This is a genomic window from Pseudomonas sp. 43A, assembly GCF_013363935.1.
Taxonomy (GTDB): Bacteria; Pseudomonadota; Gammaproteobacteria; order Pseudomonadales; family Pseudomonadaceae; genus Aquipseudomonas; species Aquipseudomonas crudilactis.
On record NZ_CP054880.1, the window covers coordinates 3488849 to 4411594 of the forward strand.

At 58.9% G+C, this 922746-nt stretch carries 788 protein-coding genes, 6 tRNA genes, 10 pseudogenes and 4 riboswitches (2 of these 808 only partly in view); of the genes and pseudogenes, 401 read left to right on the forward strand and 403 right to left on the reverse strand.

Going from position 1 to position 922746, the window contains the following annotated elements; translation table 11 throughout:
- From mdeB to HUW52_RS15235, 4 genes are all read left to right on the forward strand, one after another.
- Window positions 1-204, forward strand: partial view of an alpha-ketoglutarate dehydrogenase gene (gene mdeB / locus HUW52_RS15220; protein WP_175554115.1) — the 3' end only. The gene continues 2460 nt to the left of window position 1, outside the view; 204 of the gene's 2664 nt are visible here — the last part of the coding sequence; its start codon lies off the left edge, out of view; its stop codon occupies window positions 202-204.
- Window positions 205-256: 52 nt separating this feature from the next.
- Entirely contained in the window at window positions 257-1381 is a 1125-nt protein-coding gene (locus HUW52_RS15225) for an L-dopachrome tautomerase-related protein (RefSeq protein ID WP_175554116.1), read from the forward strand.
- Between the two features lie 188 nt (window positions 1382-1569).
- Window positions 1570-2697, forward strand: coding sequence for a saccharopine dehydrogenase family protein (locus tag HUW52_RS15230; protein WP_175554117.1), 1128 nt, complete (start codon window positions 1570-1572; stop codon window positions 2695-2697).
- 1 nt (window position 2698) lies between these two features.
- On the forward strand, window positions 2699-3190 hold the full coding sequence (locus tag HUW52_RS15235) for a DUF2269 domain-containing protein (RefSeq protein ID WP_175554118.1): 492 nt from the start codon (window positions 2699-2701) through the stop codon (window positions 3188-3190).
- Here the strand turns inward: HUW52_RS15235 and HUW52_RS15240 are convergent.
- Both HUW52_RS15240 and HUW52_RS15245 read right to left on the reverse strand, forming a co-directional pair.
- Window positions 3174-3641 (reverse strand): thiol-disulfide oxidoreductase DCC family protein, encoded by a 468-nt coding sequence (locus tag HUW52_RS15240; RefSeq protein WP_016984853.1) that lies wholly within the window; start codon window positions 3639-3641, stop codon window positions 3174-3176. The two genes, HUW52_RS15235 and HUW52_RS15240, sit on opposite strands and share 17 nt — an antisense overlap.
- A gap of 95 nt (window positions 3642-3736) precedes the next feature.
- Window positions 3737-4297 (reverse strand): nucleotidyltransferase family protein, encoded by a 561-nt coding sequence (locus HUW52_RS15245; protein WP_175554119.1) that lies wholly within the window; start codon window positions 4295-4297, stop codon window positions 3737-3739.
- A 413-nt stretch (window positions 4298-4710) separates the two neighbouring features.
- Here HUW52_RS15245 and HUW52_RS15250 point away from each other — a divergent pair, with 413 nt between their 5' ends.
- Complete coding sequence (locus tag HUW52_RS15250) at window positions 4711-5922, forward strand: hypothetical protein (protein WP_175554120.1); 1212 nt, start codon at window positions 4711-4713, stop codon at window positions 5920-5922.
- A gap of 272 nt (window positions 5923-6194) precedes the next feature.
- Here HUW52_RS15250 and HUW52_RS15255 read toward each other — a convergent pair whose 3' ends face one another.
- Both HUW52_RS15255 and HUW52_RS15260 read right to left on the reverse strand, forming a co-directional pair.
- Window positions 6195-6413, reverse strand: a complete 219-nt coding sequence (locus HUW52_RS15255; RefSeq protein WP_007916145.1) for a hypothetical protein — start codon at window positions 6411-6413, stop codon at window positions 6195-6197.
- A gap of 225 nt (window positions 6414-6638) precedes the next feature.
- A complete protein-coding gene (locus HUW52_RS15260; protein WP_175554121.1) occupies window positions 6639-7001 on the reverse strand; it encodes a DUF6124 family protein in 363 nt (120 codons plus the stop codon).
- 493 nt (window positions 7002-7494) lie between these two features.
- On the opposite strand from HUW52_RS15260, the gene HUW52_RS15265 reads away from it, so the two are divergent.
- Entirely contained in the window at window positions 7495-8502 is a 1008-nt protein-coding gene (locus tag HUW52_RS15265) for an NAD(P)-dependent oxidoreductase (protein WP_175554122.1), read from the forward strand.
- 106 nt (window positions 8503-8608) lie between these two features.
- Here the strand turns inward: HUW52_RS15265 and HUW52_RS15270 are convergent, their stop codons facing one another.
- Together HUW52_RS15270 and HUW52_RS15275 are read right to left on the reverse strand one after the other, a co-directional pair.
- Entirely contained in the window at window positions 8609-9037 is a 429-nt protein-coding gene (locus tag HUW52_RS15270; RefSeq protein WP_175554123.1) for a hypothetical protein, read from the reverse strand.
- A gap of 1 nt (window position 9038) precedes the next feature.
- Window positions 9039-9326, reverse strand: a complete 288-nt coding sequence (locus HUW52_RS15275; RefSeq protein ID WP_175554124.1) for a hypothetical protein — start codon at window positions 9324-9326, stop codon at window positions 9039-9041.
- A gap of 178 nt (window positions 9327-9504) precedes the next feature.
- On the opposite strand from HUW52_RS15275, the gene HUW52_RS15280 reads away from it, so the two are divergent.
- Both HUW52_RS15280 and HUW52_RS15285 read left to right on the forward strand, forming a co-directional pair.
- Window positions 9505-9750 (forward strand): hypothetical protein, encoded by a 246-nt coding sequence (locus HUW52_RS15280; RefSeq protein ID WP_175554125.1) that lies wholly within the window; start codon window positions 9505-9507, stop codon window positions 9748-9750.
- Window positions 9751-9771: 21 nt separating this feature from the next.
- On the forward strand, window positions 9772-10089 hold the full coding sequence (locus tag HUW52_RS15285; RefSeq protein ID WP_175554126.1) for a hypothetical protein: 318 nt from the start codon (window positions 9772-9774) through the stop codon (window positions 10087-10089).
- A gap of 140 nt (window positions 10090-10229) precedes the next feature.
- Here the strand turns inward: HUW52_RS15285 and HUW52_RS15290 are convergent, their stop codons facing one another.
- Window positions 10230-10478 carry a DUF6555 family protein gene (locus HUW52_RS15290; protein ID WP_175554127.1) on the reverse strand — a complete coding sequence of 83 codons (249 nt, stop codon included), beginning with the start codon at window positions 10476-10478 and terminating at the stop codon, window positions 10230-10232.
- Between the two features lie 194 nt (window positions 10479-10672).
- Here HUW52_RS15290 and HUW52_RS15295 point away from each other — a divergent pair, with 194 nt between their 5' ends.
- Window positions 10673-11107: a DNA methylase gene (locus tag HUW52_RS15295; RefSeq protein ID WP_175554128.1), complete on the forward strand. Its 435-nt coding sequence runs from the start codon at window positions 10673-10675 to the stop codon at window positions 11105-11107.
- A 47-nt stretch (window positions 11108-11154) separates the two neighbouring features.
- Here the strand turns inward: HUW52_RS15295 and HUW52_RS15300 are convergent, their stop codons facing one another.
- Window positions 11155-11631, reverse strand: a complete 477-nt coding sequence (locus tag HUW52_RS15300) for a short chain dehydrogenase (protein ID WP_175555684.1) — start codon at window positions 11629-11631, stop codon at window positions 11155-11157.
- 529 nt (window positions 11632-12160) lie between these two features.
- Here HUW52_RS15300 and gabP point away from each other — a divergent pair.
- The 4 genes from gabP to HUW52_RS15320 all read left to right on the forward strand — a co-directional run bounded on the left by gabP (window position 12161) and on the right by HUW52_RS15320 (window position 16205).
- Entirely contained in the window at window positions 12161-13561 is a 1401-nt protein-coding gene (gene gabP / locus HUW52_RS15305) for a GABA permease (RefSeq protein ID WP_175554129.1), read from the forward strand.
- Between the two features lie 88 nt (window positions 13562-13649).
- On the forward strand, window positions 13650-14750 hold the full coding sequence (locus HUW52_RS15310) for a GlxA family transcriptional regulator (RefSeq protein ID WP_175554130.1): 1101 nt from the start codon (window positions 13650-13652) through the stop codon (window positions 14748-14750).
- Window positions 14751-14900: 150 nt separating this feature from the next.
- Entirely contained in the window at window positions 14901-15314 is a 414-nt protein-coding gene (locus HUW52_RS15315) for a PaaI family thioesterase (protein WP_175554131.1), read from the forward strand.
- A 240-nt stretch (window positions 15315-15554) separates the two neighbouring features.
- A complete protein-coding gene (locus HUW52_RS15320) occupies window positions 15555-16205 on the forward strand; it encodes an SMI1/KNR4 family protein (protein WP_175554132.1) in 651 nt (216 codons plus the stop codon).
- A 196-nt stretch (window positions 16206-16401) separates the two neighbouring features.
- Here the strand turns inward: HUW52_RS15320 and HUW52_RS15325 are convergent, their stop codons facing one another.
- Window positions 16402-16806, reverse strand: a complete 405-nt coding sequence (locus tag HUW52_RS15325) for a thioesterase family protein (protein WP_175554133.1) — start codon at window positions 16804-16806, stop codon at window positions 16402-16404.
- A gap of 430 nt (window positions 16807-17236) precedes the next feature.
- On the opposite strand from HUW52_RS15325, the gene HUW52_RS15330 reads away from it, so the two are divergent.
- The 5 genes from HUW52_RS15330 to HUW52_RS15350 all read left to right on the forward strand — a co-directional run bounded on the left by HUW52_RS15330 (window position 17237) and on the right by HUW52_RS15350 (window position 21481).
- Window positions 17237-18418 (forward strand): ferritin-like domain-containing protein, encoded by a 1182-nt coding sequence (locus tag HUW52_RS15330; protein ID WP_175554134.1) that lies wholly within the window; start codon window positions 17237-17239, stop codon window positions 18416-18418.
- 10 nt (window positions 18419-18428) lie between these two features.
- Window positions 18429-18941, forward strand: a complete 513-nt coding sequence (locus HUW52_RS15335) for a PaaI family thioesterase (protein WP_175554135.1) — start codon at window positions 18429-18431, stop codon at window positions 18939-18941.
- The gene (locus HUW52_RS15340) at window positions 18928-19191 is read left to right on the forward strand and encodes an acyl carrier protein (RefSeq protein ID WP_175554136.1); all 264 of its coding nucleotides are present in this window, start codon (window positions 18928-18930) and stop codon (window positions 19189-19191) included. Before HUW52_RS15335 ends, HUW52_RS15340 begins: the two co-directional genes overlap by 14 nt.
- 80 nt (window positions 19192-19271) lie before the next feature.
- Window positions 19272-20942: an AMP-binding protein gene (locus HUW52_RS15345; protein WP_175554137.1), complete on the forward strand. Its 1671-nt coding sequence runs from the start codon at window positions 19272-19274 to the stop codon at window positions 20940-20942.
- The gene (locus tag HUW52_RS15350) at window positions 20939-21481 is read left to right on the forward strand and encodes a thioesterase family protein (RefSeq protein WP_175554138.1); all 543 of its coding nucleotides are present in this window, start codon (window positions 20939-20941) and stop codon (window positions 21479-21481) included. Before HUW52_RS15345 ends, HUW52_RS15350 begins: the two co-directional genes overlap by 4 nt.
- Before the next feature lie 247 nt (window positions 21482-21728).
- Here the strand turns inward: HUW52_RS15350 and HUW52_RS15355 are convergent, their stop codons facing one another.
- A complete protein-coding gene (locus HUW52_RS15355; RefSeq protein WP_175554139.1) occupies window positions 21729-23588 on the reverse strand; it encodes an ABC transporter ATP-binding protein in 1860 nt (619 codons plus the stop codon).
- A gap of 224 nt (window positions 23589-23812) precedes the next feature.
- Here HUW52_RS15355 and HUW52_RS15360 point away from each other — a divergent pair, with 224 nt between their 5' ends.
- Entirely contained in the window at window positions 23813-24007 is a 195-nt protein-coding gene (locus HUW52_RS15360) for a hypothetical protein (RefSeq protein WP_016984880.1), read from the forward strand.
- Window positions 24008-24171: 164 nt separating this feature from the next.
- Window positions 24172-24429, forward strand: coding sequence for a DUF2790 domain-containing protein (locus HUW52_RS15365; protein WP_026000591.1), 258 nt, complete (start codon window positions 24172-24174; stop codon window positions 24427-24429).
- Window positions 24430-24473: 44 nt separating this feature from the next.
- Here the strand turns inward: HUW52_RS15365 and HUW52_RS15370 are convergent, their stop codons facing one another.
- The 5 genes from HUW52_RS15370 to HUW52_RS15390 form a co-directional block, all read right to left on the reverse strand.
- Window positions 24474-25409, reverse strand: coding sequence for a LysR family transcriptional regulator (locus tag HUW52_RS15370; protein WP_016984882.1), 936 nt, complete (start codon window positions 25407-25409; stop codon window positions 24474-24476).
- 268 nt (window positions 25410-25677) lie between these two features.
- On the reverse strand, window positions 25678-26631 hold the full coding sequence (locus HUW52_RS15375) for an aldo/keto reductase (protein ID WP_175554140.1): 954 nt from the start codon (window positions 26629-26631) through the stop codon (window positions 25678-25680).
- Window positions 26632-26653: 22 nt separating this feature from the next.
- Window positions 26654-28120 (reverse strand): efflux transporter outer membrane subunit, encoded by a 1467-nt coding sequence (locus tag HUW52_RS15380; RefSeq protein WP_175554141.1) that lies wholly within the window; start codon window positions 28118-28120, stop codon window positions 26654-26656.
- Between the two features lie 19 nt (window positions 28121-28139).
- Window positions 28140-29618: a DHA2 family efflux MFS transporter permease subunit gene (locus tag HUW52_RS15385; RefSeq protein WP_175554142.1), complete on the reverse strand. Its 1479-nt coding sequence runs from the start codon at window positions 29616-29618 to the stop codon at window positions 28140-28142.
- A 6-nt stretch (window positions 29619-29624) separates the two neighbouring features.
- On the reverse strand, window positions 29625-30755 hold the full coding sequence (locus HUW52_RS15390; RefSeq protein WP_016984886.1) for an HlyD family secretion protein: 1131 nt from the start codon (window positions 30753-30755) through the stop codon (window positions 29625-29627).
- Between the two features lie 269 nt (window positions 30756-31024).
- On the opposite strand from HUW52_RS15390, the gene HUW52_RS15395 reads away from it, so the two are divergent.
- Window positions 31025-31648, forward strand: coding sequence for a TetR/AcrR family transcriptional regulator (locus HUW52_RS15395; RefSeq protein ID WP_175554143.1), 624 nt, complete (start codon window positions 31025-31027; stop codon window positions 31646-31648).
- Between the two features lie 8 nt (window positions 31649-31656).
- Entirely contained in the window at window positions 31657-32172 is a 516-nt protein-coding gene (mug, locus tag HUW52_RS15400; RefSeq protein ID WP_175554144.1) for a G/U mismatch-specific DNA glycosylase, read from the forward strand.
- Here the strand turns inward: mug and HUW52_RS15405 are convergent.
- Window positions 32160-33137: an alpha/beta hydrolase gene (locus HUW52_RS15405; protein WP_175554145.1), complete on the reverse strand. Its 978-nt coding sequence runs from the start codon at window positions 33135-33137 to the stop codon at window positions 32160-32162. The genes mug and HUW52_RS15405 overlap by 13 nt on opposite strands.
- Window positions 33137-33577, reverse strand: coding sequence for a TspO/MBR family protein (locus HUW52_RS15410; protein WP_034155416.1), 441 nt, complete (start codon window positions 33575-33577; stop codon window positions 33137-33139). The genes HUW52_RS15405 and HUW52_RS15410 overlap by 1 nt, the downstream gene beginning before the upstream one ends.
- 143 nt (window positions 33578-33720) lie before the next feature.
- Between HUW52_RS15410 and HUW52_RS15415 the strand changes: the two genes are divergently transcribed.
- Both HUW52_RS15415 and HUW52_RS15420 read left to right on the forward strand, forming a co-directional pair.
- Window positions 33721-33987, forward strand: coding sequence for a hypothetical protein (locus HUW52_RS15415; RefSeq protein WP_016984890.1), 267 nt, complete (start codon window positions 33721-33723; stop codon window positions 33985-33987).
- 80 nt (window positions 33988-34067) lie between these two features.
- The gene (locus tag HUW52_RS15420) at window positions 34068-34520 is read left to right on the forward strand and encodes a GNAT family N-acetyltransferase (RefSeq protein WP_175554146.1); all 453 of its coding nucleotides are present in this window, start codon (window positions 34068-34070) and stop codon (window positions 34518-34520) included.
- Window positions 34521-34555: 35 nt separating this feature from the next.
- On the opposite strand, the gene HUW52_RS15425 is transcribed toward HUW52_RS15420, so the two are convergent.
- The 3 genes from HUW52_RS15425 to HUW52_RS15435 all read right to left on the reverse strand — a co-directional run bounded on the left by HUW52_RS15425 (window position 34556) and on the right by HUW52_RS15435 (window position 36384).
- Window positions 34556-35281 carry a DUF1353 domain-containing protein gene (locus HUW52_RS15425; protein ID WP_016984892.1) on the reverse strand — a complete coding sequence of 242 codons (726 nt, stop codon included), beginning with the start codon at window positions 35279-35281 and terminating at the stop codon, window positions 34556-34558.
- Window positions 35282-35372: 91 nt separating this feature from the next.
- On the reverse strand, window positions 35373-35567 hold the full coding sequence (locus HUW52_RS15430; RefSeq protein WP_016984893.1) for a hypothetical protein: 195 nt from the start codon (window positions 35565-35567) through the stop codon (window positions 35373-35375).
- A 22-nt stretch (window positions 35568-35589) separates the two neighbouring features.
- On the reverse strand, window positions 35590-36384 hold the full coding sequence (locus HUW52_RS15435; RefSeq protein WP_175554147.1) for a hypothetical protein: 795 nt from the start codon (window positions 36382-36384) through the stop codon (window positions 35590-35592).
- Window positions 36385-36747: 363 nt separating this feature from the next.
- Here HUW52_RS15435 and HUW52_RS15440 point away from each other — a divergent pair, with 363 nt between their 5' ends.
- A complete protein-coding gene (locus HUW52_RS15440; protein ID WP_175554148.1) occupies window positions 36748-38667 on the forward strand; it encodes a tyrosine-protein phosphatase in 1920 nt (639 codons plus the stop codon).
- A gap of 701 nt (window positions 38668-39368) precedes the next feature.
- Here the strand turns inward: HUW52_RS15440 and HUW52_RS15445 are convergent.
- A complete protein-coding gene (locus tag HUW52_RS15445) occupies window positions 39369-40340 on the reverse strand; it encodes an AraC family transcriptional regulator (protein WP_175554149.1) in 972 nt (323 codons plus the stop codon).
- 265 nt (window positions 40341-40605) lie between these two features.
- On the opposite strand from HUW52_RS15445, the gene HUW52_RS15450 reads away from it, so the two are divergent.
- Window positions 40606-41409 carry a 2OG-Fe(II) oxygenase gene (locus HUW52_RS15450; RefSeq protein ID WP_175554150.1) on the forward strand — a complete coding sequence of 268 codons (804 nt, stop codon included), beginning with the start codon at window positions 40606-40608 and terminating at the stop codon, window positions 41407-41409.
- Window positions 41410-41483: 74 nt separating this feature from the next.
- Window positions 41484-42290 carry an HNH endonuclease gene (locus HUW52_RS15455; protein ID WP_175554151.1) on the forward strand — a complete coding sequence of 269 codons (807 nt, stop codon included), beginning with the start codon at window positions 41484-41486 and terminating at the stop codon, window positions 42288-42290.
- Between the two features lie 385 nt (window positions 42291-42675).
- Here HUW52_RS15455 and HUW52_RS15460 read toward each other — a convergent pair whose 3' ends face one another.
- From HUW52_RS15460 to HUW52_RS15475, 4 genes are all read right to left on the reverse strand, one after another.
- Entirely contained in the window at window positions 42676-43404 is a 729-nt protein-coding gene (locus HUW52_RS15460; RefSeq protein ID WP_122599046.1) for an N-acetylmuramoyl-L-alanine amidase, read from the reverse strand.
- The gene (locus tag HUW52_RS15465) at window positions 43404-43946 is read right to left on the reverse strand and encodes a PAAR domain-containing protein (protein ID WP_163004794.1); all 543 of its coding nucleotides are present in this window, start codon (window positions 43944-43946) and stop codon (window positions 43404-43406) included. Before HUW52_RS15465 ends, HUW52_RS15460 begins: the two co-directional genes overlap by 1 nt.
- Window positions 43947-44147: 201 nt before the next feature.
- Window positions 44148-44510: a DUF6124 family protein gene (locus HUW52_RS15470; protein ID WP_095111968.1), complete on the reverse strand. Its 363-nt coding sequence runs from the start codon at window positions 44508-44510 to the stop codon at window positions 44148-44150.
- A 463-nt stretch (window positions 44511-44973) separates the two neighbouring features.
- Window positions 44974-45534 carry a hypothetical protein gene (locus HUW52_RS15475; RefSeq protein ID WP_175554152.1) on the reverse strand — a complete coding sequence of 187 codons (561 nt, stop codon included), beginning with the start codon at window positions 45532-45534 and terminating at the stop codon, window positions 44974-44976.
- Window positions 45535-45724: 190 nt separating this feature from the next.
- On the opposite strand from HUW52_RS15475, the gene HUW52_RS15480 reads away from it, so the two are divergent.
- Entirely contained in the window at window positions 45725-46090 is a 366-nt protein-coding gene (locus HUW52_RS15480) for a hypothetical protein (protein ID WP_175554153.1), read from the forward strand.
- A gap of 32 nt (window positions 46091-46122) precedes the next feature.
- Here the strand turns inward: HUW52_RS15480 and HUW52_RS15485 are convergent, their stop codons facing one another.
- Entirely contained in the window at window positions 46123-46758 is a 636-nt protein-coding gene (locus HUW52_RS15485) for a TetR/AcrR family transcriptional regulator (protein ID WP_175554154.1), read from the reverse strand.
- Window positions 46759-46889: 131 nt separating this feature from the next.
- On the opposite strand from HUW52_RS15485, the gene HUW52_RS15490 reads away from it, so the two are divergent.
- The 3 genes from HUW52_RS15490 to msrA all read left to right on the forward strand — a co-directional run bounded on the left by HUW52_RS15490 (window position 46890) and on the right by msrA (window position 49169).
- Window positions 46890-48107 (forward strand): MFS transporter, encoded by a 1218-nt coding sequence (locus HUW52_RS15490; RefSeq protein ID WP_175554155.1) that lies wholly within the window; start codon window positions 46890-46892, stop codon window positions 48105-48107.
- A gap of 176 nt (window positions 48108-48283) precedes the next feature.
- The gene (locus tag HUW52_RS15495; RefSeq protein WP_016987909.1) at window positions 48284-48577 is read left to right on the forward strand and encodes a hypothetical protein; all 294 of its coding nucleotides are present in this window, start codon (window positions 48284-48286) and stop codon (window positions 48575-48577) included.
- Window positions 48578-48662: 85 nt separating this feature from the next.
- Window positions 48663-49169, forward strand: a complete 507-nt coding sequence (msrA, locus tag HUW52_RS15500) for a peptide-methionine (S)-S-oxide reductase MsrA (RefSeq protein ID WP_016987908.1) — start codon at window positions 48663-48665, stop codon at window positions 49167-49169.
- A 105-nt stretch (window positions 49170-49274) separates the two neighbouring features.
- Here msrA and HUW52_RS15505 read toward each other — a convergent pair whose 3' ends face one another.
- The 4 genes from HUW52_RS15505 to HUW52_RS15520 form a co-directional block, all read right to left on the reverse strand.
- Window positions 49275-49793, reverse strand: a complete 519-nt coding sequence (locus tag HUW52_RS15505; RefSeq protein WP_246376187.1) for a hypothetical protein — start codon at window positions 49791-49793, stop codon at window positions 49275-49277.
- Between the two features lie 13 nt (window positions 49794-49806).
- A complete protein-coding gene (locus HUW52_RS15510; RefSeq protein ID WP_256667826.1) occupies window positions 49807-50520 on the reverse strand; it encodes a DUF695 domain-containing protein in 714 nt (237 codons plus the stop codon).
- Between the two features lie 205 nt (window positions 50521-50725).
- A complete protein-coding gene (gene sseB / locus HUW52_RS15515; RefSeq protein WP_246376188.1) occupies window positions 50726-51517 on the reverse strand; it encodes an enhanced serine sensitivity protein SseB in 792 nt (263 codons plus the stop codon).
- Window positions 51518-51745: 228 nt separating this feature from the next.
- A complete protein-coding gene (locus tag HUW52_RS15520; RefSeq protein WP_175554158.1) occupies window positions 51746-53872 on the reverse strand; it encodes a TonB-dependent receptor domain-containing protein in 2127 nt (708 codons plus the stop codon).
- 188 nt (window positions 53873-54060) lie between these two features.
- Here HUW52_RS15520 and ppk2 point away from each other — a divergent pair, with 188 nt between their 5' ends.
- Entirely contained in the window at window positions 54061-54876 is an 816-nt protein-coding gene (gene ppk2 / locus HUW52_RS15525) for a polyphosphate kinase 2 (protein WP_175554159.1), read from the forward strand.
- A 241-nt stretch (window positions 54877-55117) separates the two neighbouring features.
- Complete coding sequence (locus HUW52_RS15530) at window positions 55118-55342, forward strand: hypothetical protein (RefSeq protein WP_150729023.1); 225 nt, start codon at window positions 55118-55120, stop codon at window positions 55340-55342.
- A gap of 5 nt (window positions 55343-55347) precedes the next feature.
- Here the strand turns inward: HUW52_RS15530 and HUW52_RS15535 are convergent, their stop codons facing one another.
- Window positions 55348-57960: an EAL domain-containing protein gene (locus tag HUW52_RS15535; protein WP_175554160.1), complete on the reverse strand. Its 2613-nt coding sequence runs from the start codon at window positions 57958-57960 to the stop codon at window positions 55348-55350.
- A 221-nt stretch (window positions 57961-58181) separates the two neighbouring features.
- Between HUW52_RS15535 and HUW52_RS15540 the strand changes: the two genes are divergently transcribed.
- Complete coding sequence (locus HUW52_RS15540; RefSeq protein ID WP_175554161.1) at window positions 58182-60380, forward strand: OsmC domain/YcaO domain-containing protein; 2199 nt, start codon at window positions 58182-58184, stop codon at window positions 60378-60380.
- Window positions 60381-60651: 271 nt separating this feature from the next.
- Here the strand turns inward: HUW52_RS15540 and HUW52_RS15545 are convergent, their stop codons facing one another.
- From HUW52_RS15545 to HUW52_RS15560, 4 genes are all read right to left on the reverse strand, one after another.
- Window positions 60652-61167 carry a PaaI family thioesterase gene (locus tag HUW52_RS15545; RefSeq protein WP_016983036.1) on the reverse strand — a complete coding sequence of 172 codons (516 nt, stop codon included), beginning with the start codon at window positions 61165-61167 and terminating at the stop codon, window positions 60652-60654.
- 8 nt (window positions 61168-61175) lie between these two features.
- Window positions 61176-62333: a GGDEF domain-containing protein gene (locus HUW52_RS15550; protein WP_175554162.1), complete on the reverse strand. Its 1158-nt coding sequence runs from the start codon at window positions 62331-62333 to the stop codon at window positions 61176-61178.
- 138 nt (window positions 62334-62471) lie between these two features.
- On the reverse strand, window positions 62472-63500 hold the full coding sequence (locus HUW52_RS15555) for an NAD(P)-dependent alcohol dehydrogenase (protein ID WP_175554163.1): 1029 nt from the start codon (window positions 63498-63500) through the stop codon (window positions 62472-62474).
- A gap of 52 nt (window positions 63501-63552) precedes the next feature.
- Complete coding sequence (locus tag HUW52_RS15560; RefSeq protein WP_016983039.1) at window positions 63553-63801, reverse strand: hypothetical protein; 249 nt, start codon at window positions 63799-63801, stop codon at window positions 63553-63555.
- 170 nt (window positions 63802-63971) lie between these two features.
- Here HUW52_RS15560 and HUW52_RS15565 point away from each other — a divergent pair, with 170 nt between their 5' ends.
- From HUW52_RS15565 to HUW52_RS15575, 3 genes are all read left to right on the forward strand, one after another.
- Window positions 63972-64616, forward strand: a complete 645-nt coding sequence (locus tag HUW52_RS15565) for an ATPase (RefSeq protein WP_175554164.1) — start codon at window positions 63972-63974, stop codon at window positions 64614-64616.
- An 86-nt stretch (window positions 64617-64702) separates the two neighbouring features.
- Window positions 64703-65044, forward strand: a complete 342-nt coding sequence (locus tag HUW52_RS15570; protein ID WP_175554165.1) for a hypothetical protein — start codon at window positions 64703-64705, stop codon at window positions 65042-65044.
- An 857-nt stretch (window positions 65045-65901) separates the two neighbouring features.
- Window positions 65902-66543, forward strand: coding sequence for a LysE family translocator (locus HUW52_RS15575; protein ID WP_016984467.1), 642 nt, complete (start codon window positions 65902-65904; stop codon window positions 66541-66543).
- Here the strand turns inward: HUW52_RS15575 and HUW52_RS15580 are convergent.
- The 7 genes from HUW52_RS15580 to HUW52_RS15610 all read right to left on the reverse strand — a co-directional run bounded on the left by HUW52_RS15580 (window position 66540) and on the right by HUW52_RS15610 (window position 74310).
- A complete protein-coding gene (locus tag HUW52_RS15580; RefSeq protein ID WP_175554166.1) occupies window positions 66540-67733 on the reverse strand; it encodes a GAF domain-containing sensor histidine kinase in 1194 nt (397 codons plus the stop codon). The two genes, HUW52_RS15575 and HUW52_RS15580, sit on opposite strands and share 4 nt — an antisense overlap.
- Window positions 67734-67862: 129 nt before the next feature.
- Complete coding sequence (locus HUW52_RS15585) at window positions 67863-70040, reverse strand: TonB-dependent siderophore receptor (protein WP_175554167.1); 2178 nt, start codon at window positions 70038-70040, stop codon at window positions 67863-67865.
- 274 nt (window positions 70041-70314) lie between these two features.
- Window positions 70315-71154, reverse strand: coding sequence for a glutathione-dependent disulfide-bond oxidoreductase (gene yghU / locus HUW52_RS15590; protein WP_175554168.1), 840 nt, complete (start codon window positions 71152-71154; stop codon window positions 70315-70317).
- Between the two features lie 234 nt (window positions 71155-71388).
- Window positions 71389-71772, reverse strand: a complete 384-nt coding sequence (locus HUW52_RS15595; RefSeq protein ID WP_175554169.1) for a hypothetical protein — start codon at window positions 71770-71772, stop codon at window positions 71389-71391.
- A 48-nt stretch (window positions 71773-71820) separates the two neighbouring features.
- On the reverse strand, window positions 71821-72231 hold the full coding sequence (locus HUW52_RS15600; RefSeq protein WP_016984473.1) for a GFA family protein: 411 nt from the start codon (window positions 72229-72231) through the stop codon (window positions 71821-71823).
- Between the two features lie 2 nt (window positions 72232-72233).
- Window positions 72234-73310, reverse strand: coding sequence for an alpha/beta fold hydrolase (locus HUW52_RS15605; RefSeq protein WP_175554170.1), 1077 nt, complete (start codon window positions 73308-73310; stop codon window positions 72234-72236).
- A gap of 88 nt (window positions 73311-73398) precedes the next feature.
- Window positions 73399-74310, reverse strand: a complete 912-nt coding sequence (locus HUW52_RS15610) for a LysR family transcriptional regulator (RefSeq protein WP_175554171.1) — start codon at window positions 74308-74310, stop codon at window positions 73399-73401.
- A 123-nt stretch (window positions 74311-74433) separates the two neighbouring features.
- Between HUW52_RS15610 and HUW52_RS15615 the strand changes: the two genes are divergently transcribed.
- Window positions 74434-74709, forward strand: coding sequence for a DUF2798 domain-containing protein (locus tag HUW52_RS15615; protein ID WP_175554172.1), 276 nt, complete (start codon window positions 74434-74436; stop codon window positions 74707-74709).
- 3 nt (window positions 74710-74712) lie between these two features.
- On the opposite strand, the gene HUW52_RS15620 is transcribed toward HUW52_RS15615, so the two are convergent.
- Complete coding sequence (locus tag HUW52_RS15620) at window positions 74713-75219, reverse strand: cupin (RefSeq protein WP_175554173.1); 507 nt, start codon at window positions 75217-75219, stop codon at window positions 74713-74715.
- A 285-nt stretch (window positions 75220-75504) separates the two neighbouring features.
- Between HUW52_RS15620 and HUW52_RS15625 the strand changes: the two genes are divergently transcribed.
- Together HUW52_RS15625 and HUW52_RS15630 are read left to right on the forward strand one after the other, a co-directional pair.
- A complete protein-coding gene (locus HUW52_RS15625; protein ID WP_175554174.1) occupies window positions 75505-77292 on the forward strand; it encodes a thiamine pyrophosphate-requiring protein in 1788 nt (595 codons plus the stop codon).
- Window positions 77293-77432: 140 nt separating this feature from the next.
- Window positions 77433-78149 carry a DUF72 domain-containing protein gene (locus HUW52_RS15630; RefSeq protein WP_175554175.1) on the forward strand — a complete coding sequence of 239 codons (717 nt, stop codon included), beginning with the start codon at window positions 77433-77435 and terminating at the stop codon, window positions 78147-78149.
- 1 nt (window position 78150) lies between these two features.
- Here the strand turns inward: HUW52_RS15630 and mntP are convergent, their stop codons facing one another.
- From mntP to HUW52_RS15645, 3 genes are all read right to left on the reverse strand, one after another.
- Window positions 78151-78714 (reverse strand): manganese efflux pump MntP, encoded by a 564-nt coding sequence (gene mntP / locus HUW52_RS15635; protein ID WP_175554176.1) that lies wholly within the window; start codon window positions 78712-78714, stop codon window positions 78151-78153.
- A 6-nt stretch (window positions 78715-78720) separates the two neighbouring features.
- A riboswitch (yybP-ykoY riboswitch) is annotated at window positions 78721-78893 on the reverse strand.
- Between the two features lie 65 nt (window positions 78894-78958).
- Entirely contained in the window at window positions 78959-80332 is a 1374-nt protein-coding gene (locus HUW52_RS15640; RefSeq protein ID WP_175554177.1) for an ATP-binding protein, read from the reverse strand.
- Window positions 80329-80991: a response regulator gene (locus HUW52_RS15645; RefSeq protein ID WP_016984482.1), complete on the reverse strand. Its 663-nt coding sequence runs from the start codon at window positions 80989-80991 to the stop codon at window positions 80329-80331. The genes HUW52_RS15640 and HUW52_RS15645 overlap by 4 nt, the downstream gene beginning before the upstream one ends.
- 168 nt (window positions 80992-81159) lie before the next feature.
- On the opposite strand from HUW52_RS15645, the gene HUW52_RS15650 reads away from it, so the two are divergent.
- The 6 genes from HUW52_RS15650 (at window position 81160) to HUW52_RS15675 (ending at window position 86438) form a co-directional block, all read left to right on the forward strand.
- Window positions 81160-81426 (forward strand): PepSY domain-containing protein, encoded by a 267-nt coding sequence (locus HUW52_RS15650; protein WP_007960465.1) that lies wholly within the window; start codon window positions 81160-81162, stop codon window positions 81424-81426.
- A complete protein-coding gene (locus HUW52_RS15655; protein ID WP_175554178.1) occupies window positions 81426-81971 on the forward strand; it encodes a cytochrome b/b6 domain-containing protein in 546 nt (181 codons plus the stop codon). The genes HUW52_RS15650 and HUW52_RS15655 overlap by 1 nt, the downstream gene beginning before the upstream one ends.
- A gap of 50 nt (window positions 81972-82021) precedes the next feature.
- Window positions 82022-83317 (forward strand): exo-alpha-sialidase, encoded by a 1296-nt coding sequence (locus HUW52_RS15660; protein WP_175554179.1) that lies wholly within the window; start codon window positions 82022-82024, stop codon window positions 83315-83317.
- Complete coding sequence (locus tag HUW52_RS15665) at window positions 83314-83925, forward strand: hypothetical protein (RefSeq protein ID WP_175554180.1); 612 nt, start codon at window positions 83314-83316, stop codon at window positions 83923-83925. The genes HUW52_RS15660 and HUW52_RS15665 overlap by 4 nt, the downstream gene beginning before the upstream one ends.
- A gap of 20 nt (window positions 83926-83945) precedes the next feature.
- The gene (locus HUW52_RS15670) at window positions 83946-85973 is read left to right on the forward strand and encodes an LTA synthase family protein (RefSeq protein WP_175554181.1); all 2028 of its coding nucleotides are present in this window, start codon (window positions 83946-83948) and stop codon (window positions 85971-85973) included.
- 69 nt (window positions 85974-86042) lie between these two features.
- Entirely contained in the window at window positions 86043-86438 is a 396-nt protein-coding gene (locus HUW52_RS15675) for a DUF1801 domain-containing protein (protein WP_175554182.1), read from the forward strand.
- A gap of 185 nt (window positions 86439-86623) precedes the next feature.
- Here HUW52_RS15675 and HUW52_RS15680 read toward each other — a convergent pair whose 3' ends face one another.
- Window positions 86624-86842: a hypothetical protein gene (locus HUW52_RS15680; protein ID WP_175554183.1), complete on the reverse strand. Its 219-nt coding sequence runs from the start codon at window positions 86840-86842 to the stop codon at window positions 86624-86626.
- A 152-nt stretch (window positions 86843-86994) separates the two neighbouring features.
- Here HUW52_RS15680 and HUW52_RS15685 point away from each other — a divergent pair, with 152 nt between their 5' ends.
- Entirely contained in the window at window positions 86995-87351 is a 357-nt protein-coding gene (locus HUW52_RS15685) for a lysozyme inhibitor LprI family protein (RefSeq protein WP_256667827.1), read from the forward strand.
- A 54-nt stretch (window positions 87352-87405) separates the two neighbouring features.
- Here the strand turns inward: HUW52_RS15685 and HUW52_RS15690 are convergent, their stop codons facing one another.
- The 6 genes from HUW52_RS15690 to HUW52_RS15715 form a co-directional block, all read right to left on the reverse strand.
- Complete coding sequence (locus HUW52_RS15690; protein ID WP_116255585.1) at window positions 87406-89085, reverse strand: MFS transporter; 1680 nt, start codon at window positions 89083-89085, stop codon at window positions 87406-87408.
- 188 nt (window positions 89086-89273) lie between these two features.
- Window positions 89274-90041: a phosphonate ABC transporter, permease protein PhnE gene (gene phnE, locus HUW52_RS15695; RefSeq protein WP_016984491.1), complete on the reverse strand. Its 768-nt coding sequence runs from the start codon at window positions 90039-90041 to the stop codon at window positions 89274-89276.
- Window positions 90038-90862, reverse strand: coding sequence for an ABC transporter permease (locus HUW52_RS15700; protein WP_175554184.1), 825 nt, complete (start codon window positions 90860-90862; stop codon window positions 90038-90040). The genes phnE (HUW52_RS15695) and HUW52_RS15700 overlap by 4 nt, the downstream gene beginning before the upstream one ends.
- Complete coding sequence (locus HUW52_RS15705; RefSeq protein WP_175554185.1) at window positions 90856-91653, reverse strand: phosphonate ABC transporter ATP-binding protein; 798 nt, start codon at window positions 91651-91653, stop codon at window positions 90856-90858. Before HUW52_RS15705 ends, HUW52_RS15700 begins: the two co-directional genes overlap by 7 nt.
- Window positions 91650-92513 (reverse strand): putative selenate ABC transporter substrate-binding protein, encoded by an 864-nt coding sequence (locus HUW52_RS15710; RefSeq protein ID WP_175554186.1) that lies wholly within the window; start codon window positions 92511-92513, stop codon window positions 91650-91652. Before HUW52_RS15710 ends, HUW52_RS15705 begins: the two co-directional genes overlap by 4 nt.
- A 197-nt stretch (window positions 92514-92710) precedes the next feature.
- The gene (locus tag HUW52_RS15715) at window positions 92711-93109 is read right to left on the reverse strand and encodes a RidA family protein (RefSeq protein ID WP_175554187.1); all 399 of its coding nucleotides are present in this window, start codon (window positions 93107-93109) and stop codon (window positions 92711-92713) included.
- A gap of 115 nt (window positions 93110-93224) precedes the next feature.
- Here HUW52_RS15715 and HUW52_RS15720 point away from each other — a divergent pair, with 115 nt between their 5' ends.
- Window positions 93225-94121, forward strand: coding sequence for a LysR family transcriptional regulator (locus tag HUW52_RS15720; protein WP_175554188.1), 897 nt, complete (start codon window positions 93225-93227; stop codon window positions 94119-94121).
- A 120-nt stretch (window positions 94122-94241) separates the two neighbouring features.
- Window positions 94242-95402 carry a radical SAM/SPASM domain-containing protein gene (locus tag HUW52_RS15725; protein WP_175554189.1) on the forward strand — a complete coding sequence of 387 codons (1161 nt, stop codon included), beginning with the start codon at window positions 94242-94244 and terminating at the stop codon, window positions 95400-95402.
- Here the strand turns inward: HUW52_RS15725 and HUW52_RS15730 are convergent.
- On the reverse strand, window positions 95351-96259 hold the full coding sequence (locus tag HUW52_RS15730) for a LysR substrate-binding domain-containing protein (protein WP_175554190.1): 909 nt from the start codon (window positions 96257-96259) through the stop codon (window positions 95351-95353). The genes HUW52_RS15725 and HUW52_RS15730 overlap by 52 nt on opposite strands.
- Window positions 96260-96370: 111 nt before the next feature.
- Here HUW52_RS15730 and HUW52_RS15735 point away from each other — a divergent pair, with 111 nt between their 5' ends.
- From HUW52_RS15735 to HUW52_RS15780, 10 genes are all read left to right on the forward strand, one after another.
- Complete coding sequence (locus HUW52_RS15735; RefSeq protein ID WP_175554191.1) at window positions 96371-97423, forward strand: agmatine/peptidylarginine deiminase; 1053 nt, start codon at window positions 96371-96373, stop codon at window positions 97421-97423.
- A 4-nt stretch (window positions 97424-97427) separates the two neighbouring features.
- Entirely contained in the window at window positions 97428-98336 is a 909-nt protein-coding gene (gene aguB / locus HUW52_RS15740) for an N-carbamoylputrescine amidase (RefSeq protein ID WP_175554192.1), read from the forward strand.
- Between the two features lies 1 nt (window position 98337).
- Complete coding sequence (locus HUW52_RS15745; protein WP_175554193.1) at window positions 98338-99441, forward strand: extracellular solute-binding protein; 1104 nt, start codon at window positions 98338-98340, stop codon at window positions 99439-99441.
- Window positions 99442-99491: 50 nt separating this feature from the next.
- Window positions 99492-100613 carry an agmatine/peptidylarginine deiminase gene (locus HUW52_RS15750; protein ID WP_175554194.1) on the forward strand — a complete coding sequence of 374 codons (1122 nt, stop codon included), beginning with the start codon at window positions 99492-99494 and terminating at the stop codon, window positions 100611-100613.
- A gap of 50 nt (window positions 100614-100663) precedes the next feature.
- A complete protein-coding gene (locus tag HUW52_RS15755) occupies window positions 100664-101689 on the forward strand; it encodes a GlxA family transcriptional regulator (RefSeq protein WP_175554195.1) in 1026 nt (341 codons plus the stop codon).
- Between the two features lie 298 nt (window positions 101690-101987).
- Complete coding sequence (locus HUW52_RS15760) at window positions 101988-103184, forward strand: S-type pyocin domain-containing protein (RefSeq protein ID WP_175554196.1); 1197 nt, start codon at window positions 101988-101990, stop codon at window positions 103182-103184.
- A gap of 18 nt (window positions 103185-103202) precedes the next feature.
- Window positions 103203-103541, forward strand: a complete 339-nt coding sequence (locus HUW52_RS15765) for a DUF6572 domain-containing protein (protein ID WP_175554197.1) — start codon at window positions 103203-103205, stop codon at window positions 103539-103541.
- Window positions 103542-103592: 51 nt separating this feature from the next.
- A complete protein-coding gene (locus tag HUW52_RS15770) occupies window positions 103593-103946 on the forward strand; it encodes a DUF6572 domain-containing protein (RefSeq protein ID WP_175554198.1) in 354 nt (117 codons plus the stop codon).
- A gap of 651 nt (window positions 103947-104597) precedes the next feature.
- The gene (locus HUW52_RS15775; protein WP_175554199.1) at window positions 104598-104963 is read left to right on the forward strand and encodes a DUF6124 family protein; all 366 of its coding nucleotides are present in this window, start codon (window positions 104598-104600) and stop codon (window positions 104961-104963) included.
- A gap of 118 nt (window positions 104964-105081) precedes the next feature.
- Window positions 105082-105438: a DUF6124 family protein gene (locus HUW52_RS15780; RefSeq protein WP_175554200.1), complete on the forward strand. Its 357-nt coding sequence runs from the start codon at window positions 105082-105084 to the stop codon at window positions 105436-105438.
- A gap of 216 nt (window positions 105439-105654) precedes the next feature.
- Here HUW52_RS15780 and HUW52_RS15785 read toward each other — a convergent pair whose 3' ends face one another.
- The gene (locus HUW52_RS15785; protein WP_016983841.1) at window positions 105655-106683 is read right to left on the reverse strand and encodes an alpha/beta fold hydrolase; all 1029 of its coding nucleotides are present in this window, start codon (window positions 106681-106683) and stop codon (window positions 105655-105657) included.
- A gap of 318 nt (window positions 106684-107001) precedes the next feature.
- On the opposite strand from HUW52_RS15785, the gene HUW52_RS15790 reads away from it, so the two are divergent.
- A tRNA-Gln gene (locus tag HUW52_RS15790) sits at window positions 107002-107076 on the forward strand.
- Between the two features lie 113 nt (window positions 107077-107189).
- Here the strand turns inward: HUW52_RS15790 and HUW52_RS15795 are convergent.
- The 3 genes from HUW52_RS15795 to gstA all read right to left on the reverse strand — a co-directional run bounded on the left by HUW52_RS15795 (window position 107190) and on the right by gstA (window position 110468).
- Window positions 107190-109178, reverse strand: coding sequence for a U32 family peptidase (locus tag HUW52_RS15795; RefSeq protein ID WP_175554201.1), 1989 nt, complete (start codon window positions 109176-109178; stop codon window positions 107190-107192).
- 216 nt (window positions 109179-109394) lie between these two features.
- The gene (locus tag HUW52_RS15800; RefSeq protein ID WP_016983434.1) at window positions 109395-109775 is read right to left on the reverse strand and encodes a RidA family protein; all 381 of its coding nucleotides are present in this window, start codon (window positions 109773-109775) and stop codon (window positions 109395-109397) included.
- An 81-nt stretch (window positions 109776-109856) separates the two neighbouring features.
- Window positions 109857-110468 (reverse strand): glutathione transferase GstA, encoded by a 612-nt coding sequence (gstA, locus tag HUW52_RS15805; protein WP_175554202.1) that lies wholly within the window; start codon window positions 110466-110468, stop codon window positions 109857-109859.
- Between the two features lie 109 nt (window positions 110469-110577).
- Here gstA and HUW52_RS15810 point away from each other — a divergent pair, with 109 nt between their 5' ends.
- Window positions 110578-111486, forward strand: a complete 909-nt coding sequence (locus HUW52_RS15810) for a transcriptional regulator GcvA (protein WP_175554203.1) — start codon at window positions 110578-110580, stop codon at window positions 111484-111486.
- A gap of 123 nt (window positions 111487-111609) precedes the next feature.
- Window positions 111610-112023, forward strand: a complete 414-nt coding sequence (locus HUW52_RS15815) for a cupin domain-containing protein (RefSeq protein ID WP_175554204.1) — start codon at window positions 111610-111612, stop codon at window positions 112021-112023.
- Window positions 112024-112026: 3 nt separating this feature from the next.
- On the opposite strand, the gene HUW52_RS15820 is transcribed toward HUW52_RS15815, so the two are convergent.
- On the reverse strand, window positions 112027-112236 hold the full coding sequence (locus HUW52_RS15820; protein ID WP_016983430.1) for a hypothetical protein: 210 nt from the start codon (window positions 112234-112236) through the stop codon (window positions 112027-112029).
- Between the two features lie 329 nt (window positions 112237-112565).
- On the opposite strand from HUW52_RS15820, the gene HUW52_RS15825 reads away from it, so the two are divergent.
- Complete coding sequence (locus HUW52_RS15825) at window positions 112566-113114, forward strand: serine acetyltransferase (RefSeq protein ID WP_016983429.1); 549 nt, start codon at window positions 112566-112568, stop codon at window positions 113112-113114.
- A 72-nt stretch (window positions 113115-113186) separates the two neighbouring features.
- On the opposite strand, the gene HUW52_RS15830 is transcribed toward HUW52_RS15825, so the two are convergent.
- Window positions 113187-113274, reverse strand: a tRNA-Ser gene (locus HUW52_RS15830).
- 122 nt (window positions 113275-113396) lie between these two features.
- Here HUW52_RS15830 and HUW52_RS15835 point away from each other — a divergent pair.
- Both HUW52_RS15835 and HUW52_RS15840 read left to right on the forward strand, forming a co-directional pair.
- Window positions 113397-114068, forward strand: a complete 672-nt coding sequence (locus tag HUW52_RS15835) for a Bax inhibitor-1/YccA family protein (protein ID WP_007915443.1) — start codon at window positions 113397-113399, stop codon at window positions 114066-114068.
- A gap of 403 nt (window positions 114069-114471) precedes the next feature.
- Window positions 114472-115827, forward strand: a complete 1356-nt coding sequence (locus tag HUW52_RS15840; protein ID WP_016983427.1) for a hypothetical protein — start codon at window positions 114472-114474, stop codon at window positions 115825-115827.
- Between the two features lie 42 nt (window positions 115828-115869).
- Here HUW52_RS15840 and HUW52_RS15845 read toward each other — a convergent pair whose 3' ends face one another.
- Both HUW52_RS15845 and HUW52_RS15850 read right to left on the reverse strand, forming a co-directional pair.
- Window positions 115870-116199, reverse strand: a complete 330-nt coding sequence (locus HUW52_RS15845) for a YceK/YidQ family lipoprotein (RefSeq protein ID WP_026000473.1) — start codon at window positions 116197-116199, stop codon at window positions 115870-115872.
- Between the two features lie 58 nt (window positions 116200-116257).
- Window positions 116258-116695, reverse strand: coding sequence for an Lrp/AsnC family transcriptional regulator (locus HUW52_RS15850; protein WP_016983425.1), 438 nt, complete (start codon window positions 116693-116695; stop codon window positions 116258-116260).
- A 149-nt stretch (window positions 116696-116844) separates the two neighbouring features.
- Here HUW52_RS15850 and HUW52_RS15855 point away from each other — a divergent pair, with 149 nt between their 5' ends.
- Window positions 116845-117738: a DMT family transporter gene (locus tag HUW52_RS15855; protein WP_175554205.1), complete on the forward strand. Its 894-nt coding sequence runs from the start codon at window positions 116845-116847 to the stop codon at window positions 117736-117738.
- A 3-nt stretch (window positions 117739-117741) separates the two neighbouring features.
- On the opposite strand, the gene HUW52_RS15860 is transcribed toward HUW52_RS15855, so the two are convergent.
- Window positions 117742-118782, reverse strand: a complete 1041-nt coding sequence (locus HUW52_RS15860; RefSeq protein ID WP_026000472.1) for an FUSC family protein — start codon at window positions 118780-118782, stop codon at window positions 117742-117744.
- Between the two features lie 46 nt (window positions 118783-118828).
- Complete coding sequence (locus tag HUW52_RS15865; RefSeq protein WP_175554206.1) at window positions 118829-120454, reverse strand: NADP-dependent glyceraldehyde-3-phosphate dehydrogenase; 1626 nt, start codon at window positions 120452-120454, stop codon at window positions 118829-118831.
- Window positions 120455-120728: 274 nt separating this feature from the next.
- Here HUW52_RS15865 and HUW52_RS15870 point away from each other — a divergent pair, with 274 nt between their 5' ends.
- The 14 genes from HUW52_RS15870 (at window position 120729) to HUW52_RS15935 (ending at window position 134854) form a co-directional block, all read left to right on the forward strand.
- Window positions 120729-121085, forward strand: coding sequence for a cytochrome c5 family protein (locus HUW52_RS15870; RefSeq protein WP_175554207.1), 357 nt, complete (start codon window positions 120729-120731; stop codon window positions 121083-121085).
- A 76-nt stretch (window positions 121086-121161) separates the two neighbouring features.
- On the forward strand, window positions 121162-122490 hold the full coding sequence (locus HUW52_RS15875) for a D-arabinono-1,4-lactone oxidase (protein WP_175555686.1): 1329 nt from the start codon (window positions 121162-121164) through the stop codon (window positions 122488-122490).
- A gap of 74 nt (window positions 122491-122564) precedes the next feature.
- Window positions 122565-123773: a DSD1 family PLP-dependent enzyme gene (locus tag HUW52_RS15880; protein ID WP_175555687.1), complete on the forward strand. Its 1209-nt coding sequence runs from the start codon at window positions 122565-122567 to the stop codon at window positions 123771-123773.
- 273 nt (window positions 123774-124046) lie between these two features.
- The gene (locus HUW52_RS30800) at window positions 124047-124658 is read left to right on the forward strand and encodes a transposase (RefSeq protein ID WP_007915478.1); all 612 of its coding nucleotides are present in this window, start codon (window positions 124047-124049) and stop codon (window positions 124656-124658) included.
- 56 nt (window positions 124659-124714) lie between these two features.
- Complete coding sequence (locus HUW52_RS15890) at window positions 124715-126313, forward strand: ShlB/FhaC/HecB family hemolysin secretion/activation protein (RefSeq protein ID WP_175554208.1); 1599 nt, start codon at window positions 124715-124717, stop codon at window positions 126311-126313.
- 14 nt (window positions 126314-126327) lie between these two features.
- Window positions 126328-128124, forward strand: coding sequence for a DUF2341 domain-containing protein (locus HUW52_RS15895; protein WP_175554209.1), 1797 nt, complete (start codon window positions 126328-126330; stop codon window positions 128122-128124).
- An 11-nt stretch (window positions 128125-128135) separates the two neighbouring features.
- Window positions 128136-128561: a biopolymer transporter ExbD gene (locus tag HUW52_RS15900; RefSeq protein ID WP_175554210.1), complete on the forward strand. Its 426-nt coding sequence runs from the start codon at window positions 128136-128138 to the stop codon at window positions 128559-128561.
- Between the two features lie 3 nt (window positions 128562-128564).
- Entirely contained in the window at window positions 128565-129269 is a 705-nt protein-coding gene (locus HUW52_RS15905; protein WP_150692666.1) for an energy transducer TonB, read from the forward strand.
- A gap of 39 nt (window positions 129270-129308) precedes the next feature.
- Window positions 129309-131006: a putative porin gene (locus tag HUW52_RS15910; protein WP_175554211.1), complete on the forward strand. Its 1698-nt coding sequence runs from the start codon at window positions 129309-129311 to the stop codon at window positions 131004-131006.
- Between the two features lie 17 nt (window positions 131007-131023).
- A complete protein-coding gene (locus tag HUW52_RS15915) occupies window positions 131024-131653 on the forward strand; it encodes a DNA repair protein (protein ID WP_175554212.1) in 630 nt (209 codons plus the stop codon).
- Window positions 131654-131670: 17 nt separating this feature from the next.
- Window positions 131671-132141 (forward strand): YbjN domain-containing protein, encoded by a 471-nt coding sequence (locus HUW52_RS15920; protein WP_095050701.1) that lies wholly within the window; start codon window positions 131671-131673, stop codon window positions 132139-132141.
- The gene (locus HUW52_RS15925; RefSeq protein WP_175554213.1) at window positions 132138-133085 is read left to right on the forward strand and encodes a peptidylprolyl isomerase; all 948 of its coding nucleotides are present in this window, start codon (window positions 132138-132140) and stop codon (window positions 133083-133085) included. The genes HUW52_RS15920 and HUW52_RS15925 overlap by 4 nt, the downstream gene beginning before the upstream one ends.
- A gap of 162 nt (window positions 133086-133247) precedes the next feature.
- A complete protein-coding gene (locus HUW52_RS15930; protein WP_175554214.1) occupies window positions 133248-134228 on the forward strand; it encodes a LysR family transcriptional regulator in 981 nt (326 codons plus the stop codon).
- A gap of 107 nt (window positions 134229-134335) precedes the next feature.
- Window positions 134336-134854, forward strand: coding sequence for a GNAT family N-acetyltransferase (locus HUW52_RS15935; protein WP_175554215.1), 519 nt, complete (start codon window positions 134336-134338; stop codon window positions 134852-134854).
- A gap of 1 nt (window position 134855) precedes the next feature.
- Here the strand turns inward: HUW52_RS15935 and HUW52_RS15940 are convergent, their stop codons facing one another.
- On the reverse strand, window positions 134856-135548 hold the full coding sequence (locus HUW52_RS15940; RefSeq protein ID WP_175554216.1) for an aspartate/glutamate racemase family protein: 693 nt from the start codon (window positions 135546-135548) through the stop codon (window positions 134856-134858).
- Between the two features lie 213 nt (window positions 135549-135761).
- On the opposite strand from HUW52_RS15940, the gene HUW52_RS15945 reads away from it, so the two are divergent.
- Window positions 135762-136253 carry a hypothetical protein gene (locus tag HUW52_RS15945; RefSeq protein ID WP_175554217.1) on the forward strand — a complete coding sequence of 164 codons (492 nt, stop codon included), beginning with the start codon at window positions 135762-135764 and terminating at the stop codon, window positions 136251-136253.
- A gap of 305 nt (window positions 136254-136558) precedes the next feature.
- Here HUW52_RS15945 and HUW52_RS15950 read toward each other — a convergent pair whose 3' ends face one another.
- Window positions 136559-136777 (reverse strand): cbb3-type cytochrome c oxidase subunit 3, encoded by a 219-nt coding sequence (locus HUW52_RS15950; protein ID WP_175554218.1) that lies wholly within the window; start codon window positions 136775-136777, stop codon window positions 136559-136561.
- 18 nt (window positions 136778-136795) lie between these two features.
- On the reverse strand, window positions 136796-138223 hold the full coding sequence (ccoN, locus tag HUW52_RS15955) for a cytochrome-c oxidase, cbb3-type subunit I (protein ID WP_122855164.1): 1428 nt from the start codon (window positions 138221-138223) through the stop codon (window positions 136796-136798).
- 260 nt (window positions 138224-138483) lie between these two features.
- On the opposite strand from ccoN, the gene HUW52_RS15960 reads away from it, so the two are divergent.
- The 6 genes from HUW52_RS15960 (at window position 138484) to HUW52_RS15985 (ending at window position 144681) form a co-directional block, all read left to right on the forward strand.
- Complete coding sequence (locus tag HUW52_RS15960) at window positions 138484-140157, forward strand: nitrite/sulfite reductase (RefSeq protein ID WP_175554219.1); 1674 nt, start codon at window positions 138484-138486, stop codon at window positions 140155-140157.
- Window positions 140154-140633: a DUF934 domain-containing protein gene (locus HUW52_RS15965; protein ID WP_175554220.1), complete on the forward strand. Its 480-nt coding sequence runs from the start codon at window positions 140154-140156 to the stop codon at window positions 140631-140633. Before HUW52_RS15960 ends, HUW52_RS15965 begins: the two co-directional genes overlap by 4 nt.
- A gap of 141 nt (window positions 140634-140774) precedes the next feature.
- A complete protein-coding gene (locus HUW52_RS15970; protein ID WP_175554221.1) occupies window positions 140775-141749 on the forward strand; it encodes a hypothetical protein in 975 nt (324 codons plus the stop codon).
- Between the two features lie 611 nt (window positions 141750-142360).
- Window positions 142361-143038 carry a DUF3313 domain-containing protein gene (locus HUW52_RS15975; protein ID WP_016987523.1) on the forward strand — a complete coding sequence of 226 codons (678 nt, stop codon included), beginning with the start codon at window positions 142361-142363 and terminating at the stop codon, window positions 143036-143038.
- A 662-nt stretch (window positions 143039-143700) separates the two neighbouring features.
- Window positions 143701-144069: a DUF6124 family protein gene (locus HUW52_RS15980; RefSeq protein ID WP_016987524.1), complete on the forward strand. Its 369-nt coding sequence runs from the start codon at window positions 143701-143703 to the stop codon at window positions 144067-144069.
- Between the two features lie 135 nt (window positions 144070-144204).
- Window positions 144205-144681 (forward strand): hypothetical protein, encoded by a 477-nt coding sequence (locus HUW52_RS15985; RefSeq protein ID WP_016987525.1) that lies wholly within the window; start codon window positions 144205-144207, stop codon window positions 144679-144681.
- Window positions 144682-144791: 110 nt separating this feature from the next.
- On the opposite strand, the gene HUW52_RS15990 is transcribed toward HUW52_RS15985, so the two are convergent.
- Window positions 144792-145217: a YciI family protein gene (locus HUW52_RS15990; protein WP_116254697.1), complete on the reverse strand. Its 426-nt coding sequence runs from the start codon at window positions 145215-145217 to the stop codon at window positions 144792-144794.
- A 335-nt stretch (window positions 145218-145552) separates the two neighbouring features.
- On the opposite strand from HUW52_RS15990, the gene tpx reads away from it, so the two are divergent.
- The 7 genes from tpx (at window position 145553) to HUW52_RS16025 (ending at window position 158650) form a co-directional block, all read left to right on the forward strand.
- The gene (gene tpx / locus HUW52_RS15995) at window positions 145553-146053 is read left to right on the forward strand and encodes a thiol peroxidase (protein ID WP_016987527.1); all 501 of its coding nucleotides are present in this window, start codon (window positions 145553-145555) and stop codon (window positions 146051-146053) included.
- Between the two features lie 175 nt (window positions 146054-146228).
- On the forward strand, window positions 146229-147536 hold the full coding sequence (locus tag HUW52_RS16000; RefSeq protein WP_175554222.1) for an MdtA/MuxA family multidrug efflux RND transporter periplasmic adaptor subunit: 1308 nt from the start codon (window positions 146229-146231) through the stop codon (window positions 147534-147536).
- A complete protein-coding gene (locus tag HUW52_RS16005) occupies window positions 147533-150634 on the forward strand; it encodes an MdtB/MuxB family multidrug efflux RND transporter permease subunit (protein ID WP_175554223.1) in 3102 nt (1033 codons plus the stop codon). Before HUW52_RS16000 ends, HUW52_RS16005 begins: the two co-directional genes overlap by 4 nt.
- A 142-nt stretch (window positions 150635-150776) precedes the next feature.
- A complete protein-coding gene (locus HUW52_RS16010) occupies window positions 150777-153884 on the forward strand; it encodes an efflux RND transporter permease subunit (protein ID WP_175554224.1) in 3108 nt (1035 codons plus the stop codon).
- Window positions 153881-155350: an efflux transporter outer membrane subunit gene (locus HUW52_RS16015; protein WP_016985124.1), complete on the forward strand. Its 1470-nt coding sequence runs from the start codon at window positions 153881-153883 to the stop codon at window positions 155348-155350. The genes HUW52_RS16010 and HUW52_RS16015 overlap by 4 nt, the downstream gene beginning before the upstream one ends.
- Before the next feature lie 290 nt (window positions 155351-155640).
- Entirely contained in the window at window positions 155641-157722 is a 2082-nt protein-coding gene (locus HUW52_RS16020) for a bifunctional diguanylate cyclase/phosphodiesterase (RefSeq protein ID WP_175554225.1), read from the forward strand.
- Between the two features lie 181 nt (window positions 157723-157903).
- On the forward strand, window positions 157904-158650 hold the full coding sequence (locus HUW52_RS16025) for an SDR family oxidoreductase (RefSeq protein WP_016985122.1): 747 nt from the start codon (window positions 157904-157906) through the stop codon (window positions 158648-158650).
- Window positions 158651-158780: 130 nt separating this feature from the next.
- Here HUW52_RS16025 and mapR read toward each other — a convergent pair whose 3' ends face one another.
- The 3 genes from mapR to HUW52_RS16040 all read right to left on the reverse strand — a co-directional run bounded on the left by mapR (window position 158781) and on the right by HUW52_RS16040 (window position 162378).
- On the reverse strand, window positions 158781-160190 hold the full coding sequence (mapR, locus tag HUW52_RS16030) for a GntR family transcriptional regulator MpaR (protein WP_034155962.1): 1410 nt from the start codon (window positions 160188-160190) through the stop codon (window positions 158781-158783).
- Between the two features lie 313 nt (window positions 160191-160503).
- Window positions 160504-161934 carry a cytochrome c oxidase accessory protein CcoG gene (gene ccoG, locus HUW52_RS16035; RefSeq protein ID WP_175554226.1) on the reverse strand — a complete coding sequence of 477 codons (1431 nt, stop codon included), beginning with the start codon at window positions 161932-161934 and terminating at the stop codon, window positions 160504-160506.
- 195 nt (window positions 161935-162129) lie between these two features.
- On the reverse strand, window positions 162130-162378 hold the full coding sequence (locus tag HUW52_RS16040) for a DUF3203 family protein (protein ID WP_110718614.1): 249 nt from the start codon (window positions 162376-162378) through the stop codon (window positions 162130-162132).
- 124 nt (window positions 162379-162502) lie between these two features.
- On the opposite strand from HUW52_RS16040, the gene HUW52_RS16045 reads away from it, so the two are divergent.
- Window positions 162503-163015 (forward strand): MgtC/SapB family protein, encoded by a 513-nt coding sequence (locus HUW52_RS16045; protein ID WP_175554227.1) that lies wholly within the window; start codon window positions 162503-162505, stop codon window positions 163013-163015.
- Between the two features lie 40 nt (window positions 163016-163055).
- Here the strand turns inward: HUW52_RS16045 and HUW52_RS16050 are convergent, their stop codons facing one another.
- The gene (locus tag HUW52_RS16050) at window positions 163056-163214 is read right to left on the reverse strand and encodes a hypothetical protein (protein ID WP_016985118.1); all 159 of its coding nucleotides are present in this window, start codon (window positions 163212-163214) and stop codon (window positions 163056-163058) included.
- Between the two features lie 217 nt (window positions 163215-163431).
- On the opposite strand from HUW52_RS16050, the gene HUW52_RS16055 reads away from it, so the two are divergent.
- The 3 genes from HUW52_RS16055 (at window position 163432) to glgB (ending at window position 171172) form a co-directional block, all read left to right on the forward strand.
- Window positions 163432-165426 carry an alpha-1,4-glucan--maltose-1-phosphate maltosyltransferase gene (locus HUW52_RS16055; RefSeq protein ID WP_175554228.1) on the forward strand — a complete coding sequence of 665 codons (1995 nt, stop codon included), beginning with the start codon at window positions 163432-163434 and terminating at the stop codon, window positions 165424-165426.
- 170 nt (window positions 165427-165596) lie between these two features.
- Entirely contained in the window at window positions 165597-168938 is a 3342-nt protein-coding gene (treS, locus tag HUW52_RS16060) for a maltose alpha-D-glucosyltransferase (protein ID WP_175554229.1), read from the forward strand.
- Between the two features lie 2 nt (window positions 168939-168940).
- Window positions 168941-171172, forward strand: a complete 2232-nt coding sequence (gene glgB / locus HUW52_RS16065; protein WP_175554230.1) for a 1,4-alpha-glucan branching protein GlgB — start codon at window positions 168941-168943, stop codon at window positions 171170-171172.
- Between the two features lie 131 nt (window positions 171173-171303).
- Here the strand turns inward: glgB and HUW52_RS16070 are convergent, their stop codons facing one another.
- The 19 genes and pseudogenes from HUW52_RS16070 to HUW52_RS30810 all read right to left on the reverse strand — a co-directional run.
- Window positions 171304-172371, reverse strand: a complete 1068-nt coding sequence (locus HUW52_RS16070; protein WP_175554231.1) for an autotransporter outer membrane beta-barrel domain-containing protein — start codon at window positions 172369-172371, stop codon at window positions 171304-171306.
- Window positions 172372-172761: 390 nt separating this feature from the next.
- Window positions 172762-173544, reverse strand: a complete 783-nt coding sequence (locus HUW52_RS16075; protein WP_038368981.1) for an endonuclease/exonuclease/phosphatase family protein — start codon at window positions 173542-173544, stop codon at window positions 172762-172764.
- 196 nt (window positions 173545-173740) lie between these two features.
- On the reverse strand, window positions 173741-174499 hold the full coding sequence (locus HUW52_RS16080; RefSeq protein ID WP_016985208.1) for a PIG-L deacetylase family protein: 759 nt from the start codon (window positions 174497-174499) through the stop codon (window positions 173741-173743).
- Between the two features lie 155 nt (window positions 174500-174654).
- A complete protein-coding gene (locus HUW52_RS16085; protein WP_016985209.1) occupies window positions 174655-175341 on the reverse strand; it encodes a glycosyltransferase family 2 protein in 687 nt (228 codons plus the stop codon).
- The gene (locus HUW52_RS16090; RefSeq protein ID WP_175554232.1) at window positions 175338-175937 is read right to left on the reverse strand and encodes an SAM-dependent methyltransferase; all 600 of its coding nucleotides are present in this window, start codon (window positions 175935-175937) and stop codon (window positions 175338-175340) included. The genes HUW52_RS16085 and HUW52_RS16090 overlap by 4 nt, the downstream gene beginning before the upstream one ends.
- A complete protein-coding gene (locus HUW52_RS16095; RefSeq protein ID WP_016985211.1) occupies window positions 175934-176692 on the reverse strand; it encodes a PIG-L deacetylase family protein in 759 nt (252 codons plus the stop codon). The genes HUW52_RS16090 and HUW52_RS16095 overlap by 4 nt, the downstream gene beginning before the upstream one ends.
- Window positions 176689-177687 carry an acyl-CoA dehydrogenase family protein gene (locus HUW52_RS16100; RefSeq protein WP_175554233.1) on the reverse strand — a complete coding sequence of 333 codons (999 nt, stop codon included), beginning with the start codon at window positions 177685-177687 and terminating at the stop codon, window positions 176689-176691. The genes HUW52_RS16095 and HUW52_RS16100 overlap by 4 nt, the downstream gene beginning before the upstream one ends.
- Before the next feature lies 1 nt (window position 177688).
- Window positions 177689-179848, reverse strand: coding sequence for a glycogen debranching protein GlgX (glgX, locus tag HUW52_RS16105; RefSeq protein WP_175554234.1), 2160 nt, complete (start codon window positions 179846-179848; stop codon window positions 177689-177691).
- Between the two features lie 228 nt (window positions 179849-180076).
- Entirely contained in the window at window positions 180077-180391 is a 315-nt protein-coding gene (locus HUW52_RS16110; protein ID WP_175554235.1) for a DUF2934 domain-containing protein, read from the reverse strand.
- Between the two features lie 21 nt (window positions 180392-180412).
- On the reverse strand, window positions 180413-183187 hold the full coding sequence (locus tag HUW52_RS16115; RefSeq protein ID WP_175554236.1) for a malto-oligosyltrehalose synthase: 2775 nt from the start codon (window positions 183185-183187) through the stop codon (window positions 180413-180415).
- Window positions 183184-185262 carry a 4-alpha-glucanotransferase gene (gene malQ, locus HUW52_RS16120; RefSeq protein WP_175554237.1) on the reverse strand — a complete coding sequence of 693 codons (2079 nt, stop codon included), beginning with the start codon at window positions 185260-185262 and terminating at the stop codon, window positions 183184-183186. The genes HUW52_RS16115 and malQ overlap by 4 nt, the downstream gene beginning before the upstream one ends.
- On the reverse strand, window positions 185259-187061 hold the full coding sequence (treZ, locus tag HUW52_RS16125; protein WP_175554238.1) for a malto-oligosyltrehalose trehalohydrolase: 1803 nt from the start codon (window positions 187059-187061) through the stop codon (window positions 185259-185261). Before treZ ends, malQ begins: the two co-directional genes overlap by 4 nt.
- A gap of 18 nt (window positions 187062-187079) precedes the next feature.
- The gene (glgA, locus tag HUW52_RS16130; RefSeq protein WP_150792632.1) at window positions 187080-188666 is read right to left on the reverse strand and encodes a glycogen synthase GlgA; all 1587 of its coding nucleotides are present in this window, start codon (window positions 188664-188666) and stop codon (window positions 187080-187082) included.
- Between the two features lie 618 nt (window positions 188667-189284).
- A complete protein-coding gene (locus tag HUW52_RS16135) occupies window positions 189285-190238 on the reverse strand; it encodes a D-2-hydroxyacid dehydrogenase family protein (protein WP_175554239.1) in 954 nt (317 codons plus the stop codon).
- Between the two features lie 13 nt (window positions 190239-190251).
- Entirely contained in the window at window positions 190252-191301 is a 1050-nt protein-coding gene (locus HUW52_RS16140) for an alpha/beta fold hydrolase (RefSeq protein WP_175554240.1), read from the reverse strand.
- Window positions 191302-191388: 87 nt separating this feature from the next.
- Window positions 191389-191823, reverse strand: a complete 435-nt coding sequence (locus HUW52_RS16145; RefSeq protein WP_026000619.1) for a YqaA family protein — start codon at window positions 191821-191823, stop codon at window positions 191389-191391.
- Complete coding sequence (locus HUW52_RS16150) at window positions 191823-192269, reverse strand: DUF411 domain-containing protein (RefSeq protein ID WP_016985221.1); 447 nt, start codon at window positions 192267-192269, stop codon at window positions 191823-191825. Before HUW52_RS16150 ends, HUW52_RS16145 begins: the two co-directional genes overlap by 1 nt.
- A 321-nt stretch (window positions 192270-192590) precedes the next feature.
- A pseudogene (locus HUW52_RS30805) lies at window positions 192591-193118 on the reverse strand (methyl-accepting chemotaxis protein); the annotation flags it as partial.
- A 333-nt stretch (window positions 193119-193451) separates the two neighbouring features.
- Window positions 193452-194582: pseudogene (locus HUW52_RS30810) on the reverse strand (cache domain-containing protein); the annotation flags it as partial.
- A 378-nt stretch (window positions 194583-194960) separates the two neighbouring features.
- On the opposite strand from HUW52_RS30810, the gene HUW52_RS16160 reads away from it, so the two are divergent.
- Window positions 194961-195488: a hypothetical protein gene (locus HUW52_RS16160; protein WP_016985224.1), complete on the forward strand. Its 528-nt coding sequence runs from the start codon at window positions 194961-194963 to the stop codon at window positions 195486-195488.
- A gap of 64 nt (window positions 195489-195552) precedes the next feature.
- Here HUW52_RS16160 and HUW52_RS16165 read toward each other — a convergent pair whose 3' ends face one another.
- The 6 genes from HUW52_RS16165 to HUW52_RS16190 form a co-directional block, all read right to left on the reverse strand.
- On the reverse strand, window positions 195553-196488 hold the full coding sequence (locus HUW52_RS16165; RefSeq protein ID WP_016985225.1) for a GNAT family N-acetyltransferase: 936 nt from the start codon (window positions 196486-196488) through the stop codon (window positions 195553-195555).
- Window positions 196466-197776 (reverse strand): phenylacetate--CoA ligase family protein, encoded by a 1311-nt coding sequence (locus HUW52_RS16170; protein WP_175554241.1) that lies wholly within the window; start codon window positions 197774-197776, stop codon window positions 196466-196468. Before HUW52_RS16170 ends, HUW52_RS16165 begins: the two co-directional genes overlap by 23 nt.
- Window positions 197777-197819: 43 nt before the next feature.
- Entirely contained in the window at window positions 197820-200222 is a 2403-nt protein-coding gene (locus HUW52_RS16175; protein ID WP_175554242.1) for an acyl-CoA reductase, read from the reverse strand.
- A gap of 1 nt (window position 200223) precedes the next feature.
- Window positions 200224-201354, reverse strand: a complete 1131-nt coding sequence (locus HUW52_RS16180; protein WP_175554243.1) for an acyl-protein synthase — start codon at window positions 201352-201354, stop codon at window positions 200224-200226.
- Between the two features lie 10 nt (window positions 201355-201364).
- Window positions 201365-202612: an MdfA family multidrug efflux MFS transporter gene (locus HUW52_RS16185; protein WP_016985229.1), complete on the reverse strand. Its 1248-nt coding sequence runs from the start codon at window positions 202610-202612 to the stop codon at window positions 201365-201367.
- 262 nt (window positions 202613-202874) lie between these two features.
- A complete protein-coding gene (locus tag HUW52_RS16190; protein WP_175554244.1) occupies window positions 202875-203015 on the reverse strand; it encodes a hypothetical protein in 141 nt (46 codons plus the stop codon).
- Between the two features lie 157 nt (window positions 203016-203172).
- On the opposite strand from HUW52_RS16190, the gene HUW52_RS16195 reads away from it, so the two are divergent.
- On the forward strand, window positions 203173-203361 hold the full coding sequence (locus HUW52_RS16195) for a hypothetical protein (RefSeq protein WP_016985231.1): 189 nt from the start codon (window positions 203173-203175) through the stop codon (window positions 203359-203361).
- An 18-nt stretch (window positions 203362-203379) separates the two neighbouring features.
- Here the strand turns inward: HUW52_RS16195 and HUW52_RS16200 are convergent, their stop codons facing one another.
- The gene (locus HUW52_RS16200; RefSeq protein WP_016985232.1) at window positions 203380-203757 is read right to left on the reverse strand and encodes a fe2+ zn2+ uptake regulation protein; all 378 of its coding nucleotides are present in this window, start codon (window positions 203755-203757) and stop codon (window positions 203380-203382) included.
- Window positions 203758-204008: 251 nt separating this feature from the next.
- Between HUW52_RS16200 and HUW52_RS16205 the strand changes: the two genes are divergently transcribed.
- Entirely contained in the window at window positions 204009-206363 is a 2355-nt protein-coding gene (locus tag HUW52_RS16205) for an acylase (RefSeq protein ID WP_256667835.1), read from the forward strand.
- A gap of 53 nt (window positions 206364-206416) precedes the next feature.
- Here HUW52_RS16205 and HUW52_RS16210 read toward each other — a convergent pair whose 3' ends face one another.
- Window positions 206417-207418, reverse strand: a complete 1002-nt coding sequence (locus HUW52_RS16210) for a FecR family protein (protein ID WP_175554245.1) — start codon at window positions 207416-207418, stop codon at window positions 206417-206419.
- Between the two features lie 152 nt (window positions 207419-207570).
- On the opposite strand from HUW52_RS16210, the gene HUW52_RS16215 reads away from it, so the two are divergent.
- Window positions 207571-207840, forward strand: coding sequence for a PepSY domain-containing protein (locus tag HUW52_RS16215; RefSeq protein ID WP_016985235.1), 270 nt, complete (start codon window positions 207571-207573; stop codon window positions 207838-207840).
- A gap of 56 nt (window positions 207841-207896) precedes the next feature.
- Here the strand turns inward: HUW52_RS16215 and HUW52_RS16220 are convergent, their stop codons facing one another.
- Window positions 207897-212768, reverse strand: coding sequence for a dermonecrotic toxin domain-containing protein (locus tag HUW52_RS16220; protein WP_175554246.1), 4872 nt, complete (start codon window positions 212766-212768; stop codon window positions 207897-207899).
- Between the two features lie 206 nt (window positions 212769-212974).
- Between HUW52_RS16220 and HUW52_RS16225 the strand changes: the two genes are divergently transcribed.
- Window positions 212975-214033 carry an Ldh family oxidoreductase gene (locus HUW52_RS16225; RefSeq protein ID WP_095118758.1) on the forward strand — a complete coding sequence of 353 codons (1059 nt, stop codon included), beginning with the start codon at window positions 212975-212977 and terminating at the stop codon, window positions 214031-214033.
- 162 nt (window positions 214034-214195) lie between these two features.
- On the opposite strand, the gene HUW52_RS16230 is transcribed toward HUW52_RS16225, so the two are convergent.
- Window positions 214196-214513 (reverse strand): YqjD family protein, encoded by a 318-nt coding sequence (locus tag HUW52_RS16230; RefSeq protein WP_016982860.1) that lies wholly within the window; start codon window positions 214511-214513, stop codon window positions 214196-214198.
- Window positions 214514-214667: 154 nt separating this feature from the next.
- Between HUW52_RS16230 and HUW52_RS16235 the strand changes: the two genes are divergently transcribed.
- On the forward strand, window positions 214668-214922 hold the full coding sequence (locus HUW52_RS16235; RefSeq protein ID WP_007917411.1) for a hypothetical protein: 255 nt from the start codon (window positions 214668-214670) through the stop codon (window positions 214920-214922).
- Window positions 214923-214926: 4 nt separating this feature from the next.
- Here HUW52_RS16235 and HUW52_RS16240 read toward each other — a convergent pair whose 3' ends face one another.
- Window positions 214927-215835, reverse strand: coding sequence for a LysR family transcriptional regulator (locus HUW52_RS16240; protein WP_026000430.1), 909 nt, complete (start codon window positions 215833-215835; stop codon window positions 214927-214929).
- 84 nt (window positions 215836-215919) lie between these two features.
- Here HUW52_RS16240 and HUW52_RS16245 point away from each other — a divergent pair, with 84 nt between their 5' ends.
- Window positions 215920-216843: a carbon-nitrogen hydrolase family protein gene (locus HUW52_RS16245; protein ID WP_016982858.1), complete on the forward strand. Its 924-nt coding sequence runs from the start codon at window positions 215920-215922 to the stop codon at window positions 216841-216843.
- Window positions 216844-216979: 136 nt separating this feature from the next.
- Here the strand turns inward: HUW52_RS16245 and HUW52_RS16250 are convergent, their stop codons facing one another.
- From HUW52_RS16250 to HUW52_RS16265, 4 genes are all read right to left on the reverse strand, one after another.
- Entirely contained in the window at window positions 216980-217525 is a 546-nt protein-coding gene (locus HUW52_RS16250) for a GNAT family N-acetyltransferase (protein WP_175554247.1), read from the reverse strand.
- A gap of 53 nt (window positions 217526-217578) precedes the next feature.
- Entirely contained in the window at window positions 217579-218052 is a 474-nt protein-coding gene (locus HUW52_RS16255) for an LEA type 2 family protein (protein WP_016982856.1), read from the reverse strand.
- Window positions 218053-218119: 67 nt separating this feature from the next.
- Window positions 218120-219586 (reverse strand): nucleobase:cation symporter-2 family protein, encoded by a 1467-nt coding sequence (locus HUW52_RS16260; RefSeq protein WP_016982855.1) that lies wholly within the window; start codon window positions 219584-219586, stop codon window positions 218120-218122.
- A 216-nt stretch (window positions 219587-219802) separates the two neighbouring features.
- Complete coding sequence (locus tag HUW52_RS16265) at window positions 219803-220696, reverse strand: LysR family transcriptional regulator (RefSeq protein ID WP_150729279.1); 894 nt, start codon at window positions 220694-220696, stop codon at window positions 219803-219805.
- Window positions 220697-220795: 99 nt separating this feature from the next.
- Between HUW52_RS16265 and HUW52_RS16270 the strand changes: the two genes are divergently transcribed.
- The 7 genes from HUW52_RS16270 to HUW52_RS16300 all read left to right on the forward strand — a co-directional run bounded on the left by HUW52_RS16270 (window position 220796) and on the right by HUW52_RS16300 (window position 226514).
- Window positions 220796-221887 (forward strand): polyamine ABC transporter substrate-binding protein, encoded by a 1092-nt coding sequence (locus HUW52_RS16270; protein ID WP_175554248.1) that lies wholly within the window; start codon window positions 220796-220798, stop codon window positions 221885-221887.
- Between the two features lie 16 nt (window positions 221888-221903).
- Window positions 221904-222863, forward strand: a complete 960-nt coding sequence (gene speB, locus HUW52_RS16275; protein ID WP_175554249.1) for an agmatinase — start codon at window positions 221904-221906, stop codon at window positions 222861-222863.
- Between the two features lie 188 nt (window positions 222864-223051).
- Window positions 223052-223768, forward strand: coding sequence for a YafY family protein (locus HUW52_RS16280; RefSeq protein WP_175554250.1), 717 nt, complete (start codon window positions 223052-223054; stop codon window positions 223766-223768).
- A 51-nt stretch (window positions 223769-223819) separates the two neighbouring features.
- Complete coding sequence (locus tag HUW52_RS16285) at window positions 223820-224161, forward strand: nuclear transport factor 2 family protein (RefSeq protein WP_175554251.1); 342 nt, start codon at window positions 223820-223822, stop codon at window positions 224159-224161.
- A 22-nt stretch (window positions 224162-224183) separates the two neighbouring features.
- A complete protein-coding gene (zapE, locus tag HUW52_RS16290; protein ID WP_175554252.1) occupies window positions 224184-225299 on the forward strand; it encodes a cell division protein ZapE in 1116 nt (371 codons plus the stop codon).
- Window positions 225300-225316: 17 nt separating this feature from the next.
- A complete protein-coding gene (locus HUW52_RS16295) occupies window positions 225317-225898 on the forward strand; it encodes a DinB family protein (protein WP_175554253.1) in 582 nt (193 codons plus the stop codon).
- 118 nt (window positions 225899-226016) lie between these two features.
- Window positions 226017-226514, forward strand: a complete 498-nt coding sequence (locus HUW52_RS16300; RefSeq protein WP_175554254.1) for a GNAT family N-acetyltransferase — start codon at window positions 226017-226019, stop codon at window positions 226512-226514.
- A gap of 403 nt (window positions 226515-226917) precedes the next feature.
- On the opposite strand, the gene HUW52_RS16305 is transcribed toward HUW52_RS16300, so the two are convergent.
- The 4 genes from HUW52_RS16305 to HUW52_RS16320 form a co-directional block, all read right to left on the reverse strand.
- Window positions 226918-227127, reverse strand: a complete 210-nt coding sequence (locus tag HUW52_RS16305) for a hypothetical protein (RefSeq protein ID WP_016983771.1) — start codon at window positions 227125-227127, stop codon at window positions 226918-226920.
- Between the two features lie 186 nt (window positions 227128-227313).
- Window positions 227314-229542 (reverse strand): TonB-dependent siderophore receptor, encoded by a 2229-nt coding sequence (locus HUW52_RS16310; protein ID WP_175554255.1) that lies wholly within the window; start codon window positions 229540-229542, stop codon window positions 227314-227316.
- Between the two features lie 145 nt (window positions 229543-229687).
- On the reverse strand, window positions 229688-231436 hold the full coding sequence (locus tag HUW52_RS16315) for a phosphoethanolamine transferase CptA (RefSeq protein WP_016983769.1): 1749 nt from the start codon (window positions 231434-231436) through the stop codon (window positions 229688-229690).
- Window positions 231437-231645: 209 nt separating this feature from the next.
- Entirely contained in the window at window positions 231646-231828 is a 183-nt protein-coding gene (locus HUW52_RS16320; RefSeq protein ID WP_016983768.1) for a DUF6026 family protein, read from the reverse strand.
- A gap of 272 nt (window positions 231829-232100) precedes the next feature.
- On the opposite strand from HUW52_RS16320, the gene gnd reads away from it, so the two are divergent.
- Genes gnd through HUW52_RS16335 form a run of 3 tightly spaced genes read left to right on the forward strand, consistent with a single transcriptional unit; the run spans window position 232101 to window position 235419 of the window.
- The gene (gene gnd, locus HUW52_RS16325) at window positions 232101-233081 is read left to right on the forward strand and encodes a phosphogluconate dehydrogenase (NAD(+)-dependent, decarboxylating) (RefSeq protein WP_007914838.1); all 981 of its coding nucleotides are present in this window, start codon (window positions 232101-232103) and stop codon (window positions 233079-233081) included.
- Window positions 233078-234601, forward strand: coding sequence for a glucose-6-phosphate dehydrogenase (gene zwf / locus HUW52_RS16330; RefSeq protein ID WP_175554256.1), 1524 nt, complete (start codon window positions 233078-233080; stop codon window positions 234599-234601). Before gnd ends, zwf begins: the two co-directional genes overlap by 4 nt.
- A complete protein-coding gene (locus HUW52_RS16335) occupies window positions 234598-235419 on the forward strand; it encodes an HAD family hydrolase (protein WP_175554257.1) in 822 nt (273 codons plus the stop codon). Before zwf ends, HUW52_RS16335 begins: the two co-directional genes overlap by 4 nt.
- 124 nt (window positions 235420-235543) lie before the next feature.
- On the opposite strand, the gene nhaB is transcribed toward HUW52_RS16335, so the two are convergent.
- From nhaB to HUW52_RS16350, 3 genes are all read right to left on the reverse strand, one after another.
- The gene (gene nhaB, locus HUW52_RS16340) at window positions 235544-237046 is read right to left on the reverse strand and encodes a sodium/proton antiporter NhaB (protein WP_016983765.1); all 1503 of its coding nucleotides are present in this window, start codon (window positions 237044-237046) and stop codon (window positions 235544-235546) included.
- A gap of 74 nt (window positions 237047-237120) precedes the next feature.
- Window positions 237121-238422: a hypothetical protein gene (locus HUW52_RS16345; protein WP_175554258.1), complete on the reverse strand. Its 1302-nt coding sequence runs from the start codon at window positions 238420-238422 to the stop codon at window positions 237121-237123.
- A 280-nt stretch (window positions 238423-238702) separates the two neighbouring features.
- Window positions 238703-238969: a hypothetical protein gene (locus HUW52_RS16350; RefSeq protein ID WP_016983763.1), complete on the reverse strand. Its 267-nt coding sequence runs from the start codon at window positions 238967-238969 to the stop codon at window positions 238703-238705.
- Window positions 238970-239323: 354 nt separating this feature from the next.
- On the opposite strand from HUW52_RS16350, the gene HUW52_RS16355 reads away from it, so the two are divergent.
- Window positions 239324-240649, forward strand: a complete 1326-nt coding sequence (locus tag HUW52_RS16355) for a sigma-54 dependent transcriptional regulator (RefSeq protein ID WP_016983762.1) — start codon at window positions 239324-239326, stop codon at window positions 240647-240649.
- Between the two features lie 64 nt (window positions 240650-240713).
- Here the strand turns inward: HUW52_RS16355 and HUW52_RS16360 are convergent, their stop codons facing one another.
- From HUW52_RS16360 to HUW52_RS16400, 9 genes are all read right to left on the reverse strand, one after another.
- Entirely contained in the window at window positions 240714-242021 is a 1308-nt protein-coding gene (locus tag HUW52_RS16360) for a transporter (protein ID WP_016983761.1), read from the reverse strand.
- A 45-nt stretch (window positions 242022-242066) separates the two neighbouring features.
- A complete protein-coding gene (locus tag HUW52_RS16365) occupies window positions 242067-242813 on the reverse strand; it encodes a hypothetical protein (RefSeq protein ID WP_016983760.1) in 747 nt (248 codons plus the stop codon).
- A 44-nt stretch (window positions 242814-242857) separates the two neighbouring features.
- Window positions 242858-243538, reverse strand: coding sequence for a C39 family peptidase (locus tag HUW52_RS16370; protein WP_016983759.1), 681 nt, complete (start codon window positions 243536-243538; stop codon window positions 242858-242860).
- Between the two features lie 63 nt (window positions 243539-243601).
- Window positions 243602-244609 (reverse strand): hypothetical protein, encoded by a 1008-nt coding sequence (locus tag HUW52_RS16375; protein WP_016983758.1) that lies wholly within the window; start codon window positions 244607-244609, stop codon window positions 243602-243604.
- Window positions 244610-244683: 74 nt separating this feature from the next.
- On the reverse strand, window positions 244684-245259 hold the full coding sequence (locus HUW52_RS16380) for an adhesin (protein ID WP_175554259.1): 576 nt from the start codon (window positions 245257-245259) through the stop codon (window positions 244684-244686).
- 1 nt (window position 245260) lies between these two features.
- Window positions 245261-245710 carry a hypothetical protein gene (locus HUW52_RS16385; protein ID WP_175554260.1) on the reverse strand — a complete coding sequence of 150 codons (450 nt, stop codon included), beginning with the start codon at window positions 245708-245710 and terminating at the stop codon, window positions 245261-245263.
- Window positions 245711-246067: 357 nt separating this feature from the next.
- A complete protein-coding gene (locus HUW52_RS16390; RefSeq protein ID WP_016983755.1) occupies window positions 246068-246592 on the reverse strand; it encodes an AAA family ATPase in 525 nt (174 codons plus the stop codon).
- On the reverse strand, window positions 246589-247152 hold the full coding sequence (gene pnuC, locus HUW52_RS16395) for a nicotinamide riboside transporter PnuC (protein ID WP_102900999.1): 564 nt from the start codon (window positions 247150-247152) through the stop codon (window positions 246589-246591). The genes HUW52_RS16390 and pnuC overlap by 4 nt, the downstream gene beginning before the upstream one ends.
- Window positions 247153-247400: 248 nt before the next feature.
- Window positions 247401-249035, reverse strand: coding sequence for a methyl-accepting chemotaxis protein (locus HUW52_RS16400; RefSeq protein WP_016984625.1), 1635 nt, complete (start codon window positions 249033-249035; stop codon window positions 247401-247403).
- A 305-nt stretch (window positions 249036-249340) separates the two neighbouring features.
- Between HUW52_RS16400 and HUW52_RS16405 the strand changes: the two genes are divergently transcribed.
- Window positions 249341-250171: an undecaprenyl-diphosphate phosphatase gene (locus HUW52_RS16405; RefSeq protein ID WP_175554261.1), complete on the forward strand. Its 831-nt coding sequence runs from the start codon at window positions 249341-249343 to the stop codon at window positions 250169-250171.
- Window positions 250168-250599, forward strand: coding sequence for a DUF1294 domain-containing protein (locus tag HUW52_RS16410; protein WP_175554262.1), 432 nt, complete (start codon window positions 250168-250170; stop codon window positions 250597-250599). Before HUW52_RS16405 ends, HUW52_RS16410 begins: the two co-directional genes overlap by 4 nt.
- A 118-nt stretch (window positions 250600-250717) precedes the next feature.
- On the opposite strand, the gene HUW52_RS16415 is transcribed toward HUW52_RS16410, so the two are convergent.
- The gene (locus tag HUW52_RS16415) at window positions 250718-251077 is read right to left on the reverse strand and encodes an MmcQ/YjbR family DNA-binding protein (protein ID WP_175554263.1); all 360 of its coding nucleotides are present in this window, start codon (window positions 251075-251077) and stop codon (window positions 250718-250720) included.
- The gene (locus tag HUW52_RS16420; protein ID WP_016984628.1) at window positions 251074-251982 is read right to left on the reverse strand and encodes a LysR substrate-binding domain-containing protein; all 909 of its coding nucleotides are present in this window, start codon (window positions 251980-251982) and stop codon (window positions 251074-251076) included. The genes HUW52_RS16415 and HUW52_RS16420 overlap by 4 nt, the downstream gene beginning before the upstream one ends.
- A gap of 127 nt (window positions 251983-252109) precedes the next feature.
- On the opposite strand from HUW52_RS16420, the gene HUW52_RS16425 reads away from it, so the two are divergent.
- Both HUW52_RS16425 and HUW52_RS16430 read left to right on the forward strand, forming a co-directional pair.
- Complete coding sequence (locus HUW52_RS16425) at window positions 252110-252721, forward strand: FMN-dependent NADH-azoreductase (protein WP_175554264.1); 612 nt, start codon at window positions 252110-252112, stop codon at window positions 252719-252721.
- Between the two features lie 234 nt (window positions 252722-252955).
- The gene (locus HUW52_RS16430; protein ID WP_016984630.1) at window positions 252956-253993 is read left to right on the forward strand and encodes a dienelactone hydrolase; all 1038 of its coding nucleotides are present in this window, start codon (window positions 252956-252958) and stop codon (window positions 253991-253993) included.
- Between the two features lie 125 nt (window positions 253994-254118).
- Here HUW52_RS16430 and HUW52_RS16435 read toward each other — a convergent pair whose 3' ends face one another.
- Window positions 254119-255306, reverse strand: coding sequence for an MFS transporter (locus tag HUW52_RS16435; protein ID WP_016984631.1), 1188 nt, complete (start codon window positions 255304-255306; stop codon window positions 254119-254121).
- A gap of 261 nt (window positions 255307-255567) precedes the next feature.
- A complete protein-coding gene (locus HUW52_RS16440) occupies window positions 255568-257154 on the reverse strand; it encodes an ABC-F family ATPase (protein WP_007914779.1) in 1587 nt (528 codons plus the stop codon).
- A gap of 379 nt (window positions 257155-257533) precedes the next feature.
- Between HUW52_RS16440 and lpxO the strand changes: the two genes are divergently transcribed.
- The gene (gene lpxO / locus HUW52_RS16445) at window positions 257534-258433 is read left to right on the forward strand and encodes a lipid A hydroxylase LpxO (RefSeq protein ID WP_016984633.1); all 900 of its coding nucleotides are present in this window, start codon (window positions 257534-257536) and stop codon (window positions 258431-258433) included.
- 163 nt (window positions 258434-258596) lie between these two features.
- On the opposite strand, the gene HUW52_RS16450 is transcribed toward lpxO, so the two are convergent.
- On the reverse strand, window positions 258597-259463 hold the full coding sequence (locus HUW52_RS16450) for a Ku protein (RefSeq protein WP_016984634.1): 867 nt from the start codon (window positions 259461-259463) through the stop codon (window positions 258597-258599).
- Between the two features lie 189 nt (window positions 259464-259652).
- On the opposite strand from HUW52_RS16450, the gene HUW52_RS16455 reads away from it, so the two are divergent.
- Window positions 259653-259973 (forward strand): hypothetical protein, encoded by a 321-nt coding sequence (locus HUW52_RS16455; protein WP_016984635.1) that lies wholly within the window; start codon window positions 259653-259655, stop codon window positions 259971-259973.
- Between the two features lie 52 nt (window positions 259974-260025).
- Window positions 260026-261180, forward strand: a complete 1155-nt coding sequence (locus tag HUW52_RS16460; protein ID WP_175554265.1) for a PQQ-dependent sugar dehydrogenase — start codon at window positions 260026-260028, stop codon at window positions 261178-261180.
- Window positions 261181-261236: 56 nt separating this feature from the next.
- Here the strand turns inward: HUW52_RS16460 and HUW52_RS16465 are convergent, their stop codons facing one another.
- Window positions 261237-262337 carry a peptidase C39 family protein gene (locus HUW52_RS16465; protein ID WP_175554266.1) on the reverse strand — a complete coding sequence of 367 codons (1101 nt, stop codon included), beginning with the start codon at window positions 262335-262337 and terminating at the stop codon, window positions 261237-261239.
- A 92-nt stretch (window positions 262338-262429) separates the two neighbouring features.
- Here HUW52_RS16465 and HUW52_RS16470 point away from each other — a divergent pair, with 92 nt between their 5' ends.
- The 4 genes from HUW52_RS16470 to nudC all read left to right on the forward strand — a co-directional run bounded on the left by HUW52_RS16470 (window position 262430) and on the right by nudC (window position 266790).
- Complete coding sequence (locus HUW52_RS16470; protein WP_256667841.1) at window positions 262430-264004, forward strand: RimK family protein; 1575 nt, start codon at window positions 262430-262432, stop codon at window positions 264002-264004.
- 7 nt (window positions 264005-264011) lie between these two features.
- Window positions 264012-264935 (forward strand): magnesium transporter CorA family protein, encoded by a 924-nt coding sequence (locus HUW52_RS16475; RefSeq protein ID WP_175554267.1) that lies wholly within the window; start codon window positions 264012-264014, stop codon window positions 264933-264935.
- A gap of 205 nt (window positions 264936-265140) precedes the next feature.
- Window positions 265141-265953, forward strand: coding sequence for a crotonase/enoyl-CoA hydratase family protein (locus HUW52_RS16480; RefSeq protein WP_016986787.1), 813 nt, complete (start codon window positions 265141-265143; stop codon window positions 265951-265953).
- A gap of 6 nt (window positions 265954-265959) precedes the next feature.
- Complete coding sequence (gene nudC, locus HUW52_RS16485) at window positions 265960-266790, forward strand: NAD(+) diphosphatase (RefSeq protein ID WP_016986786.1); 831 nt, start codon at window positions 265960-265962, stop codon at window positions 266788-266790.
- Here nudC and HUW52_RS16490 read toward each other — a convergent pair.
- Window positions 266758-267537 (reverse strand): TSUP family transporter, encoded by a 780-nt coding sequence (locus tag HUW52_RS16490; RefSeq protein ID WP_175554268.1) that lies wholly within the window; start codon window positions 267535-267537, stop codon window positions 266758-266760. The genes nudC and HUW52_RS16490 overlap by 33 nt on opposite strands.
- Before the next feature lie 335 nt (window positions 267538-267872).
- Between HUW52_RS16490 and sfnG the strand changes: the two genes are divergently transcribed.
- Entirely contained in the window at window positions 267873-268955 is a 1083-nt protein-coding gene (gene sfnG, locus HUW52_RS16495) for a dimethylsulfone monooxygenase SfnG (RefSeq protein WP_038361253.1), read from the forward strand.
- Between the two features lie 120 nt (window positions 268956-269075).
- Here the strand turns inward: sfnG and HUW52_RS16500 are convergent, their stop codons facing one another.
- Both HUW52_RS16500 and HUW52_RS16505 read right to left on the reverse strand, forming a co-directional pair.
- Window positions 269076-269555, reverse strand: a complete 480-nt coding sequence (locus tag HUW52_RS16500; protein WP_175554269.1) for a nuclear transport factor 2 family protein — start codon at window positions 269553-269555, stop codon at window positions 269076-269078.
- Window positions 269556-269610: 55 nt separating this feature from the next.
- Entirely contained in the window at window positions 269611-270174 is a 564-nt protein-coding gene (locus HUW52_RS16505) for a TetR/AcrR family transcriptional regulator (protein ID WP_007914737.1), read from the reverse strand.
- A gap of 204 nt (window positions 270175-270378) precedes the next feature.
- Here HUW52_RS16505 and pssA point away from each other — a divergent pair, with 204 nt between their 5' ends.
- Window positions 270379-271722 (forward strand): CDP-diacylglycerol--serine O-phosphatidyltransferase, encoded by a 1344-nt coding sequence (gene pssA / locus HUW52_RS16510; RefSeq protein ID WP_175554270.1) that lies wholly within the window; start codon window positions 270379-270381, stop codon window positions 271720-271722.
- Between the two features lie 166 nt (window positions 271723-271888).
- Here the strand turns inward: pssA and efeO (HUW52_RS16515) are convergent, their stop codons facing one another.
- Genes efeO (HUW52_RS16515) through efeU form a run of 4 tightly spaced genes read right to left on the reverse strand, consistent with a single transcriptional unit; the run spans window position 271889 to window position 276114 of the window.
- A complete protein-coding gene (gene efeO, locus HUW52_RS16515) occupies window positions 271889-272713 on the reverse strand; it encodes an iron uptake system protein EfeO (protein WP_175554271.1) in 825 nt (274 codons plus the stop codon).
- Between the two features lie 27 nt (window positions 272714-272740).
- On the reverse strand, window positions 272741-274039 hold the full coding sequence (gene efeB / locus HUW52_RS16520) for an iron uptake transporter deferrochelatase/peroxidase subunit (RefSeq protein ID WP_016986781.1): 1299 nt from the start codon (window positions 274037-274039) through the stop codon (window positions 272741-272743).
- 18 nt (window positions 274040-274057) lie between these two features.
- Window positions 274058-275257: an iron uptake system protein EfeO gene (efeO, locus tag HUW52_RS16525; RefSeq protein ID WP_175554272.1), complete on the reverse strand. Its 1200-nt coding sequence runs from the start codon at window positions 275255-275257 to the stop codon at window positions 274058-274060.
- An 8-nt stretch (window positions 275258-275265) separates the two neighbouring features.
- Window positions 275266-276114: an iron uptake transporter permease EfeU gene (gene efeU / locus HUW52_RS16530; protein WP_016986779.1), complete on the reverse strand. Its 849-nt coding sequence runs from the start codon at window positions 276112-276114 to the stop codon at window positions 275266-275268.
- Window positions 276115-276399: 285 nt separating this feature from the next.
- Here efeU and HUW52_RS16535 point away from each other — a divergent pair, with 285 nt between their 5' ends.
- The 6 genes from HUW52_RS16535 to HUW52_RS16560 all read left to right on the forward strand — a co-directional run bounded on the left by HUW52_RS16535 (window position 276400) and on the right by HUW52_RS16560 (window position 283350).
- Window positions 276400-277416, forward strand: a complete 1017-nt coding sequence (locus HUW52_RS16535; RefSeq protein WP_175554273.1) for an AraC family transcriptional regulator — start codon at window positions 276400-276402, stop codon at window positions 277414-277416.
- A 227-nt stretch (window positions 277417-277643) separates the two neighbouring features.
- Complete coding sequence (locus HUW52_RS16540; RefSeq protein ID WP_175554274.1) at window positions 277644-279308, forward strand: AMP-binding protein; 1665 nt, start codon at window positions 277644-277646, stop codon at window positions 279306-279308.
- 16 nt (window positions 279309-279324) lie between these two features.
- Window positions 279325-280086, forward strand: coding sequence for an SDR family NAD(P)-dependent oxidoreductase (locus HUW52_RS16545; RefSeq protein ID WP_175554275.1), 762 nt, complete (start codon window positions 279325-279327; stop codon window positions 280084-280086).
- Window positions 280087-280098: 12 nt separating this feature from the next.
- On the forward strand, window positions 280099-281292 hold the full coding sequence (locus tag HUW52_RS16550) for an acetyl-CoA C-acyltransferase (RefSeq protein ID WP_175554276.1): 1194 nt from the start codon (window positions 280099-280101) through the stop codon (window positions 281290-281292).
- Window positions 281293-281432: 140 nt separating this feature from the next.
- Window positions 281433-282560 carry an acyl-CoA dehydrogenase gene (locus tag HUW52_RS16555; protein ID WP_016986775.1) on the forward strand — a complete coding sequence of 376 codons (1128 nt, stop codon included), beginning with the start codon at window positions 281433-281435 and terminating at the stop codon, window positions 282558-282560.
- A gap of 16 nt (window positions 282561-282576) precedes the next feature.
- Window positions 282577-283350: an enoyl-CoA hydratase gene (locus tag HUW52_RS16560; protein WP_175554277.1), complete on the forward strand. Its 774-nt coding sequence runs from the start codon at window positions 282577-282579 to the stop codon at window positions 283348-283350.
- A gap of 269 nt (window positions 283351-283619) precedes the next feature.
- Here HUW52_RS16560 and HUW52_RS16565 read toward each other — a convergent pair whose 3' ends face one another.
- The 14 genes from HUW52_RS16565 to arnB all read right to left on the reverse strand — a co-directional run bounded on the left by HUW52_RS16565 (window position 283620) and on the right by arnB (window position 299288).
- Window positions 283620-284771, reverse strand: coding sequence for an acyl-CoA dehydrogenase family protein (locus HUW52_RS16565; RefSeq protein ID WP_003224706.1), 1152 nt, complete (start codon window positions 284769-284771; stop codon window positions 283620-283622).
- A gap of 3 nt (window positions 284772-284774) precedes the next feature.
- Complete coding sequence (locus HUW52_RS16570; RefSeq protein ID WP_016986773.1) at window positions 284775-285881, reverse strand: enoyl-CoA hydratase/isomerase family protein; 1107 nt, start codon at window positions 285879-285881, stop codon at window positions 284775-284777.
- Window positions 285882-286111: 230 nt separating this feature from the next.
- Entirely contained in the window at window positions 286112-286798 is a 687-nt protein-coding gene (locus HUW52_RS16575; protein WP_016986772.1) for an HPP family protein, read from the reverse strand.
- 157 nt (window positions 286799-286955) lie between these two features.
- Complete coding sequence (locus tag HUW52_RS16580; protein WP_175554278.1) at window positions 286956-288134, reverse strand: MFS transporter; 1179 nt, start codon at window positions 288132-288134, stop codon at window positions 286956-286958.
- A 197-nt stretch (window positions 288135-288331) separates the two neighbouring features.
- A complete protein-coding gene (locus HUW52_RS16585) occupies window positions 288332-288850 on the reverse strand; it encodes a GNAT family N-acetyltransferase (RefSeq protein WP_175554279.1) in 519 nt (172 codons plus the stop codon).
- A 36-nt stretch (window positions 288851-288886) separates the two neighbouring features.
- Window positions 288887-290482 carry a glycosyltransferase family 39 protein gene (locus HUW52_RS16590; RefSeq protein ID WP_175554280.1) on the reverse strand — a complete coding sequence of 532 codons (1596 nt, stop codon included), beginning with the start codon at window positions 290480-290482 and terminating at the stop codon, window positions 288887-288889.
- On the reverse strand, window positions 290479-291858 hold the full coding sequence (locus HUW52_RS16595) for a UDP-glucose/GDP-mannose dehydrogenase family protein (protein ID WP_123449961.1): 1380 nt from the start codon (window positions 291856-291858) through the stop codon (window positions 290479-290481). Before HUW52_RS16595 ends, HUW52_RS16590 begins: the two co-directional genes overlap by 4 nt.
- Window positions 291855-292259: a 4-amino-4-deoxy-L-arabinose-phosphoundecaprenol flippase subunit ArnF gene (arnF, locus tag HUW52_RS16600; protein WP_175554281.1), complete on the reverse strand. Its 405-nt coding sequence runs from the start codon at window positions 292257-292259 to the stop codon at window positions 291855-291857. The genes HUW52_RS16595 and arnF overlap by 4 nt, the downstream gene beginning before the upstream one ends.
- Window positions 292256-292600 (reverse strand): 4-amino-4-deoxy-L-arabinose-phosphoundecaprenol flippase subunit ArnE, encoded by a 345-nt coding sequence (gene arnE, locus HUW52_RS16605; protein ID WP_123449959.1) that lies wholly within the window; start codon window positions 292598-292600, stop codon window positions 292256-292258. Before arnE ends, arnF begins: the two co-directional genes overlap by 4 nt.
- Entirely contained in the window at window positions 292597-294249 is a 1653-nt protein-coding gene (gene arnT, locus HUW52_RS16610) for a lipid IV(A) 4-amino-4-deoxy-L-arabinosyltransferase (protein WP_175554282.1), read from the reverse strand. Before arnT (HUW52_RS16610) ends, arnE begins: the two co-directional genes overlap by 4 nt.
- A complete protein-coding gene (arnD, locus tag HUW52_RS16615) occupies window positions 294246-295130 on the reverse strand; it encodes a 4-deoxy-4-formamido-L-arabinose-phosphoundecaprenol deformylase (RefSeq protein WP_175554283.1) in 885 nt (294 codons plus the stop codon). The genes arnT (HUW52_RS16610) and arnD overlap by 4 nt, the downstream gene beginning before the upstream one ends.
- Window positions 295130-297121: a bifunctional UDP-4-amino-4-deoxy-L-arabinose formyltransferase/UDP-glucuronic acid oxidase ArnA gene (gene arnA, locus HUW52_RS16620; RefSeq protein ID WP_175554284.1), complete on the reverse strand. Its 1992-nt coding sequence runs from the start codon at window positions 297119-297121 to the stop codon at window positions 295130-295132. The genes arnD and arnA overlap by 1 nt, the downstream gene beginning before the upstream one ends.
- A complete protein-coding gene (gene arnC / locus HUW52_RS16625; protein WP_016986762.1) occupies window positions 297118-298143 on the reverse strand; it encodes an undecaprenyl-phosphate 4-deoxy-4-formamido-L-arabinose transferase in 1026 nt (341 codons plus the stop codon). The genes arnA and arnC overlap by 4 nt, the downstream gene beginning before the upstream one ends.
- Window positions 298140-299288, reverse strand: a complete 1149-nt coding sequence (arnB, locus tag HUW52_RS16630) for a UDP-4-amino-4-deoxy-L-arabinose aminotransferase (RefSeq protein ID WP_175554285.1) — start codon at window positions 299286-299288, stop codon at window positions 298140-298142. The genes arnC and arnB overlap by 4 nt, the downstream gene beginning before the upstream one ends.
- A 433-nt stretch (window positions 299289-299721) precedes the next feature.
- Between arnB and xerC the strand changes: the two genes are divergently transcribed.
- Complete coding sequence (gene xerC / locus HUW52_RS16635) at window positions 299722-300612, forward strand: tyrosine recombinase XerC (RefSeq protein ID WP_049802099.1); 891 nt, start codon at window positions 299722-299724, stop codon at window positions 300610-300612.
- Here the strand turns inward: xerC and HUW52_RS16640 are convergent, their stop codons facing one another.
- The 6 genes from HUW52_RS16640 to HUW52_RS16665 form a co-directional block, all read right to left on the reverse strand.
- Entirely contained in the window at window positions 300613-301671 is a 1059-nt protein-coding gene (locus HUW52_RS16640; RefSeq protein WP_093432691.1) for an ABC transporter ATP-binding protein, read from the reverse strand.
- On the reverse strand, window positions 301668-303266 hold the full coding sequence (locus HUW52_RS16645; RefSeq protein WP_175554286.1) for an iron ABC transporter permease: 1599 nt from the start codon (window positions 303264-303266) through the stop codon (window positions 301668-301670). The genes HUW52_RS16640 and HUW52_RS16645 overlap by 4 nt, the downstream gene beginning before the upstream one ends.
- The gene (locus tag HUW52_RS16650) at window positions 303267-304280 is read right to left on the reverse strand and encodes an iron ABC transporter substrate-binding protein (RefSeq protein WP_175554287.1); all 1014 of its coding nucleotides are present in this window, start codon (window positions 304278-304280) and stop codon (window positions 303267-303269) included.
- Between the two features lie 210 nt (window positions 304281-304490).
- Window positions 304491-306008: a glycosyltransferase family 39 protein gene (locus HUW52_RS16655; RefSeq protein ID WP_175554288.1), complete on the reverse strand. Its 1518-nt coding sequence runs from the start codon at window positions 306006-306008 to the stop codon at window positions 304491-304493.
- Window positions 306005-307720, reverse strand: coding sequence for a lipid IV(A) 4-amino-4-deoxy-L-arabinosyltransferase (gene arnT / locus HUW52_RS16660; RefSeq protein ID WP_175554289.1), 1716 nt, complete (start codon window positions 307718-307720; stop codon window positions 306005-306007). The genes HUW52_RS16655 and arnT (HUW52_RS16660) overlap by 4 nt, the downstream gene beginning before the upstream one ends.
- Before the next feature lie 63 nt (window positions 307721-307783).
- Window positions 307784-308458, reverse strand: coding sequence for a histidine phosphatase family protein (locus HUW52_RS16665; protein ID WP_256667848.1), 675 nt, complete (start codon window positions 308456-308458; stop codon window positions 307784-307786).
- Window positions 308459-308777: 319 nt separating this feature from the next.
- On the opposite strand from HUW52_RS16665, the gene HUW52_RS16670 reads away from it, so the two are divergent.
- Window positions 308778-310082, forward strand: coding sequence for a HAMP domain-containing sensor histidine kinase (locus tag HUW52_RS16670; RefSeq protein ID WP_099759119.1), 1305 nt, complete (start codon window positions 308778-308780; stop codon window positions 310080-310082).
- Here the strand turns inward: HUW52_RS16670 and HUW52_RS16675 are convergent.
- The 5 genes and pseudogenes from HUW52_RS16675 to HUW52_RS16695 form a co-directional block, all read right to left on the reverse strand.
- Window positions 310040-310591: a membrane integrity-associated transporter subunit PqiC gene (locus tag HUW52_RS16675; RefSeq protein WP_175554290.1), complete on the reverse strand. Its 552-nt coding sequence runs from the start codon at window positions 310589-310591 to the stop codon at window positions 310040-310042. The two genes, HUW52_RS16670 and HUW52_RS16675, sit on opposite strands and share 43 nt — an antisense overlap.
- A 17-nt stretch (window positions 310592-310608) precedes the next feature.
- On the reverse strand, window positions 310609-312264 hold the full coding sequence (locus HUW52_RS16680) for an intermembrane transport protein PqiB (RefSeq protein WP_016985299.1): 1656 nt from the start codon (window positions 312262-312264) through the stop codon (window positions 310609-310611).
- A 116-nt stretch (window positions 312265-312380) separates the two neighbouring features.
- Window positions 312381-313676 (reverse strand): annotated as a pseudogene (locus HUW52_RS16685) (NAD(P)/FAD-dependent oxidoreductase); the annotation flags it as partial.
- The gene (locus HUW52_RS16690) at window positions 313673-314761 is read right to left on the reverse strand and encodes a polyamine ABC transporter substrate-binding protein (protein WP_175554291.1); all 1089 of its coding nucleotides are present in this window, start codon (window positions 314759-314761) and stop codon (window positions 313673-313675) included. The pseudogene HUW52_RS16685 and the gene HUW52_RS16690, both read right to left, overlap by 4 nt.
- A 155-nt stretch (window positions 314762-314916) precedes the next feature.
- Window positions 314917-316275 (reverse strand): glutamine synthetase family protein, encoded by a 1359-nt coding sequence (locus HUW52_RS16695; RefSeq protein WP_016984752.1) that lies wholly within the window; start codon window positions 316273-316275, stop codon window positions 314917-314919.
- 162 nt (window positions 316276-316437) lie between these two features.
- On the opposite strand from HUW52_RS16695, the gene HUW52_RS16700 reads away from it, so the two are divergent.
- The 4 genes from HUW52_RS16700 (at window position 316438) to HUW52_RS16715 (ending at window position 321351) form a co-directional block, all read left to right on the forward strand.
- A complete protein-coding gene (locus tag HUW52_RS16700) occupies window positions 316438-317337 on the forward strand; it encodes a helix-turn-helix domain-containing protein (protein ID WP_116256184.1) in 900 nt (299 codons plus the stop codon).
- 90 nt (window positions 317338-317427) lie between these two features.
- A complete protein-coding gene (locus HUW52_RS16705) occupies window positions 317428-317937 on the forward strand; it encodes a sigma-70 family RNA polymerase sigma factor (RefSeq protein ID WP_175554292.1) in 510 nt (169 codons plus the stop codon).
- Window positions 317937-318884, forward strand: a complete 948-nt coding sequence (locus HUW52_RS16710) for a FecR domain-containing protein (RefSeq protein ID WP_175554293.1) — start codon at window positions 317937-317939, stop codon at window positions 318882-318884. Before HUW52_RS16705 ends, HUW52_RS16710 begins: the two co-directional genes overlap by 1 nt.
- 67 nt (window positions 318885-318951) lie before the next feature.
- Complete coding sequence (locus HUW52_RS16715; RefSeq protein ID WP_175554294.1) at window positions 318952-321351, forward strand: TonB-dependent siderophore receptor; 2400 nt, start codon at window positions 318952-318954, stop codon at window positions 321349-321351.
- Window positions 321352-321398: 47 nt separating this feature from the next.
- Here HUW52_RS16715 and HUW52_RS16720 read toward each other — a convergent pair whose 3' ends face one another.
- The 6 genes from HUW52_RS16720 to HUW52_RS16745 form a co-directional block, all read right to left on the reverse strand.
- Complete coding sequence (locus HUW52_RS16720) at window positions 321399-322391, reverse strand: LacI family DNA-binding transcriptional regulator (protein WP_175554295.1); 993 nt, start codon at window positions 322389-322391, stop codon at window positions 321399-321401.
- 75 nt (window positions 322392-322466) lie between these two features.
- Window positions 322467-323936, reverse strand: coding sequence for a glycoside hydrolase family 32 protein (locus HUW52_RS16725; protein ID WP_371929219.1), 1470 nt, complete (start codon window positions 323934-323936; stop codon window positions 322467-322469).
- A 29-nt stretch (window positions 323937-323965) separates the two neighbouring features.
- Complete coding sequence (locus tag HUW52_RS16730) at window positions 323966-325111, reverse strand: ABC transporter ATP-binding protein (protein WP_175554297.1); 1146 nt, start codon at window positions 325109-325111, stop codon at window positions 323966-323968.
- Window positions 325112-325138: 27 nt separating this feature from the next.
- On the reverse strand, window positions 325139-325981 hold the full coding sequence (locus tag HUW52_RS16735) for a carbohydrate ABC transporter permease (RefSeq protein WP_016986707.1): 843 nt from the start codon (window positions 325979-325981) through the stop codon (window positions 325139-325141).
- Window positions 325978-326940 carry a carbohydrate ABC transporter permease gene (locus HUW52_RS16740; RefSeq protein ID WP_026000716.1) on the reverse strand — a complete coding sequence of 321 codons (963 nt, stop codon included), beginning with the start codon at window positions 326938-326940 and terminating at the stop codon, window positions 325978-325980. Before HUW52_RS16740 ends, HUW52_RS16735 begins: the two co-directional genes overlap by 4 nt.
- Before the next feature lie 21 nt (window positions 326941-326961).
- Window positions 326962-328236, reverse strand: a complete 1275-nt coding sequence (locus tag HUW52_RS16745; RefSeq protein ID WP_175554298.1) for an ABC transporter substrate-binding protein — start codon at window positions 328234-328236, stop codon at window positions 326962-326964.
- 168 nt (window positions 328237-328404) lie between these two features.
- Here HUW52_RS16745 and HUW52_RS16750 point away from each other — a divergent pair, with 168 nt between their 5' ends.
- The 6 genes and pseudogenes from HUW52_RS16750 to HUW52_RS16775 all read left to right on the forward strand — a co-directional run bounded on the left by HUW52_RS16750 (window position 328405) and on the right by HUW52_RS16775 (window position 332879).
- Window positions 328405-329970, forward strand: a complete 1566-nt coding sequence (locus HUW52_RS16750; RefSeq protein ID WP_175554299.1) for a carbohydrate porin — start codon at window positions 328405-328407, stop codon at window positions 329968-329970.
- Between the two features lie 93 nt (window positions 329971-330063).
- On the forward strand, window positions 330064-330813 hold the full coding sequence (locus HUW52_RS16755; RefSeq protein WP_175554300.1) for a hydroxypyruvate isomerase family protein: 750 nt from the start codon (window positions 330064-330066) through the stop codon (window positions 330811-330813).
- 127 nt (window positions 330814-330940) lie between these two features.
- Window positions 330941-331345 (forward strand): thioesterase family protein, encoded by a 405-nt coding sequence (locus HUW52_RS16760; RefSeq protein WP_175554301.1) that lies wholly within the window; start codon window positions 330941-330943, stop codon window positions 331343-331345.
- A gap of 98 nt (window positions 331346-331443) precedes the next feature.
- Window positions 331444-331977: a DinB family protein gene (locus HUW52_RS16765; protein WP_175554302.1), complete on the forward strand. Its 534-nt coding sequence runs from the start codon at window positions 331444-331446 to the stop codon at window positions 331975-331977.
- 84 nt (window positions 331978-332061) lie between these two features.
- Window positions 332062-332148, forward strand: a pseudogene (locus HUW52_RS16770) (DUF1330 domain-containing protein); the annotation flags it as partial.
- A 215-nt stretch (window positions 332149-332363) separates the two neighbouring features.
- Entirely contained in the window at window positions 332364-332879 is a 516-nt protein-coding gene (locus HUW52_RS16775) for a cupin domain-containing protein (protein WP_016986714.1), read from the forward strand.
- 174 nt (window positions 332880-333053) lie between these two features.
- Here HUW52_RS16775 and HUW52_RS30405 read toward each other — a convergent pair.
- Window positions 333054-333161 (reverse strand): annotated as a pseudogene (locus HUW52_RS30405) (thymidylate kinase); the annotation flags it as partial.
- Between the two features lie 2 nt (window positions 333162-333163).
- Window positions 333164-334345: a XylR family transcriptional regulator gene (locus HUW52_RS16780; protein WP_175554303.1), complete on the reverse strand. Its 1182-nt coding sequence runs from the start codon at window positions 334343-334345 to the stop codon at window positions 333164-333166.
- Between the two features lie 176 nt (window positions 334346-334521).
- Between HUW52_RS16780 and xylA the strand changes: the two genes are divergently transcribed.
- The 4 genes from xylA (at window position 334522) to HUW52_RS16800 (ending at window position 339837) form a co-directional block, all read left to right on the forward strand.
- Window positions 334522-335838, forward strand: a complete 1317-nt coding sequence (gene xylA, locus HUW52_RS16785) for a xylose isomerase (protein ID WP_175554304.1) — start codon at window positions 334522-334524, stop codon at window positions 335836-335838.
- Window positions 335839-335987: 149 nt separating this feature from the next.
- Window positions 335988-336989, forward strand: coding sequence for a D-xylose ABC transporter substrate-binding protein (gene xylF / locus HUW52_RS16790; protein ID WP_102899781.1), 1002 nt, complete (start codon window positions 335988-335990; stop codon window positions 336987-336989).
- Between the two features lie 154 nt (window positions 336990-337143).
- Window positions 337144-338700: a D-xylose ABC transporter ATP-binding protein gene (xylG, locus tag HUW52_RS16795; RefSeq protein ID WP_175554305.1), complete on the forward strand. Its 1557-nt coding sequence runs from the start codon at window positions 337144-337146 to the stop codon at window positions 338698-338700.
- Entirely contained in the window at window positions 338701-339837 is a 1137-nt protein-coding gene (locus tag HUW52_RS16800; RefSeq protein ID WP_007913196.1) for a sugar ABC transporter permease, read from the forward strand.
- A gap of 10 nt (window positions 339838-339847) precedes the next feature.
- Here HUW52_RS16800 and HUW52_RS16805 read toward each other — a convergent pair whose 3' ends face one another.
- Window positions 339848-340765, reverse strand: coding sequence for a LysR family transcriptional regulator (locus HUW52_RS16805; RefSeq protein ID WP_016986080.1), 918 nt, complete (start codon window positions 340763-340765; stop codon window positions 339848-339850).
- A gap of 94 nt (window positions 340766-340859) precedes the next feature.
- A complete protein-coding gene (locus tag HUW52_RS16810; protein ID WP_175554306.1) occupies window positions 340860-342059 on the reverse strand; it encodes an MFS transporter in 1200 nt (399 codons plus the stop codon).
- Between the two features lie 295 nt (window positions 342060-342354).
- On the opposite strand from HUW52_RS16810, the gene HUW52_RS16815 reads away from it, so the two are divergent.
- The 5 genes from HUW52_RS16815 to HUW52_RS16835 all read left to right on the forward strand — a co-directional run bounded on the left by HUW52_RS16815 (window position 342355) and on the right by HUW52_RS16835 (window position 348834).
- Window positions 342355-343635, forward strand: coding sequence for a c-type cytochrome (locus HUW52_RS16815; RefSeq protein WP_175554307.1), 1281 nt, complete (start codon window positions 342355-342357; stop codon window positions 343633-343635).
- Window positions 343632-344105 carry a (2Fe-2S)-binding protein gene (locus HUW52_RS16820; RefSeq protein ID WP_123375250.1) on the forward strand — a complete coding sequence of 158 codons (474 nt, stop codon included), beginning with the start codon at window positions 343632-343634 and terminating at the stop codon, window positions 344103-344105. Before HUW52_RS16815 ends, HUW52_RS16820 begins: the two co-directional genes overlap by 4 nt.
- Window positions 344102-346336, forward strand: coding sequence for a molybdopterin cofactor-binding domain-containing protein (locus HUW52_RS16825; RefSeq protein ID WP_175554308.1), 2235 nt, complete (start codon window positions 344102-344104; stop codon window positions 346334-346336). The genes HUW52_RS16820 and HUW52_RS16825 overlap by 4 nt, the downstream gene beginning before the upstream one ends.
- A gap of 170 nt (window positions 346337-346506) precedes the next feature.
- Window positions 346507-347619 carry an alkene reductase gene (locus tag HUW52_RS16830; RefSeq protein ID WP_175554309.1) on the forward strand — a complete coding sequence of 371 codons (1113 nt, stop codon included), beginning with the start codon at window positions 346507-346509 and terminating at the stop codon, window positions 347617-347619.
- A gap of 255 nt (window positions 347620-347874) precedes the next feature.
- Window positions 347875-348834 carry a DMT family transporter gene (locus HUW52_RS16835; protein WP_175554310.1) on the forward strand — a complete coding sequence of 320 codons (960 nt, stop codon included), beginning with the start codon at window positions 347875-347877 and terminating at the stop codon, window positions 348832-348834.
- A gap of 29 nt (window positions 348835-348863) precedes the next feature.
- Here HUW52_RS16835 and HUW52_RS16840 read toward each other — a convergent pair whose 3' ends face one another.
- The 9 genes from HUW52_RS16840 to HUW52_RS16880 all read right to left on the reverse strand — a co-directional run bounded on the left by HUW52_RS16840 (window position 348864) and on the right by HUW52_RS16880 (window position 358530).
- On the reverse strand, window positions 348864-349793 hold the full coding sequence (locus HUW52_RS16840) for a ZIP family metal transporter (protein WP_175554311.1): 930 nt from the start codon (window positions 349791-349793) through the stop codon (window positions 348864-348866).
- A gap of 63 nt (window positions 349794-349856) precedes the next feature.
- Window positions 349857-350105, reverse strand: coding sequence for a hypothetical protein (locus HUW52_RS16845; protein WP_175554312.1), 249 nt, complete (start codon window positions 350103-350105; stop codon window positions 349857-349859).
- A gap of 203 nt (window positions 350106-350308) precedes the next feature.
- A complete protein-coding gene (locus HUW52_RS16850) occupies window positions 350309-351799 on the reverse strand; it encodes an aldehyde dehydrogenase (RefSeq protein WP_175554313.1) in 1491 nt (496 codons plus the stop codon).
- 1 nt (window position 351800) lies between these two features.
- Window positions 351801-352703, reverse strand: coding sequence for a dihydrodipicolinate synthase family protein (locus HUW52_RS16855; RefSeq protein WP_016986070.1), 903 nt, complete (start codon window positions 352701-352703; stop codon window positions 351801-351803).
- A gap of 132 nt (window positions 352704-352835) precedes the next feature.
- A complete protein-coding gene (locus HUW52_RS16860) occupies window positions 352836-354152 on the reverse strand; it encodes an FAD-binding oxidoreductase (protein ID WP_175554314.1) in 1317 nt (438 codons plus the stop codon).
- A 126-nt stretch (window positions 354153-354278) separates the two neighbouring features.
- Window positions 354279-355337 carry a GlxA family transcriptional regulator gene (locus HUW52_RS16865; RefSeq protein WP_175554315.1) on the reverse strand — a complete coding sequence of 353 codons (1059 nt, stop codon included), beginning with the start codon at window positions 355335-355337 and terminating at the stop codon, window positions 354279-354281.
- An 87-nt stretch (window positions 355338-355424) separates the two neighbouring features.
- Window positions 355425-356447 (reverse strand): glycine betaine/L-proline ABC transporter substrate-binding protein ProX, encoded by a 1023-nt coding sequence (gene proX, locus HUW52_RS16870; RefSeq protein WP_175554316.1) that lies wholly within the window; start codon window positions 356445-356447, stop codon window positions 355425-355427.
- 44 nt (window positions 356448-356491) lie between these two features.
- Window positions 356492-357445, reverse strand: coding sequence for a glycine betaine/L-proline ABC transporter permease ProW (gene proW / locus HUW52_RS16875; RefSeq protein WP_102899766.1), 954 nt, complete (start codon window positions 357443-357445; stop codon window positions 356492-356494).
- A 50-nt stretch (window positions 357446-357495) separates the two neighbouring features.
- On the reverse strand, window positions 357496-358530 hold the full coding sequence (locus HUW52_RS16880) for a glycine betaine/L-proline ABC transporter ATP-binding protein (RefSeq protein ID WP_016986065.1): 1035 nt from the start codon (window positions 358528-358530) through the stop codon (window positions 357496-357498).
- A gap of 367 nt (window positions 358531-358897) precedes the next feature.
- Between HUW52_RS16880 and HUW52_RS16885 the strand changes: the two genes are divergently transcribed.
- The 4 genes from HUW52_RS16885 to HUW52_RS16900 all read left to right on the forward strand — a co-directional run bounded on the left by HUW52_RS16885 (window position 358898) and on the right by HUW52_RS16900 (window position 363982).
- Complete coding sequence (locus HUW52_RS16885; protein ID WP_034154055.1) at window positions 358898-359857, forward strand: LysR family transcriptional regulator; 960 nt, start codon at window positions 358898-358900, stop codon at window positions 359855-359857.
- Window positions 359858-359998: 141 nt separating this feature from the next.
- A complete protein-coding gene (locus HUW52_RS16890) occupies window positions 359999-361342 on the forward strand; it encodes an MmgE/PrpD family protein (protein ID WP_175554317.1) in 1344 nt (447 codons plus the stop codon).
- Between the two features lie 112 nt (window positions 361343-361454).
- A complete protein-coding gene (locus HUW52_RS16895) occupies window positions 361455-362690 on the forward strand; it encodes an aromatic ring-hydroxylating dioxygenase subunit alpha (RefSeq protein ID WP_175554318.1) in 1236 nt (411 codons plus the stop codon).
- A 140-nt stretch (window positions 362691-362830) separates the two neighbouring features.
- Window positions 362831-363982 (forward strand): MFS transporter, encoded by a 1152-nt coding sequence (locus HUW52_RS16900; RefSeq protein ID WP_175554319.1) that lies wholly within the window; start codon window positions 362831-362833, stop codon window positions 363980-363982.
- A gap of 8 nt (window positions 363983-363990) precedes the next feature.
- Here the strand turns inward: HUW52_RS16900 and HUW52_RS16905 are convergent, their stop codons facing one another.
- Together HUW52_RS16905 and HUW52_RS16910 are read right to left on the reverse strand one after the other, a co-directional pair.
- Entirely contained in the window at window positions 363991-364554 is a 564-nt protein-coding gene (locus tag HUW52_RS16905) for a hypothetical protein (protein WP_175554320.1), read from the reverse strand.
- An 18-nt stretch (window positions 364555-364572) separates the two neighbouring features.
- A complete protein-coding gene (locus HUW52_RS16910; RefSeq protein WP_175554321.1) occupies window positions 364573-365505 on the reverse strand; it encodes a hypothetical protein in 933 nt (310 codons plus the stop codon).
- A gap of 342 nt (window positions 365506-365847) precedes the next feature.
- On the opposite strand from HUW52_RS16910, the gene HUW52_RS16915 reads away from it, so the two are divergent.
- Window positions 365848-367191, forward strand: a complete 1344-nt coding sequence (locus HUW52_RS16915) for an MFS transporter (RefSeq protein ID WP_371929220.1) — start codon at window positions 365848-365850, stop codon at window positions 367189-367191.
- Window positions 367192-367233: 42 nt separating this feature from the next.
- Here HUW52_RS16915 and HUW52_RS16920 read toward each other — a convergent pair whose 3' ends face one another.
- Both HUW52_RS16920 and HUW52_RS16925 read right to left on the reverse strand, forming a co-directional pair.
- Window positions 367234-368349: an aromatic ring-hydroxylating dioxygenase subunit alpha gene (locus HUW52_RS16920; RefSeq protein WP_175554323.1), complete on the reverse strand. Its 1116-nt coding sequence runs from the start codon at window positions 368347-368349 to the stop codon at window positions 367234-367236.
- An 85-nt stretch (window positions 368350-368434) separates the two neighbouring features.
- A complete protein-coding gene (locus HUW52_RS16925; protein WP_175554324.1) occupies window positions 368435-369046 on the reverse strand; it encodes a dTMP kinase in 612 nt (203 codons plus the stop codon).
- Window positions 369047-369173: 127 nt separating this feature from the next.
- On the opposite strand from HUW52_RS16925, the gene HUW52_RS16930 reads away from it, so the two are divergent.
- Window positions 369174-370343, forward strand: a complete 1170-nt coding sequence (locus tag HUW52_RS16930; protein ID WP_175554325.1) for an aminotransferase class V-fold PLP-dependent enzyme — start codon at window positions 369174-369176, stop codon at window positions 370341-370343.
- Between the two features lie 75 nt (window positions 370344-370418).
- On the forward strand, window positions 370419-371231 hold the full coding sequence (locus HUW52_RS16935; protein ID WP_175554326.1) for a DUF1206 domain-containing protein: 813 nt from the start codon (window positions 370419-370421) through the stop codon (window positions 371229-371231).
- Between the two features lie 56 nt (window positions 371232-371287).
- On the opposite strand, the gene HUW52_RS16940 is transcribed toward HUW52_RS16935, so the two are convergent.
- On the reverse strand, window positions 371288-372409 hold the full coding sequence (locus HUW52_RS16940; protein WP_175554327.1) for an SMP-30/gluconolactonase/LRE family protein: 1122 nt from the start codon (window positions 372407-372409) through the stop codon (window positions 371288-371290).
- A 183-nt stretch (window positions 372410-372592) separates the two neighbouring features.
- The gene (locus HUW52_RS16945; RefSeq protein WP_160057823.1) at window positions 372593-372817 is read right to left on the reverse strand and encodes a hypothetical protein; all 225 of its coding nucleotides are present in this window, start codon (window positions 372815-372817) and stop codon (window positions 372593-372595) included.
- 318 nt (window positions 372818-373135) lie between these two features.
- Between HUW52_RS16945 and HUW52_RS16950 the strand changes: the two genes are divergently transcribed.
- The gene (locus HUW52_RS16950; protein ID WP_175554328.1) at window positions 373136-374575 is read left to right on the forward strand and encodes an ATPase domain-containing protein; all 1440 of its coding nucleotides are present in this window, start codon (window positions 373136-373138) and stop codon (window positions 374573-374575) included.
- Window positions 374576-374598: 23 nt separating this feature from the next.
- On the forward strand, window positions 374599-374961 hold the full coding sequence (locus HUW52_RS16955; RefSeq protein WP_093431585.1) for a response regulator: 363 nt from the start codon (window positions 374599-374601) through the stop codon (window positions 374959-374961).
- On the opposite strand, the gene HUW52_RS16960 is transcribed toward HUW52_RS16955, so the two are convergent.
- Window positions 374956-375912 carry a fimbrial protein gene (locus HUW52_RS16960; protein ID WP_099759155.1) on the reverse strand — a complete coding sequence of 319 codons (957 nt, stop codon included), beginning with the start codon at window positions 375910-375912 and terminating at the stop codon, window positions 374956-374958. The genes HUW52_RS16955 and HUW52_RS16960 overlap by 6 nt on opposite strands.
- Window positions 375913-376215: 303 nt before the next feature.
- Here HUW52_RS16960 and HUW52_RS16965 point away from each other — a divergent pair, with 303 nt between their 5' ends.
- A complete protein-coding gene (locus HUW52_RS16965) occupies window positions 376216-376797 on the forward strand; it encodes a hypothetical protein (protein WP_175554329.1) in 582 nt (193 codons plus the stop codon).
- Between the two features lie 38 nt (window positions 376798-376835).
- Here the strand turns inward: HUW52_RS16965 and HUW52_RS16970 are convergent, their stop codons facing one another.
- The 6 genes from HUW52_RS16970 to HUW52_RS16995 all read right to left on the reverse strand — a co-directional run bounded on the left by HUW52_RS16970 (window position 376836) and on the right by HUW52_RS16995 (window position 385580).
- A complete protein-coding gene (locus HUW52_RS16970; protein WP_175554330.1) occupies window positions 376836-378464 on the reverse strand; it encodes a methyl-accepting chemotaxis protein in 1629 nt (542 codons plus the stop codon).
- A gap of 114 nt (window positions 378465-378578) precedes the next feature.
- On the reverse strand, window positions 378579-379040 hold the full coding sequence (locus HUW52_RS16975; RefSeq protein ID WP_016984509.1) for a hypothetical protein: 462 nt from the start codon (window positions 379038-379040) through the stop codon (window positions 378579-378581).
- A 309-nt stretch (window positions 379041-379349) separates the two neighbouring features.
- Window positions 379350-379733 (reverse strand): type 1 fimbrial protein, encoded by a 384-nt coding sequence (locus tag HUW52_RS16980; RefSeq protein WP_175554331.1) that lies wholly within the window; start codon window positions 379731-379733, stop codon window positions 379350-379352.
- 104 nt (window positions 379734-379837) lie between these two features.
- A complete protein-coding gene (locus HUW52_RS16985; protein WP_175554332.1) occupies window positions 379838-383470 on the reverse strand; it encodes a transporter substrate-binding domain-containing protein in 3633 nt (1210 codons plus the stop codon).
- A gap of 7 nt (window positions 383471-383477) precedes the next feature.
- The gene (locus tag HUW52_RS16990) at window positions 383478-384185 is read right to left on the reverse strand and encodes a response regulator transcription factor (RefSeq protein WP_150706768.1); all 708 of its coding nucleotides are present in this window, start codon (window positions 384183-384185) and stop codon (window positions 383478-383480) included.
- A gap of 174 nt (window positions 384186-384359) precedes the next feature.
- The gene (locus HUW52_RS16995) at window positions 384360-385580 is read right to left on the reverse strand and encodes an EAL domain-containing protein (protein WP_077572905.1); all 1221 of its coding nucleotides are present in this window, start codon (window positions 385578-385580) and stop codon (window positions 384360-384362) included.
- 324 nt (window positions 385581-385904) lie between these two features.
- On the opposite strand from HUW52_RS16995, the gene HUW52_RS17000 reads away from it, so the two are divergent.
- From HUW52_RS17000 to HUW52_RS17015, 4 genes are all read left to right on the forward strand, one after another.
- On the forward strand, window positions 385905-386510 hold the full coding sequence (locus HUW52_RS17000) for a fimbrial protein (protein ID WP_077572906.1): 606 nt from the start codon (window positions 385905-385907) through the stop codon (window positions 386508-386510).
- 68 nt (window positions 386511-386578) lie between these two features.
- Window positions 386579-387328: a molecular chaperone gene (locus HUW52_RS17005; RefSeq protein WP_175555691.1), complete on the forward strand. Its 750-nt coding sequence runs from the start codon at window positions 386579-386581 to the stop codon at window positions 387326-387328.
- Window positions 387329-387525: 197 nt separating this feature from the next.
- Window positions 387526-389994 (forward strand): fimbria/pilus outer membrane usher protein, encoded by a 2469-nt coding sequence (locus HUW52_RS17010; protein ID WP_371929261.1) that lies wholly within the window; start codon window positions 387526-387528, stop codon window positions 389992-389994.
- Window positions 389995-390209: 215 nt separating this feature from the next.
- A complete protein-coding gene (locus HUW52_RS17015; protein ID WP_175554334.1) occupies window positions 390210-390518 on the forward strand; it encodes a hypothetical protein in 309 nt (102 codons plus the stop codon).
- 178 nt (window positions 390519-390696) lie between these two features.
- Here the strand turns inward: HUW52_RS17015 and HUW52_RS30410 are convergent, their stop codons facing one another.
- The 3 genes from HUW52_RS30410 to HUW52_RS17025 all read right to left on the reverse strand — a co-directional run bounded on the left by HUW52_RS30410 (window position 390697) and on the right by HUW52_RS17025 (window position 392849).
- Window positions 390697-390828 (reverse strand): hypothetical protein, encoded by a 132-nt coding sequence (locus tag HUW52_RS30410; protein WP_086936038.1) that lies wholly within the window; start codon window positions 390826-390828, stop codon window positions 390697-390699.
- Between the two features lie 148 nt (window positions 390829-390976).
- On the reverse strand, window positions 390977-391486 hold the full coding sequence (locus tag HUW52_RS17020; RefSeq protein WP_095125993.1) for a nucleoside deaminase: 510 nt from the start codon (window positions 391484-391486) through the stop codon (window positions 390977-390979).
- A 31-nt stretch (window positions 391487-391517) separates the two neighbouring features.
- Window positions 391518-392849, reverse strand: coding sequence for a nucleobase:cation symporter-2 family protein (locus tag HUW52_RS17025; RefSeq protein WP_175554335.1), 1332 nt, complete (start codon window positions 392847-392849; stop codon window positions 391518-391520).
- 225 nt (window positions 392850-393074) lie between these two features.
- Between HUW52_RS17025 and HUW52_RS17030 the strand changes: the two genes are divergently transcribed.
- Window positions 393075-393989, forward strand: coding sequence for a LysR family transcriptional regulator (locus HUW52_RS17030; RefSeq protein ID WP_175554336.1), 915 nt, complete (start codon window positions 393075-393077; stop codon window positions 393987-393989).
- Window positions 393990-394028: 39 nt separating this feature from the next.
- On the opposite strand, the gene HUW52_RS17035 is transcribed toward HUW52_RS17030, so the two are convergent.
- The 5 genes from HUW52_RS17035 to HUW52_RS17055 all read right to left on the reverse strand — a co-directional run bounded on the left by HUW52_RS17035 (window position 394029) and on the right by HUW52_RS17055 (window position 401682).
- The gene (locus HUW52_RS17035; RefSeq protein WP_175554337.1) at window positions 394029-397118 is read right to left on the reverse strand and encodes an efflux RND transporter permease subunit; all 3090 of its coding nucleotides are present in this window, start codon (window positions 397116-397118) and stop codon (window positions 394029-394031) included.
- Window positions 397115-398224 carry an efflux RND transporter periplasmic adaptor subunit gene (locus HUW52_RS17040; protein ID WP_175554338.1) on the reverse strand — a complete coding sequence of 370 codons (1110 nt, stop codon included), beginning with the start codon at window positions 398222-398224 and terminating at the stop codon, window positions 397115-397117. The genes HUW52_RS17035 and HUW52_RS17040 overlap by 4 nt, the downstream gene beginning before the upstream one ends.
- 136 nt (window positions 398225-398360) lie before the next feature.
- On the reverse strand, window positions 398361-399632 hold the full coding sequence (locus tag HUW52_RS17045; RefSeq protein WP_175554339.1) for an OmpP1/FadL family transporter: 1272 nt from the start codon (window positions 399630-399632) through the stop codon (window positions 398361-398363).
- Window positions 399633-399830: 198 nt separating this feature from the next.
- On the reverse strand, window positions 399831-400457 hold the full coding sequence (locus tag HUW52_RS17050; protein ID WP_175554340.1) for a TetR/AcrR family transcriptional regulator: 627 nt from the start codon (window positions 400455-400457) through the stop codon (window positions 399831-399833).
- A gap of 58 nt (window positions 400458-400515) precedes the next feature.
- On the reverse strand, window positions 400516-401682 hold the full coding sequence (locus HUW52_RS17055; protein WP_175554341.1) for an MFS transporter: 1167 nt from the start codon (window positions 401680-401682) through the stop codon (window positions 400516-400518).
- Between the two features lie 97 nt (window positions 401683-401779).
- Here HUW52_RS17055 and HUW52_RS17060 point away from each other — a divergent pair, with 97 nt between their 5' ends.
- The 3 genes from HUW52_RS17060 (at window position 401780) to HUW52_RS17070 (ending at window position 403643) form a co-directional block, all read left to right on the forward strand.
- Window positions 401780-402685 (forward strand): LysR family transcriptional regulator, encoded by a 906-nt coding sequence (locus tag HUW52_RS17060; protein ID WP_026000729.1) that lies wholly within the window; start codon window positions 401780-401782, stop codon window positions 402683-402685.
- A 67-nt stretch (window positions 402686-402752) separates the two neighbouring features.
- Window positions 402753-403016, forward strand: a complete 264-nt coding sequence (locus tag HUW52_RS17065) for a hypothetical protein (RefSeq protein ID WP_016986843.1) — start codon at window positions 402753-402755, stop codon at window positions 403014-403016.
- A gap of 120 nt (window positions 403017-403136) precedes the next feature.
- The gene (locus HUW52_RS17070; protein WP_175554342.1) at window positions 403137-403643 is read left to right on the forward strand and encodes an AAA family ATPase; all 507 of its coding nucleotides are present in this window, start codon (window positions 403137-403139) and stop codon (window positions 403641-403643) included.
- 145 nt (window positions 403644-403788) lie between these two features.
- On the opposite strand, the gene HUW52_RS17075 is transcribed toward HUW52_RS17070, so the two are convergent.
- Window positions 403789-404382 (reverse strand): NADPH-dependent FMN reductase, encoded by a 594-nt coding sequence (locus tag HUW52_RS17075; RefSeq protein ID WP_175554343.1) that lies wholly within the window; start codon window positions 404380-404382, stop codon window positions 403789-403791.
- Window positions 404379-405235 (reverse strand): annotated as a pseudogene (locus tag HUW52_RS17080) (sterol desaturase family protein). The gene HUW52_RS17075 and the pseudogene HUW52_RS17080 overlap by 4 nt, the downstream one beginning before the upstream one ends.
- A 67-nt stretch (window positions 405236-405302) precedes the next feature.
- On the opposite strand from HUW52_RS17080, the gene HUW52_RS17085 reads away from it, so the two are divergent.
- Entirely contained in the window at window positions 405303-406265 is a 963-nt protein-coding gene (locus HUW52_RS17085) for an AraC family transcriptional regulator (protein ID WP_016986847.1), read from the forward strand.
- Window positions 406266-406380: 115 nt separating this feature from the next.
- Here the strand turns inward: HUW52_RS17085 and HUW52_RS17090 are convergent, their stop codons facing one another.
- On the reverse strand, window positions 406381-406770 hold the full coding sequence (locus tag HUW52_RS17090) for a helix-turn-helix domain-containing protein (RefSeq protein ID WP_016986848.1): 390 nt from the start codon (window positions 406768-406770) through the stop codon (window positions 406381-406383).
- A gap of 113 nt (window positions 406771-406883) precedes the next feature.
- Between HUW52_RS17090 and namA the strand changes: the two genes are divergently transcribed.
- Window positions 406884-407924 (forward strand): NADPH dehydrogenase NamA, encoded by a 1041-nt coding sequence (gene namA, locus HUW52_RS17095; protein WP_175554344.1) that lies wholly within the window; start codon window positions 406884-406886, stop codon window positions 407922-407924.
- Window positions 407925-407964: 40 nt separating this feature from the next.
- Window positions 407965-408348 carry a nuclear transport factor 2 family protein gene (locus tag HUW52_RS17100; protein ID WP_108224581.1) on the forward strand — a complete coding sequence of 128 codons (384 nt, stop codon included), beginning with the start codon at window positions 407965-407967 and terminating at the stop codon, window positions 408346-408348.
- A gap of 96 nt (window positions 408349-408444) precedes the next feature.
- Here HUW52_RS17100 and HUW52_RS17105 read toward each other — a convergent pair whose 3' ends face one another.
- Entirely contained in the window at window positions 408445-409455 is a 1011-nt protein-coding gene (locus tag HUW52_RS17105; protein WP_175555692.1) for an NAD(P)-dependent alcohol dehydrogenase, read from the reverse strand.
- Between the two features lie 170 nt (window positions 409456-409625).
- Between HUW52_RS17105 and HUW52_RS17110 the strand changes: the two genes are divergently transcribed.
- Together HUW52_RS17110 and HUW52_RS17115 are read left to right on the forward strand one after the other, a co-directional pair.
- Window positions 409626-410540 carry a LysR family transcriptional regulator gene (locus tag HUW52_RS17110; RefSeq protein ID WP_175554345.1) on the forward strand — a complete coding sequence of 305 codons (915 nt, stop codon included), beginning with the start codon at window positions 409626-409628 and terminating at the stop codon, window positions 410538-410540.
- A 170-nt stretch (window positions 410541-410710) separates the two neighbouring features.
- Window positions 410711-411172 (forward strand): hypothetical protein, encoded by a 462-nt coding sequence (locus HUW52_RS17115; RefSeq protein ID WP_175554346.1) that lies wholly within the window; start codon window positions 410711-410713, stop codon window positions 411170-411172.
- Window positions 411173-411227: 55 nt separating this feature from the next.
- On the opposite strand, the gene HUW52_RS17120 is transcribed toward HUW52_RS17115, so the two are convergent.
- Window positions 411228-412433, reverse strand: coding sequence for an MFS transporter (locus HUW52_RS17120; RefSeq protein ID WP_175554347.1), 1206 nt, complete (start codon window positions 412431-412433; stop codon window positions 411228-411230).
- 230 nt (window positions 412434-412663) lie between these two features.
- Here HUW52_RS17120 and HUW52_RS17125 point away from each other — a divergent pair, with 230 nt between their 5' ends.
- From HUW52_RS17125 to HUW52_RS17145, 5 genes are all read left to right on the forward strand, one after another.
- Window positions 412664-413596: an AraC family transcriptional regulator gene (locus tag HUW52_RS17125; protein WP_016986853.1), complete on the forward strand. Its 933-nt coding sequence runs from the start codon at window positions 412664-412666 to the stop codon at window positions 413594-413596.
- Window positions 413597-413673: 77 nt separating this feature from the next.
- Entirely contained in the window at window positions 413674-414129 is a 456-nt protein-coding gene (locus HUW52_RS17130; RefSeq protein ID WP_039772180.1) for a (2Fe-2S)-binding protein, read from the forward strand.
- On the forward strand, window positions 414129-416381 hold the full coding sequence (locus HUW52_RS17135) for a molybdopterin cofactor-binding domain-containing protein (protein WP_175554348.1): 2253 nt from the start codon (window positions 414129-414131) through the stop codon (window positions 416379-416381). Before HUW52_RS17130 ends, HUW52_RS17135 begins: the two co-directional genes overlap by 1 nt.
- Window positions 416382-416398: 17 nt before the next feature.
- Window positions 416399-417751, forward strand: coding sequence for a cytochrome c (locus HUW52_RS17140; protein ID WP_175554349.1), 1353 nt, complete (start codon window positions 416399-416401; stop codon window positions 417749-417751).
- Window positions 417752-417763: 12 nt separating this feature from the next.
- Window positions 417764-418768 (forward strand): XdhC family protein, encoded by a 1005-nt coding sequence (locus tag HUW52_RS17145; protein ID WP_175554350.1) that lies wholly within the window; start codon window positions 417764-417766, stop codon window positions 418766-418768.
- Window positions 418769-418880: 112 nt separating this feature from the next.
- On the opposite strand, the gene HUW52_RS17150 is transcribed toward HUW52_RS17145, so the two are convergent.
- Window positions 418881-419816, reverse strand: coding sequence for a DUF1848 domain-containing protein (locus HUW52_RS17150; RefSeq protein ID WP_175554351.1), 936 nt, complete (start codon window positions 419814-419816; stop codon window positions 418881-418883).
- Window positions 419806-420651, reverse strand: a complete 846-nt coding sequence (locus HUW52_RS17155) for a hypothetical protein (RefSeq protein ID WP_175554352.1) — start codon at window positions 420649-420651, stop codon at window positions 419806-419808. Before HUW52_RS17155 ends, HUW52_RS17150 begins: the two co-directional genes overlap by 11 nt.
- Window positions 420652-421205: 554 nt before the next feature.
- Here HUW52_RS17155 and HUW52_RS17160 point away from each other — a divergent pair.
- On the forward strand, window positions 421206-423611 hold the full coding sequence (locus HUW52_RS17160) for a glucose/quinate/shikimate family membrane-bound PQQ-dependent dehydrogenase (RefSeq protein ID WP_175554353.1): 2406 nt from the start codon (window positions 421206-421208) through the stop codon (window positions 423609-423611).
- Between the two features lie 85 nt (window positions 423612-423696).
- Window positions 423697-424995, forward strand: coding sequence for a carbohydrate porin (locus HUW52_RS17165; protein ID WP_175554354.1), 1299 nt, complete (start codon window positions 423697-423699; stop codon window positions 424993-424995).
- 62 nt (window positions 424996-425057) lie between these two features.
- Here HUW52_RS17165 and HUW52_RS17170 read toward each other — a convergent pair whose 3' ends face one another.
- Entirely contained in the window at window positions 425058-425309 is a 252-nt protein-coding gene (locus HUW52_RS17170) for a hypothetical protein (protein WP_123594637.1), read from the reverse strand.
- A gap of 198 nt (window positions 425310-425507) precedes the next feature.
- Here HUW52_RS17170 and alaE point away from each other — a divergent pair, with 198 nt between their 5' ends.
- Window positions 425508-425969, forward strand: a complete 462-nt coding sequence (gene alaE, locus HUW52_RS17175; protein ID WP_175554355.1) for an L-alanine exporter AlaE — start codon at window positions 425508-425510, stop codon at window positions 425967-425969.
- A gap of 1242 nt (window positions 425970-427211) precedes the next feature.
- Here the strand turns inward: alaE and HUW52_RS17180 are convergent.
- The 6 genes from HUW52_RS17180 to HUW52_RS17205 form a co-directional block, all read right to left on the reverse strand.
- Entirely contained in the window at window positions 427212-431591 is a 4380-nt protein-coding gene (locus HUW52_RS17180) for a response regulator (protein WP_175554356.1), read from the reverse strand.
- A 43-nt stretch (window positions 431592-431634) separates the two neighbouring features.
- Window positions 431635-432792: a two-component system response regulator gene (locus tag HUW52_RS17185; RefSeq protein ID WP_175554357.1), complete on the reverse strand. Its 1158-nt coding sequence runs from the start codon at window positions 432790-432792 to the stop codon at window positions 431635-431637.
- A 139-nt stretch (window positions 432793-432931) separates the two neighbouring features.
- On the reverse strand, window positions 432932-433420 hold the full coding sequence (locus HUW52_RS17190; RefSeq protein ID WP_175554358.1) for a DUF2867 domain-containing protein: 489 nt from the start codon (window positions 433418-433420) through the stop codon (window positions 432932-432934).
- A gap of 186 nt (window positions 433421-433606) precedes the next feature.
- A complete protein-coding gene (locus HUW52_RS17195) occupies window positions 433607-434953 on the reverse strand; it encodes a glutamine synthetase family protein (RefSeq protein ID WP_175554359.1) in 1347 nt (448 codons plus the stop codon).
- A gap of 21 nt (window positions 434954-434974) precedes the next feature.
- A complete protein-coding gene (locus tag HUW52_RS17200) occupies window positions 434975-435532 on the reverse strand; it encodes a helix-turn-helix domain-containing protein (protein WP_016986616.1) in 558 nt (185 codons plus the stop codon).
- Between the two features lie 25 nt (window positions 435533-435557).
- Window positions 435558-436847: an FAD-binding oxidoreductase gene (locus tag HUW52_RS17205; protein WP_175554360.1), complete on the reverse strand. Its 1290-nt coding sequence runs from the start codon at window positions 436845-436847 to the stop codon at window positions 435558-435560.
- A 143-nt stretch (window positions 436848-436990) separates the two neighbouring features.
- Here HUW52_RS17205 and HUW52_RS17210 point away from each other — a divergent pair, with 143 nt between their 5' ends.
- Window positions 436991-437896, forward strand: a complete 906-nt coding sequence (locus tag HUW52_RS17210) for a hypothetical protein (protein ID WP_175554361.1) — start codon at window positions 436991-436993, stop codon at window positions 437894-437896.
- Between the two features lie 8 nt (window positions 437897-437904).
- Here HUW52_RS17210 and HUW52_RS17215 read toward each other — a convergent pair whose 3' ends face one another.
- Entirely contained in the window at window positions 437905-439233 is a 1329-nt protein-coding gene (locus HUW52_RS17215) for an ATP-binding protein (RefSeq protein WP_175554362.1), read from the reverse strand.
- Window positions 439230-439952: a response regulator gene (locus HUW52_RS17220; RefSeq protein ID WP_016986619.1), complete on the reverse strand. Its 723-nt coding sequence runs from the start codon at window positions 439950-439952 to the stop codon at window positions 439230-439232. The genes HUW52_RS17215 and HUW52_RS17220 overlap by 4 nt, the downstream gene beginning before the upstream one ends.
- A gap of 147 nt (window positions 439953-440099) precedes the next feature.
- Between HUW52_RS17220 and HUW52_RS17225 the strand changes: the two genes are divergently transcribed.
- From HUW52_RS17225 to proP, 3 genes are all read left to right on the forward strand, one after another.
- Complete coding sequence (locus HUW52_RS17225; protein ID WP_175554363.1) at window positions 440100-440417, forward strand: hypothetical protein; 318 nt, start codon at window positions 440100-440102, stop codon at window positions 440415-440417.
- Window positions 440417-441076 carry a DUF3313 domain-containing protein gene (locus tag HUW52_RS17230; RefSeq protein WP_175554364.1) on the forward strand — a complete coding sequence of 220 codons (660 nt, stop codon included), beginning with the start codon at window positions 440417-440419 and terminating at the stop codon, window positions 441074-441076. Before HUW52_RS17225 ends, HUW52_RS17230 begins: the two co-directional genes overlap by 1 nt.
- Before the next feature lie 150 nt (window positions 441077-441226).
- Complete coding sequence (gene proP / locus HUW52_RS17235) at window positions 441227-442732, forward strand: glycine betaine/L-proline transporter ProP (protein WP_175554365.1); 1506 nt, start codon at window positions 441227-441229, stop codon at window positions 442730-442732.
- A 129-nt stretch (window positions 442733-442861) separates the two neighbouring features.
- On the opposite strand, the gene HUW52_RS17240 is transcribed toward proP, so the two are convergent.
- Window positions 442862-446458 (reverse strand): AAA domain-containing protein, encoded by a 3597-nt coding sequence (locus HUW52_RS17240; RefSeq protein WP_175554366.1) that lies wholly within the window; start codon window positions 446456-446458, stop codon window positions 442862-442864.
- 80 nt (window positions 446459-446538) lie between these two features.
- Entirely contained in the window at window positions 446539-447144 is a 606-nt protein-coding gene (locus HUW52_RS17245) for a TetR/AcrR family transcriptional regulator (RefSeq protein ID WP_175554367.1), read from the reverse strand.
- Window positions 447145-447301: 157 nt separating this feature from the next.
- Between HUW52_RS17245 and HUW52_RS17250 the strand changes: the two genes are divergently transcribed.
- The 6 genes from HUW52_RS17250 (at window position 447302) to HUW52_RS17275 (ending at window position 456966) form a co-directional block, all read left to right on the forward strand.
- Window positions 447302-448684: an aspartate aminotransferase family protein gene (locus HUW52_RS17250; RefSeq protein ID WP_175554368.1), complete on the forward strand. Its 1383-nt coding sequence runs from the start codon at window positions 447302-447304 to the stop codon at window positions 448682-448684.
- 270 nt (window positions 448685-448954) lie between these two features.
- On the forward strand, window positions 448955-450658 hold the full coding sequence (locus tag HUW52_RS17255) for an amidase (RefSeq protein ID WP_175554369.1): 1704 nt from the start codon (window positions 448955-448957) through the stop codon (window positions 450656-450658).
- A gap of 201 nt (window positions 450659-450859) precedes the next feature.
- Window positions 450860-452155 (forward strand): OprD family porin, encoded by a 1296-nt coding sequence (locus HUW52_RS17260; RefSeq protein ID WP_175554370.1) that lies wholly within the window; start codon window positions 450860-450862, stop codon window positions 452153-452155.
- Window positions 452156-452689: 534 nt separating this feature from the next.
- Window positions 452690-453049: a DUF6124 family protein gene (locus HUW52_RS17265; protein WP_016987469.1), complete on the forward strand. Its 360-nt coding sequence runs from the start codon at window positions 452690-452692 to the stop codon at window positions 453047-453049.
- Window positions 453050-453285: 236 nt separating this feature from the next.
- Window positions 453286-456009 (forward strand): hypothetical protein, encoded by a 2724-nt coding sequence (locus HUW52_RS17270; RefSeq protein ID WP_175554371.1) that lies wholly within the window; start codon window positions 453286-453288, stop codon window positions 456007-456009.
- A gap of 597 nt (window positions 456010-456606) precedes the next feature.
- A complete protein-coding gene (locus tag HUW52_RS17275) occupies window positions 456607-456966 on the forward strand; it encodes a DUF6124 family protein (RefSeq protein WP_102900463.1) in 360 nt (119 codons plus the stop codon).
- Window positions 456967-457198: 232 nt separating this feature from the next.
- On the opposite strand, the gene HUW52_RS17280 is transcribed toward HUW52_RS17275, so the two are convergent.
- The 7 genes from HUW52_RS17280 to fdnG form a co-directional block, all read right to left on the reverse strand.
- A tRNA-Sec gene (locus HUW52_RS17280) sits at window positions 457199-457294 on the reverse strand.
- Window positions 457295-457300: 6 nt separating this feature from the next.
- Window positions 457301-459217, reverse strand: a complete 1917-nt coding sequence (gene selB, locus HUW52_RS17285) for a selenocysteine-specific translation elongation factor (protein WP_175555693.1) — start codon at window positions 459215-459217, stop codon at window positions 457301-457303.
- Complete coding sequence (selA, locus tag HUW52_RS17290) at window positions 459214-460617, reverse strand: L-seryl-tRNA(Sec) selenium transferase (RefSeq protein ID WP_175555694.1); 1404 nt, start codon at window positions 460615-460617, stop codon at window positions 459214-459216. Before selA ends, selB begins: the two co-directional genes overlap by 4 nt.
- Before the next feature lie 45 nt (window positions 460618-460662).
- The gene (gene fdhE / locus HUW52_RS17295; RefSeq protein WP_016984222.1) at window positions 460663-461589 is read right to left on the reverse strand and encodes a formate dehydrogenase accessory protein FdhE; all 927 of its coding nucleotides are present in this window, start codon (window positions 461587-461589) and stop codon (window positions 460663-460665) included.
- A gap of 3 nt (window positions 461590-461592) precedes the next feature.
- The gene (locus HUW52_RS17300; protein WP_175554372.1) at window positions 461593-462258 is read right to left on the reverse strand and encodes a formate dehydrogenase subunit gamma; all 666 of its coding nucleotides are present in this window, start codon (window positions 462256-462258) and stop codon (window positions 461593-461595) included.
- A complete protein-coding gene (fdxH, locus tag HUW52_RS17305; RefSeq protein WP_175554373.1) occupies window positions 462255-463190 on the reverse strand; it encodes a formate dehydrogenase subunit beta in 936 nt (311 codons plus the stop codon). Before fdxH ends, HUW52_RS17300 begins: the two co-directional genes overlap by 4 nt.
- Window positions 463191-466256, reverse strand: coding sequence for a formate dehydrogenase-N subunit alpha (fdnG, locus tag HUW52_RS17310; RefSeq protein ID WP_175554374.1), 3066 nt, complete (start codon window positions 466254-466256; stop codon window positions 463191-463193). It abuts the gene before it with no gap.
- Between the two features lie 319 nt (window positions 466257-466575).
- On the opposite strand from fdnG, the gene HUW52_RS17315 reads away from it, so the two are divergent.
- The 4 genes from HUW52_RS17315 (at window position 466576) to HUW52_RS17330 (ending at window position 470722) form a co-directional block, all read left to right on the forward strand.
- Window positions 466576-467730 carry a MalY/PatB family protein gene (locus tag HUW52_RS17315; protein ID WP_175554375.1) on the forward strand — a complete coding sequence of 385 codons (1155 nt, stop codon included), beginning with the start codon at window positions 466576-466578 and terminating at the stop codon, window positions 467728-467730.
- A 215-nt stretch (window positions 467731-467945) separates the two neighbouring features.
- The gene (locus HUW52_RS17320; protein ID WP_016984227.1) at window positions 467946-468803 is read left to right on the forward strand and encodes a glucose 1-dehydrogenase; all 858 of its coding nucleotides are present in this window, start codon (window positions 467946-467948) and stop codon (window positions 468801-468803) included.
- A 90-nt stretch (window positions 468804-468893) separates the two neighbouring features.
- Window positions 468894-470237: a sodium:proton antiporter gene (locus HUW52_RS17325; RefSeq protein WP_175554376.1), complete on the forward strand. Its 1344-nt coding sequence runs from the start codon at window positions 468894-468896 to the stop codon at window positions 470235-470237.
- A 188-nt stretch (window positions 470238-470425) separates the two neighbouring features.
- Window positions 470426-470722 (forward strand): hypothetical protein, encoded by a 297-nt coding sequence (locus HUW52_RS17330; protein WP_016984229.1) that lies wholly within the window; start codon window positions 470426-470428, stop codon window positions 470720-470722.
- A gap of 249 nt (window positions 470723-470971) precedes the next feature.
- On the opposite strand, the gene HUW52_RS17335 is transcribed toward HUW52_RS17330, so the two are convergent.
- The 4 genes from HUW52_RS17335 to HUW52_RS17350 all read right to left on the reverse strand — a co-directional run bounded on the left by HUW52_RS17335 (window position 470972) and on the right by HUW52_RS17350 (window position 477477).
- Window positions 470972-471508: a hypothetical protein gene (locus tag HUW52_RS17335; protein ID WP_016983364.1), complete on the reverse strand. Its 537-nt coding sequence runs from the start codon at window positions 471506-471508 to the stop codon at window positions 470972-470974.
- A 76-nt stretch (window positions 471509-471584) separates the two neighbouring features.
- Complete coding sequence (locus HUW52_RS17340) at window positions 471585-473504, reverse strand: PAS domain-containing sensor histidine kinase (RefSeq protein WP_175554377.1); 1920 nt, start codon at window positions 473502-473504, stop codon at window positions 471585-471587.
- 5 nt (window positions 473505-473509) lie between these two features.
- Window positions 473510-475828, reverse strand: a complete 2319-nt coding sequence (locus HUW52_RS17345; protein WP_175554378.1) for an ATP-dependent DNA helicase — start codon at window positions 475826-475828, stop codon at window positions 473510-473512.
- On the reverse strand, window positions 475825-477477 hold the full coding sequence (locus HUW52_RS17350) for a VRR-NUC domain-containing protein (protein ID WP_175554379.1): 1653 nt from the start codon (window positions 477475-477477) through the stop codon (window positions 475825-475827). The genes HUW52_RS17345 and HUW52_RS17350 overlap by 4 nt, the downstream gene beginning before the upstream one ends.
- 193 nt (window positions 477478-477670) lie before the next feature.
- On the opposite strand from HUW52_RS17350, the gene HUW52_RS17355 reads away from it, so the two are divergent.
- Window positions 477671-477895 (forward strand): YgdI/YgdR family lipoprotein, encoded by a 225-nt coding sequence (locus HUW52_RS17355; RefSeq protein ID WP_016983368.1) that lies wholly within the window; start codon window positions 477671-477673, stop codon window positions 477893-477895.
- 51 nt (window positions 477896-477946) lie between these two features.
- On the opposite strand, the gene HUW52_RS17360 is transcribed toward HUW52_RS17355, so the two are convergent.
- From HUW52_RS17360 to HUW52_RS17435, 16 genes are all read right to left on the reverse strand, one after another.
- On the reverse strand, window positions 477947-478321 hold the full coding sequence (locus HUW52_RS17360; RefSeq protein WP_175554380.1) for a hypothetical protein: 375 nt from the start codon (window positions 478319-478321) through the stop codon (window positions 477947-477949).
- A gap of 240 nt (window positions 478322-478561) precedes the next feature.
- Window positions 478562-480415, reverse strand: coding sequence for a polyurethanase (locus HUW52_RS17365; protein ID WP_175555695.1), 1854 nt, complete (start codon window positions 480413-480415; stop codon window positions 478562-478564).
- 196 nt (window positions 480416-480611) lie between these two features.
- On the reverse strand, window positions 480612-482300 hold the full coding sequence (locus HUW52_RS17370; RefSeq protein ID WP_175554381.1) for a polyurethanase: 1689 nt from the start codon (window positions 482298-482300) through the stop codon (window positions 480612-480614).
- Between the two features lie 58 nt (window positions 482301-482358).
- A complete protein-coding gene (locus tag HUW52_RS17375; RefSeq protein WP_175554382.1) occupies window positions 482359-485436 on the reverse strand; it encodes an autotransporter serine protease in 3078 nt (1025 codons plus the stop codon).
- A gap of 106 nt (window positions 485437-485542) precedes the next feature.
- Window positions 485543-488494 (reverse strand): autotransporter serine protease, encoded by a 2952-nt coding sequence (locus HUW52_RS17380; RefSeq protein WP_175554383.1) that lies wholly within the window; start codon window positions 488492-488494, stop codon window positions 485543-485545.
- A 267-nt stretch (window positions 488495-488761) separates the two neighbouring features.
- Window positions 488762-490132: a TolC family outer membrane protein gene (locus tag HUW52_RS17385; protein WP_175554384.1), complete on the reverse strand. Its 1371-nt coding sequence runs from the start codon at window positions 490130-490132 to the stop codon at window positions 488762-488764.
- Window positions 490133-490134: 2 nt separating this feature from the next.
- The gene (locus HUW52_RS17390; RefSeq protein WP_016986760.1) at window positions 490135-491484 is read right to left on the reverse strand and encodes an HlyD family type I secretion periplasmic adaptor subunit; all 1350 of its coding nucleotides are present in this window, start codon (window positions 491482-491484) and stop codon (window positions 490135-490137) included.
- Window positions 491481-493256, reverse strand: coding sequence for a type I secretion system permease/ATPase (locus HUW52_RS17395; RefSeq protein ID WP_016986759.1), 1776 nt, complete (start codon window positions 493254-493256; stop codon window positions 491481-491483). The genes HUW52_RS17390 and HUW52_RS17395 overlap by 4 nt, the downstream gene beginning before the upstream one ends.
- Before the next feature lie 208 nt (window positions 493257-493464).
- Entirely contained in the window at window positions 493465-493887 is a 423-nt protein-coding gene (locus tag HUW52_RS17400) for an AprI/Inh family metalloprotease inhibitor (RefSeq protein ID WP_016986758.1), read from the reverse strand.
- Window positions 493888-493980: 93 nt separating this feature from the next.
- The gene (locus tag HUW52_RS17405; RefSeq protein WP_016986757.1) at window positions 493981-495426 is read right to left on the reverse strand and encodes a serralysin family metalloprotease; all 1446 of its coding nucleotides are present in this window, start codon (window positions 495424-495426) and stop codon (window positions 493981-493983) included.
- A 465-nt stretch (window positions 495427-495891) separates the two neighbouring features.
- On the reverse strand, window positions 495892-496350 hold the full coding sequence (locus HUW52_RS17410; RefSeq protein ID WP_175554385.1) for a hypothetical protein: 459 nt from the start codon (window positions 496348-496350) through the stop codon (window positions 495892-495894).
- A 312-nt stretch (window positions 496351-496662) separates the two neighbouring features.
- A complete protein-coding gene (locus tag HUW52_RS17415) occupies window positions 496663-497118 on the reverse strand; it encodes a hypothetical protein (protein WP_016984624.1) in 456 nt (151 codons plus the stop codon).
- Window positions 497119-497266: 148 nt separating this feature from the next.
- On the reverse strand, window positions 497267-498352 hold the full coding sequence (locus HUW52_RS17420; protein ID WP_175554386.1) for a polyamine ABC transporter substrate-binding protein: 1086 nt from the start codon (window positions 498350-498352) through the stop codon (window positions 497267-497269).
- 58 nt (window positions 498353-498410) lie between these two features.
- Window positions 498411-498755 (reverse strand): cupin domain-containing protein, encoded by a 345-nt coding sequence (locus HUW52_RS17425; protein ID WP_016983059.1) that lies wholly within the window; start codon window positions 498753-498755, stop codon window positions 498411-498413.
- A gap of 30 nt (window positions 498756-498785) precedes the next feature.
- Window positions 498786-500192, reverse strand: a complete 1407-nt coding sequence (locus HUW52_RS17430) for an FAD-binding oxidoreductase (protein WP_175554387.1) — start codon at window positions 500190-500192, stop codon at window positions 498786-498788.
- A gap of 52 nt (window positions 500193-500244) precedes the next feature.
- The gene (locus tag HUW52_RS17435; RefSeq protein WP_016983057.1) at window positions 500245-501060 is read right to left on the reverse strand and encodes an AraC family transcriptional regulator; all 816 of its coding nucleotides are present in this window, start codon (window positions 501058-501060) and stop codon (window positions 500245-500247) included.
- A 263-nt stretch (window positions 501061-501323) separates the two neighbouring features.
- Here HUW52_RS17435 and HUW52_RS17440 point away from each other — a divergent pair, with 263 nt between their 5' ends.
- Window positions 501324-501596 carry a DUF1652 domain-containing protein gene (locus tag HUW52_RS17440; protein ID WP_175554388.1) on the forward strand — a complete coding sequence of 91 codons (273 nt, stop codon included), beginning with the start codon at window positions 501324-501326 and terminating at the stop codon, window positions 501594-501596.
- 50 nt (window positions 501597-501646) lie between these two features.
- Here the strand turns inward: HUW52_RS17440 and HUW52_RS17445 are convergent, their stop codons facing one another.
- Complete coding sequence (locus tag HUW52_RS17445; RefSeq protein WP_175554389.1) at window positions 501647-504121, reverse strand: UvrD-helicase domain-containing protein; 2475 nt, start codon at window positions 504119-504121, stop codon at window positions 501647-501649.
- A gap of 277 nt (window positions 504122-504398) precedes the next feature.
- On the opposite strand from HUW52_RS17445, the gene HUW52_RS17450 reads away from it, so the two are divergent.
- A complete protein-coding gene (locus HUW52_RS17450) occupies window positions 504399-505094 on the forward strand; it encodes a pirin family protein (protein ID WP_016983054.1) in 696 nt (231 codons plus the stop codon).
- A gap of 69 nt (window positions 505095-505163) precedes the next feature.
- Here the strand turns inward: HUW52_RS17450 and pgm are convergent, their stop codons facing one another.
- The 4 genes from pgm to HUW52_RS17470 form a co-directional block, all read right to left on the reverse strand.
- A complete protein-coding gene (gene pgm / locus HUW52_RS17455) occupies window positions 505164-506810 on the reverse strand; it encodes a phosphoglucomutase (alpha-D-glucose-1,6-bisphosphate-dependent) (protein ID WP_016983053.1) in 1647 nt (548 codons plus the stop codon).
- Window positions 506811-506915: 105 nt separating this feature from the next.
- Entirely contained in the window at window positions 506916-508313 is a 1398-nt protein-coding gene (locus tag HUW52_RS17460) for a PLP-dependent aminotransferase family protein (RefSeq protein ID WP_016983052.1), read from the reverse strand.
- A 49-nt stretch (window positions 508314-508362) separates the two neighbouring features.
- A complete protein-coding gene (locus HUW52_RS17465) occupies window positions 508363-509829 on the reverse strand; it encodes a hypothetical protein (protein WP_016983051.1) in 1467 nt (488 codons plus the stop codon).
- Between the two features lie 545 nt (window positions 509830-510374).
- Window positions 510375-511397 (reverse strand): zinc-dependent alcohol dehydrogenase family protein, encoded by a 1023-nt coding sequence (locus tag HUW52_RS17470; RefSeq protein ID WP_016983050.1) that lies wholly within the window; start codon window positions 511395-511397, stop codon window positions 510375-510377.
- A gap of 270 nt (window positions 511398-511667) precedes the next feature.
- Between HUW52_RS17470 and HUW52_RS17475 the strand changes: the two genes are divergently transcribed.
- A complete protein-coding gene (locus HUW52_RS17475) occupies window positions 511668-512582 on the forward strand; it encodes a LysR family transcriptional regulator (RefSeq protein ID WP_007914920.1) in 915 nt (304 codons plus the stop codon).
- A 127-nt stretch (window positions 512583-512709) separates the two neighbouring features.
- Here the strand turns inward: HUW52_RS17475 and HUW52_RS30815 are convergent.
- The 3 genes and pseudogenes from HUW52_RS30815 to HUW52_RS17485 all read right to left on the reverse strand — a co-directional run.
- A pseudogene (locus tag HUW52_RS30815) lies at window positions 512710-513246 on the reverse strand (methyl-accepting chemotaxis protein); the annotation flags it as partial.
- A 327-nt stretch (window positions 513247-513573) separates the two neighbouring features.
- Window positions 513574-514653, reverse strand: a pseudogene (locus HUW52_RS30820) (cache domain-containing protein); the annotation flags it as partial.
- A 417-nt stretch (window positions 514654-515070) separates the two neighbouring features.
- Complete coding sequence (locus HUW52_RS17485) at window positions 515071-516321, reverse strand: MFS transporter (protein WP_175554391.1); 1251 nt, start codon at window positions 516319-516321, stop codon at window positions 515071-515073.
- 102 nt (window positions 516322-516423) lie between these two features.
- On the opposite strand from HUW52_RS17485, the gene HUW52_RS17490 reads away from it, so the two are divergent.
- Window positions 516424-517392 carry an AraC family transcriptional regulator gene (locus HUW52_RS17490; RefSeq protein ID WP_175554392.1) on the forward strand — a complete coding sequence of 323 codons (969 nt, stop codon included), beginning with the start codon at window positions 516424-516426 and terminating at the stop codon, window positions 517390-517392.
- Between the two features lie 21 nt (window positions 517393-517413).
- Here HUW52_RS17490 and HUW52_RS17495 read toward each other — a convergent pair whose 3' ends face one another.
- The 3 genes from HUW52_RS17495 to gcvA form a co-directional block, all read right to left on the reverse strand.
- A complete protein-coding gene (locus HUW52_RS17495; protein WP_175554393.1) occupies window positions 517414-518175 on the reverse strand; it encodes an SDR family oxidoreductase in 762 nt (253 codons plus the stop codon).
- Between the two features lie 29 nt (window positions 518176-518204).
- Complete coding sequence (locus tag HUW52_RS17500) at window positions 518205-519032, reverse strand: DMT family transporter (protein ID WP_175554394.1); 828 nt, start codon at window positions 519030-519032, stop codon at window positions 518205-518207.
- A gap of 74 nt (window positions 519033-519106) precedes the next feature.
- Window positions 519107-520012 carry a transcriptional regulator GcvA gene (gene gcvA / locus HUW52_RS17505; protein WP_175554395.1) on the reverse strand — a complete coding sequence of 302 codons (906 nt, stop codon included), beginning with the start codon at window positions 520010-520012 and terminating at the stop codon, window positions 519107-519109.
- A 202-nt stretch (window positions 520013-520214) separates the two neighbouring features.
- Here gcvA and hxsD point away from each other — a divergent pair, with 202 nt between their 5' ends.
- The 11 genes from hxsD to HUW52_RS17560 all read left to right on the forward strand — a co-directional run bounded on the left by hxsD (window position 520215) and on the right by HUW52_RS17560 (window position 533352).
- Window positions 520215-520514: a His-Xaa-Ser system protein HxsD gene (hxsD, locus tag HUW52_RS17510; protein ID WP_016987287.1), complete on the forward strand. Its 300-nt coding sequence runs from the start codon at window positions 520215-520217 to the stop codon at window positions 520512-520514.
- Window positions 520511-521998, forward strand: coding sequence for a His-Xaa-Ser system radical SAM maturase HxsB (hxsB, locus tag HUW52_RS17515; RefSeq protein WP_175554396.1), 1488 nt, complete (start codon window positions 520511-520513; stop codon window positions 521996-521998). The genes hxsD and hxsB overlap by 4 nt, the downstream gene beginning before the upstream one ends.
- On the forward strand, window positions 521998-523233 hold the full coding sequence (gene hxsC, locus HUW52_RS17520; protein ID WP_175554397.1) for a His-Xaa-Ser system radical SAM maturase HxsC: 1236 nt from the start codon (window positions 521998-522000) through the stop codon (window positions 523231-523233). The genes hxsB and hxsC overlap by 1 nt, the downstream gene beginning before the upstream one ends.
- Window positions 523230-523829, forward strand: coding sequence for a His-Xaa-Ser repeat protein HxsA (hxsA, locus tag HUW52_RS17525; RefSeq protein ID WP_175554398.1), 600 nt, complete (start codon window positions 523230-523232; stop codon window positions 523827-523829). The genes hxsC and hxsA overlap by 4 nt, the downstream gene beginning before the upstream one ends.
- Before the next feature lie 50 nt (window positions 523830-523879).
- On the forward strand, window positions 523880-524293 hold the full coding sequence (locus HUW52_RS17530; protein WP_175554399.1) for a hypothetical protein: 414 nt from the start codon (window positions 523880-523882) through the stop codon (window positions 524291-524293).
- Window positions 524294-524325: 32 nt separating this feature from the next.
- A complete protein-coding gene (locus HUW52_RS17535) occupies window positions 524326-524610 on the forward strand; it encodes a hypothetical protein (RefSeq protein WP_016987292.1) in 285 nt (94 codons plus the stop codon).
- A 111-nt stretch (window positions 524611-524721) separates the two neighbouring features.
- The gene (locus tag HUW52_RS17540) at window positions 524722-525228 is read left to right on the forward strand and encodes a hypothetical protein (RefSeq protein ID WP_256667849.1); all 507 of its coding nucleotides are present in this window, start codon (window positions 524722-524724) and stop codon (window positions 525226-525228) included.
- Between the two features lie 244 nt (window positions 525229-525472).
- Window positions 525473-527212: a dipeptidase gene (locus HUW52_RS17545; RefSeq protein ID WP_175554400.1), complete on the forward strand. Its 1740-nt coding sequence runs from the start codon at window positions 525473-525475 to the stop codon at window positions 527210-527212.
- A 273-nt stretch (window positions 527213-527485) separates the two neighbouring features.
- Window positions 527486-528739 carry a multidrug efflux RND transporter periplasmic adaptor subunit MexE gene (mexE, locus tag HUW52_RS17550; protein ID WP_175554401.1) on the forward strand — a complete coding sequence of 418 codons (1254 nt, stop codon included), beginning with the start codon at window positions 527486-527488 and terminating at the stop codon, window positions 528737-528739.
- Window positions 528740-528754: 15 nt separating this feature from the next.
- Window positions 528755-531934 carry an efflux RND transporter permease subunit gene (locus HUW52_RS17555; RefSeq protein WP_175554402.1) on the forward strand — a complete coding sequence of 1060 codons (3180 nt, stop codon included), beginning with the start codon at window positions 528755-528757 and terminating at the stop codon, window positions 531932-531934.
- Window positions 531931-533352 carry an efflux transporter outer membrane subunit gene (locus HUW52_RS17560; protein ID WP_175554403.1) on the forward strand — a complete coding sequence of 474 codons (1422 nt, stop codon included), beginning with the start codon at window positions 531931-531933 and terminating at the stop codon, window positions 533350-533352. The genes HUW52_RS17555 and HUW52_RS17560 overlap by 4 nt, the downstream gene beginning before the upstream one ends.
- Before the next feature lie 127 nt (window positions 533353-533479).
- Here the strand turns inward: HUW52_RS17560 and HUW52_RS17565 are convergent, their stop codons facing one another.
- From HUW52_RS17565 to HUW52_RS17575, 3 genes are read right to left on the reverse strand one after another with little or no spacing between them, the layout of a single operon-like run.
- A complete protein-coding gene (locus HUW52_RS17565) occupies window positions 533480-534424 on the reverse strand; it encodes an HlyD family secretion protein (protein ID WP_016987297.1) in 945 nt (314 codons plus the stop codon).
- Window positions 534425-534428: 4 nt separating this feature from the next.
- Complete coding sequence (locus tag HUW52_RS17570) at window positions 534429-534629, reverse strand: DUF1656 domain-containing protein (protein ID WP_016987298.1); 201 nt, start codon at window positions 534627-534629, stop codon at window positions 534429-534431.
- Window positions 534619-536754 carry an FUSC family protein gene (locus tag HUW52_RS17575; RefSeq protein ID WP_175554404.1) on the reverse strand — a complete coding sequence of 712 codons (2136 nt, stop codon included), beginning with the start codon at window positions 536752-536754 and terminating at the stop codon, window positions 534619-534621. The genes HUW52_RS17570 and HUW52_RS17575 overlap by 11 nt, the downstream gene beginning before the upstream one ends.
- Window positions 536755-536925: 171 nt before the next feature.
- Here HUW52_RS17575 and HUW52_RS17580 point away from each other — a divergent pair, with 171 nt between their 5' ends.
- The 4 genes from HUW52_RS17580 (at window position 536926) to HUW52_RS17595 (ending at window position 542745) form a co-directional block, all read left to right on the forward strand.
- Complete coding sequence (locus HUW52_RS17580; RefSeq protein WP_016987300.1) at window positions 536926-537981, forward strand: tetratricopeptide repeat protein; 1056 nt, start codon at window positions 536926-536928, stop codon at window positions 537979-537981.
- 131 nt (window positions 537982-538112) lie between these two features.
- Window positions 538113-539615 carry an ATPase domain-containing protein gene (locus HUW52_RS17585; protein WP_175554405.1) on the forward strand — a complete coding sequence of 501 codons (1503 nt, stop codon included), beginning with the start codon at window positions 538113-538115 and terminating at the stop codon, window positions 539613-539615.
- The gene (locus HUW52_RS17590) at window positions 539612-541282 is read left to right on the forward strand and encodes an ATP-binding protein (RefSeq protein ID WP_175554406.1); all 1671 of its coding nucleotides are present in this window, start codon (window positions 539612-539614) and stop codon (window positions 541280-541282) included. The genes HUW52_RS17585 and HUW52_RS17590 overlap by 4 nt, the downstream gene beginning before the upstream one ends.
- A gap of 548 nt (window positions 541283-541830) precedes the next feature.
- Window positions 541831-542745 carry a halovibrin HvnA gene (locus HUW52_RS17595; RefSeq protein ID WP_175554407.1) on the forward strand — a complete coding sequence of 305 codons (915 nt, stop codon included), beginning with the start codon at window positions 541831-541833 and terminating at the stop codon, window positions 542743-542745.
- A gap of 37 nt (window positions 542746-542782) precedes the next feature.
- Here HUW52_RS17595 and HUW52_RS17600 read toward each other — a convergent pair whose 3' ends face one another.
- The 5 genes from HUW52_RS17600 to HUW52_RS17620 are packed head-to-tail and all read right to left on the reverse strand — an operon-like array spanning window position 542783 to window position 549333.
- Window positions 542783-543160 carry a response regulator gene (locus HUW52_RS17600; RefSeq protein WP_003225116.1) on the reverse strand — a complete coding sequence of 126 codons (378 nt, stop codon included), beginning with the start codon at window positions 543158-543160 and terminating at the stop codon, window positions 542783-542785.
- 44 nt (window positions 543161-543204) lie between these two features.
- The gene (locus HUW52_RS17605; RefSeq protein WP_016987303.1) at window positions 543205-544419 is read right to left on the reverse strand and encodes a hybrid sensor histidine kinase/response regulator; all 1215 of its coding nucleotides are present in this window, start codon (window positions 544417-544419) and stop codon (window positions 543205-543207) included.
- On the reverse strand, window positions 544413-545006 hold the full coding sequence (locus tag HUW52_RS17610) for a chemotaxis protein CheB (protein ID WP_016987304.1): 594 nt from the start codon (window positions 545004-545006) through the stop codon (window positions 544413-544415). The genes HUW52_RS17605 and HUW52_RS17610 overlap by 7 nt, the downstream gene beginning before the upstream one ends.
- The gene (locus tag HUW52_RS17615) at window positions 545003-545836 is read right to left on the reverse strand and encodes a protein-glutamate O-methyltransferase CheR (protein WP_095120878.1); all 834 of its coding nucleotides are present in this window, start codon (window positions 545834-545836) and stop codon (window positions 545003-545005) included. The genes HUW52_RS17610 and HUW52_RS17615 overlap by 4 nt, the downstream gene beginning before the upstream one ends.
- Window positions 545836-549333, reverse strand: coding sequence for a response regulator (locus HUW52_RS17620; RefSeq protein WP_175554408.1), 3498 nt, complete (start codon window positions 549331-549333; stop codon window positions 545836-545838). The genes HUW52_RS17615 and HUW52_RS17620 overlap by 1 nt, the downstream gene beginning before the upstream one ends.
- Window positions 549334-549598: 265 nt before the next feature.
- Between HUW52_RS17620 and HUW52_RS17625 the strand changes: the two genes are divergently transcribed.
- From HUW52_RS17625 to HUW52_RS17690, 14 genes are all read left to right on the forward strand, one after another.
- Entirely contained in the window at window positions 549599-549958 is a 360-nt protein-coding gene (locus tag HUW52_RS17625) for a response regulator (RefSeq protein ID WP_016987306.1), read from the forward strand.
- A 179-nt stretch (window positions 549959-550137) separates the two neighbouring features.
- Window positions 550138-553980 carry a hypothetical protein gene (locus HUW52_RS17630; protein ID WP_256667850.1) on the forward strand — a complete coding sequence of 1281 codons (3843 nt, stop codon included), beginning with the start codon at window positions 550138-550140 and terminating at the stop codon, window positions 553978-553980.
- 110 nt (window positions 553981-554090) lie between these two features.
- Window positions 554091-555389: a glycosyltransferase gene (locus HUW52_RS17635; protein ID WP_175554409.1), complete on the forward strand. Its 1299-nt coding sequence runs from the start codon at window positions 554091-554093 to the stop codon at window positions 555387-555389.
- 131 nt (window positions 555390-555520) lie between these two features.
- Window positions 555521-556465, forward strand: coding sequence for a hypothetical protein (locus HUW52_RS17640; protein WP_016987309.1), 945 nt, complete (start codon window positions 555521-555523; stop codon window positions 556463-556465).
- A 186-nt stretch (window positions 556466-556651) separates the two neighbouring features.
- Window positions 556652-557524 carry a phospholipase gene (locus HUW52_RS17645; protein WP_175554410.1) on the forward strand — a complete coding sequence of 291 codons (873 nt, stop codon included), beginning with the start codon at window positions 556652-556654 and terminating at the stop codon, window positions 557522-557524.
- A gap of 114 nt (window positions 557525-557638) precedes the next feature.
- On the forward strand, window positions 557639-558544 hold the full coding sequence (locus tag HUW52_RS17650; RefSeq protein ID WP_016987311.1) for an AraC family transcriptional regulator: 906 nt from the start codon (window positions 557639-557641) through the stop codon (window positions 558542-558544).
- A gap of 343 nt (window positions 558545-558887) precedes the next feature.
- A complete protein-coding gene (locus tag HUW52_RS17655) occupies window positions 558888-560198 on the forward strand; it encodes a sugar ABC transporter substrate-binding protein (RefSeq protein WP_016987312.1) in 1311 nt (436 codons plus the stop codon).
- Window positions 560199-560352: 154 nt separating this feature from the next.
- A complete protein-coding gene (locus HUW52_RS17660) occupies window positions 560353-561279 on the forward strand; it encodes a carbohydrate ABC transporter permease (protein ID WP_175554411.1) in 927 nt (308 codons plus the stop codon).
- A gap of 8 nt (window positions 561280-561287) precedes the next feature.
- Entirely contained in the window at window positions 561288-562118 is an 831-nt protein-coding gene (locus HUW52_RS17665) for a carbohydrate ABC transporter permease (RefSeq protein WP_175554412.1), read from the forward strand.
- 165 nt (window positions 562119-562283) lie between these two features.
- Window positions 562284-563387, forward strand: a complete 1104-nt coding sequence (locus HUW52_RS17670; RefSeq protein WP_175554413.1) for an ABC transporter ATP-binding protein — start codon at window positions 562284-562286, stop codon at window positions 563385-563387.
- Window positions 563388-563402: 15 nt separating this feature from the next.
- Window positions 563403-564875 carry a mannitol dehydrogenase family protein gene (locus tag HUW52_RS17675; RefSeq protein WP_175554414.1) on the forward strand — a complete coding sequence of 491 codons (1473 nt, stop codon included), beginning with the start codon at window positions 563403-563405 and terminating at the stop codon, window positions 564873-564875.
- Window positions 564876-565122: 247 nt separating this feature from the next.
- A complete protein-coding gene (gene xylB / locus HUW52_RS17680) occupies window positions 565123-566619 on the forward strand; it encodes a xylulokinase (RefSeq protein ID WP_175554415.1) in 1497 nt (498 codons plus the stop codon).
- Between the two features lie 13 nt (window positions 566620-566632).
- Window positions 566633-567571, forward strand: coding sequence for a carbohydrate kinase (locus tag HUW52_RS17685; protein WP_175554416.1), 939 nt, complete (start codon window positions 566633-566635; stop codon window positions 567569-567571).
- Window positions 567572-567616: 45 nt separating this feature from the next.
- A complete protein-coding gene (locus HUW52_RS17690) occupies window positions 567617-568237 on the forward strand; it encodes a hypothetical protein (RefSeq protein ID WP_175554417.1) in 621 nt (206 codons plus the stop codon).
- Window positions 568238-568380: 143 nt separating this feature from the next.
- Here HUW52_RS17690 and HUW52_RS17695 read toward each other — a convergent pair whose 3' ends face one another.
- Entirely contained in the window at window positions 568381-569682 is a 1302-nt protein-coding gene (locus HUW52_RS17695) for an OprD family porin (RefSeq protein ID WP_016985023.1), read from the reverse strand.
- A 374-nt stretch (window positions 569683-570056) separates the two neighbouring features.
- Between HUW52_RS17695 and HUW52_RS17700 the strand changes: the two genes are divergently transcribed.
- From HUW52_RS17700 to HUW52_RS17735, 8 genes are all read left to right on the forward strand, one after another.
- Entirely contained in the window at window positions 570057-572105 is a 2049-nt protein-coding gene (locus HUW52_RS17700; protein ID WP_175554418.1) for a type VI secretion system tip protein VgrG, read from the forward strand.
- Window positions 572096-572953, forward strand: coding sequence for a DUF4123 domain-containing protein (locus HUW52_RS17705; RefSeq protein ID WP_175554419.1), 858 nt, complete (start codon window positions 572096-572098; stop codon window positions 572951-572953). Before HUW52_RS17700 ends, HUW52_RS17705 begins: the two co-directional genes overlap by 10 nt.
- 28 nt (window positions 572954-572981) lie before the next feature.
- Window positions 572982-576536, forward strand: coding sequence for a LysM domain-containing protein (locus HUW52_RS17710; RefSeq protein ID WP_175554420.1), 3555 nt, complete (start codon window positions 572982-572984; stop codon window positions 576534-576536).
- A complete protein-coding gene (locus tag HUW52_RS17715) occupies window positions 576533-577540 on the forward strand; it encodes a tetratricopeptide repeat protein (RefSeq protein ID WP_175554421.1) in 1008 nt (335 codons plus the stop codon). The genes HUW52_RS17710 and HUW52_RS17715 overlap by 4 nt, the downstream gene beginning before the upstream one ends.
- A gap of 120 nt (window positions 577541-577660) precedes the next feature.
- On the forward strand, window positions 577661-578632 hold the full coding sequence (locus HUW52_RS17720; RefSeq protein ID WP_026000618.1) for a tetratricopeptide repeat protein: 972 nt from the start codon (window positions 577661-577663) through the stop codon (window positions 578630-578632).
- A 32-nt stretch (window positions 578633-578664) separates the two neighbouring features.
- Window positions 578665-579597: a tetratricopeptide repeat protein gene (locus tag HUW52_RS17725; RefSeq protein WP_175554422.1), complete on the forward strand. Its 933-nt coding sequence runs from the start codon at window positions 578665-578667 to the stop codon at window positions 579595-579597.
- A 5-nt stretch (window positions 579598-579602) separates the two neighbouring features.
- Entirely contained in the window at window positions 579603-580574 is a 972-nt protein-coding gene (locus tag HUW52_RS17730; protein ID WP_175554423.1) for a tetratricopeptide repeat protein, read from the forward strand.
- Window positions 580520-581548 carry a tetratricopeptide repeat protein gene (locus HUW52_RS17735; protein WP_246375986.1) on the forward strand — a complete coding sequence of 343 codons (1029 nt, stop codon included), beginning with the start codon at window positions 580520-580522 and terminating at the stop codon, window positions 581546-581548. The genes HUW52_RS17730 and HUW52_RS17735 overlap by 55 nt, the downstream gene beginning before the upstream one ends.
- A 108-nt stretch (window positions 581549-581656) precedes the next feature.
- On the opposite strand, the gene HUW52_RS17740 is transcribed toward HUW52_RS17735, so the two are convergent.
- On the reverse strand, window positions 581657-581953 hold the full coding sequence (locus HUW52_RS17740; RefSeq protein WP_007912147.1) for a hypothetical protein: 297 nt from the start codon (window positions 581951-581953) through the stop codon (window positions 581657-581659).
- A gap of 496 nt (window positions 581954-582449) precedes the next feature.
- On the opposite strand from HUW52_RS17740, the gene HUW52_RS17745 reads away from it, so the two are divergent.
- Complete coding sequence (locus HUW52_RS17745; protein WP_016985200.1) at window positions 582450-582719, forward strand: DUF2790 domain-containing protein; 270 nt, start codon at window positions 582450-582452, stop codon at window positions 582717-582719.
- Window positions 582720-582808: 89 nt separating this feature from the next.
- Window positions 582809-583207 carry a hypothetical protein gene (locus HUW52_RS17750; protein WP_026000451.1) on the forward strand — a complete coding sequence of 133 codons (399 nt, stop codon included), beginning with the start codon at window positions 582809-582811 and terminating at the stop codon, window positions 583205-583207.
- Here the strand turns inward: HUW52_RS17750 and HUW52_RS17755 are convergent.
- Entirely contained in the window at window positions 583204-583473 is a 270-nt protein-coding gene (locus HUW52_RS17755; RefSeq protein ID WP_007912157.1) for a DUF1652 domain-containing protein, read from the reverse strand. The two genes, HUW52_RS17750 and HUW52_RS17755, sit on opposite strands and share 4 nt — an antisense overlap.
- 367 nt (window positions 583474-583840) lie before the next feature.
- Here HUW52_RS17755 and eco point away from each other — a divergent pair, with 367 nt between their 5' ends.
- Both eco and HUW52_RS17765 read left to right on the forward strand, forming a co-directional pair.
- Window positions 583841-584326, forward strand: a complete 486-nt coding sequence (gene eco, locus HUW52_RS17760) for a serine protease inhibitor ecotin (protein ID WP_150730142.1) — start codon at window positions 583841-583843, stop codon at window positions 584324-584326.
- A gap of 21 nt (window positions 584327-584347) precedes the next feature.
- Window positions 584348-584653: an NIPSNAP family protein gene (locus HUW52_RS17765; RefSeq protein WP_064362707.1), complete on the forward strand. Its 306-nt coding sequence runs from the start codon at window positions 584348-584350 to the stop codon at window positions 584651-584653.
- A gap of 30 nt (window positions 584654-584683) precedes the next feature.
- Here HUW52_RS17765 and ilvA read toward each other — a convergent pair.
- Window positions 584684-585673, reverse strand: a pseudogene (gene ilvA / locus HUW52_RS17770) (threonine ammonia-lyase, biosynthetic); the annotation flags it as partial.
- Window positions 585674-585922: 249 nt separating this feature from the next.
- Between ilvA and HUW52_RS17775 the strand changes: the two are divergent.
- Together HUW52_RS17775 and HUW52_RS17780 are read left to right on the forward strand one after the other, a co-directional pair.
- Window positions 585923-586261, forward strand: a complete 339-nt coding sequence (locus tag HUW52_RS17775) for a DUF2834 domain-containing protein (RefSeq protein ID WP_175554425.1) — start codon at window positions 585923-585925, stop codon at window positions 586259-586261.
- Window positions 586262-586479: 218 nt separating this feature from the next.
- A complete protein-coding gene (locus tag HUW52_RS17780; protein ID WP_175554426.1) occupies window positions 586480-586920 on the forward strand; it encodes a hypothetical protein in 441 nt (146 codons plus the stop codon).
- 76 nt (window positions 586921-586996) lie between these two features.
- Here the strand turns inward: HUW52_RS17780 and HUW52_RS17785 are convergent, their stop codons facing one another.
- On the reverse strand, window positions 586997-587770 hold the full coding sequence (locus tag HUW52_RS17785; protein ID WP_175554427.1) for a class I SAM-dependent methyltransferase: 774 nt from the start codon (window positions 587768-587770) through the stop codon (window positions 586997-586999).
- 159 nt (window positions 587771-587929) lie between these two features.
- Between HUW52_RS17785 and HUW52_RS17790 the strand changes: the two genes are divergently transcribed.
- The 3 genes from HUW52_RS17790 to HUW52_RS17800 all read left to right on the forward strand — a co-directional run bounded on the left by HUW52_RS17790 (window position 587930) and on the right by HUW52_RS17800 (window position 589770).
- A complete protein-coding gene (locus tag HUW52_RS17790) occupies window positions 587930-588463 on the forward strand; it encodes a tetratricopeptide repeat protein (protein ID WP_175554428.1) in 534 nt (177 codons plus the stop codon).
- A gap of 63 nt (window positions 588464-588526) precedes the next feature.
- Window positions 588527-589009, forward strand: coding sequence for a sigma-70 family RNA polymerase sigma factor (locus tag HUW52_RS17795; RefSeq protein ID WP_219342024.1), 483 nt, complete (start codon window positions 588527-588529; stop codon window positions 589007-589009).
- Complete coding sequence (locus HUW52_RS17800; protein WP_175554429.1) at window positions 589009-589770, forward strand: transcriptional regulator; 762 nt, start codon at window positions 589009-589011, stop codon at window positions 589768-589770. Before HUW52_RS17795 ends, HUW52_RS17800 begins: the two co-directional genes overlap by 1 nt.
- 111 nt (window positions 589771-589881) lie before the next feature.
- Here the strand turns inward: HUW52_RS17800 and HUW52_RS17805 are convergent, their stop codons facing one another.
- Complete coding sequence (locus tag HUW52_RS17805) at window positions 589882-591183, reverse strand: ATP-binding protein (protein ID WP_175554430.1); 1302 nt, start codon at window positions 591181-591183, stop codon at window positions 589882-589884.
- Between the two features lie 4 nt (window positions 591184-591187).
- Window positions 591188-591889, reverse strand: a complete 702-nt coding sequence (locus tag HUW52_RS17810; protein ID WP_016984459.1) for a response regulator transcription factor — start codon at window positions 591887-591889, stop codon at window positions 591188-591190.
- Between the two features lie 276 nt (window positions 591890-592165).
- Between HUW52_RS17810 and HUW52_RS17815 the strand changes: the two genes are divergently transcribed.
- The 4 genes from HUW52_RS17815 to HUW52_RS17830 all read left to right on the forward strand — a co-directional run bounded on the left by HUW52_RS17815 (window position 592166) and on the right by HUW52_RS17830 (window position 597937).
- Window positions 592166-593323: an efflux RND transporter periplasmic adaptor subunit gene (locus HUW52_RS17815; RefSeq protein ID WP_016984458.1), complete on the forward strand. Its 1158-nt coding sequence runs from the start codon at window positions 592166-592168 to the stop codon at window positions 593321-593323.
- 15 nt (window positions 593324-593338) lie between these two features.
- Complete coding sequence (locus HUW52_RS17820; RefSeq protein ID WP_175554431.1) at window positions 593339-596437, forward strand: efflux RND transporter permease subunit; 3099 nt, start codon at window positions 593339-593341, stop codon at window positions 596435-596437.
- 181 nt (window positions 596438-596618) lie between these two features.
- Window positions 596619-597260, forward strand: coding sequence for a DUF1345 domain-containing protein (locus tag HUW52_RS17825; RefSeq protein ID WP_016984456.1), 642 nt, complete (start codon window positions 596619-596621; stop codon window positions 597258-597260).
- Between the two features lie 167 nt (window positions 597261-597427).
- Window positions 597428-597937 (forward strand): hypothetical protein, encoded by a 510-nt coding sequence (locus HUW52_RS17830; RefSeq protein WP_016984455.1) that lies wholly within the window; start codon window positions 597428-597430, stop codon window positions 597935-597937.
- Between the two features lie 49 nt (window positions 597938-597986).
- Here HUW52_RS17830 and HUW52_RS17835 read toward each other — a convergent pair whose 3' ends face one another.
- The 3 genes from HUW52_RS17835 to HUW52_RS17845 form a co-directional block, all read right to left on the reverse strand.
- Window positions 597987-600428, reverse strand: coding sequence for an autotransporter outer membrane beta-barrel domain-containing protein (locus HUW52_RS17835; RefSeq protein ID WP_175554432.1), 2442 nt, complete (start codon window positions 600426-600428; stop codon window positions 597987-597989).
- A gap of 249 nt (window positions 600429-600677) precedes the next feature.
- Window positions 600678-602762 carry a hypothetical protein gene (locus HUW52_RS17840; RefSeq protein WP_175554433.1) on the reverse strand — a complete coding sequence of 695 codons (2085 nt, stop codon included), beginning with the start codon at window positions 602760-602762 and terminating at the stop codon, window positions 600678-600680.
- 104 nt (window positions 602763-602866) lie between these two features.
- Entirely contained in the window at window positions 602867-603721 is an 855-nt protein-coding gene (locus HUW52_RS17845; RefSeq protein ID WP_175554434.1) for a hypothetical protein, read from the reverse strand.
- A 234-nt stretch (window positions 603722-603955) separates the two neighbouring features.
- On the opposite strand from HUW52_RS17845, the gene HUW52_RS17850 reads away from it, so the two are divergent.
- From HUW52_RS17850 to HUW52_RS17870, 5 genes are all read left to right on the forward strand, one after another.
- On the forward strand, window positions 603956-604984 hold the full coding sequence (locus HUW52_RS17850; RefSeq protein WP_016984450.1) for a LacI family DNA-binding transcriptional regulator: 1029 nt from the start codon (window positions 603956-603958) through the stop codon (window positions 604982-604984).
- 150 nt (window positions 604985-605134) lie between these two features.
- Entirely contained in the window at window positions 605135-605917 is a 783-nt protein-coding gene (locus HUW52_RS17855; RefSeq protein WP_175554435.1) for a sugar phosphate isomerase/epimerase, read from the forward strand.
- A complete protein-coding gene (locus HUW52_RS17860; protein WP_175554436.1) occupies window positions 605910-606929 on the forward strand; it encodes a sugar kinase in 1020 nt (339 codons plus the stop codon). Before HUW52_RS17855 ends, HUW52_RS17860 begins: the two co-directional genes overlap by 8 nt.
- A gap of 57 nt (window positions 606930-606986) precedes the next feature.
- Window positions 606987-608285 carry an MFS transporter gene (locus HUW52_RS17865; protein WP_175554437.1) on the forward strand — a complete coding sequence of 433 codons (1299 nt, stop codon included), beginning with the start codon at window positions 606987-606989 and terminating at the stop codon, window positions 608283-608285.
- Between the two features lie 13 nt (window positions 608286-608298).
- Window positions 608299-609276, forward strand: coding sequence for a D-glycerate dehydrogenase (locus tag HUW52_RS17870; protein WP_175554438.1), 978 nt, complete (start codon window positions 608299-608301; stop codon window positions 609274-609276).
- 117 nt (window positions 609277-609393) lie between these two features.
- Here the strand turns inward: HUW52_RS17870 and HUW52_RS17875 are convergent, their stop codons facing one another.
- The 4 genes from HUW52_RS17875 to HUW52_RS17890 form a co-directional block, all read right to left on the reverse strand.
- Window positions 609394-610581: a pyridoxal phosphate-dependent aminotransferase gene (locus HUW52_RS17875; protein WP_175554439.1), complete on the reverse strand. Its 1188-nt coding sequence runs from the start codon at window positions 610579-610581 to the stop codon at window positions 609394-609396.
- Between the two features lie 41 nt (window positions 610582-610622).
- Window positions 610623-612248 (reverse strand): methyl-accepting chemotaxis protein, encoded by a 1626-nt coding sequence (locus tag HUW52_RS17880; protein WP_175554440.1) that lies wholly within the window; start codon window positions 612246-612248, stop codon window positions 610623-610625.
- Window positions 612249-612449: 201 nt separating this feature from the next.
- Window positions 612450-613592, reverse strand: a complete 1143-nt coding sequence (locus HUW52_RS17885; protein WP_016984443.1) for a glycerate kinase — start codon at window positions 613590-613592, stop codon at window positions 612450-612452.
- A 218-nt stretch (window positions 613593-613810) separates the two neighbouring features.
- Window positions 613811-614929: a sugar diacid recognition domain-containing protein gene (locus HUW52_RS17890; RefSeq protein ID WP_175554441.1), complete on the reverse strand. Its 1119-nt coding sequence runs from the start codon at window positions 614927-614929 to the stop codon at window positions 613811-613813.
- Between the two features lie 171 nt (window positions 614930-615100).
- Here HUW52_RS17890 and HUW52_RS17895 point away from each other — a divergent pair, with 171 nt between their 5' ends.
- The 3 genes from HUW52_RS17895 (at window position 615101) to rarD (ending at window position 618933) form a co-directional block, all read left to right on the forward strand.
- A complete protein-coding gene (locus HUW52_RS17895; protein WP_016984441.1) occupies window positions 615101-616411 on the forward strand; it encodes an MFS transporter in 1311 nt (436 codons plus the stop codon).
- Window positions 616412-616743: 332 nt separating this feature from the next.
- The gene (locus HUW52_RS17900) at window positions 616744-617757 is read left to right on the forward strand and encodes an aldo/keto reductase (RefSeq protein ID WP_175554442.1); all 1014 of its coding nucleotides are present in this window, start codon (window positions 616744-616746) and stop codon (window positions 617755-617757) included.
- Window positions 617758-618051: 294 nt separating this feature from the next.
- Window positions 618052-618933 (forward strand): EamA family transporter RarD, encoded by an 882-nt coding sequence (rarD, locus tag HUW52_RS17905; protein WP_175554443.1) that lies wholly within the window; start codon window positions 618052-618054, stop codon window positions 618931-618933.
- A gap of 177 nt (window positions 618934-619110) precedes the next feature.
- Here rarD and hppD read toward each other — a convergent pair whose 3' ends face one another.
- Both hppD and HUW52_RS17915 read right to left on the reverse strand, forming a co-directional pair.
- A complete protein-coding gene (hppD, locus tag HUW52_RS17910; RefSeq protein ID WP_016984437.1) occupies window positions 619111-620187 on the reverse strand; it encodes a 4-hydroxyphenylpyruvate dioxygenase in 1077 nt (358 codons plus the stop codon).
- A 245-nt stretch (window positions 620188-620432) separates the two neighbouring features.
- On the reverse strand, window positions 620433-621380 hold the full coding sequence (locus HUW52_RS17915; RefSeq protein ID WP_175554444.1) for a DMT family transporter: 948 nt from the start codon (window positions 621378-621380) through the stop codon (window positions 620433-620435).
- A gap of 78 nt (window positions 621381-621458) precedes the next feature.
- On the opposite strand from HUW52_RS17915, the gene HUW52_RS17920 reads away from it, so the two are divergent.
- The 3 genes from HUW52_RS17920 (at window position 621459) to HUW52_RS17930 (ending at window position 624582) form a co-directional block, all read left to right on the forward strand.
- On the forward strand, window positions 621459-622328 hold the full coding sequence (locus tag HUW52_RS17920) for a LysR family transcriptional regulator (RefSeq protein ID WP_175554445.1): 870 nt from the start codon (window positions 621459-621461) through the stop codon (window positions 622326-622328).
- Window positions 622329-622446: 118 nt separating this feature from the next.
- Window positions 622447-623982 carry a cyclic diguanylate phosphodiesterase gene (locus tag HUW52_RS17925; protein WP_175554446.1) on the forward strand — a complete coding sequence of 512 codons (1536 nt, stop codon included), beginning with the start codon at window positions 622447-622449 and terminating at the stop codon, window positions 623980-623982.
- Between the two features lie 234 nt (window positions 623983-624216).
- Window positions 624217-624582 (forward strand): histone-like nucleoid-structuring protein, MvaT/MvaU family, encoded by a 366-nt coding sequence (locus HUW52_RS17930; protein ID WP_016984433.1) that lies wholly within the window; start codon window positions 624217-624219, stop codon window positions 624580-624582.
- A 217-nt stretch (window positions 624583-624799) separates the two neighbouring features.
- Here the strand turns inward: HUW52_RS17930 and HUW52_RS17935 are convergent, their stop codons facing one another.
- On the reverse strand, window positions 624800-625318 hold the full coding sequence (locus tag HUW52_RS17935) for a DUF4946 domain-containing protein (protein WP_175555700.1): 519 nt from the start codon (window positions 625316-625318) through the stop codon (window positions 624800-624802).
- Between the two features lie 139 nt (window positions 625319-625457).
- On the opposite strand from HUW52_RS17935, the gene gloA reads away from it, so the two are divergent.
- Window positions 625458-625979, forward strand: a complete 522-nt coding sequence (gene gloA / locus HUW52_RS17940) for a lactoylglutathione lyase (protein WP_038368197.1) — start codon at window positions 625458-625460, stop codon at window positions 625977-625979.
- A 253-nt stretch (window positions 625980-626232) separates the two neighbouring features.
- Here gloA and ahpF read toward each other — a convergent pair whose 3' ends face one another.
- The 3 genes from ahpF to HUW52_RS17955 all read right to left on the reverse strand — a co-directional run bounded on the left by ahpF (window position 626233) and on the right by HUW52_RS17955 (window position 629559).
- Window positions 626233-627795, reverse strand: a complete 1563-nt coding sequence (gene ahpF, locus HUW52_RS17945; RefSeq protein WP_175554447.1) for an alkyl hydroperoxide reductase subunit F — start codon at window positions 627793-627795, stop codon at window positions 626233-626235.
- 124 nt (window positions 627796-627919) lie between these two features.
- On the reverse strand, window positions 627920-628483 hold the full coding sequence (ahpC, locus tag HUW52_RS17950; RefSeq protein WP_007912224.1) for an alkyl hydroperoxide reductase subunit C: 564 nt from the start codon (window positions 628481-628483) through the stop codon (window positions 627920-627922).
- Window positions 628484-628620: 137 nt separating this feature from the next.
- The gene (locus HUW52_RS17955; RefSeq protein ID WP_175554448.1) at window positions 628621-629559 is read right to left on the reverse strand and encodes a site-specific integrase; all 939 of its coding nucleotides are present in this window, start codon (window positions 629557-629559) and stop codon (window positions 628621-628623) included.
- A gap of 177 nt (window positions 629560-629736) precedes the next feature.
- On the opposite strand from HUW52_RS17955, the gene HUW52_RS17960 reads away from it, so the two are divergent.
- Window positions 629737-630753, forward strand: a complete 1017-nt coding sequence (locus HUW52_RS17960) for a DNA-binding protein (RefSeq protein ID WP_175554449.1) — start codon at window positions 629737-629739, stop codon at window positions 630751-630753.
- On the opposite strand, the gene gorA is transcribed toward HUW52_RS17960, so the two are convergent.
- Both gorA and galU read right to left on the reverse strand, forming a co-directional pair.
- On the reverse strand, window positions 630750-632108 hold the full coding sequence (gene gorA, locus HUW52_RS17965; RefSeq protein WP_175554450.1) for a glutathione-disulfide reductase: 1359 nt from the start codon (window positions 632106-632108) through the stop codon (window positions 630750-630752). The two genes, HUW52_RS17960 and gorA, sit on opposite strands and share 4 nt — an antisense overlap.
- Before the next feature lie 128 nt (window positions 632109-632236).
- Entirely contained in the window at window positions 632237-633076 is an 840-nt protein-coding gene (galU, locus tag HUW52_RS17970; protein WP_007912230.1) for a UTP--glucose-1-phosphate uridylyltransferase GalU, read from the reverse strand.
- A 258-nt stretch (window positions 633077-633334) separates the two neighbouring features.
- Between galU and HUW52_RS17975 the strand changes: the two genes are divergently transcribed.
- Together HUW52_RS17975 and HUW52_RS17980 are read left to right on the forward strand one after the other, a co-directional pair.
- Window positions 633335-633520, forward strand: coding sequence for a hypothetical protein (locus HUW52_RS17975; protein WP_007912238.1), 186 nt, complete (start codon window positions 633335-633337; stop codon window positions 633518-633520).
- A gap of 142 nt (window positions 633521-633662) precedes the next feature.
- Complete coding sequence (locus HUW52_RS17980; protein WP_026000600.1) at window positions 633663-633944, forward strand: hypothetical protein; 282 nt, start codon at window positions 633663-633665, stop codon at window positions 633942-633944.
- Between the two features lie 3 nt (window positions 633945-633947).
- Here the strand turns inward: HUW52_RS17980 and HUW52_RS17985 are convergent, their stop codons facing one another.
- Both HUW52_RS17985 and HUW52_RS17990 read right to left on the reverse strand, forming a co-directional pair.
- A complete protein-coding gene (locus HUW52_RS17985) occupies window positions 633948-634178 on the reverse strand; it encodes a hypothetical protein (protein ID WP_007912247.1) in 231 nt (76 codons plus the stop codon).
- Window positions 634179-634249: 71 nt separating this feature from the next.
- Window positions 634250-634606, reverse strand: a complete 357-nt coding sequence (locus HUW52_RS17990) for a hypothetical protein (protein WP_016984993.1) — start codon at window positions 634604-634606, stop codon at window positions 634250-634252.
- A 210-nt stretch (window positions 634607-634816) separates the two neighbouring features.
- On the opposite strand from HUW52_RS17990, the gene HUW52_RS17995 reads away from it, so the two are divergent.
- The 5 genes from HUW52_RS17995 (at window position 634817) to ada (ending at window position 637954) form a co-directional block, all read left to right on the forward strand.
- Window positions 634817-635119, forward strand: a complete 303-nt coding sequence (locus tag HUW52_RS17995; RefSeq protein WP_016984992.1) for a DUF1883 domain-containing protein — start codon at window positions 634817-634819, stop codon at window positions 635117-635119.
- A gap of 28 nt (window positions 635120-635147) precedes the next feature.
- On the forward strand, window positions 635148-635324 hold the full coding sequence (locus HUW52_RS18000) for a hypothetical protein (RefSeq protein ID WP_016984991.1): 177 nt from the start codon (window positions 635148-635150) through the stop codon (window positions 635322-635324).
- A gap of 93 nt (window positions 635325-635417) precedes the next feature.
- Window positions 635418-636128 carry a 2OG-Fe(II) oxygenase gene (locus HUW52_RS18005; RefSeq protein WP_175555701.1) on the forward strand — a complete coding sequence of 237 codons (711 nt, stop codon included), beginning with the start codon at window positions 635418-635420 and terminating at the stop codon, window positions 636126-636128.
- Window positions 636129-636133: 5 nt separating this feature from the next.
- Entirely contained in the window at window positions 636134-636799 is a 666-nt protein-coding gene (alkB, locus tag HUW52_RS18010) for a DNA oxidative demethylase AlkB (RefSeq protein ID WP_175554451.1), read from the forward strand.
- An 87-nt stretch (window positions 636800-636886) separates the two neighbouring features.
- Complete coding sequence (ada, locus tag HUW52_RS18015) at window positions 636887-637954, forward strand: bifunctional DNA-binding transcriptional regulator/O6-methylguanine-DNA methyltransferase Ada (protein ID WP_175554452.1); 1068 nt, start codon at window positions 636887-636889, stop codon at window positions 637952-637954.
- Between the two features lie 27 nt (window positions 637955-637981).
- Here ada and HUW52_RS18020 read toward each other — a convergent pair whose 3' ends face one another.
- On the reverse strand, window positions 637982-638965 hold the full coding sequence (locus tag HUW52_RS18020) for an MDR family oxidoreductase (protein ID WP_175554453.1): 984 nt from the start codon (window positions 638963-638965) through the stop codon (window positions 637982-637984).
- A gap of 187 nt (window positions 638966-639152) precedes the next feature.
- Here HUW52_RS18020 and HUW52_RS18025 point away from each other — a divergent pair, with 187 nt between their 5' ends.
- From HUW52_RS18025 to HUW52_RS18070, 10 genes are all read left to right on the forward strand, one after another.
- Window positions 639153-641588, forward strand: coding sequence for an autotransporter (locus HUW52_RS18025; RefSeq protein ID WP_175554454.1), 2436 nt, complete (start codon window positions 639153-639155; stop codon window positions 641586-641588).
- A 108-nt stretch (window positions 641589-641696) separates the two neighbouring features.
- Window positions 641697-642761, forward strand: a complete 1065-nt coding sequence (locus HUW52_RS18030; protein WP_175554455.1) for a nitronate monooxygenase family protein — start codon at window positions 641697-641699, stop codon at window positions 642759-642761.
- A 170-nt stretch (window positions 642762-642931) separates the two neighbouring features.
- Window positions 642932-643699, forward strand: a complete 768-nt coding sequence (modA, locus tag HUW52_RS18035) for a molybdate ABC transporter substrate-binding protein (protein ID WP_175554456.1) — start codon at window positions 642932-642934, stop codon at window positions 643697-643699.
- Complete coding sequence (modB, locus tag HUW52_RS18040; RefSeq protein WP_175554457.1) at window positions 643700-644380, forward strand: molybdate ABC transporter permease subunit; 681 nt, start codon at window positions 643700-643702, stop codon at window positions 644378-644380.
- Between the two features lie 3 nt (window positions 644381-644383).
- The gene (gene modC, locus HUW52_RS18045; RefSeq protein WP_016984982.1) at window positions 644384-645463 is read left to right on the forward strand and encodes a molybdenum ABC transporter ATP-binding protein; all 1080 of its coding nucleotides are present in this window, start codon (window positions 644384-644386) and stop codon (window positions 645461-645463) included.
- 72 nt (window positions 645464-645535) lie between these two features.
- Window positions 645536-646573 carry a DNA topoisomerase IB gene (locus HUW52_RS18050; RefSeq protein ID WP_175554458.1) on the forward strand — a complete coding sequence of 346 codons (1038 nt, stop codon included), beginning with the start codon at window positions 645536-645538 and terminating at the stop codon, window positions 646571-646573.
- Between the two features lie 196 nt (window positions 646574-646769).
- A complete protein-coding gene (locus tag HUW52_RS18055) occupies window positions 646770-647000 on the forward strand; it encodes a hypothetical protein (protein WP_175554459.1) in 231 nt (76 codons plus the stop codon).
- Window positions 647001-647118: 118 nt separating this feature from the next.
- Complete coding sequence (locus HUW52_RS18060) at window positions 647119-647349, forward strand: hypothetical protein (RefSeq protein ID WP_008082703.1); 231 nt, start codon at window positions 647119-647121, stop codon at window positions 647347-647349.
- Between the two features lie 271 nt (window positions 647350-647620).
- Window positions 647621-647902 carry a hypothetical protein gene (locus HUW52_RS18065; protein WP_016984980.1) on the forward strand — a complete coding sequence of 94 codons (282 nt, stop codon included), beginning with the start codon at window positions 647621-647623 and terminating at the stop codon, window positions 647900-647902.
- Between the two features lie 340 nt (window positions 647903-648242).
- Complete coding sequence (locus HUW52_RS18070) at window positions 648243-649220, forward strand: alpha/beta fold hydrolase (RefSeq protein WP_150793437.1); 978 nt, start codon at window positions 648243-648245, stop codon at window positions 649218-649220.
- A gap of 101 nt (window positions 649221-649321) precedes the next feature.
- Here the strand turns inward: HUW52_RS18070 and HUW52_RS18075 are convergent, their stop codons facing one another.
- Window positions 649322-650296, reverse strand: coding sequence for a LysR family transcriptional regulator (locus HUW52_RS18075; protein ID WP_016984978.1), 975 nt, complete (start codon window positions 650294-650296; stop codon window positions 649322-649324).
- A 383-nt stretch (window positions 650297-650679) separates the two neighbouring features.
- Here HUW52_RS18075 and HUW52_RS18080 point away from each other — a divergent pair, with 383 nt between their 5' ends.
- From HUW52_RS18080 to HUW52_RS18105, 6 genes are all read left to right on the forward strand, one after another.
- Window positions 650680-652167, forward strand: coding sequence for an ATP-binding protein (locus HUW52_RS18080; RefSeq protein ID WP_016984977.1), 1488 nt, complete (start codon window positions 650680-650682; stop codon window positions 652165-652167).
- A gap of 27 nt (window positions 652168-652194) precedes the next feature.
- Complete coding sequence (locus HUW52_RS18085) at window positions 652195-652845, forward strand: response regulator transcription factor (protein WP_016984976.1); 651 nt, start codon at window positions 652195-652197, stop codon at window positions 652843-652845.
- A gap of 363 nt (window positions 652846-653208) precedes the next feature.
- Window positions 653209-654663 (forward strand): sensor histidine kinase, encoded by a 1455-nt coding sequence (locus HUW52_RS18090; protein ID WP_175554460.1) that lies wholly within the window; start codon window positions 653209-653211, stop codon window positions 654661-654663.
- A 42-nt stretch (window positions 654664-654705) separates the two neighbouring features.
- Window positions 654706-655398, forward strand: coding sequence for an AraC family transcriptional regulator (locus HUW52_RS18095; protein ID WP_175554461.1), 693 nt, complete (start codon window positions 654706-654708; stop codon window positions 655396-655398).
- A 155-nt stretch (window positions 655399-655553) separates the two neighbouring features.
- Window positions 655554-656075, forward strand: coding sequence for a hypothetical protein (locus HUW52_RS18100; RefSeq protein WP_175554462.1), 522 nt, complete (start codon window positions 655554-655556; stop codon window positions 656073-656075).
- Window positions 656068-656475 carry a response regulator transcription factor gene (locus tag HUW52_RS18105; RefSeq protein WP_016984972.1) on the forward strand — a complete coding sequence of 136 codons (408 nt, stop codon included), beginning with the start codon at window positions 656068-656070 and terminating at the stop codon, window positions 656473-656475. The genes HUW52_RS18100 and HUW52_RS18105 overlap by 8 nt, the downstream gene beginning before the upstream one ends.
- Window positions 656476-656691: 216 nt before the next feature.
- Here the strand turns inward: HUW52_RS18105 and HUW52_RS18110 are convergent, their stop codons facing one another.
- On the reverse strand, window positions 656692-657660 hold the full coding sequence (locus HUW52_RS18110; protein ID WP_016984971.1) for an MBL fold metallo-hydrolase: 969 nt from the start codon (window positions 657658-657660) through the stop codon (window positions 656692-656694).
- Window positions 657661-658087: 427 nt separating this feature from the next.
- Between HUW52_RS18110 and HUW52_RS18115 the strand changes: the two genes are divergently transcribed.
- The 5 genes from HUW52_RS18115 to HUW52_RS18135 all read left to right on the forward strand — a co-directional run bounded on the left by HUW52_RS18115 (window position 658088) and on the right by HUW52_RS18135 (window position 661944).
- Window positions 658088-658516 (forward strand): phage infection protein, encoded by a 429-nt coding sequence (locus HUW52_RS18115; protein ID WP_175554463.1) that lies wholly within the window; start codon window positions 658088-658090, stop codon window positions 658514-658516.
- 182 nt (window positions 658517-658698) lie between these two features.
- Window positions 658699-659718, forward strand: a complete 1020-nt coding sequence (locus HUW52_RS18120) for a GlxA family transcriptional regulator (RefSeq protein WP_016984969.1) — start codon at window positions 658699-658701, stop codon at window positions 659716-659718.
- A gap of 157 nt (window positions 659719-659875) precedes the next feature.
- Window positions 659876-660250 carry a response regulator transcription factor gene (locus HUW52_RS18125; RefSeq protein ID WP_026000593.1) on the forward strand — a complete coding sequence of 125 codons (375 nt, stop codon included), beginning with the start codon at window positions 659876-659878 and terminating at the stop codon, window positions 660248-660250.
- Between the two features lie 229 nt (window positions 660251-660479).
- Complete coding sequence (locus HUW52_RS18130; protein WP_150707089.1) at window positions 660480-661682, forward strand: NAD(P)/FAD-dependent oxidoreductase; 1203 nt, start codon at window positions 660480-660482, stop codon at window positions 661680-661682.
- Between the two features lie 13 nt (window positions 661683-661695).
- Complete coding sequence (locus HUW52_RS18135; RefSeq protein ID WP_016984966.1) at window positions 661696-661944, forward strand: hypothetical protein; 249 nt, start codon at window positions 661696-661698, stop codon at window positions 661942-661944.
- Between the two features lie 125 nt (window positions 661945-662069).
- Here the strand turns inward: HUW52_RS18135 and HUW52_RS18140 are convergent, their stop codons facing one another.
- Window positions 662070-667553 carry an AAA family ATPase gene (locus HUW52_RS18140; protein WP_175555702.1) on the reverse strand — a complete coding sequence of 1828 codons (5484 nt, stop codon included), beginning with the start codon at window positions 667551-667553 and terminating at the stop codon, window positions 662070-662072.
- Window positions 667554-667896: 343 nt separating this feature from the next.
- Between HUW52_RS18140 and HUW52_RS18145 the strand changes: the two genes are divergently transcribed.
- Complete coding sequence (locus HUW52_RS18145; RefSeq protein ID WP_175554464.1) at window positions 667897-668058, forward strand: hypothetical protein; 162 nt, start codon at window positions 667897-667899, stop codon at window positions 668056-668058.
- A gap of 391 nt (window positions 668059-668449) precedes the next feature.
- Here the strand turns inward: HUW52_RS18145 and HUW52_RS18150 are convergent.
- The 8 genes from HUW52_RS18150 to HUW52_RS18185 all read right to left on the reverse strand — a co-directional run bounded on the left by HUW52_RS18150 (window position 668450) and on the right by HUW52_RS18185 (window position 673376).
- Window positions 668450-668536 (reverse strand) — tRNA-Leu (locus tag HUW52_RS18150).
- Window positions 668537-668731: 195 nt separating this feature from the next.
- Window positions 668732-668805: transfer RNA gene (locus HUW52_RS18155), tRNA-Cys, on the reverse strand.
- Window positions 668806-668850: 45 nt separating this feature from the next.
- Window positions 668851-668926 (reverse strand) — tRNA-Gly (locus HUW52_RS18160).
- Between the two features lie 60 nt (window positions 668927-668986).
- Entirely contained in the window at window positions 668987-669547 is a 561-nt protein-coding gene (gene pgsA / locus HUW52_RS18165; protein ID WP_007950102.1) for a CDP-diacylglycerol--glycerol-3-phosphate 3-phosphatidyltransferase, read from the reverse strand.
- Window positions 669548-669579: 32 nt separating this feature from the next.
- A complete protein-coding gene (gene uvrC, locus HUW52_RS18170) occupies window positions 669580-671403 on the reverse strand; it encodes an excinuclease ABC subunit UvrC (protein WP_016984199.1) in 1824 nt (607 codons plus the stop codon).
- Window positions 671404-671405: 2 nt separating this feature from the next.
- Window positions 671406-672047 (reverse strand): UvrY/SirA/GacA family response regulator transcription factor, encoded by a 642-nt coding sequence (gene uvrY / locus HUW52_RS18175; RefSeq protein WP_016984198.1) that lies wholly within the window; start codon window positions 672045-672047, stop codon window positions 671406-671408.
- A 127-nt stretch (window positions 672048-672174) separates the two neighbouring features.
- A complete protein-coding gene (locus HUW52_RS18180) occupies window positions 672175-672618 on the reverse strand; it encodes an N-acetyltransferase (RefSeq protein ID WP_016984197.1) in 444 nt (147 codons plus the stop codon).
- Window positions 672615-673376 (reverse strand): carbon-nitrogen hydrolase family protein, encoded by a 762-nt coding sequence (locus HUW52_RS18185; RefSeq protein ID WP_175554465.1) that lies wholly within the window; start codon window positions 673374-673376, stop codon window positions 672615-672617. The genes HUW52_RS18180 and HUW52_RS18185 overlap by 4 nt, the downstream gene beginning before the upstream one ends.
- Window positions 673377-673991: 615 nt before the next feature.
- Here HUW52_RS18185 and HUW52_RS18190 point away from each other — a divergent pair.
- On the forward strand, window positions 673992-675062 hold the full coding sequence (locus tag HUW52_RS18190) for a 3-deoxy-7-phosphoheptulonate synthase (RefSeq protein ID WP_175554466.1): 1071 nt from the start codon (window positions 673992-673994) through the stop codon (window positions 675060-675062).
- Window positions 675063-675113: 51 nt separating this feature from the next.
- On the opposite strand, the gene HUW52_RS18195 is transcribed toward HUW52_RS18190, so the two are convergent.
- On the reverse strand, window positions 675114-676193 hold the full coding sequence (locus HUW52_RS18195; protein ID WP_175554467.1) for a hypothetical protein: 1080 nt from the start codon (window positions 676191-676193) through the stop codon (window positions 675114-675116).
- A 334-nt stretch (window positions 676194-676527) separates the two neighbouring features.
- Between HUW52_RS18195 and HUW52_RS18200 the strand changes: the two genes are divergently transcribed.
- The 10 genes from HUW52_RS18200 to HUW52_RS18245 all read left to right on the forward strand — a co-directional run bounded on the left by HUW52_RS18200 (window position 676528) and on the right by HUW52_RS18245 (window position 689488).
- Window positions 676528-677406 (forward strand): triacylglycerol lipase, encoded by an 879-nt coding sequence (locus HUW52_RS18200; RefSeq protein WP_016984193.1) that lies wholly within the window; start codon window positions 676528-676530, stop codon window positions 677404-677406.
- A 96-nt stretch (window positions 677407-677502) separates the two neighbouring features.
- A complete protein-coding gene (locus HUW52_RS18205) occupies window positions 677503-677784 on the forward strand; it encodes a peptidylprolyl isomerase (protein ID WP_003445034.1) in 282 nt (93 codons plus the stop codon).
- A gap of 133 nt (window positions 677785-677917) precedes the next feature.
- A complete protein-coding gene (locus HUW52_RS18210) occupies window positions 677918-679786 on the forward strand; it encodes an extracellular solute-binding protein (protein WP_175554468.1) in 1869 nt (622 codons plus the stop codon).
- A complete protein-coding gene (locus HUW52_RS18215; RefSeq protein WP_016984328.1) occupies window positions 679786-680847 on the forward strand; it encodes a microcin C ABC transporter permease YejB in 1062 nt (353 codons plus the stop codon). Before HUW52_RS18210 ends, HUW52_RS18215 begins: the two co-directional genes overlap by 1 nt.
- Window positions 680847-681869, forward strand: a complete 1023-nt coding sequence (locus tag HUW52_RS18220) for an ABC transporter permease (protein ID WP_016984329.1) — start codon at window positions 680847-680849, stop codon at window positions 681867-681869. The genes HUW52_RS18215 and HUW52_RS18220 overlap by 1 nt, the downstream gene beginning before the upstream one ends.
- 9 nt (window positions 681870-681878) lie before the next feature.
- Window positions 681879-683453 carry an ABC transporter ATP-binding protein gene (locus HUW52_RS18225; RefSeq protein ID WP_175554469.1) on the forward strand — a complete coding sequence of 525 codons (1575 nt, stop codon included), beginning with the start codon at window positions 681879-681881 and terminating at the stop codon, window positions 683451-683453.
- A 123-nt stretch (window positions 683454-683576) separates the two neighbouring features.
- A complete protein-coding gene (locus HUW52_RS18230) occupies window positions 683577-684983 on the forward strand; it encodes a sigma-54-dependent Fis family transcriptional regulator (RefSeq protein ID WP_175554470.1) in 1407 nt (468 codons plus the stop codon).
- A 307-nt stretch (window positions 684984-685290) separates the two neighbouring features.
- Window positions 685291-686682, forward strand: a complete 1392-nt coding sequence (locus HUW52_RS18235) for a GntP family permease (RefSeq protein WP_016984332.1) — start codon at window positions 685291-685293, stop codon at window positions 686680-686682.
- 7 nt (window positions 686683-686689) lie between these two features.
- Window positions 686690-687463 carry a 3-hydroxybutyrate dehydrogenase gene (gene hbdH / locus HUW52_RS18240; RefSeq protein WP_016984333.1) on the forward strand — a complete coding sequence of 258 codons (774 nt, stop codon included), beginning with the start codon at window positions 686690-686692 and terminating at the stop codon, window positions 687461-687463.
- Window positions 687464-687532: 69 nt separating this feature from the next.
- Entirely contained in the window at window positions 687533-689488 is a 1956-nt protein-coding gene (locus tag HUW52_RS18245) for an acetoacetate--CoA ligase (RefSeq protein WP_175554471.1), read from the forward strand.
- Between the two features lie 38 nt (window positions 689489-689526).
- Here the strand turns inward: HUW52_RS18245 and HUW52_RS18250 are convergent, their stop codons facing one another.
- Both HUW52_RS18250 and HUW52_RS18255 read right to left on the reverse strand, forming a co-directional pair.
- Window positions 689527-693228: a hypothetical protein gene (locus HUW52_RS18250; RefSeq protein WP_175554472.1), complete on the reverse strand. Its 3702-nt coding sequence runs from the start codon at window positions 693226-693228 to the stop codon at window positions 689527-689529.
- Between the two features lie 200 nt (window positions 693229-693428).
- Window positions 693429-694538 carry a PilT/PilU family type 4a pilus ATPase gene (locus tag HUW52_RS18255; RefSeq protein WP_016984335.1) on the reverse strand — a complete coding sequence of 370 codons (1110 nt, stop codon included), beginning with the start codon at window positions 694536-694538 and terminating at the stop codon, window positions 693429-693431.
- Window positions 694539-694666: 128 nt separating this feature from the next.
- Between HUW52_RS18255 and HUW52_RS18260 the strand changes: the two genes are divergently transcribed.
- Window positions 694667-697204, forward strand: coding sequence for a PAS domain-containing sensor histidine kinase (locus HUW52_RS18260; RefSeq protein WP_175554473.1), 2538 nt, complete (start codon window positions 694667-694669; stop codon window positions 697202-697204).
- 51 nt (window positions 697205-697255) lie between these two features.
- Window positions 697256-697531 (forward strand): peptidylprolyl isomerase, encoded by a 276-nt coding sequence (locus HUW52_RS18265; protein WP_007912322.1) that lies wholly within the window; start codon window positions 697256-697258, stop codon window positions 697529-697531.
- 108 nt (window positions 697532-697639) lie between these two features.
- Here the strand turns inward: HUW52_RS18265 and HUW52_RS18270 are convergent, their stop codons facing one another.
- The 8 genes from HUW52_RS18270 to HUW52_RS18305 form a co-directional block, all read right to left on the reverse strand.
- Entirely contained in the window at window positions 697640-698578 is a 939-nt protein-coding gene (locus HUW52_RS18270) for a sugar kinase (protein WP_175554474.1), read from the reverse strand.
- Between the two features lie 131 nt (window positions 698579-698709).
- Window positions 698710-699924: an amino acid deaminase gene (locus HUW52_RS18275; RefSeq protein ID WP_175554475.1), complete on the reverse strand. Its 1215-nt coding sequence runs from the start codon at window positions 699922-699924 to the stop codon at window positions 698710-698712.
- Window positions 699925-699963: 39 nt separating this feature from the next.
- Window positions 699964-700728 (reverse strand): IclR family transcriptional regulator, encoded by a 765-nt coding sequence (locus tag HUW52_RS18280; RefSeq protein ID WP_016984339.1) that lies wholly within the window; start codon window positions 700726-700728, stop codon window positions 699964-699966.
- Between the two features lie 225 nt (window positions 700729-700953).
- Complete coding sequence (locus HUW52_RS18285) at window positions 700954-701343, reverse strand: RidA family protein (RefSeq protein ID WP_016984340.1); 390 nt, start codon at window positions 701341-701343, stop codon at window positions 700954-700956.
- A 30-nt stretch (window positions 701344-701373) separates the two neighbouring features.
- Window positions 701374-702165 carry an amino acid ABC transporter ATP-binding protein gene (locus HUW52_RS18290; RefSeq protein WP_175554476.1) on the reverse strand — a complete coding sequence of 264 codons (792 nt, stop codon included), beginning with the start codon at window positions 702163-702165 and terminating at the stop codon, window positions 701374-701376.
- Complete coding sequence (locus HUW52_RS18295; RefSeq protein WP_016984341.1) at window positions 702162-702824, reverse strand: amino acid ABC transporter permease; 663 nt, start codon at window positions 702822-702824, stop codon at window positions 702162-702164. Before HUW52_RS18295 ends, HUW52_RS18290 begins: the two co-directional genes overlap by 4 nt.
- A gap of 9 nt (window positions 702825-702833) precedes the next feature.
- Complete coding sequence (locus tag HUW52_RS18300) at window positions 702834-703496, reverse strand: amino acid ABC transporter permease (protein ID WP_003225455.1); 663 nt, start codon at window positions 703494-703496, stop codon at window positions 702834-702836.
- Between the two features lie 51 nt (window positions 703497-703547).
- On the reverse strand, window positions 703548-704396 hold the full coding sequence (locus HUW52_RS18305; protein ID WP_064117896.1) for a transporter substrate-binding domain-containing protein: 849 nt from the start codon (window positions 704394-704396) through the stop codon (window positions 703548-703550).
- A gap of 337 nt (window positions 704397-704733) precedes the next feature.
- Between HUW52_RS18305 and HUW52_RS18310 the strand changes: the two genes are divergently transcribed.
- On the forward strand, window positions 704734-705165 hold the full coding sequence (locus tag HUW52_RS18310; RefSeq protein WP_175554477.1) for a co-chaperone YbbN: 432 nt from the start codon (window positions 704734-704736) through the stop codon (window positions 705163-705165).
- A 158-nt stretch (window positions 705166-705323) separates the two neighbouring features.
- Here HUW52_RS18310 and HUW52_RS18315 read toward each other — a convergent pair whose 3' ends face one another.
- The 6 genes from HUW52_RS18315 to cobW all read right to left on the reverse strand — a co-directional run bounded on the left by HUW52_RS18315 (window position 705324) and on the right by cobW (window position 715804).
- Window positions 705324-706883 (reverse strand): TerC family protein, encoded by a 1560-nt coding sequence (locus HUW52_RS18315; RefSeq protein ID WP_175554478.1) that lies wholly within the window; start codon window positions 706881-706883, stop codon window positions 705324-705326.
- Between the two features lie 286 nt (window positions 706884-707169).
- The gene (locus HUW52_RS18320; RefSeq protein WP_175554479.1) at window positions 707170-708813 is read right to left on the reverse strand and encodes a phospholipase D-like domain-containing protein; all 1644 of its coding nucleotides are present in this window, start codon (window positions 708811-708813) and stop codon (window positions 707170-707172) included.
- A 174-nt stretch (window positions 708814-708987) separates the two neighbouring features.
- Complete coding sequence (locus HUW52_RS18325) at window positions 708988-709599, reverse strand: VWA domain-containing protein (RefSeq protein WP_371929262.1); 612 nt, start codon at window positions 709597-709599, stop codon at window positions 708988-708990.
- 53 nt (window positions 709600-709652) lie between these two features.
- Window positions 709653-710654 carry an ATP-binding protein gene (locus HUW52_RS18330; protein WP_016984347.1) on the reverse strand — a complete coding sequence of 334 codons (1002 nt, stop codon included), beginning with the start codon at window positions 710652-710654 and terminating at the stop codon, window positions 709653-709655.
- Window positions 710655-710878: 224 nt separating this feature from the next.
- Window positions 710879-714727 (reverse strand): cobaltochelatase subunit CobN, encoded by a 3849-nt coding sequence (gene cobN / locus HUW52_RS18335; RefSeq protein ID WP_175554480.1) that lies wholly within the window; start codon window positions 714725-714727, stop codon window positions 710879-710881.
- 3 nt (window positions 714728-714730) lie between these two features.
- Complete coding sequence (gene cobW, locus HUW52_RS18340) at window positions 714731-715804, reverse strand: cobalamin biosynthesis protein CobW (RefSeq protein WP_150709133.1); 1074 nt, start codon at window positions 715802-715804, stop codon at window positions 714731-714733.
- Between the two features lie 98 nt (window positions 715805-715902).
- Window positions 715903-716115, reverse strand: a riboswitch (cobalamin riboswitch).
- An 818-nt stretch (window positions 716116-716933) separates the two neighbouring features.
- Window positions 716934-717156: riboswitch (cobalamin riboswitch) on the forward strand.
- Window positions 717157-717279: 123 nt separating this feature from the next.
- Here cobW and HUW52_RS18345 point away from each other — a divergent pair.
- The 4 genes from HUW52_RS18345 to cobM all read left to right on the forward strand — a co-directional run bounded on the left by HUW52_RS18345 (window position 717280) and on the right by cobM (window position 719428).
- On the forward strand, window positions 717280-717477 hold the full coding sequence (locus HUW52_RS18345; protein ID WP_016983301.1) for a CbtB domain-containing protein: 198 nt from the start codon (window positions 717280-717282) through the stop codon (window positions 717475-717477).
- Between the two features lie 11 nt (window positions 717478-717488).
- Window positions 717489-718190: a CbtA family protein gene (locus tag HUW52_RS18350; RefSeq protein WP_175554482.1), complete on the forward strand. Its 702-nt coding sequence runs from the start codon at window positions 717489-717491 to the stop codon at window positions 718188-718190.
- Window positions 718187-718600: a cobalamin biosynthesis protein gene (locus HUW52_RS18355; protein WP_016983299.1), complete on the forward strand. Its 414-nt coding sequence runs from the start codon at window positions 718187-718189 to the stop codon at window positions 718598-718600. The genes HUW52_RS18350 and HUW52_RS18355 overlap by 4 nt, the downstream gene beginning before the upstream one ends.
- Before the next feature lie 81 nt (window positions 718601-718681).
- Window positions 718682-719428 carry a precorrin-4 C(11)-methyltransferase gene (gene cobM, locus HUW52_RS18360; RefSeq protein ID WP_016983298.1) on the forward strand — a complete coding sequence of 249 codons (747 nt, stop codon included), beginning with the start codon at window positions 718682-718684 and terminating at the stop codon, window positions 719426-719428.
- A gap of 144 nt (window positions 719429-719572) precedes the next feature.
- Here the strand turns inward: cobM and nfuA are convergent, their stop codons facing one another.
- From nfuA to HUW52_RS18375, 3 genes are all read right to left on the reverse strand, one after another.
- A complete protein-coding gene (nfuA, locus tag HUW52_RS18365; RefSeq protein WP_007912592.1) occupies window positions 719573-720157 on the reverse strand; it encodes a Fe-S biogenesis protein NfuA in 585 nt (194 codons plus the stop codon).
- A gap of 57 nt (window positions 720158-720214) precedes the next feature.
- Window positions 720215-721237, reverse strand: coding sequence for an acyltransferase (locus HUW52_RS18370; RefSeq protein ID WP_175554483.1), 1023 nt, complete (start codon window positions 721235-721237; stop codon window positions 720215-720217).
- Between the two features lie 184 nt (window positions 721238-721421).
- Entirely contained in the window at window positions 721422-723704 is a 2283-nt protein-coding gene (locus tag HUW52_RS18375) for a fatty acid cis/trans isomerase (RefSeq protein ID WP_175554484.1), read from the reverse strand.
- Between the two features lie 154 nt (window positions 723705-723858).
- Between HUW52_RS18375 and metH the strand changes: the two genes are divergently transcribed.
- Both metH and HUW52_RS18385 read left to right on the forward strand, forming a co-directional pair.
- Window positions 723859-727569: a methionine synthase gene (gene metH / locus HUW52_RS18380; RefSeq protein ID WP_175554485.1), complete on the forward strand. Its 3711-nt coding sequence runs from the start codon at window positions 723859-723861 to the stop codon at window positions 727567-727569.
- Between the two features lie 194 nt (window positions 727570-727763).
- On the forward strand, window positions 727764-727982 hold the full coding sequence (locus HUW52_RS18385) for a DUF2970 domain-containing protein (protein ID WP_016983294.1): 219 nt from the start codon (window positions 727764-727766) through the stop codon (window positions 727980-727982).
- Window positions 727983-727987: 5 nt separating this feature from the next.
- Here HUW52_RS18385 and HUW52_RS18390 read toward each other — a convergent pair whose 3' ends face one another.
- A complete protein-coding gene (locus HUW52_RS18390) occupies window positions 727988-729061 on the reverse strand; it encodes an ABC transporter substrate-binding protein (RefSeq protein ID WP_175554486.1) in 1074 nt (357 codons plus the stop codon).
- Window positions 729062-729587: 526 nt separating this feature from the next.
- On the opposite strand from HUW52_RS18390, the gene HUW52_RS18395 reads away from it, so the two are divergent.
- Both HUW52_RS18395 and HUW52_RS18400 read left to right on the forward strand, forming a co-directional pair.
- Window positions 729588-731246: a nitrite/sulfite reductase gene (locus HUW52_RS18395; RefSeq protein WP_007912574.1), complete on the forward strand. Its 1659-nt coding sequence runs from the start codon at window positions 729588-729590 to the stop codon at window positions 731244-731246.
- Entirely contained in the window at window positions 731230-731724 is a 495-nt protein-coding gene (locus tag HUW52_RS18400; RefSeq protein ID WP_038368934.1) for a DUF934 domain-containing protein, read from the forward strand. Before HUW52_RS18395 ends, HUW52_RS18400 begins: the two co-directional genes overlap by 17 nt.
- Before the next feature lie 68 nt (window positions 731725-731792).
- Here HUW52_RS18400 and sohB read toward each other — a convergent pair whose 3' ends face one another.
- Window positions 731793-732824 (reverse strand): protease SohB, encoded by a 1032-nt coding sequence (gene sohB / locus HUW52_RS18405; RefSeq protein ID WP_175554487.1) that lies wholly within the window; start codon window positions 732822-732824, stop codon window positions 731793-731795.
- A gap of 204 nt (window positions 732825-733028) precedes the next feature.
- Here sohB and HUW52_RS18410 point away from each other — a divergent pair, with 204 nt between their 5' ends.
- The 3 genes from HUW52_RS18410 to HUW52_RS18420 all read left to right on the forward strand — a co-directional run bounded on the left by HUW52_RS18410 (window position 733029) and on the right by HUW52_RS18420 (window position 735648).
- Window positions 733029-733739, forward strand: coding sequence for a histidine phosphatase family protein (locus HUW52_RS18410; RefSeq protein ID WP_175554488.1), 711 nt, complete (start codon window positions 733029-733031; stop codon window positions 733737-733739).
- Between the two features lie 50 nt (window positions 733740-733789).
- On the forward strand, window positions 733790-734107 hold the full coding sequence (locus HUW52_RS18415; protein ID WP_095126376.1) for an SCP2 sterol-binding domain-containing protein: 318 nt from the start codon (window positions 733790-733792) through the stop codon (window positions 734105-734107).
- Between the two features lie 116 nt (window positions 734108-734223).
- On the forward strand, window positions 734224-735648 hold the full coding sequence (locus tag HUW52_RS18420) for an IS1182 family transposase (protein WP_175554489.1): 1425 nt from the start codon (window positions 734224-734226) through the stop codon (window positions 735646-735648).
- Window positions 735649-735858: 210 nt separating this feature from the next.
- On the opposite strand, the gene HUW52_RS18425 is transcribed toward HUW52_RS18420, so the two are convergent.
- From HUW52_RS18425 to HUW52_RS18470, 10 genes are all read right to left on the reverse strand, one after another.
- On the reverse strand, window positions 735859-737478 hold the full coding sequence (locus HUW52_RS18425; protein WP_175554490.1) for an ABC transporter ATP-binding protein: 1620 nt from the start codon (window positions 737476-737478) through the stop codon (window positions 735859-735861).
- A 1-nt stretch (window position 737479) separates the two neighbouring features.
- Window positions 737480-738502, reverse strand: coding sequence for an ABC transporter permease (locus tag HUW52_RS18430; protein ID WP_175554491.1), 1023 nt, complete (start codon window positions 738500-738502; stop codon window positions 737480-737482).
- Entirely contained in the window at window positions 738502-739566 is a 1065-nt protein-coding gene (locus tag HUW52_RS18435) for a microcin C ABC transporter permease YejB (protein ID WP_175554492.1), read from the reverse strand. Before HUW52_RS18435 ends, HUW52_RS18430 begins: the two co-directional genes overlap by 1 nt.
- Window positions 739553-741394, reverse strand: a complete 1842-nt coding sequence (locus HUW52_RS18440; RefSeq protein ID WP_175554493.1) for an extracellular solute-binding protein — start codon at window positions 741392-741394, stop codon at window positions 739553-739555. Before HUW52_RS18440 ends, HUW52_RS18435 begins: the two co-directional genes overlap by 14 nt.
- A 226-nt stretch (window positions 741395-741620) precedes the next feature.
- Window positions 741621-744275, reverse strand: coding sequence for a TonB-dependent receptor (locus HUW52_RS18445; RefSeq protein ID WP_016987117.1), 2655 nt, complete (start codon window positions 744273-744275; stop codon window positions 741621-741623).
- Between the two features lie 119 nt (window positions 744276-744394).
- Window positions 744395-744898, reverse strand: a complete 504-nt coding sequence (locus HUW52_RS18450; RefSeq protein ID WP_175554494.1) for an RES family NAD+ phosphorylase — start codon at window positions 744896-744898, stop codon at window positions 744395-744397.
- Window positions 744895-745371 carry an antitoxin Xre/MbcA/ParS toxin-binding domain-containing protein gene (locus HUW52_RS18455; protein ID WP_175555704.1) on the reverse strand — a complete coding sequence of 159 codons (477 nt, stop codon included), beginning with the start codon at window positions 745369-745371 and terminating at the stop codon, window positions 744895-744897. Before HUW52_RS18455 ends, HUW52_RS18450 begins: the two co-directional genes overlap by 4 nt.
- 271 nt (window positions 745372-745642) lie before the next feature.
- Window positions 745643-748552 (reverse strand): TonB-dependent receptor, encoded by a 2910-nt coding sequence (locus tag HUW52_RS18460; RefSeq protein WP_175554495.1) that lies wholly within the window; start codon window positions 748550-748552, stop codon window positions 745643-745645.
- Window positions 748553-748643: 91 nt separating this feature from the next.
- Complete coding sequence (locus HUW52_RS18465) at window positions 748644-749591, reverse strand: FecR domain-containing protein (RefSeq protein WP_175554496.1); 948 nt, start codon at window positions 749589-749591, stop codon at window positions 748644-748646.
- A complete protein-coding gene (locus tag HUW52_RS18470; RefSeq protein ID WP_034152323.1) occupies window positions 749588-750094 on the reverse strand; it encodes a sigma-70 family RNA polymerase sigma factor in 507 nt (168 codons plus the stop codon). The genes HUW52_RS18465 and HUW52_RS18470 overlap by 4 nt, the downstream gene beginning before the upstream one ends.
- Before the next feature lie 296 nt (window positions 750095-750390).
- Here HUW52_RS18470 and HUW52_RS18475 point away from each other — a divergent pair, with 296 nt between their 5' ends.
- The 4 genes from HUW52_RS18475 (at window position 750391) to HUW52_RS18490 (ending at window position 755954) form a co-directional block, all read left to right on the forward strand.
- Window positions 750391-752109 (forward strand): hydrogenase maturation protein, encoded by a 1719-nt coding sequence (locus HUW52_RS18475; RefSeq protein WP_175554497.1) that lies wholly within the window; start codon window positions 750391-750393, stop codon window positions 752107-752109.
- A 651-nt stretch (window positions 752110-752760) separates the two neighbouring features.
- Window positions 752761-753624, forward strand: a complete 864-nt coding sequence (locus HUW52_RS18480; protein ID WP_175555705.1) for a LysR family transcriptional regulator — start codon at window positions 752761-752763, stop codon at window positions 753622-753624.
- A gap of 111 nt (window positions 753625-753735) precedes the next feature.
- On the forward strand, window positions 753736-754881 hold the full coding sequence (locus HUW52_RS18485; protein WP_175554498.1) for an SRPBCC family protein: 1146 nt from the start codon (window positions 753736-753738) through the stop codon (window positions 754879-754881).
- Window positions 754878-755954, forward strand: coding sequence for an SMP-30/gluconolactonase/LRE family protein (locus HUW52_RS18490; protein WP_175554499.1), 1077 nt, complete (start codon window positions 754878-754880; stop codon window positions 755952-755954). Before HUW52_RS18485 ends, HUW52_RS18490 begins: the two co-directional genes overlap by 4 nt.
- A 134-nt stretch (window positions 755955-756088) precedes the next feature.
- On the opposite strand, the gene HUW52_RS18495 is transcribed toward HUW52_RS18490, so the two are convergent.
- Window positions 756089-756253 carry a hypothetical protein gene (locus HUW52_RS18495; protein ID WP_175554500.1) on the reverse strand — a complete coding sequence of 55 codons (165 nt, stop codon included), beginning with the start codon at window positions 756251-756253 and terminating at the stop codon, window positions 756089-756091.
- 109 nt (window positions 756254-756362) lie between these two features.
- Window positions 756363-756605, reverse strand: a complete 243-nt coding sequence (locus tag HUW52_RS18500) for a YdcH family protein (RefSeq protein ID WP_016983385.1) — start codon at window positions 756603-756605, stop codon at window positions 756363-756365.
- 205 nt (window positions 756606-756810) lie between these two features.
- Here HUW52_RS18500 and HUW52_RS18505 point away from each other — a divergent pair, with 205 nt between their 5' ends.
- Entirely contained in the window at window positions 756811-757332 is a 522-nt protein-coding gene (locus HUW52_RS18505; protein ID WP_175554501.1) for a DUF4142 domain-containing protein, read from the forward strand.
- A 293-nt stretch (window positions 757333-757625) separates the two neighbouring features.
- Here HUW52_RS18505 and HUW52_RS18510 read toward each other — a convergent pair whose 3' ends face one another.
- Window positions 757626-757889, reverse strand: coding sequence for a hypothetical protein (locus HUW52_RS18510; protein WP_122605203.1), 264 nt, complete (start codon window positions 757887-757889; stop codon window positions 757626-757628).
- 249 nt (window positions 757890-758138) lie between these two features.
- Between HUW52_RS18510 and HUW52_RS18515 the strand changes: the two genes are divergently transcribed.
- Genes HUW52_RS18515 through HUW52_RS18540 form a run of 6 tightly spaced genes read left to right on the forward strand, consistent with a single transcriptional unit; the run spans window position 758139 to window position 763566 of the window.
- Entirely contained in the window at window positions 758139-758990 is an 852-nt protein-coding gene (locus HUW52_RS18515; RefSeq protein ID WP_175554502.1) for an STAS domain-containing protein, read from the forward strand.
- A 4-nt stretch (window positions 758991-758994) separates the two neighbouring features.
- On the forward strand, window positions 758995-759357 hold the full coding sequence (locus tag HUW52_RS18520; protein ID WP_007912539.1) for an STAS domain-containing protein: 363 nt from the start codon (window positions 758995-758997) through the stop codon (window positions 759355-759357).
- Window positions 759354-759758: an anti-sigma regulatory factor gene (locus tag HUW52_RS18525; RefSeq protein ID WP_008084828.1), complete on the forward strand. Its 405-nt coding sequence runs from the start codon at window positions 759354-759356 to the stop codon at window positions 759756-759758. Before HUW52_RS18520 ends, HUW52_RS18525 begins: the two co-directional genes overlap by 4 nt.
- Window positions 759755-760765, forward strand: a complete 1011-nt coding sequence (locus HUW52_RS18530) for an ATP-binding protein (protein WP_175555706.1) — start codon at window positions 759755-759757, stop codon at window positions 760763-760765. The genes HUW52_RS18525 and HUW52_RS18530 overlap by 4 nt, the downstream gene beginning before the upstream one ends.
- On the forward strand, window positions 760758-761633 hold the full coding sequence (locus HUW52_RS18535; protein ID WP_175554503.1) for a sensor histidine kinase KdpD: 876 nt from the start codon (window positions 760758-760760) through the stop codon (window positions 761631-761633). Before HUW52_RS18530 ends, HUW52_RS18535 begins: the two co-directional genes overlap by 8 nt.
- Window positions 761623-763566 carry a response regulator gene (locus HUW52_RS18540; RefSeq protein WP_175554504.1) on the forward strand — a complete coding sequence of 648 codons (1944 nt, stop codon included), beginning with the start codon at window positions 761623-761625 and terminating at the stop codon, window positions 763564-763566. Before HUW52_RS18535 ends, HUW52_RS18540 begins: the two co-directional genes overlap by 11 nt.
- A gap of 199 nt (window positions 763567-763765) precedes the next feature.
- Here the strand turns inward: HUW52_RS18540 and HUW52_RS18545 are convergent, their stop codons facing one another.
- The 3 genes from HUW52_RS18545 to HUW52_RS18555 all read right to left on the reverse strand — a co-directional run bounded on the left by HUW52_RS18545 (window position 763766) and on the right by HUW52_RS18555 (window position 769365).
- Complete coding sequence (locus HUW52_RS18545; RefSeq protein ID WP_175554505.1) at window positions 763766-766399, reverse strand: excinuclease ABC subunit UvrA; 2634 nt, start codon at window positions 766397-766399, stop codon at window positions 763766-763768.
- A gap of 31 nt (window positions 766400-766430) precedes the next feature.
- Window positions 766431-768542 carry a PAS domain-containing sensor histidine kinase gene (locus HUW52_RS18550; protein WP_175554506.1) on the reverse strand — a complete coding sequence of 704 codons (2112 nt, stop codon included), beginning with the start codon at window positions 768540-768542 and terminating at the stop codon, window positions 766431-766433.
- Between the two features lie 133 nt (window positions 768543-768675).
- Complete coding sequence (locus tag HUW52_RS18555; RefSeq protein ID WP_175554507.1) at window positions 768676-769365, reverse strand: GntR family transcriptional regulator; 690 nt, start codon at window positions 769363-769365, stop codon at window positions 768676-768678.
- A gap of 103 nt (window positions 769366-769468) precedes the next feature.
- On the opposite strand from HUW52_RS18555, the pseudogene HUW52_RS18560 reads away from it, so the two are divergent.
- Window positions 769469-769723 (forward strand): annotated as a pseudogene (locus HUW52_RS18560) (flavin reductase family protein); the annotation flags it as partial.
- A gap of 137 nt (window positions 769724-769860) precedes the next feature.
- On the opposite strand, the gene HUW52_RS18565 reads toward HUW52_RS18560, so the two are convergent.
- The 8 genes from HUW52_RS18565 to HUW52_RS18600 all read right to left on the reverse strand — a co-directional run bounded on the left by HUW52_RS18565 (window position 769861) and on the right by HUW52_RS18600 (window position 778469).
- Complete coding sequence (locus tag HUW52_RS18565; protein WP_175554508.1) at window positions 769861-770520, reverse strand: DUF799 domain-containing protein; 660 nt, start codon at window positions 770518-770520, stop codon at window positions 769861-769863.
- Window positions 770517-770885, reverse strand: coding sequence for a DUF4810 domain-containing protein (locus HUW52_RS18570; RefSeq protein WP_016985314.1), 369 nt, complete (start codon window positions 770883-770885; stop codon window positions 770517-770519). Before HUW52_RS18570 ends, HUW52_RS18565 begins: the two co-directional genes overlap by 4 nt.
- 28 nt (window positions 770886-770913) lie before the next feature.
- Window positions 770914-771600 carry a CsgG/HfaB family protein gene (locus HUW52_RS18575; protein ID WP_175555707.1) on the reverse strand — a complete coding sequence of 229 codons (687 nt, stop codon included), beginning with the start codon at window positions 771598-771600 and terminating at the stop codon, window positions 770914-770916.
- Between the two features lie 181 nt (window positions 771601-771781).
- On the reverse strand, window positions 771782-774880 hold the full coding sequence (locus HUW52_RS18580; protein ID WP_218586338.1) for an error-prone DNA polymerase: 3099 nt from the start codon (window positions 774878-774880) through the stop codon (window positions 771782-771784).
- Window positions 774856-776271 carry a DNA polymerase Y family protein gene (locus tag HUW52_RS18585; RefSeq protein ID WP_175554510.1) on the reverse strand — a complete coding sequence of 472 codons (1416 nt, stop codon included), beginning with the start codon at window positions 776269-776271 and terminating at the stop codon, window positions 774856-774858. The genes HUW52_RS18580 and HUW52_RS18585 overlap by 25 nt, the downstream gene beginning before the upstream one ends.
- A gap of 7 nt (window positions 776272-776278) precedes the next feature.
- Window positions 776279-776896 carry a translesion DNA synthesis-associated protein ImuA gene (gene imuA / locus HUW52_RS18590; RefSeq protein WP_095121011.1) on the reverse strand — a complete coding sequence of 206 codons (618 nt, stop codon included), beginning with the start codon at window positions 776894-776896 and terminating at the stop codon, window positions 776279-776281.
- Window positions 776896-777513, reverse strand: a complete 618-nt coding sequence (lexA, locus tag HUW52_RS18595; RefSeq protein ID WP_175554511.1) for a transcriptional repressor LexA — start codon at window positions 777511-777513, stop codon at window positions 776896-776898. Before lexA ends, imuA begins: the two co-directional genes overlap by 1 nt.
- A gap of 38 nt (window positions 777514-777551) precedes the next feature.
- The gene (locus HUW52_RS18600; RefSeq protein WP_175554512.1) at window positions 777552-778469 is read right to left on the reverse strand and encodes a LysR family transcriptional regulator; all 918 of its coding nucleotides are present in this window, start codon (window positions 778467-778469) and stop codon (window positions 777552-777554) included.
- Window positions 778470-778572: 103 nt separating this feature from the next.
- On the opposite strand from HUW52_RS18600, the gene HUW52_RS18605 reads away from it, so the two are divergent.
- From HUW52_RS18605 to HUW52_RS18615, 3 genes are all read left to right on the forward strand, one after another.
- A complete protein-coding gene (locus HUW52_RS18605) occupies window positions 778573-780315 on the forward strand; it encodes an amidohydrolase (protein WP_175554513.1) in 1743 nt (580 codons plus the stop codon).
- Between the two features lie 188 nt (window positions 780316-780503).
- Window positions 780504-781241 carry a TorF family putative porin gene (locus HUW52_RS18610; protein ID WP_175554514.1) on the forward strand — a complete coding sequence of 246 codons (738 nt, stop codon included), beginning with the start codon at window positions 780504-780506 and terminating at the stop codon, window positions 781239-781241.
- Between the two features lie 223 nt (window positions 781242-781464).
- Window positions 781465-783123 (forward strand): phosphoethanolamine transferase, encoded by a 1659-nt coding sequence (locus tag HUW52_RS18615; protein WP_175554515.1) that lies wholly within the window; start codon window positions 781465-781467, stop codon window positions 783121-783123.
- Window positions 783124-783250: 127 nt separating this feature from the next.
- On the opposite strand, the gene HUW52_RS18620 is transcribed toward HUW52_RS18615, so the two are convergent.
- The 11 genes from HUW52_RS18620 to HUW52_RS18670 all read right to left on the reverse strand — a co-directional run bounded on the left by HUW52_RS18620 (window position 783251) and on the right by HUW52_RS18670 (window position 794347).
- Window positions 783251-783529, reverse strand: coding sequence for a DUF971 domain-containing protein (locus HUW52_RS18620; protein ID WP_175554516.1), 279 nt, complete (start codon window positions 783527-783529; stop codon window positions 783251-783253).
- Entirely contained in the window at window positions 783526-784488 is a 963-nt protein-coding gene (locus HUW52_RS18625) for a HEAT repeat domain-containing protein (protein ID WP_175554517.1), read from the reverse strand. The genes HUW52_RS18620 and HUW52_RS18625 overlap by 4 nt, the downstream gene beginning before the upstream one ends.
- Window positions 784485-785333 (reverse strand): ABC transporter ATP-binding protein, encoded by an 849-nt coding sequence (locus HUW52_RS18630; protein WP_175554518.1) that lies wholly within the window; start codon window positions 785331-785333, stop codon window positions 784485-784487. The genes HUW52_RS18625 and HUW52_RS18630 overlap by 4 nt, the downstream gene beginning before the upstream one ends.
- Window positions 785333-786112: an ABC transporter permease gene (locus tag HUW52_RS18635; protein WP_175554519.1), complete on the reverse strand. Its 780-nt coding sequence runs from the start codon at window positions 786110-786112 to the stop codon at window positions 785333-785335. The genes HUW52_RS18630 and HUW52_RS18635 overlap by 1 nt, the downstream gene beginning before the upstream one ends.
- A gap of 266 nt (window positions 786113-786378) precedes the next feature.
- Window positions 786379-787803, reverse strand: coding sequence for an ABC transporter substrate-binding protein (locus HUW52_RS18640; RefSeq protein WP_175554520.1), 1425 nt, complete (start codon window positions 787801-787803; stop codon window positions 786379-786381).
- Window positions 787804-788080: 277 nt separating this feature from the next.
- Complete coding sequence (locus tag HUW52_RS18645) at window positions 788081-788326, reverse strand: ferredoxin family protein (RefSeq protein WP_003225615.1); 246 nt, start codon at window positions 788324-788326, stop codon at window positions 788081-788083.
- Between the two features lie 28 nt (window positions 788327-788354).
- Complete coding sequence (locus HUW52_RS18650; RefSeq protein ID WP_175554521.1) at window positions 788355-790085, reverse strand: fumarate reductase/succinate dehydrogenase flavoprotein subunit; 1731 nt, start codon at window positions 790083-790085, stop codon at window positions 788355-788357.
- Entirely contained in the window at window positions 790082-790834 is a 753-nt protein-coding gene (locus tag HUW52_RS18655) for a GntR family transcriptional regulator (RefSeq protein WP_016985288.1), read from the reverse strand. The genes HUW52_RS18650 and HUW52_RS18655 overlap by 4 nt, the downstream gene beginning before the upstream one ends.
- 221 nt (window positions 790835-791055) lie before the next feature.
- Window positions 791056-792024 (reverse strand): Gfo/Idh/MocA family protein, encoded by a 969-nt coding sequence (locus tag HUW52_RS18660; protein ID WP_175554522.1) that lies wholly within the window; start codon window positions 792022-792024, stop codon window positions 791056-791058.
- A 22-nt stretch (window positions 792025-792046) separates the two neighbouring features.
- On the reverse strand, window positions 792047-792934 hold the full coding sequence (locus HUW52_RS18665) for a Dyp-type peroxidase (protein ID WP_175554523.1): 888 nt from the start codon (window positions 792932-792934) through the stop codon (window positions 792047-792049).
- Between the two features lie 315 nt (window positions 792935-793249).
- A complete protein-coding gene (locus tag HUW52_RS18670) occupies window positions 793250-794347 on the reverse strand; it encodes an AraC family transcriptional regulator (protein WP_175554524.1) in 1098 nt (365 codons plus the stop codon).
- 211 nt (window positions 794348-794558) lie between these two features.
- On the opposite strand from HUW52_RS18670, the gene HUW52_RS18675 reads away from it, so the two are divergent.
- The 3 genes from HUW52_RS18675 to HUW52_RS18685 all read left to right on the forward strand — a co-directional run bounded on the left by HUW52_RS18675 (window position 794559) and on the right by HUW52_RS18685 (window position 796228).
- Window positions 794559-795506 (forward strand): transporter, encoded by a 948-nt coding sequence (locus tag HUW52_RS18675; RefSeq protein WP_016987317.1) that lies wholly within the window; start codon window positions 794559-794561, stop codon window positions 795504-795506.
- A gap of 253 nt (window positions 795507-795759) precedes the next feature.
- The gene (locus HUW52_RS18680) at window positions 795760-795954 is read left to right on the forward strand and encodes a hypothetical protein (RefSeq protein ID WP_007918192.1); all 195 of its coding nucleotides are present in this window, start codon (window positions 795760-795762) and stop codon (window positions 795952-795954) included.
- Complete coding sequence (locus tag HUW52_RS18685) at window positions 795887-796228, forward strand: type II toxin-antitoxin system RelE/ParE family toxin (RefSeq protein WP_122600330.1); 342 nt, start codon at window positions 795887-795889, stop codon at window positions 796226-796228. Before HUW52_RS18680 ends, HUW52_RS18685 begins: the two co-directional genes overlap by 68 nt.
- 47 nt (window positions 796229-796275) lie before the next feature.
- Here the strand turns inward: HUW52_RS18685 and HUW52_RS18690 are convergent, their stop codons facing one another.
- The 9 genes from HUW52_RS18690 to gspG all read right to left on the reverse strand — a co-directional run bounded on the left by HUW52_RS18690 (window position 796276) and on the right by gspG (window position 818652).
- Window positions 796276-808752 (reverse strand): filamentous haemagglutinin family protein, encoded by a 12477-nt coding sequence (locus HUW52_RS18690; RefSeq protein WP_175554525.1) that lies wholly within the window; start codon window positions 808750-808752, stop codon window positions 796276-796278.
- A gap of 191 nt (window positions 808753-808943) precedes the next feature.
- Entirely contained in the window at window positions 808944-810047 is a 1104-nt protein-coding gene (locus HUW52_RS18695) for a substrate-binding domain-containing protein (RefSeq protein ID WP_016986280.1), read from the reverse strand.
- 488 nt (window positions 810048-810535) lie between these two features.
- Entirely contained in the window at window positions 810536-811747 is a 1212-nt protein-coding gene (gene gspF / locus HUW52_RS18700; RefSeq protein ID WP_175554526.1) for a type II secretion system inner membrane protein GspF, read from the reverse strand.
- A complete protein-coding gene (gene gspE, locus HUW52_RS18705; protein WP_175554527.1) occupies window positions 811747-813153 on the reverse strand; it encodes a type II secretion system ATPase GspE in 1407 nt (468 codons plus the stop codon). The genes gspF and gspE overlap by 1 nt, the downstream gene beginning before the upstream one ends.
- Window positions 813150-815516 (reverse strand): type II secretion system secretin GspD, encoded by a 2367-nt coding sequence (gene gspD, locus HUW52_RS18710; protein ID WP_175554528.1) that lies wholly within the window; start codon window positions 815514-815516, stop codon window positions 813150-813152. The genes gspE and gspD overlap by 4 nt, the downstream gene beginning before the upstream one ends.
- Window positions 815513-816058, reverse strand: coding sequence for a type II secretion system protein GspM (gene gspM, locus HUW52_RS18715; RefSeq protein ID WP_175554529.1), 546 nt, complete (start codon window positions 816056-816058; stop codon window positions 815513-815515). Before gspM ends, gspD begins: the two co-directional genes overlap by 4 nt.
- Window positions 816051-817229 carry a type II secretion system protein GspL gene (gspL, locus tag HUW52_RS18720; protein ID WP_175554530.1) on the reverse strand — a complete coding sequence of 393 codons (1179 nt, stop codon included), beginning with the start codon at window positions 817227-817229 and terminating at the stop codon, window positions 816051-816053. The genes gspM and gspL overlap by 8 nt, the downstream gene beginning before the upstream one ends.
- Complete coding sequence (gene gspK, locus HUW52_RS18725; RefSeq protein WP_175554531.1) at window positions 817226-818185, reverse strand: type II secretion system minor pseudopilin GspK; 960 nt, start codon at window positions 818183-818185, stop codon at window positions 817226-817228. The genes gspL and gspK overlap by 4 nt, the downstream gene beginning before the upstream one ends.
- Window positions 818186-818193: 8 nt before the next feature.
- Window positions 818194-818652 (reverse strand): type II secretion system major pseudopilin GspG, encoded by a 459-nt coding sequence (gene gspG, locus HUW52_RS18730; protein ID WP_371748295.1) that lies wholly within the window; start codon window positions 818650-818652, stop codon window positions 818194-818196.
- Between the two features lie 147 nt (window positions 818653-818799).
- Here gspG and gspI point away from each other — a divergent pair, with 147 nt between their 5' ends.
- Both gspI and HUW52_RS18740 read left to right on the forward strand, forming a co-directional pair.
- Window positions 818800-819186 (forward strand): type II secretion system minor pseudopilin GspI, encoded by a 387-nt coding sequence (gene gspI, locus HUW52_RS18735; RefSeq protein ID WP_175554532.1) that lies wholly within the window; start codon window positions 818800-818802, stop codon window positions 819184-819186.
- A gap of 504 nt (window positions 819187-819690) precedes the next feature.
- The gene (locus HUW52_RS18740; RefSeq protein ID WP_175554533.1) at window positions 819691-820173 is read left to right on the forward strand and encodes an N-acetyltransferase; all 483 of its coding nucleotides are present in this window, start codon (window positions 819691-819693) and stop codon (window positions 820171-820173) included.
- A 253-nt stretch (window positions 820174-820426) separates the two neighbouring features.
- Here the strand turns inward: HUW52_RS18740 and HUW52_RS18745 are convergent, their stop codons facing one another.
- Entirely contained in the window at window positions 820427-820885 is a 459-nt protein-coding gene (locus HUW52_RS18745; RefSeq protein ID WP_175554534.1) for a helix-turn-helix domain-containing protein, read from the reverse strand.
- 96 nt (window positions 820886-820981) lie between these two features.
- On the opposite strand from HUW52_RS18745, the gene HUW52_RS18750 reads away from it, so the two are divergent.
- A complete protein-coding gene (locus HUW52_RS18750) occupies window positions 820982-821923 on the forward strand; it encodes an aromatic alcohol reductase (RefSeq protein ID WP_175554535.1) in 942 nt (313 codons plus the stop codon).
- 176 nt (window positions 821924-822099) lie between these two features.
- Here the strand turns inward: HUW52_RS18750 and HUW52_RS18755 are convergent, their stop codons facing one another.
- Complete coding sequence (locus HUW52_RS18755) at window positions 822100-822459, reverse strand: DUF6124 family protein (RefSeq protein ID WP_099758868.1); 360 nt, start codon at window positions 822457-822459, stop codon at window positions 822100-822102.
- A gap of 592 nt (window positions 822460-823051) precedes the next feature.
- Here HUW52_RS18755 and HUW52_RS18760 point away from each other — a divergent pair.
- Complete coding sequence (locus tag HUW52_RS18760) at window positions 823052-823393, forward strand: hypothetical protein (protein ID WP_256667855.1); 342 nt, start codon at window positions 823052-823054, stop codon at window positions 823391-823393.
- Between the two features lie 130 nt (window positions 823394-823523).
- Window positions 823524-823913 carry a hypothetical protein gene (locus tag HUW52_RS18765; RefSeq protein WP_175554536.1) on the forward strand — a complete coding sequence of 130 codons (390 nt, stop codon included), beginning with the start codon at window positions 823524-823526 and terminating at the stop codon, window positions 823911-823913.
- A gap of 157 nt (window positions 823914-824070) precedes the next feature.
- On the opposite strand, the gene HUW52_RS18770 is transcribed toward HUW52_RS18765, so the two are convergent.
- From HUW52_RS18770 to HUW52_RS18785, 4 genes are all read right to left on the reverse strand, one after another.
- Window positions 824071-824430 carry a DUF6124 family protein gene (locus tag HUW52_RS18770; protein ID WP_099758868.1) on the reverse strand — a complete coding sequence of 120 codons (360 nt, stop codon included), beginning with the start codon at window positions 824428-824430 and terminating at the stop codon, window positions 824071-824073.
- A gap of 1757 nt (window positions 824431-826187) precedes the next feature.
- Entirely contained in the window at window positions 826188-827945 is a 1758-nt protein-coding gene (locus tag HUW52_RS18775; RefSeq protein ID WP_175554537.1) for a UvrD-helicase domain-containing protein, read from the reverse strand.
- Window positions 827946-827953: 8 nt separating this feature from the next.
- On the reverse strand, window positions 827954-830053 hold the full coding sequence (locus tag HUW52_RS18780) for an ATP-dependent endonuclease (protein ID WP_175554538.1): 2100 nt from the start codon (window positions 830051-830053) through the stop codon (window positions 827954-827956).
- 367 nt (window positions 830054-830420) lie between these two features.
- Window positions 830421-830852, reverse strand: a complete 432-nt coding sequence (locus HUW52_RS18785; protein WP_175554539.1) for a type II secretion system protein N — start codon at window positions 830850-830852, stop codon at window positions 830421-830423.
- Between the two features lie 120 nt (window positions 830853-830972).
- Here HUW52_RS18785 and gspH point away from each other — a divergent pair, with 120 nt between their 5' ends.
- Window positions 830973-831419 carry a type II secretion system minor pseudopilin GspH gene (gene gspH / locus HUW52_RS18790; protein WP_175554540.1) on the forward strand — a complete coding sequence of 149 codons (447 nt, stop codon included), beginning with the start codon at window positions 830973-830975 and terminating at the stop codon, window positions 831417-831419.
- On the forward strand, window positions 831416-832024 hold the full coding sequence (locus HUW52_RS18795; RefSeq protein WP_007913938.1) for a prepilin-type N-terminal cleavage/methylation domain-containing protein: 609 nt from the start codon (window positions 831416-831418) through the stop codon (window positions 832022-832024). Before gspH ends, HUW52_RS18795 begins: the two co-directional genes overlap by 4 nt.
- A 278-nt stretch (window positions 832025-832302) precedes the next feature.
- Here HUW52_RS18795 and HUW52_RS18800 read toward each other — a convergent pair whose 3' ends face one another.
- Genes HUW52_RS18800 through HUW52_RS18810 form a run of 3 tightly spaced genes read right to left on the reverse strand, consistent with a single transcriptional unit; the run spans window position 832303 to window position 834486 of the window.
- Entirely contained in the window at window positions 832303-833241 is a 939-nt protein-coding gene (locus HUW52_RS18800) for a DUF4880 domain-containing protein (protein ID WP_175554541.1), read from the reverse strand.
- Between the two features lie 31 nt (window positions 833242-833272).
- The gene (locus HUW52_RS18805) at window positions 833273-833824 is read right to left on the reverse strand and encodes an RNA polymerase sigma factor (protein WP_007913935.1); all 552 of its coding nucleotides are present in this window, start codon (window positions 833822-833824) and stop codon (window positions 833273-833275) included.
- A complete protein-coding gene (locus HUW52_RS18810) occupies window positions 833821-834486 on the reverse strand; it encodes a secretin and TonB N-terminal domain-containing protein (protein WP_158833266.1) in 666 nt (221 codons plus the stop codon). Before HUW52_RS18810 ends, HUW52_RS18805 begins: the two co-directional genes overlap by 4 nt.
- 207 nt (window positions 834487-834693) lie before the next feature.
- On the opposite strand from HUW52_RS18810, the gene HUW52_RS18815 reads away from it, so the two are divergent.
- On the forward strand, window positions 834694-835008 hold the full coding sequence (locus HUW52_RS18815) for a hypothetical protein (protein WP_175554542.1): 315 nt from the start codon (window positions 834694-834696) through the stop codon (window positions 835006-835008).
- 100 nt (window positions 835009-835108) lie between these two features.
- On the opposite strand, the gene HUW52_RS18820 is transcribed toward HUW52_RS18815, so the two are convergent.
- Window positions 835109-835549, reverse strand: a complete 441-nt coding sequence (locus HUW52_RS18820) for a carboxymuconolactone decarboxylase family protein (protein WP_016984408.1) — start codon at window positions 835547-835549, stop codon at window positions 835109-835111.
- A 311-nt stretch (window positions 835550-835860) separates the two neighbouring features.
- On the opposite strand from HUW52_RS18820, the gene HUW52_RS18825 reads away from it, so the two are divergent.
- The 4 genes from HUW52_RS18825 (at window position 835861) to HUW52_RS18840 (ending at window position 839286) form a co-directional block, all read left to right on the forward strand.
- A complete protein-coding gene (locus tag HUW52_RS18825) occupies window positions 835861-837294 on the forward strand; it encodes a PLP-dependent aminotransferase family protein (protein WP_175554543.1) in 1434 nt (477 codons plus the stop codon).
- A 123-nt stretch (window positions 837295-837417) separates the two neighbouring features.
- Window positions 837418-837711 carry a putative quinol monooxygenase gene (locus HUW52_RS18830; protein ID WP_108226751.1) on the forward strand — a complete coding sequence of 98 codons (294 nt, stop codon included), beginning with the start codon at window positions 837418-837420 and terminating at the stop codon, window positions 837709-837711.
- A gap of 239 nt (window positions 837712-837950) precedes the next feature.
- Window positions 837951-838355: a cupin domain-containing protein gene (locus HUW52_RS18835; RefSeq protein ID WP_016984405.1), complete on the forward strand. Its 405-nt coding sequence runs from the start codon at window positions 837951-837953 to the stop codon at window positions 838353-838355.
- A 217-nt stretch (window positions 838356-838572) separates the two neighbouring features.
- The gene (locus HUW52_RS18840; protein ID WP_175554544.1) at window positions 838573-839286 is read left to right on the forward strand and encodes an ATPase; all 714 of its coding nucleotides are present in this window, start codon (window positions 838573-838575) and stop codon (window positions 839284-839286) included.
- Window positions 839287-839451: 165 nt separating this feature from the next.
- On the opposite strand, the gene HUW52_RS18845 is transcribed toward HUW52_RS18840, so the two are convergent.
- Window positions 839452-844347 (reverse strand): NAD-glutamate dehydrogenase, encoded by a 4896-nt coding sequence (locus HUW52_RS18845; protein WP_175554545.1) that lies wholly within the window; start codon window positions 844345-844347, stop codon window positions 839452-839454.
- 480 nt (window positions 844348-844827) lie between these two features.
- Entirely contained in the window at window positions 844828-846222 is a 1395-nt protein-coding gene (locus HUW52_RS18850) for a hypothetical protein (protein ID WP_175554546.1), read from the reverse strand.
- A 284-nt stretch (window positions 846223-846506) separates the two neighbouring features.
- On the opposite strand from HUW52_RS18850, the gene HUW52_RS18855 reads away from it, so the two are divergent.
- The 7 genes from HUW52_RS18855 to HUW52_RS18885 all read left to right on the forward strand — a co-directional run bounded on the left by HUW52_RS18855 (window position 846507) and on the right by HUW52_RS18885 (window position 853977).
- A complete protein-coding gene (locus tag HUW52_RS18855) occupies window positions 846507-846860 on the forward strand; it encodes a hypothetical protein (RefSeq protein WP_175554547.1) in 354 nt (117 codons plus the stop codon).
- Between the two features lie 271 nt (window positions 846861-847131).
- Window positions 847132-848091 carry a MoxR family ATPase gene (locus HUW52_RS18860; protein ID WP_003218556.1) on the forward strand — a complete coding sequence of 320 codons (960 nt, stop codon included), beginning with the start codon at window positions 847132-847134 and terminating at the stop codon, window positions 848089-848091.
- A 5-nt stretch (window positions 848092-848096) separates the two neighbouring features.
- Window positions 848097-849041 carry a DUF58 domain-containing protein gene (locus HUW52_RS18865; RefSeq protein WP_016984401.1) on the forward strand — a complete coding sequence of 315 codons (945 nt, stop codon included), beginning with the start codon at window positions 848097-848099 and terminating at the stop codon, window positions 849039-849041.
- Complete coding sequence (locus HUW52_RS18870; RefSeq protein WP_095050116.1) at window positions 849038-849535, forward strand: DUF4381 domain-containing protein; 498 nt, start codon at window positions 849038-849040, stop codon at window positions 849533-849535. Before HUW52_RS18865 ends, HUW52_RS18870 begins: the two co-directional genes overlap by 4 nt.
- The gene (locus HUW52_RS18875) at window positions 849528-850607 is read left to right on the forward strand and encodes a VWA domain-containing protein (RefSeq protein WP_016984399.1); all 1080 of its coding nucleotides are present in this window, start codon (window positions 849528-849530) and stop codon (window positions 850605-850607) included. Before HUW52_RS18870 ends, HUW52_RS18875 begins: the two co-directional genes overlap by 8 nt.
- The gene (locus HUW52_RS18880) at window positions 850604-852343 is read left to right on the forward strand and encodes a tetratricopeptide repeat protein (protein WP_175554548.1); all 1740 of its coding nucleotides are present in this window, start codon (window positions 850604-850606) and stop codon (window positions 852341-852343) included. The genes HUW52_RS18875 and HUW52_RS18880 overlap by 4 nt, the downstream gene beginning before the upstream one ends.
- Complete coding sequence (locus HUW52_RS18885; RefSeq protein WP_175554549.1) at window positions 852340-853977, forward strand: BatD family protein; 1638 nt, start codon at window positions 852340-852342, stop codon at window positions 853975-853977. The genes HUW52_RS18880 and HUW52_RS18885 overlap by 4 nt, the downstream gene beginning before the upstream one ends.
- 114 nt (window positions 853978-854091) lie before the next feature.
- Here the strand turns inward: HUW52_RS18885 and HUW52_RS18890 are convergent, their stop codons facing one another.
- The 5 genes from HUW52_RS18890 to HUW52_RS18910 all read right to left on the reverse strand — a co-directional run bounded on the left by HUW52_RS18890 (window position 854092) and on the right by HUW52_RS18910 (window position 857020).
- Entirely contained in the window at window positions 854092-854424 is a 333-nt protein-coding gene (locus HUW52_RS18890) for a hypothetical protein (RefSeq protein WP_371929222.1), read from the reverse strand.
- 623 nt (window positions 854425-855047) lie between these two features.
- Window positions 855048-855350, reverse strand: coding sequence for a hypothetical protein (locus tag HUW52_RS18895; protein ID WP_175554550.1), 303 nt, complete (start codon window positions 855348-855350; stop codon window positions 855048-855050).
- A 244-nt stretch (window positions 855351-855594) separates the two neighbouring features.
- Complete coding sequence (locus HUW52_RS18900; RefSeq protein ID WP_175554551.1) at window positions 855595-856005, reverse strand: hypothetical protein; 411 nt, start codon at window positions 856003-856005, stop codon at window positions 855595-855597.
- Between the two features lie 56 nt (window positions 856006-856061).
- A complete protein-coding gene (locus tag HUW52_RS18905; protein ID WP_150751954.1) occupies window positions 856062-856475 on the reverse strand; it encodes a hypothetical protein in 414 nt (137 codons plus the stop codon).
- An 83-nt stretch (window positions 856476-856558) separates the two neighbouring features.
- Window positions 856559-857020 carry a hypothetical protein gene (locus tag HUW52_RS18910; RefSeq protein WP_175554552.1) on the reverse strand — a complete coding sequence of 154 codons (462 nt, stop codon included), beginning with the start codon at window positions 857018-857020 and terminating at the stop codon, window positions 856559-856561.
- Between the two features lie 452 nt (window positions 857021-857472).
- On the opposite strand from HUW52_RS18910, the gene HUW52_RS18915 reads away from it, so the two are divergent.
- From HUW52_RS18915 to HUW52_RS18925, 3 genes are read left to right on the forward strand one after another with little or no spacing between them, the layout of a single operon-like run.
- Window positions 857473-858717 carry an exonuclease SbcCD subunit D C-terminal domain-containing protein gene (locus tag HUW52_RS18915; protein ID WP_175554553.1) on the forward strand — a complete coding sequence of 415 codons (1245 nt, stop codon included), beginning with the start codon at window positions 857473-857475 and terminating at the stop codon, window positions 858715-858717.
- Window positions 858714-862355, forward strand: coding sequence for an AAA family ATPase (locus HUW52_RS18920; protein WP_175554554.1), 3642 nt, complete (start codon window positions 858714-858716; stop codon window positions 862353-862355). The genes HUW52_RS18915 and HUW52_RS18920 overlap by 4 nt, the downstream gene beginning before the upstream one ends.
- Entirely contained in the window at window positions 862352-862936 is a 585-nt protein-coding gene (locus HUW52_RS18925; RefSeq protein WP_175554555.1) for a glutathione S-transferase, read from the forward strand. Before HUW52_RS18920 ends, HUW52_RS18925 begins: the two co-directional genes overlap by 4 nt.
- Window positions 862937-862943: 7 nt before the next feature.
- Here HUW52_RS18925 and HUW52_RS18930 read toward each other — a convergent pair whose 3' ends face one another.
- The 8 genes from HUW52_RS18930 to HUW52_RS18965 form a co-directional block, all read right to left on the reverse strand.
- Window positions 862944-863201 carry a hypothetical protein gene (locus HUW52_RS18930; RefSeq protein ID WP_016984393.1) on the reverse strand — a complete coding sequence of 86 codons (258 nt, stop codon included), beginning with the start codon at window positions 863199-863201 and terminating at the stop codon, window positions 862944-862946.
- Entirely contained in the window at window positions 863198-863410 is a 213-nt protein-coding gene (locus tag HUW52_RS18935; RefSeq protein ID WP_016984392.1) for a hypothetical protein, read from the reverse strand. Before HUW52_RS18935 ends, HUW52_RS18930 begins: the two co-directional genes overlap by 4 nt.
- A gap of 260 nt (window positions 863411-863670) precedes the next feature.
- Window positions 863671-863850 carry a hypothetical protein gene (locus HUW52_RS18940; RefSeq protein WP_026000548.1) on the reverse strand — a complete coding sequence of 60 codons (180 nt, stop codon included), beginning with the start codon at window positions 863848-863850 and terminating at the stop codon, window positions 863671-863673.
- Between the two features lie 156 nt (window positions 863851-864006).
- The gene (locus HUW52_RS18945; protein WP_175554556.1) at window positions 864007-865182 is read right to left on the reverse strand and encodes a lactonase family protein; all 1176 of its coding nucleotides are present in this window, start codon (window positions 865180-865182) and stop codon (window positions 864007-864009) included.
- The gene (locus HUW52_RS18950) at window positions 865169-865480 is read right to left on the reverse strand and encodes a DUF5629 family protein (RefSeq protein WP_175554557.1); all 312 of its coding nucleotides are present in this window, start codon (window positions 865478-865480) and stop codon (window positions 865169-865171) included. Before HUW52_RS18950 ends, HUW52_RS18945 begins: the two co-directional genes overlap by 14 nt.
- A gap of 179 nt (window positions 865481-865659) precedes the next feature.
- A complete protein-coding gene (locus HUW52_RS18955; RefSeq protein WP_175554558.1) occupies window positions 865660-867240 on the reverse strand; it encodes an aldehyde dehydrogenase (NADP(+)) in 1581 nt (526 codons plus the stop codon).
- Window positions 867241-867249: 9 nt separating this feature from the next.
- Window positions 867250-868242 carry an AraD1 family protein gene (gene araD1, locus HUW52_RS18960; RefSeq protein WP_175554559.1) on the reverse strand — a complete coding sequence of 331 codons (993 nt, stop codon included), beginning with the start codon at window positions 868240-868242 and terminating at the stop codon, window positions 867250-867252.
- 152 nt (window positions 868243-868394) lie between these two features.
- Entirely contained in the window at window positions 868395-869717 is a 1323-nt protein-coding gene (locus HUW52_RS18965; protein WP_150652178.1) for an MFS transporter, read from the reverse strand.
- A 193-nt stretch (window positions 869718-869910) separates the two neighbouring features.
- On the opposite strand from HUW52_RS18965, the gene HUW52_RS18970 reads away from it, so the two are divergent.
- A complete protein-coding gene (locus HUW52_RS18970; RefSeq protein ID WP_016984385.1) occupies window positions 869911-871647 on the forward strand; it encodes an IlvD/Edd family dehydratase in 1737 nt (578 codons plus the stop codon).
- 185 nt (window positions 871648-871832) lie between these two features.
- Entirely contained in the window at window positions 871833-872552 is a 720-nt protein-coding gene (locus HUW52_RS18975) for a FadR/GntR family transcriptional regulator (protein ID WP_016984384.1), read from the forward strand.
- Between the two features lie 262 nt (window positions 872553-872814).
- Here the strand turns inward: HUW52_RS18975 and HUW52_RS18980 are convergent, their stop codons facing one another.
- Window positions 872815-875199, reverse strand: a complete 2385-nt coding sequence (locus HUW52_RS18980) for an RND family transporter (RefSeq protein WP_016984493.1) — start codon at window positions 875197-875199, stop codon at window positions 872815-872817.
- On the reverse strand, window positions 875196-876239 hold the full coding sequence (locus HUW52_RS18985) for a YCF48-related protein (protein ID WP_175554560.1): 1044 nt from the start codon (window positions 876237-876239) through the stop codon (window positions 875196-875198). Before HUW52_RS18985 ends, HUW52_RS18980 begins: the two co-directional genes overlap by 4 nt.
- Before the next feature lie 462 nt (window positions 876240-876701).
- Between HUW52_RS18985 and HUW52_RS18990 the strand changes: the two genes are divergently transcribed.
- The 7 genes from HUW52_RS18990 to HUW52_RS19020 all read left to right on the forward strand — a co-directional run bounded on the left by HUW52_RS18990 (window position 876702) and on the right by HUW52_RS19020 (window position 882031).
- Window positions 876702-877292 (forward strand): amino acid synthesis family protein, encoded by a 591-nt coding sequence (locus HUW52_RS18990; protein ID WP_007917992.1) that lies wholly within the window; start codon window positions 876702-876704, stop codon window positions 877290-877292.
- Between the two features lie 31 nt (window positions 877293-877323).
- Entirely contained in the window at window positions 877324-878157 is an 834-nt protein-coding gene (locus tag HUW52_RS18995) for an alpha/beta fold hydrolase (protein ID WP_175554561.1), read from the forward strand.
- On the forward strand, window positions 878154-879635 hold the full coding sequence (locus tag HUW52_RS19000) for an aldehyde dehydrogenase (RefSeq protein WP_034155596.1): 1482 nt from the start codon (window positions 878154-878156) through the stop codon (window positions 879633-879635). The genes HUW52_RS18995 and HUW52_RS19000 overlap by 4 nt, the downstream gene beginning before the upstream one ends.
- 12 nt (window positions 879636-879647) lie before the next feature.
- Window positions 879648-880133 carry a flavin reductase family protein gene (locus tag HUW52_RS19005; protein WP_007917997.1) on the forward strand — a complete coding sequence of 162 codons (486 nt, stop codon included), beginning with the start codon at window positions 879648-879650 and terminating at the stop codon, window positions 880131-880133.
- 133 nt (window positions 880134-880266) lie between these two features.
- Window positions 880267-880671, forward strand: a complete 405-nt coding sequence (locus HUW52_RS19010) for a carboxymuconolactone decarboxylase family protein (protein ID WP_016984498.1) — start codon at window positions 880267-880269, stop codon at window positions 880669-880671.
- Window positions 880672-880713: 42 nt separating this feature from the next.
- Window positions 880714-881466 (forward strand): GntR family transcriptional regulator, encoded by a 753-nt coding sequence (locus HUW52_RS19015; RefSeq protein ID WP_007918001.1) that lies wholly within the window; start codon window positions 880714-880716, stop codon window positions 881464-881466.
- 1 nt (window position 881467) lies between these two features.
- Window positions 881468-882031, forward strand: coding sequence for an NUDIX hydrolase (locus HUW52_RS19020; protein ID WP_175554562.1), 564 nt, complete (start codon window positions 881468-881470; stop codon window positions 882029-882031).
- 124 nt (window positions 882032-882155) lie between these two features.
- Here the strand turns inward: HUW52_RS19020 and HUW52_RS19025 are convergent, their stop codons facing one another.
- Window positions 882156-882452: a DUF1330 domain-containing protein gene (locus tag HUW52_RS19025; protein WP_175554563.1), complete on the reverse strand. Its 297-nt coding sequence runs from the start codon at window positions 882450-882452 to the stop codon at window positions 882156-882158.
- 68 nt (window positions 882453-882520) lie between these two features.
- On the opposite strand from HUW52_RS19025, the gene ribBA reads away from it, so the two are divergent.
- The 5 genes from ribBA (at window position 882521) to HUW52_RS19050 (ending at window position 888004) form a co-directional block, all read left to right on the forward strand.
- Window positions 882521-883630 carry a bifunctional 3,4-dihydroxy-2-butanone-4-phosphate synthase/GTP cyclohydrolase II gene (gene ribBA / locus HUW52_RS19030; RefSeq protein WP_016984501.1) on the forward strand — a complete coding sequence of 370 codons (1110 nt, stop codon included), beginning with the start codon at window positions 882521-882523 and terminating at the stop codon, window positions 883628-883630.
- Between the two features lie 417 nt (window positions 883631-884047).
- A complete protein-coding gene (locus HUW52_RS19035; protein WP_008088087.1) occupies window positions 884048-885073 on the forward strand; it encodes an ABC transporter substrate-binding protein in 1026 nt (341 codons plus the stop codon).
- Window positions 885070-886017 carry an ABC transporter permease gene (locus HUW52_RS19040; RefSeq protein WP_016984503.1) on the forward strand — a complete coding sequence of 316 codons (948 nt, stop codon included), beginning with the start codon at window positions 885070-885072 and terminating at the stop codon, window positions 886015-886017. Before HUW52_RS19035 ends, HUW52_RS19040 begins: the two co-directional genes overlap by 4 nt.
- A 6-nt stretch (window positions 886018-886023) precedes the next feature.
- Window positions 886024-886833 (forward strand): ABC transporter permease, encoded by an 810-nt coding sequence (locus tag HUW52_RS19045; protein WP_008088090.1) that lies wholly within the window; start codon window positions 886024-886026, stop codon window positions 886831-886833.
- A 16-nt stretch (window positions 886834-886849) separates the two neighbouring features.
- Window positions 886850-888004, forward strand: a complete 1155-nt coding sequence (locus tag HUW52_RS19050) for an ABC transporter ATP-binding protein (protein ID WP_095050091.1) — start codon at window positions 886850-886852, stop codon at window positions 888002-888004.
- A 221-nt stretch (window positions 888005-888225) separates the two neighbouring features.
- On the opposite strand, the gene map is transcribed toward HUW52_RS19050, so the two are convergent.
- The 3 genes from map to HUW52_RS19065 form a co-directional block, all read right to left on the reverse strand.
- On the reverse strand, window positions 888226-889017 hold the full coding sequence (map, locus tag HUW52_RS19055) for a type I methionyl aminopeptidase (RefSeq protein WP_175554564.1): 792 nt from the start codon (window positions 889015-889017) through the stop codon (window positions 888226-888228).
- Window positions 889014-889241: a ParD-like family protein gene (locus HUW52_RS19060; RefSeq protein ID WP_007918027.1), complete on the reverse strand. Its 228-nt coding sequence runs from the start codon at window positions 889239-889241 to the stop codon at window positions 889014-889016. The genes map and HUW52_RS19060 overlap by 4 nt, the downstream gene beginning before the upstream one ends.
- A gap of 64 nt (window positions 889242-889305) precedes the next feature.
- On the reverse strand, window positions 889306-890163 hold the full coding sequence (locus HUW52_RS19065) for a LysR substrate-binding domain-containing protein (protein WP_175554565.1): 858 nt from the start codon (window positions 890161-890163) through the stop codon (window positions 889306-889308).
- A gap of 109 nt (window positions 890164-890272) precedes the next feature.
- Here HUW52_RS19065 and phnD point away from each other — a divergent pair, with 109 nt between their 5' ends.
- The 11 genes from phnD to HUW52_RS19120 all read left to right on the forward strand — a co-directional run bounded on the left by phnD (window position 890273) and on the right by HUW52_RS19120 (window position 901604).
- Window positions 890273-891139, forward strand: coding sequence for a phosphonate ABC transporter substrate-binding protein (gene phnD, locus HUW52_RS19070; protein WP_175554566.1), 867 nt, complete (start codon window positions 890273-890275; stop codon window positions 891137-891139).
- Complete coding sequence (gene phnC, locus HUW52_RS19075; protein WP_175554567.1) at window positions 891136-891927, forward strand: phosphonate ABC transporter ATP-binding protein; 792 nt, start codon at window positions 891136-891138, stop codon at window positions 891925-891927. The genes phnD and phnC overlap by 4 nt, the downstream gene beginning before the upstream one ends.
- Before the next feature lie 2 nt (window positions 891928-891929).
- On the forward strand, window positions 891930-892748 hold the full coding sequence (phnE, locus tag HUW52_RS19080; protein ID WP_175554568.1) for a phosphonate ABC transporter, permease protein PhnE: 819 nt from the start codon (window positions 891930-891932) through the stop codon (window positions 892746-892748).
- A gap of 109 nt (window positions 892749-892857) precedes the next feature.
- A complete protein-coding gene (psrA, locus tag HUW52_RS19085; protein WP_175554569.1) occupies window positions 892858-893949 on the forward strand; it encodes an iron-containing alcohol dehydrogenase PsrA in 1092 nt (363 codons plus the stop codon).
- Window positions 893950-894079: 130 nt separating this feature from the next.
- Window positions 894080-895375, forward strand: coding sequence for an MFS transporter (locus HUW52_RS19090; protein WP_175554570.1), 1296 nt, complete (start codon window positions 894080-894082; stop codon window positions 895373-895375).
- A 10-nt stretch (window positions 895376-895385) separates the two neighbouring features.
- Window positions 895386-896255: a LysR substrate-binding domain-containing protein gene (locus HUW52_RS19095; protein WP_175554571.1), complete on the forward strand. Its 870-nt coding sequence runs from the start codon at window positions 895386-895388 to the stop codon at window positions 896253-896255.
- 78 nt (window positions 896256-896333) lie between these two features.
- Window positions 896334-897161: a phosphonoacetaldehyde hydrolase gene (phnX, locus tag HUW52_RS19100; RefSeq protein WP_175554572.1), complete on the forward strand. Its 828-nt coding sequence runs from the start codon at window positions 896334-896336 to the stop codon at window positions 897159-897161.
- Window positions 897162-897500: 339 nt separating this feature from the next.
- Window positions 897501-898436 (forward strand): Ppx/GppA family phosphatase, encoded by a 936-nt coding sequence (locus HUW52_RS19105; protein WP_016987101.1) that lies wholly within the window; start codon window positions 897501-897503, stop codon window positions 898434-898436.
- A 42-nt stretch (window positions 898437-898478) separates the two neighbouring features.
- A riboswitch (cobalamin riboswitch) is annotated at window positions 898479-898673 on the forward strand.
- Window positions 898674-898816: 143 nt separating this feature from the next.
- Window positions 898817-899830 carry an ABC transporter substrate-binding protein gene (locus tag HUW52_RS19110; RefSeq protein WP_175554573.1) on the forward strand — a complete coding sequence of 338 codons (1014 nt, stop codon included), beginning with the start codon at window positions 898817-898819 and terminating at the stop codon, window positions 899828-899830.
- An 8-nt stretch (window positions 899831-899838) separates the two neighbouring features.
- Entirely contained in the window at window positions 899839-900843 is a 1005-nt protein-coding gene (locus HUW52_RS19115; protein WP_175555709.1) for an iron ABC transporter permease, read from the forward strand.
- Complete coding sequence (locus HUW52_RS19120; RefSeq protein ID WP_175554574.1) at window positions 900840-901604, forward strand: ABC transporter ATP-binding protein; 765 nt, start codon at window positions 900840-900842, stop codon at window positions 901602-901604. Before HUW52_RS19115 ends, HUW52_RS19120 begins: the two co-directional genes overlap by 4 nt.
- Here HUW52_RS19120 and HUW52_RS19125 read toward each other — a convergent pair.
- Window positions 901543-902094, reverse strand: a complete 552-nt coding sequence (locus HUW52_RS19125; protein ID WP_016987097.1) for a GNAT family N-acetyltransferase — start codon at window positions 902092-902094, stop codon at window positions 901543-901545. The two genes, HUW52_RS19120 and HUW52_RS19125, sit on opposite strands and share 62 nt — an antisense overlap.
- A gap of 427 nt (window positions 902095-902521) precedes the next feature.
- Between HUW52_RS19125 and HUW52_RS19130 the strand changes: the two genes are divergently transcribed.
- From HUW52_RS19130 to yecR, 5 genes are all read left to right on the forward strand, one after another.
- A complete protein-coding gene (locus HUW52_RS19130; RefSeq protein ID WP_016987096.1) occupies window positions 902522-903898 on the forward strand; it encodes a pyridoxal-phosphate dependent enzyme in 1377 nt (458 codons plus the stop codon).
- Entirely contained in the window at window positions 903895-905067 is a 1173-nt protein-coding gene (locus HUW52_RS19135) for a cystathionine gamma-synthase (protein WP_016987095.1), read from the forward strand. The genes HUW52_RS19130 and HUW52_RS19135 overlap by 4 nt, the downstream gene beginning before the upstream one ends.
- 661 nt (window positions 905068-905728) lie before the next feature.
- The gene (locus HUW52_RS19140) at window positions 905729-906130 is read left to right on the forward strand and encodes a hypothetical protein (RefSeq protein WP_175554575.1); all 402 of its coding nucleotides are present in this window, start codon (window positions 905729-905731) and stop codon (window positions 906128-906130) included.
- Between the two features lie 408 nt (window positions 906131-906538).
- A complete protein-coding gene (locus tag HUW52_RS19145; RefSeq protein WP_016987092.1) occupies window positions 906539-906853 on the forward strand; it encodes a hypothetical protein in 315 nt (104 codons plus the stop codon).
- Window positions 906854-906885: 32 nt separating this feature from the next.
- The gene (gene yecR / locus HUW52_RS19150; RefSeq protein WP_016987091.1) at window positions 906886-907194 is read left to right on the forward strand and encodes a YecR family lipoprotein; all 309 of its coding nucleotides are present in this window, start codon (window positions 906886-906888) and stop codon (window positions 907192-907194) included.
- 85 nt (window positions 907195-907279) lie between these two features.
- Here the strand turns inward: yecR and HUW52_RS19155 are convergent, their stop codons facing one another.
- A complete protein-coding gene (locus HUW52_RS19155; protein ID WP_175554576.1) occupies window positions 907280-908908 on the reverse strand; it encodes a hybrid sensor histidine kinase/response regulator in 1629 nt (542 codons plus the stop codon).
- 115 nt (window positions 908909-909023) lie between these two features.
- Here HUW52_RS19155 and HUW52_RS19160 point away from each other — a divergent pair, with 115 nt between their 5' ends.
- Window positions 909024-909626 (forward strand): response regulator transcription factor, encoded by a 603-nt coding sequence (locus tag HUW52_RS19160; protein ID WP_175554577.1) that lies wholly within the window; start codon window positions 909024-909026, stop codon window positions 909624-909626.
- A 14-nt stretch (window positions 909627-909640) separates the two neighbouring features.
- On the opposite strand, the gene HUW52_RS19165 is transcribed toward HUW52_RS19160, so the two are convergent.
- From HUW52_RS19165 to HUW52_RS19180, 4 genes are all read right to left on the reverse strand, one after another.
- Complete coding sequence (locus tag HUW52_RS19165) at window positions 909641-910021, reverse strand: fe2+ zn2+ uptake regulation protein (RefSeq protein ID WP_175554578.1); 381 nt, start codon at window positions 910019-910021, stop codon at window positions 909641-909643.
- A 152-nt stretch (window positions 910022-910173) separates the two neighbouring features.
- Entirely contained in the window at window positions 910174-912390 is a 2217-nt protein-coding gene (locus HUW52_RS19170) for a TonB-dependent siderophore receptor (RefSeq protein WP_175554579.1), read from the reverse strand.
- Between the two features lie 109 nt (window positions 912391-912499).
- Window positions 912500-912901 (reverse strand): ParB N-terminal domain-containing protein, encoded by a 402-nt coding sequence (locus HUW52_RS19175; protein WP_175554580.1) that lies wholly within the window; start codon window positions 912899-912901, stop codon window positions 912500-912502.
- 25 nt (window positions 912902-912926) lie between these two features.
- Entirely contained in the window at window positions 912927-913817 is an 891-nt protein-coding gene (locus tag HUW52_RS19180; protein WP_175554581.1) for a CoA ester lyase, read from the reverse strand.
- Window positions 913818-914432: 615 nt separating this feature from the next.
- Between HUW52_RS19180 and HUW52_RS19185 the strand changes: the two genes are divergently transcribed.
- The 7 genes from HUW52_RS19185 to HUW52_RS19215 form a co-directional block, all read left to right on the forward strand.
- Window positions 914433-915827, forward strand: a complete 1395-nt coding sequence (locus tag HUW52_RS19185; RefSeq protein ID WP_175554582.1) for a Y4yA family PLP-dependent enzyme — start codon at window positions 914433-914435, stop codon at window positions 915825-915827.
- A gap of 14 nt (window positions 915828-915841) precedes the next feature.
- Window positions 915842-916885 carry a PLP-dependent cysteine synthase family protein gene (locus HUW52_RS19190; protein WP_016987084.1) on the forward strand — a complete coding sequence of 348 codons (1044 nt, stop codon included), beginning with the start codon at window positions 915842-915844 and terminating at the stop codon, window positions 916883-916885.
- Between the two features lie 28 nt (window positions 916886-916913).
- Window positions 916914-918074 carry an NAD/NADP-dependent octopine/nopaline dehydrogenase family protein gene (locus HUW52_RS19195; RefSeq protein WP_016987083.1) on the forward strand — a complete coding sequence of 387 codons (1161 nt, stop codon included), beginning with the start codon at window positions 916914-916916 and terminating at the stop codon, window positions 918072-918074.
- Window positions 918075-918110: 36 nt separating this feature from the next.
- Window positions 918111-919961 (forward strand): IucA/IucC family siderophore biosynthesis protein, encoded by a 1851-nt coding sequence (locus HUW52_RS19200; RefSeq protein WP_175554583.1) that lies wholly within the window; start codon window positions 918111-918113, stop codon window positions 919959-919961.
- 13 nt (window positions 919962-919974) lie between these two features.
- Window positions 919975-921216 (forward strand): MFS transporter, encoded by a 1242-nt coding sequence (locus HUW52_RS19205; protein ID WP_026000745.1) that lies wholly within the window; start codon window positions 919975-919977, stop codon window positions 921214-921216.
- 13 nt (window positions 921217-921229) lie between these two features.
- Window positions 921230-922414 (forward strand): aminotransferase class V-fold PLP-dependent enzyme, encoded by a 1185-nt coding sequence (locus HUW52_RS19210; protein ID WP_175554584.1) that lies wholly within the window; start codon window positions 921230-921232, stop codon window positions 922412-922414.
- Between the two features lie 85 nt (window positions 922415-922499).
- Window positions 922500-922746, forward strand: partial view of a sigma-70 family RNA polymerase sigma factor gene (locus HUW52_RS19215; RefSeq protein WP_175554585.1) — the beginning only. It continues 269 nt past the right edge of the window; 247 of the gene's 516 nt are visible here — the first part of the coding sequence; its start codon is at window positions 922500-922502; its stop codon lies off the right edge, out of view.

The following is a 922746-nucleotide window of genomic DNA, read 5'->3' on the forward strand; positions in this document are numbered from 1 at the left end:
CCGTATTTACAGGCGCCGTGCATCTGCCTGGGCACCGACGGATTTGGACGCAGCGACACGCGCGCGGCGTTGCGCAGCTTCTTTGAAGTGGATCGCTATCACATCGTTTTGGCGGCGCTTGCTTCGGTCGATCCGCAGGCACATACCCAGGCTCGGGCGAAATACGGCATCGACGCCGATGCCGAAGCTCCTTGGAACTGCTGAGCTTTCACGTCGTGTGTTGCTCCTTTCATCAACCCACATCAGAGGCAGATCCATGTCGATCGGTACGTTTGTCGAATTCGGCGTCACGTCTGTAAAAGTCGCACGCGCCCCGTTATGTGGGCTGCTGCTTGCAGCCGTACTGGCCGGGTGTGCAAGCCAGTTCCCGCAAAGTCCGGTGCTTGAGGTTGCGTTGCAAAGCAAGGAACAGATCTGGAACGCAGTGGCTCGTTTCAACGGTCAGACCTATGTTGCCGGTCCTCGCTGGACGGGCGGCAGTGGTTCGCAACTCAGCGTTTTCGATGCTCAGGGCCAGCGCTCGGCCTTCCCGGACCCGAGTTGGAATGCCTGGGGGCCGGGGCAAGATCCGCGCAAGGCGTTTGTGAATATCAACGCCTTGCGCCTGGAAAAGTCCGTGTTGTGGGTCGTGGACACCGGGGCGGCGGAGTTTGGCGGAAATCCGCTAACCGGTGGCGCCAAACTTGTCGCCATCGATCTGGTTGAAAAGCGTGTGCTGCAAAGTTATCCGTTTTCTGCTGAAGTCGCCCGTCCTGGCAGTTACATCGATGACGTTCGTTTTGCAGGCCAGCATGCCTTTCTGACTGACGCCGGTAACGCGGGCATCATCGTCCTCGATCTCGTTAGCGGCGACGCCAGACGGGTACTGGACGGGCACCGTTCGGTGACGGCCGGCCATGAGCGAAACATTGTGCTCGGCGGTCAAACGCTCAAGGCCCCGGACGGTACTGCGCTTCGTGTCAATGCCGACCCACTGGAGGTCAGTCCGAACGGCGAATGGCTGTATTTCGGGCCGCTGCAAGGCCCATGGTCCAAGGTTCGCATCACTGATCTGACCGCTTCGGCACTGACGCCTGCGCAACTCGCCTGCCGCGTTGAACCCTTTGCTGACCTGCCACCCACCGGGGGCACCGTGATGGATGCCAGTGGCAATCTGTACTTCTCCGATCTGGCTCAAGACGCCATACGGGTTCGCCGGCCTGATGGGCGTATCGAGACGTTGATCGTCGATCCACGCCTGCATTGGGTCGATGCGCCGTTTCTTGATCGCGACGGCACACTCTGGCTGCCTGCTGCACAAATGGATCGCGTCGGTCTGTTCAATGACGGCACGACGCGAGTGCAATGGCCGATGACGGTGTTCCGTTTGTCCAAATGGTAGGGTGGCAGGGAGCCGTACACCACTGGAGCAGGGTCACCGCTGCGCGCGCTGCTTGTGCAACAACCAGGAAATGCCTTGCGCACCCGGCAGTACCGCAAATGGGGGGCAGCATCTGATTGAATGGCTTGCTGACGTTCGGCCCTATATCCTTCACGCCTGTTTGAAGGATTGAATTAGGGAAGAATTGCATGCCGTTCAGGGTGATGGTGGTCGGTGGTTACGGAAACTTCGGCAGCATTGTGTGCCGGCATCTGGCGCTGATGCCGGACATCGGCCTGGTGCTTTCGGGTCGTGATCCGCGCAAATTGCAGCGCAAACTCGATGAGCTGAACAGCCAATCGGGCAACGCCTGCGAAGGCTGGTGCGGTGATGCCATGGGTGCGGAGTTCGAAGCTGCTTTGCGCGCGCTGAACATTCAGTTGGTCGTGCATACCGGCGGGCCGTTTCAAGGGCAATCCTATGCCGTTGCGCAGAGCTGCATCGACGCTGGCGTGAACTATTGCGATTTGGCGGACTGCCGCACTTTCGTCAATGGCATCGACGTGCTTGATGCGCGGGCGAAGCAGGCGGGTGTGGCGATCCTCAGTGGTTGCAGCTCGGTGCCAACGTTGTCGTCAGCCATTATTGATGAGCAGCGCCAACGCTTTTCGCGCATTGACTCGATCGAGCATGGCATTTCCTCCTCGGCGAAAATGCCGGGGCTGTCGACCATCGAAGGCGTGCTCGCTTACGCCGGCAAACCGATCAAGCAACTCAAGAATGGCAAGGTGCATGAAGTGTCCGGCTGGCTGGACCTGACGTTGCGCAAAATGCCGCAGATGGGCACCCGGCTGCTGGCCAACGTCGATGTGCCGGACATGGACATCTTCGCCCGTCGTTATGGCGCGCAGACCCTGAGCTTCAAGGCCGGCGCCGGGCTTAAACTCGGCGGCATCGCCAACGGCTTGCTGGCGCAGGCACTCAAGGTCGGACTGGTGCGCGACCATGCGCTGTGGGCGGCCAGACTGCATCGCCTCGGCCTGCGCTTCGAACGTTTCGGCGATGGCAAAAGCGCGATGTACATCGACGTTCAAGGCCTCGGCGTTGACGGCAAACCGCTGTCGATGACCGCGCAACTCACCGCCCTGAACGACAAAGGCCCGGAAATCCCCAGCTGCGCCGCCGTGGCCCTGGCGACAAAAATGGCTGCTGGCTACGTGCCGACCGCCGGCGCCCGGCCTTGCGTGGGCGAAATCAGCGTTGCCGAGTACATGGCCGCGATCAACGACCCGGCCAACCTGAGCCTGGCCGTGAACTTCTCGGACGGGCAGCGCTGACATGCTCTACCTGTGCCTGAAGTACCTGCACATCATCGCCGCGATCTTCCTGTTCGGTTTCGGCATGGGCTCCTACCTCTACCTGATCGCCGCCAGCCGCACGCGCAACCCGCAAGTGATCGCCCTCGTCGCGCGCATGGTCGTCGGCTTCGACACGTGGATCACCACGCCGGCCGGTTTCGTGCAGATCATCACCGGTTATCTGCTGATGCGCCTGTCGGGGCTGAGCATGAGCACCGAGTGGTTGCTGACCTCGTTGATCATCTTCTTCTGCGTCGGCGCGCTGTGGTTACCGGTGTTGCTGTTGCAGAAACGCCTGTGCGTAATGGCGGCGAGTGCGAACGAAGTGGGCGCGGCGCTCGATGAGCAGTATCAAGCCGTGTACCGCAAATGGTTCTGGATGGGCGTGATGGGTTTCGCCGGGATGTTTGTCATCGTGCTGATGATGGTGACGAAGATGACCCCGGTGCAGTTGTTCAGCTTTCTGCTGTAGGTGCAGTAACTTTCAGGAAGCGTTGTTCATGGTCCGGGGTGGGGAGCAGGCAGGTGTCGTATTTGCCGAACAGGCGATAGCGGTTTAGCGCGATGCGGTCATAGGCCCAGTCGCGCAGGCCACGAGGGAAAATGCGCAGCAACTGCAACGGTTGCCAGCGGGTCGGGAGTTGGCTGATGACTTCGAAGAAGGCGTCCGAGCGTTCCCAGTAGTGGTGGTCGCGGATGACGGCCATGGTGTCGAATTGGTCCACTGGCAGGCCGGCCCATGCGAGGAGGGCTTGGCCTTCGGGAGATTGCACGGAGGCCAGGCGCACGCGGTGTTGGTGGTCGTGGCGGATCAGGAAACGCGCCCAGCCGTTGCAGAGTTTGCAGACGCCGTCGAACAGGACCACGGATTCGCCGGGGGTGAGGAGCGGGGCGGGGGTTGGGCGGGTTTTTGAGGTGGGCATTGGGGCTGGGTTCGGGAAAGGCTGGAATGTTGCGATCATAGCCTCAGAAGTTGCTGTCTGCGAACGCAGTACTTCGGCAATAACCGGGTGTGAACTCACCGCTCCGTGACAAAGATCAAATCGGGCCAAGTCTCACGCCACGCCTTGGAGCAAATGCGGTCCAGAAAAACGGGGTGTTTTTCGGCTCTGAATCGATCGGTTGGGCGCACTACCAGCGAGAACAGATCTTCCAGTCCCAACGGCGCCGAAACTTCTATCTCGTCGTGAAGATCAAGTCTGACAGCGACGGCGGTTGCGGTTTCGGGCCAACAGGTCATTGCATCGGCAGCCGATCGATAGGGAGCATCGGCGTTGCGCAAGTGCATTCGCGCCTGATTCTTTACAGACCAGTTCAATTCGCTACAGAGGCTCGACAGTGTGCCTTCCAGTGCCGAATCGGTTTGCGCACTGGCACGTGCCGGGTCGAACCAGATGACATCGATATCTGCGCGCAGCGCTGAAGACTGGCGCTGATGCAGATGATCCCACACCAGGCTGCGCACGAAACCGGCGCCAATCCAGCAGTCCGGCAAGTTCAGTTCGCGAGTCATGCGCAGGATTTTCATCCTTGCAGGATCCTGAGTGAGCAGGGTTTTTAGCTGTGCTTCGTGCTGCATTGGGTTTTTCTCATTGCGCTTGGTCATTTGATCTTGTCAAAGGTAGCCACAATCGTGCCATTCGATGAGTGCTTTCGACTGTTTTTGGCCAGAAGCGGATCGTCGTGAATGTCCGCTTTCGGCCAGAAGCAGTCGTTCACGGTAGGCAGCTATCAACCCGAAGCGGACGTCCATGTTGACCTGGAATCTCTCAACATATTGGCGTGCATCTCAGACCACGTGGGCGACCGACTACGCAAGCCTTTTGGTCTCCCGCGGAACTGGTGGACAGGTAGTTAAGAGTTACTGCTCGCATAGCTCCGCTCAAACTCCATCGGGCTGAGATAACCCTAGGCGAATTCCTATGAGGGATCCAGAGTCTGTGGGGTACGCTATGCTTGATAGCCAATCGCTACCTCGCTAAGGAAGACGCCATGAAGCAGATTCGCTGCGCCGTTCTAGTGACCATTATTGGCTTCCTCACGATCTGTGCTCCCAAGGCGTTCGCATTTCAAGTGAACCCTTGTTATCGCGTTCTGGAAATAAAAAATGGCGTGCCAAACCAGGGCAGGATCCGGGCTTGGTTCATCAATACGTGTTGGCTGAAGAATGATTTCAACACCGTCCACGAGCATCTCACCAATTTTGCTATCAATGAGTACCTTGAGCCTGGCTACTACCTAAGGAACCCCAAGGTAGCTTTGGTGAACCGTGCTAGTGGTGACTCAGTGAATTTCATCACTGGTGCCGAGTGGCCCAAAGGAGCAAAGCCCCAGCACACCACCTACGGGATCATCTATGGCAGTTGGTGGAACGACGATCCACTCATGTTCACTTGGGGTGAGGGCGCGAATTTCACCACTGGGCTGCTCAAGCTAAGGAGGCAATTCGAAGACACCCATGCCGAGTACCGAGGCGGTGTCAGTGGCTGCTGGGTCAAGGCGGCAGACTATCTTCCCTGGCATTCCCACTACGGCAGGATGCAATACCTGCACTTCATGACGAACGAACCCAACGCTGGGGATGATCAGGCGAGGTTAAGAAAAACCACATCCGAGGCACTCCTCTGGATGGAATTCGCCTACAAGGTAGCGATCAAGAAAATCAAGGCAGACGACCCTTTGACTGAGGCAGATGAGATCAAGCTTGGGATGCCTCGGGTCGACCTCAACTACTGCCTTGAAGACAAGAAGAACGAGAAGGTTCGGACGCTCTTTGCTCCTGCCGGAACGGACTATGAGGGCCGCAACCTTCTCACGCCGGATGTTGCTCTTGGGAGCATGCTGCACGTCATGCAGGACTCCTTCTCACCAGCCCATACCTGTCGGGTCGATGAGTATGTAGCCGGAAGGCCATACGCTGTGCTGACGAACGTCTACAACTATGGCGAACAGGTAAAAGCAAACCTTGGGGACTATCACCACGACAAGGATGACTATCCGGGGTGGCTGATCACCTATACCCGAACCGGGAAGCACGTCTACGACAACGATCCCATTGTGGTCGGAGCCTGGCTGATCAAAGCTGTCGATCAACAAATGGAATGGGACGATGTGCGTAAACACCTAGAGCAAACAATCTTTAAGCGATCCGATAGACCTGCGAGCGAGCCTTTGCCGGTCTGCATAGGAAGCAGTAAGGCATAAACCCAGGCCCCAAGACTTTGTTCCTTGCTCGCTAAGGAGCAGCTCACTCGGAGTGTTCACCTTTAGTTCGTCACTCAGCGGATGAGAACAAGGGAAGGGGATATTTCTTGAAAGATAGTACTGGGCTTTTATTGGCAGAAATGGAATGGCGGGAATTTCAGGATTTCGGAGAACGCGGGATTTATGCGAGCCATTCAAAGTGGGCGAGAGCGCTCGGCACGGAACCAAGCGCTCAGGGTAGGGCGGGGCACTTATTGCTCCACCCTGACGTTTCAGCCTTTGTTTGCGTTTAGCTTGCGCAGTTCTTCGTAGGTCGCCGACTGGACGAACCAGAAGCCGGAAATGATGCACCAGCACAGGGTGCCGGCTACGAAGATACCCAGCGCCGGGAGGAACCCGCTGGTGAAAATCGCGACGATAGCGACCAGCCAGATGAACGCCAGGGAGAGATAGAGGACGGTGTTATTGACGCTGATGACGAAGTCTTTCACGGGGCATATTCCTTGCGGGATGTAGAAAAATTCCCCCTCTCCGGGGGCAGGCGCATGCTATCACATTGCCTTCATGGTTCAAGGAAGGGGAACTCATCGCCGGGTGAAATGGGGACAGATTTATTTATCAGGCAGTCCGGTCGCTTCTGGCCGAAAGCAGACGCCCAATGCAATCTTGATCCCTTTGTGACAGCAGCCACACCACCGCCACAAAGGGATCACCCCTCAATCCACCGGCACAACATTATCCAGCGCTCGATTCACCGCCAACTCCCCCAGCATCACCACTTGCGCAATCCCCAGCGCAGTTTTGCGGTGGCCAGGGTCCAGGAGGGCGGCGAAGTTGCAGAGCATTTCGGTAGCTGAGCTGAGGGACTCGCTTGCGTTGACGAGCAGGGACTCGCTGTCGTAGTCGGCATTGGCCAGAAACATCGGAGCGTGTTTTTTGTCGCTGCCCATGATGCGCTGGGTTGGGGTGAGGTAGTAATCGAGGGCGCGCTCGGCGGCTTCGTGGAATTTCTTGGAGTTGGGGGATTCATACGGGGAGGCCGGATCTGTTTCCGGCGGGTTCGGCGTGATCTTGAACATGTTCTTCTTTTTCCTGTGGTGTGGCCGCCGCTCCGAGCTACTAAACAGGGGGTGGCAGCTGTACGCAGGTTAGTAGACCGGGGAAAAGAAGAAAGCCGGCGCGCCCAAGGGCGCCCTACGCACAGCCGCCATCGAGTGCAGGTACGTGAATACCTTTTGATGGACGCTTGTGCACTTTCATTTACCACGGGCTACTAAACCCGATCACTGGGAATCAGTGATGCGAACCAAGTTACCGGTGGCCCTTGAGGCGCACAAGCCGGCGGATTCTGGCGTAGTCGTAGGCAATGGCGCAAGACGTTGTAGCCTTGAGCCGGTAACGCGGCGTGTCTTTTAAACAACCACAAAAAACTACTAAACACGCCTCATCAACACGCCGTTCAAAATGACATTCGTCGGCCCGCCCTCCAGCTCAGACAATGGCCTGGAACCCTCGCGCCTAGGCACGCACCAACACTAAGTTGCAACCCAAAAAAGACGAGGAAGGATACCCATGTCAGTTCATCCGATTTTGTTTCTGGGCGGCTCCGGCGCCATCGGCCACCGTTCTGCCGAAGCGTTGCGTGCTGCCTATCCCGACGTCCCGTTGCTGATCGGCGGCCGCGACCTGGCCAAGGCTGAGCAAGCCGCCGAGGAAATGGGCGGGGCGCAGGGGGTGGTCATTGACCCAACTGCCGATGACCTCGGGCTAGGCGATCGCCCGGTCAGCGCCGTGGCGGTTTTCTACATGGATCATTCCCTTGCCGGGCTGCGTTTCGCGCAGCAGCGCAAGGTGCCGCATCTGAGCATTTCTTCCGGCATTTTCGAGATTGCACCGCAAATCGCCAGTTACATCCATCGCCCTGACGCGGCGCCCATCGTGCTGGGTTACGAATGGATGGTGGGCGCGACGACGGTGGCGGCGCTGCACATTGCTGAGGCGTTTGCCCGGGTGCGCGACATACGCATTGATGCGTTGGTTGACGAGCAGGACGGCGGCGGGCCGACCGTGGCTAAAGATTTTGAACACTTGAGCAAAATGCTGCCCGCCGCCCTGACGCGGCGCGATGGCAATTACGTCTGGCGTGAAGGTGAGGAGCAGAACGTCAGCTTCCGGGCGGTGGACGGCACGTCGATGCAAGCCTCTGGCTTCTCGTCCATCGATGTGACCGGGCTGGCTGCCGCCACCGACGCGCCAAATGTGCAGTTCAATCTGGCCAGCGGGGTGAGTTCTTCGCGACGCGCGGGTCGGCCGATGTCGACCGAGATCCTCATCGAAATGGTCGGCGAGGATCGCAAGGGTCGGGCGTTGCACACACGGCATGCCGTCGTTCACCCGGCAGGTGCCGCAGCGTTGACGGGGCTCAGCGTGGCCATGTTATTGGAACGACTGCTTGGGCTGGATGGCAAACCACCCACTCCGGCAGGTCTGTACTTCCCTTATCAGTTGCTCGATGCCGGTGCGTATCTGCAGCGTTTGAGTAAAGAGGGTGGTGAGCTGCTGGAACTGCGAGTGCAGTAACCGTTCTGCGCAGCACCGCCGACTTGCTGTCAGGTCGGCGGTGATGCGAATTCACTCAACTGTTGAAACGTAAAACCGTTTTGGCAAGTGTGAACGACTCAGCAAATTATTCCGAGAGCAACTTTTTACAGTCCAATAGCAAGTCACCCAGGAATGGGTGGATTTCCGTCGACTCCATTAAAGCCATCAGCTCTGTGGCTCGCGTCCTGATGGGCATCCATTCTTCATGCTCAAAGATCAGGCGATCATTGCAATGAAATGCGGCCTCGGTAAGGCTATTGCATCGCTGCCAAATGTCTTCCAGTCGACTCTTCACGTCTTCCGGTAGCCCTCTGCCGCAGATTGAAAGTAGCTTTTCTATCGGAAGAAGCATCTCGGACCAGACTTCACAGGCGGGGCAATCCGGGATAGTTTTCTGCTGTATGTCCGAGGGTTGGGCCAGAAACCCAAGCGCTTCGATGACCTCGCACACGGCAAGAACCTGCTTGTACTCATTCTGGCCGTACCAAGCCCATAGCGTGGAGGAGAACCCCATATCAAACTCCAGAAAAATCCAGCCCCCGAGACCTCACATTTTCTATCGCTTCGAGAAGCTGGCCGTCGAAGTACTCGGAGCCATCTCTTTCGCGCACTTCGATGCGCTCTTTTGCCTCGATCAACAGCTGTTCAGGAGCGATATCCTGATTCAAGAAAGTAGCGACCATAAGATCGCTCAAATGCACTAGCGGTGTATCCCATGACTCCTGGCAGCGTTGCATCAGCCCTGTATGGACATCCCCGTGCCATGGCCCTAAAAGATTCGAGACTGCCAATTCGGAGGTCATTAACGTGCCTTACATGAATAGTCGAATTGCCGGACCGCTGGTGGCCAACGCGAGACACTACGTGGGCGTGCCGCTCGCGCATCCGGCCACAAAAAAAGCATCAGGATGATAGCAAATAGATGGGGCTCCTCTTACGCTAGGTCTTCCGTTATTCAGCCCGTAATCAGGTGCAGTCACCGTGCGTCACGTTCTCGGCTTATACACCCCGAAAAATATAGACCGATCGTGGTTGCTGGACGATCAGGACCTGATTGCTTTCAATACTGATTCCTTTCATTCGCGTGGATACTTTTCTCTGATTGCATCTGCTTTTGAACAATATGCGCAGAGAGATGCGGGAATAGACATTGGAACGATAAACGTGAAGTTCCAGCTCAAACGTGATGACCTGGATGACGCGTTGGAGATCTCAACAAATCCTTAATGTTGCCTACAAGAACCTGATATGAAAAAGCTAAGTAACGATTTCAGCGGAGCACTCCGAACGTTCGCATACTTCATGGCCAGTGGAAGCCACTACATGCTCAAGGACGTGAAGTACCTCGATATGTATGGCTCAGAGCCCAGTGCGATTGAACTGGTCTTTGCGATATTTGCGAATGTCATAGAGATGGACGACGAAGGCAATGTCCTCAATTTCACTTACGCGCAAAAAAGGGCGACTGACTACCTACGGTCATACTGCGATCGGTCTTTCGAAGTAACACCGCCTTTTGAGGACTGGGAAATCGAACTCTATGGGCCACCCAAAAGCAGGCGCTGATTTCTAGTTTACGTGCCAGCCCGAGATATCCGCGGGATGCCAGGGTTTGTATCCGCCAGGCGTTGGCGTGGCGCTTGAGGAGCCTCACGGCGACTGCCAAATCCCACCATCCGGCGTATTACCGATCTGTTTGAGCATGACTAAGCCTCCATCCAGTCCACCGTCGCCGTTTCGCGCCATTTCACCTCGGTGATGCCAAACCGTTCGGCCTGGGGTTTGGAGATGACTTTCAACGGTGGCTTGCCGGGTTTGGGAATCGGCGCAATGCCGGCGTCGCAACTCGCCCAATGCCATGCGTCAACGTTGCGCATGGTTTTTGCGCGGATGACGAATGACTTTGGCTGGCCGTGAAGTTTGTATTCGATGACGAAGATGTCGACGTTGCTCATGCGTTCCTCCTTACGCTCATACGCAAATGAGTTTTGCCGACGGAAAAAATTCAAAGGATTTTCTGGGTTTGTTTCAGGCTGCTGACAATTGTTTTGAGTTGAACGGTTGGAACGGGCGCAAGCCTAAAGATCAAGCCTTGCCGAGTAGACAAGGGGACGAAAAATCCCATCGATTTCAACCCCGGAGATAACCGGTGAACAAGACCATCAGCGCCGAGGATTTGAACATTCAGCTCAAGCACAACGATGACGCTGCGCTGTTCAAATGGCTGCTTGCCAGTTTCCTGATGGGCAAGCGGATACAGGCCGAAATCGCCGCCGAAGCCTATCGCGTGATTGCCGATAAACACGGGCGCGATACACCGCGCAAACTGGCTGCGTGCAGCCATCGTGAGCTGGTCGCGATGCTCGGGGAGGCGCATTACGTGCGTTACGACGAGACCACTGCCGTACGGCTGCACGCCTTGGCACGCAGGCTAAATGACGAGTACGCGGGCAAGGTCAGCCATATGGTCGAGGCCAGCGCTGATCGTCAGGTGTTTGAGAAACGGCTGGCGGAGTTCGACGGCATCGGTCCGAAAACCGTGGAAATCTTCATGCGTGAGGCAAGCGCTGTGCTTGGCCTTTGATCGCGGGCCGTGACAAAAAAACGGCCACCGCCCGCGTCGGGTAAAGCCTATTTGACTCGACCGCCAGAACGATTGATCGCCAACAGGCACAACCCGACCAGCAATGCCGCGCCTGCAACCAGCAGCGGCGAAGGTTGTATCGGTTTGCGCAAGCCTGCTGCTGTATGCCGCTGCGATATCGCCCGTGGTCGGGTTTCAAGTGTCACTTCGTCAAGCGTCTGGAATGGCGTAAGGGCTTCTGCCTGAAAGGGCACTTCCTCGATGCTCAGACGCAGGCCGTCTGTCAGCTCCAGTGTCCGCGCGGTGATCGTGCCGACGATTCTGTCTGGATAAACCGGTTCGCCATTGGGATCGAGTTGGTCATACAAGAAGTTCTGCCCTTCGAGCCAGCCCACGGCCGTTTGCAACTCGGGACCCAGGTAGTACTTGCCGTCGAGGAAAAATCCAGGAAATTGCGGCGCGCGCTCGACGCTTTCAATGCGATAACGCTCACCCGGTTTCATACCGGTTTCAGGGGCAATCATGGTCAATCCCTCCGCTTTAGGTTCAGCGGTAGAGAACAAGGATCGACCGTCGTTCCATGTAAAGGCGGAAAGGTAGGCATTGTCCTTGCGGGCAATCAAATATTTTGCCCGCCAGCACTGGCGCCAACCATGAACAGCAGGACGGCTGATGAAAGCACAAAAAGTTTTGCTGACCGGCGCATCGATGCGCAGAGCCCTCACAAGACCGACGCTACCGGATCAAACGACCGCTCGACGGACTGGACTGATTACCTTTGGTTAATGGGCGACCCGCTGGTTTTTGTCGTGAGCGTAGAGTCGTCGCATGTCGATATCAGACGTGGAAATGACGCAATCAGGCTACTGGATTGTCGGACAATCCCGGTAAGGTGACCTGTCTTCACATCAAAATAACCCCATCAAGATCATGGGGTTGATAAGAACTGCGGCGGTTGAAGAGGGCTTCTTGAGGGGCGTTCAGCAGGCGACGATGGTAATCGTTCGTGCAGTCAACTCGCTTAAATGTCGATCAGCAGAGAATAAAAAACCAATGATCAGCCCGAACTCAACGGATTCGAGTAGCCAATTGGCGCAGGGCTTCAAGCCTCGTCACGTCACTATGTTGTCCATCGCCGGGATTATCGGCGCCGGATTGTTCGTAGGTTCAGGACATGCCATTGCGGCGGCGGGGCCGGCGGTTCTGCTGGCTTATCTGTTCTCGGGTTTGCTCGTCGTGCTGGTCATGCGCATGCTCGGCGAAATGGCGGTGGCTAATCCGGACACCGGCTCCTTCTCGACCTATGCCGATCAGGCAATCGGCCGTTGGGCGGGCTTCACCATCGGTTGGCTGTATTGGTGGTTCTGGGTGCTGGTGATTCCTATCGAAGCGCTGGCCGCCGGGCATGTGTTGAACCAATGGTTTCCGCAGGTCGATGCCTGGCTGTTCGCGTTGGGCTCGATCATTGCGCTGGTGGTGACTAACCTGTTCAGCGTGTCCAAGTACGGTGAGTTCGAATTCTGGTTCGCCATGGCCAAGGTCGTGGCGATCATTGGTTTTATTGGTGTTGGTTTCGCCGTGTTGATGGGCTGGATTCCCGACAGGGAAGTCAGCGGTTTGAGCGGGCTGATGGCCGAACACGGCGGGTTTGCACCCAACGGCCTGTCGGCGGTGGTCGGTGCTTTCATCACTATCATGTTCAGTTTCATCGGTACCGAAGCGGTGACCATCGCGGCTGCCGAATCGAACGATCCGTCGCGCAACATTGCCAAGGCGACGCGCTCGGTGATCTGGCGTATCGGTGTGTTCTATTTACTGTCGATCTTCGTGGTGATCTCCGTGGTGCCATGGAATGATCCGTTGCTGGCCTCGGTAGGTTCCTATCAGCGGGCCCTGGAAATCATGAACATTCCCCATGCCAAGTTCATGGTCGACATCGTCGTCCTGATCGCCGTAGCCAGTTGCATGAACTCCTCGATCTACATTGCCTCGCGCATGTTGTTTTCGCTGGGTCGTCGTGGCGATGCGCCGAAGATGCTGAAGGCGACGTCCTCGGAAGGTGTTCCGCGCGCAGCGGTCATCGCCAGCACCGTGATCGGTGCGTCTATCACCGTGTGGAGTTATTTCATGCCTGCGGGGCTGTTTCAGTTCTTGCTGGCCAGTTCCGGGGCGATTGCCTTGCTGGTCTACCTCGCCATTGCGGTGTCGCAGTTGCGCATGCGGCGGATTTTGCAACAGCGCAACGTCGAGCTGACCTTTCGCATGTGGCTGTTTCCCTGGCTGACATGGCTGGTGATCGTGTTCATTTGTGCAGCGTTGGCGGTGATGATGATCACCCCGGAACACCGCACCGAAGTCACCACAACGATCGGGCTGGCGCTGGCGATTTCCTTTATCGGCCTGGTGACGTCGCGTCACCCTGCGCCGGCGGCGAGGGCCACGTCGGTGGGGTAGGCGTTGGCGCCAAAGCTGATACTCCCTCGGCGAAGACCGAGGGATATGACCGACGCCTGCATCTCAGGCCGATCTTTATGAGGACATGATGTCATCGACCCCCTTCGTGGCCGACGGTAGGACGCAATCCGTTGGTTTTCTGCTGTTGGACAAATTCACCCTGATGTCGCTGGCGTCCGCCGTCGAGCCATTGCGCATGGCCAATCAATTGTCGGGGCGGGCGCTGTATCGCTGGCATACCTTCAGCCCCGGTGGAGCACCGGTCTGGGCCAGCGATGGCGTGCCGATCACGCCGGATTCGTCGTGGAGCAATCCCGCCGTGGCGGAGACCGTCATAGTGTGCGGAGGCGTCGGCATCCAGAGCGTGATTACCCGCGAGCACACGATCTGGCTGCAAGCTCTGGCGCGTCAATCGAAACGCTTGGGCGGGGTTTGCACCGGCAGTTGGGCGCTCGCCAAGGCCGGGCTGCTCGATGGCTACGAGTGCAGCGTGCATTGGGAATTTCTGGCAGCCATGCAGGAAGCTTTCCCGCGTGTCTCCGTCAGCACCAGTCTCTTTACCCTCGACCGCAATCGCTTCACCAGTTCCGGCGGCACCGCGCCGCTGGACATGATGCTGCACCTGATTGCGCGCGATCATGGCCGCGAGTTATCCGCCGCCATCTCCGAGATGTTTGTCTACGAACGCATTCGCACCGAGCAGGACCATCAACGCGTGCCGCTCAAGCATGTGGTCGGCACGCATCAGCCCAAGCTGCAAGAAGTTGTTGCTTTGATGGAGGCCAATCTCGAAGAGCCGATCGACCTGGATAACCTGGCCGAATACGTCGATTTGTCACGTCGGCAGTTGGAGCGGCTATTTCAGAAATACCTGCAATGCACGCCGTCACGCTACTACTTGAGGTTGCGGCTTATTCGAGCGCGGCAACTGCTCAAGCAAACCTCCTTGTCGATCGTTGAGCTGGCGTATGTCTGCGGTTTCGTCTCCACCCCGCATTTCTCCAAATGCTATCGCGAACACTTTGGCGTGCCGCCGAGTGATGAGCGTGGCGGTTCTGAGATGAGCCGCAAAGCGACCACGCAGCCATCAACGATCAAACCACTGACGACGCTCGATCAGGCTCGCAACGAGTCGACGTTTGCCAGTGTGCGGATGGTGGAGCGTGGCGATCTGGCTTCAACGGGCTGATCGATCGGGAAGGCTGCTTCAACGGTTTATCACTGCAGATTCCGCATCGGTATAGTGCTTGCCGCGTCACATGAGTCCCCCTAAACCTTCCAACTGAATCGAAGTATTCAGGTCAATGACGCCGGTGAGTCGCCGGCACACGGAGGAACCATGGACGCCAGCGCAATTCCCGAGGGATTCACCCCGTTCACCCGCAGCAGCCCGTTGCTGGATTTGCTGGGCCCGATCTACGCGAGGGGCAGCGGGCTGCAATTGGAGTTGGGTTTATTGACTGACTCACGCCATGCCAACGGCCGTGGCACCTTGCATGGCGGTGTATTGGCGACTTTGGCCGATGTCGGCATGGGATATGCGATGGCATTTTCCAGCGACCCTCCGCAGCCTTTGATCACGGCGAGCATGACCCTGGATTATCTCGGCGCCGTGCAAATCAACGAGTGGCTGGAAGTGCGTCTCGAGTACTCGAAAAAAGGCCGGCAACTGGCGTTTGCTGCCGTCAGTTTGCATGTCGGTGAGCGAAACGTCGCGCGGGCCAGTGCGGTGTTTGCGGTGCCGGTGGGTTGAGAAGTGCGTGTTCTTCAAAGCGGCAGTAATCGGTATCTGGTGATCAGCGGGCAGGTGTTGTCGGATCGTCCTGAATGGCAGCTAACCGCCAAGAGCGGATCGTCGGTTTCAGCCATTCTCGGGGCAGGGCACCCAGAGTTCACGGTGAGGGTCAGATTGCATTAGCGCAGGCTTCAGTCTGCCTTTCACAAAGCCTCAATCTAAGTTAGCGTGCACTTTTTGCACAATTGGGAACGCTTAATGAAGACAGTGATTGAACGGCTGGAAAAATGGTTAGAGACCCATCTTCCTGAAGTACATCGGGATCTGGCCCCGGGCTGTTCGGATGCTGCAATCGAAGAGTTCGAAAACCTTGTTGGCCGACCTTTTCCCGAAAGCTTGAAGCAGCTCTACAGGTTGCACGACGGGCAACACGGTGCTGCGAACTCAGGGCCTTTTTATGGACTTGTTTTTCTGTCGCTGGCAGCGGCCAAGACACATTGGGAGTCGTGGAAAGATATCATCGATGAGTGGTCGCCCGAAGAAATGACCGAGGCGAGTGCATTCTGCACTTCGGGAAACTCCGGCGCTATCCAGGCTCTATACGCCAATCGATACTGGATTCCCTTCGCCTTCGACTACGGTGGCAATCATCTCGGTGTTGATTTGGATCCGGGGGAGAGCGGAACCTTGGGACAAGTCATTAATTTTGGCAGTGATGAAGAAGATAAATACGTTGTCGGCAGGTCCGTTGATGAGTTTATGGAGTGGCTGGTCGATCAACTCGAAAGTGGGAACTTCGCAATCAGGGAGGAGGATGACGGTTGGCGAAGCTTGAACACCAAGGAGCCTGAAATGCTTCATTTTCTGGACGCCGTTCCCATTCTGTTTGGGGCGCAATCTGTGAGGTGAACCGGCAAGATCGCCAGTTGGGTCTACGCACGTAGAGAGCTAAAGGGGGGCAAATGTATTTTCCGGAAATCCCCCCTTTTTTTACCTGTCTTCTTTCTTCTCGGGGCAATAGCCGTTCCGGACGACTCTTGGCCGATTGCGGCTGCTGGTTGCGGACGCCTGACCGGGTTTTTGGGAATAGCCTGTTTTTGGCGAGTCATGAAAGAAGCGTTCTAAGTCGTGACGGAATGGCGACAACCTCTTTGGTTTCTGGCGAGACGCAGACATGAGTGATATTCGCTACGAAAGATAATGTTCCATTGCTGATAAACCCCTCGACCAGAAAAGTGAAAGAGTGAATCCCTACTTTTGCCACGCTGACCTTGATGTTCAACTCATCATCCCACGTCAGAGGTGCCAGTAACTCCAATGACATGGCGCGAACCGGCGGCAATATATCAAAGCCCATCAGAGTTCTAAGTCCGGGTGTGCCCAGCCACTTGTCAAGTGCAGCATAAACAGCTTCTACCGAAAAATATGAAAAACGGGGAGTGTAAACTAATCCTGCGGGATCACAGTCTCCAAACAAAATGGTTCTGCTGACAAAAACTGCATTAGGCATTGGTCTGTTTTCCTTGATTTATCCGATGCCGGAAGTTATCCGCGCGCTGTTGCTCTTTATTGCCGCTCAAGAATGATGCTCGTCATGTTGATGCGGCAAGTCCATAACATAGCATTGCCCTCGACGGGTATCCGTAGCGTTCATCAAATCAATGAGCCGCTGACACGCCTAAGTGAGACGGGTGTTCCATTTCCTATCGGTATATTGAGTGATTTTTGTTTCACCTATCATGATTTCGTTGGTTAAGCAATTAGCCAAAGGTCTTATGATTGGCCTTTAATTAGCTCATTTTTTTGGATCCAACGTCTATATACTCGCCTCGCCGTGACCATGGGGTGGTTTTCGGTCTATAAGCTGACCCGGTGGTCATAGTGTTGGTGCGGCATGCTCAAGTGCCGATATGGAGATGTAAACATTGCAAAGGACTTCTATGAATATCTTTTACCTTCATTCCGGTGAAGTTAACTCTTCCGCTATCTCGCTCGTTGATCGCAAGGGTTATGCTGTAGTCGAAAAAGCCATTCATGAGTTTGTAGTTGACGTGGATTCGCAGAATTCCAACTGCTCGGTCATTCTCATTGCTTCTGACAAGTTGCATGAAGTTGAACAAGTTTTGGAGGCTATCAAGAAGCCGGGGCTGTTGGTCAGTACCCGGGTTATATTAGTCAGCGATGATCCGAAAGTGTGCGCTCTCGGAGATTCGGTGAAATATGACATTCAAGATGTTGTTTCTGCTAAAACCGAAATATTGGATATTGAAAAAGTTATCGAGAAAGCGATTTTTGCTTTTACCACGCTTCAGTCAAAACACAACATCAAAGAGTTTTATCTAGACAATAAATTCAACGAGGTTTTTGACTGGTTTGAACAATCGCGATGGGAGTGGTCAGAAATTGGCGACCTTTCCGGCATCGACAGAAGCTTGTTGACCGACGAGGACATTCAACTTCTGCACGATGGTGCTGTTGTAGAACATACGACATTGCCGGGGTCGCACAACTTCCTCAACGAGTGGCGTGACGAATTCGGCTTTTCCACCTGGTCATTGATGTGGGGAGCCGAAGAGGCTCGGCATGCCTTGGTGCAGGCCAAATACCTGAAGCAATTGGGTATTGAGGTTCGCTCAAAACACGCCATGTTTACGCGTAAACCGTATGAGGTGGGTGACTACCCGTCCGCCACGCTGATGATGAACGTGATTTCTGAATACCGTGCGGCCAACTACTACAACCTGCGCGCCCACCGAACGAATGAGCCCACCCTGAAGAAAATCTGGCGTTTGCTCAGCAAGGACGAGTCTCGCCATGCCAAGGCGTTCTATGTCTTTTGCAAAGAGTTGTGCGACGAAAGCGACGTGAATATGTTGGAAGCACTGAAAATGGCTTACGTCTGGCTGATTGATGCCTCCTATGGCGTCAAACACCCTGCAGGTTTGTTCTTCCCGAATGCGGACTCACCCGACTCGGTCAAGACAATTGAACAGGATGTGGTGGGCGACGATGACAATGAACGTGGTGATGCCAATGTCTACCGCGCCTTGCGCAATCTCACCGGCAATAAAGCAATCGTCGATACACGCTCACTGAAAGCCGAGATCCGCGCCAGAATGTAGGTGATACATCATGAACGACACGCTTGTAGAAGACTCAGGTGTCACCTCGAATTGTTTTGGTTGCAGCGAACAAAATGATATCGGCTTGAAGTTAGTGTTTGACGACGGTGTGGATGAGGTCTCTGCGCGAGTATCACTGGATCGTCAGTATGAATCTTATCCAGGCATCGTCCACGGTGGAATTGTTTCGACCGTTCTGGATGAAGCCATGGGAAGAGCCATTATGGTCTTTACCGGAAAAATGGCAGTCACGATGGGACTCCGAGTGCGCTTCATCAGTATCTGCGAGTCATTTGCAGAGTACCGGGTGGCAGGAAAAATCGTCTCGATTACCGGCAGTATGATCAAAGCTGAGGCTCGGCTCCTGACACAAACCGGCGATCTGGTTGCCTTGGGGGAGGCGTCGTGGATTGTGATTGAGCCCGAAGATGTTTTTAGTGGGCAGACTAAAGTCCCGCATAGAACGTTGTTGTATATAAACCATGAAGTTAGCCGCGAGGGAACGATTTGTGAACGAAATTGAATTCGACATACTGGACATTATTACTACGGTTGTTGGGCTGGAAGCCGGCACTGTGACGAAAAGCACCAGTATCAGAGACCTTGGTGTAACGTCGATGAAGATCGTTGAAATGATTTTGATGATTGAGAAAAAATACGATGTGGAAATGCCCGATGATGCAACTTACACGATCGAAACCGCGGAGCAGCTGATTGCCGCTGTTCAGCGGCTGATTAAAGCTAATCAGGAAGAGTCTCTCGCTATTAATTGACCGGCGACTGATGTGGCGCTTTGCAGTCAGTCAATAGACGGCAAGGCGCTTTTTGGTGGTTTGTAAAATCAGGGAATGATGTGAATACAATACTGACTGCACTTACACGTACAGCCGAACTGTCACCAGAGCGTGGATTTCACGTCATCAAGAATGGCAAGGTTTCGTCGTTTTTGAGTTATGCCAGCCTTCATGGGCGCGCACAGGCCCGCGCCAGTGCAATGCAGGAATGCTTGACGTTCAACGAACGAGTGGGATTGATATTTTTCAACGAACTCAGCTTTATCGAAAGCTTCTTTGCAGTCTTGTTTGCCGGCGGTGTGCCGGTCCCCATCGCACCACCGCAACCTTTTTCGCCGTTGCAGAGCTTCTATAGGCGTGTGGGTCTTATTGCCAGGCAGTCAACGATCCACAGGTTTCTGGTTTCTGAATCGCTCAGTGAAGAGGTCAAAGAATCTTTAGGTGCTCAAACCAGCTCGATCGTACAGACGCTTGATGAGTTCAGCGCTCTGGGTGAAAGCGATGCAGTGACACCCCGTCAGCGCCCAAATGCAATCAGTGACACCGCGCTGATCCAGTACACCTCGGGCAGTACTTCGGACCCAAAAGGGGTCGTGGTTTCTCAAGAAAATCTGATTTTGAATGTTGCCGCAATGTGCGAATCATTTGAAATGAACGCAGAGTCTGCCGGTGTTACCTGGTTGCCGTTCTTTCATGACATGGGCTTGATCGGTGGGTTGCTACTGCCCGTGTTTGCTGGCTCGGACTCTTACATAATGCGAACCGCAGATTTTGTAAAAGCACCGTTAAGCTGGTTAAAGGCCATCTCCGATTTTTCCCTGGAGATTTCACCAGCACCCAATTTTGCCTACAAGTATTGTCTTGAACGCTTCAACGCTGATGCCTTGTCGGACCTGAATTTAACCTCCTGGCGCTCTGCCACGAGTGGGGCGGAACCCATCAACCCTAAAGTCATGCGCGCTTTTACCCAGACTTTTGCGCCTTACGGATTCTCCGCACGCTCGATCATGCCCCTTTATGGAATGGCCGAAGCGACGCTGGGTGCAACGTTCACCACGGTGGGTGAGGGCATGCAAAGTGTATTTGTTGATCGTGAGGCATTGAACAACGGCAGGGTCGTGCTCGCGGGCCGCGATGCGCCGGGGAACAAAGAGATCGTGTCGTGCGGAAAACCCATCCGTCATGTAGACGTCAGTATTCATGTCGACAACCTGGATTTCGTGGATACCTCACTGCTGTTGGGTGAGATTGCGCTGAAAGGGAATTCGGTGTGCTGCGCCTATGACAATGACCAGAAAAATACCGCTGCAATGCTTGAAAACGGCTGGTTCTTGACCGGTGATATAGGCTTCCTGTTTGAGGGGAACCTGTATGTCGTCGGTCGAAGCAAGGAAGTCATCATTATCAATGGCGCCAATTACTTCGCCAATGACATTGAAAGTTACGCCGCTGAAGTCGAAGGTGTCCGGGGTGTTGCAGCAGTTCCACTGACTGAGTCGGACACTGAAGAATGCGCGTTACTGATCGTCCCAGCCAAAGGCCATGACACATCAAGCCTGACCCAAATCGTGCGCAGAAAGATCAGTGACGAACTGGGAATCCAGATAACCACTATCGACATCATTGCGGCGAGTCAGCTGTCCAAGACGACCAGTGGGAAAATCGACCGAGCCAAAATCAGATCTCTTTACAACAACCTCTCACGATCCGCCGAGGCCGTTAGCCAATGAACCTGTTTTTCAGATTATTTGTGATGTCGTTGGTAGGTTTTATCAAGAGATGGCGCAAGCCTGGCCACTTCAGGAGCGCGACGACGATTGGATTCACCGCCACACCGCTTGATATCGATTTGAACATGCACATCAATAACGGTCGTTTTCTATCGCTCGCTGATTTGGGCAGGCTGCATTTCCTGTGGTCTGTCGGCACGCTTGGAGGGATTCTGAAAAACGGCTGGATGCCTCTGGTAGGCAATGTTGACATTGAATACAAAAAGTCCATAAAGCTGTTTCAGCGGTTTGAAATTAAAACCGAACTGCTTTACTGGGATGAAAAGTGGTTTTACTTCCAGCATGTTTTCATGGTTGGGTCGAAAGTGTCGGCAGTGGCCAACGTCAAGGCACTCTTGGTCGACCGTTCACGCAAAGTCGTAGAGCCTGCCCGAATATTTGCTTTGATTGGTGAATCCCCTGAACCCCCGGAAGTGCCGGAATCCATTGCTGATTGGGTTGTACGTCCACGCGCACAACCACAAACGGCTGCACTCTGACATTCAAGAATGAGCGGATAGCATCCGCTCGCAAGAGCCCTGCGGACAGGCCTCACTCCGCAGGCTGGCGCTCTCTCGGCAGGCTCCCATGGCAGATATGGGTGAAATAAAAACTGTCCCTGAGAAGTCTTTTTCGAGCCTGCCTGTCAGTGCCGTATGAACCAGGCGCGAAGGCAGTTGGTCTCGAAGTGGCTGCTTTCGGCTCGATAGCAGCCGCTCATAAACGACTGCTCCGAGATCAGCCCCCTCAAGCCTGATCCATCGCCGCCGCCACCCCCTGATCCTCACCCAGAAAACCACCACTCTGATGCTGCCAGAGCCGCGCATAAATGCCGTTCCTGCTCAGCAACTCAGTGTGCGTCCCTTGCTCGATAATCCGCCCCTCATCCATGACGATCAGTCGATCCATCGCGGCAATCGTTGACAGTCGATGGGCGATGGCGATGACGGTTTTGCCCTGCATCATTTCATCAAGGCTTTCCTGAATGGCCACTTCGACTTCCGAGTCGAGCGCGCTGGTAGCTTCGTCGAGCAACAGAATAGGCGCGTTCTTCAGCATCACTCGGGCGATGGCGATACGTTGGCGCTGACCGCCCGACAGCTTGATGCCGCGCTCGCCGACCAGCGTGTCGTAGCCGCTGTGACCTTGTTTGTCGCTGAGTTGGCTGATGAAACCGTCGGCCTGTGCGTTGGCGGCGGCGCGGCGGATGTCTTCGTCGGTGGCGTCCGGGCGGCCGTAGGCGATGTTGTCGCGTATCGAGCGGTGCAGCAGCGACGTGTCCTGGGTGACCATGCCGATGGCGCTGCGCAGACTGTCTTGGCTCACCTTCGCGATGTTTTGCCCGTCGATGCGAATCTCCCCGCTGTCAACGTCATAGAAGCGCAGCAGCAGATTGATCAGCGTCGATTTGCCCGCACCGGAGCGGCCGACCAAGCCGATTTTCTCGCCAGCGCGGATGCTCAGGCTCAAATTGTCGAGCACCTGACGTTCGCCGTTGTAGTTGAAATTGACCTTGTCGAACGTCACCGCGCCGCCCGCCGGCACCAGTACGCCGGCGTTCGGCGCATCCTGCACCTTGGGGCCACGGGTGAGGGTGGCCATGCCGTCCTGGACGGTGCCAATGTTTTCGAACAGCGATGTCATTTGCCACATGATCCAGTGCGACATGCCGTTGATGCGCAATGCCATGGCAGTAATCGCCGCCACCGCACCGGTACCGACCTGACCCAGATGCCACAGCCACAGGGCATAGCCGCCGGCACCGATAATCAGCCCGACCACCAGCGCCTGATTGACAATTTCGAACTGACTGACCAGACGCATCTGGCGGAAACCGGTGAGCTTGAAATCCTCCATGGCCGCGCGAGCAAAGTGCGCCTCACGCTTGGAGTGCGAGAACAGTTTCACCGTGGTGATGTTGGTGTAGGCGTCGGCGATGCGCCCGGTCATCGATGATCGCGCATCGGCCTGTTCCTGGCCGACTTGGCCCAAGCGCGGCACGAAATACACCATGGCCAGCCCGAACAGCGCGACCCAGATAATGAACGGCAGCATCAGTTTCAAGGCAAAACCGCCGGCCAGAGCGATGATCGCAATGAAGTAAACGCCGATGCCCGGGGCGATTTCGATGAGCGTGAACAAGACTTCGCGCACGGCCAGCGCGGTCTGCATGACCTTGGTCGTGACTCGCCCGGAAAACTCATCGGAGAAGAAAGACAGGCTTTGCCGCAGCATCAGCCGATGGAAGTCCCAGCGCAGCCGTAACGGCAAGTTGATCGCCAATATCTGGTGCTGGACCATGGTGCGCAGCGCCACCAGCCCGATGCTGATGAACAGCACGATGCCGATACCCCACAGCACACGACTTTCCTGCGCGTTGACACCTCCGCCGGCCTGCCACGTCGAGAGCAGATCGACGACCTGACCAAGAAAGGAAAACAGCCAGGCTTCGTAGATCGACACACCTGCACTGAGCAGCGCCAACGCAAGGATATAACCGCGTGCACCACGTGTGCAGGCCCACAGGAACCGCATCAGGCCGACGGGCGGGGGTGGTGCTTCGTCGGGTGGGAAGGGGTCGAGTCGTTGTTCAAACACGCGAAGCATTGTGGTCTCCGAAATGATCAGGGTCCGGGGATTCTGCCACTTAATGGCGGCTTTGAGGGGGTGCACGTCAATGGCTTGTCCCGTTGCCAGAGGTTCACACCGACGAAGAACCCCGCACCTTCCGGGCGAAACCTATCAGCTACGCTATCTGATCAAGTGACTTGAGCAGAGCAGGATGCCGCGAACAACCTCGGTTACAGGCTGGGAGTCGATGAGCAAAGGAAATGTTTAATTTCTTTTTGATGTTTCTGTTCGTACTCATCCCCACGGCGTCGCTGTCACTCGACAGTTATCTTCGCTACCGAGTGGCAAAAAACCAACCGGTAAGCACGGCGTGGAAGGGCTGTAACCACGTGCTGGCGATCCTGCTGATCATGCAATTGCTGGGTTTGGCGCTGTACTTCTTTTACCTCGCCTGAGTCTGGTCGAACACCCGCTGATCCGTATGCTGCCATTCACCTCCGATTTGGCAACAGTGTTTGTCCCTCCGCCCGATTTTTCCCGCCACTGTCATTCCCTAGCATCGTCTCCAGGCCAGCAGCAATCACGCTGAAGCGGCCCACTCAACGAGACGGTGAACATCATGAACACAATGAAAATGGCGTTGGCGTTATTGCTTGGCAGTCTGGGCGCACAGGCGCATGCGGATGCGACGGATACACAAAACCTGCCGGTCGAAACCTATGCCTACTCGACCAAACTCGACATTGAACACGTGATCTCGATCACTGAGCCGGCGAATGAATGCGCGCCGGTGCCGGTTCAGATGACTTATGAAGACTCCCATGGCGAGCGCCATGTTCTGCAATACCAGGTCATGGGCACTGGCTGCTCCAGTTGATTCAGTGCAGAGAAGGGAGGGTCGACACTCCTTGTCTGCTGCACTCAGTGCTTTCTTGCTCCCGCAATATCTTCGTCCGATGCCAGTAATTCCGGGATCGACTGCTTGAGAAAATCCACCCAGGTTCTGGTTTTTGCATCAACGAACTTGCGCGACGGATAGATCGCGAACAGGTTCAACTCCTCCAGCCGGTACTCCGGCAACACCCGCACCAACGTCCCCGCCCGCAGACCGTCCACGGCCGACGCTATCGGCTGAATGCCGATGCCCATGCCTTTTCTGATCGCGATGGTCATGCCGTCGGCGGTGTTGATATGGAAGGGCGACACGGGAATGGTGATGGTCTCCATGCCTTGCGGCCCCTCGAACATCCAGTGCTCCACTGGCATCACCGTGTTGACGATGCGCAGGCACTCATGTTCGGCCAGGGCGTCGGGTGAGTGGGGCATGCCGCGTTTTTCCAGATAAGCCGGCGACGCGCAGAGGATGCTGTAGGTGATGCCCAGCCGTTGCGCGACGAAGCCGGAATCCGGCAGTTCGCGGGCCAGCACGATGGACATGTCGTAGCCTTCTTCAAGGAGGTCGGGCACGCGGTTGGTCAGGGTCAGATCAAACATCACCGTGGGGTGAATCTCTCGATAGCGGGCGATGGCGTCGATCACATAGTGATTGCCGATCGCCGACATGGCGTGGATTTTCAAGCGACCCACGGGCAGGGTTTGTGCGGTGCCGGCTTCCTCGTCGGCTTCGCGTACATCGTCGAGGATGCGCTCGCAGCGTTGCAGGTAACGCAAGCCGGCTTCGGTCAGGGCGAGGCGGCGGGTGGTGCGGTTGATCAGGCGCGTGTGCAGGCGGGCTTCAAGGGCGGATACGGCTTTGGACACGTTGGTTGTCGTGGTGTCGAGCAGTAGGGCGGCCGCCGTAAAGCTGCCGCTTTGCGCGACGGCGACGAAGAAACGCATGCTCTGGAAAACGTCCATCGTTGTTCCGCCTTATGGTGGGTTGTGTGGTGTTGGTGAGTCGGTGTTCACTTTTAATGGTGGCCCCTCACCCTAACCCTCTCCCGGAGGGAGAGGGGACTGACCGAGGTGTCTTACGCTGTCCGCCGACCTGATCAACCTTGGCGATTATGGATTCGGCAACATGCTTTCGGTTTGGCGAATCACTTGAACATCCCCCAATCAGGCTCCCTCTCCCTCCGGGAGAGGGCGGGGGGTGAGGGCTTCGATTGGCGTCACGCCACTGACCTCAAACCGGACGCCGCGCAATAAACCCCGGCACCCCGGTTTCCACCACCGAGTTGAAGCGGATCCGCGTGCTGATGTCTTCCTTGATCTCACGCATCGCCCGTTGCGGCAATGACGCAACATCAAAATTCTCCTGAATATGCGCTGGCGTCGCCGAGGTCGTCAGAAACGCCGTGCCACGCTGCACCGCCCAGGCCAGTGCCACTTGCGCCGGGGTCTTCTGCACATTCCGGGCGATGCCTGTCAGCACGGCGTCTTCAAGCACGTTCGGCTGCATCCCGTGACCCAACGGCGCGAACGCCAAAAGGATGATGCCGTGCTGTTGGCAGAACTCGAGCATCTCCCATTCCGGCAGGTACGGGTGCGACTCGATTTGCACCACGGCCGGTTTTATCCGTGCTGCCGCGACAATTTCTTTCAACGCCTCCAACGTGATGTCTGACAGGCCAATGGACTTGCAGCGGCCTTCATCCACCAAGTTCTCCAGCGCACGCCAGGTATCGAGCAAGCTAATCTCGCCATCGTAGATCACGTGGCCAAACACGTCGCGCGGGTCCTGATCATCCCCCGCCTGAAACGCGAACGGCGTATGGATCAGGTAGCAATCGATGTAGTCGGTTTGCAGACGCTGACAGCTCGCCTCGAAGGCCGGCTTGACCCGCTCGGGCCGGTGGTTGGTGTTCCACAATTTGGTGGTGATGAACACGTCTTCGCGACGAATCCGGCCGGCAGCGAAGACCTGCTGAAACGCCACGCCGACCTGCGTTTCGTTGCGATAACGCTCGGCGCAGTCGAAGTGGCGGAAACCCACCTCCAGTGCGCATCTGACCGCTTCAGTGGTAGTGCTCAAATCACGAAACAACGTGCCGAAGCCAACGGCCGGCATTGAGCCTGCACCGTTGTTCAGCGGCCAGCGGGTGTCGCGAAGCGCATCGTGAAAGGCTTCGTAAGTCATGGTTTTTCTCCAGTGTCGGTGGTTACAGCGGTGTTTGCCCGGTGCCTGCGCGGGCGGCGATTTTCTGCTCGAAAACGCCGACGGCATTGCCGCCCAACGCTACGAACAACTGCACGGTGTCGAGATAGCGCGTGGTCTTCACCTGAATCTGCCCGAGCAACGCTTGCTCGTATGCGCGCTCGGCTTCGAGTACTTGCAGAACGCTGTTTTCGCCTTGAGCGTAAGCCTGTTGGTTGAGGCGAAAACTGCTGTCGGCGGCGTGTAATGCATCATCCTGCGCGAGGTTTTGCTCGGCGCCGTGGTGGATCGCCTGCAAGCTGTCCGCAACCTGGCCGAACGACTGAATCACCGTTTGCTGATAACGCGCGAGTGAGGCGTTGTAGCCATCGATGGCGGCCTGACGTTCGGCTTTCAGCGTGCCGCCATTGAAGATCGGCGCGGTGAGCCCGGCAGCAAAGCCCCACAGCGCGGCGCCGCCATTGCCGGACGCGGCTTGTGCCAGTGAGGCCGACAACTCGATGCGCGGATAGAGATTGGCTGTCGCCACCCCCACGGCCGCGCTGGCCATGTGCAGTTCGGCTTCGGCCTGCAAGATGTCCGGGCGGGTGCGCGCGGTTTCCGAGGGCAGGTTGACCGGCACCGTCGTCGGCAAGGCAAAGTCGTCGAGGGTGAAGTCCGGTGCGATCCAGTCGGCCGGGCCTTTGCCGGCGAGGATCGACAAGGCGTGGCGCGCCGCATCACGCTGCTGAGCGAGTGGCGGCAGCAGGGTGCGATCCTGCGCGAGACGAGTTTGCGCCAGCGACACATCGATACGCGTTGTGCTGCCGCTCTGTTGGGCGCGCTGCACCAGATCAAGGTTTTTCGTGTCATTGGTCAGCAGCGTTTGCACGGCTTCGATCTGCGCATTGGCCGAGGCGATCAGCAACGCCTGTCGGGCCACTTCACCGGTCAGCGTCAGGTAGGCCGCTTCGTAACGGTGTTTATACAAGTCAGCCAAAGCCTGTTGGCCTTCGACTTCACGCTTGATACCGCCGAAAGCATCCAGATCGAATGTCACCCGTGGGCCGATGGCGTAGACATTGGCAACGCTTGGCTGCGGCCCGTTGTGAGTGCGCTGCCGACCGCCCGCTGCCGCAAAATCCACTTGCGGGTACAGCGCGCCTTCCGCCGCCGCAACGGAGGCCGCCGCCTGGCGCAGGGTCGCATCGGCGGCGACCAGTTCGAGGTTGCCGTCGATGGCGCGACGCATCACTTGATCAAGCTTTGGCGAGCGCAGCGCGGTCCACCAATCGCCGTGAATGCGTTGGCCCATGTCGAAACGTTGTGCGCCGGTCGACTGCTCGGCTTGCTCATCGTAGTGCGCTGAGGAGCCGGTGGCCGGGCGCTGGAAATCAGGGCCGACGGTGCAGGCCGAGAGCATCACCATCAAGGCCAGCGCACTGAAGGCACCGGGGATTGCAGAACGAGTGAAGCGCGTAGACGTTTTCATTTTGCAGACTCCACAAAGATCAGTTGGCCGCAGCCGGTTTGCGCAGCAACAGCACCAGCGGGCTCACGACGAGCATCACCAACATCAGAATCTTGAACTGGCCCATCACCGCGACGAACGCGGCCTGATGCGTCACCAGGTGGTTCAGGCCTTCCAGTGCCGGCAGCGAGGTCGGCAGCGCCGTGCGATAAGGCGTCAGCTGACTGACCAGCGCCACGTGCATCGCCTGGGTGTTGTTGAAGAAAAAGATCTGCACCACCGCCACACCAAGGGTGCTGCCGTAGACGCGCATCAGGTTGAACAGGCCGGTGGCTTCCGGGCGCAGTGCCGGGTTAAGGGTGCTGAACGCGACCTTGCTCAGCGCGGGCATCAACACGCCCAGGCCGACTCCCTGGATGAATCCGCTCCACGCCACGGGCTTCCAGTCCATCAGCGGCGAGTAGCCGAGCATCAGCCAGTTGGCGTAGACCACCAGGGCAATGCCCGCAGCGATGAACAGGCGAGTGTCGATCCAGTGCGGCGCACGGCCCATCAACAGAAACGCGCCAACCAGGCCGACGCCACGCGGGATGGTCAGAAACCCGGTGGTGTCCGGTGGGTAGCCCATGATTTCGTCGAGCATCGGCGAGGTCAGCGCCATGGTTGACAGCAGGACGAAGCCGAGGGCGAAGAACATCACTGTCGACAGCATGAAGTTGCGGTCAGCGAGTAAGGCTTTGCTGACGAAGTGCACCTTGGCGGTCCACCGATGGACGATGAACAGGTACAGCCCGAGCGCGCAGGCCAGCGCTTCGATGCAGATTTCCAACGAGTCGAACCAGTCCATGCGCTCGCCCCGGTCGAGGAGCATCTGCAGGCTGATCATGCCGAGGGTGAAGGTGCCGAAACCGAAAAAGTCGTAAGGCGGACGCTGCTCGGCTTTTTTCTCGGCGAGCAGCAACGTCGCCACCAGAAAAATGTACGCCGTCAGCGGCAGGCTGAGGTAGAACATCGGCCGCCAGTCGAAGTACTCGCAGATCAGTCCGCCAATACTCGGCCCGCTGACGATGCCGAACAGCACCAGCGCTGTCCATTTTGCGCCGAACGCAGGACGCTTTTCCGCAGGCAGCGTTTCCAGGGCAATCGCCATCGATAGCGGCGCCAGCACACCACTGGCCAGGCCTTGCAGAATGCGCGCGGCGATGAATTCCAGCGGCGAACTCGCCAGCGTGCCGAGCCACAGGCCCAGGGCAAACAGCACCAGTGCGATCTGATAAACCCGCTTCAAACCGAAGGCGGCGGCGAGCCACTGGGCGATCGGCAAAGTGATCGCGCTGGCGGCCAGATAAGCCGTGAAAATCCACCCGGCCTGATCGTCAGTCATCGATAGGCTGCCCTGAATCAAGCGCAGTGCGGCATTGGGCAATGGCAGATTCATCGATTGCAGATAAGTCGCCAGTAGCGCGACGAAGCGCAATCCACGCAGATCGGCAGCGTTGTTGCGAGCGATGGTGTTCATCACGCATTACCCCGCGCTGAGCAACGACTTGAATGGATACCACCACGGCGTGCGGTGGCCGGTGTCGACTTCAACCGTGGCACTGGTACCGGAGAACAGCGGCATGGCCGGGTCGGCGTCGTCGAGTTCGAGACGCACCGGTACGCGCTGCACCACCTTCACCCAGTTGCCCGTCGCGTTTTCCGGCGGCAGCAGGGCGAAGTCCGCGCCGGCGCCGGGGCTCATGCTGATCACGTGGGCCTTGAAGGGGCGATCCGGATAAGTGTCGAGGGTGATTGTCGCGGTCTGGCCGGGGCGCATGTGGGTGAGCTGGGTTTCGCGGAAATTCGCTTCGATCCAGGTCTCGTGATCGGAAATCAACGCGAACGCAGCGCTGCCGTTACTGACGTAATTGCCCACCTGCAAGTCGTCGACCTTGGCCACGATGCCGTCGGCCGGTGCGGTCACTGTGGCGTAGGACAGATAGAGCTGCGCTTCGTCGAGCTGCGCCTTGGCTTCGCGTACGGTTGGATGCCGGTCGATGGCGATGTCGGGATCACCATTGAGGGAGACCACGGTGCTGGCGATCTGTTGCTCGATCGAAGCGATGCGTTGGCGTGAAACTTTCAGGTCGGTATCGGCGCGCTCATAAGCGGCCCGTGAGACGAACTCGCTGGCGATCAGTGCTTTCTTGCGGGCGAACTCTTTCTGGTCGTAGTCCGCCGATGCCCGTGCCGATTGCAGTTCGGCCTGCTGCTGGCGATAGCTGGCCTTGAGGCCGTCGATGCGCAGGCGAGCGTTGCCTAACTGAGCTTCGGCGCGGTCGACCGCGATCTGTAACGGCTGCGGGTCGAGGCGAAACAGCACTTGGCCCTTACGCACGATTTGATTGTCTTCAACGGCAATCTCGACCACTTGCCCGGACACCCGCGCATTGATCGACGCCTTGGCCACGCGGGCATAGGCGTTGTCGGTGGAGACGAAAGGCTCGTTCGCCCGGTACTGGCTGTAACCGATGACCGCGAACAATGCTGGCAGGCCGGCCATCAACAGTGGTCGCAGCCTTTGCTTTAGCGGTTTTTTAGGCGGGGCGTCCGCCAGATCCCGGATCGGCTGGGCGCTGGCATGTGCTGCGGTGAGATCAATTGGCTGGGTCATGATCTGCTCTATCCAAAATGCTGAAGCGCAAACGGGACATCGGGCCGACCGGGGCAATCGCCTGTGGCCGCGACGTGATTAATGGCTGCTGAAAATCAAATCCGTGCGCGGTGGGGGAGGGTCGCTCCTTACCGCTGTTTGTCGTTGCTACAGCTCGTTTGAGTTGCGCCACAACAAAGCTGTTGACCAAGGAATTTCTGGTTCCTTAATTTTGTGCGATGGTGTAAGAATATGAGCGACTTCTCATCCTTGCAAGGAATTTGTACGACATGGCACAAAATAAACCGACAGAAGTAAAAGGCCGTGGCCGTCCTCGCGCCTATGACCCGCAAACGGCATTGCAACAGGCTCTTGGCGTGTTCTGGAACACCGGTTATTCCGGCGCATCCCTCGACAGCATCGCCACCGCGGCGGGCATGAACCGGCCTAGCCTGTACGCCGCGTTCGGCGATAAACACGCGCTCTATATCAAGGCTCTGGATCAATATTGGGACACTGCGCACGCCGCCATGCAGGCTGCGCTGACCGACAGCAGCCTGAACCTGATGCAGGCATTGACCGGTTTTTATGAAGGGCAACTGGCGATTTATTTCTCGGGCGACGGCCAGCCTCGCGGCTGCTTTGCCATCGGTACGGCGACCACCGAAGCCGTCGAAGACCCGGAAATTCGCCAAGTGCTGTCGGCCCGACTCAGTCAGTTGGACGCTGATCTGGAAGCACGTCTGCACAAGGCAATCGATGCGGGCGAGCTGAAACCTGATAGTGATCTCGCCGCGCTGGCGGTGATTGCATCTTCATTGCTGCACAGCATTTCGATCCGCGCCCGTGCAGGCAAATCCCGTGAAGAACTGACCGCGATTGCGCGCAACACCGTCAGCGTGATCTGCGGCTGAGCGCGCTCATGAACGCGCTCGAAGACATTCTCGCGGAAGATTTGTCAGTGGTCTTTTGCGGGATCAATCCTGGACTGCTGGCGGCAGAGCAGGGGCACCATTTTGCCGGGCGCAGCAATCGGTTCTGGCGCACGCTGCATCTGGCCGGGTTCACACCCGACGAACTCCGTCCGGAAAACGACCGCTCGATTCTGCAATATCAGTGCGGATTGACGGCGGTGGTCGCACGGCCCACCGCGCGGGCGGATCAAGTGTCTGCGCAGGAATTTGTCGCCGCTGCGGTGGATTTTGAGCAGAAGATTGTTCGCTACAAGCCACGCCATGTGGCGTTTCTCGGCAAAGCGGCTTATTCGTGGCTGTCCGGGAAAAAGCTCATTGCCTGGGGGCGTCAAGCCGAAACGTTCGGCCATGCGGCGGTCTGGGTGCTGCCCAATCCCAGCGGACGCAATCTGGCGTTTACGCTGGAACAACTGGTCACGGCGTATCGGCAGCTGGCGTGGGCAGCCGGTTTTCAAACGGTCTGAAGAGCTGCCGCGACGCGCGCCGAAATCCACTTCCGACTGTAGGCCAGCACACCTTGAGCAATGGCCGTGGGGAAGTGAATAAAACCGTGAGGCGAGGATGGCAGCAGGTGCATCTCGACCGGCGCTGATTGCGACCAGCGCCTGGCGATGTCGAGAGTGTCGTCGCGCAGCGGATCGAGTTCGCCGGCAAACAGCAGCGCCGGCGGGAAACCGCTGAAGTCGCCGTACAGCGGTGACAACGGTGGCTGGCGGCGTTGCTCGTCGGTCAGTTCCGGCGTCAGCAGGCGCAAGGCCTCGACCATGCCGGGACCGTCGAGCACCAGCGTGTCGGCGGGCGCGCTGCGCACGCTTGGCGTGCCGGTCAGGTCGTAGACGCCGTAATACAGCAGTGCGCCGCTGATTCTTTGCAGCAGATCGGGCCATTGTTTCAGCGCCAACAGTGTCGCCGCCGCCAGATGGCCACCCGCCGATTCACCGACCACCACGACGGGCAGGCCGGCGAACTCAGCCTCTTGTAACAACCAACGAGTGGCGTTGAGGCAGTCCTCCAACAAGCCTTCGATGGGCGTGGACACGGCCAATCGATAATCCACCGAAACCACGGTCACCTCGCAGCTGTCGACGATGGCCGCGTTGAAATTGTCATCCATCTGCGCATTGCCGATCACCCAGCCGCCGCCGTGAAAATCCAGCACCACGCCTTTCGCCCGGCCCTTGGGGCGGATGATTCGCACCGGCACGTTAGCAATCAGCTTGCGCTCAGCTGTCAGGCCAAACTTGCGCAACGCGCCGGAACCGCCGATCTGGCTGACGCGCAACAGCGCCTGAATCACACGCGGCGTCAGGCGATTGCGGATCTTGAAACGTGGCAGCCAGGCCAGCTTCCTGTTGAAGGCGCGCACCTCATCCAACTCGCGTTCGCCCTGCGGCCACGGTGTTGCAGTACCCCAATTGGCATTGCTCATCAGCGGTTCTTGATCAGGATGGAAAAATTCAACGCCGCCGCCACACACAGCCACGCCAGATACGGAAACAGGATCAAGCCAGTGATCAGGTCCAGTTGTATCGCCAGCACCACCATCGCCGCGACCACCAGCCACAACACGGTGAGAATCACCATCGCCGCCAACACCTGATGCGCGCCGAAGAACACCGGCGTCCACAATGTGTTCAGCGCAATCTGCGCCGCCCACAACGCCAGCACGGTCTGGCTGCCGGGGATCAGGCTCAAGCGGTAGCCGGCCCAGGCCAGCAGCAGATAGATAATCGTCCAGGCCAGCGGGAATGCCCAGTTCGGCGGGGTGAAGCGGGGTTTGTTCAGCCCTTCGTACCACGGCCCCGGTTTGAACATCACGCCGGTGGTTGCCGCAGCCGCGCAGGCCAGAAGAAAAATGAAAAAGGTCATCGCCAGTCCTTGGCTGAGATCAGCCGGTAAGGGGTTTAAGAAAGGGACGCCCCGGCGAGCGAAAAGTTTGCCATGAATTCCAGATGGGTCTGAGGGGCGATTCAATTTGAACTAAAAACTGACCACTGCGTCAGGATAATCAGTTGCCTTTTTCTACTGACGCGGATGACATCATGTACACCTATCACATCGAATATCGATTCAACGGCGAGCCTCGGACTTTTCTGCTTGAACTCAAGGAGCAGCAGTTGGCCAAGCACGAGGCCGCGATGCATCTGCTGGAGCTGCATGTGGGCGATGCGGAAAACAGTTTGATCATGCCCACAGCGGATTCGACCCCCGAGCAGATTCTTGAACATGCCGAGCGGGTAGGGATAACGGACATCAAGGTTGTCAGCCAAACTAACTGAAGCGTGATGCAGACGTTGGCAACGGCCGCGATCCATCGCATGCTGAGCGCACACCTCATTGTTCGCCTGGAGGACAAGCCTTGCCTACCCTGCGCCGCGCTCAACCGAACGATGCTGAAGCCATCGCCGCTCTCGTCAACAAAGCCTACTCACCCTACATCGCCCGGATCGGCAGAGAACCTTCGCCGATGCTTGATGACTATCGGCAGGTAATCGAGCAGAAAGATGCTTTTGTGCTGACTGACAACGATGAAATCGTCGGCGTACTGGTAACGAGCCAAGAGGGAACGGAGCTGCTGCTGGTCAACGTCGCCGTTTCGCCAAGTCATAAGGGCAACGGTTTCGGCAAACAGCTGATGGCGTATTGTGAAGAACATGCGTTGACACTGGGCTGCGAAGCGGTGCGGCTCTACACCCATGAACGGATGGTCGAGAACATCGCCATCTATGAAAAGGTCGGGTATCAGCAAACCCATCGCGCCAATGAGGATGGGTTTGCCAGGGTGTTTATGCGCAAGGCGCTGGACGCCTGATTGGAGGCGTCGCCGCATGTTTGGCTCTGTTTCAGTTACCGAGCAACGGGCAGTTGTTCAATTTGGGAGAGGCTCAGGTTCTTTTCCTTGATTTCCTGCCTCATTTTTTCGAAAGCCTCTTTTGACGGCTGAGGTTGTTGTTCTTGAACCTCAATTACCGCTCCGACCACTTCATCTACCTGCTCACTCTTCAAAAAACCAGTGGATACATTCCTACTGATGGTCCGCCCCTCATCTATCAATATTGCTTTTTTGCCAGCAGGCAGATCTGCGTTGAACTCCTCGAGTTTTGAGGTGATTAGTTTTGATTTTGTCCTTGGTAGCAGGATATGTGTCGGTTCCGCCCAGCGGGGACCAAAATGGTAGACGGCTGCATACATGGTTTTTGCCGTTGTAATATCTACACCTGCTGCACGCATTGCGGTGTAAAAAGCCATATGAGTCTGTTGCCAGCTTCGTTTCCTGTTTACGCACGCTACATCGTGAATTACTGCTGCATTGCGATATTGTCCATCAAGTGGTCCACCCACAACCGACCAGGCTATCTGTGGTATAGACGCACCGTCTGTAACAGTACCTTTAGGAGCGAACCAGAAGATTTTCTCAGGTCCCGGGCCTGTGTACGCAAAGTCTCCCAAGAGCTTGACATCGTGTTTGGAATGAAGGAACTCCACTCTCAATGGTCCTGAAAATTTTCCCCAGTCTGCCGAATAGGCATTGGTTGTAAGGGCCAGAATTATAATTGCCAGTAGATTTTTCATTGTTCAGCCTTGGAGGATTTGTCCTCCTGATAGACATGAATCTAAAGTGAGTGGGTAGCTTTCAAAGTGCAGATATAATTAAAGTTTTTCATTAGCCGCCGACCAGGCTTACATCGGTATAGTGTCTGTGAACTTTGAGTTTCTGGTTGTTATACTCGACTAATAACTGAACGTAGTCATCGACGAATATGGTGACTGTGGCGGGATATACTCCGCCAGAAAATTCGACGTAAATTTTATCACCATTATTGCGAACCTTTTCCAGGATCTCAGAGAACGTACTCATGCTTGGCTCCTTGGGCTAGAAGTTATAGGCCCTTCATTTGGCTTGCGTAGTTTTTGGCGCAGTCGCTTTTTGATTTGTCATCTTTTGCTGACTCAATGCATCTAACTAGCTGTTTCGAGAGCGAATCACTTGCAATCGATGAGGCGGATGACATGTGCTTCAGTATCTCTGAATCTAATTGTCCAGCCGCCACTTTATTCGCCACGCTTGCCAAAGCCTGATCTGACTGCGCCTTGGCCTTTTGTTGTTCTGCAGCCACCATGCTCGTTAACGCGGCAATAATCGCTTCATGCTCTGACTTGACATTGGTTGCTGTCTCAGCCTTGTTGTTTCCTAACCAGCCATTGGATGCTGCCTCACAAGTTCTGAACATCATTTCCCTAGCGAGAAGAACGTATTGTGTTCGACCATCAAGAGTAACTATTGTGCTGACAAAATCTATAGCGCCATTCGCGGTTTGTTGTAGATCTTGATTGCTTCCTGCACTCATGGAACGAGTTGACCCTTCTGCACTCGTGCTGGAGGCTTGGCTGTTGAGAATTGCATTTAGTTTATTAGTAGCTTCAAGTGACGCCTTGGCAGAACTCGACGCAGCGACGTCGGAGAATGGCTCTGCGCATGAGGTGTAAGTGTTGGCTGATGATTCATTTCTTATATAGACGCCTCGTAACTGTGCCGGAATGGAAGCCATCAACAACTCGCCGTTCGCAGTTATCTTTTTTATTTTGGCCTCTTTTTGCTCTGCCAATCCCAGCGATGAGCAGCCGGAAATCATCGTTAGCGATAAAAAAGTAAGCGCCAGTAATCGATTTTTCATAAAAACTCCTTTTTTTGATGAGGCTTGTTCAGTGAGTCGATACCCCGGGCTGAATTTAACTTAGTTGAGTTTTGGCAGAATGCCAGTATCGGTTGAGCTACTGGAGCAGATCTATTTTCATAGATCTCTTTGAGAGGATTTGCCGTAGTTGGAAGTTGATCGCTGGATGGTCTCAAGCAACCCTTCCGTAGCGCCTGTTCAGCGTGAACGGTTTGAGAGCGTGCTTTCGGGGTTGGTATGGACCAATCGCGCACCCCACGGCCCGATCGCGCAGCCATTTCCATTTCAAGCGAAACTGTCATATTCAGTATCACTTGCCTACCCATAGTGACCAGCCCAACGCTTAAACAATGAGGCTGCACTGTGTTTCAACGTCTTCTGTGTTCGCTGTCCGTACTGAGCCTGTCCATCGCCGCCGCCCACGCTGCCGAGCCTGTGCCGCTCGACACGCCGCGCCTTCAGGGCATGGACAATTTCCGCGATGTCGCCGGCACCACCACCGCGTATTCCACTGCCCACGACGGCACCATGCGCGCTGGTGTGTTCTACCGCGCCAACGCGGTAACCCCGACGGCGTCTGACCTGGCGACCCTCAACGGCCTCGGCATCAAAGCCGTCTACGACCTGCGCACCCCCAGCGAAATCGCCGCCACTCCCGACACGATGCTGAGCGGCGCCTCCTACCAGAACATCGACATCATCGGCAGCACCACCTCCGGCGCGAACATCACCAATATCTCCTTCAAAAGCGCCGCCGACGCCATCGCGATGATGGAGCAAACCAACCGTGCGTTCGTCAGCGACGCCGGCATGCGTGGCCAGTTCGGCAAGCTGTTCAATGAGCTGGCCAGCGTCGACGCCGCGCAACTGTTCCACTGCACCGCCGGCAAGGACCGCACCGGCTGGACCGCCGCCGTGTTGCAGAGCATCGCCGGTGTCGACAACGCCACCATCATGGCCAACTATCTGGCGACCAATGACTACACCGCCGCCCGAGTCGCCGCGACACTGAAAGCACTGCCGCCAAGCATGGCTGCCATCTACGAACCACTGCTCGGCGTCCAGGCCAGTTACTTGCAGGCCGGTCTCGATGAAGTCACCGCGCAATACGGCAGCATGGACAACTACCTCAAACAAGGCCTCGGCCTGTCGCAGGAAACCATTTACGTCCTGCGCGGCAAACTCGTCGAATACAACAGCCTGCCGGGTCAGGCCGGGTTGATTGGCAACGCCGCTGCTGGCGCGGAATTGCTCCGCGAATTGCAAAACACCAGCCTGTCCGGCACCTACAGCGCCTACAACTACTACCTGCAATCGGCCATCGACGCCGGCACCCTCGGCGGTGTCGAATCCCAGGTCGGCGGCCAGGTCCACGCCGACGCTGCCAGCTACCTGCTGCGGCAGAACGCGATGATCGAACAAGCCGCCGCACCATTCGCCAGCGGCAGCGACCTCAAAGTCGGCCAGTACCGCCTCTGGACCACCGCGCTCGCCGGCTACCTCGGCACCGACGGCTCGGCGCACGCCGAGAGCAGCAATGAACACAGCCAAGGCTTGATGGTCGGCATCACCCAACGCTTCAGCGAACAACTCAGCGCACGCGGCGGTTTCGGCTACAGCAACGGCAGCGTTGGCGGCGCGGGTGGCGAAGCCGACACCGACTTCACCTTCCTCAACGTCGGCGCGCGCTACGGCTTCACCAGCCTTGAACAAGGCCTGTTCCTCGATGCCAACGCCAGCGCCGGCTACATCGACTACGACAGCAAACGCGACCTCGGTGGCGGCCTCGGCACTGCCAAGGGCGATACCCACGGTAACCTCAGCGGCGCCACCGTCGCCCTCGGCTACCGCGCCCCGGTCAACGGTATGACGTTCGAGCCAAGCCTCGGTTTCCGAGTCAGCCACCTCGACCTCAACGGCTTCAAAGAGAAGGGCAGCGAACTGGCACTCGACGTCGACGACAACACCGCCACCCGCCGCAGCGCCGTCGCCAACCTCAACGTCGCCTTCGCCCCGGTGGCGATGGGCGCATGGCAACTGGTGCCGGGCGTACAAGTCGGATACGAACGCACACTGGGCGACAACCAGGTCGACAGCCAAAGCCACCTGCTGGGGCTGGATATCGAACAACGCGCCGCGTTTGATAATCGCGACCAGTTCAGCGGTGGCGTCAACGTTATGGCCAGCCTCGGCGCCCTGAGCCTCGGCGCAGAAGTGGGCGCCAACGGCGGCGGCGAAAGCCACGGCTCCAACGGCGGCCTCAAGGCCAGCTACGCGTTCTAAAACAAAACGGGGTCAAGGAAGGACGACCCCATCCAACAAACACCCCAAAACCCAATGTGGGAGCGAGCTTGCTCGCGAAAGCGCCAGACCAGTCAACATCAAACCGACTGACTCACCGCATTCGCGAGCAACCCCGCTCCCACAAATTTGATTCCATCCAATAGCAGCCAATCAAAAGCCCCTCTCCCGAAGGAAGAGGGGACTGACCGCGTGGATTGGAAGAGTTACACCGACGTGGCATACCGAGTCGAGCTCAAATTTTGAAAAGCCCACCAATCGGCTCCCTCTCCCTCGGGAGAGGGATGGGCGGGCGGCGTTCCGATGAGAGGCAGTCCCACCACAAAACCTGCGAGTGTCCCTTGCGCTTGTATATGAGGTTGTGGGAGAGGGGACTGACCGAGGCGTCTTGCGTCATGCATCGACCTGAAAGATCGAGGCGATTATGGATTCAAAGCAAGACTCTCAGGTCGGTGTAGATCTTCAATATCCCCGGCTCGGTTCCCTCTCCTCGGGGAGAGGGCTAGGGTGAGGGGAAAGCAGTTACCGCAAAATCAACTGGCCAACTCGGTCAAACGCCTCCGCGCCCACTCCTCGATCAACCGCGCCGGCGTGCCATCCCCACGCTTAGCGGCCCATCGGCGCGGTGCGACGTTTTAGCTAAATCTTCTCACCACAAGTTACCTTGCAAACCTGTTACCCAATCACCCCCGAGCCCGAAACTCCGCCGGACTCACTCCGTAAGCCCCCTGAAAATACCGACAAAACCGCCCCACATTACTAAACCCAAACCGCAACGCCACTTCAGTCACCGACCCCGAACCCCGCCGCTTCAAATCCTCATAAGCCCGCTCCAGCCGCACCTGCCGCTGATACGCCACAATCGACATCCCGACAAACCGCCGAAACCCCTCCTGCAACGCCCGCTGACTCACATGACTCAAGCGCGCCAGATCCACACCACTGACCAACTGCTCCGGATGCGCCTGGATAAACTCCACCGCCAACTTCACATGCCGCGGCGCAACCATCGCCGTGGGCCGCCGCAACGCCTCGGAAAAGTTATGCGGCCAAGCCTCCAACACAGCATCGACCAACATCTCGCGCAACCGCGACGGCATCAACGTTCCGCTGTTGATCAGCAGATCAAACTCCGTCCCCGTGGCTAGATCGATCAACGCCTTGATCCCCTGAAACGCTGCCGTCTCAAGATCCACACTCGGCTCAAAAACGATCTTTTGCAGAATCGGCTTATCCAACAGCGCCGACAGTCGCTCAGTGAGCTGATGCCGATTGATCGACATCCCGTGATGCGCGTGATCGTCAAAGAAACGCATCGAACGGATATCCGCCTTATCGATCGCCAGCCCCACGTGCGACACCCCGACGGACTCGGTGGCATGGTTGAAAACAATCTTGCCGGCAGTGGGAATGACGAACGTGATCTCATCCTGTGGATCGGGGAAAGCGACGGTGAAATCACCGTGATAATGCATCCGCCGAAAACTCACGCCATCGTGCCGACCGTAAACGCCGCCAATAATGATGTTCGACGGCAGCGGCGGATTGTCGGCGTAGCGGTTACCGAAGAATTTGGAGAAGAGGGCGCCGAAGTCGTCCGAACGAAGATTGTCGGAGCGCAGAATTATTTGCTGGCGAACAGGAGTTGGAAACACCTTGGCGGCACCTTCGGTTGGGGGCTCTAGGACTGGGGTGTAGGGCAGGGCGCCGAAGAGATTAGCAGAGGAAATATGACGCGTTTGTGACAGCCAGAAACATGTCGTTACAGCGCCGCACTACGTTTACGCAACGGACACTCGGCAGGCCATGGCCGACATGGCAACCTGCTCGCCACTGTACTCAGCAAGCAAACACAGGCACCGCGCCAAGCCCCAGCCCCTGTTTGCCCAGCCCTGAAAGCCCAAAATCATCGGAGCGGCAATGCAAGCCAACACACAAACACTCCCCATTACCATGACCCCGGAACTCGACTTCGACCAAAACGCCGCCAGCGCTTTCGGCGAATCGCTGACCAGCGAATACACCCAAGCCACACCATTCCCGCACATCATCATCGACAACTTCCTGCAAGCCGACGTCATCGCCAGTATCCGCGAACAGTTTCCGGTCGAACCAACCAACAACGAACAGACCTACGAGCGCGGCTACAAAGGTCAACTCAAACGCCAGATCAGCCCCAACGCCTGCAGCCCGTACCTGAAGAACGTGTTCAACACCTTCAACTCCGCCCCCATGCTGGAATTCCTCGAAAAACTCACCGGCATTCAAGGCCTGATCCCCGATCCTTATTTCGCCGGCGGCGGCCTGCACGAAACCAAAACCGGCGGCTTCCTCGGCGTGCACTCGGATTTTCGGTTGAACAAAAAGCTCAATGTTGAGCGACGGCTGAACGTGATCATTTACCTGACCGAGGACTGGCAGGAGGCGTACGGCGGCAACCTGGAGCTTTGGGATGTGGGGATGAAGAAGTGTCTGAAGAAGGTGCTGCCCGTTTATAACCGGTGTGTGATTTTTAATACGGATAAGGATAGCAACCATGGGCATCCGGAGCCGTTGACTACGCCGGAGCACATCACTCGGAGGTCGATTGCGCTTTATTACTACACGGCGAGTGGGGTGGGTGGGGAGCCGGGGCAGAGGAATAAAACGCACTATAAGCCGCGGCCGAAGGATCGGTGGAGTTTGAGGTATTACGTGAGTAAGGTATTCAAGAAGAAAGGTTGAAGGGGCTCTAACGCATTGCGCTGAGAGCAAATTGCGAATATCCGAGATACCATGCAAGTCAAAAAGGAGTTCGAATGAAAGTTTGGCGGCTTGTAGCCCATCATGAGGATAGTGCTGGCGCAATTGAGGAAATGAAGCAGCGAAGCCGAATTGCAATTGGGTGGAGTAAGATTGGTGATTTGCGTGGTGCGTCTATCGATGGTTCCCGACGAATAGGGGGTTTGATTTCCAGATCATATCCAGAATTAAAGAATTCAAACTTTGGTGGGCCAAGTTTGTGGAATCTTTATAAAAGGATGAGTGAGGGTGATCTCGTTATAGTTACCTCTAAAAGCAAGCGTTGTTGTGTTTTTGAAGTGGTTGGCCCATATATTTTTGAAAGCAATCTTGAGCAAATTAAAGGTTATGGGCATCAACGATCTGCGTGTTTAACATCAATAGATGCGGAGGCTCTTTGGAAAGAGGTCGGTGGTAAGGAAAGTTCAGGTCAAAACTCTCGTTGGACGCTTTTTGAATGCGACTCTCAAAGAGTTATAAAGGAAGAGATTTTTGAGGAAGGGAGGCGCTGGGATATCAGAGCTACCGCTATCGAGAGGAATCCAGAAGCACGTGCAGCTTGTATTGATAAGTACGGTAGCGATTGTTTTGTTTGTGGTTTTAACTTTGGTAAGGTGTACGGTGACTTTGGTAAAGGCTATATACATGTACATCATCGAGTTGACATTAGCACAAGGTATGAACGCTATAAAATTGATCCGGTAGAGGACCTTGTTCCCCTATGCCCGAATTGCCACGCTATGGTTCATACTCAGCGTCCATCAATGTCGGTGGAAGAGTTGAAGGATAAGTATCAGCGTCTTAACAAAAACGCAGTCGTGTAATAGCTTTTAAAATCGTAGATGATGGGAGTAACAGTGCCAGATCACCATGATCTGAAGTGATCTGGTCCCAGATTTTCCCTTCATTATCCACCTTTTTGGTCCTATCTCTTCGAGCACATTTCGATATCGGTTTGGGTCGTAACCTCTGAGTCGATACCTAATCTGTATTTGCAATAATCTATGATGTCCTGTCTCTGCTCGCTCGTTAGTTTTTCTATGCGTCGATGATTGCCATCATTGGCGTGAATATTAAAAAACTGCACTCGAAACGTTAGGTGCTTTTTAATGAAAAATATTCTATTGACCTCGGCATCAGAAACTTCGTTGTAGAAGCCAATATTCAGAATGAGTAGCAGCGACGTTAAAATAGCGAGTACGAAATATTTCATTCCGCACCTGGCTTCGGTGGCGGTAAAAGTCCGGTCTTGGTACGGATATTTCTGACAAGCTCCATACCAATATTGCCGGGGCAGATTTTCCCTTCGCTCACTTGGCCAGGGTACTCACGATGGCCACCAAAATTCTTAATGACAAAAACTCCCTTTAAAACGTCGATCAAACGCAGCAACGAATCAATTTGTGTCGCAGGAATGACGTTTGTTGTGCTGACCCCGAAGTACTCCAGTGTTTCCCTACCTTTCGCTACTATGTCTCCGCCTTCCTCTGCGGTAGTCAAGTTCTCCAGGAGCACAATACCGATTACGCCTGTATTGAAGAGATGAACGTTTGATCCTAAAAATCTAATGTCACGTCCTTCAAGAACCGTTCCGTCACAAGCAATCGCATAGTGATAGCCAATGTCATCAAATCCGTTGCCCATGTGATGAGATTGAACACCCTTCATTTGCTTGGCGCCGCCCGGAGTGCATTCGTATGAGCGGCCTGCATGATGCAGAGCAATCATTGAGTAATCCCAATCCATCTCCATGTCAGGTTTGGCCTTGGCTGCTCCCCAGCTAGAGCGTTCAGTAAAGGTGCCTCCAGATGAACGGATGTTTTTAATAATGGCCTCCCGTGTCGCCGCTCGATCATCCACTTTCACGGGGATGGGGCACATGAATTCACCGGGCTTTATTTTTTGAGCTGTTGCTTTCGTCGAAAAATTTTCGGCCATTACTGCCCCTCCGATAGTTCGTCAAGCGTTCTTGCTGGCGCACTGAACTTGATATGCAGTGAGATTTTTGAGTCTTTCGATGGGGCTTTTATATGAGCTACGCCACTCGCGTCCGTCACGCCCGTAATCGTCACGCCGTCGACGGTGGCGACATAATCCCTAAGTGCCAATGGCTCGCCCGTTTCGCTGTTAAGGACGCTGAATGATTGACCGAAGGTATTTGGCAGGACTAATGGCAGTGGTGGTGTAAATGGAGCGGGCGTGTGGGAGTTGCCGATTACGATTGTGCCGGAACCACTGATGACGTTATTGCCATGGGCGCCGGTGCTACCCAAGGTTGCGGCAGGCAAGCCATTGATGAGAACCGTAGAGGCGACGTCGCCGACAATTGCGCTTCCGCATGCGCTTTTGTCTGTTTGTCGTGCGGCGGCTAAGCCGTCGAAGAAAACATCTGGAGATCCAGAGGCTATTGGATTGACCCCATGCCCAGGCAGAGGGCAGGAAGTGGGATCAGTAATACGAGCTGCAGGTTTTCCCGACATATCAAACATCCTTGTAGAAATTACGTCAGTCGAAGTTTGGCATAAAAGACTGGGCACGGACCATACGGAGTGAAGGGGCGATTAGCAGGACGAGGTAAAGGAGTTATGAAAACTCGCCAGAAAGCAGGAGCGTCCCCCTTTAGTTTTTTCGGCTGATCCCTCCATGGCGGCAGATCAACTGCCGCAATGGAGGGGACTTCGTTACTCCGTCGGCACCACGTTGTCCAACGCCCGATTCACCGCCAACTCCCCTAGCATCACCACCTGTGCAATGCCTTGCAGCGTCTTGCGTGCCGGTCCCTGCACCAGCCCGATCACATCCCCAAGCATCACCGATGCCGAGCCGAGTGATTCACTGGCATTCACCAGCAATTCCTCAGTCTTGGTGTTCGGGTTGGCGATAAACATCTTGTTGGTTTGGTACGGGGTGAGCATGATTTCCGGGGCAGGGCCGAGGTAATGCGAGAGGGCGCGGTCGACGGCTTCGTTGAATTTCTTGGCGTCTGGCGATTCGTCGCCCGCAATCGGATCGGTTTCTGGCGGATTCGGTGTGATCTTGAACATGATGTAACTCCCTTGTGTCGCTTAAAAGGAGCCATCACCCACTCGCTACCAAACGATGGGTGGCGGCCATGCACAGGTTGGTAGACCGGGACACAAGGAAAACCGGCGCGCTCGAAAGCGCCCTGCGCATGACCACCATAAAAGCCAGGCGAAGACTTTCGCCAATAGTGAAATTGCGCACCTTGTATACACGGGCTACCAAACCCGATCACTGCTATTCAGTGACCGACCCACAATAGAACCCGCATCCAAGGCGCACAAGCCGGCGGATTCTGGCGTAGTCGTAGGCAATGGCGCAAGGCGTTGTAGGTTGGGATGACGTAACTTGGGGTGTCTTTAAACAAAGTCCGGGAATTGCTTCAACAGGGCAGTTCGAGCTGTTTTTGCGATGTCTTTGTGGACTGGAGGAGCGGGAGCCGTTTCGCGATCCATCGGGGGCAAGCTCTCTCGCTACAGGGGGGAGTTAATTCGCCAGCGAAATCAGCGTGTCGATCACATTGATCGGCACATAAATCAGCGTAATCGCCGCATACGCTTTACGCGACCGAGCCATAAACGCGCCAATCGGCAACACAATCATGATCACATCCAGCAAACCCCAAAGCGCCACCGGCGATGCCTCAAATAACGTGACATTGACGATCAGCCCCAGGCACAGATACGTGGACAGCGACAGCAATGCATAGCGCCCATCCTGTTCGAAATACACGCGCAACCCGTTCTGCTCATCCTCACTGCGGCTCGGCAGCAACAACGCCGCCGTGACAAACAGCGACAGTGTCAGCATCACCAACAATAAAAATTCGAGAAACGAGAAGCTCTGTTTCACCGCCGACAGTGCGTTGACGGCCCACCAGAATTCCAGCTGCATGGTAAACAGCATCACCGCCCAGACCAACGCCACCCAGTCTGGCTTGGCTACTCGGCGGATGCGGAATACCGTTAATGCGCCGAGCAGCAGGCGGGTGACGGAGAGTCCGAGGATCATCGAGAGGACGGTGGCGACGATTGGGAAGTTGTTCATCTTGCCTCTCGTGAACTCGGTTTTGGCTGTCAGGGTGCTTTGGGCAGACTAGGTGGGGCGGGTAGGACCGTCAAACGTGGCTGTGCGGTTGGGTTGGCAGAAAACGGCTGTAGAGCCTTGCTGCGCGGAGGTAATGGATTAGGATGCCCGCAGGCTGGAATGGATCTTCTCGACTAAGGATGTGTGGTTTATGGAATCTGCTTTTTCGCAAGTTGCCGAGCGTTTGCACAACCGCCGGTTTTCCGTGGCGAATAACGCTCAGGGCTTGTCCGATGCACGCACGGTGTTTGAATACTTCGTCGAAGGCGCGGCGGTTTGGGGGACTTATGCGGGTGGGGATGTTCGCATGGGTAACCAGGTCGGGCGGGTGACCGGGGCTGACAGTATCGAGCTGCTTTATCAGTGCATCACCACGGATGGCGAGATTCGCGCGGGGTGGTCGCGGGGTGTGGTGGGGGTTGATGAGGCGGGGCGGACGACGTTGCGGTTTGTGTGGGGGTGGTTGTCGGGGGCCGAGGGTGGCGGGGAGTCGAGTTATGTTGAGGTGGTCGCGTAACTGTCCGGTTTTTAGCTACGCGAGCCTTTCAATCACTGCAAATCCAATGAAGTCTCACTCACGGCTGCTACATCCCACGTCCGCATCACCTGCGTAATCGCCGCATCAATGCTCTCAATCGGCGTGTCATCCCGAGCAAGGATGGAAATCCCCTGCAGGAAACTGTCGAACACCGTCGCCATGGCGGCTGCGTTCGTGTCGTCCGCTAACAATCCTTCACTCACACCACGCTCGACACACGCCACGATCCCTGCGCGGGTTCGGGCGCGGGAGTGGGTGAGGGCTTGAGCGACGTGGGCGTTTTCCGGACTCGGCGCGCTCATGACGCCGAGGGTGACCATGCAGCCTTTCGGGTGGCCGTCGTCGCATTGCATGCGCGCTGACTGGCGCAGTGCGGTTTCGATGGCTTGGCGTGGCGGCAGGGTTTCGTCCCACAGGCATTCGGTGACTTGGGCGAAGGTCGCGAGGTAACGCTGCACGCATTCGTCGAACAGGGCTTCTTTGGAGCCGAACGCGGCGTAGAAACTCGGCGCGGAAATGCCGCCGCCCAGTTCGGCCTTCAACAGTGAAAGGGATGTCGAGTCGTAGCCGTGTTGCCAGAACAACTGCATGGCCTGGTCGACGGCGTCGTCGCGATCGAATGCGCGGGGGCGGCCGGTTCTGGCCATAGCTGAAACTCCTCGGAAAGTGATTTGGATACTAGTCGATACATAAGTCGTTGACAACGTGCCTCGGCTGCCGCCAGTATTTTATATCGATCGGTATTTAAGTCTGACATTTTGCTCACAAGGAGTTTCCCGTGACACCTTCATTGACTCTATCGGCAGCGCCAAAACGCCTGCCCATCGGCGCCTTGCTGGCGCTGGCCATGACCGGTTTTATCTGCATCGTCACCGAAACCCTGCCCGCCGGGCTGTTGCCGCTGATCAGCGAAGGCCTTGCGATTTCGCCGTCGATGGCCGGGCAGATGGTCACCGCCTACGCGCTGGGCTCGGTGCTGGCGGTGATCCCGATGACCATCGCCACGCGCGGCTGGCGTCGGCGCAATGTGTTGTTGCTGACCATCGTTGGTTTTCTGCTGTTCAACTCGATCACGGCGCTGTCGTCGCACTATGGCGTGACGCTGGTGGCGCGCTTCTTTGCGGGGGTGGCGGCAGGGTTGGCGTGGAGTCTGTTGGCTGGTTATGCGCGGCGCATGGTCGAGCCGGATCAACAGGGCAAGGCGTTGGCGCTGGCCATGGTCGGTACGCCGATTGCCTTGTCTTTGGGGGTGCCGCTCGGCACATGGCTGGGAGGGCTGGTCGGTTGGCGTACGACGTTCGGCATTATGTCCGGGCTGACTTTGATTTTGATCATATGGGTGCTGGTGAAAGTCCCCGACTATCCACCACAGCCTGCGCATCAGCGCCTGTCGCTGCGCGATGTGCTGACGACGCCGGGCGTCCGACCGGTGCTGGCGGTGGTGATCAGCTGGATGCTGGCGCACAACATTCTCTACACCTACATTGCGCCGTTCGTGGCGCCGGCGGGGTTGGCCGATCGCGTGGATCTGGTGTTGCTGGTGTTCGGCATCGCCGCGCTGGCGGGGATCTGGCTGACCGCGAAACTGGTTGAGCCGCTGTTGCGCAAAACGGTGTTGGTGAGCCTCGCTACCTTCGCTGGCGTTTGCGTGGTGCTGGGATTTATGGGGCATGTGCCGCAGGTGATTTACATCGGCGTGGCGGTGTGGGGATTGAGTTTTGGCGGCGCGGCGACTTTGTTGCAGACGGCACTGGCGGATGCTGCCGGTGACGGCGCGGATGTCGCGTTGTCGTTGAATGTGGTGGCGTGGAATAGCGCGATTGCTGGCAGCGGGGTGGTCGGCGGGGTGTTGCTCGACCGCTGGGGCGTCGCCTCGTTTCCCTGGGCCATGGTGGTGCTGGTGAGCGTAGGGTTTGCCATTGCCTTCGGCGCGCGGGTGCATGGGTTCAGATCGGGGCCGCGTATTGCTGGAGCGGTTGCGGTTGCCGGGCACTGATGCCCGGATGCGCGCACTGCGTGAGCCTCGAGGGCGACCATGGCACGCTTAGCGCTTTTGACCTGAATCTGAATGTCGTCGACGTCGGCAACCGGCCAGAAGCGTCTCATCTAAAACCGTGGCTTTGCAGCCATGTTATGGTCTCGAAACCAAAAGAAAGCCCACGGAATTCAATCATGGAACTGGTTCGACTCACCCCCGCGGAATATCACACCAACGACAGCTACTGGCGACTTTTCAAGGTCGCAGATGGTTCTGTCTACATCCTCGTTGAATGTGAAGCGTCTTTTGTGGGGTACCAGTCCATGATCAAGCTCAACGCCGAGGAAATGCGTGACTACCACGGTTTGGGCTGGTTATCGATTCAGCATCTGGCTAACCGAATCAATTACTTTGTCAGTGATTACAGCGGCCGAAGGATTACGGGCTCTTTGCTCGAGGAAGCCAATCAGGTTTCAGCGCGTCAGTAGTTCTATTGGCTCAGCCCCTTGGAATCCGCCAACCCGCCCTCATAACCATTGCTATCCCCAATACCCCGAAGAGGAACGACACGCCATGACCACTCAAACCGAAACCGCCATCCTTGCCGGCGGCTGCTTCTGGGGCATGCAGGATCTGCTGCGGCGTTATCCCGGTGTGTTGCAGACCCGCGTCGGTTACACCGGCGGTGATGTGCCGAACGCCACCTACCGCAACCACGGCAACCACGCCGAAGCCATCGAGATCACCTTCGACCCGGCGGTGATCAGCTATCGACAGATCCTTGAATTCTTTTTCCAGATCCACGACCCGAGCACGCCCAACCGGCAGGGTAACGACCTTGGCCCGAGCTATCGTTCGGCCATTTATTACCTCAACGAAGCGCAGCGCGATATTGCCGAGGACACCGCCGCCGATGTCGACGCCTCAAAACTGTGGCCGGGCCGCGTGGTGACTGAAATCGAACCGGCGGGGCCGTTCTGGGAAGCGGAGCCGGAGCATCAGGATTACCTTGAGCGCATTCCGAATGGCTACACCTGCCATTTCATTCGGCCGAACTGGAAGCTGCCGAAGCGCGGGTGAGGGGCACGCGCCTTTCTTTCAGCGACACTTCATTGGTTGTAAGGCTGAATGAGTTTCCGACTTCGCGGGCAAGCCCGCGAAGAGGCGAGTGCCCATGGCGCCGTTTTAGCCCTGCGCTTCATCCTTCAAATCATCCAGCGCATCGATGATCGCCTCATCGCTGTCGGCCATTGCATCTCGCATATCTTTAGCGAGGGTGCTCTGGACGGCCATGAATTTTTCGGCCAGATCGCGGCCCTTTTTCGAACTCAGGATGATCGTCATCGCCTGCTCGGGATGCTGGTTGGCGCGAGTCAGCAGGTCAAGCTCCTCGTTGTTGAAGTGATTGGCATAGATTTCCACGACCATGCCCTTCAGGTCGTCAGGATCGATTTTCTCTCGCACGACGTTGCGAATTTGCTCGTGTTCGAGCATCGGGTAGCGGGAGGCATAACCGCTGGACGCGGTCTCGACCATGCTGGTGTATTGCTTGGTCATGCCACTGGACTCGACGAACGCCTGCGCCTTGTCCTTGTTACCCCCACAACCCGCCAGCGCCGCTGCGGCCAATACAGCCAGCATAATTTTTTTCATGCCCATGAGCATTTTTCCTTTAATGATCTGTAAGTGCAGAGAGCGCCACAAGTGTCCCTGTCTTTCACTCCAAACACCGTTTAGGGGTCATGCGGATTTCCCCGGACGGGTCGGCACTATTGGCCCCCTCGGCACTGCGCGCAGGCTCTTTACGACCGCTCCATTCGACAGGATAAGGTCCGCTCGGTGTCAGCAGCGCCTGCATTCGGCTCATGAAATCAGTGTCACTTCGGGCGTAGAAGATCCACTCCCGACGGTGTTCTCCAGTGACCGTGCACACCCACTTCGCAAGCCCGTCATCCGCAGCGGCCGAGAGTAAAAGGGTCTCCATCTCATTCATGCGTACAAGATCACGAGGTCGCGGCAGGAGTTTCCTGGAGGTGTAATTCCAGCGGACTCTCATCTTGAACGGTAGCGCCTGCTGCTCCGTCGCGGAAATTGAGCGAGCAGTCCGGTAACTCATGGGGCTGGGGATGTCCGGATAGTCGGACGCCTGAAAAGTGTCCTCGCCCGGCTCGGCGAGGCGCATTTGCGGGTAAAGATCTGGGCCATTGCCAAGAATGGCATTGAGTGCAGCAGCGCGTTCGTCATTACGGTCAACCACGCAGTCATCGTAAGCGGCACTGTGGCTTGGGCCTTCATCCAGGCAGGGGTCGCGTTCGATCGGTGGCGGGGGATGGGAGCAGCCCGTGTTAAGCAGAGTTGTCGATACCAGCAGCAAAAACAGCGGCCAAGCGCGATTCAGGGTGTTTCGATTGTCGGTTTTGACGTCATTCACAACATGCCTTCCTTGGGAGGGGCGAGTACTGGTTTGGAGTGGAAGTGCTCGAGCAGTGTCGCCATTGCGGATTGCCCGCAGGAAAAGCGGCCGCCATTTCATCGGTGAAGTTCATTCATTTCCTGACTTGGTGGGCATTGTAGAGGGTTGCGTGCCGGTTCAAACGTCGTCTCGTCGAGAAGCCAAGGTCCCGGTGTACGTTCAATCACGCTTTACCAAACCCCAGAAAAGAACGCAGTTTATTGCCCCACTTGCGCTCATAGAAGGGCGTGGTTTCCCTGAGAAAATAATCACTCAGGCCAGCTTCACCTTGGGACACCCGGCACAAATCAACCGGCTCGCCCTGGGGCGCGGTATCCCCGGCAACATTGCCCGCCTCACGCATTACCCGCTCAATATCGCCGTCCCCCTCAATGCCCACGATCAAGTGCGGTTTTTCATCGACCGAGGTGTCATGCATCAATGCCAGAAACGCGCGCTTCACATTGGAATGTTTGACGAGCAACTGCGTGAGCGAGTGGATCATTTGGGATGGGTATTCGGTGGGCTGACCGAGCAACACGTTGGTTTCTTTCTCGACCGTGCGTTGCGTGGCGGTCTGGCCAACGGCGTCAGCGAGCAAATTTTGCACCTCTTGCGGGAAAAACTCTTTGCCGTACGGTGACTTCGGATTCAGACAGAGCAGGGCACCCAGTGTGATTTCGAACAACGATCGGGCGGGTATTTCGAGGTAGGACTGCTCGCTGTCGATGGACTGTTGCAGTGTTTGCAGGGACGAGAAAAACGGGATGACCGGGGTGCCGTCCGGTTTTTGCCAATGGGCGATGCTGATGTTGCTGCCGGCTTCGAGATTGACGTGGCCGTCTGCCTCACCGGCGGTGCCGAGAATGTAAACGTTTGAATTCAACAGGGTGTTGAAAAACTCCGGACGATGTGCCGGTTCGTCGGCGGCCAGTTTGAGGCTTTTTTCCAGCAGGTTTTCTGGTTGGGTATCCATGGTGTTCATCCCTGACTCGGTCTAAAACAGAGCAAAGCGTCGATCAGTTACATCGACGCTGGTTCTACTGACGCCTTCGCGGGCAAGCCCGCTCCCACAGGTTTCCGGGTCGCTCACAAGGTTGCGGTACAGCGCAGATCATTGTGAGAGCTGGCTTGCCAGCGATTGCGGTGGGTCAGTCAACTTCGTTGGCACAGCCTATCCGCCATCGCTAGCAGGGGGAAGGCTTCAGAGCAAACTCCACGACACCCCGACATAAACCCCCATCCCTTCACCCGGCGTCGACCGCGCCGCATCCAGCCCTTTGTCGTCATACCCCGGCGTGACCGTGGCCGCGTAGTGCTTGTTGGTCAAATTGCGCATATCCAACCATCCCTGCCAGTCACCTTTCGGCGCGTTGTAACCCAGCGTCGCGCCGAACAGTGCGTAAGGATCGGCGTAGTAACTGTTGGCGTAATCCACGGCAACTTTCGACACCAGTTGCGTGTTGACCGCGGCGAAGAAGCCTTGGGGCCAGTCATAGCGCAACTCACCCTGGTAGTAATGCATGGGCAAACCGGGCAGGCGATTATCGCCAAAACGATCATCGTCCCGATAGTGGAAATCGCTGAAGGTATACGCCTGACGCAGGCTCAACCGGCGACCATCGGCGGCCGACCAGAGTTGACTGTTGAGGCTCGCTTCGATGCCTTGGTGCACGGTCGGGCTGGCGTTGAGCTCATACGGCGTGACCGCATTGGCATCCGGCAGTACCGACAGCAGTTCGTGGCGCACTTGCGCGTAGTACCACGCCAGGCTCCATTCGCCGACCGCACTGTCGCCGCGTCCACCGAGTTCCAGTGTGGTTGCGGTCTGGTTTTGCAGTTTGATCGGCTCTTTTTGCGTGCCGGTTGCGGCGCCGTTGCCTGCCGGGAAACGCACGTTGGAGCTGTAAATCAACGACCACGGATGTGGCGCCTCAACCGAGCGGCTGAGGTTGCCGAACACTTGCAGGTCTGGGCTGATCTGGTAACGCAGGCCGAGGCGCGGTGCGTAGTCCCAGTCGTTCATGCTGGTTTTGCCGCCGCTTTGCGGGTAGGTGACATCACTTTCGCGGCGGGTGTAGATCGCGGCGAGGCCGGTAGTCAGCCACAGGTCGTCGGCGATTTCCAGGTCGTTGCCAAAATGCAGAACGGTGTCCGAACCCTGATAGGTGAAGTTGCGCATGCGCGTGCCCGGCACGTAGCTGGCGGTGTTGCCGGTGGGAATGCGCACGAACTCGCTGGCGCCGTCGTTGGGCAGGTGTTTGGTCACGCGCAGGCCGACATTGCTGCGGCTTTCCATGCCGAAAATCGTATCGCGGCGTTTGTAGTCGAACGTGCCGCTGACGTCGGTGTAGGCGACCTTCAAGCGGTTTGGGCCTTCGCGTAGGTCCATCGGGTAGTCATGGTAGACGAGGCCGGTCTGAATGCTTGAATCGTCGTCGATGTAATAGGTGGTCTTGTTGCCGATGAAGGTGCTGCCCGGCTGCTTGCGGCTGTCATCGCGCGTCACATAGGACGGATTGGCTGCTCGGGGCGAGTGTTCGATGGAATGCTTGGTCACGCGGCCGGCGAGGTCGTTATCGGTTTCCCGGTAGCGGATATAGAAGCGCGTTTCCAGGTTCGGGTTGAAGCGATAGCCGAAGTTGGCGATCACGCCTTTGCTCTCGCTGGCGGTGTGATCCTGATAGCCGTCGGCGTTGGAATCGGTGAGCGACACGTAGTAGTCGAAGTCGCCGAGCACTTGCCCGGAACTGACCTGACGCTGTTGATAGCCGTGGCTGCCGGTGGCGTAGCGCACTTGCAGTTTCGGCGCGTTGTAGCCGGTGTGGCTGACGTAATCGACGGCGCCGCCCAAGGCCAGCGAACCGCGATCAAAACCGTTGGCACCGCGCAAGACTTCAACGTGATCGACCCACAGCGGTTCGAGCAATTCATACGGCGTGCCGCCCGGGCCGCTCATCGGCAGGCCATCGAGCATGGTGTACAGCCCCGACGCGTGGGCGCCCGGCGCGCGGTTGATGCCCGAGCCGCGCACCGAAATTTTCACGCCTTCGTTGCCCGCCGACTGCGCATAAACCCCCGGCTGATAAGCCAGCACATCCTGATTGCTCGCCACCCGGCCCTGCAATGGTTGGCGCATGTCGACCACGTTGGTGCCGCCGGGCACCTGTTCGAGGCGGGTTTTCGCTTCTTCGACGCTCGCGTCTGAGCCACTGCGTTCATCGGCCGAAATCAGTACTTGCCCCAATTCCAGACCTTGAGTCTCGGCCATCGCCGGGCAGGCAAGAGCCAGGCCGAGCAGGGCGGTGGGCAGGGATTTGGACGACGGCATCGAAAAACTCCAGGCAGACAAGGGCAGGGCAATGAACAGTGCGACGTAACAAAGAACGAACGAAACACATGGCAATTTGGCTTTTTGCCCGGCAATGGCAAACAGCACGTCATGAACTAACCTCACGTGTCTGGTGTATCCCGTCAATCAACAGTCTGTTTCTGCATTTAATGGAGAGGGCCAAGGTCATGGCAAAAGGCAAAAAGAAGGCCGCCACGGCGTCTGAAAGTCCCAAGTTGAAAAACAAGGATTACCTTGAACAGTTGCGCAAGCTGCACGTCGAACTGGTCAAGTTGCAGGAGTGGGTGATCGCCAAGGGCGTCAAGGTCTGCATCGTTTTTGAGGGGCGCGATGGCGCCGGCAAGGGCGGCACGATCAAGGCACTGACCGAACGCGTCAGCCCGCGGGTTTTCCGCGTGGTGGCGCTGCCGGCGCCGACCGATCGCGAGAAAAGCCAGATGCATGTGCAGCGTTATTTGCCTTATCTGCCAGCGGGCGGTGAAGTAGTGATTTTCGACCGCAGTTGGTACAACCGCGCCGGTGTCGAGCGGGTGATGGGCTTCTGCACCGACGAACAGGCTGACAAATTCCTCAAGTCGATTCCCTGGGTCGAACACGCCATCGTCCAATCGGGAGTGATCCTGCTCAAGTACTGGCTGGAAGTCAGCCCCGAAGAGCAGACCCGCCGGCTTGAAGCGCGCATCAACGACGGCCGCAAGACCTGGAAACTGACACCGATGGATCTTAAGTCCTACAGTCGCTGGTACGACTACTCACGGGCGCGGGATGAAATGTTCAAGTACACCGACACCGAACACGCGCCATGGCGGGTGGCCGATTCCAACGACAAGCGCCGTGCACGGCTGAACATCATCAGCGATGTGCTTAGCTGCATTCCGTACGAGGATGTGAAACGCGAGAAGGTCGAGTTGCCCAAACGGCAGAAACCGGGCAAGTACCGGGAGCCGGATTATCCATACAAACGCGTAGCGGCAAAGTTCTGACAGCTGGCCAGCAAAAATCCCTGTAGGAGTGAGCCTGCTCGCGATAGCGGTGTGTCAGCCAACACATCCGTCACAGACAATCCGCTATCGCGAGCAGGCTCACTCCTACAGAGGCGGTGGTGTATCCATCATTGCTGATCGGCGAAGTCCTTTAGAAACAAGTAGTCCATCCGTCGACTGCGCTGAACCATCGCGATCTCGTTTCTTTCTACCCGTGGAGTCCTTCACGAGATCATCCCCGATGTTCAATCAGCGCAAACAAGAAAAACAAGAAAAACTGGCAGCATGGCGAAAACTGGCGACGCAAGCGCAGATGCGCCTGGACCCGGAAGAACAGTACGACGAACTGCTCAAGGCTGCCGATGAAATGGAGGAGCAAGGGCTGATCACCAGCGCCGAGTGGCGGCAGTTGGTACGTGATGCGGGCAACGTGTTTACCGCTGACTCGAGACGAATAAACGGTTGAATCGCTCAAGTCACGCGACCCTTCTTCGCTTTCAGGGTGGCGCCTCTGGAGTCTTGCAGCAGCCGCGCAAATGCTGTTTTGTCGATCGGCCGACTCATGAAATAACCCTGCACCTCGTTACACTGATCGACACCGAGAATATCCAGTTGCTCTTCGGTTTCGACGCCTTCGGCCGTTACCGTCAGGCCCATGGCCTTGCCCAGCCCGATAATCGCCTGCACCACCGCACGATCATTGGTGCCGCTGCTGATTGAGGCGATAAAACGCTTGTCGATCTTGATCCCATCGAATGGATAGGCGCGCAGGTAGCCGAGCGATGAGTACCCGGTGCCGAAGTCGTCCATGTTCAGGCGCACGCCGAGTTCTTTCAGGGCGTTCATGGTCGTCAAGGCGCCGTCGGTGTCGTTGAGCATGACGTTCTCGGTGATCTCCAGTTCCAGGCGACTGGCCGGGAATCGGGTTTGCACCAGCACTTCGCGAACATCCTCGACCACATCGCTGACGGCAAACTGCGCCGGCGACAGATTGACCGAGAGCAGAATGTCTTCCGGCCAGCCCAGCGCGGTTTCGCAGGCTTCGCGCAGCACCCAGCGACCCAACGGCACAATCAGGTCGGTCTGCTCAGCTAACGGAATGAACAGGTCCGGGCCGAGCAAACCCTTGGTCGGATGCTGCCAGCGCACCAGCGCTTCGACCGAAACAATGTGCTTGCCATCGACCTTGTAGCGCGGCTGATAGTGCAGGATGAACTCGTTGTGCTTGAGCGCATGGCGCAGATCATCTTCCATTTGCCGGCGTGTCTGGATCTGATCGCTCATGTGCGCTTCGAAATAACACCAGGTGTTCTTGCCGTCGGATTTGGCCTGATACAGGGCGATGTCGGCATAACGGATCAAATCGCTGGGCACGAAGCCGTGGCGGCGGCTGAGCGCGATGCCGATGCTGGCGCCGATGTGCAGTGGATGATGCTCGAAGATTACCGGTTGATGCAGGCTGCCGATCAGGCGGGTACAGAATTTGTCGATTTCGTGCGGGCTGTCCATGCCGTTGAGCACCACGATGAACTCGTCGCCGCCCAGACGCGCGACGATGTCATGTTCGCGGGTGCATTCACGCAGGCGCACAGCGACTTCTTGCAATACGGCATCACCGGCCGGATGGCCGAGTGAATCGTTGATCGGTTTGAAGTTATCGAGATCGATCATCAGCAGCGATAGCGGCGGCGCGTGCTCCTTGAGCAGCAGTGCGTCATCGAGATAACGCGCGAGTTTGTTGCGATTGGGCAGGCCGGTGAGGGCGTCGTGCATCGACAGATGCTGGATCTGCGCATGCGCGGCGACTTCGTCGGTGATGTCGCTGGCGGTGCCGCGATAGCCGATGACTGCGTATTGGGCGAAGATCGGTCGGGCAGACAGTCGACAGTGGCGTTGCTGGCCGGCGTGGTCACGGTAGGTGCAGCGTAAATCACTGGCGCTGTTTTCCTCGGTGAGTTTCTTCAGCCACAGTTCCAGTGGCGTGGTGTCGCAAAACAGCAACTGACCAATGTCTTGTCCCAGCCACAGGGTTTGCGGGTAACCGGTCACTTCGCTGAAGCGCGCCGACAGGTAGGTCAGCGCCAGGTCGCGATCGACTTCCCAGATCCAGTCCGATGCGGCCTCGGCCACCGCGCGAAAGCGTTCTTCGCTGGCTTCCAGCTCCCGGTTGGCGTTTTCCAGTGCTTGATTGGAGGTTTGCATGACGGCAAAACTCTGGTCGACGTATTGCGATGAACGCAAGGCGTGACGGAAGAAGTACGCGGTCAGCAGCATCAGCACCACAAGCGTCGCGCCGAGTGGCGGCAGCAATGACCACAATAAATGTTGCCCGGGCCGTTCCAGATCAGCGATCAGGCTGTAACCGGTGCTGTCCAGCGGCACACGAGGGCGTTTCGGGTCGATCGTCTCGTCCGGCGCCAGCGTCAAGTTGTTCAAGCCGTAACCGCTGCCAATCAGACGCAATTTGGTCGGCGTAAGTTTGTCGACAAATACCAGCACCGAAGAGGCCTGCGGATCGCCCAGTGGCCGCTCATCGTTGGGAATGATCGCCGCCGTCGACACCAGCGCCGGCCAGCCTTCGAACAGTGAATAGCGACTGACTGGCTTGGTCAGATCACCTTGGCCCAACACTTGATCGAGTAACTCCGTGGCGCTCACCTGAACGAATGCGGACAGTTCGACATCGACCATTTGCCCGCGCACCACCGCGTAACGGGTGCCTTCGCGGTTCAGCACGAACACGCCGTCATAGCCGTCACTGGTGAACAGGGTTTTGCCGAGGTTCTGCTCGGTGTAGGCCCAATTGGTGTCGACCTGACCGCTCAAATGCTCATAGGCCGTGGTCCAGTAGGCGTAGCTGGTGATGTAGTTTTTCGAGGCAGTGATGCGGTTTTCCAGCGCGCGAGCGGAATAGAAGCGGGTTTTGTTGATCTCGTCGTTGTCGAGGCGTTCGGCAATACCGAGCAAGGCCACGGTCGCGGCAATCACGCCACTGACGAACAGCGCACCGACCGCGAAAGCCAAGCGGCGGGTGACGGCGCTCTGGCGCGGTGGAAGCGGGGCTGCATAGCTGGAAAGGTCCATGTGCTCGTCCTTGATCCGCTGTCTTCTGAATCTAGAACCACGGCGCAGGCGCAATATTCAGATTCTTCTCGGCGACTGCAATGAAAGCGTAGTGAACCCGGCGTGATTTGCCTCCCCAAGTGCAAGACGCCGATCAGCGGCGATTCCCGAAAGGGCAAGACTTCCCGCGCAAAAACCGGATAATGGCCGCCATTCGTTTAGCCGTATTCTGGTAATCCCGCATGGAAATCAAGGTCAATTTTCTCGACAACCTTCGACTTGAAGCCAAGTTCGACGACTTCACGGTGATCGCCGATCAGCCCATCCGCTACAAGGGCGATGGTTCGGCACCGGGGCCGTTCGACTACTTTCTGGCGTCGTCGGCGTTGTGTGCGGCTTACTTTGTGAAGTTGTACTGCGACACCCGCAACATCCCGACTGAGAACATTCGCCTGTCGCAGAACAACATCGTCGACCCGGAAAACCGCTACAACCAGATCTTCAAGATCCAGGTGGAATTGCCGGCGGACATCTCCGAGAAGGATCGTTTGGGCATCCTGCGCTCGATCGATCGCTGCACGGTGAAGAAGGTCGTGCAGACCGGTCCGGAATTCATCATTGAAGAAGTCGACAATCTCGACGCCGATGCCCAAGCCTTACTGATGCCGGTTGCCGGTTCCGACGCAGGCACCTTCATCGCCGGCAAGGACCTGCCGCTGGAGCAGACCATCGCCAACATGTCGGGCATCCTCGCCGACCTCGGGATGAAGATCGAAATCGCTTCGTGGCGCAACATCGTGCCCAACGTCTGGTCGCTACACATCCGCGACGCGCACTCGCCAATGTGCTTCACCAACGGCAAGGGCGCGACCAAAGAGGGCGCATTGGCCTCGGCGCTGGGCGAATTCATCGAGCGCCTGAACTGCAACTTCTTCTACAACGACCAGTTCTGGGGCGAAGAGATCGCCAACGCCGAGTTCGTTCATTACCCGGACGAACAGTGGTTCAAGCCGGGGCCGAAAGATGAGTTGCCGAGCGAGATTCTCGACGACTACACCCGGAAGATTTACAACCGTGACGGCGAATTGCGTGGCTCGAACCTGTTCGACACCAACTCCGGCAACACCCAGCGCGGCATCTGCTCGCTGCCGTTTGTGCGCCAGTCGGACAATGAAGTGGTGTACTTCCCGTCCAACCTGATCGAAAACCTCTACCTCAGCAACGGCATGAGCGCTGGCAACACCCTCGCCGAAGCGCAGGTGCAGTGCCTGTCGGAGATCTTCGAGCGCGCGGTGAAACGCGAAATCCTCGAAGGCGAAATGGCCCTGCCGGACGTGCCGCAAGAGGTGCTGGAGAAGTACCCGAGCATCCTCGCCGGCATCAAGGGGCTGGAAGAGCAGGGCTTCCCGGTGCTGGTCAAGGACGCGTCGCTGGGCGGTGAATTCCCGGTGATGTGCGTGACCCTGATGAACCCGCGCACCGGCGGCGTGTTCGCCTCGTTCGGCGCGCACCCGAGCCTGGAAGTGGCGCTGGAACGCAGCCTCACCGAACTGTTGCAGGGCCGCAGTTTCGAAGGCCTCAATGACTTGCCGCAACCGACCTTCTCCGGCCAGGCGGTCACCGAGCCGAACAACTTTGTCGAACACTTCATCGACTCCAGCGGTGTGGTGTCGTGGCGTTTCTTCAGTGCCAAAGCGGACTTCGAATTCGTCGAGTGGGACTTCTCAGGCCAAGGCGAAAACTCCAACGCCGAAGAAGCCGCGACGCTGTTCGGTATCCTCGAAGACATGGGCAAAGAAGTCTACATGGCGGTCTACGAGCACATCGGTGCCAAGGCCTGCCGCATTCTGGTGCCGGACTACTCGGAGATCTACCCGGTCGAAGACCTGATCTGGGACAACACCAACAAAGCCCTGCAATTCCGTGCCGACATCCTCAACCTGCACACCCTGAGCAAGGTCGGCCTGCGCAACCTCGCCCAAGGCCTGGAAAACAGCGAGCAGGACGATTACACCGAGATCACCACGCTGATCGGCATCGAGTTCGATGACAACACGCCGTGGGGCAAGCTGACGATTCTGGAACTGCGCCTGCTGATCTGTCTCGCGTTGCAGAAGTACGAGCAAGCCAAGGATCTGGTCGAAGCGTTCCTGCAATACAACGACAACACCGTCGAGCGCGGCTTGTTCTATCAAGCGGTCAACGTGGTGCTGGAGATGGAACTGGACGAGGATCTGGAACTGGAAGACTACGAAGCCAACTTCCGCCGGATGTTTGGCGATGAGCGTATGGATGCGGCGATTGGTTCGGTCAATGGCAGCGTGCGCTTCTACGGTTTGACGCCGACGAGCATGAAGCTGGAAGGGCTGGATCGGCATTTGCGTTTGGTTGAGAGCTATAAAAAGCTGCATACGGCGCGGGCGAAGGTGAAACAGGGCTAAGCCTGTTTCACATGGGGCTCGGTGGTGAATTCACCCCTCACCCCAGCCCTCTCCCCTAGGAGAGGGAGCCGATTTGTGGGCTTTTCAAAACCAGAGTTCGACTCGATATCTCAGGTCGGCGTATTTCAACCAGACACCTCGGTCAGTCCCTTCTCCCTGAAGAGAGGGAGCCGATTTGTGGGCTTTTCAAAACCAGAGTTCGACTCGATATCTCAGGTCGGTGTATTTCAACCAGACACCTCGGTCAGTCCCCTCTCCCTCTGGGAGAGGGCTAGGGTGAGGGGCTTTGGCTTTCCCGCCCATGCGCCGCATCCGCCAATTGACCGGTATCGACTCGCACAAACACCGAATCACCCACCGCCGTCAGCACATCTCCCGCATACACCTCACAAATCACTCGTGTCTTGCGCCCAACCTCACCCTCGACTTTCGCCCGCAAAACCAGCGGCACACCCATCGGTGTCGGCTTGATGAACTTGATGCCGAGGTTGCCAGTAACGCAGTCAATACGCGGCAGGCTGCCGGGTTCGCGGTTCTCTGCGCGGTAGTGGTAGGCCATGACTGTCCAGTTGGAATGGCAGTCGACCAGCATCGCGATCAAACCGCCGTAGACCAGATCCGGCCAGCCGCAATACTTGGCGTCCGGCAGGTGTTCGGCGATCACGTGCACGCCGTCTTCGTGCCAGTGGCTTTTGACGTGCAGGCCGTGCGGATTACGGCCGCCGCAGCCGTAGCAAACGCCTTCTGGCGCGGCGAGGTCTTGCAGGGGAATATCGAGGCTGGACATGGTTTTTATTATCCTGGCGTGGTGAGGCCGGTCAGGCGCAAGCGATTGCGTCCGCCGCGTTTCGATTCGTAGAGGGCGGCGTCGCCTTGTTCGATCAGTGCCGTCAGATTGGCGGGCGCTTTGTCGAACAGGCTGGCGCCGATGCTCAGGGTCACGGCCGCGGTAGTGGGGAATGTCTGTGAGGTGGTGCTCAGAAACTGCTCGCGCAATGTATTGCCCAGTTCCATGACGCGCTCGCCTGATGTGCTGTTGAGCAGGATGACAAACTCGTCACCGCCCAGACGCGCCGTCAGCGCATTGCGCGGCAGCACCGAGCGGATCATCTCGCTCAGTGCGATCAGCAAACGATCCCCGGCGGTGTGGCCGTACTGGTCGTTGACCAGTTTGAAGTTGTCGATGTCGATCAGCAGCAGGGCGCCGGGATGCTCCGTCGACACCTGTTCAAGCAGGCGCGGTGCGCGTTTTTCCAGGGCGCGGCGGTTGTACAGGGCGGTCAGCGGATCACGCTCGGCGAGGCGGGCGATCTGTTTTTCCCGGCGATAGCGCTCGGTGCCGGTCATCGACAGGGCGATCAACATGATCGCCATCGCACCCTCGACCAGAGAAATCTGGATGATCACGCCACGAAACGCCGCCAGATCGATCAGCGTGCCGGGGATCACCACCGTCAGGGCTTTGGCCACGTAGAAAATCCCGTGACCGAGCAGCACATAGCGCAACTGCACCGCGCCGACGCTCAACGACTTGCCGTGGGGACGCAGCAGTGAGCTGGCCTTGAGGGTCGCCAGCGCCACCAGCAACGAATTGGCCGCCAGCATCACCTTCGACCACAGCGGCCCGTCCGGCAGCAACAGCATGACCAGCCAGGTGACGAAGATCAGGTACCAGGCCGGCGACAACCGTATCTGGGTAAAGCGTGCCACGCCGAGCAGGAACAGGAAATGCGCGGTTACCAACAAGCCGTTGGCGAACCAGATGCCGATCAATAAAAAGCCGCTACTGCGCAGCAGGGCCAGGGTGGAACCGACGGTGATGGTGGCGAAACCGGCGCTCCAGAACAGCAGCGAAGGCTCACGAATGCTGCGCCATTCGATCGCCAGATACAGCGCGGCGGCGGCTGCGAGGGCGATGGAAATGGTCAACATCGTAGGTGGGTCGAGCGGCATTTCTTGATGAGCCTGTCTGATTGGCGGTTAGACCGGCGATTGTAAGCGTTCGGGCGGTTTTTTCGCAGAGGTCGCGTTGCCGCGCAGACCGCTGGCAGCGGGGAGGGCGCGGCAGGCATCATCCGCCGCGCCGATCCGTTATTGACTGGCGTCGAGCACTACGCGATAGCGCGCCTTGCCGCTGCGTAAATGGTCGACGGCCTCGTTGACCTTGCTCATGGGAAACATCTCGACCTGCGGCAGAATCTGATGCCGCGCGCAAAACTCGAGCATGGTTGCCATGGTCGCCGGCGAACCCACCGGGGAGGCGGAAAGGGATTTCTGTTGGGGAATCAGATTGAACACGTGCACCGGAATCGCGCTGGGCACGATGCCGACGAAGTGCAGGCGGCCGTTGGCGCGCAGCGTGGCGAGCAGGGCGGTCCAGTCGAGGTCGGCGTTGGCGCTGACCAGCAGGAAGTCCAGCGTACCGGCAATCGCATTCAGCGCGTTGCTGTCGGTCGAAGCCACGACGTTGTGCGCGCCGAGGCGTTTGGCTTCGTCCTGCTTGTTCAGTGATGAGGTAAACGCGGTGACTTCGCAGCCCCAAGCGTTGAGAAAACGCAAAGCCAAATGGCCTAGGCCGCCAATCCCGACCACGCCGACGCGGTCAGTGGGTTTGACGCCAAATTGCAGCAGCGGATTGAACACCGTGGAACCGGCGCAAAACAATGGCCCGACCATGGCCGGGTCGAGATTGTCCGGCACCGGAATCGCCCAGGCCCAATGCGAGCGCAAGCGGTCGGCAAAACCGCCGTTGCTGCCAATGATCGTTGGTTGCGCAGTGCCGCACAGTTGTTGCGAGCCGGACATGCACGACGAGCAGTGCATGCAGCTGCCCTTGTACCAGCCGATGCCCACTCGCTGGCCCATCTTCAGGCCGCGCACCTGCGGGCCCATGCGCACGATTTTGCCGACGGCTTCGTGCCCCGGCACAAACGGATAGCGGCTGATGCCCCAGTCGTTGTCGATCAGCGATTGGTCGGAGTGGCAGACACCGCAGTATTCCACGGCGATTTCTACGTCTTCTTCGCCCAACGTGCCGGGATCAAAGCTGTAACGCTCCAGTGGTGCACCGGCCGCAGTGGCGGCCCAACCGTTGAAAGTAGTGGGTTCGGTGTTGCTCATGGGGCACCTCCGGTTCGACTGACGGGGACAGCAGCCCGGCAAGTCTAGTCGGTCATGGCGTGGGCGCGAGCCAGGTGTCGACGACGCGGCGATCGAGTTCTTCCCAGTAGGCCATGCCCAGCACGCGGGTGGTGTTCAGGCCGCGCAGGTAGCCGCGCAACTGATTGGCGGTGTCTGTGATGAGCTGTGGGTTGGTGGTGTCCTTGTCCAGCAATACACTTTCGTACTGAACCAGATACTCGGCCACACGCTCGCGAAAATCGGGCAGAACGGCGTCACGGATCAGGTCAAACGTTCTCAAGGCGAACTCCTCATTTCATGTTTTTCTCGTTGTAGTTGAGTGTGTATCAGTCTGCACATCGCGCAACTATTGCTAGAAGTAATAGTGACCATCAAGAAACGCAAGTTCTGCTTTGTCGGTAAACGGCGGAAAATCGCCTTCATCGAACACGCACTCAAGGAATTTGCGCGATGAACACATTGACTCGACTGGCTTTGGTCGCCCTGCTGACGGGCGGAGCACTCTTCACTGCACCGACGTTCGCAGCCGATGCCGGGTCGTGTCACTTCCAGACTCTCACCGGCAGCAGCGCGACATTGCAGCATTCGCAAACAGTCGGCGTGTTGCTCAGCGAGAACACCCTGGACAATCTGCAATACCTTGAGCGTTACCACGACATGGCGGTCAACGGCGCGAAAGATGCGCTCGACTCGCGAATTCGTGAAGCCTTCGTCAGCAGTTCCGATCCGGAACTGGCCATCGACTGGCTGGTGAGTTCGCTGCAACAACAGTTCTTGTCGGTGACCGTTTACGACAACCTCGATGCGCTGGTGCAGGCGCATCCCGACGTGGTGGTGAAACTCGACACCTTCAATCGCTTGCTGACGCAGCAAAACAGCCTGGTCGAAGCACGTTTCACTGCACGCTTCTATGACGCCGACCTGCAATACATCGGCAAGGCTGAAGGTGCTGTCGAGAAACAGTTGCCATCGGTCTGGGTGCATAACCAGGCGGCACCGGCCATCGCTGCGCAGATCGATAAACAGCGTGACCTGCAACTCAACGCCTTGAAGCAATTCGATGTGTCGCTCAAGGCGCTGGTGGCGTCGAGCTGAACACTTAAAACATAAATGGCGACGGCGGCTCCGTGAGGCTGAACCGTTGCCGGTTGAACCGAACCTTTATTTTCAGGATGACACCGATGCGTCTTTTCTTTGTGCCTGCTCTGGCCGTTGCCTCTTTGCTGCTCGCCGGTTGCGCTTCGGCGCCGAATAATCCGAGCCTGACGTTGCAGACCAGCAAGACGCCTGCGCAGTACGCTGATTGTGTTGTGCCGAAGTTGCAGGGTAGCGCGTTGAACCCGACGGTTTCGCAGACTCAGCGCAGTTACCGGATTGTGGTGCCGAGCAAGGTTTCGGCTGACAACGTGCTTGAGGCTTATAAAGCCGGGAATGGCGGCAAGGTGTTTATTTACGAACGCCATTTGTTGGCTTCGAATCTGTTGCCTTCGAGTTTTGAGCGGGTTGCGCAGGATTGCATCTGATTTTGGCTTTTGTACGTATTTGACTGAGCTCCTTTGGTTGGCCGCAACCAACCAATTTTTGCCTCGCGCCCTTGTGTGGTTGCGGGGCTTTTTTTTGTTTGGGCTTGGCGGCCTTTGGGCCGACCATGTTCCTGGGGTTTTGGGGGTATATCCGTTGCTTCGGGTGGTGCGCCTGGCGGATTCGCTCTTACAGCGAGTCCCTTTGGCAAACGCCCCAAAGGAACCAAAGGTCTGGGCCCCGGCGTTCGGCCCTCGCCGTGGCTCGGGTTCCTTCGTTACGGTATATATCCCTCCACTCAGCCTGCCGAAGGGGCCAGCACGGCAAGATCAACAGCTGCAGCCGAGCTAACGCTCATCCTGTTGAGTGGTGGAAGAGCGTGCGGCCGGCTTTGGGTTTGTGCTGGATTTGCCCCTCACCCCAGCCCTCTCCCGAGGGAGAGGGAGCCGATTTGTGGGCTTTTCAATGCCTGAGTTCGACTCGGTATTTCACGTCGGCGTACCTCTCACAATCACCTCGGTCAGTTCCCTCTACCTCTGGGAGAGGGCTAGGGTGAGGGGCTTTTGATTTGATCTGCTGCTGAGCTTGAATTCAGCTCGGTATTTCATGTCGGTGTATTTCCCGCAATCACCTCGGTCAGTCCCCTCTGCCTCTGGGAGAGGGCTAGGGTGAGGGGCTTTTGATTTGATCTGCTGCTGAGCTTGAATTCAGCTCGGTATTTCACGTCGGCGTACCTCTCACAATCACCTCGGTCAGTTCCCTCTACCTCTGGGAGAGGGCTAGGGTGAGGGGCTTTTGATCTGGGTTATCCGGCAGGTTGCTGTAACATGCGGCATCTTCACTCTTGCGAGCAGCGAAAATGGATTCTCACTCGATATTGACCTTCACTCTGGTCGCCGCAATTGCCATTGCCAGCCCGGGGCCGGCGACTTTGATGGCGATCAACAATAGTCTGGCTCACGGGCAGCGCAGCACGATCTGGTCGTCGCTGGGTAATGCCAGTGGTCTGTTCTGTCTGTCGGCGGCGGCGATGTTGGGGTTGGGGGCGTTGCTGGCCAGTTCGGAAATTCTGTTTAACGCAGTGAAGATCATCGGTGCCGGGTATCTGTTCTACCTCGGCGTCAAGCAGCTGTTCAAAAAGGGCCCGATGCTGCCGGAGGGTGTCGAAGGGGAGGCGAGCAAGGTGCGGCCGACTCGCGGCAAGCTGTATAAGTCGGCGTTCCTGACGGCGGTGACCAACCCCAAGGCGACGATGTTTTTTACTGCGTTGTTTCCACAGTTCATCGATCAGGGCGCTGCGCTGCTGCCGCAATTTCTGATCCTGACTTCGATTTTCATGGCGCTGTCGGTGTCGTCACTGAGCGTGTACGCCGCGTTGGCCTCCCGCGCCAAGGGCGTGCTGACCCGGCCGGCCTTGTCGCGTTGGGTCAGTCGTGTCGTCGGTTCAACGTTCATCGGTTTTGGCGCGGCGATTCTGACGATGCGTCGGCAGACGGTCTAAACCCATTTGAACCGGGCCGGGAATCTCGCCACAAAGCAGGTGCCCGACTCCCTGTTTGAGGACACGCTCAAGGTGCCGTTGTGCGCCGTGGCGATCTGCGAGGCGATATAAAGCCCCAGACCCAAACCTTCGCAACGTTGCCCGGCTTCGGCGCGGGAGAACGGTTCGAACAGCAATGGCATCAGGTGTTCGGGAATCGGCGTGCCCTGATTGGTCAGCGAGAGGACAATTTCGTCGCGCTCGGCGTAAGCCTTGAAAATGATCGGCGTGGCGTTCGAACCGTGGGTAACAGCGTTCCCCAGCAGGTTGGAGAGCAATTGGCTGATGCGCAATGCATCGCAATAGACGCCCGCCGGCACCTCCAGCTCCGCGATGAACGCTGCCTGCGGATGCGACGCTTGCACCTCGGCAAGGGTCAGTTGCAGCGTGTGTTGCAAGTCGTCGACCAGCCTACGCTGCACGGGAATCCCACCACCCAGGCGTCCGCGGGCAAAGTCGAGGATGTTTTCGATCAGCACGCCCATGCGCACCGAGCTGCTGCGGATCGCCGAAATCAGATTGAGTGAGCGCTTTTCTTCGGTTTTGCTTTCCAGCAGGTCAGCGCTCATGCGAATCGCACTCAGCGGTGTGCGCAGGTCATGCCCGAGCACGGCGATGAACTGCTCGCGCAGGCGGCCCAGCTCATTGGCGTTGCTCAGTTCGACCTTGGTTGCCTCAAGATGACTTTGCGTATCGAGGCTCATGGCAATCAGTTGGGCGAAGAGGGTGAGCGTCTTGGCGATGGCCGGTTCGTCCAGATTGGCGGGCACGGAGTCGATGGCGCAGAGGGTGCCGAAGAAGTCGCCATTGGCTTTGACGATGGGGATGGAAATGTAACTCTCCAGTCCATAGGTTTTCGGTGTGTGGTGCAGGGAAAAGATCGGATGCGCGCTGGCGTGACCGAAAATCACCGGCTGCTGATGCTGGCGGATCTCATGGCAAATGGTCGACTCAAGCACCAGTTCGCCACCGGGTTTTAGCCCGAAATCAATCGAATCATCGACGGCGCAGGCCACCCAGTTTCGGTCAGTGACGCGGGCAACTGCAGCGAAACGAATGCCGGTGAGGTGCTTGACCATGCTCAGGATGACCGGCACTGCATCAATGCTGCGGATGGCGTCGATGTCGGGGGTGAATACCGGATTGGTCATGGACGATGCTTCTTGAAGAGTTCGCTCAGAGACTATCTGTTATTGCCAGGCATGACTAATGCGGTAATCAAGAAAGAACAAGGGCGCCACGGATTTCCCGGGCGCCCTTGTGTTTATTGCCGGTGCGACTCAGAACTTGTACTTGGCCGTCAGCATATAACTGCGCGGGTTGCCGTAGTTGTCGTTGGAACCCCAGGTGACATTGGAGCCGATGGCGGAGTAGTAGACGCGGTCAAAGATATTGTTCGCGTTGACCTGCAGATCCAAGTGTTTGTTGACTTCGTACCCAGCCATCAGGTCGGTCACCGCGTAGCCAGCCTGTTCGAGGCGATAGCTGCCGTTATTGGCCAGGGCGACATCGTTGTACATCCGGCTCTGCCAGTAAACGTTGCCACCCACGCGCAGGTGTTGCAGCGGACCCTGGAAGCGATACACGGTGGAGACCTTGAACAGATGCTCTGGTGTGTCTGTTTCGAAACGCTGATTGTTGTTGGCCGGGTTTTCGTCCTTGATGTAGTGCGCACGGGTGTAGGTGTAGCCGGCGCCGACCTGCCAGTTGTCGGTCAGGGCGCCTTGCAGTTCCATGTCGACGCCTTGGCTGCGTACTTTGCCCGATGACCCGTAGCAGGTCAGGACCGGGCAACCGAACTGATTGTCCGCCAGGGTGGCGCGGCCGGTCTGGTCCATCTGGAACACCGCCAGACTGGCGTTGAGGGCGCCGTCGAAGTACTCGCCCTTGATGCCGACTTCGTAGTTTTCACCGACGATCGGCTCGAGCACTTTACCGCCGAGGTCCTTCTGGGTCTGCGGGGTGAAGATGTCGGTATAGCTGGCGTACACCGAGTAGTGGTCGTCGAGCTTGTAGATCAGCCCAGCATAGCGGGTGAGGTTCTTGGTGACCTTGTAGTCGCCATCGGCGGTGCGGTCATCGTAGTCATACCAGTCGAGACGGCCGCCGAGGATCAGCGTCAGCGGGTCGGCCAGGCTCAGGCGGGTGGTCAGGTACACGGCGTCCTGGGTGGTGACGGTGCGGGTTTTGCCGTCCCGCACGAAGTCGGGTTTTGGCGCGCCAATCGGCCAGGCCGTGGTGTACGGGTCGTATTCCTTGGTGGTCGCGTCATACACGCGGTTGCTGGCGCCGACGACCAGTTCGTGGCTGCGGCCGAACGCTTCGAACGGGCCACTGGCGAATACGTCGAGCGAGCGCTGTTTGTCGGTGTGATGGGATTGATAGGCCGTGGTTTCCAGCGGGCCGGCGTAGCGCGACAGGTAAGTCCCGGAGAACTCGCCGTCGAGGGTCGAGGTCGAGCCAGCGACGTGCAGTTTCCAGTCGTTGTCGAAACGATGTTCCACTTCACCGAACACGGTGTCGATTTGCAGCTTGCGGTTTTCCCAATCGGTGCCCGGATAGGTGGAGCGAGGCAGGTCGAGGTGATGGCCGTTGGTGCCGATCGGCAAGCCGCCCCAGAAATAGTTGGTCTGTTCATTCTGCCGCGAGAAACCGAGGGTCGCGGTGGTGCTGTCGCTCAGGTCGGCTTCACCGATGGCGTAGAACAAGCCATGGTCGTTCTCTTCCTTGTCGCGGAAGCTGTCGGCGCCCTGATAGGAGCTGACCACGCGGCCGCGCAAGGTGCCGCTTTCGTTCAACGGGCTGGACGCGTCGATTTCGCCACGGTAGTCATCCCAACTGCCGGCGGCGCCGGTGAGGGTCACGCGTTGATCGGCAGTCGGGCGTTTGCGCACCAGGTTGATCGCCGCCGAAGGATTGCCGGCACCGGTGACCAGACCGGTCGCACCACGGACGATTTCGACGCGGTCGAACATCGCCAGATTGGGTTGCACTGCCATCGAGAACGGCGAGTACGAACTCGGCAGGCCGTCGTACATGATGGTGTCGATGTCGAAACCGCGCGAGCTGTACGTCTGCCGACCCGGGCCGCTGGCCTGGCTGAGGAACAACCCCGGCGTGCCTTTCACCACGTCGTTGATGCTGGTCATGTTCTGGTCGTCCATCCGTTGACGGGTAATCACCGTCACCGCCTGAGGCGTTTCGCGCATGGTCAGCGACAGCTTGGTTGCCGTGCGCATCGGGCCGGTGGTGTAGGACTGAGTGTCTTCGGTAGTGCTGCTCATCTGGGTGGCGCCGATTTCGGTGGCGTCCAGTTCCAGCGTGGCCGGGGCGGCTTTGACAGGCGTGGCGGGCGTTATCTCATCGGCCAGCGCCGGTGCGATGCTGGCCATGCAGACGGCGAGCGCGAGAAGGTTCGGTGAAAGGTTCGAGCGACGGTGAATGGTGTGAAACGACATCAATCTGCTTCCCCAAATGATACGAAAACGAATCTAGTGCGAGTGCGTGTAGGAATTATTCGCATTAGTCTGTCAGATCATTCCGGGTGAAGAAAGCCGTACGGCTCAGTTAGTTAATGAATTTTTCACATTTGTGCGACCGCTCTGCGTCGCGGGTTGGCGCAGGGTCGTGGTTTTTTGGGGGGCGAATGAGGTGCAGCAGACCGCTCACAAAGGTCTGTGATCGGCGCTGCTGACGGTCTTGCTCAGTGGATGAGTGTGGCGAAAAGCGTTGTCAGTTCAGATCGCTGGCGTCGTGCCGCTCGGGCACTTGAGTTGCCTCATCGCCCCACGTACGGTTGACCCGTTGCCCGCGAATCACCGCCGGTCGTTGAGCGATGTCTTCTGCCCAGCGCTGTACATGGGTGTATTCGTGAGCCGCCAAAAACTCGGCCGCCGAGTAGACATTGTTGCGCACCAATTGCCCGTACCACGGCCAGACCGCGATGTCGGCAATGGTGTAACTGTCGCCGGCCAGATAAGCACTTTCGGCCAAGCGCCGATCAAGCACATCCAGTTGGCGCTTGGCTTCCATGGTGAAGCGGTTGATCGGGTACTCCATTTTTTCCGGTGCGTAGGCATAGAAATGCCCGAAACCGCCGCCCAGATACGGCGCCGAGCCCATCTGCCAAAACAGCCAGTTCAAGGTTTCGGTGCGACCAGCAGGATCTTTTGGCAGGAAGGCGTCGAATTTCTCTGCCAGATACAGCAGGATCGAACCCGACTCGAACACACGAATCGGTGGTTCAACGCTTCGGTCCAGCAGCGCCGGGATTTTCGAATTCGGATTGATCTCGACAAACCCGCTGGAGAACTGATCGCCTTCGCCAATGCGGATCAGCCACGCATCGTACTCGGCAGCGCTGTGACCCAACGCCAACAGCTCTTCGAGCAGAATCGTCACTTTGACGCCGTTGGGCGTGGCCAGTGAATACAGCTGCAAAGGATGCTTGCCGACCGGCAGCGTCTTGTCATGGGTAGGACCGGCAATCGGCCGATTGATACTGGCGAACTGGCCACCGGACGGGGCTTCGTTTTTCCAGACCTGGGGCGGAACGTACGGCGTTTTGCTCATGTAAGGGGCCTCATCGTTTGCGAGTGGAAAAATACCTGCTGAGAATAGACAGGACACCACAGAACCCGCTTCCTGTTCCAGAGCGCGATGGATTTCTGTGCTTGCAATTGCCCGCTGCACTGAGACTGGCCAAATCACCACGGCCGTTCGAGAACTGCGCCAACAGCACAGCCTTCAGGACATGGCTGAGTCAGGTCGACGGTGATTTGCACCGCGATTGATCGGTCGCATCAGTCATTTCGCGCGCAGGTAGCGAACCCATTCGCTGGCTTTCCTGAGGCCATAAAAACTAAGGATCGAGACGGCGATCACTGCGATCATCGGCCCGATCACACCCAGCCCTGTGGTCACCTGGGTGTAGGCAGCGAGGGCCAGGGCAAGCACCGCATAGCCGGCGAGGTACTTCCTGTAGGCGATCAAGAGCATTGGCACCATCAGGACGACGAACAGATGAGTGGCGATGGTGATCAGGATTTCTGCGGTCAATTGAACAGGCACGCTGCCCATGGATGCCTGAGCCATGGTTATTTCGGCGTCGTACAGCAACATCTGCAGCGCAATGACGGTTATTGCGGCCGTTACCAGCGCAGAGAAGGCCGCTATTTTTGAGCGTTTCATCTGATCTCCAAAGGGTGAAGCAACGTCTGATGAATGAATCTTTCAGGCTCAGCGCTGTGGCCATTGATCCTTGATTTCAAACCATGGCGCCTTCGATGTCACTTCGACGTGTTGCTGTTTTTCGGTGGTGAACGTTGTGTCCAGCGTACCCAGCGCTACGGAGATCCAGCCGCTGTATTGGCCTTGATTGTTTGCCCAGAACAGCGACGAGCCGCAGTTCAGGCAAAACTGCCGTTGTACCGATTGCGAAGACTGATAGGCCTTGAGCTGTTCGGCGCCCTCCAGCAATTCCAGATTCTGGCGCAGCACGCTGCCATAGCTGGCGAACGCCGCGCCGTGGCTTTTGCGGCATTGGCTGCAATGGCAGTGCGAAAGTGCTTTGGGCCGTGAGCGAATCTGGTATTTCACCGCTCCGCACAGGCAGCTGCCCCGGAAGGTCTGAGGGGAGGGCGTCAGCATTGTTATCGGGGATCCTGGTAAGTGATGGCTGGTTTCAAGCGGTCAGGTGGCGGCGCCAGAAACCCGGTGATCAGGGAAATCACCTGTTGCTGGATCTCTGCGCGTGGGCGGCCACCCTCGCCATCGGTGCAGATAATGCTGTCGCCCGGCACATCTTCGTCGAGCATGGGCATGGCGCCAGGTTTGCAGATTGCCATGAAACTGAAGTGACTGGCGTCGCCGATCTCGACGAAACGCGATGAGGTTTTTGGCAGGCGTTTGGCGAGGTCGACGGATTCCAGTTCAGCGGGCAGTTCTTTCGACGGCACGCCGGCAGCGATGACGAGGATCGGTACGGGGTAGGCCGCGAGGCTGGCGTCGGTCATCCCGCGCGACAGGCCCAGATCCAGTGAAACCACGGCAGTGACGCGCTTGTCACGCCAATCGGCGGCCAACCGGGCTTTCGATTGCGCGGTGCTCGCTGTGTTCATCTGCTGGTACGCCGTGCAACTGGACAGTTGCGGATGGACTTTGCAGTCTTCGGCAAAACGCTCGGGGTCGAAGCGTGCGCCGCCGGCTTCGAGCACGGTCCAGCCGCCGAGAGAATGGCCGACGATGGCAATGCGATCCTTGGCCACCGCGCCGAATTTTTCCGGTTGCGCCGTCACCGCATCGATGGCGCGGCTCAGGTCGACGGGACGTTGCCACAACAGCGCCGCGGCTTGCGGGCTGCGATCGCGACTGGTGGTGCCGGGGTGGTTGACCGCTGCGACGATGTAACCCTGATGGGCCAGCGCACTGGCCAGCCAGGTCTGGTTGATCCAGCTTCCGCCGTTGCCGTGGGAAAGCACCACCAATGGATGCGCGCCGCTGGCGGCGGGGGCATCGAGCACCGCAGGAGCGCCGACGAATACCGGGTTGTCGCCGAACAATTGAGGCTTCGCATCGTTGGTCGCACTCGGGTACCAGACGACCATTTCCACCGGGCGCTCATTGTTCGGATCCGCCAGCGTGGCGTACTGGAAACCGACGGGGCGGGTGTCAGCGAATACGTAGCTGCTGAAGCAGATCAATAGCAGAGCGCCAAAAGACTTTTTCATTGTTGTTATCTTCCGTGATGGGCCGGACGGGCGTGGTGGACTTTGCCCGATTTCGCGCACTTCGGCGAGCCTCTTTGAGCCCTGCGTCTTAAACATTTTCCAGCGGCCAGCGCGCGGCCAGATGCGCGGTCAGATAATCCAGAAAGGCTTTGACCTTCGGCGTCATTGCCGCGCGCTCCTGCACGCAGGCGTAGATGTCCATCGGCTGGACGACGCTGTGTTCAAGCAGCGACACCAGTTGCCCGCTCGCCAGATAAGGTGCAGCCACAAACTCTGCCAGCCTTGTGATCCCGGCGCCGTGGACCGCCATTTGCGCCAGAGCATCGATATCATCGCTGATGGCGGTGGCATTGATATTGGCGTCGAAATGCTGACCGTCGCGGACAAAACTCCAGCGCAGAAAACGCCCGTCCAGTGGATAACGAAACGCCAGGCAGGCGTGGTTCTGCAAATCATCAGGCGATTGCGGCCACCCGGCGCGCTGCAGATAAGCCGGCGCAGCGCACATGATGAAGGGCAGCGAAACGATCTTGCGCGCGACGATGCCGTCCTCCAGTTGTGGCTTGATCCGCAGGCTCAGATCGATGCCGTCCTGGATGTGATTGATCTTGCCATTGGTGGTCGAGAGTTCGATGAGCAGGCGCGGGTGTTGTGCGGCGAAACCGGCGATCAGTGACGCCAGTACATGGCGGCCGAACGCGGATGTCGAGGCGATGCTCAGACGGCCCTGCAACTCGGTTTCATCGCTATTGATGGAGCTCTGCGCGGACTCCAGATCCGCTGCAATCCGGCGGACTTTCTCGTAATACACCGCACCGTTTTCGGTGAGTGCCATGCTGCGTGTGGTGCGTTGCAGCAGACGTACGCCGAGGTGTGCTTCCAGCCGATTGATCGTCTGGCTCACCGCCGCCGCACTGACGCCCAGCGTCTTGGCGGCGCCGACAATCGAGCCGGCTTCGACCACTTTGATAAAACTGGCAATCGCCGCTAACAGATTCATCCATGGCCCGTTGAGGGTTGATTCGTAAGTTCTGCTTTATAAAGTACCTGCGGTTGAGCGTCTAGTTTTGGCGGATCGGCGTTGCTAACGTGCGGTCTCCCCGTCAATGGATGGAAAAGCCATATGAATCAACCGACAAGCTCCGAAGCCCTGGTCATCAGCCGTCGCAAGCTATCGCCACGTGCCACGCCGTATGTGTTTGCGCTGTACATGGCGACGATCATGGCGTTTTTGATGTCGCTGGTGATTACCGCCGCCAACTCCGGCATTGATAACGATTACCTGAATAATGCGTTGCACGCCTACAAGCTGGCGATGCCTGCGGCGTTCCTGTGCATCCTCATCGTGCGGCCGATCGTGATCAAACTGGTGGCGTGGACGGTGCATCCGCATCGTTGAGGATTATTCGCGCCAGTATTGCCCTACAGCGCCTTGCGCCCCCTGCACAGGATCGCTTTGCGGGAATGGCAACTTCGCGATTTTTTCCAGTTGCTCGCGACTGGGGGCCTCGCGACAGATATCGGCGTGCTGGCCCGGTGGATAGGCGCCGACCACTAGAAAGTCGGCGCTGCAACTCAGGTTGCAATGGCCGGTGCCAGCGGGCAACAGCAACACATCACCAGCGCTGATCGGCACAACATGTCCGTCGGGTCCGCCCAGCATCAATTGCGCATGGCCAGCCGCAACACCTAGCACTTCATGGCCTTCGGTGTGGTAGTGATGGAAGTCATAGACCCCGTAGCGCCATTGCGGCGGCCAGCCGTTGGCGCGGAAGGTTTGTTCGAACAGGGCGGCGGGATCGCTGCCCTTGAGTTCAATCGCTTGTGGGTAGATCAACGCCGGCAGACGCGGGTTGTTCGGGACCCAGTCGTTGCGTTCCAGCTGCAGGGTTTGTACGGGCGTGGGCATGCTGTTCTCCTGTTCTGGCGTATTGACTGTTCCGGCGCCGTCGCGAGCAGGCTCGCTCCCACATTCAGACCGCAATCCCCTTGTGGGAGCGAGCCTGCTCGCGAATGGCCGCGCCGCTTATTCAACGGCTAAAGGGTGGACAGCCACAACGCGCACTTGCCTCAGAAAAACTCGTCGAGCAATCAATCGAAACTTCGCCAACCACCCAACTGTCCAGACCCTTACACCTTCCGGCAGATGTTCTGCCGGGACAGCTCCATGCAGCGGAGAAAGACGAGGATCGAGATGACGATGACTGTAGGAGACTTTCTGGTTGAGCGGCTCAGCCAATGGGGCGTCACGCGGATTTTTGGTTATCCGGGCGACGGCATCAACGGCGTGTTCGGCGCGCTCAGTCGGGCCAAGGGCAAGATCGAATTCGTCCAGGCGCGCCATGAAGAAATGGCTGCGTTCATGGCCTCGGCGCATGCCAAGTTCACGGGGGAATTGGGGGTGTGCATCGCCACGTCTGGCCCCGGCGCTTCGCACCTGATCACCGGCCTCTACGATGCGCGCATGGATCACATGCCGGTGCTGGCCATTGTCGGTCAGCAGGCGCGCACGGCGCTGGGCAGTCACTACCAGCAAGAGCTTGATCTGGTATCGATGTTCAAGGACGTCGCCGGGGCATTTGTGCAACAGGCCTCGGCGCCTTCGCAGGTGCGGCACCTGCTCGATCGAGCCGTGCGCACCGCAGTGGGCGAGCGCAGGGTAACCGCGCTGATCCTGCCCAACGATCTGCAGGAGCTGAAATACGAAGCACCGGCTCGCGAACATGGCACCGCGCATTCCGGGGTCGGTTACACGAAACCCAGAGTGCTGCCTTATGACGTGGATCTGCAGCGGGCCGCCGAGGTTTTGAATGCCGGCGAGAAGGTTGCCATTCTGGTCGGAGCGGGGGCATTGCAGGCGACGGATCAAGTCATCGCGGTGGCCGAAAAACTCGGCGCCGGCGTCGCCAAGGCCCTGTTGGGCAAAGCCGTGTTGCCGGACGATCTGCCTTGGGTCACCGGCAGCATCGGCCTGCTCGGCACCGAGCCGAGCTACAAATTGATGAGCGAATGCGACACCTTGCTGATGATCGGTTCGGGTTTCCCGTACTCGGAGTTTCTGCCAAAAGAAGGTCAGGCCCGTGGCGTGCAAATCGATTTGCAGCCCGACATGCTCAGCCTGCGCTATCCGATGGAGGTCAATCTGGTCGGTGATTCGGCAGAAACCCTCGCGGCGCTGTTGCCACTGCTGGAGCAGAAAACCTCAAACAAGTGGCGCAAGAAAGTCGAAGGCTGGCGCGGTAGCTGGGAGAAAACCCTTGAAAAACGCGCGATGGCCAAAGCCGATCCGGTCAACCCGCAAAGGGTGGTGTACGAGTTGTCGCCGCGCCTGCCCGATAACGCAATCATCACCAGCGACTCCGGCTCCTGCGCCAACTGGTTTGCTCGTGACCTGAAAATCCGCCGTGGCATGCAGTGCTCGTTGTCCGGTGGACTCGCGTCCATGGGCGCCGCTGTGCCTTACGCGATTGCCGCCAAATTTGCTCACCCCGAGCGTGCAGTGATCGCACTGGTGGGCGACGGTGCGATGCAGATGAACAACATGGCCGAACTGATTACCGTCGCCAAGTACTGGCGCCAGTGGGCGAGCCCGAAATGGATCTGCGCGGTGTTCAACAACGAGGACCTCAATCAGGTGACGTGGGAGCAGCGGGTGATGGAGGGCGATCCGAAGTTCGAAGCTTCGCAAAGCATTCCCGATGTGCCTTATCACTTGTTCGCCATTTCCATTGGCCTGAAGGGTATTTTCGTTGATCGCGAAGAAGACGTCGCCGCTGCCTGGGAACAGGCGCTGGCCTCGGAGGTGCCGGTGCTGATCGAGTTCAAGACCGACCCGAACGTGCCGCCGTTGCCGCCGCACATCAAGCTTGAGCAGGCGAAGAAATTCGCCACGACCTTGCTCAAGGGTGACCCGGATGAAGGCGGGGTGATCATGCAAACCGCGAAGCAGGTGCTCGGCGCGGTATTGCCCGGCAAAAAATAACCGGTTAACGCACAGGTTGATCGTTCCCGCGCGCAGCAAAGGAACGCAGCCCGTGACGCTCTGCGTCACTGGACGCAGAGCGTCCCTAGAGGCATTCCTTTGCTGCGCTTGGGAACGATCAATGAGCGGAAGGTGCACTGATGATTTTCGTGGGTTGTGCAGGCTGGAGTCTAGGGCGCGAACACTGGCCGGCATTTCCGGCAGATGGCACGAACTTGCAGCGCTACGCCGGGCGTCTCAACGGCGTGGAAATCAACAGCTCGTTCTACCGTCCGCATCGTCGGCAAACCTATGAACGCTGGGCGGATGGCGTGCCGGAAGCCTTCCGCTTTTCGGTGAAAATGCCCAAACACATCAGCCATGAATTGCGCTTGGTGGGTTGTGAACGAGCGCTGGATAAATTCCTCGCCGAGTGCGCAGGTCTGGGTGAGCGCCTGGGCTGTTTGCTGGTGCAGTTGCCGCCGTCACTGGCGTTCGACGAAAGCGTCGCCGAAGCCTTTTTCACGACATTGCGTCAGCGGTTTTCCGGTTCTGTGGTGCTTGAGCCAAGACATGAATCGTGGGTCAGTGCCGAGCCAATGCTGATGACGCATCAGATTGCCCAAGCGGCAGTCGATCCCTCACGCATCAGCACCGATGCTGCGCCGATCGGCTGGACAGAAACGAAATACTGGCGACTGCACGGCTCACCGCGCATTTACCACAGCGCCTACGATTCCACTTATCTGCAAAACCTTGCACAAGCCCTGCAATCAGCGGCCGCAGCGGGGGCCACGACCTGGTGCATTTTCGACAACACCGCCAGCGGCGCAGCGCTCGGCAACGCCTTGACGCTGGCGACGCTGACCTGCGGTTGAATCAGACCGCCAGGTGCTCATACAGAATCGTCGCACCGACAATCATCAGCACCACGCCGCCGACGATTTCCGCACGCTTGCCGACGACCGCGCCGAGCACTCGGCCGAGCATCACGCCAAGGGTCACCATGGTCATGGTCGCCAGACCGATCGCTGCTGCTGCGACCCAGATATTGACGTCGACAAACGCCAGGCCGACGCCCACGGCGAGGGCATCAATGCTGGTGGCAAACGCGGTGACGGCAAGAATCAGGAAGGAGTGCGACCCCGGCTTTTCTTCTTCCTCTTCTTCGTGTTTAAGGCCGTTGTAGATCATGTGCAGGCCGAGAATCACCAGCAGGGTGAAGGCGATCCAGTGGTCCCATTCGGCGACCCAGCGGGTGGCCGCCTGGCCGATCAGCCAGCCGATGATGGGCGTGATGGCTTCGATCACGCCGAAGATCAGGCCGGTGCGCAGGGCTTCGGTGAGGCGCGGTTTGTGCAGGCTGGAGCCTTTGCCGATGGCGGCGGCGAACGCATCCGTGGACATGGCCAAAGCGAGGAATATGAGGGAAACAGGATTCACGGGGGCACACTTCCAGTCGGGCTATGAGTCAACGACACAACCACACGCCCGACTTTAGGCATGGATGTGTCGTCGGTCTCACCAACCAAAAGGTGTTCGCACCACGGCATGTTGCCGAGAATGTTGATACGAACGCTTCCGAAAGGCTCGGAAACAGGCTACTCCCCAACGAGGCTGCGGATCTTATGTGGGCAAACATGAAAATTTCGTCAAAACCACGGCATCGGTAATCAGGTTTGACAAGTCACGCCGGCCGCTCGTTGATGCGCAGTTCTGCGCACAAGCCGCCCCGGGGCAGGTTGTACAGCTGCAAGGTGCTGCCGATCTTGCTGACGATCATTTGCACAATCGCCAGTCCCAGTCCGGCGCCATTGGCGTGACCGTGGCTGTAGAAACGCTCGAACAGTCGTGCGTAATCCTCTTCGTTGATACCGGGCCCAGCGTCTTCGACACTGATGTACACCGCGCCGGATGCCTGCGGTTGGACCTGTACGCGCACTTCGCTGCCGGGCGGGGCGAAGTTCAAGGCGTTGGTGACCAGGTTCTGCAAGGCGATGGCGAGTGCGACCGGGTCGGTGTCGACGGGGCAGTGGTGGTCGCTGTCGAGAATCAGGTCGACGTCTTTCTCCAGCGCCAGCGGCGCCAGTTCGGCGAGTTCTTCACGCACCAGCGCAGTCAGCTCCACCGGGCTTTTTTCCGGGTTGGCCAGGCGCGGCTCAATGCGCGCCATGGTCAGCAACTGGCTGGCGATGCGAGTGGCACGATCCACCGCACTGACCAGAAACTCCAGCGCCTCCTCTCGCTGTTGCGCGGTACTGGCGAGCTGCGCGTTTTGCGCATGGATGCGCAGAATCGCCAGCGGCGTGCGCAACTCGTGGGCGGCGTCGGCGATGAAGCGTCGCTCGCGCGCCAGCAGGTTGTCGATCTGCTGCAACAGGCGATTGAGCGCGGTTTGCATCGGTTCGAGGTCGTGGGGCAGGGGGCGCAGATTCAGCGGTTTGAGGGTGTCAGTGTTGCGCCCGCGAATGGTCTGCGCCATGGCTCGCAACGGTTGCAGGCCCCAGCCGATGGCCAGCCAGATCAGCATCGTCAGCACTGGCACGCCGATCACACTCGGCCATAACGTGTGGCCAACGATTCGCTCGATCAGATCCTGCCGAATGTCATCGCGTTCACCGACCCAGATCAACAGCCCTTGCTGCGAATCCTTGAGCAGAAACGCGCACCAGTCACGGCCGTTTTCCATCAGGTCGTGAGAACCGAAAGTGGTCGGCGGCGCCGGGAGTTCCGGCGCTTCGGCCGAGCGCATCAGCAATTGCCCATCGCTGCGCCAGACCTGAAACGTCAAACGGGTTTCGTAGGGGTGCGCCGCCTCGCCATCACCGACCCGGCTCATCGCTTCATCGAAGGCCTGATGCAGCCGCTGCCAGTTGTTGTCGCCCGGTGCGCGTTGCGCCAGCACGCCTTGCAGCAGGCGTGCGCTTTGCGCCAGTTGTGCGTCGTAGACCTCTTCGATTTCGTGATGGCTGTCGCGCAGCACCAGCCAACTGATCAGCAGATCGCCCATCAATACCAGGATCAATACCGGCACCAGAATTCGCGCACGTATCGAGATCATGGTTTGACCGCCATCACGTAACCCACCCCGCGCACAGTGCGGATCAACTCGCTCGCAAGCTTTTTGCGCAGGTTGTGAATCAGCACTTCGAGGGTGTTGCTCTCGACCCGTTCCTGCCAGCCGTACAGTGCGCCGGACAGGCGCTCGCGGGTGACGACTTTGCCGGGCCGGGCCATCAGTTGATGCAGTAACTGATACTCCATCGGCGTCATCACCACCTCATTGCCAAGCCAAGTGACTTGCTGGCTGAGCGGATCGAGGCACACGCCGGCATGTTCGAGCACCGGTTGCGCGCGGCCCTGACTGCGCCGCAGCAACGCGCGGATGCGCGCCTTCAACTCATCGACATCGAACGGTTTGATCAGGTAGTCGTCGGCGCCGGCATCGAGGCCGGCGATGCGCTCGGCGGTGCCATCGCGGGCGGTGAGGATCAGCACCGGCAAGTCCTGTTGTTCGCTGCGCAGTTGTTGCAGCAAGGCCAGACCGTCGAGCCGTGGCAGGCCGAGGTCAAGCAGCAGCAGATCGAAGCTTTCACTGCGCAGGGCATGCAGGGCACTGACCCCGTCCTGCAACCAGTCGAGGGTATAACCTTCGTTGCTCAGGGCAACGCGAATGCCTTGTCCGAGGGCACGATCATCTTCGACCAGAAGCAGGCGCATGGCGGTTCTCTGTTGGCGGAACGGGTTGGGTGGTCGGCATCATGCCGCCGCGCCGAGCGTCTTGGCAGGCCATCCGACGGGAAAGATGTAACGGTTCGTTGCCAACTAAGCTTTCGCTAAGCTTGCTTTTGCACAGTGAGGTCTTTCTCATCCAGCGAGAGTGATTCCATGCGCAAACTGCTGCTGTTGTCTTTGATCGTCGCCAGCCCGTTGGCCGTCGCCGGCCCGCAATGCACCACCGCCGAGCGTTCGCAATGGCAAGACCAGAAGGCCTTTCAGGAACAACTGAAAGCCCAGGGTTACGAGATCAGCAAGTTCAAGGTTACCGACGGCAACTGCTACGAGATCTACGGGTTCGACAAGGACAAGCGCAAGGTCGAGATCTACCACGACCCGGTCAGCGGTAAAGCGGTCAAGACCGAGATCAAGGGCTGATGCCGAGCGCGTCCCTGCGCCTGTGGGATCCCGTGGTGCGGCTGTTTCATCTGTCGATTGCGGGCGTCTTCGTCGCCAATTATTTCTTCAATGAAGCGGGTGACGACTGGCATGTCTGGCTCGGCTATTACGCCATGGGCTGGTTGCTGGTACGCACGGTGTGGGGATTTATCGGGCCGCGCAGTGCGCGTTGGGCGGACTTCTGGCCGACCCCGGCGCGCTTGCTCGCCCATGCACGGTCGCTGATGGCCGGGCGGCCCGAGCATCGCCTCGGCCACTCGCCGATCGGTGCGCTGGTGATGATCCTGATGTTACTGACGTTGTTCACCGTGGGTCTCAGTGGCTGGGCGATGGAAGAAGTCGATGCCTTGTGGGGCGCCGATTGGCCGTTGTCGGTCCACGAAACGGCGGCCGACAGTCTGCTTGCGCTGGTGTGCATTCACATCGCTGCTGCCGTGTTTGAAAGTTTTCAGGTCCGCGACAACTTGCCGTTGTCGATGCTCACCGGGCGCCGTCGCCGATTGCCAAATGATTCGACGCGCTGACAAGGACGTCTGCCCATTGTTAACCCTCCTGTCCTTGCCGCGAGCCCCTTATGCGTGCGTTGTCCTTTCGCTTGACGTTCATTCTCGGCAGCCTCGCGGTGTGCCTGATCTTTCTGGCCGCGTGGCGCAGTCATCCACCCCATGTGCTGGCGCCCTTTGCGTTGTCGACAGCGCCGGTCGATGGCGCACTGCAAGCGTCGGAGCCGATGTACAGCAGCCGTTTCGTTTCCTCGCAGCTGGATGATTTTGTGCATTCCTCTTCGGTCACCGCGCTGCCTGGCGGGGACCTGATGGCCGTGTGGTTTGCCGGCTCGCGCGAAGGCGCTGCCGACGTGCAGATCCGCACCGCGCGCTTTGATGCAAAAACGGCGGAGTGGGGCGCCGAACAGGTGCTGGCGACCCGCGAGCAAACCCGCGACGGCACCCAGCGCTATATCCGCAAGCTCGGTAACCCGGTGATCGCGCTCGCGCCGGACGGGCGCTTGTGGATGTTCTACGTCTCGGTGTCCGTAGGCGGTTGGGCCACCAGTGCGATCAACGTGATGGTCTCTGCCGACATGGGCCGTGAATGGTCGACGCCGCGCCAGTTGATCACCTCGCCGTTTTTCAACATCAGCACACTGGTACGCGCGGCGCCGGTGTTCCATGTCGACGGCTCGATCGGCTTGCCGGTGTATCACGAGTTCATGGGCAAATTCGCGGAGTACCTGTACCTGAGCGCCGACGGTGCCGTGATCGACAAATTCCGCATCAGCCGCGGCAAGCACTCGCTGCAGCCGACCATCGTGCCGCTGGATGGCCGCCGCGCCGTGGCGATGCTGCGTTATGCCGGTGACACCCATCATCGCGTGTTGGCCAGCCGCACCGACGATGCCGGCCAGACCTGGAGCGAACCGTATCCGCTGGAGCCGGCCAACCCCAACTCCTCGCTGGCAGCGGTAGGCACGGCTGACGACGGTTTACTGGTCGCGCTCAACGACCTGCGCGACGGGCGTTTCAAATTGAGCCTGTACGGCACCGATGCCAATCTCAACGACTGGCGCAGTGTAATCGAACTCGATCAGTCACCGGATCCGCTCGGTCAGCCGTTCTCGCCAGAGGCGTACAAGGCCATTATCGGCGAGGGTTTTCGATCCTCCAGTGGCGCGCGCCGCCTGCCGTTGGAACAGCGCTTTCTGAGCAATCTCGACTACCGCGTGTGCAAACCGCGCGGCTGTGATTTCGAGTACGAATACCCGTATTTCAGCCGGGGTTCGGACGGTCTCTATCACCTGGTGTATTCGTGGAATAACACCTTCATCAAACATGTCAGCTTCAACGAGGCCTGGCTGGCGGAGCGTCTGTGATGTTTCTTTGGCAAGCCCATTTGAGTTTTGTCCTGCTCGGTTTTGTTCTGCTGAGTGCATTTCACTTCACCCGGCCATGGCGCCCGTGGCTGTTGCCGCTGTTGGCGCTGGCCGGTTTTATCCCGGTCAACGATCTGCCGCTGGCGGCCTATGTGCGCAGCTTTACCGATGATCTGGCGATCACCACGCTGGTGTTGCTGGGCTGGGTCTGTCTGCTACGCCTGGGCGTGGTTCAGCCGTTACCAACGGTCAAGCGCGCTCAGGTGCTAGTGCTGTTTACCGTGTTGGCGCTGATTCTGTATCCGGCAACGATGGGCCTGACTTACGTCGATCCGTACCGCTGGGGCTTTAACCCACGGCCGATGATTGTGCTGATCGGGCTGAGCACATTGGCCCTGTTGTGGCTGCGCAACGGCTTGGGCGTGGCGATGTTGGCACTCGGCACGCTGGCCTTTGCACTACGCCTCAAGGCCTCGGAAAACTATTGGGATTACTTGATCGATCCGCTGCTGGTGGGTTACTGCCTGGTGGCCGGTGCCGCGCTGTGCGTGCGCGAAGTCTGGCGTCTGTTGCGGCCGGTCTCGGCCGTGCCGACGTCTTCAATCTGATCACCACACAGAGGTTTACGATGGGTTGGTTGCAATCGCGGCGCCTGCGCTACGGCGTCGGCGCGGCAGGTTTGGTGTTTTTACTGTTGGCCCTGCTGCGGCTGGTGTTCGTGCTGGGTTTTTCCGGTCTCGACATCAGCGCATTTGCCAACGACCCGCAACTGCGCGAAACCCTCGGCATCGGTCTGCGTTTCGACCTGCGTCTGGCCGTGTTGCTGATGCTGCCGCTGGCCGTTCTGGCATGGCTGCCACGCTGGAACCTGACACGCCTGCCGTTGCTGCGCCACCTGGCGCGGGGTTATTGGTTGCTGGTGCTGGGCGTGGTCGGTCTGATTTACATCATCGACTTCGGCCATTACGCCTACCTCGGCGTGCGCATCAACGCGACGGTACTGCGTTATCTGGAGGATGCGCAGATCTCGCAGCAAATGGTCCGGGAAAGCTATCCAGTGCTATGGATTGCCCTCGGCTGGCTGGCGGTGCTCGGCGTATGGTTCTACGGATTCGTGCGCCTGGAACGGGCGACACTGGCGCGGGAACCTCGCGCCATCCGCCGTACCTCGCTAGTCGTAGGCAGCGTTTTCGGCCTGGTCGCCGTGTTGCTGGCGTTGCTCGGTCGTGTCGAAAATCTCAACCTGGAAAACCCGGTGCCGTTGCGCTGGAGCGACGCGTTTTTCTCCGGCAATGCGCAGATTGCCGCCGTGGGTCTCAACCCGGTGCTGTTCCTCTATGACACGCTCAAGGCCGGGCAGGCGCAGTTCGATGAGTCGCAGGTGCGCCAGCATTATCCGGCGGTTGCACGTTATCTAGGTGTCAATCAACCGGACGCGCAAACCCTGACATTCACGCGACAGCAAGCCGTGCAGCCGTATCGTGTCGCCGGCGCGCCAAACGTGATGTTCGTCATGCTCGAATCGTTGGGGACCAGCGCGGTGGGCGCCTATGGCAACCCGTTGAACCCGACGCCGAACCTCGATCGACTGGCCACCGAGAGCTGGTTCTTCCGACACTTCTACGTGCCGGTCACCGGGACCGCCAAAACCGTCTGGGCCAGCATCACCGGAGTGCCGGACGTCACCCGTCAGGAAACCGCTACCCGTCATCCGTTGATCACCCGTCAGCACACACTGATCAACGCGTTCACCGACTATCAAAAGCTCTACATGATCGGCGGCAATGCCGGCTGGGCGAATATCAATGCGCTGATCCAGCAAAGCATCGAGGGCGTAAAGCTGTATCAGGAGAGCGACTGGCGTTCGCCGTTGGTGGATGTCTGGGGCATTTCTGACCTGGACCTGTTCAAGGAAAGCGACCGCATCCTGCGCGATCTGCCCAAGGACCGTCCGTTCTTCGCATATGTGCAAACCTCGGGCAACCACCGGCCGTTCACCATTCCCAAGGACAATGACGGTTTCCAGATCAGTCATCTGTCGCTGGCGCAGGTGCAAGCCGCCGGCTCACGCAGCGTCGAGCAATACAACGCCGTACGCCTGCTGGATTTCAACATCGGCAAGCTGATGGAGCTGGCCAAGGCCGGCGGCTACTACGACAACACGATTTTCGTGTTCTTCGGCGACCACAACACCCGCATCAGCCAGATCCCGCACATGCCGCCGGCCTTCGAACAATTGGGGCTGGAGAGCAACCATGTGCCGATGCTGATCCATGCGCCGGGCATGCTCAAACCCAAGGTGATCGATGAAGCGGTGGGGTTGGTGGATTTGCTGCCGACGGTGGCAGGCATGGCCGGCATCCCGTTCAGCAACGGCGCGATGGGCCGCGATATTCAGCAGCCGGCGCCGGAAGGCGAACGCGTGGTACCGCTGGTGTTGCGTGAAGGCACGTTCCCGTTGATTGGCGGCGTGACCCAGCATCATCTGCTGCAAATGCAACACGACGGCAGCGCGCCGACCTTGCATGATCTGCGTTCTGCGACGCCGCTGGACAGTGTTGCTGAGCAGAACCCGGAGGAATTTCAGCGGTTGGTGGAGTTGACGCGTGGGCTGCATGAAAGTGCGCGGTTGATGTTGTATCGGAATGTGCGGTGAGGGCTGAATTGGCGAGGGGGAAGGGCGCGGACTAGAGTTGTGGGTCTCCTGTCCGTCGAGAATCCTGCGATGAAAAAAGCCGAGGGCACCGAATCCGCTTCCGTTCTGATTGATCAACGCATCGCCGAGCTGGGGGACTGGCGCGGTGAAACGCTGGCGCAGATCCGCGTGATCGTGCATAGGGCTGATCCCGAAGTGGTTGAGGAATGGAAGTGGCGGGGTGTGCCGACGTGGTCGCACAATGGAATTATCAGCACCGGCGAGACGTGCAAGGCTGCGGTGAAAATGACCTTTGCCAAGGGTGCGTCACTGGACGATCCGGCGGGGTTGTTCAATGCCAGTCTGGAGGGCAATACGCGACGGGCGATTGATTTCCACGAGGGTGACCGGATTGATGAGAAAGCGTTGATTGCGCTGATTCGGGCGGCCGTGAAACTCAATATGGCGAAGAAGCCCTCACCCTAGCCCTCTCCCAGGGGGAGAGGGGACTGACCGGGGTGTTGATGCGAGTTACGCCGACGTGAAATATCGAGTTGAACTCAGGATTTGAAAAGCACACAAATCGGCTCCCTTTCCCCTCGCCCCCTTGGGGGAGAGGGCTGGGGTGAGGGGGTAGATCCAGCAGACTGCTGCGATCGCTTTGAACGCCACTAATTACCATCAGCCACTTTACGTTCGATCTCATCGACCTTGCGTTGCAGCGCCTCGGCGTCCTGTTCTTTCACTCGGGTGGACGAGGGCGTGATGACCTCATCCACAGCTTTAGTGTCATCGTCCCGGTCTTCAAGATCGCGCTCGACCACATTCACCGGTTTGCCGGACGTATCGGTTGGCGGGGCGTTCGGGGTTTTGTTGTCATCGTTGTTCATTGTGCTGACCTCCAGTGGTGTAAACGTTGGAGGTGGCGGTACGGTAAGCGTTCGATAATTCTGTGGCTCAGTGGAATGAACGGTGCAGAAACTTTGCGCCGGAAAACGAGCCCAAGCTGATTCAATCCACCTTTGCCCGGATGCTTGCCACCATGCACCAGAAAACCCTGTTTGCAGCCTTGCTCGGCGTGGCTGTGCTGATGATCGGCGAGGCCAGCCACGCCGCCAGTTTTGATTGCGACAAGGCCAAGGCTCCCGATGAGAAAGCCGTGTGCGCCAATCGCACGCTCAACGACCTGGATGTGAGCATGGCACTGCTTTACAAACTCGACCGGCGCTTTCTGCCAATGGGCGGGCGTGATGCGTTGATCGGGCAGCAACAAACCTGGCTGAAAAAGCGCAGCCAATGCGCCGCTGATGTGACATGCCTGACGGATATCTACCAGCAGCGCATTCAAGTGCTGCAGCAAATCATCGACACCCGCGTGGTCACTCAAGGACCGTTCTGATACCGGCAATGCCCTTGCAGGAGCGGCCGTAAACCGCTCCTGCAAGGTTCAGGTTCAGTCCTTGAGAATGTCGCGATCCTTGGTTTCCGGCAGGAAGAACGTACCGAGTATCGCCGTCATCACCGCAATCACGATCGGATACCACAAGCCGTAATAGATATCCCCGGTCGCGGCAACCATGGCAAACGCCACCGTCGGCAGGAAACCACCGAACCAGCCGTTGCCGATGTGATAGGGCAGCGACATCGAGGTGTAGCGGATTCGGGTCGGGAACAGCTCGACCAGCCACGCCGCGATCGGGCCGTAGACCATGGTTACGTAGATCACCAGCACGGTGAGCAGGAGCAGGACCATCGGGTAGTTGGTTTTCGCCGGGTCGGCTTTCTCCGGATAACCGGCCTCCTTGAGTGCTGTGCCGAGGGTCGCGGTAAAGGCATCGTTGCGGGTCTTGAAGTCGGCGGCCGGCAGCGCACTGCCTTCGAAACTCTCGACGACTTTGTCGCCGATGCGCACTTGCGCGACGGTGCCAGGTTCGGCGATCACGTTCTCATAGGGGATCGCCCGTTTTGCCAGCAGGGTCTTCGCCAGGTCGCAGGAACTGGTGAATTTGGCTTTTCCCACCGGGTCGAACTGGAACGAGCACTGGTCAGGGTTGGCGATGACTTTGACCGGGTTCTTCTCCTGAGCGATGAACACGTCGGGATTGCCGTACTGGGTCAGCGCGTGGAAGATCGGGAAGTACGTCAGCGCCGCCAGCATGCAGCCGACCATGATGATCGGCTTGCGCCCGATGCGGTCGGATAGGCTGCCGAAAATCACGAAGAACGGCGTGCCGATCAGCAGCGAACCGGCGATCAGCAAGTTAGCGGTCTGCGGGTCGATCTTCAGCGTCTGCAGCAGGAAGAACAGCGCGTAGAACTGCCCGGTGTACCAGACCACCGCTTGCCCGGCGGTGCCGCCGAGCAGCGACATGATCACCACTTTGAGGTTGTCCCAACGGGCGAAGGATTCGGTCAGCGGCGCTTTCGACGCCTTGCCTTCGGCCTTCATCTTCTGGAACACCGGCGACTCGCTCAGTTGCAGACGGATGTACACCGAGACGATCAGCAACAGGATCGACAGCAGAAACGGAATCCGCCAGCCCCACGCCTCGAAGGCTTCAGTGCCCAGCGCGGTGCGGCAGGCGAGGATCACCAGCAACGACAGAAACAGGCCGAGGGTCGCGGTGGTTTGAATCCATGAGGTGAAGAAGCCGCGTCTGTTGCGTGGTGCGTGCTCGGCCACATAAGTCGCTGCACCGCCGTACTCGCCACCTAGCGCCAGGCCTTGCAACAAGCGCAGGGTAATCAGAATGACCGGGGCGGCGACGCCAATGGTTGCGTAACCGGGCAACAGACCGACAATCGCCGTCGAGACACCCATGATGACAATGGTGATGAGGAACGTGTGTTTGCGCCCGATCATGTCGCCGAGCCGGCCGAACACGATCGCCCCGAACGGCCGCACCGCGAACCCCGCTGCAAACGCCAGCAAGGCAAAGATGAACGCGGTGGTTTCGTTGACACCGGCGAAGAAGTGCTTGGCGATGATCGCCGCCAGTGAGCCGTAGAGGTAAAAGTCGTACCACTCGAAAACCGTGCCGAGCGAGGAGGCGAAGATGACCTTGCGCTCTTCCTTGGTGATGCCGCCGCTGCGCGGTGGACTGCCGGTGGAAGCTGTGTCGATTGTGGCCATGGGTGTTCTCCGTCGTGCTTATTGTTTTAGGCCGGAGTCCCCCGTTACTGCTTGTCTCACTCTGGCCTTGTGGCATATGCCGGAAGCGCTGTCGCGTGAAGCTTGCACAATGTCGCCATCGCGCATTTGTGCAAGCTTTCCTGAAGCATAATCAGCTTCTGCCAGATATCCAGCCGCCGGCCTGCCTACTAGGCCTTTACCCAGCGCTGCCGGCTCCAGGCACTCAGCCAGTCGACCACAAACACCAGCACCAGCATCGCCAGAATCACTGTGCTGGCCTGGGCTTCCTGAAACAGGCTGAGGCTTACATAGAGCATTTGTCCAAGCCCGCCAGCGCCGACAAAACCCAGCACACTGGCCATGCGGATGTTGTTTTCCCAGCGGTACAGAATGTAGGCCAGCAGCTGCGGCGCAAGGTTCGGCAATGTCCCGTAGCAGAAGGCCAGAATCGGATTGCCACCCTGCAAACGAATGGCTTCGGCCGGTTGCGGCGGGGTGTTTTCCAGTGCCTCGGCGAACAAGCGGCCGAGCACGCCGGTGGTGTGCAAGGCGAGGGCGAGGGTGCCGGCGTTCGGGCCGAGGCCGGCGGCGAGCACCATCAGCGCCGCCCAGACCAGTTCCGGAATCGCCCGCAAGGCATTTAGCAGCAGGCGCGAGGCACTTTGCAGCGGCCAGCCGAAACGTCCGGCGGCAGGCAACGCAAGGACGATGCCGAACACCGCCGCGAGTAGCGTGCCGAGCGCCGACATCGCCAACGTTTCCAACGAACCGTGGAAGATGGCCTTGAGGTAATCCGCGCTCAGATCCGGGCTCAGAAAGCGCTGCACATACGCGCCCATCTGCTTGAGACTGGTGGCGCTGCCCAGTTCGCCGAGGTCCAGCCCCAGATAAGCGAACGAGGCAATCACTGCCAGCGCGATGCCAGCGATCAGCAGCACGTTGATCAGGCGATTCATGTCAGCCTCCAGCGCAGCAAGCGGCTGAGTTGATCGGCGGCCAGGACCAGAATCAGAAAGCACAGCAAAATACTCGCGACTTCACCGCCGGCGAACATGCGAATGGACAGGTCAATCTGCTGCCCCAAGCCTCCGGCGCCGACAAATCCCATCACCACCGACGCGCGGATCGCGCATTCCCAGCGATAAACCGTGTAGGAGAGCAGTTCCCCCGCAACATTGGGCAACGTGCCGTAAGCAAACGCCGCCAACCGGCCGCTGCCGGCCTGCAACAACGCGTGTGCCGGGCGCTGATCAGTGGATTCGAAAATCTCCGCATAAACCTTGCCGAGCATGCCGCTGTACGTGATGGCGATCGCCAACACACCTGCCGCCGGACCAAGTCCAACAGCGCGTACAAACAACAGCGCCCAGACAATTTCCGGCACGCTGCGCAAAAAGATCAGCAAGGCGCGCACCGGCCAGCGCAACAGACGTCCCAGGCGGCTTGGCACGCCACCGCGCGAGGCGGCGGACAGCGACAGCGCGCGGCTGGCAATCAGGCCCGCCGGTATCGCCAACAACAGCGCCAAAGCCATGCCGGCGGTGGCGATGGCCAAGGTTTGCAGGGTGGCTTTCAACAGTAACTGAAGAAACTCCCCGTCGTGCGCAGGAGGCCAGAATTGCGCGACAAAACGGCCCATTTCATTCTGGCTGTCGGGGAGCAACACGCCCAGATCCAGCTCGCTGAGCTGAATGCCCGGCCACAACAAGGCAATCGCCAACAGTGTCAGCAGCAGCCGTGGCCACGCCGCGGGATCGCGTGAATCGGCTTTCAGCATCGTGGAATCTGCACAGTCAGAGGCGCCACCGCAGCCGTCGGCGATTGCAGTTTTTCGTTGGCGTACAGCGCGTCGAGCATTTCATGGCTGACTTGCCCGGAAGGACTGTCGAACAGGATCTGCCCGTCGCGCAGGCCGATGATCCGTGGGAAATGTGACAGCGCAAGATCCACCGCGTGCAGACTGGCTACCAGCGTCACGTTGTGCTCGCGAGCGTGGCGCGAGAGGATCGACAAGGTGTGCCCGGCCATGACCGGGTCCATCGCTGACACCGGTTCATCAGCCAGCAGAATCTCCGGCGCCTGATACAACACGCGTGCGATGCCGACACGCTGCAATTGGCCGCCAGATAGTTGCTGACAATGAGCGAAGAGTTTGTCGCCCAGATCCAGCCGCGCCAACGCCGCACGCGCACCCGCCACATCCAGTGGATGCAACAGGTTAAGAAGACTTTTACCCAGACTCCATTGGCCGAGCTTGCCGGCCAGCACCGCTGTGACCACGCGTTGACGCGGCGGCAACGGCGGTGCCTGATGCACCAGACCGATTCGCGCACGCAGGCGTTGGCGTTGGCGGGCGGACAAGTGCCAGGCGCGTTCACCCAACACTTCAATTTCACCGCTGCTGGGCCGCAACGCGGTAGCCAGCAGGTTGAGCAAACTCGATTTGCCAGCCCCGGACGGGCCTATGATGGCGACCTGTTCACCAACGCCAATCTGCAAGTCAACACCGCGCAGGGCGTCGACTCCATTGGCGTGGCGCAGGCTGCCCTGTTTGAGGCTCAAGATCATTTCAGCAATTCGGCAGCGCGGGCGGCTTCCTCGATGCCCTTGTAGTTCTCAGGCTTGGTGTCGATAAAGCGGCTGGCCGCTTGCAGATCAAGAATCTTCTTTTGCTCAGGGTTGGCCGGGTCCAGATCCAGGAAAGCTTTTTTGATCTTCGCCGCGAGTGCCGGGTCGAGGGTGCCGCGCACGGTCCAGTTGTAATCGAAGTAGGTCGGGGTGGTGGCGAAGACTTTGACCTTGTTGGTGTCGACCTTGCCGGCATCCACCAGTTTCTGCCAGACACTGGCGTTCAGCACACCGGCGTCAACCTTGCCGGCCTGTACCCAGGCCACGGTGGCGTCGTGGGCGCCGGAGTAGGCGACACGGCTGAAATAGCCCTCAGGCTTGATGCCATCGTTTTTCAGCATGAAGTAACGCGGCATCAGGCTGCCAGAGGTCGAAGACACCGAACCGAAGGCGAAGGTTTTGCCCTTGAGGTCGGCGAGGCTATGTACGTTCGGGTCGGCGGTGATGAATTTGCTGGTGAACTGCGCGTCCTGCTCGCGCTGAACCAGCGGAATGACTGGCGTCGTTGCATCCGTCTTCAAACGCGCCTGCACAAAGGTAAAACCGCCGAGCCAGGCCATGTCGAGGCGATCGGTTGCGAGCGCTTCAACCACTGCCGGGTAGTCGGCCACCGGCACGAACTGCACTTTCATGCCCAGTTGCTGCTCCAGATACGCGCCCAACGGTTCGAACTTGCGCAGCAATTCGGTCGGCGCTTCATCGGGAATCGCGCTGACGCGCAAAACGTCGGCCGCGTGGGCCATGAATGCAGAAAAGGACAGGGCCAGGCCGGCGGTCAGTGCCAGTGTTCGTTTGAGCATGGAATTCTCCGTTTCGTAAGCGTCAAAAGGCGATAGGCCGCCGCTGCAGTATCAACGCGGGGCGCAAAGTCAGGGTAGACGAAACGGCGAGGTTATACGCATTCGAGGCGTCAAAGGCCAGCATTGGAGCTATACGAGGTTTTACGCCCAGTTCCTTCAGGAGCTGCGGCACGCTGCTCCTAAAGGTTTGATGCCTGTCAGGATTCGGACAGTCTGGCAATCACCTTGATCTCGAAATCAAACCCATACAGCCAGGTCACGCCGACGGCGGTCACGGTTGGATGTGGCGCATCGCCCCAGAACTCTGTGAGCACGACATTCCAGATCGGCTCGAACTTCGCCTGCGGATCAACGATGAACACGGTGACGTCGACCACGTCGTCGAACGTGCAACCGGCCTCATGGAGGATCGCATTAAGGTTAGTGAAAGCCTGACGCACCTGGTTTTTCAGGTCCGGCTCTGGCGTGCCGTCCTCGGTGCTGCCGACTTGTCCCGAGACAAACAGAAAACCGTTGGAGCGAATGGCTGGCGAGTAGCGGTGGCGTTCGTAAAGGGTGCGGCGTGCAGGTGGGAAAACAACATCGCGCTGAGTCATGGGAGTGTCTCCTTCATTTGAGTTGATGGAGCCACTGTAGGTATTTGCAGGCGGGCGATAAACGCGCAAGCTTGGCGTTCACTGTTTGTAAAAACCAAACAATCGGGGGCGCACCTTGGACCGTTTTGATGCAATGCAGGCCTTTGCCAGGGTGGTCGAGGCGGGGAGTTTCACCAAAGCGGCGGAAACCTTGCACATGAGCAAGACCACCGTGACCCAACTGGTTCAGCAACTGGAGGCGCGGCTGCGGGTCAAGTTGCTCAATCGCACCACGCGCAAGGTCAACGTCACCGCCGATGGCGCGGCGTATTACCAGCGGGTGATTCGCTTGCTCGCCGACCTCGACGATGCCGAAACCAGCCTGCCCGGCACGGCATCTTCACCCTCGGGCCGGCTGCGTGTGGACGTGCCGAGTCCGCTGGCACGGCTGATTCTGGTGCCGGCATTGCCCGAGTTTCACGCGCGTTATCCGGATATCCAGATCGACATGGGCGTCAGCGACCGCATCGTCGACATCATTGATGAGAACGTCGATTGCGTGGTGCGCGGCGGTGAACTCATGGACCTGTCGCTGATGGCGCGCAAGGTCGCCGATCTGGAATTGGGTGTATTTGCCGCACCGCAATATCTGGCGCGCGCGGGCCTACCTGCGCATCCACGGGAACTGGAAGACAGCCACCATCGCGTGGTCGGTTTCCTCTGGGCGCGCACCGGCAAACCGGTGCCGTATGCCTTGCGCAATGCCAGTGAAAACCTGCACATCAAAGGGCGCCACGTGCTCGCGGTCGATGATGGTAATGCCTATCTCGCGGCAGGTCTGGCGGGCCTGGGCGTGCTGTGGCTGCCCACGTACATGTCCGCTGCGCATGTGGCCAGCGGTGAGCTGGTGCCGCTGTTCAAGGATTGGCAGCTCGACCCGATGCCGCTTTATGTCGCGTATCCGCCGAACCGACATGTCAGCCTGAAGTTAAGAGTGTTTATCGATTGGGTGGTGACTTTGATGGCTAATTAACAAGGTGGTTCGTTTATTGCTTCCATGCGCCGTGATGCCGTCAAAAAACCAACATAACCGGCGATCCGAAAGTTTGCAGTGATGAGATGCAAAACTTTCGACCCTTGGAGCAACACTCAGATGAATATGTACATCGATATTGTCGGCGCCTGCAATCTGAGCTGCCCCTCTTGCCCCATGGGCAATTCGGAAAACCTCAACTTCAAAAAAGCCATGCAGCTGGATATGTTCAAACAGATCGTCGCGAAAGCGCGAACTGAAGGCGTCACGTCGATTTTTCTGTACAACTGGACTGAGCCTTTGGTGCATCCAAAAATTGGCGAGTTCATCGAAGTCATCAATGCCGCCGGCATGAGCAGCGGTGTCAGCACCAACCTCAACCTTGCCAAAAACATGGAAAAAGCCTTGTTGGCTGAGCCGGGTTTCTTCCGTATTTCGCTTTCCGGCTTTTACCAGGAAACCTACAAAAAGGGCCATGTAGGGGGGGATATTGAAGTTGTAAAACAGAACATGATTGCGTTGCACGAGATCAAACAGCGATTGGGTTTGAGTACGCGTGTCGACGTCTACTATCACCGCTACCTCGATAACATCGAAGAGGAAGCGCTGATGCGCGAGTTCAGTGAGCGCCTCGGTTTTCATTTCACTACCGGTTATTCGATCATGATGCCGCTGGAGAAGACGCTGGCCATTATCGACCGCGATCCTTCCGTCACCGAAACCGATTATGAAACCCTGAAAAGACTGGCACTCCCGCCCTACGACGATCTGGTCAATGTCGCCCAGCAGCATCACCAGCAATCTTGCTCGCTCAAAGATAACTGGCTGGTGATCGACTGTGATGGCAATACGATTTTGTGCTGCACGATCTTCAATCAGAGCGAATATCAGGTCGGCAAGTACCTCGACATGCCGGTTGCAGAACTGATGCGGCGTAAATCCACGCAGAAAAACTGCGTCGACATGTGCAGCCGCTGCGCTAAAAAGGGCATGCATGTCTACTCGATGTTCCCCAATCACGGCGTACTGGAGCGCCATGCGGTCAATCGCATTCTTGATTTCGAGAATCTCAGCAGCCAGGGGCTTGCTGTGGACAGCGAACTGCTGGGGCGTGCGGGTGAAGTCAGTGCTGAAAGTTTCGATGAAGCCCAGTACCTCCAGCTAAACGACGATGTCAGGCACGCCGTTGCCACCGGACAATTGAAAAGTGGCTATCAGCACTATGTGCTTCACGGTCGTCTGGAAGGCAGACTGGGCGCCGGTGTGTTCTCGGTGGTCTGATCAGCGCTCAGATGGTCGGTTAACCACGCGATGAAGCTTTTCGCCATGGGATCCTGTTCACTGTCACGATGGGTCAGCAGAGCCCAGTTCGGCCCGCGAATGGTGTTCTCGACCAAGGGTTGCAACAAGCCGTCAGCGCGCGCCTGACGGCTGAGCAATTGGCTGACCAGCGCGATGCCCAGCCCTGAACACGCGGCGTCGAGCAGCAATCCCGGATCGGAAAAATTCAGCCCCTGATCCTGCTGACCGACGTCGATCCCGGCCTCGACCGCCCAATGACTCCAGTCCATTTCCCGCTCGCCATGCAAGGTGGTGCGTTGTGCCGCTGGCAACGCTAAAACCCTCGGGTGACAGGCTGGAAAGAGCCGATCGGCGTGCAGCACTTTGAAGCTGCATTCGGCCTGCGAGCTGATGTCGTCGCGCACCGCCAGATCAATCGTCTGCGTGGCCATGTCCGGCACTTCATCGGTGCTGTAAATCCACAGGTCTACCTCTGGATGCTGCGCGCGAAAATCCGCCAAACGCGGCAACAGCCAATGCCGAGCGAATGCCGGCGTGGTGTTGAGCACCAGTTGATTGGGTTTCTGATACTGGCCTAGACGTCGAATCCCCACCGCCAGTTGCTGCAGCATCGCTTGCGTGGTGCTGAGCAAATCGTGGCCGGCATCGGTCAATGCCACGCTGCGACCGCTGCGGAAAAACAGCGGCTGTTCCAGATAGGCCTCAAGGCTGCGGATCTGCTGACTGATCGCCGACTGCGTGAGGCTCAACTCCTCGGCAGCCTTGTGAAAACTGCCGAGCCGGGCGGCGGCTTCGAAGCCACGCAGAGAACTGAGCGGCGGCCAGTGTTTAAGCATATCGATAAGCTCCTCTAATCAGTTATCCGCAAAATCCATCGTTTGTTTGCCGTTTTTATGGGTCGTAGCATAAGCCTATTGAACACAACGGCTTAACTAACGAGGCTTATCATGCAGCACAACGACAATAAAAACAGCGCCTGGATGATGCCGGCAGAGTGGGTGACTCACGCCGCGACGTGGATGGTCTGGCCGCACAACCAGACGTTGTGGGAATCCGGTTGGCGCGTGACCCTGGCGCAAGTGCAGGAAGATTTTGCGCGCGTCGCCAACGCCATCGCCCGTTTCGAACCGGTGAAACTGGTGGTCGACCCATCGGCCATCGCCAGCGCCAAAGCCTTGTGCGGGCCGAACGTCGAGCTGATTGCGCTGGCCGTGAATGACAGTTGGTGCCGCGATTCCGGCCCGACGTTTGTCTGCCATCCACAGCAAGGGCTGGCCGGTGTGAGCTGGCGCTTCAACGCCTGGGGCGGCAAGTCGGCGCATGATCTGGACGAAAGTCTGGCGCGCCGCGCGCTCAATCACCTCGGCCTGGAATGCTTCGGCACGCCGCTGAGCAACGAGGGCGGGGCGATTCATGTCGACGGTGAAGGCACGCTGATCACCACCGAATCGGTGCTGCTCAACCCCAATCGCAACCCCGGCATTGGCAAAGCCGAAATGGAAGAAATCTTCAGCCGTTTGCTCGGCGTGAAAAAAACCATCTGGTTGCCGGGCGATCCGGACTACGTCACGGGCGACATGACCGATGGCCATGTCGACGGTGTCTGCGCCTTCGCCCGCCCGGGTGTGCTGCTGGTTGACGCCACCCACGACAAGTCGTCGGTCTACGCCGAAGTAGCCCGAGAAAACCGCCGCGCACTCGAGCTCGCTGCCGATGCGCAGGGACGCAAATTCGAACTGATCGAACTGTTCGAAGCCACCGACGCGGTCGACACCGAAGCCGAAGTGTTCTGCGCGTCCTACACCAATTTCTACATCGCCAACGGCGCGATCATCATGCCGGCGTATGGCATCGAGGCTGACAACGTCGCCGCCAAAGTGCTGGAGCAAGCCTTTCCCGGCCGCGAAGTGGTGCCGGTGCAGATCAATCATCTGGCCCATGGCGGCGGCGGGGTGCATTGCATCACGCAACAGCAGCCGGCCTGGCCGCTGAGAGGTTGATCGCATGAGCATTCTGACCATCGCCAGCACCCAGATGCCGTGCACCTGGGATTTACCCGGCAACCTTGATCGCGCCGAGCAACTGGTCCGCGACGCGGCGAAGCAGGGCGCACAAGTAATCCTGCTGCAGGAACTGTTCGCCACGCCGTACTTCTGCATCGAACAAAGCCATCAACACATGGCGTTGGCGGAAGAGTATCGCGACAGCCGCGTACTCGCGCGCTTCGCCGCACTGGCCCGCGAGTTGGGCGTGGTATTGCCACTGAGCTGGTTCGAGAAGGCCGGCAATGCCTACTTCAACTCGCTGAGCGTGGCCGATGCCGACGGGCGTCTGTTGGGTGTGTATCGCAAGACCCATATCCCCAACGCCATCGGTTATCAGGAGAAGGAATATTTCAGCCCCGGCGACACCGGTTTCAAAGTCTGGGACACCGCGTTCGGCCGCCTTGGCGTCGGCATCTGCTGGGATCAGTGGTTCCCGGAAACTGCTCGTTGCCTGGCGTTGATGGGCGCCGAAGTGCTGCTGTATCCGACCGCCATCGGCTCGGAACCGGGCTGCGCGGCGCTGGATTCCCGCGACCACTGGCAGATGACCATGCGCGGCCATGCCGCTGCCAATCTGCTGCCGGTGGTGGCGTCGAATCGGGTCGGTCGAGAAACCGCGACCACCGATCCGAGCCTGCAAATGAGCTTCTACGGCTCGTCGTTCATCAGCGACCACAAAGGCCAATTGCTCGCCAGCGCTGACCGCGACAGCAGCGGTGTGCTGGTGCAGCGCTTCGATATGACGGCCATGCGCGAAGAGCGTTTGAGCTGGGGCATCTATCGCGATCGTCGTCCGGAGATGTACGGGCCGCTGCTCAGTCAGGACGGTCGCCACCTTCATGCACGCTGGAACACCCAAGGGGTTTGACATGGCTACCCATCACAAACGCTTGCGCGGCGCGATCGGCCTGGCGCTGATCTGCTTGATTCCGTCGCTGCACGCCGAAGACAAAACCCTGCGGCTGTACAACTGGGCGGATTATTTTGCCGAAGACACCCTGAGCCGCTTCACCGCCGAAACCGGGATCAAGGTGATCTACGACGTCATGGATGGCAGCGAAACCCTGGAAGCCAAGATGCTCTCCGGCGGCAGCGGTTATGACCTGATCTTTCCCGGCGACACCGTCGCCGAGCGCTTGATGCGCGCCGGCAGCCTGATGCCGCTGGATCAAGCGAAGCTGAGCGAACTGGCCGACATCGAACCCGGTTTGCAGAAACTGCGCGGCCATTACGAACACTCCAGCAAAGCCACGGTGCCCTACACCTGGGGCACCATCGGCCTGACCTACAACGAAGAGCAGATCAAAAAACGCATGGCCGACGCGCCGGTCAACAGCCTCGACATGCTGTTCAAACCGGAGTTGGCGGCAAAGTTTGCCGATTGCGGGATTTCGATGATCGACTCGCCAGACGAAGCCTTGGCGGTGGTGCTCAATTACCTCGGTCGCGATCCGCGCAGCGGCAAAGCCGAGGATCTCGCAGCGGCCAGCGAGTTGTTGATGAAGTTGCGGCCGTACATCCGCAAGTTCCAGTCGCAACCGGTGACCGATCTGGTCAATGGCAACCTGTGCCTGTCACTCGGCTACAGCGGCGACATGACCCAGGCGCAACGCACCTCGGACAGCGCCGGTAAGCACACCAAGTTTCAGTATCGCGTGCCGCGCGAAGGCACCACGGTGTGGATGGACACCATGGCCATTCCGGTCGACGCCAAACACCCGGAATACGCCTACGCGTTTATCAACTTCGTCATGCGCCCCGAGAACATGGCAGCGATCAGCAATTTCACCGGTTACCCGACCTCCAACGCCAAGGCGCGGGCGAGTGTCGATGAAAGCATGCGCGACAACCCGGATATCTACCTCGACGAAGCGACCTATGCTCGATTGATACCGGGCAAGGACATCCCTCAGGCCGACATGCGCGCGCGCATGCGCACCTGGACCAAATTCAAGACTGCCACTGGCAAATGATCAATGGCCGGCGTACGCGTCGGCCCTTCACTGAAAGACAGGAAACCCACATGACGACTCGTCGCGATTTCATCAAACAAGCCTCGGTGGTCGCCGCTGTCAGCGCTGCGGTTACTGGCCTGGGCCTTTCGCCGGGCAAAGTCCTCGCCGCCGCGCAGGGCCGCTGGTTCATGCCCGACGAAGGCGATAAACATGAGTGCGCCTACATCGCTTTCGGCGCGCAGGATGCGATTTGGGAAGACTTCACCGAAGACGTCCAGGAAGCGCTCGGCCGCATTGCCCGCGCCATTGCCCGGTTTGAACCGGTCACCGTGTTCTGCCGCAAGAACGAGCGCAGCATCGCCGAAGAATTCTGCGGTACGCGCAATATCACTTACCTCACTGCCGGGCTGGATGACATCTGGATGCGCGACATCGGCGCCAACTTCGTCATCGACGACAAGGGTGGTCTCGGCGCGGCGGACTTCAATTTCAACGGTTGGGGTGGCAAACAGCAGCACGGTAAAGACTCGAAGATCGCCGCACTGGTCGCCGACGCCGCGCAAGCCACGTACATCCGCACCGATCTGGTGGGCGAGGGCGGCGGCATCGAGGTCGACGGTCACGGCACCGGGATCATGACCGAGAGCAGCTGGATCAACAGCAACCGCAATCCGGACTGGAGCAAGGCCGATGTCGAAGCTGAACTGAAGGAGCGTCTGGGCCTGCGCAAAATCATCTGGCTGCCGGGCATCAAGGGCAAGGACATCACCGATGCCCACGTCGATTTCTACGCACGCTTTATCAAGCCCGGCGTGGTCATCGCCAACCTCGACACCGACCCTGAATCCTACGATCACAAGATCACCCTGGCGCACCTGGAAATCCTCAAGAACGCCACCGATGCTGATGGCCGCAAATTGCAGATCCACACGATGTCGCCGCCGCTGAAACCGCGCCAAAGCAAGTTCAACAAAAACAACCCGGACTTCGCCGCCGGTTACATCAATTACTTCGTGATCAACGGCGCGATCATCGCCCCGGAATTCGGCGATAAAGCGGCGGACAAAAAGGCTTTCGATCTGCTTTCTCAACTGTATCCGCAGCGCGAAATCGTCCAGCTAAACATCGATGCCATCGCCGCCGGTGGTGGCGGAATTCACTGCGTCACCAGCCATCAACCACAGGCGTGATTGACTCTGACGCGGATCAAGCCAACTATCGGCGCACAACAACATGACCGATGGACCACAACTTGATCGAACGACGCCAATTCAGCGGAGGCATGAAGGGGAAAAACCTCCGCTATCTGAATGAGCAAGGCGCGGATGACACGCGCCTGACCCGCACCGGTTTTCTGCTGCTCGAACACTTTTCGCTACCGGCGTTTACTCAAGCGCTGGACACCGTTGTCACCACCAACCTGTTGCGTCCGGGGTTGTTTTCCTCGCGCACGTTTGGTTTGGGTGACGGCGAAGTCATCAGTGACCTGGGGCTGGTCATCCGCCCTGACGCACGTCTTGATTCAGCCGCGCTGGCGAAATTGGATTTGCTGGTGGTGTGTGGTGGTTATCGCACCGAACTGCGAGCGAGTGATGAGTTCATCGGCTTGCTCAGATCGGCAGCGGAGCGCGGCATCTCGCTCGCCGGGTTATGGAATGGCTCGTGGTTTCTCGGCCGCGCCGGGCTGCTCGATGGCTACCGCTGCGCAATCCACCCGGAGCACCGCCCGGCGCTGACCGAGATCGCCAAAGCCACCCACGTCAGCAGTGAGCCCTACGTCATTGATCGCGACCGCCTCACGGCCTCAAGCCCGTCCGGGGCTTTCCACATGGCACTGGACTGGATCAAGGGTTTGCACGGCAAAGCCTTGGTCGAGGGCATCGAAGATATTCTGGCTTTTGAGGAGTCGCGCTACCGGCGAATCAAACCGGATGAAAACATCTGCGTCAGTGCGCCGTTGCGTGAAGTGGTGAAGCTGATGGATGCCAATCTGGAGGAACCGCTGGAGCTGGAGCAACTGGCGGTGTACGCCGGACGGTCACGTCGCCAGTTGGAGCGCTTGTTCAAGGAACAACTGGGCACCACGCCGCAGCGCTATTACCTGGAACTGCGTATCACCGAAGCACGGCGTTTGCTGCAACACACCGAGCTTTCACAAGTGGAAGTACTCGTAGCGTGCGGCTTCGTTTCCCCAAGCCATTTCAGCAAATGCTACAGCTCATATTTCGGCTACAGACCCTCCAAAGAAAAACGGCTGGTCAAATAACAACAGCCGTTTTTAATAACCAGAGTTCCACCCGATATCCCACGTCGGCGTACCTCCCCCAAACACACGGTCAGTCCCCTCTCCCTCTGGGAGAGGGCTAGGGTGAGGGGCTCTTGAAGACCTTATACATCACCGAAGCGCGCCATATGCCCAAGTCGTTGCAAGCGGGAGTCCTGCCGGTTTGCAGACGGGTCATGCCGAGCCATTGAAAATGGCGTCAAAGTGCCACTGATTGCCACCCCAAACACCACCTGTCACTCTGCGCCTCGTTCAAAGGATCAGGACAAGGAATCAAGGATTGAGTGGCTACGTCCCCAACCCTCCCAAGGGTTATCGCAACACCGGCGTCGAACCCGTCGACGTCAACGCTCAGCACTGGGCGCAATACAAAGACCTTCCAGCGACACCAGACGTAAAACCAGAACCGTTGGGCTGCGTCTTCGCCAAAAGCTGCAACTTGCCCGACGGCGAAATCAACCACACAAACCAAGCTGGATTCGTCCCGGTAGAGAAACTGGCGGACTACGGTTTGTGGGCTGTTCTGGCCACAGGAGCGGCAATCACCGCCGAAGGCACATCTCTTCAACTGGTCGGCGGCTCCACAGCCGGCAGCGCCATCGCTCAGCGACTGGGTGGCTCTCTCGCGCTAGGCTTGCTCGAAAGTGCAGGTGCGTTGGCAGCAGGTGCCGCCGTCGGCACCATTGCGTTATTAATGCCCAATACCAACCTTGCACCCGACAGTGCCTTCTACAAAACCGACCAGTACGCCACGCTCGAAACGGGCCGCACGCGCGTCCGCGTCAACGTAAAGACCTTGCCGGACGGTTCCGTCAGCGCTTACGGTTTCTACACGGGCGGCAAAAAGGACTGGGAAAATGTCCCTGTCATCAAAGCGGAAAAGGACGGCGAGAAATACGTAGCCGACGTAGGTAACGGCATTGGCCTTACCTGGACGCCAGCAGCAAATTCAGATGGTGTGCTGGGTATTCCAGCACTTGAAGGCGTGCCGCAATTACCTCCCGTATGGGTATATCCGCCGACAGAAAAGTCGGACACGCTTTTGGCTAATCCAGCACATCCTCCCGAGTTTCAGGATGCGATCATCTGGTTCCCCGATGATGCAGGCCTTGAGCCCATCTACATCGTGCTCAGCACGCAACTAGAGAAGAACAAGGCAGCAGGGGCGGCCTTCGAAGAAGAGGCGTACAGCGGTTTTTCGGAAGAAATGGAAGAGTCCGGCCAACAAGTAACGATAAAAACGGAGAGCGGCACCCGGACCCGCCTCGATATGATAGGTAGAGATGCAAACGGCGATATCGCGTGCGTCGAATGCAAAGCCTCGGAAACGGCACCACTGACCCGCAATCAAAAGCGGGCATTCCCGGAAATCGAACAGAGCGGCGGACGCATCATGGGCAAGGGCAAACCCGGCTTCCCCGGCGGCACCCAAATCCCGCCAACCCGAGTAGAAATTCTGCGCCCGCCGCAAAAATAACGGAACCAAGGAACTGAAATGTCCGTAACAGACGCAAAAACCATCGACATGTGGGGTATCCCAAAATGGGACAGCAACAAGATCATCCTCGGTATTGCTGACCATTTGGAATGGGGTGACAAGGCTGAACAAGGCGAGCACCTGTTGGTGCTTCAAGAGAAAATCAACAACTACATCGCTTTCATCGAAAGCGGTGAAATCTACACTGAGATACCCGGTGCACTCGGAAAATCACCTGTCATTCGTGTTCAAGGCAAGTACGAGTTACCCGAGCAAGGCGAGTTGTTCATCGATCGCGTTGCGCAGGCATTGAAGGACGTAGGCATAGGATTCGAATTCGTGCTCAAAGCGGATTAATAAACACATCCAGAGAAAGCGGAGCTGACAATCCCCACTGAGAGATCGGGCATGTCTATCACCGAAACAAAAGTCGTCGACATCATCGCAGTACCCGAGTGGGAGCCAGACAACGTCGTGCTCGTCATCACCGATCACCTGGAATGGGGCGACAAAGCCCAACAGGGGGAGCACCTGTTGTTGCTTCAAGAGAAAATCAACACCTATATCGCCTTCATCGAGAGCGGCGAACTGCTGGACAGCTATCCGCCAGCCGAAGGCAAGAATCCAAAGATTCGCATCAACGGCCTTTATGAACTGCCCGAGCAAGGTGAAACCTTTATCGACCGAGTGACCGAGGTACTCAAAGGCGTGGGCATTGGAATGGAGTTTGTACTCAAGGAAGACTTTGCAGTTCGCCACTAGCGGCTGCCCAGACGCCGGCTTGTCCTCTGAACGCTGACAGTCGTCTCTGAAAGATCGCGCGCACTGAGTACTCCTGCGCGACTGAAAATTGGGCCAGCCAAGCCATTCAGCAAGTGCCACAGCTCGTATTTCGGCTACAGACCTTCCAAAGAAAAACGACTGGTCAAATAACGACAGCCGTTTCCCAACCAGAGTGCACCGCGCAATCACACGTCGGCGTACCTCTCCCAAACACCGCGGTCAGTCCCCTCTCCCTCGGGGAGAGGGCTAGGGTGAGGGGCTTTTAAACGCCATCACCCACACGCGTTTAACTTACACGCACTGTTACGCCATAACGGCTACAACACCTTGCGCCGTTGCCTACGCGTACGCCAGAATCCGCCGGCTTACGCGCCTTGAGGCGGGCTGTATCGTTTCCCTGTCACTGCAAAACAGTGATCGGGTTTGGTAGCCCGTTTCTTGATAGCCGTATTGCGTCACCTTATTCAGCCATTTTTTTGGGCTCAGCTTTATATGGTGACCATGCGTGGGGCTCATTCGTGAGCGCCGGGTTCGCTGTCTTGACCGGTCTACCAACCCACGTATGGCCGCCACCCTTCGTTTGGTAGCGAGAGTGTCGGCTCCTCATTCCTTCAAGGTAGCAATTCATCTATGTTCAAAATTACCCCAAACCCGCCAGAAACCGATCCAATCCCCTACGACGCCGCGCTCGAACCTCGAAACATCAAAGAGGCCACCGACCGCGCGATCAACTTCTACCTCAATCCTTCCGCGCTGAAGACTTCAACCCCCACCCGCAAGACCGGCAAGATCTACCTTATCGACCCCACAGTGGATAACGAAACCCTGCTCGTCGAAGCCACTGAAACCTTGTCCTCAGCCACCGACATGGCCCGTGAACTCGCCGATTCGATTGATCCTTCACAGCGCAAAAAGATGCTGATCCTGCAACAGGTGATCATGCTCAGCGAGCTGGTGGTCGGTCGAGTTCTGGATAACCAGCGCTTGCCGCACTAGTCGCGATGCAGATGGGTGAGGGGGCTCGCTCCCTCATTGCACAGAAGCGTCCGCAATCGCGGCGCTTCACGCCTTCTATCAAAGAGCCTGTAGCGGTTCTTGTCTGGAGTTTCAGCTGATGCCTCAGCCACCCGAACCACCGGTCACCGACCTGGTATCGCCGTACGCATCGCCCAATTCAAGAAAGCTGCACGAAGCGGCAGAGCGTGCGCTTGACCATTACCTGTTGCCTGCCGCGATCATGGCCGAACCCTATACGCCCAATGCTCTGTTCATGGCCAACCCGCAAGCCGACACCGAGGCGTTGCTGAGCAATGCCAGCGGTTCCCTCGCGTCTGCCACGGTCATGCTCGGCAATTTTGCCGGGGTGCTGGAGGGATCGAACCGCCATACCCTGTTGGGTATTGCGCAAGTGGTCATGTTGGGGGAATTGGCAGTGAACAAGGCGTTGGATCTGGTTGTGCCAACCGAGTGATCGCGCACGTTAGTCGGGTTTGAGGGTGTCTGGTCGGGCGTGATCGCGAGCAGGCTCACTCCTACATTTGAAATGCGTTCCCCCTGTAGGCGTTCGCCTGCTCGCGATGGCGTCCGTTCAGGCAAAGAATCTGCAAAACGTGACCATCCCTCAAGCCTCAATCCCACCCTCAAATAATCAAGCAGTCAGCCATTGCGGCTGACTGCTTTTTTGTTTCTACAGGTGATCCGCATCAATCACCGCTTTGGCAAACGCCTGCGGATCCTCCTGCGGCAAGTTGTGGCCAATCCCGCCGTTGATCAAACGGAACTGATACTTGCCGGTAAAGCGCTTGGCGTAATCTTCCGGCGCCGGGTGCGGCGCACCGTTGGCATCGCCTTCAAGGGTAATGGTCGGCACGCTGATCGACGGTGCGGTAGCGAGTTTCTGCTCCAGCGCTGCGTATTTCGCTTCGCCCTGAACCAGGCCCAGACGCCAGCGGTAGTTGAACACGGTGATGTCGACATGATCAGGGTTCTCCAGCGCCTTGGCGCTGCGGTCGAACGTGGCGTCGTCGAACTTCCATTGTGGCGAAGCGTTTTGCCAGATCAGTTTGGCGAAGTCGTGGGTGTTCTTCGCATAGCCGGCACGGCCACGGTCAGTCGCAAAGTAGAACTGATACCACCACTGCAATTCAGCCTTGGGCGGCAGCGGGTTCTGCCCGGCAGCCTGATTGCCGATCAGATAACCACTGACCGACACCAGCGCTTTCACACGTTCCGGCCACAGCGCCGAAACGATGTCTGCCGAACGTGCGCCCCAGTCATAACCGCCGAGCACCGCTTGCTTGATCTTCAGCGCATCCATGAAGTCGATGACATCACTGGCCAGCGCCGCCGGTTGGCCATTGCGCAAGGTGTCTTTGGAGAGGAACTGCGTATCGCCATAACCGCGTGCATACGGCATCAACACCCGATAACCCTTGGCTGCGAGCAGCGGCGCGACTTCGTCGTAGCTGTGAATGTCGTAGGGCCAGCCGTGCAACAGGATCACCACCGGGCCATTCGCAGGGCCGGTTTCGGCGTAGGCGACGTCGAGCACGCCGGCCTTCACATGTTTGAGCGGACCGAAAGGCGAGGGCGCGGAATAACTGGCGGCCGCAGGCTCATTGGTTTGCGCTTGAGTAGTGCCAAAAGCGCTGAACAACGACAAAGCCAGAATCGACAAACCGAACGCGGTGTTGCGGGTGTGCAGTGCCTTTTTCATGATGACGTCTCCTTTGCGAACCGTTGGCCGAGGGGTCTTGGTGAGCCCTTGAAACCTTGAGTGCATTTGAGCGTTGGGACGTATCTGGCCTGTGTCGTAAAACGGCTTTGTTGAAAGTCGATGTGTCGCGGTGGGGTTCGTACACAGTGTGATACACGGCGCGAAACCGACTCAGCATGGACCTGATTCAGGCCAAAATAATAAGTCGCTGTTTTAAAACAAAAAATATTTCACTTCGCGCTTCCCAAAGCCAAAAAACCTTGGTAAATTGCGCCCCGTTCTCACAGCGAACCTAACGAAGTAGCTGGAAAGAGCAGTAGGGGCGTCGCCAAGCGGTAAGGCAGCAGGTTTTGATCCTGCCATGCGTTGGTTCGAATCCAGCCGCCCCTGCCATATTCGAAAAAACGCCAACTTCGCAAGAAGTTGGCGTTTTTTTATGCCTGCGATTTGGCCAGGCTTGGTAAAGCAGGCGTGCGCGGCGCCGAAGCACCGCGCATGCCGTCCACTCAGTGCGGTGCGCGCGGAATGGTTTTCATCAGGTCTTCGGGGCTGATGTGGCCGACCACGCTGCCCGGTTGCGGCAGGTTGAGGATGTGGCCTTTCATCTTGCCGATGATGTGCATCTCGCACGGCTTGCAATCGAACTTCAGCGTCAGCACTTCATCGCCGTGGATCAACTGCATAGGCGCGACTTTGGTGCGCACGCCGGTTACGCCTTTCGCCTGTTTCGGGCACAGGTTGAAGGAGAAGCGCAGGCAGTGCTTGGTGATCATCACTGGCACTTCGCCCGGCTCTTCGTGGGCTTCATACGCGGCGTCGATCAGCTTCACGCCGTGACGGTGGTAGAAGTCGCGCGCCTTTTGGTTGTAGACGTTGGCAAGGAAGGTCAGGTGCGAATCCGGGTACACCGGCGGCGGGCTGGTTTCAGCTTTACGGCCGCCACGCGGGTGAGCGGCGACACGGGCAGCGGTCAGGTTCTCGATCACTTCGCGGCGCAGGGCTTTGAGCTGCGAGTTGGGGATGAAGAACGCCTGCGGCGCATCCAGTTTGATGTCGGTGGCGTGGTACTGCGTGGTGCCGAGCTGGCCGAGCAGATCGCGCAATTGTTCCAGCGCCTGCTCAGGCTTGTTGGCGACACCGAACGGACCGGGCAGGGTGACGCTGGCGCTGATGCCTTCTTCGCTGGTGGCGGTCACTTCCAGTTGTTCTTCACGCAGACGTGCGACCCAGCTCAAGGCCACGCGACGCTCCGAAGACGTCTTTTGCAGCGCCTGCTGCCAGTTGTGATCGAGGTTGCGATTCAACGGATGATTCGGGCGCAGCTTGAACAGGCCTTCGGGCATTTCGTTCGGCTCGACGCGATAGCGGTAGCGCTTCTCGCCGTCTTCTTCGAACTCGCCTTTGGCTTCGGCGATGTTGGCGCGGAAACCGACCACTTCGCGTTTGACCAGCACGTTCAAGCCATCGCCGTTGGACAGCGGCTCTTGCGTGACAACCTGCATGTCGCGTTTGCCGACTTTCTCGACGGTGCCGACTGGCAGACCGGTGAAGGTCGGCGAGTCGAAAGCGCCGATGTCGATCTTGCGATCAGTAACGAAGTAATCAGTGCTGCCACGGTGGAAAGTCTTTTCCGGGTCAGGCAGGAAGAAGTGCGCGGTGCGGCCGCTGGAGGCGCGGGCCAGGTCCGGGCGGTCTTCGAGCACGTCGTCGAGACGCTGACGGTAATAGGCGGTGATGTTCTTCACATAACCCATGTCCTTGTAGCGACCCTCGATCTTGAACGAGCGCACACCGGCTTCAACCAGTGCGCGGATGTTGGCGCTCTGGTTGTTGTCTTTCATCGACAGCAGGTGTTTTTCGTAGGCGATCACGCCACCCTTTTCATCTTTGAGGGTGTACGGCAAACGGCAGGCCTGCGAGCAGTCGCCACGGTTGGCGCTGCGCCCGGTTTGCGCGTGGGAGATGTTGCACTGGCCGGAGAAGGCCACGCACAACGCGCCATGAATGAAGAACTCGATGGCGGCGTCGGTTTCGTCGGCGATGGCGCGAATCTCTTGCAGGTTCAGCTCACGGGCCAAGACCAACTGCGAGAAACCGGCCTGATCGAGGAACTTCGCCCGCTCCAGCGTACGAATGTCGGTCTGGGTCGAGGCGTGCAGCTCGATCGGCGGAATGTCCAGCTCCATCACGCCCAGATCCTGAACGATCAGCGCGTCGACACCGGCGTCGTACAACTGATGGATCAGCTTGCGTGCCGGTTCCAGTTCGTTGTCGTGCAGGATGGTGTTGATGGTGGTGAAGATGCGCGCGTGATACTTGCGGGCGAATTCCACCAGTTCGGCGATTTCGCCGACTTCGTTGCAGGCGTTGTGGCGCGCGCCGAAGCTCGGGCCGCCGATGTACACGGCGTCGGCGCCGTGCAGGATCGCCTCACGGGCGATGGCGACATCGCGGGCAGGGCTGAGCAATTCCAGATGATGCTTGGGCAAGGACATAGTTTTTTTAGTCAGGCTGTCACGGTTAGGCGCGCATTCTACCCGTGAAACGCGCGCCCGGCACGCCTGTGCTACCCGATGGCACAGGGCATTGTCACCTTGACCCCTGTGGGAGCGAGCTTGCTCGCGAAGGCGGCAGGACATTCAACATCAATGGAGACTGAACTGACGCTTTCGCGAGCAAGCTCGCTCCCACAAGGGGTTGTGCAGTGAGTCTCAGGCCTTGGCGGCCATTGCGGTGACTTCCACACGCATGCCTTCAACTGCCAGCGAGGCCACACCCACAGCGGCGCGCACCGGCCATGGCTTGGCGAAAAAGCGCTTGTAAACCTCGTTGAACGCAGCGCGATCAGCCATGTCGGTCAGGTAGATGGTCAAGTGCATGACCCGATCCATCGAGCTGCCGGCGCGTTCCAGGGCGACTTTCAACGCTTGCAATGTGCACTCACTTTGCTCGGTGATGCCACCCAGTTCCAGGCTGCCATCGGCACGGGTCGGGATCTGGGTCGACACCATGATCCCAGCGAAGGTCGCTACGTCGGAAGAAATCGAGTCTGCGTCCGGATCCGGGGTGAAGGTGATGTTTTGGCTGGCCATGTTGATCCCTTGTCTGAGCGAGTAAATCGCGCCAGTTTACAGATTCATTGGCGACATCGCCCGTTTGCGTATCGGCACGGATCAGACCGGATGCGTGGCTTGTTCTGCCGCGATGGCCGAGCGTACGCTTGGGCGCTCGGCCATGCGCTTAATGTAGGTCGCCAATACCGGCCAGTTTTCAACGTCGATATTGAAGGTCGGCAGCCACTGCAAGACAGTGAACAAATAAGCGTCGGCCACGCTGAATGTGCCCATCAGATAATCCTGGGGGGCGAGTGTCTGGCTGAGAAAGTCCAGGCGCTTGAACAGTGTTTGCTTGAAGATCGCCTTGATCGACTCCGGGATCTCATTGTTGAACAGCGGCGCGCTGGCGCCGTGGATTTCGCTGCTGATGAAGTTCAGATGCTCCTGCAAACGCGAGCGTTCCCACGTGCCATTGGCCGGCGCCAGTTTATGCTGCGGAACCTGATCGGCCAGGTATTGAAGAATCGCCGGCCCCTCCGTCAACACCTCGCCGTTATCCAGCAACAAGGCAGCCACGTATCCCTTGGGATTGATCTCGCGAAAGTCGCGGCCATCGGCAGTGCGCTTGCTGTGGTTATTGACGCGAATCAGCTCGAACGGCAAGCCCAGTTCCCGCAACACAATGTGCGATGACAGCGAGCAGGTCATCGGCGCGAAATACAGTTTCATGGCAGATCCTTGTTGAAAGAAGGCGCCAGAATCCATCGTCACTGAGCGTTTCGCAAAGGTCATTTCAAGTGATAGCGTATGACAAAATCTCATGAGTGTTTAACGCTATATGGTCGCCAGATTACCTTCCTTGAATGGCTTGAGAGCCTTCGAGTCCGCCGCGCGGCACATGAGCTTTACTCAGGCTGCGCAAGAACTGAACGTCACGCAAACCGCCATCAGCCATCAGATTCGCAGGCTTGAGGCGGAGCTTGGTGTGTCGCTGTTCTTGCGGCTCAAGGACGGCCTGGCACTGACTGAAGCCGGGCAGGCTTACTTGCCCGGCATCCGCTCGGCGTTTCATGAGTTGCGCTACTCGACGGAGCAGCTGTTCGCGGCACGCGACAACACGGTGCTGACCATCAGCACATTAGTGTCGGTCGCGTCCAAATGGTTGTTGCCGCGCCTGCCGGCCTTTCAGCAGACGTTCCCTGATATCGAAGTGCGGGTCAGCGCCGCCACCGATCTGGTGGATTTTCGCCATGGCGGGATTGATGCGGCGATTCGTTATGGTCGCGGTGACTGGAAGGGCTTGCGTGCGGACTGGCTGATGTCCGATGAAATCTTCCCGGTGTGCAGTCCGGCCTTGCTCAAGGGTGGGAAGGCCCTACAGACGCCGGCCGATCTGGCCAACCACACGATGCTGCAAGTCAGCGGCATGACCGCCGCAGACTGGAACACCTGGCTGAGCGCGGCGGATCAGCCAGCGAAACTGGCCAAAGGGTCGCGACTGACCTTCGACCTGGCGATGATGGCGGTGCAGGCAGCCGTTGACGGGCAGGGCGTGTGCATCGGGCGCTCAACCTATGTCGACGATGACCTGCGAGCCGGACGATTGGTGGCGCCTTTCGCTTTGCGCCTGAAGGATGATCTGGGCTTCTATCTGGTGACGCCCCATGAAACCGCCAACTCGAAGAAAATCGTCGCCTTGAGGACATGGCTGTTGGCGCAGTGCCAAACCAGCGAAAGGTTTGTTTAAGCGTGTATCAATCCCCACCGGATACACATGCCAATAACAAACAACGGGTTCACGACACATCCACGCTACATGCCCCACACACAGTAGAGGTCACACCACCACTACGCACAAGAGGGCTACATCATGCGCCGTCCACTCTTTCTGGCAACCACCGCCATTCTCGCTTCCCTGACTGGCATCGCACACGCCGCTGACACGCAACCCAAGAGCTGGCAGCAAGGACTTAGCCGCACCGATCTGGTTCGCCAGGACCTCGGCACTGCGGATCGCGAAGTGATCCAGGCGCGGGTCGATTTCGAGTCCGGCGTGGCCTCACCAAGGCATGCGCATCCGGGCGTCGAGGTGGCATACGTGATCAGCGGCACTTTCGAATATCAACTGGAGGGCAGGGCACCGGTGACGCTGAAGGCGGGTGACTCGCTGTTCATCCCGGAAGGGGTTGCGCATATCGCCAAAAACATTGGCTCGGACAAGGGCTCGGAGTTGGCGACTTATGTTGTGAAGAAGGGCGAGCCCGTGTTGATTCTCAAGCCGTAAGACTCAATGAAGTGTCACCGCTCGGCGACTCTCGCCGATGCGGATCCGGTCGAGCGCCCGGTTCAAGGCATCCAGCGCGTCGAGCAGCGCTTTGGCTTCTGCTTCTCGACCATCGCCCCACAGACGTTCGGCCATTTTGTTCAAGGCCTGGATGGCGCGCTCGATGTCGGCAGCGGTGGCGGCCTCTCGGGCGACGGGTGGTTTTTTCGGCATTCGTTGCTGTCCTGCAAGGCAAAAAGTATTCGCCGGAGAAAGTTTGAATTAGTCAGTAACCTGCCCGGTCGAGAATTATGAACGCAGTCAATCTGACGAGGTACGAATGGGCCGGCGGTCTGAGCCAGGAGTTTACCGCCGCGGCTCATGGATTAAACGGTGCACTTCCCTGAATTGACTTGCTTGCACTGAAGGCGATGCTCTTTCCAACCCACCACTTCTCCAGATAGCGATCAAGCATAACGATCTGTATCGATACCATTTCAGCCCTGACATAATCCGCCTCATGATTAACGCCGTCACAATCGGCCAATATTTCGGAAAGATAAATGAGGGATTTCAAGGAGCTGTGCGCTTACCTGAAGGAGGAAATTGCTACCAAGGAAGACGGCAGCGTAAAACTGAGCACCCTGATCAACAGGGTTCTGGCCAAAGAACGGTACCACTACGTTTTCTGGTTCAGGATTGCCCAGTACCTGCACAACAAGCCTCGCGGGTTCTGGAACTATAAGAAGTGGGCAAAGCGGATAAATCGAAAACTGATCCGCGAGCACAACATCGACATTGGTTTGTCGGCACAAATCGGTCCGGGTATCTGCTTCTCGCATCGCATCGGCATCGTCATTACCCATCGGGCCATCATCGGCCGAAACCTTCGCCTTCGCCAGAACACCACCATCGGTTCCAAGGACTATACCCAAGGTCACGTGCGCCTCGGTGACAACGTCGAAATCGGCGCAAACGTCTGCATCGTCGGTGAAATCAATATCGGCAACAACGTGACGATCGGCGCCCAGGCGTTCGTGAACAAGGATATTCCAGACAACACCGTGTATTACACCGAGTACCGGCCGACTTATCGGGCCAAGCCGAAGTAAGGTGATGGTTCAGTTGCCGAACGCCAGAAACGACAAAGCCCTGAATAATCAGGGCTTTGTCGGTACCAAATATGGCGGAGGCGATGGGATTCGAACTCATGGACCTGTTACAGTCGACGGTTTTCAAGACCGTTGCCTTAAACCACTCGGCCACACCTCCGTTGCGTTGCGGGCGCCATAATACCTGAATGAAACACACTGTCAAACTCTCTGCATGGCTTGTTACAGAGCGTCTGTTATGATCTTTGCGACTGAACGTTTCAAACCAACAGGAGTGTCGCCATGCGCGAACAGGATTACGCAGTTAATAACAGCGTGCAGGCTGAGCAGCTAGAGGTTAGCCGCGTCCTGCGCAACACTTACGGCCTACTGGCTCTGACCCTCGCATTCAGCGGCGTCATGGCTTTTGTCGCACAGCAGATGCGCGTTGGCTACCCGAACATTTTCGTGGTGCTGATCGGCTTCTACGGGCTGTTCTTCCTCACCAACAAACTCCGTGATTCCGCGTGGGGCCTGGTGTCCGCTTTTGCGTTGACCGGTTTCATGGGTTTCCTGCTCGGCCCGATCCTCAACCGTTATCTGGGCATGCAGGGCGGCGCTGAAGTGGTCAGCTCCGCGTTTGCGATGACTGCGCTGGTGTTTGGTGGTCTGTCGGCCTACGTACTGATCACCCGCAAGGACATGAGCTTCCTCGGTGGTTTCATCACCGCTGGTTTCTTCGTGTTGCTGGGTGCAACGCTGGCGAGCTTCTTCTTTCAGGTCAGCGGTCTGCAACTGGCGATCAGCGCAGGTTTCGTGTTGTTCTCATCGGTCTGCATTCTGTTCCAGACCAGCGCCATCATCCACGGCGGTGAGCGTAACTACATCATGGCGACCATCAGCCTGTATGTATCGATCTACAACCTGTTCATCAGCTTGTTGCAGATCTTTGGCATCATGAGCCGCGACGACTGATCGTTAGTCGTTTCAACAAAAAACCCGCTTCGGCGGGTTTTTTGTTGCTCGCTGAAAAGCGTAGTGGCCTTTTACCTATAAAATGATCTGAAAATAGTGGCGTCTTTTTGGAAATCACCTACACCTAAATACCAAGGAAGAGCAGTAGCCTGATCGACAGGAGTCGTTAACCAGCACCCCTCGTGTAATCCCTGCGTCCCTCGCATTCACTTCCCTTGCTGTTGATCGCCAGGCCTTTTGGCCGAGAGCGACTGTATTCGTTCGTCCAGTGAAAACCGGGAGGTGAACCACGCCAAATTCTATGCACCGTGACCGTATCCCGGCGAACGACCGGGACCCTGATACCAGAAAAATAATGGAGGCCCTGCCATTGCAGGCGTTGTCCCAATCAAGGAGATCATCGATGAACCAGCCCCAAGGAAAACTGGCTGTACTGGCCGTCACCACCGCGCTGTTCAGCGCGTCAACCCTCGCCGGCGTCTATCCTGACTTCGGCTATCAACCACCTTCCAGCCAATACTCTGGCCCACTGTTTGAGTTGAGCCAGAATTACCCGGCAACAGCGCCGCAAGTACCGCTACCCGGTTTTTTCAAGAATCTACCGACCAAGCCAGATAACAATTTTGAGACTTGGCGTGCGTACATGGAGGAAGTCAAAACCTATTGCCTCGAAGGCAACGTCGAGGCTGATTGGTACGTGCAGAACAATAAAAAACGTCAGTGGTATCACATGCCGTGGCAGCACTACGGCCCGCTGGGACGCGAAGGGATTCACGGCCTGACCAAAGAGGCGCAGATCCAGGTCAAGCAACTCGCCGCCACGCAGACCGCCACCGGCCAGACTTACGCGGTGGGCATCTATAACGACATCGGCGCCTATACCATCGGAGAGGTCTGGAAAGACCCGAACAACCCTGATCCGAAATACACATCGGCACCCAACAGCTTCCCCGACGGCACCGTAGTCTGCAAAGCCCTGTTCGCCGATATCGATCGCAGCACCGTGCCGTTCCTGGTGAACCCGGTGTTGTGGAAGGGCTACGTCACCGAAACGTTCACGTCGGCCAATCGCAAGATCAAAGATGTCGCATTGATCCAGATGGACATCGCCGTGCGCGATCAGCGCATGAGTGCCACTGGCTGGATCTTCGGCACCTTTCAGTACAACGGCGCTAAAACCGGCAAGCCTGGCTGGGACAACCTCGTCCCGGTAGGGATCATGTGGGGCAACGATCCGGAAGAAATCGGCAACGACTTCACCAACCCGCAACCGACGCAAACCAAGATCAACCCCGCGTTGCAACAAACAGCGATCAACGCCAAGACCCAGGAGTTGCCACCCACCCATCTGGGCTGGAACGGTCGCCTCAATGGTCCGGTGGACAACCCCAACAGTTCCTGCCTGAGCTGCCATGCAACCGCCGAAACGCCGCAAGTGGCGATCATGAATCCAACGTTCCAGGCCAATGCGCCGAAGCCGGGTTCGCCTGAATGGATGAAGTGGTTCCAGAACATTCCGGCGGGCCATGCTTTCACGCCGGGCACTCAAAGCACTGACTACAGCCTGCAGTTGTCCGGCGGTCTGGTGAATTACTTCGAGTGGAAATGCGACATGAGCGGCATCTACGCTGACGGCAAGAATGCGTGCAGCAAAGCGTCGGACATGAAACTGAAAATGCTCAATTCCACCAACAACGCCACGCCGAAGCCATTGCAGAAAGTCATTCGTGACCCGAGCCTGCAGCAACTGCTGGAGTAAGAAGCGAAAAGCCTGCGCACGTTGCGGCGTGCGCAGGCTTTTTCAGTTGATCACGATGCTGCCGTCAGTCTGCTGTTTGTAGACGGTGTAGGGCAGCAACAGCGTGTCGAGTGCCCCGGACACCACGGCATCGATCAACACCACGGGAATCGCGGCGTTTTTGTAATCGTCGGCATCAACGCCCTTGCCCAGAGGCGCATGCAGGCTGCAAAAGTCGTAGGCGAGGCCGCTGTAAATCCTTGGCACCGCCCCGCAATAACTTTTCTGCTCCTTGAGGCTGTCCACCGCAGCCTGATCACTGCGCACCACGGTCTGTACGGTCCCGCAACCGGCAAGCGTCAACGCTGCCAGCACCATTGCCTGAATTCTCATTACCGCCAATCCTTCGCCGGAAAAACCTCAATCTACGCCGAACATGCGGAAAAAGCACTTAGGCCATCGGCGGCAAACGACGCTTGACCGGTGTCTTCTTGACGATCGCTGTGTTGGTTTCAGCCAGCGTATTGAGGCGGTCGAGCAGGATGTCCAGCTGTTCCATCGAACGTACGTGCAGGCGGGCGATGAAGCAGTCTTCGCCCGTCACTTTGTCGCACTCGGTGAATTCTGGAATCGACAGAATCTGCCGCTCGACTTCCTGCAACTGCCCCGGCAGCGGCCGTACCCGGACGATGGCCTGCAATTGATAGCCGAAGCATTTCGGGTCGATTTCCACGGTGTAGCCCTTGAGCACGCCACGCTCTTCCAGCCGGCGCAAACGCTCGGCTACGCTGGGCGAAGACAAACCACTGATTTGCGCCAGCGCCTTGAGCGAACGCCGTGAATCCTCCATCAGTGCGCTGATAAGAATCTGGTCGATATCGTCGGTCATCACTCAACTCCTGGATTAGGCGATTTCTAACAATCACCCTCGATAAAAAAGGCAGATCAGCAGTTTAGCCTGCCTTTTGCTCTGGAGCGATGCCGTGTCCGCTTGGCATACTTTTGCCACGCTTTCGCCAAATGCTGAGGAGATTGAAGATGGACAACCCGATCCGTCGCGGCTCATTTGAAATGACCGCTGCCATGCTGATATCCGGGACGATTGGCTGGTTCGTGCTGGTTTCCGGGCAAGCGGTTCTGGACGTGGTGTTCTGGCGCTGCGTATTCGGTGCCGCTACCTTGCTGTTGATTTGCGCGGCATTCGGTTTTCTGCGGCCGCGCATTCTGACCCGTACGACATTTTGGCTGGCGGTGCTCAGCGGGATGGCGATTGTCGGAAATTGGGTGCTGCTGTTTGCCTCGTATTCGCGGGCTTCAATCGCCATTGGCACTGCGGTATACAACGTGCAGCCGTTCATGCTGGTCGGCTTGGCGGCGCTGTTTCTCGGCGAAAAAATCACTCTGCAAAAGCTGTTCTGGCTGGCGATTTCCTTCATGGGCATGCTGGCAATCGTCAGCGCCCATGGCACGCAGGGCGGTAGCGGTAACGACTATCTGCTGGGCATTGCACTGGCGTTGGGTGCGGCTTTTCTCTATGCGATTGCAGCGTTGATCATCAAGCGTTTGACCGGCACACCGCCACATCTGATCGCACTGATCCAGGTCTGCACCGGCGTGCTGTTGCTCGCACCGTTTGCGCATTTTTCCGCACTGCCGCCAACACCAGGCGCGTGGGCCAGTCTGGTGACGCTGGGCATCGTTCATACCGGTTTGATGTATGTGTTGCTGTACGGTGCCATCCAGAAATTGCCGACGGCGCTCACCGGCGCACTGTCCTTCATTTACCCGATTGCAGCGATTTTTGTCGACTGGTTCGCGTTCGGTCATCGCTTGCAGACTTTGCAATGGCTAGGCGTGGCGGCGATTCTCCTCGCGGCCGCTGGCATGCAGCAGGGCTGGGGCTTCAAGGCGCGTCGACTGGCTGCGCAATAAACCTCAGATGTTCCAGCGCGGTGCGGTTTTGGCCAGGCGCTGGCGCATCTCGGCGATGTTCGCCGCTAGTTGCCGGGTCAACAGACGATAGCCGTCCAGCGCGCTGTAGACCGGCGCATCAAGGCTGGCGTCCGGTAACGCCAGCGGACGATCAAGGCGCTGTATCGCACCGGATTTCAAGGCGCGGGCCATGCCGATCAATTGCACGCGGATCATGCGGTGTTCGGCCTTCAACGCTGATTGCAGATGAGCCATGGCTTCGGGGTCGTTGGCATCGGGGCGGGTGTTGCCGAGGATTTCCAGGGTGCTGATGCACATGCGCAGGTTGCGCTGGATCGCATCGAGCTCGGTCATGGAGATCTTTACTTCCTTGGACACCGACGGCATCAGCGAACGCAATTGCACCATCACCGCGCTCAAACGGCTCATCAGCTTCAGGTGCTCGTCGGCACTGACCGGCTGGCCGTTGATGATTCGACTGTATACCGTCGCGCAATCGCGCAAGGCATCGGCCAGGTTGTAGCGCCACGAGTACACCGCGTATAGCGGCAGAGCGAAGGAGAATGCCAGCGCCAGCGCAATACCGATGAGAATATCGACGCCACGCCACAAGCCGTCGGTGATCGGGTTGTCGCCATGCCCGGCGACAATGAATACGGTAATTGCCGAGAGCAGGGCGGTATAGCCGCCCTTGCCGATGGCGTGATAGGAGAAGAAGCCACAGACCACCGCCATCGCAAAGTAGGTCAGCCATGGCATGCCGAGCCACGCATGCTGCGCCACCAGTAACAAACCGACGCCGGCGCCGATCAAAGTACCGGTGGCGCGCTCGGCGGCTTTCTTGCCGATGTTGCCGTGGTGCTGCAAACCGCCGATGACCACCAGCATGGTCACCGATGCCCACTCACCGTGGGGCAGGTTGATGCCGGTGGTCAGCACAATCGTCGCCAGCAACCCCAATGCCACCCGCACCGCGTGGATCAAGCGGGCGTGTCGGTAGCGGCGATACGGATCCAGGAGCGGACGCAGAATTCGACGCAACAGTGGCGGCAATCGGTAGGTGCTGAACGTACTCAGTGCAAGGCCCTCGTCAGAAGATGTAGTCGGTGGTCAGGAAGCTTGAATCGCGACCGCGAATGATCTCGCTGATCAGATCCTTGTTGCTGTCCTGGAATTTGGTTGCCACCAGTGTGCGGATCGAAAACACCCGCAATGCATCGTGTACTGACAGCGTACCTTCTGCGGAATTCTTGCGGCCATTGAACGGGTAGGTATCCGGACCGCGCTGGCACTGAGCATTGAGGTTGATCCGCCCGACCTGGTTGGCGAATGTGTCGACCAGCCGTCCGACTGCCACCGGGTTGGTACCGAAGATGCTCAACTGCTGGCCGAAATCCGACTCCAGCACATAGTCGATCACGGTATCGAGATGACGGTACGGCACGATCGGCACGACCGGACCGAACTGTTCTTCCTGATACACACGCATCTGCGGATTCACCGGGTACAGCACTGCCGGGTAGAAGAACGACTCGCGGGATTCGCCGCCATTGGGGTTGACCACTTCGGCACCCTTGCTGCGCGCGTCGGCCACCAGCCCGTGCAGGTAATCGACCTTGCCCGACTCCGGCAACGGCGTCAGCGACACGCCGCTGTCCCACGGCATGCCCGGTTTCAGCGTGGCCAGTTTGGCGTTGAATTTTTCGATGAAGCTGTCGACCACGTCTTCGTGGACGAAGAGGATTTTCAGAGCAGTGCAGCGCTGGCCGTTGAACGACAGCGAACCGGTCACTGCTTCACTGACAGCATTGTCGAGATCGACTTCCGGCAAGACGATGCCCGGGTTCTTCGCATCCAGACCCAGTGCGGCGCGCAAACGGTGCGGTTTCGGGTGGAGTTTCTTCAGATCGCTGGCGGCCTTGTTGGTGCCGATGAAGGCGAAGATGTCGATCTTGCCGCTGGCCATCAGTGCGCTGACGGTTTCGCGGCCGCTGCCGTAGATCACGTTGATCACGCCGGTGGGGAAGCTGTCGCGGAACGCTTCGAGCAGCGGACGGATCAGCAGCACGCCGAGCTTGGCCGGTTTGAACACCACGGTGTTGCCCATGATCAGCGCCGGAATCAGCGTGGTGAAGGTTTCGTTCAGCGGATAGTTGTAAGGGCCCATGCACAGGGCGACGCCGAGTGGCACGCGGCGGATCTGCCCGAGGGTGTCCTGCTCCAGCTCGAAACGGCTGGAGCGGCGGTCGAGTTCCTTGAGTGCGTTGATGGTGTCGACGATGTAGTCGCAGGTGCGGTCGAACTCCTTTTCCGAGTCCTTGAGGTTCTTGCCGATCTCCCACATCAGCAACTTCACCACGGCATCGCGCTGCTGGCGCATGCGGCCGAGGAAGGCTTCGACGTGCTGAATGCGTTCGGCTACGCGCATGGTCGGCCACAGGCCCTGGCCACGGTCGTAGGCGCGGACGGCGGCGTCGAGGGCGGTGAGGGCGGTGTCGGCATCGAGCAGCGGCGTGCTGCCGAGAATCACTTGTTCGTCGCCGGCGTCACCTTTCAGATAGACCGGACTGCGCACGGTGGCGAGCGGGCCGTCCCAGCGGCGCAACTGGCCGTCGACCAGATATTCGCGTTGCTCGACCTGAGCGTCGAGGCGGTATTTTTCCGGGATGTCGCCGACAGAAGGGAACAGGTTGCCAAGGATGTTTGCTGTGGTCATGTCGCTACCCCGTGTTGATGTCCGCATGCAGATCAAAAGTCTCTACAGGTTATACGCCTGAATGCGCCGAAATTTAAACCCGCAAATGTCACTGGAATGTCACGCAAAGGCGCAGAGCAGAGGGGGCTGGCTTGATGATCGTTTCCACGCAGAGCGCGGGAACTATCATCGGGGCGAGAGCTGGCCCCGTTTGCCCCCCTCACTGTCCCGCAATGCCCTCAACCCGTTGCAGCCGCTGCCTTAAGGTGTGAGCACAACAATAAGCGAGGCCGTTATGCGGGCAATCCGACTCACTCTACTGCTGGCGTTGGCCGTGGCGCTGCCTGGTTGCGGTGAAGACCCCAAGCCCCCGGCCAGCGTCAATAGCAACGCTACGCCGAAAGACCCGGCACTGGCGCAGATTTACGCCAACAGCTGTCAGCTCTGCCACGCCAACCCGGCCGCCAACGCACCGCTCACCGGCGACCGCAAAGCCTGGGAGCCGCGCATCCGGCAGGGCAGCGACACGCTGCTCGACCACGCCATCAACGGCTACAACGGCATGCCGCCGATGGGCCAGTGCGTCGAGTGCTCGGAAGAACAATTCCTGCAATTGATCGGCTTCATGGCCGACCAGCCCCTCCCAGAATAAGGTGCCCGGCATGACCATGGATCTGACACGGCGTCAGTTGTTGCAACGGGCGAGCATTGTCGGCGCGTTCAGTGCGTTGGCCAGTAACCCGGCATTGGGCCAATTGCTGCGCGCGCCGCGCTTGATTCCTTGGCGCAACTGGTCGGGCGGGCAAAGTTGCCTGCCAGCGGCGCGGCTGGCGCCGAAAAATCTCGATGAACTGACAACCGTCATCAAGCAGGCACAAGGCAAGATCCGCCCGGTCGGTTCGGCGCACTCGTTCAGCGCGCTAGTGCCCACCGACGGCACGCTGTTGTCGTTGAGCTATTTCAACGGACTGCTCGACCACGATGCGAAAACCCTGCAAGCCGAATTCGCCGCCGGCACGCCGATGTCACGCATGGGCCTGCCGCTGAAAGACATTGGTCAGGCCCTGCAGAACATGGCCGATATCGATTACCAGACCCTCGCCGGGGCCATTGCCACGTCGACTCACGGCACCGGCAAACACTTTCAGTCCTACTCGGCGCACGTTTGCGGCATGCAATTAGTGAAAGCCAATGGGGAAGTACTGGACTGCGACAGCCAGCGCCATCCCGAAATATTCAACGCCGCACGCGTCTCCCTCGGTGCACTCGGCGTGGCCACCAAAATCCGCCTGCAAAACCGCCCGGCTTATCGCTTGCGCGAGCGCCAATGGATCGCCAAGACCGAAGAGTTGCTCGAGGACCTCGAAAAGAACACAAGTGAAAACCAACACTGGGAAATGCTCGTCGTCACCCATTCCGACTACGCCTTGTCCATCGCCCTCAACGAAACCGACGACCCGGCCACACCACCGATTCCGCCCGAGGAGGAGGGCGGCAACGAGTTCGTCACTCTGATCGAGAAGATCGACAAGTACGCCAGCGACTTCCCCGACCTGCGCCGCACGCTGCTCAACAGCCTGCGCCATCTGGCCAGTTTCGATGACCGCGTGGGCGACTCGTTCGACATTTACGCCAACGTGCGCACCGTACGTTTCAATGAAATGGAGTATTCGGTCCCCGCCGAACACGGCCCAGCGTGCCTGCGCGAAATTCTCAAGCTGATTCAGGACAAGGATCTGCGTACCTGGTTTCCCATCGAGTACCGCTACGTCAAGGCGGATAACATTCCGTTGAGCATGTTCGAAGGACGCGACAGCTGTTCGATCTCGGTGCACCAGCATTATCAGATGGATCATCACAACTTCTTCGCGGCGATCGAGCCGATTTTCTGGAAGTACAACGGCCGGCCGCACTGGGGCAAGTTGCACACGCTCAACGCGAAAAACCTGCAGCCGTTGTATCCACGCTGGCGCGAATTTGTCGACGTGCGCCAGGCGCTGGATCCGAGTGGACGCTTTCTCAATGCGCATCTGGCGTCGATTCTGGGGGTTAGCTGATGGCGGTCAATCGGCGCAATTTTCTGCTTGGCACTTTGGGTGTCGGCGCGTTGTTGGTAGGGGTTGGCGCGTGGCTGCGACCGGGCGATCGAGGCGCGCCGTACAGCGAATATTTCCGCGCACTGAACAAAGAGTTGAGGGGTAAAGGGCCTATGCGCCCGGTGCTGCTGATCGATCTCGATCGTCTCGATCACAACATTGATGTGGTGATGCAGTCGGTCAAACGCGGTGGTAAACACCTGCGGCTGGTGGAGAAGTCGCTGCCCGCGCCGGGGCTATTGAGCTACATCGCGCAACGTGCCGGCACGCAAAAGCTGATGTCGTTTCATCAGCCGTTTCTCAATCACGATGCGCAGGTTTTTCCGCAGTCCGACATTCTGCTCGGCAAGCCGTTGCCGGTGCGTTCGGCAGAGCTGTTTTATCAAGCCCACAAAGGCTCGTTCGATCCTGCGAAACAACTGCAATGGTTGCTCGACGGCCCCGAACGTTTGCAGCAATACCTTGCGCTGGCTCAGGGTTTGGGCACACGGATGCGCATCAACATCGAACTGGATGTCGGCCTGCATCGCGGTGGGGTCAGTGATGTGAATGTCCTTGGGCAGATGTTTACGCTGATCAGCGCCAACCCCCAACATCTGGAGTTCGCCGGGTTCATGGGCTACGACCCGTTCGTGGGCATGGGGGTGCCGGGGATTCTTGGCTCGCCCGAGGAACTGTTTGCCAAGGTCATGGTGATTTATCAGCGTTGCGTGGATTTCACCCGCCAGCAGTTTCCCGCGTTGTGGCACGACGGCTTGTGCCTGAATACCGCCGGCAGCCCGAGTTATCGCATTCACGAAAACGAAAAGCTCAGCAGCGAGGTTTCCGTGGGCACGGCGATGCTCAAACCAACTCACTACGATTTGCCATCGCTCAGCGGGCACGTCCCCGCGACTTACATCGCTACGCCCGTGTTGAAAAGCACTGGCGCGGTAAACATTCCGGCGCTGGATGACAAGTCGAAGCTGTTTTCGTGGTGGGACCAGAATCAGCGCCAGACCTTCTTCATCTATGGCGGTAACTGGATGGCCGAGCTCGAATCGCCCGCTGGTTTGCAAAGCAACGGCGTGTATGGCCGCAGCTCCAATCAGGAAATGGTCAACGGCTCCAGTGCCGTCGGCCTCTCTGTGGAAGACCAGGTGTTCCTGCGCCCGACCCAGACCGAAGCCGTACTCCTGCAATTCGGCGATCTGCTCGCCGTGCGCAACGGCAAAATCGTCGACACCTGGCCGGTCTACACCTGACCCCAAATCACCACAAATCCCCTTGTGGGAGCGAGCTTGCTCGCGAAGGCGTCCTGTCAGTCACCTTCTACTCGACTGGCACACCGCTTTCGCGAGCAAGCTCGCTCCCACAGGGTTTTGTGTTGTCTGTTAAATCCCTAGCAATTCTGTAATGAAGCTTTTATGACAAAAGTTCGGTAGCACATCGCCAGTCCGGTCATGCCTATGTAACGCGCTTGAGGGGCCCAACGGGGCGCTTTTCACAAGCCGAGGCGGGACGCCGGGAGTGAGGCAATGGGGACTATGGAACGCTACTCGAAAGTGGGCATGCAGGAACTCGATCAACGCTTGTCGAAGATCGTCGAAGCGGCGCGCAAGAAGCCGGTTTCGGTGTATCGCTACGGCGCGCCGTGGGTCTGGATTGTCTCGCAGGATGACTGGCAGGGCGCCTTGAAAGAGGTGTCCAGTTACATTCCGCCGGGCCATTCGCTGGTGTTGCTGCGCCCGCAGATCGACGACTTGCTCGACGCCCACCGCGAACTCCTGCACGACCTCAATGCCGAGCCGGGCATGCTGATTCCCGCGCAAACGGTGATGCACATCCTGCTCCTGCAACTGCTCTATTCGGTGCCCAGCGAGCAGCAACTGTATGAACAGCTCAATTACAACCTGCTGTTCCGCTGGTTCGTCGGCCTCGGCCTGAACCAGAAAGTCTGGAGCTTCAACGCCCTCAGTCGCGACATCGCCACGTTGCTCAACGAGCCGCGCGCGGTGCTGCTCATTCAAAAAATCATCGGCGAAGTGTTCTGCGGTGCCTTGCTGCAAATGCCCGAGTTCTCGCTGAACTTCGCGCTTTTGCACACATGGCTGGGCAAACACGCCTGCGCCTCGACAGCCAGCAATTGACGCCATACACGCGGCGTTCGAAACGCCAACAGGTCATCGCGAATTCAGGGGGTAGTGTGGAACCGATTTTCAAGTCACGGCTGGCGCTGTGGGGCTGGCTGCTGGTGACGGCGGGCGCGCAGCCGGTATTGGCCGAAGAGGCCAATGAAAACGCAGCGGCGCAGCGTCTGGTCGACGTCAACGAATACTTCGTGCGCGGCAACACCGTGCTCGATGCGCGCGCCATTGAAGAAGCGGTGTACCCGTTTCTCGGCCCGCAAAAAGCCCTCACGGATATCGAAGGTGCTCGGGACGCGTTGCAAAAGGCTTATCAGGAACGCGGCTATCAATCGGTGTTCGTCGAGTTGCCGGAGCAAGCCGTCGCCGACGGCATCGTTTATCTGCAAGTCAGCGAAACCAAGGTCGGCCGGGTACGTGTGGTCGGCGCCAAACACTATTCGCCGTTGGACATCCGCGACGACGTCCCGGCGCTGAAAGAAGGCGAGGTGCCGGACTTCGCCAAGATTCAGGGCGAACTGGCGCAACTGAACAAAACCCCGGGCCGACAGGTGATGCCGCTGGTGCGCGAAGGTCAGCGCCCCGGCACCATGGACGTCGATTTGCAGGTCGAAGACCAGAACCCGTGGACCGCCAGCGTCGGCCTCAACAACGACTACAGCGCCGACACGGAAAAGCTGCGCACCGTCACCAGCCTCGGCTACAACAACCTCTGGCAACTCGGCCACAGCATCTCGCTGACGTACTTCACCGCGCCGCAGGACACCGATAACGCCAAGGTCTGGTCGGGCTCCTACACCGCGCCGCTGACCGAGCGCTGGAGCGTGCAGTTCTCCGGTTACCAGTCCGACAGCAACGTCGCCACCATCGGCGGCAGCAACGTGCTCGGCAAGGGCCACAGCTACGGCGTCTCGGCGATTTACACGCTGCCGTCGAGCGGCAACTGGTCGAACTCGCTGTCCGCCGGCATCGACTTCAAGGACTTCGACGAACGCCTGACCTTGTCCGGTGAGAGCGACAAAGTCCCGCTGCAATACGCACCCTTTACCTTCGCCTACAACGGCTATCGCTACAGCGAGAAGAGCCAGCTCGGCCTCGGCCTGAGCCTGGTCGCCGCCACTCGCAGCATTTTCGGTTACGGCAGTTCCGACGAAGACTTCGACTACAAACGCTATCGCGCCAAACCGAGCTTCGCCGTGCTCAAGGGCGACACCCATTACACCTGGACCTTCGACAGCGACTGGCAGAGCGCAAGCAAAGCCGCGTTCCAACTCGCGTCCGGGCCGCTGGTTTCCAACGAACAATTCTCTGCCGGCGGCGCTACTTCGGTGCGCGGCTATCTGGCCGCCGAACGCACCGGCGATGACGGTTTGTTGCTCAGTCAGGAAGTGCGCACGCCGTCGCTGGCCAAGTACGCCGGCACGTGGATGCAGGACTGGCGTTTCTATGCCTTCGCCGAAGGTGCGCAACTTTACCTGCGCGACGAACTGCCCGATCAGGACGCCAATTACGCCCTGGCCAGCGTCGGCCTCGGCACCCGCGCCAGCCTGAGCAAATGGCTGTCCGGCAGCCTCGACTGGGGCTACCCGCTACTCGAAGGGCCGAACACCTCGAAACAGGAATCGCGCCTGCACTTCAACCTTCAAGCCACTTTCTGACAAGGAGCACGTTCATGCAGCGCCTCTTCCTTTCGTTGTTGATCTGCCTGGGCTTCGTGCTCCCGGCCACGGCTCAGGCCTGGTGGCAGGACGACTGGCATTACCGCAAACAGATCGCCGTCGACACCACGCCACAAGGCGCGGCAATCAATCAGGCCCTCGGGCGTACCGCGCTGTTGGTTCGCCTGCACACCGGCAATTTCACCTTTGACGGGGTGAAAGAGGACGGTTCGGACCTGCGCTTCGTCGCCGCCGATGACAAGACCGTGCTCAACCACCAGATCGAAAGTTTCGACGCGCTGATGGGCATGGCGCTGATCTGGGTCGATGTGCCGAATGTCGAGGGCGGTCAGCGTCAAGATATCTGGATGTACTACGGCAATCAGAAGGCCCCGGTGACCGGCAACGGCCAACTGACCTTCGACCCGAATTACACCGCGCTGTATCACTTCGACGGCGCCACCGGCACCCCGGCCAAAGACACCACCGCCTACGGCAACACAGCGCAAAGCGCCACCGGCGCGGCGATTGACGGCGTAGTAGGGCGCGCGTTGCAGTTCAGCGGCCAGCCGTTGTTGCTGCCGGCCAGCCCATCGCTGCAACACAACGCCGGCAGTGCGTTTACCTTCAGTGCCTGGCTGCGTCTGGATCAGGCCAGTGGCGAACAACTGATTCTCGCCCGTCGTGAAGGCGCCAACAGCCTGCTGATCGGTGCCAACCAAGGCGTGCCGTTTGTGGAAATCGACGGTCAACGTGCCGTTGCCACCCAAGCGCTGAATCCGGGTCAATGGCAGCATGTCGCGCTGACCGCTGAAGGCTCCAAAGTGACCCTGTTCATCAACGGTCGCGAAGCGGCCACGCTTGCTCTGGCGATGCCGGCATTCAACTCGGTCATGGCCATCGGCGCTGACGTGCACGAAGGTCCGTTCCAGCCGTTCGTGGGCGCTATCGATGAATTGCGTCTGTCGAAGGTTTCGCGCCCGGCAGCGCTGTTGCTGGCGGACGCGACTTCGCAAGGTGCCGAGTCGAAACTGGTGGCTTACGGTGTCGACGAAGAACAGTCAGGTTTCGGTTTCGGCAGCCTCGGCTTCCTGCTCAACGCCGTGCCAATCGACGCCTGGGTGATCATCGCCGTGCTGGTGCTGATGATGTTCCAGTCGTGGATCATCATGCTGCGCAAGAACCGCAGCCTCAGCCGCGTGTCTGCCGCCAACGAAGACTTCCGCGTGCAGTTCGCCAAGGTCGGCACGCGTCTGGAGATGTTCGCCGACGACGCGCAACTCGCCCAACGCCTGCAGCATTCGTCGCTGTGGCGTCTGTATCTGGTGGCGGTCAAAGAGATCCGCACCCGTCGCGAGCAGGGCGCCGATACCTCGTCGGTTTCCGCCGCGACCATCGAAGCCATTCGCTGCTCCATGGACGGCGTGCGCACCCGCGAAAACCAGCAACTGAGTTCGAAACTCTCGACCTTGTCCAACGCAATCGCCGGCGGCCCGTACATCGGCCTGCTCGGCACCGTGCTGGGGATCATGGTGGTGTTCCTCGGCACGGCGATGGCCGGTGACGTGAATATCAACGCCATCGCGCCGGGTATGGCCGCCGCGTTGCTGGCCACGGCCATGGGCCTGTTCGTCGCGATCCCGGCGCTGTTTGGCTACAACCGCCTGATCACCCGCAACAAGGAAGTCAGCGCCGACATGCGCGTGTTCGTCGACGAGTTCATCACCCGGCTGGCGGAGATGCATGGCGAGAGCCAGTTCAGTGAGTCGGCGCATCGCAGCCATCACGCCAACCACTCTGTACCGGCCTGAGGAGCAATGACATGGCGTCTGTAAATGCCTCCCACGACGATGACGAAGATGCAGCGGTGGACAGCATCAACATCACCCCGCTGGTCGACGTGTTGATGGTGGTGCTGGTGATGTTCATCCTCACCGCCACCGCGCAGGTTTCCGGGATCCAGATCAACCTGCCCAAGGCCAGCGCATCCGTGTCGCTGTCCGAGGCCAAGACCAAGGCGATTTCGGTCAATGACGGCGGCCAGGTGTTCCTCGATGCCTACCCGGTGACGCTGGCCGAGCTGGAAGAACGCCTGCGCATCGAGAAGGCGCAGAGCCCGGATTTCCCGGTGATCGTGCGCGGCGACGCGACGGTGCAGTACCAGAAAGTCATCGAAGTGCTGGATCTGTTGCGCCGGCTCGAACTGTCCCAGGTCGGTCTCGTCACCGGCAAAACGAGTCAGGGCTGAGTCATGAGCGCACAACTCCCGATCGAGCCGCTGCCGGTGAAGAAGCCAGCGCTGCGTTATGCGAAGTGGGGCGCCGGCTTGCTGATCGGCGCACTCGCCGCGTGGTTCCTCTGGCAATGGGCCAACGACATGAGTGGCATCCGCCGCGAAGCGCCGAAGGTGCCGACGATCATTCCGTTGCCGCCACCGCCACCTCCGCCGCCGGAAAAGCCGCCGGAACCGGAAACCCCGGTGGAAGAGAAAGTCGTCGAGCCAGAACCGACGCCCGAGCCAGAAGAGGTCAAGCCCGAGGAAGAAGCGCCGCCATCGCCGGCGGACGATCTGGCCAACCCGATGCAAATGGACGGCGATGCGCAGTCCGGCAACGACGCCTTCAACATCGGCGCGGGCAAGGGTGGCGGCATGGCCGGTGCCGGTGGCGGCCGTCTGGGCACGGGGACGTACAGCCAGTTTCTGGCGTTCACCTTCCAGCGCTTGCTACGTGAGAACCCCGAACTGCGCAACCTCGCGTTTTCGCTGCAGGCCGATGTCTGGCTGAGCAGCGTCGGCGAGATCACCCGGGTCGAGCTGATCAAATCCAGCGGCAACCCCGAGATTGATACGCAGGTGTTGGCCGCGCTGCGTGGTGCGCCGGCCCTGAGCGAACGGCCTCCAGCCTCCATCACTTTGCCTGTGCGCCTGTCCCTGCAAGGGCGGCGTCCGGGTTAATTCATTTATTTACGCTTTGGCAAAAGGAGTTGTGTGCAGATGATTTCCAACGTGAATCGATTGTCCCTGGCGGTCGGCATGGTCATTGCGACCCTGGTCGGTCAGGCCGTGGCAGCGCCTGCGCCCTCGGAGAACGCCACGATCAATCTGATCCGCTTGCTGGTCGAGCAGGGCATTCTGAAACAGGACAAGGCCGACGCGCTGATCGCTCAGGCGCAGAACGAAGCGGCCCAGGCGAAACAGGCTGCGGCATCCACCGCCGTGGCCGCCGGGCCAGTGGCGGCGCCGGGCGATGTCCGTGTGCAATATGTGCCGGCAGCGGTGCGTGACCAGATCCGTGACCAGGTCAAAGCCGAAGTCATGGCCACCGCCAAACAGGAAAACTGGGCCGCGCCCAACAGCTTCCCGGAATGGGCCGCGCGCATCAGTTTCGACGGCGATATTCGTCTGCGTGACGAGTCGCGCTACTACTCGGACAGCAACAGCAACGAGATCGTCGACTTCGCCAAGCTCAACAACAACGGCCCATACGACGTAAACCCCAACAGCAGCACCAATCTGCCGCCATTGCTCAATACCCGCGAAGACCGCACCAACCAGTTCCGCATTCGTGCGCGACTGGGCATGAAAGCCGAAATCTCGCCGCAATGGACCGCTGGCATTCGCATCGGCACCGGCTCCGACAACAACCCGGTATCGACCACGCAAAGCTTCGGCGGCGGCTTCGCCAAGAAAGACATCTGGCTCGATCAGGGTTACCTGAACTGGAAGCCGACCGATGAGCTGACCTTGACCGGCGGCCGCTTCGCCAACCCGTTCATGTCCACCGACATGCTCTATTCCAACGACTTGAATTTCGACGGTGTGGCAGCGATTTTCGACCACAAACTCAACCGCGACTGGGGCGTGTTCGGCACCGTCGGCGCGTTCCCGGTGGATTACACCAACGACACCGCCAGCAGCAACGGCTTCGACAAGGAAGAGAGCGACAACAAGTGGCTGTATGGCGCGCAGATCGGCGCCAAATGGGCAATCAACAGCAACAACCGCTTGAAAGGCGCGCTGGCTTACTACCGCTTCGACGACATTCAAGGCCAGCGTTCCAGCCCTTGCGAACCGTGGGCCGGCGCACCGGGTTGCGACAGCGACGGCAGCCGTGCGGCATTCATGCAGAAGGGCAACAGCGTGTTCCTGCTGCGCGACATCACGCCGAACCCGCTCAACCCGACCACCACTCCGCAGCCGCAATTCGTTGGCCTCGCTTCCGAATTCAATCTGCTGGACTTGAACGTAGTGTGGGACGCCGACTTGCCGGAAGACTTCAAACTGCGCAGCCAGGGCAACTACATCCACAACCTCGCGTACGACGAAGGCGACATGCGCAAGCGCTCGGCCGGGCAGATCGTCAACAACCTCGACAGCAACGGCGACATCGAAAGCGGCGCCAACGCATGGATGGTGCAGTTCACCCTCGGCAGCGCGCTGGACCTGAAAAAGCAGGGCGACTGGAACATGTTCGCTGGCTACAAATACATCCAGCCGGATGCCTTGCCGGACGGCTTCAACGACTCGTCGTTCCACCTCGGCGGCACCAACGCCAAGGGTTACTTCATCGGCGGCAACTACGGTCTGGCGAAGAACGTTTACGCCACCGGTCGCTGGATGAGCACCGAAGCGGTGTACGGCGCGCCGTTCGACATCGACGTCTTGCAGCTTGAGATCAACACGCGCTTCTAAGGCGCCGGGAGAGGGTTATGAAAACGCGATTTGTGTGGCTCGGGCTCGGGCTTTTGATCGCCACTGGAGCGCATGCCGAAGGCATGGAAGAACGCCTGCGCACGCAATTGCGCAGCACCACGCAGCAGTTGCAGGCCCTGCAAAGTCAACAGGCCCAGGCCAGCGCCGCGCAATTGGCGGCGCAAAACGAAGCCAAGGCTGCGCAGGCGCAAATCAAGCAATTGAGCGCTGAACTGGCCAAGGCCAAAGGCGTCGCCGAGCAATTGGCCGGACAGCAACAGAGCCTGCACAGCCAGGCGCAGGCACAAGTGGCGGCCAGCGCCGAGCAGACCGGCAAGTTCAAAAAGGCCTATGACGAGTTGCTGGTCATGGCCCGTGCCAAAGAGGCAGAACGGTCTAAGCTTCAAGCGCAATTGGCTGAACGTGACACACAAGTGCAGCAATGTTCAGTCAAGAATCAGCAGATGTACGGCGTCGCCAAACAGATCCTCACTGCCTACGAAAACATCGACGTGGCCGAGGTGATGAAGATCCGCCAGCCCTTCGCGGGCAGCGCCCGGGTCAAGTTCGATGAACTGGCTCAGGGGTTCGGTGATGAGCTTTACAAGACTCAATTCGACGCGCCGCAAGCCGCGCTCACGCACTGATAGACAAGGAAGAAACAATGACTCAATTGATCAGCCACGTATCGCCAAAATCTCTGACCGAAGTCCTGCAAGCTGCGGGTTATCGCGTCAACGAAACCGAGCAGAACGGTATTGTTCAGTTGCTCAGCGCCAGTCAGGGCATCGGCTACGCCGTGCGTTTTGGTAATCCGGCGGTGGAGCAGGGCAGCTACGTCGATTTCACTTTCAGCTGTGCGCTGCGGGTGCAGGGTGAGTTGCCACAGGGTGTGGCCGAGCAGTGGAACGCCAGCCGCCGGTTTGCGCGGTTGTCGTTGCAGGGCGAGTTTCTGGTGATGGAAATGGACGTGGTGGTGGCGGCGGGCGTAAGCAACGATCACCTGCGCGGCAACCTGGAATTGTGGGATCGCCTGCTGCAAGAGTTCATCGTTTATCTGCGTGATTTCACTCAGGCCGCACAAGCATCTACCGCGAAAGTGGCCGTCGCCGAGCAAGAGGAAGTCGCGCTGTGAAAAAGCCTGCCATGGTGATCAGCGCCGCTGCGGTGGCGCTGTTGGTGGTGGCCGTGGCGCTGGTGGTGCGACCGGGCAGTGACCCGGTCGCCGCCCAGCAATCGTCGCCTGTGGCGGCGGTTGCTGCGGGGCCGGCGGTGGCGCGGTTGGGTAATCAACAGGTTTCGCCTGACGAATTGCAGGCGTTGCTGGCGACAGTGCCGCCGGAAACCCGCGAACAATTGCGCGGCAACCGTGAGGCGCTGGAACGCTGGATTCGCACGCGTCTGGCTGAAAAAGCGGTGCTGGAACAGGCTGATGCGCAGGGGTGGGCACAGCGCCCGGAGGTGGCACGGCAGACCCGTGCGGCGACTGAGCAGATCGTGTTCCGTGATTATTTGCGTTCGGTCAGTCAAGTGCCGGCGGATTATCCAAGTGCGGCTGAATTGCAGCAGGCTTATGACGCGGGCAAAGCCAATTGGCAGACCCCGGCGTTGTATCGGGTCAGTCAGATTTTCCTCGGCGTAAGTGATCCGCAGAATCTTGAGTCGGTGCGCAAGCAGGCGCTTGACCTGAGCAAAAAAGCTCAGACGACGCCAGCGGAATTTGCTGCATTGGCGACTCAATATTCGCAGGATCGCGTCACCGCTGAGCGTGGCGGCGATAGCGGCCTGCAACCGTTGCAGCAACTGGTGCCTGAGGTGCGTGGTGCAGTGGCGCGGCTCAAGGTTGGCGCGGTTTCCGATCCCGTCCAGAGCGCAGCCGGGTTCCACGTAATCAAACTCACCGAGCAACAACCGGCGCGCAACGCGACCCTCGACGAACTGCGCGATCAACTGACCCAGGCCTTGCGTGCGCAGCGCCAGGAGCAAATCGCTCAAGCCTATCTGGACGGAATGCTCAACACCGCAACACTGAGCATCGACGGCGCTGAACTCAACAAAGTCCTAGAGGAAAAACACTAATCCCAGTTCCACCGCTACCCCTGTGGGAGCGAGCTTGCTCGCGAAAGCGCCAGCACATTCAACATATTTGCTGACTGACACTCCGCTTTCGCGAGCAAGCTCGCTCCCACAGGGATCTATGGTGCACTCAAGACAAATACAAAGATCGACAGGGAGTCATCGATGTCATTCACCGAACCCGCAGGACGACCGGGCACCACCGATTACCACTGGTCACAGAACAACAACGAACCGTGGCTCGCACACGCCGCGACCATCGATGCCGATGTCGCCCAATACTTTCTGGTCAGCGCCCGCTGCGGCTGCTTCATGCAAGCGGCGCGCAGCCTCAACGTGCGTTCGACCTTGCTGCGCAAACAACTCGCGCAGCTTGAGCAAGAACTTCAGCACACGCTGTTCAGCTTTCAGGGCAGCGCCTTGAGCCTGACCCGCGAAGGCCAACAATTGCAGGCCAAACTGGTGGCGCTGGCGAATGAGCGCAAACTGCCGGTGGTCGAACAACCGCTGATTCGCCTCGCCGTCGCCGAATCCATCCTGCACGACATCCTCGGCCGCGACCTCATCGCACTGCTGCGCCGCAACGCCAGCGTACGTCTGGAAATCATCGCGCTGGACAGCGAACTGTCCCTGCGCGCGGTCAGCGCCGACATCGTGCTGTGGCTGGCCAACGGTGAAACCCCACACCCCGGCCCGACCTTCGCCACCAGCGAACCGCAACCACTGGCGCGCCTCGACTACCTGCCACACATCGCCAAACGCTACTCCCGCGTCACCGCCCGCCCGGATACGCCTGATGACCTCGCCGATTTCATGCTGGTGCAATGGCAACACGACCGGCAGATCGACAGCTTCCGGCCGTGGAATGAGTTGGTAGAGCAGCGCCTGGCGGGTGTGGTGCAGATGCAGTCTTATGAATTGATGCTGGAGATGATTCGCTGCAGCGCGTGCATCGGGTTGTTGCCGGCGTACATGAGCCGCTTCGATCGGGGCCTGATCGCGCTGCCCGGATTATTCGCCGAACCCATGCAATTGCAGGCATGGCTGGCGGTGAATGCCGAGTCACAGAATGTGGCCGAAGTGCAGACGCTCACTGACCTCATCCACCACACCTTCAACGAACGCCACGAATGGTTTCAGCCCTGACGCAATCCTCCTGTGCCCACATTCCCCTACAAATATTTTGCTATGGCAGACAAAGTGTTCAGCGGTTTAGAGTGATCGGCCACACATCGATCCAGGAAGGATCCGCCATGCCCGACCACAACCCCGCCATCCACTTCGAACGCTTCAACGAATCCCACCTCGAAGGCATCACCGCGCTGTACAACGATCCGGCCGTTGCGCGGCAGGTGTTGCAGATGCCGTTTCAGTCCGTAGAAGTCTGGCGCCAACGCCTGCTGGCGGATAACGAACGTGCGGTGAAACTGGTGGCGCTGCATCAGGGCGTGGTGATCGGCAACCTCGGGCTGGAGGCGTATTCGCGGATGCGACGGGCGCACGCTGGCAGTTTCGGTATGGGCGTTGCGGTCGCGTGGCAGGGCAAAGGCGTGGGTTCGCAGCTGTTGGCGGCGGCGCTGGACGTCGCCGACAACTGGATGAATCTGCACCGCGTCGAACTCTCGGTTTACGCCGACAATGAGGCCGCCATCGCGCTCTACCGCAAATTCGGTTTCGAGGACGAAGGCCTGTTTCGCGATTACGCGGTGCGCGACGGGCAATGGGTCGACACCCTGAGCATGGCGCGCCTGCGCACTCGCCCGAAAACCTGACTCAATCGCCCAGCGCGAACGCCACCGCCGACTGTGCATGCAGTTCGGTGGTGTCGAGCAGGGGCAGGGCGCTGTGTTCGGGTTTGATCAACATGCCGATTTCCGTGCAACCGAGAATGATCGCCTGTGCACCGCGTGCGGTCAGGGATTCAATGACTCGCTGATAGATTTGCCGCGAAGATTCGCTGATCACGCCGACACAGAGTTCGTCGTAGATGATCCGGTGCACATCCTTGCGCTCGGCTTCGTCCGGCACCAAAACCGTCAAACCCTGGGCAACCAAGCGTTGTTTGAGAAAGTCCTGTTCCATGGTGAACGCCGTGCCGAGCAGGCCAACCGTATGCGCATCAATCTCCAGAGCGGCCTGCGCGGCCGGCTCGGCAATATGCAGGAACGGAATGCTGATCGCTGCCTGAATCTGCTCGGCCACTTTGTGCATGGTGTTGGTACACAGCACCACGCATTCGGCGCCTCCCGCTTCCAGCCGGCGCGCAGCATCGACCAGAATCGCCGCCGCATCGTCCCAGCGCCCGGCGTGCTGGGCCTGTTCGACAGGGCCGAAGTCGACGCTGTACATCAGCATTTGCGCTGAGCGCAGCGGGCCGAGACGATTACGGACTTGCTGATTGATGAGTCGATAATATTCGGCGCTGGATTCCCAGCTCATGCCGCCGATCAGGCCGATGGTGCGCATTGGATGTCCTCAGGCATATGACAGTGTCGAACGTTCGGGTCTGCGGGGAGTTTCCTTTTGTTCACGGTCCGATGCCAGCAAACAAATGACTGTACCGCTGATGTTTCACCCAAGTGTCATGGTGCTTCATCGGACTTGGTGCAGGTTAAACGTACGCAGCGGCTGGTATCTGCCACTATCGAGTATTGCAGGTCCTTTCCGAGGTACACCGCTATGGACGACGTACAACAATTGGGCGAGATGCTTCGTCATTACGCCGAGAGCGAAGCGCACAAGAAGCAACTGTTCGAAACACAGTCAGCGGTCTGGGCCACGCGGATTACCGCGCTGTTCGGCGATATTCAGCAATGGCTGGAACCGGTGCAGGCGCCGAATCTGCTGGAGGTGAATCGCGAGGCGTACGTCGCGTTCGGGCCGAGCACACCGGTGGAAACTTCGACCTTCAAGACGGAAAAACTGAGCATTGTGATTGCCGGCAAACCGGTGGAGTTCGTGCCGGATGTGATGGGCAGCGCGGGACAGATTTCGCTTGCGGTGATGGGGTTGACGGCGGCGCGTTATGGCAGCATTTCGTTGGTGGGACTGGCGAATGGCGAGTGGCAGTGGCGCAAGACCAATGGTTTGAAGGATCCGGATACGTTTGTGTTTGATGCAAATTTTCTGGCGCAGCAGTTGCAGAGCCTGATTCCTCGCGATCGCGCTTAAGATCAAGAGCTTACCCCCTCACCCCAGCCCTCTCCCCCAGGGGGGGCGAGGGGGAAAGGGAGCCGATCTTCATTGTTTTTGAGATTGCATTCACCTTGGATATTTCAGGTCGACGTAACCCGAACAAACCACTCGGTCAGTTCCCTCTCCCTCCGCGGACGAGGGGGAAAGGGAGCAGACCGAGTGCTGTTCAAAACCTGAGTTCGACTCGATATTTCAGGTCGGCGTAACTCGAACAAACCACTCGGTCAGTTCCCTCTCCCTCTGGGAGAGGGCTAGGGTGAGGGCAGCCCACCTGACACCCCTCACATATCGAGATTGACCCACCCCGGCTTCGCTATTTCCGGCGCCACCGCTTTCACAGTCTTGCCGGTGGCCAGCTCCACCCGCCGCGCCACCTCCGGGTCATCGGCAAACGGCACCATGCTCGCTTCATCCAGACTGTCCGCCGTCTCCCGCCGCAAGCAGTACTCCACCGCCAGCCACAGAAACACCACGCCCAACACATTGAAAAAAATATCCATCACATTCGGCTCCCTGCCTCAGGCGATCTGCGCTTCACGGTGGGCCAGCGCCACGTCCGCAACGCGCACCGTACGCCAGACGTTATAGGCCATCAGCAACATGCCGGTAAGGAAAAACACCCCGCCAGCAAAGCGCACGATGAACCCGGGATGACTGGCCTGCAGCGCCTCGACAAACGAGTAAGTCAGCGTGCCGTCCTCGTTGATCGCCCGCCACATCAGGCCCTGGGTGATGCCGTTGACCCACATCGAAGCGATGTACAACACCGTGCCAATGGTCGCCAGCCAGAAGTGCAGGTTGATCAGCGGCGTGCTGTACATCTGCTCGCGGCCAAACACTTTGGGCACCATGTGATAAGTCGCACCGAAGGTGATCATCGCCACCCAGCCCAACGCCCCGGCGTGGACGTGGCCGATGGTCCAGTCGGTGTAGTGGGAGAGGGCGTTGACGGTTTTGATCGCCATCATCGGCCCTTCGAACGTCGACATGCCGTAGAACGCCAGCGACAGCACGAGGAAGCGCAGGATCGGATCGGTGCGCAACTTATGCCAGGCGCCGGACAAGGTCATCATGCCGTTGATCATCCCGCCCCAGCTCGGCGCGAGCAGGATCAGTGACATGGCCATGCCCAGTGACTGCGCCCAGTCCGGCAGCGCGGTGTAGTGCAAATGGTGCGGGCCGGCCCAGATGTACAGGGTGATCAGCGCCCAGAAATGCACGATCGACAAGCGATACGAATACACCGGCCGATTGACCTGTTTCGGCACGAAGTAATACATCATGCCGAGGAACCCGGTAGTCAGGAAGAAGCCCACCGCGTTGTGGCCGTACCACCACTGCACCATCGCATCAGTGGCGCCGGAGTACACCGGATAGGATTTGAACCAATCCACCGGAATCGACAGGTGATTGACCACATGGAGCATAGCGATCACCAGAATGAACGCGCCGAAAAACCAGTTGCCGACGTAGATATGCTTGGTCTTGCGCTGCACCACGGTGGTGAAGAACACCACGGCGTAGGCGACCCAGACGACGGCCATCCACACCGCGCCGGAGAATTCGATCTCGGCGTATTCCTTGGTGGTGGTGTAGCCCATCGGCAGGGTGATCAGCATGATCACGATCACCGATTGCCAGCCCCAGAAGGTGAACGCGGCGAGTGTGTCTGAATACAGCCGCACCTGGCAGGTCCGCTGCACCGCGTAATAACTGGCGGCAAATTGCGCGCTGCCGGCGAAACCGAAAATCACCAGGCTGGTGTGCAGCGGGCGCAAGCGGCCGAAGGTGGTCCATGGCAGGTCCAGGTTCATCTCTGGCCAGACCAGTTGCGAGGCGATCAACACGCCCATCGCCATGCCCACCACCCCCCAGAAAATTGTCGCAATAACGAATTGGCGGACGACCTTGTAGTTGTAAGCCTGTCCGATTGTTGCTGTGCTCATGGTCAGTTCATCCACGGTTGCAAAGTCTTGCCAGGCCACCCGGTCTGGCATGAGCTGCACTGTAGAAACCTCGCCAGAAACAAAACAGGCTCAGGAATCTTTGATTTGTACGGATCAGATTGAAGGGCTGGCTGCGGCGTTCTGCCGCGCCCTGATATGGTTTTTATCGCCTCAGGTGAATCTGTAACGTGCTGCGCTGTTCGGCCATAGTCTGGGAAAATCCACAGTTTTGATCTGTGATCAATTTTGGTGAGGTGTGCATGTATCAATACGATGATTACGACCGGGCGCTGGTGTTCGAGCGCGTTGCGCAGTTTCGCGATCAGGTCGAGCGCTTCATGGCCGGGGAATTGAGCGAAGAGGAGTTCCTGCCGCTGCGCCTGCAAAACGGCCTGTACATGCAAAAACATGCGTACATGCTGCGGGTGGCGATTCCCTACGGCACGTTGAGCGCCGAGCAGATGCGCACCTTGGCGAGCATCGCCAGCGACTACGATCGCGGTTACGGCCACTTCACCACGCGGCAGAACATGCAGTTCAACTGGATCGAACTGGCCGAGGTGCCGGACATCCTCGAACGCCTGGCGCAGGTCAACATGCACGCGATCCAGACCTCCGGCAACTGCGTGCGCAACATCACCACCGAGGCGTTCTCCGGGGTCGCAGCAGACGAAATGATCGACCCGCGCCCGTTGGCCGAAATCCTGCGGCAGTGGTCGACGATCAACCCGGAATTCCTCTTTCTGCCGCGCAAATTCAAGATCGCCATCTGTTCAGCCAAGCAGGATCGCGCGGCGATCATGATGCACGACATCGGCCTGTATCTTTACCCCGGTCGTGACGGGCAGATGCTCCTGCGAGTGATCGTCGGCGGTGGCCTGGGGCGCACGCCGATCCTCGGTTTGCAGATCCGCGAAGGTTTGCCGTGGCAGCATTTGCTGTCCTACGTCGAAGCGGTTTTGCGCGTCTACAACCGTCATGGCCGGCGTGACAACAAGTACAAAGCGCGGATCAAGATTCTGGTCAAGGCATTGGGCATCGAGGCGTTTGCCAAGGAAGTCGAAGAGGAATGGCAACACCTCAAGGACGGCCCGGCGCAGTTGACCGAGGCCGAGTACCAGCGGGTCGCCAGCGCCTTCGTGCCGCCGGTTTACCACACCCTGGCCGACACCGATCTGGACTTCGGCACGCGCCTGGCGGAAAGCCCGGCGTTTGCCCGTTGGGTCGCGCGCAACGTGCAGCCGCACAAAGTGCCGGGCTACACCAGTGTGGTGCTGTCGACCAAACCGGGCATGGCCTCACCGCCGGGAGATGTCACCGCTGTGCAGATGCTGGCGGTGGCCGACTGGTCGCAGCGTTTCGGTTTTGGCGAGATTCGTATTGCCCATGAGCAGAACATCGTTCTGCCCGATGTACCGAAAACCGACCTCTACGCGTTGTGGCAACTGGCGTGCAAACACGATCTGGGCAGCGCCAACGTCGGCCTGCTGACAGACATCATTGCCTGCCCGGGCGGCGATTTCTGTGCACTGGCCAACGCCAAATCGATCCCGATCGCCCAGGCGATTCAGGCACGTTTCGATAACCTTGATTACCTGCACGATCTGGGTGATATCAGCCTGAATATTTCTGGCTGCATGAACGCCTGCGGCCACCACCACATCGGCAATATCGGCATCCTCGGTGTCGATAAAAATGGCAGCGAGTGGTACCAGATCACCCTCGGCGGTGCCCAGGGCAAAAACAGCGCATTGGGTAAAGTCATCGGCCCGTCGTTCAGCGCCGCCGAGGTGCCGCAGGTGATCGAGCGGATCATCGGCACCTTCGTGCGCTATCGCGAGCACGAGGAATTGTTTGTCGATACCGTGGCACGGATCGGCCTGGAGCCGTTCAAGGAACGGGTCTATCCGAAGACGCTGGAGGTTTCGGCATGAACAATCTGTTGCGGCTGGAGCACGGTGAAGCGCGGATTGTGACGGACGATCCGTGGACGCTGGTGCGTGAGCCATCGACGCCAAGGCCGGACGGATTGCTGATGTTGCCGCTGATGCATTGGCTTGAATCGCCGTCGACCCACGCGGTGTGGCTCGGCCCGGATGATGAGGTCGAGAGCCTGGTGCCATGGCTGGGGTCGTTGCCGCTGATCGCGCTGGATTTCCCGAGTTTTCGCGATGGTCGGGCGTACAGTCAGGCGTATCTGCTGCGCAGCCGGTTCGGTTGGGCAGGGGAGTTGCGCGCGATTGGCGATGTGTTGCGCGATCAGCTCAGCCACATGCGCCAGTGCGGGTTTGACAGTTTCGCGGTGCGGGAGGACAAATCGGCTGAGGATGCACTCAAGGGACTCGCCGGCATGAGCGTGCTCTACGGCCGCTCAGTCATCGAACCGCGCCCGCTTTTTCGTCGGCGCTAACCCTTTGCCTGGGCAGGGGAAACCCCTAGAAACCTGATGAATCGGGCATTTTCCCTTGGGTCGATGCTGGCCTTTTGGTAGAGTCGCCGTCGCCAGCGGGTTTTCGGCTGGACGATGGAACCGAAGAAGGGAGTCTGATCAGTGAGTCCGGGCAAAAAAATCCTCGGCCTCACAGCGTTGCTGTTAATGGTGACGCTGTGGGCCAGTTACTTTTACGTATTCAAGGAAAACCGCGACGGCCAGCTCGGCGGCGTCGGCGAAAGCACCGCGTGGTGCGGCACGCCACCGACTACGGAAGCAGCGCTGCTGGGCAAGGATCAGTTGACCTTGCGCGTCACCAACAACCTGCGCGGCGAGTTCATGCTCAGCGGTTCCCTGGTGGTCTCTGAACGTACTTTCAACCGCTATGACCTCGCTCGCAACGAACTGCGCTTGCGTCTGGAACCGTTGCAGTGGTCCTACGGCGTCACGCCGATCTTCCTTGAGCAGGTCAAGGTGCAACCGCTGAGCCGCAACCTGTCGGCCACCAACAAAAGTGCCTACGCCGAACTTGAACCGCGCCCGATCGGCGTGCAGGGCCAGGTCACCGAATTCCCTTTTGACACCTATCGCTACGGCTACAAACCGGTGCTCTATTACCTCAAGGGCAGCGAGCGCATCGACCTGCGTTTCAAGAACATCACCACGTTGATGGAGATGTCCAACACCTTCACACCGATCCAGAAGTACAACCGCGTCGATTACATCAACGAGAAAACCTCGATGATTCGTGACGAGGATTACAAGGCTTATGGGCCGCACGAATGTGCGTTCAGTGTCGAGCGCAAGGGTTCGTTCAAGGCTGTCGTGCTGTTGCTGCTGTTGGTGTTGTGCCTGCCATTGCTGCTGGTGTTTTACCGTAATGAGCCGGGGATCGACTTCCTCGCCACGCTGTTGGGCGCGGCGATCGTGCGGGTGCTGCTGATCGGGCCGGTGCAGGATTTCCAGCTGTACAACATCGACTTCCTGTTGGGGGCGGCGATTTTGCTGGTGGGCACGGTGTCGTTGATCAAGGCGATGCACATCAACAGCCGGCGGGAGATGGCTTTGCGTAGTGGTGAGACTTCATCCTGGTAAACGGGTGAATCCTTAAAAGCCCCTCACCCTAACCCTCTCCCGGAGGGAGAGGGGACTGACCGAGGTGTCTGGCGTCCTGCACCGACGTGAAAGACCGAGCCGATTATGGATTCAAAGCGAATCGGTCACGTCGGTGTATCTGTTGAATCTCCCCCAATCGGTCCCTCTACCTCTGGCATAGGGGACTGACCGGGGTGTCTGTCGTCCTGCACCGACGTGACAGACCGAGTCGATTATGGATTCAAAGCCAATCGCTCACGTCGGTGTATCTCTTGAATATCCCCCATTCGGTCCCCTCTACCTCTGGGAGAGGGCTAGGGTGAGGGAAGACAATCTCCAGCCAATCACTTGGTTCATCTGCTTCCAGCCCTGCAAAAGCACTTGCGGGCGTTCCGGCTCAACTTGCTCCAGTGCAGCCGACTCTTGAAGTTCACGCATTGCCAAGTGCTCAATGCAGCGTTGCCGGATGCTCGACGTCTTTCAAATGACGCATGTGATCCACCGCGCAGCCTTGCGTGAATCTTGTGCTTTGCAATCGCAATTACTGAGGTTTTAGCTATACCTGTAATTCCCCCGGACAAAGTTTTCGGCCTTCTGACAGGAGTTACAGCATGAAGCTAGCAGTGATGATGGGCACTCTGTGCATTGCCACCGTCGCAATGGTGGGTTGTTCCAGCAAAACCGTCGACCCGAAAGAGTACTCAGGCTTCCTCAAGGACTACAGTCAGCTCAAGGAGGCCAAATCGCCGTCCGGTGCCGAGGTGATGCGCTGGATCGATCCAAAGGTCGACATCAAGAAATTCACCAGTGTGTACATCGAACCGACTCAGCTCTACCCGAAACCGCAACCGACCGCGAAGATCTCCCAGCAGACCCTCAATGGCATCACCTCCTACTACGATCAGGCGCTCAAACGTGAGATCGGTAAAGACTTGCCGCTGGCCACCGGCCCGGGCCCAGGCGTGATTGTGGTGCGTGCGGCGATCACCGCCGTGAGCAGCAAGACCGAAGGCCTGCACGCGTATGAAGTGATTCCGATCGCTCTGGTCGCCGCAGCGGTCAGCACCGCCAGCGGTATCCGCGATCAGGAAACCACTCTGGCCACCGAAGCGGTGTTCCTCGATGGTGCGAATAACAAGGTCGTCGCGCAAGTGGTGCGCAAAGGCACCGGCAAGCCGTTGGAAAATGACACTCAGGCGATGACGGCGAATGACGTCAAACCGGTGATCGATGGCTGGGCATCGGACTTGCGTCAGTCGTATCTCAAGTTGAAGTCAGGGTCCAAATAATTCAGCGCAGTTGATGGCCCCATCGCGGGCAAGCCTGCTCCCACAGGGTTCGGCGTTGTGAATACGATTTTTGATTCACATCGTTCCCTGTGGGGAGCGGGCTTGCCCGCGATGGCATTTGCTCAGGCGCTACATCATTGCCCGGTAAACCAGCGAAAGTAAGGATTCCCTCCATCCCAACGCGGCACGGTAGTTGACCCAAGCGGCCGAGCCAATGCCGACGTCCTGCAAGGTGCTGCGCACAATGTCCTTCTGGAAGCGCTCGGTGATTTTCGATCGTCCGATCGCGGTTCGAGCCTTCGGCAGCTCTTACATATGCGTATTTCAATTCGGGATGTTTAAACGTTGTTTGGATTTTGCGGAACGTTCCCACAAGGTTTTCAGGTTGTCCGTCGGACGTCGGGTCTCTAGCCTGTGTTCGTCGCTGCCAAATCAGCGACCGGGACTGGAAACCCCGGGGGAAAACTGAACGCAACAGCACCGTTCATGACGTATGCTTGCGCACCTTTTTTGGTGCGTACTTAGTTATGGCGGCTGTGCGTGGGGGACCTTCGGGTCGTCCGGGTTTCTCTGTCCCCCGGGTTTCCAGCCTGCGTACAGCTGCCACCCATTCGACCGGAAGCCGAATGGACCAGCTCCACCGTTCGGATAGAGAAAACACCATGAAAAAACCAACACCCAATCCCCCAGAATCAGACGCCGACAGCACATCCCCCTACGCCTCAGTCGACAGCAAAAAACTCCACGAAGCCGCCGACCGCGCCCTCGATTACTACCTCAACCCCACCGCCCACATCATGTCCAGCGCCAACGAGCCGGAACCCATGTACCTCGCCAATCCCAGGTACAACACCGAATCTCTTCTAGCCAACGCCAGCGAAACCCTCGGCTCGGCCAGCGAGATGCTGATCAACTTCGCCGCCTCGCTGGAAACCTCCCAGCGCAAGACTGCACTGGGGATCGCACAGGTCGTCATGTTGGGGGAACTGGCGGTGAATCAAGCCTTGGATCACGTCGAACTCAAGAACTGATCTATTGAATGATCATTCCCACGCTCTGCGTGGGAATGCGGCCCTTGACGCTCTGCGTCAAATTCGCAAGCTGGAACGCGGAGCGTCCCTTGAATCACGGTCGGGCATAACCCTGACAATTGCAGGAGCAAAAGTTTGATAAGGAAGATGGTTACAAACAGGCGAATTAGCCTATGGCTGGTGGCAGTTTTATCCGTCAATGCGGTTTTTTGGGCTTTTCTGATTTTTGGTGATATCGGGAAAGGGCACGACAGGAAAATGATCAAAACCAAAGAGCCGTTGCTGATTGAAGGGCCAAATGGCGACGAGAACTACTATGTCCTGCCTTTGGGTACCACGCTTTATCACGATAAAAGCTTTCCTGAAGGGCATGACCGTTATGTGGTGTATCTCAACCATAAAGGCGCAATTGCACACGAAGAAGTAACCATGAGGCCTGAGTATGGCGGCTCATTGATCGATCCCCTCTGGCTGGCCAATGTTAATGAGGAAACCTTGAAAGAAATTTTCAAACGTTTTCCGCTTTCCAGAACAGATATCGCCGCTGCGATCAAGGCCAATGAAATAACCAAGGATGATCTGGCTGACATCATCCGCTCTATGCCCGACTGATCGACTCTTACCTGTCGAGTGAAACGACGCTGCGATCTTTTGATCTTGTGTTTTAAGAACAGAATCAAAAGATCGCGGCCTTCGGCAGCTCCTACATGGGGATATCCGGTTCAGCTGTTTTTCTTGGCTTGTTCGCGAACGCGTTCTTCTTGTTCCCGCGCTTCGGGGGTGAACTCGGCGCCGAAGTCTTCGGCAGAAAATATCTGGCGGATTTCAATATCAGAATCGCCTGACATTGGATTAGGGCAGCGCTTGACCCATTCGATGGCTTCTTCTTTCGATTTCACTTCCCAGATCCAGTAACCCGCCACCAGTTCTTTGGTCTCGATGAATGGCCCGTCGATGACCGTGCGTTTGTCGCCGGAGAAATGCACGCGAGCGCCTTTGCTGCTCGGGTGCAGGCCGTCGCAATCGATCAGGATACCGGCCTTGACCAGTTCTTCGTTGAAGTTGCCCATGGCGGTGATCAGCTCTTCGCTGGGCATGATGCCGGCTTCCGAATCGGCGCTGGCTTTGACAAGGATCATGAATCGCATGGCAGTTACTCCGTGGATTGTGGGGATTCGTTGTTTAGTCGAACGAGCCAGCGGTTAATCGACAATGTCTCTGAATAAAAGACCAGTAACGCCTCAAATCCAATTGTAGGAGTGAGCCTGCTCGCGATGGCGGTGTGTCATGTACGCAGATGTTGACTGACACAACGCCATCGCGAGCAGGCTCACTCCTACAAGGGAACGGCGATGGTTTTGTATACAATTTTTCAGGCGGGCACCCAACAATTTCCAAACAGGGCATAGGTCGTCGGACAATTTCGTGGTTAACTTCGGCCTCTTGCATGCTTTCCAATCAAAACATCAGAAGGACTCAAGTCATGGCTCAAGTCACCCTTAAAGGCAATCCGGTTCAAGTCAACGGCCAGTTGCCACAAGCCGGTTCCAAGGCGCCAGCCTTTTCTCTGGTTGCCGGCAATCTGTCCGACGTCACCCTGAAAGACTTTGCCGGCAAGCGCAAAGTGCTGAACATCTTCCCAAGCGTCGACACCCCGACCTGCGCCACTTCCGTGCGCAAGTTCAACGCTCAGGCCAACGAAGTAGCAAACACCGTAGTGCTGTGCATCTCGGCTGACCTGCCGTTCGCCCAAGCGCGTTTCTGCGGCGCCGAAGGCCTGGAAAACGTACAGAACCTGTCGACCCTGCGCGGTGCCGAGTTCATCGAGAACTACGGCGTGGCCATCGCTGACGGCCCGCTGAAAGGCCTGACCGCTCGCGCAGTCGTGGTTCTGGACGAAAACGACAACGTCCTGCACAGCGAACTGGTCAAGGAAATCGCTGAAGAGCCTAACTACGAAGCGGCACTGTCCGTTCTCAAGTAAGCGCTTTTACAATTGTTAACGGCCTGGCCCTGTCCAGGCCGTTTTCATTTGTGTATCAGTGTTTTGCCTCACACCTTGAAACGTAAGTTGAAGGTAAATTGCCGGTAAAGCTGCTTTGCTAATTCCCCATCAGTGCTTATCGTTCAGCCTCCCGTAAAAGAAGCCCACGCGCCCAATGGTTAATCACTCCATGCAATCGTCCCCTCGTAACTCCCGTCGCTGGCTGATCAGCCTGCTTGTCCTGTTGGTGATCGCTGTCCTGTGCTGGAAATTCTGGCCCGCCGGTTCAGCCCACAAAGAGGGCACTGACAAGGCTGCGGCCGGGCACACCGGGCGTTCGGGGATGATGCGGCCGGGCTTCGGTGGCGGTACGGGGCCTATTCCGGTGCGCGTGGCGCCGGCGGTTACTGGCGATTTCCCGCTGTACTACAAGGCGCTGGGCACCGTGACTGCGCTCAACACCATCAATGTGCGCAGCCGGGTGGGCGGCGAGCTGGTCAAGATCAATTTCGAAGAAGGGCAGATGGTCAAGGCCGGCGACCTGTTAGCGGAGATTGATCCACGTCCGTACCAGAACGCCTTGCTGCAAGCCGAAGGCACCTTGCTGCAGAATCAGGCGCAACTGAAAAACGCTCAGGTCGACGTCGAGCGTTATCGCGGTTTGTACAAAGAGGACAGCATCGCCAAACAGACCCTGGATACCGCCGAAGCGCTGGTCGGCCAGTATCTGGGCACGGTCAAGACCAATCAGGCCGCGGTCAACGATGCCAAGCTCAATCTCGAATTCACCAAGATCCGCGCGCCGATTGCCGGCCGCGTCGGTCTGCGTCAAGTTGACGTCGGCAACCTGGTGACCGCCAACGACACCACGTTCCTCGCGGTGATCACCCAGACGCAACCGATCAGCGTCGCTTTCACCTTGCCGGAAAACAGCCTCGAAACCGTGCTCGCCCGCTATCGCAGCGGCGCCAAGCTGCCGGCCGAGGCGTGGGACCGCGGCGACACCAAACTGCAAGCCACCGGCGTGCTGCAAAGCCTCGACAACCAGATCGACGTCGCCACCGGCACCCTGAAGTTCAAGGCCCGTTACGAAAACCGCGATCAGGCACTGTTCCCTAATCAGTTCGTCAACGTTCACTTGCTGGCTGACACGCTGAAAGGCGTGGTACTGGCGCCGTCGGCGGCCATCCAGTTTGGCACCAACGGCACCTTCGTTTATGCGCTGGACGGCGACAAGAAGGTCACCATTCGCCAACTGAAGATCGGCGCCAGTGATGGCGAAAATACCGTGGTCACCGAAGGCCTGGCTGCAGGCGACCGCGTGGTGCTGGAAGGTACTGACCGTCTGAAGGAGGGCAGTGAAGTGGAAGTGGTCAACGACAGCAACCAAGTACCGACCACCCCGACCGAACACCTGCAAGGCAAATCTGCCGCTACCCCGACCGACGCTGCTGTCACCGACAAGGCCAAGAAGGGCGCATGAACATTTCGCGGCTGTTCATCCTCCGACCGGTAGCCACCACCCTGAGCATGCTGGCCATTGTTCTGGCCGGCCTGATCGCTTACCGCCTGCTGCCGGTGTCGGCGCTGCCGCAGGTCGACTACCCGACCATCCGCGTCATGACCCTGTATCCCGGCGCCAGCCCGGACGTGATGACCAGTGCCGTGACCGCGCCGCTCGAGCGCCAGTTCGGGCAGATGCCGGGCCTCACGCAAATGGCCTCGACCAGCTCCGGCGGCGCGTCGGTGCTGACCCTGCGTTTCAGCCTCGACATCAACATGGACGTCGCCGAACAACAGGTGCAAGCCGCGATCAACGCTGCGACCAATCTGCTGCCAACCGATTTACCGGCGCCACCGGTGTACAACAAGGTCAACCCGGCGGACACCCCGGTGCTGACCCTGGCGATCACCTCAAAAACCATGTTGCTGCCCAAACTCAATGACCTGGTCGATACGCGCATGGCGCAGAAAATCGCCCAGATCAGCGGCGTCGGCATGGTCAGCATTGCCGGCGGTCAGCGTCAGGCGGTGCGTATCAAGGTCAACCCGGAAGCGCTGGCGGCCAACAGCCTGAACCTGTCGGACGTGCGCACCTTGATCGGCGCTTCCAACGTCAACCAGCCGAAAGGCAACTTCGACGGCCCGACCCGGGTGTCGATGCTCGACGCCAACGATCAGCTGACCTCGCCCGAGGACTACGCCAACCTGATCCTCGCCTACAAGAACGGCGCGCCATTGCGGCTCAAGGACGTTGCGGAAATCGTCGACGGCGCCGAGAACGAACGTCTCGCAGCGTGGGCCAACCAGAATCAGGCCGTGTTGCTGAACATTCAGCGTCAGCCGGGTGCCAACGTGATTGAGGTGGTCGACCGCATCAAGGCGCTGCTGCCGAGCATCACCGACAACCTGCCGGCCGGCCTCGATGTCACCGTACTGACCGACCGCACGCAGACCATTCGCGCCTCGGTCACCGACGTACAACACGAATTGCTGATCGCCATCGCGCTGGTGGTGATGGTGACGTTCCTGTTCCTGCGCCGCGCCAGTGCCACGATCATTCCATCGGTGGCCGTGCCGCTGTCGCTGATCGGCACTTTCGGCGTGATGTACCTGGCCGGGTTCTCGGTGAACAACCTGACCCTGATGGCCCTGACCATTGCCACCGGTTTCGTGGTCGACGATGCGATCGTCATGCTGGAGAACATTTCGCGCTTCATTGAAGAAGGCGACAGCCCGATGCAGGCCGCGCTCAAAGGCGCCAAGCAGATCGGTTTCACCCTGATTTCCCTGACCCTTTCGCTGATTGCGGTACTGATTCCGCTGTTGTTCATGGCTGATGTGGTCGGGCGGCTGTTCCGCGAGTTTGCTATCACGCTGGCGGTGGCCATCCTGATTTCGCTGGTGGTCTCGCTGACTCTGACGCCGATGATGTGCGCGCGTCTGCTCAAGCGTGAGCCGGAAGAACACGAGCAAGGCCGTTTTTACCGCGCCAGTGGTGCGGTGATTGACTGGATGATTGCCGAGTATGGTCGGATGCTGCGCTGGGTACTCAAGCACCAGCCACTGACCTTGTTGGTGGCCATCGCTACGCTGGCGTTGACCGTGTTCCTCTATATGGTCGTGCCAAAGGGCTTCTTCCCGGTGCAGGACACTGGTGTGATTCAGGGCATTTCCGAAGCACCACAGTCGATTTCCTTTGCGGCCATGGGCGAGCGTCAACAGGAACTGGCGAAAATCATCCTTGAAGATCCGGCGGTGCAGAGCCTGTCGTCCTACATCGGCGTCGACGGCGATAACGCCACGCTCAACAGCGGACGCTTGCTGATCAACCTAAAACCTCACGGCGATCGCGATCTGAGCGCCACTGAAGTGATTGCGCGTCTGCAACCGCAGCTGGACAAACTGGTCGGCATTCGCCTGTTCATGCAACCGGTGCAGGACCTGACCATCGAAGACCGTGTCAGCCGTACTCAGTATCAGTTCAGCATGTCTTCGCCGGACTCCGAACTGCTCAGCCAGTGGAGCGGCCGTCTGGTCGAAGCGCTGGCGCAGCGTCCGGAACTGACCGACGTTGCCAGTGATTTGCAGGACAAGGGCTTGCAGGTCTATCTGGTGATCGACCGCGATGCCGCGTCACGCCTTGGCGTCTCGGTGGCGAATATCACTGATGCGCTTTACGACGCCTTCGGTCAGCGGCAGATCTCGACCATTTACACCCAGGCCAGTCAGTACCGCGTGGTGCTGCAGGCTCAGGCCGGGGAGAAGATCGGCCCGCAGGCGCTGGACCAGATTCACGTCAAGACCACTGATGACGCGCAGGTACGCCTGTCGAGTCTGGCCCATGTGGAAGAGCGTCAGGCGCAACTGGCAATCACCCATATCGGCCAGTTCCCGGCAGTGATGATGTCGTTCAACCTCGCACCCGGAGTGGCGTTGGGGCATGCGGTCGACATTATTGAGCAGGTACAGAAAGACATCGGCATGCCCGTCGGCGTGCAGACCCAGTTCCAGGGTGCGGCGGAAGCCTTCCAGGCCTCGTTGTCGAGCACCTTGCTGCTGATTCTGGCGGCGGTGGTGACCATGTACATCGTGCTCGGCGTGCTCTACGAGAGCTACATTCACCCGATCACCATTCTCTCGACCTTGCCGTCGGCGGCAGTCGGCGCCTTGCTGGCGCTGCTGCTCAGCGGCAATGACCTGGGCATGATCGCGATCATCGGCATCATCCTGCTGATCGGCATCGTGAAAAAGAACGCGATCATGATGATCGACTTCGCCCTCGATGCCGAGCGCACCCAAGGCATGGCGCCGGAACAGGCGATCTATCAGGCGGCGCTGCTGCGCTTCCGACCGATTCTGATGACCACGCTGGCGGCACTGTTTGGTGCGGTACCGCTGATGCTGGCCACCGGTTCCGGGGCTGAATTGCGTCAGCCGTTGGGTCTGGTGATGGTTGGCGGTCTGCTGGTGAGTCAGGTGCTGACGCTGTTCACCACGCCAGTGATCTACCTGTATTTCGACCGCCTCGGACGGCGCTTTGGCAAGACCAATGCGGATGCTGAAGAGGTCTCGGTATGACTTTGCATCACAACATAACCTGTGGGAGCGAGCTTGCTCGCGAAAGCGATCAGTCAGTCACTGACAATGTTGGATGTGCCGGCCTCTTCGCGAGCAAGCTCGCTCCCACAGGGTTGTGGGGTGATGCAGGGAACGGTGTTCGATGAACCTCTCCGGTCCTTTCATCAAGCGTCCCGTGGCGACGATGCTGCTGAGCCTGGCGATCATGCTGCTCGGCGGTGTCAGCTTCGGTCTGCTGCCGGTGGCACCGCTGCCGCAGATGGATTTCCCGGTGATCGTCGTGCAGGCGAGTCTGCCCGGTGCCAGCCCGGAGGTCATGGCGTCCACCGTGGCCACACCGCTGGAGCGCTCGTTCGGCGCGATCGCCGGCGTCAATACCATGAGCAGCCGTTCCAGTCAGGGTTCGACCCGGGTCATTCTGCAGTTTGATCTCGACCGCGACATCAACGGTGCCGCGCGGGAAGTGCAGGCGGCGATCAACGCCTCGCGCAACCTGTTGCCGAGCGGTATGCGCAGCATGCCGACCTACAAGAAGGTCAACCCGTCACAGGCGCCGATCATGGTGCTGTCGCTGACGTCCGACGTATTGGAAAAAGGCCAGCTCTACGATTTGGCTTCGACCATTCTGTCGCAGAGCCTGTCGCAAGTGCAGGGCGTCGGTGAAGTGCAGATCGGCGGCAGTTCGCTGCCGGCAGTGCGCATCGAACTCGAACCACAGGCGTTGAACCAGTACGGCGTGGCGCTCGACGATGTGCGCAAGACCATTGCCGAAGCCAACGTGCGCCGGCCCAAAGGTTCGGTCGAGGACGGTCAGCGGTTGTGGCAGATCCAGGCCAACGATCAGTTGGAGAAAGCCAAGGACTACGAGTCGCTGATCATCCACTACGCTGACGGCGCCGCGCTGCGCCTCAAGGACGTGGCCAAGGTCAGCGACGGCGTCGAAGACCGCTATAACAGCGGCTTCTTCAACGATGACGCGGCGGTGCTGCTGGTGATCAACCGCCAGGCCGGCGCCAACATCATCGAGACGGTCAACGAGATCAAGGCGCAGTTGCCGGCGCTGCAAGCCGTGCTGCCGGCCAGCGTGAAGCTGAATCTGGCCATGGACCGCTCACCAGTGATCAAAGCCACTCTGCACGAAGCCGAGATGACCTTGCTGATTGCCGTGGCGCTGGTGATTCTGGTGGTGTTCCTGTTTCTCGGTAACTTCCGCGCCTCGCTGATTCCGACACTGGCCGTGCCGGTGTCGCTGGTCGGCACCTTTGCGGTGATGTACCTCTATGGCTTCTCGCTGAACAACCTGTCGCTGATGGCGCTGATTCTGGCCACCGGATTGGTGGTGGACGATGCCATCGTGGTGCTGGAGAACATTTCCCGGCACATCGACGAAGGCGTCAAACCGATGCAGGCCGCCTATCTCGGGGCCAAGGAAGTCGGTTTCACCTTGCTGTCGATGAACGTCTCGCTGGTGGCGGTGTTCCTGTCGATCCTGTTCATGGGCGGGATTGTCGAAAGCCTGTTCCGCGAGTTTTCCATCACCCTGGCGGCGGCCATCGTCGTGTCGCTGGTGGTCTCGCTGACGCTGACGCCGATGCTCTGCGCCCGTTGGCTCAAACCACACACGCCGGGACAGGAAAACCGCCTGCAACGCTGGAGTCGCCGCACCAACGACTGGATGGTCGGCAAATACGCCACCAGCCTCGACTGGGTGTTGCGCCATCGGCGTCTGACGTTGCTCAGCTTGCTCATCACTGTTGGCGTCAACGTCGCGCTGTACGTGGTGGTGCCGAAAACCTTCATGCCGCAGCAGGACACCGGCCAGTTGATCGGTTTCGTGCGCGGTGACGACGGCCTGTCGTTCAGTGTGATGCAGCCGAAAATGGAAATCTTCCGCCGCGCCGTGCTCAAGGACGAAGCGGTGGAAAGTGTTGCCGGATTCATCGGCGGCAGCAACGGCACCAATAACGCCTTCATGCTGGTGCGTCTGAAGCCAATCAAGGAGCGCCAGCTCAACGCGCAGAAAGTCATCGAGCGCCTGCGCAAGGAAATGCCCAAGGTGCCCGGTGCGCAATTGATGCTGATGGCGGATCAGGATCTGCAATTTGGCGGTGGTCGCGAGCAGACCACATCGCAGTACAGCTACATCCTGCAAAGTGGCGATCTGGGCGAGTTACGCAAGTGGTATCCAAAAGTGGTTGCCGCGTTAAGGGCGTTGCCTGAGCTGACCGCGATCGACGCGCGTGAAGGCAAGGGTGCCCAGCAAGTGACGTTGATTGTCGACCGCGATCAGGCCAAGCGCCTGGGGATCGACATGGACATGGTTACCTCGGTGTTGAACAACGCCTACAGCCAGCGGCAGATTTCGACGATCTATGACAGCCTCAACCAGTATCAGGTGGTGATGGAGGTCAATCCGAAATACGCCCAGGACCCGGTGACGCTCAAGCAGGTTCAGGTGATCACCGCTGACGGTGCGCGGGTGCCGCTGTCGACGATCGCTCATTATGAGAGCAGCCTGGAAGATGATCGCGTCAGCCACGAAGGCCAGTTTGCCTCCGAGGACATCTCTTTCGACATGGCCGAAGGCGTGACGGTGGAGCAGGGCAGTGCCGTCATCGAGCGGGCGATTGCCAAGCTCGGCCTGCCGGAAGATGTCATCGCGAAAATGGCCGGTACCGCCGACGCCTTTGCCGCTACACAAAAGAGCCAGCCGTTCATGATTCTGGGTGCGTTGCTCGCGGTGTATCTGGTGCTGGGCGTGCTGTATGAAAGTTACATCCATCCGCTGACGATCCTGTCGACCCTGCCGTCGGCTGGTGTCGGCGCGTTGCTGTCGATCTATGCGCTGGGCGGTGAGTTCAGCCTGATCTCGTTGCTCGGGTTGTTCCTGCTGATTGGCGTGGTGAAGAAAAACGCCATTCTGATGATCGACCTCGCGTTGCAACTGGAGCGTCATCAGGGCCTGTCGCCGCTGGAATCTATTCGCAGTGCCTGCCTGCAACGCCTGCGGCCGATTCTGATGACGACGTTGGCGGCGATTCTAGGTGCCTTGCCGTTGCTGCTCAGCCGGGCCGAAGGTGCGGAAATGCGCCAGCCGTTGGGTCTGACCATCATCGGCGGGCTGATTTTCAGCCAGGTACTGACGCTTTACACCACCCCTGTGGTTTACCTCTATCTCGACAAGCTGCGCCATCGTTTCAACAAATGGCGTGGCGTGCGTACTGACGCCGCTCTGGAAACTCCGCTATGACTGACCGTTCGCTTTTCAATCTGGCCACTGTTCGCGGCTCGCGCTTGCTCAGCCTGTCGCTGTGCGTGGCGATGCTCAGTGCCTGCGCTGTCGGCCCGGACTACCAGCGTCCGCAGACCGCTGAAATTGCCCAGTACAAGGAAGCCGAGGGCTGGACCCAGGCCAACCCGAGCGATTCGCTGGCCCGTGGTGCCTGGTGGGAGTTGTACGGCGATCAGCAGCTCAATGGGTTGATCGAACGCCTGAACAATTCCAACCAGACCGTCGCACAGTCGGAAGCCCAGTACCGTCAGGCCCAGGCGTTGGTGCGCAGTGCGCGCGGGGCGTTTTATCCCAGTGTTGACTTGAGCTTGGGCAAGACCCGCTCCAGTCAGGGCACCGGCAGCAGCAGTTCGAGTTTGAGCAGTTCCTCCAGCGGTATCCGCGACACCTATAACGCCGAACTGGGCGTCAGTTGGGAAGCAGACGTGTGGGGCAAGCTGCGCCGTGGACTGGAAGCCGATGAGGCCAGTGCCCAGGCCAGTTTTGCCGACCTGGCCGCCATGCGCCTGAGCCAGCAATCGGAGCTGGTGCAGAACTACCTGCAACTGCGCGTGATCGACCAGCAGAAACGCCTGCTCGAAGCAACGGTGGCGGCGTATGAGCGGTCGCTGAAAATGACCCAAAACCAGTACCGCGCCGGCGTTTCCGGGCGCGATGCGGTAGCGCAGGCGCAGACGCAGCTGAAAAGCACCCAGGCTGATCTCGTCGACCTGATCTGGCAGCGCGCGCAATTCGAAAATGCGATTGCCGTACTGACCGGCCAAGCGCCGGCGGATTTCAACATTGCCGAAGTGCAGACCATTCCGAAGTTGCCGCAGGTGCCATTGAGCCTGCCTTCACAGTTGCTGGAGCGCCGCCCGGACATTGCTTCGGCAGAGCGTTCGGTGATCGCCGCCAACGCCAATATCGGCGTGGCCAAAGCGGCGTATTACCCGGACCTGAGCCTGAGCCTGAGCGGCGGTTACAGCAGCAGCACCTCGCAGAATCTGGTCAGCCTGCCGAACCGCTTCTGGTCGGTCGGGCCGAAACTGGCGTTGCCGCTGTTCGACGGCGGCATACGTTCGGCGGAAGTCGATCGCACCGAAGCGGTGTATGACCAGACCGTGGCCAAGTATCGCCAGACCGTGTTGGACGGTTTCCGCGAGGTGGAAAACTATCTGGTGCAGCTCAAGGTGTACGAAGACGAAGCGGCGGTGCGCCAAGAAGCGCTCGATGCGGCCCGCGATTCCCTGCGCCTGACGGAAAACCAGTACAAGGCCGGGTTGATTGCCTACATCGATGTGGTGGTGGTGCAAGCCACGGCGTTGAGCAATGAGCGCAGCGTGCTGAATATTCTGCAAAGCCGTTTGATCGCCAGCGTGCAACTGATTGCGGCGCTGGGCGGTGGCTGGGATGGGCAACTGGACGTGAGCAACTCCAACTGATTCCATGCCCCTTGTAGGAGCTGCCGGAGGCTGCGATCTTTTGATTTTTCTGTTAACGACAAGATCAAAAGATCGCAGCCTCCGGCAGCTCCTACGGGTATGTGTTTCAGTTTTGAGCAAAGCTGTGAACGCTGCGCCAGAGCCTTGTCGGACGATCAAACAAACGTTTCATCGGCTTGATGGCCAATTGCTTACTTTGTCAGTGCGTTCTTCTGCGTAATCAGTACAATCGCCGCATTTGCCTGACCGAGAATGGACGCAGTCCGCGTTGGGTGGCCACGAGAAATCCCATGCTCATCGGTAGTTATTCCTCCACCTTGGTTTTCATTTCGTTGTGCGTGGCGATTCTCGCTTCCTACACCGCGCTCGACCTCACCGGTCGTATCGCCACGGCCAAGGGCCGTGCGGTGCATTTCTGGACCGCCGGTGGTGCGTTCGCCATGGGCATCGGCGTCTGGTCGATGCATTTCATTGGCATGCTCGCCTTCAAGCTGCCGATCGATCTGGGCTATGACATCAGCCTGACGGCATTGTCGCTGTTGATCGCGGTGTTGTCCTGCGGGTTTGCCTTGTGGCTGGTCAGCCAGCCGAAACTGCCGATTCTGCAACTGGCGTTCGGCGCGCTGATCATGGGCGCCGGGATCAGTGCCATGCATTACACCGGCATGGCGGCGATGCGCATGACGCCGGGGATCGACTACGACCCGACGCTGTTTGGCGCCTCGTTGCTGATCGCCGTCGGTGCGTCGGCGGCGGCGCTGTGGATCGCCTTTCGCCTGCGTCAGCACTCTCCTTATGTGCGCCTGATTCGTGGCGGCGCAGCGATCATCATGGGCATCGCCATTGTCGGCATGCATTACACCGGCATGGCCGCCGCGCAGTTCCCCGACGGCAGTTTCTGTGGCGCCACCGTCAATGGCTTAAAGGGCAATGGCCTCGACAGCCTAGTGTTGATCACCACGCTGGCGGTGCTGTCGATTGCCTTGCTGACCTCGATTCTCGACGCGCGCCTCGAAGCGCGTACCGCTGATCTCGCCCACTCTTTGACTGTGGCTAACCGCGAACTGACGCAACTGGCCCTGCATGACACCCTGACCGGCCTGCCGAACCGCATGCTGCTGGACGACCGGATCAATCAGGCGATGAAAAAGGTCAACGAGCAGGGCGGCTGCTTTGCCTTGATGTTCATCGATCTGGACGGCTTCAAACCGGTCAATGATGCGTTCGGCCATCACATGGGTGATCAGTTGTTGCGCGAAGTCGGTGTGCGTCTGCGTGAAGACTTGCGCAGCCTCGACACACTGGCGCGGATCGGTGGCGATGAATTCGTATTGCTGGTGCGCCTGGCCGAACCCAATGACGCATTGGGGCTGGCGGCACGTCAGGTCGGCCTGATCGCGCAATCATTCCGCGTTGCCGAACATGACTTGCAGATATCCGCCAGCGTCGGCATCGCCTTGTATCCGGGCAATGGCCTGAACGCGCAGGAACTGCTGATGAACGCCGACGCGGCGATGTACCACGCCAAGGGCGGCGGCAAAAACGGTTACAGCTTTTTTGATGCGTCGATGAACAACAACGCGCGCAAGCAGTTGCAGTTGCTGCAGGACCTGCGTGCGGCACTGGAACACAGTCAGTTCAGCTTGCATTACCAGCCCAAATTCGACGCGGCCAATGGCCATCCGGTCGGAGCCGAAGCGCTATTGCGCTGGCAACACCCGATCCACGGCATGCTGATGCCGGACAAGTTTATCGATCTGGCCGAGAAATCCGGACTGATCATCCCGATCGGCGACTGGGTGCTCAATGAAGCCTGTCGGCAGATGCGCGAATGGTTCGTGCTCGGTTACACCGATTGGCGTATCGCGGTGAACCTGTCGGCGCTGCAGTTCTGCCACACCGGGCTGGTGCGCAGCGTGGCCAAGGCATTGGCCACTCACCACTTGCCGGCCAACAGCCTGACCCTGGAAATCACCGAAACCACGGCCATGAGCGATGCCGATGCAAGCATGACGGTGTTGCAGGAGTTGTCGGACATGGGCGTCGATCTGTCGATTGACGACTTTGGCACCGGTTATTCCAGCCTGATGTACCTCAAGCGCTTGCCGGCCAACGAGCTGAAGATCGACCGTGGCTTTGTGCGCGATCTGGAGCATGACAGCGACGATGCGGCGATTGTTTCCGCGATCGTTGCGTTGGGGCAGGCGCTGGGCTTGCGGATTGTCGCTGAGGGTGTTGAAACCGGGGTGCAGCAACAGTTCTTGACGCAGTTGGGTTGTGATTCGCTGCAGGGTTATCTGTTGGGACATCCGATGCCGGCGGACAAATTCATGCAGGATATTGCACGGGGCGAGGCGCTGGCGGCGGTCTGATCGACTGCGTTATCGTTCTTCGCGAGCAAGCTCGCTCCCACATTTGGAATGCATACCCCTGTGGGAACGAGCCTGCTCGCGGAGGCGTCCGGCCCGACACAACAGACCTCATGCAAAACCCGTCAATGGCGGTTATTCTTCCCCCCGACTGTTACGTGTGCATCGGGGGAGAAAGGCCAGCATGGATAAAGTCATTGTGATCACCGGCGGCGGGCGAGGGATTGGCGCCGCTACGGCGTTGTTGGCTGCCGAGCAAGGCTATCGGATCTGCATTAACTATCAGCAAGACGAGCAGGCTGCGCAAAGTGTGCTGGAGCAAGTCCGTGCATTGGGCGCACAAGCCATCGCCGTGCGCGCTGACGTCAGCATCGAAGACGAAGTGATCGCGCTGTTCCAGCGGGTCGACAGCGAATTGGGCCGTGTGACTGCGCTGGTGAACAACGCCGGCACCGTCGGACACAAATCGCGGGTCGACGAAATGTCCGAATTCCGCATTCTGAAAATCATGAAAACCAATGTCCTGGCGCCGATCCTCTGTGCCAAGCACGCGATCCTGCGCATGTCGCCCAAGCACGGCGGCCAGGGCGGCAGCATCGTCAATGTGTCGTCGGTCGCCTCGCGTCTTGGCTCGCCAAACGAATACGTCGATTACGCCGCGTCCAAAGGCGCGCTCGATACCTTCACCATCGGCTTATCCAAGGAAGTGGCGGGCGAGGGGATTCGGGTCAACGCGGTGCGCCCGGGTTACATCTATACCGATTTTCACGCGTTGAGCGGCGATCCGGATCGGGTCAGCAAGCTGGAGTCGGCGATTCCGATGGCCCGTGGCGGGCGGCCGGATGAGGTGGCGGAGGCGATTGTCTGGTTGTTGTCGGATAAAGCGTCTTATGCGACCGGGACGTTTGTTGATTTGGGGGGTGGGCGTTAATCGCCTGGATTTCGATAGCACCGACCCCTTCGCGAGCAAGCTCGCTCCCACATTGGATGTGTGAATGGCACAGACCCCATGTGGGAGCGAGCTTGCTCGCGAAGAGGCCAAAATAAACACCATCAGTCTGTCAGAACGACCGCACAATCCGCCCCAACGTCTCCATGGCCTTTTCCGAATCCTCGGTCCAAGGGCTGCCATAATTCAACCGAATACAATTCCTGAAGCGCTGCGTCGGCGAGAAAATCGGCCCCGGCGCGATGCTGATGCCTTGCGCCAATGCCATCTGAAACAGCTTCAGCGAATCCATCTGCGGTGGCAGTTCCAGCCAGAGAAAGTAGCCACCGGCCGGTTGGCTGACCCGCGTCTGCGCCGGGAAATACCGGGCAATCGCCGCAAGCATCGCGCTCTGCTGTTCCTCCAGTGCGTAGCGCAGTTTGCGCAGATGCCGGTCATAGCCGCCGTGTTGCAGGTAGTCGGCGATCGCCGCTTGCGCGGGCATCGAAGCACACAACGAAGTCATCAGTTTCAGCCGTTCGATTTTCTGCGCGTAGCGTCCGGCGGCGACCCAGCCGATGCGATAGCCGGGGGCCAGGCTCTTGGCGAACGAGCCACAGTGCATCACCAGACCTTCAGTATCGAAAGCCTTGGCCGGTTTCGGTGCTTGTTGTCCGTAATAGAGTTCGGCGTAGACGTCGTCTTCGATCAGCGGCACTTGATGGCGGCGCAGCAGTTCGACCAGTTCCTGTTTCTTCGCCTCGGGCATGGTCGCGCCCATCGGGTTCTGGAAACTGGTCATGCACCAACAGGCCTTGATCGGATGGCGTTCCAGGGTTTGCGCAAGTACGCCGAGGTCGATGCCATCGCGCGGATGCACAGGGATTTCCACGGCTTTGAGTTTCAGCCGTTCCAGAACTTGCAGGCTGGCGTAAAACGCCGGGGCTTCGATCGCCACCAGATCGCCCGGTTCGGTCACCGCTTGCAGGCACAGGTTCAGCGCTTCGAGGGCGCCGTTGGTGATCAGCAATTCTTCCATCGGCAGCATCAAGCCGCCGACCATGTAGCGCAGGGCGATCTGCCGGCGCAGTTGCGGGTTGCCCGGCGACATGTCGGTGACGACCATGCGCGGATCCATCTCGCGTGCGGCGCTGGCCAGTGAGCGCGACAGGCGCTGCAACGGGAACAGGGTAGGGCTGGGGAATGCCGAGCCGAAGGGGATGGTGCTCGGGTCTTTGATCGAATCGAGTACCGAGAACACCAGTTCGCTGACGTCGACTTCGGTGGAATCGTTGACGTGGCTGCTGATCACCGGCTCGGAAAACGGGCTCGGCGCATGGGTGTTGACGAAGTAGCCGGAGCGCGGTCGGGCGCGGATCAGGCCACGACGTTCAAGCAGGTAGTAGGCCTGGAACACCGTGGACGGGCTGACGCCGTAGGTCTGGCTGGCGTAACGCACCGAAGGCACGCGCTGGCCGGGGCCGAGGACGCCGGAGCGGATCAGTTCAGCGATGTCGTCGGCGAATTTTTCGTAGCGTTTCATCGAGGAGCCTTGGTGCTGGTTGAATTGTGGGGTGTCAGGGAGGGAAAAGCCCTCACCCTAGCCCTCTCCCAGAGGGAGAGGGGACTGATTGGGGGATGCTTGTGAACTACACCTGCCTGAAAGTGCTTCGCCGAATCCGTAATCGACTCGACCTGAAAGTGCTTTGCTGAATCCATAATCAACTCGGCCGGGAAGTGCTTTGTTGAATCCATAATCGACTCGGTCTGTCAGGTCGATGTATAGCGACAGACACCTCGGTCGGCCCCCTCTACCCCTGGGAGAGGGCTGGGGTGAGGGAGCGGATTCTAAGGGATCAACGATTCATCGGCGCAACAAACCTGCTCTTCGCCACGCTATAAACCTCAGGCTCATCGCTGTCGGCAATCTTGAAACTCAGGGTTTGCGAACTGCTTGCCGGGCGCTCTGTGGTCATCGCCACCGACACCGGCACATCGACAATTTCCCCTGGCGCCAGGCTCAACTCAGTCTTGCCTTGCAACTGGAAGCCGTCGCCATCGACCAGGCTCAGGTGGTAATCCTGACGTTGCTGGGTCTTGTTGATGACTTTAAGGCTATAGATGTTTTCGATCTGGCCCTGACCGTTCTCGCGGAACAAGCCACGATCCTTGGTCACGTCCAGCGAGACCATTGGCCGCTCGACCAAAGCCAGAGCCAGCGCACCGATCATTGCCACCAGCACCACGGTGTAACCGATCAAACGCGGACGCAGCAGGTGAGTCTTGCCACCCTGCAATTCGCGCTCGGAACTGTAGCGGATCAAACCGCGCGGGTAGTTCATTTTGTCCATGATCGAATCGCAGGCGTCGATGCACGCCGCGCAGCCGATGCATTCCATCTGCAGGCCATCGCGGATGTCGATGCCGGTCGGGCAGACCTGTACGCACAACTGGCAGTCGATGCAATCACCCAGGCCGGCCTCGAGCGGTTTCACGTCGCGTTTGCGCGGGCCACGGTTTTCGCCACGGGCCACGTCATAGGAAATCGCCAGGGTGTCCTTGTCGAACATCACGCTCTGGAACCGTGCATACGGGCACATGTGCATGCACACCGCCTCGCGCAGCCAACCGGCATTGATGTAGGTGGCGGCAGTGAAGAACAGCACCCAGAACAGGCTGACGCCGCCGATTTGCAGGGTCAGCAGTTCTTCGGCCAGTGGCCGGATCGGGGTGAAGTAACCGACGAAGGTCAGGCCGGTCAGTACGCTGATCGCCAGCCACAAGGTGTGCTTGGCTGCACGCCGTGCCAGTTTGTTCAGGCTCCAGGGTGCGGTTTGCAGTTTGATGCGCTGGTTGCGCTCGCCTTCGGTGATCTTTTCGCACCACATGAAGATCCACGTCCACGAGCTCTGCGGGCAGGTGTAGCCGCACCAGACCCGGCCAGCGAACACGGTGATGGCGAACAGACCGAATGCGGCGATGATCAACAGCGCCGAGAGCAGGATGAAATCCTGCGGCCAGAACGTCGCGCCGAAGATGTGGAATTTGCTTTCGGAAAGGTCCCAGAGCACCGCCTGACGTCCGCCCCAATTCAGCCACACGGTGCCGAAAAACAGCACGAACAGAAATCCCGCGCCACTCATGCGCAGGGTGCGGAACAGACCGGTGAAGCTGCGGGTATGAATCTGGTTGTCACTGGACTTGGCCGTCGCCTTCATTGGGCGTGCGGGCACACTTTTGATAGTTGGAGATGCTTCTACGGTTCGGACGGGGATTTGTTCGCTCATGGTTATTCGCTCATCAGCCTCCATCAGGCCAGAGCACTATGAGCGTCGATCTGTTTGCATAACAGACTCAGGTATTTCAATAAAAAGCGGATCAGATGCGATTTTGCGCAACGCCTGCGACAACTTGAAGCAACCCGCGGGTAAGGGCGCAAACGCCTATCGCAGACGTTTGCGCAGGGTGTTGATCCGGGTCAGTCAAATCACCGAATCACTGTCGTCGGCTTTCAGGTGTTTGCGACCATCCTTGGCACCTGCAACGGTCAGTGCATCGGCTTCTTTTTCGCTGATGTAAACGCGCCGGCCTTCTATTTCCACGAACGACATGGATTTTTCGCTATCCGTCATGACTTCCAGGGTGTCGCAAATGCGAATTTCCTCGCCATGTTCAACGGTGAAAAAACACACTTTTTGTTCGGGGTTGGATTCATCGACTCGAAGAGGCATAGGAACAGTCCTTTTTTTAGGGAGGTCTGCAAGGTTAGGGCGCACGCTGCTCTGATCGTTCTGCGCAACTGATTAATGGTCGCCGCTGTCCATCGTCTATCGAGCCAATAACAAGGACTGCACGATGAACGCGTGGTGGCATGAAGTGTGGGAAACCCTGCAAGCAGCGTTCGCCGACGTTGGCGACGCTTCGCAATTGACGCGCATTACCGTGCGTCTGCTGATGGCGGCGGTACTGGGCGGCATTCTCGGTTTCGAGCGCGAGCACAAGGGCAAGGCCGCCGGGGTCCGCACGCATATGCTGGTGGCGCTCGGCGCGGCACTCTTTGTGTTGGTGCCGCAGACTTCAGGGGCGGAGTCGGATGCGATGAGTCGGGTAGTGCAAGGGGTGATTGCCGGGATCGGCTTTCTCGGTGCCGGCACTATCCTGAAAAACAAGGAAGGCGATGAAGGCCATGTCAAAGGCCTGACTACTGCTGCCGGGTTATGGATGACGGCGGCCATTGGTGTGGCTGCCGGGTTGGGCAAAGAGGCTACGGCATTGCTCAGCACATTTCTGGCGCTGGCAATTTTCAGCGTGATGCCACGGATCGTGAAGCTTTTCGAAAAGGAAGAGGAGAAGACTGACGACCACTGATCATTCCTGCGCGGAGCGTGGGAATGATCAGTTCGCGAAGTTAAACGATCACGGGCGGCATCGTGCTCGGCGGTTCTTCTTTCGGCGGTGGCGTGGTGCCCGGCGGTTCCTGCTCTGGAATCGGCTGCGGCTCGGTCTCGGGCAAAGTGGGTTTGTCGATGTTGGGATCAGGCGTTTCGGCCGGGATCGGGATGTTCATCTGATGACCTCCGTGTGGCACATGGCGTGAGAAGTGCTTAAGTGGATTGACCACCCTGCACGCAATTCGATCCGCTTTTCTGCCACGGTAATTTCATCTGAACTTTTCCCGGCGCCGGTCGCTCGGAACCTAAGTGAGTTCATTTCGGGGCAGGTGCTTCGTTGTGAACACTGATCCGGCACAAGAGCGTCCTTGGGGCGTTAAGGAGAGATGCTCAATGACTGCTGAAAGACCTTCTGAACTGAGCTACAACCCGCACATGCCACTGTCGCAGGCACTGCTGCTGCCGCGCATTGTCATTGAAAACACCATGCCGACCCTTGATGGCGGGCAGTTCGCCGTGAAGTCGATTGCCGGCCGTGAAGTGGTGGTCACCAGCAAGGTGTTTGCCGACGGTCACGACAAACTCGCGGTGCGCATCCGCTGGCGCGAGGAAGGCGAGGAAACCTGGCAAAGCGAAGTCATGGCCGATCAGGGCAACAATGGCTGGCAAGGCCAGTTCCGCCCTGAACATCAGGGCCGCTACCTGTATTGCATCGAAGCGTGGATCGATCATTTCGCCAGTTTTCAGTACGAGCTGGAGAAGAAACACACCGCTGCGGTACCGGTTTCGCTGGAGTTGCAGGAAGGCCGGAGCATGGTGCAGCAGGCCGCCGAACGCAGCGAAGGGCAGCTCAGCGAACAGCTCGCCGCGTTGCACCACGAATTGTCCGGGCTGCTCGAAACCGAGCAGGTCGCGCTGTTTCTGCACTCGCGCAGTGCGCAATTGATGGCTGGGGCCGATCACCGCGCCTATTTGAGTGTCAGTCCCGAATTTCCCATGGACGTCGAGCGCGAACTCGCCGAGTTTGCCAGTTGGTATGAGCTGTTTCCACGCTCGATCACCGACGATCCCCACCGTCACGGCACTTTTAATGATGTGCACTCACGTCTGCCGATGATTCAGGACATGGGCTTCGACGTGCTGTACTTCACGCCGATCCACCCGATCGGTCGCGCGCATCGCAAGGGTCGTAACAATTCATTGACCGCTGGCCCCGACGATCCCGGCAGTCCATATGCGATCGGCAGTGAGGAGGGCGGTCACGAGGCGATTCACTCGCAACTCGGCACCCGCGAAGACTTCCGCCGACTGGTCGCCGCCGCTGCCGATCATGGGCTGGAAATCGCTCTCGACTTTGCCATCCAGTGTTCCCAGGACCACCCGTGGCTCAAGCAGCATCCGGGCTGGTTCAACTGGCGCCCCGACGGCACGATCAAATACGCGGAGAACCCGCCGAAGAAATACCAGGACATCGTCAACGTCGACTTCTATGCGCCAGAAGCGATTCCGAGCTTGTGGATCGAGTTGCGCGACATTGTCATCGGCTGGGTCGAGGAGGGCGTGAAGATCTTCCGCGTCGACAATCCACACACCAAACCGTTGCCGTTCTGGCAATGGCTGATCGCCGATGTGCGGGCGCTGTACCCGGAGGTGATCTTTCTCGCGGAGGCCTTCACCACGCCAGCCATGATGGCGCGTCTGGGCAAGGTCGGTTACACGCAGAGCTACACCTATTTCACCTGGCGCAATAGCAAGGCTGAGCTGGCGACCTATTTCACCGAACTGAATGAATCACCGTGGCGCGAATGCTACCGGCCGAATTTCTTCGTCAATACGCCGGACATCAACCCGGCGTTCCTGCACGAATCCGGGCGCCCTGGCTTTTTGATCCGCGCCGCGCTGGCAACCATGGGCTCGGGCCTGTGGGGGATGTATTCGGGGTTCGAACTGTGCGAGTCGGCCCCAGTGCCGGGCAAAGAGGAATACCTCGACTCGGAGAAATACGAGATTCGCGTCCGCGACTTCACAGCGCCCGGCAACATCATTGCCGAGATCGCCCAGCTCAACCGCATTCGCCGGCAGAACCCGGCGCTGCACACGCATCTGGGCCTGAAGGTCTACAACGCCTGGAACGACAACATTCTGTATTTCGGCAAGCGCAGCTTTGACGGCAGCAATTTCATTCTGGTCGCGGTCAGCCTCGATCCGCATAACGTGCAGGAGGCGAATTTCGAACTGCCGCTGTGGGAAATGGGCCTGCCCGACGATGCGACGACCCACGGCGAAGACTTGATGAACGGGCATCGCTGGGACTGGCATGGCAAATACCAGTTCATGCGCCTGGACCCGGCGTATCAGCCGTTCGGCATCTGGCGAATTACTGCCTGAACACAGATCCCCCTGTGGGAGCGAGCCTGCTCGCGAAAGCAATTTTGCACGCGACATTTTTGCTGAATGTTAATCCGCATTCGCGAGCAGGCTCGCTCCCACAGGTTGCTCATTGAGTTGGAGTCAGGTGATCGGCTCACGGCTTTTCTAGAATTGAACAGGAGTTTCACATGGCGAAGAAACCCAAGGCAGCCACCTTCATTAAAGACCCGCTCTGGTACAAGGACGCGGTGATCTATCAAGTTCACGTCAAATCGTTTTTCGACTCCAACAACGACGGGATCGGCGACTTTCCCGGCCTGATCGCCAAACTCGATTACATCGCCGACCTCGGCGTCAATACGATCTGGCTGTTGCCGTTCTACCCCTCGCCACGTCGCGACGACGGCTATGACATCGCCGAATACCGCGGCGTGCACAGCGATTACGGGACCATGGCCGACGCCAAACGCTTTATCGCCGAGGCGCACAAACGCGGCTTGCGGGTGATCACCGAGCTGGTCATCAACCATACCTCCGACCAGCACCCGTGGTTCCAGCGTGCGCGCAAGGCCAAACCCGGCTCGGCAGCGCGGGACTTCTATGTGTGGTCGGATGACGATCAGAAGTACGATGGCACCCGAATCATTTTCCTCGACACGGAAAAATCCAACTGGACCTGGGACCCGGTCGCCGGCCAGTACTTCTGGCACCGGTTCTATTCGCACCAGCCGGATCTGAATTTCGATAACCCGCAAGTGATGAAAGCCGTGCTCTCGGTGATGCGCTACTGGCTGGACATGGGCATCGACGGTCTGCGTCTGGACGCGATTCCTTACCTGATCGAGCGCGACGGCACCAACAACGAAAATCTGCCCGAGACCCACGACGTCCTCAAGCAGATCCGTGCCGAGATCGACGCCAATTACCCCGACCGCATGCTGCTCGCCGAGGCCAACCAATGGCCGGAAGATACTCAGCTGTACTTCGGTGATACCGACGCCGCGGGCCTTAACGGTGATGAATGCCACATGGCGTTTCACTTCCCGCTGATGCCTCGCATGTACATGGCGCTGGCCCAGGAAGATCGCTTCCCGATCACCGATATTCTGCGCCAGACCCCGGAAATTCCTGCCAACTGTCAGTGGGCGATTTTCCTGCGCAACCACGATGAACTGACGCTGGAGATGGTCACCGACAAAGAACGTGACTATCTATGGAATTACTACGCCGCTGACCGCCGTGCGCGGATCAACCTTGGCATCCGCCGGCGTCTGGCGCCGCTGATGGAGCGTGATCGCCGCCGCATCGAATTGCTCAACAGTCTGCTGCTGTCGATGCCCGGCACGCCGACGTTGTATTACGGCGATGAGATCGGCATGGGCGACAACATTTACCTTGGCGACCGTGATGGCGTGCGTACGCCGATGCAATGGTCAATCGACCGCAACGGCGGCTTTTCCCGCGCCGACCCGGCGAGTCTGGTGCTGCCGCCGATCATGGACCCGCAGTACGGCTATCTGTCGGTCAACGTCGAAACCCAGTCCGGTGATCCGCATTCGCTGCTCAACTGGACCCGTCGTTTGCTGGCGGTGCGCAAACAATCCAAGGCTTTTGGCCGTGGCACCTTGAAAATGCTGTCGCCGAACAACCGCCGCGTGCTGGCTTACACCCGCGAATTCACCGATGCCGACGGCAAGCACGAAATCATCCTCTGCGTGGCCAACGTTTCGCGCAGTGCGCAAGCGGTGGAGCTGGACCTGTCGGCCTACGTCGGCATGGTGCCGGTGGAGATGCTTGGCGGCAATGCGTTCCCGCCGATTGGCCAGTTGAATTTTCTGCTGACGTTGGCGCCGTACGGTTTCTACTGGTTCGCCCTGGCGGCGGAAAACCAGATGCCGAGCTGGCACGTCGAACCGGCGCAGAGCCTGCCGGACTTCACCACGCTGGTGCTGAAAAAACGCATGGAAGAACTGCTCGAAGCGCCGTCGCGTACGACGCTGGAACAGAGCATCCTGCCGAGCTGGTTGCAGAACCGGCGCTGGTTCGCCGGCAAGGATGCGGCCATCGACAAGGTGCATCTTGCCTATGGCGTGCGCTTCGGCGATGCCCAGCATCCGGTGCTGCTCAGCGAAATCGAAGTGACCAGTGGCGGGCAGACCAGTCGCTACCAACTGCCGTTCGGCTTTATTGCCGAAGATCAGGTTGGCCCGGCGTTGCCGCAGCAATTGGCCTTGTCGCGTGTACGCCGTGTACGACAAGTGGGTCTGATCACCGACGCCTTCAGCCTTGAAGCGTTTATTCGTGCGGTGCTGCAAGGTATGCAGAACAACACGGTACTGGAGTCGAATGACGGTGAAATCCGCTTCGCACCGACGCCGCATCTGGAAAAACTCGGCCTCGGTGCCGAGTCGGAAGTGCGCTATCTGTCCGCCGAGCAATCGAACAGTTCGGTGGTGATCGGCAACAGCCTGGTGCTCAAGCTGATACGTAAAGTCGCTTCTGGCGTACACCCGGAACTGGAGATGAGCGCTTACCTGACCGAGGCCGGATTTGCCAATATCTCTCCGCTGCTCGGCTCGGTGATTCGCCGCGATGCCAAGGGCGAAGACAATCTGCTGATGATTGCTCAAGGCTATCTGAGCAATCAGGGTGACGCCTGGGAATGGACGCAGAACAACCTTGAAAGGGCGCTGCGCGATGAGTTGGCCGATGCCATGTCCGAGCAGGAACAGCATTACAACGCTCTCGGCGAGTTGAAGGATTTTGCCGGCATGCTCGGTCAGCGTCTGGGTGAGATGCACAAGGTGCTCGCCGCGCCCACCGACAATGCCGACTTCGCGCCGCAGGTGTCGACGGCCAAAGACATGCAGGCGACGGGCAAGGATGTCGTCGCCCAGGTCGAGCACGCCTTGAAACTGCTCAAGCAGCATCAGGGTGAACTCAGCGCAGCGGATCAGAAACTGGTCAAGCGCCTGGTCGACGAGAAGAAAACCATTCTCGGCCACGTGCAGGATCTGGCGAAAAAAGCCGTCGGCGGTTTGCGCATTCGCGTCCATGGCGATCTGCATTTGGGCCAGGTGCTGGTGATCAAGGGCGATGCCTATCTGATCGACTTCGAGGGCGAACCGGCGCGGCCATTGAGCGAGCGCCGTGGCAAACACAGTCCGTACAAGGATGTCAGCGGTGTGCTGCGCTCCTTCGATTATGCGGCGGCGATGACCATCAACGTGCACAACGTTGACCACAGCGCGGAGTCTGAAACCGCGCGGCGTCTGGTCGCCGAGCGCTATCTACGCGAAGCGCGTGAGGCATTTGTTCAGGCATATCGCCGTGCGGCAGCTAGTCTTGAGCATGCTTGGCAAGATCCTGAAGGTGCCGACGCTGCACTTGCGTTGTTCGGTCTGGAGAAGGCGGCCTATGAAGTGGCCTATGAAGCCGAAAATCGCCCCACGTGGCTGCCCGTGCCATTGCACGGTTTGTATGGGTTATTGACGGGGCTTAAACCCTTTTCCGATCTTGGTGGAGAGTAGTCATGAGTTTCTCGAACAAGGAACAGGGTCAGGTCAAAGAAGCATTGCTGCCCTCGGCAAAAGATATCGATGCCTTGGTCCGTGCTGAACATCACGACCCTTTTTCCATTCTTGGCCCGCACGGCGATGGCGCTGGCGGGCAGTTTATTCGCGCCTATCTACCCGGCGCGTTGAGTGTCGTGGTGCTGGACAAGGACAGCGGTGAAGAACGCGGTCCGCTGGAGCAGACCGAAACGCCGGGGCTGTTTGTCGGCCATTTCGATCAGGCGCGGTCTTATCAGTTGCGCACGCGCTGGGCAGGCGGCGAGCAGGTTGCCGAGGATCCGTATAGCTTCGGCCAGTTACTCGGTGAAATGGATTTGTATCTGTTTGCCGAGGGCAATCATCGCGACCTCAGCGCATGCCTCGGCGCCCAGCTGAAAACCGTTGATGGCGTCGACGGTGTGCGTTTTGCCGTGTGGGCGCCGAATGCCCGGCGCGTGTCGGTGGTGGGTGATTTCAACGTCTGGGACGGTCGCCGCCATCCGATGCGCTTGCGTCATCCGTCCGGGGTCTGGGAACTGTTCATCCCGCGCCTGCAAGCGGGCGAATTGTACAAATACGAAATTCTCGGCGCTCACGGAATTCTACCGCTCAAGGCCGATCCGATGGCGCTGGCCACCAGTCTGCCGCCGGACACCGCGTCGAAAGTCGCTGAGCCGCTGCAGATCGACTGGCAGGATCAGGACTGGATGAACAGCCGCCGTGACCGTCACAAGCATTCGGCGCCGCTGTCGATCTATGAACTGCACGCAGGTTCGTGGCAATGCGAGCTGGATGATCTCGGTGAAGTGGCGCGCCAGTACACCTGGCCGGAGTTGGCTGAGCGGCTGATTCCCTACGTCAAGGAACTGGGTTTCACCCACATTGAACTGATGCCGATCATGGAACATCCGTTCGGTGGTTCCTGGGGTTATCAACTGCTCTCGCAATTTGCGCCGAGCGCGCGGTATGGCACGCCGGCGCAGTTTGCCGAATTCGTCGACGCCTGCCACCGGGCCGAGATCGGCGTGATCCTTGACTGGGTACCCGCGCATTTTCCGACCGATACCCATGGTCTGGCGCAGTTCGATGGCACCGCGCTGTACGAGTATGGCAACCCGCTGGAAGGCTTCCATCAGGATTGGGACACGCTGATCTACAACCTCGGGCGCACCGAGGTGCATGGCTACATGCTCGCGTCCGGGCTGCACTGGTTGAAGCATTTCCATGTCGATGGTTTGCGCGTCGACGCGGTCGCTTCGATGTTGTATCGCGACTATTCGCGCAAGGCCGGTGAATGGGTGCCGAATCGGCATGGCGGTCGGGAAAATCTGGAAGCCATCGACTTCCTGCGGCACTTGAATGATGTGGTTGAACTGGAAGCACCGGGCGCACTGGTAATCGCTGAGGAATCCACGGCGTGGCCCGGCGTCAGCCAGAGCACGCAGCAGGGCGGTCTGGGGTTTGCCTACAAATGGAACATGGGCTGGATGCACGATTCGTTGCATTACATTCAGCAGGACCCGGTGTACCGCGCGCATCATCACAACGAGTTGAGTTTTGGCCTGGTCTACGCCTGGTCCGAGCGTTTCATCCTGCCGATCTCCCACGATGAAGTGGTGCACGGCAAGCATTCGCTGATCGACAAGATGCCTGGTGATCGCTGGCAGAAATTCGCCAACCTGCGCGCCTACTTGAGTTTCATGTGGACCCATCCGGGCAAGAAGCTGTTGTTCATGGGTTGCGAATTTGGCCAGTGGCGCGAGTGGAATCACGATCAGCAGCTGGATTGGTATCTGCTGCAGTATTCCGAACACAAAGGCGTGCAGAAACTGGTCGGCGATCTCAATCGGCTGTACCGCGAGGAACCGGCGCTGCACGACCAGGACGACGCGCCGCAGGGTTTTCAGTGGTTGATCGGCGACGATGCGATCAACAGCGTTTATGCCTGGCTGCGCTGGAGCAAGGAGGGTAAACCGGTGCTGGTGGTGGCCAACTTCACCCCGGTGCCGCGTCAGGCCTATCGCGTCGGTGTGCCGTTTGCCGGGCGCTGGACTGAGCTGCTCAACAGCGATGCCGACACCTATGCCGGTTCCAATTACGGCAATGGCGGCGGGGCGTTTACCGAGGAAGTGCCGAGCCATGGTCAGTCGTTGTCGCTGGAACTGAACCTGCCGCCGTTGGCGGTGTTGATCCTCAAACCGGAGGGTTGATCCAAGGCACTGTAAAACCTGTGGGAGCGAGCTTGCTCGCGAAGGCGGTTTGTCAGTCAACGATGATGTTGAGTGCTCAACCGCTTTCGCGAGCAAGCTCGCTCCCACAGGGGGCTTCGGTGACCTGACGCTCACCAGCGCATCCGCACCCCAAGGCTGCCAATGATCCCGTTCAGATCATTGTCATCGACATCACTGCTGTAATCGGCACTGACATACAGACTCACCGCCGGCGTCACTCGCGCCACCAGCCCCAGTCCCAACTCAACGGTGGATGACTTGCGGCTGCTGCTGATCTTGTCGACCTGATCCAGCGTCACCGTGCTGCCGGTATACACCGTGTGCCACAGGTTGGTGCGTACATAGGGCTCGACCGGCAAGCCATTCAAATCGTAACTGCCTTTCAACCGTGCACCAACGCGACCGCTCCACGCCGTCAGATCGGTGGAAGAAGCATTGCCCGAGCCGGCGTACGGCGTGTCGAGGGTGATGCGTTGATTGATCAATTGCGCCTGCGGTTCGACCACCCAGTTGTCACTCAGGCCAATCGGAAAACCGCCTTCCACCGAGAAGGTCATCGCGCTGCCTTCAGTGGCTTGCCGGGCGCCTTGGCCGTTGCGACTGAAACCACTGACCCGGCCGCCGCTGGCCGAGAGATCAACGTGCCAGCCTTGGGCACCGGTGAGGCTGTAGTAGGCACCGAGGCTCTGGCCTTGCAGATTGAGGGTGTCACTGTTCGGATCGGCCAAAGCGCGACTGGTGAGCATGCCGTTGCCACTGGCTTGAATCTGGTTGACGCCGCCGATCAGGCCGATGGTCTGAGTATGTCCGCCACCTTGCACGGTCAGCACGGCTGGCCCTTTGAAGTGGCCGCTGCCGGGCATCGCGTAGCCTGACGACAGCACATCGGTTTGCGCCTGCCGGGCGCTTCTGCCGTACAACTCATCCCAGGCCGACGGAGCGAGGTCTTCGGTGATCAGGCGCGTGCCTTGCAGATCGGGGCGTGGACTGAAGCGTTGCGGGCCTGGGGTGATGACGGTGGTAGGCAATGTCATCACCGGCACATCTGCGCTATACCACGGGGTGGTTTCATCCGCCGCAGGACCGGCCTGCGCCTCCATGGATGAGCACAGCAAGATAGAACTAGACACTGTGCAGAAAGTGATTTTGATCTCGTGTGGGCTGATGGAAGTTTTCATGGAGGTCTACCTTGCAGGCGCATGCATTCTCTCTGTGTGGCGTCTCTCCTACCCCGAACGAGGGGCGACCGAATGGAGCGGGGCGAACCGTGACCGCTCGATTTCGCGAGTGTCCGAAGGCTCGTCCCGGGTAGTGATTCCGGGGGTAGTAAGGTAGAGATAAGAAGAGTCGCGAGTCCGCGTCAAGAATTTGAACGATGAGCGGTAGTGGCAAAACAGGTTTTGCAAGCGTTTGTTTTTATGCACATAACTAAGTGGTTGTTTGTATGGAAAAACGCAACGAAAGCCCCGACTCAGAGGTGTCCAGTTACCGACAGATGGTCTGCCGGTAATTTTTCAACTGCCGAATGAGCTGCCCCATCTTCTCCTGCATTGCTGTCACTATTGCGGCTACAGGTGCACCTCTACCGCCAGTGGCAGATGATCCGACAGGTGTGTCCACGGCTTGTTGCCGAGGATCCGTGGGTCATGGCTGCTGGCATTGCGCAGGTAGATCCGGTCCAGTCGCAGCAACGGAAACCGCGCCGGATAGGTCTTCGCCGGGCGGCCGTGATGACGCTCGAAGGCTTCGTGCAGGTAATCGCGACGGGCAAGCGCGGCGTTGCCCTGTAACTGCCAGTCGTTGAAGTCACCGGCGATGATCACCGGGGCATCGTCGGGCAGGGATTCGAGCAACTGACAGAGCAATTGCAGCTGCAATTGCCGATGGCTTTCGAGCAGACTCAAATGCACGCAGATCGCGTGGACCTCAGCGTGACCTGGCACGTCAAGCACACAGTGCAGCAGGCCACGGCGTTCTGGGCCGGTGATCGACACATCGAGGTTGCGGTATTCACGGATCGGGTATTTCGACAGCAGCGCATTGCCGTGGTGGCCGTCGGGATAGACGGCGTTGCGCCCGTAAGCGAAATCGCTCCACATGCTGTCGGCGAGAAACTCGTATTGCGAGGTTTGCGGCCATTCGTTGTAACGGCTCGAATGGCGTTCGTGTTCACCCACCACTTCCTGCAGAAACACCAGGTCGGCCGAGGTGCTGCGCACCGCTTCACGCAGTTCCGGCAGAATGAAACGCCGATTGAGTGCGGTGAAACCCTTGTGGGTGTTGACCGTCAACACCCTTAAACGATGGATGACGGGCGCGTCGACAACATGACGCTTGGGATCGCTGGACACGTTCACTCCTCTGGATTGCGGGCCGCTTATTCATGCGACTGATGGGGAGGGGCGGCAGTTCCTTCTGGATAATTTCGATTGCACATCAAACCCTGTGGGAGCGAGCTTGCTCGCGAAGGCGTCGTACCGGTCGATACGAATATTGAATGTGACGGCCTCTTCGCGAGCAAGCTCGCTCCCACAGGGAATCAGAGATTCAGACGAAAACGATTTCATAGGGCAGGCGCATTCTTTCGAGAATCACCGGTGGCAGCATCGGTGCGATGCCGATCGCCGGTTCGCCCTTCAACTGGCTGGCATAGGCGTGAGTGGCGTGGCTCTTGCGCGCCACGGTCCAGGTGTCGAGGCGTAGTTTGCGCGCGCGTTCCCAAGGGATCAGTTGCTGGTCGCGCTCGGGCCAGTGCCAGGCCCACACCGGTACATCGTGGAAGGTCGCCCCGGCCTGTTCCGCCGCTTGGGCGCTGGCCCGACCCACCGCTTCATGGTCATCGTTGCCATCGCCGCGCCAGGTACTGAACACCACGTCACCGGGGCGCAGGTAACGGCTGATAAACTCGGTCACTTGCGCTTGCTGGTCGCACAGAGCGTTGTCGGTGAAGCCGCCACGCACCCATTTCAGGCTGTGCATTGGCAAGCCGAGACGGCGCAGGGCCTCGACGCTTTCCTGGGGGCGGAACACGCTCAGGCGTTTTTCCGACCATTGCCGTGAACCCGGATGGCTGGCGCTGCCATCGGTGATCGAGAGCAATTGCAGTGGATGACCAAGGCTGGAGAGTAATTGCAGCAGGCCGCCACAGGTGACCACTTCATCGCCCGGATGCGGCGCGATGACCACGGCGCGGGCACCGTCGGGCACCAGACTGCGGGTATTGATGACGGGGATGTTGTCCAGTTGCGCGGCGCTGTTCCAGATTTGCGCCGACGTACTGCTGTCGCTGAGGGTTAACGGTTTCATGTGTGACGTCCTTGTGTTGTTTCGCCCTCAGTCGTGTGCGTGGCAATGATTGCCAGTCACCGCTGACCCGTGAAGGCTGGTTGAATGCCCAGCGACGCTCCAAACCCTGGATTGCCGCGCAGCAGAGTATTGCTCATGATGCGAAGTTCGTCGCGTCACAGATCAATCTGATCCGCTTTTTTTTGCTCCATCTGTGCCAGATTTCGCAGATAGTCACCAAAGCCACCGCGCGCACGACTGTCGAACCGCGCGCTGGTGAGCACTTGCGGGCGATGGCTCCAGGCGATGTTCGCGCCGTCCAGTTCCAACTCGCGCACCAACTGTACATCTTCGTCGCACGCCAACGGTTTAAAGCCCCCGGCCCAGCGATAGGCATCTGCGCTGATGCCCAGATTGGCGCCGTGGATATGCCGATGGCCATCGCAGGCACGGTAATCCCGGTGATAGCGGATTTGCGCCGCTTCATCGAACGACTCGTGCCAGCGTTCGACGGTGACGGTACCGCATACCGCGTCGGCACCCAACCCCAGCTGTGCCACCAGCCAGTCATCGGCGACGCGGCTGTCGGCATCCGAACAGGAGATCCAGCGCGCGCCGCGTTCCAGCAACAGCTGTGCGCCGGCTGCCCGGGCCTGGCCGACATTGCGTGCATCGATATGCAGGCTCAGCACCGGATAGCGGCTGACAATCTGCGCCGAGCGGTCGGTGCAGCTGTCGAGCACCACCAACACTTCAACCTTTTCGCCAGCCAGCAAACCGTGGCGGCTGGCGCGCATGGCCGCGCTCAGGCAGTCGTCGAGCAAGTCTTCCTCGTTGTGCGCCGGTATCAGAATGCCGATCATCGCAAGCCCTCCAGTGTTGCCACCGAGCGCGGTTCGCGGCTCCATACCTCAAGAATGAAGTCCGCTTCCTGATGCAGAACCAGCCGAGGCAGATGCAATTTTTCGTGGATCAGATCATGGACCTGCCGTGCATTCAGCGGGCAGCCATCGATGGGCGGACGCCAGTGGCAGGCGAGGAACTGGCCGTCGGCAGTCAGGCAATCACTGGCCCGACGGATCACGTCTGTCAGATCTTCGCCATCGAGGTAGTAGCCGATCTCGCTAAATACAATCAGGTCGAATTTTTCCTCCGGCCAGTCGCCGGGAAGACGGTTTTGTCGCACTTCGGCGTGATCGAACAGGCTCAAACGCGTGCGCGCCAAGGTCACCGCCGCACTGGCGGTGTCGCAGCACAGCAAGCGATCGCAACGGCCGGCGAGTTCGGCGCTCAACTCACCATTGGCACAGCCCGGCTCAAAGATGGCCCGATAGTGCGGACGCGGCAGGGCGGCGAGGGTGATCGCGCGTTTGCGCTGCTCGTACCAGCGATCGCGAAAGGCCCACGGGTCGTCGTTGCCGGCAAACAAGCCATCGAAATAGCGATCCTCGACACTCATAGAAACACCACTTCGAAGGGCTGCAGGAGGCGATCGAGCACATAGGGCGCCAGTACCGGGCCGAGTCCGGCGTCAGGATCGCCTTCAAGTTGACTGGCGAAGGCGTGCACCGCGTGGCGCTTGCGCGCGACTTGCGCCGGCGTCAGAAGAATCTTGCGTGCGCGTTGCCACGGTACGAAGGCGTCTTCCGGGGTCGCCCAGTGCCAGGTCCACACCGGCAGTTCATGGCAGGTTGCCCCGACACGGCGCGCAGCTTCGGCGCTGGCGCGACCGACGGCTTCGTGGTCGCAATGACCGTCCTCGCTCCACGTGGTGAACAGCACATCGTCGGGACGCAGATGACGCGCGATGAAATCGACCAGCTCAGCTTCCTGAGCCGCGACTTGGGTGTCGGTGAAACCGCCGCGCAGCCACTTCACACGATGCATTGGCAGACCGAGGCGGCGCAGTGCTTCCGCCGACTCCTGCGGACGTACCACGCTCAATCGTGCCACCGGCCAGCGAGTGGAACCGGGGTGACTGGCGCTGCCGTCGGTCACCGACATCAATTGCAGAGGCCGGCCAGCAGCGGCGAGCAATTGCAGCAAACCACCACAACCGAGCACTTCGTCGTCCGGGTGTGGCGCCACTATCACCGCCCGCGCGCCCGGTGGCACCAGACTGAGGATGTCGATGCTGTCCAGCTCCGCCAGATGCCGCGAAGCCTGCCACTGATGCAGGCTGGTGCCCTGGCCGACAATCGGATTGGTTTTCATAGTGCCCATGCCTCCGTGGAGTGCCCGGCCACCAATTGCCCGAGGGCGGCCAGATCCCGTTCGGCATGGCTCTGGCGCAGGAACACCGGCAGATCGGCGCTGAGCCGGGCAAAATGCCGATCCTTGCAAAATGGCCCGGCGCCGAGCGCGCGACCGACTTCACGCATCACCTGTTCGGCCGATTGCTCGACCACCGCGCGGGCACGACGTGCCAGCAGTTCGGCGTGGTCCTCGGGATGTGCATCGATGTGCAAGGCGCTGAAACGCAGGACATCGGCGGCGGCCTGCAAGGCGCTGTCGACCGCGCCGAGATGGGCGAGCGCGTGGGGTTCCGAGCGTTGGCCACAGTGGCTGCGCAAGGCTTCGGCGATTTGCCGCGCGGCACCGTACCAGCACGCGGCAATGCCGATCCCGCCCTGCCAGAAACCCGGACGTTGCAGATAGTCGCCGGGGTTGCCGATGGCCTGCGCTTCGGCGCCGTCGAACAGCACTTCAACGCTGCCGGTGGCGGCCATGCCCACAGCTTGCCAACCCTGCTCGGTGACGGTGACGCCCGGTTGATCGAGGGCGACGGCGACCAGTTGTTGCTGCTCGTCGCCATCCCACGCGGTGAGCAAGGCATGGCTGAGCACGGCGGCGCCGGAGCACCATGCCTTGCGTCCATGCAGTGCGACCATGTGCCCGGCCGGGCTGACCTTGACCCGCGCCTGCGGCGGTTCCGCAGCCCACATGCCCCACGTACTGCCCGGTGTCGGCGAGCCGCCCAATTGCTCGATGATCGCCAGTGCGTCGGTATGACCTTCGAACAATTTGCACAAACCCAGATCATGTCCGCCGACCTCGGCCAGCCGCTGAAAGCGTTCCAGGGTGTGACCGCTGCCCGGTAACGGCAACCGATCCAGCCCGGCCTCGACCAGCGCCCGCAGGCAATCGCCGAGGGCTACGGTGTGCGGATAATCCGCCGGACGCCGGGCGAGATAATTGTGCAGATCCATATCAATCTTCTTCATCACGTTGCAGTTCGAACAGCAGCAACGAGCGCCCGGTAACCGAGTATTCGTGGCCGAAATCGAAGCGTTCCTGGCCACGGATCGACGGCTGATTGGTGTCGATCATGCACGTCCAGAAGCTACCCTCCGGCACTTCCGGCAAGGTGAAATTGACGATGTCATGATGGGCGTTGACCACCAGTAGCAGCGTCGCATCCGCACCCTTGCGGCGAATCCCGGTTTCTTGCGCGCGGCCGTCGAGCAACATGCCCAGGCAGCGGTTGTGCGCGTCATGCCAGTGTTCGGTGGTCATCTCGGTGGCGTCCGGTGCCAGCCAGGTGACGTCCTTGACGCCGATGTCCTCGTTGTACTCGCCGACCAGGAAGCGCCCTCGGCGCAGGATCGGATAGGCCAGTCGCAACTTGATCAGGCGTTTGACGAATTTGAGCAGTGCCTTGCCGTCCTCGCTCAGGTCCCAGTTGACCCAACCGATCTCACTGTCCTGGCAGTAGGCGTTGTTGTTGCCGTCCTGAGTGCGGGCAAATTCGTCACCGGCAACGATCATCGGCGTGCCCTGGGAAAGCAGCAGCGTGGCGAAGAAATTGCGCATCTGCCGATGGCGCAGGGCGTTGATCTCGGGATCGTCAGTCGGGCCTTCGACTCCGTGGTTCCACGACAGGTTGTTGTTGCTGCCGTCCTGGTTGTTCTCGTCGTTGGCTTCGTTGTGTTTGTCGTTGTACGACACGAGGTCGTTGAGGGTGAAACCGTCATGAGCAGTGATGAAGTTCACCGAAGAATACGGCCGCCGTCCACGCTGGTTGAACATCTCGCCCGAGGCGGTCATGCGACTGGCGAAATCGGCAACCTGACCGTCGTCACCTTTCCAGAAGGCGCGCACGGTGTCGCGGAACTTGTCGTTCCACTCGACCCAGCCCGGCGGGAAGTTGCCGACCTGGTAGCCACCGGGGCCGCAGTCCCACGGCTCGGCGATCATTTTCACCTGACGCAGCACCGGGTCCTGGCGGCAGGCGACGAGGAAGCTGTGACGTTCGTCGAAACCGTCGTGATAACGGCCGAGAATGGTCGCCAGGTCGAAGCGGAAGCCGTCGACGTGCATTTCGCTGGCCCAGTAGCGCAACGAGTCGGTGACCATCTGCAGCACGCACGGGTGGCTCAGATCGAGGGTGTTGCCGGTGCCGGAATCGTTGATGTAGAAGCGCTTGTCGTCGGGCATCAAGCGGTAGTACGAGGCGTTGTCGATGCCGCGCATCGACAGGGTCGGGCCTTGCTCGTTGCCCTCGGCGGTGTGGTTATAGACCACGTCGAGAATCACTTCGAGATTGGCTTCGTGCAAGTGCGCAACCATCTCCTTGAACTCGGCGATTTTGCCGCTGGCCAGATAGCGCGGGTCCGGGGCGAAGAAGGCGATGCTGTTGTAGCCCCAGTAATTGGTCATGCCTTTGTGCAGCAGATGCTGGTCGTTGACGAAGGCGTGAATCGGCAGCAACTCGACAGTGGACACGCCGAGCTTGCGAATGTGTTCAAGCACATCGTCAACCATCAGCCCGGCGAAAGTGCCGCGTACGTTCTCCGGCACCGAGGGGTGACGCATGCTGATGCCGCGTACGTGGGTTTCATAAATGATGGTTTTGTCCCACGGCACGCTGACGCGATGGTCGTTGCCCCAGGTGTGCGCCGGGTCGATGACTTTGCACTTGGGCACAAACGGCGCGCTGTCGCGTTCGTCGAAACTGAGGTCGGCATCGGGATGGCCGATGGTGTAGCCGAACAGCGCTTCCGACCATTTCAATTCGCCCACTAATTGCTTGGCGTACGGGTCGATAAGTAATTTGTTGTGGTTGAAACGGTGACCGTTGGCCGGATCGTACGGGCCGTAAACGCGGTAGCCGTAAATCAGTCCGGGATGCGCATCGGGTAGATAGCCATGGTAGATCTCGTCGGTGTATTCCGGCAGTTCGATGCGTTCCAGCTCGACTTCGCCGGTATCGTCGAAGATGCACAGTTCGACCTTGGTGGCGTTGGCGGAGAACAGGGCAAAGTTCACCCCCAGCCCATCCCAGGTCGCACCGAGCGGGAAGGGCAGGCCTTCGCGGATTCTGGATGGCTCGGCGTGCGCGGTGGGTTCGGCTTTCTTTGGACGGGTCATGATTGCTCCTGCAAAAATCGGGGGTAGTTCGGTTAACACCAATCCCCTGTGGGAGCGAGCTTGCTCGCGAAGGCGGAGTGTCAGTCGACTTCAATGTTGAATGGCAGATCGCATTCGCGAGCAAGCTCGCTCCCACAAGGGATTTGTGTATTTCTTCAGGGCGAGTCAGCCCATGGTGGCGAGCGAACCCGCCACACAGTCATTCAGTTCAATAATCCGGTTAGAGCGTCAGATCGCCGAAGGCTTCTTCGGCGCTCGAGGCTTTTTCTCAGCGGGTTTTTCGCCCGGGGGAATCACTTTTGCAGCGCTGGCCGGTTTGGCCTTGGCCGCAGGTTTCGGTTTGGCGACCGGAGCTTTGGGCTCGGCGGTTTTGCCCGCGGCTTTGCTACCAGCGGCTTTTGGTGGTTTCTTCGGTGCCAGCGCTTCGGCTTCAGCGAGCTTGCGCGCCATCTCCCAATGGCGCGCCTCCTGACCATCAGGTTGGCCTTCCGATTCCCAGATTTGATAGGCGAATTCGCGGATGCGTTTATCGTCGGTACTCATCGCAATGCTCCTGAACTGAACTCATGCTTGTGTTAAGTGTTGGATAAAGAGATTGACCGGGACATCCCCCAGCGCGTCGCTGATATTCAGCTCCCTGTTTTTTGTGACTGCGCTGCTTGAAAAAAGTCCCTTCAGGTTTGTGTCAGAGGCGGCGAACGGTAGAACCACCCGCGTATCGCCCCAGCGCAGCGCATCGACCTGGGGTACAGCACCGTTTTCCAGCAGGGTTGCACAACGGATCGGCACGATCACGATGGCCTGTATTCCCTCGTGTTCGCGGGCAAATGCGAGCACGTTGTGCGCCTGACTGCCGAGCACTTCCAACGGCTGGTAGTCACCACGCCGGAACAACTCGGCATGCTCGATGCGCAGGTTCAACACTTGCGCAATCAAGGCTTGTTTGATGCGCCCGTCACGCCAATTCGCCAACAGTTCCACAGGTGGCAATGGCGCCTCCAGTGCGTGCTCGCGAGCGGCGTAATCCACCGGCCGGCGGTTGTCCGGATCAACCAGGCTGAAGTCCCAGAACTCATTGCCCTGATACAGATCCGGCACCCCCGGCACGGTCATGCGCAGCAAGGTTTGCGCCAAGCCGTTGAGGGCGCCGGCGGCGGCGATGCTGTTGACGGTCTTGCTCAGCGCCGCGCGCAGCAGTTCGCCGTCCTCACCGGTAAGGAGTTTTTCCGTGAACGCCTGCGCGGCGTTTTCATAGGCTTCGTTAGGCGCACTCCAACTGCTTTGCAGCTTGGCTTCGCGCAGGGCTTTCTGCTGCCATTGCCAGATGCGTTTGGCGTAGTCGGCGAACCCGGCCTGATCGTCATCGCGCAGTTGCAGCGGCCAGCTGCCGAGCAACGCTTGATAGAGGATCAGCTCATCGCCGCTCGACGGCATCTGCTCGTCAACCCGAACGGGGCGGGCGAGGGCGCGCCACAACTCGATCTGCTCGGCATACCAATGGCTGCGCTCGCTGAGCACAGCCAGACGTGCGCGAGTGTCTTCGCCACGTTTGTGATCGTGGGTGGCGGTGGCCAGCAAGTTGTCGGGGAAGTCGTTCAGCCGTTGCAGATTGACTGCATGAAAGTCGCTGACCGGGGCACTGAATTGCTCGGTGTTGTAGCCGACGTCATTGCGTGACAGCAGCACCGCCGAGCGATACAGCGCGGTGTCTTCCACGGCTTTGGCCGCTGCCGGTGAAGTCAGTTGCTGAAAGCGTACGCAGGCATGCTTGAGAATCTTGCGTGAGCGCCCGCGCGGTTTTTGCCGCCATGGGGTCCCGCCCAGCCAGCCTGCGACGCAATCGAGCACCGGCCAGTCGGCTTCGCTCAGCGTTTGTCGGGCTCCGTCCATGGCCTGCTGGAAAAACACCTCGTCCTGCGCCGAGCGGCCCATGGCGCTGATGTATGTGCGATACACCGGGAAATGCACGATCAACGCCTGCAACACCCGGCGGATCGCGCCGAGGGTCAGGTCGCGGGTCATCAGGTCATCACGGGCGACTTGCAACAGGGCCTGGGCGACGCTCTCGCAATCACTGGCCAGCGAGCCGTTGAGAATCTGCTGACGCGCCAGTTGCGCTTCTTCGATGAATGCGGCCGGGCGTTCGGTGCGCCGTTGCCAGAGGTCGCCGAGCACGTATTCGCCGTCCGGGTCGTGTTGCAGCAGCGATAGTTGATTCATGAACTCGTAACCGGTGGTGCCATCCACCGTCCAGTCGCGGCGCGGGGTTTCACCAGCGCCGAGGATCTTCTCGACGTAGATCGGCAAGTGCCTGCCCGGTGCCAGCAGATCAACCCGGCGGCGCAATTTGCGGCAATAGCCACGCGGGTCGGCGAGGCCGTCGATGTGGTCGATGCGCAAACCATCGACCAGCCCTTCGGCAATCAACTGGAAGATCTTGCCGTGGGTGGCTTCGAACACTGCCGGGCGCTCGACCCGTAGCCCGCCAAGTTCGTTGATGTCGAAAAAGCGCCGCCAGTTGATGTCATCTGCTGCCGTGCGCCAACTGGCGAGGCGATAGCTTTGGCGCTCGAGCAACTGATGCAGCGCCTGGAAGCCTGCTTCGATCATTGAGTCGAAATGCTCAAGGTTGCTTTGAATTGCTTCAAGCGTCTGCGGATCGTTCGCCAGTTCGCGCAACTCTTCCTTCAGTGGCATCGCCAGCGAATGTGCATCGGTCTGATAACTGAGCGTGTTGAACCGGTCAGCGAGGGATTTCAGCGTCTCTTGGTGTTTGAGGATCTCACCGTAGTCACTCGGGCAGATCGGGAAGTGATGGTCGTAATGTTCGACGTAAAAGCTGCCGGTCTGCGCGTTGAACTGCAATTTCAGCGTGCCTTCCTGCAAGGCCACGCCGTAATCGCTGCCGAGAAACGGCAGCAGCAACTGGCCCTCCATCAACGGGTCGGGCGAATGCCACTGAATGTCGAAGAACTCGCCGTAAGGGCTGAGCCGACCCCATTCCAGCAAGTCGAGCCACCACGGGTTGTCGTTGCCACCGACGGCCATGTGGTTGGAAACGATGTCGAGGATCAGCCCCATGTTGTGTTCGCGCAGGGTGCTGACCAGGCGCCTTAACGCTGGCTCGCCACCGAGTTCCGGGTTGACCCGGGTCGGGTCGACCACGTCGTAACCGTGCATCGAGCCGGCCCGCGCGGCGAGTAGCGGCGAGGCATAAATGTGGCTGATGCCAAGACTGGCAAAGTACGGCACCAGCGGCACCGCTTGTTCCAGAGTGAAGCCTTTATGAAATTGCAGGCGCAAGGTCGCGCGCAGAGGCTGAATGAGCGTTTGATTCATTGGTCACGCTCGGCAGCCTGAAGACGCGCACAGGCGAGCAGTTCCAGACGTCGCGCGGCGTCAGCGTCATCGAGCAGTGCTTCACTGGTGCCGGGCAAACGTCGTGACCAGTTCGGATGGGCGTCGATGGTGCCCGGAAAATTGGCTTGCTCGTTGATGCCCAACGCATCCTCCAGCGGTAACAGCACCAGTGGTGCGCGGGTGTGGCCGAGAAAACGCACAGCGGCATCGACCACTTGATCGGCCTCGTGGGATTCCTCGCGAAAATTCTGCGGGTCCTGACTCAAGGCGTTGCGCAAGCCTTCGCGCTCACGTTGTCGGTGGTGCCGCCATTCGATTTCACCGTTGGCATCGACAAAACCCAGGCGTGCATTCCAGTCGATGTCGCGGCCATGCCACCAGCCGTTGAGTGTCGGCAGGTCGTGGGTGCTGGTGGTCGCCAGCGCGTTGTCCGGCCAGTCGAGTATCGGTTTGAAATAAGTGTTGTCCTGTTCAAACAACAGTACGCGCATGCCGAGCATCCCCCGCGCGCTGAGTTTTTCGCGCAAGCCGTCGGGCACGGTGCCGAGGTCTTCGCCGAGGACGATGGCCTGATGACGATGGGATTCAAGGGTCAACAATCGCAGCAGATCGTCCACTGGGTAATACAGGTACGCGCCATCGGCCGGCGCCGCGCCGTTGGGGATCACCCACAAGCGTTGCAGGCCCATCACGTGGTCGATGCGCAAGCCGCCGGCATGGGCGAAATTGGCCCGCAACATGTCGATGAAGGCGCGAAAGCCGTTGCGGATCAGGCCTTCCGGAGAGAAGGCGGAAATCCCCCAGCCCTGACCGGAACGATTGAGAATATCCGGCGGCGCGCCGACGGTGAGCGAGGCGAGCAACTCATCCTGAAAGCTCCAGGCCTGACTGCCGGCGCCATCGGCCCCGACGGCGAGGTCGGCGATCAGGCCGATGCCCATGCCAGCGCTGCGGGCGGCGGTTTGCGCACGTTCCAGGCAACGGTGGATCAGCCATTGGCAAAAAGCGAAATAGCCGATGCGTTCGGCGTACTCTTCGGCAAAGGCTTCGAGCGCCGCGCCGCGTGGGTCATGCCAGTGCTCCGGCCATTGCCGCCAGTCGAGGTTTTCGCCACGGGCGGCGCGCATTTCCTGAATCGCTTCGAAACGGCAGTGGTTTTCCAGCGCTTCGCCACCAGCGTGGCGGAAACTGGCGAAGTCCGGGTGCAGCGGATGCTCACCGGCGATGAAACCTTCGTACAAGGCTTGCAAGAGTTTCTGCTTGGCGTCGGCGGCGCTCGGCCAGTCGATCAGTGTCAGGTCTTCCAGTTGCGCGAACTGCTCGGCCAGGCCGGCCGCGTCGATCGCATCACGCAAGGCGCGCTCACCGAGAATGGCCCCGGGTGCTGCGTAAAGAGAATTGAGGAACAACCGACTGGATGGCGAATATGGGCTGTAGCGCCCGGTGTCGGCGCTGAACATGGCGTGCAGCGGGCTGATCGCCAAAGCATCGGCGCCGCGTTCACCGGCCACGCGGACCAGGTCTTCCAGTGCTTGAGTGTCGCCGAAGCCGCCGTCGCCTGCGCGGCGCAGCGAATACAACTGCGCACTCAGGCCCCAGACACGGGGAATCGGATTATCCACCGCATCGCCGACGCTGAAGCAGCGCTCCGGGGCCACGGCCAAGGTGAAATACTGATCGCTGATGTGCACCTGTTGATAGCCGACCGGGATCAGTCCCGGCAATATCGCTTCGGAATCGAGTTTCAGGTTCAGCCGCGAGCCATCTTCAAGGTGGATTTCACACGGTGTCTCGGGTGCGAAGTACCGCGCCAGATCCACGCCGACCCCGACATCGGCGGTCAACAGCGGCGGCAGGTGGCGGTCTTGTTGAACGGCTTGCAGTTCCAACAGGCTGGCGTCGATTTCCTGCGCCGTGCTGGCGGGGTGGCCGAGGCCGATCAGGACATTGCGCAGCACCGCCGGGGCGACTTTTTGCGGGCGGCCGTTGGCGTCGATCCAGTCGACGGCGAGGCCGGCGCGGCTTGCGAGAATTTCCAGTTGCGCATCGCTCATAGGCGCTCTCCATTCAGAGGTTGCAAAGGGGTTGCGGCCGTGAGGCTGACAAGCGCGCAATACGCGGGCAGTACGCCCGATTCCGATAGATCGACGGCGGGTGGCTGTTGAAACAACCACACGGCCTCGGTCTGTGGAGGGTTGACCACTGGCGTGTCGCTGAGGTTCAGGTCAATTCGCAGCTCGCTGCCATTGCCCAGACGCCAGCGCGCGCTGACCGCGCCATACCCGAGCATATGGGCGCCGAGCGCTTGCGTGCCGGACAGATGGGGAATGATGTACTGATGCCGAAATTGCAGGAGCGTTTGGTAGAGCGCGAGGGTTTCCTGCTGTTTTTCGCTGCCATGGCCGATCAACCTTGGCTGTGAGGCGTGGAAGGTTTTTTCAGCATTCGGGTCAGGAATCTGCTCGCGCTTGTGCGGATCGGTGAAGGCGCTGAACGCGGCGAATTCATTGCGTCGTCCTTCACGCACCAGTTTCGCCAGTTCGCCGTGGTGACTGGTGAAAAACAGGAACGGCTGCTCGGCGGCGAACTCATCGCCCATGAACATCAACGGAATCATCGGTGACAGCAGCAACAACACGGTCGCTGCCTGCACGGCGCGCGGATCGGCCAGATGATGCAGGCGCTCGCCGAACGCACGGTTGCCGATCTGATCGTGGTTTTGCAGGAACAGCACGAACGCTGTCGACGGCAGGTGTTCGCTGGACTCGCCGCGAGGTTCGCCGTGGCGAGTGATGTGGCCCTGGAAGACAAACCCCTGACTGAGGCAGCGCACCAGCTGTTCGGTGGGTTGTGCGGCGTAGTCGGCGTAATAGGCATCGGTTTCGCCGGTCAGCAACACGTGCAGGGCGTTATGGCCGTCGTCGTTCCATTGCGCGTCGTAGTCGTATTCCAACAGGCTGGACTGGTTGAGCTCGTTTTCCACGGTCAACCAGACGTGGCGGCTCGGGTCAATCTGCGCGCGAATGCGCTGGGCCATTACTGTGAGGAAGTCCGGGTCCTCGATGGCATGCACCGCGTCCAGACGCAGACCGTCGAAGCGGTACTCAAGCAACCACATCAGGGCGTTTTCGATGAAAAACTCGCGCACTTCGTCGCGGCGGAAATCGATCGCTGCGCCCCACGGTGTGTGTTTGTCCTCGCGGAAAAAGCCTTTCGCGTAACGATGCAGATAATTGCCGTCGGGGCCGAAGTGGTTGTAGACCACATCAAGAATGACGGCCAAGCCGTGGCCGTGGGCGCTGTCGATCAGGTGTTTGAGTTGTTCCGGCGTGCCGTAAGAGGCTTGCGGGGCGTAGGGCAAGACACCGTCGTAGCCCCAATTGCGTTCGCCGGGAAACTGCGCCAGCGGCATCAGTTCGATGGCGGTGATGCCCAGGCCCGCAAGGCGCGCCAGATGTTGTTCGACTTCAGCGAAGCCACCGAGCGCACCGACATGCAACTCGTAGATGACTGCTTCGCTCCACGGCCGACCGAGCCAGGCAGTGTGGCGCCATTGATAGGCCAGCGGATCGACCACCACGCTGTGGCGGTCAAGGTCGCCATCCTGTGCCCTGGAGGCCGGGTCGGGCACCTCCAGTTCGCCGTCGATGTTGTAGCGGTAGCGAGTGCCCGCCGGACAGCGGGCCTTGATCACAAACCAGCCGTCTGCCTGAGACAGCATCGGTAACGACTGGCCGTTTTCAAGTTCGACACTGACGTAAAACGCATCCGGCGCCCATAGCGCAAATTGCGTGTGTTCGGCGTCCAGCATGATCGCGCCGTGGGGCCAGGTTTCAGTAGACCGTAACGGCATCGTGGTGAACCTCCCTGGTTATTTGTGGTGAGCTTTACCCAGCGCCTTGGCGACCAGTTGTTCGTAGAGTTCGGCGTACGGTTCAACCGCTTTGCACCAGTTGAACGGCGCGGCCATGGCCCGGCAACGCATGGCATTGAGCAGTTCGGGGAAGGCGAACACCTTGAACGCGCGGCTCAGGGCCTCTTGATAGCTTTCAGCGGTGGACTCATCGAAGAGGAAACCGGTGACACCGTTTTCTATGGTGTCGGCCAAACCGCCAGTATTGCGCGCCACTGGTAGCGAACCAAAGCGCTGGGCGTACATCTGGCTTAAACCGCAAGGCTCGTAACGCGATGGCATCAGCAGGAAGTCGCTGCCGGCGAACATGCGCCGGGCGTCGGTTTCGTTGAAGCCGATGCGCACGCCGATCTGTCCTGGAAAACGCAGCGCCAGTTCGCGCATGGCTTGTTCTTCTTCCGGTTCACCGCGACCGATGATGGCGATCTGGCCACCGTTCTGCACGATGTACTCGGATACCGCGATCGTCAGGTCGAGACCTTTCTGATAGACCAGTCGCGACACCACGGCGAACAGCGGGCCTTCTGAGTCATTCAATTCAAATAGCTCACGCACGTGCGCGGCGTTGACCGCTTTGCCTTCCCAATCACCAATGGCGAACGGTGCGAACAGATGCGGATCGGTGGCAGCGTCCCAACTTTCATCGATGCCGTTGGGGATGCCGCTGAGCAAACCTTGCTGGGTCTTGGCGGCGAGAAAACCGTCGAGGCCGCAGCCGAAATCCGGGGTGGTGATTTCCTGCGCGTAAGTGGCGCTGACCGTGGTGATGTGACTCGAATAGGCCATGCCGGCCTTGAGGAACGACATCTTGCCGTAGAACTCCATGCCTTCCTGTTGCAGGGCATGGTTGGGAATGCCCAGCTCAGGGCAGGAGCCGAGGCTGGTCACGCCTTGATAGGCGAGGTTGTGAATGGTGAACAGGGTGGGCGTGCGCTGCCCGCGCCAGTGCATATAGGCAGGGGCGAGGCCGGCTGGCCAGTCATGGGCGTGCACCAGATCCGGGCACCAGTGAATTTGCGCGAGGTTGGCGGCGATATCAGCAGCGGCCAGACCTAAACGTGCGAAACGAATGTGGTTGTCGGGCCAGTCACGGCCGTTGTTGGCGCCGTAGGGCGAGCCTTCGCGCTCGTAGAGTTCGGGGCAGATCAACACGTAGATCACCAGCCCGTCCGGCATGTCCATACGGCCGATCTTGCACGGTGGCAGCGCTGCATGGCCGCCAAGTTCGCCGATGATGTGGATCGGATTTTCGCTGTGCATCACCTGCGGGTAACCGGGGATCAACACACGCACGTCGTGCAGATGGGCCATGGCCCGGGGCAGAGCAGCGGAGACGTCACCCAAGCCGCCGGTCTTGACCAGGTCGGCGATTTCCGAGGTGACGAACAATACTTTTTTCTTGTTGGGGTTCTGGCTCGCTACCGGAGTCAGCGTTTTGGTGCCGGGGACGTTGATCTGTCGGCTGCCGGGAACACTGATGGTGCTCGATTCACCAACCGCCTGCTGAGCACGCTCTCCCTGAATATCCAATGCCGCACTGATCATATGAATCTCCCGTCTCGTTGATCTGATTCTTGTCTTGAACAAGCGATGTCCATGGCCAAGTCCTGTGGCCGGGCGCAAACGCGCCACGCATCGGTGAGCAAACGCTACCCAACACGCGCAAGCAGAATGGGTGAACGGGCCATTGCAAGGATTGCACCAGTCGCTTTGGCCCTGCCTTTCAGATGACCCGTCGCGCAGAGCAAAAGTTTCGACTTTTTTTCCGGACTGTGACCGACCGGTCGAGCCCTGCGAAAATCAGTCTAGGCCAGATCCTAGAGCGGGCCAGAGCAAATGGGTAAATTGTTCGACAATCGGTTGGCAGGCAGCGAAAACCTTGCTTTTGAGGGGCAAACGCACCGACGAAGTGCAGGTTTTTCTGCGGGGGAGGGCCAAAACGGTGACTGGTCGGTCACGATTTTGTGCTAGCGAGAAGGGCGGTTGCACTGTTGTGGTGCGGGCAGTTTGTTGCTGGGGAGGCAGTGACTGCCCCTTCGCGAGCAAGCTCGCTCCCACAGGGATCTTCAGTGATCAGAAAATTTGTTTCCGGCACAGATCCAATGTGGGAGCGAGCTTGCTCGCGAAGGCGATGATCGCTACACCACTGTATTCATGAAGTTCTCAGTTCAACAGACGAATCGGACTACCCGCCACCCAAGCCTGAATATCCTCGATCATCTGCGAAAAGAACTGCTCATAGTTTTGTCGACTGACATACCCCACATGCGGCGTCGCCAACACATTGTCCAATGTGCGAAACGGGTGCATGTCTGGCAGCGGTTCCTCCTCGAACACGTCCAGCGCCGCCCCGGCAATGTGCTGTTTCTGCAACGCCTTGATCAGTGCCGCTTCATCGACAATCGGCCCGCGTGCGGTGTTGACCAGCAGTGCCGTTGGTTTCATCCAGCCCAGCGCCTGCGCATCGACCAGACCGCGACTGCGCTCGCTGAGCACCAGATGCACCGACAACACGTCGGCCTGCTCAAACAATGCCTGTTTGCTGACGTACGTAACGCCAACCTGCTGCGCCCGTTCGGCGGTGAGGTTTTCGCTCCAGGCGATCACTTTCATGCCAAACACCTGGCCAAACTGTGCGACACGCTGGCCGATGCTGCCCAGACCGAGAATCCCGAGGGTCTTGCCGTGCAGGTCGCCACCCAGCCCTTGCTGCCACTGACCGTCGCGCAGGGCATTGGCTTCATTCACAAGATTTCGTGTCGCCGCCATGATCAGCGCCCAGGTCAATTCCGGCGCGGCATGCTTGTAACTGTCAGTGCCGCAGACCTTGATGCCCAGTTTTGCCGCTGCCTGCATGTCCAGCGCGGCGTTGCGCATGCCTCCGGTGACCAGCAGTTTCAGATTGGGCAGGCGCTTGAGCAGGTCTTCATCGAACCGCGTGCGTTCGCGCATCACACAAATCACCTGATAGCGGCCCAGGCGCTCGGCCAGTGTGGCGTTGTTGGCCGGGTAATCATGTTCGAACGTCACTTCGCCGAGGCTATCGAGCACCGACCAGTCAACCACATCGCGGGCTACGTCCTGCCAGTCATCGATCACTGCAATCTGCACCGCCATCAGCCTTACCTCATCAACGAACCGGATTGGATGTATTCAGCCAGTCGAGCAGAGCTTTGTGGAACTGCGCCGGTTCTTCCATTTGCGGCGCGTGGCCCATGCCGGGAAACTCCACCAGCATCGACTGCGGGATCAGCTTGGCCACTTGTTTGCCGAGCACTTCATAGTGGCCGATTTTCGCTTTCACTTCAGGTGGCGCGAGGTCCTTGCCGATGGCCGTAGTGTCGGATGTGCCGATCAGCAGGAGGGTCGGCATCTTCAGGTCCTTGAACTCGTAGTACACCGGCTGAGTGAAAATCATGTCGTAGATCAGCGCCGAGTTCCACGCGACTTGGGTCTTGCCCGGCCCCTTGCTCAGGCCGGCGAGCATATCGACCCAACGGTCGAATTCCGGTTTCCAGCGGCCATCGTAGTAGGTGGTGCGCTCGTATTCACGAATGCCTTGGGCGCTGACCTTGAGTTCACGTTGATACCACTGATCCACCGTGCGATAGGGCACACCAAGGGCTTTCCAGTCTTCCAGACCGATCGGGTTGACCAGTGCCAATTGTTCGACCTGTTCAGGGAACAACAAGGCATAACGGGTGGCGAGCATGCCGCCGGTGGAGTGGCCGAGCAACGTGGATTTCTGAATGCCCAGTGCTTTGAGCAACTGCTGAGTGTTGGTCGCCAGTTGCTGAAAGCTGTACTGATAGTTGTCAGGTTTGCTGGAGGTGCAGAAGCCGATCTGATCCGGCGCGATCACCCGGTAACCGGACTCGCTCAAGGCCTTGATCGAACTGTCCCAAGTGGCTGCGCAAAAATTCTTGCCGTGCATCAGCACCACGGTGCGGCCGTTGGCCTTGCCGTGGGCGGCAACGTCCATGTAACCCATCTGCAGGGATTTGCCCTGAGACTGAAACGCAAAGTGCTTGAGCGTGTAGGGGTACTCGAAACCTTGCAGTTCCGGGCCGTAGGCCGGGCCTTCCGGCGCGGCTTCGCCTGTCGTGGCAGCCTGAGCTGACAGGGGCAGGGCGGCGCAGAGGAGCAGGGATGGGAGCCAACGGGAAAACGTGACAGACATAAGGTCAAACTCCGTTTGAAATCGGCCGATGCTGGAACGGCTGGATTATGCCGACGTTAAACACAGGCAATGCCCGCGCCCGAACGTTCAACCCAGCCAGCCCAGCGTCAGCATGGCCAGCACGCCATAACGGGCACCTTTGGCCAGAGTGACAATCACCAGAAAGCGCCCGAGCGGTTCGCGCATGACGCCGGCAATCAGCGTGAGCGGGTCGCCAATGATCGGCAACCAGCTCAGTAGCAATGACCAATGCCCGTAGCGCTCATAGTGTTTGCGCGCCCTGGCCATGTGCGCGGGGCTGACCGGAAACCAGCGTCGATCCTGAAAGCGCTCGATGCTACGGCCCAGCCACCAGTTGACCAGCGAACCGAGTACATTGCCCAGCGTCGCCACCGCAAGCAGGCCCCACAGCCAGTAACGCTCGCTGACGATCAAACCGACCAGCACTGCCTCGGACTGCAACGGCAACAAGGTGGCCGCACCGAACGCGGCAAAGAACAGCCCGAAGTAAGCGGCGCCGATCAATGGGCCGGGTAGTCCGCCACGACAACGTCAGCGCCGTCCTTTTTCAGGCCGATCACTTGATAGGCATCGCTCATGCCGTCCATTTCCATGCCCGGCGAACCCATCGGCATACCCGGTGCGGCGACGCCGAGCAGATCGTCACGCTTGCTCAGGGCCAGGACCTGCTCCGCCGGCACGTGGCCTTCGACGAATTTGCCGTTGATGATCGCGGTGTGGCACGACGCCAGACGCGGCGGTATGCCATGTTGTTGCTTGAAGCTGCTCATGTCGCTTTCGACGTGGTCTTCGACTTTGAAACCGTTGGCTTCTAGATGGCTAATCCATTTTTTGCAGCAACCGCAATTGGCGTCGCGGTGCACTTCGATCGGGATCAGGTCGGCGGCTTGCGCCATGGAAGAAATGAACAGGGCGCTCAGGGCGACCAGACGCAGATGGGTTCGCATAACGGATTCTCGGCTCGGCTGACGATCAGAAAAGAACGCATTTTGAACGGTTTTTTCCGCCAGGCATCAACGCAATGTTTCCAGTTGTTGCAAGGCAGGCTGGCAGGATGATCGTAGATCAAGGCTGTCAGGTTGCTGAGCGCGAGATGACAAAGTTGTCAGGTGGCCACATCTGGCGATGGTATGGCCCTGTGGGAGCGAGCTTGCTCGCGAATGCGGTCATTCAGACACTGAAGCAGCGACTGGCAGGTTACTTTCGCGAGCAAGCTCGCTCCCACAAGGGGTATCTGTCGGGCAGAAAACCCTTGTGGGAAGCAGAGATCAGCGGACTTTGAAACGTCCCATGATCGCGCTCACCCGGCTATTGGCTTCAAGTAACTGATGGGTATTCAGTTCGCTGGCCTTGCCGCTCTGCACCAGCTCATCAACCATATGACGGATCTGCACCATGCTGCGGTTGATCTCTTCGGTCACGGCGCTTTGCTGCTCGGCGGCGGTGGCGATCTGCGTGCTGAGGCTGTTGATATGGCTGACCGAGCCGGCCATTTCATCCAGGCCCGAGTTGACCCGGGCAGTGGCATCGGCAGCCGACTGACAGCTGGCCTGGGTGTTTTCCATGGCGCTGACCGACGAGCTCACGCCCTGCGTCAGGCGAGTCAACATTTCGTTGATTTCGGACGTACTGGCCTGGGTCCGGGCGGCGAGGGCGCGGACTTCGTCGGCCACCACGGCAAACCCTCGACCCTGTTCACCGGCACGAGCCGCTTCGATGGCCGCGTTGAGGGCCAGCAGGTTGGTCTGGCCGGCAATTGCGCCGATCACTCCGAGGATCTCGGTGATGCGCTGTGCATCCTGTTGCATGTTTTCAACTTTATGTGTGGCGCTGGCCACCTCGTCAATCAGCGCCACCACACTGTTGGTCGCCTCGCCCACGACCACCCGGGAACGGTCGGCGTTTTCGTTGGCGCGCTGTGTAAACGCAGCGGTCTCGGCGGCGTTTTGCGCGACGCTCTCGGCGGTTGAACTCATTTCGGTAATCGCCGTAACGGTCTGATCCGTTTCCGAGGCGTGACGCAGCAGGATCTGGCTGGTGTGGGCCGAGGTGCGTTGCAGGTTGTCGAGGCTCGACGCCATGGCCCCCGTGGCCTGGGTGACTTCGCCGATCATGTTCTGCAGATAGGCGATGAAGGTGTTGACCGAGTGTCCGATCGCGCCGAGTTCGTCTTCAGCGCGGATGGTGATGCGTCGGGTCAGATCGGCATCGCCGCTGGACAGCAAGTCAATGTTGGCTTTCAACGCTTTCATGCGCTGCACCAACTGGCGAATCGCATAGACCTGCAACAGCACCAGCAGAATCACCAGCGGAATCTGCAACAGGCTCAAGGTGCTGAGGACGTCATCACGTTGCGCCGTGAGCATTTTCGTCGGCAGGGCGGTGGCGAGGAACCAAGGCGTACCTTCAATCGGACGCATGAAGAAGGTGCTGGCTTCACCGTTGTTGTCGAACTCGATGCGCTGCGCCTGATCACGGTTCTGCAGGCCGTTTTTTACCTGGCTGGCGAACGTCGACGTGCCGGCCAGTTCGCTGATGTTCTTCAGCACGATCGGGCCACTGATGCGCGAGCTGTTACTGATGATCTTGCCGTCGGCTTCGATGATCAGCATTTCGGCGTTGAGGTCTTTCTCCTTGCGCGCCACCAGATCATTGAAGAAGCCGAGGGTCACGTCGATGGTCGAAACACCCCAGGCGTTACCGTTTTTCTGGATCGCCATGGCGCAGTTGGTGCGCGGTTCGGCGCTGGCGTCGTCCTTGTAAGCCGCTGCCCATGCGCACTGACCGCGTGGTGTGGCCATGCCACCCTTGTACCAGCTCTGGTCGTAATAGTTGGGCGCCGCGTCGCTGTTCCAGAACGTGTTCACCGCCAGTTTGCCCGAGGCGTCGCGGTGCCAGAAGGTGCTGAACTTGTTGCGTCCGGCCTCACGCTGCCCCGGCAGCGGCCAGATCCCGCCGCCGAATACCTTCAGCTCGCCGTACTGATCCACCAGCCCCGGCAACACCGCGTCGATGGCTGCGCTGTCGAGTAACGGGATGGTCTGGGTGATGCTGCGCTGTTGCGCCTGAACCTTGTTGAGTTCGCCCTGAATCTGCTCGGCAACCTCAGCGATACGGTTGAGCACTACCTGTTCTTCGGTGTGACGCAGTTTGGGGGCGACCAGTTGGCTGATGCCGACCACGGTCAGTACCGACAGCAACAGGATGAACAGAACCAGAAACAGCGTGTAACGAGCCTGAATAGTGCGGAATGCGGGCATGGAAACCGGTCCTTGAGCTGCGATTCTTATTAGGGGCGGGGTAAAACAGTGCGGGTGTCCCTAACGTATCGTCGCTACGTCGGGAAGCTTGAGGTACAGGCGTACTAAAAAGGCGCGCGCTGACGACTGGTCAGTATCGGCGTTGATACATGGAGCTGACTCACGCGTCTGTCAGGGCGCAAAATCTTTTCGAAAGCGTGTAACGGGCGCCTCGCAAGCCAGCATCCATGGGCATTGCTGGTTTGTATCGAGAATGTACGAGAATTGTAAAAAAATGCATGAAAAGGTTGGGTGCCATTACGTGGCCGGTAGATACTCCCCGGCATCCGAGTGGTTCAACAAAGGACATTTCATGTTTATTTCACAGGGAGTTTTCTCATGACAATCGGTATTGTCGGCGGTTGGGAGAGCAAGGCTGGCGTCATGGTGCGCAATACCGGCGCGAAGAAACAGGTGTCTCAAAGTATCAAGGTGCAGCAGATGCTCACCATGGTCGGTAACGATCCAAATGCCTTGAATGTCGCCGAAATGGACAAGCAAGGCCTGCGCAAGAATATCAAGGGCTTCGATCCGACTAATGTCTCGGTCAAGCAAATGGGCAACCTCAGCGCCATGCTGCGCAGCCGAGGGCTGATCTCGGAGATCACCTCTTTCACGCTGATGAATGCCGGCGACAAGTTCGACCGTTTCGGCGTGACCAAAGACATTGATGTCAAATTCAACGCACTGGAGTATTTCGCGACTCAGCTCGATGCGATCCAGAATAATGGTCTCAATGGCAACGCGTACGGCAAGAGCCTGATCCCTGAATTCAAAAAAGCGATCTACGTTCTGCAAAACCTCAAGATTTACGGCGACGGCAACGCGCCGCTTCCCCCTAAAGACGGCATTAAAGCCACGGCTTGAGGCTACAGAAAATGACCCGCTCAAATTGCGCGGGTCATTTCGCACGACCCACGATGCGTTCAAGTCACCGCGGCGTTTCGCTCAGGTGCAGGGCGAGTTGCTGCTGAGCCTGATCATGTAACTGCTGCATGTGCGGGCATTGCAGTGTCAACCCGCGCAGCCGGTAACCTCGGTGAAACAGTGCCAGCCATCCCCCTTCCTTGCCTTCGGCGGGTGCCAGCCCGGTAAACACAAATCCTACCGCCGCGAGCCTGCTCAGGTCCCAGGCGAATTGCTGTGACAGTCTGAGCCGGATCGAAATCAGCCAGTGCCGGGGCAATTGGCGTATCTGTTCAAGCAGGGCGGGCCGCAGATGCTTGAGGTACATGTCATAACGGTTAGCGTGTTGCTCCAGACGAATCGCTGCACCATGCCAGCGACTGGTTCGTTCCTGCGTACCGAAAGCCTGACATAAATGCTGCATGAAGTTCCGGCAACTGTCTGGCCAGGACTGTCGGGGCAGCGGGCGGCGATAGCCGTCGATCATGCGGCAACCCACAACGATCGACTCTGGCGCCGGGCTGCCGAATGGCGATGGGACGTAATCGGGCAGCAATCCGGTGTTTTGAAAACCCAGGTTGATAGCCATCCGCTGCGTATACGGATGATGAGTCACTTGCTTGATCGATACGTTGTGACAGCCCAGCGCCTGTGCGTGAGTCAGCAGTTGCTCGCCCAGGCGGGTGGCAATATTTTGGCCCCGGGTATCAGGGTGAACCACGCTCAGGGCCAGTTCCGCGATGGGTGAGTGGGTGTCGCGAAACAGTGTGGCGTGCCCGCAGATCTGCTCGCCGGTCACCGCGACCAGCGAGTGCCAGCGTTTGTCAGCGTGGTTCTGGCTGATCATGTGCGGCAGGTAGACATGGGGTTGCACGTAATGGTCGCCGTACACCTGACGGAACAGCACACTGACGGCCTCGGCATCGCTGTCGCGATAGTTACGCAGAATCAACGGTTCCATCCGGCACCTCCTTGTTTCTCGCTCCATAGCAGCGCAGATCGAGCACGCGCAGGCATTTGCCCGAACGGGGGTGGCGCGGCAGATCCTCAAACGAGCAGCACTCGATGTGCAGGGCCAACAGGTGATCGGTCTGCAATTGCGCGATCAACGGGTAACGCGCGATCAACTCGGTTTTCAGCTGTCGATCGACCTCGATCGTGGCAGGAGATTGCGCGGTCGCCACCCATCTCAGCTTCAGCACATCCCTGTGCCCGGACTGTTCAATGACCAGTTGCCAGTCATCGCTGGCGGCAATGCTTCGGGTCATCTGGCCGATGTCTTCCGGTATCAGTGACACAATTCCCACGCGAACGCGTTGACTGCTGGCGCTACGGCCCTTTAGCGCGAATTTGCGTTGCGCCGCGCCGACAGGCTCTCGCCAACAGGCCAGGTCGCCAACCGGGTAGCGAATCAGCGGCATCAAGCGCCGGTCGAGATTGGTCAACACCAACAAACCGGTGCGATCGCAGGTCTCGATGACTTCGCCGGAGTGTTCATCAATGATCTCCAGCAGAGCGTGGTGCTCATGCATGCGATGCTCGCCTTCCTCACAGTCGCGCTGGCTGCTGCCAATGAAGCCCGCATCGACGCTGGCGTAACCGATCGAAGCAATGCGCGCATGGGGGAACGCTCGTTCGAGCAGTTCGCGCTGCGACGCGAACAGGCTTTCACCGCCATACAGAAGGGTGTCGATGCCGGGTATTGTCTGCTCCCGGCGTTTGAGCCATTCGGCGAACGTCAGCAGGTGGGCGGGCAGACCTGCCAGCACATTGATCCGGTGCTGCTCGATTGATTGCGCCAGAACACATGAGTCGACGTCGCCGGTGAAAGGGAACTCGGTGATATTCACGGCGACATGCGCCAATGAATCGTGGATGAACAGGAAGCTGGCATACAAGTCGCCGGCGAAGAACAGATTGGCTACCCGATCACCCGGTTTGAACTGCGAGCTGAGGCTTGTGCCGAACTCGGTTACCAAACGACGCCACTCGCGCTGGGTATACACAGAGAGCTTTCCGGCGCTGGTGGAACCACCGGTTTTGAATACCAGTGCTCGCTCGCGGGTCGCGGTCAATACCGGCCAAAGATCCAGTGACTGACTGTTTTGCCAATAAGCAAGAGGCTCAATCAGCGGCAGTTGCATCAGTGAAGTTACTTCATGGGGTACATCTGCCAGATGTCTCGCATAGAACGGCGAATGCTGACGAGCGAAAGTGATCAACTCGTTCAGCGGTTCAGAAGTTTTCAATAGGTCACCCTTTTTATAGTTGTCAGATCGAACGCAGAAAGTGTCAGCGCCGTGAATCAATCAATATCGGCGTCTTGCCGCTGTGTGCGTTTCGGATGAAGTTTTCGATTGCGCAGACTTCGAACTCCACGATCAACAGACCGGTCTCGACAAGGGTCGCCAAGGTCAAGTAACCGGACAGCCGTTCCTGCGCGTCGGCCGTTTTCAGTTCGCTACACACGCGCATACGTTCGAGGCCATCGTCGGCATGATCCAGCCGCAGTTGAAATGGCACCTGCAGGTGCAGCGCCAATTCGCTCAATGAAATGAAGTCGGTGCCGATACGGATCAGCTTGCCGTGGCGCTGCAGCAGCTCGAAGCGCGGCGATGTCAGCCCGCAGGGGCAGGGGCCTGACAACCAGCGACCGGTGTCGCCTATGTCATAGCGCGCAACGTTCTGGGCCTGGCGTGCGGTCGATGTGAACAGCAAGCGGCCGACCTGATCGCCGGCCACAGGTTGATCGCTGTCCAGTGCCACGATTTCCAGATGCTGGGTGTCATTCATCAAATGAAAAACGCCATCGCCCGTGGCCTCGCAGGCGTGGCCGAGCGGCCCGGCGTCGACACTGCCGTAGATCGCCGAGCGGATGCTGGAAACACCACAACTGCGCAGCAAGTCGCGGCTGTGTTCACTGAGATGCTCGCCGCCGAGAAAAACCTTTTCGACCCCGCCGTAAGCTTGTAACCGTGGCCGTTCATCAAGGAACAGCCGATGCAGCGTGCTGGGCATACCGATCAACACCGTCACCCGCTGACTGATGATCAGCTCGGCGATTTCCCGGTAGTCGTCATCGGACGGTGCGGCCATCGGCAGGTGCGTGATGTCGAGCAACTCGAGCACTTTGGCAAAGCTGAGAAACCCGCCGTATAGCCCGCCACAAAAGAACAGGTTCATCACCCGGTCACGCGCCGGATCCAGGCCGGCGGCGAACAAACCGTCAGCCGTGGCACGCATCTGCCGGTGAAAGTCCTGGTAGCTATAGACCGACAGTGCCGGCGAGCCACTGCTGCCTCCAGAGCGAAAGTACAATTGCGCCGAAGCGTTCAGCGGCTGAGCAGTGAAAGCTGCCTTGTCCATGATTGGCTGCCCGTACAACGTTGTCGGCTCAGATGGCTGATCAAGGGTGGCGTGGTTGGAAAGCACGCCGCTGGGCAAGCTGGCCGAGACGCGTCGGCTGAGCCGCTGCAACGCATAGACGCCGTCATGGGGTTCGCCGTCATAGCCCTCGTGGATGCCAGCAACCTGCGTGATTCGCGTGACACCCGCAGCGATCAATGTGCGTGCCAGCTCGCTGATTTGGCTGTCGCCGCACAGCAGCGCACAGCTTTGCAGGACATTGCGCCATGGCAGCAACGTGTCGGTGATCAATGCCCGGGGCACCGGATGCAGCAGTACGCTGCGAAACAACGGTGAGGGCGTGAGTTGGCGTTCATGCGTCCAGATCACCTGCCAGCCTGGTGCGTGCCAGATATCCCCGGTCTGCTCGGCGAAGCTGTGCCCCAGCCGTGCCATTTGCATGTGCGTGGTGATTTGCGCGGCCTCTTGCAGCGTCGGCAACAGTGCCGGCCAATGCCCGGCGCGCCGTTCGAGGGCGGCAGACAAGCCTTGCCCGATCTCGCGCAGTACCTGCGGATCGTCACTGTCCACCAGCAACCATTGCGGGCTGGAACAGGCCTGCTGATCCAGCCGACAGACTTCGTCAGCCACGGCGTCCAGATTCTCCGGGGTGGCTGCATCGGGCGTCAGATAGACGAAGCTGATGCGGTGTCCCCAGTCGATCCAGCGACACCCGGCCGGAATCTGTTGGCGAATCGCTTGCAGGGCCGCTTCACCACCCCAGGCCGCGACGCCATTGGCGTGTTTGCACAATGATGTGATTTGCGCCGTACTCACCGGCAGTACTGCGATATAACCGGCCAGTTGGCCGCTCGGATCGCAGTGCAGCAAGGCGCTGAGCAGGCGGGCGGTCAGCCCTTGATCGCTGCTGCTGGGGCGCAACCAGTTGACGTTGCCGGCCAGCAGGCTTTCCAGCACCGCGCAGAACGCCAGCAACGGCGCGTTGCCCGGCGTAATGTGGACCACCAGGCCAAGCGGGCTCCAGCGTTCGAAACGTGCTTGCCGATAGTCGATACGGCGCAATGAATCGGGCTGAGCGCCGAGTTCGCGCAGCAGTTTGCTGTGTAACGCCTGCGGTTCGCAGAAGTCGATCAATGCCTGGCGTTGCTCGGCATCGAGTGACAGCGCGGGATCTGCGCTGCGCAGTCGTTCTGCGAAGTGAGTGGCAGCGTGGATGACTGTGCTGCTTTGCAGCGGGGTAGCGAGGTGTTGCGCCAGATCGGCGTGAAGGCAGGCAAGCGCTTCGTCGAAGCTGACAGCGTCGTGCAGGTGGCCGTTGATCAAGTACATATCAATGACTCCCCAGCAATTGCGCGGCCGCCATTGCACAGCTTCTGCCGGCCGTGGTGCCTGCCCGGCCATGGAGTTCGAACCAGTCGCTGGCAAGTCCACAATCGCAACTCGTGCCAGGGTGCAGCGTTGCCAGATCGCTCATCACCACCGAGTGCGCAGGACTGGACGAAATGTAGGGCGAGACGAATCCGAGCAAGCCTTGCTGGCCATAAGTCTGAACGCAGAAGTCCGTCGGATTGCGTACGAACACCTTTGAGTAGACCGGGACATGGAAACGATGCCGGGCACATTCGATGTAAGGCACAGCATGCTCCACGGCACCATAGCCATCGCGGCATCGGGATATTTCAATGCCCAGCTGCCGACGGATGGCGCTGTACAACTGCTGTTTGGGGATTTCATCGGCGGCCCGGGTTTTCCAGCCGCCGCCGAAAAACACCAGCGACTCTGCAGGCAGTTCAAGGTCTGGCATGCTGAGGGCCTGCATGCGTTGCAGGGCCTGCCACAGGAACGCCGGGAAGCCGAGGATTCGCACCGGCAAACCTTCTTCGGCAAACGCCTGTAAGGCACTGATGACGCCGAAAACGTCAAACTGATGACCCTCGCCAGTGCTGCGCAAGGCGTAGACCACGCGGTTGGCCGGGGCGAAACGGCACAGGAACTGATCGGTGAACGAGGTGCCCAGGGTGATCCGGCCTTGTGGCTCGTAGCTCAGCAGCAAGTAGTTGCAGGGCGTATCCGGGGTGTCCCAACCGTAATGCCGAAATATCTGCGCAACCATCCATTGCGCGCCAGCCAGACTGCGTTCGTCGTAACGCATACGGCTTTTCTGTCCGCTGGTGCCGGAGGATGTCAATTCCAGTGCGTCCTCGCCGACGCTGCTGAGCAACAGTCGCTGTTTGAAAAAATTGGCGAAGACAGGGGGCAATCGTGACCAGTCATCGAGAATGTCGAGATCATTGAGGTGCAGTCCGCTGGCATTGAGCCAGGCTTCATAGCCGGGTGTTTGCTGGCAGTGAAACCGGCTGATTTCGGCCATGGCCCGGTCGAACAACCCCGGGGGTACGGAGTCTTGGCAGTAAGGACGTGGCAACGCACAGAGGGCGTCGCTTGAGGGTAAGTGAATCATCAATATTCCTTTATTGAGCTTTGGTAGAGGCGGCTTTGGCGTCTTGCAAGAACCCGTGCAGCAAGGGCAGGCATGTCAGGCCAGCGAGGGCGGACAAGAGCGCAAAGAATTCAAGGCGTGTGCCGCCGCCGATCGTGGCAATGAGTGAGGCGCCGAGACCCATGACGGCAATGGAGATCATGCCGATCATGGCCGAGACCAGCCCTTTGCTATCCTCGGTACAGAACAGCGCCAGTCGATACAGCGTGGCGTTGCAGATGCCCAGTCCGACGCCGTAGAGCGCCAGACTGGCCACCACCGGTACGGGGCCGGCAGCCAATAATGCGCAACCGAGCAACGCCACGAGCCCCATGCACAGCGGCCAGAGGCCGATCCTGATCAACTCGGGCAAGGCGTGAGTGAGCAGTAAACGGTTGAGAATCAGGTTGCCGACGATGACGGCGGAGAAAATCGGTATCTGCCACAGCCCGTATTCCAGTGGCGTATGGCCCAGCAACTGGATCAGCAGGATCGGCGACAGCCCGATCCAGGCGATCAGGGGGAGAGTCATCAGCCCTAACGCAAGGCTCGCACCGAAGAACCGGCGATTGCCGAGCAGGGCAAGGTAGCGCTGTCGCGTACGTTTCAAGGAAAAAGGTATCGCGGCCTGATGCTGGCCATCTCGACGTATGACGCCTACGGTTTCCGGCATCCAGGCGTAGAGCCCGAGCCAGACCATCGCTGCGACAAGGCCTAACGCCAGAAACAACTCGCGCCAGCTCAGCCATTCCAGAAGCAGGCTGCCCAGCAACGGCCCCAGCAACGGTGACAGCAGCGCGACATTGCCGAGCAAGGCCATGAGACGTACGGCGTCAGCCTCGCAGAACACTTCCTGCAGTGCCGGATAACTGACCGAAATGACGAAGCCCAGTCCCATACCCTGTATCAGGCGCAGCAGATTGAAAGCTTCAATGCTATGAGCGGCAAAAGCGGCCAAACAGGCCACCCCGAATATTGCACACCCGATCAGTAACAGGCGTCGTCGCCCCCAACGATCGGAGAGCGGCCCCATCAACCATTGCAGGCAGATGCCCCCCAGCAAATAGAGATTGAAGGCATTGGGAACATGTCGAATGTCGGCCTGGAGTTCTGTCGTGACGTCCAGCATGGCCGGCATGACCAAGTCACTGGCCATATACGTCAGCAGTTCAAACGCAGTCAGTGCCAGACAAAATCCGATAACCTGGCGCGGCCCGATTGTTATAAGTGTTCTCTGCATACACATCCTTGTCAGTGTGTGTTGAAAAAGGCATGCAGAGACTAGAGCTAGCCAAGTGGCTGACCTAGTTGTTTGCTAAGACATTAAATTTCAAATGCTTGCAGCGTATTGATTGGATCCAAAAACAGAAAAGGATCAATGAGGTTTAAGGCCGATGGAATAAATAATGCCCGCACAGGGGCGGGCATTGTTTATCTGAGTGAACTAACGAAGTGGACGCAGGGTGCATCATGGGCGAGCGGGCAGGGCGAAGTATTCACCACTAACGATGCTGGTAGTAGGCAGGGCCTCCCCGGTCGTAACGGTGGTGGTCATCATGCCAACCGCCGTGGGGGAAGATGATGCATCCACTCAAGGTCAGCAGGGTTAGAACGGGAATCAGCCAGGTGATTCGACGCAACATTTGAAAAGTCCTCATGGTGATGCCGTCATGAAGCCAAAACTCTTCATCGGCTGTAACATGAGACCCCGTTTGTCACGGCGCATCCCCGTAAAACGGTAAGCGCATGGCATGCAAGCGGATACAAACCGGATACATTCCAAAGTTTCAGGAAACCGTAATGACCCAGAAGCAACGCTTGATTTATTCGATTGTGATCGCCGTGTCCGTACTGGCGATCATGCTCGGTCTGTCCTGGCTGCAAAACGCCGGGAAGATCGATGAAAAGACCTTTCAATACATCGCCATCGGTGTGGCGGTGGTCGTGGTGGTGATCAACGGCGTGATGCGCCGCAAGGTCAAGCCCTGACGGCGTTCGTTACACGTTTCAATCGTTGTTGAGGACAGCAGCAGCCTGTGGATGCAGGCTGTAGCTCTTGTCCGCATTGAAGGTGATCACACCTTCGGCGCACAAACGCTTGAGCACTTCGCGCACGCTGAGGAAGGACAGCGGAATATCCAGATCCAGCAATTGGCTGTGGACGCCGCGCACCCCGAGGCGACGGTCACTTTGCGCTGCCACCAGCAGTGCATCGATGACTTTCAGGCGAATCAGGCTGGTGCGCAGACCGAAACTCTTCAGCAACAGGCGAATGCGTTCGTTACCGTGACGCTCGCCACGTTGCCCGAAATCGCTCGCGTGGGGGCTCATGGAAGCTCCTTGGGGGGCCTGGCTACCGTCCATTGGTAGTTGCGAGTTGTACATGCGATTACTCCTTTTCAGAGCCTGATCGGGAAAGGGTTTTCTTGCTCTCTCTAAACAAGACGTTTCAGCACGACAAATCATGAAAGAAAAAATGTAGAAAATTTGTCGCCGATTTGTCTTCTCTCCGTGATTGCGGCGCAAATTGCGGTGAGTTGCGGTAAATCTTTTTCCCTGATCTTCGTTACCTGTGGAGTCTCCCTGCGCACGGATGCGTTGTGCCCTCAGGTTTTGATATTCGATCAGGAGTTACAGTGACCATTCTTTCCAGACGATTGACCGGACTGGCCTTCGCCGGTGTGTTTCTCGGATTCAGCGTGTCAGCCCATGCCTTCAGCCCGAGTTCATCGGCCGAGACCGGCACCGAAATCCGTCGTACCGGTTTTGGCGTACCGCATATCCGTGCCCAAGATGAACGAGGCCTGGGCTTTGGTATCGGTTATGCCTATGCACAGGACAATCTCTGCCTGTTGGCCAACGAGATCGTCACGGTCAACGGCCTGCGTTCGCGCTATTTCGGCCCGGACCAGATGACTGTCGAAGCTCGCCCGAACCGTGTCAGCGACGTCTTCTTCACCTGGCTCAATCCCCCCGAAGCGGTCCACACCTTCTGGCAGGCGCAACCGGCCCAGGTACGTGATCTGGTCGAAGGTTACGCTGCCGGTTATAACCACTATCTCGCCGAGCGACGCCAGCAAGGCCTGCCGCAGCAATGTCAGGGTGAGTGGGTTCGCGATATCACTTCGGCGGACCTGGTCAAGTTGACCCGTCGACTGTTGGTTGAAGGGGGTGTCGGACAGTTCGCCGAAGCCTTGGCGGGCGCCACACCGCCGCAGGCGACTGCGCAGCTTGTACAGGACGAACAGGCCTTTCAGCTGGCTGATACACGCCAGCAGCGCTTTGCCCTCGATCGTGGCAGCAATGCCCTGGCGGTGGGCAGCGAGCGTTCTTTCAACGGTCGCGGCATGTTGCTGGCCAACCCGCATTTTCCGTGGGTCGGCGCCATGCGTTTCTATCAGATGCATCTGACCATTCCCGGCAAGCTGGATGTCATGGGCGCAGCCTTGCCGGGCCTGCCAATGATCAATATCGGTTTTAACCAGCACGTGGCCTGGACCCACACGGTCGATTCCTCGAAGCACTTCACGCTGTATCGTCTGCAACTGGACCCGAAAGATCCGACGCGTTATCTGCTCGACGGCAAATCCTTGCCGATGAGCAAACAGACGGTGACTGTCCAGGTCAAGCAAGCCGATGGTCAGGTAGTGCCCGTAGCGCACGATATTTACAGCTCGCAGTTCGGCCCGGTGGTGCAGTGGCCCGGCAAGCTCGACTGGAATAATCAGTTCGCTTACAGCCTGCGCGATGCCAACCTCGACAATGATCGCGTGCTGACGCAGTGGTATGCGATGAACCAGGCTTCCTCGCTTGAGCAACTGCAGGACTCGGTGCACAAGATCCAGGGTATCCCGTGGGTCAATACCCTCGCCGTGGATGACAAGGGCCAGACGCTGTACATGAATCTGTCGGTGGTGCCCAACGTCAACGCCGAGAAACTGGCCAAGTGCAGTGACCCGCGCGCCGGCACAAAGATGATTCTGCTCGACGGTTCCAACAGCGCCTGCGCCTGGGACGTCGACCCGCAAGCTGCACAGAAGGGCATTTATGCATCGAGCCAGCTGCCGCAACTGCTGCGCAAGGATTTCATCCAGCACTCCAACGATTCCGCGTGGCTGGTCAACCCGGCGCAGCCGCTCACTGGCTTCTCGCCACTGATCAGTCAGGACGGTCAACCGTTGGGCATGCGTTCGCGGTTTGCGCTGGATCGCCTGGGCAGCCTGAGTAAAAAAGGTCCGCTGCGAGTGAAGGACCTGCAGCAGATGGTCATGGACGATAAGGTGTATCTGGCGGCCCAGGTCGTGCCGGATCTGCTGAAGTTCTGCGCCGCTGACCTTGGCGCCGATGCCAGGACTCTGAAACCGGTCTGCACCAGTCTCAAGGAATGGGACGGTCGCGCCAATCTGGACTCGGGTCTGGGTCTGGTGCATTTCCAGAACATCATGCAGGCAATTCAGGATTCAGCGGATATCTGGCGCGTCGCTTTCGATCCGAAAGACGCGCAACACACCCCGCGTGGTCTCGCGGTCGAGCAGCCGGCCGTGGCACAGTCGCTGCGAGAGGCGATGCTGGCTTCGGTCGAAGCGACGAACAAGATGGGCCTCACACCGCAAACCCGCTGGGGCGATATCCAGGTGGTCAGCAGTGGCGGGCAACAGACACCGATCCATGGCGGGCCGGGTAAGCTGGGGATCTACAACGCCATCCAGAGCGTGCCCCGCGAGGACGGCAAGCTTGAGGTGGTCAGCGGTACCAGCTACCTGCAAGTGGTGACGTTCGACGAAAAAGGGCCGCACGCGCAGGGCCTGCTGGCGTTTTCGCTGTCGAGCGATCCGGCATCGAAGTATTCGCGGGATCAGACCGAGGCCTTTTCGAAGAAACAATGGAGTGTGTTGCCATTCACCGAGCAGCAGATCAAGGCCGATCCGCAGTATCAGGTGCAGACCATTCGCGAGGCGTTGGACAAGGCGGGGAAAGTAGCCGCGCAGTGAACTGCAGCGTGAACTGAGAACAGGAAGGCCGCATCCCTCCAGGGGCGCGGCCTTCAGCTTTTTGGAGGTTGTTTTGGCATCGGGTTGATCACTGGGTTGCCTTCCTTGTTGCGCGTGAGGTAGACGGGCAAGACCTTGGGCAGGGAGTTGGCCAGGTTGTTCAGCTCCTTGATGTTGTAGATGCCGCCCACCCTGATCGAACCTGTGCTGTTGTCGGCGAGCATCAAGGGTCTGTCGAGGTAGCGGTTGATCAGGGGCAGGGCTTCATTGAGCGCCAGATTGTCCAGCACCAGTTTGCCGTTGCGCCAGGCCAGCGAAGTATCGTTGGGATAGGTCTGGCTGATCTGCGGCATGTAGTCGCCCGGTTTGTAACGCGCCTGCATGGACGGCCCCAGACGCAGGCCTTCGCCTGGCAATGCGCGATTACTCGTCACCAGCACAGAACCTTCGATCAGGTTGACACGTACCTGGTCTTCATACAGCCATACGTTGAAGCGCGTACCGGTCACTCGAATATTGCCTTCGCCCGCTCGCACGACAAACGGGTGCGAGGCGTCGTGACTGACGTTGAAGAACACCTCGCCTTTTTTCAACGTGACTCGTCGTTCGTCCTTGTAATTGCTGAAGGTCAAATCAGTGTTCAGATTCAACTCGATCTGACTGCCATCGCTCAGCGTGACCTGACGCACGTTGTCGGTGGCACGCAGGTGCTCATAACTGTCGGGTACCCAGCCCAGATTCCATCCGGTGTAGGCCGCCAGCGGTAACGCGAGCGCGCAGACACCGGCCGCTATTGCGTACTGGCGCAACGAACGGGACGGTTGCTGAAGCGGCACAAGCGGTGCGGATTCCGGGCGTGGCAGATGTTCGGCGACGTCCCAGATTTCCAGCATGGCTTCATACTCGAACGCATGCAGCGGATGAGCATCGTGCCATTGTATGAATGCGCGACGTTCTTCTTCCGTGCAATCCGCGGCGTGCAGACGCATGCACCAGTGCGCAGCGGCATCGGTGATCGCATCGTATTCGGCTTCCGAGAGAGTGTCTTGGGTCATTGACTCGTCCTGATTTCGCACATTCTAACCTTTGCGGGAAGTTGCCGAGAACATCGGTCATGGCATTTACCCATCAAAGTGGAACTTATTTTTCGCTCAGGCACCCAAAAAGCAGGACGCCAATGACTACTATCCACAAATGGAGTGAAAAAATGATCAAAAACACGTTTGCTGCACTGATTGCCACTGCCAGTTTGCTGAGCGCCGGTGCTGCATTGGCTGACAGGCCCGGGGCTGGCTGGGTCACCATCGAGAAAGCCATCGAAATCGTGAAAACCAAGGCCGGGTATGTCGAGGTCTACGAAATTGAAGCCGACAACGACGGTTACTGGAAAGGTGAAGGGCGCAAGGCCGACGGCGTGGTTTACGAATTCCGCATCGACGGTGCATCGGGCAATGTGCTGCGCGATCAGAAAGACTGATTCCCAGGGCCGCTGAAAAGGCGCAGGTCACGACCTGCGCCTTTTTTTTGCGTTTGTCAGGGCGTAACTGCCGGATCGAGTTGCCGGCCCATCTCGCAGATCAGACGCGCGATCGAGTCGGCGTTGTGCAGGATGACGTCGATACGTGCATTGGGCGAAAGCCGATCAAAAAACGCGTTGCGTGCGTCATCAATGGTCGGGCTGCCGGTGAGTGCGAGCAGTTTTTTGCTCATATCCTCAGCCGCGGGAAATTTGTCCAGATCGACGTACGAGCCGCGTTTTTTGCTCCAGCGCGCGAACAACTGATCTTTGGGCGTATTCAGCGACAGCGCCTTGTTCTGAAAATCTTCCAGTACATCCCTCATATCCCGCCCATAGGCGGTGAGCGTGTTGATCAGATCAGAAAACGGCCGGCGCGCCTCCACAAAGGCGAAATCCTCGGTGGCGGAGAATTGATGGGACAACTCGTGGATCAGTGTTGCCGCCTGAGCGTGGCCATCGACATCGAAGGGTATCGTCAGGTTGCCCTTGTAAAAACCGAGTTTCTGATCGAAGAAGTGCTCGGTGAAGTGCACCATTTTGCGCCGGTCATTGACCAGCACGAACGCGATGGCGGAGGACATGGCGGTATTGGACCCCACCACAAAGCGTTCGGTGTCCATCAGGTCATCGCTGGGGTCGACCAGGGCATTACAGATCGGCACGATGGCCTTGTGAAGCTTGGCCAGTAACGCTTTGTCGATGTGATCAACGCCGAAAAACAACCTGAGAAAACCGTCCAGACGGGTGCCCGGAACATTGGCTTTCAGCTGGGCCAGATTGTGCAGGCTGTTGAAGGCATAGAAACGGGCCATGTCGACCGCTTGCTGGATTTGCAAGGCTTTATCGGGATGGCGGCGGCGAATCTCGTTCATGCCGATGGCTTCGATTTCCAGCAAGGCTCGGCGGATGGGCTCCACGGCGTATCGCTGATGCAGTTTCGATATCGCTTTGCCGTAGTGAACCGCGTAGCGGTCTGGCGCGAGCAAGAGCCGCGAGCCACTCAATCGTAATGACGGCCCGGGCTTCTCATCGCCGAAGATCTGCCAGACGGCGCCCGGTTGGTCGACCTGATGAACCTTGCCGGCAATGGCCGTGTAAAGGCGTTTATTGATCGGATTTTCGTAGGTGCCGTTCTTCGCGTCACGCTTGAGGTCTTCAAGCGCCACGGCCGACGTTTCAAAAGGCTGCAACTCGGTGCGCGAGGGTGAGGTCATCCTGATCTGTGACCAGCTCGGCGCAACCAGCGCGGGCGAGCTTTCGACGGCGCTGGCGTCTTCGTCAGTGACTCGAGTGATTGGCGACGTTTCAGTCGTGGTTTGTGCCGTTCTCGGGGGCGTGGCTTGCGTCGCTGCCGATGCCTCTGCCGTCAGGCGCCCCAGGCTTATCATTTGCACCGCACCGGCGATAAATGACTGCAGTGCTTGCGTCCAATGATGATCCTGCAGATTTTCTGCCGAATCCTTGAAGTCCTTGTAGGCCTGCCATAGAAATGTCACGTACGAAAGTTTGCCGGGCAGCAGACCCGAGATCAGACTGGTGCCTTTGCTGAACAGGTTTTTGGCTGCTTCCCAGTCGCTTTGAGCGCTGGCTGACGACTGGCCGTTCAGCAATTGCGGCAACAACTTGAGGTTGTCGCTGAAAAACCTATGCAACAGGTTGCCGGTGATGGTGTTACCCGCAAGTATCATTTCGCTGACCTCGCCAGCGCTCGACTGCAACAACCCTCGAAATACCGATTGCTGTGCCAGTGGCAAACGACGAATCAGCAAGTCCTGAAAACTGCCTGGCGTATTGATGGCTGCGATCACACTCGCTTCGTCGGCAAACTCGCGAAACACGTCTTCTGCGTACGGGGCATACAGCACCAGCGGCCCCTGATGACCGCTGCCCGGGCCGATCATATACAGGCCCAGTGCTTCGACCGCAGTCGAGCCCGCGGTTTTGATCAGCGACAACGGATACACGATGGCGTGGGCGCCTTCGACCGTCTTGCGTGCGATGCCATCCGGGATGTCCAGCACTTGGCATACGTAGTCGAATGCGCTGGCAGACAATTGTTGTTGCAGTTTCAAACCATGAGCGTGCTGCAGCAATTGCCAGGGCAGCTGTCGCAAGAAGCGCTGCTTGCGCTGCGTGGCCTCGGCATCATCTGCAGAGAGGGCAGCGGTGACTTTTTGTGCAAATGTCGTCGGGATCTCCAGTGACAACAGCAGTTGTCTGACCGTCGCCGGATCCAGATTGGCCGGTAGCGGGGTAGTGGTCCTGGAGGCGACTTTGAAACCGGTGCCCTGAGCGATATTGATATGGTTGAGCGCAAATTCGGTCAGCGCGCGGGCAGGGCCGGCCAGGGCCAGGTTGGGAATGATCTGGATGTCATTCGGATCGAGTCGGCTGCCTGCAAATCGAGTGTCAAGCAGCGCCTTCAACCTCTGATGTACGTAGTCGGCCAGTGTAGGCAAACCGCTGAGATAGTCCTTATGGTCGACAACGCTGCGACGCCATTGCTCAAGCAGTTCGAGGTGCAACTGTTGCTCCTCCACCGGTGCCATGCCCAGCCAGGCAGGAAGTGACTGTTGTTGATCGATAGCGTTGGCCAGATGAATAGTGCGCAGCAGATTGGTATCGAAGGCCGTTTTTGTCAGGTAAGCAAGCGCCGAGGTCAATCCGGCCCGACCTTTGAATCGCGCACGAACTTCTTCACAACGTGCGATGAAGTGTTCAATGCCGGACTGCACGCGGTTCTCCAGAATGCTGTCTTCGATCAAGCGCAAGGTGCCCAGCGTGTATTGCCGATGGTACTGGCGTTCTTGAGGCAAAAGATTTTCCAGCAATGACAGGCGTCCAATCCTGTCTTCGAGCCGTTGACCCAGTGCCAACCGGGCAGCGCGAATGCTCTTGTAGGCTTCCAGGCCCAGTGCCGGCGTCCAGACCATTACTCTGCCCGAGTGCAAGTCGTCGAGGCCGCCGCGCTCGGTCAGCAAGAAGCAGTGGGCCAACGACAAAGGCGCTTTCGCCTCAGGGGTTTTCAGCGTGAGTGACCAGGCATCGGGGCGAAAGCCGTTGAGTGAGCGTCGATTGTCGCGTCTGGTGTGATCGGGGTTGATCACGGTGTCGACGATCATCTGCTCGGCAGATTTCAACGAGCCACTGAGCACTCGCAATGCCGCTTCTGCGGTCACGCCGAGAAAGAGTGAGTGGGCCAACCGTGATTTCATGTTTTCCAGATAGTGGCGTTGCTCTTCGATGTGAGTAACAGGCTGAACTTTGAAGGAACTGGCGATCAAGGGCTCGATGTCCTGGCAGGTTTTCGCCACGGCGGCGGCTTTCTGCGCGCGAACCTGCGATGGCTGTTGAACACCGGTCAGCACCGGCCGCGTTGACCAGCGTGCCGCGGTTTCCATTTCCAGCAACCGCTGATGAAGCATGGCGCGGATATCCAGGGCTTTGTCGAACAGGGCATGGATATCCACGCTGCCATCGCTGTGACGGGACACCTGCAAAGCGTATTCGATGTTCTGCCGCTGCTTGGTGATAATGGCCTCGAACAACACGTTGAAGATCTCGCCGCCGACGCTTTCTCCAGTGACATGAGGTCGGTCAAAGCCGATAAAACGTTTGCGTTCCTCAAGGTTCAACAACCCGTACAGTTCGTCCTCGTGCCCGGCCGCATGGAACTTGCTCAATACGGTGTCCTTCAGATCCTGATAATCCTTGAGTACCTGCAGACCCATGGTCGGCGTGTACAGGAAGGCGTTGGCGTGACTGATCATCAACGAACCTGCAAGCTCGACATAGTTGGGTTCGTACTCCCACAGACGCACGTTTTCGATGGTCGGGCGCCGGGTCGGATAGGCTGCCGGACGAATCATCTGATGCAGGGTGGCAAACTGGCTGGCGTCGATGATGTTGGTTTCGCGCTTGATCATCAGTTCGGCACGGGCCTGTTCCTCAAGCGCCTCAGCAAAGAATTTGCGCCTTGGCGCCCCCGTGGCAGAAGGCGCGTCCCAATAGCGCTCCATTTCGCGAAACAGCAGGACCCGCAATTTGTTTGCGGCCTGTTTGACGGCATCTTCCCAAACGCCCTGATCGTTATCGAACGGAGCACGCTGGGAATTGGCAAATTCATGCAGCTGGCCCGCTGGCCAATCCTGGTTGCGGTAATACATCAGCACCGCTTCACTCAGGCTTACTGAATCGTGCCATTGTCTGGCCGAACTGGCTGCCGCCACGGCGGCGCTGCCGTCAACGGGCGCATGGGTGTAGAAGTTGACGCGGGTCAGCGCCTGCTTGATGTTGGGTAAGCGGACACGCAGCAGATCATCGAGGATTTTTTCCACCAGGGGTGTGAGCGCCGGTAGCCGCTTCAACTCATCAAGCATGGCCACGGCGTTGACTTGCTGGGCCGCGAGAATGTGGTTTTTCTGGCTTTCGAAGATGTCGTCTCTGATCGTTTCATACGTCAGCGTGCGGTGCGTCTGTTCGCTGACTTTGCGGCGTTGAGCGAGCGAAAGAAACGCCAGCAGCGGGTCCTCTTCCTCGGCCACCTGCAGGCGTTTCTCAAACAGTGTCTTCAGGATCGCGAGGCTTTCGTATTTTTTGATGCCGTCGTACGGCGTGTACAGGAGCGCACCTTTGTCGTCTGGGGTTTCGCTGAGGATAAAACTGCCGGCCAGCGGTATGGGCTTCGCCGCGCCGACTTCGATGTAAATGCTTTGCGCGAGCATCGGTGGGGATTGTTGATTACGTAGCGCGTGAGTGCTCAGCTTTACATGAGCCAGCCAGTCGAAGTCCTTGCTGTTGAGGCTGTGGGTTTTGCCCAGTTCTTTCCAGAGACCGGGGAAGTTCAGGGTTTCGGGGAACAGGAGCGGGGCAGCGGGCTCAGGCATTTTCGAGTCTCGGTAATAGCGCGATGGGCGCCAGAAATGAGGCTCAAGGCTAGGCGCAAGGGACGGCGCTCAGGTGGTAGATAGTTATCGCTCGCAGTTTTTTGCAGTCGGCCAAGGGTTGACAGAGAGCAGGGGTGACGTGGTTAATCGCTGGGCAATTTGTTCGTACGCTGGTGTTCCCTCCAATAATTACTCTGGAGCTTCAGATGTCTGCGCCACACGATCATGTCTCTGCCGCCGCTTCGTCGGTGTTATCACTTGAAGCATTGACGCAACTGCTTGAAACGATTTTTTTGCGCCACGGCACCTCTGTCGAGGTCGCTCGGGTGTTGGCCGCCAACTGCGCCGGTGCTGAGCGAGATGGCGCGCACAGTCACGGAGTGTTCCGTATCCCCGGTTACGTCTCGACTCTGAAAAGCGGTTGGGTCAACGGCCACGCCGTGCCGCAAGTCGAAGATGTCGCCAGTGGATTTGTGCGGGTGGACGCTGGCAACGGGTTTGCTCAGCCTGCACTGGCGGCTGCGCGGTCGTTGCTGGTGGAAAAGGCCCGTGACGCCGGGATCGCCGTCTTGGCGATTCGCAACTCCCATCATTTCGCCGCACTGTGGCCGGATGTCGAGCCGTTTGCCGATGAGGGGCTGGTGGCGCTCAGCGTGGTCAACAGCATGACCTGCGTGGTGCCACACGGCGCCGACCGGCCATTGTTCGGCACTAATCCGATTGCCTTTGCTGCGCCGCGGGCCGGTGCCGCGCCGATTGTCTTCGATTTGGCCACCAGCGCCATTGCCCATGGCGATGTGCAGATCGCCGCGCGCAAGGGCGAGCGGCTAGCGGCCGGAATGGGCGTGGACAGCCTTGGGCAGCCGACCCAGGATCCACAAGCGATTCTCGAAGGCGGTGCGTTGTTGCCGTTCGGTGGCCATAAAGGTTCGGCGTTGTCGATGATGGTCGAGTTGTTGGCGGCAGCGCTGACGGGGGGCAATTTTTCATTCGAGTTCGACTGGTCCAATCATCCCGGGGCGAAAACGCCATGGACCGGACAGTTGTTGATCGTCATCGACCCGAGCAAGGCTGCCGGGCAGAGTTTTGCCGAACGCAGTGGGGAATTGGTGCGGCAGATGCACGGCGTTGGGCTCAAGCGGTTGCCGGGCGATCGCCGGCATTGGCAGCGCAGCAAATCGCTGGCTGAGGGTATTGTGCTGGATGCACAGACATTGGCGCAGTTGCGTGAGTTGGCGGGGGAGATCGAAAGGCCCTCACCCTAGCCCTCTCCCGGAGGGAGAGGGGACTGACCGAGGTGAATGGGTGAGGTTCGCCGACGTGAGAGATCGAGTCGAACTCGGGTTTTGAAAGCCCAAGGCCGTTAAAACCTTTCAGGCATAAAAAAGGCGAACCCCGCGGGTTCGCCTTTTTTGTGTGCGTTTGACTCAGCGACGGCCGAGCAGCAAACCGACCACCAGACCGAAACCGGCGGAGATCGCCACGGTCTGCCATGGATGCCCGCCGATGTAGCTTTCGGTGGCATCGACCGCCGGTTTGGTGCGATCACGTACGCTCGACACCGAGTCCAGCGCCTGCTGCAGTTTCAGGGCGATTTGTCCGCGCAGCGTTTCCGCTTCTTCGCCGACCAGTGAGGCGCTGCTCTTGAGCAGTTTGTCCGACTCTTCGATCAGAGCCTGAAGTTCGCTGAAGGCCTGATCCTTGATTTGATCTTCGGCGGCTTGCACGGCGGATTTGCGGGCCATTGGGTGACTCCTTGCAGTTGAATGGACAGTGATCAATGGAGTGTGGCGCTTGCTGAAAAGTTGCACTGAATTTAGGACAGAAAGAAAATCCTGCGCGGGAGATTTCCGTCGAGCGTGTAAGATGTCGCCATTTTACGCAGCAGGATAATTCCCCATGAGTTTCAATCTGGCCGACAAATCCCTCGCAGAGCGCGCTGCGCTGGAAGACGAGAAATCCCGTCTGTTCGAACTCTGGCAGAACAATCTGGGCAAAGCCAAAGGCGAAGCCGCGCGTTTGTTCGGCGAGCGTGGCAAGCGCAAAGGCAAATGGGCCGAGTGGGTCCGCGCGGAACTGGACGGCATGTCGCCGCCGGAGTTCGCCAACATGGTGCGCAGTGAAGTCAATCGCCTGATGGCCGCCAACAAGTAACAACTCAGGTGAACGTCGCGGCAATCGCCTCGCGGACTTTGACCACCACCGGATCGATCTGCGTGCTGGTGCGCCAGCCCAGTTCGATCGGATAACGCGGCAATTGCAGCGGGCAGGGCAACAGTGCCAGACCACTGAGCGCGGCGATGCTCTCGGCGGCATGCGCCGGAATTGTCGCCACCGCGCGACTGCCTTTGAGCAGGTACGGCAGCGCGGCGAAATGCGTGGTCGAGGCGCACACCCGGCGACTCAGACCCAGCGCCGCCAGGCCCTCATCGGTGATCCCGATAAAACCGCCGGACGACACCAGAATGTGCTCGCGGGCGACGAACTCGTCGAGGTCGATCTGCTGCTGGCCGGGCGCCAGGCTCGCTGGATCGAGCAGACAGGCATAGCCGCCTTCGCCCAACACCTGACGACTGAGCAAGCGTTCGGCAAAACCGCCGGCGGTGATCGCCAGATCGATGCTGCGCTCCATCAAGGCGCTGGCGACAATCTGGCTGTGGGTCTGGCGAAAGATCAGTCGAAGTTTCGGTGCGCTGCGGGCAATTTCCTCGATCAGCCGGCGACCGTAGGCAATCTCGAAGTCGTCCGATAGCCCTACGGTAACCGAGCGACCTTCGTATTGATTGGCCGCCGGGTCGACCATCGCCAGGCTTTGCCGACACTTGTTCAATGCTTCGCTGACTACCGGTTTCAGTTGATTTGCCTTGAGCGTCGGTGCCAACCCGCGCCCGGTGCGCACGAACAATTGATCGCCATAGACCTCGCGTAACCGCCGCAGCGCCGCACTGACCGCCGATTGCGTGACGCCCAGCCGCAGCGCTGCGCGGCTGGCACTGGATTCTTCATGCAGGGCTTCGAAGACTTTCAGCAGATTGAGGTCGACCGTGGCGATATTCATTTGGCTCATATCATTCAGCAGCGAGAGGGGCTTTATTCATGATCGCGTGGCGCCGCAGAATCAGCAACATCTGAACCTGATGGAGTCACCTCGATGCCCAAATCAATTGTTGCTGCGCTGCAAATCGGCGCCTTGCCCGAAGGCAAAGACGCCACCCTGGAACAGATTCTGAGTTGGGAAGGCGCGATCATCGAATCCGGCGCGGCGCTGGTGGTGATGCCGGAAGCACTGCTGGGCGGTTATCCGAAAGGCGAGGGCTTCGGCACGCAATTGGGTTATCGCCTGCCTGAGGGCCGCGAAGCCTACGCTCGTTACTTCGCCAATGCGATCGATGTGCCGGGCGCCGAGACGCAAGCGCTGGCGGGGCTGTCGGCGCGCACCGGGGCCAATCTGGTGATCGGCGTGATCGAACGCGCAGGCAGCACGTTGTATTGCACGGCGCTGTATTTCGACCCGCAGGCAGGGCTTATCGGCAAACACCGCAAACTGATGCCCACCGGCACCGAACGACTGATCTGGGGCAAGGGCGACGGCTCGACCTTGCCGGTGTTTGACACCCAGGTCGGCAAGCTCGGCGCGGTGGTGTGCTGGGAAAACATGATGCCGCTGCTGCGCACGGCGATGTATGCCAAAGGCATTGAAGTCTGGTGCGCGCCGACCGTGGACGAGCGTGAAATGTGGCAAGTCAGCATGCGCCACATCGCCCATGAAGGTCGCTGCTTTGTGGTCAGTGCGTGTCAGGTGCAAGCATCGCCTCAGGCGCTGGGTGTCGAGATTGCCAATTGGCCGGCGGAGCGTCCGCTGATTGCCGGTGGCAGCGTGATTGTCGGGCCGATGGGCGATGTGCTGGCGGGACCGTTGCGCGGCGAGGCGGGGTTGCTCACGGCGGAAATCGACACCGATGAACTGGTGCGCGCGCGGTATGACTACGATGTGGTCGGCCACTATGCGCGGCCGGATGTGTTTGAGTTGAGTGTGGATGAGCGAGCCAAACCGGGTGTGCGCTTCAACACATAGGGTACTGCCTGACACCGAACCCTGTAGGAGTGAGCCTGCTCGCGATAGCGGTCTGCCAGACACCATAATCGTTAACTGACAGATTGCTATCGCGAGCAGGCTCACTCCTACAATGGATCGGTGGTGTGTCTGGAAATCAGTGGCGCTTCAGCCATTCTTCGCGGGTGATTTCCCACAGCTCCCGAGGAAAACGCCCTCCGACAAAATCACCTTCATCTGTCCGAATCAAACGCATCCCTGCGCGCTCCGAGAGCTTGCGCGAGCCAATGTTCGGCGCCGCTTTCGGTACGCGCATCACCGGGCGTTGCAGAACGTTGAACCAGTAATCGGTTACCACCGCGCTGGCTTCCGTCATCAACCCTTGGCCTTGCCACGCCGGCGCCAGCCAGAAACCACGGTGGTTGTCGGCCTGATCCATCAGGCTGATCTTGCCGATCAATTGCTCCGGTGCCGATTTCAGGCGAATCGTCCAAGGCCATTCCTTACCCGCCGCAACCGCCGGCAAGACAATGTCACGCAGGTAGGCGAAAGCACCGTCCTCCGGATACGGCCATGGCACGGCCGCGTTCAGATAACGCACCACGTCCCAATGCGGAAATTCGCGTTGCACGGCTTCGGCATCCGCCAGTTGCAACGGGCGCAGGATCAGTCGTTCGGTGTACAGCGTCGGCATGTCTTCCATAAACCTGCAGCTTCCCTGAATGTCTTTAATGAACGAGGCAGGTTAGCGCATCTTTACCAGGTCGCGGCGGTTGCCTTGGGCAGGCTGAGTTTGCCGCTGTCGACAAAGCGCATGGTGCCGAACAGACCGCCGGCAAGCTTGCCGCGCAGCACATAGGGCAGGTTATCGAGGGTTTGCGTTTGACTCAGGCCCAGCGTCTGGCGCAGTACCGAAAACGCCGAGATGCTGACCGGTACGCTAACAATGGCCTCGGAAAACCTTGGGATTGAACCGCTTTGATCGCTGACACCCGAGGCCAGTGAATGGCCGTTGACCTCTAGATCCAGCGCAATGCCGTTGTAGTCGATGGCCGTCTCATTGGGGTTCTGTACGCGAATCTTGATGGCGAAGCGCACTTCCAGATCCTGGCTCGGCAACGGCTCGAGGCCAACCACGTTGATGTTCACCGGATCACGGTTGGGGAATAGCGCGCAGGCGCTGAGCGACAGCAGCAGTAACGACAGAATGACGGCTTGGAAACGGCGCATAAACGGTCTCTCAACAAAAAAGGGCTGAACCGTTGCCGGCTCAGCCCTTTCTATCAAAGGCCAGACGTCAGCGGTTCAACTGTGCGACAGCCGCCGCTGGGGCAGGTTCACCTTTGGCCGGCATATCCGGGTTTTCCATGACCTGAAGAATAGAAGCTTCCGGGTCGAAGTCGTCTTCTTCCAGCTCGATGAATTCTTCTGGCAGGAAGATGTTCAGCACGATAGCGCACAACGCGCCGACGGTGATCGGCGATTCGAAGATGTTGCGCAGCGCTTGCGGCAGTTCGCGCAACACTTCCGGCACAGCGGCGATGCCCAGGCCCATGCCCAGCGAAATCGCCACGATCAGCATGTTGCGCCGATGCAGGCCGGCCTCGGCGAGGATCTTGATCCCGGCCACCGCCACAGTGCCGAACATCACCAGTTCGGCGCCGCCGAGTACCGGTTTCGGCATCAGTTGCAGTACCGCGCCAATCATCGGGAACAGCCCCAGCAGCACCAGCAAACCGGCAATGAAGAAGGCCACGTAACGGCTGGCCACGCCGGTCAGCTGAATCACGCCGTTGTTCTGCGCGAAGGTCACCATCGGCATGCTGTTGAACACGGCAGCCATCGCCGAGTTGAGGCCGTCGGCGAGCAGGCCGGACTTGATTCGGCGGATGTACAGCGGGCCTTTGACCGGTTGCCGCGAGATCATCGAGTTGGCGGTCAGATCACCGGCAGCCTCCAGTGGCGACACGAGGAAAATCACCGCGACCGGCACGAACGCCACCCAGTCGAAGTTGAAGCCGTACTTGAACGGCACCGGCACGCTGACCAGCGGCACTTCAGGCATGGAGGCGAAATCCACCGTGCCCATCAGCCACGCGACCACGTAACCGAGGGTCAGGCCGATAACGATCGCGCCCAGACGCAGAAACGGCACGTCGACGCGGTTCAGCACAACGATGGTGCCGATCACCAGCGCTGCCAGAAAGATATGGCTGGCTGCGCCCAAGTCCGGCGCGCCGAAGCCGCCGGCAATGTCGGTCATTGCCACTTTGATCAGCGACAGGCCCATCAACGTGATGATGGTGCCGGTGACCACGGGAGTGATCAGCATGCGCAGCTTGCCGATGAACTGGCTCAGCACCACTTCGATAAAGGCGGCGAAAAAGCACACGCCGAAGATCGTCGAGAGGATTTCATCGGTGCCGCCACCGCGCGCCTTGACCATGAACCCGGCGCTGAGAATCACGCTGATAAAGGAAAAACTGGTGCCTTGCAGGCACAACAATCCCGAACCGACCGGGCCAAAGCGCTTGGCCTGAACGAAAGTACCGAGGCCGGAGACGAACAGCGCCATGCTGATCAGGTAGGGGATTTCGCTTTGCAGACCGAGGGCGCCGCCCATGATCAGGGTGGGAGTGATGATGCCGACGAAGCTGGCCAGCACGTGTTGCAGCGCAGCGAATACGGTTGCAGTCAGGTGTGGGCGGTCGTTGAGGCCGTAGATCAGGTCGTTGTTGCGCGGGGCTTTTTCAGAGGCGGTCATGGTGTTTTGCGCGCCGCGAGGCGGGGCCGGGTCAGAAAATGGAGGCGCAGGATGCCGGAAGAGGGCGGCGAGGGCAACGAGCAATAACTGCCTGAAAGGTCAGGTTTTATTGGTCGCTACGGCAAACGCCCGTGTAGGAGCTGTCGAGTGAAACGAGGCTGCGATCTTTTAAGATCAAAAGATCGCAGCCTGCGGCAGCTCCTACAGGGAGATGTATCAGGAGAAGGCCGCGAGCAGATCTTCCTCGAAGGCTTTTTGCGCATCCCCCGGCACCTGCGCCCGATGCCGGGCCATATGAAACGCCACCTCGAAACTCAACTCGCCCTCGCGAATTGGCCGCAGCAGGCCCTTTTCCTGCCAGCTCCGCGCATAGTGATCCGGCAGATAGCCGACATGTTTGCCGGACAGAATAAACGTCAGCGTGCCTTCAACCTGCTCCGACCGCGCCGAGCAGACCTTGCCCTGAAAAGGCTCGTCACTGCGGAAAAAACGATAGGGGTGATCGACCCGGTCGCAGGCCTGCAAGGCGGCATCGCTGGGCTTCTCATCGGTAAACAAGGGATGGCCGGCAGCGCAGTACAAATGCTGGGTTTCGCTGAACAACTGCTGATAGTCGAAGGCACTTTGCACTTGCGAGAAATAACCGATGGCCAGATCCAGCCGCTGTTGCAGCAGCAGGCGCTCCATCTCGCCGGGCATGGCGCTGATCAGCTCGATGCGCACCGACTCATCGCGCTCGCGAAAACGCCGGATCGCCTCAGCCACCCGTTGCAATACCGATTGATCGACCGACTCGGAAATCCCCAGGCGCACTTCACCGATCAAGCGGCCGGCGACGCCGTTGGATTGATGGCGGAAGGTTTCGATCGATTCAAACAATGTACGCACCGCGATCAACAACTGTTCACCCTTGGGCGTAACGCTGAAGCCAGCCTTGCCACGGCTGCACAAACGGTAACCGAGGCGGGTTTCCAGTTTGGCCATTTGCTGGCTGATGCTCGACTGGCTCAGGCCCAGATCACCTTGGGCAGCGCTGAAGCCGCCACACTCAACCACGCGCACAAACAGGCGCAACAGTTGCAAATCGACATCGTGCAGCTGACCCAACATCACATTACTCCGGGATAAAGTCAGGATAATTATTCGGCTATTTTTCTAATGTATCTGACGGCGCATCCTGCAACCACTTTCCTCGGTCAGGTGTTCGTCATGGCTCCCGTGTTCAAGCTGTGTTTCTCCGCGCTGCTGTTGTCCGTGGCTGTTCAGGCTCAGGCCGAGGACAAGACCCTCAATCTCTACAGCTGGGCCGACTACGTGCCGCCGCAAACCTTGCAACGGTTCGAACAGGAAACCGGCATACATGTGCGTTACGACACTTTTGATACCTCCGAGGTGCTGGAAACCAAGTTGCTCACTGGCGGCAGCGGTTACGACGTGGTGGTGCCGTCGTCCAGCGTTCTGGCCCGTGGACTGGCGGCCGGCGCGTTGAAGGAAATCTCTCACGAGGGACTCAAGGGCTACGCCAATCTTGATCCGGATTTGCTGGAGAAAATGGCCGCCGTCGACCCCGGCAATCGCTTCGGCGTGCCGTACACCTGGGGCACGTTGGGGCTGGGCATGAATGTCGAGGCGGTGCAGCAGCGTTTGCCTGATGTGCCGCTGAACAGCCTTGATCTGCTGTTCAAGCCCGAGAACGCCAGCAAGCTCAAGGATTGCGGCATCGCCATTCTCGATTCGCCGCAGGAGGTTATTGGTCTGGCCCTGCATTACTTGGGTAAAGATCCCTACAGCACCGACAAAAATGATCTAGCTGCCGCCGAAACGCTGTTGCAGAAGCTCCAGCCGTCGGTGCTCTACGTCGCCACCGGCCGGCAGATCAATGATCTGGCCAGCGGCAATGTGTGTCTCGCACTGACCTACAACGGCGACGCGAGCATGGCTGCTGATCAGGCACACAAGGCCAATAAACCGTACGAAGTGGCCTACCGCATTCCCAAGGAAGGCACGCTGGTCTGGCAGGACAATCTGGCCATCCCCAAAGACGCGCCGCACCCCGAAGCCGCGCGGGCGTTCATCGAATTCATGCTGCGCCCCGACTCGGTGGCCGAGCTGACCAACACGCTGTTTTTTGCCACCGCCAACCAGGCCGCGACGCCGCTGGTGGATGAGGCGGTGCGCAACGATCCCGACATCTATCCGCCGAGTGACGTGCGTGCGCGGCTGTACGCCGATCGCAGCATGAGCCTCAAGGACATGCGTCAGCGCACGCGTCTGTGGACCACTTTCCGTAGCCATCAATAACAACAGGAGCACCACGATGGATGTGCCCATGCAAAACGACCAGGCGATCACCCGTGACAGCCTTTACGGCACTGCTGCCGAAAGTACTTACGCCGGCATCACCAGTTTCATGCGCCGGCGCTACAGCCGCGACTTGCGCGGCATCGATGTCGCGGTCAGCGGCGTGCCGTTCGACACCGCGACCAGCAACCGCCCCGGCGCACGTTTCGGGCCACGGGGGATTCGTGCGGCTTCTACCGGGATCGCCTGGGAACGTCACTGGCCATGGACGTTCGATCCGTTTGATCATTTGGCGGTCATCGATTACGGCGACTGCGACTTCGATTACGGATCGCCCCACAGCATCCCGGAAAGCATCGAAGCCCACGCCGAGCAGATTCTCAACGCCGGCAGCGCGATGCTGACGTTTGGCGGTGATCACTTCATCAGCTACCCGCTGCTCAAGGCGCATGCTCGCAAGCACGGCACGCTGTCGCTGATCCACTTCGATGCGCACAGCGACACCTGGCCGGACGAGGAGGGCAAACGGGTCGACCACGGCACCATGTTCTGGCACGCCGCGCGCGAAGGGCTGGTTGATCCGGCGCGCTCGGTGCAGATCGGTTTGCGCACCACCAATGACGATCACATGGGCTTTCAGGTACTGGATGCCCGGCAGGTGCATCGCCGTGGTTGCGAAGCGATTATCGAAGCGATCCGCGCGCGGGTGGGCGATAACCCGGTGTATTTGACGTTCGACATCGATTGCCTGGATCCGGCATTTGCACCCGGAACCGGCACCCCTGTCTGTGGAGGCTTGAGCACCGTGCAAGCGCTGGAGATTCTCGGTGGTTTGCGCGGCATCAATCTGGTCGGCATGGACGTGGTGGAAGTCGCCCCGGCCTACGACCACGCCGAGGTCACCTCATTGGCTGCCGCGACACTGGCGATGGAAATGCTCTGCCTCTACGCCGCCCGACACAAGGTCGATATTTGACGCAATACTGCGCCCCCCTGTGGAAGCGAGCTTGCTCGCGAAGGCGTCAGCTCAGCCAACATCGTTGGCGACTGACCCGCCGCTTTCGCGAGCAAGCTCGCTCCCACATTTCAGCCAAGGCTCCTGCCATTTTCTGACACCAGCCTCTGCTAAGCTCCGGAATCTTTTCCCTCCAGAGTCCGCCGATCGTGTCGCGTACCACTCGTCTTTTGACTTTGCTGCAAGTGCTGCGCGGCAAGAAGCGCCCGGTCACGGCGGCGATTCTGGCTGCCGAGCTGGAAGTGTCCGAGCGCACGCTCTATCGCGATATCGCTGAGCTGACCGCGCTCGGCGCGCCGATCCATGGCGAGGCGGGGATTGGTTATGTGCTGCGCAGCGGCCTGTTTTTGCCGCCACTGATGCTCAATGCCGACGAGACCGAAGCCATCGTCCTCGGTTTGCGCTACGTCGATCAGCGTGGTGACGAAGTCCTCGGCAAAGCCGCGGCGGATGCGCTGGCGAAAATTGCCGCTGTTCTCGATCCGCAAGCCCAGGAAGCACTGCGCAATCCCACGGTGATGCCGGGCCCGCCGGGCTATGGTTTTCCGCAAAACGCCGTGCCGTTGAACGTGTTCCGCCATGCCATCCGCGACCAGGCCAAACTGCACATCGATTACGCCGACGCGCAGCAGGTGCCCAGCCAACGGCTGATCTGGCCTTTGGCGCTGGGCTTTCTCAATGAGGTGCGGATCATCGTCGCGTGGTGCGAATTGCGCGGCGCCTATCGTACGTTTCGCACCGACCGGATCAGCGCGGCCAGCCGCCAGGGCGAGGGTTATCCGGGACGGCGCAGCGACCTTTTGCGTACTTGGCGCGAGCAGATGCAACTGGATGAAAGCGGACGCTTCACTCCTGACAAAAACTGACGCAACGCTGTTTTAGGATGCTCGCAGAACCAAACAAAAGGAGCTGCAACCATGTCCCATCCCGTCTCTGCGCTGGCCCCGGCGATCGCTGCGTATATCGATGCGGCCAACGCACGCGATACCTCGCGGGTCGCCATTTTTTTTGCCGAGGATGCCAACGTGTTCGACGAGGGCCAGCATCAAGTCGGCCCGCGAGCCATCGCGCAATGGATGCACGACACCGGGCAACGTTATCAGCCACGGGTCGAAGTGCTGGACGTGCAGCAGCGCACCGGCAAGGTGCTGGTGCACGGGCTGATTTCCGGAACCTTTCCCGGCAGCCCGGCGCAACTGCGCTACACGTTTCGGTTGAACGAGCAGGGGAAAATCGCCCGACTGGATATTTCCCTGTAATCGGCGTGGCATACTGCCGCGCATGACTTTCGACTCCCCCCTCAGCGCCTGGCAACACGCCGTGCAACACAAGGGTTTCATCCAGGATGAAGCCCAGGAACATGCGGTCTGGGCACTGCAAAAATGCCATGAATCCCTGCACGCCGGTGCCCGTTCGGTCACCGGCGTTTATCTGTGGGGGCCGGTCGGGCGCGGCAAGACCTGGCTGATGGATCAGTTCTATCAGACCCTGCGGGTGCCGGCGCGACGCCAACACTTTCATCACTTCATGGGCTGGGTGCACCAGCGTTCGTTCCAGTTGACCGGGATTGCCGATCCATTGCGCGCGCTGGCCAAAGAGCTGGCGGCCGAGGTGCGGGTGCTGTGCTTCGATGAATTGTTCGTGAGCGACATCGGTGACGCGATCATTCTCGGTCGGCTGTTTCAGGTGATGTTCGACGAAGGCGTGGTGATCGTGTGCACGTCCAATCTACCGCCGGACGATCTGTACGCCGATGGCTTCAACCGCGATCGCTTTGTCCCGGCGATTGCCGCGATCAAGGCGCATATGCAGGTGGTGGCGGTGAATGGCGCCGAGGATCATCGCTTGCATCCGGGGGCGGGCCTGCAACGTTATTTTGTGGCCACGTCTGCGGGCAGTGCACTGGATGAGGTCTTTCCGGCATTGACCGCCGGGCAAGCGGCCAGCGCCGAACCGGTGGCGGTCGGTCATCGCCAGTTGAACGTGGTGCTGGCCAGTGAAACGGTGTTGTGGTGCCGCTACGCGGATCTGTGCGAGCAACCGTTCGCCGCCATGGATTTCATCGCGCTGTGCGACCGCTACACGGCTATTCTGTTGAGCGAGGTGCCCAATCTCAGCGCACAGAAACGTGAGGGGCGCATCGCGCGCGGCACCGAAGACGGCGCGCAACGTGTGGTGGCCGGTGACCGCGAGTTGCCGCAATTGTCGGTTCACGATGACGGTGTGCGGCGTTTCATCGCGCTGGTCGACGAGTGCTACGACCGCAAGGTGCCGCTGTACATCGAGGCGCAAGTGTCGATGGACGCGCTGTACACCGAGGGTTATCTGGAATTCCCGTTCCGCCGTACCCTCAGTCGCTTGCAGGAGATGCAGCTGCAGCGTTTTGCCGAAGCTTGAGTGAAGAGGGCGCCGACATGAGCCAAGCGTTATCCCATCATCTGCTGACCATGGCTTATCAGAATGCCTGGGCCAATCATCGCCTGGCCAAGGCCTGGTCGCAGCTTGGCGCGGCAGATCTGGCGGCGCCTCGGGTGAGTTTCTTCCCGAGTATTCGTCTGACTCTCAATCACATCCTCACCTGCGACTGGTTCTACGTCGATGCGCTGGAGCGCGAGCTGCGCGGCGCCGAGCCGCATCCTGACTGTTATGTGTTTTTCAACGCGGACGAACCGTTTACCGAGGGCGCGCAGTTGCGCGAGGAGCAGGCTCACGTTGATCGGCGGCTGATTGCTTATTGCGAGCAACTGCGCGATGCCGATCTGACCCGGATCGTCACCATCGCCCGTGACACGCCGCAGCACGAGAGTCGTCTGCGCATGTTGTCGCATTTGTTCGAGCATCAGATTCATCACCGGGGGCAGGTGCACGCGATGCTCAGCGATACTGCAGTGAACCCGCCGCAACTGGATGAGTTCTTCTGTGTCGGCGAGAGCGGACTGCGCGCCGAGGACTTCGCCGAACTGGGCTGGACCGAAGAGTTGATCTGGGGGCACTGATAAAGCAAAAGATCTTTTGCATTTGCCGGTTGCCCGCCCGATCACCCCCGCGCTAAGGTCAGGCAACCTTTCAGCGCGCACTTTGCGCGCCGGGGCTTTTGTGTGTTCGGGGATGGAAATGGATTCCGCAGAAATTCTTGTGCTTCAAGCCCGCTACAGCAATCCAACGCACGCCGAGGCCATCGGTATCGTGCTCAATCATTACGCAGAAGACCCCATGGGCGGCGGTCATTCGCTTGACCCTGACGTGTTGCGTCGGTTGCCCGAAGAACTGGCCCGTCGCCCGCATGCGTTCAGCGTGCTGGCCTTTGTCGGTGGCGAACCGGCAGGTCTGGTGAACTGCTTCGAAGGATTCTCCACGTTTGCCTGCAAACCATTGGTCAACGTCCACGACGTGGCGGTGGTGGGCAAGTTTCGTGGCCTCGGTCTGAGCCAGAAAATGCTGCAGAAAGTCGAGGAAATCTCTCGCCAGCGCGGTTGCTGCAAGATCACCCTTGAAGTACTTGAAGGTAACGCTGTGGCGCAGAACGCCTACGGAAAATTCGGCTTCGCGCCGGGCATGTTCGACCCAGATCACGGGCGCATGCTGTTCTGGATCAAGAGTTTGCAGGCCTAGAAGCCCCTCACCCTAACCCTCTCCCAGAGGGAGAGGGGACTGACCGAGGTGTTTTGGCAAGGTACGCCGACCTGAAACATCGAGCCGAACTCAGATTTTGAAAACCCCACAAATCAGCTCCCTCTCCCTCGGGAGAGGGGACTGACCGAGGTGTTTTGGCAAGGTACGCCGACCTGAAATATTGTGCCGAACTCAGGTTTTGAAAAGCCCACAAATCAGCTCCCTCTCCCTCGGGAGAGGGCTGGGGTGAGGGGCGAATTCACCACAAGTCGAAAGCCGGACATCCAATTCTGACTAATCGACTGAATCAACCCCAAAAAAAAGCGCCCCAATCAGGGCGCCAAACTGTTTTCTCCCAGGCCAGAGCGGAGCCACGGGAGGTCCATCGGTTGCTCGCTAAATCTCAGTCGCGATAGGACTCGGTCACTTGCGCCGTCTGGTCGGCGGGAACGCGAATTTCTTTCGCGTTGGCGTCGCTCTTCTGCTCGCTCTGGGCGTGCTGAACCGGGAAGTTGTCGTAGTAATAACGCATGCGCTCAGCGCCGCCTTCGGCGAAGACGCTGGCAGAACCCAGGGCAAACAGCCCGGCAAGGATTGCGGTAGTGATTTTCATGGTGCCTCCTACTGAACAAGTGGGAGCCGTTCGTCCATGAAGCAGATCTCGGAAGAGAGTCTGGGTGGCATGAATTAACACGGGGTTAACGCCGGTTCAGTGTGGGTTTTGCAGCATGTTGCGGGGCAGTACCAGACAGCTGCGGCGCACATCAAGCACAGGTGCGCCGCGCCCGAGAGGCGGGGGTCAGAGCTTCCAGTCGAGACTCAGGGTGACGGTGCGCGGGTCGCCCCAGTACACGCCGTTATAGAAACCGACGTTGTCATAGTATTTCTTGTCGAACAGGTTGTTGACGTTCAGTGACGCCGACAGGTGCCGGTCGAACTCGTAGCGCGACATCAAATTGACCACGGTATAGGCGCTCTGGGCGATTCGCGCTTGTTCGGTGTCGTCGCCAACCGGTCGGCTCGACGTGCCATACACATCGCTTTGCCAGTTGACCGCGCCGCCCACGGTCAGCGCCTGCCAGTCGCCCGGCAGGCGGTACGCGGTGGAGACGCGCAACAGGTTCATCGGCTGATTGGTGTTGGTGCGCGCGCTTTCGCCGTTGACCGAGTGGGTGTAGGTGTAACCGGCGGTCATGTTCCAGCCCTGAAGGATTTCCCCGGACACTTCGGCTTCAAAGCCGTTGACCTTGTTGCCCTTGCCGCCGGATTTGTAGAACTGCTCACGAGTAACCGGATCCGCCGGTACCGAGTTATCGAGTTCGGCGACGTTATCCTGCTTGCTCCAGAACACCGCGGTAGACAGGTTCAGGCGCTCCTCGAGCAGGCTGCCCTTGATGCCCACTTCATAGTTTTTGCCGACCACCGGGTCGATGTATTTGCGATTCTTGTCGCGGTTGCCCTGGGGCTTGAAGATGTCGGTGTAACTCACGTACGCCGTGTATTCCGGGGTCAGGTCATACAGCAGACCGGCGTAAGGCGTCCAGACGTCGTTCTGTTTCTGGCTGGTGTAATCCACCTCGGTCACTTGCCGATTGGCGTCATAACTGTTGCTGGTACTGGACGCCTCCCAACTGCCATATCGGCTGCCGAGCACGGCGTGCAGATCATCTGTCAGGCTCAGGCGCGTGGCGATGTAGCCGGCTTTCTGGCGGGTATTGTCCTTGGAACCGGTGAGGTCGGTGACGGTGTCGCTGAATTTTGCGATGTCGCCCATGTACTTCCAGTCGCGGATGGTTCCGTAGTCCTTTGGGCGCGCACCGGCAATGGTGTACGGGGAATTCGAACGGCGCTCGGCCTCACCATAGCCGAACATCATTTCGTGCTCACGGCCCAGCAGCGAGTAGGGGCCGGAGACATTGAAGTCATACGCCTGCATTTTCTGCGTGCCGATCATGTGCGAGGTGTAGGCGAGCATGCCGCTGCGGTCCGCTGCGGGAAAACCGGCACCAGCGTAATAGACCTTGCCGTCGGTATTGCTCTCGCGGTGGGTGTACGCCGCTTTCAGGCGCCAGCCGCCGGCCAGTTGCTGATCGAGGGTGGCGAACGCGGTCTTGTCTTGCAGCGGCCAGGAACTCCACGACGTCGCCATGTTGGTCGAGCGGCCGAGACCGGCCTTGCTGCCGTCGGCATTCCAGTACGGCACGGTGCCCCAGGACGAGCCTTGCACATGTTTGTTCTGATAGTCGTAACCGACCGCCAGCACAGTGGAATCAGTCAGATCAGCTTCCAGCACGCCATAACCGACTTCCCGTTGCAGCGCGTATTTGTCCTTGATCGACTGATTGTCGCGATAGGCCAGCACCGTGCGTCCGCGAAGACGACCGTCGAAAGCCAATGGCCCACCGACGTCGACGTAACTGTAGTAATTGTCGTAGCTGCCGCCACTGACCCCGGCCAGCGCCTGCCATTGCGCGGTCGGACGCTTGCGCACCATGTTGATCGTCGCCGACGGATCACCCGCACCCGTGGTCAACCCGGTGGCACCGCGCACCACCTCGATACGGTCGTAAATGATCGTATCGGAGTCGGACTTCATGCGATCGAAGGTGTTGAGCATCCCGTCGACTTGGAAATTGTTGATCGCATAACCACGCGACGAATAACTGACCCGATCCGAATCCAGATGCTGCACCACCACGCCGGTGGTCTGGCGCATTGCTTCGGACAATGTACCGAGCTTGAAATCATCCATTTGCTGGCGCGTGATCACCGACACCGATTGCGGGGTTTCCTTGATCGACAGATTCAGCCGCGTCGCCGTGCTCATCGCGCCAGTGGTATAGGATTCGGTGTTCTCGGTGGTCGTGCCCAGGCCTTGCGCGCTGACGTTGGTCGCGGCCAGCTCCAGCGCCGGATTGCCGGGCTGCGGCGATTTTTCGGCTTCGGCTTCAGCCAGCAGATCGGCGCTGAACGCAGCGCCGCACAGGCCTAGGGTGAGGGTCATGGAACGGGTAATGGGCGCGAACATCGCAGCCGACTCCTTGTCTTCGAGGGAAAAATTCCGTTTGTTCAAAGACGAGGGGTAGGGCGGGGATTTAGTGTCAAACGAGAAATATTGTTATTTGAAGATGTGTCGAGCATGAAAAAGGGGCCGGTGTCGGCCCCTTCTGGTGTTACTGCTGCGCGACACCCGCCGGCGCGACGTCGGGTTTCTTAGGCTTCATCAAACTGAAGTCGATCAGCGCACGCTGCTCCGTCTGGTACGGGTCGCCGATCAGCAATGGACGGGCCTTGAAGCTGTCGCTGACCAGGCTTTTGCTGTGGTCGAGTTCATCAAAACTCAAACCGGCCAGATCTGCCCAGGTGTGGATCAAGTGCGAGCTGCTGTACGGACGATCAAGGTCAGCGGCGAAGTTCCAGTCGTGGCTTTCTTTCCACTTCGGCGACGCCCAGGCCATGAACGGAATGGTGTACATCGGCGCGGTCGGTTTGTTTTCGTTGCGGCCCAGGGTCTTGTGGCCGACCGAGTCGAAGACGTCTTCACCATGGTCGGAGAGGTACAGCAAAAAGCCGTTCGGATCGGATTTGGCATAATCCTTGATCAGGCTCGACACGACAAAGTCGTTGTACAGCACGGCGTTGTCGTAGCTGTTGTAGGTCGGCACCTGGTCGTCACGCACGCCGGGCGGCACGCCGTTGCGATCCTGGAATTTGTCGAACGTCGGCGGATAGCGGTACTGGTAGCTCATGTGCGTGCCGAGCAAATGCACAACGATCAGTTTGCGCGGTGCCGCATCAGTCAGGGCCTTGTTGAACGGCTCGATCACGTCACCATCGTATTGCGCGGCGTTCTGGTTGCGGTTGTTGTTCAGGTACACCTGTTCGTCCGCCTGCTCGGAGAAGGTCGTGAGCATGGTGTTGCGCTTGGTCATGGTCTGCTGGTTGGTGATCCAGAAGGTCTTGTAACCGGCCTGTTTCATCATGCTGACCAGCGACGGCGTCGACAGGTACAGATCCGGATGCTCTTCGTCAGCGAAGGTCAGCACTTGCTGTAAGGCTTCGATGGTATACGGGCGCGGGGTGACGACGTTGTCGAACACCGCCAGTTGATCCTTGAGCTTGTCCAGTTCCGGCGTGGTGTTGCGCTGATAGCCATAAAGGCTCATGCGCTGACGGTTGGTCGATTCGCCGATCACCAGCACCAGGGTCTTCGGCTGATCGGCCGAGGCGTCCTTGAGGTTTTTCAGCGGCGGGATCTTGCTGACGTTATGCAGCATGCCCTGCATGTCGGCGAGGGTTTCCTGATAACGGTGATAGGCCACGACCATCTGCCATGGGACCGCCGGCTCGATACGGGTTTCGAATTTCTCGAAGCCTTGGGCGAAGGTGCCCATACGCATCGTTTGTTTGACCAGCGGATAACCGATTACGGCAATCAGGATGGCCATCGCCGCGACGAATGCACGGCCACGGGGCATGTACACCGGGCGCAGGCGAGTCCACAGGAAGTAAGCGAACGCGGTATGCGCGAGGAACGCCGGCACCATCCACCAGGCAAAGTACTGGGTCATGTACTCGCCGGCTTCAGAGATGTTCGACTCGAACATGATGAAGATCACGCTCTGGGAGAATTCCTGCTCATAGATGAAGAAGTAGCCCAGGCTGGCCATCGAGCAGGCCCACAGCACCACGCCGATGATGGCGGCGAGCAGTTTGGTGCGTTTGGGGAATAGCAGCATCGGCGCCAGCCAGATCGCGCTCATGACGAACGCCTGACGGAACCCGGTGAAGCCGGAGGTACCGGTCAGCTGGATCAGCAGTTGGGTGATACCCGAGAAGTACCAGAAGAATACAAACAGCCAGAGAAAACCGGCCCAGTCGAAACCTGTCGCAGTCGTTTTGCTGCGTTTGAACAATGCCATTCGGCGCTCCAGCTCACTCGTTACAACCACCGCCGGAACATCCGTGAAGCCGACGAACGGAGGCCGTACGCGAAGGTACGGCCAGATTGGGGCGGAGTATTACGAAGAGAATGTGAAAGTTTTGTTAAGCGGCGCTTTTGCCGTGGGGCATGCGGCCAGAGGGTAGCGCGTCGGGAACAGCCGCTGCCGTTCCCGAATCAGGCGGGGGATCAGGCGTGGGGATGACGCTGAACGACCGGCAAAGGTTGCGGTTGCGCACCCTGGGTCAAGAGGCGCAGCTGCGCCAGTTCCTGCTTCAACTGGTCGCGTTCGTCTTTCAACTGGCGCAATTCATCGCGACGGATTGTCACGTACAGGGTTTGTGGCGGCATTGCTGTGTGTACTGTGCCCATTGCTCACCTCGCAAATGGCGTGCATCAACTGTAGGTCGTCCCGGCTTGCGGTACAGATCTACTATCGGCGCCGATTTTGATTTCTTTTGCCTGTGAATGGAACTTTTTTATTTTTCATGGTCGGTGTGTCTTCTGCAGGATTCGGGGCGTTATCAGTCTGGATCGGGCACAATGCCCGGAAACTTCATCGCAACGCTCTGGACTAACCTCCATCAGTCGCGTTGGGCTATAACCAATGACACACATTTATTTGTAGTAAGGAGCATCAGCACATGCAACTCGGGATTATTGGACTGGGCCGCATGGGCGGCAATATTGCGCGACGTCTGATGCTCAACGGTCACACCACCGTTGTTTACGACCGCAATACCGCTTTCATCGATAACCTGGTCGCCGAGGGCTCCACTGGCGTCGCCGATTTGCCGGCACTGGTTGCCGGCCTGGCCAAGCCGCGTGCGGTCTGGGTCATGCTGCCGGCCGGCGCACCCACCGAAGACACCATCAACACCCTGAGCACTCTGCTCGAAGCCGGCGACACCATCATCGACGGCGGCAACACCAACTATAAGGACGACATCCGCCGGGCCAAGACTTTGGCCGAAAAAGGCCTGCACTACATCGACGTCGGCACCTCCGGTGGCGTCTGGGGCCTGGAACGCGGCTACTGCATGATGATCGGCGGCGACGCTGAAACCGTGCAGCGCCTCGACCCATTGTTCGCCGCACTGGCGCCGGGCATGGGTGACATCCCGCGCACCAAGGATCGCAAGTCCGACGACCACCGCGCCGAACACGGTTACATCCACGCCGGTCCTGCCGGTGCCGGGCACTTCGTGAAGATGATTCACAACGGCATCGAGTACGGCATGATGGCCGCGTTCGCCGAGGGTTTCGACATCCTCAAGACCAAGTCCAGCGAACGCCTGCCGGAAGATCAGCGTTTTGATCTGAACGTCGCCGACATCGCGGAAGTGTGGCGCCGTGGCAGCGTGGTCTCGTCGTGGTTGCTCGACCTGACCGCCGATGCACTGGCCAGCGATCCGAAACTCGACGGCTTCTCCGGCTCCGTAGCGGACAGCGGCGAAGGTCAATGGACCATCGAAGCGGCCATGGAACAAGCGGTGCCGGTCCCGGTGCTGTCGAACTCGCTGTTCTCGCGCTACCGCTCGCGCGGCCAGGGCACCTTTGGCGACAAGATTCTATCGGCCCAGCGCTTCGGCTTCGGCGGCCACGTGGAGACACCGAAGAAATGACCCATACGATCCGCAGGAAATCCAAGGCAGAACCCGCACCACCGACCACGCTGTTTCTGTTCGGTGCCCACGGCGACCTGGTCAAGCGCTTGCTGATGCCGGCGCTGTACAACCTCAGTCGCGACGGCTTGCTTGACGAAAATCTGCGGATCGTTGGCGTTGACCACAACGCCATTACCGATGAGGCCTTCGCGCAGAAGCTCGAAGACTTCATCCGCACCGAAGTGGCGGCGAATGTCGGCAAGGGCGATCAGATGCTTGATCCGGCCTTGTGGGCCAAGCTCGCCAAAGGTATCAGCTACGTACAGGGCGACTTCCTGGACGACAGCACTTATTCTGCGCTGGCGGCGAAAATCGCCGACAGCGGCACCGGCAATGCGGTGTTCTACCTGGCCACCGCGCCGCGTTTCTTCAGTGAAGTGGTGCGCCGACTCGGCAGCGCCGGTTTGCTTGAAGAAACCCCGGAAGCGTTCAGAAGGGTGGTAATCGAGAAGCCGTTCGGCTCCGATCTGCAAACCGCCGAAGCATTGAACGCCTGCCTGCTCAAGGTGATGTCCGAGAAGCAGATCTATCGGATCGATCATTATCTGGGCAAGGAAACCGTGCAGAACATTCTGGTCAGCCGGTTCTCCAACAGCCTGTTCGAAGCGTTCTGGAACAACCACTACATCGACCACGTACAGATCACCGCCGCCGAAACCGTCGGTGTCGAAACCCGTGGCAGTTTTTACGAACACACCGGTGCACTGCGCGACATGGTGCCCAATCACCTGTTCCAGTTGCTCGCCATGGTTGCGATGGAACCGCCGGCGGCGTTCGGCGCTGATGCAGTGCGAGGCGAGAAGGCCAAGGTTGTTGGAGCGATCCGCCCTTGGACCACTGAAGAGGCGCGGGCCAATTCGGTACGTGGCCAATACAGCGCGGGCGAGGTTGCCGGCAAGCCTCTGAACGGTTATCGCCAAGAGCCCAACGTCGCGCCCGACAGCAGCACCGAAACCTACGTCGCCCTGAAGGTGATGATCGACAACTGGCGCTGGGTCGGCGTGCCGTTCTACCTGCGCACCGGCAAACGCATGAGCGTGCGCGACACCGAGATCGTCATCTGCTTCAAACCGGCGCCGTACGCACAGTTCCGTGACACCGAAGTCGACGAGTTGCAGCCGACGTACCTGCGCATCCAGATCCAGCCAAACGAAGGCATGTGGTTCGACCTGCTGGCCAAACGGCCGGGGCCGGCGTTGAACATGGCCAACATCGAACTGGGTTTTGCTTATAAAGACTTTTTCGAGATGCAGCCGTCGACCGGTTACGAAACGTTGATCTACGACTGCCTGACCGGCGATCAGACGCTGTTTCAGCGCGCCGACAATATCGAGAATGGTTGGCGTGCGGTGCAACCGTTCCTCGACGCCTGGCAGCAGGATGCAAGTGTGCAGACCTACGCCGCCGGTGAAGACGGCCCGCAAGCTGCCGAAGACCTGCTGACTCGCGATGGTCGCGTCTGGCATGGCCTCGGATGAGTGACTTGCCGCAACAACCTATCCGTTTTCTGCTCAGTGACATGGACGGCACGTTGTTGCTGCCGGATCACACGTTGAGCCAGCGCACCATTGATGCGGTGCGTTCGTTGCGTGAGGCGGGCGTGTTGTTCAGTCTCGCCACCGGTCGACCACCGAAAGCCATGCTGCAGCAGATTGAAGCCCTGGGCGTAGATCTGCCGACAGCGGCGTTTAACGGTGGGACCATCGTCAATCCGGATGGCAGTTTGTTGGTCGCGCATTATCTGCCGGCCACCACCGCGCTGATTGCGCTGGCCACGTTTGCCGATCAGCCGGATGTGGAAATCTGGGTGTTCAGCGGCGGTGACTGGCTGCTCAAGGATCCGCACGGGCCGATGGTGCCGCGCGAGCAGCATGGTCTCGGCTATCCGCCGGTGGTGGTCGAGAGTTTCGAGCCGTATCTGGAGCGCATCGACAAGATCGTCGCGACCAGTAACAACACTGAGCTGTTGATCGAGCTTGAGGCGCGCTTGCTGCCCAAGGTCAACGGCATGGCACAGGTCTCGCGTTCGCAACCGGTGTATCTCGACGTGACCGCTCTGGAGGCCAACAAGGGCACCGCGCTGGCAACGCTGGCCGCGCATCTCGGGATCCCACTGGAACAGACAGCGGCCATCGGTGATGGCGGCAACGACCCGGCAATGTTTCATTGCGCAGGCCTGTCGATTGCGATGGGTCAGGCGGAGGAGGCTGTGAAGCGTCAGGCTGACGTGGTCACCGCGCCGAACACCGAAGACGGCGTGGCGCAAGCGATCGAGAAATACATCCTGCCTCACTGACACCACCCAAGACCAAATGTAGGAGTGAGCCTGCTCGCGATAGCAATGTATCAGTCAGCATTTCCTGGGCTGACACACCGCTATCGCGAGCAGGCTCACTCCTACAGTTTTTACGCGGTGTTTGTCAGAGCCAGTAGCTGACGGCATACCAGCCCAACAGCCCCATCACGAAGGTGTACGGCAACGCCATCCATACCATGCGCCCGTACGACAGGCGCACCAGCGGTGCAATCGCCGAAGTCAGCAGGAACAGGAACGCGGCCTGACCATTCGGTGTCGCCACGCTCGGCAGGTTCGTACCGGTGTTGATCGCAATCGCCAATGTCTCGAAATGCTCACGACTCATGTGCCCGGCGAGGAATGCCTGCTTCACTTCAGTGATGTAGATCGTCGCGACAAACACATTGTCACTGATTGCCGACAGCAGGCCGTTGGCAATAAACAACATGCCCGGTTGTTGCTCGACCGGTAGCGCCAGCACCCATTGAATCAACGGCGCAAACAGCTGTTGATCGTGAATCACCGCCACCACCGCAAAAAACACCACCAGCAACGCGGTGAACGGCATGGCGTCCTTGAATGCACTGCCCAAACGGTGCTCGTCAGTGATCCCGGTAAACGCGGTGATCAACACAATCACCATCAACCCGATCAGGCCGACTTCAGCGATGTGCAAGGCCAGGCAGCCGATCAGGATCAATGCCGCAGCGCCTTGCACCAGCAGTGCTGCGCGTTGGCGCGCCGTGCGTTCGGCATTGTCTTCGGCGGCGTAGTTGGCCAGCACGGCGCGAACATTGTCCGGCAGCAGTGTGCCGTAACCGAACCAGCGCAGTTTCTCCAGCAACACGCAGGTGACCAGACCCGCTGCCAGCACCGGCAGCGAAACCGGCGCAACCTTGGTGAAGAACTCGCCGAAGTGCCAGCCCATTTCGTGGCCGATCAACAGGTTCTGCGGTTCGCCCACCAGCGTGCACACACCGCCCAACGCCGTACCGACTGCGCCGTGCATCAACAGACTGCGCAGGAAGGCGCGGAACTGCTCCAGGTCGGCGTGATGCAGTTTCGGCAGGTTCTGGTCGTCAGCGAACTCACTGTCCTGACGCGGATCGTTGCCGGACGCGACGCGGTGATAGACGGAATAAAAGCCGACCGCCGCGCTGATGATCACCGCCGTCACCGTCAGGGCATCCAGAAACGCCGAGAGAAACGCGGAAAGAAAACAGAACATCAACGCCAGCGCCGCTTTAGAACGCACGCCCAATAGCAGGCGCGAGAACAGAAACAGCAGCAGATCCTTCATGAAATAGATGCCGGCCACCATGAACATCAGCAGCAGGATCACCGGGAAGTTGTGCACCAGTTCATCGTAAAGCGCTTGCGCCGTGGTCATCTTCAGCAACAGCGCTTCGATCAGCAGCAAGCCGCCGGGCATCAGCGGATAACACTTGAGCGCCATCGCCAGGGTGAAGATGAATTCGATCACCAGCAGCCAGCCGGCCGCGACCGGGCCAACCGTGAACAGCACCAGCGCATTGAGGATCAGAAAACCGACGATGGTCGCCTTGTACCAGCGTGGCGATTGCCCGAGAAAATTGTGCGCGAACGCCTGGGCCATTGAACCGGACATCGGTTGCTCCTTGTTTTATCGAAGCGCGCAAGTTGCCGGATGCGTTACGGAAGATCAAGTACAGTCCGTGTTTTTCAATGGTTCAGGTACCGCGCCACCATCGCCCGATAGTTACCATCCAATGAATAACCGCCAACGAGAATGGCATTATCTGCTTGCACGGCCAGTGAATTGGCCGTGTCCAGACTTCGGCCCAGCCGCGTGCGCAGCCAGCCTTTACCGTCGCCAAAACTGTGATCCAGGTCGCCATCACTCAAGTAGCGGGCGACTATAAAATCTGCTTCGATTCCACCAATGGTTGCACCGACCGCGATGATGCGGCCGTCCGCCATGCGCTGGGCGGCGCTCCATTGGCAGCCGCTGGGGCCGATTTCCAGCAGTTGTGGTTGCCCGCCGTGGTGGTGCAAGTTCGGTCGACCATTGGTGTGTACGCTGTAGGCCATGCAACGAATCGGGTCGCGACTGCTGCCGAAACAGTGCAACGCGTCGGTGGACTCAATGACCTGACTGACCTGAGCGCTTTGGCTGTGAGCCTTGAACGCCATGAATCCGTCCACGGCAAAACGCTCGTCGAGGCGGCCGTCGGGTAGGTAGCGTGCCAACAGACCCTCTTGCGGAAAGTCGATGGAGCCGGCCACCACAATCCGCCCATCCTTTTGCAGCAGCAGGCTGCTGAGCCAGGTGTTGAGCAGCAAGTGGCGAATCATCACGAAGCCGCGGCCGTTGAAGGTTTCATCGAGGCTGCCGTCGGGCTTGAGGCGAATCAGCATGCCGGCATGGTCGGCGAGTTCGAAATGATGATTGGCGATCAACAGAATATGGCCGTCGTTCTGGACGACAAAGTCGCAGGCTTCAGCGCCCGGGACGCCCGGCGGCAGCCAGGCATCGCGGCTGCCCATGGACAAGTCGCCAGGCAACCGCACCACCTGACGCCCGTTGTCACCGAAGCTCAGGTCCGGTTTGCCCTGTGCATCGAACAAGGCCAGCGCCGGCAAGGTACGATGCGCGTTTTCATAATGCAGGCCGGCGAGCAGGATGCGCCCATCGGGCAGTACCTGGACTTTACCGGCCGTGGCTTCGAAGCCTGGAGCAAAGGTATCGATCACGCTGCCTTGCTCGCCAAAGGCCAGGTCGGCTGAGCCATCGGCGAGCATGCGGGCCAGGCCGAAACGGCTGCCGGCGGCGATGCCGACTTTGGCGGCGACGAGGATCCGCCCCTGCGCATCGAGCGCGATATTTTCCGTCAGGCTGGACACGCTGCCCGCGAAATACACTTGGGCGACGCCGATGGCGGCAAACGTCCTGTCGAGTTGACCGGCCCGATTCAACAACGTCTTCGGTAACGCCGAGAGGGCAAAAGTGTTCAGGGTGGACATGCACGCATCTCCTTGCGAGTTGACCTTTACCGGGAACCGGGTGGGTAACTGCATGAGCGGAACATTCAATCCCTGAACCGGGAGAAGTACAACTGTAAGAACTAACAGGTGGAGGGTCGCACTGTGCCAGAACAGTGTCTTTTTGAACCAATAGCAAGCCGGCCAAGCAGTTGCGCCTGAACAAGTTGCAAATAGTTGTACAAAAGTAGCGGGTGTTTAAAAAGATCACAACTAAGCGAAGAGGGCGGATGACCTGAAAGTCATCCGCATCGCCCGGCTGTTAGTGTGGCATCGACCAGGATTGCAGGCTGTAACCTTCTTCGCTGAGTTCAGCGCGAGCCTGCTGCAACAGTTGTTCTAGTTGCGCTGGATCGGAGTAGGCGCTGCTCGGGATCTGTTTGCGACCGATGTGCGAGTTGGTCCGGTCGATCACGGTCAGGCTCAATTCGCCATTGCCGTCTTGTGGCGCCCAGGCCACGCACTGGAAAGGTTTGAACGCGTGGTTGGCAATCAAAAGAGCTTCGTTGATACGGAGCGGGGCGGTCATGGGGTTTTCTCTCTGTCGTGCCCAATCAAGTGATGTGCCGTCGGTTGGGCTTACCGTTCGGCTGGTACTTGTACTGATGCACCGAACCGGCAGGCAGGTCACACATGAAACAAAGAAATTTCAACTTTCTTTCATGGCGTTGCTTTGCAGGCAGGTTTTGAAAGCTCACTGAAAGGTTGAAACAGCAATTTAGTCGATAGCTAACTAACAACCTGGTTTCTTATAACGTGTTTGCTTGTACACCTATAAGCAATCGATACAAGGCCCTGTCAAAATCTTGCTAATGTTACAGTCGGGTCTGCCAAATGACTGTTTTTACAATCATTTCTAATAATTTGGCGCCAAGGAACAGTCATGAGCGAAGCGCCTGCGTTACGACGTTTATTGGTGGTCGATCCGTGCGACGACTGCCACCGCTTATTGCCCGGATTACGCGCCGTAGGTTGGGATGTTGATAGCTGTACCCTGGAAAACGCCGCCGACCGCAGTTGTGATGTGGGCTTGCTGCGATTACAGCCGTTTCACCTCGAACGTCCCGAAGCCGTCAAGGAACTGATCAGCCGCAGTGGTACCGAGTGGATCGCCGTGCTCAATCAGGAAGTCCTGCGTTTACAAAACGTCGGTGATTTCGTCTGCGAATGGTTTTTCGATTTTCACACCTTGCCGTTCGATGTTTCGCGGGTGCAGGTCACCCTCGGTCGAGCGTTCGGCATGGCGCGTTTGCGCGGGCAGGGCACGATTCACGTCGATCAGCCCGAACATGAACTGCTCGGCGACAGCAAACCCATCCGCGAACTGCGCAAGTTGCTCAGCAAACTGGCTCCGACCGAATCGCCGGTGTTGATCCGTGGCGAAAGCGGCACCGGTAAAGAGCTGGTTGCGCGCACGTTGCATCGGCAATCCCAGCGTCACAGCAAACCGTTTGTGGCAATCAACTGCGGGGCGATTCCCGAGCATTTGATCCAATCCGAGCTGTTCGGCCACGAAAAAGGCGCCTTTACCGGCGCGCATCAGCGCAAGGTCGGGCGCATTGAAGCGGCCAATGGCGGCACGTTGTTCCTCGATGAAATCGGTGATCTGCCGCTGGAGCTGCAAGCCAATCTCTTGCGCTTCCTGCAGGAGAAACACATCGAACGCGTCGGCGGCAGTCAGCCGATTCCGGTGGACGTGCGGGTGCTGGCGGCGACCCACGTCGACCTTGAGGCGGCCATCGAGAAGAAGCGTTTTCGCGAAGACCTGTATTACCGGCTCAACGTGCTGCAAGTCGTCACCGCGCCGTTGCGTGAGCGCCATGGTGATTTATCGATGCTGGCCAACCACTTTTCCCACTTCTACAGCCATGAAACCGGTCGCCGCCCGCGCAGCTTCAGCGAAGACGCGCTGATTGCCATGGGCAAACATGACTGGCCGGGCAATGTCCGGGAACTGGCCAACCGTGTACGGCGCGGATTGGTGCTGGCCGAGGGTCGGCAGATCGAGGCCCGCGATCTGGGCTTGATCAGTCAGCACTCGATCGCCACACCGATGGGCACGCTGGAAGATTACAAAACCCGCGCCGAGCGCCAGGCACTGTGCGATGTGCTGAACCGGCACAGCGACAACCTCAGTGTTGCGGCGAAAGTGCTGGGCGTATCACGGCCGACGTTCTACCGTTTGCTCCACAAGCATCAGATCCGCTAGGGCGGGGAAACGCAAAAGGCCCGTTGCGAGATGAGCGCAACGGGCCTTTTGCGTTTCCTGATGATTAGAAGTAGTACGGGAATTTCAGACTGAAGGAAAAGTCCGGGGCATCGTCGGTCAAACCGATCGACAAGTTCGGAACAATGGTCAGGTTGTCGGTGGCCGCGATGGTCATGCCGACGTTGAAGTAACCGGCGTTGGCGTCACTGGACACCACCGATTGCCAATCGCCGCCATCCTGTTTCAGCTTGCTTTTGCGCTGCACCAGATCAGACATCGAGAACGACATACTCATCTTCTCGTTCAGCGCAAACGCAATACCGGCGCCGATCTGGAAGCTGTCGCCGATCTTTACCTTGCCCGGGTTTTTCTGGTTGACCGTCGAGCTGATGTCGTCAAACGACTCCTCCAGGTTGTGGGTGTAGGACAAGCTGCCGAACAGCACCGCCGGGTCGAACGTCTTGACCAGCGAGATCCCCGGCGTGACCGACCAGACGCCGTTGCCGGTCGGCAGGGTGTCAGGCACGAACAGGTTGGAGTTGGCGTCGGTCTGGCGCAGCTTGATCCCGAACGGATCCTTGCCGGTGGGTGCCTTGACCCGCAAGGTGACGACCGCATCCGGCGTATTGGCTGACTCATCGAGGAACTTGTAGGCGATGCCGAAGTTGACGTCGCCAATGGTTGGATCGCGTGTCACGTCCTGCTCGGTCGTGACGTTGGACGCACCGCCGTTACCGCCGCCGGATTGATAAGTCGAATCGCGGTAGACCACGGGCACGTTCAGGTCGAACTGCCAGCGATTGTCGAAGTTGTAGCGGCCCGTGAGGTCGAGGGTCCAGGTATCGGCCTTGATCCGGTCAAGGTTGATGTTGCCGAGAAAAATCGAGTCCAGTGCCAGGAAGCCGTTGAGGATCAACTGACGGGTGTCGTAGCGCGAGTAGGTGATACCGGTTTCGAAGCTGAATTTGCCACCGCCGAAGAAACCACTGGCTTCGTCGTACAGGTTGGACACACTTTGTGCCGGTTGCGAATCATCTGCCAGCGATTGCCCGTAAGAAGCCCCACTACCTCCGGCTGCGCCCCCCGACGCTGCTGCGGCCCCGGTGCCGGTGGCCACTTTTGGATTGCCTTTGAGATCCGACGGCGACTTGGCCAACCGTTTCGGTTGCGGCGCCGCGGGTTGATCTTCGACCTGGCGAACCCGTTGTTCGAGTACCGCCAGGGCTTTTTGTTGTACTTCGTAACGTTGCTTCAGCTCCAGAAGTTCTTGTTTCAGGACTTCCACGTCGGCGTCCGGTGCCGCTTGCAGCATTGCTGCAGGTAGAAGAGTGCTCAAACAAACAGCGGCACGCAGTGATACTGATCGATACATGAATAAGCCGTCCCTTTAAGCCCAATGATCGAGACTCAGCGTAGTTCAATATCCAATATTGCGTAGTGCCCTGAGTTGCGTCAGGTTGCAATCCAGTGCGCCGGCACTCAGGCCGTTATTGTTCAGTACGACGTTGAGTTGAGTCATGTTATTGACCACGTTGGCACTGCCGAGCAGACGGGTGTTCTGCAGCAAGCCACCCTGGGCGACCTGCTGCAGGGCCGTTCCTTGATTGCCTGAGGCCTGAATGGCCATCTGTACGCCGCCTCCGCTTGCCGAGACTGCGACGCTGCCCGCCGCATTGCTGCCGCCGATGGTTTGCCCGGCCATCAGCGCCTGCCCTTGGGTGGGCACCAGTGCTGGCGCCTGACTGGCTTCTTTAACGTTGATGGCGACGTTGTTGTAGGCGGTATTGCTGTCACCCGCAGCGCGTACGCTCTGTGTTACGCCCTGGCTGCTGTCGAGACCGGCGCCACCGGTGATCGTGCCGGTACCCGTAGGAAGAGTGCTGCCGTTGCCGTGCTCCTTGATCGTTTGCACGTAGAATTCGGGTTTAACCGTTGCTGCCTGAAGTTGCATCGAGGTGGCTGCCCCGATCAGATCGCCACTGGCGTTGCGCCAGGTACTGCTCATGACAATGCCGAAGCTGATGATCCGCCCCGGCATGACATAACGACCACGTAACTCGGACAACTCCTTGTCCTGTATTTCTATAGGTTTGAATCCTGCATTGGCATAGCCTGACGCACTCGCTGCCAGGCAGGCGGCGGCCAGCCAGTATGAGGTTTTCATTTGCTGCTCCCGGGACATCCAGCCCCATTCTTTATAATCGGCGATTAAAAGAAGTCGCTCTGTATGAACCCGAAGTCCATCAATTCAGCATCTTTGACAGGGTTGAAGCCATCCAGCTTGTTCTTGGCGGTCAGCGGTACCGGAGGGCTGCGCAAGGCGTTGGCCTTGTCGTATCCGGGACCGACGATGGCGAAAACAATGCCGTTCCAACCTTTGACAAAGTCATCATGGGTGTAGCGTTTGTGACCTAAAACCGGGTCTCCGATGTAAACCCAATCCTTGTCTGCCCGCTGCAGAACCACGAAATGCTTGTAGCCGCGAATTTCCATCAGTACCACCACCGGAATAGTGACAGCGTCGAGCTTTTCCGTTGGAATCTTGTAACCCCTGGCGCGCATGCCGATGCTTTCTATGTAGCGCTTCATGTCCAGCATGGAAAACCCTTGAGTGCGAACAAGGTCCTGGTCAGCGTTGACCAGCATGCCTTTGATGATGTGCTCCTCATCGACGTCGAGCCAATAGGCCTGGCGTAACACCGTGGCCAGTGCAGCAGCGCCGCAGCTGAAATCGGTTTTCTGTTCGACGATGTCGGCAAACTTGCGCTCACGAATGCTTTGCACGTTTTTGTAGACGAGCGTGCCACCCGGCAGGGCAGCGACGGGCATCTGGGCGGCCTGAGTCAGGCCACAGACGCAAAGCAGGGCGAGGAGGGCAGTCTTACGCATGATCGATACGCCTTTGCGGACTGAGGAAAAGCCCCGTTTCCGGGGCTTTCGTTTCGATCGCGACTACAGGCAGGCTTTGCAACCTGCAGCGATGGACAGCGAGTTGCTTTGTTGGTTACCAACACCGGCGGCGTTGTTGTAACCAGCGTTGCCGGAGAAGTTGTTACCAACGTTGGAGATGTTTGCGTTGTTGGTCACAGGGTTTTTCCAGCCGTCTGGGGTCAGCACTTGTTGTGTGGTTACACCGGCGAGACCGAAGATGCCGACAGCTTCAAAGGTCGCTTTCTGATCTTTGCTGCCGCCGTTGCCGCCATGACCACGGTCGTTGTCGCCATAACCGCCACCACCATGGCCTTTGTCGCCTTCGATGGTCGCTTTGCCAGCTGCCGCGAATGCGCCAGCAGCGGTGAAGGTGCCTCTCAGAGTATCGGTTTTGTAGGTTTGAGTGCCGTTGTTGGACACAGTCAACCCAGTGGAGCTTTGGTTGGCAGCAGCAGCGGCGTTAGCTACACGACCACCGGATACAGCAATGGCCAGGTTGTTTTTCTGTTGGTTGAAGTTGCCGGCACTGTTGTTCACACCGATGTTGCCGGAACCGCCGTTACCCACGTTGTTGAGGTTGGCATTGTTGGTTGTCGAGTAGTTGGCAACCGCGTTGTTGTTGTTGACCTGAGTCGCGCTGGAAACGGACACGGCAGTGCCGAAGATGAAGCTTTCGTCAGCAGTTGCGAGTGCAGCGGCGTTGTCTTGTTGGTTGCCATCGCCGGCGGTGTTGTTCATGCCGACGTTGCCGTTGGTGCCATTGGCCGAGTCGCGAACGGAGGCATCATTTTTGGTGCCTTGGTTGCCCACCAGGTTGCCATCGCTGTTCTGCGTGTCGAGTACGGCCGCACCAGCGCCGGCGCCGATTTGCAGAAGTTGTTCCAGGGTAGGGCCTTTTGGTTCATGGTTGCCATGACCATTGCCGTGCCCGTTACCATGATCGTCATCACGACCGCCTGCCTGTGCTGCGATTGCCATCACTGCTGCAAGTGCGAAAACCAGTGGTTTGAGAGCCATTGTAGGTTTCATGGTGTTTCTCCATCGTGCTTATTAGTTGGTTAAGTGTTGGTACTTTCTAATTGCACTGCTTTTTTTTGTTTGGGTCAGTCAGCGACCCGGATGCTCAGGGTGTTAGCCATTCGGTTCCCCACCCCGGCACTCTGGTTCACCTGGATTACCCCGCGGCTGCCGGTGAAGGCCTGGTCACTTGTCGTGACCTGGCGACTGCCGGATGAGGTACCAGTTGCTCCTGAGCTCGGTAAAAGCGCCACGTTCTGTTGTGAAAGGGCACTGTCGTCAACGCTCTGCGGGGCAGCACTGATGCTGACGCGCGTGACGTTGGCCATCTGGTTGTTGGCCCCGGCGCCCTGGTTCACACCCAGGATTCCGTTGCCATTACTGAAAGCATTGCCGCCAATGGTTGCGCTGGCATTCGTCGAAGGATTGGCGGGTGTATCGATCGCTTGGCGAACATGGGTGGTGGCGCTGGCAGAGGTGCCAATGGCGATCGCCTTGGTGTTGGTCTGTTGCATCTGGTCGCCAGCGGCCTGGTTGACGTTGTAGTTGCCGCGGTACTGAATGCCGATGTCCTGAATGTTCGCGTTGTTCACTGAGCTGGGGTCGGCCGCCATGGCACTGGCGCAGCCGAAGAGGGCAAGCAGGAGCAGGGAACGATTCATCTTATTGGCCTCCAGCCATGCGGGTCAGCGGCGCGAGGCCTGCGCCCATGGCACGGTTGACGGTATTGGAGATGGAACCGCCGGCGCCGCCGCCGTGGCCGCTGCTCATGCCGGGCAGGCCGTTGGGATTGGTCAGGGTGTTCATGCCGGGCAGGTTCGCCGTCGGCGTGTTGATGTTGCCGCGGATCGAAGAGCCACTGGCTACGCTGGCAAACTCGCCGTCATTGAGCTCAGTGCTGCTCATCGCTTGATTGATGCGGCCTGAAGGGTTGGCATTGACGGTGGTTGGATAGGGGTCTTTACCGCCGCTACGACCGATAGGAATCGGCTGAACGTCGCGATTGAGGACAATCACGCCATTACCTTCTGCCTGCGCGTTGAAACTGATCAACGTACTGGCTGCTGATCCGATCAGCAGAAGGCAGGTCAAACCTTTTTGGATATTCCCCACGGCTGCAATTCCTTCTTCAGTGGGCTGGCCCTAGTCAGCGTTGTGAAGGAGAGAGCGAAAGCTGTGCCGCTTTTCAAATGTTGTTTGCTTTCAGATACTTGCAGAAACCAGGCGCGCACCTGATACACACGCTGTTTCATGGCTGATACACGCATGAGCGCGCCGACCTGTCTATTGGCTGAACAAAGCTCTGGAACGAGGGTTTGCGACGATGTGTTTCAACCGTGAAACAACGGCGATGACAAAACGGTGAACAGTGTTGAGACGGGCACTTTGCACCTCACACAGTGTTTCAGGATCGGACACTTTGCCCCCAAAACAGGGGAAATTCTTGGGGAAACTGACCCGTTGACCGGGTCACTCGGCCAGCAGTTGCTCGACCGCGGCAAAGGCCTGTAGTTGGCGTTCGGCCCAATTGCCCTGAATGATCAGAAAGCGCTGATGGTGGTTTTCCAGCCAGTTTTGCGTGGACTGGTAAAACGCCAGACGCTCGTCCAGATCAGGTTGGCAGCGCTGACCGTCATCGGTCCAGTCGACCTGTTCCGGGGACAAAAGAAGGTGCAGGTCGTAATGCCGTGCCAACAGCTCGGTTTCCAGCCAGCCCGGACAGTCTGCAAACAGCGTCTGGCTCCACAGTATGTTGCTCAGCAAATGGGTGTCGAGAATCAGCAGTGACGGCTGTTGCGCCCGAGCCTCATCCTCCCGTTGCAACTGGCCCCGAGCGATATCAGGGATATCGGCCAGACACGTATCACGTGGATTGAGCTCAATGAACCGACGCACGTACTCATCCACCCGCACGCCGCCAAAGCGTTGCTGCAGGCCCGCCGCCAGCCAGCTCTTGCCGGTGGATTCGGGGCCGGTCAGAACCACAACCTTCATGGGCGCAACGCCGGGTCGGCGCGCCATTCGCGATAGCCTTGCACCGCCAGCAGGGTGAACAGCCCGTACAGCGCAGCGGTCAGGTACAGCCCTTTATAGATGAACAACCCGACAAAAATCACATCGAGAACGAACCACAGCGCCCAGCATTGCAGGCGTTTCTGTGCCATCCACAGTTGCGCAACCAGGCTGAAACCGGTGAGCGCCGCATCGAGCCACGGTTGCGCGGCATCGGTCCAGTGGGCCATGGCCGCGCCGAGCAGCAGGCTGCCAACGGCACCTGCACCGAGGCCGATCAAGATAGAACGCTGATCGAGGCGGGTGACCTCACGGCCGTCATGCATCGTCCCGGCGCGGGTCCATTGCCACCAGCCGTAGACTTGCAGCGCGGCGTAGATCACTTGCAGCAACATGTCCGAGTACAGCTTCACTTCAAAGAAGATCCAGCTATAGAGCAGCACCATGACCAGCCCGATCGGCCAGCACCACGGATTCTGTTTGACCGTCAGCCACACGGCGATCACACCGAGGGCGGCGGCAAACAGTTCAAGCCCGGACATGGAGGTTCCTTGGGGGAGAGAAAGAAGGGGCGGATTGTACTGCATTGGGCCAAACCCCTCACCCTCTCCCGGTGGGAGAGGGGGCTGACCGAGTTGGATGTTCGAGATACGCCGACCTGATCTTTCTGCGTTGAATCCATAATCGACTCGATTTTTCAGGTCGACGTATAGCTTGAGACACCTCGGTCAGCCCCCTCTCCTCGGGGAGAGGGCTGGGGTGAGGGGTGGGCTCACCACAGTTACACGGGTCAGACGCGGAACTGGCGCAGGAGGCCGTTGAGTTGCTCGCTCAATTGACCAAGGCGCAGACTGGCCGCGCTCGACTGTTCGGCCGCGATCGCCGTACTGTGCGAGAGGCCGGCCGCTTGGGTGACGTTCTGATTGATGTCCTCGACCACATGCGCCTGCTGCAAGGTGGCGCTGGCAATCGACGCATTCAGACCATTGAGATTGCGCAACGCTTGGCCAATAGCATTCAGACTGGCGCCGGCCAGTCCCGCCTGTTCGATGGTCAATTGCGACGCTTTGCTGCTGTCGCCGATTACCTTCACGGCGGCTTCGGAATGGTTCTGCAAGCGTTCGATCATCGACTGGATTTCCGCAGTCGATTTCTGGGTGCGCTGCGCCAACAAGCGCACTTCGTCCGCCACCACGGCAAAGCCGCGACCTTGCTCACCGGCCCGCGCCGCTTCGATCGCTGCGTTGAGGGCGAGCAGGTTGGTCTGCTCGGCAATCGAGCGGATCACTTCCAGCACACTGCCGATCTGCGTGCTTTCGGCCGCCAGGGTGCGAATCACTTCAACCGCTTGATCAATGGTCCCGGACAGCTTGTCGATCTGTTGCAAGCTGCCATCGATATTGATCTGGCCCTGTTGCGCCTGCGCTTCGGCGTCACGCATTTCGGCGGCGGCATGCTCGGCGTTCTTCGCCACGTCCTGCACGCCATAGGTCACTTCGTTGATCGCCGTGGCCACCAGTTCCATCTGCTGCGATTGCTGCTGGCTACGTTGCTGCGCCTGCGAAGCATCGTTGCCCAGTTCGCTGGACGACTGGCCAAGGGCACTGGCCGACACCTGCAAGTCTCCGATCACCCGGCGCAGTTTGGCGGTAAATGCATTGAAGTGATGCGCCAGTTCAGTCACTTCATCCTTGCCGTGGGTATCGAGGCTACGAGTCAGGTCGCTTTCGCCGCTGGCGATGTTGGCCATGGCGTTCACGGTTTCCTGCAATGGGCGGACGATGCTGCGCGCGATGAGGATCACCAACAGCGCCATGATCACGGCGATCACCAGGCCGATGACCGTAGCCTTGATCACTTGGCCCTGGAATTCCGCCTGCACATCGTCGACGTAAACCCCGGAGCCGAGCACCCAGCCCCACGGTTCGAACAGTTTGACGTAAGAAGTCTTGGCCACCGGCTCACTGGCACCGGGTTTCGGCCAACGGTAGTCGACCATGCCGGCGCCTTTGGCCTTGGCGATGGCGACCATTTCGTTGAACACCGCAAAGCCGTCCGGATCGCGTATCGCCGACAGGTTCTGGCCTTCGAGTTTCGGGTTGGTCGGGTGCATGACCATCACGGGCGTGAGGTCGTTGATCCAGAAGTAGTCGCTCTGGTCGTAGCGCAAGCCGCGAATTGCCGTCAGCGCCTGTTTCTGCGCGGCGTCTTTGCTCAGGGTTCCGGCGGTTTCGAGGTCGTGGTAATAGGTCAGCAGGCCGCTGGCCGTCTGCACCACGTGCTGGGTTTTCTGGGCCTTGGCGTGATACAGGTCATCGTGGATCTGCTTGAGCATCAACACGCCCAAGGTCAGCAACATGACCACCGCCACAATCAAGATGAGCCACAAGCGTCGGCTGATCGACACACTGCGCAAGCTGTTCATAACGCTGTCACTCCGGATTCTTTTTCTTGTAATAAACGACCGCCAGCATCCAACCACGATTTCGTGAGCGGGCATACGCGACCCAAGTCGTATAACGCGGCAGCGCTATTAAGGCTTGTCTGTTAGGATTTCGGCCTCGCGCGTGAAAACCTGAATCCAAATTGATATTTCACGGAATTTTGACCGTTTCGTGTGGATCCTGTGCGCGCGGAATCGGTACAGCCATAACCAGCTACGCTGATCGCAGTGAACGCTAGAAAAATACTATCGGGGCATGCCGGCGCGCATCGCTCTTTGGGGGATTGATGGATCTTTGGACGGCCTTGCAGGCACTGATACTAGGAGTTGTAGAGGGGCTGACGGAGTTTTTGCCCATTTCCAGTACCGGACACCAGATCATTGTTGCCGACTTGCTGAATTTCGGCGGCGAAAGGGCCATGGCGTTCAATATCATCATCCAGCTCGGCGCGATCCTCGCGGTGGTCTGGGAGTTTCGGCGCAAGATTCTCGACGTGGTCATCGGTTTGCCGACCCAGCCGAGTGCCCGGCGTTTTACCGCCAACCTGCTGATCGCTTTTTTACCGGCGGTGGTGTTGGGGGTGATCTTTGCCGACCTGATTCACCAGTACCTGTTCAACCCGATTACCGTCGCGACCGCGCTGGTGGTAGGCGGCATCATCATGTTGTGGGCGGAAAAGCGTCAGCATGAAGTGCACGCAGAAACGGTTGACGAGATCACTTGGAAAGACGCCCTTAAGGTCGGCTTCGCGCAGTGTCTGGCGATGATTCCCGGCACCTCGCGTTCCGGCTCAACGATCATTGGCGGCTTGCTGTTCGGCCTGTCGCGCAAGACCGCCACCGAGTTTTCGTTCTTTCTCGCGATGCCGACCATGGTCGGTGCGGCGGTCTACTCGGGCTACAAGTATCGCCACCTGTTTGTGCCGGCGGACTTTCCGGTGTTTGCCATCGGTTTCGTCACCGCGTTCATCTTCGCCATGATCGCCGTGCGCGGCTTGCTCAAGTTCATCGCCAGCCACAGCTACGCGGCGTTCGCCTGGTATCGGATCGTGTTTGGTCTGGTCATTCTGGCGACTTGGCAGTTTGGCTGGATCGATTGGGCGGCAGCCAAGCCATGAGTGATTCCCGTGCACGCCGGCCGGAAGGACGACCTTCGCGCGGCAACAACATCCAGAACCTGAAGCTGAAACTGCTGGTTCTGTTGATCGTCTGTGCGCTGCCGTTGTTCGGCTCTGTATCGATGTGGCTGCGCGGGATCTCGCTGGTGCCGCTGGCCGCTTACGGGATCGTCAGCGTGCTGGCGTTTTTCATGTACTGGGCCGATAAGCGCAAGGCGCAGACGGATGCCTGGCGCACGCCGGAGAACATCCTGCATGCGGTGGAACTGGCCGGCGGCTGGCCGGGCGCGTTGATCGCCCAGCAGGTGTTCCGGCACAAGACGCGCAAGGTGTCGTTTCAGATTCTGTTCTGGGTGATTGTGCTGCTGCATCAGGTGTTCTGGATCGACCAGCTGTTTCTTGGCTCGAACCTGCTGGCACTGTTCTGAATACACCGCAACTCCCTATGTAGGAGCTGCCGAAGGCTGCGATCTTTTGATCTTGCTTTTAAAGGATCAAAGTCAAAAGATCGCAGCCTTCGGCAGCTCCTACACAGGGGGATCGGGTTTACAGCAATAAACCGATTTGGGTCTTTTTCGGCAACTTGCTAACCACCAGTTGATGCGAGCGCTGCAGCAACCCCTGCAACTCCTCGGCAGCCAACGGGTAGGGCGGATGCATGATGATCCACTGTGCCCGCGCCAGATAAGGCGCCGGGTGAATGCCCGGGCGGTCGCAATGGCCGAGAAACAGATCCTTGTCGACCTTGAACGCCAGCGAGTCTCCGCGCAGCCCCTGCAAGGCAAACATCTTGTTGCCGGCAATCGAAAACACTCGCACGCCACCCCATTTGTAATCTTCCCGAGCGCCCGGTAATGCCAGGCAGAACGCCGCCACGTCGGCTTCGCTCATCTTCCCTTTGCTCATAACAACCGCTCCCCACAGGCATTGAACGACTCGACCAGATGATCGATCCACGCGCGCACCGCCGGCATCACTCCGCGCCGATGCGGATACACCGCTTGCAGCCAGCCGCCGGGCAGCGACCACTCTGGCAGCAATTGCACCAGCGTGCCGTTTCTCAGTTCTTCTTCGCAGTACATCATCGGCAGCAAAGTGAAACCCTGACCGGCCAGCACGCAGGCTTTGCGCACAATAAAGTCATCGATGCCCAAGCGCGCTTCCATGTTCAACTCAAAGCTTTCACCCTGTTGATCAAGCAGGCGCACATGCACCATGCGATCAGCTTCCAGGGCACCGAGCACCGGCAGATTTTTCAGGTCTTGCGGATGGTTGATCGATTGCTCCTGTACAAAACCTGGACTGGCGACCACGACCATTTGCGCCTGGCGCAAGCGCCGGGTCACCAGCAAGGGATCTTCGTCACCGTGTTCACGCACCCGCAGCGCCACATCAAAGCCTTCGCCGACCAGGTCGACCCGGCGATTGAGCAAGACGACTTCCAGCTGCACCTGAGGAAATTTTCCAAGGAACTCGCTGATGACCCACGGCAACATTTCCCGTGCCAGACCGGTAGGGCAGGAGACCCGCAGGCGGCCACGCGGCTCGCTGGACATGCTCGCCACCGCCTCATCGGCCATTTCCGCTTCCAGCAACATGGCCTGGCAGTGACGCAGATAGCGCTCACCCACCGCCGTGAGGTTGAGTTGCCGGGTGGTGCGTTGCAGCAAACGCGCGCCGAGGCGTTCTTCCAGTTCGGCAATACGCCGCGACAGCCGTGACTTGGGAATGCCCAGCAAGCGCCCGGCCGCGGCAAAACCGCCGGCCTCGACGACTTTGGCGAAATAGTAGAGATCGTTGAGGTCTTGCATCGGAAAATCCAACTGTTCTATCAGTGGGACAAACTATCGCATTTCAGGCGGCTAATCATCCATTGGTTTCTTGCGTAGGATTGTCTCCATTCCGTCGCCACCGGCGATTCCTTCCAGGAGATTCCACATGAAACTGCTGCATATCGATTCGAGCATTCTGGGCGACAATTCGGCTTCCCGTCAGTTGAGCGGCGAAGTCGTCAAAGCCTGGCAAGCCGCCGAGCCAAGCGCTGTGGTGACCTACCGTGACCTGGCCGCCGACGCCATCAGCCACTTCTCGTCGACCACGCTGGTCGCCGCCGGCACCACCGCTGAACTGCGCAACGCCGCACAGCAGCACGAAGCCGGACTGAGCGCTTCGACTTTGGCCGAGTTCATCGCTGCCGACGCCGTCGTCATCGCCGCACCCATGTACAACTTCACTGTACCGACCCAACTCAAAGCGTGGATCGATCGCGTTGCGGTTGCCGGCCAGACCTTCCGCTACACCGAAGCCGGCCCTGAAGGCCTGTGCGGTGGCAAGAAAGTGGTGATCGTTTCCACCTCGGGTGGCATCCACGCTGGCCAGGCCAGCGGCATCGCTCACGAAGAATACCTGAAGCTGGTACTGGGCTTCCTCGGCATCACCGACATCGAAATCGTCCGTGCCGAAGGCCTCGCTTATGGCGAAGAAGTGCGCAACAACGCGATGACCGCTGCGCAAGCGAAGATCAGCGAGCAACTGTTCGCCGCTGCGTAAGGCTTGCGTAAAGAACAGCTGATGTTCAGGTAACACCCAAAAAACTCTGTATTCTGGTTCCGCAAGGGGCGAATACGGAGTTTTTTGTTTCTGACTGTTACATAATCTGGCCCGGGTTATGCAGTCGAACAATCAGTGTCTGAATGCATGTCGTACCGAAGCACCGAATCCCGGCGTTTCTGGCCCGCCACGCAACGGATCTTTCGATTGAGTAACAACAGGGTGGGGCATCCTATGATGCGTCTTTGTGCAACGTTACTGATTTGCCTGCTTGGCAGCCTTAACACAGTGCATGCTGCGCCTGGGCGACACCCTGTGTGGAGCGTCGGTTATCACGAGATGACCTTCCTCGACCCCTTGGATCTGCAACCGATGCGCGCCATCGCGTTCTATCCCTCCAGCGACCGCGAACACCTGAGTCTGCTCGAAGGCTATTCGGTCGAGGCCGGCGAAGACACCAAAGTCGCCATTGGCCGCTTTCCGATGTTGATGCTCTCCCATGGCAACACCGGCACGCCGCTGGCGCTGCACGACCTCGCTACTTCGCTGGCGCGCAAAGGCTTCGTGGTGGTGGCGGTGATCCATCCCGGTGACAACTCCAAAGACCACAGCCGACTCGGCACCCTGAGCAACCTGTACGGGCGGCCGATCCAGATTTCCGAAGCGATTACCGCGACCCTTGGCGACCGCATGCTTGCGCCGTACGTCAATGCTGACCAGGTCGGGGTGATTGGTTATTCGGCGGGCGGCGAGACCGCGTTGATCCTGTCCGGGGCGCAACCGGATCTCGATCGCCTGCGTCGTTATTGCCAGGAACGTCCGGATGATCGTGATGCCTGCAACACGCAGGGTGAATTGATTGTTGATCGGGATGATCTGCAGCCGGTGGCCGATCCGCGTGTTCATGCGCTGCTGTTAATGGCGCCGCTGAGCCTCAAGTTCGGTCGTCACACCTTGGCTGACGTGCATGTGCCGGTGCTGCTTTACAGCGGTGATGGCGACAAACTGGTGGCCTTCGACAAGAACGCCGCCGCGCTGGCGCGCAAACTGCCGACAGCGCCGGATTTCAAATTGCTGGCCGGGGCAGGGCACTTCGTCTTTATGGCACCGTGCAACGAAGAGCAGATTCGCGCCATGCCGGCGTTGTGTACCGATGCTGATGGCGTGGATCGTGAGGATATCCATCGCAACCTCATATCCGAGGCCGGACGGTTCTTCTCCCATGCCTTGGGCAAACCGACCCGGGCCGGCATGCAAACCGCGGATCAATAGTCAGCCACAGAACCACTGTGGGAGCGAGCTTGCTCGCGAAAGCGTAGTGTCAGTCAATACATGTGCTGACTGATTCACCGCCTTCGCGAGCAAGCTCGCTCCCACAGTGGTTTTGCGTCGATGATTCAGGAAATCGCCCGGCGCTGGAGCAGCAGAGTCAGGCCCAGCCCGATCACCGACAACAGCGCTGCACAGAAGAAAATCCACGAATACCCCAGATTCAGCGCCACCGCGCCCATCAGCGGCCCGGCAATCGCCAGCGCCAGATCGAAGAACACCGCATACGCGCCCAAACCGGATCCTCGACTGGAGCTGGGCACCTGTTTGATCGCTTCAACGCCCAGCGCCGGATACACCAGCGACAAGCCAAACCCCGCCAGTCCTGCGCCGATCAAAGCGAATGCGGTGGAGGGCGCCAGCCACAACATCACCAGGCCCACGGTTTCGATGGTCATGCAGGCGATCGCCGACTTGAAGCCACCAAAGCGACTGATCGCCGAAATAAACAGCAGCCGCGACAGAATGAAACATACGCCAAACACCGTCAGGCAATACGCCGCGCCGGTCCAGCCACGGTTGAGGTAATAAAGGGTGATAAACGTGGTCAGCGTGCCGTAGCCGATCGAGGCCAGGGTCAGGCTGGCGCCATACGGGGCGATTCGCCCGAATACCGCCCAGAACGGCAAGCGCTCGCCACGGATCACCGGCACCGACGGTTTATTGCGGATCAGCAGCAATGCGCCAGCCGCCAGCACCGCCAAGGCGATACCGAGGCTGGTGAAGCCGTAATCGGCGACCATTACCACGCCCAATGGCGCGCCGATGGCAATCGCACCATAGGACGCGATGCCGTTCCAGCCAATCGATTTCGCCGTGTGTTCGACACCGACCTGGCCCATGCACCAACTGATCGTGCCGACGCCAATCAGCCCCTGAGCGACGCCGAGCAGCAAGCGCCCGATAATCAGAATGATCAGGCTGGCCAGCGGCCAGTCTTGCAGCAGCGTGGAGACCAGCGTCAGCAAACCGCTGAGGACAATCCCCCACAAGCCATAAATGATCGCCCGCTTGGTCCCCACCGTATCCGACATGCGCCCGGCCATTGGCCGGCTGAGCAGGGTGGCCAGATACTGCGAGCCAATCACCAGCCCGGCAATGACTGCGCTGAAACCCAGTTGCTCGTGCACGTAACCAGGCAACACCGCGATCGGCAGACCGATGCAGAGGAAGGCAATAAAGGTATAGAAAACGATGGAGACGATCTGCAGGGTGATCGCCATGGAGCTTTGCGGTGGCTGTTGCTGCGCAGACATGAGGACTCGTTCGCGGGCGGCGGTGGGAGAGTTCGCATCATGGCTTGGGTGCAGGATAAAAGGAAGCAGGCTAACTACTTTCCCAAAAGATTGATGTCGCAGCTACTGGCGTCTTCGCGAGCAAGCTCGCTCCCACAGGGGAATGTATTTCAAATGTGGGAGCGAGCTTGCTCGCGAAGGTAGTAGCACCAGCAAATTCCTCACCCTGAAATGCAAAAAGCCCCGTCACATGGACAGGGCTTTTTAGATTGCAGCAGCTGTTTAGAACACAACGCCCTGACTACGCAGGTAGTCATCGTAAGTGCCGCTGAAGTCGGTCACGCCATCCGGGCTCAGCTCGATGATGCGCGTGGCCAAGGACGATACGAACTCACGGTCGTGGCTGACGAAGATCAGCGTGCCCGGGTAGTTTTCCAGCGCCAGGTTCAGCGCCTCGATCGATTCCATGTCCAAGTGGTTGGTCGGTTCGTCCATGATCAGCACGTTCGGCTTTTGCAGGATCAGCTTGCCGAACAGCATGCGACCTTGCTCACCACCGGAAATCACTTTGACCGACTTGAGGATCTCGTCGTTGGAGAACAGCATGCGGCCCAAAGTACCGCGAATCATCTGCTCGCCCTGAGTCCACTGACCCATCCAGTCGAAAAGCGTTACGTCGTCTTCGAAGTCGTGCGCGTGGTCCTGAGCGTAGTAGCCCAGTTCGGCGGCGTCGGTCCACTTGATGCTGCCGGCGTCCGGGGTCAGTTCGTTGACCAGGGTGCGCAGCAGGGTGGTTTTGCCGATACCGTTCGGGCCGATGATCGCCACGCGCTCGCCGGCTTCAACCTGGAAGCTGAAGTCTTTGAACAGTGGTTTGCCGTCGAAGCCTTTGGCCATTTTCTCGACGATGACCGCCTGGCGGTGCAGCTTCTTGTTCTGATCGAAGCGGATGAACGGGCTCACGCGGCTCGAAGGCTTGACTTCGGCCAGCTGGATCTTGTCGATTGCCTTGGCGCGGGAGGTGGCCTGCTTGGCTTTCGAGGCGTTGGCCGAGAAGCGGCTGACGAACGATTGCAGCTCGGAAATCTGTGCTTTCTTCTTGGCGTTGTCCGACAGCAGTTGCTCGCGGGACTGGGTCGCCACGGTCATGTACTCGTCGTAGTTGCCTGGGAACAGACGCAGCTCGCCGTAATCCAGGTCAGCCATGTGCGTGCACACGCTGTTCAGGAAGTGACGGTCGTGAGAGATGATGATCATCAGGCTGTTGCGCTGGGTCAGCACGTTTTCCAGCCAGCGAATGGTGTTGATGTCCAGGTGGTTGGTCGGTTCGTCGAGCAACAGCACTTCCGGATCGGAGAACAGCGCCTGCGCCAGCAATACGCGCAGTTTCCAGCCTGGCGAGACTTCGCTCATCGGGCCGAAGTGCTGCTCGATGCCGATACCCAGGCCCAGCAACAGTTCACCGGCCCGGGATTCGGCGGTGTAGCCGTCCATCTCGGCGAACTCGGTTTCCAGCTCGGCCACGGCCATGCCGTCTTCTTCGCTCATTTCCGGCAGCGAATAGATGCGGTCGCGCTCGGCCTTGACCTTCCACAGCTCTTCGTGACCCATGATCACGGTGTCGATCACGGTGAATTCTTCGTAAGCGAACTGGTCCTGGCGCAATTTACCCAGGCGCACGTTCGGCTCAAGCATGACCTGACCGCCGGACGGGTCGAGGTCACCGCCGAGGATTTTCATAAAGGTCGACTTGCCGCAACCGTTGGCGCCGATCAGGCCGTAGCGGTTGCCCGCGCCGAATTTGACCGAAACGTTTTCGAAGAGCGGCTTGGCGCCGAACTGCATCGTGATGTTAGCTGTAGAAATCAAGAGTTATTCCTGCGAAGCATTCTTAAAAAGCGAGGGTGCGGCTGGAGCGCTTGGCCCGAGTCAAAGTGCGCTGAAGCGGAGAAGTCCCGTCATCAACCAAGGGGGGCGCGTAAAGTTTGGCGGCGATTGTACTGGTCTGGCTCTTTAAACGATAGGGCGATCACGCCACGATCGCCGATTGGCATGATCACGGGACAGTTTTTCACAGATGAAGGTTCACTATCAGTTACAAACTGTGGCTAAAATGCCACCTTTCACCGAGCGTCCGGTTACGGCGCGGGCCAAGGACGTGCCATTTGTATTCAGACCACTGCATAAGACGTTGAGCCTCAGGCCGCACGGCGCGCAGTTTGTTCACTTCTGACATGTGACGATTTCCGTGAAACTCATCATTGCTGCTATTTATGTCATTTCCATTGCATACGTTCATCTGCGTGGGCGTGTGCGCCACAAGCTCGGCCGACAACTGAGTGACCATTCGACGTTTCTTGCGCCGATCAACTGCTTCCTTTATCTGTTTTCGAAGAAGCCGAACCAGCCGTACCTGGACCCAAGCGAGTTTCCTGACTTGAGCCCGTTGCAGGCGCACTGGGAAGAAATCCGCGAAGAAGGGCAGAATTTGCTGCGTGCCGGCGAGATCAAACGCTCTAACCAGTACGACGATGTCGGTTTCAACTCGTTCTTCAAAAGCGGCTGGAAGCGTTTCTATCTGAAGTGGTACGGCGAGAGCCATCCGTCGGCGATGAAGCTGTGCCCGCGCACCACCGAACTGGTGCAGAGCATCGGTTCGATCAAGGCCGCGATGTTTGCCGAGCTGCCACCGGGTTCGAAACTGGTGCGTCACCGTGACCCGTATGCAGGCTCGTATCGCTATCACCTGGGTCTGGACACGCCAAACGACGCTGGCTGCTATATCAACGTCGACGGCGAGAGCTACCACTGGCGTGACGGCGAAGCTGTGATGTTCGACGAGACGTTTATTCATTACGCCGAGAACACCACTGACAAGAACCGCATCATCCTGTTCTGCGACATCGAGCGGCCGATGAAGTACCGCTGGGCGGCGGCGTTTAACGCCTGGTTCAGCCGTACGGTGATGTCGGCTGCCGGTGCACCGAACGATGCTGGCGACCGTACTGGCGGGATCAACCGCTTGTTTACCCGGATCTACAAGATTCGCCTGCGTGGCAAAGAGCTGAAGAAACGCAATCGCAAACGTTACTACATGGAAAAGTGGGCGATCTTCGGTGGTTTGCTGGCGGTGTTCATTCTGATCTGATCAATGTAGTGAATTAACTTACGCCTTCGCGAGCAAGCTCGCTCCCACAGTGGAATTGGGTGAATGCGAATTTCGCATTCGACTCAGAACCCTGTGGGAGCGAGCTTGCTCGCGAAGACTCTCTCAAATACAACCTGTCAGTTGCCTGACGATCACTGGATTGTCATTCGCCGGAGGCTTTGTTTGCCCTCTTGGCCGGCGCTGCTTTGGTGGCGGCTTTCGCCTTCGGCTTGACCGCCGCTTTCCCGCCCAGACTGCGTTTGAGCAGCTCGGTCAAGTCGATCACATCAGCGGTTTTACGCTCTTCCTCGCCACCCACCGACTCAACATCCTCGATCTTGCCTTCATGGGCCTTTTTCTCGACCAGGGCCATGATCTTGTCTTCAAATTCATCCTTGTAGTCTTCTGGTTTCCAGTCCGCGCTCATGTCCTGCACCAGCCGTTTGGCCATGTCCAGTTCACCCTTGGCCAGTTGCGGTTTGGTCACTTCGCTGCCCAGTTCCAGTTCATCGAGGCTGCGCACCTCTTGCGGCCAGCGCAACTTCACCAGCACCAAGGCAGAATCCAGCGGCATCAACGCTGCGAGGTACTGGCGCGTATGCAGCACCACGCGGGCGAGGGCGACTTTATTGGTTTTGCTCAGTGTTTCGCGCAGCAATGCGTAGACCTTGCCACCGCGCTTGTCGGGTGCCAGGTAGTAGGGCGTGTCGATGTTTTGCAGGGGAATCTGTTCGGCGTCGACGAAAGAAAAAATGTCGATGGTCTGCGTTGAAACCGGGTGCGCCGAGCGGATCTCTTCTTCGCTGAGCACCACATAGCGGCCCTTTTCATAGGCCACGCCTTTGACGATGTGCTCCTTGGTGACCTCTTTGCCGGTGACCTTGTTGACCCGTTTATAACCCACCGGATCCATGCTGCGGCTGTCGAGCCAATCGAAATCCACGCCCTGCGACGAGGTCGCCGAGACCAGTGCGACAGGGATGTGTACCAGTCCGAAACTGATCGCGCCTTTCCAGATTGCCCGAGCCATGATGCGTTCTCCGAGTGATGATCGGATGACCTGCGGCTGTGGCTGAAAGTTTCCCCGAGATGCGCGGGTTTCCAGGGACTCGGTCAAGCCGTGTTACATGTTGTTTAAGGCTTGTGGGTTAACAAATCCGAACCCTGGGCGTAGCGTGGACTCGAAGGCTCTATCCTTGGCCCATCGAGAGGCAGCGTCATGAACCGCATTCTGCTTGGCATCGTCGTCCTGACCCTCAGTGGCGGTCTGGTTCATGCCGACGTCCTGTTGGCGCAAAGCCCGACGGGTAACAGCAACAACCCTTACAACAGCCCGATTCGCCGGGCCAACCCCAACAGCATGCAGGGTACCCAGCCCAGCGCTCCACCCATTCGCGGCCCGAACACTGTACCGACGCCGCGTCAGCCTACGGTCGAGAACCGGGGCATTGGCAACGGCCAGCCGATCCGCTCGGTGCCGAGCACGCCACCCACGTTCATTCCCAATCCACCTTCGCGCAGCGGAGGCAGCAACCGTTGAGCGGCAGAACTGAAGTTTTGCCGGCCATTCAAACGAACAAAAGGAATCGTGCATGTTGCGTAAAACCCTTCTAGCCACACTGTGTGCCGGCGCGCTGATCAGCACTCCGGTATTCGCTGTCGCCCCTAAAGAGCTGCAAAGCGAACAGGGCACCCTCGAAGTCACGACCATCACCGCAGGCCTTGAGCATCCGTGGGCGCTGGCGTTTCTGCCGGACCGCCAAGGCATGCTGGTGACCGAACGGCCCGGCAATCTGCGCGTGGTCGCGGCCGACGGCACACTGTCGGCGCCGGTCTCCGGCGTGCCGCAGGTCTGGGCCAAAGGGCAGGGCGGGTTGCTGGATGTCGTGCTGTCGCCGGACTTCAAAGAGGATCGTCTGGTCTATCTCTCCTATGCCGAAGGTGGTGGAGCCGGCGACAAGGCCGGTACCGCCGTCGGGCGCGGGCGGCTCACGGATGACTTGAAGACACTGAAGGATTTCAAAGTGATCTTCCGTCAGGAACCGAAGCTTTCAGTCGGCAATCATTTCGGCTCGCGGCTGGTGTTCGATCGCGACGGCTATCTGTTCATCACCTTGGGTGAGAACAATGACCGGCCAACGGCGCAGGATCTCGACAAGCTGCAAGGCAAGGTCGTGCGCATTTATCCGGACGGTAAAGTGCCGGATGACAACCCCTTTGTCGGCCAGTCCGGCGTTCGTCCCGAGATCTGGGCATACGGCCTGCGCAACCCGCAGGGCGCGGCGCTCAACCCATGGACCGGTACATTGTGGGAGAACGAGCACGGCCCGCGCGGTGGCGATGAGGTGAACATCATCGAACGCGGCAAGAATTACGGCTGGCCACTGGCGACCCACGGCATCAATTACTCGATGCAGCCGATCCCGGAAGCCCAGGGTAAAACCGCCGAAGGCACTGTGGCGCCGCACCATGTCTGGGAGAAGTCGCCGGGTGTCACCGGTATGGCGTTCTACGATGCCGATCGCTTTAAACCGTGGCAGCACAATGCGTTTATCGGAGCGCTGGTGACTCAGGAATTGATCCGCTTGCAGTTCGATGGCGACAAGGTGGTGCACGAGGAGCGCTTGCTCGGCGAGCTCAAGCAGCGCATTCGCGATGTGCGGCAAGGGCCGGACGGCTATTTGTATGTGCTGACGGATGAAGAGAAGGGCTCGCTGTACAAGATCGGTCTGAAGCCTGCACCTTGACGGGTATTCCCCTGCAGGAGCTGCCGCAGCCTGCGGCAGCTCCTGCATGTGGAGGCTTACGTTTCGCGGGAATACAAAATCACCGCCGCGCGTAACTTTCCCCGGCCAAACCGGCACATTTTCTCGAATTCCCCATGGCTGACCGGCACATGCTGGCAGTCCATAGACTGTCGATGCTGGCTGTGGTCAACATCCGGGTCGTGCAGGTAAACGAAATCTTCGTCGCAATCGGTCACCACCACCCAATGCGGCGATTTGGAACGGGTCAGCCGATAGCTGCTGATCAACACCAGCGGCTGCCCGCCGGCAGCGAGCAAGCGCGGCAGATCCAGCGCCACACCGATCACGCACTCGACATCGGTGTCCTGCAATTGCGCTGTGAACTCGTCGTGCACCAAGCGCATGACGTCTTTTTTATGCGTATCACGCACACCGTCGAGGAACAGCGGCCCAGCCAGACTCAACTGCAAGCACACCTTGAAGCCCCGACGCCACGCCGCCAACGCCAATCCCTGCGGGCTGCAACCGCCATGGCCGGAGGTCATGAACACCGTGGTCGCTTCACGCCAGACCTGCAATTCTTCACGTCGCTCCAGTAGCCGCTCTGATTGCAGTGCGCCCATGGCCATCAACAGACACGCCGGGCCACAGGTGAAGTCGGTGGTTTGCGGGTAGTAAGGCACCTTGATGTTGCGCGAGTCGCGGTGTTGGAGAATGCGTTTCTCCAGGCGCAGCGCATCGGCGTGGTCCTCGTAGTAATCGTGGATCAGCGCAAAGCGCCGGTAGCCGTTGCGCTCATACAGCGCAATTGCGGCAGGGTTGTCGGTGCGCACCTCCAGGCGCAGGTACGCGCAGTCGTGCTCCAGCGCCAGCGCTTCAATACGTTGCAGCAATTGTTTGCTCAGGCCGGTGCCGCGCGCCTCGACGGCTAGCGCAATGGAATACAGCCGCGCAAGCGAGGTGCCGCGATGAAACAACACCAGTGCGTAGCCCAGCAGTCGACCGTCGCACTCCGCCACCAGCAACCGCCCGTGAGCGCGGGTGATCATCCATTGAAAGCTGCGACTGGTGAGCCGATCCGTGGTGAAACACTGCATTTCCAGTGCCAGCAGCGCCGGCAAGTCTTCAACTACCGCCAAACGAAAAACAGCCTTCATATGACCACCGTAAAAGTTGCGTAACGAAACGAGACTTTCGAAAAACTTCGTGCTTAATAGAAAAGGTCTTGTTCTCCAACGGATCAATCTCTATGTCAGCGGTACAGGGTCATTGGCGCGAAGTATCCGAGCAAAGTTTGCCGGCAGCAACTTATTTAAATTCAGCGATTAAAGCCTCCAGTCAAGTGTTGATTATCGTCGAGCGCAAGGAAGACTGGGCTTCATACTTCCCCAGCGAAGACATCCTGACAGCTCAGGAATACCTTGAGCACAGCTGTGGCAGCGAGCCTGGCAAGCGTGTGCAGGTGATCAATCTGTGCCGTAGCTACAAGTATCTGGGCCACGGCTACTACTGCTCGTTGTTGGCCGAAGCCCGGGGGCACAAGGTGATTCCGTCGGTGCGTACCATCAGCGAGCTGACGAAAAAATCACTCTACGGCCTGGCACTGGACGATCTCGATAAAACCCTGGAGAAAGCCCTCAGTCATCATCTCTACAGTGATACCGAAGGTTTTACTCTGACCTTGTATTTTGGCCGAACACATATCGAGCCCTTACAGGATCTGGCGCGGCAGTTGTTTGAAGTGTTTCCCTGTCCGATTCTGTTAGTTGAGTTTCGCCGAACTAACGGTTGGCACATCGAAGGTATAAAGTCCGGCGCCTTGCACAAGTTGCGCGATGATCAGGAAGATCAGTTTGCCAACGCGCTGGACGGTTTCAGCCGTAAAGTCTGGCGAGTGCCGCGCTCGCCGCAAGTGGCGCGTTACGACCTGGCGATACTGCACGATCCACAAGAAGCTTTGCCGCCATCCAACGCCAAGGCACTGGCAAATTTCGTCCGGGTCGGCAAGGGCATGGGTATCGACGTCGAACTGATTGAGCGCAAGGATTACGCGCGTCTGGCCGAGTACGACGGTTTGCTGATCCGCGAAACCACCAGTGTCGACAATCACACCTATCGCTTTGCCAAGAAAGCCGAGAGCGAAGGATTGGTGGTGATGGATGACCCGACGTCGATTCTGCGCTGCACCAACAAGGTCTATCTGACCGATCTGCTCAACAGCCATCAACTGGGTATGCCCGCCACCGAAATTCTCTACAAGGAGCGACCCGAAGACTTCGAACGCGTGGGCGAACGCCTCGGCTTTCCGCTGGTGCTGAAGATTCCCGATGGCTGTTTTTCCCGCGGGGTGATCAAGGTCGAAAGCCAGCAGGCGCTGCTCGAAGCGACCGCCGAATTGTTTGAACACTCGGTGTTGCTGCTGGCGCAGGAGTTTTTCTACACCGAGTACGACTGGCGCATCGGCGTGCTCAATCGCAAACCGATCTTCGCCTGCCAATACTTCATGTCCAAGGGCCATTGGCAGATCTACAACCACAAGGCCAAAGGCCAGGACGTCAACGGCGAATGCCGGACGATGGCGATCCATGAAGCACCGCGCGCGGTGGTGGAACTGGCGGTGAAAACTGCCAACCTGATCGGCGATGGCCTCTACGGCGTCGATCTGAAGCAGGCCGGCGACAAAGTGGTGGTGATCGAAGTCAACGACAACCCCAACCTCGACGCCGGCATTGAAGACGCCTATTTGCACGACGATCTGTACGCACTGGTGCTGGAAGAGTTCGTGCGCCGCCTGGAACTCAAGCGTCGCGGCCAGGCGTGGTGAGGCGCCGATGATCAACAGCTTCGCACTGAGCCACGGCGCCTTGCAGCGGGTCGAGCGACTGGACGCCGAGGTGATGCTGTTCAGCAACCCCGATGCCGCCGAGCGCGACTTGCTGCACAGTCATTTCAAGGTCGATGAGCATGCACTGGCGTCAGCGCTGGACCCGGACGAGGTGTCGCGCATCGAGTTCCATCCCGACCATCTGTTCCTGATCTGGAAACGTCCGGAAAACTACTCCGGTGGTGGCAGCCTGGCGTTTGAAGTGTCGTCCTGCGGATTGCTGTTTGCGCCTGGACAACTGCTGGTGATCGCCACCGACGACACGCCGCTGCACGGCCTCGGCACCCGCCAGCCGTTGAACACGCCGCTGGATGTGTTGCTTGATCTGCTGTTCAACAACATCCACCACTACCTCGGCCATCTGAAGGTGATCAAACTGGTCGCCCGCGAGTTGCAGCAGAAATTCAACGCCTCGATGCAGAACCAGCACTTGGTGCAGATGTTCAACCTCAGCGAAAGCCTGATCTATTACATCAACGCGCTGCACAGCAACGGCGCGGTCCTGACGCGCCTGCGCAATCATGCCGAGAAGCAGCACTTCGGCAGCGAAGCGATCGGTTTGATCGACGACCTGATCATCGAAAACAACCAGTGCTACAAGCAGGCGGAGATCTACTCGACGGTGTTTTCCGGACTGATCGATGCGCGCGGCAATCTGATGAACAACAGCATGAACAACCTGCTGCGCAAACTGACGTTGATCAACGTGGTGTTTCTGCCGTTGAACCTGATTGCCAGTATTGGTGGCATGTCGGAGTTCAGCATGATGACGGCGGGGACACCGTGGTGGGTTTCGTACCCGGTGTTTCTGGCGGCGATGTTGTTGGGGGCGGGGGGGATGTTGTTTGGGCTGCGGCGTTTGGCCAGATGAATTGGGTTGTTTGATCCGGCCTCTTCGCGAGCAAGCTCGCTCCCACAGGGGGAATGCATTTCAAAAGGGTGGGAGCGAGCTTGCTCGCGAAGGGGCCGGCGCAGGCAAAGTAAAACTCAGGACAGTCCCGCATTTGGCCGAACCGCCACTGTGATGCCTTGTTATAGTTCGGGCCTCATTTTCAGCCCGGTAAAGGATCACTGCCATGACTCAATACTCCGCCTTCAGCGTCGAACTGGCCGACAACATCGCCCATGTGCAGATCAATCGTCCGGAAAAGATCAACTCGATGAACGCGGCGTTCTGGAGCGAGATCGTCGAGATCTTCCAGTGGATCGACGACACCGACGAAGTGCGCGTGGTGGTGCTCAGCGGCAACGGTAAACACTTTTCCTCCGGCATCGACCTGATGATGCTGGCCGGCGTCGCCAATGAATTGGGCAAAGACGTTGGCCGCAACGCGCGCCTGCTGCGTAAAAAAATTCTGACCCTGCAAGCCTCGTTCAACGCCGTCGACAACTGCCGCAAACCGGTCATCGCCGCCATTCAAGGTTATTGCCTGGGCGGCGCCATCGATCTGATCGCCGCGTGCGATATGCGTTACGCCGCCGAAGACGCCCAATTCTCGATCAAGGAAATCGATATCGGCATGGCCGCCGATGTTGGCACTTTGCAACGGTTGCCACGGATCATCGGTGACGGCATGCTGCGTGAGCTGGCTTACACCGGTCGCACCTTCGGCGCCGAAGAAGCGCGCAGCATCGGCCTGGTCAATCGCGTCTACAGCGACAAGGACGCGCTGCTCGAAGGCGTGTTGGACATCGCTCGCGAGATCGCTTCGAAATCGCCGATCGCGGTTACCGGCACCAAGGAAATGATCAGCTACATGCGCGACCATCGCATCGACGACGGTCTCGAATACGTTGCCACCTGGAACGCCGCCATGTTGCAATCCACCGACTTGCGCGTGGCCATGGCCGCCCATATGAGCAAACAGAAACCCGAATTTCTGGACTGAGAAACCATGACATCTCGCTGGACCACTGCAGTACTGGACACCGATCAACCCGGCGGCTGGGCCGTGGCGCGCAGCCCGGACGGTTTTCTGTTCGATGACAACGGCGCGCTGTTCCCACGGGAATGGCTCAAGCGTCAGGACTTGTCGATCCTCGCCGAGCACGGCATCGGCCATCTCGATGGCGAGCCGGTGTACCTGTTGGAGTTGCGCAGTGCCAGTGAGGTGCCGGGTTGCAACTGGAAAGGCCTGCGGGCGTTCATGCTCGATGGCGATCACACCATTTATAAAGTGCTCGGTTACGCCGCGCAGATCGGCACCTGGGCCCGCGAACATCGCTTCTGCGGTAATTGCGGCCAAGCGATGACGCAAGTACCGCGTGAGCGGGCGATGTATTGCCAGCCGTGCGATCTGCGCAGTTATCCGCGCATTTCACCGAGCATGATCGTGCTGATCACCCGCGGCGACGAGATTCTGCTGGCGCGCTCGCCGCGTTTCGTCTCCGGGGTTTACAGCACGCTGGCCGGGTTTGCCGAACCGGGCGAGTCGGCCGAGGATTGCCTGATTCGTGAAGTGCGCGAAGAAGTGCAGATCGAGGTGCAGAACATTCAGTACCTGGGCAGCCAGTGCTGGCCGTTCCCGCATTCGATGATGCTCGGCTTCCATGCCGAATACGCCGGTGGCGAGATTGTCTGTCAGGAAGACGAGATCGAAGACGCTCAGTGGTTCAATGTGCACGACCTGCCGCCGTTGCCGGCGTCAAAGTCGATAGCCCGTTACCTGATCGACGTCTACGTGGCGCGGCGCTTAGGCCACGCTGAACCAGTGCTGCCAGGCTAAACGCACGGTCAAACCCAGCACCACGGTGATGAACACTGGGCGAATGAACTTGGCGCCGCCGCTGATCGCGGTGCGCGCGCCAAAGAACGCGCCGACCATCACCGACAAGCCCATGCTCAGGCCGATGATCCAGTCCACCTGCCCGGAAAACACGAACACCGACAGCGCCGCAATGTTGCTGACGAAGTTCATGCTGCGCGCTACGCCGCTGGCCTTGACCAGATCGATCGGGTAGAGCAACAGGCTGCTCACCGTCCAGAATGCGCCCGTGCCGGGGCCGGCGACGCCGTCGTAGAAACCGAGGCTGAAGCCCTGGGTCGATTGCCATTTCTTTTTGATTGGGGCGTCGCTGTCCAGCGGTGCTTTTGGCGTGCCGCCGAACAACAGGTACAGACCGCAGGCGAAGACGATGACCGGGAGCATCTTGTTCAGCCATTCGGCCGGCAGGTAATGGGCGACGATGGCGCCTGCGAGCGCGCCTACAAGGGTACCGACAATCGCGTGGGTCCATTGGCGCGGGTGGAACAGTTTGCGTTTGTAGAAGGTGAAGCTGGCGGTGGCCGAGCCAAACGTCGAACTCAATTTGTTGGTGCCCAGCACCAAGTGCGGCGGCAGGCCAGCCGTCAGCAGTGCAGGCGTGGTCAACAGACCGCCACCGCCAGCGATGGCGTCGATGAAACCGGCAATGAAAGCGACAAGGGCCAGGATGGCGAGGGTGGTGAGGTCAACGCTGAGTTCGAAAGGCATGGAATCGGCTTATTCGGCAGGGCGCAGATTTGGCTGCGGGGAGGGCGGTCATGTTACCTGTATCCAACTGTTGCGGCGACCCGGTTGACGCCTTCGCGAGCAAGCTCGCTCCCACATTTTGAAATGCATTCCACCCTGTGGGAGCGAGCCTGCTCGCGAAGGCATTCTTCATGCCGCCCCCAATCCAACTGTTGCCCACACAACAACCTGCCAACAAATCCCCCTTCCACAAAACATCAACTCCACCCCGAAACCCAACAAAATCGGGTATTTCCAGGCTGGCACGCTTGCTGCTCTACCACTCCCATCTCCGCAAATGTCCCGAGGACACGCCAATGAGTCAGCAAGCCGTTAAATTTGCCTACTGGGTGCCGAACGTCAGCGGTGGGCTGGTGGTCAGCAAGATTGAACAGCGCACCGATTGGGGCATCGACTACAACCGCAAACTGGCGCAGATCGCCGAAGCGGCCGGGTTCGAGTACGCGCTGACGCAGATCCGCTTTACCGCTGGTTACGGTGCCGAGTTTCAGCATGAGTCAGTCGCGTTCAGCCACGCATTGCTCGCGGCCACCAGCAAGCTCAAGGTGATTGCAGCAATCCTGCCCGGCCCGTGGCAACCGGCGCTGGCGGCCAAGCAACTGGCGACCATAGATCAACTCACGAACGGCCGTATCGCGGTGAACATCGTCAGCGGCTGGTTCAAAGGCGAGTTTCAGGCCATCGGCGAGCATTGGCTGGAACACGACGAGCGCTATCGTCGTTCGGAAGAATTCATTCGCTCACTGCGCGGCGTCTGGAGTCAGGACAACTTCACCTTTCGCGGCGACTTCTACCGTTTCGACAATTACAGCCTGAAACCGAAACCACTCGGCCGTCCGGAGATTTTCCAGGGCGGCAGTTCCCGTGCGGCACGGGACATGGCCGCGCGGGTCTCGGACTGGTATTTCACCAATGGCAACAGCGTTGAGGGAATCAAGGCGCAGGTTGACGATATTCGTGCCAAGGCAGCGGCGAATAATCATTCGGTGAAGGTTGGTGTGAATGCCTTTGTCATCGCCCGTGATACCGAAGAAGAGGCAAGGGCCGTGCTCGCACAGATCATCGATCAGGCCGATCCAGAGGCAGTGAATGCTTTTGGCGACGCGGCGAAACAGGCGGGCAGGGCGTCGCCGGAAGGTGAGGGCAACTGGGCGAAATCGACGTTTGAAGATCTGGTGCAGTACAACGATGGTTTCAAAACCAATCTGATTGGTACGCCGTTGCAGATTGCCGAACGTATCGTGGCGTTGAAAGCGGTGGGTGTGGATCTGGTGCTGGCGGGGTTCCTGCACTTTCAGGAAGAGGTCGAATATTTCGGGCGGCGCGTATTGCCGCTCGTTCGCGAACTCGAGGCCGAGAAGACCGCCGCCGTCGCTTGAACCCTATGCAAAACCTGTGGGAGCGAGCTTGCTCGCGAAGGCGTCCTTTCAGTAAATATTTTGATTACTGATACACCGCATTCGCGAGCAAGCTCGCTCCCACATTAGATCTACGGGATCCTAGAGACCGAGGTCAGACAGGCTCGGGTGATCATCCGGGCGACGGCCCAGTGGCCAGTGGAACTTGCGTTCGCTCTCTTTGATCGGCATGTCGTTGATGCAGGCATAGCGCTGGAACATCAGGCCCTGCTCATCGAACTCCCAGTTTTCGTTGCCGTAGGAGCGGAACCAGTTGCCCGAATCATCGTGCCATTCATAGGCGTAACGCACGGCGATGCGGGTATCCGAGTAAGCCCACAGTTCCTTGATCAAACGATAATCCAGCTCTTTCGCCCATTTACGGGTCAGAAAGGCCTTGGCTTCTTCGCGGTTGTTGGCGAACTCGGCGCGGTTACGCCATTTGGTGTCGAGGGTGTAGGCCAGCGAAACCCGTTCCGGGTCGCGGGAGTTCCAGCCATCCTCGGCCAGTCGAACTTTCTCGATCGCCGAATCATGGTTAAAGGGTGGTAATGGCGGACGTACCTGGGCTGCAGTAGACATATCAGTCTCCCGAAATAGTTAACGGTTAAAACAACTTGTCCGGCTTATTAAGGCGTTACAGGTCCAATAACTTTCGCGCCATGCATTGCGCATTATCGGCGGCACTGTGATCACCCATCACAAGCGCTACGGTAATGGCACCGTCAATCAGGATCAGCAGCTGTTTGGCCAGCAGTTGCGGATCCTCGGCACCATGTTCGGTACACAGCTCGCACACGTAGTCGAGCAGCTTCTGTTTGTGTTCTTTGGCGACCAGGCGCACCGGGTCTTGCGGGTCACCGGTCTCGCCGCTGGTGTTGATGAAGGCGCAGCCACGGAAACCTTCCGAGGCGAACCAGCTCTTGAGCACGGTAAACAGGTTGAGCAGGCGATCGGCCGGGGTTTCGGCCTGATCGACAGCGCTTCGGTACCAGTGCATCCAGCGCACGTCGCGGCGTTGCAGGGCGGCGACGGTCAAGGCGTCCTTGTCGGCAAAGTAACGGTAAATACTTTTTCTGGAGACGCCGGCGGTTTTCACCAGAAGATCCATGCTGGTGGCAGCGATGCCACTTTTATAGATCAGCTTTTCGGTGACATCCAGAATGATGTCGCGTGTGTCGTTGCTAGTGATTTCGTTCATGTGACGAACAGTAGAACGATTGTTCTCCTTTGGCAATGGTTTTTTAGGATCAAAAGATCGCAGCCTTCGGCAGCTCCTACATTGGCCCGTGTAGGAGCTGCCGAAGGCTGCGATCTTTTGATCTCTTTACGGGCACTAACAAGACCCGAAGGATGCGATGGTGTAAGCTCTCGGGTTCTTCGGATTCGACCCATTGCGAGCCCTATGCCGTTGCTTTTCAAACGCTCCTTGCTGCCCAAATTGCGCAGCTTCCCGCTGACCGCCGAGGCCGTGACCATTCTGTCCGGCGCCGCCGAGTTTCGTCGTTGCCTGCTGGAGAAAATCGCCACGGCGACCCAGCGCATCTACATCGTTGCGCTGTATCTGCAGCAAGACGAAGCCGGTCAGGAAATCCTCGATGCCTTGCACGCCGCCAAGCTCAAGCGCCCCGAGCTGGAGATCGCCGTGGTCGTCGATTGGTTGCGTGCCCAGCGCGGGCTGATCGGCGCTGGCAAGCAGCCGGGGAATTCGGCGTGGTATCAGGAAATGACCCGCACGCACCAGAGCGAAGTGCCGGTGTACGGCGTGCCGGTGCAGACCCGTGAACTGTTCGGCGTGCTGCATCTGAAGGGCTTCGTGATTGACGATTGCGTGGTTTACAGCGGCGCGAGCCTGAACAACGTTTACCTGCACAAGTTCGACAAGTACCGCTTCGACCGTTATCACGTCCTGCAAAGCCACGAACTGGCGGACTCGATGCATCACCTGGTCAAGCACGGCCTGATCGAGTCAAAAGCAGTGCACCGCCTCGATCTGCCGAATCTGCCGACCACGCGCAGCCTGCGCAACGACATCGGCGATCTGCGCAGCCGCTTGAAATATGCCACTTACGACACGGCCACGGGCAGCACCGCCCGAGACGGCTTGTCCGTTACCCCGTTGCTCGGCGTCGGCAAGAACAACCCGTTGAACCGGGCGATTCTTGAGTTGATCGCCAGCGCGCAAAAACAGCTGACCATCTGCACGCCGTACTTCAACCTGCCGCTGGGCGTGATCCGTGAGGTCAACCGTGCGTTGGCCCGTGGCGTGAAGATCGACATCGTGGTCGGCGACAAGACTGCCAACGACTTCTATATCCCGCCGAGCGAACCATTCAAGGTGATTGCGGCGTTGCCGTATCTGTACGAGATCAGCCTGCGCCGCTTTGCCAAACGGCATCAGCGCAACATCGACAGCGGCCAGTTGAACCTGCACCTGTGGCGTGATGGCGACAACACCTATCACCTCAAGGGCATGTGGGTCGATCAGCGTTATACGTTGCTGACTGGCAACAACCTCAATCCTCGGGCATTTCGCCTGGATCTGGAAAACGCGTTGCTGATTGATGACCCGAAAGGCGAGTGGCTGGCGCCTCGGGCGAAGGAGCTGGAAGAAATCTTCCGCCACACCACACGGATCGAGAATTTCCAGAGTCTGGAGACGCTGCCAGAATACCCGGCCGGGGTGGCCAAGTTTCTCAAGCGCGTGAGTCGGGTGCGGATTGAGCGGTTGCTCTACCGGATTCTCTAAAATCGAAATTATCTAGCGCGGCTGATAAAGCCTTCGCGAGCAAGCTCGCTCCCACAGGGGGAATGCATTCCAGATGAGGGAGCTAGCTCACTCCCACAGGGAAATGCAGTTCAAAATGTGGGAGCGAGCTTGCTCGCGAAGGGGCCCGCTTAGACGCTAAATAAACTTAATTCAGACCCAACTTGCCACGCAACGTGGACAGGTCTTCAGCCAGCGTATTCACCGGCCCAACCAGCGCTTTTCTGTCGTTATCCTTCACCTTGTCATAGGTTTCAAAGCCGCCATCCTTGGTCTTGTACTTGGCCAGAATCTTGTCCACGGTGGCAAAGTTCTTGTCGACTTTCGCTACGAAGGCCTTGTCCTGCTTCTCGATCTGCGGACGGAACAGGTCGACGATTTTCTTCGCGCCGTCGATGTTGCCCTGGAAGTCGTACAGGTCGGTGTGGCTATAGCGATCTTCTTCGCCGGAGATCTTGGTCGCGGCCACTTCTTCCAGCAGCGCAGCAGCACCGCCGACGACTTTCTCAGGCGGGAAGGTCAGCCCGGCGACGCGGGTCTGCAGGTCTTTGACGTCGCTGTTGAGCTTGTCTGCCAGCTCGTTCAGACCCTGAGTGCTTTTTTCCGAGAACAGCGAGTATTCGATGCGGTGGAAACCGGTGAAGTCTTCGGCCTTCACGCCTTTCTCGTGGTCGTCGACACGGGAGTCGATGGACGCATCGAGGTCACTGAACAGCTCGGCAATCGGCTCGATCGACTCGTAGTAAACGCGGGTCGGTGCGTAGAGCTTTTGCGCGGTGGCCAGGTCGCCTTTCTTCACCGCATCGGTGAACTGCTGGGTGTGGCTGCCCAGTTCATCGAGTTGTTCGGTGACGTAAATCTTGTAGTCCGACACCGGCCCGACCAGATCCAGCGGTGCTGTCGCGGCAAACGCCGACAGCGGGGTGTTGAGCAAACCAAGGGTCAGCAATAACGCGAGTGGCGTCTTTTTCATGGGGGCGGCTCCAGTTGGGATGTTGTTTTAGGCAGCAGTTTTCGGTTGTGTAGCGTTGAGCAACGAGCGACCGATGAAGTCCTTGTCGCCCGTGACACCCGGCAGGGTGAAGAAGTAGCCGCCGCCGACCGGTTTGAGGTATTCCTCAAGGGGCTCGCCGTTAAGGCGGGTCTGCACGGTGATAAAGCCTTTTTCCAGATCGGCCTGGTAACAGATGAACAGCAGGCCCATGTCGAGCTGGCCGTTCTTGTTGACGCCGTTGGAATAGTTGAATGGCCGGCGCAGGATCAGGTTGGCCTGAGTCGCGGCCGTGCGCGGGTTGGCCAGACGAATGTGCGCGTCGAGTTTGGTCAGCTTGCCTTCCGGATCCTTGTGATAATCCGGCACTTCGCTTTCATGTTTGCCACCGATAGGCGCGCCGGTGGTTTTCACCCGACCGAGGATGCTTTCCTGTTCCTGCAACGGCGTGCGGTCCCAACGTTCGACGAAGTTGCGGATGATCCGCACCGCTTGATAGCTGCCGTGCGCCGCCCAGGCCGGTTCGTCACTGCCAGGTTGCACCCAGACGATGCTGTCCATGGCTTTGCCATCGTTGGAGTCAGGGTTGGCCGAACCGTCGCGGAAGCCGAGGAAGTTACGCGCCGATTGTGCCGGCACCCCTGGTTTCGCAGGGGCTTGCGGCGGCACGCTGCCTTCCTGTTTCCAGCGCACCAGCAGCAGATCCGGAAGGTTTTTGACGATGTCGCGCAGGGCGTGAATGTTGGTGTCGGCGGTGTTCGAGCAGAACTGCAGGCTCAGGTCGCCGTGGCAGCAATCGGCTTCCAGCGCATCGTTGGGGAAACCGACCATGCGCATCAGTCGTCTGGGTTTTGCATCGGCCAGACCGAAGCGTTCGTCGAACAGCGACTCACCGACGGAAACGGTGATGGTCAGGTTATCCGGCGTGACGTTCGGGCCGAGAATCCCGGAATCCGGCGGCGGCAGTTTCGGATCGATCTGCGCCACCGGGCCGCCCTTCATCAGAAACGCAATGCGCTCGTTGAGCGTGCGGAACAGCCGCTCCAGATCTTCACGATCACTGGCCAACACATCGAACGAGACGAGCATGCCCGACGCCGGACGCGGGGTGACGATGCCGGTCTGGTGCACGCCGTGGAAATCGTGGCGGTCTTCAGTCTTGTCGCTGCTCGGTGCTTCGGTGACTTGTGCTGGCGCGGCAGCCATGGCCGGGCAGCTCAGGGCGGAACCGGCGAGGGCGACACCCGCGGCGCCCATACCCATCAGGACGCGGCGACGTTGCAGGTTGAGGTTTTCTGAATCTTTCATCGGGAATTTGTCTTCTGCTTACAGGCCGGAGAGGCCGAGGGCGGGATCGATGCCATCCAGTGCGTCGGCCAGGGCCTGCGCCTTGTCGGCGATCTGCTTGCGTTGTGCGCCGCTGATGGAGTCGTAGCTGGCGTAGCCGTCCTTGATCTTGTAGCTGTCGAGTTCGCTGTCGAAATCCGCCAGTGCCTTGTCGATTTTCGGCAGCAGGTCAGCGGCAGATTTGCTCAGCATCGGCCGCAGCAGGTCGACGACTTTGCGCGCGGTTTGCGCGTTGGCGGCGAACCCGTTGAGGTCGCTGTGGCTGTAGCGTTCTTCTTCACCGCTGGCAGCACGCACGTCGGCCAAGGTGTTGAGGTTGCGCACGACGATGTTGACCAGTTGCTCCGGTGGCAGCGATTGCGCGAGCAGTTGCTGTTTGAGTGTGGTCACGTCGCTGAGCAGGCGTTGGGCGACCGGTGTCAGATCGTCGAGTTTGCGTTGCTGGAACAGGCCGAATTCGAGACGGTGGAAACCGACGAACGCTGGATCCTGCTCGCGTTTTTCGAAGTAATCGGCGCGGGCGTTGATGCTGTTGTCCAGTTCGGCCAGACGCTGCGCGGCCGGCGCCAGATGTTGATAAGCCGCACGCGCGGGCAGGTACAACGCCTGGGCTTGGCTGAGATCACCGCTTTCAATCGCTTGATTGAGCGCCGTGACGGCTTTGATCAGCGCGCTGCCCTGGCTGGCCAGATACACGCGGAACTCCGACAGCGGCCCGACGAAAGCGACCATTGATGGTTTGGCTTTGGCGGCAGCGTCGGAGGCGGCGGTTGGCGTCACGTGCAAGGTGCCGCGCGGGTTGCTCAACAGGCCGCAAGTGATCGCATAGTCGCCGGGTTGCAGGTTGGCGTTGATCACTTGGCTGAGGCCCGGCGCGATGTTTTCGCGTTCTTCGACAACGAGCACGCCATCGAGAATTTCCCATTCCACCGCACGGTCGGAGCGATTGACGATGCGGAAACTGGCGCGGCCAGCCGGCACCGTCAGCGCGTTCGGCTCGCAATTGCCCGGATGGATATTCACCACCACTTCATCGTGGTTGTGCTGACGCTTGGCCGCGGCCATTTTCGACGCGTAATAAAACAGACCACCGGCGGCGATCATCACCACCACCGAACCGGCCACCGCCCAGCGCAAGGCGCGAGGAGGGGAGGCCTGAGGAGTATTAGGCTTTGACATGAATGCCCTTATTGACTGGAAACTGAAGACGATTTGGCGGCTGTGGGTGTCGCCGGCGCGGTGGGATAGAAAAACATCACCAGCGCCACCACCAGATAAATCAGATACGCGCCGAGGGTGCTGACAGTCGGCGCATCCTGATAACCGAACATGCCGGCCAGCACCGAGCCCAGCGGGCCATCCATTGGCAACGTCGCGCTGAAGTCGAAGAGCACGGTTTGCAGGTGATTCCACAACCCGGCTTCATGCAGGGCTTGCACCGAGTTGGCAAGAATCCCGGCGGCCACCACCAGAATGAACAGGCCGGTCCACTTGAAGAACGCCGAAAGATTGAGGCGCATGCTGCCGCTGTAGATCAGGAAGCCGACAATGATCGCCAGAATCAGCCCGAGCAGAGCACCGATGGGCGCGCCCGGGCCTTCGCTCTGCTGAAACACGGCGAGCAGGAAGAACACCGTTTCCAGACCTTCACGGGCGACAGCGAAAAAGACCATGGCGATCAGTGCGATCACCTGATGTTTCGAAGACGTCAGCGCCTCATCCAGCGAGGCTTGCAGCGAATGCTTGATCGAACGCGCCACTTTGCGCATCCAGAACACCATCGAACTGAGAATACCCACGGCCACCAGGCCGACGATGCCTTCGAACAGCTCCTGCTGCTTTTGCGGGAATTCGGCACTGACCAGTTCCAGACCACCGCCGACCAGCAGGGCGAGGGCAGCGGCGAGGAATACGCCGATCCACACGGCAGGCATCCATTGACCACGACCGGTCTGTTGCAGGTAGCTGGCGATAATGCCAACGATCAGCGCGGCTTCAATGCCTTCGCGCAGCATGATCAGAAAGGGAACGAGCATTCGGTGTCCAACAAGTCATTCGAAGAGGTTACAAGTTGTAACATAATGACAAGCATTCTCACATGACATTGATTGACATAAACCTGAACAGTTGCTGAACGACCTGAATTTTTGCCCCAACACAGAACCCTGTGGGAGCGAGCTTGCTCGCGAAGGGGGCTGACCGGTCGACATCTCTGTGACTGAACCAACGCTTTCGCGAGCAAGCTCGCTCCCACAAGGGATCGGAGTCGGGTTTGGGGTAAGATGCCGGTCAATTAAAAACAACAAGGTTCATCGCGCTCCATGTCGGAAAAAGACACCATCGCCGTTCAACTGGTGCGTGAAGCGCTGCTGCAAAGTTGTGCCCCGGGCACAGCCACCGAAGAGGTCTTGAACAAGGTCGGGATTGATCCGGCGTTGCTGCAAACCGAGCACGGCCGGGTGCCGGCCTCGCAGTACGCGAAACTCTGGCGGTTATTGGCGCGCCGTGGCGACGACGAGTTCTTTGGCATGGACCCGCGCAAGCTCAAGTCCGGCAGCCTTGAATTCCTCTGTCGCAGCGCGATGGCGCAACCGACGCTGGCAGAGGGGTTGAGCACAGGTTTGAGCTTTCTGTCGTTGATGCTTGAGCGCATGCCGGCGCAACTGGTGCATCAGCAAAGTCTGGCGGAAATTGTCTTGCTCGAAGACGATCCCGAGCCGCGCCGCGCCTTTACCTATTTCACCTACTGGATGATTGTCCATGGCGTGGCCTGCTGGCTGGCCGGGCGGCGGATACCGATTCTGGCGATTGAATTGCGCTGTGCGGCGCCGGACTTCACCGATGACTACCGGGTGATGTTCTCGGAAAACCTGCGTTTCGAGCGGCCACGGACACGGATGATCTTCTCCGCCGATTGCCTCGATCTGCCGATCAAGCGCACTGCCGAAGAGCTGAAACGTTTTCTCGCCCAAGCCCCGGCCAACATTCTGGTCAAGTACCGCGACCCGGAGAGCCTGGCCAGTCGGATCAAGCAGGATCTGCGGCAACTGCCCGCTGAACAATGGCCGGAAACCGAAGCGTTGGCCCAGCGACTGTGCATGTCCGCCTCGACACTGCGCCGCCGTTTGGCCGAGGAAGGGCAGACCTATCAAGGCCTCAAGGACAGCGTGCGCAAGGAATTGGCCATTGTCTGGCTGGCGGAACCTTCTATCAGTTTTGTCGAGATCGCCAGTCGATTGGGGTTTGCCGATGCGAGTTCGTTTTACAAGGCGTTTCGCAAGTGGTCGGGGTCCAATCCCGGGCATTACCGCACGTTGATCCTGAATGAGGTTGTCTGAGCCGGCCTCTTCGCGAGCAAGCTCGCTCCCACATTTGGAATGCATTCCCCCTGTGGGAGCGAGCTTGCTCGCGAAGAGGTCAGTCCAGGCAACACAAAACTTGAACCTTGGCCAAACCAGTCAGCCACTTTGATGGCTTTGACCATTGCCCCAGTCCCCGCACAGCGCGACTATCCCTCTGTTGTTTACGCTTCCCAGCCTAATAAAAACACAGAGGGATTCTGGCAATGCGCGATTACTTGTCTGCCACCGCACAGTTCAACTATCAGCACACCGTGGATGCCGCGCTGAGCGGTACGCTTGAGGCGCTCAACGCCTGCGTCGAATGCTGCGACCGCCACGCCTTGCCGGGGCGCATTGCGCTGTTCTGGGAGGGCCGCGACGGCGCCAGCGCGACATACACGTTCAGCGATCTGCAGGACAAAGCCGCACGTTTGGCCAATTTCCTCCTCGCCCAGGGCGTGCAGAAGGGTGACAAGGTCGCCGGCCTGCTGCCGCGCAATATCGAATTACTCATCACCGTGTTGGCCACCTGGCGCATCGGCGCGGTGTATCAGCCGTTGTTCACCGCGTTCGGCCCCAAGGCCCTTGAGCATCGCCTGAACTGTTCCGGCGCTAAAGTCGTGGTCACCGACGCGGTCAACCGGCCAAAACTCGCTGACGTCGCTGACTGCCCGACCCTCGTCACCGTCGGCGGTGCGAAAGGCCAGGGCATCGTCCGTGGAGACTTCAGCTTCTGGGCCGAACTGGCCAACTATTCCAATGTGTGCGAACCGGTACTGCTGACCGGCGAAGACCCGTTCTTGCTGATGTTCACGTCCGGCACCACCGGCCCGTCGAAAGCGCTGTCGGTGCCGCTCAAAGCCATCGTCGCGTTCCAGAGTTACACCCGTGATGCCGTCGATCTGCGCCCGGAAGATTCGTTCTGGAACGTCGCCGATCCGGGCTGGGCCTACGGCATCTACTTCGGCGTCACCGGGCCGTTGTCGATGGGCCATCCGATCACGTTTTACGATGGCCCGTTCACCCTCGAAAGCACCTGTCGGGTGATCAACAAATACGGCATTACCAACCTCACGGGTTCACCGACGGCTTATCGTTTGCTGATTGCTGGCGGCGATGAGTTCGCCAAGTCGATCAAAGGCAAGCTGCGCATCGTCAGCAGCGCCGGCGAGCCGCTGAACCCGGAAGTCATCCGCTGGTTCGCCGATAACCTCGACGTGGTCATTCACGACCATTACGGCCAGACCGAACTGGGCATGGTGCTGTGCAACCACCACGGCCTCGACCACCCGGTACATGTCGGTGCTGCCGGTTTTGCCTCGCCGGGGCACCGCATCGTCGTGCTGGACGACCAGTACAACGAACTTGGCGTCGGCCAGCCCGGCATTCTTGCCATCGACCGTCCGCAATCACCGATGTGCTGGTTCGGCGGCTATGCAGGCGCGCCAACCAAGGCCTTCGTCGGCGATTACTACTTGAGCGGCGACACCGTGGAATGGAACCCGGACGGCAGCATCAGCTTCGTCGGCCGCAGCGATGACGTGATCACCACGTCCGGCTACCGCGTCGGCCCGTTCGATGTGGAAAGTGCGCTGATCGAACACCCCGCAGTGGTCGAGGCGGCGGTGGTCGGCAAACCGGACCCGGAGCGCACCGAACTGGTCAAAGCCTTCGTGGTGCTGAGTGCGCAATACCGCGCCGCGCCGGAGTTGGCCGAAGAACTGCGCCAACACGTACGCAAGCGTCTGGCCGCGCACTCATACCCGCGTGAAATCGAATTTGTCAGCGAATTGCCCAAGACCCCAAGTGGCAAATTGCAGCGCTTTATCTTGCGCAACCAGGAAATCGCCAAGGCTCAAGAGGCCGCGGCGCATAACGTTTCAGCTTGAACCGAAGGAAACAGTCATGCAGATCGAGAACAAGGTTTTTATCGTCACTGGCGGCGCATCCGGCCTGGGTGCCGCCACCGCTGAATTGCTGGTGAGTGCCGGCGCCAAAGTGATGCTGGTGGACATGAATGCCGAAGCCGTGGCCGCTCAGGCGCAGCGTTTGTGCGCGCAAAGCGTTGTCGCTGACATCAGCAACGAAGTCGCCGCTGAAGCCGCCGTGCAAGCCACCGTCAAAGCCTTTGGCAGCCTCAACGGTCTGGTCAACTGCGCCGGCATCGTGCGTGGCGAGAAGATCCTCGGCAAGAACGGCCCGCATGCGTTGAGCAGCTTTGCTCAGGTGATCAACGTCAACCTGATCGGCAGTTTCAACATGCTGCGTCTGGCCGCTGCGGTCATCGCCGAAAGCGAAGCCAATGCAGACGGCGAGCGCGGTGTGATCATCAACACCGCTTCGGTCGCAGCGTTCGACGGCCAGATCGGCCAAGCGGCTTACTCGGCCTCCAAAGGCGCGATCGCCAGCCTGACGCTGCCAGCCGCCCGCGAACTGGCGCGCTTCGGCATTCGCGTGATGACCATCGCCCCAGGCATTTTCGAAACGCCGATGATGGCCGGCATGACCCCGGAAGTCCGCGACTCGCTGGCCGCCGGCGTACCGTTCCCGCCGCGTCTGGGCAAGCCTGCCGAGTACGCCGCGCTGGTTCGGCATATCATCGAAAACAGCATGCTCAACGGCGAGGTGATCCGTCTCGACGGTGCCTTGCGCATGGCCGCCAAGTAAGGAGGATTAGTCATGACTATTTCCAACGATCCGATTGTTATCGTCAGCGCCGTGCGCACGCCAATGGGCGGTTTTCAGGGCGAACTGAAAAGCCTCACCGCACCGCAACTCGGTGCTGCAGCGATCAAGGCAGCGGTTGAGCGCGCCGGTGTCGCCAGCCATGCAGTCGATGAAGTGTTGTTCGGTTGCGTATTGCCTGCGGGCCTCGGTCAGGCGCCCGCGCGTCAGGCGGCTTTGGGCGCCGGGCTGGATAAATCGACCCGTTGCACGACGGTCAACAAGATGTGTGGCTCGGGCATGGAAACCACCATTCTCGCGCACGACATGCTGATCGCCGGCAGTGCCGATGTGGTGATTGCCGGTGGCATGGAAAGCATGTCCAACTCGCCGTATCTGCTCGATCGTGCCCGCGCCGGTTATCGCATGGGCCATGGCCGCGTGCTCGACTCGATGTTCCTCGACGGCCTCGAAGACGCCTACGACAAGGGCCGCTTGATGGGCACCTTCGCCGAGGATTGCGCTGAAACCAACCACTTCAGTCGAGAGGCCCAAGACGCCTTTGCCATCGCCTCGACCACCCGCGCGCAGCAGGCGATCAAGGACGGCAGCTTCAAAGACGAAATCGTCCCGCTGACCGTGACCGTCGGCAAAGAGCAGGTGCTGATCAGCCATGACGAGCAGCCGCCGAAAGCCAAACTCGACAAAGTGGCCTCGCTGAAACCGGCGTTCCGTGAAGGCGGTACGGTGACGGCGGCGAATTCCAGTTCGATCTCTGACGGTGCGGCGGCGCTGGTGCTGATGCGCCAGTCGCAGGCGCAGAAACTCGGACTGAAACCGCTGGCGGTGATTCACGGTCATGCCGCGTTTGCCGACACCCCGGGCCTGTTCCCGGTGGCGCCGATTGGCGCGATCAAGAAGCTGATCAAGAAAACCGGCTGGTCGCTGGGTGACGTCGATCTGTTCGAGGTCAACGAAGCGTTCGCCGTGGTCGGCATGGCGGCGATGACACATCTGGAAATTCCCCATGACAAGTTGAATGTGCATGGTGGGGCCTGTGCGCTGGGCCATCCGATCGGTGCCTCTGGCGCGCGAATTCTGGTGACGTTGCTCTCGGCCTTGCGCCTGCGGAAGCAGAAACGCGGCATCGCGGCGATCTGCATCGGCGGCGGCGAAGCCACGGCCATGGCTGTGGAATGCCTCTACTGAAACAAACGCCAATCCCTGTGGGAGCGAGCCTGCTCGCGAAGGCGTCGTGTCAGCCAGCATTGGAGTTGAATGACACACCGCATTCGCGAGCAGGCTCGCTCCCACAGGATTTGTGTCTGAACTTGAAGTAAGGATTCACCATGATTCCCAACGAAGACCAAACCCAGATCCGCGACATGGCCCGGCAGTTTGCCGAGGAACGCCTGAAGCCGTTCGCCGCCGAGTGGGATCGCGAGCACCGTTTTCCCAAGGAAGCCATCGCTGAAATGGCCGAACTGGGCTTCTTCGGCATGCTCGTGCCGGAGCAGTGGGGCGGTTGCGACACCGGTTATCTGGCCTACGCCATGGCCCTGGAAGAAATCGCCGCCGGCGACGGCGCCTGCTCGACGATCATGAGCGTGCACAACTCGGTCGGTTGCGTGCCGATCCTCAAGTTCGGCAACGACGATCAACGTGAGCGTTTCCTCAAACCATTGGCCAGCGGCGCCATGCTCGGTGCCTTCGCATTGACCGAACCGCAGGCCGGCTCCGACGCCAGCAGCTTGAAAACCCGTGCACGGCTGGAAGGCGATCACTACGTGCTGAACGGTTGCAAACAGTTCATCACCTCCGGGCAAAACGCCGGGATCGTCATTGTCTTTGCGGTGACCGATCCGAGCGCCGGCAAGCGCGGTATCAGCGCGTTTATCGTGCCGACCGATTCGCCGGGCTATAAAGTCGCCCGCGTCGAAGACAAGCTCGGCCAGCACGCCTCCGACACCTGCCAGATCCTTTTCGAAGATGTGCAAGTGCCGGTGGCCAACCGCCTGGGTGAAGAGGGCGAGGGCTACAAAATCGCCTTGGCCAACCTTGAAGGCGGCCGCGTCGGCATCGCTTCGCAATCAGTGGGTATGGCCCGCGCGGCATTTGAAGCAGCGCGTGATTACGCCCGTGAGCGCGACACCTTCGGCAAACCGATCATCGAGCATCAGGCCGTGGCATTCCGTTTGGCCGACATGGCCACGCAGATCGCCGTCGCCCGGCAGATGGTGCACTACGCCGCAGCCCTGCGTGACAGCGGCCAACCGGCACTGGTCGAGGCGTCAATGGCCAAACTGTTCGCCTCGGAGATGGCCGAGAAGGTCTGTTCGATGGCATTGCAAACGCTCGGTGGTTACGGTTACCTCAACGACTTCCCGCTGGAGCGCATCTACCGCGACGTGCGTGTCTGCCAGATTTACGAAGGCACCAGTGATATTCAGCGCATGGTCATTTCGCGCAATCTTTAACAAGGAATTTTTATTCATGACGTACGAAACCATTCTGCTCGAAACCCACGGCCGCGTTGGCCTGATCACCCTCAACCGCCCACAGGCGCTGAACGCGTTGAATGCGCAGTTGGTCAGCGAAGTAAACCAGGCCCTTGATGCACTGGAGGCGGATGCGAACATCGGTTGCATCGTCCTCACCGGTTCGAAAAAGGCCTTTGCCGCCGGTGCCGACATCAAGGAAATGGCCGAGCTGACTTACCCGCAGATCTACATGGACGACCTGTTCAGCGACAGCGATCGTGTGGCTAACCGACGCAAGCCAATCATCGCGGCGGTCAACGGTTTCGCCCTTGGCGGTGGCTGTGAGCTGGCGTTGATGTGCGACTTCATTCTGGCTGGCGACAACGCCAAATTCGGCCAACCGGAAATCAACCTCGGCGTGTTGCCGGGCATGGGCGGCACCCAGCGCTTGACGCGCGCCGTCGGCAAAGCGAAAGCCATGGAGATGTGCCTGAGCGGACGCTTGATCGATGCGGTGGAAGCCGAGCGTTGCGGTATCGTCGCGCGGATCGTGCCGAGTGATGAGTTGCTCGATGAAGCGTTGAAGGTTGCGGTAGTGATCGCCAGCAAGTCGCTGCCGATTGCGATGATGGTCAAAGAGAGCGTGAATCGTGCCTTTGAAGTGAACCTGACGGAAGGCGTGCGCTTCGAGCGTCGAGTGTTCCATGCGGCGTTTGCCACGCAGGATCAGAAAGAAGGGATGGCGGCGTTTATTGCCAAGCGTGAGGCTGAGTTCAAGGGCAAGTAAATGCGGTGCCTGAGCTGACGCCTTCGCGAGCCTGCTCGCGAAGCTTTTATGGCTTGATAGACATCAAAGTCAAGAGCCCCTCACCCTAACCCTCTCCCGGAGGGAGAGGGGACTGATTGGGGGATATTTCAGATTTACGCCGACCTGAAAGTGCTTTATTGAATCCATAATCGACCCGGTCTTTCAGGTCGATGGATAACGCCAGACACCTCGGTCGGCCCCCTCTACCTCTGGGAGAGGGCTGGGGTGAGGGAAAGGGGCCAACACCATTACAACTGATAGTTCTTCAACTCCCGCGCAATCACCATCCGCTGAATCTCGCTCGAGCCTTCATAGATCTGGGTAATCCGCGCATCGCGGTAATACTTCTCGACCGGATAATCTTCCAGATAGCCATACCCGCCATGAATCTGAATCGCCGACGAGCAGACCTTCTCGGCCATTTCCGAAGCAAACAGCTTGGCCTGCGAGGCCTCGGACAAACACGGTTTGCCCGCCGTCCGCAGACGCGCCGCATGCAGGATCATCAGCCGCGCCGCGTTGATCTGCATGTGCATGTCGGCGAGCAGGTTGGCGATGCTCTGGTGTTCATTGATCGGTTTGCCGAACTGGATACGATCACGGGAATACACCAGCGCGGCTTCAAACGCCGCGCGGGCGATACCCAGAGCCTGAGCGGCGATGCCAATGCGTCCGCCTTCAAGGTTGGACAGGGCAATTGCCAGACCTTTTCCACGCTCGCCAAGCAGATTGGCCTCGGGAATGCTGCAGTTGTTCAGCGTCACCGCGCAGGTATCAGAGGCACGGATACCCATCTTGTGCTCGGTGCGATCAACGATAAAACCGGCGGTATCGGTCGGCACCAGAAACGCCGAAATACCTTTCTTGCCCAGGTCCGGATCCGTTACCGCAAACACGATCGCCAGCTTCGCCCGTTTGCCGTTGCTGACAAATTGCTTGGCGCCGTTGATCACCCACTGGCCGTCACGCAGTTCGGCACGGGTGCGCAGGTTGTGCGCCTCGGAGCCGGCCTGCGGTTCGGTCAGGCAGAAGCAGCCGATGGTTTGCCCGCTGGCCAGATCCGCCAGCCAGGTCTGTTTCTGCGCTTCGCTGCCGTAATTGAGCACCGGCCCGCAGCCCACTGAGTTGTGGATGCTCATGAACGCGCCGGTCGCGCCGTCACCGGCGGAAATCTCTTCCACGGCCAAGGCGTAGGCAACGTAATCGACATAGGTGCCGCCCCATTCCTCGGGCACGACCATGCCGAGCAACCCGAGCTCACCCATCTTCGCGACGAGCGCGTCGTCGATCCAGCCAGCCTTTTCCCAGGCCTGCGCGTGGGGCGCGATTTCGCCACGGGCAAAGTCCCGGGCCATGTCGCGAATCATCACTTGTTCTTCAGTCAGTTCGAGATCGTGCATGGCTCAGCTCCCGCTCTCATCAAAGCCTTGGAAGAAACTCGCGACATGGCCTGCGTCCAGCGCGGCGAGGGTCGGCGGGTTCCAGCGCGGTGTCTTGTCTTTATCGATCAGCAGGGCGCGCACGCCTTCGATCAGGTCGCCACGGGCGAACCACTGGCGATCCAGATGCAGCTCCAGCGCAAAGCAGTGTTCCAGGCTCAGGTGGCGACCGCGACGAAGCATTTCCAGGGTCACCGCCATGGCCAACGGCGAACGCGTTTCCAGCAGATTGGCGGTGGTGGTCGCCCATTCATGACTGTCGGCGACGGTCACCGCACGCAACTGCTCAACCATGCTCGGCACATCCGGCAGGGCGAAGAAGTGGTCGATGGCTGGGCGCAAGGCCTCAAGTGGCGCGTCGGGCAGGGTTTGTACGGCGTGTTTGGCCAACAGGTTTTGCAGCGCCTTGAGCGGCGTGTCCTGCCATTCCATCTGGTCGAGTCTTTCGTCGAGCAGCGCCAGTTTGCTGCTGTCCAGATACCAGTCGGCGAGGCCGCAATACAGCGCATCGGCGGCACGAATCTGCACGCCGCTGACGCCCAGATAAATCCCCAGCTCACCGGGAATGCGCGGCAGGAAATAACTGCCACCGACATCCGGGAAATAACCGATGGCCACTTCCGGCATCGCCAGACGGCTCTTCTCGGTGACCACGCGCAAATCCGCGCCTTGTACCAGGCCCATCCCTCCGCCGAGGACAAAACCGTCCATCAGCGCCAGCACCGGTTTGCGGTATTGATGAATCGTCAGATCGAGGGCGTATTCCTCGACGAAGAAATCTTCGTGCAGCGTGTCGCCGCTTTTGAAACTGTCGTAAAGGGAACGGATGTCGCCACCCGCACAGAAGGCTTTTTCACCGGCACCGCGCAGGACCACGGCGTGAACATTGGTGTCAGTCGCCCAGGCATCGAGCTGCTGTTGCAGCAAACGCACCATGTCGAGGGTAATGGCGTTGAGACCGGCGGGGCGATTGAGGGTCAGGTGACCGATATGATTGCGAACCTCGGCCAGCACTTCGTGTTGCGTGGCATCCATGGACGGTGTCCGCTGGGATGAAGCCTGAGCTGTCATCAGTAACTCCCTGCTTTTATTGTCTTTATTCGAGAAGCTCGCGCGCGAGCGTTACCGGATCGTAACAGTGCAAATTTGTCGTGTACAACCGGGATATTCGCAGGGGGAGTTTGCGTTTTTACCTTGGTCGAAAATGTGCGCGCTCATGTAGGAGCTGCCGCAGGCTGCGATCTTTTGACTTTGATTTTAAAGATCAAAAGATCGCAGCCTGCGGCAGCTCCTACACAGAGTCAACGGAAGGTTTGGGTAATGCTGCGGCGCTTGGCGTGCAGTTCGCTGGCGTGGATCAGTTGTTCGAGATCCTCGGGGGTGATGTCGATGAAGGCTTCCATCTCGGCCAAGGCAAGTTTCAGGTCTTCGGCGGTGATCGCCTGACTGTCGACCGGCCCAAGCACCGGCGCCGGTTCCGTCGGACGTTTCGGATAACGAATGCGCGTCAGGTTGTTGTAGGCGAGGGCACTGAGCAGCATGCACGCCGCGCCGAGCATCACCGGTTCCATGGCTTTCCAGTCCATGGCGATGGTCGCCGGATCGGCCAGCACCAGCGTCAGTGCCAACGCTCCGGCCGGCGGATGCAGACAACGCAGCCAGCACATCAGAATCAACGCCATGCCCGCCGCCAGACAGGCGCTGCCCAAAGTCCGGCCGAGCACATGGGCCACCAGCAACGCGACGACACCAGCACACAAATACCCGCCGAGAATTGACCACGGCTGAGCGAGAGCACCGGAGGACACGGCAAACAACAACACAGCCGATGCCCCCAGCGGGCCGATCAGGTGATAGGCGACTTCATGGCCGAACACCTGCGCGCACAACCACACACTGAACAATGTGCCCAATGCCATGCCGATGGCGGCACGGCTCCATTCGGTGGGGCGGGTGTTGATGGCGGCGGGCAACCAGCGAGCGAGCATGTGAATCCGATCCTTGCAGCAAATCCGAGGCAAAAAAAAGGACTTGTCCGGCATATCCGGAAAGCCCTCGAAGCGTTCCAACATTGGGGGAGGAACGTGCACAGTTTGCCGATCAATCTCGATGCTGACAAATTCATATTAATGCAGCTTTAGTGCATTATTTTTGAATTGAAGCAACTCGACGGCCACTGACGAAGCACAAATAGCCGCCCACTGCCGCCAAGGCGCTCAAGGCATAGAACATGCTCGGCGCCGACGTATGCATCAGCAGAAACCCGCACATGACGGGGCTCGCCGCGCCGCCCAGGGCCGCAAGGTTCTGCGCGCCGTAATAGCTGCCGCGCAGTTCTTCGGGAGCCAGGGTGTCGACAAACAGGAAGTCTGCCGGATAGATGATCATCTCGCCCAAGGTGAAGATGAACATCGCCACGCACCAGCCGACCAGACTGTCGGCCAGACTGAAGCCGATCAGCCCGACGATGAACAACGCGGTGCCGCCGGCAATCCAGTGGCGCAGGTGTTCGCGGCTGAGTAAACGGCCGATCTGGTACTGCAACACAATCACCGTGATCGCGTTGCAGGCGAGCAGGGCGGCCATGGTGTCCAGGGTCTGTTGCTGGGTATGCGTGACCAGCAGGTATTGCGACAGGTACAGGGTGAAACGCCCGTGTACCAACGTACTGAGCAGGCAACCCAAGGTAAACAGGATCATCGTGCGATCGTTTTTCAGGATGATCAGGGTTTTCAGAAAACTTTGTGGCTGAGCGACGATTGAGGGAGGATTTGCTTCGCGCGCGGGACCGAGCAGCAGAAAGAGGCTGCCGATGGCAATCGCGCCTGCGACGATAAACGGCGCTGACGGCTGAACGCCGGCAATCACCACGCCGATCATCGGGCCGACGGCGTAACCGATGTTGGTCAGTGTGTAGTTGAGGGAAAACGCCTTGACCCGTTGGCCCACCGGCAGATTTTCACTGAGGATGGCTTTGGAGCAGATCAGGAACAGCGCCGACGCCGTTTCGCTGATGATCAGCACCACGGTGACCAGATACAGATTCTGCGCGAAGGTCAGCAGGATCAGACCGATACCACTCGAGAGCATGATCAGGATCAGCAACCGGCGCTTGTCGAGCCGATCGATGATGTAGCCGCCGTACAACGACAATAGCGTGGCGCTGAACACCGCGATGCCCAACAGCAGACCGACGTCCTGTGGGTTGAGGCCGAGCTTGTTGCTGAGGAACAGCGTCAGTAGCGGGCTGATCAGCGCACGGCTGATGACGACGGTCAGCGAACTGATCATCAACCGGCGGATGAGGCGTGAGTAGGTGGCCACGAAGGGTCAATGTCCTTATTTCAAATGCCTGGTGGGCGTACGTCATCCTCACCGGGCGGCCATCACCGGTCAAGCTGCCACAACACTATCCCTGTGGGAGCGAGCTTGCTCGCGAAAGCAGTTTGTCAGTCAACATCCATGTCACAGGACCACCGCATTCGCGAGCAAGCTCGCTCCTACAGGGGGGTGTGTGGTCTTCAGGAAAGGGGCAGGCGCATGGCGCAGCGCCGCTCTGCGGGAAAGCCATAACGGACTTCGGCTTGCAGCGCATCGCGTAAATGGCGATCGGCTTGTACATTCGCCAACTCGACAAACCCCAACCTCTGATAAAACGGCGCATTCCACGGCAGATCGCGAAAGGTGGTCAGCGTCACTGAGTTCAACTGCATCGCGCGCGCTTGTTCAATGACGGCCGCAACCAGTGCGCGCCCCATGCCTTGTCCTTGAAAAGCCTGACTGACGGACAGCTCCTCAATGTGCAGGTGCTGATCGATAGCTACAGCACGAACAAATCCAGTCAGTTGCCCGTCGCTATTTGCCGCAACCCACACGTACGCCTGTTCGATGGCCAGCAGATGTCGCGCAGCAGCGGGCACCTCGGCATCAGCCAGCCATGCCAGTGAAGGATCAAGACGAAACAATTGCGCTGCCGAGCGCTCGATCGCGGGGAGGGCAACCGCGTCAGCGAGGCTGGCGCGGCGTACGTCGATGGTCATGTTGAGGCGCATCCTGCCGATCAAAAGGTCGACAGGTTACGGTTTCAGCCACAGCAATACATAGTCGTTTTTGTCGAAACGCCCACTCAACACCGGCTGCGCGTTTTCCAGCGGTGTGGCCTTGAGGGATGGCAGATCACTGCGATCCATCATCAACCACGCCGGACCTTTGAGCGCCTCCAGCTGCTGCACCGAGTCGCTGAACTGCGGTTGCAGATCCTGCGAGAGATTGACCATGAACTTGATCGCCTTCGCGTCCTTGCCCATGCCGTGCAACACCAGTGGCGCCGGATTTTGCTGAACCTGGGCGAACACCGCGAGACTGAATGTCTGCGTGTCATACAGGCGCCGCTCCACCGGTTCAAACACTGCCGCATACACCGTCCATAGCGCCAACACGGCACACAATGCCAACAGTTCGGCGCGCCAACGCGGGACCAACAATCTCGACAGAGCCAGCAACTGAAAAACGCCCAACGCGATCAAGACAACAGAAACTTCACTCAACTGCTCGGGAAAGCGCCGTTGGGCAACCAGCAAAACCACCAGCAACAAGCCCGGCGTGACCAGCCACAAGCCCATGAGCAAACCGCGCAAATAGCGGAACACGCGCCCGTGCGCGACCTGAAACGGATACGCCGCAATGATCGCCGCCATCGGCAGCATCGGCAGCACATACCGGGCCTTCTTCGCCTGCGGAATCGAAAGCCCGAGCATCACGATCAACCCCGCCGCCGCGCAATACTGCACCAAGCGCAGCGCCGGGCCACGTTGCTGCGGTTTGCTTAGCCAGGCCGCCGCCAACACCAGCAATGCCAACGGATACGCCAGCGCATAGTTACCGAGCGAGCTGGTGAAGTAATACAGCGAACCACTGACACCTTCGCTGCCGTCCATGCGCCCCATGAACTGCATGCGAATCACGTCCTGCAAGAAGACCGGGCCACCGCTGAGTTTCGCCAGCCACAACAGCAGGCCGACACAGGCTGCGAGCAACAGCGAAGCCAACACGCCGAACACCAGCAGCCGCGACCATTCACGGTTGAGCAGGTAATAGCTGCACAGCATACCGGTCGGCACCACCAGCCCGATCGGCCCGCGAATCCCGAAACCCAGCAAGAGCAATACGAAGATCAGCGGCCAACGACGTCCGCCGCCAAAATGATCATGGGCATAACCCAGATAGAACACCGCAAACGCCACCGCCGCGAGCATCAAATCCTGCGACACTGCGCGCACTTCTGTGACGAAACCGCTGGTCAGCATCAGCAAGGCAATACTGATCAACGCCCAACGCCGTGAGTACGGAGCCAGCAGTCGATACATCAGTGTCACGATCAACGCGCCCGCGAACGCACTTGGCGCCCACGCAGTCAACGCATTCACCGCGCCGAACGGCAACGACAGCAGCCAGATAAACAGCGTCGAAACCGCTGAATAATCCGCGTACGGCTGACCATAAGTGGTCGGAAACACCGTCGGCCCATGGCGCAGCATTTCCTGCGCAAACAGCACAAACCGCGAGTCGAAACCGATCGGAGCCTGCCCGTAGACCCCGGCCATGAACACTAAAAACGCCAGCAGCCCTGTGATCAGGGACTGCCGGCGAATCTCGGGCGATAACGCGATCAAGCGACGTCGGACGCGTGCGGCCACTGTTGCAGCGGGATCGGCAATTTGCGCGATTCGCCACGGCCCATCGGGAAGTACTGGAAGCCGTTGCGCGCCAGACGCTCGGCGTCGTAAAGGTTGCGCCCGTCAAAGATCACCGGGGTGTTGAGACGCTGTTTGATCAGATCAAAATCCGGAGCCTTGAACTGCTGCCACTCGGTGCAGATGATCAGCGCGTCGGCGCCGGGCAATACCGATTCCGGCGTGCCCATCAGCATCAGTTTCGACTCGTCCGGGTAGAGGTTCTGGGTTTCCTGCATGGCTTCCGGGTCGAACGCGCGCACGCTGGCACCGGCCGCCCACAACTCTTCCAGCAACACCCGGCTCGGTGCATCGCGCATGTCATCGGTGTTGGGTTTGAATGCCAGGCCCCACAGGGCGAAGGTCTTGCCGCGCAGATCACCCTTGTAGAACGCATTGATACGCTCGAACAACTTGTGTTTCTGCCGCTGGTTGATCGCCTCGACCGCTTGCAGCAAGTCGCTGGAGCAATGCGCTTCTTCGGCGCTGTGGATCAGCGCGCGCATGTCTTTCGGGAAGCACGAGCCGCCATACCCGCAGCCCGGGTAGATGAAGTGGTAACCGATGCGCGTGTCAGCACCGATGCCCTGGCGCACCGATTCGATGTCGGCACCCAGGTGTTCGGCGAGTTCGGCAATCTGGTTGATGAAGCTGATCTTGGTCGCCAGCATGCAGTTGGCGGCGTACTTGGTCAGCTCGGCGCTGCGCAGGTCCATGAACATGATGCGGTCGTGGTTGCGGTTGAACGGCGAGTACAGATCACGCATCACGTCGCGCACTTCATCTCCCTCGCAGCCGATGACGATGCGGTCCGGACGACGGCAGTCGGCAACCGCCGAGCCTTCCTTGAGAAATTCCGGGTTGGAGACGATATCGAACTGCAGCAGGCGGCCGACCTTGATCAAGGCTTTTTCGATGTGCGTGCGCAGGGTATCGCCAGTGCCCACCGGCACCGTGGATTTCTCGACGATGATCAACGCCTGCTCACGATGCCGGGCAATCGCGTCACCCACCGACAGCACGTAGCGCAGATCCGCCGATCCATCCTCACGCGACGGTGTACCTACCGCGATAAACGCCACCCGACCATGCTGCACGGCGAGTTTTTCATCAGTGGTGAATTGCAGGCGTTTCGAATCCAGACCTTCACGCACCAGGCTGGCCAGCCCCGGTTCGAAAATGCTCACGTGACCCTGACGCAACAGGTCGACCTTCTTCTGGTCGACGTCCATGCACACGACATCATGGCCGACTTCGGCCAACACAGCCGCTTGCACCAGACCGACGTAACCGCTGCCAAATACTGTGATTTTCATGGAGCACTCCTGAATGCGGGCGCACGAGCCGGACGAGTGTTGATGGTGATGACCCCGAGCATGACCAGCGCCACGCCCAGTGATTTAGTGAAACTGAAGGATTCGTTGAACAGCGGCAGACTGGCCGCCAGCAGGTACACCAGCGCATAGCTGATGCTCAGCAGCGAGTAAGCGCGGCCCAGCGGCAGGTCGCGCAGGGCGGCGAGCCAGCAGAGCATCGACAGGGCGTAGGCGAAGATCGCCGCGATGACCACGGCCAGCGCGCGCCAATCGAGGCTGTCGCTGTGCAGCCATTGTTCCGGTGCGGGCAGGCGGGTCATGCTCCAGCGCATGCCCAGTTGCGCAGCGCTGACGAGTAACACGCTGCCCAGTGCGAAGGTGATGCCACGACGTTGATTCATGACTGTTGCCCCAGCAAAACCACGCCGCCGATCACCAACGCCACGCCAAGCCAATGCTGGCGGTCGATCGGTTCACGGAAGACGAAGCGCGCGATCAGGGTGATCAGCACGAAGTTGAGGCTGAGCATCGGATAGGCGATGCCGACTTCCAGACGCTGCAACACCAGCAGCCAGACCAGCAGACCCGAGCCGAGGGCGAGCAGGGCCAGCCACAACCACGGCGAGCGCAGTTTGTCGGCCCAGCCCGACTCGACACCGCGCCAGCTCTCCACGGCGTATTTCTGCGCAATCTGACCGAGACAGGTCAGCAGGCACGCAGCCAACAGCAGCAACAGGCTCATGACGCCTCCTTGGGCAGGATCATGATCACCAGGTTGCCCTGTTCGTAACGGATGCCGTCCTTTGGCAATCTGTCGATTTCGTCCAGTTCGTCCTGCCCCTTGACGCGCATCACCACGCCGACTGAACCGCTGCGGCGCGCCTCGCGCATCCACTGTTGCACGTGATCGGGATCGACCCGCTGTTGAATGCCGTCAGGATAGGCAAGGCCATATTTCAATTCGCCTATCGTGTTGTACAACGCCACTTGCGGGGTTTTCAGGCGCCAGGCCAGTGCCGACGCCGCGCCGAGATCGTTGCTCAGCAGGTGGGTGGTTTGCGAAAGTTCGGTGACGTGATGCTTGATGAACTGATCCGGCATCTTGTTGGCGACCACCGATTTCGGCAGCGCCGCTGGCAATACGGCGATCAGCAACAGGCTGCCCAGCGCCGGTGCCGCCCAGCATTGCAGCGGCAGAAAGGCTTGCAGCAGGTTGGCGATGATCCAGCCGATCAACGCAATGAACACCAGCACCATGCTGTGCAGTTCGTGGTCGTAGACCGGTTTGGTCAGTTGCAGATAGACCAGCGCAATCAACGTGACGACGCCCAGCAACAGATTGAGCAGACCATTGATGCTCAGCGCGCGACCTTGCTCAAGACGCAAGCGGTCGGCCACGGCGTTACCGAGCAGCAAGGCCATCGGCAGCAGGCACGGCAGGATGTAGGTCGGCAGTTTGCCGTTGGCCAGGCTGAAAAACCCCAGCGGCATCGCCAGCCAGAGCAGCACAAAGACCATTTTCGACTGAGCGCGGTTTTGCCAGGCTTGCTTGAACGCAGTCGGCAGCAACCCCACCCACGGCAGACTGAACGCCACCAGCAGCGGCAGATAGAACCACCACGGCGCATCGTGTTGCGCGTCATCACCGGCAAAGCGACGAATATGTTCGTGCCAGAAGAAGAACCGCCAGTAGTCCGGCTCCTGCGCATGCACCGACAGCACCCACGGCAGACTGACGATGATCGCCACGGCAATCGCCACCGGGCCAAACATCAGCAGTTCACGCCAGCGCTTTTGCCAGAGCATCCACGGCAGCGCGATCAACACCGGCAGCAGCCAGGCGAGAAAACCCTTGGTCATGAAACCCATGCCGCAGGCCAGCCCCATTACCGCCCAGGCTGCCATGCGCTTGCCGCCGGTGTGACTGTCGAGGGCAAACCACAGCGCCACCAGACTCAGGTTGACCCAGAAGGTGAATTGCGGATCGAGGTTGGCGTAACCGGCCTGACCCGCGACCACGGTAAAACTCATGTAGAGCAGGGCGCAGACGAAACTTTTGCGCGGTTCGTTCCACAAGCGCCGGGCGACCAGATAGCACAGCAGCACACTCAATCCAGTGCTCAGCGCCGACGCGAAACGCACACCGAACAGGTTTTGCCCAAACAACTCCTGACCCAGCGCGATCATCCAGTAACCGGCAATCGGCTTCTCGAAGTAGCGCAGGCTCATGAAGTGCGGCGACACCCAGTTGCCGCTCAGCAGCATGTCCTGACTGATCTGTGCGTAGCGAGTTTCGTCGGGAATCCACAAGCCGTGTGTGCCCAGCGGCAGCAGATAGGCCAGCAAGCAAATGACCAGCAACAGCAGTGGCAGCGTCCAGCGTTTAGTCATGCGCCTTGCACTCCCAGCCAGCCTTCACGGCCGTCGAGGGCGCCGCGTTGCACGCGACCCACGGGCAAGGTGTTGAAGAACTCGGGCAGCAAATCGCCCAGCGGTTTGAAATCGATATCTCGCTGGCGCGCATCGGCCAGCAATTGACGAAAATCTTCAGCCATCAGAATCCCTTCTACTTCGGCGTGAATGGTGTAGACGTTGAGCTGTTGCGGGCGAAAGTGATCGAGGATGAAACCGTTGAAGTCCCGCGCCGCTACGATCGGTCCGACGACTTCGTCGAAGGTCGGCAGGTCCACCGGAATCTGCGGCGTGCCCGGTGTGCCGTCGGCCAACAGTGGACGAAACAGGCGTTGCCCTCGGCAATCGCTGTTGTAGCGAAAGCCGAAGGCTTGTTTGGCCTCGATCACGCGCTCGTCGGCACGCCAACCAGCGGCGGCGGAACAGTCGACTTTCGCGCCGAGAATGTCGCTCAAGGTGTCGACGCCCTGACGAATCTGCTCGATCAGTTGCTTATCGCTCCAGGTCCCGGCGTTGGCCTGCCAGCCGTGGTGATCCCACGCATGCAGGCCAACCTCATGACCGGCATCGCGGGCCTGACGCATCAAGTGCCCGAGATCACGGCCAATCGGTTTGCCCGGCCACGCGGTGCCGGCCAGCAGAATGTCCCAGCCGTACAGGCCGGCCGCGTTGGAGCGGAGCATTTTCCAGAGAAACTGCGGGCGGATCAGGCGCCACAGATGCCGGCCCATGTTGTCGGGGCCGACACTGAAGAAAAACGTTGCCTTGATCTGCGCCTCGTCGAGCATTTCCAGCAAACGCGGCACCCCTTCACGGGTGCCGCGAAAGGTGTCGACGTCGATGCGTAGACCGGCCTGCATTAGCGCTTGTCCGCTTGTTCGAGCATGGCTTCACGCAAGAAGAAGTCGAGCGTGTTGCCAATGGTCTCGCGCATTTCCACGGTCGGCGTCCAGTCGAGCAGACGCTTGGCGTTGGCGATGCTTGGCTTACGGTGTTCGACGTCCTGATAGCCCGCGCCATAGAACGCCTTGCTCTCGACGTCGCGGAAACCGGCGAACGGCGGGAAGTTATCGCGCAGCGGATGCGCTTCGAACTGACGCAGCAGCTCTTCACCCAATTGACGAATGCTGGCTTCGTTGTCCGGGTTGCCGATGTTGATGATCTGGCCGTTGCAGACGTCGTTGTCGTTATCGATGATCCGTGCCAGCGCCTCGACGCCATCAGCGATGTCGGTGAAGCAGCGTTTCTGCTCGCCGCCGTCGAACAGGCGGATTGGCGTGCCTTCGACCAGATTGAGGATCAATTGGGTGATGGCGCGCGAACTGCCGATGCGTGCCGAATCCAGACGATCAAGGCGCGGGCCCATCCAGTTGAAAGGACGGAACAGGGTGAAATTCAAGCCTTTGGCGCCGTACGCCCAGATCACCCGATCGAGCAGTTGTTTGGACACCGAGTAGATCCAGCGCTGCTTGTTGATCGGCCCGACCACCAGGTTCGAGGTGTCTTCGTCGAAGTGCTTGTCCTGGCACATGCCATAGACTTCCGAGGTCGACGGGAAGATCACGCGCTTGTTGTACTTGACGCAGTAGCGCACCAGTTTCAGGTTTTCTTCGAAGTCGAGTTCGAACACGCGCAGCGGGTTGCGGGTGTATTCGATCGGCGTGGCGATGGCCACCAGCGGCAGGACCACGTCGCACTTCTTGATGTGGTACTCGATCCACTCGGAGTGAATGCTGATATCGCCTTCGACGTAGTGGAAGTGCGGGTGGCTGCGCAGACGGTCGATGGCGTCGGAACCGATGTCCAGGCCATAGACTTCGTAGCGGTCGTCACGCAGCAGACGCTCGGACAAGTGATTGCCGATAAAACCGTTAACGCCGAGGATCAGCACGCGGGTGCGACGTGGCGCACGACCGGATTCAGCACCGCGCAGCAGCGAGCCATCGACCAGACCGAGTTCACTGGCCAGTTGCGGGCCGCTGAGGAACAGACCGTTGTCGTTGCGTTGACCGGAGAGGATCACCAGCGAGTCTTCACCGCAGGCAATGCGCAGCGGATCGACGCTGATCACCCGGCCCGGCGCCTGGCCGTCGTTGCCCTTGGCAACTTCGGCGCTCCAGACGATCAGTTTGTGTTCACCGACAGCGCAGAAGGCGCCCGGATACGGCTGAGTCACGGCGCGCACCAGATTGAACAGTTGCTCGGCCGGTTGCGCCCAGACCAGTTTGCCGTCCGCGGCGGTACGGCGACCGAAAACGGTAGCCTTCGATTCGTCCTGCGCGGTTTCGCTGATTTTGCCTTGCAGCATCGCAGGCAGGGTGTCACGCAACAGATCCACGGCGGCGGTGCGCAGCTTGCCGTGCAGGCTCAACGCGGTGTCGCTGCGTTCAATGGCAACACGCTGCTGGGCAACGATGGCGCCGGCATCGGCACGTTTGACCATGCGGTGCAACGTGACACCGGTTTCGGTCTCGCCGTTGACCAGCACCCAGTTCGCCGGGGCGCGGCCGCGGTAGCTCGGCAAAAGCGAGCCGTGCAGGTTGAACGCGCCTTTTTTGGCCAGGGCCAGCAGCGGCTCGCTCAGCAGGTTGCGGTAGTAGAAGGAGAAGATGTACTCAGGGGCGAGCTTGGCAATCCGCTCGATCCACAACGGGTGGTTGACGTCTTCCGGGGCATGCACCGGGATGCCTTTGGTGGCGCACAGTTGCGCAACCGAGCCGTAAAAAGCGTTTTCTTTCGGGTCATCCGCGTGAGTGAACACCGCTGCGATGTCATAGCCGCTGTCGAGCAGGCCTTGAATGCCGGCGCAGCCAATATCGTGGTAAGCGAAGACAACAGTTTTTGCACTCATGAGTGAACCTGACCGGTAGTAGAAGTAGTAGTGGAGAGACCATCAACGGTGACCGCAGGCGCCGGCTCGGCGGCGTGGCTGCGCAAGACTTTTTCAATGAAGAAACGCGGGCGGGCGCGCACGTCGCTGTACATGCGCCCGAGGTATTCGCCGAGCAGACCCATGCCGATGAACTGGCCACCGGTGAACACGAACAGCACGGCGAACAGCACGAACATGCCGTCACCGGCCCAGCCGGAACCGAACGCCAGGCGCATGACGATCAACGCAAATGCAAACAGCAATCCAAGCCCGGCCATGGTGAAACCGACGATGCTGAGCAGGCGCAAAGGTGTGGTGGTCATGCAGGTGATCAGGTCGAACATCAGGTTGATCAAACGCATCGGGCTGTACTTCGAATCGCCGTGCTCACGTTCGGCGTGGGCCACGACGATTTCGGTGGTGTGGCGGGCGAAGCTGTTGGCCAGAATCGGGATGAAGGTGCTGCGTTCACGGCAGGCCAGCATGGCGTCGATGATCGTCCGCCGGTAAGCGCGGAGCATGCAGCCGTAGTCGCTCATGGCGACGCCGGTAGAGCGCTGCACGGCGAGGTTGATCAGCTTCGACGGATAGCGGCGCAGGGCCGAATCCTGACGGTTGCCGCGCACGGTGCCGACGACGTCGTAACCCTTTTCCGCTTCAGCTACCAGGCGCGGGATTTCTTCCGGCGGGTTCTGCAGATCGGCGTCGAGGGTGATCACGACATCGCCTTTGCACTGTTCGAAACCGGCCATGATTGCCGCGTGCTGGCCGTAGTTGCGGTTGAGGATGACCGCCACGAACGGGCTGTCTTCACGGCTCGCGGCTTCTTCCAGAAGGTTGGCGGATTCATCACGGCTGCCGTCGTCGACGAGGACGATTTCATAATCGTGACGCAGCATGCGGCAGGCCGCTTCAGTGCGGCGCAGCAGTTCCGGCAGGCTGTCCTGTTCGTTGTAGACCGGGATGACGATCGACACACAGCGGATCGGATAAGGTTTCACAGGCGTTTGTCCATAAGAGTGGCGATGGCGCCGACCACGCGATCAAGGTCTTGATCGCTCATGTCGGGGAACAACGGAATCGAGCACAGCCGCGCCGAGTTCCATTCGGTGTTGGGCAGATACAGATCGGGGTCACGCTGGCGATACCAGGTGTGCAGGTGGGTGGCGATGAAATGGATACCGGTGCCGATGCCCTGGTCCTGCAAGCCTTTCATGAAGGCTTCGCGATCCATGCCGCAGCGCTCGCTGTCGAGGCGCAGGATGAACAGGTGCCAGGCGTGGGTCTGGGCGTAGGCAGGTACGGCCAGCGGTTGCACCGGCAGGCCTTCGAGTTTTTGCCGGTAGGCGGCAGCCAGTTCGGTGCGGCGGGCGTTGATTGCGTCCAGACGCTCCAGTTGCACCAAGGCAATTGCAGCGTTGATGTCGGCGAGGTTGTATTTGAACCCCGGCTCCATCACTTGCGCCTGCGGTTTGCGGCCACCGGTGAGGCGATCGTAGGCGTCAACGCCGAGACCGTGGAACTTGAGCATGCGCACACGGCTGGCCAAGGCTTCGTCGTCGGTGACGAACATCGCGCCTTCGGCACAGGTCATGTTCTTGATCGCATGGAAGGAGAAAATCGCCGTGCCTTGCGCGCCGACATGACGGCCCTTGTAACGGGTGCCAGCGGCGTGGGCGGCGTCTTCGATGACGGCGATGCCGTGTTTGTCGGCCAGCGCGTACAGCGGATCAAGATCGAACGCGGCGCCGGCGTAATGCACCGGGATGATCGCTTTGGTGCGTGGGGTGATGGCGGCTTCGATGCGTGCGGCGTCGGTCATCAAGGTGTCGCGATCAACGTCGACGAACACCGGCGTGGCGCCGAGCAGGGAAATCATGTTGGCGGTCGAGACCCAGGTCTGCGACGGGGTGATGACTTCGTCACCCGGGCCAATGCCCAGGGCCAGCAAGGTAATGTGCATGCCGCCAGTGGCGGACGAAAGTGCCACCGCGTGACGACAGCCAACGTATTGCGCGAATTGTTCTTCGAGTGCCTGATTTTTCGGTCCGGTGGTGATCCAGCCGGAACGCAATACTTGCTCTACGGCTGCGATTTCTTCATCGCCGATACTCGGACGAGAGAAGGGGAGAAACGCCTGACTCATGAACACCTCATCACAAACAATCAGAAGAAAACCAAGTCGACAAACTGGATCCAATCTCAGCGTAGACGCAAAAAATACCTTTGCATCAATAAGTTGCTGAAAAGACTTACCGTCGGGGTTCGGTTGACTTTTGTGGCTTCGCGCGGCAGTTTGAACGGCGCCGACACGGGATCTGTTGGAATTAAGGTTATGCCCGTTTTTGTGAAAGGAACATGAAAAACCGGTCGGCGAATCGTTTATCTAGAACTCATACAGCCGCTGTTCAGACTTCTACCGTTTATCGTCGTTTTTAGTAGAAAAGTCCTACGGAAGTGTCCCCTTTATAGGGGGAATGTTGCAGTTGTTAGTTGCTGTGTTGAATTGTTTTTACTCAAGGCCTTTACGTTTGACTGACTTGTCCGTTGTACCGCTGCAAACCCGCCAAACCAATCCGATGACCCTGTATCTGGCGCGCCTGGCTCCCTCCAGCCAGTTGACCATGCGCTACGTTTTGCAGGATGCGGCTGACCGTCTCGGCTTTGAAGACATGAATGTCGAGGATATTCCCTGGCATGCATTACAACCTGAAGATGTTGTTGCGCTGGTTGCCGCTTTGCGCGAAGACAACTATGCGCCGAACACTTCTTCGCTTTATGTGAATGCCGTGCGCGGTGTGATGAATGAAGCCTGGCGCATGAGCCTGATTTCTCAGGATCATTTGTTGAAGATGCGTTCGGTCAAAGCCATTGCCGGCACGCGCTTGTCGCAGGGGCGCAACTTGAAGCGCACCTTGATTCACGAATTGATGGAAGTCTGCGCCGCCGATCCGCGTCCGCAAGGGCTGCGCGACGCAGCGGTGATTGCGTTGTTGTACGGCACCGGCATGCGCAAATCGGAGTCGGTGGACCTGGACTTGAATCAGGTCGACTTCACTGAGCGCAGCCTGACCGTCACCGGCAAAGGCAACAAACAACTGATCAAGTACGCGCCGGCCTGGGCATTCGCCAAACTTGATGCGTGGCTGGAACTGCGGCGCTCGCAGCTCAAGGAAGGCGAGCGCGACGATGCCTTTCTGTTCAACCGCATCCGTCGCGGCAGCCACATCACCCGCGAGCGCATCACCAAACACGCGATTTACTACATTGCCCGTCAGCGTGGCACGCAGGTCGGGGTGAAGATCATGCCGCACGACTTCCGTCGCTCGTTTATCACGCGGGTCATCGAGGAACATGATCTGTCGATCGCGCAGAAACTCGCGCACCACAGCAACATCCAGACCACCGCCAACTACGATGTGCGTGATGACAACGAGCGGCGGCGTGCGGTGGATCGCTTCGATCTGTAATCAGGACGCGGCGAACAGATGCGCCGCACCGAGCACCGATAACTGCACGTCGCTGCCAGCAGGCGGCGCGTGCATGCCGGAGCTGCGCACCAGCAGCGACCGCCCGGGATCCTGAGTGATCGGCGAGCGCAGTTCGACGGTGAGGGTGCAGGTGTTGCCGGCAAAATCGCGCTCAGTGACCACGGCGGGGCAGCCTTGTGTGCCGACTACGGCGCCGGACAACTGCAACTGCTCGGGCCTGAGCATGATCTGCGCGTCGCCAATGAAACCGTTGCTGTTCACCGGCACTTGACCGAGATCGCAGTGGGCCAGACCGGATTCGATCCGTGCCGGCATCACCACGGCTTCGCCGAGAAAATGTGCGGTTTGCTCGTCGCGGGGAAAGCGGTAAAGGTCCATCGGATGCCCGGACTGCACCAGTCGCCCGCCGCGCATCACTGCCAACTGATCGGCAAAGGACAGCGCTTCGCCCTGATCGTGGGTCACTAGAATCGTGGTGACGCCGGCGTCCTCAAGCAAGCGCGCGACCATTTTGCGCATGGCGCTGCGCAGGCCGGTGTCGAGGGCGGAGAAGGGCTCATCGAGCAGCATCAGCCGTGGCTGCTGTGCGAGGGCCCGGGCGAGGGACACCCGTTGCTGCTGGCCGCCGGACAGTTCATGGGGCCAACGCTCGGCCATGTTGGCGTCCAGCGCGACGCTGTCCATCAGCTCCTTGATCCGCTCGTGTCTGGCCGCGCCGGTCAGTGCCAGGCCGAACCCGATATTGGCGGCGACGGTCATGTGCGGAAACAACGCGCCGTCCTGCGGAACATAGCCGATCTGCCGTTGGTAGGCGGGCACCGCATGGGTGCTGTCGACCAGCACCTGACCGTTGAGGGTCAGGCTGCCGGCGTCGGGGAATTCAAACCCGGCAATTATCCGCAGCAGCGTGGTTTTGCCGGAGCCGGACGGGCCGACAATCACCGTGCGGCTGCCGGTCGGCACTGACAGGCAGATGTCATCCAGCGCTTTCTGCGCGCCAAAGGACTTGTTCAGGGAGATCAGTTCGAGTGCGTTCATCGGCCAGCGGTGCGCCTGGATTGGTGATAGAGGAGGGCCGTCAGCGGCAGCGAAAGCAGCACCATCAACAGTGCGTAAGGCGCGGCGGCGGCGTAATCGATTTCGCTGGTCATCGCCCAGAAGCCGGTGGCCAGCGTACGGGTGCCGTTGGGGGCGAGCAGCAAGGTCGCGGTCAGTTCATTGGTGATCGCCAGAAACACCAGCGCGGCTCCGGCGGCAGCGCCCGGTGCCGCGAGGCGCAAGGTGATCAGCCACAAGGCGCGCAGGGGCGATCGGCCGAGGCTTTGCGCAATGTTCTCCAGTTCTACTGGCGCCTGGGCAAAACCGGCACGCAGGCTGACCAGTGCGCGTGGCAGGAACATCAGCAGATAGGCGAGCAGCACGGTGATGGTGGTCTGGTAGATCGGCCGGGCGAAATGGATGGTCACGGTGACCAGTGCCAGCGCCACGACAATCCCTGGCAGGGAACTGGTGATGTAATTGCAGCCTTCGAGCAGACGCTGCAATTTGCCCGGCGCGCGGATCGACAGCCAGGCAATCGGAATCGCCGCCAGACTGGTCAACAGCGCACCGGCGACGCCAAACGACAGGGTTTGCAGCAGCGCAGGCAACAGTTCGTCGCCGCCCCAGACCTCGGCGCCACCGGCAATCAGCCAGCGCCCCAACGTCAACAACGGTACGCCGAGCGCGAGCAGACAGGTCAGCACTTGCAGGCTCAAGCCAAGGAACACGCTGGCGCGATTCAAGCGCACCGTGCGTTGCTCGCGAGCGCTGCCGGAACCGACGCGGGCGTAGCGCGCCTTGCCTCGGGCGGCGGATTCGACGGTGAGCATCGCCAGACAACACAAGGCCAGAACGCCCGCCAGCATGTTCGCCGCCGGGCCGTTAAAGGTTGACTTGAACTGATCGAAAATCGCCGTGGTAAAGGTATCAAAACGGATCATCGCGTAGAGGCCGTATTCGGCCAGCAGGTGCAAGCCGACCAGCAACGCACCGCCACAAATGGCCAGACGCAACTGTGGCAACACCACCCGGAAAAACACCGCCCACGGTTTCAGGCCGAGGGATTCGGCAACGTCTTCAATGGCCGGATCGAGGCGACGCAATGTCGCCGCCACCGGCAGGTACAGAAACGGAAAATAAGCGATCACCGACACCAGCACCCCGGCCGGCAATCCGTGAATCGAAGGAATCAGACTGACCCACGCATAGCTGTGAACGAACGCCGGCACCGCCAGCGGCGCCACGGCCAGCAATGACCACAGGCGTCGACCGGGCAGGTTGGTGCGCTCGGTCAGCCAGGCCAGTGCGGTGCCGAGCAGAATGCACAACGGCAGGGTGATCAACACCAGCAGCACGGTGTTGATCAGCAGTTCCGCCACCCGTGGGCGAAACACCAACGCTTCGATGGTCGCCCAACCGGTGGCCCACGACACACCGAGCACAAACGCGATCGGCAGCAACGACAACAGTGAAACACCGACGGCCAGCGCGACCACCCAAGAACCACCGCGCCCGGTCAGGGCGCGGGGTTTTAGCCTCAGGCTGGCGGAGGAGGCCGCAGCGACCTGCGCAGGAAGGGTTTCGGGGAGCACTTACAGGATTCCCGCCTGAGTCATCAGCTCGACGGCTTTCTTGCTGTCGAGTTTTGACGCATCGACTTTGGGTGCGTCGAGATCTTTCAGCGGCGTCAGTTTCGGGTTGGACGGTGCGTCTTTGCCGACCGCGTACTCAAACGAGGTGCCGCTGTGCAGAATCTCCTGGCCTTCTTTGCTGGTGATGTATTTGACGAACTTCTGCGCCTCTTCCTGACGTTTGCTGGAGGCCAGCACGCCAGCGCCGGAGGTACTGACAAACGCGCCCGGGTCCTGATGTTTGAAGTAATAAAGCTGGGTGTTCTTGCTGTTTTCGCCGGTCTTGGACTGATCGACGAAGCTGTAATAGTGGTAGATCACGCCGCTGTCGATCTGCCCGGCGTTCACCGCTTTGAGCACGGCGCTGTTGCCGCGATACACGCTGGCGTTGGTTTTCATGCCTTTGAGCCAGTCCAGCGTGGCGGCTTCGCCTTTTTGCTCGAGCACGGCGGCGACGATGGCCTGGAAGTCGGCACCGGCCGGCGAGGCAGCCCAACGGCCTTTCCACTCCGGTTTGGCCAGATCGAGCAGGGATTTCGGCAGGTCTTTTTCCGCCAGTTTCGCCGGGTTGTAGACGAACACCGTTGAACGCGCGGCGATACCGATCCACTGGCCGTGTGCCGGGCGGTACGCCGCATCGACTTGTTCCAGCGTGGCTGGCGCGATCGGGGCGAACAGCTTGGCGTTGTCGACCAGTACCATCGCCGGGGAGTTTTCGGTGAGGAACACATCGGCCGGCGAGGCCGCGCCTTCCTGCACCAGTTGGTTGCCCATTTCGGTGTCATCGCCATTGCGGATCGTCACCGGAATGCCCGTCTCTTCGGTGAAACCGGTGACCCAGGCCTTGGTCAGGCTTTCGTGCTGGGCGTTATAAACCAGCAAGCCAACACCGTCAGCCGCGAAGGCGTGGCCGGCACTGAGCAGGGCGGTGACCAACAATGCGCGTTTCAGAAAGGACGGAAACTGTGGATTCATGACGACAACGCTCCTGATTTTTTAGACGTTATAGGCAGGCATTCGCGGGCAGACTTCAATGCGAATGATTTGCAGATATTCAGCCGCAGGCAATGTAGAGAGGCAAATGAGAAAAAAACGTCAAACAAACCGTTAATACATGTCATTGCCATTCAGATTAGCAGCGACTCGGTGACGCGCGGTGGCCGTGCGTCATTCCGCGTCAGGTGTTCAGGAGGGATTGGGCAGGTAGGCGACGCTCTGGTCGGCGCGGCCATGGAACACCTGTTCGCCGCGGGTTGGCGTGGTGGTGATGATCCGGTGGTCTGCGCTCAGATAATCCAGCGGCAGCGAATCGCCATTTCGGTATTGCGCGACGATGATGGTGCGTTGCGCATCCCAATGCTGACCGCTAGTGCGCTCCAGCCAGGCGAACAACGCAGCACTGGTGCCGGCACGTGGAAAATCAGCGGTTTCTGCCACGTAGTAGAAGGGCGCGCCGCCGGTTTGCAGGTACATCGGCACTTTGTTGTCGACCTCGATCATGACCATGCGCCACTGATTCAACGGTGCCTGTTGGCTGGCCTGCTCGCGCACGGTTGCGCCGAAGCGGATCACGCCGCCAGCGCTGTTGGTCCACGGATACAGCACACCGAGCACACCGGCCATCACGACCGTAGCGATTGCAAAAGCGATTTTCCAACCGCGTCCGTCGAGCTTGCGCGTGGCCATGCGCCGGGTGATCCACCACGCACCGAGCAGTTGCGCGAATGGCACCAGTGGCAACACGTAATAGCTGCGTCGACTACCGCTGGCAGTGAAAAACAGCAGCAACAGACCTAGCCCCTGAATCAGCCAGCGGGTGTCTGGCTCGATGTTCCGCCAGTTTCGCAGCGCCACCCACAACGCAATGAGCCAGCACGGCGCCCATGGCAGGGTGTAGATCGGCAGATACAACAAGTAGATGTAAATCGGCCCGATGTTGTCGAACGGCTGGAAAAACCGCACAACGTTTTCCCGCAACACCAGTTCCAGTCCGCTTTGCCGATAGTCAGGGGATCCGTAGACATGCGAGAGCAGGAACGGCAATCCATAGAACGTTCCGGCGATCAGCAGCGCGGCGCACAGGCGCAGGTTGAGATGGCGTTTCCAACGGCCGTTTTGCAAAAGATGCGGTAACAGCAGCAGCCCCGGCAGGATGAAACCGATCAGGCCCTTGAACAAAGACGTCAGCGCCAACAGGCCGAAAAACACCACATAGCGCCAGAACCGGGTGTCATCAGGGTCACGCCAATACCACCACACCGCCGCGAGAACACCGCAGACGGTGAGGATGTCGGCCGTCGCGACCCGCGCCCAGAAGAAGAAATAGAATGTGGTCGCCAACATCCATCCGGCAATCAGCCCGGTCCCTTTGCGAAACAATTGCTCGCCCAGCAGGTACACCAGCCATACGCTGAACCACGCCGAAATGACCGACGACAAGCGCAATGACCAAGGCCCCAGGCCTCCAGTCAGCCAGGAAGTTGCGGTGATCAGCCAGTACGACAGCAAAGGCTTGTCGTAGTACGGATCGCCCTTGAGATACGGGTCGAAGTAGTCACCGCTTTGCAGCATCTGCAAAGCGATATTGGCCCAGCGGGTTTCCGCGCCCCAGAGTTCGCGACTGCCCAGCCCGAGCAGCAGCATCAGGGCGGTCGCCGCCAGCAGAATCCATAACGCCCTGGGTTCTTTGGCCGTCGCGGTCATGGCTGGCGCTTGGCGAAAATGTAGATCTGCAGATTGCCGCGCTGGTAATGCTTGCCGTCAGCCGGCAACAGCTCGATTTCCTGCGCTTCCTGGGTGCTGTTGACGCGCATCACCACCGCCACCGAGCCTTTTTTGCGCGCTTCGGTCATCCATTTGCCGACATCATCCAGACCGACCTTGCGGGCAGCCATGGCCGGATCGTCGAGGCCGTATTTCAGTTCACCGACGGTATTGAACAGATCCACTTGCGGCCGCTTCAGACGCCAGGCCAAGGCCGACGCGGCGCCAAGGTCATTACTCAACAGCGAGGACGCTTCGCTCAAGGCCTGTTGATGCTCGGCAATAAACTGGTCGGGCATCTTGCTGTCGACGATTTGCGCCGGCATTGCGGCGGGCAGCAAGGCGATCAGCAGACCGATGCCGAGCGCCGGCATGGCCCACATCGTCAGCGGCCGCATGACTTGCAGGGCATTGGCGATGATCCAGCCGATCAGCACGATATACACCAGCGACAGGCTGAACATCTCGGTGTTTTCGTAGAGTTCCTTGCTCGCTTGCAGGTAGATCAGCGCAATCAGGGCAACGCTGCCCATTACGGTATTGATCACGCCGTTCAGGCGCAGAACCTGCGTGTTGCGCTGCTCCAGCCAGTTGACCACGGTGTAGCCCATCAGCAGGGCCAGAGGAAACAGGCACGGCATGATGTAGGTCGGCAGCTTGCCGCTGCTCAGACTGAAAAAGATCAGCGGCAGCACAAACCACAGCGCCAGAAACGCGGTTTTTGCCTCGCGTTTTTCACGCCAGGTACGAATCAGCGTCGACGGCAACAACAGCGCCCATGGCAACGTCGAAGCAAACAGCAACGGCAGATAGAACCACCACGGCCGTGCATGCTGGGCATCATCGCCAGCGGCGAAACGGCGGATGTGTTCATGCCAGAAGAAAAACCGCCAGAAGTCCGGCTCGCGCACGTGTACCGCCAGTGCCCACGGCACGCTGACCAATGCGGCCACCAGTATCGCCACCGGGCCGTAGCGCAGCAGTTCGCTGAAACGGCGTTGCCAGATCATGTAGGGCAGGGCGATCAGCACCGGCAGCAGCAGGGCCAGAAAGCCTTTGGTCATCAGGCCCATTCCACAAGCGGCGCCGAGCAATGCCCAACTGCCGAGACGGGCCTTGGGGGTGGTGCTGTCGATGGCAAACCACACCGCTACCAGACTGAGGTTGACCCACAAGGTGAACTGCGGATCAAGGTTGGCGTAGCCTGCCTGACCGGCGATCAGGCCAAAACTCATGTACAGCAAGGCACATGCCGCGCTGATCCGCGGGTTGTTCCAGAGCCTGCGTGCCAACAGATAGGCGAGCCAGACGCTGACGCCCGTACTCACCGCCGAAGCGATGCGCACACCGAACAGGTTGTCGCCGAAAATCGCCTGGCCGATGGCGATCATCCAGTATCCGGCAATCGGTTTCTCGAAATAGCGAATGCCCATGAAATGCGGCGCGACCCAGTTGCCGCTCAGCAGCATTTCCTGGCTGATCTGGCCGTAACGGGTTTCGTCGGGAATCCACAAACCGTGGCTCATCAGCGGCAACAGATAAAACAGCACAAACGCCAGGATCAACCCAGGGATCGCCCAGCGTTCGATCGGCGAGGGAGGTTGCATCAAATGACGGGCAGCGTGGCGCAACGGAGGGGTATCGGACGTCATGACTGGGCCTTGGGGCGAATAAATAGTATCTGGCTTAAAACACTAGAAGCCTTGGCGGTTTTTTCATTGTTTATGTGTAACGTCTAATATCTGCCAGAACGGTGTATTGATAATGCCCAGCACTGTAAGTTGTTTCCGGTCATCAATTCGTACAAGTAAGGTACTGCCATACTCGGCGGCAATCGCGTGAGGAAAACCGGTCTGTTTTTCAAAATCACTGATACAGCCGCTGTGCGTGACCAGTACAAGATTCTGCTGCGCCACTTTGCGCGCGACGATGTCATCGCGAAGTGTCGGGCCGCAGGTGGCCAGCCAGTCTTCGGCGCTGGCGTCGTGGCCGAACATGTAATGCGCGGTTTGCGCCGTGCGGGTCAGCGGGCTGCTCAACACCACGGCCTGCTGCATGCCCAGTCTGACGAAGCCTTGACCGACCGCTTGCGCCGCGCGGCTGCCCACTTCGGTGATGCCATCCGCCGGGCCCAGGCAGGTATTGCTTGAGCGGTCACAACGTTCGGTGTGCCGCACCAGCGCAACGACTTCACCGGCCCGCCAGGCTTTTATCCATTCAGCGGTGGTGCTGCGTCCGGCATGATCGAGGTCGGTCGGTGAGCGTGGCCACCAGACAAACCCGCTGACCAGAATGGCCACAAGCACGACGCACACCAGTGCAATCCATAGCCGAAAGCGCGGCGTGCGCCGGTAGCGGAATAAATGTTTCAACTGAAATAATTGCGCCACAATGTTGCCTCTTAAAACGCCAGATAGTTCATTCAGTGCAACGCAAGGCTTGGGCAGCGAGCAACTTTACGACTGTTTACTTGAATGCTGGCTGAACACTACGTTCAAGGTCGTCGGGGCGCGGTGAAGAACATGTGAAAAAAATTGCCAGAAGTTACTTCGGACAAACTAAAGCGCCTATTTGATAAACAAACTCAATTGTTGTTTTTGTTTATCGAGGGGCCTTAACAAGTCTCCATCGTTGCGGTGAAGCTCAGGCTGTCACGCAACGGCATAGCGCCGGGCTAGCCGGATAAACACTCAGGAGTCGTTCGAACGCATGGATCTCAAGCAAAGCCTGACAAAACGGATCGTGATCGTGTTCGCCCTGATGAGTGCTCTTGTGGCCGGTGTGTTTGCGTTGGGGATCGTCGCCACCGTGCACGTGGTCGAGCGCAAGTTGACCACCACCACGCTAAGCGGAGGTCTACGCCGTTTATTGGCAATGGATGACATCAGTCACTGGAGCCACGCCCCGGAAAAGGGCGAATTGTTTTTTTTCGAGGGCGGCCAGGGGCCGTTGGCACTGACCCGGCAACTGGCGGCGCTGCCCTTGGGCTTTCAGGAAATCACTTTTCACGGTGACGCTTTCTACGCCATGGTCGAAGCCGTTGGCGGGCGCAAATACGTGTTGCTGCGGGATCAGGAAAGCCTCGAACAACGTGAGCATCTGCTGTTTATTGTGGTGATTGTCGGGTTCATCCTCAGCGTGATTCTGGCGATTATTCTGGGCCGCTTGCTGGCGCGACGGGTCATGGCGCCGGTGATTCGTCTGGCTCGCCAGGTGCGCCACCGCGATCAGCTCATCGAGGTGGCGCCGCCGTTGCATCCCGATTACGCCGCTGATGAGGTCGGCGAGCTGGCGCTGTCGTTCGATCAGACGTTGGGACGTCTGCGCGCCACCTTGAGCCGGGAAAAACTGTTCACCAGCGATGTCAGCCATGAACTGCGCACGCCGTTGATGGTGCTGAGCACGTCCTGTGAGTTGCTGCTGGCGAATCCGTCGCTTGATGCCCGCTCGACGGCGCAAGTCAGCCGGATTGCCCGGGCCAGCCACGAGATGCGCCAATTGGTCGAAACCTTTCTGATGCTGGCGCGCAAACCCGAAGAAGTCCGCGTGCAGTCCACCTGCACACTGAAGGAAATTGCCGATGCGCAGACAGAGGTGTGGGGCCGCTTGATCCGCGAAAAAGGCCTGGAGTTTGTCTACGATCCGCAGCACGCCGGCGCCGGACGCTTCAACTTGACCTTTCTGCAATCAGTGATGGGCAACCTGTTGCGCAACGCCTGGCATTACACCGACCACGGTTTTGTGCGACTGACCTTGCAGGAAAACAGCTTCGTGGTCGAAGACAGCGGCATCGGTATCCCGGAAGAACAGCGCCATGCGATGTTCCAGCCCTTCGTGCGCGGTGACGAACAGCGCGGCGAAGGGCTCGGCTTGGGGCTTTCACTGGTGCAGCGGATCTGCAGCCAGCAACAATGGCAGGTGAAACTCACCACCCGTGAGCCGAATGGCTGTCGCTTTACTGTGACGCTGATTCAGGACGCGGGCGGGCAGCCGCGCGGATTGCCGGCAGCCTGACTGATCGCCGCAGCCAGGCGTTTGACGTTGTTCTGCTGGGCCGTCACCAGCTCATCGATGCTCGGGCCTGAAGGTGTTTGCAAGGTCGAGCGGCAGGTCAGCAGTCCACTGTCGGTCGCCCCTGATGGACGCAGACGCCATTTGGCGTCGATCAAGGCGTACTGCCCCGGGATCGAATCGAAGCGCTGCACTTCGATGCGTACCGAGGTAGCGCCCTGGCCGCCGGTATTGCTCAATTGATCGCTCAGCGCACCGCGCAGCTCATCGGCAAGTGTCGCGCCCCACCAATCGGTTTCCAGAATCGCCAGGCCGCTGTTGCCTTGGCGGATAACGATTTGCGCGCGGTCGACCTGTGGCGGAACGCTGAGGGCTTCGATCGGAATCTGCGTGCCGCCGCCCTTGTTACTCAGTTGCACCGGGGTCAGGGTGTGAAAGCTGATCGGGTCGCTGCGGCAGGCGCCCAACAGCAACACGGCAGCGAGCACGGTGATCTTCAGCGGTAAAGCCATTGCGGTAGCTCCTGTGCTCAATTGCGTGGTGGCCCTTTCAGATCCAGCGGCGCGGCGTTATCGGGACGACCGCGAATCAGCGATTCCGGATGTCGGCCCAGGTAATCCGACAGCTCACGCAGCGAGCGCGACATGCGCCCGAGTTCGTCGAGGGTTTCCGTGAGTTTCTCGCGTTGTGGCGAATCTTCGGCCAGGGTCGAGCTAGCGGACTGCAAGGTCTTGCTGACATCGGCGAGGGTGCTCTGCACGCCCGGCAGGGTCTTGGCGTTGAACTGGGTCAGGCCTTTGCGCAGCTCGATCAGATTGCTGTCGAGGTTGTTGGCGATGCGATCCACTGGCAACTTGTTGAGCTTGTCGACCACGGCTTCGAGTTTTTCCTGCAACTGTTCGAGGCTGCCGGGCACGGTCGGTAGAACGACCGGGCGAGCGCTCGGGTCGAACGCGACTTTCTCCGCTTTCGGAAAGAAGTCCAGTGCCACGTACAACTGGCCGGTCAGCAGGTTGCCACTGCGGGCCTGGGCACGCAGGCCATTATCGACGAAGGTGCCCAGCAAGCGGATGCCGGCGGCTTCGTCGTTGGGGTCGTGCTTGAATTCGGTGAGCATCTTTTTGTAGGCCTGACCGAGACGTTGCGGGTAAATGACGATGCCGACATTAAGCGGGAAGGTGCGTTTTTTTGCGTCGAAATCGAGGTTGATGCCCACGACCCGGCCGATTTCCATACCGAGGAACTCGACCGGCGCATCGACCTTGAGTCCGCGCAGCGACTGGTCGAATCGCAGCACCATGTATTGCGCCTTGCCGTTCGGCGGCGCGAGGGCACTCTGCTGGTCGGCGAACAGTTCGAAATCCTTGTCGTCAGCGGCGGCCACATCGTTGGGACTGTAATCCGGAGCACGGAATGCAATACCGCCCACCAGCATCGTCGACAGCGATTCGGTCTTCACGGCAAAGCCGTTGGCACCGACATTGATGTCGATGCCGCTGGCATTCCAGAAGCGGGTATTTTCAGTGACGAACGCGTCGTTCGGCGCGTGAATGAACACCTCGATATCCACCCCTTTGCCTTCGGGGTTGAGGGCGTAGGTGACGACCTGGCCGACCGGAATCTTGCGGTAATAGACCGGTGAACCGATGTCCAGTGAACCGAGGTCCGGCGCGTGCAGCATGAAGCGCTTGCCGGGTTCGCCATAGGTGATCGGCGGCGGATTTTCCAGACCCTTGAAGTTCTTTGCGCGGCCATTGGACTGGCCGACGTCGGCGCCGATGTAGTCACCGGAAAGCAGGGTGTCGATGCCCGAAACCCCGCCGGCGCCAATGCGTGGGCGCACCACCCAGAACTGTGAATCTTCGCGCGTGAAGGTTTCCGCCTGTTTGGACAGTTTGATGGTGGCGTCGACGCTTTTCTGGTCGCCACTCAACTCGACGTCCGTGACCTGACCGATGACCACGTTGCGGTATTTGACCTCGGTCTTGTTCGCCGTCAGGCCGCTGCCTGTCTTGAAGTTGACAATGATCGTCGGCCCTTCCTGCATCACGTTGTGCACCACCAGCGAGATGCCCACGAGCACCGCCACAATCGGCACAATCCAGACGAGTGAAATGCCGAAACGGCGGGTTTTGACTGGGGCTTGGCCTGGCGCTCGCGGCTCGTCGGTGGCTGACGACTTCATCCATGTCTCCTCGATTGAATGGGCACTGAGCGTCAGGAACGCAAAAGCACCTCATCAATATAGAAGTGCTTGGCGATAGAGCAAATGTGAATAGCGCATGCACCGCGGTACCCCTGTAGGAGCTGCCGCAGGCGATACCAGAACATCCCCAGTGCCAGCAGTGGCGAGCGCAAGGCCGGGCCGCCGGGGAAGGTCATATGCGGCACGCCGCTGAACACGTCCATGCCTTGGCTGTGACCGGCATGAATCGCCTCGCCGAGCAGTTTCGCGCACCAGTGCGTGACGTTCAGGCCATGGCCGGAATAACCCTGCGCGTAGAGCACGTTCGGGTGCTGTTTGAGCCGGCCGACCTGCGGAAAGCGGTTGGCGGTGATGCCAATCTTCCCGCCCCACTGGTAATCGATGCGCACGTCGGCCAGTTGCGGGAAGACCTTGAGCATCTTCGGGCGCATGTAAGCGGCGATGTCCGCCGGATCACGCCCGGAATAGTGGCAGGCACCGCCGAACAGCAGGCGCCGGTCCGCCGAGATCCGGTAGTAATCGAGGCCGACTTTCTGGTCGCACACCGCCAGATTGTGCGTGATCAGTTGCGCGGCGCGTTCTTCGGACAACGGTTCAGTGGCGATGATGTAACTGCCGGCGGGCAGGACTTTGCCACTGAGTTGTTGTTCGAGGTCGTCCAGATGCGCGTTGCAGCCGAGCACCAGACTGCCGGCACGCACTGAGCCCTTGGCGCAACGCACCTGAACGGTCGGACCGTGGATGATTTCCAGCACTTCACTCTGCTCGAAAATTCGCACGCCGAGTGACGCCGCCAGTCGCGCTTCGCCCTGCACCAGATCCAGCGGGTGCAGGTGCCCGGAACCCATGTCGACCAGTCCGCCGGCATAGATGTCGGAATTCACCACTTGCTGGCGGATCTGCTCCGGGCCGATCAGACGGGTTTCGTGGGCATAACCGAGTTCGGCGAGGTCGACCAGCTCATCCTTGAAGGCCGCGAACTGCGCCGGGGTATTGGCCAGATCGCAGAAGCCCCAGCGCAGATCACACTCGATGCCGTTGTCGCCGATGCGCTGACGCACCAGTTCCACCGAATCAATGCCGGCGCGCTGCAAATAACGCACGCCTTCCTGGCCGACATATTTGGCGAAGCCTTCAACTTTATGACCGATCCCGCGAATCAACTGACCGCCGTTGCGCCCGCTGGCGCCCCAGCCGATGCGCCGGGCTTCGATCAACACCACCGACAATCCGCGCTGAGCCAGCTCGATGGCGGTGTTGACCCCGGTGAACCCGCCGCCGATCACGCAGACATCGGCGGTCAGGTCAGCGTCCAATACCGGATAAGGTGTGGTCGCCCGCGCCGAAGCAGCGTAGTAGGAGCGAGCGTGTTCCTGGGTGTACTGATTCATTTGTTCGACTTCACTTTGCTCCAGGAGCGGGTCATCAGACGCATGATCGCCTGGGGCGGGGTGGTAGAAATGTAGAGTTTATCGAGCACGGCTTGAGGTGGGTAAACCTCTGGGTTGTTGACCAGTTCCGAATCCATGAACTGCTTGGCGGCCGGGTTCGGGTTGGCGTAACCCACCGAAGCGCTGACTTTGGCGATCACTTGCGGATCGAGCAGGTAATTGATGAAGGCGTGGGCTTCTTTGGTGTTGCTCGCATCGGCGGGGATGGCCAACAGATCAAACCAGAGGTTGGCGCCTTCCTTCGGAATGGCGTAAGCGATGTTCACGCCGTTCTTGGCTTCCTTGGCGCGGTTGGCGGCCTGGAATACGTCGCCGGAGTAACCGAAGGCCACGCAGATGTCACCGTTGGCCAGATCCGACACGTATTTCGAGGAATGGAAATAGGTGATGTACGGACGGATGCTGAGCAGTTTCGCTTCAGCCTTTTTATAGTCTTCCGGGTTTTCGCTGCGCGGGTCCAGGCCCATGTAATTGAGCATCGCCGGGAAGACTTCGTCGGCGGAGTCCATCATCGACACGCCGCACTGGGTGAGTTTTTTCAGGTTCTCGGGTTCGAACAGCACGGCCCAGGAATCGATGTGGTCGATGCCCAGCACTTGCTTGACCTTGTCGACGTTGTAGCCGATGCCATTGGTGCCCCACAGGTATGGCACCGAGTGTTCGTTGCCCGGATCGTTTTTCTCCAGCAGTTCGAGCAGTTTCGGGTCGAGGTTCTTGAAGTTCGGCAGTTGCGAGCGATCCAGTTTGAGGAACGCGCCGGCCTTCACCTGACGGGCGAGGAAGTGGTTGGACGGCACCACCACGTCGTAGCCGGTGCGGCCAGCGAGAAGTTTGCCTTCGAGGGTTTCGTTGGAGTCGAAAACGTCGTAGATCACCTTGATCCCGGTTTTAGTCTGGAAGTCGGCGAGGGTGGTTTCACCGATGTAGTCGGTCCAGTTGTAGACGCTGACCTGGGGTTGGGCGTGCGCTACGGCGCTGAACAGCACGCTCAGGGCGACCGGGAGTACGGATTTCAACAGACGCATTTCGACACCTCTTGGAATTGTTGGATTTTTCAGGTGGGTACTTTTCCTTGTGGGAGCGAGCTTGCTCGCGAAGGCGGAGTGTCAGGCGACATCAGTTGTGACTGAATGACCGCTTTCGCGAGCAAGCTCGCTCCCACAGGGGTAAGTGTTGTGTTTCAGACGCTGAGCATCAGGAACTCACGCTCCCACGAGCTGATCACGCGCTTGAAGTTTTCATGCTCGGCACGCTTCACCGCGACATAGCCACGGACGAATTTGTCGCCCAGGTATTGCGCAACGGCCTCGCACTCTTCCATCTGCGTCAGCGCTTCTTCGATGGTGATCGGCAGACGCAGGTTGCGGCGCTCGTAAGCACGGCCATGGACCGCAGCGCTCGGTTCGATGCCTTCAACCATGCCGATGTAACCGCAGAGCAGGCTCGCGGCGATTGCCAGGTACGGGTTGGCATCGGCGCCCGGCAGACGGTTTTCTACGCGCATGGCTTCCGGGCTGGAGGTTGGCACACGCAGGCCGACGGTGCGGTTTTCTTCGCCCCATTCGACGTTGACCGGTGCTGAGGTGTCCGGCAGGAAGCGGCGGAACGAGTTGACGTTCGGCGCGAACATCGGCAGCACTTTCGGGATGTATTTCTGCAAACCGCCGATGTAGTGCAGAAACAGTTCGCTCATCTGCCCGTCAGCGTTAGCAAAGATCGGTTTGCCCGTGGCAATGTCTACCACGCTCTGGTGAATGTGCATGGCGCTGCCCGGCTCATCGCCGATCGGCTTGGCCATGAAGGTCGCCGCAACGTTGTGCTTGAGCGCTGCCTCACGCATGGTGCGCTTGAACACGGTGATCTGGTCGGCCAGATCCAGTGCGTCGCCATGACGGAAGTTGATTTCCATCTGCGCCGGGCCGTCTTCGTGGATCAGCGTGTCGAGGTCCAGGCCTTGCAGTTCGCACCAGTCGTAGACGTCTTCGAATAACGGATCGAATTCGTTGGCGGCGTCGATGGAGAACGACTGCCGACCGCTTTCAGCACGGCCCGAGCGGCCGAGCGGTGCCTTCAGTGGCAAGTCCGGGTCTTCGCAGCGTTGGGTCAGGTAGAACTCCATTTCCGGCGCCACAATCGGCTTCCAGCCTTTGTCGGTGTACAGCTGCAAGACTTTCTTCAACACGTTGCGCGGCGACAGTTCGATCGGGTTGCCGAACTTGTCGAAGGTGTCGTGGATGACGATGGCGGTCGGCTCGATCGCCCATGGAATCACGTAGACCGCGTCAGCCACTGGCTTGCAGACCATGTCGATATCGGCAGGATCGAGCAGGTCGTAGTAGATGTCGTCGTCGACAAAATCCCCGGTTACCGTTTGCAGCAGCACACTTTCCGGCAGGCGCATGCCTCGCTCATGCAGGAACTTGTTGGTCGGTGCGATCTTGCCGCGGGCAATGCCGGTCAGGTCGCTGACCACACATTCGACTTCGGTAATCTTGTGATCTTTCAGCCACGTGAACAGCTGATCGAAAGGGGCATTCATAAAGACCTCGTTATTGGTTTTATAGACGCCGGGGAGGGCGGGTTTCATCTTCCGCCCCTTCCCCTGTGGCGCGTTGACGACTATCTTGGGCGAGCCTTGCAGTTCCATCTATCCACTTTAAGCAGCACCAAAGCGCACCAAAAGAGTGCGCAAGGTCACCCCATGACAACGTGCAATTCGCTCCAGGTTCAAGCGTTCAACACCGCCGATGTGGCCGAGCAAGTCCGCGCCACACCGGGCTGGGTCCAGCATTACCAACAGATGTCGCCGGGCCATTTCGCCGGGCAGATCCGCTATCTGGATCTGCAGGGTGTCGAGGTCTACGAAGAGCAGATGAACACCCGCGTCGAGCAGAACTTCAGCGCGCCATCGGGTGCTTTGGCGTTCTGTTTCGATCGCAGCGACAACGCGCTGTATCTGCTCAATGAAGAGAGCCGCAACATCTGGATCACCCCGGAGAACTACCAGGAAATCGCCGTGGTGTTCGGTCCGGAGTTTGTCCGTCAGCACGGTCTGAATGTGGCGAAACTCGAAGGGTTGTTCATGACGCAACTCAATTGCGGACAGAACGCTTTGTTCAGTCGCTGGTTAAGCTCAACTCTCACGAAGTTGTCGCAACCTATTGATCTGCTTGATAAAGAGTCGCTGACGCAGCAGCTACTTGAAGACTGCCTGTTCATCCTCGACAACGCTCACACCAGCCTCGATCGCGGCGGATTACAGCGGCGTAGCGAAGAGCGGATGATCATGAAACGGGTGGGGGAGTGGGCGGCGGATTCGCCGGAAGACACCGTCAATCTGCTTGAGCTGTCACACGTGGCAGGCGTGCCGTTGCGCCAATTGCAGCAGGCATTCAAGGCCTACACCGGGATGACCCCGAGTCACTGGCTGCGCCTGCGCCGGTTGAACAGCGCACACCGTGAATTGCTCAAGCGCCGGCCGACGGAGACCACCGTGGCCGAGGTCGCGATGCACTGGTCGTTCTGGCATTTGGGAAGGTTTTCCAGCAGTTACCGGGCGTTGTTCAAGGAGTTGCCGAGCGAGACCTTGAAGCGCTCATGAATGCCGTCGCGGTTAAAAAGGCTTTGTCTCGGCGCTGAAGTTAAATAGAATCACTCTCATTTGAAACTGACTTCGCGCAGGACTCTTGAGATGACTGAAGCAGCGACGCCATCGCCGCAGCACCTGCACGAACTGTATCGCGATCACCGAGGCTGGCTGGAAACCTGGCTGCGCCGGCGCATGGGCAATGCCTGGGATGCGGCGGACCTGAGCCAGGACACGTTCTTGCGCGTGCTGTGCAGCGCTCAGCCGATTGCCGACATGCGTGAACCGCGCGCGTATTTGCTGACCGTGGGCAAACGCCTGCTGAGCAATTTCTACACCCGCCGCAGCCTGGAAAAGGCCTATCTCGAAGCCCTCGCGCAGTTGCCCGAAGAATGCGTGCCGTCGCCCGAGCAACGTTGGCTGCTGCTGGAAACCCTGCAAGCGCTGGATGAGCTGCTCGATGGTTTGCCGCGAGCGGTGCGTCGTGCCTTTCTCTTGAGTCAGCTCGAAGGCCTCGGTTACCGTGAAATCGCCGAACGTTTGCAGGTTTCTGAACGCAGTATAAAACGTTACATGGCAATGGCTTACGAGCATTATTTGATGCTGAATCTATGATGCGCGTCGCACCCGACACCGAAGCGCGTGAAGTGGCGCGTGCCGCCGCACAGTGGTTGGCATTGCTCGAATCCGGCGAGGCCAGTGAAGCCGATCACGTGCGACTGAAGACCTGGCGCAACAGCGATAGCCGCCATGAAAACGCTTGGCAGAAGATTCAATTGTTGCGTCAGCGCTTTTCCAGTCTGCCGACAGAATTGGCCATGGCCACACTTGATCGCCCGAATCTGGCGCGGCGTGCAGCGTTGAAAAGGGCGCTGGGGCTGGCGGCTTTGGTGCCTACGGCGTGGTTGATCAGTCGCCAGTTGCCGCTCGACGTCTGGCGCGCGGATTTGCAGACTTCCACCGGCGAGCACACGCGAACACGGTTGGCCGACGGCAGCACCTTGCAACTGAACACCGCCAGTGCGGTGAACGTTGATCTGGCCAACCGTCAGTTGACGCTTGTGCGCGGCGAAATGGCGCTCAACGTTCCGGGTAGCACGGCATTGACGGTCAGCGCACCGTACGGTCGGATCATTGTCAGCCGCAGCGAAGTCTGCGTGCGCCTCAACGAGCGTGAGTGCAACGTGTCGGTGGTCAGCGGCTCGGTGCAATTGCAGCCGTTGCACGGCCCGGAGCTGCAGTTGAGCGCCGGGCAACAGATCAATTTGCAGGCCTCCGGCGCCGGACCGATCGCGCTGTTCGACGCCCAAATGCCGGGTTGGCGTGACGGTGTGTTGATGGCGCAAAACCAACCGTTGGGGGATTTCCTGCGCGAGTTGAGCCGTTATCGCTCGGGGCTTCTGCGCTGGGAGCCAGCACTTGAAAGTCTGCGTGTCACCGGCAGTTTCCGTCTCGACGACACCGATAAAGTGCTGGCGCTGCTGGCGGCGAGCCTGCCATTGGAGGTTCATTCGCGCACGCGTTTCTGGGTAACGCTGGCGCCGCGAAAAAATATCGTCTGAAGCCTGTCCCTTTTTTTCGCCTCACCGGTCATTGCAGGTAAGTGAACAAAATCGAGAGCTTCTTCCAATGCCCGCAGTATTCCCAAGTCGTTTGCGTCCGTTGTTGCAGTTGAGCCTCCTGCTGAGCCTGAGTGCCAGCCCGGTGTTGATCCAGTCGAGCTGGGCCGAAGACGCCCGGCGTAGTTATCAGGTACCCGGCGGGAGTCTGAGTGCGGCGTTGACGCGCTTTGCCGGGTTGGCCGGGGTCAATCTGTCAGTCGACCCGGCGTTGGTCAGCGGGCGCAGCAGCAATGGTTTGTCCGGCGAGTTTGGTGTGGAAGAGGGTTTTACCCGGTTGTTGCTGGGCTCTGGTTTGCAACTGCAACCGGTGGGTGAGCACGCTTACACCCTGGTGCTCGCAGCGGAGGCCGGAAGCCTGCAACTGGCGCCGACGTCGATCCTCGGCGCCAGCGATTCGACAGGCGCTGATGTCTTTGCCGGAGGCCAGGTTGCGCGGCGCGGCTCGCAGGGTTTGCTGGGGTCGAAAGACTTCATGGAAACCCCGTTCAGCATGACCACCTACACCAGCGAGACGGTGAAAAACCAACAGGCCCGTACGCTGGGCGATCTGATTGCCAGCGACCCGTCGGTGCGCGCGACCAATCCGGCCGGTGGTCGTTACGAGCAATTCACCATCCGTGGTTTCAGTCTGTTCAACAGCGACGTGGCCTATAACGGCCTCTACGGTGTTTTGCCGACTTACACGATCGACATGGAAATGGCCGATCGCGTCGACATTCTCAAAGGCCCGAGCCAACTCATCAACGGCATCTCGCCACGGGGTAGCGTGGGCGGGGGCATCAACGTGGTGCCCAAGCGTGCCACCGACAAACCGATCACCTCGCTGACGGCCAACTATGCGTCGAACAATCAGGTCGGCGGCGCGGTGGATGTCGGCCGGCGGTTCGGTGAGGACAATCAGTTCGGCTTGCGTTTCAACGGCGTCAAGCAGTCCGGTGATACCGAGTGGGATCATCAAAGTGTCGACCGCGACATGGCCGTGCTCGGCCTGGATTTTCGCGGTGAGCGCTTGCGACTTTCGACCGATATCGGCCACACCGAACGCGATACCGACGCGCCGCAGGAGCGCGTGCAAGTCGCGGCCAATGCCAAGGTTCCGAGCGCGAACAAGGTGCATCGCAACTACGCGCAACCGTGGACTCAGGCGAAAACCGAGGACACCTTCGGCACGTTCAACGCCGAGTTCGACGTCAATGATTCGGTGATGCTGTACGGCGGCGTCGGCGCGCGCAAAAGTAATCATGACTTCTTGCGCCACGCCGTTTCCGTCACCAACGATGCCGGTGATTTCAGCGTTCAACCGCGTGATTTCACCCGCGACGAGAATGTCCGTACCGCCACGGCAGGTGTGCGCAACTGGTTCCATACCGGGTCAGTGAGCCATGAGGTCAACCTCGCGGCCAGCTACTTCTACATGGATTTCGAGAACGGCGGCGCGCGTTACGCCTCAGGGCGCAGCAACCTGTATGACCCGGTGGAAACGGCGAAACCCGGCACACCGACGCGCTACGACGCCAAGGTCTACACGGAAAACCGCTTCAGCGGCGTGGCGTTATCCGACACGCTGGGCTTTTTCGATGATCGATTGCTGCTGACCCTCGGCGCTCGCTGGCAACGAGTGAAAGTCGATGACTGGAGCGATGACGTCAAAGGCGACACGGCTTACGACGAAGAAAAGGTCTCGCCCTCGGGCGGCATTCTGTTCAAGGCGACTGACAAGCTGTCGCTCTACGCCAACTACATGGAAGGCCTGAGCCAGGGCAAGATCGCGCCGTCAACGTCAGTGAACGAAGACGAAATCTTCCCGCCGTTTATCAGCCGTCAGGTCGAGATCGGTGCCAAGTACGACGCCGGTTCGTATGCTTTAACGGCAGCAGTATTCAGGATCAAGCAACCCGCCTATGAAACCAACGCCACGACCCGGGTCTTCGGCCCGAACGGCAAACGACAGAACAACGGCGTGGAGCTGAGCATGTTTGGCGAACCGCTCAAAGGCCTTCGGTTGCTCGGCGGCGTGATGTACATCGACAGCGAGCTGACCCACACCACCAACGGCACGTTCGACGGCAATCGCGCGCCGGCGACGCCGAAATACAACGTCAATCTCGGCGCCGAGTGGGACGTGCCGACGGTGCAGGGCCTGACCTTGACCGGGCGCGGCATTTATTCCAGCTCGCAGTATCTGGATCAGTCGAACGAGAAGGAGATCGACGCTTGGGAGCGCTTCGATGTGGGCACGCGATACGCCTTCAAAGTCGATGAGAAAACCATCACCCTGCGCGCCAACGTCGAGAATGTGCTGGATAAACGCTACTGGAGTTCAGCAGGCGCTTCGGATGACAGTGAACCGGGGCTGACGTTGTCGACACCGAGAACTTATCTGCTTTCAGCGACGGTGGATTTCTGATTCAACTCGAAAAATCAAAAGCGTGCTCTCAGCGAGCTGACCCACTCTTACAGTGATGTCCTGACCACCAATGGACAGTCAACTCGCTGAGTTCCCGATAGCTCCAGGGTCTCGATCAGATGCCGTGCAGCCTTACGCCCAATTTCGTAGTACGGCAATTGCACCGTGGTCAGCGGCGGGATGAACAACTCGGCAATGCCGATCATGTTGTCGTAGCCGAGGACGGCGACATCGTCGGGAATTTTCAGGCCACGCCCCAACAACAGCTGATAGGCACAAAAGGCGATACGGTCGTTGCCACAGATCAGAATATCGAATTGGGGGCGACCATCAATGACATGCCGGTCGAGGATGGCGGCTGTTTCACCATAGGCGTCATGATCGGAAAGGTCGTATTGCAGGAGCGTGTCCGGCGCCAGTCCGAATGCCTGACAGGCACGCTGCAGGCCTTTTTGTCGCAGCCCCCATGCCAGACTCTGTTTCGGCAGATTGATACACAGAGGACGCTGGTAGCCGAGGCTCAACGCGTGGTGTACGGCGCGATACTGGCCCATTTCGTCGTCGGGCACATAGCTGACGAGGTCGCTGTCATCTGCCAGACAATTGGCGAGCACCAGAGGCTTGCTCTTCAAGCGCTCGGGAATGCTGACCTGGCGAAACCCCATGGCGCTGAAGATCAAGCCGTCCGGACGGTGCGACAGCATCAGGTCGATGTTCTGGTCGGTGGGCGGGTTGCTGAGCAGGTTGAGGATAAAGACATTCCAGCCGGCTTGCTGCGCGGTCTGTTCAATGGACAGCAGCAGCTCGACCGCGAAGGGCGTGGTCGCGGTGTCCAGCGCGAACACGCCGATGGTGCGCGACTGCAGGTTGTCACCGCGCATCTTGCGCGCTGACAGGCTGGGTACGAATTGCAGTTCATCAATGGCACGACGCACCCGTAGGAGGGTTTCGGGGCTCAGTTTTTCCGGAGTATTGAGCGCTCGAGACACCGTCATCAGGGACACGCCGGCCAGCTGTGCAACGTCTTTCACTGAAGTCATGCGAAGTGCGGCCAGTCAGGTTGACGCAGAATCATGACACAGGGCCCGGGCTTCTCGCGACCCGAATGACGCCGTTCATGACCATGCAGAACCGAACGGCCATGCTCTGGTAATCGAGACACGTCCACCACTCCCGCTTGCCAGCAGCTTCACGCCCAGACTGTCGGAGCGCGGATAGAGACGACTGCTGAGGCTGAAGCGGCCGTTTTCGTCGAACACCTCGATGGATGAGCGATCGAGGAACACGCGCAGCTCGAGTCGCTCTTGTGTCGGGTCTATCGAGACGCTGCGCTGGCCTGTGACTTGCGCACCCGAGCGGCTGCGGTCAAGCACCAGGCGCTGCAGTGACGCATCGTAATAGAGCAGGGTTTCTTCACGGCCATCGTCGCTGCAGCGCAAGGCGACTCCTAAATGGCCGTCAGTGCAGCCGAGTAGATCCAGATGCACATGGACTTCCAGCATGTCGCCGCTTACCTCCGGCACCCAGCGGGTTCCCGACGCTTCCCACCACGGCGTCCCCGGCAATAGCGTCATTCGCAGCGCGCTGAGTTCCCGTGCCGGATACACGCAAAGACGATCGGCGCTCAGTTCCAGTTCGCGGGGTAATCCGAGCATGCCGCACCAGTGGTGGGCCTGGCTCGGCATCGGGCTTTCCCACATGTCCAGCCATGCCCATAGGAGGCGCCGACCATCGGCGGCCACCAGGGTTTGCGCCGCATAGAAATCGTGGCCGTTATCCAGCTCGATAAAAGGCCCGCCCGTGAACTGCCACTGGTTGTCGAGATGGCCCACTCGATAACCGGTCTGGTACTTGTTGAGCCGGTCATAACCGTCGGCTTGCATGCCTTGTGGTGAGTACAGCAGCACGTCGCGTCCATTCAGGCGAAATAGGTCCGGGCATTCCCACATATAGCCATCGCCCTCGCTGCCGGCGGACACATAGTCGAGGAATTCCCAGACGTGCAGATCCGTGGACCGGTACAACGGCAGCAGCGGCCTGTCGCCCAGACGTGCGCCGGCAATCAGGTACCAATGGTCATCCGCCTGCCAGACCTTGGGGTCACGGAAGTGCATGATGCTGTCTTGCGGCGCGCTGTCGATGACGGCGCCATGCTTGATGAAACGGATTCCATCGTTGCTGGTTGCCAGGCACTGGACCTGGCGGATCAAGCGCTCGTCACCCACTTCGCCCAGCCAAGTGTGTCCGGTGTAGATCAGGGCGAGGGTATCGCCACAGACCACGGCGCTACCGGAAAAACAGCCGTCGCGGTCGCAGTCATCGCCGGGGGCCAGTGCAATGGGCAGGTGCTGCCAGTGCACCAGATCTGCACTCTTGGCGTGGCCCCAATACATCGGCCCCCATTTCGCGTCGAAGGGGTGATGCTGATAGAAAACGTGGTACTCGCCACGGAAGTACACGACCCCGTTCGGGTCGTTCATCCAGCCTGCCGGCGGGGCAATATGATAACCGGGTCGATAATCCTCGATGACGCGAGACTGGCTGTCTGCCAGGGCGCGCTGCGCAAGGTCAAGGGTCGAAGACATAGGATCGCTCGGGGTATTCAAAGACAAAGTCATAGGGCGTGTGCTCGGATTGAGCGCAAAGAGAGGTCATCCTGCGCGGATTCAATGGCGTGCGGGTGGCGCTTCAATGCCGTGCCGTCGCTGTCGAACAGGTGGATCTTGTCGATGTCCAGTTGCAGTTCGACCCGATCGCCTGTCTGCCATCCGGCGTTGACTTCACAACGACAGATCAGCGGCTCGTCCTGCCCGGTATCCAGATGCACATAGGTTTCACTGCCCAGATATTCGACCCCGGTGACGACGACGCCAGCCGTTCCCTGTGCTGTCTTGAGCGACAGGTGTTCCGGGCGAACGCCCAGGCTCAGCGAGGCGTCCGCCGCCAGGTTCGAGCTGTCGAAGGGCAGGGCGGTCATCGCCAAAACCGGAGTATCGACCAGGCTGGTTTCGCCCGGCGCATGCAGGCGTGCCGGCAGGAAATTCATTTTCGGCGAACCGAGAAAACCGGCGACAAAGCGACTGGCCGGCCGCTCATAGAGTTCGCGCGGTGAACCGACTTGCTCAATATGGCCGCCATTGAGCACGACAATTTTGTCGGCCAAGGTCATCGCTTCCACCTGATCGTGAGTGACGTAGATCATGGTCGAGCCCAATCGGTCATGCAGTCGGGCGACTTCATTGCGCATCTGCACCCGCAAGGAGGCATCCAGGTTGGACAGCGGCTCATCGAACAACAGAATGTCCGGCTCCCGCGCCATGGCTCTACCCATGGCTACACGCTGACGCTGCCCCCCAGACAGTTCTTTTGGTTTGCGTTGCAGCAGTTTGTCCAATTGCAGGATTTGCGCAGTTTTCAGCACCCGCTCGCGCAGGCTGCTCTTTTCAGTCTTGGCCAGTTTGAGGCCAAAACTGATGTTGTCGTAGACGCTCATGTGTGGGTACAGCGCATAGGACTGAAACACCATGCCGACGCCACGCTCGCGCGGTTCCAGGTCGTTGACCCGGCGCCCGTCGATCAGCAGGTCGCCGGCACAGATCGAGTCCAGTCCGGCGATCAGTCGCAGCAGCGTCGACTTTCCGCATCCCGAAGGACCGACGAAGACCACGAATTCACCCGCCGCAATCTCCAGGCTGATGTCGCGAAGAATCCGCACGCCGCCCAATTGTTTGTTCACGTTGTCCAGTTTCAATTTCATCACGATGCGGTTCCTTGTCTTTATTGGGCATCAACCCTTTAACGCGCCGGCAGTGAGACCGGAAACGATTCGGCGCTGGAAGATCAGCACCAGAATCACCAGTGGGACGGTGACCAGCACCGAGGCAGCCATCAACAAGCCCCAAGGCAACTCATGGGGGCTGCCGCCGGAAATCAAGGCGATGGCAACCGGTACCGTGCGTTGGCTGTCGGTGAGGGTGAACGTCAAGGCAAACAGAAACTCGTTCCACGCGGCGATGAAGGCTAGCAAGCCAGTGGTGACCAGTGCGGGCCAGAGCAGCGGCAACAGCACGCGGGTCAGCGTTACCCAAGGGGACGCACCATCCATGATTGCCGCTTCCTCCAGTTCATGGGGCAGTTGTCCCATGAACGTGGTCAGCACCCAGACGGTGAAGGGCAGAGTGAAAATCGTGTAGCTGAGGATCAACGCCCACGACGTGTTGTACAGGCCCAAGGCGCGGATCACTTCGAACAGTCCCGACAGCACCGCGACTTGAGGAAACATCGACACGCCAAGGACCATCATCAACACCGTGCCACGCCCACGGAACTTCACTCGGCCCAAGGCATAGGCAGCGGTCAGGCTGAGGAACAGCGCCAGTGTCACCACGCACAGCGCAACCACCAGCGAATTACCGATCGCCCGCAGGAATGAGGCCTGGTGGAGGACCGCCGCGTAATTGGAGAAGTCAGGATGTTCGATCCAGTAACTCACCTCGAACAAGGCGCTGGAGGGCTTCAGCGAGGTCACGATGGCGTAGTAGAAAGGGAAAACCGCATACAGCAGCAATACCCCGATCAGGCACCAGAAGCCGAGGCGCAACAGCGCTTTTTTCAGCAGACGCGGGCTCATGCGCGGACCTCCAGTTGACGGCGTCCGAGGTAGAGATAAAGCATGGCGATCACCGCGACCACCAGAAACAACAGCGTCGACGCCGCGCTGCCGTAACCGACATCCTGGAACTCCACCAAGTGCTGGCGGGCATACACCGACATGCTCATGGTGCTCGACGAGTTCGAGGTCAGCACATAGATGACGTCGAATACCCGCAGGGAATCAAGAATGCGGAAGATCGCCGCGACCAGCAGTGCAGGCATCAACAGTGGCAGCGTGACACGCCAGAATACGTTCAGCGGATGAATGCCATCGACCCGGGCCGCTTCGTAGCAATCGCTCGGCAACATCTGTAAGGCCGCCAGCATCAGCAGCGTGACGAAGGGCACGGTTTTCCAGACATCAACGATGATCACCGCCCACATCGACAGGTCCGCATCCGCCGTCCAGGCCAGGGGGGCGTCAATCAGCCCGAGGCTGAGCATCAGGTGATTGATGATGCCGAACTGGTCGTTGAGCATCCAAGACCAGATCTTCGCCGAGACAATCGTCGGAATCGCCCACGGAATCAGAATCAACGCTCGCACCAGAGAACGGCCGGTGAACTTGATGTTCAGCAGCAACGCCACCAACAGCCCCAGCACGACCTCCAGTCCCACCGAGACCACCGTGAAATACAACGTGTTGCGCACTGCATTCCACCACTGCGGATCGACGAGGATGCCCGACCATCCGGAATCGCTGAACAACAGATAATTGCTCAAGCCTATGAAGGTTGCGCTACCGGTGTCCGCTAGGCTGGCGTCGGTCAGGCTGAACCAGAATGTGCGCAGCAGCGGCCACGCAGCCACCAGGGCCAGGCAGACCAGCATTGGCGTCAGAAACAGCCAGGCAGCGCGCACTCGGCGACGTTGTACAGGCGTTTCCCTCGTGAGCAGCAGCTCGTCAAAGGGGGCATGGGTCGTAGAGACAGACATGGTGATTTCCTTCCTTGTGGCTTACCAGTTCCGGCGTTTGATGCGCGTGAGTTCGCTTTCCAGTTCGGCCAGTGCCTGATCGACGGGCAACTCGCCGGCCAGCACGCCATGCACCCGATCGAAGAAGGCATTGGAGACCCGCGGATAGCGATCGGCGGTGATGGCGGCGGGGCGCATGACCCCAGCGTTGAGAATGCTGTGCAACTGAGCGTAATAAGGCATGGCCGCGAGCAACTCGGGATCTTGATACAGCGACTCGATCACCGGGTTATAGCCGCCTTTCAGCGCTCGACGTTTTTGCTCTTGGGCACTGCTCAGGTAGCTCACCAACTCGGCGGCGAGTTTGGGATGGGCGCTATAACGCGAGACCGCCAGGCCCCAGCCACCGAGGGTGGAGGCATGCGCGCCAGTCTCGCCGCCGCGGGGCAGGGGAGCGACGCCGACCTTGTCTTTTACGGCGCTGTCCTGGCTTTGCACCAGGGCCCAGACATACGGCCAGTTGCGCATGAACAACGCATTGCCTGACTGGAATACGCCACGTCCTTCTTCCTCGGTGTAATTGAGCACGCCACGCGGGGAGATATCCCCGACCCAGCTTTTCGCCAGGGTCAACGCCGCTCTTGAGGCTTGGCTGTTGACCACGATGTCGCCGCGTTGATTGATCAGTCCGCCTTGCGGCTGACTGCTGATCCACTCCAGCGCATTACACGTAAGTCCCTCGTAGGCGCGTCCCTGAAAGATATAACCCCAGGCTTTGGCGTTGCCGGCGTTACGTTCAGCCTGTTGCACATCCCTGGCGGTCGCGGTCATTTCCTCCCATGTTTGAGGAACCTGCTTGTTGTATTTCTCAAGCAAGTCTTTGCGGTAATACAGCAGCCCCGAGTCGGTGAACCACGGCATCGTCACCAGCCGGCCGTTGACCGTGGCGTTATCGACCTGGGCCTGAAAGTAGCCTTGGGTCGCGTTGGCGGGAAGCACCTCACGCAGATCCAGCAGGTGTTTGGCCAGCATCCCCGGCCAGACCATATCGATTTGAATGATGTCGATGTCGGTGGACTGCGCACTGAGGATCTGCTGGTAGAACGACAACCTCTCTGTTGCCGAGTTAGGCGTGGAGACCACCTCGACGTTGTTGCCGGTCTGTTTCGACCATTCCTCGACGGCCTCCTTGCACAGCTGCAACTCCGCACCCACCGCACCGCAGGAGATCGTCAGATCGGTTGCGCTCGAGGCGGATGGCAGTGCGGCAGACAGGGTGATCAATGCGACTGGCAGGAGCGATTTCAAGTGTTTCATCAAGCATCCTTTATTTTTGTTTTTAGAAAAGTTAACGTTAACATCGCCAAATGTAGCAGCGTATTTGCGAGGAGGCATCCTTTTTTTCGTCGATTGCGACAACTCGCAACGCACGTGAAAAACGGCCGTTTGCGTCAACCAACAATAAAAACAAAACAGGGATTTCATATGCACAAAGCAACAGGCTGGCTAATGGCAGGTGTGCTCGGCACATCCGCAGCGACCGCTCAGGCCGCGACACTGGAAGAGCGCATGGCCGCACTTGAAGCCCGTGCCAGCGCAGCGGAAAAGCGTGCGGCCACGGCCGAACAGCAGACCCAGGCACTTGCCCGGGAATTGCAGCAGGTCAAACGCGCGGCGCCGCCCTTGCAACCCGTCGCATCTAACGCAACAGCCATTTCGGCGCCGGCTCTGGATACCCGACTGGCAAAACTCGAAGCCCGTCAGCAAAGCCTGGAGAAGGAGGGCAGTACCGCGAACCTCACCGATGGATTCAGCTTCAACGGCTATGCGCGCTCCGGATTGCTGGTCGACGAGGGGATGGGTGGTGGCCGTGGCGGCCCTTATACAACCCCGGCCGGCTCGGTGGGCGGGGCAGTCGGGCGACTCGGCAACGAGGACGACACCTACATGCGTATCGACCTGTCGAAAGAGATCTACGCGCAAAACGGTACCCGATCAAAATTCACGGTCTCCATCGCCGACGGTGTGGAAAGCTCCAATGACTGGACGGCCGACGAAAGCAACCTCAACGTACGCCAAGTGTTCGCCACGCTCGACCATGTCGCTGCGTTCAAAGGCAATTCAGTCTTCGAAAACGCTACGCTGTGGGCGGGCAAGCGCTTCGATAGAGATAATTTCGATATCCACTGGCTGGACTCCGACGTCGTTTACCTGGCCGGCACCGGCGGTGGGATTTACGATGTGCAGATGAACCAGCATTGGCGCTCCAATTACTCGTTGATTGGGCGTAGCTACGGAGATTTCAGTCAAGGCGGTATCAATGCCGATGTGGAAAGCTACATCCTGACCTCCAACCAGTTCTTCGAGGATGGCCAGTGGCAGTGGATGTACAACGCCATCGGTGCCAAGAAAAACGATTTCGGCACCCACACCAACAAGGCCGGTTTGACGCCTGCGGATTCCGGTTTGCACAGCATGCTGGCCAATCACCAGAAGACCTTTTTCGGCAGGGAAGGCTTCTTCAAAACGGCGTTGCTCTATGGGCAGGGTCTGGGGGCAGAGGTCAAGAACATTGGCTCGGACGGTGAGCTGATCGACGACGCCCGCGCGCTGCGTCTGGCGCTTTACGGTGAGACCCCGCTGACCTCTGACTGGCGCATCGGGCCCAGCTTGCTGGCCGAACAGAGCAAGGATAGATACGTCAAAGGTGACGACTACCGCTGGCTGACCCTGAACGTGCGCTTGGCCAACAAAATCAACAGCAACTTCGAAATGGCCTACGAAATGAGCTGGCAAACCATGAACCTCGACCCCAAGGGCTATCTACAACGCAATGCGGTCGATGGTAACTTCTGGAAATTCACGGTTGCCCCGACATTCAAACTGGACGTTGGCGATCTCCTCACGCGTCCGGAGCTGCGAGTGTTCGCCAGCTACATGAACTGGTCTTCGGATCTGGACAGGTTCAGCACTGCAGACTCCTTTGGCATGTCCGACTTCCAGGCGGGAGGGGTATGGCAATACGGTATTCAGATGGAAACCTGGTTTTAATCGTTGAACGCACTTGCGATAGTGCAGTGCTGGAGCGGCGAAGGATGCTCCAGGCTACCGATGTCGTTTCTTCCCAGGATGGATGATTACCCAATGCTCAAGTTCAATGCTCATCTCGGTTTCCAATTCAATGAATTGCCTTTTCTGCAGCGCATCGAAGCCGCCGCAGCCGCCGGTTTCCGGGCAGTGGAGTTCCCGTCGCCGTATGAATTCGACGCCAGTCTGCTTGCCGACCATCTCGCCCAATACAGTTTGCCGTTGATTCAGTTCGCCGCCCCGGCTGGCGTGACCAAAGGCATCGCCGCGTTACAGGGCAGGGGAGAGGAGTTTCGTGACGGGTTGCTCCAGGCCGCCCGCTACGCAAAGACCTTAGCGTGTGCGGATGTCCACATCATGTCGGGCGTTACCACGCAGAATGACGCTGAGCGAACCTACGCGGGCAACCTGGAATATGCGGTCAAGTACTTGGAAGACCAGGGACTGCGGCCGCTTATCGAAGTGATCAGCGCGGAGGCGATGCCAGGCTATTACATGTCTGACTTCAGCAAGGCACAACAGATTCTGGAAACCTTCCCGAGTGTTGGGCTGATTCTTGATCTTTACCATGCCCAGCTTCTGACCGGAGACGCAGCCGATGTGCTGGCGCGGTTCTATGACAGAACCGTGCATGTGCAAATTGCCGATTGCCCGGGTCGTCACGAGCCGGGAACGGGGAGTATCGACTTTGCTGCGTTGTTCGCGGCGCTGGAGCAGCGCGGCTACGCCGGATGGATTGGGTGTGAATACCGTCCTTCTGGAACTACCGTTGCGAGCCTGGACTGGTTTAAGCAGCTAAGTGCTTAGGTTCCAGGCGAAAATCTTTGAGTCGCCGATGTGGGGGTAATCGCCGCCATCAAAGGCAGAAGCCCTTGATGGCCGAGCGAGAAGAACTCATCGATATTGGACTGACGTTGGCGAGTAGGGGGAGTTAATGCCGGATGCGGTTTTCGTAAGTCGAACTATTTTGTTCGGAGATTGTGATCCGGCAGGGGTGGTTTACACCCCGCGATTCTCACATTTTGCTGTGGAGGCCATTGGTGTAGCACTCGACAGATGGGTCGGGGGGCCGGGGCTTAGAGCGGTGATGAGTTTTAATATATTGCCGCCAGTGCGTGCGATGTCGGTCGAGTTGCTGGCTCCGGTGACCTGGGATGACGAAATGACTATTAAAGTTGGCGTGGCCAGGTTGGGCGAGCACTCTTTTACTTTTTTGGTTGAGGGGTTTGTAGGCGAAGGCGTGCTGTCATTTACCGCGAATGTCACACACGTTTGTGTCTCACCGGAAAGTAAGGAAGTTGTACCCATCCCAGCTCCGTTGCGAGCGCTTCTTTCATAGATGATCAGACGGTTCCTCACAACAAAGCGCGACACTGGACTGGGATGCAAGATGAGCGTGGATCGATTACAAAGCGATCCATTGAAAGGACGAGCACGATGAACCGAACCAGTCATATTTGCCTGATGGCCAACTATAACGAATGGATGAACGCAAAGATTTTTGAGGCAGCCAGAAGCCTGTCAGATGAAGAACTCTCAGTGGACAGGAAAGCATTCTTTGGTTCAATTCTCGGGACGTTGAACCACTTGGTGGCCGGCGACACTGTCTGGCTAAAGCGATTCGCCAGGCACCCTGCCAATTACCTGGCTCTGGCACCGATTCAACAGCTTCCTGCCCCCAGAAGCCTCGACCAGTTGCTTTTCTCGAATATCCGAGATCTTTCGGCACATCGAGTGTGGCTTGATCAGAAAATTGTAGAGTGGTCTCGCTCCATTGCAGAGCCGGACCTGGATCACACCCTCAATTACACAAGCATCAAGGGAATACCCGCTGACAGGAGCTTTTATGGCTTGGTCATGCATTTTTTCAACCATCAGACGCACCACCGCGGACAAGTGACAACGTTGCTTTCACAAGCGGGTGTCGACATAGGTGATACGGATCTGGTCGTCCTCATTCCGCTTACATAACGGAGCAAGGCATCGGGCTCTACAATCGCTCATCCCAAGATTTGGCGCGTATCGCTCCGGGTATTCGCTTGAGCTTGGTACAACTCTGCGCAGTACACCGAACTGAGGAAAATCCGCCAGCGCTCAGCCAAGACCGATGTCTATTTGATCGAGGGAGTACCGGCGCGATAGTCACCGAGTCGCCTTTTAACTCCAGCTGATGAGGTTTTGCATTAAGGGTAGGGCGGCTCCGTCATGATTGCCGGGCGATACCACCGGCGTAGTGAATTTCAAAAGCAGTGGCACGAGCATGAACCTATATTTATTAGAAATCATGTTTAACTACACTAAATGGTCGTTTAGTCGAGTTAACGTAAATTATCCGCATATTCGACGGAGAAGAGGCCATGATTAAGCATGAAGCCAAAGCTGGAGACGTTATTAGAACGTTGGATCTGCAGCCTCATCTCGAAGGTGGCTATTTCCGTAGAACTTATCAAGCCGATCATCGCGACCCACTCGAAACTCGCAGCGGCCCACGGTATCTGATGACCTCGATTTACTATCTGCTGGATCAGCAATCACCGGTGGGCCAGTTTCATTTCAATCGATCCGACATCCTGCATTATTTCCACCTGGGCGACGCCATTGAGTACAGCCTGATTCATGCTGACGGCTCATTGCAGACATTGGTGATGGGCGGCGACATTCTGGCAGGACAGCTTTTGCAATTACACGTACCTAGTGGAATATGGAAAGCTTCGCGGTTGCTCGAAGGCGAAAACGGATTTGGGCTGATCAGCGAAGCCGTTTCGCCAGGATTTGATTTTGCCGATATGGAAATGGGTGATCGGCAGAAACTCACACAGCAATTCCCACAGCATCGAGCGCTGATTGAAAAGCTGACGCGTGATGAGGGTTGAGCGCCGTCGAATTCAAGGAAAAGCTGTGGATCGGATTCAGGGCGATTCTGCAGGTTGAAATCCACTGTGCAACCGGGCTGATCTCGTAACATCTTGTTACGTGTAATGTATATTATGTTAAATCATGTATTACGCTATGCGCCCTTGCGGCAACACCTGTCTCCATTTCGACAATCACCCCTGCACCTTGTAGATCTCATCAACCACCTGCCTCTTCGCATCTTCAATCGTTCCCTCGTTACGACATAAAACCCAGTCGTGATCTGCAACCGCGTGCTTAAACATCAGCGCGTCTCTGCCCCTTGCTGATACTCCCGAGGTGTACAACCAAACTCCCGGCGAAACACCGTGTGCAGATACTGCGCGGATTTAAACCCACAACTGCGCGCAACGTCGGCAATCACCGAGTCGGTACTTGTCAGGCCCTTGGTAGCCGCTGCCAGTTTGAAACGCAGAATCTCGTCATGCACGCTACAACCACGCTCAGCACGAAAATGCGCTTCAAGTGATGAACGCGACACACCGACATAAGCTGCCACCTGCGCCGTTTTAATGCCTTGGCAAGCATATTGGCGAATAAACAGCAGCGCCTGCATGACGTACGGATTGCCCAATGGCTGGTGCAAACTCGACACCTGCACGTTCACAGCATCGGGAGGAATCAGGATTTGTGTGCCGGTGGACGGCATGCCGTGCAGCATCTGGTGCAGTAATTGCGCAGCGGTACGGCCCATGGTTTCCGTGCCCTGAATAACCGAGCTCAGCGGCACCCGGGTCAGGCTGCGGGTCAACGGATCATTGTCGATGCCAATCAGTGCCACCTGCTCAGGCACGGCAATCCCGGCGGTCAGGCAGGCCTGCAGCAACTGCCGCGCGCGGGCGTCGCTGACGGCGATGATGCCGATGGGTTTGGGCAGGCTTTGCAGCCAGGCGATCAGTTGTTCGACGGCGCTGTCCCACAGCGGTGCGCTGGTGCCCATGCCGCGATAGATTTCGCCGTGCAGACCATCGCGCTTCATCAATTTTCGAAAGGCCTTTTCGCGCTCTTGCGCCCAACGATTGGCCTGCGCTTCCGGCAGGCTGAAGCAGGCAAAACGCTGCAGCCCCGCCTCGATCAAGTGCGTGTAAGCCAGCGTCATCAGCGCATTGTTATCGGTGGCGACGTAGGGAATCGCTTTCGGATAGGCGCGTTTATCCTCGTACGAGCCCCCTACTGCTACCACCGGCATCTGGATATCAGCCAGCGCCTCACCAATCAGCGGATCGTCGAAGTCGGCAATGATCCCGTCCCCCTGCCAGCGCTCGATGCCTTTCAAGCGACAGAGAAAATCCTCTTCGAGAAACAGGTCCCAGGAGGCCCGAGTGCTGCTCAGGTAGTTGCCGATGCCGCTGATGATGCCACGGTCGTAGATCTTGCTGCCGTTGAACAACAAAGCGATGCGGTGAACAGGCGGTACGGTTTTCATTGTTTTTATGCTTGTTCGAGGCCCCCTTCTCAAGGAGACGGTTTGCACAGACTAGGCGCGTGGACGACGAAGCTCAATACGCAAAATCGCACTCCGTGTTGATGTTTTTCATAATCAGCAGGGTCGGGGCCGTTGCTAGTATCGAGACACCGCCAAGAACAACAAGGACAAGGTCCATGCAGTATTTCCCCGATGTCGATGCGATTCGCTACGAAGGCCCAGACAGCGATTCTCCCCTCTCCTTTCGTCACTACGACGCCGACAAACTCATCCTCGGCAAACCCATGCGCGAACACCTGCGCATGGCCGCCTGTTACTGGCACACGTTCGTCTGGCCGGGTTCCGATGTGTTTGGCGCGGGGACGTTCAAGCGCCCTTGGCAACACGCCGGCGATCCCATGGAATTGGCGATCGGCAAAGCAGCCGCAGCCTTCGAGTTTTTCTCCAAACTGGGCATCGACTATTACTGTTTCCATGACACCGATGTCGCTCCGGAAGGCAGCTCCCTGAAGGAGTACCGCAACCACTTCGCGCAGATGGTTGATCATCTGGAGCAACACCAGGAAGCCAGCGGAATAAAGCTGTTGTGGGGCACCGCCAATTGCTTCAGCAACCCGCGTTTCGCTGCCGGCGCCGCGAGCAACCCCGATCCAGAAGTGTTCGCCTGCGCCGCTGCCCAAGTGTTCAGCGCCATGAACGCGACCCATCGCCTGAAAGGCGCCAACTACGTGTTGTGGGGCGGTCGCGAAGGCTATGAAACCCTGCTCAACACAGACTTGAAGCGTGAACGCGAACAATTGGGCCGTTTTATGCGCATGGTGATCGAGCACAAGCACAAGATCGGTTTTACCGGTGACCTGCTGATCGAACCCAAGCCGCAGGAGCCGACCAAGCACCAATACGATTATGACAGCGCCACCGTGTTCGGCTTTCTGCAGCAGTTCGGGCTGGAACACGAAATCAAGGTCAACATCGAAGCCAACCACGCGACCCTGGCCGGGCATAGTTTCCATCACGAGATCGCGACGGCGGTCTCGCTGGGGATTTTCGGCAGCATCGACGCCAACCGGGGTGATCCGCAAAACGGCTGGGACACCGATCAATTCCCCAACAGCGTCGAAGAAATGACCCTGGCCACCTATGAAATTCTCAAGGCTGGCGGGTTCAAGAATGGCGGTTTCAACTTCGACTCCAAGGTGCGTCGGCAAAGCCTCGATCAGATTGACCTGTTCCATGGCCACGTCGGCGCGATGGACGTTCTCGCCCTGTCGCTGGAGCGCGCAGCGGCCATGGTTCAGAACGACGAACTGCAACGGCTCAAGGATCAACGCTACGCCGCTTGGAAGCAGCCGTTCGGGCAGGCGGTGATGGCGGGTGACTTCAACCTTGAATCGTTGGCCGAACACGCGTTCACCAACGAGTTGAACCCGCAAGCCGTCAGCGGCCGCCAGGAAATGCTCGAGAACATCGTCAACCGCTACCTCTATCGCTGATCGCTACGAGAATCTGCCGGCGCTTCGACGCTGTGACAATTGCACGACAATTCTGTGCCTGCGGCGTCTGCGGATTCTCTACAGTTTTACCAGCCCGATACTCATCGTCAGGCCGTGTCTTTCCAACAACAATAAAAGGACGCCCCACTATGAAGAACGTAAAACGCACGCTACTGGCCACTGCCCTGGCGCTGCTGTCACTGCCGGTAATGGCTGACGCAGCCCACCCGAAAATCGGTTTCTCCATTGATGACCTGCGCCTGGAGCGCTGGTCGCGTGACCGTGACTATTTCGTCGCGGCGGCCGAAAAAATGGACGCCAAGGTCTTCGTGCAATCGGCGGATGCCAACGAGCAAAAACAGATTTCGCAGATCGAAAACCTCATTTCCCGGGGCGTCGACGTCATCGTCATCGTGCCGTTCAACGCCACGGTGCTGACCAACGCGGTGGCTGAAGCGAAGAAGGCCGGGATCAAAGTCGTGTCCTATGATCGCCTGATCCTCAACGCCGATGTCGACGCCTATATTTCCTTCGATAACGAAAAAGTTGGCGAGATGCAGGCCAGCGGCGTCCTGAAAGCGGCGCCCAAGGGCAATTACTTTTTGCTCGGTGGTGCGCCCACCGATAACAACGCCAAGATCCTGCGTGAAGGCCAGATGAAAGTGCTGCAACCGGCCATCGACAAGGGCGATATCAAGATCGTCGGCCAACAGTGGGTGAAGGAATGGAACCCGACCGAAGCGCTGAGCATTGTTGAAAACGCCCTGACCCGCAACGACAACAAAATCGACGGCATCGTCGCTTCCAACGACGCAACGGCGGGCGGCGCCATTCAGGCACTGGCGGCGCAGCAACTGGCCGGCAAGGTGCCGATTTCCGGGCAGGACGCCGACCTTGCTGCAGTCAAACGAGTGATCGCCGGCACGCAAACCATGACCGTGTACAAGCCATTGAAACTGATCGCCAGCGAAGCGGCCAAGTTATCGGTGCAACTGGCACGCAACGAAAAACCCGCCTTCAGCTCGCAGTACGACAACGGCAGCAAAAAAGTCGACACCATCCTGCTCACGCCAACCCCGCTGACCAAGGACAACATCGACCTGCTCGAACAGGACGGCTTCTACACCAAGGCGCAAATTGCCGGGAAGTGATCTCCGGTAATGCGAAAAACCCTTGTGGGAGCGAGCTTGCTCGCGAAGACGGCAGCACATTCAGTATCGATGCCAGCTGAACCACCGCTTTCGCGAGCAAGCCCGCTCCCACAGGTTTCGTGGTGTGTGAGTCTTTGATATACGAGCCCTGTCCATGTCCGACTATCTGCTGCAAATGAACGGCATCGTCAAAACCTTCGGCGGTGTCAAAGCGCTCAACGGCATCGACATCAAGGTCAGGCCCGGTGAATGCGTTGGCCTGTGCGGCGAGAATGGCGCCGGCAAGTCGACGCTGATGAAGATCCTCTCGGCGGTCTACCCGCACGGCACCTGGGACGGCGAAATCTTCTGGGACGGTCAGCCGCTCAGGGCGCAATCGATCAGTGAAACGGAGGCTGCCGGCATCGTCATCATTCACCAGGAACTGACGCTGGTGCCCGACCTGTCGGTGGCCGAAAACATTTTCATGGGCCACGAGCTGACACTGCCCGGCGGACGGATGAATTACCCGGCGATGATTCACCACGCCGAAGCCCTGATGCGCGAATTGAAAGTCCCCGATATGAACGTGTCGCTGCCGGTTTCGCAGTACGGCGGCGGCTATCAGCAACTGGTGGAAATCGCCAAGGCCCTGAACAAAAAGGCCCGCCTGCTGATCCTCGACGAGCCTTCATCAGCCTTGAGCCGTTCGGAAATCGAGGTGTTGCTGGACATCATCCGCGACCTCAAAGCCAAGGGCGTTGCCTGCGTCTACATCTCGCACAAGCTCGATGAAGTGGCCGCCGTGTGCGACACCATTTCGGTAATCCGCGACGGTAAACACATCGCCACCACCGCCATGGCCGACATGGACATTGCGCAGATCATCACGCAGATGGTCGGGCGGGAAATGAGCAACCTCTACCCCAGCGAACCACACGATATTGGCGAGGTGATTTTCGAGGCCCGGCACATCACCTGCTACGACGTCGACAACCCCAAGCGCAAACGGGTCGACGATATTTCCTTCGTCCTCAAACGCGGCGAGATCCTTGGCATTGCCGGGCTGGTCGGCGCCGGCAGGACCGAACTGGTGACCGCGCTGTTCGGCGCTTACCCCGGTCGCCACGAGGGCGAAGTCTGGCTGGACGGGCAACCCATCGACACCCGCACGCCGCTCAAATCAATCCGTACCGGCCTGTGCCTGGTGCCGGAGGACCGCAAGCGTCAAGGCATCATTCCCGATCTGGGCGTCGGCCAGAACATCACCCTCGCCGTGCTGGACAACTACTCAAAACTGACCCGCATCGACGCCGAAGCTGAACTGGGCAGCATCGATAAGGAAATTTCGCGCCTGCACCTCAAAACCGCCAGCCCGTTCCTGCCGATCACCAGCCTGTCGGGTGGCAATCAACAAAAAGCCGTGCTGGCGAAGATGCTGCTGGCCAAACCCCGGGTGTTGATTCTCGACGAGCCGACCCGAGGCGTGGACGTCGGCGCCAAATACGAAATCTACAAGTTGATGGGCGCGCTGGCCGCCGCCGGCGTGTCGATCATCATGGTCTCGTCGGAGCTGGCCGAAGTGCTCGGTGTTTCCGACCGCGTGCTGGTGATCGGCGAAGGTCAGTTGCGTGGCGACTTCATCAACCATGAACTCACCCAGGAACAGGTGCTCGCCGCCGCCCTCAGCCAGCCTGGCAGCCATAACAATAATGATCGGAAAACCGCGTAAATGAATCAGGTCAAACAACTGTTCACCCGCTACAAAATGCTCGCGCTGGTGTTTGCCGTGGTGCTGATCTGGCTGTTTTTCAGCTGGCAGACTGAGGGCGGATTCCTCACTCCGCGCAACCTGTCCAATCTGCTGCGGCAAATGTCCATTACCGGGATTCTCGCCTGCGGCATGGTGCTGGTGATTATCAGCGGCGAGATCGATTTGTCGGTCGGCTCGTTGCTGGGCCTGCTCGGTGGTCTCGCGGCCATTCTTGATGTGGTCTACCACATTCCGCTGCTGGCGAATCTGAGTCTGGTCGCCCTGTGTGGCCTGATGATCGGTCTCGCCAACGGCTACATGACGGCTTACTTGCGCATTCCTTCGTTCATCGTCGGTCTGGGCGGCATGTTGGCGTTCCGCGGGATTCTGCTGGGGATTACCGGTGGCACGACCATTGCGCCGGTATCGCCGGAGCTGGTTTACATCGGCCAGGGCTACCTGCCCCACGCGATCGGCACTGGCCTGGGCATTTTGCTGTTTGCGCTGACGGTGTTCCTGACCTGGAAACAACGGCGCAATCGCGCCCTGCACGGCCTCGCGGCGCATTCGTTGGTGCGTGATGTCATCCGCGTGTTGGTGATCGGCGCCGTGCTCGCCGGTTTTGTACAGACGCTCAACAGCTATGACGGCATTCCCGTGCCGGTCCTGCTGTTGCTGATACTGCTGGGCGTGTTCAGCTACGTGACCAGTCAGACCGTGTTCGGTCGGCGCGTGTATGCCGTGGGCAGCAACATGGAAGCGACGCGCCTGTCCGGGATCAATGTGCAGGCGGTTAAGCTGTGGATCTTCGGGATCATGGGCGTGATGTGCGCCCTCGCCGGCGTGGTCAATACCGCGCGCCTCGCCGCCGGTTCACCTTCGGCCGGCAGCATGGGCGAACTCGACGCCATCGCCGCCTGCTTTATCGGCGGCACCTCCATGCGCGGCGGTTCCGGAACGGTGTACGGCGCCCTCCTCGGCGCGCTGGTCATCACCAGCCTCGACAACGGCATGTCGATGCTCGACGTCGACAGCTATTGGCAGATGATCGTCAAGGGCAGCATCTTGGTGTTGGCGGTTTGGGTTGATGTCAGTACGCGGACCGGGCGCCGTTGAGCCGCAGGGGTCACGCTGCGGGTGCCGGCGACGGGCTGAGAATTTCCATGAGGAAATCGATAAACACATTGATCCGGCTGGAGCCTCGGTGATTGGGTAAATACAAGGCGTTGATGCACGTGCTGGCACTGCCGGGATTGACCTCGTAGTGCTCAAGCAAACGGGTCAGCCGGCCTGCTGCGACGTCGTCACGGACCAGCCAGTCAGCCAGCAGCGTCACTCCGCCGCCGCCGATGGCGGCTTCGCGCAGGATGTCGGCGTTGTTGCTTTGCAGGCGCCCGTGGACGTTGAGCTGAATGGGCGCGTCTTCATTCTGAAAGGTCCAGTGCTGGTGGGTGCCGCCGTAATCGAAACGCAGGCATTGATGCTCCAGCAAATCCCGTGGATGACAGAGCGCCGCGCTACGCGCCAGATACGCCGGACTGGCCACCACCCAGCGCTCGAAATGCCCCACGCGTTTGCTGACGATGTCTTCACTGACCACCGACGATCCGAGCCGCACGGAAACATCGATCTGCTCGCTGAGCAGGTCGCTGACCTGATCGCTCAGCGACAGACTGATCTCCAGACCCGGATGCCGCTCAAGCAAGCGGCTCAGGTGCGGCGCGATCAGGCGCCGGCCGAACTCCACCGGCACGCTGATGCGCAGACGGCCCTGCGCTTCGGCGCCGCGATCGGCGACAACGGCATCGGCTTCGTCGATCGCGTCGAGAATCGCCACGGCTTTTTCGAAATAGGTCTGGCCGGCAACGGTCACGCTGGTGTTGCGCGTGGTGCGATTGAGCAGGCTCGCGCCCAGCTCGTGCTCCAGCCCGGCCACTTGCCGTGTCACTGACGACGTGGATATCCCGAGTTTGCGCGCTGCCGAGGAATAGCCCCCGCAGCGCACGGTTTCCACAAACATCTTCAATGCCAGCAACTTGTCCATAAGCGGGGTCCGGTCGAGAGGGAACGCGGATGATTGTGCATCACTGTTCGCCCTTCGTCTTGTGCCGCCGTGCTCGCCCGCACTTGCCGGATGTTCAGACATCGGCCTTGCGGCTCAGGAACAACCCGAGCGCCAGCGCTGGCAGCAGCGCCACCGCGACGGCGGACAGGTTCCAGCCGAAGTGCTCGTACAGCGGGCTCGCAACCAGAGACCCCAGCGCGCCGCCGACGAAAATGCTGGTCATGTACACGGCGTTAAGGCGCGCACGGCTGTGGGGATCGAGGGCGTACACCTCTCGCTGGCCGAGTACCATGTTCAATTGCACGGCAAAATCCAGCAGCACCGCACACACCACCAGCCAGACATAGCCGCTGCCCGGAAGTGCGGCGATCAGCAGCGAAACCGGCGCCAGCAGCAATGCGACCAGCGTGCCGCGACGACCATGCCCGGCATCGGCCAGACGTCCGGCAATCGGCGCGGCAATGGCACCCACCGCACCGACCAGCGCGAAGATCGCGACTTGTGCCTGAGTGAAGCCGTGGTGACGCATCAGTTCAATCGGCGCGAGGGTCCAGAACAGACTGAAGCTGGCAAACAGCAGCCCTTGATACAGCGAGCGCTGACGCAGCAGCGGATAGCGCCGGGCCAAGGCAAACACCGAACCGATCAGCGCAGCATAGGTGGCTTTATGCGTCGGTAGCCGACGCGGCAGCGCCACCGCAGTGATCAGCGCGATGACCGCCATCAGGGCCGCCGCGCTGTAAAACACCCCGCGCCAGCCGAACACTTCAACCAACAGGCTCGACAGTGGCCGCGACAACAGAATCCCCAGCAGCAGACCGCTCATGATATTGCCGACAACGCGGCCACGGCTGGCCTCGGGCGCCAGGTGCGCCGCCAGCGGCACCAGGATTTGCACGGCCACCGAGGTCAGGCCGATCAGCAAAGACAACACCAGGAACATCGACGGTGAATGGGTCAGCCCGGCGCACAACAGCGTGACGCTCGCCGCTAGCGTGAAGCCGACCACCAGCCGACGGTTTTCCATCAGGTCGGCCAGTGGCACCAGCAGTAACAGGCCCAGTGCATAACCAAACTGCGTCAGCGAAACGATCAGGCTGGCATTGGCGCTGGACAGACCGATCTGCGGTGCAATCAGTTCGACGATCGGCTGTGCGTAATAAAGATTGGCCACGACCGCGCCACAGCAAAATGCCAGGAACGCGACCATCAGGCCGGAGAGTGAAGTTGGCTGCTCGGCGCTGGCCGAAACGGCTGGATTGCCCGTGAGCATGATGACACCTCATTGAGTTCAGGAAAGTGCTGCCAAGGCTACGGCCCTGTGGCGATCCACAGAATCCACGCGGCGGGCAACGCAGTGATGCGTCCGGCGCAACGGCGCAGGCGTTGCTTCTCGCGCAACGCGCTGTTGCGCGCGCCGCTGATTCTCCCGCGCAGACGGTTTCTCTACGCTTTGGCCTCTGGCGCTGTCGTCCCCAGCGGCGCCCTCCCCCGGCTGTTACAAGGAGCGTTGTCATGATCCGTATCCCATCCGTTCTGCCATTGCCTGCCGCGTTGTTCTCCGTCCCATGAACCGCCATTTGCTGAAGTCCAGAACGCTATGGATCAGCGTGGCAGTCGCCGCCGTGCTCGGCCTGATCGGCGCCGTTTGGCTGATGTGGCGCCCGGCGATTGCGCCGATCGAGCGCCCGACGATGTTCGATGTTGCGCAGTTGCAACGCGGGGCGCGGGTGGTCGAGGCCGGCGACTGTGCGGTCTGCCATACCCGCCCCGGTGGTGAATATCTGGCCGGCGGGCTGCCGCTGGTAACGCCGTTCGGCACGCTGTACAGCACCAACATCACCCCGGACGTAGAAACCGGTATTGGCCAATGGTCACTGCCGGCCTTCGAGCGGGCGATGCGTCAGGGCATCGCTCGCGATGGTCACTTCCTTTATCCGGCGTTCCCCTACGTGCACTACCGGCGCATGAGCGCAGCAGACATCGCCGACGCCTATGCCTACTTGATGAGCGGCCCCGCCGTGCACGCGCCGGCCGTGCACAACCAGATGAATTTCCCGATGAATATTCGCCCGTTGGTGGCGTTCTGGAACCTGCTGTTCCTGCACGGTGAGCCACTGACGCCTCTGGCGGGGCGTAGCGAGGCGTGGAATCGCGGACGCTATCTGGTCGACGGTCCGGGCCATTGCGCCGGCTGCCATTCGCCGCTGAACCTGATCGGCGCGGAAAAGTCCTCGGAGTATTTGCAGGGCGGCAGCGTCGATGGCTGGCAAGCGCCCGCGCTGGTCGGTATGGGCCAGCGCGGCACCCCGTGGAGTCGTGAGCAACTGGTGGGCTATCTGCGCGCCGAGATCGTCGATGGCCACGGCACACCCGCCGGGCCGATGCGGCCGGTCAGCTTGAGTCTGGCGCGCTTGCCGGCCAGTGAAGCCGAGGCGATTGCCGAGTATTTGCTCAGCCTGGAAAACCCGCACCCACTGACGCAACCGCCGCCAAAGACGCCTGCCAGTGAAGCGGCAGACCACTCGAGCGGCGCCCTGCTTTTCAGCAGCGCCTGCGCCGGTTGCCATGGCCCAGCGGCGCCGATGCGCACCATCGATGGTCGTCCGGGCCTGCAAAACACCTCGGCGCTGCAAGCGGCCAGTGCGCGCAACTTCCTCAAAACCGTGCTCGAAGGCTTGCCCGCCACACCCGGATCGCCCGGTCCGCTGATGCCTGCATTCGCCGCCAGCCTCGACAACGCGCAACTCGGCGCACTGGCCGCGTATCTGCGTCAGCAAGCCAGCCCCGATCAGCCGTGGGCCGACCTCTCTTCCACTATTGAAGCGTTACGTCAGGAGACGAAATGAGCCAGATCACCCTCAACGTCAACGGAGCCGCGCAACCGCTTGAGCTGGAGCCGGACATGCCGCTGCTGTATGCGCTGCGCAATCACTTGAACCTCAACGGCGCCAAATACGGCTGCGGTCTCGGTCAGTGCGGCGCCTGCACGGTGATCGTCGACGATCAACCGGTGTTCGCCTGCCTGACGCCCTGCGCCGGCCTCGAAGGCAAAAAAATCCGCACCGTGGAAAGCCTCGGCAGCGCGGAAAAACCTGGCCCTCTGCAAGCGGCGTTCATCGAGAAACAGGCCGCGCAATGCGGTTACTGCATTGCCGGCATGCTGATGCGCGCGCAGGCGTTGCTTGAGCGTAATCGACACCCGGATGAGGCAACCATTCGCGAGCACATGGCTGGCAACCTGTGTCGCTGCGGTACGCACTTGCGGATCATCGAGGCGATCAAACAGGTGGCCGGGCACAACGGGAGCCTGACATGAGCGAGTCAAATGGTTTGAACCCGAGTCGGCGTGCCTTTCTGCGCGGTGGTGCGTTGCTGATGGCATTCACCCTGATGCCGGTGGCGCGGCGTGTGTTGGCCGATACCGAAGTCGATACGCTCGGCACCGTGGTCCTCGCGCCCGACCTGCCCGGCAGCCTGCGCACCAACCCGTTTCTCGACGCCTGGATCCGCATCGGCGCCGACGGCATTACCGTCTACACCGGCAAGGTCGAATTGGGCACCGGGGTGAAAACTGCGCTGCTGCAAATCGCCGCCGAACGTTTGCAGGTGCCGGCGACCTCTATCAACTTGCTCACCGCCGACACCGCGTTGACGCCCAACGAAGGCTACACCGCCGGCAGCCACAGCATTTTCGACAGCGGTACCGCGTTGTATAACGCCGCCGCGCAGGTGCGCGAAATGCTCGTCGATGCCGCCGCGCGCCGTTGGCAGATTGATGCAGCACTGCTGAACACCCGCGACGGTGTGATCGAAGGCCCGGCCGCTCAGCGGATGAGTTACGCCGACGCGGTCAAGCATGTCGATGTGCATCAATACGCCAAGGCTCAGTCACCGGCGATGGCCGCCGCTGATTTCAAACTGATCGGCCATTCGTTGCCGCGTCTCGACATTCCGGCGAAGGTCAGCGGTGGCGCAGCATTCGTCCAGGACATGCGCCTGCCGGGCATGCTGCATGCGCGGGTGATCCGCCCGCCTCGTCCGGGCTGCACGTTGCAAGCATTCGACGCGGCGAACATCGAAGCCCTGGCTGGGGTGGTCAAGGTGATCCGCGACGGCAACTATCTGGCGGTGGTCGCCCGTGATGAGTGGCAAGCGATCAAAGCCATGCGCAGTGCCAGCGCAGTGACGCAATGGAGCGAGGGCGAAGCGATTCCCGAGGCGACCGAGATTCATGGTCTGCTCAAACGTCTGCCCTCACGGCGCTATCCGATCAGCAACAGCGGCACGCCAAGTGGCGCGGCCGACACGCGTTTTCAGGCGCGGGTCACCAAGCAATATCTGATGCACGGCTCGATCGGCCCGTCTTGCGCAGTGGCCTGGTTCAAGGACGGCGTTCTAACCGTCTGGACCCATACCCAAGGCGTGTATCCACTGCGCGCCGGCATTGCCGAAATGCTCGGTCTGCCATCTGACCGGGTGCGCTGCATTCATACCGAAGGCTCCGGGTGTTACGGGCACAACGGCGCCGATGATGCCGCCGCCGATGCGGCATTGATTGCCCTGCGCGTGCCCGGTACGCCGGTGCGCGTGCAATGGATGCGCGAACAGGAAAATCTTTGGGAGCCGTATAGCTCGGCGATGGTCACTGAAGTCGACGCCGGCCTCAGCCATGGCCGTTTGCAGGACTGGGCCTACGAACTCTGGACCACGCCGCACAACGAACGCATCGTCAACGCCGGGCGTCTGTTGCCGGCACGCCTGCTCGCGCGGCCTTTTGCCTCGGCGTCATCTGTGCCAATCGCTCAGCCTGAGGGCGATGGTGATCGCAACGCGGTGCCGCTGTACGAGTTGAACTCGACGCGCATCAACATGACCTTCGTCACCGAAATGCCCTTTCGCACCTCGGCCATGCGTTCGCTGGGTGCGCACATCAACATTTTCGCCATCGAGGCGAGTATCGACGAGCTGGCGATCCGGGCCCGCATCGACGCGGTCGCTTTGCGTCTGGCCCATCTCAGCGACCCGCGTGCTCGCGCGGTCGTAGAACGTGTGCGTGATGAGATCGGCTGGCCGCAAAAACGCAGCGAGCCCGGCGCCGGTATCGGTTTCGCCTTTGCCCGCTACAAAAACATCATGGGTTACTGTGCAATCGCGGTGAAACTTCGGGTGCATCCGCAGACCGGCGAGATCCGCATCGATCACGTGGTGACGGCGGTGGACGTCGGCCAGATCGTCAGCCCCGATGGCCTGCGCAATCAGGTCGAGGGCGGCATCGTGCAGTCCGCGAGCTGGACCCTGTACGAAAAAGTCGCCTACGACGCGGGAGGCATTCGCAGCTACGACTGGAGCGGTTATCCGATTCTGCGTTTCACGCAACTGCCGAATAAAGTCGATGTGCATTTGCTCGACCAGCCGGGAGAACCCTTCCTCGGTGCCGCTGAAATCGTTCAGGGGCCGATGGCCGCGGCCCTTGGCAACGCCGTCGCCAACGCCACTGGCCGGCGCTGGCTGAACCTGCCGCTGACCCGTTCCAACCAGCCCGCCTGAGCCACGCCCGTGTTCATCGCTGATGAGCACGGGCGCCATTGCGCCCTGCGCAAAACAGCGTAGCGCCGGTCACTGATTATCAGCTCCGCTGAGCGCGGTTAAGTTAGCGGCACTGGTTCGCGGCACCGCTGCCGCGCTTGAATTCCTTATATTGAAATCCGGAGCTACCCATGACTCGTCGTCTGTTCCAACCCCTTGCACTCGGTCCTTACACCCTCGCCCACCGCGTGGCGATGGCGCCGTTAACGCGCTCACGCGCCGGCCAACCGGGCGATGTACCGACGCCGATGAACGCCGAGTACTACCGCCAACGGGCCAGTGCCGCGCTGATCATCACAGAGGCCACACAAATCTCCCGGCAGGCTCAGGGTTACGCCTGGACGCCGGGCATCTACAGTCCTGAGCAAGTTGAGGCATGGCGTGACGTCAGCGCGGCGGTGCATGAGGCCGGCGGGTTGATCTTCATGCAGCTGTGGCATGTCGGCCGGGTGTCCCATCCGAGCTTTCAACCCGATGCCGGCCTGCCGGTTGCGCCCAGCGCGCTGCCAGTGCCGGGCAAGACGTTTATCGTCGATGAAAACGGTAACGGCGTCTGGGGTGATGTACCGGTGCCGCGTGCGCTGGAAACCGCGGAGATCGCCGGCATCGTCGAGGACTACCGCGTGGCCGCGCGCAACGCATTGCAGGCGGGCATGGACGGTGTAGAGATTCATGCCGGCAACGGTTACCTGCTCGACCAGTTTCTTAACAGCAACAGCAACCAGCGTGACGATGCCTATGGCGGCAGCGTGGAGAACCGCGCGCGGTTTCTGCTGGAAGTGGTCGCGGCCGTCACTGAAGAGGTCGGCGCCGAACGGGTCGGCGTACGCCTGACGCCGATGGGGCGTTTTATGGGCATGGGTGATGACACCCCGGAGGCCACCTTCGGCCATCTCGTCGAAGCGCTCAATCATTGGAATCTGGCCTATCTGCACCTGGTCGAGCCGGCGATGGTCGGCACAGTTAAAGACGAGAACTTCGACCCGCGCTGGGACGCGATCATTGCCCAGTTGCGCAAGACGTGGAACGGCGTGCTGATCCTGGCGGGTGGCTACGATGCGCGATCTGCCGAACAGGCGCTGATTGCCGATCGTGCCGACATCATCGCGTTTGGCCGCCCGTTCCTGGCCAACCCTGACTTGCCGCGTCGGCTGCACGATGGCCTGGCGCTCAACGCGCCGGATCCGAGCAGCTTTTTCGGTGGGGATCAGCGTGGGTACATCGATTATCCATTTCATGCCTGAGCAGAAGCAGACCACCCGCCTCTCATGAATGTGTAAATCCCTGGAAGCAGGGGCCGATGCGCCCCTGCCCTTTCAAGTCATACGATCTCTGCGATTAATCAAATAATTAAAAATCCACCATAACGCTGAACTTATGCGTAGCTGTGCGCTTTCAGGTCTATTGCCCGACGTCGCCGAATGCGATAAAACGGGCTAGTTGTACGACAACCTAATAAAACCAAGTCGCTCGAACGGCTAACAATCCTGAGATCTGCCATGCCTCGCCCTACCGCTACGCAAACCGTACCGCCGCCCTACCCCCGTTCTCTGGCGGTGATCATTCTGTTGTGCATGGGCTGTGCGTTTGCCGGCAATCATGTGGCGGCGCGAGTCGCCTTTGATGATGGTGCGGGTGTGCTGCTGGCGATTTTGATGCGTTCCGGCGGGACCTTGCTGGTGCTCGCCATCCTGGTGCTGTGGCAAAGACAAAGCCCGCGCTTGCCGGCGGGTGCCTGGCGCTGGCAACTGTTGCTGGGGTTGCTGATCACTGCGCAGAGTCTGTGCCTTTACTCTGCTGTCGCACGGGTGCCGGTGGCGCTGGCCCTGCTGGTGGCGAACGTATTCCCTATTCTGCTGGCATTGCTCACCTGGGCGCTGGGTGGCCCGCGACCAAGCGCACGCACTGCGACGTTAATGGGCTTGATTCTATTGGGTCTGGTGTTTGTGCTGGATGTCCCCGGGCGTCTCTCGACCACGACAGACGTCAGTGCGCAATGGCTGACGGGCGTCGCGCTCGCGTTCTGCGCCGCCAGCGTGTTCGCCTGCGCGTTGTGGATCACCGACCACAAACTGTCTCAGGTACGTGGCTCGGTGCGCAGTCTGCTGACCATTTTCATCGTGTTCAGCAGCGTCAACCTGGCAGGGCTGACGGGCGCCCTTCCCGGCGGATTGAACCTGCCCGCCACCTCGACCGGATGGCTAGCCCTCGCCACTCTGGTGGTGCTGTACGGCACAGGTTTTATCGTCCTGTTCATTTCCGTGCCTCGACTGGACATGCCGCGCAATGCGCCGGTCATGAACATCGAGCCATTGGCAACGCTGTTGATGGGCTGGATTGTGCTGGATCAGATGCTCAGTACAGGACAGATCTTCGGCGGAGTGATTGTGGTCATGGGCATCGTTTTGCTGACTTATCGCAAATCAGTGGTCAAGGCTGAGGTTAAAGCCAGTGCGTGAGGGTTTCTCTTCAGTGGTCAGGTTAGTGATTAACCCAAAGCAGTGTCGAGAAACATCATCACCCCAAAACCGAGCATCAGCCCCAAGGTCGCCGGGGTCTCATGACCGTTGCGATGAGTCTCGGGAATGACCTCATGGGACACCACAAAAATCATCGCCCCGGCGGCCAGACCGAGCGCAATGGGATATCCCAACGCAAAGCTGCTGGAAATACCCAAGCCGACAACGGCGCCAATCGGTTCCATCAACCCCGAACCCACCGCAATCAGCGCGGCGCGAAGCGCTGAGATGCCGGTTACGCGTAATGCCAGGGCGACTGCCAGACCTTCGGGAATGTCTTGAATGGCGATGGCAGTGGTCAGCGGCAGTCCGACCTTCATATCGCCGTTGGCGAAGCTCACGCCAATGGCCATACCTTCCGGCAGGTTATGCAATGTGATTGCCAGGACGAACAGCCAGACACGATTGATGCGCTGCGCGTCCGGCCCACGGCGTCCGCTTTTCTCGTGTTCGTGAGGCACGAAACGATCAAGGCCGACCATCAGCGCAACGCCCAATCCCAATCCTGCAACGACGACGCAGGCCGCGAGTAACGGGTTACCGCAAAGCGCCTGAGCCGCTTCTATGCCAGGCAGAATCAGCGAAAACGAACTGGCGGCCAGCATCATCCCGGCGGCGAAGCCGAGCATGATGTCTTGGGTTCGGGCGGCGATGTCTCGTAACGCGATCGCTACGACAGCGCCCATTGCCGTCGCAGCGAAGCCGGTCATGCCACCGATAAAGGCGAAGTACAGATTCTGTTTGTTGGCCCCGACAAAGGCGCCATACCCGCTTATCAGCAGGAAGATTGTCACCCCGATCAGAATTGACCAGAAGACGCGCCCGCCCCACCCGGAGCCTGAGAAACGGGCAAACCAGGAGCGAGCGGGTGCGGCTGATGAGGTCAACGGCTCGGGCATGGAAATCTCCTGTTTTGTTGATTCGATATTTTCAGCGGATGCGGATAACGACCGTACATGGCCTCAATGGTAATCGTCTCCAGCGACTGCGCGCAGGTACGCGACATCTGCTTCTCTGCGCAGGTCGCGCCACTCGTCCCAGCTGAGTATGCCCAAGCGATCCATTTCATCCGACTGGCGCAGCAGTTCATCGTGATAGGCGTCTGGGCAGTCCATGCGCAATTCAAGATTTCCCAGTGCACGCTGCCAGGCAGCCAACGCGAGCAATTTGGTTTCTTGTGCGAATGTCAGTTGATTTTTGAACGCGTTCATTTCGCTCACCCCGAACATTTCCCGGTTGAGCGACCGACTTCGGCTTAGGTTCAAAATGTCTGAAGAAAAGCGGATGACTGAAAGCTTTCTGCTGATGTGGCTACCAACCAATCCAGCTCACGGATTGGATAACGGTATGGGGCAATCGCCCCGCCACTCAATCGAGTGGTCGGGGCGATGTGGTTTCTTGCGTCAAGGCGCTATCAGGAAGCATCAATCCAGATGGTTTTGATTTCAGTGTACTGGTCGTGCGCCCAGATCGACTTGTCGCGCCCGCCGAACCCCGACTCCTTGTAACCGCCGAATGGCGTAGAGGCATCGCCTTCACCGAAGCAGTTCACCGTGACAATCCCGGCACGGATCCCGCGTGAGAGTTTCAGGGCATGGCGCAGGTTGCCGGTGTAAGCCGATGCTGCCAGGCCGTAGGCCGTGTCGTTGGCCAGCTCAATGGCTTCGTCAACGGTCTGGAACGTGGTGACGCTCAGTACCGGGCCGAAGATCTCCTCCTGGAACAGACGACTATCGCGGCTCACGCCATCAACGATGGTGGGTTCGACGAAAATATCCTGGCGGGTTTTGCCGCCTACCAGCACGCGCAGGTTTTCGTCGCGGGCCACATCAAGGTAGGAGCGCACCTTGTCGAAATGCGCTTTGCTGATCATCGAACCCAGGCGGTTTTCAGGATCCAGTGGATCACCCATTTTCCAGTCACCCAAATGAACCTGCACACGCTGCAGCAGTTCATCCTTGACGTCGGCGTGGACGATCAGGCGCGAAGAGGCCGAGCAGTTTTCACCCATGTTCCAGAACGCGCCGTTCACCACATGCTGGGCAACGAGGTCGATGTCTTCGACATCATTCATCACCACGGCAGGGTTCTTGCCGCCACATTCCAGCACGATGCGTTTCAGGTTCGATTCGCTGGAATATTTGAGGAACAGCCGCCCGGTATCGGTTGAACCAGTGAAGCTGACCATGGCCACATCCGAGTGACGGCCTAGCGGCTCACCCGCTTCCTTGCCTCCGCCGGGCACGACGTTGAACACGCCGGCGGGAATCCCAGCCTGATGCGCCAGTTCGGCGACGCGCAAGGTGCTCAAGGTGGTTTCCTTGGCGGGTTTGACCACGATCGAACAGCCTGCGGCCAGCGACGGACCGATTTTCCAGGCGAGCATCAGCAGCGGGAAGTTCCACGGCAACACCAGGCCGACAACGCCGATCGGTTCACGCACAACCATGGTCACCGCACCCGAGCCGACCGGCGCCGTGGCATCGTAAATCTTGTCGATCAGCTCGGCATGCCAACGCAACGTATGAATCGTTTCCGGCACGTCGATGTTCTGGCATTCGCGAATCGGCTTGCCACTGTCCAGGCTTTCCAGCACTGCCAGTTCATGGGCGTTGTCTTCCAGCAATTGGGCAAAGCGCAGCAATACCGATTTGCGTGCGGACGGCGCCAGTGAATGCCAGCGTGCGTCGTCGAAGGCTTCCTTCGCCGCCGCTACGGCCTCGTCGACATCATCGGCGTTGCACGCGGCAATCTCAGTCAGCACCTGGTCGGTAGCCGGGTTGGTCGTGGTGAATGTCTTGCCTGAACACGACGAGCAAAACTGGCCGTTGATGAACGCTTGATTGCGAAACTCGAGCTTCGCAGCCAGTTCACGGTATTGCTCTTGACTCAGCAGGTCTGCCATTTCAAGCCTCCTCGACGATACGCGCGACGTTTTTCTGCAGGGTTTTGATCACGTCTTCCAGCGTCTGCTTCTCGGAAGGCTCCAGCGGTTGCAGTGGCGCACGGACCCCGCCGGCACGCAGGCCACTGAGTTCGCTACCGTGTTTGATCGACTGCACGAACTTGCCGCTCTCGAGGAAATCCATCAACGGCAGCATCGCCGACATGATCCGCCGGCCTTTATCGAAGTTCTTTTCGAGCACGCAGGCCTCGTAAAGCGCGATGTGTTCACGCGGGATGAAGTTCGAGCCGGCGCAGACCCAGCTGCGCGCACCCCAGGCGAAGAACTCCAGCGCCTGATCATCCCAGCCACAGGACAGCTGGATCGACGGATGGGCATGCGCCAGGCGGTGCAGGCGACTCATCTCGCCCGAACTTTCCTTGATCGCGGCGATGTTCTTGCAGCCGGCAATCGCTTCGAAAAACTCGTCGCCCATCGCCACGCCCATTCGCGACGGATAGTTGTAAAGCATGATCGGCAGCCCGGCCGCCTTGTCCACGGCGAGCACATGGGCGGCAATTTCCTTTTGCGTCGGCAACGCATACGGTGGCGAACCGACCAGAATGGCGTCCGCTTCGAGGGACTTGGCCTTTTCGGCGAAGTACACCGAGTCTTCGGTACGAATGCCACCGGTGCCGATCACCAGTGGCAAACGTCCGCGGATCACCTCTTTGGCGCGCTCGGCCACGGCTACGCGCTCCTCGGCGGTGTGCGCGTAATACTCGCCGGTGGATCCGCCAATAACGATGCCGTGAACCTTGGACTCGATCAGATATTCGAGCACCTCAGAGAACGCTGAATAGTCGATTTGGCCATCAGCGGACAACGGGGTAATGGCAGGGGTAAAAATTCCGTCAAAGTTCATAGCGTTTTCTCCAGTGGTTCAATGTTCAATCCGAGCGCCCGACGGCATGCCGGGCAGACCGTGGTTATTGGCGGCGCAAGCCTTCAGGACGGCAGCAGAGCGACGAGGCTGCAGCGACTAGTCAAAGGAGACTCAACTTTCTCTCCCGGCGCGGTACTGCCCCCACTTGAGGTTCATGTTCACCCCAAGCGAAAGAAACGGTTCTGGCGGGTTGCTGTTGGGCCCGGGCGCCTGCAACAGGAAATCAATCAGCGGGTCACGCTGCCCCGCCAGCCAGTCCGCGAGCAACTTGCCGGTGACGGTTCCGCGCGTGACGCCCAGACCATTGCATCCGAGCGCGCCATATACATTGGGCGCCAGTTCACCGAAGAAGCCGTTGTGATTGCGCGACATGGCCAAGGCGCCGCCCCAGGTGTATTCAAACGTCACGTCCGGCAACATCGGGAAACGCTGATCGAATGACGCTTTGTGCCGGCGCACGAAACGTTCGTTGTATTTGCTGTTGCTGCGGCCATCCGGGTTGAAGGTGAAACTGTTGCGGATCAGCAGGCGGTTGTCCGGGGTACGCCGCACCGTGGTGCCGAAGGGATCGGCTGGAATGGCGCCCCAGAACGGTTTGCCGCCCAGCCGTGCCTGTTCTTCTTCGGTCAGCGGCCGGGTGATGCTCGCGTAGGTGTAGATCGGCAACATGCGCCCTTGCAGGAAACCGAAACGCATACCGAACGAGTTGTTCGCCAGAATCAGCTTGTCGGCAGTGATGCTGCCGCGGGCGTGTTTGAGCAGCGTCTTGGCGCCGTATTCCACTTCCAGAATCGGGGTCCGCTCATACAGCGTGACGTTCGACGGCAAATGGTCGGCCAGGCCTTTCACCAGTCCAGACGGTTGCAATAACACTGCGCCCGGGGTGAACAACGCCTTGCGATAAAACCGCGTGCCCAAGTGTTCGGGCAACTCATCGGCATCAATCATTTGAAAAGGCTGATCGAGTTTTTCCAGGCCCCGGCGATAGGCATCGAGTACAGCGATACCACGGTTCTCCACCGCCGCCTGATATTTGCCGCAGGCTTTCATCTGGCATTCGATGCGGTACTGATCGACCAGCTCGCGAAGTATCGATTGGCCGGCCAGATTGAGTTTCAAACTGGTCCGGGCCTGCGCGATGTCACCGATGTAATCCTCAGCGCCAATGTCATGGGGAAGATCAATGGCAAAACCGGCATTGCGCCCCGATGGCCCCAGCCCGACTTCCTGCGCTTCGATAAGCACCACTTCGTCGTCGGGAAAATTCAACGCCAGTTGCCGCGCGCACGCCAGTCCCGTGAAGCCGGCACCGATGATCACCCAGCGAGCGGAACGGTGCCCACGGTGAGCCGGCTCGGGACTGCGTGGCTTGCTCAAGTGAAACCAGCCACAACTATCATCATCGGCGGGTAATGAACTGACTTTCATAGTGTTAAACCGTTAATCGTTGAAGTTGCAAAACGCACGCGGCACAAAGCAAACGCACGCAGTGGCGTTGATCCGGAAACTTGTAAAACTGGCACTTGCGCAAACAGTGACGATTGACTGTTTGTTTTAAAAATTCGCCGCCACGGCATAACGTCCGCTACTGGCATAGTCGTTGGCGTAGTAGTAATCCCTGAAGGTCATGGGCGGTAAGCCAAACAGATCCTTGAAGCGTTTATAGAAGTGCGGATAGCTGACAAACCCGGTGGCCAGTGCCACATCCGTCAACGAACGATCACTTTGCACAATCAGTTGCCGGGCGCGAGTCAAACGCAGTTCCAGGTAGTAGCGATTGGGTGCGGCATTCAGATAGCGGGCAAACCGTCTTTCCAGCTGCCGGCGTGACACGCCGACCTGACTGGCGATTGCGTCAATTTCCAGCGGCTCCTCAATGTTTTTTTCCATCAAGTCGAGCGCGATGTTCAAAGGCTTGGGAATCGCTGAACAGCGGAGACTGTCGGCAGTCTTCGGTTGAAGGTGTCCAGACTGGTGAACCCGTTTAATTTCATCGACCAGTGCCGCATCGTTGCGCGCTCCCAGCTCCTGCATGATTGCCAGGGTCATATCCAGCGCTGAATGAGCGTTGGCGCAAGTGGCTCGGCGCTGTGCGCAAATAAACTCACGAGCGGAAACTTTCAACTGCGGGAAATATTCATTGATCAGGCCGCAGCTGTCGCTGTGGCAGGCGAACTCGCAAGCCTCCAGCAAACCGGCATCGGCCAGATAAAACGCGGCATTCCAGCAACCGGCAACGATCCCTTTGCATGAGGACTTCTTCAGCACTCGGCGCAGCACTGGCTGTGTGGCAAGCCTCACACGCTGGCCTCCGACGACAATCACTGCATCATGACTGAAGCCTTCCGCCACCAGCCTTTGCGTGGCCAGCGACACGCCGATATCACTTTCAACCAGCCCGCCCTGCAGTGAGTAGGTCGACACCTGGTAAATCGTTTCGCCATTGATCAGGTTTCCAGTGGCCAGGGCATCCATCGCCGTTGAAAGGGTCGTCAACGAAAAATGATCGAGCAGGATAAACGCCACCCGCACCACACGTTCGTGGCCCGACATCACGGTGGATGGGCGAAAGCCGATGTTCTGTTGTTTCAACGGACTCTGGAACGTTTCCATCTTGCCTCACCCGCTCACCTTCACTGAAACGACAACCTTGTGGCTTGGCGACTGGCACGGCCCGCCGCCAAACCGTGGCCGAACCGATTACTTCGCTGCCGCCCGGGCGTCTCTCAACCAGCCGTCATAGGCTTGCTGGTTGGCCTTGATCCATTCCGCGGCATGGCGCTTGATGTCGGCCAGCGACTTCTCACCGTTTTGCATACGCAGGTTTTGCGCACTTTCAGCGGCCGTCGGGATGCTGACTTCAGAGAGGAACTTGCGCGCCACCGGGTTCTTTTCGGCGAACTCTTTGCTCATGACGGCATTGATCGTGTCCACCGGGAAACCGAGGTTCTTGCCGTCGTGGAAGGTGTCCTTGCTTTCCTTGCCATCCGGCAGCGAAGTGAACGGCACCGGCAACCAAACCACGTCACGCCCTTCTACCAGAACACTGGCGATCCACTGCGGAACCCAGGTGAAGAACAGCACGGGTTTGCCTTGCTGAAAGCGCGCAATGGTGTCCGCCATCAACGCGAAATACGAGCCGCGGTTGTCGACCACCGTTGGCCCCAGGCCGTAGGCTTTCATGTGGTGCTCGACCATGATCTCGCAGCCCCAACCCGGGTTGCAGCCTGTCAGGTCAGCCTTGCCGTCACCGTTGCTGTCAAAGAGTTTGGCGATTTCGGGTTTCTTCAGGTCCGACAGATCCTTGATCTGATAAGCCTCGGCGGTCTTCTTGTCGATCATGTAGCCCTGCAGCACGCCTTTCATGACTTGCCCGACCTTGACCATCACGTCATCGCCGCCGGCCTTTTCATAAAACGCTTGGTGCAGGTGTTCCCATTCATGCACGGTGAAGTCCGCATCGCCGTAAGACAGCGCGAGGAACATCGCCGGGTAGTCGACTTCTTTTGGCTGCTTTACGTCGTAGCCCAGTTCCTTGAGGCCTGCGATCACTACCTCGCCGCGAAAGCGCTCTTCGGCGATCGTCGGGAAGATCGGCGTAATCGACACACCAGCACCGGGTTTGTTGGCATCGGCCGCGTAAACCGCCGAGCACAATAAGGTGCCAAACACCGAAGCCACCAGGCTCGCCACCACGCTCTTTTTGAGATTTGTCAGTTTCATGTTTCACCACGCTTGGAGTTTTTTAATGGGTGAGCAGGGCCAACTCAATTTGTCACTGGACGTGCAACGTTCTTCTTTTTCTTCAGTTTCATGACCAGCCCCACGGGGCCGCTTTCATACCAGCGCTGACCGCTGGCCAGATCGCTGCTGCGCTCTCCCATTGCCTGGGTCAGTCGATCAAGGAATACCGCGAGCAGCACCAGGCCGGCGCCGCCGACGCTGGCCAGGCCCATGTCGAGGCGGCCGATGCCGCTCAACACCATCAAACCCAGACCGCCCACCGAGATCATCGAGGCGACGACCACCATCGACAGCGACAGCATCAATGTCTGGTTGAGACCGGCCATCATCGTCGGCGCCGCCAACGGCAACTGCACCTTCATCAGCATTTGCGTAGCCGTGCAGCCGAACGCTCGGGCGGCTTCGACCTTGTCCGCAGGGACCTGACGAATACCAAGGTTGGTCAGCCGCACCAGCGGCGCGACGGAAAAGATGATGGTGACGATCACACCGGGGACGTTGCCGATACCAAAGAGCATCACCACCGGCACCAGATAGACGAACGCCGGCAGTGTCTGCATGGCATCCAGCACCGGGCGGATGATCATTTCCGTGCGATCACTGCGTGCACACAGGATGCCCAGCGGTATGCCGATCACTGCGCAGAACAACAGCGATGTCAGCACCAGGGCGAGCGTGACCATCGCATCGCTCCACACACCGATCAGCCCAAGCCCGGTAAGGGTGGCGACGCTGAAAATGGCGATGCGCTTGCCGCCAATCTGCCAACTGATCAGTCCGGCAATGATGATGAACACCGTCGGCGGAACCGACAGCAGTCCCCACTGCACACCGTCCAGCACTTGATCGACCGGCCAACGGATCGAGCGAAACACTTCCCTGAAGTTATGCACCAGGTATTTAAGGGCGGTTTCCACCCACGATCCCAAGGGAATATTGAGACTTTGAAAAGGATCTAAAAAGTTGAAGTCTGACATGATGCTACCTCGCACTCAGAAACGGCATATCAATGCTGATTATTCGCAGTTCAGCTGTTACACAGGCAGCTCAGAAGATGGCCTTGCGAAATCGAACCTTTATAAAGTCCAACTTCATCCACCACCGGCATGGGAGTTGCCGAGGCAGCAACCAGATGAAAGATGTCTCGAAGAGACGCTTCCGCTTTAATAGGCGTTTGCCCGCCCGGTATATAAGCGACATTGCAATCCTGTTGCGCGATATCACCCGCTTTCAGAATGCGACTGGTGTCGAAGCCATTAAAGAAATCACGAACATATTTATTCACCGGGTTGCACAGAAGTTCGCGCGGAGTGCCGATTTGCACCACCCGCCCGCCTTCCATGATCGCAATGCGGTGACCGATGCGAACCGCTTCTTCTATATCGTGGGAGATGAAAATGATCGTGCGGTCCTGCTCGGCCTGGAGCTTGATCAGCTCCCCCTGCATCTCGCTGCGAATCATCGGATCGAGTGCCGAGAACGCTTCGTCCATCAGCAGAATGGCGGGATCATTGGCCAGCGCGCGGGCCAGGCCGACACGTTGTTGCATACCGCCGGAGAGTTGGTGAGGAAAGCTCAGCTCCTGCCCCGAAAGCCCGACCTGCTCCAGTGCGCCCATCGCGCGGCAATAGCGTTCCTTCTCGCTGACACCGCTTATTTCCAGACCGAAGCTGACGTTGTCGATGACACTCATGTGCGGCATCAAAGCAAACGACTGGAAGACCATGCCCATGTCTTTGCGGCGAACCTGCAACAAGTCCTTGTCGCCCAGGCCGGTGATTTCCTTGCCATTGAGAAAGATCTGCCCGGACGTCGGTTCAATCAGCCGGTTAAACAATCTGACCATGGTCGATTTGCCGGAGCCGGACAACCCCATGATCACAAAAATCTCGCCACGGCGAACAGAGAAGTTGGCATCAAAAACACCAATCGCCTGACCGGTCTTTTTGAACACTTCAGCTTTTGATGCGCCTTCTTTAACCATTTTCATGGCAAGTGCTGGCTGCGTACCGAAGACTTTGAAAACATTCTTTACGCAAATGATCTCGTCGGAACTTGTCATACCTTGCCTCCTTCGCATCGTGCATCTTTCGCATTAAGCGACAGGCAAACGAGCAAAAATAATTGTAAGCGGCAGCGGTAATGAATAAATGTCTTCACGACGGGCTTCCTTTTATTATTTTTGAGGTCCCAGGAAAAAGGGATGTTTCAAATCTATTAGCATCACCCCGCTTAATCCAACTACATTTACAGGGGCAATTCGATAACGTCGGGTTATCGGTTGCGACGACTGCCACTGCCGAGTGCCGCGTCAGCACCATGAGCGACCGGGTCTATCCCCAAAGCGACGCTCGCGTAGCCCTCCCCGCACGGTTCCGTTACCCTCCTCGCGCTTCGTTGGGGAGCTGTATCGTTAGGAGTGTGTACGAATGAGCAAGCATGTCGACCCTGACACCATCCTGCTGAAAATGCCGTCCTTGAGGGCTGTGAAGGCATTTGTGGCCGCCGCCAAATACGAAAGCTTCACCCGTGCGGCCGAGGCATTGTGCGTTTCGCAAGCCGCGATCAGCCGGCAGATCCGTGAACTGGAAAGCTATCTGGGCGCGCAACTGTTTACCCGGGTCGGCCGTGCGGTGGAACTGACGGCCGCTGGTGCGGTGTTCTTCGATGCCGCGCAACTGTCGTTCGTCAACATCGCCCAGGCCGCCGAACGCATCCGCAGCAGTCAGTCGACCAAGAAGGTCCTCACCGTCTGTTGCTCGCCAGCCTTTTCCGCACTGTGGCTGTCGAATCATCTGCAGGAGTTCTTCGCCCAGTGCCCGGACATCGAACTCAACCTGATCACCACGCAGAACTTTCTGACCATGGAACCCGGTGTACAGCCGGACATCTTCATCACCAAGATTTCGCGCATCCGTGATGGTTATAGAAGCTATCCGTTGTGCCACGACGTGATTTACCCGGTGTGCACCCCGCAGTACCTGGAAAAGCACCCGGAGATTGCGACGATCGAAGGTGTGCGCGATTCGGCCCTGCTCAACCTGAGTCCCTATGGCCGCTCGCAAGTCGCCGAGCATGTCGACTGGGGTGTGTGGCTGGCATTTCAGGCTATCGATATCGATGACCGCCCGCCGAACAGTCCGCAGATCTTCAACGCCAACGACTACAACCTGCTGATCAGCATGGTCCTGACCCATCAGGGCATTGCGCTGGGCTGGAATCACCTGGTCACGGGTTTGGTGCAACAAGGCTTGCTGGTGCGACCGATCGAGCAACAGGTGCAATTGCGCAACAGCTGGCACTACCTGAGCTGTCGCGAAAGCTCTGAAAACGAAGATGAGTTGCGGCGTTTTCGTGAATGGATTCTGGCGAAGTTTCCCCGCCGTTAATTCAGTCGGCACAGGCGTCGGCTGATTTGGTTATCAATTGCCCGCCGAAAATGTTGCTAGAGCGGCACCCTCCCCCTGGCTCATTGTTGAGCTGCGCCGGCCATGATCGGTTCGGCTCAACTCACAGGAAGGGATTGTTGAATGTCACTCTTCGAATTCTGTCGCGACTTTGATTTCCTCGATGCCCCGCTCAAGACCCGTGCAATCGTGCAGGACAGTCTGCTGGATATCGTCGGCGTCATGGCCGGTGCGGCCAGCAATGACACCAGCAGCGCCATGCGACGTTTTGCCGAACAGCATTACCCGACGGGCGCCTATAGCAGTCGCCTGATCTTTGCCGGACAGCGCGTCAACGTACTCGGCGCCGCCTGGGCCGGAGGATTCAGCGCTGACAGCCTCGACGCCCATGAGGGCCACTTCAAATCCAAGGGTCACGCCGGTGCCACCGTTGTTCCCGCCGTGCTCGCCCTCGCCGATGCGCTGCATCATCAGGGTCAGTCAATTAGTGGTCATGAACTGCTCACCGCCCTGTGCATCGGTTATGAAACGGCGCTGCGGGCCGGCTCCGCATTGATGGCGACCTCGCCGACGTATCACGCATCCGGCGGTTTTTCCGCGCTGGGCGTGGTGTGTGCCGGGCCGCGCTTGCTGGGCTTTGATGAGCCGACCTTTCGCCACGCCTTGGGCATCGCTGAGTACTTCAGCGCACGCTGCCCGATGATGCGCGTGGTGCAAGCACCGACGATGCTGCGCGATGCCCACGGCGCAGGCGCATTTGCGGGTTTGAACGCGCTGCTCATGGCCCGGGAAGGCATCACCGGTGCACCGGCAGAAACGGTTGAAGACGTCACCGTCGCTGAATACTGGACCGATATCGGTACACGATGGGAGATCGACAGTCAGTACTTCAAACCCTGGCCGGTTTGCCGCTGGGCGCAGCCGGCGCTGACCGCCATGCTCGAACTGCAGCGGGAAAACCCTCAGATCGATGCCGACTCCATTGAAACTGTACGCGTCGAAACGTTCTATGAGTCGATGTGTTTGCAGGGGCATACGCCGAGTGACGCCGATCAGGCGCAGTACGCCCTCGCCTTTCCGCTGGCCGCACTGATTGTCCGGGGCAAGGTCGGTCCGCAAGAAGTCACCGGAGCGGCGATTTTTGCTGAAGATATTCTGGCGTTGAGCCGCCGTATCGAAATCGTCGAAGCCGCCGATATCTCCGCCCGATTCCCCGCCGAAATCCTCTCGCGATTGACCATCACCCTGAAAAACGGTGCCGTGCTGGTGAGTCCGGTCACCGCCGCGCGGGGCGATCCCGAAACCGCCCTCAGCGAAGAAGAGCTGGATCATAAATTTGATCTGTTCGCCAGCGGTCTCGGTGTAGAGCGCAGTGCCGAGGTGAAAACAGCGATCAAACACATTGCCCAATCCAGCTGCGCCATTACCGCCCTGGAACCGATTTTTCACCCGGTTTTGGCACTCTAGCCACGTGCTCATCGATAACGCCAACGCATGAATTGCCCACAGCAAATGTCGTTTGTGACGTCTGTCCTGGGACATATAGGCTGAGAACCATGTCGCCTATGGGAGGATAACAATGAACAATAAAGAAAGCGTTTTTGACCTGATTGCACAGCGTAAAGCCTGGCACTCGCTGCCTGGCGCTCTCTACAGCAATGAAAGCGTTTACCGCCAGGATCTTGAGCAGATCTGGCACAAGGACTGGATCTTCGCCGGCCACACCTTTGAAATCACCAAGCCGGGGCAGTATTTCACCCTGCAGATCGGTGACTATCCCGTTGCCGTGGTGCGCGGCAAAGACGGAGAAGTCCGGGCGTTCCATAACGCCTGCCGTCACCGTGGCGCGAAAATCTGTGAGGCGGATCACGGCAAAGTGGCGAAGATGGTTTGCCCGTATCACAAGTGGACGTATGAGCTGGATGGCAACCTGTTGTTCGCCGGCAACATGGGCCAGGATTTCGACAAATCCCAATACAGTCTGAAAAGCGTTCACTGCGAGATCGTCGATACCTACATTTATGTCTGCGTGGCCGCCAAGGCTCCCGACTTCGAAGGATTCCGCAAAGCTGTCAGCCCTTTTGTAGCGCCGCACTATCTTGAAAACTGCAAAGTGGCGTTCGAATCGAACATCGTCGAGAAAGGCAACTGGAAACTGGTCTTCGAAAACAATCGCGAGTGTTACCACTGCGACGGCTCACACCCGGAGCTGTTGCATTCGTTCGTCGATAATCTCTCGGTGGGCGGCATCAGTGGCGAAGATGATCCGGAGCTATCGGCCTACTGGTCCAAGTGCGAGAGCGCCGGGTTGCCAAGCCGTCTGGTGATGGATATCAATGGTCAGTTCCGCATGACCCGTATTCCGCTGTCATCCGGTGCCGTCAGTTACACCATGGATGGTAAACCGGCCGTTGCCGGACGCCTGGACAAGACAGCTGAAGCGGACATCGGCGCGCTGCTGTACTTCCACTACCCCTCCACCTGGAATCACTTCCTCGGTGACCATGCGTTGAGCTTCCGGGTGCTGCCAATCAGCGCCACCGAAACCTTGGTCACGACCAAATGGCTGGTACCCGACAGCGCAGTGGAAGGCGTGGATTACGATCTCGAACGCCTGACCAAAGTCTGGATTGCCACCAACGATCAGGACCGCACGCTGGTCGAGGGCACCCAGCGTGGCGTGACCTCGCCGTCGTACGAGCCGGGCCCTTATTCGGAAACCGCCGAGACCGGTGTTTGTCAGTTCGATGACTGGTACTGCGCGACCATGATGGAACGGCTCAAAGGCCCCATCCCTTTGAAGTCTGTTGGCTGACCCGTTCTCCTCACCAGTTCCATCCCTCTTCCCTGCCAGCATCCCGACGGATGCTGGCAGGGACTCTTTTGTCCCGAAAAGCTGTTGTTCCGGTTCGTCGCCAAAAAAGCCGGGAGACACCGATAAGGATGTCCGCATCAATGAACGCTTCGACGTCATCCCTGGCAGCTTATGCGAACTACGGCGAGCGCATGTCCACGCGCATCGTATTTTTGATCACCGGCATTGTGATGTCGGCCTGGGCGCCGCTCGTGCCGTTGGTGAAAGCGCGCACGGGACTTGACGACGGCGGACTGGGCCTGTTGTTGCTGGGATTTGGTATCGGCTCAATCGTCGCCATGCCGTTTGCCGGTTACCTGACTGCACGGTTTGGCTGTCGGCCAGTGATCATCTGCTCAACTCTCGCGTTGTGTTCGGTGCTGCCGATGCTCAGCCATCTGACATGGCTGCCGGGGCTGGCTCTTGCGGTGCTGGGGTTCGGCGCCAGCATGGGCATGCTCGATTGCGCGATCAATATCCAGTCGATCATTGTTGAAAAGAACAGCGGCGAAACCCTGCAATCCGGTTTTCACGGGCTTTACAGCGTCGGCGGTATCGCGGGTGCCGGGGCCATGACGGCGATGCTCAGCCTGGGTCTGGATCCGCTGTTGTCTGTGCTATGTCTGGTAGCGATCATCCTCGCCGCACTGTACAAGGCTGCGCCGAGTTTGCTGCCCTATGGCACCGAGAGAGACGGTCCGTTGTTGGCGCTGCCACGGGGGATCGTGCTGCTGCTGGGCTGCCTGTGCTTCATTGTTTTTTTGACCGAAGGCGCCATGCTCGACTGGAGCGCGGTTTTCCTCGCCTCGCAACGCGCAATGGAACCCAGCTACGCCGGTTTGGGCTATGCGAGTTTCGCCGCGGCGATGACGCTCGGGCGCCTGACCGGAGATGCCATCGTCAGCCGGCTGGGTGGCATTCGCGTGGTGGCGCTGGGCGGGATCTGCGCGGCGGCGGGTATGCTGGTTTCGCTGGTGTTCGAGAGTTGGCAGGCGTCCTTGCTGGGTTATGCCTTGGTCGGCATCGGCTGCTCGAACATTGTTCCGGTGCTGTTTACGGCGGCGGGTCGGCAACAGCGCATGCCGCAGCGCACCGCGATTCCGGCGATCATCTCCATGGGCTATGCCGGCATTCTCATGGGCCCGGCATTTATCGGCATGATTGCCCACCTCAGTACGCTGTTGGTCGCGTTGGGTGGCTTGGTTTTTCTGTTGTTGTTTGTCAGTTACGCCGCGAGATTTTTGAAAGCCTGATGTGCTCGTCACATGCCTTTGGAACATTGATCTGCTTTAAGGAAATCTCTTAGCGAAGCCTGATAAATGCCCAGTGGTCGATTCTCGGGCTGCAACAGTGCAAATGGAATCACCACGAGATGTGAAACCGTGGTCGCGCTCACTGAGTAAGTTCTTTGCCTGCAAACGCCGTTTTCTTTATTTAGAATGAAATCAAACTTGAACAGGTCTGGCCTCGTACACCAACTCGGAATCAAACCAAAACTCAACCCCGTCAAATACTCTTGTGTGCAAGCGCCACCCAGTGAAAATTCCGAGACTTTTATTTCCAGTGCAGGGAGGCTCGAGGCTACAGGGCTGGAGCTGAGATCCTGTGCATTTGGAATAATGTTCTTTGTCAGCGCATAGGCGTCTTTGCCAAGGCGACTGTTTTTCCAGGGAGAGTCTATTTTGTAGCTGAAGCTGGAGATGATTTCCTGGGTTGCGGTTCCAGCGTGTTCGTTGATTGTCGGCACGGTCGCATAGGAGGTACATCCTGAACACAGCATCGCGACACTGACAACAACACATCCATGGGCTATTAAGCGGCGCATTCTAAATTTCAGTCCCCATTATTGATCAGCCATTGCACTGGCGTTTTTCTGGCCTGCTTCGGCCAGCTTCTTTTGCACATAAAAAAGCATCAGCACCGAGTTTCTCTGAGCCTGCCGAGACTGTTGTTCGAACAACGCCACAAGCTGTTCTTCACGCTTGCACCCAGCATTGACATTGCCCTTTGCAAATTCGCAGGTACCGTATTGGCCCCAGCCTTTGCGGGCTTCATCGGTGTCTCGCGCGGGGTAAACCCAATACGCGTTCCATGCACCGTCGACGACAGGTTTACCAGCCGCGTCTATCTGCTCTATCGCTTGCAAGGTTGCTGTGGCAGCGGCGTCCAGAAAACGTCGAGGGTTGGCATCGGCTTTACTCGCCTCATCACGAAGCGCCTGACACTGCGCGTCAGACAAGTCGAAAACAGGCAGCGCTTCAATGCTCTCGAACTCATCAAACGGATCGGAATGATTGCCCGGCAACTTGGCGTGGTAAGCCGGGATTACATGGCCGGGTACGCTCATGTCCTGTATGTAATGCAAGACTCTTCCCGCTTGCTCGTATACCGCAACGGGATCGGCATCAGGTGCCACCAGCAGTGCGTTCAGCTTTTCAATACGTTTGGAAAAAATCACATCCAGGCTGCGATTGGCGAACCAGAATGGCTCAAGCTTTTTATTCCGGTTATAGAAGTGCCAATTGGTAGCGCGCTGAGGGAGCGTCAGCAGGTTTGAATCCTCAGCGTCAGTGCCAGTCGCCAATGCCTCGGCCAACTGCTCGGGCAACTTTACTCCCGGGCAGCGTTGATACGCCTGAGCTGCTCTCAGTGCATAGGCCGAATGCAGGTCGGGATTGAAGGCGAAGGCCGGGGTTGAAGGGTTGAACAGCAGCGATAGGCCAAATGCTGCGAGGTAACGTGTTGCGGCTGTTCGGCCTAGCGGGGTGGCTTCCATGCTGTTGATCTCCTGAAACTTGCGTGATTGCGGAACACTGACCGTACGCGAAGCAATTTAGCACTTAGGTGATGGCAAAAAGCTGTTTTTTGCTCAGCCACTCAGGACTAGCATAAATGGCAACACCTGCGTCCTAACGTCGCAGCAAGCAGCTCTTGGCAAATCCTGCACAAGCCTTAGAATCCCGCGCTCTCTTGCAGCCCCATCGGTGGCTGCCTGCATCACGGTCACAAAAACGCGTTCCTGAATGGCTGGCCACACCTCGCTGACGTGTGTCCGACTCAACCGCCCTGCCCGTTCGGCAGGCATTCGCACCACACATTTTTTCGGCTTGGCAATCGCATGCGCAGAGGCGCACGTTGCGCTGTTCGATCTCTAGAGGTTTTTATGTCTCCGCGTTTGCTGGCCATGGCGCTGGCGCCCCTGCTCGGGCTGTTCATTGTTGCGCTGGGCAACGGCTTTCTGTCTTCCCTGACCACCCTTCGACTGGACGCTGCCGGTGCCTCGACCACGATGATCGGTATCGTTTCATCGGCCTACTTCATCGGCCTGACTTTGGGTGCAGTGTTCAATGACCGCTTGATCCTGCGCATCGGCCATATCCGCGCCTATGGCAGTTTTGCTTCGCTGATCGCCGTGACCATCCTGTTGCAGGGCTTGTTCTATGACACCTGGGGCTGGTTCGCCCTGCGTTTGATCAACGGCTGGGCCACGGTCGGCGTGTTTCTGGTGATCGAAAGCTGGCTGCTGCTGGCGGGTGACGCGAAGATTCGCGGGCGCTTGCTCGCGTTGTACATGATCGTCTTGTACGGCGCCGGTGTGCTGGGCCAGGCAACGCTGGGCAAAATCACCGGGTTGAGCGACAGCGCGCCGTTCATGGTCGCCGGCATGCTCGCCTCGTTGTCGGTGCTGCCGATCGTGATCCTGCCGCGCGTTTCGCCATTGCTCGATCAGGTTGAACCGCTCAAACCCCGGCAACTGTTGGGCGTGACGCCGACCGGGCTGGTCGGCTGTTTCGGTTCAGGTGTGACCATCGCGGCGATTTACACCTTGCTGCCGCTGTATCTGCAGCGCAGCGGACTGAATGTCGGTGAGGTCGGCAGCATGATGGCCTGGACGATTCTTGGTGCGATGCTCCTGCAATATCCGGTCGGGCGTTGGTCCGATCGCAAGGATCGTTTGCAAGTGCTGACGATTCTGACAGTGGCGTGCACCTTGCTATCACTGGTGATCGTGCTGGTGCCGTTGTCCTCGACGATGCTCGCGGTGATGTTGTTTCTGCTCGGCGGCGGTGTGTTTGCGCTTTATCCGGTTGCCGTCAGCCACGCCGCCGACCGCGCGCCTGCCGAAGCGTTGGTGCCGATGATTCAGGGCTTGCTGCTGATCAACTCGCTGGGCTCGGCGATCAGCCCGATGATGATCTCGCCGGTGATGAACTCGTTCGGCGCCAATGGACTGTTCTGGGTGTTTGCGCTGGTCAATCTGTGCATGGTCACCTTCTTCCTGTGGCGCCGTGGCAAACGTCCGGTTCCGGCCAATCCCGCGCCGTTTGCAGCGGCAGCAACCTTCTCGCCGACAGGTGCGGAACTGCGGGTGACCGAAGACTTGCGTCAGGCGGTGCAGGAGCATCCGCCGATGGTCGATGCATTGAGCGGTGAGCCTTCGCCTCAGTGCGAGACGCGCTAAGAGTTGCGTCAGTCTGCGTCAAGCGCAGGCTGGCTCGCGCCACTATTGGGATTCGTGGGTGATGTCCACGAGCGGAATCGGCTCAATCGCCCAAGCGCGAATCTGACGACGTTCAGGGCTGGGTATCGCGCAGGCCTTGCGTCCGGTGAAAGTACGCGCAAGACGCTCTTCATCGATGCGCCAACCGCGCTGTTCCAGTGCCTGTACGTCTCGGCGAAAGGCAATCTGCAGCGCGTCGGATTTCAGCGAAACCTCCTGCTGAAAAGAGTCCGGCACGCGCTCGGGCCGGACGTTTTTCAATACGGCATGATCTTGCTCGAAGATACGGATATTGCTCGCAATGAACCGGCGATCCAGCAGTCGTGAGCGCAGGAACGTTCTGCCCATCATCCACCAGGTGCGCGTGCGATTGGCGTCAATCGGCACGTGCGCCGAGACGATGTAGATCCGCCAGCCGTTGGGCAACTCAAGCTCAAGCGTTGTACAAGGGCCGGACAGGTGAAACCCCGGAACAGTCACCACACTGACAAACTCGGTGGAGGATTTGCGCCGCATCAGCCCTTTGCGTGCTGGTCTGCGCATAAGCATTTGCGCGCTGCCGCTCCACGCATCGCTGTCGACCTCGAACGATTCAATCTCCGGATGATCCGGATCGCCAAAGGTTGAACCATGGACAAACGGTGCGTGCGCGAAGTCCAGACCGTTTTCGATGATCCGGTCCCAACTGGCCTGCCAGTCAAAGTGGCCCGAGACCACGCGGATGGCGGGATCGTCAACCCAGTCGAGCGTCGGCAACGGCGGACGCTCAGGCTCCGGCAGATCACCTAAAAATGCCCAGATCCAACCGTAGCGTTCAAGCGTCGGGTACGCATCGACGCGGGCCTTGGCGGGAATCCGCAGGTCGGGCTGCGCCGGTATCTGCGTGCAAACGCCGTCACCGCCAAACCGCCAGCCGTGATAGGGACACTGCACGCTGTTGCCGACCTTGCTGCCGGCCGACAGTGAGCCGCCGCGATGAACGCAGATATCCGACAGCACGTGAGCGACACCCGCGTCATCGCGGAACGCCACGAACGGTTGTCCGAGCAATTGAACCGGCATCAATCCATCAGTCAGCTGTGACGATGGGAGAACGACATACCAGAGGTTTGTGAGCATGGGGGGCGTGTGATCCGTCAGTACGGTGAGTTCATGTCAGAGAAACCTGACATTCAAACTAGATCAGGCGGCGCTGATTCGACAATCAGCCAAGCACTTTATAGATCTCTGCAACTACCTGAGTCGTTGCGGCTTCGATGGTTCCTTCGTTACGGCACAACATCCAGCCGTGATCGACAACCGCCTGCTCGAACATCTCGCTACAGGTGACGTGCTCTGCGTGTTTCTGGATTACTGTGCCGCCTAGTCCACGCGATCGTGCAGTCGCCCTCGCCCATGAAATATCCGGCGCAGTGACAACGCCGACATGCAGGTCCGGCACGCGCACGCCTCGCTCGATGTTCAACTGCAGAATCTCGGCAAACGGCACGCTATGGCGAAATGCGGCATCCGACGGATACCAGCGATCGATCATGATGATGCTGTTCAATGGCTGTTTGGGCAGCACCCGCTCAGAAATCCAGCGACGGCTATCCGCAAGGCGCTGACACACCGCCCACTCCAGATCCCGCGAGGGATGTCTGGCGAGTTGGTTGACCAGGGCCATGGTTTCGCCGCGATACGGATCACTTTTTCTCTCGCACAGCCGAACGACTTTCTGGTTGTTTGCCCGCAGTGCGGCGGTCACAGCCTCCAGCAGTGTGGTTTTGCCGGTGCCCTTGGGCCCATCCAGAGAAATAAACAGCGGCAGCTTCATGGTTCACGCAACGATCGAGACATTGCTGAGCACTCTAACCTCATTTGCGCAATTCAATGAGCTGATCCCTGCCCTTTGCCTACACTTGCTTGCCAATGATGTTTACCCCTCTGCCAAAGGAGTCACCATGTCCAAGCTCTATCCGAGCATCGATCCCGAGGGATTGGTCGAGTATTCCGTGGTCTACACCGACCGCTCGCTCAATCACATGTCGCAGTCCTTTCAAGGCGTAATGAAGAACATTTCCACGACCCTGAAACAGGTTTACCACGCCGAAGCGGTGGCGGTGGTTCCGGGCAGCGGTACATTCGGCATGGAAGCGGTGGCGCGGCAGTTCGCCACCGGCCAACAGTGCCTGGTGATACGCAACGGCTGGTTCAGTTATCGCTGGAGCCAGATTCTGGAGATGGGCAACATCCCGGCGGCCACTACGGTGCTCAAAGCTCGGCCGGTCGAGACGGGTCGCCAGGCAGCCTACGCCCCGCCGCCGCTGGACGAAGTACTGGCCGCCATTGCGGCGCAGAAACCGAAAGTGGTCTTCGCGCCCCACGTTGAAACTTCATCCGGAATCCTCCTGCCCGACGAGTACCTGCGAGCGGTCGGCGACGCCGTGCATGCGGTGGGTGGGCTGTTCGTGCTGGACTGCATCGCCTCCGGCACCATTTGGGTGGATATGCACCAATGCGCGGTCGACCTGCTGATCAGCGCCCCGCAAAAAGGCTGGAGCGCCTCGCCTTGCTGCGCCCTGGTGATGTTCAGTGCTGTGGCCCTCGAGCGCATCGAGCAGACACAAAGCAGCAGCTTCGCCTGCGACCTGAAAAAGTGGCTGCAGATCATGCAGGCCTACGAACAGGGCGGACATGCCTATCACGCGACGATGCCCAGCGATTCCCTCGCACGGTTCAACGACGTGATGAAAGAGACGCAAGCGTACGGCTTCGACAAGGTTCGCGACGAGCAACAGGCGCTGGGCGATCGGGTGCGCGCGCTGTTGACCGGCAAAGGCATCAAAAGCGTCGCCGCTGCGGGCTTTCAGGCACCCGGCGTCGTGGTGAGCTACACCGATGATGCCGATATCAAGAACGGCAAGAAATTTTCCGAGCACGGCCTGCAGATCGCTGCCGGCGTGCCGCTGCAATGCGACGAGCCGGCCGACTTCCAGACCTTCCGCCTCGGGCTGTTCGGACTCGAAAAACTGCAGAATATCGAGCGCACGGTCAGCCTGCTTGAGCAGGCACTGGATGAGGTGATGGCTGAGTTAGCCCTCCTCTGCCCGCAACACATAACTAACGTTTGAGTGCCAGGAAGGCGAAATAGAACCCCTCCTGGCAAGAAGGGTCTGCTCTCCTATGCCCCTTCAGGAATACACCCCATGTCCGCGCAACACAGCCTTGTAATACTTGCCCGGGGAGGCTACGCCGCTCGGGGGGTGCTGTATTTGATCATCGGTATCTTCGCCTTGCTCGCCGCCCGGGATTCGACCCGACCCAAGGACAGCCACAAGAGCCTGGAGGCCTTGCTAGGCCAGCCATTCGGCTATTTTTTAGTTGGATTGGTGGTGGCGGGTCTGCTCGCCTTTGCGGCCTGGCGTGTCTTGCAAGCTACGCGTGATGTCGACCATCACGGCAAACAACTCAAAGGCCTGGTGATTCGCGCCGGCCTGTTGGCGGGAGGTCTGGTCAACGGGGCTCTGGCGTTTTTTGCATTGGGCCTGCTCATGAGCGGCATCAAAAGCTCGGGCAATGCCGGTGGGCAAACCAAAGATTGGCTGGCGCATCTTTTGTCGTGGGAATACTCGAATGTGTTGGTGTACGTGATCGCTCTCGTTCCACTCGGAGTTGGCATTGCTCACATCATCAAGGGTTGGAAAGCGTCGTTCGAACAGTATTTTGCGGCCGATGAAGAAGTCATGCGCTACGTCCGCCCGGTATCCCGGTTTGGTCTGATCGCTCGCGGACTGGTGTTTATAGAGATTGCATTGCTCCTGGCAATCAGCGGTTCCACCTATCAAGCCATGGATCCACCGGGTCTGAAAGAAGCGCTCGATGCGCTGCAGAATCTACCCGCGGGCTGGCTGATTTTGATGATGATGGCCTTGGGGTTGATTGCCTTCTCGGTTTACAGTTTTTCTGAAGCGTACTGGCGCAAGATCAATATGGATGTGCCGGGCGTCTCCAGGCCGTAGGGCTTCATAAAACAGCCGGAAATGCAGCGCATCCTCAGATGCACTGCAGGCTATTTTTACAGCGCAAACGTAGCCCCGCGGGTATTCACAAACAGTGAGTAGATCGAGTGACTGCTGGCCATGAACAGGCGATTCCCCTCGCGTCCCCCAAAGCACAGATTCGGGCAGCGCTCCGGCAGGGAAATGTGCCCGATGGCCTTGCCCTGCGGATTGAAAACGCGCACGCCGTCGAGTTTTTCCAGGTCGGCCTTGGGATCACCGTTGCCACCCCAGCCGCACCACAGGTTGCCCGCTTCATCACATTTGATGCCGTCGATCGCGGCATACTCCAGCCCTTCGATGTGCTTGCGGCGTTCGCCCAGTGTGCCGTCGTCTTTTACGACAATCGCCCAGATCAGCCGATTGGGTTTGGCGCGACCTTCAACGACGTACAGGGTTTTTTCATCGGGCGAAAAGCACAGACCGTTGGGGCCGTTGAGGTCGTCGATCACCCGGGTGACTTTTTTGCTTTCGCCGTCGATGCGGTACACGGCGTGGGGTTGGCTCGGGGTGATTTTGTGGCCTTCGTAGTTGTTGCTGGTCTGGAAGGGCGGGTCGGTGAACCAGATGGAACCGTCACTTTTGCAGACGATGTCGTTGGGCGAGTTGAAGGGCTTGCCGTCGAAGCTGTCGGCCAGCACGGTGATCGTGCCATTGGCTTCGGTGCGCGTGATGCGCCGGCCTTCGCTGGTCGTGGTGGAGCCTTCGCAGACAATCAGGCGCCCTTGGCGGTCCCGGCACATGCCGTTGGAAAAGTTCGAGTGTTCGCGGTACACGCTGAAGGTGTCGGTGATTTCGTCCCAGCGCATGATGCGATTATTGGGAATGTCGCTGACCAGCAAATAGCGGCCATCACCGACCCACACCGGCCCTTCGGCCCAGCGCATACCGGTGGCAAGTTTTTCTACACTGGCGTTGAAAACACGTAGTTCGAGGAAGCTGTCGTCGAGGATGTGAATCAGCGGATCAGGGTAACGCTGACTCAAGGGCTCGGCAGCCTCGGCGAGTCGGGTTAGCGCGGTACTGCCGACGGTGGCGAGCGTGGCGGAAACAGCGAGGGATTTTTTCAGGAAACTGCGGCGGGTATTGCCTTTCGCTGGGTCAAGGCTTTCAGAATTGGCGGACAGGGATGAGTCCATGTAGCGATCTCCGTGGTTTTATTTTTTTTGTGGGAGACGTAGTAATACCTTGTGATAGGACATCGTACAAGTACATCGTTGCGATGGCCGTATGACGCATACAACGGTGACAACCTCTCCCTGCGCTTTGCGGTACTCCATCCAAGATAATGCTCGCGACGCGCTGCTCGGGTCGGCAAGTCGTTAGCCAAACATTGTTTTATAGCGTTGAAGCGTTAAGTCTCTCGATAGTTGCTGAAGCATTGCTGCCTCATGCTGCAGTAAGCCGATTATCTCAACGACGCTGTTCGCCTCCTTGTTCGTCAGTTTTTGCAGAATGCTTAACAGGTCAGCGGCGCAGCTTTCGTTCACAGCGGCAGACTCAACCAGTCTTAGCTGAAGATTTTGAAGGTCACGCAGAGGTTTCATCGGCTTAATCCTTCGACGAGGGCATTATCTGAGGTCTCACCCCCATTCTCAGGACTCATCAAGAGTTTTCCTATCAGACTGTTCCTAAAATCGCGCTGAACTTGATTTGAAACGGGTTGAGTTCTCGATTGATAACGGTGCCCTTGGATGGGCACCGTTTTCGAAAGGTTTGGCAGAAGTCACGGGGGCGTGGAACACGCCAAAACCATATGTTCCAACGCTACTTTCCCTCCACCGGCATGGCCCTGAAATGGAAATGGCGTTAGCATTTCACCCATTCGGCTTAACAAGCCTGTTTTTTCAGATCAGGGTCGCAAAGTGGAAAAGCTAAAACGCCTTCAAAGCGGAATCGAAGGGCTCGACGCGCTGCTTCAGGGTGGCCTGGTCGCGGGTGCTTCGTACATCGTTCAGGGCCGCCCCGGTTCCGGCAAGACCATCCTCGCCAATCAGCTCGGCTTCAATCATGCCCGCAATGGCGGTCGCGTTCTGGTCGCCACGTTGCTGGCCGAGTCCCACGACCGGCTGTTTCAGTTTCTGTCGACCATGAGTTTTTTCGATGCGTCGCGAGTGGGCGCTGAAATACAGTTTGTCAGCGCTTTCGATACGCTGGAAAACGAAGGCCTCGATGAAGTGGTGAAACTGCTGCGGCGCGAAATCAGCCGGCAGAAAGCGACGGTCATGGTCGTCGACGGTTTGCTCAACGCGCGCTCGAAGGCCGACTCACCGATCGACACGAAAAAATTCATCTCCGAACTGCAAGGCCATGCGGCATTCGCCGGTTGCACCGTGCTGTTTCTCACTAGCTCGCGCCTGGACGACGGCAGTCCGGAACACACGATGGTCGACGGCGTCATCGAAATGGGCGAAGAGCTGTTCGGCACGCGATCGGTGCGACGCATTCACCTGCGCAAGACCCGCGGCAGCGGCGCTTTGACCGGTGTTCACGAGTGTGAGATCACCGAAAACGGCCTCGTGGTCTATCCGCGCCTGGAAAGTCTGTACAAACGCCCTTCCGCCCCCGACAGCGCAGACATGACACGCATTCCCAGCGGCATCGTTTCGCTGGATGACATCCTCGGTGGCGGCTTGCACAGCTCCAGCGTCACGCTCGTCATGGGGCCTTCCGGGATCGGCAAAACCACGCTGGGGCTGAAGTTTCTCGCGCAGTCGACGGCCGAAGCGCCGGGCCTGCATTTCGGCTTCTATGAGAGCCCGCAACGGCTGCGACTCAAAGGCCGTTCGCTGGGCATCGATATTGAACAAATGGAACACAGCGGTGCGCTGAGCATTGCCTGGCAGCCGACCACCGAGGGCTTGCTCGACGCCCTCGGTGCGCGCCTGCTGAGCCTGGTCGATGAAAAAGGTATCAAGCGCCTGTTCATCGACAGCCTCAGCGGTATGACTCGGGTTTCAACCACACCGGAACGCATCACGGACTTTTTCAGTGCACTGATGAACGAGCTGCGATCCCGAGGCGTCACGGTCTTCGCCTCCTGGGAAATGCGCGATCTGTTCGGCTCCGAGGTCAGCGCACCGAATTCCGACCTGTCCAGTATTGCCGACAACCTGATTCTCATGCGTTTCTTTGAAAATCACGCTGAACTTCGCAGGACGCTTTCCATTCTCAAGATACGTGATAGCTCCTACAACCCTTCGCGGTTCGAGGTAGTCATCCGTGATCAAGATGTGTTCCTGGAAAAGGCTTTGAGAAATGAACCTTCCGTCTCATCTGAGTCATTGCCTGGTTCAATATCGTAAGTCTTCGAGCGGGTTGAAATAACATGACCACCATCCTGGTAGTCGACGACGAGTATCTGATTGCTGACATTCTTGGCTTTGCGCTGGAGGATGAAGGCTTCATGACGGTGACGGCCAGCAATGGCAAAAAAGCCCTCGAAGTGCTGGAGAGAGAACGGCCAGCACTGATCATCACGGACTTCATGATGCCGGTCATGGACGGCCTCGAATTCGCCGAAGCCGTGCGTGCCCAGCCTTGCGTCAAACACCTGCCGATCATTCTCATGAGTGGCGCGCAGGCGCACATTGGCATGCAGCGCTCGGATCTGTTTGACGTGGTGCTGCCCAAGCCTTTCGACATTGAAGTGATTGTGGCTGAGGTGAAGAAGCTGTTGGCCTCCTCATAGATACTCAACGACAAAGGCAATTTCGGCATTTGCATCGCCCGGCTTCATTTGCGCATTGGAAGGTTCAATGCGCACGAAGCGCGCTTGCAAGTTTATAAATTCATTCCCGCCTTGCTCTGTGGGCGCTTTCCTTATGTACTTCTGATTCAGCTTGAGCTGCGTTCTGTCACCGAAGCGCAACTGCAATGCCAACCCTTTTGCAGTGGAATTACTGTTCAGTTTTACCACGCCCGTATTGGCGTCCCACACAGGGCTGCCCGCAGTGGGCGAAAAGGCGAACCTGAAGTTATTGATTCCAGGAGGACAGTTTTTCAAACCAAGGTAGAAGAGATGATCCTTGCCATAGGCACCGTTCTGGAAAAAATCGCTCAGGGTATAGCTACCCATATCCACTTTTACATCGGGGGTTTCGCAAGACTGTGAGACGATCCGCGTGCCGGTTACATTCATTGCCAAAGGCTCGATCTCACCAGCGACAAACTTCCCCAGTTGGCCTGAGTTTATCGTCGTACCACCGGTTAGATTTGCCGTCTTTATAAGCCGCAACATGTGCTGGCTGCCGTTCCATCCCCAATTGCCAGCGACGTCACTATCCCCAGGAAAGCCTTTCCATACTTTGCCCGATGGCGGTCGAATCCATTGCCAGCCGATCCCGGTATTTCCAAGAGGAAAAGTCTGCGCGCCTGCATTGGTGACGCCCCTGGAATTGCGCACACCTTCATTGTGTACCGCAGAGCACTTGAACGAACTGGGGATACTTCCCATGGTCACGATCGGGCTTTCATAGATAACCGAGCCAATGGGTGTATCCCGCGGCACCGAGATCGTGGCCGGAAGGGTAATATAGAGATTGCCCATGGTATGGTTGGGATAAAACTCGCAAACTGCCGCCATTGCATTTAAGGGCAGCAAATACAAGAATCCAACAATTAAAATATGGAGAAACTTCATAACACTCTCTCTGTAGCTGCCTTGCTAGCAAACAACTGAATAGTGGGACGAGTGCGCGAATATTTTCGACAGAAAACTACCGCAATCGGAGCAGGACGATAATAAAAAATATGCTCTAACGCAAAACCTTTAATTATTCAAGAACAAGACAATTCTCATGGCTTTATATGAACGATTGAATAAGAAGCTCTATTTAATAATTCGGTATGGCGCGCCGTGTGGGCATCGATTTTAAGACTCGTCTTAAAGGCACAACGAAACTCGGCCATTACACTGGCCGCTCTTGATAGGAGAAACGATTCCGTGAGAGCCCTCGATACCCTCAATAGTCCAAAACCCCAGAGCAACGCCGCCATCTACTGCCTGACGATTCTGGCACTGGCGCTGATCGCCATGACTGTGGTCGCCGGTTACCAGCTCAATGAACTGTTTCCACTGAAGGCTGTGGTGCAACAACAGGAGGTCCAACTCACCCATCGCGCCGATGCTATCCAGTCAATGAGCGCAGAACTCAAGCGCCTGGCAGAACAGAAGCAAGCCCTGGAAACCGATCTGCTTAACGCGAAGGAACAAGTGAAGGCTGCCGAGACGGCAAAGACCGAACTGGAAAACACTCAACGCGCGACGCAAACCAGCACCGCGCTAGAGGATGAAGATTCTCTGTGCGCGATCATCGAGCAAAATATCCGCCTCGTAGCGGATCAGCTCAGTCGCGACGACTTCTTTCGCTTGCGTGATGAGCGCGAAGCTGAAGCCGAAGCGGTGCTTGAAAGCTATGAAAAACAACTCGCCACCTGCATTGAACAACTGACGGCACAAACCGCATCGCCAGCTCAGAATTCTGCACCCGATGTGCAAGACTTCACTTCACCGATCAAGCACTGATAAAAAAAGCCCTGGCAACCAGGGCTTTACGCTCACAGTCAGAGCTTGAATTCCTTGGTCAATTTGTTCAGCGACGCCGCTAACTGCGAGAGCTCCGCCGATGCAACTGCCGTCTGTTTAGAGCCTTCTGCGGTTTCGCAAGACAGGTCGCGAATGCTGATCAGGCTTCGATCCACTTCGCGCGCAACCTGAGCCTGCTCTTCGGCAGCGGTCGCCATCAGCAGGTTTCGTTCATTGATAAGATTCAGAGAGCCAGTGATGTCGGTCAGCACTTCGCCGGCGATATTGGCCATCTTGAGTGTTCTTTCGGCCTGAGAGCGGGTGTGGCTCATGGAAGAAACCGCCCGACTGGTGCCCGACTGAATGGAGCTGACCATGGACTCGATGTCCTCGGTCGATTTCTGCGTACGCTGGGCCAGCCCTCTCACCTCATCAGCAACCACGGCAAAGCCACGGCCCGCCTCCCCCGCCCGCGCTGCTTCGATGGCCGCGTTCAAAGCGAGCAGATTGGTTTGTTCGGCGACTTCTCGGATCACGTCCAGCACGCTGCTGATATCGCTCGCCATCGTAGAAAGCGCCTGCACTTCTGCCGAAGTGCTATGCACGCTGGAAACCATCAGATTGATTGCCGCAACCGTTTCGCTGACCCGGGTTTTACCGGCGATGGCTGCGGCGCTTGATTCCGACGTCAGTTGCGAGGTCGATGCGGCGTTGCCCGCAACCTGTTCCACCGCTGCACTCATTTGCGTCACGGCCGTGGCGGCCATTTCGATTTCATGGCTCTGACGCTGAGTGATACGCGAGATATCTTCGGTGACGCCGTGCATGACTTCCGAGGTTTCGGCCAACTGCGTGGACGAGTCACGGATCATGATCAGCGCATCACGCAAACTGGTTTGCATCGCCGCCAGTGACGACAGCATCTGCGCCGCCTCATCGGAACCATCCAGCGCGATGGTTTCGCTCAAATCGTTGGCGGCGATGCATTCCGCAACCCTTAGCGAGCCTGCAATCGGCACCGTCAGGCTGCGGGTGTACAACACTGCCAAGGCCAAGGAAGCACCGATGGCAATGACAATGAACACACTGACGATCAACAGCGTATGTTCGTAAACATTGTCGGCCTGCTTGCCCGCTTCATAAGCTTCAATTTCGTTGAGAGCAATCAGCTTCTTGAGCGCGACCTGCACGCCGTCCGAGGCGGCACGCATCTGATTCTTTGACAGCGCAATGGCCGCTTCAAGCTGCCCTTTTGCCACGGTTTCAAGGTATTGGTCCTGCGCCTGATCATTGACCTGTTGTGCTTTGGCGAACGCCTCGAAGGCCTCACGCCCGGCGTCAGTTGCCAGCAGATCAATGAGCGCTCGCTGATGATTTTTGATGAGCTGACGCGACTGCTGAATGTCCATCAAGGCCTGAGCCTTACGCTCAGGGGTTTCGATAGGGTTGCGCAGGCGGGCGTTATTGCCCTTGATTTCGATGAACTCACGATCCAGTTGGCCGAGCAGCTTGATGCTTGGCACGATGGTCGTCTCGACATAGGTCTCTGCCTTGTTGAGCAAGTCGACTTGCTGCAAGGCGATCAGTCCGATCGCGATAATCATGAGACAGAACAAGCCAAAACACAGCGCCGAACGCGGCGCGAGATTGAGTTTACGAAGCAGCATGATGCTTACCTTAGAGTGTATTCAAGACAATGGGGCAAACGAGTGGGCAGCACAGCAGGCGCTGGGCAATAGCACCTCAAAGCACAAGCGGATTACCGCGCGAAGGCGCAACAGCTAGCGGTTTGCACCTGAAGAAAGGGTGGAATCGGATGAGGCCGGCTCCGCCAGTTCCTTGAGCGTCGGGTCGGCCAGCATCAGAAAATCCGCCAATCGCGGCAGATTGATTTTCGAGACCAGACGCATCCAGCGTTGCGGATGCGGGTTGAAGAAGGTCTTCGACCACTGATGATCATCACTGGGGTTGAAAATCAACAGGTGACGAATCAGCGGGTTTTCCCCAAAAAAATCGAGCGGATCCATTGCCATCTCGTTGAGCAACTCAGCATTGACGACGACCAGGCTGAGCCGTTGGGGGCAGTAATACGTCAGTATTCTCAGGTCACGATAAGTACAGACGTTCACTACGCTGAGACAGCCCAGCTTGTTGAACTGTTGTTCAATCGACAGACCTCTACGCACGTCGTTATCGGCGATCAGGATCCGCAAGGATCGACTTCGGTTATTTTCAAGAAACATCGGACACCTTTGGCAGCTCCATTCTTCCTTTCAAGAAAATAACCAAGGGCCAACCAGTCCGATATGAGACTTGTCTCAAAATGACCACGGGGATCGCTGAACGAAAACCACACCTTGATGACAAGCCCGCGCTAGCGGGGCCCGGCCTGGTTCAAAGTCTTTGGAGGGAGGGATTTTGCAACGGTGGCGAGTGGCGCAATGCCAGAAGCGCGGGACGGTTGTGTACGAACCAGACAATTCTCATTATTAACGCCCCTTGTTGTCAGTAACCTTGAAACAAGAGGCGCAAACTCATTCTTTCTCAGCCCATCAAGGTAGCGTCAGCGTCACGACGTAATTGCCAGTCGTTATCGGGTGGCCCTTGGTGTCCGTGAGCAGCAGGCGCTGGTCGTAATATTTTTCCTGCTCGTGGGTATCGGCAATCATCTTTACGAACACTTGCTGGCGCGGCTCACCCCGCCCTGCCGCACTGACGTTGGTCACCGAGAAGATCTGACCAGTGCTCGCCTGCGGACAATCAAGCAGCTCGACAGAAGCAGAAGCGCGGCTGGCGCCACTCGCCATGCAACTTGCCTCGACGATCTGTCCGCTGAAGCGAATCACTCCGCTGACGGGTGCAGACTGGGCCGCGCTGACGGTGTCAAAACCCAGCAGGCAGAGACAGGCAATCAATAAAGGACGTCGAATGATCATCGCGAAACTCCATGGTTATTAACCAAGGTATCGCCCGTTGCAAAATGATCTTTAACGTCCCCCTTCAATGCAAGGCCAGTCAGCAGAGCCCTGCGCCAATACGGTTACAGCTCGACCCGTTTGATTTTCTTGATCAGATCAGCCTGTGCATGCTCCAGCTTCAACGCGCTGCGATTGATATCCAGTGGATCGATGACCGGCGCTTCGCACTCGGCCTCAAGCTCGTTACACGCCTCGATGACCTGATGCTCGGCGACAATGCGCGCCGCGCCCTTGATCCGATGTGCCAGGTCAGCCAACAACCCGGGATCGCTTTCGGGTATCAGCGAATGCAGTTCCTCCAGATCCTTCTCACAACTCGACAGCGCCTCGCGCAGCAGTTCTTTCATCATGTCGAGATCGCCTCCGGTGAGCTCGTTCAGACGCTCGCGAATCGACCCCAGCTCCTTGATACCCGCCGCAGGCGGGCTTTCTACTGGCTCGGTTTCGACGTTCTTTTCCCAGCCGGCAAGCAGGGTCGACAAGGTGCTGAGGCTGATCGGTTTGAACAGACAGTCATCCATCCCCGCCTCTCGGCATTTCACTTTTTCTTCCGGCTGCGCGTTGGCTGTGAAGCCCAGCACGATACACGGCGCTTCACCACTACCGCGTTCGTCCTGGCGAATGGTGCGGGCCAGTTCATAGCCGTTCATGACCGGCATGTTGCAGTCCGTGATCACAATGTCGAACGGCTCCGAGCGCCACAACGCCAATGCCTGCGCTCCATCGGCAGCATCACGCACCGCCTGGCCAAGAAAGCTGAGCTGCTGCGTCAGCAGCAGACGGTTGGCGCTCTGGTCATCCACTACCAGAATCCGCAGCGTCGGCACTGGCTTGTCCTGGACAACCGAAACAGGCTGCACCTTGCCGCCGAGCGGACTGAGGATATTGAAGAACAGCGACACTTCCAGGCAGGTGCCTTTGCCCAGCGTACTGGTGATGTTCAGCCGCCCGCCCATCAACTCGCACAATGAACGTGAAATCGCCAATCCCAGGCCGGTACCGCCCCGGTTCGACGGGCCATGATTGGCTTGCGAAAACGGCTGGAACAGGTTCTGTAGATCGGCACTGGAAATACCGATGCCGGTGTCTTCGACTATGAGGTCGACTTGCAAACGTTCGTCAGCAAGGCGTTGGCCGCGAATCGAGACGCTGACATGCCCGGTATCGGTAAACTTGATGGCATTGCCCACCAGGTTCGAAAGCACCTGCTGGAAGCGCATCGGATCAACCAATACGTCACAGCCGACAGTGGCGTCGATATCGAGCTTCAATACCAGACTCTTCTGCCTGGCCAGGCCGTCGAACACTCGCGCCACGGATTCGACCAGCTCGCGCAGGTTGGCACGTTTGGGCGAAAGACTGACATGCCCAGACTCGATGCGAACCACATCGAGAATGTCGCCGATCAGTTCCAGCAGGCCTTTGGCCGAGTCGTAGGCCACTTCAATCGCCGGCCGATCGAAGTGGCCCTGCTCGGCACGCTTGAGAGTGAGTTCGAGCATGCCGATCACGGCGCTCATCGGCGTACGGATTTCGTGGCTCATGGTTGCCAGGAATGTGGTTTTGGCGCGGCTCGACTCATCGGCCAGCTCTTTCGCCGAACGCAACTCCTCGATCAGTTCGCGGCGTTCGCTGATGTCGATCCAGCCGCAGATCACGCCTCTGACTTCCCCCGTCGTGTCGTGATAAGGCTGAATCCAGTGATAAATGATCAGCCGCGTATCACCGACATGCAGTGTGCGATCCACCTCGTAAGGTTCGTCCCGCTCGATGACGCGCAGATAGTCATCGTGAAATTGCAACGCTTCCTGGCGATTGCGCTTGCCGCTTTCGAGCACGGTCTTGCCGATCACATCCTTTTCCAACAGGCCAAACGTCTGCAGATAATTGTTATTGCAGGTGACAAGCCGACCTTCACGATCGCGTACGTAAATGGGATGCGGTGTGCCGTTGATCAGCGCCCCCATGAACTTCAGTTGATCACCGAGCAAGCGCTCTGCCCGACTGCGCTCGCGGATCTGCCGGCGGATATAGAAATTCCACGCCAGCGATCCGAGGATGATCAGGAATGCGCCAGCGCTGATCTGGTAGATCAACGTCTTGTAATCGCGCCACGACAAACCCGAGAACGCAGCAATGGGACGCCAACGGTTGAGAATCACGTCCAGCTCATCGGGTGGAATGCTCAACAGAGCCTTGTTCAGAATGCTGACCAGTTCGGTATCGGCGCGTCGGGCGGCGAAGGCGAGGAAACCTTTGTTCATGCCGACGATGTTGGAGATGCGCAAACTGTCGCTGTAGATGTGAGCGATGTAATAGCGCGCACTGTGCAGCGTGGTAATCATCGCGTCTGCTCGGCCATCCTTCACGTCAGCCAGAGCGCCGAGCACTGTCTCGTTGTCGACAATTTCAATGTCGGGATAATCCTTGAGCAGCTCACGCTCCGCCGAGCTCTCGGGGACGGCGACGCGCTTGCCGCGTAGCTCCTGCAGGCTTGAAGGCGCGCCAGCGTCCTTGGCGGTGACGATCACAAAAGGACTGGCGAGGAACGGGTGGGTGAAACGCATACCGACTTCACGGGAGACGGTTGGCGTCAGCAACGAGATATCGGCGCTGCCATCCAGCAGGCGTGTGCTCAAGCTGGAAAAGCTGTCGGTGCGCTTCACATCGATCTGCAATCCAGTGCGCCGCTGAATCAGCTCCAGCAGATCGGCGCCGATTCCGCCAAAGTTGCCATCGCCATCAAAGAACGCAAATGGCGCCTGATCGTCATTGATCACGAACCGCGCGACCGGGTGCAGCTCAAGCCAGCGTGCTTCGCCGGGTGTCAGGTCAATACGTTTGGGGGTCAGTGCCCCGCCGCCACCGGACCAGCGCTTGGTGATTTCGGCTATCTTGCCCTCACCCATCGACTCGATGACCGAGTCGATCAGACGCAGCAGTTGATCATTACCTCGGCGCAGGGCAAAGCTGAAACCGTTGGTTTGCGTTTTGACGAAAGAGTGCAGGCGCACATAGTTGAAGTAGTTGAGGTTGATCAGATAGTTGCTGGACACCGTATCGCCCAGAAACAGATCGACTTTGCCAAACGCCAGCGCGGCCAGTGCCAACTCGTTGGATGGGAAAAGTACGAACTCGGCGTTGGGATACAAACCATGCAGCTGACTGGATGGCAGGTAATCGTCGGCAACCGCAATACGCAAACCGGCCAGATTGGCCGGCATCGGTCGCCGATCATCGCCGCGCATGAACATTGCCGGCACGTCTTCAACATAAGGTTTACTGAGCGTGACGAGGCCGTCGATCAACTCGAAACTGTTGGAGCTGCCCAACATGTCGATGTCGCCACGTTCAAGCGCCGCCATGGCATCGCGACGGTCGGGATATGCCTTGACGGTAACTTCGACATGCAGGGCCTGACCGATAATGCAGGCGATGTCGGCGGCAATGCCCTCATAACGCGTACCGCTGGCGGTCATGACATAAGGCGGGAAATCCGGAAGCGCCGATCCCAATACGAGGCTGCGTTTCTGCCGCAGCCAACTCCAGTCTTCATTGCCCAGATCGACCTGCACCTCCTTGCAGTCTGATCGACCGAACACCTGCAGAGTGCGCGGCTCTGCTGCCCACAACGACCCGCTACCGACTACGAAAAGCACACTGACGAGCAAAACACCGCGCAACAGTTGAAACATAAGCGTGTTATCCCTGGTTGTCGGCTGTCAGGCTGTGCTGCAACTTGAACAGCTCTGCATCACCACGAATGCCAAGCTTTTTGAAAGCGGCCTGTTTTTGCCCACTGATGGTTTTGCGACTGCGCGAGAACTTCAAAGCGATCTGCGTCACCCCCATGCCCTCGAGACAGCAGCGCAAGACTTCTTTCTCCTTCGGCGACAGCAAAGGATTGCTCAGAAAATCGTCGCTGTGCACCGCGCCGTCATCATTGGCACCAGCAGGCTCATCGACCGACGCAGGCAGCACATCAAGCTCGAAGGCCATTGCCGGCGACAGGTACAACTGGCCGGACGCTGCGCAACGGATGCCCGTGATCAGGTCATCGACTGGCTGGGACTTGCCGAAGAATCCACTGACGCCCGCTCCGATCGCCATGTTCACCACCGCCGGGCGCTCTTCAGAGGATGAGACGAGGATGCGCATGTCTGGATATTGCTTGCGCAGCAGACGAATCAGATTAAGCCCGTCCAGCTCGCCATCGTGCAGCTTGTAGTCGAGTATCAGCAGGTCGATTTCGGTCTCGCGCAATCCAGCGAGCAACTGCGCGCTGCTCCCGTACACGCCCACGACACTGAACTCGGCTTCGCGCGTCAGCCGCGATTTCATCGCCAGGCGTATGAGCGAGTGATCATCAAGGATGGCAACGCGTAACGGATTCACGACTGACCAATGCATGAGCAGCTCCATGACGAGGAGAGTTGAAGGATCATCAGCACTTGGCAACCGCAGCCGATCCCGGGCATCACCGAAGCTTTCAGGTGCATCTGATTGATTTCTCGGCACATGATGATTGTTTTGAAGACGTGACGAAATAGGGCTTTGTCCCAAAAGTCAGACCGCGCGCGCGGATCAAAGGTCGGACGTACCTATTGCGCGGCGCCAGGACGACTTTTGACCCTCGAAACGCCAATCGACCAGATGCGCCCAATTCATGGGTCGAGCATAGAAGAAGCCCTGCCCCCACTGGCAACCGAGTCGAGCCAGGTGATGAACCTGGTCTGCGGTTTCAATGCCTTCTGCGACCACACGCATGTCCAGCTCGCGCGCCAGGGCCAAGGCACCGTGGATGACTGCACTGTAGCGAGCCTGCTGGAAATTCTGCACGAAGCCGGCGTCGAGTTTGATTTCGTTGAACGGCATCTGACACAGTCGCTCCAGCGAAGAATAGCCGACACCGAAATCATCGATCGCCAGGCTGAAGCCAAGCATGCGCAGACGCACCATGTTTTCCATGCTGATCTCGGGCATCTGCAGCAGACCGGTTTCCGTCAGCTCGAATATGAGCCCGGCTGGCGAGGCGCCGTGAATGCGCAACAGTGCCTTGATTCGATCGACAAGGTTCGGGTTGGCCATCTGCGTGACGTCGAGATTGAAGGCGAGCTTGAACGGCTTGCCGTGGGACTGCACAAAACGCTGCAGACTCAGTCCTTGCGTGAGCAGGCTGAAAAACATTTCGTCGAGCAGCCCGCAACGCTCGATCGTTGGCAGGAACATACCCGGTGAAAGCAACCCACGACTGGGGCTTTGCCAGCGCACCAGCACCTCGGCGCCATCCACCTCACCACTGCGCAGATGAAACTTGGGCTGGAAGTACGCGCGAAATTCCTGCCGGCGTATCGCTTCCAGTACTTCGTTCTCCGTAGGCTGATCGAGATGACTTTCCGCCAGTTTGGCATCGACCTGGCTGTGCGGCCGATAGCGAGCCAGCAATGGCGCCAGCACATCTACCATCAAGGGCTTGCCGACACTGCCAAGCAATTCCAGGCCCTGCAACGTGACAATTCGATCAACTGTGCGTAACAAGTCCTCAGGCAGTGAACTGCAGATGATCACTGCGCGAATCAATCCGGCCTCTCTCGCCAGGCGCAGAAAGGTCAAACCATCCATCCCGGCCATGCTCAAGTCACACAACGCAACGTCCACACCTCCTGCCTGGGAGATCACAGCCAGCGCATCCTTGCCGTCAGCCGCCTGAAAGATATTTTTGTAACCCAGACTATTAAGCGCGCTGACCGCAGCCGTGCGCTGGAAGGCGTGATCTTCCAATACCAATATACGAAGCGTGTTCACAAACCGGGAACCTCTTTCTATCAGCCATTAATAGCAAAAACGTCTGAATTATCTTTCAAGCAGAAAGACCGTTCACAAACTTTGCATTGACTGAGAATTTCTGCGTCCGCGAATACTAACCAGACAGAGCCCGTGCGACTTTGAGAATTGTCTCATTTAGTTCGCCATACAATTGACTGAAAATATAAACACGCACTTCCGATATTGCTGAATAACTCGCACTTGCCACGCTTTAAGACAAATCTCAAAGACCCACCGCCATCACCGACCTAAGATGGCCAGGCATTTCAAATGCAGCACTTCACAATAACTTCGGATATAAACATGAAAAAGTTCGCTTTCGCAGTACTCACTCTTTCCGTACTGGCTGCCTCCACTGGCGCACTGGCTGCAGAAGAAGCCGCTAAAGCCGTCAAGGGCGGCAGCGGTCAAATCAGCTTCACCGGCGTCATCAACAACGATGCCTGCTCGGTAGATGGCGCTTCGGGTAACGACAAGATGATCGCCGTGGACATGGGCAGCGTATCGATCAAAGACATGGGCACCGATTCTGCCCCGGGTGCTGGTCGCGTGGCTGCCAACGATTTCAACCTGAAAGTGAACTGCAACGCCGGCACCAAGGTGTCGATGCTGTTCAAACCAACCGTCAACGGCGGTTCGGGCCTGGTTGATGGCAAGAAAGTTCTCAAGCTGCAAGGTACTGATGCGGCCAAAGGCGTAGGTATCGCGTTGCTGGACAGCAACGGCCAGTTGATCGACCTGAGCTCCGAAGCCACTGCCAAAGTACAGACCAGCCTGACTGGCGACGGCACCACTGGCGGCGACGGCACCCTGTCCTTCGCAGCCGCTTACGTCACCACCGGCGACAAGACCACCGCTACTGCAGGTACCGGTAACGCCACTCTGCCGTTCGTTCTCGAATACGAATAAGCAGCGCGTAATACCTGGACGGGGCCGCAGTGCCTCGTCCTTCCCGACCAGATCAATCGGTGAAAACTATGTTAAGTCGCTATTTTCCGCTCTGCCTGGGGCTTGCCGGGTTGTTGATGACGCACTCGGCATTCGCCAGCATCTCCTTGAGTTCCACCCGGATCATCTTCGATGGCGCGCACAAAGAGGCAAACGTCACCGTGCGCAACGGCGGGCAAACCATCCTCGCGCAATCGTGGCTGGATGCCGGCGACACGGCTGGCAGCGCGCCGCCATTTGCGGTGACTCCACCGCTGGCCCGACTCGAACCCAATCAACAGCAACTGTTGAGGATTCTGTATGAAGGCCGCGGCATGCCTGCGGACAAAGAGTCAGTGGTGTGGCTGAACGTGCAGGAAATCCCTCAGGCCAGCGCTGCCGATGTCAACACCCTGCAACTGGCGGTGCGTCAGCGCATCAAGGTTTTTTTCCGCCCGAACGGACTCACCGGTGACGCCGCGCAAGCGCCGGAGCAACTTGTATGGCAACTGGTCACGCAAGCTGGCAAGTCGGTACTGAAAGTTAAAAATCAAAGCAATTACCACGTCTCGCTGGCCGACCTGAAAGTCGCTGCAGGAAAAAAAGCAGAGTTGGTGATTGATTCGACAATGATCGTTCCGGGCGAAGTTCGTTCATTCAACTTGAAAGAGTTGCCACCTGGATCTCCGCGTCTGACGTTTTCAGCCATTAACGATTACGGCGCACAACAACGATTCGATGCACCACTCAGCGCTACCGAAAGTCATGCCGAGCGCTTGAAAGATGCATCCGCCCAATAACTTCCCCGCCCCACCCCGCCAATTTACAAGCTATTTACGAGTTCCGGACTCCGGTTGAAGCAACACGGACTGATAAGGCAAATTGCATGTTTTCCTCCCAACACCACACATCTTCAAGTTGTGTAAAGCATCACGTTGCGCGCCATAAAAACAAAACGGCGTTGGGCTGCCTGCATCCATTGTGCTTTGCCATCAATATGGCCATTTGTGGATTCGCCATGGGTGCCGAAGCCCCCGCCGCGGTAGCGGGTGAAGCGTTCAACACCTTGTTTCTGGAAGGTTCATCGGCGGTCGATCTGCAACCCTTGTTGAATGCCAACAGCGTTCTGCCGGGCCGATATCGCGTTGACGTGTTCAGCAACGGCACGCTGGTCGGTCGTCGCGACGTTGATTTCGCGGCCAACCCGCTCAACGGCAAAGTCGAGCCACGTATCACCCTGGAATTGTTACAGCAGCTGGGTGTGGACATGCGCAAACTGCGTGAGCAAGGTCTGGTTGATGAGCAACGGCCTGCCGATCACTACGATCTTGCGTCGATGATCGAGCAAGCCAGTATCAGTTTTGACGCCAACCGCCTGCGCCTCAATATCAGCGTGCCGCAGGTTGCTATGGCACGTGGCATGCGCGGCTATGTTGACCCAGAACTTTGGGACGATGGCGTGGCCGCCGGGTTCATCAACTATCAGTTGAGCAGCACCCGTAGCAAAACCGATTACTCGACGCAAATCTCCAATAATCTGGGGCTGCGCAACGGCATCAACTTCGGTGCCTGGCGTTTGCGCAACGAGTCCAACCTCAGCAGTGCCACCGGCCGGCCCAATCGGTTTGTCAGCAATCGCACGTTCATCCAGCGCGACCTCACGGCGATCAAGGGGCAACTGAGCGCGGGTGAAATCTTTTCCGACTCAGACCTGTTCGACAGCGTGCGCTATCAAGGCGTCAAGGTGGCCTCTGATGAGGGCATGCGTGCAGACAGCGAGCGCGGCTATGCGCCGATCATTCGTGGCGTGGCTGAAACCAATGCGAAGATCGAGGTCCGCCAGGATAACTACATTCTTTACACCACCAACGTGCCGCCGGGGCCGTTCGAGATCAGTGATATCTATCCATCGGGTTCCAATGGCGATCTGGAGATCACCATTGTCGAAGCGGATGGTCGGCGCAAGGTCACCCGACAGGCGTTCTCCGCCCTGCCGACGATGGTGCGTGAGGGACAGTTGAAGTACAGCCTGTCGAGCGGCAAATTCAACAACAACAGCGAGGGCTACGACAAGCCGGCCTTCCTGGGCGGCACTTTCGCCTACGGTCTGACCAGCAACCTGACAGGCATTGCCGGCATTCAGGCCAGCAACGGTTTCAAGGCGCTTTCCGTCGGTGCGGCGAAGAACACTTCGATTGGCGCGATGTCACTGGACGTCACGCAATCGTCCAGCAAGGCATTCGGCAAAACGACCCAGGGCAGCAGCGTACGCGCGCTCTATGCGAAGACCTTCACCGGCACCGATACCAGCTTCACCCTCGCCGCCTATCGTTATTCGACCGAGGGTTACCGCACGCTGACCGACCACGTTCAGGACACCAGCACCGGCGCTACGCGGCGCGCAGGTAACGCCAAAACCCGTACCGACCTCACGATCAACCAGACCCTGGGTGAAGCGCGCCAGTACGGCTCGCTGTACTTGAACGCCAGTGATCAGCGCTATTGGGATCGCGGTGGCTCGCGCAGCTTTTCTGCCGGTTACAACAATAATTGGCGCGACCTGAACTACAACATCAGTTTGAGTAAAACCGAGGAATTCGGCTCGCGCGGCGACACCACTCACGACACCCAACTGAGCGTTTCGATCTCATTCCCGCTCGGATCGACACCTCGCGCACCTCGCGCCTATATTTCCAGCAATCATCAGAACACCGGCACCAGTACACAAGCCGGGATCAATGGTTATCTGACTGAAGACAGTGACACCTACTATTCCGTACAGACCGGGCGCAGTGTGCAAGGTGATCGCTCCGGCTCACTGAGCCTGAGTACCCGGACAGCGATGGGCGATCTGGGATTGGGCTACAGCCGAGGCAGCGGTTATGAATCACAGAACCTGAGCGCGGCCGGGTCGATCGTGGCCCACGCGGGGGGCATCAACATGGGCCAGACCGTCGGCGAAACATTCGCACTGGTGGCGGTGCCTGGCATGTCAGGGGTAGAAGTCAGCAGCTACTCCGGCGTGAAAACCGGCCTCAACGGCTACGCCGTCGTTCCAAATGCACAGCCCTATCGCGTGAACTGGGTGACGTTGGATACACGCAATCTCGGCGGTGAAATCGAGTTGGACAACGCCACTCAACAACTCGTACCGAGACGAGGTTCAGTCGTGCTCGCGCGCTTCGAGGGCAGCAAAGGTCGACGGATCCAGTTCGAACTCTACGATGCCGAGGGCAAACCCCTCCCATTCGGAGCGGTATTGATGGACGCCGATGGTAAACAACTGGCACTTTCCGACCCCACCGGCAAGGCGTTAGCGCTTGTTACCAAAGATCAAGGCATCATCACAATCAAGTGGCAGGGCAAGAGTTGCCCCGCCCCCTACAAGCTTCCAGAAAGGCTAAAGGATTTGAACTATGAGCATTACCGGCTTTCTTGCTCTACCAGCGTAGACACATCGAAATAACACGTTCAATTCTTCAATCTTCAACATCAAGGCTCTGATTTATTCAGAGCCTTGTCGTTTCTGCGCGTCTAGCCATGGCGCATAAAAACAAGACAATTCCTATATCCACACGCAGAAGACTCATTACCATAAAAGGCGTAGTGAGCACTCACGCGCAACCGTGTGAGATCAATAGCCCCAACGCCCTATAGCCGAGAAAGCCAAGAGAATTAGCCATGCCAAAAATCAGTGCAATGAGCGTAACCATCTATAAGAAAAAACCAGAGAACAACCAACACATAAAATCAGATTCGCAAAATCATCTATCACTTACGAAGAAAACCACTAGCGACGACAAGATTAGAATTGATTCCAGAGAAGAAGGTGTTAATACGGTCAAACAGCCTATTAGTGCAGTCGAGCTCATAAAAAAACAAATTGCCGAGATGCAGCAACAACTTGCCACTCGCAGAGCAGAGCTGGCTAAAATCGAAAGAATGAATATGCCAGAAGAAGAGAAGTCTCAAAGAACAATCGAGATTTAAAATCAGATTTCTGTATGCGCTGGCAACCTCCACGCGCTGCAGGCAACATTGATCCAAATGACACTCAGCGTTGACACACACGCTTGAAATCCCCGCCGATGGCCGCACAGGCACGGGCCAACGCCTCATGGCGCGTCGCAAAGCGACGCGCCGAAGGTATGTGTCCCGAGCCTACCGATCAGCAACTGCCGGGCGGGATGCCTTCCTTGTTAAAATCTTTAAGGCGCTTTTGCTCTTCCTCTGTGGAATGCGCCGGCGTCGATTGATCCGGTACTTCTTCCTCTGGAAATTGTGCTGTTTCTTCAGTCATTGCTTTGCCCTCGTTCTGGTTACTCATTCGGCATCGGCCGAGGGCTGGCAGTTCCAAAACTTCGCACCTTCTCCCTCTCGGCGAGCAAGTGCTCTTAAGTCTCTGGATAGCGCAACCTCACCCCATTCGAGCTTCGTTGCAAAGCTGGTTACGACCAAAAACCCTTGTGCGGCTCAGCCGCCTCCCCCTCCAGCATCGGCCCCAACACACTGACCTTGCGCTGCCCCTTGGCGAACACCTCGCGGCATGGCAGCGAGAACGTCGGGTTCTCCGGATGGTCACCGGTCAATCCCAGTAACGCATGCTCCGACAAGGCATAAACCACTCGCCCGATTCCGGTCCAATACACCGCGCCGGCGCACATGCAGCAAGGTTCGGCGCTGGTGTACAGCGTGCACAGTTCCAGCTCTTGCGGCGACAGCAATTTTGCCGCTGCGGCGGCCGCCACCAACTCGGCGTGCTGCGTCGGATCGCCTTCCGGCGGCATCGAGTTATTCCCCGCTTCGACAATCACCTTGCCGTTGCGGTCGGCCACCAATGCCGCGAACGGATGGCGACCGCGTTGTTTCGATGCCTCGGACAAGGCGATGGTCTGGCGCAACAACGCCAGATCCAGATCGCTGACGCCAGCCGGGATGAGCTGAGTGAATTGATTCATGGGTAACTCCTGGGCAGTGGAAAACAAAAGGTCAGTCGGCCAGTTCAGCGCCGAGGGTTTCGGTCGATTTTTTTTCGTTGTTGAGCAGGATGTTGAGGGCGATGGCGGTGATCGCTCCGAGGAAAATCCCGCTGTCGAGCACCAGTTTCAACGTCGGACCGACGTGTTCGAACAGCGCCGGAAAGGACATCGGCAGCACCCCGACACTCACCGAAACCGCAACGATGATGCCGTTGCGCGTCCCCTCGAATTGCACCCGTGACAGTTCTTGAATGCCCGCCACCGTGGTCATGCCGAACATCACGATCGCGCAGCCACCGAGCACTGGCGTCGGCACGGCGGCGATCAACGCGCCGAGTTTGGGGAACAGGCCCATCAGCACCATGATTGCCCCGGCGGCGGCCACGACGAAGCGGCTTTTCACGTTGGAAAGCGCGATCAAACCGGTGTTCTGAGTGAAGGCGTTGTAGGGAAAGCTGTTGAACAAACCGCCGAGCATGGTCGACAAGCCGTCGGCGCGGAACGCGTTGCCGAGAGTCTGTTGCGTGGTCGGTTTGCCGGTCAGTTTGCCGATCGCCAAGCAGTTGCCGGTGGTCTCGGCCATGATCACCAGCATCGCCAGGGTCATGATCAGAATCGGCACCGGCGCGAATTCCGGCGCGCCGAAGGCCATCGGCGCACTCAGCTCAAACCACGCCGCTTCGCTGACCCGATTGAAGTGAGTCATGCCGCAAGCCGCTGCGATCAGACTGCCGACAAACAAGCCGATGAGCACGCTGAGGTTGCCGAGGAAGCCCTTGCATTTGGCATAGATCACCAGTGTCACGCTGACCGTGGCCAGACCCAGCAACAAGTTCGCCGGATTGCCGAAATCCGCCGAGTCGGGATTGCCGCCGCCCAGCCAGATCGCCGCCGCAGGCATCAGCGAGATGCCGATAATGGTGATCAGACTGCCGATCACCACCGGCGGAAAAAACCGCAGCAAGCGGCTGAACACCGGCGCCAGGGCAATGGTGATAAAGCCCGCCGCGATCACCGCCCCGAAGATCTGACTGAGGCCGAACTCTTTACCGATCATGATCATCGGCGCCAGAGCAATGAACGAGCAGCCCTGAATCAGCGGCAGGCGCGCGCCGAACTTCCAGAAACCGAGGGTTTGAATCAGCGTCGCCACGCCAGAGGTCAACAGGTTGGCGTTGATCAGCAAGACGATCTGCGCCGACGTCAGCCCCATCGCACTGCCAAGAATCAGCGGCACCGCCACCGCTCCCGCGTACATCACCAGCACATGCTGCAAGCCAAACGTGAACAACTGTCGCAGTGGCAAAATCTCGTCCACCGGATGAATGCGTTGTGTAGTCATTTCACACGCTCCTGAAGGTGCGGCATCTTTTGAGATCGCGGGCATGCTCAGGGGCGCTTGAAAGTCAGATCCGCCCCGGAGATCGTTTGACGCGGGGCCATGGTTGAACGTTTATTGCGATGAACCAAATTAGCAACCATCGCTTTTTTCGATGGCACGAATCTGGCATTGATTTGGATTGGTTATCTGCTTTAAACCTCTATCCTCGACCCAGGAGTCCACCGCTTGCGCTTCTCACTCGATCAACTGTTGATGTTCGTCCAAGTGGTCAAAAGCGGATCGTTTTCCGCCGCCGGGCGAAAACTGGGCAAGACTCAATCGACCATCAGCGCGGCGATTGCCAACCTCGAAACCGACCTCGGCGTCGACCTGTTCGACCGCACTAACCGCAGCCCTGCCCTCACTGCCAGCGGCCACAAGTTGCTGGTGCAGGCCGAAGCCGTGCTCGAACGCTGCATGACCTTCGAAGCCCACGCCGATTGCCTTTCGGACAACGTCGAAACCAGCCTGACGCTCGCCATTGAAACGCCGTACGGCCCGATCATGCCGGTGCTCAAAGCCTTCGAAGCCGCGTTCCCCTTTGTCGACCTGATCATCCGCCATCCGGTGTATGGCGACGTTAGCGAACTGGTCAGCAGCGGCGAAGCGGTACTCGGTGTGGCGTTCTCACAGCCCGGTTATCCCAAGGAGCTGGCGTTCCAGCAACTGGGCAAACTGATCATGCTGCACGTCTGCCACCCCGAGCACCCATTGGCGCAACTCGATAAAGTCACCTTCGACGACCTGCACGTCCATCGCCGCCTGGCCTTCAGCGCCCACGCAAGCAAACTGCCGAGCAGCGAATACCTGCGCTCGACCCAGTTGTGGCAGGCGGAAAGCTATCTGGCGTTACTGGAAATGGTCCGCGCCGGACTCGGCTGGGCCACCCTGCCCCGCCAGCTCGTTCAGCGTGAATTGGCCAAGGGGGAACTGGTGGAGCTACAGCTCTCGGCGTATCCGCATACCGACTGGCAGATTGGTGTGGATTTGCTCTGGGCGCGGCAGCGGCCGCTGGGTAAAGCGGAACGGTGGTTGAAGGAGAAATTGCAGGGCAACAAGGTGTATGAGCTGGACCGCAACGGACAGATCACCACGCTTTGACGTGGGAGACAAAGAGGCCCGCCAGAGCGGGCCTCGATTTCAGGCCAGTCTGACTGTTTCAGTCTGAACCTTGTGCTCAGGGCGGATCTTGAACCAGATGGAATACATCGCCGGCAGGAACACCAGCGTCATGATGGTGCCGACGAACGTGCCGCCAATCAGGGTGTAAGCCAGCGTGCCCCAGAACACCGAGTGTGTCAGGGGAATAAAGGCCAGGATGGCCGCCATTGCCGTCAGCAGTACCGGCCGCGCACGTTGCACCGTGGCCTCGACCACGGCGTGGAACGGGTCCAGCCCTTCCAGGGTGTTGTGATGGATCTGCCCGATCAGAATCAACGTATTGCGCATCAGGATCCCCGACAGCGCAATCAACCCGACCAGCGCATTGATGCCAAATGGCTGATTGAAGATCAGCAGCGTCGGCACCACACCAATCAAGCCTAATGGCGAGGTGAGGAAGACCATGATCATCGCCGCGATCGAACGCACCTGCACCATGATGATCAGCAACGTCATGGCGATCATGATCGGCAGCAAGGGCAAGATCGCCTTGCCCGCTTTGCCGGACTCCTCGATGGCACCCGCCTGCTCGATTCGGTAACCCGAAGGCAGTTTTTCAATGATCGGCTGCAATTGCTTGAGGATCACACCCGAAACATCCGGAGGCTGCAAGCCTTCGGCAATGTCGCCACGCACGGTGATGGTCGGGGTGCGGTCACGGCGGCGCAGAATCGGATCTTCCATGCGCACGTCGACCTCGCCGATCTGCGACAACGGGATGCGTTGCCCCGCTGCGCCGACCAGGGTGAAACCTTTGATTTGCGCCGGGTCGAGCCTGATATTGCCCGCCGCACGCCCGACGACCTGCACAGAACGAATATCCTCGCGCACCGCGGTGATCGGCACTCCGCTCAGCAGAAACTGCAGTTGCTGGGCAACCGCATTGGAGGTCAGCCCCACTGCCTGCAGACGGTCCTGATCGAGACTGAAATGCAATGTCGGGGTCTGCGGTCCCCAATCAGTGTTTACCGTTCTCATCATCGGGCTGTCTTGCATCACGCCGCGGACCTGCTCGGCGATGTCGCGCAACTTCGCCGGATCAGGGCCCATCACCCGGTAGGCAACCGGAAACGGCGAATAAGGACCAAAGACAATTTGCGTTGCTCTAACGCGGGCCTCCGGGGCCAGTCCTTCAGCAACCGCTTCACGAAGTCGGAACTTGAGGGTTTCGCGTGCTTCCTGACTGTCCGTCAGCACCACGATTTTGGCAAAAGAAGGATCGGGTAATTCTGGCGCCATCGCCAAGAAGAAACGTGGCGCACCCTGGCCGATATAGGCCGTGACGATTTTCGCCTCATCCTGCTTTTGCAACCAGGCTTCGACCTTGGCGGACGCGGCGCTGGTCTGCTCGATCGAAGTCCCATAGGGCATCTGCACCTCGATCATCACCTCGGGGCGATCGGAGGTCGGAAAGAACTGCTTCTTCACCAGCCCCATGCCTGGCACGGCGACGAAAAACAGCGTGACCACCGTGCCTGCCACCAGCCACTTGCGAGCAATCACGGCAGTCAGCAGACGGCGGAAGCGGTTGTAATTCGGCGTGTTGTAGATCGCTGCGTGGCCACCTTCGACCTTCTTGATGTCCGGCAACAACTTCACGCCCAGATACGGGGTGAACGCCACCGCAACGACCCAGGACGCGATCAACGCGATGCCGACAATCCAGAACATGTTGCTGGTGTACTCGCCGGCGGTGGACTGGGCAAAACCGTTCGGCAAAAAGCCGATTGCGGTCACCAGCGTACCGGACAGCATTGGCGCCGCCGTATGGCTCCAGGCATACGCGGACGCTTTGATGCGGTCGTAGCCCTCCTCCATTTTCACCACCATCATTTCAATGGCGATGATCGCATCATCGACCAACAGCCCGAGCGCGAGGATCAATGAGCCGAGGGTGATGCGATCAAAGTTCTTGCCGGTGGCGGCCATCACCACGAACACGATCGCCAGGGTCAACGGCACAGCCGCGGCGACCACCACACCGACCCGCCAGCCCATACTCAGAAAACAAACGAGCATAACCACCAGCAGCGCGACAAAAAACTTGACCATGAACTCGCCGACCGCCGAGTCGATATTGACCGCCTGGTCGGTGACTTTGGCGAGGGTCATGCCCAATGGCATTTCCGCATTGATCCGCGCGGTCTCCGCATCCAGCGCCTTGCCCAGATCGAGACCGTTCCAGCCCTCGCGCATCACAACGCCCAGCAGCAGCGCGTCTTCGCCGTTATTGCGCACAACAAAGGTCGCCGGATCTTCGTAACCGCGTTCAACTGTCGCCACATCAGAGAGCTTGAGCGTGCGGCCCTGCACCGAGACCGGTGTGTCGCGAATTTTCTGCACCTTGTCGAAAGCACCGTCGAGACGCAGAAACACCTGTGGCCCATGGGTTTCGATGGAGCCGGCGGGCGTCAGCACGTTCTGACTGTTCAGGGCGGCGAAGATCTCCTGCGGCGACAAGCCGAGGGTGGCCAACCGCTCATGGGAAAACGAAACGTAGATGCGCTCGGCTTGCTCACCGATGATGTTGACCTTCTTCACCCCCGGCACATGCAGCAGACGCTGGCGCATGGTTTCCGCATCACGCACCAGCAAGCGCTGCGGCTCGCCTTTGGCTTTCAAGGCGAACAGCGCGAAGGTCACGTCGGAAAACTCATCGTTGACCATCGGCCCGATCACACCGGCCGGCAGTCTGATGGCTTCATCGTCGAGTTTCTTGCGTGCCTGATAGAACTCTTCCTGCACTTGCGAGGGCGGCGTGCTGTCGAGCAACGACACCATCGTGAATGCGAGTCCGGGGCGTGTGTAGGTTTCCGAGCGGTCGTACCACTTGAGTTCTTGCAGGCGCTTTTCAAGGGGTTCGGCGACCTGATCCTGCATTTCTTGCGCCGTCGCACCGGGCCACGCGGTAATGACGGTCAACTGCTTGACCGTAAACGGTGGATCCTCCGCACGCCCCAGTTGAAAGAACGACAACGTCCCGGCAACGGCAATCAGGAAAATCAGGAACACCGTGATCGCCCGCTCGCGAACGGCGATGGCGGACAGGTTGAATCGCCCCTGGCTCATGGGCGACTCCCGGCAACGCTGGCTTCGCTCTGTTGCGGTAATCGCACCTCTTCGCCATCGCGCAGCAGATGGGCGCCCAACGCTACAACCTGCTCACCAGCAGCGAGGTCGCCAGCGATGCGGGCCGAATCATCGCTCAACCCGAGCACCTGAACCGCTCGCCAGGTCACTGTTGCCGGTATCCCGGCGATCACCCACACACCGGGGCCTTTGCCCGGGTCGTAAACGGCGCCGATGGGCACTTGTAACGCCTGAGTCTGGGCGGCGGCTTCGGCAATGCTGAGGGTTACGGTCGCACCGATCGGCGCATTGGCCAACGCACCTTCGAGCACATAGCGCGCCTCGAACGTGCGCGTTGTACGGTCTGCCGAGTCCGAAAGCAGCCGCAGTTTTGCCGTCACAGCTGCTGAATTGACCCCGTAGAGGCTGGCTTGCGCGGTGGAGCCGGCAGCCGGGCGCAACGTTTCCGGCAGATGCACGATGGCTTCGCGCTGACCTGCACGCGCCAGCCGCACCACCGGTTGGCCCGGGCTGACGACTTGTCCAGGTTCAGCGAGTGTTTCCACCACCACGCCGTCCGCATCAGCGATCAGCAGCGCATAACCCGATGCATTACGGGCTACGTCCGCTTGCGCTTGCGCGGCGTTGAGCTGCGCCTTTGCCGTCTCCGCGGCGGCTCTGTACTGGTCGTAGGCTGATGCCGAAATGGCGCCAACGCCGACCAGTTTGCGATAGCGAGCCTCATCGTCGGCTGTCTGTTTGGCGCTGGCGCGAGCAGCGATGACCGCCGCCTGCTGCGCCCGCGCTTGCAGTCCGAGATCACTTGGGTCGAGACGCATCAGCGGCTGTCCTTGCTTCACGGCTTGCCCTGTATCAACCAGGCGCTCGAGCACCTTGCCCGATACACGAAATCCCAGGTCGCCCTGAACGCGCGCCGCGACCACTCCGGTGAAAGAGCGAGCGACATCGGGTGACGCTTGAACCGCAGCGGGTCTGACCAGTGGCGCCTGTGTACGAGGGTCTGCAACGGAGGAAGAGTCGCCACAGGCGCTCAGGGCAAGAGGCAACAAGCATGCGGCAATGGGGAAAGGTCGGAGCCGGCGCATAGATTCCCTTACTGAGGAATAGGATGATCATCATATTCTCAGCCTTGTGACCAATATCGTCAATGGTCACCACATGAGAAATAACTGCATCCTGGCCATCAGCAACATCGGACTACGGATCGACTGACAGGCCCGACTAAAAACGGTAGCTCACCGAAGTCCCCAGCCCGCTCGCACTGTTCTTGTATCGGGCACTGTAGGCACCTCTCGATGCCGAGGTGTCGTTGACCTCGACGCTCTCCTCCCAAAGGTAGGAATAAGCCAGGTCGATCGTGACATTTTCCACGGGCGTCCAGCCGGCACCGAAGCTGAGCACCTTGCGGTCGCCCGTCGGAATGCGCGGCCCTCGATTGGTGTTGTTGGCCGGTGACTGATCAACCGAGAAACCGGCGCGCAGCACCCATTGGTTATTCAATTGATAGGCTGCACCGATCGCGTGAGCCCAAGTGTCATGCCAGTTCTGCTCTTCGCTGATCGTGCCCAATTGGCCACTCAGCAACGGCGGCAAGCCACTGTTCTCGATCGTCAGTTCCTTGAAGCGGCTCCAGCGCGTCCAGGTACTGCCGACATAAAGCGTCCAGTCGTTATTGAATTGATGCGTGACCGAAACGTCCACCGACTCCGGCGTGTCCACGTCCAGCGACGCGTCATAGCTGCGACCGCTGACGCCCAGTACGCTGAAGATACCTTCGGTGACCTTGGTTTTCGCATCCAGGTGGTAACTGACTTTGGAGTGATAGGTCAGCCCCAGGCGGGTCTGGTCTGTCGCCTGCACCAGCACACCGGCGTTGAAGCCCAGCGCGGTGTCATCGCCGGTGCTTTTCAGCTTGCCGTCATTGCGCCCCGGGCTGAGTGGATTGGGGACCATGCCCGATATCTCGCCGCTGATACGGTTAATGGTCGGGCCGAAGCCGATCGAGACCTTTTCGTTAAAGGCGTAGCTGAGGGTCGGCTGGAAAGTCAGCGTGGTGACTTCGCTCTTGTTGGCGTAATAGCGTCCGGCAAATCCACTGCCATAGTCGGTGATCAGCCCGAACGGCACATAAAATCCGACGCCGAATGCCCAGTGGTCATCAATCGGTTTGACGTAATACCCCATGGGTACGGTGGTCGTCGGCACCATGTCGCCATCTTCATTGCCGCCGAACGTACTGCGCGTGCGGCTGATATCAGACTTGGCGAACAGGGTCGCCGCGCCCACGCTGACCTGCTCCCGTTTAAGCCGCGCCATGCCCGCCGGGTTGCCATAGATCGTACTGGCGTCTTCGGCTGATGAAGAGCGCCCGGCAAAACCGGAGCCCATCCCGCTGATGCTTTGTTCGTTGAGTGCAAAGCCACCGGCTAACACATTGGAAGACACAAGCACGACGGCCAGGCCCACGGGGCTCTTAAGCATTGTTTTTTTCATTATCGGGACTCTATGGAGATCACTGGAATAGAACATCGAGCATTACAGCGAAACCATATTATCCATGTGACCGATTCAGTCAATGGTCACATCAAGCAAAATTCAACGCCCTCCCGGCACTCATGTACCGGGAACAGGAAACTTAATAACGGGGATGTCGCCTTGACCCGAATCGCCTGAAAACTCTGCAGCGATGGGTCAAGGCATGAGGCTGCGCAGGATGAGATTGGTGGTCAGCGTGGGCGCTTGCTCGATCAAATCCAGATTGTGTTGCAACAGCAGCGGATTGACGAAAGGTCGCAGCGCCAGATTGATCGCCTCGACGGTCTCGTCCAGCGGGGTCTTGCGCTCGAACTCCCCCGCCTCTCGACCTTGACGCACGATGTCGAGGATAAAGCCCTTGATCTTCGCTTCATACACCTGAGCACTGTTCCAGCGCTCCGAGGCGGAAAACGCCGCGATGTCGTAGAGCTTACGATCGTTGAAGAACAGGTCCACGCCCGTGGCGATCACGGTTTTCACCAACCTGCGCAAACGCTCGGTCGCTGAAAGCGCTTCTGCGTTAATCGCGTGCTCGACTGCTGCAGCAATTTGGCCCAGACAGTTGGAGCAAATGGCCTCGCCAATCGCCTGCTTGGAATCAAAGAATTTATAGATGTAGGCCTTGGAAAAACCGATGGCCTTGGCCAGGTCGGAAACCGTGGTTTTACCGTAGCCGTATTGGCTGAAATGCTCGTTGGCCGCGACGACAATCTGGTCACGAATGTCGTGTTCGGCAGGGCCGCGAGTGCTCGGCGAGGAGGCAGATAGGGATGGCTGATTCATGGGGGCAGCTTACTCACCCTATGAATGACTGACAACTCGCCGAGCATTGTTGAACGTGTTACACCACGGCGGCTTCAACCGTTCTGGAACGCCACGCAAACCCCAACACCATCAGCAGCCCCAGGCCCGCCATTGCCGCGCCGGCCAGGGAGATCGCCGGATAACCCAGCCCGCTGCTGATCACCGCACCGCCCAGTGCCGCGCCAATCGCGTTACCGAAGTTGAAGGCGCCGATGTTCACCGCCGAGGCCAGATTGGGTGCGTCCTTGGCTGCTTCCATGACGCGCATCTGCAGCGGTGGTACCAGGGCAAAACTGGCGATACCCCAGATCAGGATGGCCACGGCGGCCGGCAGCGGCCAGCGCATCAGTACGGTGAACGCCAACAAGACGACAATCAGTACGCTCAGCGAGACGATCAAGGTGCGATCGATCGAGCGGTCAGCGGCCTTGCCGCCCCACATGTTGCCCAGCGTCAACCCGACACCGTAAAGCATCAGCATGGCGGTGATGAAGGCGGTGGACGCATGGGTCTCGCTGCTGAGGATCGGCGCGATGTAGGTGAAGACGGTGAACATGGCACTCGAGCCGACGACGGTCAGGGCCAGCGCGGCCAGCACCGGGCCGCGCCCCAATACCCGAATTTCCGCCATGACACCGACGCTTTGCGGCGCCCGCACGTTGGGCAAAGCGAACCACAACGCAGCCATGGTCAGCACACCCAGGCCGGTAATGCCCCAGAAAGCCTTGCGCCAACCGAACAGTTCGCCAAACCAGGCGGCCAGCGGCACACCGCCAATGGTCGCCAGGGTCAGACCCATGAACATCGCCGCCACTGCCCCGGCGCGTTTTTCCGGGGCAACCAGGGTGGCGGCGACGACGGAGCCAACGCCAAAGAAGGCACCGTGGTTCAGTGAGGTCACTACCCTGGCGACCATCAGGCTGTAGTAATCCGTGGCCAGGGCTGACATCAGATTACCCAAGGTGAAAATCGCCATGAGCCCGATCAGCAGATAGCGCCGTGGAATCTTGCCGGTGGTCAGGGTCATCAGCGGTGCGCCGAGCAATACGCCCAGCGCATAAGCACTGACCAGCAAACCGGCAGCGGGAATGGAAACGCCCAGATCCGCGGCGATACCCGGCAACATGCCCATGGGGGCGAATTCTGTGACACCGATGCCGAAGGCACCGATGGCGAGTGCAACAAGTGGTGGATTGATACGCATGGAAAGCTCCTCATCTATGCCGCCAATGCTACGATCCTGTCTTTTCGGGCGGTAGATAGCATTTTTGGCAATCACCTTTGCGTAGGAGGCACAAGTGGTGGATTTCAACGGCAGATCAGGTGAAATGAGTGTGTTCACCACCGTGGCGCAGGAAGGCAGCCTGTCGGCCGCCGCGCGTGCACTGGGCCTGACACCCTCGGCCGTCAGCCGGATCATCGCGCGCACCGAGCAACGTCTTGGCACCCGCCTGCTGTTGCGCACTACCCGAGCGATCACCTTCACCGCCGAGGGCGAAGCGTTCCTGCGCGGCGCCCGACGTATCCTCGCCGACATGGACGAGGTCGAAGACGCCATCGCCGATCAAGGCGTGCCCAAGGGGCGATTGCGGGTCAGTGCCGCCCTTGGTCATGGACGCCTGGCCATCGTTCCCTTGGTCGCAGCCTTCAGCGCTCTTTACCCGAACATCGTCGTCGACCTCACCCTCGGCGACGAAGTGGTCGACATCCTCGGCGGGCAAGCCGACGTCGCGGTGCGCTTTGGCCACCTGCCCGACAGCCCCCTGACCGCACGCAGGATCGGCACTACCGGCCAGGTCGTGGTGGCATCGCCCGAGTATCTGCAACGCCACGGCGTCCCGCAGGAACCGGAAGACCTGCTCCAGCACAACTGCCTGCGCTTCAATTTCAAGCGTGCCGAACCCAACTGGCCATTCATCCGTGATGGCAAAGAGTTTTCCCTGAAGGTCAGCGGCAACATCGAATGCAGCAGTGGTGAAGCGTTGGCACAGTTCGCGCGAATGGGCGCCGGCATTGCCCGTATCGGAGAGTTCAGCGTGAGCGAGGATCTGCAGCGCGGCGACCTGATTGCGCTGCTGGAAACCTGCAACCCCGGGGACCAGGAACCGATTCATGCGGTGTTCGTCGGTGGCCCGGCAATGCCGGCGCGGGTGCGATTGTTCGTGGACTTCTTGCTGGAGCATCACCGGATGTCAGCGCAGGTATAAGCTGATACTTGCGGATACTCGTGAAGTTGATGGCCGTCGTTAAAGACATCTTCAGGTAAGGATTTTTATGAGCAGATTGTCGGCACTGATCATGCAGGCACGTGAAGGGCTATGCATTCAACAGAAGATTCCCCAAGAAAAATGGAAGGCGATTGCCTCTAAATGTGGTCCTGCAGAGATAGCAGAAATCACCGAGCGAATCGCTACATTGAAAGCTGAACTGAGAACCATCGAAGAATGGGATGGTGAAACCATGGACGATATAAATATCGCCATTTACCAATTTTCTCTTTTGCTGGAACTGTCAGTTGGTCGCCAATTAAATAGTTGACCGTCAGCTTTGGACCGTTTTCTCTTCCTCTCGCGACGGGCAGAGATCGGCCAGAAGCGGACATTGGTTTCGGTAGGTATTGGCCTAGACTGGGTCAACTCAATCATCGAAGGACATAGAATGCTTATTGTCTTCAGCGGCCTTCCAGGTACTGGAAAAACGACTATAGCAAGTGACCTTGCCACCAAAGCAAGGGCGGTGTATCTGCGGATCGATACGATTGAGCAGGCTATCCGAAACTCCGGTGCTCTGGCACAAGACGTGGGGCGCAGTGGTTATAGGGTCGCTAATGAGCTTGCTCTGAGCAATCTTCGTTTTGGCAGTCTTGTCATAGTCGACTGTGTTAACCCAGTAATCGAAAGCCGAAACGCGTGGAGCGAGATCGCTACTCGCGCCGGTACGCCATTAGTGAATATCCAGGTGGTCTGCTCTGATAAATATGAACACCAGCGACGGGTAGAAACCAGGAAGATTGATATTCCTGGTCTGTCGCCACCCACCTGGCAGTCAGTATTGGATCATGAGTACGAGCCGTGGGATAACGCTCCGTTTAATATAGATACAGCCTTGACGTCTCCGGCGGAGGCAGTGGCAATGATCACTAAACGATTTTTATCCGAGGAGTAGCGCCAGCTAAAAACTCTACGTAACAACGGGCGATCAGCAGACGCTTGCCGCTTTTGGCTGAACGCTGACGGTCGACAACGGCGGCTTCCGGCCAGAAGCGGACAGTACTATTTCAACGACGAGAAATTGTTGAAGTGCGAGAATCTCACATCCCCGTGGAGAACTCAGGTGGATGTTTGATTGCAGTTCGCATCGTACGCAAGGCGTCATCGTATTGGCAAAGAATCTGCAAAGTCCAATCGGCACGTGCGCGGATGCGAACATCACTTTCATCTGAAGGAAATTCAGTGTTAAACATTGATTCAACGTTTCTTACAATCAGTTGCTCAGGCAAATACAGGATCCGGCTATTTTTATAGCTCGAAGAACGTAACTCTGTAATTGGATAGGCTCCACCAAGTCCAGCCGAAACGCCAACCAGAAGCGCGGGCTTATGTCCTAGTTCGCTGAGCCCTGCGTACAAAAAGAAGTTCTTCAGGGCCGGGCAAGCCATGCCATTCCATTCCGGGCTGATCACGATCAATGCTGTTGCTTTTTTGAGGGAAGATTGCTGGACACTCCAGGCTTTCTGCGTGTCTTCTTCTGGCCACAGCGGTAGCGGACTCGACGCCAGATCTATTAGTTCGCTTGAGTCACAAAGCTCAAGCGCTTCTAACCGCTCGCGCAGATAATGGGCAACTTTGATTGATTGACTGTTGGATCTATTCGATCCAGACAGCAGAACGATATGGCGACTCATTGTGCGGCCTTCTGTTTAGCGTTACCTACTTTGGGTGCGGTGCGATGGGAGCGAACGATTGGCCAGAACAATTCTTCTTTCCAGGTTATCGGTGACAAGTGTTCGATACCGTATGCTGGCGGACGCCTACGGGTAATTTGGCTGTTCCGAACAACACATCCCATAAAAATAACAAGTTACCGAAATTACCTTTGTAGTGAGTCACGCCATCCTCTGCAGTCAAACCGTGATGCGCAGAATGAGTGGATGGAGTGGAGATGGTTCGCTCAAGAACCCAGATGATCGGCCGTAAAGCGCGAATGCGATAAAGTTTGTCGTCCCATGCAACACTGCTGTGTGCGGCGAAGATCACAGTCATTTTTATAATCAGATAAACATAATAAACGTGTGCGAGCCCCAGATAAATCAACACGCCAGATAGCCAGATACCCGGCATCAAGAGATAGTAGAAACTATTGTTGCGATAGACGATGCGAATGCTCATATAAGGCGCGGAATGATGTGCGCGATGCAATGCATAAAGAGCGGGAATCCGATGAGTCAGGCGATGCCACCAATATTGGGTCATGTCATCCAGCAGTAGAAATAACGCAAATCCTGCGATCCATGGAATAGAGGACAGTGCGCCCTTCATTTCCGGGATGGTCTGATTCAATATCGTGCCACTTAGCCACATGACTAAAGGGAATGTGACCATCACTAATATACCGGAGCCGATGACTTCAATGAGGACGTCACGTCTACTACCTGACGGCTGACGAAGCGAGGAACAGGCAAGTTCCAGTAAAATGAAGGAGAGGAAAATCCCGGCTACTATCACAGCGGGGTTATTGACGAGCATTGTTGTATTCATGGCACTCTCGATTTAGGCCCTTCCGGGCAATGCCCTTTCATTAGAAACCTGCGAGCAAGTCCTCCCAATGCGCGAAATGGACAAAATTGAGCTAGAACCGGCCAACCGCCCACCCCAACGCTTTCATCGCGGCAGGCTGGGCCAGGTATTGGAGCGCTTCCTTGATAGCCAGGTTGCCCGGAAAAGTACGGATTACAACCTGATCGAACTGGATCAACTGTGGCGCGAAGCGGCACGTATCGATCCGGCGATCGGATTAAAATTGTTCGCGCTATTCACACCCCAGGACTTGCATGTCCTGGCTTATCTTTGCCTGTACAGTCCCGATATTTTGTCAGCTATGCACCTTTGGGCCCGGTACGCACCTCTTGCCTCGGACACCGACAATGTAAGGTTGGTAAATGACGAAAACGGCGTCGGAGTCGAATTGAACGTTGATGCGCCAGGAGAGTTGGCGCGGTATGTCGTCGAACACTACGGGGTGATGTCCATAGCGCAGTTACGACAAGGTACAGGACACAATGTGCAGCCGATTTTGGCAAAGTTCACTCATTCGCGTCCGTCGTATTACAAGCAGTACACCCAATGGTTTGGTGATCGAGTCGAGTTTGATTGCTCGATCAACTGCTTCTATTTTCATCCTCGAAGCTTAAGCCTGCCAATGCAAACCCGTCATCACGGGATGTTGGAATTATTAACGCAGGAACTGGATCGACGGATCGCCGCGCATCGGAATTTCAGCGGTTGGTCAGCCAAGGTTGCTGAAGGAGCGCGACGATCTCTAGCGAGACGTGAAATTCCCAATCTGGACAATCTGGCGAAGTCGCTGCACCAGACACCAAGGACCTTGCGCAGACGGCTGGAAGAGCAAGGTACAACCTTCAGACAATTGCTCGATCAGATTCGCGCAGAATTGGAAATGCATCTTGAATTGCAAGGAGAGTCATTAACCGAGATTGCCGCTCAACTTGGTTACAGCGATTTGACAGCGTATCTCCACGCCCGAAGCCGATGGCGTGACATGAAATAAGGTGGCGGCCCGATTTTTTCGTAACCGCAGCGCCATCTCAAAAATTCGCCTCATCCGCGCGGTTGATTGCGCTCGTGCAGTTTCAACCCCCTTCACCTCTCAACATCGCCATGATTCAAGCCAGAGATTCCAGTTTGTCGTCACAGACTGCAGAACGCCTGAGTTCCAGGATCGTGCGTTCATGCACTGCTCCCCACTCTCGCATCGCACTCACCAATGGCGCGAGTGAGTTACCTAACGCTGTAAGCGAATACTCCACTTTGGGTGGCACCTCGCGATAGATTTCGCGATGAATCACCCCGTCAGTCTCCAGTTCTCTCAGCTGGAGTGTGAGCATCCTCTGTGTGATATCTGGAATTAGCCGACGCAGCTCGTTGAAGCGCTTCGTGCCTGACATCAGGTGAAAAAGTATGAGCGATTTCCATTTTCCACCAATGACATCGACAGTGAACGCCACGGGGCACGCGAAAGCCTCGATTTCGTCCTGAGGGTTACATTTTTTCACTGTTATCACCTTGGTATAAAAAGTGTGCCTACCGCACAAAATTGTGCGTACTTACGTCGATGTGCTGCAAAAGTTAGCATGGATTCCATATTCACCACTATGGAACCGGACAGATGAGTTTGTTGTTATCACCCTATGAAATTAAGGGCCTCACCCTGAAAAACCGGGTCGTCATGTCCCCTATGTGCATGCATATGGCGGCGGATGATGGTTTCGTCACTGACTGGCACCGCGTTCATTACGGCGCTCGTGCTCTGGGTCAGGCTGCGCTGATTTTTCCCGAAACGCTGGCCATTCAGGCTGACGGTCGTATTGGAGCCGGTGACCTTGGCATCTGGAGCGATGAGCACGTTGTCGGCTTGAAGGCGCTAACAGAATTGCTTCACGGCTTTGGTGCAAAAGCCGGCGCTCAGATCGGCCATGCGGGGCGCAATGCTGACCTGCCCGGTCTGATTCACATCGCGCCATCGGCGATTCCATTTACGGAAACCAGCCCTGTTCCTCGCGAACTCGCGGCTGACGAGATTCCGGCTCTGGTAAAGCTTTTCGGCGATGCCGCACGACGGGCCAGCGACGCTGGATTTGATGTGCTTGAGATCCATGCCGCGCACGGCTACTTGTTAAGTGAGTTTCTCTCGCCGTTGGCTAATACCCGCGACGACGAATATGGCGGAGATGCCGAGCGTCGTTATCGCTTCCTGCGCGAGGTGCTGGAAGAGGTCAAAACGCATTGGGGGGATCGCCCTCTGTTCGTTCGCATCTCCAGTTCTGATTACGCCGAAGGCGGAAACACGCCCGAGTCGTTCCTCGAATATGGTCGCTGGATGAAAGCGCAGGGCGTTGACTTGATCGACTGCAGCTCCGGCGGGATCAAGATGGTCAAGGTCGAGACCTACCCGGGTTACCAAGTGCCGGCCGCCGAATTACTGCGTAAGGAGTTGCATATAGCAACAGGCGCTGTGGGTGTGATTCAGAGTGGACGTCAGGCTGAAGAAATCTTGCAGAACGGCCGAGCTGATCTGGTGTTTGTCGGGCGGCAAATGCTCCGAGATCCATTCTGGGTTCGCACCGCTGCAGATGATCTTAAGGAAATCATTGAGATTCCTACCGCCTACACACGTTATGGATCTGTCTGGCTTGATACCAAAGCCTGATGCCTTTGTTGCACTAATCCTATGAAGCAGGAGCAAGCACATGAGCAAGCCAACTTACGTTGAAGAATACCAAGCCATCACCGAGGTGCTTAACCAGTACATCGAGGGCTGCAAGCAGGCCAAAAGCAGCATCATGAAGCCAGCTTTCAGTGAGCAGGCAACCATGTTCAGTGTCGATGGCGACGGCAAGCTGGCGGGCGGCGCAATTTCAATCCTGTTCGACGGGATCGACAAGGGTTTCCGCCCTTCTCCTGATGCACCGGCGGCTATCGTTCGCGTCGAAGTCGTCGGTACGGCTGCGAGCGCTCGCATCGACGCCAACGACATGTCAGGTATCTCTTTCACTGACTTTTTTCATCTGCTGAAAGTTGATGGCAAGTGGACTGTGATTAGCAAGATTTTTCAAACTCATGTAACGCCTTGATGACTTGGGTCGTCCGGCAGCCCTTGCTTATGCGTTGACATCAGAATCTGCTGCGATGAGCGAAAAAAAGGCGCCAAAATTGGCGCCTTAACGTTATCAAGCGACTTTGATCACAACCTTCCCAAATGCTCCCCTCGCGAGATGCTCGTAAGCTTCTCGTGCTTTCTCGAACGGATAAACCTGATCAATCACGGGACGGATCTTGTGCTCGTTGAGGAACGCGTTCATCCGGTCGAATGATGAGCGCGGCGCCACGGCGATTCCGCGAATGGTCGTCTGACGGAAAATAAGTGGCATCAGATTGAGCTCAACGGTTTGTCCTGTCAGAAAGCCGATCTGCGCAATACGCCCCGATGCCTTGGTTGCTGCGACTGATTGATTGATGCCACTGCCACCGGCCACATCGAGTAACAGATCCACGCCCTTGCCGTCGGTTAGTTTCAGCACTTCGTCCGCCCACTTCGGGGTGGTTCTGTAGTTGATGCCCGCCACAGCTCCCAGCCCCGTCACAGTTTGCAGATTCTGGTCGCTGCTCGACGTTGCGATGACCTTCGCGCCAAGTGCAGTAGCAATCTGCACGGCAAATATCGATACCCCTCCAGTACCTTGAACCAATACGGTCTGTCCTGCCTTGATCTGTCCAAAGTCCACCAGCGAATACCAGGCTGTGAGCGCAGCAATGGGCAGTGTTGCCGCCTCCTCGTCGCTCATGTTGTCGGGAGCACCGACGGCGCTGTCTTCATGGATGATCATGTATTCGGCCAGACCGCCGGGCAACGGCGAACCGAAGCAGTAATCGGGTTCGTTCGGCCCTGGCTCGCCATCCAGCCAGCGTGAATAAAGGTGGGAGTTGACGCGATCACCGACTTTAAAACGCGTGACGTTGTCACCAATGGCGACCACCGTGCCGGCTGCATCGCTTACCGGAATCAGCGGTTTTGGCACCATGTGCGGTTCATAAATGCCGTCGACGATAGCCTTGTCGCGAAAGTTGAGCGAGACAGCGCCGACCTTCACCAGTAACTCGCCAGCCTTGGGTTGCGGGGTCGCAACCTCTCCCAATTGCAGGTTGTCGAGTCCGAAATCGTTCAATAACCAAGCTTTCATTGCCAATCTCCAATTACACATCAATGGCCTCGAACCAGAACCGGTTCCGCCTTGGGTGCATTTTTCGCTGTTGAAGGTGCGCAATAAATGCGTGAAAAAAGACATGATTGTTCTATTCTTGGATAACAATCATGTTCAACCGTTGATGTCCGGGTTCATAGGAAAGCGTCATGGAATTGCTTCAATCGATGCGACTGTTCGCCAGGCTTGCCGAACTTGGCAGCTTTACCAAAGCTGCCGAATCGCTGGACATCGGGCGACCGCAGGTCACTCGGTATATCCAGGAGCTGGAAACGTCACTGGGCGTGCGCTTGTTCCAGCGCACCACGAGAAAGGTCGCACTCACCGCCGAGGGCGAGAGGTTCTATGAGCGGGTACAGGAAATTCTGGCGGGTATTGCTGCTGCGACCTCAATGTTCGATCGATCAGGAGCAACGCTCACAGGCCGGCTGCGCGTCGATATCCCAAGCGCCTTCGCGCAGATGAAATTCATCAATAGCCTTAAAGAATTCACCGTCTCCTACCCCAGTATCAACATGGTTCTGGGCGTGACTGATCGGGCCGTCGACTTGATCGGCGAAGGCGTCGACTGTGCGTTGCGTATCGGCGATCTACCGAATTCCACCTTGATCGCTCGCCCTATCGCGATGGCGACGATGGTGACGTGTGCCGCGCCCGGGTATTTGAACGAGCATGGCGAACCCAAGACACTCGACGATCTGGCCTCCCATCGAGGCGTCAACTTCTTGTCCGGTCAGAGCAACCGGACATTGCCCTGGCATTTTTCGGTGAAAGGTCAGGATCGATCCTTTGTGCCTGACGCCGGCATCACCGTCACCGAGTCGAATGCGTACGTTCAGTGTGGTGTGTCGGGCTTCGGAATAATTCAGGCACCCGGGATCGCCGTGGCCAAGCATTTGGAAAGTCGCGGTTTGGTGGAAATTCTAAAGCCTTATCGGCCAGCCCCTCGCCCGGTGTCGTTGCTATACCCGAGCCGGACTCATCTGGCGCCCCAGGTTCAAGCTTTTATCGAGTGGCTGCAAGAGCGATTTCCGCAGCTTCATTCTGACTGGCTGGAACTCTAGCAATCGAGCTGTGTAAACGGTGGTTACGGGGCGGAACCGGTCCTTCGCGAACGTCGGTTCTTACCCAATTCATATAACACCCTTATGTAACCCGAAAACACGTCGATACCGTGCAGTAGCACGGAAGCACCGCAACCGCACTGACTCCCGAGAAGGAAGGAACCCGATCAATGTTGGAACACCTCTGGCGCAACATCCATTCCCCGGACTACTTGCCCAACGTACTGGAGTGGATGCTCCATATTCTCCTCAGCCCTTTCATGGTGATCATGTGCCTGATGGTCGGCGCGCTGGCCGGAAAATGGTGGAGAGCACTGCCCTACGGCAGCCTGGTTTGCTATGTGGTCTTCCTGAGCCGGTCTTCTTTCTATCGGTGGGAAAGCATTTTCCCTATAGCCGGTCTGCCTGCGCTGGCGATCGATGGCGCGCTGTTGGCGCTCCTCGGTTTTTATTTGAAAGGCCTACTCAGAAGCCGCTCTGAAGCAAAACCCGAAGGTCATTGGCTGCGCAGGCTTTATCAAGGCCTTAAGGTTGTCATGCTGACAGTCATGGTGTTGTTCTGGGGAGTCGTCGTGCTGTTTGTCGTGGTCTTCACTGTCTCGGTCGCGACCCAACCGTCATTGGCGCACTGAGCAGCTTCCTGCTTGATCAGACAAATCGGGTCTCAGGATCGCCGGGAACAGCCTCCTAATGAACTGCCGACTCAACAAGATGAACCTCCGTCGCATTGCGCCCCGCCAACCAGGCCAGCACCGACGCGACAACCAAGACAGCGGCACTAAGCTCGAACGTAGCTTTATAACCACTCAAATCAAAAGCCAGACCACCAATGATTGCGCCACCGGCGATCGCCAATTGGACAATCGCCACGAGCAAGCCGCCTCCAGCCTCCGCATCATCCGGAAGCGTTTGCGCCAGCCATGTCCACCAACCGACTGGCGCGGCCGTGGCGACCAGTCCCCAGAGACCGAGCAAAATGGCGGTCAACACCGGTGATTTGCCGAAGCTGACCAGCGCCAGCGCGATGGCCGCCATGATCAGCGGGATGACGGTCAACGTGCGGTAGAGGCCGCGGCCCATAAACCGTTCGATCAGAAAGGTGCCGATAAAGCCGGCCAGTCCCAACCCCAGCAGCATCAAGGACAACGTTGAAACACTGACGCCCGTCACGCCTTCAAGGAAGGGCCGCAGGTAGGTGAACAGCATGAACTGGCCCATGAAAAACACGCTGACGGCGACCATGCCCAAGGCCACTGGCAATTGCTTCATCAGCCGCAGAACGTTGCCGCTACCGGCCTGGCGCTCGGCCTTGAACGACGGCAGGCTGATCAGCAGCCACACCGCTGCCAGCACCGCGACCGGAACCACGCAGAAGAATGCGCCGCGCCAGCCGATCAGCGAGCCGAGAAAACTGCCCGCCGGAGCGGCGATGACCGTGGCCAGCGCGTTACCGCCATTGACGATGGCCAGCGCTCGCGAAACCTGTTCAGGCTTCACCAGACGTATTGCTGTCGCCGCCGACAGCGACCAGAAACCACCAATCGCTATCCCGATCAACGCACGTCCAAACATGAATGACGGGTAACCCGGTGCGATCGCGACCACCGTGCCGGAGACGATCATCAGCAAGGTCAGGCCCAGCAACAATTTCTTGCGTTCGACGCGAGCGGCGACCGATGCAATCAACAGGCTGGTGATCAAGGCAAAGGCGCCCGACACGGAAATCCCCTGCCCGGCCTGGCCTTCGGTGATGTGCAGGTCTGCCGCAATCGGCGTCAGCAGGCTGACCGGCATGAACTCTGAAGCGACCAAAGCGAATGCGGCCAGCGACATGGCCAGCACGGCGCTCCAGCCGCCTGTTTTTTTGGAAGGATCTGTAGAAGGAAATGTCATTGGAACGACCTGTGATGCGAAAAAACGGGTGGATGTGATGCGCAGGGGCAAGCAGTGTGTCGCCCATCCTGGCACCGCCCCTGAAACAGATAGACACATTCTCCCGGTCAATCCGGCCCTTCCCTAGTGCATTCCTCTTGAATGCTTGCCTGATCCTCTGGCGATGCAGGGTGATGGATAGGAAACGTCTCGCGCGCGCATTAGAGTTCGCTCAACAGGAGTGACCCGACATGATCCCAACCCCTCTGCCCCAGGAATCGCCTTTGGCGGTGAACATCGACCCGCGCGTGAGCGCGCCGGGTGACTTCGCCACGGCCATACCCGGACTGTCGCTGTTTCGTCGCGACCAGCCGGCGCCCCCCGTGGTGTGCATGATCGAACCCAGCCTGATTCTCGTCGGTCGCGGCGAAAAGCGTTTGTGGGTTGGTGGTGAGGGTTACAGCTATGACCCTTCGCGGTTTCTGGTGACGTCGCTGGACCTGCCCGCCAACTCCGAAGTGACGCTTGCCAGTCCCGAACAGCCCTGTGTCGGTCTGGTGCTGAAACTGGATGTGAGCATGCTCGCCGAAGTCATCACCAAGAGCGGCTTGCCGGCCAAGCGGCAGCCATCAACGGGCACCGGCGCCGCGATTGGCAGCCTGTCGTCCGCGCTGGAGGGCGCACTTGACCGCCTGCTGGCATTGCTCGACGAACCCGAGGCGATCCCGGTGCTGGCGCCGCTGATTTTGCGCGAGATCCACTATCGGTTGCTGCATACCGACCAAGGTGCACGGCTGCGGCAGATCACGGCCGTCGATGGTCAGGGTTATCGCATCGCCAAGGCGATTGACTGGCTCAAGCTCAACTACGCAGATGCCCTGCGCATCGACGATCTGGCCGCGCGTGTGCAGATGAGCGCGCCGACCTTTCACCATCATTTCCGTCAGCTCACCGGTATGAGTCCGCTGCAGTACCAGAAATGGCTGCGCCTCAACGAAGCGCGGCGGCTGATGCTGGTCGAGCGCCTCGACGTTTCGCGCGCGGCGTTTGCGGTCGGCTATGAAAGCCCTTCGCAGTTCAGCCGTGAATATGGCCGCCTGTTCGGCACCGCGCCGAGTCGTGACATCGCCCTCCTGCGCGGGCAGCCATTTGAAGCAGAAGCGCTCGGCACAATAGCGAATTGAACGAAAAACGCTGATGCGCCTCGCCGCGTGTCACCGCTCATAACAATGCACGTCAACCGATGATCAGCGGGTGAATCATGGAACTACGAATCAACCAGAAGACCTATCAGGTCGATGCCGACGCCGATACACCCTTGCTGTGGGTGATTCGCGATGATCTGGGCATGACCGGGACCAAGTACGGCTGCGGACTGGCGCAATGCGGCGCCTGTTCGGTGCTGGTGGATGGCAATGTGGTGCGCTCGTGCGTCACGCCGGTGGCCGGTGTGGTCGGCCGCGAGGTCACCACCATTGAGGCCATCGAAAGCGATGACGTGGGCAAACGGGTGGTCTCGACCTGGGTCGATCTGCAGGTCGCCCAGTGTGGCTACTGCCAGTCCGGGCAAGTGATGGCCGCCACCGCGTTGCTCAAACAGAACCCCAAGCCGAGTGATGCGCAGATCGAGGCGGCGATGGTCAATCTGTGCCGCTGCGGTACTTACAACGCGATTCATGCCGCCGTGCATGAGCTTGCCGGCAAGGGAGACGCGTGATGAACGTGCGAATCGACCCTTCACAGCAAGCCTCGGTACTGGATCTGCACGAACCGATCAATGTTTCGCGTAGACGTTTTCTCACCGGCACCGCCGTCGGCGCACTGGTCCTCGGCTTCGGCCTGCCGCTGGGGGCGACGCGCGTGCAAGCTGCCGTTGCAGCGGCGACGGCCGAACGCGGCACGCAGGTGCCGGCGTTTCTTGAGATCCGTCCGGACAACCGCGTGCGTCTGCTCTGCCCGTTCATGGAAGGCGGACAAGGCACGTTCACGGCGATGGCGCAAATCGTCGGTGAAGAGCTGGATGCCGATCCATCGACCTTTCTGGTAGAAGCCGCACCGCCCGGCGAAGCCTATGTGGTGCTGGAAAACGGCATGCGTATCACCGGCGGCAGCATGTCTGTGCGCATGAGCTACCCGGTCATGCGCCGCCTCGGCGCCCTCGCCCGCGCCATGTTATTGCAGGCGGGCGCGCAGCAACTTGGCGTGCCGGTCAGCGAGTTGAGCACCGAGCCCGGCAAAGTCGTGCATGCCAAGTCGGGCCGCTCGCTGGCTTACGGTGAACTGGCCGAGCGGGCGATGGATCTGCCGGTTCCCGATCCGGCCTCTGTGAAGCTGCGTGATCCGAGCCAGTTCCGCTGGATCGGCAAACCGGTGAAACGCCTCGATGCCTACGACAAGTCCACCGGCAAGGCGCTGTACAGCATCGATCTGAAGGTCGATGACATGCTCCATGCCGCCGTTCAACATGCCCCGCGCCTGGGCATGACGGTCGGCAACCTGCGCAACGAAGAGCAGGTCAAGGCCATGAAAGGCGTGCATTCCGTGCACCGTCTGCCGGGCGCCGTGGCGGTAGTCGCCGAGCGCTGGTGGCACGCCAAACGTGCGGTCGAAGCGATTCAGGTCGACTGGCAAGAGCCAACGGCCGACAGCAAAGTGCGGCCGATGCCCGCTGACTTTTCCAGCGATGCCTGGTTCAAACGCCTCGCGGAAGATAAAGGCCCGGCCAAAGATGATGAAAACCAAGGCGACGTGGCGTCGATTTTCAAGGACACCAAGACCCGGATCGACGCCACTTACCACAACCAATACCTGAACCACGGTCAACTGGAACCGCCTTCAGCACTGGCCCGATTCAACCCCGACGGTTCGCTGGAAGTCTGGCTGCCGAATCAGGCGCCGGACATGTTCCGCGCCGACATCGCCAAACGCACGGGCCTCGATCTTTCGCGCATCACCTTGCATTCCCCGCTGCTGGGCGGGTTCTTTGGCCGGCATTTTCTCTACGACTCGGCCAGTCCCTACCCTCAGGCGATCGCGTTGTCCAAGGCCGTTGGCCGACCGGTCAAACTGATCTGGAGTCGCGAAGAAGAGTTCCTGCGTGACGTGCTGCGCCCGGTTGCCGCAGTGAATTTCCGCGCTGCGCTGGACAGCGACGGCTGGCCGCTGGCAATCGAAGCGATCAGCGCCACCGAAGGCCCGACCGAAGCGCTCGCCGGCAAGCAAGGTGAAAAACTCGACCCCACGGCGCTTGAAGGCTTGTCGGGCAAGTCCTATGCGATCTCTAACAAACGCATCGCGCAGATCTACGTCAAAGGCCCTGCGATGCTCGGTTACTGGCGTTCGGTGGGCAATTCGCTGAACGACTTCTTCTATGAATCGTTCCTCGATGAGCTGGCCGACAAGGGTGGCAAGGACCCGTTCGACCTGCGCCTGCATTTGCTGCGTGACAACAAACGCCTGACCACCCTGCTACAAGCGGTGGGTGAACTGTCGGGCGGCTGGAAGCGCGGGCCGTTTACCGCCGAGGACGGCAGTAAACGTGCACGCGGCGTGGCCATGGCTTCGCCGTTCGGTACGGAGACGGCGGTGATCGCCGAGGTGTCCATCGAGAACGGCCAGGTCAAGGTGCACGACATCTGGCAGGCGATTGACCCGGGCAGCATCGTCAACCCGGCGATTGTCGAAGCGCAGGTCAATGGCGCCGTGGCGCTGGGACTGTCGCAAACCCTGGTGGAAGAAGCCGTGTGGATTGATGGCAAACCCCGGGCGCGCAACTACGACTTGTATCCGATCCTGCCGCCTGCGCGGATGGCTCGGGTCCATGTGCGTGTGGTCGAGAGTGGCGAAAAAATGGGTGGCATCGGTGAACCGCCGTTGCCAGCGGTCGCGCCCGCCGTCGCTAACGCGGTGGCAAGGCTAACCGGTCAGCGGGTGCGCAGCCTGCCCATGAGCCGACACACCTTCACTTGATCAGCGCCGGAGCGTCCATGAATAACAGCCGATTCGCAAGAACCGCTGGCTGGCTGGCAGTGCCGTGCCTGGTCGCGGCAGGCCTGCTGGCCTGGTATGTCACCCGCGAGCCTGTCTCGCGCCTGGAAAACCATCAGATCGCCGTGTCCGACATCGACCCGGCGCTGGTCACCCGTGGCGAATACGTCGCCCGGCTCAGCGATTGCGTGGCCTGTCACAGCGTGCCGGGCGGCGCGCCGTTCGCCGGCGGCCTGGAAATGGCCACGCCGCTGGGCTCAATCCATGCGACCAATATCACCCCGGACACGGAGACCGGCATCGGCCACTACAGCCTGGCGGATTTCGACCGGGCGGTGCGCCACGGCGTGGCACCCGACAGTCGCCGGTTGTACCCGGCGATGCCCTACCCGTCCTACGCCAAACTCAGTGACGATGATGTGCGTGCGTTGTATGCGTTCTTCATGAAAGGCGTGGCGCCGGTGAAACAGGCGAATATCCCCAGCACCATTCCCTTTCCGCTGAACCTGCGCTGGCCGATCGCACTGTGGAACGGCGTGTTTGTCGACGCCGAGCCCTACGTGGCCAAACCTTCGCAAGATGAACAGTGGAACCGTGGCGCTTACCTCGTTCAGGGCGCCGGCCACTGCGGCAGTTGCCACACGCCGCGCGGCCTGGCTTTCAACGAGAAGGCACTGGATGAGGCCGGTAAGCCGTACCTCGCCGGTGCGTTGCTCGATGGCTGGTACGCACCGAGCCTGCGCGATGACCACAACACCGGGCTGGGCCGCTGGAGCGAAGCGGAGATCGTGCAGTTCCTCAAGACCGGTCGCAACCAGCACGCGGTGGTCTACGGCTCGATGACCGAGGCGTTCAACAACTCCACCCAGTTCATGAGCGATGAAGATTTGACCGCGATTGCCCACTACCTGAAGTCGCTTCCCGGGGATCGCGAACGGGATGGCGCGCCGTGGCAGTATCAAGCGGTGTCGGCAGCGCAACGTCTGGACTCGCCCGGTGCGCATACCTACGTGACGCGCTGTGCTTCCTGCCACGGTCTGGACGGCAAGGGTCAACCTGAATGGATGCCGCCGCTGGCCGGCGCGACTTCTGCACTGGCCAAGGAAAGCGCCTCGGCGATCAACATCACCCTGAATGGTTCGCAGCGTGTCGTGGCGGCCGGCGTGCCGGACGCCTATCGCATGCCAGCCTTCCGTGAGCAATTGTCGGATCAGCAGATCGCCGAAGTGCTGACGTTCATGCGCAGCACCTGGGGCAATCAGAGCACGGCGGTTGATGCGCAGACGGTGAGCAAACTGCGTGAACACACCGATCCGGCCAGCAGCAGCCCGATCATCCTGCAGATGCGCTAAGAGGAGAGACTGATGGAAAGCATCGACTTGCTGGTCCTGCGCACAGCGCGGGACTGGCTTGCCGCCGGCGAACGTGTGTTACTCGCCACGGTTGCGCGCACCTGGGGTTCTTCACCACGGCCGACCGGATCGATGATGGCTTTGCGTGACGACGGTCGCGTGGTGGGCAGCGTGTCCGGCGGCTGCATCGAGGATGACCTAATCCATCGCTTCACCACGGCCCATGGCGGCAGCGCTTTTAGCGACAGCGCACCGCAAGTGGTGCGCTATGGCGTCAGTGCCGATGAAGCGCATCGCTTCGGCTTGCCCTGCGGTGGCACGCTGGAACTGATCCTTGAGTTCAACCCGGCGTGGCAGTCGCTTGACGAGTTGCTGTTGCAACTGGATGCCGGGCAACTGGTTCGCCGTCGTCTGGCGCTGGAGTCCGGTCAGGTGATGCTCGAACCGACCGCAACGCCGGAACAGTTCAGCTTCGATGATGCGCAGATGCTCAACACCTTGGGACCGGGCTATCGGATGCTGATGATCGGGGCCGGCGCGCTGGCCGAGTATCTGGCGACCATGGCGTTGTTCAACGGCTTCAAAGTGGCGGTTTGCGATCCGCGTCCCGAGTACATCGAGACGTGGGCGGTAGACGGCGTGGAGCGCATCGTCGGCATGCCGGATGACGTGGTCCGCGACTTCGCGGTCGATCTGCGCACCTGCATCGTCGCCTTGAGCCATGACCCCAAACTCGATGATCTGGCCCTGCTCGAAGCGCTGCACGGTCCGGCGTTCTACATCGGTGCGATCGGCTCGCGGCGTAACAGCCAACTGCGCCGCGAACGCCTGATCGAGCATTTTGGTGAAACCGAAGCGTCGCTTGAGCGCCTGCACGGACCGATCGGCCTGTACATCGGCAGCAAGACGCCTGCGGAAATCGCCGTCAGCGTGATGGCGGAGATTCTTGCGGCGAAGAATGGCGCGAGCCTGCCGAAAGCGTTTTCAATTGCCAGGGCCAAAGCGCTCGCAGAATGAGACGCGCTCGTTATCGGCAGGCAACGACGCCAGCATTTTCCGCGCGGCACAACTCAAATGAAAGCCCGACCCTATTCACTCTATCAACAGGCCAACCGCGCATCGTCGCAGTTCAAAATAAGGACGCCTGGGATTTCACTGCTAAAAGCAAGTCAGGGTCAATGCCTTCCGCGCTGCCTACGAGAAACGGACTATCAGGATCGTGATTTCGCTTGTTTGAAATAACTCGTTCATGACTGAATGTCGCATAGCAATAAGAGCAACCATGCAGGCAAGTATTATAGACCCCAACATCAACGCTTTTGATACAGCCACACGACTCCCGTTGACCCTTATCCTTGTCACCGCTCAAAGAAAGTCCGAATACCTCCTGTATTAACCGCTCATCAATACATTTACCGTGTCCAATTTCGTTGACCTCGACTTCTTCGGCGCAGGTGAAAATCTCCATGTCATGTTGGGCAGCAGTCTTGGCCATGAAGTCTGTAAGCTTCTGCAAGCTTTCTCGATCTTTTGCAATATCGGAACAAATCAACCCCTCAACATCCCGCAAGTTTTTTTCTGTCTTTTTATAGAAGTCAGAAAAGCTCACTACAACACGCCGAGTATACCCGGATAGATTCTTTGCAATTTTCTGAAACAGTCGCTTATGCTCTTCCAGAGGCAGTAGATTCGAAAGCAAAACAGGGTCATACCGCCATATGACGCGGCGCGCACCTAATTGGGAACTCAACTTCCTGAATTCCTCAATCGCTTTATACGGATTGGGAACCGAGCGCTCAAGCGAGCGCGGATACCCGGTAATCGTATACTGAAAGTAATAATTGAATCCCCTTTCATCCAACTCCGGAAGGTATGGCATTAAATTTGTCGGGTTGCGAGTCCAGAAAACGATAGCTTCGACGTCTTGCGCCAACATTGAGACGCGACGTATTTGATTGTGATTAAAAGGGTTTCGCGTAAGTAAAAAGCCAGCCCGCACTCTTTTAATAAACCATTCGGCGTAAAAAGCAGGAATATCGGTTCTTCGGCTAGCACTAATTATCACGTTTAACGCCCCAAAACACCGTCGAACTCATATTAACTTTGGGCCTGACTTGTTGAAAGATTTCGTCTGCATAAGGAAATCCCGCCCATCCTTGGTTGCCTGCCTCTGAGCAATCAACATTAGCAGCTTCAAAGACTATTCGAATCTTTCTCTCAACATCAATTTCAGCCCTATCGTTTATCACAATAACCCCGCCATTCCACATCACTCTTCTCAGCTTTTTGCCTAGATCTTTAAGATCAGACTCATCAAGTTCTGAAATCAGGTAGGAACATAACGCTATATCAAACTCCTCGTCCTCCTCTCTGAGGGTATCGAGCCCCGCCATTACATTCGCATGCATGGTATCAAGTCTGAATAAAATGTCACCTGCAACATTCAGGATGACATTACGTGCAACATCATCCCACAACGGCTCAATATCCATTCTTGTTATGAATATTCGATGCAGAGAGAAATCCTCAATTTCTTGCTTAAGAAACTCCAGAGTCGCATGTATATCACTCCCCGGCCCCCCACCCAAAGAGAGAATCCGAATAGGCGCATACCTCAGGATATTGGCTATGACATTTTCAGACACGCGCCGTAAACCTGCTCGATTCTCCGCAGCATGGACGGGAAGAAACCGGATTACATAAAGCTTGCGCTTTTCGACGCAATCGTAGCTTACGTCATTATTATCAAAGTACTGGAGTCGCAGGCACTCTACGCAGCTTGTTGAACGTGGCGTCCGGTCGGCGCATTTGGACCATTTATTACCATCAAGCTCAGCAAACATATCAGAAACAATTTTTTCCATAAAATCCTGATCGTCCCAGAAATCATAACCGTTCAATCATTTGAATACTGGCTTACGGCCATCATTCGGTCAAGCTTGATAAGCCCGTACGGTTCATTTTGAGGCATTTTCCAGAGCGTCTTGAAGGCATGCAACAGAAGCAAACCCTCGTAAATGTCGCCTGTTGGATATGCACCTTGGATTTTCTGCAAGCGTTCGCCCATTTGATTGCACACGCGTGCCCCGCCTACATCCCATTACATGAGCCTCATTAGGGTGATCACATGGTCACCATACCTGAAGATCTGCCCCTCAATCGTCGCAATATAAATGCCCGTTGGATGCGCTAATTCTACAAAGAATGCTTGCAGGCTCTTCGATTCTTGCCACTTCTGAGTAGCTCAGGCTTAGACCTGTCAAAAATACCAATATTCCTGTCGAAAAAAAGCATCTCGCTTCGGGCAGTTGGAATAAATTCGGTCCCGAGGTTAAAACGCCCCCCGTCAGGCACGTGATTCAGCAACGAACTACGCTTCACGTTGAAATTTGTGATTTAACTAGGTAGTTACCTAACTATATAATGCGCGCCTCATTTCAACGGGACACTCAACGTGAAGCAGAGTCAACGCCTCTCGGGCATATCAAAATTCATTCTGGTCGGGCTGGGCGTCGTCATCGCCCTGCTCGGCTTGGCGCTGGCTGCGGGCGGCGTGAAGTTGGTCAGCCTGGGAGGCTCGTGGTACTTCCTGGTGGGTGGCTTGGTCATGGCCGTTTCCGGTCTGCTGATCGCGCGCTTCAAGCTGGCCGGTGCGTGGCTGTTCGCCGCGTTCCTGGTGGGCACCGCGATCTGGGCGGTGAGCGATGCCGGGCTGGTGTTCTGGCCGGTGTTCTCGCGCCTGTTCATGTTCAGTGTGATCGGCCTGGTCGTGGCGCTGGTCTATCCGCTGCTCAAGCGTGCCAACGGTGAAGTTGCGGGTCGCGGCGCTTACGCCGTGGCTGCGGTGCTGGCGGTCGGCGTGGCTGTGGCGGCCGGCAATATGTTCGTCGCTCACCCGACCGTTGCGGCAACCGGCACTGGTCCGGGCCTGACTCCGGTCGAGCCGGACAAAGCGCAAAAGGACTGGGCCCACTACGGCAATACCGAAGGTGGCAGCCGCTTCGCCGCGCTGGACCAGATCAATCGCGCCAACGTCGACAAGTTGAAAGTCGCGTGGACTTACCACACCGGTGACGTCGCCGAGAGCGATGGCAACGGCGCCGAAGACCAGCTGACCCCGCTGCAGGTTGGCAACAAGGTGTTCATCTGCACTCCGCACAACAACCTGATTGCGCTGGATGCCGACACCGGCAAAGAGCTGTGGAAGAACGCGATCAACGCTCAATCGAAAGTCTGGCAGCGCTGCCGTGGCATGGCCTATTTCGACGCCACCGCCGCCATCGCTCAGCCGGCCAATTCGAAAATCATCGAAGCCAAACCAGCACCGGCCGCCAATTGCCAGCGTCGTCTGCTGACCAACACCATCGATGCTCGTTTGATCGCGGTCGATGCTGACACCGGCGAGTTCTGTCAAGGTTTCGGCAACAACGGTCAGGTAGATCTGAAGGCTGGTCTGGGTAATGTCCCGGACAGCTACTACCAGTTGTCCTCCGCGCCGCTGATGGCCGGCACCACCGTGGTGGTTGGCGGTCGCGTGGCTGACAACGTGCAAACCGACATGCCCGGCGGCGTGATCCGTGGTTTCGATGTGATGACTGGCGCCATGCGTTGGGCGTTCGACCCGGGCAACCCGCAGGACAAAAACGCACCGGCCGACGGCAGCACTTATGTGCGCAGCACGCCGAACAGCTGGGCGCCGATGTCCTATGACCCGGCCACCAATACCGTATTCCTGCCGATGGGCAGTTCGTCCACCGACATCTATGGTGTCGAGCGCAGCAAACTCGATCACACCTACGGTGCTTCGATCCTCGCGCTGGACGCCACCAGCGGTGACGAGCGCTGGGTGTTCCAGACCGTGCACAACGATCTCTGGGACTTCGACCTGCCAATGCAGCCGAGCCTGATCGACTTCACCAAGGACGGCAAAAGCATTCCGGCGCTGGTCATCGGCACCAAGGCCGGGCAGATCTACGTGCTTGATCGCGCCACCGGCAAACCGCTGACCGACGTGAAAGAAGTCCCGGTGAAAGCGGCGAACATCCCGAACGAACCGTACTCCCCGACTCAGCCGAAATCGGTGGGTATGCCAGAAATCGGTGCTCAGCACCTGACTGAATCGGACATGTGGGGCGCTACTCCGTACGATCAGCTGCTCTGCCGCATCGACTTCAAAGGCATGCGCTACGACGGCTTGTACACCGCGCCGGGTACCGATAAATCCCTGAGCTTCCCGGGTTCGCTGGGTGGCATGAACTGGGGCAGCATCTCCACTGATCCGGTGCACGGTTTCATCTTCGTCAACGACATGCGCCTGGGTCTGTGGATTCAGATGATTCCGTCGCAGAACAAGGGTCAAGCCGCTGGCGGTGGCGAAGCGCTGAACACCGGCATGGGCGCCGTACCGCTGAAAGGCACGCCGTACGCCGTGAACAAAAACCGCTTCCTGTCGGTGGCCGGCATCCCGTGCCAGGCACCACCGTTCGGCACGCTGACCGCGATCGACATGAAGACCCAGAAAATCGCTTGGCAGGTTCCGGTTGGTACTGTTGAAGACACCGGTCCACTGGGCATCCGCATGCACCTGCCGATCAAGATCGGTCTGCCAACCCTCGGCGGCACCCTGTCGACCCAAGGTGGTTTGATCTTTATCGCCGGCACCCAGGACTTCTACCTGCGCGCCTTCAACAGCGGCAACGGTGAAGAAGTCTGGAAAGCACGTCTGCCTGTCGGCAGCCAGGGCGGCCCGATGACCTATGTTTCGCCGAAAACCGGCAAGCAGTACATCGTTATCACCGCCGGTGGTGCGCGTCAGTCGACCGATCGCGGCGACTACGTGATGGCTTACGCCTTGCCGTAAACCACGCTGTTCACGTAAAGCGCGGCACCTTCGGGTGCCGCGCTGCTTTCCCCCTATTGCTCAAGTTTTCTGCAGGAAGATTTACATGCTATCGGCTGTTGGTTTTTCCCGTTCCGACCTGTTCAAAGGCCTGTTGCTGGGCGTCGCGTGCACCACTACCCTCCCCGCGCTGGCCGACAACGATTCCGATCTGTTGACCCGCAGCACCCTCAGCGGTGACTGGGGTGGCTTGCGTCACCAGATGGATGAACAAGGCATCAAGTTCACCGGCGATTACAGCGGTGAAATGGCCTACAACGCCGACGGCGGCCTGCACCGCTCGGCGCGCTACTCGCAGAACATCAAACTCGGCGTGCAGTTCGACCTGAGCAAACTGTACGGCGTCGACAATGCCGGCAAGGTCCATCTGACCATCAACGACCGTCGCGGCAACAGCGCTTCGGAAGATCTGGTCGGCAACCGTCTGCCGATCCAGGAAAACTACGGTGGCCTCTACACGCGCCTGACCGAACTGAGTTACGAGCGCAGCCTGTTTACCCCGGCGCTCAACGTGAAGCTCGGTTACATGGCCATGGGTAATGACCTCGGCGGCCTCGACAGCGGCATTCTGTGCAACTTCATGAACGCCGGTTTCTGCGGCCATCCGCTGAACATGTCAGGCGGCAGCGGCTGGACCAACTACCCCAACGCGCGCCTCGGCGTGCGGGTGAAATACGATCTGTCGTCCTCGTGGCAACTGCGCGTGGCCGCGTTCAACGTCGACCCGGAAAGCAACGGCAACTCCAGTCGCGCCTGGCATCTTGGCCCGAAACACACCACTGGCACCGTGGTGCCGATTGAGTTGGTGTACAAACACGCAGGTACCCTGCCCGGCGAATACAAGCTCGGCTACTACTACGACAGCTCCGACGTAAAGCGCATCGGCAGCGACGACGAAGTCTCCGGCCGTGGCGGTCATTACCTGCTGATCGATCAGGCGGTCTGGAACTCGCCAACTTCCGAAGGCCGCAGCCTGCATGCCTTCGGCCAATACTCGGCGGCCAGCGAAGCAGCTTCGCCTTTCAGCAAGTGGTACGGCACCGGCGTGGTTTTGTACAAACCGTTCGAAGGTCGCCCGCGTGACACCGTCGCCCTGGGTTACGGACGCGCCGTGCCCAACCCGCGCAGCCGTGACGTGCTGCAGGACGCCGCATTGAACAACGGCACGGCGTTCCCGAACCTGGACAGCGCCGAGCAATTGATCGAGCTCGGCTACGGATATCAGGCCACGCCTTGGCTGACCCTGCGCCCGAATGTGCAGTACATCATCGAGCCGGGCGCGTTTTCCGGGCAGGACATCGACAATGCGTTGGTGTTTGGTTTGCAGGTCAAAGCGGCGCTCTGATCTCCAAATAGCAGGCAATAAAAAACCCGGTTCGAATGCCGGGTTTTTTATTGTCTTCAAGATCACTTTTTCTTTTTAGCCGGCTTATCAGCCTTCTTTGAATCCTTGGCCTTCTCAGGCTTGCTATCGGCTTTCTTGGCAGACTTCTTGGGCTCGGCGTCTTTTTTCTTGTCTTTCTTGTCCTTGTCGGAGGACTTCGAAAGCGCCGAAGCCGCTGCTGATTTCTTCGCAGGTGATGACTTTTTGTCTTTCAAATCCTTGCTGGCTTTCGAAGCGTCACCTTTGTCTTTGCTTTTCTTTTCGTCTTTAGCCACGTTGACCACCTCTCGGAGTGTGCCGTTATTGACACAGCGCCTGTGCGATTGACCACAAGCTAATCATTAGGCGAGCAGGTCCGACAGCGGTTCAGATTATTTTCAGACGGCGAAACTTTGCCAAACCTCTGCACCTCGCGGTGCTGTGACTGTCACAGCACGATGAAGCACTGGCCTATAACTGTCAGGAGAAATGAAGTGCAGCACCGCCTGCAACAGCCAACACGTCGGACTGCATTTATTGCAGACACGACGGCGCTGATCCTGTTTTTCACCACCACCGGCATCATCAATGAACGTTTGATTGCCGGCATGACCTGGGATCAGGTTCTGCAGGCGCGCCTGCTGGGCGCGGCGCTGATGATTCCCGTCGCGCGACCTTACGGTCTCTGGCGCGATTGGCTGATGACGCGCGCCGGTCAGGGTCGGGTGTCGAGATTGATATGGGACAGTATTGCCCTGGTCAGCTTTCAGGTGCCGATCTATGCGGCGATCATTGCCTTCAGTGGCGCATCGGGAGAAGGTCTGGTGCGCGGCACGCTGGGTGCAGCGGTGATGATGCTGGTTCTGGGGCGACCCTATGGGGCGTTTCTTAACGGCGTGCGGAGGCTGTTTGGCTTGCCTCCGGGTGGGGAAAAACCGATGTCGTTGAACGGTTGAGTGGCTGGGGGAGATTTCAGGGACAGCCCACATTCAGAAAAACGTGATCTGTCCTTTAATCCCGCTCTTCTGACCAGTTTCAACGGTTCAACCTCTCGCTCCGGTTTCATAAAAATGGTCAACGCAATAGGCTCGTCCCTTGAGTACATGTTGCTTGCAGTCCTTCGTCAGACAATCAGACGTATCCAGACCGCCATGATTCTCGACGATGCGTAGCTTGATCAAGGATTCCATATCAGCTGATTCCCAGCCCTCGGGCGAGTCCAGTTTGCGCGCGTACAGCGTTTGATATTTATCCCACTCATCGGTTCGCCAAAGCTGCCCACACCCGGGGCATTGCAATAGTTTGACCCAGTCCGCCGTTGCAAGGCAGCGCATTCCTGCGACAAACGCCGTGTACCTCTGACCAATCTCTACCAGGTCGCCCTTAGCGTTGCAGGTACATTGCATTTTCCTACTCCGAATCTTCTTGCTTCTACTCGTTTCAAGGTGAGGGTCTGCTTCTGGCCGAAAGCTCGCTAAAAAAAAGCTTGCGATCAACACGCCAGGTTGCAGATTTTCGGTTCAAAGACTTGACTCCGACTGCGCCGTCAAATTGCGGACAAGTCTTTTGCAAAGCGCTCAACCTGGCTGGGGAGGACCAACAAAGACCCATTTATTTGCCAATCACAGTCGTCATCTGACGTTGAACCCAAGTAGACACGCAAGAACACCAAACCCGGGAAATGAGGATCTAAACAGGCCGAAAGTGCAAAATCCTCGCTCTCAGAAAGCCACTCTTTAGAAACCCCTTCCTCAAGCTGCCCAACCGACGCGAAGAATCCGTCGAGTCGAGGCAGGTGATCTGCAGAGGAGGTCCATTCCGTTGTAATTTCCGCGTGTAGATCAGTGCCCGCGAGTCGAACGACGATACAGCCAATCCGGCTGCTACACGGCGTGATGGTCAGCTTCAGCCCATCCTTTTGCATTATTTCTGCTGGCATTTCCGTACCAATGTCACGAGTGAAGTGCCGATATTACTACGTGACCGTGCAGGGGATAGGCAAGTTAGTCTTAGGTTGAAGAATCTGCTTCCGACCGGGAATTGCCCATCACGAATGTCCGCTACTGGCTGGCAGCAATAGACTGAAGCAGAGTTTTCTTTCGCTTAGGCTTCAGCTTTTTTTCGCCATGCAACAAAGAGCAGCATGCCGGCCCCAACCAGCTGCCGTTAAAGGTGAGCGGCCTACCTGCTCACCCGGTTCATTTATCCTGAAGAAGCTGCAAGGCGCGGTCAAAGTCGAACAGTTCCACTTGCGCCGCGACGAGTGTCAGACGGTCTGCCAACGCTCGATCGAGTGGCCTGTTGCGCAGTGCCGCCAGCACGTCCAAAGCCGCCGTATCACCTTCGTCCAAAAGAACAACAAGCCTGTTCAGTTGCTCGCTGATTGCCGATTCGTCCAGCAGCTCATCATCCGTGGAGGTCGTTGTGTCTGCCTTAAGGTCGGCCAGAGCCGCCAGGGTCGGGCGCAAGCACTGCTCGACCTGCGTCGCTAGCGCTTGCACTACCGTAGCCGGCTCGCCGTTCTGGCAGGCCTGTTCTAACAAAGCGCAAGCCTGCGCCACGGCCTTGGCGCCGATGCTGCCGGCGCTGCCTCGCAAACTGTGCGCCAGCCGTCCAGCGGCAGCAGGGTCCGGATCGATTTGTGCGGCCTGGAATTGCTCGGCAAAGTCTGTCTGAGTATCGCGAAACTTGCAGAGCAGACGTAAATAGAGATCCCGCCGCCCCATGCAAGTGGCAAGGCCCGCCGCCAAATCAATGCCCTCGGGACGATCTGGCAAGCCATCGGCGAAACCTGCGTTCAGCGGTGATTGAGCGGCTCTTGGCTTGATCCATTTTGCCAATGTGGCGAACATCGTTTCGACGTTGAGTGGCTTGGAAATATGGTCGTTCATGCCGCATTCGAGCGCGCGCTCGCGGTCACCGTCCATGGCGTTGGCGGTCATGGCGATCACCGGAAGACTGCTGAAGCGCGATTGCTGGCGAATGTGGCGGGTGGCCGTGTAGCCATCCATCACCGGCATCTGGCAATCCATCAGCACGCCATCGAAGTCGCCATCCTCGCTGAGGATATCCAAGGCCTCCTGGCCGTGCGTGGCGAGTCGCAAGCGTATTCCGACGCTCTCCAGCAGCTCGCTGGCCAGTTCCTGATTCAGCTCGTTATCTTCGACCAGAAGCAGCCGCGCGCCATTGAGACTGGCGACGGTACTGGCATTGTGTTGGGAGCGTTCGCCAGCCCGAGTGTCGCTGTGCGTGTCTCTGCCCAGCACGACACCGATGGCTTCGAGCAACGATGACGGCGTGACGGGTTTGGTCAGTACCACCGGCAACTGGATGCCTTGGCGTTCGGCTTCTTCGCGGGCTTCTTCGCGGCCAAAAGCCGTCACCATGATGACCGATGGCGTGCGACTCAGGCTGGCGGAATGCATTCTGCTCACGGTTTCCATGCCATCCATGCCGGGCATCCGCCAGTCCATCAAGACCAGATCGTAAGGCAGGACCTTGTGCTCGGCGTCGGCCAACATGCGCAGCGCCAGACTTCCGCTCTGCGCGACATCCACTTCCAGGCCAAAGCTGCGTGCCATGCCCGAGAGAATTTCACGGGCACTGGTGTTGTCATCCACGACAAGCACGCGCATGCCCAACAGTTCGCCAGCCTTGAACATACGACGCGGCAGAACATTTTGCTGTACGCCGAGTTGTACCTGGAAGTGGAACGTGGAGCCGACTCCCGGCTCGCTCTCGACCCAGATTCGGCCGGCCATCAGCTCCACCAGTTTCTTGGAAATAGATAATCCCAAACCGGTGCCACCATATTTGCGGGTGATTGAAGTGTCCGCCTGACTGAACGACTGGAACAGGCGTGAACACTGCTCGACGGTCATGCCGATGCCCGTGTCGCGCACCCAGAAATGCAGCTCCACGCTGTCCGTGTGCGCCTCCACTTCTTCCAGACCGACCACGATCTCGCCGTGCTCGGTGAACTTGGCCGCGTTGTTGCCGAGGTTGATCAGCACCTGCCCCAGCCGCAAGGGATCGCCCAGCAGTGCCGTGGGCAGGCCGGGCGGGATCTGGAACAACAACTCGAGGCCCTTGTCCTCGGTCTTCAGGCCAATCATGGCAGCGAAGCTGTCGAGTACGTCTTCAAGGCGGAACGGCACCTCTTCGAGGTTCATCCTGCCGGCCTCGATCTTGGAGAAGTCGAGGATGTCGTTGATGATCCCCAGCAGGTTCTCCGCCGAGCGGTGGACCTTTTCAATGTAGTTGCGCTGGCGTTTGTCCAGTTCAGTACGCAGTGCCAGGTGGCTCATACCGATGATGGCGTTCATCGGCGTACGGATTTCATGGCTCATGTTGGCGAGGAACTCGCTCTTGGCCTGCGTGGCTTCTTCGGCCGCGGCCCTTGCCTCTGCCAGTGCGGTGACGTCGATGTTGATGCCGGTTGCGCGCAATGGTTTGCCGTCAGGCGTGCGTGAGAAGCGGTTCAGCGACCGGAGCGTGCGCACCCGTCCATCGTTCTTGCGGACGATCCGGAAGTCGAACTCGACGCGGTCATTGCCACTCTGGATGGCGCTCTCGAACGCGCTACTGACCCGTGCCACGTCCTCGGGATGCATCAGCGCCTTCCAGTGCGCCAACGTGCCACCGAATCCGCCAGGCTCAAGTCCGAACAGGGTTTCGAGCTGGGGCGTCCAATAATTTGTGCCGCTGACCAGATCGACGTCGAACAGCCCGATGTCACCGGCCTCTTGTGCCAGGTTCAGGCGATCGCTGGCGGTTCGCAGCCGGGCTTCCATTGCGCGGCGATCACTCACGTCGCGCACCGAGGCACACACGCAGACACCACGACCCTCCAGACGCGGTAGATGAGAAAGGCCGATTTCCACAGAGAACAGACTGCCGTCTTTGCGTACCCCGCTCAGATCGTCAAGATCGCCGCCCATCTGCCGGGTTCCGCCGCTGGCAATGAAGCCGTCGCGTAACTTGACATGGCGCTCGCGGGCAGCCTGCGGTACCAGACGCTCGATGCTGGCGCCGATCAGCTCGCCGGGGGCGTAGCCAAACAAGGTGTCCATTTGCGGGTTGGTCATCAGGATGCGACCGTCGGCCCCCAGCACCAGCATGCCGTCCGGTGCTGCCTCGATGATGCCGCGATACCAGGCCTCGGTGGCGCGCAGAGCTGCCTGCTGGGCCTCCAGCTCTCTGGCCTGGTGTTCCAGTTGCAAGGTTTGCGCGCCCATTTCGTCAGCCTGGCGCCGAGTTTCCTGCAGCAGCGCCTGCGCTGCCTCGCTGCGTTCCATAATGGCCATCGCACCGGCCAGCCTGGGCAGGACTTCTTGCAACAGCAGCACCTCGTTCTCCTCCAGTGAGCGAAAGCCTGCCATTTCCACAACCCCGAGCAGGCGCTCGCCACGCAGCACCGGCTGCACCAGCAGATGGCTGGCGGCAACTGCGCCCAACTGCGCGCGCACATGCCAGAACGATTCGGGCAGATCCTCAAGCTGGCGGGGCTGGCGATCCAGTGCACACTGGCCAAGCAATCCCTCACCGAGTTCAAGCTCGGTGGGCAACGGGTGCTCACTGTCCACCGCATAACCGCCGACTAATTGCAGGCGCGACGCGCCTTCATAGAGCACGTAAAGCGCCCCCTGGCACATGCCCAAACGGGGCGCGATGCGGCTGAAAAAAGCCTGGGCCAATTGTTGCGGCGTCTCGGCCTGTTGCAGATCGACTTGCAGGAGCGAGGCGTGAGCTTTTACCCAACGCTGGCGTTCAAGTTGACAAGCCTCCACCTGCAGCGTGGCAATGGCGCGCGCCAGATCGCCGGTTTCGTTGCGCAGGTCGGTGTGCGGGATCTGGCCGTCCAGCTTGCCCGACGCCAATTCATCCACGGCAACGCGTACGCGGTTCAGCGGCACGCGAATGGAATAACTGACCAGCCAGGTCAACAGCAAGGCCAGCGTCGAACCACCCAGCAGCAAGATGTACGTGATCGTAGTGCTACGCTCTGCGTACTCAGCCAGGTTCTTCGCTGTATCGTGGATGTCGGTTTCCTTGTTTTTCTCGATCTGGGAGAGCAGCCCGTCACCGCCCTGCTCCAGCGCAAGAAAATCCTTGCTGTTGAGCAACATCAAGGCCTGGCCCAAGGAACCCTTGCCGGCGAACTCCAACGCTTCATCGCCATCTTTTTGCAGACGCTGTAATACCCGTTCGAATTCCAGCAGGCTGCTGATGCTGCTCTGTCGGCGCAGTGTTGGACGAACCTGCTCCAGCGCTTGATGGAGTCGCGCCTGGGCGACATCCATCTGGGCTCTGGCGCTGATGCGGATGTCGGCGTTGTTGGTAGCGATTGCACGTTGCATGGCGAGCAACAGATGCGGCAACTGCACCCGGACTTCCTGCACATGCTGGATACCCACCAGATCCTGTTGGTACAACTGCTGCATTTCATTTTTGAGCGAATACTGGGTGCGCAGGCTTTGCACGCCCAATATCAGGATCAATATCAGCAGCGCAGCGAAGCCGATGATCAATTTACTGCGCAGGGACAGGCGCTCGAGCATCTCGAACAGTCTGTTCATAAACGGCCTCTTTCAACTGGATGTGCTAACTGATACGCGGGGCTCAGGGACGGTCGGCAATCTGCTCAAGCAGGGCTAACTGCCTGGCCATGTCCTGGTCGCTGTCGGCGAAGCGCTCGGCAATTTCGCGGAACTGCTCGGCATTGGCCAGAAACGCGTCACAGATGTCCGGATCAAAATGCGAGCCGCGGCCTTCGCGGATGATCTTCACCGCCTGCTCGTGGGGCATGCCGGGCTTGTACACGCGGCGACTGATAAGCGCGTCGTAGACATCCGCCACGGCCATCAATCGGGCGCTGATCGGGATGTCATCGGTGGCCACGCCCTGTGGATAGCCACTGCCATCCCACTTTTCCTGATGGCCGTAGGCAATTTCCTTGGCCAAATGAAGGAAGTCGACGTTTATACCTAATTGATCCTCGGCGTGCTGGATGGCGTCGCGCCCCAAGGTGGTGTGGGTCTTCATGATCTCGAACTCTTCGGCGGTGAGACGTCCCGGTTTGAGCAGGATGCGATCAGGAATGCCAATCTTGCCGATATCGTGCAGCGGCGCCGATTTGAAGAGCAGCTTGATCGTGTCCTCGTCGAGAAAGTCCCGGAAGCGCGGGTGATTGCGCAACAGTTCAGCCAGGCGCTTGATGTAGTGCTGGGTGCGGCGAATGTGGTTGCCGGTTTCGTTGTCACGGGTTTCGGCCAGCGAAGCCATGGCGTGGATCGTGACATCCTGGATGGCGATCACCTCGCGGGTACGCCGCTGCACTTCCTGCTCCAGAAAATCGTTCTGATTGCGCAGGAAATCGGCAACGGCCTTGAGCTTGATCTGAGTCTCGACCCTGGCCATGAGCACCGGCGGGATGATCGGCTTGGTGATGTAATCCGCAGCGCCCAGGCTCAAGCCGCGAATCTCGTCCTCCGTAGCGGTCATCGAGGTCAGGAAAATGATCGGAATATGGCGAATGCGAGCGTCAAGCTTGAGCTGTTCGGCAACGTCATAACCGGACAGGCCCGGCATCATGATGTCCAGCAGGATCAGATCGGGAAGCGGGTCGGCCTGAAGAAGGCGCAGGGCTTTTTCGCCGCTGTTGGCGGCCTTGACCCGATATTTGTCCTTGAGCAACTCGGCGATCAGCATCAGGTTATCGGGGGTATCGTCGACTACCAGAACGGTAGCTGATGGGTAAACGCCGCGAGTGCTATCCATGGTTGTTGGCTCCCTTGCCAGACAATTAAGGAGTCGGCGTGCTTGCACCAATCTCTTGCTGGCAAGCGTAGCTAGAAAAGCTGCAATCGCTAGGTGGAGACTGGTCGATAGCGGCCCCTCCCGACGCTGGCGTCGACAATCACGTTTCGGCGGCGCCTGTCTCGCGTTTCAGACGCTCGAGGTCCCTATTGACCAGTAGCTTATGGACCACCCCAACCGGCAACATGTAGAGGCGCCCAAAGACGTTATGCGTTACGACAGACGATGTGATTGTGAACACACGATCTGCTATCGAAAGACAAATCATGACATCCAGGTGCCGGTCTCTCACGCTCAGAATGAGCAGGTCGGGGGCGCTATGCTCCACCAGAAAAAAATCCAGCTTTTCGCCAGCCTGTACGGTTTCTCGCCGGGCACCGGAGAACCCACCGATGCGCTCCACACCGAATAACGAAGAAATTGCATCCCTCGTTCGAAACGCCAGCCGCATGCACAGTCCCGGCTTGGCCCGCATGAAGTTCCAGGCATCAACAGTGGTGATTTCAACAGGCAGCAGCACCGTTCTGCTGTGATAGTAATCAAGATCGGGCAATGCACTCAGGGTTTGAGCAGGTGATGGGGTGGTCATACATGATTCCTTTCAATGGGCCGTTTTGTTACTCGACATCACTTTCCTTGCGTCTCTGCGCAACGACTGTGGAGATACGCCCGGTTTTCGATCACGCATCATTGAGTGACCTTCGATTTCCACGCCAGCAGGCGTGCAATGCGCGCAAAAGCGGCCATTCAAGCCGCGCTCTGGATAAGCATCGGGTCACAAATACCACCGATACTCCCGCGCCCCAATCTCCTGCATAAACGCCAAATGATCCTGGCGTTTATTCTCGCAATACACATCGACAAACTCAGCACCCAGCCCCTCGCGCAACTGCGGCTGATGCTGCATCGCGCGCACGGCCTCGAACATCTCCTTGGGAAAATCAATCCCGCTGCTGCGATCTTCATTCAGCGGCGCAATGGGCTCCTTGCCCGATTCCAGCCCATGCTCCAGCCCCACCAGAATCGCCGCCAACACCAGATACGGATTGGCATCCGCCCCGGCCAAGCGATATTCAACCCGAAGATTCTTCACGTCCGACTCCGGAATCCGCAAACACGCATCACGATCCTCAAAACCCCAACTGGCCTTGGTCGCGGTGTTCACCGTACCGCCCAAGCGGCGCATCGAGTTCTGGTTCGGCGCGAAGATCGGCATGCTGTGCGGCAGCAATTCCAGGCACCCGGCGACTGCATGCCGTAGCGGCTGCTGCTCATTCGCGGCCAGCAGATTATTGCCCGCCGAATCGTAGAGGCTGACATGCACATGCATGCCACTGCCCGGATGCTGCAAGTACGGCTTGGCCATGAAGCTGGCGCGGTAGCCGTGTTTAAGCGCAACGCCGCGCGTGCTGCGGCAGAACAACGCGGCCCAATCCGCCGCACGCAAGCCGTCGTCGAGATGGCCGAAGTTGATTTCAAACTGGCCGGGGCCGAGTTCAGCGGTGATCACGGTGGCGTCGATGCCCTGCGCCCGCGTGGCTTCGACCATTTCATCCAGCACCGGCGCGAAGCGTGAGAGGCGCTCGATGTGCAGGTTCGGTTGATCATCGGCATCGTCGGTCAGGTCGTCGCGGGGGAATTGCGGCAGACCGTCGCGCAGCTTTTTGTCGAACAGATAAAACTCCAGCTCGAACGCCACCACCGGGTGAATGCCTTTGCGTGCCAGGCGCTTAAGCACCTGCGCGAGGACTTCACGCGGTTCGAACTCGATCGGTTTTTCAGTGCCGTCCGAGGTGATCAGCATCTGCCCCAGCGGCTGCGCCTCCCAGGTGACCGGTTTCAACGTGCCCGGCACGAGACGGCGCACGGCATCCGGGTCGCCGTCGTTGAAGCAGTAATCGCCGATAGGGAACAAGCCACCCTGCACGCCCAGCAATACGCAATTCTGCGGCAGCTTCAGTACGCTGCCGCCGGCGACTTTTTCGAGCATGTCGATTGGATAACGCTTGCCATAAAAGTGCCCGGGAATGTCCAGGCAAATCAGGTCGACATAACGCACCTCGGGGTAGCGTTGGCGAAAGGCACGCACTTCGGCGAGCAGGTCAGCGCAGACAGCGTCCATCGTGTTCATCCTTTGTTGTGATCAGGTGTAGACCCAGAGCACGCGGGTCAGCTGCTCGGAGAGGTTGCCGTATCGGCAGCGGGTATGGCTGTCGAATTGAAAGCTGTCGCCGGCCTTCAACGTGGTCGGTTCTTCGTCGTCGCCCAGCCATAAGGTCAGCTCGCCTTCGAGGACGTAACCGCCCTGCTCCGAGCTGTCGGTCAGATGGCGATCGCCGCTGCTCGCGCCTGCTTCGAGATGACTTTCGAGCATCGAGAACGAGGCGCGGATCTGCGGCGACACCAGAATGTCGGTGATGCCGTTGGCGTAATACAGCGTGCGGCGCTCATCCGGCCGCGTCACCCACGGCAGCTCTTTGGGCTTGGGCAAACTGTAGAAATAGGTGGTCGGCACGCCGAAGGTTTCGCTGATCGCGGTCAGGTCCGCCACCGTCGGCCGCGACAGACCGCGCTCGACCTGCGACAGGAAACCCACCGAACGGCCGATCTTGTCGGCCAGTTCCTTGAGGGTCCACTTCTTGTGCTTGCGCAGGTCATGGATGAGGATCGCCAGCGCGGCGATTTCTTCTTGCTTGTTCATGGACGCGATTCCGAAAAAAGTCTCATCAAATGCTGTCACGCAGTCGATACCAGGCCTTGCCGATGGCTTCCAGTGGTGCCGCGAAATGCTTGCCACCGGGAAATCGGCCATTGTTCAGGCCCTGGTACAACGCCAATTCATCGCGATCGCCGAGAATCGCATCGGACACCGCGCGCGCGGCGGCCAGTGTCGGCAACACACCGTGCCCCGAATAGCCTTGCAGCCAATAACGATTGCCCTCGCCTCCAACATCAGGCGTGCGCTTCATGGTCAGATCGATATGTCCGCCCCAGGCAAACTCGATGCCGACGCCCTTGAGCTGCGGGAATACCCGTTCGAGAAACGGCCGGGTCGCCGCCGCGATGTCCTTGGGCATGCCACCGAGATACGTGCAGCCGCCGCCAAACAACAAACGGTTATCCGGTGTGCGCCGAAAGTAGTCGAGGACGAACTGGTTGTCGGTCACGCAGACATTGCGCGGCAACAGCGCCGTGGCCTGCTCAGGCGTCAGCGGTGCAGTGGCCACCTGGTAAGTGCCCACCGGCAGAATGCAGCTGGACAGCTGCGGGTCGAGTTCATCGAGATAAGCGTTGCATGCCAGCACCAGCACATCGGCGCGCACTGAACCGCGCTCGGTGTTGACCCGGAAGCCGTCACCCTGCTCCTGATAACTCAACGCTTTGCTTTGCTCGTGGATACGCCCGCCGGCCCGCTCGATGGCGGCCGCCAGGCCCAAGGCCAGTTTCAAAGGATTGAGGTGTGCACCCTCGGGGTCGTAAAGCCCAGCCTGATAGCGGTCGGTGGCCACCCAATCCGGCAGTTGTTCACAAGGAATGAACTGCAACGCATCGTGGCCCCACTTGTGGCTGGCTTCGTGTTGCCATTCGCTGAGCAGGCTGACCCGCCGTGGCATCACCGATGTCCACAGGTGCCCGGGGCGATAATCGATATCGAAGCCGTGACGATCCGGTAATTCACGCAATTCCCCAGCAGCCCAACGCATACCGTCCCACAAGCGTTTCGCCCGCTCCTGACCCAGCGCAGCTTCCAGCGGTGGCATATCACACGACCAGCCGAGAATCGCTTGCCCGCCATTACGCCCCGAGGCCGCCCACGCCACGCGACTGGCCTCCAGCACGATCACACGTTTGCCCGCCAAGGCCAGACGCAGCGCCGTGTGCAGACCACTGAAACCGGCGCCGATGATCACCACGTCGGCGTCATGTTCGCCTTCCAGCGCCGGCCGATCACACAGAATATCGGCGCAACTGTGGGCGTAATAGCTGTCGACGTGCTGGCTGGATTGCAGGAACATTCGCGACCTCATGAAATTATCTTTTTATAATTTCATGAAAATCTACAGAATAAATTTCATGCCAGCAAGCTGGCCTGCGCAGTACAGCGATACGTTGGCCTGCCGATAACCTCATTCCAACCTACCGGCAGGCTATCCACTCAATGAGTTCGCAACCTATCAGCGGTCTTTCAGACGACAGCGCAAGCTTGAAAAAAATCGACGCGTCTCATCAAAACAAAATGCTTGAAACGCTCTCGTGCATCGCCATGGTGGTACTTGTCCTGGCGCTGATTATCGACTTGTCCGACCTGCCGCTGGCGAATTACATGGTGGTCGCGTTGACAGGCTGCATGATCACCAATGTGTATGTTTTCATAGGTATTGTTGAGCTAAGGTTTGCAGCGAGTCTCATCAACTTGAAGTCAAACGCGCTGCTGTGGCTCTCTGTAGCGGGTCTGGTGATTTGGTTCGCGCACAACGACGCAGTCGCAGACGTCAATCAACTCTTCAGGGTCGATGCTGCTCTGCTGCCGGTTACGGTGTCAGCCGCGACGTTCATGCATGTCCTGATGCGGTTCAAATTACTGTGCATCGCCATCATCGCAGCGTTGATTATTCTGGGCGTGACCACGTATGCGGCAGCTCGATTGCGCAAGGAAATTCCACGTTACGGCTTGGCTCTGATTGCCAATGCCATCGGCTTTGTCTTGATTCTTTCATTGATCAATAACGTCATTGAGCCTGAACGGCGGCGAAACCAGATTCTGTATCACATCGCTCATATGGGCGATTTCAGTTACGCATCCCCCTGCGTGAACGTAGACAGTGCAAAAGACGCCGTGCTCTACCTCGACAATCTGCGCGAGAAAATCCTGATCGCGCCAAAAATCAAAGAGCAGGATCCGACGACGCTCCTGACTCACTCTCTGCTTGCACCCACTTTTATTCCTGCCCGCTTTGAATATTCTGAATGCGTTTACCCTTTCAGCGCCCAAGACCCGAAAAATCAAAATGACCGTGACCAGGTCGGCAATGTTGAAGCAGTAGAGGCCACGCCCGCCGGTTGAGTAATTGATTACAACGGCAACTCCACACTCGCGATCAACCCGCCACCCTTGCGATTGCTCAGTGTGAGTTCACCGCCCTGCTCACGGACGATCGCCCGCGCCGCCGACAGCCCGAGCCCCACACCACCGGTATCACGATTGCGCGAAGCCTCCAGGCGAAAGAACGGATCGAAGACCTGCTCCAACGCTGCCTCGGGAATCCCGGGGCCTTCGTCGCTGACTTCGATGCAGATCGAATACTCGTCACGCCGCAACGCAATGCCCGGACACTGCGCATACTTCAGCGCATTCTCCAGCAGATTGACGATCACCCGCTTGATCCCCAGCGGTCGCCCCTCGTACACCAGATGCGCCGGGCCATCGAAATCGACATTGATGTGCTGATCACGGTAATCGTCGACGATGGTTTGCAGCAGCTCCGACAGGTCGAATGCAGTGGTTTGTTCGCGATGGGTGTCTTCGCGGAAGAACGCCAGCGCGGCATTGATCATCGACTGCATTTCTTCAACGTCGCGAATCAGTTTGCCCTGATGATCGAGGTCTTCCATGAACTCGCTGCGCAGGCGCATGCGCGTCAGCGGCGCACGTAAATCATGAGAGATCGACGCCAGCATGTGCGTGCGCTCGGCGATGAAATGCTGGATCTGCGCCTGCATGGTATTGAACGCGATGATCGCCTGACGGATTTCGTCGGGGCCTTCGAGCTTGATCGGCGGCGCGCGCAGATCGGTGCCGAAACGTCTGGCGGCCCGCGTGAAACGTTGCAACGGATTGGCCAGTTGCCGGGTGGCGACCCAAGCGACGAGCAATGTGGCAATCAGTCCCAACGCGATGACGATCGCGATACGCACGCCGAATTCCAGGCCCCAGCTGCGCTCCGGCGGGATAAATGACAACCAGCTGCCATCGACCAATTGCACGACGGCGGCGTAATGCGCCTGGGGACTGCCGTTCGGCCAGTCGCCTGGGCTGAACACCTCGATTTTTCGATCTTTGCCCAACAGTTGCTGCAGCACCGGCACCCTGCTCGCTGGCAGGCGAAGGCCGTCGCTGGGCAGATCGAAATCCGCGCGCTGCGCTTGCCACGACACCTGCAGCATGGCGCTGCTCGCCGCAGCAGCCAGTTGCGGGCGCAGGTTGGCCGGGGCTGCTTCGATCACCCGCGAGGTCGCGGCGATCTGCTCGAGCAGGCCGGTGCGTTCAATCGGTGGTCGCGCCCAGATCCCGGCGACTTGTACGAACAGCGCATTCAATGCCAGCGAAGCGACCATCGCCGCCACAATGGTCAGGGCGATGTGCCGACGCAGTGTATCGGCGCGCCACAGTCGGCGGATCACGAGCGGCTGACCTTGGCGGTGAACAGATAACCGCCGTTGCGCACGGTACGGATCAGGTCCGGGCGCTTGCTGTCGGGTTCGATCTTGCGCCGCAGGCGGCTGACTTGCACATCGATGCTGCGGTCGAAGGCGTCATGACCGTGGCCGTGAGTCAGGTCGATCAGTTGTTCACGCGTCAGAATCCGTTGCGGATGATCGAGGAACACCACGAGCAAATCGAACTCGCCGCCGGACAGCGGAATCATCACGTTTTCCGGCGAGCGCAACTCGCGACAGGTGATGTCCAGATGCCAACCGGCGAAGCCGATCACCGGCCGCGAAGGCTCAACCGGATTGCGTTGTTCAGCGGCGCGACGCTGCAAGGCGCGCACCCGGGCGAGCAACTCCTGCGGGGCGAACGGCTTGGTCAGGTAGTCGTCCGCGCCCAGTTCCAGCCCGACGATGCGATCACTCAACTCGGCCATGGCCGTGAGCATGATGATCGGAATGCCCAACTGCGCGCGCACCTTCTGGCACAGGCTCAGGCCGCTTTCGCCGGGCATCATCACATCAAGAATGATCGTATCCGGGCGGTTCTGCGCGATTGCCGCCCACATGGCTTCGCCGTGGGGCGCCACGTCGACTTCATAGGCGTGCTGCACGAAGAACTTCTTCAGCAGCGCGAGAATTTCCACGTCGTCGTCGACGAACAGCAGTCTGCTCACAGTTACAGAATCCATGCACCAAAAAAAGCCAATCTAAAGCCATTTCGCCGCCCGGGTCATTTATTTCAATCGAGCAACATTTCTACGCGCCAGACATCAAGCGGACATTCTCTGGCAAAACCGCGCGGGCATTCTGCGGCCATTCCAATCCAGGGGGTTCGCATGAAGCTATTGAACGACAACCATTGCGCCGATGGGCACAGCAGCAATCGTCCCTTGATCCTCAGCCAGCGCACTGCCGCGCTCGGCCCTGATACGCCGATTGTGTTTCAGGAGTCGTGCCTGAGCGTGACCGCCGATCAGAGCCGCATCGTCCTGCGCCGCTACTTCGAGCAGTTCAGCCCGACCAATGCGCACTGGGTCGAATACGTCCACAGCATTGCCGCCGCCGACCTCATCCAATGGATCATGAGCCACGGCCAGTTGCACATCGAGTGTTCGGACAGCATCACCACGCAGCCTCACAAGGAAACCCGTTGATGACCCGCATTCGTTCGCTGTCGCTGACCCTTGCGGCCACCCTGAGCCTGTCCGCCTGCAGCAGTAACAAGGTCGAACACAGCGGTTTTCTGCATGACTACAGCGTGTTGACTGAACGTCAGTCGCCGTCCGGTCAGCCGGTGCTGGCGTGGGTCAGCCCGGCCCTGCCCCGAGGTCGATACACGCAGGTTTACCTGGCGCCGAGTCAGTTTTACCCGAGCGCCGAGCCGACGCCGCGGATTCCGCTGAGCACGCTGTCCGGCGTCACTGACTACTACGACGCGGCGCTGCGGCTGGAACTGGGCAAGGTAATGCTTCTGGTCAACCAACCGGGGCCGAACACCTTGGTGGTGCGCCCCGCCATCACCCAAGTGGCGACCAGCACTCAGGGTTTGCGCTTTTATGAGTGGCTGCCCGTCACCCTCGTCGCGGCCGGTGTCAGCACGGCCACGGGCATCCGTGATCAGGACAGTGAAGTCGCCACCGAGGTGTCGTTCGAGGACGGTTCGACCGGAGAAGTGATTGCCGAAGTGGTGCGTAAAGGCACCGGGGTGCCGTTGGAGAACGACAAGCAGGTGCTGACTGCCGATGACGTCAAAGTCGTGCTGGATGGCTGGGCCAGCGACCTCGGCAAATCTTACGCAACCCTGCGCCGGTAGCGGCAGCTCCTAGGGAAATCAGGGTTCGCAGGGAAAAAAAGCGCCGAGCAGTGAATTATTTCGTGTCCTCATGTATCTGAGCCAAAGAGTACGCGCCATCAAAAAGATGGCATCTACGCGGCACGATGGATCAGCAAAGAGAAGACCCGGATGAAATCACGCAAGAAAACCGTCAAGCCGATCGGCCTGAACGACATCACCATTGTCGACGACGCCAAGATGCGCAAGGCGATCACCGCTGCCGCGCTGGGCAACGCCATGGAATGGTTCGACTTTGGTGTCTATGGCTTCGTCGCCTATGTGCTCGGCAAAGTGTTCTTTCCCGGCGCCGACCCCGGCACACAGATGATCGCCGCGCTGGCGACGTTCTCGGTGCCCTTCCTGATCCGGCCGCTGGGCGGCTTGTTCTTCGGCGCACTGGGCGACAAATACGGACGACAGAAAGTCCTCGCCGCGACCATCGTGATCATGTCGCTGAGCACCTTCGCCATCGGCCTGATTCCGTCCTATGCCTCGATCGGCATCTGGGCGCCGATCCTGCTGTTGCTGGCGAAAATGGCCCAAGGCTTCTCGGTGGGCGGTGAATACACCGGTGCGTCGATCTTCGTCGCCGAATATGCACCGGATCGCAAACGCGGGTTCCTCGGCAGTTGGCTGGATTTCGGCTCGATTGCCGGTTTTGTCCTCGGTGCCGGTGTGGTGGTGCTGATCTCGACGACGCTGGGCGAAGCGAAGTTCGAGGAATGGGGCTGGCGTCTGCCGTTCTTCCTCGCGTTGCCGCTGGGCATGATCGGCCTCTATTTGCGCCACGCACTGGAAGAAACTCCGGCGTTCCAGCAGCACGTCGAAAAGCTTGAGCAAGGCGATCGCGAAGGCCTCGCCGGTGGCCCGAAAGTCTCTTTCAAGGAGGTCGCGACCAAGCATTGGCGCAGCCTGATGACCTGCATCGGCGTGGTGGCGGTGACCAACGTCACCTACTACATGCTGCTCACCTATATGCCGAGTTACCTGTCGCACAACCTGCACTACAGCGAAAACCGTGGTGTGCTGATCATCATCGCGATCATGGTTGGCATGTTGTTTGTGCAGCCGGCGATTGGTTTTATCAGCGACAAGATTGGCCGCAAGCCTTTCATTGTCGTGGGCAGCATCGGTTTGTTCATTCTGGCGATTCCGGCGTTCATGCTGATCAACAGCGGCAAGATCGGGCTGATCTTCGCCGGCCTGCTGATGCTGGCCGTGTTGCTGAACTTCTTTATCGGCGTCATGGCCTCCACCCTGCCGGCGATGTTTCCCACGCACATTCGCTACAGCGCGCTGGCGGCTGCTTTCAACGTTTCGGTATTGATTGCCGGCCTGACCCCAACCGTGGTCGCCTGGCTGGTCGAGAGCACCAACAATCTTTACATGCCGGCGTATTACCTGATGGTCATCGCCGTGGTCGGTCTGGCCACCGGGGTGACGATGAAGGAAACCGCGAACAAGCCGTTGCGTGGCGCAGCCCCGGCGGCCTCTGACCTCGAAGAAGCCAAGGAGCTGCTGCAAGAACACCACGACAATATCGAACAGAAAATCGAAGACATCGATGCTGAAATTGCCGCATTGGAGGAGAAGCGCAAGTTGCTGGTGCAGCAGCATCCGCGGATCAAAGAGTGACGTTGTCCGCCTGAACAGCGGTCATGCCTGCGCCCACACGCTAGGTTCGGCTGCGGTCTTGGCAGGCGCGACAGTCACCACTGGAGCTCCTGCCGGACAACGACGGCAATGCTGGGGCAAGCCTGTATTTCAGGCCTGACCCAGTCTTTGTTTCAAAGCACTTATCAGCGCTGGATCACGCAACTCGACACTGGTTTCACGACGCAACGCCAATGATCGGTGGGTGGTCGTCGCGCAGTATTGATAGTAGCTGTGCGACAGCCAGTTCCAGCTCCCCACCGTTGCCACCTGATCATCCACCAGGAGGATTTTCTCGTGGGTTCCCTCCGGTAAACGCACGACAGATTCGGCGCCCAGTTCACGCTGATACGCAATGATCAGACCGGCGTCGCCATCATCGGCATTTTTCTGTCCCAGCCCGTCATAGCCGTAATAAACAGTGACCTTGATCCCGCGTTCCTGGGCGGTGCGCAGCAGTTTGAGCGGCGGGTGATTGCGGTTGATGCCCTGGCGAATCCAGGGCACCACCACCGTGAAGGAGCGCTGAGACGCCGATAGCAATGTGTCGAATGCACTGATGTGATCACAGTCGAAATAATGCTTCACGCCGTTGGCATTAACGCTCGCATAGGTTGGGCTCTGGTGTTCCATGCTGACAAAGAAGGAGGCCGAGCAAACTTCTGCCATTTTCTTCAGCGACTTCCCGGCAGCCAGCAGACGCTGCTGGTTGCCGACCACGATAAATTGCTGTTTTGCCCTCGATACGGCGACATTCAGCAGATTGGGTTTACCGTTTTGAAAGTTGTCCCGGTCAGTGCGCTGAAAAATAACCGGCGAGTAAATGATGACTTCAAAACCTACGCCCTGGAACTGATGGACAGATCCGATCTTGAGCGCCTGACTTTGTTTCATTCGCTGACCGTAGGCTTTGATCAGCAGGTTTTTCTGGTTGGAATACGGCGTGATGATCCCGACATCTTTGGTCAGGTCGTAGCCGGCCGCTTCCAGTTTGTCCAATAACAGCCCGATGGCCTCGACTTCATCCTGATTGGTGTTGGGCATCGCGCCTCTGCGGCCCTGTACACCATAAAACATGAGGTTGAAGCCGCCCATGCTGTCACAAGCGGCGCCAATACGCGCTTCAGGGGCGCTGGTGCAAACCTGTACACCCCGATAGCCGGCGATCTGCATGAACAGATCGGCAATGGCGGGCTGACACCGTCTGTGTTCATCCAGAACGATACCGTTGCCCATATCGGTTACAGCGCCACTCAATGTGCCAGCGGCGCGATGATAAGCGGTGACCAGCATCGGTGAGACCGCCTCGTACAGGGTGTTATCGGCGAAATAGTGCGCCTTGAGTTTGTCCGCCGTGGCTTTACCCAATCCGCGAATCGGCTCGATTTGCATCGGGTCACCGACCACGATCGCCCGTTGGCTGCGGGCCAATAGCGGCACCAGCGATTCCGCCGAAATCATCCCGGCCTCATCTACCAGACTGAGCGCGTACGGAGCAAACCCGTTCAGATCGCCCAGTTTGTATCCGGCCAGTTTCTGCACCGAGGCCAATGTCGAGGCCATCACCGGATAGGCAAGACTGACCAGTCGATAGAACTCGTCAAGTTTGTCCTTCCATTTGTAGAAACCGCTGTCGAGTTGCCCGTTCAACAGGTTGCACCACAAGGGCAATACCTGGGCGAGAGCGGCTTTTTGCCGAAGCAGTTCTTGCCATAGGTAGTCGACGGCGGATTCGAATATTTCCCGCTGTTGCGCAATAAAGCGTTTGCGCAGCACTTCCACCCAATCCCCTTCAGGGAACTCGCTGTGCAAATCATGATGAGCCTTGTTGTAGCTGGCCCAATCGCGGGTTCGCTGAACAAGTTGCTCGATGGCCATGACCAGTGCTTTGATTTGCTCTTCGTGCGCGGTATCGGGCAGCCCCAACCGCAAAGTATCCAGGGTTTCTTGCGTCGTACTGAGTTGATACAGCGCCCTGCGATTGCGCGCCAACTCGGCGAACTGGACATCGCTCAGGCTCGCTAACTGGTAGCGAGAGAACTCATCCGAAAATGACCTTTGCAGATGACTGCGCGCACGCGTGTATTTGCTTCGTTGTATCCAGGCCAGCAAGGGCGCAAACCATCCTGTCGGATAGTCGGCGTAGTGATGTTCAAGCGTCTCGCTGAGCGTACTGGCGAGCCATTCCTCATAGGCAGTTTCGGCGAACGGAGCATCAATCAGCCTGCTGTAGTGTCGAGACAAGCATTCCATCGCCTGAGCATGCCGGTTTTTGTGTGTCGCGACCTCGCCGAGGGCATGTTTGCACTGCGCCGAGAGGACGCTTAACTCCGCAGGTTGCTCGCGCGCGGCGAGCATTTTCAGCGCGATGCCCTTCTCGACCACCTCACGCTTGAGTGTTTCCAGGCGCGCCTGGAACACTTCGGGTGAAGGGGCGGCCAATGCCGCTGTCGCCTGATCAAGGGTTCGAGTCAGAACGAGGAAGCGAGCGAAAACCCCGTCGATCAGCTGTCGGATTGCTGTTATCCGGGTGGCAAGCGAACCCTGTCGGGTTTTGTCGTACGTCTGCTCATTCAATTGCACCAGCAGTGCATTGACGCGCTCGACTTCGTCAGTGATTTGATTCTTGTCACCGCCGAGGAAATACAACCATTTGAGGTCTTTGAGAGACGGGTCATCGCGAAAATCATCGATGACATTCTCGACGGCTTTCTTGGCAGTGGAGGTCACCACCAATCCCAGGTTGCAGTCTGCGCCACCGATACAGGCCAGCGCCCGCTCGACAAGCTGGCTGGCGATCAGCGATTTGAACAGGGTGGTTTTGCCAGTGCCCGGTGCGCCTTGCACCGCCACCAGCGGCGCACCGCTGGAGACCTGTGTCAGCGTGGCCATCTGGCCTCGCCCCAACGGATATTTGCGTTCGAAAAGGCCGTAGGGGAAACGTGTGAATTCAAGCGTCGTTGCAGTGGTGAGCGTGCGCTGCAGAATATATTGCTGGAGCAGCGAGGGTGTTCGGACGTCCGGCCGCTCAAGCAGGATCTTGTAGTCCTTGAGCTGCTCCCTGGAGTTGAAGTCGGTATTCACCTCAGGACAGACCAGCGCAGTAATGTGCTTTTCCAGAAAAATGTCGGAAAGATCGGCGCGATCAGGTTTCAAACCGGCAAGTCGATGATTGACCCAAGCCAGAAAGGTTCGAAACACACTGACAAAGTCCTCGCCCTGTTTGCCGGAACAGGCGGCGGCGAGGCTCATCATGTGGCGCTCGGCCCCCAGTTCCTCGATGTCGATGTCGAGGTACTGGCGGAACGCTGCAATATTGGGAACGACTTCAGCGCCTTTCTTCACCGGTACGCACAGATGCAACGCCGGTGTCGACAGGCAATGGTCCGGGACTGAGTAGCGAAACAGCGGCACGAAGAATGATTTGAAACCTTCGATCACTCGCAACAGCGGAAAGCCGATCTGCAGCGGTTCAGTCTGCAACCGTCCCTCTTCGTCCCTTTTTGCAAACCGAACCCTCAAGGCCTCCGATTGCACACTGGACAGCGAGATGAAGAACCCGCTGGCATCTTCCTCAATGTCTTTGCCTTGGAGTCTGATCTCCTGCTCATGCTCCACATCCTGAATCCGGCTTTTAGCGAGCCCGGTCGCCTCGACAAAAGCACACCAACCGCGAAGTACATCCTTGTCTTGCTGATTGCCTTGCATTGACTCATCCAAATTGAAGCAGAAAAAAATCAGCGGTCATTCTACGGCAATGGCTTATTGATAGCACCTCTGCCCCTTTCTCAACTCACCAACACGCCGTGACACAGCAGACTCAACACACTGCGCATGTGCAGCGCATGCGCTTCCCTGTCCGGCATCGCTTCAGTGGCCAGGCGAATGAACGCCACATTCGCATACTGGTTGAACAACGTCGCCGCGACATCGATATCGATTGATTCGCGGATCTTGCCGACGCGCTGAAAATGTTCCAGCAAGGCCTTGGTTTCCTCGATCACCGCGGCGTTCCACGGGTCCAGCGCCCGAGCCAGTTCACCGGTGAACAGAAACGGCGCCAGTTCACGCCACAGCGAAGCTGGCATCGCTTGCAACTGGTAATGGGTCATCAGGCCTTCGAACTCGCACAAGGCTTCCAGTGGATCGCTGTCGTCATCCAGATTCGCCCGCGCCTCGCGCATGGCTTGCTCGTCGGGTTGCTTGAGCAAGGCCAGCAGAATCTCCTGCTTGCCGCCGAAATAGTTCACCACCGTCGGCGCGGAAACCCCCGCCTGCACGGCGATCTGGTCCAGCGTGGTGGCCGCAAAGCCGTTGCGCTTGAACAGCTCCAGCGCCGCCGCAGCGATCACTTCCCTGCGCTGTTCCTTCTGCCGCTCTCTGAGTCCGCTCATGTTGCCTCTGATGATCCTTGCCAATGGCCCTCAGCCTACGGATATCTTTTTTCATCGACAAATCTTTTCTTTACAAAAATATTTTTAGATGACAAAACTTCATCCATGCAGCGCTGCTACGAACGCACTCACTTGCCCTTTTCTCTGGAGATCCGCCATGTCCGCCGAATTCGATTCGTCACGCACTACCAGCGATTACCAAGCCTCTGACGCCGCTCACCACATCCATGCGTTCGTCGATCAAAAGGCCCTCAACGAGGAAGGCCCGAGGGTGATGGTCAGCGGCGATCGTCTGGCGTTGTGGGACAACGACGGCAAGCGTTACCTGGACGGCATGTCCGGCCTCTGGTGCACAAACCTCGGCTACGGGCGCAAGGATCTGGCCGCCGCCGCGACCGCGCAGCTGGAACAATTGCCTTACTACAACCTGTTCTTCCACACCACTCACCCGGCGGTGATCGAACTGTCCGAGCTGCTCTTCAGCCTGCTGCCCAGGCACTACAGCCACGCGATCTACACCAACTCCGGCTCCGAAGCCAACGAAGTGCTGATCCGTACCGTGCGCAAGTTCTGGCAGGTAATGGGCAAGCCCGAGAAGAAAATCATGATCGGCCGCTGGAACGGCTACCACGGCTCGACCCTCGCCGCGACAGCATTGGGCGGGATGAAATTCATGCACGAAATGGGCGGCACCATTCCTGATGTCGCGCACATCGATGAGCCGTACTGGTTCGCCCACGAAGGTAATCTCAGCCCGGAAGAATTTGGCCTGCAAGCCGCGCGGCAATTGGAAGAGAAGATTCTCGAACTGGGCGCCGACAAGGTCGCCGCGTTCGTCGCCGAACCTTTTCAGGGTGCGGGAGGGATGATCATTCCGCCGGCGACTTATTGGCCGGAAATCCAGCGCATCTGCCGCAAATATGACGTGCTGCTGTGTGCGGACGAAGTGATTGGCGGTTTCGGCCGCACCGGTGAATGGTTCGCCCATCAGGCATTCGGTTTTGAACCCGACACGCTGTCGATCGCCAAGGGCCTGACCTCCGGTTACATCCCCATGGGCGGTTTGATTCTGTCGCGGCGCATGGCCGAGGCGTTGGTAGAAAAAGGTGGCGTGTTTGCCCACGGCCTGACCTATTCCGGGCACCCGGTGGCGGCTGCCGTGGCGATTGCCAACCTCAAGGCCTTGCGTGATGAGGGCGTGGTGACTCAGGTGAAAACCGACACCGGGCCGTATCTGCAAAACTGCCTGCGCGAAGTGTTTGGCAATCACCCGTTGGTGGGGGAGATTCAGGGCGTTGGTTTGGTGGCTGCGTTGCAGTTTGCTGAAGACAAGGCCAGCCGCAAGCGCTTTGCCAATGAAAACGATATTGCCTGGCGCTGCCGCACGATTGGCTTTGAGGAAGGGTTGATTATTCGGTCGACATTGGGGCGGATGATCATGGCGCCGGCGCTGGTGGCCACGCGCACGGAGTTGGATGAGTTGATCGACAAGACGCGGATTGCGGTGGATCGGACGGCGCGGGAGTACGGGATGCTGTGATCGGCTGAAGGAATATGGCGGCCGGACTACCGCTATCGCGAGCAGGCTCACTCCTACATTTGGAATGCGTTCCCCTGTAGGAGTGAGCTTGCTCGCGAAGGGGCCGGCCGGAGAGAAACTTGGTGGGAGATCAATCCCGCCGATTACTCCGCGCGCCGCTTAGTGTTAAATAGGCGCCAGTCTTAACCTTGTCGCTTATAGCTGTGCAACGAGAACCGATATGAACACCCATTCCAGGAAAAACACCCGAATTCAAACAGCGGTGAGCGCATGATCGAAGTCACCGAAGTTTCCATTGCCCAACTGCGCGCCGCGCTCGAGTCCGGCCAGACCACCGCAGTCGAACTGGTGCAGGCGTATCTGACCCGTATCGACGCCTACGACGGCGCCGACACACCGACAGCGCTGAATGCCGTGGTCGTGCGCAACCCTGAAGCGTTGAACGAAGCACAGGCGTCCGATGCCCGTCGTGCCGCAGGCAAAACCCTCGGCCCGCTCGACGGCATTCCCTACACCGCCAAGGACAGCTATCTGGTCAAAGGCCTGACCGCAGCATCCGGCAGCCCGGCCTTCGCCGAACTGGTCGCTTATCGCGATGCCTTCACCATCGAACGCTTGCGCGCCGCCGGGGCGATTTGTCTGGGCAAGACCAACATGCCGCCGATGGCCAATGGCGGCATGCAGCGCGGCGTCTACGGTCGCGCCGAAAGCCCTTACAACGCCGATTACCTCACCGCGCCGTTTGCCTCCGGCTCGTCGAACGGTGCCGGTACCGCCACTGCCGCCAGTTTCGCCGCGTTTGGTCTGGCTGAAGAAACCTGGTCGAGCGGGCGTGGCCCGGCGTCGAACAATGGTTTGTGCGCTTACACGCCGTCACGCGGGGTGATCTCGGTGCGCGGCAACTGGCCGCTGACCCCGACCATGGACGTCGTCGTGCCTTACGCACGCACCATGGCCGATCTGCTCGAAGTCCTCGACATCGTCGTCGCCGAAGACCCGGACACCCGTGGCGATCTTTGGCGCCTGCAACCGTGGGTGCCGATCCCCAGCGTCAGCGAGGTGCGCCCTGCCGCTTACGCTGATCTGGCCGCTGACGCCAAAGCGCTGGCCGGTAAGCGTTTCGCCGTGCCGCGCATGTTCATCAATGCCGACCCTGAAGCCGGCACCAGCGAAGCACCGGGCATCGGTGGCCCGACCGGCCAGCGCATCAACACTCGCGAGTCGGTGATCGATCTGTGGAAGCAGGCGCGTCAGGCCCTCGAAGCCGCCGGTGCCGAAGTCGTCGAAACCGATTTCCCGCTGGTCTCCAACTGCGAAGGCGATCGTCCCGGCGCGCCGACTGTATTCACCCGTGGTCTGGTCTCGAAAGAGTTCCTTCACCATGAACTGTGGGATTTGACCGCGTGGGCGTTTGACGACTTCCTGCAAGCCAATGGCGACCCGAAACTCAATCGTCTGGTCGATGTCGACGGGGCGAAAATCTTCCCGCACGAACCGGGCACGCTGCCCAACCGTGAAGGTGATCTGGTGGCGGGCATGGATGAATACGTGCGCATGGCCGAGCGCGGCATCACGCCGTGGAATGAAATTTCCACCGTGCCTGACGGCTTGCGGGGTCTGGAGCAGACTCGACGCATCGATCTCGAAGACTGGATGGATAAGCTGGGCCTCGACGCCGTGCTGTTCCCGACGGTCGCTGACGTCGGCCCGGCGGACGCCGATGTCAATCCTGAGTCGGCCGACATCGCCTGGAGCAACGGCATCTGGGTGGCCAACGGCAACCTCGCGATCCGTCACCTCGGCGTGCCGACCGTCACCGTGCCGATGGGCGTGATGGCCGACATCGGCATGCCAGTCGGCCTGACCTTCGCCGGCCGTGCCTACGACGACTCGAACCTGCTGCGCCTGGCGGCCGCGTTTGAATCGACCGGCAGTAAACGCCAGATCCCGCCACGCACGCCGCCGCTGGCGTAACGCGCTTAAAACTGTAGGAGTGAGCCTGCTCGCGATGGCGGTGTGTCAGTTAAATTTATCGAGACTGACACACCGCTATCGCGAGCAGGCTCACTCCTACAGGGGGTTGTGTAATGCCGTTCATTGAGCACATCCGCTCAATCCTACTTCCTGCATTCGCTTGATCATCCCAGCCATCTTAATTGCCGCTGGCCACTGACCATGATTGACCGCACCTCTTCGCGTCTCACCCTCCTCGCGCTGCTCAGCGGTCTGACCACCACCGCCCACGCCAGCGGTTTTTTCGACGATGCAAAAAGCGAAGTGCTCAGCCGCAACTTCTATCTGAGCAACGATTACCGCTCGCCCTCGCCGTCCGGCAAAAACTACAAACAGGAATGGGCTCAAGGCTTTATCGGTACTTTCTCATCAGGTTTCACACCCGGCATAGTCGGTTTCGGTATTGACGCGCATGCCTTCGCCGGGCTCAAACTGGACGGTGGCAAGGGGCATTCGGGAACGGGTTTGCTGCCGGTCGACAGCGATGGCCGCAGCGAAAACGACTACTCCAGCGCGGGCGGTGCGCTTAAGTTGAAGGCCTCGCACACCACCCTCGCCTTCGGTGAAATGACCGTGGAAACTCCGGTTTTCGACACCTCCGACAAACGCCTGCAACCGGAGTACGCCACAGGTTTTCTGCTCAGCAGCGCCGAGTTCGACCACGTCAATCTGGTGGCCGGGCATTTCACCGCGTTCAAGAATCAGGACAGCTCATCCGGCAAAGGCGATTTCTATGGCTATGGCGCCAATACCGAGGCCGGCGGGATCAGTTTTCTTGGCGCCGATCTGTTCACCGACAGCCCCGTTGGCGGCGCGCTGTACGCCTCAGACCTCAGCGACACCTGGCGCCAGTACTACGGCAACCTGCACTTCAAGCAGTCCGGCGTGCTGCTCGACGCCAACCTTTATCACACCCGCGACACCGGCCGGGCGCTGGCAGGTTCCATCGACAACACCGCGTTCAGCCTGTCCGGCAAATACGCCTTCGGCCCCCATGCGGTAATGCTCGGCTGGCAACGGATCAATGGCGACACGCCGTTCGATTTCGTCGGCGGCGACTCGATCTACCTCGCCAACTCGATCAAATACGCCGACTTCAACGGCGCCAACGAACGCTCCTGGCAGGCGCGCTACGATCTCGACCTTGGCGCCTGGGGCATCCCCGGCCTGAGCTTCATGACCCGCTACGTCAGCGGCAGCCATATCGACGGCACCCACGCGCCCAAGGGCGGCGCCTACAACCCGTTTGATCCGGACAGCGGCAGTTACCAGCCGCAGCAAGGTGACGGCGGCAAGCACTGGGAACGGGATATCGATTTGAAATACGTCGTGCAGTCGGGCGCGGCTAAGGATCTGTCGGTGCAGGTCTCGCATGTTTCACATCGAGCCAATGAAGCGCAGGCCGGTGATGACATTGACCGGATCTATGTCGTTATCCAGTACCCGTTGGGTTTCTGACGCAACACGATCAATCCCGCCTGCAATCATTCAACTGTGGGAGCGAGCTTGCTCGCGAATGCAATAGATCAGTTACATTGATTTCGCCTGACAAAACGCCTTCGCGAGCAAGCTCGCTCCCACAGGTTTCTGCGTCCGTCACAAACCCTGGGGGTAACAGGGACAGACCACGTTTGCACCCAGCCAGTCGCCCGATTTTTTGCCTTTAAACTCCAGTGTTTAAAAGACACCTTCAGACACGCCTTACAGGCTACAAATTCTTGCGCCATTGCCTACAGCTACGCCAGAATCCGCCGGCTTGTGCGCTTTGGGGTCGGGTTCTATTGTGGTGCGGTCGCTGACGAATCAGCGATCGGGTTTAGCAGCTCGACAATTTTCAAGGCACGCGAGTATCGCCATTACGTTATGGCGGCTTTGCGTGGGGCACTTCGGTGCGCCGGGATCCTTGAGCCTGGTCTGCTAACCCGCGTACAAGCCGCCACCTCCTCGTTTAGCAGCGAAGGTTGACGGCTCCATTTCTCAAGGAGCTTTACCATGATCAAACCAACACCCAACCCGCCCGAAACCGACCCCACCTCCCCCTACGAATCCCTCGATTCAAAAAAGCTCCACGAAGCCGCCGACCGCGCCCTCGATCACTACCTCTGTCCACCCGGCTCCACCCCGCCGCCACGCAAAACCCGCCGGATGTACGCCGTCACCGCCGACTTTAAAAACGAGGAACTGCTGGCCGATGCCAGCGAAACACTCGCCTCAGCCAGAACCATCGCCCATGACTTCGCCCATCTCGTACCGGCGTCGCAGCGCAGGACGCTGTTAGGGATCGCGCAACTGATCATGCTCGGCGAACTGGCGGTGAATCGGGTGATGGATAATCTGGAGCTGCCGCAATAGCGCCCCTTGACCCATGATCCCAGTGGGAGCGAGCCTGCTCGCGAAAGCTGACTTACAGGCGATATCTCCCCAAGAAAAAACCGCCGTTCCAAAGCAACCGGGACGGCGGTTTTTTTATTCACTCAATGACCATTCGTCTGAGACATGTCGCCACCTGTCAGATCTGACAGGTGCGCAATCTCCAATTAAGCGCTCTGATAACCCCTGCCCGTTCCCACCATGCAGGAGCCTCATCCGTGACCACCTCAACCCCACCGGACAACACCGTCCTCGTCCTGAGACCGCCGATGATCAACGGCCAGACCAAGCTCGTGGTAGGCGCACATATTGGCGTGCCCTTGGTGGCTTATGACCTTGTCACTGACGGTGAAGGCGCCGTTGTCCTCGTCGACCCACCGTCGTCGGGCACCATGGATCCCGGCGATGTCATGGAGCTTTGGCTTGAGGATGAAGTGACCGCACTGGACAGCAAGACCATTGAGGATCCGAACGTGCGCACCACGTTGCGCATCCCCAAGGGTCGACTGCATCCGGACAAGGTCAACAAGCTTTACTACACCGTCAGGCGTGGGAGCGCCAATCGAGGCACTTCCACCCCATCGCTGGAAATCCTCTATAACCGCATCCGCCCCGGCTTCAAAGATCGTCTGACCGACCCCGGTGGCCACTCCGAACTCAAATTGCTATTGCCCGATGTGATCAAGGACGGCGTCGGCCCGGAATTCGTCAGCGCCGAAGTGTGCGTGGCCTATCCGTATTGCCGGGCGTACGACCTCATCACCCTCAAGTGCAACGGCGAACTGCTGGAGCCCAAGCCCAAGGTCAATCCGAATCAGGCGCCGCAACCGCCCAATCCCGGTGACGAAACTCCCATCACCATTTGCTTCACCGTCACCCGCGCCTTTCTCGACAAGGCGCAACGTCTGGATAAAAAACTGCATTTCTCCTACACCGTCACCGATCAGCTCGGCAACGGCCCGGACACCGACGCGCCGTGGTCGCCGGTGCAGAGTGTGGATGAGGATCTGGATGGCACGCGCCTGCCGATGCCGATCCTGCTGGAACGACTGGAAGACTTTCCGGGAGATGATGCAAGCATCATCGATCTGGAAAAACTGGCCGGTAATCCGTTGTTGGTGGTGATTCTGACGGCGGACAACCGCTTTGTGGCGGGCGATGAAGTGCTCGCAACCTACACCGCTAAAAACACAGGCCAGCCCGCCGACGTAGTGGTGACTGTTCCCGGCAAAGTTGAAGCAGACCCGTTCGGCTCGAAAAAAACCTTATTCCTTGAAGTGGCCAACGACAAGGTTTTCGCGGGCAGTAACGTCACCGTAACTTATGAATTGCACAGGCCCGATGTGGGTCTGGTGGGTAGTTCCAATACGGCAACCGCAACGGTGACGGGAACAATCCCGGTCGATCTGAAGCCACCAACACTGGTGGCACCAGCGACCATCCCCATTGATGTGCTGGCCTACGAGGAAGGTGTCACTGTGCGCGTCGAACACCTCTCGGCCTTGTCGGGGGATCAGGCTCGGTTGCTGGAAGTTGACCCCAAGCCCGACGCAAAGCCCTTTCCGTTACTGACGCTCAACCAGAACAAACGCGCCAACTTCAAACTTGATCCCGCATTTCTCGTGGAACGGCGCGGAACAACCATCAAATTGCGTTGGGAATTGATTCGCGGAGGAAAACCCGAAGGTGAGTCCCCGGATCTGGTGCTGACAATTCAACCGATCGCCGAGGATGATCCGCGCTTGCCGACACCGAACATTGCCGGCAACACTGGTAAGGAACTGGACGTTCAAGACCTCACGGCAGAAGCGCGGATTCTCGCGGTGAAATGGCCGTTGTTCAAGTTGGGGCAACCGATCTGGTTAACATGCAAGGGTTTTGACAACAATGGCAACCCGATCAGTACCGACGTGAAGTCCGGAGAGCCCAATGGTTCGGCGAATGGACTGTCGGAATTGGCGCCTGTTGATTGGTTGAAAGATCTCAAGGACGGGACAGAGTTGCGAGTTGAATGTGCTGTCAATTTGGATGGCATAAAAAACAAGGTGACGGCAGTTGCTCTTCCGACTCGTATTTATACTGTCCACGCAGTGGAGGATATCAAGCCTGAGATCACCTCTGTTCTGGGTTTGCCAAGCAATAAACCGATCCTGCCAAACGGGCAAACCACGGAAACAACCGTATTTCTTTCTGGCACAGCGGCAAAAGGGCAAAAAATCCAAGTGTTCGACAGGGAGTCGCCCGTAGGAACGGCTACCGCCGACGTGACGACAGGTTACTGGGAGTTGCCCGTTCGCGACTTAAGCGCGCAGCCACACACTTTTATCGCTGTCGCGTTATATGGCTCGAGCCAATCGTCGGGGCCCTGGTTGGTCATCGTTTACGAATTCAGTATTGATACCGTTGAAATGACCCTTAATGGGCGTGCGGTCAAAACTGGATGGCCGACGACAGGACAGGACTTCACCGGTAATACCCAAATCCGGAATGCCAAAGGCGGAATCGGCAAACTTACTTATGAATCGAGCAATGCAAACGTGGCATCAGTGGCGAGCAATGGCAAAGTAACGGGGCAAAGGACCGGTTCTGCTGTAATTTCAGTTAAAGATGAAAATGCCTCCAGCGTCTCTTACCCAGTGCGCGTGAGTAATATTTATCAGTTACAGCATAGCGCTCAGCCCGGCTACACCTATCAGGAAGCTATTAATTGGCTGAACTCTGTACCGGGTTCAATACCGGTTTCGTCTGCCATTGGAGAAATGATACGTGTATACGGGCCAGACGTCTCATGGCCCTATGTCACTGGAACGGTGCATTGGATGTGTGATGCCGGTGGCTGCCCGGGTAACCTTCGGCCCATATTTGCCTACCGAACCGGAGGGATAATATGTGAGCCGAATCTCAATAACCGCTTCATTGCCTGGTGCTTGCGACCGCTTTAAGACATGTGTAAATGCTATACCGCACGGGCATTAGGGATGCTTCACGGCGGCTGTGCGCGGGATACCTTCGGGTGCCCCGGATTCCTTGATTCCCGGTCTGCGAACCTGCGTACAGCTGCGACCTCTCTTCGTTTCGCAGCGAAATGTGGCGGCTTCAACAATCAAGAAGCTTCACCATGGCAGGTTCTTTCATGGACAGACCACGTTTTCACCCAGACAGCCGCCCAGTCTTTGCCTTTTAAACTCAAGTGTTTAAAAGACACCTCCAGACACGCCTTCAAGGCTACACATCCTTGCGCCATTGCCTACAGCCAAGCCAGAATCCGCCGGCTTGTGCGCCTTGGGGTCGGGTTCTATTGTGGTGCGGTCGCTGACGAATCAGCGATCGGGTTTCGCAGCCCGGATCAATCAAGGCGCACAGCGCTCCAGTGCATTGCCATCAAGATTAATGGCAATGACGCTTCATGGCGGCTGTGCGCGGGATACCTTCGGGTATGCCGGGTTCCTTGATTCCCGGTCTGCGAACCCGCGTACAGCTGCCACCTCTTTTCGTTTCGCAGCGAAATGTGGCGGCTCCAGCAATCAAGGAGCTTCACCATGATCAAACCAACACCCAACCCGCCCGAAACCGACCCTACCTCCCCCTACGAATCCCTCGATTCAAAAAAACTCCACGAAGCCGCCGACCGCGCTCTCGATCACTACCTCTGCCCACCCGGCTCCACGCCACCGCCGCGTAAAACACGCCGGATGTACGCCGTGACCGCCGACTTCAAAAACGAGGAACTGCTAGCCGATGCCAGCGAAACACTCGCTTCTGCAAGAACCATCGCCCATGACTTCGCTCATCTCATACCCGCATCGCAGCGCAGGACGCTGCTGGGGATCGCGCAACTGATCATGCTCGGCGAACTGGCGGTGAATCGGGTGATGGATAATCTGGAGCTGCCGCAGTAGCGGGCCTCGCGACAGACTCTGAGTAAGGCGCTGGCAGTGCCGACGCCTTCGCGAGCAAGCTCGCTCCCACAGGGGATTTCTGTCGCTAACGCGGCTGCGGTTCCACCGCCGAATTTGTGGGAGCGAGCTTGCTCGCGAAGGCGGTGGGTCAGTTAGTGAGATGTCGACTGAAAAACCGCATTCGCGAGCAGGCTCGCTCCCACACTGGATCGCGGTCGTCCTGAACAAGAACTGGCGGAAGGCAGCCGGAGTCGAACCTGCCCGGGAACGGATGCCGTCCCCAACCGGGTTTGAAGCCCGGCCGCGCCACCGGGCGCGATTGCCTTCCTTTAACTCATTGCGCGTCGGCGTTGGCCAGCGCGTTGTCGAAGCGGATCTGGCGCGATTCGCCGAGGCGTCGGGTCAGGCCGACGCGGTCGAAATATTCGAGGTACTGAATACAGCGTTTGCGTCCCAAGCCTAGCGCATCGCGGAAGGTTGTCACCTGGATCTGCGGATTTTCCTTGGCCAGTTTGAGCAACACGTCGGCCATTCGGCGCAGTTGCGCGTCACTCAAAAACAGATCGCGTACCACTTGGTGCATCAAACCGAGCCGCGCCAATTTGCGCAGCAGCAGGCGTACGACCGCGTCGTCCTGGCCAAGCATTCTTGCGACGTCGCGCACCCATGGCGGGTCGAATCCGGCGTTTTCGAACAGAGGTTGCAGCTGCCGCCAGAGGCTTTCGTCCTCGGCATTCAGGCGCACCTGATGATCCGGCAGGTGCAGCCATGGGCCGCTCGCCTGGATTGAGCCGGCCGCCAGCAATTCATCCAGCAAACTCACAAACGTCGCACGCTCCAGCGCCAAACCACTGAAGCGGCGCAGGCGATCGCGATCCGGGCCCATCTGATCAGGCTCATGCTCATGAAACTGCGCGAGTTGCTCCAGCAGGGTGAACTTCAGTTGCGACCAGCGTTGCACGTTGAACAGTACCGGGCCTTGGCGGGTGTCGATCAGGCGGACGTTTTCCGCTAACGACCAGGTTGAGCGCGGGCGATTGAATTGGCGCTCCAGCCGTTGCGGATCGAGGCCGCCGGCGCTGTAGTCGAGTAGCACGGGCAAGAGTTGTTCGAACTCGTTGCCAGAAGCCAAGGTGCGCAGTTGCGCCAGACGTTCGGGGCTGCGGCGTTGTCGTGCCGGGGCGGACGGATCGAGTACCTGGCCACCGCCCAAGGTGCGTTGCGCGCTCTGGTCGCGCAGGATCAGTCGATCGCCCTTCACCGCGTGCACCGGCGCGTTGATCAGCAACTGCGCAAACATCCGTTCGCCGGGACTCAGGCGCGGGCCTTCGAGCAAAGCCACCCGCGCAATGACATCCTGTGTACCCAGATGCACATGCACCGGGTGAAAGTGTTCAAAGGTGCGTTCGCCGGGCAGCAGTTGAAACTCGATATCGACCCGTTGCGTCGGGGCATGCAGCCACTCGCTCAGCAACCAATGGCCGCGATGGATCTGCGCCAGTTCAAGGCGTTCGCCGCTCAGGTTCAATGCCACCCGTTGCCCGGCGAAGGCGTGTTCGGCGGGTTGATTCTGCGCGTGCAAGCCGCGCACTCGCACAGTTTTCCCGCAAGGCCCGAGGGTGAGTTTGTCGCCGACAGCGACCGCACCCGACAACGCCGTCCCGGTGACCACGATTCCCGCACCGGCAACACTGAACGCGCGGTCAATGGCCAGCCGAAATCCGCCTTCGCGACTACGTTGCTGCACTTCTTGTTGCGTTTGCAGCAACGCCTGGCGCAACTCATCGATACCCTGCCCGCTCACGCTCGACACCGTGAAGATCGGTGCTTGGGCAAACGGCCCCGGTTCCAGCAGATCGAGAATCTGGCGCTGCACCTCTTCCACCCTGCCCGACTGAACCCGGTCGCATTTGGTGATCGCCACCAAGGCGCGGGGAATGCCGAGCAATTCAACAATCGCCAGATGTTCACGGGTCTGCGGCATCACGCCGTCGTCCGCCGCGACCACCAGCAACACCAGATCAATGCCCTGGGCGCCGGCCAGCATGTTGTGGGTGAATTTCTCGTGGCCGGGGACGTCGATAAACCCGGTCAGCCCCGCGCCCGGTTCCAGTTCGGCATAGAGATAGCCAAGGTCGATGGTCATCCCGCGTTCGCGTTCCTGCGGGCGGCGGTCGCCGGTTTGTCCGGTCAGGGCTTGCAGCAACGACGTTTTGCCGTGGTCGATATGCCCCGCCGTGCCGACGATCACGGCTCGACCTGCAACTGCGGCAACTGCGCGAACCACGACGGTTCATCGTCGAGCTGGCGCAGATCCAGCCACAGCGCATCGTCGTCAATGCGCCCGAGCACCGGAATCGGCAAGTCGCGCAACGCCGCTTCCAGATGCAACAGGCAACGCCCGCGCAAACGTTTCGACACTTGCGGACGACAACACAGCGCCGCACTCGGCAGGCGCGCCACCGGTTGGCTGCCGCTGCCGATCATGCCCAAGGCCTCCACTGCACTGACCTGCCAGCGCTCACCCAACACCTCAGTCATCAAAGGCTGCAAGCGCAAAGCCTGGGCGAAGATGTCAGCCTGCGGGCGGGTCAACAGCCGCAAACTCGGCAGACGTTCGGCGAGGCGATCCGGATCGCGATACAAACCCAGCACCGCCTCCAGCGCCGCCAAGGTCAATTTATCGACCCGCAATGCGCGTTTCAGCGGGTTCTTCTTGATCTTCGCGATCAGCTCTTTGCGCCCCACGATCAACCCTGCCTGCGGGCCGCCGAGCAACTTGTCGCCGCTGAAAGTGACGATATCCGCGCCATCCAGCAATGCCTGACGCACCGTCGGTTCGGCCGGCAAACCCCAACGGGTCAGATCGAGCAGACTGCCGCTGCCCAGATCTTCCAGCAGCGGCAAACCATGGCGATGGGCCAACTCGGCGAGTTCAGCGGTCGGCACGCGAGCCGTAAAACCCTCGATGCAGTAGTTGCTTGCATGCACGCGCATGATCAAACCACTACGAGGGCTGATTGCCGCTTCGTAGTCGCGGGCGTGAGTGCGATTGGTCGTGCCGACTTCGTGCAGACGCACGCCGGCGCGGGCCATGATGTCGGGGATGCGGAAAGCGCCGCCGATCTCGATCAGCTCGCCACGGGAAATGATGCCTTCCTTGCGCGCGCCCAGGCTGTTGAGCGTCAGCAGCACGGCAGCGGCATTGTTGTTGACCACGGTGACGGCTTCGGCGCCGGTCAGTTCGCGGATCAGGCCTTCGATCAGGTCATCGCGATCACCGCGTTTGCCACTGGCCAGATCGAATTCCAGATTCAGCGGATAACGCGCGGCCATTTGCACCGCTTCGATGGCTTCGTCCGGCAACAAGGCGCGGCCGAGGTTGGTGTGCAGGACGGTGCCGGTGAGGTTGAACACGCGGCGCACATGGCTGCGTTGTTGCTGGGCCAGGCGTTCACCGACGCGGCCGGAGAGCACTTCGGGGCTGATTTCGACGGCTGATAATTGCCCGTTCAACACGCTCGGGCGCAATTCATCGAGTAACTGGCGCAAACCCGCCAGCAACGAATCACGCCCGTGACGCTCAAGCAAAGGCACACATGCCGGGTGACGCAACACACCATCAATGGAAGGTAACCGCAGGGACATCAGCCACTCCTGGAGACAGATCACTGCGCCAGAGTGTAGACGTTCAGATCATTCGTCTCCTGGTGCCAGTAACAGATTCGGTGCCAGACGCTGATAGCCGTCCTGCGCCAGACGCATGTCCAACAGCAGACTGCTCAAATCAGCCGACAACGCCTCAGCATCGGCATCGTTTTCCAGATAAACCAGTTTCAGATAACTGTTACAGCCCGGACAGACTTCCGCCCTCAGCGGCGCCTGATTCGCCGCGTGGCGATCATCCTCAAGGCTCAGATAATCAAGCCCTTTACTCGACTCGCAATACACGCATTTGACCCGCACCACATGCCATTCGCAGGCACACAGCGAGCAGACCAGATAACGCAAACCGTTGTGCTTGCCGCGATGGCGGATCACCCCGGCCATGGCCGGCGAACCGCACGCCGGGCATTGGCTGAGGCTGTCGCCGGGTTTGAGTTTCAGGTCCGGCGCGCTGAGCAGCCAGTGACTCCACGCCACTTGCAGCGCCGCGCCAAGAAACGGCACCAGTTGCGCCGGCACCATTGAGTATTGGCCACTGACCAACGCCACGGCCCACGAACGTAACTGGCCGGTACTGGCGACGCGTAACGTCGTAACCGCGTCAATAACGGCAGGTTGTTCAGCAGGTTCATAACGCTGCAGCAAAGCGCCGAGATAAGCCTGCCAGCCCTCTTCTCGCACCAGCGTGTCAGCCGCGAACGGCGGCAAACCATGCTGCTGACAGGCCTCAATGCGTTGCTGATCAAACGGTGCCGTCAGTGGTGGATCGTCAAACACCTGCTGCTGCACCCGGCACAATCCGGCAATCAGCCGCAGATACTCGGCCAGCGCATGCCCCTCGGCCAGTTGCTCTAATCGAGCGGCCCGCAGCGCAAACAGATTCGAAGGCGGCAGATACAGAAACGGCGGCGAACTCGCCGCCGCTTCGATTTCCCCAGGTTCCAGAATGGTTGGCAAAAGTCAGCCCTTTTTGGTGATCGGTCGCTCCGGCTCGTCCGGTTGACGTTCGTCGCGGGTGATGTCGCGATACCAGAGTTCATGGTGTTTTTTCGCCCAGGCGCGGCTGACCCAGCCGTGCATCATTGCGTCGACCGAGCCCTTGATCCACAGCCCGGCATAGATGTGAATGATGATGCTCAGCACCAGAATGAACCCGGCCAGCGCATGCAACAGCATCGCCCAGCGAATCACGCTGATGCCGAAGTACGCACTGAAATACGCGCGCCAGATCACCAGCCCGGTAAACAGCAAACCGAGCATGCACAGCAGTAAAGTCCAGAACAGCAGCTTCTGCCCGGCGTTGTACTTGCCTACCGGCGGCACGCTTTCTTCATCGTTGACCAGCACCCGATCGATGCGGCGCATCCATTTCCAGTCGTTGTCGATAAAGAAGTTCGCACGCCAGAAACGCAACACCAGGCCGAGGAACAACACAAACATCGCCACGCCCATGAACGGATGCAGAATCCGCGTCCACGGCCCGCCACCGAACAGGTTGCTCAGCCAGAACAGCGACGGATGAAACAACGCCAGCCCGGACAGCCCGGCCATGAAAAACAGGATCGCCACCAGCCAGTGATTGGTGCGCTGGTTGGCGGTGTAACGCAGGATCGTCTTGTTGCTCATGGCCGCTCCTCCCCGCGTGGATCGAAGGTGTGCACCGCCGGATCGACGACGTGCACCGAGGTGTCGGGTGGCGCCGGATGCTCATCCTCTTCAACCCGGTTCGGGCCGATGCGCACGTAATGGAAGAACCCGGCCAGCACCGCCGCGCCCATGGCCAGCAGGCCCAAGGGTTTGCTGATGCCTTTCCACAGGCCCACCAACGGACTGATCGCCGGATCCTGCGGCAGGTTGGCGTAGATGGTTGGCGTGTCGGCGTGGTGCAGCACGTACATCACGTGCGTGCCGCCGACGCCTGCCGGGTCATACAGACCGGCGTTTTCAAAGCCACGGCTTTTCAGGTCGACGATGCGTTCGGCAGCGTGTTCCTTCATGTCTTCCTTGGTGCCGAACATGATCGCACCGGTCGGGCAGGTTTTCACACAGGCCGGTTCCAGCCCTACTGCCACGCGATCCGAACACAAGGTGCACTTGTAGGCCTTGTGATCCTTTTGCGAAATGCGCGGAATGTTGAACGGGCAACCGGTGATGCAATAGCCGCAACCGATGCAGTGATCCTGATCGAAATCGACGATGCCGTTGGCGTGCTTGATGATCGCGCCCGGGCTCGGGCACGCCGCCAGACAACCAGGTTCGGCGCAGTGCATGCAGCCGTCCTTGCGGATCAGCCACTCAAGGTTGCCGGCGTCGGTTTCGTGTTCGGTGAAACGCATCAACGTCCAGGTTTCCGCGCTCAGGTCTTGCGGGTTGTCGTAGGTGCCATGGTTGTGGCCGACCTCGTCGCGCAGCTCGTTCCATTCCGAGCAGGCGACCTGGCAGGCCTTGCAGCCGATGCATTTGGTGGTGTCGATCAGCTTGGCGACCGCTTCCTGATTCCTCACCGATGGCGGCACCGTGGTGGTGGCCGAGCGGGCAATGATGTCTTGGCTGGCCATTTACAGTTTCTCCACGTTGACCAGGAATGACTTGGATTCCGGGGTCTGGGTATTGCCATCGCCGAGGAACGGCACCAGGGTGTTGGTCAGGTAACCGTGGCGCGTCAGGCCGGTGAACCCCCAGTGCAGCGGGATGCCGATCTGATGCACGACCTGGCCGTTGACCTGCAGCGGCCGGATCCTCTTCGTCACCACCGCCACCGCTTCGATAAAGCCGCGTTTGCAACTGACCCGTACGCGATCACCGGCAGCAATGCCCTTCTCTTTCGCCAGCACTTCGCCGATTTCCACGAACTGCTCAGGCTGGGCAATCGCGTTCAACTTGCAGTGCTTGCTCCAGAAGTGGAAATGCTCGGTGAGCCGGTAACTGGTGCCGGCGTACGGGAAGTCCTTGGCCTCGCCGAGGGTTTCCCAGACCGAATCGAAGATCCGCGCCGCTGGGTTGCTGGTGGCTTTTTTGTTTTGCGGGTGCAGTGGGTTGATGCCGATCGGCGTTTCGAACGGCTCGTAGTGCTCGGGGAACGGGCCTTCGTTCATCTTGTCGACGGCGAAGAACCGCGCAACGCCTTCGGGGTTCATGATGAACGGGTTCATCCCGGCTTCCGGCGGCACGTCAGCCTTGTAGTCCGGCACGTCGGTGCCGCCCCAGGCCTTGCCGTTCCACCACACCAGACGTTTTTTCGGGTCCCACGGTTTGCCGGCGACGTCCGCCGAAGCGCGGTTGTAGAGAATCCGCCGGTTGGCCGGCCAGGCCCACGCCCAGCCCAAGTGCTGGTGCATGCCGAACGGGTCGCTGTTGTCGCGGCGGGCCATCTGGTTGCCGGCCTCGGTCCAGCTGCCGGCGAAGATCCAGCAACCGGACGCGGTGCTGCCATCATCCTTGAGCAAACCAAACCCGGCCAATTGCGAGCCAGCCTTGACCGCAACGCCAGCGGCATCGGTGAAATCCGCCAAGGCGCTGCCATTGATTTCCTTGGCCAATTCCTCTGGCGAAGGCTCGTCAGGGATCTTGTACGGCCATGTCAGTTTCAGCAGCGGATCGGGGAATTTGCCGCCCTCGGCCTGATAGCGTTTGCGCAGGCGCAGGAACAATTCGCTCATGATGCGGATGTCGGTCTGCGCTTCGCCGGGGCCGTCGGCACCCTTCCAGTGCCATTGCAGCCAGCGACTGCTGTTGACCAGCGAGCCGTCCTCTTCGGCAAAACAGGTGGTCGGCAGGCGAATGACTTCGGTCTGGATTTCGTCGGTTTTCACATCGTTATACGGCCCGACGTTGTGCCAGAACTCCGAGGTCTCGGTGGCCAGCGGGTCCATCACCACCAGCCATTTCAACTTCGCCAGGGCACCCATCACGCGGTTTTTGTCCGGCAGCGCGGCGATCGGGTTGAAGCCCTGGCAGAAGTAGCCGTTGACCTTGCCCTGGCTCATCAGGTCGAACATCTTCAGAACGTCGTAGTTGGGAATGTCGAGTTTCGGCAAATGGTCGTAGCACCAATTGTTCTCGACGGTGGCGTTGGCGCCGTACCACGACTTCATCAGGCTGACGTGGAATTTGCTGTAGTTCTGCCAGTAGGACAGTTGGCCCGGGCGCAGCGGTACCTGCGTGCGTTTATGGATGAAAGCGTTGTAGTCCTGCTCGCTGTCCTGGCCCAAGGTCAGATAGCCCGGCAGTGCATTCGAGAGCAGGCCAAGGTCGGTCAGGCCCTGAATGTTCGAGTGCCCGCGCAAGGCGTTGACCCCACCGCCCGGCATGCCGACGTTGCCCAACAACAGTTGCACCATCGCCGCGCTGCGAATGATCTGCGCGCCGATCGAGTGCTGCGTCCAGCCGAGGGCGTAGAGAATCGTCATGGTCTTGCCCGGTGTCGAGCAGGTGGCGATTTCTTCCCAGATTTTCTGCATGGCGTCGACCGGCATGCCGCAGATCTGGCTGGCGAGGTCGATGTTGTAGCGGCTGTAATGCTGCTTCATCAATTGATAGACGCAGCGCGGATCCTGCAGAGTCGGATCGACCCTGGCGAAACCGTCTTCGCCCAGCTCGTAACCCCAGCCGGATTTATCGGTGTAGCTGCGTTTGGCCACGTCGTAGCCGCTGAAAATCCCGTCTTCAAAGCCATAGCCGGCTTTGACGATGAACGACACGTCGGTGTAGTTGCGCACGTATTCGTGCTGGATCTTGTCCTCGGTCAGCAGGTAATTGATCAGCCCGCCCATGAAGGCGATGTCGGTGCCGGTGCGGATCGGCGCGTAATAGTCGGCCACCGAAGCGGTCCGGGTAAAACGCGGATCGACCACGATCAGCCGCGCAGCGTTATGCGCTTTGGCCTCGGTCACCCATTTGAAGCCGCACGGATGCGCTTCTGCAGCGTTGCCACCCATCACCAGGATCAGATTCGCGTTGGCGATATCGGTCCAGGTATTGGTCATGGCACCACGGCCGTACGTCGGGGCAAGACTTGCCACCGTCGGGCCGTGTCAGACACGCGCCTGGTTATCGAACCCCAGCATGCCGAGACTGCGAATCACCTTCTGGGTGATGTAACCGGCTTCGTTGGACGCTGCCGACGCGGCGAGGAACCCGGTGCTCAGCCAGCGATTCACCGTCTGCCCGTTGGCATTTTTCTCGATGAAGTTGGCGTCGCGGTCGGTTTTCATCAGGTCGGCGATGCGGTCGAGCGCTTCGTCCCAACTGATCCGCGTCCATTCGCTGCTGCCCGGTTTGCGCGTTTGCGGGTAGAGCAAACGGCCGGGGCTGTGAATGAAGTCGAGCAGGCCTGCGCCTTTCGGGCAGAGGGTGCCGCGGTTGACCGGGTGGTCGGCGTCGCCCTCGATGTGAATGATGCTTTGCGCTACGTTCTTCGCTCCATCGCCCTGGCTGTACATGATCAACCCGCAGCCGACCGAGCAATACGGACAGGTGTTGCGGGTTTCATGGGTGTGGGCAAGCTTGAAGTGGCGCACCTGCTCGGCGAAGGCTGGCGTCGGGGTCATGCCCAACGCGCCCAGGCTCGAGCCTGCAAGGCCGATACCGGCGACCTTGAAGAACTGACGACGGCTGAGATCCATCGTGCACTCCTGATCAGGTGGAACCCGGTACTTGAGCCGGGTTTTATCTGGACAATCACGGTTGCGGCAAATTTGTGCCGACTTTTTTACTGTAGACAATGACCTTACGTTCTGTGTGAAAACCGACCGTCGGCCGTTTGTCGGCTCTTTCATTGAAGACCACCAAACCCTGTGGGAGCGAGCTTGCTCGCGAAAGCGGTGTGTCAATCAACATCGATGCTGGCTGATCCGACGCCTTCGCGAGCAAGCTCGCTCCCACATGGATCGCGTAAGGCTTAGAATGGCGTCCAGGACCAATCCCGCCCTCACGAGACCGCGCATGACTTTCGATTTTGATCAGGTATTCGACCGCCACAACACCGGCAGCACCAAGTGGAGCCGCTATTCGGCCGATGTGTTGCCGATGTGGGTCGCTGATATGGATTTCGCCGCGCCGCCGGTGGTGATCGAGGCCTTGCAACAACGCCTGCTGCACCCGTTGATGGGCTACAGCGTGCCTCAGGAAAGCCTGCGCGAAGCCATCGTCGCCGACCTCTGGAACAAGTACGCCTGGAAGGTCAAACCGCAGGAGCTGATCTTTCTGCCGGGCGTCGAGTCTGGTTTCAACATGGCTTTGAAAGCGTTGATGCAGCCACAACAGAAAGTCGTGGTACAGGTGCCGAACTACCCGCCGCTGCGTCATGCGCCGGGGCACTGGGGCTTGAACAAGGTTGAACTGGAATTCATCGCCCAGACTGACGGCACTTACCTGACGCCGTTGGACGTGTTGCGTGAATCGCTGAACGGTGGCGGCGCGCTGTTGCTGAGCAATCCGCACAACCCGATCGGTAAAGTTTTTGCCCGTGAAGAGCTGCAAGCTGTGGCCGATATCTGTGCGGCGCAGGACGCGTGGATCATCTCCGACGAAATCCACGCCGAGCTGTGCTTCGACGGTCGCGTACACATTCCGACCGCTTCGTTGAGCCCAGAAATTGCCAAGCGCACCATCACCCTGATGTCGGCGAGCAAGGCCTACAACATCGCCGGCCTGAAGACCTCGTTCATGATCATTCAGGACGCAGCCCTGCGGGAGCGCGTCAACCACGCCCGTTGCGGCATGGTCGACAGCGTCAACCCGCTGGGCATGGAAGCCACCCGCGTGGCCTATAGCGAAGGCGCGCCGTGGCTGGCCGAATTAAAAACCTATCTGCTGGGCAATCGTGACTGGCTGGTTGACGCGGTGCGCAGCCGTTTGCCAGGCGTGACCATCAATGTGCCGCAGGGCACGTATCTGGCCTGGCTGGATTGCTCGGCGCTGGACCTGGATGATCCGCAGCAGTTCTTCCTTGAGCAGGCCAAAGTGGGGCTGAGCGCCGGTCTGGACTTCGGCGATCAACACCAGCAGTTCGTGCGCCTGAACTTCGGCTGCCCGCGTTCGTTGCTGGAAGAAGGCATCGCCCGCATGGAGCGCGCCCTGACCCACCGCATGATCTGAAACCTCAGATGATCCCTTGTGGGAGCGAGCTTGCTCGCGAAAGCGGTGGTTCAGTCGACATTGACGTCAGCTGACACTCCGCTTTCGCGAGCAAGCTCGCTCCCACATTGGGTTTTGCATTTCCAAGTCAGAAATGCGGTGTAAATCCGATCGAACTCACGGCAAACACACCGGGTCAACCGCCCATACCAGCCATGAGACCTCGGAGACCCGCGATGACCGACTATCCAAAACCACCCTTCCCGGCACAAGCCCAAGCCGTTCCCGGTTCGCAACGCAAAATGGAGCCCTATCCCGATTGCGGCGAGCAAAGCTACGTCGGTTCCGGGCGACTGGCCGGCAAGATTGCCCTGATCACCGGCGCCGACAGCGGTATCGGCCGCGCCGTGGCCATTGCTTTCGCCCGTGAAGGCGCGGACGTCGCTGTGGCCTATTTGAATGAACACGAAGACGCCAAGGAAACCGCACGCTGGGTCGAACAGGCCGGACGTCAGTGCCTGTTGCTGCCCGGCGATATCGCGCAGAAATCCCACTGCCAGGCGTTGGTCGACCAAACCGTCGAACGCTTTGGCCGCATCGACGTGCTGGTCAACAACGCCGCGTTCCAGATGACTCACGAAAACTTTGAGGAAATCCCCGACGAAGAATGGGTGATGACCTTCGACGTCAACATCACCGCGATCTTCCGCCTGTGTCAGGCGGCGATCAAACACATGCGCGCCGGCTCGTCGATCATCAACACCAGCTCGGTCAACTCGGACATGCCCAAACCCACCCTACTCGCCTACGCCACCACCAAAGGCGCGATTGCCAATTTCACCGGCGGCCTGGCGCAAATGCTCGGTCCCAAGGAAATCCGTGTGAACTGCGTGGCACCGGGGCCGATCTGGACGCCACTGATCGTCTCGACCATGCCCGATGAAGAAGTGCAGAACTTCGGTGGAAACACCCCGCTCGGCCGCCCCGGCCAACCGGTGGAAGTCGCGCCAATCTACGTGCTGCTGGCCTCGGACGAAGCGAGTTACATCACCGGCCAGCGCTATGGCGTGACCGGTGGTAAACCGATGCTGTGATGACCCCTTCGCCAACGCCTACAGTAAAACTGAAGGCCCATTGAACACGGTGCGATTGCCGTCACATCGACCACTTGAGGGCGGCAGATCATGAGTTTTATCGTGTGGGTGGCGGTGCTCGGCGCCGTGCTGTTGACCCTGGCACTGACTTCGTCCTACCTGCGCTGGATGCCGGTGACCACATCGGCAGTTTGCTTGCTGCTGGGGATCGGCATTGGCCCCAGCGGCCTCGACTTGCTGAAACTGCCTCTTCAAGAAGCTTCGCTGTGGATGGAGCACCTGACGGAAGTTGCGGTGTTGTTTTCCCTGTTCGTCTGCGGTCTCAAACTGCGGTTACCCCTGCGCGACAAGCGTTGGCGGATCGCCTGTGGTCTGGCCGGGCCAGTGATGGTGCTGACCATCGCTGGCGTTGGTCTGCTGCTGCATTTTGCCTTGCGCTTGCCGTGGGGGCCGTCTTTGTTGATCGGCGCGATTCTGGCACCGACCGACCCGGTGCTGGCGGCGTTGGTGCAGGTCAACGATGCGCGGGATGTCGACAGCGTACGTTTCGGTCTCTCTGGCGAGGCCGGGTTGAACGATGGGATTGCCTTTCCGTTTGTGATTCTCGGTCTGTTGTTGATGCACGGCGACGGCAGTGCTGCCGAATGGCAAGGCTGGGTGTTGCGCAACGTATTGTGGGCAGTGCCTGCTGGATTGCTTACCGGTTACTGGATGGGCCGCGGTATCGGTCGCGTGACCCTTTCGTTGCGAATCCACAATGACGACAGCACGCTCAGCCCCAATGATTATCTGGCGCTGTCGTTGATTGCTCTGGCCTATGTCGTTGCCGAAGCCATCGGCGGATACGGCTTCCTGTCGGTATTCGCCGCCGGGTTGGGCCTGCGTCAGGTCGAAGTCAAATCCACCGGCGCCGGCCAGCCGCCCGCCGAGCATCTGGTGCAACCGGTGGTCGGTCATCAGAACGTCGAACCGCAGCACGCGGTGCACGGCGATACAGAGCGGTTGGAAAGCAGTCAGGTGGCCGCAGGAATAATGATGGGTGACATGCTGTCGTTCGGCGGTCTGGTCGAGCGCGCCATGGAAGTGTTTCTGGTGACCCTGCTCGGCGTAGTGCTGGTGGCGCACTGGGACTGGCGGGCGTTGCTGGTGGGCGGCGTGCTGTTCTGCCTGATCCGCCCTGCCTGTATTGCGCTGATGCCTTGGGGTGCACTGCTGGAGGGGCGGCAACGGCTGTTGATTGGCTGGTTCGGCATTCGCGGGATCGGTAGTCTCTTCTACCTGTTTTACGCCTTGAATCATGGGCTGACCGATAGCGTGGCCAGCGTGTGTACCGACCTGACCCTGTCGGTGGTGGCATTGAGCATCTTGCTCCACGGCATCAGCACGCAACCGATCCTGGCTCGCTACGAACAACGTAAAAAACAAAAAAACTGATTTTTATTTCTCGGATTTATTCGGAGGAATGATCGAATTTTTTTCTTGAAAAAAATGGATCCCTCGGCAATTGCCGGCAGTCACAAGCATAACCCCTCGCCGGATGTGTCCGGTGGGGCCCGGCAGGTTCGGTTCCCCTGCGGCGTTAAGCCTGTGAAAAGGAATCCTTGAAGAATAAGGTTACGGTCATGAAAGAATGCTCGACTCCTGCGCAAATCAAGGCTTGCAGAGCACTGGCTCTGGAACGCAATCGTCAACTGTTCGATAACGCCCATACGCTTAACCGCGCGGCCAATGCGCTGCTCGATGTGGCTGATATGGACATTGAACAGTTTGAGCACTACCGGGCGCTGCGCAAGAAAGCCGATTCGATGTTTGAAGATGCTATCGATCATTTGTGCGTGTTGAACGAGGATTTTCCGCCGATCCCGATGTCGTCGCAGAATTCGGTGGCGTTGCGTCGAGAGCTTGAGACCGTGGAATGAGCTGAAAGCCCCCTCACCCTAGCCCTCTCCCCCTGGAGAGGGAACTGACCGAGGTGAATGGTTGAGGTACGTCGACGTGAGATACCGAGTCGAACGCAGATTTTGAACAGCACAAAAATCTGCTCCCTTCCCCCTCTCCCCCATTGGGGGAGAGGGCTGGGGTGAGGGGGATCGATCTTAATGGCTACACAAAATCCACGCGAATTAAAAAGCCCGGCTACATGAGCCGGGCTTTTGCGTGAGGACCAGTCATCCCCCCGGATTGGTCACCTGAATAAACACCGCATAGCTCCCCAGCAACACCCAAAACGTCGCAAAGATCCAAGGCGTGCGCACTGAAAACAGCAGCGACTTGCGATAGCCCTTGTGGCTCGACTCCATCTCGCTGAACAGCGGCGATTCGTCGTACGCCAGGCCCATCAGCGGCTCGCTATGGAGCAAGTGGCTCTGCTTGAAATGCCAGTGATCGATGATGTCATACGCAGCGCGAATCCCCGGCCAGGCGTTCAGCGAACTGAGCAGCCCAAGCAGCGCCAGAAACGGCGGCACCACGAGCGTGAACAACTTGCCCCACTCCGGGTTGAGATTAGCCATGCACGACGCAAAGGCGATCACCAGAAACGACTGCGCCGCCAGATAGGCGTCGGTGCGGTTGGCGAGGATGCTGGTTTCGTACTGGATCTCCCGCCGGTAGAAATCCAGTCGTTCCTTGGGTGAGCCGAACATCTTGGCGTCATGTTCGGTCAGGGTTTCTTCAGCGGTGGGCTCAGTCAGTATGCGAGACAAAAGATGCACGCTCCGGGGTGGGGAAAACGTTTAGAAGTCCCCGTTCGCGCGCAGTTCAGCCGGATTGACCGGCGCCTCACTTCATCGATTGAGCAATGATTGCCACCAGATTCATCTGCGTGAACGGCTTGGGCAACCGTGGCAGTTGCGCAGCAAAACCTTCCAGACGCTCGGCGTAACCGGTGGCCAGGATAATCGGCAGATCCGGTTTGAGCAGGCGCACTGCGTGGGCCAGTTGCGCGCCACTCATCTGCGGCATGGCCATGTCGGTAATCATCAGGTCGACGACTTCGCCCTGATCGAACAGCGCCAGCGCCTGCGCACCGGACGTCGCACTGACCACCCGATGACCGAGGTCTTCGAGCAACAGACTGGTGCTGGTCAATACCAGTGAGTCGTCATCCACCACCAGTACGCTGAGTCTTGGCACCACCACCGGTTCGGCGTTTGGCAATAGCGGCTTGCTGGCCGTGCCCTCGACCGCCACCGGAATCCACAACTCAGCCGTGGTGCCCAGGGCCTTTTCGCTCTTGAGAATGAAGCGGCCACCGAGCTGTTCAATGAAGCCGTGGACCATCGACAATCCCAGTCCAGTGCCCTTGCCCAAGCCTTTGGTGGTGAAAAACGGATCTCTGGCCGACGCCAGCGTGTGCTCATCCATGCCCTCGCCGTTATCGATCACACTGAGGCAGACGTAACGCCCCGCCGGCAGATCAGAATGCCCCAGCTCGAGCACCACTTGCGGTTCAGCGCTGATGGTCACCGTACCGCCGTCAGGCATGGCGTCGCGGGCGTTGGTCGCCAGATTGAGCAAGGCCAGCTCCAGTTGATTGGTGTCCGCCAGCACCGGTTCCAGATCTTCGGGAAACCGCGTATCGATACGGATGCCCGGCCCCAGCGAACTGCGCAGCAACCCGGTAATGCCCTGAACCAGTTGCGCAATATCGACCGACTCGGTTTTCAATTCCTGACGGCGGGCAAATGCCAGCATGCGCTGGGTCAGCGACACGCCACGCAATGCACCTTGGGTGGCGTTTTCCAGCAGGCGGCTGATTTTCGGATCGTCGCCCACACGTTTGTGCACGATCTCGAGGTTACCGAGGATCACCGTCAGCAGATTATTGAAGTCATGGGCGATGCCGCCGCTGAGTTGCCCGATCGCCTGCATCTTCTGCGCCTGAAACAGCGCTTCGCGGGTTTTCTCCAGCGCTTGCTGGGCTTGATGGGCCTCAGTAACGTCGCGGGTGATCTTGGCAAACCCGAGCAACGTGCCGGTATCGCCGCGAATCGCATCGACCACCACATGGGCCAGAAACCGCGTGCCGTCCTTGCGCATGCGCCAGCTCTTGTTTTCAAAACGGCCTACGCGGGTGGCGATTTCCAGCGCCCGTTCAGGCTCGCCGATTTCGCGGTCTTCGGGGGTATAGAAGATCGAAAAGTGCTGACCGATGATTTCCTCCGGCAAATAGCCCTTGATCCGCTGCGCGCCCTGGTTCCAGTTGCTGACCCGGCCTTCGGGGCTGAGCATGTAGATCGCATAGTCAGTGACGCCTTGCACCAGCAAGCGGAACTGCTGCTCGCTTTGCTTGAGGGTTTCCTCGGCCATTTTGCGGTCGGTCAGATCGCGGGTGATCTTGGCGAAGCCGAGCAGCTTGCCGTCGGGATCAATGATCGGATCGATGACCACATGCGACCAGAAATTGGTGCCGTCCTTGCGCACCCGCCAGCCCTCGCCTTCGAAGCGCCCTTCACGGATGGCGGTATCGAGCGCGCGTTGCGGCAGGCCGGCGGCGCGGTCGTCAGCGGTATAAAAACGCGAGAAATGCTCGCCGAGGATTTCCGCTTCTTCATAGCCCTTGAAGCGTTTGGCGCCGGAGTTCCAACTGGTGATGATGCCGTCCGGATCGATCATGTAGATCGCATAGTCGACCACCGCATCGATCAGCAGACGAAAACGCATCTCTTCGATCGCCGCGGTCTTGTTTTTCTCGCTCATCACACTCACCAGCCACTGTCATGATCGGAAGTATGCGGCAATCCAGCGAATTGGGAAGCGGCCGTCTCATGATTGATCGCCCACCAGCGCGGCAGCAGCTGTTTGATCCGGCTCTCGGCAAAGCGATCGTCAATCAGCATGACCACGCCACGATCCTCACGGGTGCGGATGACTCGCCCGGCGGCCTGTACCACTTTTTGCACGCCGGGGTACAGGTAGGTGTAGTCGTAACCGGCGCCGAAGATCGCGGCCATGCGGTATTTGAGTTGTTCATTGACCGGATTGAACTGAGCCAGCCCCAATGTCGCGATGAACGCGCCGATCAAGCGCGCACCGGGCAAATCGATGCCTTCGCCAAACGCACCGCCCAACACGGCAAAGCCAATGCCCTGGCTGTGCGCGGTGAATTGATCGAGAAACGCCTGCCGCGCCCCTTCGAGCATGCCCCGCGACTGCTGCCAAAGGGTGATGTGCGGATAGCGCTCGGCCAGTAACGACGCCACTTGTTGCAGATAATCGAAGCTGCTGAAAAACGCCAGATAGTTGCCCGGGCGCTCGCTGAACTGCCGCGCGATCAATTCGACAATCGGCTCAAGCGAGGCCTGCCGATGATTGAAGCGCGTCGAGATACGGCTGACGATCTGCACCTGCAACTGCTCGGCGCAAAATGGCGATTCGACGTCGATCCACACGGTGTCGGCGGGCGTGCCGAGCAAATCGGCGTAATAGTGACGCGGGCTGAGGGTCGCGGAAAATAGCACGCTGCTGCGCGCCGCTTTCAGGCGTGGGCCGATGAATGCGGCGGGCACCACATTGCGCAGGCACAATTGCGACAGCGGCTTTTTACGCTCAAGGTCGCGCTTGCTGATGTCGAACAGGTAATGCTCGTCGTACAGCTCCGCCACCCGGGCGAATTGCAGCAGGTCGAAATAGAAGTTCTGCAAGGCGCTGTCGAGACCCTGCGGATGATCGTTGAGGTAATCACCAATGGCGGCGCAACACAGCGAGATCGCTTGCAGGAGTTTTTCCGGGGCTTTGTCGTACGCCTGATACGCCGCCAGTTGCGGCGCATGCAGGGCGTTCCATTCACGGTTGATGCGTTGCAGGGAGTTTTTCAGCGCGGCGGGTGCGGTTTTGCGCACGCTGCCTAGCGTGAACTGATCAAGAGTGGCGCTGTACATCTGCCGGCCGCGCTCGACGAGGTTGTGCGCCTCGTCCGCCAGCACCGCGACTTTCCACTGATTGAGCTGGGCGAGACCGAAGAGCATGGCGCTGAAGTCGAAGTAATAGTTGTAGTCGGCGATCACCACGTCTACCCAGCGGGCCATCTCCTGACTCAGGTAATACGGGCACACTGCGTGTTGCGCGGCGACCTCGCGCATGGCCGCTTGATCGAGCAAGCGGATTCGACTGGCCGCTTCCCGCGCGGCCGGCAGGCGATCATAAAAACCTTGGGCCAACGGGCAGGACTCGCCGTGGCAGGCTTTGTCCGGGTGTTCGCAGGCCTTGTCGCGGGCGACCATTTCCAGCACCCGCAAAGGCAAGGCTGGCGACTGATCGAACAACACCTGACTGGCATCCAGTGCCAATTTGCGTCCCGGCGTCTTGGCGGTGAGGAAGAACACCTTGTCCAGTTGCTGCGGCGCCAGAGCCTTGAGCATCGGGAACAGCGTGCCGAGGGTTTTGCCGATACCGGTCGGCGCCTGGGCCATCAGACAACGGCCAGTGCTGACGGCTTTGAACACTGACTCGGCCAGATGCCGCTGACCGGGACGAAAATCGGCATGGGGAAACGCCAGTTGTTGCGCGGCCAGATTGCGCGCTTCGCGATGGGCCATTTCCTGTTCCGCCCATTGCAGGAACAGCGTGCATTGCTGCTCGAAAAAGGTTTTCAACGCATCAGCGCTGAACGCCTCGACCAGACAGGTCTCTTTCTCGCTGACGATATCGAAATACACCAGCGCCAGATTGATCTGCTCAAGTTCGAGTTTGCGGCACATCAACCAGCCGTAGATCTTTGCCTGTGCCCAGTGCAACTGGCGATGATTGGCCGGTTGTTTGCTCAGGTCGCCACGGTAGGTTTTGACTTCTTCCAGGCAGGTTTGCGCCGGGTCGTAGCCGTCCGCCCTGCCCTTGACCTTCAACTGCAGGAACTCGCCTTCGAGCGCCACTTCGCTTTGATATTTGTCGCTGCGCCGCGAGGCCACGGTGCGGTGCCCGGCGATACCTTCCAGCGCCGTGGGTGATGGGGTGAAGCGCAGGTCTAGGTCGCCGGTCTTGGCGGTGAACTCGCACAGTGCGCGCACGGCAATGCTGTAACTCAAGCGCTCTGCTCCGCCCATTGCACGTAACACACGGCCACCGGCATCTGGTGCTGGTGGCAGAACTCCAGCCAGCGCAGTTGATTGTCCTGCAGGCGATCGCCGGGGCCTTTCACTTCAATCATTCGGTAGGTTTTGTGCTGCGGCCAGAACTGGATCAGGTCGGGCATGCCGGCGCGGTTGGCCTTGATGTCGAGCAGCAAACGGTTGAACCAGTGTTTGAGGTGTTCGGCGGGCAGACAGGCCAGTGCTTGCTCCAGCAACGTTTCATTCAATGCGCCCCAGAACACGAATGGCGACTGAATGCCCCACTTGTCGATGAAGCGCTGGCGAATGGTCGCCGTATAGCGACCGTCATCGAGTTCGCGCAGGCACGCCTGAAACAGCTCGGCGCGGCGTTGCTGGAAGTCTTCATTGAGCAAGTCCACCGGGCCCCGCTGGAACGGGTGAAAGAACGCGCCAGGCAACGGCGCGAAAATCGCCGGCCAGCACAACAGGCCGAACAGCGAATTGATCAGGCTGTTTTCCACGTAATGCACCGGGCCATCGTCATCGTGCAAGTGCGCCTGCACGTAAAACTCCACGGACAATGCGGGATCGCTGCGCGGCAAGTGCAGGTCCAGACGCTCGACCGGTCTGGCGGCTGCACGTTTGAGCGGCGGGCCACCGAGTTTGCGCCGCACCCTTGGCAATATCCGTTGCAGGCCTTGCTGCTCGGCGGCGCTTTCCGGCGCCTGTTCCGCCAGCGTTGCGAGTTCCAGTGCCAACGGGTATTCGCCGCTGCGCTCCAGCACACGAATCATGCGCAAACGCGCGCCGGGATAGCCGCAGTTGCGGTAAATGCTCAGGGCCAGGGCAAATTCGCTGATGCGTTCGCAGTACTGGCCGATCTGAAACAGCACCTTGCCACGCCGGCGTTGCAGCCACGGGTTGTCAAAGTGCAGCGTACTGACCTGCTCGACGATGGTGTTCAGTGGTTCGCCGGCCTCGAAGCGCATTTGGCAATTGTGCAGGAACAGGCAGGCGTCGACGTCTTCGCGGCGGCGCAGGCCTCGTGAATCGGCGCAGAATTCGACTTTTTCATAGGTGAAGATGCCGAGGTCAGCGAGGACGAATTCCGACCAGTCCTGATACAGGTTGCCGAAGAACATCAGCCGCAAGCGGTCGCACAGGTCCATGATGGTCAGGCTGAACAGCCGGTCATCGAGCAGCGGCGCCCAGTCGCGCAGGCTGCGTAATTCGCTGAACTGCTCGGCCAATAGCGGCAGCCAGTCATCCTTGCGCCCCTTGGGCTGTTCGATGGCGGCGCCGAAGGCTTGCAGAATCTCGGCTTTGAGCAACACGTCGAACAACTCGGCGAGGGCCAGCGGCGCGTGTTCGTCGATCCAGCCATGCTCAAGCAGCGGTTGCGCAGCTACGGCAATGTCACCGATTTCAGCGTAATTGAGTTTGCCGGCGCGGAAATGCACGCCCTTGCGCATGACCATCCGCACCAGCAAACCTTGAGTCGCGCGGGGCAAAGCCTTGAAGTCATGGATAAAGGCGTGTTCCATTTCGCTCATCACATCGGCATAACGAAGCTCAAGCCAATCAAGCACTTGCCGGAAGTTATTAAGGTAATAGAACGGATCATCGAGGGGATTGGCGGTCACGGGAATTCTGGGCCATGGCGAGCAAGTACTGGTTATGCGTACAGATAACAGCTGAGCCCTGCCCGGTGCAAACGGAAAATGATCAATGGCATTTTTTCGCCGGGCTATCGAACTTTTCCCCCGGAGATGGCACCAACCGCGTTAGAGGGCCGACAATGCTCGGCATCACATGAATGAGGATTTAGAGGTGGGTATGAAAATCAAAGCACTGGGTATCCCTTTCGCCGTCGTTGCCGCGCTGGCACTGGCCGGTTGCTCGACCCCGACGGTAGTCACTCTGCAGAACGGCACCCAGTATCTGACCAAGGACATGCCGAAAACCAAAACCAAGGACGGCTTCTATGAGTTCGAGGATATTTCCGGGGCCAAGGTGAAGGTCCGTGCTGATGAAGTGGCCACGGTTCGCGAAGAAGACTGACTCACGGCGATCATTCCCATGCTGCGCGTGGGAATGACCATAAGTTGAGTGTTATTCGAAGGTCGGCATGCCCGGAATGCTGCCGTCACAAGGCATGTACGTGCCACCGCGCTTGACCACTTCACCCTGCAAGCGCCGGCAGCGTTCCAGATCCTGCTGCGCCATGCGATCGATGCTCAGATTGCCGGTGGTTTGCGGCTGCTTGCCGTCACCCAGGCGCAGGGTCACGAACGGTTGTTCGGGCTGAATCTGAAAGCGGCTCTTCTCTTCCACCGGTTCGACCACCTCGGTTTTCGGCGGGCTCGGCAGCTGATCGGTGGTGACGCCGTAACGGCTCAGAATCGAGCTTTGAGGCAGATCGGCGCAGACATTGGCCGAACACAGCGCCAGTGCAACGAACCCGACATACCCCTTGAAACCTTTCACGTTTGAATCTCCTGTACTCAATGGCGGCTAGCTATAGAACGTGTGTGCACGTGCTGGCTTTAGGCCGCATTTCCTGTTTTGCAGGGGTTTGAGTCAGGTCGTGGCCATCGAGTCACTTTTAACACCGCGTTATCGTTCTTCGCGAGCAGGCTCGCTCCCACAGGGGTTTTGTAAACGACATAGATCCAGTGTGGGAGCGAGCTTGCTCGCGAAGAGGCCCTTACCGGCGCCCGATCAACATCAGGCAATCACAATGCCGTCAGCACTCAGGCTGTTCAGCGACACCCCGACCAACGTCACCGAATCGTTGCCAAACGTCAGCACCGTATCCTGCCCGACAGTCGCAGCATGGGCACGGAAATCCTCCGCCGGCAACACACCCTGCACACCGAGAAACACCAGTTTGTCGTTGGACGTGTAACCGACCACCCGATCCTGCCCAAACGCGCCGTTGAACAGGAACGTATCCGCCCCGCCCCCCGACTCCATCAGGTCATTGCCAGCGCCGCCGACAAACACATCGTTGCCCGCGCCACCCATCAGGTGATCGTTGCCGTCCAGCCCGAACAGCCAGTCGCCACCGGCATGCGCGTTCAGCGTGTCGGCGCCGCCGGTGCCTTTGACGCTGGATTCGTACGCAGTGACATTGTTGCCGACCTTCAAACCGCTGGCCGTGACGCTGTGCGTCACATCATCCTTGAACAGCCCCCAGAGAAACCCCGGTTCCTTGGTGACAATGCTGCCGATGTCGCGGGTGATGCTGATCCCGCCCTTGGCGTCGCGCACGTAGAGATTGCCGGCGCCGTCATTGGCGAAGTCAAAGTTCTTAACCGCGCTTTGCAGATCGAGGGTGTTGCTGCCCTGCCCGCCAAGGATGACGTTGTAGCCGCCGCCGTCGCGGAAGGTGTCGTTGCCGGCGCGACCTTCCAGATAATCGTTGCCGCTACCGCCCTGGATCAGGTCATTGGCGTCACTGCCAATGATGAACGTGCTGCCCTTGTGGGTTTCAGCGTTGCGGTTGAGGTCCTGCACCCAGGTGTTGGCCCGCGCCGGATCCGAGAGGTTGGCGACGATGATCGTCGAGTCGCGGCTGGTCAGGTCGTAGAATTTTGAGTCGATCACGCGGTTCATGCCGTCGCCATACGCGGTCGGCAAGTGCGAGATCCAGGTGGGAATATTGAGGATCGAGTACGGCAGCAGATTCCACGCCGTTGAGGCGTAGTGATCGTTGAAGCTGACGATGTTGTCGGTGGCCGATTCTTTGGGCGCATCGTGCACGCCGACGGAGGCGCCGGTGAAGGTCGAGCCGTCGAGGGCGCGGAACACCGGGTCGTTTTCGTAGCCGACGTTGAGCACCTTGTCGGTGCTGCTTTGCGTTGGCGAGGCGTAGGCGATGTAGTTGGAGTCGGCAAAGAAGCCGCCCCACTTGCCGCCGCTCAGGTCGGCCATGCTGTTGACCGCCAGGCCGCCAAGGCTGTGGCCGCTGACCAGTACGTCCTTGCCGGTGAGGCCGTTGGCCTTGGCAAACGCCACCACATCATTGAGCAGATTGCCGAAGGCTTCACCGACGTAATTCTTCGCGTAATCCTTGGGACCGAAGGCGGCGAGCAGGTCGTTGATGACGTCGCCGATGGAGTCGAGGATCAGGTTTTCCCGCGGACCGCTGGTGCCGCGAAAGGCAATGCCGAGTTCGGTGAGATGGCCCTGGGCGTCGTACTTGCCGAGGATTTCCACTTGCGCGGTGGTGTAACCGGCCTTCTCACCGAAGAAGGTTCCGCGCGCGTCGGTCTTGCCGTCGTAGCCCAGTTGCGAGGCGGTGATGGGCGTCCAGCCGGCCTTTTTTACCGCGTCGAGGGCGAGTTTTTCCGAGTCGGGGTTCCACGGAATGCCGGGGATGACACCTTGCGAATCGGTGCCGCCGAGCAGCGCCGTGACCAGTGTGGCGGGCAGGCCGAGGCCGAAACCGTTGTGCTGATAACCGGCGGCAAAGCCGTTATCGAGGTTGTGATAGGAATACAGCGTGATCGCCATGGCATCGCTGAACAACGCCTTGGAATCGGCTGTGCCGAAGTTCTTGTAGTCATACACACCCATTGCCATTGCCTCTCTCTTGTTGGAATTGTTAGAGATAGCTCACAGCCAGGGCGCCCCACGGGGACGCCCCGGAGCATTTCAGTACTACTTGTTGCTGTTTACTGTGGGAGCGAGCTTGCTCGCGAAAGCGGCGCGTCAGGTACGAGTACTTCAACTGACACTACGCATTCGCGAGCAAGCTCGCTCCCACATTGGATCACGCGAACATGAAATTAGAGTCCGACAGGTTAGCCACTCCCACCCCGATCAGGGTCACGGCATAGTCGCCAATCTTCAGCACGGTATCGTTGCCGGTCTGCGACGCGTGTTGCTTGTAGTCGTAGCCCTGCCCCGCGCCTTCAACGCCCATGAACACCAGTTTGTCGCTGCCCTGGTAACCGTTGATGGCATCGAAACCGAACGCACCGCTGAACAGGAACGTGTTGTTGCCACCCACGGCGCTCATCACGTCGTTGCCGGCGCCACCGACAAAGGTCACATGGCCCTTGTCGCTGATCAGCTTGTCATCGCCACCAAGGCCGAACAGCCAGTCACCGTCGGCCGTGGCGTGCAGCGCATTGCCGTAGCCGTCGCCACTGAGCGAATGGTTGTATTGGGTCAGTTCGTTGCCATTGGTCAAACCTTTGGCCGTAACGCCCCAGGTTATTTCCTTGCTGCCCCACCACGAGCCCGACTCCTTGCTCACCAGCGCGCCAATGTCGCGGGTCATGCTGATGCCGCCGTAGGCGTCGCGCACGTACAGCGTGCCGTCACCGTCGTTGGCGAAGCTGAAGTTCTGCAACGGTTTTTGCAGTTCGAAGGTGTTGTGCCCCTGGCCGCCGAGCAGAATGTTGTAGCCGCCGTCATCACGGAAACGGTCATCGCCGCCCAGGCCTTCGAGGAAGTCGTTACCCGCGCCGCCCTTGAGCCAGTCGTTGCTCTGGGTGCCGATGATGAAGGTGCTGCCGGTGTGCGGCTCGCCACTGCGGCCGAGATCCTCGACCCAGGTCTTGCCCCGGGATGCTTCTTCCAGATTGGAGACGATGATCGTCGAGTCTTTATGCGTCAGGTTGTAGAACGTCGAATCGATGACCCGATTCAAGCCATCGGCATAGCCCAACGAGCTGTGGGCCGACCAGTTCAGCGGATTGACGATGCTGAACGGCACCAGGTTCTGCGCGGTGGACGCGTAGTTGTCGTTGAAGTTGACGATGTTGTCAGTGGTCGAATCGTGCGGCTTGTCGTGCTTGCCCATCGACGCTGTGCTGAACGTGGTGCCATCGAGCACACGGAACACCGGATCGTTCTCAAAGCCGATGTTCAGCACGTTGTTGCCAGTGCTGCTCTGGGTTGGCGAGGCGAAGGTGATGTAGTTGGCATCCTTGAAGAAGCCGCCCCAGTTGCTCGCGCTCAATTCGGCGACACTGTTGACGCCGAGCCCGCCGAGGCTGTGACCGCTGAGCAGCACGTCCTTGGCGGCGATGCCGTTGGCAATCGCGAATGCGGCGACCGCCTTGAGCAAATTGTCGAAGGCGTTTTTCGCGTAATTGCTCGCGTAATCCGACGGCCCGATAGCGGCCAGCAGGTTGTTTTTCAGATCGCCGAAGGTGTCGCTGTAACCCAACCCACCTGTGCCACGAAAGGCCACGCCGATGCCGATCAACTTGCCGGCAGCGTCGTATTTGCCGAGCACTTCGGCCTCGGCACTGGTGAAGCCATCCTTCTCACCAAAGAACGTGCCCTGCGGCCCGACCTTGCCTTGATAACCCAGCGCCGTCGCCGTGACCGGCGCCCAAGCGGTGGCCGGCAACGGCTTGCCAGTCGGCGTGTAGGCATACAGCGTCAGTGCGATGGCGTCGCTGTACAACGCTTTGCCATCGGCATTTTTATAATCGAACAGTCCCATGTTGTGCTCTCTCTTCCTTCAAATGACTGGCAGCTCTTTGCAGAGCTGCCAGCACGCCTTAGAACTGCCAGTCGAGGGTCAGACCCACGCCGTGGTCCTTCTCGTTCGAGCCGATCAGGCCGTTGTAATCCAGGTTCACCCGCACATCGCGATTGAGCGCCAGACCCGCACGCACACCGACCACCGCCGCATCGCGATCCATCGACACGCTCTGCACGGTGAACGCGCTGTTGCCGTTGGCGAAGGCCAGATGGCTGTCGGCATCAACGTTGTTCAGGTTGTGCTGCCAGCCGAGGCTCGCACCCAGTTCCAGTTGCTGCTGATCCGACAAGGCGAACGAGCGCTTGGCGCGCACGCCGAGGGTCGACAGCACCACATCGCGATTGTCCTCTCCACCCTTCAACGCTGCCGCGTCACCTTTTTCGGTGAAGCTTTCAGTGTTTAGGTGCACGTAAGCCAGATTGGCGAACGGCTCCAGGTTCATCGGTTGCAGGCCCAGATCATAAGCGGCCTCGGTGAACACTTGAGTGGTTGCGGCATCGTGCTTGGTCTTTTGTTTACCACTGACGTCCCCGAACTGCAGGTCACGTTTGACGTCGACACGGTGCCAGCTATAGGCGCCGCCGACGGTCAGACGCAGCGCATCGATCTGATGCCCCAGGTACGCACCCAAGTGGTAGCTGTCGACCGACGCCGACGAATGCGTGCCGCTGCCCATGCTCAACGAGCTGTCGCTATAACCGGTAACGAAACCGAGACGGGTATCTTCAGCGATCAAGCCATCGACACCGGCCAGCAGTCCACCGATGGAGCTGTTGGAGTCGGCATTGTCATGCCCGCCATCGCTCTTGCCCCACGAACCCAAGACCTTGACCCAGGCGTTGCTGCGGTCGTCGGTCGGTGCGCCGGCATTGAACAGATCACGCTCACGCAGACGCTCGCCCACCGCTTCACGCAGGTAACGGCTGTCGTTGATCAGCATCGTGCCAATCGCCGGATGGATTTCGCCGGACAGTTGCTGGAAGGCTTGCTGCGCCGACGCCGCATTCGGCGACAGCAACAGGGTTTCGAACAACGCATTGCCGGCGCCCAGACGTTCCGCCGCCGCACCGACCGCACGCTGGTTCGGCGTCAGACCGACACTGGCGAACGAGGCCTCGTTACGCCCGACTGCCAACTGAATGCCAGTGGCCGAGTACGCCAGCGTGCCGCCGAGGAAGGCGTAATCCGGCAACACCTGACCGAAGCGCCCTTCGATGCCGCCCGCCGCTTGCAGGATGTTGTACTGAGTACCGAGCAGGCTTTGCACTTCGTTGGTGGTCAGCAGCGTCGGGCTGTTTTCCAGCGACATGCTCACCGTGGCGCCTTCAATCACGGCTTTGCCGGTAGCGATAATCTGATCGCTGCTGGTCGGCGACAGCTCTACGGCGTAGGTCGAACCCGGTGCAAAGGTCACGTCACCGGCCACGTTCAGGGTGCCGATGGAGTTACCCGGTGCGACCGTACCGCCGCTGTTCACCGACAGCGCGCCGATGTGGCCGTTGCCGCCGAGGATACCGCCGTCATTCACCGTCACCGCCGATTGCAGCGAACCGTTGATGGCCAAGCGGCCCTGATTGACCAGGGTCGGGCCGCTGTAAGTGTTGTTGCCGGTCAGCACCAGCGTGCCGATACCTTGCTTGGTCAAACCGCCGTGGCCGGAGATGTCGTTGCGCCAGGTGTCGAGGCCGCAGGTGATGTCGGTGCACACGCGTTCGGTCGGTTTGCCCTGATCGATGATCGCGCCGATGCCCGGCAGATCCGCGACAAACTGGCCGGAGCCGTACGCGCCGTCGATGCGGAATTCCGCCGGAATGTCCTGCTCGGTGACGAACATCGACGGGCCGTCGATGCCTTTGCGCAGGTTGATCATGCCCCAGCCGTACAAGGCGTCGATGCCCGGCGCGCCGAGGTCGGTGGCCGTGGTGCGCAAGACCGTGGCGACCTGATCACCGGTCATGTACGGGAAGCGCTCCATCAGCACGGCCATGGAGCCGGCGACATGCGGCGCGGCCATCGAAGTGCCGTTGTAATTCTTGTAGCCGGTGGTCAGGTTGTCGGCGTTGGTGCCTTCGATGATCGCGCTGAAGATCTTCGTGCCCGGTGCCGAGACGCAGAAACTCGCGGTGTAGCCGCAGCGCGAAGAGAACGTACTCATGATGTACGGGTTGGCGCTGGCCAGGTCCGGGTTCTTCTGCAACGCGGCGACGGTGATCCAGTTCGGCGCGATGTCCGGAACGAAATAGCCGAGACCGGCGATGGCATCCGGGTTATTGAGGTTGTAGTCGTTGCCAGCGGCGAAGATTGTCACGATGCCGCTGCGCGCGGCGGCAATTGCGCCGTCATAGGCGCCGCCGGGTTTGGTGCCGAGCAGTGTGCGGATCTCGTTGAACTGCACTTGCGCGTCATTGACGGTGAAGTGCGGGTACGCCGGATCGCGGCCGCCGAGGTCGAAACGGTCAGTGATGCCGATGCCCCAACTGTTGTTGATGATCCGCGCGCCGCTGGCGATCAGGGCATCCCAACCGGCCTTGTACACCGCGCCGTCGTTACCGCGAACGATGCCGTCTTCCGGGCCCGGGTCGCCGTTGTCGGCGCTGATGATCTGCGCGCCGAACGCCACGCCGTGCATCGGCCCACCGTCACGACTGCCGGCGGCGATGCCACCAACGTGGGTGCCGTGGGCGCCGAGTTTGCCATCGGAGCCGACCGAGGGCGAACCGTCATAGCGGAATGCATCGCCGGCTTTGACCGGGATGTACGGGTCGGTGTATTCGCGGATCCCGCTGGTGACCAGGGTGACGACTTTATTGCTGCCGGAGAACTCCGGGTGCGCGGCATACACCGGCTGATCAAAGATCCCCAGTTTCACGCCTTTGCCGGTGTAACCGGCGGCGTAAGCGTGATCGGCACCGATCGCGCCCAGGCCCCAATCGGCCTGAAACTCGGTACTGCGCCAACTCGATGGATCGCCCGTGCGACCGCTCTCCACGTAGGGCGCGGCATGGGCTGTACCGATGGCACAGAGCACGGCGAGCGTGAGGGTTTTCAGGGCAAAGCGGCCTCCCGTTTGCGCGGGGGTATTGTTGTTATTCATCCAGCGACCTTCCTTAGTGATGTTGCGAAAAATCCTGATCGTTCCTGATCGTTGATCGTTCCCACGCTCCGCGTGGGAACGATCACCAGAAGCCGGGTTATCTTGCTTAGAACTGCCAGTTCAGGCTCAGGCCAACGCCATGAAGCTTTTCGCGACTGGCCAGTTGTCCGTTGTAATCCAGGTTGACCCGTACATCGCGGCTCAGCGCTAGGCTGGCCTGCACACCAACCAGCGCCGCATCGCGTACCAGCGCCGAACTCTCCACCGCATACGGTGTGCCGCCACTGGCGAAGCGCAGATGCTGTTCGGAATCGATGTCGCTCAGGCTGTGCTGCCAGCCGAGGTGGCCACTGACGTCGAGTGATTGCGCAGGCGAAAGATTGAAGGTCTTGATCGCCCGCACACCGAGGGTGCTCAGCACCGCGTCACGTTGATCGCCGGAGCTCTTCAACGCGGCAGCGTCGCCCTTCTCGGTCAAACCTTCGGTGTCCAGATGCACGTAGGCGAGGTTGGCGAACGGCTCCAGCGCCAATGGTTGCAGGTGCAAGCGATAAGCCGCCTCGCCGAACACTTGCGTGGTCGCCGCGTCGACCTTGGCTTTCTGTTTGGCACTGACGTCGCCGTATTGCAGATCGCGTTTCACATCGGCGCGATGCCAGCTGTAGGCAGCGCCGGTGCTCAAGCGCCAGGCGCCGACCTCACGGCCGGCGTACGCGCCGAGGTGATAGCTGTCGACCTTGGCCGAGGAATGCGTGCCCGAACCCATACTCAGCGAACTGTCGCTGTAACCGGTGACCAGACCGATACGGGTCTGCTCGTCCAGCGCGCCGTCGACACCTGCCAGCAGTCCGCCAATCGAAGTGTTGTAGCCCGCCGTGTCGTGACTCGAATCGGTCGTGCCCCATGCCCCGAGAGCCTTGATCCAGCCGTTGCTTTGCGCAGCAGTTGTGTCGTGCAGACGATCGCCCACCGCATCGCGCAACTGGCGGCTGTCGTTGATCAGCATCGAACTCAACGCCGGGTAGATCTCGCCGCTCAACTGCTGGAAGGCCTGTTGCGCCGAAGCGGCTGTTGGCGAGAGCAACAGGCTTTCATACACCGCGTTCCCGGCGCCCAGACCTTCGACCGCAGCCGCCACCGAGCGCTGATTCGGCGTTTGACCGACGCTGCCGAACGTTGTCGCATTACGCTCGACATTGAGCTGGATACCGTTGGCGGCATAGTCGAGGCTGCCGCCGATAAACAGGTAATTCGGCAGCACGGCACCGAACTGGCCCTGAACCCCACCGGCCGCCTGCAGGATGTCGTACTGGCGACCCAGCAGGCTTTGCGCTTCGGTGGTGCTGAGCAGCGTCGGGCTGTTTTCCAGCGACAGGCTGACGGTGGCGCCGCTGACGCTGGCCGTGCCGCCAGCAACGATGCGGTCACTGCTGGTTGGCGACAGCTCGACGGCGTAAGTCGAACCGGGCGCGAAGGTCACGTCACCGGCAACGTTCAAAGTACCGATGGAGTTGCCAGGCGCCACGCGAGCACCGCTGTTGGCGGTCAACGCACCGATCCGACCGGAACCACCGAGGCTGCCGCTATCGTTCACCGTTACGGCGGAAGTCAGCGAACCGTTGACCGTGAGCAAACCGCCATTGACCGTGGTCGCACCGCGATAAGTATTGTCGCCGCTGAGGATCAACTGACCGCCGCCGGATTTGATCAGGCTGCCTTGATACACCCGGCTCGCCGCTGCCGCATCACGGGCAGTGCCGACCGCGTAATCGGTCTGATCCTGTTGGCTGGCGCCCGCAGCAACTCCATTCAGCCAGCCCTTGTCTTGCAGGGTTTGCTGCCAGGCTGTGTGCTCGGCGAGGTCTTCGCTTTGGCGTTGAATCAGCGCCTTGTCAGAGATGTCATTGCTCCAGACATCGCGTTGCCCTGCCCCCAGGCTGGCATCAAACGCACCGAGCAATTGCCCGGGCCCGCGCATCGCCCGGTTCAGATTGGCCACGCCCCAACCGACCCGTTCGGTCGGCGCATCGGTGACCGAGCCATCCAGTTGCGTTGCGGTGGTCAGCAACACTTCAAGTGCCTGCTGATTGTTCATGTACGGGTAGCGTTCCATCACCAGCGCCAGTGCGCCGGTCGCATGCGGCGCCGACATCGAGGTGCCGGACTTGATCGCGTAACCGCCACCGGGAATGGTGCTGTCGATCTTCGCCCCCGGCGTGGTGATGCACCAGTATTTGGCGAGACCGCACTGGTTGTACTTCTGCTGATTGCTCTGATCGAGGCCCGACACTGCCAGCCAGTGACCTTCAAGGTCCGGCTGAAAGTACGGCAGCGCTGAACGCACACTGGCATTCGGATAGCCGCTGTTGCCGGCGCTGAACACGTTGATCACACCGCGTCGGGAAACATCCGCAGCAGCATCGAGCCAGGTGCCTTTGTTCCAGTGCTGGGCGTACGCGGCGTGCAGATCGGCCAGTGTGCGATAGCTGACAACCGGCGGCTGGCTGCCCCAGCTGTTGTTGATTGCGCGTACGCCGGCATCGGCGAGCGCGTCATACACCGCTTTGAAATAGCGCGGATCGGGGTTGGGGCCGAACAGAAAACTGTCGTTCTTGTTGGTGTTGCCGACGTAGAGTTGCGCGTTGTACGCCACGCCATGCATGCCGCTGCCATCGCGCGAGGCGCCCATGGTGCCGACGACGTGAGTGCCGTGGGAGTCGTTGTTGGGATTGAGGGTGCCATCGACGTTGAACAGAGAGCCGTCGATGTAGCTGCCGCTGGCCGTGACCGGGTGATAACGATCGCTGGCGAATTCCGGGTGAGCGGCATCGAAACCGGAGTCGAGCGCGCCGATTTTCACGCCTTGGCCGGTGATGCCGGCGGCGTAGGCTTGCTCGGCCTGCATGCGGCTCAGGCCCCAGTCGCGGAGGAATTCAGCGCTGCGCCAACTGGCAGGATCGCCGGGTTTGCCGGCTTCGAGGTATTGGGCCTGCGCCTGGGTTGCAGAAATCACAAGCAGCAGGGTGCCGACCGAAATCGGCTTGATGCGTACGTCCATGTTCACCACTCACTTTTATTGTTTTATGCAGGTTCTTTTGCGGTGTTGCCTGTTCCCTCACCCCAGCCCTCTCCCCCAGGAGAGGGAGCTGACCGCGGGGTCTTGCGTCATGCACCGACCTGGAAAACCGGGTCGATTGTGGATTCGGTAGAGCACATCCTCGCCAAGGCAAACGGAGCTAATCGATCTTGGATTCAGTGACGCTCGTTCAAGTCGGTGTACTTCTAAAACATCCCCGGATCGGTGCCCTCTCCCTCTGGGAGAGGGTTAGGGCGAGGGCTGTTTAGCGACCACAAAAGCCTCATCCACCCGCGCCAGATCCTGCTCGTTCAAGGTCCCGGCGTAGTAATGCAACTTGGTCCAGGCCATCAGATAGTCGTACCGCGCCTGCGCCAGATCGCGGCGTGTGGTGAACAGCTGCTGCTCGGCGTTCAACGCGTCGAGATTGGTCCGCTCACCACCAAGAATGCTCTGCTTGGTCGACACTACCAGCGCTTCCGCCGAGCTCAGCGCTTTCTGATAAGCGCGCAGTTTGCTCACCCCGGACAAACAGGCGCTGAACTGCCGACGCAGTTCGATCAGCGTTTCACGCGTCTTGCCATCGAGCTCGTACTCAGCCTGTTCCATGGTGCGGCTGGCCTGACGCGTCGAGGCCGACACCCCGCCACCGGCATACAACGGCACGCTGACTTCAAAACCGATGGTGTTGGTTTCGTAGCGCTGGTTGTAGGTGTTGCCGCTTTCCGATTCGTTCTGGCGCATCGACGCGTAAGCACTGACTTTCGGCAAATGCCCGGCGCGATTGCGTTCCACTTCATACCGCGCAACTTCCACGGCCTGACGCTGCGAGGCCAGATTCGGGTTATTGCTCACCGCCATTTCATGCCAGGTATCGTAATTGGCAGGCATCAGCGCGAAAGTCTGGAAGTTTTGAGCCAGCGGCGCCAGATCACCAATGTCTACCGCCGGCGTGCCGACCAGTGCGCCGAGTTCGCGCAGCGCGGCATCCTGCTCGTTACGCGCCTCGATCTCTTCGGCAGTCGCCAGCTCATAGCGCGATTCGGCTTCAAGAATGTCGGTACGCGTGCCCTCGCCCTGCTTGAACATGTGTTCGTTCTGCTGGAACTGCTGCTCGTACGCCTTCTTCTTCGCCTGCGCGATGTCGATCTGATCCTGCGCGAACAGTGCCTTGGTGTAGTTATCCAGCACGCGAACCAACAACTCCTGACTCTTGCCGCGAAAGTTCTCGTCAGCGAACAACGACTGCGCGACACCTTTGCGATACGCCGCGTAAGCCTCGTAATCGAGCAGCGGTTGCTGCAACGTCAGCGCCGAGCCGTAACTGCTGTAATTGCGGTCGTCAGTACGGTTGCGCGCGCGCTCGTCGAGGGAGGTGGCTTTCGACGAGTTGCGACCCTTGTTGTAGGTGTAACCGATGCGTGGCAACAGCCCGGCACGGCCAATGGCGCGGTTTTCCAAACCAGCGTCGCGCTCCTTTATCGCCCCGAGGAACACCGGGTCATTGCGCAACGCCTGTTCGTAGATCTCGAACGGCCCCATGGCCGCTACTGCTGAGTGACTCGCGAGCAGCATCATTGCCGCTGCGAGCATGGAAAGCTTATTCATACAGCCGAACATCCTTATTCCTCGGTCAACGCGGAGCCGGCCCGGTCAAGCAGCGGTTTGAACAGATAGTTGAGCAGGGAACGCTCGCCCGTACGCACGAACATTTCTGCTGGCATACCGGGCTTGATCACCAAGCCGTTGAGTTTTTCCATGGCCTGATCGCTGACGCTGCTGCGCAGGACGTAGTACGGCACACCGGTTTTCTCGTCGACCATCTGGTCGGCGGAAATCAGGCTGACTTCACCCGGTACACGTGGAGTTTTGCTCTGGTTGAACGCGGTAAACAGGATGTCAACCGGCAAATGTGCGCCGACCTTGTCGATCAGGTTGATCGGCAAGTGCCCTTCCACTTCCAGCGTGGTGCCTTGCGGAACGATCTCCAGCAAGGTTTCGCCTTGGCGCACCACCGCGCCCTCGGTGTGCACGCCGAGGTTGACCGCCACGCCGTCGGCGGTGGCGATGATTTCGCTGTGTTGCAGGTCGAAACCGGCCGAAGTCAGTTGCTCCGACAGGGTCACGCTTTTCAGTTGCGCTTCGGCCAGTTGCGTGCGGACTTCCTTCTGGTATTCCTCGGCGTGCTGTTGCAGCTTCAGGCGCGACTCGAGGATGCCCTGCTCCACGCGACCGCTTTCACCGGTGTTTTCCGCCAGTTGCTGCTGCACTTGCGATAGTTGCCGCTGGTACTCCATCAAGCGGTTGCGCGGGATGTAGCCGTTGTCGGCGAGCGGCTGCAGATTGCTCAACTGTTGTTGCAGCGAGTCGGCCTGAGCATTGAGATCAGTGCGGGCGCGGCGCATGCCGGCCAGTTGCGCGGTGGCGCCTTCAATGCTCGCACGTAGTCCGGCCTGCTCGCGGTAGTACGCCTCGCGGCGGCTGCTGAACAGTTGGCGCTGGCCTTCCAGCACCAGTGCCAGACGCGGATCCGGGTCATTGCTCAGTTCGGCGGGAAAGGTCACTTGCTTGAGGTTGTCGCGCTCGGCCTGCCAGCGCGCGAGGCTGGCCCAAGCCATCCGGTACTGCGCTTGCAGCGACTGCACGTCAGCGGCGACTTGCGTCTGATCGAGGCGGAACAGCGGCTGGCCCTGCTTCACGATCTCGCCTTCGCGCACCAGAATCCGGCTGACTACGCCGCTGCTCATCGACTGCACGGCTTTGCGCTTGCCCGAGACCACGACCGTGCCTTGCACCGGAATGCCTTGATCCAGCGGCGCCAGGGCCGCCCAGGTGAAGAAACTGCCGGCGCCAACGATCGCCAGAATCCAGCCCATACGTGCGAAGAACTTCGCATCGCGCTCCGGGCGTTCGGTGATGTAGGCGTGTTCCATGCTCGCTTCGTTTTCAGTGTTCATGCTTGCGCTGCTCATACACCCGAATTCCTTGTCGAGGGCTGATACTGACGGCTCATGCTGAGCCCGCCCGGTGCCTGTGCAGGTTTTTCCCGTTGTTGTTCTTGCTGGCCGGAGAGCGCCTTGAGCACGTCCTGACTCGGGCCGAAGGCTTGCAAACGTCCTTCATTGAGGACCAGCAGTTTGTCGGCCTGGGCCAACACCGAAGAACGGTGCGTCACCAGCACCACCGTGGTGCCTTGCGCTTTAAGCGCGGCGATGGCGCTGGCCAATGCGGCTTCGCCGACGGTGTCGAGGTTGGAGTTCGGTTCATCCAGCACCACCAGGCTCGGTGTGCCGTACATTGAACGCGCCAATGCCACGCGCTGCTTCTGGCCGCCGGACAAACCGCTGCCATCCTCGCCCAGTTGCGTGTCGTAGCCTTGCGGCAGACGCAGAATCATTTCGTGCACGCCGGCCTGTTGCGCCGCCGCCACGACTTTCTGCGGATCGGCCTCGCTGAAACGGGCGATGTTCTCGGCGATGCTGCCACTGAACAGTTCGATGTCTTGCGGCAGGTAGCCGATGTACGGGCCAAGGTCATCGCGGTTCCAGCGATGAATGTCCGCGCCATCAAGGCGCACAGTGCCGCCGAGGGTCGGCCAGACACCGACCAGCACCCGAGCGAGGGTCGACTTGCCGGAACCGGAAGCCCCGAGCACGCCGAGCACTTCGCCGGCATTCAGATTGAAGTTGACCATCTGCAGGGTCGCCGCACGTTGCCCCGGTGGACCGGCGCTGACTTGTTCGAAGGTGATCTGGCCTTTCGGCGCCGGCAGCGCCATAGCGTCGTCACTCGGCGGGAACGCTTGCAGCAATGCATCGAGACGGCGGTAAGCCAGCTTCGCCCCGCTCCACTGCTTCCACACCGCAATCAACTGGTCGATCGGACTGAGCACGCGGCCCATCAGGATCGAACCGGCGATCATCATCCCGGCGGTCATGTCGCCCTTGATCACCAGCAATGCGCCCAGGCCCAAGACCAACGATTGCAGGCACAGGCGCAGGGTTTTACTCAGCGAGCTGATCACCGCACCGGTGTCACTGGCCTGATTTTGCAGACCGAGGAAGCGCGAGTGCACCTGAAACCAGCGTTTGCGCAGGGAACCGAGCATGCCCATCGCCTGAATGGTTTCGGCGTTGTGTAAATGGCTGGTAGCCAGCTGGCTGGACTTCTGCGAATAACCGGCGGCTTCGCCCAGCGGCTTTTTGGTCATGTACTCGTTGAGGCAGGCCAGGCCGATCAGCAGCAGCGCGCCGGCCGTGGCGAGTACGCCGAGCCAGACGTTGAACAGGTAAATCACGAACAGATAGACCGGGAACCACGGCGCATCGAAAAACGCGAACAGCGCTGGGCCGGTGACGAATTGGCGAATGTGCGTCAGATCGCCCAGCGATTGGCCGGCGTTACCCTCGCCCTTGAACAGGTTGCGCTCAAACGCGGCTTGGTAAACCCGCAGGTTGAAGCGGCGTTCCAACTGACTGCCGATGCGGATCACGATAAAGCTGCGCACCACTTCCAGCAGGCCGATAAAGGCGAAGAAGCCGACCACCATCAGCGACAGCATCGCCAGGGTTGTCTCGTTCTGCGAAGACAGCACCCGGTCATAGACCTGCAGCATATAGATGGAGGGCACCAGCATCAGCACGTTAATCAGCGCGGTAAAGCAGCCGACGCTGATCAGGATACTTTTATAGTCACCCAATGCCTTGAATAAAGGCGCGGTGGCTGGGGCCTTCGCCATCTTCATTGATTATTCCTGGAAAATATTTCCCGCCATTCATTGGCGAGAGTCGAATTAATTAACCGCACAACGTCGGAACTTGATTTTTTGTCTACCGCTTACACTTTCATAACAACTCAAGCAATTAAATGCGGCGCAGTTGCCACTCAGTGTTACTTATAACCATAGCGTGGCGCTTTATATTAAAACTTTGTCGCCGTCTGGATAGTCAAGACTATTGCGCTGCGCGTTCAAGCGTAATCACCAGACCTGACTTCAAAGTGGTCAGATAAAGCCCGTCACGTTGTCGGCTGAAGAACTGGATTCTTGAGCCTTCCTTGCCGGTAATAGACAGGCCGTCCGGATCGGGAAACCAACCGATCGGGGCTTGTTCAATCCAGGCGCCGAGACAGTCGGCACCTTTACCCAGGGTTTTGTTCGCCTGCAATTCGATGACGCAAGTGTTCGAAGGCTTGTCCTGCTGCTTTTGCGCTTTCGGATCAGCATCCCGATCGGACAACGTCGCCTGCCACTGTCCGGCCAACACCGAGGGTTCTTCAAGTCTGAGGCTGCTTGCCATACCGTTTTCTCCTGAAATCATGATGAGCGCCGCCGAAAGCCACGCCATTGCCTTGTAGGTAAACGCTTTACAGATCATGGGAATATTCGCTCCGGCGTGTAGCCTTGCTTACCGACCAGCACGATGCAAGCAAAGAAAGCGGCGCATCACACGCCGCTTTCCACTGCTACATCACGCCACGATGTCGCTGGTCGCTGCCTGGCCAACGGTGCTGACCTGGAAATCAGCCACGCCGTGCCCGGAGAAGTCCACCGACAGCAGGCTGTTGCCACCCGACGACGTCAGGATCGCGTCACCGGCGGAACCGGTGAAGCTGCTGACGAAGTGCAGGCCGGCGCCGTTGGTAATACCGGTCAGGTCGATTTTGTCCAGACCGCTGACGAAATCGAGGATCTGATCGATGGCACCTGGCTTGGAGTCCGAGCTGGCCGCAAACACAAAAGTGTCCGAACCGGCGCCGCCCCACAGCTTGTCGGCACCGCCAGCCCCGTAGAGGATGTCGTTGCCGGCGCCGCCCTTGAGCTCGTTGGCCACGCTGTTGCCGATCAGCAGATCGTTACCCGAGCCACCAATGGCGTTCTCGATGATCGCGCCCTTGGCGATGGACACGTTACCCACCAGACCGCCAACATCGGAGAACGAGGCGTCATTGAGGTTGATCTTCTGGTTCTGAGTGAAGCCCGAGAAGTCCAGAGTGTCCTTGCCGCCCGCGTCCCACACCGAGAACACCACTTTGTCACTCGACGACGAAGCGCTGAGGAAATCGCGGCCGGCGTTGGAGTTGAAGCCGTAGGTGGTGTCACCGGTACGGGTGCTGGTGTTGGCACCGTAGAGTTTCTGGATAGCAGCGATATCGTCCATCAGCGGGCCGGACGAATACGCTTCGACACCACCCTTGCTGAAGTTCTGATTGGTGTTGCTTTCGCTCCAGTAGCTCATGACGCTGTAGCCGCGGGTGTCTTGCCCGTAGGAAGCGTCGTTGTAGGTCGGGTTGCCATTACCGGCATTGTAGTCGCCAGGGTGAGCCAGCCCCAGGCTGTGGCCGATTTCGTGAGTCAGGGTCTGACGACCGTAGTTGTTCAGATCCGGATTCTTGTTCTGCGTGTAGCCACTGTTGATCAGGTACCACGAGGTACCGTCATAGCCGGCGCCGGTGCCTGGCAGATAAGCGAACGCTGCAGCGCCATCCTGGCCACCGCTGTAGTTACCGAAGGTCATGTGGCCGTCACCGCCCGAGGCTTTCTCGGTGAAGGTCACGTTGGCCACGTCAGCCCAGGATTGCATGGCGAGCTTGGCCTGGGCTTGTTGTTGTGCACTGAACTGACTGAACCCGCTGATCCCGTGCTTGTTCATCGTGCTGGACGATGCCGAAGTCAGGAACGTGTAGGTGAGTTCGATCTTGCCGCTGCCGTCCTTGTCCTGGTAGGCAGCACCGTCGCGCAGCAACTGGGTTGCGGCCTGATCGACGGAGTAGGAGGGTTTGCCATTGACCGTGAGGTTGCCGCCACGGTCGTACTGATGGCTGAAGCTATTGATCTGGTTATACGCCGAGCTGAAGGCAGACAGCTGAAAAGCCTGTTCAGCGGTATCAATAGCATTCGCTTTAACTTTCGACATAAACACACTTCCTTGTTTAGCAATGGAACAGTTTTTGTCCGATAGGACTCTCTCTGGCGAGATCGTCCTATCACTCGCCCAATGAAGGCGTAAGAAACCTGACACAATTTGAAATCTGCCGTAAAGGATTTTTTTGAGATCAAATCGGGCTGTTTCGCAAAACTGCCGTAAACAAAGCGTGCGGGGATGAAAGAATGTTTTAGTTGCGCTGCTTTCGCCTAATTGTCTGACGATTTTCTATTTAAATATTAAATATGAGTAAGTTGTTTTTTGTTAGCCGCGTCTCACTTCCCTGCACTTTGTTAGTGCGTGCCAGTGAATTGATATCAATCCGTTAACCTGCCATCGAGAGACAAATACGGGAGCGAGCTTGCTCGCGAATCGCCGTGCCATCAGCACCTCGCTGACTGAGCAGACGTTTTCACGAGCAGGCTCGCTCCCACTTTTTTCGTTCGGACAAATCGATCAGGTCGCCCGGATGTTGTAAATCACATCAACAGCGTATTGATTGGCATCAATGGTGACCGTTTCGAACTTGAGCGACCCATTGATACGATCATCTGCTTGCCTCTGAATTTTCACCAACCCTGATTCAGCGCTGAAGAGAACGTCCGGAGAACCATATTTGATGTAGCCCAGAAAGAGAATTTTCGGATCACCCACCTCGAACTCGCCATCCGGTTGCAAAGCGAGAGAAAGCTGCAAACCTATGGAGACCTGTTCACCTGGCGCTTCCGGATCGTTCACGACGCCATGAAAGCGCAATGTGCCCAGCTGTGTGTCGCGCCAGATCCACGGATCCTTGAAGTCATGAACCTTTCCCGTCTTCAGGTTCTTCACCGTCCCCTTGATCGTGCCTGAAGCCTCCCCTTTTTGGCCTTCATGGCTATCGGGTAATTCAGAAAAAATTTTGGGATCAGACATTTTCCTTTCCTTTTTCCTTTTTCGAAGACCAAGGCGACCTTCGTTCTTTCATTAGAGCGGAAAATGATCTCGCTGAAACCTGTCATAAATGACAGGTATAAAAACCGACTTTGTTATTCCAGTATCTTCAAGACCAAGCTGGCCAGGCAGAGAGCCCGGCCCTGATGATCAACTCCCCGTGCGTATCTTGTTCCACACCCGCGTGCGAATCCGGTCAATGTTCAACGGCATCGCCTCCAGCGCGCCTCATCTCGAACCGTAAGCGGTACGATATCCACGGCGAGGGGACCAGGGTGCCGCGTACCGAAAAGGCTACCCCATAATGCTGAACTTCAGATTCAACTCGTATTTTCGCTCCCACTTTCCCAATGTTATGGCTTTTAGATCCCCTTCAAGATGCCTGACGCTGACAAAATTCTTAAGATCCAGTACGCCGGACTCTACTGTGTAAAACGCCTCTGAAGGCCACCTCGCGTATACCGCATGAGCGAAGCCGGCACTGCCCAGTTCATATGATCCGGTGGCCGGCTCAGCCACATCGAAGTGAATTTGCAGGCTGTATTGCCCTCCACTTTCCTCAGGGTCGGGACCTGCCAAATAGACACCCCAAGGTGTTGCATAGTCTCTAGCGATAAAGGTGGCCGTTAGATCGTATGTTTTTCCAGATACCAGGTTTTTGACAGTTCCCGACACCGTCCCCGTGCTTCCTTGCTCAGCATTTTCTGGAGGCCGTTTGGCTTTGAGCGTGGCGGTTCGATCCTGTGCCATTTGAGAGCTCCTACGTCAGCGGTATGTATATGCAACGCCCATCGTTGCACCTCAAATTAGGCACTCATATTCAGGATCCTGAACCTGTCAAAGCTGACAGTCCTAGAGACTCTTTTGTTATAGACCTGTGATTTCCTTATTGCGAAATTCAGCTCCCCGTGCGGATCTTGTTCCACACCCGCGTACGAATCCGGTCAATGTTCAACGGCATCGCCTCCAGCGCAAACAGCTTGCCCATCATCTCCGGGCTTGGATAAACCTTGGTGTCATTCTTGATCGCCGGGTCGATCAGGCTGTCCGCCTGCTCATTGCCATTGGCGTAGTGCACGTAGTTGCTGATACCGGCCATCACGTCCGGGCGCAGCAGATAGTTCATGAACGCGTAACCGGCCTTCTCATCCGGGGCGTCCGCCGGCATGGCGACCATGTCGAACCAGATCGCCGCGCCTTCCTTGGGAATGGCGTAGCCGATATCGACACCGTTTTTCGCTTCTTTGGCACGGTTTTCGGCCTGCAGGATGTCGCCAGAGAAACCGACGGCTACGCAGATGTCGCCGTTGGCCAGGTCACTGGTGTATTTCGAGGAGTGGAAGTAGCTGACGTACGGCCGCACTTTCAGCAACAGCGCTTCGGCTTTTTTATAGTCCTCGGGATTTTTGCTGTGGTGTGGCAGGCCCAGGTAGTTGAGCGCCGCCGGCAGCAATTCCGGGCCGTTGTCGAGGATCGCCACGCCGCACTTCTGCAGCTTTTCCATGTATTCGGGCTTGAAGATCAAGTCCCAGGAATCCACCGGCGCGTTGTCGCCCAGCACTTCTTTGACCTTGGCGATGTTGTAGCCGATGCCCGTGCTGCCCCACAGGTAGGGGAAGCCGTGTTCGTTGTTCGGGTCATTGGTCTGCAGGGCCTTGAGCAGCACCGGGTTGAGATTCTTCCAGTTCGGCAACTGGCTCTTGTCGAGCTTTTTCAGCGCCCCGCCCTGAATCTGCCGGGCCATGAAGTGGTTGGACGGAAACACCACGTCGTAACCGGATTTGCCGGTCATCAACTTGCCGTCGAGGGTTTCATTGCTGTCGTAGACGTCATAGGTGACACCCACGCCCGTCTCTTTCTCGAAGTTCTTGGTGGTGTCCGGCGCGATGTAGTCGGACCAGTTGTAAACCTTGACCGTTTCCGCTGCCTGAGCAAGGGAAACAGCGAGCATCAGCGGTGCCAGAGCGAGGGTCTTGCGGATCATGGATCGATTCCTGTGTGGGTTTTCTTTTTTGTTGGCAGGCAATCAAAGGATCAAACAATCAGAAAATCAGCACGTAGCTCTTGCGCACGGTTTCCTGGATGTCCCAGACACCGAGCGTGTTGGCCGGCAACATCAGTGCGTCGCCACCTTGTATGTGCAGGGTTTCGCCGCCACCGTCGGGGGTGAACGTGCAGCGCCCGGAAATGAAGTGGCAGAACTCCTGCGCGGTGATCTGCCGACGCCAGCGCCCGGGCGTGCATTCCCAGACGCCGGTTTCGACGCCGTCGTCGCGCTCGACGCTGGTGGTCGAGGCAATCGCGATCGGTTCGCCGAGGGGCACGGCGACCGGGCTGGATTCGTCGAGCTGCAGGGTTGCGGTGTTTTTAAACTGGGTAATGCTCATGAGTTGACCTGTCTTTTAAATAAACGGCTTTTAGTGCATGAAACCTTCCATGAAACCCGCGACCTGGCTGGCGAGCTTGCGCCGCCATGGCGCGGTTGCCGGGTTGGCCAGGGTCTGGTCTTCGTGGACGAAGCTTTTGATGATCGCGTTGTAGCCGAGCCAACGGCACGGCTCCGGTTCCCACGCACGCAGCGCATGAATGCCGCCGTCCGGCAGCACCCACGGCTGGCGAACCAGTTCCGTATCGCGCTCAAGAATCAGATCCGCCAAGGTGCGGCCGCCGAGATTGCTCGCGCCGACGCCCTCCCCGCCATAACCGCCGGACAGCGCGATGCCGTTGGCGCGATCGCAAAGCATGTGCGGTTTGAAGTGCCGCGACATGCCGAGGTTGCCGCCCCAGGCGTGGGTGATCTGCACGTTTTTCAGTTGCGGGAACAGTTCGCCGAACAAATAGCGGCGCAGTTCGACCTCATCGCGGGTCAGATCGAAGTTGTGGCGCAATTTGCCGGCGAACTGATAACCGCCACGGGCGCCGAAGATCAGCCGGTTGTCGGCGCTGCGCTGGCCGTAAGTCACTTGGCGGCTGAATTCGCTGAACGCTTGTCCACGGCTGAGGCCGATTTCGTCCCAGGTCGCGGCAGACAACGGTTCGGTGGCGACAATCAGGCTTTGCACCGGCAGCTGATAGCGGCCCAACGGCGGCAGAGTCACCGAATACCCTTCAACGGCCGGCACGATCCAGCGACTGCGCACGCTGGCTTTTGCGGTGCGCAAACTACCCGCCTGCCAGTGTATGGCCGGGCTGTTTTCGTAGATCTTCACGCCCATGTTCTGCACGGTGCGCGCGAGGCCCCGCACCAGTTTCGCCGGATGGATGGTCGCCACGTGCGGCGCGTAAATCCCGCCGTACGGTTTAGCCACGCGGATCTGCTGCGCCAGTTGTTCGGGACTGAGCCAGCGGTAGTCGTCGTCGGTAAGGCCTTGGGCGTGCAGTTTGCCCAGGTATTCGCGCAGGGAGGCTTCCTGCTCTGGATAGCGCGCCGCGCAGTACAGCACGCCGCCCTTGCGGTAATCGCAGTCGATACCTTCGCGTTCGAGGACGACCTCCACTTCATCGGGAATGCTGTGCAGCAGATCGAAGGAAGCACGACGCTGTTCTGGCGACAGCCCGGCCAGCAAGCGATCCTCGCCGAGCAGGTTGCCCATCAGCCAGCCGCCATTGCGACCGGACGCACCGAAACCGGCGGTCTGGGCTTCGACAATCGCAATGTCGAGGCCCGGCGCCAGTTTCTTCAGGTAGTACGCGGTCCACAGCCCGGTGTAGCCCGCGCCGATGATCGCCACGTCGACATCCAGATCCCGCTCAAGCTCGGGCCGCGCGGTCAGCGGCTCATCGAGTTGATCCATCCACAAACTGATAGTGCGCCACGCCGGCATGCAAGACTCCGCCACTGAAATGCTTCGATGGCGTCGATCCTAGTGGCTGTGCTCAGTTGATGTCTTGCGCGCGTGCCCGCAAAGAAATTTGTTTGGCGTAAGCCTTGGGCGACTGACCGGTGTGCTGGCGGAAACAGCTGTAGAACGCCGACAACGAATTGAAACCCGCGGCAAAGGCCAGCTCATCGATGCGCAGCGGTGCTGTGGCGTTATCCAGCGAGCGCAGCAGATGTTGCAGGCGCGCCTGATTGACGTAGCGATAGAAGCTTTGCCCGAGGACCTGATTGAGCAGATAGGAAATCTGATTGCGGCTGTACCCGCACTCCTTCGCCACCCGCTGCAAGTCGAGTTCGGGATCGAGGTACGGCTGCTGTTTTTCGAAATACTGCTGCAGGTCTTCAGCCATAAAACTCAACTGGCGCGGCGACAGGCCCAGGCGGCTGACTGCCGGGCGCTGACTTGACGAGGCCGTGCCAGCAGTTTGCGTGCGCACCAGCGAGGCATATTCGTTGACGCGCCAGATCAGCCCGTCCTTGACCGTGATCGCTTCGCTTGAGCGAAACGACACCAGCCCGTCACCGCCGCGCAAGGTCACTTCGTATTGAATGAACGCCGTGCTGCCGTCGACGCGAATGCGGTCGCAATGCTCAAGCAGTTCGTCGGATTCACGCGGCATACTGACACGCACGTACTCACGTAACTCCTCGAGACCGAGCACGCGGTTCTGAAAGAAATCGTTGTACTGAATGTCCGGGTGATAAAGCGCCATGACGCTGTCGAGGTCACGGTGCTTCCAGCTCAGGTGATAGCGCATGACCGTGGCCGCCGTGGCTTGGGTCTGTTCCGGGCCGTCGTCGTCGGCGTGCATAGGGAGCTCGGCGAAAAAGAATCGAGCTTGCCCAAGTTCACCACAGGCTTCAATGACTAATCCGTAGTGGCCTTTTGGCGAAGATTGCGTAGGCCGTGACTTACATCAAAAAATGCGAAGCAATCGCAAAAAGAACTGAAAAATCTCACAGGAATTTCACACCGGGATGCTACTTTTAATGTCAGTCACCGGTTGAGCCAATGAAGGCTCTTCCCACCTAACATGAGCAAACGGAAGCGCTCGATGAAGAAGGCGGGCAACACATGAATAAAGGGTCAAGCAAAGTCACGTTCCCCAACGCATGCCAGTTGATGCGTTGGCATTTTCATCCGATGGGGTTTGAAGCAACGATGGACGCGCCGGGCAGTATGATCGCCCGACTATTCGATCGTGCCAGCGGCGAAACCATGATCGCCATCGCTGGCATCCCGTGCGCGACGGTGATGAATGCAGCGGATGTCGAACGAATCATCGAGGCTGTGGAGGACGAGCTGGAAGCATTCGTACCTCCGGAGTCTTTCAGGAATTACGCATAAACTTATGATTCAAAACGAAAAAGCCCACAGCAATGTGGGCTTTTTTTTGCTTAAGCGGTTTGTTTGGCAATGCGGTGATCAACGAAGAACGGCTTGCCCTTCGCCACCCGGTCCGATGCCCGGGGCATGTTCACCGCTTGCGCTTCCTGCGGTTCGACGTACCAGTAGCAATGGCTGACCGCACGGGTGATGCCGACATAGGCCAAGCGCAGGATCTCATCCTTTTGCGCCGTGTCATACGGCTCGCTGTCGCCAGACTTACCCAATCCGGCCATGCGGTAGACCTGATTTTTATACGGCGAACTGGTCAGGTGCTGACAGTCACCGAGCAGAAATACGGCGTCGGCCTGCAAGCCTTTGGCGCTGTGGTAGGTCAGTTGCTTCAGGCGTCGCGCTTCGTACGGCAAGCTCGAATCCACATTAACTACAGACTGAATATGTTCTTCAATCAATAACTTATCGCTGCTTTTTCGATACAGCATCAAGATTGAATGACCCTGACGATAGTGTTCGGCGAGGCGCTGCCCCAAGGCCTGATCATCGCGCTCCAGTACGTTGACCGGCTGCAATGGCTTGGGCGCGCCGCTAGCCTTGGCTTTTTTGCCGGGGATCGCCGGCGCCGCGCGGACGATGTGCTCAGCGGCATCAATGATGTGTTGATGGCTGCGGTAATTGTCACTGAGCATCACACGCGTGGTGCTCGGCGACGGGAACTCCTTGTCGAACGCCATAAAATAACTTGGCGAACTCCCGCGCCAGCCGTAAATCGACTGCCAGTCATCACCGACGCACAGCAAAGATGAACGCTGCGCGCCCCGCCCGACGTGCATGGCCGGGCCTCGGCTGCGTATTTCGCTGAGGCTCGCGCGTATCCACGAAACGATCTGCGGCGATACATCCTGAAACTCATCGATCATCAGGTGTGCCAGCGGCCGGAGCAACTCATCGCTCAACAGCTTGAGGTTTTCCGGCGAGTGCTCGCTGAACAGCGCGAACATGCGGTTGTAGGTCATGATCGGCGGTTTCTGATCCAGCAGATGATCTTCAAATGCCCGCCAGAACAGACTCAGAGCCTCAAAGAAGAAACGGTCAGAATCGTCTTTGGCGAAACTCATGCGAGCGACCGCGTCAGGCACGTCCAGGCCGAGGTTCTCGATGAAACCTGCTGCGGCGACAAAACAGTCGAGCAACGGCGCCGATGCCAACTCGCCTTTGACCTTGTAATCGAAGCCCGGCCCGGCACTGGCATCGCCTGCCAGCGTTGCCAGAACACGTTTCGATGACTCGTAACTATCAATCCAAATCAATGGCTTACGACAGAAAGCTTGAAACAGGGTGCGCTTTACCGCCCACTCTGCGCGCACACTGAGTTTGGCGTTTGGCCGGCTGACCTGCGGATTTTCCCGTGGATCGAAACCGAGTATCACCCAGGCATCCAGGCTCGGAATGTAGCCATGGCAATGAAATTTTGCGCCGTTGATATCGAAACTCTGCCGGTTCGGCTCTATACCCTTGATCGGCCAGGCGCCCGCGCGGAACCACAGATCTTCAATGGCATCGCACAGTTCTTCATCGCGCTGGGCGGCCAACTGCGTCACCGCTACACGCTTTTGCACGTCCGGGTGATCACGCTCCAGCTCCTTGAGCTGTAAACCGGCCCGTGACAGCGGCTGAATCAACTGGCGGAAGCGCTCGTCCTCGTTGAACAAGCGGTGATAGCAGGCGTTGAGTTGCTGACGCTGCGCATCGTTAATGCGCAGGTCGAACGGGTTACTGTCGACCTCTTCGTCGGCACCTTGCGCTCGATGGCTGAGGTTTTCAAAGGCCTGCAAGCGCTCAAATCCCGGCAAGCTTCGCACCATCGGCAGAATGCGCGAGTGGAAGGTACGCACCAGTTCGCGCGCCTGGCGCAGATTCAGCGCCTGGCCCCAGAGCGCGAACAGCTCAATCAGCTTATTAATGAAATCCTTGCGCGACTCGCGGGTGAAGGTCACCACGGTCATCGAATCCAGCTCAAAACCCAGATAGTGATTAAGCAACAGAATACGCAGTACCAGTGTGGTCGACTTCCCCGCACCCGCGCCGGCAACTACTGAAGTCGACGGGGTTTCGCTGAAAATCATCTTCCATTGCGCGGCGCTTGGCTGAGCATGCTCAGGCAACAAGCGAGCGACATCGGCCTTCATGCGTTTTTTCAGTTCGGCCGTCAGCGGCAGGCGCCAATCGTCGAACAGATGATCATCAACGCTCGGCGGGCGGTGCTCAGTGTTGCGGCTGTCACGGATCAGCAGCACCTGACGACCTTCTTCCAGCCCCTCAAGCTTGCCTTCCTTAAAGCCATATTCAACGCCAGCGGTGTGGCCGCTGCGAAAACCATCGGCCTGACCGTGCAACCACGATGCACGGTGTTGCGCGCGCAAACGGGTCAAACCATGGCCGAAGAAGCGTGCAGCCAGGCGTTTGAACCATGGCATCTCGGCCAAGGGGCGAAGTTCGGGAGGAAGATCGGGAGTGTGTTGCGCCACGCTGACGGGCTCCAGTGTGTGAGGCTGTGGCGGCTATGGTGTCTGTATTTGCCGCTCAGTTCTAGCGAAATGCTTACAGGTCATTGGTTTAGGCGATGAACTGAAGGTGAGATGAGACACTTTCCAGCTTTTTTCTTATCTGGAATTTCGATCATAACGCCGCACTTTTTACGCTTTTTATCGATTATTAACTGATAGATGATGGCCGTCATAAACCACCGGTGTCGCGTCGGGTGCGCCCTTCACACCTCGCGTCGAACCTTTTGAGGAGACGATCATGCTTGAACTCAGACCTTTCAGCTCGCTGGGCGGCGCCCATCACGGCTGGTTGGATGCCCATCATCACTTTTCGTTCGCCGAATATTACGACCCGCAGCGTATGAGCTGGGGCAACCTGCGGGTGTGGAACGATGACGTGATCGCGGCGGGCACCGGCTTCCCGCAGCACCCGCACCGCGACATGGAAATCATCACCTATGTCCGGGAAGGCGCGATTACTCACCAGGACAATCTGGGCAACAAGGGCCGCACCGAGGCTGGCGACGTCCAGGTAATGAGCGCCGGCACCGGCATTGCTCACAGCGAATACAACCTGGAAGCGAAAGACACCAAGATCTTCCAGATCTGGATTCTGCCGACGGAAACCGGCGCCCCGCCATCATGGGGTGCCAAACCTTTCCCGCAAGGCCAGCGTGAAGGCTTTGTCACCCTGGCCAGCGGCAAGGATGGTGATGACCAGAGCCTGCGGATTCGCGCTGATGCGCGATTGGTCGCGGCCAATCTCAAGGCTGGGGAAACTGCGGAGTATCATCTGGATGAAGGCCGTCGTGCGTACCTGGTGCCGGCCACCGGCGCGATTGAAGTCAACGGCTTGCGCGCACAAGCTCGAGACGGTGTCGCGATAGCGCATGAGCAAGTGCTGAGCGTCACGGCCATTGAGGACAGTGAAATCGTCTTGGTGGATTTGGCCTAATCGCCTGACGCGCAGACAAAAAAAGGGGCAACCATCACGGTTGCCCCTTTTTTCATGCGCTTGCGAGCATCACTTGCTGGAGATAGCGCCATCCACCAGCGTCTGCGCTTCAACGACCAATTGCTTGAGGTGGTCGTCACTGATGAAGCTTTCAGCGTAGATCTTGTAGATGTCTTCGGTGCCCGACGGACGCGCGGCAAACCAACCGTTTTCAGTCATCACTTTCAGACCACCAATCGCCTGATCGTTGCCCGGCGCATGGCTGAGAATGCTCTGAATTTTCTCACCGGCCAGTTCGGTCGAGGTGACCTGCTCAGGTGACAACTTGCTCAGCAGTGCTTTCTGCTCAGGGTTGGCCTTGGCGTCGACGCGTACCGAGAATGGTTCGCCCAGCTCATCGGTCAATGCCTTGTAGGCCTGGCTTGGATCGCGACCAGTGCGTGCGGTCATTTCAGCGGCGAGCAGCGCCGGGATCAGACCATCCTTATCGGTGCTCCACACGCCACCGTCCTTGCGCAGGAACGATGCACCCGCGCTCTCTTCGCCACCGAAACCCAACGAGCCATCGAACAAGCCGTCGGCGAACCACTTGAAACCGACCGGAACTTCGTACAAACGACGCCCCAGACGCTTGGCCACGCGATCGATCAGACCGCTGCTGACCACGGTTTTACCCACGCCAGCGTCCGCGCGCCATTGTGGGCGGTTCTGGAACAGGTAATCGATCGACACTGCCAGATAGTTGTTCGGCGCGAGCAAACCACCGGACGGTGTCACGATGCCGTGGCGGTCGTGATCGGGGTCGCAGGCGAAAGCGACATCGAAGCGCTCTTTCAGGCCGATCAGCCCCTGCATCGCGTGGCTCGACGACGGGTCCATACGAATCTGGCCATCCCAGTCGACGGTCATGAAACGGAAGGTCGAATCGACCTCCTTGTTCACCACGTCCAGGTCCAGACGGTAATGCTCGGCAATCGCCGACCAGTAGCGCACCCCTGCTCCACCCAGCGGATCAACGCCCAGACGCAGTTTGGCGTCACGAATGGCGTCGAAGTCGATCACGTTGATCAGGTCGGCGACGTAGGTGTTCAGGTAATCGTGGCGATGCGTCGTGCTGGCCTTGAGCGCTTGCTCGTAGCTGACGCGTTTAACCCCTGCCAGCTTATTGGCCAGCAGTTCGTTGGCCTTGGCCTCGATCCACTTGGTGATGTGGGTGTCAGCCGGGCCGCCGTTGGTTGGGTTGTATTTGTAGCCACCGCTTTGCGGCGGGTTGTGCGACGGCGTGATGACAACGCCATCGGCCAGCCCCGAGGTGCGGCCACGGTTGTAGCAGAGAATGGCGTGGGAAATGGCCGGTGTCGGCGTGTATTCATCACCTTCGGCGATCATCACGGTCACACCGTTGGCCGCCAATACTTCCAGCGCGCTGGCTCCCGCCGGGGTCGACAGTGCGTGTGTGTCGATGCCGACAAACAGCGGTCCGGTAATCCCTTGGGCTTCACGGTACAGACAGATCGCCTGACTGATGGCCAGAACGTGCCATTCATTGAAACTCAAGTCGAAGGAACTGCCCCGATGCCCGGAAGTACCGAACGCCACACGCTGGGTGGAAATGGACGCGTCAGGCTGACCGGTGTAATAAGCCGTTACCAGTCGCGGGATATCGACCAACAATTCTGCCGGTGCCGGTTTGCCCGCAAAAGGACTGAGAGTCATGCAAAACCTCTGAAATAGAGTGGTTCAGGAATAGAGCGCAGTTTACTGGCAGTTTGACCGCAGTGCGATGGGATCTATCCGCAGCACTTCCGATGTTTTTTAACGTTAGTCTGACGGCGCCAGACGCAACGCTTCGCCCAGCAGCCCGGCGACGTTGACCAAGTCATGGTCACCATTGAACAGCGGGCTCAAACGCAAATGGTGCGCGTGCAGCCCTTGCAGACTGAACAACTCCCCGGGCGCAATAATGATCTGTTGCTTGAGCAGACGATGAAACACGTACCCCATATCCACCGGGCGTAGTGAACGCGCCCAGATCGTTGCCCCTCCCTGCGGCTCGACAATCTGCAATACATCACCCAGACGCTCGCGCAGTAGCTGAATCAGGGGCGTGCGGCGCTCCTTGAGCATACGTCTGAGTACGGACAAATGCTGATCCAGGCGACCGCCAGCCAATAACCTGGCAATTGCCTTCTGGCGAATAGGTGACAAACGAAATGCCCGCAGCAGAAAGTGGCGCAGCAGCTCACTTCGCCAATGGTGTGACAGGACAAAACCAAAAGGAGCCTCCGCTCCGATGAATTTCTCGAACGTGGAAAATACCAACAAACGATCAGGGTCCAGCCAGTCGCGCAAGCGATCGGTGCTGACTGCTTCGTCAAGTTCGCTATAGCAGTCGTTTTCCAGCACCCAGGTGCCATGACACCCGAGCAAATGTGCAACCGTTTGCCGATTGGCCTGAGACAGCAGGCTACCGTGAGGCATGCTCAATACCGACGACAGAAGAATCAGTCGCACCGGCTCGTTTTTAAGCAAAGACTCCAGCCGTTGTGGATCGATCACTCCCCCATCCAGTAGCGGCAGCTCGATTAACCGCACCCCGGCAGTTTCCAGCAGACGCAGGATTATCCAATCACAGGGCGATTCAACCACTACCGTGGCGCCGCGCAACTCAAGCACAGAGATGAGTATCTCCAGCACACCGCGTAGATCGGCACCGACATAGACATCGTCCGCATGCCAGCAATTTGTCGTTGACGAGGTGTAGCGTGCCGCAAGCACTGTGCGCAGTTCCAGATCACCGCAAGGTTGCAACAACAATTGGGGCTGGCGGGGATATTGCCGTAACAGTTCCCGCTCAAGCATCAACAGCGGACTGTCCAGCGGTTGCAACGTCGCCGGATCGTCGGTGCTCAACACACACATGCCCGGGCGGCGGGCGTTGACGTAGACCGTCTCAAGCAAATCATTGCCACTACCGGGCAACTCCATCGTGGGTAGCGCCTGCGCGTAATACCCGGACTTGGCAATCGAATAGACCCTGTTTTCCTTTTCCAGCAGAGCATAGGCGTACTGGACGGTCGAGATGGACACATTCAGTCGGTCAGCCAACTGCCGCAACGAAGGCAGGCGCACCGCCGAGCTGCTCCCCGCTTCGTCGATCAGTTGCGTCAGGTAGCGGTAAACCGCCTGATAAACGAAGTCGGTTTCCTGAGCCTTCACGAGCCCGCAGCCATTGGCTGTGATACAAAAACTGGCAGATGGCTCACGTTCAGCCTTCCGCCGACCGATCAACTGCCGCCCCGCGACCCGCCTCGTTCAGATTTGCGTCATCAGCAGCGCCTTCGCTGGTTGCCGGCATGCGAATCGGCCCTGTTGCGTAAAGACGAACAATCATCGCGACCGGCAAACCGCTGACATCGGTCATCCACTTCAGGACTTGTTCCGGCGCATTCAGGCCCTGCATGGCCCGATGCAGATCCGGCATTGCCACCAACATCCCGGGATGACAATTGCGCAAGAATCTTTCGAGCCCGGCACCGCTATCTATAAACGGTGCAAACAACAGACACGTCAGCTGCGCTTCGTTCAGATCGAAACTGGCCAGCAAACTGGCCTCTGCCTGCATGCGCAAGTGCATGGGATCTCCAAGGTCACCAAAACTGCTGAGCAACTGTTCGCACAGCGGTTCGGGCACCTGCTTGCGCCGCATTTCCATCAAGCGGTTCTGCAGGTATTCGCCGATTCCATTCTCATACGTGCGACCTTCGATGAACTGTGCCTGCAAACCGCGCAGATGCGCCGCGACCAAAGGCTCTGCGTATTCGTCGTCATTTTGATAAAGGCTCTGGTCATTTGCCTGGAATCCCAGAAAGTCGCTGAGCAAAGGCCAGCGCTCCTCCAGTTTGCCGACGATCATGTCGTTGATATTGATGAAACCGGTACGCCGACAGGCCTCGAACTGCCCTTCAGGTCGCCACGTCACGCGCTCCTCGTCAGTGTAGAACTCGCGATAATAATCACCTCCGAGGCCGTCGAGCACAGGGAACAGCATTTCAAATCCCGAGGTATTTAGCAGGGGGCCGGAGATTGCCGCTTTCTGCACTGCTCGACTCAATCCGTCGAGGAAGTGCTTCTGGCGCTGTGGGGGCTCGCTACCGATCATTGCATCAACACCACTGTTCCAGCGAGCGATCTGACCGTAGAACTCAGCGGTAGCCAGATAGGCGTCATCCCACAATTCGAGCGGCTCGGTGAACGTTCGGCGATGACCAAGCACCAGCAAATTCACGCGATGGGCTTCACGCCCCTCGTCGCAGAGTGGTGACTGATGGTCGAACGGCAAAACCTGGCGATTATCGACCATCATCAGCTCGACCCGAGGATCGTCATACAGGAACAGCGCACTGAAGCTGCGGTGCATGTTCTGCAGTGCCGTTTGAGTGTTGCCGTTCCAGCGCAAGGTCGCTACACGCAATTGAAAGGTTGCGGGGGCTCGCCCGGCGATAGTCAGTTGCGCAGCCCGCAACAAAGCCAGCGTATAACAGCTGTCACGCGTCCCGGACTGGTTCACCAGCACTTTGAAATGACCGATGTTCTCCATGCCGCCCGCAGCGACGGCCAGCCGCTGGATCAGCAACTGCAATGCCGTGCGCTCTGCGCGGGAGAAGAAACTCAGCAGACGTTGCAAGACTTGCTGGTAGACGTAATTCATTGCCTGATCATGGATAGTGCTCATCGGTATTTACCCGGTATCAAAAGTTTCATGGCGCGCAGACAAACATTGGCCGCACGACAATTCATCAATAAGTAATAGACGCTCAAATGCTAACACTTACAAATTTGTAGTTGTTTGAAACACTTGAGCTCAAAAAACCCAACCTACCACCGAAAGGCAGCGTCAACCCTCTGTAATTGCTAGGGATTTTCTCGGATTAAATCTTCCTAGGAAACTTCCCACAACATCCCACGACAAGTGAGTACAAGAAAAAGAGAAGCGGTTTCCGAATAGCCCTACAACAATTAAACAGAAGTTGGCGCGATCAACAGTTTTAGCCGTTCGATTACGTGAGGGACGAATTGAATGCACAGTCATGGCTCATTCCTTGAGATGAAAGTAATCATTCAATTATCAGGGCTTATATTGTGATTAGAAGATACAGATCGAGAGCAAAAACCAGTTCAGTTGCTGAACGGTGCCGGGCGCAGCACCCGGAGTCTCTGATTTACACGGCAGGATAAACGCACAAGAGTCCGTGGGGCCACGGACTCTGATTACAAGACTTACGCCGGTTCGACTTGCAGAGCGACCCGTTCGCGACAAGGGCATTCGTCCATGTAGCGATGTGCTTCGACGAACTCGTTGAACGGGAATACTCGGGTCTTGAGCGGCAGCAGCACGCGGTCAGCGGTCAACTGGTTGATGTCACGCAGCGCCCGTTGCAAAGCGACGTGATCCTGAGTGATGCCCAGTTCCGGCTTGCCGGTGAAGTTGCCGATGCAGTGCACGAAGAACTGGATGTTCTTCTGGAACGCTGCACAGGCCGGGAATGGCGTCTGGTTGCCACCCTGCAAGCCATACAACACCAGGCTGCCACGCGGCGCCAGCACATCGCCAAGCAGCGACATCTGCGGGCCGCCGAGGCCGTCGAACACTACGTCGACACCACGGTTGTCGGTGATCTTGTTGATTCGCATCAACAGATCTTCCTCTTCGGTGACGATGACCTTTTCTGCACCAAGGGACAGCAGGTACTCGCGTTCTTCGGCTTCTTTGGTCGCGGCAATCACCCGCACACCCATTGCCTTGCCCAACTGGACAAACGAAGGACCGGCGCAATGGCTGGCGTCAGTGACTAGGGCAAACTGCCCCGGCTTGACGCGTGCCAGATCGGCGTAGGCAAAGTAGGCGATCAACAGCGGTGTGTAATGCACACTGGCTTCAATCGGGCTGAGCACATCCGGATAACGGGTCAGCGCAGTACGCGGCAGCACGATCGATTCGCCGTAGACCGGGTAGTCGTTCGCACTCTCGGCCGGAAAGCTGGCGACCTTGTCACCCACTGCCAGATCATCGACACCGTCGCCGACAGCGGTGATCACACCGGCCATCTCGTGACCAAGACCCGCAGGCAGTCGCGCCTGAGACGAGGCCAGATTCTGACGCCAAAGGGTGTCGTACCAGCTGATGCCGATCGCCTCGACGCGCACCTGCACTTCGCCAGGACCTGGCTGAGCGGCCGCATGCTCTTCGCATTTGAGCACCTCGGCCGGACCAAACTTGTGAAAACGGATCGTGCGGGACATCGCAAACCTCGTCAAAGTAACCTCTAATGCCATGAACTCTATCTGGGCTTTTGACCCAAGACTATCAGTGGCTATTAATAGTCGACATGCCTGTCATTGATTCCGCAACAGGGGCGGCATTGGCAAAATCCATGAAAAAACTGCTGCCACCGTCTCAGTAAAGCTGAATTTTCCGGTGCAGAGTACCAGCCTTTCCCCGTAAGATTCATGCCGGCCATTGTTCTCATATGGCCGCTCTCGTCAAGCTTGATGACTCTGCCAGGACTCCAGATGAATCGTAATGACCTGCGTCGTGTCGACCTGAACCTGTTGATCGTATTCGAAACATTGATGCACGAACGCAGTGTGACCCGGGCGGCAGAAAAGCTGTTCCTCGGTCAGCCGGCGATCAGTGCGGCGCTCTCGCGCCTGCGCAGCCTGTTCGACGACCCTCTATTCGTGCGCACCGGGCGCAGTATGGAACCGTCCGCCCGTGCGGTGGAAATCTTCGCCCTGCTCTCGCCGGCCCTCGATTCAATTTCGACCGCCGTCAGCCGCGCGGCCGAATTCGACCCGGCCACCAGCACCTCGGTATTCCGTATCGGCTTGTCCGACGACGTCGAATTCGCCCTCCTGCCGATGCTGCTCAAACGCCTGCGCGCCGAATCGCCGGGAATCGTGTTGGTGATTCGTCGCGTCAACTACATATTGATGCCGGGCCTGTTGGCCTCCGGCGAGATATCCATTGGTGTCAGCTACACCACAGACCTGCCGGCCAACGCCAAGCGCAAGGTCCTGCGTCGCAGCGCACCAAAACTGCTGCGTGCCGACACCGTGCCGGGGCCGCTGAGCCTGGATGATTACTGCGCGCGTCCGCATGCGCTGGTGTCGTTTGCCGGCGACCTCAGTGGTTTTATTGATGAAGAGCTCGAGAAACTGGGGCGCAAACGGCATGTGGTGCTGGCCGTGCCGCAGTTCAACGGCTTGAGTACGCTGTTGGCGGGCACTGACATCGTTGCGACCGTGCCGGATTACACGGCGGAGGCGCTGACGGCGGCTGGCGGTGTTCGCGCGGAAGATCCGCCGTTGCCGACGCGCACGTTTGAACTGCATATGGCCTGGCGTGGTTCGCAGGACAATGATCCGGGTGAGCGTTGGTTGCGGTCGCGGATTCAGATGTTTTTTGGGGATCCGGATAGTCTCTAGGGCTAGGACTCTCTGCTATTCGATAGACCGGTCTGAGGCTTTCAGCGGAACAGTGGAAGCAATAAAACTGCGGATGTCGGCCGAATGAAAACGGTGAGCGCTCACCGTTTTCATTCGGGTCGGGATACTAATATTTGAAACGACCCACCAGGCCTTTGAGCTGACCGGAAATGTCTATCAATCGACCCGAGCCAGCCTGTGAGGACTGAGCAAAGCCTTCGACCAGTTGGGCATCGGCATGGATCTGCGCGATGTGGCGATTGATCTCTTCGGCCACTTGGTGCTGCTCCTCGGCGGCTGTGGCGATCTGAGTATTCTGGTCGCGAATCGAGTCCACCGAGCCTCGGATCTTGTCGAAGCTGTCACGCGCCTGCTGAATGCGTTCCACACTGGCGTGGGACACTTGCAGGCTGCCTTGCATCTGCTGCGTGACCTCTTGGGTGCGGCGGGCGAGATTGCCCAGCAAGCTGTCTATCTCGCCGGTGGAGTCGGCTGTCCTGCGAGCCAGGGCGCGGACTTCGTCGGCGACCACGGCGAAGCCCCGGCCTTGGTCACCGGCGCGCGCCGCTTCAATCGCCGCATTGAGCGCCAGCAAGTTGGTTTGCTCGGCAATCGAGCGGATGGTATCGAGAATGGTGTTGATGTTCTGGCTGTCCTGCTCCAGCAACTGCATGGTCTGGGTCGACTTTTGCAGGTCTTCGCTGAGCTTGAGCACGCTGCCGGTGGCTTCGCCGATGTGCTGCTGGCCGTCATGTACGTCGCGGTAGCCTTCGTCGGCACTCGACGCGGCAGCACTGCACGAACGTGCAACTTCGTTGGCAGTAGCGACCATTTCGTTGAATGCGGTGCTCACCAACTCCACGGCCTCGCGCTGGCGACCTGCAGCCTGGTTCATGTTGTTGGCCACTTCGCTAGTGTCGGCGGCCGCGGTCTGCAGGTCAGATGAGGCGTTGCCGATGCGTTGCACCAATTGTGCAATCATGCTCAGGAACTGGTTGAACCAGCCCGCCAGGCTGGCGGTTTCGTCCTTGCCCTGCACTTGGAGTTGGCGCGTCAGGTCGCCTTCTCCTTCGGCGATTTCTTGCAGGCCGGCGGCCACGCCGCGAATCGGACGCACGATGACGCTGGCAAAGCTGGCGCCTACTATCGCGAACACCAACGCCAATGCCGCGGCAATGGCGGCGATCAACCAGGTCAGCCGGGTGACGTCGGCCATCACTTCATCACGCTTGATCAGGCCTATAAAGCGCCAGCCCAGGTCTTTGGAACTGACCACGTTGGCCATGTAGGCCACGCCATCAATCTCGATTTGGGTCACGCCGTCGCCTCCCTTGGCTAGTTCGGCGTAGTTGGGACCCAGGTCGGCCAGAGGTTTGAAGTTGTGCTTCGCGTCGCTGGCGTCTACCAGCACGTTACCGTTGTCTTCGACCAGCATCAGGTAGCCGCTATCGCCCAGCTTGATGTTGCGCACCAGTTCAGTGAGCTGTTTGAGCGATACGTCAAGGCCAACCACTCCCAGGATATTCCCGGCGGCGTCGGCGACAGTACGCACGGTGCCGATCAGCGTCACATCGTCCGGCGCCCAATAGTAGGCACCCGTGCGCACAGTGGCGCCTGGCGTGGCGATGGCCGCTTTATACCAGGGACGGACGCGAGGATCGTAGTTGTTCAGCTTGGTGTCGTCCGGCCAACTGGCGTATCCGCCATCACTCAGACCCAGAGACAGGTAAGCCGTACTCGGATGACTTTTGGCGAACTGGTCAAATATCGCCAGCAGCTCTTTGTTGGCCTGAGTAAGTGGAATTTGCGCGGCTTCGGCACCCGCGTAGCTCTTGAGGTCTTTGGCTGCGACAACGCGCGGATCCTTGGCTATGTAGTCGACGTTTTGGCTTATGCCGTCGAAAAACTGCTTCATGCCATTGTCGATCTGGCGGATCTCACGACCGCTGCTGTCGAGAAAATTGGCCTGGGCCCCCTCTCGCAAATTCAGCACTACCAAAACGGCGACCAAGATGACCGGGACGCACGCGATAGCTGCGAACGCCCAGGTCAGCTTCTGCTTGATATTCATGACTTCACCTGCGGATATTTATAGTTTTGGCAAGGGGAAACGCTAGCGCTGAACGTCGCATGTGTTGTTATGAGGAGATAGAGCCCATGCGTACTCTGAGTTATCGACCGCGACGGTGCGCACTTTAGAACGGCGAACATCGGCAAACTCAGCGCAATCTATCTGCGATTAAAGAAAGGCTTCCCTGCCTTGGAAAACCTTCCAAAACGTCGCATCGATTTTCCTGGCCACTGCTTCACTGACCCGCCCCTGCCAGATTTCGGGATCCGGCTAATGCGCCAGTCGGACCCAATCCAATTGGCCCATTAGCGACGTGGGGGTTCAGTAGCAGAACAGGATCGGTTCGCCCCGCTTGCAGCTCGATAACACGGCTGCGTCCCTGGTTACGGACGGATCGAGGCGGTTTGGCAAACCGGATCAAAGGTGCAGCGCGGGCTTGGACTGGCGAACGCCATGGCCAGAAGGGACGCGGACACGCAAGGCAATCAGCAACGCCGCCAGCAACATCAGCACGGCTGCCGCTACGAATACGCCTGCGCTGCCACCGAGACTGAACATTGCACCGCCAGCGGCGGCGCCAGTGGCGATGGCTGACTGCACAGAGGCTACTACCATGCCACCGGCGCTTTCCGCCTGATCAGGTACCGCGCTGGCGACCCAGTTCGACCACGCCACCGGCACACCACCAAATGCTATGCCCCAGACCGCCAGCAGTACCGCTTGCCCCGGTACCGAGGCCGGCAACAGCACCAACGCCAGTGCTGCAACGCCGACCAGCGCGGGCATCAGCACCAGAGTGGCCAGCGGGTGGTGCTCCAGCAGCCTGCCGGCCAACAGCGTGCCGACGAAGTTCGCCACGCCGAACCCCAGCAGCATCAGTGACAACCCTTGCGGACCGATGCCGGTAGTTCCTTCAAGGAAGGGTCGAACATAGGTAAACATCGCGAAGTGCCCGCTGTGCACCAGCACACAACCGAACATCCCCATGGCGATGCCTGGGCGCTGCAACACCTCGAGCACAGTGCGCAGACGTGCCGGCCGGCGCGGCGCAAGACGCGGCAGAGTGAACGACTGGAAAGCCAGGGTCACCATGCCTACCGCCGCCGCGGCAAAGAACGCGCTGCGCCAGCCATACAGCCCACCCAGATAGCTGCCCAGCGGCACCGCAACGACCGTGCCGATGGCGATGCCGCTGAAAATGATCGACAGCGCCCGTGGCAACAGCGCACTCGGCACCAAGCGCATCGCTACCGCCGCCGCCATGCTCCAGAACCCGCCAAGGGCAATGCCCAGCAAGATGCGCATCACTAACAGCACCGCGAAGCTGGAGGAAACGGCGACCAACAGATTGGAGGCGACCATCAACATGGAAAAACCCAGCAACACCCAACGTCGGTCGATGCCGCGGGTCAGGCCTGGCACCAACAAGCCAGCGAACAACGCCACCACGGCGGTTACCGTTACCGCTTGGCCAGCCAGCGCTTCAGACACTCCCAGGTCGGTAGCCATCAGCGTCAACAAACTGGCCGGAAGGTACTCAGCGGTCAATAACCCGAACACACCCATTGCCAACGAAAATACTGCCATCCACGCGGGTGCCGCAGGTTCTACGTCCGCGCCGACGCCGCAATGGCGCTCGGATACGGTGCTACATACACAGTCAGTCATTGCACGGATCTCCCAATCTTCATTAAGAGCCGAAGTCTAGGCGCCGAAATCCGGATGATCTATGATCCAAAGTCTCTACTTTTTGACTAAAACACCTGAACGATGCCTGCAGATCAGTTTGCTATATCCTCGGACCTCATCAACGAGCTGTTGCGCGGCATGCGCCTGCGTGGTGTTGAATACAGGCGCATCCAAACGGGTCCAACTTTCGGTTTGGGCTTTGCTGAAAAACCTGGGCACGCCTGGTTCCACTTCATGGCCGTCGGCAATGCGGTGTTGCAGATGGAGGACGGGACCACGTACGCGCTATCTGTCGGCAACGCCGTGTTTATTTCCCATGGCGCAGCCCATCAACTGTTTTCCCATCAGGGCGCGCCTGTTCAGGACATCGATCATCTAGACGGTGCGCCCTTGGGTGAAACCGTCAGCGCGGTGAATACCGGAACTGATGCCAGCGCCCCTCCGAGCACTATTCTGTTCAGTGCTTGTATGGAGTTTGAACTGGGCAGTATCCATGGCCTTGGCCGGCTGATGCCGGGACTGATGCTGATTGATGCCGGCGGCCAGCGTTACCCCGGGCTGGTGCCGATCCTGACCACCATGGAACGCGAGGTAAGCGCCGCTCGTGTCGGCTTCGCCGGTATTCTCGCGCGGCTGGCCGACGTGGTCGCGGCCATGGTCGTTCGCGGCTGGGTCGAGTGCGCCTGCGGCAATGCCTCTGGCCTGGTCGCCGCCTTGCGCGATCCCCGCTTGGCCGGTGCACTGCTTGCGCTCCATCAACAACCGGGCCGCGACTGGACCGTTGCGCAGTTGGCAGAGCACTGCAATTCCTCACGCTCGGTCTTCGCGGACCGCTTCCAGGCGACGATTGGCATGGCCCCGCTACGCTATGTCACCGAACTGCGAATGCGGCTTGCAAGCCAGTGGCTGACCCTCGAAAGGCTACCGATTGAAGAGGTAGCGCAGCGTTTGGGCTATACCTCCCAGGCCGCTTTCAGTCGCGCATTCAAGCGCATAACGGGCAAAACGCCCGGATTGAGTCGTAAGGTGAGGCAAGCCGAACGCAGGTAGTGGATGATCCGTGCCACTGACTCATTTGCCCCCCGTTACATCGAGGAATGTACCGGTAACGAAGGATGCCTCCGCGCTCGCCAACCATAGAATCGCGCGAGCTACTTCCTCAGGCTGTCCGCCCCGCCCCATCGGGATCGAATCCTTGACACGATCCACCCGCCCCGGCTCACCGCCACTGGCATGCATGTCGGTATAGATATGTCCGGGGCGAATACAGTTGACGCGTATGCCTTCCCGTGCGACCTCCTTTGCAAAGCCAATGGTGAACGTCTCCAACGCGCCCTTTGACGCCGCATAGTCGACGTACTCGTTGGGGCTGCCGAGGCGCGCCGAAGCCGAAGAGACATTGATCACCACGCCGCCCGGGCCGTTGTGGCGGTAAGACATACGCTTCACCGCCTGTTGGGCACAGAGTATTGGCCCAATGGCATTGACCGCAAAGATGCGCTGCATCCGCTCGAAGCCGAGATCTTCCAGGCGACACTGAGGCGCCAGCATCCCGGCGTTATTGACCAGTACGTCGATGCGTCCGAACGTGCGGTCGATGGCCGCGAACAAATCGGCCACCTGTTGGGGGGCCGCACTGTCGGCTCGCATCGTCAACGCCCTGCGCCCCAATGCTTCTACATCCGCAGCCACGGCCAGCGCTGCGGACTCGTTGGCAACGTAGCTGATCGCCACGTCATATCCTCTTGCGGCGGCCAGCCGCGCGGTGGCTGCCCCCACTCCACGACTTCCCCCCGTGATTAGAATCAGCGGTGCCTGCGAGACGTTGACCATGAAATAAAGCTCCTGAGCCGTTGGCTGTATCAGCCGATGATGAGGGTGCCACTGGCGATCACTACGCATGCCAGTATCCGGCGCGCGGTGAGCGTCTCGCCGAGAAACACATAGCCGATCAACGCCGCAAACAGCACGCTGGTTTCGCGCAATGCCGATACCGCGCCCAGCGGCGCTTCGGTCATGGCGTAGATGACCATTGCATACGCAAGCAAAGAGACCAGCCCGCCGACCAACGCGGTCACTGTTCCGGGCCGGACGCAGAACAAGCTGCGGGTATCGCGTAGGCCGATGTAGACCACCGGCATCAGCACGCCCCACAGGGCGCACATCCACACGGTGTAGGAAAGCGGCGCGCCGGAGAGCCTGGCGCCGATGCCGTCGACCACGCTGTAGGCCGCGATAAAGCCGCCCGTTCCCAGCGCATAAGGCAGGCTGGGAACCGACAGACTGCGCCCTCTGAAAGCCAGCGACATAATCCCGCCTGACACCAGCGCAATACCGAGTAACACGTCAGGCGTGATGCGTTCTCCGGCAAACACGGCGGCCCCCAAAGTGATCAGCACCGGCGACGATCCACGTGAAATCGGATAGGTCTGCCCCAGGTCGCCGACCCGGTAACTGCGCACCAGAAACAGGTTGTAGCCGACATGCAGCAACCCCGACAGCAGCGCATAGCCCCAGCTCTCAATCGCGGGGGGATCCATGAACACTGCGGCGACGACACTGGTGATGGCAATTGCAATGCACATCACTGTCATCGACCACAGCCGATCGGCGCCACTACGCAGCAGCGCATTCCAGCTGGCATGCAGGAGCGCGGCGAAAAGCACGAGGAAGATGATATGAATAGGCATGCGCCACTTTAGGCAATGCGGCACCGGGACTAAAGCGAAGCCTCCTCATCACAGCATGAACGAATACTCATGACTCACTCATCCAGTCGTTGGACTTTCAGTGCCTCGCTGACTAACCATTGGCGAAAGCTGGCGATGTGCGGTTGCGCTTCGATGCCCTTGGGGCAGACAAAGTAGTACGCCAGCGGTGATGGGAATGGCACATCAAACAGTCGCACCAAACGGCCATCGCTGATTTCGTTCTCGACATGCCCGCTGCGCACCAATGCAACGCCCTGGCCGAGCAAGGCTGCCTCGACCGTCATGTTGGTATCGCCAAATCTGACGCTCTCCTTGAGCGGCAAATAGGCCAGCCCGACGGCTTGAAACCATACCTCCCATTTCGGTACTAGTTCGGCACCATCGCGCGTGAGCAGTGGAAAATGCAACAGTTCTGCGGGGCTCTGCGGAGTCCCGACGCGTCGCAACAGTTCGGGGCTGGCCACAGGAAATACCTGCTCCCCAAACAGGAACTCCGAATGCAGACCGGGGTAATTGCCCTTGCCTAGCCTGATCGCAACATCAGCCTGGCCGTGAGAGAAGTGGATTATTTTGTCCGTGGTGTCCAGCGAGACCAGCAGCTCGGGGTGCTGACGAGAGAGACGCGGCAAGCGTGGCAGCAGCCATTTGAGAGCGAAAGAATAAGTGGTGCTGACGCTGAGTCGAACTCTGTCTTTTTGCTCGCGCAAATCGCCCAAAGTCGCCTCCAGGCTGATGAAAAACTCCCGCACGATGGGCGCCAGCGCAGCCCCCGCTGCCGTGAGGCGTAACGCCTTGCCACGTTCAAACAACTGCACTCCCCAAAGGGCCTCAAGATGCTTGAGATGGTGACTGACCGCGCTTTGAGTCACATGTAGCTCTTGTGCGGCCGACGTAAAGGTCAAGTGCCGGGTGGCAGCTTCAAATGCGCGCAAGGTCGCGGTGGGCGGCAGGTCTCTCATAAGAGCAATTCCAGCGAGTTATCAGAAGAGTGCATTCATGAACGCTAGCTCATGATACCGACAAGCTCGCTCGAAACGTCACTTGGGTAGCCACACAACGCCGAAAGCCTAGCAGGGGCAAATGTAAAAAATGATGATGGCATAACGCCTCAGTAACCGGCAAAATCCCCACGTTCCCAAAGGATTTGAAGGACCGGTTCCGATGACATGGCCAGTCACGCTGAAACTCGACAGCACAGCCTACCCGCTGAACGTGGTGCAACGCGCCGCTTATTCCCTGGCCGACACTGTCGCGATCCAGGTCGCTATTGAAGCCAATCAGATAAGCCTCACGGCCCACCTCGCTGAAGTAACGCTAACGATTTCCTCCGAGCAGGCTCACTCGCTGATCCTCCAGCATCTGAACGACTTCGCGCTACGCGACCATATCAACCGCGAAACAGCAGGATTGCGCGAAATCCTGGCCCGTGCCGCGCTCGCTGGGTGTGGGATTTCGCAATGACACTGATTGCGACAGACGCCAGGCACTACCGCTTGCTGCCTTTTCGATTCATGCGCATGAACACGGGACATGACCTTGACATCCTGCTCACCTCCGATACCGGTGAGTACATGCACGTGAACGACGCGCAATTACGAGCCCTGAGTTACTTCGACGTTCAAGCAAGTACGCCTTTTTACAAGGACCTGGTGGCCCGCCACTTCATCTACGAACCAGACCGCCACGACCCGCTTCCGGAAATGGCCGCGCAGTATCGCAGCCGCAAGGACTTCATCTTCCAGGGCCCCGCACTGCACTTGTTCGTGGTGACATTGCGTTGCAACCATACCTGCCAGTACTGCCAGGTGTCGCGGGCCCCGCTGGGAGGATCCAGCCACGACCTTTGCGAAGCGGATGCACTGGCTGCGGTCGATCGCCTGTTCGAATCGAACGCTCCTGCTCTGACTGTGGAGTTTCAGGGTGGCGAGCCGCTTCTGGCCTTCGAGCGCGTCCGCCAGATTGTCGAATGGATCGTTGAACGGAACGCGGTCGAACTACGGGATATCCAGTTCGTCATCACCACCACGCTGCACCATCTGACGGAGGAAATACTCGACTTCGCAGAACAACATCGAGTCCAGTTTTCGACCTCACTCGATGGGCCAGCACCCTTGCACAATGCCAACCGCCCTACACCGTCACGAGACTCCTACGAACGCACTGTAAAAGGCATTCAATGGGTCCGTGAGCGCCTTGGCCGTGATGCAGTTTCCGCGCTGACCACGCTGACTTCAAGAAGCCTCGAACAGCCTGAAGCGATCATCGATGAGTATGTAAGTCAGGGCTTCTCGAGCATCTCGCTCAGGCCTCTGAGCCCCTATGGATTTGCCACCAAGAGTGCCCATCGACTTGATTACCCTATTGAGCGATACCTGGCCTTCTACAAGAAGGCTCTGGCCTATTTGCTGCAAATCAACCAACAGGGCGTCTACCTCTCAGAGAGTTATACGAGCTTGTTGCTGAAGAACATCCTGACACCCTTTTCCTCCGGCTATGTAGACCTGCGCTCCCCTGCTGGCGCTGGCACTGCGGCGCTGGTTTATAACTATGACGGTTATGTCTATCCCTCGGACGAAGCTCGAATGTTGTTGGAGATGGGTGAAGACGGCTTGAGACTCGGCACCGTGCAGCAACCCTTGTCTGAACTGCTCACATCGCCCGTTATGAATGCGCTGCTCGCCAGTGGTGTAGCAGAGGCGCTGCCGGGTTGCTCCGACTGCGCACTTGTCCCGTACTGTGGTGCTGACCCCATCGAACACTACGCCCGCCAGGCTGACCCGATCGGACACCGAGTGTTCAGCAGCTTCTGCAAGAAGAACATGGGGCTACTGAAGCATCTCTTCGGCCTGCTCCGCGATGGCGACGACAACGTGCAGAGAGTGCTGCTGTCCTGGTTGAACAGGCGCTCTTACAACGATGTTCGATTTCCGGGTTACAGGGGTTGATGGCGATGCTGCGCAAGGACACCCACTTCGAAATCCATCACCTGAATGAGCCGAAACTGCTCAAGGTCATCACTCTGGAGGAGTTCATCGAACAAGGCCTGGCGGTTTGTGCCGGAAACGCTGAGTTCGCTGACCTGCTGCTTTGGCTGCCAAACGAAGAACGGCTACGAAGCCCGCATCTACTCTCATTACCAGTGGCTGGATTCCTGACACCGGAGCCTTTGATCGGGGACTTCGACAGCACGCGGCCACATCTGCACACCCCCAAAGACAATGATGTCGTGCAGCCCGGCGATGTCATTGCCGTCACACCAGGCAACGCGTTGGTGCGAGTGCTCTATCGACGAGGTTCAGACAGTAACCTGCTGTTCATGACTGATCGTTGCAACAGCCTCTGTCTGATGTGCTCACAGCCGCCCAAAGATATTGATGACCGTTGGCACATCGAGGAGAACCTACGGCTGATCGACCTGATGGACCCGGGCGAAGAAAACCTGGGAATCAGTGGCGGAGAACCCACGCTTTATCGCGATGGCCTGCTCGAAATCCTGGCCAAGTGCAAAGCCGTTTTGCCACAAAAATCCATCCATGTACTCAGCAACGGGCGTCTGTTCCAAGACCCGAGCTGGATCGCAGCGCTCTCTACCATCGGCCACCCTCAGTTGAGCTGGGGTATCCCGCTGTATGCCGACAATGCCGAAGACCATGACCATGTGGTGCAAGCGCCAGGTGCTTTCAGCGAAACCCTGCGAGGTCTTTACAACCTGGCCCGCGCGAACCAGATCATCGAGATACGCGTAGTGCTCAATCGTCTGACCACACCACGTTTGCCCGAGCTCGCCCATTACGTATTCAGGAACCTGCCCTTCGTGCGACATGTTGCGCTGATGGGTATCGAAAGCACCGGCCTGGCCAGGAAGCATTACGAAGAACTGTGGATTGACCCGCTGGACTATCAGGAGTCGTTGAGCCAGACCGTGTACTTCCTGTTCAACCGCGGAGTTCCGGTTTCGATCTACAACTTGCCCCTGTGTCTGATCCCGGCCCACCTCTCGCGTTTCGCCCGCCAGAGCATCTCCGACTGGAAGAACCTGTTCATCGATACCTGCCAGCAATGCGCTGCCGTCAAACATTGCTCTGGCTTCTTCAAATCCCACTCCGATCGCTGGCAAAGCCGCGGCGTACAACACCTATCGACCGAGGCCTTTAGCGCCTATGCAAGGAGTGCACAGTGAAATTGCTCGACCGCTGGAAAGTCATGATCGGGGGGATCAGTCTGCTGCCAATGGCAGGTAGTACCCTGGCGCAGGTGGGCCATCTGCCGCTCGCCGATGCGAACTGGCTAACCCACGACAAGCTACAGCCTCCGGTATTTGCCGATACGCTCAATGCGCCAGACACCGTCAACATTTATGCGGCACATCGCTCGCACAGTTCACACCGGTCCCACAGTTCGCACTACAGCGGTTCGGGTGGCTATAGCGCTCCTCGCTACTACAGCCCACCCGCTACCAGTACCCGGAGCTACAGCGCGCCGAGTACTTCGAGCAGCACCTCAAACAGCAATAGCTTTTATCAGTCGCCCGGCACTACCAGCGGGACAAGCTCGAGCACTTCAAAGAACCGTGCGACCAATGAGCAGAAAAGCAATCTGGTCACCCGTGTGCAGACCGCACTGATGGTGCGCCAGTATTACCAAGGCACCATTGATGGAGTGATGGGCAAGGCGACACGTGGTGCGTTGATGGCATTTCAGATGGACAGTGGGCTGACCGTGAACGGCCGGATGGATACGCCATCGCTGAATGCGTTGGGTATCAAGATTCCATAAGTCGCTTCAAGTCAAAGCTAGTGTCCGTTCAGCAACGAAGGAGTTATCCCATGCAGCACATCATTAAAGTCGACAACACTCTCTGGGCATTGATCAGCCGCCTGCAAGGCAAGGAGCTGCAAACTCCTTCGCGTAAGGCTCGTTTCCGTATCACGGCCGTTGATGCAAATCGCGTTGTGATTGAGACCGGATCCAAAGATTCGCAGATGGTACTGATGCGAGCAGCTTTTCAGCAAACGCTGGACTACCTCGCCGGTAACAATCATTTCGGTCAAACGCACGCTGTGGAAATCGGCTCCAACCATACGTACAAAGAAGCCGGCCCACTCTGCAAGGCCGCTCGTTACACAGCAGAAGGCAAGGAGGGCCCGACCAACATCACCTACATTCTGCCGATTCTGGAGCATTGCCAGGCCGTCGGCATCCGGTCAACCACCCCAAACAGCACCTGGCTGCTGCCCTGAACCGCTCTGGATATCTTTATAAGGACGCCAACATGAACGCAAAAATGGACACCTTCCGCATCAACAGTCCCGCCTCGTTCGATGAGCCCTGCAAGGTTACGATCGACAACGAATTTATCACCGTGGTCTATGACCACGGGGGTCAGAGCTGGAAATACCGAGGCCAGGAAAAAGGCCCGGGGCATTACGAACTGCAAGCCGAAGGCTTCGTCGGCAGAGCAACGCTGCACCGCTTCGAGGACTCGAATGTACTGGAAGGAACTTGGGTCGAAGAAGGCGTACGCGGCATGTGGCGAATTGTTCGCCAAGCCGATTGATTCGCCAGTCGTATCCACATAAACAAGCTGAACTCGTGGTGGTTTGATCGGCCGCCACGGGATCATAAACTGACGTAGTCCACCACCCCCGGGAGAACGCTAATTAGCCAATTGCGCAGTGTCATTTACCTGGTAGTTCTTCTTTGCACTGGCTGTGTAAAAACGGCGGGCATTCCACCGGCCGACCTCACACTATCGTCGTTCGCACTGAGCGCCAACAACCTTGTCACGGCGCACTTCAGCTCCACTGTGGATTTGCAGAACGCTTTCAATGATTACGAAAAATCCAATCAGCTCACACCGACGCTGATCTGCTCTCTGAATCGAGACATGGATTTCTCATCCGAGCATTCAATTGCGGTAATAGCCGAAGGGCGAGTGAAAGCAAGCAGTCAAGCCAGGCCCAATTACAAGTTTTCTTCCGGGCTGATCTTTTACTACACCAATTCGAATGGTACGCAACGCGACTTGAATGACTACGACGCCATCAAACCATTACTGGCGTCGCAAGCCTCGATTCCTTGCAAAGTGCGCATTACTGCCTATGGATATGAGGCCTATTACACGAATACGTTATTCATCCCGGCCAGGATCATGATTGAACAGATCTTCAGATAACCGCCCTTTGCTGAGCCTGGCGTAGGGAATTGGCGAAGCTCTGGCCGTCAGTTGATTGCACCCATAAAAAAGCCCGGGAACCCTCCCCGGGCTTTTTCATTTGTGCGCCTCTTTTGCATTTTTGTGCGACACATCGCCTTTCAGGACTCCCGCAAGGCTCTGGCACGGTGTTAGTTTGTAAGTGTATGTGTCTCAGCGTTGCGACACGCCTTACTCACTGCCCTGCAAAGGAATGCCCTTCGTAATGAATGTCCCTTTCAAAAAACTGGCTGCCACCACGTTGATGTTGGCCGGTCTTGCCGTGTTCACCGCGCCCGCGCAAGCCAATATCACCCCGCAACAGAGCGCTGAAATCCTCAAGACTTACAGTGCAGACAAAACCACCGACTTCCGGCAGTTCCTCGGCAATCTGGGCAAGAGCGATCTGGCGAAAACCGCCGACATCGGCCCGGCGATTGGCGCGTACCTTGACAACAAGACCCTGACCGCCGAGCAGCAGAACGAAATCTATCGTCTGCTGGGTCTCTACACGCGCGCGAAATACAGCGCTGCCGCCACCGAAACCCTGCGCGAACTGGTGGAGATCCCGACCTATCGCAAGGACGGCGTCGAACAGCATGACAACCCGGAATTCACCAAGATCGCGGCGAAGATTCAGAGCCTTGCCGAATCCTTCAATCTGAAATTCCGCAATATCGACAATCGCGTCTACGAGATTTCCCTCGACGGCAGCGGCGATGAAGTGGTCGGCATTCATGCGCACGCCGACGTGGTGCCGGTGACGCCGGAAAACTGGGTGCTCAAGGATGGCACCCGCCTCGACCCGTTCAAGATCACCCTGATTGGCGATCGCATGTACGGTCGCGGCACCGAAGATGACAAGAACGGCATTGTGGTCACGCTCTACGCCATGAAAGTCATCAAGGAAGAAAAACTGCCGCTGGTGCGTAACTTCAAGCTGCTGGTCGACACCACCGAAGAAACCACGGGCGACGCGATTCCCTACTATTTCGAACGTAACCCGACGCCGAACTACAACCTGGCGCTGGATGGTGGTTACCCGGTGGTGATTGCCGAGAAAGGCTATGGCACCGTCATGGCCAACTTTGCCAAGCGCAAAGATGAAGGCAAAGGTGCCGAAATCATCTCGATGACCGGCGGCCTGGCGACCAACCAGATTCCTTCGGCGTCGGTCGCCACCCTGATCACCGACAAACCTGCTGAACTGGCTGCCAGCCTGCAAAAGGCCGGTGACGAGTTTGCCAAGCGCAATGGCGGCGATTTCCAAGTGAGCGCCAAGGTCGACGGCAAAGACGTCAAGCTGACAGTAACCGGCGTTTCCGCGCACTCCTCCGAACCCGAGTCCGGTATCAACCCGGTCGCGCGCATGCTGGTCTTCATTAATAGTCTTGATGGCAAAGTCGCGCTCAAGCACAACCACATCACCGATGCGGCCCGTTACGCTGCCGACAACTGGGGCCTGGATTATCTGGGCAACAAGCTGGGTGTCGGTTTCTCCGATGCCTTCATGGGACCGCTGACAACGTCGCTGACCTACGTCGGCATGGATGACAAAGCCTTCAAACTCGCGGTCAACCTGCGCGTACCGAAGGGCAAGTCACCGGAGAAACTCAAGGCTGAAATTGCTGGAAAACTGGCTGCCTGGAGCAAGAAAAGCCACGTAGCCGTTGCCTTCGACTATTCGATCGCGGAGCCGATGTACCGCAATCCTGAGGGCGAATGGGTCAAGGCACTGTTGGCTGTTTCAACAGAAAACCTCGGCATGAAACACGAGTTCGGCACCTCCGCCGGCGCTACCTCGGTGCATGAACTGCCGAATGGCGTGCAATTCGGTCTGGCCATGCCGAACGTGAAATACACCGGTCACACCGATGGCGAGTTCAAGACCGTGGAGCAATTCCAGCTGGATCTGCAGATCGTGACGGAAATGATCGGACGCATCGGCCAGTTGCCGAAACTCTGACCGCATTGCCGAACCCGCCGCCATGGCGGGTTCGGCATTTTTAATCCCCGCATAATCCCCGCCGCGCAGCCTCGCTCCTGACTTTTGCACATCGGGCAACAGAGAATTGCCCATCAAACCGATTGATAGCCACCTAACGAAAGGTGCATGCTAGAGAGCTCGTTCGGCTCTTATATCATTCCGAATGATAGTTACCTTTGCTTCATTCGATTCGTGCCATCACACCCCGCCGAGCATCATCCGCCCATCTTCAATACATTGGCGGATGCATCCATGGAACAGTCACTCAAACATTTGCGCTTCCCGTTGGCCATGCTGGCCATCCTGGTGATGAGCGCCTGCGGCAAGACTCCGGAGACTGCCGCCACCCAGCCTGCTGCCAAAGTCAGCGTGGCCAAGGTGATCGAACAACCGGTCAACGAGTGGGACGAATTCACCGGGCGCCTCGAAGCGCCGGAAACCGTTGAAATCCGTCCACGGGTCTCCGGCCAGATCGACGAGGTGGCTTTCACCGAAGGTGCGCTGGTCAAGAAAGGCGACCTGCTGTTCCAGATCGACCCACGTCCGTTCCAGGCTGAGGTGCGCCGCCTCGAAGCACTCGTAGCCCAATCCCGCGCCAACGCCACCCGCAGTGAAAACGAAGCGGGTCGTGGTGAACGTCTGCGCGCCAGCAACGCCATTTCCGCCGAACTGGCCGACTCGCGCACCAGCGCTGCACAAGAAGCCCGCGCCGCCGTCGGTGCCCTGCAAGCGCAACTGGATCTGGCCAAACTGAACCTCAGCTTCACCCGTGTCACCGCGCCAATCAGTGGCCGTGTCAGCCGTGCCGAGATCACCGCCGGTAACCTGGTGACCGCCGACACCACCCCGCTGACCAGTGTGGTTTCCACCGATCGCGTTTACGCCTACTTCGATGCCGACGAGCGTGTGTTCCTCAAATACACCCAACTGGCCCGCAACGGTCAGCGCGGCGCCACTACTCCGGTGTACATGGGCCTGTCCAATGAAGACGGCAACCCGCACCTCGGTCAGATGAACTTCGTCGACAACCAGGTCAACCCGAAAACCGGCACCATCCGTGGTCGCGCGGTGTTCGACAACCGCGACGGCACCTACACCCCGGGCCTGTACGCACGCCTGAAACTGGTCGGCAGTGGCACCTATAACGCCATGCTGATCAACGACGAAGCCGTCGGCACCGACCTCGGCAAGAAATTTGTACTGGTCATGGATGCGGACAACAAAACCGCGTACCGCGCCGTCGAACTGGGTCCGAAAATCGAAGGCCTGCGCATCGTCCGTACCGGCCTGAACAAGGACGACACGATCATCGTCAAGGGTCTGCAACGGGTTCGTCCTGGTTCACCGGTCACCCCTGAAGTGATCCCGATGGCCAGCGAACAGACCATCGCGGCACTCGCTCAACAACGTCAAGCGCTGGAAGCCAGCAACCTGCCCAAAGTCGCCCCTGCCAAAGGCGCGTCGGGATCGGTTGTGAAGCTGGCTGCTACGACCCCACGCGGTTAAGGGACGACAACTCCGATGAATTTTTCCCAATTCTTCATTTCACGGCCGATCTTCGCAGCGGTGCTTTCGCTGCTGATCCTGATCGCCGGTGCGATCTCGCTGTTCGAGCTACCGATCAGCGAATATCCGGAAGTCGTGCCACCGACCGTGGTGGTGCGTGCCAACTTCCCGGGCGCCAACCCCAAAGTCATCGGTGAAACCGTGGCCGCTCCGCTGGAGCAAGCCATCACCGGCGTCGAGAACATGCTGTACATGTCCTCGCAGTCGACCGCCGACGGCAAGATCACCCTGACCATCACTTTCGCCCTGGGCACTGACCTGGATAACGCGCAGGTGCAGGTGCAAAACCGGGTGACCCGTACCGAGCCGAAACTTCCCGAGGAAGTAACGCGCATCGGTATCACCGTCGACAAGGCATCGCCTGACTTGACCATGGTTGTGCACTTGACCTCGCCGGACAAACGCTACGACATGCTCTATCTGTCGAACTACGCGATCCTCAACATCAAGGATGAGCTCGCTCGCCTGAACGGTGTTGGTGATGTGCAGTTGTTTGGTATGGGCGATTACTCGCTGCGGGTCTGGCTCGATCCGAACAAGACCGCTTCGCGCAATCTGACCGCGACCGATGTGGTCACGGCGATTCGTGAACAGAACCGTCAGGTCGCTGCCGGTCAATTGGGTGCGCCCCCTGCCCCGAATGCCCAGAGCTTCCAGCTGTCGGTCAATACTCAGGGCCGTCTGGTCAGCGAAGAAGAGTTCGAGAACATCATCATTCGCGCAGGCGACAATGGTGAGATCACTCGTCTCAAAGACATCGCTCGCGTTGAACTCGGTTCCAGTCAATACGCCCTGCGCTCGTTGCTGGACAACCAACCGGCGGTGGCCATCCCGATCTTCCAGCGCCCAGGCTCCAATGCCATCGACATCTCGAACGAAGTTCGCGGCAAGATGGACGAGCTGAAGAAAAACTTCCCGCAAGGCATGGATTACAGCATCGTCTATGACCCGACGATCTTCGTGCGCGGCTCGATCGAAGCGGTGGTTCACACCCTCTTCGAAGCACTGATCCTCGTGGTACTGGTGGTGATCCTGTTCCTGCAAACCTGGCGCGCCTCGATCATTCCGTTGGTGGCGGTGCCGGTATCGTTGATCGGTACGTTTGCGGTGATGCACCTGTTCGGCTTTTCGCTGAACGCGCTGTCGCTATTCGGCCTGGTACTGGCCATCGGTATCGTGGTGGACGACGCCATCGTGGTGGTGGAGAACGTTGAACGGAACATTGAACTCGGACTCACACCGGTCGAAGCCACCAAACGGGCGATGCGTGAAGTGACCGGCCCGATCGTTGCGACGGCGCTGGTGCTGTGTGCGGTGTTCATTCCGGCGGCGTTCATCTCCGGCCTCACCGGGCAGTTCTACAAACAGTTCGCACTGACCATCGCGATCTCGACCGTGATCTCGGCGTTCAACTCGCTGACCCTGTCGCCAGCACTGGCCGCTGTATTGCTGAAAAGCCACGACGCGCCGAAAGACCGCTTCTCCAAAGTGCTCGACAAGATTTTCGGTGGCTGGTTGTTCCGTCCGTTCAACCGTTTCTTCGACCGTGCCAGCCATGGCTACGTCGGCACCGTGCGCCGGGTTATCCGTGGCAGCGGCATCGCCCTGCTGTTGTACGCAGGCCTGATGGTGCTGACCTTCTTCGGTTTCTCCAGCACGCCGACCGGTTTCGTACCCGGCCAGGACAAGCAATACCTGGTGGCTTTCGCACAACTGCCGGACGCTTCGAGCCTGGATCGCACCGAAGACGTGATCAAGCGCATGTCCGACCTGGCGCTGAAACAGCCAGGCGTGGAAAGCGCCGTAGCGTTCCCGGGCCTGTCGATCAACGGCTTCACCAACAGCCCGAACGCCGGCATCGTGTTTGTGACCCTGAAACCGTTTGATGAGCGTAAAGATCCGAGCATGTCCGCCGGTGCGATTGCCGGGGCCTTGAACGGCCAGTACGCGAACATTCAAGAGGCGTACATGGCGATCTTCCCGCCACCGCCGGTACAAGGTCTGGGCACCATTGGTGGTTTCCGCCTGCAAATCGAAGACCGGGGCAACCTGGGCTACGACGAGCTGTACAAAGAAACCATGAACATCATCAACAAGAGCCACAGCGTGCCGGAACTGGCCGGGCTGTTCACCAGCTACACCGTGAACGTGCCACAGGTCGATGCCGCCATCGACCGTGAAAAAGCCAAGACCCACGGCGTGGCTGTCAGCGACATCTTCGACACCCTGCAGATCTACCTGGGTTCGCTGTATGCCAACGACTTCAACCGCTTCGGGCGCACCTATCAGGTCAACGTTCAGGCCGAGCAGCAGTTCCGCCTCGAATCCGATCAGATCGGTCAGCTGAAAGTACGCAACAACAAAGGCGAAATGATCCCGCTGGCGACCTTCATCAAGGTCAGCGACACCTCGGGCCCGGATCGCGTGATGCACTACAACGGCTTCATCACCGCAGAAATCAACGGCGCGGCTGCCCCGGGCTACAGCTCCGGCCAGGCGGAAAAAGCCATCGAGAAACTGCTGAAGGATGAACTGCCGAACGGCATGACCTACGAGTGGACCGACCTGACCTACCAGCAGATTTTGTCCGGCAACACCGCGCTGTTCGTGTTCCCGCTCTGCGTATTGCTGGCGTTCCTGGTACTGGCCGCTCAATACGAAAGCTGGAGTCTGCCACTGGCGGTGATCCTGATCGTACCGATGACCCTGCTGTCGGCCATCACCGGCGTGATCATCTCGGGCGGTGACAACAACATCTTCACCCAGATCGGCTTGATCGTACTGGTGGGACTTGCCTGTAAGAACGCGATTCTGATCGTCGAGTTCGCCAAGGACAAACAGGAAGAAGGCCTCGACCCGCTCGCTGCGGTTCTCGAAGCTTGCCGTCTGCGTCTGCGTCCGATCCTGATGACCTCCTTCGCGTTCATCATGGGTGTGGTGCCACTGGTGTTCTCCAGCGGTGCCGGTGCCGAGATGCGTCACGCCATGGGTGTGGCGGTGTTCTCCGGGATGCTCGGGGTGACCTTCTTCGGTCTGTTGCTGACACCAGTGTTCTACGTACTGATCCGTAACTTTGTCGAACGCGGCGAAGCCCGCAAAGCGGCCAAAGCTCTGAAACTGGAGGCGCAACAATGAGTCTGAAAGTCTTCCTGCCGAGTCTGCTGGTGCTGGCCCTCAGCGCCTGCGCTGTCGGCCCCGACTACAAGACCCCAGCCACGGAGGCGGCCAACATCACGGCCGTCACCGATGGCGCCGCCGGGCAAAAGAACTTCGACCGTTCGAAATTCGAAGGCATCTGGTGGCAGCAATTCGACGATCCGACCCTCAACCAGTTGGTGACCCAATCGCTGCAAGGCAACCGTGAACTGCGCGTGGCGTTCGCCCGCTGGAAAGCCGCCCGGGCGATCCGCGACGACGCCAGCAACGATGCGATGCCGACCATCACCAGCCGCGCCAGCAGTGACCTGGCCAAGGGGCAAATCCCCGGCCAGACCACCAACCGGGTCAATAGCGAACGCTATGACCTCGGTCTGGACATGGCCTGGGAGCTTGACCTGTTCGGGCGCATCCAGCGCAATCTGGAAGCCAGCGACGCCGACCAGCAAGCAGCCGAAGCCGATCTGTACCAACTGCAAGTCACCATGATTGCCGAACTGGTCGACGCTTACGGTCAACTGCGTGGCGCCCAACTGCGCGAAAAGATCGCCGTGGCCAACCTGAACAACCAGCAGGAGTCGCGCAAGATCACCATCAGCCTGCGTGATGCCGGCGTTGGCGATCAGCTTGATGTCGAACGTGCCGATGCCCGCCTGGCCTCGGTCGAAGCCAGCGTGCCGCAATTGCAGGCAGAACAGGTTCGGCAGAAAAACCGTATCGCCACCCTGCTCGGTGAGCGTCCGGACAAGCTGACCGTCGATCTGAGTCCAAAAGACTTGCCAGCGATTGCCAAAGCCTTGCCGATCGGTGACCCGGGCGAACTGCTGCAACGTCGTCCGGACATCCTCAGCGCGGAACGCAACCTGGCTTCGGCCACAGCGCGCATCGGCGTCGCGAAAGCCGATCTGTTCCCACGGGTCAGCCTCAGCGGCTTCCTCGGCTGGACGGCAGGGCGTGGTTCGCAGATTGGTTCCTCGGCGGCCAACGCCTGGGCACTCGGCCCGAGCATCACTTGGGCAGCGTTCGACCTTGGCAGTGTGCGCGCCCGTTTGCGCGGCGCCGATGCTGATGCCGAAGGCGCACTGGCGACTTACGAGCAACAAGTGCTGCTGGCCCTGGAAGAGTCGGAAAACGCTTTCAGCGATTACGGCAAGCGTCAGCAGCGCCTGATCTCGCTGATTCGTCAGAGCGAATCAAGTCGCAAGGCTGCCGACCTGGCTGAAATCCGCTATCGCGAAGGCACGACTGACTTCCTCGTGCTGCTCGACGCCCAGCGTGAACGGCTGAATGCCGAAGACAGTCAGGCCCAGGCTGAAGTCGACCTGTATCGCGGCATTGTCGCGATCTACAAGGCCCTTGGCGGCGGCTGGCAACCGGAGACTGTTGCCAGCAAGTAATCGATTGTTAAAGAGCTCCTTTGGTTGGCCGCAACCAACCAAATTTTTTGCCCCGCGTATCATTCGGTCGCGGGGCTTTTTTATGCCTCGAAAATCACACCCTCTTCTGTAGGAGCTGCCGCAGGGATCAGTTTTCCAGCACGGTGACGGTCGCTGTGGTGCCCGCTCGCAGGCGGTTTTTGCCGGCGTAGTCGCCGTCGATATCGATCCGCACCGGCACTCGCTGCGCCAGTTTCACCCAGGTGTAACTCGGGTTGATGTTGGCCAGTAGCCGGCTGCCCGGCGCGTTTTCGCGGTCGGCAATGGCGAAGGCAATGCTCTGCACCCTGCCGCCGAAGGTCTCCCCGCTCATCAATTGCACCCGTACCCGATCGCCCTCGCCAATACGCGGCAGTTTGGTTTCTTCGAAGTAACCACTGATGTAGAACGAGTCGCTGTCGACCAGCGCCAGCAAAGCGCCGCCGCTCACCGCGTAATCACCCTCACGGGTCAGGAGGTTGGTCACATAACCGCTGACTGGCGACTCGACGCGGGTGCGCTGCAAATCCAGTTCAGCCTGGGTCAATGCGGCAATCGCCAACTGCACATTGGCCTCGGCAAGACCGAGATTGGCCTGATTGCGCAACACGTCCGCCTGGGCCACGGCCACATCGGTACTGGATTTTTCCCACTCTTCGCCAGAAATCGCAAACCCCTGCTTGAGCGTACGCCGTCGGCGTTCTTCACTTTGCCGCTGCTTGAGCAAGGCTTCACTGGCAACAATGGAGGCTTGTGACTGGCCCAGCGTTGCCTTCGCGACCTCCACCGACCGTCGCGCGTGCTCCACCGCCAGGCTATAGCGCGCCGGATCGATTTCCAGCAGCAGTTGCCCCTTGTCGACATGTTGGTTGTCCTGCACCGCCAGGCTGACAATGCGCCCCGAGACGTCCGCCGACAGCGTCACCACATCGGCTCTGACCCGCGCATCGCGAGTCCACGGCGCACGGGTGTAATGCTCCCAGGCAAACCAGCCGAGCACGATCGCCAGCAGCACCACCGCCAATGTGATCAATCGTGTGAATAGCACTTTCAAAGCATCAGGCTCCCATCAGCAAAATCAGCGTGGCACAGACGCAGGCATATAACGCGCCTTCGAACAGCGCTTCATGCCAGACCAGACGCAGAACGCCAAGACGCCGCAGTCCCCAGTCCAGCACCATAAAAATCGGTATGGCCAACAGTAACGCCTGGGCAATGGGCGGCAGGTAGACACCGCCAATCTCGAAATCAATGGGCAAGGGCTGCTTCTCCTTCCGGGACGGCGCGCTGGATAGCATCACCGTGGCGCTGCAAAAATGACACGACGATCAACAGTGCCACACGCATGCGAAACAGCGACCAGACATGTTCATGGCTGGCGACGTGCAGTTCATCCAGTTCGTCGCCCAATATGTGCAGGGTGGCCAACAACGGCGTCAGTTGCACATCCTGCCGCCCAGCGACAAAGCGCCCGGTCTTGTGCACGGCCGAAGCCAGACGCTGGGTGAAAGCATCTGTCAGTAGCGCATTGTTGTGCGCCTGCTGCCGCAACTGGTGCATCGCCACACCCAGTGCCACGCACGCCAGGCTTATTTCATAGAGTTGCTGCATGGCACGGCTGTTCAGCGCCGGCAGCAGGCCGAGCATGCTGGTCAGGCGATCGACCATGCGGCTTTCAAAGGCAAACTGTTGTTCATCGGTCGCCGGGGTTTTGGTCAATGCATACACCTGCTCGCGCGCTTCGTTATACAAGCGGCGAAGACGCCATGCCGGGCGAAACGGGAAAATCCATGCATAGACGATCAAGGCGAGCATTGCCGCACTGAAATAGGCGCCGGCAAACTCGAACCATTGAATCGCCGTGTTCTGGCCAGTGCCGATATTCTGCGGGCCGAGCATGAGGAAACTCGACAAGCCCAGCCCCATGCCAATGCCCGCCGTCGCCGGGCTCGCCAGACCGATCGCGATCACGTACAGCAACGGCGCCAGCAACAATGCCAACCATTCGAAATCACTGATTGCCGGCACCAGCATGAATTGATAGACCGCCGAGACCACCAGCGCCAGCCCCAGACCGCGTGCGTAACTTTGCGCGGCCATCAGCGGACGCGGAAACGTCGCCATCAGCGAGCAGAGGATTCCCACCAGAATCATCCCGCCCCGTGCGCCATCCCACGCCGTTTCGATCCAGATCAATCCGGCGACCAGCAACGCGGTAAAGGCGCGGATGGCGTTCATCGTGGCCAACGTGAAATCCAGGTGCAGCGGGCTGGCCTGACCGCGATAGAGGCAACTGGCTTCGCGGCCATCCTGAATGGCGTCGCTCAGTTCCAGTATCTGCTCCAACTGGTGCAACAGCCGCGCCTGCTCCCAGCGCAATGCCCACGCCAGCGAACGCAGGGTGGCGCTCATGTCTTCGGTAAGCTGTTCGGCCTGATAAGCCAGCGCTTCGAACTGTTGCTGGAGCGTAATGAACTGATGTCGCGCCTCGGCAGGTAGCGACCGGCCTTGTTGCGCCAACTGATCGAGCAAGGTCAATTCCTCGGCACGCAGTTGCTGGATGTTCTGCGGCAGATCGCCTTCCCAGCGCACGGTGAGCAACTCGCGCTGATGACGCAAAGCGGTCAACCGCGACGTCAGCAACATCAATTGATTACCCAGCAACAGCACCAGATTGTTGGCACTGCGCAGACGTGGCGCATCAAAATACAGATGCCGGCGCAGGCCCTCCAAGGCACTTATTTCCCCAAGCAACTGCATTTGCCTACGCTGAAAGTCCGCTTCGCTTTCCTCCGTGCGCAGCACCGCAGCGGCATGGCTGGCAGCCAGCTTGATCACTTGATCGACCTTGGCGAAGTACCCTTTGGCCACTGCTTCCGGCCGCGCCGTGAGCAGACTCACCACGCAGACGCACGCCACCGCCAGCAGGGTTTCGGTAACGCGGGTAACGGCCAAGAGAAAGGTCCCGTCCTGATCCGGAATCGCCAATAACGCCACGACCACAGCGGTGTAACCACTGAGCACAAACGCTTGCGAGCTGGTGTAACGCAACAACGTGCCGCCTGCCGTACACAGCGCCAGCCACAGTGCCAGGGTGGTAATGAAAGGCAGCGGTGCCTGAGGAAAAATGGCCATGATCAACACCGCCACCACCGCACCGAGGGTCGTGCCGATGACCTGGCCGAAACTGCGCGCCAGTGCCATCCCGGCCAATGGCTGGCTGACAATCACCACCGCCATGATCGACCATTTGGGCTGATCGAGATCGAACAGAAATGCCAGGTACAGCGTCAACAATCCCGCCGCAATGGTGCGCAGGGCAAACAGCAGAACGGCCTGACTCGGATGAATCACCGTCTTGAAGTAAATGAACAGGGCTTGCATGGGCACACTCAACGAAACGACTTCTGCAAGCGTAGACACTGCATCGAAAGCCTGACGGGTAACTGAGTCGACGCAACTTGTAGGGCGATTCGCATGCACAGGGTTTGACTCGTGGCCCGAGCTGACCGAAGCTTGCCGCTCTGCTCAAGTACGCCTGTTTCGGAAACCTGCATGCCTCAGTCTCGCCGCTACCTGCTTATCAGCCTGGGCCTTGTGCTTGTCATCGTCGTGGCCTGGTTGTCGGTGCGCAGCACCGTCCCGGTCATACCCGATGCGATCAAGCACGGTTATAGCGAAGCGCTGGATGCTGCCCGCAAGGGGCAACCGGGCGCGGCGCGTCAGTTGTATCAGCAACTGGGCCGGCCGGACATTTCGGTCAAGCGCCGCGTGTGGCTGCACGGTGAGCTGCCCAATTACCCGAGCCCGCAAGCGTTGAAACTGGCCGACACCGACCTGCAAAACGAAGCCCCCGCCGTGCGCCTGGCGGCGATAAAAAGTGTGGTGGGACTGGTGCCGGGCGGACAACGCAGCCTGTTGCTCGGACCGATGCTCGATGATGAAGATCAAACCGTGCGCTTTGCCGCGATCAATGCCCTCCTCGGCTTGACTCCGGATGAACTGGGCCTTTACTTCGCTCCGCTGCAACAAGCGATCGACGGTTGGGAACAAACGCTCAAGGCACAACCGGAAAGCGCTGCCAACTACGCGCAACTGGCCCGGCTGCGTATCCACAACGCCGAACTCAAAGAGGCGCAGGTCGCGCTCGACAATACCCTGCGCCTGGAGCCCGGCAATCTGCCGGCGCTGGTGATGCAGATCGATGTCCTCGACCGCCAGGGCCAAACCGATGCCGCCCGGCAACTGTTGGGCCGGCAACTCAAGGCACAACCTGACTCTGCCTATCTGCAACATGCCCTGGGGCTTTGGCTGTTGCACCACGATCAGCGCGAATATGCCCTGCTCGGTTTGTCCAAAGCCGTCGAGCTGGAACCCGATAACAAGGATTACCGCTACGACCTCGCTACCACCCTGCACAGCGCCGAAGAACTGGAAGCGGCGCAAAACCAGTTGCAGGAAATCGTTCAGCGCCATCCCGCTGACCGCAAGGCGCGGGTTTTGCTGATCAACTACTGGAAAGAAAGCGGGCAATTGCAGAACGTGCAGATTCTGTTGGCGCAGCTGGAACAGCTCAACCCGGATGATCCGGCCTTGCAGCAGGGTCTCTGAGCCAGTTTTGACAGCTCAATTGACACATTCGGAAAGGTATTTCGGAACTGCCATCACGGCGCAAGGTCAAGTTATTCAGGCCGCTCGATTAGTTGGCGGCCTCGCTTCCCTTAGTCATGAGAGGGCATTTTTTGTCTACTTCTAACGAGTTGATCAGTGCGAAAGCCGCTACCGGCATTGTGGGTCTGGATGACATCCTGGCCGGTGGTTTGTCTCGCGGTCATGTTTTCCTGCTGGAGGGTGAGCCCGGAACCGGCAAAACCACGGTCGCTTTGCAATTTCTCCTGGCCGGCGCGAAAGCCGACGAACGCTCGTTGTACATCACGCTCTCGGAAACCGAGCGCGAACTAAGGCAAGGGGCGCTGTCCCACGGCTGGACGCTGGATGACAACATCAAGATCTTCGAGCTGACGCCCCCCGAAAGTCTGCTCAATGCTGAACACCAGCAGAGCCTGCTGTATTCCTCCGACCTAGAACTGGGCGAAGCCACCAAGCAGATTTTCGAAGCGGTCGAACGCTTCAAGCCGACGCGTGTAGTGCTCGACAGTCTGTCGGAGATTCGTTTGCTCGCGCAAAGCTCTCTGCGTTATCGCCGGCAGATTCTGGCCATCAAGCATTACTTCGTGCGCTACAACGCCACGGTGCTACTGCTCGACGACCTGACCACCGAATCCCTCGACAAAACCGTGCACAGCGTGGCTCACGGGGTAATTCGTCTCGAAGAACTGACGCCCAACTACGGCGCCGAGCGGCGACGCGTGCGGGTGGTCAAGTACCGTGGGCAAAAGTATCGCGGCGGGTTCCACGACTTCACCATCATGGGCGACGGCGTGCATGTGTTCCCACGTTTGGTGGCGGCTGAACACCGTGGCGACTACGCGCGTCTGCAACTGTCCAGCGGCATCCCGGAGATGGACGCCCTGCTTGGCGGCGGTATCGAGACCGGTTCAAGTACCTTGATTCTCGGCCCTGCCGGTACCGGTAAATCGCTGATCTCGATGATCTTCGCCGCCGCTGCCGTGCTCCGTGGCGAGAAAGCCGCGCTGTTTATCTTCGATGAAGAGTTGGGCCTGCTGTTCGAGCGCATGAACAACATCGGCATCGACCTCAAGGCGCTACAAGCCACCGGTAATCTGTTGATCGAGCAGGTCGACGCCGCCGAACTGTCACCGGGCGAATTCTCCCATCGCGTGCGGCGCTGCGTCGATGAAGGTCAAATCAAAACCGTGGTCATCGACAGCATCAACGGCTATCAGGCCGCCATGCCGGAAGAAAACGCGCTGGTGCTGCACATGCACGAGTTGCTGCTGTACCTGAACCGCAAAGGCGCGGCGACCTTCATGACCGTCGCCCAGCATGGTCTGGTTGGCGACATGCAAGCGCCGGTCGACATTACTTATCTGGCTGACACGGTGATTCTGTTGCGCTACTTCGAAGCACTGGGCAAAGTCCGCCGCGCGATCTCGATCATCAAGAAACGCACCGGCAGCCACGAATCGACCATTCGTGAATACCGTATTTCCACACAAGGCATGACCATCGGCGAACCACTTGAAGCCTTTCAGGGCGTACTGCGTGGCGTCCCCACCTACCTCGGCGCGAGTAATCCGTTGCTTCGGGAAGAAAACCTGTGACGGTGCAGGTGCCGCTGGCCGAACGGGCGCTGATTCTGGCGCCTGTGGGTCGCGACAGCCAGATTGCGCTGATGATCCTCAACGAGGCCGGTTACGGAGGTCTGGTCACCCCCGGTCTGGGATCGCTGTGTTCCGAACTGGAGCTGGGTGCCGGTCTGCTGCTGGTCGCCGCCGAAGCGTTGCGCGGGCCGGAACTGGAGGCGTTGTTCCTGCATCTGGAGCAGCAACCAGCCTGGTCGGACCTGCCCATTGTGCTGTTGACCCATCACGGTGGTCAGGAACAAGGCCCCTCCTCGCGCCTGAGCGATCTGCTGGGCAACGTGACCTTCCTTGAACGACCGTTTCATCCGGCGACATTGGTCAGTATGGTCTCTGCCGCATTGCGCGGCCGACGACGACAGTACGAGGCCCGCGACCGGCTGATCGACTTGAGTGAAAGCGAACGGCGCCTGCAATCGACCCTGGAAACCCTTGAGCAACAGGTCGAGGAGCGCACCGCGCAATTGCGCCATAACGAAGAAGCGCTGCGCCAATCGCAGAAGATGGAAGCGGTCGGCCAACTCACCGGCGGCATCGCCCACGACTTCAACAATATGCTCACCGGCATCATCGGCAGCCTGGAATTGTTGCGTCGGCGCCTGGCCCGAGGGCGCACGGATGATCTCGACAGCCTGATCGATCTGGGCGTGACCTCGGCTAATCGCGCCGCCGGCCTGACCCATCGCTTGCTGGCGTTTTCCCGGCGGCAGTCGCTCGACTCCAAAGCCGTGCAGATGAACACACTGGTGCTGTCCATGGGTGAGCTGCTGCAGCGCAGCCTCAACGAAAGCATTCAACTGGACATGCGCCTCAACGACAAATTATGGGTGGCCGAGGCCGATCCCAACCAACTGGAAAGCGCCCTCCTCAACCTGGTGATCAATGCCCGTGACGCTATGCCCGACGGCGGCAAACTGGTAGTCGAGACCAGCAATCAGGTGCTCAAACGCGAATTCACTGAAGCCTACAGCAACCTCGAACCCGGTGATTACGTGATGCTCAGCGTCACCGACAACGGCTGTGGCATGCCGCAGAGTGTTATCAATCGTGCGTTCGACCCTTTCTTCACCACCAAACCGATCGGCCAGGGCACGGGGCTGGGTCTGTCGATGATCTACGGCTTCAGCAAGCAGTCCCGCGGGCATGTCTCGATCGACAGTGAAATCGATGAGGGCACCACGGTCAGACTCTACCTGCCACGTTTTCGCGGTGAAGAACTGGAAAGCCCCGACGCCGACATTCAGCAGGCACCTGATGCGCTGCACGGCGAAACCGTGCTGATCGTCGAAGACGACCCGGCCGTGCGCGTGCTGGTCTGCGCGGTGCTCGGTGAATTGGGCTATGCCTTTGTCGAAGCCTGGGATGCCGACAGCGCCGTGCCGATTCTGAACTCGACGCAGCGCATTGATCTGCTGATCAGCGATGTTGGCCTGCCGGGCATGAACGGCAGGCAACTAGCGGAGGTTGGTCGACAATATCGGCCAGGTTTGAAGGTGTTGTTTATCACCGGATACGCCGAACATGCGGCCGTGCGTGGCGGCTTCCTCGATTCAGGGATGCAGATGATCACCAAACCATTCACTTTTGACCTGTTGACCGCCAAGGTGCGAGAGATGATCCGCGGCTGACCTGATGTTCACCATGGGTAGCCAACAGGTCATGCCACCTGCATCAACGGGAAATTTGCAGCGGCTTTACGCTGACTTCGAGTTATTCGCCGTTGGGCTGCCAGCAAGTTGGATTAAAGGTTGAGCTCCGGAAAAACGTGTTTCAAGGCCGACAAACCCTGAACTTTTCCGCGAGCTACTGCGGCGCTGTGATCGCTCAATGAGAAGATCAGCGTTTGCAGCCTAGAGAGGTTCCTACAAGGATCCCCGGCTACTGTGAAAATCCCTGGCACCGATTGCAAACCGCTTAAAATAAGCCGCTTTCCCCTCCCCGTCACCTGTCAACTCTGACAGCTATCAATTCCCCCCGCGTGCTGTTTGAATCCCCCCAAGGATGCTCGGTACTGGGTGCCAATTCCAGGCCCGCGTCCATTAAGGACTCGAGGCGGGCAAGGTCATTTGCGACTTTCAAGATCAATCTTCCTCGTACTTCCAGAGCAGATGCGCAGTTCGTTTAAAACTCGGCAGATCAGGTCAAGTAACCGCTGCCAGATAGAGGAAAGGTCATTATGAGGAAATACCTTGCGTTGATATTGATGGTTTTTTTATCAGCCTGTCAGATGCGTGAAACGCCGGATACAGAGCAACCATCAGCCGGAGAAAACATCGGGATGACGGTCGCATCAAACGCCCCCCGGAATGGCGCAATCGCAGCCACCGATCTGACCCGTCAATATAATGATACGCGAGGTAACTGCGGTACGGATTCGAAGCCCGCATTCTTGTGTCGGGGTGTCATGCTAAGAGCCACTTCGGCTTCGGATGCGTACTCCAGCTGGAATCCCAGTCCCGCCTCGGTGAAAAGTGGCGGGGTTTCGTTTTCTTACTTGAGTAAGGATTCGAAATTCACCAAAGTCTACGGCTACAAGAACGGGCTGATCTTTTATCCCGTACTCAATCGTCCATCTGGCACAAGGCAAGTAGAAGTGCTCTGTGCTTTTCCGATGGATGGAGGCACCAACAACCGAACAGCCGCCGGTTGCGGCCCGCACCGCCTGGATACTACGGGCAGCGGTCCTTGTCTTACCGTAGGCATTCGCAACTCTGCACTCTGGGTAGCGCGCTGGAATCAGTACAAGATGGGCTACAACATGTGTGGCTTTGACGTGAGCGATGCCATGAACTCTCAAGCGGGGCCTTCATTCCGCCACACGATGAACGCTCATAACGAGGTAGGCTTTTTTGCCGGTGTTCATGATTACGTGGAAATCATTCTTAAAACCTGGCCCCAAGACATTCCAAAAGAGCTACCCCTGCAAGCATTCTTTTATGTAGAGGGAGGCCTTTCCGGTGCTCAGCACGATCAACGTGACTACTTCAACAAAACCGGTGGAAGCGTTATGCCGATCATTAAACTGACGCTACCGACTACACCTGCTGCCGATGCGCAGTTCACCTATAACCCCGCAGACCAGGTCAAATAACCAACCGACGGGCGTCGGCCTTGCGCCGACGCATGGCTCAGGCCAGCAACTCCTGAATCTTTTCCTGCAACACATCCAGATCGAACGGTTTTTCCAGAATCGGTGCCTTGCGCGTAATCGGGCTGCCGGTCTCACGGATTTCCTGCGGGTAACCGCTGATGAAAATCACCTTCAGATCAGGACGCAGCTTTACCGCAGGTTCGGCGATCTGCACGCCGGAAATACCGCCGGGCAAGCGAAAGTCGGTGATCAACATGTCCAGATGTGGCTTGCTCGCGAGAATTTCGAAGGCCTGCTCGCCGTTTTCGGCCTGCAGCACGCGATAGCCCTGGCCCGACAGGTAATCTGTCAGAACCATCAAGATAACCGGTTCGTCTTCGACGACGAGTACTACATCTTGCGCATCTACACTCATGGGAAGCCTTTGTTCGGTCAATAGCTGCTGATACGACCGTGTGGTCACTCAGAGGTTGCGTCGGATGTGCCGTTTTCCTCGACCGGCAGACAAACGCGAAACAGGGCGCCCTCGTTGATTTGACTCTCGACGACGATGGAACCGCCATGGGCGGTGACGATCTGCTCGGAAATGAACAGACCCAGTCCGAGGCCGGCCACTACCGTCTTGGCGGAGACCCGTTCGAACTGTTGGAAAATGCGCTTCTGGTTCTCTTCACTGATGCCGATTCCGTGATCCTGAACCTCGACCCGTGCCTGGTTGCCCTGACGGTAGACGCGCACCTGAATCGGGCTTCTGCCACCGTAACGCAAGGCATTGGTCAACAGATTGGAAATGACCTGTTCGATGCGGAACTCATCCCAGCAACCCTCCACAGGATGCTCCGCTTCGAAGGAAACAGTGGTTTCCGCTGCCTCAATCTGCTGCGCGAAGTTCTGCAGCAGATTGCTCACCAACTGCACCAGATCAAAACGGCTCGGACGGATCGACAGCTTGCCGGTGCGGATCCGCGACACGTCGAGCATGTCCTCTATCAGCCGGATCAGGCTCTTGATCTGCCGCTCATCGCGATCGACCATGGCGTGCATTTTGTCGAGGGTGAACGCTGCGGCGTTGTCCCGCGCCAGGTGCATCTTGCGCAATTGGGTTTCAAGTATCAGGCCGTTGAGCGGCGTGCGCACTTCGTGAGCGACGATTGACATGAAGTCATCGCGCATCCGCACCGCTTGCTCAAGTTCAAGCTGGGTGCTCTGCAACCGTTGCAGCAGTGCTTCCTGCTCGCGCCGGGCCTGCTCCAGGGCTTCGACCTGTTGCTTCATGGCTTTGCTCTGGCGGTACAGGTCGACAAACACGTTGACCTTGCTCTTTACCGCGTGGATATCCAGCGGCTTGTGCAGGAAGTCCACCGCGCCGCTTTCGTAACCTTTGAACGCGTAGTTCAATTCACGGCCGGCGGCGCTGACGAAAATGATCGGGATGTTCTTGGTTTTCTCGGTGCCGCGCATCAATTCCGCCAGTTCGAAGCCGTTCATGCCGGGCATCTGCACGTCGAGAATGGCCATGGCGAACTCGTGTTGCAGCAGCAGCGACAGGGCTTCGTCCGCCGACAGCGCCTTGTAAACAGTGCGGTCTTCGCGTTTGATCAGGGCTTCGAGAGCCAGCAGGTTCTCGGGCAGATCGTCGACGATCAGCAGTTTTGCCTGGATATTACTCAGCATGCGATTCGTTCCAGCTCGACTAGCAGACGGCCGATGCCGTGAATGGGTAAGACATGATCCGGCGGCTGAATTTTCAGCGCGGCCAGAGGCATGGTGGCGACCTGAGCGTCTTCGGGGTCTTGCACGATGGTCAGCCCGCCGTGGCGTTTGACCTGGGCCAGCCCGCGCGCGCCATCGTGATTGGCACCCGTCAGCAACACGGCCGCCAGCCTGGTTCCGTAGACATCGGCGGCGGATTCGAAGAGATAATCGATCGATGGCCGGGAATGATGAAGGCGGTCCTCAAGGCTCAAGGACAGACTGCGATCCTGTTCCACGGACAGGTGATAACCGGGGGTGGCGAAATACACCGTACCGGCCTCGATGTCCTGTTTGTCCGTCGCCTCTTGCACCGGCAGCAGCAGACGCCGGGCAAACACCTCGGCCAATTGGCTGCGGCGCTCTTCAGGCAAGTGCAGCACGATGATGATCGGCAACACAAACCCCTTGCGCAAAGGGCCAAGCAGATTCATCAATGCTTCGACACCACCGGCCGAAGCACCGACCACAATAGCCTCGATTCGAGGCAGATCCGTGGTGTCGTTCATGATTTGCGGTAGATCCGTTCTTGTTTCACCAAGGGCTCGAACTGGTTGGCGTAGCTGGAAAAATCCAGCGTCTCTTTGCTGCCGAGCACCAGAAAACCGCGATGGCAAAGCGATTCATGGAACAGCCCGAACGCCCGATCCTGAAGTTTCTTGTTGAAGTAGATCAACACGTTGCGGCAAGAAATCAATTGGGTTTCCGAGAACACACTGTCGGTGGCCAGGCTGTGATCAGCGAACGTCACGTTTTCGCACAGGCTCTTGTCGAAAATCGCGTAACCATAAGCGGCGGTGTAGTAGTCGGCAAATGAACACTGCCCCCCGGCCTGCTGGTAGTTGGCGGTATACGCACGGACGTTCTCCATCGAGAAAATCCCTTGCTTGGCCTTGTCCAGCGAGCGTGGATTGATGTCCGTAGCGTAAATGATCGTGCGATCAAGCAGGCCTTCTTCGCGCAGCAGAATCGCCATCGAATAGACTTCCTCGCCGGTGCTGCATCCGGCGATCCAGATCTTGATCGACGGATAGGTCCTGAGCAGCGGCACCACTTCCTTGCGAATCGCCAGAAAGTGCGACGGGTCGCGAAACATCTCGCTGACGGGAATCGTCAACAATTGCAGCAATTGCATGAACGCGGTCGGGTCGTGGAGGACTTTTTCCTGCAACGCCGAAATGGTCGCGCACTCGAACTGGCTCAACGCGTGTTGCACCCGGCGCTTGATCGAAGCGCCTGAGTAATCGCGAAAATCGTAGCTGTACTTGAGGTAGATTGCCTCGATCAACAGCCGCAATTCGATTTCGCTGTTTCGTTCCACGGAGTGACTGCGTTCCACTAAATGCGTTCCATCTTAGGTAACCACACGCGAATCAGCGAGAACAGGCGATCCAGGTCGATGGGCTTGGCCAGGTAATCATTGGCGCCCGCCTGCAGGCAGCGCTCCTGATCGTCCTTCATGGCCTTGGCCGTCACGGCAATGATCGGCAATTTGCGCCAGCGCGGATCCTTGCGGATTTCAATGGTGGCTTCGAAACCGTCCATTTCCGGCATCATCACGTCCATCAACACCAGATCGATGTCCTCGACTTCGTTCAACTTCTCAATCGCTTCACGGCCGTTACGGCCGATCACCACGACCGCACCTTTGGTTTCAAGGGCACTGGTCAAAGCGAAAATGTTGCGCACATCGTCATCGACCAGCAGCACTTTGCGACCCTCGAAGACCTTGTCGCGGCTGCGCGCGGTCTTGAGCATCTTCTGCCGTTCATGGGACAACTGCGATTCGACTTTGTGCAAAAAGAGTGTGACCTCATCGAGCAGACGTTCCGGCGACCGTGCGCCCTTGATGATGATCGAACGCGAGTATTTGCGCAGGTCTGCCTCTTCATCGCGCGTCAGGTTACGACCGGTATAGACGATGACTGGCGGGAAAGAGCAGATGTCTTCGGTGGACATGCGCTTGAGCAGTTCATTGCCAAGCATGTCCGGCAGCTTAAGGTCGATGACCATGCAGTCGAAAATCGTCGTGCGCAGCAAATTCAGGGCGTCTTGCGCCAGGCCCACGGCGGTGATCTCGATGTCTTCGTCACCGATCAGCCGAGCGATGCTCTCGCGCTGCAGATCGTCGTCCTCGACCAACAACACTCGCTTGACCTTCTGGGTCAGTTTGGCTTCCAGACGGGCAAACACATCCTTGAGTTCTTCGCGGGTAGTCGGTTTGACCGCATAGCCAATGGCCCCCATGTGCATCGCCGCTTCGACGCGGTCCTCAACCGAAATCACATGCACAGGGATGTGGCGGGTTTCGGCGTGTTCCTTCAAGCGTTGCAATACGGTCAGACCGGAGTGATCCGGCAGGCGCATGTCGAGCAGGATCGCGTCCGGCACGTACTCGCGAGCCAGGTCGTAACCTTCATCGGCACCATGGGCAACCAGACACTGATAACCGAGTTCATGCGCCAGATCGTAGAGGATGTGCGCAAAGTTAGGCTCGTCCTCCACCACCAGGATGCAGCGAGTGGCGAAGGGAGCCTTGTCACGGTCATCGGCGAAACGCGGAATGTGCACCGGCGCCAACGGCGAAACCGAAACAGCAGGTGCAACGGGCGCGGTCACCGCTGGTGCTGGCGGGGTGAAGGTCAACGGGGCGCTCGATACATCGCTGAGCTCGTTGTACTGCTGCGGCAACACCAGCGTGAACACACTGCCCTGCCCCGGCACACTGCTGACGCTGATGGAACCGCCCAGCAAGGTCGCCAGATCCCTGGAGATCGACAGGCCGAGCCCGGTGCCGCCGTACTTGCGGTTGGTGGTGCCGTCAGCCTGGCGGAACGCCTCGAAGATGCTTTCCTGTTGATCGGCGGCAATGCCGATACCCGAATCGCGCACGATGAACGCGATGCGATCGTTGGGCTGACCGCTGATCGTCAGGCTGACCGCGCCTTGTTCGGTGAACTTGAGGGCGTTGGACAGCAAGTTCTTGATCACCTGTTCCAGGCGCTGGCGGTCGGTGAACAGCGTAGTCGGCGCGTCCGGTTGCAAGGCGACGGTGAATGTCAGGCGTTTGTCCGCCGCCAGCGGTTCGAACACGCTGCGCAGGCCATCGGCCAGACGTGCGACGCTGGTGGTTTCCGGAATCACTTCAAGCTTGCCGGCCTCGACCTTGGAGATATCGAGGATGTCGTTGATCAAGTTGAGCAGATCGTTGCCGGCGGAGTAGATCGACTCGGCGAACTTGACCTGTTCGGCGCTGAGATTGTCCTGCGGGTTTTCCGCCAGCAACTTGGCCAGAATCAGCGAGCTGTTCAGCGGCGTGCGCAGTTCGTGGGACATGTTGGCGAGGAATTCGGACTTGTACTTGCTTGAGCGCTGCAGCTCTTCGGCGCGCTCTTCGAGCTGCACCTGAGCCTGATTCAGTTCGGTGTTTTTCAGATCCATGGCGTCGCGTTGCTCGGCCAGGGTCTGCGCCTGTTCGGCCAACTGCTCGTTGGTCTGTTCCAGTTCGACTTGCTGGGTCTCCAGATGCGCCTGGGACTCCTTGAGAATCCGCGATTGTTCTTCCAGCTCTTCGTTGGCGGTTTTCAGCTCTTCCTGCTGCACCTGCAACTCTTCGTTGAGCTGCTGGGTTTCGGCCAACACTTCCTGCAAGCGCTGACGGTAGCGCGCAGCCTCGATGGACGTGCCGATGTTCGCGGCAATCAGCTCCAGCAATTCGATATCGCGATCATTGAGTGGACGCAGGAAGCCCAGCTCGATCACGCCATTGACCCGATCGTCATCGCTGGTCGGCACCACCAGCACACTGTGCGGCAAGCCTTCACCCAGCCCCGAGCTGACTTTGAAGTAGTCCGACGGCACCGAATCGAGACGAATCAGCCGCGCCTGCTGCGCCACTTGGCCGACGATGCCCTCGCCGCTGTAGATCGACTGTTCCTGCTCTTCCTGCTCACGGGAGAAGCCATAAGTCGCCACACGCTTGAGGCCGCCGTGCTCTTCACGCACATAAAGCGCGGCTACGGCGGTGCCGAGGTATTGCGCACAGAATTGCAGAATATTGCGCCCCAACAGATTCAGCGTCAGTTGTCCCAGCACCTGTTCGGCCAGTTCGGTCTGACCATTGCGCAACCACGCCTGCTGCTCAAGACGCTCGGCACTGGCTTGTTGTGCAGCAAGATTGGCGCCGTAGTTGGTCGACAGATTGACCAGATCACGTCGGCCAATATAAGCCAGCAAACCACTGATACCGGCGATGAACAGGAGGTAAAGGCTGATGCTCCAGATTGTGGTGCGGCGCACCTCTTCATTGCGCGTCGTGCGCAAGACCTGTTCGGTCTCGATAACGTCTTCGAATTGCTTGCGGATTTCGTCCGTCAGGCGCTTGCCACGCCCGGCCTTGACCGCGCCGCGGTAATCGCCGCTGGAGCGCTGCAAGTCAATCATCGACTGTGCGTAATTGGCCCACTCGGTCTGCAAGGCCTGGAGGCGGCGCAGACGATCGGTTTGCACCGGATTGTCGGCAGTCAGTTCGAGCAAGGTATTGAGCGCCACGGTGATACGCGGCTTGGCGGTCTCGTAAGGGTCGAGGAAGTGCTCGTCGCCGCTGAGCAGAAAACCACGCATGCCGGTTTCCAGGTCCACGGTGAGCTTCACCGCTTCATTGGCGTTATTGATCACTCGGTCGGTGTGCTCCACCCACTGGATAACCGACAGCAGATAAGTGATCAGCGACACGAAGAACACGGCACTGAGTACACCGACGCCCAAGGGCAGACTGATGTTGCGACTCAGGAGTTTGCGAAACCGTTGCTCATCAACCGTAGACGGAGAGGACATGGGGCAGCCTTGTCGAACTGTTGAAAACCCGAGAGTTTGCCCCAAAACGGTGGCATGGATCCATTTTTCTCACAGCTTTGGCAGCAAATTCCTACATTTGCTCGCGTCTAGAGCCACGCCAACAGTTATCCTTGCCTGGCCATTTGCAGTGAATGTTTTTTGTATCAAACCGGGAACTTATGGCCATGCGCCACTTACTCATGCATGAGCCCGGCAGATTCGACCGGCCGATACCCCTGAATTTCTATCTTTGAGAGCCTCTATTATGTCCACCCCAGCGTCCATCATCCTTGTAGTAGAAGACGATGCCATTGTGCGCATGCTGATCGTCGATGTGCTGGAGGAGTTGGAGTACAAGGTGCTGGAGGCTGACGGCAGCGAACAGGCGCTGGAGTTTCTCAATGACGAGAACCAGAACATTGATTTGATGATGACCGATGTAGGTTTGCCGGGTATGGATGGTCGTGAGTTGGCGACTGAGGCACGCCTCGTGCGCCCCGCCCTGCCAATCCTGTTTGCCAGTGGTTACGCTGAAAGTATTGAAGTGCCCGAAGGTATGCAGGTCATCGGCAAACCCTTTTCGATCGATCAATTGCGCGACAAAGTAAAAAGCATTACTCAATAAACAACTCAACGGACCGCCCCTTTCAAACAACTTCAAGGGGCAGTCCGGTCTCATATTTTCGCGAATAAAATACAAGCTGGCGAGCTGTTGAAAAACACACTCACATAATGCTTCTTGATAAGCGCTGCCCAACAAAAGAGGATCACTCAAACATACAAACCAAAATAAACGAATTTATTATGACCCTAAAACTTTCAAATGCCCTGAATCAACGTTACTTAACCCGACCTGCCCCTTCTTCTAACCGCCACCTTGAATACGTTGCAAGCGATAACCGCGAACGAGAGGAAGTGATATATAAACTCAAGCAGCGCTCAGCACATCTTGCTCCTGCGCAAAGAATTTCACTGGAAGGCGCAAAATTTTCTGTGGAGTCGGGATCGTCACTTGAAGACGCCCTGCTTCCCGGCAGGCAGCTATTGCAACGGATGTCCGAACAAGATTCCTTCAAACGACTGCTGGGCAAGCTAAGACTTTCCGAGCACTCAGACTTTGAAGTGACCGCTGAAGGCGAAATAAATGCAAAACACTCCGGTGCTATCGCGAGTTTTGCAGACGCCTTCAAACTTTCCCCCGATCTGAAAGACGATCTGCAGACACTGGTTGAAATGGCCCATTTGACCGGTGGCAAAATTTCCACCACAGACGAAGTTGATTTAGCACAATGGCTGGCTTTCCACGGTTACTTGACCCCTCGTCATGCCGCCGACGTTTACCGGTTACTGGCATTCATGCAAGCCGCCCCTCCTGCAAGCCCAGAGTTGAGCAACTATTGGGAAATGATAAAGACTGGAGAAGGCAACTCGGCGACGCTTACTGCAACTGAGCGCAGTGAGTTCCGCAAACTCATCACCAGTTACATCAAGGATCAATCGTTACTGGAGCATTTGTCGGAGAGCATTTTTGGCGGACGAACTGCGCCCTTCACACGTGCCGAGGCTGAAGACATTATCAAGGCACTTGTTTCCAGCCCCATCGCTACTGACTGGGCCGACGCTTACGTACGGGATCTTGACTGGTACGGCGCGCGCGACAACCAACCGCAATCGGAAACGTCGCGCAAGCAGATTGTCCTGACTTCGCTGCTGCTCAATCTTCATCCCCAAGTCGGCGAAGATGTACCGCGAAATCATGTTGCCGGTTTCGATTTGTATGCTGCCAAGCATATGGAAAAATCCTTCGCCGAGATTCAAACCGATTTCGAGAATCACCTGATTGAACTTCACAGGGTGAGTAAAAAGAATGCAGCATTGGCCGCTCACTTGCTGCTGGCGGAGCCTGCGCCGGAATTTCTGGTCAAAGGTCTACCTGCCACCCTGCTAGTGGGAACGCCGCAATGCGTGGAATTTTGCCGAATCGTGGCGGTGCAAGAAATCATAGCGCCAGGCTCGACTCGATCCATGACCTACGCGCAATTGCAGCAACTTTCGACACTGGAACCAGTGACCGAATCACGCAAGATGCTCGACGCTTTGGCAGCCGTGGATCCTGTGATTGATTGGGCAGTGCTCAACAAAATCGTCACGCCTGATGACGTCGATAAATCAGTCACTGACTCACTGAAAGTCGCCACGGACGCCTACGCCCGACATGCGAGGACGCTTGCCGAAAACGCTGAAACACTGACGCGTCAACTGCCAACCCGCAAAAGCGTCGCACTGGATATCCTCAAGCAGGTCGCCAAGGGTTGCACTTATCTTGAAAGCGACGTCCTTCAGCAAACGCGCAATCGACCGCTGGAAGACGCTTACATTTCGCTAAAAATGTCACCTGTCGAGTTGCATATGTCCAACGACCTGGCGACCGGCAATTGGGATTTGAAAAAAGGGGAAAGCATCTATACAGCGTTCCCCAACATGCGCGGTAATCTGATTTCTCCCGACGATGAGTTCTACCGTCAGTTCAATCGGGCCTATCTGGCGTATGCGCAAGCGATGAATATGCATTTGAAGCAAGCATTTACTTCAATGCCATTGCTCGACCGGATTCGATTGCTCAAGGGCAAGGTGACGATGTTCACCGTCAGGCCCTCGGTCGCCAGACTCCAATCGATTACCGGTATCTCGGCCAATCCTATCGCGACGACCCTTGACGCCATTCTGAAAACGACTGAGCGCAAACCGACGGAAAGTCATAAAGAAATAGATGAAGCAAAGGGTCGCTACGGCGTAGTGGTCTGCTGCGAGTTCGAAGGCCGGGTGACCTGTTACGAATTATTCACGCTGCACGGCGTCTGTCGCGAAAACACCGAGCTGGCCAAGCTTGTGCAAAGGGAAAACCTGTTGAGCGCTCCCGCTCGCAGCAATGAGACGAATTACTCTGCGCCTGCGAAAATTCATCAACTGCCGATAAACATCGAGTGTTATACCCATGGTGTAACGCCCGGTCTCGTGGACGTCAGTTCGGGGGTGATCGACAAAGTTGCCGAGTTGTCAGCCGTCGCGCCGCTGTCGCCAATAAATGGGTACTACCAGAGCTTCTACTCGACAGAGTTCGACCGTCTGGTGAACTTCGTACTCAAGCACAGACCCGTCGCGACTTACGATGAGTTGGTTAAAGAGTGCTGGGGCCAGACCCGGCTTGAAGCATTGCGTGCAAAACGGGACAAGGACCTGGACACGTTTCTCAACTTTGTCGTGCCCTTCAAGTCATGCATCGAAGATCTCGGTTCAGACGACATCGAGCGACAATTGGACGGAGCCAAGGCGTGCACCCTGGAAGCCGCGATGACCGTTCTGTTAGTGGTCGCAGCCATCGCAAAGATTGCCAGCCTGGCCGCCACGAGCATGAGTATCGCCACCAAGGCCAGCAAGATAGCTTCGACAGGCGTTGGCCTCGTCAACAACTTGATCAATCCGCTGGATGGAGCAGCCGATTTGCTTGTGAATGGTGCCAAACTTTTGCGCAAAGGTTGGCACAGCGGTGTGGCTGCACTCGAAAGCGCTATTTACGATGCACGCAAATGGTCGGGAAAGACGCCCTATCACGCACTTTCGGCGGCTGTCGATCCAGACACTATCCGCCTGGGCATCCGACAAACTGCGCAAGAATCCGCAGACGTGTTCCAGGTTTGGGGCATACGCCACAGTGATGAATGGTACGCGTTGAACCGTTTGGGCGAACCATGGGGCCCCGAGTTAAGAAACCTGAAACTGGTCAACAAATTCAACGTTCCAAACCCTTTCAAGCGAGCAAAACCGTTCAGCTACACCCGTGGATTTTTGAAAAAAGCCATTCCCCACGCCAAGAGTAAAATCGACAACACGATCCAGTTACTCTTGGATGGTCAGAACGATGATCTCAGATCCGTCATCAAGCATGTCTTCGGCATTGATTCGAGTGAGGCCATTGAACAAATAACCAGGAACTTGCGCGCCATGCGCAAGGACCTTGATTCGGTAGGTTTGCATAACATGGTCTTTCGGCCACCTGGTTCCGACGCAATCGCTGCGTTACAACCTCAAGCCTATAAACGTTGGCAAGCGGCCGTACGCTCAGGCGAGAAGCTGGACATCAACACAAGAACATTCCTGTCCATTTATCCTGACAACATGGATGAATATTACAAGGTGGCGAAATTCGATGACGCCAGGGTCGGCGATATCCTAGTGCATGAGATGTCCCATGGTGCGCCGGATACGCTTGATTTGTATTACGGTGAAATAATACAAGGTGCCATCCCGGCAGAATACAACGCGGTCGGGTTACTGGAATTTGCCAGAGACGCGCACAAGGCCCATCCTCAAAATCTCAGTAACCCCCATTTCCGCTTAGGTGTTTTAAAGGGTTATGAGGAGTTTAAAGCGACGATTTCGAGCCGACCAAAAATCGTACAAGAGTACCCTGCGTTGTTAAACGCCGAATCTTATTCATTGGCGGTTTCGTTGATCGACCAACATAAAACCAACCATGCAACATTTATGTTCAACCTATCCACCATCACCAACTCGATCAATAACACAGCTCCCGGCGAATTTCTTTCCGGGCCGATCCTGCTCAATCTGGCCAAACCAAACTTTTAAAACCCGCAGATTTTCCGGGCCGCAGCACTGACAGAGGGCGCAGGCAACCACCACTGTGGTTTAATTGCGCCCTTTTTTCGCCCACGCTTTGCTGCATAGGATCACTGCTAATGACTCAGCCCGTTACCAAAGTCCTGGTCATCGGATATGTCTGGCCCGAACCGCGCTCGTCCGCCGCCAGTGGCCACGTCATGCAGATCCTCGAAACGTTTTTGCAACAGGGTTGGGACATCACCTTCAGCAGTCCCGCCGGCCCCGGCGAACATAAGGCAGACCTCTCTGCGCTGGGTATTCGCGAAGTATCCATTGAACTCAACAACAGCAGTTTCGACGTATTCATCAGTGAACTGGCACCGGATATTGTGCTGTTCGACCAGTTCATGATGGAGGAGCAGTTCGGCTGGCGGGTTGAAAAGCACTGCCCCGAGGCCCTGCGTGTGCTGGAAACCTCCGACCTGCAAAGCCTGCGACATGCCCGCCATCAGCGGCTCAAGGACCGCCTGAAAGCCAACAGCGATCAGGACGACTTCAGCGATCTGTTTGCGCCGGCATTGCGCGAAGAGTTTGAGTTGATGGCCGATACTGATCTGGCCAAACGGGAAATCGCGGCGTTGTACCGCTGCGATCTGAACCTGATGATCTCCGAAGTTGAAATCGAGTTGCTGGTCGAACAATTCGGCTTGCCACGTCAATTGCTGCATTGGTGCCCACTGATGATTGACCTGCCAGGTGCCCCCCCTGCGGCCTTCACCGATCGAGCGCACTTTGTAAGCATCGGCAACTTCCGGCACGCGCCCAACTGGGATGCGGTGCTCTGGATGAAATCCATCGTCTGGCCACTTATACGTCAGCAATTGCCGCAAGCGCAGTTGCACATCTATGGCGCGTACACACCGCCCAAGGCCACGGCGTTGCATAATGCTGCGCAGGGCTTTCATGTGATGAACTGGGCCGAAGACGCGTTGCAGGTTATGTCCGCCGCACGGGTTTGCCTGGCCCCGCTGCGCTTCGGCGCCGGTATAAAGGGCAAACTGGTTGACGCCATGCTGTGCGGCACACCGAGTGTCACCACCCCCATTGGAGCGGAGGGCATGCATGCCGGTCAGCCGTGGCCCGGTGCCGTCGCGCTTTCGGCGACCGAGTTGGCCAACCAGGCCGTTCGCCTCTATCAGGATGAAACGCAGTGGCAGGCGAGCCAATTGGCGGCAAACACCTTGCTCGGCGAGCGCTACCAACGGGCAGTGCATGGTCAGGCGCTGATCGAAAAGCTGCGTGATTGCCAACTGAACTTGCCGACACTCAGAGCCAATAACTTTATCGGCAGCATGTTGCGGCATCATGCGCACAAAAGTACTCAATATATGGCGCAATGGATTGAAGCAAAAAACCGCAATACGTCGCCAACGTGACGACCAGTAACCGGTCGTGACGACACACACTGCATAACTACCGATATTGGCCAAACAAATATCAAGCGCTATAACCATCCGCTCTCGCATCAATAATGACTTTCATTACTCACTTGTGCCGGATGGATAACATGACGCAATTCAACAGACAAATACTGCCTCTTTACGAGTGGATGAATGCAGCCCCGGAAATCGACACACTTTCACTCAATGAGCTGACATTGCCAGGCACCCATAACGCCGGTTGCGACCTGGAAGCCGCCTATTCCAATGTATTTACGCGTAACTGGTTCGCCTGCCAGGACGTATCCTTTTACAGCCAGCTCAACCGCGGTGCTCGGGCGCTTGATGTGCGCCTGGTTTACAACCCCCATGCGAACGGGCTTGAAAAGTTCCGGTTTGTACACGACAAGACCTGGTCTTCGCGCACGCTGGCCGACCTTATTCGTGACATCAAAGCGTTTCTCGAGAGAAGTTTTAATGAGTTCATCATTTTGGACTTTCACAAAATCGAACACGGCGCTGAACCCTTCGATTTCAAATACTTCAATGAGGTAATGAAGGTGCAACTGGGTGAGCACATCATCCCCACCGGCAACAGACACCTGACACTTGGTCAATTAAAGGACGTCAGCCGACTTCAGCGTGTGCTGGTCACCGGACCTGCCAACCGCCACCTGGACCGAACCGTCTTCGGTGCGCAAATAACCCATCAATGGGCCGGCAGTGACTTTCTGAAAGTTGTCGGAGATACCCTGGAGCAAATAGCTCAACCCCAACACACGCGCCTGCAGGCGTTCATTGCCAGAGTGTTGGCTGAGCCTCCTGAGAAGTCGGCACCCTGGTCGCTGTCGGCAGCCATCTATGACGCTGGCGGGCCTGTCAGAATGCTTGATCAGCTCGACACGTGGTTCGATCCAGACAACAGTGACTGGGCAGAAAAATGCAGCATTATCAACTTCGATTTCATAAAAAACTCAAAACTCGTTTATTTCTGCTATCAGGCGAATATCAAGAAGGCCTTTGAAAAATCCCGAGGGTATTCTTCCTATATCCTCCGTCATTCAAACAGCTGATAAACAGTAAACCAAGCGAATCATGTTCGCCAAGTAACAAACAAAAATCACTTGGCGGCATTACCTAGCGCACGCCCGCATCCACCGATACACGAATTGCATTAAACAAAGCATTGGCCAATCAAGTCCCAGACACTATAAACATCCTGCGCGCACAACTTCTATAACTTTACGCAGGATAATGAAATGCTTGACACCAAGCTCGAAAACATTCCACCCAATCAATGGATGTCTGCCATCCCGCAACTTGATAACTTGTCCCTTTTTGAACTGACACTGCCTGGAACGCATAATGCGGGCTGTGACTGGAAAGCCTCGTACGCATTGCCTCCAGGCAAAAACTTCATCGCCTGCCAGGATGATTCTTTCTACACGCAACTCAACCTCGGCGCCCGAGCACTGGATGTTCGACTCGAGTATCACGACAAAGCCAAAGGTTTCAGTCAGTTCCGTTTTCAGCACAACGGGTATCTTACTTCGCGAACCCTTGAAGATCTTGTTCGCGATGTCAACAGATTCCTCTCGGAAAGGCCGGATGAATTCATCATCCTCGACTTTCATGAACTGAAAAAAGGTGACAGTGAGTTCAACTTCATCAAGTTCAGGGATTTGATGCTGGAACATCTTGGCGAACGGATGATTCCCACCCATAACGTGTACCGCTCACTTGGCCAGCTCAAACAATCAAGCGCTTTGCAAAGAGTCCTGGTTACAGCGTCGATGCCATGGAACGCAAACGACAATCGGTTTTACTCACCAATCAACCACAAATGGATCGGCCAAAGCCTTGTCAGCACCACTGACCTGCACCAATTCATTACAAAGGTAATGGCCGAGCCCAGGAGCAGGAAAAACCTCTGGTCGCTCTCTGCTACGTGTTTTACGTTTCCCGGCGGGCCAAAGCGAATCCTTGATGATCTGGACACCTGGTTCTCCCCGGACAGGACAGGCTGGGCGAAGCTGTGCAACATCATCAATTTCGATTTTATTAAAGACTCGAAAATTGTGTTTTATTGCTGTCTGGCCAATCTTGAGAAAGCTAACGAGAAGGCGCAGTAACGCTGCGCGTGCAGTCTGATTGAGTCAGCTCATGGAATCCTCTCGCAACGAACTGGCGCGCGCCACGGCAAACGAGGCATGATCGGCGGGCGATAACAAAAAAAGCTGCCTGCCATGACCCGAACCGCCCGCGTGACCGACCCTTCATACGAATTGATGGATGACCATAACGGGTTGTCCATCATCTATCGCCAGCACGGCTTCCCCTGCCCGCTGGTGCGTTGGCATTTCCACAAGGAATACGAGCTGCATCTGATCGTCGCCAGCGCCGGAAAGGTGTTCATCGGCGACTACATCGGCAACTTCTATCCCGAAACCCTGTTTCTTACCGGGCCCAATCTGCCGCACAACTGGATCAGCCAGGTAGCTGAAGACGAAGTGGTTGAAAAGCGCGACATGCTGGTCAACTTCACCGATGAACTGTTCGAAGACGGCCATCAGGTTTTCGCCGAACTCAAATCCCTTTCACCGCTGCTGGAGCGTGCGCAGTACGGCATCGAATTCCGCTGCAAGCACACGATTCGCCAGGCCATGACGTTGATGCAGCGTATTGCCGATTCCAGAGGCATTACCCGCCTCGGCCACTTCTTTATCCTGATGGAATTACTCGCTGCGAGTGACGACTATCAATTGCTCTCGGGCGCCACTAACACGCAACTGGCCGATGAACACAATATCGACCGCACCAACCGCGCCGTGGACTACATCTTTGCGCACTACGCCCGGGATATTTCACTGGAGGAAGTCGCGGAACATCTGGGTATGACACCCACTTATTTCAGCCGAGTGTTCAAACAGGCCACTGGGCGCAACTTCATCGAGTTCGTCAATCGCCTGCGCATCAGCAAATCCTGTGAACTGCTGGCTGACGGCGATAAACCGGTGACCGATGTGTGTTTCGAATCCGGCTTCAACAACATTTCCAACTTCAATCGGCGCTTTCAGCAGCTCAAGGGCATGACGCCGTCGCATTATCGACGGCTCGCGGTGCAGCGCCTGACCGAACAGAACCACCACTGACAACGCAATTCCACTGTAGGAGTGAGCCTGCTCGCGATAGCGGTGTGAGAGCTTGCAGAAATGTTGGCTGACATTCCGCTATCGCGAGCAGGCTCACTCCTACAAGGGGCTGTGTCGACATCAGAAACCTGTACGCATTCGATAGCACCTCGACGCTGAAACGCCCTTCTCTGCATTCACCACGTCAAAGCCCAGTGCAAAAAAGTATTGATAAAAGTGCTAGGGATGATTTGTCAGCCCTGCGATTGAACGCTGTAATCAGTGCACATTCTTCCTGCACAGGAAGACACAAAAACAATAACTGTCCTTCTGCCTCCCACCGGGTGCAGAAAAGGAGTGCACGATGCAACCCACTGCAAAAGCTCTGCTTGCCCTCACCTGCATGACCCTCAGCAGCGTCAGCCTTGGCGCCCAGACCCTGACCATCGCCACCGTCAACAACAGCGACATGATCCGCATGCAAAAACTCTCGAAAACCTTCGAGGCCGAGCATCCGGACATCAAGCTCAATTGGGTGGTGCTGGAAGAAAACGTTCTGCGCCAACGCCTGACCACCGACATCGCCACCCAGGGCGGTCAGTTCGACGTGTTGACCATCGGCATGTACGAAGCGGCACTGTGGGGCGCAAAGGGTTGGCTCGAACCGATGAAGGATCTGCCAGCCAGTTACGCCCTCGACGATGTGTTCCCGTCGGTGCGTGAAGGCCTGTCGGTCAAGGGTTCGCTGTACGCCCTGCCGTTTTACGCGGAAAGCTCGATCACCTATTACCGCACCGACCTGTTCAAGGATGCCGGCCTGACCATGCCCGAGCGTCCGACCTGGGAACAGATCGCCGGCTTCGCCGAAAAACTCACCCACAAAGACAAAGAGCAGTACGGCATCTGCCTGCGCGGCAAGGCCGGTTGGGGCGAGAACATGGCGCTGATTACTACGGTCGCCAACGCCTATGGCGCGCGCTGGTTCGATGAGCAGTGGAAACCGGAGTTCAGCGGCCCCGAGTGGAAAAACGCGCTGAACTTCTACGTCGACACCATGAAGAAATCCGGGCCGCCGGGCGCCTCCAGCAACGGTTTCAACGAGAACCTTGCGCTGTTCAACAGTGGCAAATGCGCGATGTGGGTCGATGCCAGCGTTGCCGGTTCGTTCGTTACCGACAAGACCCAAAGCAAGGTCGCCGATCACGTCGGCTTCACTTTTGCCCCGCATCAGGTCACTGATAAAGGTTCGGCCTGGCTGTACTCATGGGCGCTGGCGATTCCGACCAGTTCCAAAGCCAAAGACGCAGCGAAAGAGTTCAGCGCCTGGGCGACCTCCAAAGAGTACGGCGAGCTAGTGGCGAAGACTGACGGCATCGCCAACGTACCGCCGGGGACTCGCGCCTCAACTTACAGCGACGCCTACATGAGCGCGGCGCCTTTCGCCAAGGTCACGCTGGAATCGTTGAAAACGGCTGATCCGAGCAAACCGACGCTGAAACCAGTGCCTTATATCGGCATTCAACTGGTGACCATTCCTGAGTTCCAGGCGGTGGGCACCCAGGTCGGCAAGCTGTTCTCGGCGGCGCTGATCGGTCAGACCACGGTGGATCAAGCTTTGGCTGCTGCGCAGCAAACCACTGAACGCGAGATGAAGCGCGCCGGTTATCCCAAGTAACCCGCACAGCTCGCTCCTGCCTTTTGTAGGTGTGAGCCTGCTCGCGATGGCGGTTTTCAATCTGAAACAGACGGTGACTGACACACCGCCATCGCGAGCAAGCTCACTCCTACATTAGATCTCCATAGGTCTGTATGACTCGGTTGTGATCACCATGAATACTTCAACTGCCAAAGCCCACATCGACCTGTCGCCACCTGCGCGCAAAGTCCGAGTACGCAATCCCGGCTGGTTTCTGGTCAGCCCTTCGGTGGCCCTGTTGCTGCTGTGGATGATCGTGCCGCTGGGCATGACCATTTACTTTTCGATGATCCGCTACAACCTGCTCTACCCCGGTGAAAACGAGTTCGTCGGGCTGGAAAACTTCAGCTATTTCCTGACTGATTCGGGCTTCATGCCCGGCGCCACCAATACACTGCTGCTGGTCGGTAGCGTGTTGCTGATCAGTGTGGTGTTGGGCGTGTTGATCAGCGCCTTGCTGGAGGCCAGTGAATTCCTCGGTCGCGGCATCGTCCGGGTCATGCTGATTTCGCCGTTCTTCATCATGCCCACGGTCGGTGCGTTGATCTGGAAGAACCTGATCTTCCATCCGGTCTCGGGGATCCTCGCTTACGTCTGGAAGCTGTTCGGCGCACAACCGGTGGACTGGCTCGCGCACTACCCGCTGCTGTCGATCATCATCATTGTTTCGTGGCAGTGGCTGCCCTTCGCGATCCTGATCCTGATGACCGCGATGCAGTCCCTCGACCAGGAACAGAAAGAAGCCGCGCGCCTCGACGGTGCCGGGCCGATCGCGATCTTCTGGCACCTGACCCTGCCGCATCTGGCGCGACCAATTGCCGTGGTGGTAATGATCGAAACGATCTTCCTGCTGTCGGTGTTCGCCGAGATTTTCACCACCACCAACGGCGGCCCCGGCTACGCCTCGACCAACCTCGCTTATCTCATCTACAACCAGGCGCTGGTGCAGTTCGACGTCGGCATGGCCTCGGCCGGCGGCTTGATTGCCGTGGTTATCGCCAACATCGCCGCGATCATTCTGGTGCGGATGATCGGCAAAAACCTGACTGACAAAGCCTGAGGCATGCCATGACTCTCCAACAATCCCGCCAGCTGCAAAGCCTGCTGCTCGGCACCCTGGCCTGGGCCATCGCGATCGTGATTTTCTTCCCGATCTTCTGGATGCTGATGACCAGTTTCAAAACCGAAATCGACGCGTTCGCCACGCCGCCGCAGTTCATCTTCACGCCGACGCTGGAGAACTACCTGCACATCAACGAGCGCAGCGACTACTTCAGTTTCGCCTGGAACTCGGTGGTGATTTCCTTCAGCGCCACGGCCCTGTGCCTGTTGATCGCGGTGCCGGCGGCCTACTCGATGGCGTTCTACGAAACCCAGCGCACCAAAGGCACGTTGCTATGGATGCTCTCGACCAAAATGCTGCCGCCGGTGGGCGTGCTCATGCCGATCTATCTGTTGGCGAAGAGCTTCGGCCTGCTCGACACGCGCATCGCACTGATCGTGATCTACACGCTGATCAACCTGCCGATCGTGGTCTGGATGGTTTACACCTACTTCAAGGACATCCCCAAAGACATCCTCGAAGCCGCCCGTCTCGACGGCGCCACGCTGTGGCAGGAAATGGTCCGCGTGCTGCTGCCGATCGCCAAGGGCGGCCTCGCCTCGACCGTGCTGCTGTCGCTGATTCTGTGCTGGAACGAGGCATTCTGGTCGCTGAACCTGACCTCGTCGAAAGCCGCGCCACTGACCGCGCTGATTGCCTCGTATTCAAGTCCGGAAGGCTTGTTCTGGGCCAAGTTGTCGGCGGTGTCGACGCTGGCGTGTGCGCCGATTCTGATCTTCGGCTGGATCAGCCAGAAACAACTGGTGCGCGGCCTCTCGTTCGGCGCCGTGAAATGAAGATCCCGAATCCAACCCTATCCCCTGTGGGAGCGAGCCTGCTCGCGAAAGCGGAGTGTCATTCAACCCTGATGTCGACTGACACGGCCCCTTCGCGAGCAGGCTCGCTCCCACAGAAAAGCCGATCTGGTTTAACCCAATAATAAATTGCGGAGGCCCATCATCATGGCCAACCTGAAAATCAAGAATCTGCAAAAAGGCTTCGAAGGTTTCTCCATCATCAAAGGCATCGACCTTGAAGTAAACGACAAGGAATTCGTGGTCTTCGTCGGCCCGTCGGGCTGCGGCAAATCCACCCTGCTGCGGTTGATTGCTGGTCTGGAAGAAGTCAGCGACGGCACCATCGAACTGGATGGCCGCGACATCACCGAAGTCAGCCCGGCCAAGCGCGATCTGGCGATGGTGTTTCAGACCTACGCGCTGTACCCGCACATGACCGTGAAGAAAAACATGTCGTTCGCCCTCGATCTGGCTGGCGTGCCGAAAGCCGAGGTCGAGAAGAAAGTCGGCGAAGCCGCGCGGATTCTCGAACTCGGGCCGATGCTCGAGCGCAAGCCAAAACAGCTCTCCGGTGGCCAGCGTCAGCGCGTTGCGATTGGCCGTGCCATCGTGCGCAATCCGAAAATCTTCCTCTTCGACGAACCCCTCTCCAACCTCGACGCCGCGCTGCGCGTGCAGATGCGCCTTGAGCTGCTGCGTCTGCACAAGGATCTGCAAGCGACGATGATCTACGTGACCCACGATCAGGTTGAAGCGATGACCATGGCCGACAAAGTCGTGGTGCTCAATGGCGGCAAGATCGAACAGGTCGGCTCGCCACTGGACCTCTATCACAACCCGGCGAACCTCTTCGTCGCCGGGTTCCTCGGCACGCCGAAAATGGGCTTCCTCAAGGGCAAGATCGCCCGCGTCGATGGCCAGAGCTGCGAAGTGTCGCTGGACGCCGGTACGCGCATCACCCTGCCGTTCAACGCCGCCAATCTGAGTGTCGGCAGCGCCGTGACCCTCGGCATTCGCCCGGAACATCTGGAGCTGGCGCAAGCGGGCGACTGCACGCTGCAAGTCACCGCCGACGTCAGCGAACGCCTGGGCAGCGACACCTTCTGCCACGTCACCACCAACGCCGGCGAAGCCCTGACCATGCGCGTGCGCGGTGATCTGGCCAGCCGCTACGGCGAACAACTGAGCCTGCACCTCGACCCGGCGCACTGCCATTTATTCGATGCCGAAGGTTTGGCGTTGACCCGTCCGCTGCGCGCAGCGGCCTGATTTCGAGAACTCCCGATGAAACTCAACCAACAGAATCTCCATCGTCTGGCCGCCGAAGTGCAACTGCCGGGCTACAACCTTAGCGACACGCGCCAAGGCATTGCGCACATCGGCGTCGGCGGCTTTCATCGCGCGCATCAGGCGTATTACACCGATGCCCTGATGAATACCGGTGAAGCACTGGACTGGGCGATTTGCGGTGTCGGCTTGCGTGCCGAAGACCGCCGCGCCCGTGACGATCTCAAGGAACAGGATTACCTGTTCACCCTGTTCGAACTCGGCGACAGCGACGACACCGAAGTCCGCGTGATCGGTGCGATTCGCGACATGCTGCTGGCCGAGGACGGCGCTCAGGCGTTGATCGACAAACTCGCCGATCCGCAAATCCGCATCGTCTCGCTGACCATCACCGAGGGGGGTTATTGCATCGACGACAGCAACGGCGAATTCATGGCGCACCTGCCGCAGATTCAACATGATCTGGCCCATCCGGACGCACCGAAAACCGTGTTCGGCTTCTTGTGTGCGGCCCTGGAAAAACGCCGGGCGGCGGGCATTCCGGCGTTTACCGTGATGTCCTGCGATAATCTGCCGCACAACGGCGCCGTGACGCGCAAAGCGCTGCTGGCATTTGCCACGTTGCGCAACAGCAATCTGTGCAGCTGGATCGACGCCAACGTCAGTTTCCCCAACGCCATGGTCGACCGCATCACCCCCATGACCAGCACCGCGCATCGCTTGCAACTGGCCGATAAACACGGGGTCGACGATGCCTGGCCGGTGGTCTGCGAGCCGTTCGTGCAGTGGGTGCTGGAGGACAAATTCGTCAACGGTCGCCCGGCCTGGGAAAAGGTTGGCGTGCAGTTCACCGACGATGTCTCGCCCTATGAAGAGATGAAGATCAAACTGCTCAACGGCAGCCATCTGGCGCTGACCTATCTGGGCTTTTTGAAGGGCTACCGGTTTGTGCACGAAACCATGAACGATCCGCTGTTCGTGCGTTACATGCGCGCCTATATGGATCTCGACGTGACCCCACAACTGGCGCCGGTGCCGGGTATTGATCTGACCGATTACAAAAATACGCTGGTGGCGCGCTTCTCCAATCAGGCGATTGCCGATCAGTTGGAGCGGGTGTGTTCGGACGGTTCGTCGAAGTTTCCCAAGTTCACCATTCCTACCATCAACCGCTTGATTGCTGATGGGCAGGAGACTAAGCGTGCGGCGTTGGTGGTGGCGGCGTGGGCGTTGTACTTGAAGGGTGTGGATGAGAATGGTGATACCTATTCGATTCCTGATCCACGCGCGGCGTTTTTTCAGGCGTTGGTGGCGGATGATGCTTTAATCACGCAGCGGTTGTTGGCGGTTGAGGAGATTTTCGGCACGGCGATACCGCGGTCGGCGGAGTTTGTCGCGGCGTTTGAGTGGTGCTGTAACAGCTTGCGCGAGGATGGTGTGACGCGGACTTTGCAGCGGATTCTGGATTGAAAAGCCCCTCACCCTAGCCCTCTCCCGGAGGGAGAGGGAACTGACCGAGTGGTTTGTGCAAGTTACATCGACCTGAACGTCCGGAGTCGAACTCAGGTTTTGAACAGCCCCTGATTTAGAGAACCGGAGTTGAACTCAGGTTTTGAACAGCCCCCGATCGGCTCCCTTCCCCCTCGCCCCCTTGGGGGAGAGGGCTGGGGTGAGGGGGTAAGCTCTTGATCTTCACCACACCCCGAGTGGTTCAAACATGACAACACAACAACTGTTCCTCGGCATCGACTGCGGCACCCAAGGCACCAAAGCCATCATCCTCGACGCCGCCAGCGGTCAGGTTCTCGGCCAGGGCGCCGCCGCGCACACGATGATCAGCGGCGCCAACGGCCGCCGCGAACAAGACACCCAGCAATGGCTGGAAGCCTTCACCCTCGCCACTCGCCGCGCATTACTCGCTGCGAATGTCGACGGCCAGTCGATCCTCGGCATCGGCGTCTCCGGCCAGCAACACGGCCTGGTCCTGCTCGATGATCAAGGTGAAGTCCTGCGCCCGGCCAAGCTCTGGTGCGACACCGAAACCAGCGCCGAGAACGACCGCCTACTCACTCATCTGGGCGGTGAAAAAGGCTCGCTGGAACGCCTCGGCGTGGTTATCGCACCTGGCTACACCGTGTCGAAATTGCTCTGGACCAAAGAGCAGCACCCCGTGGTCTTTTCGCGCATCGCACGCATTCTGCTGCCCCACGACTACCTGAACTTCTGGCTCACCGGCCGCGCCTGCAGCGAATACGGCGACGCCTCCGGCACCGGCTATTTCAACGTGCGCACACGCCAATGGGACTTGCAACTGCTGCGCGACATCGACGCCAGCGGGCGCCTGCAAGCCGCATTGCCTGAGCTGATCGATGCGCATCAAAGCGTCGGCACCATTCTCCCGGCCATCGCCGAACACCTCGGCATCAACCCCGACGCGTTGGTATCAAGCGGTGGCGGCGACAACATGATGGGCGCCATCGGCACCGGCAATATTCAGCCCGGTGCGATCACCATGAGCCTCGGTTCCTCTGGCACGGTGTATGCCTATTCCGAGGTGCCGAAAGTCAGCCCGGACGCCTCGGTCGCGACGTTCTGCTCGTCCAGTGGCGGATGGCTGCCGCTGATCTGCACCATGAACCTGACCAACGCCACCGGCGCGATTCGCGAGTTGTTCAACCTCGATCTGCAACAGTTCAACGACCTCGTCGCCGAGGCTCCCATCGGCGCCGACGGCGTGAGCATGCTGCCGTTTCTCAACGGCGAACGGGTGCCCGCCCTGCCCCATGCCACCGGCAGTCTGCACGGCTTGACCCTGGATAACCTGACCCAGGCCAATCTGTGCCGCGCCGCCGTCGAAGGCACCACCTTCGGTTTGCGCTACGGGCTGGATTTGCTCCGCCACAATGGTTTACAAAGCCGCAGCATTTGCCTGATCGGCGGCGGCTCGAAAAGCGCGGTGTGGCGGCAGATCGTCGCCGACATCATGAACACCCCGGTGATCTGCACCGAACAAAGCGAAGCTGCCGCCCTTGGCGCGGCGATCCAAGCGGCATGGTGCAAATCCTGGTCGAACGGCCACGAAAATAGCCTCGCCGACCTGTGCCAGCACTGCGTGAAACTCGATTCAAGCAGTGAAACCCTGCCGATTGCCGCCAACGTCGCGGCGTTCCAGCAGGCCTATGAACGCTATCAACAGCATGTCGCAACCCTATAAAGAGCAAACAATTATGTATTTGGTGTGTGGCGAAGCCCTGTTTGATTTTTTCAGTGAAGACGACGCCAGCGGTCTGGCTTCGAAAGTGAATTTCAAGGCCATTGCCGGCGGCTCGCCGTTCAACGTCGCCGTGGGTTTACGCCGTCTGGGCGTGGACTCGGCCTTGTTTGGCGGACTGTCCACCGACTACCTCGGCCGCCGCTTGCAGCGAGTGCTGCAGGACGAAGGTGTGCGCCCGGACTACCTGGTAGATTTCGCCGCACCGACCACGCTGGCCATGGTCGCCGTCGGTGCCAATGGCTCGCCGCACTACAGCTTTCGCGGTGAAGGCTGTGCCGATCGGCAACTGAGCCTTGCGCATCTGCCGGCGCTGGGTCCTGAGGTGCGCGGCCTGCACATTGGCTCGTTCTCGCTGGTGGTGCAGCCGATCGGCGACACCCTGCTCGCACTGGTGCAGCGTGAAAGCGGCAAACGCCTGATCACCCTCGACCCGAACGTGCGCCTCAATCCCGAGCCGAACATCGACCTGTGGCGCGAGCGCATCGCCACGCTGGTGCCACTGGCCGATCTGATCAAGGTCAGCGACGAAGACTTGAGCCTGCTCTACCCCGAGCAGGACCCACAACGCGTGATCGAAGGCTGGCTCGAACAGCGCTGCCAGATCGTCTTCCTCACCCGTGGCGGCGACGGTGCCAGCGTGTTCAGCCGCCAGCATGGCAACTGGTCAGTGCCGGCGGCCTTGGTGAAAATCGCCGACACGGTTGGCGCCGGCGACACCTTCCAGGCCGCGCTGATCACCTGGCTGACCGAGCACGGTCTGGATTCGGTCGAAGGCGTGCAGCAACTCGCTCGCGAACAGATCGACGCCATGCTCAGGTTCTCTGTGCAAGCCGCCGCGCTGACCTGCAGCAAGACTGGCCCGGATCTGCCCTATCGTCATCAATTGAGCTGAGCGCGTAGACTGTCGGCCTTTTTGCGCACGACGGGATAACGGCTTTTGAATTACGGGCAGACGCTTGGACTACTGACACTGGCAACGCTACTGAGCGGGTGCGGCACCTCGCCGCCCCGCTCGCCGGAAGACATCTGCGAAATCTTCCGCGAAAAAAGCGACTGGTACGACGCTGCGCAAGTCACGCAAAAACGCTGGGGCGTGCCGATTCAAGTGCCCTTCGCGATCATGTATCAGGAATCCGGCTACCGCTACGACGCGAAGACTCCGCGCAAATACCTGCTGTGGGTGATCCCATGGGGCCGCGTCTCGACCGCCTCGGGTTATGCGCAAGCCAAAGATGAAGTGTGGGCCGACTACCAGAAAAGCACCGGCCGCAACTGGGCCGACCGCGAAGATTTCGACGACGCCATCGACTTTGTCGGCTGGTACATGGACAAGACCTCCTCGATCAACGGCGTGTACAAGTACGACGCCTACAACCAATACCTCAACTACCACGAAGGCTGGGGCGGCTTCCGCAACAAGACCTACGCGAGCAAAGCCTGGCTGATGCCAACGGCGCGCAAAGTGCAGACTCGTTCGGATGTTTATGCGCGGCAATATGCCGGGTGCAAAGAGGATTTGAACCGGGGGTTCTGGAGCCGGTTCTGGCATTGGTTGTAGCAGCAATTTCAAGGACCCCATCGCGAGCAGGCTCACTCCTACATTTGATCGTCGTCGGACACAAAACCCGCGCCCACTGAAGATCCCCTGTAGGAGTGAGCCTGCTCGCGATAGCGTCCGATCAAGCACTACACATCCAAGACCTACAACACCGAAAAGCTATAACTCACAATCAACCGTGTCTCATCCACATCCCGGGCAAACTTTTCATAATTGGTGCGATACGTAGCATTCCTCAAACGCAAACTCACATCCTTGAACGTGCCCGTCTGAATCACATACTTCAACTCGCTGTCGCGCTCCCACTCCTTGCCTTCCTGATCACTGCCCAACACCTTGATGTGATCACCGTTCACATAACGGGTCAGGAAGCTCAAACCATTAATGCCAATGGCTTTGAAGTCATAGTCATAACGCAGTTGCCAAGAACGTTCCTGCGCGGCGGCAAAGTCGTTGACCTGCACATAGTTGACCAGATACGGGTTGCTGCCATCGAGGTACGGCATCGAATTGTCGCCATTCATGCGCTGCCAACCGGCGCTGAACGTGTGACCGCTATGCGCATACGACAACATGCCGCTCAACGCCCGGTTATCAATGGAACCGGCCTTGGCATCGCCGCTGTCGGCACTTTTCAGCACGCGCAGATCCGCTTTAAGCACACCGCCAGCTAACGGTTGATTACCCAACAGCCCGACAAAGTGCTGACGATAAATGTCTTCCAGTTCAGCGTAGTGATACTGCGCGGTCAGGCGATCGTTGATCTTGTAGTCGAAGCCGTACATGTCGAAATGATCGGCGGTGGTGTTGCAGGCGTAGCGCTTGTTCTTGCAGTGCACGCGGATGTCTTGCGAATCGGTGGAATCCCGCGCGGTGTACTTGTCCAGGCGCGCGGCCATGAAGGTCAGGTCTTTCACCTCTTTAGAGGTGAGCATGGCGCCGTTGAACATGGTCGGCAGCAAACGACCGTCGTTGTATTTCAGCAACGGCAGATCCGGCAGCAGCGCGCCGTACTTCAGCACCGTGCCCGAAACCTTGACCTTGGCGGTCAGACCCATTTTTGCGTATTGCCCTTTCGAGCCGCGCGGGTCGTTGCCGCTGGAGGGCAACAAGCCGCTGTTGCTGCGGTCCGGACTGGAATCGAGTTGAAAGCCGAGCATGCCCAGCGCATCGATACCGAAACCCACGGTACCGTCGGTGTAGCCCGATTGCAGGTTGAGAATAAAGCCCTGTGCCGACTCCTCACGCTTGGACGCGCCCTGATCGTTCGTGGTGTGCCCATCACGGAAATCGCGGTTGAAGTACACCGTGCGCGATTCGATTTTCGCCGTGGTGTCTTCAAAGAATCCGCTGGCCTGAACCTGTGCGGTAAAACCTGCGCACAGCACAAAGGCTCCGAAGCCAAACGACTGGCGCGGGGTGATGAGGGGAAATGGGGGACGCATGAAAAACTCCAACAATGCAGCGTTTGCGCAAGCGCGCAACAAGCCAGAAAAATAGCTCCCGTCCCGGGTCAGATTGAACCAGGAGAAAGTGAACACGCAGGGGTGAACGGCAATGATGGCAGATGGCTTTGACGTGCTACAGGCGACTTTAGTCTGAATCTGACTGACGATTCTTCTACTCAGGGTCGTGGGAAAAGTTGCCGGCAGTGAGCACCGATTCGCACAAACCGCCCGGTTTCATTGGGCGAAACACCCCACCTAAGGGTTTTCCCTATACCGCAAACCTGCCAGACCTACGGCTTTTGTGCCTTGAACGAGGCCGCTTAATCCTCCATCATCCGTCACCTGCTTATTCAACGGACGGAATTCAAGGCATGCTGGACGCCAACGCAACCCACATTACCCTCACGCTTGAAGGCGCCAACGCCGACCTGCAAGTCCTGAGCTTCACCGGTCGCGAAGCCCTCAACGAACCGTTCCGTTTCGACCTCGAACTCGTCAGCGCCCGCCCCGACCTCAAACTCGAAGAGCTGCTGCACAAGCCCGGCGTCCTGACCTTCGGCGCCACCGGCGAAGGCAAGATCCACGGTTTGGTCTATCGCATCGAGCAAGGCGACTCCGGCAAGACCCTGACCCGTTACAGCCTCAGCCTGGTGCCACAACTGGCCTACCTGCGGCACAACCACGATCAGCAGATTTTCCAGCAACTGACCGTGCCGAAGATCATCGCTCAGGTGCTGGAAGATCGCGGCATCCTCGCCGACGCCTACAGTTTCCAGCTCGGTGCCGAGTACCCGCAGCGCGAATACTGCGTGCAGTACGACGAATCCGACCTGCATTTCATCCAGCGCCTGTGCGAAGAAGAAGGCATTCACTTCCACTTCCAGCACAGCAGCAGCGGCCACAAACTGGTGTTCGGCGACGACCAGACCGTTTTTCGCAAACTGAAACCGGTGAGCTACCAGCAAGACTCCGGCATGGCCGCCGACAAACCGGTGATCAAGCGCTTCAACCTGCGCCTGGAAACCCGCACCACCCGCGTCAGCCGCCGCGATTACGACTTCGAAAAACCGAAGATCCTCCCCGAAGGCGCGGTGAAAACCGAGTTCGCTCCGGACCTCGAAGACTACGACTACCCCGGCCGCTTCACCACCCGCGAGCGCGGCAAGTTCCTCTCCACCCGCGCCCTCGAACGCCATCGCAGCGACTACAAACTCGCCGAAGGCAAAGGTGACGAACCAACCCTCACCAGCGGCCATTTCCTCACGCTGGCCGAACACCCGCGCGCAGAATGGAATGACCTGTGGCTGCTGCTGGAAGTCTTCCACGAAGGCAAACAACCGCAAGTACTCGGCGAGAACGTCACCAGCGACGTCACCGACCACAAAAGCGATTTCCACCAGGGCTACCGCAACGGCTTCCTCGCCACCCCGTGGGACGCGCACTACCGCCCTGCCCTTGAACACCCGAAACCAAAAGTCCTCGGCAACCAGACCGCCGTCGTCACCGGCCCCGCAGGCGAAGAAATCCACTGCGACCAGTACGGCCGCATCAAAGTGCAATTCCACTGGGACCGCGACGGTCAGTCCAACGACAAAACCACCTGCTGGATGCGCGTCGCCAGCGGCTGGGCTGGCGCCGCGTACGGCGGCATCGCCATCCCACGCATCGGCATGGAAGTCCTCGTCACCTTCCTCGAAGGCGATCCCGACCAGCCGTTGGTCACCGGCTGCCTGTACCACAAGGAAAACGTCGTCCCCTACGACCTGCCGGCCAACAAAACCCGCAGCACCTTCAAGACCCTGAGTTCGCCGGGCGGCAAGGGCTACAACGAATTCCGCATCGAGGACAAAAAAGGCGTTGAACAGATCTACATCCACGCCCAGCGCGATTGGGATGAGAACATTGAGCACGATCAGAAGATTCGTGTGGGTAATGAGCGGCACGACACCGTTGAAGCCAATACGCTGAGCGAGTTCAAGGTTGAAGAGCACCGGATTACGCACCTGGATCGGATTAGCGAGATGCGTGCGGATGATCATCTGACCGTGGGTGTGACGCAGCACCTGAAGGTGGGGACTGCGCAGTTTGTCGAAGCCGGGTCAGAAATCCATTACTACGCCGGTCAGAAAGTGGTGGTCGAAGGCGCAATGGAACTCACGGCCAAGGCTGGTGGGAGTTTCGTCAAGGTGGATGCCGGTGGTGTGACCATCAGCGGCGCGGAAGTGAAGATCAATACCGGCGGCTCGCCGGGGGTTGGCACGCCGGCGGCACCGCTGTTGCCGGGGGCGATGAAGGTAGCGGATGCGGATAAGGCTGGTAAAGCACCACTCCCCGCCCGCCTGAATGAATCAGGCATCACACCGTTGTGCGGAAAACAGAGTAACGGCGCTTGCAGCCGTAAGGATTGCACATGCATGTAAAAGCGCTGAGCGCTCTGCTGGCAGAGCCTCGCTACAACTTTACTGACCTGCCGGCTGCGAGCGAGTCGCTCTGCTTCATCATTGACCAGGGGCTTCAGCCGCAAGCCTTGAGTCAACTCTACCGAGTAGGCGAACCGGTGGTTTCTCAAGGGCTGTTTTTCAGCACTGACTTCGCAGAGATTCCTGATGGCCCCCTGTGGCTAGTGGCCCCCAAGGGCAGCAAAGTGGCAAACGTAGCGGCAAAACTTTGTGAGGAACGCTTTTCGGGAATTGCGATCTCAACACCTGATCCTGAACAAGCATTGGCTCATGCGCGCTGGTTGCTCCGAGCCAATGACGGTTCAGGTGGGCAGAGCTTGTTGAGTTTTCACAAACCGAGTCTGTGGGCAGCGCTGACTTATACAGCTGGGAAAACCTTCGACCAGTTGCTGGGCTGCTGGAGCGCTGTCTACTGCCCTGCGCCGATCCATTTCGGTCAGCAGCGGGGTCCATGGTTGGCCTGGAAAGCCAGCGAAGAATCGACGTGGCTTGGTGACAAAGCGGCATTCAATCTTCCTGAGGCTGCCGCGCAAGTTCAAGCGCGTCTGGGATGGGTTTATTGGGTGGATGAGGAATACGCAGCGTTTGAAGAGCCAGATGATGAGCGCTTGAACGACATCGCTGACAACCTCGACCTGCTGCTCAAAAGCAATATTTATGACGGTGATCACCTGCTCAAGCTTGGCCACGCCGTGAACGGTCCGCTATTTGAGACACAGCCTGAGATCATGGCGATCCTGCAATCTAAGGACGAGTCGTTTATCAAAGTAGATCGGCTCCTGGAATCAGCCGCCGTCGCCCAACGTTAGGGCGACGCGACAACAGAACGGAATCACCATGGAAATCACGAATCACGCCGTCATGCCCGGCGAAACCCTGGGCCAGATCGCTTCGCGCTACAACAGCACCGTGGCGCAACTTCGCCAGCTCAACCCCTTCATCACAAATGCGGATAACGTCAAAGTCGGCTGGAACCTGAGCGTACCAAAAAGCGCTCAAGCAGCCGCCGCGCCTGCCGCTCAGCCGGCCGCCGCGCCGCAAGCGCCTGTGCAGGCAGCCCCGGAAGCGCCCATTCAGTGTTCCGCTGAAGATCTGGTAAAACTGGATCCGGTCAAGGACGCTCCAAACCAGAATTCAAAAACCTTCATACCCCATGAGCGTGGGTGCAATACAAAGTTTGCCAGCGCGATTTATGCAACTGAAGAACAAGAGTTCTGGCTGCTCCCAGAACGTGCAAGGTCCGCCATCAAAGAATCGATGTTCGCGCTGGATAAAATGATTGCCCCCAGCAAACCACGTGATGCACGCCTGAACGGGCTGCAGGAGTCAGGTTTGCTGGAATACTTCCTTGAGCCCAAGTTGAGCAACTTCCTCACGGGCGAGAAGCGTACGCGAATGGAAGAGTTTGAAGCGATGGGGGATGAGATCGAAATCGATCCAGCCACCGCTAAAAAGAGGCAAAACGAAGCTAACGGAAACAAACCGGCAGCGGCTCCTGCGCAGGCTCCAAAAGAGGACACCGCGCAATCGCGCATGGACCGTCTAACGGCAGACCTGGCTACTGACCAGGACGTCCACAAAGCCTATGCCGATTTTTACAAGCGGAGGGCTGAGTGGCATGCGCTGAAAAAAGAAGCGGTAGCGGCTGCGAAGCTGGAAGGCTACACCTACGAAAGCGGCTCGCTGTACTCCAAAGAGGCGATTGAAGCGCGCGCACGCGTGCAAGCTTATCTGGAGGCTCGTAAAAAACTCCTCGGCAACAAAGACTTCAAGCAGGTTCCGCTGGAAGACGTTGCCAAAGCCTTGGCGGAAAAGAAGAAAAGTTACGAAAACATCTGCAGCGGCATGAATGACTGCACCGCCGATCTGGTCGGGTATGTCTTGACGCTCTACAAAAACGCCGATGCGCTTGATTACCATGCTTACACTGAATCCATTATCAAAGCGTCTGAATACGGCATTGCACTCCCAGAATTCGCGCTGATCAGTGACGGCCTTCCTTCCGGTATCGAGCAGTTCAAACTGTATCTGGATACCGAGAAACAGCAGGCGGAAGTTACAGCGCAGCTTCAAGACAAATACAAACGCTGGATCGAGGCAACAGGCCAGAACGCCCAAGCGCCGGCGGGCCTGGTTGATGTGGAACGGACCAAATGGGATAGCCTGCAAAAGACCAAAGACGACCTTCAAGCAAAAGCCCAAAGCAATGTCAGCAACAGCAAGCCTGCGCGTTATCTGATTTGGGACCCGGAAGAGTTCCAGCCAAAACCGGTCGACCGCATGGTGAAACCGGGCTTTCCGCTGCGTGAAGTCAGTCTTTCGGATGCCAAAGGCACGCCTTTGGGCTGGTTCAGCATGGCGAACCTCAAAGACGCAAAAAAGATCATGAAAGAGGATTCAAAAAACGCGGCCGGCGCAATAAAAAAGGTAGGTAAAAGTTTGCCTGCGGACGCTACCGAAGGCTCCGATAAAAACAGTGAAATCAACTCGTTCCGCCAATGGCTTCTAGATCAGGGCGCCATAAAGTTCAGCGATCAGGTCGGCGACTGTTTCGATGAAAAAGGCTGGTTCAAAGCTAAAGACTTTTATGCTTACTTGAAAAAGCAAGGCTATGAGGTCACTGAACTGGAAGACGACGCGACCCTGACCAACTGGGGCGAACACCTTCAGCAACTGGTGTTCAAGAAAAGTGTGCGCGGCAAAGTAAGACTTTTTGATGCCAGCCCTCAGGCGCAATTGGTCCGTTGCCTGACACCTCCACAGCCAAACATTCACGGTGAAGTAAAGCTCGAAGGCCCGAAAATGTCCGCCGCCGAGGGTTTCCAGATATCTGGCGAGATGGGCTTAAGCCTGGACCTGGCCCGTGGCGAAGTTCAGTTGATGAAAGTCGACATGCCTGCCAAAACCAGTGCTCAAGAAATCACGCTTGATTACTTGCTGGACGGCAGCCCGCAAAAAATGAATTTCGGCCGCTTCTCCTTCCACTTTGGTGTGAAGGCATGGGGCTACGCCGGAGCATCGTTGCTGCTAGCCGGCAGCGTCGAGCTGAGCCCGATCTTCGGCAACGTCAAGTACGGGGCGTCACTGAGCCCGGTAAAACGCGCACAGCGTGAAGATGCCTCCGCAAAAGAAGAACGTGCCGATCACGCTGCCGCCAAACAAGCCAAGGCCGACAGCGGCGACAACAGCCCTACTCCCGATCTTGAACACCAGTCGAAATCCGGCACCTACACCGATACCAAAAGCACAGATCAACTGCGAGGCGGACGCTTTGCCAAAGTGCAAGTCGAAAACGGCGCAAAAGCCAGTTTCAACGTGTTTGGAGGCTTGCAAGCCGCGATTGAACTCACCGGAGTAATGAACTGGGCACCGCCCAAAGAACTCGTCGCCCTGCGCACCGCGCCAACGATGGGCGTTGGCAGCGCTAAAGACGCGAAAAGCGCGAATCCATGGCTGACAATGGCCAAGCTGAGCGGCTCCGTTGGAGTCGCGTTAGGTGCGGGCTTTCAGGGAACGGCGCAGGTGTCTCTGGATAAGGGGCGGTTTATTCTGAACTTGAAAGCGGCGGTAGTGCTGGGTCCTGGTGCTAACGGTAGCTTTAAATTCGAAGTTGGTTATGAGGCAGTAGTTGACCTCATCAACCTGTATCGCAAAGAGTTGCATAAGACTAAAGGCCGTAAAGTCGAGTGGATGGAGCCTGAGGCGGGTGAATATGCATCTGCGCTAAACGCATTGGGCGCTGCCGGGTTGAGTGTGACGATGGCGTATATGCTGCGTTGGGATGTTGTGATGAATCTTTATCAGGCTTTGACTCGTAGTGGCAAGGGTGGTCCGATTGCACACACGATCATGAATTACAGAAACCAAAGTGAACTCGAAGAGTGGATCGTTAATGCAATCCCTAGCGCACTGGGTCCACTACTCAGAACGCTTATAAGCCAACCTGAAGCATTTAAAATTACGGTAGCCTCCTCTGAGGACAATGGAATATCTGATAAGGGACGCGTATATAGCCAACCCCAAGCTCACGTTCTTCAGCAAAAAGCTATAGAAAGAATTTCACGCTGGATAGTCGACAACGCAAAGAAAACCAACACTATTGACAAAGCCCAAAGTCAATTTGAACTCGCCTGCATGTCCATGAATGAATTTGGTATAAAAGAGCAGGCGGGAGAACAAGAGTACTGCAAAAACCGGACAATACTGGATAGCTTTATGGCTGAGAGTGTACTTGGCCTATTTGATGATACGGGTGTTGAAGCGCGCGAAAACTACAAATCCCATGTAAAGTTACTTGGCGCAAACCTGGTCGAATACTGCAAAACAAATTACATCCCTGAACCAAATTACTCCCCTAGCGGAGCGACTCCCTATTTGAAAGGCTACCAATGAACAGAATTACAAAAATAAAGCTAAATCAAATCGCTCTACTGTTTAGCTTGAGCTTAACCTCAATATTACCGTGCAGCGTTAATTTTGCCAGTGCATCTTCGGTCACGCTGAATAGTGAACAACGCGGAATTGTTCTTTATAATCAGATGAAAATAGACGCTGCCATTCCGCAATTAAAGGAAGAAGCGAAAAAAGGCGAAATTGAATCGCAATATTATCTTGCCGAGTCTCTTCGAAAGAAAAATGGATATATGACTCCAGAGGCACAATTATGGTACGAGTCGGCAGCAGAGAAAAAAAACGTATACGCAATGATTCAGTTGGGCAGAGCAAAAAATGATCTTTGCGCAATAATGGAAAACTGCCCACCGGCTAAAAAAACTCAAGCCGAGTGGTTCGTGGAAGCCAAGAAGGTCACTTTGCCGAAGGCAAATGACGGCGATCCAGAATCTCTGTATTTAATGTATGAAATCACCTTGGATCATAAGTGGTTAGAGAAATCTGCAAATGCAGGATATCCACTCGCGCAATATTGGATGGCTGTAAGTGAAAGACAAGGTGAAGGTTACTTCTTCATTCCTGGAGGACGTGATGCATCAGTAAGAAGATGGCTACTACTCTCTTCCGAGGGTGGCAATCCAAAAGCAATGATGGAATATCTAGAAACACTGTATGCAAAAGGAGAAATGGAGAGCACTCGGCATTGGCTTGAAGTGGCCGCAGCAACTGGCGAACAATCAGCTTTGAGCAACTATGGAGCGTACATTTCACATACTCCTGACAAAGTTGGCTACCCACTGGACTTAGTTAAAGGCTACGCTATTTTTTCTTTGTTAAAGGAACTCGGCGACAGCGGTGGAGTGCAAGATTATGTTGATCGTAAAATTGAAAAAATTGCTGAAAAAATGACACCACAACAAATTGAACAGTCAAAAATCGTTGCGCAAGAGTGGAAAGCCACCCATCCACCGATTTCTTTTTTCCCCGAAAAACTTAGCGACTGACTCCGTTTTCTTGGTATTTCTTTAGGGAGGTGCGGCCCGCCGAATATTAATCGAAGACTAACCGCCGCCCTTTCTTTCGCGGAGAAGAAACAACCACCCATGAGTTCGATAAAGATACCAATGAAACTGATGACTGCAGCGTTAACGTTGTTAACTATAATAGCAACTGAGTCATCTGCTCTTACGCACGAACAGTTTCAGGCAAAAATCCAGGGCATTGAACTCTACAATCAATACAAAGCCATTTCTGCGATCGATTTTTTGAAAACCGCCGCTGACGGCGGAGATGATGAGGCGCTTTACTATCTGGGCGAAGCGTTAAGAAAAAATAACCGCTACATGACTCCGGAAGCTAAAAAAGCATACGAAAGCTCCGCAAAAAAGGGGAATATCTACTCTATGATTCGCCTTGGGAGAATTGAAGACGACTTGTGTTCAACCATGAATAACTGTCCACCAGGTGAAGACTCTCCTAGCAGCTGGGCAATTAAAGCTAAAAGCCTTGCAATTCAACGAGCAACGCAGGGAGATAGCGAATCAATGTACCTGTTATATGAAATGACAGGCAACGATGACTGGTTGGAGAAGTCAGCAGAGAACGGATTCGCATTTGCGCAGTTCCGTCTGGCGACAAAGTACCAAGAAGGAAAAGGTTCATTTTTACTACCCTCGAGACGCAACCAAGCTATCGAACGATGGATGAAAGCGTCTGCTGAAAATGGTTATCCACTTGCAATGATGGGGTTAGCCGCCATCATGATCGAAAAAAATGATTTAGCCTCGTTCAGAAACTGGAACGAAAAAGCAGCTGACTCGAGCTACGTAGAAGGTGTATTTGGATATGCATCCTACATAGGCGAAGAAAACTCAAAATACGGTTTCGCATTCGACCCAATAAAATCATATGCTTTACTTTCAAACCTGCTGGAACTTAATGGTGGAGGCAATGTAGTACGAGACGTCAATGACACATTACCCGGCATAGAAAAAAACCTGTCAAAAGAGCAAATAGAAACAGCAAAAGAGCTCGCAAAAACGTGGAAGGCCAATCACCCGCCTCTCTCGTTCTACCCTGACAAGCTAGGTTATTAATAGCAGTGCGAGCATTTAGAATTATTTTAGCAATGCTGATCGCCGCTCTATCTGCAAACAGCTCAGCACATTCGCAAACAAATGAATCAACCCTGGGAGTGGTGTTATACAATCAGCTAAAATTGGACTTGGCGATTCCCGAACTAAAAAAAGAGGCCGATTTAGGGAATGTGAATTCGCAGTACTACTTTGCCGAGGCACTTCGAAAGCGAAGTCGGTACATGACTGCTGAAGCGCAGCAATGGTACGAAACCGCTGCGAATAATGGTTCTATATTTGCAATGATTCAGCTAGGCCGCCAAAACGATGACCTCTGCAGAAAAATGACCAATTGTCCCGCGAGTAAAAAATCAAGCGCTGATTGGTTGATTCAGGCTAGAAAAATGGCATCAAGCACAGACACCCCTGAGTCTTTGTATTTAATGTATGAAATAACTTCCGATCGTACTTGGTTGGAAAAATCTGCAAACGCAGGTTATGCGCTCGCGCAATATTGGATGGCCGTCGGTGATCGACAAGGTGAGGGATTTTTTCTTATACCTGGAAAACGTGATGAGGCCATCAGCAAATGGCTGAAAGCTGCCTCTGAAGGCGGCAACCCAAAAGCAATGATGGAATACATTGAGATCCTGTATAAGAAAGGCGATCTTGAAGGGGTGCGCCATTGGCTTCAGGCAGCAGCTGAAACGGGCGATCAAAAAGCAATTAGCAGTTATGGCTCTTACATTGCCCATGCACCCGACCAAGTTGGTTATCCCCTCGATCTTGTTAAAGGTTATGCACTGATTAGCCTTCTGAAAGAGCTGGATGGTGGAGGCGCGATTCAAGATTTCGTTCAAGATACTCTCGAAGAAATTGGGAGCAAAATGACGCCTGAACAGCTAGAGAACTCAAAAGCTGTCGCTGAGGAATGGAAAACCACTCACCCACCGCTCTCCTTCTTCCCCGAAAAGCTAGGCAGATAACTAGAATGACAAGATTTTTGTCTTGGCCTTTATTAATTGCTCTTTTTTCTTGGGCAGAACCAAGCCTGGCGGCAGACAGCGCCCCTGAAAAAGTTTCAGGATTAGTTCTATACAACCAACTCAAAATTAACGCAGCGACTCAACAACTCCAAATTGAAAGCAACGACGAAAACTCGGACTCTCAATACTATTTGGCGGAAATCATTCGTAAAAAAATTCGTTACATGGCCCCCGAAGCGCAACATTGGTATGAAAAGGCAGCACAAAAAGACAATATCTATGCAATGATTCAACTGGGCCGACACAAAAATGACTTTTGTCAGAAGATTGGCAACTGCCCTCCATTCAAGAAAACCCAAGCGGAATGGTTTGCACAAGCTAAAGGATTAGTTCTACCAAAGGCGCAGGAAGGCGATCCCGAATCCTTGTATCTAATGTATGAAATCACTCTTAATCGTGAGTGGTTAGAGAAATCCGCAAACGCAGGATACTCGCTCGCGCAGTACTGGATGGCGGTCAGCGAACGTCAGGGCGAAGGTTTCTTCTTGATTCCTGGAAAACGTGATGCATCTGTAAAAAAATGGCTTTTGCTTTCGTCGGAAGGCGGATATCCAAAAGCAATGATGGATTACCTGGAAATTTTACATAGAGAAGGCGACACAGCGAGTATTCGCCAGTGGCTTGAGTTAGCAGCCCGCAGTGGTTACCAAGTGGCAGTAAGCAGCTATGGTGCCTATATTTCCCACACTCCAGACAAACTGGATTACCCCCTAGATCTAGTTAAAGGTTATGCGCTTTTTACATTGCTTAAAGATCTAGGTGATGCTGGCGGAATCGGAAGATATGTTGAGCGAAAAGCTGAAGAAATTCGCGAGAAAATGACACCAGCACAGATTGAAGATTCAGAAAGAATAGCTAAAGAGTGGAAAACCACTCACCCGCCACTCTCATTTTTTCCGGACAAGCTAGGATATTAACGCCAGTGAGGCCATTTAGATATTTTATTATCGCGACATTTTTAACAAGTGCCACACTTACTTTTGCGTCGCAGCCAGCGCACGAAGTATCTGCAGGCATTATTTTATATAATCAGCTAAAGCTTGATGCAGCCTTTCCTGTATTAGAAAAAGAAGCGCAAGCTGGAAACGTGGAATCGCAATACTACCTAGGCGAAGCGCTAAGAAAGCGCAACCGATACATGACGCCCGAAGCACAGCGCTGGTATGAAACGGCTGCGATGAATGGCTCCATATACGCGATGATTCAGTTAGGCCGCAAAAATTCGGATCTGTGCAAGATAATGGATAACTGCCCTGCCAGTTCCAAGAGTCCTGCTCAGTGGCTTGCGTATGCAAAAGAACTAGCGTTGGCAAAAGCGAAAAGCGGTGACGCTGAGTCTTTATTCTTGATGTATGAAATAACTTTGAATGACGAATGGCTTGAAAAGTCAGCAAACGCTGGTTATCCACTTGCGCAGTATTGGATGGCGGTGAGTGTGCGGCAGGGGAAGGGATTCTTTTTTATCCCTGGGAAACGCGACGAATCGGTCCGAAATTGGTTAAGGCTTTCGTCAGAGGGTGGATACCCTAAAGCGATGAATAACTATCTGGAAGTTCTTTACAGAGACGGCGACATCCAGGCGGTCCATCATTGGCTAAAAATTGCAGCTGAAACTGGCGAGCAAGATGCCATGGGCAACTATGGTGCTTACATTTCGCATACACCAGATAAAATTGGCTACCCACTGAATCTAGTCGAAGGCTATGCAATGTTTTATCTAATGAAAGACTTGAATGACGCCGGGGGTATCCAAGACTATGTTGACGGCAAGATAGAAGAAATTTCTGAGAAGATGACACCCGAGCAAATCGAGCAATCAAAAGTTTTCGCAAAACAGTGGAAAGACACTCACCCACCCCTCTCATTTTTCCCTGACAAACTAGGAGATTGACCGCAGCCCCAGCGGTTAGTCGCACAACGCCTCGCTTGCATTAACCGGCAGCAAGTGAATCAGCCCACGTAAATTCGGCTGTTCACCCCTGCCGTTTTCACTAGCCCATCAAACCGGCGCCTTCCAACTCAACATCTGCTGCTGCGCCACCTGCAGCAAATCATTGCCATCCTGCGTCAGCAGGTAAAGCGCATGGGTTATGTGTGGAATGTCTTGCACGTCGGCGTGTTTGAAGCACAGGCAATGCAAGGTTTCGAGTAGATCGGCGGCGGCGCGGATGCGCTGGACGGCGGCTTCGAGGATGTCTTTCGGGTTGGCTTGGGTGTCGATGAGCAGTGTCGGGGTTTCGGTGACGTTGCTGCTGAGGGGGAGATAGCGGTTTTGTAGCAGTTTGATTATCGGCATAGGTGATTACTCAATTGGGGCGAAAGTAACCGCCAGCACTGTGACCAAACAGTGGGAGGCGGACTGTGTGCAGGCTTGGTCAACCGAGAACAACCCCAACTCAGCTCGCCCGAAGGCGTCCTGCACACAGCCGCCACAGCTATGCACCGCACGGACATAGATGTCCGCAGCGCAAATGATGGCACATCTGCAATAAGGGAAGTTATCAGGTGACCAAACCCGAACCACTGATTTTGCAGCGGCAACCGACGATAACCGCCCCGCTCCAGCCGCCGGAAGCAGACAAGGCACCAGCCTTTGTAGGAATTCGCCAAACCTTCCAGAGAAAACCGCCGCACTCCCTGACAGCCGGCGTTCAGCTCGGTTAACCATCCCTTAACGCCGTGGTCAAAAACTCTACTGAACCGCACGCCCTCAGCCGTTTTGGCTGTTGCCCAGTGCGGCAGGTTCGGGTGCATCACGCCGAACGCTAGAACCGCCACTCGGGAGTCCTTTCATGAACATTCGTCCTTTATTGCTCACCGCCGCCCTCGCCTGCACCGCGTTTGCCGGGCTGGCCCAGGCCAATGACACTTCCGCCACGTCCAAAGCCGTGCCGTATGAGTACGGCATGCCGCTGCATGTGGCCAAAGTGGTGTCGTTGACCGAGCCACCAACGCAACTGTGCAAAGTGGTTACGGCCGACATGAAGTACATCGACAACGCCGGTAAGCCTGAGGAAATCAGTTATCGGAAATTGTCTGACGCGTGCAACTTCCAGAACTGACAGAAACGTCTGATTTGCGGTTTTGCGGTAGGCGTGGGGTGTTTCGGCGGTTATGCTCGGAGCCCTCCTCACTGCCGCAAGGATTCGCCATGCAGTTGTCGTTTCGCACGTTGTCGGGCTTCACGTGTTCGTTGTGTTTTTTGCTGGCGTTGGCCTGGGGCGTTTTCCCGGAGAGGCTGCTGGCGATCTGGAGCATCGAGTATTCCGACGCTGCCGGGTTTGTCGCGCGGCGCAGTGCGGTGCTGTTTGCGGCGTTGGGGGTGATGTTTTATCTGGTGCGCAACGCACCGCCGTCGCTGGGGCGCAATGCGCTGAGCAACGGCTTTATCGTCGGTTGTTTTGGTTTGGCGGTGTTGGGGTTTGCGGAATGGCTGAACGGCCATGCCGGCCCCGGGATTCTGCTCGCGGTGCTGGTCGAGTTCGCGCTGGGCCTTGGTTTTGTGCAGGCCCGGCGCGTGACGGTCGAACTGGGTGAAACGGTGCGTTAGACGACTCTGGAGCGTGGGCTGTAGTGATGTTGCACAGTTTGCTGGTTCAGATCTGAGCGCAGCCCGGCGATCAGTTCGTTGATTTCACGACAGCCGTTGAGATGGCTGGCGTCGATGCCACTGACCAGCAGATCGACCTGATCGGTCTGGTGATCGCCGAAAACCTTGACGGTCATCGACAAGTCCGGCGACAGCGTGCACTGGCAGCGTTTCGGCAGAAAGCTGCTTTCAATGATATTGCGTAGTTCCAAGGCAGACAGAAACATGGCGAAACCCTCTCCTTACTGTGAGATGCCAATCAAGTATTCACGCTGACCGTTGCTGCTCCTGCACGGGTGTGTCCCCGCTGTTTCCCTGGTGCGACAAGCGGTGGTACTGCGAAATGCCCATTGGAGTGTAGGCGCCCAAGGCCGGTGCGCCGCACTGAAAAGACGCATAAAGCGTGCCTTTCATCGGTTCATTTTCTCCCTCATGAAATCAGGCACTTGGCGGCGGTGCCAGTATTTGGCTACTTGCAAATTGCAAGAATGGCCTCGGCGGGTACTGCAATTTGCAACTCGACGCTGGTTTGCAATCACGGCCCATGACGGTAAGAATGCCCGTCATCCACCCTACACCCGCACGGAGGCTTCCATGGGTTCTTTCCGCGTTTACGCGACCACCGGGCTGTTCATCGCCAGCCTGTCCACCCTCGCCCACGCCGCCAAGCTTGAAGACGTCGCGCCGTACCCGAAGGCTGAAGCCGGGTTCACCCGCCAGGTCATTCACTTGCCCAAGCAAGAACAGGAAGAGAACTTCCAGGTGGAAATCCTCGCCGGCAAAACCCTTGAAGTGGACTGCAACCGCCAGCGTTTGGGCGGCGTTCTCGATGAGAAGAATCTTGAAGGTTGGGGTTATCCGTTCTATCGACTGGAAAAGGTCATTGGGCCGATGAGCACGATGATGGCCTGCCCGCCCGGCAGCCAGAAGAAACGCGCCTTCGTGCCTGTCGTCGGTGACGGCTTCATGCTGCGGTACAACAGCAAATTGCCGGTCGTGGTGTATGCGCCGTCGGACGTCGAAGTGCGATATCGCATCTGGTCGGCGTCGGACAAAGTCGGTACAGCACTGCAGGAATAACCCGAACAAGGAGTGCGTCGTTTGATTACCTGCCACGTCCGATATGTCATCGATCCATACCAGTTGCCCGAGTTCGAGGCATACGCCAAGGCCTGGCTCGGCATCGTCGAGCGCTTGGGCGGCACTCATCACGGCTATTTTTTGCCGTCCGAAGGCGCGAGCAACATCGCTTATTGCCTGTTCAGTTTTCCGTCGCTGGCGGATTACGAAAGCTATCGGCACATCGCGATGACCGATCCGGAAAGCACCGCACTGGTGGCCAGCCTGGTCGAGAAGAAGTTCATCGTCAGCTACGAGCGCAGCTTCCTGCGCCCGTTACTGCCGTAAAACGCTTCACGCCGAGACGCTGCAGACTGCGGCGCGCTCGGCGACATGGCGCAGGCTGTCGAAGTTGATATTGGCGCCCGAGTCGATTGCCACGAATGTCTGCTCGCGCACCCCGGTTCGCGCTACGTATTGCTTGATTCCCGCCACGGCCAAGGCGCCGGAAGGTTCGGTGATCGAGCGGGTATCGTCGTAGATATTCTTGATCGCTGCGCAGAGGTCGTCATTGCTGACGGTGATTACCTCGTCGACGCAAAAGCGGCAAACCTCAAACCCGAACGCGCCGATCTGCGCTACCGCCACGCCATCGGCGAAAGTGCCGACGCTGGGCAGCACCACGCGCTGATCCGATTCCAATGCAGCCTTCAGGCACGCTGAATGTTCCGATTCGACGCCGATGATCCGCACTTCCGGGCGCAGATATTTGACGTAAGCCGCGATGCCGGCGATCAGACCGCCACCGCCCACCGGGATGAAGATCGCGTCCAGGGTGCCTTGATGCTGGCGGAGGACTTCCATCGCCACGGTGCCCTGTCCGGCGATTACCTCCGGGTCATCGAACGGTGACACGAAGGTGCATCCGGTCTGTTCCGCCAATTGCAGCGCATGGGCCAGTGCGAACGGGAAACTCTCGCCATACAGCAACGCTTCAGCGCCGCGACTGCGCACACCCAGCACTTTCAGTTCCGGCGTCGTCGCTGGCATGACGATGGTCGCTGCGATGCCCAGCTCGCGCGCAGCCAACGCCACGCCTTGCGCGTGATTGCCAGCCGATGCCGTGATCACCCCACGCGCCTTCTGCTCGTCACTGAGTTGCACCAGTTTGTTGTAGGCGCCACGGATCTTGAAGGAGAACGTCGGTTGCAGGTCTTCGCGCTTGAGCAGAATCCGGTTGCCCAGCGCCTCCGACAGCGCCGGCGCCGCTTGCAAAGGCGTGCGCACCGCGAGGTCGTACACCGGCGCGGCGAGGATCTTTTTCACGTAGTGCTCAAGCAGGGTTTGTTGATCGGGGCTGTGCGGCATGGTCGTCTCCTGACATTTTTCAAAACCCTGGAGACAGAAAGTAAAAACCCGCCTCTAGGGCGGGTTGGGTGCTGCAGTCGTGAGCTAGCCCGCCAAATGAGGAATGGCGGTAATAATGCTTGGCTGGCAGCGCGATACAGTCGAAGTCATGGGCTGGAAATTAGCCTGTGCGCTAATGGCAAGTCAATGGCCAATTTTGCGCGGTGACGTTAGTCTGGCGACTCTCTCATCACACCAAGGAAGGATTGCATGATGTCTATCGCCCTGCCCCTCACGGCTTTGCTCGCGTTCAGCGGTTACACCGTTTCGGTGATGCTGCAGGCTGAACAGTCGTTGATCGATTTTGGCATCAGCCTGATGTCGCGGCCCGATACTGCGCAGGTGGTGATTGATCTGTATCTGCTGGCGACTCTGGCCGGGGTGTGGATGGTCAAGGATGCCCGGTCGCGTGGGCAGTCGGTTTGGTCGGTGGTGCCGTATTTGTTGCTGACGGCGGTTTTTGTCTCGGTTGGGCCGTTGTTGTATCTGGTGGTGCGTGGGGTTCGCGAGCGCAACAGGAAGGCAGTGGATCTGGCTCGGGTGAGTTGATCCGGGTTATCGGATGCCGGGTAGATTGCCTTCGCGAGCAGGCTCGCTCCCACAGGGGTTGGTGTCAGCACTGGCAAGGTGTATGTCGTTCAAGAATGCCTGATCAACCCAGATGTCAACTGTCAAGTCTGACAGTTATGCCGCCAACCCTGATGCGGTAACTTTAGCCTTCACCGGGAGCTTGCTCCCTTCGAGGTCATACGTCAGGAGCATGAGCGATGAGTGATTCGGAGTACACATCTACAGGAGAGTTTTCTGCCGAGACGGAAGGTGGTGAACGCTTGTTGTTTCATACGACCTTAGTGAATCTGGCCATCAGCTCTCGCCCGGTGCCTGTCCCTTTTTGGCAAGCTATTGGCGATCAGGAATTCGACGGACCGCTTCCGCGGCGACACGCCTATCTGAGTGTCTATTTCCCTGTGGGGGTAACGGCAGGGACCTATCCGCTGACCAGGGACGGCGACTTTCGAGGAAGCTATGCGGTCGGCACTCTTGGTGATGTGGAGTCGTACTATTCAACATCAGGACAAATAACGCTAACTATCGTGCCGTCAGAAGAAGGTGAGCAAGTGGAGGGCACAGTGTTTTTTACAGCTCTGAATGAAAAAAACGGGCAGCAAGTCTTTATCAAAAATGGCAAGTTCAACATGACAAATTAGACCTTTACCTCGGCTGCAACCAGAGCCGGGGTAAACATTGACTGGGTTAGCCCGGCGTTCTCGCAACCCGGCTGCCTCAGCCCCGCTTAATCGCAACATACGCCGCCGTTTCATACGGCACCGTCACCACATCCCTGTCACGCAGTTCCGGCTCGGCGGTAATCAACGCACGAATCTGCTCATCGACCTTTGCCCGCTGCGCATCCGGCAGTGCGGCGATGAAACTGGTTGAGCGCACTCGATTGAATATCACGTCTTCCGGCGAACCCGTATGAGCATGGTGGAACCGCTCAACCTGCAGCGCTTCGAACGCCGGGTGCGGAAATGCTGTGCGCCAGGCGCCGGTGTAATAGCGCGGCGTGTCAGCTTCCAGTGCGTTGACGATGGCGTCCAGTTTCGGCACCCAACTGACCTGGGTGTCGCGCAGATTCCAGATCAACCCCAACTGGCCACCGGGCTTGAGTACCCGGGCGATTTCCGTCAGCGCTTCGCTGCTGGCGAACCAGTGAAACGCTTGTGCGCAGATCACCACATCGACTGAAGCGTCCGGCAACGGCAGGTCAGTCGCCGTACCGCTCACGGCCAGCACATCGGGCCATGCATCAGAGAGTTTCTCCAACATCTGCGCTACCGGCTCAACCGCGATCACTTGCGCGCCGGTCGCCACTAGACGTCCGGTGAACTTGCCGGTGCCGGCGCCCAGATCGATCACGGTTTTATGACGATCCAGACCCAGGGTCGCATTCAGCCACTCAGTCACCTGCGGCGGATAGTCCGGCCGACCTTTCACATAAGTGTCGGCAGCGGTTTTGTAGCCCGCAGCGGCTGAATGATGGACGTGATCGGTCATGGCAACTCTCCTTACGGCAAAACATCGGATCGACGGCAGACGCTCCCGAGCATAACGCTTGAATTTACGCTGAACTTGAACAGTCACTGATAAAGCAATGAATAAAAATTCACCCTGTGGTGTTCAATGTGAAACATAACCCCTTGTGGAGCCTTGCCCATGACTATCCGTTCCGTTATGTTCGCCGCCCCGTTGCTGCTGGTCGCGGCGATGGCCAGCCAATTGGCCTTGGCCAATGGTGATGAAGAAGCGCCGGTGCAGAAACCGGAATGCCCGAAAGGCCAGGTCTGGGACAGCAAAACGCAGAAGTGTGTGCTGCAAACCAGCAGCCTGCTGCCGGACGCTGACCGTACCGATTACGCCTACCGTCTCGCCAAGGTCGGTCGCTACGAAGAAGCCCTGGCGCTGCTCGACACGCTGAAACAACCGAACACCGCCAAGGCTCTCAACTATCGCGGATATGCAACGCGCAAGCTGGGAAGAACAGACGAAGGCATCGGTTATTACCTGCAATCGGTGAAGCTTGATCCGCAATACGCGCAAGTGCGCGAATACCTCGGTGAGGCCTATGTGATCAAAGGCCGCGTCGATCTGGCGCAGGAACAGTTGCAGCAGATCAAATCGATTTGCGGTACGTCCTGCGAGGAATACCAGGACCTGGCCGAAGCCATCAACGTTTCATCAAAAACCTGAGCATTTATAAGGGCAGCCATCATCGTCAGCGATCAGGCCTTCAGAGCAGAACTCGGACAGCATCTGGCGCGACTGTGGCGTTACGGTTTGCTGCTGTCGCGCAATCGGCATTTGGCCGAGGACCTGGTGCAGGCCACGTGTGTGCGGGCGCTGGAGCGCGCCGGTCAATACGTCGCCGGCACGCGTATGGATCGCTGGTTGCTGAGTATTCTGCATTCGATCTGGCTCAACGAAGTGCGCGCTCGCCGCGTGCGTCAGGGCGCGGGCCAGGTGGATGCCGATGGCCAACTGGCGTTCGATGGCGAGTATGCGGCGCAGACTCACGTCATGGCCGCGCAAGTGATTCGCCGCGTCGATGCGTTGCCCGAAACCCAGCGCGAAACCGTGTATCTGGCCTATGTCGAAGGTTTGTCCTACCGCGAAGTCGCCGAGATCCTGCAAGTACCGATCGGCACGGTGATGAGTCGCCTGGCCACCGCCCGCCTGAAACTCGCCGAATACCCGCCACTGCAGGCTGTGCCGAAATCCACCGAAGGAGACCGTTGATGAACACACCTTCGGATGAACAATTGGTCGCCTACCTGGACGGCGAACTTGACGGCGGATATCGCGATCAACTCGACAGTGCCATTACCGAAGATCCGTTACTGAGCCTGCGTGTGCAATGGCTCAGCCGCAGCAACCTGCCGTACAAGAACGCTTATGACGAACTGGCTCAACAGGCGCCGCTGGATCGCCTGCAAGCGCGGCTGGATGCCATTCCTTCACCGCAACGTCCGGGCTTCAGTCGCCGCTGGTTTATCGGTGGCGCCGCAGCAGCGCTATTGGCCGGTGGCGTGGTGGCCGACCGCTTGTTCCTCGGCTGGCATGCCGCGCAATCGAACAACTGGCGCGTATTGGTCAGCGACTATATGGCGCTGTATGTGCCGCAGACGCTCGATCATCTGCCCACCGACGAAGCTTCCCAACGGGCGCAACTGCGCACCGTCGATGCGCGCCTGGGCCTGAACCTTTCGCCAGCGACTTTGAAGCTACCGGGCGCTGAATTCAAACGGGCACAAATGCTTGAGTACGACGGTGTGCCGATTGCGCAGATCGTTTATCTGGATGCGAAGCATGGGCCATTGGCGCTGTGTGTCACGCGCTCAAACAGCGGCAGTCGGCCGTTGGCCCATGAGCGTCGGCGTGAGATGAATGTGGTGTACTGGACAGAGCGTGAGCATGCGTGGATGTTGATTGGCCGTCATTCGTCGGCGGAACTGGAGCAGCATGCGGGACTGGTGCGCGCGCAGCTGCTGAAAGTGTAAGAAAACTGCAGGCCTGCGCCGTCTCTAAATCGCGGACAACCAGCGCTGAAGTGGGCGACTGATTCGGCGCCTTCGCGAGCAGGCTCACTCCTACAGGGAATTCTTCGCAGGCTAGACGGTAGTGGGTAACCACAATCTGAAGCGCGCACCGCCCAACGGCGAAGACTCAACCGTCAACGTGCCACCCTGCGCTTCCAGTGCGCGACGGCTGATCGCCAGACCAAGACCAAACCCACCCGTAGCCCGATCCCGACTGCGATCAAGTCGATAGAACGGCTCGAAAATCCGCTCACGCTCATCATCGGGAATGCCGATGCCGTCATCATCGACCCAGATCTCACAGCCCTCGGCATTGACCTGCACGCCAATCTGAATGCGTTTTTCGCAATAGCGCATGGCGTTGCGCAGCAGATTCTGGATCGCCCGCGCGGTCAGGCGTGGATCGAGCGAGAATCGTTCGAGCTGACCGTGCAGCAAAACATCAATGACGATCTCCGGCGATTCCAGCTCTTCATCGACACTGCCCAGAATGCTGTCGATGAATTCATCCAGCGACACCTCGACCTGCTCCGGCGTTTGCGCCGGATTCTGCAAGCGACTGTATGACAACAGCTCCAACACCAACTCATCGAGTTCGCGGATGTGCGCGACCAGTCCCAACAAGCGCTCGCGACTGGCAGCCGGCAAATCGTCCGAGAGCGCCAGCGCCAGACCGAAATCCAGACGCGTCAGCGGCGTGCGCAGTTCATGGGACACGGCGTTGAGCAGATCACGTTGTTGGTTGAGCAGGTTTTCGATGTCACCGGCCATGGTGTCAAAGACATTAGCGAGGCTGCCGATGTTTGAGCTTGGGGCGATTTCCGTGCGCTCGCTCAAATGGCCCTTGCCAAAGCGTTCGGCGGTGCCTTTGAGCCGTTCCAGATCACGCCAGTGGGGGCGCAGCCACATCAGCAGGCAGGCGAGCAGCGTCGCGCCGACCAGCACATTGATGCTCCAGTACAACAGATTGACGTCCATCGGGTCCGGCGGCACGACCATTTGCACGGCCGAAATGTCGTCCAGCGGCGTCACCGCCAGCGTGCGCCAGCCCCAATCGCCAATGCGCACGACGTTTTCACCACGGCGCAGGCGCTCCTGCTCGATAGCGGTGAACTCGGCATCGTCGATCCGCGCGAGAACGATGTGCAGTGGCTGGAAATCCTTGTCCATCGACGCCGCCAGCGCCGGCCACTGCGCCTGCGGCACGGCGTGAAACTGGCGGGTAATCAGCGATTGCAGACCCCGCGAATAATCGAGGTTGTAAGTGACAAAGCGATCCCGGAACGCCATGACCACCAGATCCGGCACCAGATAGATCGCCGCGCTGTAGGAGACGATCGTCACCAGATACAGGCGAAACAGGATGCGAAACATCAGTTCAGCATTCCCACTCTGAACGACTGAACAGATAGCCTTTGCCCCACACGGTTTTGATCTTGCGTGCCTCGCCAGCGTGGTCGTCGAACTTGCGGCGCAGCTTGGAAATCGCCACGTCCACCGAGCGGTCGGTGCCGTTGAATTCGATACCGCGCAGGCGCTGCAGGATCTGGTCGCGGCTCAACACTTCACCGGCGTGTCGCGCCAATACCACGAGCAAGTTGTATTCGCCGCTGGACAACTCGACCGGTTGATCACGCCAGGTGACGGTGCGTTCAGACAGGTCGATGCACAGATTACCCATGACAATGCGGTCGTTGACGGTCAACGGTTCACCGAGGCTGCTGCGGCGCAACAAGGTGCGCACACGCGCCAGCAACACGCGCGGCTCGCACGGTTTGGTGACGTAATCGTCGGCGCCCATTTCCAGGCCCAACACCTGATCGTGACTGTCATCGCGCGCGGTGAGCATCAGGATTGGCAATGTTGCCGAGTCGGCGCGCAATAAACGACAGACTTGCAGACCATCAAGCCCCGGCAGCATCAAGTCAAGAATCACCAAGTCCGGCGGATTGACCCGCGCCCGCTCACGCACATGGTCGCCACGGCCGATCACGCTGACGGAATAACCGTTGCGTTCCAGGTAGCTGGAAATCAGTTCGGCGAGGGCGGTGTCGTCTTCGACCAGGAGGATGTTGGGCATGGGGTGATCCAGATATTGCTGTGGTGGAGGTCAGACCGCTTTCGCGAGCAAGCTCGCTCCCGCAATGGTTTTGCATTGTTCACAAAACCCATGTGGGAGCGAGCTTGCTCGCGAAAGCGGTTGAACCGTCACAAAAGAATTCAAGACCTGAAGGATATACGCCCTCACCCGTCCCTGAGCAAAACCCTTACACAATTTCACACAGCGCCTACAAAGCTTCACCGCTAATCTCGGCGTCTGCCCGTAGGATGCGGACATCAATATTGGGGGTTGTACATGTCGAATAAACTGCTGGCCGGGCTCGGCCTGATCGCGATGGCGCTGACACTGAGCGGCTGTGATTCGTCCTCGAAGGCAGAGGATCAGACGCCACCGGCCACGGTGCGCATCGAGACGATCGAAGCGCATCCCCTGTCGATCAGCAGCGAACTCAGCGGCCGCATCGCCGCGCCACGTATCGCCGAAGTGCGGGCACGGGTAGCCGGTGTGGTCTTGCAGCGCACCTTCCGCGAAGGCAGTGACGTGAAAAAGGGCGATGTGCTGTTCCGCATCGACCCGGCGCCGTTCAAGGCTGACCTCGACAGCGCCGAAGCCGCACTGCGCAAGGCAGAAGCCAATGCGTTCCAGGCAAAACTGCAAGAGCAGCGCTATGCCCAGTTGATCGATGACCAGGCCATTAGCGGCCAGGACTACGACAACGCCCGCGCCAATGCCCGACAGACTGCCGCTGACGTTGCGGCCAACAAGGCTGCCGTCGAGCGCGCAAAACTGAACCTCGGTTATGCCACCGTCACTGCACCGATTTCCGGGCGTGTTGGCCGCGCACTGGTGACCGAAGGCGCACTGGTCGGGCAAAACGAAACCACGCCGCTGGCACTGATTCAGCAGCTCAATCCGATTCACGCCGACCTCACCCAGTCGACCCGTGAACTCAATGAATTGCGCCGTGCGTTTCGCTCCGGGCAGTTGCAGGAAGTCGGCCAGGATCAGGTCAAAGCCACGCTGATTCAGGATGACGGCAGCCTGTATCCGTTGCCGGGCAAGCTGCTGTTCAGCGACATCACCGTCGACCCGGGCACTGGCCAGATCATTCTGCGCAGCGAATTCCCCAACCCGGATCTCGACTTGCTGCCGGGCAGTTTCATTCGCGTGCGCCTCGAGCAGGCAACTATCCAGAACGGTATCACCGTACCGCAACGTGCCGTGCAGCGTGACAGCGCCGGCATTGCCCAGGTGCTGACCGTCGACGAGCAGATGCGCGTCGCCGAACAACCGGTGCAACTGGGCGCGGTGCAGAACAATCGCTGGATCGTCACCGGCGGCCTCAAGCCCGGCGACCGTATCGTCATCGAAGGCCTGCAACACGCCCGTCCCGGCGAAAAAGTACAGATCGACGACACCCCTCTTCCACTTGCCCAGACCTCTGGTCAGTAAGCAGGACGCTTTTCTATGCCGCAGTTCTTTATCGACCGCCCGGTGTTTGCCTGGGTCGTCGCGTTGTTCATCCTGTTGGCCGGTGCGCTGGCCATCCCGCAGTTGCCGGTGGCGCAATACCCCGACGTCGCCCCGCCGCAGATCGAAATCTACGCCGTGTATCCAGGCGCCTCGGCGCAGACCGTCGATGAAAGCGTGGTCAGCCTGATCGAGGAAGAGCTCAACGGCGCCGATCACTTGCTGTACTTCGAATCGCAAAGCAGCCTCGGCAGCGCGACGATCAAAGCCACGTTCCAGCCGGGCACCAATCCGGAACTGGCGCAGGTCGACGTGCAAAACCGCCTCAAGGTGGTCGAGTCGCGCTTGCCGCAAGCGGTGAATCAACAAGGCTTGCAGGTGGAAAAAGTCTCGTCCGGCTTTCTGTTGCTGATCACCCTGACCTCCAGCGACGGCAAGCTCGATGACGTGGCGCTCAGTGATTATCTGGCGCGCAACGTGATGAACGAGATCAAGCGTCTGGAAGGCGTCGGCAAGGCTCAGTTGTATGGCGCCGAACGGGCCATGCGCATCTGGATCGATCCGCAGAAGCTGATCGCGTTCAACCTGACACCGGCTGACGTCAATGAAGCCATCGTGGCGCAGAACGCGCAGGTGTCCGCTGGCAGCATCGGTGATTTGCCCAATCCGTCCAGTCAGGAAATCACTGCGACGATTCTGGTGAAAGGTCAGTTGTCGACGCCGCAAGAGTTCGCCGACATTGTCCTCAAGGCCAATCGCGACGGCTCGACCGTGCGTATCGGCGATGTCGCACGCGTGGAAATCGGCAGTCAGGAATACCAGTTCGGCACGCGCCTCAATGGCAAGCCGTCGACCGCTGTTGGCGTGCAGCTGTCGCCGGGGGCCAACGCGCTGAACACCGCGACGCTGGTGCGGGCGAAGATGGATGAACTGGCGCGCTACTTCCCGGCGGGCGTGGAATACAAGATCCCGTACGACACCTCGCCATTCGTCAAAGTCTCGATCACCAAAGTGATTTACACCCTGGGCGAGGCGATGTTGCTGGTGTTCGCGGTGATGTTCCTGTTCCTGCAGAACGTGCGCTACACGCTGATCCCGACACTGGTGGTACCGGTGGCGCTGATGGGCACGTTCGCAACCATGCTGGCGCTGGGCTTCTCGATCAACGTGCTGACCATGTTCGGCATGGTGCTGGCCATCGGCATTCTGGTCGACGACGCGATAGTTGTGGTGGAGAACGTTGAACGCATCATGGCCACCGAGGGCTTGTCGCCCAAGGAAGCCACGCGCAAGGCGATGACGCAGATCACCGGCGCGATCATCGGCATCACCCTGGTGCTGGTGGCGGTGTTCATTCCGATGGCGTTCATGCAAGGTTCGGTCGGGGTGATTTACCAGCAGTTCTCGCTGTCGATGGCCACGTCGATTCTGTTCTCGGCGTTCCTCGCCCTGACCCTTACGCCGGCACTGTGCGCAACACTGCTCAAGCCGATAGCCAAAGGTGAGCATCACGAGAAGTCCGGATTCTTCGGCTGGTTCAACCGCCGCTTCGAGCACCTGACCGATCGTTATCAGGGCTGGGTCGGCTATGCGCTGAAACGCAGCGGTCGTTATCTGCTGATTTACGTCGTGTTGCTGGTCGGGCTGGGCCTGTGCTTCGCACGCCTGCCCTCCTCGTTCCTGCCGGTGGAAGATCAGGGTTACACCATCACTGACATTCAGCTGCCGCCCGGTGCAACCAAGAATCGTACGGTGACCGTGGCTGAACAGCTCGAGGCGCATAACGCCGGCGAGCCGGGAATCAGTGACACGGTGGTAATTCTCGGTTTCAGCTTCTCCGGCAGCGGCCAGAACGCGGCGTTGGCGTTCTCGACGCTGAAGGATTGGTCGCAGCGCAGCAGCGATGATTCCGCCAGCTCGATTGCCGATCGCGCCAATATCGCGCTGAGCGAGATCAAGGACGCCATGGCGTTCTCGGTACTGCCACCGCCCGTGGATGGCCTCGGCACCTCGAGCGGTTTCGAGTTCCGTTTGCAGGACCGCGGTGGCCTCGGCCATGCGACCTTGATGCAGGCACGTACAGAACTGCTCGCGGCGGCGGAAAAAAGTCCGGTGTTGATGAACGTGCGTGAAAGCGCGCTGGCCGAAGCGCCGCAGGTGCAATTGGTCGTTGATCGCAAGCAGGCAAATGCCTTGGGCGTATCGTTCGCCGATATCGGCAATGTGCTGTCCACCGCCGTCGGTTCCAGCTACATCAACGATTTCCCCAATCAGGGGCGCATGCAGCGCGTTGTCGTGCAAGCCGAAGGTGATCAGCGCAGCCAGGTCGCCGATCTGCTGAAAATGCATGTACGCAACAACGCCGGGCACATGGTGCCGCTGTCGGCGTTCGTCCAGGCCAACTGGATTCAGGGCCCGGCGCAGTTGACCCGTTATAACGGCTATCCGGCGATCGCGATTTCCGGCGAACCGTCACCGGGGCACAGCACCGGTGAAGCCATGGCGGAAGTAGAGCGTCTGGTTGCGCAGGGGCCGAAAGGTCTGGGCCAGGAATGGACCGGGCTGTCGTTGCAGGAACGCTTGTCCGGCAACCAGGCGCCGATCCTGCTCGGCTTGTCGCTATTGGTGGTGTTCCTGTGTCTGGCGGCACTGTACGAGAGCTGGTCGATTCCGACCTCGGTGTTGCTGGTGGTGCCGTTGGGTGTGCTCGGTGCGGTATTGGCCGTGACGCTGCGCGGCATGCCCAACGATGTGTTCTTCAAGGTCGGTTTGATCACGATTATCGGTCTGTCGGCGAAGAACGCGATCCTGATCATCGAGTTCGCCAAGAGCCTGTATGACGAAGGTCACGACCTGATCGATGCAACGTTGCAGGCAGCCCGCCTGCGTCTGCGGCCGATCGTGATGACTTCGCTGGCGTTCATTCTCGGCGTGGTGCCGCTCGCGATTGCCACGGGCGCAAGCTCGGCGAGTCAGCAAGCGATCGGCACCGGGGTGATCGGCGGGATGATCACCGCCACGCTGGCAGTGATCTTTGTGCCGGTATTCTTTGTTGTCGTCATGCAGCTCGTACAACGATTCACCAAACGCCATTAATCCAAACTGTGGGAGCGAGCCTGCTCGCGAAAGCGTCCGGTCTGCCAACATTGATGTTGAATGTACCGACGCCTTCGCGAGCAGGCTCGCTCCCACAGGGATCTTCATAAACTCGAGCCAGTGGTCATATCCTCCATCGCTGGGCTAAGGTGTCTGAACCACCCTGGCCCATTGAGTCCCCATGCGCTTCCTCGCCCGCACCCATCCTCGCCTGTCTGCCGCTGCCCTCTTCGGCCTCGCCACCGGCCTGCTGGCCCCCGCCGATTCCATCGTCAGCAAAATCCTCATCGGCTGGAACGCCGGTGTCTGGACTTACCTGATACTGATGTTCTGGCTGACCGTGCGTGCCAAGGCCCCGGACGTCAAACGCATCGCTGAAGTCGAAGACGAAAATGCTGGTCTGGTGCTGTTCGTGGTGTGCATCGCAGCGCTGGCGAGTCTGGCGACCATTACCTTCGAGCTGGCCGGCAGTAAGGATCTGGAAACCACGCGCAAGCTCATGCACTACGGTTTCACCGCGCTGACGGTGATTGGTTCGTGGCTGCTGATCGGAGTGATTTTCTGCGTGCATTACGCGAGGTTGTATTACACCTGGGATGGCAAGGAACCGGCGTTGCGCTTTGCCGAAGGGCTGACCACGCCCAACTATTGGGACTTTCTGTACTTCTCGTTCACCATCGGCGTAGCGGTGCAGACGGCGGATGTAGGTGTTGCAACGCGGGATATTCGAAAGATTGTGCTGGCGCAGTCGTTGATCGGGTTTGTGTTCAATACGGCGATCCTCGGGTTCTCGATCAACATTGCAGCAGGGTTGTTCGGCTGAAAAAACACGGCATGTTATAACCGTTAAAAATCACAAAAAAGTACGCCTGTAAACTGTCAACACTGACAGTTTACAGGCGTACTGTATTCAGGCTTCCATACAACATCCAGAAGTAGGACGGGTCAGTCTTTGGATGTCCCCCACCATATTGTATGGAGATAAAACTCATGAGCTATGCAGCCCGTGCCTACGCGACAATCTTTCCAGCTTCAGCGCATACCTATTTGTCGGCCACGATCAACGGCGATGCCAATCCACGCTACAGGTTTGTCAAAGTTCCTCTATTCATGGAGTTTCGATCTACCTCTGCGCCTTCCTTCGGGCCGAAGCCCTACCCGGAAGGCACTCGTTACGTCCTGACAGCTGGATACACAAAGGATGGTGTGACACGAACGCTTGAGTTTGTGTTCCCTTTCAAACCCCAATCGATGACATATGACCTGTCGAAAGATAGCGATGATGTTAGCAGCACCTACTATTCCAATCCCGCGACGGGTGACCTGCACGTCTCTGTGAACGGGAGCCTGACAGTGAAATATGACGACATTGAAAAAACACTGAGTGGTACTTGGTCCGGCACCTATGACCATGGAGGAGAGAACGGCAACGAAGAATTCCCGATCACTGGAGAGTTTGTCGTTGCCGCCGACCTGAGCAAAAGAAAAAACACTTACTGACGACGGAAAAAAGGAAGCTGCGAAGCTTCCTTTTTTTTTGCTGATGCGGTCAGAAATTGAAGCTTAACCCGACACTCCCACCTAGTTCCTGGTCAGCTTTGCTGCCCCTGCTTGTCCCTATCTCACCATACATCTGCCATTTGTTATTGGCTGGCACCCAGTTCAGGCCAGCGGTCAGCTCAAGACTGGTGCTGGACAAATCGTTGTTGAAGTCAGTGTCATTCACGCTGACACGATTGTTGTTGACGAATTCATGACTTACCGCCGCGTGCAGCCTGGGTTGCAGTTTGCCGCCATTGTTCAGCACCACCTCGCGGCCAACTGTCATTCCGACCTTGCCCAGCAATGAGCGGGTCTCGTTGCTGTCTACCTGCAGTCCATTGTCCAACTTATAGTCTTTGCCTTTCACGGTCGCTACACCAACCTGAGCAGAGGGCTCGATGAAGTAGCCTCGGTTCAAGTCAATATGCTTACCCAATTCGACGGTTCCACTGATGCCGAAATTATCGAAGTCACCCTTTGTTCGAGTGTCATCGCTCAAGGTGACTTTAACGTCATTACTGAAACGGTTGATTTTGCCAACGGTATCTACGTAGTACCCGGTCATTTCGTCATACCACGACAGATACATCCCGCCATAGGTGCTGTCGATCGTGCCGGCGCTGCCACGGGCAAGGTCAAGGCGAGTGGTGCTGTATCCACCAAAAACCCCAATCAACCATTGGCCATCACCAATCGGCAATGGGGTATCCACCCCCAAGGAGACGCCAGTCTGATTTTGTTTATAACCATCACCGTAGGCATTCTTGACGTTGTACTGATTGGCATGAGTCCGTATCCACAGGCCGGATGTCGCGTTCTGATTATTTGAGTCCAGTGCAGCAACCGATCGCGACCGGGGTTGAGTGCCGGCCATGCGACGGTCGCCGAGGCGGGTATTGAGAGTGGTCATTTCCGAATAGATAACCGTGGGTGCGGTACCGGCAATAGCCAATGCTGTTTGTGAACCTGTGCTCGGCGTTGTCCCATCAGTTCGCAGGAAAATACCTTCGCCCTCTCGCACCAGTTTGTAAGCCAAAGCACCAAGATCAACCTGACCGTTTTTCAGATCGAACTGAGCATCCCCGCCAGCGATGTTAGCCACTTGAACGGGTGCACCAGTGACAGGTTCGCTGGCGCTTGCACCGACCACCAGCTCGTGACGGCCACTGGCTGATTCCGTAACGTTGAGAAAGTCGGTTTCACCGGTGGACACGTCAGCATCCAAAAAAAACCGGCCGTTGCCTGACAAGTTGGCAACGTCCAGGCGGATGAACTCGGCGGGCGTGCCGAATCTCACGTTCCCGCCCTGCATTTCGATATTCGATAACGAATTGTTGCCAACCAGGTTCCATTCAGCGCCACGCCCGATGGACATAGTACTGACGCCTGTAACCGAACCGTGCAGGATCGAGTCGTTGTCCAGCGTCACGACGCCAGTCCCGGAGCCCTGAATGTTACCGGTGAGTATGCTTCGGGTATCGAGCGAAACAGATCCAACGTTGAGCAAATTGCCGTCAAGGCTGGCATTGTTTTGCAAGAAAACGGCGGCGGTTCCACCGTCAGCAACGTCCACATTGCCCGTCAATTGGCTGTTGTCGACCTGAAATCGCGCCGCTGCGCCATCGATGACTTCGAGGATATTGCCGTTACCGCCGATCAGGTTCGAACGGTTAGATATTTCGATCAAGACCGGTTGATCGTCCGGCGTCGCAAAATCGACTTTGATCGCTGCGCCGGTGCGCCCCTGCACGGTTGACCCATCAACCTTCAATACGCTCTGTGCGGTGACATCGCTCGGGTTCAAAACGGTGTCCTCGCCGAAGATGATCCCGTTCTGCTCTCCGATGACCCGGCTGTCTGCACTGATGTTGGCGTTGCCGCCATAAAGTTCGAGGCCAACCCCATCTGCGTCGGTCCCTTCAACCCGGCTGTTCACCAGATTCAACGTACTGAGGGATGTCACCGCTGCACCCGAGAAACCTCCTGCCAGCGTACTGTCTGTGACGGTCGCTGTTGAGCCAACGGGTATGTTCAGGTCGCGCGCAAGCAACAGTGCCCTGCCATCGCTGGACAGCGTACTACCGGATACCACTGCCGAGCTGTCGGTCAAGCTCAGCGCAGTGTCAAAATTGCTACCGGTCACCTTCGCCCCATCCAGAGTCACTAGGGCATCTGCGGAGGCTTCAATCTGTGAAGTGTTGGCGGAATTCGCGTTTAACGTCCCACCGCCGACAACGATGTTAAGCGCATCACCACCATTGAGGTTGAGCGTGGCGGTGGAAGGGATGAACCAGGCTTCTGGCGTAGCACCGACGGATACGGTTTCGACCTCGCCAGGATTGAGATTTCGCGAAAAAGAAGCCTCCGAGAAAGCAACTAGCACTGCGGCGCACGAGAGCGTGCCAGTCATTTTCAAAACTGTCGGTCCCAGTCTTTTTTCGATCGACATATTAACTTCTCATTGAGTTTAATCGGGACGGAAAAACGACGGCTCACATAATCAAGCCCCATCAGTCACCCGTGGTTGAGGGGGCCAGAGGATACCTGCAAGCCCGAACCATCTCTGTAGGAATAATCCTCTTTGTTAGTGGGTTTAATCGTCGAAAATCGTGATGCAACGTACATTTTTATTCGTCAACGAGGTTGCATTACCGGGAGAACTTCACTCTCCCGGCAATGCAATAACAAGGATTGCCGATTAAGGAGCAGGCGCAGGATTCCAACCCGGTTCCGACTCGCAGTACAAGTAGTCACCGTTGAGCAAGTAAACCACCATTTCTTCAACTTCCGATGTAGGTACAGTCGGCGTGGAGTACCAGATTTTCACATAGCCCGCATAAAACTCGGCTGGATCAGGTGGGGTATCAGGAGGACGAGGAAGATTGCGAATATTCGGTGTATACGGAACTTCCCATAACATACCAGCCGTTAGTTCCGCCGGGGTGATAGCACGAGTCTCACTAAACACGGTATTGGCCGGTGCATCTACGGTATAAGCGTCGTCATGCCAGCCTTTCCAATTGAATGTGATGTCCATCCCGGCGGTGAAATGATCATTGGGCTGAATCTTGAACGTCGCAACGTGATCATCCCCCGTCAAACTCTCGCAAATGATGTCTGGATATTCGGTGCCATCGGTCGGTGGACGTTGGAATACCGGTTTATCGAGGACGATGACTACAGTGTTGACAGTTACCGTCTGTTTTTCCGCCTCTTGAGTATTATTTCGAGCCGGGTTTTCATAAATCCACCAAGCTTCTTTAGGTCCAATACCACCCGGACCGACAACGGTATATGGCAACTCTACCGGAATGACTGTATTGATATTCGACGTAGTCACTGACACTGAATTAACGATAATTTCGCCTTGATTCCCGAGATACATCAGAGTGACCAGATCGCCCGCTTCGGGATCGGGAAATGTCGTCCCGGTTGTGACAGGCGATACATCGATATGAGCTATGGCTGTTTGATCGACGTCATGAGGGCCGAGTACGTTGTCGGTGACAGGGGCCTGGCCGCGGACAATCAGTTTCCGGAACTCGGGATTAACCTCAGGGGGCGGGTTCGTCGGGTCGACGGTATAAGGCGGATGCGTCGAGAAATCTGTTTTTACAGTTTTCGTTCCATCGTCGATCGATAAACCGCCACGCATCAAGTCAGCTTTGACGACCACGTCCAACTCAAAATTCGTTCCCGTCTGGTTATCAAAGTATTGTTTGCTCAGACTCGACCATGGAATGGTGAACTCCAGCTCTGGGAGTGCATTGAATTGGAGATCCTGGGCTGGTTGATCGCCGTACGTCAGGCTCACTCCGTCGGTGCCGATTGTATCTACCAACCGGCTGACTTTTACCTTCACACCTGCACGCGCATCATTTAAATCGATCAGACCATCCTCGTTTGCCGGGATGGTAATTACGCCCAATTTAGGAAGTGGCAGAAAACGTACGTTTCTGAAATACACGCCCCATGCGCTCTGGTTGCCAGCAGCATCAGTAATAATGAACCAGATGAACGCCCGGCCGCTCGTTACCTTGCGCAGCTCTGCGGTCGGGATGGACAGCCTGCCACCGGTGGGCATTGGCCCGTTAAAAAAAGGCGGCACTTGCGGAGGGTTGGTACGTATTCCTGCCACGTACAGGGTCAACGTGTCATCCGCCTGAAAGTTGGGGTAGCTGGTACCAATTTCTACCTGCAATCCCCCTGAGTTACCTGGCAGGTTCGCCCATGCGTCATCGAGATCGCCGGGGGCATTTGGAAACGTGGCTGGCGGAACTGTTCTGGCGCCAGGGGTCTGCCCGGGATTTGTACCTGTTTGTGCAGGTTTCGCCTGCCAGGCACCGGTACGGTCGATAAAAAACTGCATTACATCACCGGTCAGCGGGTTGAGCCCCCGCTCATACAGAACGCAACGAACCCAGATCGGCGTCGGTCCGACCGGGGTTGCATTCTCACCCAGATATTCGGTGGGCACTGTGATCGGAAAATCTACAGGGCGGGTGGCCAGGTCACCGAGATTCACCCTAGGTAACCGCGTGAAGTCCGACGGCAACGGATTGGCCGGAGGTTGAGTTCGCGTGACATCAAGGGCGATCTGATCCCTGTTGTTGGGGTTCAACCACACATTAGTCTTGACCATCAGTGTCAGCGGGCCGCCCACAGGGATCGCGGCTATCGGAATAATGTTCCCGGTTGGACCGCGCCCATCCGGTAACTCCGGGGTAGGCGCAGCCAAAATGCCCATTGGTGACCCTGACGCCGTTGTTTGAATACTTGTCATGTGCTTTCTCCATTGCGTAGAAAATGTCTTCAATCCATGCATCTTCGACAATGGCGAACGCCGCCAACTGCAGTCGTGATATCGCTGCCACTATTACGCTCTGATCAAGTCATCCAACTTGAGTCAGCGCAATATTCGCTTTGTCCCGGAATCACCCTGTCTACTTTCACCAGCCCGGTAAAAGAGCGAAATATAGGAATTCCATTTCGCAACAACTGGTAATTGACGGTCGCTGAATGGTTGTTTCGCATCGGCTCTATATGTGAGGCAAATGGTTTTATCACCAACTTCACCGCTTGCTTGTTTACAACATCAGTCACAACTTCATTGAACTCGAACTCTGGCGTTAATGGATCTACTAGTTCTCCTGGCCCGTATAGAGAGCCCCATGCTTGCCAATAAACTCTGAGGACATCGTTGAGATCAAATAAATCATCAAAAGGAATCTCGACGCGCCCCCCTTCCCAGATAAACAAGGATTCCGGATCGTCGGGATAATTTTTATGACAACCGATATACCCCCAAATGTCTGCGTCGGGAAAACCCGCCTCTTTCAATCGTTGCGGTGGCGCAACGATTGCATAGGTCAGGCGTCGTTTTTCCGACGTCGTCGGGTTGATCGAACGGACCGTATAAAACAACTCGAACGTCGCCACATCCGGTAGTTTCTCGGGAGCCACTGAAATACGAAATTCCACAGCATCGTCCGCGACCCCATATTCGGCCCAAGCGACAAAATCGGGGTTACCAACAATGAAAATCTCCACACGGTCTTTGCGCGCGCCAGAAACAGGAAAACTCAGCCAGCGGTCAATCACGCAGACGATGCCGACTTGCTTTGCATCCGGCGGCAATGTTCCGGCCGGATCTTGGGGGTCAACTCCGTCCACTCGCGGAAGGCTCAGGAGCACAGCGGAACTCAATGTGCTACTGGCTGTAATTGGCGCTTTGGTCGGCATGGAGTCTCTCACTGGCTGGTCATCTTGGCCTGAAGAAATTAAGCGCTGCTATTGGGAAACTGCCTACTGTCAGATCTGACAGGTAAAGCAGCCGCCTGTCGGAAATTCAACTTGCCATGAATGTTTCTGACGCATTTGAAGGTTGACGGCCCGGGTCTGATAGTGTCTTCTGAAACCGGTTTCAGCGGTATTTGCACATTGAAACGCTACCCTCCAAAAATAAGGTCTACCGAATTGAACGTCTTTTCTGCCGCTCAGCGCAGCCGCGTCACCATGCTTGACGTCGCCGAACGCGCAGGGGTCTCCAAGGCCAGCGTCTCGCGCTTCATCGGCGATGACCGTGCCCTGCTCTCCGATACCATTGCCCTGCGCATCGAGCAGGCCATCGCGGAACTCGGCTATCGCCCCAACCAGATGGCTCGCGGCCTGAAACGCGGGCGTACCCGCCTGATCGGCATGCTCGTCGCCGATATCCGTAACCCTTATTCGATTGCCGTGATGCACGGGGTGGAAACCGCTTGCCGTGCGCACGGTTACAGCCTGGTGGTGTGCAACACCGACCGCGATGACGAGCAGGAACGCCAGCACCTCGCACTGCTGCGCTCGTACAACATCGAAGGGCTGATCGTGAACACGCTGGGCCATCATCGTGATGAACTGCATGAGCTGCGTCGCGAGATGCCGCTGGTGCTGGTGGATCGCAAGGTCGACGGGCTCGACAGCGACATGGTCGGGCTGAACAACCCGCAAGCCGTGGAGATGGCGCTGGCGCATTTGGAGCAGCGCGGTTATCGGGATCTGGTGCTGGTCACTGAACCGTATGACGGCACCAGTTCGCGGATCGAACGGGTCAGCAGTTTTCAGGCGCAGATTGCGCAGCGCTCAAATCTGACCGGCACGGTGCTGGAAACTGGCGAAGATTTGCAAAGCCGCCTTCAAAGCTTTTTAAACACTCCTGGCGACGGCCCGAAAGCGCTATTTTGCGCCAATGGTGTGGCGGCGCTTGCTGCCACAACGGCATTGCGAGCGATGGGCACGCGGTTGTTCGAGGATGTCGGGCTGATCGCTCTGGATGATCTGGATTGGTATCCGTTGGTGGGCAGCGGGATTACCGCGCTGGCTCAACCGACGGCCGAAATTGGCGCGCGGGCGTTTGAGTGTTTGCTCAAGCGTTTGCGTGGGGATGATGAGGTGGCGCGGGTGGTGGATTTTGCGCCGGTGCTGGTTGAGCGTGGGTCGACCATTGGGATTTCAGGTGTTTGAGCTGACGCCTTCGCGGGCAGGCTCGCTCCCACAGGTGATCGCATTCCATTGTGGGAGCGAGCCTGCTCGCGAAGGGGCCAGCAAAAACAACACATCACTCATCGATATTTTTTTGAACAAAAATGAAACCGGTTTCAGAGGTCAATAACAATGAACAAACCCGCCGTTTCCATCAGTCTGTCCAGCTACGGTGCCGAGCTCGTGCGTCAGCGAGGGCAAGCTTCTTTTATCGACGTTCTGGCTGCGGCCGGGGCCAATCGCATCGAGTGGCGCGAAGAATTGCTGACCCGTGAAGACCCTGCGCAAGTGGCCATGGCCACTCAGACGCAAGGCTTGCAAAGCATCTATTCCTCACCCACCGAACTGTGGCTGGCCGGTCAGGCGCAACCGAATCCCGAATTGATTACCGCGCTGCAACAGGCCGAAGCGTTCGGTTCGAAATGGCTGAAAGTTTCTCTCGGTTACTTCACCGACAACAATGATCTGCAAGCCTTGGCCGAACGCTTGCAGCACAGTCCGGTGCAACTGCTGGTGGAAAACGACCAGACCTTGCACGGCGGACGCATCGAACCGTTTCAGCGTTTCTTCGCCGCCGTCGAGCAGCACAATCTGCCAATCAAGATGACTTTCGATATCGGCAACTGGCAGTGGCAGGACCAGTCCGCCACCAGCGCTGCACGCCTGCTCGGCCGGCATGTCGGCTATGTGCACTGCAAAGCCGTGGCCCGCCGCCCCGACGGCAAACTGGTGGCGGTGCCGCCCGCCGTCAGCGACCTGCATCTGTGGGAACAACTGCTGCGGCACATGGCCCAAGGCGTTATGCGCGCGGCCGAATACCCGTTGCAGGGCGAAGATCTGGTGCAACTGACCACCGAGCACGTCGCCGCCCTCGCCCGCCTCGGCCAATCCCGACTGGAGCCTGCCCATGTCTGAGATCGATATTCTTTCGTTCGGCGAAACCATGGCGATGCTGGTGGCTGAACAAACCGGTGATCTGGCGGCGGTCGAGCGCTTCCACAAGCGTATCGCCGGGGCCGACAGCAATGTCGCGATCGGGCTGTCGCGCTTGGGTTTCAACGTCGCGTGGCTGAGCCGGGTCGGCAATGATTCGCTCGGGCGCTTTGTGGTCGAGACCTTGATCAAGGAAGGTCTGGATTGCAGCCATGTCGATGTCGATCAACAGCACCCGACCGGTTTCCAGTTCAAATCGCGCAATGACGATGGCAGCGACCCGCAGGTCGAGTATTTCCGGCGCGGTTCGGCGGCCAGTCATCTGTCGCCGCAGTCGATCAACGCCAGCCTGCTGAGCGCCCGCCATCTGCATGCGACTGGCATTCCTCCGGCGTTGTCGGCCTCGGCGCGGGAGATGTCTTTCGAGCTGATGACACGCATGCGCAATGCCGGGCGCAGCGTCTCGTTCGATCCCAATCTGCGCCCGAGCCTGTGGGCCAGCGAGCGCGAAATGATCACCGAAATCAACCGCCTCGCCGCCCTCGCCCATTGGGTGTTGCCGGGTTTGAGCGAAGGCCGCTTGCTGACTGGTTTTGACGATCCGGCGGACATTGCCGCGTTTTATCTCGATCAAGGTGCAGAGGCCGTGGCGATCAAACTCGGGCCGGAAGGTGCTTATTACCGAACGCATCTGGCGTCGGGATTTGTCGCCGGTGTGCCGGTGGCGCATGTCGTCGACACGGTCGGTGCCGGTGACGGCTTTGCAGTGGGGATGATCAGTGCCCTGCTCGAACAGCAGAGTTTTGCCGAGGCGGTGCAGCGTGCGAACTGGATTGGCAGTCGGGCGGTGCAGAGTCGCGGGGATATGGAGGGCCTTCCAACCCGCCTGGAGTTATCCGTTGAATTTGAGGCCGCCTTCGCGAGCAAGCTCGCTCCCACAGGGGAATGCATTCCAAATGCGGGAGCGAGCTTGCTCGCGAAGAGGCCAGCCTGATCACCGCAAATAATTGAACCTGCTGCGACAAAAACAACAAGCTCAGGAGCAAGACCCATGAAAACCGCAACCCTCGCCACCCGCCGCTGGTGGTACATCATGCCCATCGTGTTCATCACCTACAGCCTGGCGTATCTCGATCGCGCCAATTACGGCTTCGCCGCTGCGTCCGGCATGGCTGCCGATCTGATGATCACCCCGGGGCTGTCGTCGCTGCTCGGCGCGCTGTTCTTTCTCGGTTACTTCTTCTTCCAGGTGCCCGGCGCGATCTACGCGCAAAAACACAGCGTGAAGAAACTGATTTTCGTCAGCCTGATTCTCTGGGGCGGCCTCGCCACGCTGACCGGCGTGGTTTCCAACGCCTATTGGCTGATCGTCATCCGTTTCATGCTCGGCGTCGTCGAAGCCGCTGTGATGCCGGCGATGCTGGTCTATCTGTGCCACTGGTTCACCCGTGCCGAACGCTCGCGGGCCAACACTTTTCTGATCCTTGGCAACCCGGTGACCATGCTATGGATGTCGGTGGTTTCGGGTTATCTGGTGCAGCATTTCAGTTGGCGCTGGATGTTCATCATCGAAGGCCTGCCGGCGGTGCTCTGGGCATTTATCTGGTGGCGCCTGGCCGATGATCGTCCGTCCGAGGCCAAGTGGCTCAACGACCAGGAAAAGCAGGATCTGGAAAGTGCGCTGGCGGCTGAACAGGTCGGTATCAAAGCGGTGAAGAACTACGCCGAGGCCTTCCGTTCGCCGAAGGTGATCATTCTGGCGCTGCAGTTTTTCTGCTGGAGCATCGGCGTTTACGGTTTCGTGTTGTGGCTACCGTCGATCCTCAAGTCCGGCGCGCAAATGGACATGATCGAGGCCGGCTGGCTGTCGGCGCTGCCGTACCTGGCGGCGGTGATCGGCATGCTTGTGGTGTCGTGGGGTTCGGACAAGTTGCAGAAGCGCAAACGCTTTGTCTGGCCGCCGCTGCTGATCGCCTCCATCGCGTTTTACGGTTCTTACGCGTTGGGTGCTGAGCATTTCTGGTGGTCGTACACGCTGCTGGTGATTGCCGGCGCCTGCATGTACGCACCTTACGGGCCGTTCTTTGCCATCGTCCCGGAGATTCTGCCGGCCAACGTTGCCGGTGGCGCGATGGCGTTGATCAACAGCATGGGCGCGCTCGGTTCGTTCGGCGGCTCGTATCTGGTCGGTTATTTGAACAGCTCCACCGGTTCGCCCGGTGCTTCGTATCTGCTGATGAGCGGCGCGTTGCTGTTGTCGGTGGTGCTGACGATTTTTCTCAAGCCCGGCGCCAGTGATCGCGTCGTCGCCAAAGCCGTTGCCACGCCTGCCGTGCCAGCGCATTCCTGAAGAGACTTCTGCCATGAAAAAACAGATCGTGTTGTACAAGAAACTTTCGCCCGCGCTGATGGCGCGTCTGCAGGAACAGTACGAAGTAACGCTGATCAATAGCCTCGATGCCGACGGCCTCATGCAATTGCGTGATGCCCTGCCCCGCGCCCACGGTTTGCTCGGCGCCAGCCTGAAGCTCGATGCGGCGTTGCTCGATCTCGCGCCACAACTCGAGGCCATTGCCAGCGTATCGGTGGGTGTCGATAACTACGACATCGATTACCTGACCCGGCGCAAGATCCTCCTGAGCAACACCCCGGACGTGCTCACCGAAACCACCGCTGACACCGGTTTCGCGCTGATCCTCGCCGCCGCGCGGCGTGTGGTGGAACTGGCGAACATGGTGCGCAGCGGTCAATGGAGCCGCAACATCGGCCCGGCGCATTTCGGCACCGATGTGCATGGCAAGACGCTGGGCATCATCGGCATGGGCCGCATCGGCGAAGCGCTGGCGCAACGTGGGCATTTCGGGTTTGGCATGCCGGTGCTCTATCACAGCCAGTCGCGCAAGCCGGCGGTCGAGGCGCGTTTTGATGCGCAGTATCGAAGCCTTGAAGACTTGCTCAAGCAGGCCGATTTCATTTGCCTGACCTTGCCGCTGACGGCGCAGACCGAAGGCTTGATCGGCGCCGAGCAGTTCGCGCTGATGCGCCCGGAAAGCATCTTCATCAATATCTCGCGGGGCAAGGTGGTCGATGAGGCCGCGATGATCGATGCGCTGCGTCACCAGCGGATTCGTGCGGCGGGGCTGGATGTGTTTGAGCGCGAGCCGTTGCAGCATGACTCGCCGCTGTTGCAACTGAATAATGTGGTGGCGACGCCGCACATGGGTTCGGCGACGCATGAAACGCGCGAGGCGATGGCGCGGTGTGCGGTGGAGAACCTGTTGGCCGCGCTGAAGGGAGAGAAGCCGGCGAATCTGGTGAATCCATCGGCCTGGCAGGGCTGAATTCTCGGGTGGCAGTCATGCCGCCTTCGCGAGCAGGCTCGCTCCCACAGGGGAATGCATGTCCAGTGTGGGAGCGAGCCTGCTCGCGAAGAGGCCGGTACAGGCAACACAAAGTCATCAGGCACTGCGCGCGTGTAAAAGCTGCGCCGCACAAAGCGCAATCCGCGCACAGGCATCCGCCAGTTTCACCCGATCCAGCACCAAACCAATCCTGATATGCCCTGCCGCACTCGGCCCGAACGCCTCACCGACGAGGACCGAAACCCCATAGCCCTCCAGCAACTGCTCGGCAAACGCCTGAGCGCCCAACCCGGTCTGGCGCACATCGACCATCACGAACATGCCGCCATCGGGGCGAATCGGGTACAGCCCCGGGCAACCGCTCAAACGTTCGCAGACCAGATCCCGGCGCAGGCGATATTCCTCGCGCATTTGCGTCACTTCCGGCAGGTCTGACTGCAACGCAATCTCTGCGGCTTTCTGCACAAAATCCGGCAGGCCAAACAACATGCTCAACGACAAATTGACCAAATGCTCGGCCAACGATTTCGGCCCGATCATCCAGCCGATGCGCCACCCGGTCATGGCGTGGGATTTCGACAGGCTGTTGATTGTCGCCGTGCGCTCAGCCATGCCCGGCAGACTCGCCGGACTGACGTGCTGCCCCTCGTACAGCAAATCGCTGTAGACCTCGTCGCTGATCAGCCACAAGTCATGCCGCACGCACAGCGCCGCCAGTTCCTGCCAGATCAGTAGTGGCAGGCTCGCGCCGCTGGGATTGTTCGGACTGTTGAGCAGCATGGCGCGGGTTTTCGGGGTGATGCGCGCAGCGACATCGACCGGGTCGACACGAAAACCGTTTTCCGGGCGCACCGGCACCGGCACCACCGTTGCGCCGCAAGCGCCAAAAACGCCTTCGTAGGTGACGTACATGGGTTCGGCGACGATCACTTCATCGCCCGGATCCAGCAAGCATTGCGCCACCGAATACACCGCGCATTGCGCACCGGGCATGACGATCACGTGGTCGGCATCGACCGCTTGCCCGCTGCGCCGACGATGGCGTTCGGCGATCAGCTTGCGCAGCGCCAAACGACCACGCACTTCGGAATAATGGGTATCGCCAGCGAGCAAGCTGTCGATCGCGCCGTGAACGATCGGCAGTGGCGTATCGAAATCCGGATCGCCCACGCTCAGCAGCAGGATATCGACACCCTCGGCGCGCAACTCCAGCGCTCGGTCGTGAATCTGCCAAGCGGCTGCTCCTTCGCCGGCGATTCGTTGGGTCAAGGCTGAATAGCGCATGTACGTCTCCTGATTGCGCGGTCTCCAGCCTTCACCGTATCTCAAATCACGAAACGCGCCACCATGGCGTTCAAATCCACCGCCAGACGCGACAGTTCGTGGGTCGCGGCACTGGTCTGGTTGGCCCCGGCAGCCGATTGCGTGGCCAGATCGCGGATGTTGACCAGGTTGCGGTCGACCTCGCGCGAGACTTGCGCCTGTTCTTCCGAGGCGCTGGCAATGACCAGGTTGCGCTCGTTGATCTGATGGATCGACTGGGTGATCTGCTCCAGCGCCACGCCGGCCGCGCGGGCCATTTCCAGGGTGGACTGGGTGCGCTGGTTGCTTTGCTGCATCGAGGAAACCGCTTCGCCGGTGCCGTTCTGAATGCCGGCGACCATTTTTTCGATTTCCTGAGTCGACTGCGCGGTGCGATGGGCCAGCGCGCGCACTTCGTCCGCGACCACGGCAAAACCGCGTCCGGCCTCACCGGCGCGCGCCGCTTCGATGGCCGCGTTGAGTGCCAGCAGGTTGGTCTGTTCGGCGATGGCGCGGATCACGTCGAGCACTTTGCCGATATCACGGCCCTGCGCGGCGAGGCCTTCGATCATGTGCGCGGTGTTCTGCACGTCGTGGGTCATGGTCTGGATAGCGTCGACGGTTTTTACCACTTGATCGCGACCTTCGCGGGCGGCGTGGGTCGACTGGTTCGAGGCTTCGGAAGTCGACACGGCGTTGCGCGCGACTTCCTCGACGGCAGCGGTCATCTCGTTGACAGCAGTGGCGGCTTGTTCGATTTCATTGTTCTGCTGCTGCAGGCCACGGGAGGCCTCTTCGGTTACTGCGCTGAGTTCTTCGGCAGCGGCGCCCAGTTGCGTGGCCGAGCCGGCGATCTGCTCGATGGTTTTGCGCAGGTTGGTCTGCATGGCGGCGAGCGCTTCGAGCAGGCGGGCCGGTTCGTCCTTGCCGTCGACTTCGATGACTTTGGTGAGGTTGCCGCCAGCAATGGTTTGCGCGGCCTGCACGGCTCTGTTCAGCGGCGTGACAATACTGCGGGTCAGCAACCAGGCCAATAGCACGGTGGCAACGGCCGCGAATACGGCGACGATAATGATGCCGGTGATGGCGCTGTCATAATATTGGCCGGCCTGAATCGACGCTGTTTTCGCGTCGGAAGCATTCATGGCGATCAGTTTGTTGAGCTGTTCGCCCATCTGGTCGGTGCCGTCCTTGATGCGCGTGTTGATCAGGGTGCGCATCTCGTCGAGTTTGTCCTGACGCGACAGCTCCATCATCTGATTCTGCGCTTGCAGGTAGTTGTCCAGCGTGGTCGCGAAGGTCTGGTACAACGCCCGCTCTTCCGGGCCTGCCGGCAGTGCGGCGTAACTGGCCTGCGCCGCGTGAACCTTGTCGACCAGAACGCCGATGCGGGTCTGCGCTTCCTGCAACCCGGCCGCTTCGCGATTGACCAGCACGCGGAACGACAGAATGCGCAGACGCAGGACGTTTTCTGTCACTACGGCAAGTTGCGTCACGCTGGGCAGTTGCGTCGAATCCATCTCGACGGACGCCTGACGGATGATCGACATGCGGTTGACGGCGAACACGCCGAGGACGATCACCAGCAAGGCGATAAAGGCAAAACCGAGGAAGGCACGGGGCGCGATATTCAGGTTACGCAGGGACATAGTTGAGCTCTCGGAAGATAGAAACTACGAGCGTCCATGCGTCATCACTGGCCCGAGGGGGGCGGGCTCAGTCCGGCGTCACTGTTTTAGGAAGTTATGTGCGCGCCTGTCAGCTGTATCGGCCAGGCTTGAGGAAGATTGCGGGTCAGGGGCAACTATTTTTCAGGGTGTTACAAGATTGAAACACCCTGTGGACCTGTTTCACACGTTGTGTTTCGCCATCTGCCAGACGCGGGCAATATCGGTAGCGCGTTCGCGCAACAGACGCGGAGCCTCTGCGCAGGCCTGCTCCAACGTCATCGGGCCACTGGTCACAGCGAAGGCCGCATCGATGCCGTGATCGTAAAGCTCTTGATAACCCTCGCCCAAGGTGCCGGCGATGACAATCACCGGTACATCGTGTTGCTTGGCAATCCGCGCCACGCCGAAGGGCGTCTTGCCGCGCAAGGTCTGCGCATCGAATCGCCCTTCCCCGGTGATCACCAGATCGGCACCTTTGACGGCTTCGCCGAGGCCGACCAGTTCGGCAACCACTTCAACCCCGGCTTGAAATTGCGCGCCGAGAAAAGCCTTGGCGGCAAAGCCCAAACCACCCGCCGCGCCACTGCCCGGTTCATCGCGGACATCTTTGCCCAATGCCTGAGCACACAGTTCGGCGAAGTGCCCCAAGGCCTGATCGAGTTGCTGCACCTGCGCCGGTGACGCGCCTTTCTGCGGGCCAAAAATCGCCGAGGCACCGTGCGGGCCGCACAGCGGGTTATTCACGTCAGCGGCGATATCGAAACGCACCTGCGCCAGACGCGGGTCGAGTTCGCTCAGGTCCAACTGCGTCAGTTGCGCCAATGCCAAACCACCGGGTACCAGCGACTGCTGCTGCGCATCGAGCAACTTCACGCCCAACGCCTGCATGGCCCCGGCGCCGCCATCGTTGGTCGCGCTGCCGCCAATCGCCAGAATCACCCGTTGCGCGCCGGCATCCAGCGCTGCGCGAATCAGTTCGCCGGTGCCGAAGGTGCTGCTGATGCAGGCATCGCGCTGCCCCGGGGGCACCAGTTGCAGGCCGCTGGCCTCGGCCATTTCGATGATTGCGGTGTGGTTGTGTGGCAACCAGCCCCACGCGGCGTCGACGGGAGTGCCCAAAGGGCCGCGCACACGGGTACGGCGCAGTTCACCTTCGCAGGCGGCGAGGATCGATTCGACCGTGCCTTCGCCACCATCAGCCATCGGGCATTTGACCAGTGTGGCCTGCGGCCAGACCTGCGCCAGGCCGAGGGCAATGGCTTCGGCGGCACCTTGGGCACTCAGGCTGTCCTTGAACGAGTCGGGGGCGATGACGATCTTCATGCTGATTCTCCGGTTGCAATGGCCCTCATGCTGCCAGTCGGCTTGCGCCTTGACGCCTGTCCGCTGCACAAGTGGCGGGGACGTTTATTGTTCATTTTCACAAAAGATCTGTTTTTGAATGTTCCGCCGCCTTCGCGAGCAAGCTCACTCCCACATTTGAAATGTATTCCCCCTGTGGGAGCGAGCTTGCTCGCGAAGGCGTCTTTGAAGATGCCCAATTAACCCGGATCTGTCTGTGGCAGCAGCTGTACCCCGAGATACAGCGCCAGCATCCCATCGAGCCGCAGCGGATCAACCCCACTCAACTCGGCAATCCGCTCCATCCGATAACGCAGGCTGTTGCGATGAATCCCTAAAGCATCGGCACACGCCTGACTCTGGCCATCGTGTTCACACCAACTGCGCAGCGTTGCCAATAACTGGCCGTTGCCATCCTTGGCGATCACCTTGCGCAACGGTTTGAGCAATTCGTCCAGTGCATCGTCATTGCGATGGCGCCACAGCATCACCGGCAACCGATAGCGGCTCAGCGTCAGCAATCGCGAATGCGGCAACACTTCCCGGCCATAGGCGAGCAAATCACCGACTCGTCGATAACAACGGCGTAGGCCGGCCAGTCCATCGGCCTGCCCGCCGACGGCGATGCGCAGAATCTTCCAACCCAGGCCATCGAGCTTTTCCAGCAAGCGATCATGCTCGACGTGCTGACTCGCCGGCCGACACCAAAGCAGAGACGACTTCGCCGAACTCACGCACCAACTGTCCGGATAACGCGACATCAGCCAGGCACTGAGCGCCTCGACGGTTTGCCCCGGCCCATGTTCAAGACCCAGCTCGAACAGATACGGCACCCGCGTCAATTGCGGTTTGAGCCCCAACTGCTGCGCCTCATCGATCAGTCGCGGCGAATCGCCCGCCTCGCTCAGCAGCAACGCCAGCAGATCATCGCAACGCTGGCGCCGCCATTGCTGCTCGGCCTGCTGATTGCGCTGGCCGACGAGCATCTCGGCGGTCATGCGCACCAGTTCGGCATACGTACGCAGTTGCTCTGGCTCACCGGTGATGCCGAGCACGCCGATCAAGCGCTGATCGAGCAACAGCGGCAGGTTGATGCCCGGTTGCACGCCTTTCAAATGCACGGCGGTCTGCGCGTCGATCTCCACCACTCGACCGTTGGCCAGCACCAGTTGCGCACCCTCGTGGCGGGTGTTGATGCGCTCCGGTTCGCCGCTGCCGAGGATCAGCCCCTGACTGTCCATGACGTTGACGTTGTACGGCAAAATGGCCATGGCCCGGTCGACGATGTCCTGGGCGAGGTCGTGATCGAGTTCAAACATGATGGGCAAGATCCTTGAAAAACGCGGCAGTCGGTTGTTCACCCGCACAGGGTCTGGCGGCAAACCCTGTGCTCAGGCACAAAGACAATCCGGCCAAAGGTGACCGAGACTCTCGGGGCGATCAACGTTACCCTTTGCATCGCAAAAAATCATAATAAAGAGAGAGCCGCTATGTCGCAGAGCGCCGCAGCTACCCAGACCATCGATGACGATAAAAACGCCGTCTACAAACGCATCACCCTGCGTTTGATCCCCTTCATTTTCATCTGCTACCTGTTCAACTACCTCGACCGGGTCAACGTTGGATTTGCCAAACTGCAGATGCTCGACGCACTGAAATTCAGCGAAACCGTGTACGGCCTCGGTGCCGGTATTTTCTTCATCGGCTACGTGCTGTGTGGCGTGCCGAGCAACCTGGCCCTGACCAAATTCGGCCCACGGCGCTGGATTGCCGTGATGATGATCACCTGGGGCACGCTGTCGACCTGCCTGTTGTTCGTCACCACTCCGACCGAGTTCTACACTCTGCGGCTGTTCACCGGTGCGGCCGAAGCCGGGTTCTTCCCCGGCGTCGTGCTGTACCTTTCGCAGTGGTTCCCGACTTTCCGCCGTGGGCGGATCATGGCGCTGTTCATGTCGGCGATCCCGGTGTCCGGTCTGCTCGGCAGCCCGTTCTCAGGCTGGATTCTCAATCACTTCGCGGCGGGCCAGGGCGGTCTGGCCGGCTGGCAGTGGATGTTTCTGCTGCAAGGCATTCCAACAGTCATCCTCGGTGCCCTCGCCTATTTCCTGTTGAGCGACAGCTTCGCCAACGCCAAATGGTTGAGCCCGCATGAGCGTGCAGTGCTGGAAGCGGATCAGGCCGAAGACCTAGCGAACAAACCGAAAACCACCTCCGACTCGCTGCTGGCGGTGTTCAAGAACCCGGCAATCTGGGCGTTCGGCCTGATCTATTTCTGCATCCAGAGCGGCGTGTACGCGATCAACTTCTGGCTGCCGTCGATCATCAAGAACCTCGGTTTCAGCGATAACCTGGTGATCGGCTGGCTCAGTGCGATTCCATATTTGCTGGCGGCGGTGTTCATGCTGGTGGTCGGGCGTTCGGCGGATCTGCGTAAAGAGCGCCGCTGGCATTTGGTGGTGCCAATGCTGATGGGGGCGATCGGCCTGGTGATTGCGGTGAATTTTGCGGCGAATCCGGCGATTGCGATTCTCGGCCTGACCATTGCCACCATGGGCGCACTGACCGGTCTGCCGATGTTCTGGCCGGTGCCGACGGCGATGTTGAGCGCGGGCGCTGCGGCTGGTGGGCTGGCGTTGATCAACTCGATGGGGCAAATGGCTGGGTTCCTCAGCCCGTACCTGGTGGGTTGGGTCAAGGACAGCACCGGCTCGACGGATGCAGCGTTGTATCTGCTGGCGGGGGTGATTGTTGGCGGGAGTCTGCTGGCGTTGCGCATGACGCGGACGTTGCGGGCTTGAGTTTTTGAAGCGAAGAAGAACGGCCCTTTTCAGGGCCGTTTTTTATTCGGGTTTCCGCTTGGTTTTTGTGGTGTCCTGTAGATCTTTTCCCCCTCACCCCAGCCCTCTCCCCCAGGGGGGCGAGGGGGAAAGGGAGCCGATCTGCGGGCTTTTCAAGACTTGAGTTCGACTCGGTATTGCACGTCGGCGTACCTCTTTCAAACACCTCGGTCGGTCCTCTCTCCTTCCGGGAGAGGGTTAGTGAGGGCTGTGTTTAGCCAATAATTCACTTTGCCGCATTGCACGCTTCTGGTATTTGATTAACCCTTTCCCACCGACAAAAGGATTTCGGCATGAGCTTTCGTACACTCGGTCACTCGGGCTTGCAGGTGTCCACCCTCACCCTCGGAACGATGATGTTTGGCGAACAGACCAGCGCCGAGGATTCGCTGCGCATCATCGACAAGGCCTGGGATCAGGGGATCAATTTCATCGACACCGCCGACGTCTACACCAACGGCCGTTCCGAAGAGATTGTCGGTGAAGCGATTGCCCGGCATCGGCATGAGTGGGTGCTGGCGACCAAGGTCGGTTTCGGCCCGGTGGACGGTGTGCCGAACCGCAGCGGCCTGAGTCGCAAACACATTTTCAATGGTCTTGAGGCCAGTCTGACTCGCTTGGGCACGGACTATCTCGACATCTATTACCTGCACCGCGAAGACCACAACACGCCGCTTGAAGTGAGCGTTTCGGCGATTGGCGATTTGATTCGTCAGGGCAAGATCCGCTATTGGGGTTTGTCGAACTATCGCGGCTGGCGGATTGCCGAGGTGATACGAATCGCCGATAAGCTCGGCGTCGACCGTCCAGTGATCAGCCAGCCGCTTTACAACATCGTCAACCGTCAGGCCGAGACCGAGCAGATTACAGCGGCGCAAACCTATGGCCTTGGCGTGGTGCCTTACAGTCCGCTGGCCCGTGGTGTGCTCAGTGGCAAGTACGCACCGGACGTCCAACCGGACGCCAATAGCCGCGCCGGGCGTCAGGACAAGCGCATTCTGGAAACCGAGTGGCGGGTGGAGTCGCTGCGCATTGCCCAGCAGATTCAGCAGTACACCGAGCAACGCGGGGTCGGCATGGTCGAGTTTGCGATCGCGTGGGTGTTGAACAACGGCGCCGTGACGTCGGCGATCGTCGGACCGCGCACTGAGGCGCAATGGGATGCGTACACCTTGGCGCAGACGGTGAAGATTACGGCTGAGGATGAGGCTTTTATCGATTCGCTGGTAACACCGGGGCATTCATCGACACCGGGGTTCAATGATGTGAGCCATTTTGTGTCGGGGCGTAAACCCCGTTCGGCTTGAGATCCCTGCCCTCACCCTAGCCCTCTCCCAGAGGGAGAGGGAACCGATTGGGGGATATTGAGGCTACGCTTTTGCCTGAAACTTTCGTAGTGAATCCATAATCGACTCGATATTTCACGTCGCTGAATATCGTGAAGCATCCCAGGTCAGTCCCCTCTCCCTCAGGGCGGACCGACGTTTCGGGAGGGTTAGGGTGAGGGGCTTGTGTGGGGAATATTGACCACTTGGCCAATATTCAGCACAAAAACCACGTATCCTTCGCGCCCCGTTTGACCATCAACCCGCGAGGACAGTTTGTCTAAAGGTATCGCTCTATCGGTTTCAGCCTCGGTGCTGTTTGCCGTCATGTATTACTACACTTCGTTGCTCACGCCGTTGAGTGGCGTGGAAATCTTTGGCTGGCGGATGCTGCTGACCGTTCCGTGCATGACCGTGTTCATGCTGGTGTCCGGGGAATGGCGACGGGGGCTGGAGCTGGTTCGGCTGATGGCGGCAAAGCCGAAATTGATCGCAGGCCTGATCGTTTCGGCGGCCCTGCTCGGTGTGCAATTGTGGCTGTTCATGTGGGCGCCGCTCAACGGCTACAGCCTCGATGTTTCGCTGGGCTACTTCCTGCTGCCACTGGCGATGGTGCTGACCGGGCGGATTGCCTACGGTGAGAGCCTGTCGTATCTGCAAAAAGTCGCCGTGTTCTTCGCATCCCTGGGGGTGTTGAACGAGTTGTATCAGGTTGGCGGATTTTCCTGGGCGACGCTGGTGGTTGTGGTTGGCTACCCGTTGTACTTCGTGCTGCGCAAATACCTGAAGACTGACAATCTGGGCGGATTGTGGGTCGACATGACCCTGATGCTGCCCGTCGCCTATTGGTTTGTGCAGGGTGGCGAGCAAGGTTTCGGCGTGTTCGATCAGTACCCCGGGTTGCTGTGGCTGATTCCGTTGCTTGGGTTGATCAGCGCGTCGGCGTTGGTGGTGTACATCATTGCCAGCCGTTTGCTGCCGTTCAGTCTGTTTGGCCTGTTGAGTTATGTTGAGCCGGTGTTGCTGCTCGGTGTGGCGCTGTTGCTCGGTGAGAGCATCAAGTCCGGGGAGTGGCTGACGTACATTCCGATCTGGCTGGCGGTTGTGGTGCTGGTCTTCGAAGGCTTCAAACACCTGATGCGGCAACGCCGTCCTTAAGCCCAACACAAAAAAATGTGGGAGCGAGCTTGCTCGCGAAAGCGGTGGTTCAGTCACCCTGGATGTTGAATGGGAGACCGCTTTCGCGAGCAAGCTCGCTCCCACAGGACTTGTGTGAAACAAAAAATCCCGGCCCTGCATCTCTGCAGGCCGGGATTTTTTCATTTCAATTGCGGATTACTCGGTAGCGAGTACACCACGTCGCACCTGATCACGCTCGATCGACTCGAACAGCGCCTTGAAGTTGCCTTCGCCGAAACCATCATCGCCTTTGCGCTGGATGAATTCGAAGAACACCGGGCCCATCAGGGTTTCCGAGAAGATCTGCAGCAGCAGACGCTTGTCGCCCTGCTCCGAAGCACCGTCGAGCAGGATGCCGCGCGATTGCAGCTGATCAACTGGCTCGCCGTGATTCGGCAGACGACCTTCGAGCATTTCGTAGTAGGTGTCTGGCGGCGCAGTCATGAAGCGCATGCCGATTTTCTTCAACTGATCCCAGGTCTTGATCAGGTCGTCGGTGAGGAACGCGACGTGCTGGATGCCCTCGCCGTTGAACTGCATCAGGAATTCTTCGATCTGCCCGGCGCCTTTGGACGACTCTTCGTTCAGCGGGATGCGGATCATGCCGTCCGGTGCGGTCATCGCTTTCGAGGTCAGGCCGGTGTACTCGCCCTTGATATCGAAGTAACGGATTTCGCGGAAGTTGAACAGTTTCTCGTAGAAGTTCGCCCAGTAGGCCATGCGACCGCGGTAGACGTTGTGGGTCAGGTGGTCGATGATTTTCAGGCCGGCACCGACCGGGTTGCGATCAACGCCTTCGATAAACACGAAGTCGATGTCGTAGATCGAGCTGCCTTCGCCGAAACGGTCGATCAGGTACAGCGGCGCGCCGCCAATGCCTTTGATCGCCGGCAGGTTCAGCTCCATCGGACCGGTTTCGATATGAATCGGCTGAGCGCCGAGTTCCAGTGCGCGGTTGTAGGCCTTTTGCGAATCCTTGACCCGGAATGCCATGCCGCAAACGGACGGGCCGTGCTCGGCGGCGAAGTACGAAGCAACGCTGTTCGGTTCGTTGTTGAGGATCAGGTTGATCGCGCCCTGACGGTACAGGTGCACGTTCTTGGAGCGGTGGGTGGCGACTTTGGTGAAGCCCATGATCTCGAAGATCGGCTCCAGGGTGCCCGGCACCGGCGATGCGAGCTCGATGAATTCAAAGCCCATCAGACCCATTGGGTTTTCGTATAAATCTGTCATGGTGACGCCTCATCATTTCTTATCAATTAACCAGGGTTATTTGTCAGTCATGCGAGGGTGCTGGGTGGCGCACAGGAGATGCCACGCACACTGCGGGCGAGGAAGTCACCGTAGATCAGTTGAAACCCGAATATCTTCATTGTCGACCCAAGGCTCTTGCGGGCGAGGCTTCTGCTGCCAGAAGACGATTATTATTGTATGCGTAACCCGATTCTACACAGCGTAAATAGGCTTGTCTGCCCTCCCTATAAAATCCGCTTTTTTGCGCCCGCTGCAAGGGGTTTGTTGCACAGGTAGATGCCGCCCAGGATCAGTGCACCGCCCAGGCACATGGCCGGCGTCAGTTGCTCGCCCAGCAGCAGCGCGCCAAGGATGACCGCCGTCAACGGGTTCAACGCGATAAACACGCCGCTGCGCGTCGCGCCGATTTTACGAATGCCATCGTAGTAGCCGATGTAGGCCAGCGCCGAGCCGAGGACGCCGAGGTAGATCAGGCTCAGCCATTGCGGCAGGCCGAGATTATTCAGCGCACTCCAGCTCAGTTCGCCGCGCGCGGCCGCCAGAATCCACAGCATCAGCGTGCCGGTCAGGATCGAGTACGTCACGGTCTGCACCGGCCCCAGCGTCTGATTCAGTTCACGGGAAAACAACGAGTAAACGCCCCAGCCCAGCACACAGCCGAGAATCAACAGATCACCGATCCATGCATCAGGCGCTGCAGCCAGTAACTGCGGATTGCGACTGACGATCACCACACCGGCGCCGACAATACAGGTCGCGATACCGGCGACTTTGATCCGGCCCAGGCGCTCTTTGAACAACCACCACGAGGCCAGACCGATCACTGCCGGGTTCAACGCGACGATCAACGAGGCGCGCGAGGCGTTGATGTATTGCAGGCCGTAAAAGAAGCACAGGTTGTAGAAGAAAATCCCGAAGAACCCCAAGAGCATCAGTTGCAACCACTGCCGGGATGTCGGTCGCGCCAAGGGGATCCGCGCCAACCACAAAAAGCCGAGCAACGCTGCACTGGCCAGCAAAAAGCGCAGGCTGGCCGCGAAGGTCGGACTCAGGCTGCCAGCCAGGAACCGCCCGGCGACAAAGGTCCCGCCCCAGATCATGGTGACTACCGCCAGTGTCAGATAAACCGGGATGTCGGACGAGGTTGTATGCAGTTGCTCGACGTTGCGCATGAGGCTCCAGACCAAAGAACTAACGGAATGCCGTATCATTCACCTCATTCTTTGTCATCGTAAAATGAGCAAACACTCATGACCCTCACACAACTGGAAATCTTCTCGCTGGTCGCCGAACTGCGCGGTTTCACCCTCGCCGCACATCGGCTGGGGATTTCGCAGTCGGCGGTGTCCCATGCGATGAAGGCGCTGGAGCAGGAACTGGGGGTCGAGCTGCTGCGTCGGCACCAGTCGTCAGTGGAACTCAGCGATATCGGCGAGCAACTGTTGCTGCGCGCCCGCGCCATGCTCGGTCTGGCCAACACCTTGCGCCAGGAAGCCGCCGATGCGCGCGGCATGAAAAGCGGCACCTTGCGCATCGGCTCGTTTGGGCCAACCTCGTCGATCAAGCTGCTGCCCACTATTTTGCGGCGTTATCGCGAGGCGCATCCGGGCATCGAGGTGCATATCGATGAAGGCCCGGACCGTCAAGTGACTCAATGGCTGGAAGAGCGGCGGATCGACATCGGTTTTGTGGTGCTGCCCCAAGACCGCCTCGATACGTTTGCGCTGATCGAAGACCAGATGGTCGCCCTGCTCCCTGTAGGTCATCCGCTGGCAGCGCGATCGGCATTGACGCTCAAGGACTTGTGCGACGCCCCGTTCGTGCTCACCGAGGCGGGTTCTTCAGAACTGGTATCGCGGCTGTTCATGGCCGCGCGTTTGCAACCGAATATCCGCTATCGCTGCTCGCAACTGCTTAGCACCCTCGACACCGTCAGCCGTGGTGACGCCATCACGATTGTTGCCGAAGGCTCATTGCCGGAGGAAGCAACGCCTCGCTACGTGAAAAAGCCGTTGTTGCCCGCCGTGCAGCGCCAGGTCGGACTCGCCGTCCTCGATCAGCGCCAGGCCTCCCCGGCCACCCTGGCCTTTATCGAAGTGGCAACGCGGATGAATCCTTGATGAGCGGCGCAAGCGCCTTCTGCCATCTATCCTCCCCTCCGGCTGATGTATTTTTCAGCGGCGCGCCGTTACCCGGCCTGCATTCAAGAGCCCCACTCCACCGCGACAGGATGCGCCCATGCCGTTGACCGTCAGACACCGCCGCAAACGCAGCACCCGCATCGTTTTCACACTGCTCAGCGGTTTGCTTCCGGTGCTGCTGGGCAGTGCAATTCTTTATATGCAAGCCGAACGTACGCTGGAGCAAGGCTCACAACAGACTGCCGAAGAGGCGTTGCGCCAATTCGAATTGATGCTCGACAACACCGCACAGGCCGCCCATGAATTGCTGCCACTGGCCGGCCAGACCTGCGAGAACGTCAAACTCGCCCTGCGCGAGCAAGTGACCCGCCGCCCGTTCGTGCGCTCGACCAATCTGGTGTGGGACGACAACCTCTATTGCAGCTCGTTGTTTGGCGACTTCAAGGAAGCCGTCAACGCGGGAGACTACAACCAGGGCAAGTTGTGGCTGATGAATGGCAACCCGGTCACACCCAACACCGCTCTGCTGGTCTATCGGCTCAGCGAAGGTCGCGGCGGCGCACTGACGACACTCGACGGTTACCATCTGAGCAACATGTTGCGTCTGATCGGCCGGCACATGTTGCTGGTGCTACAAGTGGGTGACAACTGGCTGTCAGCCGACGGCAAAGTACACACTGGCGCCCTTCCCGCGTTGCCGATAGCACAACACACACTGGATTCTTCGCGTTACGCGTTCAGTGTCTCCGCCGGTTTTCCCGAGGGCGAAACCTGGCGTTACATGGCCGATGAGTATCCGCCGCTGTTCAGTCTGTTGATCTTTTTTGGCGTGGTCTCGGGGGCCATCGGCCATGTCTTGCAAAAGCGCTCTACGTCGCCGAGCCACGAGATGCTCCGGGCACTCGAAGCCGGCGAGTTCATTCCTTACTTCCAGCCCGTGGTGCACGGTGACAGCAAGAAATGGTCGGGGGCTGAAGTGTTGATGCGCTGGACTCATCCCAAAGAAGGCTTGGTGCGCCCGGATCTGTTTATTCCGTTCGCCGAGCATTCGGGGTTGATCGTGCCGATGACTCGCGCACTGATGCAACAGACCGCCGCGCTGCTGGGGCCGCTGTCAGCGACGTTCACCGCGCCATTTCATATCGGCATCAATATCACCGCCAGCCATTGCAAAGATCTTGAACTGGTAGAGGACTGCCGAACGTTTCTCGCCGCGTTCACCCCGGACAGTATCAGCCTGGTGCTCGAGTTGACCGAGCGCGAATTGATCGAACCGACCGATATCACCCGGCAACTGTTCGAGCAACTGCACGCGCTGGGCGTGAAGATTGCTATTGACGACTTCGGCACCGGCCACTCGAGCCTCGGCTACTTGCGCAAATTCAATGTGGACTTCCTCAAGATCGATCAGAGTTTCGTCGCCATGATCGGCATCGATGCGCTGTCCCGACACATTCTCGACACCATTATCGAACTGTCGGCCAAGCTTGATTTGGGTATTGTTGCCGAAGGTGTCGAAACTCAGGCGCAGGCCGATTATCTGACCGCACATCACGTCAACTTTCTGCAAGGCTACCTGTTCGGCAAACCGATGCCGGCGGCGGACTTCATCAGCGCATTAACTCAACATTAACTAAGCCGGGTTAAGACGAGCGTACCGACCAGGCGCACCAAATTGATACAAAAGACCGCTGTTGTTACATGAAGACAACATCAGGATTTACTCTTGGCGCATTAACTACTACAATTTTTTCAACCTGAGCAAGATTGGCAGGTGAGCCATTTATCACCGAGTCGCTTCAAGGCTCTTGGCTTATAGCTTTGTTTGCGGTTGGTATCAGCCAAACACACTATTGGAGTAAAGATATTGTCCAGACTCGCTGAATTTCGTGCAGCTGAAAAGGCCCTTCAGGAACAGCTCAAGCAGCTGGAATCGCTGAAGAACGATGCCGGGCTCAAGAAAGAAATCGAATTCGAAGAAAAGCTCCAGGGGCTGATGAAACACTACGGCAAAGGCCTGAAAGATATCATCGCCATTCTCGATCCGAACCCGGCAAAATCGGGGCTGCAGGCAACTGCTGCACCTAAAACCCGCCGCGCTCGCGTGGTCAAGGTTTATCAGAACCCGCACACCGGTGAACTGATCGAAACCAAAGGCGGCAACCACCGTGGCCTGAAAGCCTGGAAGGAACAATACGGTGCAGGCACTGTTGATTCCTGGTTGCGCGGTTAATCCCACGCCAACAACGAAGCCCTGCTGATGCAGGGCTTTTTTATTGACAATATCTAACAAATGAAATGAATTTCATCTAACAATTTCGACTTTTCTGTAACGTGGCTGAGTCAGACAGCTAAACATTTTGCTGCGCAATGTTGCGCTCGTAGCCCTGCGTTAAACTTTGTGCTTAATCCCTTCAGGTATCTAATCAAGCCATGAAGAGTACAGCGACTTAAAGTTTCAAGCTGTTTCTCACCGCCACTATCTCGTCTGCGCTTGCCTTATAAACCTCGGCCTGGCCGGCGTAGGAAAGAACATAAGCCCTGTTCGCCTCGACCGCCGCCACCAAGGTTTGCGACAACACATGCCGACCGTTTTCAGTGATCGTGCAAGTGGTTTCCAGCGCCGATAAAGTGCCCAGCGTGGCCGGATGCACTTTGTTGCAGACACTCTGGTAGCCGGTCTGGAAGAAATCCTTTTGTATCGACTTGCGCATTTCCAGCAGCACACCCTGCAAATTGACCTGATGGTCTTTCTCAACCTGAGTCATGGTCAATTCCATCACCATCACCTGATTGCCATTGGCGTCGTTCTTCACCGCACGCTGACGGGAAACTCGTGCACTTGTCTCAGGCAGTGCCTCCACTTGCCAGCCGGCCGGCCAGGTGATGCTCGGTTCGTCTGCCGATGCGCAGACAGCCACAAGCGACAACACAGAAAAAACAAACAGGGATTTGAACAGTCGGATCATTGCCGGGCGCACTCGCAGATTGAGCGGTAAAGTCTGAGGCTCGCCTGCACGCAGGGCAAGCCTGCCCTTTCATTTGGCGATGCCGACAGGCATGCGTATCATTGCGTCCATTCACTCGCCCATAGTTATTGGAGGGCCCATGAGCCTGCACGAACTCAACACTTTCCCCGGCGTTACCGCTACGCCAGACAGCGCAACCCGAAACTTCGTTTTCAACCACACCATGTTGCGTGTCAAAGACATCAGCAAATCCTTGGACTTCTACACCCGCGTACTGGGTTTCTCGCTGGTCGAGAAGCGTGACTTCCCGGAAGCCGAGTTCAGCCTGTATTTCCTCGCGCTGGTCGACAAGGCACAGATCCCGGCCGACGCAGCCGCTCGCACCGAGTGGATGAAGTCGATTCCGGGCATCCTCGAACTGACCCATAACCATGGCACCGAGAACGACGCGGATTTCGCTTATCACAACGGCAATACCGATCCGCGTGGCTTTGGCCATATTTGCATTTCGGTGCCGGATATTGTCGCGGCGTGCGCACGCTTTGAAGAGCTGGGCTGCGACTTCCAGAAGCGCCTGACCGATGGCCGCATGAAAAGCCTGGCGTTCATCAAGGATCCGGATGGTTACTGGGTCGAGATCATTCAGCCTGCGCCACTGTAAAAGCTGAAAAGCCCCTCACCTTAGCCCTCTCCCATAGGGAGAGGGGACTGATTGGTTGATATTGCAGAAGCTCACCGACTTGAAAGATTAGCGCTGAATCCATAATCGACTGCGCTTTCAGGTCGATGGAAAACGCCAGACACCTCGGTCGGCTCCCTCTCCTGGAGGGAAAGGGCTGGGGTGAAGGGCCGCTTTTAACGCGCAATAAAAAACCCGTGATCGCTCACGGGTTTTTTCATTTCTGGCCTGACAGTTATGCCGGGGCCGAGGTGCGGATCAGGTGATCAAAAGCACTCAGTGAAGCCTTGGCGCCCTCACCCACCGCGATCACGATCTGCTTGTACGGCACGGTCGTCACGTCGCCGGCAGCGAAGATGCCCGGGATCGACGTTTCACCACGGTTATCGACAATGATTTCGCCACGCGGCGACAGCTCGATGGTGCCCTTCAGCCAGTCGGTGTTCGGCAGCAAACCGATCTGCACGAAGATCCCTTCCAGCTCGACAGTGCGCAGTTCATCAGTGTTGCGGTCCTTGTAACGCAGGCCGTTGACCTTCTCGCCATTGCCGGTGACTTCAGTGGTTTGCGCACTGGTGATCACGGTGACGTTCGGCAGGCTGTGCAGCTTGCGTTGCAATACGGCGTCGGCACGCAGTTGTACGTCGAACTCCAGCAGCGTCACGTGCGACACGATACCCGCTAGGTCGATGGCCGCTTCCACGCCGGAGTTACCGCCGCCAATCACCGCAACACGCTTGCCTTTGAACAACGGACCGTCGCAGTGCGGGCAGTACGCCACGCCTTTGTTGCGGTATTGCTGCTCACCCGGCACGTTCATCTCGCGCCAGCGCGCACCGGTCGCCAGAATCACGCTTTTGGCTTTCAGGGTCGCGCCGCTGGCGAAACGGACTTCATGCAGCTCGCCATTCTTGCCCGGGATCAATTTGTCGGCACGTTGCAGGTTCATGATGTCGACGTCGTACTGCTTGACGTGTTCTTCCAGCGCCGTGGCCAGTTTCGGCCCTTCGGTTTCCTGTACGGAAATGAAGTTCTCGATGGCCATGGTGTCGAGCACCTGACCGCCGAAACGTTCAGCCGCGACACCGGTGCGGATGCCTTTACGTGCAGCGTAAATTGCGGCCGAAGCACCGGCCGGGCCACCACCCACAACCAACACGTCGAATGCTTCTTTTGCGCTGATCTTCTCGGCCTGACGCTCGATCGCGCCGGTGTCAAGTTTGGCGAGAATCTCTTCCAGACCCATGCGGCCCTGACCGAAGTTTTCACCGTTGAGGTAGATGCTCGGCACGGCCATGATCTTGCGATCGTTGACTTCGTCCTGGAACAGCGCGCCGTCAATAGCGACGTGGTGGATATTCGGGTTGAGCACAGCCATCAGGTTCAGCGCCTGGACTACGTCCGGGCAGTTCTGGCAGGACAGCGAGAAGTACGTCTCGAAGCTGAACTGGCCTTTGAGCGAGCGGATCTGCTCGATCACTTCAACGCTGGCTTTCGATGGGTGGCCGCCGACTTGCAGCAAGGCCAATACCAGCGAAGTAAATTCGTGGCCCATCGGGATGCCGGCGAAACGCAGACTGATGTCAGCGCCCGGGCGGTTGATCGAGAACGATGGCTTGCGTGCATCGTCACCGCTGTCGATCAAGGTAATTTGGCTCGAAAGACTGGCAACATCTTTCAGCAGTTCCAGCATTTCACGGGATTTCGCACCGTCGTCGAGGGAGGCAACGATCTCGATCGGCTGGGTGACCCGTTCCAGGTACGATTTCAACTGGGCTTTAAGATTGGCGTCCAACATACGGGCGATTTCCTTTATTTGAGGCGAAAAAAAGCCCGAGCGAATCTCGCCCGGGCATTTTTATTGGGCGGTGCAGCGTACTTAAGAAGGTGCGGCGTACCGCCCTGAGTTGCGTGTCACAGACTTAGATCTTGCCAACCAGATCCAGGGACGGTGCCAGAGTGGCCTCGCCTTCTTTCCACTTGGCTGGGCAAACTTCGCCTGGGTGAGCAGCAACGTACTGAGCAGCCTTGATCTTGCGCAGCAGCTCGGAAGCGTCACGGCCAACGCCGCCATCGTTCAGTTCAACGATTTTGATCTGGCCTTCAGGGTTGATCACGAAGGTGCCACGGTCAGCCAGGCCAACTTCTTCGATCAGCACGTCGAAGTTGCGGGAGATGGCGTGGGTCGGGTCGCCGATCATGGTGTATTCGATTTTGCCGATGGCTGGCGAGGTGTTGTGCCAGGCAGCGTGGGCAAAGTGGGTGTCGGTGGAAACGCTGTAGATCTCTACGCCGAGTTTCTGGAAGGCAGCGTAGTTGTCAGCCAGGTCTTCCAGCTCGGTTGGGCAAACGAAGGTGAAGTCGGCTGGGTAGAAGAATACGACCGACCACTTGCCTTTCAGGTCAGCGTCCGAGACTTGAACGAAGTCGCCGTTTTTGAACGCGGTAGCTTTGAACGGTTTTACTTGGCTGTTGATGATAGGCATTGATGACTCTCCGTCAGTGGTTGTGAATTCGATGGGTGAATCCTACCCACTCACTCGACGGATGGCTCATTGGCAAACCTGATGCTGCTGATTTGTTTTCGCTATTAGCCGACTGTATTAATAGAAGAAAACGATATCTACGACGAAGCCGGGTTATCCGTAATCCGAGCCATCCCTTGGAATGGGCTGGCTTCAACATAGCGCATGGCGGACTTCATATCCTTCCAGCCGACGTAACTCATCAGGGATTTCAGATCCCAGCCGCTTTGATGGGCCCAGGTTGCGAAGCCTCGACGCAATGAATGGCTGGTGTAGTTTTCGGCAGCAATGCCGGCGCGCTGCAACGCCTGGCGCAGCAGCGGGATGATGCTGTTAGCGTGCAGCCCCTCCTCGTTCAGATTGCCCCAGCGATCAATACTGCGAAAAACCGGGCCGCGTACCAGCGCCGCTTCGGTGATCCAGTCGATATAGGCTTGCACCGGGCACAGCTTGAGCAGCGCCGGGGCTTGATAGGTCTGCCCGAGGTTTTCCCGATCGCCCTTGCTGCGTGGCAGATACAAGGTGATGCCTTTGCCTGCGTGCGCCTGCACGTGTTCGATCTGCAAGCGACACAACTCATCACTGCGAAAGCCACGCCAGAATCCCAGGAGTATCAGTGCGCGATCACGGTAAGCCTTGAGGAGTAACGGGCGATCCTGCTGCTCTCTGGCGATTTGTACTTCATGCTCAAGCCAATCGATGACGCGCTGCAGATCCTGCAACTGCAACGGCTCGGCCTGTTTCTCCTGCGCTGGATGCAACGCGCGAATGCCTTTGAAGACCTTGCGCACCACCGGCGCCTTGGTCGGATCGGCAAACCCTTGGCTGTTGTGCCACTGCGCCAGCGCCGACAAACGCAGCTTCAGCGTGTTGATCGACAACTCCTCAGCGTGCGCCACCAAATACCGCGCAACGCTGTCGGCGGTTGCCGGCAAGAACCCGCCCCACTTCACCTCGAAATGCTCGATGGCCGCGCGATAGCTGCGGCGGGTGTTGTCACGGGTGGCGGCTTGCAGATAGCGATCCAGATCGCTCATGGGCTGTTTTCTCGCTGGCGTACTGATACGGGGATGCAGATGCGCATTTTGCCGCCTGACACTGGGTAATACCAGTATATCCCGCGTCTTTATTATCAAAGGTTTACCTTTATTTTCTGAATGGTACACTGCGTACTTTAGTGGCATGTACCACAGTACGTAACCGTAGGAGTTCACATGGCCCGTGGCGGCATTACCAAAGCCCTGGTGCAGATCGCGCGCGCAGCAATCCTCGCCCGCGGCGAACACCCGAGCATCGATGCAGTACGCATTGAAATGGGCAACACCGGCTCGAAAACCACGATCCATCGCTATCTGAAAGAGCTGGATGACGGCGCGCAGCCGGTTGAAGCCTCGGCAGAGCCGATCGACGATGAGCTGACCGCCCTCGTCTCACGCCTCGCCCAACGCCTCAAAGAACAGGCGCAAGAGCCTATCGAGCAAGCCCGCGAGCAGTTCGAGGAACAGCGCGAAGCACTGGAATCGGAGCTGAAACAGACTCGCGAGGCATTGGAAAAACTCGAACACGATCACGATATTCAAGGGGCTGCGCTGGCGCGTGAGTCCGAAGCGCTTGGCAACACCCGTTCGATGCTGCAAACCGAACAGACTCGTAATGCCGGACTGAATCAGGCACTGGCCGATTTTGAATTGCGCCTACAGGACAAGGACGAGCAAATCCGCTCGCTGGAAGAGAAACATCTGCACGCTCGCGATGCGCTGGAGCATTACCGCAATGCCACTAAAGAGCAGCGCGAGCAGGAACAGAGCCGCCACGAAAGCCAAGTGCAGCAGATTCAGGCCGAGCTGCGTCAGGCACAGCAAAGCGCACTGGTTCGTCAGGACGAGATTACGCAACTGCACCGCGACAACGAGCGTCTGCTTACCGAGAACCGTGGCACCCAACGCGAATTGAGCCTGATGCAAGATCAACTAAAGCAGAGCAATCAGCGTCAGGATCAACTGCTGGAGCAAGCGACCCGCGTCGACAGCGAACGCACCCTCCTCCAAGAACGCTTGCGTGTGGCCACACTGGAAAGCCAGACACTCAAACAGAGCGTCGAGGAGCAGACACTGCTCAACCAGTCACTGGAAAAAGAATTGAACAAGGCTCAAGCAAGCCTGGAAGAAAGCCAACGTCTGGCGGCTACCGTTGCGGCAGCGCCAGACTCGGCCAAACCGAAAGACGCTTAAGCGCCGACCGGCGTACGCATGGTGACGAATTCTTCGGCGGCCGTCGGGTGCACCCCGATCGTGTCGTCGAAGTCACGCTTGGTCGCGCCAGCCTTCAACGCAATCGCCAAACCCTGAACGATCTCGCCAGCGTCCGGGCCGACCATGTGGCAGCCGAGGACTTTATCGGTCTTGCCGTCGACCACCAGCTTCATCAGGGTTTTTTCCTGACACTCGGTCAGGGTCAGTTTCATCGGCCGGAAACGGCTTTCGAAGATCACCACCTCGTGACCAGCCTCGCGCGCTTCTTCCTCGGTCAAACCGACCGTGCCGATGTTCGGCAGGCTGAATACCGCCGTCGGGATCATCTTGTAATCCACCGGACGGTATTGCTCAGGCTTGAACAGACGCCGCGCCACGGCCATGCCCTCCGCCAACGCCACGGGCGTCAGCTGCACACGACCGATGACATCGCCCAGCGCCAGAATCGATGGCTCGCTGGTCTGATATTGCTCGTCGACTTTGATGAAGCCCTTGTCGGTGAGCTGCACATCGGTGTTTTCCAGGCCCAGATTGTCGAGCATCGGACGCCGACCCGTGGCGTAGAAAATGCAATCCGCCTCCAGCTCACGACCATCTTTAAGCGTTGCTTTCAAGCTGCCATCGGCCTGCTTGTCGATACGTGCGATGTCGGCGTTGAACTGCAGATCCAGACCACGCTTGGTCAGCTCTTCCTGCAAGTGCTTACGCACCGAACCATCGAAACCACGCAGGAACAGATCGCCGCGATACAGCAGCGTGGTGTTCGCACCGAGGCCGTGGAAAATTCCGGCGAACTCGACCGCGATGTAACCGCCGCCAACCACCAGCACACGCTTTGGCAGCTCTTTGAGGAAGAATGCCTCATTGGAACCGATCGCGTGTTCGCGCCCCGGAATCTCCGGAATCTGCGGCCAGCCACCGGTGGCGATCAGAATGTTCTTCGCGGTAAAACGCTCGCCATTCACTTCGACTTCATGCGGGCCAACGATCTTCGCGTGCGCTTCATGCAAGGTCACGCCGCTGTTGACCAGCAGATTGCGATAAATGCCGTTGAGGCGATTGATCTCGCGATCCTTGTTGGCGATCAGCGTCGCCCAATCAAAATTCGCTTCGCCCAGGCTCCAGCCAAAACCGGACGCCTGCTCGAAGTCTTCGGCGAAATGCGCGCCGTACACCAGCAACTTTTTCGGCACACAGCCAACGTTGACACAGGTCCCGCCCAGATAACGGCTTTCCGCCACCGCCACTTTCGCACCGAAACCGGCCGCAAAACGCGCAGCACGCACACCGCCGGAACCGGCACCAATCACATAAAGGTCAAAATCGTAGGCCATTTCTATCTCCTCGGCAGGGGATCAGCATACCTGCAGTCACCCATTGGGCAAGCACTGCCAGTCATATGGGGACGCAAAATGAAAAAACCCGCCGAAGCGGGTTTTTCTTGCAGACCAATCAAGCGCTCTTAATAAGCCTTGCCAGTCTTGTAGAAGTTCTCGAAGCAGAAGTTGGTCGCTTCGATGTAGCCTTCAGCGCCACCGCAGTCGAAACGCTTGCCTTTGAACTTGTAGGCCATGACGCAGCCGTTCTGGGCTTGCTTCATCAGGGCGTCGGTGATCTGGATTTCGCCGCCCTTGCCTGGCTCGGTTTGTTCGATCAGGTCGAAGATGTCCGGGGTCAGGATGTAACGACCGATGATCGCCAGGTTCGACGGCGCGTCTTCCGGCTTTGGCTTCTCGACCATGCTGTGAACGCGGTAGATGTCGTCGCGGATCATCTCGCCAGCGATCACGCCGTACTTGCTGGTTTCCTGCGGGTCGACTTCCTGGATGGCGATGATCGAGCAGCGGAACTGCTTGTACAGCTTGACCATCTGGGTCAGTACGCCGTCGCCTTCGAGGTTGACGCACAGGTCGTCCGCCAGCACCACGGCGAACGGTTCGTCACCGATCAGCGGGCGACCGGTCAGGATTGCGTGGCCCAGACCTTTCATTTCGGTCTGACGGGTGTAGGAGAACGAGCACTCGTCGAGCAGTTTGCGGATACCGACCAGGTATTTTTCCTTGTCGGTGCCTTTGATCTGGTTTTCCAGCTCGTAGCTGATGTCGAAGTGGTCTTCCAGAGCACGCTTGCCACGACCGGTCACGATGGAGATTTCCGTCAGGCCAGCATCCAGAGCTTCTTCAACGCCGTACTGGATCAGTGGCTTGTTTACCACCGGCAGCATTTCTTTAGGCATGGCTTTAGTCGCTGGCAGGAAGCGAGTACCGTAACCGGCTGCTGGGAACAAGCATTTCTTGATCATATAAGTCCTTGAAAGGGCTGTGTGTACGAGTTTCGGCGCAGTCTAATCAGGCGGCGTGCACCTTACAATGCCCCGCACTGGCTAACCGATGCCAACATAGAGAAATATTCTCGCCGATAGTTCCATCGACATCCGGGCGCAGCCAGATCAGCGTAGCTCAAAGCTGCCGGCAAACTGAATCACCATACGCTCATCGCCCCCCAATGCGAGCATTTGCCGGTATCATGGCGCCTTTGAACCAGCGAACGAGACAGATAGATGGCCGCGGTAAAAATCATCAATGGGTATGTGATCGACAAGAAAGACGGCAAGTGGACCCTGACCACTACCAACGGCGAGCACATCGCCGGGCCTTTCGACAGCGAGCAAATGGCGACCGATGTTGCTTCCGTATTCACGGACACTCCGGCATCGGCCAAGCGCCGTGGCAAAGATCAGGACTGATCAGCCCTGACATGCCCCAGCCCTGCCCTTGTGCAGGGCTTTTTTGTGCCCGCTGACAAACAAGTGGCCAAACGCTATAACCTTTTCACACCGGCGCTGTCAGAGCGTCTAGTCCCCCTCGCTGAAGACCATGAACATGACCCTGAAAAAATTCCTGCCACTGATCGCGGTAGTGGCACTGGCCGGCTGTGCCACCTCACAACCCACCTACCTGAACAACGGTGAACAGGGGCTTGCGATCGACTGCTCCGGCGAAGCCAACTCCTGGGCGACCTGCTATGAAAAAGCCGATGCGTCCTGCGCGGGCACTGGTTATCGCATCGTTGGCACTGACGGCACGCCCCAGCCCAAAGAGAGCGACAAAACCCTGGGTGTCGATGTCGGCAACTACAAGAACCGCAGTGTCGTCGTGGTCTGCAAATAGACCTTACATATGTATTTCGGCGAACTTGATTCCGAGTCCGCGCACCACCTCGATCAGATCGTCGAGTCGATTGAAAGACTCGACTTCGTCGTTTTCGTCGACCAGGAAGTAACTGCGGCCGGCGCTTTTCTTGAAAAACACAATCCATTCTCCCGGATTCGCCGGGTTCTGGATGACATGGGTGGCAGAGATCAGGCCCTCTACGTGGCGCTCCCGTACTTGCTCTCGCTTCATCGCGACTCCAGAAATGAAAATGCCGTCACAGCATGACTGCGACGGCATCGGTGCTGATGACTGTCAGTCTATCAGCCGGAAATACACGCATTGGCGGCCTTTTGCACGTCACGCGGGCGAACCGGCACATTCGACATGCGCTCATGCAACTTGATGCTGCTGCCACCGGAGCGATCTTCGATATCAAACACGGCTGCCGCGCCGGTAGAAAGTTTCCCCGGAACGATTACCTGAACCCCGTCCTTGTGTGGCTGCATTTGCAGCGCGCCGCGGCTGTCAGCCAGTTTCTCGGCCAGACACTGGGCATATTCATGGGGTTTCTTGCCGGAGATCACGCTCATGGTCGGCAGCGTTTCATTGATTTCAGAAACACTCGCACAACCACCCACAGCCAGAACCAACGGCAGACACACCACACCCCACTTCATACAATTCCTCCTTTAAAGACCGTCCGACAGCACAAATGCCGTTTTTCTCCGGGTCCTTCTGCATTTAACTCGCATCCGATCGCGAATATCTGTTCAAAATTGTCAAACCAACGCCCGACGGCCAGATAATAACCCGTGCAGACTGATAAACTGCGCGCAATTACAAGCTATCGTTTTGATTTTGTAGAAAAAGCCCTTCTGGAGGCGCCCATGAAATTCATTCACCAGCGCGAGCACCTCAACGAAGACGACATCGTCGTCATCCAATGCTCGCAAATGTGCAACATCCGTCTGATGAACGACGCCAACTTCCGCAGCTTCAAGAATGGCGGCCGTCACACCTATCACGGCGGCGCCTTCGACACGTTTCCGGCCCGTATCACCGCGCCGAGCACGGGTTTCTGGAACATCACCATCGACACCGTCAACCGTCGGCCAATCAGCGTCACGCGCAAGCCGACGCTGACCCATTCGATCAAGATCATCCGTCGTTCCAGCACCAAACTCAGCTGAGACACGTCGCTCAACCAGAAAGGAATGCATGACCGTGGCCCAAACGACCAAATACGTCATCAAGTACAAACTCAACGGTGAACGCCGCTTTGAGTTCGCGCAACTCGAAAACGGCACTGAAGAAGAGGCCAAAGCTGCCCTGGACGCGATTCACGGTCAGAGCGACGACGTGATCAGCGAAATCAGCGTCAGCAAAGCACTGTAAGGCGCGATCACGAATTCGAGCGCAAGCGGCGGAGTGTTCTGCCGCAAGGCCCTGCCTAAACTGACTGCCTCGACCATCAGTCAAGGCATCAGCATGTCAATGTCACCCTTCCGGCTGGAGCTGCTCGACTGGGCAAATCTGGAGCAGCAAATGGATCACGATGGTTGCGCGATTATCCGCTCACTGCTGTCGTCAGAAAGCTGCGAGCGTTTAAGTGCGCTCTATACGCAAGCCGAACCGTTTCGCTCGCAGGTCATCATGGCGCGTCACGGTTTCGGTCGTGGCGAGTACAAGTATTTCCGCTATCCACTTCCCTCAACCGTAGAACGCCTGCGCACTGCGCTTTACCCTCATCTGGTGCCGCTGGCAAACCGCTGGTTCGAGCGCATGAACCTGGCAAAGCGCTTTCCCGAGATCCACAGCGAGTTCCTTCAGCACTGCCATGCCGCCGGCCAGACGCGCCCTACTCCGCTTCTATTGCAGTACGGCCCGCAGGACTACAACTGTCTGCACCAGGACCTGTACGGCGAATTGGTATTTCCCCTGCAAGTGGCGATTCTTCTGTCAGAACCGGGCAAGGATTTTACCGGCGGCGAATTCGTCCTCACCGAACAACGCCCGCGCATGCAATCGCGCCCATTGGTGCAAGACCTGAAACAAGGCGACGCACTGATTTTTGCCGTGAATCAACGCCCGGTCAAAGGCGGGCACGGCGACTATCGGGTGACCATGCGTCATGGCGTCAGTCGCCTGCACAGTGGAAAAAGGCATACCCTAGGTATTATCTTTCACGACGCAACCTGATGACCATGTCTTCAACAACATTCGACCTGTTCGCTGACCACGAACCCGAACAACAAGCCCGAGTCGAACAGATTGGCGAGCAATCCTGGTTATTGCGCGGCTTCGCCCTGCCGACTGTCGATCAGTTGCTGCCGGCACTGGACGTCGTTCTTGCCGCGGCGCCCTTGCGTCACATGGTGACACCGGGCGGTTTCAGTATGTCAGTCGGCACCAGCAGTTGCGGTGACTGGGGCTGGATCACTGATCGCAGCGGCTATCGTTATTCGGCTGTCGACCCGCTCAACGGGCTGCCTTGGCCGCAGATGCCGAAATCGTTCGCTGCTCTGGCGCATTCGGCAGCCGAGCTAGCTGGTTTTTCTGACTTCATTGCAGATTCCTGCCTGATCAATCGCTATGTCCCTGGCGCAAAAATGTCATTGCATCAGGATAAAGACGAAAAGGACTACGCCGCGCCGATCGTTTCCCTGTCACTCGGATTGCCGGCCATGTTTCTGTTCGGTGGTTTTGCCCGCAGCGACAAGACCCGGCGAATCCCGCTGCTGCACGGTGACATAGTGGTCTGGGGCGGCGTTGACCGATTGCGCTACCACGGCGTATTGCCGATCAAGCAAGGTCAGCATCCACGCTTGGGTGAACAACGGATCAACCTGACGTTTCGGGTCGCTCGCTGAGCCCCAAAAGTTTGACCGCAAGGCCCGGAGTGTTGTGCCAGGCGAGGCTGGTTAACCTGAATCAAACAGGTCAACGGATTACTCATCATGAAAACGCTTTCGACCCCGCTCAACACCGAAAATGATCCACGCTGGGCCACCGTGCTTGCGCGCGATCCACAGGCGGATGGGCAGTTTGTCTACGCGGTGAAAACCACTGGCATCTACTGCCGCCCGAGCAGCCTCTCCCGCTTGCCGAAACCGCAAAACGTGGAGTTTTTCGATACCGCTGAACAAGCCGAAGCCGCAGGCTATCGCCCAAGCAAGCGTGCCAGCAAAGATCAGAGTGATGTGGCCGCACAGCATGCCGCGACCGTCGCCATTGCCTGCCGTCTTATCGAATCCGCCGAGACCTTGCCGGCACTGAATGAACTGGCAAAAACCGCCGGCCTGAGTCCGTTTCATTTCCATCGCGTATTCAAAGCCGCGACGGGGTTGACGCCCAAGGGCTACGCGTCGGCCCATCGCTCGCGCAAAGTCCGTGAGCGCCTGGCGAACGGCGGCTCGGTGACGGATGCGCTGTACGACGCTGGTTTCAATTCCAACAGCCGTTTCTATGAGGCAGCAGATCATTTGCTGGGCATGAAACCCGGCGACTATCGTGCGGCCGGGAAGAACAACGATATCCGCTTCGCTGTTGGCCAGTGCTCGCTCGGCGCGATTCTGGTGGCGCAAAGCGAGCGTGGGGTGTGCGCGATTCTGTTGGGTGACGACCCGCATCAACTGGTGTGCGACCTGCAGGATCAGTTTCGTAAGGCCAACCTGATCGGCGCCGATGCCGGATTCGAACAACTGATCGCCAAGGTCGTGGGGTTTATCGAAGCCCCGGCGCTTGGCCTGGACCTGCCGCTGGACGTTCGCGGCACCGCGTTTCAGGAACGCGTGTGGCAGGCGCTGCGGGAGATCCCGGCGGGCCATACGGCCAGCTACGCCGAAATTGCCCAGCGCATCGGCGCACCGACGTCCATGCGTGCAGTGGCCCTGGCTTGCGGAGCCAACCGCCTGGCGGTGGCGATCCCTTGCCACCGCGTGGTGCGCAGCGATGGCAATCTTTCCGGCTATCGCTGGGGTGTCGAGCGCAAGCGTCAGTTGCTGGAGCGTGAGACGACGTCCTGAGAGGCTGTCCCGCGCCGTCGGCGGCTGTCAGCGATTGACGTCCACCACAACCCGTCCGCGAAGTTGCCCGGCGAGCAATTTCGGCGCCGCATCGATGGCTTCACTCAGGCCGATTTCATGGCTGATCAAGGCCAGCAACGAGAAATCCAGATCCCTCGCCAAACGATCCCAAGCTTCCTGGCGGCGGGCCTTGGGCTGGGTCACGCTGTTGATGCCGGCCAGGGTCACACCGCGCAAAATGAACGGCGCCACCGAGGCCGGGAAATCCATACCTTGGGCCAGACCACAGGCGGCGACGGTGCCTTCGGAGCGGGTGCTCGCGCAAGCATTGGCCAGTGTATGACTGCCCACCGAATCGATCACCGCTGCCCAACGCTCTTTGGCCAGCGGCTTGCCGGGCGCTGACAACGTGGCGCGGTCGATGATTTCACCGGCGCCCAACTGCTGCAGATATTCATGCTCGGAAACCCGGCCAGTCGACGCGACGACACGATAGCCAAGCTTGCTCAGCAGCGCGATGGCAAAACTGCCGACACCACCATTGGCGCCCGTCACCAGGACCTCACCCTGCTCTGGCGTCACGCCATTACGCTCAAGCGCGAGAATGCACAGCATCGCCGTATAACCGGCCGTGCCGATGGCCATGGCTTGCGCCGCTGTAAAGGCTTTGGGCAACGGAATCAGCCAGTCGCCATTGAGCCGCGCCTTCTGCGCCAGACCTCCCCAGTGGTTTTCGCCAACGCCCCAGCCATTCAGCACCACCTGATCACCCACTTTATAGTCGGGGTGGGAACTGGCTTCCACGGTGCCCGCCAGGTCGATCCCCGGCACCATCGGAAATTTGCGCACCACCGGGCTGCTGCCGGTAATCGCCAGACCGTCCTTGAAGTTCAGGGTGCTGTACGCGACGGCCACGGTGACATCGCCTTCGGGCAATTGCTCTTCGTTGACCTGTTGCAGGTTGGCGCGATAACCGCTGTCGTCTTTGTCGATCACAATGGCGTTGAACATGACTGCCTCGCATGACTGTTTTCAGAATGTCGTGCCTTGAAATACCACATCGCAACACGCTGCCACATTCGACTTTGCGCCAATCGGCGAATCCGCCGGGTATTTCCATGGCGGGCGACTATGCTTTTTCGACGGTCGTGCTTTTGCCGTTATTCCTTTAGAAATCGGCCTGTCGATGGAGCTGACAATGTCTTACCCGCGCTCGTTGTTCGTGATGTTGGTGCTTTGCCTGCTGACGTTCGGCAGCGCCTGGGCGGCACCTGCCGCTGAGGCCCCGAGCGAGCCGACCTGGCCGCAAGTCATCAGCAGCGGCAAAGCGAAACTGACGGTGTATCAGCCGCAACTCGACAGTTGGGATGGTTACACCCTCAATGCCCGTGCGGCCGTTGAAGCCACCGGCGCCGATGGCAAATCCACCTACGGCATTGTGCAATTCAGCGCACATACGCTGGTCGACAAGGCCACACGCTGGGTCGCGCTGGATCAGTACAGAATCATCAAGGCCGATTTCCCGGCTGATGCCAGTCAAGCCACCACGTGGGTCGCGGCTTTGCAGAAAGACGCCGAAAACCGCAAGAAAACCATCTCGCTGGATCAACTGGAAGCCGCGGTTGGCGTACTGTCAGCCGAGCAGAAAGCTGACAGCGCGCCACTGCAAAACACCCCGCCCACCATCGTCAGTTCCGATGTACCCGCCCTGCTCGTCTATATCGATGGCGATGCGGCCTATCGACCGGTAGACGGCACGGCACTGCAACGGGTGATCAACACTCGTCCGCTGTTGTTGAAAGACGCGCAGGGCAAACATTATCTGCACGTCTTCGATGGCTGGATGGTCGCCGACCAGATCAATGGCGCCTATACGCGTCTGGCCACACCGCCAGCAGATCTGGAGAAAGCCAGGCAGGCTGCCATTCAGAGCCGGCAGGTGGATCTGTTGACCGGGCAAAGCGACCCAAAAGACAAGGTCCCCAGCCTGGCCAAGCCGCCACAACCGAGAATCTTCATCGCCACAACCCCCACCGAATTGCTGGTCACCGATGGCGCAGCGCAGTGGTCGCCCATTCAAGGCACAGGCTTGCTGTATGTCACCAATACCACCGGGCACATCTTCAAGGAGATCGGTGACCAGAACAGCTATGTGCTGATCTCCGGCCGCTGGTTCCGCGCCACTGACATGAATGGCCCGTGGACGTTTACCCCGGCAGACAAACTGCCGGCAGACTTCGCCAACATCCCCGACGACAGCCCGAAAGAAAACGTCAAGGCGTCGGTCGCCGGCACGCCGCAAGCCAAAGAAGCGGCCATCGCCGCGACCATTCCACAGACTTCAGCGATCAAGAAAAGCGCGGTAAAAATGACCGCGCCACAGTTCGATGGCGAGCCGCAACTCAAAGCCATCAACAGCACGACGTTGCAATACGTGGTCAACAGCGCAACGCCCATCATCCGTGTCGACAACGACAGCTGGTACGCGGTGGAAAACGGTATCTGGTTCACCGCCACCAGCGTGAGCGGCCCTTGGGCAGTCGCCAGTTCCGTGCCGGCGGTGATCTATTCGATCCCGCCGAGCTCGCCCATGCATTACCTCACCTACGTCAAAGTCTACGAGTCCAGCGGCGATACGGTGGTGGTCGGCTACACGCCCGGTTATCAGGGTTCGAATCTGGATCCGGCCACAGGCGTCGTGGTGTATGGCACCGGTTATCCCTACACACCCTGGGTAGGCAGCGTCTGGTATGGCCCGCCGGTGACTTATGGGTTTGGCGTCGCCATTCGCTATACACCGTGGACGGGCTGGACCTTCGGTTTCGGTTTTGGCTGGAGTTGGGGCGGCAGCACTGTCGCCATGGGTTGGGGCTGGGGCGCCTATCCGTGGTGGGGCAATTACGGCTGGGGATACGCCTGGGGCCCGCACTTGTACCCAGCGCCGTTGGCCTGGGGCGGCGCCGCTTACGGTTACCGCGGTGGCGCGGTGGCCTGGGGTCCCGGTGGCTGGGCGGGCACTACCGGCAACATCTATCACCAATGGGGTGACCGGGCCACGGTCAGCCGCTATGGCGCCGGCTACAACGCCTGGACCGGCAATCGCTGGGCCGGTCAGGTCGGTTCTTCCTACAACTCACGCACCGGCGTGGCGGCTGCGGGTCAACGCGGTGCCGTGCACAACGTCTACACCGGTAATTACGCGGCCGGACGCAGCGGCGTGGCAGTCGGACCGAACGGTGGCGCCATTGCCGGCGAACGCGTCACCGCCGGCAATGCGCGCAACGGCACCCAGGTCACCGCCAATCGTGGCGCCGTGTACAACCCCAGCACTGGCAACACCACACAATATGGTGGCGTTCGCGGGCGCAATGGCGGCGCTGCACGCGTGGGTGACAACGTTTACGCAGGTCACGATGGCAACGTGTACAAAAAAACCGATAACGGCTGGCAACCAATGGTCAAGGGTGGCGCGACCCGGACTGCACCGGTCAATAACAATGCCCAGTTGCAGAATCTCAACCGTGAATCCGCCGCACGCAACTTCGGCAACCAGCGCACCAACAATTTTCACAACTCCTCACAATTGATGAATCGCTCGTTTGGCGGCGGCGGTGGCGGACTCCATCGACGCTGAAAAACTGCACGGGTTGTTCTGAATTTCGAACTGGCTGCGGATCCGCTTTTGCTGTTAAAAACCGGTTCTGCCGTCCCTGCCCGCTACCTCGTTCGGAGAACAGCTTTCATGAGCCAATGGCCAGACACCCGCATACTTGATCTGCTCGGCATTGAACTGCCAATCATCCAGGGCCCGATGGCCGGTGCGACGAATTCGTCCATGGTCATCGCCGTGTGCAATGCCGGTGGTCTGGGGTCGATGCCGGCGGCGATGCTGAGCATCGAGCAATTGCGCGAAGAGCTGAACACCATTCGCCAACACACCAACAAGCCCTTCAACGTGAACTTCTTCTGCCATCAGCCGCCGGCAGCCGATGAGCAACGTGCACGTGACTGGAAGCATCTGCTGGAACCTTATTACCGCGAACTGGGTGCCGATTTCGCTGCACCGACGCCGGTGTCGAACCGAGCGCCGTTCGATGCGGCAGCCTGTGAGGTGCTGGAAGAATTTCGGCCGCAGGTGGTGAGTTTTCATTTCGGTCTGCCAGAGAAATCCCTGCTCGATCGAGTCAAGGCAACCGGAGCGAAAATCCTCTCCTCGGCCACCACTGTCGATGAAGCGATCTGGCTGGAACAGCACGGCTGCGACGCGATTATCGCCATGGGTTACGAGGCCGGTGGCCATCGCGGCATGTTTCTCAGTGATGACCTGAGCAGTCAGGTCGGCACGTTTGCCTTGGTGCCTCAGATAGTCGATGCGGTGACAGTGCCGGTGATTGCCGCCGGGGCTATTGCCGATGCACGCGGCGTGGCGGCGGCGTTCCTGTTGGGGGCCTCAGCGGCACAGGTTGGCACTGCCTACCTGTTCACGCCAGAAGCGAAAGTCAGCGCTTCTCACCACAAGGCACTGCGCACCGCCAAGGAAAGCGAAACGGCGGTCACCAATATTTTCACCGGGCGGCCGGCGCGGGGCATTCTCAACCGCGTCATGCGTGAGCTGGGACCGATGTCGCCGAAAGCGCCGGCATTTCCCTTGGCCGGTGGTGCGCTGATGCCATTGCGGGCAATCAACGAGGCAGAATTTGCCAACCTCTGGGCCGGTCAGGCATTCACCCTGGGCACAGACATGGGCAGCGCTGAACTGACCCGACAATTAGCTGAAGGTGCACTGGCAAAACTCACTGGTCATTGAGCTGCGCAGTGTGAGGATTCAGGCATCCTCACACGGGTTTCAACCAACACTTCCTGTTTGGCGGCATTTCGCTATATATTCCGCTATATAGCGAATTAACCCCCTTGCATGGGCGCAGTCCACTTCCAACAATAACTGCGCTCTGCACTCGCCAATAACGGAGCTGTTACATGACCATTCGTGCCTCACGTTTTGCCCCTGCCTGCGTGGCCTCCTTGCTCGCGGTCTTCGCCGTCGGCGCTGTTCAGGCTGATGAAGTTCAGGTAGCGGTTGCGGCCAACTTCACCGCGCCGATCCAGGCCATCGCCGCCGATTTCGAAAAAGACACCGGGCACAAACTGGTCGCCGCCTACGGCGCCACCGGCCAGTTCTACACCCAAATCAAAAACGGCGCGCCGTTCGAAGTGTTCCTCTCCGCTGACGACACCACCCCGGAAAAACTCGAGAAAGAAGGCGACACCGTCAAGGGCTCGCGCTTCACCTACGCCGTCGGCACACTGGCGTTGTGGTCGGCGAAAGAAGGTTATGTCGATGGGAAAGGCGAGGTGCTGAAAAAGAACGAGTACCTGCACCTGTCCATCGCCAATCCGAAAGCCGCACCCTATGGCCTGGCCGCCACGCAAGTGCTGGAAAAACTCAAACTGACCGAGGCGACCAAAGCCAAGATCGTTGAAGGTCAGAACATCACCCAGGCTTATCAATTCGTCTCCACCGGTAACGCCGAACTGGGCTTCGTGGCCCTGTCGCAGATCTACAAGGACGGCAAAGTCAGCAGCGGTTCGGCATGGATTGTCCCTGCTGATATGCATGACCCGATCAAGCAAGACGCTGTCATTCTCAACAAAGGCAAAGATAACGCCGCCGCCAAGGCCCTGGTTGAATACCTCAAAGGCCCGAAAGCCGCTGCGGTGATCAAGTCCTACGGTTATCAGCTGTAAATGTCGCTGACGAGTGCCGATTTCGCGGCGATCTGGCTGACGCTGAAACTGGCGTCCCTGACCACCTTGATCCTGCTGGTTGTCGGCACGCCGATTGCCCTGTGGTTGTCGCGTACCCGCTCGTGGTTGCGCGGCCCGATCGGGGCAATTGTCGCCCTGCCCCTCGTGCTGCCACCGACCGTGATTGGTTTCTATCTGTTGCTGATGATGGGGCCGCACGGATTTCTCGGGCAATTCACTCAATGGCTGGGCTTGGGTACTTTGACGTTCAGCTTTACCGGGCTGGTGATCGGTTCGGTGATCTATTCCATGCCGTTTGTGGTGCAACCGTTGCAAAACGCGTTCTCGGCGATCGGCACCCGCCCGCTGGAAGTCGCCGCGACCTTGCGCGCCAATCCGTGGGACACTTTTTTCAGCGTGATCGTGCCGCTGGCGCGTCCCGGTTTTATCACTGCGGCGATTCTCGGTTTCGCGCATACCGTCGGTGAATTCGGCGTGGTGCTGATGATTGGCGGCAACATTCCCGACAAGACCCGCGTGGTTTCCGTGCAAATCTACGATCACGTCGAAGCAATGGAATACGCACAGGCCCACTGGCTGGCCGGGGCGATGCTGGTGTTCTCGTTTCTGGTGTTGCTGGCGCTGTACTCCAGCCGCAAAACCCGCGCAGGTTGGAGCTGACCAATGATTGTTGTACGTCTGAAACGGGTCTATGCGGACTTCGGCCTCGATGTCGACCTGAACTTGCCCGGCCGTGGCGTGACCGCGCTTTACGGGCATTCCGGCTCGGGCAAAACCACCTGCCTGCGCTGTATCGCCGGGCTTGAACGCGCTGAACATGGCTTCGTGCAGATCAACGACGAAGTCTGGCAGGACAGCGACAACGGCATTTTCGTCCCGCCACACAAACGGGCGCTCGGCTATGTGTTTCAAGAAGCCAGCCTGTTTGCGCACCTGTCGGTATTGGCCAATCTGCAATTCGGCCTCAAGCGCATCGCCAAGTCCCAGCGTCGGGTCGACATGGCGCAGGCCACCGAACTCTTGGGCATCGGTCATTTGCTCGAACGCCATCCACAGCACTTGTCAGGTGGCGAACGCCAGCGCGTCGGCATCGCCCGCGCGCTGCTGACCAGCCCGAAACTGCTGTTGATGGACGAGCCACTGGCTGCTCTCGACAGCCAGCGCAAAAGTGAAATCCTGCCGTACCTGCAACGCCTGCATGACGAGCTGGACATTCCAGTGTTGTACGTCAGCCATGCGCAGGACGAAGTCGCGCGGCTGGCAGACCATCTGGTGTTGCTCAGCGAAGGTAAAGCGCTGGCCAGCGGCCCGATCGGTGAAACCCTCGCACGTCTCGACCTGCCGATGGCGATGGGCGATGACGCTGGCGTAATCATTGAAGGCCAGGTCAGCGCCTACGATGCCGAGTATCAATTGCTCAGCCTGCAATTGCCGGCCACCGAGATGAGCATTCGCGTCACCCACGCGCCAATTGCATTGGGTCAGCCCCTACGCTGCAAAGTGCACGCCCGGGACATCAGCCTGAGCCTGCAGAACAGCGAGTTCAGCAGCATTCTCAATCGGCTGCCGGTCACCGTGGTCAGCGAGCAATCAGCAGACAATGCCGCCCACGTGCTGATTCGTCTCGACGCCGGCGGTACGCCATTGGTCGCACGCATCACGCGTTACTCCAGAGACCAATTGGGCGTGCATCCGGGCCAGCATTTATGGGCGCAGATCAAAGCGGTCGCGGTCCTCGCCTAAATCATTCGGCACCACGGCAACGGCGTGCGGTCAATCGTTTTACAGACCGCCGCGCCATTAAAGGAAACTGCCATGCCCGACACCGTGCTGACTGCCGACCTGCCATCCGACCTGCATTACGTCGACGACACCCAGCCCGGTATCACCCGCAAGAAACTGCGCGGCAAGTTCTGCTACTTCGAGCCGTCAGGCCAGCGCATCACCGACACCGACGAAATCAAACGCATCAATGCTCTCGCGGTACCGCCGGCCTACATCGATGTGTGGATCTGCCCCGATCCGCAAGGTCATTTGCAAGCCACCGGCCGTGATGCCCGTGGCCGCAAGCAATATCGTTATCACGCGCGTTGGCGCGAAGTGCGCGATGCCGACAAGTATTCACGCCTGCGCGAGTTTGGCCTGGCCTTGCCGAAACTGCGCAAGCAACTGGAAGCGTTGTTGGCCGCGCCCGGCTTCAGTCGCGAAAAGGTCATGGCCACCGTAATCACCCTGCTCGACGCCACGCTGATTCGGGTCGGCAATACGCAATACGCCCGCGACAACCGCTCCTACGGCCTGACCACCCTGCGCAGCCGGCATGTCGAAGTCAACGGCAGTGCGATCCTGTTTCAGTTTCGCGGCAAGAGCGGCATCGAACACCAGATTACCGTCAAGGATCGACGGCTGGCGCGCATCATCAAGCGTTGTCTGGAGATTCCCGGGCAGAACCTGTTTCAGTATCTGGATGAAAACGGTGAGCGGCACACCGTCAGTTCTTCCGACGTCAATGCGTACCTGCAAACCCTGACCGGCGCCGACTTCACCGCCAAGGACTATCGCACCTGGGCTGGCAGCGCCCTGGCGTTGGCGGTATTGCGCGAACTCAAGCATGAATCCGAGACCGAGGCCAAACGGCATGTGGTGGAGATGGTGAAAAATGTCTCCAGGCAGTTGGGTAACACCCCGGCGGTGTGTCGCAAGTGCTATATCCACCCGGCGGTGGTGGAGAATTTCATGCTCGGCACCCTCGCCGAATTACCGCGCCCCCGCGTGCGCAAAGGCCTGCGCGCCGAAGAAGTGGCTTTGGCAATGTTTCTTGAACGCATGAGCGACATCACCACCGCGCCTTGATCGACAACTTATCGCCCAGCTACAGGCCAGGACCGGCCGTTCACCAGCGTCGAAGATTGGTGCCCATTGACCAACTTCTGGATTGATCGGTGCGCTGAGAATAGCGTCGGCAACCGACGAGTTGACCTGTCTATTTTTTGCACGATTGCCGGGGGCTTCTATAGTTGATCTGACACGAATCAGCTGCGGTGACGCCATGGAAGACATTTTCGTTGTGAAGCGTTGCAACAAGATCATCATTCATGGTCGACGCGCCGGAGACAGCCAGCATGATCCCGCCGAAGCCCTGAGCTGGTTTCGCATCTGCGATACCCGCACCGAGGGCTTCATCGGCGATGGCTACGACGTTGAAGAGGACGCACGACGTGAATGCAAACGCCTCAACGCAGCCAGTTCCCCACTACCGGTCCGCGAATCGTCCGGCTGATGCCGATCACAAGCGGGTCTATACTGAAACCAGCTGAAGGAGCAGCGCCCCACGGCACAAGGCTCGCGACGCGCGGGCTTTTTGCTGCAGCTCAGGTTTCATAGAACGGAGGTGTTTCATGTCCGAAAAAGAGTCCATCACCACCCTCCTCACCCTGCTCGACGCCCGTCAGGCACGCCTCGCGGCCGCTTGCAAAGAGATCGCCGACTGGGTCGACCACCAAGGCGGGCACCCGACCGCCCTGCGCATCCGCGACCGCCTTAACGATATCGAAAAGGATGCCCCGCTGATCCGCAACACGCTATCGGCGCTCAAACCTGTTGATCGGCCACTGCCTCGATTCAGGTAAACCGGTTGCGTAACGTTCATCGAAAGAGGCTCCAGGAGCGGTGATACAAGCGTCACCGCGCTGTCGCTTGTGCGCTGTTTGTATATTTCCTGTGCGGGTTGTTTCTTTTCACATAAAAATCACATCGGCGCGCCTACAGTGCATTCACTCCTTTAGATAAAACCCCTCTCGCCCGCCCGCATGCGGGTGTTTTTTTGCGTGCTGATCCAGCCAAAGAACTGCGTTGTCCATGAACGGTCAAAACTTGTACACGTCACGAAGGAGACAGTTCATGGTCATTCACTTCAACGTCGGCGGCCATTTGGCCTGTGGTCATAAAGGCAAACAACTGGCAGCAAGCAAAGAGCTCAATCGCGTAAAGTGCCGCAGTTGCCGTAATACCGAAGCCTACAAACAGGCGAGAAAAGATCAACGCAATGCCGCGCGCCGCAACGCCCGGCAAGCAAAAACCGCACACGCCACGAACTGGCGCGCCGAGTGGATTGAGCGGTTGACGGAGATGGCCGGCCTGCAACGGCTGCCTCGGGGCTTTGCTGGACAGGCATTCGTTTAGACCTGGATGAATAAGGGCCGATTAATCGGCCCTTGTTTATTTGTCAGTTGTACGCTGCAGCTTTTCAACCTGTTCAATGCCTGATTGAGCAGGTGCTTTTTGCCCCCAGCTTCTTCAGGCTTCTCGCTTTTCCAAGATCCTTCTTTAGGTTGAACCCGGAGTTCACTCTCACGTTTTCTTGTGGCGTTCACATGCCTGCGCATGACCGGCAGGCATACCAAAGCATTAGTTTCAAACACCCATGTCTGGTGGTCAGTCTCCGGCCTTTGCCCAAATATTGCCCAGACCGAGGCTCACGCCTTGTCGCTTCTTTATCTCAACCATTCAAAGGGTGTTGCACATGACTGACGAGACCAGCGGAACCACACGTCGAGGCTTGATCACTACCGGGGCCATGGCCGCTACCCTCGCGGTGGCGTTGCCTGCACTGGCGGCACAGTCAACACAGACGACCGCGCCAACGGGCGGCAGAAGCGCTGGCAGTGCCAATGGCTCTGGATTGTTCACCGTCAAGGACGGTACGCAGATTTTCTACAAGGACTGGGGGCACGGCCAGCCGCTCGTTTTTCATCACGGCTGGCCGCTTTCGAGCGACGACTGGGATGCGCAAATGCTGTTTTTCCTCAACAAGGGCTTTCGGGTCATCGCCCATGATCGACGTGGTCATGGCCGCTCTTCGCAGACCGCTGTCGGCAACGAAATGAACACCTACGCCGCCGACGTTGCCGAGTTGATGGCGCACTTGAACATCCGTAACGCCGTGCACATCGGCCACTCCACCGGCGGTGGCGAGGTGGCGCGTTATGTGGCGCGTCATGGTCGCGGTCGTGTGGCCAAAGCCGTATTGATCGGTGCTGTCCCGCCGCTGATGGTGCGCACCGCGAACAATCCGGGCGGCATCGCACTGGACGTGCTCGATGGCTTGCGCAAAGCAGTAGCGGAAAATCGCACGCAGTTTTATCGGGATTTCCCAAGTGGCCCGTTCTATGGGTTCAACCGCCCAGGCGCCAAAGTCAGCGAAGCGATCATTGAAAACTGGTGGCGCCAGGGCATGAGCGGAGGGGTCAAAGCGCAGTACGACTGCATTCGTGCATTCTCCGAAACCGACTTCACGGATGACTTGAAAACTATCGATGTGCCGACCCTGGTACTGCACGGCGAAGATGACCAGATCGTACCGATCGCCAACTCGGCTCAGCTGTCGATCAAACTGCTCAGGCACGGCACGCTGAAAACCTATCCCGGCCTGCCCCACGGCATGTGCACCACCCACGGCGAACAAATCAATGCGGACCTGCTGGCGTTCATCAACGCTTGAGACAGACCGATAGCCGGAAAGCGCATGTCCATGACCATAAAAAAGCTCCGATTGAATCGGAGCTTTTTATTGGCTGGACGATGATTTGGCCCGACGTCAGCCTACCTCGCCGCCAATAACGTCGAACCGATGCGCGAGGGCGTTGAAGATTTTGGCACCACCTGCAATTCAATAGGCACTCCGAGGAACGCCTGGCACCGCGAACGCAGCCAGCGTTGCCCGGCATCGTTGTGCGCCGCGGCACGCCAGACCATCGTAAGCTCCTGCACCGGCAGTGGCAGCGGCACGGGTTCGGCTCTGACGCCCTCCACCGAGACCATCGCCCTAGCGACATAATCCGGGACGATAGCCAGCATCTCGCTGTGCGCCAGCAGTCTGGGCAGCGCACTGAACTGCGGCACCGCCAACACCACTTTGCGGCGCCGATCCAGACGACTCAGGGCATGATCGGCCTGATCGGTGGCGTTGCCCATGCAAGACACAACGGCGTGCGGACGTTGGCAGAATTCATCCAGGTCCAATTCGCCGGGACGATCATCCGTGCGCAGGAGCATTGGCCGGATCGGGCGCAGCACCTTGCGGCGCGCGCTGGCTGGCAAATCGAGTGTGTGGCTGATGCCCAGCGAGATTTCGCCGTTGAACAGCCGCTGTGACATTTGTTGCTGGTCGACGCGCAGCACGATCAACGTGATGTTCGGCGCCTCGGCACGCAGATGCCGCAACAATCGGGGCAGCAACGCGTATTCGACATCATCGGACAGACCGACCTGAAACGTCGCGTCACTGGTGCAGGGTTCGAACGATTGGCATCGGTTCAACGCCGCGGCAATGCCATCCAGTGCCGGCGTCAGATTGGCGAAAATTTCTTCCGCCCGCGCCGTGGGCTCCATCAATCTGCCAGCACGCACGAACAACGGGTCATCGAACAAATGGCGCAAGCGGCCCAACGCGGCGCTGATGCTCGGCTGACCGAGAAACAGTTTTTCACCGACGCGGCTGACATTGCGCTCATGCATCATTGTCTCGAACACCACCAGCAGATGAATGTCGATGCGACGCAGATCATTTCTGTTCATGGAGTTCACCACCCGGCATGCGGCCATTGAGATCGACAGAGAGCACGCTCAGGTTACGGCGGTGCTCGCCGGTGGTCTGTGGTACATCGGGACAGCACCATCATGCGTTAGGTGCAGGCTTTGATACCTCTGTATGAACCAGACAAAAAAAACCTGTGAAATAAACAACTTGCAGGTGACGGCAGGCAGAACATGGAAACCGGGGATGGCGGTTTTTCCGGGTTTTTTGTCCTAGCCGATGCAGCGCTCGGCCAACTACGATACTGAACCGATTCTCTGCTCCCGCCCCCAACAACAAACCAGAGCGCGCATGATCGACATCCGTCCATACCCTCTGCAAATACGCGCCGCGCGAATTCTGCGCCAAAGGAAATTGCAGTCAGATGCCGTTTAACTCGAACCCAAGGCTGACGCGTCTGCTCGATGCCTCTCTCAAGCCGCTGGAAAACCTGTTGATCGGGTTTATGGCCGTGCTGGTGGCAGGCGGGATGTTCCTCGCCAATCAAGTCGATGTCGATTTCGCCTCCACTGCGCTTTACCTTGCGTTGCTGCTGTTGACCGCCAACTTGCTGACGATCGTCGGGGTGATCTACACGGTACTGCTGAGCATGTTGGCGCTGACGGTGATGTTTGTCTTTCAGGGCGGATTCGAGCAGCGGGAATCGACGGCACACTGGCTACGCGAACTGGCGGTGTTCGCAGCGATCGCGCTGCTGGCCTTGCGCGGCAAACAGGTGGCCGATCACCTGCGCCACAAAGAAGTTTATATGAGCGGCGCACAGCGCCTGAGCCAGACCGGCTGCTTCGGTTTTCGCGCAGACCTCACCCGCATCGGCTGGTCGCAACAGTCGGCAAGGATATTCGAGTATCCGTCAGACACGCCGCCCACCGTGGACATGATCCTCGCTCGCACCCACCCGGAGGACGTATCGCTGGTGCTGAACGCTTTGCAGAAAGCGTCGTGCCATGACGCAATGATCGAAGTCAGGTATCGCTTGTTGATGCCGGATGGGCGCGTCAGGCATTTGCACATGATCGCGACGCCGCTCTGCACCCGCCCTGATCGCTTCGAATACCTTGGGGCGCTGATGGATGTGACCGCCATCGAACACGCTGAGGCCGCGCTGAGCCAGGCACAGATGCAACTCGCACATGTCAGTCGAGTGACCGCTCTGGGCGAATTGGCGGCGTCCATCGCCCACGAAGTCAATCAACCACTGGCAGCGATTACCAGCAGTGGTGAGGCTTGCCGCAACTGGCTCAGCCGCCCGCAACCCGATCTGCCGGAAGCGCGCCAGGCGCTGGAGCGGATCATCGCCAGCGCCGATCGGGGCAGCGAGATCACGGCCCGGGTCAGGGCGCTGTCACAAAAATCCGCTCCGCTGCGGCGCACCGAGTCACTTAACGACATCGTCAACGAGACCCTGCCTTTGGTCAGGCATGAACTGGCCGATCACGGGATCAGCGCTAAAATCGAGCTGACGGTTTTCGACGGTCAGATCAGCGCCGACCGCGTGCAATTACAGCAGGTGATCATCAACCTGATCATCAACGCCTGCCAGGCGATGAGCACGGTGAACGCCGCGCCTCGGACGCTGTTGCTGCGCACCTCGGTGAGTGACCGCGAGGCGCTGCTGGAAGTGGCCGATCAAGGCCCGGGTATCTGCGCCACTTTACTGGAACAGTTGTTCACACCGTTCTTTACGACCAAGGAGCACGGTCTGGGGATGGGCTTGAGCATCTGCCGCTCGATACTCGACGCCCATCAGGGGCGAATCTGGGCGAGCAGCACGGTCGGTCAGGGTAGCTCATTCATGTTTGCGTTGCCGCTGTTGGCCGTTAACGACCCCGGTTACGCCTCGGCGATCTGACACAGTCAAACCTTTTGGGAAAAAGCAATGAACCATCATCCCGTGCCGAACAAAAATCCAGGCGACCCCGTGGTCTACATTGTCGACGACGATCAAGCCCTGCGCGAATCCCTCGGCAGCCTGCTGCGCTCCATCGGTCTGCAGGTCGAGTTGTTCGGATCGGTCGCCCAGTTCATGCACCATCAGCGCCCGGATACCGTCAGTTGCCTGGTTCTTGATGTGCGCCTGCAAGGCAGCAGCGGTCTGGACTTTCAGAACGAACTGGCGATCGCCGGCATCAGCGTGCCGATTGTGTTCATCACCGGGCACGGGGATATCGCCATGACGGTGCGCGCCATGAAAGCCGGTGCAGTGGACTTCCTGACCAAGCCGTTTCGCGAGCAAGACTTGATCGATGCCGTGTGCGCCGCTCACACCCGGGACAAACAGCGTCGTGAGTCGGGCCGACACGCCGATGAATTACGGGCACGTCACGCTACGCTGACGGCTCGCGAGCAGACGGTCATGGCGCTGGCGGCCTCTGGCTTGATGAACAAGCAGATCGCCGGGGAAATCGGCCTCAGTGAAATCACCGTGAAAATTCACCGCGGCCAGGCCATGCGCAAGATGGGTGCGCGCTCCTTTGCCGATCTGGTGCGCATGTCCGAGGCCATTGCCGCTCAGCCGGCAAACCGCTGATCGCACAACCCGCACGGTGTGTTCCCCACACCGTGCTTCTCACTGACAGCGCGTCAAAAGGCGCTGAAAATTCTGCGCGACAGCCCTTTGCGTTATCCCCTGCGCCGTCTGGCGCCCTGCCATTAATACCTGGGTATATCCGCGTCATACCTAGTCATGGCGGCAATGACCCAATGTAGCGGTGCCCTGCCCAGGCCGTTGCAATACCATCTTTTTTCATGGCAAACCCGTAGTTGGGGCGGCCAGCAACCCCTCATCGAAAACACCTTTCTTCCCTCGTCATTTTTCGTCTGTCAAAGAGTTTGCCCGGCATCAGCGATGATCTTGCGCGTGCCGTCCGATAGCAAAAACCCGGAATAAAAAATGTCTATCATCAAACGTCGCGCACAGTTTTTTTGTTCAGACGCCCTCGCCTGGCTGGCGGCCATCGCCGTCGGCAGCATGATCTTCATTACCAACGCGTATCTGGAACTGGACGTCGCACCGACGTTGTTCTACATCACCCTGGTTTTCATGTCGGCGAGCATCTTCTCGGTGCCGGTCTTTCTCGCCGTTGCCCTCGGTTGCGTAACGATCCTCACCGCCAGTTTCATCGCTGACGAAGGCTATCGTGATTACAAGCTGATCGCCGCCTTCATCCGTTGTCTGATTGCGCTGACCACCATCAGTTTGCTAGCCCTGCGCAGCAAGCGTGCAACCGAAACGCTTAAGCGCAAAGAGGCGTTCTTTCTGGGCGCGCAACAACTCAGTCATACCGGAAGCGTCGGTTTCATCATCCATGACGAAGTGACGGTAACGTGGTCGCAAGAGTCTTCACGGATTTTCGAGTACCCGCCGCACGTCGTGCCAACGCTGGCGCTGATTCAGGCGCGGACGCATCCCGATGATCTGCCCATTGTCGACAGTGTCGTGGAACAGGCCAGGCGTCAGAAAAGCCTGATCGAAGTCGAACATCGACTGGTCATGCCGGATGGCCGGACCAAATATGTACAAATGATCGCCAGCCCACTGTTCAAGCACGGCACACGGACCGAGTACGCCGGCGCGTTGATGGATGTCACACAGTCCAGACAGGCCGAAGAAGCGCTGTTTCATTCTCAGGCAACCCTCGCCCACGTCACGCGGTTGACTTCAATGGGCGAACTGGCCGCCTCCATTGCCCATGAAATCAACCAGCCGCTGGCAGCCGTCATCACCAGTGGCGAATCCTGCAAACGCTGGATCAATCGCCCCGTGCCCAATCTGGAAGAAGCGCGACGATCCCTGGACCGGGTCATTCAAAACTCCGCCCGAGTGTCCGATGTCATCACCTGTATCAGGGCGCTGTCGCGCCAGAGCGAAGTGCAGCGCAAAGTCGAAATCTTCGACGACATCGTCACCGATGCCTTGACGCTCATGCAGCACGACATTGCGCTGCACGACGTCCGCACGCACGCGCAGCTCGGCGCCCCGGACGCGTTGATAAAAGGAGACCGGGTGCAACTGCAGCAAGTCATCATCAATCTGATCATCAATGCCTGCCAGGCCATGGCCAATGTTCATGACCGGGCGCGCGTGCTCCGCATTCACACCTCGGTACAACAGGACGAAGCCGTGCTCGAAATCGCCGACTCCGGTATCGGTATTGCCGAGGACATCCTGCCTTCACTGTTCGACCCGTTCTTCACCACCAAACCCACCGGGCTGGGCATGGGCCTGTCGATCTGCCGTTCGATCATTGAATTTCACGGTGGTCGCATCTGGGTCAACAGTGACGAGGGGCTCGGCACGCAGTTCATGTTTGCGATTGCGCTGAACTCGCTCAGGCTCGAAAAATGAATGTTATCCACCCTCGCCATGCGGCGTTAAGGAGCTCCGGCAGTGCCTAATCCAGAAAACGCTCACCGCGCAAAATGCGCCGATCCTCGCACCATCATTTTTGTTGCCTATGGGCAAATGGGCCTGCTGGACCTGACCGGTGCCCAGACGGTTTTCTGGGCGGCAACCCGCTGCCTGGCCGACCTCGGATTACCCGGATATGTGCTGCACACGGCCAGCCTGCACGGTGGCCCGGTCCGCACGGGTGAAGGTCTTGTCGTCCAGACCTTGCGTCTGGACGATCTGTTTGATGAGCCGATCAATACACTGATCGTTCCCGGCTCGCCGCACATTCGCCAGGCACTGATGGACAGCGCGCCACTGGTGGACTGGCTGCGTGTCGCCTTCGGCAAGGCCTGGCGTACCACCTCCGTGTGCAGCGGCGCCTTTTTTCTGGCTCGCGCCGGCTTGCTCGACGGCTTGCGAGTCGCGACGCATTGGCTGATGGCAGACCTGTTCGAGCAGATGTTTCCGCGGGTCGAACTTGACCGCGAAGCGATTTTCGTCGAGCAGGCTCCGGTGTGGACTTCCGCTGGTGTCAGTGCCGGAATCGACCTGGCGCTGGCGCTGGTCGAGGCCGATAACGGTCGTGATGTGGCCATGCAGGTCGCCCGGCGCATGGTGGTTTACTACCGGCGCCCGGACAATCAGGAACAATGGAGTCCGTTGTTGCAATCGCAATATGCAACCGACTGACGCCACGCCTCATACCCCGGTATGAGGCGCCTGACCCCACGTGCTAGCCCGCCGTCTCAAGGTAGAAGTGTTAACGGCAACACGTCGCCTTAAGCTGTTTACCACGCACCAACAAGTCACTTACCGCGCTGACGCGCCAGCCTGAGACGGTTGTCATGAACGCACCGCAAACGCTATACCGGATCAGTCATCCGCTGCGCATCAGCCGTTATGGCGCGCACATCTCCTTGTCCACCGCCGCGCGTATTGATGTTATCGATGCCCTTACGCAGACACTGCGCACAACGGTGAGCATTCAGGCGCAGCTCGAATGCATTGAGAAAAAACTGCATAACGTCAGTTTCCGGCCAGTCCAGCAAATGTTTTGCAAACTCGCTCGCGCCAATGCCAACTACACCCGGTTCCTCGTCACCGGTATCGCTGACCTGGGTGGTTACACGCAAGCCGAGGGGCTTTACAGCCTGAGCGGGGCCACCGAGACCCAGTGTTTCGCCGACTGCCTGGCCGACATCTGTCGAGGTGTGCGCCGGCTACAGGTCACGGACGCAATGCTGCGCGAGTTTCGCGAGTGTGCGATCGCCAATAAAGACCCTGCCAGTAAAAGGCTCTTCGAAGAATGCACTCGGCGCAACGCGCAGTTTCTTTCCCTGATCAAGAACAACTTGCCCCATGAATAACCAGGGTAAAGACGCAAGGTCTGCCATGTTCAAATCCGCAGTAATTGCAGTCGTCGATGACGATGAACGTATGCTTGTTTCTCTGGACAGTCTATTGCGCGCATACGGCTATACCGTAAAGACTTACAGCAGTGCATTGGCGTTTCTTGATACGGCTGACTGCGAGCACACCGATTGCCTGATTTCCGACATCCAGATGCCCGGCATGTGCGGAGTCGAACTGTACGAGGCACTGGCGGCGAAGAATGCTCATATTCCGACCCTGTTCATCACGGGAAAGCCTGGCCTGCCCCCGCAGTTCAGTGCCAGGGTCAGGAAACCGGAAGGTTACTTTTCCAAACCATTCGACACTCAGGCGCTTTTGGCCTGTATTGAGCGGGCGTTGAAGCGCGGGCGTTGATGGCGAAACTGCCAGCCTGCTTGCGTTGGCGTCGCCTCAGCCAGCGTCGATGTTGGTTCGCTGGCAAGCTCTCAGGGTTTAGTCGCGACCATTGAATGTTTAATCCTGCAAAAAAAACGGCACGCTGCGATCTTTGGATCTTGTCATTTGAAACAAGATCAACGATCGCAGCGTGCCACAGTGTCTACAGAGCCTTACCGTTACCCGGTTGGCTCATCAGTAATCCCAGAACGCCGCAATCCAGCGGAACGCCTCACCGTCGACGGCCACGCGACCGACCGAAGGGAACGGCAAGTGGGTGGCGACGAACCATTCGCCGCTTGCCGCCGCCTCCCGCATCAGGCGAACCCGGACGCGGACCGACTCCTCGGGATCGTGCTCAAAGCCGTTGTGCCAGTCAGGATGTTCGAACGCCACCGGAAACAATGCATCGCCGGCAAAGGTCAGGCGCTCCCCGCCGGAGTTCACGTAAACGACGCTATGTCCCGGTGTATGACCACCGGTGAGTTTCACCACCACACCGGGCGCCACCTGATATTCGTCATCAAATGTACGGACGTTACCGCGGTAAGCCTCGATAAACTGATTGGCGGTCGCGCGCAGTACATCCGGCACGGGTGTCGGCATGACGGTCTGGGTGAAATCCGGCGTTTCCCAGAACGCCACCTCGATTGCCGAAACATGCACGCGTACGTCCGGACGCAGCTGGTTCTTCACTTCGTCGACCAGCAATCCGCCGACGTGGTCCATGTGCATGTGGGTGATCACTATGTCCGTCACCGCGCCAAGATCAATGCCAGCGGCTTGCAGGCGCTTGGGCAATTGCCCGGCACGCGGGAAACCGGGAAACTGCCCGCCCAGCCCGGCATCGACAAGAATGATCTGTTCACCGCTGCGAATCACCAGCACGTTCAAGGCCCAGTCAAATGCATCCGGCCCCAGATACATGTCCTTGAACCAGGCGGCGCGCGCGGCCGGATCGGCGTTGGTAGACATGGTCGATGTCGGCAGAGGCAGCACGCCATCGCTGATCACGACCACATCAATGTCGCCGACCCGCAGCGCGTAACGCGAAGGAACCAGCTCCTGCACGCCGCCGAAGGTCGACGTGATGGGCTGGCCGGATGAAGTTTGCGGTGCAAAGTCTTGCTGATACGCCGCAGAGTGGTTCAGATACGTTGACATGGTCGCGCTCCTGTTACTGATTCAAAAACCCGTTTGGGCGAATGCCCTGTTGGCGAGAGCGATACAGCGCTCCTTGGGAAGGAGTGTGCATGGCGACCACGGCGCCAAAAACCATACGCGGGTATAGGGAAAGAACCGTATTGCGTGAGTGCCACCGACGTTGCAGCAACGGTGAGCCATACCAATGTATAAGTGCGAACCTGCCGGTTAAAACGTATTCACTGTTGTGGTTGCCACGACGGCCTGCCACGACTGAAACGTCGTTGAATAAATGTCCTTTATCGGTAAACGGCAGATATACCCAGGGATGAGTCTTTAATACCAATCGGCGCGCCCGGACAACCCATTGCATAAGTGCCGAAATTCACCACTTCATTAAAATTGATGCTGTTGTGCAAACTTCCATAATTAATGAGTGGATCAAACAATGAAACTACCCAATCTGTTTCTAAGCATGGCATTGATAAGCACCGTCAGCTGTCTGTCATCAACAATATATGCCACTGAAGTTCGCAGTGGCGGTCGCGCCGGAGGTGACCGGGATGCATCCGCGCCGTTGTTGCAACACACACTTCACAAGGCCAGGGATCAGCATGTCGCTGAAGGCGGTGCTGAGCGTTTGAAAGAACGTCAACTTGCCGCCGACGGCGCCGATCGCCTGCAACAGAATCAAATTGCCGAAGGCGGCGCCGAGCGTCTGCGAGAACGTCAAGTCGCCGCCGACGGCTCCGATCGCCTGCAGCAGAATCAAATCGCCGAAGGCGGCTCGGATCGTTTGATCGAAAATCGCGTGGCAGACAACAGCGCAACCTATGGCGCCGGCGCGGTCGCCGGTTTCTGCCTGGCCTGTCGCTGACCCGCCATGTCTGCGCCCTTCTCGCTGATACTCGGGCCCCCCGTCATTCAGTGAGAAGAGCGTTTCGCCCGCCAACACATGTCGGCTGGCGCGCGAAAGGCTTATGACTTATAACCGTGGATTACGGCCAAAACGGATGGCTGCCAATACCTCAATCATTCGTACCGGGCCTCAATGCAATCATGAACTCGATTCTTCCCGAGACTCACCACATCAGCAATCTGCGCGTTCAACCGCGCACATTGGTGTTTCTCGCGTACCCACACATGGGTCTGCTGGACCTGACCGGTGCGCAAACCGTATTTTGGGCCGCGTCCAAAGCCATGGCCGTCCGCGGCCTGCCTGGCTACGACATACACACGGCAAGCCTTGCAGGTGGACTGATCGCCACGGCCGAGGGGCTGTCGGTGCACACCACATCCCTGGCCACTTTCGATGGATTGGCAATCGACACCCTGATCGTGCCCGGCGCGCCCGACATTCGTCAGGCGCTGATTGACGAAGTCGCCCTGGTGAACTGGCTGCGCGAGGCGTCGGTCAAGGCCGGACGCACCGCATCGGTATGTAGCGGCACCTTTCTGCTGGCCCAGGCCGGACTGCTTGAAGGTTTGCGCGCGACCACGCACTGGGCGATGTGCGACCTGCTCAAGCATGGTTTCCCCGGCATCGATGTCGACCTTGATGCGATTTTCATCCAGCAAGGTACGCTCTGGACCTCGGCGGGCGTGAGCACCGGCATCGACATGGCACTGGCACTGGTCGAAGCCGATTGCGGTCGCGACGTCGCACTGGAAGTCGCACGGGAACTGGTGGTGTTTCTCAAGCGCCCAGGAGGGCAAGCGCAATTCAGCCAGTTGCTGCAAGCGCAAACTGACGACCGAGGCAGCTTTGACGCTTTGCATCTATGGATCAGCGATAACCTCAGCGACCCTCGTCTGACAGTCGAGTCACTGGCGCGCCAGGCGCAGATGAGCACCCGCAACTTTGCCCGCGTCTACAAAAACAAGCTGGGGCGTACGCCTGCGAAAGCGCTGGAGCTGTTTCGCCTGGAAGCCGCACGGCGGCTGCTCGAGGACTCTGAGCGCAACATCGATCAGATCGCACAGTTATGCGGCTTCGGCGACGAGGAGCGCATGCGCTATACCTTCCACCGTCACCTCTCGATTACGCCGCGCGAATACCGCAGCCGGTTTTCACGCTGACAGCCGTGTGATCTGCGCCACGCGCTACCCTGCAGAACCGCGAAAGTTCAATGCGATTTCTATACGCACGTATAAGTACGCCGCTTGATCGAGCGGCGTATCTTGCGCAAATGGCGGGCGTCCTTGCTGGGCTACCCGAGATCGTCCTGGTATAGAAATGGCCCACACTGCTGTTGTTTCGGTTGTCGACGATGATGAGTCCGTACGCATGGCGCTCGACAGTCTGTTGCGGTCCAACGGGTACACCGTGCAGTTGTACGCCAGCGCCGAGGCATTTCTGTCCTCGAGTGCAGCGCAACACACACGCTGCCTCATTTCAGATATACAGATGCCCGGTCTGTCGGGCATTCAAATGTACGATCAACTCTGTGCCAGAGGCATTCGTGTGCCGATCATTTTCATCACCGGTTACCAGGGCTGCCCACCTCGCCTGAGCGCAAAGTCCGCCGAACCCGTGGCCTGGTTTCCCAAGCCATTCCCTTGCAGCGAACTCCTGGCCTGCATCGACGCCATCCTCAATCGCCCCGCCTGACCGTCCTCCCTATATACCTGGGTATGTCCGCCTCACACCTAGGCATGGCGGCGCTGACCCTATGTAGAAGTGTTTCGCCAACGTTGACCCGATAGCATTTCCTCCAGCGAATCAAACCGGCACGCGCACGGCGGTCGTTGATTGCAGCCTGCACATCGCGTGACCTGGAAACGGTCACGCCTGAACAGACTGCCCGTTAAATGATCCATTTTTCTTCAGGAGTCATCCGATGAAACAGCATATTCTGGTTATTGGCGCAGGGTTTGGTGGCGTCTGGAGTGCCTTGAGCGCAGCCCGCCTGCTGGACCAGCATGATCGTAACGATGTGCAGATCACCCTCCTCGCTCCGCAGGCGGAACTGCGTATCCGCCCGCGTTTTTACGAGCCGGATGTCCATACCATGAAGGCCCCCCTGGGCGAACTGTTCGAGGCCGTCGGGGTGACATTCGTCAAAGGCAGCGCTGACAACATCGACACCGACAGCAAACGCGTCACCTACACCGACGCCGCCGGCGCGCAGGGCACGCTGAGCTACGATCGCCTGGTGCTGGCTGCTGGCAGCCGCGTTATCCGTCCGGCGCTGGAAGGCATTATCGAGCATGCTTTCGACGTCGATGGGATTGAAGAGGCCGCTCGCCTCGAAGCCCATATCAAGTCGTTGAAGAGCCTGCCGCCGAGTGCTGCTCGCAACACCGTGGTGGTGGCTGGCGGTGGTTTCACCGGCATCGAAACCGCGACCGAACTACCGGCCCGCTTGCGTGCTGCACTGGGCAACGACGCCGATATCCGCGTAATCGTAGTGGATCGGAGCCCGCAGATCGCCGCGTCGCTGGGTGATGGCATTCGACCTTCCATCGTCGAAGCGTCCAGAGAACTGGGCGTCGAATGGGTGCTTGACGCTTCCGTCGCCGCCGTCGATGCCGGTGGTGTCACCCTGGCCGATGGACAGCGCATCGAGGCGAGCACGGTCATCTGGACCGTTGGTTTCCGCGCCAGTGCGCTCACTGAACAGGTGGCCGGCACCCGCGATCCGCAAGGCCGCCTGCATGTCGACGGCCACCTGAAAGTGCTCGGCCACACCGATGTGTTTGCCGCCGGCGATGTCGCGTACGCCGCTACCGATACCGTCGGTAACTTCGCTGCCATGTCCTGCCAACACGCTATTTGTCTGGGTCGGTATGCCGGCAACAACGTCGCCGCGGATCTGCTGGGCGTCGAACCGATGACCTACAGCCAGCCCAAGTATGTGACCTGCCTTGATCTGGGAGCCTGGGGCGCGGTCTACACCGAAGGCTGGGACCGTCAGTTGAAACTGGTCGGGCAGGAGGCCAAAGAGCTCAAGACGCAGATCAATACCGTGTGGATCTACCCACCGGCAGCGGATCGGGCGACGGCACTGGCGGCTGCCGATCCGTTGATCCCAGTGGCTTGAGCCGCGTCGGACGATGTTCAGCTTTTTCGAAAGTACCTATCGGGTGCTGAAGCTGTCACTCGCTTTGCTGCTCGGCGGGCTGATCATGCTCGTCGTCGGGGTCATCCTGGCTTACGGCATTGACGCGCACCTGACGTTGCCTGAACTGGTGGCCGCCCATGCGTTGACGATACTCGGGCCCACGGCAATCAAACTCGGTTACGTCATGCGCCTGGTAGGGTTCAATCGCCTGCGCCTTGAGCAAAACGGGCGCGCTGCCTGATCTGAAATCAAGTCCCTGACCGGGGCAGCGCTCTCCTTGCTGCGCCGGCACTTCCCAAACGCCCGCCATTGATTGTTTTGGCGGGCGTTTTTTTTGCGCCCCGGCCGATCTGCTCGATGCGCCTGTCAACCAACCATTTCGGCGGGCAGGACAAACTGAACAATCGCACCGCAGGGTTCGTTGGCGCAGGCCCAGAGTTGCCCGCCATGGATCTCGATGGTCGATCGGCAAATCGCCAGGCCCATGCCCAGGCCACTGGGTTTGGTGGTGTAAAACGGCGTGAAGAGATGTTCACAGGACTGCGCGCCGAACCCCGGCCCGGAATCGCTGACGCTGACCCATACCTGCCCCGTCTCCGTGATCTGCGTGCGCAAGCCCAGCGCTCTCTCGCCGGCACTTGTGCTGCCCATGGCCTCCAGCGCATTCATCATCAAATTGAGCACCACCTGTTGCAGTTCGACCCGATCGCCGTTGACCCGAGGCAACCCGGGCAACAGCTGCAAGTGAACCGCTACATCGCCCTTCTGGGCCTGACCGCGAGTGATTTCAATGACTTCGCCGATAACGTCGTTGAGGTTGACCGACTCCCTGGGTTGTGGCGATTTGCGGATCAGCCCGCGGATGCGCGCCAATACCTCACTGCCCCGATTGGCATCCTTGACGATACGTTCAAGGCACAATCGCACTTCCTCGATGTTCGCTGGCTGGGCGGTCAGCCAACGTACCGCCGCCTGCGCACTGGCGAGTGTCGAGGCCAGCGGTTGACTGACTTCGTGAGCGATCGATGCGGCAAGCTGGCCCATCGTCGCGACGCGACAGGCATGCGCCAGTTCCGCCTGAATCTCGCGATAACGCTGCTCGCTTGCGCGATTGCTGGCTTCGGCGAGTTTGCGCTCGGTCAGATCAAGGACGAACGCAACGCCCTGCTGCTGACTGCTTTCAAGTATGGCCAGACCGACGAGCGCCGGCAGGCGGCTGCCATCCTTCCTGAAGTATTGCTTCTCGAATGGCGGCGCGTGCCCGGTTCGCACAGCGTCGGCCATGGCCTTTTCGCTGACATCGCGAAACTCCGGCGGGGTCATTTCTCGCCACCGCACACGCCCCGAAACCACATCCTCGCGCGTGTACCCGACCATGCGCAGAAATGCGTCATTGGCTTCGACAATCTCGCCCTCAGTCGTCCAGAACAAGATGCCGATGATATCGGCGTCAACCAGACGGCGGATTTTCGCCTCGCGCACTGCAATATCACGGTACAGACGCGCATTGACCAGCGAGATGGCCCCCTGCGAAGCGACCAGTTTCAACGCTGCAATCCGCGTCGGGCTGAACACTCGCGAGCTCAGATTGTTCTCCAGGTACAACGCGCCGATCAGCTTCGCCTGGTGCATCAGCGGCAGGCACAGAACCGAGCGTGCGCAGTGCTCGATGACGTAAGGGTCGACGGCGAACGGCGGCTCGGCCAGCGCGTCATCCAGGAACAGATTCTCCTGGGTACGCAGCACATGGAAAAGGATCGACTGAGGTATCAGCGCCGCACTCACCGGCTCATCACGAAGGGCCAATTGCGTGGTGTCATCGCGGGTCGTCGCTTCGGCAACAATCCGCTGTTCACCGGCCTGCGTCAGGATCAACACACCGCGCTCGGCGCCCGCCTGTTCGATGGCTGTGCGCATGATCATTTCGATCAGCCGCTCCAGGACGATCTCACTGGACGCCGCTTGCGAGACCTTCAGCACTGTGGTGAGGTCCAGCTGTTCGACCGGTGTGGCGATTGTGGTGGTGGGCCCGAGTACCGGTTGTTCGACGCGCAGAAACGGATGGTCAGCCTCCAGTTGCCGAACCTTGCCCTCGGCTCCCCAGCGTCGATAGCCGTAACAGGCATCCTGCAGGTACATTCGGGCAATTTTTCCCAGGCCACGCTGCGTATAAAAGCGCGACGCCAGTTCATTGGCCAGAGCTTCGATGTGCAAAAAACCAGTGTTCTGCGCCAGATGAATAGCCTGTTCATAGGCCTGCTCGGCGTCCAGGTATCGGCCTTCAATACGTGCCATTTCACCGGCCACCAGCGTGGCGTGACTGGCGTAGTTCTGCGCGCAGAGATCAGCCCACACCTGCAGTTGCCGATGGTGCATGCCAATGTCTGCAAGGGATGCCTGTCGGGTTTGGGCAGAGGCAGCGCTGCACAGGCCGGCAGCTGTCAGGGCGCTGTAGAAGGAGTATTCGGCCTCTTCAATGAATGCGTGTGACGACCGCAACAACTTCTGAGCAATCAGGCCCGCCTGGGTGGCCGCTGGGTAATCACCCGCGAAATAGCTGGCTTGCAACCTGCGAATCGAACGCCAACAAGCGGACACCAGCGAGGTGGAGGTCTGGCGATGCTCGTTACCAAGGTCAGAAGGTGGCGCAGCTTCGAGTCGGCCGAAGGGTCGCGTCTGGCCACGCAGCATCTGGATAAACCCCAACTGTACTTCGATGAAATCGATGCCCAGACCAAAGCCTATTTTCCGGGCGTAGGCCAGACCGCGTTCGGCTTCGCCTTGCAGTTCGGCCAACGGTTCGCCAGTGGCCAACAGATTGGAGACCAGACTGTTACCGGCGAAAGCGCCAACCGGCAAATCGCCCGTGCGGTTGGCCACCTCGAACACTTGACGCAATGGCGCAACACAGGTGCGCACCGGTTGAACCCAGCGTTGGGCAAACAGCAAAAACGCCAGCTGAGTGCGCGCCTGATAACGTTCCAGGCCTCGCCGCTCGACCAGTCGACAGCCAAGCTCAGCGAAAGCCAAACCCGCCGGATAATCGGCAAAACGCCGTCCGGCGATCCTCGGAACGTTGGCATAGGCCACGCACGAAGCATCGCTATTGCCGTGCTCGATACTCAGGTTGATCGCCCGGCAGATAGCCAGGCCGGGAAGATTACCGTCCATGTGCAGCGCCGCCACAATCAGCTTGGACAACGCCTCAAGAGTGGCCAGAGCAACGGCGTCTTCCATGGGCGGCAGGTCGATCAACGCCTCGATGCTTCTGCCGCCGAGCTGACGCTCGATGCGCAGGTATTCGTCTTCCACCTCTGCGTCACCGGGATGTGCCGGCCAGTCGATGCCCAGATGACGCAGGAACGCCAGACAGACCGCCACCGCGTCGTGACTCTGATCCAGCATCAGGTAGAGATCGACTTGCAGGCAGGCGACCTGAGTGCGCTCAGGCAGTGTCAGGGCGCGCCGTGATAAGCGCTTCAAGCGCGCTTCGGCGGCAGGCAACTGCCGGGTGAGAAATTCGCACAGGGACCGGCCGGACTCCAAAGCGAACAGCAATTGACGCTGACACTCCCACCCTGTGTCCCCCAGCAGGTCTGAACCGAGGGCGAAATACTTCAGCGCCGATGCGTAGGCCGTCGAAGCCCGAGCGCGTTGCCCCGCCAACAGGTTCAACTGTGCCAGTTGTTCGCGCTCCTCCTGTTCGTCCATCAACACGGCGCCACGATTGAGCTGGCCAACGATCTCGAAAATCGCTTCTTCGCGCTTTCGTGCTGGCGTCCGCGCAACCAATATTCGACCGATTCGCAGATGGCTTTGCGCGCGCGATGTTTCTTCAATCAACAGATAAGCCGCTTCCTGAACCCGGTCGTGAACGAATCGATAGACGTTATCCTGACGCGTGATCAGTTCATGACGAACCGCTTCCCACAACTGTGAATGAATCTGCGAGGCAGCCACGCCTAGAACGGTTGAGAGCGTGGCGACGTCAGCGACGTTGCCCAGGCACGCCAACTGCTGCAAGACTTGCTGCGTCTGGGCGGGTAACCGCGCCAGTTTACCGATCATCAGATCGGCCACGTTATCGGTATAACCTTGAGCATCAATACAGTCTGCATCCCAGACCCAGCGTCGGACTTCATGGTCGTAGGCCAGCAGGCCCTGCTCGACGAGCGTTTGCAAAAACTGAATGACGAAAAAGGGATTGCCCGCCGTTTTGTCCAGAATCAATTGCGCGAGCGGCGCGATGCAGGAACGTTCGGACTGTGACGACTCCGCGAGCAACTGCTCGATGTGCGACCGGGCAAGGGGCGCCAGAGTCATCTCCTGCACCCGCCCCCCCGCCGTTTTTATCGACTGCAGCCGGGCCGTCAACGGGTGCGAGGCATCGACTTCATTACTGCGATAAGCACCAATCAACAGCAAATACTTCACGTCCGACCGGGTCAGTAGCTCCTCAAGCAAGTGGAGCGTGGCGAGATCCAGCCACTGCAAGTCGTCAAGAAACAGCGTCAATGGATGTTCGGCCCGGGCAAACACGCCGATGAATCTACGCAATACCCGCAGGAAGCGTCGCTGCGCCTGAGGCGGTTCAAGATCAGCGACTGCGGCCACTTCTCCGATGATCAACTTGAGTTCCGGGATCAGCTCCGTCATGAGCCACGCCTCAGCACCGAGCGCCGCCAGCAATTCCTCGCGCCAACCGGCCAACTCGGCGTCGCTTTTGCTCAGCAACGTGCGCACCAGGCTTTGAAAAGCCTGCACCAGGGTCGAATAGGGCACATCGCGTTTGTACTGGTCGAATTTGCCACAAGCAAACAGCCCGCGTGCCGGAATCAAGGTTTGATGCAATTCACTGACCAACGAAGACTTGCCGATGCCCGAATAACCGGAGATCAGCACCCACTCGGGCTGGCTACTGACCGTCATGCGTTTAAAAGCGGCAATCAGGGTCTCGACCTCGGATTCGCGCCCGTAGAGCTTCTCGGGAATCAGCAAGCGGTCGAACATCCCCCGTTCATCCAGCGCAAATTCGCTGATTGACTGCTGCCGTTGCCAGTGCTGCATACAGCGGCGCAAATCCTGCTCGACCCCGGTCGCGGACTGGTAACGCTCTTCAGCGGTCTTGGCCAGTAACTTCATGACGATCTGCGAAAGCATCTCGGGCACGGTGGTGACACGCACATTCGGTGGCATTGGCTTGCGCGCGATATGGCAATGCAACCACTCCATCGGGTCGGCCGCAGCAAACGGCAGCGAACCGGTGAGCATTTGATAGAGAGTGACGCCGAAGGCATAGAGGTCGCTGCGCGAATCAATCGAGCGATTCATCCGCCCCGTCTGCTCCGGGGCCATATACGCCAGCGTGCCGGACAACGTCTCGGGCGGTTCCGGTGCCTGTCGCTCGCGAGGCAATCGCGACGCCAGGCCGAACCCGGTGAGCCGTGCGTGACCATCGTCACAGTTGACCAGAATATGGGCAGGCTTGATGTCTTTGTGAATCAGCCCGCAGTTGTGCAGCTTGCCCAGCGCTACGGAGATGCTGATGGCCAACCGCAAAAAAGTCTCGGTTTGCATCGGCGCCGAGAGTAATTCGGCAAGCAGCACGCCACCGGGGTCTTCGAGCACCAGCTGCACTGTGCCATTTTCACGCAGCAACTCCAGCGGGCGAGCCGCCCACGGGCTCTGCAGTTCATCCTTAAATGAATACTCGTGGGCCAGGCGATCAAGGGTGGTGCGCCAAGGTTGCTCCGCTGCCGTCGAGGCAATGAGAACGTTCACGTCCAGACCGTCACCCGCACGTTTGCGCCGACAGAACATGCGCTCTCCGTCGTCCCACAGAACCTGCACACCTTCATTCATCGCCATCGCAGCCATTGGTAAATGCTTGATCATCGGACACCGTTACCTGGCTGCCAGCTGGCGCCATTGCTAACCGTAGCTGAGAGAAACGCGAAGAAAAAATCGACAGAAAATCTTTGCAGGAAAACCGATATGCGGCAATCAACCATAGGTGTTAGCAGAGGGGCGGTTCAACAGATTGTGGTGCGTGCTCCCTGCGCAAATCAAAGATTGCAGCGAGCCCTGTCGTAGCACAGATCAAGCACCCGGGGATGAACATACGTTCATCGAAAACAGCGAGCAACGCGTCTACCCTGCGGGTTCCGACATAGTGACTACAGGAGTACCCACCATGTTCTCGCACGAAAGCATTCCACTGATTATCATCTTCATCATCATGTTGCTGGCCGTGCTTGTGGCCTTTCTGCACCCGGTTCATGCGTTTTACAGTTGGCTTCGCAGACGAAGGGAAAGATCTGCCGCCGAGATCGCGCGCGAGGCAGATCCGCGCTGACGTTTCGCGTGACAAGCCCGGCGACGCTCGGGCTTTTTGCTTCCTGATCAGCGCAAACAAAAAACCCGGCGCCAGGCCGGGTTTCTTCGTTACTCTTCATCCGCGTGGCCAGATGGCTTATTGGCCTGTGTGCAATGATCCCGCAAGGGGTTGTTTGAAGGTGGAAGATATTGGGGGGGCAAATGTCAGATACATCATTCAAACCGGACTAATTCGCCCTGGCGTTGATTTATCAAAATCTTGCAGCCGCCCTCACAGTCATATCGAACTGGGGAAAGACTGAATGATGTACAAAAAAGAAGGTGTGTAGGCGCGGATTAAAGAAAAAGCCCCGTCGGGTCTATGCCAGCGGAGCTTTCTGATAGGTCTGGAGAAGACCTGAGTGCGTATATGGTGCCCGAAGCCGGAATCGAACCGGCACGCCCTTACGAGCGGGGGATTTTAAGTCCCATGCGTCTACCAGTTTCGCCATTCGGGCGGTAGCGCGGTTTTGCTCTCTTCAACCGCCGAGTCGCAATCCTGACAGGATCGGGCTTTGGCAGCAGAGCGGGAAATATATACATCACTTCCCGGTGACGCAAGTTCGCAGTGGCCGCTTTTCAAAACTAAATCTTGCAGCGCACTGGAAATAAAAAAGCTCCGTAAATCATGGATCTACGGAGCTTGTTTATAGTGGAGGCCGAGGTCGGAATCGAACCGGCGTAGGTGGATTTGCAATCCACTGCATAACCATTTTGCTACTCGGCCTCAAAGCATTTGCTGTCAGTAGCACAACAACAAACACGTACAAACTGGAGCGGGAAACGAGACTCGAACTCGCGACCCCGACCTTGGCAAGGTCGTGCTCTACCAACTGAGCTATTCCCGCTTGGTGTGGCGCATTCTATAGATTTCAGAAGCCCCGTCAACCCTTTGATTCAAAAAAGTTTTATTTCTTTTCAACATCGGTTTTCAGATGTGGCCAGGCCGCGCGAAGGTATTGAACCATGGACCATAAAGTCAGGCCTGCGGACACCATCAACAACGCGTAACCCAGTATCACCCAGAAGCTGAAGTCCTTTGGATTGGCCAACAGGATTACCAGTGCCAGCATTTGCGCAGCGGTTTTCCATTTGCCCAGGTTCGAGACTGCGACGTGAGCACGGGCGCCAAGTTCGGCCATCCATTCACGCAGTGCCGAAACGACGATCTCGCGACCAATGATGACGGCCGCAGGCAAAGTCAGCCACAGATTGCCGTGCTCCTGCACCAGCAGCACCAATGCCACGGCGACCATGAGTTTGTCGGCCACCGGATCGAGAAACGCACCGAACGGAGTGCTTTGTTCGAGGCGGCGCGCCAGGTAGCCGTCCAGCCAATCAGTCGCTGCCGCAAAGGCAAACACCGAGGCGGAGGCCATGTAACTCCACTGATAAGGCAGATAGAACAGCAAAATGAAGATCGGAATGAGCAGAACGCGTAGAACGGTAATCAGATTAGGGATATTCATCGGCACAACTGGCTACGAGGTGAAGGGGCATTCTACTCGCTATGCAGGTTTGCATAAATCGACTCTGCGAGCTTTTTACTGATCCCCGGGGCTTTGGCGATCTCTTCGATGCTTGCACGAGTCAGCTCCTGCAATCCACCAAAATGTTTCAACAAGTCGCGACGTCGGGTCGGCCCGACCCCCGCAACGCCTTCCAGGGTTGACGTACGACGGGTCTTGCCGCGACGTGCGCGGTGTCCGGTAATTGCAAAACGGTGAGCCTCATCGCGGATCTGCTGAATAAGGTGCAATGCCGGCGAGTCACCGCGCAACGTAAACTCGTGCGCTGCATCATTCAGATACAACGTTTCGAAGCCAGCCTTGCGTGTAGCGCCTTTGGCGACACCCAACAAGATCAGATCCGGTACCGCCAACTCGTTGAGCACATCACGAGCCATCGAGAGCTGACCCTTGCCGCCGTCGACCAACAGAATGTCCGGCAATTTGCCCTCGCCTTCCTTGAGTTTGCTGAAGCGTCGCGTCAGGGCCTGGTGCATGGCGGCATAGTCGTCACCCGCCGTCACACCCTCGATGTTGTAGCGTCGATAATCCGATTTGATCGCACCTTCCGGGCCAAAGACCACGCACGAAGCGACTGTCGCCTCACCACTGGAGTGACTGATGTCGTAGCACTCCAGACGTTGTGGTGGCTCATCCAGCTTCAATACTTCAGCCAAGGCCTCAAAACGCGCGGCGGTGTGCTGACGATTGGCCAGGCGAGCGCTCAATGCCTGTTCCGCATTAGTAACGGCCAACTGCTGCCAACGCGCGCGGGTGCCGCGCACCCGATGACTGATGGCCAGTTCACGGCCACGCAGTTCATGAATCGCCTCGATCAATGTCGGAAAATCCTCGTGCACGACGTTGACGATAAGTTCGCTAGGCAAGTCGCGTTCCGGACTACTGATGAAGTACTGCCCGAGAAACGCCGCCATCACTTCAGAGACGTCTTCTTCGATCCCGACTTGCGGGAAGAAATTCTTGCTGCCCAACACGCGCCCGCCACGAACGCTGATCAGATGTACGCAGGCACCGCCCGGGTTGACGAATGCGGCGATGACATCGATGTCACCGGTGCCACCTTCCATGCTCTGTTGATCCTGCACCCGGCGCAGCAATGCGATCTGGTCACGCAACTCGGCGGCACGCTCGAACTCAAGGTTGATGGCGGCCTCTTCCATCGCCGTAGACAGCTCGTTGGTCAGCGCATGGCTGCGCCCTTCAAGGAACATCACCGAGTGACGCACGTCTTCGGCGTACACATCCGGCTCGACCAGCCCGACACAAGGCGCTTTGCATCGCTTGATCTGATACTGCAAACAAGGACGGGTGCGGTTCTTGTAGTAACTGTCTTCACACTGGCGAACGAAAAAGGTCTTTTGCAACAGGCTCAGGCTTTCGCGGATGGCGCCGGCGCTCGGATAGGGCCCGAAGTATTTGCCCTTGGCCTTTTTTGCCCCGCGATGAATGCTCAGGCGTGGAAACTGACCGTCGGACAGAAAGACATAAGGGTAGGATTTGTCGTCGCGCAACAGGATGTTGTACGGCGGCCGCCATTCCTTGATCAGAGTCTGTTCAAGCAGCAACGCTTCGGTTTCGTTGGCGGTGATGGTCGTTTCGACCTGAGCGATGCGCCCGACCAAAGCAGCCGTTTTCGGCGCAAGACCCGTCTTGCGAAAGTAGCTCGCCAGGCGTTTCTTGAGGTTCTTGGCCTTGCCGACGTACAGCAGACGCGCATCGCTATCGAACATGCGATAGACGCCGGGGCGCCCGCTGACAGTTGACAGGAAAGCGCCGGAATCGAATGTTTCAGTCATGGTCAGAGGCTGGCATCAACCATGCCGTGACGAACCGCCAGAAGCGTCAACTCGACATCGCTGCTGATCGAAAGCTTCTCGAAAATACGGTAGCGATAGGTGTTGACGGTTTTCGGCGACAGACACAACTTGTCGGAAATGATCTGGACCTTCTGACAACCGACAATCATCAACGCGATCTGGATTTCTCGCTCGGACAAGGCGTCGAAAGGCGAATCGTTGGACGGTTGAAACGACTTGATCGCCAGTTGCTGGGCAATCTGCGGACTGATATAGCGCTGCCCGGCAAAAACCAGCCGAATGGCTTGCACCATCTCCGGCAAGCCGGCGCCCTTGGTCAGATAACCCGCAGCGCCAGCCTGCAGCAACCGCGTAGGAAAAGGATCCTCTTCGCACACCGTAACAGCGACCACTTTGATGTCCGGATGGCTGCGCAGCAGTTTTCGCGTGGCCTCCAGGCCGCCGATGCCGGGCATCTTGACGTCCATCAGCACCACATCGGGTTTCAACTCTCGGGCCTTGATCAGGGATTCTTCCCCGGATTCGGCCTGGCCCACCACCTGCAAGCCATCAATATCGGCCAGCATCCGTGTAATGCCTGTACGAACGAGATCATGGTCATCGACCACTAGCACCCTAATCAAGCAGACACCTCGCGATATGGTCTTATTGGGATGCCGGACACCTTAGCAAAAAGTGCCCGACAGACCTAGCGGAAAGCCGCATTTAAAAAGTTTCAATTAATCATTGAGGGCTTGCCGGCCGTGGGTTTCAGAGCACAGGTGTACTGATATCCAGCTGCATTCGCAGAAAACACTCGTCCTCGCCCTGTACACGTAGTCCTTTTCTTTCGTACAAGTTTCTTGCCGGATTATTTTCGAACACGGTAAGGCGCAGAGCTCGGCGCCTTTCTTTAAGCGCCATGTCGATAACCTGATCAATCGCCCAGGAACCAGCGCCCTGCCCCTGAAACGCTTCAGAAATCTGCAATTCCCGAATGTAGAGTGCACGCAGATCCCGGCTGAGACTGAGAAACCCCAGCGCCAGCTCACCCCGCACTATCAGCCAGTTCTGTCGCCCTGGCCACGCTACGTCAAACGCTTCATCCTGCCATAACAGGTCATGGTGAATGTAGTAACGCAGCATGTTCTGACAGGTGAGATCGCGGGCAAATCCCAGGTCCTCTGGAGCGGCAAGACGTAAGCGGAATGTCATCGGGCTTGTGTAACAGGAACAACCCGTCCCTGCCATACACCTTCATTACGCTGAGCGACGACCAGAAGATCGCCCGTCCCCGGAGCTGCAACAATTAGCGAACCGTCTTCGGACCAGATGCAACTGCGCCCGGCGGATTGCCAACCGCCGGTCAGCCCACCGTGATTGGCCATTAGCACAGCCATCGAGTGTTGCCGGGCGTAGCCCTGAAGTATTGCCGTATCGACTGCGTAACCTTTCTCGCTGATCAATACACCGGCTGCGTACAGGTCAGCGCCCTGATCGGCGGCCGCCGCGGCATGGCTGGCATGCGTGAAATCGGCGCACACCGCCAACGCGACGACGTCCCCGTCGATATTCAGCGTCGGGCCACCGAAACCGGGTGCAAAAACAAGTTCCTCGCCCGTGTGCAAATGCTGCTTGCTGTACACGCCGAGAGAACCATCCGCGCCCAGAACCAGAGCGCCGATCAGCGCCGAAACACAGCCCTCCAACCGGATGGGCATACCGACAACGGCAGTTACCCCAAGCTTTCGGGCCAAATCCCTAAGAGGTTGCAACACGGCATCTTGCGGTTCGATCGCCAAAGCTGCGGCGGTTTCTCCTTCATAGCCAGTCAGCGACAACTCGGGAAAAACCAGTAGCTCAACACCCTGCTCCGCTGCTGCCTCAATGAAGCGGCAATGTCGGGCAATGTTCCCGGGGAGGTCGCCAGCAAGGGAGAGGCTTTGGGCAGCGGCAATGGTCAGTGTCGACACGTTTCATCCTTGGCAATCAAACAATACGCTGAGTGTCGCCACTCTTGCCCAAATCAGGCAATAGGCATTTTGTTGATAACGCGATAGCAATTTCTGATTGCTGAGCCACATCGGCCTCTAGTAAGCTCGGCCCATTCATCGGAGACAGATCATGTTCAGCACCCTTTCACAGCTTCGTACCGCCAGCGCCCTGCGCTCGGTTGCGGCTGTCCGGGTGAATGACGTTTGCGCTCCGGTCAGCTTTTATTTTGGGTATTGGTTTAGCCACTGGCGCGCCTGATACCCAAACGGCGCCCATGATAACGGGTCGCCAACCAGAGATTTCTCAACCCCCGGTCGGCCTCCCGACCGGGGGTTTTGTTTTTTCAAGCCCGAATTTTTCAGTAATACACCAGACACTTTGAGGACTCACGAAATGAACTACGCCACTTATTACCGTTACGACAGCTTTAGCGCCTGGCGATTTACCAGCCTCCGCTCGGGACAGCCTGCCGCCTCCGATCGGTCACCTACAGGTGGCAAACACGCCCACATTGCCAATACGGCCAATTGTCGAACACCCCAGTAGGGCCGAGCGCGCGGGAAGAACCCGCCGCCAGCCCAGGAAGACCGAATATGAACTCGTCCGTTTCTGCTCTGCCATTGTCCACCCTCGATTGCGCCAACGAAGCGCTGACCGTGCGTCTGCCCAGTTCGTTGCAACTCAAACAGCAATTGCCCTTGAGCAATGCCTTGAGTCAACAAGTCGCCGCCCATCGCGAGGCGGTTCGCGCAATCCTCAACGGTGATGATCAACGTCTGCTGATAATCGTCGGCCCCTGCTCTATCCACGATCCCCAGTCTGCACTCGAATATGCCGGAAAACTGTCACGACTGGCCGAACAGGTCAGCGACAAAATGCTCCTGGTGATGCGAGCCTACGTCGAGAAGCCGCGCACTACCGTTGGCTGGAAAGGCCTGGCCTATGATCCGCATCTGGATGGCAGTGATGACATGGCCGCTGGCCTGGCACTGTCCCGTGAACTGATGCTGGAAATGATCCGCCTCGGTCTGCCCGTGGCGACCGAGCTGCTGCAACCCCTGGCGGCCGGCTACCTTGACGATCTGCTCAGTTGGGTTGCCATTGGCGCACGCACCACCGAATCTCAAATTCATCGCGAAATGGCCAGTGGTTTGAGCATGCCTGTAGGCTTCAAAAACGGCACTGACGGCGGCGCAGCCGTAGCTGTCGATGCCATGCGCTCAGCAGCCCATCCTCATCGGCATTTCGGAGTAGACAGCCAGGGTCACCCGGCGATCATTCAGACACCAGGCAACCCTGATACTCATTTGGTCCTGCGCGGCGGTCATCACGGCCCCAATCATGATCGAGAGAGCATTGCCGGAATCCACGCTGACCTGAACCGGCTGAAGGTCCCGAACCGGATCATGGTTGATTGCAGTCACGCCAACAGCGGCAAGGATCCATTACGCCAGCCAGGCATTTTCAATGAAGTCCTTGAGCAACGCTTGCAGGGCGATAGCTCTCTGATCGGCATGATGCTGGAGTCTCATCTGTTCGAAGGCTGTCAGCCGCTGAGTGCCTCGCTGCGGTACGGTGTATCGATCACCGATGGCTGTCTCGGCTTTGACGCAACGCAACAATTGCTGCTTGATGCAGCTCAGCGTATTGACGCACACCACTGAAATTGACGGCACCACCCTCCGGTCAAAGAACCGGAGGGTGGTCCGCTACAGCTACGCCTCCAGCAGGACCTGCGTCACCGCAGAGTCCTGACTGACATCATCCAAACGCTCAACCGTATAGGCAACACGCACGATCGACCCGTGATGCTCGCGCCAGAAGCGGTGTGGCACGATAAAGATAAGCGGCTTGCCGGCGGTTTCCCGCGTAATTTCGCGGTCATCGCGGTGATTGAATAAATCGCCATCACACTTGAGATAGACCAGCTCGCCTTCTTGCGTCCGGGCATTGCCGATCACAACGGTGACGCCATCAATGCAATCCTGCACCAATAACACGCCATCCTCAGCTTCAAGCACATCGGGCGCGTCCAGTTGACCATGCAGCAAGGCGCTGATGAGAACTCTCGCAGGATCGGATTCGAGCACCGCCCCACCCTCTCGCTCGACTCGATAGCGTACCGTCACCTCGCCTCCAAGATGTGCTGCTATGTACTCACGCGGGATCCAGAATGACAAGGTGTCGGCAACAGCGAAGGCTTCGACCTTCAACCGATCACTGAATGATAGTGGCGAGGTGTCTCCAGACCACATCAACGCAATGTGGTCACCTGCCGTCATTTGGGCATAAGGCTGGAGAGTGACGAGAGCACCTTCCGTGACCCGTGCCGGATCCAGTGTCCCGGCGACTGCGTCCACAATATGTGGAGCCAGCAGTTGCGGCCGTGTATCACCGACAGACAATTGCACGCGCGCAGACGATGCGGGCTCGGTCAGGCCGGCGCTGAAAAGTGTCCAGTAAACCTCCAGTGAACCGCCATCCAGTGCAGCAATATGCAGCCCCTTGATCACGAAAATGATGTCTTTGCCAACCTGGGCCTCACTGACATGCCGCGTCATTTCGTGGTGATAGGCGAAGCCCTCTATATCAAGCCCTTCCCAGCGCAAAAGCAACTGATCGCCAGACGCCATGTTCGGATAAGGGGCAATACGGACGACGACCTTGCCCAGCGAAGGATCAAGTACGCGCCCTTCCCGCGCTTCGAGTGTCGCTGCCGGCAGCAACACTTTGGCGGCGAGAGGGCTGGCGGGGTGGCGCATCCGGTAGCAAAACTCGATTTCATGCGTGTTCATTGTTGGCTCCATGCCTTGGACTAACGCTGCCTTCATTGACGACGTCGACAGCCAACATTCAACGCGATTGTTCGTGCTCTGGATATCAGCCCGATACGCCGCAGACACGAGGTAAAAGCTACGAGCCCAGTAGGCAACCGACGCTAAATCGACTTCGGCCAGGCGCGAGACCGCCAGATCTTCCGATTTGGACTTCCCAAGTATCCGAAAAATCATACAGCCCATAGTCCAGATTCAACGGGCAAGTGAAGCCTCTTCTTACTTCTTAAACGAGTTGTGTGTTTTAGAGTGGCCCACAGATTTCCCGATGAACTTCTGAGAAAAAGGTAAGAACATGCAACGGAATGCTACAACTCGTTATCCCATCCTTCTGGTACACGGCCTGTTCGGATTTGAACGCATCGCCCATTTCGAGCTGTTCCATGACGTTAAGAGCGCCCTGAAAGCGGCTGGCAACCGAGTGTTCGTTCCCCACCTCAGCGCAACCCACGACAATGAAGTCAGGGGTGAGCAACTGTTGAAGCAGATCGATAGTGTCCTGCGTGGCACGCGTGCCAGAAAGGTCAATCTCATCGGGCACAGCCAGGGGGCTTTGGCTGCACGATACGCTGCAGCGCTTGCGCCAGACGCCGTCGCCTCGGTGACTTCAGTCAGCGGCCCGAACCACGGTTCGGAACTGGCGGACTTCCTGCGCAAGGCGCTGGTGCCAGGCCGACTACCGGAAATCGTCGCGCAAAACGTGGCAACACTGTTTGCCGATTTTCTGTCACTGCTCAGCGGTAGCGTAACGCTGCCGCAAAATGCACTGGCAGCGCTCAATGGACTGACAACCGAGGGCGTGGGCACTTTCAACGACAAGTTCCCCCAAGGGCTGCCCGGCACCTGGGGCGGGCATGGCGCAGCAAAGGTCAATGGCGTGCACTATTACTCGTGGAGCGGGGTGCTGCCGACAAACGAGACAAACGAGTTGCCGATTTGCGACCCGGTACGAGGCGTTTGCCAGGCGCTGTCACAATATTTCATGACTGAAGGAGAACAGAATGACGGTTTCGTCGGGCGTTTCAGCTCTCATCTGGGGCAAGTGATCCGTTCCGACTATCCGCTGGATCACCTGAGCAGTCTGCGCCGCAGTGCTGGCGTGGCCAACCGCGAACTCGATCCGATTGATCTTTACGTTGAACACGCCGCGCGCCTGCGAACTGCGAATCTCTGATCAGCCCACAACCCTGCGAACGGAACTTTGCCGAGAATTCGCCCACTGAATCCGGTAGGCTCCACACTTTACTGAAATAGACTGGAGAGTTTCCCCATGGCAAAAGCCACTGCCCGCCACATCCTTGTTGCCAGCGAAGACAAGTGCAACGAACTGAAGGCCCAGATCGAAGGCGGCGCCGATTTCGCCGAAGTCGCCAAGGCCAACTCCACCTGCCCGTCCAGCCGTCAGGGCGGTGATCTGGGTTCGTTCGGTCCTGGCCAGATGGTCAAGGAATTTGACACCGTGGTTTTCAGCGCGCCAATCAACGTCGTGCAAGGCCCGGTCAAAACCCAGTTCGGTTATCACCTGCTGGAAGTCACCAGCCGTCAGGACTGATCCGTCACCTGATTGCCAGCCAACGGCCCGCCTTCTGGTGGGCCGTTGTGTTTCAGTTACATATACGGCTGGCGACTGGCGTGCCTCTCGCGTACAACTTGCGCTTATCGATTTCCCGGTTCCTAGGCTGACAATGCGACTGGTTTTCCCCACATTGATGCTCACCGCCCTAGCCCTCCTGTCGGGCGCCGCCGGTGTGAACGCGGCCCCGCAACATGCGTTGACCGTTTATGGCGAACCCGCCAAATACCCTGTCGGTTTCAGTCATTTCGACTACACCAACCTGCAGGCTCCCAAGGGTGGGACGATGCGCCGCTCGGCGATTGAAATCGGTCACTTCGACCACGTCCTTCCTTATATAGACAAAGGCATCGGCGTCACCCAGATTGACGGCATGCTGTACTCGCCACTGGCCCAGCGCTCAATGGACGAGCCTTACACCGTCTACGGCCTGGTTGCGCAAAAGATGGAGCGCTCGGACGACGGTCTGTCGTTGCGTTTCTTCATCAATCCCAAAGCCCGCTTCGCCGACGGCAAACCGATCACTGCACAAGACGTGCGCTACACCTATGACCTGCTGATGACCCAAGGCAGCCTGCGCTATCGCACGCAGTTCGCCGACGTCAAAGGCGTCGCGGTCGAAGCACCGCTGACAGTACGATTTGACTTCAAAAGCAACGAAAACCGCACCCTTGCCCTGGATATCGCGACCCTGCCGGTGCTTCCCGAGCACTGGTGGAAGAGCCGCGATTTCGCCGGCGGTGGCGGTTACGAGCCGCCATTGGGCAGCGGCCCCTATCGCGTCGGCAAAGTCGATTCGGGGCGCAGCATCACCTTCGAGCGCAATCCGGATTGGTGGGGCAAGGACCTGCCGGTCAGTCGCGGCCTCTACAATTTCGATCACTTCAGTATTGAGTATTTCGGCGATACCGACGTCGCGCGCCAGGTGCTGCGCGGTGGCGCCTACGACTATAACCGTGAGTTCTCCGCCACCGGTTATTCGATCGGCTATGACAGCCCGGCGTTGAGTGACGGGCGCTTGCAAAAGGCCCACCTGGCCACTGAAGCGCCGCAATCGGCCCAGGGCTTTGTGTTCAACCTGCAAAAGCCGGTATTCAAGGATCGTCGCGTACGCCAGGCTCTGGCGATGTTGTGGGACTTCGAATGGAGCAACCGGCAGATGATGCGCAATCTGTACATCCGCCAGCAAAGCTACTTTTCCAACACCGATCTCGCGGCTCGGCAATTGCCCGATGCCCAAGAGCTGAAAATCCTTGAGCCATTGCGTGGGCAGGTGCCCGATGAAGTCTTCACACAAGTCTTCGAGGCACCGAAAACCGATGGTAGCGGCCTGATCCGTGACAAACAGTTGCAAGCCCTTGAACTGCTCGAGCAGGCCGGCTGGAAACCCGATGGCGATCGACTGGTAAATGCCGAAGATGAGCCGCTGAGTTTTACTTTCCTGGTCAGCCAGAACGGCATGGATCGTCTGTTGCTGCCATACAAGCGCACACTGAAACAGATCGGCATCGAGCTCAATATCCGGCGCATCGACTCCTCGCAATATGTCAATCGACTGATGAGTCGCGACTACGACATGATCGTCACCGGTTACCCCGTCACCACGGCTCCCGGTGGCGAGTTGCTCAACTATTTTGGTTCCGCCTCAGCCAACGACCCGGGGGCCAACAATTATATGGTGTTGAAAAACCCGGCGGTCGATACCTTGATCAACGGCCTGATCCGCGCTTCGACCCAATCCGACATGCTGCACTACGCGCACGCGCTCGATCGGGTCCTGCAATGGAATTACTACTGGATTCCCAATTACTACCCGCCCGGCACCTCGACGGTCTGGTGGAACCGATTCGGGATTCCGTCGGTGCAGGCAAGTAATGACGAGGCCATCGAGAGCTGGTGGGAAATCAGCAGCACACCGCTGACCAATCAGCAGATGACGGCTGAAAAAATCGCTCGTGGCAGACCCGGAGGGCCGCACTGATGTGGGGTTACATACTGCGGCGCCTGCTGCTGATCATTCCGACGCTGGTGATCATTCTGCTGGTCAATTTCGTGATCATCCAGGCCGCGCCTGGTGGCCCGGTAGAACAGGCCATCGCCCATCTGCAGGGGATCGGCGGCGCCAGTGTCGGTGGCGGTGCCAGCGAAACCATGAGCGGTACCTCCCGCGCCAGTCGAGGTCTCGATCCGCAACTGATCAAGGACATCGAAAAACAGTACGGCTTCGACAAACCGGCCCATGAACGCCTGTGGCTGATGCTGAAGAACTACGCACAACTGGATTTCGGCAAAAGCTTTTTCCGTGGCGCAACGGTCACCGACCTGATCCTGGAAAAAATGCCGGTAACCATTTCCCTCGGGCTATGGGCTACGTTGATCACTTATCTGGTGTCGATCCCGCTGGGGATCCGCAAGGCTGTGCACCATGGCAGTCATTTCGATATCTGGAGCAGCACCGCGATCATCATCGGCTACGCGATGCCGGCGTTTCTGTTTGCGATGTTCCTGATCGTGGTATTCGCCGGTGGAACGTCATTGAACTGGTTTCCGGTGCGCGGGCTGGTGTCGGACAACTTCGAATCGCTGTCGACACTGGGCAAGATCGCCGATTATTTCTGGCATCTGGTACTGCCGGTAACGGCGCTGGTGATCGGTGGGTTCGCCACGCTGACCATCCTGACCAAAAACTCGTTTCTCAATGAAATCACTCGCCAGTACGTGGTCACCGCACGCGCCAAAGGCCTGAGCGAACGCCGCGTGCTATACGGCCATGTGTTCCGCAACGCCATGTTGTTGGTGGTATCGGGCATTCCCCAAGCGTTCATCAGCGTGTTCTTTGCCGGCTCCTTGCTGATCGAAGTGATCTTCTCCCTCGACGGCCTCGGTCGCATGAGTTATGAAGCGGCCGTCTCCCGGGATTACCCGGTGGTGTTTGGCTCTCTGTTCATCTTCACCCTGTTTGGCCTGCTGATAAAACTGATCGGCGACTTGTGTTACACCCTCGTCGATCCGCGCATCGACTTCGCCGCGAGGAACGCCTGATGTTCAAGCTCTCGCCTTTGGGCCGTCGCCGTTTCGAGCGCTTCAAGAAAAACCGTCGTGGCTGGTGGTCGTTGTGGCTGTTTATCGGGCTGTTTGTGCTCACCTTGGGCGGCGAGCTGATTGCCAATGACAAACCGTTGGTGGTCAGCTATCAGGGCCAGTGGTACTTCCCGGTACTCAAGCGCCACACCGAGCAGGAGTTCGGCGGGCAACTGCCGTTCCAGGCCGATTATCGCAGCGACTATGTGCAGAATCTGATTCGCAAGGACGGTGGCTGGCTGCTGTTCCCGCCGATTCCATTCAGTGACGACACGCCGAACTACGACCTCAACAAACCGGCGCCGAGCCCACCGACGTCAGTCAACTGGCTGGGCACTGACGACCAGTCGCGGGATGTGCTGGCACGGGTGATTTTCGGCGCACGAGTATCGATCCTGTTCGCACTTATGCTGACCTTTGTCAGCGCGCTGATCGGCATCGCCGCCGGGGCATTGCAAGGCTACTACGGCGGCTGGGTCGATCTGCTCGGGCAACGCGTGCTGGAAGTCTGGTCGGGGCTGCCGGTGTTGTATCTGCTGATCATCCTCTCCGGTTTCGTCGAGCCGAATTTCTGGTGGTTGCTGGGGATCATGGCGCTGTTTTCATGGCTGGCACTGGTGGACGTGGTGCGCGCCGAATTCCTGCGCGGGCGCAATCTGGAGTACGTCAAAGCCGCCCGCGCGCTGGGCTTGAGTGATCGCAAAGTGATCTTCCGGCACATTCTGCCCAATGCCATGAACGCGACACTGAGCTACTTGCCGTTCATTCTGACCGGGGCGATTTCCACCCTTACCGCGCTGGATTTCCTCGGTTTCGGCATGCCCGCCGGCAGCGCCTCGCTGGGAGAGTTGATCGGTCAGGGCAAACAGAACCTGCAAGCTCCGTGGCTCGGGTTGACGGCGTTTTTCACCTTGGCGCTGATCCTTTCCTTATTGGTGTTCATCGGCGAAGCGTTGCGAGACGCGTTCGACCCTCGATCCTGAAGCGTGGCCATGACTGACAACCTGATTGAAATCCGTAACCTCAACGTTGCCTTCCACGGCCAGACCGTGGTGCGTGATCTGTGCCTGGACATTCGCCCCGGTGAGTGTCTGGCCCTGGTTGGCGAGTCGGGCTCAGGCAAATCGGTGACCGCCCATTCGATTCTGCAATTGCTGCCCGAAAGCGAAGCGCAAACCACTGGCAGCATTCGCTATCGCGGACAGGAATTGATCGGTGCCGATCCCAAGGTCTTGCGCGAACTGCGCGGCAACCGCATCGCCATGATCTTTCAGGAGCCGATGACCTCGCTCAATCCGCTGCACACCATCGAAAAACAGATCGGCGAAACCCTGCTGCTGCACCGCGGCCTCGGCGGCAAGGCGGCGCAACAACGCATCCTTGAACTGCTCGGGCTGGTGGGCATTCAGAAGCCTGGGGAACGGCTCAAGGCTTATCCGCATCAACTGTCCGGCGGACAACGGCAACGGGTGATGATTGCCATGGCCCTGGCCTGCGAACCGGAACTGTTGATCGCCGACGAACCGACCACCGCGCTTGATGTGACGGTGCAGCGCAAAATTCTCCTGCTGCTCAAGTCCTTGCAACAACGCCTGGGCATGTCGCTGCTGCTGATCAGCCACGACCTCAATCTGGTGCGCAGCATTGCGCAGCGTGTCTGCGTGATGAAGGCTGGGGAAATCGTCGAGCAGGCACCCTGCGAAACCCTGTTTACCGAGCCGAAGCATCCTTACAGCTGTGTGTTGCTCAACGCCGAACCGGAAGGTGAAGCGCTGCCTCGGGATGAGCGCGAGAACGTTCTGGAAGTTGAAGATCTGCGGGTCGAATTCGTTGTCGGTGGCGGGCTTTTTCAGCGCAAAAAGTACTTTTGCGCGGTGGACGGTATCAGCCTGAACATTCAACGCGGCAAGACGTTGGGCATCGTGGGGGAATCCGGTTCAGGCAAATCGACGCTCGGTCAGGCAATCCTGCGCTTGCTCGATTCCCAGGGCAGCATCCGCTTCCAGGGCGAAGCGCTCGATGGCCTCGATCAGAAAGAATTACGACCGTGGCGGCGGCAGATGCAGGTGGTGTTTCAGGACCCCTTCGGCAGCCTCAGCCCGCGAATGTCAGTGGCGCAGATCATCAGCGAAGGCCTGGAAGTGCATTGCGAGTCGACCGCCGAAGAATGCGATGAACAAGTGATCCGCGTGCTCAAGGAAGTCGGCCTCGACCCGCAGAGTCGCCATCGCTATCCGCACGAGTTTTCCGGTGGCCAGCGCCAGCGCATCGCGATCGCCCGGGCATTAGTACTCAAACCGGCGCTGATCCTGCTAGACGAACCGACTTCGGCGCTTGACCGTACGGTGCAAAAACAAGTGGTCGCCCTGCTCCGCCAGCTTCAGGAAAAACACGGTCTGACCTACCTGTTCATCAGCCATGACCTGGCAGTGGTGCGCGCGCTGGCCCACGATATGATCGTGATCAAGGACGGCAAAGTGGTAGAGCGTGGTGCCAGTCATGATGTGTTTGACGCGCCGCAGCATCCGTATACCAAAGAGCTGTTGGCGGCGGCGCATCCGGGTTAGGCATGATCCGGGCTAGTCGAACAACTAACAGGCTCCATTCCTGCAATGAAATGCGTTTCAGGTGCAGGAGTGAGCCTGCTCGCGATGGCGTCACAACAGGCGAAATACCTCAGGATCTGCCAGATGAACACCACCGAAAGCCTCAAGGACTACCAACGGGTTCGCACCCTGGCGATCCGCTCGCTGTTCGAGATCATCGAGCAGTCGAGCGAAGGCACGGTGATTGTCGATCGCGATGCCAACATCGTCTGGATGAACGAACGTTATGCCCGACGTTTCGGTCTCGAATCGGCTGCCGGCGCAATCGGCAAACCCTGCGAGAGCGTGATTCCCGGCAGTTTGCTGCGCGAAGTCGTGCGCACCGGCCGCCCCATTCTTCTGGACATGCAAGACACACCGAAAGAGCCGTTGGTGGTGATGCGCCTGCCGATCCACGACGATGCCGGCACGGTGATCGGTGCGATCGGCTTTGCCCTGTTCGACGAATTACGCACCTTGTCGCCAATGCTCAAACGCTACTTGAGCATGCAAGAGGAGCTGGCCTCGACCCGCTCTCTGCTGCGGGCACGGCAGACCAAATACAACTTCGCCCACTTCATCGGCACCAGTGCCGCCAGCCTCGAGGTCAAACGCCGCGCCCGACGCAGCGCCAGCGCCGAATCACCGGTGTTGCTGCTCGGCGAGACCGGCACCGGCAAAGAGTTGCTGGCCCAGGCCATCCACAGTGCGTCGCCGCGGGCACACAAAGCCTTCGTCAGTATCAATAGCGCGGCGATTCCCGAGGCATTGCTGGAAGCGGAGTTTTTCGGCACTGCGCCGGGCGCCTTCACCGGTGCCGACCGCAAGGGTCGTACCGGTAAGCTGCAAATCGCTCAGGGCGGGACGTTGTTTCTCGACGAGATCGGTGACATGCCGCTGCCCTTGCAGAGCAAACTGCTGCGTGTGCTGCAGGAAAAGGAGTTCGAGCCGGTCGGTTCCAACGACGTGATTCAGAGTGACGTTCGGGTGATTGCCGCGACTTCGACCGATCTGCAAGCGGCGATCAAACGCGGTGAGTTCCGCGCCGATTTGTACTACCGCCTCAATGTGTTGCCGATTCAGGTGCCGGCGCTGCGAGAACGTCTTGATGACCTGCCAGCGCTCAGCGAAGCCATTCTTGAAGAACTGCGCAGCCAGCATGAACTGCACGGTGATGCGCTGGCATTGCTCGGACAGCACGCGTGGCCGGGGAACATTCGCGAACTGCGCAATGTGCTGGAGCGAGCGGCATTGCTCAGTGATGACTTGATGCTGACCGAGCAGGATATTCGTGCGGCGATTGGCACGTTGACGCCGGTTGAGCGTGCGTCGACGGGTACCGTGGAAACGCTGGCTGGCGAGACATTTGCTCAGGCGCGGGAGCGATTTGATCGGCAACTGATTGAGGCAGCCCTTGCGCAATGTGCGGGGAACGTACCGAAGGCAGCGGCTCGACTGGGGCTGGGGCGGTCGACGCTGTACAAGAAGATGGTGGCGTTGGGGATTGCTTGAGTCTCTACACAGAGACATAGATCTCCACATGTAGATAAACACACAGGAGTGCTTCGCACTCATCGCGAGCAGGCTCATTCCTACATTTTGACAGGTGTACACATCCTCCCTGTAGGAGTGAGCCTGCTCGCGATGACGCCAAACCGATCAACACAATCTCAAAACAGAGACAAACAATTCATTTGCGACTCAATCACTCAGATTAACTTCATATATTTCAACAAGTTAAATATCTGGCACAGATCTCGCTAACACCTCTCCCACACCCGTTCCACCCACAAAAATAACAATTCTGGAGAGACACACCATGAGTGTGATCATTGCCTTGGCAGCGCTGGCGCTGCTGATGCTGGCGGCCTACCGTGGCTACAGCGTCATCCTCTTCGCTCCGATTGCCGCCCTCGGCGCAGTCCTGCTCACCGACCCCTCCGCCGTCGCCCCCGCCTTCACCGGGGTGTTCATGGAGAAAATGGTCGGTTTCATCAAACTTTACTTTCCCGTGTTCCTGCTCGGCGCCGTGTTCGGCAAGTTGATCGAGCTGTCGGGTTTCTCGCGCTCGATTGTCGCCGCAGCGATCCGCCTCCTTGGCACCCGGCAGGCCATGCTGGTAATCGTGCTGGTTTGCGCTCTGCTTACTTACGGCGGCGTTTCGCTGTTTGTGGTGGTCTTTGCGGTTTATCCGTTCGCCGCGGAGATGTTCCGCCAGAGCAATATTCCCAAGCGTCTGATCCCGGCCACCATCGCGCTTGGCGCGTTTTCGTTCACCATGGACGCCCTGCCCGGCACGCCGCAAATCCAGAACATCATTCCCAGCACCTTCTTCAACACCACCGCATGGGCGGCGCCGTGGCTGGGTGTGATCGGTACGATCTTCGTGTTCTGCGCCGGCATGCTGTTTTTGCAGCGTCAGCGCAACAAGGCGATGCGCGCGGGTGAGGGTTATGGCACCGAGTTGCGCAACGAGCCGGAAACCGCTGAGGACCTGAAACTGCCGAACCCGTGGATTGCCCTGTCGCCGCTGCTGGCGGTGGGCATCATGAACCTGCTGTTCACCCAGTGGATCCCGCAGTGGTACGGCAAGACTCACAGCCTCGCGCTACCGGGCATGGCCACACCGGTGACCACTGAAATCGCCAAACTGACGGCGATCTGGGCGGTCCAGGCCGCGCTGCTGGTGGGCATTCTGATGGTGCTGGCGTTCGGCTTTCAGGCGATTCGCAGCAAACTGGCCGAGGGCAGCAAAAGCGCGGTGAGCGGCGCGTTGCTGGCGGCGATGAACACTGCATCGGAGTACGGCTTCGGCGCAGTGATCGCTTCACTGCCAGGCTTTCTGGTGCTGGCTGACTGGCTCAAGCAAATCCCCAACCCGCTGGTCAACGAAGCCATCACCGTGACCCTGCTCGCTGGCATCACCGGGTCCGCATCCGGCGGCATGAGCATTGCGCTGGCGGCGATGTCCGAGCAGTTCATCAGTGCGGCCCACGCGGCGAACATTCCGCTGGAAGTGCTGCACCGCGTCGCCGCGATGGCCAGCGGCGGCATGGACACCCTGCCGCACAACGGCGCGGTCATCACCTTGCTCGCGGTGACAGGCCTGACCCACCGTGAAGCCTATAAAGACATTTTCTGTATTACGCTGATCAAGACCCTGGCGGTTTTCGTAGTGATCGGCACTTTCTACGCCACTGGCATTGTGTGAGGTATTCATGACGACTCTTTCCGGCAAGACCGCACTGGTTACCGGTTCCACCAGCGGCATCGGTCTGGGCATCGCCTTGAGCCTGGCCAAGGCCGGCGCCAATTTGATTCTCAACGGCTTCGGTGATGCCTCGAAAGTCATCGCCGAAGTCGCTCGGTTCGGTGGCAAGGTCGGCCATCATCCGGCCGATGTCAGTGACCCGGCGCAAATTGCCGACATGATCAATTACGCCGAGCGCGAGTTCGGCGGTGTCGACATTCTGGTCAACAACGCCGGCATCCAGCATGTCGCCGCGGTGGAGGAGTTCCCTGTCGAACGCTGGGATTCGATCATCGCCATCAATCTGTCCTCGGTGTTTCACAGCACGCGCCTGAGCGTGCCCGGAATGCGCGCTAAAGGCTGGGGGAGAATCATCAATATCGCCTCGGTGCATGGTCAGGTTGGCTCGACGGGCAAGGCGGCTTATGTGGCCGCCAAGCACGGCGTAATCGGTCTGACCAAAGTGGTCGGTCTGGAAACCGCGACCAGCAACGTCACCTGCAACGCGATCTGCCCGGGCTGGGTACTGACGCCACTGGTACAGAAACAAATCGATGATCGCGCGGCCAAGGGTGTCGATCCACAGCAGGCGCAGCATGATCTGCTCGCCGAGAAGCAACCTTCGCTGGAGTTCGTCACACCGCAGCATCTGGGCGAGTTGGTATTATTTTTGTGCAGCGAGGCTGGCAGTCAGGTTCGCGGGGCGGCGTGGAACATCGATGGTGGCTGGCTGGCGCAATAATTGCCCCCGGCACAGACGGGTCTTTGGCGCACAGCCTGTGTGCATGTATCAGATAACAAGAGGCACGCAATGTCCGACATCCTCTGGCAACCCGACGCCAATCGTATCGCCCGATCGCGCATGGACGCGTTCCGACGCTTCGTCAATCAAAGCCATTCTCTCAACCTTGATGACTACCCTGCCCTGCACCAATGGAGTATCGATCAGCGCGAAGCGTTCTGGCAGGCCATCGTCGATTTCTTCGATATTCGTTTCCATAACCCGCCCGATGCCGTGCTGCGCGAAGGCCCATCAATGCCCGGCGCCGAATGGTTTCCCGGCGCAACCGTGAATTTCGCCGAGCATCTGTTGCGCCGTCGCGATAACGCCGTAGCGGTGGTGGCGGTGGCCGAAAATGGCCAGCGTGAGCAACTGACCTGGGCCGAACTCGCAGAGCACGTCGGCGGTTTTCAAGCCAGCCTGCAAGCCGCCGGCGTTGGCCTCGGCGACCGGGTGGCTGCGTGCATGCCCAACACCTGGCAAACGCTGGTGGCGATGCTCGCAACCACCAGCCTCGGCGCAATCTGGTCGTGCTCTTCACCGGACTTCGGCACCCACGGTGTCATCGACCGCTTCGGCCAGATCGAACCAAAGGTGCTGATCACATGCGCCGGTTACCGCTATGCCGGCAAAGAAATGGATCAAACCACCAAGCTCAACGAAATCCTTGCGCAACTGCCCTCGCTGCAACAGCTGATCATCGTGCCGTATGCCCGTGCACAAGCCCGCTGCGAGGATTACCGGACGCAGGCCGACGTCACGCTCTGGGATGATTTCTACCAACCCGGTGAAGCACCGCGTTTCGTACCGGTGCCGTTCAATCATCCGCTGTATGTGTTGTATTCCAGCGGCACCACGGGCGTTCCGAAATGCATCGTCCACAGCAGCGGCGGCGTGCTGCTGCAACACGTCAAGGAACACGGGCTGCACGTTGACCTCGGCCCCGCTGATCGCCTGTTTTACTACACCACCTGCGGCTGGATGATGTGGAACTGGCTGGTCTCGGCGCTCGCGGTCGGCAGCGCCGTGGTGCTTTACGACGGTTCGCCGTTTCATCCCGCCAATGATCGCTTGCTGGATTTGATCGACGACGAATGCATCAGCGTGTTTGGTACCAGTCCCAAGTTCCTCGCCACTCTGGAGAGCAGTGGCAGCAAACCTCGCGAGAGTCATGATCTGGGCAGTTTGAAAACCCTGCTGTGCACCGGCTCTGCCCTGTCGCCGCAGAGTTACGATTTCGTCTACCGCGACATCAAGTCCGATGTCTGCCTGGCCTCGATGTCCGGTGGCACCGATATCGTGTCGTGCTTCGTCAACAGCAATCCGCTGTCGGCGGTACGCCGCGGTGAAATCATGGGCAAGAGTCTGGGCATGGCCGTTGAAGTGTGGAATGACGCCGGCCAGGCGGTGATCGGCGAGAAAGGCGAACTGGTCTGCGCCCGACATTTTCCGGCGATGCCGATCGGGCTATGGAACGACGCCGATGGCGAGAAGCTGCGAAAATCCTATTTCAGCCTGTTCCCTGGTGTCTGGGCGCAGGGCGATTACGCTGAACAGTTGCCCCATGGCGCAATGCTGATCCACGGTCGCTCCGATGCAGTGCTCAACCCGGGAGGCGTGCGCATCGGCACGGCGGAGATTTATCGTCAGGTAGAGAAAGTCCCGCAGGTGCTCGACAGCGTGGCGATCGGACAGCAATGGCAGGATGACGTGCGAGTGGTGTTGTTTGTGCGCTTGCAGGATGGCGTTGAACTGGATGCCCCCCTGCAGGAGCAGATTCGCCAGGTGATTCGCGCCAACACCACGCCACGTCATGTGCCGGCGAAGATCGTCGCGGTTACGGATATCCCGCGCACCATCAGCGGCAAGGTCGTGGAACTTGCCGTGAGAAACGTGGTGCACGGACAGCCGGTGAAAAATACCGATGCATTGGCCAATCCCGAAGCGCTGGAACAGTTTCGGAATCGGCCGGAACTGGCAAGTTGATCGGCCGGTGGCAAGCGGTCAACCGAAGACCGTAACCGTCACGCCTGTTTGTTCAACGTGATGACAACCGGCTCGACAATTGCCTTGCCAGCACTGACGTCGAGAGCACCGCGGATGATCGCCATATTACGGTCATACGTGGTTTTGTCCGTGGAAAGCTGACTGAGTAACGAGGTCGCCACCGCCAGGGAGTCTGCATTTGCAAAAGATCTGGACGGTGCATGACAGACCGTGCCCTGCTCCACCACCGGCAGGCAACCCGATGCAATATTCAGCAGCGGAGCTACATCGATTCGCTGCCCGCTTTCGCTGCCGCTCTGTGCATCGGAGGCGTAACCGACATCATTGGTTTGCGCGCTGGCATGAAACAGTTCATGAATCAGGTCATCGGCCACCACATCGTGGTTGAAGCCGAGACTGACGAAGTGTCGGTTGAGATTTTTTGTGTAGATTTCAACGAACGCAACATCAGACCCGTTGCTGGCTCCGGCGCTTTTCCAGCGTGTGTACCCGTTCATGTCAAACGCCGCGATCGTGTTTTGCTCCTTGATCTCATCAAGCACCATGTTGCTGATGGAGAAGCCCGCAAAATCGAAGCGAATCAAGCGCAAATAGTTGACCAGACGTTCAGTGGCAACCGATGAGGTATCGCCGAACAGTGTCTTCATCACCAGACTGCAATCGCGTTTGAAATCATGCCGGCTCATCACCCCAATGGCATTATCGATTTTCGCTCGAGCACGGGGCAGACTCTTTTCGATGAACGTTCGCGTATAGCTTGCTGGCAAGGTTCTGGGCGAATAACTCAATTGCAAAGGCGCGTTATAGGAAAAGCCATCCAGCGGCTTGCCCCACAGATCGCCGCGACGATTCAACGCATACCATTTGTTGTCACGGCGCGCGGCCAGAACCGTAACGGCATCGCTCCCGGTGCCGCGTGGACGCCAACTGCCAAGGCCTAATTGCGCGCTCCCAGCGCTGTCGATCAAATCGTAGGATTGCCGGCGACCACTGAGCGTGTGCAACTGTTTGTTCGCCTTCGTGATAATTTCGTGGGTGTTCTTGTTGAACCGCAGCAAACCCTTGCGCAGCAATTTACTACCGGCCTGCAGGCCCGAGGGCACACCATCCAGCGGATTGAACAGAGAGATCGCTGACGTAAAGGCCAGCTTGGCGAAACGCGCCGCTTTTGATGTCGCGGAAATGGCCTTGGCGGAAATAATCAACGCTTTCGAACTGGCTCCCGCCACCGTCCCTATCAGGCCGATGCCATCCATTAAGCAGCCGTAGATCCCATCTACCACCTTGTCATGCTCACCGGTGGCAATGTCTTCGATGCATTTTTTGAAGGGCACCACCAGGTCGATGAAATAGGTGAGTAGTCGCTCGCCTTCGTCTCGGGAGAGCTCAAGAGGCGTCGGTATGCGAACCAGCTCTCTGAGTTCCTGGGCATTCAAAAACGGGCGATGTTTGATAATAAACTCGGCAATACGCGCAACGTTCGGATCGTTGAAGCGCTGGTAAAAGCCTTGCTTGGGATTTGCGATTTTTTTCGGTTCCGGCAGCAGGCCAAAGTTCTCAATGACGGCCATGCTGCTTTTGACCGAAGGGTCTGGTGCAACAGCGTGGGTATAACACTTCACATTGATCGGTAGACTCTGCAAATTTGTCGGTGTCAGATGAGCAGTCAAATCTGCCGTTTGACTCATTCTCGAACGCTGTTCGATTTTCCGCTCCCGAATGATCAGCGCCCCCAAGGCATCATTTTTGCGGAATTCTCCACGGGATGTGAACAGCTCATAGCAAACGAAGGCATTGTTGTAGGACGCACACATCACCAGACCAAATCGCCCCGTTGCAGCATCTCGGCTTTGTTGCGTTTCTCTTGGAAATTCAACGTTGAAAGGTCCGCCGGCACGACGTGTAATGGTATAAATCGCTGATTCGCGCACTGTCAAAAAGTCGATTCGGGCATTCATGAACGCACGCAAATCCGCCTCGGGCATCTGCGCCAATGCCAACTTCACGGTCGACAACATGGCACTGTTGAGGTCCTTCAGATATACCGCCAACTGACGATCCATCTCTTCGTCGCAAGATCCGAGCCTCAGTAACTGTGGATAACGCCTGTAGATACTGACACCCGAAGGGTTGTAATTGATGGCCGGGCGAGCTATGCCGTTGGTGACCAGGCGTACGGTTCGCCTATCCCATTTGCCGGTGACAAGTTCACCCGATTGGTGCAGGTCTACCATGGACATGACCTGCTGCCCGCCTTTTTCGGAAAGTGCTTTTTCATCCAGCGTGTCACAGCCCGGCGCCGCGACTTTCAATGCTGCACGGGCGATACCTGCTCTGTTCGGCAGAATTGTCGAAAATGCCTTGGCTATCTCGGCAAACTTTTCCGAGTGCTGCTCAAATGCCTCTATCGCACGGCGGGTGCTGGCTTCCTCAGCCTGATCGAGTTCAGTCTGCGTTATAACCTGGTTGATCAGCGCCCAACTGACGATCGGATCAATCATGGAAAGATCCCGCAAATGTTTTTGCGCATCACTGACCGGCTCCAGATCCGCATAGGCCATGATCTGTGCATAGGTCAGGACTCGCGACGCGCCTGTCTTTGCAGCCTCCACAAGTACGACGGCACGACAGAAATTGATCCAGCCAATGGATCCCAGAGTCATTGCCGACGGAATTTCCCTGACCAGAAACTCCGGTGCAGTACGCGCCAACAGCATGTGCGTTATCAAAGGCGCCAAATCCAGATCAACCCAGCCTTTCGCCCGCACAAAAGCAGTTATTTCTTCACGTACGGTCGATGCCTGGCGGTCAACGTTACTGGGTGCATAGAGATCAAAACCAGCGATCTTTCTCCTTTGGTGGTTGTGCAGTATCGTCGGATCGAGTTCCAGCAGAAGGGCCGTGGTCAGTAATTGTCGAAGGGTATTTTCCGAGACAATCTGCCCCTCATTGACACCAAACCAACCCAGTTCGCTCAAATAGCTTCTGGCGAGATTCAGCGAGACCGGGTAGCTGACAAATTCGTTGATTCGCTGAGCCGCATTATCATGCGATATAGCGTTACGCCCAGTGAGGTTGTGCAATGCATTGAGCAATTTTCTTTGCGGCATAAGCTTGACTGTCGCTGCGCGAATCGCCGCCAACTGGTCTTCGGAAAGAGCAACGAGAGCCTGATCATCTGTTTGGAAGTGCTCCCAATAGTTCGCTGGATCCTTAACTTCCGGATCAAACTTGAACAACTCGATCAGATTCCTGACCTTCGCCTTCTTTTCAGGCAATTCCACCTCATGAAAGCCGAACCATTGATCGAGTGTGATATCCAGGTCAGGCCATATATACCCACCCGCCACCCGGGCCAGATCGGCAATCAATTGTATTGAAGAGCGTGTCAGCTCACTCTGCTTGAAATAACCAGCAGCGACCAAGTCCAGCCAGCCATTGCTGGAATAGACTTCCATCTTGCCATCGGACGTGACACGTACAAGGCCGTCATGATTCGTCGCACGTTCCTGACTCAGCGCACTTTTTACCGGGCTGGTTTCGAGCAGTCGCTGTAGCAGAACCTGACCGGGGTAATAAATCTGGTAAAGCGACGAACCCTCCTGTAGTTCAACTTCATGCGAATACCAATTTATTACTTGATCTTCAGCGTATTTATCCAGCGCCTGCTCCAGCTGAACTAGAACCTGTTGGCGCTCTAGTGCATCGGCATCGGTCATGCGCCTCCATTCGGCAAGACTGATATTTGACGAACGGAATAGTTTGTTTTTTGTGGCAGCACTCATTACAGAACCTCATCAAGTTAATGGCCGATCATTCAGCCCAATGACGTTCTACTTATTAAAATTAAAATCCGCCAACTAAAACATATTAAATACTTTTTCCAGAGCACCACCACCACAAACTAAACAAGCAACTTTCACTCGATCAAACCCCACTTTCCCGAGTTTGAATCTTCTGTCACCGCTGTATTCCCGACCAGCCTCATGCGTAGCTTCAGATTACTCGCCGAGTCTGCATGCTTGAAAGCTTCTTCTTCGGCAATTACACCCTCCGACACCAAGGCGAACAGCGCCGTATCGAAAGTTTGCATGCCCGACTCAGACGACTTCTCCATCAGTTTTTTTAGTTCACCAAGTTCACTCCGATGAATTAGATCAGCGACGGTAGGCGACCCCAATAACACCTCGACGGCCGCCCTTCTTTTCCCATCCATCGTGCGCACCAGTCGCTGCGAGATACAGGCTTTCAGATTGTTGCCCAACGCCTGCAACAACTGCGGTCGTCGCTCTTCGGCAAACATATTGATAATCCGGTCCAACGCCTGATTGGCGTTATTGGCGTGCAATGTCGACAGAACCAGATGCCCGGTCTCGGCAAACGAAAGCGCATGCTCCATGGTTTCGCGGTCGCGGATTTCGCCGATCAGCACGACGTCGGGGGCCTGGCGCAGGGTGTTTTTCAATGCAGCTTGAAAGCTGCGCGTGTCGACGCCGACTTCACGCTGATTGATGATCGACAGCCTGTGCTGATGGATGTATTCAATCGGATCCTCGATAGTGACGATGTGCCCGCTACTATGGCGGTTGCGGTGATCGATCAGTGCTGCCAACGACGTCGACTTGCCGCAGTCGGTAGCGCCGACGAACAGGATCAAGCCTTGTTTGAGCATCACGGTGTCGAGCAACACCGGCGGTAGCTTCAGGTCCTCGAAACGCGGAATATCGAGTTTGACGTTACGAATTACAATTGATACATCGTTGCGCTGTTTGAAGATGTTGACGCGAAAGCGGCCAACGCCCGTTCGCGAAATCGCCAGGTTCATTTCCAGATCCCGGTCGAACTCCCGGCGTTGCTCGGCGTCCATCAGGGAAGCGGCAATCATCGCCACTTCGCCGGGTTTGAAGAATTGCTCGCTCAGCGGCGTCAGCACCCCTTCGAACCGAGCACTTGGCGGCGCGCCTGTGGAAAGATAGAGATCCGAGCCGTGACGGCTCGCCAGTTGTTTAAGCAGTGCGTCGATTTCCATGGCAAAAAGCACCTGCGAAGCTTTCAATGAACAGAGAGGGCTCGCGCCGTGATGCAACGGGCCAAACGGCGTCTACCGAATCAGCATAGTAGACGCCGTCTCAACGACCGCCGCTCAGGATTGAAGTAATGAACGCTGTACCGACCACCGATGACGCCCAGGCATTGATCGCCCGCACTGACTGGAGTCGCAGCCCGCTTGGCGCTGCTGGCACCTGGCCGCAGAGCTTGCGTACCGCTGTGGACATCGTGATTCACTCGCCGATGCCGATGCTGTTGCTATGGGGGCCGCAGCTCACGCAGATCTACAACAATGGTTTCGCTCTGCTCGCCGGCCACAAGCATCCGCACGCTTTCGGACAACCCGCGCACCTGATCTGGCCTGAACTGCGAGACTTTACTGATCCGATTTACAGCGCCGTCCTGCAAGGTCAGGTACGTACCTACAGCGAACGACGTTTTACCTTGCAACGTGATGGCAAGGACTCCGACTTCTGGCTGGATCTGACCTACAGCCCGATCCGCGATGAATCTGCGCAAGTGGCCGGTATTCTGGTGACGGCCATTGAAACCAACGAGCGCCGACGCATCGCCCTTGAACTGCAACAGCGCTCGGAAGATAGCCTCAAGGCGCAACGACAATCGGAGGAGCGCCTGCAACTGGCGCTTGCCGCCACCGATGCAGTCGGCACCTGGGACTGGGACATCGGCGAGGACCGGTTCATTGCCGATGCCCATTTCGCCCAGTTACATGGCGTTGATCCAGCGCGCGCCAGTCAGTTGCCCATCAGCGAGTATCTGCACGGTGTGCATCCGGAAGATCGGGCATTGGTCGCGCGCAGCATCAAGCATTGCATCACTCACGGCACTGAATACGCCGAGGAATATCGCCTGCTGCAGGCCGATGGCGAGATGCGCTGGGTCTTTGCGCGCGGGCGTTGCTACAAGGATCACCATGGCCGGCCAGTGCGCTTTCTCGGTGCGGCGCTGGACCTGACCGAGCGCAAGCACACCGAGCAGGCGCTGCGCCAGAGTCAGACCGAATTGCAGCTGATCATCAATGCCATGCCGATCCTGATCAGCTATGTCGACCACGAAGAACGCTTTCGCCTGAACAACGCCGCCTATCTCGATTGGTACGGCCTGACGCCGCAAGAACTGTACGGTCGCACCATTCGCGAGGTGATCGGAGAAGAGGCTTACTTCCTGCGCGCACCGTATATCGCCGAGGCGCTGGCCGGGCGATCCTGTTCGTTCAGCCTGTACACACCGCACCGCGACGGCAGCAGCCGCCACGCGTTGATGAATTACCTGCCGCGCCACGGTGCGGACGGTGCAGTCAACGGCTTCTACATCTTTGTGATCGACGAATCGGAGCGTAAAAAAACCGAGGAGGCTCTGCGCAATCTCAACGAAACCCTAGAGGAGCGTGTCAGCGCCCGCACCGAACAATTGGCCCAGGCCAACCAGCGTTTGCAGAACGAGATGTTCGAACGCGAGCGCGCCGAAGATGCGCTGCGTCATGCGCAGAAGATGGAAGCGGTCGGCCAGCTCACCGGCGGTATTGCTCATGACTTCAATAACATGCTCACCGGAATCATCGGCAGCCTCGACCTGATGCAACGCTATATTGCCAACGGCAGGGCCGATGAGATCGGACGCTTTACCGAAGCCGCCGTTGCCTCGGCCAACCGTGCAGCGGCCTTGACTCACCGCCTGCTGGCCTTTTCGCGGCGGCAGTCGCTGGATCGCAAGCAACTGAACGTCAACGAGCTCATCCATTCGCTGGAAGACCTGATTCGCCGCACAAAGGGCGACCCGATCGAGCTCACGTTGCGTCTGGCCGGCAACGTGTGGCCGGTCAGCACCGATGTCAGCCAACTGGAAAATGCCCTGCTCAACCTGGTCATCAACGCCCGCGACGCAATGCCGGAGGGCGGCGAACTGCTGATCGAAACCGCCAACGTCTACCTCGATGGCAGCGACATTACGACTCTGGAACCGGTCAAGGCCGGCGACTATCTGATGCTCGCCGTCAGCGATAACGGCACGGGCATGACCCCATCAGTGCGCGCCAAGGCATTCGATCCGTTTTTCACCACCAAACCCATCGGCCAGGGCACCGGTCTGGGGCTGTCGATGATTTATGGTTTTGCCCAGCAATCGGGCGGTCACGTCAGCCTCGACAGTCTGCCGGGGCAAGGCACCTGCGTGCGCCTGTATTTGCCCCGACTGTTGGGTCTGGAAACGCAGAGCCCGTCAGTAGAACCCGATCAGCCGCCCGCCGCCGCGGCCAGTGGTGAAGCGGTGATGGTGGTCGAGGACGACCCGGCGGTGCGCATGCTGGTCCTGGATCTGCTGACAAGCCTGGGTTATCAGGCCCACCAAGCGGAAGACGCCAAGACCGCTTTACCCCTGCTGGAGTCCGATCTACGCGTAGACCTGCTGGTTACCGACGTGGGTCTGCCGGGCATGAACGGGCGGCAACTGGCGGAAATCGCTCGCCAGCATCGTCCAGGACTCAAAGTGCTGTTCATGACCGGTTATGCGCAAAAAGCCGCCGAACGTCAGGGCTTTCTCGAGGACGGCATGGACATGGTGGCCAAACCGTTCTCCATGGAGCTTCTGGCCAGCAAGATCCGCACGATGATCAGCCAAACGCCTTGACTTGAGGCATAATCCGCGCCCCGCCGTCACCCCGTTATCAGGTACCGCAAGATGAAAGCCCAAGCCCGCCACATTCTGGTGAAAACCGCCGAAGAGGCCGAACAGCTCAAACAACGCATCGCCAAGGGTGAAGCGTTTGACGTGTTGGCCAAGAAATTTTCGACCTGCCCGTCCGGCAAGCGCGGCGGCGATCTGGGTGAAGTGCGGCCGGGGCAGATGGTCGGCGCGATTGATGCGGTGATTTTCAAAAAGCCGCTGCGCACGGTACATGGGCCGATCAAGAGCAAGTTCGGGTACCACCTGGTGCAGGTGTTTTACCGGGATTGACGGGTTGGCTTCAGGGCCTCTTCGCGAGCAAGCTCGCTCCCACATTTGGAATGCATTCCCCTGTGGGAGTGAGCTTGCTCGCGAACCGATTGCGCAGCAAGCGGCCATTCAAGCCTGTTTAGGAATCAAAGCCCCCGGCACTTGTATCACCCGACTGGCCAACTGATGCCCGGCCTCTGCCGCCTCCGCCGGACTGCCGCCCATCAATCGACTGGCCAGATACGCCGCACTGAACGAATCCCCCGCCGCTGTGGTGTCCACTACCGTTTCAACCTTCTGCGCCGGCACTTCGAATGACTCACCATCACAGCGAATCAGACACGCCTCGGCCCCGCGCTTGAGCACCACTTCCGGCGTGCCGAATTGCGCATAAGCGGCAAACACCGCCTCGCAATCGGCGAAACCGAACAGCGCCTGCTCGTCATCCACCGTCAACAACGCCAGATCAACGTAGGGCAGCACGCTGCGATAGGCCGCGCGCGCGTCTTCTACCGAGGCCCAAAGCCGTGGCCGATAGTTGTTGTCGAAGACAATCCGCGCATCACGCTGGCGCGCTTCAATCAGCGTCTGGATCATTTTTTCCCGGCCCGATGCACCGAGGACGGCCAAGGTGATACCGCTGAAATACAACACATCGTAATCCCGCAGCGCCGCCAGAATCGGCTCGGCGGCCGGGGTGGTGAAACAGTCGCGAACCGCCGCCTCGTTGCGCCAATAAAGGAAACGCCGCTCACCGTTGGCGTCGGTCTGAATGCAATACAGGCCCGGCAAACGCCCGGGCAGACGCTGGACGAGATCGAGGCTAATGCCTTCGCTGGTCCAGATCTGGCACATGGCGTCGCTAAAGCTGTCGTCACCCAGCGCGGTGACGTAATCGACCTGCGCCTTGTCGCCCATGGCGCGGGACAGGTACACCGCGGTGTTCAGGGTGTCGCCGCCGAAGCTTTGTTGCAGGCTGCCGTCGGCGCGTTGCTGCAGTTCGATCATGCATTCGCCGATCAGGGCAATGCGTGGGGGGTTCGGGCCCAGGGGGCTGAGGGTGTTCATTTTGTACTGTCTCTGGTTGATCGTTGGTGTCTGGACTGGCGCCTTCGCGAGCAGGCTCGCTCCCACAAGGGAACGCATTCCAAGGGTGGGAGCGAGCCTGCTCGCGAATGGCCGCGACGCAGTCTCAAGCTTTAGAAACAAGTCTCCATGCTCTCGATCACCGACAACTGCTCATCCACCAACAACCCCACACGCCACTTGTCGAACGTCAGGCACGGGTGCGACGTACCAAAGGAAATGATGTCGCCCACGCGCAACTCAACGCCCGGCGCCAGCTTCATGAACGCGTGCTGATCCATCACCGCCGTGACCTTGCATGCACCGACATCTTCGCCCACCGCCGGCACCACACCTGCCTTGTAACGCAACAACGGCACCGGCAAACCGGCATCGAACGCGACATCACGCTTGCCCAGTGCAATGACTGCAAAACCCGGCTCCGGCAACGACTGCACGTGCGCCCAGACTTCCAGCGCCGGACGTAATCCTTCGTGCAGATCGCTGCGGCGGTCGAGCACGCAGCATTGCGCCTCTTTGTAGATGCCATGGTCGTGCGCCACATAACTGCCTGGACGCAACACACTGAGGAAGCGCCCGGCGGCGTTCTGCGCTTCGAACGATTCGGCAATCAAGTCGTACCACGCCGAGCCCGAGGCGGTGATGATCGGTTTGGCGATGGCGAACGCGCCGCTGTTCTGCAACTGCACCGCCAGACGTACCAGTGAAGCAGCGAATTCACGAATGCCACTGACGGCGTGATCGCCGTGAATCACCCCTTCGTAGCCTTCAATGCCAGTCAGGGCCAGCGCCGGTTGTGCGTTGATCGCCTTGGCCAGCTCGATGACTTCCTGCTCGCTGCGGCAACCACAACGTCCGCCAACCACGCCGTATTCGATCATCACATTCAGCGTCACCCCACGCGTGGCGAAGTAGGCGCCGAGATCCGCGACGTTGTCCGGATGATCGACCATGCAATAGAAATCGAACGCGGGATCGGCGAGCAGATCGGCGATCAACGCCATGTTCGGCGTGCCGACCAATTGGTTGGCCATCAGCACGCGGCGTACGCCATGGCCGTAAGCGGCGCGGGTCTGAGTTGCGCTGGCGAGGGTAATGCCCCACGCGCCGGCGTCGAGCTGACGCTTGAACAGTGCCGGGGTCATGCTGGTTTTGCCGTGGGGTGCCAGTTCCGCACCGCTGTCACTGACGAACTTCTGCATCCAGCGGATGTTGTGCTCCAGCGCTTCGCGATGCAGCACCAGTGCTGGCAGGCTGACGTCGCGTACCAGGTGCGCGCTGATCGCAGCGTTGCCCTTCTCCACAGCGTTTTTGTTGGCAGTCGTCATGGTCGAACTCCTCACTTTCGCGGCCGCAGGCAGCCGCGGTTATTCGTTGATCCGCCGGGCGAGGCTGTTGGCACTCTCGATCAGCACCCGGCGATAGTCGTTGTAATTGTTTTTAGCATCGGCCCGTGGGGCGACGATGCACAAGGTGCAAATCGCGATGCCATTGCGGTCTTTGACCGGGGCGGCGAAGCAATGGGTAAAGGTGTCGGCGACGCTGTCGAAGGAGAAGAACCCGTCGATGCCGGCCTGACGAATTTCCGCTAGGAAACGTTCCAGAGGCAAACGCTCGCCATCGGGCAGGATGTAATCATCTTCGTCGATCAGGTCGATGATCTGCTGATCGCTCAGGTGTGCGAGCAACAGCCGTCCGGAAGCGGTCCACGGGATTGGCGCGTTTTCGCCGATGTCGGAGGAAATGCGGAAATGCCGCTCGCCCTCCTTCATCAGTGCCACTGTGTATTTACGCCCGTTGAGCAGGCACATCTGCGCGGTTTCATGGGTCTGGCTGACGATCTCCTGCAAGGCGTGATCGGCCTCGCGGCTGAGGTCGAAATGGCGCAAATGCGCTTGCCCGAGGAAGTACAACTGCCGACCCAGATAGACGTGACCGTCCTTGCCCACCGGTTCCAGAATCCGCCGTTCCAGCAGCGAAGCGACCAGTTCGTAGACCGTGGATTTCGGACTGCCGATGCCGTTGGCGATGTCGTTCGGGCGCAGCGGCTGGCCGATCTCCTTGAGGAAATCGAGGATATCGAACGCCCGGTCCAGACCGCGGGCCCGGCGCTTGATGGTGTCTTCGGTCATTTCAGTGGTTCCCATTCAAAGTCGCCGGATGGTAACTGGCCTGTGGGGTTGTGTCAGTTGGATTGCTGCCCTCACCCCCCGCCCTCTCCCAGAGGGAGAGGGAGCCTGACTGTATCGATGCACATGTTGTGATCAGCCGCCAAAACCTGCATCGATAGAGATCAGTCCCTCTCCCTTGGGAGAGGATTAGGGTGAGGGGCTGCGGCCTAGGCAACGCAGCAATTTTCAAACCTTTTTCTTGTACGCGATGCAGTCGATCTCGACCTTGCAATCCACCATCATGCTCGCCTGCACACACGCCCGCGCCGGTGCGTGCTCGGGCTTGAAGTACTCGCCAAAGACCTTGTTGAAACTGCTGAAATCCCGTGGATCGTCCAGCCACACACCCGCCCGCACGACATCTTCCAGGCCATAACCGGCCTCTTCGAGAATCGCGATCAGGTTCTTCATGGTCTGGTGGGTCTGTTCGACGATGCCGCCGACAATGATCTCGCCATCCACTGCCGGTACCTGGCCGGACACATGCAGCCAGCCATCCGCTTCAACAGCGCGAGCGAATGGCCGTGGCTGGCCGCCAGCGGCAGTGCTGCCGGTGCCGTAACGCGTAATGCTCATGGGTGTTTCTCCTGATTTGAAAACGCAAGATTAAAACCGCGTGCTTTTCAGAAACTCAGCCAGACGCGGCGATTGCGGGCGTTCGAACAGTTCCTTGGGAGGCCCCTGCTCTTCGATCCGCCCCTGATTCATGAAAACGATCTTGTCCGAGACCTCGAAGGCAAAACGCATCTCGTGGGTCACCAGCAACATGGTCATGCCGTCTTCGGCCAGACCCTTGATCACGTTGAGTACTTCGCCGACCAGCTCCGGGTCGAGGGCCGAGGTGACCTCATCGAACAGCATCAAACTTGGGTTCATCGCAATGGCGCGGGCAATCGCCACGCGCTGTTGCTGACCACCGGACAACTGACCGGGAAAGTGATTGCGCCGCTCCAGCAAGCCGACGCGCTCCAGCCACTTTTCCGCGAGGACGACGGCTTCGTCCTTGTGCATTTTCTTCACCTTGAGCAAGCCCAGGGTGACGTTCTGCAACGCGGTCAAATGCGGGAACAGATTGAATTGCTGAAAGGCCATGCCGGTCATCGCGCGATGGCGGGCGATGACTTTTTCCGCATGCCGCACACGCTTGCCATTGACCTCGTCATAGCCGATCGATTCACCGTCGAGCAGGATCTGCCCGCCCTGGAATTCTTCGAGCATGTTCACGCAACGCAGCAGCGTGGTCTTGCCCGAACCGCTGGAACCGATCAGCGTGACCACGTTGCCGCGCTGCATGCTCAGGTCGACACCCTTGAGCACCTCGACCGCGCCGTACTGTTTATGCAGGCCACGGATGTCCAGCAATGCCTGATTCTTAGGGGAAACTTGAGCTTGAGTCATGGCAGTGCCACCCGCTTTTCAATGTGCCGGCCGAGTAATTCGATGCCGTAGTTGATGACGAAGAACAGAAAACCGGCGAACAGGTAGAACTCCAGGGTCATGAAGTTCCGGGCGATGATCTGTTGCGTGCTGAGGAGCAATTCGGCGACGCCGATCACCGAGAGCAAGGTCGAGGCCTTGACGATTTCCGTGGACGAGTTGACCCAGGTCGGCAGGATCTGCCGCAGTGCCTGGGGCAACAGCACGTAACCGAGCGATTGGTAAAACGTCAGGCCGATGGCCTGGCTCGCCTCCATCTGCCCACGCGGCAAGGCTTGCAGCGCGCCGCGGACAATCTCGGCAACGTGCGAGCCGCAGAACAGCGTCAGGCCCAAGGCGCCGGCCTGAAACGCGCTGATCTGCCAGCCCAGCGCCGGCGCCATATAGAAGCAGGCCAGCACCAGCACAAACACCGGCGTGCCGCGAATCAGGTCGACATAGAAGCGAAACGGCGCGCGCATCCAGAACTTGCCGTACGTCAGCACCAGACCGGCCACCACGCCGAGCATTGTGCCGAGCAGAATCGCCAGCGCCGACACTTGCACGCTGGTCAGAAAGCCCTGCCACAGCGGTTCGCGCGCGATCCACAATTCATGTAACCAACTGGGAGATTCGTACATCGCAGCCTCCTATCGGCGGATCGCCAAACGCTGCTCGAGGTAACGCAGCAGCATGGCAATGAGGTAACAGGCCGCGACATACAACGCCGTGGTCACCAGCCAGGTTTCAATCACCCGGTAGCTTTCGACGTTGATCTTGCGCGCGTAATAGGTCAGCTCCGGCACCGCAATCGCGGCGGCCAGCGAGGTGTCCTTGAACAGCGAAATGAAGTTGTTCGACAGCGCCGGCAGCACGTTGCGCAGCATCACCGGCACGGTGACGTAAGCCTTGACCTGCCACTCGCCGAGACCGATGGCCAGCCCGGCCTCACGCTGTCCTTTTGGAATGCTCAGCAAACCGCCACGGAACACTTCGGTCAGGTACGCCCCGGCATACAGTGACAGCGTGATGATGAACGACGGAATCTTGTCCAGCCGAATCCCCAGGCTCGGCAACGCAAAGTAGATCAACAGAATCAACACCAGAATCGGCGTGTTACGCACCACCGTGACGTATACCGAGGCCAGCACCCGCAAAGCGCGATGCTTTGAAAGCAAGGCAAACGCCATCAGCAGGCCGATCACGCAGCCGATCGCGATCGACACCAGCGCCAGTTCAAGACCCAGACCGAGCCCCGCCAGCAAGGTGTCGAAATCGCGCCACACGGCGGCAAAGTTCAACTGATAGTTCATGGTCAGCAGTACCTTGAGCGGGGCAACGTGCATCGCCCCACTCTCACGGGATCATTTGAATTCGACTGGGAAACCGATGGCTGGGGAAGGCAGATCTACGCCGAACCATTGTTTGAACGAGGCGGCGTAGGTCGGGAATTCCACGCCGGTCATGGCTTCATGCAACGCCGTGTTGACGAAATTCAGCCAATCCTGATCGCCGCGTTTAACCGCACACGCGTACGTTTGCGGGCTCCACGCATAGGTCGGGCTGCGGTAGCGGCCAGGGTTCTGCACCATCAGGTATTTGACCGAAGACTGGTCGGTGGCGGCGGCATCGGCGCGACCGGAGTTCACCGCCTGATACATCAGATCAACGCTGTCGTACTGATCGACCTTGGCTTTCGGCAATGCCTGATGCACCAGCTCTTCGGCGTAAACGTTTTGCAGCACCGCCACGGTGACGCTGTCGCCGGCGGCTTGCAGGTCTTCGATTTCCTTGTACTTGCTGTTGTTCGGCAGCAGCAGGCCGACGCCCTCGCGGTAGTACGGCAGGGTGAACGCCACTTGCTGCGCGCGGCTGGCGGTAACGGTGATGAATTGGCAGCTCATGTCGACTTTGTCGGTGAGCAGATTGGGAATCCGCGCATCGGACGACTGCACCACGAACTCGACCTTGCTCGGGTCGTTGAACAGACCCTTGGCGACGATCCTGGCGATGTCGATATCAAAACCCTGCAACTTGCCGTCCGCGCCCTGGAAGTGCCACGGCGCATTGGTGCTGCCGGTGCCCACGATCAACTTGCCACGGGCCAGAACACTGTCGAGCTTGCTGTCGGCTGCCTGGGCCATACCCATGACAGCGGACGAAGCCGCAAGAACAAAAACACACGCTTTGAACAACGAAGGACGGCGATGCATGGCAAGCACTCCAGAATGGTGTTTATTCCGCTATACCGGAACACGGTTTGTTACTACGGAATAGACAGCAGAAAGTGTGCCACAGGATCGGATGAGAATCTGCAGAAGATCTAAATGTTTTCGAAATCAAAGAGATGCAGTAAGGGACAGTCGCGTTGTTACCAAGAGCGCGATTAATACACGCTACCGTTGGCCACACACTCCGGGTATTCGCGCCACATTTCGGGGCGCATGGCACAAATCCAGGCGGGTTACACCTGTCAACTCTGACAGTAGGCGCATGGCTTGCACTGGATTACCGTCTATAGGTGTTGCTGCACTCGAAAAGGAGATTCTCATGAACGCGAATATCCCTCTCTCCACGTTGGCCCCCACCTACCGCAAAGCCCTGCAAACCTGGCGCCCGGTAATCCTGTATTTCGCCAACGAACATTGCCCCGCCTGCGAGTGGGCCGGGCCGATTTTTCGTCAGACGGCCGAGCCGTATCGGCATCGCGCCAATATCTACATGCTCAAAACCAGCGAGTCCCCGCGCCATCCACTGGTCACCGGGACACCCACCGTGCTGTTTTACAAGAACGGCAGACTGGTGAAAAAACTCAAAGGCATCGGCACGGAAGAAACCCTCGCACGGGATTTCGCCGAGCACGTCGGCAAGACCAAAGCGCCCACTGCGCTGCGCAAGCGAACGCATGATCTGCCCTGGTTGCGTCAGACACTTCGTACTTTGCGCACCGTTGCCCGTGCGCGCCTGCGGAACCTGTGTTGAACATGCGTACTGAACAACTACACTTTTCATCAGTGAATACTGCGGTGCCTGAGCCCAAGCATTCGCGAACAGGCTCGCTCCCACATTTGAAACGCGTTCCAATGTGGGAGCGAGCCTGCTCGCGAAGAGGCCGGCACAGTTAGTAGAGAACGCAAGTATTACGCGGCAGCACGCACCAACAACACCCGCGTCACACGCCGTTCCTCAACGGCTTTGACCGTCATGTGCCAGCCTTCAAGTTCCAGACGATCACCGATCACCGGCAGTCGATCCAGCAGGCTCATCACCAACCCGGCCATGGTCTGATAGTCCTCGGTGGGTTCAGCGCCAAACCCGATGCGTTGACGCACCCGCGCCAGGTTCAGCGCACCGCTGACCATAAACCCGCCCTGCTCCTCAATCACATCCGGGCCTTCGACTTCGCTGGCATCCGGCAGCTCGCCGGCAATCGACTCAAGGATGTCGGTCATGGTCAACACACCGACAAAATCACCGAATTCGTTGACCACAAAGGCAATGTGCGTCGAGGCCGCGCGCATCTGCTCCAGTGCGTTGAGGATCGAATAACTGTCGAGCAGGTTGATGGTCTTGCGCGCCAAGTGCTCCAGATTCGGCTCGGTGCCGGCCAGGTACTCCTTAAGCAATTCCTTCTTGTGCACGAAGCCCAACGGCTCATCCACCGCACCATTACGAATCAACGGCAGCCGCGAGTAGGACGAATGCATCAAACGGGTACGAATCGCCTCGCGGTCATCGGCCAGATCAATCGTGTCGACATCGGCACGCACGGTCATCAGCCCGCGAATCGGGCGCTCGGCCAGTTGCAGCACGCCGCTGATCATCACCCGTTCGCGACGGTCGAACAGCTCCGCGCTTGGCGCGTCACCATTGTCCAGCAGATCGGATATCTCCTCACCGACTTCTTCCACCGCCAGCTTGCGACCGCCCAGCAAACGCATGACCGCGTGCGCTGTGCGCTCGCGCATCGGTCGCAAACCCTGCATCGAGCGCTTGCGCCGGGCCCTGGCGATCTGGTTGAACACCTCGATCAGAATCGAGAAGCCGATGGCGGCATACAGATAGCCTTTCGGAATGTGGAAGCCCAGACCTTCGGCGGTCAGGGCAAAACCGATCATCATCAGGAAACCCAGACACAGCATGATCACCGTCGGGTGCGCGTTGACGAAGCGCGTCAGCGGCTTGCTGGCGACAATCATCAAGCCGATCGAGATGATCACCGCGATCATCATCACCGCCAGTTCATCGACCATACCGACGGCGGTGATCACAGCATCCAGCGAGAACACCGCGTCGAGCACCACAATCTGCGCAACGATCGGCCAGAACATCGCATAAGCGCTGTTGGTCGTGCGTTCGCCGACATGGCCTTCAAGACGCTCGTGCAATTCCATGGTGGCCTTGAACAACAGGAACACACCACCGAACAGCATGATCAGGTCACGGCCGGAGAAGCTCTTGTCGAACACCTCGAACAACGGCTGCGTGAGGGTCACCAGCCAGGAAATACTCGCCAACAGGCCCAAACGCATGATCAGCGCCAGCGACAGGCCGATAATCCGTGCACGGTCACGCTGATGCGGCGGCAGTTTATCCGCGAGGATTGCAATGAACACCAGGTTGTCGATACCCAGCACCAGTTCCAGCACGATCAAAGTCAACAGGCCTAACCAGGCTGTGGGATCCGCTAACCATTCCATAAAACGTCTCTATCTCTCTCGGTTAATTCAGGCTGCCGGACACGGCAAAGCGCAACGCGAAGGCTCTGGAGCCGCGTTAGCAACGATAGTCGGATGTCGGAAAACTGGATGTTGCGAGTGCGTCAAGACCGCGCCGTGGCGCAAGGGGAAGGTGCGACTGGGAGGCTCCGAGAGGGTGTTCATATAGATCCTGAATGAAAAATGGCCTTGGAGCGTACAGGCTTTGGTAACATTTCCTACAGCTGGAAATCATTTCAAAATCTGTAACAGCTCCTACCGTACGGTGTCAGCGGCCGGCAAAACGCAACCGCGACAACTGCCGCAAATCCCCTTCGACGTAGTAATCGTTGGTCCAACTGTCATCCACGGCCAACGGACTCACCTGCTTCAACGCCAGCTTCTTCGCGAAATAACGAAACCGGTAATGCTCGTAGAACCGCAGCAACTCCAGGCCATAACGATCCGCCAGATCGCTGTCGCCACGAATGATCAGGTAGTTTTCGTCATTGCCGTTACTGGCCGAAGCGCTGAGGTTGTGGCTACCGCTGATGATGGTCGGCGCGTCCGTGGTGAAGTCGGTGACCACCGCTTTGGTGTGCACCAGCAGATTGCCTTTCTGGCCTTTCATGTTCTCGCGCAGCCAGCCTTCCAGCCCGGTGTTGAGCAATGCGGTGGCGGCGAATTCGGCGCTGCGGTCGGCGTGGAAACCGCTGATGCGGCTGGCAGTGTTTTGCAGGCCATAACGCAAAATGTCGTCGTGAGGCTGGCCGAGCAAGGCGTTGAGAATTGCGTCGGGCAGCGAGAATGCCGTGACGAACAGCACGTCTTTTTTCGCTGCGCCGATGATCCGCACGAATTCTTGTAGATCGGCCCCGCCGGTACGCGGTGAAAACCCGGCGAACAAAGGTTGCTGCGGATTCATCGGATTGTGTTCGGTGATCCAGTCACGGGTTGCACCGACGTCGTCCGGGCGCGCCCAGATTTGCTCAAACGTTTGCAGATAACTGGCAGCAATCGATTCATCGTCCAGCACATGCACCACGTTGGCCTGACGATAGATCCCGTTGGCGGTGAAGTTGGTACTGCCACACAGCACCGCTGCAGGCTGATGCTCGCCGCCGTCGACGCGACTCAGAACGATGAATTTATTGTGAAAAATGTTATGGGTTACCCGTCCGCATTTGCTCGCGAGCGGCAGCGCCGCCAGACTCGCTTGGTTGATCGTGGTGTCTTCGTCGTCCGGCCGGGCGTGATACAGCACCCGCACCGTTACGCCCCGCGCGAACGCCGCATTCACCGCATCGACAATCGCCTGTAACTGGTATTCGTAGATGGCAATGTCCAGCGCCCATTGCTGATCGACGGCGCGCTCGATAAAACCCAGCAAGCGCCCGAGCAAGCCGTTTTCCAGCCACTGTCGCGCGGCATCGGGCCAGGCTTCGATGGGCATGTTTTTATTGGCGCTGATCTGCGCGTCGAGATCGGGAAACTTGCGCTGGAACGCCTGACTGGCGGCAACGGCGCGATTGAATATCACGCTTTGGTTGCTTGGCTGACCGTCATCGGAAGTGATCGTCAGCTCCAGCGATTCGCCCAACTGCACGGCATCCGCCGAGCCGTAGGCCAGGTGCACACGATAGTGAAGAGTCATGCCCGGATTGACCGCGTAATCGGCCCAGCGGAATTTCTGCAGCGGCGCGGTATCGCTCGGTGTGGCGTGGAACTGGGGAAACGTGTGCGCCTTGCCGGGGAACGTCAGGCTGTTGAACAGAAACAACGAGGGTTTGGCGCCCTGCTGCTTTTCGATGGCGAAACCCAACAGGCCTTTGCGGCGGGGCTCGGCCAGATCCATGGCCAGCAGCACGCCGTTGGTACCGGCGTAGGCTTTGACGCGGAAATCGTCCGCGGGATTTTTGACCAGTACGCGCATCGCTCACTCCTTGTGATTGGGCTGGGTGCAGCATAGAGCAGGGATGCAGGTTTTGAGTGTTCGGCTCGAGACCGGATCGATGCAATCGCGAGCAGGCTCACTCCTACAAGGGAACGTATTCCAAATGTAGGAGTGAGCCTGCTCGCGATGAGGCCCGACCATACACAGAAGGTATCAGAGAGAAATCAGCTCATCGATATGTCGATACTCTGATCCCAGCGCCTCAGCCAGATCCCGCGCCCGGCCCAACCGGATCGGCCCGCGCTCGATATCGATCAACAACCCCGGGCACCCCAGCGCCGGCAATCCCGACCACTGTTTCAAACGCCCATCGGTCACCACCAGCAACCGCTGCTGCTCTGCGGGAAAACGCTTGCGTCGCAGCGCCAGCCATTGCTCGGCCTGCACCAGTGCCGCCAATAACGGCGTGCCGCCGCCGGCACCCAATGCCTCCAGCCAGGTACGCAAACCGCTGGATGCCTTCAACCCCTGCACCTGCCATCTCGGCGCCGAACCACTGGCAGTCAGCAATGCCAGCCGCGCACGCTGGCGGTAAGCGTCATCGAACAGTTGCGCGAGCAGCCCTTTGGCATCGCTCAAAGCCTGATGACGCCGCGTCGAGGCTGAAGCGTCGACGATCACCAGCCACAGCTCATGCGGCGAGCGCGTACGCAGTTGAAACAGCAGATCTTCACGGACCCGAGGACGTCCATTGAGCAACGTGCCCGGCCAGTTCACCGTGCCACTGCGGGCGGCATGACGTTTGCCCTGGCGTCCGTTGTCCAGCCGTCCGGCGCGGGGTCTGGCATTCGCCCCCGCATCGGATCGGGGGCGAATGCCTAAGGCTTTTTTGGCCAGCTCGGCACTTCACGGCGAGCGCCGGTGGCAAGCGCGGGCGCCGGCATGTCGCCCCACTGGCCCTGCCCTTCACTCGACGAGGCTTGAGTCTCGGCCGGCGACTGAGCCGGTTGTTGCGGACTCGAAGGCGCTTGCTCACGGCGACGATGGCGCAGGGCAAACTCGGCCACGGCGTCAATATCTTCTTCGCCAATCTGCTCAGCTCCGCGCCATGCCGCGTGGGCACGCGCCGCGCGCAACCAGACCAGGTCGGCACGCAGACCATCGACTCCGGCGGCGAAACAACGCTCGGTGATCTGTGCCAGTGCGGCATCGTCCAGCGCAATATTGGCCAAGGCGCCGCGAGCGTGTTCGCAACGCGCGCGCAGGTTTTGTTGTTCGGTTTCCCACTGTGCGCAGAACGCTTGCGGGTTGCTGTCGAAATCCAGCCGCCGACGAATGATTTGCCCGCGTTCGGTCGGTGCGGTGTGGCCACTGAGGGCGACGTTCAGGCCGAAGCGGTCGAGCAACTGCGGACGCAACTCGCCCTCTTCCGGGTTCATCGTGCCGATCAACACGAACTTCGCCGAATGCCGATGGGAAATACCGTCGCGCTCGATCAGGTTGGTGCCGCTGGCGGCAACGTCGAGCAGCAGATCCACCAAATGATCGGGCAGCAGATTGACTTCATCGACGTAGAGCACACCGCCGTCAGCCTTGGCCAGTACGCCTGGCGAAAACTGTGCGCGGCCCTCGCTGAGGGCCGCGTCGAGGTCAAGGGTGCCGACCAGACGTTCTTCGGTGGCGCCGAGCGGCAAGGTGACGAATTGACCGCTGGCGAGCAGATCGGCCAGGCCACGGGCCAGGGTGGACTTGGCCATGCCTCGCGGGCCTTCGATCAGCACGCCACCGATTTTCGGGTCGATGGCGGTGAGGCACAGGGCGAGTTTCAAGTCATCGGCGCCGACCACGGCGGAGAGCGGGAAATGTGGGATGTCGGTCATTTTGGTTTTCTCTGTCGTGGTCGTGGGTGTGTTTCAGTGTTGTCGGGGGCCAGTCGGGGTGGCCCTCACCCTAGCCCTCTCCAAGAGGGAGAGGGAACTGACCGAGTTGTTCTGGCGAGTTACGCCGACCTGATATATCGAGCCGAGCTCAAGTTCTGACAGCAACATGGATCGGCCCCCTCTCCCTCCGGGAGAGGGCTGGGGTGAGGGTAGCTTCTGACCGGTTACATATCTTCCTCAATATCCAGCAGCAGATTCTCCAGCGCTTCTTTATAAGCCCCCGGCTCCTGCCACATCCCCCGCTGCTGCGCCTCAAGCATGCGCTCGGTCATATCCCGCAGCGCGTGCGGATTATGCTCACGAACAAACGCCCGAGTCGCCGGATCCAGCAGATAAGCATCGGCCAGCAAAGCGTACTGGTGGTCATCGATCAACTGCGTCGTCGCATCGAACGCAAACAGGTTATCCACCGTCGCCGCCATTTCGAACGCGCCTTTATAGCCGTGGCGCTTGACCCCGTCGATCCACTTCGGATTGGCCGCCCGCGAGCGGATCACCCGATTCAGTTCTTCTTTAAGGGTACGAATCTTCGGCAGATCCGGTTGGCTGTGATCGCCGTGATAACTGGCCGCCGCTTCGCCACGCAGGGTTTCCACAGCAGCAAGCATGCCGCCCTGGAATTGGTAGTAGTCGTTGGAATCGAGCAAGTCGTGCTCGCGATTGTCCTGATTCTGCAGCACCGCTTGCACCTGACTCAGGCGCTGGACGAATTGTTCACGGGCGGCCGTGCCTTCGTCGGAACCGCCATAGGCGTAAGCGCCCCAGTTCAGGTAAACCTCGGCGAGATCCTCGCGGCTCTGCCACAAGCGACCGTCGATGGCGCCTTGCACGCCCGCGCCGTAGGCACCGGGTTTGGCGCCGAAGATCCGCCAACCGGCCTGACGCCGCGCCGTTTCTTCATCAAGACCCGATTGCAGCAGCGACTCGCGCTCGGCGCGCACTTTTGCCGCCAGCGGATTGAGATCGGCCGGCTCGTCCAACGCAGCCACTGCTTGCACCGCGGCGTCGAACAGGCGAATCAGGTTGGCGAAGGCATCGCGGAAAAATCCGGAAACCCGCAGCGTGACGTCGACACGCGGACGGTCGAGCAGGCTCAGCGGCAGAATCTCGAAATCATCGACACGCTGACTGCCAGTCGCCCACACCGGACGCACGCCCATCAGCGCCATGGCCTGGGCGATGTCGTCGCCACCGGTGCGCATGGTAGCGGTGCCCCACACGGATAATCCGAGCTGGCGCAGGTGATCACCGTGGTCCTGGAGGTGACGTTCGAGAATCAATGTCGCTGACTGGAAACCGATGCGCCACGCGGTGGTGGTCGGCAAGTTGCGCACGTCGACCGAGTAGAAGTTGCGGCCGGTCGGCAGCACGTCGAGACGGCCACGGCTGGGTGCGCCGCTGGGGCCGGCGGGAACGAAGCGGCCGCAGAGGGCGTCGAGCAGGCCGCGCATTTCGGCGGGGCCGCAGGCATCCAGGCGTGGGGCGACGACTTCGCGCAGCGACTGGATAATCGCATTCACATCAGCCCCCCCCGATCCCTGTGGGAGCGAGCTTGCTCGCGAAAGCTGTGTGTCAGTGAATGAAGTGTTGGCTGACACGACGCCTTCGCGAGCAAGCTCGCTCCCACATGGATCGTGCAGGGCTTGGGAAATCAGCTGTGTGGCAAACAGTTCGAGGCGTTCGCGGGTGTCGCCGGCTGTGCGCCAGGACTCGTCGCTTTGCGATTGCAGCGCCTCGGGACGCGGGCCTGTCCATGGATCGGCCAGCGCACAATCGAGTGGATCGAATCCGAGTTCGAACGCTTTGGCGAGTGCCCGCAATAGGCTTGATTGCGCGCCTTTGCCGTCGCCTCGTGGAATACGCAGAAGCGCCAACAACGTATCGATCCGCAAACGCCCGGTCGGCGACTCGCCAAAAATGTGCAAGCCATCGCGAATCTGCGATTCCTTCAGATCACACAAATAAGTGTCGAGACGCGGCAGCCAGATTGCCGCGTCGGCATCACTGTCCAGCCCGGCATCGAGTTGCAGTTCACGGTCGATCTGCGTATCCCGCACCAGTTGCAGGATGTCGCGCTGCAACTCACGGGCGCGGCGCGGATCGAGCAGTTGCGCTTCGTAATACTCGTCGGCCAACAGTTCCAGATTGCGCAGCGGGCCGTAGGTTTCGGCGCGGGTCAGCGGCGGCATCAAGTGGTCGATGATCACCGCTTGTGTACGCCGCTTGGCCTGAGCGCCCTCGCCCGGGTCATTGACGATAAACGGATAGATATTCGGCAGCGGTCCGAGCAGCGCGTCCGGCCAGCAATTCTCCGAAAGCCCGACGCCTTTGCCCGGTAGCCATTCAAGGTTGCCGTGCTTGCCGACGTGGATCACGCCGTGCGCACCGTAGGTGTTGCGCAACCAGAAATAGAACGCCAGATAAGCGTGCGGCGGTACCAGATCCGGGTCGTGATAGACCGCACTCGGGTCAACCTGATAACCACGCGCCGGTTGAATGCCGACGAAGGTCAGGCCGAAGCGAATGCCGGCGATCATCATGCGCCCGTCGCGGCACATCGGATCGTCTTGCGGCGGGCCCCAGCGTTCGACAACGGCGGCGCGATTGGCCTCGGGCAGCGCGTTGAACATCGTCAGGTAAGCGTCCATCGCCAGACTTTGCTGGCACGGGCGCAAGTCAATCGTGTCGAGATCGTTGCTGACGCCACCGAGCAATTGCTGGATCAACTCGGTGCCGCTGTTCGGCAGTTCTGGCGTTATCGGATAACCCTCAACCTGCAAAGCACGCAGGATATTCAGCGCCGCTGCCGGCGTGTCGAGACCGACGCCGTTGCCGATGCGTCCGTCGCGGGTCGGGTAGTTGGCGAGAATGAGCGCGATGCGTTTTTCGCCATTTGGCACCCGCGCCAGATTGATCCAGCGCCGCGCCAGTTCCGCGACAAAATCCATGCGCTCGGGTTGCGCGCGATAGCAGACCACATCGGACTGACTGCGCTCGCTGCGCCAGGCCAGATCCTTGAAGCTGATCGGTCGGCTGATGATGCGTCCGTCGAGTTCCGGCAAGGCAATATGCATCGCCAGATCGCGCGGGCCAAGGCCCTGCTGGCTGTCACGCCAGCCGGGCTCGTTGTCCTGCGCACAGATCGCCTGAATCACCGGAATGTTGCGGCGAAACGGCCGCAGGTGCGGGGCCTCAGGGCTGGACTGGGCGAACCCGGTGGTGTTGAGAATCACCCCAGCCTCCACTTCGTCCAGCCAATCCTCGACCACCGTCAGGCAGCCGGGCTCTTTCAAACTGGCCACGGCGATCGGCAGCGGATTCAGCCCCGCCGCCTGCAAGCGCAGGCAGAACACATCGATGAACGCGGTGTTCGCCGCTTGCAGGTGCGAGCGGTAAAACAGCACCGCCGCCACCGGGTTTTCCGGCAGCCATTCGGCTTGCCAGTCGCCCAGTGCGGCGGTGGTTTTGTTCGGGTGGTAAATCGCCGTGCGCGGCAGGGTTTGCGGCTCTTCCCAAGCGTAATCGCGAGCGAGCCAACGATCAGCCAGGCAGCGGAAAAAATCCAGCGCATTACCCAGGCCGCCCTGGCGCAAGAACTGCCAGAGGCGGTCGCGATCTTCGGCATTGACGGTGCTCAAGTCGCTGAGCTCCGGATCGGGACGGTCATCGCCCGGCACCAGAATCACCTGCACACCGCGCTCGGCCAACTCGACCAAGCGCTCGACGCCATAGCGCCAATAGGCGATGCCACCGTGCAGCGAAATCAGGATCACCTTGGCGTGGCGCAGCACTTCATCGACGTACAGATCGACCGAGGCGTGATTCTGCACCTGCATCGGATTGGCCAGACGCAGGCTTGGATAATCCTCAGGCAACTGCTGCGCGGCTTCGGCGAGCAGCGCCAGGCTGGAGTCGCCGCTGCACAGGATCACCAGCTCGGCGGGGGTTTGTCCAAGGTCGGCAATGTTGTCATCCGAGACGAAACCGCCGGGCTGGGTCCTGAGCAGGTGCATGATTTAAACGCTGAGCGCGGCGCGCAGTTGCGCTTCGAGTTGCGCGGCGTCGAGTTGCTGGCCGATCAATACCAGACGGGTAACGCGCGCTTCTTCGGCGCCCCACTGACGGTCGAAGTGCTTGTCAAAACGCGTGCCCACGCCCTGGATCAACAGGCGCATCGGCTTGTTCGGAATCGCCGCGAAACCTTTGACACGCAGGATGCCGTGCTTGACCACCAATTGCGTCAGGGCGTCGAGCAGCAGGCTTTCATCAGCTTGCGGCAGTTCGATGGAGATCGAATCGAAGGCGTCGTGATCGTGGTCATCGTGGTCGTCATCGCCTTCACCGTGGTGATGATCATGGTGGCTGTGGCGACTGTCGATGTGTTCTTCGGAACCGGCGCCGAGGCCGATCAGCACGTCCAGCGGCAGGCGACCGTTGCTGGCTTCGATGATTTTGACGGCGGGCGGCAATTCTTCGGCGACTTCTGCACGAACGCGAGCGAGGTCTTCCGGGCTGGTCTGGTCGGCCTTGTTGAGGATGACCAGATCGGCGCTGGCCAGTTGGTCGGCGAACAACTCGTGCAGCGGCGACTCGTGATCGAGGTTCGGGTCGAGTTTGCGCTGCGCATCGACCTGATCCGGGAACGCGGCAAAGGTGCCAGCGGCCACGGCCGGGCTGTCGACCACGGTGATCACCGCGTCAACGGTGCAGGCGCTGCGGATTTCCGGCCACTGGAAGGCTTGCACCAGCGGTTTTGGCAGGGCCAGGCCCGAGGTTTCGATGAGGATGTGGTCGAGATCGCCACGACGGGCGACCAGTTCGCGCATCACCGGGAAAAATTCTTCCTGAACGGTGCAGCACAGGCAGCCGTTGGCCAATTCGTAAACGCGGCCGGTGGCTTCTTCTTCGGTGCAGCCGATGGTGCATTGCTTGAGGATTTCACCGTCGATGCCCAACTCGCCGAACTCGTTGACGATCACCGCGATGCGACGGCCCTGAGCGTTGTCGAGCATGTGCCGCAGCAATGTAGTTTTGCCCGAGCCGAGGAAGCCGGTGACGATGGTGACGGGGAGTTTGGCCAGTGTTTTCATCGGTATGCCCTTTGGCAAGCGGCGGGCATACGGGACGAGAACCGGCAACGCGCGTGCGCGCCGGAAGCGTTCGCCACCGGATCACCCCGCCCGGTTGTAGTGAGAATCTGTGTCGAGGCAGGTCTCCTGGCTGACGGTGTTCAGGCGTGGGGCCTGGCGTTTGCTGCGCCTTCCCGCTGGCTCATAGATTGAGCTGGCAGTGGCGTGGCAGCGAACATCACCGTTCACAGTTGCGGGGGCAGCCGCGGCATTGACCGCGTTCCCTTCTTAGCTTCGGCGTGGGCCGAAGAACCTCGAAAGCGCAAGGCTACGCATGGTGTGGTTTTGGGTCAATGCTTTGGGGGTTTTGGATTGGGGGCATATCCGTTGCTGCGGGTGCTGCTTCTGGCGGTTTCGCTCTTACAGCGAGTCACCTTTTCCAAACGCCGAAAAGGTAACCCAAAAGGCTTTGCCCCGGCGTACGGCACTTCGCTGAGGCTCAGTGTTCCCTCGCTACGGTGTCCATCCGGGGGCATCGCCTACGGTTTGCTTCGCTGCACCTCCTCTCGATGAATGCGGCTGCGCCGCACGGCGCTGCGCGCCTAACCCCCGGATGAACACCTCCGCTCGGCCTGCCGAAGGGGCAAAAAAGCCAGATCAAAAGCCGGATCAAAAGCCCCTCACCCTAGCCCTCTCCCGGAGGGAGAGGGGACTGATCGAGTTGTTTGGGCGAGGGACGCCGACGTGCGATATCGCGTTGAACTCAGATTCTGAAAAGCTCACAAATCGGCTCCCTCTCCCTCGGGAGAGGGCTGGGGTGAGGGGCAGCAATAACGCAAATCAAAAGCCGAACACCCACGCTCTTCACCACTCAATAGGCCGAGTGTCAGCTCGCCTGCTCTTGATCTTGATCCACGGGCGACGTCGGAAGGCTTCGTTCCGGGATTGATCCGGGCGTGGGAGCGCAACCAAACACAGCGAGAGGAGGTGCAGCGAAGCAAACCGTAGGCGCTGCGCCCGGATCGATCCCGCAGCGAAGGAACTCCGAGCTTTAGCGAGCGGGCCGAACGTCAGGGCGGAACCCTAACAAGCCGTTACCGCAGCAACGGATCCACCCACAAAATTGACTAAAATCCCCGCCTCATGCTCTCCTACACAACTTGTTACGGGTGCCCTTCACAGGGTGAAACGGGAAACCGGTGAATCATGTGCTTTACTCAAGCCCATGTCAGTCCGGTGCTGCCCCCGCAACGGTAAGCGAGCGAAGCGTCAAAACCACTGTGCCAACAAGGCATGGGAAGGTGACGCTTGCAGGTCGGCCTGACGCCAACCCCTCGTGAGCCCGGAGACCGGCCCGCAACACACAGCCCGCACCTTGTGCGTCGCTGAACATAACAAACCCGCGGTGGGCGGGCGCTGTTCGAACCTCTGCGAGCCCGACCCGCAGGGGTTTTCATGCGCTCGATTCACCCACTGACATTCCAGAGGGAAGCGCCATGTCGATCATCAGCAGCACCGGCAGCAACACGGACAAAATTTCCAGCACCACCACCCTTAGCCAACGCCTGACCGCCGCGATCTTCGCGTCGATCCTCGGCGCCAGCCTGGTCTACTTCGCCGGTTTCTCGCACATCGAAGCGGTGCACAACGCCGCCCACGATACCCGCCACAGCGCCGCGTTCCCGTGCCACTGAGACCTGCCGACATGATCAAGCGTATTGCGCAAACCGCAGGTTTCACCGGTCTGCTGGCCGCCCTGCTCCTCACTCTGCTGCAAAGCTTCTGGGTCTCGCCGCTGATTCTGCAGGCGGAAACCTTCGAGAAAGCCGAACCGGTGGCTGAAGTTCACGAACACGCCGCCGGCACCGCTGCGCACACCCACGATGCTGAAGCCTGGGAACCGGAAGACGGTTGGCAGCGCGTGGTCTCGACCACGGGCGGCAATCTGGTGGTAGCCGTCGGTTTCGCCCTGATGCTCGCGGGCCTGTACACCCTGCGCGCCCCGACCAAAACCTCGCAAGGCCTGCTCTGGGGACTGGCCGGTTACGCCACATTCGTACTGGCACCGACGATGGGCCTGCCACCTGAATTGCCCGGCACCGCTGCGGCCGATCTGGCTTCGCGGCAGACGTGGTGGATCGGCACGGCCGCTTCGACCGCTGCCGGCCTGGCTCTCATCGTGTTCAGCCGTCACTGGCTGATGAAGATCCTCGGCGTGGCGATTCTTGCCGTACCGCACGTGATCGGCGCACCGCAGCCGGAAGTGCATTCGATGCTCGCACCCGAGGCATTGGAAGCGCAGTTCAAAATCGCTTCGCAGCTGACCAACGTCGCGTTCTGGCTGGCCCTGGGCCTGATCAGCGCCTGGTTGTTCCGCCGCAAAAACGCTGGCCAATACCACGCATGACCAATGACAGCGCAGCGCCGACCTTCGTGGTCGGCCTGGGCTGCCAGCGCGGCTGCCCGGCCAGCACGCTGCGCGCCTTGCTTGATCAGGCATTACAGGCACATCGCATTGAACTGGAAGCGGTCAAGGCGCTGGCCAGCATCGACTTGAAACGGGATGAACCCGGCCTACAGGAGCTGGCTGCCCAGTTAGCCTTGCCACTGCTGTATTTCAGCAGTGAAGAACTCGCCAGTTACCAGCAACGACTCAGTCACCATTCGCAAATCGCCTACGAACGAACCGGCTGCTACGGCGTTGCCGAGAGTGCTGCGCTGGCCCTCGCCGAACAGTTGATTCAGGCTCCGGCAAAACTGCTGATTTCCCGGCAAAAATACGCTCAGGCAACACTGGCATTGGCCGGCGCGGCGTAAAGTCCCGATAATCCCCGCCATTGATCATGAGCGTTGCTCATCTGCAACGCGGTCGTGCCCTCTTTTACTCAGGATTCAACGATGACTGTCTACTTCATCGGCGCCGGCCCCGGCGACCCGGAATTGATCACTATCAAAGGCCAGCGGCTGATCCGCAGCTGCCCGGTGATTATCTACGCAGGTTCGCTGGTGCCAGCGGCGGTGCTCGACGGCCATCAGGCCGAGACGGTGGTCAACAGCGCTGAATTGCATCTGGAGCAGATCATCGAACTTATCAAGACCGCGCATGCCAAGGGTCAGGATGTGGCGCGGGTGCACTCCGGCGATCCGAGTCTGTATGGCGCGATCGGTGAGCAGATCCGTTATCTGCGTGAGCTGAATATTCCATTCGAGATCATTCCCGGCGTGACTGCGACCGCAGCCTGTGCGGCATTGCTTGGGGCGGAGTTGACTCTGCCGGACGTGTCGCAAAGTGTGATTCTGACTCGCTACGCCGACAAGACAGCCATGCCGGCAGGCGAAGAGCTCGGCAATCTGGCGCAGCATGGCGCGACCATGGCGATTCATTTGGGGGTCAACCATCTGGAGAAGATTCTGGCGGAACTGCTGCCGCATTACGGCGCGGATTGCCCGATTGCGGTGATTCACCGGGCGACGTGGCCGGATCAGGATTGGGTGGTGGGGACGCTGGCGGATATCGCCGGAAAGGTTGAGGCCAAAGGGTTTCGGCGTACGGCGTTGATTCTGGTGGGCCGGGTGCTGGGCAGTGAGGTGTTTAGCGAATCATCGTTGTATCGCGCCGGGCATGCTCATCTCTATCGCCCATGAAGGCCCCTTCGCGAGCAGGCTCGCTCCCACATTTGATCGCATTCCAAATGTGGGAGCGAGCTTGCTCGCGAAGGCGTCATTAAATTTCACCCATAAAAAAACGGCGCTCACGGGGCGCCGTTTTTTATGTCCGCAGCGAACACCTTAGTAGTAGGCGTTTTCTTTCTGCGTGTGGTCGGTCACGTCGCGAACGCCCTTCAGCTCAGGGATGCGCTCGAGCAAGGTACGCTCGATGCCTTCCTTCAGGGTCACGTCCGCCTGGCCGCAGCCCTGGCAACCGCCACCGAACTGCAGCACGGCGATGCCGTCTTCAACCACATCGATCAGGCTGACCTGACCGCCGTGGCTGGCCAGCCCCGGGTTGATTTCGGTTTGCAGGTAGTAGTTGATGCGCTCGTTGACCGGGCTGTCGGCGTTGACCATCGGTACTTTGGCATTTGGCGCCTTGATGGTCAGCTGGCCGCCCATGCGGTCAGTGGCGTAATCGACAACGGCGTCATCGAGAAACGCTTCGCTGAAGTGATCGATATAAGCGGTGAAGCTTTTCAGCCCCAGCGCGGTGTCTTCAGGTTTTTCTTCGCCCGGCTTGCAGTAGGCAATACAGGTTTCGGCGTACTGGGTGCCAGGCTGGGTGATGAAGACGCGGATGCCGATGCCCGGGGTGTTCTGCTTGGAGAGCAGATCAGCCAGGTAATCGTGGGCGGCGTCGGTAATGGTAATAGCGGTCATGGAAACTCCTCGCAGGCTTGGGCGCAGTTTACGCCAATCGTTGCGCCGGACAAAGTCCTAGTATTTTTGTCGGGAAAGATTCTTGTCCGGCTTCTCATCAATCTGCGCCTTGAGCCAATGGTAACTGCGTTTTTCCACCCATTCGTAGCTCAACCACGAGCCAACGCCAATCGCCAGCGCACACACCACAAACATCAAATACGGGTTGATCGCGTAGCGCTGCGCGATAAATCCACCCGCCGACAGCACCAGAACGTGCATCAGATACACCGAATACGAGCAATCACCCAGCAGTTTGAGCACATGGCTGCGCTCGACATAACGCTCAAGTGAGATACACGCCATGACCAGCACTGCGCTCGGCACGCCCCAGTTCAGCAGCCTTGGCGCCGGCGCCAGGTGATAGATCATCAGCAGCGCTGCGCCGATCGCCAGCAGCGGCAGCCACAGGCCGGTGCCGATCCAGCCCCGGCGATAAAGCATGCCGATGCCAATCCCCAGTAGAAACTCGTAGACGATGTCCGAACGATAGAACTCACTGATCCAGCCAAACCCGGTCCAGGTCTGACACACGGCGAACAACAGCGCCGCAACCACCAACAACCGTACCTGCAAGCGAAACAGCAGCGCCCAGGCAAACAGCAGGTAGAACAGCATTTCGTAGTTGAGCGTCCAGCCGACATTCAGCGTCGGATAAATGCCGTAGCCGCCGGGGTTCTCAGTCGGAATGAACACCAGCGACAACAGCAGGTGCGCCCAATCCACGGTTTGATCCGGCAACAACGGCTGGGCGAACACCACCAGCAGCGCCATCAGCAGCGTGTACAGCCAGTACGCCGGGACAATGCGAAACAGCCGGTACAGCAGAAATCGCGCTGGCGGCAGCGGTTTGCTCTCGGTAGACAGGAAAATCACCAACCCGCTGATGACAAAGAAAATATCGACGCCCACCGCGCCTTTGTCGATAAACAGTTGGCCGATCGGCCCGCGCGCTTTGAAGTCGAAGAAAATCTGCATGAAGTGGTGGCAGACCACCGTCCACGCGGCCAGCGCACGCAGGGCTTGCACTGAAATCAACATCGGCCGCTCCCGTCCACAATTCCTGAAACCACCGCAGATCCCTTGTAGGAGTGAGCCTGCTCGCGATGGCGGCGGCACATTCAACATCTCCAGTGCCTGATTTTCCGCTATCGCGAGCAGGCTCACTCCTACAGGGGTTTTGCGGTGTTGCTTGAAACTGTGACAGTCGGCCAATCTCAAACGATCAAAGATTCTCGTAGCGGTTCATATCCAGCACGCCCTCTTCCACCGGATCGGTTTCGTGCAGGTATTGGCTCAGATCGTGGAAATAGAACCAGAATTGCGGGTGACTGCGCCGAATACCCCAGCGTTCGACGATTTTCTCGAAACGATTGCCGTCCTTGGCGTTTTCCATTGCATCAACAAACTCGGGGACTTGATCGGCCGGAATGTTGAAAATGAAGTTCGGATAACTGCTGAGCACGCCCGGAAAAATGGTAATTGTGTCCAGCCCAGGCTGATAGCGCAGCGACTCACCGAGCAGGAACGCCACATTGCTGTGCGCGCGGTTGCGCAACAGGCTGTAGACCTCGCGTTTGCCGCTGGCAGTTTCAATGCGCAGCATGGTCGCTTCCGGCAACTGGTCGATGACCTTCAAACCGGCGGCCGGGCGCGAGGTCAGGCGACTCAGCGCCTGTTCGGCATTTTGCAGCGCCGGCTCGATGTTCGGCCGCGAGCAATAAGCGCCGTCGCAACGGTTGATCGGATCGGGCCGTGCATTGAGATCGCCGTAACGCGCGAGTAATTGCATGGCGAAGTCGTATTTCGGGTCTTTTTCGTCGAGCTTCAGCGCGGTCGGCTTATCGTCGTCAATCGCCTCATAATCGAGCCACATCTTGAACTGGCCGCTGCTCTGATACCAATCGTCGAGGTAATCCTCACGGGAATCGGCCGGCATCAGGCGCAGGAAGTTTTGCTCGGCGCCGTTGCGGATCAGGTCGAAATACAGACGGGTTTGCGCCTGATGCGAGACGTTGCCGAACACATCAAAGTTGACCGCCAACTGGTAATAGGTGCGCTCGAGCAAGGGATAGTCAAACAGCCACATCGTTTGCGGCACCTCGCCGATCAGGCCTTTGGTCACCGAAGCGCTGTCGAAGTGGCGGAAAATGCTCAGCAACGCGTTGTCATTGCCGGCCCACAGTGTCGACCAGCTCGGCGCGGGCAGATCGGCGTAGCTGTCGCGGCGCAAGGCCTCGTACTCGTTTCGCTTGTCGCGATAGTTGCGCCACAAGCTGAGGACGCTGCCGACATCGTCGTTCTGTCCCGGCATGGCCAGCAGCGGCGTGGCCTGGCCGCGATAGTTCGGGTCGGTGATATAGAGGTCGTGTTCCGGTGCCTGGAACAGTGCCCAGAAGTTGTCGCGGATCACGTCCGTGGCGATCTGCCCCCGGCACACCGGCCCACGAATAAAGGTGCGGACAAAGTATTCGGCGTTATCAAGCATGAACTGATAACGCGCCTGCGCCGGAATCGCCTCGAACGTGGCAAACGGATTGGCGCGGCTCTGCGGGCCGTAACCGGGCAGCGCATTGACCTGCCAGTTGCCGCTGTAGAACAGGCTTTTGACCCGCGCCATCTTCGCCGCGCTCAGCGGGTAGGTGATGTGGGTTTTATGCACGATCACGCCCTGCACCGGCCACAAGCGGTAATACACCTGGGTGCCCGGATCGTCATTCGGACGACGGGTGGCGATCAGGTCGATCGGCTGGCCAGTCGGTGTGCGCGAACGCACCCACTGGAAGTAATGCCCCGGCTCGCCATCCTTGAAATAGAGGTGCGCGAGGTACAAGTGCTCGTACAGCCAGCGTCCGACCAGACTCTGCCGGGCGCCGGGAGTATTGAGCAGGTTTTCCCACTGGACGATTTGCAGTGCCTCTTTGGCGCTCGGTGCCAGGCCTTGCTCATCAATCGGCGCACCAGAGGCCAGCCAGCGCTGCAGCGTCTGATATTGCTGATCGGTCAGCCCGGTGACCGCCAGCGGCATGCCTTCTTTCGGATGAGCGCCGGCGTAGCCTTCGAACTCGGCGGGCAGCGCGCACATGTTCTCGCGATTCAGGCCCAGCACGATGTCTTGCGGGAGTTTGGCGTTCGGTGTCAGCGGCGTCTTGTGCCCGAGTTCGAGCATGCGCGCCATCAGCGCCGCCTGACTGCCCTGCGCATCGAGCACTGAATAGAAGTCTTTCTGCTGCCAGGCACGTTTGCCAAAGGCGTCGTAGAACAGCCGAGTAGTCGGTGCCGCTTGTGTGCGCTCGCCATCGTAGACCGGCATTTTGCTCGCACCACGGGCGGCGCCTTCGCCACTGCCCAGATTGAGCTGACACGCCGAGTCGTAACACGCATGGCAGGCCACGCACTTCTCGGTGAAGATCGGTTGAATATCACGGCTGTACGAGATCGTGGGCTCTTGCGCCACGGCGCCCCAGCTGAGAAACAGCAACACAAAACCAATGACGCGGTAAGACATGCTGCTGATCCCGATTGTAAAAAAACGCCGTGAGTCTACAGTATGACGCTCGTACCAACATGAGCGATATTCATGCAAAAGCCCCGCATGCTCCAAAAGCGCACAGGTTTGCTATGATCCCGCTCCTTCGTAATGGTCTTTCCGAGTAGTCCAAATGTCCGATCGCAGCGTCCGCCTTCAAGCTCTCAAGCAAGCTCTCAAAGAGCGCATCCTGATACTCGACGGCGGTATGGGCACGATGATCCAGAGCTACAAGCTCGAAGAGCAGGATTATCGCGGCAAACGCTTCGCGGACTGGCCGAGTGACGTCAAGGGCAACAACGACCTGTTGGTGCTCACCCGTCCCGACGTGATCGGCGGCATCGAAAAAGCCTACCTGGATGCCGGCGCCGACATCCTCGAAACCAACACCTTCAACGCCACGCGCATTTCCATGGCCGACTACGGCATGGAAGAACAGGCCTACGAGTTAAACGTAGAAGGCGCGCGTCTGGCGCGCAAGGTCGCCGACGCCAAGACCGCCGAGAACCCGGACAAGCCGCGTTTCGTCGCCGGCGTGCTCGGCCCGACCAGCCGCACCTGCTCGCTGTCGCCGGACGTCAACAACCCCGGCTATCGCAACGTCACCTTTGATGAGCTGGTGGAAAACTACACCGAAGCCACCAAAGGTCTGATCGAGGGCGGCGCCGACCTGATCCTGATCGAAACCATTTTCGACACCCTCAACGCCAAAGCAGCGATCTTCGCCGTGCAAGGCGTGTTCGAAGAGCTGCACATCGAACTGCCGATCATGATTTCCGGGACCATCACCGATGCCTCCGGCCGGACCCTGTCGGGCCAGACCACCGAAGCGTTCTGGAACTCGGTGGCACACGCCAAGCCAATCTCGGTCGGCCTCAACTGCGCGCTCGGCGCGAGCGAATTGCGTCCGTACCTGGAAGAGCTGTCGAACAAGGCCAGCGCCCACGTTTCCGCGCACCCGAACGCCGGCCTGCCGAACGAATTCGGCGAGTACGACGAACTGCCGTCGGAAACCGCCAAAGTCATCGAAGAGTTCGCCCAGAGCGGCTTCCTCAACATCGTCGGCGGTTGCTGCGGCACCACGCCGGGGCACATTGAAGCCATCGCCAAAGCTGTTGCCGGTTACGCGCCGCGTCAGATTCCGGACATTCCCAAGGCTTGCCGCCTCTCGGGTCTGGAGCCGTTCACCATCGATCGCAGTTCGCTGTTCGTTAACGTCGGCGAGCGCACCAACATCACCGGTTCGGCGAAGTTCGCCCGCCTGATCCGTGAAGACAACTACACCGAAGCGCTGGAAGTCGCCCTGCAACAGGTCGAGGCCGGTGCGCAGGTGATCGACATCAACATGGACGAAGGCATGCTCGATTCGAAGAAGGCCATGGTGACCTTCCTCAATCTGATTGCCGGCGAACCGGACATCTCGCGCGTCCCGATCATGATCGACTCCTCCAAGTGGGAAGTGATCGAGGCCGGCCTCAAGTGCATTCAGGGCAAGGGCATCGTCAACTCGATCAGCATGAAAGAAGGCGTCGAGCAGTTCATCCATCACGCCAAACTGTGCAAGCGTTACGGCGCGGCAGTGGTGGTGATGGCGTTCGACGAAGCCGGCCAGGCCGACACCGAAGCGCGCAAGAAAGAGATCTGCAAACGCTCCTACGACATTCTGGTCAACGAAGTCGGCTTCCCGCCGGAAGACATCATCTTCGACCCGAACATCTTCGCCGTCGCCACCGGCATCGAAGAACACAACAACTACGCAGTCGACTTCATCAACGCCTGTGCCTACATCCGCGACGAACTGCCGTATGCGCTGACCTCGGGCGGCGTGTCCAACGTGTCGTTCTCGTTCCGGGGCAACAACCCGGTGCGTGAGGCGATCCACTCGGTGTTCCTGCTGTATGCGATCCGCGCCGGCCTGACCATGGGCATCGTCAACGCCGGTCAACTGGAGATCTACGACCAGATCCCGCAGGAACTGCGCGACGCCGTTGAAGACGTGGTGCTCAACCGCACGCCAAACGGCACCGACGCCCTCCTCGCCATTGCCGACAAGTACAAGGGCGACGGCAGCGTCAAGGAAGCCGAGACCGAAGAGTGGCGCAGCTGGGAGGTCAACAAGCGTCTGGAGCATGCGCTGGTCAAAGGCATCACCACGCACATCGTTGAAGACACCGAAGAATCGCGTCAGTCGTTCGCCCGCCCGATCGAAGTCATCGAAGGCCCGCTGATGTCCGGCATGAACATCGTTGGCGATCTGTTCGGCGCTGGCAAAATGTTCCTCCCGCAAGTGGTGAAATCCGCCCGGGTGATGAAGCAGGCCGTGGCGCACCTGATCCCGTTCATCGAACTGGAAAAAGGCGACAAGCCGGAAGCCAAGGGCAAGATCCTCATGGCGACCGTGAAAGGCGACGTGCATGACATCGGCAAGAACATTGTCGGCGTGGTGCTCGGTTGCAACGGCTATGACATCGTCGACCTCGGCGTGATGGTGCCGGCAGAGAAGATCCTGCAGGTGGCCAAAGAGCAGAAGTGCGACATCATCGGTCTCTCTGGTCTGATCACGCCGTCGCTGGATGAAATGGTTCACGTCGCTCGCGAGATGCAGCGTCAGGACTTCCATCTGCCGCTGATGATCGGTGGCGCGACCACCTCCAAAGCGCACACGGCGGTGAAGATCGAGCCGAAGTACAGCAACGATGCCGTGGTTTACGTGACCGACGCCTCCCGCGCGGTGGGTGTGGCTACGCAACTGCTGTCGAAGGAATTGAAGGCCGGTTTCGTCGAGAAGACGCGCCTGGAATACGTTGAAGTGCGTGAACGCACCGCCAACCGCAGCGCCCGCACCGAGCGCTTGAGCTACGCAGCAGCCATCGCCAAGAAACCCCAGTTTGACTGGGCGACTTATGAGCCGGTCAAACCGACGTTTACCGGCAGCAAGGTGCTGGACAACATCGATCTCAAGGTGCTGGCCGAATACATCGACTGGACGCCGTTCTTCATCTCTTGGGATCTGGCTGGCAAATTCCCGCGCATCCTCGAAGACGAAGTGGTCGGTGAAGCCGCCACCGCGTTGTACAAGGACGCGCAGGAAATGCTCGCCAAACTGATCGACGAGAAGCTGATCAGCGCCCGCGCGGTGTTCGGCTTCTGGCCGGCCAATCAGGTGCATGACGACGATATCGAACTGTACGGCGATGACGGCCAGCCATTGGCCAAGCTGCATCACCTGCGTCAGCAGATCATCAAGACCGACGGCAAGCCAAACTTCTCGCTGGCCGACTTCGTTGCACCGAAGGACAGCGAAGTGACCGACTACGTCGGTGGTTTCATCACTACCGCTGGTATCGGCGCCGAAGAAGTGGCCAAGGCTTATCAGGACGCTGGCGACGACTACAACTCGATCATGGTCAAAGCGCTGGCCGACCGTTTGGCTGAAGCGTGCGCCGAATGGCTGCACCAGCAAGTGCGTAAAGAGCACTGGGGTTATGCCAAGGACGAAACCCTCGACAACGAAGCGCTGATCAAAGAGCAATACAGCGGCATCCGCCCTGCCCCGGGTTATCCGGCGTGCCCGGATCACACCGAGAAAGCCGCGCTGTTCGCCCTGCTCGACCCGGAAGCGGAAGAAATGCGTGCCGGCCGCAGCGGCGTGTTCCTCACCGAACACTATGCGATGTTCCCGGCGGCAGCAGTCAGCGGCTGGTACTTCGCCCACCCGCAGGCGCAGTACTTTGCCGTGGGCAAGGTCGACAAGGATCAAGTCGCCAGCTACACCTCGCGAAAAGGCCAGGAACTGAGCGTGACCGAGCGCTGGCTGGCGCCGAACCTGGGTTACGACAACTAATCCAGCTTCAACGCATCACCCTGTGGGAGCGAGCTTGCTCGCGAAGGCGTCATGTCATTCAACATTAGTACTGAATGATCGACCGCTTTCGCGAGCAAGTCGAATCGTCGCACCGTCGCTCCCACATTTGTTTTTGCGGTGCCCTTGAAAGGGTTGGCTATGCTTGTCTGACACACACGGCAGACGAGGGATTTATGGACGATCCAGTCGACAACAAACCGCCGACCTTCTGGCAGATGCTGCACAGCGTGATGGCGGCGGCGTTCGGGGTGCAGAGCGGCAAGAACCGGGCAAGGGACTTCACCCATGGCAAGCCCAGCCATTTCGTGATGCTGGGGATTCTGTTCACCGCGGTGTTTGCGTTGACGCTGTTTGCCATCGTCAAACTGGTGCTGCACTTCGCCGGGGTCTGACGCGCTCAGCGCATCAGGGTTTGCAGAGTAAAAGGGTAGCGATACGACTGCGGTTGTCCCTTGGCTGAGAGCTTGCGGAAATTTACTCCGTAGTTCGGCGACTCACCCATGGCCAGCATTTGTCGGGCGTGACGTTTGTCGATCAGTTGCAGCAACGGAATCTGCCGATCACGGCCGCCGTAACTATTCAAATCGACGCCCTGCTCGACGTCATGCAACTCGACCAACGCCCAGCCGCCAAGGGTGAAGTGTCCGCCGACCAACGCGCTCAGGCGCCCGTCAACCAGTGCCTGCAAAGCCGCCGGTGAAGTGTTGACCGCACTGAACAAGGCATCTTTGCCGGGGACTTTGCCGGTCTCGGTGAAAGCGCGCATCGCACCGAAAGCCATTTCATCATTGGCCGACCACACCAACGAAACCTTCGGGTAGCGGGCGAACAGCTGCTTGGCCTGTTCATAAGCGCGTTCTTGCATCCAGCCGCTGTACACCAGTTGCCGCAGGCGGATCTGTGGATGCTCGGCGAGTGCCCGCTGCATACCGCGCTCGCGCAGTTGCGCCGAGGGGGTGACCTTCAGCCCGGAGAACGCCAACACTTCAATCGGCTCAGTGCCTGGCGTTGACGGGTGCAGGCGAATCAGCTCCTTCATCATCAGGTAGCCGCCCTCCTCGTCGTTCGGCACCAGGCTGCCAATGCGGTCGTCACGCTCGCCGACCATGGCCTGCTGGTCAGCTGTCAGTGCGGCATTGACCATAAACAGCTTCACGCCGCTGTTCTCGGCCAGGCGCAGGATTTGCGGGGCGACATATTGTTCGTTGACGAAGACCAGGTACTCAGGCCGATTCGCCCCCTGCAACGCGACGCGCGCTTGAGCGAGGGTCAGTTCGGGCTGACGTTGTGAGTAGAGAATCTGCAGATCGATGCCCAGATCATGGGCGGCCGCTTGCATGAATTGCGAATAGCTGACCCAGAAGGCTTCTTGCGTCGAACCCGGATTCAAAAACAGCACAGACTCTGCCCGCGCGCCGGTCTGGAACAGCGCGCCGAACAACAGAAGACTGATATGGAAAAACTTGAACATGAAGCATCCGGGCCCAACGAAAAATGGCCGCGCATTATAGCCCTCGTTTCATCGGCTATTGATGCCTGATCCCGCTTTTTGTCCGACAATCTGTCGCAAGCGAGGCCCGGATGGGTCGTTTACTGATGGCTGACCCAGAATACCGCTGTCCCTACTACGAGAATGATCAGGAACAGAATGGCCCACGCATCGACACTGCTGTCGCTTTTTCTTGCCTTGGTCGGATTGCTCATTGCATCGCCTCTTGTCGGTTTTATCGGTGATTGCAGAAAGACTCGACCACAGTTAAGACGATGATTGTCCGCACGACAAATGTGGGTTAGTTGACAGCCATTCTCGTTAGGCGATTTGGTTCTTTACATATACTCAAACATCACTTTTGCGCATAACTGCAAACGGGTATATTGCCCCGGCTCCGTTAGGGAGTGCGCGGCCGTGCGCGCAGAATTGCAGAGGCACAATCGGACTCCAGCAAGCGAAAACGCAGTGCTACTCCGAATGGCCCAAGCCTGAGAACAGGACTTATATGTACGTATACGACGAGTACGATCAGCGGATCATCGAGGACCGCGTCAAGCAGTTCCGTGATCAGACCCGACGCTATCTGGCAGGTGAGCTGAGCGAAGAAGAATTCCGCCCCCTGCGCCTGCAAAATGGCCTGTACATCCAGCGCTTCGCGCCGATGTTGCGTGTGGCGGTGCCTTACGGCCAGCTGACTTCGCGTCAGACGCGCATGATGGCCAAGATTGCCCGCGACTACGACAAGGGCTACGCCCACATCAGTACGCGGCAGAACGTGCAGTTCAACTGGCCGGCGGTGGAAGACATCCCGGACATTCTGGCTGAACTGGCCACCGTGCAGATGCACGCGATCCAGACCAGCGGCAATTGCCTGCGCAACGTCACCACCGACCAGTTCGCCGGCGTTGCCGCCGACGAAGTGATCGATCCGCGCCCATGGTGCGAAATCGTCCGTCAGTGGACTACATTCCACCCGGAATTCGCCTACCTGCCGCGCAAATTCAAGATCGCCGTCAACGGTTCGACCGCTGACCGCGCCGCCATTGAAGTCCATGACATCGGCCTTGAGCCGGTACACAACGCCGCTGGCGAACTGGGTTTCCGCGTGCTGGTTGGCGGCGGCCTCGGTCGTACGCCGGTGGTTGGCGCATTCATCAACGAATTCCTGCCATGGCAGGACTTGTTGAGCTATCTCGACGCGATCCTGCGGGTGTACAACCGCTACGGCCGTCGCGACAACAAATACAAGGCGCGGATCAAGATCCTCGTCAAAGCCCTCACGCCGGAAGTGTTCGCACAGAAAGTCGATGCGGAAATGGAACACCTGCGCGGTGGCCAGACCACGCTGACCGACGCCGAACTGCAGCGTGTGGCCAAGCACTTCGTCGATCCGGACTACAAGGCGCTGGACAACCAGACCGCGCAACTGGCCGAGCTGGACAAAGAGCATCCGGGTTTCGCCCGCTGGCGTACCCGCAACACATTGGCGCACAAGAAGCCGGGCTATGTCGCGGTAACCCTGTCGCTGAAACCGACCGGCGTGGCGCCGGGCGACATCACCGACAAGCAGCTCGACGCCGTCGCCGATCTGGCCGACCGCTACAGCTTCGGTCAACTGCGCACCTCGCACGAACAGAACATCATTCTGGCCGACGTCGAGCAAAGCCAGCTGTTCACCCTGTGGGGCGAACTGCGTGAAGGCGGTTTCGCCACACCGAACATCGGCCTGCTGACCGACATCATCTGCTGCCCTGGCGGTGATTTCTGCTCGCTGGCCAACGCCAAGTCGATCCCGATCGCCGAATCGATCCAGCGTCGTTTCGACGACCTCGATTACTTGTTCGACATCGGCGAGCTGGACCTGAACATCTCCGGTTGCATGAACGCCTGCGGTCACCACCACGTCGGCCACATCGGCATCCTCGGCGTCGACAAGAAAGGCGAAGAGTTCTATCAGGTTTCCCTCGGCGGCAGTGCCAGCCGTGATGCGAGCCTGGGCAAGATCCTCGGCCCGTCCTTCGCTCAGGAAGCCATGCCTGACGTGATCTCGAAGCTGATCGACGTGTACGTTGAACAACGTACCGAAGACGAGCGCTTCATCGACACCTACCAGCGTATTGGCATCGACCTCTTCAAGGAACGCGTCTATGCAGCGAATCATTAAGAACAACGAGGTCGTCGACGAAACCTGGCACTTGCTGCCCAAGGATTTCAACATCGACGAGATCAGCAACTGCGACGACTTGATCGTGCCGTTGCAACTGTGGCGCGAACACAGCCGCATGCTCAAGGCCCGCGACGGTGGTCTGGGTGTCTGGCTGGACGCTGACGAAGAAGCCGAGGAAATCGGTGAAGACGTCGCCGAGTTTCAGGTGATTGCCTTGAACTTCCCGGCGTTCACCGACGGCCGCAATTACTCCAACGCCCGCCTGCTGCGCGACCGTTACGGTTTCAAAGGTGAGTTGCGGGCGATTGGCGACGTGCTGCGCGATCAGCTGTTCTACATGCATCGCTGCGGTTTTGATGCCTTCGCCATTCGCGCCGACAAAGACCCGTACGAAGCGCTTGAAGGCCTCAAGGACTTCTCGGTGACCTATCAGGCTGCCACTGACGAACCGCTGCCGCTGTTCCGTCGCCGCTAAGTCTTCAGGTTTAGCGCGGACAAAAAAACGCCGGTCATGTGACCGGCGTTTTTTTATGCCTGCCCGATTTACCAGAAGCGCTGCTGGGTCAGGCGACTCCACCAGCTCAGCAGTACGCGGTCTACCGAACCGCTGGCAGCCATGCCGATGCGCTCCTGCAAGCTTTTGCGCTCGGCGTAATGCAGGTGATAGACATCGGCCTTTTTCGCCCGGTCTGCCAGGTATTCATCGCTGGTCTTGAGTTCATCGACCAGTTGCTTATCCAGCGCCGCGACGCCGAGCCAGACTTCGCCGGTGGCGACATCGTCAATCGCCAGTTGCGGGCGATAGCGGGCGACGAAGTTCTTGAACAGTTGATGGGTGATGTCGAGGTCTTCCTGGAACTTCTCCCGGCCCTTCTCGGTGTTTTCGCCAAACACGGTCAGGGTGCGTTTGTACTCGCCGGCGGTGAGGACTTCAAAATCGATGTCGTGCTTCTTCAGCAAGCGGTTGACGTTGGGCAGCTGTGCAACCACGCCGATCGAGCCGAGAATCGCGAACGGCGCGCTGATGATCTTCTCGCCGATGCACGCCATCATGTAGCCGCCGCTGGCCGCAACCTTGTCGATGCACACGGTCAACGGCACGCCGGCTTCACGGATACGCGCCAATTGCGAGGATGCCAGACCGTAGCTGTGGACCATGCCGCCTCCGCTTTCCAGACGCAGGACCACTTCGTCTTTTGGCGTGGCCAAGGTCAGCAGCGCAGTGATTTCGTGGCGCAGGCTTTCGGTGGCGGAAGCTTTGATGTCGCCGTCGAAATCGAGGACGAATACGCGGGACTTGGCTTCGGGTTGTTTCTTCTGCTTCTTCGCGCTTTTCTCGGACTTGGCCTCGCCCTTGCGCAAAGCCTTGAGCTGATCCTTGTCGAGCAAGGTCTGCTCCAGGCGCTCACGCAGGCCCTTGTAGAAATCATTGAGTTTGCTGACCTGCAACTGACCGGCGGATTTGCGTCGGCCCTTGCTGCGCAATGCAGCAAAACTGGCAAGCACCACCAGAATGGCGATCACCAGGGTGACGGTCTTGGCCAGGAAACTGGCGTATTCGGTGAAAAACTCCACAGAGACTCCTTAGAACAGTGCGTGGATGTGAAACACACGCGGGATGGCTCCAGCATACCCATGCGCCGGCTCATCGGCCAGCCGTGAAACCTCTGGCAACACCCCTGTAACGGGCATTTCAAACAAGCGTATGTTTTTTCATTGACAGCTCCCCGTCATCCTCATAACCTCGCCAAACCTTCAACGTACCGGGATGACGCGGACGTGGGCAGCATCTACTTGATTCGACATGGCCAGGCCTCCTTTGGTGCAGACGACTATGACGTCCTGTCGCCAACCGGTGTGCGCCAGGCAGAAATTCTCGGTCAGCACCTCGCTGAACTGGGCATCAGCTTCGATCGCTGCCTCGCCGGAGACCTGCGCCGTCAGCAACACACGGCCACCAGCGCGCTGGAGCAATTCACTGCCAAAGGTCTGTCGGTGCCGATCCTGGAAACCGATTCTGCCTTCAACGAATTCGATGCCGACGCGGTGATCCGCGCCCTGCTCCCGGACATGCTGGCGGACGAGCCGGAAGCCCTCGAAATTCTGCGCAATGCCGCGCAGAACCGTGGCGAGTTCCAACGTATTTTTGCCCTGATCATCGAACGCTGGCTGGCCGGCACTTACGACACGCCGGGGCTGGAAAGCTGGCTGGGTTTCGTCGAACGCGTCCAGGCCGGGCTGCACCGAATTCTTGATCTGGCCGATAAAAACCAGAAAATCGCCGTGTTCACCTCCGGCGGCACCATCACCGCCCTGCTCCACCTCATTACGCAAATGCCTGCGAAACAGGCCTTTGAATTGAACTGGCAAATCGTCAACACCTCGCTCAACCAGCTGAAGTTCCGCGGTCGCGAGGTGGCTTTGGCCTCCTTCAACAGTCATGCACATCTGCAGCTGTTGAAGGTTCCGGAACTCATCACTTTCCGTTGAGTCCGGTTAACTGTGAACCTTGCTGTAATCAACCTCATAAGGATCGAACCATGACCTCCGTAGCCGATGCCGTAAAAGAAATGCAAGCCAAGTTCAACCCAGCCGCTGCTGCCGGTCTGGATCTGGTCTTCGGTTTCAACATCACTGACGAAGACAAGCAGTACTCGCTGATCGTCAAAGACGGCACCTGCGACATCCAGGAAGGCGAAAACCCGGACGCCAACTGCACACTGGTGCTGGACAGCGAAACCCTGAAAGGTATCGTCAGCGGCGAAACCGACGGCATGCAGGCTTTCATGGGCGGCAAGCTGCGCGTTGAAGGCGACATGATGCTGTCGATGAAGCTGTCCGAGCTGTTCCCGTCGTAATAGCGACGTTCAGTGACACGAAGATCCCGCCTCCATCAGACTGTGTGAAAACCTAGCAATCTGGCTGGTGATCCAAGAAAATGCTCCGTATCGAAAGATACGGAGCATTTTTCGTTATGGCCTACATCCAAGGAGAGTCCCGCAGCCAGACCAGTCTGTTCCCGGTCTCGCTGGAGGAACTGATCCCCGAGGATCACCTCGTTCGTGTGATCGACCTCTACGTCGCCAAGCTGGATCTGGTGCAACTGGGCTTCGACAAAGCGTTGCCCAAAGGCACCGGGCGCCCCTCTTATGATCCTGCCGATCAGCTAAAACTCTATCTCTACGGCTATTTCCAACGGATTCGCTCCTCACGCCGACTTGAGGCCGAGTGTCAGCGCAACATCGAAGTGATGTGGTTGATCAACCGGCTCAAACCCGACTTCAAGACCATCGCCGACTTTCGCAAAAACAACAAACCGGCCTTTGTGGCGACGTGCCGGGCCTTCGTCCATTTCTGCCGAACCGCCGGCCTGATAGCCGGTGAGCTGGTGGCCATCGATGGCAGCAAGTTTCAGGCGGTTGCTTCCTCGCGGCGTCATATGAGTTTGAAGCGGCTCAAGCACCAGGAGCAGAAGCTGGATAAACGCATTGCCCAATACCTGGCCGAGCTGGATGAGGCGGATAAAACCGAAGCCAATGAGGTGGTTGATCGCAGTGCGGTCAAGACGGCTTTGGCGCAACTTGAAGTCAGGCACTCCAATAACCTGACGTGCCAGGCCCTGATGAAATCAATGGCGCTTGAGCAATTCAATACCCACGAAAGCGACGCCCGAGTGATGCGAACGCATAAAGGGCCGCGGGTCGCGTACAACGTGCAAACAGCCGTGGACGCTGAGCACTGCCTGATTCTGCATCATGAAGTCACTCAGGACAGCGATGATCGCAAGCAACTTGAACCTATGGCCAAGGCTGCCAAGGAACACTTGCAGCAAGATGAACTGACGGTCACTGCCGATGCAGGCTACTCGAATGGCAAGCAGTTCCAGGCCTGTGAGGATGAGAGCATCACGGCTTATGTACCGCCCAATCGATCAGGTAACTCCAGCAGTAAGGAAAAGGAATTCTTCGACCGAACAGTCTTTAACTACGATGCGTCGCAGGACCGATATCAATGTGCCGCTGGCAAATGGCTGACGCTCAAGCAGCGGAGTAAAGGGGATCGTGTCTATCAGGCGATGGTCAGCGACTGTGCTGACTGCCCGTTGAAAGCGCAATGCACCGAGGCCAAGCGCCGATATGTCTCACGTCATGCTCACGAAGAGGCTTTCGAACGAATGGAGCGGCGAATGCAGGCGCATCCCGAAATGATGGTCAGCCGAAGATCCATCGTGGAGCATCCCTTCGGCAACCTTAAACAGTGGTTGTTTGGCAATGCTCGCTTCTTGCTGCGACAGCTTGAGGGTGCGAGAGCTGAAATGGCCTTGGCGGTGAACGCCTATAACCTGAAACGAGCGGTTAACGTGCTCGGCGCACGTCAGCTGATGGTGTTGATGGGCTGAAAAGCCTTTTTTCGCCTGCTGCCGGCACAAAGGCAAACGCCCCGAACAAGTCGGGGCGTTTGCTTGGAACCACCATCAATGCGTTTTCACACAGTCTGTCCATGGCGGGATTTTTACATTCGAGCGCTGAGAATTACTGCTCACACTCAAGACCTGTGAGAGCGAGCTTGCTCGCGAAGGCGTCAACTCAGTCGACATCACCGCTGCCTGTCACATCGCATTCGCGAGCAAGCTCGCTCCCACATTTGATATAGGGTCGTCAGTGAACGAAGCCGCCAGCAACTCTCGGGTATACGGATGCTGCGCCGCATGAAACAGCGCATTTGTCTCGCCACGCTCCACCACTTCACCCTCCTTCATTACAATCAAGTCATGCGCCAACGCGCGCACCACCGCCAGATCGTGACTGATGAACAGGTAGGTCAAACCGTGTTCCGCCTGCAAACGCCGCAATAACGCGACAATCTGTTTTTGCACCGTGCGATCCAGTGCCGACGTCGGTTCATCCAGCAGGATCAAGTCGGGCTTGAGCACCAACGCCCGGGCAATGGCGATGCGTTGCCGCTGACCACCGGAAAACTCGTGGGGATAGCGATGACGGGTGGCCGGGTCGAGGCCGACTTCATGCAGCACATTGATCACCGCCCTTTCACGCTCCTCGGCATTCAGATCGCTGTGCACCTGTAGACCTTCAGCGATGATCTGCTCCACGCACAGGCGCGGACTGAGGCTGCCGAACGGATCCTGAAACACCACTTGCAGGCGTTTGCGCAGCGGCCGGAGCTGTTTCCCGCTCAAGCACTCCAGCGCCTCGCCCTGAAAACGAATACTTCCCTGAGCATCCAGCAAACGCAGAATCGCCTGACCCAACGTCGATTTTCCGGAACCGGATTCGCCGACAATCCCCAATGTTTTTCCGCGCTGGAGATTCAAATCAATGCCGTTGACCGCGTGCAACCAAGACTTCGCGCGCAGCCATCCGCCGCCCAAACGGAAGCGCACATTGAGATCGCGCACCTGCAGCAAATCTTCCGCAGGCTCCCGGCACAACGCTTCGCCACCCGGTTCGGCATTGAGCAACTCGACGCTATAAGGATGCTGCGGCGCGCTGAACAACTGTTCGCAGGCCGCCTGCTCAACAATCAATCCGCCACGCATGACCGCTACCCGCTGAGCGATATTGCGCACCAGATTCAGATCATGACTGATGATCAACAGGGCCATGCCCAGCCGTTCTTGCAGCTCTTTGAGCAGCAACAGAATCTTGCGTTGCACGGTCACGTCCAGCGCGGTGGTCGGCTCGTCGGCGATCAACAACTGCGGCTCGCAAGCCAGCGCCATGGCAATCATCACCCGTTGCCGCTGGCCGCCCGACAGCTGATGCGGATAGGCCTTGAGCCGCTCGCGCGGGCGTTGAATGCCCACCAGCTCGAGCAATTGCAGAATCCGTTGGCGCGCAGCCGCCCCGGCCAATCCCTTGTGCAGCGCCAGGCTTTCGGCCAGTTGTCGCTCAATCGTGTGCAGAGGATTCAGTGAACTCATCGGCTCCTGAAAAATCATCGCGATGCGGTTGCCACGCAATTGCCGCAAGTAGCGCTCATGCACGCCAAGCAACTCCTCGCCGGCATAGCGGATGCTGCCGTCGATCCGGGTGATGGCCGGGTCAAGCAATTGCAGAATGCTGTGCGCCGTCACCGATTTGCCAGAGCCGGATTCCCCGACCAGCGCCACGCACTCGCCGGGTCGGATATCGAGGTCGATGCCGTGCACCACGGTCTGGCCATTGAAGGCGACGCGCAGGTCGCGTATTTCAATCAGATGTTCCGGCATCTCAAGTCCTCGGATCAAACGCATCGCGGCAGGCTTCGCCGATGAATACCAGCAGCGAGAGGATCAGCGCCAGCGCAAAGAACGCGGTCAAACCGAGCCATGGCGCTTGCAGATTATTCTTGCCCTGGCCGATCAACTCACCCAGCGAAGCACTGCCGGCCGGCATGCCGAAACCGAGAAAATCCAGTGCCGACAAGGTCGCGATCGCCCCGGTGAGAATGAACGGCAAATAGGTCAGCGTCGCGCTCATGGCATTGGGCAGGATGTGCCGAACGATCACCTGCGCATCACCGACACCCAGCGCCCGTGCGGCTTTCACGTACTCGAGACCGCGACTGCGCAGGAACTCGGCCCGCACCACATCGACCAGGCTCAACCAGGAAAACAGCGCCATGATCCCCAGCAACCACCAGAAATTCGGCTCGACAAACCCGGACAGAATGATCAGCAGGTACAACACCGGCAGCCCCGACCACACCTCCAGCACGCGCTGACCGATCAAATCGACCCAATCACCGTAGTAACCCTGCAACGCCCCGGCGGCGATACCGATCAGCGCACTCGCCACCGTTAGCGCCAAGGCAAACAGCAGCGACACGCGCGTGCCGAAAATCACCCGCGCCAGCACATCGCGCGCCTGATCATCAGTGCCCAGCCAGTCGTCGCCACTGGGCGGACTCGGCGCAGGCTCCGTCAGGTCGTAATTGACCGTGTCGAACGCGAACGGAATCGGCGCGAACCACAGCCGCCCGCCCTGCCCCTCGATCAATTGCCGCACCTGCGCGCTGCGATAGTCCGGCTGAAACGGCAACTCACCGCCGAAATCCTGCTCGGTGTAGCGCTTGAACGCCGGGAAATACCAGTCGCCCTGATACGCCACCAGCAGCGGTTTATCGTTGGCCACCAGTTCACCGCCAAGGCTCACGCCGAACAGCGCGAGAAACAGCCACAGCGACCACCAGCCACGCCGATGCGCCTTGAACCGCGCCCAGCGACGCTGGCCGATTGGAGACAATCTCAGCATCAGGCAGCCCTCGCGGTAAAGTCGATGCGCGGATCGACCAGCGTGTAACAGAGATCGCCCAGCAGTTTTATCAGCAGGCCGAACAGGGTGAAAATGAACAGCGAGCCGAATACCACCGGGTAATCGCGCGCCACCGCTGCTTCGTAACTGAGGCGGCCGAGGCCATCGAGGGAAAAGATCACTTCAATCAGTAGCGAGCCGCCGAAGAACACTGTCACCAATGCTTGCGGCAAACCGGCGACGACCAGCAGCATCGCATTGCGAAACACATGGCCGTACAACACCTGTTTTTCACTCAAGCCCTTGGCGCGCGCGGTCACCACATACAGGCGCGAGATCTCGTTGAGAAAGCTGTTCTTGGTCAGGATCGTCAACGTGGCGAAACCGCCGATGACCAAGGCAATCACCGGCAGCACCAAGTGCCAGAAATAGTCGGCCACCTTGGCCCACGGCGACAGCTCGGCGAAGTTGTCCGAGACCAGCCCGCGTACCGGAAACCAGTCCAGCGCGGTGCCGCCGGCAAACACTACGATCAGCAACAGCGCGAAGAGAAACCCCGGCAGCGCATAACCGATGATGATCGCCACACTGCTCCAGACATCGAACGCCGAGCCGTTGTGCACGGCTTTGCGAATGCCCAGCGGAATCGACACCAGATAGGTGATCAACGTCGCCCACAGGCCCAGCGATAAGGTCACCGGCAGCTTCTGCCAGATCAGCTCCGTGACGCTGGCACCGCGAAAGAAACTCTGGCCGAAATCCAGCCGTGCATAGCTTTTGAGCATCAGCCACAAACGCTCACTGGCGGGTTTGTCGAAGCCGTACTGACGCTCGATATCGGCCACCAGTTTCGGGTCGAGTCCGCGGGTGGCGCGGGATTCGCCACCGACGGTTTCGACATGGCTTGAACCCACCGCTGCACCCACGCCAATCCCCTGCAAACGCGCAATGGCCTGCTCGACCGGGCCACCGGGCGCGGCTTGGACGATGACGAAATTGACCAGCAGGATCGCTAGCAAGGTCGGCACGATCAGCAGCAGACGCCGCAGGCTATAACCCCACATGGCTGTACTCCTTGTGCGTTTGGGTTGACGTCAGTGCAGTCGGGCTGATTTCCCACCAGGTGTCGAGACCGGCGTCGTACAGAGGCGCAATCGCTGGTCGGCCGAAGCGGTTCCACCACACCGTGGATATTCCCGGCGGGTAATAGTTGGGTACCCAGTAATAGCCCCACTGCAACACCCGATCCAACGCATGAGCATGGCGCAGCAGACTTTCGCGATTGTCGGCCTGCACCAGCCCTTCGAGCAGTGCATCGACGGCCGGATCGCGCAGCACCATGTAATTGTTCGAGCCGGGATCAGCGGCGCCGTCAGAACCGAAGTAATTGAACATCTCGCGCCCCGGCGCCTGACTCACCGGATAACCGGCGACGATCATGTCGTAGTCACGATTACGCACGCGGTTGGTGTATTGCGCGGTGTCGACCTGACGGATATCGAAGCCGATGCCGATTTGCGCCAGATTGCGCTTGAACGGTAACAACAGTCGCTCGAAGCCCTTCTGGCCATTGAGGAAGGTGAAGTGCAGCGGCTCGCCATTGGCGTTCACCAGTTGATCGCCGCGCGGCTTCCAGCCCGCGTCTTCGAGCAGTTTCAGTGCCTGCAATTGCTCGGCGCGGATGTTGCCACTGCCGTCGGTTTTCGGCGCTTGAAACACCGTGGTGAACACTTCACCGGGAATCTGTCCGCGCAATGGCTCAAGAATCTTCAGCTCTTCGGCATCCGGCAATGCAGTGGCCGCCAGTGCGCTGTGGGAGAAGAAGCTGCGCTGACGCAGGTACATGCTGCGCATCATCTGGCGGTTGCTCCATTCGAAATCCCAGAGCAGGGCGATCGCCTGACGCACCCGACGATCCTGAAACAATGGTTTTTGCAGGTTGAACACAAAGCCCTGCGCACCTTGCGCAGCACCGGGCGCGAGGTGCTCACGGAGCAATTTGCCTTGCTCCAGCGCCGCCCCCGCGTAACCGATGGTGAAACTGGTGGCCGAGAACTCGCGGTTGTAATCGAAGCCGCCGGCCTTGAGTACCTGCCGCGACACGTCGGTGTCGGCGAAGAACTCCACGCTCAGTTGATCGAAGTTGTAGAGGCCGCGCGTGATCGGCAGGTCCTTGGCCCACCAGTCCTGCACCCGTTGAAATTTCACGCTGCGCCCCGCATCTACCGCGCGGATGCGATACGGGCCGCTGCCCGGCGGAATCTCGAAACCGCCGCCCTCGGCAAAATCCCGCGTGCGCCACCAATGTTCGGGCAGCACTGGCAGTGTCGCCAGGTCCAGCGGCAAGGTGCGGCTGTCGTTGTTCTTGAAGAGGAAGCGCACTTGCGTCGGCGACTCGACGACGACCTCAGCGACATCGCGAAACTGCTGGCGGTATTTGAGACTGCCCTGGGTGGTGAACAGTTCGAAGGTGTAGCGCACGTCTTCGGCAGTGATCGGCGTGCCGTCGTCGAAACGCGCCTTCGGGTTCAGGTAGAAGCGTATCCAGCGGCGATCCGGATCCAGCTCCATCTGCTGCGCCACCAGACCGTAGACGCTGTAGGGTTCGTCCTTGCTGCGATAGGCCAGCGGCGCATAGAGCCAGCCATCGATATCGGCCACGCCGGTGCCTTTGTCGGTGTAAGGAATCAAGTGGTCGAACGGGCCGCTTTCCAGCGACGAGCGACGCAGGCTGCCGCCCTTCGGTGCGTCGGGGTTGGCGTAGGCCAGGTGCTGGAAGTCGGGGGCGTATTTGGCGGGTTCGCCGTAGACCGTTAATGCCGGTTGCGGGGCGGCCCAACTGAACGGTGTTAGAAGCGCGAAAGCGCTGAATAAAATGAGCCTGGAGAACATAGGGCAGATCCTTTTACGCGGTGTCGCTGACGGCCTCTTCGCGAGCAAGCTCGCTCCCACATGGATCTTCAGTGAACTCAAGTCCCTGTGGGAGCGAGCTTGCTCGCGAAAGCGTCAGTGCATTCAACACACCTTCTGCCTACCTGTGATGTGCAACAGGCCGGCGATTTTTATAGAGCAGGCTTTAGATCAATCGGTGACTAAAACCCGCCATCGCTGATCATTCTCAGAATTTGTAACTGACCCGCGTGTACAGCGTCCGGCCAAACGGGTCGGCATATTTCGGGTCGTAACCGCTCTGGAACGTGTAGGTCTGGTTGCTGAACGGTGGCTCGCGGTCAAACAGGTTTTTCGCGCCGAGGGTCACGCTCAGGGTCTTGCGCCAGGTGTAGGTACCGGCCAGATCCCAGACGTTGTACGAGCCGACGTAATCGTGAGTGTCGCGATCGGAGTCGTGGTAACCGCTGGTGTAACGGTTGGTCAGGGCAGCGCCGAACGGGCCGTAATTCCAGCTTCCGGTCAGGCTGTGGCGCCAGCGCGCGACGGCGCCCGCCGAGGCAAAGTCGCCACCACGGAAATCACCCAGTTTGTCGATGTAGTCGCCCTTGAGTTGTTGCTGGTAGTCATAGCGGGTGACGTAAGTGCCTTGCAGACCGATGCCGAAGTTGCCGTACGGCGTGCTCGGCAGACGGTAATCAAAGCTGACGTCGACGCCGTTGGTCTTGATCTTGCCGAGGTTGGCCAGCCCGGTGACGATGTGATCGATGGAGCCATCCGCCTTGCGCACCAAGCGATCCGGGTACAGCTCAGGATTCTCGAACACCGCCGATTCGGGGAACTCGGCAATCTGGTTGGCGATGTCGATCCACCAGAAATCCAGCCCGGCGCTCAGGCGCTCGAATGGTTGATAGACAAACCCGAGGGTGACGTTGCGTGCGGTTTCCGGGCTCAAGTCGGTATTGCCGCCGCTGGTGCGATTGAACTGCTGCGCGCAATCGCGGTTGGCGATGCCGCCATTGCTCGGATTACCGCCCGCGCACAAACGCGGGTCGTTGTAGTTGGCGTTGGTGAAACTGCTGAACGTCGGGTTGTACAACTCATACAACGATGGCGCGCGAAACCCTTCGCTGTAGGCACCGCGCACCACCAGTTCCTTGAACGGCTGGAAGCGGAACGAGTATTTCGGGTTGGTGGTGCTGCCAAAGTCGCTGTACTTGTCGTGGCGTACGGCGGCGGACAGTTCGAGGCTATCGAGCACCGGCACATTGACCTCGGCGTATTCGGCCGAGACGCTGCGATCCCCGGCAACACTGCCGTTCGGATCAACACCGAGGCTTTGCACGTCGCCGGCAAATGCGGCGAAATCCTGATGGAAGTCTTCCTTGCGATACTCTCCGCCCAGCGCCAATGCCGAAGGGCCGGCACCGAACCAGTCGCCGATTTCACGACTGATGCGCCCGTCGATGGCCTTCACCCGCCCTACCGCCGTGGCGTAATCGCCGTCCACCGCGTTGGCCGCCAAAAGCGCCGAACCGGCAGCCGTCTGCGGGCCGAACGGGTTGATCACGCCGTTGGCAATACCGGCGCTGACGGCACGATCGTTGACGTAGCCGTCCTGAATGCTGTTGACCACTTTGTTCTGGTTGTACGAGGCGCCGAGGTTGTAATCCCAGCCGACCAGCGTGCCGTCGAAACTCAAAAGCAAGCGCTGGCTGGTGTTGTCGTCTTCATGCTGGCGCGCGCCAACGGCGGTTTCACGCCAGTTGACGTCGACCGCTTGCGTCGGATCGAGGGCAAAACCGTTCGGCCCGGGCGTGATGCCGTTACCCGGATAGAACGCCGTGCCGGGGTTGACCTGATTGCCCATCAAGGTGCCGGGGCCGATTTGCGTGCGGTTTTCGTTGCGCGCCCAAAAGTATTCGAGGCTGACGTTGTGATCGTCCGACAGCTTGCCGGTGGCTTTGGCGAAGGCCGAAGTCTTCTCCGTTTCCGGCACCAGATCGAGGTAATTCCACAGGCTTTGCCGGCAGATACCGTTGCGTGCCAGCAAACCCGGTGCGTTGCAGCCGGAACCGGCCAAAGGGTTGGTGGCATTGCTGCCCTGACTCCAGTTGGCCGGCGATGCGGTGCCGGAGGTGTAGTCGAGCCCGCGATTGGGCTGATAGTTGTAGGTGTAACCGCGATCTTCGGCGGCCAGACGTTGTTGTTTGTCGTAGCTGACCACGCCGAACACGTTGAAGCGATCATCCTGCAAATCACCGAAGCCCCAACTGCCGCTGAAGTTTCGACTTTCACCGCCCCCCGAATGCGTCGGCGTGTCGTAATTGGTGCTGATCTGCCCCTCGGTGAGACTGGTTTTGGTGATGAAGTTGATCACCCCGCCGATCGCATCGGTGCCATACAGCGCCGAGGCGCCGTCGCGCAGCACCTCGACCCGGTCGATGGCCGCGAACGGAATGGTGTTGAGATCGACACCGGAGCCATTGATTGCGTTGGTGGCGTTGTTGCTCAGGCGCCGGCCGTTGAGCAGTACCAATGTCTTGTTCGCGCCGATACCGCGCAAGTCGGCATACGACGCGCCGCCACTGCTCGACCCCACCGAACGCCCGGAGCCGACTGAAGACTGGTTGGCGGAAATGCGACTGACCAGCTCCTCCGTGGTAGTAACACCCTGCTCGCGCAGCTCTTCGACGCGCAGGATGGTGACCGGCACTGCGGTTTCCGCATCGACCCGGCGGATTGCCGTCCCCGTGACTTCGACCCGTTGCAGTTGGGTGGTCGGTTCAGTTGCCGTGCTGTCGGCGGCGATCGCCGGCAGTGTGTTGATTGCCAGCAGCAAGGCCAGGCTCAAAGGTGATTTGACGGGTGAAAACTGAATCATGAACAGCCATCCCTGCGTTTTGGTTTATGCAGGGATGTGCGATGACGAATAAGTATTTATAGAGGGCGATTTAGACTGTTGGGTGCTGAGGTTATGCAAAAAAAAGCCATGCCTCGATATCAAGCCGATGCCATGTCCCTCAGCAACCGTGTATCCAGACCAAAACGTTCTTGAGAGACCATTTTGAACTGCCCCGCTGCGAGGTCGCAGCTCACCAGCAGATTCCACGAGTGGCGAGTTGCCGCCGAGGGAATCAGGACAAACGGATGTTCATCCAGTAATGCGTCGGCAAACCGCTGTTGATTGGGCGACGGCCACGCGGGACTCAACCAGTACGGATTCGGCACCTCTTCGGGCTGAACGACTTTGACCCGTGCATCGCCGATGACCTCAAAGCACGTCAGCACATAAGGCTCTCTGTCCAGTGCATCAAAACTGTTATTGGCTGCCACCTCCAGAATGGCCGAGGACGGGTCGACAGATGCATAGACGACTCGCCGGCCAGGCGCATTCCATCGACCGCCCTTCAGTTTTGGACCCATCCCGCTGTCCCACGTGTCTCCGTAGGCCTCCTGATCCAGGCGCCAGCCATACCACTGTCTTTCCCAGGGCAAGGGATTCATGGGTAACCCCCGTACAGGACCCGACACAAGTATTGCTCGACCATCTGGAAGCCCAGTGGATGACGGGTCAACTCCAACGGCACGTAGCCGTTAAGGTAAGGGGTCGACTTCTGCATCCATATTTCCGCCTGTGGCAGCCCCCCGAACGCCCGAGTGGCCATCTCCAGCACCAGCGCATATTGGTAGGCGACGACACTCTGTTGCGAGTCAAGCCGTACCGGTTTGCCTTCCTTCAACAGCCGCTGCACGGTTCTGACAGATTTGCCGGTGATGCGTTTGACCATGTCTTCGCGCAGGTACATTTCGGAAGTTGAAAGCATGTTGACGACGTCGCTCAGCTCAAAGCCCTCGTCGGTAAGGCGGACAATCAGCATGGCATCATCACCGAGGTCCTGGCCGTGCACGAGCAAATCGACAGGTTTTCCCTCGGCCTTCTTCAGCACCGTCAGCCGGGGTGCTTTTGATGTGGGCATCGCGACATCCTCCATGGGGCATCTGGCGCGATCGTCGATCCAGAAGTTGCGCAGGGAATAAACAGGGGTTTCATGTTCGATGTGTGGGGTACGCATAATAGATCCTTGATCTGGGAGCCTGAGCGTTCAAGCCGCTCAGCGACTTCAATGTCAGGTCCGATGCTATAGATCGCGCTTCCGACGACCAACCTGAAAAGGTCGTCGGAAATATCCCCTGTTTGCCGCAAAACCCGCCGTTTTCCGTAGGACGTAAAACGCGAAATGCCTGCCATCATCCGCCGAAGTGATAACTCACATCCAGCCACCACTGCCGTCCGTACGGGTCATAGTTGCCGGTCGGGTAATACGGCCAACCCGCCGAGTCATCGTGTTTGATCTGATTGAGCACGTTGTTCACGGTCAGCCCGACACTCGCCCGGTCATTGAGTTTGTAACGCGCACTGGCGTTGAACACCGTCCACGGCGACAGACGCCCGTCTCCTGCGCCGTTGGTGACTGAACCGTAACGAATGCCCATCAGCGTCGCCGTGGCTTTCTGGTAATCCCAGGTCAGGCTGGCGTTGACCTTGCTCCGCCAGTCGTAGTTGGTGCGTGAAGTGCGCCAGTCTTGCGTTGGCGCCTCTTCCGATTCCTTGTAGTAGTGCGACAGCACCAGGGTATAGCCCAGCGCCGAACTGAACGCGCCGTACTGCCCGGCACCCCAGCGGATATTGCTCTTGAAGTCCAGACCACTGACCCGCTCGCTGGCGGCGTTGATCGCATTGACCCGAACGCGCTGCAACTGGTTGGGATCGACCGCGGCATTGCCAGCGTTGCGATCGATGCGCGCCAGGGTCGATTGGCAATTGGCCGAGTTGATGTCCTGCGTGCCATTGCGGCATTCGTTCTCTTGTTGCAGCAAGCGGTTTTCATCGACGGTGGTCAGCAGATCATCGATCTCGACACGCCAGAAATCCGTGGAGAAATCGAAGTTGCGCGACGGCGACCAGACAAACCCGTAGGTCCAGGATTTGCCGCGTTCCGACTCCAGATTAGCGGTGCCGCTCTGGGTGTAATCGACCCGTCCACGATCACACGCGCCCTCCACGCCCTGGCTGCAACCGTAGTAATCGATCTGCGCCGGATAGTAGCCGTTGCTGTCGGATTGATAGATGTAGTTCAGGTCCGGCGCACGGAAACTGGTGCCATAACTGCCGCGCAGCAACAGGCTGGTCACCGGGCGCCATTCCAGCCCGAGGTTGTAGGTCTTCTGTTGTTCGGTGCGGCCGCTGAATTTGTATTGGTCCCAGCGCCCGGCGGCGGTCGCCAGAATCGTGTCGGTGACCGGAATGCTGAACTCGCCGCCCGCCGCATAGCGTTTGCGCGAGCCGCCGGAACTTTGCTGTGGGCTCACGCCGTAAAAAGTGCCGTCGTTAAGGCCATCGTCCGGGTCAACGCGATACTCCTGCTTGCCCGCCTCCAGCACCCCGGCGAATCCCACGGGCCCGGCCGGCAGATCGAACAGATCGCCATTGACCGAGGCGTTGTAACTGGTCGACACCGATTTGCTGCTCTGGGTCAGGTTGCCGCGAAACTGTTGCCATTCCTGCGGTGTCAGCGGCCGGTCGAGCCGTGAAGCATCCGGGGCGAACACTGGATAACCGCCGCTGACACCGAGTTGCGGGCCGAGGTAGAAATCCTGAATCGATGACAGTGGCGTGTAGCGCGTGGTCCTGACGCTGCGATATTCCGAGCGATTGGCCGCCAGATCGTAACTCCAGCCGGTGTCGGCGATCTTGTCCGAGAGGCCGAGGGTGCCGGTCCACGAGGTATCGCGCCACTTGCTGTTGTTGCTGGTGCGCCTGCCAATTTCTTCCTCACCGAAACGGCGATACCAGCGCTCCAGATTGCCGCTGTTCTGGTTGATGAAGTCCGGTGAGGTGAAGGTCGGCCCGCGCGTGTTGTTCTGGATGTGGTCGAGGCCGTACATCAAGTCGGCGAAGACCTGGCCGCTGTCGCTGAAATGCCAGGTGCCACGGGTGTAGCCGTCGTAGTTTTCCTTCTGGGTCTGCACAGTCCAGTAATCGTTGTACATCTGGTCGGTGCGGCAGCGCCCGCCGCTGTTGACCAGTTTGTTGTCGAAGGTGCCCTGATAAGCACCGCAACCCGGTCCCAGATAACGACTGTTGCTCAGGTCGCGGCGGTAACCGACGTCCGCCAGCGGGCCGTTTTGCATAAAGCCACGGTCATCGGCCCAGATCGGATCGCGGTTAGTCAGCTCTAGACCGAACAAGCCGTCAAAATCCCCCCAACTGCCGCCGCCGCTGATCTGCAAGCGCTGGTTGTCACCGCCGCCGCGCTCACTGGTGCCGCCCTTGAGGTTGACGTCGACGCCGTTGATCTTGTCCTTGAGGATGATGTTGACCACCCCGGCAATCGCGTCCGAACCGTAAATCGCCGAGGCGCCGCTGCTGAGAATTTCGATACGTTCGATGACTGCCGACGGAATATTCGCCAGGTTGGTGAAGTTGACCTTGCCGTCGTACGGCGTCGGGTAGTCGGCGACCCGGCGGCCGTTGATCAGCACCAGCGTATGGTTCGGGCCGAGGCCGCGCAGGTTGAGTGCGCTGGCCGCCGGTTGCCAGGTGTTGCCGTAATCTTCGCCTTGGGTCATGCCGGTGTTTTGCGTTTGTGTCGCCAAGGCGTCGTAGACGTTTTTATAACCGCGCGCCTCCATTTCCTCGTGGGTGATGACGTTGACCGGTGTGGCGCCATCGCTCTGCGCGCGGGCAATGCGCGAACCGGTGACGGTGACTTTTTCCATGCGGTAATCGGCGCTGGTGACCGGCGCCACGGCTGTGACTTTCGCCGGCACATCGGCCGCGCGAACCGTTAAACCCTGGGCGCTTTGTTCGACTTGCAGACCACTGCCGAGCAAGGCCTTTTCCACTGCCTGACGACCGCCCAAAGCCCCGCGCACCGCAGCACTGCGTTTGCCTTGCACCAGTTGCTGACTGAAGGAAATCGGTACGCCGCTCTGCCGCGAGATGTCCAGCAGCACTTCGTCGAGCGGCCCGCTGGCAATGTCGAAGCTGAACAGTGCAGCTGCCGGCTCCTGGGCAATCGCCAGCAATGGGCTGAGGCCCATCGCCAACGCAGCGGCGAGGGTCAATCGAGGTAATTGTTGTTTGATTGAGAACATCGAAGGGTTTCCCTGTTGGAGGCATCTGCAGGGAATGAGCAGCGGGCCGGCGCTTTTTATAGGGCGGCGATTAGGCCAAGAAGTTATGGGTTTATAACCGCGCGTCGATGCTGACCCAGTACGGGTTGTGCCACGTGACGCGAATTGGCAGCGAGCGCTCCAGCAGTTGCAACGTGCGGTCGCTGTCGTCGAGCGGATAGAGGCCGCTGAGGCGCAGATCCGCAACATCGGAACTCAGGTGCAAGATGCCGCGCCGGTAGCGGCGCAGGCTGTCGATGACCTCGCGCAGAGGCCGGTCGCGCACTTCCAGGCGACCTTGCACCCAGGCACTTTCCTGACCGTTGCTGCGTTCCAGCGACAACAGTCCGGCGCCGTTGAACAACAGACTTTCGCCTGCCTGCACCACTTGCCGCGCACCGCCTGCGCTGACCACTTCGACCTGCGAATGAAGCATCACCAAGCGCGTCGCCTCTTCGTTGTGCTGCACGAGAAACTTCGTCCCCAGCGCCCGCATGCGGCCATGCTCGGTCTCGACCACAAACGGCCGCGCCGAATCTTTCGCCACATCGACCAACAATTCACCACTGCGCAACGCGAGCAAGCGTTGCTGGTGATCGAACAAAGGCACCACTCGACTGCGTGCATTGAGCGTTAAAGCGCTGCCGTCGGCGAGTGTGAAGTCACGTCGTTCACCGGTTCCGGTCGCCAACTCCCCCGTCTCCGGCAGCCAGCCGTAGCGCCTTCCGAGCAGCCCGGCCAACAGCGCAATGCCGAGCACACTCAAACTGCCGCTGATAAAGCGTCGACGGCTCGATGGTGCATTGAGGCTGTGCAGCAGACTGCTGCGCGGCAAGGTGCGAAGGTTCGGGTTGCGCAGCAAATTCAGGCCTCCGCCCATCTGCTCGATGACCTGCTGATGCCGTGGATCGGCAAGCCGCCAGGCCTCAAACGCTGCCCGCTCGGCCATGCCCGCCTCGCCCGACTGCAACAACGCCAGCCATTGCGCGGCCTCGTCGATCACCGCATCGTCCGGCCTCATGCCTGCATCGCCTGATAGCAGCGCTTGAATGCTTCGACCATGTATTGCTGCACGCGACTGGTCGACACGCCGAGCCGCTCGCCAATCTCGCTGTAAGTCAAACCGTCGAGCTGGTGGTAGAGAAACGCTGCTTTGGCCTTGGCCGACAGCCCATTGAGCAAGCGATCGACCGCCAGCAGCGCTTCGATCACCAGCGCGCGTTCTTCCGGCGACGGATGCACCGGCTCGGGCGCCAACGCCAGGCTTTCCAGATAGGCGCGCTCAAGGTCCTGGCGACGCCAGCCTTCGTAGACCAGCCGCCGGGCGATGGTGGTCAGCAGCGCGCGCGGCTCGCGAATGGCTGTCGGGTCCGGCAATGCCAGCACCCGCAGAAAGGTTTCCGAGGCGATGTCCTGCGCACTGTGCGGGCAACCCAACGTGCGGCCAACGGCAGCGCACAGCCAGCGATAGTCCTTTTGGAACATCTGCCCAATGATCTGGTAATGCGGGTTGTACCCACCCATGCCTTGCTCCCTGAAACGGGTCCCACCCGCTGCGAAAAACCATCGTTCTGCCGGGATCGTCCGGCTCTGATCAGGCGCGACTGTGCAATAGCCTCGAAGACATTTGAAGTAATAAAAAATCACCACAAGCAAACCATTGAGCATAAGCCGCTTCGTCGCCGCAGAAACATTGGCTGACAGAACGTTGACCTCGATCACTGGCGCGTGGCCGGCCACTGATTAATCTCGCCGCTCCATCGAAAGCCAGGGACGGCTCACCGAGAGCCGTGGCTGAACCCACTCAAGGAAGAGCAAACATGCGACCACTCAACATCATTCTGCTGTCGTCAGCGTTCAATGGCCTGACCCAACGTGCGTGGCTGGAACTGCGCGAGGCCGGGCACTCGCCCAGCGTAGTGCTGTTTACCGATGAAAACGCCGTGTGCGAACAGATCGAACACAGCGGCGCCGATCTGGTGATCTGCCCGTTCCTCAAGGACCGTGTGCCCGAAGCACTGTGGAGCAATGCGCAGCGTCCGGTGGTGATCATTCATCCCGGCATCGTCGGCGATCGCGGCGCCAGTGCCCTCGACTGGGCGATTACCAACGAGCTGCCGAGCTGGGGCGTCACCGCGTTGCAAGCGGTCGAGGAAATGGACGCCGGTCCGGTGTGGGCCACCTGCGAATTCAATCTGCCGTCGGGCCTGCGCAAATCCGAGCTGTACAACGGCCGGGTCAGTGATGCGGCGATTCGTTGTATTCGCGAAGTAGTGGAGAAATTCATCGAAGGCTTCGAGCCGGTGGCTCTGGACTATGCCAATGTAAAAGTGCGCGGGCGTTTGCAGCCGAACATGAAACAGGTCGACCGCAGTTTCAGCTGGCACGACTGCGCGCGCTTCATCAAACGCTGCATTGATGCCGCCGACGGCCAGCCCGGCGTATTGGCGAGCCTGGCCGGCGGTCAGTATTACGTGTACGACGCACACCTCGATTCGCGCAGCGGCATGCCCGGCGAGATTCTCGCGGTGCATGACGATGCGGTGCTGGTCGCGGCCGGTGATCAGAGTTTGTGGATTGGTTCGTTGCGACGCAAACCGCAACCCGGCGAAGAAACCTTCAAGCAACCCGCGCGGCATCTGTTGGCCGAGCAATTGGCCGACGTGCCGGTGCTGGACTGGTCGATCGCCACACAGCCGTTCAGCGAAGAAGCCTATCAACCACTGCGTTATCGCGAATCCGGCATCGTCGGCGAGCTGACCTTCGAGTTCTACAACGGCGCCATGAGCACCGAGCAATGCCAGCGCATGGTCGCCGCGCTGCGCTGGGCCAAATCCCGTGATACGCAAGTGCTGTTGATCAAGGGCGGGCGCGGCAGCTTTTCCAACGGCGTGCATTTGAACGTGATTCAAGCCGCGCAGGACCCCGGTGCTGAAGCCTGGGCGAATATTCAGGCGATCGACGATGTCTGCGCAGAACTGCTGACGGCCCGGCAACTGGTGGTCAGCGGCGTCACCAGCAATGCTGGCGCCGGTGGTGTGATGCTCGCGCTGGCCGCCGATATTGTGTTTGCCCGCGCCGATATCGTGCTCAATCCGCATTACAAGAGCATGGGTTTGTACGGCTCCGAATACTGGACTTACAGCCTGCCCCGCGCCGTCGGCCCGGCGATGGCCGAGCAACTGACTCAGGCGTGCCTGCCGGTGAGCGCGGTGCAGGCGTGGCAACTGGGCATGGTTCAGGAAATCGGCCCGCGTTGCCCGGACGAGTTTTCGCTGTGGTTGCTGCAACGGGCCAATGGAGTTTTGAGCGATCCGACCTATGAAGCGGTGCGCGAGCGCAAGGCGCGGGTTGATCAGGCGTTGATCCAGCAATGCCGCGAAACCGAGTTGCAGGAGATGCAGGAAGACATGCTGTACAACCGCAATCAATTTGCCGAGAAGTGCCGAAATTTTGTCTACAAGCGCAGGGTGTGTGGCACGCCGGCGCGGTTGATTGAAGAGTGGGCGCGGGTGCGTTTGACCGAGTTGGCCAGTTGATTTTGCGGTGACTGCATTTTCCCTCACCCTAGCCCTCTCCCAGAGGGAGAGGGAACTGATCCGGGGATATTGGAGATTTACACCGACCTGAGGGGCTTGCTCTGAATCCATAATCGACTCGGTCTTTCAGGTCGATGTATGCCGCAAGACACGCCGACGCGGTTGATCGAGGAGTGGGCGCGGGTGCGTTTGACCGAGTTCGCCAGTTGATTTTGCGGTGACTGCATTTTCCCTCACCCTAGCCCTCTCCCAGAGGGAGAGGGAACTGATCCGGGGATATTGGGGATTTACACCGACCTGAGGGTCTTGCTCTGAATCCATAATCGACTCGGTCTTTCAGGTCGATGTATGGCGCAAGACACGCCGGCGCGGTTGATCGAGGAGTGGGCGCGGGTGACCGAGTTGGCCAGTTGATTTTGCGGTGACTGTTTTCCCCTCACCCTAGCCCTCTCCCGAGGGAGAGGGAACTGATTGGGGGATGCTTTAGAGGTTCGCCGACATGAACGATCTCTACTGAATTCATAATCGCTTCAATCTTTCAGGTCGATGTATGACGAAAGACACCTCGGTCAGTCCCCTCTCCCTCGGGGAGAGGGTTAGGGTGAGGGGCTTTTGCCGTTACAATACCGCACCTCAAACACCGGCCCGCCCATGGACATCGACCTCGCTCGCACCTTTCTGGAAATCGTCCGTCACGGCAGTCTCGCCGCGGCCGCGCAGAAGCTGTTCGTCACGCAAACGGCGATCACCGCCCGGGTGCAAAAGCTCGAAAGTCAGCTGGGCAGCACGCTGTTCGTGCGCAACCGCGCCGGGGCGAAACTGACGCCCAATGGCGAGGCCTTTGTGGTCTACGCCAATCAACTGGTGCAGACCTGGGAAGCCGCGCGCCGTGATCTGCCGCTGCCCGAGGGCTACCACAACGTGTTGCATATCGGCGGCGAAGTCAGCCTGTGCAACCCGTTGATGCTCAGTTGGGCGGCGGAGCTGCGCGAAAAGATTCCCGGGCACGCCCTGCGCATGGAAATCCGCGACGGCGAAAACCTGCTGCGCCAACTGGAACTCGGCGTGCTCGACGCGGCGCTGGTCTATCAGCCGGAATACTGGCCGGGATTGCAGGTCGAGCAAGTGCTGGAAGAAAAACTGATTCTGGTGCGCGCGCCCGATCGCCCTGATCCCTACGTCTATATCGACTGGGGCCCGGACTTCCGCCGCCAGCATGACGCCGCCCTGCCGGAAAAAGCCAAAGCGGCGCTAAGCTTCAACCTCGGCCCGCTGGCCTTGCAATACATTCTCGAACACGGCGGCAGCGGCTACTTCCGCACCCGTGTGGTGCGCACCTATCTGGAAAGCGGCGCCCTCGAAGCGGTGACCAAAGCCCCGGAATTCGGCTATCCGACCTACCTTGTCTACTCACGCGATCGCGATTCGACGACGCTGCAGCAAGCCTTCCATCTGCTGCGCGAAGTGATCCGCACCGATGATGACTGGTCGCAACGCTGGAACCCGTTGAGCTGAAGCGGCGGCTTTACAGCCGATCATGGCGCAAGTGACACCGAGGTCCGGGCAGCACAAATGGCCGGATCGGCTAATCTGCCGGGTATAACAACAATCCCCGCAGGTGATGCAGTGAGGCAGACCACCGAGGCATTTCGCAGCCGCTACCGCGCGGCCATTCATCCGCGGTACAACCCGTGGCTGCACGGTACGTTCGTGCTGCTGTTCGGCGCGCTGGCCATCGGTGCATTCTGGAGCAGTGTGCAGCAGGTCAGTCTGCTGGAATGGCTGACGGTACCGCTGACCCTGCTCCTCTTCAACTTCGGCGTGTACATGGTCCACCGCCATCTCGGCCACCACAAAAAGACCTTCGCGAAAATGTTCTACGCCCGGCACGCGGGTGATCATCACAGCTTCTTCACCCCCGGCCATATGACCTACGACGGCCCCCGCGACTGGCGGGTGATTCTGTTCCCGGCGTGGCTGATCGTGCTGCACACGCTGGTGATTACCCTGCCGCTGTGGTGGCTGCTCGCACAAGCAAACGCCAACGTCGCCGGGTTGTTCGGCGGCTGCATGGTGCTCGGTTATCTGACTTACGAAGTGTTTCATGCCTGCGAACACCTACCGCCGCAAAACCCGCTGACCCGCCTGCCGTGGATCCGTCAGATGCGCCGCCTGCACGAGCTGCATCACCGCCGCGAGCGCATGCAGGAGCGCAACTTCAACATCGTTCTGCCGCTGATGGACTACCTGTTCGGCACCCTTTACTGGGAGCCGGAAACCACCCCTTTGAGCTACGCGAGAATGCCCATGACCCGCATGCAGCACACGATCGATATCGCTGGCGACCCCATTGCCGTGCTGGCCTACGCCGCCAGTGTCAGCCGCTGGCCGGAGTGGCACCCGTCGTCGCTGAAAATCGACGGTGCCCACGGCCCGCTGCATGCCGGCGCGCGCTTTGAAGAGGACATTCACGCGGGTGGACGTGAAGGCCATTTAAGCTGGGAAGTCACCGAGTACTTGCCCGGCCGACGCTGGTGCGCGCGGGCGCAAGGTGATCATGGATTATCGCTGCTGTTGACGTATGAATGTACCGCCGAGGGCAGCGGCACGCGGTTCGTGCGCACGCTGGATTATCGCTTCGACGGTTTGGCCATGCGCATCGCCAATCACCTGCTGCTCAAACGCCGCATCGAGCGCGAATCCGCCGCGTCGATGCTGGCGTTGCGTGACATGGCCGCGCAATACCTGGCCTCGGCGAGGGCCAGCGCGTGAAGCTACGGCATCTGTTGTTGCTGCTGATCCTCATCGTCATCGCGTTCTTATTGTTGATGCCGACCAAAGTCGAACCGGTGGCCTGGACGCCGCCGCCGACACCTTCGCTGACAGAAGGCATGTATGCCGAAAACCAGAAACTCAAAGGCATAGCGCAGGTCGGGCCGAGCGACATCGAAGGGCCGGAAGCCTTGCTGCTGGAAAGTGACTTTTTAATCACCGGGCTGCACGACGGCCGACTGATCCGTACCAGTCTCGACGGCCAGCAACGCAAGGTACTCGCCGACACCGGTGGCCGCCCGCTGGGATTGGCCCGGCACCCGAACGGTTTGCTGGTGATTGCCGACGGGGTCAAGGGTTTGCTGTCCCTGGATGCGCAAGGTCAGTTGATTCCTTTGACCACGGAGGCCAACGGTCTGGCCTTCGGTTTCACCGATGACGTGGCCATCGACAAGTCCGGGCATTACGCCTATTTCAGCGATGCTTCCAGTCGCTGGGGTTACGGCCACGACGGCGAGGCGATCATCGAGCACGGCGGTGACGGACGCCTGCTGCGCTATGACTTCCAGAGCGGCAAAACCAGTGTCCTGTTCGATAAGCTTGAGTTCGCCAACGGCGTGACCCTCGGCCCGGACGACGCCTATGTGCTGGTCAACGAAACCGGTGCCTACCGCATCAGCCGTTACTGGCTGACCGGGCCGAAAGCCGGCACTCACGATGTGTTTATCGACAACCTGCCGGGGCTGCCGGACAACCTCGCGTTCAATGGCAGTAACCGGTTCTGGGTGGCGTTGTACGCGCCGCGCAATGTCTTGCTCGACGGTACGGCCGGGCATCCGTTCGTGCGCAAGATGATCGTGCGGGCGCTGACGGTTTTGCCTAAACCGGTGGAGAAGCGCGGGTTTGTGCTGGGGCTGGATCTGGACGGCAAGGTGATTGCCAATCTGCAGGATGCGAGCAGTGGCAATTATTCGCCGATTACCACGGTGCGTGAGTATGGGCCGTGGTTGTACTTTGGCTCGTTGAAGGCCACGCATATGGCGCGGATGCCGTTGGATGCGGCGCTGAAGTGAGCCATGCGGATTCTGTGTTGCATGGGCAGACGCCTTCGCGAGCAAGCTCGCTCCCACAGGGTTATTTGCTGGTCACAGCATTTGTGGCCAACAGATATCTCTGTGGGAGCGAGCTTGCTCGCGAAGACGGTCTGTCAGTTGCTGGACTTGTCGAACTTGTCCGGATCTTCGTCTTCAGGCAGATCCTCACCCGGCTCTTCGGGGTTGGCCGTGGTATGCGCCGGGCTGTTCGGTTCAGGATGCGTGGGAACCGGGTCGAATGCGCCCTGCTCTTCACTGGGGAATTTGGGATCGTTCATAAGGCACCTCGCAAAGAGTCGATGATGAAAGACTCTGTACATTCGAGGTGCCGGTCGTGGCTGTCGTTCCCGTCAATCCGCTACCGCAGGTCGGCGGATCAACAGGGCCTCAGGTTCGCGCCTGTAATTGTTCGACGATCTTGTCTTTGACCTGCAAGCGCTTTTCTTTGAGTTTTTTCAGCGTGTCGTCGCTGGGAGCATCCGAGGTCGCAGTCTCGGCCTTGACTACTTCGGCGTCCGCCTGGGAGTACTTGTTGATCAGTGCGTCCAGATGTGGATCCGCGGTGCGTTTTTGCTGGATCTCTTCCTTCGTAAGCTTCAAATCCTGTAACAGATCATGGGTCACCGGCATGGAACACCTCCGTCAGTTGATCGGCTGGCCGACGCGACCGATTGCGCTGGCCAGTTATCAGAATGGCCTCGGTTGCATGGTTCTGTCGACCACCTGTCAGACCAGCGGTGCCCGTTCGTCGCCCTGTCGCAAATGCGATCAAACCTTTGCTCGCCGCAATCCCTCCATTGGGTTAACACCAACAAAAACTGCGTGGAGATACACAATGGACGGATTCAACCTGCGTCATCTGGTTTTGGCTGTCGCTTTGAGCAGCGGTATGGGCAGCGCCTTCGCTGCGACTGACAATGACTTTGTCGATAACGCCGCGGCCGGTGGCATTGCCGAAATCGAAACCAGTCGTCTGGCCCTGGAAAAAAGCCAATCGGCTGACATCAAGGCTTTCGCCAACATGATGATCACCGATCACGGCAAGGCCAACGACGAACTGGCGAGCATTGCCAAGGCCAACGACATCGAAGTTCCGGACACTACGACCCTGGTCAAACAGGCCAAGGAAAAAATCCTCGAAGTGCGCGATGAGTCTTTCGACGCGGCGTACGCCAACAATCAGGTGAAGGCGCACGAAGAGACCATCGAGCTGTTCAAGAAAGAAGCCAATACTGTGACGGATGACAAGGTTAAAGGTGCCCCTGAATTGAAAGCGTTTGCGCAGAAAATGCTGCCGGCGCTGGAAAAACATCTCGCGGCTGCCAAGGAATTGCAGGCCAAACATCCGAGCAAATAAAAGGCTTGCCCTCACCCCAGCCCTCTACCGGAGGGAGAGGGAGCCGACCGAGGTGGATGTTTGAGCTACGCCGACTTGAAAGTCTTGAGTCGAACTCAGGTTATGAACAGCCCCTGATCTGAAATCTCGAGCTGAACTGGGCTTTTGAAAGGCACCGAGATCGGCTCCCTTTCCCCCTCGCCCCCTTGGGGGAGAGGGCTGGGGTGAGGGGGATCGATGTCAGCAACACCACCACATCCAAGCGAAAAAAAGGCCGCATCCAATAGATGCGGCCTAGTCATATCCACCGAACATCAACCGCCATCCGTATCAATATCAGCATCCGTTTCCTCCCCCGGCTTCGCCCGATCCGGCTGCGGTTTGAAACCCGGGCTGAACTCATTGTCATTGTCCGTATGCTGGTTTTTCTGATCCACCGCCGGATCAGCACTCTGCGCCTGCCCGCCATCGCCCTGCTGCTGCGTCGGCGCCGGCTGCCCCGGCACCTGCGGGTCGATCGCCGGATCATTGCGATTGATCGGTTCGCCAGATTGGCTCTGCTTCGTTTGCTCGTTCATGGCCACCTCGTTGGTCAAACACCCCCGGCGCACATCCGCCGGGTGTTAAAGATTCGAAGCCTGCCCCACGCCAACGTTCAAAACTTCGCCGCGCCCGGCCACGCCGACTAGAGTTACCGGGACGTTCCTTGCGCCAGATCAAAAATATACGTGCGCGAACGAACAACTATTTCGAACGGCAAATGTCGATCATTTCGCGGCGATCACTTTTCACGATCGCCCCCCAATTCGCGACGGAGCAACAGGCACATGGCAGCACTGCAGAACAGCACACTCGATGCGATGAAAAACAAACAAGCACAACTGCTGGGCGAATGGATCAACGGCCTGCAAGCCAGCGGCGCCACGCGTAACCTCAAAGATCACGATCTGCAGCAACAGACCACAGAGTTCCTGCAATTAGTGGTCAGTGGCCTCGAGAACGACAACGGCAACCACATTGCCGCACAGGGTTGGGAAACCACCCGCCAGTTTCTCGAAAAACTCTCCCACAGCCGCGCCCTGCTCGGCCAGGATTCGCAACAGACCGCCAGCTTCATCTTCGCCCTCAAAGGCCCGCTGTTTAACCTGCTCCAGAATCACTACAAAGACCAGCCTGCGCTGCTCGCCGAACAGCTCTGGGAAGTCTCCGAACTGCTCGACGCCTTCGGCATGCACACCATCCGCACTTTCCAGAAATCCCGCGAGGCGGTGATCAAGCGCCAACAGGAAGAACTGCTGGAGCTGTCGACCCCTGTGGTCAAGCTGTGGGACGGCGTCCTGGCGCTGCCGATGATCGGCACCCTCGACTCGCAGCGCACGCAAGTGGTGATGGAATCGCTGCTGCAACGCATCGTCGACACCGGTTCGGAAATCGCCATCATCGACATCACCGGCGTGCCGACCGTCGATACTTTGGTTGCCCAGCACCTGCTGAAAACCGTTACCGCGATCCGCCTGATGGGCGCCGACTGCATCATCAGCGGTGTGCGTCCGCAAATCGCGCAGACCATCGTCCACCTCGGCCTCGACCTGCAAGGCGTGGTGACCAAGGCCAATCTGGCCGACGCGTTGAAACTGGCCCTGACCCGTCTCGGCATCAGCATCGGCAAAGCGGTCTGAACCCATGGAGAGAATTCCGATTCTTCAGATGGGCAAGTTCCTGCTGGTGACCATTCAGGTCGACATGCATGACCAGCTCGCTCTCACCTTGCAGGACGACTTGTCCGAGCGCATCAGCAAGACCTCGGCGCGGGGCGTGCTGATCGACATCTCGGCGCTGGACATGGTCGACTCATTCATTGGCCGGATGATCAGCACAATCTCCGGCCTGTCGAAAATCATGGACGCCGAAACCATGCTGGTCGGCATGCAACCGGCAGTGGCGATCACCTTGGTCGAACTCGGCCTGACCTTGCCCGGCGTCAGCACCGCACTGAATGTCGAGCGCGGGATGAAACTGCTGCAGGAACGAGTAGACCGGCAATGACCGTACGCAGCAGCGGTACTCAACCCATTCACATCGAGCAGGATGTCGTGCTCGCGCGCCAGACCGCACGCAAACTGGCCACCGAATGCGGAATGCGCCTGATCGACCTGACGAAAATGGTCACGGCGGTCAGCGAACTGGCGCGCAACACCATGGTTTACGGTGGCGGCGGCGACATGGACTGGCAGATTCTCGATGAGGATCACAAGGTCGGTCTGCGCTTGACCTTCCGCGACGAAGGCCCGGGAATTCCCGACCTGAAACTGGCGATGACCGACGGCTGGACGTCCGGCAGCGGCATGGGCCTGGGCCTGACCGGGGCAAAACGTCTGGTCGAAGAGTTCGAACTGGACACCGAGCCCGGCAAGGGCACCCGAATAACGATTACCCGATGGACATGAATATCAGCGGGTCGATGACCCAGGTTTTACTGATCGAAGACAGCAGCCAGATCGGCCACGCCCGCCGCACGGCGCAACAACTGGCCGAACAACATGGCTTTGACGAGCGCGATGCCGGACGCGTGGCTCTGGTGGCTACGGAGTTGGCGAGTAACGTGCTCAAGCACGCGAGCCACGGTGAAATGCACCTGCGGGTGTTGCCGCGCGCCAATGGTTTTGGCATTGAATTGCTCGCCATCGACCGAGCTCAGGGGTTTGATCTGCAGGCCTGTATGGCCGACGGGTTTTCGACCGGAGGCACCCAGGGCATCGGCCTCGGCTCGATATCGCGTCAGACCGAAGTGTTTGATGTGTACGCCGATGCCCGTGGCGCAGTATTACTGGCCCGGTTTTATCCACGCTCGGATCGCGAACCGGACATGCATTTTGGCGTCAGCCAGCACTCGCTGCACAACGATCCGGCCTGCGGCGATGTCTGGCACTTGGCGTATGACAACGGCAGCATCAGCGCGCTGATCATCGACGGTCTCGGTCACGGAGAAGATGCCGAACGCGCCGGCCGGGCTGGCGCGGAAACCTTCGCCCTGACGCCCTTCGCCGAGCCGGTGATGCTGACGGAGGACATGCACCGCGACATGATCGGCACTCGCGGCGGCGCTGTCGCGTTCGCCCAGTTCGATGCGCGGCGCGACCACTTGACCTTTGCCGGCGTCGGCAACATCGGCGCCAGTCTGATCAACGCCGACAAGTCACGTGGACTGGCCTCGCACCCAGGCATTGTCGGCGTGCAGTATCGGAAAGCCAGACCCTTTGACTATGCTCACGTGAACGGACATCTATTGATCATGTACAGCGACGGCTTGCAGTCCCGTTGGAACCTTCAAGACTACCCCGGTCTGGTGCACCGCCATCCCGCCGTGATAGCCAGCGTCCTGCACCGCGACTTCTGTCGCGGGCGCGATGATGTAACGGTGCTGGTCGTTGCCCTGGAGGCCGCCCATGGCTGAGTTGCCGATTCTGAGCAGTGCCGAACAGGCCGCACTGATTGCGCAGTTGCAGAGCGAGACTGCAGCCCTGCGCGAAGAACTCGATGAAACCAACCAGGGTGTGCTGGCCCTGTACGCCGAACTCGATATACAGGCTGAGGAATTGCGCCAGGCCTCGGACTTGAAAAGCCGTTTCCTGTCGTACATGAGCCACGAATTCCGCACGCCACTGGGCTCGATTCTCAGCATCAACAGCCTGCTCGCCGACGAGCTCGACGGCCCGCTCAGCCCTGAACAACACAAGCAGGTAGCGTTCGTCAGCACCGCTGCCCGCGAGTTGAGCGACATGGTCGATGACCTGCTCGATCTGGCGAAGATCGAGGCCGGGCGCATCACGATTTCCCCAGCGTGGTTCGACATGTTCGACCTGTTCTCGGCGCTGCGCGGGATGTTCCGGCCAATTGTCGATGCCTCCGCCGTGGACCTGATTTTCGAAGAACCGGTCGGTTTGCCGCGCCTGTACACCGACGACAAGAAACTCGGACAAATCCTGCGCAACTTCATTTCCAATTCACTGAAGTTCACCACCCGTGGCGAAGTGCGGGTGTCCGCGCGCCTCGAAGGCGTGGACAAGGTGCGTTTTGCCGTCAGCGACACCGGAATCGGTATCGCACCAGAGCTACATGGCGCATTGTTCGAGGACTTTTCCCAGGTCGACTCGCCGCTGCAGAAACGTCTGCGCGGCACCGGGCTGGGCCTGTCACTGTGCAAACGCTTCGCGGCCCTGCTCGGCGGTGAAGTCGGGCTGGAAAGCACGCCGGGGGTCGGCTCGACCTTCTTCGTGGTCATTCCACTGGCGATCGCTCTGGAGAACGTCGATGAAACGTGACATCCGCCTGTTGATCGTCGACGACAACGTTGCCACCCGCTACGCCCTGCGGCGACGGCTGGAGCGCCACGGTTACGAAGTCCTTGAGGCCGGTACCGGCGGCGACGGGCTCGCGCTGATCGACAGTGAAGCGCTCGATGCGTTGATTCTCGACGTCAATCTGCCGGACATGAGCGGTTTCGACATTGTGCGGATTCTGCGCGCCGACAGCCGCACCGCGCTGCTGCCGGTGATCCACGTCTCCGCAGCATCGATCCAGACCGGCGACATCATCACCGGCCTTGATGCCGGTGCCGATGCCTACCTGATTCACCCGATCGATCCGGACGTGCTGCTGGCCACCCTGCGTACGCTGTTGCGGGTGCGCGACACGGAAAATGCCCTGCGCGAAAGTGAAGCGCGATTCCGCGAGATTTTCGCCAATGTGTCCGCACCTATCGCAGTGCTCGATGCCAGCCTCAAGGTGCATGAGTGCAACCAGGCCTTCGCCCAACTGATTCTCGACAATCAGGACCCGAAAATCCTGCGTGAATGCTTCGCCGAGGAGCAGAGCGCCATCCTCAATGAGCTGCGTCTGCGCCTGGTCGATGGCGAACGCTGGAAAGGCACGCTGAACATGCGCGTGCAGGGTGAAATTCGCGAGACCGAGTGGCAGATTTCACCGTACCGCACGCCAGAGTTGAGCCTGGTGTTCGTCGAAGACGTTACCGAACACCGCCATCGCGAGCGCTCGCATCTGGCGCGTCTGGATGACACCACCACGCAACTGGCCAAGGAAGTCGCCGAACGTGCGCGCGCCGAGGCGCAGTTGCTGCAAGTGCAGAAGATGGACGCACTGGGCAAGCTCACTGGCGGTATCGCCCACGACTTCAACAACCTGCTGACCGGGATCATCACCAGCCTCGAACTTATCCAGAAACGAGTCGCCGATCAGCGTCTGGACAAGGTGCAGTTTTACAGCGAAGCGGCGCTGAATTCGGCGATGAGTGCCGCGTCCCTGACTCATCGTTTACTCGCCTTCGCCCGTCAGCAGCCGCTGGATACGCGGCCCGTAGACATCAACGACCAAGTCCGTTCGCTGGAAGAATTGCTGGTGCGCACCATCGGTGAACGGATCAGCCTCAAGCTTGAACTGACCAGCAAACCGGCCATCGCCCTGGTCGACCCGGTGCAGCTGGAAAGCGCAGTATTGAATCTGGTGATCAACGCCCGCGATGCGCTGCCGGCGGGCGGCAATATCTGGGTCAACACCTACGCCGCGTACTCCCACGGCGATCCGAATCTGGCCGATGGCGCTTACGTGGCGCTGTCGGTGCGCGACGACGGTACCGGGATCGAGCACAACGTCATCGATAAGGTCTTCGATCCGTTTTTCACCACCAAGCCGTTGGGTCAGGGCACAGGACTGGGGCTGTCAACGATCTACGGTTTTGCCCGCCAGTCGGGTGGCGACGCGCACATCCGCAGTGTGGCGCGGCGTGGCACCGAAGTGACCATCATGTTGCCGGCCACCACCGACCCGACAGGCGCCGACATCCCCGCGCCGGTGGTCGATCCGCAAGGCAGTGGTGAGCATGTGCTGATAGTCGAAGACATGCCGTCGGTGCGCATGTTTGTCACTGAAGTGCTGGAAGACGCGGGCTATCGCTGCACTCAGGCGGCGGATATCGAAACGGCGCTGGAGCGATTGCAGAACGACTCGTCAATCAATCTGCTGCTGACCGACGTGGGCCTGCCGCGCATGAGCGGCCGGGAGTTGGCGGATGTGGCGCGGGGTTGGCGCGAGGGACTGCCGATCCTGTTCATGACCGGGTATGCGGAAACGGCGATCAATCGTCAGGTGTTTCTCGGCAGTGGCATGGACATGCTGGTCAAGCCGTTTCAGATCAGTGAACTGCTCGACAAGGTTCGCCGCACCCTTGATGGTGCCTGATCTAATGCCTTCGCGAGCAAGCTCGCTCCCACAGATACTTCTGTCGATTACCGATCCAATGTGGGAGCGAGCCTGCTCGCGAAGGCGTCAAATCAGTGACTTCATCTGTGACTGACACTCCGCTTTCGCGAGCAGGCTCGCTCCCACAGGGGGCTTGTGTACTGATATCCAGTTCATTGGGCCAACTGGACCGCAGCAACTATCGGTTCAAAGCCCTAGCCAGAAACGGCGCCGTCCGGCTCTTCTTGCTCGCCGCAACCTTCTGCGGTGTGCCCGCAGCGACAATCCTGCCGCCCTGATCCCCCGCCCCCGGGCCGATGTCGATCACCCAGTCACTTTGCGCCACCACACGCATTTCGTGTTCGACAACAATCACCGTGTGCCCCGCCGTCACCAGCGTGTCCAGTTGCTCAAGCAACCGATCAACATCGCGCGGATGCAGTCCGGTGGTCGGTTCATCCAGCACGTACAAGGTTGCGCCGCGCTGGTTGCGCTGCAATTCGGTGGCCAGTTTGATGCGTTGTGCTTCGCCGCCGGACAACTCTGTGGCCGGCTGACCCAGACGCAGATAACCCAGGCCAATGTCCCGCAGCACTTCCAGTGAACGGCGAATCCCCGGTTGCTCGGCGAAGACTTTCACCGCCTCCTCCACGGTCAGTTGCAGCACCTGTGCGATGCTCAAACCCTGCCAGAGAATCGCCAGCGTTTGCGGGTTATAGCGTGCGCCATGGCAGGTCGGGCACGGTGCATAGACACTCGGCATGAACAATAACTCGACACTGACAAAGCCTTCACCCTCACAGGTGGCGCAACGGCCCTTGGCGACGTTGAAGGAAAACTGCCCGGCGTCATAACCCGCCGCCCGGGCGTCGTCGGTCGCGGCATACAGCTTGCGCACGTTGTCGAACAAACCGGTGTAGGTGGCCAGATTGGAGCGTGGCGTGCGGCCGATGGGTTTCTGATCGACCTGCACCAGTCGCTTGATCGACTCCAGCCCCGACGTGACCTGGCCGCTGCTGAGTTGCGGTGCGTCGTCTTCGAGGCTGAGTTCTTGCGTCTCGCTTTCCCGCGTTGGACGGCCCAACTGCGCGCCGACCAGTTCCAGCAACGCCTGACTGACCAGACTCGACTTGCCAGAGCCGGACACGCCCGTCACCGAGGTGAAGCAGCCCAAGGGAAATTCGGCACTCAGATTGTTCAGGTTGTTGCGGGTAATGCCATCGAGTTTCAGCCACGCCGTCGGTTTGCGCGCGGCGCGTGTCTGACGCTGCGATTCGGCAAACAGATAAGCGCGGGTCTGTGACTGTTCGATCTCGGCAAGACCTGCCGGCGGGCCGCTGTACAACACTTGCCCACCCTGCTCGCCCGCCGCCGGGCCGACATCGATCAGCCAGTCAGCGCGGCGCATGGTTTCCAGATCATGCTCGACCACAAACAGCGTGTTGCCGTCAGCTTTCAAGCGTTGCAAGGCCTCGAACAACGCTTCGCCATCGGCCGGGTGCAAACCGGCGGAAGGTTCGTCGAGGACATAAATCACACCGAACAATTGCGAGCCCAACTGCGTCGCCAAGCGCAAGCGCTGCAACTCGCCGGACGACAGCGTCGGCGTGCTGCGTTCCAGCGCCAGATAACCGAGGCCCAGATCGGTCAGCGTGCTGACCCGCTCGAGCAGATCCTCGGCAATGCGCTGCGCCGCCAGACGCTTTTCCAGCGACAGGTTTGGTGTGTGACGCACGTCCGGCGCGGAGCCGTGGCCGCTGGCACCATGGGCCACGCGCTGCTGGCGGGCCTCGCGGGTTTGCGCGTGGCTCAAGGTCTCGCCGGTTTCTTCGGCCTGCTGCAGATAACTGGCCGCCGCCACCGGCCGCAATACTTCGGCCACTTGCAGCAAAGGCATCTGCGACAGCTCACCGATGTCATACCCGGCAAACGTCACCGACAACGCTTCACGTTTCAGGCGCTTGCCGTCACACAACGGGCAAGGGCTGCCGAGCATGAACTGCGCGACGCGCTTCTTCATCAGCGCACTTTGCGAATGGCTGAAGGTGTGCAGGATGTAGCGGCGGGCGCCGGTGAAGGTGCCTTGATAACTCGGTTCCATCTTGCGTTTGAGGGCGACGCGGGTTTCTTCCGGGGTCAGCCCGGCATACACCGGCACGGTGGGGGTTTCTTCGGTGAAGAGAATCCAGTCGCGCTGCTTTTTCGGCAGCTTTTTCCACGGGATGTCGACATCGATGCCCATGGTTACGAGGATGTCGCGCAGGTTCTGGCCCTGCCATGCCAACGGCCAGGACGCCACCGCGCGTTGGCGGATGGTCAGGTTGGGATCGGGCACCATCAGCGCTTCGGTGACTTCATAGACGCGGCCGAGACCATGGCACTCCGGGCAGGCGCCTTGCGGGGTGTTCGGCGAGAAATCCTCGGCGTACAACATCGGCTGCCCAGGCGGATAACTGCCGGCGCGCGAGTACAACATTCGGATCAGGCTCGACAACGTGGTGACACTGCCCACCGACGAACGCGTACTCGGCGTACCGCGCTGCTGTTGCAGAGCCACGGCCGGCGGCAGGCCCTCGATGGAGTCGACATCCGGCACGCCAACCTGATCGATCAGCCGTCGCGCATACGGCGCCACCGATTCGAAGTAACGACGCTGGGCTTCGGCATACAAGGTTGAAAATGCCAGCGACGACTTGCCCGAACCGGACACTCCGGTAAACACCACGAGAGCATCGCGGGGAATGTCGATATCGACGTTCTTGAGGTTGTGTTCACGGGCGCCGCGCACCCGGACCATGCCGGCGGGTGCTTTGGAGGTGCGTTTGGAAGTCATCGACCTGCCTTGATAAAGGAATGTTCAGCGCTCAGTTGCCGAGAACCACCCGAATCATCTGCAATAAGGCTTCGGGGCTGTACGGTTTGCCGAGCAAGTGAGTATCAGGACTCAATTGGTGATTGCGCGAGATGATGTCGCGGGTGTGCCCGGAGGTGAACAGTACCGCCACCGGCGGCGTCTGCACCTTGGCCCAGGCGAACAGGTCAGAGCTTTTGATCAGCCCCGGCATGACCACATCGGTGAAGATCAGGTCGACGTCGGTGCCTTCCAGCAGCATTTGCATGGCCGCATCGCCGTGGCCGGCGGTCAACACGCGGTAACCCTCCTCGCGCAACAACTCAACGGCCGAGGCGCGCACCGCGTCGTTGTCCTCGACCACCAGAATCGTCTCGTGGCCGCCGCTCTGCTGCCGTTGCAGATTGGGCGACTCATCAAGGATCGGGCGCAGGCTGCGCGGGAAGTACAACTGCACCCGCGTACCCTCGCCGAGGGTACTGGCGATCTCGACGTGGCCGCCGCTCTGTTTGACGAAACCGAACACCATGCTCAGGCCCAGGCCGGTGCCCTGACCGTCAGCCTTGGTGGTGAAAAACGGTTCGAAAACCTGCTCGAGAATGCCTGGCGCGATGCCGGCACCGGTGTCACTGACACCGACGCGGACAAACTCGCCGGAAACGATGCCTTTACCGGCACAGAACTCGCGATCGAGGCGCACGTTGGCGGCGCTGAGCGCAATGGTGCCCTCGCCCTTCATCGCATCACGGGCATTGATCGCCAGGTTGAGAATGGCGTTTTCCAACTGGTTGCGGTCGACGTTGATATGCCACGGTTGCTGCGGCAGCTGCACATCGATCTGAATGGTTTCGCCCAGCGCTCGCTGCAGCAATTCGCCGACACCTTCGAAGATCTGCCGCGGATTGCACACTGCCGGCGACAACGGCTGGCGCCGGGCAAACGCGAGCAATTGCGAGGACAGCTTGGCGCCGCGTTCGACCGCCGCCAGCGAGGCACTGACCCGGCGCTGCACATTGGCGTTGTTCGGTTCGTGGCGCGCGAGCAGATGCAGATTGCCGGCGATCACTTGCAGCAGATTATTGAAGTCGTGAGCGACACCGCCGGTCAGCCCGCCAATCGCTTCGAGTTTCTGCGACTGGCGCAACTGCTCTTCAGCCGCCAGCCGCGCCTCGACTTCCTCGCCCACGCGCTGTTCGAGGTTGCGGGTAAATTTGAGCAGGGATTCTTCGGCAATCTTGCGCTCATGAATGTCGATCAGTATCCCGGGAAAACGCAGCGGCGCACCGTGTTCGTCGAACTCACACGCGCCACTGGCCAACACCCACAGATAACTGCCGTCACTACGCCGGACGCGATACTCGGCGTTATATGGCTCGCCGGTCTGCACGGAATGGGCGACGCGCTCTTGCACCCAGGCGTGGTCATCGGGATGGATGCGCGATTCAGCAATGTCCTGGGCCAGATTGCTCAGGTCGTGATCCGGCGGATACGAGAACGTACGGGCAAAACGCTCATCCGCGGACAATGTGTTGTTTTTCACGTCCCAGACAAACGAGCCGAGCAAGGCCCCGGCATTCAGCGCCAGACGGACCCGCTCATTGTCAGCGCGGTAGGCTTGTTCTGCCGCCTGACGCCGGCGTTCGGAGTGCATGAATTCGGTGGTTTCCACCACCATGGCCATCACCCCGCCGGGCGCTCCGTCATCATTGGCCACCGGGCTGTAATACAAATCCATCCAGACGTCTTCGGGGACGCCGTCGCGCAACAGCACCAGTTCTTTGTTGCGGAAGGACAAAGTGCCGCCCGCCAGACAGGTGTCGACCACATGCCGGTTGAACTCGGCGACTTCCGGCCAGCCCAGCTCTACCGGTGAACCGAGCAGATATGGATGGCGACCACCGGCAAATATCGAATAGGCGTCGTTGTAGATCATGTAGCCGGCGCGGCCCCAGAGCATGACCATCGGCAGTGGCGAGGCCAGCATCAATTGCACCGCGCTGCACAGGCTGGCTGGCCAGCTGTTCAGCGGGCCGAGTTCGGTGTGGCGCCAGTCGAACGCACTGATGCGCCCGGCCATTTCGCCTCTCCAGCCGTCACAACCATGGCTATCGGATAAAAACTGCATCGACTGACTCAGTGCCCTTAGTTGATTGCCCGATAAATCGCGACGCCAGAACGACGCAATGCCCGTCTGTTTCGAGCGCCTCCAGTCGTATTGGTTTCATATGATATATAGCCGATTTCATCGCTGTCCGGGGCTAGACCCCGATCAGGTGCTTGAGCGGATGGTAGCCAGTTTTCATTTTGGCGGCGACGTCGAGAATGGCCTTCTCGATGCCGTTGAGATGGGTGCAGGTCAGTTCGATGGCGGCGCTCTGATTGCCGGCTTCGATGTACTCGATCAGTCGCAGGTGTTCGTCATCGCGGCAGACTTCGTGGCTGTCGTCGTCCAGTGCCGCGGCATACAGCGAAGCGCGGGATATCAACTTCTGGAACCAGTCGAGCAGCACCGGGTTGTTGAGGCTGCGCGCCAGTTTGATGTGGAACTCGCCGAGCAGATGAATCAGCCGTTCATGGTCGCCTGCGGCGTGCGCTTGATCTTCCAGCAGCAGGTGTTCGCGCAGATCCTGCATCGCTGCCGTGTCCTTGCGCCGGCACAGTTCGGTGACGATGCCGATCTCGATCAGCCGGCGGGTTTCGAACAGCGAACGGATCTCTTCATTGCTCGGCAACGACACCGATGCCCCCTTATTGGGCTCGGTGGTGACCAGGCCATCGGCCTCCAATTGCTTCAATGCAGCACGCACCGACGTGCGGCTGACATTGAATAACTCGGCCAGCGAGGCCTCGCCCAGCTTCATCCCCGGGCGCAACGAACGCTTGCTGATCGCCTCGTAAACCCCTTGGTAGACGCGGTCGACCGTGGTTTCCGGTTTCTTCTCGGTCATTCGAACCCTCCTTTAGCGTCAGGCAACCAGCCCTTGGCGATGCCTGGCCATGGAAACGCAGATTAATCCGGGCCTTTGCAAATTGCATTCATATATTGCATACCGGCGGATGATGGCGCTGAACATCGGTCAGTCGCAGGAGATCATTTTTGGCGAGGTGTTGATGGCGCATGTGCGCGATGATCTGATCGATCCGAGGACGCTGTACATCGATCAATTGGGCCTGGATGCGATCGGACGCATGGGTGGCCATGGTTACGCACGAACCCGCGATTACTTCGATTTGCCGACCCGCTCGTTGCAAGCGTGGACGGAAGCGCCGGGCGGTGGCGAGCGGTTTTGGCCTGCTGCCAAATAACCCAACAGAGAAATGCATTCCCCTGTAGGAGTGAGCCTGCTCGCGATAGCGGTGTGTCAGGTGTCGATGTGGTGTCTGACACACCGCTATCGCGAGCAGGCTCACTCCTACAGTGGTTTTCTGCCGCAGCTGATAATTCAGTCTGTGCCGTACTTCGGCGAGCGTGGGCCGTACAGCAGGCCTGCGCGATGCCCGGCCGAGAGCAGACGATTGCTCGCCACACCGGCAATCGGGTAGCCGGCATCGGTGGAGCTGTTGATGACCTGCTTCACAGCGGCTGTGATCAGCATGCCGATCAGACCGCCACCGCCGTTGTTGCCGCCCTCTTCGCTCGACGCCCGCGCCGAACCGGTCCACAGCGTGGTGCCGCTTTTCAGGTCGACCAGTTTCGCCGTCGCGGTCACTGCGGTTTCACTGCTGATCACCATGTAACGCGTGCCGTATTCGGTCACCGTGATGTACAGCGCGGCGTCCGCACCGAAGATTTCCTTCAGTTTGTTCGGCGGTGCCTGATGGATATCGTCCGGCGTGGTCAGGCCGTTCTGGCGGAACGTCTCGTCAACCAGCGTGATCGGCAGTACGTAATAACCGGCCTCGGCCAGCGGGAACGTCACCTGCGACAACAGGCTGTACGACGCCTTCACGTCCGGCGAGGTGTTCAGCGGTGGCAGCACCAGAATGGTCTTCGGCCGCGCTTGTTTGTAGGCCGAGTAGTCCACGGTTTTGGGGGCGACGCAGCCACCCAGTACGGTCAGGGCCAGACCGGCGGCCAGCAGTTTCAAGGTGCGCGCGATCATTTCGCGTCTCCGGTCTTGGCGTTTTTAAGCAGAAAATCCATGTACGTGCCGGACTCGGGGAACAGGGTTTTCTCGGTTCTGAACTGCTGCACCATCTGGTCGTCCTTGCCCATGCTCAGATAGAGCAGGCCAAGGTGGGCGTGGTAACCCGGCGGTACGGCCCTGCCGGTGGAGCGGATTTTCTGCAGGTCACGTTCCAGCGCTTCGGCCTGGGCTTCTTTGGGCTCTTCGCCTTTGAAGTATTCGTAGACCTGGGGTTCGTAGCCTTCCCACTGATACAGGGTTTTCGGGCTGCTGCAACCGGTCAGCAAGGCGCTGGCGGCCAGCGTCAGCGCCATTAACGAGCGCGACAAAGTCAGATTCATGGGTGTTGCTCCTTGCAATGGGCGTCGATCAGTTGCCCGGTTTCCAGGCACCGGCGTTCATGCCATCGACCAGACGATTGATCGCCTCGCGCATGGCCAGATCCAGTACTTTGCCGTTGAGGGTGGAGTCGTAGGCAGCGGTGCCGCCGAAGCCGATGATTTCGCGATTGGACAAGGCGTATTCGCCGGCGCCCTGGGTCGAATACACCACTTCGGAGGTGCTGATATTGACGATGTTCAAGTTGACTTTGGCGTAGGCGACCTGGGTCTTGCCACGGCCGAGAATGCCGAACAACTGGTGGTCGCCGGTCTCTTTGCGGCCGAACTCGGTGACGTCACCGGTGACCACGTAATCAGCACCTTTCAGACGCTGGGCCTGGCCCTTGATCGCCGCTTCCTGCTGGATTTCGCCCATGTTGTCGCGATCCAGTACGGAGAAACGGTTGGTCTGCTGCAAGTGCGTGATGAGGATGGTCTTGGCCTGACCGCCGAGACGGTCGACGCCGTCGGAGAAGATCCCGCGCATGTAGCTGGAGCGGTTGTCGAACTTGCCCACGGCCATTGGCACGCGAACGCCGGTCCAGACTTGTGTGGCGCTTTCTACCTTGGTCACCGGCAGCGCGCGGGAGCTTTCGGTGGCGCAACCGGCGAGTGTGCCGGCAATCGTGCCGAGCACAGCAATCGCGACGCCTGAAACCAGCATCCGGGAGATCATTCTCACTGAATATTCCTTTTGAAAAACGGGGATGTCCCGACGCGGCAATGCGCGGCGGGAGCTGAAAAGGGGCGGCATTATGACAAAGTGCCATCATTCGTGACAGGTTTTTTTGACGCCAGTGAATTGGCTTTCTTGAGTACACACAAAACCCTACCGGGGTTTTGTGTTTGGCCTGGGATCAGTGGAAATCGCGGCTCTGCACGCGGATACCATTGAGCAACGGGCTGAGGTCGCTCAAGCGGCCGGCGATCAGGTGGCGCACTTCGCCTTCGCGCTCCCAGCGGCCATCCACCTTGAGCAACTGCGAACCGACCAGCACTTGCCGCTGACGCTCGGCCAGATCGCGCCAGACCACCACGTTGACGTTGCCGAACTCGTCTTCCAGGGTCACGAAGGTCACACCGCTGGCGGTGCCCGGTCGTTGCCGCCCCGTCACCAGCCCGGCGACGCTCACCGGTCGGCCGTGTTCGACGTCGAGCAATTCCTGAGAACTGCGACAGCGCCGCGCCTTGAGTTCACCGCGCAACAGCGCCAGCGGATGCGGCCCCAACGTCGTGCCGACGGTGCTGTAATCGGCATGCAGATCCTCGCCAACGCTGGGTTTGGGAAGCACCACCTCGGCCTCCTCCTGACTCGGCAACCCGGCAAACAGACCCAGCTGTTTCTGCACCCCGGCGACTTCCCAGCGCGCCCGATGCCGATGCCCGGCCAAGCCGCGCAACGCCCCGGAATCAGCGAGCAACGCCTGCGCCCGACTGTCGAGCGCCGCCCGCTCGCCCAGATCGGCGACATCGGCAAACGCCCCGCCCGCCCGCGCCGCTTCGATGCGCCGGGCATCGTCCTCGCGAAAGCCCTTGATCATCCGCAGGCCCATGCGAATCGCCGGTTGCGCCGCTGTGGTGGTTTCCAGGCTGCAATCCCAATCACTGGCGCGCACGTCGACCGGACGGATCTGCAACTGATGCCGGCGTGCGTCCTGGAGAATCTGGTCCGGGCTGTAGAAGCCCATCGGCCAGCTATTGATCAGCGCACAGGCGAACGCCGCCGGTTCGTGGCACTTGAGCCAGCAACTGGCGTAGGTCAGCAAGGCAAAACTGGCAGCGTGGGATTCGGGAAAACCGTAGCTGCCGAAGCCTTTGATCTGCTCGAAAATCTGCGCGGCGAACTCCGGTGTGTAGCCGTTCTTCTTCATCCCGGCGGCGAGGCGTTCCTTGTGCGGCTCCAAGCCACCGTGGCGTTTCCACGCGGCCATCGAGCGGCGCAACTGATCGGCCTCGCCGGGGCTGTAGTCGGCGGCGACGATGGCGATCTGCATGACCTGTTCCTGAAACAGCGGCACGCCGAGGGTGCGTTTGAGCACCACTTCCAGCTCCGGCGACGGATAGGTTTCCTCTTCTTCTTTATTGCGGCGGCGCAGGTACGGATGGACCATCCCGCCCTGAATCGGCCCCGGGCGGACGATGGCCACTTCGATCACCAGATCGTAGAACTTCGCCGGTTTCAGGCGTGGCAGCATCGACATCTGTGCGCGGGATTCGATCTGAAACACGCCGATGGTGTCGGCGCGGCTGATCATCTCGTAGGTCGGTTTGTCTTCAGGCGGAATCGTCGCCAGACTCAAGTCCAGATTACGGTGACGTCGCAGCAAGTCGAAGCAGCGGCGGATTGCACTGAGCATGCCGAGAGCAAGGATATCCACCTTGAGCAGGCCGACCGCGTCGAGGTCGTCCTTGTCCCACTGGATGATCGTGCGCTCGGCCATCGCCGCGTTCTCCACCGGCACCAGCGTGTCCAGCGGCTGTTCGGAAATCACGAAGCCGCCGGGGTGTTGCGACAGGTGCCGGGGGAAGCCGATCAGTTGCCCGGTCAGGCTCAACACCCGGCGCAACACCGGGCTGTCGGGGTCGAAACCACCTTCCAGCAGACGCGCGACCGGCGGGGTTTCATCGCTCCAGTGGCCGCAGCAATCGGCCAATGCATTGATCTGATCCGGCGGCAGACCCAAGGCCTTGGCCACATCACGTACCGCGCCGGCGGCGTGGTAGGTGCTGACCACTGCGGTCAGTGCTGCGCGACGGCGGCCATAGCGACGGAACACGTATTGCAGGACTTCTTCACGGCGTTCGTGTTCGAAGTCGACGTCGATATCCGGCGGTTCGTTGCGTTCCTTGGACATGAAGCGTTCGAACAGCAGCGTGGTGCGGTCCGGGTCGATCTCGGTGATACCCAGGGCAAAACACACCGCCGAGTTGGCTGCCGAACCACGGCCCTGACAGAGGATTTTTTGCTCACGGGCAAAGCGCACCACGTCGTGCACGGTGAGAAAGTAGCTTTCGTAGCCGAGTTCGGCGATCAGCTTCAGCTCTTTATTGATCTGCCTCAGCACCTTGAAGGGCGCGCCTTTTTTCCAGCGCCAGGCGATGCCTTCCTTGGTCAGTTGCCTTAGCCATGAACTGGCGCTGTGTCCCTCGGGAACCAGCTCTTTCGGGTATTGATAACGCAACTCGCCCAGATCGAAGGTGCAGCGCCGGGCCAGCTTCACCGACTCGTCGAGCAAGGCCTGCGGATACAACTCGCGCAATACCTCGACGCTGCGCAAATGCCGCTCGCCATTGGGGTGCAAACGCAGCCCGGCTTCGGCCACCGGGACGTGATGGCGGATAGCGGTCATGGTGTCCTGCAAGGCGCGCCGGCCACGGGCGTGCATGTGCACATCGCCGCTGGCCACGGCCGGAATCTGCAACTCGGCGGCCAGACTCAGCAATGCCGCCAGCCGCTGCTGATCGTCCTGGCCACGATGCAATTGCACCGCCAGCCACAGGCGTTCGCCGAAGGTCTGCCGCAGCCAACGGCCCTCGTCCACCTGATCAAGCGAGTCCGGCACCCACAACACCAGCAATCCCGGCAGTGCTTCGTCGAAGTCCTCGCGCAACACCTGATACTGGCCTTTCTGCATACGCCGTCGGGCACGGGTGATCAAACCGCACAAGGCCTGATAACCCGCCAGGTTCTCCACCAGCAACAGCAGTTTCGGGCCGTTTTCGATGCGCACTTCACTGCCAATGATCAGCGGTAGCTCAACTGATTTTGCCGCTTGCCAGGCCCGAACGATCCCGGCCAGCGTGCATTCATCGGTGATCGCCAGCGCCTGATAGCCGTGCTTTTTCGCGCGCTGGAACAGTTCCAGCGCACTGGAGGCACCGCGCTGGAAACTGAAGTTCGACAGACAGTGCAGTTCGGCATAACCGTCGTTCATGCAAACCAGCCCTGCAGCCACAACGGACCGCCCTCACCCACCGCGCGATAAGCCCAACCCTGCTGACCGGCGCGGTTCTGGATCAGATAGTAATCGCGGCGTACATCGTCACCGTCCCACCAGCCGGACTCGATACGCTCCGGGCCCATGAGAATCCGCGCCGAACCCTCCGCCACGCTTTGCGGCTCGCCGAGCAGCCAGCCCGGACGGTGCACACTCGGCAAGCCTGCGCAGCGTTGTTTGTCGACGCCGTGCTGCCACGCGCACTCCGGCCGATGATCGGCCTGAAAGCGCAGCCCCTGCACGGCGTCATCGCCCAAGCGTGCGCGCAGGCGTTCGCGCAATTGCTCCCAAGGCAAGGTCTGCTGCGGACGGTCGTCGAACAGCTCCTGAAACTGCGGGACGAAACTCGGCAGATCCTCGGCGCGCAGGCGAAAGCCACGCACGGGCGCCTCGACCTGCACTTGCTCCAGGCGCCCGCGCGCCAGTTCGAAGAGCATCGCCGGATCACGTTCGGCGCTGAGCAAACCGACTTTGATCACGCTGTCCGGCAGCCCGGCGTGTTCCAGATGCAGGTCGAAACGCTGTACGCCGCTGTCACGTCCGCAGAGGAACGCCGACAGATCGCCGGTCAAACGGCGTAACGGGAACAGCAATGCCTGATGAGATTGCACGTCGAAATTCAGTTCGATACGCACATCGAAACGATCCGGCGGCAGGTAGAACGCCAGCGCCAAGGGTCGCGCACCAAACAAGGTGTCGAGATGCTTGAGCATCTGCGCCTCGAAACGCCGCGCCAGTGCCTGACGCGGCAGGCTCTGCACCTGAGTAAGATTGCGCAGGCCCATGCGCGACAACGCCGTGGCCACCGCCGGTTCCAGGCCGACGCGGTCGACGGGCAACTGGCCGAGGTGATGCTGCAAGGCCTCGCCGTCCGGCACTACCAGCCCGTCGTAAGCATTGGCCAGCACCCGCGCCGCCACCGGATTCGGTGCGGCAACGATGCGATGGCGGAAGCCCAGGTCGGTCAGTTCCTGGCGCAGTCGTGCTTCGAACTGCGCCCACGAACCGAACAGACCCAGGCTGGATTCGATCTCGAACACCACGGTGCGCGGGTAATGCACGCTGACCTGCGAACTGAAGCGGTAAGCCCACGCAGCGAGAAACTGCTGCCAGTGCTCGACCTCGGCCGCCTCGTAATCCGCCGTGGCAAAACCTTTGCTCATCGCTTGGGCGGCGGTCATCGACTGGCCAGCGCGCAAACCGAGTTTGCGCGCCGCCGGGTTGACCGCTTGCAGCACCCGGCGCTGGGCCGGCCCGCTGAGCAGCACTAATGGCTCATCGGGATCGGGACGTTGACGCAGCACGGCGTCGAGGGCCAATTGCGGAAACAGAATACACACCCAGCGCATGGCGACCTCAATGCCCCACGGCAAAGGCAATCGGTGCCGCACGCGCCAAACCGCCACGGCACTTGAGCACGCGCAACTGCGCAGGTTTGGCGTCGATGGCAATGCGTAACGCCGCCGGTGACGGGTTGACCGCTTCGCTCAAGGGGCGCCAGGCAAACGCCAGGGTCTGGCCGGTTTCCGCCGCCACCTGCAAACGCCGCAACGCGCGGTCATCGGCCTTGTGCGGCCAGCACAGCACCGCGCCGCAACTGCCGGAACGCAAACACTGTTCGGCCGCCCACAAGGCATCGCGCTCGCTGGCCTGAATCACCGACAACTGGCGCAGATCGACCCCGGCGTTTTCCCACGCCTGCGGGTACGGCACGAACGGCGGCGCCACCAGCACGATGCGCTCGCCCGCCGCCGACAACCGCGCCAGCGTTGGCCAGACCAGTTGCAGCTCGCCGACACCCGGGCCGGCCAAAAGGATTTCACTCAGCGCCGCTTCCGGCCAGCCACCGCTGGGCAATGCTGCGTCCAGCGCGGCGTGCCCGGTCGGTTGCGGACTGGCAGCGGGTGGCGCAGGCCGACCCTTCCAGACCTGGCCGCCATTGAACAGCGTATCCAACGCAACGACGGCGCCCATCAGCCTTGCCTCACCAGACCGCAGAACACCCCTTCGATGGCCAGATCCTGATCGTCGCGCACGACAATCGGCTGGTACGCCGGGTTGCGCGGCAACAGGCGCACTTCATCGCCGAACCGTTCGAAGCGTTTGATGGTGACTTCACCGTCGAGCCGCGCCACGACGATCTGGCCGTTGAGTGCCTCGGGATTGCGTCGCACGCCGACCAGATCGCCGTCGAGAATGCCGTCCTCGATCATCGAATCGCCCTGCACCCGCAGCATGTAATCGGGTGTGCGCGAGAACAGCACCGGATCGAGCAGCAAGCGGCTATGAATGTCGGCATCGGCGCCAATCGGCGCACCGGCAGCGACGCGGCCGAGCACAGGGATATCGAGCAGTTCCGGACGCGGCGGCTGCCCGAGCAGGCGAATGCCCCGGGCCTGATGCGGATTGACTTCGATAAAACCGGCTTCAGTGAGCGCGAGCACGTGCTTGCGCGCCACGCTGCGCGAGGCAAAACCAAAAGCCTCGCTGATTTCAGCGAGGCTTGGGGGCTGACCGTGTTCGGCGATTCGATCGCGGATAAACGTCAGGATGGCGGTACGGCGGGGAGTCAGGTTCGTCATGGAGTACATTTGTACTCCTGTAGGATTTTCCTGACAAGCGCCGCCAGTCAGTTCAAACCGCGTTCGGCGAGAAATGCGGCGATGTAATCAATGAAGGCGACAACCTTGGCCGTGGCCCGCCGATGGCTCGGATACACCGCCAGAATGTGCGGACCAAAGGTGTCCGGGTCGATTTCATAGTCAGCCATGACCCGCACCAGTCGCCCGTCGGCGATGTACGGCGCGGCGCTCCACAGCGGCGTGTGCAGCAAACCGCGCCCGGCCAGGGCACTGGCCAGCAACAAGTCATAATTGTCGCTGCGCAATCGCGGCGCCGTCGGTTGCGTCAGGCTCAAGCGCTGCCCGTCGCGCTCGGCCCACCAGAATTCGCGGCTGAGCAACGGATGCTGATAGAGCAGCCATTCATGCTGCTCAAGCGTCTGCGGATTGACCGGCAAGCCTTTGCGCGCCAGATATTCCGGGCTACCGCACAACGCCAGACGATTGCTGCCGACCACCCGCGCAATCAGCCCTGGCAAATCATCGTGACCCTCACGCAACGCCAGGTCGTAACCACTTTCCAGCAGATTGACGAACGCATCGCACAGATCCACTTGCAGGCTGATCTGCGGATATTGCTGCAAAAAGCCGTCACACACCTCATCGAGAAACGCCCGCCCATACGCCAGCGGCGCAGTGATTTTCAGGCTGCCGCGCAAGCCGTGCTGCAACTGCTCGATTTCCTCGCCGGCCTCGTCCAGCCGCTGCAACACCAGCCGCGCGGTTTCCAGGTACACCCGGCCGATTTCGGTGAGCAAAATCCGCCGCGTGCTGCGCTCGAACAGCCGTGCGCCCAGCTCCGATTCCAGGTGATTGACCGCTTTGGTCAGCGCCGACGGGGTCTTGCCCAACTGCTCGGCGGCGCGGCTGAAACTGCCGAGCTGCGCGGTGACCACGAACATTTTCAATGCACCCAACTTGTCCATGCTTTTTCCATTCAGGCAAAAACGTTTTTCGTGAGGGAGGCGTTCTGTCAGCCGCTACCAGCCACTAATCTCGCCATCAGACGCAATAACAAGGAAATCTTCAATGAAAAGATTCATCCCGAGTCTGTTGGTAGCCGCTGTAAGTTTTGCCTCGATGGAAGCCATGGCAGCACCTGATCTGATCCTGCTCAACGGCAAGATTTTTACCGCTGACCGTGCGCAACCCAAGGTTCAGGCCCTGGCCGTGGAGAACGGCAAAGTGCTGAAAGTCGGCACCGACGCACAGATCAAAGCCTTGATCGAACCCGGCACAAAAGTCATCGACCTCAAGGGCAAAGCGTTGATGCCCGGCCTGATCGACAGCCATTCCCACGCGATTTTCGGCGGACTGGAAATGGTCTCGGCGAACATGGAAGACGAAGTCGTCGCCCTCGACGAGCTGCAAAAACGCCTGCGCGACTGGCGCGAAAACGGCAAAGCGAAACACGGTGATGTGCTGAGCATCGCCGGCATGAGTTCGGCTTACTGGGCGCAAGCCGAAGCACTCGGCAAAACCTTCAACAGCGGCGAATGGGCCAATGTGCCGGTGGTGTTCATCGGCAGCGACCACCACACCGCGTGGGCCAACAACGTCATGCTCAAACGCGCAGGTATCGACGCTGCGCTGCTGAAAACCCTGCCCGACGCAGAAAAAGACACCATCGGCAAACTGGCCAACGGTGAGGCGAACGGCTTTGTGGTCGACGCCGGTTGGGACCGGGTCGCCTCGAAAATGCCGGTGCCAAGCCCTGCCGACATGTTGAACGCGGCGAAATCTGCGGTGCGCTACAACAACAGCCTCGGTATCACCGCGTGGATGGACCCGGCCGCCAACGCCGCACCGGGTGAAGCGGTGTTCGCGCTCAAACCGACCGAGAAAACCGTCGGCGTGCTGCCGGCCTATAAAGCGCTGTCGCAAAGCGGCGACATGAGCGTGCACGTCGCGGCGCTGCTGGTGGCCAACCCGAAAAGCGTGCCCGCCGACCTCGATACGCTGGACAAGGTGCGCCAGCAATTTCAAGGCATCCCCAACCTGACCCTACCCGGGATCAAGATCTTCGCCGACGGCGTGATCGAGTTCCCGGCGCAAAGCGCGGCGATGATCGACCCCTACAGCAACTCGCACAAACAGGGCGAACTGCTGATCGATCCGCAGCATTTCGGTGATCTGGTCAGCGCCATCGACCAGCGCGGCTGGCTGGTGCACATCCATGCGATCGGCGACCGCGCGGTGCGTGAATCGCTGAACGGCATCGCCCAGGCGCGCAAGGATCGGCAGAGCGGCGTGACCCACTCGATCACTCACCTGCAAATGGTCAACCCGAAAGAGTTCGCCCGTTTCAAGCCGCTCAACGTGATCGCCTCGATGCAACTGCTGTGGGCCAGCGCCGACGATTACACCACTGACATGATCAAGCCCTACGTCAGCGCCCTCGCCTTCCGCTACCAGTACCCGGCGCATTCGCTGCTGAAACAAGGCGCGACGATTGCCGGCGCGAGTGACTGGCCGGTGTCGACGCCGAATCCGTTCAACGCCATGGCGCAGGCGATCACCCGCGTTGGCCCGTTGGGCGTGCTCAATGCCGATGAGCGTCTGGACCGCGACACGATGTTTTATGCCTACACCATCAACGCCGCACGGACGATTGGCCTGGAGAAACAGATCGGCTCGCTGACGCCGGGCAAACAGGCTGACTTTATCGTCCTCGACCGCGACGTGTTCAGCGTCGACAACAAAGCCCTGCATGACACCCAGGTTCTGCAGACCTGGTTCGGCGGCCGTCAGGTCTATACCGCCGCAAAATAACAACAACCATCCCACCCTGTGGGAGCGAGCTTGCTCGCGAAGAGGCCAGTCCATTCAACATCTTCACTGACTGACCCACCGCCTTCGCGAGCAAGCTCGCTCCCACAGGGACTGTGAGGGTGGCTGAGATTGCATTCCCTCCACAGTTTTCGTACTGCCCAAAAATAATCACAACATCGGGACTTCACATGAAAGCCTTGCCCCTGTTCGCCCTGAGTTTCTTGAGCGTGCTGCCCTTGAGCAGTTTTGCGATCCCCTTGAACGATGACTTTGCGCTGTTGGTCGACCTGACCCTGGCCAGCGATTACCGCACTCGCGGCATCTCGCAAACGCAAAACGACCCTGCCGTGCAGGCCGGCCTGACCTTCGCTCACAGCAGCGGTCTGTACCTCGGCGCGTGGAGTTCCAACGTCGATTTCGGCGGTGGCCTGAAAACCCGTCAGGAAGTCGATTACTACGGCGGTTGGCTGTGGCAGGCGACCGAGGATGTCAGCCTCGATCTGGGCTACATCAAGTACGCCTACCCCAAGGAAAGCCAGTTCAACCAGAGCGAGGTTTACGGGATTCTCGGGGTTTATGGGGTGAAGCTGGCGGCGTACTACTCCAGCGATGCGCCGGGGATCGATAGCAAGCAGAGTTCGCTGTACAGCTACATCGGTTATGAAACTGAACTGCCGTACGACTCAGGATTGAAGTTGCGCTACGGCAATATGGATTTCAAGGATCCGCATTTGTACTCGGCGTCCGGGCAGGCGGAGGACAGTTATCGGGAATGGGAGGTCAAACTCACCCACAATCTGGCCGGCGTGGTGTTGGGGTTGAGCTATATCGATACCGATCTTTCACAGAGCCAGTGCCTGAGTAACTGGGGTTTCAAGGACGTCTGCACCGCCACCCTCGTCGCCAGCGTCAGCAAATCTTTCTGACCCCACCGAGATCCATTGTAGGCCTTCGCCTGCTCGCGATAGCGGTGTGTCAGACAACACATCGACACCTGACACACCGCTATCGCGAGCAGGCGAAGGCCTACAAGGATTTGCTTTGAATTCGGTAGTTGTTACAGGATGTTTACGATTTTTTTACTAATGTTCTTCTACAGTTACCCGCGCAACCGCGTGGTTTTTCTCTTCATGTAGAGGGATGTTTGACATGGCTTTGGGCAACGGACTGCGTTTACCGTCCATCACTCCTACCCGACTGGTGCTGCTGTTTTCCCTGGCGCTGGTGGCGTTGTACAACCTGGCGACCTGGAAGGCGCTGGGTACGCTGATCACCCTGCAAGGCGCGCACAAACTGGCGTTTTTCGCCTCGTTTGCGCTGTTTTTGTGGGCCGCGATCACCCTGCTGCTGACCCTGGTGTCGTTTCGCTGGACACTGAAACCGGCACTCACCGTGGTCGCCCTGCTCTCGGCCTGCGCCGCGTATTTCATGAACGAATACGGCATTACCATCGACACGGTGATGATCCAGAATGTCTTCGAAACCAACCCTGCCGAAGCCACCGCGCTGTTCAACGGCAAGCTGCTGGCTTACCTGCTGTTGCTCGGCGTACTGCCAGCAGCGCTGATCTGGCGTTGGCCAGTGAGTTATCGGCCGTTCTTTCGCGGCTTGCTCAATAAGGTGCTGGTGATCATTGCCTGTGTGCTGGTGATCGCCGCATCGGTGGGCGCGTTCTATTCGACCTACGCGCCGATCTTTCGCGAAGAAGACAAGCTCACCCACTTCATCAACCCGACCAACTACATCTACGCGATCAGCAAATACACCAAACAACGCCTGGGCATCAAAAAGCATTTCGTGGTGCAGGCCATCGGCGAAGACGCGGTGATGAGCGCCAAGGCTGCGAGCCGCGAGAAGAAATCGCTGATGGTGTTTGTGGTCGGTGAAACCGCCCGCGCCGATCACTTTTCGCTGAACGGCTATGCGCGCGAGACCAACCCCGAACTGAGCAAACTCGACATCCTCAATTTCACCCAGGTGCATTCCTGCGGTACGTCGACGGCGGTCTCGGTGCCGTGCATGTTCTCGATGTTCCCGCGTGAGGATTACAGCGACAAGAAAGGCAAAACCTACGAGGGCCTGCTCGACATCCTCCAGCGTGCCGGCGTGCAAGTGCTGTGGCTGGACAATAACAGTGACTGCAAAGGCACCTGCCTGCGCGTGCCGCATCGCGATATTTCAAAGAATCAGCCGGGGCCGTTCTGCGATGGCAACAACTGCCTCGACGAGGCGCTGCTGGCCGATCTGCAAAGCTACATCGACAGCCTCAAGGGCCATGCAATCATTGTCCTGCATGCGGACGGCAGCCACGGCCCCGAGTACTACGAACGCTACCCGAAAGACATGGAGCGCTTCAAACCGATCTGCCACACCAACCAGTTGGGCAGTTGCAGCCGCGATGAACTGGTCAACGTGTACGACAACACGATTCTCTACACCGACCATTTCCTCGCCAAGGTCATCGAGCTGCTCAAACACAATCAGGATTCGCTGGACACCTCGATGGTGTATGTCTCCGATCATGGCGAGTCGCTAGGCGAGAATGGCCTGTATCTGCATGCGGCGCCCTATGCGCTGGCACCTGAAGCGCAGACCCATGTGCCGATGGTGATGTGGTTCGGCAATGGCACGCTCGCCAGCGAAGGGATTGATCGCGGTTGTCTGCAAGGCAAAACCGGGCAGACGGATTTGAGCCATGACAACCTGTTTCATTCGGTGCTGGGGTTGTTTGAGGTGAAGACCTCGGTGTATCAGCCGGGGCTGGATATTTTTCATGGCTGCCGGCCTTCGATGACGGCTGCGCAATAACCTGGATACTGCGCAGATCCCTTGTAGGAGTGAGCCTGCTCGCGATAGCGGTGGATCAGCCAACATCATTGTTAAATGACACACCGCGATCGCGAGCAGGCTCACTCCTACAGGGGGATGTGGTGAATCAGGGGATGAGGTTTGCCAGATAGGCCCACGGGTAGATGCCGCGCTGGTGGCCGTCGCTGAAGACCAGTTGCACGCCATAGCCCTGCGGGTTGAGTTCGATCAAGCGTACGCGGTCATCTACCATCGGCGTCAGGCCTTTCAGGCGAAACGCGCGGCATTGCGAGCATGGGCACTGACGGCGCAGTTCGGCGTGGTTGAGCTGTTGTTCGCGGCCGTCCGGCCAGCTCAATCGTAGCGTCCCTTCACTCTGCGAGTTACCGACTGACAGCGGGTTCATTGCAACTGACTCAAGGCAATGCGCACGGCTTTGCGCACTTCCGGGTCGCCGTCGTCCTGCGCAGCTTGCAAGGCCGCCACGGCGCCGCGATCATTCAGTTCGCCCAAGGCCAGCGCGGCCTCTTTGCGCAGGTTGCTGATGCGATGGCCGAGGGTGTCGATCAGCGCGTCCAGTGCCGGGGCAAATTGCAAACGACCAAGGCTGCGAGTGGCGCGCAGGCGCACTTGCCAGTAGTCGTCGCACAAGGCTTCAACCAGCGCGGTGCCAGCATCAATGTGGCCGACCTTGCCCAGGGTTGTCGCGGCTTCTTCGCGTACTTGCCAGGCTTCGTCCTGCAAGGCCTGGCGCAGGGCTGGCAACACTTCGGCGCTGGAGGCCAGGCCCAAAGCGCCAGTCGCAGCACGGCGGACCTCGGTGTCCGGGTCAGCGCTGGCCAATCGTGCCAGGGCGGGCAAAGCGTCGAGTTGCTTGAGCCAGCCGAGCACGCCCACGGCTTCACGACGAACGCTGGCGTCGGCATCGTTCAGCGCAGCGACCGCCGCCGGCGCAACATCGGCGAAACGCAACTCACGCAAGGCCCGGAATGCGGCGATGCGCACGCTGACGTCGGCGTGATCGGTCCACGGCAGAATCACCCGCCCCGCTGCTTCAGTCTTGAGCAGACTCAGGCTTTGTGCAGCGGCGGATTGCACGGCGGGCGACGGATCAGTCAGCGCCTCGCACAAGGCCTGCACGACCTCAGCATCTTCCCAGGCCTCCAGCAACCTCGCGGCTTCAGCGCGAACTTCTTCAGCAGGATCCTGGCCGAGGCGATCGACCAGCCAGAGCAAGCCATCCGGCTCTTCGAGATCCGCCAGATCGATCAGCGCAATACGCCGCACACCCGCATCTTCAGCAGTCAGGCGCGGTTGCAGGGCGAGGATTTCATCGTTATCGGTCACAGCAAAAATAGAGGTCATAGGGCAAATCGCGGCAAAGGGTTTTCAGGAGGCAGGCCGAGCGGATTGAGGCGCGGCAGCGGTCGGTCGTTGTCGTGGCGCAGCAGGTCGAGGCAGTGGCGTTTGAGGCGCGAGAATTCAGGACTGGTGACCAGTTCACTGGTGCGTGGCCGGGTGAAATCCAGACGCAAGTCTTCGATGATTCGCCCCGGCCGCGCACTCATCACCAGCAAGCGGTCGGCGAGAAACAGCGCCTCATCGATGTCGTGAGTGACGAAGACAACGGTGGTGCGGATCCGCGTCCAGATGTCCAGCAGCAGTTCCTGCATGTTCAAGCGGGTCAACGCATCCAGTGCGCCGAACGGCTCGTCCATCAATAACAGGCGCGGACGATTGACCAGCACTCGGGCGATTTCCACGCGTTGCTGCATGCCACCGGAAAGCTGGTCGGGCCAGCGTTCGGCGAAACCTTCGAGGCCGACCAGTTGGAGAATCTCGTCAGCGGCGCGGTGGCGCTCAGCCTTGCCGACGCCGCGCATTTTCAGGCCGAAGGCAACGTTGTCACGCACCGTGCGCCACGGAAACAGCGTGTGATGCTGGAACACCATGCCGCGCTGCGGTGACGGCCCGGATACTTCGCCGCCATCGACTTTCAGGCTGCCGGCATGCGCACTCAGATGCCCGGCCAGCGCACCGAGCAAGGTCGACTTGCCGCAACCGGACGGGCCGAGAATGCAGACGAACTGGCCGGGTTCGATCTGACAATCGAGTTCGCGCACCGCTTCGAACGCTTCACGACCGTGGCCGAGGACGATGGACAGTTGGCGGATGTCGATCCGCCCTTCCGGGGTTTGCATCACGCTCATCAGGCTTTTCCTCGCGGTCGATGCCAGGGCGTGAACAATCCGCCCAGACGTTTGATTAGCAGACTGCTGCCCATGCCCAATACGCCGATCAGCAGCATGCCAACGACGATGTCGGCGTAGTTCTGAATCGTGTAGGACTCCCAGGTGTAGTAACCGATGCCGAACTGGCCGGAGATCATTTCCGCCGTCACCAGACAGAACCACGAAGTGCCCATGCCGATCGCCAGGCCGGTGATGATGCTGGGTGCGGCGCCGGGCAGGATCACTTCGAGCAGGATCGCGCGGCGCCCTGCCCCGAGACTTTTCGCTGAGGCGATCAGGCGCGGGTCGACGCCTTCGACGCCGTGCACGGTGTTGAGCAGGATCGGGAACAGCGCGCCGGTGAAGGTGATGAAAACCATCGACAGTTCCGAGGACGGGAACATCAGGATCGCCAGTGGAATCCAGGCCACGGCGGGGATTGGGCGCAGGACTTCGAGCGGTGGCAGCAGCAGGTCTTCGGCCCATTTCGAGCGGCCGATGGCCAGACCGAGGGCGATGCCGATGACTAGCGCAGCGAGGTAGCCGGCGAAGACGCGGCTGAGGCTGGCGGTCAGATGTTGCAGGAGCTTGCCGGAGTCGCCGAGGCCCAATGCTGCTTCGATCACCGCGATAGGTGTCGGCACGTTGGCGAAGGTGACGAGGCCGAGGTTCCAGTGGTGGCCGGCGGCGAGTTGCCAGAACAGCAGGCAGAGCAGCAAGGATGTGACTCTTGATGTCCAGCGGATGGGTGTTTTCATGGAGCGGGTTTCCAGTTCTGGATCTGTGTTGTGGCTGAGATTTACCCCCCTCACCCCAGCCCTCTCCCCCCAAGGGGGCGAGGGGGAAAGGGAGCCGATCTTCGTTGCTTGCAAACCTGAGTTCGGCCAGAAAGGGAGCCGATCTTCGTGCTTTTCAAAACCTGCGTTCGGCTCGGTATTTCAGGTCGGCGTAGCTAGTCCAAAGACCGCGGTCAGTCCCCTCTCCCTCTGGGAGAGGGCTAGGGTGAGGGGCTGTTGATCTTCAACTAGCGAGCCGCGACGGCTTGGGTCGTGGCATCGGTGAAGTCAAAAACCTTGCCGCCCTGCGCCGAGGCAAATTGCTGAGCCTGACCCTTAAGCAAAAACGCACTCAGGCGTCCCTTGGCATCACTGGCAAACCACGCCTGCTCCGCCAGCAACTTGTTCCCGCTGTCACTGGCCTGCGCATATACCGCCCGAATGTTTTTGCCTTCCTGCTTCAAAGCCGCCAACGTAGTGAACGCCTCTTCCGCTGACGCGTACTGCCGCACCTTGCCCTCGCCACGCACCCAAATTTCCGCAACATGGCTGAAGTCTGTAATTGCCTTACCCGTCGCCGCATCCGTAGCCTGCAACGGTGTCTGCGCGTAATTGGCCAATTGCGCGGTGTAATCCAGACCTGACGCCTTGAACGCCGCACGGATGTACTGATCGTCAATAAACGTATTCAGATCGAGCCCGCGATCAGCCTTCTTCAGCAACTTCAACGTATCGATAGCCGTGCCGACTGCCTGGCGATATTCCAGCTTCCAGCTCAGGTCGCGGGTCTGCACGCCGAGCGGGCCGTGGAACAGGTAATTCACCTCAGCATCGACACCGGTGACTTTGGCGATCAGTTCGCTGTACTTCTCAGGCTCGGCGGCGAGCAGTTGATTGGCCTCGATGCTGGCGCGCAGGTACGCGACGACGATCTCCGGGTACTTCTTCGCATACGCCTGATCCACCAGCGCACCATGGAACGTCGGCGCATTGGCCTGAGCACCGTCGTAGATCTTGCGGGCGAAACCCCGGCTCGGGAACAGTTCGGCGAACGGCACAAAATCGGCGTGGGCGTCGATCTTGCCGGCTTGCAGCGCCGAGCCGGCGACCTCCGGCGGCTGGGCGATGATGTTGACATCTTTCAGCGGATCCCAGCCCTGCGCCGCCACGGCACGCAGCAACATGCCGTGGGCCGTCGAAGCGAACGGCACGGAAATGGTCTTGCCCTTGAGCTCGCTGAGCGACTGCACAGGGGACGCGCTCGGCACGACAATACCGTTGCCGCTGCCCTTGATGCTGCCCGACAACACGCTGATAAACAGGCTGTGCTTGCCGGCGGTTTCAAACGCGACACCGTTGAATGCACCGGGGAAATCGGCCATGGCGCCGAAGTCGAGTTTGCCGGCGACCATCTCGTTGGTCAGTGGCGCGCCGCTGGTGAAGTTCTTCCACTGCACGTCGTACTTCGCGTCTTTGTAGGCGCCGTCGTGGGGCAGGTATTTGTCGAGCAGACCGAGTTCACGAATCAACAAGCCGCCGGCGGCGCAGTTGATGGTGGTGTCCTGGGTGCCGATGGCGATGCGGATGGTTTCGGCCGAGGCCGACAAGGTGAACGAAGCCAGTACCAGACCGGCGATTGCTGCACGCAACATGAGTGTTTCCCCTCGAATCATTTATTTGAGTTCGTCTCCGCCGCGATCAGGGCGCGGTGGGAAACGAGGGGTTTCGGTGAATCCAGCGTCCGGGGTTTCCGGATGGCTTTGGGGTGTCTGGGCTGGCCTCTTCGCGAGCAAGCTCGCTCCCACAGGATTTCTGGCGTATTCAATTTGTGCAGTAACTCGATCCACTGTGGGGAGCGAGCTTGCTCGCGAAAGCGGAGTATCAGTCGACATCATTGCGCAATGACCCACCGCTATCGCGAGCAGGCTCACTCCTACAGAGGAAAGCGTTTCAACGCAGGAGATAGGGGATGTCGACTTTGACGGCGCCGGTCGGGCAGTCCTTCTCGCACGGCATGCAGTACCAGCATTCGTCGAACGCCATGTAGGCCTTCTGCGTTGCCGGGTTGATCGCCAGCAAATCCATCGGGCAAACGTCGACACACACGGTGCAGCCCTTTTCGGCGATGCATTTGTCCTCGTCGACGGTGACGGGGGCGTTGGAGCGGAAGAAAATTTCCTGAGCTTGATAGGCCATGGTTCGGACTCTTTGATTTATTGATGTATCAAGCGGCGAAAGCGCCGACCCGCAAGCGGTCGTAGGCCTGCATTTCTTCAGCATCGAGCGGGATGATGTAAGGCTCGACGGCTTTCTTGAAACTGGTCATCTGGCCGTCATCGCCCTTCTTCAGATGGCAATGGCAGAACCATTCGCTGTCGTTGCGCTGCGGGTGATCAACGCGATAGTGGTACAGGCCCCAGCGGCTTTCGGCGCGGAACAACGAGGCGCGAGCGGCCATTTCGGCGCAGTCGCGAATCACGCTGGTTTCCATCGCGCGCATCAATTCGTGAGCGTTGTTGGCTTTCATCTGCTCGAGATCGCGTTCGATGTCGCTGAAGCGTTGCAGGCCGATCTGCATCTTCTTGGTGACTTTCGGCGGTTGCAGGTAATCGTTGACGAAGCGCCGCAGCTTGTATTCGACCTGTGCCGGCGGCAGACCGTGTTCACGATCCAGCGGTGCGTAGACGCGGGCCTTTTCCTTTTCGATCTGCTCGGCATCCAGCGCGGTAAACTCGCGCCCGGCGACAAAATCGGCGGCGTTGTGCCCGGCAAACCAGCCATAGGTGAACGCGCCAAGCATGTAGTTATGCGGCACGGCGGCCATGTCGCCCGCCGAGTACAAACCTTTCACCGAGGTCTCGGCACGCTCGTTGACCCAAACGCCAGACGCCGAGTGACCGCTGCAAAAGCCGATTTCAGAGATGTGCATTTCGACCATTTGCGTGCGGTAATCGGTGCCGCGATTGGCGTGGAACTGACCACGGCTCGGGCGTTCATTACTGTGCAGAATCTCCTCGATGTTCTGGATGGTTTCTTCCGCCAGGTGATCGAGTTTGAGGAACACCGGGCCGTTGCCGCTCTCCAGCTCTTGATGAAACTCCCACATCATCTGCCCGCTCCAGTAGTCGCACTCGATGAAGCGTTCGCCCTTGTTGTTCGCGGTGTAACCACCCAGCGGGCCGGTGACGTAGGCGCAGGCCGGGCCGTTGTAATCCTTGATCAGCGGGTTGATCTGGAAGCACTCGAGATTCGCCAGTTCGGCGCCGGCGTGATAGGCCATCGCGTAGCCGTCGCCGGCATTGGTCGGGTTTTCGTAGGTGCCCATCAGGTAGCCGGAGGATGGCAAGCCGAGGCGACCGGCAGCGCCACACGCGAGGATCACCGCTTTGGCCTTGATCACATGGAAATCGGCGGTGCGGCAGTCGAAGCCCATCACACCGTTGACGGTGCCCTCCTCGTCAGTCAGCAACCGCGTGCACACGAGGCGATTGGTGATGCTCACCCGCGCACGTTTCAACTGGCGATAAAGGACCTTTTTGATGTCGTGCCCTTCCGGCATCGGCAGCACGTAGGCGCCCATGTGGTGGACTTTTTTCACCGCATAATCGCCGGTTTCGTCCTTCTCGAACTTCACGCCCCAGCGATCAAGTTGTTCGATGGTTTCGAAGCTGTGCGTCGCGTAGGCATAGACAGCGGCCTGATTGACGATGCCGTCGTTGGCGATGGTGATTTCCTTGGTGTACTGCTCCGGTGTCGAGTGGCCGGGGATGATCGCGTTGTTCAGGCCGTCCATGCCCATGCTGATCGCGCCGCTGCGTTTGACGTTGGCCTTGTCGACCAGCAACACGCGCAAGTCGCGGTTGTTTTCCTTGGCCTTGATTGCGGCCATCGGGCCGGCGGTGCCACCGCCGATGACGACGATGTCGTATTCCTGTTCGAGAACGTTGCGGGTCATGCCTGCTCCCCTTTTTGCCGGTCGATCCGCAGGCGGTACTGGAACGCATCGCCACGGTAGTAAAGGTGTTCGAAGTCCAGCGGCTGGCCTTGTGCGTCGTGGGTCAGACGCTCGATGCGCATGATCGGCGAACCGGCCTCGACGTTCAGCGCCTGGGTCAGGTCGCTGTCAGCCAGCACCGCGTCGATGGCCAGATCGGCGTGACCGAGGGCGATGCCGCAGTCGTTTTCGAGGATCAGGAAGATGTCGCGGGTGACCAGATCGGCCTTCTCCAGGCGCTCGCCGACGGCTTTGGGCAGGTAGGTGATTTCCAGCGAGATCGGCTCACGATTGATCAGCCGTACGCGTTTGATCTGCGCGACGATCTCGCCTTCGACGACTTGCAAACGCTCGGCGACGCGTTTGTCAGCCGGGATGAATTTGAAGCTGCGCAGGCGGTTGATCACCTCGTAACCGCGCCCGGTCATCGACTCGGCGAGGCCTTGCAGGCTGCTGACGTTCTGAAAGGTTTTCGGTTTGGCGACGAAGGTGCCTTTGCCGTGGATCTTGAAGATCAGCCCTTCCTTTTGCAGGTCGCCCAAGGCTTGGCGCACGGTGATGCGGCTGACTTTGAACAAGGCACCTAGTTCGCTTTCGGAGGGCATCTGGCTGTCTTGCGGGTATTCGCCGTCGAGGATGCGCGCACGGAGGACGTCGCGCAGTTGGGTGTGCAGCGGGACGCTGCTGAGGGAGAGAACGTTATCGGTCATCACGGGATCACTTGTCATAACGAGTTATGACGTGATCTTAGGGTTGTTATGACAAGGTTGAGAAATACCGAATGGGCATAACCTTAGATGCAGGACACACGCGATTTCCTGTGGGAGCGAGCTTGCTCGCGAAGGCGGTGTATCAGTCACCAAATTATTGACTGACAGGACGCTTTCGCGAGCAAGCTCGCTCCCACAGGGGACGGTGTACGCATGGAGGATCAGTGACGTTTGAGGATTTGATCCATGACCCAGTCGGTCTTGAGGGCTTGTTCGGCGACTGCGGGGTGTTGTGAATCACCGCGAATATGCGCATTCATGCCGAGGACGTGATGCCACTGAATGTGTTCGTGATGCGGGATTTCCAGGCTGATACTTTCATCGGCATGCAACTGCACGGGATGCTCATCAAACACCGAAAAACTGATCCGCCCGTCACTGCCGATGATCTCTACCCGATCCTCGCGCCGATCCGCGACAAAGCTCCAGCAGCCCATACCCAACGCCCCGGAGGCGAACCGCCAACTGGCGCTGACCGCGTCTTCTGCCGCATACAACCCGGCCTGACGCGCGGTGAAACCGGCGATGTCGACAATGTCGCCGAGCAAATACTGGAACAGGTCAAACCCATGGCTGGCCAGATCGGCAAAGTACCCGCCACCGGCCACCGCAGGATCGGTGCGCCAATTGTCGCGACCGTCCAGATCCGCTGGCGAAGGTGCCTTGGTCAGCGTCCAGTTCAAGTGTCGCACGTCACCGATGCGCCCCTGCTCCAGCCATTGCCGCACCTGCGCAAAACGCGGCAACGAACGGCGGTAATAGGCCACGAACAGGTGCAAACCCGCCTCGGCAAACGCCTGCTGCATTTCACCGCTTTGCCCGGCATTCAGCGCCATGGGTTTTTCCACGCAGCAATGTTTGCCGGCAGCGGCGACTTTCAGGCTGTAGGCGTGGTGGCTGTCGGGTGGCGTGGCGATGTACACCGCGTCCACCTCGGGATCGTTGATCAGCGCATCGACATCGGTGTAAACCCGGTCGATGCCATGGCGCGCGGCGTAGTCAGTCACCGCCTCAAGCCGTCGGCCCATCACCGCCACCAAGGCCGAACCGGGCACCTTGTAGAAGGCCGGCCCGCTCTTGCGTTCAGTGACATCACCGCAACCGATCATACCCCAGCGCACCACGTTCATTTATCAGTCCCTTTTTTCAAGATCAGCCAATGCGCAAAGCGCGCAAATCGAGGTGACCGTCCTTCAGCGGCGGGCACCAGTAGTAGCCGCCGGTGATCGGTCGGCTGATGCGATACAGACCATCGGTGATGCCGTCTTCCAGACCGCTCATGCGCCGCAGTTGTGCTTCGAAGGCATCCAGCGAGAAACCGAAAGCGAGGAACATCAGGCCCGCACGATCACCTTCGATCCACGGCATCGAGCGGCGCACGACAAACGCTTCCGGCGCGAAGCTTTCCTGCGCGGTGCGTTTGACGTGGGCGGAGACTGGCGCATCGTCGATCTCTTCGTTGTCGCTGAGGCGACGGCCCATGATGTTGTCTTTGTCGTCGGCGGACAGTTTGTGGAAACCCTTGAGGTCGTGCTGCCATTGCTGGATTGCGGCGAAGCTGCCACCGACCATGCCGTCAGTGCCTGTACTTTGCAGAGCGGCAGCGATGGCGGCTTCGTCGTGCGGGTTTTCTGTACCGTCTTCGTAGCCGGTGAGGTCGTGGCCGTCCTTGTGGCGGAAGGCTTCCTGCATTTCTACCAAGCGCAGGGCCGGGGCCAGTGCGGCTTCGAGGGCGTTGCAGCGGTTGAGCAGTTCACCACGGTCGACGCCGTGCAGCCAGACCCACAATGCGTGTTGGGTCGACGGGTTCTCGACGCCGACGCCAGTCATGGCCGGGAAGCTGCGCAGGCCGTCGATCTGCACGTTGAGGGCCTTGGCCAGGGATTCGCCGAAACCGACCACCGCCGACTTGCCGTCCACCTGATTGATCAGGTTGTCGATCGCCTGAGGCAGGGCTTCAACCGACTCAAGGGCGAAAAACAGATGGCGTGCTTGCGCAGGAACTGGGGTGGCGAGAATGCCCGGCTGGTAGTAACTCATGTGAACTCCTTGGGAAAGTGCGCGGGAGTTTACCTGTGACCGCAGGGTTTGTGGGGGTTTGGATGGAAGTCAAAAGCCCCTCACCCTAGCCCTCTCCCGGAGGGAGAGGGAACTGATTCGGGGATATTGAAGATCTACGCCGACCTGAACGTGCATCAGTGAATCCATAATCGACACAATCTTTCAGGTCGATGTAACTCGCAAGACACCGCGGTTGGCCCCCTCTCCCTCCGGGAGAGGGCTGGGGTGAGGGGATAATAGAGGTAAGACACCGACTTGAACGTGCAGCCGTGAATCCATAATCGACACAATCTTTCAGGTCGATGTAACTCGCAAGACACCTCGGTTGGCCCCCTCTCCCTCCGGGAGAGGGCTGGGGTGAGGGTTGGCGTCATTGCGCCAGGCACTCGGGCTCAGCCCCGTCCAGCGCTTGAACGCCCGGCGAAAACTGCGCACATCGCTGTACCCGACTTCCTCGGTAATCCGCTCGATCGGCATATCCGGATTAGCCAGCAAACTCATCGTCCGCGCCTGCCGCACCTGCTCCAACAACGCTTCGAACGTCAGCGCATGCTCGGTCAAACGCCGGCGCAACGTGCGGCTGCTCATGTTCAAATCACCGGCAATCTTTTCAATGTGGCTGCCGCTACTCAGATCCCGCGCAATTGCCCGCTCCACGGCTTGAATCAGATCAAGCTTCTGATGCACCTGTGCCGCTTCCAGCTCCAGTAACGCAACGGCTTGTCGCAACGCCAACGAGTGATGATTGGGCAAGTGCACATCCAGCCATTGCACATCGATCAGCATGCGATTGTGCAGGCAGCCGAAGCGCACATCCGGCCCGAGCAGGCGGTGGTATTCGCTCAGATAATCCGGCGCGGCATGCACGAACTCCACGGCAATCGCCTTGAACTCAGCCCCCACCAGCGCCCGGCCATACACCAGCAAACTGGCGAAAAACTCCTCGACCGCGAACACCTGCACATCAGCGAATGGCAAGCGGCACTCGGCATCGAGATGCACCTGAGCGCCGACCACATCGACGCTGGACACCACAATCCCGCCCGAGGTGTGTTGATGGCGAATCCCGAGGGCAAAGGCATCACGCAAGGTCTTGCACAGCGACAGCACATGCCCGAGCAGACCCAGCGTGCCGAGCACGTTCTGCGCGCCGACCCACAACCCCAAACCCTGATTGGGCAACACTTTGAGTGCGCGCTGAATCATCGCCACGGCCTGGCGATAGGAAATCCGCTGCGCCGGGTCCTGCAGATCCTCAAGGGTGAAACCCAGCCCACGGCACAGGCTCTGGGGATCGATGCCTTTGTTCTGCGCGACTTCGGCGAGGGTTTGCAAAAGAAACGGCGAGACCAGCGCCAGTTCGAAGGTCGGGTCTTGGACTTTTACGTTCATGGGGGCTGACATTCCGGATCACGCTTGATTGTTATTTTTGTAACCGGTTATGTCGAAGGAAGTTAGCACAGGGTGCGCGAACTGTCCGCAGATGCCCCCCTTGGTGTCCGCCAATACCCTGCCCCAACGTACGCCAAACGCTTATTTCTAGCGTACCGGCGCTCCGAGCGACCGGTACCGGGTCCCAATCACAATAATAATGAGGACAGTCATGAGCCAGAACCGTGCAACATCCTTCTTGCCGCTCGCTCTTTTCATCGCGGGTTGCCCCCTGACGTTGCCGGCGCTGGCCACCGAAGCCGGCGTTGACAACATCGGCACCGGCACCGACGGTTTCTTCATGCTGCCGCTGGAAGTCGACAGCCTTCCGGAGAACATGGTCGCGTTCAACCTCTACTACAACCACTACAAGGCGCGAAAGCTCAACATCAGCTCGTTCGGCGGCAAAGTGCCGAATGTCGAAATCGAGTCCACCGCGGTGATCCCTCGCCTCGATTATCTAAGCCCGGTGCGGATATTCGGCGGACGCTTGGCCGGCTACATCGCCCAGCCTTGGCTGAAGCAGGAAGTCTCGGTGTTCGGTTTGAGCGACACTCGCGAAGGCATGGGCGATACCACCTTCGCACCGATCATTCTGTGGGACATGGGCAAGAACCTGACCCTCGGCGCCGCCGTGGAAGTCACCGTGCCCACCGGCGAATACAGTGTCGATCGACTGGCCAACACCAGTAACAATTTCTACACGTATAAGCCGCTGTTCTCGTTCACCTGGCTGCCGACTGAACGCACCGAAGTCTCAATGAAGACCACCTACAGCTTCAACGAGAAGAACAAGGACACTGACTACAAGTCCGGGCAGATCTTCCACTTCGATTATTCGGCCAGCTACAAGATCACCGACGACCTGATGCTCGGCATCAACGGCTACTACCTCAAGCAAACCACCGACGACAAACAGTTCGGCCACACCGTGCAGTTTGCCGGGCAGGACGTCGATGACGGCGTGCGCGGCAAGGTCTTCGCGATCGGCCCGGCGCTGCACTTCACCTTTCTCAAGTACGCCAGCGCGGAGATTCGCTGGGCCAAGGAATTTGATGTGGAGAACCGGCCGGAGGGGGAAATGTTGTGGGCGAAGGTGAGTATTCCCTATGCGTTCTGAGTGTATTTGTAGGAAAGCGCACCTGGGTTTGTAGCCTGAAAACCTGAAAACCGCATGGGTGGAATACGCCTACAGCGGCGGTCGAGATTACCGGACAACAGGGGGAAACGTCTGGCAGATTTAAAGGGGACGCTTGCAGATACTGGACTCCGTTATCCCATGGTTCCTCAAGGCTCATGGGGTGCATCGTCTGCCAGTGACGACAATGGGCCATGTCCCCCTTAAACTGCCGAGATTGATCACGGAGATCACTATGAGCATATTACTTTCCCCGTTTTACTCTGACTTCGAATCCGAAGAAGAGGCAGAGAGCTACGATCGCTGGTTTCGTGCAGAGGTACAGCATGCACTCGATGATCCTAGTCCTGGTATTCCCCATGATGAGGCTATGGCGATGCTCGACCAGATGCTGGAAGAGATGCGCAGGAAGCGCCGCTCTGCTGCTTGAATGGAGCAGCAAGTCCTCGCGTCAACTGGCTGACATCTTCAAATACATCGAGCAACACAACACCAACGCTTCAATTTCGCTAAGACACAAGGTTGGTGCGGCAGCACAAAGGCTTTCATCAATACCTTACGGTTACCGACCTGGCCGAGTGCCTGGTACTCGTGAGATGGTGATTCATCCGAACTATCTGCTGGTCTATCGAGTGAATGGGCGCATCAGAATACTGGGGGTGCTTCACGCCCGGCAAAAATACCCTTCAACTTCATCGACATAAAAAAAGGGCGGCCAACCGGCCGCCCAAACGTACTACACGAGAGTCTTTTACAACGTCAGTTGCCCGCGCTCCTCCTCGGTCAACTGTTGCTTCGCCTGTTCATCCAGCGCCCCGGCGCCCAGCACCTGTACCGGGCTGTTCGGGTTGTAACCCGGTGCCGGCGCACGGCTGGCACCATCACGCGACGGCGCAAGTTGTTCGTTGCCGAAACTCAACACCTGCACGGTGAACACCGACGCCTGATTCTGCCGCGCCGCCGCTTGCTGCTGACGTGCAACATCTTCCGCCGCTTGCGTGGCCGAGGATGCTGCCGAGCTGGCTGAGGTAATCGCTCCGGTATTCACCGCCGACACCACCGGCACACCCGTCGCCTTGCCCTGCACCGAGATGTTGGCGGCATTGACCACCGTCAGCGCGGCGATGTTGACGTTGCCCGACACGCGAATCCCCGCCTCGCCGGCATCAATGGTGCCCAGCGGCGCGATCAGGTCGATGTCGCCCGGTGCCACTTCGGCGATCGGGTTGAGCGTGGCGATACCGGCGCCGGTGCTCGGCACCGACGGCGACAAGGTCACGTTGCCCCAAGTGTCGTAAACCCGTTTCGGCGGGGTGTAGACCACGGTGGTTTTCGAGCCGCGACCGGCGTTGATGTCGCCTTCAGAAGACCAGCCGAGAATCGAGCCGCCAAACGTGGTCATGATCCGGCTCTGCCCCAGCAGAATGCTGCCCTGAGAATAGAGCTGAATGTTGCCCGAGCCCTGAGTGATGATCCCTGCGGTGGACGGTGGCGCCGCGCCTTCGATGCCGAACACCTGACCGCCGCCCGGCGTGAGCATCTGGATGTCGCCGCCGAACAGGGTCTTGACCCCTGCCCCGCCGTACAGCGTGATGTCGCCGTCGTAACGGATCGGATTGCCCGCCACGTCGGTGGTCGGGAACAGCGCCGCAATGGCGTTGCGACCGCGCAGATAACTGCCTTTGCGCGGGCCATCGACATCGTTGTATTCCAGGCCACCGGCGCGCAGTTCGGCGAAGTACACCTGCCGCGCGAAGATCGCCTGCTCGGCACTCGGCAGTGCGGCGTAGAACGCTTGCGCCTGCTCCACGTTGCCGCTGAAGCCATAGCCGAGGGTCAGCCAGCTCTGCAGTTCGTCCAGGTACGTCTTGACCACTTTGCCCGGTTGGCCGTTGAGAGAGACCTGCGAATCAGCAACGTTCTGCGGGTTGAGGTAGCGCGCGATGAACCGTGAGTAATCCAGCCCTTGCGCACCAACACCGGCCTGCAGCACCACACTGGCACCCGGTCGGCTATCGCCTGCCAGCACCGGCCCGATGCTGGTGATGCTGGCACGGTCCTCCATCAGGAGGTTGCGCCCTGCGCTGACGTCAAGCACACCTGGGCCGGCGATATCGAAGCTGCTGTAGAGAATGTCGCGCCCGGCCGCCACCCGCGACACATCGTTGGGCCGGTTGTGAATGAACAGGTTGCCGGTGGATCTGATCTCGTCGCCGTTGTAGCTCAGTACTTCATTCGGTACGGCTGTTGGCTGGCCCAGATAAGTGCCCGAGGCGACGAGGTCGCGCCCGGCGAGCATCCACACAGGCCCTGCCGCTTCGTACCAGGTGCGCTGCTGTACGCCGGACCTAAAGAATGTCAGCGTCTCGCCACTACGGACTCCGACCAGATCTCCGGTCAACGCGTAAAACCGTGCGGGCCCTTGCACGCCACTCAACCCGGAATAGCTATTGGCACCAAACGCAAATAATGGGTAGCGCGCGTTGCGTTGCGTCGCCACGCCGTCAACGCTGTTATTGGTCATGAGCGGCCTGTCCGCGCTGTTGCTGACGAACCCATTGAAGGACGGCGCAAATGGCGAAGTAATCGCCGCTGGACTGGCGCCTGACTGATTGATCGCGTAACCGCCGGCATAGATCGAATCGCCTGCCAGCAGTTCCAGCTGACCGGAGGTAGACGGTGCCAACAGCAACGAGTAGCCCTCGGCCGGCGGAACATTGCCCGTGCCATAAGCGGCCGAGGATCCCGCGTAAATCGAGCCTTTGGCAGCCACGGCACGCAGGATCGACGGATAGACGAAGCGACCGTCAGTGGGTGATGTATTGGATGTGGAAACCAACAGATTGTCCGATTCGGCCAACTGCGTGCTGGGTGTGAGGTTGCCCCCTGCCGAGAACAGATCGATCGCAGTGTGATCGGTCCACAGCGAGAAACCGGTCAATCCACCGCCTGCATGGCCCACCCCACTGGCGTCAGTAAAGGCTGTGGAGTTTTGCAAGCGCACGCGTCCCGGATCTGCTGCACCGCCCAACACCAGGTCGCCACGGGTGCTCAGGCGCATCCCCGAATCTCCCGGAATCAGTACCAGACCGCCGGAGGCACTGCCCAGGGTCGATTTGAAGGGATCGTATGCACGGACTTCGCGCGAATCCTGATCTAGGGAAAACGCACCGTACTGCAGATTGACGCCGCCCACGGCACTGGCATTGATTTGCGCAGCGCCACGCAAGTTGATCACCGCGCCTTGCAGATCATGGCGCGGCGCTTGCGTTCCGGTTTCTCCCGCCCGGGCTTGCAGCGAGGGGTTGAGCGAACCCCCGAGACGCATGTCGAGATCGCCACCACCGGTCAGTTGCAGGCTGCCATCGCTGCCCACTCGCCCGGTGCTGCCTACGGCGACGATCAGGCCCTGGCCACGCGGATAAAGATTACTGCGGCCATCACCGACCGGGTCAAGCATGCCACCGTCTGCGCCAGCGCGCAGGCTGATGTTACCGCCGCCAAGCGTGCCGAAACCCGTAAAACCCACCAGATACGGCGCGGTACTCCTGCTCGAATCCGCCAACGGCTGACTGGCATAGCTGCCGAAGTTGATCCACCAGGCGGTCGGTATTTCGTCGTTCCCCGTCCCCTGACGCCACAGCCAGTTGCCAACGGCAACGCTTGGCACCTGCTCTGGGGTTTCCATCGTGATACTGGTCGCACGTCGCCCGACGACATCGCCGGAAACAGAACCACCGGCGCCAATCGTGAGGTTACCCCCCAGTTGCGGATACCAGGCCTGATACAGACTGTCGCTACCACCATCTACCCATTTTTCGTTATCACTGCCCGCGCTGCCCAGCACCGAACCATCGTCCGACAAACGACCGCGTGGCTGGTTGTAACGCGCGTCAACATCGCTGGATTGGGTACCCGCGGTGTACACCCCGAAAGGTGATTCCATGCTCAGATTGCCAGCGGCCATCACGTCCAGATCAGCGGCGCCGGTTCGCAAAACGCTGAACATCTGCGAATGAGTGGAGACCGTGGTACCGCCTACGTTGGCGGCGCAATAAGCAGGGTCAATATCACACCAGAACAGATCGTCTTCGCTGACCGGCGACCCGGCCGGTGCGCCCATCGGATTGCCGTCCGTCCAGAGGAACTTGGCGGGCGCGACACAAACACCCGGGATTGCGTCGCACCAGAACATCTCATCGTCCTTCACCACTTCCCCGGCCGGGAACCCCAGCGCATTATCAACCGCCCAAGTGGTGTCGAGTTTTTTCGTAGTGACGACCATTCCGTAATGCGTGTCCGCCAGTCGCAAGTGACCTTCGCTGGTGAGCGGTTTCACGGTGCGACTGTCGGCAGCATCAAGATCCGCCCCCGCCACTACGCGCATCGACCACGAGGTGCTGCCCGACGGCAGCATGCTTGCCAGAGCCCAGTTGCGTCCCTGCTGCGTGCCGTTCAACGGACGCAAATCGATGAACGCTGTGCCGTCGGCCAGCACCACGTCGGTCATCGACGGAATCAGCGAGCCGCGCAACAACGCCAATGCACCGCTTAATTTCACGCCAACGATTTTGTTGTCGGCAAACGTGCCAGGCAATGGCACGCCCTTGGGCCAGAGCATCGCCTGCATGGCGGTGGCCGCGTTCAACCGCGTCCCGGCCCCGAGGCGGCTGCCCGCCGGCAAGGTCACGTTGTCGCTGAGCAAGGTACCGGCGGCGTACAGCAGGTTGCCGGCGGCGTCATGCACCGCACCGGCCAGGACTGTGCCGCCCGCCAGTGTGTAAGGCCCGGCGAGGATGCCCTGGGTTGGCAGCAGCGTGCCGCTGGCGAGCGTCGCGCCCTGTATCGGCAAGTCGTAATTGAGCGTCGTGCCGACCGGGAACGAGGTGCCTTCTGCCAGCGTTACCCCGGCGCCCGGAACGATCAGGTCACCACCAAAAGGCTGGATGCCCGGCACCAGTTTCCACCCGGCGTCGTCAACGGTTTCCGGCGGCGGCGCGAAGCCGTCGTTGATGCTGCCGTAAATATCCAGATTGCCGCCGGCGCGGATCAGCAGGCTGCCGGATTCGCCCGAACCATAAACAGCGGTTTTTTGCGTGTGCGGATTCAGACTGGCGTAACGGTAAGCGGACAGGTCCAGATCGCCCTGCACCACCATATCGCCGTCGGCGGTTTTGCTGGCGATCTCGACGCCCGGGCGTAGATGGAACGCATCGCTATAAGCTGCGTTATTCAATCCGGCCAGTTTGCGTTGCAGCAAATCGCCGTTGCCCAGCGCCGCATCGATGAACGCCGTGCTGTCGCCATGGATAGCGTCCAGATAAGCCTGATCGATCACCTGATACGGGCGCCCGCTGACGGCAGCATCGGTGCCGTCGGCTGCATCGGTGTAACGGCGCATGGCGTTCAGGCCGATGGAACGCGCGCCCTGAATGTTCAACACACCGCTGGCATCGATGGCGATGTCGCCGCCGCCGATACGCGGTGCATTGAGTTCCAGCGTACCGCGCGGCAGACCATCGTTGTGACCGGCTGCGCTGCCCGGCGGCGCGTCGGTGCCGTGGCGCAAATCGATCCGTGCGCCTGACGCCAGCGTCAGCAAACCATTGCCGGAATCGAGTTCGACCATGGCGCGGTTGGGGGCATCAATGATCTTGCCGTAGCTGTCGATACGCAGCACGCGACCATGGGCATCGAGCACGGCATTGCCAGTCAGAGTCAGACCGTTATTGGCGGACAGACGAATGCTGCCGACCCGCTCACCACTGGCGTCGATCAGGCCGGCCACGGTCAGACTGCCGTTGTCCACTGAGACATTGACTTCACCGGCCTTGAGCCCGTCGCCAATCACCAGGCTGCCCTGCTTGAGCTGGAAGCTGCGGCTGCCGAACACCTGCCCGGCGTTCAAGCGCTGGTTCAACGCAGCGAAGTCCTGGTTCAAATCGTCGCCCAGCCGTTGTGCGCGAATATCCACGCCACCGGCCTTGTACGGCACCAGCGTGCCACCGGCATCGTAGTAACCGCTGCTGGCACCGAGGATCTCGCCTTGCAGATCGACCACCCCGGCATCCGCTGCCAGCGCCACCGCACTGAGATTGCCGGCCTGGTTGTTGTGCGCCGACAGATCGATACGTGACCCGGCAGCCTGGCGGATATTGCCGTGGCTGCTGTACAGCGCCACATCGCCGCCCCAGCTGTATTTGCTGACGTCATTGAACGGCAAGGTACGCCCGGCCAGATCCAGGTGCGCGGCGTTGGTCAGGGTCAGATCGTTCTCGGACTTGACCACCAGTTTGCCGCTGGCCAGTGCAATGCGACCGTCGAGCAGCACATTGCGCCCTTCAAGCGTCAACTCCGCACCCAAGGCATCGGCCACCGCAGCATTCGCAACGCCACTCACCGTCAGGTTGCCGCCCGCCTTGAGCAGGTTGACCGAGGCCGCTTCACCAGTGAGCAACGGCGTGCGCAGATTGAGGTTGCCGCCACTGTAGACGTAGCCGGAAATGGGGTCGTAAGCCCCTTGCGCCAGATACACCGCAAGACTGCCTTTGTGGTTGGCGGTGATGCGCTCGCTGGCGTTGAGGTTGACGTTGGCGAAACCCAACGCCAATCGGTTGTTCTGATCCAGGCCGTTGGGTTGCGGGTTCGGGCCATAACCGAACTCGATGCGTTGCGCTTGAATGTCCAGTGTGCCGCTTCCAGTCCCGGCGCCACCACTGGCCACCGCGCCCGGCGCCTGGGTCGCACCGTTCCAGATCAGGTTGGCGGTGCGAATGGTCGCCACATCGCCAGCCTCGCCCCAGCCATAGACGGCGGGCGTGGCCAATAACAGGTTCTGCAAGCGACTGACGCCGGTCTGTGGGTCAAGTGTATCGAGGCTGACGTTGCCGAAGAAGTTGAACGCGTCGCGCGTGGTCAGACTCAGGGTTTCCAGTGCCGGAGCACCAAACTGCGTATCGCCGCGCAGCAGGCGATCGAGCACGTTCTGGTTCAAGGTCAGGCCACTGGGTACGCGACCTGCTGCGGCCAGCGCCTCGGCGCTACCGGCATTGACCGCGCCGACGGCCAGCGCCAGGTGACGGGTGCCGAAGCGCACGGATTCGTTCAGTTCGAACTGGTTATCGGTGGCAGCGGTAATGCTGCCATTGGAATAGAGCAACGTTGGCTGAGCGCATGGCTGCGCAGCGCACGTACCGATGCGGATGCTGCCCGGGCCTTCCGAATAGGTGGCGACCGTCGGTGCGAGCGTGCTGGTCCAACCGTTGGACACGACCAACAGACTGGCGGAACCCGGCTGATAAATGAAGCCGTCGGTCGAGTCGTAAGGCGCATCACCGCGGCCGAGGGTGTTGATACCGGCGCCCGCTTCCAGCGTGATGCCACCGTCAACTTTGTCAGTGCGCAACAGCACTTCCGGTGCCGATAACACTGCGCCTTCACGCAGAGTGATGTTGGCAGCCGAACCTTCAAAGCGGATGAAGTTACCCGCCGAGCCGTATTCCACCGTCGGCGTGGCGCCAAGGCTCAGCCGTCCGGCTTCGAGCCGGTCAAGGCTGCCGGCGTACAGCGAAATCCCGGTAAACCCCGGCGTGCGCGAACGGCCTTCACCGAGTACCTCCAGGTCCTGGGCCAACACGACAGCGCTCCCGGCCACGCCGCCTTTGCTCGGGGCAAACAGGGCCTGGCCCTGAAAGTTCATGTCGATGTCGTGCGTGCCCCCGGCTACCAATTGCACGTTGAGCGATTTCGCATCCATTGGCGCCAACGCACGTGGCACACCTCGACGGGCCGCATCGCTTTCGATGAACTGGGTGAAGCTGGTTTCGTTGTACTGCGAATAGCGACGCAGAACATCGGCCGACGTCAGGATCACCTGGCTCGGCAGACTGTCGCGCACACCGCTGTTGGCAATCGACATCAGCCCGGCACTGGACCACGAACCATTGCGCATTTTCAACGCGCCGCTGGTCATGCCCGGCGTCGCCTGGCCGTTGACCTCGACCCGGAACGCGCCGGGCAACAAGGCAAAGGTTGAAGGCAGCAAGGTGTAGGTGCCGGCGGCCAGGCCAGGAACACCGGCGCCGACGGTAATTTGCTGGCCAATGCGCGAATCGCTTGCACCGGCCTCGGCGAGTGCCGGTGCAAAGGCACTCTGGTTGCCCGGCACAATGGCGTACACCGGGTTACTGCTCAGGCCCGGCAAACTGAACGTGCCATCGGCAGCGTTGCGCACCAACGGATTGAATCGGGCATCGGTGGAGCCGCCGCGCCCGGAGACAAAACCGGCGCCACGCAGATCGCCGCCGCCTGACAAGTCAATCAACGCGCCGCCCTGCACATCGACGTACTGCCCGGTAAGGATCACGCCATCCAGGGCACTGGCGATCCCGTGCAACACCACGGATTTGTCGTCGTAGCGATAGTCGATACCGTCGGTGGTACCGCCATACGGCATGACCAGACCAGCGCCGCTGACCGACGTGACACTGCCGGGCAACAGGCGCAGCTCCTGGGTTTTGCCCAGCGAGTTCTCGCCCAATCTGATCAACCCCAACGGGGCGCGGATAACGCCGCCCTGCTCGATCTTGCCGGCAACCAGCAGCAAATTGCCAAAAGCGGAATACGGCAAGGCCTGCGGTGCCTCGCCATGGCCGCTGATACGCAAGGTGCGCGCCAGTTCCGGGACAGCCGTATAGCCCTGATAACCGACACGGACATCGGCCGAAACACCCGTGGCCGGATAAATCTGCGCAGCGCGCAAGTCGAGATCACCGGGTGTCCACAACCGCGAGCTACGTTCTTTATCGTTCGGCGCGAGAAAACGCATGTCGCCACGACTGTCGAGGGTGACCTGGTCGAAGCCACGACGGCTGACGGCAGCGGCCGGCGCGTCGAGCTGCGCGATCGTCCCTTCGGTGCCGAACGACAAGGTGTTGCTCAGATCAAGCAGGTCAGCGGTGGCGGTGAAGCGGGCGTTCGACAGCTGAGTGGTCGCGTTGGCCAGCACCCGTGGACGCATGCTGACATCCGAAGGCACGTAGAGACCCAGCCCCGACAAGCGCATGTATGGCGCGGCCAGATTGATCCGCGTCGAGTCGCTGGCGGCCTGCGCCAGCGAGATCGAGCCGGTGTACAGATTCAGGCTTTGATTCATGCGCAGGTCGACGTCGCCGGCGAATGTGAGCAAGCCGTTACTCAACAGGCTCAGGTGATCGAAACCACCCGACATCAAACGCTCCGCGCTCAAGCGGGTCTGACCGTAACGCAACTGCGCCGCGCCTTCGCCGGCCTGCAGATGCGCCGGCAGCAGCGGGCCATCCGCGCCTTGGCTGATGATCATTTCGCGGGGCGCACGCACTTCGTTGCTCGCCAGATTCATCTGGTAGAGCGGCGCGTCCTGAACAATCTCCAGATGTCCACCCGACGCGCCGACGCCACCCGCTGCAGCCTGCAACTGACCGTCGAGGAACACGCCATTGTAAGAACTCAAGGCAATGCGCCCGCCATCGGTGGCGACGTCGGTCGGTCCGACCCCGGCGACATCCAGAACCGCGTGCGTACCGGAGGCGTCCAGGCGTGCACCGTCGCGCACAATCACGTAAGCATCGGCCGACGTCGCGGTGATTTTCTTCGAATCAATCTCGCCGCCGAGAATAATGCTGCCGCCTTTGCCGATCTGGCCGTAGACCCGACCCAACGCATCCACGGCCGTGTAGGCGCGACCGGCAACATCCAGCACCGCGTCTTCGCCGATCCAGATCGAGCGGTTGTGGGCCTGCGGGTCGGCGTTCTGCGGCATGGTCGCCACGTCCAGCGAGCCAAACTGTTGCTGACGAATATCGAGAGTGCCGCCCCAGGCGTTCAATTGCCCGTCGACCGTAATCTGTCCGGCACCGCGCAGTTTGATGCGCTGCCCCGGGTCGACGCTGATACGTGCACCGTGGCCGATGGACAGCGGACTGCTCGCCGGGTCAATCAGCGCCAACTCACTGGAGCCGGCCTGGAGCGCCAGACTGGCGCCGCCACGCTGGGTCAGAACGCCTTTGGCCGGGTTCTCCTGAAACAGCGTGGGGGTCCACAATTCGAGGGCCGTGCGCGGATCGGCGCCGCTGGACTGGTTCGGCGCCGCATCGCCGAAACGGTAGACCGGCATCACCACATCGATCTGCGCACCATCAGCGACTTTCAGTCCGGTCAGGCCGGTGACGCTGTAACTGGCAAAACCGCTGCTGAACAGACTCGATGCCAGTTGCAGCGTATTGTCGCCGTGTGCGGCGCCGGTTCCACCGATCAAAACGTTGCCGGACTGAATCGTCAGACTGCCGCCACCGGTGACACCGTAGCCACGCACGTCGCCATCAAGCATCAATTGTGACGACGCCGAACGGGTCAGCGGACTCGACTCCAGCGTAATGTCGCCGCCCTTGCCGCCGCGCGTCTTGCCACTGGCCAACAGCGCCCCGCCGGACGACACGTCAAGCAGACTGCCACTGCCCAGGTTGACGCTGCCGGTACTGCGCACAGACACCACGCCGCCATTGAGGTAGGCCAGACTGTTCACGTCGTCCGGATCGGTACGCAGATTGCTCCACAGTCCGCGGGCATCGAGCTGCACGCCTTTGGCCACCGTGACACCGACAGCAGTCCCGGCCGCTGCCGGCAACGCGGAATTGCCGGTCAGGATATCCCCCACACTCAAACTGCCGCCACGCGCAGTCAGGTTCGCATTGACCTGCACTTGTGGGCCGAACAAGGTGATGTCACCACCGGAATCAACGGCCAGCGCCTGATCGACAACAATGGTTTTCGCGGCAGAGACCTTCAACGCACCGAGCTGAAAGCCGTTGAGCATATCGCTGTCGAGAAACAACTTGCCGACCCGCTCCTGCGCCACGGCATCCGTCAGGCCGGGCGCTGTGAGCGCCGCTGCGTGAGTGCCGCCGATCTGCACCTGGTCCAGTCGCGGATCGAGCAGGTACTGCAGGCCACCGGCGGTCGCCGACCAGGCCGGATCGTATTGACCCACGATCAATTGCGCCCGACGAGCCCGTGCAATCTGACTCTGCTCATAGCCATCAAGCACCGCGCGGGGTGCTTGTGTCTGGCGCTCGCCCTGGAACACTTCGCCGAGAATCTGGCCATCGACCAGCGCGTTGCGGGTGGCAATCACCAATTGACCGGCATCGCGGCCGACGGTGTAGCCCGATTCCTGACGCGAGCCCGGTGCAATCAGCGGGTTGTAGAAAAACTGCGTCTGGCCCCAGCGCTCGCTGCTGTCTTCATAGCCTTTGTACAACCCGGTATAAAGCAGATCCCCCGACGCCCGTGAGACTTCATATAAATGCCCGTCGGCGCCTCGCAACCAGCTCTGCCGGATCTCGCCGCTCTGCACGTCGAGGGTGCCGCCCGACAAGTTGATCAGCGAACCTTTCTCGGTGACCACATCGTTGCCGGCAAAATTCACCGAACCGCCCTGCGCCATCCATTCACCGATGCCGTGGCCCTGAGTGCCGAGATAGCCACCGACTTCCAGCAGACCTCCGGCCGTGTACCAACGGTCTGTAGCGTAGCCGTTGGTGCCGGCCGGCACGTACACCAACTCACGCACATCGACCCAGATGTCGTTGCTGTTGAGCGCGCCGCCCTCGCGGTTGACCGGCGCATCGCGTTGCTCGTTGCCCTGCACGTTGATCTTGATGTTATTGGCTTCCATCGCCACCTTCACCCCGACAGCGCCGGACACATCAATCAACGCGCCGTCGCGCACCAGGCTGCGACGCCCCGCCGATACAGCGACCTGGCCACCGGTGGCGAGGGTGATCGAACCGTTCTGAAACTCGACGCTGCCGCCACTGCCGATGTCGATGCGCGACTGATCACCACGGATGCGGTTGTTGGCACTGACGGCCTGTAGCGATGCGTCACGCTGACTGTCGAGCGCGGTGAGATCGCTGCTATCGAGCATGATCGCGGTGACGCTGCCCTGAGCGAGCGTGACGCTGCCAGCGTTGTCAGTCACCGGGTTGAGCAAGTGCACAGTGCCGCGCGTGGCCACTGACGTGCTCGCCAGCAACACACCGTTTTGCAGCACCTCATGGCCGGTCAGCGTGATGTCGCCGGTGGCGGCCTGGATCAAGCCATTGTTGCTGACCTTGCCGGCCACGGCGCCGGTCTTGAAGCCCGGCGTGACTTCGTTGCCGAAGGTCGTGGACACGGCGTTGCCATCGGTACCTGAACCCTTACGGATGTAAAAGCGATCGCCTGCACCGAGCAGCGTCTGGCCTTTGGGGGTGCTGATGTTGCCATCGTTCTGCACCTCGTTGCCCAACAGCAAGGCGTAGCCCCCAGCGTCCGTCGACGCCTTGGGCGCATGGGTCTGGATACTGGCGCCACGCTCCACCAGCACCTTGCCGGCTGCGTCAGTGAAGGTCGGCTGGGTGGCGCTGCTGTCGAAGTACAGGCCCCGGTCGCGGAACTGGATATCGGTAATGTTGGCTGCGGCGGCTACCAGATTGCGTACATTGACCTGGCTGCTGCCGCTGAACACGATGCCGTTGCGGTTGATCAGCATCACCGTGCCGTCGCCCTTGATCTGCCCTTGGATCTGGCTCGCACGCGCGCTTGGGTCGTTGACCCGGTTGAGGACTGCCCAGTTGGATTGCTGAGCGAATTCGACCGTGGTGTTGCGGCCGACGTTAAAGGTTTCCCAGTTGAGAATCGCCTTGTCGGCGGTCTGCTCGATCTTCACCGTGGTCTTGCCGTCAGCCAGAGTCTGCTGCGGCCCCTTGGCGTTCAGCCAACCCTGGCTGAGGCTGTTGTCGACCTTCAAGCCGCCCTCGCCCAATCCATCCGGCACGTTTTGCACACTGCCCAATGCCACCGCACGCCCCGCCGCCTGAGCCGCCTGCTGTGCGGCAATTGCCGCCACGGTGTTGTTGAGCGTCTGCAACGAGCGCTGCAATTGCTGATTGGCTCTTTGCTGCTGCGCCAGTGGTGGCGTCATCCCCGGCAACCCGCCAACACTCGGCCGCGCTGCCGCCGCTTGTTGTGCGGCGCCCTTGGCGGCGAACCAGTTGGAACTGAACGCCGTTTGCGCCTGCGCACTCCCCGCCACCAGACACAACGCCACCGCGTGCGCCAGTGGCTTGAGCAGCCACAGCGCCGGATCGGCGACCTCACGCTTGAGCATCGGGGCACGGGTACTGCGACGGGATGGGCGAGCGAGCATCACTACGAGATCCTTTTTGATTGCCACACAAAGCTGCAGGCCAGCAAAAACCTGCTGTTACGACATAGGCAGTTGGCGAGGGGCGCGACCGAACGGATGTCACACAAACTTCATGATTGAGGTGTAAATCGAGCAAAAAAAATGGCAGCAACCCGAAGGCTGCTGCCATTTCCTGACGCTTGAGGCGTGTATTACAAAGGACGACCGACAGCGTTGCAGACGCTGGCGTTGTTGATGTCCAGGTTGTTGCCGGTGGAGTTGGTGACGAAGTTAGCGGTTACAGCGGTTTTCCAGTTGGTTGGAACCGGAATGAAACCGTGAGCGGCAGTGGCCACGGCGTTGCCCGGAGTGCTGTAGTGCTGGGTCAGGAACGCTTTGACATCAGCGGCCACGGCTGCGTCCTTGTAGCACTGGCCGAAGATGAAGTTGGTGTAAGCCGCCATTGCATAACCGCTGGACGGGTTGGCAACCACTGGGGACCACTGCGCCGGGTTGGCCGCGTTGGTTGGCAGTGGAGCCGAAGCCAGAGCAGCGTTGACGTTGGCGCTAGTTGGCTGAACGCTATTGATACGAGCAACAACAGCGTTGCTCGCAGCGTTGACACCGTCCGGACCGACATAACCGATGGAACCGTCAACCGCGTTGACTGCCGGAGCTACGTCAGCGGTATTGGCCACGCCTACCCAGTTCGACGGCACAGCGGAACCTGCTGGCAGACGGGCGTTGGTGAAGGTGGTGTTGACCGCGAACTTGGTCGGGCAGATCGAGTTCAGGTGACGGCTGAGGATTTCGGTGGTGCCGCTCGAAGCGGTGCGATAAACAACGCGGATCGCGGTAGTGTCGGAGGTACCCAACAGCGCGCCCCAGGTAGTCTTGGTGCCCGACAAGGCATCACACAGTTGAGCGCTGGTCAGGTTAAGGGTGGTGTTGCCGGCCTTTTTGTAAGGGATGGCAACCGAAGTGGCGACAGATGGCAGTTGGATCAGCGGACCAAACGAAGCGCCGAAGTTGGTGTTGTAGGTGCTGATTTCCGAAGCGCTGAGGATCGAGTCGCTACCGGCGAAATGCACAGTGCCAGTGGTGCTGAACTGTGCGGCGGTGTTGGTCAGGAAAGCACTTTTGCCGATGCCGCTACCGGTCACGGCGTAGCTGAAGTTGGCAGGCAGGATGCTGTTGGCAGAACCTTTGTACAGAGCGGCAGGCAGTGAGGCGCCACCACCGGTTACGGCCATGGCTTGGGCGGATGCCAGAGCGGCGACGGTCAATGAGGCTGCGATCAGAGTGCGCTTGAACATGAAGAATCTCCTTTTCAACTAGGTTTGGGAACACAGGTTTTCGGGTGACTTGCATGACACTGGGAGGACTCACCGGGGCCCTCGCTAGCGTTGGCCTTGGTTAAGTCGCACTGAGAAATTCGCAGTTTCCGGTGACAGATAAAGGAAAAAACCTCGGGAGCTGTGAGGCGTTTCCGAAGGGATTTTCTCGGGTGTTTGTCGGGTGCTGCGCAGCGTCTGGATCAGGGGTTTGGCGGAATCGGGCTGGAGGCGTTGGCGGGTGGTTGCAGATGACAGAAAGGAGAACCCGAGGATGGGGGAAACATGGCTCGGGTGATGGAGAATCTTTTGCAAAAACTTTGAATTATCTATTGGCCTGACTGGCCCCTTCGCGAGCAAGCTCGCTCCCACAGGGATTGATGTTGTTAATGCAATTGACTTCACACCACAGAACTCTGTGGGAGCGAGCTTGCTCGCGAAGGGGCCCGATCAGACACCATCAAAACCGGCTACTGGACCAGTTGGTTGATCTCAATGATCGGCAACAACACCGCCATCACAATCACCAGCACCACCCCGCCCATCACCACAATCATCAGCGGCTCCAGCAGCGCGGTCATGCCCATCGCCCGCCGCTCGATATCACGCGACAGGGTTTGCGCTGCGCGCTCAAGCATCGGTGGCAACGAGCCGGTTTTCTCACCGCTGGCGATCAAGTGAATCAGCACCGGCGGGAATACGTTCTCCACCCGCAATGCAGCAGCGAGGTTCACGCCCTCACGCACCTTGGCCGTGGCCTCAGTGACGCTCAAACTCAGGCGATCATTGGACAAGGTCTGCCGCGCCGCTTCCAGCGCACGCAACAACGGCACCCCGGCACCGCCAAGAATCGCCAGCGTCGAGGCAAACCGTGCGGTGTTCAGACCGAGGATGAAACGCCCGAACAACGGCAACTTCAGCACCCGATGATGCCAACTCAAACGTGCCGCCGGATTGCGCAGATACAGGCGCCAGCTCCAAAACGCGCCGGCCATGATCGCGGCGCACAGCCAGCCCCAACTGCGGATGAAATCACTGGCGTTGAGCATCGCCAACGTCAGACCGGGCAAATCCTGCCGCGCCTGGGAAAACGCGCTGACCACCTGCGGCACCACATAACTGAGCAAGAAAATCACGATGCCGATCGACACCAGCCCGACCACGCCCGGATAGATAAACGCAGTGAGAATCTTGCCGCGCAGGTTGTTGCGCTCCTCGATGTAGTCGGCGAGCCGTTCCATCACTTGCGCCAGATCGCCGGACTCTTCCCCCGCCGCAATCAACGCGCGATATATCTCGGGAAAGTCTCGTGGTCGTGCCGCCAGCGATTCGGCCAGTCGCATGCCGCTGCGCACATCCGCACGAACGGCACTGAGCGTATGGGCGATGTGTTTTTTCTCGGCCTGCTCGACCGTGGCACTGAGCGCTGCTTCCAATGGCAGGCTGGCGCCCAACAGACTCGCCAATTGCCGCGTGGCCCAGGCCAGATCGTTGTCCGAGAGTTTGGCGCTGAACAATCCACCACCGCCATGACTGGCGACGTTGCTTTCCTTGTGCACCGACAACGCGGTCAAACCGCGCCCGCGTAATGTTGTGAACGCGGCAGCCTGGCTGTCCGCTTCCAGATGCCCGGATTCGATCTTGCCGGTGGCATCGGCGGCTTCAAAACGATAGCGATTCATCAGGCGTCCCGTGTCACACGGAGGATTTCTTCAGGCGCGGTGGCGCCGCTGCGAATCCAGCGTTCACCGTCCTCACGCAGGCTGAACATCCCGGCCTTGGCGGCGGATGCGCGCAAGGCCTGCTCCCCTGCCCCTTGGTGGATCAGGGTGCGGATGTCGTCGTCGATGCAGAACAATTCGTGGATGCCGGTGCGGCCGCTGTAGCCGGTTTGATTGCACGCTGGGCAGCCAACCGGACGCCAAGTGCCCGGTGCCGTTGGGTCTTCTTGCTTGCAGTGATTGCACAGGCGCCGCACTAATCTTTGCGCGAGCACCCCGAGCATCGACGAGGCCAGCAGAAATGGCTCGACGCCCATGTCGATCAAGCGGTTGACCGCCGACACCGCGTCGTTGGTATGCAGAGTCGCCAGCACCAAGTGCCCGGTCAAGGAAGCCTGCACGGCGATTTGCGCGGTTTCGAGATCGCGGATTTCGCCGATCATGATGATGTCCGGGTCCTGGCGCAGAATTGCCCGCAGTGCGAGGGCAAAAGTCATGTCGATCTTGGCGTTGACCTGAATCTGGCTGATGCCCGGCAAGTCGTATTCCACCGGGTCTTCCACGGTGAGGATGTTGCTGGTGCTCGCATCCAGTCGCGCCAGTGCCGCATAGAGGCTGGTGGTCTTGCCGCTGCCGGTCGGCCCGGTGACCAAAACGATGCCGTGGGGCTGGCGGATCAGGTGATCGAGTTTGGCCAGCACCTGCGCGTCCATGCCCAGCGTTTCCAGATGCAAGCGCCCGGCCTGTTTGTCGAGCAGACGCATCACCACTCTTTCACCATGCCCGGTGGGCACGGTTGAAACACGAATGTCGATTGGCCGCCCGGCCACCCGCAAGGCAATGCGACCATCCTGCGGCAGGCGTTTTTCGGCGATATCGAGTTGGGCCATGATCTTGATCCGCGACACCAGCGCACCGTGTAACGCCTTGCGCGGTGAGACCACGTCACGCAGCGTGCCGTCGACGCGATAGCGCACCACCGAATGGGTTTCGAACGGTTCGATGTGGATATCGCTGGCCTCGTCGCGCGCCGCTTGCGTCAGCAAGGCGTTGATCATGCGGATCACCGGCGCGCCGTCCTGGGTGTCGAGCAGGTCGGTGATTTCCGGCATGTCCTGCATCAGGCGGTCGAGGTCGACTTCATTCTCCGCCGCCCCGACCACGGCTGCCGCACTGCCCGTGTCGGCATACGCGCTGGCGAGCAAACCGTCGAGTTCGTCATCGCGCACCCGCTGAATCGCGGTCGCACCAAACTGCCGCCGCGCCTCGCTGATCGACCAGCCCGGCGTCGACGGGCACACCGTCAACACGCCATTGCACAACAGGATGCGCTGCGCCTTGGCCCAGGCGTAGGGCAGCAAACTCATTGGATCGGCACCGCTTTGATGGTTGCGCGTGGGCCTGAGGCGGGCATAACCGCCGGCACACCCTGCGCCGCCGTCGGCAACTGCGGCGCCTGCATGTCCGGCATTGCCCAGCTACGTTCCGGCTGCAAACCACCCTGCGCGCGGCGCATGAAGTCATAGCGATTGAGAGTGATGCTGCGCCCCGCTTCGCTGTCGCGAATAATGTAAGGGCGCAGAAAGACCATCAGGTTGGTCTTGGTAATCGCCCGCCGCTCGTTGCGAAACAGCGCGCCGATCCCCGGCAAGCTGCCCAGCCATGGCACCGCGTCGTTGCTCTGGCTGTAGCCGTCCTGCAGCAATCCGCCGAGGACCATGATCTGGCCGTCATCGAGCAGGATGCTGGTATCGATCGCCCGCTTGTTGGTGACAATCCCCGCCGAGGTCGAACTGGCCGAAGCCCGCTCATCAATGCTGCTGACCTCCTGATAGATATCGAGCTTCACCGTGCCGCCCTCGGAAATCTGCGGGCGCACATTGAGCTTCAGGCCGACCTCTTCGCGAGTCACGGTCTGGAACGGGTTATTGCTGGTACCGCCACCGCCAGTCACGTAACTGCCGCTGACAAACGGGATGGTCTGGCCAACAAAAATACTCGCCGCTTCGTTGTCCAGGGTCAGCAGGTTCGGCGTCGACAGCACGTTGGTGCCGCCCTTGCTCTTCAAGGCCCGGGCCAGCACTTTCAAGTCAAGAATCTTGCCGATGCCGGGGATGTCGACGGTGCCGTTGACGTAACCCAGGTTCAAACCTTGCGGCAGCACATCGATGCTGGTCTTGCCGTTGGTGTTGATCCCCGAACCACCGAGATTCGCGCCACCGATCACGCCGTTACCGCCGAGGTTGCCAGTCTGCCACTGCACACCAAATTCACTGGCATCGTCCTCACCGACTTCGACGATCAGGCTTTCGATCACCACTTGCGCGCGGCGCTGGTCGAGCAAATCGATGACTTCGCGCAGGTTGCGATACAACGGCTCCGGCGCGGAAATCAGCAAGGTGTTGGTAGTCGCATCGGCCTGAATGGTCACGCCGCCAGCACTGAAGGCGACGTTCTGTTCGCTCGCCTGATTACCGCTGCTACTGGTGCCGCCACTGCCTTGTGCGTAACTGCCACCGGTACTGCCGCTGCTATTGCTGGTCGATGTTGTGCCGCTGGTTTGCGTCCCGCTCTGGCCATTCTGCCCAGCACTGCCGCCAGTACTTGCGCCCATCGCACTGAGCACAGAACGCGCACTGTCACTGGTGCCGCTATCACTCTCGCCCGTGAGCAAACCGCGCAACGCCTGCGCCAGTTTCGCTGCCTGCGCATTACGCAGATAAACCACATGCAGATTGCTCGGATTGCTCTGCGCGTTATCGAGTTTGTAGATCAGGTTGCGCGCCAGCTCCGTGCGCTCTGGGCTACCAGCGCGAATGATGATGGTGTTGGAACGCGGATCACCAATCACCGCGATTTTCTGCGTCGGATCATTACCCGGCGCATCCAGCAGATCCGCCACCATCGGCGCGATGTCAGCGGCGATACCGTTCTGAATCTGCACCACATCCGTGTCGATCGCACTCGGCGAATCAATGCTCGCAATCAACTGCGCAACACGGGTCAGGTTCTCCGCGTAATCAGTGATGACGATGGTGTTATTGCCCGGATAGGCGTTGATCGGATTGTTCGGCGAAACAATCGGCCGCAGCACCGGAATCAGGTTCACCGCGTTTTCGTATTGCAGGCGAAACGTCCGCGTGAGCATGCCGTTACCTGCAGGTTTATCGGCACTGTAGATCGGCCCACCCAGCAACTTCGCATCCGCCTCAGGCACCACCTGCGCGACACCGCCAACATCCACCACACTGAAACCCTGCATACGCAACGCCGCCAACAACATGTCGTACGCCTGCCGCGCCGGCACCTGTCCTTCCGAGACCAGCGTCAACGTGCCCTTCACCCGAGGGTCGACCAGAAACTGCTGACCAGTCGAACGCGACAACGCGCGCACCACTGCTTGAATATCCGCATCGACAAAATTCAGCGTCACCGGTTGATCGCCCAAAGGATTACTCGGCAACGCGATACCCGATGACGCGGCCCCACTGCGCGCACTCTTGCTGATGTTGTGCAATGGCTTCGGCGCCGGTCGCGCCTGAGCCTGCGCACGTTCGCGGTCGAGCACCGCGTCGCCGCTGCGCTGGGTGTTGGCCAGCGGCCGGCCCAATTCACTGTCGACCAGCAACGGCGGCTGGTTTTGCGGTGTGCTGGTGTTGCTGCACGCGCTCAACGCCATCAGCAACATCGGCAACGCCAGACGTGCCGGTTTGGATCCTGACCCCTTCATGAAGCTTCCTTAGCGCCCAGCGCCTGATCCATGCGAACGGTGCCTGACAAAGTGCCGGCAGTGACTTCGGTCGAGGGGTTGTCTGCGCGTTGCAAACGGGCCTCGACCACTTGCAGAGAAAGTTGTGCCGGGTTGCTCAACAGCCAGTCGAGCACGGCGTCGGCCGGTGCCGCGTCGAAGGTCAACTGCCAGGCGCCCTGCGCCTCCTGTAATTGGTAATGTCCCGCCAAGCCACTGGCTTGCAGCGTCTGCTCCAGTGACTGCGCCACGCTTTGCCCGTCCGGGCGCACGCTGACTTCGCGCAGCAGCACTTCCAGCGCTTCAGTCTGGGCGCGCAGCTTTGGCGTCTCGGTTTGCCAATAAGCGATTTTCTTCAGCGGCGGCTGGATCAGCGCGACCCACAACAACAGGCCGATCAGCGCAACGGCCATGCCGGCAACCATGCGCTTTTCGCGCAACGCCAACGGCTGCCAACGCGCCTGCACCTGAGCGTTAAAGCGTTGCCACTTGGCGCGGTAAACCGCGAGCGAGGCCTTATTCATCTTCTTCTGCTCCGCCGCTGTCATCGCTGTCGCTTGGGGTGGCTTCAGTGGCCGGACGCAAGGTCCAGCCCTCGTCATCAGCCGTCACGCTGATACCGGCCTGGGCCAACGTGCTTTGCCACTCCTGATCATTGCCGCCACGACGGGCTTCACTCAGCAGACTCAGTTGCAAGGTGCCGTCGACAAACGCGAACCGCTCGACACTCCCCGCCATCGAGGGCATGCCGCTGCCGGCCTGCAACACCAGACGATTGAACGTCTGCGCCGGATCATCCGCCACGCCCTTCTGCCGCGCCACCAATTGCTGACGCGCCTGTTGCAACGGGTTGAGGATCACCGGCAACTCAGGAAAGGTCTGCTTAACCCGCAGGTTCATCTGGGCTTTCAGCTGCTGACCCTGCCCGGCTTCGCGAGCGGCATACAGGTTCAAACCAATGACCCATACGGCCACAGCCAACGCTGACAGGGCGATCGCCCTGCCCCAGCCGCGATGCTCGATTTTTTGCTGCTGGACTGCGCCATGCAGCCCCCAACCGGGCAACGGCCCAGTCCAGCGCTGCGCATCACTCATCGGCAATTCAGCACCCGGCGGCGGTTGCTCACCAATCCAATGCAAAGTGACGCCCGGTTCCCAAACAACACCGTCGAAACCGTCATCGAACAACGGCTGCACCCGCGCCGCCTGCACGGTATCGCGCAACAACAAATGCCCGTCCTGCACGCAGGCAACGGTGCCGGGCAACACCGGCAGACAGTACGGCGCCGGGTAGAGACCGCGCAGGTTCAGCCCAGTACTTTTCAGCAACTGACCAAAACCCAACAACTGTTGCCGAGGCGCCCAGGCGATCTGCACCTGCCCGGCCTCGTCCCGCGTGCTGTGCGCGATGTGCATCTCGCTGCTGTCGCCCAGCATCAACGCCTGCGCCGCACACTGCACCGCCGCGACAATCTTGTTGGCGGGCAACGGCGGTAAATCGAGACTCGCCAACAGACTGTCAGCCGGGTGCAGAAAACACACCAGCGGCGGCAGTTTCGACTGCTGGCTCAACTGGCTCAGACTGTGGCGTTCCTCCCGCGTGACCTGGCCCTGGCGATCCAGCCAGGCGCAGTGCAATTCACTGTACAGATCCAGCTCCGCCAAGGGCGGCAACGCCACCTTCAACTGGCTCATACGCCCACCCGCGACCAGATCACTTGCGGCAAGCGGTCCTGGCTACGATGCAGCAACGCCTCAAGACTGACCCGCCGCTGATCGCGCCGCGCCTCGCCGCGCAGGCGAAACCAGTCACTGGTGATGCCGACCTTGACGCTGGTCAGCTCCAGTTGCGGCATGCGCAAACGGTTAACGAAATCGCCACGGTTGATAAACCAGCGCCCGGCATCGCGCTCGGCGATCAGCGCATTCGCGCGCTCCAGCGACAGCCCCGGCACATAAGCGGCCAAGACCGGTGCGGTGGCGGTGTTGCCATTAAGCCAGGTCGTCGCCGGAATCACCGTCAGGTACGGCGCCAGTTTGCCGATCACCGCCTCATTCACGCCGTCGACACTGCGCAAATCATCGATGCTACGCAGCATCGGCAGCGTCGGGTTCTGCGGTTTGTGTGAAGCGTTGAGCGAGGTCGCGCGACCACTGTCGAAACCACTTTTCGGCGCCTCGGCGATTTGCGCATTCAGCAGTCTCGGATAAGAGGCAATCACCCGCTGACTGATGCGCTGACTCAACCCGGCGCTGACTCCGATCAACTCGCACAAGCGCTGAAACGCCGCAACCTGCGCCTCATCAACCCGCTCGTTGGCCACCAGATTGCGCAGGTTGAACTTGCCCTGCTCATCCTCCAGTCGCCCTTCAAAACCTTGCGCGGAGAGCCGCTGCGCCCACGGCTGATCGAGCCGGGTCAACGGATCGCGCTGACGCGCATCCCAAAGCAATTGTCGGCTGATCTCCAACCCGCCCAGCAGCACCCAACGCCCCTGCACACGCTGCTGATCCGCCTCCAGCGCACGGGTCGCCACGCTCTGGCGCGTCAACATGCCCGCCGCAATGACCGCCACCACGGCCGCAATCAACAACGCGCTGATAATCGCCATGCCCTGTTGCTTCGCCCCCTCAGGCGAGCGGCTGTTCATGGCCGGCCTTACAACTGCCAGGAACCGATATCGGCATTCACGCCGTCGCCGTCCGGCTGACCGTCGGCACCGAGGGAAAAGATGTCGATCTCGCCATTGGCGCCGGGGTTGAGGTACTGATAAGGACGCCCCCACGGATCGTTCGGCAAGCGCTCCAGGTACGAGCGCCAATTGCTGTTCTTCGCATCCGCCGGCCGCTCCACCAACACCTTCAACCCTTGGTTCATGCTCGGGTAAGTGCCGTGATCAAGGCGATACAACTTCAACGCCTGCATCAACCCACCAATATCCTGCTTCGCCGCCGTCGCCCGCGCCTGATCCGGCCGGTCGAGCACCTTGGGCACCACCATCGCCGCCAAAATCCCCAGAATCACCACGACCACCATGATCTCGATCAGGGTAAAACCCTGCTGCCCACGCGGCGCGCGCATCGGTTGCTGAAGCGATTTGAAAGGTGCGATATCCATCTCGACATACCCTGGCTTGATTCGATTCGACGCGCAGTGTTGCAAGAAGATATGTCAGTGATGTTGAAAATCCTCGGGTGTTTTCGTCGTCAAGCCGTCAAGCACGCGGGTTAGCGTCGAGGGCTGGGTTTTGGCTTTGGGCGGTTTATGCGTGCGCGTTCGCGGGAAGCGGGTTTCACGTTGATTGAGGTGCTGGTGGCGCTGGCGATTATTGCCGTGGCGATGTCGGCGGCTGTGCGCGTGGCGGGGTTGATGACGCAGAGCAGCGGGGTTTTGCGGGATCGGTCGGTGGCGATGATTGCGGCGCAGAGTCGGATGGCGGAGTTGCGGTTGGAAGGGAAGTTGCCGATGGGGATGAAGGCGCAGGAGTGTGATCAGGGGCGGTTGTTGTTGCGCTGCGAACAGGTAATCGCAGCGGCAGAGAATGGTCGATTGCTGAAGATCGGCATCCAAGTATTCGACCGCAACCAGGATGCGCCGCCGTTGGCCAGGCTGGAGACTTTGATGTCCCGAACGGAAAGCCCCTCACCCTAGCCCTCTCCCCGAGGTAGAGGGGACCGATTCGGGGATATTCGAGAGTTACACCGACTTGAACGTCTTTCGTTGAATCCAAAATCGCCAAGCTCACAAAGCCAAATCGAAGGCCCTTCACCAAACCCATAATCACCAAGGTCTTTCAGGTCGACGTACCCCGCAAGACACCTCAGTCTGCCCCCTCTCCCTCCGGGAGAGGGCTGGGGTGAGGGCCGCTTCTAATCACGAATTCCCCAGAACAACCACCCGATCAATCACTAGGTGATCCCGACACCTACATCACCCCGGCAATTGCAAATTATCCAACGCCCGATTCACCGCCAACTCCCTGCGTCTCGGATCCCACGACAGATCCGTCCCCTTCCCCCAACAGACGTAAGCGTCCAGCGAACACATCCCCTTGAAGCTGATAGGGAGCCATCGCCCCCATTGCACCGAGGCCGCAGTGGTTATGCGGATTCAGTTCTCTATAATCACTGACCGGCCATGTTTAGGGTGCTTGTTATGCCAGCCTCCGCTGATCAAAACTCCGCTGTCGTTTTATGCGCAGCTTCCAGTAACGACCTGGAAGATCTGGTAGCCATCCGGATTGAGGCCATGCGCGAGAGCCTCGAACGGCTTGGACGATTTGACCCGGATCGTGCGCGCGAACGATTTATTGGTGGGTTCGACGCTAACAGCACACGCCGCATAGAAGTATCAGGTGATCTGGTCGGTTTTGTCGTAATCAAAGACCAGCAGAGCGAGCTGCTGCTTGACCACTTGTATGTGATACCCAGTGCTCAAGGAGCAGGAATCGGCTCTGAAGTGCTTACTCGGATTTTCAGAGAGGCTGATGAGATCGGGCGTCCCATCAAGGTGGGTGCTCTCAAGGAAAGCGCTTCAAATCGCTTTTACACTCGCCATGGCTTTGTGTTCGTCGAAAGCGGTGAATTCGATAATTATTATGTCCGGGCTAGCGGTAATGCAGTTGATTTGGGCGACTAGGCAGATCTTGATACGGAGCCCCGTCAGGAACATTCAAAGGTACGGATCTATTTTTTCAAGAATAAACCCAGGTTCTTTTCCTGAAAGCCATAATCACCAAAATCTTCCAGGTCGACGTACCTCGCAAGACACCTCGGTCGGCCCCCTCTCCCTCCGGGAGAGGGCTGGGGTGAGGGCCGCTTCTAATCGCAAGTCCCAAACCCGGCAACAGATTCGCCACGTTCTGCGCAATGGCCTGAACCAAAGCAACCAATCAATCAGCCCCATCCAAATCAACCAGCCCCACCACCGGAACCTGCCAAGCAGGTTTTTTCCCACTCTGACCATCAAACGCCCGGCGCGCCTCGCGAAAATCATCCACGTGCTCCACAACCCACGTCCAAATCGGCGACATACGAACCAACAACTCCATCCCCAACGCCGTCAGCTCGTACTCGACATGGGGCGGCACTTGATCCAACTCCCGCCGTATCAGCAGACCATCGCGTTCCAGCGCACGCAGCGTCTTGGTCAACATGCGCTGAGTCACGCCCGTCATTTGCCGTTTGATCTCGGCATGACGCATCGTGCCGTACACACCCAGGGCATGCAGGATGCCCAGTGACCAGCGGCTACCGGCGTGAGCCAGGACTTCGCGCCGCACGCCATCATCGTCTCGTCTTAGCGTCTGGCAGATCGCTTCTGCCTGGCTAAGGGTTTCCTCATCGGTCATATGTCCCCCTGGTATCACGCGTGTGCCTTCTTCTGAGCGCTGCGCAATCGTGCCAGCATCGCCAAATCATACAGACGACGGATCTCAGGAGACATCATGACCGAAGCGACCCACCCTTCCCCACAATCCATTCTCGTACTCGGCGCCGGCGAACTCGGCCTGCCGGTGCTGCGCAATCTTGCGCGGGTAGCCGAGCGCTCGACCGGCAGCACCATCAGCGTCCTGCTCAGGGATTCGACCATCAACACGCAAGCCCCCGAGAAAAAACTGGAAGTCGATGAACTGCGCAGTCTGGGCATCCAGCTAGTCGCTGCAGACCTGGTTAACGATTCCATCGATCAACTGGCCGAAGTGTTCGCAGCATTCGACACCGTCATAGGCTGCGCAGGCATGGTCGCGGGCCGTGAAACGCCGATGAAACTGGCGACAGCAGCGCTCAGGTCCGGCGTGAAGCGCTACTTCCCTTGGCAGTTTGGCGTCGATTTCGAAGTGATTGGCCGGGGCAGCCCGCAGGATTTGTTCGATGCGCAACTCGACGTGCGCGAGCTGCTCCGCGCCCAGGATAAAACCGAATGGGTGATCATCTCGACCGGCATGTTCACCAGTTTTCTGTTCGAGCCGGTCTTTGAGGTCGTCGACTTTGAGAACGACGCCATCAACGCCTTGGGCAGCCTGGAAACCAGCGTGACGCTCACGACGCCGGAGGACATCGGCAGGCTGACAGCGGACATCGTTTTCTTCGAACCGCGCTTTCGCAATGAGATCGTGTACCTGTCTGGCGACACGGTGACCTATGGACAAGTGGCGAGCCTGCTTGAACGTGTGCTGGGGCGTCCGTTCAAGCGTAATGTCTGGACGGTTCCGTACCTGATGCAGGAGCTGGAAAAAGACCCCACCCACCACATCAAAAAATACCGCGCCGTATTTGCCCAAGGCAGAGGCGTGTCGTGGCCGAAAGCGGGGACTTTCAACGAACAGCAGTCGATTCAGGTGACTACGGCTGAACAGTGGGCTCGGGATAACCTGACAGTCGATTGACGCAAAGAAAGCCCCCCAATCGCGGGTACAGAAACTCGTAGGTCTCTCGACATTTATCGCGGCTGAAGAGCCAGCACACTCCCACCTTGGAACACACTCAAAGGAGGGAGCGAGCCTGCTCGCGAAGGCGCCAGAATGAACACCCGATTAATCACCAAGTGATCCCGCCCCCCGCATCACTCCGGCAATTGCAAATTATCCAGCGCCCGATTCACCGCCAATTCCCCGAGCATGATCAACTGCGCAATCCCCGCCAGCGCCTGGCGCTGCGATGCCGGCAACAGGCTGGAGACGTTCTGGGCGATGGTTTTGGCCGAAGCGAGTGTTGCACTGGCATCGACCAGCAGTTCTTCGGTTTTGTTGTCCGCCGTCACGGCGTACATCCCACGGTTTTTACGTGGGGGCGGCGTGGAACCGGGTGGACAGAGGTAATGGTCGAGCGCGCGGTCGGCGGCTTCGTGGAGTTTTTTGGAATCGATGGATTCGTAGGGGGAAACCGATGCGGTTTCTGGCGGGTTGGGTGTTGGTTTGATCATGGTGAAGCTCCTTGATGACTGGAGCCGCCACCGTTCGCGGTCAAACAAACAGGGTGGCAGCTGTACGCGGGTTGACCGACCGGACATCAAGGAATCCGGCACACCCGAAGGTGTCCCACGCACAGCCACCGCGACATGATTTCAGACAATGCCTGAACACGTGCAGAACGCTGGCGCGCCTTGATGTTGGGCGGACGGTCAAATCCGATCGCTGATTCGTCAGCGACCGCACCACAATAGAACTCGCCCCCAAGGCGCACAAGCCGGCGGATTCTGGCGTAGCTGTAGGCAAAGGCGCAAGGATATGTAGCCTGAGAGAGTATCTGGAGATGTCTTTTTAAACATTGATGTTTATCGAGACGTTAATGCGGCACCTCCCCCACTTAAACGAATCTGCCCCATTACCGGCAATTTTTCCCGCGCACAAAACGTAAACCCAGTCGGGGCGTAAAGGCATTGCGAGTGACTCGACAGAAGCCACTCACCAACAGTCAATCAAAGGACTGTAAGAAATGTTGAGCGCAACTTTTGCCTCAGGCATTCTGTGCGACGCAAATGTACATGGACGGTAGATTTTTGGCGGTACTGTTAAATGAAACTAAAAATATTAGCCATCAGCCTTTTATGTTGCGTCAGTTTATTTTCTAGCGCAGCAGACGTTCCTATCAAAGAGGGAATGCCATTTTCGAAAGCCCGAAAAGCTTTGATTGAAAATGGCTGGAAGCCGAATCCGTCCTACTCAGGTGAGTTCGGGGTCGAAAACGTCATCCATAGAAAAGGCTTCATTGAAATCGAGTCTTGCACGGAGGGCGTCCGTTTCTGCAGCTTCAACTACATCAAGAACGGAGCTTGTTTAGGTGTAGGAACTGTCGGCGAAGAAGTCAAAGACATGAAAATTTATTCCTGGAACTTCAAATGCCCTGAAAAGGATTGAAACCAGAAATCGACAACGAAGTGGGCGGCGCTTCCCGAAGGTCCAGGCAAGAAGAATCACTATCCTCCGCAACCTTACGCCGAGTATCCAGACTTTTTATCGACCTACAAATCTGCGGAGGAGCTGTCCAATGAAGGCCTCAACCCTCGTACTTGTCGCAGTTTATTGCATGGGTATCAGCGCAGCGTTTGCCGATGCCTCACAGGCGCCAAACGACCAGCGAGGGCCAGCAGACATCGTCGTCGGTGAGCGTTTGGCTGCGGCCAAGTCCAAGCTAGTCAAACAAGGCTGGAAGCCGACGCGAATGCACACCACCGACGGCTATGAATACAGTGGCGTGGAGAAGGAGCTGGCAGCACACAAGTTCTTCGAACTGGATAACTGCTCTTTTGATAGTACGCGCTGCATCTTGTACTACGCGAAGAAAGGAATTTGCCTACGCGTCGATACCATCGGTGAGCAATTCAATGACATGACCGTGACGCGATGGACCCGCGAATGTCCCGAGGCGCCCCAATAACCACCCGAAGACGACACGGTAATAATCGACTGCTCCCACAGGTTTCAGCGTCGCACACAACATCTGCAATCAGCACAAAACCCTGTGGGAGCGAGCCTGCTCGCGAAGGCGCCAGAGTTCACACCTGATCAATCAGCAGGTGATCCCGACACCCGCATCACTCCGGCAATTGCAAATTATCCAACGCCCGATTCACCGCCAACTCCCCGAGCATGATCAACTGCGCAATCCCCGCCAGCGCCTGGCGCTGCGATGCCGGCAACAGGCTGGAAACGTTCTGGGCGATGGTTTTGGCCGAAGCGAGTGTTGCACTTGCATCGACCAGCAGTTCTTCGGTTTTGTTGTCCGCCGTCACGGCATACATCCCACGGTTTTTACGTGGCGGCGGCGTGGAACCGGGCGGACAGAGGTAATGGTCGAGCGCGCGGTCGGCGGCTTCGTGGAGTTTTTTGGAATCGATGGATTCGTAGGGGGAAACCGAGGCGGTTTCTGGCGGGTTGGGTGTTGGTTTGATCATGGTGAAGCTCCAAATTTATACCTGGTGGAACCACCAACACCTGTCGCTAAACAAGTAAGGGTGGCAGCTGTACGCGGGTTAGCGAACCGAGAGGTATAAGACCCGGCAGACCCGAAGGTCTCCCACGCACAGCCACCATATCGTCATCGCAAACGTCTGCGACAAACTGGAGCGTCGTTGTACTTATACCTGGTCAGGTCGCTAAACCCGATCGCTGGGTTGCCAGCGACACGTAGACGATAAAGACCAGGTACAAAGCGCACAAGCCGGCGGATTCTGGCGTAGCTGTAGGCAAAGGCGCAAGGATATGTAGCCTGAGAGAGTGTCTGGAGATGTCTTTTTAAACGTTGGCGTTTATCGAGACCTTACTGTGGCACTTCCATGAGGTGGGGATGCCGGTCAGATGATTCTCAGATTTATTTTTTGGAAATAAATCAATCCCCTTTTTCGATTTTTGTCGAACTTCATCTGAAACGTCGGATGCTTCTTCATGAATACGATGGTTTCGATATCTCCGTCCTCAAAGGCGACTTAGTAGCCGACATAGAGCATGACTACTAGGGCGAGGATTACTGCGATTAAAAGCTTTTTCATTGCTGTGGCGCCGACGAGGGAAGCAGTTGGAGAGTGTCAGTTTTTTGTGTGCGGACCGGTACGGCCCACACATAAAATATCTGCCGGTCCCGAAATAACCTCTATTCTTATCAAAACGCCTACGCAAAAGCTGATGTCACTCATTTTATAGTCTCCGCCGCCGCAACCGATCGTTTTCATCCAATATGAACTGTCGTGACCAGATTGCAGCCCAAAACTGCATCGTTATAATCCATGACCTGGACATGATCCACGCCAACGCTTTGCGCCAAAGTGGATTTGTGTAAAAAGATCCCCCACGGGCGCCAAACACCCACTTCCAGTAAATCTCAATTTCTCTCTTCGCGTACGTGATCGAATTGCAATTCCAAAAAGTACCCCATCGCCGACTCCAAGTGTCATTCATTAACCAGTTGTGAGTGAGATACGAAGTTAGAGAATCGAACTCCTCGAGTTGGCAATCGCCCACAAAAACGGAGCACCTTCGAAATTGGTATTGCTCCAAGGAGAATCGGATGTCGTGGTGGTGAGACAGAAAATCTTGCGAAGGGATACTTTTGAGGTTGAAAACAATCGGGGAGCGATCAAGGTCATACACACTTAGCGCATCCTGATAGCGAACTCCCGCGCCCTCTGCCTCAAATACACATTCAAATTTCGTCACCGCGGTGTTAACAGATCGAAATGCGACCTTGGACACCCGGGGCTCCGCGTCAGTTAGGTTTGGGAGATAAAGAGAGTACTCAACATGCTGACCAAGCTTTTGCCAGCGGGCACCAAGTCGATGACGCTTCGCCCATCGCTGATGAGCCTCAAAGTAGGTTTTATAAAACAGTGCTTTGGTAACGCGGTGCCAGCTCCACACAAGGGCTTTGAAGACTACCCCCCATGGCGTCGGTATCGTCATGTTCGCTCCTAGTAAGATTTTAAGAAAATGGTAACAAGGACGGATCTATTTTCACATGTAACAAAGGAATTAAAAAAGGGGCTGACTTATTTATGGAAATATGCTACTGGTCTCGGCACCAGAGCGGAACGTTGCGAGTTCGGACATTAAAATTCCTACCTGACAGGAAACTAATAAGTTTCTAACCCATAACCATCATAATTAAAAACAGACAATATTTTTTTATCCGACCCGCCAAACATTCCCATTCGTACATCTATAAGTCATAACCATACTTATAGTTTTGTATAACTCCTGATGTCTGATAAGGACGTTTACTATTAGTCATACGCCCGCTCTCAGAAAACAAGTATAGATTCTTTTTTGCCCTTGAAGCTATCACATATAGCATTTTTGATTCAGAGTTCAAGCCGACATAATCTGGCCTATCAATTATATCGTTCCAATGCGGGATGAACCCACGGAGTAAACCATATGCAATTACGGTATTGTATTCCTCACCCTTCACACCATGACAGGTATTGATTACAACCCCAACCGACTCTTTGAAAAAGCTTTTAAACACACATATATTGTTTTCATACTGACCTTCATTAGCCTCAATATTCTTTCTCGCTTTTTCAAAAAAAACATCATACTCATCCTTGAGTCGACCTGCTAGGTCCAAACCAAGTCTGGACATCATATAAACAAAACACTCAGACAAATAAGTAGTGCCCACGTTTTCCAATGAGAAGAATGAATTTACGATATATAGCAACTCCCTAGAGTTTCTATCAACTGCAAAGCCGAATTCTCTATCTAACTTCTCAAGTGCTTCTGACGCCCAACGGCTTCGAGTAGACACCAAACGCCCGGAGGGTTCGGTTAGAACAAGCTTTGCAATTAACAGCCAAAAATTGTCTTGTTGCCCATAAAATGGGGTAAGTGCCGGAGCGTCAAACTTTATGTCTGGAAGCAGCTTTATCAAACCCCTAGCAATTGTTCTAATATGGACCCATTGAGGCGCTATTACGCAAATCTCTCTTTCAGAGACACCTGAATCAATCGTCGCCTGTATTATTTTTGCAATCACATCGGGCAACTGAGCTTTATCTATACTTTTGTTAAAGAATTTAATTACTCCACGCTCATTAGAATACGAGGCCTTTGATACTACACCTTTGACCTCTCTAAAGTAAGAAAAGTAATCAACCACACGCTGAGTAGACCTGTAGTTATCCTTAAACTCAAAAAGCCTGAGATTGGCCCCTTCAAACTCAATATTAAGTTCGTCAACATCTCTAGAAACGGCACCTATGTTTGTATATATCGCTTGATTTGTATCACCCACGATAAACAATTTCGGTTTTATTTTCCCACCACTATAAATTTCTGACAATATCGCATACTGCAAGTCGCTGACGTCTTGAGCTTCATCAATGCAAATAAGCGGGAACAGTGAGCATAAAGTCTGGGATACTTCCTTGCGACCGGAAACAATTAGAAAAGCCAAATACAAAACCTGATCAAAGTCAATTTTTTTATTAACCCTTAAAAATTGGTGGTATTTTTCTAATACCGCTTCAGCCGATTTAGACTTATTGTAAGCGTTCCCAAAACGATCAAGCCTTGTATTTACGTCATCGTAAACTCCAACCCCACATTCTTTTTTTAACTTGGCGAGAACTCTCTTTGACTCATACTCATCTACAATTGAATACCCATTTTTCGTCAAGTCCAAATAAGCAGCATACGGTTTAATTATCCAATCCAACGCAAAAGAATGAATAGTCCCCGCCCAAAGCCTATGATGGTCATACGTATGGTTGCTCTCAATTCTTGACCGCAACTCTTCAGCAGCACGATTAGTGAATGTTACAGCCAATACCTTTTCTGACCGAGAGGATAACTCGAGAACACCTTTTGCAATTCTTGCAGTTAACGCTCTTGTTTTTCCGCTACCAGGACATGCGGAAACATATGTATTCCCATCATACACAACAGCGTTAGACTGCTCCAAACTTAATTCCATATTATACATTACCGCCGCAACAAATTTATTAGGAGGCTCAAATCATCGTCTGGGCAAACCTTTAAAAACTCATTTATACAAGATGAAAGATCTATCCTATTTGCCTTGAAAAATGCAATCGGCTTTTCCTTATCCTCTAATATCGGCATCGGATTTCTCAAGCGGTGCACACACATCTTGTACAAGACCTGCTCAGATAGTCGACCGCCACAAGCAAATGCTATTGCAGCCAATATATAAGGCGGAATGAAGACCTGTGAAGAAATTTTCTCCGCCAAGAGTAGCGAAAACCACCCCTTTCCTACTTTTTCAGCTAATCGAAGTACTTCCTTTCCGTAGATATCGATGTTTGAATTTGAGAGCTTGTTTTTTGACGCAGTTATGTTGGCTGGTTTACTGTATATCGAAGACAGCACCTCGATAACTTCTCTAGAGTTGTCCGCCATAATGAAGTCAACTTCAAATGTATGCATCGCATAAAAAGCTTTAACATACATATTACCAGCGATTAAATCATCTAAAGCAGCCTTTCTCTGCTGGCCGGAATTCTGAGAGTTTCTGCAATCCCGCTGATAGTCCGTATCATCTTCCGGATCATCCGGAAGTACAACAATGCTTTCATCAGAATCCGTGATAATAGCGCAACACTTTCTGATTCTCTTAGTATTAAATAGCTTTGAAACATGCTCAAAAAAGGCACTTTCCATATTTATTAAACTAATCCCTAATTCATCTAAGGATACACCCAGTACATTCTTCACCAGTGCAGGGATGATTATAAGCTCGGCGTCCCCCTCAACAAGCACTACTCCCTTTGCGAATAGCAGTGTCGAACGTGTAGCATTTAAGTATCTTTCAATGCGACCACTCTCTTTTTGCGAAATTCCATTCGCTGGTTGAAAAACGTCAACCTCACCACTCTCCAGCCCTAAAATATTCATCTCTGATATTTTTGCCACAGACGAAATATGCGTTGAGTGTGTAGAAAGAAAAACTTGCGTCTTTCCAGTCGAATGTTTTTCGAATAACGTCTTTTGTATATGAGTGTGAATATGAGCTTCGGGCTCTTCGATAATCAAAAACTGACCAGCCTTTTCCGCCTCTTGTTTACGCTCATATTCAAGAAGCTTAAGTGCTATATAAATTAAATTAGCCCCACCCAAGCTCAACTCACTCAAATCACCGCTATAGCCATCTATGTAATTATCCCCAACGGTCAGCGACAACTTTTGCAACAACTTATCAAGCCCACTTGGAAGTGAAGACTGAATATCAATAACTGGCGAGAACGTATAACCAACCGTATTATGTAGTGTACTTTGTATCCCTTTGGACAAGCTCTTTATTTGATCCAGACTTGAGATCGCTCCGTTCAGTTCAGAGACCAACGCGGAAATCCCAACTGCTTCAACTTCATCAATCTCTGACTCAAGTCCTTTCAGCAAAGAAAGCAATGGGCTACTTCTATGGTTTTTTAAATCTGACACCACATCTCGGAGAGCTTTAACAAAAGTAAATGACACTTCCTCATGGACTGGATATATCTTTACCCCATAAGCATCAAAATTTAAATTTTCGGGATTAGGAAAAATATTCCTATCAAAATCCCCAACTAACTCTTTATACGACTCCTCACTCAAAAAATTTGCTGTAGACCTTCCTGTAAATATTGCTTCGTAATCATCGATAACAATACTATCCAATACTTGCTTCACCTCATCAAAATCATCATTAGACTCGAACAATTTTTTTCTAATAATTAGATTCGGTCTAAAATAGTACGTTAGCGTACCTCGCCCTTCACCCTCCATATGACCCGTAAGGTGTTTTAATGTCTGACACCCTTCATGAACCGTTAACTCTGAAAAGTCTACAGAAAGAATTATCCAATGACCACGCCAGGAAGATAAATTTCGGCAAAAATCAGACTCGTACAACTTAACAATATTTCTAGGAAGGCTGTCATCTAGAAGGAGACGCAAAGTGTATAGTGCGTTAGACTTCCCCGAGCCATTTTCGCCCAATACAGTATTAACCCCCTTATTAAATACAAATTCTGAGGCTAAAAAATTCCTGAAATTTCTAATTTTAAGAGAGCTTATATACATACAGCCTTCTATGCCTATAGGTGCTTTAACTGATTAGCGTCATTTTTCGAAATCAGAACACACGCCGTTTTCTCCACAGCCCGTCATTAGGAATTTTTACTACCTGATGCGAAATGGGTAGTCGCTGTGAGTTCTACATTCTTAGACTGGAATCAGTGTCAGCGCCAATTTCAGCAGAGAATTTTTTCTAAAATCACTCCTATCGATACGAGCCTTTAATCTGTTGTGTGACTCCTCAAGGTGGAGCGTGATGGATTCCATGCATCATCTTGGCAAATTGCCGAAGCCTCACTGTGCCTTGATCTCCCACCAGTCAAAAATCTTCTACTCGACTGAAACGCCAAAATAGCGCCCTTTTCCCAACAACTCACGGCCTCACCAACCTCGGCAACACCACCCCCTCCCCCAACTTCTCCACCACCAACCTCACCCTCTCCCCACCCTGCTCAATCACCACCCCATCCCCCTCCACCGCCACCAACTTCACCCCAGGCCCCACCTTCTCCCCCTGCAAAAAACTCCTCGGCGGCCCATCGTTCAAACTCAGTATCGCCACCGCCCCCCGACTCCCCGCCATCACCCCGCTCACCTTGATATCCATCGGCGCCGTTTGATTGGAAAACCACTGCAACGCCGGGCTATCACTGCGCGCCGCCAGCAACTGCGGGGCGGCTGCCGGGGTGTGTGATTCGGCGGAGGTCAGCAGCAGCGACGACCATGTCGCCACGCCGACCAGCGCTGCGAGCAGTGCGAGGGCCTGGACCATTTGGGGTGGGGAAACGCGTGCGGTGAAGGTCATGGGTTGAATCTCCTTTTTATCCCTGCTGTCAGCCTACGCGGCAATTCTCTCCGTTTTATTTCACACGCCTTACATATTGGCCGTGCACGATGGCGCAGGACGCAAAGGAGCGCGCGCGTGATGAACAGGCAACAGGGTTTTACGCTGATCGAGTTGATGGTGGTGCTGGTGATCATCGGCATCGCCAGTGCGGCGATCAGCTTGAGTATCAAGCCCGATCCGGTGCAGTTGCTGCGCAAGGATGCCGAGCGTGTGGCGCAGTTGCTGCAGGTGGCGCAGGCGGAGGCCCGCGCCGATGGTCGGCCGATTGTGTGGGTGAGTGATGCCAAGGGGTTTCGGTTTAGTCGGCGCAGTGACAGTGGCAAGGGGTTTGATCATTTCGCGCAGGATCCGCAGTTGCGGCCGCGTGCCTGGCAGAGTCCGAAGATGGAGGTGCGGGTGGAGCCGAAACAGAAGGTCGTGCTGAATGCTGAGTGGATCAATCCGCCGCTGCAATTGACGTTGTCGGATGGCTTGAATCGCTTGAGTGTGCTGCGTGATGGCAGCGGAAGGATCAGCCTGCAATGAAGCGCCAGCAAGGGTTTACGTTGATTGAGGTGATGGTCGCGATTTTGTTGATGGCGGTGGTGAGTTTGATTGCCTGGCGGGGGCTGGACAGTGTGACGCGGGCGGACAGTCATTTGCAGGCGAGCAGTGAGCAGAGTGACGGTTTGTTGCGGGCGCTGAATCAGTTGCAGCGGGATGTGGAGATGCGGGCAGGGATTGAGTTGACCGAGCCGAAGAAGGTTGGCGTGGATGATGAGCCGCCGAGCGCCCCGCCCGCTCTGACTGTGCGCAGTAGCGACAGTAAGGGGTTTCGTCTGGACATTATTCGCACGGCGGCGGATCAGCCGGGGGCGTTGCAGCGGGTGCGGTGGTGGGTCAAGGGCGACACGTTGTATCGGGCGGTGGCTGAGGCACGGAGTCGGTATCCGTTGCCGGCGCCTGGGAATGGGGTGGCTGTTTTGAGTGATGTCAGTGATGTGCAGGTGCGGGTTTGGGAGGTGGATAAGGGGTGGCGGCAGTTGAGTGGGAATCGGCGGGAGGATCCGTTGGGGTTGGAGATTCGGTTGAGTCGGGGGACGGCGCAGGGGGTGGAGAAGTATCGGCAGGTGATTGGGCCGTTGGAGTGACATTTACCCCTTCTGATCGGATATTCCTGTAGGAGCTGCCGAAGGCTGCGATCTTTTGACTTTGATTTTGAAGATCAAAAGATCGCAGCCTTCGGCAGCTCCTACATTTAGATTGGGGGTCGTCAGTTGGGGATTGGTTGGCTGTAAGGGCGTCATCGCGAGCAGGCTCGCTCCTACAGTTGGATCGGGTACATCAGCAAGAGATTGGTTGGCTGGTGGGCCGTCTTCGCGAGCAGGCTCGCTCCCACAGGGGGTGGTGGTGATTTGGTGGGGGTGGGTTAGCTGAGGACGACTACGCCGCCGGGGAGTTCGGTGCATTTGACGCCATAGGCGTCGCGGATGAGCAGTGCGACGCCGGCGAGTTGGTCAAGGCTGAAGCGGGCCTGGACGCGGCGTTGGCCGAGTTCGCGGTTGAGGAGCAGCAACATGCCGGGGCGGTAGCGGTTGATCTCGTCGATCATTTGGCTGAGGGTTGCGCCGTTGAAGACCAGCACTTGTTGGCGCCAGTTCATCACGGCGGCCGTGTCGACACTTTGCACGCTACCAACCTGCCGCGCGTCGTAGGTCACTTGCTGGCCCGGCTCGAGGCGCAGGCTGCGACCTTCAACATCCACTTCAACCGCGCCATCGAGGCAAGTCACGCAAACTTGTTGATCGGTATTACGCAGGTTGAAACGCCCCTGACTGGCGCGCAACCACCCTCCTCCAGCCTGCATCGCCAACGGCAACCGCGCGGTCTGCACTTCGACTTCGCCGCTGACCAGTTCAAAGCCCTGCACGCCGTTATCGATTGAGCGCTGATTGATCCGCGTCTGGGTGTTCAGCTCCAGACTCACGCCTTGCGCCGGTTCAAATCGGCGCTGCTGGCCAACTTCAGTGATGTAGTCAGCACCCAGCCCTTCGAAGCCACCGGGAATCGTCCCGCGCACCAGCAAAAACGCCGCCGACGCAGCAATCGCCCCGCCGAGAAAAGCACGTCGCCCAAACCCACGCGGCGCCTGCATCTGCTCCACAGCCGGTTGCAGTTGCTGCCACAACCGCTTGGCATCTTCGAACGCGCGGGCATGCTCGGCGCTCTCCGCGCACCATTCACGCAGGGCACGGGCGTCGGCCACGGTGGCGCGGCCGGAGGTCAGCAGGACCAGCCAGTCGCGGGCTTCGCTGTGCAGATGGTCGGCCGCCGATGGCTCGGCAGGTGTCAGTCGAAAGATGTTCAAACGCGCAGATTCTCAACGAATTGATCGGGCACTATTCAGAAGACGGTTTTCCGGCCCCGCGACCGAACCGCTGAAACACTTTTCTTTCCAGTTTCGCGGCGCAGAAGCCCAGTGCGGCTTTGATTTCCTTCTCGACCATGCGCGTGGAAATGCCGAAGCGCTGGGAGATTTCCAGGTGCGGCGCCTCCTCCAGACGCGCGGCGATGAAGATCTTCCGGCGCCGTGCCGGCAGCTCATACAACGCACTGAGCAGTGACTGGATTTCCTTTTGCCCACCGACCACTCGCGCCGGGTCGAGGGCTTCGTCGCCGATCTGCAGCAGTTCCTCGACTTCCTCGCCGGTGAGCAGGCGCGCGTCGGCCTGACGGCGGTCGGCGGCGATGTTCAGGGCCATGCGATAGAGGTAGGCATTCGGCCGCAGGACGTTCGGCGGCGTCTCCATGCGGTCGACGCGCAGGTAGGTTTCGTGCAGCACGTCGTTGGCCAGATCTTCCGAACCGAGACGCCTGCGCAGGCGCACCCGAAAGTCCTCGTAGGACGTCAGGAACAGTTGGACCATCGAACCTTGTCCGGTGTCTTTCATCCCCCGGAAACTCCTTCCCATTTGGTGCATTCCATGCGTTTCCCTGACGACTCCGGTAACAACAGCAACGTGACCGGCTGACGCAAGGCGCTGGGCGTCGGCCGGTCGATTTTGAGGTTGCGAAAACTTTCCACCAGCGCGTTGTCGCGCCGTACATCACCGGTCGAAGTGACCAACCGGTTGTGTTGCACCAAGCCGTCGCGGCCAACCCAAACTTGCAACACCGCGCGATAACTGCCCGGACGGGTCAGCGGCGAGCGGCACAGGTTGCGCTCGATCGCCGCTTGCACCGCTGTCGCGTAACTGCGGTTGACGGCGACGCTTTCCGGCGTCTGTTTTTGTGCCGGCGCCGGCACGTCTTCGACCTGCGCCACTTGCAACGTAAATGCATCGTCGCGGGCATAACGCGCCATCAAACCACTGCCGCCGAGCAATCGACGCAGGGCATCGGCGGCGGTGAATTCACCGTCCACCGCCAGCGAGCGACGACCGCGACTCAACTGGCTGTCGACCAGCACCGCGACGCCGGTGGCGTGGCTGTACTGATCCAGCGCGCGGGCCAGATCCTGTGCCGGAATGTGCAGCGTCATGCGCAAGTCCGCCGGCACCGCGTCGGCCATGGCGTGGCCCGCCGCACAGCCAAGCAGCCACCCCAGACACATCCGGCGCACAAGCCTCGTTGAACGCTGAAAACCGTCCGTGGAATTGCCTCGCTGCACGGCTGACGAATCCTTGGAAATCGTCATCCTGAGGGCTGTTTATGAATCTGGTGTGACGGGCGGTGCAAAAAAACCATCACGGGAATTGCGCACGGCTTGCACTAGACTCACGCCATAGCGCGGCCTCTTCCGGCCGGCCAGGAGGCGAGCATGAAAACACTGTGGCGATTGAGCCTTGGCGGGCTGTTGTTGATGGCGCTGTCGAGCGCTTATGCCGAGGAACCGTTGGGCTGTGTCGAGGTGACGGTCGGCGGCTACAAGGCGCCGAATTACGATTGTTTGAGCCAGCAGATGGGCAACAACCCGGAAGGCGCTGCGGCGGCGCAGAAGAATCAGGAGGCGCTGAATGTGCCGGTGAACAAGCGGCCGCCGAATCAGGTTGGGCTGGCGACACCGGCGGCGACCAGTACGCGGATGGGCAATACCTTTGGCACCTCGGTGAAACCGCAACGTCCGGCGAATTAGGGCAACGTCAAAATCAAAAGATCGCAGCCTTCGGCAGCTCCTACATGGGATTTCGATCGTTTCCCTGTAGGAGCTGCCGAAGGCTGCGATCTTTTGATCTTCAATCGCTAGGCGTTTGGCGGAAGCTGACGGCGAGTCGATTCCAGCTGTTGATGGTGGTCACGGCCATGGTCAGGTCGACCAGTTCGCCTTCGCTGAACTGCTCGCGGGCCTGCTGATAAACCTCATCGGGCACGCGGCTGTCAGCTAACAGTGTCACCGCCTCGGCCCAGGCCAGCGCCGCACGCTCGCGCGGGTTGAAGAAGTTGCTGTCGCGCCACACCGCGATCGCATACAGGCGCCGATCACTCTCCCCGGCCCGCCGCGCATCCACCGAGTGCATGTCGGTGCAGAATGCGCAGCCGTTGAGCTGAGAAGCACGGATGCGGATCAACTGCAGCAGCGGCTGCTCGATACTGAGGTTGGCGGTCAGCGCCTCCATGGCAATCATCGCTTTCATCGCCTTGGGCGAAGCGTTGTAGTAATCCAGGCGCGGGGACATGGGCTAGTCTCGGTAGACGGAATAATGACTTCACCGTAAACGCCGACAGCGATGCATTACAGCCCCAATTTGTCGAATTGTGGGTACACCACTGAATCGCGGATATACACGATACCTGTGGGAGCGAGCTTGCTCGCGAAAGCGCCAATCCAGACACCCTATTTGGCGACTGACACACCGCATTCGCGAGCAAGCTCGCTCCCACAGGGGATCTAGGCCAATTTCGGGTTTTTCGGGTAGGCAACTATTGCCGATCTCGCAACAGCGGTAATCTGGCCGGCACGCCAAATAGCCTCGGGAGCCTCGTCGGTATGGAACTTCACGTCGTGATCAACGGCCGCAAGGATCTTGCCGGTCAGTTGTATCAGCAGTTGCGCGGGGCCATCGAGTCCGGGCGCCTCGCCGCTGGCACGCAATTGCCGCCCAGCCGTCTGCTCGCCGAGCAACTGGGCATTTCGCGCAAGACCATTTCCGACACCTACGCGCAACTGACCTACGAAAACTTCCTCACCGGGGTGATCGGCAAGGGCACCTACGTCAACGCGCGCCCGGCGCAGGTCCAGCGCAAACAAAGTCATACCGAACTGGCCAGTGCCGAGGTGATCGAGAGCTGGCGCAATCTGCCGGTGTTCCTCCGTCACCCGACGCTGGAAGGCTCGCTGCGCTACGATTTCATCGGTGGCGCCACCAGCAAGGGCCAGTTTCCGCAGGATGACTGGCGCCGCTGCGTCGCCCATGCGATGCGCCAAATGGGCCAGTCCAAGGGTTTCTACAGCGTCGCCGAAGGCCTGCCGGCGCTGCGCAATGCGATTGCCCGGCACATCGCGTTTTCCCAAGGCATCAACAGTCAGGATGAAGACATCGTGGTGTGCAACGGCGCGCAACAGGCGCTGGACCTGATCACCCGTGTGTTGATCCGTCCCGGCAGTCTGGTGGCGATGGAAGATCCCGGTTATCCGCCGGCACGCCTGCTGTTCGGCACCCATGGCGCTGAGGTGGTGGGGATTCCGGTGGATGCCGAGGGCATTCAGGTCGAGCACATTCCCGATGGCACGCGCCTCATCTATGTGACGCCGTCGCACCAGTTTCCGCTGGGCATGCCGATGAGTCAGGCGCGCCGTGAAGCCTTGCTGGCTCGCGCGCATGAACTGGGCGCGATCATCATCGAGGACGACTATGACAGCGAATTCCGCTACGAAGGCCGGCCGACCGATTCGCTGTTCAATCTCGATCAGCGCGGCATCGTCGCTTACGTCGGTACGTTCTCGAAAACCCTGCTGCCGGAGCTGCGTTTGGGTTATGCAATCCTGCCGCCGGCGATTCTCGAAGCGGTGATCCGTGCCAAGCAACTCACCGATCTGCACGCCTCGACCCTGCCGCAATGGGCGCTGGCCAAGTTCATCGCCGAGGGCTGCCTGCTCAAGCATATCCGCCGCTGCCATGCGATTTATGCGCAGCGCCGCGAGCGGATTCTGGCGCGCATGGCCACTGATCTGGCGCCATGGCTGGAGGCGGTGCCGGCCAGCGCCGGGTTTCATATGGCGGTGTTCTGCAAAGTGCCGATCGACCTGCCGCTGGTGATCGAACTGGCGAAAAAAGTCGAAGTCGGTTTGTACTCGATCAATGGTTTCTACCATCAACAACCGGCAAAGAACGGCCTGTACTTCGGCTTCGGCGCCATCGAAACCCTCGACATCGATATCGCTCTGGATCGCCTGCGCGACATTCTCCAGCAGGTCGCCTGAGCGATTGGCATAAAGATTTAACCGCCGATTGGTTATTGGTCTTCCGGGGGTGCAGGCCTATCCTGCACAGGCGTTATCCCTCAATGAGCAGGATTCGTCCGGCCTGATTCAGGAGTGTGAGCAATGTCCAACGAAGTGATCAATACGGTCCAGGTGCAGGCTGCCGCCGGCCGCTCGGATGAACTGGGCAGGCAACTGCAGAAGATCGTCGACACCCTGCGCGAAACGCCGGGCTGCGATTCCTACCTGGTCGACCGCTGCCCCGAGGACAGCCACCGCTGGACGGTCAGTGCCCGCTGGCAGTCGGAAGCGGCGATGCAGGCGCATTTCAACCGGCCCGAGGCGCAGGGGTTTATTGACCTGATCGATAGTCGATTGGCCAATAGCGTCGACTTCAATAGTTTCCCTATCGTCTGATCTGACGCCTTCGCGAGCAAGCTCGCTCCCACAGGGTTATCTGTTGTTCACAAGATGGGTGAGCAACCGCAGAACCTGTGGGAGCGAGCTTGCTCGCGAAGGCGTATTACGCCACACCGATAGCCTTTCTGACACGCCGGCAATTGGTCACCTGATCTTCCCGAATATTGGCCGTTTGAATGCCCCGCCCCCCGGACTACTGTGATCAGCAACACCCCGATCATCACAGGTAACCCGCCATGAAAGCCCTGCCCTTCTTCGCCGCCGCCCTCGCCCTGAACCTCTGCACCTCGGCCGCCTTCGCCCACGATCCCTCGGAAAAAGTCACCGTCCTGCAAGACCAGATGCTGAAAAACGCCCCCGGCAAAAAAGCCATGATGATCGAGGTGGACTACAAGCCCGGCCAGTCCTCCATCGCCCATAAACACGACGGCACCGCCATGGCTTACGTGCTTGAAGGTGAAGTAATTTCCCAGGTCAAAGGTGAACAACCGATCACCTACAAGAAGGGCCAGTTCTGGTACGAGCCCGCCGGCTCCGAACATCTTGTCTCGAAAAATGCCAGCCAGACCAAGCCTGCCAAGTTGCTGGTATTCATGGTGCTGGCCCCGGATGAACAAGTGTTGATCCCGCTGAAAAACTGATGGCTGTTTAACCAGCCATAAATAAACGGGCGCAAATCGACGATTGGCGCCTTTTTATTTCCCTGCGCAATTAGCTGCTACGGGTTAAAGCCAATCAAACTATTGCTTAGGTTTTATTACAGCAAACTGTCAGCTTGGCGGGTTTAGTCTGAATTAACTGTCGTCACCGACGGCATTTCAAACTTTCCGACTGATGTTGTTTCACGGGAGAAACACCATGAAACTTGCGCTCACCAGTGTCTTGGCGATATCTGTTTTAGCTCTGTCAGCCTGTTCAGTCCCCACCGCGCCCCAAGCCGTTTCCTCACTGGACACAATGCTCCCCCATCCCACCGGCCGCAGCAGCGCCACCCAGGTAAAAAGCGGTACCGGCGTGTCGCTCGGCGTGGTCTACAGCCCGAGCACTCAGACCAATCGCGAATACCTCCGCGACTATCAAGCCAACGCCGGCACCGGTTTCGGCCAGAGCCTGCTGGTGCAGCCGATTCATGACGCCTACGTCGCCAGTTCGAAACCGGACATGGCGGTGGAATGGGTGAATGCCTCGCTGCACCGCCAGTTCGGCTCGGTGACGGTGTACCCGGACATGCAAAGCCTGCGTGCGGCCAGACCGGATGTGGTGGCGATCGTCGACACCCACAGCCAGTTGATTACTTCGCGCAGTTCCGACATCAAGGCCGACGTCAGTGCCGACTTTTATGATGCGCGGCTGAACTACATTGGTACGGCGAAAGGTTCGGATGCACGGGAATTGACGCCAGTGTGGGCGGACTTCAAGCGCTCGGAAGAGATAGTGGCGGATATTAATCAGCAGCAGGACGTGCAAGTTCGGGCGTTGCAGAAGTTTGACCAGTCGCTCAACAATTTAGTGGCCAGACCGGCGGACAAAGTGTCGATGCTGGATAGTAAACAAGGTCAGAAGTTGTATTGATATAAAGGGCGCCATCGCGAGCAGGCTCACTCCTACAGAGGGAACGCATTCCAACTGTAGGAGTGAGCCTGCTCGCGATGGCGCCGCAACAGGCACCAAAAAACTCTCAGACATAAAAAAACCCCGGCATCTCACGACACCGGGGCTTTTTCATTCAACCACTACTTACGCCAGTTCAAGCTCGGCATTCGCAGCAGCCGCAGGCACGACCGCTTGCCCGCTCAACGCCAGATCCAGCAGTTCACGGTTGGCCACCGCATACATGGCGTAGTCCGTGCCGCTCGCCGCACGGATTTCCACCAGCATGGCGCGCCAGCGCGAGATCATGCTTTCGTGCTGTTCCATCCACAGCGCCAGACGTGCTTCCACGTCCAGCGTGCCGTCGCCCTGTTGCAGGACGGAGATGGTGATCGCACGTTGCTGCCAGTCGACGTCATCACGGAACGCTTCACGGGCCAGGGCCTGCCAGTTGTTTTCAACCGGCAGCGCGCTGATCTGTTGCAGGTACCAGGTGATGTCCAGCGCACTGCCCACGGCGAAGTAAGCCTTGGCCACTTCGGCAGGGTTCTGGCCAGTCACGTCGGAGGCTTCGATGATCGGCAGCAGGGTGTACAGGTGCGAGGTGCCCGCAACCATACGCGCCAGCAATTCCGGCACACCGGCTTCGACGTACGCCTGGTAACGCGCCTGCCAGTTTTCACGGATTTCGCCGCTCAGCAGTTCGTCGAGTTTCAGGCCCAGCTCTTTCAGGTGCGGACCGAAATGCGCGACGTCACGGGCAGCGTTCTGCTCGTTGCGGCGGGCACGCAGGAACCAGCGCGTAGCGCGACGGCCCAGACGCATCAGCTCGTCCATCAGTTCCAGCTGCACATCAGCGGAAACCTGATAGTCCAGCGCTTCGATCTGACGGAACCAGTGCGGGAGGTGGAAAATGTCGCGCACGATCACATAAGCGCCAGCGACGTTCGCCGGGCTCATGCCGGTCGACTCTTTGAGTCGTTGAACGAAGGTGATGCCCATGTGGTTGACCAGGTCGTTGGCGATCTGGGTGCTGACGATCTCGCGCTTCAGACGGTGACGACGCATGGCTTCGGAGAACTTGCTGACCAGAGACGGCGGGAACGCCGTTTCCATGTCGCGGGTCAGGTAATCGTCATCCGGCACCAGGGAGCCCAACAGCTGCTCTTTGAGGTCGATCTTGCTGTAGGAGATCAGCACCGACAGCTCAGGACGGGTCAGACCGTGGCCTTCAGCAATGCGCTCGGCCAGTTGCTCTTCGGTCGGCAGGAACTCGATGGCACGGTCCAGCTTGCCACGACCTTCCAGATCGCCCATCAGACGCTTGTACTCAGCGATGCGCGCATACGCACGACGCGCCGCCAGGGACAGAGCCTGAGTCTGCTTGTAGTTGTTGCCCAGCACCAGATTGCCGACTTCGTCGGTCATGCTCGCCAGCAACTGGTTGCGTTGCTTGTCGGTCATGTCACCGGCCTGAACCACTTCGTTCAGCAGGATCTTGATGTTCACTTCGTGGTCGGAGCAGTCGACGCCACCGGCGTTGTCGATGAAGTCGGTGTTGGAACCGCCGCCATTCAGACCAAATTCGACACGACCCAGTTGGGTCATGCCGAGGTTACCGCCCTCGCCCACGACTTTGCAGCGCAGCTCGTTGCCGTTCACGCGCAGTGCGTCGTTGGCCTTGTCGCCGACATCGGCGTGGCTTTCGGTGCTGGCCTTGACGTAAGTACCGATACCGCCGTTCCACAGCAGATCCACTGGCGCCTTGAGCAAGGCGTTCAGCAGTTCGGTCGGGGTCAGTTTGTCAGCCTTGATGTCGAAGCGTTCCTGCATTTGCGGGGAGATTGCGATGCTCTTCGCGCTGCGCGAGAAGATACCGCCACCTTCGGACATGATGCTGGTGTCGTAGTCGGTCCAGGCCGAACGCGGCAGGTCGAACATGCGCTGACGCTCGACGAAGCTGGTGGCCGGATTCGGGTTCGGGTCGATGAAGATGTGCATGTGGTTGAAGGCCGCGACCAGTTGCAGCTTGTCGGACATCAACAGGCCGTTACCGAACACGTCACCGGCCATGTCGCCGACGCCTACAACAGTGATGCTGTCTTCCTGAACATTGATGCCGCGCTCGCGGAAGTGGCGTTGTACGCCAACCCACGCGCCTTTGGCGGTGATGCCCATTTTCTTGTGGTCGTAACCGGCCGAACCACCGGACGCAAAGGCGTCACCCAGCCAGAAGCCGTAGTCGATGGCGATGCCGTTGGCGATGTCGGAGAAGGTCGCAGTGCCCTTGTCCGCCGCGACTACCAGGTACGGGTCGTCATCGTCGTGGCGCACCACGTTCAATGGCGGTACCAGCGCGCCGTCTTTCAGGTTGTCGGTGATGTCCAACAGACCGGAAATGAAGATGCGGTAGCAGGCGATGCCCTCGGCTGCGATCTCGTCACGGCTGCCGCCCAGAGGCAGACGACGCGGCAGGAAGCCGCCCTTCGCACCCACTGGCACGATGACCGAGTTCTTCACTTGTTGAGCTTTAACCAGGCCGAGGACTTCGGTACGGAAGTCTTCTTCACGGTCGGACCAGCGCAGACCACCACGAGCGACGTTACCGAAGCGCAGGTGCACGCCTTCAACGCGTGGCGAGTAGACGAAGATTTCGAACTTCGGCACTGGCTTCGGCAGTTCAGGGATCGCGTGCGGGTTGAACTTGAAGCTGAAGTACGACTTGTTCTGGCCGTTGGCATCAGTCTGATAGAAGTTGGTCCGCAGGGTGGCTTTGATCAGGTCGAGGTAACGACGCAGGATGCGGTCTTCGTTGAGCACCTGGACGTCGTCCAGTGCGGTCAGAATCGCTTGCTCCAGACGCAGTTGCTTGTCTTCCAGATCGTCGTCGCTGAGTTTGCGCGCCAGATAGAAGCGGGTCTTGAACAACCGGGTCAGCTCGCGAGCGATGTCGGTGTGGTTGTTCAGGGTGCTGGCGATGTAGCCCAGATCGAAGCCCAGACGAATCTGCTTCAGGTAACGCGCGTAAGCACGCAGCAGCGCCACGTCGCGCCACGGCAGACCGGCGGTCAGTACCAGACGGTTGAACGCATCGTTTTCGGCGTCGCCGCGAACGATGTGGACGAAGGCGTCCTGCAGGGTGTCGTTGAGTTGCTGGATGTCGAGATCCAGACCTTCAGCGGCAGTGAACGCGAAGTCGTGAATCCAGAACTCGCGGCCATTGGTGTGACGCAGACGGTACGGGAATTCACCCAATACGCGCAGGCCGAGGTTTTCCAGAATCGGCAGGACGTCGGACAGCGCCAGCGGGGTGTCAGCGTGATACAGCTTGCAATGCAGCTCGCGTTGGCCGGAGACCTGACCGAGCGGCTGATAGAAGCTCATCACCAGCGGATTTTTTTCGTTGAGGCTCAGCAGGTGCTGCATGTCGACCACGGCCGAATGCGCGGCGAAACGCTCGCGGTAACCAGCCGGGAAGCCTTTCGGGAAGTCGGCCAGCACGTTGGTGCCGTGAGCTTCGCCGAAGCTTTCGACGGTCAGTGCGGCGTAGTCGTCCTGCCAGCTGCGGCAGGCTTGTACGACTTCTTTTTCCAGCAGCACCGGGTCGATGTCGAGACGGTTTTTCGGGTCGACACGCAGGATCAACTGCACGCGGGCCAGAACCGACTCGGAGAAGAACGTCCAGAATTCGCAATCGGAAGCCTTCAGGCGCTCCATCAGCACTTGCTGGATCTTCTGGCGAACTTCGGTGGAGTAGATGTCGCGCGGCACGTAGGCCAGGCAGTAGCAGAAACGACCGTACGGGTCTTTGCGCAGGAACACGCGGATCTTGTTGCGTTCCTGGATCTGCACGATCGACATGACGGTGGTGAACAGTTCGTCGACCGGGGTCTGGAACAGGTCATCACGCGGCAGCACTTCAAGCACCTGCGCCAGTTCCTTGCCCAGGTGAGCCTTGGACTGGAAGCCGGAGCGCGTTTCGATTTCTTCGACCTTGCGGCGGATGAACGGGATGACCCGCACGCTCTCGCCATACACCGACGAGGTGTACAGACCCATGAAACGATGTTCCTTGATGACTTTGCCGTCAGCGTCGATTTCACGGATCGACACGTAGTCCGGGTAAGCCGGACGGTGGACACGGCTCGGATGCGCAGCCTTGGCGAACGACAGCAGGGTCGGTTCGCGCAGGTAGCTCACGGCGTAGTCTTCGATGCGCAGGTCATCGTAGGTCAGGCCGGTGCGCAGCAGTTTGGTCAGGCCGAGGAAGGAGTTCTGGTCGTACTCGATATGGCCGCCATCGGCCTGATCGGTGACCAAGAATTCTTCGTAGCCGAGGAAGGTGAAGTGGTTGCCCACCAGCCATTCCAGGAAGCTTTTGATTTCGTTCTTTTCGTCGGCATCAACGGCAAACGCGCTGTTGTCGAGTTTGGTGAGGATTTCCTGCACCTTGGCTTTCATCGGCTCAAAATCGGCGACCGCGACGCGGACTTCACCGAGAACCTGTTCCAGCTCTTTGCTCAGCACATTCAGTTCGGCCGCGTTGGCGCAGCGGTCGATTTCCAGGTACATCAACGACTCTTGCAGAATGTCGTCGCCCTGGGTGCCTTTCGGCAGGATTTCCAGCAACTCGCCCTTGCTGCCACGACGCACGCTGAGCACGGTGGTTTGCAGGGTGTGGATGCTGTAGCCGCGACGGTTCAGTTCGGTACGGACCGAGTCGACCAAAAATGGCAGGTCGTGGTGCAGGACTTCGACCGCGGTGTGGGTCGACTGCCAGCCATGACGCTCGTAATCGGGGTTGTAGACGCGCACTTGCGGTTGCGCGTGATCGAAGCGCTCAAGCAGGCGCCACGCAGAGAGAGTACAGCCAGCGAGGTCGGAGAGGCGACGTTGAGTCAGCTCGTCCAGGGAAATGATGCCGAAGAATTGTTCAGCGAACAGCGCCACTTGTGGCAGTGCCTGTTCACTGATGTGCTGCGCCAGTGCCGCTTGCAGTTGGTGCTGGAAGTCGGCTTTGCTGGCTGCGGTGAAGAACGCCATCTGTGGTACTCCGCTTAAGCTTGTTATTGATGGAAAGCGTCGCGTGCAACACCCCTTTCGGGGCTTGTGTCGCCCTGTTCCTGATTCTCGGGCAGAGGAAACAGGGGGACAGGTGGGTGAAGCTGGACGGGACACTCAGGTCACATTCACCTTCCATAGAATGAGCATCTGCAAAAGCGACTGCCAGCGGTGCCGACAATGCCTTTACGGGTGCTCATCCGTTGCGCAGCTTAAAGGGTGCGACAATGTGTCTGCTTGCGGTGCTGCGACATATTCGGTCATTGGCACGTAAACCGAGGGTTTGGCACCGATAAACACTAGCACTCGTGTCGGAAAACGCCGGGTTGCATGCCCGTATTTACGGGACATTCGTGCCAGATGCAGACCTTTTGCCTCTACATATCCAGAAACGAAAACGCCCAAGGCCGTTCTATCGACCTTGAGCGTGGCATCGGGTTCAGCGTCAGCGGTTGACGCGGATCAGTCGGGCAACTCTTCGTAAGCGCGAAATCTGCTCACGGTGGCGCAGTCGTAGCACTGCATCTGCAGGGTCAATTTATCCATGCTGGCGTCGATGTTGCTGGAGTCGCACTCGCGGCAGAACAGCTGTGGATGGTCGAATTGCGGCGCGGCGATCGGCGACCCCGTGAGAAACCGCGGCACAAACTCGTCTCGCCAGAACAGCCCCGGCGACTTGGAAAAACCGGCACCACTGTCCTTGAGCACGACGTCGTAAAGCAGACGGGTCATGGCCGGCTGCGGCACGCGCGAATCGCGGTAGCTGTCCTTGCGCCAGTTCTCCGCCAAGGCGAGTTGCGCGGTGCTCTGCATGTTGCGCGGAATCGTGTTGGAGGCGTGGGTGCGGCCCTTGGAGTTGCCGGTAGCATAGAAGTGCGCGGCACTTTTCACCGCCACTCTGGCGAAGTAGTAGATCTGGCTGACCGAGAAATTCTGCAGCAAAGTGCCGATCACCGAGTCGGCGCGGGCTTCGGCGGTGAACGCCATACCGACCTGATTGGCCAACAGGTGAACGTATTGAATCGACTCCTCCCGCGCGAGCCTGAAGATCAATGCGTACAACTCACGCTTCCACCCTGGCAGCACAGGCCCGGACAACTCTTCGTACAGCGCCAGATAGAGCGTATCGCGCGTGCAGCGCACGCCGTCGTCCAGCGCGACGTTGGCTCGCCAGTACACCGCCGGATAAGCGCTGATGCTGAAATCGTCGGCCCGATTGAACGCGCGAATATCCGATGCCGTATCGACCTGCAAGGCACCCGCCTCGTGCAGACCTTTCACCAACTCTTCACTGAAAGTGTCAGTGGACGTGAGCTTTTCCCCTCTGAGCTCAGCATCAAGCGCGGCAATGCGTTCGCCTGCGCCTTGGCCGCCGTCATCCAGTAAAGCCAGCAGAGCAAGTTTTTGCTGGAATCCAAGACTGGTAAAGGGCACCGGTGGGCGTGGTGTGCCGTAACGCATGGCTAAATCACTGCGGTCACGTTCGGTTTGATCGGCGATTTGCTGTTTGCGCAGCCGGACACAGGCATCACAACCACACACGTTACGTCGCGAGCCAAAACCGACGGTGAAATATTTATGCTCGCATTTCACACATTTGTAAGCGCTGCGCAGGGAAACCGGCGCCCCCCGGGCGGGCCGGCGCATCCACATCGGCAAATCGCAATACGGGCATCTCAGGTCGGCGCTGACAATCGGCGGCAGTACTTTCAGCACACTGCGTACCGTGTCCGCGAGCTTGTATTCGGCGATCAAATCTGCGGTTTTCTCGCCGTTGAGATAGCGCTGGTAAAGCGCTTCAACCTGTTCCTCGGACAGATGCCGGATTTCTTGCGCCCATTCGAAATACTGCTTCATCAAAAGAGATCCTTTTTTTCATGTCGTCCATCGCACTCCCTTGCGCTCGAGCAGCAAAATCTGACGGTAAAAAGCCTTCAAAACAAGCGAAAACACCTCTAACTCACGCCATCTATCGGCTTTTCAAAAACCCTACGAGGCCGTCGGATATTTCGTACCCGCTTAGACGAAACATCCTTAAGAGCACGCCCTGGCCCAACGATGTTCAGCAGAATTTTCCTCAGGCTGGCAAAATCGGCTTTTTTGCGCACCGTCAGACGCGCCCGCCCAACCAGGAACTGCCCATGCAAATGACCACCGCCCTACTCATCGTCAACCCGTGCGATGACGAAGAAGACAACATGGCCATGCTCTGCTGCCACAGCGACAAGGGCGATATGTTTCTGATGAGCCGCTATCCGGATGAGGATGAGCTGGAGATCACCCTGGATGGCGAGCCTTCGACCCTCGACGGTGTGAAAGTCACCCTGACCTCGACGCTGCTGAAGATCGAGATTGCGGCGGCGGATGCTGATGTGTTGAACGGGGATGATGTGCTGGAGATCAGCTTTAACCCGGATATGGTTGATCTGGATGAGGTTGTCGAGACCCTGAAGAACATCCTTGATGGGACGGGTACGTTCATTAACGAAGTTTGATGGTGCTTCAACCGGCCCCTTCGCGAGCAAGCTCGCTCCCACATTGACGGATGTACGCCGCTCAAATGTGGGAGCGAGCTTGCTCGCGAAGGCGTCCGAAAGAACACCGCGCTTTCCCGGTGCTACAAAAATCCAACAATTGCCCCAGTCATTTCCCGCACTTTGCGCAAAATGCCGTTAGTCGCCACCCCCCGCGATGGATTAAAGTAACGCCCCCAGCCCCGGCGTTATCCGAACGCGTGTGGCCACCCCTTTCCAGGAACAGTCACCGATGGAACATCGTGAAGCGCTGCTGGCGCTGCGAACCTTTCTTTCAACGCAGATTCTCGGCCAGGAAAAACTCATCGAGCGTTTGCTCATCGCCCTGCTCGCCGACGGCCACATGCTGGTCGAGGGCGCTCCGGGTCTGGCCAAGACCAAAGCGATCAAAGAACTCGCCGAGGGCATCGAAGCCCAGTTCCATCGCATCCAGTTCACTCCTGACCTGCTGCCGGCCGACATCACCGGCACCGAGATCTATCGTCCGGAAACCGGCAGTTTCGTGTTCCAGCAAGGGCCGATCTTCCACAACCTGGTGCTGGCGGACGAAATCAACCGTGCTCCGGCCAAGGTGCAATCGGCGCTGCTCGAAGCCATGGCTGAACGTCAGGTCAGTGTCGGCCGCAGTACCTATGAGCTGTCGCCGCTGTTTCTGGTGATGGCCACGCAGAACCCGATCGAGCAGGAAGGCACCTATCCGCTGCCGGAAGCGCAACTCGACCGTTTCCTGATGCACGTGAAAATCGGTTTCCCGGACGCCGCCGTCGAACGCCGCATCCTGCAGCAGGCCCGTGGCGAAGCGTTGAACGGCGAGACCAAGCCCGAGCGCCGCGTCAGCCAGCAGGCAATCTTCGCCGCGCGCAAGGAAATCCTCGGTTTGTACATGGCCGACGCCGTGGAGGAATACTTGGTGCAACTGGTCATGGCCACTCGCACCCCGGCCAAGTTCGACCCGGAAATGGCCGAGTGGATCGCCTATGGCGCCAGCCCGCGCGGTTCCATCGCTCTCGACCGCTGCGCCCGCGCCCACGCTTGGCTGGCCGGTCGCGACTTCGTCAGCCCGGAAGACATCCAAGCGGTGCTGTTCGACGTGTTGCGTCACCGCATCATTTTGTCGTTTGAAGCCGAAGCCGCCGGCATCGATCAGGATCGGGTGGTGCAGCGGATTCTCGACGTCGTAGCCGTCGCTTGACCCCCATGAACGCCCCCCAGCCTTCCGAACCCGGTATTCGCGTCAGCCTCGCCGAGCTGATCGAGATGCGCCACCGGGTGCGTGAAGTGCAGCTGTTTTCCACGCCGAGTCAGCGCAGCCCGCTGATCGGCCTGCATCACTCGAAATTCCGTGGTCGCGGTGTCGACTTCGATCAGGTGCGGGTCTATCAGGCCGGCGACGACGTGCGCACCATCGACTGGCGCGTGACGGCGCGCACGCAAGAGCCGCACACCAAGCTGTTCCATGAAGAACGCGAACGGCCGATTTTCATCATGGTCGAGCAAAGCACGCGGCTGTTTTTCGGCTCCGGACTGATGTTCAAATCGGTGCTCGCGGCGCAAGTCGCGGCGTTGATCGGTTGGGCCGCGCTCGGCCATAACGACCGCGTCGGCGGACTGGTGTTCGGCGACAACGAACACTACGAAATCAAGCCACGGCGCAGCAAACAGAGCCTGCTGCAATTGCTCAACCGTTTGGTCAAGGTCAATCAATCGCTGCACAGCGAGCGTGAGCCGGATCGCGATGCGTTTGGCGTGGCCTTGCGCCGTGCCCGTGAAGTGTTGCGTCCAGGCAGCCTGGCCATCGTGATCTGCGACGAACGCGCGTTGTCCGACAGCGCCGAGCAACAGTTGAGTCTGCTGTCGCGCCATTGCGATCTGTTGATGCTGCCGATTTCCGATCCACTCGATCACGCCCTCCCCGCTGCCGGCCTGCTCAGGTTCGCTGAACGCGGCGCACAGCTCGAACTCGACACGTTGAATTTCGACCTGCGTCAGACCTATCGCGCTCAGGCCGAAGCGCGCATCGCTCGCTGGGAACTGCTCGCGCAAAAGCTGCGGGTATTGCTGATGCCGCTGAGTACGCAAAGTGAAATGGTCGAGCAGATGCGCGAATTTCTCAATCCGCAGCGTCCGGGCAAAAGTCGATGAACGGCCTCGAACAACTGCAACCGCTGATCTCGCCGCCACCGATTGCCTTCTGGCCGCCGGCGCCGGGCTGGTGGCTGCTGCTTCTATTGCTGCCACTGCTCGGATTCGCCGTGTGGCGTCTGCGCCGTTTCATCCCGATGAAAAAACGCCCGATCGTGCGTGCCGAACAGCCACTCGATCCTGTGCGCATTGCCGCCCTCGCCGAACTCGCCCAGATGCCCAAACCCTACGACGGCGCCCCGGCCGGGGCGTGGTTGCAACAACTCAACGGCCTGCTCAAACGCCTGTGCCGCAACCACTATCCCTACAGCCAGAGCCACACCCTCAACGGGCGTAAATGGCTGGCCTTTCTCGATAACCGCTGCCCGGCGGCGGGCCTGACGCGCTGGATGGTACTGGTCGAAGGCGCTTACAAACCGGAATGCAAACTCGACGACAAAGCCATCGCCGGCCTGACCCAGGCCGTCGACACGTGGATTCGCAAACATGTTTGAGTTCGCCTGGCCGTGGATCTTTGTGCTGGTGCCGCTGCCGTGGCTGATGCGCCTCGTGCTGCCGGTGGCCGACAGTGGCGAGCCAGCCCTGAAAGTCAGCTTCCTCGCCGATCTGGAAGGCCTCGCCCGCCGTCGTGCCCGCGCCAACCTTCCCGCGTGGCGTCAACAGGCGCCGTTCATGCTGCTGTGGCTGTTGCTGCTGACCGCCGCCGCCCGTCCGCAATGGCTTGGCGAGCCGTTGCCGATTGCCGCCAGTGGTCGCGATCTGCTGGTCGCAGTGGATGTGTCCGGCTCGATGGACTTCCCCGATATGCAATGGCAGGACGAAGAAGTCAGTCGCCTGGCCCTGGTTCAGCACCTGCTCGGCGACTTCCTTGAAAGCCGCGAGGGTGATCGTGTCGGCCTGATCCTGTTTGGCAGTCAGGCCTATCTGCAAGCGCCGCTGACCTTTGATCGCCATACCGTGCGCGTCTGGCTCGACGAAGCGCGCATCGGCATTGCCGGCAAGAACACCGCGATCGGCGACGCCATCGGTCTGGCGCTGAAACGCCTGCGCCTGCGTCCGGCGCAAAGTCGTGTGCTGATTCTGGTCACTGACGGCGCCAATAATGGCGGCGAAATCGATCCGCTGACGGCGGCAAAACTGGCCGCCAGTGAAGGCGTGAAGATCTATCCGATCGGCATCGGCGCCAATCCCGAGGACAGCGGCTCGACCGGCCTGCTTGGCGTCAATCCGAGCCTGGACCTCGATGAGCCGGCACTCAAAGCCATCGCCGCAGTCACTGGCGGGCAATATTTCCGTGCCCACGACGGCAAAGAACTGCAAGCGATCAAGGACACCCTCGATCAACTCGAACCGGTGACTCAACAACCCACCCAAGCGCGTCCGGCACAGGCCTTGTATCACTGGCCTTTGGCGTTGGCGCTATGGTTGAGTCTGTTACTGGTCAGCCGTGAATTGTGGCCGGACAACCCGTTGCAACGCCTGTTTACCAAGGAGCTGTACCTGCAAAGTCCGCTGCCTGACTGGCGCGAGCGCCTCAAGCGCCTGCGTCTGCGGAGGCGTCGATGATCGCGCTCTGGCCGCACTGGTTCCGTCCGTGGTGGTTGCTGTTGCTGCCGCTGCTCGGCTGGTTGATCTGGCAACTCTGGCACCGGCAGAAACGCGCCGGGCGCTGGCAGATGATTTTGCCGCCAGCGTTTCATGCCACCCTGCTCAGCGGCGGTAACGGTCGCGACAGCAAACTACCGTGGATTGCCCTCGGCGTGGCGTGGTTGCTGACGGTTCTGGCGCTGCTCGGGCCGAGTTGGGAGCGCGTCGAACAAACCAGCCAGAAACCCGCCGACCCGTTGGTGGTGGTGCTGGAACTGACCCCGGAAATGCTCGCCACCGACTCGCCGCCGACGCGACTGGAACAGGCGCGGCGCAAGCTCTTTGATCTGCTGCAGGCGCGCAGCGATGCGCAGACCGCCATCGTCGTTTACGCCGGCAGCGCGCATACGCTGGTGCCGCTGTCGGATGACTTGGCCACCAGTCGCAATCTGCTCGATGCGCTGAAACCGTCGCTGATGCCGGAAAGCGGCCACCGAGCCGATCTGGCCGTTGGCAAAGCACTGGCGCTGCTGAAACAGGGTGCGCTCGGTCAGGGGCGGATTCTGTTGATCGGCTCGTCGCTTGATGAACAGGAACGCCAAGGCATTCGCCGCGCGTTGAGTGGGCAATCGACGCAACTGCTGATGCTCGGCGTCGGCACTCCCGAAGGTGCGCCGATCGCTCAGGAGGACGGCAGTTTCCTCAAGGACGAGCAAGGCGCGATTCGCGTGCCGCAACTCGACAGTCCGGGCCTGAGCGCTTTCCTCAACAGCGTCGGCGGTGAATACCACCCGGCCCGTCTCGACGAAGCGGATCTCGGCGCGCTCGGCCTGCTCAACGGTCCGCGCAGCCTGCGCGACGACGGCCAGACCGTGCGCCTCGACACATGGGCCGATCAGGGTTACTGGCTGCTGTTGCCGCTGTTGCTGCTCGCCGCGTGCGCCGGGCGTCGTGGCTGGTTGTTCTGCCTGCCGTTGCTGTTTTGCTTGCCGCAGCCGAGCTACGCTTTTGACTTTGAGGATTTGTGGCTGCGCCCCGACCAACAGGGTTTGCACCTGCTCAAACAGAAACGCCCGGCCGAGGCGGCGCAACATTTCGAAGATCACCAATGGCAAGGGGTGGCGTTGTACGAGGCCGGCGACTACAGTGGCGCCGCTCAGCGTTTCGCCGAAGGCAGCGATGCCCGCGCCCACTACAATCGTGGCAACGCTTTGGCAAAAAGCGGTGAGCTGGATGCGGCAATCGACGCCTATGAACAGGCGCTGGAACTGCAACCGGATTTGCGCCCGGCACAGACCAACAAGGCGCTGGTGGAAAATCTGCTCAAGCAGAAAAACACCCCGCCGCCCGCCGAGTCGGACACCAAGCCGAGCGAGCAGCAAAGTCTGCCGGGCGACGAACCAGCGCCCGCGACCACGCCGCCGCCCGCCGTGAAAAGTGAAACCCAGAGCCCGTCGCAGCCCGTCGAACCGGCCAGCGAACCGCCACCGACCACGCCGCCGCAGCCAGGCCCCAACGAAGTGCCGGGCAGCGACGAGGAAGAACAGACGGACACCGTGCCGACGCTGCGCCCGAGTGAAGACAACCTCGAAGGCGAGCAACGTCAGGCACTGGAACAATGGCTGGGCAAGATCCCGGATGATCCGGGCGAACTGCTGCGACGCAAATTCTGGTACGAACAGCAACAACATCAGGATCAGGAAAACACTCGATGACCCGCTTCACCGCTCTCTTGCTGCCCCTGCTGATCTGCACGGCCACCGCCCACGCGGCCGAGCTGACCGCCAGTGTGGATCGCAGTCGCCTGAATTCCGGCGAGACGGTCGAACTCACCCTCGAAACCAGCGACGTCACCCAGTTCGGCAAACCTGACCTGACCGCGCTGGAAGCGTTGTTCGAAGTGCGCGGCACGCGGCAGGTCAACCAGCTCAACACCCTCAATGGCGACAACCGCGCGACCACGCGCTGGATCATCACCCTGCTGCCGAAAGAGAACGGCAGCGTGGTGATTCCGCCGCTGCAACTGGGCGACGCGCAGAGCCAGCCGATCACCGTGCAAGTGGTCGAAAGCGACACCCGCGAGAACCAGAACAGCCTTGATCCAGTGTTCATCGAGGCCAGCCTCGATCAGTCCAGCGTCTACGTGCAGGCGCAGGCGATCCTGACGTTGCGCATCTACCATTCGGTGTCGCTCTACGACGACAGCAGCCTGACGCCGCTGCAAATCGCCGATGCGCGCATCGAGCAACTGGGCGACACGCGCACCTACGAAAAAGACCTCAACGGTGTGCGCCATGGCGTGATCGAAATGCGCTACGCGATCTACCCGCAGCACAGCGGTTTGCTGACCATTGCGCCGCAGACGTTCAGCGCCACACTGGTCGACACGCAGCCGTCTCAGGACGCCAATGCACAGGGGCCGAAGCCGGGCAAACTGATGCGCGTCAGCTCCGCCGAAATCCCCCTGACCGTCAAACCCAAACCCCTGACCTACCCCATCGACGCGCCATGGCTGCCCGCGCGCAGCCTGAGCCTGAGCGAAAGCTGGAACCCGGAGCCGGAACACACTCAGGTCGGCGATTCCCTGACCCGCAGCCTGACGTTGAAGGTCGAAGGCCTTGCCAGCTCGCAACTGCCAGCGCTGCCCGCCACCGACGTCAATGGCCTGCGTCGCTACCCCGATCAACCGGTGCTGAGCAACCAGAGCACTGACCGTGGCATCGTCGGCAGCCGCGAAGAACGCGAAGCCCTGGTGCCGAACCGCAGCGGCGCCATCGACTTGCCGACGGTAGACGTGGTCTGGTGGAACACCTTCGAAGACCATCTGGAACACAGCAGCCTGCCCGCGCGCACCCTGCAAGTGGCCAACAACCCAAGCCTGCAAGTCGACACCCCGGCCGGCAATCTGCAACCGAGCGTCGCCGATAACGACGTGTTGTGGTGGTGGAAACTCAGCACGCTGATCCTCGCCTGCACCACCCTCCTCGGCTTCGGCCTGTGGTGGCGCGCGCGCTGGCAACCAGCGGTGCATCGTGCCGCCCAAACCGGCCCGAGCCCACGCACCTTGATGGACGACATCAAACGGGCGAGCCAGGCGAATGACCCGCAGGCGACGCGGCAGGCACTGGATGCGTGGGCGCGGCAGCAGCCGGAGACACTGGCGGACATGGCAGCGCGGTTTGTGCCGTTGTCGGATGCGCTGGATGGGTTGAATGGGGCGCTGTACAGCGAGACGGGGCAGCATTGGCAGGGTGAGGATTTGTGGCGGGCGATCCGCACGATTCCGGCGGCGGAACGGGTGCAGGATCCGGTGGGTGATAGTGGATTGCCGCCGCTTTATCCGAAGTAAAAGATCCAAAGATCGCAGCCTTCGGCAGCTCCTACAGAGGGTATGTGTAGGCGCTGCCAAAGGCTGCGATCTTTCGATTTTGCTTTAGGGATAAAAGGCTGAAGACAATCGGAATCAATAGTCGAATTTCGTTTTCACTTGTTCGCCTTCGCGATAGGAGAGAACAAATGCCTTCCAGGGCTCACCGCGAGCGACTGCATGCTCGTGTAATTTTTCTACAAGCCCATAGATTTTCGAATGGTTGAAATCAGTTTCAGCGTCCCAGATTTCTAAGCCATTTTTTTCAACGGCGAGGTCTGCCTCCATATAGTTCCCCCCCCATTCAACGCGGTATCGAAAGGCGTCATAACCGTGAACAATTCCGGCCTCAACCAGCTGAAAAATGGCTGTCACAAGTTCAAAATCTTCAGCAATCACTCTCTCACCTCCGGAAATTGATTGTTCCATTCATCCCCTCTTCTAAGTGTGCGCGGAAAGCTCGACACAGTTGGCCTCGACATCCCGTCAACTTCAATCACCCAATCCCGTGCAACTAATTCACTTCCTTTATATAGGAAGAAAACTGTCCACCACCTTGGTCCACGTGCAGCCGCCCACACTGCTGGCATCGATAAACCGTAACAGCCCCTTGGTCTATCGCTTCGTAGAATTCGTCTTCAGACAGCCAGCGATTTGATAGCACATAGCCAATTTCATCTATCTTCTGTTCAGCGACCAGAGACATTTCACACTCGGACGTCCCTTGAGACAGATTAATGACGTGACCGCATACACAAGCAAACTTTGGCATGACTACTGAAGTGTCCTTTCCTGTTCAAGTTTTGCCTTATGGCAATTTTAGAGTCACACCCACGAAATAAAAATTTTTCACGGGGTACTGAAGTAAACGGGTAAAACGGGGGGGGGGGGGTAAAACGGGGACAGAATACGTTTTTGGAGCACTTTCTAAACGTGGTCTGTCCCATTATCCTCCGTCCGAGCGCAGTCTATCTGTACCTGTCAGGTAAACGACAAGAGGCGGCAAGTGCCGCCTGCTGCAATCCCGGGATGCCAGAATGTGGCATCTCGAATCAATACTGGAATTTCGTTTTCACTTGCTCGCCTTCGCGATAAGACATGACAAATGACTTCCATGGTTCTCCACGCTTGTCTGCGTTGGCCTGTAATTCGCCTACAAGACGCAGAATTTTCGCGTCGTTCATATCGGTCTCGACGTTCCAGTCCTCCACTCCGTCCTTCTCAACACCCAGCTCCGTCTCAATGTATCCCTCACCCAACTCGACACCGTAGCTGAACGCATCGTAGCCATGGACGATACCGGCTTCGACTTCCTGGAAGATTTCCTGGACGATTTTTATATCTTCAGTAATCACTATATAACCTCCGGAATTTGATGGGGCTCGTTTTTAAAGAGTACGGTTTTAGCCTTCCCATCAATTATGTAAGTAACTCTCATCGCGTCAGAGTAGAACGGGGACAGACTACGTTTTCGGAGTACTTTCTAAACGTGGTCTGTCCTATTTATAGCTTCCTCGACCTAACACAACAGCGTACCGACTGTTCATCAAATCCTTGCCGATTCTAATCTCAGCCCCTTTCTTCCGTTTCAGTGATGACCTATGGCAATTTCAGTATCACGACCTCGTCAGAACCATCCGGCAATTCGAGAAGCCACTTCCATTGCTCCAGAACTTTCCTCCACTCCTGCAACGTAAACCAGCTTTGCGGCTGCCCAGTCCAGTCATCGTTGACCAGAATATCGACCTGTACTCCCTCATCACTCATATTCAACAGGACATCGTTTCCCCCGTCAGTGATTGAAGCTTGCACGCCCGCCTCTACAGATGAAATAGCTGCCAGCAGACGATCACAATCCTCCGGAACTTGTGCGATGGCATCAAGAACACTGCACACATAAAGCTGGTAGCGTGCAGCGTCTTCCTGATCAGAATTCACTTCAACGCTCGCGTGAAACAACTGTCCTTCAGGGTAGGTACCGCCGGCGGTTTGATAAAATTTCAGTTCCATAAATGCCTTGGAATTTACGACTACTCCTCAGCTCGTACGCTAAGGGTCAACATTTTCTATGGCAGTTGGACTAACACAACCTCATCTGACCCCTTGGGCATCTCCAAGAGGTACTTCCAACTCTCAAGAATTTTTTGCCATTCCTGCAAGGTGAACTTGCTTTCAGGCTGACCGATCCAGTCGTCATTGATCGATATGTCAACCTGTACACCCGTTGTATCAATATTCAAAACAACGTCGTTTCCACCCGCACAAATTGATTGCTCTGTGCCATCCAGTACGGACGCCAGATACCCAAGCAGCCGATCACAACTTGCGGGGGTTTGTGCGACGGCATCCAGCACACTGCAGACATAAAGCTCATAGCGTTGAGCCCCTTCCTGTCCAGGACTCACTTGCGCCATGTCATAAAAGACCTCACCCACAACAGGATGAGGACCGGCTGAATGATGAAAAAACTTCAGTTCCATGAATGCGTCCGATACGTAAGGTTAGTAAAACGGGGACAGACTACGTTTCCGGAGTACTTTCTAAACGTGGTCTGTCCCATGATTTACCCGTATATCTCAAGAAATCCCTTGTCATTCGATTCAACGGTAAGCACTGCTTCTTCATAACCCTTGAGGTCATCGCTCAGCCAGGTTTCCCCTCGGCGCAGCAGATGAAACTTCACCGTCGCATCGAATTCGTCACCCGAAATAACTCCCTGCAGAACCCCCGGCATACATGACTTGTTCCACGCCTCAAACACTAAAGACAGGTAGGAGCACGCGCATGCCAAAAAATCAGCGTTTACATAATCATCGGCATGGATCGAATTTACGAAACATTCATATCCCGTTCTATCTGGGAAATTCTTCAGGCTTACATGCTTCTGGAAGCTCTCCAGACTCGCCAGAAAAACACAGCCATCCCGTTCCACGAAACCGGACCTTGCGATATCCGCCAACTCGCCGTCCAGAGAAGCACGTCCCACACGAGCGAGCATTTGCTCCATTTCACTGTTAAGTTTCACACACGTCCCTCAAGCATCACGCCACTCCGCCAAGCCCCCGATGCTGCAAGGGTGTATCGCGCACGAACAAATGCCAAATACAGAACCGAGGGCAGACTACAGTTTATTTAAACGTAGTCTGCCCCCCCCAATTCCAGCCCACCATGCGCACTCCCACTTGACACGAATTATTGTTGAGTTTGTCGCACAACAACCAAGCGCTCGGCTATCTGAAGATAGGTTTCCGAAAACCCAATGACCTCGCACAAGCGCATGCGGTCGACGCGATATCAATATGATGGCCAGATACTAGATAGCCGCCATTTGGGCGTCAATGAAGGGATTCATCGATATGCCCTGTTGTACCCTGACCCGACAAGCCCCACTCGCGCAATAATCTGTAAACTCTCCCCTCTTTCGCCGCCTATCATTTCCCCGCGGCCATCACCTCTTTAAATGCACCGGAGTTCACCTTGCGTCTGTTCCACACCTCCGACTGGCACCTTGGGCAAAACCTGCACGGCCAGGAGCGCGATTTCGAGCACGCCTGTTTTCTCGAATGGCTGCTGCGCCAATTGCAACTGGCGCAGCCGGATGTGCTGCTGATTGCCGGGGACATCTTCGACACGGTCAATCCGCCGGTCAAAGCCCAGGAACGCCTCTACGATTTCATCGTCAGCGCTCACGAGCAGCAACCGTTGCTGACCATTGTGATGATCGCCGGCAACCACGATTCCGGCTCGCGGATCGAACTGCCCGCGCCGCTGATGCGCCGTTTGCGCACGCATGCGTTGGGCCGGGTGTTGTGGCTGGATGACGGGCAACTGGATGCCGAACGCCTGCTGCTGCCGTTGCCGGATAAAACCGGCGAAGTCGCCGCGTGGTGCCTGGCGCTGCCGTTCCTGCGCCCGGCGGAGGTGACTGGCGCGCACTTGGGCGACAACTATTTGCGTGGCATCGGTCAGGTGCATGAGTGGCTGATCGAAGCGGCCAACGCCAAGCGCAAACCCGGTCAGGCATTGATCGCCATCAGCCACGCGCACATGGCCGGCGGTTCCGTTTCAGAGGACTCCGAACGCAGCCTGATCATCGGCAACGCCGAAGCGCTGCCCGCCAGCCTGTTCGGGCCGAGCATCAGCTACGTCGCCCTCGGCCACCTGCACAAACCGCAGAAGGTCAACGGTGAAGAGCGCATTCGCTATAGCGGTTCGCCGATTCCGTTGTCGTTTTCGGAGATTGGCTATCAGCACCAGATTCTCGACGTCATCCTCGACGGCGAAACGCTGGTCAGCGTCGAGCCGAAACTGATCCCGCGCTCGGTCAACCTGCAACGCATCGGCCCGGCACCGCTGGCGGAAATCTTGCTGCAACTGGCGGATCTGCCGAACATCGATCTGCTCGCCGAAACCCAGCGGCAGCCGTGGCTGGAAGTGCGCGTAACCCTCGACGAGCCGCAGCCGGATCTGCGCCACCAAGTGGAAAGTGCTCTGCAAGGCAAAGCCGTGCGCTTGGTGCGTATCGCCGCTGAATACGCTGGCAACCGTGGCGCTAACGGCGAGGAAGATGGCACCGCGCTGATCGAACTCGACCAACTCACCCCGCAAGAACTGTTCAGCCGCGCCTGGTTCGACAACTACGGCAACGAGGTCGACGAACAGACGCTGAAGGACTTCGCCGAACTGCTGCAAGACGTACAACTGGAGGGCGAGCAGCCATGAAGATTCTCGCCATTCGTTTGAAGAACCTTGCCTCGCTGGCCGGCCCGTTCGAGATCGATTTCACCGCTGAACCATTGGCCAGCGCCGGTTTGTTCGCGATCACCGGCCCGACCGGTGCCGGTAAAAGCACCCTGCTCGACGCATTGTGTCTGGCGCTGTTCGGTGCGGTGCCGCGCCTGAACAACACCGGGCGTGACGCCAAAGTCCCCGATGCCGACGGCGAAATTGCCACCGGCGACCCGCGCACCTTGCTGCGGCGCGGCACCGGTGAAGGTTATGCCGAAGTGGATTTTGTCGGTGTCGATGGCCGCCGTTACCGGGCGCGCTGGGAAGCCAACCGCGCCCGCGAGAAGGCCGGCGGAAAGTTGCAGGCCAGCCGGCAGAGCCTGCGCGACATCGATCAGGATCAACTGCTCGCCAGCCAGAAAGGCGAATACAAAACGCAACTGGAAGCTGCACTCGGCCTGAACTTCGAACAGTTCACCCGCGCCGTGCTGCTGGCACAGAGCGAGTTCAGCGCATTCCTCAAGGCTGACGACAACGATCGCAGCGAGCTGCTGGAAAAACTCACCGACACCGCGCTGTACACCCGCCTCGGCCGCCGCGCCTTCGACAAGACCAAAGAAGCTCGCGAAGCGCACAAGCTGTTGCAGGATCAAGCGACTGGCGTCACCCCGCTGGCGCCCGAAGCCCGGGCCGAACTGGACGAGCGCTTCAACGCTGCGCAACAACAAATGAAGTTGCAGCAGGCGCAGCTCAAACAGCTTGAGCAACAGCACGGCTGGCTCAAGGATTTGCGTGTATTGCAGGACGCGCAGCAAGCTGCATCCGAGCAACTGCACAGTGCACAGCAGCAATCGGAAAGTCTGGCCGGCGAGCGGGTGAAACTGACGCGACTGGAGCAGCTCGGCCCGCAGCGGCACCAGTTCGCGCGTAAAACCGAACTCGATGCCCTGCTGACGCCGTTGGCCGCACAGATTGCTGCGCACACGCAGCAACACAGCGATCTGACCGAGCGCCAGACGCAACTGGAGCAGAATCTCGAAGCGGCGAAAGTCGCCCTGAGTGACGCGCAGCACCGGCAAAGCGAGAACGCACCACTGTTGCGTCAGGCCTTTGAAGAGCAAAGCACCCTCGCCCGCTTGGCCAAGGATGTCGCGCAAAGTGCCGAAGCCAAGCTCAATGCGCAGCAGGCTTGCACCGAAGGCCAGAACGCCATCCAAGCCTTGCTGGAAAAACAGACCCAGGTCGGCGAGCGCCTGCAACGCATCGCCGCCGAGCTTGAGCAAAGCACTCATCTGGCGCCGCTGAGTGACGCGTGGAATGCCTACCGTGATCGCCTGCAACAGCTGATGCTGATCGGCAACCGCTTGAACAAGGGCCAAGCCGAACTGGCGAGTCTCGAAGAAAATGCCACGCGCAGCGCCGCAGCACTGACCACGCAAAAGCAGCAACTGGAAGTACTGTTCAAAGAGGCCGGCGCCGAACCGGATGCGGTCGCCGAGCAGATCGGCCTCCTCGGCACGCTGCTGCAGGACAATCGCAAACAACTGCGCGCCTTCGAAGACCTGTCGCGCCTGTGGGCCACGCAACAGGATCTCGACAAGCGCAGCGCCGAGTTGCAGCAGCGTCAACTCAACGCCCAGCAGGAGCGCGAGCGCCTGACCCAGGACGGCGTAAAAACCAAATCCGACCTGACCGTTGCCGAGCAAACCCTCAACGTCACCCGCGAACTGCTTGAGCGCCAGCGGCTGGCGCGCAGTGCCAGTGTCGAAGAGTTGCGCGCGCAGTTGCAGGACGACCAACCATGCCCGGTCTGCGGCAGCAACGAGCACCCGTATCATCAGCCTGAAGCGCTGCTGCAAAGCCTTGGCCGCCACGATGAAAGCGAGCAGGCCAATGCCCAGAAAGTCGTCGATCAGCTCAAGGAAAAACTCACTGAGCTGCGCGCCGAAGTCGTTGGCGTCATTGCTCAGCAGAAAGAACTGCTGCAACAGCAGGAACAACTGGCCAGCCAGCAACAAGCGTTGGCGCCAAGCCTCGACGTGCATCCGCTGTCCGCGCAGTTGTTCAATCAGGACGCCGACAAGCGTGATGCCTGGCTGTCCCGGCAAAACGAGCAACTGAACCAGAGCATCACTCAGGACGAACAACGCCAGAGCGCCCTGCTCACCCTGCAACAGGATGCCGCGCGTCTGACTCAGCAATTGCGTCAGGCCGAAACTGCGCATCAACAAGCGGCGCAGCACCTGAGCAATCAGCAGCGCGAGCTGAGCAGCGACCGTCAGCGCCTCGACGAAGAACTCAACGCGTTCGGCAATCTGCTGCCGGCCGATACCCTTGAAGCCTTGCGCCAGGAACCGGCGGCGACCTTCATGCAGCTAGACCGACAGATCGCCGAGCGCCTGGCGCAAGTCGATCAGCAGAAGGAAGAACAGGCCGAACAGCAACAGCGCCAACAGACGCTGGAAAAAGAACAGGATCGTCAGCAGACCCGCGCACAGCAATTGCTCAGTGCCGAACAGCAATTCACGGCGCTGACCGAGCAACAGCACACCTGCCAGCAAAAACTGGCGCAACTGCTCGGCGAGCACAGCAGCGCCGAACACTGGCAGCAGCAGCTTGAGCAAGCGGTTGAGCAGGCGCGCAATGCCGAAACCGGCACCGCGCAGGAACTGCAGAACGTGCGCACGCAACTCGTGCAGATTGCCGCCGAACTCAAGGCGCAGCAGGAACGTTTGCAGGCGCTGCAAAGCGAAGACCAGGATCTGGCCAGCAAGATTGCCGACTGGCGCGCTCGCCATCCTGAACTGGATGACGGCGGCCTCGAAGACCTGTTGCGGATCGACGACGCGCAAGTCGCCGAACTGCGCCAGCGCTTGCAGCACAACGAGAAAGCCATCGAACAGGCCAAGGTGTTGTTGCAGGAACGTGACCAGCGTCTGATTGATCATCAGGCGCAACACAACGGCAACCTTGATGCCGAACAACTGGCCAGCGCCCTCACCGACCTGCAGAACCAGTTCACGGTCAGCGAGCAGCAATGCGCCGAACTGCGTGCCGAACAGGCCGAAGATCAGCGCCGACAGAACGCCAATCAGGCGCTGGCGCAACAGATCGCCTCGGCCTACGCCGAGTATCAACGCTGGGCGCGCCTGAGTGCCTTGATCGGCTCGGCCACCGGCGACACCTTCCGCAAGATCGCCCAGGCCTACAACCTCGATTTGCTGGTGCATCACGCCAACGTGCAACTGCGCCAACTGGTCAAACGCTATCGCTTGAAACGCGGCGGCAGCATGCTCGGCCTGCTGGTGATGGACACGGAAATGGGTGACGAACTGCGCTCGGTGCATTCGTTGTCTGGCGGTGAAACCTTCCTGGTGTCGCTGGCATTGGCGCTCGGCCTGGCGTCGATGGCGTCGAGTACGCTGAAAATCGAATCGCTGTTTATCGACGAAGGCTTCGGCAGCCTCGATCCGGAGTCGCTGCAACTGGCGATGGATGCGCTCGATGGCTTGCAGGCGCAGGGCCGTAAGGTCGCGGTGATTTCCCATGTGCAGGAAATGCACGAGCGGATTCCCGTGCAGATTCAGGTGCAGCGTCAGGGCAACGGTTTGAGCACAGTGGAGGTGAAATGAACACGCTGTATTCCTTCCGCCGCTGCCCCTACGCGATGCGGGCGCGGATGGCGTTGCGTTATTCGGGCGTGCCGGCAGAGATCGTTGAAGTCAGCCTCAAGGCCAAACCGGCCGAGATGCTGGCGATCTCACCCAAAGGCACGGTACCGGTGCTGGATGCCGGTGGGCAGGTGATTGACGAGAGCCTGGAGATCATGCGCTGGGCGTTGGCGCAGCATGATCCGCAGGGTTGGTTGCTTGATGGCGACTCGCGGATTGCTGAATTGATCGAGGCGAATGATCACGGGTTTAAGGTGCAGTTGAATCGCTACAAGTATGCCGAGCGTTATCCCGAGCAGCCGATGGAGGTTTATCGGACTGAGGGGGCGTCGTTCTTGCAGAGGCTGGATGAGTTGCTGATCGATCGCGATTACTTGCTAGCTGATCATCCGAGCCTGGCAGATATCGCCCTGCTGCCCTTCGTTCGGCAGTTTGCCCATGTGGATCGCGAGTGGTTTGCACAGACGCCCTATGTTCGCTTACAAGCCTGGTTGCAGCGTTTCCTCGAATCCGAGCTCTTCACTTCGATCATGAAGAAATAACTCAGGGTCAAGCCAACGCATTGCACATGCCGAGTGCCATGCAATCCACTTCGAACGGCCCGAGAAAATCGGCCGAGACTTTCACCGGTGGATTGCCGGCCATCAGCCCCAGCGTATTCGCCCGTTCGATGTTGTGCGCGATATTGTGATTGGCCTCTATGGCCCGCGCCAGTGCGCCTACCGAGCCTTGGCCGATTCCCAATAGCGAAGCGCCGTTGGTGAAGAATGCCAAACCGGCGATCACCCAAAGTCTGTAGCCTTTCATGCTCCGCCGACTCCAGCGAGTTCGGCCCGGTCGACCATCACGCTTTGCGAGCGGACTTCGAACTGGATGCCGGGGTGGGCGACTTCAATCGGGGCCTCGAAGCGGTGTTCCATTTGCGAGGCGATGCTGACGACCAACACCACGGCCAGGTACAGACCGATGGCCAGGTAAGCGCCGCGTTTGGCTGAATGAAGGATTGCGCTGGCCATGGTGTTCTCCCGTGGGCATGTTTCGATGTCCACAGAATCGATCAAAAAAGCCGCGCGAACCACTCAGGGTTTGCCATAGTAAACATCAGCTTCGTTGATTATTTAGCCAGTCTATGTGCCTGTTGAAGAAAACCTATCAGGCCCATTTTTCGATTCGCCCACACACGAAAGCTGCCGAAGGCTGCGATCTGTTGAGTTTGCTTTTAACAAACAAATTCAACAGATCGCAGCCTTCGGCAGCTGTGGTCGAGGCGAAAATTTCAGTGTTGGGCTTTGTGATCCAGTGCGGCGTAGAAGTTGGCGCTCTGTTGCAGGTATTTCTGGGTGTAGCTCTGGGTGTGGGATTTTTTGCTGGCGATTTCAACGTTGGCACCGGCTGGCAGTACCACGGTGGCAGAGATGGCGGAAGCGGCAATCACAGAGAAGAGATTGAAGTTCATGGCGGTAACCCTCGTGTTCAGTTGGCTTGTTTGCCCGGTTGGGCCGTGAAGCAAACTTAACGCTCGAGGGTTGATCGCTTGAAATGCTTTGTAGCATTAGCGGATATCAGCGCGATTAATACAAAGAGGCAGGCCCCGTAAACCGGGGCCTGTGGCTTATTGTCGCACTAGAAACTTGAGGTCGCTGGGCGCGTCCATCGGCAGTTTCTGCACGGTTTTGCCGAGCAGACCGGTCTTGCCGTCGCGCTCGACGACGACAATTTCGTTGCTTTTCTGGTTGGCGATCAGCAGGAATTTGCCACTTGGGTCGAGGCTGAACTCGCGCGGGTGATCACCTTCCACCGAGCGTTTTTGCAGTTCTTTGAGCTGGCCGCTCGCCGGATCAATTGCAAACACCACCAACTGATTGGCGGTGCCACGGTTGCTGACGTAGAGGAACTTGCCATCCGCCGAGGCGTGCAGCGCCGCACCGGCCTTGTCCGAAGTCGGCTGGCCGGCGGCCAGATCGACCAGTTGCGTCTGGGTCAGCACGCCGTCGTTATAGTCGAACACCGCGACTTGCGCGCTCATCTCCATGGTCAGCCAGGCGTGTTTGCCGTCTGCGCTGAACAGCAGATGGCGCGGGCCGCTGCCGGCGGGCATGGCGACCGAAGCGGTTTTCGCCGGGGTCAACGGCAGCTCCGGGTTGGCTTTCGGGTCGAATTGGTAGATGAAGACTTTGTCCGCACCGAGGTCGTTGGAGAACACATAGCGTCCGTCCGGCGAAGAGACCGTCGAGTGCACGTGGTTCGACGCCTGACGCTCGGGATTAACCCGGCTGGCCGGGTGCGCGCTCATCTGCACGACGGGTTTAAGTTTGCCGTCGGCACCGACCGGCAATACCGCCAGCGTTCCACCCGGATCTTCCACCACCGAATAGTTGCTGACGAACAAGTGGCTGGCGTCGCCGCTGAGGCTCGAATGGGTCGGTTCGTTGCCCAGGCTCTGCACCTGATTGATCAGAGTCAGGGCGTGGGTTTTCGAATCAATCGAATAGCTGCTGACGCGGCCGACCGGGTCTTTCTGGCCCGGGCCGTTTTCGTTGACCACGAACAGCCGACGCTGGTCTTTGGACAGGGTCAGCCATGACGGGTTTTCGCTTTTGACCACTTGCAGCGGTTTAGCGGCGATCTGGCCGGTGGCGCTGTCGAAGTTCATTCGATAGAGGCCTTGGCTTGTGTTGGCGGTGTAGGAACCGACCAGCAACTGGAAGTTCTCGGCGGATGCGCTGGGAAGCCCCATGGCACCGACGCTGCCGGCCATCAGCAGCGGCCAGAATTTACGCATTTTCATCAGATTCTTCCTCATCGTCGCTGCTGCTGATTACGTCGCCAAGGCAAACCAGGCGGTGTTCGCCGGTGGTCTTGGTGTCGCTGGCATAGCCAACGACCAGCCAGCTCTGCAGGTCCTCGTCAAACGTTGCCGCTGCAACCTGAGCCGGAGTGAATTCCCAATGCTTGGCCGCGCGGCCATCGATGCATTCGATGTGCAGGTTGTCGTCTTCATCGAGGGCGAATTCGAAGGCGTGCAGGCCGTCGATTTCGACCATTCCGCAGTGTTCGAGAGCGTTGAGAAGGGTTTGGGCAGTCATGGCAAACAGTCTTTCTAGGGGGGAAAGGGCCAATGATAGCTCAATGTGATCCAGAGGCCCCGCTGTTACCCCTGTGGGAGCGAGCTTGCTCGCGAATGCAGTGTGTCAGTCGACAAATATGTTTCTGATACACCGCTTTCGCGAGCAAGCTCGCTCCCACAGGGGATATTGGCTGTCAGTTACAACGCGTCGCGTGAGGGCTTGCCGTCGACGAGGCGCTGGATGCGCAACGGGTTGGCATTTTTCAGCGGCTCCGGCAGCAAGCTGTCCGGGTAATTCTGGAAGCACACCGGGCGCAGGAAGCGGTCGATGGCCAGCGTGCCCACCGAAGTGCCGCGCGCATCGGATGTCGCCGGATACGGCCCGCCGTGGACCATCGAATCACAGACCTCGACACCGGTCGGATAACCGTTGAGCAGGATCCGCCCGACCTTCTGTTCCAGCAACGGCGTCAGCTCAGGGAAGCGCTCAAAGTCCGCCAACTCACCAATGATCGTCGCGGTGAGTTGCCCGTGCAGGCCATGCAGCGCAGCGCTGAGTTGCGCCTTGTCCGCCACTTCGACAATCACCGTGGTCGGGCCGAACACTTCTTCCTGCAGCACTTCATCGCCATCGATCAACAGACTGGCATCGGCCTTGAACAACTGCGGCTGGGCCTGATTGCCTTGCTGCGGATTGCCGGCCAGATGCTCAATGCCGGAATGCGCCAACAGCTTCTGCAAGCCTTTGCCGTAGCTGCCGAGGGTGCCGGCGTTGAGCATGGTTTGTGCCGGTTGATCGCCGATCAAACCGGCGACTTGCTGCACGAACGCGCTGAACTGCGGCGAGCGAATACCGATCACCAGCCCCGGATTGGTACAGAACTGGCCGCAGCCTTGCACCACCGAAGCGGTCAGGTCGCGGGCGACGGTTTCCGAACGCTCGGCAAGGGCCTGCGGCAGAATGATCACCGGGTTGATGCTCGACATCTCGGCGAACACCGGGATCGGCTGCGGCCGTGCGGCAGCCATGTCGCACAGCGCTCGACCGCCCTTGAGCGAGCCGGTGAAGCCAACCGCCTGAATCGCCGGGTGCTTGACCAGCCATTCACCGACGCCACCGCCATAGATCATGTTGAACACGCCGGCTGGCATCGCGGTTTTTTCTGCTGCACGAATCACCGCATCGGCAACCAGCTCAGCCGTGGCCATGTGGCCGCTGTGAGCCTTGAACACCACCGGGCAACCGGCGGCCAAGGCCGATGCGGTGTCGCCGCCAGCCGTGGAAAACGCCAGTGGAAAGTTGCTGGCACCGAACACGGCTACGGGGCCGAGACCAATGCGGTACTGGCGCAGATCCGGACGTGGCAGCGGTTGACGATCCGGCAGGGGTAAATCAATTCGCGCACCGTAGAAATCGCCTCGACGCAGAACCTTGGCGAACAAGCGCATTTGCCCGCTGGTACGTCCGCGCTCACCCTGAATGCGCCCGGCTGGCAACGCCGTTTCGCGGCAGACCACAGCGACGAAATCATCACCGAGCGCATCCAGTTCATCGGCTATCGCATCGAGAAACTGCGCGCGGCGTTCGGCGCTGAGGCTGCGATAAGCAGGATACGCGGCAGCGGCGGCTTTAGCGGCGGCGTCGACCTCTTCAACCGTGGCCTGAATGAAATCGTGCGGCAATTGTTCGCCCGTCGTGGCATCGACGGATTGCAGTTTGACGTCGCCAGCAGCACTGCGCTGACCGCCGATGTAGTTGTGACCGAGAATCTGAGTCATGGGATCTCCTTAAAGGGTGCCGATGCTGTCCGGCTCAAAAGCGGCCGCGATCGGCACAATGCCGTTGACCAGCGGTGCGCCGAATTCGGCCTGGCTGATTTCGAACAGGTCGCCCGGTTGCGTGCGGATGCCGTCGGCAAACGACAGAGTCGCGGTGCCGAAGAAGTGTATGTGCACGTCGCCCGGGCGCAGGAACTGACGGTATTTGAAGTGGTGGTATTCGAGGTTGGCGAGGCTATGGCACATGTTTGCCTCGCCACTGAGAAACTCGTTCTGCCAAAGCACTTCGCCTTCACGCAGGATACGGCTGGTGCCTGCCAGATGTTGAGGCAGTTCACCGGTGCGAAGTTCCGGACCATAGCTGCAGCTGCGCAATTTCGAATGTGCGAGGTACAGGTAATTCTTGCGCTCCATGACGTGGTCGGAGAATTCGTTGCCGACCGCGAAACCGAGGCGATAAGGCTTGCCGTCGCTGCCGATGATGTAGAGGCCGGCCATCTCCGGCTCCTCCCCGGCGTCTTCAGCAAACGGTGGCACCGGGAAAGGTTGGCCCGGACGCACAACGATGCTGCCGTCGCCCTTGTAGAACCACTCCGGTTGCACACCGGCCTGCCCCGCCGCCGGTTTGCCGCCCTCCACGCCCCATTTGAAAATGCGCATGGTGTCGGTCATCGTCGCTTCGTCGCCAGCCTGCTGGTGCATTTTGTCCCGCGCCGAGGCGCTGCCCAAGTGGGTCAGGCCGGTGCCGCTGATCAACATGTGCGCCGGGTCCGGGTGGTCGAGTGGCGGCAGGATGCGCAGTTGCGCGAGCAGTTCGGCGTAGTCGTGGCTGATGCCGAGACCGAGGTTTTGCACTTGCTGCTCAAGGGAGTGGCCGGCCTCGATGGCGGCCAGGGCCAGATCGCGCACGCTGCGCGCGTCCTGGACTTCGCGCACCAGACCGTTGTCGACCACGCCGACGCGGCGCTCGCCGTTGCTTAATTCGAATTGAACCAGATGCATGATTTTCTCCTATTCCCTCAAAAACACCGCAGATCCCCTGTGGGAGCGAGCTTGCTCGCGAAAGCGGTGTATCAGTCACTCACAATGTTGAATGTGATTGCCTCTTCGCGAGCAAGCTCGCTCCCACAAGGGATTCGCGTGAATTCCAGCATTCAGGTGCGGGTGGCGCCGCGTGCGCTGGCGGCGAATTGGTCCACTGGCAGGACGTGTTTGCGTTCCAGCACTCGATAAACCACGCCCGTCAAAATCAAGCCGAACACCATCACCCCCGAGAGGAAGTACAGGCCGGACGCAAGATTCCCGGTGTACTCCTTCAACGCCCCAATCACAAACGGCCCGATGTACCCGCCCAGATTCCCCACCGAATTGATCAGCGCAATCCCCGCCGCCGCACTCGCGCCAGCAAAGAACCGCCCCGGCAAGGTCCAGAACACCGCGGTGCAGGAAAACAGCGCAAACGCCACCAGACACAGCGCCGCCAGCTGCGCCACCGGCAACGACAGCCACGCACTCATGAACAAGCCAATTGCGCCCAGCACATAAAGAACGGCGAGGTGCCCATAACGATCATTCAAACGGTCAGAGCTGCGCGGCACGATCAGCAACCCGATGATCCCGAAAATGTACGGCACCGACGAGACGAAACCGGTGACCAGATCACTGCCGCCAAACTGTTTGATCAGCGTCGGCAACCACAAACCCAAGCCATAAATGCTCAACGTCACCGGCAGATAAAACAGCGCCAGCAACAACACCCGTTTGTCCTTCAGCGCATGCAGCGGGTTGCCGTGACGAGTCTGGCCGTACTCCTGCAGGTCCTTTTTCAGCTCGCCGGTCAGCCAGTCTTTTTCCGCTTGATCCATCCATTTCACTTGCTGCGGGCCGTCCGGCAACCAGCGCAGCACCGGCCAGGTCAGCAGGATCGCCGGAGTACCGATGACGATAAACAGCCACTGCCAGCCGTGCAGGCCAAGGACGCCGTCCATCCCGAGCAAACCGCCGGACACCGGGCCGGTGATCATCATCGCGATCGGTTGCGAAAGGATGAACAGCCCGAGGATCTTGCCGCGATGGCGCACTGGGAACCATTGGGTGATGTAGTAGAGAACGCCGGGGAAGAACCCCGCCTCGGCCGCGCCGAGCAGAAAGCGCATCACGTAAAAACTGTGCGGCCCCTGGACGAACGCCATGCCGATGGTGATCGCGCCCCAGGTGATCATGATCCGCGCAAACCAGCGTCGTGCGCCGAAGCGTTCGAGCATCAGGTTGCTGGGAATTTCGAGGAGGAAGTAACCAATGAAGAACAGCCCGGCGCCGAGGCCGTAAGCCGCATCGCCAATGCCGATGTCGGCGCCCATGTGCAGCTTGGCGAAGCCGACAGCGGAGCGATCCACATAGGCGATCAGGTACAGCAGGATCAGGAAAGGAATCAGTTTCAGCGTAATGCGCCGTATCAGCCGCAGTTCCTGGCTCATGAGATCGGTCTCCGATTGTTGTTTTTATAGAACCTCGGGGGACGCCTCTCACGGAAAACCGCCAGGGCCATCCCTCCGTCGAAAACGACTATATAGTAATACTAATTCACCAACAACACTTCCAAACCTAGGATTTTGCGCTTAGATTAAGCCGTAGCTGGAACACTATAGTCATACAATAAGAGAATCGATCATGTCTGATAAGAAACCCACCCTGCGCTCCGCCCAATGGTTTGGCACGGCCGACAAGAACGGCTTCATGTACCGCAGCTGGATGAAGAATCAGGGCATCGCCGACCACCAGTTTCATGGCAAGCCGATCATCGGCATCTGCAACACCTGGTCGGAACTGACCCCGTGCAACGCGCACTTCCGCCAGATCGCGGAGCACGTCAAACGCGGGGTGATCGAGGCTGGCGGTTTTCCGGTGGAATTCCCGGTGTTCTCAAACGGCGAATCGAACCTGCGCCCGACCGCCATGCTCACCCGCAACCTGGCGAGCATGGACGTTGAAGAAGCGATTCGCGGCAACCCGATTGACGGCGTAGTGCTGCTGACCGGTTGCGACAAAACCACTCCGGCGCTTCTGATGGGCGCGGCCAGTTGCGACGTGCCGGCCATCGTCGTCACCGGCGGGCCGATGCTCAACGGCAAGCACAAGGGCAAGGACATCGGTTCCGGCACCGTGGTCTGGCAGCTCAGCGAGCAGGTCAAGGCCGGCACCATCACGATTGACGATTTCCTCGCGGCCGAGGGCGGCATGTCGCGTTCGGCGGGTACCTGCAACACCATGGGCACCGCATCGACGATGGCCTGCATGGCTGAAGCACTCGGCACCTCGCTGCCGCACAACGCGGCGATTCCAGCGGTGGACGCACGACGTTACGTGTTGGCGCATATGTCCGGCATGCGTGCGGTAGAGATGGTTCGCGAAGATTTGAAACTGTCGAAGATTCTGACCAAAGAAGCCTTCGAAAACGCTATCCGCGTGAACGCTGCTATCGGCGGTTCGACCAACGCGGTGATTCACTTGAAGGCCATCGCCGGGCGCATCGGTGTCGAGCTGGATCTGGACGACTGGACCCGTATCGGTCGCGGCATGCCGACCATTGTCGACCTGCAACCGTCGGGGCGTTTCCTGATGGAAGAGTTCTATTACGCCGGTGGTTTGCCAGCGGTGCTGCGCCGTCTCGGTGAGGCCAATCTGATTCCTCATCCGAATGCGCTGACCGTCAACGGCAAGTCCATCGGCGAGAACACCAAGGACGCGCCGATCTATGGCGAAGACGAGGTGATCCGCACGCTCGACAATCCGATTCGCGCCGACGGTGGCATCTGCGTGTTGCGCGGCAATCTGGCGCCGCTCGGTGCTGTGCTCAAACCGTCCGCCGCGACCCCGGAATTGATGCAGCATCGTGGCCGCGCGGTGGTGTTCGAGAACTTCGACATGTACAAGGCGCGGATCAACGATCCGGAGCTGGAGGTCGATAAGGATTCGATTCTGGTAATGAAGAACTGCGGGCCGAAGGGTTATCCGGGCATGGCTGAAGTCGGCAACATGGGCTTGCCGGCCAAGCTGTTGGCACAGGGTGTGACGGACATGGTGCGCATTTCCGATGCACGGATGAGCGGCACGGCGTACGGCACGGTGGTCTTGCATGTGGCGCCGGAAGCGGCGGCCGGCGGGCCTTTGGCGACGGTGCAGGAAGGCGACTGGATCGAGCTGGATTGCGCCACCGGGCGTTTGCATCTGGACATCCCGGATGCTGAACTGGCCGCGCGCATGGCGGATCTGCAGCCACCGCAGCAATTGTTGGTGGGCGGCTATCGTCAGCTGTACATCGACCATGTGCTGCAGGCGGATCAGGGCTGTGACTTTGACTTCCTGGTCGGTTGCCGAGGGGCTGAAGTTCCGCGCCACTCTCACTGATCACACAAATCCCTGTGGGAGCGAGCTTGCTCGCGAAGACGGCGGTACATTCAACTGTAATGTTGTTTGACCCACCGCTTTCGCGAGCAAGCTCGCTCCCACAGTTGTTCTTTACCCGCCTCAAGATTGTGCCGTGCCTGCTATGATGCGCGGCATCTCCATCGCTCAGGATCGCGCCGTTCCCCATGGATTACCGCAAACCCTCCGACCGCAAAAGCATGCACTCGCGCATCGTCCAGGAACTGGGCATGCAGATCGTCTCCGGACGCTTCAAGCCCGACGACAAACTGCCCGCCGAAGCCTTGCTCTGCGAGGAATACGCGGTCAGTCGGCCGGTGTTGCGTGAAGCCACGCGGGTGCTGGTGGCCAAAGGTCTGGTGTATTCCAAGCCGCGAGTGGGAACTGTGGTCAAGGCGCGCCGCGAATGGCACATGCTCGACCCGGACGTGCTGCACTGGTTGATGCAGAGCAGCCCGCAGAATGAGTTTTTCAATGTGCTGACCAGTGTGCGCAGCATTATCGAGCCGGCGGCTGCCGCCCTCGCCGCTCAGCACGCCACCGATGCCGATATCGCGGCGATTGGTGAGGCGTACCAGCGCATGGAGGCGGCGCCGACGCCGGAAGCGTTGTTGCAGCCGGATCTGGATTTCCATAGCCGGATCGCCGATGCGACGCACAATGATCTGTTGGCGAACCTGTGCAACATGTTGTCGGTGGCGATTGCCGAGGCGTTGAAGCACTCGAATCAGCGGCCGAATCTGCATGAATTGGCGTTGCCGCGGCATAAGGCGATTTTGACGGCGATCGAGAATCGGGATGCGCTGGGGGCTCGGCATGCGACGTTGGTGCAGTTGGATGATGCGCGTAGTGCGCTCAGCGTTGTGCTTGGCACAGAACTCTCTTAAATTTTTAACCCTCTTGCCCTCACCCTAGCCCTCTCCCAGAGGTAGAGGGGACCGACCGAGTTGTGCTGCGTCATACATCGACCTGAAAAACCGAGTCGATTATGGATTCAAAGCAAATCGTTCAAGTCGGTGTAAATCTCCAATATTCCCCAATCAGTCCCCTCTCCCTCCGGGAGAGGGCTAGGGTGAGGGGCTGTTGATCTTCAGCCACAAAAAAAGCCGCAACCCTAAGGTTGCGGCTTTGTCGTTTCAGGCTTGCAGATCAGTGGGCGAACAACGAATTGCCCTTCTGCCCCGCCAGTTTCTCAGGCTTGATCAGGAACTTCGCCAGTGCCGGCAGCAGCCACAGCGCACCGAACATGTTCCACAGCAGCATGAAGGTCAGCATCAGGCCCATGTCAGCCTGGAACTTGATCGCCGAGAAGATCCAGGTGCACACGCCAATCGCCAGGCACAGACCGGTAAACAGTACCGCTTTACCGGTAGATTTCAGCGTCTGGTAATAGGCTTCCTGCAACGGCAGCCCCGCACGCAGGAAACTCTCCAGACGGCTGTAGATGTAGATGCCGTAGTCGACACCAATCCCCACACCCAGCGCCACCACCGGCAGCGTCGCGACTTTCACGCCGATGCCCATGAACGCCATCAGCGCGTTGCCGAGTACCGAGGTCAGCACCAGCGGCAGGACGATGCACAGGGTCGCCGCCCACGAACGGAAGGTGATCATGCACATCACCGCCACGCAGATGTACACCAGAATCAGGATGGTCAGCTCAGCCTGTTTGATGACTTCGTTGGTGGCCGCTTCGATCCCGGCGTTACCGGCGGCAAGGATGAATTCCAGACCGTCCTTGTTGTTGTCCTTGGCGAATTCCTGCACCGCGTGCACCGCACGATCGAGGGTTTCGGCCTTGTGATCGTTGAGGAACACCAGCACTGGCGCCAGCGAGCAACTGTTGTTGTAGAGACCGTCGGCGCGGGCAATCGAGTTGTTCAGCACATCCGGGTTGCGCGACAGGGTTTCCCATTTCAGGTTGCCCTCGTTCATGCCCTTGATCATCTGCTTGGACACAGTCACCAGCGAGATCGCCGACTGCACGCCCTCGGTGTTCTGCATCTTCCACATCAGTTCGTCGATCGGCGCCATGGCTTCATAACGCGAGCAGCCTTCAGCCTTGGTCTTGACCATTACCACCAATACGTCAGAGCTGGTGGAGTAATTGCTGATGATGAAATTGTTGTCCTTGTTGTAGCGCGAATCCGGACGCAGCTCCGGCGCGCCCTGGTCGAGGTCGCCGATTTTCAGGTTCTGGCTGTACCAGAGGCCGCCGCCGAAGGCGATCAGCGCCAGCACCACCGAGATGCGTGCGACTTTCGGGTTGGCGAAATTCGACAGCAGGCGCCAGAACGGGTGTTCGCGGTTCGCGTCCTTCTTGCTCCTGGCAATCGCGCGCTTGCTGATGCCGACATAGGAAATCGCCACTGGCAGCAGGATCAGGTTGGTGAACACGATCACCGCCACGCCGATCGACGCGCCAATCGCCAGTTCACGGATCACGCCGATGTCGATGATCAGCAGCGTGATGAAACCCACCGCATCCGCGAGAATCGCGATCATCCCCGGCAGGAACAGTTGCCGGAAAGTGCGCCGCGCAGCGGTAAGGGCGTTGTCGGCCTCGCTGGATTGCAGGGCGATACCGTTGATCTTCTGCACGCCGTGGGAAATACCGATGGCGAAGATCAGGAACGGCACCAGCATCGAATACGGATCGAGCCCGAAGCCGAAGAAGTGCATCAAGCCGAGCTGCCAGACCACCGCCACCAGCGTCGTACTCAACACCGCAATGGTGCTGCGCACGCAGTTGGTGAACCACAGCAGCAGGATCAGGGTGATGACGAAAGCGATGCCGAAGAACAGCACCACCATCACCAGACCGTCGATCAGGTCGCCGACCTTCTTGGCGAAACCGACAATGTGGATCTTGACGTTGGGGTTCTGCGCTTCGAACTTGTTGCGGATCTTGTCTTCGAGTTCATGGGAGAACTTGCGATAGTCCAGCGCCAGCAACTTGCCCTGGTCTTCCGGATCCGGATAGGACTCCAGCAGCGGGATATCGACGATGCTCGACTTGAAGTCGTTGGCCACCAGCCGCCCGACCTGACCGGACTTGAGCACGTTGTTGCGCAGCAGGTCGAGGCTGTCCTGCGAGCCGTTGTAGCTCTGCGGGATCACTTCACCACCGGCAAAACCTTCTTCGGTCACTTCGGTCCAGCGTACGCTTGGGCTCCACAGCGACTTCAGCCCGGAGCGATCAACGCCGGAGATGTAGAACACCTCGTCGTTGATCTGGCGCAGGGTCTCCATGTATTCCTTGGAGAAGATGTCGCCGTCCTTGGCTTCCACCGAAATCCGCACGGTGTTGCCCAGGTTCGCCAGATCGTTGCGGTGCTCCATCATCTTCTCGATGAACGGATGCTGGAGCGGGATCATTTTTTCGAAACTGGTCGACGGCCGGATCAGCGTCGCCTGCCAGAACAGGAAAATGCTCACCACCAGACAGATCAGGATCACTGCCGGGCGATTGTTGAAAATCAGGCGTTCAAGAAACGTCGCCTTGTCCTGCTGAGGAGTGATCAAGGAAGTCATAGCCCCGCCTTCTTGTTATTGATCTCGGCACCGTTCGGCTGTGTGGTGTGGAGACCACCCTGCCCGCTCAGAATCAGGTTGCCGTCGCCGGCAGCCGTGACCGATGACAGCGAGATGCGGTCCGGACGGTTGAACACGCTGAAGGTCTCGCCGTTGTCGCTGCTGCTGATCACCGAACCGCCGTTGCCAACAATCACGATTGAGCCGTCCGGCAGCAAGGTTGCGCCAGACAGGCCGAACTCCAGCGCACCGCGCGCGGCTTTCAGTTCGACCTGCTCCCAGTTACTGCCGAAATCGGTGGAGCGATAGAGGTTGCCGCGCAAGCCGTAAGCCAACAGGGTTTGCGGCTGCGCCGTGCCGATCACGCCGAACAACGAACCTTCGTACGGGCCTTCGAGTTTTTCCCAGGTCTGGCCGTCGTCGGCGGAGCGGAACATGCTGCCCGACTCGCCGACGATAAACAGCCCGGCGTCCTTCACCGCCGCGATGGCGTTGAGGTGGAATTGATCTTCGTTGTCGAGGCGGTCGCTGACATCTTCCCAATTCTTGCCGCCGTCGGTGGTTTCCAACAGCGCACCGTAAGCGCCCACGGCGAAGCCGCTGTTGACGTCCTTGAACCAGACATCGAGCAGCGGCGATTCACGTTTGAGGTCTTCAAATTGCTTGGTCCAGGTCAGACCGCCGTCTGCGCTGGCGAGGATTTGTGCGTCATGCCCGACCGCCCAGCCGTGTTTGTCGTCGACAAAATACACGGCGGTCAGCAGTTGCCGGCTCGGCACCTTGGCCTGGATCCAGGTCTTGCCCTGGTCATCGGAATAAAGGATGTGCCCGCGATCGCCGACCGCCACCAACCGTTTGCCGGCGTGGACAACATCGAGAATCAGGCTTTTCGCGGCTTTGCCGGATTCGGTGGCATAGACCACGTCGGCTGGCGCCTCGGCGGCGATCACCGGTGCCGATAACGTGGCAAAGCCCAGCAGAGAGAGTGCTGTGGCCAGCAACGCGGTGTTGCGTAACGCCGGCGGGCGGCAACGACTCATAGACCTTCCCCTATTTATTATTGTTAGGCCATTTGGCCTTCAAGGGCGCCGCAAGTGTGCTCCGTTGATGGCTGCTCAGGAGCATAGTCCTGAAACCCGCAATCCAGAGCCACTTCGGAAGCTGGCTCATCCTATCGGGCTTTCGAAACGTCTGACAATCGGCGCCACGTTATCTTTTGTTAACCGAAAGCGGCCTTCTGTAACGAGGCAATTCCCCTGTGGGAGCGAGCTTGCTCGCGAAGGCGGTGTAACAGTCACCCTTTCTATTGGATGACACACCGCTTTCGCGAGCAAGCTCGCTCCCACAGGGGTTAAAGGTGATCTTCGGATTTGTGGTGGCGAGTGAATGCAGCGCCATTCGCCGGATGGATGAGGCAAATCTTGCGAGGGGGACTTGCACGATCGGTATTATGGTATACCATCAGACGCACAGACACTCTCAATCCCTCAACGGAGCAGCTCATGAGTTTCGAAATTCGCAAGATCGTCAGCTATGTCGAAGAAACCTTCATCGAAGGCGGCAAGGCCACTGACAAGCCAGTGACCATGGTCGGCCTCGCCGTGGTGATGAAAAACCCTTGGGTGGGCAACGGTTTTGTTGAAGACCTCAAGCCGCAGATCCGCGCCAACTGCTCCGACCTCGGCGCACTGATGGTCGAGCGTCTGGTCGGCATTATCGGCGGTGCAGAAAAAATCGAGGCCTACGGCAAAGCTGCCGTGGTCGGTGCCGATGGCGAAATCGAACACGCCTCCGCCGTAATCCACACCCTGCGCTTCGGCAACCACTACCGCGAAGCCGTCAACGCCAAGAGCTACCTGAGCTTCACCAACAAGCGCGGCGGCCCGGGCACTTCGATTCAGATCCCGATGATGCACAAGGACGACGAAGGTCAGCGTTCGCACTACATCACTCTGGAAATGCAGATCGAAGACGCGCCGCGTGCCGACGAAATCGTCGTCGTGCTGGGTTGCGCCGACGGTGGCCGTCTGCACCCGCGCATCGGCAACCGCTACATCGATCTGGAAGAACTGGCCGCCGAAAAAGCCCAGTAACCACAATAAAAAGGCATTGCAGGAGCGCTCCATGATTCGGCTCACCGCTGAACTCACCCCGGCTGGCACCAGTTACCTGGCGACCGGCCAAGGCCAGCCCGTGGTTTTGATCCACGGCGTGGGCCTGAACAAAGAAATGTGGGGCGGGCAGATTGTCGGCCTGTCCAGCCAGTACCGGGTGATCGCCTACGACATGCTCGGTCATGGCGCCAGCCCGCGACCGGCCAGCGGCACCAATCTGCTCGGTTACGCCGATCAGTTGCTCGAGCTGCTCGATCACCTGAATCTGCCACAGGCAGCGGTGATCGGTTTCTCCATGGGCGGTCTGGTCGCGCGGGCCTTTGCCCTGCATTACCCGCAGCGCCTGCAAAGCCTGGTGGTCTTGAACAGCGTGTTCAACCGCAGCGAAGAACAGCGTGCCGGCGTCATTGCCCGTACCGCGCAAGCGGCGGAACATGGCCCGGACGCCAATGCCGAAGCGGCGTTGTCTCGCTGGTTCAGCCGTGAATATCAGGCGGCCAACCCGGCGCAGATCGCCGCATTGCGCCAGACCCTCGCCAATAATGATCCGCAGGGTTACCTGACCACCTACGAATTGTTCGCCACTCAAGACATGTACCGCGCCGACGACCTGGGCAGTATTCAGGCGCCGACGCTGATCGCCACTGGCGAACTCGACCCGGGTTCGACCCCGGAAATGGCCGAGCAACTGGCCCGACGCATCCCCGGTGCGAAGGTTGCCGTGCTCCCCGAGCAACGGCATATGATGCCGGTAGAGTCGCCGCGTCTGGTCAATCAGACGCTGCTGGAATTTCTCCAATTCGCACACTCCCGACAAAACCATATAAAGGGGATCGTTGCATGACACTCGCACGCTTCCAGATGTGCATCGGCGGAGAATGGGTCGACGCCCTCTCCGGCAAGACCTTCGAAAGCCTCAACCCGGCCACGGCGCAAGCCTGGGCCGAATTGCCTGACGCTGATGAAGCGGACGTCGAACGCGCCGTGCAATCGGCACAGGCTGCATTCGACAGCCCGGCATGGCGTGGCCTGACCGCGACCGCACGCGGCAAACTGCTGCGCCGTCTCGGTGACTTGATCGCGGAGAACAAGGAACAACTGGCTCAGCTGGAAAGCCGCGACAACGGCAAGCTGATCCGCGAAACCCGTGGCCAGGTCAGCTATCTGCCGGAGTTTTTCCACTACACCGCCGGCCTGGCCGACAAGCTTGAAGGCGGCACGCTGCCGCTGGATAAGCCCGACCTGTTCGCCTACACCGTGCACGAAGCAATGGGCGTGGTCGCCGCGATCATTCCGTGGAACAGCCCGCTGTACCTGACCGCAATCAAACTGGCGCCGGCCCTCGCCGCTGGCAACACGATTGTGATCAAGCCTTCCGAGCACGCTTCGGCGACCATTCTTGAACTGGCACGTCTGGCGCTCGAAGCCGGGATTCCGCCGGGCGTGGTCAACGTCGTCACCGGTTACGGCCCAAGCACTGGCGCCGCCCTCACCCGCCATCCGCTGATCCGCAAAATCGCCTTCACCGGCGGCGCGGCCACAGCACGGCATGTGGTGCGCAGCAGCGCCGAGAACTTCGCCAAGTTGTCGCTGGAACTGGGCGGCAAGTCGCCGAACATCATCTTCGCCGACGCTGATCTGGACAGCGCGATCAACGGCGCGATTGCCGGCATCTATGCGGCGTCCGGGCAGAGTTGCGTGTCCGGTTCGCGCCTGCTGGTGCAGGACGAAATCTACGACGAATTCGTCAATCGACTGGTTGAACGCGCCCAGCGCATTCGCATTGGCAACCCGCAGGAAGACCACAGTGAGATGGGCCCGATGGCGACCGCGCAGCAACTGGCGGTGGTTGAAGGCCTGGTCGCGGATGCCATCGCCGAGGGCGCGCGTTTGCGGACCGGCGGCAAGCGCCCAACCGATCTCGGCGAAGGCTGGTTCTACGAGCCGACGCTGTTCGAATGCGATCGCAATTCGATGAAGATCATGCAGGAAGAAGTCTTCGGCCCGGTGGCTTCCGTGATTCGTTTTAAAGATGAAGCCGAAGCGCTGGCCATCGCCAACGACTCGCAGTTCGGCCTCGCCGCTGGCATCTGGACCCGCGATCTGGGCCGTGCCCATCGTCTGGCGCGCGATGTGCGCTCCGGGATTATCTGGGTCAACACTTACCGCGCGGTGTCAGCAATGGCACCGATCGGCGGCTTCAAGAACAGTGGCTATGGACGCGAAAGCGGCATCGATTCGGTGCTGGCCTACACCGAACTGAAAACGGTGTGGATCAACCTGTCTCAGGCGCCAATGCCTGATCCGTTTGTGATGCGCTAGGAGTCCTGCGAAATGATCGAACCCGGCATTTACAAAGACGTCATGAGCTCGTTCCCGTCCGGCGTCACGGTGGTCACCACCCTCGACCCGGATGGTGGAATTGTCGGCATCACCGCCAGCGCCTTCAGCGCGCTGTCGATTGACCCGGCGCTGGTGCTGTTCTGCCCCAACTATGCTTCCGACACGTATCCGGTGTTGCGTGACAGCAAGAAATTCGCGATCCATTTGCTGTCGGCTGACCAGACCGCCGAGGCCTATGCGTTTGCCGGTAAGGGCAAGGACAAGGCCAAGGACATCGAATGGCACCTGAGCGAACTCGGTAATCCGATCCTGGCCAAGGCCACGGCGATCATCGAGTGTGAGTTGTGGCGTGAATATGACGGTGGCGATCACGCGATCATTGTTGGCGCGGTGAAGAACCTGATCCTGCCGGCGCAACCGGTGACGCCGATGATCTACCACAAGGGCAAGCTCGGCCCCCTGCCAACCCTGGCCTGAGGCGACAATGCGAAACCCTGTGGGAGCGAGCTTGCTCGCGAAGGCGTAGTGTCAGTCGACATCAATGTTGAACGTAGTGACGCTTTCGCGAGCAAGCTCGCTCCCACAAGGGATAGTGGTGACAGGAGGAATGATGAGTAACGAAAAGTACGAAAAAGGCCTGAAAATCCGCACTCAGGTGCTCGGCGAAGCCTACGTTCAGCGCTCTATCGACAACGCTGACGACTTCACCCGCCCGCTGCAGGAAATGGTCACCGAATACTGCTGGGGTCATGTCTGGGGTCGTGAAGGTTTGTCGCTCAAGGAGCGCAGCATGATCAACCTGGCGATGATCTCGGCGCTCAACCGTCCGCACGAACTCAAGCTGCATGTGCGTGGCGCCTTGCGTAACGGCCTGAGTCGTGAGCAAATACGCGAAATTCTGCTTCAGGTCGGCATTTATTGCGGCGTTCCGGCAGCCGTGGACAGCTTCCGGCTGGCCCGTGAAGCCTTTGCCGAAGCCGACGCCGAAGCCTCAGTCAACCCCTCGGCTGTTTAGATGCCCGTCTGGCATGGACAGCCAACCGAAAGAGCGGACCCCATGAAACGCCAGCCACTCGACGACAGCTTCAAGGTCAATCGCAACCCCGTTACCCTGCGCGAAATCGTGCTGGATAAACTGCGTAGCGCGATCATGAATTTCCAGCTCATGCCGGGGGATCGTCTGGTCGAACGCGATCTGTGTGATCGCCTCGGCGTCAGCCGTACTTCGGTGCGTGAAGCCTTGCGTCACCTGGAATCCGAAGGCCTGGTCGAATTCGCCGATGCCAAAGGCCCGCGTGTCGCCATCATCACATTGGCCGACGCCGTGGATATCTACGAATTGCGTTGCGTGCTGGAAGGTTTGATCGTGCAGTTGTTCACCCTGCGCGCCAAAGCCAAGGACATCAAGGCCCTGGAAAAAGCCCTCGACGAGAACCGCAAGGCGCTCAAGGACGGCGAACTGCAACAGGTGATCGACTCGGTGCAGGGCTTCTACGACGTGCTGCTCGAAGGCTCGGGCAACCATGTCGCGGCGACTCAGTTGCGTCAGTTGCAGGCGCGCATCAGCTACCTGCGCGCGACCTCGGTATCGCAGGAAAACCGTCGCGGTGCGAGTAATCAGGAAATGGAGAAAATGGTCGAAGCGATCAAGAGCGGTGATCCGCTGGTGGCGCATCAGGCCTGTGTTGATCACGTTCGCGCTGCCGCTGCAGTAGCGCTCGACTATCTCAAGCGCAAGCAGGAAGAGACCGGCGCAACCCCGGCCATGACCCTGCCCATCGCGCTGAAAGAACCGCGTATAGGTCACTGATATGTTCAGCCCGAGCTATTGCCCGAAATGCGGTGGCCCTGACCTCGGTCAGCAGATACCGGCGGGCGATACGCACGAGCGCCTGATGTGTCGCGGCTGCGGCTACATCCATTACATCAATCCGAAAATCATTGCCGGCTGCATCATCGAGCAGGACGGCAAATACCTGCTGTGCCAACGGGCGATCCCACCGCGCCCGGGCACCTGGACGCTGCCGGCCGGCTTCATGGAAAGTGGCGAAACCACTGAGCAAGCGGCGATCCGCGAAGTCTGGGAAGAAAGCGGCGTGCGCGCGGAAATCGTCTCGCCGTACTCGATTTTCAGCGTGCCGAAGATCAGCGAGGTGTACATCATCTTCCGCGCGATCGCGCTGGAGATTACCGGCCAATTTGGCCCGGAAACCCTCGACTACAAGTTCTTCGCGCCTGAAGACATCCCGTGGGAGCAGATCTATTACCCGGCGATCCGGCAGATTCTCGAGCGCTATATCGAGGAGCGTCAGGCTGGGGTGTATGGGATCTACATGGGTAATGACGACAGCGGCAAGATCCACTTCATCCGCTGAAGATTGCCTATCCCCCTGTGGGAGCGAGCTTGCTCGCGAATGCGGTCAGACATTCAACATGTGTATCGACTGACACGACGCCTTCGCGAGCAAGCTCGCTCCCACAGGGTGGTAGTGGTGTTGCTTAAACTGGGGCGATGCCTTCGACAATGATGATTTCCGCCCTCGCCCATTCTTCGCGGTAACTTTTCGCTTCCTGGTACGCCGCCGAGTGGTAGCACGCCACGGCTTTTTCGTAGCTTTCAAACTCGATCACCACGCTGCGCTGCGGTGTCTCGCGCCCTTCCATAGCCTCGCTGCGCCCGCCCCTCGCCAGAAATTTCGCACCAAACTCAGCGAACGCCGCCGGCGCGCGCTGGGTGTATTGGCTGTAGTGATCGGCATCGACTATATCCACATGAGCAATCCAGTACGCCTTCATAGTGACCTCTTTGTTGATTTTGTATTATGGTATACCAATATATTTCCAACGAACCCTGAGAGTCCAGCATGGCCTTCAACAGCATCGAAGAAATCATCGAAGATTATCGTCTCGGCAAAATGGTCCTGCTGGTCGATGACGAAGACCGCGAGAACGAGGGCGACCTGCTGCTGGCCGCCGACCGTTGCACACCCGAGGCGATCAGCTTCATGGCCCGTGAAGCGCGCGGGCTGATCTGTCTGACCCTGACCGACGAACATTGCCAGCGTTTGGGCCTGGAGCAAATGGTCCCGGCCAACGGCAGCGTGTTCAGCACCGCGTTTACCGTGTCGATCGAAGCGGCGGTTGGCGTGACCACCGGCATCTCGGCGGCTGATCGCGCCTGCACCGTTGCCGCCGCCGTCGCGCCGAATGCCCGCGCGGAAGACCTGGTGCAGCCGGGGCATATCTTCCCGCTGCGCGCCAAGGACGGTGGCGTGCTGACCCGCGCCGGGCATACCGAAGCCGGTTGTGATCTGGCTCGATTGGCCGGTTTTACCCCGGCCTCGGTGATTGTCGAGGTGATGAACGACGACGGCACCATGGCCCGTCGCCCGGATCTGGAAGTGTTTGCGCGCAAGCACGGGATCAAGATCGGCACCATCGCCGACCTGATCCACTATCGCCTGAGCACCGAACACACCATCGAACGGATTGGCGAACGGGAGCTGCCGACGGTGCATGGCACGTTCCGTTTGATCACCTTTGAGGATCGCATCGAGGGCGGCGTGCACATGGCGATGGTCATGGGCGATTTGCGCCGTGAAGAACCGACGCTGGTGCGCGTGCATGTGATTGATCCGCTGCGCGATCTGGTCGGCGCCGAGTACAGCGGGCCGACGAACTGGACGTTGTGGGCGGCGTTGCAACGGGTTGCGGCGGAGGGGCATGGGGTTGTGGTCGTGCTGGCCAATCATGAGTCTTCGCAGGCGCTGCTGGAGCGGGTGCCACAATTGACCCAGCCGCCGCGGCAGTTCAGTCGCTCGCAATCGCGGATTTATTCGGAGGTCGGGACTGGGGCGCAGATTTTGCAGAATCTGGGGGTTGGCAAACTCCGCCATCTCGGCCCGCCGCTCAAATACGCTGGCCTGACCGGGTATGACCTGGAGGTGGTCGAAAGTATTCCGTTCACTGAGTAAAGCTGCCCTCACCCCAGCCCTCTCCCGGAGGGAGAGGGAGCCGACCGAGGTGTTTGCCCACTAGACATCGACCTGAAATACCGAGTCGAACTCAGATTTTGAACAGCACAAAGATCGGCTCCCTTTCCAATGCCGAGTCGAGCGCGGTTTTGAACGACATGAAGATCTGCTCCCTTTCCACCTCTCCCATTGGGAGAGGGCTGGGGTGAGGGGCTGGATCTAAAATTTCTACACATCTCTCAAGTGAAAAACCATCAGCCTCCAGATAACCGGTAAGGCAAAGTGCTTGCACAAAGTTTGGAATACCATAATATGATATTCCATAGACCGGACACTCCAAAGAACGTCCATCTACTGCTCCCGATAGGCGGGCAACAACGCAAGCCCGCTCAAAAACACAACAATGAGGGCGTGAAAATGGTGTTGAACAAAGCTGCAACCGCGATCTTTTTTGCGGGACTGCTCAGCGTCACCGGCCAGGCTGCAATGGCGGCCGAAAGCGTGAACTTCGTCAGCTGGGGCGGAAGCACCCAGGATGCGCAGAAACAGGCCTGGGCCGATCCGTTCAGCAAGGCCAGCGGCATCACCGTCGTGCAGGACGGCCCGACCGACTACGGCAAACTCAAAGCCATGGTCGAGAGCGGCAACGTGCAGTGGGACGTGGTCGATGTCGAAGCCGATTTCGCCCTGCGCGCCGCGGCTGAAGGCCTGCTCGAACCCCTCGATTTCAAAGTGATTCAGCGCGACAAGATCGACCCGCGTTTCGTCAGCGATCACGGCGTCGGCTCGTTCTTCTTCTCCTTCGTCCTCGGCTACAACGAGGGCAAACTCGGCGCCAACAAGCCGCAGGACTGGAGCGCCCTGTTCGACACCAAGACCTACCCCGGCAAACGCGCCCTGTACAAATGGCCAAGCCCCGGCGTGCTCGAACTGGCGCTGCTGGCCGACGGCGTAGCGGCCGACAAGCTCTACCCGCTGGATCTGGATCGCGCCTTCAAGAAACTCGACACCATCAAGAAAGACATCGTCTGGTGGGGCGGCGGCGCGCAGTCGCAGCAACTGCTGGCGTCCGGTGAAGCGAGCATGGGCCAGTTCTGGAACGGTCGCATCCACGCCCTGCAAGAAGACGGCGCACCGGTCGGTGTGAGCTGGAAACAGAACCTGGTCATGGCCGACATTCTGGTGATTCCAAAAGGCTCGAAAAACAAGGACGCGGCGATGAAGTTTCTGGCCAGCGCCAGCAGCGCCAAAGGCCAAGCCGACTTCTCCAACCTGACCGCCTACGCCCCGGTCAACCTCGACAGTGTGGAGCGTCTGGATTCGACGCTGGCCCCCAACCTGCCGACTGCCTACGCTAAGGATCAGATCACTCTTGATTTCGCGTACTGGGCCAAAAACGGCCAGGCCATCGCGACACGGTGGAACGAATGGCTGGTCAAATGAAAATGGCGGCCACCGCGTCCCGTCCCTCCACTGCCACCGGGAGCGCGACCAGCGCTGCCGGCTCGGCCCACGGAAAACAGGCGGTTGCGATGCAGCAAGCCCCGTCCCTCAGACAACGCTGGCGCGGCGCCGGCAACCTCGTACCGGCGCTGCTGTTCATCGGCCTGTTCTTTCTCGCGCCGTTGATTGGCCTGCTGTTGCGCGGCGTGCTCGAACCGACGCCTGGCCTTGGCAACTACGAACAACTGTTCGCCAACTCGGCGTATGCCCGAGTGCTGCTCAACACCTTTTCGGTGGCCGGACTGGTGACGCTGTTCAGCCTGCTGCTGGGCTTTCCGCTGGCCTGGGCGATCACCCTGGTGCCGCGCGGCTGGGGGCGCTGGATTCTCAACATCGTGCTGCTGTCGATGTGGACCAGCCTGCTCGCCCGCACCTATTCGTGGCTGGTGTTGCTGCAAGCCTCGGGCGTGATCAACAAGGCTCTGATGGCGATGGGCATCATCGATCAGCCGCTGGAAATGGTGCATAACCTCACCGGCGTGGTGATCGGCATGAGCTACATCATGATCCCGTTCATCGTGCTGCCGTTGCAGGCGACCATGCAGGCCATTGACCCGATGATTCTGCAGGCCGGTTCGATTTGCGGCGCGAGTCCGTGGACCAACTTTTTCCGGGTGTTCCTGCCGCTGTGCCGGCCGGGTCTGGCCTCCGGTGGCTTGATGGTGTTCGTCATGTCGCTCGGTTACTACGTCACCCCGGCACTGCTCGGCGGGGCGCAGAACATGATGCTGCCGGAGTTCATCATTCAGCAGGTGCAATCGTTCCTCAACTGGGGCCTGGCCAGTGCCGGCGCTGCGTTGCTGATCGCGATCACTTTGGTGCTGTTCTACTTCTACCTGAAGCTTCAGCCGGAATCCCCGGTTGGCGCCAGTAACGCGAGGTAAGCCGACATGCTCCTGACTCCCAATGCGATGAGCCGGCGCATGCGCTTCGGTCTCTACGCCACCACCGGGCTGATCGGTCTGTTCCTGCTGTTGCCGATCGTCTTTATCGTGCTGCTGTCGTTCGGTTCGTCACAGTGGCTGGTGTTCCCGCCACCGGGCTGGACGCTGAAATGGTACGGCCAGTTCTTCTCCAATCCTGACTGGATGAGCGCTGCCGCAGCCAGCCTCAAGGTCGCCGTGCTGACCACAATCTGCGCCGTCGCCCTCGGTTTGCCGACTGCATTTGCGCTGGTGCGCGGACGTTTTCCCGGCCGAGAAATGCTCTACGGCCTGTTCACCCTGCCGATGATCGTGCCGCTGGTGATCATCGCTGTGGCGGTGTACGCGCTGTTCCTCAAGCTCGGCTACACCGGGACCATGTTCGCCTTCGTCGTCAGCCATGTGATCGTCGCGCTGCCGTTCACCATCATCTCGATCATCAACTCGCTGAAGCTGTTCGATCAGTCGATTGAAGACGCGGCGGTGATCTGCGGCGCCTCACGGTTGCAAGCGGTGTTCAAGGTGACATTCCCGGCGATTCGCCCGGGCATGGTCGCCGGCGCCCTCTTCGCCTTCCTCGTTTCGTGGGACGAAGTGGTGCTCAGCGTGATGATGGCCAGCCCGACCCTGCAAACCCTTCCCGTGAAAATGTGGACCACCTTGCGCCAGGACCTGACGCCAGTGATCGCCGTCGCTTCGACGCTGCTGATCGGCTTGTCTGTTTTGGTCATGGTCATCGCCGCCGCACTGCGCCGGCGCAACGAAATCAGCGCCTGAGCGCCAGGAGTAAGACATGAGTGCCGTGATCAAAGACGCTTCTCAGCAGAACGACAAACCTCTCGTCAGCCTGCGCAATCTGAACAAACACTACGGCGATTTTGCCGCCGTCGACAACATTTCGCTGGACATCAAGGACGGTGAATTCCTCACCTTCCTCGGCTCCAGCGGCTCGGGCAAAAGCACCACGCTGTCGATGCTCGCCGGATTCGAAACGCCGAGCAGCGGCGAAATCCTCGTCAACGGTCAGTCGCTGGTGAATGTGCCGCCGCACAAGCGTGATATCGGCATGGTGTTCCAGCGTTATTCGCTGTTCCCGCATCTGTCGGTGCGCGACAACATTGCTTTTCCTTTGGCGATTCGCAAACTCGCGGCGGCTGAGCGCGACAAGCGCGTCGATGCGATGCTGAAACTGGTGCAGCTTGAGCAGTTCGCGCATCGCCGCCCTTCGCAACTGTCTGGCGGCCAGCAACAACGTGTCGCCATCGCCCGCGCCTTGGTCTACGAACCACGCATTTTGCTGATGGACGAACCGCTCGGTGCGCTGGATAAAAAGCTGCGCGAGGATTTGCAGGATGAATTGCGCCAACTGCATCGCCGTCTGGGCATCACCATCGTTTACGTGACCCACGACCAGGAAGAAGCCATGCGTTTGTCGCAACGCATCGCGATTTTCAGTCACGGCAAGATTGTTGGTCTGGGTAGCGGTTATGACCTTTATCAGAACCCACCGAATGCGTTTGTGGCGTCGTTTCTGGGCAATTCGAACTTCCTCAAGCTCAAGGCCCAGGGCAATGCGGCGGCTTCGTTTGAAGGACAGTCATTGTCGATTCGCCTGACCGCGGGGTTGCACACCGATCAGGATGTGTTGCTGATGGTGCGGCCGGAAAAGGCACTGGCGTTGAGCGTGGCGCAAGCGATCAGCGAACCGTTGCCGTCGGGTTGGAATGAGGTTTCAGCGAAGGTGGTGGAAGTGTTGTTTCTCGGTGAGAGCCAGACTTGCAGCGTGGTCACTTCGGGCGGCACGTCAATGACGGTGAAAGCGTTGTCGGCTGCTGGCATGCCGCTCAAGGCCGGGGATCCGGTGCAGGTGCGCTGGGCTACTGCCGACGCCTGTGTCTACACCGAATGGACTGAAAGCGACCTGAACAAAGCTGCGGGTGCTCACTGATAACTGCGGCGTCAGTTGGATCTGTTCCCCTCACCCCAGCCCTCTCCCAGAGGTAGAGGGAGCAGATCGGGGGATATTGTAGAAGTACGCCGACCTGAAAGCGCTGCAGTGAATCCATATTCACCGCGAGTCTTTCAGGTCGATGTCAGGCGCTGGACAACCCGGTCAGTCCCCTCTCCCTCTGGGAGAGGGCTAGGGTGAGAGAAACAGTCGACGCGGTATCAAACGATGGCGCGGAAGCCTTCGATTTCATCCGGCCAGGCGGTGAGGATTTCAAACCCGGTCTCCGTCACCGCCACCATATGCTCCCACTGCGCCGACAACGAGCCGTCCCTGGTCAGCACCGTCCAGCCATCCGGCATGTTCTTCACATGACGCTTGCCAGCATTGAGCATCGGCTCCACGGTAAAAATCATCCCCGCCTTGAGCTTCATCCCTTGATCGGGAAAGCCGTAATGCAGGATTTGCGGCTCGTCGTGATAGACCTTGCCGATCCCGTGCCCGCAGTACTCGCGCACTACGCTGAAACCTTCTTTCTCCGCCAGCGTTTGGATCGCATGGCCGATATCGCCCAACGTCGCGCCCGGTTTCACCACGCGAATGCCCGCGCACATCGCTTCGTAAGTGGTCTTGATCAGGTGCTGCGCTTCAGGTGTCGCTTCACCCACCACATACATGCGGCTGGTATCACCGAACCAGCCGTCCTTGATCACCGCGATGTCGAGGTTGACGATGTCGCCATCCTTCAACGGTGTGCCCGACGGAATGCCGTGGCAGACCACATCGTTGACCGAGGCGCAGACGGTTTTCGGAAAACCGTGATAACCGACGTTGGCCGGCACTGCTTTTTGCACATTGACGATGTAGTCGTTGCACAGTTTGTCGAGTTGATCAGTGGTGACGCCCGCCTTGACGTGCGGCACCAACATCGCCAGCACTTCAGCGGCGAGTTTGCCGGCAGCGCGCGATTGGGCGATGTCGGCCGGGGTGTTGATCTTGATCTGGTTTCTCATGCGCTGACGGCTTCCTGAGTCAGTTGTTGCAGATCCAGCCCGCCGTTCTGTTCGGCGCGGATCAGCAAGCGGCAAATGGCGCTGTGGTCGAGGTTGGGGTGCAGTTCGGCGAGCATGCCGATGCGCATCCAGTGCTCGGCCTGCGCGTTGATCGAGCGGCTGAGGGCGTTGCTGGAGATCCGCAGGTTCTCGTGCATGTCCTCTGAAATCTTTACGATGCCCATATATGAATCCGATACGATGTGTATATGGATCGTATATTAGCCAAGCCTTAAGCGAAATTGCAAATCAGCTCAGCGCCGCATCGAAAAACGATGAGATCAGCCGACTGGAACGCCGTTCGGCCAGACAGTACAGGTACGTCTCGGTAAACAGCTCTTCGCCTTCGATTCTGATCGTGCGGATGTTCGGGTCGGCAATGAACTCAGCTTCCGACACCACACCCAAGCCCAACCCGCGCACCACAGCCTCACGCAGCGCCTCACGACTGCCGATTTCCATTGCGATGCGCGGTTTGACCTGCGCTGCATTCAGCGCCTGCTCCAGCACCAGCCGCGTGGTGGAACCGGGCTCACGTTGTAGAAGCCGCTGCCCTTCCAATTCATCCAACCGCACGCTGCCGCGATGGGCCAGCGGATGCTCATGGTGGGCAAAGAGGATGATCGCGTGCCGCGCATAATGCACCGAACACAACGCCGGATCATCCTGACGCCCAGCCAACACGGCGATATCTGTCACGTAATTTTCCAGATCCGACAACACTTGCGCCGAGTTGCCGACGCGGATCGACACATCGATATTCGGATGCTGTTGCAAATAACTGTCGACCATCTCGATCACATGAAACGGCCCCACCGCACCAACCTTGAGCTGGCCGCTGTCGAGCCGTCCGGAATCACGCAGCAGGTTATGCGCTTCCAGTTCCAGCAGGGCGATGCGCTGAGCGATAGGCAGCAGTTGCCGACCCACATCCGACAACTCGATCCGCCGCCCACGCCGGTGGAACAGCTCGACGTTGTGCTGACGCTCAAGGGCTTGCACTTGCGTGGTCAGCGTCGGTTGGCTCAAGCCCGACGCCCGCGCCCCGGCACTGAAACTGCCGTGACGGGCGACGGCGAGAAAGGCCCGTAGTTTGGCGCTCGACATCCATAGACTCCATCAATAGTTAGCTGTCGTTTCGCATATTGAATTGATTGAATGACTGTCACGTGACAGACCTAGCCTGTGGCAACTCCCAACCACACCGTGGAATGCCATGAAAACAATTAACCAGTTTCTGCGTGTCGTCAGCTTCACCGCACTTGCCTTCGGCGCCAGCCAGGTCTGGGCCAAGGACAAACTGACCATTGGCCTGATCCCCTCCGAAGATTCCCAGGCGATGATCGAGTCGAGCAAACAGGTGCTCGACGATCTACAAAGCAAAATCGGTATGCCGGTGGTGCCGTTCGTGGCCACCGATTACAACGGCATCATTGAAGCGCTGCGCTCGGGCAAACTCGACGTCGCCTACCTCGGGCCTTTCTCCTACGTGCTGGCGACCTCGGTGGCGGACGTTGAAGCGTTCTCCGTGGCAGTGACCAAGAAGACCGGCCAGAGCGCGTACAAAAGCGTGATTCTGGCACGCAAGGACAGCGGCATTCATACCCTGGCCGACCTCAAGGGCCATACGTTCGCGTTCGTCGACCCGAGTTCGGCGTCCGGGCATCTGTTTCCCAAGGCTGGCCTTGAGCAGGCCGGTTTTGCTCCGGACAGCCTGTTCAAACGGGTGATTTTCTCCGGTTCCCACGACGCCAGCATCCTCGCGGTGGAGAACAAGAAAGTTGACGCGGCAGCCGTGGCTGACCGCATCTTCGCCAGCGCCGTGGCCAAAGGGGTGGTCAAGCAGGATGACTTCGAAATCGTCTGGAGTTCCAAGCCGATCCCCGAATCGCCGATGGTCTGGCGCAAGGCGCTCGATCCGGAACTTAAGAAGAAAGTCGCTGACGCACTGGCCTCGATCAAGGACGTGCCGTGGGGTGATCAGGGCGTGCTCAACGGCTTCCAGCCCACCACCGACGCGTCGTATGACGTGGTGCGCGAAACCGCCAAGGTGCTCGATCTCGATTTGCGGAGCATGAAATGATCAGCATCCGCCAACTGACCAAACACTACGGCAGCAACCCTGTGTTGCGCGGCATCGACCTTGAAGTCGCTGCGGGCGAGTTCGTCGTGGTGCTCGGTCAGTCGGGCGCCGGTAAATCGACCTTGCTGCGTTGCATCAATCGCTTGGCGCAGGCCGACAGCGGCACGCTGAATGTCGCCGGCATCGACGCCCTCGCCTGCCCTGACACCAGTGTTCTGCGCCGTGAAGTGGCGATGATTTTTCAGCACCACAACGTCGTGCCACGTTTGAGTGTGTTGAAGAATGTGCTGACTGGTCGCCTCGGTTCCGTCGGCACCCTCGCCTCGATACTGCAGCTGTTCCGCCGCGACGATGTGGCGCTGGCGATGCAGTGCCTGGAGCGCGTCGAACTGGCGCACAAGGCTGGTGAGCGCACCGATTCATTGTCCGGCGGGCAGAAGCAGCGCGTCGGCATCGCCCGCGCCTTGGCGCAACGGCCGCAGGTGATTCTGGCCGATGAACCGATCGCCAGCCTCGACCCGAAAACCGCGCGACTGGTGTTGCAGTACCTGCGCGATGCCACCCGCGAACTGGGCATCACCGTGCTGTGCAATCTGCATCAGGTCGAATACGCCCGTGAGTTTGGCGACCGCGTGGTCGGCCTCGCGCACGGCAATCTGGTGTTCGATGGCAAAGCGTCAAGCATGACTGACGCCGATCTGGCGCGAATCTATCCGGGGCAATTGGCGGACTCCTCCGCCGACATCCCGACGCCCACTCTGACCTATCGCGCCGCCTCGAGGGCTTGAACATGCAATCGCAAAACTACCAGTGGGTCGGCGATCGCCCTCGTGGTCCGCGCAGTTGGCTGACCACCGGCGCCGTCGTCCTGATCGTGCTGTGGACGCTGAACTGGAGCGCGCAAGGCGCGCAGCTCAGCCTTGGTGAACTGGCAGCGGGATTACCGCAGATCGGCGACTTTCTCTCGCGTACCTTTCCGCCGGACCTGAGCATCCTCCCGCGACTGCTGGCGCCGGCAGTGGAAACCCTGCAAATCGCCATCTGGGGCACCCTGCTCGGCGTGTTGCTGGCAGTCCCATTGTCGTTTCTCGCGGCACGCAATTTGAGCCGCAACCGCTGGGTATTTCACGCCACGCGTCAGGCCTTGAATTTCACCCGCAGCATCAACGAACTGATCCTCGCGCTGATCTTCGTTTCGGCGGTCGGCCTCGGGCCGTTCCCCGGCGTATTGGCGCTGGCGCTGCATGGCTTGGGCATGCTCGGCAAATTCTTCGCCGAGAGCATCGAAGAGATCGACCAAGGCCCGATCGAAGCGCTGCAAGCGACCGGTGCCCGGCCGTTGCAGGTGATCGTGTTTGGGGTTTTGCCGCAGGTCATCACCGCGTGGATTGCAGTGATTCTGTACCGCTTCGAGGTCAATCTGCGCTCGGCCACGGTGCTGGGAATGGTCGGCGCTGGTGGCCTGGGTTTCGAACTGGTGAGCAGCCTGAAACTGTTCAAATACCCGGAAACCGCGACCTGCATCATCGTCATTACGTTCATGGTGATTGTCGCTGACAGCATCTCCAGTCGCCTGCGCGCGGCGATCCAGAGCGGTTCAACACATTAACCGCCGCTGTTATCGGTTCAGCCGATTCAAACCTGCGATTTATCGATTTGTACCGTTGTCGACCGCCATCGAGTATGTGGCCACACGACAACAACAAGAAGGATCCACCATGACTGCCCGTTTTCAGAACCCCGTCGATACCCGCTTCGGCTGGGGCAGCCTGCAAGACCTCGCCGCCATCACCGAGCAGCAGACTGTCGCCCTCGTGACCTTCCCTGAGGCCCGAGGGCTGGGATTGGTGGACCGTTTGCAACGCCTGCTCGGCGAACGTCTGATCTACATTGTCGAAGACGTCCAGCCCAACCCCGACGTCGCCCATCTGCGCAACACCTACGAGCAGTTCTGGCAGCAGGCCGGTGATTGCGATGTAGTGCTCGCGGTCGGTGGCGGCAGCGCCATCGACACCGCCAAAGCATTGATCGTCGGCACCGAATCCGGCCGTTTCGATGAACTGTTGAGCCTGCTGGCGAGCGGCAAACCGTTCACCCCGGCCCGTTGCAAACAGCTGATCGCCGCGCCAACCACCGCCGGCACTGGCAGCGAAGTCACCCCGTGGGCGACGATCTGGGACAGCGCCAGCCAGAAGAAATACTCGCTGCATCTGGATTGCACCTGGCCGCGCGTGGCGATCATCGACCCGCAACTGATGCTCACCGTGCCGGCCAGCGTCACCGTGTCCACCGGGCTCGATGCGCTGTCCCACGCGTTGGAAGCGATCTGGAACGTCAACGCCAACCCGGTCTCCGACACTTTCGCCATTTCTGCGATTGAAGACATTCTCGAGTGCCTGCCGCATCTGCAAAAAGATCTGTCGAGCCAAGAGTTGCGCACACGCATGGCACTGGCCGCACTCAAGGCCGGGCTGGCGTTTTCCAACACCAAAACCGCGCTGGCACACTCGATTTCTTATGAGATGACCTTGCGCCATGGCTTGCCCCACGGCATCGCCTGCTCCTTCACCCTGCCGTTGGTGCTCGGCCTGGCCTGGGGTCATGACGCAACACGTGACCGGATTCTGCAACGGGTATTCGGCGAGGATCTGCTCAGCGCACAACAGCAGTTGCGTGAGTTCCTGCACAGCCTTGGGGTGAAGACCGAATTTGCCGATTACGGCGTCTCGGCCAAGGATGCCGAAGCCATCATCCACCTCGCGATGCAGGGCGCGCGCGGCAAGAACTTCATCGGTTCGCAAGCCGCCTGACGTCCCCGAAAACGGAACGACCCAAGCACAGCCGGCGGCGTACAACGCTGCGGTGATTTCCTGTTGCACCGAAAAAGAGTGCACCCGCCGACGACAAACGGCGGGACTCCACAACAATAAGGAAAAGATCATGAATCGTGCCCAAACCATGCCTGGTCTCGCCGTACGTTCTGCCTCGTTCCGGGTCGCGCAGTGGCGCATGCTGCTGGCGGCGATGTTCTGTTACCTGTTTTTCTACACCGGCCGGCAGACCTTCGGCTTTGCCATTCCGGGGATTCAGGCCGAGTTCGGCCTGAGCAAGGAAACCCTCGGCTGGGCTTCTGCCGCGATGCTGTGGGCCTACGCGATTGGTCAGGCCATCAACGGCAACCTCGCCGACAAGTTCGGTGGCCGGCGCATCATGACGCTGGGTGCGGTGTTGTCCTGCGGTGCCAACTGGGTGACCAGTTTTGCCAGCGGTTTCACCAGCCTGATTCTGCCGTGGGGCGTCAACGGCTACTTCCAGGCCTTGGGCTGGGCACCGGGCGGGCGGCTGATTGCCAATTGGTGGGCAGCGGGTGAGCGCGGCAAGGTCTATGGCTTCTACACCTTCGCCGCCGGTTGCGCGTCGATTCTGTCGTACGTCACCTCTATCGTTGTGCTCGAAGTGCTGCAACTGGAATGGCGCTGGATCTTCCGTTTGCCCGTGCTGCTGATGCTTGCCGGCGGGATCATTTTCTATCTGGTGGCGCGCGAACGGCCGCAGGATCTGGGCTTCGAACCGGTGGGCGATACCGGCGTGGCCAACGCTGACGACAAACATCAGGAAGCCGCGCAGGGAGAAGTCGAGTCCTCGGCACAACGCTATAAAGCCGTGCTGAGGAATCCCCGGCTGCTGATCGCCGCTCTGTCACTGGGCTTTCAGAACGCAGCGCGCTACGGCTTGATCGTCTGGGTGCCGGTGCACTTTCTCGGCGCCAACTGGAAAAGCGGTGACAGCATGGTCGATCCGAAATGGATCACCGTCGCCCTCCCCGTCGGCATGGCGGTTGGCGCGTTGAGCAACGGCTGGGTGTCGGACAAGCTGTTCGGCTCCAAGCGGTATCTGGCGATCATGCTCTATATGGTGCTGGGGGCGGCGACCAGTCTGTGGATGTGGAGCCTGCCACCGCACAGCGTGATCGGCCTGGTGGCGCTGTTCCTTTGTGGCTTCTTCGTCTACGGCCCGGCCTCGAGTTTCTGGGCGCTGTGTCCTGATCTGGTTGGCGCCAAACGCGCCGGCACCGCGACCGGGATCATGAACTTTTCCTCCTACCTGTTCGCCGGCCTGGCCGAGCCGATGATTGGTCGTCTGCTTGACACCACGGCAAACACGTCTCTCATCTTCATAGTGGTCACCAGCGCCTGCCTGTGCAGCGCGGCAGTGGCATTGTTCATTCGACGCTGACGGGGCTTGCATGTACCAGTATCACAAGTGGTTGCGTTCGTTTCATGCGGTGGCCAAGACCGGCAGCTTCACCCTCGCGGCGGAGTACCTCAGCGTCGGCCAGCCGACCGTCAGCGAGCAGGTCAATGCGCTGGAGAAAACCTTCTCGGTGGAGCTGTTCCATCGCCGTGGACGCTACATCGAAATGAGCGCTGCCGGGCACAAGCTTTACGCAATCACTCAAGGTCTGTTCGGCCAGGAAGATGAAGCGGTGCAACTGCTGCAGAGTTTCAAACAACGTAAAAACGGCATGTTGCGCCTCGGCGCGGTGTCGCCGCCGATCGCGATGAACCTGACCTATGAGCTGATGCAGCGCCACCCGGATATTGAACTGGAAACTTCGTTTTCCTCGGAAAAGGACACCCTGGCGCGGTTGTTCAACTTCGATATCGACGTGGCGATTCTGGCTTTGTCGGAATTCGATGAGCGCTTCCATACGCGGCTGTATCACCGCTATCCGATCATCGCCGTGGTGCGCGATGACCATCCGTGGGCTAGTCAGGCGCAGGTTCACATCAGTGAAATCAGCCGCGAGAAATGGGTAATGCGCGAGCAAAGTGCGCGCACCCGGCAACTGGTGGAAGAAAGCTGCAAGCGCCTCGACATCGCCCTCAACCGCGTCATGCAACTGAACAGCCGCGAAGCCATCGTGCACGCGATCGTCAAAGGCATCGGTATCGGGTTTGTCTCGGCCGTCGAGTACGCCGAAACCCCGGGCACCACGCCGATCACCTTTGTCGATCACCCGTTCTTTATCGAATACCACCTGTGCTGCCTTGGCATCCGCAGGAACCGACCAGTGATTGCCGAACTGTTTGATTCCAATCCACCGCTGACCTGATCAGCAAAATCAAACCTTGAAACCGCCTACCTCATTGCCGAGGGACGGCCCACGCTTACCCGAAAACGGAGATTGACCATGCAGTACCAACAACCGACTCACCTGCAAGCCGCGATCCTTGACTGGGCCGGCACCGTTGTCGATTTCGGCTCGTTTGCGCCGACGCAGATTTTCGTCGAGGCCTTTGCCGAGTTTGGCGTCGCGGTGTCGCTGGAAGAAGCGCGCGGGCCAATGGGCATGGGCAAGTGGGATCACATTCGCACGCTGTGCAACCTGCCGCAGATCGCCGAGCGTTATCGTGCGGCGTTTGATCGCGTCCCGAGCGACGACGATGTGACGGCGATCTACGAACGTTTCATGCCGTTGCAGATCGAGAAAATCGCCCTGCATTCGGCGTTGATCCCGGGGGCGCTCGAGGCGATTGCGGCGTTGCGCAACAAGGGTTTGAAAATCGGTTCGTGCTCCGGTTATCCGGCGGTGGTGATGGCCAAGGTCGTCGAACTGGCGCGGGAAAATGGCTACATCGCCGACCATGTCGTCGCCACCGATGAAGTCCCCAATGGCCGGCCGCATCCGGCGCAGGCGCTGGCTAACGTGATTGCTTTGGGCATCGATGACGTGGCGGCGTGCGTCAAGGTCGATGACACCTGGCCAGGGATTCTCGAAGGGCGCGCCGCCGGCATGTGGACGGTGGCGTTGACCTGCTCGGGCAACGCACTGGGCCTGAGCTATGAGCAATACAAGGCGTTGCCGTCGGATCGACTGGCTGAGGAGCGCGCGCGAATCGGCAAGATGTTCGCGCCTTCGCGCCCGCATTACCTGATCGACACCATCGCCGAGCTCCCGGAAGTGATCGACGACATCAATGCGCGTCTGGCCCGGGGCGAAACTCCTCAGTCCTGCTAACTCCCCACTACCCCTGTAGGAGCTGCCGAAGGCTGCGATCTTTTGATCTTGCTCTCAAAAACAAAGTCAAAAGATCGTCCGATCGCGGCCCGAGCCTTCGGCAGCTCCTACGGGGATTTCGCTGAATTTTGGGCAAAAAAAAGCTGCCAAAACTGGCAGCAAAAACTTTAAGAACACGCGATGTATTGGCCTCAGCATAGACGCCGGATAATGACAGTGTCATGACAGCCACACATTCATTGAACCGCCCCCACCCCGTCATCAGGATGTCATCAAGATCACGGCAGAATCCTCGCAAACCGTCTCGCGCCTCCCGACGGGTGCTTTGCAAGGATTCCCATGAAAGACGACGCCTCGCTGTTTGCCGCCATCGACCTGGGTTCGAATGCCTTTCGCCTGATGATCGGCCAGTCAGTGCGCAGTCGAAAGGGCTTGCAGATTCAGGAAGTGAAAACCCTGCGCGAACCGGTGCGCCTCGCCGAGGGCTTTGACGGTGGTGCACTGGATGCACTGGCACTGGATCGCGGCTGGCAGGCATTGGCGCGGTTCGGCAAGAAGCTGCGCGGTTTCGAGGCCGGCCGGGTGCGCGCGGTGGCCACCAGCGCGGTGCGTGAAGCGGACAACGCGCAGCTGTTTCTCGCCAGTGCCGAACGGCATCTGGGCTTTCCCATCGATGTCATTTGCGGCCATGAAGAGGCGCGGCTGGTCTACGCCGGCGTGACCCACGCGTTGCCGAGCGCTGAAGACCTGCGCCTGGTGGTCGACATCGGCGGCGGTTCCACCGAGCTGATCCTCGGTCAGGGCGCGCAACCGTTGCTCACCGAAAGCATCGCCATCGGCAGCGGCACCTTGAGCACACGCTTTTTTCGCGGCGGCGACCTGTCCGCCGCTGCGTTACAGGAAGCCGAACGTTTCGCCATCCTGCAGTTTGAAAAAGTTGCCCGGCGCTACCGTGCTCAGGGCTGGCAGCAAACCATCGGCTCTTCCGGCACCGCGCGCATGCTCGCCAAAGTGCTCAAGGCCAATCGTCTCAACGACTTTGGCCAGGACGGCATCACCTACGGCGGGCTCCTACGCCTGTCGTTGCTTCTGCTGAAGGTGAACAACGTCCAGCAACTGAAACTGGCCGGGCTGCAACCTCATCGCCAGAGCATTCTGCCCGGTGGTCTGGTGTTGATGCTGGCCGCCTTCAAAGTGTTCGGTATCGCGCAGATGGTGCCGTCGGAACCGGGCCTGCGTTTAGGCGTGCTGCACGGTTTGATGAGCCAGCACTAATCCTCCCCACGGCAGATTCGTCTCCCCTTCAGCGGCTCGATCGACTACCATGCCGCCGTCGGTTCCCGAAGGGGACTAATAGGGAATCCGAGGTGCTTGCTCAGCACTGACCGGAACTGCCCCCGCAACTGTAGGTGCCGAGCCTGCTCCACGACTGCCACTGGGTAAATCCCGGGAAGGCCGGAGCCAGGCGATGACGCATCAGTCAGGAGACCTGCCGGCACAGTGACTACTAACCGGCGGGGTGTCCGGGAAGGACATCGTGCCGTGCGCGTCAACGCTTGATGCCCGGCCTTGCGCTGTTTTCCTGACCGCGTTCGATGGTGTGTTTCCAATCCGTACTCTCCCGCTCCGCGTACGGATTCCCCGGAGACTGCCTCATGCTGCTGCCCCGCGTTGCCACCTTCATCACCGGCCTGAGCCTTTGCACCCTGGCCCACGCGGCACCGACCGCTTACCCGCTGACGGTAGAAAACTGCGGCAGCACCCTCACCTTCCAGCACGCCCCGACGCGCACCGTGACCATCGGCCAGGCCGGCACGGAAATGCTTTACGCCATGGGCCTGAGCGACACAGTCGTCGGCACTTCGCTTTGGTTCAACAACGTGCTGGATAAATACAAGGCGCAGAACGACAAGATCGAGCGCCTGGCCGACAACGAACCGAGTTTCGAATCGGTGATCGGCAAGCGCCCGGAGTTGGTCGCCGTGGAGCTGGAATGGATGGTCGGCCCGCAAGGTGCGGTGGGCACTCGCGAGCAGTTTCATGAGCTGAAGATTCCAACCTACCTGCTGCCCTCCGATTGCGAAGCCAAGGACAACCTCGTCGGCGCCGACGGTACGCGGCTCGCACCGTTTCGCATCGAGACGATTTACAAGAGCGTAAGCCAACTGGCGCAGATCTTCGATGTGCAGGAGCGTGGCCAGCAGCTCAACGACGAGCTCAAGGCCAGCCTCGCCCATTCGATTGCCACCGCCCAAGGCAAACAGCTCAAGGATGCCAGCGCGCTGGTCTGGTTCTCCAGCGCACAAATGGACATCGAGCCATTCGTGGCCGGGCACAAAGGCATTCCCGATTTCATGCTCAGCACCCTCGGCGTGCGCAACGTGGTGGAGTCCGATGAAGAGTGGCCAACGGTCGGCTGGGAAACCATCGCCAAGGCTAATCCGACCTTCCTCGTCATCGCGCGCATGGATCGTCGACGCTTCCCCGCTGACGACTATGAAAAGAAACTCGCCTTCCTGCGCAGCGACCCGGTGACACGCAACATGGACGCGGTGAAACACAACCGCATCATCATTCTCGACGCCATGGCCATGCAGGCGAGCCTGCGCATGTTCGATGGCATCGAGCAACTGGCCACGGCCATCAACGGCTATGACCTGTCGCAATGAGTGCCAGCCTGATCCGCACGCTGTTGGCCTTGGCCACACTGTTGATTGCAGTGGTCGCCGGCGTGGCCATCGGGGAAACCTCGATTGAACCGGGCGTGGTCGTGCAAGTGCTGGCCAACAAGCTGTGGGGCGCCGGTTACGCACTCGACCCGATTGACGAAGGCATCGTCTGGAACTACCGCCTGACCCGCGCACTGGTCGCGGCGGCGTGTGGTGCCGGCCTGGCGACGTGCGGGGTGATTTTGCAGTCGCTGTTGCGCAACCCGTTGGCCGATCCGTATCTGCTGGGGATTTCTGCCGGGGCTTCGACCGGCGCGGTAATGGTCGCGCTGCTCGGGGTTGGCGCCGGAATGATCTCGCTGTCAGTCGGTGCCTTCGCCGGCGCGGTCACGGCGTTCGTGCTGGTGATTCTGCTGGCGCGAGTCAGCGGCTCGGCGAGCGGCACCGGGCAAATCATTCTCGCGGGGATCGCCGGCTCGCAGCTGTTCAACGCGCTCACGGCGTTTTTGATTACCCGCTCGGCCAGCTCCGAGCAGGCACGCGGGATCATGTTCTGGCTGCTGGGCAATCTCGGTGGCGTGCGTTGGCCGTCGGTGTGGTTGGCGGTGCCGGTGGCCGTGTTTGGGTTGGTCGTGTGTCTGTGGCATCGGCGGGCGCTGGATGCGTTCACCTTTGGCATGGACTCGGCGGCGTCTCTCGGTATTCCGGTGCGACGCGTGCAGATTCTGCTGATTGGCTGCGCGGCGCTGGTGACGGCAGTGATGGTGTCGATTGTCGGCTCGATCGGTTTTGTCGGACTGGTGATTCCCCACGCCGCGCGGCTGTTGCTTGGCACCGGTCACGCGCGGTTGCTGCCGGCCAGTGCGTTGGGCGGCGCGGTGTTTCTGATTGCCGCTGATGTGCTGTCGCGCACGTTGATCAAGGGCCAGGTGATTCCGGTCGGGGTGATTACCGCACTGGTCGGTGCGCCAGTGTTCGCCTTGATTCTGGTTGGCCGCAGGTCCGCACGATGAACAGTGTTTTGAGTTGTTCTGATCTGAGCTTCAGAGTGCGCGGCGCCGACTTGCTCAACGGTGTCAGCCTTGAGGTGCAGCGCGGCGAAACACTGGGCATCGTCGGGCCGAATGGCTCGGGAAAATCCACCCTGTTGAAATTGCTGGCCGGGTTGCGCGAACCGAGCGCCGGCGAGGTGCTGCTCGAAGGTCAGCGACTCGGCAAAATGGCCCGACGCAGCATTGCGCAACAGCTCGCGGTGGTCGAGCAACAGGCCGACACCGACGACGGCATTCGTGTGTTTGATGCCGTGGCGCTGGGGCGAACGCCTTGGCTGTCGGCGCTGCAACCGTGGTCGGACGCGGACGACGCCATCGTCCAGCAGGCACTCGCCGACGTTGACGCCATGCACTTACGCACGCGTCTGTGGCGCAGCTTGTCGGGTGGTGAACGACAGCGGGTGCACATCGCTCGGGCATTGGCTCAACGACCGCAAATACTATTGCTCGACGAGCCGGCCAACCACCTCGACATTCAGCATCAACTGACCATTCTCAACGTGGTGCAGACGTTGCCGGTGACCACGCTGATCGCCCTGCATGATCTCAATCAGGCGTTGAAATGCGATCGTCTGGCGGTGTTGGAACGGGGGCGGCTGGTGGCATTGGGCGCGCCGTTGGAAGTGCTGACACCGCAGCGGTTACAGGACACTTTCGGGGTCAGGGCGCACTACCTGACGGACCCGTTCGATGGGGCGCAGATTCTTCGATTCCACTCATGACATCCTGCATGTGCGTCGTCTGCCAGACCGGGTCAGCGTCGACCTCGATAATCTCGAAGCCCTGCCGTTGCCAGAACTCGATGGCTCCCGGCAGAAACGGATGAGTGTGCAGGTAGATCAGCTCGACCCCGTCGGCGAGTGCCATTTCCTTGAGTGTTCGATACAGCGCGCCGGCCAGCCCTGAGCGTCGCTGCGAAGGCAGGACGAACAGGCGGACGACTTCCACCACGTTACGGTCAGGCCAGGCAAGACGCGGGAAACGTCGGTCGTAAGGCAGATAACCGATGGAAGCGACGATCTGCCCTTGCTGGCGAGCAATCAGAAAACGCCCTTTCCCACCCAGATAAACCTCGGCGAAACGCGCCAGATCGTCTGGCATACCCGTTGCGCTGAGCTTGGGGAAAAGCTCGGCGCGGGCCGCCAGAACAAAATTCAGCACCTCGCCAATGTCTGCTTCAGACACGGCCTGAATGATCGGTTGATGACTCATGTAGTGCAAACGCCTCGACTGCGGCCGGTCAGAGTAACAACACCCTACCCTGTGCTGCCATGGAAATTCCCCGAACCTGAATGTCATGCCCCGGCAGGATCAACACCTTCATTGGCTGACCCGCCACCATCTTCGGCAGCCGATAACTGCGCGATGTGAAATCTTCCGGACAGTTTTCGCAGCAGGATATTGCTTCGCAAATCAAGCCGTCCATGGTCGGGAAGACGCCCTTTGAAAACTCAATGACGCCTCTGTGTAAACGCACGTTAACCCGTCCGGCAAGTCTTTGATTTCGATCTATCGTTAGATCGAAATGGCTGTATTGACGACCGACTAAAGGTTGCGACAGCCGATGTCTGAGCCTATGTTGCACGCGAGTCTTTTCCCCGCGATTGGAACGCGATCAACACCATTAAGAGGTGAAGAAATGTCAAAGGAATCACGCCCTGCCGTACTTGGGCTGATCGGCAATACTCCGCTGGTTCAAGTCACCCGCTTCGACACCGGGCCTTGCACGCTGTTTCTCAAACTCGAATCGCAGAACCCCGGTGGCTCGATCAAGGACCGCATCGGTCTGGCGATGATCGACGCCGCCGAGCGTGATGGTCGCCTGCAACCCGGTGGCACTATCGTCGAAGCCACCGCCGGCAACACCGGCCTGGGCCTGGCACTGGTGGGTCGCGCCAAAGGCTATCGCGTGGTGCTGGTGGTGCCGGACAAAATGTCCACCGAGAAAGTCCTGCACTTGAAAGCCATGGGCGCCGAAGTGCACATCACCCGCTCCGACGTCGGCAAGGGCCATCCCGAGTATTATCAGGACGTCGCCGCACGTTTGGCGAAAGACATTCCCGGTGCGTTTTTCGCCGACCAGTTCAACAACCCGGCCAACCCGCTGGCCCACGAATGCAGCACCGCGCCGGAGATCTGGGCGCAGACCGAACATGACCTGGACGCGATCGTCGTCGGTGTCGGTTCCGCCGGCACGCTGACGGGCCTGAGCCGTTTTTTCAAACGCGTGCAGCCGGATCTGGAAATGGTCCTGGCCGACCCGGTCGGCTCGGTGATGGCGCAATACAGCCGCGACGGCTCCCTGCCAACGCCCGGTTCATGGGCGGTGGAAGGCATCGGCGAAGACTTCATTCCGTCGATCACCGACCTCTCCAGCGTGCGCCACGCCTACTCGATCAGCGATGAAGAAAGCTTTGATCACGCCCGCCAGTTGCTCAAGGCCGAGGGTATTCTCGGCGGCTCGTCGACCGGCACCCTGCTCGCTGCGGCGCTGCGTTATTGCCGTGAACAGACCGAGCCGAAACGCGTGGTGAGTTTTGTCTGCGACACCGGTACGCGTTATCTGTCGAAGGTCTACAACGACCAGTGGATGACCGATCAGGGCCTGTTGCAGCGCAAGGGTTACGGTGATCTGCGTGACCTGATCGCCCGCCGCTTCGAAGACGGCCGCGTCATCAGTGTCGGCCCCGACGACACCCTGCTGACCGCGTTCCAGCGCATGCGCCTGGCCGATGTCTCTCAATTGCCGGTGCTGGTGGAAGGCAAGCAACTGGTCGGCGTGATCGACGAATCCGACATCCTGCTGCCGGTGCACGAAGACGCCGCGCGCTTCAGTCAATCGGTGTCCAGCGTGATGACCGACAAGCTGCAAACCCTCGCGCCCGGCGCCAGCCTTGCCGAGCTGGAAGCGGTGCTCAGCCGTGGCCTTGTCGCCATCATTGCCGATGCATCGGGCTTCCATGGCCTGATCACCCGCACCGACATGCTCAACCAATTACGGAGATCCCTCGCATGAGTCAGCACGACGATAAATCCCAAGGCTTCGCGACCCGGGTGATCCACGCCGGGCAGGAACCGGACCCGACCACCGGCGCGCTGATGCCGCCGATCTACGCCAACTCCACCTATCTGCAAGACAGCCCCGGCGTGCACAAGGGTTTCGATTACGGCCGCTCGCACAACCCGACGCGTTTTGCCTTGGAGCGTTGCGTGGCGGACCTTGAAGGCGGCACCCAGGCGTTTGCCTTTGCTTCCGGGCTGGCAACGATTTCCACGGTGCTCGAACTGATCGATGCCGGTTCGCACGTCATCTCCGGCAATGACTTGTACGGCGGCACGTTCCGCCTGTTCGACAAGGTCCGTCAGCGCAGTGCCGGACACCGTTTCAGCTACGTCGATCTGACTGACCTGGCGGCGTTCGAAGCGGCGCTGCAGGACGACACACGCCTGGTGATTGTCGAGTCACCGACCAACCCGCTGCTGAGCCTCTCGGACCTCGCCGCTATCGCCCGTATCTGCCGCGCTCGCGGGATCATCAGCGTGGCCGACAACACCTTTGCCAGCCCGTATATCCAGCGGCCGCTGGAGTTGGGTTTCGACATCGTGCTGCACTCGACCACCAAGTACCTGAACGGTCACTCCGACGTGATCGGCGGTATCGCCGTGGTCGGCCAGAACCAAGAGCTGGCCGAGAAGCTGGGCTTCTTGCAGAACGCTGTCGGTGCGATTGCCGGACCGTTCGATGCATTTCTCACCCTGCGCGGGGTGAAGACTTTGGCGCTGCGCATGGAGCGTCATTGCAGCAATGCGCTGGATCTGGCGCAGTGGCTGGAGCAGCAACCGCAGGTCAAACGTGTCTACTATCCAGGACTGCCGTCGCATCCACAGCATGAGTTGGCCAAGCGCCAGATGCGCGGTTTCGGCGGGATGATTTCGGTTGATCTGAACAGCGATCTGGCCGGTGCGCGGCGGTTTTTGGAGAACGTGAAGATCTTTGCGTTGGCGGAAAGTCTGGGCGGTGTGGAGAGCCTGATCGAGCACCCGGCGATCATGACTCACGCGACCATTCCGGCTGATACCCGGGCGAAACTGGGGATCGGCGATGGCCTGGTGCGTCTGTCGGTGGGGGTTGAAGACGTCGAAGACCTGCGCGCTGACCTGGCGCAGGCGCTGCAATCGATCTGACCTGGCAGGAACGACAAAGCCCGCACGAAGCGGGCTTTGTTGTTCGAGTAGGCGGCCAGTGCTGGTCTCTGGCTTACAAGGTTTATCGGGCTTCCCACAGTACCGGGTCAAATTGAAAGTTAGTGCCTCGGCTGCTTCACACGGCATAAGGGCTGGATCTCAGCGCGGAGATCTTTCTAACCGTGTACCTTTCGGAGCGCGCCCCACGCCCCCTTGCTATCCGATTGCGCATCAGTCTGCGTCTTCGCCTACATCTTTGAGCCTAGCAAAGGCTCGCCGACACGAATCAGTGTTTTTAGACTGATTCGAGCTTTGCCCCAATCGGGCAGGAAGAGAAGCGCCTAACGGCCGTCGATCCCCCCGCCGTGCCGGCTCGCAATCGCGATCTATACTCAATCAGTTCGATCATGATTCTGTCGACACCCGCACGCCTGACGGTGTGTCGGTGCCTTTCGTCCACCAGTCTGACCCAAGCCAATCAGTCGTAACGCCAGCGAACACGCGGCGGACGATGCCTTATCGCTTTGCGGCTGCCGGGTCGTGGAGAGAACTATGAAACACAAGTTGTTGTTAGGCGTGCTTCTGGCGGTCGTGGCGACCGTTGTGGTGCCCAATGTCTGGGCGGCGCAGCCGCAGGCGTTGGCTTCCGATGGCTCGGATCATGTCGGTGCAGGTGCGGTGGCTTCCGACGGCGCCGACCATGTCGGTGCAGGCGCAGTCGCTTCTGACGGGGCTGATCATGTCGGTGCTGGCGCAGTCGCTTCGGATGGTGCTGATCATGTCGGTGCAGGCGCGGTGGCTTCTGATGGCGCCGATCATGTTGGTGCAGGCGCAGTCGCTTCTGATGGCGCCGATCACGTCGGTGCTGGTGCGGTCGCTTCTGATGGCGCCGATCACGTCGGTGCTGGTGCGGTCGCCTCTGATGGCGCTGATCATGTCGGTGCAGGCGCAGTCGCTTCTGATGGTGCCGATCATGTTGGTGCTGGCGCAGTCGCCTCTGATGGCGCTGATCACGTCGGTGCTGGTGCGGTCGCCTCTGATGGCGCTGATCATGTCGGTGTAGGCGCAGTCGCTTCTGATGGTGCCGATCATGTAGGTGCAGGAGCCGTAGCTTCTGATGGCGCTGACCATGTCGGCGCGGGCGCACTGGCTTCAGATGGCGCCGACCGCACTGGCGTCAACCGGGTTGCCTATTCGCGTGTCGGCGTTGGCTCTGATCGCGTCGCCTCCGCGTTGATGACCGGCAGTTACTCCGATCAATTCAACAGCCCTCAGTAATCCTCCCTCGGCGCGACAGGCGGATCCAGCAAACCGCCTGTCGAGCGCCGCACTAGCACATTTGTGCTAATCGACCGCCCTGCCACCTGGCGTTATATTCCCCCGCAACCCCCGATGTTCCTCAACGTTGCCTGTTCGCAGCGTGCGGGATCGTTGTGCCTGGAAATCAGAACAACACCAAGGAAGACACACCATGAAACTCCATACAAACCTCTGCAAGATCGCCGTGGTCGGCGCGATGCTACTCGGCGTTGCCGGCTGCCAGACCGTCAAACCCACTGAAGCGAGCATGAAAGAACGCGCGCAAACGGTGATCGGTAAACCGGTGTCGAAAATCGACAACATCCGCAACGACAGCACCCTCACCTACTACACCGCGTACACCCCCGCCGGGGAATACAACTGTGAATTACCCAGCGGCGTAATTATCGCCGTGGCGAGCATGGGCATGATGTCGCCGCCGCTGTCGTGCCTGCCGAAAGGTGCTTCGCCAATCCCTCTGCAATAACTTCTCCACCCGGTAAAGGACTCCGCTCACTCATGAAAATCTTGATCGCGACACTCACCCTCAGCGCCCTGTTCCTGACTGGCTGTGCCACGCCGAAACAGTGGGAGGCCACCGGCGGCAGCAAAAACGATGGCGTCGTCCAGGTCTCCTATGAACTGGGCCAATTCGAAAGCGGCCAGACCAGCGCTGAACAAGGCCTGACCGTCGCCGCGCAACGCTGCAAGACCTGGGGCTACAAAAACGCCGAAGTGACCGGCTCAGAGAAAAACATCTGCCGCACCATGGGCCAGTACAACTGCCTGCAAACCACCATCACCCAGGATTACCTGTGCAAACGCTGATCTGAAAATGTGGGAGCCAGCCTGCTGGCCAAATCGCTAGAAGGCTAGCTCCCACAGGGATCTTTGGTGTGTCCGCGATGATCATTCACGAAACGCTTTCAGCGGGTTCGGGTTGCCGGTCGCGCAGGGCTCTCAAGGTCGCGCGCAGTTCGGCCGGGCGTACCGGTTTGGACAGGATGGCGATGTCGCGGTCGTGCAAGGCTGCCTGGATTTTCTCGACGTCATGCCCGGTGATGATCATCGCCGGTACCGCCCAACCGCGCTGCCTGCGCACATCATCGATACATTCGATGCCGGTGGCATGGGTGCCGAGGTCATAGTCGGCGACGATGATGTCGCAGTCGGTGACCAAGTCCTGAGCCGTCAACTCGGCCTGAACCACACAGCCCCAACGCTCCAGCAACGCTGAAGTCGCCAGCAGCACATTGCGGTCATCTTCCACCAGGCACACCTTCAGCCCGGTCAGCAAACCGACTTGGCGCGCCTCATTCCGATTGACCGTTAACAGCGGTGGCGCGGCGATCGGCAACCCGTACAAAGTCACCGCCGTTCCCCGCCCGAGCCGCGAACGCAGAGTAACGCCGACACTGATCAACTCACCCAGACGCTTGACGATCGACAGCCCCAGCCCCACGCCTTCGACGTCTTTATCGCGCACTTGCCGCAACCGATAAAACTCCTCGAACACCTTGCCCAGATGCTCCTCGGCGATACCGTTGCCACGGTCATAAACCACAATGGCCAGCCCTGCCCCGCGCCGACGCACGCCGATCAAAACCGGCCGATGCGCACCGTATTTGAAGCAGTTGGACAGCACGTTCTGCACCATGGTCGCGAGCAACGCCGGATCGGTGCACACCCAATACTCACAGGGGCGCAAACGCAGTTCGACCCCGGCCCAACGCGCCGCTTCGGTGTTCTGGCGAATCAGATCCGCGAGCCATTCCCCTAAATTGAGGGTTTGCAGTTTGGGCAGAACCCGGCCGTTATCAAGGGTGTAGAGATCGAGAATCGAGCGGAACAGTTGCGAAACGTTGAGCAGCGATCGGTCGATGTTATCGACCAAGCGCCGTTCCTCGTCCCCCAACCGCGACTCCCTCAGGCACGCGGTAAACAGTCCAATTGAATGAATCGGCTGACGCAAATCATGGCTGGCCTGAGCGAGAAACCGCGACTTTTCCAGATTCGCCGCCACCGCCTCTTCGGAGGCCTTGCGCGTACGTTCCAGCAACAAATACGCATAAAACGGGATCACCGTGCTGGTGAGCATCAGCATCAACACCATGAACGGTTGCGCCTGCCACACCGGCGTCAGGCGATACACACACAGCAATGCCAGCAACGCCAGCGCCGTGGCAATCGCCAGATAGCGCGAGCCATAGCGCATGCCATTGCCGAGGTTGACCCAGATGATCACCGCGTACAGCGGCAACGCCATCTCGCCGCCCACCACCAGACCAAAGCAGGTGCCGGTGTAATCATGGATCATGCCGAAAATCCGTCGCGCCGGGTAATGCCCCGGCCAGCGCGCAATCGCCTGACGCAAGGCGATCGAGGCCAACAAAAACACAATGATGTAGGTAATGATCGGCAGGTACGTATCGAAGCGCTGACCCGGCAAAAAGCCCAGTATCAGCATATAAACCACGGCGATACTGGCAATGATAATGCGCAGATTGGCCTGATCGAGTTCGGTGTTTTTCTCGAACTTCATGGTTAAACGTCCTTGTGCGGCAATCGTCAGTTTCCGAATCAGCCTACAGGCAACACACGCGCCCGGTGCTAAGGTGCAAGCCTTGAGTAACGCCTGACCCAGGGAGGGTCGTGCCATGACCTGCCGAATTATCATAGCCGACGATCACCCGCTGTTTCGCGAAGCGATGCTGCGCACGGTTCAGCGGTTGCTGCCCGAAGCCGTTATCGAAGAAGCCGGCGATCTCGACGCCGTACTGGCGCTGCTGCCTTTGGGCGAGCCGGACACATTGATTCTCGACTTGCGCTTCCCCGGGCTCACGTGTGTGAGCCAGCTCGCCGAACTGCGTCGACGCTTGCCGCGTACCACGCTGATTGTGGTGTCGATGGTCGATGATGAGTCGTTGATCAGCGAAGTCATGGCCGCCGGTATCGACGGTTTTATCGGCAAAAACATCGATCCGGACGAAATCGGCCAGGCGATTCTGGCGATTCGTGAAGGTGAGGTGCTGGTGAAGTTTGCGCCGTCCGGCTTGCTGCCGCTGGAAACCGGCGCCGCCCTTACGCCGCGTCAGCAGGACGTGCTGCGCTTGATCGCCCAAGGCAAGACCAACAAGGAAATCGCCCGTGAACTGGATATTTCTCCGTTCACGGTGCGCATTCATGTGTCTTCTTTATTACGCACGCTGAACGTGCCCTCGCGAGCGGCCGCCGCCGTGAAATACACGGGGACTCTGTAGGCGCTCGGCAGCGCCTACAGATGATCGGTGTGTTGCTGCAGCAATTCCATGGCCTCAGAGGAAAATCGGTAGGTCTTGTCACTGCCAAGCACGATCAGCCCCTCTTCACCCAGACGCTTGAGCACTTCACGCACACTGACGAATGACAGCTCGGGCGATGAAGACTCGACAAACGCATGCACGCCATTCACCCCGATCCCATGCCCGTCGCGGCCGGCCACCACCAGTGCATTGATGACTTTGAAGCGGATCAGGCTGGTGCGCAGCCCAAAGTGGCGCAGCAGTTCGCGAATATGCGCATTGGCGCTGCGATCACACTCAAAGGCCAATGGGTTGTTCGCTGTCCGAAAAGCCAATGGCGCGTTTACCGCCCCCACGCCTGGGTGATTAAACATGGCGAATACTCCTTTTCTGAAAGGTTCAGGCGGACAGCAATTGCTGCCCGCCTGCCGGACCCCGTCTCGGACAACCAACGTGATCGTGAAACTATATATAGAAGGAAAATCGGTAACCGCCGTTGGCGACCGTTACGCCCTGCCCGTTCACATCAGAAATCGACCGTGGCCGACAGCTGCAAGGTCCGTGGATAACCTGGAGAGAACGCGCCGTAGGACGCCACGCCCGACCAGTACTCACGATCGAACACGTTCTGCACGGTGGCGCGGAACGTCGTTGGCCGGCCTTCGATTTTTGTCGCATAACGCGCGCCGGCGTCGAAGCGGGTCCAGGCATCCAGTTCCTGAGTGTTGGCCTGGTTGACGTACTGGCTGTCGGTGTAGATCGCACCGCCAGTCAGCGTGAAACCCTCCAGCCAAGGGGTGTCCCATTCGGCCCAGAGATTGGCCTGCACGTCCGGCACGCCCACCGGTTTGTTACCACGGTTGGCCTTCGTCGCCGAATCGGTCAGTTCGCCGTCAAGCACAGTGACGCCACCCATCAGGCGAGTGCCCGGGGCCACTTCGCCGAACATGCTCAACTCGACACCACGGTTACGTTGTTCGGCCTGCACCGAGAACACGTTGTCGGCACCGACTTCGCCGCTTGGCTTCTCGATCTGGAACAACGCCAACGTCGTCATGAACGTGCCGTGTTCATACTTGACGCCGATCTCGTGCTGTTTGGACTCGTACGGAGCAAAGGTTTCGCCGGCGTTGGACGCCGTGCCCGGGGCGATGTCGCCCTTGCTCAAGCCTTCGACATAATTGTAGTAGAGCGAAACGTCTTCCCAAGGCTTGACCACCACGCCGACCAACGGGCTCGTGGCGTTGTCCTTGTATTTCGAACTAACCGCACCGGCCGCGTTGTAGTTACGCGATTCGATGTCCTGACGCCGCACGCCGAGGGTCAACTGGAAGCGGTCATCGAGCATCGACATTGTGTCGGTCAACGCCACGCCGGACAGCTCCGATTCGGAAACACGCAACACCTTTGGCGAGTTGATGTACTGCTGCGGCCTGTCGATCGGGTGGTAGATATTCGACAGGATGGCCGTGCCGTTGTTGATGCCGCGTGACAGCTCATCCTGATAACGGGTCGCCATGACCGTGGTGGTGTGAGTGATCGGGCCAGTGGCAAACACACCACGCATACCGACGTCAGCCGTCGAGCGATCAACGTTGAATTTGTAGTAGCCGGGAATGTTGCTGGTATCGCCGGCGTCGTTGAGGATTCTCGGCACCTGGTCGGACAGGCGCTTGACGTCGGACTTGCCACCACCGGCATGAGCGAACACGGTGACGTTGTCGGTCAGGTCATATTCGCCACCGAGCAACGCCGACTGCTCTTTGGTGTCCGACCAGCCCCAGTCCTGCGAGTGGTTGGTGCGGCCGTTCGGCGCAGACGGCACATCAACGCCCGGCGCAATGGTGAAGGGCCGCGAAGCGCCCTCCCAGCTTTCTTTCTGGCTGATGTAATCGAGGTTCAGGCGCAGACGCTCGCCGCGATAATCCAGGGCTATCGCGCCGACACCGAGGTCGCGATGCTGATCATCGACGGCGGTATCGCCACCCTGCAGGTTGCCGTTGAAACGCACGCCGAACTGGTTCTCCGAACCGAAGCGCCGGCTCAGGTCCAGATGCCCGCCCACCTGCGAGTCCGAGGCATAGGTGCCGGTGAACCGGGTCAGGTCTTCATCCAGCGGACGCTTGGGCACGATGTTGATCACGCCACCGACGCCGCTGTTCGGCGAGATGCCGTACATCAGCGCGCCCGGCCCCTTGAGCACTTCAACGCGCTCGGCGTAGTCGGTGAACACCCGATAATTCGGCGCGACACCGTAGACGCCGTCGAACGCCAGCTCACCAAGGTTGCCTTCGCCAATCGGGAAGCCACGGATGAAAAACGAGTCGACGATACCGCCAGTCTGCCCGGTCGAGCGCACTGAAGGATCACGTTCCAGCGCATCGGCGACGGTCACGGTTTGCAGATCGGCGAGGGTTTTGGCGGTGTAACTGGTGACGCTGAACGGCGTATCCATCACGTCTTTGTTGCCCAGCATGCCCAGCCGTGCGCCGCGCGCCACCTGACCACCGGCGAGGGTTTCCGGCAAGGCAGTCGCGCCGTTGTAACGGGCGTTGACGTTGGTGCTGTCGAGGGTCAGCGCGTCCGGCGCGGCGTTCGCAGTCGGGTCGGCGGCAACGCCTGGTTGCTCGGGGCTGGCGGCCCAAGCGTTGGCGCTTCCTGCGACCAAAACGAAATTCAGCATGGCGGTACGCACGGCGAGTGCTAACACCCGCTCACCGCAAGGACGACTGACAACAGGCATGACGTGAGGATCCTTTTCATCGAGGGAAAATGGTAATCACTCCTATTGCCAGTCGATCTGCGAAAAAGTATCACCCGCAGTAAAGTTTTTTTCCGTCGCCCGATCAGGGTCAGGCGTAGAGACGCTCCAGCGGAATCGCGACCAGCGGCAGCGCGGGGTCAAACGCGTGCCGGGTGGTCTTGTACGGAAAAATCTCGCCGCGAGCGATGGTGGTAAAAATTCGCGCCACCTCAAACGCCTGCCCGGTTTGCCAATGCCGCACACAGACGCGCGGATCGGAGTAATCGAGCTGGATGCACGGCACCCGTCTCAAGCCCAACTGCAACGCTGCGGTGAAACGGTGATTGCCGTCCATCACGATGCCGCGCGAACGCTCGACGATGATCGGTTCCAGCCAATGCCCGGCGCGGACAATCGACTCGCGCAGCAGCATCACGTTGGCCGGGTCGACCTGCTCCGACTGCAACACTTCGCACAGTGGCCGCAGCGCAATCTGATAACCGTGGTCCATGGTGATCTCCTGATTCGCCGGGGATTCAGCAGGCATCGGCGCGGGCAACCGGCGCATGCTGGCTGGCTACATCGAGCAGGCGTTGGGCGTGTTCGATCAGCGGCAAGTCGACCATCTCGCCGTCCACCTGCACCGCGTGACTGCCCGTCGCCACCGCTCGCATCACGCGATCGGCCCAGGCCAACTGGCGTGAGTCCGGCAGGAAGGCGCGTTGCACCGTGGCCAGTTGACCGGGATGGATGCACAGCTTGGCGCCGAAGCCCAGCGAACGGGCGTAATGCGAGTCCTTGCCGACCACCGCCAAATCGCTGATGGCCGGCGTCACACCATCGATCGGCGACGGCAGATCCGCCGTGCGCGAAGCCAGCACGATGCGGTTGCGGGCGAACAAAAACGCCTCCGGGGTCTGGCTGCAGTTGATGTCCAGCGAGAAATCCAGCGAACCGAACGCCAGCCGCGCCACGCCAGGAATCGACGCAATCGCCTCGACCTGTTGCAGGCCTTTGGCGGTCTCGATGATGGCGACGATCGCCAGTTTCGGTTGCCACGCCAGCAGGCGTTCGACCACGCGTGCCAGGGCCTCGGGGCATTCGGCTTTGGGCAGGAAAATCCCCTCGCAACGCTCGGGGTAGCGCAGGTCGCTGAGCCAGCTCAGATCCTCGGCAAACAGCGTGCTGCTGACGCTGTTCAGGCGGATGTACCGCTCGCAGGCAACGCTCGGTGTTTTCTCCTGCCATGCCCGGATGGCGGCGCGGGCGGCGACTTTGCTGTCGGGGTGAACGGCGTCCTCGAGGTCGAGAATGATCGCATCTGGCCCTGCATCGCAGGCTTTGGAAAAACGCTCGGGACGGTTGCCCGGCACGAACAGGTAGCTGATCGCGAGTGGCGCTTTTCGGCTGAGTCGATCGGATTGCATGGCGTTGCTCCTTTGACGTGAACCCGTCGTGGTTTGTGAAAATTTTCAGGCCCGTTCGACGACAGATTTGCCTGCCGTTCCGGGGCTTGTCGCAACAGCCCTTAACGCCTTATTGATCAAGCAATTAAGAGACTTTTTAATCTCGGGACGAACGAGTCCTTGAGCGTGTAAATACACGTTCATGGATTCGCCTTGAGCAGGTCGTCATTGAAAAATATTTGAAAACCTTACTTGATAATCGTTCCTGTTCGCAATATTGTTCACGCCGCCAAGAGGAACTATTCTCGTTTCAACGCAAGTCATCGGTATCTGCAAAAGTACCTGTCAGCGATGTCACTTAAACATCAGCTACAGGCTGCTACAGGGCAATGGCCAGCAACTAATGGCCATTCATTACATCCGCACAAACCTTATGGAATGGGGTTCTCATGCAATTGTTCTGTGAACCATTTATTACAATCAGGGCTACAGATCCAATAGCGGATTTCATTTGGCATCCGCCTCCAAGTTATTTAAAGCCTCGACGCTGACGAGCAAAAAAAGACGACCTGCATCGATAACGATCGGTGATCGAACTATCAATGGCGACGTAACTTTCGACGCCAAGGGTTAACTATGCCTACAACAAATAAATCTGCTGTTGAACAGCCGTATAAAGTTCATCACCCGGAGATGTTAACACCGCTCATCGACCCGGTTATTTCCACGCTTATCAACAAGTTCCCGAACAAACTTACAGACTTGGTGGATCAACAGGGCTCACCGTTAAATCTGGTCTGGCCCCATGCGTTTGAATTAAACACGCAAGCGCTGCTGAACGTGTTGAAGCAATACCAAGTGCCCCATGCCATTTTCTACGGGGCCAAGGCCAACAAGTCGCAAAGCATGCTCGGCGCTGCAGCGAATTCGGGGATCGGCGTCGATGTGTCGAGCATTCACGAGTTGAATGCTGCCCTGCGCGCAGGTGTGCCGGGCGCCAAAATCTGCGCCACAGGACCGGCCAAAACAGCCGTTTTCCATCAAGCGCTGATCAGCGCAGGTTCATTGATTTGTGTGGATTCGCTGGAGGAATTCGATCACCTGCATAGCGTGATCCCCACACAACCAGGTCCGACGAAAACCAGAGTGCTACTGCGTTACAGACCGAAAAGCAGTCAGAACAGCCGATTCGGGATGGGCTCGCAAGACCTGCTGCAATGCCTGCAACGGTTGACAGAACAACCTGAGCTTTTTCATTTTGAAGGTTTACATTTTCACCTCGGCGGCTATGGGTTCGAATCCCGCGCACAAGCCTTTCGTGAGGTCAGCGGATTTATCGAGGCGGCCAGGGAAATGGGCTTGAATCCGCAGATGATCGACATCGGTGGCGGCTTGCCGATTCGTTATGTCGAGCCTGAGACCTACGCTCAGTTCCTACAAAATGACAATAACCAGAGCCACTATTACAACCAGAAAGTTCCCGCCACTTATTATCCTTACGGCAGTGAACTGACCGCGACGCAATGGCTTACGTTATTGCTCGAAGCCGAGCATTCGCCAGGCTTGTCGATTGCCAATTACTTGCAGACGCAGAATATAACCCTCGCACTCGAACCCGGCCGAAGTCTGGTCGATCAAGCCGCCATGTCAATATTTCGCGTCACGCGCAGCAAACAATTGGCTGACAATAAAACCGTGATCTTCGTGGAGGGCAGCAGTTTCAGTGCTTGCGAAACCTGGTTTGCCTCGGAATATCTGCTAGATCCGATACTTGTCAGTACCAAACAACAGCCACACGCCCCGATCCAGGCTTATATCGCCGGCCATAGTTGCCTGGACGATGACGTCATTACCCATCGCCTGATCAACTTTGCGACGGCACCGCAAGCCGGTGACTTATTGATTTATATCAACACCGCCGGTTACCAGATGGACTTGCTGGAAAACGAGTTTCATCGCCATCCCCTGCCCCGGCGGCTGACGGCGACCTGTTGTACGGAAGGTAACTATGCGTTTTCACCTGACTACTAAAGGGAACAATTGCAATGATATTGAATAAAGTCTCGGACCTTATCGGTAATACGCCGATGTTGGGCATTGATGTTCCGGATACCAACGCGCGATTGTTGTTGAAGATTGAAAAGAACAATCCCGGTGGCAGTATCAAAGACCGCATGGCGCGCAACATGGTGCTGGCCGCGCTCAAGTCCGGTCGCCTGAAACCCGGTGGTGTGGTGGTCGAGTCTTCGTCGGGCAACACCGGGATTGGCCTGGCCATGGCCGCCGTCGAGTTTGGCCTGCACTTTATTGCCGTGGTCGATCACCACGCCGCACAAGACAAAATCGCTGTAATGAAAGCCCTTGGTGCCGACATTCGTTTCGTCAAAGGCACTTATCGCGAAGATGAAGTCGCGGTGGTCGAGCGGCAACAGATGGCCGCCGAACTGGCGAGCGAGATTCCCGGCGCGGTGTTCATGAACCAGTCCGACAATGCGGCCAATGCCGGCGGCTACAGCGATTTCGTCCGCGAAACCATCGTGCAGGCTGAAGGCGTGGTCGGCGCTTACGTCGGTTGCGTCGGCACCGGCGGTTCGATGACCGGCATTGCGCGCGGCTTGAAAGTGCACAACCCGGACACGGTCACCGTCGCGGTGGAACCGGCCGGTTCGATTGTCTTCGGTCATCCTGGCTATCCCTACTATCAATCCGGCACCGGCACGCCGGCCGGCGACACCGTGGGTCTGGTGCTCGACTACAGCTGCATCGATCTGGGCGTGCAAGTCACCGACTCGCAGGCGTTCGAAACCGCGCGCTACATCGCGCGCAACTTCGCCTTGCTGGTCGGCGGTTCGACCGGGGGTGCGATCTTCAAGGCACTGGAGCTGATCCACAAAGGCGTGCTGACCGGCAACGTCGTGGTGCCGATTGCCGACGGTGGCGAGAAATACCTGCACACCGTGTTCGACGACAAATGGCTGCAAGAGCGCGACCTGATCGACCCGAGCATCGCCCCGCAACTGGATGCCTGGCTGGGCAAGACCCAATGGCTGGATTCCATCTCCGCGCCGCTGCAACTGAGCGTCGCATGACCCACCCTTCACACAGGAACGCCTCTCGATGAATCTGTTGAAAGTCGCCATCTGTGGTGGCGGCAGGACTGGCCATCTCAACGCCATCCTGTTCAAGCAACTGCCCGATGTTCAGGTTTCGATGCACACCCATAATCAGGAGGTCATCGAACAGTACGCCCGCCAGACGCCGATGCAGGCGTTGCTGCCCGACGGTTCGACCCTGAGCGCCCGGCTCGATCGGGTGACCAGCGACGCGAAAGCCGCGGTGGAAGATGCCGACATCGTCATCATCACCGTGCCGGCCCATGCCCGCCCGCAAACGTTGAAAGACATCGCGCCGCATCTGACCACCAGCAAACCGGTATTCATCGGCGCCATTCCCGGCTTCTGCGGTTTCGACTGGCTGGCTGAAGCGACCCTGCCCGACCGGCCGAATGTGGTGATCTGGGGCATGAAGGATGTGCCGCACACGGCGTTTGAATTGACCCCGGGACGGTCGATCAAAATGGGTGGTGGCAAAAGCCAATTGTACGTGGCGACCCACGCCCGAGAGCCGCAAACCGCGCGCCGCCAATTGGAAAAAATACTCACGCGGCTGTACGGCCCGTGCGTGACGATGCTCGAGCATTTTCTGGAAATCACCCTGACACCGGGCAATCCGATCATGCACAGCTCGGTGATCTACGGCCTGATCGGCCCCTACGGCCAGTGGCATCGCAAGATCTTCCCGCAGCGCATGTGCTGGTGGACCGAATGCCCGGAACTCGGCGCGTATTTCCTTGAACGCATGGATCAGGAAAGCCAGCAACTGTGTGCGGTGATCAGCCAGCGTCTGGGTATCGACCTGTCTTCGGTGAAATCGCTGAAACAGGAAATCGTCGAGGCCTACGGCGAGCAGATCCGCGACCCGAGCAGCATGCTCTCGATCCTGCGTACCAATCAGGCTTACAACGACATCCTTGCGCCGATGGTGCCGGCCGCGGACAACCGCGCCGGTTACGTGATCGAGCGCGAGAGCCGCGCCTTCAACGAAGACGTCGCCTACGGCCTGGTGCTGCTGGTGGAAATGGCCAAACGCTTCGACCTCAAGGTGCCTTACATCGAGGAAGTCCTGCAGTGGAGCGTGGCCTACATGAATGGCCTGCGCGACTCGGCACTCGACTATTTCCCGCGCCAATGGCCACACACGACAAGCGCCGCCGCTTAATCCCTCTATTCAATTTTCGACGAGCAGACCGCTGATATGGATGACTTCAAGACACTGATCGCCTACTCCCGCAAAAACGCCATGCGCCGTCTGGTGCGTTGCCTGTTTGCGGAAAACATCCTCGACCGTTCGGCCCTGAGCTTTTCCGTCGAGGGCCACGAGGCGACTTACCCGCTCAAGGGCGGTCGCGCCCATCTGGCCTTTTCCGACATCGCCAAAGGCCCGGCCGATACCGTGGTCAACGACGGTGACGTGGTGTTGGTGACCGATGAAGGCGTACGCCAGGTCATCACCAGCCACCAGGACATGCTTGATGTGCTGCGCGACAGCTTCGACTTCGCGCCGACCGACGACGGTATCGCCGGGCTCAAATCCGACATGGAAAACAGCCTGACCAACGACGCCCACGCCCGTCAGCATCGTCAGCAATGGAACGCCCGACTGGAGCAAGCGGCCAAGGATCATGGGCTGAGCAGCTTCACCGACTATCTGCGCCAGCACGCCAAAACCAAGGATGCCGCCATTCTGCTCGACCAGTGGGGTTCGCTGGAAGGTCATCCTTATTACCCGACGTGGAAGGCGCGCCCGGGCCTCACCGATGAGGAAGTCGAGCAGCTGTCACCGGAGTTCAACGCACAAGTGCCGCTGCGCATCGCCGCGTTGCGTGCCGACAACGCGAAAAGCGAAAGCATGCCGCACGTGGTTGATTACCGCGCCTGGTTCGCTGAAAACTTCCCGACGCAATGGACGCAATGGAAAGCCTCGCTCAACAGCAAGGGGCTGGACGAAAACCAGTGGTTGCCCTTGCCGATCCACAGCTGGCATTTACAAGCCTACGTGCTGGAAACCTTCGCAGCAGAAATCGCCGACGGCATCCTGATCACCGATGGCCCGGATCTTCCTACCCTGCCGACCATGTCGTATCGCACGATGATGCCGGTGCTGGATGAAAGCGCGCCGCTGATCAAACTGCCCATCGCGGTGTGGATGACCAGCGAACTGCGCAGCCTGCAAGCCAAGTCAATTCACATGGGGCCGCGCATCAGCACGGTGATCAGCAAGATTTTGCAGACGGAAAACGGCTTTGATCAACGCCTGGAAATCTTCCCTGAAGAAATCGGTGTGCGCTACAAAAACGCCGTCACTCAGGACGATCATCCGGGCCGGCATCTGTCTGTGGTCTATCGCAGCAGTGCGCCAGCGTTCGAACGCCAGGATGATTGCCTGCCGATTACCGTCGCATCGCTGTTCACCCGTTTGCCGGGCAGTGGTCGTCCGCTGTTCACCGATCTGATTGAACGTGACGGTGTGCGCGCCAATGCTGCGCAGGTCGAGAACTGGTTCCGCGAGTACGCGAAGGTGGTGACTCACCCGGTGGTGGCGATCTACTTGATGTACGGCATCGGCCTTGAGGCGCACCAGCAAAACACCATGGTGCTGTTCTCCCCGGATGGCAAAGCACGTAGTCTGCTGATCCGCGATTTCGGTGATGGCCGCACTTACGCGCCGTTGCTCGAGGGCCGTGGTTACAGCCTGCAACCGCACGTGCAGCCGGGTATTCTGCCGACAGTGTTCTGCGGTGATATCGAGCCGGTGCGCATGTTTGTGCTCGACGCGGCGTTCCTCACGCACCTGCATGAAATGGCCCTGTGGCTGACCAAGGAATACGCTTTCAACAACACTCGGCTATGGCAAATCTTGCGCGAAGAAACCGACCTCGCCTTCAAAGCGGTGCGTGACCGCGTCGCGGCAGACGTGTGGGAAACCGAGCACAAGGCGTTCGTCGAAGACCCATGGCCGACGCGCTCGTTGCTGCGCATGCACATGATGCAGTACAGCAACTATCGTTTGCAGCACACCCTGACCAACCCGCTCGCTAGCGTTTAACCGAGGCTGACTCATGTCCCATGCAGGTGCCATCCAGGGTTCGAGAGTAAGAATCCTGATTTATCTTCTATTTGCGATCCAGTTGGTGTCGATGGGCGCGATGGAAATGAGCGGGCCGTTCTGGCCTGTCCACCTGCGTGGGCTGACCACCTCCGAGTCGGTTTTCAGCTTCGCCAGCATCGCCGTGTACGTCGGGCCGATGCTGGGCATTATTCTCACCAGTGCCTTCTGGGGCCGCATCGGCGATCGCTACGGCCACAAGTTGATGATGATCCGCGCCCTCGCCGGTTTGTCGTTGACCCAGCTTGGGCTGGCCCTGTTCAGTGATATCTGGGTGATTCTGATCCTGCGCTTTCTGCAAGGCGCGTTTGCCGGCTATATCGCGCCGGCACAGGCCTATGGCGTCAGTATTGAGGCACCGTCGCGACGGGCACGGCTGTTCGCCATTCTGCAAATATCGACCAATGTCGGCTCGCTGCTGGGTGCGGTGGTCGGCGGTCTGATCCTCGATTACGCGACGTTCTTCTGGATCAACATCATCGCCTCGGCGCTGTGTGCGGTGTGTACCGTGATCGCCGCCGTGACCTTGCCGGACGTGCCGCCGGTGAAGAAAGCCGTGGTCGTCGACAAGGCTGCGCCGGTTCGTTCCGGCAGTCTCTGGCAAGGCTCACCATTGCTCTCGCTGCTCGGTGTGATGGGCATTCTGTTGCTGGCGCGAATGCTGCCGCAGACTTCGTTTTCGCTGTATGTCAGCTCGGTGTTCGAGGTCAGCAATTCGGTAGTCGGCCTCTGCTACGGCTTGCTGGCGCTGGGCTTCATTCTGTCGGCCACGGCGTGGTCGCGCTATTTCGAACACCGTGGGCAGCAGGAGACCTTGCAGCGCATGACTTACGTGGTCATCGGCTGCATCGTCCTGACCGCTGTGGCGGGCGTGACTCACAACCCGGTGGTGTTTGTTATCACCTACTTCATTTGGGGCGTGCTGCTGGGTGCAACCACACCGGTGCTGATGGCGCTGATCTCGAAAACCGCTGACAGCTCACAGCAAGGCCATGTGCTGGGCATCGCTCAGGGCACTGCGCAATTCGCTTCGATTGCGGGGATTTCTGCCGGTGGTCTGCTCAGTCAGGTCTACGGCTTGCAGTACACCTATCTGTTTGTTTGCCTCGCTTACGTCGTCGCACTGATCCCGATTGTCGCCCTGCGCTACTGGCCGGCGGCGATGCAGCCGAGCCCTGCCCCGGACGGGGAATGAAAGGAGTCTGCTTTTGAACATTGAACAACTGCGCGCCGACACTCCTGCCGTCGCGCAACTGATCCACTTCAACAATGCCGGCGCGGCGCTGATGCCCGCGCCGGTGATCGGGACCATGACCCGTCATATTCAGCTTGAAGCGACTTTGGGCGGCTACGAAGCCGCCGGGCAACAATCGGCCGAAGTGGAAAATGTCTACGCCGCTATCGGGCAATTGATCAACGCTCAGCCTGACGAAATTGCGGTGATCGAGAACGCGACTCGCGCCTGGGACATGGCGTTCTATTCGTTACCGCTGCAACCCGGCGATGTGCTGCTGACGTCGACCACCGAGTACGCCGGCAACTACATTCCTTATCTGCAAATGAAGCAGCGCCGGGGGATCGAGATTCGGGTCATCCCCAACGATGAGCACGGCCAGGTTTCACTGCCGGCCTTAAAGGACATGCTCGACGACGATCGCGTTGCGCTGATTTCCCTGCCGGTGATCGCCACCAATGGCGGCCCGGTGCAACCCATCGAGCAGATCGGCGCACTCGCCCGTTCGGCTGGCGTGCTGTTTCTGCTCGATGCCTGTCAGGGTGTCGGGCAGATGCCAATCGACGTGCAGAAAATCGGCTGCCACATGCTCGCGGCCACCAGTCGCAAATACCTGCGCGGGCCGCGTGGGATGGGCTTCTTGTATGTCGAAAAGTCTCTGTGCCAGAATCTGGAACCGGCGTTTCTCGACCTGCATGCGGCGTCTTTACAGAACGCCGAGATGTTCAAGATCCGCGCCGATGCACGACGTTTCGAGAACTGGGAATGCAACGTCGCCGCCAAACTCGGTCTCGGTGCGGCAGTGGAATACGCGCTGGCGCAAGGCATCGAACCGATGTGGCTGCGAATTCAGCAACTGGCAGATTACCTGCGCCGACAACTGGCAGATATTCCTGGTATCACGCCGCGAGACCTCGGAGTGCAGAAGTCCGGCATCGTCACGTTTACTCATCGCGACAGCAGCGCCGCGCACGTTCAGCAGTGGCTGGCCGGCCAGGAAAAGCGCATCAACGTCAGCACATCGACCGTGCGCTCGACTTTGCTCGACATGCAGCACAGGGACTTGCTGGAGGTCAGCCGTGCGTCGGTGCATGCGTACAACACTGAGGCGGAAATCGACACGATGGTCGCTGCACTGCGCGGTTTGCAGGGCACCTGAACAGGACGCCAATCGGCGCTTGCGTCAAAGAGCGGTTGTAAACTAGCATTGGGAATACTTCTCAATTGCATGAAAATCTGCAGCCATGAGCGAAACCCTTCCCGCGAATAATGCCAATCACCTGCGCGCGATCGAAGCCCTGTACAGCGGCCATCATGGCTGGCTGTACGCGACGCTGAGAAAAAAACTGGGAAACGCCATGGATGCGGCGGATCTGGTGCAGGACACCTTCACGCGCATCCTCGCCTCGCAAGTCACCGTCATTGAGCAGCCCCGCGCCTATCTGAGCTGCGTGGCCAAGGGCATTCTGGTCAACTGGTATCAGCGCAAGG

What these genes read in the sequence shown, in the direction of transcription:
- HUW52_RS15225 (WP_175554116.1), top strand. Translation starts at nt 257, where the DNA reads ATGTCGATCGGTACGTTTGTCGAATTCGGCGTCACGTCTGTAAAAGTC.
- HUW52_RS15230 (WP_175554117.1), top strand. Translation starts at nt 1,570, where the DNA reads ATGCCGTTCAGGGTGATGGTGGTCGGTGGTTACGGAAACTTCGGCAGC.
- HUW52_RS15235 (WP_175554118.1), top strand. Translation starts at nt 2,699, where the DNA reads ATGCTCTACCTGTGCCTGAAGTACCTGCACATCATCGCCGCGATCTTC.
- HUW52_RS15240 (WP_016984853.1), bottom strand. Translation starts at nt 3,641, where the DNA reads ATGCCCACCTCAAAAACCCGCCCAACCCCCGCCCCGCTCCTCACCCCC.
- HUW52_RS15245 (WP_175554119.1), bottom strand. Translation starts at nt 4,297, where the DNA reads ATGCAGCACGAAGCACAGCTAAAAACCCTGCTCACTCAGGATCCTGCA.
- HUW52_RS15250 (WP_175554120.1), top strand. Translation starts at nt 4,711, where the DNA reads ATGAAGCAGATTCGCTGCGCCGTTCTAGTGACCATTATTGGCTTCCTC.
- HUW52_RS15260 (WP_175554121.1), bottom strand. Translation starts at nt 7,001, where the DNA reads ATGTTCAAGATCACGCCGAACCCGCCGGAAACAGATCCGGCCTCCCCG.
- HUW52_RS15265 (WP_175554122.1), top strand. Translation starts at nt 7,495, where the DNA reads ATGTCAGTTCATCCGATTTTGTTTCTGGGCGGCTCCGGCGCCATCGGC.
- HUW52_RS15270 (WP_175554123.1), bottom strand. Translation starts at nt 9,037, where the DNA reads ATGGGGTTCTCCTCCACGCTATGGGCTTGGTACGGCCAGAATGAGTAC.
- HUW52_RS15275 (WP_175554124.1), bottom strand. Translation starts at nt 9,326, where the DNA reads ATGACCTCCGAATTGGCAGTCTCGAATCTTTTAGGGCCATGGCACGGG.
- HUW52_RS15285 (WP_175554126.1), top strand. Translation starts at nt 9,772, where the DNA reads ATGAAAAAGCTAAGTAACGATTTCAGCGGAGCACTCCGAACGTTCGCA.
- HUW52_RS15290 (WP_175554127.1), bottom strand. Translation starts at nt 10,478, where the DNA reads ATGAGCAACGTCGACATCTTCGTCATCGAATACAAACTTCACGGCCAG.
- HUW52_RS15300 (WP_175555684.1), bottom strand. Translation starts at nt 11,631, where the DNA reads ATGATTGCCCCTGAAACCGGTATGAAACCGGGTGAGCGTTATCGCATT.
- gabP (WP_175554129.1), top strand. Translation starts at nt 12,161, where the DNA reads ATGATCAGCCCGAACTCAACGGATTCGAGTAGCCAATTGGCGCAGGGC.
- HUW52_RS15310 (WP_175554130.1), top strand. Translation starts at nt 13,650, where the DNA reads ATGTCATCGACCCCCTTCGTGGCCGACGGTAGGACGCAATCCGTTGGT.
- HUW52_RS15315 (WP_175554131.1), top strand. Translation starts at nt 14,901, where the DNA reads ATGGACGCCAGCGCAATTCCCGAGGGATTCACCCCGTTCACCCGCAGC.
- HUW52_RS15320 (WP_175554132.1), top strand. Translation starts at nt 15,555, where the DNA reads ATGAAGACAGTGATTGAACGGCTGGAAAAATGGTTAGAGACCCATCTT.
- HUW52_RS15325 (WP_175554133.1), bottom strand. Translation starts at nt 16,806, where the DNA reads ATGCCTAATGCAGTTTTTGTCAGCAGAACCATTTTGTTTGGAGACTGT.
- HUW52_RS15330 (WP_175554134.1), top strand. Translation starts at nt 17,237, where the DNA reads ATGAATATCTTTTACCTTCATTCCGGTGAAGTTAACTCTTCCGCTATC.
- HUW52_RS15335 (WP_175554135.1), top strand. Translation starts at nt 18,429, where the DNA reads ATGAACGACACGCTTGTAGAAGACTCAGGTGTCACCTCGAATTGTTTT.
- HUW52_RS15350 (WP_175554138.1), top strand. Translation starts at nt 20,939, where the DNA reads ATGAACCTGTTTTTCAGATTATTTGTGATGTCGTTGGTAGGTTTTATC.
- HUW52_RS15355 (WP_175554139.1), bottom strand. Translation starts at nt 23,588, where the DNA reads ATGCTTCGCGTGTTTGAACAACGACTCGACCCCTTCCCACCCGACGAA.
- HUW52_RS15360 (WP_016984880.1), top strand. Translation starts at nt 23,813, where the DNA reads ATGTTTAATTTCTTTTTGATGTTTCTGTTCGTACTCATCCCCACGGCG.
- HUW52_RS15365 (WP_026000591.1), top strand. Translation starts at nt 24,172, where the DNA reads ATGAACACAATGAAAATGGCGTTGGCGTTATTGCTTGGCAGTCTGGGC.
- HUW52_RS15370 (WP_016984882.1), bottom strand. Translation starts at nt 25,409, where the DNA reads ATGGACGTTTTCCAGAGCATGCGTTTCTTCGTCGCCGTCGCGCAAAGC.
- HUW52_RS15375 (WP_175554140.1), bottom strand. Translation starts at nt 26,631, where the DNA reads ATGACTTACGAAGCCTTTCACGATGCGCTTCGCGACACCCGCTGGCCG.
- HUW52_RS15380 (WP_175554141.1), bottom strand. Translation starts at nt 28,120, where the DNA reads ATGAAAACGTCTACGCGCTTCACTCGTTCTGCAATCCCCGGTGCCTTC.
- HUW52_RS15385 (WP_175554142.1), bottom strand. Translation starts at nt 29,618, where the DNA reads ATGAACACCATCGCTCGCAACAACGCTGCCGATCTGCGTGGATTGCGC.
- HUW52_RS15390 (WP_016984886.1), bottom strand. Translation starts at nt 30,755, where the DNA reads ATGACCCAGCCAATTGATCTCACCGCAGCACATGCCAGCGCCCAGCCG.
- HUW52_RS15395 (WP_175554143.1), top strand. Translation starts at nt 31,025, where the DNA reads ATGGCACAAAATAAACCGACAGAAGTAAAAGGCCGTGGCCGTCCTCGC.
- mug (WP_175554144.1), top strand. Translation starts at nt 31,657, where the DNA reads ATGAACGCGCTCGAAGACATTCTCGCGGAAGATTTGTCAGTGGTCTTT.
- HUW52_RS15405 (WP_175554145.1), bottom strand. Translation starts at nt 33,137, where the DNA reads ATGAGCAATGCCAATTGGGGTACTGCAACACCGTGGCCGCAGGGCGAA.
- HUW52_RS15410 (WP_034155416.1), bottom strand. Translation starts at nt 33,577, where the DNA reads ATGACCTTTTTCATTTTTCTTCTGGCCTGCGCGGCTGCGGCAACCACC.
- HUW52_RS15425 (WP_016984892.1), bottom strand. Translation starts at nt 35,281, where the DNA reads ATGAAAAATCTACTGGCAATTATAATTCTGGCCCTTACAACCAATGCC.
- HUW52_RS15430 (WP_016984893.1), bottom strand. Translation starts at nt 35,567, where the DNA reads ATGAGTACGTTCTCTGAGATCCTGGAAAAGGTTCGCAATAATGGTGAT.
- HUW52_RS15435 (WP_175554147.1), bottom strand. Translation starts at nt 36,384, where the DNA reads ATGAAAAATCGATTACTGGCGCTTACTTTTTTATCGCTAACGATGATT.
- HUW52_RS15450 (WP_175554150.1), top strand. Translation starts at nt 40,606, where the DNA reads ATGCAAGCCAACACACAAACACTCCCCATTACCATGACCCCGGAACTC.
- HUW52_RS15455 (WP_175554151.1), top strand. Translation starts at nt 41,484, where the DNA reads ATGAAAGTTTGGCGGCTTGTAGCCCATCATGAGGATAGTGCTGGCGCA.
- HUW52_RS15460 (WP_122599046.1), bottom strand. Translation starts at nt 43,404, where the DNA reads ATGGCCGAAAATTTTTCGACGAAAGCAACAGCTCAAAAAATAAAGCCC.
- HUW52_RS15465 (WP_163004794.1), bottom strand. Translation starts at nt 43,946, where the DNA reads ATGTCGGGAAAACCTGCAGCTCGTATTACTGATCCCACTTCCTGCCCT.
- HUW52_RS15470 (WP_095111968.1), bottom strand. Translation starts at nt 44,510, where the DNA reads ATGTTCAAGATCACACCGAATCCGCCAGAAACCGATCCGATTGCGGGC.
- HUW52_RS15475 (WP_175554152.1), bottom strand. Translation starts at nt 45,534, where the DNA reads ATGAACAACTTCCCAATCGTCGCCACCGTCCTCTCGATGATCCTCGGA.
- HUW52_RS15480 (WP_175554153.1), top strand. Translation starts at nt 45,725, where the DNA reads ATGGAATCTGCTTTTTCGCAAGTTGCCGAGCGTTTGCACAACCGCCGG.
- HUW52_RS15485 (WP_175554154.1), bottom strand. Translation starts at nt 46,758, where the DNA reads ATGGCCAGAACCGGCCGCCCCCGCGCATTCGATCGCGACGACGCCGTC.
- HUW52_RS15495 (WP_016987909.1), top strand. Translation starts at nt 48,284, where the DNA reads ATGGAACTGGTTCGACTCACCCCCGCGGAATATCACACCAACGACAGC.
- msrA (WP_016987908.1), top strand. Translation starts at nt 48,663, where the DNA reads ATGACCACTCAAACCGAAACCGCCATCCTTGCCGGCGGCTGCTTCTGG.
- sseB (WP_246376188.1), bottom strand. Translation starts at nt 51,517, where the DNA reads ATGGATACCCAACCAGAAAACCTGCTGGAAAAAAGCCTCAAACTGGCC.
- HUW52_RS15520 (WP_175554158.1), bottom strand. Translation starts at nt 53,872, where the DNA reads ATGCCGTCGTCCAAATCCCTGCCCACCGCCCTGCTCGGCCTGGCTCTT.
- ppk2 (WP_175554159.1), top strand. Translation starts at nt 54,061, where the DNA reads ATGGCAAAAGGCAAAAAGAAGGCCGCCACGGCGTCTGAAAGTCCCAAG.
- HUW52_RS15530 (WP_150729023.1), top strand. Translation starts at nt 55,118, where the DNA reads ATGTTCAATCAGCGCAAACAAGAAAAACAAGAAAAACTGGCAGCATGG.
- HUW52_RS15535 (WP_175554160.1), bottom strand. Translation starts at nt 57,960, where the DNA reads ATGGACCTTTCCAGCTATGCAGCCCCGCTTCCACCGCGCCAGAGCGCC.
- HUW52_RS15540 (WP_175554161.1), top strand. Translation starts at nt 58,182, where the DNA reads ATGGAAATCAAGGTCAATTTTCTCGACAACCTTCGACTTGAAGCCAAG.
- HUW52_RS15545 (WP_016983036.1), bottom strand. Translation starts at nt 61,167, where the DNA reads ATGTCCAGCCTCGATATTCCCCTGCAAGACCTCGCCGCGCCAGAAGGC.
- HUW52_RS15550 (WP_175554162.1), bottom strand. Translation starts at nt 62,333, where the DNA reads ATGCCGCTCGACCCACCTACGATGTTGACCATTTCCATCGCCCTCGCA.
- HUW52_RS15555 (WP_175554163.1), bottom strand. Translation starts at nt 63,500, where the DNA reads ATGAGCAACACCGAACCCACTACTTTCAACGGTTGGGCCGCCACTGCG.
- HUW52_RS15565 (WP_175554164.1), top strand. Translation starts at nt 63,972, where the DNA reads ATGAACACATTGACTCGACTGGCTTTGGTCGCCCTGCTGACGGGCGGA.
- HUW52_RS15570 (WP_175554165.1), top strand. Translation starts at nt 64,703, where the DNA reads ATGCGTCTTTTCTTTGTGCCTGCTCTGGCCGTTGCCTCTTTGCTGCTC.
- HUW52_RS15575 (WP_016984467.1), top strand. Translation starts at nt 65,902, where the DNA reads ATGGATTCTCACTCGATATTGACCTTCACTCTGGTCGCCGCAATTGCC.
- HUW52_RS15580 (WP_175554166.1), bottom strand. Translation starts at nt 67,733, where the DNA reads ATGACCAATCCGGTATTCACCCCCGACATCGACGCCATCCGCAGCATT.
- HUW52_RS15585 (WP_175554167.1), bottom strand. Translation starts at nt 70,040, where the DNA reads ATGTCGTTTCACACCATTCACCGTCGCTCGAACCTTTCACCGAACCTT.
- yghU (WP_175554168.1), bottom strand. Translation starts at nt 71,154, where the DNA reads ATGAGCAAAACGCCGTACGTTCCGCCCCAGGTCTGGAAAAACGAAGCC.
- HUW52_RS15595 (WP_175554169.1), bottom strand. Translation starts at nt 71,772, where the DNA reads ATGAAACGCTCAAAAATAGCGGCCTTCTCTGCGCTGGTAACGGCCGCA.
- HUW52_RS15600 (WP_016984473.1), bottom strand. Translation starts at nt 72,231, where the DNA reads ATGCTGACGCCCTCCCCTCAGACCTTCCGGGGCAGCTGCCTGTGCGGA.
- HUW52_RS15605 (WP_175554170.1), bottom strand. Translation starts at nt 73,310, where the DNA reads ATGAAAAAGTCTTTTGGCGCTCTGCTATTGATCTGCTTCAGCAGCTAC.
- HUW52_RS15610 (WP_175554171.1), bottom strand. Translation starts at nt 74,310, where the DNA reads ATGAATCTGTTAGCGGCGATTGCCAGTTTTATCAAAGTGGTCGAAGCC.
- HUW52_RS15615 (WP_175554172.1), top strand. Translation starts at nt 74,434, where the DNA reads ATGAATCAACCGACAAGCTCCGAAGCCCTGGTCATCAGCCGTCGCAAG.
- HUW52_RS15620 (WP_175554173.1), bottom strand. Translation starts at nt 75,219, where the DNA reads ATGCCCACGCCCGTACAAACCCTGCAGCTGGAACGCAACGACTGGGTC.
- HUW52_RS15625 (WP_175554174.1), top strand. Translation starts at nt 75,505, where the DNA reads ATGACGATGACTGTAGGAGACTTTCTGGTTGAGCGGCTCAGCCAATGG.
- HUW52_RS15630 (WP_175554175.1), top strand. Translation starts at nt 77,433, where the DNA reads ATGATTTTCGTGGGTTGTGCAGGCTGGAGTCTAGGGCGCGAACACTGG.
- HUW52_RS15640 (WP_175554177.1), bottom strand. Translation starts at nt 80,332, where the DNA reads ATGATCTCGATACGTGCGCGAATTCTGGTGCCGGTATTGATCCTGGTA.
- HUW52_RS15645 (WP_016984482.1), bottom strand. Translation starts at nt 80,991, where the DNA reads ATGCGCCTGCTTCTGGTCGAAGATGATCGTGCCCTCGGACAAGGCATT.
- HUW52_RS15650 (WP_007960465.1), top strand. Translation starts at nt 81,160, where the DNA reads ATGCGCAAACTGCTGCTGTTGTCTTTGATCGTCGCCAGCCCGTTGGCC.
- HUW52_RS15655 (WP_175554178.1), top strand. Translation starts at nt 81,426, where the DNA reads ATGCCGAGCGCGTCCCTGCGCCTGTGGGATCCCGTGGTGCGGCTGTTT.
- HUW52_RS15660 (WP_175554179.1), top strand. Translation starts at nt 82,022, where the DNA reads ATGCGTGCGTTGTCCTTTCGCTTGACGTTCATTCTCGGCAGCCTCGCG.
- HUW52_RS15670 (WP_175554181.1), top strand. Translation starts at nt 83,946, where the DNA reads ATGGGTTGGTTGCAATCGCGGCGCCTGCGCTACGGCGTCGGCGCGGCA.
- HUW52_RS15675 (WP_175554182.1), top strand. Translation starts at nt 86,043, where the DNA reads ATGAAAAAAGCCGAGGGCACCGAATCCGCTTCCGTTCTGATTGATCAA.
- HUW52_RS15680 (WP_175554183.1), bottom strand. Translation starts at nt 86,842, where the DNA reads ATGAACAACGATGACAACAAAACCCCGAACGCCCCGCCAACCGATACG.
- HUW52_RS15685 (WP_256667827.1), top strand. Translation starts at nt 86,995, where the DNA reads ATGCACCAGAAAACCCTGTTTGCAGCCTTGCTCGGCGTGGCTGTGCTG.
- HUW52_RS15690 (WP_116255585.1), bottom strand. Translation starts at nt 89,085, where the DNA reads ATGGCCACAATCGACACAGCTTCCACCGGCAGTCCACCGCGCAGCGGC.
- phnE (WP_016984491.1), bottom strand. Translation starts at nt 90,041, where the DNA reads ATGAATCGCCTGATCAACGTGCTGCTGATCGCTGGCATCGCGCTGGCA.
- HUW52_RS15700 (WP_175554184.1), bottom strand. Translation starts at nt 90,862, where the DNA reads ATGCTGAAAGCCGATTCACGCGATCCCGCGGCGTGGCCACGGCTGCTG.
- HUW52_RS15705 (WP_175554185.1), bottom strand. Translation starts at nt 91,653, where the DNA reads ATGATCTTGAGCCTCAAACAGGGCAGCCTGCGCCACGCCAATGGAGTC.
- HUW52_RS15710 (WP_175554186.1), bottom strand. Translation starts at nt 92,513, where the DNA reads ATGCTCAAACGAACACTGGCACTGACCGCCGGCCTGGCCCTGTCCTTT.
- HUW52_RS15715 (WP_175554187.1), bottom strand. Translation starts at nt 93,109, where the DNA reads ATGACTCAGCGCGATGTTGTTTTCCCACCTGCACGCCGCACCCTTTAC.
- HUW52_RS15725 (WP_175554189.1), top strand. Translation starts at nt 94,242, where the DNA reads ATGAATATGTACATCGATATTGTCGGCGCCTGCAATCTGAGCTGCCCC.
- HUW52_RS15730 (WP_175554190.1), bottom strand. Translation starts at nt 96,259, where the DNA reads ATGCTTAAACACTGGCCGCCGCTCAGTTCTCTGCGTGGCTTCGAAGCC.
- HUW52_RS15735 (WP_175554191.1), top strand. Translation starts at nt 96,371, where the DNA reads ATGCAGCACAACGACAATAAAAACAGCGCCTGGATGATGCCGGCAGAG.
- aguB (WP_175554192.1), top strand. Translation starts at nt 97,428, where the DNA reads ATGAGCATTCTGACCATCGCCAGCACCCAGATGCCGTGCACCTGGGAT.
- HUW52_RS15745 (WP_175554193.1), top strand. Translation starts at nt 98,338, where the DNA reads ATGGCTACCCATCACAAACGCTTGCGCGGCGCGATCGGCCTGGCGCTG.
- HUW52_RS15750 (WP_175554194.1), top strand. Translation starts at nt 99,492, where the DNA reads ATGACGACTCGTCGCGATTTCATCAAACAAGCCTCGGTGGTCGCCGCT.
- HUW52_RS15755 (WP_175554195.1), top strand. Translation starts at nt 100,664, where the DNA reads ATGGACCACAACTTGATCGAACGACGCCAATTCAGCGGAGGCATGAAG.
- HUW52_RS15765 (WP_175554197.1), top strand. Translation starts at nt 103,203, where the DNA reads ATGTCCGTAACAGACGCAAAAACCATCGACATGTGGGGTATCCCAAAA.
- HUW52_RS15770 (WP_175554198.1), top strand. Translation starts at nt 103,593, where the DNA reads ATGTCTATCACCGAAACAAAAGTCGTCGACATCATCGCAGTACCCGAG.
- HUW52_RS15775 (WP_175554199.1), top strand. Translation starts at nt 104,598, where the DNA reads ATGTTCAAAATTACCCCAAACCCGCCAGAAACCGATCCAATCCCCTAC.
- HUW52_RS15780 (WP_175554200.1), top strand. Translation starts at nt 105,082, where the DNA reads ATGCCTCAGCCACCCGAACCACCGGTCACCGACCTGGTATCGCCGTAC.
- HUW52_RS15785 (WP_016983841.1), bottom strand. Translation starts at nt 106,683, where the DNA reads ATGAAAAAGGCACTGCACACCCGCAACACCGCGTTCGGTTTGTCGATT.
- HUW52_RS15795 (WP_175554201.1), bottom strand. Translation starts at nt 109,178, where the DNA reads ATGTCCTTGCCCAAGCATCATCTGGAATTGCTCAGCCCTGCCCGCGAT.
- HUW52_RS15800 (WP_016983434.1), bottom strand. Translation starts at nt 109,775, where the DNA reads ATGGCCAGCCAAAACATCACCTTCACCCCGGATCCGGACGCAGACTCG.
- gstA (WP_175554202.1), bottom strand. Translation starts at nt 110,468, where the DNA reads ATGAAACTGTATTTCGCGCCGATGACCTGCTCGCTGTCATCGCACATT.
- HUW52_RS15810 (WP_175554203.1), top strand. Translation starts at nt 110,578, where the DNA reads ATGGTCGCCAGATTACCTTCCTTGAATGGCTTGAGAGCCTTCGAGTCC.
- HUW52_RS15815 (WP_175554204.1), top strand. Translation starts at nt 111,610, where the DNA reads ATGCGCCGTCCACTCTTTCTGGCAACCACCGCCATTCTCGCTTCCCTG.
- HUW52_RS15820 (WP_016983430.1), bottom strand. Translation starts at nt 112,236, where the DNA reads ATGCCGAAAAAACCACCCGTCGCCCGAGAGGCCGCCACCGCTGCCGAC.
- HUW52_RS15825 (WP_016983429.1), top strand. Translation starts at nt 112,566, where the DNA reads ATGAGGGATTTCAAGGAGCTGTGCGCTTACCTGAAGGAGGAAATTGCT.
- HUW52_RS15835 (WP_007915443.1), top strand. Translation starts at nt 113,397, where the DNA reads ATGCGCGAACAGGATTACGCAGTTAATAACAGCGTGCAGGCTGAGCAG.
- HUW52_RS15840 (WP_016983427.1), top strand. Translation starts at nt 114,472, where the DNA reads ATGAACCAGCCCCAAGGAAAACTGGCTGTACTGGCCGTCACCACCGCG.
- HUW52_RS15845 (WP_026000473.1), bottom strand. Translation starts at nt 116,199, where the DNA reads ATGAGAATTCAGGCAATGGTGCTGGCAGCGTTGACGCTTGCCGGTTGC.
- HUW52_RS15850 (WP_016983425.1), bottom strand. Translation starts at nt 116,695, where the DNA reads ATGACCGACGATATCGACCAGATTCTTATCAGCGCACTGATGGAGGAT.
- HUW52_RS15855 (WP_175554205.1), top strand. Translation starts at nt 116,845, where the DNA reads ATGGACAACCCGATCCGTCGCGGCTCATTTGAAATGACCGCTGCCATG.
- HUW52_RS15865 (WP_175554206.1), bottom strand. Translation starts at nt 120,454, where the DNA reads ATGACCACAGCAAACATCCTTGGCAACCTGTTCCCTTCTGTCGGCGAC.
- HUW52_RS15870 (WP_175554207.1), top strand. Translation starts at nt 120,729, where the DNA reads ATGCGGGCAATCCGACTCACTCTACTGCTGGCGTTGGCCGTGGCGCTG.
- HUW52_RS30800 (WP_007915478.1), top strand. Translation starts at nt 124,047, where the DNA reads ATGGGGACTATGGAACGCTACTCGAAAGTGGGCATGCAGGAACTCGAT.
- HUW52_RS15895 (WP_175554209.1), top strand. Translation starts at nt 126,328, where the DNA reads ATGCAGCGCCTCTTCCTTTCGTTGTTGATCTGCCTGGGCTTCGTGCTC.
- HUW52_RS15900 (WP_175554210.1), top strand. Translation starts at nt 128,136, where the DNA reads ATGGCGTCTGTAAATGCCTCCCACGACGATGACGAAGATGCAGCGGTG.
- HUW52_RS15905 (WP_150692666.1), top strand. Translation starts at nt 128,565, where the DNA reads ATGAGCGCACAACTCCCGATCGAGCCGCTGCCGGTGAAGAAGCCAGCG.
- HUW52_RS15910 (WP_175554211.1), top strand. Translation starts at nt 129,309, where the DNA reads ATGATTTCCAACGTGAATCGATTGTCCCTGGCGGTCGGCATGGTCATT.
- HUW52_RS15915 (WP_175554212.1), top strand. Translation starts at nt 131,024, where the DNA reads ATGAAAACGCGATTTGTGTGGCTCGGGCTCGGGCTTTTGATCGCCACT.
- HUW52_RS15920 (WP_095050701.1), top strand. Translation starts at nt 131,671, where the DNA reads ATGACTCAATTGATCAGCCACGTATCGCCAAAATCTCTGACCGAAGTC.
- HUW52_RS15930 (WP_175554214.1), top strand. Translation starts at nt 133,248, where the DNA reads ATGTCATTCACCGAACCCGCAGGACGACCGGGCACCACCGATTACCAC.
- HUW52_RS15935 (WP_175554215.1), top strand. Translation starts at nt 134,336, where the DNA reads ATGCCCGACCACAACCCCGCCATCCACTTCGAACGCTTCAACGAATCC.
- HUW52_RS15940 (WP_175554216.1), bottom strand. Translation starts at nt 135,548, where the DNA reads ATGCGCACCATCGGCCTGATCGGCGGCATGAGCTGGGAATCCAGCGCC.
- HUW52_RS15945 (WP_175554217.1), top strand. Translation starts at nt 135,762, where the DNA reads ATGGACGACGTACAACAATTGGGCGAGATGCTTCGTCATTACGCCGAG.
- HUW52_RS15950 (WP_175554218.1), bottom strand. Translation starts at nt 136,777, where the DNA reads ATGGATATTTTTTTCAATGTGTTGGGCGTGGTGTTTCTGTGGCTGGCG.
- ccoN (WP_122855164.1), bottom strand. Translation starts at nt 138,223, where the DNA reads ATGAGCACAGCAACAATCGGACAGGCTTACAACTACAAGGTCGTCCGC.
- HUW52_RS15960 (WP_175554219.1), top strand. Translation starts at nt 138,484, where the DNA reads ATGTATCAATACGATGATTACGACCGGGCGCTGGTGTTCGAGCGCGTT.
- HUW52_RS15965 (WP_175554220.1), top strand. Translation starts at nt 140,154, where the DNA reads ATGAACAATCTGTTGCGGCTGGAGCACGGTGAAGCGCGGATTGTGACG.
- HUW52_RS15975 (WP_016987523.1), top strand. Translation starts at nt 142,361, where the DNA reads ATGAAGCTAGCAGTGATGATGGGCACTCTGTGCATTGCCACCGTCGCA.
- HUW52_RS15980 (WP_016987524.1), top strand. Translation starts at nt 143,701, where the DNA reads ATGAAAAAACCAACACCCAATCCCCCAGAATCAGACGCCGACAGCACA.
- HUW52_RS15990 (WP_116254697.1), bottom strand. Translation starts at nt 145,217, where the DNA reads ATGCGATTCATGATCCTTGTCAAAGCCAGCGCCGATTCGGAAGCCGGC.
- tpx (WP_016987527.1), top strand. Translation starts at nt 145,553, where the DNA reads ATGGCTCAAGTCACCCTTAAAGGCAATCCGGTTCAAGTCAACGGCCAG.
- HUW52_RS16000 (WP_175554222.1), top strand. Translation starts at nt 146,229, where the DNA reads ATGGTTAATCACTCCATGCAATCGTCCCCTCGTAACTCCCGTCGCTGG.
- HUW52_RS16005 (WP_175554223.1), top strand. Translation starts at nt 147,533, where the DNA reads ATGAACATTTCGCGGCTGTTCATCCTCCGACCGGTAGCCACCACCCTG.
- HUW52_RS16010 (WP_175554224.1), top strand. Translation starts at nt 150,777, where the DNA reads ATGAACCTCTCCGGTCCTTTCATCAAGCGTCCCGTGGCGACGATGCTG.
- HUW52_RS16015 (WP_016985124.1), top strand. Translation starts at nt 153,881, where the DNA reads ATGACTGACCGTTCGCTTTTCAATCTGGCCACTGTTCGCGGCTCGCGC.
- HUW52_RS16020 (WP_175554225.1), top strand. Translation starts at nt 155,641, where the DNA reads ATGCTCATCGGTAGTTATTCCTCCACCTTGGTTTTCATTTCGTTGTGC.
- HUW52_RS16025 (WP_016985122.1), top strand. Translation starts at nt 157,904, where the DNA reads ATGGATAAAGTCATTGTGATCACCGGCGGCGGGCGAGGGATTGGCGCC.
- mapR (WP_034155962.1), bottom strand. Translation starts at nt 160,190, where the DNA reads ATGAAACGCTACGAAAAATTCGCCGACGACATCGCTGAACTGATCCGC.
- ccoG (WP_175554226.1), bottom strand. Translation starts at nt 161,934, where the DNA reads ATGAGCGAACAAATCCCCGTCCGAACCGTAGAAGCATCTCCAACTATC.
- HUW52_RS16040 (WP_110718614.1), bottom strand. Translation starts at nt 162,378, where the DNA reads ATGCCTCTTCGAGTCGATGAATCCAACCCCGAACAAAAAGTGTGTTTT.
- HUW52_RS16045 (WP_175554227.1), top strand. Translation starts at nt 162,503, where the DNA reads ATGAACGCGTGGTGGCATGAAGTGTGGGAAACCCTGCAAGCAGCGTTC.
- HUW52_RS16050 (WP_016985118.1), bottom strand. Translation starts at nt 163,214, where the DNA reads ATGAACATCCCGATCCCGGCCGAAACGCCTGATCCCAACATCGACAAA.
- HUW52_RS16055 (WP_175554228.1), top strand. Translation starts at nt 163,432, where the DNA reads ATGACTGCTGAAAGACCTTCTGAACTGAGCTACAACCCGCACATGCCA.
- treS (WP_175554229.1), top strand. Translation starts at nt 165,597, where the DNA reads ATGGCGAAGAAACCCAAGGCAGCCACCTTCATTAAAGACCCGCTCTGG.
- glgB (WP_175554230.1), top strand. Translation starts at nt 168,941, where the DNA reads ATGAGTTTCTCGAACAAGGAACAGGGTCAGGTCAAAGAAGCATTGCTG.
- HUW52_RS16070 (WP_175554231.1), bottom strand. Translation starts at nt 172,371, where the DNA reads ATGAAAACTTCCATCAGCCCACACGAGATCAAAATCACTTTCTGCACA.
- HUW52_RS16080 (WP_016985208.1), bottom strand. Translation starts at nt 174,499, where the DNA reads ATGAAACCGTTAACCCTCAGCGACAGCAGTACGTCGGCGCAAATCTGG.
- HUW52_RS16085 (WP_016985209.1), bottom strand. Translation starts at nt 175,341, where the DNA reads ATGATCGGCATTCTGATACCGGCGCACAACGAGGAAGACTTGCTCGAC.
- HUW52_RS16090 (WP_175554232.1), bottom strand. Translation starts at nt 175,937, where the DNA reads ATGAGTGTCGAGGATCGCTATTTCGATGGCTTGTTTGCCGGCAACGAC.
- HUW52_RS16095 (WP_016985211.1), bottom strand. Translation starts at nt 176,692, where the DNA reads ATGAAAACCAATCCGATTGTCGGCCAGGGCACCAGCCTGCATCAGTGG.
- HUW52_RS16100 (WP_175554233.1), bottom strand. Translation starts at nt 177,687, where the DNA reads ATGGATCTGCACAATTATCTCGCCCGGCGTCCGGCGGATTATCCGCAC.
- glgX (WP_175554234.1), bottom strand. Translation starts at nt 179,848, where the DNA reads ATGACCCGTCCAAAGAAAGCCGAACCCACCGCGCACGCCGAGCCATCC.
- HUW52_RS16110 (WP_175554235.1), bottom strand. Translation starts at nt 180,391, where the DNA reads ATGAGTACCGACGATAAACGCATCCGCGAATTCGCCTATCAAATCTGG.
- HUW52_RS16115 (WP_175554236.1), bottom strand. Translation starts at nt 183,187, where the DNA reads ATGAATCAAACGCTCATTCAGCCTCTGCGCGCGACCTTGCGCCTGCAA.
- malQ (WP_175554237.1), bottom strand. Translation starts at nt 185,262, where the DNA reads ATGAGCGATGCGCAACTGGAAATTCTCGCAAGCCGCGCCGGCCTCGCC.
- treZ (WP_175554238.1), bottom strand. Translation starts at nt 187,061, where the DNA reads ATGCCGTTACGGTCTACTGAAACCTGGCCCCACGGCGCGATCATGCTG.
- glgA (WP_150792632.1), bottom strand. Translation starts at nt 188,666, where the DNA reads ATGATCAGTGCGGCATTGGATATTCAGGGAGAGCGTGCTCAGCAGGCG.
- HUW52_RS16135 (WP_175554239.1), bottom strand. Translation starts at nt 190,238, where the DNA reads ATGGCGGTGCAGATTGCAGTGATCGATGACTGGCAGGACGTAGCCCGC.
- HUW52_RS16140 (WP_175554240.1), bottom strand. Translation starts at nt 191,301, where the DNA reads ATGTCTGTCACGTTTTCCCGTTGGCTCCCATCCCTGCTCCTCTGCGCC.
- HUW52_RS16150 (WP_016985221.1), bottom strand. Translation starts at nt 192,269, where the DNA reads ATGCGAACCCATCTGCGTCTGGTCGCCCTGAGCGCCCTGTTCATTTCT.
- HUW52_RS16160 (WP_016985224.1), top strand. Translation starts at nt 194,961, where the DNA reads ATGACAATCGGTATTGTCGGCGGTTGGGAGAGCAAGGCTGGCGTCATG.
- HUW52_RS16165 (WP_016985225.1), bottom strand. Translation starts at nt 196,488, where the DNA reads ATGGAACCGTTGATTCTGCGTAACTATCGCGACAGCGATGCCGAGGCC.
- HUW52_RS16175 (WP_175554242.1), bottom strand. Translation starts at nt 200,222, where the DNA reads ATGTACTTGATCAACGGCCACCTGCACGACGCTGTCAGCTTCGACGAA.
- HUW52_RS16180 (WP_175554243.1), bottom strand. Translation starts at nt 201,354, where the DNA reads ATGATTCACTTACCCTCAAGCGACGCCCTCTGTGCGTTGCCACGTCCT.
- HUW52_RS16185 (WP_016985229.1), bottom strand. Translation starts at nt 202,612, where the DNA reads ATGCAGAGAACACTTATAACAATCGGGCCGCGCCAGGTTATCGGATTT.
- HUW52_RS16190 (WP_175554244.1), bottom strand. Translation starts at nt 203,015, where the DNA reads ATGTTGCGTCGAATCACCTGGCTGATTCCCGTTCTAACCCTGCTGACC.
- HUW52_RS16195 (WP_016985231.1), top strand. Translation starts at nt 203,173, where the DNA reads ATGACCCAGAAGCAACGCTTGATTTATTCGATTGTGATCGCCGTGTCC.
- HUW52_RS16200 (WP_016985232.1), bottom strand. Translation starts at nt 203,757, where the DNA reads ATGTACAACTCGCAACTACCAATGGACGGTAGCCAGGCCCCCCAAGGA.
- HUW52_RS16210 (WP_175554245.1), bottom strand. Translation starts at nt 207,418, where the DNA reads ATGACCCAAGACACTCTCTCGGAAGCCGAATACGATGCGATCACCGAT.
- HUW52_RS16215 (WP_016985235.1), top strand. Translation starts at nt 207,571, where the DNA reads ATGATCAAAAACACGTTTGCTGCACTGATTGCCACTGCCAGTTTGCTG.
- HUW52_RS16220 (WP_175554246.1), bottom strand. Translation starts at nt 212,768, where the DNA reads ATGCCTGAGCCCGCTGCCCCGCTCCTGTTCCCCGAAACCCTGAACTTC.
- HUW52_RS16225 (WP_095118758.1), top strand. Translation starts at nt 212,975, where the DNA reads ATGTCTGCGCCACACGATCATGTCTCTGCCGCCGCTTCGTCGGTGTTA.
- HUW52_RS16230 (WP_016982860.1), bottom strand. Translation starts at nt 214,513, where the DNA reads ATGGCCCGCAAATCCGCCGTGCAAGCCGCCGAAGATCAAATCAAGGAT.
- HUW52_RS16235 (WP_007917411.1), top strand. Translation starts at nt 214,668, where the DNA reads ATGAGTTTCAATCTGGCCGACAAATCCCTCGCAGAGCGCGCTGCGCTG.
- HUW52_RS16240 (WP_026000430.1), bottom strand. Translation starts at nt 215,835, where the DNA reads ATGAGCCAAATGAATATCGCCACGGTCGACCTCAATCTGCTGAAAGTC.
- HUW52_RS16245 (WP_016982858.1), top strand. Translation starts at nt 215,920, where the DNA reads ATGCCCAAATCAATTGTTGCTGCGCTGCAAATCGGCGCCTTGCCCGAA.
- HUW52_RS16250 (WP_175554247.1), bottom strand. Translation starts at nt 217,525, where the DNA reads ATGGAAGACATGCCGACGCTGTACACCGAACGACTGATCCTGCGCCCG.
- HUW52_RS16255 (WP_016982856.1), bottom strand. Translation starts at nt 218,052, where the DNA reads ATGCGCCGTTTCCAAGCCGTCATTCTGTCGTTACTGCTGCTGTCGCTC.
- HUW52_RS16260 (WP_016982855.1), bottom strand. Translation starts at nt 219,586, where the DNA reads ATGACCGCCTCTGAAAAAGCCCCGCGCAACAACGACCTGATCTACGGC.
- HUW52_RS16265 (WP_150729279.1), bottom strand. Translation starts at nt 220,696, where the DNA reads ATGTTGGGTCAGCTGCACGATGTCGATTTGCAACTGTTGCGCCTGTTT.
- HUW52_RS16270 (WP_175554248.1), top strand. Translation starts at nt 220,796, where the DNA reads ATGGCTCCCGTGTTCAAGCTGTGTTTCTCCGCGCTGCTGTTGTCCGTG.
- speB (WP_175554249.1), top strand. Translation starts at nt 221,904, where the DNA reads ATGGATGTGCCCATGCAAAACGACCAGGCGATCACCCGTGACAGCCTT.
- HUW52_RS16285 (WP_175554251.1), top strand. Translation starts at nt 223,820, where the DNA reads ATGTCCCATCCCGTCTCTGCGCTGGCCCCGGCGATCGCTGCGTATATC.
- zapE (WP_175554252.1), top strand. Translation starts at nt 224,184, where the DNA reads ATGACTTTCGACTCCCCCCTCAGCGCCTGGCAACACGCCGTGCAACAC.
- HUW52_RS16295 (WP_175554253.1), top strand. Translation starts at nt 225,317, where the DNA reads ATGAGCCAAGCGTTATCCCATCATCTGCTGACCATGGCTTATCAGAAT.
- HUW52_RS16300 (WP_175554254.1), top strand. Translation starts at nt 226,017, where the DNA reads ATGGATTCCGCAGAAATTCTTGTGCTTCAAGCCCGCTACAGCAATCCA.
- HUW52_RS16305 (WP_016983771.1), bottom strand. Translation starts at nt 227,127, where the DNA reads ATGAAAATCACTACCGCAATCCTTGCCGGGCTGTTTGCCCTGGGTTCT.
- HUW52_RS16310 (WP_175554255.1), bottom strand. Translation starts at nt 229,542, where the DNA reads ATGTTCGCGCCCATTACCCGTTCCATGACCCTCACCCTAGGCCTGTGC.
- HUW52_RS16315 (WP_016983769.1), bottom strand. Translation starts at nt 231,436, where the DNA reads ATGGCATTGTTCAAACGCAGCAAAACGACTGCGACAGGTTTCGACTGG.
- HUW52_RS16320 (WP_016983768.1), bottom strand. Translation starts at nt 231,828, where the DNA reads ATGGGCACAGTACACACAGCAATGCCGCCACAAACCCTGTACGTGACA.
- gnd (WP_007914838.1), top strand. Translation starts at nt 232,101, where the DNA reads ATGCAACTCGGGATTATTGGACTGGGCCGCATGGGCGGCAATATTGCG.
- zwf (WP_175554256.1), top strand. Translation starts at nt 233,078, where the DNA reads ATGACCCATACGATCCGCAGGAAATCCAAGGCAGAACCCGCACCACCG.
- HUW52_RS16335 (WP_175554257.1), top strand. Translation starts at nt 234,598, where the DNA reads ATGAGTGACTTGCCGCAACAACCTATCCGTTTTCTGCTCAGTGACATG.
- nhaB (WP_016983765.1), bottom strand. Translation starts at nt 237,046, where the DNA reads ATGTCCGGTTCAATGGCCCAGGCGTTCGCGCACAATTTTCTCGGGCAA.
- HUW52_RS16345 (WP_175554258.1), bottom strand. Translation starts at nt 238,422, where the DNA reads ATGTCCACCCTGAACACTTTTGCCCTCTCGGCGTTACCGAAGACGTTG.
- HUW52_RS16350 (WP_016983763.1), bottom strand. Translation starts at nt 238,969, where the DNA reads ATGACCGCCCCGCTCCGTATCAACGAAGCTCTTTTGATTGCCAACCAC.
- HUW52_RS16355 (WP_016983762.1), top strand. Translation starts at nt 239,324, where the DNA reads ATGAGCGAAGCGCCTGCGTTACGACGTTTATTGGTGGTCGATCCGTGC.
- HUW52_RS16360 (WP_016983761.1), bottom strand. Translation starts at nt 242,021, where the DNA reads ATGTATCGATCAGTATCACTGCGTGCCGCTGTTTGTTTGAGCACTCTT.
- HUW52_RS16365 (WP_016983760.1), bottom strand. Translation starts at nt 242,813, where the DNA reads ATGAAAACCTCATACTGGCTGGCCGCCGCCTGCCTGGCAGCGAGTGCG.
- HUW52_RS16370 (WP_016983759.1), bottom strand. Translation starts at nt 243,538, where the DNA reads ATGCGTAAGACTGCCCTCCTCGCCCTGCTTTGCGTCTGTGGCCTGACT.
- HUW52_RS16375 (WP_016983758.1), bottom strand. Translation starts at nt 244,609, where the DNA reads ATGAAACCTACAATGGCTCTCAAACCACTGGTTTTCGCACTTGCAGCA.
- HUW52_RS16380 (WP_175554259.1), bottom strand. Translation starts at nt 245,259, where the DNA reads ATGAATCGTTCCCTGCTCCTGCTTGCCCTCTTCGGCTGCGCCAGTGCC.
- HUW52_RS16390 (WP_016983755.1), bottom strand. Translation starts at nt 246,592, where the DNA reads ATGAAGGTTGTGGTTCTGACCGGCCCCGAATCCACCGGCAAGAGCTGG.
- pnuC (WP_102900999.1), bottom strand. Translation starts at nt 247,152, where the DNA reads ATGTCCGGGCTTGAACTGTTTGCCGCCGCCCTCGGTGTGATCGCCGTG.
- HUW52_RS16400 (WP_016984625.1), bottom strand. Translation starts at nt 249,035, where the DNA reads ATGAACAGCTTGCGCAGTGTGTCGATCAGCCGACGCTTGTGGCTCATC.
- HUW52_RS16405 (WP_175554261.1), top strand. Translation starts at nt 249,341, where the DNA reads ATGGATCTTTGGACGGCCTTGCAGGCACTGATACTAGGAGTTGTAGAG.
- HUW52_RS16410 (WP_175554262.1), top strand. Translation starts at nt 250,168, where the DNA reads ATGAGTGATTCCCGTGCACGCCGGCCGGAAGGACGACCTTCGCGCGGC.
- HUW52_RS16415 (WP_175554263.1), bottom strand. Translation starts at nt 251,077, where the DNA reads ATGAGCAAAGGGAAGATGAGCGAAGCCGACGTGGCGGCGTTCTGCCTG.
- HUW52_RS16420 (WP_016984628.1), bottom strand. Translation starts at nt 251,982, where the DNA reads ATGCAAGACCTCAACGATCTCTACTATTTCGCCAAAGTCGTCGAGGCC.
- HUW52_RS16425 (WP_175554264.1), top strand. Translation starts at nt 252,110, where the DNA reads ATGAAACTGCTGCATATCGATTCGAGCATTCTGGGCGACAATTCGGCT.
- HUW52_RS16430 (WP_016984630.1), top strand. Translation starts at nt 252,956, where the DNA reads ATGATGCGTCTTTGTGCAACGTTACTGATTTGCCTGCTTGGCAGCCTT.
- HUW52_RS16435 (WP_016984631.1), bottom strand. Translation starts at nt 255,306, where the DNA reads ATGTCTGCGCAGCAACAGCCACCGCAAAGCTCCATGGCGATCACCCTG.
- HUW52_RS16450 (WP_016984634.1), bottom strand. Translation starts at nt 259,463, where the DNA reads ATGGCTCGGGCAATCTGGAAAGGCGCGATCAGTTTCGGACTGGTACAC.
- HUW52_RS16455 (WP_016984635.1), top strand. Translation starts at nt 259,653, where the DNA reads ATGAACCGCATTCTGCTTGGCATCGTCGTCCTGACCCTCAGTGGCGGT.
- HUW52_RS16460 (WP_175554265.1), top strand. Translation starts at nt 260,026, where the DNA reads ATGTTGCGTAAAACCCTTCTAGCCACACTGTGTGCCGGCGCGCTGATC.
- HUW52_RS16465 (WP_175554266.1), bottom strand. Translation starts at nt 262,337, where the DNA reads ATGAAGGCTGTTTTTCGTTTGGCGGTAGTTGAAGACTTGCCGGCGCTG.
- HUW52_RS16470 (WP_256667841.1), top strand. Translation starts at nt 262,430, where the DNA reads ATGTCAGCGGTACAGGGTCATTGGCGCGAAGTATCCGAGCAAAGTTTG.
- HUW52_RS16475 (WP_175554267.1), top strand. Translation starts at nt 264,012, where the DNA reads ATGATCAACAGCTTCGCACTGAGCCACGGCGCCTTGCAGCGGGTCGAG.
- HUW52_RS16480 (WP_016986787.1), top strand. Translation starts at nt 265,141, where the DNA reads ATGACTCAATACTCCGCCTTCAGCGTCGAACTGGCCGACAACATCGCC.
- nudC (WP_016986786.1), top strand. Translation starts at nt 265,960, where the DNA reads ATGACATCTCGCTGGACCACTGCAGTACTGGACACCGATCAACCCGGC.
- HUW52_RS16490 (WP_175554268.1), bottom strand. Translation starts at nt 267,537, where the DNA reads ATGCCTTTCGAACTCAGCGTTGACCTCACCACCCTCGCCATCCTGGCC.
- sfnG (WP_038361253.1), top strand. Translation starts at nt 267,873, where the DNA reads ATGAGTCAGCAAGCCGTTAAATTTGCCTACTGGGTGCCGAACGTCAGC.
- HUW52_RS16500 (WP_175554269.1), bottom strand. Translation starts at nt 269,555, where the DNA reads ATGTCTACTGCAGCCCAGGTACGTCCGCCATTACCACCCTTTAACCAT.
- HUW52_RS16505 (WP_007914737.1), bottom strand. Translation starts at nt 270,174, where the DNA reads ATGAACGAAATCACTAGCAACGACACACGCGACATCATTCTGGATGTC.
- pssA (WP_175554270.1), top strand. Translation starts at nt 270,379, where the DNA reads ATGCCGTTGCTTTTCAAACGCTCCTTGCTGCCCAAATTGCGCAGCTTC.
- efeO (WP_175554271.1), bottom strand. Translation starts at nt 272,713, where the DNA reads ATGAAAAAGACGCCACTCGCGTTATTGCTGACCCTTGGTTTGCTCAAC.
- efeB (WP_016986781.1), bottom strand. Translation starts at nt 274,039, where the DNA reads ATGAAAGATTCAGAAAACCTCAACCTGCAACGTCGCCGCGTCCTGATG.
- efeO (WP_175554272.1), bottom strand. Translation starts at nt 275,257, where the DNA reads ATGTCAAAGCCTAATACTCCTCAGGCCTCCCCTCCTCGCGCCTTGCGC.
- efeU (WP_016986779.1), bottom strand. Translation starts at nt 276,114, where the DNA reads ATGCTCGTTCCCTTTCTGATCATGCTGCGCGAAGGCATTGAAGCCGCG.
- HUW52_RS16535 (WP_175554273.1), top strand. Translation starts at nt 276,400, where the DNA reads ATGTCGGAAAAAGACACCATCGCCGTTCAACTGGTGCGTGAAGCGCTG.
- HUW52_RS16540 (WP_175554274.1), top strand. Translation starts at nt 277,644, where the DNA reads ATGCGCGATTACTTGTCTGCCACCGCACAGTTCAACTATCAGCACACC.
- HUW52_RS16545 (WP_175554275.1), top strand. Translation starts at nt 279,325, where the DNA reads ATGCAGATCGAGAACAAGGTTTTTATCGTCACTGGCGGCGCATCCGGC.
- HUW52_RS16550 (WP_175554276.1), top strand. Translation starts at nt 280,099, where the DNA reads ATGACTATTTCCAACGATCCGATTGTTATCGTCAGCGCCGTGCGCACG.
- HUW52_RS16555 (WP_016986775.1), top strand. Translation starts at nt 281,433, where the DNA reads ATGATTCCCAACGAAGACCAAACCCAGATCCGCGACATGGCCCGGCAG.
- HUW52_RS16560 (WP_175554277.1), top strand. Translation starts at nt 282,577, where the DNA reads ATGACGTACGAAACCATTCTGCTCGAAACCCACGGCCGCGTTGGCCTG.
- HUW52_RS16565 (WP_003224706.1), bottom strand. Translation starts at nt 284,771, where the DNA reads ATGCACGATCTCGAACTGACTGAAGAACAAGTGATGATTCGCGACATG.
- HUW52_RS16570 (WP_016986773.1), bottom strand. Translation starts at nt 285,881, where the DNA reads ATGACAGCTCAGGCTTCATCCCAGCGGACACCGTCCATGGATGCCACG.
- HUW52_RS16575 (WP_016986772.1), bottom strand. Translation starts at nt 286,798, where the DNA reads ATGCTCGCTCGCTGGTTGCCCGCCGCCATCAACACCCGCCCCACCGAA.
- HUW52_RS16585 (WP_175554279.1), bottom strand. Translation starts at nt 288,850, where the DNA reads ATGACCATCGACGTACGCCGCGCCAGCCTCGCTGACGCGGTTGCCCTC.
- HUW52_RS16595 (WP_123449961.1), bottom strand. Translation starts at nt 291,858, where the DNA reads ATGAAAATCACAGTATTTGGCAGCGGTTACGTCGGTCTGGTGCAAGCG.
- arnF (WP_175554281.1), bottom strand. Translation starts at nt 292,259, where the DNA reads ATGAATCAACGTCGTGGCATCACCTTCGCACTGGGCAGCGTGTTACTC.
- arnE (WP_123449959.1), bottom strand. Translation starts at nt 292,600, where the DNA reads ATGAGCCTGTTGCTGCTGTTGGCTGCGTGCCTGCTGACCTGTCTCGGT.
- arnT (WP_175554282.1), bottom strand. Translation starts at nt 294,249, where the DNA reads ATGACTAAACGCTGGACGCTGCCACTGCTGTTGCTGGTCATTTGCTTG.
- arnD (WP_175554283.1), bottom strand. Translation starts at nt 295,130, where the DNA reads ATGCAGGCCGGTCTACGCATCGACGTCGACACCTTTCGCGGCACCCGT.
- arnA (WP_175554284.1), bottom strand. Translation starts at nt 297,121, where the DNA reads ATGAGTGCAAAAACTGTTGTCTTCGCTTACCACGATATTGGCTGCGCC.
- arnB (WP_175554285.1), bottom strand. Translation starts at nt 299,288, where the DNA reads ATGAGTCAGGCGTTTCTCCCCTTCTCTCGTCCGAGTATCGGCGATGAA.
- xerC (WP_049802099.1), top strand. Translation starts at nt 299,722, where the DNA reads ATGACCCTGTATCTGGCGCGCCTGGCTCCCTCCAGCCAGTTGACCATG.
- HUW52_RS16640 (WP_093432691.1), bottom strand. Translation starts at nt 301,671, where the DNA reads ATGAACGCACTCGAACTGATCTCCCTGAACAAGTCCTTTGGCGCGCAG.
- HUW52_RS16650 (WP_175554287.1), bottom strand. Translation starts at nt 304,280, where the DNA reads ATGAATCCACAGTTTCCGTCCTTTCTGAAACGCGCATTGTTGGTCACC.
- HUW52_RS16655 (WP_175554288.1), bottom strand. Translation starts at nt 306,008, where the DNA reads ATGACCGCGACGGCCAAAGAACCCAGGGCGTTATGGATTCTGCTGGCG.
- arnT (WP_175554289.1), bottom strand. Translation starts at nt 307,720, where the DNA reads ATGACGTCCGATACCCCTCCGTTGCGCCACGCTGCCCGTCATTTGATG.
- HUW52_RS16670 (WP_099759119.1), top strand. Translation starts at nt 308,778, where the DNA reads ATGGATCTCAAGCAAAGCCTGACAAAACGGATCGTGATCGTGTTCGCC.
- HUW52_RS16675 (WP_175554290.1), bottom strand. Translation starts at nt 310,591, where the DNA reads ATGGCTTTACCGCTGAAGATCACCGTGCTCGCTGCCGTGTTGCTGTTG.
- HUW52_RS16680 (WP_016985299.1), bottom strand. Translation starts at nt 312,264, where the DNA reads ATGAAGTCGTCAGCCACCGACGAGCCGCGAGCGCCAGGCCAAGCCCCA.
- HUW52_RS16690 (WP_175554291.1), bottom strand. Translation starts at nt 314,761, where the DNA reads ATGCGTCTGTTGAAATCCGTACTCCCGGTCGCCCTGAGCGTGCTGTTC.
- HUW52_RS16695 (WP_016984752.1), bottom strand. Translation starts at nt 316,275, where the DNA reads ATGAATGCCCCTTTCGATCAGCTGTTCACGTGGCTGAAAGATCACAAG.
- HUW52_RS16700 (WP_116256184.1), top strand. Translation starts at nt 316,438, where the DNA reads ATGACAACGTGCAATTCGCTCCAGGTTCAAGCGTTCAACACCGCCGAT.
- HUW52_RS16705 (WP_175554292.1), top strand. Translation starts at nt 317,428, where the DNA reads ATGACTGAAGCAGCGACGCCATCGCCGCAGCACCTGCACGAACTGTAT.
- HUW52_RS16710 (WP_175554293.1), top strand. Translation starts at nt 317,937, where the DNA reads ATGCGCGTCGCACCCGACACCGAAGCGCGTGAAGTGGCGCGTGCCGCC.
- HUW52_RS16715 (WP_175554294.1), top strand. Translation starts at nt 318,952, where the DNA reads ATGCCCGCAGTATTCCCAAGTCGTTTGCGTCCGTTGTTGCAGTTGAGC.
- HUW52_RS16720 (WP_175554295.1), bottom strand. Translation starts at nt 322,391, where the DNA reads ATGACTTCAGTGAAAGACGTTGCACAGCTGGCCGGCGTGTCCCTGATG.
- HUW52_RS16725 (WP_371929219.1), bottom strand. Translation starts at nt 323,936, where the DNA reads ATGTCTTCGACCCTTGACCTTGCGCAGCGCGCCCTGGCAGACAGCCAG.
- HUW52_RS16735 (WP_016986707.1), bottom strand. Translation starts at nt 325,981, where the DNA reads ATGAGCCCGCGTCTGCTGAAAAAAGCGCTGTTGCGCCTCGGCTTCTGG.
- HUW52_RS16740 (WP_026000716.1), bottom strand. Translation starts at nt 326,940, where the DNA reads ATGTCTGTCTCTACGACCCATGCCCCCTTTGACGAGCTGCTGCTCACG.
- HUW52_RS16745 (WP_175554298.1), bottom strand. Translation starts at nt 328,236, where the DNA reads ATGAAACACTTGAAATCGCTCCTGCCAGTCGCATTGATCACCCTGTCT.
- HUW52_RS16750 (WP_175554299.1), top strand. Translation starts at nt 328,405, where the DNA reads ATGCACAAAGCAACAGGCTGGCTAATGGCAGGTGTGCTCGGCACATCC.
- HUW52_RS16755 (WP_175554300.1), top strand. Translation starts at nt 330,064, where the DNA reads ATGCTCAAGTTCAATGCTCATCTCGGTTTCCAATTCAATGAATTGCCT.
- HUW52_RS16760 (WP_175554301.1), top strand. Translation starts at nt 330,941, where the DNA reads ATGCCGGATGCGGTTTTCGTAAGTCGAACTATTTTGTTCGGAGATTGT.
- HUW52_RS16765 (WP_175554302.1), top strand. Translation starts at nt 331,444, where the DNA reads ATGAACCGAACCAGTCATATTTGCCTGATGGCCAACTATAACGAATGG.
- HUW52_RS16775 (WP_016986714.1), top strand. Translation starts at nt 332,364, where the DNA reads ATGATTAAGCATGAAGCCAAAGCTGGAGACGTTATTAGAACGTTGGAT.
- HUW52_RS16780 (WP_175554303.1), bottom strand. Translation starts at nt 334,345, where the DNA reads ATGAAAACCGTACCGCCTGTTCACCGCATCGCTTTGTTGTTCAACGGC.
- xylA (WP_175554304.1), top strand. Translation starts at nt 334,522, where the DNA reads ATGCAGTATTTCCCCGATGTCGATGCGATTCGCTACGAAGGCCCAGAC.
- xylF (WP_102899781.1), top strand. Translation starts at nt 335,988, where the DNA reads ATGAAGAACGTAAAACGCACGCTACTGGCCACTGCCCTGGCGCTGCTG.
- xylG (WP_175554305.1), top strand. Translation starts at nt 337,144, where the DNA reads ATGTCCGACTATCTGCTGCAAATGAACGGCATCGTCAAAACCTTCGGC.
- HUW52_RS16800 (WP_007913196.1), top strand. Translation starts at nt 338,701, where the DNA reads ATGAATCAGGTCAAACAACTGTTCACCCGCTACAAAATGCTCGCGCTG.
- HUW52_RS16805 (WP_016986080.1), bottom strand. Translation starts at nt 340,765, where the DNA reads ATGGACAAGTTGCTGGCATTGAAGATGTTTGTGGAAACCGTGCGCTGC.
- HUW52_RS16810 (WP_175554306.1), bottom strand. Translation starts at nt 342,059, where the DNA reads ATGCTCACGGGCAATCCAGCCGTTTCGGCCAGCGCCGAGCAGCCAACT.
- HUW52_RS16815 (WP_175554307.1), top strand. Translation starts at nt 342,355, where the DNA reads ATGAACCGCCATTTGCTGAAGTCCAGAACGCTATGGATCAGCGTGGCA.
- HUW52_RS16820 (WP_123375250.1), top strand. Translation starts at nt 343,632, where the DNA reads ATGAGCCAGATCACCCTCAACGTCAACGGAGCCGCGCAACCGCTTGAG.
- HUW52_RS16825 (WP_175554308.1), top strand. Translation starts at nt 344,102, where the DNA reads ATGAGCGAGTCAAATGGTTTGAACCCGAGTCGGCGTGCCTTTCTGCGC.
- HUW52_RS16830 (WP_175554309.1), top strand. Translation starts at nt 346,507, where the DNA reads ATGACTCGTCGTCTGTTCCAACCCCTTGCACTCGGTCCTTACACCCTC.
- HUW52_RS16835 (WP_175554310.1), top strand. Translation starts at nt 347,875, where the DNA reads ATGCCTCGCCCTACCGCTACGCAAACCGTACCGCCGCCCTACCCCCGT.
- HUW52_RS16840 (WP_175554311.1), bottom strand. Translation starts at nt 349,793, where the DNA reads ATGCCCGAGCCGTTGACCTCATCAGCCGCACCCGCTCGCTCCTGGTTT.
- HUW52_RS16845 (WP_175554312.1), bottom strand. Translation starts at nt 350,105, where the DNA reads ATGAACGCGTTCAAAAATCAACTGACATTCGCACAAGAAACCAAATTG.
- HUW52_RS16850 (WP_175554313.1), bottom strand. Translation starts at nt 351,799, where the DNA reads ATGGCAGACCTGCTGAGTCAAGAGCAATACCGTGAACTGGCTGCGAAG.
- HUW52_RS16855 (WP_016986070.1), bottom strand. Translation starts at nt 352,703, where the DNA reads ATGAACTTTGACGGAATTTTTACCCCTGCCATTACCCCGTTGTCCGCT.
- HUW52_RS16860 (WP_175554314.1), bottom strand. Translation starts at nt 354,152, where the DNA reads ATGAAAGTCAGTTCATTACCCGCCGATGATGATAGTTGTGGCTGGTTT.
- HUW52_RS16865 (WP_175554315.1), bottom strand. Translation starts at nt 355,337, where the DNA reads ATGGAAACGTTCCAGAGTCCGTTGAAACAACAGAACATCGGCTTTCGC.
- proX (WP_175554316.1), bottom strand. Translation starts at nt 356,447, where the DNA reads ATGAAACTGACAAATCTCAAAAAGAGCGTGGTGGCGAGCCTGGTGGCT.
- proW (WP_102899766.1), bottom strand. Translation starts at nt 357,445, where the DNA reads ATGTCAGACTTCAACTTTTTAGATCCTTTTCAAAGTCTCAATATTCCC.
- HUW52_RS16880 (WP_016986065.1), bottom strand. Translation starts at nt 358,530, where the DNA reads ATGACAAGTTCCGACGAGATCATTTGCGTAAAGAATGTTTTCAAAGTC.
- HUW52_RS16885 (WP_034154055.1), top strand. Translation starts at nt 358,898, where the DNA reads ATGAGCAAGCATGTCGACCCTGACACCATCCTGCTGAAAATGCCGTCC.
- HUW52_RS16890 (WP_175554317.1), top strand. Translation starts at nt 359,999, where the DNA reads ATGTCACTCTTCGAATTCTGTCGCGACTTTGATTTCCTCGATGCCCCG.
- HUW52_RS16895 (WP_175554318.1), top strand. Translation starts at nt 361,455, where the DNA reads ATGAACAATAAAGAAAGCGTTTTTGACCTGATTGCACAGCGTAAAGCC.
- HUW52_RS16900 (WP_175554319.1), top strand. Translation starts at nt 362,831, where the DNA reads ATGAACGCTTCGACGTCATCCCTGGCAGCTTATGCGAACTACGGCGAG.
- HUW52_RS16905 (WP_175554320.1), bottom strand. Translation starts at nt 364,554, where the DNA reads ATGCGCCGCTTAATAGCCCATGGATGTGTTGTTGTCAGTGTCGCGATG.
- HUW52_RS16910 (WP_175554321.1), bottom strand. Translation starts at nt 365,505, where the DNA reads ATGGAAGCCACCCCGCTAGGCCGAACAGCCGCAACACGTTACCTCGCA.
- HUW52_RS16915 (WP_371929220.1), top strand. Translation starts at nt 365,848, where the DNA reads ATGCGCAGAGGCGCACGTTGCGCTGTTCGATCTCTAGAGGTTTTTATG.
- HUW52_RS16920 (WP_175554323.1), bottom strand. Translation starts at nt 368,349, where the DNA reads ATGCTCACAAACCTCTGGTATGTCGTTCTCCCATCGTCACAGCTGACT.
- HUW52_RS16925 (WP_175554324.1), bottom strand. Translation starts at nt 369,046, where the DNA reads ATGAAGCTGCCGCTGTTTATTTCTCTGGATGGGCCCAAGGGCACCGGC.
- HUW52_RS16930 (WP_175554325.1), top strand. Translation starts at nt 369,174, where the DNA reads ATGTCCAAGCTCTATCCGAGCATCGATCCCGAGGGATTGGTCGAGTAT.
- HUW52_RS16935 (WP_175554326.1), top strand. Translation starts at nt 370,419, where the DNA reads ATGTCCGCGCAACACAGCCTTGTAATACTTGCCCGGGGAGGCTACGCC.
- HUW52_RS16940 (WP_175554327.1), bottom strand. Translation starts at nt 372,409, where the DNA reads ATGGACTCATCCCTGTCCGCCAATTCTGAAAGCCTTGACCCAGCGAAA.
- HUW52_RS16945 (WP_160057823.1), bottom strand. Translation starts at nt 372,817, where the DNA reads ATGAAACCTCTGCGTGACCTTCAAAATCTTCAGCTAAGACTGGTTGAG.
- HUW52_RS16955 (WP_093431585.1), top strand. Translation starts at nt 374,599, where the DNA reads ATGACCACCATCCTGGTAGTCGACGACGAGTATCTGATTGCTGACATT.
- HUW52_RS16960 (WP_099759155.1), bottom strand. Translation starts at nt 375,912, where the DNA reads ATGAAGTTTCTCCATATTTTAATTGTTGGATTCTTGTATTTGCTGCCC.
- HUW52_RS16970 (WP_175554330.1), bottom strand. Translation starts at nt 378,464, where the DNA reads ATGCTGCTTCGTAAACTCAATCTCGCGCCGCGTTCGGCGCTGTGTTTT.
- HUW52_RS16975 (WP_016984509.1), bottom strand. Translation starts at nt 379,040, where the DNA reads ATGTTTCTTGAAAATAACCGAAGTCGATCCTTGCGGATCCTGATCGCC.
- HUW52_RS16980 (WP_175554331.1), bottom strand. Translation starts at nt 379,733, where the DNA reads ATGATCATTCGACGTCCTTTATTGATTGCCTGTCTCTGCCTGCTGGGT.
- HUW52_RS16985 (WP_175554332.1), bottom strand. Translation starts at nt 383,470, where the DNA reads ATGTTTCAACTGTTGCGCGGTGTTTTGCTCGTCAGTGTGCTTTTCGTA.
- HUW52_RS16990 (WP_150706768.1), bottom strand. Translation starts at nt 384,185, where the DNA reads ATGCATTGGTCAGTCGTGAATCCGTTACGCGTTGCCATCCTTGATGAT.
- HUW52_RS17000 (WP_077572906.1), top strand. Translation starts at nt 385,905, where the DNA reads ATGAAAAAGTTCGCTTTCGCAGTACTCACTCTTTCCGTACTGGCTGCC.
- HUW52_RS17005 (WP_175555691.1), top strand. Translation starts at nt 386,579, where the DNA reads ATGTTAAGTCGCTATTTTCCGCTCTGCCTGGGGCTTGCCGGGTTGTTG.
- HUW52_RS17010 (WP_371929261.1), top strand. Translation starts at nt 387,526, where the DNA reads ATGGCCATTTGTGGATTCGCCATGGGTGCCGAAGCCCCCGCCGCGGTA.
- HUW52_RS17015 (WP_175554334.1), top strand. Translation starts at nt 390,210, where the DNA reads ATGCCAAAAATCAGTGCAATGAGCGTAACCATCTATAAGAAAAAACCA.
- HUW52_RS30410 (WP_086936038.1), bottom strand. Translation starts at nt 390,828, where the DNA reads ATGACTGAAGAAACAGCACAATTTCCAGAGGAAGAAGTACCGGATCAA.
- HUW52_RS17020 (WP_095125993.1), bottom strand. Translation starts at nt 391,486, where the DNA reads ATGAATCAATTCACTCAGCTCATCCCGGCTGGCGTCAGCGATCTGGAT.
- HUW52_RS17025 (WP_175554335.1), bottom strand. Translation starts at nt 392,849, where the DNA reads ATGACTACACAACGCATTCATCCGGTGGACGAGATTTTGCCACTGCGA.
- HUW52_RS17035 (WP_175554337.1), bottom strand. Translation starts at nt 397,118, where the DNA reads ATGAGCCAGGGGCGATTCAACCTGTCCGCCATCGCCGTTCGCGAGCGG.
- HUW52_RS17040 (WP_175554338.1), bottom strand. Translation starts at nt 398,224, where the DNA reads ATGCGCCGGCTCCGACCTTTCCCCATTGCCGCATGCTTGTTGCCTCTT.
- HUW52_RS17045 (WP_175554339.1), bottom strand. Translation starts at nt 399,632, where the DNA reads ATGAAAAAAACAATGCTTAAGAGCCCCGTGGGCCTGGCCGTCGTGCTT.
- HUW52_RS17050 (WP_175554340.1), bottom strand. Translation starts at nt 400,457, where the DNA reads ATGAATCAGCCATCCCTATCTGCCTCCTCGCCGAGCACTCGCGGCCCT.
- HUW52_RS17055 (WP_175554341.1), bottom strand. Translation starts at nt 401,682, where the DNA reads ATGCGTATCAATCCACCACTTGTTGCACTCGCCATCGGTGCCTTCGGC.
- HUW52_RS17065 (WP_016986843.1), top strand. Translation starts at nt 402,753, where the DNA reads ATGAGCAGATTGTCGGCACTGATCATGCAGGCACGTGAAGGGCTATGC.
- HUW52_RS17070 (WP_175554342.1), top strand. Translation starts at nt 403,137, where the DNA reads ATGCTTATTGTCTTCAGCGGCCTTCCAGGTACTGGAAAAACGACTATA.
- HUW52_RS17075 (WP_175554343.1), bottom strand. Translation starts at nt 404,382, where the DNA reads ATGAGTCGCCATATCGTTCTGCTGTCTGGATCGAATAGATCCAACAGT.
- HUW52_RS17085 (WP_016986847.1), top strand. Translation starts at nt 405,303, where the DNA reads ATGCGCGAAATGGACAAAATTGAGCTAGAACCGGCCAACCGCCCACCC.
- namA (WP_175554344.1), top strand. Translation starts at nt 406,884, where the DNA reads ATGAGTTTGTTGTTATCACCCTATGAAATTAAGGGCCTCACCCTGAAA.
- HUW52_RS17100 (WP_108224581.1), top strand. Translation starts at nt 407,965, where the DNA reads ATGAGCAAGCCAACTTACGTTGAAGAATACCAAGCCATCACCGAGGTG.
- HUW52_RS17105 (WP_175555692.1), bottom strand. Translation starts at nt 409,455, where the DNA reads ATGAAAGCTTGGTTATTGAACGATTTCGGACTCGACAACCTGCAATTG.
- HUW52_RS17110 (WP_175554345.1), top strand. Translation starts at nt 409,626, where the DNA reads ATGGAATTGCTTCAATCGATGCGACTGTTCGCCAGGCTTGCCGAACTT.
- HUW52_RS17115 (WP_175554346.1), top strand. Translation starts at nt 410,711, where the DNA reads ATGTTGGAACACCTCTGGCGCAACATCCATTCCCCGGACTACTTGCCC.
- HUW52_RS17120 (WP_175554347.1), bottom strand. Translation starts at nt 412,433, where the DNA reads ATGACATTTCCTTCTACAGATCCTTCCAAAAAAACAGGCGGCTGGAGC.
- HUW52_RS17125 (WP_016986853.1), top strand. Translation starts at nt 412,664, where the DNA reads ATGATCCCAACCCCTCTGCCCCAGGAATCGCCTTTGGCGGTGAACATC.
- HUW52_RS17130 (WP_039772180.1), top strand. Translation starts at nt 413,674, where the DNA reads ATGGAACTACGAATCAACCAGAAGACCTATCAGGTCGATGCCGACGCC.
- HUW52_RS17135 (WP_175554348.1), top strand. Translation starts at nt 414,129, where the DNA reads ATGAACGTGCGAATCGACCCTTCACAGCAAGCCTCGGTACTGGATCTG.
- HUW52_RS17140 (WP_175554349.1), top strand. Translation starts at nt 416,399, where the DNA reads ATGAATAACAGCCGATTCGCAAGAACCGCTGGCTGGCTGGCAGTGCCG.
- HUW52_RS17145 (WP_175554350.1), top strand. Translation starts at nt 417,764, where the DNA reads ATGGAAAGCATCGACTTGCTGGTCCTGCGCACAGCGCGGGACTGGCTT.
- HUW52_RS17165 (WP_175554354.1), top strand. Translation starts at nt 423,697, where the DNA reads ATGCTATCGGCTGTTGGTTTTTCCCGTTCCGACCTGTTCAAAGGCCTG.
- HUW52_RS17180 (WP_175554356.1), bottom strand. Translation starts at nt 431,591, where the DNA reads ATGAACAGACTGTTCGAGATGCTCGAGCGCCTGTCCCTGCGCAGTAAA.
- HUW52_RS17185 (WP_175554357.1), bottom strand. Translation starts at nt 432,792, where the DNA reads ATGGATAGCACTCGCGGCGTTTACCCATCAGCTACCGTTCTGGTAGTC.
- HUW52_RS17190 (WP_175554358.1), bottom strand. Translation starts at nt 433,420, where the DNA reads ATGACCACCCCATCACCTGCTCAAACCCTGAGTGCATTGCCCGATCTT.
- HUW52_RS17195 (WP_175554359.1), bottom strand. Translation starts at nt 434,953, where the DNA reads ATGGACGCTGTCTGCGCTGACCTGCTCGCCGAAGTGCGTGCCTTTCGC.
- HUW52_RS17200 (WP_016986616.1), bottom strand. Translation starts at nt 435,532, where the DNA reads ATGAACAAGCAAGAAGAAATCGCCGCGCTGGCGATCCTCATCCATGAC.
- HUW52_RS17205 (WP_175554360.1), bottom strand. Translation starts at nt 436,847, where the DNA reads ATGTTCCTGCAATCCAGCCAGCACGTCGACAGCTATTACGCCCACAGT.
- HUW52_RS17210 (WP_175554361.1), top strand. Translation starts at nt 436,991, where the DNA reads ATGAGTTCGCAACCTATCAGCGGTCTTTCAGACGACAGCGCAAGCTTG.
- HUW52_RS17220 (WP_016986619.1), bottom strand. Translation starts at nt 439,952, where the DNA reads ATGGATTCTGTAACTGTGAGCAGACTGCTGTTCGTCGACGACGACGTG.
- HUW52_RS17225 (WP_175554363.1), top strand. Translation starts at nt 440,100, where the DNA reads ATGAAGCTATTGAACGACAACCATTGCGCCGATGGGCACAGCAGCAAT.
- HUW52_RS17230 (WP_175554364.1), top strand. Translation starts at nt 440,417, where the DNA reads ATGACCCGCATTCGTTCGCTGTCGCTGACCCTTGCGGCCACCCTGAGC.
- proP (WP_175554365.1), top strand. Translation starts at nt 441,227, where the DNA reads ATGAAATCACGCAAGAAAACCGTCAAGCCGATCGGCCTGAACGACATC.
- HUW52_RS17240 (WP_175554366.1), bottom strand. Translation starts at nt 446,458, where the DNA reads ATGCAAGGCAATCAGCAAGACAAGGATGTACTTCGCGGTTGGTGTGCT.
- HUW52_RS17245 (WP_175554367.1), bottom strand. Translation starts at nt 447,144, where the DNA reads ATGAGCGGACTCAGAGAGCGGCAGAAGGAACAGCGCAGGGAAGTGATC.
- HUW52_RS17250 (WP_175554368.1), top strand. Translation starts at nt 447,302, where the DNA reads ATGTCCGCCGAATTCGATTCGTCACGCACTACCAGCGATTACCAAGCC.
- HUW52_RS17255 (WP_175554369.1), top strand. Translation starts at nt 448,955, where the DNA reads ATGATCGAAGTCACCGAAGTTTCCATTGCCCAACTGCGCGCCGCGCTC.
- HUW52_RS17260 (WP_175554370.1), top strand. Translation starts at nt 450,860, where the DNA reads ATGATTGACCGCACCTCTTCGCGTCTCACCCTCCTCGCGCTGCTCAGC.
- HUW52_RS17265 (WP_016987469.1), top strand. Translation starts at nt 452,690, where the DNA reads ATGATCAAACCAACACCCAACCCGCCCGAAACCGACCCCACCTCCCCC.
- HUW52_RS17275 (WP_102900463.1), top strand. Translation starts at nt 456,607, where the DNA reads ATGATCAAACCAACACCCAACCCGCCCGAAACCGACCCTACCTCCCCC.
- HUW52_RS17300 (WP_175554372.1), bottom strand. Translation starts at nt 462,258, where the DNA reads ATGAGCAACAAGACGATCCTGCGTTACACCGCCAACCAGCGCACCAAT.
- fdxH (WP_175554373.1), bottom strand. Translation starts at nt 463,190, where the DNA reads ATGGCCAGCCAAGACATCATTGCCCGCTCGGCCACCACCACGGTGCCG.
- HUW52_RS17315 (WP_175554375.1), top strand. Translation starts at nt 466,576, where the DNA reads ATGACTTTCGATTTTGATCAGGTATTCGACCGCCACAACACCGGCAGC.
- HUW52_RS17320 (WP_016984227.1), top strand. Translation starts at nt 467,946, where the DNA reads ATGACCGACTATCCAAAACCACCCTTCCCGGCACAAGCCCAAGCCGTT.
- HUW52_RS17325 (WP_175554376.1), top strand. Translation starts at nt 468,894, where the DNA reads ATGAGTTTTATCGTGTGGGTGGCGGTGCTCGGCGCCGTGCTGTTGACC.
- HUW52_RS17330 (WP_016984229.1), top strand. Translation starts at nt 470,426, where the DNA reads ATGAAAGAATGCTCGACTCCTGCGCAAATCAAGGCTTGCAGAGCACTG.
- HUW52_RS17340 (WP_175554377.1), bottom strand. Translation starts at nt 473,504, where the DNA reads ATGAGCGAGAAAAACAAGACCGCGGCGATCGAAGAGATGCGTTTTCGT.
- HUW52_RS17355 (WP_016983368.1), top strand. Translation starts at nt 477,671, where the DNA reads ATGAAAATCAAAGCACTGGGTATCCCTTTCGCCGTCGTTGCCGCGCTG.
- HUW52_RS17365 (WP_175555695.1), bottom strand. Translation starts at nt 480,415, where the DNA reads ATGGGTGTGTATGACTACAAGAACTTCGGCACAGCCGATTCCAAGGCG.
- HUW52_RS17370 (WP_175554381.1), bottom strand. Translation starts at nt 482,300, where the DNA reads ATGGGACTGTTCGATTATAAAAATGCCGATGGCAAAGCGTTGTACAGC.
- HUW52_RS17375 (WP_175554382.1), bottom strand. Translation starts at nt 485,436, where the DNA reads ATGAATAACAACAATACCCCCGCGCAAACGGGAGGCCGCTTTGCCCTG.
- HUW52_RS17380 (WP_175554383.1), bottom strand. Translation starts at nt 488,494, where the DNA reads ATGGACGTACGCATCAAGCCGATTTCGGTCGGCACCCTGCTGCTTGTG.
- HUW52_RS17385 (WP_175554384.1), bottom strand. Translation starts at nt 490,132, where the DNA reads ATGTTCGGCTGTATGAATAAGCTTTCCATGCTCGCAGCGGCAATGATG.
- HUW52_RS17390 (WP_016986760.1), bottom strand. Translation starts at nt 491,484, where the DNA reads ATGAGCAGCGCAAGCATGAACACTGAAAACGAAGCGAGCATGGAACAC.
- HUW52_RS17395 (WP_016986759.1), bottom strand. Translation starts at nt 493,256, where the DNA reads ATGAAGATGGCGAAGGCCCCAGCCACCGCGCCTTTATTCAAGGCATTG.
- HUW52_RS17400 (WP_016986758.1), bottom strand. Translation starts at nt 493,887, where the DNA reads ATGATCTGTAAAGCGTTTACCTACAAGGCAATGGCGTGGCTTTCGGCG.
- HUW52_RS17405 (WP_016986757.1), bottom strand. Translation starts at nt 495,426, where the DNA reads ATGTCGAAAGTTAAAGCGAATGCTATTGATACCGCTGAACAGGCTTTT.
- HUW52_RS17410 (WP_175554385.1), bottom strand. Translation starts at nt 496,350, where the DNA reads ATGTCTGATCCCAAAATTTTTTCTGAATTACCCGATAGCCATGAAGGC.
- HUW52_RS17415 (WP_016984624.1), bottom strand. Translation starts at nt 497,118, where the DNA reads ATGGCACAGGATCGAACCGCCACGCTCAAAGCCAAACGGCCTCCAGAA.
- HUW52_RS17420 (WP_175554386.1), bottom strand. Translation starts at nt 498,352, where the DNA reads ATGATCCGCAAGACCCTCGCTCTGGCACCGCTGATGCTCGCTGTTTCC.
- HUW52_RS17425 (WP_016983059.1), bottom strand. Translation starts at nt 498,755, where the DNA reads ATGAGCATTACCCAGTTTAAAAACACCGCAACCCTGCAGCTCGACGAA.
- HUW52_RS17430 (WP_175554387.1), bottom strand. Translation starts at nt 500,192, where the DNA reads ATGCCGGCGTGGCGCACTATCAGTTTGTGGATGGATCAACTCGATGAG.
- HUW52_RS17435 (WP_016983057.1), bottom strand. Translation starts at nt 501,060, where the DNA reads ATGCACGCCGACGACGACGGCCCGGAACAGACCCAAGCCACGGCGGCC.
- HUW52_RS17440 (WP_175554388.1), top strand. Translation starts at nt 501,324, where the DNA reads ATGAATAAAGGGTCAAGCAAAGTCACGTTCCCCAACGCATGCCAGTTG.
- HUW52_RS17450 (WP_016983054.1), top strand. Translation starts at nt 504,399, where the DNA reads ATGCTTGAACTCAGACCTTTCAGCTCGCTGGGCGGCGCCCATCACGGC.
- pgm (WP_016983053.1), bottom strand. Translation starts at nt 506,810, where the DNA reads ATGACTCTCAGTCCTTTTGCGGGCAAACCGGCACCGGCAGAATTGTTG.
- HUW52_RS17465 (WP_016983051.1), bottom strand. Translation starts at nt 509,829, where the DNA reads ATGAGCACTATCCATGATCAGGCAATGAATTACGTCTACCAGCAAGTC.
- HUW52_RS17470 (WP_016983050.1), bottom strand. Translation starts at nt 511,397, where the DNA reads ATGTCCCGCACGATCCGTTTTCACAAGTTTGGTCCGGCCGAGGTGCTC.
- HUW52_RS17475 (WP_007914920.1), top strand. Translation starts at nt 511,668, where the DNA reads ATGAATCGTAATGACCTGCGTCGTGTCGACCTGAACCTGTTGATCGTA.
- HUW52_RS17485 (WP_175554391.1), bottom strand. Translation starts at nt 516,321, where the DNA reads ATGACTGACTGTGTATGTAGCACCGTATCCGAGCGCCATTGCGGCGTC.
- HUW52_RS17490 (WP_175554392.1), top strand. Translation starts at nt 516,424, where the DNA reads ATGCCTGCAGATCAGTTTGCTATATCCTCGGACCTCATCAACGAGCTG.
- HUW52_RS17495 (WP_175554393.1), bottom strand. Translation starts at nt 518,175, where the DNA reads ATGGTCAACGTCTCGCAGGCACCGCTGATTCTAATCACGGGGGGAAGT.
- HUW52_RS17500 (WP_175554394.1), bottom strand. Translation starts at nt 519,032, where the DNA reads ATGCCTATTCATATCATCTTCCTCGTGCTTTTCGCCGCGCTCCTGCAT.
- gcvA (WP_175554395.1), bottom strand. Translation starts at nt 520,012, where the DNA reads ATGAGAGACCTGCCGCCCACCGCGACCTTGCGCGCATTTGAAGCTGCC.
- hxsD (WP_016987287.1), top strand. Translation starts at nt 520,215, where the DNA reads ATGACATGGCCAGTCACGCTGAAACTCGACAGCACAGCCTACCCGCTG.
- hxsB (WP_175554396.1), top strand. Translation starts at nt 520,511, where the DNA reads ATGACACTGATTGCGACAGACGCCAGGCACTACCGCTTGCTGCCTTTT.
- hxsC (WP_175554397.1), top strand. Translation starts at nt 521,998, where the DNA reads ATGGCGATGCTGCGCAAGGACACCCACTTCGAAATCCATCACCTGAAT.
- HUW52_RS17530 (WP_175554399.1), top strand. Translation starts at nt 523,880, where the DNA reads ATGCAGCACATCATTAAAGTCGACAACACTCTCTGGGCATTGATCAGC.
- HUW52_RS17535 (WP_016987292.1), top strand. Translation starts at nt 524,326, where the DNA reads ATGAACGCAAAAATGGACACCTTCCGCATCAACAGTCCCGCCTCGTTC.
- HUW52_RS17545 (WP_175554400.1), top strand. Translation starts at nt 525,473, where the DNA reads ATGAATGTCCCTTTCAAAAAACTGGCTGCCACCACGTTGATGTTGGCC.
- mexE (WP_175554401.1), top strand. Translation starts at nt 527,486, where the DNA reads ATGGAACAGTCACTCAAACATTTGCGCTTCCCGTTGGCCATGCTGGCC.
- HUW52_RS17555 (WP_175554402.1), top strand. Translation starts at nt 528,755, where the DNA reads ATGAATTTTTCCCAATTCTTCATTTCACGGCCGATCTTCGCAGCGGTG.
- HUW52_RS17560 (WP_175554403.1), top strand. Translation starts at nt 531,931, where the DNA reads ATGAGTCTGAAAGTCTTCCTGCCGAGTCTGCTGGTGCTGGCCCTCAGC.
- HUW52_RS17575 (WP_175554404.1), bottom strand. Translation starts at nt 536,754, where the DNA reads ATGCAAGCCCTGTTCATTTACTTCAAGACGGTGATTCATCCGAGTCAG.
- HUW52_RS17580 (WP_016987300.1), top strand. Translation starts at nt 536,926, where the DNA reads ATGCCTCAGTCTCGCCGCTACCTGCTTATCAGCCTGGGCCTTGTGCTT.
- HUW52_RS17595 (WP_175554407.1), top strand. Translation starts at nt 541,831, where the DNA reads ATGAGGAAATACCTTGCGTTGATATTGATGGTTTTTTTATCAGCCTGT.
- HUW52_RS17600 (WP_003225116.1), bottom strand. Translation starts at nt 543,160, where the DNA reads ATGAGTGTAGATGCGCAAGATGTAGTACTCGTCGTCGAAGACGAACCG.
- HUW52_RS17605 (WP_016987303.1), bottom strand. Translation starts at nt 544,419, where the DNA reads ATGCTGAGTAATATCCAGGCAAAACTGCTGATCGTCGACGATCTGCCC.
- HUW52_RS17610 (WP_016987304.1), bottom strand. Translation starts at nt 545,006, where the DNA reads ATGAACGACACCACGGATCTGCCTCGAATCGAGGCTATTGTGGTCGGT.
- HUW52_RS17620 (WP_175554408.1), bottom strand. Translation starts at nt 549,333, where the DNA reads ATGTCCTCTCCGTCTACGGTTGATGAGCAACGGTTTCGCAAACTCCTG.
- HUW52_RS17625 (WP_016987306.1), top strand. Translation starts at nt 549,599, where the DNA reads ATGTCCACCCCAGCGTCCATCATCCTTGTAGTAGAAGACGATGCCATT.
- HUW52_RS17630 (WP_256667850.1), top strand. Translation starts at nt 550,138, where the DNA reads ATGACCCTAAAACTTTCAAATGCCCTGAATCAACGTTACTTAACCCGA.
- HUW52_RS17635 (WP_175554409.1), top strand. Translation starts at nt 554,091, where the DNA reads ATGACTCAGCCCGTTACCAAAGTCCTGGTCATCGGATATGTCTGGCCC.
- HUW52_RS17640 (WP_016987309.1), top strand. Translation starts at nt 555,521, where the DNA reads ATGACGCAATTCAACAGACAAATACTGCCTCTTTACGAGTGGATGAAT.
- HUW52_RS17645 (WP_175554410.1), top strand. Translation starts at nt 556,652, where the DNA reads ATGCTTGACACCAAGCTCGAAAACATTCCACCCAATCAATGGATGTCT.
- HUW52_RS17650 (WP_016987311.1), top strand. Translation starts at nt 557,639, where the DNA reads ATGACCCGAACCGCCCGCGTGACCGACCCTTCATACGAATTGATGGAT.
- HUW52_RS17655 (WP_016987312.1), top strand. Translation starts at nt 558,888, where the DNA reads ATGCAACCCACTGCAAAAGCTCTGCTTGCCCTCACCTGCATGACCCTC.
- HUW52_RS17660 (WP_175554411.1), top strand. Translation starts at nt 560,353, where the DNA reads ATGAATACTTCAACTGCCAAAGCCCACATCGACCTGTCGCCACCTGCG.
- HUW52_RS17665 (WP_175554412.1), top strand. Translation starts at nt 561,288, where the DNA reads ATGACTCTCCAACAATCCCGCCAGCTGCAAAGCCTGCTGCTCGGCACC.
- HUW52_RS17670 (WP_175554413.1), top strand. Translation starts at nt 562,284, where the DNA reads ATGGCCAACCTGAAAATCAAGAATCTGCAAAAAGGCTTCGAAGGTTTC.
- HUW52_RS17675 (WP_175554414.1), top strand. Translation starts at nt 563,403, where the DNA reads ATGAAACTCAACCAACAGAATCTCCATCGTCTGGCCGCCGAAGTGCAA.
- xylB (WP_175554415.1), top strand. Translation starts at nt 565,123, where the DNA reads ATGACAACACAACAACTGTTCCTCGGCATCGACTGCGGCACCCAAGGC.
- HUW52_RS17685 (WP_175554416.1), top strand. Translation starts at nt 566,633, where the DNA reads ATGTATTTGGTGTGTGGCGAAGCCCTGTTTGATTTTTTCAGTGAAGAC.
- HUW52_RS17695 (WP_016985023.1), bottom strand. Translation starts at nt 569,682, where the DNA reads ATGCGTCCCCCATTTCCCCTCATCACCCCGCGCCAGTCGTTTGGCTTC.
- HUW52_RS17700 (WP_175554418.1), top strand. Translation starts at nt 570,057, where the DNA reads ATGCTGGACGCCAACGCAACCCACATTACCCTCACGCTTGAAGGCGCC.
- HUW52_RS17705 (WP_175554419.1), top strand. Translation starts at nt 572,096, where the DNA reads ATGCATGTAAAAGCGCTGAGCGCTCTGCTGGCAGAGCCTCGCTACAAC.
- HUW52_RS17710 (WP_175554420.1), top strand. Translation starts at nt 572,982, where the DNA reads ATGGAAATCACGAATCACGCCGTCATGCCCGGCGAAACCCTGGGCCAG.
- HUW52_RS17715 (WP_175554421.1), top strand. Translation starts at nt 576,533, where the DNA reads ATGAACAGAATTACAAAAATAAAGCTAAATCAAATCGCTCTACTGTTT.
- HUW52_RS17720 (WP_026000618.1), top strand. Translation starts at nt 577,661, where the DNA reads ATGAAACTGATGACTGCAGCGTTAACGTTGTTAACTATAATAGCAACT.
- HUW52_RS17725 (WP_175554422.1), top strand. Translation starts at nt 578,665, where the DNA reads ATGCTGATCGCCGCTCTATCTGCAAACAGCTCAGCACATTCGCAAACA.
- HUW52_RS17730 (WP_175554423.1), top strand. Translation starts at nt 579,603, where the DNA reads ATGACAAGATTTTTGTCTTGGCCTTTATTAATTGCTCTTTTTTCTTGG.
- HUW52_RS17740 (WP_007912147.1), bottom strand. Translation starts at nt 581,953, where the DNA reads ATGCCGATAATCAAACTGCTACAAAACCGCTATCTCCCCCTCAGCAGC.
- HUW52_RS17745 (WP_016985200.1), top strand. Translation starts at nt 582,450, where the DNA reads ATGAACATTCGTCCTTTATTGCTCACCGCCGCCCTCGCCTGCACCGCG.
- HUW52_RS17750 (WP_026000451.1), top strand. Translation starts at nt 582,809, where the DNA reads ATGCAGTTGTCGTTTCGCACGTTGTCGGGCTTCACGTGTTCGTTGTGT.
- HUW52_RS17755 (WP_007912157.1), bottom strand. Translation starts at nt 583,473, where the DNA reads ATGTTTCTGTCTGCCTTGGAACTACGCAATATCATTGAAAGCAGCTTT.
- eco (WP_150730142.1), top strand. Translation starts at nt 583,841, where the DNA reads ATGGGTTCTTTCCGCGTTTACGCGACCACCGGGCTGTTCATCGCCAGC.
- HUW52_RS17775 (WP_175554425.1), top strand. Translation starts at nt 585,923, where the DNA reads ATGATGTCTATCGCCCTGCCCCTCACGGCTTTGCTCGCGTTCAGCGGT.
- HUW52_RS17780 (WP_175554426.1), top strand. Translation starts at nt 586,480, where the DNA reads ATGAGTGATTCGGAGTACACATCTACAGGAGAGTTTTCTGCCGAGACG.
- HUW52_RS17785 (WP_175554427.1), bottom strand. Translation starts at nt 587,770, where the DNA reads ATGACCGATCACGTCCATCATTCAGCCGCTGCGGGCTACAAAACCGCT.
- HUW52_RS17790 (WP_175554428.1), top strand. Translation starts at nt 587,930, where the DNA reads ATGACTATCCGTTCCGTTATGTTCGCCGCCCCGTTGCTGCTGGTCGCG.
- HUW52_RS17800 (WP_175554429.1), top strand. Translation starts at nt 589,009, where the DNA reads ATGAACACACCTTCGGATGAACAATTGGTCGCCTACCTGGACGGCGAA.
- HUW52_RS17805 (WP_175554430.1), bottom strand. Translation starts at nt 591,183, where the DNA reads ATGTTTCGCATCCTGTTTCGCCTGTATCTGGTGACGATCGTCTCCTAC.
- HUW52_RS17810 (WP_016984459.1), bottom strand. Translation starts at nt 591,889, where the DNA reads ATGCCCAACATCCTCCTGGTCGAAGACGACACCGCCCTCGCCGAACTG.
- HUW52_RS17815 (WP_016984458.1), top strand. Translation starts at nt 592,166, where the DNA reads ATGTCGAATAAACTGCTGGCCGGGCTCGGCCTGATCGCGATGGCGCTG.
- HUW52_RS17820 (WP_175554431.1), top strand. Translation starts at nt 593,339, where the DNA reads ATGCCGCAGTTCTTTATCGACCGCCCGGTGTTTGCCTGGGTCGTCGCG.
- HUW52_RS17825 (WP_016984456.1), top strand. Translation starts at nt 596,619, where the DNA reads ATGCGCTTCCTCGCCCGCACCCATCCTCGCCTGTCTGCCGCTGCCCTC.
- HUW52_RS17830 (WP_016984455.1), top strand. Translation starts at nt 597,428, where the DNA reads ATGAGCTATGCAGCCCGTGCCTACGCGACAATCTTTCCAGCTTCAGCG.
- HUW52_RS17835 (WP_175554432.1), bottom strand. Translation starts at nt 600,428, where the DNA reads ATGTCGATCGAAAAAAGACTGGGACCGACAGTTTTGAAAATGACTGGC.
- HUW52_RS17840 (WP_175554433.1), bottom strand. Translation starts at nt 602,762, where the DNA reads ATGACAAGTATTCAAACAACGGCGTCAGGGTCACCAATGGGCATTTTG.
- HUW52_RS17845 (WP_175554434.1), bottom strand. Translation starts at nt 603,721, where the DNA reads ATGCCGACCAAAGCGCCAATTACAGCCAGTAGCACATTGAGTTCCGCT.
- HUW52_RS17855 (WP_175554435.1), top strand. Translation starts at nt 605,135, where the DNA reads ATGAACAAACCCGCCGTTTCCATCAGTCTGTCCAGCTACGGTGCCGAG.
- HUW52_RS17860 (WP_175554436.1), top strand. Translation starts at nt 605,910, where the DNA reads ATGTCTGAGATCGATATTCTTTCGTTCGGCGAAACCATGGCGATGCTG.
- HUW52_RS17865 (WP_175554437.1), top strand. Translation starts at nt 606,987, where the DNA reads ATGAAAACCGCAACCCTCGCCACCCGCCGCTGGTGGTACATCATGCCC.
- HUW52_RS17870 (WP_175554438.1), top strand. Translation starts at nt 608,299, where the DNA reads ATGAAAAAACAGATCGTGTTGTACAAGAAACTTTCGCCCGCGCTGATG.
- HUW52_RS17875 (WP_175554439.1), bottom strand. Translation starts at nt 610,581, where the DNA reads ATGCGCTATTCAGCCTTGACCCAACGAATCGCCGGCGAAGGAGCAGCC.
- HUW52_RS17880 (WP_175554440.1), bottom strand. Translation starts at nt 612,248, where the DNA reads ATGTCCCTGCGTAACCTGAATATCGCGCCCCGTGCCTTCCTCGGTTTT.
- HUW52_RS17885 (WP_016984443.1), bottom strand. Translation starts at nt 613,592, where the DNA reads ATGAAGATCGTCATCGCCCCCGACTCGTTCAAGGACAGCCTGAGTGCC.
- HUW52_RS17890 (WP_175554441.1), bottom strand. Translation starts at nt 614,929, where the DNA reads ATGTTTGAACTCGATCACGACCTCGCCCAGGACATCGTCGACCGGGCC.
- HUW52_RS17895 (WP_016984441.1), top strand. Translation starts at nt 615,101, where the DNA reads ATGTCGCAGAGCGCCGCAGCTACCCAGACCATCGATGACGATAAAAAC.
- HUW52_RS17900 (WP_175554442.1), top strand. Translation starts at nt 616,744, where the DNA reads ATGAGCTTTCGTACACTCGGTCACTCGGGCTTGCAGGTGTCCACCCTC.
- hppD (WP_016984437.1), bottom strand. Translation starts at nt 620,187, where the DNA reads ATGACAGATTTATACGAAAACCCAATGGGTCTGATGGGCTTTGAATTC.
- HUW52_RS17915 (WP_175554444.1), bottom strand. Translation starts at nt 621,380, where the DNA reads ATGCGCAACGTCGAGCAACTGCATACAACCTCGTCCGACATCCCGGTT.
- HUW52_RS17920 (WP_175554445.1), top strand. Translation starts at nt 621,459, where the DNA reads ATGACCCTCACACAACTGGAAATCTTCTCGCTGGTCGCCGAACTGCGC.
- HUW52_RS17925 (WP_175554446.1), top strand. Translation starts at nt 622,447, where the DNA reads ATGCCGTTGACCGTCAGACACCGCCGCAAACGCAGCACCCGCATCGTT.
- HUW52_RS17935 (WP_175555700.1), bottom strand. Translation starts at nt 625,318, where the DNA reads ATGATCCGACTGTTCAAATCCCTGTTTGTTTTTTCTGTGTTGTCGCTT.
- gloA (WP_038368197.1), top strand. Translation starts at nt 625,458, where the DNA reads ATGAGCCTGCACGAACTCAACACTTTCCCCGGCGTTACCGCTACGCCA.
- ahpF (WP_175554447.1), bottom strand. Translation starts at nt 627,795, where the DNA reads ATGTTGGACGCCAATCTTAAAGCCCAGTTGAAATCGTACCTGGAACGG.
- ahpC (WP_007912224.1), bottom strand. Translation starts at nt 628,483, where the DNA reads ATGCCTATCATCAACAGCCAAGTAAAACCGTTCAAAGCTACCGCGTTC.
- HUW52_RS17955 (WP_175554448.1), bottom strand. Translation starts at nt 629,559, where the DNA reads ATGAGCGATCTGGATCGCTATCTGCAAGCCGCCACCCGTGACAACACC.
- HUW52_RS17960 (WP_175554449.1), top strand. Translation starts at nt 629,737, where the DNA reads ATGGCCCGTGGCGGCATTACCAAAGCCCTGGTGCAGATCGCGCGCGCA.
- gorA (WP_175554450.1), bottom strand. Translation starts at nt 632,108, where the DNA reads ATGGCCTACGATTTTGACCTTTATGTGATTGGTGCCGGTTCCGGCGGT.
- galU (WP_007912230.1), bottom strand. Translation starts at nt 633,076, where the DNA reads ATGATCAAGAAATGCTTGTTCCCAGCAGCCGGTTACGGTACTCGCTTC.
- HUW52_RS17975 (WP_007912238.1), top strand. Translation starts at nt 633,335, where the DNA reads ATGGCCGCGGTAAAAATCATCAATGGGTATGTGATCGACAAGAAAGAC.
- HUW52_RS17985 (WP_007912247.1), bottom strand. Translation starts at nt 634,178, where the DNA reads ATGAAGCGAGAGCAAGTACGGGAGCGCCACGTAGAGGGCCTGATCTCT.
- HUW52_RS17990 (WP_016984993.1), bottom strand. Translation starts at nt 634,606, where the DNA reads ATGAAGTGGGGTGTGGTGTGTCTGCCGTTGGTTCTGGCTGTGGGTGGT.
- HUW52_RS17995 (WP_016984992.1), top strand. Translation starts at nt 634,817, where the DNA reads ATGAAATTCATTCACCAGCGCGAGCACCTCAACGAAGACGACATCGTC.
- HUW52_RS18000 (WP_016984991.1), top strand. Translation starts at nt 635,148, where the DNA reads ATGACCGTGGCCCAAACGACCAAATACGTCATCAAGTACAAACTCAAC.
- HUW52_RS18005 (WP_175555701.1), top strand. Translation starts at nt 635,418, where the DNA reads ATGTCAATGTCACCCTTCCGGCTGGAGCTGCTCGACTGGGCAAATCTG.
- alkB (WP_175554451.1), top strand. Translation starts at nt 636,134, where the DNA reads ATGTCTTCAACAACATTCGACCTGTTCGCTGACCACGAACCCGAACAA.
- ada (WP_175554452.1), top strand. Translation starts at nt 636,887, where the DNA reads ATGAAAACGCTTTCGACCCCGCTCAACACCGAAAATGATCCACGCTGG.
- HUW52_RS18020 (WP_175554453.1), bottom strand. Translation starts at nt 638,965, where the DNA reads ATGTTCAACGCCATTGTGATCGACAAAGACGACAGCGGTTATCGCGCC.
- HUW52_RS18025 (WP_175554454.1), top strand. Translation starts at nt 639,153, where the DNA reads ATGTCTTACCCGCGCTCGTTGTTCGTGATGTTGGTGCTTTGCCTGCTG.
- HUW52_RS18030 (WP_175554455.1), top strand. Translation starts at nt 641,697, where the DNA reads ATGAGCCAATGGCCAGACACCCGCATACTTGATCTGCTCGGCATTGAA.
- modA (WP_175554456.1), top strand. Translation starts at nt 642,932, where the DNA reads ATGACCATTCGTGCCTCACGTTTTGCCCCTGCCTGCGTGGCCTCCTTG.
- modB (WP_175554457.1), top strand. Translation starts at nt 643,700, where the DNA reads ATGTCGCTGACGAGTGCCGATTTCGCGGCGATCTGGCTGACGCTGAAA.
- modC (WP_016984982.1), top strand. Translation starts at nt 644,384, where the DNA reads ATGATTGTTGTACGTCTGAAACGGGTCTATGCGGACTTCGGCCTCGAT.
- HUW52_RS18050 (WP_175554458.1), top strand. Translation starts at nt 645,536, where the DNA reads ATGCCCGACACCGTGCTGACTGCCGACCTGCCATCCGACCTGCATTAC.
- HUW52_RS18055 (WP_175554459.1), top strand. Translation starts at nt 646,770, where the DNA reads ATGGAAGACATTTTCGTTGTGAAGCGTTGCAACAAGATCATCATTCAT.
- HUW52_RS18060 (WP_008082703.1), top strand. Translation starts at nt 647,119, where the DNA reads ATGTCCGAAAAAGAGTCCATCACCACCCTCCTCACCCTGCTCGACGCC.
- HUW52_RS18065 (WP_016984980.1), top strand. Translation starts at nt 647,621, where the DNA reads ATGGTCATTCACTTCAACGTCGGCGGCCATTTGGCCTGTGGTCATAAA.
- HUW52_RS18070 (WP_150793437.1), top strand. Translation starts at nt 648,243, where the DNA reads ATGACTGACGAGACCAGCGGAACCACACGTCGAGGCTTGATCACTACC.
- HUW52_RS18075 (WP_016984978.1), bottom strand. Translation starts at nt 650,296, where the DNA reads ATGAACAGAAATGATCTGCGTCGCATCGACATTCATCTGCTGGTGGTG.
- HUW52_RS18080 (WP_016984977.1), top strand. Translation starts at nt 650,680, where the DNA reads ATGCCGTTTAACTCGAACCCAAGGCTGACGCGTCTGCTCGATGCCTCT.
- HUW52_RS18085 (WP_016984976.1), top strand. Translation starts at nt 652,195, where the DNA reads ATGAACCATCATCCCGTGCCGAACAAAAATCCAGGCGACCCCGTGGTC.
- HUW52_RS18090 (WP_175554460.1), top strand. Translation starts at nt 653,209, where the DNA reads ATGTCTATCATCAAACGTCGCGCACAGTTTTTTTGTTCAGACGCCCTC.
- HUW52_RS18100 (WP_175554462.1), top strand. Translation starts at nt 655,554, where the DNA reads ATGAACGCACCGCAAACGCTATACCGGATCAGTCATCCGCTGCGCATC.
- HUW52_RS18105 (WP_016984972.1), top strand. Translation starts at nt 656,068, where the DNA reads ATGAATAACCAGGGTAAAGACGCAAGGTCTGCCATGTTCAAATCCGCA.
- HUW52_RS18110 (WP_016984971.1), bottom strand. Translation starts at nt 657,660, where the DNA reads ATGTCAACGTATCTGAACCACTCTGCGGCGTATCAGCAAGACTTTGCA.
- HUW52_RS18115 (WP_175554463.1), top strand. Translation starts at nt 658,088, where the DNA reads ATGAAACTACCCAATCTGTTTCTAAGCATGGCATTGATAAGCACCGTC.
- HUW52_RS18120 (WP_016984969.1), top strand. Translation starts at nt 658,699, where the DNA reads ATGAACTCGATTCTTCCCGAGACTCACCACATCAGCAATCTGCGCGTT.
- HUW52_RS18125 (WP_026000593.1), top strand. Translation starts at nt 659,876, where the DNA reads ATGGCCCACACTGCTGTTGTTTCGGTTGTCGACGATGATGAGTCCGTA.
- HUW52_RS18130 (WP_150707089.1), top strand. Translation starts at nt 660,480, where the DNA reads ATGAAACAGCATATTCTGGTTATTGGCGCAGGGTTTGGTGGCGTCTGG.
- HUW52_RS18135 (WP_016984966.1), top strand. Translation starts at nt 661,696, where the DNA reads ATGTTCAGCTTTTTCGAAAGTACCTATCGGGTGCTGAAGCTGTCACTC.
- HUW52_RS18145 (WP_175554464.1), top strand. Translation starts at nt 667,897, where the DNA reads ATGTTCTCGCACGAAAGCATTCCACTGATTATCATCTTCATCATCATG.
- pgsA (WP_007950102.1), bottom strand. Translation starts at nt 669,547, where the DNA reads ATGAATATCCCTAATCTGATTACCGTTCTACGCGTTCTGCTCATTCCG.
- uvrC (WP_016984199.1), bottom strand. Translation starts at nt 671,403, where the DNA reads ATGACTGAAACATTCGATTCCGGCGCTTTCCTGTCAACTGTCAGCGGG.
- HUW52_RS18180 (WP_016984197.1), bottom strand. Translation starts at nt 672,618, where the DNA reads ATGACATTCCGCTTACGTCTTGCCGCTCCAGAGGACCTGGGATTTGCC.
- HUW52_RS18190 (WP_175554466.1), top strand. Translation starts at nt 673,992, where the DNA reads ATGAACTCGTCCGTTTCTGCTCTGCCATTGTCCACCCTCGATTGCGCC.
- HUW52_RS18195 (WP_175554467.1), bottom strand. Translation starts at nt 676,193, where the DNA reads ATGAACACGCATGAAATCGAGTTTTGCTACCGGATGCGCCACCCCGCC.
- HUW52_RS18200 (WP_016984193.1), top strand. Translation starts at nt 676,528, where the DNA reads ATGCAACGGAATGCTACAACTCGTTATCCCATCCTTCTGGTACACGGC.
- HUW52_RS18205 (WP_003445034.1), top strand. Translation starts at nt 677,503, where the DNA reads ATGGCAAAAGCCACTGCCCGCCACATCCTTGTTGCCAGCGAAGACAAG.
- HUW52_RS18210 (WP_175554468.1), top strand. Translation starts at nt 677,918, where the DNA reads ATGCGACTGGTTTTCCCCACATTGATGCTCACCGCCCTAGCCCTCCTG.
- HUW52_RS18215 (WP_016984328.1), top strand. Translation starts at nt 679,786, where the DNA reads ATGTGGGGTTACATACTGCGGCGCCTGCTGCTGATCATTCCGACGCTG.
- HUW52_RS18220 (WP_016984329.1), top strand. Translation starts at nt 680,847, where the DNA reads ATGTTCAAGCTCTCGCCTTTGGGCCGTCGCCGTTTCGAGCGCTTCAAG.
- HUW52_RS18225 (WP_175554469.1), top strand. Translation starts at nt 681,879, where the DNA reads ATGACTGACAACCTGATTGAAATCCGTAACCTCAACGTTGCCTTCCAC.
- HUW52_RS18230 (WP_175554470.1), top strand. Translation starts at nt 683,577, where the DNA reads ATGAACACCACCGAAAGCCTCAAGGACTACCAACGGGTTCGCACCCTG.
- HUW52_RS18235 (WP_016984332.1), top strand. Translation starts at nt 685,291, where the DNA reads ATGAGTGTGATCATTGCCTTGGCAGCGCTGGCGCTGCTGATGCTGGCG.
- hbdH (WP_016984333.1), top strand. Translation starts at nt 686,690, where the DNA reads ATGACGACTCTTTCCGGCAAGACCGCACTGGTTACCGGTTCCACCAGC.
- HUW52_RS18245 (WP_175554471.1), top strand. Translation starts at nt 687,533, where the DNA reads ATGTCCGACATCCTCTGGCAACCCGACGCCAATCGTATCGCCCGATCG.
- HUW52_RS18250 (WP_175554472.1), bottom strand. Translation starts at nt 693,228, where the DNA reads ATGACCGATGCCGATGCACTAGAGCGCCAACAGGTTCTAGTTCAGCTG.
- HUW52_RS18255 (WP_016984335.1), bottom strand. Translation starts at nt 694,538, where the DNA reads ATGGAAATCGACGCACTGCTTAAACAACTGGCGAGCCGTCACGGCTCG.
- HUW52_RS18260 (WP_175554473.1), top strand. Translation starts at nt 694,667, where the DNA reads ATGAACGCTGTACCGACCACCGATGACGCCCAGGCATTGATCGCCCGC.
- HUW52_RS18265 (WP_007912322.1), top strand. Translation starts at nt 697,256, where the DNA reads ATGAAAGCCCAAGCCCGCCACATTCTGGTGAAAACCGCCGAAGAGGCC.
- HUW52_RS18270 (WP_175554474.1), bottom strand. Translation starts at nt 698,578, where the DNA reads ATGAACACCCTCAGCCCCCTGGGCCCGAACCCCCCACGCATTGCCCTG.
- HUW52_RS18275 (WP_175554475.1), bottom strand. Translation starts at nt 699,924, where the DNA reads ATGACGACTGCCAACAAAAACGCTGTGGAGAAGGGCAACGCTGCGATC.
- HUW52_RS18280 (WP_016984339.1), bottom strand. Translation starts at nt 700,728, where the DNA reads ATGACCGAAGACACCATCAAGCGCCGGGCCCGCGGTCTGGACCGGGCG.
- HUW52_RS18285 (WP_016984340.1), bottom strand. Translation starts at nt 701,343, where the DNA reads ATGAGCATTACGCGTTACGGCACCGGCAGCACTGCCGCTGGCGGCCAG.
- HUW52_RS18290 (WP_175554476.1), bottom strand. Translation starts at nt 702,165, where the DNA reads ATGACTCAAGCTCAAGTTTCCCCTAAGAATCAGGCATTGCTGGACATC.
- HUW52_RS18295 (WP_016984341.1), bottom strand. Translation starts at nt 702,824, where the DNA reads ATGTACGAATCTCCCAGTTGGTTACATGAATTGTGGATCGCGCGCGAA.
- HUW52_RS18300 (WP_003225455.1), bottom strand. Translation starts at nt 703,496, where the DNA reads ATGAACTATCAGTTGAACTTTGCCGCCGTGTGGCGCGATTTCGACACC.
- HUW52_RS18305 (WP_064117896.1), bottom strand. Translation starts at nt 704,396, where the DNA reads ATGCATCGCCGTCCTTCGTTGTTCAAAGCGTGTGTTTTTGTTCTTGCG.
- HUW52_RS18310 (WP_175554477.1), top strand. Translation starts at nt 704,734, where the DNA reads ATGAACGCGAATATCCCTCTCTCCACGTTGGCCCCCACCTACCGCAAA.
- HUW52_RS18315 (WP_175554478.1), bottom strand. Translation starts at nt 706,883, where the DNA reads ATGGAATGGTTAGCGGATCCCACAGCCTGGTTAGGCCTGTTGACTTTG.
- HUW52_RS18320 (WP_175554479.1), bottom strand. Translation starts at nt 708,813, where the DNA reads ATGCGCGTACTGGTCAAAAATCCCGCGGACGATTTCCGCGTCAAAGCC.
- HUW52_RS18330 (WP_016984347.1), bottom strand. Translation starts at nt 710,654, where the DNA reads ATGACCGACATCCCACATTTCCCGCTCTCCGCCGTGGTCGGCGCCGAT.
- cobN (WP_175554480.1), bottom strand. Translation starts at nt 714,727, where the DNA reads ATGCACCTGCTCAGGACCCAGCCCGGCGGTTTCGTCTCGGATGACAAC.
- cobW (WP_150709133.1), bottom strand. Translation starts at nt 715,804, where the DNA reads ATGAAAACACTGGCCAAACTCCCCGTCACCATCGTCACCGGCTTCCTC.
- HUW52_RS18345 (WP_016983301.1), top strand. Translation starts at nt 717,280, where the DNA reads ATGTCGATCATCAGCAGCACCGGCAGCAACACGGACAAAATTTCCAGC.
- HUW52_RS18350 (WP_175554482.1), top strand. Translation starts at nt 717,489, where the DNA reads ATGATCAAGCGTATTGCGCAAACCGCAGGTTTCACCGGTCTGCTGGCC.
- HUW52_RS18355 (WP_016983299.1), top strand. Translation starts at nt 718,187, where the DNA reads ATGACCAATGACAGCGCAGCGCCGACCTTCGTGGTCGGCCTGGGCTGC.
- cobM (WP_016983298.1), top strand. Translation starts at nt 718,682, where the DNA reads ATGACTGTCTACTTCATCGGCGCCGGCCCCGGCGACCCGGAATTGATC.
- nfuA (WP_007912592.1), bottom strand. Translation starts at nt 720,157, where the DNA reads ATGACCGCTATTACCATTACCGACGCCGCCCACGATTACCTGGCTGAT.
- HUW52_RS18370 (WP_175554483.1), bottom strand. Translation starts at nt 721,237, where the DNA reads ATGTTGATTTCAGTGCAAGCCCTGCGTGCGCTGGCCGCGTGGACGGTG.
- HUW52_RS18375 (WP_175554484.1), bottom strand. Translation starts at nt 723,704, where the DNA reads ATGTCTTACCGCGTCATTGGTTTTGTGTTGCTGTTTCTCAGCTGGGGC.
- metH (WP_175554485.1), top strand. Translation starts at nt 723,859, where the DNA reads ATGTCCGATCGCAGCGTCCGCCTTCAAGCTCTCAAGCAAGCTCTCAAA.
- HUW52_RS18385 (WP_016983294.1), top strand. Translation starts at nt 727,764, where the DNA reads ATGGACGATCCAGTCGACAACAAACCGCCGACCTTCTGGCAGATGCTG.
- HUW52_RS18390 (WP_175554486.1), bottom strand. Translation starts at nt 729,061, where the DNA reads ATGTTCAAGTTTTTCCATATCAGTCTTCTGTTGTTCGGCGCGCTGTTC.
- HUW52_RS18395 (WP_007912574.1), top strand. Translation starts at nt 729,588, where the DNA reads ATGTACGTATACGACGAGTACGATCAGCGGATCATCGAGGACCGCGTC.
- HUW52_RS18400 (WP_038368934.1), top strand. Translation starts at nt 731,230, where the DNA reads ATGCAGCGAATCATTAAGAACAACGAGGTCGTCGACGAAACCTGGCAC.
- HUW52_RS18415 (WP_095126376.1), top strand. Translation starts at nt 733,790, where the DNA reads ATGACCTCCGTAGCCGATGCCGTAAAAGAAATGCAAGCCAAGTTCAAC.
- HUW52_RS18420 (WP_175554489.1), top strand. Translation starts at nt 734,224, where the DNA reads ATGGCCTACATCCAAGGAGAGTCCCGCAGCCAGACCAGTCTGTTCCCG.
- HUW52_RS18425 (WP_175554490.1), bottom strand. Translation starts at nt 737,478, where the DNA reads ATGCCGGAACATCTGATTGAAATACGCGACCTGCGCGTCGCCTTCAAT.
- HUW52_RS18430 (WP_175554491.1), bottom strand. Translation starts at nt 738,502, where the DNA reads ATGCTGAGATTGTCTCCAATCGGCCAGCGTCGCTGGGCGCGGTTCAAG.
- HUW52_RS18435 (WP_175554492.1), bottom strand. Translation starts at nt 739,566, where the DNA reads ATGTGGGGTTATAGCCTGCGGCGTCTGCTGCTGATCGTGCCGACCTTG.
- HUW52_RS18440 (WP_175554493.1), bottom strand. Translation starts at nt 741,394, where the DNA reads ATGTTCTCCAGGCTCATTTTATTCAGCGCTTTCGCGCTTCTAACACCG.
- HUW52_RS18445 (WP_016987117.1), bottom strand. Translation starts at nt 744,275, where the DNA reads ATGATTCAGTTTTCACCCGTCAAATCACCTTTGAGCCTGGCCTTGCTG.
- HUW52_RS18450 (WP_175554494.1), bottom strand. Translation starts at nt 744,898, where the DNA reads ATGAATCCCTTGCCCTGGGAAAGACAGTGGTATGGCTGGCGCCTGGAT.
- HUW52_RS18455 (WP_175555704.1), bottom strand. Translation starts at nt 745,371, where the DNA reads ATGCCCACATCAAAAGCACCCCGGCTGACGGTGCTGAAGAAGGCCGAG.
- HUW52_RS18460 (WP_175554495.1), bottom strand. Translation starts at nt 748,552, where the DNA reads ATGTTCTCAATCAAACAACAATTACCTCGATTGACCCTCGCCGCTGCG.
- HUW52_RS18465 (WP_175554496.1), bottom strand. Translation starts at nt 749,591, where the DNA reads ATGAGGCCGGACGATGCGGTGATCGACGAGGCCGCGCAATGGCTGGCG.
- HUW52_RS18470 (WP_034152323.1), bottom strand. Translation starts at nt 750,094, where the DNA reads ATGGGTGGGTACAACCCGCATTACCAGATCATTGGGCAGATGTTCCAA.
- HUW52_RS18475 (WP_175554497.1), top strand. Translation starts at nt 750,391, where the DNA reads ATGCGACCACTCAACATCATTCTGCTGTCGTCAGCGTTCAATGGCCTG.
- HUW52_RS18480 (WP_175555705.1), top strand. Translation starts at nt 752,761, where the DNA reads ATGGACATCGACCTCGCTCGCACCTTTCTGGAAATCGTCCGTCACGGC.
- HUW52_RS18495 (WP_175554500.1), bottom strand. Translation starts at nt 756,253, where the DNA reads ATGAACGATCCCAAATTCCCCAGTGAAGAGCAGGGCGCATTCGACCCG.
- HUW52_RS18500 (WP_016983385.1), bottom strand. Translation starts at nt 756,605, where the DNA reads ATGCCGGTGACCCATGATCTGTTACAGGATTTGAAGCTTACGAAGGAA.
- HUW52_RS18505 (WP_175554501.1), top strand. Translation starts at nt 756,811, where the DNA reads ATGGACGGATTCAACCTGCGTCATCTGGTTTTGGCTGTCGCTTTGAGC.
- HUW52_RS18510 (WP_122605203.1), bottom strand. Translation starts at nt 757,889, where the DNA reads ATGAACGAGCAAACGAAGCAGAGCCAATCTGGCGAACCGATCAATCGC.
- HUW52_RS18515 (WP_175554502.1), top strand. Translation starts at nt 758,139, where the DNA reads ATGGCAGCACTGCAGAACAGCACACTCGATGCGATGAAAAACAAACAA.
- HUW52_RS18520 (WP_007912539.1), top strand. Translation starts at nt 758,995, where the DNA reads ATGGAGAGAATTCCGATTCTTCAGATGGGCAAGTTCCTGCTGGTGACC.
- HUW52_RS18525 (WP_008084828.1), top strand. Translation starts at nt 759,354, where the DNA reads ATGACCGTACGCAGCAGCGGTACTCAACCCATTCACATCGAGCAGGAT.
- HUW52_RS18530 (WP_175555706.1), top strand. Translation starts at nt 759,755, where the DNA reads ATGAATATCAGCGGGTCGATGACCCAGGTTTTACTGATCGAAGACAGC.
- HUW52_RS18535 (WP_175554503.1), top strand. Translation starts at nt 760,758, where the DNA reads ATGGCTGAGTTGCCGATTCTGAGCAGTGCCGAACAGGCCGCACTGATT.
- HUW52_RS18540 (WP_175554504.1), top strand. Translation starts at nt 761,623, where the DNA reads ATGAAACGTGACATCCGCCTGTTGATCGTCGACGACAACGTTGCCACC.
- HUW52_RS18545 (WP_175554505.1), bottom strand. Translation starts at nt 766,399, where the DNA reads ATGACTTCCAAACGCACCTCCAAAGCACCCGCCGGCATGGTCCGGGTG.
- HUW52_RS18550 (WP_175554506.1), bottom strand. Translation starts at nt 768,542, where the DNA reads ATGCAGTTTTTATCCGATAGCCATGGTTGTGACGGCTGGAGAGGCGAA.
- HUW52_RS18555 (WP_175554507.1), bottom strand. Translation starts at nt 769,365, where the DNA reads ATGACCGAGAAGAAACCGGAAACCACGGTCGACCGCGTCTACCAAGGG.
- HUW52_RS18565 (WP_175554508.1), bottom strand. Translation starts at nt 770,520, where the DNA reads ATGATCGCGCGCACCTTGAAACTGCTGGCCGCCGGTCTGGCCCTGACC.
- HUW52_RS18570 (WP_016985314.1), bottom strand. Translation starts at nt 770,885, where the DNA reads ATGAATCTGACTTTGTCGCGCTCGTTAATGGCGCTGACGCTGGCCGCC.
- HUW52_RS18575 (WP_175555707.1), bottom strand. Translation starts at nt 771,600, where the DNA reads ATGATCTCCCGGATGCTGGTTTCAGGCGTCGCGATTGCTGTGCTCGGC.
- HUW52_RS18585 (WP_175554510.1), bottom strand. Translation starts at nt 776,271, where the DNA reads ATGCGCTGGGTGTGTATTCTGTTTCCGCAATTGGCCCTCGACGCCGTG.
- imuA (WP_095121011.1), bottom strand. Translation starts at nt 776,896, where the DNA reads ATGGGCGCCGTCGTTGCGTTGGATACGCTGTTCAATGGCGGCCAGGTC.
- lexA (WP_175554511.1), bottom strand. Translation starts at nt 777,513, where the DNA reads ATGTACTCCATGACGAACCTGACTCCCCGCCGTACCGCCATCCTGACG.
- HUW52_RS18600 (WP_175554512.1), bottom strand. Translation starts at nt 778,469, where the DNA reads ATGGACAAGTTGGGTGCATTGAAAATGTTCGTGGTCACCGCGCAGCTC.
- HUW52_RS18605 (WP_175554513.1), top strand. Translation starts at nt 778,573, where the DNA reads ATGAAAAGATTCATCCCGAGTCTGTTGGTAGCCGCTGTAAGTTTTGCC.
- HUW52_RS18610 (WP_175554514.1), top strand. Translation starts at nt 780,504, where the DNA reads ATGAAAGCCTTGCCCCTGTTCGCCCTGAGTTTCTTGAGCGTGCTGCCC.
- HUW52_RS18615 (WP_175554515.1), top strand. Translation starts at nt 781,465, where the DNA reads ATGGCTTTGGGCAACGGACTGCGTTTACCGTCCATCACTCCTACCCGA.
- HUW52_RS18620 (WP_175554516.1), bottom strand. Translation starts at nt 783,529, where the DNA reads ATGAACCCGCTGTCAGTCGGTAACTCGCAGAGTGAAGGGACGCTACGA.
- HUW52_RS18625 (WP_175554517.1), bottom strand. Translation starts at nt 784,488, where the DNA reads ATGACCTCTATTTTTGCTGTGACCGATAACGATGAAATCCTCGCCCTG.
- HUW52_RS18630 (WP_175554518.1), bottom strand. Translation starts at nt 785,333, where the DNA reads ATGAGCGTGATGCAAACCCCGGAAGGGCGGATCGACATCCGCCAACTG.
- HUW52_RS18635 (WP_175554519.1), bottom strand. Translation starts at nt 786,112, where the DNA reads ATGAAAACACCCATCCGCTGGACATCAAGAGTCACATCCTTGCTGCTC.
- HUW52_RS18640 (WP_175554520.1), bottom strand. Translation starts at nt 787,803, where the DNA reads ATGATTCGAGGGGAAACACTCATGTTGCGTGCAGCAATCGCCGGTCTG.
- HUW52_RS18645 (WP_003225615.1), bottom strand. Translation starts at nt 788,326, where the DNA reads ATGGCCTATCAAGCTCAGGAAATTTTCTTCCGCTCCAACGCCCCCGTC.
- HUW52_RS18650 (WP_175554521.1), bottom strand. Translation starts at nt 790,085, where the DNA reads ATGACCCGCAACGTTCTCGAACAGGAATACGACATCGTCGTCATCGGC.
- HUW52_RS18655 (WP_016985288.1), bottom strand. Translation starts at nt 790,834, where the DNA reads ATGACCGATAACGTTCTCTCCCTCAGCAGCGTCCCGCTGCACACCCAA.
- HUW52_RS18660 (WP_175554522.1), bottom strand. Translation starts at nt 792,024, where the DNA reads ATGAACGTGGTGCGCTGGGGTATGATCGGTTGCGGTGATGTCACTGAA.
- HUW52_RS18665 (WP_175554523.1), bottom strand. Translation starts at nt 792,934, where the DNA reads ATGAGTTACTACCAGCCGGGCATTCTCGCCACCCCAGTTCCTGCGCAA.
- HUW52_RS18670 (WP_175554524.1), bottom strand. Translation starts at nt 794,347, where the DNA reads ATGAACGTAAAAGTCCAAGACCCGACCTTCGAACTGGCGCTGGTCTCG.
- HUW52_RS18675 (WP_016987317.1), top strand. Translation starts at nt 794,559, where the DNA reads ATGAGCCAGAACCGTGCAACATCCTTCTTGCCGCTCGCTCTTTTCATC.
- HUW52_RS18680 (WP_007918192.1), top strand. Translation starts at nt 795,760, where the DNA reads ATGAGCATATTACTTTCCCCGTTTTACTCTGACTTCGAATCCGAAGAA.
- HUW52_RS18685 (WP_122600330.1), top strand. Translation starts at nt 795,887, where the DNA reads ATGAGGCTATGGCGATGCTCGACCAGATGCTGGAAGAGATGCGCAGGA.
- HUW52_RS18690 (WP_175554525.1), bottom strand. Translation starts at nt 808,752, where the DNA reads ATGCTCGCTCGCCCATCCCGTCGCAGTACCCGTGCCCCGATGCTCAAG.
- HUW52_RS18695 (WP_016986280.1), bottom strand. Translation starts at nt 810,047, where the DNA reads ATGTTCAAGCGCACTCTGATCGCAGCCTCATTGACCGTCGCCGCTCTG.
- gspF (WP_175554526.1), bottom strand. Translation starts at nt 811,747, where the DNA reads ATGAATCGCTATCGTTTTGAAGCCGCCGATGCCACCGGCAAGATCGAA.
- gspE (WP_175554527.1), bottom strand. Translation starts at nt 813,153, where the DNA reads ATGAGTTTGCTGCCCTACGCCTGGGCCAAGGCGCAGCGCATCCTGTTG.
- gspD (WP_175554528.1), bottom strand. Translation starts at nt 815,516, where the DNA reads ATGAAGGGGTCAGGATCCAAACCGGCACGTCTGGCGTTGCCGATGTTG.
- gspM (WP_175554529.1), bottom strand. Translation starts at nt 816,058, where the DNA reads ATGAATAAGGCCTCGCTCGCGGTTTACCGCGCCAAGTGGCAACGCTTT.
- gspL (WP_175554530.1), bottom strand. Translation starts at nt 817,229, where the DNA reads ATGAGCCAGTTGAAGGTGGCGTTGCCGCCCTTGGCGGAGCTGGATCTG.
- gspK (WP_175554531.1), bottom strand. Translation starts at nt 818,185, where the DNA reads ATGAACAGCCGCTCGCCTGAGGGGGCGAAGCAACAGGGCATGGCGATT.
- gspG (WP_371748295.1), bottom strand. Translation starts at nt 818,652, where the DNA reads ATGGATATCGCACCTTTCAAATCGCTTCAGCAACCGATGCGCGCGCCG.
- gspI (WP_175554532.1), top strand. Translation starts at nt 818,800, where the DNA reads ATGCGTGCGCGTTCGCGGGAAGCGGGTTTCACGTTGATTGAGGTGCTG.
- HUW52_RS18740 (WP_175554533.1), top strand. Translation starts at nt 819,691, where the DNA reads ATGCCAGCCTCCGCTGATCAAAACTCCGCTGTCGTTTTATGCGCAGCT.
- HUW52_RS18745 (WP_175554534.1), bottom strand. Translation starts at nt 820,885, where the DNA reads ATGACCGATGAGGAAACCCTTAGCCAGGCAGAAGCGATCTGCCAGACG.
- HUW52_RS18750 (WP_175554535.1), top strand. Translation starts at nt 820,982, where the DNA reads ATGACCGAAGCGACCCACCCTTCCCCACAATCCATTCTCGTACTCGGC.
- HUW52_RS18755 (WP_099758868.1), bottom strand. Translation starts at nt 822,459, where the DNA reads ATGATCAAACCAACACCCAACCCGCCAGAAACCGCATCGGTTTCCCCC.
- HUW52_RS18760 (WP_256667855.1), top strand. Translation starts at nt 823,052, where the DNA reads ATGAAACTAAAAATATTAGCCATCAGCCTTTTATGTTGCGTCAGTTTA.
- HUW52_RS18765 (WP_175554536.1), top strand. Translation starts at nt 823,524, where the DNA reads ATGAAGGCCTCAACCCTCGTACTTGTCGCAGTTTATTGCATGGGTATC.
- HUW52_RS18770 (WP_099758868.1), bottom strand. Translation starts at nt 824,430, where the DNA reads ATGATCAAACCAACACCCAACCCGCCAGAAACCGCCTCGGTTTCCCCC.
- HUW52_RS18775 (WP_175554537.1), bottom strand. Translation starts at nt 827,945, where the DNA reads ATGGAATTAAGTTTGGAGCAGTCTAACGCTGTTGTGTATGATGGGAAT.
- HUW52_RS18780 (WP_175554538.1), bottom strand. Translation starts at nt 830,053, where the DNA reads ATGTATATAAGCTCTCTTAAAATTAGAAATTTCAGGAATTTTTTAGCC.
- HUW52_RS18785 (WP_175554539.1), bottom strand. Translation starts at nt 830,852, where the DNA reads ATGACCTTCACCGCACGCGTTTCCCCACCCCAAATGGTCCAGGCCCTC.
- gspH (WP_175554540.1), top strand. Translation starts at nt 830,973, where the DNA reads ATGAACAGGCAACAGGGTTTTACGCTGATCGAGTTGATGGTGGTGCTG.
- HUW52_RS18795 (WP_007913938.1), top strand. Translation starts at nt 831,416, where the DNA reads ATGAAGCGCCAGCAAGGGTTTACGTTGATTGAGGTGATGGTCGCGATT.
- HUW52_RS18805 (WP_007913935.1), bottom strand. Translation starts at nt 833,824, where the DNA reads ATGAAAGACACCGGACAAGGTTCGATGGTCCAACTGTTCCTGACGTCC.
- HUW52_RS18810 (WP_158833266.1), bottom strand. Translation starts at nt 834,486, where the DNA reads ATGTGTCTGGGGTGGCTGCTTGGCTGTGCGGCGGGCCACGCCATGGCC.
- HUW52_RS18815 (WP_175554542.1), top strand. Translation starts at nt 834,694, where the DNA reads ATGAAAACACTGTGGCGATTGAGCCTTGGCGGGCTGTTGTTGATGGCG.
- HUW52_RS18820 (WP_016984408.1), bottom strand. Translation starts at nt 835,549, where the DNA reads ATGTCCCCGCGCCTGGATTACTACAACGCTTCGCCCAAGGCGATGAAA.
- HUW52_RS18825 (WP_175554543.1), top strand. Translation starts at nt 835,861, where the DNA reads ATGGAACTTCACGTCGTGATCAACGGCCGCAAGGATCTTGCCGGTCAG.
- HUW52_RS18830 (WP_108226751.1), top strand. Translation starts at nt 837,418, where the DNA reads ATGTCCAACGAAGTGATCAATACGGTCCAGGTGCAGGCTGCCGCCGGC.
- HUW52_RS18835 (WP_016984405.1), top strand. Translation starts at nt 837,951, where the DNA reads ATGAAAGCCCTGCCCTTCTTCGCCGCCGCCCTCGCCCTGAACCTCTGC.
- HUW52_RS18840 (WP_175554544.1), top strand. Translation starts at nt 838,573, where the DNA reads ATGAAACTTGCGCTCACCAGTGTCTTGGCGATATCTGTTTTAGCTCTG.
- HUW52_RS18845 (WP_175554545.1), bottom strand. Translation starts at nt 844,347, where the DNA reads ATGGCGTTCTTCACCGCAGCCAGCAAAGCCGACTTCCAGCACCAACTG.
- HUW52_RS18850 (WP_175554546.1), bottom strand. Translation starts at nt 846,222, where the DNA reads ATGAAGCAGTATTTCGAATGGGCGCAAGAAATCCGGCATCTGTCCGAG.
- HUW52_RS18855 (WP_175554547.1), top strand. Translation starts at nt 846,507, where the DNA reads ATGCAAATGACCACCGCCCTACTCATCGTCAACCCGTGCGATGACGAA.
- HUW52_RS18860 (WP_003218556.1), top strand. Translation starts at nt 847,132, where the DNA reads ATGGAACATCGTGAAGCGCTGCTGGCGCTGCGAACCTTTCTTTCAACG.
- HUW52_RS18865 (WP_016984401.1), top strand. Translation starts at nt 848,097, where the DNA reads ATGAACGCCCCCCAGCCTTCCGAACCCGGTATTCGCGTCAGCCTCGCC.
- HUW52_RS18870 (WP_095050116.1), top strand. Translation starts at nt 849,038, where the DNA reads ATGAACGGCCTCGAACAACTGCAACCGCTGATCTCGCCGCCACCGATT.
- HUW52_RS18875 (WP_016984399.1), top strand. Translation starts at nt 849,528, where the DNA reads ATGTTTGAGTTCGCCTGGCCGTGGATCTTTGTGCTGGTGCCGCTGCCG.
- HUW52_RS18880 (WP_175554548.1), top strand. Translation starts at nt 850,604, where the DNA reads ATGATCGCGCTCTGGCCGCACTGGTTCCGTCCGTGGTGGTTGCTGTTG.
- HUW52_RS18885 (WP_175554549.1), top strand. Translation starts at nt 852,340, where the DNA reads ATGACCCGCTTCACCGCTCTCTTGCTGCCCCTGCTGATCTGCACGGCC.
- HUW52_RS18890 (WP_371929222.1), bottom strand. Translation starts at nt 854,424, where the DNA reads ATGGAACAATCAATTTCCGGAGGTGAGAGAGTGATTGCTGAAGATTTT.
- HUW52_RS18900 (WP_175554551.1), bottom strand. Translation starts at nt 856,005, where the DNA reads ATGGAACTGAAATTTTATCAAACCGCCGGCGGTACCTACCCTGAAGGA.
- HUW52_RS18905 (WP_150751954.1), bottom strand. Translation starts at nt 856,475, where the DNA reads ATGGAACTGAAGTTTTTTCATCATTCAGCCGGTCCTCATCCTGTTGTG.
- HUW52_RS18920 (WP_175554554.1), top strand. Translation starts at nt 858,714, where the DNA reads ATGAAGATTCTCGCCATTCGTTTGAAGAACCTTGCCTCGCTGGCCGGC.
- HUW52_RS18925 (WP_175554555.1), top strand. Translation starts at nt 862,352, where the DNA reads ATGAACACGCTGTATTCCTTCCGCCGCTGCCCCTACGCGATGCGGGCG.
- HUW52_RS18930 (WP_016984393.1), bottom strand. Translation starts at nt 863,201, where the DNA reads ATGAAAGGCTACAGACTTTGGGTGATCGCCGGTTTGGCATTCTTCACC.
- HUW52_RS18935 (WP_016984392.1), bottom strand. Translation starts at nt 863,410, where the DNA reads ATGGCCAGCGCAATCCTTCATTCAGCCAAACGCGGCGCTTACCTGGCC.
- HUW52_RS18940 (WP_026000548.1), bottom strand. Translation starts at nt 863,850, where the DNA reads ATGAACTTCAATCTCTTCTCTGTGATTGCCGCTTCCGCCATCTCTGCC.
- HUW52_RS18945 (WP_175554556.1), bottom strand. Translation starts at nt 865,182, where the DNA reads ATGAAAATGCGTAAATTCTGGCCGCTGCTGATGGCCGGCAGCGTCGGT.
- HUW52_RS18950 (WP_175554557.1), bottom strand. Translation starts at nt 865,480, where the DNA reads ATGACTGCCCAAACCCTTCTCAACGCTCTCGAACACTGCGGAATGGTC.
- HUW52_RS18955 (WP_175554558.1), bottom strand. Translation starts at nt 867,240, where the DNA reads ATGACTCAGATTCTCGGTCACAACTACATCGGCGGTCAGCGCAGTGCT.
- araD1 (WP_175554559.1), bottom strand. Translation starts at nt 868,242, where the DNA reads ATGCATCTGGTTCAATTCGAATTAAGCAACGGCGAGCGCCGCGTCGGC.
- HUW52_RS18965 (WP_150652178.1), bottom strand. Translation starts at nt 869,717, where the DNA reads ATGAGCCAGGAACTGCGGCTGATACGGCGCATTACGCTGAAACTGATT.
- HUW52_RS18970 (WP_016984385.1), top strand. Translation starts at nt 869,911, where the DNA reads ATGTCTGATAAGAAACCCACCCTGCGCTCCGCCCAATGGTTTGGCACG.
- HUW52_RS18975 (WP_016984384.1), top strand. Translation starts at nt 871,833, where the DNA reads ATGGATTACCGCAAACCCTCCGACCGCAAAAGCATGCACTCGCGCATC.
- HUW52_RS18980 (WP_016984493.1), bottom strand. Translation starts at nt 875,199, where the DNA reads ATGACTTCCTTGATCACTCCTCAGCAGGACAAGGCGACGTTTCTTGAA.
- HUW52_RS18985 (WP_175554560.1), bottom strand. Translation starts at nt 876,239, where the DNA reads ATGAGTCGTTGCCGCCCGCCGGCGTTACGCAACACCGCGTTGCTGGCC.
- HUW52_RS18990 (WP_007917992.1), top strand. Translation starts at nt 876,702, where the DNA reads ATGAGTTTCGAAATTCGCAAGATCGTCAGCTATGTCGAAGAAACCTTC.
- HUW52_RS18995 (WP_175554561.1), top strand. Translation starts at nt 877,324, where the DNA reads ATGATTCGGCTCACCGCTGAACTCACCCCGGCTGGCACCAGTTACCTG.
- HUW52_RS19000 (WP_034155596.1), top strand. Translation starts at nt 878,154, where the DNA reads ATGACACTCGCACGCTTCCAGATGTGCATCGGCGGAGAATGGGTCGAC.
- HUW52_RS19005 (WP_007917997.1), top strand. Translation starts at nt 879,648, where the DNA reads ATGATCGAACCCGGCATTTACAAAGACGTCATGAGCTCGTTCCCGTCC.
- HUW52_RS19010 (WP_016984498.1), top strand. Translation starts at nt 880,267, where the DNA reads ATGAGTAACGAAAAGTACGAAAAAGGCCTGAAAATCCGCACTCAGGTG.
- HUW52_RS19015 (WP_007918001.1), top strand. Translation starts at nt 880,714, where the DNA reads ATGAAACGCCAGCCACTCGACGACAGCTTCAAGGTCAATCGCAACCCC.
- HUW52_RS19020 (WP_175554562.1), top strand. Translation starts at nt 881,468, where the DNA reads ATGTTCAGCCCGAGCTATTGCCCGAAATGCGGTGGCCCTGACCTCGGT.
- HUW52_RS19025 (WP_175554563.1), bottom strand. Translation starts at nt 882,452, where the DNA reads ATGAAGGCGTACTGGATTGCTCATGTGGATATAGTCGATGCCGATCAC.
- ribBA (WP_016984501.1), top strand. Translation starts at nt 882,521, where the DNA reads ATGGCCTTCAACAGCATCGAAGAAATCATCGAAGATTATCGTCTCGGC.
- HUW52_RS19035 (WP_008088087.1), top strand. Translation starts at nt 884,048, where the DNA reads ATGGTGTTGAACAAAGCTGCAACCGCGATCTTTTTTGCGGGACTGCTC.
- HUW52_RS19040 (WP_016984503.1), top strand. Translation starts at nt 885,070, where the DNA reads ATGAAAATGGCGGCCACCGCGTCCCGTCCCTCCACTGCCACCGGGAGC.
- HUW52_RS19045 (WP_008088090.1), top strand. Translation starts at nt 886,024, where the DNA reads ATGCTCCTGACTCCCAATGCGATGAGCCGGCGCATGCGCTTCGGTCTC.
- HUW52_RS19050 (WP_095050091.1), top strand. Translation starts at nt 886,850, where the DNA reads ATGAGTGCCGTGATCAAAGACGCTTCTCAGCAGAACGACAAACCTCTC.
- map (WP_175554564.1), bottom strand. Translation starts at nt 889,017, where the DNA reads ATGAGAAACCAGATCAAGATCAACACCCCGGCCGACATCGCCCAATCG.
- HUW52_RS19060 (WP_007918027.1), bottom strand. Translation starts at nt 889,241, where the DNA reads ATGGGCATCGTAAAGATTTCAGAGGACATGCACGAGAACCTGCGGATC.
- HUW52_RS19065 (WP_175554565.1), bottom strand. Translation starts at nt 890,163, where the DNA reads ATGTCGAGCGCCAAACTACGGGCCTTTCTCGCCGTCGCCCGTCACGGC.
- phnD (WP_175554566.1), top strand. Translation starts at nt 890,273, where the DNA reads ATGAAAACAATTAACCAGTTTCTGCGTGTCGTCAGCTTCACCGCACTT.
- phnC (WP_175554567.1), top strand. Translation starts at nt 891,136, where the DNA reads ATGATCAGCATCCGCCAACTGACCAAACACTACGGCAGCAACCCTGTG.
- phnE (WP_175554568.1), top strand. Translation starts at nt 891,930, where the DNA reads ATGCAATCGCAAAACTACCAGTGGGTCGGCGATCGCCCTCGTGGTCCG.
- psrA (WP_175554569.1), top strand. Translation starts at nt 892,858, where the DNA reads ATGACTGCCCGTTTTCAGAACCCCGTCGATACCCGCTTCGGCTGGGGC.
- HUW52_RS19090 (WP_175554570.1), top strand. Translation starts at nt 894,080, where the DNA reads ATGAATCGTGCCCAAACCATGCCTGGTCTCGCCGTACGTTCTGCCTCG.
- HUW52_RS19095 (WP_175554571.1), top strand. Translation starts at nt 895,386, where the DNA reads ATGTACCAGTATCACAAGTGGTTGCGTTCGTTTCATGCGGTGGCCAAG.
- phnX (WP_175554572.1), top strand. Translation starts at nt 896,334, where the DNA reads ATGCAGTACCAACAACCGACTCACCTGCAAGCCGCGATCCTTGACTGG.
- HUW52_RS19105 (WP_016987101.1), top strand. Translation starts at nt 897,501, where the DNA reads ATGAAAGACGACGCCTCGCTGTTTGCCGCCATCGACCTGGGTTCGAAT.
- HUW52_RS19110 (WP_175554573.1), top strand. Translation starts at nt 898,817, where the DNA reads ATGCTGCTGCCCCGCGTTGCCACCTTCATCACCGGCCTGAGCCTTTGC.
- HUW52_RS19120 (WP_175554574.1), top strand. Translation starts at nt 900,840, where the DNA reads ATGAACAGTGTTTTGAGTTGTTCTGATCTGAGCTTCAGAGTGCGCGGC.
- HUW52_RS19125 (WP_016987097.1), bottom strand. Translation starts at nt 902,094, where the DNA reads ATGAGTCATCAACCGATCATTCAGGCCGTGTCTGAAGCAGACATTGGC.
- HUW52_RS19130 (WP_016987096.1), top strand. Translation starts at nt 902,522, where the DNA reads ATGTCAAAGGAATCACGCCCTGCCGTACTTGGGCTGATCGGCAATACT.
- HUW52_RS19135 (WP_016987095.1), top strand. Translation starts at nt 903,895, where the DNA reads ATGAGTCAGCACGACGATAAATCCCAAGGCTTCGCGACCCGGGTGATC.
- HUW52_RS19140 (WP_175554575.1), top strand. Translation starts at nt 905,729, where the DNA reads ATGTCGGTGCAGGTGCGGTGGCTTCCGACGGCGCCGACCATGTCGGTG.
- HUW52_RS19145 (WP_016987092.1), top strand. Translation starts at nt 906,539, where the DNA reads ATGAAACTCCATACAAACCTCTGCAAGATCGCCGTGGTCGGCGCGATG.
- yecR (WP_016987091.1), top strand. Translation starts at nt 906,886, where the DNA reads ATGAAAATCTTGATCGCGACACTCACCCTCAGCGCCCTGTTCCTGACT.
- HUW52_RS19155 (WP_175554576.1), bottom strand. Translation starts at nt 908,908, where the DNA reads ATGAAGTTCGAGAAAAACACCGAACTCGATCAGGCCAATCTGCGCATT.
- HUW52_RS19160 (WP_175554577.1), top strand. Translation starts at nt 909,024, where the DNA reads ATGACCTGCCGAATTATCATAGCCGACGATCACCCGCTGTTTCGCGAA.
- HUW52_RS19165 (WP_175554578.1), bottom strand. Translation starts at nt 910,021, where the DNA reads ATGTTTAATCACCCAGGCGTGGGGGCGGTAAACGCGCCATTGGCTTTT.
- HUW52_RS19170 (WP_175554579.1), bottom strand. Translation starts at nt 912,390, where the DNA reads ATGCCTGTTGTCAGTCGTCCTTGCGGTGAGCGGGTGTTAGCACTCGCC.
- HUW52_RS19175 (WP_175554580.1), bottom strand. Translation starts at nt 912,901, where the DNA reads ATGGACCACGGTTATCAGATTGCGCTGCGGCCACTGTGCGAAGTGTTG.
- HUW52_RS19180 (WP_175554581.1), bottom strand. Translation starts at nt 913,817, where the DNA reads ATGCAATCCGATCGACTCAGCCGAAAAGCGCCACTCGCGATCAGCTAC.
- HUW52_RS19185 (WP_175554582.1), top strand. Translation starts at nt 914,433, where the DNA reads ATGCCTACAACAAATAAATCTGCTGTTGAACAGCCGTATAAAGTTCAT.
- HUW52_RS19190 (WP_016987084.1), top strand. Translation starts at nt 915,842, where the DNA reads ATGATATTGAATAAAGTCTCGGACCTTATCGGTAATACGCCGATGTTG.
- HUW52_RS19195 (WP_016987083.1), top strand. Translation starts at nt 916,914, where the DNA reads ATGAATCTGTTGAAAGTCGCCATCTGTGGTGGCGGCAGGACTGGCCAT.
- HUW52_RS19200 (WP_175554583.1), top strand. Translation starts at nt 918,111, where the DNA reads ATGGATGACTTCAAGACACTGATCGCCTACTCCCGCAAAAACGCCATG.
- HUW52_RS19205 (WP_026000745.1), top strand. Translation starts at nt 919,975, where the DNA reads ATGTCCCATGCAGGTGCCATCCAGGGTTCGAGAGTAAGAATCCTGATT.